821 protein-coding genes, 8 tRNA genes, 1 other RNA gene, 16 pseudogenes and 1 riboswitch (2 of these 847 cut by a window edge) are annotated in these 903,310 nt (G+C 68.5%); of the genes and pseudogenes, 417 read left to right on the top strand and 429 right to left on the bottom strand.

Annotated elements, in window-relative coordinates:
- Positions 1-622 carry the 3' portion of a PAS domain S-box protein gene (locus J2W78_RS08010; RefSeq protein WP_253369552.1) on the top strand. 2,639 nt of this gene lie to the left of the window's left edge, so only the last 622 of its 3,261 coding nucleotides appear in the window; the start codon falls outside the window, past its left edge; it ends in the stop codon at positions 620-622.
- A gap of 270 nt (positions 623-892) precedes the next feature.
- On the opposite strand, the gene J2W78_RS08005 is transcribed toward J2W78_RS08010, so the two are convergent.
- Positions 893-3,118, bottom strand: coding sequence for a glycosyltransferase family 2 protein (locus tag J2W78_RS08005; protein ID WP_253369550.1), 2,226 nt, complete (start codon positions 3,116-3,118; stop codon positions 893-895).
- A 125-nt stretch (positions 3,119-3,243) separates the two neighbouring features.
- On the bottom strand, positions 3,244-3,570 hold the full coding sequence (locus tag J2W78_RS08000) for a cupin domain-containing protein (protein ID WP_253369548.1): 327 nt from the start codon (positions 3,568-3,570) through the stop codon (positions 3,244-3,246).
- A 122-nt stretch (positions 3,571-3,692) separates the two neighbouring features.
- Between J2W78_RS08000 and J2W78_RS07995 the strand changes: the two genes are divergently transcribed.
- From J2W78_RS07995 to J2W78_RS07980, 4 genes are all read left to right on the top strand, one after another.
- Positions 3,693-3,848 (top strand): hypothetical protein, encoded by a 156-nt coding sequence (locus tag J2W78_RS07995; protein WP_253369546.1) that lies wholly within the window; start codon positions 3,693-3,695, stop codon positions 3,846-3,848.
- A gap of 4 nt (positions 3,849-3,852) precedes the next feature.
- Positions 3,853-4,017, top strand: a complete 165-nt coding sequence (locus tag J2W78_RS07990; protein WP_253369544.1) for a hypothetical protein — start codon at positions 3,853-3,855, stop codon at positions 4,015-4,017.
- A gap of 103 nt (positions 4,018-4,120) precedes the next feature.
- Positions 4,121-4,336, top strand: a complete 216-nt coding sequence (locus J2W78_RS07985) for a hypothetical protein (RefSeq protein ID WP_253369542.1) — start codon at positions 4,121-4,123, stop codon at positions 4,334-4,336.
- A gap of 14 nt (positions 4,337-4,350) precedes the next feature.
- The gene (locus J2W78_RS07980) at positions 4,351-4,974 is read left to right on the top strand and encodes a zeta toxin family protein (protein ID WP_253369540.1); all 624 of its coding nucleotides are present in this window, start codon (positions 4,351-4,353) and stop codon (positions 4,972-4,974) included.
- A 22-nt stretch (positions 4,975-4,996) separates the two neighbouring features.
- Here the strand turns inward: J2W78_RS07980 and mutL are convergent, their stop codons facing one another.
- Both mutL and J2W78_RS07970 read right to left on the bottom strand, forming a co-directional pair.
- On the bottom strand, positions 4,997-6,982 hold the full coding sequence (gene mutL, locus J2W78_RS07975; RefSeq protein ID WP_253369539.1) for a DNA mismatch repair endonuclease MutL: 1,986 nt from the start codon (positions 6,980-6,982) through the stop codon (positions 4,997-4,999).
- Between the two features lie 68 nt (positions 6,983-7,050).
- Positions 7,051-8,277 (bottom strand): acyl-CoA dehydrogenase family protein, encoded by a 1,227-nt coding sequence (locus J2W78_RS07970; protein WP_253369537.1) that lies wholly within the window; start codon positions 8,275-8,277, stop codon positions 7,051-7,053.
- Positions 8,278-8,414: 137 nt separating this feature from the next.
- Here J2W78_RS07970 and J2W78_RS07965 point away from each other — a divergent pair, with 137 nt between their 5' ends.
- Positions 8,415-10,280 carry an ABC-F family ATP-binding cassette domain-containing protein gene (locus J2W78_RS07965; RefSeq protein WP_253369535.1) on the top strand — a complete coding sequence of 622 codons (1,866 nt, stop codon included), beginning with the start codon at positions 8,415-8,417 and terminating at the stop codon, positions 10,278-10,280.
- Positions 10,281-10,376: 96 nt separating this feature from the next.
- Here the strand turns inward: J2W78_RS07965 and J2W78_RS07960 are convergent, their stop codons facing one another.
- Positions 10,377-11,753, bottom strand: a complete 1,377-nt coding sequence (locus J2W78_RS07960; protein WP_253369533.1) for an MFS transporter — start codon at positions 11,751-11,753, stop codon at positions 10,377-10,379.
- Between the two features lie 328 nt (positions 11,754-12,081).
- Here J2W78_RS07960 and J2W78_RS07955 point away from each other — a divergent pair, with 328 nt between their 5' ends.
- A complete protein-coding gene (locus J2W78_RS07955) occupies positions 12,082-13,122 on the top strand; it encodes an alpha/beta hydrolase (RefSeq protein WP_253369531.1) in 1,041 nt (346 codons plus the stop codon).
- Here J2W78_RS07955 and J2W78_RS07950 read toward each other — a convergent pair.
- Entirely contained in the window at positions 13,098-13,814 is a 717-nt protein-coding gene (locus tag J2W78_RS07950; RefSeq protein ID WP_253369529.1) for a dihydrofolate reductase family protein, read from the bottom strand. The genes J2W78_RS07955 and J2W78_RS07950 overlap by 25 nt on opposite strands.
- A gap of 148 nt (positions 13,815-13,962) precedes the next feature.
- On the opposite strand from J2W78_RS07950, the gene J2W78_RS07945 reads away from it, so the two are divergent.
- The 5 genes from J2W78_RS07945 to J2W78_RS07925 all read left to right on the top strand — a co-directional run bounded on the left by J2W78_RS07945 (position 13,963) and on the right by J2W78_RS07925 (position 18,866).
- Entirely contained in the window at positions 13,963-14,415 is a 453-nt protein-coding gene (locus tag J2W78_RS07945; RefSeq protein WP_253369527.1) for an OsmC family protein, read from the top strand.
- Positions 14,416-14,499: 84 nt separating this feature from the next.
- Complete coding sequence (locus J2W78_RS07940; protein ID WP_253369525.1) at positions 14,500-14,937, top strand: GlcG/HbpS family heme-binding protein; 438 nt, start codon at positions 14,500-14,502, stop codon at positions 14,935-14,937.
- A 311-nt stretch (positions 14,938-15,248) separates the two neighbouring features.
- Positions 15,249-16,847 (top strand): peptide ABC transporter substrate-binding protein, encoded by a 1,599-nt coding sequence (locus tag J2W78_RS07935; protein WP_253369524.1) that lies wholly within the window; start codon positions 15,249-15,251, stop codon positions 16,845-16,847.
- A gap of 10 nt (positions 16,848-16,857) precedes the next feature.
- Positions 16,858-17,781 carry an ABC transporter permease gene (locus J2W78_RS07930; protein ID WP_253369522.1) on the top strand — a complete coding sequence of 308 codons (924 nt, stop codon included), beginning with the start codon at positions 16,858-16,860 and terminating at the stop codon, positions 17,779-17,781.
- The gene (locus J2W78_RS07925; protein WP_253369520.1) at positions 17,778-18,866 is read left to right on the top strand and encodes an ABC transporter permease; all 1,089 of its coding nucleotides are present in this window, start codon (positions 17,778-17,780) and stop codon (positions 18,864-18,866) included. The genes J2W78_RS07930 and J2W78_RS07925 overlap by 4 nt, the downstream gene beginning before the upstream one ends.
- A 7-nt stretch (positions 18,867-18,873) precedes the next feature.
- Here J2W78_RS07925 and J2W78_RS07920 read toward each other — a convergent pair whose 3' ends face one another.
- Positions 18,874-19,098, bottom strand: a complete 225-nt coding sequence (locus J2W78_RS07920; protein WP_253369518.1) for a hypothetical protein — start codon at positions 19,096-19,098, stop codon at positions 18,874-18,876.
- A 299-nt stretch (positions 19,099-19,397) separates the two neighbouring features.
- Between J2W78_RS07920 and J2W78_RS07915 the strand changes: the two genes are divergently transcribed.
- On the top strand, positions 19,398-20,876 hold the full coding sequence (locus J2W78_RS07915; RefSeq protein ID WP_253369516.1) for an MFS transporter: 1,479 nt from the start codon (positions 19,398-19,400) through the stop codon (positions 20,874-20,876).
- Positions 20,877-20,985: 109 nt separating this feature from the next.
- Here the strand turns inward: J2W78_RS07915 and J2W78_RS07910 are convergent, their stop codons facing one another.
- The 3 genes from J2W78_RS07910 to J2W78_RS07900 form a co-directional block, all read right to left on the bottom strand.
- Positions 20,986-21,576 carry a hypothetical protein gene (locus J2W78_RS07910; RefSeq protein ID WP_253369514.1) on the bottom strand — a complete coding sequence of 197 codons (591 nt, stop codon included), beginning with the start codon at positions 21,574-21,576 and terminating at the stop codon, positions 20,986-20,988.
- 139 nt (positions 21,577-21,715) lie between these two features.
- The gene (locus tag J2W78_RS07905; protein ID WP_060771500.1) at positions 21,716-22,414 is read right to left on the bottom strand and encodes a DUF1013 domain-containing protein; all 699 of its coding nucleotides are present in this window, start codon (positions 22,412-22,414) and stop codon (positions 21,716-21,718) included.
- Between the two features lie 269 nt (positions 22,415-22,683).
- Positions 22,684-23,589 (bottom strand): LysR family transcriptional regulator, encoded by a 906-nt coding sequence (locus J2W78_RS07900; RefSeq protein WP_253369512.1) that lies wholly within the window; start codon positions 23,587-23,589, stop codon positions 22,684-22,686.
- Positions 23,590-23,784: 195 nt separating this feature from the next.
- On the opposite strand from J2W78_RS07900, the gene wrbA reads away from it, so the two are divergent.
- Positions 23,785-24,384, top strand: a complete 600-nt coding sequence (wrbA, locus tag J2W78_RS07895) for an NAD(P)H:quinone oxidoreductase (RefSeq protein ID WP_253369511.1) — start codon at positions 23,785-23,787, stop codon at positions 24,382-24,384.
- Positions 24,385-24,482: 98 nt separating this feature from the next.
- Here the strand turns inward: wrbA and J2W78_RS07890 are convergent, their stop codons facing one another.
- The 3 genes from J2W78_RS07890 to J2W78_RS07880 form a co-directional block, all read right to left on the bottom strand.
- Positions 24,483-26,615, bottom strand: coding sequence for a protein-disulfide reductase DsbD family protein (locus J2W78_RS07890; protein ID WP_253369509.1), 2,133 nt, complete (start codon positions 26,613-26,615; stop codon positions 24,483-24,485).
- 189 nt (positions 26,616-26,804) lie between these two features.
- The gene (gene mutS, locus J2W78_RS07885; protein ID WP_253369507.1) at positions 26,805-29,555 is read right to left on the bottom strand and encodes a DNA mismatch repair protein MutS; all 2,751 of its coding nucleotides are present in this window, start codon (positions 29,553-29,555) and stop codon (positions 26,805-26,807) included.
- Between the two features lie 187 nt (positions 29,556-29,742).
- The gene (locus tag J2W78_RS07880; protein WP_253369505.1) at positions 29,743-30,051 is read right to left on the bottom strand and encodes a hypothetical protein; all 309 of its coding nucleotides are present in this window, start codon (positions 30,049-30,051) and stop codon (positions 29,743-29,745) included.
- 172 nt (positions 30,052-30,223) lie between these two features.
- Between J2W78_RS07880 and hrpB the strand changes: the two genes are divergently transcribed.
- Complete coding sequence (gene hrpB, locus J2W78_RS07875) at positions 30,224-32,725, top strand: ATP-dependent helicase HrpB (RefSeq protein WP_253369504.1); 2,502 nt, start codon at positions 30,224-30,226, stop codon at positions 32,723-32,725.
- Here hrpB and J2W78_RS07870 read toward each other — a convergent pair.
- On the bottom strand, positions 32,682-33,386 hold the full coding sequence (locus J2W78_RS07870; protein WP_253373995.1) for a hypothetical protein: 705 nt from the start codon (positions 33,384-33,386) through the stop codon (positions 32,682-32,684). The genes hrpB and J2W78_RS07870 overlap by 44 nt on opposite strands.
- A gap of 200 nt (positions 33,387-33,586) precedes the next feature.
- On the opposite strand from J2W78_RS07870, the gene J2W78_RS07865 reads away from it, so the two are divergent.
- Positions 33,587-33,958, top strand: a complete 372-nt coding sequence (locus J2W78_RS07865) for a hypothetical protein (RefSeq protein ID WP_253369502.1) — start codon at positions 33,587-33,589, stop codon at positions 33,956-33,958.
- Positions 33,959-33,970: 12 nt separating this feature from the next.
- Here J2W78_RS07865 and J2W78_RS07860 read toward each other — a convergent pair whose 3' ends face one another.
- Positions 33,971-34,366: a VOC family protein gene (locus tag J2W78_RS07860; protein ID WP_253369500.1), complete on the bottom strand. Its 396-nt coding sequence runs from the start codon at positions 34,364-34,366 to the stop codon at positions 33,971-33,973.
- A gap of 122 nt (positions 34,367-34,488) precedes the next feature.
- Here J2W78_RS07860 and J2W78_RS07855 point away from each other — a divergent pair, with 122 nt between their 5' ends.
- Both J2W78_RS07855 and J2W78_RS24715 read left to right on the top strand, forming a co-directional pair.
- The gene (locus tag J2W78_RS07855) at positions 34,489-35,586 is read left to right on the top strand and encodes a tyrosine recombinase XerC (RefSeq protein ID WP_253369497.1); all 1,098 of its coding nucleotides are present in this window, start codon (positions 34,489-34,491) and stop codon (positions 35,584-35,586) included.
- A gap of 99 nt (positions 35,587-35,685) precedes the next feature.
- Positions 35,686-35,820, top strand: coding sequence for a hypothetical protein (locus tag J2W78_RS24715; protein ID WP_003606816.1), 135 nt, complete (start codon positions 35,686-35,688; stop codon positions 35,818-35,820).
- A gap of 82 nt (positions 35,821-35,902) precedes the next feature.
- Here J2W78_RS24715 and J2W78_RS07850 read toward each other — a convergent pair whose 3' ends face one another.
- Positions 35,903-36,499, bottom strand: coding sequence for a histidine phosphatase family protein (locus tag J2W78_RS07850; RefSeq protein ID WP_253369495.1), 597 nt, complete (start codon positions 36,497-36,499; stop codon positions 35,903-35,905).
- 175 nt (positions 36,500-36,674) lie between these two features.
- Between J2W78_RS07850 and J2W78_RS07845 the strand changes: the two genes are divergently transcribed.
- From J2W78_RS07845 to J2W78_RS07835, 3 genes are all read left to right on the top strand, one after another.
- A complete protein-coding gene (locus tag J2W78_RS07845; RefSeq protein ID WP_253369493.1) occupies positions 36,675-37,679 on the top strand; it encodes a polyphosphate kinase 2 family protein in 1,005 nt (334 codons plus the stop codon).
- An 87-nt stretch (positions 37,680-37,766) separates the two neighbouring features.
- The gene (locus tag J2W78_RS07840) at positions 37,767-38,912 is read left to right on the top strand and encodes an AAA family ATPase (RefSeq protein ID WP_253369491.1); all 1,146 of its coding nucleotides are present in this window, start codon (positions 37,767-37,769) and stop codon (positions 38,910-38,912) included.
- Position 38,913: 1 nt separating this feature from the next.
- Positions 38,914-39,603 carry an MOSC domain-containing protein gene (locus tag J2W78_RS07835; RefSeq protein WP_253369489.1) on the top strand — a complete coding sequence of 230 codons (690 nt, stop codon included), beginning with the start codon at positions 38,914-38,916 and terminating at the stop codon, positions 39,601-39,603.
- A gap of 3 nt (positions 39,604-39,606) precedes the next feature.
- Here the strand turns inward: J2W78_RS07835 and fabI are convergent, their stop codons facing one another.
- From fabI to J2W78_RS07820, 3 genes are all read right to left on the bottom strand, one after another.
- Complete coding sequence (gene fabI / locus J2W78_RS07830; protein ID WP_003605474.1) at positions 39,607-40,434, bottom strand: enoyl-ACP reductase FabI; 828 nt, start codon at positions 40,432-40,434, stop codon at positions 39,607-39,609.
- Between the two features lie 237 nt (positions 40,435-40,671).
- Complete coding sequence (locus J2W78_RS07825; RefSeq protein ID WP_253369486.1) at positions 40,672-41,616, bottom strand: DnaJ C-terminal domain-containing protein; 945 nt, start codon at positions 41,614-41,616, stop codon at positions 40,672-40,674.
- Positions 41,617-41,767: 151 nt separating this feature from the next.
- Positions 41,768-42,310 (bottom strand): RT0821/Lpp0805 family surface protein, encoded by a 543-nt coding sequence (locus tag J2W78_RS07820; protein ID WP_253369485.1) that lies wholly within the window; start codon positions 42,308-42,310, stop codon positions 41,768-41,770.
- Between the two features lie 86 nt (positions 42,311-42,396).
- Here J2W78_RS07820 and pdxH point away from each other — a divergent pair, with 86 nt between their 5' ends.
- A complete protein-coding gene (gene pdxH, locus J2W78_RS07815; RefSeq protein WP_253369483.1) occupies positions 42,397-43,041 on the top strand; it encodes a pyridoxamine 5'-phosphate oxidase in 645 nt (214 codons plus the stop codon).
- A 34-nt stretch (positions 43,042-43,075) separates the two neighbouring features.
- Here the strand turns inward: pdxH and J2W78_RS07810 are convergent, their stop codons facing one another.
- A complete protein-coding gene (locus J2W78_RS07810; RefSeq protein ID WP_253369481.1) occupies positions 43,076-43,459 on the bottom strand; it encodes a response regulator in 384 nt (127 codons plus the stop codon).
- A gap of 353 nt (positions 43,460-43,812) precedes the next feature.
- On the opposite strand from J2W78_RS07810, the gene J2W78_RS07805 reads away from it, so the two are divergent.
- From J2W78_RS07805 to J2W78_RS07785, 5 genes are all read left to right on the top strand, one after another.
- Positions 43,813-44,535: an SDR family NAD(P)-dependent oxidoreductase gene (locus J2W78_RS07805; RefSeq protein ID WP_060772393.1), complete on the top strand. Its 723-nt coding sequence runs from the start codon at positions 43,813-43,815 to the stop codon at positions 44,533-44,535.
- Entirely contained in the window at positions 44,528-45,667 is a 1,140-nt protein-coding gene (locus tag J2W78_RS07800) for a hypothetical protein (protein ID WP_253369479.1), read from the top strand. The genes J2W78_RS07805 and J2W78_RS07800 overlap by 8 nt, the downstream gene beginning before the upstream one ends.
- Entirely contained in the window at positions 45,664-46,149 is a 486-nt protein-coding gene (locus J2W78_RS07795) for an NUDIX hydrolase (protein ID WP_253369477.1), read from the top strand. Before J2W78_RS07800 ends, J2W78_RS07795 begins: the two co-directional genes overlap by 4 nt.
- Positions 46,146-46,601 (top strand): TIGR02301 family protein, encoded by a 456-nt coding sequence (locus J2W78_RS07790; RefSeq protein ID WP_253369475.1) that lies wholly within the window; start codon positions 46,146-46,148, stop codon positions 46,599-46,601. The genes J2W78_RS07795 and J2W78_RS07790 overlap by 4 nt, the downstream gene beginning before the upstream one ends.
- Positions 46,602-46,940: 339 nt before the next feature.
- Complete coding sequence (locus tag J2W78_RS07785; protein WP_003604705.1) at positions 46,941-47,195, top strand: hypothetical protein; 255 nt, start codon at positions 46,941-46,943, stop codon at positions 47,193-47,195.
- A gap of 145 nt (positions 47,196-47,340) precedes the next feature.
- Here J2W78_RS07785 and J2W78_RS07780 read toward each other — a convergent pair whose 3' ends face one another.
- The gene (locus J2W78_RS07780) at positions 47,341-47,607 is read right to left on the bottom strand and encodes a hypothetical protein (RefSeq protein ID WP_253369473.1); all 267 of its coding nucleotides are present in this window, start codon (positions 47,605-47,607) and stop codon (positions 47,341-47,343) included.
- A gap of 23 nt (positions 47,608-47,630) precedes the next feature.
- Positions 47,631-48,968, bottom strand: coding sequence for a dihydroorotase (locus J2W78_RS07775; protein WP_253373994.1), 1,338 nt, complete (start codon positions 48,966-48,968; stop codon positions 47,631-47,633).
- A 127-nt stretch (positions 48,969-49,095) separates the two neighbouring features.
- Between J2W78_RS07775 and ygfZ the strand changes: the two genes are divergently transcribed.
- The 6 genes from ygfZ to dxs all read left to right on the top strand — a co-directional run bounded on the left by ygfZ (position 49,096) and on the right by dxs (position 54,142).
- The gene (gene ygfZ / locus J2W78_RS07770) at positions 49,096-49,950 is read left to right on the top strand and encodes a CAF17-like 4Fe-4S cluster assembly/insertion protein YgfZ (RefSeq protein ID WP_253369471.1); all 855 of its coding nucleotides are present in this window, start codon (positions 49,096-49,098) and stop codon (positions 49,948-49,950) included.
- Entirely contained in the window at positions 49,947-50,573 is a 627-nt protein-coding gene (locus tag J2W78_RS07765; protein ID WP_253369469.1) for a DNA-3-methyladenine glycosylase I, read from the top strand. The genes ygfZ and J2W78_RS07765 overlap by 4 nt, the downstream gene beginning before the upstream one ends.
- A gap of 35 nt (positions 50,574-50,608) precedes the next feature.
- The gene (locus tag J2W78_RS07760; RefSeq protein ID WP_253373993.1) at positions 50,609-51,184 is read left to right on the top strand and encodes an HD family hydrolase; all 576 of its coding nucleotides are present in this window, start codon (positions 50,609-50,611) and stop codon (positions 51,182-51,184) included.
- A gap of 13 nt (positions 51,185-51,197) precedes the next feature.
- A complete protein-coding gene (locus J2W78_RS07755; protein ID WP_253369467.1) occupies positions 51,198-51,710 on the top strand; it encodes a tyrosine phosphatase family protein in 513 nt (170 codons plus the stop codon).
- Between the two features lie 99 nt (positions 51,711-51,809).
- A complete protein-coding gene (locus J2W78_RS07750) occupies positions 51,810-52,076 on the top strand; it encodes an exodeoxyribonuclease VII small subunit (RefSeq protein WP_253369465.1) in 267 nt (88 codons plus the stop codon).
- An 89-nt stretch (positions 52,077-52,165) separates the two neighbouring features.
- The gene (gene dxs, locus J2W78_RS07745) at positions 52,166-54,142 is read left to right on the top strand and encodes a 1-deoxy-D-xylulose-5-phosphate synthase (RefSeq protein WP_253369463.1); all 1,977 of its coding nucleotides are present in this window, start codon (positions 52,166-52,168) and stop codon (positions 54,140-54,142) included.
- 45 nt (positions 54,143-54,187) lie between these two features.
- Here the strand turns inward: dxs and J2W78_RS07740 are convergent, their stop codons facing one another.
- Positions 54,188-54,793: a superoxide dismutase family protein gene (locus J2W78_RS07740; protein WP_253373992.1), complete on the bottom strand. Its 606-nt coding sequence runs from the start codon at positions 54,791-54,793 to the stop codon at positions 54,188-54,190.
- A gap of 359 nt (positions 54,794-55,152) precedes the next feature.
- On the opposite strand from J2W78_RS07740, the gene J2W78_RS07735 reads away from it, so the two are divergent.
- Positions 55,153-55,899 carry a TlyA family RNA methyltransferase gene (locus J2W78_RS07735; RefSeq protein WP_253369461.1) on the top strand — a complete coding sequence of 249 codons (747 nt, stop codon included), beginning with the start codon at positions 55,153-55,155 and terminating at the stop codon, positions 55,897-55,899.
- Between the two features lie 4 nt (positions 55,900-55,903).
- Entirely contained in the window at positions 55,904-57,187 is a 1,284-nt protein-coding gene (locus J2W78_RS07730; RefSeq protein ID WP_253369460.1) for a class I SAM-dependent RNA methyltransferase, read from the top strand.
- Positions 57,188-57,363: 176 nt separating this feature from the next.
- Here the strand turns inward: J2W78_RS07730 and J2W78_RS07725 are convergent, their stop codons facing one another.
- Positions 57,364-58,608 (bottom strand): glycosyltransferase family 61 protein, encoded by a 1,245-nt coding sequence (locus tag J2W78_RS07725; RefSeq protein ID WP_253369458.1) that lies wholly within the window; start codon positions 58,606-58,608, stop codon positions 57,364-57,366.
- 308 nt (positions 58,609-58,916) lie between these two features.
- On the opposite strand from J2W78_RS07725, the gene J2W78_RS07720 reads away from it, so the two are divergent.
- Positions 58,917-59,912, top strand: coding sequence for an alginate O-acetyltransferase AlgX-related protein (locus J2W78_RS07720; RefSeq protein ID WP_253369456.1), 996 nt, complete (start codon positions 58,917-58,919; stop codon positions 59,910-59,912).
- Between the two features lie 12 nt (positions 59,913-59,924).
- Here J2W78_RS07720 and J2W78_RS07715 read toward each other — a convergent pair whose 3' ends face one another.
- The gene (locus J2W78_RS07715; protein ID WP_253369453.1) at positions 59,925-60,656 is read right to left on the bottom strand and encodes an SOS response-associated peptidase; all 732 of its coding nucleotides are present in this window, start codon (positions 60,654-60,656) and stop codon (positions 59,925-59,927) included.
- 217 nt (positions 60,657-60,873) lie between these two features.
- Here J2W78_RS07715 and J2W78_RS07710 point away from each other — a divergent pair, with 217 nt between their 5' ends.
- The 3 genes from J2W78_RS07710 to ada all read left to right on the top strand — a co-directional run bounded on the left by J2W78_RS07710 (position 60,874) and on the right by ada (position 64,478).
- Entirely contained in the window at positions 60,874-62,094 is a 1,221-nt protein-coding gene (locus J2W78_RS07710; RefSeq protein WP_253369451.1) for a GNAT family N-acetyltransferase, read from the top strand.
- Positions 62,091-63,260 (top strand): M20 aminoacylase family protein, encoded by a 1,170-nt coding sequence (locus tag J2W78_RS07705; protein WP_253369449.1) that lies wholly within the window; start codon positions 62,091-62,093, stop codon positions 63,258-63,260. Before J2W78_RS07710 ends, J2W78_RS07705 begins: the two co-directional genes overlap by 4 nt.
- Before the next feature lie 132 nt (positions 63,261-63,392).
- Positions 63,393-64,478, top strand: a complete 1,086-nt coding sequence (ada, locus tag J2W78_RS07700; protein ID WP_253369447.1) for a bifunctional DNA-binding transcriptional regulator/O6-methylguanine-DNA methyltransferase Ada — start codon at positions 63,393-63,395, stop codon at positions 64,476-64,478.
- A gap of 105 nt (positions 64,479-64,583) precedes the next feature.
- Here ada and J2W78_RS07695 read toward each other — a convergent pair whose 3' ends face one another.
- Positions 64,584-65,618, bottom strand: a complete 1,035-nt coding sequence (locus J2W78_RS07695; protein WP_253369445.1) for a cation diffusion facilitator family transporter — start codon at positions 65,616-65,618, stop codon at positions 64,584-64,586.
- 133 nt (positions 65,619-65,751) lie between these two features.
- On the opposite strand from J2W78_RS07695, the gene J2W78_RS07690 reads away from it, so the two are divergent.
- Complete coding sequence (locus tag J2W78_RS07690; protein ID WP_253369443.1) at positions 65,752-66,180, top strand: HIT family protein; 429 nt, start codon at positions 65,752-65,754, stop codon at positions 66,178-66,180.
- An 84-nt stretch (positions 66,181-66,264) separates the two neighbouring features.
- Here the strand turns inward: J2W78_RS07690 and J2W78_RS07685 are convergent, their stop codons facing one another.
- From J2W78_RS07685 to J2W78_RS07655, 7 genes are all read right to left on the bottom strand, one after another.
- Complete coding sequence (locus J2W78_RS07685) at positions 66,265-66,699, bottom strand: PilZ domain-containing protein (protein ID WP_253369441.1); 435 nt, start codon at positions 66,697-66,699, stop codon at positions 66,265-66,267.
- An 81-nt stretch (positions 66,700-66,780) separates the two neighbouring features.
- Complete coding sequence (locus tag J2W78_RS07680; RefSeq protein ID WP_253369439.1) at positions 66,781-67,029, bottom strand: hypothetical protein; 249 nt, start codon at positions 67,027-67,029, stop codon at positions 66,781-66,783.
- A gap of 90 nt (positions 67,030-67,119) precedes the next feature.
- Entirely contained in the window at positions 67,120-69,003 is a 1,884-nt protein-coding gene (locus tag J2W78_RS07675; RefSeq protein ID WP_253369437.1) for a glycoside hydrolase family 15 protein, read from the bottom strand.
- Between the two features lie 90 nt (positions 69,004-69,093).
- The gene (locus J2W78_RS07670; protein WP_253369435.1) at positions 69,094-69,351 is read right to left on the bottom strand and encodes a hypothetical protein; all 258 of its coding nucleotides are present in this window, start codon (positions 69,349-69,351) and stop codon (positions 69,094-69,096) included.
- A 61-nt stretch (positions 69,352-69,412) separates the two neighbouring features.
- The gene (gene nagA / locus J2W78_RS07665) at positions 69,413-70,579 is read right to left on the bottom strand and encodes an N-acetylglucosamine-6-phosphate deacetylase (protein ID WP_253369432.1); all 1,167 of its coding nucleotides are present in this window, start codon (positions 70,577-70,579) and stop codon (positions 69,413-69,415) included.
- 94 nt (positions 70,580-70,673) lie between these two features.
- Positions 70,674-71,687, bottom strand: coding sequence for an SIS domain-containing protein (locus J2W78_RS07660; RefSeq protein WP_253369430.1), 1,014 nt, complete (start codon positions 71,685-71,687; stop codon positions 70,674-70,676).
- Positions 71,684-72,571, bottom strand: coding sequence for an N-acetylmuramic acid 6-phosphate etherase (locus J2W78_RS07655; protein ID WP_253369428.1), 888 nt, complete (start codon positions 72,569-72,571; stop codon positions 71,684-71,686). Before J2W78_RS07655 ends, J2W78_RS07660 begins: the two co-directional genes overlap by 4 nt.
- A gap of 241 nt (positions 72,572-72,812) precedes the next feature.
- Between J2W78_RS07655 and J2W78_RS07650 the strand changes: the two genes are divergently transcribed.
- Both J2W78_RS07650 and J2W78_RS07645 read left to right on the top strand, forming a co-directional pair.
- The gene (locus J2W78_RS07650; RefSeq protein ID WP_253369426.1) at positions 72,813-73,640 is read left to right on the top strand and encodes an endonuclease/exonuclease/phosphatase family protein; all 828 of its coding nucleotides are present in this window, start codon (positions 72,813-72,815) and stop codon (positions 73,638-73,640) included.
- Between the two features lie 80 nt (positions 73,641-73,720).
- Positions 73,721-74,788: an asparaginase gene (locus tag J2W78_RS07645; RefSeq protein ID WP_253369424.1), complete on the top strand. Its 1,068-nt coding sequence runs from the start codon at positions 73,721-73,723 to the stop codon at positions 74,786-74,788.
- A gap of 117 nt (positions 74,789-74,905) precedes the next feature.
- Here J2W78_RS07645 and J2W78_RS07640 read toward each other — a convergent pair whose 3' ends face one another.
- From J2W78_RS07640 to J2W78_RS07585, 12 genes are all read right to left on the bottom strand, one after another.
- Complete coding sequence (locus J2W78_RS07640) at positions 74,906-76,441, bottom strand: phospholipase D-like domain-containing protein (protein WP_301290555.1); 1,536 nt, start codon at positions 76,439-76,441, stop codon at positions 74,906-74,908.
- A 58-nt stretch (positions 76,442-76,499) separates the two neighbouring features.
- On the bottom strand, positions 76,500-77,198 hold the full coding sequence (locus J2W78_RS07635; RefSeq protein ID WP_253369421.1) for a TVP38/TMEM64 family protein: 699 nt from the start codon (positions 77,196-77,198) through the stop codon (positions 76,500-76,502).
- A gap of 144 nt (positions 77,199-77,342) precedes the next feature.
- Positions 77,343-77,648: a hypothetical protein gene (locus tag J2W78_RS07630; protein WP_253369419.1), complete on the bottom strand. Its 306-nt coding sequence runs from the start codon at positions 77,646-77,648 to the stop codon at positions 77,343-77,345.
- Between the two features lie 295 nt (positions 77,649-77,943).
- Positions 77,944-78,669, bottom strand: a complete 726-nt coding sequence (locus J2W78_RS07625) for an SURF1 family protein (protein ID WP_253369417.1) — start codon at positions 78,667-78,669, stop codon at positions 77,944-77,946.
- A 61-nt stretch (positions 78,670-78,730) separates the two neighbouring features.
- A complete protein-coding gene (gene cyoD / locus J2W78_RS07620) occupies positions 78,731-79,120 on the bottom strand; it encodes a cytochrome o ubiquinol oxidase subunit IV (protein WP_253369416.1) in 390 nt (129 codons plus the stop codon).
- Positions 79,117-79,725, bottom strand: coding sequence for a cytochrome o ubiquinol oxidase subunit III (gene cyoC / locus J2W78_RS07615; RefSeq protein WP_375541385.1), 609 nt, complete (start codon positions 79,723-79,725; stop codon positions 79,117-79,119). The genes cyoD and cyoC overlap by 4 nt, the downstream gene beginning before the upstream one ends.
- 44 nt (positions 79,726-79,769) lie before the next feature.
- On the bottom strand, positions 79,770-81,773 hold the full coding sequence (cyoB, locus tag J2W78_RS07610; protein WP_253369412.1) for a cytochrome o ubiquinol oxidase subunit I: 2,004 nt from the start codon (positions 81,771-81,773) through the stop codon (positions 79,770-79,772).
- A gap of 39 nt (positions 81,774-81,812) precedes the next feature.
- Positions 81,813-82,955 carry a ubiquinol oxidase subunit II gene (cyoA, locus tag J2W78_RS07605; protein ID WP_253369410.1) on the bottom strand — a complete coding sequence of 381 codons (1,143 nt, stop codon included), beginning with the start codon at positions 82,953-82,955 and terminating at the stop codon, positions 81,813-81,815.
- 216 nt (positions 82,956-83,171) lie between these two features.
- On the bottom strand, positions 83,172-84,506 hold the full coding sequence (locus J2W78_RS07600) for an MFS transporter (protein WP_253369408.1): 1,335 nt from the start codon (positions 84,504-84,506) through the stop codon (positions 83,172-83,174).
- 276 nt (positions 84,507-84,782) lie between these two features.
- Positions 84,783-87,845, bottom strand: coding sequence for an efflux RND transporter permease subunit (locus J2W78_RS07595; protein ID WP_367399397.1), 3,063 nt, complete (start codon positions 87,843-87,845; stop codon positions 84,783-84,785).
- Between the two features lie 56 nt (positions 87,846-87,901).
- Positions 87,902-89,053, bottom strand: coding sequence for an efflux RND transporter periplasmic adaptor subunit (locus tag J2W78_RS07590; RefSeq protein ID WP_253369406.1), 1,152 nt, complete (start codon positions 89,051-89,053; stop codon positions 87,902-87,904).
- Entirely contained in the window at positions 89,050-90,213 is a 1,164-nt protein-coding gene (locus J2W78_RS07585) for an efflux RND transporter periplasmic adaptor subunit (protein WP_253369404.1), read from the bottom strand. Before J2W78_RS07585 ends, J2W78_RS07590 begins: the two co-directional genes overlap by 4 nt.
- Positions 90,214-90,433: 220 nt before the next feature.
- On the opposite strand from J2W78_RS07585, the gene J2W78_RS07580 reads away from it, so the two are divergent.
- Entirely contained in the window at positions 90,434-90,994 is a 561-nt protein-coding gene (locus tag J2W78_RS07580) for a TetR/AcrR family transcriptional regulator (protein ID WP_253369402.1), read from the top strand.
- 395 nt (positions 90,995-91,389) lie between these two features.
- On the opposite strand, the gene J2W78_RS07575 is transcribed toward J2W78_RS07580, so the two are convergent.
- Entirely contained in the window at positions 91,390-92,100 is a 711-nt protein-coding gene (locus tag J2W78_RS07575; protein ID WP_253369400.1) for a response regulator, read from the bottom strand.
- 1 nt (position 92,101) lies between these two features.
- Positions 92,102-93,316 carry a sensor histidine kinase gene (locus J2W78_RS07570; RefSeq protein WP_253369399.1) on the bottom strand — a complete coding sequence of 405 codons (1,215 nt, stop codon included), beginning with the start codon at positions 93,314-93,316 and terminating at the stop codon, positions 92,102-92,104.
- 691 nt (positions 93,317-94,007) lie between these two features.
- On the opposite strand from J2W78_RS07570, the gene J2W78_RS07565 reads away from it, so the two are divergent.
- The 7 genes from J2W78_RS07565 (at position 94,008) to J2W78_RS07535 (ending at position 100,692) form a co-directional block, all read left to right on the top strand.
- On the top strand, positions 94,008-94,658 hold the full coding sequence (locus J2W78_RS07565) for a response regulator transcription factor (RefSeq protein ID WP_253369397.1): 651 nt from the start codon (positions 94,008-94,010) through the stop codon (positions 94,656-94,658).
- A gap of 193 nt (positions 94,659-94,851) precedes the next feature.
- Positions 94,852-95,613 carry a LuxR C-terminal-related transcriptional regulator gene (locus J2W78_RS07560; RefSeq protein WP_253369395.1) on the top strand — a complete coding sequence of 254 codons (762 nt, stop codon included), beginning with the start codon at positions 94,852-94,854 and terminating at the stop codon, positions 95,611-95,613.
- A 94-nt stretch (positions 95,614-95,707) separates the two neighbouring features.
- On the top strand, positions 95,708-96,526 hold the full coding sequence (locus tag J2W78_RS07555) for a glycosyltransferase family 2 protein (protein WP_253369393.1): 819 nt from the start codon (positions 95,708-95,710) through the stop codon (positions 96,524-96,526).
- A 181-nt stretch (positions 96,527-96,707) separates the two neighbouring features.
- Positions 96,708-97,895 (top strand): glycosyltransferase family protein, encoded by a 1,188-nt coding sequence (locus J2W78_RS07550; RefSeq protein WP_253369391.1) that lies wholly within the window; start codon positions 96,708-96,710, stop codon positions 97,893-97,895.
- Between the two features lie 224 nt (positions 97,896-98,119).
- Positions 98,120-98,193 (top strand) — tRNA-Gln (locus J2W78_RS07545).
- A gap of 117 nt (positions 98,194-98,310) precedes the next feature.
- Positions 98,311-100,137, top strand: coding sequence for a site-specific integrase (locus tag J2W78_RS07540; RefSeq protein WP_253369388.1), 1,827 nt, complete (start codon positions 98,311-98,313; stop codon positions 100,135-100,137).
- Positions 100,138-100,224: 87 nt separating this feature from the next.
- A complete protein-coding gene (locus J2W78_RS07535; protein WP_253369387.1) occupies positions 100,225-100,692 on the top strand; it encodes a hypothetical protein in 468 nt (155 codons plus the stop codon).
- A gap of 46 nt (positions 100,693-100,738) precedes the next feature.
- On the opposite strand, the gene J2W78_RS07530 is transcribed toward J2W78_RS07535, so the two are convergent.
- Positions 100,739-101,818, bottom strand: coding sequence for an IS630 family transposase (locus J2W78_RS07530; RefSeq protein ID WP_253368020.1), 1,080 nt, complete (start codon positions 101,816-101,818; stop codon positions 100,739-100,741).
- 178 nt (positions 101,819-101,996) lie between these two features.
- On the opposite strand from J2W78_RS07530, the gene J2W78_RS07525 reads away from it, so the two are divergent.
- From J2W78_RS07525 to J2W78_RS07515, 3 genes are all read left to right on the top strand, one after another.
- Positions 101,997-103,100: an AAA family ATPase gene (locus J2W78_RS07525; protein ID WP_253369385.1), complete on the top strand. Its 1,104-nt coding sequence runs from the start codon at positions 101,997-101,999 to the stop codon at positions 103,098-103,100.
- Positions 103,097-104,200 carry a hypothetical protein gene (locus tag J2W78_RS07520; protein ID WP_253369383.1) on the top strand — a complete coding sequence of 368 codons (1,104 nt, stop codon included), beginning with the start codon at positions 103,097-103,099 and terminating at the stop codon, positions 104,198-104,200. The genes J2W78_RS07525 and J2W78_RS07520 overlap by 4 nt, the downstream gene beginning before the upstream one ends.
- A gap of 178 nt (positions 104,201-104,378) precedes the next feature.
- Positions 104,379-105,923: a hypothetical protein gene (locus tag J2W78_RS07515; protein WP_253369382.1), complete on the top strand. Its 1,545-nt coding sequence runs from the start codon at positions 104,379-104,381 to the stop codon at positions 105,921-105,923.
- Between the two features lie 375 nt (positions 105,924-106,298).
- Here J2W78_RS07515 and J2W78_RS07510 read toward each other — a convergent pair whose 3' ends face one another.
- Positions 106,299-106,556 carry a helix-turn-helix domain-containing protein gene (locus J2W78_RS07510; RefSeq protein ID WP_253369380.1) on the bottom strand — a complete coding sequence of 86 codons (258 nt, stop codon included), beginning with the start codon at positions 106,554-106,556 and terminating at the stop codon, positions 106,299-106,301.
- A 106-nt stretch (positions 106,557-106,662) separates the two neighbouring features.
- Between J2W78_RS07510 and J2W78_RS07505 the strand changes: the two genes are divergently transcribed.
- From J2W78_RS07505 to J2W78_RS07455, 11 genes are all read left to right on the top strand, one after another.
- Positions 106,663-107,913 carry an MBL fold metallo-hydrolase gene (locus tag J2W78_RS07505; RefSeq protein WP_253369378.1) on the top strand — a complete coding sequence of 417 codons (1,251 nt, stop codon included), beginning with the start codon at positions 106,663-106,665 and terminating at the stop codon, positions 107,911-107,913.
- On the top strand, positions 107,910-108,989 hold the full coding sequence (locus J2W78_RS07500; protein WP_253369376.1) for a hypothetical protein: 1,080 nt from the start codon (positions 107,910-107,912) through the stop codon (positions 108,987-108,989). Before J2W78_RS07505 ends, J2W78_RS07500 begins: the two co-directional genes overlap by 4 nt.
- Before the next feature lie 114 nt (positions 108,990-109,103).
- A complete protein-coding gene (locus J2W78_RS07495) occupies positions 109,104-109,565 on the top strand; it encodes a hypothetical protein (protein WP_253369374.1) in 462 nt (153 codons plus the stop codon).
- A 78-nt stretch (positions 109,566-109,643) separates the two neighbouring features.
- Positions 109,644-110,129, top strand: coding sequence for a hypothetical protein (locus tag J2W78_RS07490; RefSeq protein ID WP_253369372.1), 486 nt, complete (start codon positions 109,644-109,646; stop codon positions 110,127-110,129).
- Between the two features lie 14 nt (positions 110,130-110,143).
- The gene (locus J2W78_RS07485; protein ID WP_253369370.1) at positions 110,144-110,596 is read left to right on the top strand and encodes a hypothetical protein; all 453 of its coding nucleotides are present in this window, start codon (positions 110,144-110,146) and stop codon (positions 110,594-110,596) included.
- A gap of 17 nt (positions 110,597-110,613) precedes the next feature.
- Positions 110,614-111,318: a hypothetical protein gene (locus tag J2W78_RS07480; protein ID WP_253369369.1), complete on the top strand. Its 705-nt coding sequence runs from the start codon at positions 110,614-110,616 to the stop codon at positions 111,316-111,318.
- Positions 111,319-112,421: 1,103 nt separating this feature from the next.
- The gene (locus J2W78_RS07475) at positions 112,422-113,630 is read left to right on the top strand and encodes a PGN_0703 family putative restriction endonuclease (RefSeq protein ID WP_253369367.1); all 1,209 of its coding nucleotides are present in this window, start codon (positions 112,422-112,424) and stop codon (positions 113,628-113,630) included.
- A gap of 447 nt (positions 113,631-114,077) precedes the next feature.
- On the top strand, positions 114,078-115,157 hold the full coding sequence (locus J2W78_RS07470; protein WP_253368020.1) for an IS630 family transposase: 1,080 nt from the start codon (positions 114,078-114,080) through the stop codon (positions 115,155-115,157).
- A gap of 935 nt (positions 115,158-116,092) precedes the next feature.
- On the top strand, positions 116,093-116,641 hold the full coding sequence (locus J2W78_RS07465) for a hypothetical protein (RefSeq protein WP_253369365.1): 549 nt from the start codon (positions 116,093-116,095) through the stop codon (positions 116,639-116,641).
- Between the two features lie 668 nt (positions 116,642-117,309).
- Positions 117,310-117,540, top strand: a complete 231-nt coding sequence (locus tag J2W78_RS07460; RefSeq protein WP_253369363.1) for a hypothetical protein — start codon at positions 117,310-117,312, stop codon at positions 117,538-117,540.
- A 396-nt stretch (positions 117,541-117,936) separates the two neighbouring features.
- Positions 117,937-118,233, top strand: a complete 297-nt coding sequence (locus J2W78_RS07455; RefSeq protein WP_253369361.1) for a hypothetical protein — start codon at positions 117,937-117,939, stop codon at positions 118,231-118,233.
- Between the two features lie 112 nt (positions 118,234-118,345).
- Here the strand turns inward: J2W78_RS07455 and J2W78_RS07450 are convergent, their stop codons facing one another.
- The 3 genes from J2W78_RS07450 to J2W78_RS07435 all read right to left on the bottom strand — a co-directional run bounded on the left by J2W78_RS07450 (position 118,346) and on the right by J2W78_RS07435 (position 122,381).
- Positions 118,346-120,679, bottom strand: coding sequence for a DUF262 domain-containing protein (locus J2W78_RS07450; protein WP_437178553.1), 2,334 nt, complete (start codon positions 120,677-120,679; stop codon positions 118,346-118,348).
- A gap of 173 nt (positions 120,680-120,852) precedes the next feature.
- A complete protein-coding gene (locus J2W78_RS07440) occupies positions 120,853-122,121 on the bottom strand; it encodes a hypothetical protein (RefSeq protein WP_253369356.1) in 1,269 nt (422 codons plus the stop codon).
- Positions 122,118-122,381 carry a hypothetical protein gene (locus tag J2W78_RS07435; RefSeq protein ID WP_253369354.1) on the bottom strand — a complete coding sequence of 88 codons (264 nt, stop codon included), beginning with the start codon at positions 122,379-122,381 and terminating at the stop codon, positions 122,118-122,120. The genes J2W78_RS07440 and J2W78_RS07435 overlap by 4 nt, the downstream gene beginning before the upstream one ends.
- A gap of 108 nt (positions 122,382-122,489) precedes the next feature.
- Here J2W78_RS07435 and J2W78_RS07430 point away from each other — a divergent pair, with 108 nt between their 5' ends.
- The 4 genes from J2W78_RS07430 (at position 122,490) to J2W78_RS07415 (ending at position 128,127) form a co-directional block, all read left to right on the top strand.
- A complete protein-coding gene (locus J2W78_RS07430; protein ID WP_253368204.1) occupies positions 122,490-123,302 on the top strand; it encodes an IS5-like element ISMex40 family transposase in 813 nt (270 codons plus the stop codon).
- 2,041 nt (positions 123,303-125,343) lie between these two features.
- Positions 125,344-126,285, top strand: a complete 942-nt coding sequence (locus J2W78_RS07425; RefSeq protein WP_253369352.1) for a helix-turn-helix transcriptional regulator — start codon at positions 125,344-125,346, stop codon at positions 126,283-126,285.
- A gap of 286 nt (positions 126,286-126,571) precedes the next feature.
- Positions 126,572-127,552, top strand: coding sequence for an ArdC family protein (locus tag J2W78_RS07420; RefSeq protein WP_253369349.1), 981 nt, complete (start codon positions 126,572-126,574; stop codon positions 127,550-127,552).
- Positions 127,549-128,127, top strand: coding sequence for a hypothetical protein (locus J2W78_RS07415; RefSeq protein WP_253369348.1), 579 nt, complete (start codon positions 127,549-127,551; stop codon positions 128,125-128,127). Before J2W78_RS07420 ends, J2W78_RS07415 begins: the two co-directional genes overlap by 4 nt.
- A 172-nt stretch (positions 128,128-128,299) precedes the next feature.
- Here J2W78_RS07415 and J2W78_RS07410 read toward each other — a convergent pair whose 3' ends face one another.
- Complete coding sequence (locus J2W78_RS07410) at positions 128,300-128,947, bottom strand: recombinase family protein (protein WP_253369346.1); 648 nt, start codon at positions 128,945-128,947, stop codon at positions 128,300-128,302.
- A gap of 90 nt (positions 128,948-129,037) precedes the next feature.
- Between J2W78_RS07410 and J2W78_RS07405 the strand changes: the two genes are divergently transcribed.
- The 3 genes from J2W78_RS07405 to J2W78_RS07395 all read left to right on the top strand — a co-directional run bounded on the left by J2W78_RS07405 (position 129,038) and on the right by J2W78_RS07395 (position 133,755).
- Positions 129,038-131,314, top strand: coding sequence for an ADP-ribosylglycohydrolase family protein (locus J2W78_RS07405; protein WP_253369344.1), 2,277 nt, complete (start codon positions 129,038-129,040; stop codon positions 131,312-131,314).
- A gap of 210 nt (positions 131,315-131,524) precedes the next feature.
- Entirely contained in the window at positions 131,525-132,586 is a 1,062-nt protein-coding gene (locus J2W78_RS07400) for a PD-(D/E)XK nuclease family protein (protein ID WP_253369342.1), read from the top strand.
- Between the two features lie 278 nt (positions 132,587-132,864).
- Positions 132,865-133,755 (top strand): 3'-5' exonuclease, encoded by an 891-nt coding sequence (locus J2W78_RS07395; RefSeq protein ID WP_253369340.1) that lies wholly within the window; start codon positions 132,865-132,867, stop codon positions 133,753-133,755.
- 658 nt (positions 133,756-134,413) lie between these two features.
- Here J2W78_RS07395 and J2W78_RS07390 read toward each other — a convergent pair.
- Positions 134,414-134,707: a hypothetical protein gene (locus J2W78_RS07390; protein ID WP_253369338.1), complete on the bottom strand. Its 294-nt coding sequence runs from the start codon at positions 134,705-134,707 to the stop codon at positions 134,414-134,416.
- A 273-nt stretch (positions 134,708-134,980) separates the two neighbouring features.
- Between J2W78_RS07390 and J2W78_RS07385 the strand changes: the two genes are divergently transcribed.
- The 4 genes from J2W78_RS07385 (at position 134,981) to J2W78_RS07370 (ending at position 143,600) form a co-directional block, all read left to right on the top strand.
- Positions 134,981-137,692: an AAA family ATPase gene (locus J2W78_RS07385; RefSeq protein WP_253369336.1), complete on the top strand. Its 2,712-nt coding sequence runs from the start codon at positions 134,981-134,983 to the stop codon at positions 137,690-137,692.
- On the top strand, positions 137,689-139,023 hold the full coding sequence (locus J2W78_RS07380) for an McrC family protein (RefSeq protein ID WP_253369334.1): 1,335 nt from the start codon (positions 137,689-137,691) through the stop codon (positions 139,021-139,023). Before J2W78_RS07385 ends, J2W78_RS07380 begins: the two co-directional genes overlap by 4 nt.
- A 104-nt stretch (positions 139,024-139,127) precedes the next feature.
- A complete protein-coding gene (locus tag J2W78_RS07375; RefSeq protein ID WP_253369332.1) occupies positions 139,128-142,727 on the top strand; it encodes a TM0106 family RecB-like putative nuclease in 3,600 nt (1,199 codons plus the stop codon).
- Entirely contained in the window at positions 142,728-143,600 is an 873-nt protein-coding gene (locus J2W78_RS07370; RefSeq protein WP_253369330.1) for a hypothetical protein, read from the top strand.
- A 184-nt stretch (positions 143,601-143,784) separates the two neighbouring features.
- Here the strand turns inward: J2W78_RS07370 and J2W78_RS07365 are convergent, their stop codons facing one another.
- Positions 143,785-144,732: an IS110 family transposase gene (locus J2W78_RS07365; RefSeq protein WP_253369328.1), complete on the bottom strand. Its 948-nt coding sequence runs from the start codon at positions 144,730-144,732 to the stop codon at positions 143,785-143,787.
- A 138-nt stretch (positions 144,733-144,870) separates the two neighbouring features.
- Between J2W78_RS07365 and J2W78_RS07360 the strand changes: the two are divergent.
- The 6 genes and pseudogenes from J2W78_RS07360 (at position 144,871) to J2W78_RS07345 (ending at position 152,948) form a co-directional block, all read left to right on the top strand.
- Positions 144,871-145,818, top strand: a pseudogene (locus tag J2W78_RS07360) (IS481 family transposase).
- An 89-nt stretch (positions 145,819-145,907) separates the two neighbouring features.
- Complete coding sequence (locus J2W78_RS24830) at positions 145,908-146,075, top strand: helix-turn-helix domain-containing protein (RefSeq protein ID WP_367399931.1); 168 nt, start codon at positions 145,908-145,910, stop codon at positions 146,073-146,075.
- A 75-nt stretch (positions 146,076-146,150) separates the two neighbouring features.
- Positions 146,151-147,413, top strand: a complete 1,263-nt coding sequence (locus tag J2W78_RS24825) for an AAA family ATPase (RefSeq protein WP_367399399.1) — start codon at positions 146,151-146,153, stop codon at positions 147,411-147,413.
- A gap of 101 nt (positions 147,414-147,514) precedes the next feature.
- Complete coding sequence (locus J2W78_RS07355) at positions 147,515-148,060, top strand: retron system putative HNH endonuclease (protein ID WP_253369326.1); 546 nt, start codon at positions 147,515-147,517, stop codon at positions 148,058-148,060.
- Positions 148,061-148,269: 209 nt separating this feature from the next.
- The gene (locus J2W78_RS07350; RefSeq protein WP_253369324.1) at positions 148,270-150,351 is read left to right on the top strand and encodes a site-specific DNA-methyltransferase; all 2,082 of its coding nucleotides are present in this window, start codon (positions 148,270-148,272) and stop codon (positions 150,349-150,351) included.
- Positions 150,352-150,353: 2 nt separating this feature from the next.
- Positions 150,354-152,948, top strand: a complete 2,595-nt coding sequence (locus tag J2W78_RS07345) for a DEAD/DEAH box helicase (RefSeq protein WP_253369322.1) — start codon at positions 150,354-150,356, stop codon at positions 152,946-152,948.
- A 70-nt stretch (positions 152,949-153,018) separates the two neighbouring features.
- Here J2W78_RS07345 and J2W78_RS07340 read toward each other — a convergent pair whose 3' ends face one another.
- The gene (locus J2W78_RS07340) at positions 153,019-154,098 is read right to left on the bottom strand and encodes an IS630 family transposase (protein ID WP_253368020.1); all 1,080 of its coding nucleotides are present in this window, start codon (positions 154,096-154,098) and stop codon (positions 153,019-153,021) included.
- 345 nt (positions 154,099-154,443) lie between these two features.
- Positions 154,444-154,578 (bottom strand): annotated as a pseudogene (locus J2W78_RS07335) (transposase); the annotation flags it as partial.
- A gap of 756 nt (positions 154,579-155,334) precedes the next feature.
- Between J2W78_RS07335 and J2W78_RS07330 the strand changes: the two are divergent.
- Positions 155,335-155,997, top strand: coding sequence for an ankyrin repeat domain-containing protein (locus J2W78_RS07330; protein ID WP_253369320.1), 663 nt, complete (start codon positions 155,335-155,337; stop codon positions 155,995-155,997).
- 51 nt (positions 155,998-156,048) lie between these two features.
- Entirely contained in the window at positions 156,049-156,222 is a 174-nt protein-coding gene (locus J2W78_RS07325) for a hypothetical protein (protein WP_253369318.1), read from the top strand.
- Positions 156,223-156,343: 121 nt separating this feature from the next.
- Here J2W78_RS07325 and J2W78_RS07320 read toward each other — a convergent pair whose 3' ends face one another.
- The gene (locus J2W78_RS07320) at positions 156,344-157,306 is read right to left on the bottom strand and encodes a LysR substrate-binding domain-containing protein (RefSeq protein WP_253369316.1); all 963 of its coding nucleotides are present in this window, start codon (positions 157,304-157,306) and stop codon (positions 156,344-156,346) included.
- A 173-nt stretch (positions 157,307-157,479) separates the two neighbouring features.
- Between J2W78_RS07320 and J2W78_RS07315 the strand changes: the two genes are divergently transcribed.
- Both J2W78_RS07315 and J2W78_RS07310 read left to right on the top strand, forming a co-directional pair.
- A complete protein-coding gene (locus tag J2W78_RS07315; protein WP_253369314.1) occupies positions 157,480-157,728 on the top strand; it encodes a hypothetical protein in 249 nt (82 codons plus the stop codon).
- A gap of 45 nt (positions 157,729-157,773) precedes the next feature.
- Complete coding sequence (locus tag J2W78_RS07310; protein ID WP_253369312.1) at positions 157,774-158,526, top strand: sulfite exporter TauE/SafE family protein; 753 nt, start codon at positions 157,774-157,776, stop codon at positions 158,524-158,526.
- Between the two features lie 63 nt (positions 158,527-158,589).
- Here the strand turns inward: J2W78_RS07310 and J2W78_RS07305 are convergent, their stop codons facing one another.
- Positions 158,590-159,486: an AprI/Inh family metalloprotease inhibitor gene (locus J2W78_RS07305; protein WP_253369310.1), complete on the bottom strand. Its 897-nt coding sequence runs from the start codon at positions 159,484-159,486 to the stop codon at positions 158,590-158,592.
- Complete coding sequence (locus tag J2W78_RS07300; protein ID WP_253369309.1) at positions 159,483-160,457, bottom strand: 2-hydroxyacid dehydrogenase; 975 nt, start codon at positions 160,455-160,457, stop codon at positions 159,483-159,485. The genes J2W78_RS07305 and J2W78_RS07300 overlap by 4 nt, the downstream gene beginning before the upstream one ends.
- A gap of 274 nt (positions 160,458-160,731) precedes the next feature.
- Between J2W78_RS07300 and leuC the strand changes: the two genes are divergently transcribed.
- Together leuC and J2W78_RS07290 are read left to right on the top strand one after the other, a co-directional pair.
- A complete protein-coding gene (gene leuC / locus J2W78_RS07295; protein ID WP_253369307.1) occupies positions 160,732-162,141 on the top strand; it encodes a 3-isopropylmalate dehydratase large subunit in 1,410 nt (469 codons plus the stop codon).
- A gap of 152 nt (positions 162,142-162,293) precedes the next feature.
- Positions 162,294-162,378: transfer RNA gene (locus tag J2W78_RS07290), tRNA-Leu, on the top strand.
- Between the two features lie 148 nt (positions 162,379-162,526).
- Here the strand turns inward: J2W78_RS07290 and J2W78_RS07285 are convergent.
- Positions 162,527-162,769 (bottom strand): hypothetical protein, encoded by a 243-nt coding sequence (locus J2W78_RS07285; protein ID WP_253369305.1) that lies wholly within the window; start codon positions 162,767-162,769, stop codon positions 162,527-162,529.
- Positions 162,770-162,908: 139 nt separating this feature from the next.
- Here J2W78_RS07285 and J2W78_RS07280 point away from each other — a divergent pair.
- Positions 162,909-163,058, top strand: a pseudogene (locus J2W78_RS07280) (SDR family oxidoreductase); the annotation flags it as partial.
- Positions 163,059-163,333: 275 nt separating this feature from the next.
- A complete protein-coding gene (locus J2W78_RS07275; RefSeq protein ID WP_253369303.1) occupies positions 163,334-164,617 on the top strand; it encodes a methyl-accepting chemotaxis protein in 1,284 nt (427 codons plus the stop codon).
- A gap of 320 nt (positions 164,618-164,937) precedes the next feature.
- Here the strand turns inward: J2W78_RS07275 and J2W78_RS07270 are convergent, their stop codons facing one another.
- Both J2W78_RS07270 and J2W78_RS07265 read right to left on the bottom strand, forming a co-directional pair.
- Positions 164,938-166,656: a bifunctional protein-serine/threonine kinase/phosphatase gene (locus J2W78_RS07270; RefSeq protein WP_253369301.1), complete on the bottom strand. Its 1,719-nt coding sequence runs from the start codon at positions 166,654-166,656 to the stop codon at positions 164,938-164,940.
- A 66-nt stretch (positions 166,657-166,722) separates the two neighbouring features.
- Positions 166,723-167,559: a formate/nitrite transporter family protein gene (locus J2W78_RS07265; protein WP_253369299.1), complete on the bottom strand. Its 837-nt coding sequence runs from the start codon at positions 167,557-167,559 to the stop codon at positions 166,723-166,725.
- Positions 167,560-168,033: 474 nt separating this feature from the next.
- On the opposite strand from J2W78_RS07265, the gene J2W78_RS07260 reads away from it, so the two are divergent.
- Positions 168,034-169,518, top strand: coding sequence for a DUF2252 domain-containing protein (locus tag J2W78_RS07260; RefSeq protein ID WP_253369297.1), 1,485 nt, complete (start codon positions 168,034-168,036; stop codon positions 169,516-169,518).
- Between the two features lie 283 nt (positions 169,519-169,801).
- Here J2W78_RS07260 and J2W78_RS07255 read toward each other — a convergent pair whose 3' ends face one another.
- Entirely contained in the window at positions 169,802-170,230 is a 429-nt protein-coding gene (locus J2W78_RS07255; RefSeq protein WP_253369295.1) for a DUF3597 domain-containing protein, read from the bottom strand.
- Between the two features lie 224 nt (positions 170,231-170,454).
- On the opposite strand from J2W78_RS07255, the gene J2W78_RS07250 reads away from it, so the two are divergent.
- The 5 genes from J2W78_RS07250 (at position 170,455) to J2W78_RS07230 (ending at position 173,813) form a co-directional block, all read left to right on the top strand.
- Positions 170,455-171,480, top strand: coding sequence for an ABC transporter substrate-binding protein (locus J2W78_RS07250; RefSeq protein WP_253369294.1), 1,026 nt, complete (start codon positions 170,455-170,457; stop codon positions 171,478-171,480).
- A gap of 19 nt (positions 171,481-171,499) precedes the next feature.
- Positions 171,500-172,252 (top strand): ABC transporter permease, encoded by a 753-nt coding sequence (locus tag J2W78_RS07245; protein WP_253369292.1) that lies wholly within the window; start codon positions 171,500-171,502, stop codon positions 172,250-172,252.
- Entirely contained in the window at positions 172,249-173,010 is a 762-nt protein-coding gene (locus J2W78_RS07240; protein ID WP_253369290.1) for an ABC transporter ATP-binding protein, read from the top strand. Before J2W78_RS07245 ends, J2W78_RS07240 begins: the two co-directional genes overlap by 4 nt.
- A gap of 87 nt (positions 173,011-173,097) precedes the next feature.
- The gene (locus tag J2W78_RS07235; RefSeq protein WP_253369289.1) at positions 173,098-173,532 is read left to right on the top strand and encodes a tellurite resistance TerB family protein; all 435 of its coding nucleotides are present in this window, start codon (positions 173,098-173,100) and stop codon (positions 173,530-173,532) included.
- 89 nt (positions 173,533-173,621) lie between these two features.
- Positions 173,622-173,813, top strand: coding sequence for a hypothetical protein (locus J2W78_RS07230; protein WP_012255472.1), 192 nt, complete (start codon positions 173,622-173,624; stop codon positions 173,811-173,813).
- Between the two features lie 207 nt (positions 173,814-174,020).
- On the opposite strand, the gene J2W78_RS07225 is transcribed toward J2W78_RS07230, so the two are convergent.
- Together J2W78_RS07225 and J2W78_RS07220 are read right to left on the bottom strand one after the other, a co-directional pair.
- Positions 174,021-175,655 (bottom strand): peptide chain release factor 3, encoded by a 1,635-nt coding sequence (locus J2W78_RS07225; RefSeq protein WP_253369286.1) that lies wholly within the window; start codon positions 175,653-175,655, stop codon positions 174,021-174,023.
- Between the two features lie 104 nt (positions 175,656-175,759).
- A complete protein-coding gene (locus tag J2W78_RS07220) occupies positions 175,760-176,509 on the bottom strand; it encodes an SDR family oxidoreductase (RefSeq protein WP_253369284.1) in 750 nt (249 codons plus the stop codon).
- Between the two features lie 199 nt (positions 176,510-176,708).
- Here J2W78_RS07220 and J2W78_RS07215 point away from each other — a divergent pair.
- The 8 genes from J2W78_RS07215 (at position 176,709) to J2W78_RS07180 (ending at position 187,427) form a co-directional block, all read left to right on the top strand.
- A tRNA-Gln gene (locus J2W78_RS07215) sits at positions 176,709-176,783 on the top strand.
- A 321-nt stretch (positions 176,784-177,104) separates the two neighbouring features.
- Positions 177,105-179,333, top strand: a complete 2,229-nt coding sequence (locus J2W78_RS07210) for a tyrosine-type recombinase/integrase (protein WP_253369283.1) — start codon at positions 177,105-177,107, stop codon at positions 179,331-179,333.
- Positions 179,334-179,584: 251 nt separating this feature from the next.
- Positions 179,585-179,781, top strand: a riboswitch (cobalamin riboswitch).
- A 123-nt stretch (positions 179,782-179,904) separates the two neighbouring features.
- The gene (locus J2W78_RS07205; RefSeq protein ID WP_253369281.1) at positions 179,905-182,127 is read left to right on the top strand and encodes a TonB-dependent receptor; all 2,223 of its coding nucleotides are present in this window, start codon (positions 179,905-179,907) and stop codon (positions 182,125-182,127) included.
- Between the two features lie 12 nt (positions 182,128-182,139).
- Positions 182,140-182,898 carry an ABC transporter ATP-binding protein gene (locus J2W78_RS07200; RefSeq protein ID WP_253369279.1) on the top strand — a complete coding sequence of 253 codons (759 nt, stop codon included), beginning with the start codon at positions 182,140-182,142 and terminating at the stop codon, positions 182,896-182,898.
- On the top strand, positions 182,895-184,289 hold the full coding sequence (locus J2W78_RS07195; protein WP_253369277.1) for a DUF3526 domain-containing protein: 1,395 nt from the start codon (positions 182,895-182,897) through the stop codon (positions 184,287-184,289). The genes J2W78_RS07200 and J2W78_RS07195 overlap by 4 nt, the downstream gene beginning before the upstream one ends.
- Positions 184,286-185,773, top strand: coding sequence for a DUF3526 domain-containing protein (locus J2W78_RS07190; RefSeq protein WP_253369275.1), 1,488 nt, complete (start codon positions 184,286-184,288; stop codon positions 185,771-185,773). The genes J2W78_RS07195 and J2W78_RS07190 overlap by 4 nt, the downstream gene beginning before the upstream one ends.
- Positions 185,761-185,952 (top strand): hypothetical protein, encoded by a 192-nt coding sequence (locus tag J2W78_RS07185; RefSeq protein ID WP_253369273.1) that lies wholly within the window; start codon positions 185,761-185,763, stop codon positions 185,950-185,952. Before J2W78_RS07190 ends, J2W78_RS07185 begins: the two co-directional genes overlap by 13 nt.
- A gap of 8 nt (positions 185,953-185,960) precedes the next feature.
- On the top strand, positions 185,961-187,427 hold the full coding sequence (locus J2W78_RS07180) for a PepSY domain-containing protein (protein WP_253369272.1): 1,467 nt from the start codon (positions 185,961-185,963) through the stop codon (positions 187,425-187,427).
- Between the two features lie 232 nt (positions 187,428-187,659).
- Here J2W78_RS07180 and J2W78_RS07175 read toward each other — a convergent pair.
- The 6 genes and pseudogenes from J2W78_RS07175 to J2W78_RS07150 all read right to left on the bottom strand — a co-directional run.
- A pseudogene (locus J2W78_RS07175) lies at positions 187,660-189,042 on the bottom strand (IS1182 family transposase); the annotation flags it as partial.
- 122 nt (positions 189,043-189,164) lie between these two features.
- The gene (locus tag J2W78_RS07170; RefSeq protein WP_253369270.1) at positions 189,165-189,689 is read right to left on the bottom strand and encodes a thioredoxin domain-containing protein; all 525 of its coding nucleotides are present in this window, start codon (positions 189,687-189,689) and stop codon (positions 189,165-189,167) included.
- A 302-nt stretch (positions 189,690-189,991) separates the two neighbouring features.
- Positions 189,992-190,255, bottom strand: coding sequence for a GCG_CRPN prefix-to-repeats domain-containing protein (locus J2W78_RS07165; RefSeq protein WP_253373990.1), 264 nt, complete (start codon positions 190,253-190,255; stop codon positions 189,992-189,994).
- A 156-nt stretch (positions 190,256-190,411) separates the two neighbouring features.
- Positions 190,412-191,785: a sensor histidine kinase gene (locus tag J2W78_RS07160; RefSeq protein ID WP_253369268.1), complete on the bottom strand. Its 1,374-nt coding sequence runs from the start codon at positions 191,783-191,785 to the stop codon at positions 190,412-190,414.
- Positions 191,785-192,516 carry a response regulator gene (locus tag J2W78_RS07155; RefSeq protein WP_253369266.1) on the bottom strand — a complete coding sequence of 244 codons (732 nt, stop codon included), beginning with the start codon at positions 192,514-192,516 and terminating at the stop codon, positions 191,785-191,787. Before J2W78_RS07155 ends, J2W78_RS07160 begins: the two co-directional genes overlap by 1 nt.
- A 131-nt stretch (positions 192,517-192,647) precedes the next feature.
- Positions 192,648-192,842: pseudogene (locus J2W78_RS07150) on the bottom strand (IS5/IS1182 family transposase); the annotation flags it as partial.
- Between the two features lie 1,204 nt (positions 192,843-194,046).
- Here J2W78_RS07150 and J2W78_RS07145 point away from each other — a divergent pair.
- The 7 genes from J2W78_RS07145 to J2W78_RS07110 all read left to right on the top strand — a co-directional run bounded on the left by J2W78_RS07145 (position 194,047) and on the right by J2W78_RS07110 (position 202,824).
- A complete protein-coding gene (locus J2W78_RS07145) occupies positions 194,047-194,136 on the top strand; it encodes a K(+)-transporting ATPase subunit F (protein ID WP_253369264.1) in 90 nt (29 codons plus the stop codon).
- Between the two features lie 24 nt (positions 194,137-194,160).
- On the top strand, positions 194,161-195,876 hold the full coding sequence (gene kdpA, locus J2W78_RS07140; protein WP_253369262.1) for a potassium-transporting ATPase subunit KdpA: 1,716 nt from the start codon (positions 194,161-194,163) through the stop codon (positions 195,874-195,876).
- Positions 195,877-196,137: 261 nt separating this feature from the next.
- Positions 196,138-198,228 (top strand): potassium-transporting ATPase subunit KdpB, encoded by a 2,091-nt coding sequence (kdpB, locus tag J2W78_RS07130; RefSeq protein WP_253369258.1) that lies wholly within the window; start codon positions 196,138-196,140, stop codon positions 198,226-198,228.
- Positions 198,229-198,252: 24 nt separating this feature from the next.
- Entirely contained in the window at positions 198,253-198,858 is a 606-nt protein-coding gene (locus J2W78_RS07125; RefSeq protein ID WP_253369256.1) for a K(+)-transporting ATPase subunit C, read from the top strand.
- Between the two features lie 9 nt (positions 198,859-198,867).
- Positions 198,868-201,588, top strand: a complete 2,721-nt coding sequence (locus J2W78_RS07120; RefSeq protein ID WP_253369254.1) for a sensor histidine kinase — start codon at positions 198,868-198,870, stop codon at positions 201,586-201,588.
- Positions 201,585-202,331, top strand: coding sequence for a response regulator (locus J2W78_RS07115; protein WP_253369251.1), 747 nt, complete (start codon positions 201,585-201,587; stop codon positions 202,329-202,331). Before J2W78_RS07120 ends, J2W78_RS07115 begins: the two co-directional genes overlap by 4 nt.
- A gap of 31 nt (positions 202,332-202,362) precedes the next feature.
- Positions 202,363-202,824: a PTS sugar transporter subunit IIA gene (locus J2W78_RS07110; RefSeq protein ID WP_253369250.1), complete on the top strand. Its 462-nt coding sequence runs from the start codon at positions 202,363-202,365 to the stop codon at positions 202,822-202,824.
- A gap of 209 nt (positions 202,825-203,033) precedes the next feature.
- On the opposite strand, the gene J2W78_RS07105 is transcribed toward J2W78_RS07110, so the two are convergent.
- Positions 203,034-203,270 (bottom strand): hypothetical protein, encoded by a 237-nt coding sequence (locus J2W78_RS07105; RefSeq protein WP_253369249.1) that lies wholly within the window; start codon positions 203,268-203,270, stop codon positions 203,034-203,036.
- 235 nt (positions 203,271-203,505) lie between these two features.
- Between J2W78_RS07105 and J2W78_RS07100 the strand changes: the two genes are divergently transcribed.
- Complete coding sequence (locus tag J2W78_RS07100; RefSeq protein ID WP_253369247.1) at positions 203,506-204,039, top strand: hypothetical protein; 534 nt, start codon at positions 203,506-203,508, stop codon at positions 204,037-204,039.
- Positions 204,040-204,237: 198 nt separating this feature from the next.
- Here J2W78_RS07100 and J2W78_RS07095 read toward each other — a convergent pair whose 3' ends face one another.
- The 7 genes and pseudogenes from J2W78_RS07095 to J2W78_RS07065 form a co-directional block, all read right to left on the bottom strand.
- Complete coding sequence (locus J2W78_RS07095) at positions 204,238-205,050, bottom strand: IS5-like element ISMex40 family transposase (protein ID WP_253368204.1); 813 nt, start codon at positions 205,048-205,050, stop codon at positions 204,238-204,240.
- 60 nt (positions 205,051-205,110) lie between these two features.
- A pseudogene (locus J2W78_RS07090) lies at positions 205,111-206,369 on the bottom strand (IS3 family transposase); the annotation flags it as partial.
- A 271-nt stretch (positions 206,370-206,640) separates the two neighbouring features.
- Entirely contained in the window at positions 206,641-209,100 is a 2,460-nt protein-coding gene (locus J2W78_RS07085; RefSeq protein ID WP_253369245.1) for a TonB-dependent receptor, read from the bottom strand.
- Positions 209,101-209,304: 204 nt separating this feature from the next.
- Positions 209,305-210,288, bottom strand: a complete 984-nt coding sequence (locus J2W78_RS07080; protein WP_437178554.1) for a FecR family protein — start codon at positions 210,286-210,288, stop codon at positions 209,305-209,307.
- 54 nt (positions 210,289-210,342) lie between these two features.
- A complete protein-coding gene (locus J2W78_RS07075) occupies positions 210,343-210,852 on the bottom strand; it encodes an RNA polymerase sigma factor (RefSeq protein WP_253369244.1) in 510 nt (169 codons plus the stop codon).
- A gap of 760 nt (positions 210,853-211,612) precedes the next feature.
- Positions 211,613-212,644, bottom strand: coding sequence for a transporter (locus tag J2W78_RS07070; protein WP_253369242.1), 1,032 nt, complete (start codon positions 212,642-212,644; stop codon positions 211,613-211,615).
- Between the two features lie 247 nt (positions 212,645-212,891).
- Positions 212,892-213,776 carry an AraC family transcriptional regulator gene (locus tag J2W78_RS07065; RefSeq protein WP_253369240.1) on the bottom strand — a complete coding sequence of 295 codons (885 nt, stop codon included), beginning with the start codon at positions 213,774-213,776 and terminating at the stop codon, positions 212,892-212,894.
- 213 nt (positions 213,777-213,989) lie between these two features.
- Here J2W78_RS07065 and J2W78_RS07060 point away from each other — a divergent pair, with 213 nt between their 5' ends.
- Genes J2W78_RS07060 through moaA form a run of 4 tightly spaced genes read left to right on the top strand, consistent with a single transcriptional unit; the run spans position 213,990 to position 218,797 of the window.
- Positions 213,990-216,116, top strand: a complete 2,127-nt coding sequence (locus J2W78_RS07060; protein WP_253369237.1) for a molybdopterin-containing oxidoreductase family protein — start codon at positions 213,990-213,992, stop codon at positions 216,114-216,116.
- 40 nt (positions 216,117-216,156) lie between these two features.
- Entirely contained in the window at positions 216,157-216,462 is a 306-nt protein-coding gene (locus J2W78_RS07055; protein WP_141952935.1) for a ferredoxin family protein, read from the top strand.
- Complete coding sequence (locus tag J2W78_RS07050) at positions 216,459-217,778, top strand: FAD-dependent oxidoreductase (RefSeq protein ID WP_253369235.1); 1,320 nt, start codon at positions 216,459-216,461, stop codon at positions 217,776-217,778. Before J2W78_RS07055 ends, J2W78_RS07050 begins: the two co-directional genes overlap by 4 nt.
- Complete coding sequence (gene moaA / locus J2W78_RS07045; protein ID WP_253369233.1) at positions 217,778-218,797, top strand: GTP 3',8-cyclase MoaA; 1,020 nt, start codon at positions 217,778-217,780, stop codon at positions 218,795-218,797. Before J2W78_RS07050 ends, moaA begins: the two co-directional genes overlap by 1 nt.
- A gap of 10 nt (positions 218,798-218,807) precedes the next feature.
- On the opposite strand, the pseudogene J2W78_RS07040 reads toward moaA, so the two are convergent.
- The 5 genes and pseudogenes from J2W78_RS07040 to J2W78_RS07020 form a co-directional block, all read right to left on the bottom strand.
- Positions 218,808-219,694, bottom strand: a pseudogene (locus J2W78_RS07040) (integrase core domain-containing protein).
- Positions 219,695-220,166: 472 nt separating this feature from the next.
- Positions 220,167-220,709 carry a gamma carbonic anhydrase family protein gene (locus J2W78_RS07035; RefSeq protein WP_253369231.1) on the bottom strand — a complete coding sequence of 181 codons (543 nt, stop codon included), beginning with the start codon at positions 220,707-220,709 and terminating at the stop codon, positions 220,167-220,169.
- 27 nt (positions 220,710-220,736) lie between these two features.
- The gene (locus J2W78_RS07030; RefSeq protein WP_253369229.1) at positions 220,737-221,951 is read right to left on the bottom strand and encodes an alpha-hydroxy acid oxidase; all 1,215 of its coding nucleotides are present in this window, start codon (positions 221,949-221,951) and stop codon (positions 220,737-220,739) included.
- A 32-nt stretch (positions 221,952-221,983) separates the two neighbouring features.
- Positions 221,984-222,958, bottom strand: a complete 975-nt coding sequence (locus J2W78_RS07025) for a quinone oxidoreductase family protein (RefSeq protein WP_253369227.1) — start codon at positions 222,956-222,958, stop codon at positions 221,984-221,986.
- Positions 222,959-223,115: 157 nt separating this feature from the next.
- Positions 223,116-223,817: a TetR/AcrR family transcriptional regulator gene (locus J2W78_RS07020; RefSeq protein ID WP_253369225.1), complete on the bottom strand. Its 702-nt coding sequence runs from the start codon at positions 223,815-223,817 to the stop codon at positions 223,116-223,118.
- Positions 223,818-224,023: 206 nt separating this feature from the next.
- On the opposite strand from J2W78_RS07020, the gene J2W78_RS07015 reads away from it, so the two are divergent.
- The 5 genes from J2W78_RS07015 to J2W78_RS06995 are packed head-to-tail and all read left to right on the top strand — an operon-like array spanning position 224,024 to position 228,708.
- Complete coding sequence (locus J2W78_RS07015) at positions 224,024-225,250, top strand: acyl-CoA dehydrogenase family protein (protein ID WP_253369224.1); 1,227 nt, start codon at positions 224,024-224,026, stop codon at positions 225,248-225,250.
- A 53-nt stretch (positions 225,251-225,303) separates the two neighbouring features.
- Complete coding sequence (locus tag J2W78_RS07010; RefSeq protein WP_253369222.1) at positions 225,304-226,485, top strand: acetyl-CoA C-acyltransferase family protein; 1,182 nt, start codon at positions 225,304-225,306, stop codon at positions 226,483-226,485.
- A gap of 56 nt (positions 226,486-226,541) precedes the next feature.
- Positions 226,542-227,309, top strand: a complete 768-nt coding sequence (locus J2W78_RS07005) for an SDR family NAD(P)-dependent oxidoreductase (protein WP_253369220.1) — start codon at positions 226,542-226,544, stop codon at positions 227,307-227,309.
- Between the two features lie 2 nt (positions 227,310-227,311).
- Positions 227,312-228,334: a phosphotransferase family protein gene (locus tag J2W78_RS07000; protein ID WP_253369217.1), complete on the top strand. Its 1,023-nt coding sequence runs from the start codon at positions 227,312-227,314 to the stop codon at positions 228,332-228,334.
- 2 nt (positions 228,335-228,336) lie between these two features.
- Positions 228,337-228,708, top strand: a complete 372-nt coding sequence (locus tag J2W78_RS06995; RefSeq protein ID WP_253369215.1) for a DUF6285 domain-containing protein — start codon at positions 228,337-228,339, stop codon at positions 228,706-228,708.
- 104 nt (positions 228,709-228,812) lie between these two features.
- Here the strand turns inward: J2W78_RS06995 and J2W78_RS06990 are convergent, their stop codons facing one another.
- The 14 genes from J2W78_RS06990 to aldA all read right to left on the bottom strand — a co-directional run bounded on the left by J2W78_RS06990 (position 228,813) and on the right by aldA (position 246,201).
- Complete coding sequence (locus J2W78_RS06990) at positions 228,813-229,103, bottom strand: hypothetical protein (RefSeq protein ID WP_253369213.1); 291 nt, start codon at positions 229,101-229,103, stop codon at positions 228,813-228,815.
- Between the two features lie 191 nt (positions 229,104-229,294).
- On the bottom strand, positions 229,295-230,383 hold the full coding sequence (locus J2W78_RS06985; protein WP_253369211.1) for an alpha/beta fold hydrolase: 1,089 nt from the start codon (positions 230,381-230,383) through the stop codon (positions 229,295-229,297).
- A gap of 36 nt (positions 230,384-230,419) precedes the next feature.
- Positions 230,420-231,181 carry a poly(R)-hydroxyalkanoic acid synthase subunit PhaE gene (locus J2W78_RS06980; protein ID WP_253369209.1) on the bottom strand — a complete coding sequence of 254 codons (762 nt, stop codon included), beginning with the start codon at positions 231,179-231,181 and terminating at the stop codon, positions 230,420-230,422.
- On the bottom strand, positions 231,178-232,836 hold the full coding sequence (locus tag J2W78_RS06975) for an AMP-binding protein (RefSeq protein ID WP_253369208.1): 1,659 nt from the start codon (positions 232,834-232,836) through the stop codon (positions 231,178-231,180). The genes J2W78_RS06980 and J2W78_RS06975 overlap by 4 nt, the downstream gene beginning before the upstream one ends.
- A complete protein-coding gene (locus tag J2W78_RS06970; RefSeq protein ID WP_253369206.1) occupies positions 232,836-234,578 on the bottom strand; it encodes a thiamine pyrophosphate-binding protein in 1,743 nt (580 codons plus the stop codon). Before J2W78_RS06970 ends, J2W78_RS06975 begins: the two co-directional genes overlap by 1 nt.
- A gap of 62 nt (positions 234,579-234,640) precedes the next feature.
- Complete coding sequence (locus J2W78_RS06965) at positions 234,641-235,573, bottom strand: AEC family transporter (RefSeq protein WP_253369204.1); 933 nt, start codon at positions 235,571-235,573, stop codon at positions 234,641-234,643.
- A 112-nt stretch (positions 235,574-235,685) separates the two neighbouring features.
- Complete coding sequence (locus tag J2W78_RS06960) at positions 235,686-237,275, bottom strand: class I adenylate-forming enzyme family protein (RefSeq protein WP_253369202.1); 1,590 nt, start codon at positions 237,273-237,275, stop codon at positions 235,686-235,688.
- Between the two features lie 49 nt (positions 237,276-237,324).
- On the bottom strand, positions 237,325-239,199 hold the full coding sequence (locus J2W78_RS06955) for a TRAP transporter large permease (protein ID WP_253369200.1): 1,875 nt from the start codon (positions 239,197-239,199) through the stop codon (positions 237,325-237,327).
- A 4-nt stretch (positions 239,200-239,203) separates the two neighbouring features.
- Positions 239,204-240,292, bottom strand: coding sequence for a TRAP transporter substrate-binding protein (locus J2W78_RS06950; RefSeq protein WP_253369198.1), 1,089 nt, complete (start codon positions 240,290-240,292; stop codon positions 239,204-239,206).
- Between the two features lie 185 nt (positions 240,293-240,477).
- The gene (locus J2W78_RS06945) at positions 240,478-240,984 is read right to left on the bottom strand and encodes a hypothetical protein (protein ID WP_253369196.1); all 507 of its coding nucleotides are present in this window, start codon (positions 240,982-240,984) and stop codon (positions 240,478-240,480) included.
- Complete coding sequence (locus tag J2W78_RS06940) at positions 240,981-242,789, bottom strand: PQQ-dependent dehydrogenase, methanol/ethanol family (protein WP_253369194.1); 1,809 nt, start codon at positions 242,787-242,789, stop codon at positions 240,981-240,983. The genes J2W78_RS06945 and J2W78_RS06940 overlap by 4 nt, the downstream gene beginning before the upstream one ends.
- Positions 242,790-242,951: 162 nt before the next feature.
- Positions 242,952-243,518: a ubiquinol-cytochrome c reductase iron-sulfur subunit gene (locus tag J2W78_RS06935; protein WP_253369192.1), complete on the bottom strand. Its 567-nt coding sequence runs from the start codon at positions 243,516-243,518 to the stop codon at positions 242,952-242,954.
- Between the two features lie 255 nt (positions 243,519-243,773).
- Positions 243,774-244,667, bottom strand: coding sequence for a transporter (locus J2W78_RS06930; RefSeq protein WP_253369190.1), 894 nt, complete (start codon positions 244,665-244,667; stop codon positions 243,774-243,776).
- Between the two features lie 94 nt (positions 244,668-244,761).
- Positions 244,762-246,201: an aldehyde dehydrogenase gene (gene aldA / locus J2W78_RS06925; RefSeq protein ID WP_253369188.1), complete on the bottom strand. Its 1,440-nt coding sequence runs from the start codon at positions 246,199-246,201 to the stop codon at positions 244,762-244,764.
- A 443-nt stretch (positions 246,202-246,644) separates the two neighbouring features.
- On the opposite strand from aldA, the gene J2W78_RS06920 reads away from it, so the two are divergent.
- The 3 genes from J2W78_RS06920 to J2W78_RS06910 all read left to right on the top strand — a co-directional run bounded on the left by J2W78_RS06920 (position 246,645) and on the right by J2W78_RS06910 (position 249,888).
- Entirely contained in the window at positions 246,645-247,355 is a 711-nt protein-coding gene (locus tag J2W78_RS06920) for a GntR family transcriptional regulator (protein ID WP_253369187.1), read from the top strand.
- A gap of 272 nt (positions 247,356-247,627) precedes the next feature.
- Positions 247,628-248,962 carry an alpha/beta fold hydrolase gene (locus J2W78_RS06915; RefSeq protein WP_253369185.1) on the top strand — a complete coding sequence of 445 codons (1,335 nt, stop codon included), beginning with the start codon at positions 247,628-247,630 and terminating at the stop codon, positions 248,960-248,962.
- A gap of 11 nt (positions 248,963-248,973) precedes the next feature.
- Complete coding sequence (locus J2W78_RS06910) at positions 248,974-249,888, top strand: alpha/beta hydrolase (protein ID WP_253369183.1); 915 nt, start codon at positions 248,974-248,976, stop codon at positions 249,886-249,888.
- Positions 249,889-249,943: 55 nt separating this feature from the next.
- Here J2W78_RS06910 and J2W78_RS06905 read toward each other — a convergent pair whose 3' ends face one another.
- Entirely contained in the window at positions 249,944-252,064 is a 2,121-nt protein-coding gene (locus J2W78_RS06905; protein ID WP_367399401.1) for a 3-hydroxyacyl-CoA dehydrogenase NAD-binding domain-containing protein, read from the bottom strand.
- A 572-nt stretch (positions 252,065-252,636) separates the two neighbouring features.
- Here J2W78_RS06905 and J2W78_RS06900 point away from each other — a divergent pair.
- Entirely contained in the window at positions 252,637-253,548 is a 912-nt protein-coding gene (locus J2W78_RS06900) for an SMP-30/gluconolactonase/LRE family protein (protein ID WP_253369182.1), read from the top strand.
- Between the two features lie 199 nt (positions 253,549-253,747).
- Here the strand turns inward: J2W78_RS06900 and J2W78_RS06895 are convergent, their stop codons facing one another.
- Positions 253,748-254,017 (bottom strand): hypothetical protein, encoded by a 270-nt coding sequence (locus tag J2W78_RS06895; RefSeq protein ID WP_253369180.1) that lies wholly within the window; start codon positions 254,015-254,017, stop codon positions 253,748-253,750.
- Between the two features lie 381 nt (positions 254,018-254,398).
- On the opposite strand from J2W78_RS06895, the gene J2W78_RS06890 reads away from it, so the two are divergent.
- The 6 genes from J2W78_RS06890 to J2W78_RS06860 all read left to right on the top strand — a co-directional run bounded on the left by J2W78_RS06890 (position 254,399) and on the right by J2W78_RS06860 (position 261,406).
- Entirely contained in the window at positions 254,399-255,259 is an 861-nt protein-coding gene (locus J2W78_RS06890) for an SDR family NAD(P)-dependent oxidoreductase (protein WP_253369178.1), read from the top strand.
- Between the two features lie 536 nt (positions 255,260-255,795).
- A complete protein-coding gene (locus J2W78_RS06885) occupies positions 255,796-255,999 on the top strand; it encodes a hypothetical protein (protein WP_253369176.1) in 204 nt (67 codons plus the stop codon).
- Between the two features lie 73 nt (positions 256,000-256,072).
- The gene (gene cysE, locus J2W78_RS06880; RefSeq protein WP_253369174.1) at positions 256,073-256,918 is read left to right on the top strand and encodes a serine O-acetyltransferase; all 846 of its coding nucleotides are present in this window, start codon (positions 256,073-256,075) and stop codon (positions 256,916-256,918) included.
- Between the two features lie 422 nt (positions 256,919-257,340).
- On the top strand, positions 257,341-258,732 hold the full coding sequence (locus tag J2W78_RS24710; protein WP_301288545.1) for a family 2B encapsulin nanocompartment shell protein: 1,392 nt from the start codon (positions 257,341-257,343) through the stop codon (positions 258,730-258,732).
- On the top strand, positions 258,719-260,785 hold the full coding sequence (locus tag J2W78_RS06865; protein ID WP_253369172.1) for a family 2A encapsulin nanocompartment cargo protein cysteine desulfurase: 2,067 nt from the start codon (positions 258,719-258,721) through the stop codon (positions 260,783-260,785). Before J2W78_RS24710 ends, J2W78_RS06865 begins: the two co-directional genes overlap by 14 nt.
- Before the next feature lie 357 nt (positions 260,786-261,142).
- Positions 261,143-261,406: a DUF6065 family protein gene (locus J2W78_RS06860; RefSeq protein ID WP_253369171.1), complete on the top strand. Its 264-nt coding sequence runs from the start codon at positions 261,143-261,145 to the stop codon at positions 261,404-261,406.
- Between the two features lie 718 nt (positions 261,407-262,124).
- Here the strand turns inward: J2W78_RS06860 and tuf are convergent.
- The 7 genes from tuf to otsB form a co-directional block, all read right to left on the bottom strand.
- Positions 262,125-263,315, bottom strand: a complete 1,191-nt coding sequence (gene tuf, locus J2W78_RS06855) for an elongation factor Tu (RefSeq protein ID WP_012255488.1) — start codon at positions 263,313-263,315, stop codon at positions 262,125-262,127.
- Between the two features lie 122 nt (positions 263,316-263,437).
- Positions 263,438-263,713, bottom strand: coding sequence for an RNA-binding S4 domain-containing protein (locus J2W78_RS06850; RefSeq protein WP_253369169.1), 276 nt, complete (start codon positions 263,711-263,713; stop codon positions 263,438-263,440).
- A 76-nt stretch (positions 263,714-263,789) separates the two neighbouring features.
- Positions 263,790-267,200 (bottom strand): helicase-related protein, encoded by a 3,411-nt coding sequence (locus J2W78_RS06845; protein ID WP_253369167.1) that lies wholly within the window; start codon positions 267,198-267,200, stop codon positions 263,790-263,792.
- Positions 267,201-267,389: 189 nt separating this feature from the next.
- On the bottom strand, positions 267,390-267,734 hold the full coding sequence (locus tag J2W78_RS06840; RefSeq protein ID WP_253369165.1) for a hypothetical protein: 345 nt from the start codon (positions 267,732-267,734) through the stop codon (positions 267,390-267,392).
- Positions 267,735-267,882: 148 nt separating this feature from the next.
- The gene (locus J2W78_RS06835; RefSeq protein WP_253369164.1) at positions 267,883-268,779 is read right to left on the bottom strand and encodes a DUF3108 domain-containing protein; all 897 of its coding nucleotides are present in this window, start codon (positions 268,777-268,779) and stop codon (positions 267,883-267,885) included.
- A gap of 137 nt (positions 268,780-268,916) precedes the next feature.
- Positions 268,917-269,918, bottom strand: coding sequence for a glucokinase (locus J2W78_RS06830; RefSeq protein WP_253369162.1), 1,002 nt, complete (start codon positions 269,916-269,918; stop codon positions 268,917-268,919).
- 100 nt (positions 269,919-270,018) lie between these two features.
- A complete protein-coding gene (gene otsB / locus J2W78_RS06825) occupies positions 270,019-270,786 on the bottom strand; it encodes a trehalose-phosphatase (protein ID WP_253369160.1) in 768 nt (255 codons plus the stop codon).
- An 86-nt stretch (positions 270,787-270,872) separates the two neighbouring features.
- Between otsB and J2W78_RS06820 the strand changes: the two genes are divergently transcribed.
- The 9 genes from J2W78_RS06820 (at position 270,873) to J2W78_RS06780 (ending at position 283,665) form a co-directional block, all read left to right on the top strand.
- A complete protein-coding gene (locus J2W78_RS06820) occupies positions 270,873-271,367 on the top strand; it encodes a DUF427 domain-containing protein (RefSeq protein WP_253369159.1) in 495 nt (164 codons plus the stop codon).
- Positions 271,368-271,439: 72 nt separating this feature from the next.
- Complete coding sequence (locus J2W78_RS06815; protein WP_253369157.1) at positions 271,440-272,657, top strand: serine hydrolase domain-containing protein; 1,218 nt, start codon at positions 271,440-271,442, stop codon at positions 272,655-272,657.
- 217 nt (positions 272,658-272,874) lie between these two features.
- Complete coding sequence (locus J2W78_RS06810) at positions 272,875-274,803, top strand: BCCT family transporter (RefSeq protein ID WP_437178563.1); 1,929 nt, start codon at positions 272,875-272,877, stop codon at positions 274,801-274,803.
- A 462-nt stretch (positions 274,804-275,265) separates the two neighbouring features.
- Positions 275,266-275,739 carry a formate dehydrogenase subunit gamma gene (locus J2W78_RS06805; protein WP_253369154.1) on the top strand — a complete coding sequence of 158 codons (474 nt, stop codon included), beginning with the start codon at positions 275,266-275,268 and terminating at the stop codon, positions 275,737-275,739.
- Entirely contained in the window at positions 275,736-277,295 is a 1,560-nt protein-coding gene (locus J2W78_RS06800) for a formate dehydrogenase beta subunit (protein ID WP_253369152.1), read from the top strand. The genes J2W78_RS06805 and J2W78_RS06800 overlap by 4 nt, the downstream gene beginning before the upstream one ends.
- Positions 277,296-277,307: 12 nt before the next feature.
- Complete coding sequence (gene fdhF / locus J2W78_RS06795) at positions 277,308-280,160, top strand: formate dehydrogenase subunit alpha (protein ID WP_253369150.1); 2,853 nt, start codon at positions 277,308-277,310, stop codon at positions 280,158-280,160.
- A gap of 206 nt (positions 280,161-280,366) precedes the next feature.
- Complete coding sequence (locus J2W78_RS06790; RefSeq protein ID WP_253369148.1) at positions 280,367-280,657, top strand: formate dehydrogenase subunit delta; 291 nt, start codon at positions 280,367-280,369, stop codon at positions 280,655-280,657.
- Between the two features lie 301 nt (positions 280,658-280,958).
- On the top strand, positions 280,959-282,638 hold the full coding sequence (locus J2W78_RS06785) for an OFA family MFS transporter (RefSeq protein ID WP_253369146.1): 1,680 nt from the start codon (positions 280,959-280,961) through the stop codon (positions 282,636-282,638).
- 91 nt (positions 282,639-282,729) lie between these two features.
- The gene (locus J2W78_RS06780; protein WP_253369144.1) at positions 282,730-283,665 is read left to right on the top strand and encodes a LysR family transcriptional regulator; all 936 of its coding nucleotides are present in this window, start codon (positions 282,730-282,732) and stop codon (positions 283,663-283,665) included.
- A gap of 71 nt (positions 283,666-283,736) precedes the next feature.
- Here the strand turns inward: J2W78_RS06780 and J2W78_RS06775 are convergent, their stop codons facing one another.
- From J2W78_RS06775 to J2W78_RS06745, 7 genes and pseudogenes are all read right to left on the bottom strand, one after another.
- Entirely contained in the window at positions 283,737-284,195 is a 459-nt protein-coding gene (locus tag J2W78_RS06775) for a hypothetical protein (protein ID WP_253369142.1), read from the bottom strand.
- A gap of 67 nt (positions 284,196-284,262) precedes the next feature.
- On the bottom strand, positions 284,263-285,297 hold the full coding sequence (gene obgE / locus J2W78_RS06770) for a GTPase ObgE (protein ID WP_253369140.1): 1,035 nt from the start codon (positions 285,295-285,297) through the stop codon (positions 284,263-284,265).
- Positions 285,298-285,333: 36 nt separating this feature from the next.
- A complete protein-coding gene (locus J2W78_RS06765) occupies positions 285,334-285,813 on the bottom strand; it encodes a hypothetical protein (RefSeq protein ID WP_253369138.1) in 480 nt (159 codons plus the stop codon).
- A complete protein-coding gene (locus J2W78_RS06760) occupies positions 285,810-286,409 on the bottom strand; it encodes a GNAT family N-acetyltransferase (protein ID WP_253369136.1) in 600 nt (199 codons plus the stop codon). The genes J2W78_RS06765 and J2W78_RS06760 overlap by 4 nt, the downstream gene beginning before the upstream one ends.
- A gap of 188 nt (positions 286,410-286,597) precedes the next feature.
- Positions 286,598-286,864 carry a 50S ribosomal protein L27 gene (rpmA, locus tag J2W78_RS06755; RefSeq protein WP_003603089.1) on the bottom strand — a complete coding sequence of 89 codons (267 nt, stop codon included), beginning with the start codon at positions 286,862-286,864 and terminating at the stop codon, positions 286,598-286,600.
- A gap of 132 nt (positions 286,865-286,996) precedes the next feature.
- Positions 286,997-287,305 (bottom strand): annotated as a pseudogene (gene rplU, locus J2W78_RS06750) (50S ribosomal protein L21); the annotation flags it as partial.
- Positions 287,306-287,500: 195 nt separating this feature from the next.
- Positions 287,501-289,063, bottom strand: a complete 1,563-nt coding sequence (locus J2W78_RS06745) for a helicase HerA-like domain-containing protein (protein WP_253369134.1) — start codon at positions 289,061-289,063, stop codon at positions 287,501-287,503.
- Positions 289,064-289,207: 144 nt separating this feature from the next.
- Here J2W78_RS06745 and J2W78_RS06740 point away from each other — a divergent pair, with 144 nt between their 5' ends.
- The 5 genes from J2W78_RS06740 (at position 289,208) to J2W78_RS06720 (ending at position 292,753) form a co-directional block, all read left to right on the top strand.
- Positions 289,208-289,594 (top strand): DUF2267 domain-containing protein, encoded by a 387-nt coding sequence (locus J2W78_RS06740; protein ID WP_253369132.1) that lies wholly within the window; start codon positions 289,208-289,210, stop codon positions 289,592-289,594.
- Between the two features lie 212 nt (positions 289,595-289,806).
- Positions 289,807-290,805 carry a GNAT family N-acetyltransferase gene (locus J2W78_RS06735; RefSeq protein ID WP_253369130.1) on the top strand — a complete coding sequence of 333 codons (999 nt, stop codon included), beginning with the start codon at positions 289,807-289,809 and terminating at the stop codon, positions 290,803-290,805.
- Positions 290,806-290,880: 75 nt separating this feature from the next.
- Positions 290,881-292,050 carry an MFS transporter gene (locus tag J2W78_RS06730; protein ID WP_253369128.1) on the top strand — a complete coding sequence of 390 codons (1,170 nt, stop codon included), beginning with the start codon at positions 290,881-290,883 and terminating at the stop codon, positions 292,048-292,050.
- A gap of 102 nt (positions 292,051-292,152) precedes the next feature.
- Positions 292,153-292,281 (top strand): TFIIS helical bundle-like domain containing protein, encoded by a 129-nt coding sequence (locus J2W78_RS06725; RefSeq protein WP_253369126.1) that lies wholly within the window; start codon positions 292,153-292,155, stop codon positions 292,279-292,281.
- Positions 292,282-292,504: 223 nt separating this feature from the next.
- Positions 292,505-292,753, top strand: a complete 249-nt coding sequence (locus J2W78_RS06720) for a hypothetical protein (RefSeq protein ID WP_253369124.1) — start codon at positions 292,505-292,507, stop codon at positions 292,751-292,753.
- A gap of 16 nt (positions 292,754-292,769) precedes the next feature.
- Here J2W78_RS06720 and J2W78_RS06715 read toward each other — a convergent pair whose 3' ends face one another.
- A complete protein-coding gene (locus J2W78_RS06715; RefSeq protein WP_253369122.1) occupies positions 292,770-293,963 on the bottom strand; it encodes a patatin-like phospholipase family protein in 1,194 nt (397 codons plus the stop codon).
- A 341-nt stretch (positions 293,964-294,304) separates the two neighbouring features.
- Here J2W78_RS06715 and J2W78_RS06710 point away from each other — a divergent pair, with 341 nt between their 5' ends.
- The 4 genes from J2W78_RS06710 (at position 294,305) to J2W78_RS06695 (ending at position 297,116) form a co-directional block, all read left to right on the top strand.
- Positions 294,305-294,862, top strand: coding sequence for a ComEA family DNA-binding protein (locus tag J2W78_RS06710; protein ID WP_253369120.1), 558 nt, complete (start codon positions 294,305-294,307; stop codon positions 294,860-294,862).
- A gap of 214 nt (positions 294,863-295,076) precedes the next feature.
- Positions 295,077-295,292 carry a hypothetical protein gene (locus J2W78_RS06705; protein WP_056197498.1) on the top strand — a complete coding sequence of 72 codons (216 nt, stop codon included), beginning with the start codon at positions 295,077-295,079 and terminating at the stop codon, positions 295,290-295,292.
- Positions 295,289-295,807 (top strand): DUF3016 domain-containing protein, encoded by a 519-nt coding sequence (locus tag J2W78_RS06700; RefSeq protein ID WP_253369119.1) that lies wholly within the window; start codon positions 295,289-295,291, stop codon positions 295,805-295,807. Before J2W78_RS06705 ends, J2W78_RS06700 begins: the two co-directional genes overlap by 4 nt.
- A 430-nt stretch (positions 295,808-296,237) precedes the next feature.
- Positions 296,238-297,116 carry a metallophosphoesterase family protein gene (locus J2W78_RS06695; protein ID WP_253369117.1) on the top strand — a complete coding sequence of 293 codons (879 nt, stop codon included), beginning with the start codon at positions 296,238-296,240 and terminating at the stop codon, positions 297,114-297,116.
- Between the two features lie 21 nt (positions 297,117-297,137).
- Here the strand turns inward: J2W78_RS06695 and J2W78_RS06690 are convergent, their stop codons facing one another.
- The 10 genes from J2W78_RS06690 to J2W78_RS06645 all read right to left on the bottom strand — a co-directional run bounded on the left by J2W78_RS06690 (position 297,138) and on the right by J2W78_RS06645 (position 311,322).
- Positions 297,138-298,598 carry a sodium:solute symporter family protein gene (locus tag J2W78_RS06690; RefSeq protein ID WP_253369114.1) on the bottom strand — a complete coding sequence of 487 codons (1,461 nt, stop codon included), beginning with the start codon at positions 298,596-298,598 and terminating at the stop codon, positions 297,138-297,140.
- Positions 298,595-298,798 carry a DUF3311 domain-containing protein gene (locus J2W78_RS06685; protein ID WP_253369112.1) on the bottom strand — a complete coding sequence of 68 codons (204 nt, stop codon included), beginning with the start codon at positions 298,796-298,798 and terminating at the stop codon, positions 298,595-298,597. The genes J2W78_RS06690 and J2W78_RS06685 overlap by 4 nt, the downstream gene beginning before the upstream one ends.
- Before the next feature lie 153 nt (positions 298,799-298,951).
- Positions 298,952-301,006: an ATP-binding protein gene (locus tag J2W78_RS06680; RefSeq protein WP_253373986.1), complete on the bottom strand. Its 2,055-nt coding sequence runs from the start codon at positions 301,004-301,006 to the stop codon at positions 298,952-298,954.
- Between the two features lie 243 nt (positions 301,007-301,249).
- Positions 301,250-301,699, bottom strand: a complete 450-nt coding sequence (locus J2W78_RS06675) for a tellurite resistance TerB family protein (RefSeq protein WP_003606025.1) — start codon at positions 301,697-301,699, stop codon at positions 301,250-301,252.
- 62 nt (positions 301,700-301,761) lie between these two features.
- Positions 301,762-302,508, bottom strand: a complete 747-nt coding sequence (locus J2W78_RS06670; RefSeq protein WP_253369111.1) for a nucleotidyltransferase family protein — start codon at positions 302,506-302,508, stop codon at positions 301,762-301,764.
- A 32-nt stretch (positions 302,509-302,540) separates the two neighbouring features.
- A complete protein-coding gene (tsaE, locus tag J2W78_RS06665; protein WP_253369109.1) occupies positions 302,541-304,169 on the bottom strand; it encodes a tRNA (adenosine(37)-N6)-threonylcarbamoyltransferase complex ATPase subunit type 1 TsaE in 1,629 nt (542 codons plus the stop codon).
- Positions 304,170-304,323: 154 nt separating this feature from the next.
- On the bottom strand, positions 304,324-306,867 hold the full coding sequence (locus J2W78_RS06660; RefSeq protein ID WP_253369107.1) for a sensor histidine kinase: 2,544 nt from the start codon (positions 306,865-306,867) through the stop codon (positions 304,324-304,326).
- 489 nt (positions 306,868-307,356) lie between these two features.
- The gene (ahcY, locus tag J2W78_RS06655; RefSeq protein ID WP_056197519.1) at positions 307,357-308,763 is read right to left on the bottom strand and encodes an adenosylhomocysteinase; all 1,407 of its coding nucleotides are present in this window, start codon (positions 308,761-308,763) and stop codon (positions 307,357-307,359) included.
- Positions 308,764-308,945: 182 nt separating this feature from the next.
- Positions 308,946-310,586 carry an AMP-binding protein gene (locus J2W78_RS06650; RefSeq protein WP_253369105.1) on the bottom strand — a complete coding sequence of 547 codons (1,641 nt, stop codon included), beginning with the start codon at positions 310,584-310,586 and terminating at the stop codon, positions 308,946-308,948.
- Positions 310,587-310,710: 124 nt separating this feature from the next.
- A complete protein-coding gene (locus J2W78_RS06645) occupies positions 310,711-311,322 on the bottom strand; it encodes a nitroreductase family protein (protein WP_253369104.1) in 612 nt (203 codons plus the stop codon).
- 141 nt (positions 311,323-311,463) lie between these two features.
- On the opposite strand from J2W78_RS06645, the gene J2W78_RS06640 reads away from it, so the two are divergent.
- Both J2W78_RS06640 and J2W78_RS06635 read left to right on the top strand, forming a co-directional pair.
- Positions 311,464-312,303, top strand: coding sequence for an enoyl-CoA hydratase (locus J2W78_RS06640; protein ID WP_253369101.1), 840 nt, complete (start codon positions 311,464-311,466; stop codon positions 312,301-312,303).
- Positions 312,304-312,382: 79 nt separating this feature from the next.
- Positions 312,383-313,162, top strand: coding sequence for an endonuclease/exonuclease/phosphatase family protein (locus tag J2W78_RS06635; RefSeq protein WP_253369099.1), 780 nt, complete (start codon positions 312,383-312,385; stop codon positions 313,160-313,162).
- Here J2W78_RS06635 and J2W78_RS06630 read toward each other — a convergent pair.
- Positions 313,053-314,489, bottom strand: a complete 1,437-nt coding sequence (locus tag J2W78_RS06630; RefSeq protein ID WP_253369097.1) for a phospholipase D-like domain-containing protein — start codon at positions 314,487-314,489, stop codon at positions 313,053-313,055. The genes J2W78_RS06635 and J2W78_RS06630 overlap by 110 nt on opposite strands.
- A 225-nt stretch (positions 314,490-314,714) precedes the next feature.
- Between J2W78_RS06630 and addB the strand changes: the two genes are divergently transcribed.
- Both addB and addA read left to right on the top strand, forming a co-directional pair.
- Entirely contained in the window at positions 314,715-317,858 is a 3,144-nt protein-coding gene (gene addB / locus J2W78_RS06625) for a double-strand break repair protein AddB (protein WP_253369095.1), read from the top strand.
- Complete coding sequence (gene addA / locus J2W78_RS06620) at positions 317,855-321,298, top strand: double-strand break repair helicase AddA (protein ID WP_253369094.1); 3,444 nt, start codon at positions 317,855-317,857, stop codon at positions 321,296-321,298. Before addB ends, addA begins: the two co-directional genes overlap by 4 nt.
- A gap of 86 nt (positions 321,299-321,384) precedes the next feature.
- Here addA and J2W78_RS06615 read toward each other — a convergent pair whose 3' ends face one another.
- Entirely contained in the window at positions 321,385-322,671 is a 1,287-nt protein-coding gene (locus J2W78_RS06615; protein WP_253369092.1) for a PQQ-dependent sugar dehydrogenase, read from the bottom strand.
- Between the two features lie 341 nt (positions 322,672-323,012).
- On the opposite strand from J2W78_RS06615, the gene trxA reads away from it, so the two are divergent.
- Positions 323,013-323,333 carry a thioredoxin gene (trxA, locus tag J2W78_RS06610; RefSeq protein ID WP_183437853.1) on the top strand — a complete coding sequence of 107 codons (321 nt, stop codon included), beginning with the start codon at positions 323,013-323,015 and terminating at the stop codon, positions 323,331-323,333.
- A 135-nt stretch (positions 323,334-323,468) separates the two neighbouring features.
- On the opposite strand, the gene J2W78_RS06605 is transcribed toward trxA, so the two are convergent.
- From J2W78_RS06605 to J2W78_RS06580, 6 genes are all read right to left on the bottom strand, one after another.
- Positions 323,469-324,356, bottom strand: a complete 888-nt coding sequence (locus J2W78_RS06605) for an outer membrane protein (RefSeq protein ID WP_253369090.1) — start codon at positions 324,354-324,356, stop codon at positions 323,469-323,471.
- Between the two features lie 409 nt (positions 324,357-324,765).
- Positions 324,766-326,091, bottom strand: a complete 1,326-nt coding sequence (locus J2W78_RS06600) for a bifunctional folylpolyglutamate synthase/dihydrofolate synthase (RefSeq protein WP_253369089.1) — start codon at positions 326,089-326,091, stop codon at positions 324,766-324,768.
- A 32-nt stretch (positions 326,092-326,123) separates the two neighbouring features.
- Entirely contained in the window at positions 326,124-327,041 is a 918-nt protein-coding gene (gene accD / locus J2W78_RS06595) for an acetyl-CoA carboxylase, carboxyltransferase subunit beta (RefSeq protein WP_253369087.1), read from the bottom strand.
- A gap of 131 nt (positions 327,042-327,172) precedes the next feature.
- Positions 327,173-328,015, bottom strand: a complete 843-nt coding sequence (trpA, locus tag J2W78_RS06590) for a tryptophan synthase subunit alpha (protein WP_253369086.1) — start codon at positions 328,013-328,015, stop codon at positions 327,173-327,175.
- A gap of 172 nt (positions 328,016-328,187) precedes the next feature.
- Positions 328,188-329,159, bottom strand: coding sequence for an NAD(+) diphosphatase (nudC, locus tag J2W78_RS06585; protein ID WP_253369084.1), 972 nt, complete (start codon positions 329,157-329,159; stop codon positions 328,188-328,190).
- A gap of 10 nt (positions 329,160-329,169) precedes the next feature.
- On the bottom strand, positions 329,170-329,586 hold the full coding sequence (locus J2W78_RS06580; protein WP_253369082.1) for an HIT domain-containing protein: 417 nt from the start codon (positions 329,584-329,586) through the stop codon (positions 329,170-329,172).
- Between the two features lie 236 nt (positions 329,587-329,822).
- Between J2W78_RS06580 and J2W78_RS06575 the strand changes: the two genes are divergently transcribed.
- On the top strand, positions 329,823-330,920 hold the full coding sequence (locus J2W78_RS06575; RefSeq protein WP_253373985.1) for an HD-GYP domain-containing protein: 1,098 nt from the start codon (positions 329,823-329,825) through the stop codon (positions 330,918-330,920).
- 7 nt (positions 330,921-330,927) lie between these two features.
- Here the strand turns inward: J2W78_RS06575 and J2W78_RS06570 are convergent, their stop codons facing one another.
- On the bottom strand, positions 330,928-331,752 hold the full coding sequence (locus J2W78_RS06570) for a sulfotransferase family protein (RefSeq protein WP_253369080.1): 825 nt from the start codon (positions 331,750-331,752) through the stop codon (positions 330,928-330,930).
- A gap of 246 nt (positions 331,753-331,998) precedes the next feature.
- On the opposite strand from J2W78_RS06570, the gene J2W78_RS06565 reads away from it, so the two are divergent.
- Positions 331,999-332,730 carry a sulfotransferase family protein gene (locus tag J2W78_RS06565; protein WP_253369078.1) on the top strand — a complete coding sequence of 244 codons (732 nt, stop codon included), beginning with the start codon at positions 331,999-332,001 and terminating at the stop codon, positions 332,728-332,730.
- A gap of 151 nt (positions 332,731-332,881) precedes the next feature.
- Positions 332,882-334,588 (top strand): DEAD/DEAH box helicase, encoded by a 1,707-nt coding sequence (locus J2W78_RS06560; RefSeq protein ID WP_253369076.1) that lies wholly within the window; start codon positions 332,882-332,884, stop codon positions 334,586-334,588.
- Positions 334,589-334,700: 112 nt separating this feature from the next.
- Here J2W78_RS06560 and J2W78_RS06555 read toward each other — a convergent pair whose 3' ends face one another.
- Entirely contained in the window at positions 334,701-335,528 is an 828-nt protein-coding gene (locus tag J2W78_RS06555; RefSeq protein WP_253373984.1) for a hypothetical protein, read from the bottom strand.
- Positions 335,529-336,031: 503 nt separating this feature from the next.
- On the opposite strand from J2W78_RS06555, the gene J2W78_RS06550 reads away from it, so the two are divergent.
- The 4 genes from J2W78_RS06550 to J2W78_RS06535 all read left to right on the top strand — a co-directional run bounded on the left by J2W78_RS06550 (position 336,032) and on the right by J2W78_RS06535 (position 340,610).
- Positions 336,032-337,516, top strand: coding sequence for an ATP-binding protein (locus J2W78_RS06550; RefSeq protein WP_253373983.1), 1,485 nt, complete (start codon positions 336,032-336,034; stop codon positions 337,514-337,516).
- Between the two features lie 10 nt (positions 337,517-337,526).
- Positions 337,527-338,216: a response regulator transcription factor gene (locus J2W78_RS06545; RefSeq protein ID WP_253369074.1), complete on the top strand. Its 690-nt coding sequence runs from the start codon at positions 337,527-337,529 to the stop codon at positions 338,214-338,216.
- A 27-nt stretch (positions 338,217-338,243) separates the two neighbouring features.
- Complete coding sequence (locus J2W78_RS06540; protein ID WP_253369072.1) at positions 338,244-338,927, top strand: TenA family protein; 684 nt, start codon at positions 338,244-338,246, stop codon at positions 338,925-338,927.
- Positions 338,928-339,119: 192 nt separating this feature from the next.
- Positions 339,120-340,610 carry an amino acid permease gene (locus tag J2W78_RS06535; protein WP_253369071.1) on the top strand — a complete coding sequence of 497 codons (1,491 nt, stop codon included), beginning with the start codon at positions 339,120-339,122 and terminating at the stop codon, positions 340,608-340,610.
- A gap of 139 nt (positions 340,611-340,749) precedes the next feature.
- On the opposite strand, the gene J2W78_RS06530 is transcribed toward J2W78_RS06535, so the two are convergent.
- From J2W78_RS06530 to J2W78_RS06520, 3 genes are all read right to left on the bottom strand, one after another.
- Entirely contained in the window at positions 340,750-341,655 is a 906-nt protein-coding gene (locus J2W78_RS06530; protein ID WP_253369069.1) for an MBL fold metallo-hydrolase, read from the bottom strand.
- Between the two features lie 201 nt (positions 341,656-341,856).
- Complete coding sequence (locus J2W78_RS06525) at positions 341,857-342,993, bottom strand: L,D-transpeptidase family protein (RefSeq protein WP_253369067.1); 1,137 nt, start codon at positions 342,991-342,993, stop codon at positions 341,857-341,859.
- A gap of 235 nt (positions 342,994-343,228) precedes the next feature.
- A complete protein-coding gene (locus J2W78_RS06520; protein WP_253369066.1) occupies positions 343,229-345,832 on the bottom strand; it encodes an ATP-binding cassette domain-containing protein in 2,604 nt (867 codons plus the stop codon).
- Positions 345,833-346,264: 432 nt separating this feature from the next.
- Here J2W78_RS06520 and J2W78_RS06515 point away from each other — a divergent pair, with 432 nt between their 5' ends.
- The 4 genes from J2W78_RS06515 (at position 346,265) to J2W78_RS06500 (ending at position 351,356) form a co-directional block, all read left to right on the top strand.
- Positions 346,265-348,169, top strand: a complete 1,905-nt coding sequence (locus tag J2W78_RS06515) for a quinol:electron acceptor oxidoreductase subunit ActD (RefSeq protein WP_253369065.1) — start codon at positions 346,265-346,267, stop codon at positions 348,167-348,169.
- Positions 348,166-349,395: a hypothetical protein gene (locus J2W78_RS06510; RefSeq protein ID WP_253369063.1), complete on the top strand. Its 1,230-nt coding sequence runs from the start codon at positions 348,166-348,168 to the stop codon at positions 349,393-349,395. The genes J2W78_RS06515 and J2W78_RS06510 overlap by 4 nt, the downstream gene beginning before the upstream one ends.
- 162 nt (positions 349,396-349,557) lie before the next feature.
- Complete coding sequence (locus J2W78_RS06505) at positions 349,558-350,373, top strand: class II glutamine amidotransferase (protein WP_253369061.1); 816 nt, start codon at positions 349,558-349,560, stop codon at positions 350,371-350,373.
- Positions 350,374-350,621: 248 nt separating this feature from the next.
- Entirely contained in the window at positions 350,622-351,356 is a 735-nt protein-coding gene (locus J2W78_RS06500; protein ID WP_003604688.1) for a sigma-70 family RNA polymerase sigma factor, read from the top strand.
- A 744-nt stretch (positions 351,357-352,100) separates the two neighbouring features.
- Here the strand turns inward: J2W78_RS06500 and J2W78_RS06495 are convergent.
- Positions 352,101-352,631: a MucR family transcriptional regulator gene (locus J2W78_RS06495; protein WP_253369059.1), complete on the bottom strand. Its 531-nt coding sequence runs from the start codon at positions 352,629-352,631 to the stop codon at positions 352,101-352,103.
- Positions 352,632-353,001: 370 nt separating this feature from the next.
- The gene (locus J2W78_RS06490) at positions 353,002-353,400 is read right to left on the bottom strand and encodes a hypothetical protein (protein WP_253369057.1); all 399 of its coding nucleotides are present in this window, start codon (positions 353,398-353,400) and stop codon (positions 353,002-353,004) included.
- A gap of 237 nt (positions 353,401-353,637) precedes the next feature.
- Between J2W78_RS06490 and J2W78_RS06485 the strand changes: the two genes are divergently transcribed.
- Entirely contained in the window at positions 353,638-354,813 is a 1,176-nt protein-coding gene (locus tag J2W78_RS06485) for a vWA domain-containing protein (protein ID WP_253369055.1), read from the top strand.
- Positions 354,814-355,023: 210 nt separating this feature from the next.
- Here J2W78_RS06485 and J2W78_RS06480 read toward each other — a convergent pair whose 3' ends face one another.
- From J2W78_RS06480 to J2W78_RS06470, 3 genes are all read right to left on the bottom strand, one after another.
- Positions 355,024-355,473 (bottom strand): hypothetical protein, encoded by a 450-nt coding sequence (locus tag J2W78_RS06480; RefSeq protein WP_253369053.1) that lies wholly within the window; start codon positions 355,471-355,473, stop codon positions 355,024-355,026.
- 18 nt (positions 355,474-355,491) lie between these two features.
- Positions 355,492-355,812 carry a 2Fe-2S iron-sulfur cluster-binding protein gene (locus J2W78_RS06475; protein WP_253369051.1) on the bottom strand — a complete coding sequence of 107 codons (321 nt, stop codon included), beginning with the start codon at positions 355,810-355,812 and terminating at the stop codon, positions 355,492-355,494.
- Positions 355,813-356,024: 212 nt separating this feature from the next.
- Positions 356,025-356,384 carry an Hpt domain-containing protein gene (locus J2W78_RS06470; RefSeq protein WP_253369049.1) on the bottom strand — a complete coding sequence of 120 codons (360 nt, stop codon included), beginning with the start codon at positions 356,382-356,384 and terminating at the stop codon, positions 356,025-356,027.
- A gap of 360 nt (positions 356,385-356,744) precedes the next feature.
- Here J2W78_RS06470 and J2W78_RS06465 point away from each other — a divergent pair, with 360 nt between their 5' ends.
- Positions 356,745-364,976, top strand: a complete 8,232-nt coding sequence (locus J2W78_RS06465) for a hypothetical protein (RefSeq protein ID WP_253369048.1) — start codon at positions 356,745-356,747, stop codon at positions 364,974-364,976.
- Positions 364,977-365,128: 152 nt separating this feature from the next.
- On the opposite strand, the gene J2W78_RS06460 is transcribed toward J2W78_RS06465, so the two are convergent.
- From J2W78_RS06460 to thiE, 3 genes are all read right to left on the bottom strand, one after another.
- A complete protein-coding gene (locus tag J2W78_RS06460) occupies positions 365,129-365,758 on the bottom strand; it encodes a helix-turn-helix domain-containing protein (RefSeq protein ID WP_253369046.1) in 630 nt (209 codons plus the stop codon).
- Positions 365,759-365,983: 225 nt separating this feature from the next.
- Positions 365,984-366,790 (bottom strand): bifunctional hydroxymethylpyrimidine kinase/phosphomethylpyrimidine kinase, encoded by an 807-nt coding sequence (thiD, locus tag J2W78_RS06455; RefSeq protein WP_253369044.1) that lies wholly within the window; start codon positions 366,788-366,790, stop codon positions 365,984-365,986.
- A gap of 48 nt (positions 366,791-366,838) precedes the next feature.
- Positions 366,839-367,564, bottom strand: coding sequence for a thiamine phosphate synthase (gene thiE, locus J2W78_RS06450; protein ID WP_253373982.1), 726 nt, complete (start codon positions 367,562-367,564; stop codon positions 366,839-366,841).
- Positions 367,565-367,673: 109 nt separating this feature from the next.
- On the opposite strand from thiE, the gene J2W78_RS06445 reads away from it, so the two are divergent.
- A complete protein-coding gene (locus J2W78_RS06445; protein WP_253369042.1) occupies positions 367,674-368,780 on the top strand; it encodes an NUDIX hydrolase in 1,107 nt (368 codons plus the stop codon).
- Positions 368,781-368,831: 51 nt separating this feature from the next.
- Here J2W78_RS06445 and J2W78_RS06440 read toward each other — a convergent pair whose 3' ends face one another.
- The 3 genes from J2W78_RS06440 to argC all read right to left on the bottom strand — a co-directional run bounded on the left by J2W78_RS06440 (position 368,832) and on the right by argC (position 371,881).
- A complete protein-coding gene (locus J2W78_RS06440) occupies positions 368,832-369,011 on the bottom strand; it encodes a hypothetical protein (RefSeq protein WP_253369040.1) in 180 nt (59 codons plus the stop codon).
- Positions 369,012-369,409: 398 nt separating this feature from the next.
- Positions 369,410-369,940: a MucR family transcriptional regulator gene (locus J2W78_RS06435; RefSeq protein ID WP_253369038.1), complete on the bottom strand. Its 531-nt coding sequence runs from the start codon at positions 369,938-369,940 to the stop codon at positions 369,410-369,412.
- A 996-nt stretch (positions 369,941-370,936) separates the two neighbouring features.
- Entirely contained in the window at positions 370,937-371,881 is a 945-nt protein-coding gene (argC, locus tag J2W78_RS06430; protein ID WP_253369037.1) for an N-acetyl-gamma-glutamyl-phosphate reductase, read from the bottom strand.
- Between the two features lie 253 nt (positions 371,882-372,134).
- Between argC and J2W78_RS06425 the strand changes: the two genes are divergently transcribed.
- Positions 372,135-372,674, top strand: coding sequence for a DUF5872 domain-containing protein (locus J2W78_RS06425; RefSeq protein WP_253369035.1), 540 nt, complete (start codon positions 372,135-372,137; stop codon positions 372,672-372,674).
- 53 nt (positions 372,675-372,727) lie between these two features.
- Here the strand turns inward: J2W78_RS06425 and modA are convergent, their stop codons facing one another.
- The 3 genes from modA to J2W78_RS06410 all read right to left on the bottom strand — a co-directional run bounded on the left by modA (position 372,728) and on the right by J2W78_RS06410 (position 374,155).
- Positions 372,728-373,537 (bottom strand): molybdate ABC transporter substrate-binding protein, encoded by an 810-nt coding sequence (gene modA, locus J2W78_RS06420; protein ID WP_253369033.1) that lies wholly within the window; start codon positions 373,535-373,537, stop codon positions 372,728-372,730.
- A gap of 155 nt (positions 373,538-373,692) precedes the next feature.
- Positions 373,693-373,863, bottom strand: coding sequence for a hypothetical protein (locus J2W78_RS06415; protein WP_253369032.1), 171 nt, complete (start codon positions 373,861-373,863; stop codon positions 373,693-373,695).
- Between the two features lie 91 nt (positions 373,864-373,954).
- Positions 373,955-374,155: a hypothetical protein gene (locus J2W78_RS06410; RefSeq protein WP_253369031.1), complete on the bottom strand. Its 201-nt coding sequence runs from the start codon at positions 374,153-374,155 to the stop codon at positions 373,955-373,957.
- 323 nt (positions 374,156-374,478) lie between these two features.
- Between J2W78_RS06410 and J2W78_RS06405 the strand changes: the two genes are divergently transcribed.
- The 4 genes from J2W78_RS06405 to J2W78_RS06390 all read left to right on the top strand — a co-directional run bounded on the left by J2W78_RS06405 (position 374,479) and on the right by J2W78_RS06390 (position 378,750).
- Positions 374,479-375,396 carry a 50S ribosomal protein L11 methyltransferase gene (locus J2W78_RS06405; RefSeq protein WP_253369029.1) on the top strand — a complete coding sequence of 306 codons (918 nt, stop codon included), beginning with the start codon at positions 374,479-374,481 and terminating at the stop codon, positions 375,394-375,396.
- Between the two features lie 236 nt (positions 375,397-375,632).
- Positions 375,633-377,471 (top strand): aminopeptidase P family protein, encoded by a 1,839-nt coding sequence (locus tag J2W78_RS06400; protein WP_253369027.1) that lies wholly within the window; start codon positions 375,633-375,635, stop codon positions 377,469-377,471.
- Positions 377,468-377,947, top strand: a complete 480-nt coding sequence (locus J2W78_RS06395; RefSeq protein WP_253369026.1) for a low molecular weight protein-tyrosine-phosphatase — start codon at positions 377,468-377,470, stop codon at positions 377,945-377,947. Before J2W78_RS06400 ends, J2W78_RS06395 begins: the two co-directional genes overlap by 4 nt.
- Positions 377,944-378,750: a fructosamine kinase family protein gene (locus J2W78_RS06390; RefSeq protein ID WP_253369024.1), complete on the top strand. Its 807-nt coding sequence runs from the start codon at positions 377,944-377,946 to the stop codon at positions 378,748-378,750. The genes J2W78_RS06395 and J2W78_RS06390 overlap by 4 nt, the downstream gene beginning before the upstream one ends.
- Before the next feature lie 86 nt (positions 378,751-378,836).
- Here J2W78_RS06390 and J2W78_RS06385 read toward each other — a convergent pair whose 3' ends face one another.
- From J2W78_RS06385 to J2W78_RS06375, 3 genes are all read right to left on the bottom strand, one after another.
- Positions 378,837-379,220, bottom strand: a complete 384-nt coding sequence (locus J2W78_RS06385; protein WP_253369022.1) for a nuclear transport factor 2 family protein — start codon at positions 379,218-379,220, stop codon at positions 378,837-378,839.
- 145 nt (positions 379,221-379,365) lie between these two features.
- Complete coding sequence (locus tag J2W78_RS06380; protein WP_253369019.1) at positions 379,366-381,480, bottom strand: ABC transporter ATP-binding protein/permease; 2,115 nt, start codon at positions 381,478-381,480, stop codon at positions 379,366-379,368.
- 260 nt (positions 381,481-381,740) lie between these two features.
- On the bottom strand, positions 381,741-382,070 hold the full coding sequence (locus J2W78_RS06375; RefSeq protein WP_253369017.1) for a hypothetical protein: 330 nt from the start codon (positions 382,068-382,070) through the stop codon (positions 381,741-381,743).
- A 206-nt stretch (positions 382,071-382,276) separates the two neighbouring features.
- On the opposite strand from J2W78_RS06375, the gene J2W78_RS06370 reads away from it, so the two are divergent.
- Positions 382,277-382,990: a hypothetical protein gene (locus tag J2W78_RS06370; protein ID WP_253369016.1), complete on the top strand. Its 714-nt coding sequence runs from the start codon at positions 382,277-382,279 to the stop codon at positions 382,988-382,990.
- Here the strand turns inward: J2W78_RS06370 and J2W78_RS06365 are convergent.
- Both J2W78_RS06365 and J2W78_RS06360 read right to left on the bottom strand, forming a co-directional pair.
- Positions 382,960-383,925 (bottom strand): pyridoxamine 5'-phosphate oxidase family protein, encoded by a 966-nt coding sequence (locus J2W78_RS06365; protein WP_253369014.1) that lies wholly within the window; start codon positions 383,923-383,925, stop codon positions 382,960-382,962. The two genes, J2W78_RS06370 and J2W78_RS06365, sit on opposite strands and share 31 nt — an antisense overlap.
- Complete coding sequence (locus J2W78_RS06360) at positions 383,922-384,548, bottom strand: glutathione S-transferase family protein (RefSeq protein WP_253369012.1); 627 nt, start codon at positions 384,546-384,548, stop codon at positions 383,922-383,924. The genes J2W78_RS06365 and J2W78_RS06360 overlap by 4 nt, the downstream gene beginning before the upstream one ends.
- 144 nt (positions 384,549-384,692) lie before the next feature.
- Between J2W78_RS06360 and J2W78_RS06355 the strand changes: the two genes are divergently transcribed.
- Positions 384,693-385,598, top strand: a complete 906-nt coding sequence (locus tag J2W78_RS06355) for a LysR family transcriptional regulator (RefSeq protein WP_253369010.1) — start codon at positions 384,693-384,695, stop codon at positions 385,596-385,598.
- Positions 385,599-385,624: 26 nt separating this feature from the next.
- Here the strand turns inward: J2W78_RS06355 and J2W78_RS06350 are convergent, their stop codons facing one another.
- The 8 genes from J2W78_RS06350 to J2W78_RS06315 all read right to left on the bottom strand — a co-directional run bounded on the left by J2W78_RS06350 (position 385,625) and on the right by J2W78_RS06315 (position 395,352).
- Positions 385,625-387,229: a sulfite reductase subunit alpha gene (locus tag J2W78_RS06350; protein WP_253369007.1), complete on the bottom strand. Its 1,605-nt coding sequence runs from the start codon at positions 387,227-387,229 to the stop codon at positions 385,625-385,627.
- Positions 387,226-389,016: a NirA family protein gene (locus J2W78_RS06345; protein ID WP_253369005.1), complete on the bottom strand. Its 1,791-nt coding sequence runs from the start codon at positions 389,014-389,016 to the stop codon at positions 387,226-387,228. The genes J2W78_RS06350 and J2W78_RS06345 overlap by 4 nt, the downstream gene beginning before the upstream one ends.
- An 8-nt stretch (positions 389,017-389,024) precedes the next feature.
- Positions 389,025-390,239: an NAD(P)/FAD-dependent oxidoreductase gene (locus J2W78_RS06340; RefSeq protein ID WP_253369003.1), complete on the bottom strand. Its 1,215-nt coding sequence runs from the start codon at positions 390,237-390,239 to the stop codon at positions 389,025-389,027.
- 197 nt (positions 390,240-390,436) lie between these two features.
- The gene (locus J2W78_RS06335; RefSeq protein WP_253369001.1) at positions 390,437-391,231 is read right to left on the bottom strand and encodes an ABC transporter ATP-binding protein; all 795 of its coding nucleotides are present in this window, start codon (positions 391,229-391,231) and stop codon (positions 390,437-390,439) included.
- Positions 391,232-391,244: 13 nt separating this feature from the next.
- Positions 391,245-392,108 carry a nitrate ABC transporter permease gene (gene ntrB / locus J2W78_RS06330; RefSeq protein WP_253368999.1) on the bottom strand — a complete coding sequence of 288 codons (864 nt, stop codon included), beginning with the start codon at positions 392,106-392,108 and terminating at the stop codon, positions 391,245-391,247.
- Entirely contained in the window at positions 392,108-393,403 is a 1,296-nt protein-coding gene (locus tag J2W78_RS06325; protein ID WP_253368997.1) for a CmpA/NrtA family ABC transporter substrate-binding protein, read from the bottom strand. The genes ntrB and J2W78_RS06325 overlap by 1 nt, the downstream gene beginning before the upstream one ends.
- 333 nt (positions 393,404-393,736) lie before the next feature.
- Entirely contained in the window at positions 393,737-394,768 is a 1,032-nt protein-coding gene (locus tag J2W78_RS06320; RefSeq protein ID WP_253368995.1) for a CmpA/NrtA family ABC transporter substrate-binding protein, read from the bottom strand.
- Entirely contained in the window at positions 394,765-395,352 is a 588-nt protein-coding gene (locus J2W78_RS06315; RefSeq protein WP_253368993.1) for an ANTAR domain-containing response regulator, read from the bottom strand. The genes J2W78_RS06320 and J2W78_RS06315 overlap by 4 nt, the downstream gene beginning before the upstream one ends.
- 238 nt (positions 395,353-395,590) lie before the next feature.
- Between J2W78_RS06315 and J2W78_RS06310 the strand changes: the two genes are divergently transcribed.
- From J2W78_RS06310 to J2W78_RS06295, 4 genes are all read left to right on the top strand, one after another.
- A complete protein-coding gene (locus tag J2W78_RS06310) occupies positions 395,591-396,211 on the top strand; it encodes a hypothetical protein (RefSeq protein WP_253368991.1) in 621 nt (206 codons plus the stop codon).
- Between the two features lie 214 nt (positions 396,212-396,425).
- Positions 396,426-398,288: a glycoside hydrolase family 15 protein gene (locus J2W78_RS06305; RefSeq protein ID WP_253368989.1), complete on the top strand. Its 1,863-nt coding sequence runs from the start codon at positions 396,426-396,428 to the stop codon at positions 398,286-398,288.
- 50 nt (positions 398,289-398,338) lie between these two features.
- On the top strand, positions 398,339-400,414 hold the full coding sequence (tkt, locus tag J2W78_RS06300; RefSeq protein ID WP_253368987.1) for a transketolase: 2,076 nt from the start codon (positions 398,339-398,341) through the stop codon (positions 400,412-400,414).
- A gap of 105 nt (positions 400,415-400,519) precedes the next feature.
- Positions 400,520-403,345 carry a bifunctional transaldolase/phosoglucose isomerase gene (locus J2W78_RS06295; RefSeq protein WP_253368985.1) on the top strand — a complete coding sequence of 942 codons (2,826 nt, stop codon included), beginning with the start codon at positions 400,520-400,522 and terminating at the stop codon, positions 403,343-403,345.
- Positions 403,346-403,418: 73 nt separating this feature from the next.
- Here J2W78_RS06295 and J2W78_RS06290 read toward each other — a convergent pair whose 3' ends face one another.
- The 12 genes from J2W78_RS06290 to J2W78_RS06235 form a co-directional block, all read right to left on the bottom strand.
- A complete protein-coding gene (locus J2W78_RS06290) occupies positions 403,419-404,063 on the bottom strand; it encodes a DedA family protein (protein ID WP_253368983.1) in 645 nt (214 codons plus the stop codon).
- A gap of 83 nt (positions 404,064-404,146) precedes the next feature.
- The gene (locus J2W78_RS06285) at positions 404,147-404,353 is read right to left on the bottom strand and encodes a hypothetical protein (RefSeq protein WP_253368981.1); all 207 of its coding nucleotides are present in this window, start codon (positions 404,351-404,353) and stop codon (positions 404,147-404,149) included.
- A 131-nt stretch (positions 404,354-404,484) separates the two neighbouring features.
- On the bottom strand, positions 404,485-405,945 hold the full coding sequence (locus J2W78_RS06280; protein ID WP_253368979.1) for a methyl-accepting chemotaxis protein: 1,461 nt from the start codon (positions 405,943-405,945) through the stop codon (positions 404,485-404,487).
- A 355-nt stretch (positions 405,946-406,300) separates the two neighbouring features.
- The gene (locus J2W78_RS06275) at positions 406,301-407,173 is read right to left on the bottom strand and encodes an MBL fold metallo-hydrolase (RefSeq protein ID WP_253368977.1); all 873 of its coding nucleotides are present in this window, start codon (positions 407,171-407,173) and stop codon (positions 406,301-406,303) included.
- Between the two features lie 183 nt (positions 407,174-407,356).
- Positions 407,357-408,391: an SDR family oxidoreductase gene (locus J2W78_RS06270; RefSeq protein WP_253368975.1), complete on the bottom strand. Its 1,035-nt coding sequence runs from the start codon at positions 408,389-408,391 to the stop codon at positions 407,357-407,359.
- A 159-nt stretch (positions 408,392-408,550) separates the two neighbouring features.
- Positions 408,551-411,790 (bottom strand): efflux RND transporter permease subunit, encoded by a 3,240-nt coding sequence (locus J2W78_RS06265; protein ID WP_253368973.1) that lies wholly within the window; start codon positions 411,788-411,790, stop codon positions 408,551-408,553.
- A gap of 150 nt (positions 411,791-411,940) precedes the next feature.
- Entirely contained in the window at positions 411,941-413,083 is a 1,143-nt protein-coding gene (locus J2W78_RS06260) for an efflux RND transporter periplasmic adaptor subunit (protein ID WP_253368971.1), read from the bottom strand.
- A 119-nt stretch (positions 413,084-413,202) separates the two neighbouring features.
- Entirely contained in the window at positions 413,203-413,526 is a 324-nt protein-coding gene (locus tag J2W78_RS06255; RefSeq protein ID WP_253368969.1) for a rhodanese-like domain-containing protein, read from the bottom strand.
- A 62-nt stretch (positions 413,527-413,588) separates the two neighbouring features.
- Complete coding sequence (locus tag J2W78_RS06250) at positions 413,589-414,947, bottom strand: glycosyltransferase family 4 protein (protein ID WP_253368967.1); 1,359 nt, start codon at positions 414,945-414,947, stop codon at positions 413,589-413,591.
- A 78-nt stretch (positions 414,948-415,025) separates the two neighbouring features.
- On the bottom strand, positions 415,026-415,490 hold the full coding sequence (locus J2W78_RS06245; RefSeq protein WP_253368965.1) for a hypothetical protein: 465 nt from the start codon (positions 415,488-415,490) through the stop codon (positions 415,026-415,028).
- A gap of 257 nt (positions 415,491-415,747) precedes the next feature.
- The gene (locus J2W78_RS06240; RefSeq protein ID WP_253368963.1) at positions 415,748-416,383 is read right to left on the bottom strand and encodes an acyl-homoserine-lactone synthase; all 636 of its coding nucleotides are present in this window, start codon (positions 416,381-416,383) and stop codon (positions 415,748-415,750) included.
- Between the two features lie 470 nt (positions 416,384-416,853).
- A complete protein-coding gene (locus J2W78_RS06235; RefSeq protein ID WP_301288539.1) occupies positions 416,854-417,585 on the bottom strand; it encodes an autoinducer binding domain-containing protein in 732 nt (243 codons plus the stop codon).
- Positions 417,586-417,905: 320 nt separating this feature from the next.
- Between J2W78_RS06235 and J2W78_RS06230 the strand changes: the two genes are divergently transcribed.
- Positions 417,906-417,982, top strand: a tRNA-Pro gene (locus tag J2W78_RS06230).
- Between the two features lie 26 nt (positions 417,983-418,008).
- Here the strand turns inward: J2W78_RS06230 and J2W78_RS06225 are convergent.
- Together J2W78_RS06225 and J2W78_RS06220 are read right to left on the bottom strand one after the other, a co-directional pair.
- Entirely contained in the window at positions 418,009-418,440 is a 432-nt protein-coding gene (locus tag J2W78_RS06225; RefSeq protein WP_253368959.1) for a tyrosine-type recombinase/integrase, read from the bottom strand.
- Positions 418,441-418,491: 51 nt separating this feature from the next.
- A protein-coding gene (locus tag J2W78_RS06220; protein WP_253368957.1) for an IS3 family transposase occupies positions 418,492-419,633 on the bottom strand; the annotation gives its coding sequence in 2 pieces (ribosomal slippage) (positions 418,492-419,366 and positions 419,366-419,633; 1,143 coding nt in all).
- Between the two features lie 17 nt (positions 419,634-419,650).
- Between J2W78_RS06220 and J2W78_RS06215 the strand changes: the two genes are divergently transcribed.
- From J2W78_RS06215 to J2W78_RS06200, 4 genes are all read left to right on the top strand, one after another.
- Positions 419,651-420,289 carry a hypothetical protein gene (locus tag J2W78_RS06215; RefSeq protein ID WP_253368955.1) on the top strand — a complete coding sequence of 213 codons (639 nt, stop codon included), beginning with the start codon at positions 419,651-419,653 and terminating at the stop codon, positions 420,287-420,289.
- 84 nt (positions 420,290-420,373) lie between these two features.
- A complete protein-coding gene (locus J2W78_RS06210; protein ID WP_253368953.1) occupies positions 420,374-421,462 on the top strand; it encodes a class I SAM-dependent methyltransferase in 1,089 nt (362 codons plus the stop codon).
- 109 nt (positions 421,463-421,571) lie between these two features.
- Complete coding sequence (locus tag J2W78_RS06205; RefSeq protein ID WP_253368951.1) at positions 421,572-421,850, top strand: septal ring lytic transglycosylase RlpA family protein; 279 nt, start codon at positions 421,572-421,574, stop codon at positions 421,848-421,850.
- A 22-nt stretch (positions 421,851-421,872) separates the two neighbouring features.
- A complete protein-coding gene (locus J2W78_RS06200; RefSeq protein WP_253368949.1) occupies positions 421,873-422,232 on the top strand; it encodes a hypothetical protein in 360 nt (119 codons plus the stop codon).
- 67 nt (positions 422,233-422,299) lie between these two features.
- Here the strand turns inward: J2W78_RS06200 and J2W78_RS06195 are convergent, their stop codons facing one another.
- Both J2W78_RS06195 and J2W78_RS06190 read right to left on the bottom strand, forming a co-directional pair.
- Positions 422,300-422,515 carry a hypothetical protein gene (locus J2W78_RS06195; protein ID WP_253368947.1) on the bottom strand — a complete coding sequence of 72 codons (216 nt, stop codon included), beginning with the start codon at positions 422,513-422,515 and terminating at the stop codon, positions 422,300-422,302.
- A gap of 287 nt (positions 422,516-422,802) precedes the next feature.
- Positions 422,803-423,753: a LysR family transcriptional regulator gene (locus J2W78_RS06190; protein WP_253368946.1), complete on the bottom strand. Its 951-nt coding sequence runs from the start codon at positions 423,751-423,753 to the stop codon at positions 422,803-422,805.
- 96 nt (positions 423,754-423,849) lie between these two features.
- Here J2W78_RS06190 and J2W78_RS06185 point away from each other — a divergent pair, with 96 nt between their 5' ends.
- Positions 423,850-424,101: a hypothetical protein gene (locus J2W78_RS06185; protein WP_253368944.1), complete on the top strand. Its 252-nt coding sequence runs from the start codon at positions 423,850-423,852 to the stop codon at positions 424,099-424,101.
- Between the two features lie 142 nt (positions 424,102-424,243).
- Here J2W78_RS06185 and J2W78_RS06180 read toward each other — a convergent pair whose 3' ends face one another.
- Positions 424,244-427,423 carry an efflux RND transporter permease subunit gene (locus tag J2W78_RS06180; protein ID WP_253368942.1) on the bottom strand — a complete coding sequence of 1,060 codons (3,180 nt, stop codon included), beginning with the start codon at positions 427,421-427,423 and terminating at the stop codon, positions 424,244-424,246.
- A gap of 2 nt (positions 427,424-427,425) precedes the next feature.
- Complete coding sequence (locus J2W78_RS06175) at positions 427,426-428,541, bottom strand: efflux RND transporter periplasmic adaptor subunit (RefSeq protein WP_253368940.1); 1,116 nt, start codon at positions 428,539-428,541, stop codon at positions 427,426-427,428.
- Positions 428,542-428,785: 244 nt separating this feature from the next.
- On the opposite strand from J2W78_RS06175, the gene J2W78_RS06170 reads away from it, so the two are divergent.
- Together J2W78_RS06170 and J2W78_RS06165 are read left to right on the top strand one after the other, a co-directional pair.
- Positions 428,786-429,199, top strand: a complete 414-nt coding sequence (locus J2W78_RS06170; RefSeq protein WP_253373981.1) for a hypothetical protein — start codon at positions 428,786-428,788, stop codon at positions 429,197-429,199.
- Positions 429,200-429,302: 103 nt separating this feature from the next.
- Positions 429,303-429,824 carry a hypothetical protein gene (locus tag J2W78_RS06165; RefSeq protein WP_253368938.1) on the top strand — a complete coding sequence of 174 codons (522 nt, stop codon included), beginning with the start codon at positions 429,303-429,305 and terminating at the stop codon, positions 429,822-429,824.
- Between the two features lie 12 nt (positions 429,825-429,836).
- On the opposite strand, the gene J2W78_RS06160 is transcribed toward J2W78_RS06165, so the two are convergent.
- Positions 429,837-431,675 (bottom strand): pyrroloquinoline quinone-dependent dehydrogenase, encoded by a 1,839-nt coding sequence (locus J2W78_RS06160; protein ID WP_253368936.1) that lies wholly within the window; start codon positions 431,673-431,675, stop codon positions 429,837-429,839.
- A gap of 190 nt (positions 431,676-431,865) precedes the next feature.
- On the opposite strand from J2W78_RS06160, the gene J2W78_RS06155 reads away from it, so the two are divergent.
- Positions 431,866-432,129, top strand: coding sequence for a hypothetical protein (locus tag J2W78_RS06155; protein WP_253368934.1), 264 nt, complete (start codon positions 431,866-431,868; stop codon positions 432,127-432,129).
- A gap of 44 nt (positions 432,130-432,173) precedes the next feature.
- Here the strand turns inward: J2W78_RS06155 and J2W78_RS06150 are convergent, their stop codons facing one another.
- From J2W78_RS06150 to J2W78_RS06125, 6 genes are all read right to left on the bottom strand, one after another.
- A complete protein-coding gene (locus J2W78_RS06150) occupies positions 432,174-433,319 on the bottom strand; it encodes a sensor histidine kinase (RefSeq protein WP_253368932.1) in 1,146 nt (381 codons plus the stop codon).
- Between the two features lie 200 nt (positions 433,320-433,519).
- Positions 433,520-433,906, bottom strand: a complete 387-nt coding sequence (locus J2W78_RS06145) for a hypothetical protein (RefSeq protein WP_253368930.1) — start codon at positions 433,904-433,906, stop codon at positions 433,520-433,522.
- Between the two features lie 140 nt (positions 433,907-434,046).
- A complete protein-coding gene (locus J2W78_RS06140) occupies positions 434,047-436,398 on the bottom strand; it encodes a xanthine dehydrogenase family protein molybdopterin-binding subunit (protein ID WP_253368928.1) in 2,352 nt (783 codons plus the stop codon).
- Positions 436,395-436,871 carry a (2Fe-2S)-binding protein gene (locus J2W78_RS06135; protein ID WP_253373980.1) on the bottom strand — a complete coding sequence of 159 codons (477 nt, stop codon included), beginning with the start codon at positions 436,869-436,871 and terminating at the stop codon, positions 436,395-436,397. The genes J2W78_RS06140 and J2W78_RS06135 overlap by 4 nt, the downstream gene beginning before the upstream one ends.
- Before the next feature lie 423 nt (positions 436,872-437,294).
- Entirely contained in the window at positions 437,295-437,639 is a 345-nt protein-coding gene (locus tag J2W78_RS06130) for a hypothetical protein (protein WP_253373979.1), read from the bottom strand.
- Between the two features lie 147 nt (positions 437,640-437,786).
- A complete protein-coding gene (locus tag J2W78_RS06125; RefSeq protein ID WP_253368926.1) occupies positions 437,787-437,990 on the bottom strand; it encodes a hypothetical protein in 204 nt (67 codons plus the stop codon).
- Positions 437,991-438,333: 343 nt separating this feature from the next.
- On the opposite strand from J2W78_RS06125, the gene J2W78_RS06120 reads away from it, so the two are divergent.
- Positions 438,334-438,579, top strand: a complete 246-nt coding sequence (locus J2W78_RS06120) for a hypothetical protein (RefSeq protein ID WP_060771797.1) — start codon at positions 438,334-438,336, stop codon at positions 438,577-438,579.
- A gap of 41 nt (positions 438,580-438,620) precedes the next feature.
- Here the strand turns inward: J2W78_RS06120 and J2W78_RS06115 are convergent, their stop codons facing one another.
- A complete protein-coding gene (locus tag J2W78_RS06115) occupies positions 438,621-441,590 on the bottom strand; it encodes a phosphoenolpyruvate carboxylase (RefSeq protein ID WP_253368924.1) in 2,970 nt (989 codons plus the stop codon).
- 268 nt (positions 441,591-441,858) lie between these two features.
- On the opposite strand from J2W78_RS06115, the gene J2W78_RS06110 reads away from it, so the two are divergent.
- The 6 genes from J2W78_RS06110 (at position 441,859) to J2W78_RS06085 (ending at position 447,052) form a co-directional block, all read left to right on the top strand.
- Positions 441,859-442,278: a hypothetical protein gene (locus J2W78_RS06110; RefSeq protein WP_253368922.1), complete on the top strand. Its 420-nt coding sequence runs from the start codon at positions 441,859-441,861 to the stop codon at positions 442,276-442,278.
- Positions 442,275-443,159 (top strand): hypothetical protein, encoded by an 885-nt coding sequence (locus J2W78_RS06105; RefSeq protein WP_253368920.1) that lies wholly within the window; start codon positions 442,275-442,277, stop codon positions 443,157-443,159. The genes J2W78_RS06110 and J2W78_RS06105 overlap by 4 nt, the downstream gene beginning before the upstream one ends.
- Before the next feature lie 8 nt (positions 443,160-443,167).
- Entirely contained in the window at positions 443,168-444,841 is a 1,674-nt protein-coding gene (locus J2W78_RS06100) for a DUF4166 domain-containing protein (protein ID WP_253368918.1), read from the top strand.
- Entirely contained in the window at positions 444,838-445,278 is a 441-nt protein-coding gene (locus tag J2W78_RS06095; RefSeq protein ID WP_253368916.1) for a cupin domain-containing protein, read from the top strand. The genes J2W78_RS06100 and J2W78_RS06095 overlap by 4 nt, the downstream gene beginning before the upstream one ends.
- Before the next feature lie 113 nt (positions 445,279-445,391).
- On the top strand, positions 445,392-445,835 hold the full coding sequence (locus J2W78_RS06090; protein WP_253368915.1) for a DMT family transporter: 444 nt from the start codon (positions 445,392-445,394) through the stop codon (positions 445,833-445,835).
- A gap of 329 nt (positions 445,836-446,164) precedes the next feature.
- Positions 446,165-447,052, top strand: a complete 888-nt coding sequence (locus tag J2W78_RS06085) for a LysR family transcriptional regulator (protein ID WP_253368913.1) — start codon at positions 446,165-446,167, stop codon at positions 447,050-447,052.
- Positions 447,053-447,057: 5 nt separating this feature from the next.
- Here J2W78_RS06085 and J2W78_RS06080 read toward each other — a convergent pair whose 3' ends face one another.
- The gene (locus J2W78_RS06080; RefSeq protein WP_253368911.1) at positions 447,058-448,080 is read right to left on the bottom strand and encodes a zinc-binding dehydrogenase; all 1,023 of its coding nucleotides are present in this window, start codon (positions 448,078-448,080) and stop codon (positions 447,058-447,060) included.
- Positions 448,081-448,399: 319 nt separating this feature from the next.
- Between J2W78_RS06080 and J2W78_RS06075 the strand changes: the two genes are divergently transcribed.
- The gene (locus J2W78_RS06075) at positions 448,400-452,053 is read left to right on the top strand and encodes a PAS domain-containing protein (RefSeq protein WP_253368909.1); all 3,654 of its coding nucleotides are present in this window, start codon (positions 448,400-448,402) and stop codon (positions 452,051-452,053) included.
- A gap of 67 nt (positions 452,054-452,120) precedes the next feature.
- Here J2W78_RS06075 and J2W78_RS06070 read toward each other — a convergent pair whose 3' ends face one another.
- The 7 genes from J2W78_RS06070 to J2W78_RS06040 all read right to left on the bottom strand — a co-directional run bounded on the left by J2W78_RS06070 (position 452,121) and on the right by J2W78_RS06040 (position 457,305).
- Positions 452,121-452,405 carry an SH3 domain-containing protein gene (locus J2W78_RS06070; RefSeq protein ID WP_253368908.1) on the bottom strand — a complete coding sequence of 95 codons (285 nt, stop codon included), beginning with the start codon at positions 452,403-452,405 and terminating at the stop codon, positions 452,121-452,123.
- An 11-nt stretch (positions 452,406-452,416) separates the two neighbouring features.
- On the bottom strand, positions 452,417-453,190 hold the full coding sequence (locus J2W78_RS06065) for an SDR family NAD(P)-dependent oxidoreductase (RefSeq protein ID WP_253368906.1): 774 nt from the start codon (positions 453,188-453,190) through the stop codon (positions 452,417-452,419).
- Positions 453,187-454,473: a beta-ketoacyl-ACP synthase gene (locus J2W78_RS06060; protein ID WP_253368904.1), complete on the bottom strand. Its 1,287-nt coding sequence runs from the start codon at positions 454,471-454,473 to the stop codon at positions 453,187-453,189. The genes J2W78_RS06065 and J2W78_RS06060 overlap by 4 nt, the downstream gene beginning before the upstream one ends.
- Positions 454,474-454,665: 192 nt before the next feature.
- The gene (locus J2W78_RS06055; protein ID WP_253368902.1) at positions 454,666-455,826 is read right to left on the bottom strand and encodes a beta-ketoacyl-ACP synthase; all 1,161 of its coding nucleotides are present in this window, start codon (positions 455,824-455,826) and stop codon (positions 454,666-454,668) included.
- Positions 455,823-456,287, bottom strand: a complete 465-nt coding sequence (locus J2W78_RS06050; RefSeq protein ID WP_253368900.1) for a 3-hydroxyacyl-ACP dehydratase FabZ family protein — start codon at positions 456,285-456,287, stop codon at positions 455,823-455,825. The genes J2W78_RS06055 and J2W78_RS06050 overlap by 4 nt, the downstream gene beginning before the upstream one ends.
- Positions 456,288-456,315: 28 nt before the next feature.
- Positions 456,316-456,612 carry an acyl carrier protein gene (locus tag J2W78_RS06045; RefSeq protein ID WP_003601886.1) on the bottom strand — a complete coding sequence of 99 codons (297 nt, stop codon included), beginning with the start codon at positions 456,610-456,612 and terminating at the stop codon, positions 456,316-456,318.
- 204 nt (positions 456,613-456,816) lie between these two features.
- The gene (locus J2W78_RS06040) at positions 456,817-457,305 is read right to left on the bottom strand and encodes a hypothetical protein (RefSeq protein WP_253368898.1); all 489 of its coding nucleotides are present in this window, start codon (positions 457,303-457,305) and stop codon (positions 456,817-456,819) included.
- A gap of 310 nt (positions 457,306-457,615) precedes the next feature.
- Between J2W78_RS06040 and J2W78_RS06035 the strand changes: the two genes are divergently transcribed.
- Both J2W78_RS06035 and J2W78_RS06030 read left to right on the top strand, forming a co-directional pair.
- Positions 457,616-458,722, top strand: a complete 1,107-nt coding sequence (locus tag J2W78_RS06035; protein WP_253368896.1) for a GGDEF domain-containing protein — start codon at positions 457,616-457,618, stop codon at positions 458,720-458,722.
- A 77-nt stretch (positions 458,723-458,799) separates the two neighbouring features.
- Positions 458,800-459,879: an AI-2E family transporter gene (locus tag J2W78_RS06030; protein ID WP_253368894.1), complete on the top strand. Its 1,080-nt coding sequence runs from the start codon at positions 458,800-458,802 to the stop codon at positions 459,877-459,879.
- A 4-nt stretch (positions 459,880-459,883) separates the two neighbouring features.
- Here the strand turns inward: J2W78_RS06030 and J2W78_RS06025 are convergent, their stop codons facing one another.
- Positions 459,884-460,753: a Kdo hydroxylase family protein gene (locus J2W78_RS06025; RefSeq protein WP_253368892.1), complete on the bottom strand. Its 870-nt coding sequence runs from the start codon at positions 460,751-460,753 to the stop codon at positions 459,884-459,886.
- Positions 460,754-460,996: 243 nt separating this feature from the next.
- Between J2W78_RS06025 and J2W78_RS06020 the strand changes: the two genes are divergently transcribed.
- Genes J2W78_RS06020 through J2W78_RS06010 form a run of 3 tightly spaced genes read left to right on the top strand, consistent with a single transcriptional unit; the run spans position 460,997 to position 462,191 of the window.
- A complete protein-coding gene (locus J2W78_RS06020) occupies positions 460,997-461,431 on the top strand; it encodes an RNA polymerase subunit sigma-70 (protein WP_253368891.1) in 435 nt (144 codons plus the stop codon).
- A gap of 4 nt (positions 461,432-461,435) precedes the next feature.
- Positions 461,436-461,849 (top strand): cupin domain-containing protein, encoded by a 414-nt coding sequence (locus J2W78_RS06015; protein ID WP_253368890.1) that lies wholly within the window; start codon positions 461,436-461,438, stop codon positions 461,847-461,849.
- A gap of 45 nt (positions 461,850-461,894) precedes the next feature.
- Positions 461,895-462,191, top strand: a complete 297-nt coding sequence (locus J2W78_RS06010) for a hypothetical protein (RefSeq protein ID WP_253368888.1) — start codon at positions 461,895-461,897, stop codon at positions 462,189-462,191.
- Positions 462,192-462,265: 74 nt separating this feature from the next.
- Here J2W78_RS06010 and J2W78_RS06005 read toward each other — a convergent pair whose 3' ends face one another.
- The gene (locus J2W78_RS06005; protein WP_253368886.1) at positions 462,266-462,736 is read right to left on the bottom strand and encodes an Hsp20 family protein; all 471 of its coding nucleotides are present in this window, start codon (positions 462,734-462,736) and stop codon (positions 462,266-462,268) included.
- 182 nt (positions 462,737-462,918) lie between these two features.
- Between J2W78_RS06005 and J2W78_RS06000 the strand changes: the two genes are divergently transcribed.
- Complete coding sequence (locus J2W78_RS06000) at positions 462,919-463,902, top strand: alpha/beta fold hydrolase (RefSeq protein WP_253368884.1); 984 nt, start codon at positions 462,919-462,921, stop codon at positions 463,900-463,902.
- Here the strand turns inward: J2W78_RS06000 and hisN are convergent.
- The 4 genes from hisN to J2W78_RS05980 form a co-directional block, all read right to left on the bottom strand.
- The gene (hisN, locus tag J2W78_RS05995) at positions 463,892-464,683 is read right to left on the bottom strand and encodes a histidinol-phosphatase (RefSeq protein ID WP_253368882.1); all 792 of its coding nucleotides are present in this window, start codon (positions 464,681-464,683) and stop codon (positions 463,892-463,894) included. The two genes, J2W78_RS06000 and hisN, sit on opposite strands and share 11 nt — an antisense overlap.
- Before the next feature lie 55 nt (positions 464,684-464,738).
- Positions 464,739-466,763, bottom strand: coding sequence for an AI-2E family transporter (locus tag J2W78_RS05990; RefSeq protein WP_253368881.1), 2,025 nt, complete (start codon positions 466,761-466,763; stop codon positions 464,739-464,741).
- A gap of 235 nt (positions 466,764-466,998) precedes the next feature.
- Complete coding sequence (locus tag J2W78_RS05985; RefSeq protein ID WP_367399402.1) at positions 466,999-467,778, bottom strand: LamB/YcsF family protein; 780 nt, start codon at positions 467,776-467,778, stop codon at positions 466,999-467,001.
- Positions 467,775-468,152, bottom strand: coding sequence for a helix-turn-helix domain-containing protein (locus J2W78_RS05980; protein ID WP_253368879.1), 378 nt, complete (start codon positions 468,150-468,152; stop codon positions 467,775-467,777). The genes J2W78_RS05985 and J2W78_RS05980 overlap by 4 nt, the downstream gene beginning before the upstream one ends.
- 1,096 nt (positions 468,153-469,248) lie before the next feature.
- Here J2W78_RS05980 and J2W78_RS05975 point away from each other — a divergent pair.
- Together J2W78_RS05975 and J2W78_RS05970 are read left to right on the top strand one after the other, a co-directional pair.
- Entirely contained in the window at positions 469,249-470,856 is a 1,608-nt protein-coding gene (locus J2W78_RS05975) for a TROVE domain-containing protein (protein ID WP_253368877.1), read from the top strand.
- 87 nt (positions 470,857-470,943) lie between these two features.
- Positions 470,944-472,344, top strand: coding sequence for an RtcB family protein (locus J2W78_RS05970; RefSeq protein ID WP_253368875.1), 1,401 nt, complete (start codon positions 470,944-470,946; stop codon positions 472,342-472,344).
- 143 nt (positions 472,345-472,487) lie between these two features.
- Here J2W78_RS05970 and J2W78_RS05965 read toward each other — a convergent pair whose 3' ends face one another.
- From J2W78_RS05965 to J2W78_RS05950, 4 genes are all read right to left on the bottom strand, one after another.
- Positions 472,488-472,691, bottom strand: a complete 204-nt coding sequence (locus J2W78_RS05965; RefSeq protein WP_367399403.1) for a type II toxin-antitoxin system RelE/ParE family toxin — start codon at positions 472,689-472,691, stop codon at positions 472,488-472,490.
- On the bottom strand, positions 472,688-472,915 hold the full coding sequence (locus tag J2W78_RS05960; RefSeq protein WP_253368873.1) for a hypothetical protein: 228 nt from the start codon (positions 472,913-472,915) through the stop codon (positions 472,688-472,690). Before J2W78_RS05960 ends, J2W78_RS05965 begins: the two co-directional genes overlap by 4 nt.
- 72 nt (positions 472,916-472,987) lie before the next feature.
- Entirely contained in the window at positions 472,988-474,286 is a 1,299-nt protein-coding gene (locus tag J2W78_RS05955; RefSeq protein WP_253368871.1) for a nicotinate phosphoribosyltransferase, read from the bottom strand.
- A 160-nt stretch (positions 474,287-474,446) separates the two neighbouring features.
- The gene (locus tag J2W78_RS05950; protein WP_253368869.1) at positions 474,447-474,950 is read right to left on the bottom strand and encodes a pyridoxamine 5'-phosphate oxidase family protein; all 504 of its coding nucleotides are present in this window, start codon (positions 474,948-474,950) and stop codon (positions 474,447-474,449) included.
- 155 nt (positions 474,951-475,105) lie between these two features.
- On the opposite strand from J2W78_RS05950, the gene J2W78_RS05945 reads away from it, so the two are divergent.
- The 9 genes from J2W78_RS05945 (at position 475,106) to J2W78_RS05905 (ending at position 483,518) form a co-directional block, all read left to right on the top strand.
- On the top strand, positions 475,106-475,378 hold the full coding sequence (locus tag J2W78_RS05945; protein WP_253373977.1) for a hypothetical protein: 273 nt from the start codon (positions 475,106-475,108) through the stop codon (positions 475,376-475,378).
- A gap of 91 nt (positions 475,379-475,469) precedes the next feature.
- Positions 475,470-476,606 (top strand): Mrp/NBP35 family ATP-binding protein, encoded by a 1,137-nt coding sequence (locus J2W78_RS05940; protein WP_253368866.1) that lies wholly within the window; start codon positions 475,470-475,472, stop codon positions 476,604-476,606.
- Between the two features lie 29 nt (positions 476,607-476,635).
- Positions 476,636-477,235: a molybdenum cofactor guanylyltransferase MobA gene (gene mobA / locus J2W78_RS05935; protein WP_301288715.1), complete on the top strand. Its 600-nt coding sequence runs from the start codon at positions 476,636-476,638 to the stop codon at positions 477,233-477,235.
- A gap of 310 nt (positions 477,236-477,545) precedes the next feature.
- Entirely contained in the window at positions 477,546-480,281 is a 2,736-nt protein-coding gene (gene gyrA, locus J2W78_RS05930; protein ID WP_253368865.1) for a DNA gyrase subunit A, read from the top strand.
- A gap of 220 nt (positions 480,282-480,501) precedes the next feature.
- A complete protein-coding gene (locus J2W78_RS05925) occupies positions 480,502-481,326 on the top strand; it encodes an outer membrane protein (protein WP_253368863.1) in 825 nt (274 codons plus the stop codon).
- A 140-nt stretch (positions 481,327-481,466) separates the two neighbouring features.
- A complete protein-coding gene (coaD, locus tag J2W78_RS05920) occupies positions 481,467-481,970 on the top strand; it encodes a pantetheine-phosphate adenylyltransferase (RefSeq protein WP_253368861.1) in 504 nt (167 codons plus the stop codon).
- 25 nt (positions 481,971-481,995) lie between these two features.
- Positions 481,996-482,538, top strand: a complete 543-nt coding sequence (locus J2W78_RS05915) for a peptidylprolyl isomerase (RefSeq protein WP_253368859.1) — start codon at positions 481,996-481,998, stop codon at positions 482,536-482,538.
- Positions 482,539-482,606: 68 nt separating this feature from the next.
- Positions 482,607-483,053, top strand: a complete 447-nt coding sequence (locus J2W78_RS05910) for a hypothetical protein (protein ID WP_253368857.1) — start codon at positions 482,607-482,609, stop codon at positions 483,051-483,053.
- A 3-nt stretch (positions 483,054-483,056) separates the two neighbouring features.
- Positions 483,057-483,518 (top strand): peptidylprolyl isomerase, encoded by a 462-nt coding sequence (locus tag J2W78_RS05905; protein ID WP_253368855.1) that lies wholly within the window; start codon positions 483,057-483,059, stop codon positions 483,516-483,518.
- Positions 483,519-483,637: 119 nt separating this feature from the next.
- Here the strand turns inward: J2W78_RS05905 and J2W78_RS05900 are convergent, their stop codons facing one another.
- On the bottom strand, positions 483,638-484,042 hold the full coding sequence (locus J2W78_RS05900; RefSeq protein ID WP_253368853.1) for a response regulator: 405 nt from the start codon (positions 484,040-484,042) through the stop codon (positions 483,638-483,640).
- Between the two features lie 391 nt (positions 484,043-484,433).
- On the opposite strand from J2W78_RS05900, the gene J2W78_RS05895 reads away from it, so the two are divergent.
- From J2W78_RS05895 to J2W78_RS05875, 5 genes are all read left to right on the top strand, one after another.
- Positions 484,434-485,195, top strand: a complete 762-nt coding sequence (locus J2W78_RS05895; RefSeq protein ID WP_253368851.1) for an ImuA family protein — start codon at positions 484,434-484,436, stop codon at positions 485,193-485,195.
- The gene (locus tag J2W78_RS05890) at positions 485,110-486,612 is read left to right on the top strand and encodes a DNA polymerase Y family protein (protein WP_253368849.1); all 1,503 of its coding nucleotides are present in this window, start codon (positions 485,110-485,112) and stop codon (positions 486,610-486,612) included. The genes J2W78_RS05895 and J2W78_RS05890 overlap by 86 nt, the downstream gene beginning before the upstream one ends.
- Positions 486,609-489,812 (top strand): error-prone DNA polymerase, encoded by a 3,204-nt coding sequence (locus tag J2W78_RS05885; RefSeq protein ID WP_253368847.1) that lies wholly within the window; start codon positions 486,609-486,611, stop codon positions 489,810-489,812. The genes J2W78_RS05890 and J2W78_RS05885 overlap by 4 nt, the downstream gene beginning before the upstream one ends.
- Positions 489,813-490,031: 219 nt before the next feature.
- Positions 490,032-490,244: a DUF4287 domain-containing protein gene (locus J2W78_RS05880; protein WP_253368845.1), complete on the top strand. Its 213-nt coding sequence runs from the start codon at positions 490,032-490,034 to the stop codon at positions 490,242-490,244.
- A 333-nt stretch (positions 490,245-490,577) separates the two neighbouring features.
- Positions 490,578-491,603, top strand: coding sequence for a patatin-like phospholipase family protein (locus tag J2W78_RS05875; RefSeq protein ID WP_253368843.1), 1,026 nt, complete (start codon positions 490,578-490,580; stop codon positions 491,601-491,603).
- A gap of 352 nt (positions 491,604-491,955) precedes the next feature.
- Here the strand turns inward: J2W78_RS05875 and J2W78_RS05870 are convergent, their stop codons facing one another.
- Positions 491,956-492,822 carry an NmrA family NAD(P)-binding protein gene (locus tag J2W78_RS05870; RefSeq protein WP_253368841.1) on the bottom strand — a complete coding sequence of 289 codons (867 nt, stop codon included), beginning with the start codon at positions 492,820-492,822 and terminating at the stop codon, positions 491,956-491,958.
- Between the two features lie 38 nt (positions 492,823-492,860).
- A complete protein-coding gene (locus J2W78_RS05865) occupies positions 492,861-493,586 on the bottom strand; it encodes a pirin family protein (RefSeq protein WP_253368839.1) in 726 nt (241 codons plus the stop codon).
- Positions 493,587-493,732: 146 nt separating this feature from the next.
- Between J2W78_RS05865 and J2W78_RS05860 the strand changes: the two genes are divergently transcribed.
- Entirely contained in the window at positions 493,733-494,626 is an 894-nt protein-coding gene (locus J2W78_RS05860; RefSeq protein WP_253368837.1) for a LysR family transcriptional regulator, read from the top strand.
- Positions 494,627-494,806: 180 nt separating this feature from the next.
- Here J2W78_RS05860 and J2W78_RS05855 read toward each other — a convergent pair whose 3' ends face one another.
- Together J2W78_RS05855 and J2W78_RS05850 are read right to left on the bottom strand one after the other, a co-directional pair.
- Positions 494,807-496,159: a lipopolysaccharide biosynthesis protein gene (locus J2W78_RS05855; RefSeq protein WP_253368835.1), complete on the bottom strand. Its 1,353-nt coding sequence runs from the start codon at positions 496,157-496,159 to the stop codon at positions 494,807-494,809.
- A gap of 14 nt (positions 496,160-496,173) precedes the next feature.
- Positions 496,174-497,172 carry a GNAT family N-acetyltransferase gene (locus tag J2W78_RS05850; RefSeq protein ID WP_253368833.1) on the bottom strand — a complete coding sequence of 333 codons (999 nt, stop codon included), beginning with the start codon at positions 497,170-497,172 and terminating at the stop codon, positions 496,174-496,176.
- 204 nt (positions 497,173-497,376) lie between these two features.
- Here J2W78_RS05850 and J2W78_RS05845 point away from each other — a divergent pair, with 204 nt between their 5' ends.
- From J2W78_RS05845 to J2W78_RS05835, 3 genes are all read left to right on the top strand, one after another.
- A complete protein-coding gene (locus J2W78_RS05845; protein WP_253368831.1) occupies positions 497,377-498,207 on the top strand; it encodes a polysaccharide deacetylase family protein in 831 nt (276 codons plus the stop codon).
- A 130-nt stretch (positions 498,208-498,337) separates the two neighbouring features.
- Entirely contained in the window at positions 498,338-499,468 is a 1,131-nt protein-coding gene (locus tag J2W78_RS05840; protein ID WP_253368829.1) for a glycosyltransferase family 4 protein, read from the top strand.
- 493 nt (positions 499,469-499,961) lie between these two features.
- The gene (locus tag J2W78_RS05835) at positions 499,962-500,414 is read left to right on the top strand and encodes a hypothetical protein (RefSeq protein ID WP_253368827.1); all 453 of its coding nucleotides are present in this window, start codon (positions 499,962-499,964) and stop codon (positions 500,412-500,414) included.
- A gap of 21 nt (positions 500,415-500,435) precedes the next feature.
- On the opposite strand, the gene J2W78_RS05830 is transcribed toward J2W78_RS05835, so the two are convergent.
- From J2W78_RS05830 to J2W78_RS05775, 12 genes are all read right to left on the bottom strand, one after another.
- A complete protein-coding gene (locus tag J2W78_RS05830) occupies positions 500,436-502,502 on the bottom strand; it encodes a right-handed parallel beta-helix repeat-containing protein (RefSeq protein WP_253368825.1) in 2,067 nt (688 codons plus the stop codon).
- Positions 502,499-504,604 (bottom strand): GumC family protein, encoded by a 2,106-nt coding sequence (locus J2W78_RS05825; RefSeq protein WP_253368824.1) that lies wholly within the window; start codon positions 504,602-504,604, stop codon positions 502,499-502,501. Before J2W78_RS05825 ends, J2W78_RS05830 begins: the two co-directional genes overlap by 4 nt.
- Positions 504,605-504,800: 196 nt before the next feature.
- Complete coding sequence (locus tag J2W78_RS05820) at positions 504,801-506,171, bottom strand: O-antigen ligase family protein (RefSeq protein ID WP_253368822.1); 1,371 nt, start codon at positions 506,169-506,171, stop codon at positions 504,801-504,803.
- Between the two features lie 318 nt (positions 506,172-506,489).
- Positions 506,490-507,434, bottom strand: a complete 945-nt coding sequence (locus tag J2W78_RS05815) for a hypothetical protein (protein ID WP_253368820.1) — start codon at positions 507,432-507,434, stop codon at positions 506,490-506,492.
- 277 nt (positions 507,435-507,711) lie between these two features.
- Complete coding sequence (locus J2W78_RS05810; protein WP_367399404.1) at positions 507,712-508,470, bottom strand: SDR family NAD(P)-dependent oxidoreductase; 759 nt, start codon at positions 508,468-508,470, stop codon at positions 507,712-507,714.
- Positions 508,467-509,828, bottom strand: a complete 1,362-nt coding sequence (locus J2W78_RS05805; protein ID WP_253368818.1) for an AMP-binding protein — start codon at positions 509,826-509,828, stop codon at positions 508,467-508,469. Before J2W78_RS05805 ends, J2W78_RS05810 begins: the two co-directional genes overlap by 4 nt.
- Before the next feature lie 5 nt (positions 509,829-509,833).
- Positions 509,834-510,091 (bottom strand): acyl carrier protein, encoded by a 258-nt coding sequence (locus J2W78_RS05800; RefSeq protein ID WP_253368816.1) that lies wholly within the window; start codon positions 510,089-510,091, stop codon positions 509,834-509,836.
- 11 nt (positions 510,092-510,102) lie between these two features.
- Complete coding sequence (locus tag J2W78_RS05795) at positions 510,103-511,032, bottom strand: alpha/beta hydrolase (RefSeq protein ID WP_253368814.1); 930 nt, start codon at positions 511,030-511,032, stop codon at positions 510,103-510,105.
- Between the two features lie 24 nt (positions 511,033-511,056).
- Positions 511,057-511,989, bottom strand: a complete 933-nt coding sequence (locus J2W78_RS05790) for an amino acid--[acyl-carrier-protein] ligase (protein WP_253368812.1) — start codon at positions 511,987-511,989, stop codon at positions 511,057-511,059.
- 43 nt (positions 511,990-512,032) lie between these two features.
- Positions 512,033-513,229, bottom strand: coding sequence for an acyl-CoA dehydrogenase family protein (locus J2W78_RS05785; protein ID WP_253368810.1), 1,197 nt, complete (start codon positions 513,227-513,229; stop codon positions 512,033-512,035).
- A 66-nt stretch (positions 513,230-513,295) separates the two neighbouring features.
- Positions 513,296-513,565 (bottom strand): phosphopantetheine-binding protein, encoded by a 270-nt coding sequence (locus J2W78_RS05780; protein ID WP_253368808.1) that lies wholly within the window; start codon positions 513,563-513,565, stop codon positions 513,296-513,298.
- Positions 513,566-513,724: 159 nt separating this feature from the next.
- Positions 513,725-514,288: a flavin reductase family protein gene (locus J2W78_RS05775; RefSeq protein ID WP_367399405.1), complete on the bottom strand. Its 564-nt coding sequence runs from the start codon at positions 514,286-514,288 to the stop codon at positions 513,725-513,727.
- Positions 514,289-514,585: 297 nt separating this feature from the next.
- On the opposite strand from J2W78_RS05775, the gene J2W78_RS05770 reads away from it, so the two are divergent.
- Positions 514,586-516,289: a thiamine pyrophosphate-binding protein gene (locus tag J2W78_RS05770; protein WP_253368804.1), complete on the top strand. Its 1,704-nt coding sequence runs from the start codon at positions 514,586-514,588 to the stop codon at positions 516,287-516,289.
- Positions 516,290-516,485: 196 nt separating this feature from the next.
- The gene (locus J2W78_RS05765; RefSeq protein WP_253368802.1) at positions 516,486-516,809 is read left to right on the top strand and encodes a hypothetical protein; all 324 of its coding nucleotides are present in this window, start codon (positions 516,486-516,488) and stop codon (positions 516,807-516,809) included.
- Between the two features lie 44 nt (positions 516,810-516,853).
- Here the strand turns inward: J2W78_RS05765 and J2W78_RS05760 are convergent, their stop codons facing one another.
- Both J2W78_RS05760 and J2W78_RS05755 read right to left on the bottom strand, forming a co-directional pair.
- The gene (locus tag J2W78_RS05760; protein WP_253368800.1) at positions 516,854-517,720 is read right to left on the bottom strand and encodes a branched-chain amino acid aminotransferase; all 867 of its coding nucleotides are present in this window, start codon (positions 517,718-517,720) and stop codon (positions 516,854-516,856) included.
- A gap of 28 nt (positions 517,721-517,748) precedes the next feature.
- Positions 517,749-518,183, bottom strand: coding sequence for a cupin domain-containing protein (locus J2W78_RS05755; protein ID WP_253368798.1), 435 nt, complete (start codon positions 518,181-518,183; stop codon positions 517,749-517,751).
- Positions 518,184-518,677: 494 nt separating this feature from the next.
- Between J2W78_RS05755 and J2W78_RS05750 the strand changes: the two genes are divergently transcribed.
- From J2W78_RS05750 to J2W78_RS05740, 3 genes are read left to right on the top strand one after another with little or no spacing between them, the layout of a single operon-like run.
- Positions 518,678-519,970: an O-acetylhomoserine aminocarboxypropyltransferase/cysteine synthase family protein gene (locus J2W78_RS05750; protein ID WP_253368796.1), complete on the top strand. Its 1,293-nt coding sequence runs from the start codon at positions 518,678-518,680 to the stop codon at positions 519,968-519,970.
- 34 nt (positions 519,971-520,004) lie between these two features.
- Positions 520,005-521,024, top strand: coding sequence for a homoserine O-succinyltransferase MetA (gene metA / locus J2W78_RS05745; protein ID WP_253368794.1), 1,020 nt, complete (start codon positions 520,005-520,007; stop codon positions 521,022-521,024).
- Positions 521,025-521,035: 11 nt separating this feature from the next.
- Positions 521,036-522,868, top strand: a complete 1,833-nt coding sequence (locus J2W78_RS05740; protein WP_253368792.1) for a long-chain-acyl-CoA synthetase — start codon at positions 521,036-521,038, stop codon at positions 522,866-522,868.
- A 122-nt stretch (positions 522,869-522,990) separates the two neighbouring features.
- On the opposite strand, the gene J2W78_RS05735 is transcribed toward J2W78_RS05740, so the two are convergent.
- The gene (locus J2W78_RS05735; protein ID WP_253368791.1) at positions 522,991-524,229 is read right to left on the bottom strand and encodes a lipopolysaccharide biosynthesis protein; all 1,239 of its coding nucleotides are present in this window, start codon (positions 524,227-524,229) and stop codon (positions 522,991-522,993) included.
- A 363-nt stretch (positions 524,230-524,592) separates the two neighbouring features.
- Between J2W78_RS05735 and J2W78_RS05730 the strand changes: the two genes are divergently transcribed.
- Positions 524,593-526,929: a right-handed parallel beta-helix repeat-containing protein gene (locus J2W78_RS05730; protein WP_253368789.1), complete on the top strand. Its 2,337-nt coding sequence runs from the start codon at positions 524,593-524,595 to the stop codon at positions 526,927-526,929.
- On the top strand, positions 526,926-527,789 hold the full coding sequence (locus tag J2W78_RS05725) for a glycosyltransferase family 2 protein (RefSeq protein ID WP_253368787.1): 864 nt from the start codon (positions 526,926-526,928) through the stop codon (positions 527,787-527,789). Before J2W78_RS05730 ends, J2W78_RS05725 begins: the two co-directional genes overlap by 4 nt.
- Before the next feature lie 214 nt (positions 527,790-528,003).
- On the opposite strand, the gene J2W78_RS05720 is transcribed toward J2W78_RS05725, so the two are convergent.
- From J2W78_RS05720 to J2W78_RS05690, 7 genes are all read right to left on the bottom strand, one after another.
- Complete coding sequence (locus J2W78_RS05720) at positions 528,004-530,037, bottom strand: YgiQ family radical SAM protein (protein ID WP_253368784.1); 2,034 nt, start codon at positions 530,035-530,037, stop codon at positions 528,004-528,006.
- Positions 530,038-530,159: 122 nt separating this feature from the next.
- Positions 530,160-530,501 carry a monovalent cation/H(+) antiporter subunit G gene (gene mnhG, locus J2W78_RS05715; protein ID WP_253368783.1) on the bottom strand — a complete coding sequence of 114 codons (342 nt, stop codon included), beginning with the start codon at positions 530,499-530,501 and terminating at the stop codon, positions 530,160-530,162.
- Positions 530,498-530,782, bottom strand: coding sequence for a K+/H+ antiporter subunit F (locus J2W78_RS05710; RefSeq protein WP_253368781.1), 285 nt, complete (start codon positions 530,780-530,782; stop codon positions 530,498-530,500). Before J2W78_RS05710 ends, mnhG begins: the two co-directional genes overlap by 4 nt.
- Entirely contained in the window at positions 530,779-531,267 is a 489-nt protein-coding gene (locus tag J2W78_RS05705) for a Na+/H+ antiporter subunit E (RefSeq protein WP_253368779.1), read from the bottom strand. The genes J2W78_RS05710 and J2W78_RS05705 overlap by 4 nt, the downstream gene beginning before the upstream one ends.
- On the bottom strand, positions 531,264-532,874 hold the full coding sequence (locus J2W78_RS05700; RefSeq protein ID WP_253368777.1) for a monovalent cation/H+ antiporter subunit D: 1,611 nt from the start codon (positions 532,872-532,874) through the stop codon (positions 531,264-531,266). Before J2W78_RS05700 ends, J2W78_RS05705 begins: the two co-directional genes overlap by 4 nt.
- Positions 532,871-533,239 (bottom strand): Na+/H+ antiporter subunit C, encoded by a 369-nt coding sequence (locus J2W78_RS05695; RefSeq protein WP_003600887.1) that lies wholly within the window; start codon positions 533,237-533,239, stop codon positions 532,871-532,873. Before J2W78_RS05695 ends, J2W78_RS05700 begins: the two co-directional genes overlap by 4 nt.
- A complete protein-coding gene (locus J2W78_RS05690; protein ID WP_253368775.1) occupies positions 533,239-536,166 on the bottom strand; it encodes a monovalent cation/H+ antiporter subunit A in 2,928 nt (975 codons plus the stop codon). Before J2W78_RS05690 ends, J2W78_RS05695 begins: the two co-directional genes overlap by 1 nt.
- Positions 536,167-536,507: 341 nt before the next feature.
- Here J2W78_RS05690 and J2W78_RS05685 point away from each other — a divergent pair, with 341 nt between their 5' ends.
- Positions 536,508-536,897: a hypothetical protein gene (locus tag J2W78_RS05685; protein ID WP_253368773.1), complete on the top strand. Its 390-nt coding sequence runs from the start codon at positions 536,508-536,510 to the stop codon at positions 536,895-536,897.
- 131 nt (positions 536,898-537,028) lie between these two features.
- Here the strand turns inward: J2W78_RS05685 and J2W78_RS05680 are convergent, their stop codons facing one another.
- Positions 537,029-537,238, bottom strand: coding sequence for a hypothetical protein (locus J2W78_RS05680; protein ID WP_253368771.1), 210 nt, complete (start codon positions 537,236-537,238; stop codon positions 537,029-537,031).
- Positions 537,239-537,782: 544 nt separating this feature from the next.
- Between J2W78_RS05680 and J2W78_RS05675 the strand changes: the two genes are divergently transcribed.
- From J2W78_RS05675 to J2W78_RS05655, 5 genes are read left to right on the top strand one after another with little or no spacing between them, the layout of a single operon-like run.
- Positions 537,783-539,120 carry a nucleotide sugar dehydrogenase gene (locus tag J2W78_RS05675; protein ID WP_253368769.1) on the top strand — a complete coding sequence of 446 codons (1,338 nt, stop codon included), beginning with the start codon at positions 537,783-537,785 and terminating at the stop codon, positions 539,118-539,120.
- Positions 539,117-540,088 carry an NAD-dependent epimerase/dehydratase family protein gene (locus J2W78_RS05670; protein ID WP_253368767.1) on the top strand — a complete coding sequence of 324 codons (972 nt, stop codon included), beginning with the start codon at positions 539,117-539,119 and terminating at the stop codon, positions 540,086-540,088. Before J2W78_RS05675 ends, J2W78_RS05670 begins: the two co-directional genes overlap by 4 nt.
- Positions 540,089-540,098: 10 nt before the next feature.
- Positions 540,099-541,037, top strand: coding sequence for a GDP-L-fucose synthase (fcl, locus tag J2W78_RS05665; RefSeq protein ID WP_253368765.1), 939 nt, complete (start codon positions 540,099-540,101; stop codon positions 541,035-541,037).
- Positions 541,030-541,908 carry a WecB/TagA/CpsF family glycosyltransferase gene (locus J2W78_RS05660; protein WP_253368763.1) on the top strand — a complete coding sequence of 293 codons (879 nt, stop codon included), beginning with the start codon at positions 541,030-541,032 and terminating at the stop codon, positions 541,906-541,908. Before fcl ends, J2W78_RS05660 begins: the two co-directional genes overlap by 8 nt.
- 11 nt (positions 541,909-541,919) lie before the next feature.
- On the top strand, positions 541,920-543,092 hold the full coding sequence (locus J2W78_RS05655; RefSeq protein WP_253368761.1) for a glycosyltransferase: 1,173 nt from the start codon (positions 541,920-541,922) through the stop codon (positions 543,090-543,092).
- A gap of 183 nt (positions 543,093-543,275) precedes the next feature.
- Here the strand turns inward: J2W78_RS05655 and J2W78_RS05650 are convergent, their stop codons facing one another.
- The 9 genes from J2W78_RS05650 to J2W78_RS05610 form a co-directional block, all read right to left on the bottom strand.
- Positions 543,276-543,443 (bottom strand): hypothetical protein, encoded by a 168-nt coding sequence (locus J2W78_RS05650; protein ID WP_253368759.1) that lies wholly within the window; start codon positions 543,441-543,443, stop codon positions 543,276-543,278.
- A gap of 112 nt (positions 543,444-543,555) precedes the next feature.
- Positions 543,556-546,132 (bottom strand): condensation domain-containing protein, encoded by a 2,577-nt coding sequence (locus tag J2W78_RS05645; RefSeq protein WP_253368757.1) that lies wholly within the window; start codon positions 546,130-546,132, stop codon positions 543,556-543,558.
- A gap of 11 nt (positions 546,133-546,143) precedes the next feature.
- Entirely contained in the window at positions 546,144-549,608 is a 3,465-nt protein-coding gene (locus tag J2W78_RS05640) for a non-ribosomal peptide synthetase (protein WP_253368756.1), read from the bottom strand.
- Between the two features lie 330 nt (positions 549,609-549,938).
- Complete coding sequence (locus J2W78_RS05635) at positions 549,939-551,168, bottom strand: hypothetical protein (protein ID WP_253368754.1); 1,230 nt, start codon at positions 551,166-551,168, stop codon at positions 549,939-549,941.
- Between the two features lie 92 nt (positions 551,169-551,260).
- Complete coding sequence (locus J2W78_RS05630; protein WP_253368753.1) at positions 551,261-551,791, bottom strand: SixA phosphatase family protein; 531 nt, start codon at positions 551,789-551,791, stop codon at positions 551,261-551,263.
- Complete coding sequence (locus J2W78_RS05625; protein ID WP_253368751.1) at positions 551,788-552,768, bottom strand: aldo/keto reductase; 981 nt, start codon at positions 552,766-552,768, stop codon at positions 551,788-551,790. The genes J2W78_RS05630 and J2W78_RS05625 overlap by 4 nt, the downstream gene beginning before the upstream one ends.
- Before the next feature lie 58 nt (positions 552,769-552,826).
- Positions 552,827-553,678, bottom strand: a complete 852-nt coding sequence (locus J2W78_RS05620; RefSeq protein WP_253368749.1) for an AAA family ATPase — start codon at positions 553,676-553,678, stop codon at positions 552,827-552,829.
- Positions 553,679-553,772: 94 nt separating this feature from the next.
- On the bottom strand, positions 553,773-554,426 hold the full coding sequence (locus tag J2W78_RS05615; RefSeq protein WP_253368747.1) for a hypothetical protein: 654 nt from the start codon (positions 554,424-554,426) through the stop codon (positions 553,773-553,775).
- Between the two features lie 24 nt (positions 554,427-554,450).
- A complete protein-coding gene (locus J2W78_RS05610; protein ID WP_253368745.1) occupies positions 554,451-555,689 on the bottom strand; it encodes an ATPase in 1,239 nt (412 codons plus the stop codon).
- A gap of 306 nt (positions 555,690-555,995) precedes the next feature.
- Here J2W78_RS05610 and J2W78_RS05605 point away from each other — a divergent pair, with 306 nt between their 5' ends.
- Complete coding sequence (locus tag J2W78_RS05605) at positions 555,996-557,888, top strand: cation:proton antiporter domain-containing protein (protein ID WP_253368743.1); 1,893 nt, start codon at positions 555,996-555,998, stop codon at positions 557,886-557,888.
- 18 nt (positions 557,889-557,906) lie between these two features.
- On the opposite strand, the gene murD is transcribed toward J2W78_RS05605, so the two are convergent.
- The 11 genes from murD to ligA form a co-directional block, all read right to left on the bottom strand.
- The gene (gene murD / locus J2W78_RS05600) at positions 557,907-559,274 is read right to left on the bottom strand and encodes a UDP-N-acetylmuramoyl-L-alanine--D-glutamate ligase (protein ID WP_253368741.1); all 1,368 of its coding nucleotides are present in this window, start codon (positions 559,272-559,274) and stop codon (positions 557,907-557,909) included.
- 22 nt (positions 559,275-559,296) lie between these two features.
- Positions 559,297-560,379, bottom strand: coding sequence for a phospho-N-acetylmuramoyl-pentapeptide-transferase (gene mraY / locus J2W78_RS05595; RefSeq protein WP_253368739.1), 1,083 nt, complete (start codon positions 560,377-560,379; stop codon positions 559,297-559,299).
- A 106-nt stretch (positions 560,380-560,485) separates the two neighbouring features.
- A complete protein-coding gene (locus J2W78_RS05590) occupies positions 560,486-561,949 on the bottom strand; it encodes a UDP-N-acetylmuramoylalanyl-D-glutamyl-2,6-diaminopimelate--D-alanyl-D-alanine ligase (RefSeq protein WP_253368737.1) in 1,464 nt (487 codons plus the stop codon).
- Positions 561,946-563,439, bottom strand: coding sequence for a UDP-N-acetylmuramoyl-L-alanyl-D-glutamate--2,6-diaminopimelate ligase (locus J2W78_RS05585; protein WP_253368736.1), 1,494 nt, complete (start codon positions 563,437-563,439; stop codon positions 561,946-561,948). The genes J2W78_RS05590 and J2W78_RS05585 overlap by 4 nt, the downstream gene beginning before the upstream one ends.
- A gap of 254 nt (positions 563,440-563,693) precedes the next feature.
- The gene (locus J2W78_RS05580) at positions 563,694-565,550 is read right to left on the bottom strand and encodes a peptidoglycan D,D-transpeptidase FtsI family protein (RefSeq protein WP_253368734.1); all 1,857 of its coding nucleotides are present in this window, start codon (positions 565,548-565,550) and stop codon (positions 563,694-563,696) included.
- A gap of 7 nt (positions 565,551-565,557) precedes the next feature.
- Positions 565,558-565,989 (bottom strand): cell division protein FtsL, encoded by a 432-nt coding sequence (gene ftsL / locus J2W78_RS05575; protein ID WP_253368731.1) that lies wholly within the window; start codon positions 565,987-565,989, stop codon positions 565,558-565,560.
- Positions 565,986-567,041: a 16S rRNA (cytosine(1402)-N(4))-methyltransferase RsmH gene (gene rsmH / locus J2W78_RS05570; RefSeq protein ID WP_253368730.1), complete on the bottom strand. Its 1,056-nt coding sequence runs from the start codon at positions 567,039-567,041 to the stop codon at positions 565,986-565,988. Before rsmH ends, ftsL begins: the two co-directional genes overlap by 4 nt.
- Positions 567,042-567,494: 453 nt before the next feature.
- Positions 567,495-567,899, bottom strand: an RNA gene (gene rnpB / locus J2W78_RS05565) — RNase P RNA component class A.
- 99 nt (positions 567,900-567,998) lie between these two features.
- On the bottom strand, positions 567,999-568,304 hold the full coding sequence (locus tag J2W78_RS05560; RefSeq protein WP_253368728.1) for a type II toxin-antitoxin system RelE/ParE family toxin: 306 nt from the start codon (positions 568,302-568,304) through the stop codon (positions 567,999-568,001).
- Complete coding sequence (locus J2W78_RS05555; RefSeq protein ID WP_253368726.1) at positions 568,294-568,569, bottom strand: type II toxin-antitoxin system ParD family antitoxin; 276 nt, start codon at positions 568,567-568,569, stop codon at positions 568,294-568,296. Before J2W78_RS05555 ends, J2W78_RS05560 begins: the two co-directional genes overlap by 11 nt.
- A gap of 73 nt (positions 568,570-568,642) precedes the next feature.
- A complete protein-coding gene (gene ligA, locus J2W78_RS05550; RefSeq protein ID WP_253368725.1) occupies positions 568,643-571,087 on the bottom strand; it encodes an NAD-dependent DNA ligase LigA in 2,445 nt (814 codons plus the stop codon).
- 103 nt (positions 571,088-571,190) lie between these two features.
- Between ligA and J2W78_RS05545 the strand changes: the two genes are divergently transcribed.
- Both J2W78_RS05545 and J2W78_RS05540 read left to right on the top strand, forming a co-directional pair.
- On the top strand, positions 571,191-571,511 hold the full coding sequence (locus J2W78_RS05545) for a hypothetical protein (protein WP_253368723.1): 321 nt from the start codon (positions 571,191-571,193) through the stop codon (positions 571,509-571,511).
- A 193-nt stretch (positions 571,512-571,704) separates the two neighbouring features.
- Entirely contained in the window at positions 571,705-572,718 is a 1,014-nt protein-coding gene (locus J2W78_RS05540; RefSeq protein WP_253368721.1) for an adenosine kinase, read from the top strand.
- 54 nt (positions 572,719-572,772) lie between these two features.
- On the opposite strand, the gene J2W78_RS05535 is transcribed toward J2W78_RS05540, so the two are convergent.
- Both J2W78_RS05535 and J2W78_RS05530 read right to left on the bottom strand, forming a co-directional pair.
- A complete protein-coding gene (locus J2W78_RS05535) occupies positions 572,773-573,195 on the bottom strand; it encodes an FKBP-type peptidyl-prolyl cis-trans isomerase (protein WP_253368719.1) in 423 nt (140 codons plus the stop codon).
- Between the two features lie 67 nt (positions 573,196-573,262).
- Positions 573,263-573,730: a hypothetical protein gene (locus J2W78_RS05530; RefSeq protein WP_253368717.1), complete on the bottom strand. Its 468-nt coding sequence runs from the start codon at positions 573,728-573,730 to the stop codon at positions 573,263-573,265.
- 339 nt (positions 573,731-574,069) lie between these two features.
- On the opposite strand from J2W78_RS05530, the gene J2W78_RS05525 reads away from it, so the two are divergent.
- Together J2W78_RS05525 and J2W78_RS05520 are read left to right on the top strand one after the other, a co-directional pair.
- On the top strand, positions 574,070-575,290 hold the full coding sequence (locus J2W78_RS05525; RefSeq protein ID WP_253368715.1) for a CaiB/BaiF CoA transferase family protein: 1,221 nt from the start codon (positions 574,070-574,072) through the stop codon (positions 575,288-575,290).
- A 23-nt stretch (positions 575,291-575,313) separates the two neighbouring features.
- Positions 575,314-576,138, top strand: a complete 825-nt coding sequence (locus J2W78_RS05520) for an enoyl-CoA hydratase/isomerase family protein (RefSeq protein WP_253368713.1) — start codon at positions 575,314-575,316, stop codon at positions 576,136-576,138.
- A 26-nt stretch (positions 576,139-576,164) separates the two neighbouring features.
- Here the strand turns inward: J2W78_RS05520 and J2W78_RS05515 are convergent, their stop codons facing one another.
- Positions 576,165-576,842, bottom strand: a complete 678-nt coding sequence (locus tag J2W78_RS05515; protein ID WP_253368711.1) for a GntR family transcriptional regulator — start codon at positions 576,840-576,842, stop codon at positions 576,165-576,167.
- Positions 576,843-577,110: 268 nt separating this feature from the next.
- Between J2W78_RS05515 and J2W78_RS05510 the strand changes: the two genes are divergently transcribed.
- Positions 577,111-578,157: a threonine aldolase family protein gene (locus J2W78_RS05510; protein ID WP_253368709.1), complete on the top strand. Its 1,047-nt coding sequence runs from the start codon at positions 577,111-577,113 to the stop codon at positions 578,155-578,157.
- Between the two features lie 70 nt (positions 578,158-578,227).
- Here J2W78_RS05510 and J2W78_RS05505 read toward each other — a convergent pair whose 3' ends face one another.
- From J2W78_RS05505 to J2W78_RS05485, 5 genes are all read right to left on the bottom strand, one after another.
- Positions 578,228-578,773 carry a DUF4142 domain-containing protein gene (locus tag J2W78_RS05505; protein ID WP_253368707.1) on the bottom strand — a complete coding sequence of 182 codons (546 nt, stop codon included), beginning with the start codon at positions 578,771-578,773 and terminating at the stop codon, positions 578,228-578,230.
- An 83-nt stretch (positions 578,774-578,856) separates the two neighbouring features.
- Positions 578,857-579,984: a carboxylate-amine ligase gene (locus J2W78_RS05500; RefSeq protein WP_253368705.1), complete on the bottom strand. Its 1,128-nt coding sequence runs from the start codon at positions 579,982-579,984 to the stop codon at positions 578,857-578,859.
- A gap of 59 nt (positions 579,985-580,043) precedes the next feature.
- Positions 580,044-580,415, bottom strand: a complete 372-nt coding sequence (locus tag J2W78_RS05495; protein ID WP_253368703.1) for a hypothetical protein — start codon at positions 580,413-580,415, stop codon at positions 580,044-580,046.
- Entirely contained in the window at positions 580,412-582,073 is a 1,662-nt protein-coding gene (locus J2W78_RS05490; RefSeq protein WP_253368701.1) for a S10 family peptidase, read from the bottom strand. Before J2W78_RS05490 ends, J2W78_RS05495 begins: the two co-directional genes overlap by 4 nt.
- Before the next feature lie 59 nt (positions 582,074-582,132).
- On the bottom strand, positions 582,133-582,585 hold the full coding sequence (locus J2W78_RS05485) for a DNA polymerase III subunit chi (protein ID WP_012255710.1): 453 nt from the start codon (positions 582,583-582,585) through the stop codon (positions 582,133-582,135).
- A gap of 159 nt (positions 582,586-582,744) precedes the next feature.
- Between J2W78_RS05485 and J2W78_RS05480 the strand changes: the two genes are divergently transcribed.
- A complete protein-coding gene (locus tag J2W78_RS05480; protein WP_253368699.1) occupies positions 582,745-583,038 on the top strand; it encodes a hypothetical protein in 294 nt (97 codons plus the stop codon).
- A 62-nt stretch (positions 583,039-583,100) separates the two neighbouring features.
- Here J2W78_RS05480 and J2W78_RS05475 read toward each other — a convergent pair whose 3' ends face one another.
- The 5 genes from J2W78_RS05475 to secG all read right to left on the bottom strand — a co-directional run bounded on the left by J2W78_RS05475 (position 583,101) and on the right by secG (position 587,751).
- The gene (locus J2W78_RS05475) at positions 583,101-584,264 is read right to left on the bottom strand and encodes a glutathionylspermidine synthase family protein (RefSeq protein WP_253368697.1); all 1,164 of its coding nucleotides are present in this window, start codon (positions 584,262-584,264) and stop codon (positions 583,101-583,103) included.
- Positions 584,264-584,911: a DUF1190 domain-containing protein gene (locus tag J2W78_RS05470; protein ID WP_253368696.1), complete on the bottom strand. Its 648-nt coding sequence runs from the start codon at positions 584,909-584,911 to the stop codon at positions 584,264-584,266. The genes J2W78_RS05475 and J2W78_RS05470 overlap by 1 nt, the downstream gene beginning before the upstream one ends.
- A 4-nt stretch (positions 584,912-584,915) precedes the next feature.
- Positions 584,916-585,314: a DUF350 domain-containing protein gene (locus tag J2W78_RS05465; RefSeq protein WP_253368694.1), complete on the bottom strand. Its 399-nt coding sequence runs from the start codon at positions 585,312-585,314 to the stop codon at positions 584,916-584,918.
- A gap of 151 nt (positions 585,315-585,465) precedes the next feature.
- Positions 585,466-587,094: a CTP synthase gene (locus tag J2W78_RS05460; RefSeq protein ID WP_253368692.1), complete on the bottom strand. Its 1,629-nt coding sequence runs from the start codon at positions 587,092-587,094 to the stop codon at positions 585,466-585,468.
- A 192-nt stretch (positions 587,095-587,286) separates the two neighbouring features.
- Positions 587,287-587,751, bottom strand: coding sequence for a preprotein translocase subunit SecG (gene secG, locus J2W78_RS05455; RefSeq protein WP_253368690.1), 465 nt, complete (start codon positions 587,749-587,751; stop codon positions 587,287-587,289).
- Positions 587,752-588,043: 292 nt separating this feature from the next.
- On the opposite strand from secG, the gene J2W78_RS05450 reads away from it, so the two are divergent.
- Both J2W78_RS05450 and J2W78_RS05445 read left to right on the top strand, forming a co-directional pair.
- Positions 588,044-588,325, top strand: a complete 282-nt coding sequence (locus J2W78_RS05450; RefSeq protein WP_253368688.1) for a hypothetical protein — start codon at positions 588,044-588,046, stop codon at positions 588,323-588,325.
- A gap of 20 nt (positions 588,326-588,345) precedes the next feature.
- Positions 588,346-588,819 (top strand): cysteine hydrolase family protein, encoded by a 474-nt coding sequence (locus tag J2W78_RS05445; RefSeq protein WP_253368686.1) that lies wholly within the window; start codon positions 588,346-588,348, stop codon positions 588,817-588,819.
- A 20-nt stretch (positions 588,820-588,839) separates the two neighbouring features.
- Here J2W78_RS05445 and J2W78_RS05440 read toward each other — a convergent pair whose 3' ends face one another.
- Positions 588,840-589,352 (bottom strand): Tsi3 family protein, encoded by a 513-nt coding sequence (locus tag J2W78_RS05440; protein WP_253368684.1) that lies wholly within the window; start codon positions 589,350-589,352, stop codon positions 588,840-588,842.
- Positions 589,349-590,113: a triose-phosphate isomerase gene (tpiA, locus tag J2W78_RS05435; RefSeq protein WP_253368682.1), complete on the bottom strand. Its 765-nt coding sequence runs from the start codon at positions 590,111-590,113 to the stop codon at positions 589,349-589,351. The genes J2W78_RS05440 and tpiA overlap by 4 nt, the downstream gene beginning before the upstream one ends.
- A 245-nt stretch (positions 590,114-590,358) precedes the next feature.
- Between tpiA and J2W78_RS05430 the strand changes: the two genes are divergently transcribed.
- The 12 genes from J2W78_RS05430 to J2W78_RS05375 all read left to right on the top strand — a co-directional run bounded on the left by J2W78_RS05430 (position 590,359) and on the right by J2W78_RS05375 (position 602,339).
- Complete coding sequence (locus J2W78_RS05430) at positions 590,359-592,263, top strand: peptidylprolyl isomerase (RefSeq protein WP_253368680.1); 1,905 nt, start codon at positions 590,359-590,361, stop codon at positions 592,261-592,263.
- A gap of 7 nt (positions 592,264-592,270) precedes the next feature.
- A complete protein-coding gene (gene trpE, locus J2W78_RS05425; protein ID WP_253368678.1) occupies positions 592,271-593,791 on the top strand; it encodes an anthranilate synthase component I in 1,521 nt (506 codons plus the stop codon).
- Between the two features lie 218 nt (positions 593,792-594,009).
- Positions 594,010-594,612, top strand: a complete 603-nt coding sequence (locus J2W78_RS05420) for an anthranilate synthase component II (RefSeq protein WP_253368676.1) — start codon at positions 594,010-594,012, stop codon at positions 594,610-594,612.
- Positions 594,613-594,810: 198 nt separating this feature from the next.
- The gene (gene trpD / locus J2W78_RS05415) at positions 594,811-595,824 is read left to right on the top strand and encodes an anthranilate phosphoribosyltransferase (RefSeq protein WP_253368674.1); all 1,014 of its coding nucleotides are present in this window, start codon (positions 594,811-594,813) and stop codon (positions 595,822-595,824) included.
- 33 nt (positions 595,825-595,857) lie between these two features.
- Positions 595,858-596,706 carry an indole-3-glycerol phosphate synthase TrpC gene (gene trpC / locus J2W78_RS05410; protein ID WP_253368672.1) on the top strand — a complete coding sequence of 283 codons (849 nt, stop codon included), beginning with the start codon at positions 595,858-595,860 and terminating at the stop codon, positions 596,704-596,706.
- Positions 596,703-597,188: a cyclic pyranopterin monophosphate synthase MoaC gene (gene moaC, locus J2W78_RS05405; protein WP_367399406.1), complete on the top strand. Its 486-nt coding sequence runs from the start codon at positions 596,703-596,705 to the stop codon at positions 597,186-597,188. Before trpC ends, moaC begins: the two co-directional genes overlap by 4 nt.
- Positions 597,185-598,411 carry a molybdopterin molybdotransferase MoeA gene (locus J2W78_RS05400; RefSeq protein WP_253368671.1) on the top strand — a complete coding sequence of 409 codons (1,227 nt, stop codon included), beginning with the start codon at positions 597,185-597,187 and terminating at the stop codon, positions 598,409-598,411. The genes moaC and J2W78_RS05400 overlap by 4 nt, the downstream gene beginning before the upstream one ends.
- Positions 598,412-598,572: 161 nt before the next feature.
- A complete protein-coding gene (fabZ, locus tag J2W78_RS05395; protein ID WP_003603892.1) occupies positions 598,573-599,034 on the top strand; it encodes a 3-hydroxyacyl-ACP dehydratase FabZ in 462 nt (153 codons plus the stop codon).
- A 5-nt stretch (positions 599,035-599,039) separates the two neighbouring features.
- The gene (lpxA, locus tag J2W78_RS05390) at positions 599,040-599,846 is read left to right on the top strand and encodes an acyl-ACP--UDP-N-acetylglucosamine O-acyltransferase (RefSeq protein WP_253368670.1); all 807 of its coding nucleotides are present in this window, start codon (positions 599,040-599,042) and stop codon (positions 599,844-599,846) included.
- Positions 599,847-599,857: 11 nt separating this feature from the next.
- Positions 599,858-600,706: an LpxI family protein gene (locus J2W78_RS05385; RefSeq protein ID WP_253368668.1), complete on the top strand. Its 849-nt coding sequence runs from the start codon at positions 599,858-599,860 to the stop codon at positions 600,704-600,706.
- Positions 600,703-601,863 (top strand): lipid-A-disaccharide synthase, encoded by a 1,161-nt coding sequence (gene lpxB, locus J2W78_RS05380; RefSeq protein WP_253368666.1) that lies wholly within the window; start codon positions 600,703-600,705, stop codon positions 601,861-601,863. The genes J2W78_RS05385 and lpxB overlap by 4 nt, the downstream gene beginning before the upstream one ends.
- Complete coding sequence (locus tag J2W78_RS05375) at positions 601,860-602,339, top strand: YaiI/YqxD family protein (RefSeq protein WP_253368664.1); 480 nt, start codon at positions 601,860-601,862, stop codon at positions 602,337-602,339. Before lpxB ends, J2W78_RS05375 begins: the two co-directional genes overlap by 4 nt.
- 44 nt (positions 602,340-602,383) lie before the next feature.
- Here the strand turns inward: J2W78_RS05375 and gltA are convergent, their stop codons facing one another.
- Both gltA and gltX (J2W78_RS05365) read right to left on the bottom strand, forming a co-directional pair.
- Positions 602,384-603,673: a citrate synthase gene (gene gltA / locus J2W78_RS05370; protein ID WP_003603897.1), complete on the bottom strand. Its 1,290-nt coding sequence runs from the start codon at positions 603,671-603,673 to the stop codon at positions 602,384-602,386.
- 476 nt (positions 603,674-604,149) lie between these two features.
- Positions 604,150-605,574 (bottom strand): glutamate--tRNA ligase, encoded by a 1,425-nt coding sequence (gene gltX / locus J2W78_RS05365; protein WP_253368662.1) that lies wholly within the window; start codon positions 605,572-605,574, stop codon positions 604,150-604,152.
- A 171-nt stretch (positions 605,575-605,745) separates the two neighbouring features.
- Here gltX (J2W78_RS05365) and J2W78_RS05360 point away from each other — a divergent pair, with 171 nt between their 5' ends.
- Positions 605,746-608,004: a ComEC/Rec2 family competence protein gene (locus tag J2W78_RS05360; protein WP_253368660.1), complete on the top strand. Its 2,259-nt coding sequence runs from the start codon at positions 605,746-605,748 to the stop codon at positions 608,002-608,004.
- On the opposite strand, the gene lexA is transcribed toward J2W78_RS05360, so the two are convergent.
- Positions 607,998-608,720 (bottom strand): transcriptional repressor LexA, encoded by a 723-nt coding sequence (gene lexA / locus J2W78_RS05355; RefSeq protein WP_253368658.1) that lies wholly within the window; start codon positions 608,718-608,720, stop codon positions 607,998-608,000. The two genes, J2W78_RS05360 and lexA, sit on opposite strands and share 7 nt — an antisense overlap.
- 165 nt (positions 608,721-608,885) lie before the next feature.
- Positions 608,886-609,098: a DUF1236 domain-containing protein gene (locus J2W78_RS05350; protein ID WP_253373973.1), complete on the bottom strand. Its 213-nt coding sequence runs from the start codon at positions 609,096-609,098 to the stop codon at positions 608,886-608,888.
- A 21-nt stretch (positions 609,099-609,119) separates the two neighbouring features.
- On the opposite strand from J2W78_RS05350, the gene J2W78_RS05345 reads away from it, so the two are divergent.
- Complete coding sequence (locus J2W78_RS05345) at positions 609,120-609,833, top strand: hypothetical protein (RefSeq protein WP_253374127.1); 714 nt, start codon at positions 609,120-609,122, stop codon at positions 609,831-609,833.
- 381 nt (positions 609,834-610,214) lie between these two features.
- Positions 610,215-611,570, top strand: a complete 1,356-nt coding sequence (locus J2W78_RS05340) for an MFS family transporter (protein ID WP_253368656.1) — start codon at positions 610,215-610,217, stop codon at positions 611,568-611,570.
- A 61-nt stretch (positions 611,571-611,631) separates the two neighbouring features.
- On the opposite strand, the gene J2W78_RS05335 is transcribed toward J2W78_RS05340, so the two are convergent.
- The 13 genes from J2W78_RS05335 to J2W78_RS05275 all read right to left on the bottom strand — a co-directional run bounded on the left by J2W78_RS05335 (position 611,632) and on the right by J2W78_RS05275 (position 627,265).
- Positions 611,632-612,456: a 3-keto-5-aminohexanoate cleavage protein gene (locus tag J2W78_RS05335; protein WP_253368654.1), complete on the bottom strand. Its 825-nt coding sequence runs from the start codon at positions 612,454-612,456 to the stop codon at positions 611,632-611,634.
- A gap of 13 nt (positions 612,457-612,469) precedes the next feature.
- Positions 612,470-613,549: a tartrate dehydrogenase gene (locus J2W78_RS05330; RefSeq protein WP_253368652.1), complete on the bottom strand. Its 1,080-nt coding sequence runs from the start codon at positions 613,547-613,549 to the stop codon at positions 612,470-612,472.
- Between the two features lie 139 nt (positions 613,550-613,688).
- A complete protein-coding gene (locus tag J2W78_RS05325; protein ID WP_253368650.1) occupies positions 613,689-614,150 on the bottom strand; it encodes a hypothetical protein in 462 nt (153 codons plus the stop codon).
- Positions 614,151-614,260: 110 nt separating this feature from the next.
- The gene (locus J2W78_RS05320; protein WP_253368648.1) at positions 614,261-615,139 is read right to left on the bottom strand and encodes an aldo/keto reductase; all 879 of its coding nucleotides are present in this window, start codon (positions 615,137-615,139) and stop codon (positions 614,261-614,263) included.
- An 80-nt stretch (positions 615,140-615,219) separates the two neighbouring features.
- Positions 615,220-615,945, bottom strand: coding sequence for a hypothetical protein (locus J2W78_RS05315; RefSeq protein WP_253368645.1), 726 nt, complete (start codon positions 615,943-615,945; stop codon positions 615,220-615,222).
- Between the two features lie 196 nt (positions 615,946-616,141).
- A complete protein-coding gene (locus J2W78_RS05310) occupies positions 616,142-618,073 on the bottom strand; it encodes a methyl-accepting chemotaxis protein (RefSeq protein WP_253373972.1) in 1,932 nt (643 codons plus the stop codon).
- Positions 618,074-618,516: 443 nt separating this feature from the next.
- Positions 618,517-620,037 carry a Do family serine endopeptidase gene (locus J2W78_RS05305; protein ID WP_253368644.1) on the bottom strand — a complete coding sequence of 507 codons (1,521 nt, stop codon included), beginning with the start codon at positions 620,035-620,037 and terminating at the stop codon, positions 618,517-618,519.
- Positions 620,038-620,151: 114 nt separating this feature from the next.
- On the bottom strand, positions 620,152-620,889 hold the full coding sequence (locus J2W78_RS05300) for a DUF2459 domain-containing protein (RefSeq protein ID WP_253368642.1): 738 nt from the start codon (positions 620,887-620,889) through the stop codon (positions 620,152-620,154).
- On the bottom strand, positions 620,886-623,606 hold the full coding sequence (locus J2W78_RS05295; RefSeq protein ID WP_253368640.1) for a valine--tRNA ligase: 2,721 nt from the start codon (positions 623,604-623,606) through the stop codon (positions 620,886-620,888). Before J2W78_RS05295 ends, J2W78_RS05300 begins: the two co-directional genes overlap by 4 nt.
- Before the next feature lie 132 nt (positions 623,607-623,738).
- Positions 623,739-624,341 (bottom strand): PopZ family protein, encoded by a 603-nt coding sequence (locus J2W78_RS24705; protein ID WP_301288531.1) that lies wholly within the window; start codon positions 624,339-624,341, stop codon positions 623,739-623,741.
- A gap of 125 nt (positions 624,342-624,466) precedes the next feature.
- Positions 624,467-625,960, bottom strand: coding sequence for a TolC family outer membrane protein (locus J2W78_RS05285; protein ID WP_301288530.1), 1,494 nt, complete (start codon positions 625,958-625,960; stop codon positions 624,467-624,469).
- Between the two features lie 413 nt (positions 625,961-626,373).
- Positions 626,374-627,024, bottom strand: coding sequence for a protein-L-isoaspartate O-methyltransferase family protein (locus tag J2W78_RS05280; protein WP_253368636.1), 651 nt, complete (start codon positions 627,022-627,024; stop codon positions 626,374-626,376).
- 167 nt (positions 627,025-627,191) lie between these two features.
- Positions 627,192-627,265 (bottom strand) — tRNA-Cys (locus J2W78_RS05275).
- A gap of 244 nt (positions 627,266-627,509) precedes the next feature.
- Here J2W78_RS05275 and J2W78_RS05270 point away from each other — a divergent pair.
- Positions 627,510-627,585, top strand: a tRNA-Asn gene (locus J2W78_RS05270).
- 77 nt (positions 627,586-627,662) lie between these two features.
- On the opposite strand, the gene J2W78_RS05265 is transcribed toward J2W78_RS05270, so the two are convergent.
- The 26 genes from J2W78_RS05265 to J2W78_RS05140 form a co-directional block, all read right to left on the bottom strand.
- Positions 627,663-628,865, bottom strand: coding sequence for an integrase (locus J2W78_RS05265; RefSeq protein WP_253368634.1), 1,203 nt, complete (start codon positions 628,863-628,865; stop codon positions 627,663-627,665).
- Positions 628,828-629,133 (bottom strand): hypothetical protein, encoded by a 306-nt coding sequence (locus tag J2W78_RS05260; protein ID WP_253368632.1) that lies wholly within the window; start codon positions 629,131-629,133, stop codon positions 628,828-628,830. Before J2W78_RS05260 ends, J2W78_RS05265 begins: the two co-directional genes overlap by 38 nt.
- Positions 629,126-629,308, bottom strand: a complete 183-nt coding sequence (locus tag J2W78_RS05255; RefSeq protein ID WP_253368630.1) for a hypothetical protein — start codon at positions 629,306-629,308, stop codon at positions 629,126-629,128. Before J2W78_RS05255 ends, J2W78_RS05260 begins: the two co-directional genes overlap by 8 nt.
- The gene (locus J2W78_RS05250; protein ID WP_253368628.1) at positions 629,301-629,543 is read right to left on the bottom strand and encodes a helix-turn-helix domain-containing protein; all 243 of its coding nucleotides are present in this window, start codon (positions 629,541-629,543) and stop codon (positions 629,301-629,303) included. Before J2W78_RS05250 ends, J2W78_RS05255 begins: the two co-directional genes overlap by 8 nt.
- Positions 629,536-629,874: a hypothetical protein gene (locus J2W78_RS05245; protein WP_253368626.1), complete on the bottom strand. Its 339-nt coding sequence runs from the start codon at positions 629,872-629,874 to the stop codon at positions 629,536-629,538. The genes J2W78_RS05250 and J2W78_RS05245 overlap by 8 nt, the downstream gene beginning before the upstream one ends.
- 47 nt (positions 629,875-629,921) lie before the next feature.
- Positions 629,922-631,013 (bottom strand): RNA-guided endonuclease InsQ/TnpB family protein, encoded by a 1,092-nt coding sequence (locus tag J2W78_RS05240; protein ID WP_253368624.1) that lies wholly within the window; start codon positions 631,011-631,013, stop codon positions 629,922-629,924.
- Positions 631,006-631,254 (bottom strand): hypothetical protein, encoded by a 249-nt coding sequence (locus J2W78_RS05235; RefSeq protein ID WP_253368622.1) that lies wholly within the window; start codon positions 631,252-631,254, stop codon positions 631,006-631,008. The genes J2W78_RS05240 and J2W78_RS05235 overlap by 8 nt, the downstream gene beginning before the upstream one ends.
- Positions 631,247-631,579, bottom strand: coding sequence for a hypothetical protein (locus J2W78_RS05230; protein WP_253368620.1), 333 nt, complete (start codon positions 631,577-631,579; stop codon positions 631,247-631,249). Before J2W78_RS05230 ends, J2W78_RS05235 begins: the two co-directional genes overlap by 8 nt.
- On the bottom strand, positions 631,572-631,886 hold the full coding sequence (locus J2W78_RS05225; RefSeq protein ID WP_253368618.1) for a hypothetical protein: 315 nt from the start codon (positions 631,884-631,886) through the stop codon (positions 631,572-631,574). The genes J2W78_RS05230 and J2W78_RS05225 overlap by 8 nt, the downstream gene beginning before the upstream one ends.
- Positions 631,887-632,543, bottom strand: coding sequence for a hypothetical protein (locus tag J2W78_RS05220; protein ID WP_253368617.1), 657 nt, complete (start codon positions 632,541-632,543; stop codon positions 631,887-631,889).
- Positions 632,540-632,908, bottom strand: a complete 369-nt coding sequence (locus J2W78_RS05215; protein ID WP_253368615.1) for a hypothetical protein — start codon at positions 632,906-632,908, stop codon at positions 632,540-632,542. Before J2W78_RS05215 ends, J2W78_RS05220 begins: the two co-directional genes overlap by 4 nt.
- Positions 632,908-634,554, bottom strand: coding sequence for a hypothetical protein (locus tag J2W78_RS05210; RefSeq protein WP_253368613.1), 1,647 nt, complete (start codon positions 634,552-634,554; stop codon positions 632,908-632,910). The genes J2W78_RS05215 and J2W78_RS05210 overlap by 1 nt, the downstream gene beginning before the upstream one ends.
- Positions 634,555-634,773: 219 nt before the next feature.
- A complete protein-coding gene (locus J2W78_RS05205; protein ID WP_253368611.1) occupies positions 634,774-635,142 on the bottom strand; it encodes a hypothetical protein in 369 nt (122 codons plus the stop codon).
- On the bottom strand, positions 635,139-635,849 hold the full coding sequence (locus tag J2W78_RS05200; RefSeq protein ID WP_253368609.1) for a hypothetical protein: 711 nt from the start codon (positions 635,847-635,849) through the stop codon (positions 635,139-635,141). The genes J2W78_RS05205 and J2W78_RS05200 overlap by 4 nt, the downstream gene beginning before the upstream one ends.
- Entirely contained in the window at positions 635,846-636,625 is a 780-nt protein-coding gene (locus tag J2W78_RS05195) for a DNA cytosine methyltransferase (protein ID WP_253368607.1), read from the bottom strand. Before J2W78_RS05195 ends, J2W78_RS05200 begins: the two co-directional genes overlap by 4 nt.
- A 53-nt stretch (positions 636,626-636,678) precedes the next feature.
- Positions 636,679-637,140: a hypothetical protein gene (locus tag J2W78_RS05190; protein ID WP_253368605.1), complete on the bottom strand. Its 462-nt coding sequence runs from the start codon at positions 637,138-637,140 to the stop codon at positions 636,679-636,681.
- Positions 637,141-637,143: 3 nt separating this feature from the next.
- Positions 637,144-638,118, bottom strand: a complete 975-nt coding sequence (locus J2W78_RS05185; RefSeq protein WP_253368603.1) for a recombinase RecT — start codon at positions 638,116-638,118, stop codon at positions 637,144-637,146.
- Positions 638,115-639,056 carry a YqaJ viral recombinase family protein gene (locus J2W78_RS05180; protein ID WP_253368601.1) on the bottom strand — a complete coding sequence of 314 codons (942 nt, stop codon included), beginning with the start codon at positions 639,054-639,056 and terminating at the stop codon, positions 638,115-638,117. The genes J2W78_RS05185 and J2W78_RS05180 overlap by 4 nt, the downstream gene beginning before the upstream one ends.
- 8 nt (positions 639,057-639,064) lie before the next feature.
- Complete coding sequence (locus J2W78_RS05175; RefSeq protein ID WP_253368599.1) at positions 639,065-639,445, bottom strand: hypothetical protein; 381 nt, start codon at positions 639,443-639,445, stop codon at positions 639,065-639,067.
- Positions 639,446-639,448: 3 nt separating this feature from the next.
- Complete coding sequence (locus J2W78_RS05170; RefSeq protein WP_253368597.1) at positions 639,449-639,724, bottom strand: hypothetical protein; 276 nt, start codon at positions 639,722-639,724, stop codon at positions 639,449-639,451.
- Positions 639,717-639,914, bottom strand: coding sequence for a hypothetical protein (locus tag J2W78_RS05165; RefSeq protein ID WP_253368595.1), 198 nt, complete (start codon positions 639,912-639,914; stop codon positions 639,717-639,719). The genes J2W78_RS05170 and J2W78_RS05165 overlap by 8 nt, the downstream gene beginning before the upstream one ends.
- Positions 639,911-640,132, bottom strand: coding sequence for a hypothetical protein (locus J2W78_RS05160; protein WP_253368594.1), 222 nt, complete (start codon positions 640,130-640,132; stop codon positions 639,911-639,913). Before J2W78_RS05160 ends, J2W78_RS05165 begins: the two co-directional genes overlap by 4 nt.
- Positions 640,129-640,410: a hypothetical protein gene (locus J2W78_RS05155; protein WP_253368592.1), complete on the bottom strand. Its 282-nt coding sequence runs from the start codon at positions 640,408-640,410 to the stop codon at positions 640,129-640,131. Before J2W78_RS05155 ends, J2W78_RS05160 begins: the two co-directional genes overlap by 4 nt.
- Positions 640,410-640,553, bottom strand: coding sequence for a hypothetical protein (locus tag J2W78_RS05150; protein WP_253368590.1), 144 nt, complete (start codon positions 640,551-640,553; stop codon positions 640,410-640,412). The genes J2W78_RS05155 and J2W78_RS05150 overlap by 1 nt, the downstream gene beginning before the upstream one ends.
- Before the next feature lies 1 nt (position 640,554).
- A complete protein-coding gene (locus J2W78_RS05145; RefSeq protein ID WP_253368588.1) occupies positions 640,555-640,887 on the bottom strand; it encodes a helix-turn-helix domain-containing protein in 333 nt (110 codons plus the stop codon).
- 2 nt (positions 640,888-640,889) lie between these two features.
- Positions 640,890-641,102 carry a hypothetical protein gene (locus J2W78_RS05140; RefSeq protein WP_253368586.1) on the bottom strand — a complete coding sequence of 71 codons (213 nt, stop codon included), beginning with the start codon at positions 641,100-641,102 and terminating at the stop codon, positions 640,890-640,892.
- Positions 641,103-641,272: 170 nt separating this feature from the next.
- Here J2W78_RS05140 and J2W78_RS05135 point away from each other — a divergent pair, with 170 nt between their 5' ends.
- Positions 641,273-641,530, top strand: a complete 258-nt coding sequence (locus tag J2W78_RS05135) for a hypothetical protein (protein WP_253368584.1) — start codon at positions 641,273-641,275, stop codon at positions 641,528-641,530.
- Between the two features lie 277 nt (positions 641,531-641,807).
- On the opposite strand, the gene J2W78_RS05130 is transcribed toward J2W78_RS05135, so the two are convergent.
- On the bottom strand, positions 641,808-642,557 hold the full coding sequence (locus J2W78_RS05130; protein ID WP_253368582.1) for a LexA family transcriptional regulator: 750 nt from the start codon (positions 642,555-642,557) through the stop codon (positions 641,808-641,810).
- Positions 642,558-642,644: 87 nt separating this feature from the next.
- Between J2W78_RS05130 and J2W78_RS05125 the strand changes: the two genes are divergently transcribed.
- Positions 642,645-642,896, top strand: a complete 252-nt coding sequence (locus J2W78_RS05125) for a hypothetical protein (RefSeq protein WP_253368580.1) — start codon at positions 642,645-642,647, stop codon at positions 642,894-642,896.
- Positions 642,893-643,024, top strand: a complete 132-nt coding sequence (locus J2W78_RS24700) for a hypothetical protein (protein ID WP_301288526.1) — start codon at positions 642,893-642,895, stop codon at positions 643,022-643,024. The genes J2W78_RS05125 and J2W78_RS24700 overlap by 4 nt, the downstream gene beginning before the upstream one ends.
- A 5-nt stretch (positions 643,025-643,029) precedes the next feature.
- Here the strand turns inward: J2W78_RS24700 and J2W78_RS05120 are convergent, their stop codons facing one another.
- A complete protein-coding gene (locus J2W78_RS05120) occupies positions 643,030-643,233 on the bottom strand; it encodes a hypothetical protein (RefSeq protein ID WP_253368578.1) in 204 nt (67 codons plus the stop codon).
- 136 nt (positions 643,234-643,369) lie between these two features.
- Between J2W78_RS05120 and J2W78_RS05115 the strand changes: the two genes are divergently transcribed.
- From J2W78_RS05115 to J2W78_RS05040, 16 genes are all read left to right on the top strand, one after another.
- Positions 643,370-643,654, top strand: coding sequence for a hypothetical protein (locus tag J2W78_RS05115; protein WP_253368575.1), 285 nt, complete (start codon positions 643,370-643,372; stop codon positions 643,652-643,654).
- On the top strand, positions 643,654-643,857 hold the full coding sequence (locus J2W78_RS05110; RefSeq protein WP_253368573.1) for a hypothetical protein: 204 nt from the start codon (positions 643,654-643,656) through the stop codon (positions 643,855-643,857). Before J2W78_RS05115 ends, J2W78_RS05110 begins: the two co-directional genes overlap by 1 nt.
- The gene (locus tag J2W78_RS05105) at positions 643,854-644,114 is read left to right on the top strand and encodes a hypothetical protein (protein WP_253368572.1); all 261 of its coding nucleotides are present in this window, start codon (positions 643,854-643,856) and stop codon (positions 644,112-644,114) included. The genes J2W78_RS05110 and J2W78_RS05105 overlap by 4 nt, the downstream gene beginning before the upstream one ends.
- A gap of 45 nt (positions 644,115-644,159) precedes the next feature.
- Entirely contained in the window at positions 644,160-644,573 is a 414-nt protein-coding gene (locus J2W78_RS05100; RefSeq protein WP_253368570.1) for a hypothetical protein, read from the top strand.
- Positions 644,574-644,576: 3 nt separating this feature from the next.
- Complete coding sequence (locus J2W78_RS05095; protein ID WP_253368568.1) at positions 644,577-645,092, top strand: hypothetical protein; 516 nt, start codon at positions 644,577-644,579, stop codon at positions 645,090-645,092.
- Entirely contained in the window at positions 645,089-645,346 is a 258-nt protein-coding gene (locus tag J2W78_RS05090) for a hypothetical protein (protein WP_253368566.1), read from the top strand. The genes J2W78_RS05095 and J2W78_RS05090 overlap by 4 nt, the downstream gene beginning before the upstream one ends.
- Entirely contained in the window at positions 645,343-645,588 is a 246-nt protein-coding gene (locus J2W78_RS05085; protein ID WP_253368564.1) for a hypothetical protein, read from the top strand. The genes J2W78_RS05090 and J2W78_RS05085 overlap by 4 nt, the downstream gene beginning before the upstream one ends.
- Complete coding sequence (locus J2W78_RS05080) at positions 645,585-646,286, top strand: hypothetical protein (RefSeq protein ID WP_253368562.1); 702 nt, start codon at positions 645,585-645,587, stop codon at positions 646,284-646,286. The genes J2W78_RS05085 and J2W78_RS05080 overlap by 4 nt, the downstream gene beginning before the upstream one ends.
- Before the next feature lie 4 nt (positions 646,287-646,290).
- Entirely contained in the window at positions 646,291-646,482 is a 192-nt protein-coding gene (locus J2W78_RS05075; protein WP_253368560.1) for a hypothetical protein, read from the top strand.
- Positions 646,479-647,942: a replicative DNA helicase gene (locus J2W78_RS05070; RefSeq protein ID WP_253368558.1), complete on the top strand. Its 1,464-nt coding sequence runs from the start codon at positions 646,479-646,481 to the stop codon at positions 647,940-647,942. The genes J2W78_RS05075 and J2W78_RS05070 overlap by 4 nt, the downstream gene beginning before the upstream one ends.
- Entirely contained in the window at positions 647,942-648,916 is a 975-nt protein-coding gene (locus J2W78_RS05065; RefSeq protein ID WP_253368556.1) for a hypothetical protein, read from the top strand. Before J2W78_RS05070 ends, J2W78_RS05065 begins: the two co-directional genes overlap by 1 nt.
- A 67-nt stretch (positions 648,917-648,983) precedes the next feature.
- On the top strand, positions 648,984-649,358 hold the full coding sequence (locus J2W78_RS05060; RefSeq protein ID WP_253368555.1) for a hypothetical protein: 375 nt from the start codon (positions 648,984-648,986) through the stop codon (positions 649,356-649,358).
- Between the two features lie 33 nt (positions 649,359-649,391).
- Positions 649,392-649,991: a hypothetical protein gene (locus J2W78_RS05055; RefSeq protein ID WP_253368553.1), complete on the top strand. Its 600-nt coding sequence runs from the start codon at positions 649,392-649,394 to the stop codon at positions 649,989-649,991.
- Complete coding sequence (locus J2W78_RS05050) at positions 649,988-650,239, top strand: hypothetical protein (protein WP_253368551.1); 252 nt, start codon at positions 649,988-649,990, stop codon at positions 650,237-650,239. The genes J2W78_RS05055 and J2W78_RS05050 overlap by 4 nt, the downstream gene beginning before the upstream one ends.
- Before the next feature lie 37 nt (positions 650,240-650,276).
- The gene (nusG, locus tag J2W78_RS05045) at positions 650,277-650,918 is read left to right on the top strand and encodes a transcription termination/antitermination protein NusG (protein WP_253368549.1); all 642 of its coding nucleotides are present in this window, start codon (positions 650,277-650,279) and stop codon (positions 650,916-650,918) included.
- A gap of 171 nt (positions 650,919-651,089) precedes the next feature.
- Positions 651,090-651,785 (top strand): GIY-YIG nuclease family protein, encoded by a 696-nt coding sequence (locus J2W78_RS05040; RefSeq protein WP_253368547.1) that lies wholly within the window; start codon positions 651,090-651,092, stop codon positions 651,783-651,785.
- 12 nt (positions 651,786-651,797) lie between these two features.
- Here the strand turns inward: J2W78_RS05040 and J2W78_RS05035 are convergent, their stop codons facing one another.
- Both J2W78_RS05035 and J2W78_RS05030 read right to left on the bottom strand, forming a co-directional pair.
- Positions 651,798-652,511, bottom strand: coding sequence for a DUF4145 domain-containing protein (locus tag J2W78_RS05035; RefSeq protein ID WP_253368545.1), 714 nt, complete (start codon positions 652,509-652,511; stop codon positions 651,798-651,800).
- A gap of 134 nt (positions 652,512-652,645) precedes the next feature.
- The gene (locus tag J2W78_RS05030) at positions 652,646-652,876 is read right to left on the bottom strand and encodes a hypothetical protein (RefSeq protein WP_253368544.1); all 231 of its coding nucleotides are present in this window, start codon (positions 652,874-652,876) and stop codon (positions 652,646-652,648) included.
- 45 nt (positions 652,877-652,921) lie between these two features.
- Here J2W78_RS05030 and J2W78_RS05025 point away from each other — a divergent pair, with 45 nt between their 5' ends.
- From J2W78_RS05025 to J2W78_RS04920, 22 genes are all read left to right on the top strand, one after another.
- Positions 652,922-653,299, top strand: a complete 378-nt coding sequence (locus J2W78_RS05025; RefSeq protein WP_253368542.1) for a hypothetical protein — start codon at positions 652,922-652,924, stop codon at positions 653,297-653,299.
- On the top strand, positions 653,256-654,746 hold the full coding sequence (terL, locus tag J2W78_RS05020; protein ID WP_253368541.1) for a phage terminase large subunit: 1,491 nt from the start codon (positions 653,256-653,258) through the stop codon (positions 654,744-654,746). The genes J2W78_RS05025 and terL overlap by 44 nt, the downstream gene beginning before the upstream one ends.
- A gap of 5 nt (positions 654,747-654,751) precedes the next feature.
- Positions 654,752-656,308 (top strand): DUF4055 domain-containing protein, encoded by a 1,557-nt coding sequence (locus J2W78_RS05015; RefSeq protein ID WP_253368539.1) that lies wholly within the window; start codon positions 654,752-654,754, stop codon positions 656,306-656,308.
- The gene (locus J2W78_RS05010; protein WP_253368537.1) at positions 656,305-657,519 is read left to right on the top strand and encodes a hypothetical protein; all 1,215 of its coding nucleotides are present in this window, start codon (positions 656,305-656,307) and stop codon (positions 657,517-657,519) included. Before J2W78_RS05015 ends, J2W78_RS05010 begins: the two co-directional genes overlap by 4 nt.
- Positions 657,519-657,764, top strand: a complete 246-nt coding sequence (locus J2W78_RS05005) for a hypothetical protein (protein WP_253368535.1) — start codon at positions 657,519-657,521, stop codon at positions 657,762-657,764. Before J2W78_RS05010 ends, J2W78_RS05005 begins: the two co-directional genes overlap by 1 nt.
- Before the next feature lie 124 nt (positions 657,765-657,888).
- The gene (locus J2W78_RS05000) at positions 657,889-658,437 is read left to right on the top strand and encodes a hypothetical protein (protein ID WP_253368533.1); all 549 of its coding nucleotides are present in this window, start codon (positions 657,889-657,891) and stop codon (positions 658,435-658,437) included.
- A gap of 9 nt (positions 658,438-658,446) precedes the next feature.
- Entirely contained in the window at positions 658,447-658,674 is a 228-nt protein-coding gene (locus J2W78_RS04995) for a hypothetical protein (protein WP_253368531.1), read from the top strand.
- 325 nt (positions 658,675-658,999) lie between these two features.
- Positions 659,000-659,311 carry a hypothetical protein gene (locus tag J2W78_RS04990; RefSeq protein WP_253368529.1) on the top strand — a complete coding sequence of 104 codons (312 nt, stop codon included), beginning with the start codon at positions 659,000-659,002 and terminating at the stop codon, positions 659,309-659,311.
- Complete coding sequence (locus J2W78_RS04985) at positions 659,311-659,472, top strand: hypothetical protein (RefSeq protein ID WP_253368528.1); 162 nt, start codon at positions 659,311-659,313, stop codon at positions 659,470-659,472. Before J2W78_RS04990 ends, J2W78_RS04985 begins: the two co-directional genes overlap by 1 nt.
- 86 nt (positions 659,473-659,558) lie before the next feature.
- Positions 659,559-660,365: a DUF6651 domain-containing protein gene (locus J2W78_RS04980; RefSeq protein WP_253368526.1), complete on the top strand. Its 807-nt coding sequence runs from the start codon at positions 659,559-659,561 to the stop codon at positions 660,363-660,365.
- Positions 660,366-660,520: 155 nt separating this feature from the next.
- Positions 660,521-661,687, top strand: a complete 1,167-nt coding sequence (locus J2W78_RS04975; RefSeq protein ID WP_253368524.1) for a P22 phage major capsid protein family protein — start codon at positions 660,521-660,523, stop codon at positions 661,685-661,687.
- An 89-nt stretch (positions 661,688-661,776) separates the two neighbouring features.
- Entirely contained in the window at positions 661,777-662,232 is a 456-nt protein-coding gene (locus tag J2W78_RS04970) for a hypothetical protein (protein ID WP_253368523.1), read from the top strand.
- A 60-nt stretch (positions 662,233-662,292) separates the two neighbouring features.
- Positions 662,293-662,883 carry a hypothetical protein gene (locus tag J2W78_RS04965; protein WP_253368521.1) on the top strand — a complete coding sequence of 197 codons (591 nt, stop codon included), beginning with the start codon at positions 662,293-662,295 and terminating at the stop codon, positions 662,881-662,883.
- Positions 662,883-663,470 carry a DnaT-like ssDNA-binding protein gene (locus J2W78_RS04960; protein WP_253368519.1) on the top strand — a complete coding sequence of 196 codons (588 nt, stop codon included), beginning with the start codon at positions 662,883-662,885 and terminating at the stop codon, positions 663,468-663,470. Before J2W78_RS04965 ends, J2W78_RS04960 begins: the two co-directional genes overlap by 1 nt.
- Positions 663,470-663,841, top strand: coding sequence for a hypothetical protein (locus J2W78_RS04955; protein WP_253368517.1), 372 nt, complete (start codon positions 663,470-663,472; stop codon positions 663,839-663,841). The genes J2W78_RS04960 and J2W78_RS04955 overlap by 1 nt, the downstream gene beginning before the upstream one ends.
- Positions 663,838-664,275, top strand: coding sequence for a hypothetical protein (locus J2W78_RS04950; protein WP_253368515.1), 438 nt, complete (start codon positions 663,838-663,840; stop codon positions 664,273-664,275). Before J2W78_RS04955 ends, J2W78_RS04950 begins: the two co-directional genes overlap by 4 nt.
- Entirely contained in the window at positions 664,275-665,288 is a 1,014-nt protein-coding gene (locus J2W78_RS04945) for a phage minor head protein (protein ID WP_253368513.1), read from the top strand. Before J2W78_RS04950 ends, J2W78_RS04945 begins: the two co-directional genes overlap by 1 nt.
- Entirely contained in the window at positions 665,288-665,758 is a 471-nt protein-coding gene (locus J2W78_RS04940; protein ID WP_253368511.1) for an HK97 gp10 family phage protein, read from the top strand. The genes J2W78_RS04945 and J2W78_RS04940 overlap by 1 nt, the downstream gene beginning before the upstream one ends.
- A 212-nt stretch (positions 665,759-665,970) precedes the next feature.
- Complete coding sequence (locus J2W78_RS04935) at positions 665,971-666,432, top strand: DUF4128 domain-containing protein (RefSeq protein WP_253368509.1); 462 nt, start codon at positions 665,971-665,973, stop codon at positions 666,430-666,432.
- Between the two features lie 75 nt (positions 666,433-666,507).
- A complete protein-coding gene (locus J2W78_RS04930; protein WP_253368507.1) occupies positions 666,508-666,987 on the top strand; it encodes a hypothetical protein in 480 nt (159 codons plus the stop codon).
- 17 nt (positions 666,988-667,004) lie between these two features.
- The gene (locus J2W78_RS04925) at positions 667,005-667,430 is read left to right on the top strand and encodes a hypothetical protein (RefSeq protein ID WP_253368505.1); all 426 of its coding nucleotides are present in this window, start codon (positions 667,005-667,007) and stop codon (positions 667,428-667,430) included.
- Between the two features lie 20 nt (positions 667,431-667,450).
- Entirely contained in the window at positions 667,451-667,837 is a 387-nt protein-coding gene (locus J2W78_RS04920; protein WP_253368503.1) for a phage tail assembly chaperone, read from the top strand.
- A gap of 3 nt (positions 667,838-667,840) precedes the next feature.
- Here the strand turns inward: J2W78_RS04920 and J2W78_RS04915 are convergent, their stop codons facing one another.
- Positions 667,841-668,287: a lysozyme inhibitor LprI family protein gene (locus J2W78_RS04915; RefSeq protein ID WP_253368501.1), complete on the bottom strand. Its 447-nt coding sequence runs from the start codon at positions 668,285-668,287 to the stop codon at positions 667,841-667,843.
- Here J2W78_RS04915 and J2W78_RS04910 point away from each other — a divergent pair.
- The 4 genes from J2W78_RS04910 to J2W78_RS04895 are packed head-to-tail and all read left to right on the top strand — an operon-like array spanning position 668,286 to position 673,158.
- Complete coding sequence (locus J2W78_RS04910) at positions 668,286-671,804, top strand: phage tail length tape measure family protein (RefSeq protein WP_253368499.1); 3,519 nt, start codon at positions 668,286-668,288, stop codon at positions 671,802-671,804. The genes J2W78_RS04915 and J2W78_RS04910 overlap by 2 nt on opposite strands.
- A complete protein-coding gene (locus tag J2W78_RS04905) occupies positions 671,804-672,181 on the top strand; it encodes a hypothetical protein (RefSeq protein ID WP_253368497.1) in 378 nt (125 codons plus the stop codon). The genes J2W78_RS04910 and J2W78_RS04905 overlap by 1 nt, the downstream gene beginning before the upstream one ends.
- Before the next feature lie 3 nt (positions 672,182-672,184).
- Positions 672,185-672,727, top strand: coding sequence for a DUF1833 family protein (locus J2W78_RS04900; protein ID WP_253368495.1), 543 nt, complete (start codon positions 672,185-672,187; stop codon positions 672,725-672,727).
- Positions 672,724-673,158 carry an NlpC/P60 family protein gene (locus J2W78_RS04895; RefSeq protein WP_253368493.1) on the top strand — a complete coding sequence of 145 codons (435 nt, stop codon included), beginning with the start codon at positions 672,724-672,726 and terminating at the stop codon, positions 673,156-673,158. The genes J2W78_RS04900 and J2W78_RS04895 overlap by 4 nt, the downstream gene beginning before the upstream one ends.
- Here the strand turns inward: J2W78_RS04895 and J2W78_RS04890 are convergent.
- Positions 673,130-673,516, bottom strand: coding sequence for a hypothetical protein (locus J2W78_RS04890; RefSeq protein ID WP_253368491.1), 387 nt, complete (start codon positions 673,514-673,516; stop codon positions 673,130-673,132). The genes J2W78_RS04895 and J2W78_RS04890 overlap by 29 nt on opposite strands.
- On the opposite strand from J2W78_RS04890, the gene J2W78_RS04885 reads away from it, so the two are divergent.
- The 12 genes from J2W78_RS04885 (at position 673,496) to J2W78_RS04830 (ending at position 684,716) form a co-directional block, all read left to right on the top strand.
- Positions 673,496-678,574, top strand: coding sequence for a host specificity factor TipJ family phage tail protein (locus J2W78_RS04885; RefSeq protein WP_253368489.1), 5,079 nt, complete (start codon positions 673,496-673,498; stop codon positions 678,572-678,574). The two genes, J2W78_RS04890 and J2W78_RS04885, sit on opposite strands and share 21 nt — an antisense overlap.
- An 83-nt stretch (positions 678,575-678,657) precedes the next feature.
- Positions 678,658-679,920 carry a hypothetical protein gene (locus J2W78_RS04880; RefSeq protein ID WP_253368487.1) on the top strand — a complete coding sequence of 421 codons (1,263 nt, stop codon included), beginning with the start codon at positions 678,658-678,660 and terminating at the stop codon, positions 679,918-679,920.
- Positions 679,920-680,369, top strand: a complete 450-nt coding sequence (locus J2W78_RS04875; protein WP_253368485.1) for a hypothetical protein — start codon at positions 679,920-679,922, stop codon at positions 680,367-680,369. Before J2W78_RS04880 ends, J2W78_RS04875 begins: the two co-directional genes overlap by 1 nt.
- A gap of 10 nt (positions 680,370-680,379) precedes the next feature.
- The gene (locus tag J2W78_RS04870; protein ID WP_253368483.1) at positions 680,380-680,676 is read left to right on the top strand and encodes a hypothetical protein; all 297 of its coding nucleotides are present in this window, start codon (positions 680,380-680,382) and stop codon (positions 680,674-680,676) included.
- Positions 680,677-680,747: 71 nt separating this feature from the next.
- Positions 680,748-681,446, top strand: coding sequence for an NlpC/P60 family protein (locus J2W78_RS04865; protein WP_253368481.1), 699 nt, complete (start codon positions 680,748-680,750; stop codon positions 681,444-681,446).
- A 193-nt stretch (positions 681,447-681,639) separates the two neighbouring features.
- The gene (locus tag J2W78_RS04860) at positions 681,640-681,936 is read left to right on the top strand and encodes a Pam3-gp28 family putative phage holin (protein ID WP_253368480.1); all 297 of its coding nucleotides are present in this window, start codon (positions 681,640-681,642) and stop codon (positions 681,934-681,936) included.
- A 1-nt stretch (position 681,937) separates the two neighbouring features.
- Positions 681,938-682,168 carry a peptidoglycan-binding protein gene (locus J2W78_RS04855; protein ID WP_253368478.1) on the top strand — a complete coding sequence of 77 codons (231 nt, stop codon included), beginning with the start codon at positions 681,938-681,940 and terminating at the stop codon, positions 682,166-682,168.
- 3 nt (positions 682,169-682,171) lie between these two features.
- Complete coding sequence (locus J2W78_RS04850; protein ID WP_253368476.1) at positions 682,172-682,378, top strand: hypothetical protein; 207 nt, start codon at positions 682,172-682,174, stop codon at positions 682,376-682,378.
- Positions 682,379-682,554: 176 nt separating this feature from the next.
- The gene (locus J2W78_RS04845) at positions 682,555-682,842 is read left to right on the top strand and encodes a hypothetical protein (protein WP_253368474.1); all 288 of its coding nucleotides are present in this window, start codon (positions 682,555-682,557) and stop codon (positions 682,840-682,842) included.
- Complete coding sequence (locus tag J2W78_RS04840) at positions 682,839-683,297, top strand: hypothetical protein (RefSeq protein ID WP_253368473.1); 459 nt, start codon at positions 682,839-682,841, stop codon at positions 683,295-683,297. The genes J2W78_RS04845 and J2W78_RS04840 overlap by 4 nt, the downstream gene beginning before the upstream one ends.
- A gap of 408 nt (positions 683,298-683,705) precedes the next feature.
- Positions 683,706-684,236 carry a hypothetical protein gene (locus tag J2W78_RS04835; protein WP_253368471.1) on the top strand — a complete coding sequence of 177 codons (531 nt, stop codon included), beginning with the start codon at positions 683,706-683,708 and terminating at the stop codon, positions 684,234-684,236.
- A 231-nt stretch (positions 684,237-684,467) separates the two neighbouring features.
- Positions 684,468-684,716: a hypothetical protein gene (locus tag J2W78_RS04830; RefSeq protein WP_253368469.1), complete on the top strand. Its 249-nt coding sequence runs from the start codon at positions 684,468-684,470 to the stop codon at positions 684,714-684,716.
- Between the two features lie 221 nt (positions 684,717-684,937).
- Here the strand turns inward: J2W78_RS04830 and J2W78_RS04825 are convergent, their stop codons facing one another.
- The 4 genes from J2W78_RS04825 to J2W78_RS04810 all read right to left on the bottom strand — a co-directional run bounded on the left by J2W78_RS04825 (position 684,938) and on the right by J2W78_RS04810 (position 687,163).
- Positions 684,938-685,480, bottom strand: coding sequence for a hypothetical protein (locus J2W78_RS04825; RefSeq protein WP_253368467.1), 543 nt, complete (start codon positions 685,478-685,480; stop codon positions 684,938-684,940).
- Positions 685,481-685,615: 135 nt separating this feature from the next.
- Complete coding sequence (locus tag J2W78_RS04820; protein ID WP_253368465.1) at positions 685,616-686,347, bottom strand: thermonuclease family protein; 732 nt, start codon at positions 686,345-686,347, stop codon at positions 685,616-685,618.
- A 265-nt stretch (positions 686,348-686,612) separates the two neighbouring features.
- Complete coding sequence (locus tag J2W78_RS04815; RefSeq protein ID WP_253368463.1) at positions 686,613-686,822, bottom strand: hypothetical protein; 210 nt, start codon at positions 686,820-686,822, stop codon at positions 686,613-686,615.
- 86 nt (positions 686,823-686,908) lie between these two features.
- The gene (locus J2W78_RS04810; RefSeq protein ID WP_253368461.1) at positions 686,909-687,163 is read right to left on the bottom strand and encodes a hypothetical protein; all 255 of its coding nucleotides are present in this window, start codon (positions 687,161-687,163) and stop codon (positions 686,909-686,911) included.
- A gap of 139 nt (positions 687,164-687,302) precedes the next feature.
- On the opposite strand from J2W78_RS04810, the gene J2W78_RS04805 reads away from it, so the two are divergent.
- Positions 687,303-687,758 (top strand): LexA family protein, encoded by a 456-nt coding sequence (locus J2W78_RS04805; protein ID WP_253368459.1) that lies wholly within the window; start codon positions 687,303-687,305, stop codon positions 687,756-687,758.
- Entirely contained in the window at positions 687,755-689,086 is a 1,332-nt protein-coding gene (locus J2W78_RS04800) for a Y-family DNA polymerase (RefSeq protein WP_253368457.1), read from the top strand. The genes J2W78_RS04805 and J2W78_RS04800 overlap by 4 nt, the downstream gene beginning before the upstream one ends.
- Positions 689,087-689,452: 366 nt before the next feature.
- On the opposite strand, the gene J2W78_RS04795 is transcribed toward J2W78_RS04800, so the two are convergent.
- The 4 genes from J2W78_RS04795 to J2W78_RS24820 form a co-directional block, all read right to left on the bottom strand.
- Positions 689,453-689,848 (bottom strand): hypothetical protein, encoded by a 396-nt coding sequence (locus J2W78_RS04795; protein ID WP_253368456.1) that lies wholly within the window; start codon positions 689,846-689,848, stop codon positions 689,453-689,455.
- A gap of 74 nt (positions 689,849-689,922) precedes the next feature.
- Positions 689,923-690,189, bottom strand: coding sequence for a hypothetical protein (locus tag J2W78_RS04790; protein ID WP_253368454.1), 267 nt, complete (start codon positions 690,187-690,189; stop codon positions 689,923-689,925).
- Between the two features lie 79 nt (positions 690,190-690,268).
- On the bottom strand, positions 690,269-690,535 hold the full coding sequence (locus J2W78_RS04785) for a hypothetical protein (RefSeq protein WP_253368453.1): 267 nt from the start codon (positions 690,533-690,535) through the stop codon (positions 690,269-690,271).
- Between the two features lie 9 nt (positions 690,536-690,544).
- On the bottom strand, positions 690,545-691,201 hold the full coding sequence (locus J2W78_RS24820) for a tyrosine-type recombinase/integrase (protein WP_367399930.1): 657 nt from the start codon (positions 691,199-691,201) through the stop codon (positions 690,545-690,547).
- A 108-nt stretch (positions 691,202-691,309) separates the two neighbouring features.
- On the opposite strand from J2W78_RS24820, the pseudogene J2W78_RS04775 reads away from it, so the two are divergent.
- The 5 genes and pseudogenes from J2W78_RS04775 to J2W78_RS04760 form a co-directional block, all read left to right on the top strand.
- Positions 691,310-692,092: pseudogene (locus tag J2W78_RS04775) on the top strand (IS3 family transposase); the annotation flags it as partial.
- A gap of 185 nt (positions 692,093-692,277) precedes the next feature.
- Positions 692,278-692,514, top strand: coding sequence for a hypothetical protein (locus J2W78_RS04770; protein WP_253368451.1), 237 nt, complete (start codon positions 692,278-692,280; stop codon positions 692,512-692,514).
- 111 nt (positions 692,515-692,625) lie between these two features.
- Complete coding sequence (locus tag J2W78_RS24695) at positions 692,626-692,748, top strand: hypothetical protein (RefSeq protein ID WP_301288525.1); 123 nt, start codon at positions 692,626-692,628, stop codon at positions 692,746-692,748.
- 4 nt (positions 692,749-692,752) lie between these two features.
- Entirely contained in the window at positions 692,753-692,947 is a 195-nt protein-coding gene (locus tag J2W78_RS04765) for a hypothetical protein (RefSeq protein WP_253368449.1), read from the top strand.
- A 235-nt stretch (positions 692,948-693,182) separates the two neighbouring features.
- On the top strand, positions 693,183-695,192 hold the full coding sequence (locus tag J2W78_RS04760; RefSeq protein ID WP_253368447.1) for a methyl-accepting chemotaxis protein: 2,010 nt from the start codon (positions 693,183-693,185) through the stop codon (positions 695,190-695,192).
- 994 nt (positions 695,193-696,186) lie between these two features.
- On the opposite strand, the gene J2W78_RS04755 is transcribed toward J2W78_RS04760, so the two are convergent.
- Both J2W78_RS04755 and J2W78_RS04750 read right to left on the bottom strand, forming a co-directional pair.
- A complete protein-coding gene (locus J2W78_RS04755) occupies positions 696,187-697,161 on the bottom strand; it encodes a Hint domain-containing protein (protein ID WP_253368445.1) in 975 nt (324 codons plus the stop codon).
- 386 nt (positions 697,162-697,547) lie between these two features.
- Complete coding sequence (locus tag J2W78_RS04750) at positions 697,548-697,883, bottom strand: hypothetical protein (RefSeq protein WP_253368443.1); 336 nt, start codon at positions 697,881-697,883, stop codon at positions 697,548-697,550.
- A gap of 177 nt (positions 697,884-698,060) precedes the next feature.
- Between J2W78_RS04750 and J2W78_RS04745 the strand changes: the two are divergent.
- From J2W78_RS04745 to J2W78_RS04735, 3 pseudogenes are all read left to right on the top strand, one after another.
- A pseudogene (locus J2W78_RS04745) lies at positions 698,061-698,827 on the top strand (IS5 family transposase).
- Between the two features lie 79 nt (positions 698,828-698,906).
- Positions 698,907-699,895, top strand: a pseudogene (locus tag J2W78_RS04740) (IS630 family transposase); the annotation flags it as partial.
- A 4-nt stretch (positions 699,896-699,899) separates the two neighbouring features.
- Positions 699,900-700,121: pseudogene (locus J2W78_RS04735) on the top strand (IS110-like element ISMno7 family transposase); the annotation flags it as partial.
- 221 nt (positions 700,122-700,342) lie between these two features.
- Here J2W78_RS04735 and J2W78_RS04730 read toward each other — a convergent pair.
- The 5 genes and pseudogenes from J2W78_RS04730 to J2W78_RS04710 all read right to left on the bottom strand — a co-directional run.
- Positions 700,343-700,486 (bottom strand): annotated as a pseudogene (locus J2W78_RS04730) (IS3 family transposase); the annotation flags it as partial.
- Positions 700,487-700,600: 114 nt separating this feature from the next.
- Positions 700,601-700,975, bottom strand: coding sequence for a DUF4440 domain-containing protein (locus J2W78_RS04725; RefSeq protein ID WP_253368441.1), 375 nt, complete (start codon positions 700,973-700,975; stop codon positions 700,601-700,603).
- Between the two features lie 189 nt (positions 700,976-701,164).
- Positions 701,165-701,440, bottom strand: coding sequence for an adenylosuccinate synthase (locus J2W78_RS04720; protein ID WP_253368439.1), 276 nt, complete (start codon positions 701,438-701,440; stop codon positions 701,165-701,167).
- A 27-nt stretch (positions 701,441-701,467) separates the two neighbouring features.
- Complete coding sequence (locus J2W78_RS04715) at positions 701,468-701,722, bottom strand: hypothetical protein (protein WP_003600804.1); 255 nt, start codon at positions 701,720-701,722, stop codon at positions 701,468-701,470.
- Positions 701,723-702,047: 325 nt separating this feature from the next.
- Positions 702,048-702,479 (bottom strand): NAD(P)H-hydrate dehydratase, encoded by a 432-nt coding sequence (locus tag J2W78_RS04710; protein WP_437178556.1) that lies wholly within the window; start codon positions 702,477-702,479, stop codon positions 702,048-702,050.
- A 409-nt stretch (positions 702,480-702,888) separates the two neighbouring features.
- Between J2W78_RS04710 and J2W78_RS04705 the strand changes: the two genes are divergently transcribed.
- The 4 genes from J2W78_RS04705 (at position 702,889) to J2W78_RS04690 (ending at position 705,259) form a co-directional block, all read left to right on the top strand.
- Positions 702,889-703,173 (top strand): hypothetical protein, encoded by a 285-nt coding sequence (locus J2W78_RS04705; protein WP_253368436.1) that lies wholly within the window; start codon positions 702,889-702,891, stop codon positions 703,171-703,173.
- 138 nt (positions 703,174-703,311) lie between these two features.
- A complete protein-coding gene (locus tag J2W78_RS04700; RefSeq protein ID WP_253368434.1) occupies positions 703,312-703,671 on the top strand; it encodes a hypothetical protein in 360 nt (119 codons plus the stop codon).
- Positions 703,672-703,861: 190 nt separating this feature from the next.
- Entirely contained in the window at positions 703,862-704,113 is a 252-nt protein-coding gene (locus J2W78_RS04695) for a PilZ domain-containing protein (RefSeq protein ID WP_253368432.1), read from the top strand.
- Positions 704,114-705,052: 939 nt separating this feature from the next.
- Positions 705,053-705,259, top strand: a complete 207-nt coding sequence (locus J2W78_RS04690; protein WP_253368430.1) for a hypothetical protein — start codon at positions 705,053-705,055, stop codon at positions 705,257-705,259.
- Positions 705,260-705,300: 41 nt separating this feature from the next.
- On the opposite strand, the gene J2W78_RS04685 is transcribed toward J2W78_RS04690, so the two are convergent.
- Complete coding sequence (locus J2W78_RS04685) at positions 705,301-705,576, bottom strand: hypothetical protein (RefSeq protein ID WP_253373970.1); 276 nt, start codon at positions 705,574-705,576, stop codon at positions 705,301-705,303.
- Positions 705,577-706,025: 449 nt separating this feature from the next.
- Here J2W78_RS04685 and pstS point away from each other — a divergent pair, with 449 nt between their 5' ends.
- From pstS to phoB, 6 genes are all read left to right on the top strand, one after another.
- Positions 706,026-707,066, top strand: a complete 1,041-nt coding sequence (gene pstS / locus J2W78_RS04680; RefSeq protein ID WP_253368429.1) for a phosphate ABC transporter substrate-binding protein PstS — start codon at positions 706,026-706,028, stop codon at positions 707,064-707,066.
- 114 nt (positions 707,067-707,180) lie between these two features.
- Positions 707,181-708,155 carry a phosphate ABC transporter permease subunit PstC gene (pstC, locus tag J2W78_RS04675; RefSeq protein ID WP_253368427.1) on the top strand — a complete coding sequence of 325 codons (975 nt, stop codon included), beginning with the start codon at positions 707,181-707,183 and terminating at the stop codon, positions 708,153-708,155.
- A gap of 44 nt (positions 708,156-708,199) precedes the next feature.
- Entirely contained in the window at positions 708,200-709,093 is an 894-nt protein-coding gene (gene pstA / locus J2W78_RS04670) for a phosphate ABC transporter permease PstA (protein WP_253368425.1), read from the top strand.
- Between the two features lie 41 nt (positions 709,094-709,134).
- Positions 709,135-709,950 carry a phosphate ABC transporter ATP-binding protein PstB gene (gene pstB, locus J2W78_RS04665; protein ID WP_003600786.1) on the top strand — a complete coding sequence of 272 codons (816 nt, stop codon included), beginning with the start codon at positions 709,135-709,137 and terminating at the stop codon, positions 709,948-709,950.
- A 131-nt stretch (positions 709,951-710,081) separates the two neighbouring features.
- Positions 710,082-710,795 carry a phosphate signaling complex protein PhoU gene (gene phoU, locus J2W78_RS04660; protein ID WP_253368423.1) on the top strand — a complete coding sequence of 238 codons (714 nt, stop codon included), beginning with the start codon at positions 710,082-710,084 and terminating at the stop codon, positions 710,793-710,795.
- 79 nt (positions 710,796-710,874) lie between these two features.
- Positions 710,875-711,579 carry a phosphate regulon transcriptional regulator PhoB gene (phoB, locus tag J2W78_RS04655; protein ID WP_003600784.1) on the top strand — a complete coding sequence of 235 codons (705 nt, stop codon included), beginning with the start codon at positions 710,875-710,877 and terminating at the stop codon, positions 711,577-711,579.
- A 108-nt stretch (positions 711,580-711,687) separates the two neighbouring features.
- Here the strand turns inward: phoB and J2W78_RS04650 are convergent, their stop codons facing one another.
- The gene (locus tag J2W78_RS04650) at positions 711,688-712,227 is read right to left on the bottom strand and encodes a GcrA family cell cycle regulator (RefSeq protein WP_253368422.1); all 540 of its coding nucleotides are present in this window, start codon (positions 712,225-712,227) and stop codon (positions 711,688-711,690) included.
- A 523-nt stretch (positions 712,228-712,750) separates the two neighbouring features.
- Here J2W78_RS04650 and J2W78_RS04645 point away from each other — a divergent pair.
- Complete coding sequence (locus J2W78_RS04645) at positions 712,751-713,617, top strand: cell envelope integrity EipB family protein (RefSeq protein WP_253368420.1); 867 nt, start codon at positions 712,751-712,753, stop codon at positions 713,615-713,617.
- A gap of 10 nt (positions 713,618-713,627) precedes the next feature.
- On the opposite strand, the gene J2W78_RS04640 is transcribed toward J2W78_RS04645, so the two are convergent.
- On the bottom strand, positions 713,628-714,905 hold the full coding sequence (locus J2W78_RS04640; RefSeq protein ID WP_367399407.1) for a DNA polymerase IV: 1,278 nt from the start codon (positions 714,903-714,905) through the stop codon (positions 713,628-713,630).
- A 56-nt stretch (positions 714,906-714,961) separates the two neighbouring features.
- On the opposite strand from J2W78_RS04640, the gene J2W78_RS04635 reads away from it, so the two are divergent.
- The gene (locus tag J2W78_RS04635) at positions 714,962-715,783 is read left to right on the top strand and encodes a cobalt-precorrin-6A reductase (protein ID WP_253368418.1); all 822 of its coding nucleotides are present in this window, start codon (positions 714,962-714,964) and stop codon (positions 715,781-715,783) included.
- A gap of 71 nt (positions 715,784-715,854) precedes the next feature.
- Positions 715,855-717,312 carry a cobyric acid synthase gene (locus J2W78_RS04630; RefSeq protein ID WP_253368416.1) on the top strand — a complete coding sequence of 486 codons (1,458 nt, stop codon included), beginning with the start codon at positions 715,855-715,857 and terminating at the stop codon, positions 717,310-717,312.
- A gap of 7 nt (positions 717,313-717,319) precedes the next feature.
- Here the strand turns inward: J2W78_RS04630 and cbiB are convergent, their stop codons facing one another.
- Positions 717,320-718,321, bottom strand: a complete 1,002-nt coding sequence (gene cbiB, locus J2W78_RS04625) for an adenosylcobinamide-phosphate synthase CbiB (RefSeq protein WP_253368414.1) — start codon at positions 718,319-718,321, stop codon at positions 717,320-717,322.
- A 26-nt stretch (positions 718,322-718,347) separates the two neighbouring features.
- Between cbiB and cobD the strand changes: the two genes are divergently transcribed.
- Positions 718,348-719,331: a threonine-phosphate decarboxylase CobD gene (gene cobD, locus J2W78_RS04620; protein ID WP_253373968.1), complete on the top strand. Its 984-nt coding sequence runs from the start codon at positions 718,348-718,350 to the stop codon at positions 719,329-719,331.
- On the opposite strand, the gene J2W78_RS04615 is transcribed toward cobD, so the two are convergent.
- On the bottom strand, positions 719,324-720,508 hold the full coding sequence (locus J2W78_RS04615; RefSeq protein ID WP_253368412.1) for an MFS transporter: 1,185 nt from the start codon (positions 720,506-720,508) through the stop codon (positions 719,324-719,326). The two genes, cobD and J2W78_RS04615, sit on opposite strands and share 8 nt — an antisense overlap.
- A gap of 406 nt (positions 720,509-720,914) precedes the next feature.
- On the opposite strand from J2W78_RS04615, the gene J2W78_RS04610 reads away from it, so the two are divergent.
- The 3 genes from J2W78_RS04610 to J2W78_RS04600 all read left to right on the top strand — a co-directional run bounded on the left by J2W78_RS04610 (position 720,915) and on the right by J2W78_RS04600 (position 723,222).
- The gene (locus J2W78_RS04610; protein ID WP_056198113.1) at positions 720,915-721,118 is read left to right on the top strand and encodes a hypothetical protein; all 204 of its coding nucleotides are present in this window, start codon (positions 720,915-720,917) and stop codon (positions 721,116-721,118) included.
- A 201-nt stretch (positions 721,119-721,319) separates the two neighbouring features.
- Complete coding sequence (locus J2W78_RS04605) at positions 721,320-722,729, top strand: malonyl-CoA decarboxylase (protein ID WP_253368410.1); 1,410 nt, start codon at positions 721,320-721,322, stop codon at positions 722,727-722,729.
- A 136-nt stretch (positions 722,730-722,865) separates the two neighbouring features.
- The gene (locus tag J2W78_RS04600) at positions 722,866-723,222 is read left to right on the top strand and encodes a CsbD family protein (protein WP_060771956.1); all 357 of its coding nucleotides are present in this window, start codon (positions 722,866-722,868) and stop codon (positions 723,220-723,222) included.
- Positions 723,223-723,276: 54 nt separating this feature from the next.
- Here J2W78_RS04600 and J2W78_RS04595 read toward each other — a convergent pair whose 3' ends face one another.
- Positions 723,277-724,062: a 3-hydroxybutyrate dehydrogenase gene (locus J2W78_RS04595; protein WP_253368408.1), complete on the bottom strand. Its 786-nt coding sequence runs from the start codon at positions 724,060-724,062 to the stop codon at positions 723,277-723,279.
- Positions 724,063-724,275: 213 nt separating this feature from the next.
- Between J2W78_RS04595 and J2W78_RS04590 the strand changes: the two genes are divergently transcribed.
- The 4 genes from J2W78_RS04590 to rplS all read left to right on the top strand — a co-directional run bounded on the left by J2W78_RS04590 (position 724,276) and on the right by rplS (position 728,140).
- Positions 724,276-725,229, top strand: a complete 954-nt coding sequence (locus J2W78_RS04590) for an acetyl-CoA carboxylase carboxyltransferase subunit alpha (RefSeq protein ID WP_253373967.1) — start codon at positions 724,276-724,278, stop codon at positions 725,227-725,229.
- The gene (locus J2W78_RS04585; protein ID WP_253368406.1) at positions 725,226-725,939 is read left to right on the top strand and encodes a DUF1796 family putative cysteine peptidase; all 714 of its coding nucleotides are present in this window, start codon (positions 725,226-725,228) and stop codon (positions 725,937-725,939) included. Before J2W78_RS04590 ends, J2W78_RS04585 begins: the two co-directional genes overlap by 4 nt.
- 147 nt (positions 725,940-726,086) lie before the next feature.
- On the top strand, positions 726,087-727,526 hold the full coding sequence (locus J2W78_RS04580) for a L,D-transpeptidase family protein (RefSeq protein WP_253368404.1): 1,440 nt from the start codon (positions 726,087-726,089) through the stop codon (positions 727,524-727,526).
- Between the two features lie 206 nt (positions 727,527-727,732).
- The gene (rplS, locus tag J2W78_RS04575) at positions 727,733-728,140 is read left to right on the top strand and encodes a 50S ribosomal protein L19 (protein ID WP_253368402.1); all 408 of its coding nucleotides are present in this window, start codon (positions 727,733-727,735) and stop codon (positions 728,138-728,140) included.
- A 312-nt stretch (positions 728,141-728,452) separates the two neighbouring features.
- Here the strand turns inward: rplS and J2W78_RS04570 are convergent, their stop codons facing one another.
- On the bottom strand, positions 728,453-729,649 hold the full coding sequence (locus J2W78_RS04570; protein WP_253368400.1) for a lytic murein transglycosylase: 1,197 nt from the start codon (positions 729,647-729,649) through the stop codon (positions 728,453-728,455).
- Positions 729,650-729,936: 287 nt separating this feature from the next.
- On the opposite strand from J2W78_RS04570, the gene rpsD reads away from it, so the two are divergent.
- Entirely contained in the window at positions 729,937-730,554 is a 618-nt protein-coding gene (gene rpsD, locus J2W78_RS04565) for a 30S ribosomal protein S4 (protein ID WP_060771962.1), read from the top strand.
- A gap of 166 nt (positions 730,555-730,720) precedes the next feature.
- Here rpsD and J2W78_RS04560 read toward each other — a convergent pair whose 3' ends face one another.
- From J2W78_RS04560 to J2W78_RS04535, 6 genes and pseudogenes are all read right to left on the bottom strand, one after another.
- Positions 730,721-731,773: an NAD(P)H-dependent flavin oxidoreductase gene (locus J2W78_RS04560; protein WP_253368398.1), complete on the bottom strand. Its 1,053-nt coding sequence runs from the start codon at positions 731,771-731,773 to the stop codon at positions 730,721-730,723.
- A gap of 101 nt (positions 731,774-731,874) precedes the next feature.
- Complete coding sequence (locus J2W78_RS04555) at positions 731,875-732,717, bottom strand: CDP-alcohol phosphatidyltransferase family protein (RefSeq protein WP_253368396.1); 843 nt, start codon at positions 732,715-732,717, stop codon at positions 731,875-731,877.
- A 74-nt stretch (positions 732,718-732,791) separates the two neighbouring features.
- Entirely contained in the window at positions 732,792-733,502 is a 711-nt protein-coding gene (locus J2W78_RS04550; RefSeq protein WP_253368394.1) for a phosphatidylserine decarboxylase, read from the bottom strand.
- A gap of 63 nt (positions 733,503-733,565) precedes the next feature.
- Positions 733,566-734,405: pseudogene (locus tag J2W78_RS04545) on the bottom strand (diguanylate cyclase domain-containing protein).
- Between the two features lie 401 nt (positions 734,406-734,806).
- Positions 734,807-736,738: an ABCB family ABC transporter ATP-binding protein/permease gene (locus tag J2W78_RS04540; RefSeq protein WP_253368392.1), complete on the bottom strand. Its 1,932-nt coding sequence runs from the start codon at positions 736,736-736,738 to the stop codon at positions 734,807-734,809.
- 109 nt (positions 736,739-736,847) lie between these two features.
- Positions 736,848-738,545, bottom strand: coding sequence for a LysM peptidoglycan-binding domain-containing protein (locus J2W78_RS04535; protein ID WP_253368390.1), 1,698 nt, complete (start codon positions 738,543-738,545; stop codon positions 736,848-736,850).
- A gap of 216 nt (positions 738,546-738,761) precedes the next feature.
- Here J2W78_RS04535 and J2W78_RS04530 point away from each other — a divergent pair, with 216 nt between their 5' ends.
- Positions 738,762-739,364 (top strand): TIGR00730 family Rossman fold protein, encoded by a 603-nt coding sequence (locus tag J2W78_RS04530; RefSeq protein ID WP_253368388.1) that lies wholly within the window; start codon positions 738,762-738,764, stop codon positions 739,362-739,364.
- Complete coding sequence (locus J2W78_RS04525; RefSeq protein WP_253368386.1) at positions 739,364-740,155, top strand: class I SAM-dependent methyltransferase; 792 nt, start codon at positions 739,364-739,366, stop codon at positions 740,153-740,155. Before J2W78_RS04530 ends, J2W78_RS04525 begins: the two co-directional genes overlap by 1 nt.
- 89 nt (positions 740,156-740,244) lie before the next feature.
- Here J2W78_RS04525 and cysS read toward each other — a convergent pair whose 3' ends face one another.
- Complete coding sequence (gene cysS, locus J2W78_RS04520) at positions 740,245-741,633, bottom strand: cysteine--tRNA ligase (protein WP_253368384.1); 1,389 nt, start codon at positions 741,631-741,633, stop codon at positions 740,245-740,247.
- A gap of 328 nt (positions 741,634-741,961) precedes the next feature.
- Between cysS and J2W78_RS04515 the strand changes: the two genes are divergently transcribed.
- The gene (locus J2W78_RS04515; protein WP_253368382.1) at positions 741,962-742,279 is read left to right on the top strand and encodes a hypothetical protein; all 318 of its coding nucleotides are present in this window, start codon (positions 741,962-741,964) and stop codon (positions 742,277-742,279) included.
- A 13-nt stretch (positions 742,280-742,292) separates the two neighbouring features.
- On the opposite strand, the gene J2W78_RS04510 is transcribed toward J2W78_RS04515, so the two are convergent.
- Positions 742,293-742,844, bottom strand: coding sequence for a CreA family protein (locus J2W78_RS04510; protein WP_253368379.1), 552 nt, complete (start codon positions 742,842-742,844; stop codon positions 742,293-742,295).
- Between the two features lie 166 nt (positions 742,845-743,010).
- On the opposite strand from J2W78_RS04510, the gene J2W78_RS04505 reads away from it, so the two are divergent.
- The 5 genes from J2W78_RS04505 (at position 743,011) to J2W78_RS04485 (ending at position 749,042) form a co-directional block, all read left to right on the top strand.
- Positions 743,011-744,009 (top strand): DUF2865 domain-containing protein, encoded by a 999-nt coding sequence (locus tag J2W78_RS04505; protein WP_253368377.1) that lies wholly within the window; start codon positions 743,011-743,013, stop codon positions 744,007-744,009.
- Positions 744,010-744,167: 158 nt separating this feature from the next.
- The gene (locus J2W78_RS04500) at positions 744,168-746,399 is read left to right on the top strand and encodes an OmpA family protein (RefSeq protein WP_253368375.1); all 2,232 of its coding nucleotides are present in this window, start codon (positions 744,168-744,170) and stop codon (positions 746,397-746,399) included.
- Between the two features lie 72 nt (positions 746,400-746,471).
- Positions 746,472-747,686, top strand: a complete 1,215-nt coding sequence (locus J2W78_RS04495) for an MFS transporter (RefSeq protein WP_253368373.1) — start codon at positions 746,472-746,474, stop codon at positions 747,684-747,686.
- 88 nt (positions 747,687-747,774) lie between these two features.
- A complete protein-coding gene (locus J2W78_RS04490) occupies positions 747,775-748,266 on the top strand; it encodes a VOC family protein (RefSeq protein ID WP_253368371.1) in 492 nt (163 codons plus the stop codon).
- Positions 748,263-749,042 (top strand): class I SAM-dependent methyltransferase, encoded by a 780-nt coding sequence (locus tag J2W78_RS04485; protein ID WP_253368369.1) that lies wholly within the window; start codon positions 748,263-748,265, stop codon positions 749,040-749,042. Before J2W78_RS04490 ends, J2W78_RS04485 begins: the two co-directional genes overlap by 4 nt.
- On the opposite strand, the gene gltX (J2W78_RS04480) is transcribed toward J2W78_RS04485, so the two are convergent.
- The 6 genes from gltX (J2W78_RS04480) to J2W78_RS04455 form a co-directional block, all read right to left on the bottom strand.
- Complete coding sequence (gltX, locus tag J2W78_RS04480; RefSeq protein ID WP_253368367.1) at positions 749,039-750,388, bottom strand: glutamate--tRNA ligase; 1,350 nt, start codon at positions 750,386-750,388, stop codon at positions 749,039-749,041. The genes J2W78_RS04485 and gltX (J2W78_RS04480) overlap by 4 nt on opposite strands.
- A gap of 56 nt (positions 750,389-750,444) precedes the next feature.
- A complete protein-coding gene (locus J2W78_RS04475) occupies positions 750,445-751,515 on the bottom strand; it encodes an efflux RND transporter periplasmic adaptor subunit (protein WP_253368365.1) in 1,071 nt (356 codons plus the stop codon).
- Positions 751,512-751,706, bottom strand: a complete 195-nt coding sequence (locus J2W78_RS04470) for a DUF1656 domain-containing protein (RefSeq protein ID WP_253368363.1) — start codon at positions 751,704-751,706, stop codon at positions 751,512-751,514. Before J2W78_RS04470 ends, J2W78_RS04475 begins: the two co-directional genes overlap by 4 nt.
- Before the next feature lie 8 nt (positions 751,707-751,714).
- Positions 751,715-753,751 (bottom strand): FUSC family protein, encoded by a 2,037-nt coding sequence (locus tag J2W78_RS04465; protein WP_253368361.1) that lies wholly within the window; start codon positions 753,749-753,751, stop codon positions 751,715-751,717.
- Positions 753,748-754,182: a DUF4345 domain-containing protein gene (locus J2W78_RS04460; protein ID WP_253368359.1), complete on the bottom strand. Its 435-nt coding sequence runs from the start codon at positions 754,180-754,182 to the stop codon at positions 753,748-753,750. Before J2W78_RS04460 ends, J2W78_RS04465 begins: the two co-directional genes overlap by 4 nt.
- A 165-nt stretch (positions 754,183-754,347) precedes the next feature.
- Entirely contained in the window at positions 754,348-754,599 is a 252-nt protein-coding gene (locus J2W78_RS04455) for a hypothetical protein (protein WP_253368357.1), read from the bottom strand.
- Between the two features lie 200 nt (positions 754,600-754,799).
- Between J2W78_RS04455 and J2W78_RS04450 the strand changes: the two genes are divergently transcribed.
- Positions 754,800-755,435, top strand: a complete 636-nt coding sequence (locus tag J2W78_RS04450; RefSeq protein WP_253368355.1) for a glutathione S-transferase N-terminal domain-containing protein — start codon at positions 754,800-754,802, stop codon at positions 755,433-755,435.
- A gap of 918 nt (positions 755,436-756,353) precedes the next feature.
- Here the strand turns inward: J2W78_RS04450 and tolB are convergent.
- From tolB to ruvB, 8 genes and pseudogenes are all read right to left on the bottom strand, one after another.
- Positions 756,354-757,694, bottom strand: a complete 1,341-nt coding sequence (gene tolB / locus J2W78_RS04445; protein ID WP_253368354.1) for a Tol-Pal system beta propeller repeat protein TolB — start codon at positions 757,692-757,694, stop codon at positions 756,354-756,356.
- A gap of 78 nt (positions 757,695-757,772) precedes the next feature.
- On the bottom strand, positions 757,773-759,161 hold the full coding sequence (tolA, locus tag J2W78_RS04440; RefSeq protein ID WP_253368352.1) for a cell envelope integrity protein TolA: 1,389 nt from the start codon (positions 759,159-759,161) through the stop codon (positions 757,773-757,775).
- A gap of 14 nt (positions 759,162-759,175) precedes the next feature.
- A complete protein-coding gene (locus J2W78_RS04435; RefSeq protein WP_253368350.1) occupies positions 759,176-759,625 on the bottom strand; it encodes an ExbD/TolR family protein in 450 nt (149 codons plus the stop codon).
- Positions 759,626-759,656: 31 nt separating this feature from the next.
- Positions 759,657-760,373 carry a protein TolQ gene (gene tolQ / locus J2W78_RS04430; RefSeq protein ID WP_253368348.1) on the bottom strand — a complete coding sequence of 239 codons (717 nt, stop codon included), beginning with the start codon at positions 760,371-760,373 and terminating at the stop codon, positions 759,657-759,659.
- A gap of 190 nt (positions 760,374-760,563) precedes the next feature.
- Entirely contained in the window at positions 760,564-760,986 is a 423-nt protein-coding gene (gene ybgC / locus J2W78_RS04425; RefSeq protein WP_253368346.1) for a tol-pal system-associated acyl-CoA thioesterase, read from the bottom strand.
- A 149-nt stretch (positions 760,987-761,135) separates the two neighbouring features.
- Entirely contained in the window at positions 761,136-761,852 is a 717-nt protein-coding gene (locus tag J2W78_RS04420) for a DUF4142 domain-containing protein (RefSeq protein WP_253368344.1), read from the bottom strand.
- Between the two features lie 305 nt (positions 761,853-762,157).
- Positions 762,158-763,099 (bottom strand): annotated as a pseudogene (locus J2W78_RS04415) (metallophosphoesterase).
- Positions 763,092-764,162 carry a Holliday junction branch migration DNA helicase RuvB gene (gene ruvB / locus J2W78_RS04410; protein WP_253368343.1) on the bottom strand — a complete coding sequence of 357 codons (1,071 nt, stop codon included), beginning with the start codon at positions 764,160-764,162 and terminating at the stop codon, positions 763,092-763,094. Before ruvB ends, J2W78_RS04415 begins: the two are co-directional and overlap by 8 nt.
- A 261-nt stretch (positions 764,163-764,423) precedes the next feature.
- Between ruvB and J2W78_RS04405 the strand changes: the two genes are divergently transcribed.
- Entirely contained in the window at positions 764,424-766,202 is a 1,779-nt protein-coding gene (locus J2W78_RS04405) for a L,D-transpeptidase family protein (protein ID WP_253368341.1), read from the top strand.
- A 147-nt stretch (positions 766,203-766,349) separates the two neighbouring features.
- The gene (locus J2W78_RS04400) at positions 766,350-766,877 is read left to right on the top strand and encodes a Dps family protein (RefSeq protein WP_253368339.1); all 528 of its coding nucleotides are present in this window, start codon (positions 766,350-766,352) and stop codon (positions 766,875-766,877) included.
- A gap of 134 nt (positions 766,878-767,011) precedes the next feature.
- Here J2W78_RS04400 and J2W78_RS04395 read toward each other — a convergent pair whose 3' ends face one another.
- Positions 767,012-769,714 carry a bifunctional acetate--CoA ligase family protein/GNAT family N-acetyltransferase gene (locus tag J2W78_RS04395; RefSeq protein WP_253368338.1) on the bottom strand — a complete coding sequence of 901 codons (2,703 nt, stop codon included), beginning with the start codon at positions 769,712-769,714 and terminating at the stop codon, positions 767,012-767,014.
- 340 nt (positions 769,715-770,054) lie between these two features.
- On the opposite strand from J2W78_RS04395, the gene J2W78_RS04390 reads away from it, so the two are divergent.
- The 3 genes from J2W78_RS04390 (at position 770,055) to J2W78_RS04380 (ending at position 772,812) form a co-directional block, all read left to right on the top strand.
- On the top strand, positions 770,055-770,705 hold the full coding sequence (locus J2W78_RS04390) for a class II aldolase/adducin family protein (protein ID WP_253368336.1): 651 nt from the start codon (positions 770,055-770,057) through the stop codon (positions 770,703-770,705).
- A 590-nt stretch (positions 770,706-771,295) separates the two neighbouring features.
- Positions 771,296-771,811 (top strand): MucR family transcriptional regulator, encoded by a 516-nt coding sequence (locus J2W78_RS04385; protein ID WP_253373966.1) that lies wholly within the window; start codon positions 771,296-771,298, stop codon positions 771,809-771,811.
- Positions 771,812-772,029: 218 nt separating this feature from the next.
- Positions 772,030-772,812, top strand: a complete 783-nt coding sequence (locus J2W78_RS04380) for a restriction endonuclease (RefSeq protein WP_253373965.1) — start codon at positions 772,030-772,032, stop codon at positions 772,810-772,812.
- Positions 772,813-772,814: 2 nt separating this feature from the next.
- On the opposite strand, the gene J2W78_RS04375 is transcribed toward J2W78_RS04380, so the two are convergent.
- Complete coding sequence (locus J2W78_RS04375; RefSeq protein WP_253368334.1) at positions 772,815-774,116, bottom strand: PepSY-associated TM helix domain-containing protein; 1,302 nt, start codon at positions 774,114-774,116, stop codon at positions 772,815-772,817.
- 440 nt (positions 774,117-774,556) lie between these two features.
- On the opposite strand from J2W78_RS04375, the gene J2W78_RS04370 reads away from it, so the two are divergent.
- Together J2W78_RS04370 and J2W78_RS04365 are read left to right on the top strand one after the other, a co-directional pair.
- Positions 774,557-776,740 (top strand): transglycosylase domain-containing protein, encoded by a 2,184-nt coding sequence (locus J2W78_RS04370; RefSeq protein ID WP_253368332.1) that lies wholly within the window; start codon positions 774,557-774,559, stop codon positions 776,738-776,740.
- Between the two features lie 294 nt (positions 776,741-777,034).
- Complete coding sequence (locus J2W78_RS04365; RefSeq protein ID WP_253368331.1) at positions 777,035-778,102, top strand: adenylate/guanylate cyclase domain-containing protein; 1,068 nt, start codon at positions 777,035-777,037, stop codon at positions 778,100-778,102.
- Between the two features lie 119 nt (positions 778,103-778,221).
- On the opposite strand, the gene J2W78_RS04360 is transcribed toward J2W78_RS04365, so the two are convergent.
- Complete coding sequence (locus tag J2W78_RS04360) at positions 778,222-778,620, bottom strand: MAPEG family protein (RefSeq protein ID WP_253368329.1); 399 nt, start codon at positions 778,618-778,620, stop codon at positions 778,222-778,224.
- Between the two features lie 293 nt (positions 778,621-778,913).
- Here J2W78_RS04360 and J2W78_RS04355 point away from each other — a divergent pair, with 293 nt between their 5' ends.
- Positions 778,914-779,819: a ParA family protein gene (locus J2W78_RS04355; protein WP_253368327.1), complete on the top strand. Its 906-nt coding sequence runs from the start codon at positions 778,914-778,916 to the stop codon at positions 779,817-779,819.
- Positions 779,809-780,333, top strand: coding sequence for a hypothetical protein (locus J2W78_RS04350; RefSeq protein WP_253368325.1), 525 nt, complete (start codon positions 779,809-779,811; stop codon positions 780,331-780,333). The genes J2W78_RS04355 and J2W78_RS04350 overlap by 11 nt, the downstream gene beginning before the upstream one ends.
- 109 nt (positions 780,334-780,442) lie before the next feature.
- Here J2W78_RS04350 and J2W78_RS04345 read toward each other — a convergent pair whose 3' ends face one another.
- From J2W78_RS04345 to groES, 3 genes are all read right to left on the bottom strand, one after another.
- Positions 780,443-780,652, bottom strand: a complete 210-nt coding sequence (locus J2W78_RS04345; RefSeq protein ID WP_253368323.1) for a hypothetical protein — start codon at positions 780,650-780,652, stop codon at positions 780,443-780,445.
- Between the two features lie 272 nt (positions 780,653-780,924).
- Positions 780,925-782,565 (bottom strand): chaperonin GroEL, encoded by a 1,641-nt coding sequence (gene groL / locus J2W78_RS04340; RefSeq protein ID WP_253368321.1) that lies wholly within the window; start codon positions 782,563-782,565, stop codon positions 780,925-780,927.
- Between the two features lie 90 nt (positions 782,566-782,655).
- Complete coding sequence (gene groES / locus J2W78_RS04335; RefSeq protein WP_060772000.1) at positions 782,656-782,946, bottom strand: co-chaperone GroES; 291 nt, start codon at positions 782,944-782,946, stop codon at positions 782,656-782,658.
- A 213-nt stretch (positions 782,947-783,159) separates the two neighbouring features.
- On the opposite strand from groES, the gene J2W78_RS04330 reads away from it, so the two are divergent.
- The 3 genes from J2W78_RS04330 to J2W78_RS04320 all read left to right on the top strand — a co-directional run bounded on the left by J2W78_RS04330 (position 783,160) and on the right by J2W78_RS04320 (position 787,064).
- A complete protein-coding gene (locus J2W78_RS04330; RefSeq protein WP_253368319.1) occupies positions 783,160-784,164 on the top strand; it encodes a magnesium transporter CorA family protein in 1,005 nt (334 codons plus the stop codon).
- 165 nt (positions 784,165-784,329) lie between these two features.
- The gene (locus tag J2W78_RS04325; RefSeq protein WP_253368317.1) at positions 784,330-785,790 is read left to right on the top strand and encodes a lipopolysaccharide biosynthesis protein; all 1,461 of its coding nucleotides are present in this window, start codon (positions 784,330-784,332) and stop codon (positions 785,788-785,790) included.
- A gap of 83 nt (positions 785,791-785,873) precedes the next feature.
- Positions 785,874-787,064 carry an FAD-binding protein gene (locus tag J2W78_RS04320; RefSeq protein WP_253368315.1) on the top strand — a complete coding sequence of 397 codons (1,191 nt, stop codon included), beginning with the start codon at positions 785,874-785,876 and terminating at the stop codon, positions 787,062-787,064.
- 13 nt (positions 787,065-787,077) lie between these two features.
- Here the strand turns inward: J2W78_RS04320 and J2W78_RS04315 are convergent, their stop codons facing one another.
- A complete protein-coding gene (locus J2W78_RS04315; protein WP_253368313.1) occupies positions 787,078-788,718 on the bottom strand; it encodes an inorganic phosphate transporter in 1,641 nt (546 codons plus the stop codon).
- A 327-nt stretch (positions 788,719-789,045) separates the two neighbouring features.
- On the opposite strand from J2W78_RS04315, the gene J2W78_RS04310 reads away from it, so the two are divergent.
- The 4 genes from J2W78_RS04310 to glpD all read left to right on the top strand — a co-directional run bounded on the left by J2W78_RS04310 (position 789,046) and on the right by glpD (position 791,382).
- Positions 789,046-789,255 (top strand): hypothetical protein, encoded by a 210-nt coding sequence (locus J2W78_RS04310; protein ID WP_253368311.1) that lies wholly within the window; start codon positions 789,046-789,048, stop codon positions 789,253-789,255.
- A gap of 113 nt (positions 789,256-789,368) precedes the next feature.
- The gene (locus J2W78_RS04305) at positions 789,369-789,554 is read left to right on the top strand and encodes a hypothetical protein (RefSeq protein WP_253368309.1); all 186 of its coding nucleotides are present in this window, start codon (positions 789,369-789,371) and stop codon (positions 789,552-789,554) included.
- Positions 789,555-789,562: 8 nt separating this feature from the next.
- Positions 789,563-789,871, top strand: coding sequence for a hypothetical protein (locus J2W78_RS04300; protein ID WP_253368307.1), 309 nt, complete (start codon positions 789,563-789,565; stop codon positions 789,869-789,871).
- Positions 789,868-791,382: a glycerol-3-phosphate dehydrogenase gene (gene glpD, locus J2W78_RS04295; RefSeq protein WP_253368305.1), complete on the top strand. Its 1,515-nt coding sequence runs from the start codon at positions 789,868-789,870 to the stop codon at positions 791,380-791,382. The genes J2W78_RS04300 and glpD overlap by 4 nt, the downstream gene beginning before the upstream one ends.
- Here glpD and J2W78_RS04290 read toward each other — a convergent pair.
- The 3 genes from J2W78_RS04290 to J2W78_RS04280 form a co-directional block, all read right to left on the bottom strand.
- Positions 791,370-792,803 (bottom strand): mannose-1-phosphate guanylyltransferase/mannose-6-phosphate isomerase, encoded by a 1,434-nt coding sequence (locus J2W78_RS04290; RefSeq protein ID WP_253368304.1) that lies wholly within the window; start codon positions 792,801-792,803, stop codon positions 791,370-791,372. The genes glpD and J2W78_RS04290 overlap by 13 nt on opposite strands.
- A gap of 307 nt (positions 792,804-793,110) precedes the next feature.
- On the bottom strand, positions 793,111-795,276 hold the full coding sequence (gene scpA / locus J2W78_RS04285; protein WP_253368302.1) for a methylmalonyl-CoA mutase: 2,166 nt from the start codon (positions 795,274-795,276) through the stop codon (positions 793,111-793,113).
- 105 nt (positions 795,277-795,381) lie between these two features.
- Positions 795,382-795,837, bottom strand: coding sequence for a purine permease (locus J2W78_RS04280; RefSeq protein WP_253368300.1), 456 nt, complete (start codon positions 795,835-795,837; stop codon positions 795,382-795,384).
- 160 nt (positions 795,838-795,997) lie between these two features.
- Here J2W78_RS04280 and J2W78_RS04275 point away from each other — a divergent pair, with 160 nt between their 5' ends.
- Positions 795,998-796,927, top strand: a complete 930-nt coding sequence (locus tag J2W78_RS04275; RefSeq protein ID WP_253368298.1) for a DUF817 domain-containing protein — start codon at positions 795,998-796,000, stop codon at positions 796,925-796,927.
- A 111-nt stretch (positions 796,928-797,038) separates the two neighbouring features.
- Here J2W78_RS04275 and J2W78_RS04270 read toward each other — a convergent pair whose 3' ends face one another.
- Positions 797,039-797,254: a hypothetical protein gene (locus tag J2W78_RS04270; protein ID WP_003600916.1), complete on the bottom strand. Its 216-nt coding sequence runs from the start codon at positions 797,252-797,254 to the stop codon at positions 797,039-797,041.
- A gap of 528 nt (positions 797,255-797,782) precedes the next feature.
- On the opposite strand from J2W78_RS04270, the gene J2W78_RS04265 reads away from it, so the two are divergent.
- Complete coding sequence (locus tag J2W78_RS04265) at positions 797,783-798,940, top strand: S1C family serine protease (RefSeq protein ID WP_253368296.1); 1,158 nt, start codon at positions 797,783-797,785, stop codon at positions 798,938-798,940.
- Between the two features lie 153 nt (positions 798,941-799,093).
- Entirely contained in the window at positions 799,094-799,804 is a 711-nt protein-coding gene (locus J2W78_RS04260) for a J domain-containing protein (RefSeq protein ID WP_253368294.1), read from the top strand.
- A gap of 127 nt (positions 799,805-799,931) precedes the next feature.
- Here the strand turns inward: J2W78_RS04260 and J2W78_RS04255 are convergent, their stop codons facing one another.
- Complete coding sequence (locus tag J2W78_RS04255; RefSeq protein ID WP_253368292.1) at positions 799,932-801,416, bottom strand: D-alanyl-D-alanine carboxypeptidase; 1,485 nt, start codon at positions 801,414-801,416, stop codon at positions 799,932-799,934.
- 446 nt (positions 801,417-801,862) lie between these two features.
- On the opposite strand from J2W78_RS04255, the gene clpS reads away from it, so the two are divergent.
- From clpS to J2W78_RS04240, 3 genes are all read left to right on the top strand, one after another.
- On the top strand, positions 801,863-802,258 hold the full coding sequence (gene clpS / locus J2W78_RS04250) for an ATP-dependent Clp protease adapter ClpS (RefSeq protein WP_253373964.1): 396 nt from the start codon (positions 801,863-801,865) through the stop codon (positions 802,256-802,258).
- A gap of 22 nt (positions 802,259-802,280) precedes the next feature.
- Positions 802,281-804,764 carry an ATP-dependent Clp protease ATP-binding subunit ClpA gene (gene clpA / locus J2W78_RS04245; protein WP_253368290.1) on the top strand — a complete coding sequence of 828 codons (2,484 nt, stop codon included), beginning with the start codon at positions 802,281-802,283 and terminating at the stop codon, positions 804,762-804,764.
- Positions 804,765-804,899: 135 nt separating this feature from the next.
- The gene (locus tag J2W78_RS04240; RefSeq protein WP_253368288.1) at positions 804,900-805,172 is read left to right on the top strand and encodes a hypothetical protein; all 273 of its coding nucleotides are present in this window, start codon (positions 804,900-804,902) and stop codon (positions 805,170-805,172) included.
- Positions 805,173-805,189: 17 nt separating this feature from the next.
- On the opposite strand, the gene hemA is transcribed toward J2W78_RS04240, so the two are convergent.
- Genes hemA through bchF form a run of 14 tightly spaced genes read right to left on the bottom strand, consistent with a single transcriptional unit; the run spans position 805,190 to position 820,780 of the window.
- Positions 805,190-806,407 carry a 5-aminolevulinate synthase gene (gene hemA, locus J2W78_RS04235; RefSeq protein WP_253368286.1) on the bottom strand — a complete coding sequence of 406 codons (1,218 nt, stop codon included), beginning with the start codon at positions 806,405-806,407 and terminating at the stop codon, positions 805,190-805,192.
- Positions 806,408-806,462: 55 nt separating this feature from the next.
- Positions 806,463-807,272, bottom strand: coding sequence for a putative photosynthetic complex assembly protein PuhE (gene puhE, locus J2W78_RS04230; protein WP_253368284.1), 810 nt, complete (start codon positions 807,270-807,272; stop codon positions 806,463-806,465).
- A gap of 1 nt (position 807,273) precedes the next feature.
- Positions 807,274-808,368, bottom strand: coding sequence for a magnesium-protoporphyrin IX monomethyl ester (oxidative) cyclase (acsF, locus tag J2W78_RS04225; protein WP_253368282.1), 1,095 nt, complete (start codon positions 808,366-808,368; stop codon positions 807,274-807,276).
- A complete protein-coding gene (locus J2W78_RS04220) occupies positions 808,365-808,661 on the bottom strand; it encodes a hypothetical protein (RefSeq protein WP_253373963.1) in 297 nt (98 codons plus the stop codon). Before J2W78_RS04220 ends, acsF begins: the two co-directional genes overlap by 4 nt.
- Positions 808,662-808,678: 17 nt before the next feature.
- On the bottom strand, positions 808,679-809,149 hold the full coding sequence (puhC, locus tag J2W78_RS04215) for a photosynthetic complex assembly protein PuhC (RefSeq protein WP_253373962.1): 471 nt from the start codon (positions 809,147-809,149) through the stop codon (positions 808,679-808,681).
- A gap of 15 nt (positions 809,150-809,164) precedes the next feature.
- The gene (gene puhB / locus J2W78_RS04210) at positions 809,165-809,857 is read right to left on the bottom strand and encodes a photosynthetic complex putative assembly protein PuhB (RefSeq protein ID WP_253368280.1); all 693 of its coding nucleotides are present in this window, start codon (positions 809,855-809,857) and stop codon (positions 809,165-809,167) included.
- On the bottom strand, positions 809,854-810,627 hold the full coding sequence (puhA, locus tag J2W78_RS04205) for a photosynthetic reaction center subunit H (protein WP_253368278.1): 774 nt from the start codon (positions 810,625-810,627) through the stop codon (positions 809,854-809,856). Before puhA ends, puhB begins: the two co-directional genes overlap by 4 nt.
- A 13-nt stretch (positions 810,628-810,640) precedes the next feature.
- Complete coding sequence (locus J2W78_RS04200) at positions 810,641-812,086, bottom strand: BCD family MFS transporter (RefSeq protein WP_253368275.1); 1,446 nt, start codon at positions 812,084-812,086, stop codon at positions 810,641-810,643.
- Complete coding sequence (bchM, locus tag J2W78_RS04195) at positions 812,083-812,814, bottom strand: magnesium protoporphyrin IX methyltransferase (protein WP_253368273.1); 732 nt, start codon at positions 812,812-812,814, stop codon at positions 812,083-812,085. Before bchM ends, J2W78_RS04200 begins: the two co-directional genes overlap by 4 nt.
- Before the next feature lie 15 nt (positions 812,815-812,829).
- The gene (gene bchL, locus J2W78_RS04190) at positions 812,830-813,723 is read right to left on the bottom strand and encodes a ferredoxin:protochlorophyllide reductase (ATP-dependent) iron-sulfur ATP-binding protein (RefSeq protein ID WP_166061178.1); all 894 of its coding nucleotides are present in this window, start codon (positions 813,721-813,723) and stop codon (positions 812,830-812,832) included.
- Positions 813,720-817,436 carry a magnesium chelatase subunit H gene (locus J2W78_RS04185; protein ID WP_253368271.1) on the bottom strand — a complete coding sequence of 1,239 codons (3,717 nt, stop codon included), beginning with the start codon at positions 817,434-817,436 and terminating at the stop codon, positions 813,720-813,722. Before J2W78_RS04185 ends, bchL begins: the two co-directional genes overlap by 4 nt.
- Positions 817,411-819,006 carry a ferredoxin:protochlorophyllide reductase (ATP-dependent) subunit B gene (gene bchB, locus J2W78_RS04180; RefSeq protein ID WP_253368269.1) on the bottom strand — a complete coding sequence of 532 codons (1,596 nt, stop codon included), beginning with the start codon at positions 819,004-819,006 and terminating at the stop codon, positions 817,411-817,413. The genes J2W78_RS04185 and bchB overlap by 26 nt, the downstream gene beginning before the upstream one ends.
- Before the next feature lie 5 nt (positions 819,007-819,011).
- Positions 819,012-820,280 (bottom strand): ferredoxin:protochlorophyllide reductase (ATP-dependent) subunit N, encoded by a 1,269-nt coding sequence (locus J2W78_RS04175; protein ID WP_253368267.1) that lies wholly within the window; start codon positions 820,278-820,280, stop codon positions 819,012-819,014.
- Positions 820,277-820,780 (bottom strand): 2-vinyl bacteriochlorophyllide hydratase, encoded by a 504-nt coding sequence (gene bchF, locus J2W78_RS04170; RefSeq protein WP_253368265.1) that lies wholly within the window; start codon positions 820,778-820,780, stop codon positions 820,277-820,279. The genes J2W78_RS04175 and bchF overlap by 4 nt, the downstream gene beginning before the upstream one ends.
- A 256-nt stretch (positions 820,781-821,036) precedes the next feature.
- Between bchF and J2W78_RS04165 the strand changes: the two genes are divergently transcribed.
- From J2W78_RS04165 to J2W78_RS04115, 11 genes are all read left to right on the top strand, one after another.
- The gene (locus tag J2W78_RS04165; protein ID WP_253373961.1) at positions 821,037-821,924 is read left to right on the top strand and encodes a cobalamin B12-binding domain-containing protein; all 888 of its coding nucleotides are present in this window, start codon (positions 821,037-821,039) and stop codon (positions 821,922-821,924) included.
- Positions 821,925-821,951: 27 nt separating this feature from the next.
- On the top strand, positions 821,952-823,412 hold the full coding sequence (gene ppsR / locus J2W78_RS04160) for a transcriptional regulator PpsR (RefSeq protein WP_253368263.1): 1,461 nt from the start codon (positions 821,952-821,954) through the stop codon (positions 823,410-823,412).
- Between the two features lie 122 nt (positions 823,413-823,534).
- Positions 823,535-824,422, top strand: a complete 888-nt coding sequence (gene chlG, locus J2W78_RS04155; RefSeq protein ID WP_253368261.1) for a chlorophyll synthase ChlG — start codon at positions 823,535-823,537, stop codon at positions 824,420-824,422.
- Complete coding sequence (locus J2W78_RS04150) at positions 824,419-825,786, top strand: BCD family MFS transporter (RefSeq protein WP_253368259.1); 1,368 nt, start codon at positions 824,419-824,421, stop codon at positions 825,784-825,786. The genes chlG and J2W78_RS04150 overlap by 4 nt, the downstream gene beginning before the upstream one ends.
- A 4-nt stretch (positions 825,787-825,790) precedes the next feature.
- Complete coding sequence (locus J2W78_RS04145) at positions 825,791-826,984, top strand: geranylgeranyl diphosphate reductase (protein ID WP_253368257.1); 1,194 nt, start codon at positions 825,791-825,793, stop codon at positions 826,982-826,984.
- A complete protein-coding gene (locus J2W78_RS04140; protein WP_253368255.1) occupies positions 826,981-827,490 on the top strand; it encodes a TspO/MBR family protein in 510 nt (169 codons plus the stop codon). The genes J2W78_RS04145 and J2W78_RS04140 overlap by 4 nt, the downstream gene beginning before the upstream one ends.
- Before the next feature lie 3 nt (positions 827,491-827,493).
- On the top strand, positions 827,494-827,859 hold the full coding sequence (locus J2W78_RS04135; protein ID WP_253368253.1) for a hypothetical protein: 366 nt from the start codon (positions 827,494-827,496) through the stop codon (positions 827,857-827,859).
- Positions 827,860-827,902: 43 nt separating this feature from the next.
- Positions 827,903-829,498: a c-type cytochrome gene (locus J2W78_RS04130; RefSeq protein WP_253368251.1), complete on the top strand. Its 1,596-nt coding sequence runs from the start codon at positions 827,903-827,905 to the stop codon at positions 829,496-829,498.
- Between the two features lie 118 nt (positions 829,499-829,616).
- On the top strand, positions 829,617-830,609 hold the full coding sequence (gene gnd, locus J2W78_RS04125) for a phosphogluconate dehydrogenase (NAD(+)-dependent, decarboxylating) (RefSeq protein ID WP_253368249.1): 993 nt from the start codon (positions 829,617-829,619) through the stop codon (positions 830,607-830,609).
- Positions 830,606-831,337 (top strand): 6-phosphogluconolactonase, encoded by a 732-nt coding sequence (gene pgl / locus J2W78_RS04120; protein ID WP_253368247.1) that lies wholly within the window; start codon positions 830,606-830,608, stop codon positions 831,335-831,337. The genes gnd and pgl overlap by 4 nt, the downstream gene beginning before the upstream one ends.
- Before the next feature lie 128 nt (positions 831,338-831,465).
- Positions 831,466-832,032 (top strand): hypothetical protein, encoded by a 567-nt coding sequence (locus tag J2W78_RS04115; protein ID WP_253368245.1) that lies wholly within the window; start codon positions 831,466-831,468, stop codon positions 832,030-832,032.
- A gap of 225 nt (positions 832,033-832,257) precedes the next feature.
- On the opposite strand, the gene J2W78_RS04110 is transcribed toward J2W78_RS04115, so the two are convergent.
- Positions 832,258-834,030, bottom strand: coding sequence for a glucan ABC transporter ATP-binding protein/ permease (locus tag J2W78_RS04110; RefSeq protein WP_253368243.1), 1,773 nt, complete (start codon positions 834,028-834,030; stop codon positions 832,258-832,260).
- A gap of 269 nt (positions 834,031-834,299) precedes the next feature.
- On the opposite strand from J2W78_RS04110, the gene J2W78_RS04105 reads away from it, so the two are divergent.
- The gene (locus J2W78_RS04105; protein ID WP_060772042.1) at positions 834,300-835,073 is read left to right on the top strand and encodes a motility protein A; all 774 of its coding nucleotides are present in this window, start codon (positions 834,300-834,302) and stop codon (positions 835,071-835,073) included.
- 14 nt (positions 835,074-835,087) lie between these two features.
- Positions 835,088-835,921, top strand: coding sequence for an OmpA/MotB family protein (locus J2W78_RS04100; protein WP_253368241.1), 834 nt, complete (start codon positions 835,088-835,090; stop codon positions 835,919-835,921).
- 6 nt (positions 835,922-835,927) lie between these two features.
- Here the strand turns inward: J2W78_RS04100 and J2W78_RS04095 are convergent, their stop codons facing one another.
- Positions 835,928-836,356 carry a CAP domain-containing protein gene (locus J2W78_RS04095; protein WP_253373960.1) on the bottom strand — a complete coding sequence of 143 codons (429 nt, stop codon included), beginning with the start codon at positions 836,354-836,356 and terminating at the stop codon, positions 835,928-835,930.
- 220 nt (positions 836,357-836,576) lie between these two features.
- Positions 836,577-839,300, bottom strand: a complete 2,724-nt coding sequence (locus tag J2W78_RS04090) for a DUF3772 domain-containing protein (protein ID WP_253368239.1) — start codon at positions 839,298-839,300, stop codon at positions 836,577-836,579.
- Between the two features lie 711 nt (positions 839,301-840,011).
- Here J2W78_RS04090 and J2W78_RS04085 point away from each other — a divergent pair.
- On the top strand, positions 840,012-840,560 hold the full coding sequence (locus J2W78_RS04085) for an HNH endonuclease (RefSeq protein ID WP_253368237.1): 549 nt from the start codon (positions 840,012-840,014) through the stop codon (positions 840,558-840,560).
- A 7-nt stretch (positions 840,561-840,567) separates the two neighbouring features.
- Here J2W78_RS04085 and J2W78_RS04080 read toward each other — a convergent pair whose 3' ends face one another.
- From J2W78_RS04080 to J2W78_RS04030, 11 genes are all read right to left on the bottom strand, one after another.
- Positions 840,568-840,819, bottom strand: coding sequence for a hypothetical protein (locus J2W78_RS04080; RefSeq protein ID WP_253368235.1), 252 nt, complete (start codon positions 840,817-840,819; stop codon positions 840,568-840,570).
- A 26-nt stretch (positions 840,820-840,845) separates the two neighbouring features.
- Positions 840,846-841,745: an outer membrane protein gene (locus tag J2W78_RS04075; protein ID WP_253368233.1), complete on the bottom strand. Its 900-nt coding sequence runs from the start codon at positions 841,743-841,745 to the stop codon at positions 840,846-840,848.
- 388 nt (positions 841,746-842,133) lie between these two features.
- Positions 842,134-842,991: an outer membrane protein gene (locus J2W78_RS04070; RefSeq protein WP_253368231.1), complete on the bottom strand. Its 858-nt coding sequence runs from the start codon at positions 842,989-842,991 to the stop codon at positions 842,134-842,136.
- 182 nt (positions 842,992-843,173) lie between these two features.
- Positions 843,174-844,040 carry an outer membrane protein gene (locus tag J2W78_RS04065; protein ID WP_253368229.1) on the bottom strand — a complete coding sequence of 289 codons (867 nt, stop codon included), beginning with the start codon at positions 844,038-844,040 and terminating at the stop codon, positions 843,174-843,176.
- A 312-nt stretch (positions 844,041-844,352) separates the two neighbouring features.
- Positions 844,353-845,693 (bottom strand): phosphoglucosamine mutase, encoded by a 1,341-nt coding sequence (gene glmM / locus J2W78_RS04060; protein WP_135298363.1) that lies wholly within the window; start codon positions 845,691-845,693, stop codon positions 844,353-844,355.
- 229 nt (positions 845,694-845,922) lie between these two features.
- The gene (locus J2W78_RS04055) at positions 845,923-846,672 is read right to left on the bottom strand and encodes a sulfite exporter TauE/SafE family protein (RefSeq protein ID WP_253368227.1); all 750 of its coding nucleotides are present in this window, start codon (positions 846,670-846,672) and stop codon (positions 845,923-845,925) included.
- 112 nt (positions 846,673-846,784) lie between these two features.
- A complete protein-coding gene (ftsH, locus tag J2W78_RS04050) occupies positions 846,785-848,713 on the bottom strand; it encodes an ATP-dependent zinc metalloprotease FtsH (protein ID WP_253368226.1) in 1,929 nt (642 codons plus the stop codon).
- A 137-nt stretch (positions 848,714-848,850) separates the two neighbouring features.
- A complete protein-coding gene (tilS, locus tag J2W78_RS04045) occupies positions 848,851-849,873 on the bottom strand; it encodes a tRNA lysidine(34) synthetase TilS (RefSeq protein WP_253368224.1) in 1,023 nt (340 codons plus the stop codon).
- Positions 849,870-850,895, bottom strand: a complete 1,026-nt coding sequence (gene ybgF / locus J2W78_RS04040) for a tol-pal system protein YbgF (protein WP_253368222.1) — start codon at positions 850,893-850,895, stop codon at positions 849,870-849,872. The genes tilS and ybgF overlap by 4 nt, the downstream gene beginning before the upstream one ends.
- 170 nt (positions 850,896-851,065) lie before the next feature.
- Positions 851,066-851,578 (bottom strand): peptidoglycan-associated lipoprotein Pal, encoded by a 513-nt coding sequence (gene pal, locus J2W78_RS04035; protein WP_253368220.1) that lies wholly within the window; start codon positions 851,576-851,578, stop codon positions 851,066-851,068.
- 375 nt (positions 851,579-851,953) lie between these two features.
- Positions 851,954-852,307, bottom strand: a complete 354-nt coding sequence (locus J2W78_RS04030; RefSeq protein WP_253368218.1) for a hypothetical protein — start codon at positions 852,305-852,307, stop codon at positions 851,954-851,956.
- Positions 852,308-852,409: 102 nt separating this feature from the next.
- Between J2W78_RS04030 and J2W78_RS04025 the strand changes: the two genes are divergently transcribed.
- Positions 852,410-852,808 (top strand): response regulator, encoded by a 399-nt coding sequence (locus J2W78_RS04025; protein WP_253368216.1) that lies wholly within the window; start codon positions 852,410-852,412, stop codon positions 852,806-852,808.
- A gap of 98 nt (positions 852,809-852,906) precedes the next feature.
- On the opposite strand, the gene J2W78_RS04020 is transcribed toward J2W78_RS04025, so the two are convergent.
- Positions 852,907-853,929 (bottom strand): WcbI family polysaccharide biosynthesis putative acetyltransferase, encoded by a 1,023-nt coding sequence (locus J2W78_RS04020; protein ID WP_301288518.1) that lies wholly within the window; start codon positions 853,927-853,929, stop codon positions 852,907-852,909.
- Positions 853,930-853,976: 47 nt separating this feature from the next.
- On the opposite strand from J2W78_RS04020, the gene J2W78_RS04015 reads away from it, so the two are divergent.
- Positions 853,977-855,038 (top strand): GSCFA domain-containing protein, encoded by a 1,062-nt coding sequence (locus J2W78_RS04015; RefSeq protein ID WP_253368212.1) that lies wholly within the window; start codon positions 853,977-853,979, stop codon positions 855,036-855,038.
- Positions 855,039-855,188: 150 nt separating this feature from the next.
- Here the strand turns inward: J2W78_RS04015 and hemC are convergent, their stop codons facing one another.
- Complete coding sequence (hemC, locus tag J2W78_RS04010; protein ID WP_253368210.1) at positions 855,189-856,118, bottom strand: hydroxymethylbilane synthase; 930 nt, start codon at positions 856,116-856,118, stop codon at positions 855,189-855,191.
- A 196-nt stretch (positions 856,119-856,314) separates the two neighbouring features.
- Between hemC and J2W78_RS04005 the strand changes: the two genes are divergently transcribed.
- Together J2W78_RS04005 and J2W78_RS04000 are read left to right on the top strand one after the other, a co-directional pair.
- Positions 856,315-856,390, top strand: a tRNA-Lys gene (locus tag J2W78_RS04005).
- Positions 856,391-856,542: 152 nt separating this feature from the next.
- On the top strand, positions 856,543-856,800 hold the full coding sequence (locus J2W78_RS04000; RefSeq protein ID WP_253368208.1) for a hypothetical protein: 258 nt from the start codon (positions 856,543-856,545) through the stop codon (positions 856,798-856,800).
- A 129-nt stretch (positions 856,801-856,929) separates the two neighbouring features.
- Here the strand turns inward: J2W78_RS04000 and J2W78_RS03995 are convergent, their stop codons facing one another.
- Together J2W78_RS03995 and J2W78_RS24690 are read right to left on the bottom strand one after the other, a co-directional pair.
- The gene (locus tag J2W78_RS03995) at positions 856,930-857,163 is read right to left on the bottom strand and encodes a hypothetical protein (RefSeq protein ID WP_253368206.1); all 234 of its coding nucleotides are present in this window, start codon (positions 857,161-857,163) and stop codon (positions 856,930-856,932) included.
- Between the two features lie 11 nt (positions 857,164-857,174).
- Positions 857,175-857,303, bottom strand: a complete 129-nt coding sequence (locus J2W78_RS24690) for a hypothetical protein (protein ID WP_301288517.1) — start codon at positions 857,301-857,303, stop codon at positions 857,175-857,177.
- Between the two features lie 109 nt (positions 857,304-857,412).
- On the opposite strand from J2W78_RS24690, the gene J2W78_RS03990 reads away from it, so the two are divergent.
- Positions 857,413-858,225 carry an IS5-like element ISMex40 family transposase gene (locus J2W78_RS03990; RefSeq protein ID WP_253368204.1) on the top strand — a complete coding sequence of 271 codons (813 nt, stop codon included), beginning with the start codon at positions 857,413-857,415 and terminating at the stop codon, positions 858,223-858,225.
- 1,092 nt (positions 858,226-859,317) lie between these two features.
- On the opposite strand, the pseudogene J2W78_RS03985 reads toward J2W78_RS03990, so the two are convergent.
- The 8 genes and pseudogenes from J2W78_RS03985 to J2W78_RS03950 form a co-directional block, all read right to left on the bottom strand.
- Positions 859,318-859,756 (bottom strand): annotated as a pseudogene (locus J2W78_RS03985) (IS5 family transposase); the annotation flags it as partial.
- A gap of 63 nt (positions 859,757-859,819) precedes the next feature.
- Entirely contained in the window at positions 859,820-860,632 is an 813-nt protein-coding gene (locus J2W78_RS03980; protein ID WP_253368201.1) for an FkbM family methyltransferase, read from the bottom strand.
- 982 nt (positions 860,633-861,614) lie between these two features.
- A complete protein-coding gene (locus tag J2W78_RS03975) occupies positions 861,615-862,556 on the bottom strand; it encodes a class I SAM-dependent methyltransferase (protein ID WP_253368199.1) in 942 nt (313 codons plus the stop codon).
- A 417-nt stretch (positions 862,557-862,973) separates the two neighbouring features.
- Positions 862,974-864,590, bottom strand: coding sequence for a gamma-glutamyltransferase (ggt, locus tag J2W78_RS03970; protein ID WP_253368197.1), 1,617 nt, complete (start codon positions 864,588-864,590; stop codon positions 862,974-862,976).
- Between the two features lie 173 nt (positions 864,591-864,763).
- A complete protein-coding gene (locus tag J2W78_RS03965) occupies positions 864,764-865,657 on the bottom strand; it encodes a polysaccharide deacetylase family protein (protein WP_253368195.1) in 894 nt (297 codons plus the stop codon).
- 39 nt (positions 865,658-865,696) lie between these two features.
- Entirely contained in the window at positions 865,697-868,168 is a 2,472-nt protein-coding gene (locus tag J2W78_RS03960; protein ID WP_253368193.1) for a branched-chain amino acid ABC transporter ATP-binding protein/permease, read from the bottom strand.
- A 3-nt stretch (positions 868,169-868,171) separates the two neighbouring features.
- Positions 868,172-869,041 (bottom strand): branched-chain amino acid ABC transporter permease, encoded by an 870-nt coding sequence (locus J2W78_RS03955; RefSeq protein ID WP_253368191.1) that lies wholly within the window; start codon positions 869,039-869,041, stop codon positions 868,172-868,174.
- Between the two features lie 49 nt (positions 869,042-869,090).
- Positions 869,091-870,281: an ABC transporter substrate-binding protein gene (locus J2W78_RS03950; RefSeq protein ID WP_253368189.1), complete on the bottom strand. Its 1,191-nt coding sequence runs from the start codon at positions 870,279-870,281 to the stop codon at positions 869,091-869,093.
- Positions 870,282-870,507: 226 nt separating this feature from the next.
- Here J2W78_RS03950 and J2W78_RS03945 point away from each other — a divergent pair, with 226 nt between their 5' ends.
- Positions 870,508-870,918, top strand: a complete 411-nt coding sequence (locus J2W78_RS03945; protein ID WP_253368187.1) for a nuclear transport factor 2 family protein — start codon at positions 870,508-870,510, stop codon at positions 870,916-870,918.
- A gap of 109 nt (positions 870,919-871,027) precedes the next feature.
- On the opposite strand, the gene J2W78_RS03940 is transcribed toward J2W78_RS03945, so the two are convergent.
- Positions 871,028-871,729 carry a GntR family transcriptional regulator gene (locus tag J2W78_RS03940; protein ID WP_253368185.1) on the bottom strand — a complete coding sequence of 234 codons (702 nt, stop codon included), beginning with the start codon at positions 871,727-871,729 and terminating at the stop codon, positions 871,028-871,030.
- Between the two features lie 525 nt (positions 871,730-872,254).
- A complete protein-coding gene (locus tag J2W78_RS03935; RefSeq protein ID WP_253368183.1) occupies positions 872,255-872,710 on the bottom strand; it encodes a hypothetical protein in 456 nt (151 codons plus the stop codon).
- Positions 872,711-873,815: 1,105 nt separating this feature from the next.
- Here J2W78_RS03935 and J2W78_RS03930 point away from each other — a divergent pair.
- Positions 873,816-874,160, top strand: coding sequence for a hypothetical protein (locus J2W78_RS03930; protein ID WP_253368181.1), 345 nt, complete (start codon positions 873,816-873,818; stop codon positions 874,158-874,160).
- Between the two features lie 260 nt (positions 874,161-874,420).
- Here the strand turns inward: J2W78_RS03930 and J2W78_RS03925 are convergent, their stop codons facing one another.
- Positions 874,421-875,725: an MFS transporter gene (locus tag J2W78_RS03925; protein WP_253373959.1), complete on the bottom strand. Its 1,305-nt coding sequence runs from the start codon at positions 875,723-875,725 to the stop codon at positions 874,421-874,423.
- Positions 875,726-876,016: 291 nt separating this feature from the next.
- On the opposite strand from J2W78_RS03925, the gene J2W78_RS03920 reads away from it, so the two are divergent.
- The 3 genes from J2W78_RS03920 (at position 876,017) to J2W78_RS03905 (ending at position 880,875) form a co-directional block, all read left to right on the top strand.
- On the top strand, positions 876,017-876,520 hold the full coding sequence (locus J2W78_RS03920) for a YciE/YciF ferroxidase family protein (protein WP_253368179.1): 504 nt from the start codon (positions 876,017-876,019) through the stop codon (positions 876,518-876,520).
- Positions 876,521-876,700: 180 nt separating this feature from the next.
- Entirely contained in the window at positions 876,701-878,194 is a 1,494-nt protein-coding gene (locus J2W78_RS03915; RefSeq protein ID WP_253368177.1) for a protein adenylyltransferase SelO, read from the top strand.
- A gap of 905 nt (positions 878,195-879,099) precedes the next feature.
- A complete protein-coding gene (locus J2W78_RS03905; RefSeq protein ID WP_253368175.1) occupies positions 879,100-880,875 on the top strand; it encodes an acetolactate synthase 3 large subunit in 1,776 nt (591 codons plus the stop codon).
- A 61-nt stretch (positions 880,876-880,936) separates the two neighbouring features.
- Here the strand turns inward: J2W78_RS03905 and J2W78_RS03900 are convergent, their stop codons facing one another.
- Positions 880,937-881,848 (bottom strand): methyltransferase domain-containing protein, encoded by a 912-nt coding sequence (locus J2W78_RS03900; protein ID WP_253368173.1) that lies wholly within the window; start codon positions 881,846-881,848, stop codon positions 880,937-880,939.
- A gap of 106 nt (positions 881,849-881,954) precedes the next feature.
- Between J2W78_RS03900 and ilvN the strand changes: the two genes are divergently transcribed.
- The 4 genes from ilvN (at position 881,955) to J2W78_RS03880 (ending at position 886,176) form a co-directional block, all read left to right on the top strand.
- Positions 881,955-882,497 carry an acetolactate synthase small subunit gene (gene ilvN / locus J2W78_RS03895; RefSeq protein WP_253368171.1) on the top strand — a complete coding sequence of 181 codons (543 nt, stop codon included), beginning with the start codon at positions 881,955-881,957 and terminating at the stop codon, positions 882,495-882,497.
- A 61-nt stretch (positions 882,498-882,558) separates the two neighbouring features.
- A complete protein-coding gene (locus tag J2W78_RS03890) occupies positions 882,559-883,203 on the top strand; it encodes a glutathione S-transferase family protein (protein ID WP_253368169.1) in 645 nt (214 codons plus the stop codon).
- A gap of 224 nt (positions 883,204-883,427) precedes the next feature.
- Positions 883,428-885,197: an N-acetylglutaminylglutamine amidotransferase gene (locus J2W78_RS03885; RefSeq protein WP_253368167.1), complete on the top strand. Its 1,770-nt coding sequence runs from the start codon at positions 883,428-883,430 to the stop codon at positions 885,195-885,197.
- Positions 885,198-885,336: 139 nt separating this feature from the next.
- Positions 885,337-886,176 carry a class II glutamine amidotransferase gene (locus tag J2W78_RS03880; protein WP_253368165.1) on the top strand — a complete coding sequence of 280 codons (840 nt, stop codon included), beginning with the start codon at positions 885,337-885,339 and terminating at the stop codon, positions 886,174-886,176.
- A 93-nt stretch (positions 886,177-886,269) separates the two neighbouring features.
- Here the strand turns inward: J2W78_RS03880 and J2W78_RS03875 are convergent, their stop codons facing one another.
- The gene (locus tag J2W78_RS03875) at positions 886,270-887,016 is read right to left on the bottom strand and encodes a sigma-70 family RNA polymerase sigma factor (protein ID WP_253368163.1); all 747 of its coding nucleotides are present in this window, start codon (positions 887,014-887,016) and stop codon (positions 886,270-886,272) included.
- A gap of 288 nt (positions 887,017-887,304) precedes the next feature.
- Between J2W78_RS03875 and J2W78_RS03870 the strand changes: the two genes are divergently transcribed.
- The 3 genes from J2W78_RS03870 (at position 887,305) to J2W78_RS03860 (ending at position 888,367) form a co-directional block, all read left to right on the top strand.
- Positions 887,305-887,469 carry a hypothetical protein gene (locus tag J2W78_RS03870; protein ID WP_253368162.1) on the top strand — a complete coding sequence of 55 codons (165 nt, stop codon included), beginning with the start codon at positions 887,305-887,307 and terminating at the stop codon, positions 887,467-887,469.
- A 142-nt stretch (positions 887,470-887,611) separates the two neighbouring features.
- Positions 887,612-887,947, top strand: a complete 336-nt coding sequence (locus tag J2W78_RS03865; RefSeq protein ID WP_253368161.1) for a hypothetical protein — start codon at positions 887,612-887,614, stop codon at positions 887,945-887,947.
- A gap of 153 nt (positions 887,948-888,100) precedes the next feature.
- Positions 888,101-888,367, top strand: a complete 267-nt coding sequence (locus J2W78_RS03860) for a hypothetical protein (protein ID WP_253368160.1) — start codon at positions 888,101-888,103, stop codon at positions 888,365-888,367.
- 220 nt (positions 888,368-888,587) lie between these two features.
- On the opposite strand, the gene J2W78_RS03855 is transcribed toward J2W78_RS03860, so the two are convergent.
- The 3 genes from J2W78_RS03855 to J2W78_RS03845 are packed head-to-tail and all read right to left on the bottom strand — an operon-like array spanning position 888,588 to position 891,978.
- The gene (locus J2W78_RS03855) at positions 888,588-889,634 is read right to left on the bottom strand and encodes a sensor histidine kinase (RefSeq protein ID WP_253368159.1); all 1,047 of its coding nucleotides are present in this window, start codon (positions 889,632-889,634) and stop codon (positions 888,588-888,590) included.
- On the bottom strand, positions 889,631-890,077 hold the full coding sequence (locus J2W78_RS03850) for a response regulator (protein ID WP_015952952.1): 447 nt from the start codon (positions 890,075-890,077) through the stop codon (positions 889,631-889,633). Before J2W78_RS03850 ends, J2W78_RS03855 begins: the two co-directional genes overlap by 4 nt.
- 2 nt (positions 890,078-890,079) lie before the next feature.
- Positions 890,080-891,978 (bottom strand): sensor histidine kinase, encoded by a 1,899-nt coding sequence (locus J2W78_RS03845; RefSeq protein ID WP_253368158.1) that lies wholly within the window; start codon positions 891,976-891,978, stop codon positions 890,080-890,082.
- A 354-nt stretch (positions 891,979-892,332) separates the two neighbouring features.
- Between J2W78_RS03845 and J2W78_RS03840 the strand changes: the two genes are divergently transcribed.
- Positions 892,333-893,190: a Crp/Fnr family transcriptional regulator gene (locus J2W78_RS03840; protein WP_253373958.1), complete on the top strand. Its 858-nt coding sequence runs from the start codon at positions 892,333-892,335 to the stop codon at positions 893,188-893,190.
- 32 nt (positions 893,191-893,222) lie between these two features.
- On the opposite strand, the gene J2W78_RS03835 is transcribed toward J2W78_RS03840, so the two are convergent.
- Together J2W78_RS03835 and J2W78_RS03830 are read right to left on the bottom strand one after the other, a co-directional pair.
- Positions 893,223-895,535: a PAS domain-containing protein gene (locus J2W78_RS03835; protein WP_253368157.1), complete on the bottom strand. Its 2,313-nt coding sequence runs from the start codon at positions 895,533-895,535 to the stop codon at positions 893,223-893,225.
- 871 nt (positions 895,536-896,406) lie between these two features.
- Positions 896,407-896,481 (bottom strand) — tRNA-Thr (locus J2W78_RS03830).
- 282 nt (positions 896,482-896,763) lie between these two features.
- Here J2W78_RS03830 and rpsT point away from each other — a divergent pair.
- The 5 genes from rpsT to J2W78_RS03805 all read left to right on the top strand — a co-directional run bounded on the left by rpsT (position 896,764) and on the right by J2W78_RS03805 (position 902,604).
- Entirely contained in the window at positions 896,764-897,030 is a 267-nt protein-coding gene (rpsT, locus tag J2W78_RS03825; protein ID WP_056197115.1) for a 30S ribosomal protein S20, read from the top strand.
- A gap of 814 nt (positions 897,031-897,844) precedes the next feature.
- The gene (gene dnaA / locus J2W78_RS03820) at positions 897,845-899,350 is read left to right on the top strand and encodes a chromosomal replication initiator protein DnaA (RefSeq protein WP_253368156.1); all 1,506 of its coding nucleotides are present in this window, start codon (positions 897,845-897,847) and stop codon (positions 899,348-899,350) included.
- A 315-nt stretch (positions 899,351-899,665) separates the two neighbouring features.
- Positions 899,666-900,787: a DNA polymerase III subunit beta gene (gene dnaN / locus J2W78_RS03815; RefSeq protein WP_253368155.1), complete on the top strand. Its 1,122-nt coding sequence runs from the start codon at positions 899,666-899,668 to the stop codon at positions 900,785-900,787.
- A gap of 40 nt (positions 900,788-900,827) precedes the next feature.
- Entirely contained in the window at positions 900,828-901,985 is a 1,158-nt protein-coding gene (recF, locus tag J2W78_RS03810) for a DNA replication/repair protein RecF (protein ID WP_253368154.1), read from the top strand.
- Between the two features lie 7 nt (positions 901,986-901,992).
- Complete coding sequence (locus J2W78_RS03805; protein ID WP_253373957.1) at positions 901,993-902,604, top strand: LysE family translocator; 612 nt, start codon at positions 901,993-901,995, stop codon at positions 902,602-902,604.
- 3 nt (positions 902,605-902,607) lie between these two features.
- Here the strand turns inward: J2W78_RS03805 and J2W78_RS03800 are convergent, their stop codons facing one another.
- On the bottom strand, positions 902,608-902,823 hold the full coding sequence (locus J2W78_RS03800; RefSeq protein ID WP_253368153.1) for a hypothetical protein: 216 nt from the start codon (positions 902,821-902,823) through the stop codon (positions 902,608-902,610).
- 116 nt (positions 902,824-902,939) lie between these two features.
- Between J2W78_RS03800 and recQ the strand changes: the two genes are divergently transcribed.
- On the top strand, positions 902,940-903,310 hold the beginning of the coding sequence (gene recQ, locus J2W78_RS03795) for a DNA helicase RecQ (protein WP_253368152.1). Its footprint extends 1,477 nt past the window's final position; 371 of the gene's 1,848 nt are visible here — the first part of the coding sequence; its start codon is at positions 902,940-902,942; its stop codon lies beyond the right edge, outside the window.

The following is a 903,310-nucleotide window of genomic DNA, read 5'->3' as shown; positions in this document are numbered from 1 at the left end:
CGGCACCGGCATGAGCCCGGACGTGATCGCCAAGGCGTTCGACCCGTTCTTCACGACAAAGCCGATCGGCCAGGGCACGGGGCTCGGCCTGTCGATGATCTACGGCTTCGTGCGCCAGTCGGGCGGGCAGGTGCGGATCTACTCGGAGGTCGGCCAGGGCACGACGATGTGCCTCTACCTGCCGCGCCACTACGGTGCGGCGGAGGAACCGGACGCGGCCCCGGATCTGGCCGCCGCGCCCCGCGCCGAGCAGGGCGAGACGGTGCTGATCGTCGATGACGAGCCGACGGTGCGGATGCTGGTTACGGAGGTGCTGGAGGATCTCGGCTACACCGCGATCGAGGCCGCCGACGGTCCGTCCGGCCTCAAGGTGCTGCAATCGGATGTGCGCATCGATCTCCTCGTGACCGATGTCGGGCTTCCCGGCGGCATGAACGGGCGCCAAGTTGCCGATGCGGGCCGCGTCCTGCGGCCGGACCTGAAGGTGCTGTTCATCACCGGCTACGCCGAGAACGCGGCGGTGGGCAACGGCCACCTCGAGCCCGGCATGCAGGTCATCACCAAGCCCTTCGTCATGGAAGTGCTGGCCGCGCGCATCAAGGAGATGATCAACACGCGGTGATGGGTGGAAGCCCTTGTCTTCACGAGCGGATCGATGCGCGCATCCCCTCTCCCCGCGCGCGGGGAGATGGCTTCATGCCCTCTCGTCGGGGCATGAAGCGAGGCGGTAGCCGAAGGTGAGGGGGCGGTGCCGGAAGAGTCTCATCCTGAGCCGCCCCCTCACCTTCGCTACGGCTGCGCCTCCGCTTCCAGCCTGCACGACAAGGTGCAGGCCCCCCTCTCCCCGCGCGCGGGGAGAGGGGGGAAGCACACCGCTAAACTGGTCGAGAATTCAGAACCGCGCCGGATCGAGCTCGAAGGTCGGCGGCTGCGCCTCGAACCATTCGCTGTAATAGGGATCCTTCGGGATGGCGTCCGCCCAGCGCGCGCGGAAGCGGGCTTGCTCGTCCGCCGCGACGGTGCGGGCCCGGTTGCGGCTCTCGTAATGGTAGAGTTCGACCTCCGCGCAATAGACGCTGCGCAGGCCCCGCTCCCACAGGCGCAGGCAGAGATCGACGTCGTTGTAGTTGACGGCGAAATCCTCGTCGAACCCCCCGATCGCCTCGAAATCGGCGCGCCGCACCATCACGCAGGCCCCCGTCACCGCAAGGTAGTTGCGGTTGCCTGCGGTCGAGAAGAAGTGGCCGGGGTCCTCCCGCGGGTAGGAGCGGCGGGGATGGTCGGGGGTCGCATCGATCACCGTGACGCCGACATGCTGCAACTCGCCGGTCTCGAACAGCAGCTTGGGACCGACCGCGCCGACGCCGGGGATCTGCAACAGGGCCAGCATCGCCTCGATCCAGTCGGGGCTGATGACCTCGATGTCGTCGTTGAGGAAGACGAGCACCTCGCCGCTTGCCGCCCGCGCCCCGAGATTCATCTTGGCGGCGACGTTGAAGACCGGCTGGTCCCAGGTGACGGAGCGGGCCTCGTACCGCTCCAGCACCGCCTTCGTCGCCGGCCGCAGGTCGCCGTTGTCGACCACCACGATCTTGATGGCCTCGTAGGTACTCCGCTCGCGGATGCTGGCGAGGCAGGCGGCCAGGAGATCGACGATGCGGCCGCGAACCTCGCTGTCGCGGCCGGCGGTGGGGATCACGATCGAGACCAGCGGGCGAGCGGCGAGCGGCCGGCGAAGGTGGAAGCTGCCGGCAAACGCGGTCGGGCGCACGACATCGAGCCCGCCAGTGCGCCGGGCCCGGTCTTCGAGGGCGCGGACGGCGGCGGCGACCACGTAGCCCTTGTTGTCCATCGCCTGGGCGGTCGAGCCGGGGATCGCGCGCCAGTGGTAGAGCACCTTCGGCACGTGGTGCACGCGCCTCGCGTGCTCGGTGTAGCGCAGGACGAAATCGTAATCCTGCGCGCCCTCGCATTGCGCCCGGAAGGCGCCGATGCGGGTCACGATATCCATGCGGTAGAGCGCCAGATGGGCCGTATACATGCAGGCCTCCAGCGTCTCGGGCGACCAGTCCGGCTTGAAGAACGGCTCGTAGCGCTCGCCGCCCACCGTGATCTTGTCCTCGTCGGAGTAGAGGAAATCGATCTGCGGATCCGCGTTCAGGGCAGCGACGAGCGCGTAGAACGCGTGCGGCGGGATCGTGTCGTCGTGGTCGATCAGGGTGAGCCAGTCGCCGGTCGCCAGGGCCAGGGCGTCGTTGCTCGCCGCGACGATGCCGCCGTTCTTGGCCCGACGGTGCAGCCGCACCCGCGGCTCTTCCGCCGCGAGCGCCTCGAGCATCGGCGCGATGTGGGGCGCGCTCGATGCGTCGTCGGTGAGGCACAGTTCCCAATCGGGATAGGCCTGCGCCCGGATGCTCGCGAGCGCCGCCTCGAGATAGGGTTTGGGCGTGTTGTAGACCGGCATGACGATGGAGATGCGCGGCCTGATCCGGAATCCCGCGATCGCCGCCCGCATCGCCTCCGGGCTCGGCAGGGCCGGGCGCTCGACCCGCTCGATCCAGGCGGCGTAGGAGGCGGCCGCCGGGCGCGGCCGGGCGCTGTCCCAGAACGCCCGCCACAGGGCGGCGGGCGGGCGGTTGCGGGCGAGGCCCGCGAGACGCCCGAGCAGAGCCCTGCCCCCCCTTTCCTCCTCCGGCAGGCGGGCCAGGAGCCGGCGGGCGACGGCGAGCGCCGCGGCGGGACCGCGCAGCGGCTCCAGCGTCGCCCGCCCGAGGCGGAACCGCCCGCTCGCCGCGAGCGGATCGAGCCGCAGGCCCCGCACCCGGCGCGGCAGGCGCACGAGGTCGTCGATGCCGCCGTCCCTCAGTTCCAGGCGGACCGCCTCGTCCTCGCGAAAGCCCGATCCGTCATCGACGTAGAGCAGCGGCACCGGCTTCGTGTGGCCCAGCCCTTCGAGGTCGGCGCGGATGCGCACCCAGCCCCCCGAGAGCCGGAACGGAAACAGCCGCCCGCCGCGAGGATGGGTGAGGCGGAACTGCGGGTCGGAGCCGGTGGAGCGCCAGACGCCCTCCCCCTCCGGCTCGATCTGTCCCTTCGGTTCGATGCGGCACGCGATCATGGGCAACGCGTTAGAGCGCATTCCGACGGAGTGGCAACCGGTTCGTCGCAAGAATGCGCGTCACGACAATGATCGAGAACATCGTCCCGAAAGGTGGTTGCCGGCTTTCGGAAAAAGACGATGCGCTAGCGCGGCGCGCAGTGAACCGCGAGCCAGATCGTCGGATTCTGCGTGCGCTCGACGCGATGCCGACGATGCGCCGGGATCAGCAGGTGGTCGCCCGCCGACAACAGGCGCGGCTCGGGCTCGTCGGCGAAGCGGAGTTCGGCGCTGCCCTGAAGCACCGCGACCCACTCGTCCTCGTCCTGATCGTACCAGAAGCCCGGCGGGCTCGCTTGGCCCGTCGAGACGATGCGCTCGACCCGCAGGCCGGGACGCGCGAGCAGGGTCTCGAAGAATTCTTCCTCCGCGTGCGCCGGGAGGCCGGCGAACAGGTTGGGACAGGGGATCATGTCGATGTCACTCTCCCGGCTGACGAGGCACCGCCGGACCCGGTCGGACACCGCGCGGCGTTCTTGCGCGTTGAGGTAGCGAAGACGGCGCGCCCCGCGCCGCCGCAGCTTGCGACGGATCGATGCCCGAGACCAAACCCGCCCCGCTCCCGCCGGCCACCGAGGATGCCGGCCTGCCGACGCCGCCGAGCCCCGGCCGCCTGCCGCCGCCACACCTGCCGCCCTCCACGGACGACGGCGCGTCAGATGCCGAGACGGACGGCGCCGACACCGAGTGAGACGGTGCAACTCAAGCCGGGTGGCCACCTCGTCATCCCGGCCGGCCCGCCGGGCGGCCAGACGCTGCTGCGGCTGATCCGGCGCGGGCCGGGCTGGTTCGACAGCCGCGATTTCGGCCGGATCTCCTTCGTGCCACTGCTGCGGGGTGTGGCGGTGGCGGAGAGATGAGGAGCAAGAAGAGGTTCTTCCCAGGCGCCGGGACGGCCAGCTATACTGACGAAGCTTTCGCCGCACCCCATGGTCGATGGCGGTCCGCAATTGAGCGAGGCTCATGATCCTGTTCGACAAACTCCGCCGGAATGCCGAGGCGATCCGGCACATGGGTGTCGAGGCCATCGAGGAAGCCAAGCGCCTCGGCGTCCCCAGTCACTACGTCGATCCTGCCGTCGGCGAGGGAATCGTGCGGGAACACCCGGATGGAACCCGGCAGCGCCTCCGGCGCAAAGCGGGACGCATCGTCGTCGAGCCGGTCGGCCGCAGACCCTAACCTCGTGCCGGACCATGGTCACGCCGATCTGCACGATCCTGGGCGGCCCCAACGGCTCCGGAAAGTCGAGCCTTTATCGGGTCATCGAGCCGCCGGGCGAGTTCGTCAACGCCGATGTCGTCGCCCGAAGCATCGACCCTGTTGCTCCTGAAGCGGTGTCGCTCGCAGCCGGCAGGGCTGTGCTCGAACGCTTGAACGAACTCGTCGAGGCCAGACGGAACTTCGTCTACGAGACGACGCTGAGCAGCCATCAAGCGATCAGCCTGATGCGCCGTACGAGGAAAGCCGGCTTTCAGGTGGCCCTCGTCTTCGTTGCGCTGGACTCGGCCGACTTGAACGTGGCGCGTGTTGGCGACCGCGTGAGGAAGGGCGGCCACGCCATACCCGAGACCGTCATCCGGCGGCGCTACGACATCGCGCTGGCCAGGCTGACGCAAGCGATCCCGCTGGCCCACGAGACGGCGGTCTTCGACAACTCGGAAGCGATGACGCGCTTGCTGCTGCGCATCGCAGGCGATGCGATCGAGGAGAACCATCTCGACATGGGGAAGGGCCTCCACGTCCGTATCGCAACTGCCGTCGCGCACGCGATCGGAATCGAGGTGGACGCGGTTTTTCGCGCAGGTCGCTTCGACTGAGCGCGACGATCTTGTTCGGCCGTCACCGCCGCCCGAACAGCCGCTCGATGTCGGCGAGGCCCAGCGTGACGAAGGTCGGGCGGCCGTGGTTGCACGAGCCGGAGAGCGGGGTCGCCTCCATCTCGCGCAGGAGCGCGTTCATCTCCTCGGGCTTGAGGCGGCGGCCGGCGCGGATCGAGCCGTGGCAGCTCATGCGCGAGAGGATCGCGTCGAGGCGCCGGCTCACCGGGTCGGGATCGCCCGCGCCGGCCGGGCCGCCCTCCTCGACGCCGCTCGCTTCCAGCGCGTCGAGCACGTCGAGCACGAGGCCCTTCACCGAACCGCCCGCGAGCGCCGACGGCACGGACCGCACCAGCACCGCGCCGGGGCCGAACGCCTCCAGTGTGAGGCCCAGCCGCTCCAGATCGGGCGCGGCCTCGACGAGCCGGTCGGCCTCCTCGGGCGCCATCTCGACCACGTCGGGGATCAGGAGCCCCTGGGCGAGCACGCCACCGCCGGCCCGCTCGCGCTTCAGCCGCTCGTAGACGAGGCGCTCGTGGGCGGCGTGCTGATCGACCAGCACGATGCCCTCGCGGGTCTGGGCGACGATATAGGTCTCGTGGATCTGCGCGCGGGCGGCGCCGAGGGGATGGGTCTCGGGATGGGCCTCGGCCTCCGAGAGCACATCATCCGGTTCGGGCCGCAGATCGGCGCCCGGCGGCGCGAGGTCGGCGGAGAACAGCGCCTGCGGCGTCTCGGCAAAGCCCGGATGGTCTTCGGTGAAGGCCGGGCGCGGCGCCGGGCGGTAGCCCGCGGGCGCGGCCACCGAGGGGCCGGAGAACAGACGGCTCGCCGGGCGGGGGCTGAGTGCGCTGGCCGTGGAGACGCCCGAGTGCACGGCGAACCGGCCCGCACCCGCCGCCATCGCCGGGGCCTCGCCGAAGCTGCCGCCGGCCCGCAGCGCGTCGAGGGCGGCTTGCGTGCCCGTGCTGGACGACCGCGCCCCGGCCCGGCGCAAAGCCTCGTGGATCGCGCTGACGATCAACGCCCGCACCAGCCCCGGCTCGCGGAAGCGCAGCTCGGTCTTGGCCGGATGCACGTTTACATCGACGAGGGCGGGATCGCAGGTGAGATGCAGCGCAAGCACCGGGTGGCGGTCGGAGCTCATGGTGTCGGCATAGGCCCCGCGCACGGCCCCGAGCAGGAGCCGGTCACGCACCGGGCGCCCGTTGACGACGAAGTGGATATGGCTCGCCGCCCCGCGGTGGAAGGTCGGCAGGCCGACATGACCGGCAAGCGCGAAGCCCTCGCGGCCCATGTCGACGGGGACAGAGTTGCCGGGAAAGTCGGGGCCGAGCACGGCCCCGAGCCGGCGCAGCAGGGCGGCCGGGCCCGGCTCGCTCTCGGCGGGAAACACCGTCGGGCTGCCGCTCTCGGTCCGCAGGGTGAAGCGGATCTGCGGTTGGGCCACCGCGAGCCGGCGCAGGATCTCGGAGACGGCGGCCGTCTCGGCCCGGTCAGTCTTCAGGAATTTCAGCCGGGCCGGGGTCGCAGCGAAAAGCTCGGTGACCTCGATGCGGGTGCCGCGCGAGGCGGGGGCCGGGCGCACCAGGCCCTTGGCGCCGGAATCGAGGGTGAGGCTCACCCCCTCGCCGTCCGCGGTGCGCGAGGTGATGGTGAGCCGCGAGACCGCGCCGATCGAGGGCAGCGCCTCGCCGCGAAAGCCGAGCGAGCCGATCCGGGTGAGATCGCCGTCGGGCAGCTTCGAGGTGGCGTGGCGCTCGACCGCGAGCGCGAGGTCGTCGGCTCCCATGCCGATGCCGTCGTCGATGACGCGGATCAGGCGGCGCCCACCGCCCTCGATCGCCACCTCAATGCCCCGCGCGCCGGCATCGATCGCGTTCTCGACCAGTTCCTTAACGGCGGAAGCTGGCCGCTCGACCACCTCGCCCGCGGCGATGCGATCGACCAGGATCGGGTCGAGGCGGCGGACGAAGGCGCGCGGCGGATCGCGGGGGGCGGCGGACATGGCCTACCAAATATAGGCGGCCTGCCGCCCGCCCGATAGGCGAGCGGGCCCGGTATCCTCATCCCTGGTCACCCCCGCGGCAGCATCCGGTCGCTGATAATGCGGCGCTGGATCTCGCTGGTGCCTTCAAAAATCGTGGTGAGGCGCGCATCGCGCCAGTAGCGCTCGACCCGCCGCTCGGTGGTGTAGCCGTTGCCGCCGTGGAGCTGCATCGCCTGGTTCGTCACCCGCACGGCCATCTCGGTGGCCAGCAGCTTCACCCCGGCCGATTCGCTCTCGGCGGGCAGGCCCTCGTCGAGGAGGTGGGCGACCTGGTGCCAGTAGGCGCGGGCTTGCGCCACCTCCGCCGCCATGTCGGCCAGCGCGAAGCGCAGGGCCTGGAACTGGCCGATCGGCTGGCCGAACTGCTCGCGCTCCTGAAGGTAGGCGGTGCAATCCTCCACCGCGGCGCGCGCCACGCCGACCGCGCGGGCGGCGGTGTGGACGCGGGCGATGTTGAGCCCGCGCTGCACCGAGGCGAAGCCGCCGGAATCCGCATCCGCGCCCTCGTCGCCGTAGAGACCGGTGAGCCGGTCGCGCTCGGGCACCCGCACCCCGTCGAGGTTCAGCTCGAAGGTGAGGAAGCCGTGATAGCCGATCTTGTCGATGACGGTGCCGGTCATGCCCTTGGGGAAGGTGCCGGGCTCCTTGACCACGAGGAAGGGCTCCAGGCCGGCCGAGCGCGGCTCGCCGGGCTCGGGGTCGCGCACGCGGGCCAGCACCTCGATGAAGTCGGCTCCTTTCGCGAAGCCGGCCCAGCGCTTGGTGCCGGTGAGCACCCATTCGTCGCCCTCGCGCACGGCGCGGGTCTGCACGCCGGCGAGATCCGAGCCGGCGGTGGGTTCGGAGAGCGCGATCGAGCCGATCCACTGCCCCTTGGCGGATTTGGCCAGCAGCGCCCGGCGGCTCTCGTCGTCGAGCGTCTGGGTGCCGAGCCCCTGGCCGCGGGCCAGGATCGACCCGGTGGAGAGCCACGCGCGGGCGAGTTCCTCCGAGATCAGGCAGTACTCGAACACGCCGAGACCCATCCCGCCGTACTCGGCCGGGATGGTGATGCCGAACCAGCCCTTCCGCGCCATCGCGTCGATGAGCGAGCGGGGCATCTCGCCCTTCTGCGGGTCGAGTTCGTCGGCCAGTGGCAGGATCACGTCGCGGGCAAAGGCGCGGGCCTCCTCTTGGAGCGCCGCGCGTTTCTCCGTGCGCCAGGGCGAGTGCAGTTCCGGCGGGCGTGGCGCCTTGAAGCCCGGCTTGCCCATGGTTCCTCCCTCGATTCTCGTCGTTCTCGCCCGACGCGAACGCTCAAGTTGGCAAAACGTTCGCGCAGGACCCGCGGAAGGCCTGCGCGCTGTCGCTGCTCTTGCGCTTCCCGGCGCCCGCCCCCAGAACGCCGCTCATGCTGCGCGTCAACGATCTCACCTACCGCATCGGCGAGCGGGTCATCCTCGATGCCGCGACCTTCGCGATTCCCGACCGGGCGCGGGTCGGCCTCGTCGGCCGCAACGGGGCGGGCAAGACCACGCTGTTCCGGGCGATCCTGGGCGAATTGCCGACCGATGCCGGTGCGGTCTCGCTGCCCAAGGGCATGCGCATCGGCGCGGTGGCGCAGGAGGCCCCCGCCGGCCCCGAGACCCTGCACGCGGTCGTGCTCGCCGCCGACACCGAGCGCGCCCGGCTGATGCAGGAGGCGGACACCGCCGACGGCCTGCGCCGGGCCGAGATCGAGACGCGGCTGGTCGATATCGGCGCGCACTCCGCCCCGGCCCGCGCCGCGGCGATCCTGCACGGTCTGGGCTTCGACGCGGCGGCGCAAGCGCGCCCCTGCGCGGACTTCTCCGGCGGCTGGCGGATGCGGGTGGCGCTGGCCGCAGTGCTGTTCTCCGAGCCCGACCTGCTACTCCTCGATGAGCCCACCAACTATCTCGACATCGAGGGCACGCTCTGGCTCTACGACTACCTCGAGAAGTATCCCCGCACCGCCGTCATCATCAGCCACGACCGGGAATTGCTCGACACGTCCGTCGATCACATCCTGCATCTCGACCGCGGCAAGCTCACGATCTACCGCGGCGGCTACACCAGCTTTGCCCGCCAGCTCTCCGAGAAGCGAGTGCTCCAGGCCAAGGCCAAGGCCAAGCAGGAGGTGGAGCGGGCGCATCTGCAAAGCTTCATCGACCGCTTCAAGGCCAAGGCCACGAAGGCCCGTCAGGCCCAGTCGCGGATGAAGCGGCTCGCCAAGATGGAGCCGATCGCAGCACTTCTCGAAGACGAGGTGCCGGTGATCCACCTACCGAGCCCGGAAAAGCCGCTCTCGCCGCCGATCGTGGCGATGGAGCGGGTGAATGCCGGCTACGGCGAGCGCATCGTGCTGTCGGGCCTCAATCTCAGCCTCGCCCCCGACGACCGGGTGGCGCTCTTGGGCGCCAACGGCAACGGCAAGTCGACCTTCTGCAAGCTGATCGGCGGGCGGCTGCCCCCGCTCGCGGGCGAGATGCGGCGCTCCTCGAAGATGGAGGTCGCCTACTTCGCCCAGCACCAGCTCGACGAGCTGCGCCCGGCTGAGAGCGCGGTGGCGCATGTGCGCGACCGGATGCCTGACGCGCCCGAGGCCAAGGTGCGCTCGGCCGCCGCCCGGCTGGGCTTCCCCGCCTCGAAAGCCGATACGCCGGTGGAGAAGCTTTCCGGTGGCGAGAAGGCGCGGCTCCTGATGGGGCTCGCCGCCTTCGACGGGCCGCACCTGCTGATCCTCGACGAGCCGACCAACCACCTCGACATCGAGAGCCGGCAGGCTTTGGTCGAGGCGATCAACGACTACGAGGGGGCGGTGATCCTCGTCAGCCACGACCGCTTCCTGATCGAGGCCTGCGCCGACCGGCTCTGGATCGTTGGCGACGGCTCGGTGAAGTCCTTCGACGGCGACATGGACGATTACCGCCGCCTCGTGCTCGCCGGCCCGGAGCGGGTGGATACGTCCGGCGAGGGCACCGGCGGGCAGAAGGCCGAGGCGCGCCGCTCGGCGGTGGAGCGCCGCGCGGCGCTGGCGCCGCTGCGCAAGCGGCTCGACGGGATCGAGGCGCGCATGGCCAAGCTCTCGGCGGCGATCGCCAAGATCGACGCGGCTCTGGCCGACGGCACGGCCTTCCTCAAGGACGCGGCCAAGGCCGGCGATATCGCCCGCATGCGCGCCGAGGCCGCCGACGCCCTGGCCAAGGCGGAAGAGGAGTGGCTGGAGGTCAGCGGCGAGATCGAGGCGGCGGCCTGAACGTCGCGCTGCGCACCGGTCCGACGGCCTGAGCCTTTTCGAACGCGGTTTACGGGCGGGGCCATATGGGCCGGGACAGGCCGGGCAAACCGTCTCTCAGACAGGTTCTCGCGCGACGCGTCCGCTGTGCGGCTCGGTCTTCGCGCCGGACCGGCTGAGCAGGGTCGCGACCCCTGCCGCTCCTGCCGCGAGCCCGAGCCAAAACCCGACGGAAACCTCGGCGGCCGGAAAGACCAGGGCCGGGAGCTGCATGAGGGTGACCGGGCCGAGCAGCGTCCCGAGCCCGCCCGCGAGGACGAACAGCCCGGTCGCCGCGGCCGTGCGCTCGGGTGGTGCTGCCCGCAGCAGCGCCAGGATGTTGGCGACGGTGAACAGGCCGCGGCCGATGCCGAAGGCGAGAAGGCCGGCGGCCAGGATCGTCCAGGCGCGCGCCGTCCCGCCATCCGCGACTCCCGTGGCGAGCGCGGCAAGGCCGAGTGCGGCGAGCCCCATCCCGATCCGGGCGAGACGCGGGGCGCCGGACCGGCCGGCGAGAAAGCCCGCCCCGGCGGTGAGGGCGGCCAGCCCCAGGAACACAGCGCCCACGCCCTCCTGCGACAGGCCGTCGAAGGCGTTGAGGCCGGAGAGCAGGGCCGTGTCCGCCGCGGTGAGGGCGATGGTGCCCGCGAACGCGGCGGCCAGCGGCCACGCGAGCCCGGGGCGCGCGAGAAGATCTAGCGGCAGCAGTGGTGCCGGCCGCCGCCATTGCTGCCAGATCCACAGCGCCGACAGCATCAGGCCGAGATTGAGCAACAGCAGGGCCATCACCGGCCTGATTGCCGCAAGCGGCACGGCGGTCAGCAACAGCCCGAGGCAGAGCACCGAGAGGAGCGCGCCGAGCCCGTCGAAGCGCGGCCGCGGCGCGTCCTCCGTCGGCAGGGCGATAAGCCCGAGGATCAGGCTCGGCCCCGCCAGGAGGAGCGCGGGGACGACGATGCCGAGGCTTCCCAGGAACGAGAGTGCGAACCCCGCCGACATCTGAAGCAGCAGCAGTGCCGGCAGGGCGGCAAGTTCCATGATGCCGAGGCCGAGCCCGAGGCGCGCCTCGCCGAAGAGGCGGCGCAGCAGGCTCCAGCCCGCGCAGAGGAGAAGCGCGGAAGCCGCGCCTTGCGCCAAGCGCAAAGCCAGCAGCGGCGCGAGGTCGAGCGGCAGGGAGGCGGCGGGGACGAGCCCGGTCAGCGCGAGGATCGCGGCGAGGAAGCTGCGGCGCGGCCCGAGGCGCGCGGCGAGCGCCGCCATCGGCAGCGCGCCCAGGATCAACCCGTAGGTGTGCATCGCCTGAATCAGCGCGGCCGTGGCGACCGGGAACGCCCCTTGCTGCATCACCCACGGCATCAGGATCACCATCCCCGTGGTCGGCAGCACCCCCATCCCGAGGCCCGTCAGGACGGCGGCGACCGCGAGGACGTGGATCTCCGGTTTCCGATCCGGCATTCGGCTTCTTTCCCCTTCGCGCTCCTGCGAGCCTAGAGCATCGTCCCGAATGGTGGTTGCCGGCTTTCGGAAAAAGATGATGCAAAAACAAGTGCCGAGAGCATCGTCCTGGATCCGGTATCCAGGACGATGCTCTCGCGGGAAGGCGTCGCGGTGTGAACCGTGGGGTGCAGGCCGGGCGGCAGTCCATCGGCAACGCCGGCCCCCGCCCCGCGTTGTCCGGCGCGAGGCTGAGTGTCTCTCACGAAACTCCCACTGCGCCGTCGTGCCCAGAACGGAGACGATCGGTCATCGGGAGTGTCGTGAGGCACTCTGAAGCGGAGGAACCATGCGCGGCACGAGCCATCCCGGAACACGAAAGAGCGGCAAGGCCGGCGCCCTCGCCCTGCTGCCGCTGGCGGCGGCTGGCGCCTGGATCGCGTGGAGCCATCTCGGGCTGAACCGGGCCGGCCCCCTGCCCCCGGCCCTGCCGGGGCGGCGCAGCAATCTGCGCACGCGGGCGGGCCGGGTGAACCTCTACGTCTCGGATGCCCAGGGCGGGCGGCCGCTCCTCTTGATCCACTCCGTCAATGCGGCGGCCAACGCCTACGAGGTCAAGCCGCTCTACGAGCATTACCGGACCACCCGCCCGGTCTACGCGCTCGAACTGCCGGGCTTCGGCCATTCCGAGCGGGCGGACCGGATCTACACGCCCCGGCTGATGACCGATGCGATCCTCGACGCCGCGGCCGAGATCGCCAGCCGCCATGGCGGCGGGGCGCTCGACGCGATGGCGCTGTCGCTGCCTTGCGCCTATCTCGCCCGCGCCGCGCTGGAGCGGCCGGACCTGTTTTCGACACTCGGCCTCATCAGCCCAACTGGATTCGACGCCCGCCTCTCCGGGCGCGGCCCGGCGAACGCCAACCGCGGCAAGCCGCTGGCGCGAGGGCTCGCCGCCTTCCCGCTCTGGGGCCGCCCGCTCTTCGACGCGCTGGTGAGCCGGCCGAGCGTGCGCTTCTTCCTGGAGAAGACCTGGGGCAGCCGCGACATCGACGAGGGCCTGCTCGCCTACGATCAGCTCTCGGCCCGCCAGCCGGGGGCCGAGCACGCGCCCTTCTCGTTCCTCTCCGGCTACCTGTTCCCCGACGACACCACGCGGGTCTACGAGGCGCTGACGCTCCCGATTTTCATGGTGCACGGGGCGCGGGGCGACTTCGTCGATTACCGCCATGTCGGCGAGGTGGCGGGCCGCCCGAACTGGACGATCCTGCGGCTGCCGACCGGCGCCTTCCCGCATTTCGAGAACCGGCCGGCGGTGACGAGCGCCTACGACGCCTTCCTCGCCGCCCATCGCGAGAAGCGCGATCAGCCGGCCGCTTCGATGCGGTAGCGCAGCCAGACCGTACCGTCGTCGAACGGCTCGCAGGCGGTGCGGGTGAGGCGGCGGCGCGAGCCCATGGACTCGCCCTCCCCGCCCTCGAAGTCGAACAGGGCCGGCGTGCCGAGCACGCCATCGACGGCGGGTGCGAGCAGCAAGCTCAGCTCGTCCACGAGCCCGGCCTTCAGCAGCGAGCCGTTGACGCGCCCGCCGCCCTCGACCAGCAGCCGCTCGATGCCGAACAGGCGCTTCAGCTTGGCCAGCGCCAGGGCGAAATCGACCTCGTGCTCGCCGGCCAGGATGTAGGACTGGCCCCCGGCCTTCAGGCGTCGCAGGCGGTCGTCCGAGGCCTGTCCCGTCGTCAGCACGATGACGTGATCGCCCTCGATGTCGTTGCGCGCCCCCCAATCCATCGCGCCGCGGGCATCGAGCGCCACCGCGTAGCCGGACGCATCGGTGCGGGCGACGTGATCCTCACGCGACACCGGCTCCTCAGGCGGATCGGCGGCCAGCGGCTTCGCGCTGTCGGCGTAGCCCTGCATGGTGATGCGCCCGCACATCCAGGCGTCGCCCTTAAGCTGCTTGTGGACGTCCTCGTAGTGCGAATCCGCGTCGATGGTGGTCCAGCGCCGGACCTTGATGCGCCCATCGACCGAGGTGGTCATGTGGCACAGGACGTGAGGGCGCTCCGATATGTCAGCCATGGCGTCAGGGTTCCTGCTCTCGAGGGTGGAGGCGGAACTAGACCGGTTGCCTCACTGCGCCAGTGCGCGCCGCCGCGGCGCCGCGCCGCCGGCTTGGCCGAAGGCGCCCGCGCCGGATAGGCTGACGCCGACGGATCGGGAGGCGAGGATGGCGACCTACACCGCGGATGTCCGCTGGGCGCTGGCTGCGGGCGAAGACTTTTCCGCCGGGCGCTACAGCCGCGGCCACACCGTACGCTTCGATGGCGGGGTGGAGCTGGCCGGTTCGGCCTCGCCGCACGTCGTCGGCAAGTGGGCGGTGGCGGCGGCGGTCGATCCCGAGGAGATGTTGGTGGCGGCGCTCTCGACCTGCCACATGCTGAGCTTCCTCCACGTCGCCCGGCTCGCCGGCTTCGTCGCGCGGTCTTACCGCGACCATGCCGAGGGCACGATGGCGGAGATCGCCCCCGGCCGGCAGGCGGTGACGCGGGTGGTGCTGCATCCGCGCCTCGACTGGGCCGGCGCGGCGCCCGATGCGGAGCGGCTCGCCGCGCTCCACCATGAGGCGCACGAGACCTGCTTCATCGCCAACTCGGTGCGGACCGAGGTGACGATCGCCTGAAGGCGCGCGCTTGGCGAAACCGGCCCCGCCGGTGCATGTCCGCGGGACGACCTGCCCTTCGAGGACATCCGCGAGGATATTCTGATGACAGACCTGACGCTCGCCGCCGCCCAGACCCTCGTAGCGACCGCCCTGAAGACCGCCCGCGAGCGGGACCTCAAGCCGCTCGCCATAGTCGTCTACGATGCCCGCGGCGCCCTCAAGTGCCTAGCGGCCGAGGACGGCACCTCGCTGCGCCGGGCGGAGATCGCCCGCGGTAAGGCCAACGGTGCGCTGGCGCTCGGGCTCGGCTCGCGGGCGATCGCCAAGCGGGCCGAGGAGCAGCCGCATTTCGTCGCCGCGGTGAGCCACCTCGTCGGCCCGGACGCCCTGGTGCCGGTGCCCGGCGGCGTGCTGATCCGCGATGCCGACGGCCGCCTGCTCGGCGCGGTGGGCGTCTCCGGCGACACCTCCGACAACGACGAGATCTGCGCGCTGGCCGGTATCGAGGCGGCGGGCTTGAAGGGCGAGACGGGGGCCTGAGGGCCTGACGGCCGTGTTCGAAGGCCCGCACCGCCCCTCCCCTCTCCCCGCCGGGCGGGGAGAGGCACGCAGGCACCTTGTCGTGCCTGCGGGAAGCGCAGGCGAAGCCGAAGCGGCGGTGAGGGGGTGTTTCCGGATGCGACTCCTCCGTGGCCGCCCCCTCACCTTCGGCTGCCGCCTCGTCGCGCCGACGACAAGGTCGCCGCGACCCTCTCCCCGCTTGCGGGGCGAGGGGATGCGTCGGGAGCCGGTTCGCCTGTCCGTAAGCCGCTTGGCGCCGTGCCATCGCCGAAGCGTCGGGTGAGCCGCCTATGAGCCTCCTCCGGCGCACCATCCTGCAAACCGGCGCAGCTTTGGCTGCCGGGCTCGCCCTCCCCGCCCCGGCGCGGGCGGCACCGCGCGTCTACCGCCGCGGCAACGACGCCGACCCGGAAACGCTCGATCCGCACAAGACCTCGACGGTGGCCGAGGCGCATATCCTGCGCGACCTGTTCGAGGGGCTGCTGACCTACGACAACCGCGGCACCATCATCCCCGGCATGGCCGAGCGCTGGACCGTCTCCGACGACCGCCTCACCTACCGCTTCACTCTGCGATCCGATGGGCGCTGGTCGAACGGCGATGCGGTGACGGCGGACGATTTCCTGTTCTCGCTGCGCCGGATCCTCGATCCGAAGACGGCGGCGAAATACGCCGAGGTGCTGTTCCCGATCCGCGGGGCGGCGGCCGTCAACGCGGGCGAGCAGCCGCCGGAGACCCTGGGGGTGACGGCCCCCGATCCCCAAACGCTGGAGATCGCGCTCGCCGAGCCGGTCCCCTACCTCCTCGAACTCTTGACGCACCAGGCCTCGCTGCCGGTCCACCGCCCCTCGCTGGAGCGCTGGGGCGATGCCTTCGCGCGGCCCGGCAATCTCGTCTCGAACGGCCCCTACGCCCTGGTCGATTGGGTGCCGAACGACCGCATCACCCTGACGAAGAACCCGCATTACCGCGACGCCGCCGCGATCCCGATCGAGCGGATCGACATCATCCCGACCCCGGATCTCGCCGCGGCGGTGCGGCGCTATGCGGCCGGCGAGATCGATTCCCTCTCCGACCTGCCCGCCGACCAGATCGCCTCGCTGAAGGAGCGCTTCGGCCCCCAGGTGCAGCTCGGGCCGGGGCTCGGGCTTCTCGCCATCGCCTTCAACCTGCGTAAAAAACCCTTCGACGATGCGCGGGTGCGCCGCGCCTTGTCCCTCGCCATCGACCGGGAATTCCTGGCCGAGATCGTCTGGGGGCAGACCATGGCCCCGGCCTATTCGTTCTGCCCGCCGGGCCTCGACAACGCTCTGCCGCCCCCGCTCCTGCCGGGGCGCGAGGACGGGCCGATCGACCGCGAGGAGGAGGCGCTGCGGCTGCTGGGGCAAGCCGGCTACGGGCCGGGCCATCCGCTGACGGTCGAGTACCGCTTCAACGTCACCGACAACAACCGCAACACGGCGATCGCGCTGGCGGACGCGTGGCGCGGCATCGGCGTCGTGACCCGCTTCGTCTCCACCGATGCCAAGACCCACTTCGCCTATCTGCGCGACGGCGGCTCCTTCGACCTCGCCCGGATGTCCTGGGTCGCCGACTATTCCGACCCGCAGAACTTTCTGTTCTTGCTCCGCACCGGCAATGACGGGTTCAATGCCGGGCGCTGGTCGAATGCAGCCTTCGACGGTCTGCTGACGCGGGCGGCGCAGGAGCGCGACGTCGAGGCCCGCGCGCGGATGCTGTTCGAGGCCGAAACCCTCGTGCTCGACGAACTGCCCTGGGTGCCGCTGCTGCATTACCGCTCTAAGGCGCTCGTCTCGCCACGGCTGCACGGGGTGCACCCGAACATCCGCAACGTCGCCCCCACCCGCTATCTCCGGCTCGATCCATGATCCCGCTGATATGATCCCGCTGATCCTGCGCCGGATCGCCCAGAGCCTGCCGACCCTGTTCCTCGTGGTGGCGGGCAGCTTCTTCCTGATCCGGCTGGCGCCGGGCGGGCCGTTCGATCTGGAGCGCCCGCTGCCGCCGGCGGCGATGGAGAATCTGCGCCGGGTCTACGGTCTCGACCAGCCGCTGATCGTGCAGTTCGGGCGCTATCTCACGAGCCTCCTGCGGGGCGATCTCGGCCCTTCCTTCACCTTTCGCGATCTCACCGTGACCGACCTGTTCGCGCGGGGGCTTCCGGTCTCGGTGACGCTCGGCGGGCTCGCGCTCGTCCTCGCGCTAGCCCTCGGCTTGGCGCTGGGGAGCCTCGCCGCGCTCAACCGCGGCGGGGCCGCCGATCGGCTGGTGGGATTGGCCGCCTCCCTCGGTCTCGCGGTGCCGAACTTCGTCACCGCCCCCCTGCTCCAGATCGTGTTCGGTCTCGGGCTGGCATGGCTCCCGGTCGGCGGCTGGGCCGACGGCGCGCCGCAAAACCTCGTACTACCGGTGCTCACCCTGGCCTTGCCCCACGCGGCCGGCATCGCCCGGCTCACCCGCGCCTCGCTCGGCGAGGTGCTGATCCAGCCGCATATCCGCACGCAGCGCGCCATGGGGCTGTCGCGCGTGCGCATCGCCCGGCACGCTTTGCGCGGGGCGCTGCTCCCCGTGGTCGCCACCCTCGGGCCGCTGGCGGCGGGGCTGATGACCGGCTCGGTGGTGGTCGAGACCATCTTCGGCCTGCCCGGCATCGGCCGCTACTTCGTCGAGGGGGCGCTCAACCGCGACTACACCCTGGTGATGGGCACGGTGATCCTGGTCGCGGTGCTGGTGATCGTCTTCAACCTGATCGCCGATCTCATCGCCGCCGCCCTCGATCCGCGCGTGAGGCTGTCGGCATGAGCCCGGCGCTCGTTCGCCGCCTCGTCCGCGACCGCTCGGCGCTTGCCGCACTGGCGAGCCTCGCCCTGATCGCCCTGGCCTGCTTTGTCGGCCCGCCTCTCACAGGCCACCCGCCCGAGCGGATCTATCCGGATTTCGTCCGGGTCGCCCCGAGCCTCGCTGCCCACCCGCGGCCCGACGCGGTGCGCCCCGCCCTGACGCGCCTCGCCTTTCGGATGCGGGTGACGCTGGAGGATGTGGTGCAGGACGGCGACCGGGTGCGGCTGACCCTGACGGCGCCAAAACCCATCGACGCGCGCTCCTTGCGCTTGCTGCCCCGCTCCGGCCTGTTCGGTGAGGTACAGGTGCGGGAGCGGTCCGCGGACGGGCGCCGGCTCGTGGTCGAGGCGCCGATCCGAGAGCTGTATTTCTTCCTCGGCACCGATGCGCTCGGGCGCGACCTCCTCACCCGCTGCCTCGCGGCGGGGCAGGTCTCCCTGCTGATCGGGCTGACCGCGGCGCTCGCCGCCCTGCTGATCGGCGTCGCCTACGGTGCGGTCTCGGGGATGGCCGGAGGCACGGTCGATGCACTGATGATGCGCCTCCTCGACATCCTCTACGCCCTGCCCTTCGTGTACTTCGTTATCATGCTGCTGGTGTTCTTCCGCGCGGGCCTGTGGCTGGTGCTGGTGGCGGTGGCCGCGGTCGAGTGGCTCGACATGGCCCGCATCGTCCGCACCCAGACGCTTTCCCTCAGGGACCGCGACTTCGTCCGCGCCGCCTCGGCCCTCGGGGCGGGCACGGGCACGATCCTTCTCCGCCACATCGTACCGAACACGCTGGGGCCGATCATCGCCGCGGCGACCCTGCTGGTCCCGCGGGTGATCCTTTTGGAAAGCTTCCTGTCGTTCCTCGGCCTCGGCGTGCAGGAGCCCGACACCTCCTGGGGCGTGCTGATCGCGGAAGGTGCCCGCGCGCTCGAATCCGCGCCCTGGATGCTCGCCGCGCCCGCTTGCTTCCTCGTGGTCACCCTGGTTGCCCTGAACCGGCTCGGCGACGGCCTCGGCGAGGCGCTCGACCCGCGGCTGTCCGCTGAGACCCGCTGACCCCGCTTCAGCGGGACTCGGCTGGCAGATAGCCCTGGTAGACGATGCGCACCGTGCGCCGCTCGCCGGGCATCTCCGAGACCGGAATGGCCTTCGATCCGCGCAAGGCCGGGGCGGGCTCGATCGGACCGGGCTCCGATGCAGCCGGAGCAAGCACCGTCTTGGGGCGCAGCGCCCAGCGCTCGGCGCCGCCGGCGCTCGCCAGTGTGGAAACTGCGAGCACGGCCCCCATGGAGGCCAGCCCGGCGGCCACCGGCGGGAGCAGGGTTCTAGAGCATCGTCCCGAAAGGTGGTCTCCGGCTTTCGGAAAAAGACGATGTGAAATCAGAAGGCTAGAGTATCGGCCTGGATCCGATATCCAGGCCGATACTCTAGCCGTGAGATGTGCGAAAAAATTCATGGCGGGTGGCCCGGCGAATGGGGCTATTCCGCAACCTGAAGCGTTTCCGAACGCCGATATGCCCTGCCCTCGGTCTTCCGCCGGGTGGGACTTGCGAACACATTTGCCGAGTCAGGGTAAACGGAGGGTCCATGACGAGCGTAGCGGAAGGTCAGGCCGGGGCCGCAGCCCCCGAGCGCGTCGCAACCGGCACGGTCGTCGACACCGACATCGCCGCCCGCCTCGACCGCCTGCCCTTCGGCCGCTTCCACACCCTCGTCATCGTCGCCCTCGGCATCACCTGGGTGCTCGACGGGCTCGAAGTGACCCTGGCCGGTGCCCTCGTCGGCGCGCTGCGCAAGGCGCCGATGTCCTTCACCGAGTTCGATGTCGGACTGGCGGCCAGCTCCTACCTCGTCGGCGCGGTCGTCGGCGCCATCGGCTTCGGCTGGCTCACCGACCGGATCGGGCGAAAGAAGCTGTTCTTCATCACCCTGGCGCTCTACCTCGCCGCCACCGCCGCCACGGGCCTGTCGTGGAATATTGCAAGCTTCTGCCTGTTCCGCTTCCTCACGGGAGCCGGCATCGGCGGCGAGTACACCGCGATCAACTCGACCATCCAGGAGTTGATCCCGGCGCGCGTGCGCGGCTGGACGGATCTCGTCATCAACGGCTCGTTCTGGATCGGGGCGGCGCTCGGCTCGTTCCTGTCGATCGCGCTCCTGCGCCCGGAATGGATCGACCCGGCCTATGGCTGGCGCATCGCCTTCTTCGTCGGCGGCGGCATCGGCCTCGTCATCCTGCTCCTGCGCACCTGGATCCCGGAGAGCCCGCGCTGGCTCGTCACCCACGGCTACGCCGCGGAGGCCGACCGGGTGGTAACGGGCATCGAGAAGCGCTTCACGGATGACGGCATCACCCTGCCCCCGCCCGACGCGTCGCGCCGCCTCAAGCTCAAGGTCCGCAGCCACACCCCGCTCGCGGAGGTTGCCAACGCCCTGTTCGTCACCAACCGGCGCCAGACCATGGTCGGCCTCGCGCTGATGATCGCCCAGGCGTTCTTCTACAACGCGCTGTTCTTCACCTACGCGCTGGTGCTGGAGCGCTTCTACAACGTGCCCGGCGGCGATGTCGGCTGGTACCTGCTGCCCTTCGCGCTCGGCTCGTTCCTCGGTCCGCTGCTGCTCGGCCGGCTGTTCGACACCGTGGGCCGGCGCCCGATGATCGCCTTCACCTACGGCATCTCGGCGGTGCTGCTCGTCGTGGTCGGCCTTGTCTTCCGCGCCGACATGCTCGGCCCCTGGGGCCAGACGGCGGCCTGGATGGGCGTGTTCTTCTTCGCCTCCGCCGCGGCGAGTTCCGCTTACCTCACGGTGGCCGAGACTTTCCCGCTGGAGATTCGCGCGCTGGCGATCGCCGCCTTCTACGCCATCGGCACCGGCATCGGCGGCGTCTCGGGGCCACTGCTGTTCGGCGCGCTGGTGGAGACGGGCTCGCGCGACCTCGTGCTGGTCGGCTACTTCATCGGTGCGGCCCTGATGGCGGTGGCAGCCATCGTCGGCTGGATCTGGGGCACGGCGGCCGAGGGCAAGTCCCTGGAGGACGTGTCGAAGCCGCTGGCTTCGGCGTGAGGTTCCTCAGAAGCGCTGTTCGCTCATCGCGCATCCCCTCGCCCCGCTTGCGGGGAGAGGGAGGAGGCCGGCGGTTTACGAACCGATCGACGTCAACCGTCCGAGAGGCTCACGTCGATGCAGAGCGCGGTGCCGAGCCCTTCCGCCGCAGCCAGATCGCCGACCCCACCGCCAGGGCGTCGAGCGGCAGGGTCACGGCGCCCTGGCGCTTGCCCCACAATTCCAGCCCGCCGAAGCCGACGCGGCGGATCTCCAGCCACGCACCGAACGGGAACACGGTCTGGTTGCCCTCGCCGGGGCCGAAGCATTCCTCGAAGGCCAGCGGATCGACCATGATCGCGTCGTACTTGGCGAGGTGGCTGGCGATCGCGACCTTCGAGCGGAACGGGCCACGGTCGCGGCGGAACGAGGCGAAGCAGGGCTCGAACTCGGTGAGCGTCACCCACAGTTTGCCGCCGATGCGCAGGTAGGGCGGGTTCGGGCCCTCGGCGCCGAAGTTCTCCGGGCCCCAGCCCGCTTCGCTCATCAGGGATTCGGCCAGCGTCACCGGCTCGCTGGGCAGGGCGGCGAGCGGCTGCTCGTCCGGGACCCCCGCGGGTTCGGGGGACAGGCCGAGCTCGGTCGCAGCGCTCTGGACCAAGCCGCCAAGGTTCGAGCCACTCGGGTGAGAGCCGCTCTCGGTCACGCCACCGTGGATCATGCCACGTCCTCGCGCCTGCCGCCGCTCCGTGGGAGCGGCCGGCTGGCATTATTCCGCATTTGGCGCGGGTGGGCGAGAAGTTTCTTTCACAGACAGTCCTGCAGGCGTGACGTAGGAACCCAACCGGGGAGCGAAACGATTACGCCTCGTCGTCGTCCTCGTCGATGCGGCTCATGCCCTTGAGCTTGGCGAAGACTGCATCGGCGTTGAGATCTTCTTCCTCTTCCTCCCGCTCCGCGGCAGCCGGGGCGGTCGAGACCTCGGTCGGCAGGAGCTTGGCGCCGCCATCGGTCGGCAGCACGGCGGGGCGGTCCTTGGCGGCGCGCTGCACCTCGAAGTCGAGGTCGATCTGCGAGCACAGGCCGAGCGTGACCGGGTCCATCGGCTGGAGCGAGGCCGAGTTCCAGTGGGTCCGCTCGCGGATCTGCTGGATCGTCGCCTTGGTGGTGCCGACGAGCCGGATGACCTGCGCGTCCTTCAGTTCGGGATGGTTGCGGATCAGCCAGAGGATCGCGTTCGGCCGGTCCTGGCGGCGCGACAGCGGCGTGTAGCGCGGGCCCTTGGTGGTGCGCTTGACCTCGGGCAGCTTGACCTTCGAGACCGCGACCTTGAGCCGGTAGTTGGGCGCCTTCTGCGCCTTCTCGATCTCGTCGCGGGTAAGCTGGCCGGTGGTGATCGGGTCGAGGCCCTTGATGCCGGCGGCGACTTCGCCGTCGGCGATGCCCTTCACTTCGAGCGGGTGCAGCTTGCAGAAATCGGCGATCTGCTCGAAGGCGAGCGAGGTGTTCTCGACGAGCCACACGGCGGTCGCCTTGGGCATCAGCGGACCTTGGGACATCGGACAAAGCTCCAGGCGGTCAGGGTTCGCGACAGGAAAACGGGCGGGATGCCGGAATGGCTTCCCCGCGGCCTCCGGCCCGATCAGGCCCGAAGGATCCCATGTCGCGATGAATGAGGGGATCGCCTCTTATACAGGCGGGACCGGCCGTTGCGCAATTGTGTTAAGAGCCGTCGCGCGACACCGCGTGAGGACACGGACCTGCGAGCGGCGCCGCGCGGCGTTGGCTTTTCAGGACTGCGTTCCTGGCACAGGGGCGAGCCGAGCGATCACCCAGCCTGGGGATCGACCCCTCGGAGCCCTTCCAAGGCCGGGCGCAGCTTTACGACCTCGGCGGCGACATGATCCATGAAGGCGCGCACCCGCGCCGCGTGGCGCAGGTCGGGATGGGTCAGGAGCCAGAGCGAACCGGCCAGCTCCGGCTCCGGCCCGGAGAGGCGGCGCAGGGATGCGAGTCGGTCGCCGCGGTAGCAGGGCAGCGGCCCGATGCCGACGCCCTCAAGAATCGCCTCGCACAGACCCTGCACCGTGTTGAGGCGCAACGCGATCCGCTCCGGCCCGGTGCGGGCGGCGACGAAGCGCGCGAACAGGCCGCCGGCCACCGCCTCGCTCGGGCTGACCCAGTCGGCGTCGCCTCCGTCTGCCTCCCCCTGTGCCGGCCCTTGCGCCGGCCCGTAGACCGCCCAGGCGATGGTGGCGAGCCGGCGCCCGACGAGGTTCGGCGGCGGGTCGCGGGTGGCGCGCAACGCCACGTCCGCGTCGCGGCGGGACAGGTTCAGCGCCTCCTCCGAGGTGACGAGCTCGATCTGCACCTTCGGATAGCGCGTCCGGAATCGGCCGAGCATCGGCATCAGGAGATCGGTGACGAGCGTCGCCGCGGCGGTGACGCGCAGAAGGCCCGAGGGCGTCTGCGACCGGTCGGCGACCTCCCGGTCGAAGCGGGCGACCTCCTCCTCCATCCGCGCGGCCGCCGCCGCCATCGCCTCGCCCGCGGGCGTCGGCACGTAACCGGTGCGGTGGCGCTCGAACAGGCGCGCACCGAGCTGCACCTCCACCGCGGCGAGCCGGCGGAAGGCTGTGGAGGGGTTGATGCCGAGATGCGCCGCGGCCGGGGCCAGCGCGCCCCGGTCGGCGATGGCCTGCACGAGGCGGAATTCGTCCCAGGCCACCGGCACGGCACCCTCCCCCGTTCATCGCTTGCAGATCCGCAAGGATGATCTTGCACATCAGGGCATTTCTGCAAACGGCACGAACCTTCATAGCAGTGGCGCATTCGACGCTCGGGCCGATTTTGAGCCCATCGCCCCCGTCCGAGAACGGACACATGCTTCGGGACGATGCGCCGGGCCCGGAAAACAGGAGAGACGACGATGGCGAAGGTTCTGGTGCTCTACTACTCGTCCTGGGGCCATGTGGAGCAGATGGCCAAGGCCGTGGCCGAGGGCGCCCGCGAGACCGGGGCCGAGGTCGCGCTGAAGCGCGTGCCGGAACTGGTGCCGGACGAGGTGGCCAAGCAGTTCCACTACAAGCTCGATCAGGACGCGCCGATCGCCACCGTCGAGGAACTGGCCGATTACGACGCGATCATCTTCGGCACGCCGACCCGCTACGGCAACATGGCCTCGCAGATGAAGCAGTTCATCGACCAGACCGGCGGCCTGTGGGCCAAGGGCGCGCTGGTCGGCAAGGTCGGCTCGGCCTTCACCTCGACCGCCTCGCAGCATGGCGGCCAGGAGACCACGCTGACGAGCTTCCACACGGTGCTGTTCCACCACGGCATGGTGGTGGTGGGCCTGCCCTACAGCTTTGCCGGCCAGAACGGCGTCGAGCAGGTGAAGGGCAACTCCCCCTACGGCGCCACCACGATCGCCGACGGCGACGGCTCGCGCCAGCCCTCCGAGGTCGAACTCGACGGCGCCCGCTTCCAGGGCCGCCACGTGGCGGGCATCGCGGCCAAGCTCGCGGGCTGAGATAGACGTTTCCGTGCCTCACTGCTCTCACGCGTGAGGCACGGTTTCCCCTCTCCCCGCGTGCGGGGAGAGGGAATGAACGGGACCGGTCGAGAACCCTACTGAGCCGCCGCGACGTTCTTCTGCCCGACGGCCGCGAGCACGATTCCCTCGGTCAAGATCTGCGGCAGCACCAGCGCTTCGCTCGTCCCGCGATAGACGAGGTAGAGCGGCACCCCGCTGCGGCCGTGGCGCTCCAGCAGGCGGGTGATCTCGGGGTTCTGGTTGGTCCAGTCGCCTTTCAGGTACGCCACCTGCCCCGCCCGGAACGCCGCCTGCACGCCGTCGCGCGCGATCACCGTGCGCTCGTTGACTTGGCAGGTGATGCACCACGCCGCCGTCATGTCCACGAACACCGTGCGGCCCTCGCTCCTCAGCGTGTCGAGGCGACCTTGCGTGAACGCCTCCTCGCCCTGAGCCAGCGCGGTGCGCGCGGTGGCGCGGTCGCCGTCGAGGATGGCGACGAGGCCGAAAGCCGCCGCCAGCGCCGCGAGCGCCGCCGCCCGCCCGAAGCCGGTGCCGAGCCGGCCCGCCCCGCGCGCCCGCTCCCAGGCCCAGGCGGCGAGCGCCACCAGCACGAGGCCGGTCAGCCCCGCGAGCAGCCCGTTGGGCCCGACCTGCTGCGCGAGCACCCAGACCAGCCACGCCACCGTGGCATAGACGGGAAAGGCGAGCGCACCCTTCAGCACGTCCATCCAGGCGCCGGGCCGCGGCAGCAGGCGCAGCGCCTGCGGAACCAGCGTCAGGCCGAGGAACGGCAGGGCGAGCCCGAGGCCGAGGCTGGCGAACACGGTGAGGGCGGCAAGCGGCGACTGCGTCAGGGCAAAGCCTACCGCCGCGCCCATGAACGGCGCGGTGCAGGGCGTCGCGACGAGGGTCGCCAGCACCCCGGTGAAGAACGAGCCCTGGTAGCCGGCCCGCCGGGTCAAGCCATCGCCGAGTCCGACAATGCCGCCGCCGAGATGCACCGCCCCCGACAGGCTCAGGCCCATGGCGAACAGCCCGTAGGCGAGGAGTGCCACCACCACCGGCGATTGGAGCTGGAAACCCCAGCCGATTCCGGCGCCGCCCGCCTTCAGCGCGATCAGAAGCCCGGCGAGGCCGAGGAAGCTCGCGAGCACGCCGGCCGTGTAGGCAAGCCCATGCAGCCGCACACGGGTGGCGGATTCGCCCGCCTGCCGGACGAGGCTCAGCACCTTGATCGAGAGAACGGGGAAGACGCAGGGCATCAGGTTGAGAAGGAGGCCGCCGAGAAGCGCAAGCCCCGCGGCGCTCCACAGCGTCAGGCTCTCATCCTCCGGCGCGGGCGGCGCTTCGGGCGCAACGGGGACGGCGGTGGCCGCCGTCGGCGTGGGCGCGGGTTCCGGCCCGAGCGCGTAGGCCCGGCGTGCGCCATCCTCGGTGAGGGCGAGCACGCCGGCGAGCGCCTCGGGCGGCTGCTTCGCATCGCCCGGCGTCAGGGTGAGGCGCAGGCCGCTCGCATCGACGGCGAGATCCTGCGCCGCCGCGTTGTCGAGCGCGCCCTCGGCATAGGGGAAGAAGGCGGCACCGGTCACGCCCGCCAGCCCCGGCCGGTCGAGATGCAGCACGAGCCGGTCGCCCTCGCGGCTGGTGCGGACGGGACCGGGCGCGGTTTCGGCAAAGACTTCGGGAAGGGCGGCGCGGGCACGGGCGAACAGGGCCGCCTGCCCCGACGCCGGCTCCGCGGCGGCTGCCACTGGCAGGTCGAGGCTCAGCTCCGCCGAGCCCGGAATGCAGATCTCCTCGCAGACGAGATAGGAGAGCGTGCCGGAGAGCCGCACCGTCTCGCCGGCCCGGGCGCTCTCGGGTACGGCAAGCGGCACCAGCAGGGTGACGGCGCCCTCGTAGCCGAAATTCATCAGGGTCTGGACCGGGATGCGCTCCGGCACCGGCCATTGCACCGGGCCGACCGAGAATCCGGCGGGCAGACGCCACGCCATCTCCGGCGGCAGGCCGGAATCACCGGGGTTGCGCCAGTAGACGTGCCAGCCCGGCTTCATCGCCATGTGCAGGCCGAGCGTCATGGTGCGGCCGGGCACCAGCGCCTCGCTCTCGGCGACGAGGCGCGCGCGCACGAGATCCTTGGCCTTCACCGCCGTCATCGCCCCCTGCGCCCCGGCAAGGCCCGGAGCGGCAAGTGTCAGGAGGAGGGCGAACAGGAGACGGAGCATCGATCTGTTTCCGAGCGGTCCGGTGCCCCTTCCCCGTAAGACGTCCCGATCCCGGGCAAGGTCCGGGATCGCGAGGGGAAGAGGCGACGGTCGGGCCGGAGCGAGCCGGCTGTCACGAGCCAAGCGGTATAGCAGACCTTCCCCGAGCCGTGAGCTGCACGGCCCCGCGGCCTCGAACCGCGCCGCGCGCTACCCCGCCGTTCGCTCCTTTTTCAGCCGATAGAGCGCGTCGAGCGCCTCGCGCGGGGTCAGCGCGTCGGGGTCGAGGCCGTCGATCAGCCGGCCGAGTCGGTCGTCCGGCTCGGACTTGACCGGCTCCGGGGGCGGAGGCGGCGCGGCGGCGAGGCTGGCAAAGAGCGGCAGGTCGTCGATCTTGCGGCGGGCGGGGCGCTCGCGCTCGGAGGTTTCGAGCCCCTTGAGGATCGCCCCGGCCCGCGCCACCACGCCCGGCGGCAGGCCGGCGAGGCGGGCGACTTGAAGGCCGTAGGAGCGCTCGGCCACCCCCGGCACCACCTCGTGCAGGAACACCACGTCGCCGCGGTCCTCGGCCACCTTCAGGGTGGCGTTGTCGAGGCGCGGCAGGCGCTGGCTCAGCGCCGTCAGCTCGTGGAAGTGGGTCGCGAACAGCGCCCGGCAGCCGTTCTTCTCGTGCAGGTGCTCCAGGCAGGCCCAGGCGATGGACAGGCCGTCGAAGGTCGCGGTGCCGCGGCCGATCTCGTCGAGCACCACCAGGGAGCGCCGCGTCGCCTGATTCAGGATCGCGGCGGTCTCGACCATCTCGACCATGAAGGTCGAGTGACCCCGCGCGAGGTCGTCGGCCGCTCCGACGCGGGAGAAGAGGCGATCGACCACGCCGAGCCGGGCCGAGGCCGCCGGCACGAAGGCGCCCATCTGCGCGAGCACGGCGATGAGCGCGTTCTGGCGCAGGAAGGTCGACTTGCCGCCCATGTTCGGGCCCGTGACGAGGCGGATACGCCCGGCCTCGTCGCCGGACAGATCGCAGGCGTTGGCGATGAAGGCTTCGCCGGCCTTCGTCAGCGCCGCCTCCACCACGGGGTGGCGCCCGCCCTCGATCGCAAAGGCGAGGCTGTCGTCGATGACCGGCCGGGTCCAGGCGAGTTCGACCGCGAGTTCGGCGTGGCTCGCCGCCACGTCGAGGCCGGAGAGCGCCTCGGCGATGTCGGCGATCGCCTCCGCCCCTTCGCTCACCCGCGCGCTCAAGGCGTCGAACACCGCAGATTCGAGCGCCAGCACCCGGTCGGAGGCGCCCGCGATCTTCGATTCCAGCTCGCCGAGTTCGACGCTGGTGAAGCGCATCGCATCGACCATTGTCTGGCGATGAACGAAATCCTGCATCAGGCCCTTGAGGCAGGCCTCGCCCACCGCCTGTGGCACCTCGATGTAGTAGCCGAGCACGTTGTTGTGCTTGATCCGGAGCGTCCGGCAGCCGCTGGCCTCGGCATAGCGCGCCTGGAGCGCGGCGATGACTTTTCGCGAATCCTGGCCGAGGAGCCGCGCTTCGTCGATCTCGGCGTGGTAGCCCGCGCGCACGAAATTGCCGTCGCGGCGGTTGAGCGGCAGGTCGTCGGCGAGGGCCTGCGCCAATTCCTCGGCCAGCGCCCGGTCGGCCTTGTCGAGGCGGCGGGCGAGGCGGACGAGCCCGTCCGGCAGATTTTCTTCCGCGCTAAGCCGCTCGCTGATCGTCGCGGCGGCGTTGAGCCCGTCGCGCAGGGCGGCGAGGTCGCGCGGCCCGGCCCGGTTCAGGCCGATGCGGGACAGTGCGCGGGCGATGTCGGGGGCGGCGTGCAGCGCATCGCGCAGGTGCGCCCGCAGCGCGCCGTCATCGGCCAGGAACGCGACGGCGTCGTGCCGCCGCCCGATCTTGGTCAGGTCGGTCAGGGGCCCGGCCAGATGCTCGGCGAGCAGCCGGGCGCCGCCGGCCGAGACCGTGCGGTCGATGGCGTCGAGCAGGCTGCCCTTGCGCTCGCCCGAGAGGGTGCGGGTGAGTTCGAGGTTGGCGCGGGTGGCCGCGTCGATGGCGAGCGTCGCCCCCGTCGCCTCCCGGCTCGGCGCCGAGAGCGGCACGCGGGTGCCGAGCTGCGTGCGTTCGAGATAGAGCAGTGCCGCCCCGGCTGCTGCGATCTCCGCCCGGCTGAAATTCCCGAACCCGTCGAGGGTCCTGACGCCGAACTGCTCGCGGATGCGCCGCTCGGCCGAGGCCGGCTCCAGCTCGCCTTGAGCGAGCGGCACCACCGCCGCCTCGGTCTCGCGCCACAGCTTGGCCAGTGCGGGGTCGGCGTGGATCACCTCCGAGAGCACGATCTCCCGCGGCTCGTGCCGGGCGATGGCGGCGGCGAGTTCCGAACCCTCCACCTCGCTCAAGGCGAAGCGGCCGGTGGAGATGTCCAGCGCAGCGAGGCCATAGGCGACGCTCGTGTCGGAGATCTTGCGGCGGCCGATGGCGAGCAGCAGGTTGGCCCGCGTCGGATCGAGCAGGCGGTCCTCGGTGAGCGTGCCCGGCGTGACGAGGCGGATCACCTCGCGCCTCACCACCGATTTCGGGCCTCGCTTCTTCGCCTCGGCCGCATCCTCGGTCTGCTGGCAGACGGCGACGCGGTGGCCCAGCGCGATCAGCCGGTGCAGGTAGTCGTCGGCCCGCTCCAGCGGCACGCCGCACATCGGGATGTCGGCGCCGCCGTGCTTGCCGCGCTTGGTCAGGACGATGCCGAGCGCGCGGGAGGCGATCTCCGCATCCTCGAAGAACAGCTCGTAGAAGTCGCCCATCCGGTAGAACAGCAGGCAGTCCGGATTGGCGGCCTTGATCTCGATGTACTGCGCCATCATCGGCGTGGCGCCGGGGATGTCGAGGGGCGAGGAGGTCACCGAATCCGCCGCCTGGGCACGCCGTTCGAGGGGTTGAGAACGCTGGGGTCTGGACATGGAGACGAGGCTAGCAGCCCCGCCCCGGCCGGGCACCGCCGGCCACCCGTGAAGACCGTGGACAAGTGGGCGCTCTCCCCAGCCGTCGCAAGCGACGGTGGTGCCGGGGCCGGCGGGCGAACGAGAAAGGCCCGCCCGGCGTCGCGCCGGACGGGCCCTTTCCGATATCGCGGCGAGGCCGAAACGCTCAGTAGCGCGGGCCGCCCGTGGTGTTGCCGAGCTGCTGCTGGTAGCCGGGCCGCTCCGGGTTGCGGGCGTTCGGGTTGCCGTGGTGGTGGGTGTTCATCCGGCGGCGGTGGCGCTCGGCCTTGGTCGAGTGGTGGTGGCCGAGGACGCTCCGGTGGGAGCGGTGCCAGTGCCGGTCGCGAACGGTCTCGACCGTCTGGCCGGCGATCAGGCCGGGGGCCGGCATGGCCGGGGCGGCGGAGGCCGACACCACTCCCAGACCGAGGCTGCCAAGCAGCGCGCCGGCTGCGAGTGTCAGGGCAATGCGCATCGTCGTCTCTCCGTCGCATGCAAGGGCCGCACGCTGAGCCCACAAGTCGCAGCTCGCCGGCCCGTTCCAAAAAAATCCCACAGTGCGTTAACAAATCTTCGTGGGCGTCATGTGGGGCACGCTACATCGCCAACGGTTGCGCCCCGGCCCGAACCGCGGCACCTCGCCGGGCATGTCGTCCCCCGCGCCATCCTCTTCTCCCCCGCTCCCGATCGAGGCCGCACTCCCCGGCCTGCGCGCGGCCCTCCGCGAGCGTGCCTCCGCCGTGCTCGTGGCACCGCCCGGCGCCGGCAAGACCACGCGGGTGCCGCTGGCGCTCCTCGACGAGCCATGGCTCGGCGCGCAAAAGATCATCCTGCTGGAACCCCGGCGGCTCGCGGCCCGCGGGGCGGCCGAGCGCATGGCCTCCACCCTCGGCGAGCGGGTCGGCGACACGGTCGGCCTGCGCGTGCGGCTTGGCTCGAAGATCTCGGCCCGCACCCGGATCGAGGTCGTCACCGAGGGCGTGTTCACCCGGATGATCCTCGACGACCCGGAACTGACCGGCATCGGCGCGGTGCTGTTCGACGAGTTCCACGAACGCTCCCTCGATGCCGACCTCGGGCTGGCCTTCGCTCTCGACGCGCAGGGCGCGCTGCGGGAGGATCTGCGCATCCTCGTGATGTCGGCGACCCTCGACGGCGCCCGCGTGGCGGGGCTTCTCGGCGATGCGCCCGTGGTGGAATCGGAAGGGCGCGCCTACCCGGTCGAGACGCGCCATCTCGACCGCGACCCGAATCAGCGCATCGAGGAGGCGATGGCCGCCGCGATCCTGCGGGCGCTGCGGGCCGATCCGGGGTCCGTGCTCGCCTTCCTGCCGGGGCAGGCGGAGATCCGCCGCACCGCCGAGCGGCTGGAAGGGCGCCTGCCCGACGACGCCAGTCTCGCGCCCCTCTACGGCGCCCTCACCCAGGGCGAGCAAGACCGGGCGGTGGCCCCTGCGCCTCCGGGGCGGCGCAAGGTGGTGCTGGCGACCTCCATCGCCGAGACCTCGCTGACGATCCAGGGCGTGCGCATCGTCGTGGATTCCGGGCTTGCCCGCGTGCCGCTCTACGAGCCCGGCAACGGCATGACCCGGCTCGTCACCGCGCGGGCCTCGCGCGCCTCGGTCGATCAGCGCCGGGGCCGCGCCGGCCGCACCGAGCCGGGCGTCTGCTGGCGGCTCTGGCCGGAGGCGGCGACCGCCGCCCTCGAACCCTTCGCCCGGCCCGAGATTCTTTCCGCCGATCTGGCCGGGCTCACCCTCGACTGCGCCGCCTGGGGTGTCACCGACCCGACCGCCCTGCCCTTCCTCGATCCGCCGCCCGCGCCGGCGCTGGCCGAGGCGCGGGCGATGCTGGCCGATCTCGGCGCGCTGGATTCCGACGGGCGGCTCACGGCCACCGGCCACACCCTGCGCAGCCTGCCGCTGCCGCCCCGGCTCGCCCGGATGGTCGCCCGCGCCGCCGAAGCCGGCCAAGCCCGCATGGCGGCCGATCTCGCCGCCGTTCTGGTCGAGCGCGGGCTCGGTGGCGACGCGGTGGATTTGGCCGAGCGCCTCGACCGCTTCCGCCGCGACCGCGGGGGCCGGGCCGCCGACATGCGCCGCCTCGCGGAGGGCTGGGCGCGCCAAGCGTCCAAGGCGGGGGATGCCGGCGAGCCCGATCCCCTGATGGCCGAGCCCGGTGCCCTGCTGGCGCTGGCCTATCCCGACCGGGTGGCGCGGGCGCGGGGCCGCGAGGGCGCCTTCTTGATGGCGAACGGCCGCGCCGGCCTCGTCGACCCGGTGAGCCCGCTCGCCCGTGAGACCTTCATCGTCGTCGCGGACCTCACGGGTGCGGCGGCCTCCGCGCGGATCCTGTCCGCCGTCGCCATCGCTCCCCAAGCCATCGACGCGCTGTTCGCCGACCGCATCGGCACGGTGCGCAGCGTCAGCTTCGATAAGGAGGCGCGGGCCCTGCGCGCCCGCGAGGGCCGTCGCCTCGGCGCCGTGACGCTCGACGAGCGCACCCTCCCCGTCCCGGCCGATGGGGAGGCGGCGCGGGTGCTGGCCCGCGGCATCGCCGGGCTCGGCCTCGACCGCCTGCCCTGGACGCCCGCCCTGGCGCAGTGGCGCACCCGCGTCCGTTTCCTCCACGGCGCGCAGGGAGGGGCGGAGGGGGGCGAATGGCCCGACCTGTCCGACGAGGCCCTGGCGGCCCGTGTCGAGGAATGGCTGGCCCCGGCCATCGTCGGGCGTACCTCGCTCGCGGCGATCACCGCCGACGATCTCGGCCAGGCGCTGCAAGGCCTGCTGCCGTGGACGCTGCGCGCCCGCCTGGAGACTGAGGCGCCGAGCCATGTCGAGGTGCCGACGGGCTCGCGCATCCCGGTCGATTACGAGTCGGGCCCCGAGCCGGTGCTCGCGGTGCGGGTGCAGGAGCTGTTCGGCCTCGACCGGCATCCGGCGCTGGGCGGAGGACGCGTGCCGCTGGTGCTCCACCTGCTCTCGCCGGCCCACCGGCCGATCCAGATCACCCGCGATCTGCCGGGCTTCTGGCGCGGCTCTTGGGGCGCGGTCCGCTCCGAGATGCGCGGCCGCTATCCGCGCCACCCCTGGCCGGAGGACCCGCTCAGCGAGGCCCCGACCCGGCGGGTGAAGCCAAAGGGGACGTAAAAGTGGACGTGGCGGGCGCTCGCGGCATCAGCCAGATCAGCAGCCGGTGGGTCGGCCAAGCGATCAGAAACGGGATGGCGACGAGGAGACCCGCGAACCACGCCCAGGCCGGCATCCAGGTCTGGGCGGCATGGTCGCTCATGCCCCAGACATAGTTGATGTTGACCGGCGTCAGCCCCGGATCGGGCCGCGGCGGCGGCATCAGGAAGACGCAGACGAACAGGAGGATGACGGCCAGCGCCGACCACGCCGCCCAGGCGCGCCGGTCGTAGCCGAGCCGCCAGACGAGGAACACGAGCAGGAACGGCAGCCAGCCGTGGAACAGCGACAGGCCCCGCAGGAGCGGCAAGGTGTCCGCGTTGAACATGTAGGCGGTCATGCCGGTGAGCGGAAAGCCCGCGGCCTGCGCCAGAAAATCGACGGCCCAGAGCAACTGCGGCGCGAGGATGCCGACCGCGCAGACCGAGACGAGGAGCGCGCTCTCCGCCCAGATGCCGACGAGGGTCAGGATCAGGGCGACGTCGCAGAAGTACAGGAAGTTCGTCGGCCCGTAACTGGCGAGATAGACCGGGAGCAGCACCGCCATGAAGGCCGAATAGGCGAGCTTGAGGCTCAAGGGGATGCGCGAACGCGCACCGCCGCGGTGCCCTTGCCCGATCATGCTGGTGTCCGCCGCCGCCGCGCTGCCGACCGGCCCCCCGGAAAGACCCATTGTCGCCCCCTGTCGTTTCCGGCTTGACCGTGGACGAGATTCGCTTCCGTGAGCGTGAGGGAACGCACGCGACCGGTCGCGTCCGGCGTTATCGCCGGATCGAGTGGGATGCGGTGCCGTTCTGAAGAGCCTTGGGGGAGAACGATCCGATGCGCTCAGTGGCCGGCTGCGTCCTCTTCCCTCTGTTCGGGCTCGTGCTCACAGCCGCGGCGGCCCCTGCGCAGTCCCCGCCGGATGCAGGCGGAGCCCGGCCGCTGGTCATTCCCCAGGTCGAGGGCGAGCGCCAGGGCAAGGTTCTGGGCCGGGCGCTCGCCTGCGGCACGGAGCGTGAGCGGGTCGATCGGGTGCTGAGATCCGGCCGCGAGCGCATGATGGCGGCGGTCGGCCGGGCGCTCACGGAGGAGCGCTACGTGCTCGCGCTCGACGACGCGATGCGCCTGGAGACGAGCCTGCCGGCGCCCTCTCCGAGTGCATGCGAGAAGGCGCTGGCCGGGCTCGAACGCCTGGAGAAGGCGCCGTAGACGCAAAGGCGATCAGGAAAAGCGGCCGCCCTTCTGGATCACCTCGATCTTGTAGCCGTCCGGGTCGGTGGCGAAGAAGAAGGTCGCGAGCGCGGTCTCGCCGTGCTTGAGCGTTTTGACGGGGGTAGCCGGAAGCCCCTCGCGCTCGAAGCGGGCGTGCTCGGCCTCGGCATCCTCCACCACGAAGGCGAGATGGCCGTAGCCGTCGCCGAGATCGTAGGGTGTGGTGCGGTCCTTGTTGACCGTCAGTTCGAGTTCGAACGGCGAGGACGGGTCGCGCAGGTAGAGCAGCGTGAAGTCCGGAAAGTCGAACCGGTCGGCCGGCTCCAGGCCGAAGGCGCGGGCATAGTAGTCGCGCGAGCGCGCCTCGTCGCGGACGCGGATCATGGTGTGGACGGGCTTAGCCATCGGCTCTCTCTCCCGGTTGCGGATGATGTGCGGACGAGCGCCCATCTGGCGCAGCCCGGCCGGGCGGGAAGGGCTTTTGCCGTTTACCCTTCGTCAACCCTACCGGGCGCTTGCTGCCGGCAATGATGCGCACCGCGTCCCTCGATTCCGTCGATCCCGAAGCCCTGCTGCCGCCGGGCGACGCCGCCCTGCGCGCGGCGATGCGGGGCTGGCGCGAGGCGCTGGCGCGGGAGCGGCGCATGGCCGCCAACACGGTCGAGGCCTATGAGCGCGACCTGCGCCAATTCCTGATCCATCGCGCCGCCCGCGCCGGCACGCCCACCATCGCCGGGCTGATCGCCCTGAAACCCCGCGACCTGCGCGCCTTCATGGCCGCGCGCCGGGCCGAGGGGATCGGCGGGCGCTCCCTGATGCGGATGCTGGCGGGGCTGCGTTCCTTCGCCCGCTTCCTCGAACGGGAGGGGCACGGCAGCGTCGCGGCGCTCGGCGCGGTGCGCTCGCCCAAGGTCGAGCGGCGCCTGCCGCGCCCGCTCCCCATCTCCGCCGCGCTGGCGATGACCGCGCCCGAGACCCGCCCCGACGACGACCGCGCTCCGTGGGTGCTCGCCCGCGACGCGGCGGTGATCGCCCTCCTCTACGGCTCGGGGCTGCGCATCTCGGAGGCTTTGGGGCTCACCGCCCGCGACGCGCCGATGCCGGGCATCGACGAGGTGCGGGTGACGGGCAAGGGCGGCAAGGTCCGCGCCGTGCCGGTGCTGCCGACGGTCGCCGAGGCGGTGGCCGCCTACTTGTCGCTCTGCCCACACACCCTCGACCCGGAGGGGCCGCTCTTCGTCGGCGTGAAGGGTGGGCCGCTCTCGCCGCGGGTGGTTCAGTACGCGGTTTCCGCGCTCCGCGGGGCGCTCGGCCTGCCCGAGAGCGCGACGCCGCACGCCCTGCGACATTCCTTCGCGACGCATCTGCTCGCCCGCCGGGGCGAGCTGCGGGCGATCCAGGAACTGCTCGGCCACGCCTCGCTCTCGACCACGCAGATCTACACCAAGGTCGATGCCGCCCGCCTGATGAGCGCCTTCGAGGACGCCCATCCCCGCGCCCGGCGGCTGCCGCCCTCGGAACCGGCGTCCGTGCGGTCCGAAACCGTTGATGCAGAGCAAAGCCCGAGCGACCGGTCTGGCTATTCTGTCCGGCAGGATAGGCCGGCGGAGCGCAGAAATGCGTGAGTTTGCTCCCTTCACCTTGGTCTTGCCGCGATTGAGTGGCGGATTGTCATCAACCAGGCGGTCGAAAGCCGCCGTTTCAGCAGCCCCAAGGAGTGTCCGATGCGCGTGAGCGGAATCTGTCTCGCGATCCTGCCGGTCCTCGCCGTCCTGGCCGTCACGGCCACGGTGAAGACGCTCCTCCTCCCCGTCACCGCCGTGCGCCTGCTCGCCCGCGGCCGTGCCGCGCGGGCCTGACCGGGCTCGGACGGGCCCGTTCAGGAGAAGCGCTCGACCAGCCCGCACGGCCTTTCGAGCGCTGTCCCCCGAAAGAATCCCGTCACGCCCAGCGCCAGCCGCCGGGTTCGATGACGAGGATGCTGCCCTGGCGGATGCCGAGCCGCGGGGCGGCGTAGATGTCGAGATGGCCGGCGATGACCAGCAGCGCCCGGGCGACGCCGCCATGGGCGACCATCACGGTCGGTCGGCGTAGCTCCGCCACCACTTCCTCCACCCGCGCCTCGACCATCGCGTAGCTCTCCGCCCCCTCCCCGCGCGGCTGGTAGCCCCAGCGGTCACGGTCGCGCGCGGCGGCGCCGGTGGGATCGCGCCGCCGGATCTCGGCCCAAGTCCGGCCTTCCCAGGCGCCGAAGCCGATCTCGCGCAGCCGCACATCGGCCCGGTAGCCCCCCGCGGGCAGGCCGATGCCGGTGCGCAGGATCTCCATCGTCCGGCGGGTGCGGGTGAGCGGGCTCGCGACGTAGTCGGCCGTGGGCAGTTCCGCTCCGGCGACCCGGCGCAAGCGCTTGGCCGCCTCCGCCGCGTGGGCGAGCCCGGTGGCGTTGAGATCGGTGTCGCGGTGGCCCTGAAGGCGCCCCTCCGCGTTCCAGTCGGTCTGGCCGTGGCGCACGAACCAGATCGTCGGCACCCCGCTCATGCGGCGGCTCCGGTGCAACCGGCGCATCCCTTCGAACACCCCGCCTTCGAAGACCCCGACGCGCCGGATCGGGAACGGCGAAGGCGGCGCATCTGTTGGGGCTCCAAGCTTATCCCTTCCTTGCGGGTCCGCGACGGCGGTCGCGCAATCGGCTCGTGAGCAGGTAATCTTCGGCATGGCGCGCAAGAACGGCAAGGACGGCAAGAGCGCCGGGAGTGAAAAAAGCGCCGGGCGCGACAAAGCGGCGGAAACACAACCGCAGGCGGCGTGGCCCGACCATCCGCCGTCCTTCGCCGGCTGGGCCCGTTCGGCGATCGCGGGCACGGGCACCGCGCCGAGCCTGTCCCCGCATCTTCACCCGGTCCTGCCGCCGGCCGCGCCCGGCATCGTCACGGTCGAACCCGGCCAGAGCGTCAACCTCGCCGCGATCGATCCCGACGCCACCGGCGGTCTCGAGAAGGCGGCGGCCAAGGCCGAACTCGACGCGCAGCGCACGCGCATCAAGGGCTTGCAGGAAAAGCTCTACGCCGAGCACCGCCGCTCCCTGCTCGTGGTGTTCCAGGCGATCGATACCGGCGGCAAGGACGGCACCATCCGCAACGTGTTGGAGGGGGTGAACCCGCAGGGCTGCCGGGTCTGGTCGTTCAAGTTGCCGAGCGCCGAGGAACTCGATCAGGATTTCCTCTGGCGCTACCACCTGCGCACGCCCGGCCGCGGCCTGATCGGCGTGTTCAACCGCAGCCATTACGAGGACGTGCTCGTGGTGCGGGTGAAGGGCCTCGTGCCGGAGGAGACCTGGCGCGAGCGCTACGGGATCATCAACGATTTCGAGCGGCTGCTCACGGTCTCGGGTACGGTGATCCTCAAGTTCTTCCTGCACATCTCCAAGGACGAGCAGAAGGAGCGCCTGGAGGCGCGCCTCGCCGACCCGGAGAAGCACTGGAAGTTCGACCCCGCCGACCTCGTGGAGCGCAAGAGCTGGGACGCCTACCAGACCGCCTTCAACGATGCGCTCGCCCGCTGCTCGACACCCTACGCTCCCTGGCACGTGGTGCCGGCCAACCGCAAATGGGCCCGCAACGTCATGGTCGCCCGCACCATCGCCGACACGCTGGAAGCGATGGACCCGCGTTTTCCCGAGCCGCGCAAGGGGTTGGACGGCATCAAGGTGCCAGATTGAGCCTGCGCAAACTCGGGAGGCGGGCTTTCCGAATCGGTCTCGAAACGGTCTAGATCGGCGCCCTTCCAGGCTCACGGGGGCACACCGATGCCGACGGTTCGCGAGATCGAGGCGGCCGGGTACCGGTCGCTGAAGAGCATCCGCTTTCCGGTCGGATCACTCTCGGTCTTCGTCGGCGGCAACGGCACCGGCAAGACCAACCTCTACCGCGCCCTCGGCCTGCTCCAGACGGCCGCCTCCGGGCGGCTGACGCGGGCGCTCGCCGCCGAGGGCGGGATGGAATCCGTGCTCTGGGCCGGCGCCCGCCGCAAGGGCGAGCCGGCGCGGGTGCGGCTGTCTGCTGAACTGGCGGACGAGACCACCGGCCACGCCTATACCTATGCGGTCGAGGTCGGTATCCCGCCGCCGATAAGCAGCGCGGCTTTCGCCCTGGAGCCGCAGGTGAAGAGCGAGCGGCTCACCGTGCAGGCCGGCGCGCGACCGGTCACGGTGCTTGACCGCGACGGGCCGGCGGGCTTCGTGCGCGACGAGGAGGGCCGCAAGCGCTCCTTCGGCACCGACCTGCTGCCGACCGAGACGGCGCTGGCCGCGTTGCAGGACGCAGTGCGCTTTCCCGAATTGCAGATCGTGCGGCAGGCGCTTGGTGCGTGGCGCTTCTACCACGATGTGCGCACCGATGCGGGCTCGCCGCTCCGCCGCCCCTGCCTCGCGGTGACGACGCCGACCTTGGCCTCCGACGGCGCCGACCTCGCCGCCGTCTTCGCGACGTTGGCCCATATCCGCGGCGATACGATCGACCTCGACGCGGCGTTCGCCGACGCCTTTCCCGGCGCCTGCCTTGTCGTGCCGCCGCCGGAGCGCGAGGCGCGGTTCGGCGTGATCTTCGCCGAGTATCCGAAGCGGATCTTCGAACCGTCCGAACTCTCCGACGGGACGCTGCGCTACCTCGCGCTCGCGGGCGCGCTGCTCGCTTACCGGCTGCCGCCCTTCCTCGCGCTCAACGAACCCGAAACCAGCCTGCACCCGGACCTGATGGAGCCGCTGGCGCGGATGATCGTGCAGGCCTCGAGTCGAACGCAGGTCTGGCTGGTCACGCATTCCGAGCGCCTTGCCGCGGCGGTCACCGGGTCGAGCGGCGTGCGTCCGCGCCTCGTGCTCAAGCGCGAGGGGGCGACCTGGATCGAGGGGCTGCGTTTGGCCGGTGACTTTTCCGACGAGGACGGGGAGGAGTGAGATGCGGGTCGCGCTACAGGCGGTGCTGACCGGTCGCGTCGCGCCGCTGGGGGAGAAGGGCGCGGCGAGCGCCATCGCCAAGATGCCTGTGGAGGGGCCGGTCGCCGTGGGGCCGCTCGGTCTCGCGGGCGACGAGCAGGCCGACCGGCGTGTCCATGGCGGCCCGGAAAAGGCCGTGCACCACTACGCCCTCGACCATGCCGCCGCGTGGCGCGCGGAGTTGCCCGGCCTGCCTGATCTGCTGGAGCGGCCCGGTGCCTTCGGCGAGAATGTTTCGACCCATGGCCTGACCGAGGCCGAGATCTGCGTCGGCGATCTCTGGCGGGTGGGGAGCGCCCTGCTTCAGGTCTCGCAGGCGCGCCAGCCCTGCTTCAAGCTGAACCTGCGCTTTTCCGTGCCGGACATGGCCCGGCGGGTGCAGGCGAGCGGACGCACCGGCTGGTACTACCGGGTGATCGAGACGGGCGTCGTGGCGGCTGACGACGTGCTCGAACTCGTCGAGCGCCCGCATCCGGACTGGCCGCTGTCGCGGCTCCTGCACCACTTCTACGTGGACCGCCTCGACGCGGCGGCCTTGCGGACGATCGCCGGTCTCGCGCCCCTCACCGAATCCTGGCGGACGCTCGCCGCCCGCCGGCTCGCGAGCGGCGCCGTGGAGGATTGGCGCCGACGGCTCGGGGAAGAGAGGTGAACCCTATTCCCGCTCGCGGGTGATGTCCGGCGCGTCCGGGTTCTTCATGCCGACGACGTGGTAGCCGGCATCGACGTGGAGGATCTCGCCGGTCATGCCGCGGGACATGTCGGAGAACAGGTAGGCCGCCGTCTCGCCGACTTCCTCGATGGTCACGGTCCGGCGCATCGGCGCGTTGTACTCGTTCCACTTGAGGATGTAGCGGAAGTCGCCGATCCCTGAGGCCGCCAGCGTCTTGATCGGCCCGGCCGAGATCGCGTTGACGCGGATCTGCTTCGGCCCGAGATCGGCGGCGAGGTAGCGCACGGAGGCTTCCAGCGCGGCCTTGGCGACACCCATCACGTTGTAGTGGGGCATCCACTTCTCGGCGCCGTAATAGGTCAGAGTCAGCATCGACCCGCCGTTGCGCATGATCTTTTCCGCGCGCTGTGCCACCGCCGTGAACGAGTAGCACGAGATCAGCAGCGACTTGGTGAAGTTCGCCTCCGAGGTCTCGAGATAGCGCCCCGTCAGCTCGTCCTTGTCGGAGAAGGCGATGCAGTGGACGACGAAATCGATCCCGTCCGGGAACACCTCGGCGGTCGCAGCGAAGGCGGAATCGATCGAGGCCGGATCGGTGACGTCGCAATGGCCGACCACATGCGCGTTCAGCTCGCGCGCCAGCGGCTCGACGCGCTTCTTCAGCGCCTCGCCCTGGTAGGTGAAGGCCAATTCCGCCCCGTGCGCGGCGGCGCTGCGGGCGATACCCCAGGCGATCGAGCGGTTGTTGGCCACGCCCAATACCAGCCCGCGCTTGCCCGCGAGCAGCCCGCCCGGCTTCTGTTCCGACATGCGTCACCTTCGCTTCGGCCGCGCGGGCGCCTCTTGAGGGGCAGCCCTGCGCCGGGGGCTTCCTTAGCCGAGGGTGGCCGGAGGGGGAAGCCTCAAGGCGCACGGGATCGCCTCAGGGCGATCCCGGTGAACCCGTTCGGGCCTCGATCGCCAACAGCCCAGCGGCGGAATATGCGAGCCCTCGCTCCGCTCGACGCCTCGGCAGAAACCGAGGCCCGCCCTGTGGCACGACGCGCCTTACGCCGTCCCGGCCTTGGCCTCGCGGCGGCGGCGGGCATACTCGGTCAGGGCCGCGTCGTCCGTGGCCGGCAGAACGATGGCGGTGGTGGCGAACAGGTCGCCGCGGGTGCCGTCCTTCTTCGGAAGGCCCTTTCCGCGCAGGCGGAAGGTGCGGCCGGAACTCGTCATCGCCGGCACCTTCATTTCGACCGCGCCGGTCAGGGTCGGCACGCGCAGGGCGCCGCCGAGCACCGCATCCTCCAGCGGCAGATCGACGATGGCGCGCAGATCCGCGCCCTCCACTTTGAACACCGGATGGGTTTGGATGCGGATGGTCAGCAGCGCGTCGCCGGGCTCGCCGCGGGGACCGCCCGCGCCGCCGAGGCCGCGCAGGCGGATGGTCTGGCCATCGACGACGCCCTTGGGAATCATCACGTCGACGTCGCGCCCGCCCGGCAAGCCGATGCGCATCTTCTCCTCGCCCGCGACCTGTTCGAGCGTCACGCTGAGTTCGGCTGCGACATCTTCGCCGCGGATCGGCCCCCCGCGCCCGCCCGGCCCGGCACCGCCCGCGCGGAACGCCTCACCGAAGATGTGGCTGATGAAGTCTTCCCCGACGCCGCCCGGCCCAGCACCGCCGGCCCCGCCGCGTCGCTGGGTGAAGCCTTCGAAGTCGAAGCCGCCTCCGCCGCCGCCCCGCCCGCCGCCGAACCCGGAAAAGCCCTCGAAGCCGGTCGCGCGCGGCTTGCCCTCGGCGTCGATCTCGCCGCGGTCGAACTGGCCGCGCTTCTCCTTGTCGCCGAGGATCTCATAGGCGGTGTTCGCCTCCGAGAAGCGCTCCTTGGCCTTCGGGTCCTTGTTGCTGTCGGGGTGGTACGCCTTGGCGAGCTTGCGGAAGGCCTTCTTGATTTCGGCCTCGCCCGCGCCCTTGGGGACACCCAGAACGTCGTAGGGGTTTCGCATCGGCATTCTTTTGAGGGGGTCGCAACCGGATAGGGATACGGCCTCTGCCGCACGTCTTCAACGTGGGAAGGGCGTTGCCGCTCTGCAACAGCCCCCGAGGCCCCGTTCACCGGTCCGCGATCACTTTATCGTCCGGCTCTGCGCGAAAGCCTCAGGAGCGGGCATGGGGGTTGGAGGTGCGCACCCGCTTCAGCTCCCACTCGCCGCCGGACGGCTTGCAGCCGGTGCCGCGCACGAAGCGGTTGTTGGCGCCGCCTACCACCGTTGCGAGGAAGTCGCGGCAGATCTCGTCGCCGGCGACATAGGGCAGGCCGGTCGGGTTGATGCTGCCGCGCATGGCGGTCTCCGGGTTGTCCCACTTCACCGGGCGGCCGTTGCCCTGCGGATCGAGGGCGACGGAGAGCGCGGCGTGGGCGCGGCGCCAATCCTCGCCGTCGAGGTCGCGCCCGAAGCTCGCGGGCCGCTTCGGAATGCTACCGGTGACGAGCGGTTCGGGCGCGGCCGGCGCCTCCTCCGCCTTGAAGGACAGGATCGGCCCGCTGCACGCGCCGCAGGAGAGGGCGGCAAGGCCGAGGGTCAGCAGACCCGCGATCCGGGCGCCGAAACCGCATCGTGTCGCATATCCACGGGTCGAACCGGCCCTCCCTTCGGGGGAGAGCGCTGGGGCGAGGCCTTTACACGGACGCAGACGCATTACACCTGAACTCGAGACAGACGGGGGTCCGACGGAGTTGCTGCCCGACGTCGGTGCCCCCCGACCCGGCTGCCACAGGGAAGAAAATGGCCATCGATCGGTTAAGAGAGGGTGATGCGAACGCGCCTTCGGTCCATCCGGAGGACTTCACCTTGTCGTGCGACCCCTGGGCGCTGTTCGCCGCGTGGATGACGGAGGCGGAGGCCTCCGAGCCCGTCGACGCCAACGCGATGGCGCTCGCCACCGCCGACGCGGATGGCCTGCCCGACGTGCGGGTGGTGCTGTTGAAGGGCTTCGATCCGCGCGGGCTCGTCTTCTACACCAACGCCGAGTCGGCCAAGGGCGGGCAGCTTCGCGCCAACCCGCAGGCGGCGACGGTGCTGTACTGGAAGTCTCTCGGCCGGCAGATCCGCACCCGCGGCCCCGTCTCCCCCGTGACCCGCGAGGAGGCCGACGCCTATTTCGCGAGCCGCCACCGCGACAGCCGCATCGGCGCCATCGCCAGCCAGCAATCGCGTCCGCTCACCGATCGCCCGACCCTGATGGCCGAGGTCGCCGCCCTGTCGGAGAAGTACGAGAACGGCCCGGTGCCGCGCCCCGAGCACTGGCTCGGCTTCCGCATCGCCCCGGTGCAGTTGGAGTTCTGGCAGAACGGCGCCTTCCGCCTGCACGACCGGGTGCGCTTCACCCGCGACGGCGACGGCTGGGCCCGCGCGCGGCTCTATCCCTGATTTTGACGCCCTGATCGGAGACGATCAGGGCCGCTCAGGGCATTACCGAGCGGATCGCCGCGACCAGGCTCTCTTCGGTGTAGGGCTTGCGGATGAACAATCCGTCGGTCGGCACGTCGCCGGGCGCGGGCCGCACCTTGCCGGAGGTGATGACGATGCCGATGCGCGGCCAGCGCCGGTCGATGCAGGCGGCGAGCTTGATCCCGTCGATGCCGAGCGGCATGTCGATGTCGGTCACGACGACGCACACCGCTCCGCCCGCGTCCTGCTCCTGGTCGAGAATGCGGATCGCCTCGTTGCCGTTGGTGGCCTCGCGCACGGTGAAGCCGGCCTCCACGATCAGCTCGACCGCAGCGTGCCGGATCACGGCATCGTCCTCCACGACAAGGACGGTCGGCCTCGCGTCCGTCTCGCTCACACCCGTTGCATCCCTCGTCCGAGCACGCGTCTGATCCGCCGGCACGATCTCTCGAATCCGCGACCCCGCTCCGGGGTTGCATGAAGGCCGACGCAGGACAAGCGGGGAAGACGCGTGGGGGCCCATGGCACCGGCCGTTCCGGGTGCGCAGGCTGGGGGCTATCGCGTGAAGTGCTCCGCCGGGCCCCGAGGCGCTGCGTCTCCGGCGCCTTTCGCAATGCAGCGCGGCCCTGGATTTCCGGCGGGGCGCGGCTTATCCCTTGGTAAAGACCCAGCCCCTCCCGCTCACCGCGGTGCGCGGGGCGGGCAGCGAGGAACCGGCTTTGGCCTCATCCAACGATCGTCGACGGGTGCTGCTGCTCACCGGCGCCAGCCGGGGCATCGGGCACGCCACCGTCAAACGCTTCTCCGCCGCGGGCTGGCGGGTCATCACCTGTTCGCGCCACCCCTTCCCCGAGAACTGCCCCTGGGAGATGGGACCGGAGGATCACCTCCAGGTCGATCTCGCCAACGCGGCGGACACGGTGCGCGGGGTGCGCGAGGTCGCCGAGCGGCTCGCCGCCGAGGGCGGCCTGCTGCACGCGCTCGTCAACAATGCCGGCATCTCGCCGAAGGGCCCGGAGGGCGAGCGGCTCGGCGCGCTCACCACCGAGTACGAGGATTGGGCCCGCGTCTTCCAAGTGAACTTCTTCGCACCGATCCTGCTGGCGCGGGGGCTGTGCGACGAGTTGACCCGCGCGCGCGGCTCGATCGTCAACGTCACCTCGATCGCCGGCTCGCGGGTCCACCCCTTCGCGGGTGCCGCCTACGGCACTTCGAAGGCGGCGCTCGCCGGTCTCACCCGCGAGATGGCCGCGGATTTCGGGCCGCTCGGTGTGCGCGTCAACGCGATCTCGCCCGGTGAGATCGACACCTCGATCCTCTCGCCCGGCACCGACAAGCTGGTGGAGCAGATCCCGCAGCGCCGGCTCGGCACCCCGGACGAGGTCGCCAAGGCGATCTACTTTCTCTGCATCGAGGCCTCCTCCTACGTGAACGGCGCCGAACTTCACATCAACGGCGGACAGCATGTCTGACCGCCGGGCGGTTCTCGCCGCCCTGCTGTCGCTGGCCGCCTTCCCCGCCCTCGCGGCGGGGGATGGGCCGCCCGTCGAGCCGGTCGCGCTGCCGTTTGCCGTCAAGGCGATGCGCGGCCCCGGTAGCGACGTGGCCCTCTCGGTGGCGACCTCCGGATTGCTGCCGGTCGCCCGTGCGCCTGCCAGCGCCGACCCGAAGGCAACGGGCAGCACCGCTCCGCAATCCGTCGTCGTGGTCTGGGGCGACGGCGGCGGTGCCGTGCTGAGTCTCGAAGGCGATCACCTGCGCACCACGCTGATCGGTGCCGAGGCGATCGAAGGGTTCGCCGCTGCCGAGACGCCGCGCGGGGCCGTGCCGGGCTCGCGCCGCGCCCTCGACGGGCCGCTCAGCGCCTATCTCACCGGCCCGACCCGCGCGCTCGGCGGCGCGCAGGGCCAGGGGAGCGTGCTGACCTTGCGCGAGCGCCAGCCCCTCGGCGTCACCGCCGAGCCGAAGGCCGTACCGGTGACGACCCAGACCCTCGCGCCGGGGAACGACCGGGTGTTTGCCGGCCGCACGCCTCACATCACACGTCTCGACGGCCGCCCGGCGGTGGCCGCCGTGACCGCGCAGGGACCGGCCGTCTCCGGTCTCGCCGTCGCGGCGAAGGGGGCGGACGGCGTCTGGACCCTCCGGGCGCAGACGCCGCCGCAAGCGGGCCAGGGGCCCGAGGGCGCGCCGCTGGCGCTCGCCGCCGTCAGTGACTTCACCGGCAGCGGCCAGCCGCAGATCGCCGCGATCCGCGCGCCCGACGGCGAGGGCGTGCTCCAGTTCTGGCGCATCGCCGATGGAACCTTGAGCCTCGCGGGCGAAGCGCCGGGCTATGCCGGCCCGGCGGCGGGCGAAGCGGCGGATCTCGCCGCTCCCGTTCCCCGCGGCGGCGGCGCCCCGCCCGACCTCGCCCTGCCGGTGGCGGGCCGCGGCGCCCTGGCGGTAGTGTCGTGGAAGGGCGCCACTCCCGTCGAGCGGACGCGCTTCCCCCTGCCCGCTCCGGCCGCTCACGGTGTCGCCGTGCTCGACGCGGGCGGAACCGCCAAGACAATCCTCGTCGGGCTCGCCGACGGGCGCCTCGTCGCGGTTTCCGCGCCGTGAGCGACCCGGGACAGGAGGACGGGCGGCTGTTTCCGGCGCGCCCGCTGATCGGGGTTTCGGTCGCGGTGATCCGCGACGGCCGCGTGCTGCTCGCCGCCCGCGCCAACGAGCCGATGCGCGGCGTCTGGACCCTGCCCGGCGGCCTCGTGGAGGCGGGTGAATCCCTCGCGGCGGGGGCGTTACGCGAATTGCAGGAAGAAGTCGGATCGCTCGCCGAGGTGGTCGGCCCGAGCCTGACGCCGACCGAGATCATCCTGCGGGATGAAACCGACCGCATCCGCCATCATTACGTGATCCATCCCCACGCCGCCCTCTGGCGCGCCGTCGAGCCGGTGCCCGGGCCGGAGGCGCTCGCCGTGCGCTGGGCCAGCCTCGACGAGGTCGCGGGCCTGGCCACCACGCCGGGGCTGATCGAGACCCTGCGCGAGGCGTTCTCCCGCATACGAACGGCGGCAGAAGGCTCGGCAGAAGGCTTGGTATGAGAACGGGACTGGCCCGCCTGATCTTCGCCGCCCTGCTCGCTTTGACTCCGGCGGCGGAGGCGTTCGCGCAGCAGCGCTCCGGCACGGCCCGATCCGCGCCGAAGCCGCCGGAGAAGGAGAAGGAGCCGCCCCCCCCGGCCGAGCCGCCGCCCGCGCCCTATGACCGCGACCTGATGCGGCTGTCCGAGATCGTTGGGGCGCTCGCCTTCCTGCGCACGCTGTGCGCTGCGCCGGACGCCGCCGAATGGCCGGCGCGGATGAAGGCGATCCTCGACAGCGAGGGGATCACGCAGAGCCGCCGCGACCGCCTCGCCGGCGCTTACAATCGCGGTTTCCGCGGCTACAGCCTGACCTACCGGGTCTGTACCCCCGCCGCGAACGAAGCCGCCCGTCGCTACGTCGCCGAGGGCGAGCGGCTCTCGCACGCCATCGCCGGGCGGTTCGGCGGTTAATATCGTATCCGGTTCGATCGCATCGGATCGGCGTCTTCCGAGCCTCGTCAATCGCCCGAAAGCCGGTGGCTGCTTTTCGGGGCGATGCGCTAGATCCCTGGTTTGACACGCATTTTCCTGCTGGTCCGATTTTCGTTTCAACAGAATCCGCTCCGGATTCGGCCGTGCAATCGCGTTTGTGGCGGCTTCGCCACACTCCGGAGGCCTTGCGAAATTCCTTCGCAATTGCGCCTCCGCGTTAACCTCTTCGCAATTCCCTGCTTCCCGGCCCGTGAAGGCTGCCGTATCGTGACGATGTCTTGCCGGCACTGTTCCGGCCGAGAAACGAAGCCGCCCGCCATGATCCACGATGCCGATACCGCAACCTTCGATGCCGACGCGGAGAGCAAGCGCCTCGCGCTCGGCCTCGTGACGGAAGCTTTCGCGGAGGGCTGCCTCGACGGGATCGACGGCGACTGCATGGCCCAGGCGGCCCTGTTCGCGGCGTTCCAGGAGTTGGTCGCCACCTACGGCGAGGACGCCACCGCCCGCTACGCGGAGACCCTGCCGGAGCGCATCCGCGGCGGCGGGTTCACCACGACGCTGCAGCACTGAGGGCTACCCGCGGACCGGCACGGACGGACAATTCCGAGATCAAGCGCGTTCGCGGCTGTGGCTCGGCAACGATGAAGTGGGGTGCCGGCTCGCCGCTACCCTGGGCGGCGAAGCAGTCCCTTCCCTCGATAGGACCTTGGAGGCTTCAGCCGTAATCGGCGTCGAGCACGGGCGCGTCGGGAGCTTGGCGGTCGAGGCTCTCCTGGTACTGCAGGCAGCCCCGCATGAATTTCGGCCAGGGCGGCACGGCGATGTCCGGCGCAGCTGGCTCCGGCAGCAGACCCCACAGCTTCGGATGGTGCCAACAGAGAGCGTGGCCGGTGGCGTCGCGGTGCTCGCAGATGCCGGCGCGCAGACGGCGGACCTCTTCCACGAGCTGTTCGCGCGTCAGACCGTCGAGATCCTCGTCCATGCTGACTCCTTCCGAAGCCTGCCCTACCCCGCCGGCAGCGCCTCTTCGAACACCACCGCCTCGCCCCGCGACGGGTTGGCCAGCTCGCCCTGCCACATCACCGGCGTGCCCCGCACCACCGTGCCCACCGGCCAGCCGGTGACGGTGAGCCCATCATAGGGCGTCCAGCCGCATTTCGAGGCGATCCACTCGTTGCGGATCGTCTCGCGGCGCTTGAGGTCCACCACCGTCACGTCGGCATCGTAACCCACGGCGAGCCGCCCCTTGCGGGCGATGCCGAACAGGCGCTTGGGGCCGGCGCTCGTCAGATCGACGAGCCGGGCGAGCGAGAGCCGGCCGGCATTCACATGGTCGAGCATGATCGGCACCAGCGTCTGCACGCCGGTCATGCCCGAGGGGGAATCGGGATAGGGCTTGGCCTTCTCCTCGAGCGTATGCGGCGCGTGGTCGGAGCCGAGCACGTCGACCACGCCCTGGGACAGCCCGCGCCAGATCCCGTCGCGGTGCCCGGCGTCGCGCACCGGCGGGTTCATCTGCACCAGCGTCCCAAGCCGGGCGTAAGCTTCCGTCCCGTCGATCGTGAGGTGGTGCGGCGTCACCTCGACGCTCGCCACATCCTTGGCCTCCGCCAGGATCGGCATCTCGTCCGCGGTCGAGATGTGCAGGATGTGGATGCGGGCCCCCGTCTCCCGCGCGAGCGCGATCAGCCGCTGCGTGGCCTTCACCGCGACCTCGGGCGAGCGCCAGACCGGGTGCGAGGCGGGATCGCCCGGCACGCGAAGCCCCTTGCGGTCCCGCAGCATCGGCTCGTCCTCGGAATGGAAGGCGGCGCGGCGACGGATGCGTTTCAGGATCTCGCGCACGCCGGCATCGTCCTCGACCAGCAGCGAGCCGGTGGAGGAGCCGATGAACACCTTGATCCCGGCCGCGCCCGGCAGCCGCTCCAACGCGGCGACCTCGCCTGCGTTCTCGTGGGTGCCGCCGACCCAGAAGGCGAAGTCGCAGTGCATCCGGTGATGGGCGCGGGCCACCTTGTCGGCAAGCGCCTCGGCGCTCGTGGTCTGCGGGTTGGTGTTGGGCATCTCGAACACCGCCGTGACGCCGCCCATCACCGCCGCGCGCGAACCCGTTTCCAGGTCTTCCTTGTGGTCGAGGCCGGGCTCGCGGAAATGCACCTGGCTGTCGATCACGCCGGGAAGAAGGTGCAGGCCGCGGCAATCGCGCCGCTCAACCGCCGACGCGCCCGAGAGGTCGCCGATGGCCGCCACCCGTCCGCCGCGGATGCCGAGATCGGCACGATGCTCGCCATCGTGGTTTACCAGCGTGCCGCCGGACAGGATGAGGTCCAAGGAGGCTTCCATCGGCGCGTCCATCGGTGCTTCCATCGGGCTCTCCCGGTTCGTTCGTCGCGATTGAGACGCGGATAGCGGCGGCTTATGTCAGGCGTCCCACGCGTGCAACGCCGCCGTCCTGATCCGAGGAGATGCCATGCCGATCGCCCTGCTGCCGGACCGTGCCGTCGTTGCCGTGTCCGGCCCGGACGCGCTCCCCTTCCTGCAAGGCATCCTCACCTGCAACGTCGAGACGCTGCCCGAGGGCGAAGCGCGGCTCGGCGCGCTGCTGACGCCCCAGGGCAAGATCCAGTTCGATTTTTTGGTGTCCCGCACACGCGATGGCTTCCGGCTCGATGCGACGGCCGAGCGCGTCGCCGACCTCGTCAAGCGCCTCGGGCTCTACCGCCTGCGCGCCAAGGTGAGCGTGGCCGCCGAGCCCACGCTCGGCGTGGCCGCCGCCTGGGGTGGGTCCGAGACCGCGGCCGAAACGGTGCGGGTGCGCGACGGACGCCTGCCCGCGCTGGGCGAGCGACTGTATTTCGCAGAGGGCGCTTTCTCGGCGGATGCGACGGAGGCTGATTACCACACCCACCGCATCGGCCTCGGCGTGCCGGAGGGCGGGCGCGACTTCGCCTTCAGCGATGCCTTCCCGCACGAGGCGCTGATGGACCAGCTCGGCGGCGTGGACTTCAAGAAGGGCTGCTATGTCGGGCAGGAGGTAGTCTCGCGGATGCAGCACCGCGGCACCGCCCGCACCCGCATCCTGCCCATCGTCTACCGCGACGGCCCAGCGCCGGAGCCCGGCACGGAGGTGACGGCCGGCGCGCGCAGCCTCGGCGTCACGGGCAGCGCGGCGGGCGAGCGGGGGCTCGCCACGATCCGCCTCGACCGCCTCGGCGACGCGCTCGCCGTCGGCGAGCCGGTGCGGGCGGGCGGCACGATCGCGGCCCTGGGCAAGCCCGATTTCGCCAGCTTCGCCTTCCCCACCGACACGGCCGTGGCCGGATGAGCGCGGATGCCTCCGGCCTCATCCTTCATCCCGACGGTTGCCCGCGCTGCTGGTGGCCGGGGACCGATCCGCTCTACGTCGCCTATCACGACACCGAGTGGGGTGTGCCCGAGTTCGATTCCCGCGCCCTCTACGAGAAGCTGATTCTCGACGGGTTTCAGGCGGGCCTGTCGTGGATCACCATTCTGCGCCGCCGCGAGGGCTTTCGCCGGGCCTTCGAAGGGTTCGAGCCGGAGCGGGTTGCCCGCTTCACGGACGCCGATGTCGAGCGGCTGATGGGCGACACCGGCATCATCCGCAACCGCGCCAAGATCCGCGGCGCGATCAACGGTGCGCGGGCGTGGCTCGCCATCGAGGAGGGAGGTCCCGGCTTCTCGCCCTTCCTCTGGGATTTCTGCGACGGCCGGCCGATCCAGACCAACGCGGCCACCCGCGCCGCGATCGCCACCGAAACCGATGTGTCACGAAGCATGGGCAAGGCGTTGAAAGTGAAGGGTTTCACCTTCTGCGGCCCCACCATCGTCCACGCCTTCATGCAGGCGGTCGGCATGGTCAACGACCATCTCACCGGCTGCCACCGCCACGCGCCCTGCGCCGCCTTGGGCGAGGGCCGCCATCCGTGAGTGCCCCGAAGAAACCGGCGCGGGCGTGGCAGCGGATGCTGTCGGGCCGGCGGCTCGACCTGCTCGACCCTTCGCCGCTCGATGTCGAGATCACTGACATCGCCCACGGTCTCGCCCGCGTCGCCCGCTGGAACGGGCAGACGGCGGGGCCGCACGTCTTCTCCGTGGCGCAGCACTCGCTGCTGGTGGAGGCGATCGGCGGCGCCCTCGATCCGCGGATCGGCGCCCCGGAGCGGCTCGAATTGCTGCTGCACGACGCGCCGGAATACGTCATCGGCGACATCATCTCGCCGCTGAAGAACGCCATCGGCGACGCCTATCGCAGCGTCGAGCGGCGCCTACTCGCGGCGATCCGCCAGCGCTTCGGGCTCGCCGCGCCCTCCCCGGCGCTCTCGCGTTTGGTCAAGCGCGCCGACCGCATCGCCGCGGCGATCGAGGCGACCCGGCTGGCCGGCTTCTCGAGCGCGGAGGCCGACGCGATCTTCGGGCGCCCCCCGGTTCTGCCGGACGCGTGTCACGCCGAAATCGAGCGGCTGGTCGCCGGATGGCCGACGGCGGAGGCGGAGGCGTGCTATCTCGACCGCTTCGCGGCACTTCAGCGCGGAGCGTGAGACCCAGAAGAGAATGCCCGTCATCCACGTCTGCCCCCTCTCGCGCCTTCGGGAGACCGTCGCGGCCAGCGGCGCGAGCCATCTCGTGACCCTGGCCACGCTCGGCAGTGCGGTGGTGCGTCCGGCCGCGATCCGTCCGGAGCACCATCTGCGTGTGGGCTTCAGCGACATCGTCGTGCCGATGGAGGGCCATCTGCCGCCGGGTGAGGCGCATGTGCGCAGCGTCCTCGATTTCGTCGCCGCCTGGCCCCGCGAAAACCCGATGGTGATCCACTGCTATGCCGGGATCAGCCGCTCCACCGCGGCGGCCTTCGCTACGGCCTGCGCCCTGCGGCCGGATCGGGACGAGGCCGATCTCGCGCAAGACCTGCGGCGTCTCGCGCCGAGCGCCACGCCGAACCGCCTGTTCGTGGAGATCGCCGACCGCCTGCTCGGGCGCGAGGGGCGGATGATCGCGGCCATTGCCGGGATCGGGCGCGGCGCCGAGGCCTTCGAGGGCACGCCGTTCCACCTCACCTTGACGTGACGGGCATGCCGCGTGGGGCGCAGATCGGTCGCACGCAATCGACCCGGGCTTGTGCGACCGCACGTCGCCCGTCATAACCCGCCCCAAAGGGAATCCGGGATGAACGATCTTAAACCCGAGGCATCTGCCGCAGCGGCGCCGGACGATCTGCCGTTCGAGCGGGCGCTGGAGCAGCTCGAGGAGATCGTGCGTCGGCTGGAGCGCGGCGACGTGCCCCTCGACGAGTCGGTGGCGATCTACGAGCGCGGCGAGGCGCTCAAGCGTCACTGCGAGACCCTGCTGAAGCGGGCCGAGGCCCGCATCCAGAAGATCGCCATCGGGCCGGATAGCCGGGCCGCCGGCACCGCGCCGCTCGACGTCGAGTAGGCGTCGCGGGTGCGGTTTCGATCACGACAAAACTCATCGCGCGCAAAGGTTTGCGCGCCGTTCCTTACTTCGGGCATGAGGCTGGTCCGGTGGCACTAGCGGACACGACGATCCTTGAGGGTCTTGAGACGCCGGATCGTCTCCGGCTTCTGCCGGAGAGCGAGCTTCGGCGGGTGGCCGACGCGGTGCGCGCCGAGATGATCGACGCCGTGTCGATCACCGGTGGCCATCTCGGCTCGGGGCTGGGCGTGGTCGAGCTGACGGTGGCGCTCCACCACGTCTTTGACACCCCCGACGACCGCATCGTCTGGGACGTCGGCCACCAGTGCTACCCGCACAAGATCCTCACCGGCCGCCGCGACCGCATCCGCACGCTTCGCCAGGGTGGCGGCCTGTCCGGCTTCACCAAGCGTTCGGAGAGCGAGTACGACCCCTTCGGCGCGGCGCATTCCTCCACCTCGATCTCCGCCGCGCTCGGCATGGCCGTGGCGCGCGACCTCAACGAGGCGGACGCCAAGGCTGCGGGCGGCCCGGCTCTGAGGCGCCGCAACATGATCGCGGTGATCGGCGACGGCTCGATGTCGGCGGGCATGGCCTACGAGGCCATGAACAATGCCGGCGCGCTGCACTCGCGCCTGATCGTCATCCTCAACGACAACGACATGTCGATCGCGCCCCCCGTCGGCGCGATGTCGGCCTACCTCGCGCGGCTGGCCTCGGGCGGCACCTACCGCTCGCTCCGCGAGACCGCCAAGCAGCTCGGCAAGCTGCTGCCGAAGGCGCTCTACCAGCGCGCGGCGGCAGCGGAAGAGTATGCCCGCTCGCTGATCGTCGGCGGCGGCACGATGTTCGAGGAGATGGGCTTCCACTATGTCGGCCCCGTGGACGGGCACAACCTCGACCACCTGCTCCCCGTCCTGAAGAACGTGCGCGACTCGGACCAGGGCCCGATCCTGCTCCACGTCGTCACCCAGAAGGGCAAGGGCTACGCGCCCGCGGAGGCCAGCGCCGACCGCTACCACGGCGTGGTCAAGTTCGACGTGGTCTCGGGCGTGCAGGCCAAGGCCAAGGCCAACGCCCCGGCCTATACAAGGGTGTTCGGCGAGAGCCTGATCAAGGCGGCCGACGCCGACCCGAAGGTGGTGGCGATCACCGCCGCCATGCCCGGCGGCACCGGCATCGACCTGTTCGGCAAGGCGCATCCCGACCGGACCTTCGACGTCGGCATCGCCGAGCAGCACGCGGTGACGTTTGCCGGCGGTCTGGCGACGGAAGGCTACAAGCCGTTCGTGGCGATCTACTCGACCTTCCTGCAGCGGGCCTACGATCAGGTCGTGCACGATGTGGCGCTGCAGAACCTTCCGGTGCGGTTCTGCCTCGACCGGGCTGGTCTGGTGGGTGCCGACGGCGCGACGCATGCGGGCGCGTTCGATCTGGCCTATCTCTGCTGCCTGCCGAACATGACGGTGATGGCGGCCGCCGACGAGGCGGAACTGGTGCACATGGTGGCGACCTGCCACGCGCATGATTCGGGCCCGATCGCACTGCGCTACCCGCGCGGCGAGGGTGTCGGCATCGAGCTGCCGGAGAAGGGCGAGCCGCTGGCGATCGGCCGGGGCCGTGTGGTGCGGCGTCCGGAAGGGGCGCGGGTGGCGCTTCTCTCGCTCGGCACGCGCCTGTCGGAGGCCTTGAAGGCGGCCGACGCGCTGGAGGCCGAGGGTGTCGTGGCGACGGTGGCGGATGCGCGCTTTGCCAAACCGCTGGACGCGGAGCTGATCGTCGATCTGGCGATGAGCCACGAGGTTCTGGTGACGGTGGAGGAAGGCTCGGTCGGTGGCTTCGGGGCGATGGTGCTGCACCTGCTGGCCGAGCGCGGCGTGCTCGACACGGGCCGCGTCCGGGTCCGCACGCTGACGCTGCCGGACAGCTACCAGGACCACGACAAGCCGGAGAAGATGTACGCCGAGGCCGGTCTCGACGCCGACGGCATCCTCAAAGCCGTCCGCGCCGCACTGCCCGAGAAGGCGGCGCAGCGCGAGGGCAGCGTGGTGAGCCTGAAGCGGTAACGTCCGACAACGCCCTCCCCCCGCAGGGGGAGGGCAAGAGGCGTGTTACTTGATGACCGCGCAGCCGATGCGCGAGCCCGCGCCGCCGATGGGCTGGCTCGTGTGGTCGTCCTCGTTGGCGTGGATAATCAGCGCTGAGCCGTCGCCGTCGCGCAGGCCGCCCTCGCCGGTCAGCGGGGTTTCGCTCGACACTTCCGCGTTCACCGAGCCGTCGGCGTTGGCGAAGACGTTGGGAAGGTCGCCCTCGTCCGGGCCGTCGGGGTTGAGCAGGCCGTGCTTGCTCTGGTCGTGGTTCACGTGGGCCTTCGACTTCTCGAACTTCTCCGTGTCCGAGCAGTCGCCGACGGCGTGGAAATGGATGCCGTGCCAGCCCGGAGGCAGGCCGCCGGCCTGAATCGATAACCGCATGACGAGGGAGTTCGCCCCGTCGCGGATCATGATCTTGCCGATGGTGTCACCCTTGCCGTTGGTGATCGCGCTCTCGTAGGTCTGCGGCGCGCCGGCACTCTCCGTCTTGGCGGGGGCCGGCTCCCTCGGAGCCTCCTTGCCATCCTGCGCGAAGGCGGACCCGGCAAGGCCTGCGAGCAGGGCCGCCGCCAAAGGGATGGCGACCGGTATACGGCGGATGGCAGGCGTCGTGGCCCCTCGCATGATGGCATCTCTCATGAACTGACTCACTCCGTTGCTGCGGCCCGGCGGTTCCGCCCGGGATTCCGCCACCGCTTGAGGCGGTGCGCAATCCGGGCTACCCGGCAAAAGCGGATTTCGCATCGCCCTTTTCGGACGAGCCGGCACGCGCCGTCTCACGCGATGCTGTAGGTAACGCGAAGCGGCGCATTCCGACAGGGGACGGGCCGGTCCGTCTCGATCACGTGAGCATCGTCCCGAAAGGCGGCCACCGGCTTTTGGAAAAGAACGATGCAACATCGAAATCCGAAATCTTCGTCCCGGACCCGGTATTCGGGACGAGAGCCTCGGGCGCGGCGGAGCGGTTTGCGGAAGGGAGACCGATGACGGGCGAGCGGCTGCGGGCCGACCGGTTCCTGGTCGAGCGCGGGCATTTCCGCAGCCGGGCGCAGGCGCGGGCGGCAATCGAGGCCGGTCTCGTCAGCGCCGACGGCCGTCTCGTCACGCGCCCTTCGGATCTGGTCGAGGCCAACGCCCGGATCGAGGCGTCGGCCCCCCACCCGTACGTCTCCCGCGGTGGCCTGAAGCTTGCCGCGGCGCTCGACGCCTTCGGCCTCGACCCGACGGGTCTTCCCTGCCTCGATGTCGGCGCCTCGACCGGCGGCTTCACCGACGTGCTGCTGCGGCGCGGCGCCGCCCATGTCCACGCGGTCGATGTCGGCCGCGACCAGCTCGACGCCGCCCTCCGCGCCGACCCGCGGGTGACGAGCCTGGAGGGCACCGACATCCGCGCCCTCCCGCCGGGCGCGATCCAGCCGGCGCCGCGGCTGGCCACCATCGACGTGAGCTTCATCGGCCTGCGCCTGGTTCTGCCGGCGGTGGCCGCTCAGCTCGCCGACGAGGCCGCGATCGCCGCGCTGATCAAGCCGCAATTCGAAGCCGGCCGCGAGCGGGTCGGGCGCGGCGGCATCGTGCGCGATCCGCACATTCATGCCGAGGTCTGCGAGGGCGTGCGCGCCGTACTCGTCGGCCTCGGCTTCACCGTGTTGGGGCCGATCCCCTCCCCCATCGAGGGCGGCGACGGCAACCGCGAGTTCCTGGTCGCCGCGAGGCGTTCCTCTCATGATTGATCCTATGTCCGACGTGATCGAAGAGACCCTGACCATCGCCCGGCTCGGCGCCCGCGGCGACGGCCTCACGGAGGGCGGGCTGGCAGTGCCCGGCGCCCTGCCCGGCGAGCGCGTGCGGGTGCATCGCGGCGACCGAATCGGCACGTTGACCGCCGTGGAGGAGGCGTCGCCGGAGCGGATCGCGCCGTTCTGCCCGTATTTCTCGGCCTGCGGCGGCTGCGTCGTGCAGCACCTCGCCCCCGCCCCTTACGCGGAGTGGAAGCGCGGCATCGTCGCCGGGGCACTGGGGCAGGCGCGCATCGAGACCACGCTGATGCCGCTCCTCGACGCGCAGGGAGAGGGCCGGCGGCGGATCACCCTGCACGTGCGTGAGATCGAGGGCCGGGCGCGGGCCGGGCTGATGGCCGCGCGCAGCCACGCGCTGGTGCCGATCGACCATTGCCCGATCACCGTGCCGGGCCTGCACCGGGCGCCGGCCGTCGCGGAGGCGCTCGCCGCCCCGCTCGGGCACGGCCGCAAGCCGCTCGACATCGCCGCCACCGCCACCGTGACCGGCCTCGACATCGACATCCGCGGCCACGGGCAGGTGAGCGACGGCGTCCGCGGCGTCCTCACCCGGCTTGCCGGCGAACTCGACCTCGCCCGTCTGTCGATCCACGGCGACGTGGTGGTCGAGCGCCGCCCGCCCGCGGTCGGCGAGGGGCCGGCCCGGCGCGTGCCCTCGCCCGGCAGCTTCCTTCAGGCGACGCAGGCCGGCGAGGCGAGCCTGACCGCCCTGGTGCTGGAGGCCATGGACGAGGGCAAGGCCAAGGTGCGGCGCGTCGGCGACCTGTTCTGCGGCAGCGGTCCCTTCGCCCTGACGCTCGCGGCCGGCGCCCGCGAGGTCCACGCCGCCGAGGGCGAGGCGGCAGCGATCACCGCCCTCATCCGCGCCTACCGGGCCGGAGCCGGTTACGCCCGGATCACGGCGGAGGCGCGCGACCTGTTCCGCCGCCCGTTGCTCGGGCCGGAACTTGATGCGCTCGACGCGGTGGTGTTCGACCCTCCCCGTGCCGGAGCCGAGGCGCAGGTGCGCCGGATCGCGGAATCGAAGGTGCCCCTCGTCGTCGGCGTTGCCTGCGATCCCGGCACCTTCGCCCGCGACGCCGCGACCCTGATCGCGGGCGGCTATCGTTTGGAGCGGGTCACGCCGGTGGATCAGTTCGCGTGGTCGGCCCATGTCGAGCTGGTCGGCGTGTTCCGCAAGCAGGCGAAGGTCACCGGCCGAACCCTGCGGCGCCCGCGCTGAACCCTGATGGCGGGAGATCGGGGCGCTGCCCCGAGACCCCGCCAAAGGGATGATCCCCTTGGGATCTCGGGTTTTACAGCATCGTCCCGAAAGGTGGTTGCCGGCTTTCGGAACAAAGACGATGCAAAAACAATAGCCTGGAGCATCGTCCTGGATCCGATATCCAGGACGATGCGCTAGCGGAGTCCCGCGGCCGCGAGGGCCTCGCGCAGCGCCTCCGGGTCGATCGCGAAATCCCGAAGGTACTCGGGCGCGTCCGACGGGATCCGGGAGCCGAACACTGCCGCGTAGTCCTGGCCGCAGGCGGTGGCGATCTCGCCGTAGAACCGGTCCTCCCAGCCCTCCGGCACGAGGTGGATGACCGGCGTGCCGGGCCGGCAGAAGACCGTGTTGGCCATCCCCGCCCCGGCGATGCCGACCACAATCTCCGCGGCCGAGAACCGCACCACCTGCTGCCGCACGCTGGTGAGTTCGGGGTCGAAGACCTCGAAGCCGAGGCCGCGCAGCCCGCCGAGTACGGCGTCGCGGTTGGCGAGCCCCCGGCCCCGCCCCGGATGCCGGTCCACGAACAGGCGCCGGCCTCGCCCTGTGAGCCTCCGGAGCGCGAACAGAGCGCGCGGCAGGCGGGTCCGCGCCTGCACCTGCCCGGTGAGATATCGCAGGGCGTGCGGCGACTTGCCCGTGCTCGGCAGGCTGCACGGCGTGGCGTGGTGCAGGCGGGCAAAGCGGTAGGTCTTGTACCGGTCGAGGAAGCGGATCGCGACGCGGTGGCCCAGCAGGAGCTGGATCGAGCGGCGCCGCGCCGCGTCGATATGCGGGAAGTAGGACACGAGCGCGACGGTGACCGGCACTCCTGGATGACGTTTGCGCAGCAGCGCAAGCGCGTGCAGCCGGGGCAGGTCGTCGATCAGCCAATGGCCGTAATTGAACGAGCCTGCGGAGTTGAGGAGGAAGACGAGACCCGCTTCCGCGATGGTCTCGTCCACATGCAGGAAGCCGGGGCCGGGGCCGGGCACCACGTGCCGCTCCTGCGGCCGGTAGGTCTCGAACAGCACCTGCGGCCGGCCGTCCGTGACATGGAACAGGGCGTTGCCCGCAAGGCGCACGTCGCGGGTCTCGCATAGCAGGGTCGGCGGTCCTGGCGGGCGTGGCGCCGCGAGCGCGGCCTCCTGCTTCTCGCGGAAGGCGGCACTGCCGCCGAACAGGCGCGGCGGCGCGGGGTCGTGCGCGGGAAAGCCGGGAAACACCGCGCCGACCACTTCTGTGAGCGGGCTTACCCGTTCCCGCAGCCGGTCGAGCAGGGCGGCATCGCCCGCGAATCCGCCGTCGCGGTACAGGTGCCCGGCCTCGCAGGTGAGGACGAGGTTGTCCTCGATCAGCCGGGCATGCGCCGCAGCCTCATCCGCTTGCGTGTCGTTCAAGCCTGCTCCTTACGGGTCCCGCCGTGACGCCCGTCCCTTCAAGGAATTCCCAACACCGCTGGGGCATCGTGCCGAAACCCGGAGGGTACCGTCCGGTATGATGCTCTAGACCCTTGTCTTCGCATCATCTTTTTCCGAAAGCCGGCGGCCGCCTTTCGGGATGATGCTCTAGCATATCGCTGCGGGCGAAGTCCGACGCATGTCTTCGTGCCCAGCCGCATTTGCCTTGGAACGGCCGGCGCCTGTAGAGCCTCGGCCCGCCCGCGCGTTCGGCATTGGCGAAGATGGTTGAGGAGGGGCGGGACTTCGTGTCGGACACGGCCACCGATCACATTCATGTCGGCAAGGACGGTTGGCTGTTCGTCGTCGCCGGCAGCAACAACGTCATCGCGCAGTTCAACGAGTCGGGCTTCATGGCCCACCAGACCGAGCTGTGGCGCCAGCGCATCGCCGGCCGTGCGGCGCGCGCGCGGGAACTCGGCATCGCCTACCACCACGTCGTCGTCCCGGAAAAGCTCAGCGTCTACGACGGCTTCCTCGATGGGATCGCCGTCGATCACCGACTCTCCCCCGCCCGCCGCCTGATCCGCGGCATGCCGCGGCGGTGGTGGCTTTCCCGGCTGAAGGGGCATCTCCGGGAATGGCCGGTCACGCGCGTCCTGCGGCGGACCTGCATCGACCTCGTCGAGCCGATGCGCGCGGCCCGCGCGGGGGAAGACCTGTTCTACCGCACCGACAGCCACTGGACCTTCGCCGGCTGCCACCTCGCCTATCGCGAGATCTGCCGCGCGCTGCGGGCCGCGCCCTGCCCGGACCTCGCCGCGCGCGGATTCCGCGAGACCGAGATTTCCGGCGATCTCGGAGGACGGTTCGATCCGCCGCGCATCGAACGGACGCGCATCCACGACCTGCAGCGCGATGCCGTGCGCCGCTACGCCAGCCCGATCGTGCAGGCACGGGAGGCGGCCGGCCGCGCCGACACGCTCCATGTCGGCTCGCACGTGATCTACGCCAACGCCACGCCCCGCGACCCGCGCCGCCTCGTCCTGTTCGGCGATTCCTACTCGCACTTCGCGCCGCTGATGCTGACGATCATGCTCGCCGAGACCTTTGCCGAGGTGCATTTCGTCTGGAGCACGTCGGTCGACTGGTCCTACGTCGAGCGGACCCGGCCCGACATCCTGCTCACCGAGATCGCCGAGCGGTTCATGTTCCGCGTGCCCGACGACGCGTTCAACCTCGACGACTACGCCGCCGAACGGTTCGGAGAGGAGACGGCCGGGGGAAGCGGCGCGGCAGCCTGAGCGGCGAGCGCGTCAGAACAGCTCGCCTTGCACGGTCTCGGCCTTCGCCGGAGCCCTGCGGCCGGCGGGCGTGGCCACCGGTTCGGGCAGCCCGGCATCGTCGTTGCGCGCGCTGTTGACCCGCTCGCTCACCGGATCGAGCCGCAGCCATTCGTCCGGGCAGGGCCGGCAGAGGCGGGCGGCTTCGGGCGCGTCCACCGCCGCGTCGAGCCACGGCCCGACCGATTCCGGGGCCAGGATCGCCGGCATCCGCTCGTGGATCGCGCTGAGGGTGCCGTTGGCCGAGCAGGTGATGATCGCCGCCGTGTCGACTTCCGAGCCGTCCGCGCCCATCCACGGCTCCCACAGGCCGGCGAACGCCATCGGCGCTCCGTCGGTTCGGCGCACCGCGAACGGCGTCTTCGTCGCGGCCTTGCCGGCCCTGTCGCGGCGCCACTCGTAGAAGCCGTCGGCCAGGAACACGCAGCGGCGGTGGCGCAGCGCCCCGCGGAAGGCCGGCTTCTCGGCCGCCGTCTCGATGCGGGCGTTGAACAGGGTGGGAAAGTCCGACGGATCCTTCAGCCATGCCGGCCACAGGCCCCAGCGCATCAGCCGGAAATGCCGCTCGCCGCTCTCGCGCATCACGACGGGCACCGGCTGGGTCGGGGCCACGTTGAAGCGGCCCGGAAAATTCGGCTGTTCGGAGTAGCCGTAGAGGGCGCGGTAGACCTCCGGCGGCTGACCGATGAAGAAGCGTCCGCACATGGACGCGATATGGGCGCGGCGCGGGCGCCGGATCAAGCGATAGGGGCGCCCGACTCACAGCGATGACGGAGATCCGACCCTCCGCCTCATCCTTCGAGGCTTCGCTGCGCTCCGCACCTCAGGATGAGGGCGAGGCGTGGAGCGGTCTCAGTTTGTCGCGCCCGGCATGTGCCGAACCGCTATCCACATCCACGCTCAGGCGCTCTAACTTGGGGCCATGACGACCCCCGCGACGGCGAACGCTCCCGAGCCCGTCCTGCAGGTGCGCGCCGTGCCGGGCATGGCCCGGTTCGACGCCGCCGAATGGGACGCCTGCGCCACCTCCCCCGAGACCCTCGGGGCGGGCGACGAGACCTTCAACCCGTTTACCTGCCACGCCTTCCTCTCGGCGCTGGAAGAGGCGGGCTGCGTCTCCCGCCGCACCGGCTGGCTGCCGCTGCATGTCCGCGTCGAGCGCGAGGGCCGGCTGGTCGGCGCCGCGCCCTGCTATCTGAAGTCCCACAGCCAGGGCGAATACGTGTTCGACCACGGCTGGGCCGACGCCTACGAGCGAGCCGGCGGCAGCTATTATCCGAAGCTGCAAGTGAGCGTGCCGTTCACGCCCGTCACGGGGCCGCGCTTCCTCATCGCGCCGGGGGAGGATCCCGACACCGCCGCCTCCGCCCTCGTCGCGGGGCTGCGTGCCCTGCGGGCCGAGACCGAGGCCTCTTCGATCCACATCACCTTCACCCGCGCGCGCGAGGCCGAGCAGGCGCAAGCCCTCGGGATGCTGACCCGCATCGACCAGCAGTTCCACTGGGAGAACGAGGGCTATGCCGGCTTCGACGATTTTCTCGGGGCGCTCGCCTCGCGCAAGCGCAAGGCGATCAAGCGCGAGCGGCGGGAGGCTCTGAGCCGGGGCATCACGGTCGAGCACAAGACCGGCGCCGACATCACGGAAGCCGATTGGGACGCCTTCTACGAGTTCTATCAGGACACCGGCGCCCGCAAATGGGGCCGGCCCTACCTCAACCGGACCTTCTTCTCGCTCATCGGCGCGCGCATGCCCGAGCGCATCCTGCTGGTGATCGCCAAGAATGCGGGCCGGCCGATCGCGGGCGCCATCAACTTCATCGGGGACACGGCGCTCTACGGCCGCAACTGGGGCTGCATCGAGGATCACCCGTTCCTGCATTTCGAGGTCTGCTACTATCAGGCCATCGACTTCGCGATCGCCCGCGGGCTGAAGCGGGTCGAGGCCGGGGCGCAGGGCGAGCACAAGCTCGCCCGCGGCTACCGCCCGGTGCCGATGCATTCGGCCCACGACATCGCCGACCCGGCGCTGGCCCGCGCCGTCGCCGACTATCTGAAGCGGGAGCGCAGCCACGTGAACGCGGCGATGGCCGAGTACGAGACGATGTCGCCCTTCCGCCGCACCTGCGAGGACGCAAACGAATGAGCCTGCAAACGAGCCCGATCGACCGCATCCGCACCTATGCCGACGAGTTGACCGCCCTGCGGCGCGATCTCCATGCCCATCCCGAGATCGGCTTCGAGGAGGTCCGCACCTCCGGCATCGTCGCCGAGCACCTCGAAAAGTTCGGCATCGAGGTGCACCGGGGGCTCGGCAAGACCGGCGTGGTCGGCGTGCTGCAGGGCCGGCCCGGCGCCCGCCGGATCGGCCTGCGCGCCGACATGGACGCCCTGCCGATCACCGAGGAGACCAACCTCCCCTACCGCTCAACCGTGCCGGGAAAGATGCATGCCTGCGGGCATGACGGGCACACCACCATGCTGGTCGGCGCCGCCCGCTACCTCGCCGAGACGCGGGATTTCGACGGCACCGCCGTGTTCGTGTTCCAGCCGGCGGAGGAAGGTTTGGGCGGCGCCCGCGCGATGATCGCCGACGGCCTGTTCGAAAAATTTCCGGTCGACGAGATCTACGCGATCCACAACGCGCCCCACGGCCCGCACGGCGTGCTGCAAGTGCGGCCCGGCCCGATCATGGCGGCGGCCGACTTCTTCGACATCCGCATCACCGGCCGCGGCGCGCACGCGGCGATGCCGCACCAGGGCATCGACCCGATCGTGATCGCGACGGGGCTGGTGCAGGCGATGCAGTCGATCGTCAGCCGCAACAGCAACCCGCTGAAATCCGCCGTGGTCTCGGTCACGCAGATCCATGCGGGCGCGGCCTACAACGTCATCCCGGAGGGCGCGCATCTCACCGGCACCGTGCGCACCTTCGACGCCGATCTGCGCAAGCTGATCGCTACCCGCATCCGCGAACTGGCAGCGGGCTTCGCGGCGGCCTACGGCGCCACCATCGAGGTGGACCTGCGCGACGTGTTCTCGGTGCTCGACAACCATCCCGAGCAGGCGGCGGCCGCCGCCGAGATCGCCGCCGAGCTGTTCGGCTCCGAGAAGGTCGAGGCCAACACCGTGCCGCGCATGGGCAGCGAGGACTTCGCCGACATGGTCGCGGCGGTGCCCGGCGCCTATGCCTGGCTCGGCGCGACGCCGGGGCCGGGCCTGCACAACGCGAGCTTCGATTTCGACGACAGCCTGATCCCGCTCGGCGCGGCCTATCTGGCGCGGATGGTGGAGCGGCGCGCGGCGGCGTGACGTAAGTCCCCCTCTCTCCCCGTGCGGGAGGGAGGGGTTTTGCAACGGCATTCGGATTCGACCGCAAGGGACGGGATGCGCGCGCCGCTCTGATCCGTCAGGATCGCCGCATCCCTTCTCCCGGAGGAGCCGATGCTCGCCGAACCCGAAATCGCCCCACCCGACGAGGCGCCTCTCACCGAGGCCGAGATGCGCGTTGCCGTCGCCGCGCGCGATGGCGGCTTCGACGGGCGTTTCGTCTACGCGGTGCGCTCCACGGGGGTCTATTGCCGGCCGAGCTGTCCCTCGCGGGCGGCGCGGCCTGAAAACCTGTCTTTCCATGCCGGACCGGCGCAAGCCGAGGCCGCGGGCTTCCGGCCCTGCCGCCGCTGTCGGCCCGACGAGGCGGCCCAGTCCAAGCGGCAGGCGGAGGCCGTCACCCGCGCCTGCCGGCTGATCGAGGCGGCGGAGACGCCGCCCTCTCTCGACGCGCTCGCCCGCGCGGCGTCCCTGAGCCCGTTCCACTTCCACCGCATCTTCAAGGCGGTCACCGGCGTGACGCCGAGGGCCTACGCCCAAGCCCACCGCGCGGCCCGCGCCGCCGACAGCCTCGCCGAGGGCCGAACCGTGACCGAGAGCGTCTACGCGGCGGGCTACGGCGCGCCGAGCCGGTTCTATGCGGGTGGCGCGGAGCGGCTCGGCATGAGCCCCTCGGCCTATCGCAAGGGCGGCGCGGGCGAGCGGATTTTCTTTGCAACTGACGCCTGCGCTCTCGGGCTCGTGCTGGTGGCGGCCACCGTTCGAGGGGTCTGCGCGATCCTGCTCGGCGACGAGGCCGACGCGCTCCGAGACGACCTGACGGCGCGTTTCCCCAAAGCGGCGATCGTGGCCGGCGACGCGGATTTCGCGGCGACGGTGACTGAGGTCGTGCGCCTCGTCGCGGCGCCGGGAGGCGCGTTCGACCTGCCCCTCGATATCGGCGGCACCGCCTTCCAGCAGCGGGTATGGCAGGGCCTGCGCCGCATCCCGGTCGGCACCACCGCGACCTATGCAGAGATCGCCCGCGCCATCGGCGAGCCGGCGGCGGTCCGCGCCGTGGCCATGGCCTGCGGCGCCAACGCGCTGGCCGTCGCGATCCCGTGCCACCGGGTGGTGCGCTCGGACGGGGCGCTCTCAGGGTATCGCTGGGGCACGGCGCGCAAGGCGGCCCTGCTCGCCCGCGAGGGAGTGAAGCGCTAGATCATCGTCCTAGATATCGGATCCAGGACGATGCTCTAGCCTTTTGTTTTTGCATCATCTTTTCCGAAAGCCGGAAGCCACCTTTCGGGACGATGCTTTAATCCCTCACGCCGGAACGGCCGAGCCGGGCGGGGCCGCGTCGTGGCCAGTGGGCGCAGGAGTGGGGGCATCGGTCGGCGTATCGGTGGGCGCGTGGCCTGCGGCATGCCCCTTCCGCGACTGGATCTCGATGAACACGCGGGTGACGTTGGGGCTCTTCGCCTTGATCCGCTGCTCCAGCCGGGCCACCGTCTGCTCGACTTCGCCCGCGGGCACGTCGTCGGCAAAGTCGAGGCTGAGATTCACCAGGATGTCCGACGGGCCGAGATGCTGGGTCAGCACCTCGTTGACGTGCTGGACCGCGCTCTCCTCGCGCACCGCCGCCTGGATCGTGCGCACCACCGCCGGGTCGGCGGCCTCGCCGATCAGCAGGCCGTGGGTCTCGATCATCAGGAAGATCGACATGCCGATCAGAACGAGGCCGATGCCGATCGAGGCCCAGCCGTCGAGCGCCGGCTTGTCGAGGACATGCGCGAGCACCACGCCGGCCATGGCGATGACGAGGCCGATCAGGGCGGCGACGTCCTCCACGAGGATGGTGTAGAGCGCCGGGTCCTTGCTGCGCTGGATCGCGGTGATCGCACCGCGCTCGCCCTTCTCCGCCCAGAACGCCTTCAGCGCGACGAGGCAGGAATAGCCCTCCGCCAGGATCGCGAAGCCGAGGATCGAGACGTTCACCCAGAAGCCGGAGAGGTGGAAGCCGAGCACGGTGGCGTCGGCGGCGGGTTCGGGATGCTGGATCTTGTGGGCGCCCTCGTAGATCGCGAAGATGCCGCCGCCGAGGAAGATGAACAGGGCGACGATGAAGGCGTAGAAGTACACCTCGCGCCCGTAGCCGAAGGGATGCTTGGCGTCCGCCGGCTTCTTCGCCCGCTTCAGGCCGACCAGCAGCAGGAGCTGGTTGGCGGTGTCGACCAGCGAGTGCGCGCCCTCCGCCAGCATCGCGGTCGAGCCGGTGAGGAAGGCGCCGACGAACTTCGCCGCCGCGATGGCAAGGTTGGCGCCCGCCGCCGTGTAGATCGCACCCGTGCTTTCGGCCATGTCCCGCTCCCGAGCGGCGCGCACCGCCGTCACGGGCTCGTCAACGCCGCCGGAGTGGTCAAGGTTGCTCGCACAGTTGCTGCGATGAGCCGGCCCGTGCAACGTGCCGCCCGTTTCTGCGAGGAGCCGTGCGATGACGCCCTACGATCCGGACAACATCTTCGGGAAGATCCTGCGCGGGGAGATCCCCGCCCACAAGGTTTACGAGGACGAGCACAGCGTCGCCTTCATGGATGTGATGCCCCAGGGCGAGGGCCATACCCTCGTCATCCCGAAGGCGCCTTCGCGCGGGCTGCTCGACGCCGAGCCGCAGACGCTCGGCACCGTGATCGGCACGGTGCAGCGGGTCGGCCGCGCGGTGAAGGCGGCCTTCAAGGCGGATGGGCTGACGCTATTCCAGTACAACGAGCCGGCCGGCGGGCAGACGGTGTTCCACCTGCACTTCCATCTCGTGCCGCGCCATGACGGCGTGCCGCTGAAGCGCCACGAGGGCGGCATGGCCGACAATGCGGTGCTCGCCGAGCACGCCGCGCGCATCCGGGCGGCGCTGGACGAGGGCTGATCCGGTTTCCGCTTGAGTCAAGCGCGGACCGGATCAGCAAGCCCGCGCGGCGCTTAAAGGGGACACCCATCGCGCCAGCGCGATTCAGGCGTGTTGGGCCCCGTTCGCCGATCCCGCTCCCATAACGGCACCCATGCTGGTTCCCATGGACGCGATCACCGAGCGCAGGCCGGCATTCTCGGCCTCCAACTCGGCGATCCGGCGCAGCAGGACGGCGAGCGACGGGTCCGTCAACGGTGCCGGGGATGGCTCTGGGGTGGCCTTCGTCGCCTCCGCAAAGGCGACGCCGACCGCATCGCCGCGGCGCCAGCGCAGATTCGACCGGAGGGTGATTTCCTTCTGCGGGATGTAGAGGTCGAATGTTTCCGGCAGGGTATTGGTCTCGCTCAACTCCAGCCGCGCGCCCATCTCCGAGAAATCGCGGACGAGGCAGTCCATGCTGGACGCGCCCTTGTTGAAGTGGATCCGTCCCTTGAGAAAGGTTCGCTTGCGCGTCTCCTGGCGCTTGTCGCTGATCATGATCGGTCTCCGGCCCGCCTGACTCCCCGCCTGTCTGCCATGCCGGCCGTTAAGGAATGCTCGCCATGATCGCGCGCCCGCTCAGGGGGCGTCGCCCGCCCGCCCCGACCCGCCCTCGTCGAGGCACTGGAACAGGTAGAAGCCGTTGAAGCGCACAGCGGTCACCGCGGCGCGGTCGTCAAAGCCGGGGGGCGGGCTCGCGCTGCCGTCGATTCGCCCGCCGAAGGTCCAGCGGCGCCCGCCGACGAAGCGCGGCACGGCACAACTCTCCGGAACTGCGCAGAACAGCGCTTCCCTGCCCCGGCGGCGGAACAGGTTGTAGCTTCGCATCGGATGGCCTCCGCATCGCCGCACCCTCGGAATCAAGGTAGCCCGACAATCGGTCCGGTTTGTGTCAGGGCGCCCGATCGGCCCGGCAGATCAGGCCGAGACGGCATCGGCCTCTGCCCGGCAATCCGGCTCGTCGGTCGGCGTCTCGCGGTCGGCCGCGGCGAGGCGGACGGCGTGGTTGATCACCGCCATATGGGTGAAGCCCTGCGGTACGTTCCCGCGCTGCTCGCCCGTTTCCGCGTCGATCTCCTCGGCGAATAGGCCGAGGTCGTTGCCCCGCGCCAGCAGTCGCTCGAACAGGGCGGTCGCCTCGTCGTTGCGGCCGGCCATCGCCAGGCAGCCGACCCGCCAGAAGGCACAGGCGGTGAAGGTCGCCTCCTCGCCCTCCAGCCCATCATCGAGCCGGTAGCGGTAGACGAGATCGCCCGCGCCGAGTTCCTCGCCGACGCGCTCCAGGGTTTTTGTCACGCGCGGATCGTCCGGGTCGAAGGCATCGAACAGCACGGCGCGCAGCACCGCCGCGTCGAGGTCGTCCGAATCGTAGGCCATGGTGTAGGCGCCGCGCGCCGCGTTCCAGCCGCGGGCGTGGTACTCGGCCCGGATCTCGGCCGCCGCGCGCTCCCACCCCGCGATCGTGTCCGGATGGGCGAGGCGGCGTTTCGGGTCGGCGCGGGCGATCTGCACGGCGCGGTCGAGACCGACCCAGAGCATTGCCTTGGTGTGCACGCTCTGGCGCTTCTGCGTGCGCATCTCCCATAGGCCGTGGTCCGGCGCGTGGCGGGCGCGCAGGATGTGGTCGGTGAGGTGGCCAAGCGCCTCGGGCAGATGGTCGTTGACCTTGACTGGCGGGTCGTACTCCACCGCTTCGAGGTAGCCGTGGAGCGCCACCAGGAACTCGCCGTAGATGTCGTACTGTTCCTGATCGGCCGCCGCGTTGCCGATCCGCACCGGGCCGGTGCCGCGCCAGCCGCGCAGGTGGTCGAGGGATTCCTCCCCAGGCACCGCACCGTCGAGGGCGTACATCAGGTGGAGGTCGCGTCCCCGGCTCGTGTCGGCCTCGCGCAGGAAGCGTAGGAACTCAGCGGCCTCGCGCCGGTAGCCGAGATTGACGAAGGCGGTAACGGTGAAGCTCGCATCCCGCATCCAGACGTAGCGGTAATCGTAGTTGCGGTTGCCCGGCACCGCCTCGGGCAGTCCCGCCGTCGCGGCGGCGACGATGCCGCCCGACGGGCCGTGCGTCAGGAGTTTGAGAGTCAGGGCGCTGCGCAGGACCGTCTCGCGGTAAGGCCCCTGGTAGGTGCATCGGCCCGACCACTCTTCCCAATAGGCCCGCGTGTCGGCAAGTGACGCATCCACTACGCCGGGTAACCCTCTTCCCTCCGTCACGCGCGCTTCGCCGTGGGCAATCACGAGGTCGGCACGCTCACCGGCCCCGAGCGCGAAGGCGCCTTCGGCCTCACGGTCGCGGAGGGCGAGCGGCACGGCGCAGACGGCGCGGATGGTATCCCCGCCGCCGCGGAAGCGGACACCGACCCCGTCCTCCGTCGTCGCTTCGGTCGGAGCGCGGGCGTAATCGAAGCTCGGGCGCAGCCGCCAGCGGCCGGACACGTGCCCGGATAGGCAGGCGAGGCGTCGGACCACCTGAGCCTGGGCCCGGCCGTCCGGCCCTTCCTCCGGCACCGATTCATGGCGGTGAAGCGGCATGAAGTCGGTGAGCACCGCGCGGCCCGTGGCGGTGACGAAGGTGGTTTCGAGGATGTTGGTGTCCGGCAAATACCGGCGGGTCGTCCCGGTCAGGCCGTCGAGGACGAGGCGGCAGGCGCCGCCCTGCTCGCTGTCGAGCAGGGCCAGAAACACTGCCGGTCCGTCGTGCCGGGGCCAGCACAGCCAATCGAGGGAACCGTCTCGGGCGATCAGGGCCGTGGTGCAGGTATCGCCGATCACGGCGTAGTCGGCGATGGGTCTGTCCGTCACGGTCACTCCCGTTGCGTGGCGCCGCGGCAACGTTCCGAGATGCGCAGGGTTCGCCCCTGCGACATCAGGCGACGCAGCGCCGGGAGCCGCTCAGAAGCGCGGGGCGCGGCTTCGCATGAACGGCCGCGACGGGCTCCGCCTCGCCCGGTAGGCCCGCCGGGTGCCGTACCCGCCGGGGCGCCGGTAGTTGCCGCTGTTGACGCCGGCGCTGCGGTCATTGCCGGTGGCGCTCGCCGACGGCGAGAGGCCGCTGCCCGAATTGCCGCCCTGCGCGCCGGCGGGGCCGGCGAGGGTCAGGGCGAGCGTCGCGGCCAGGGCGACGAGACCGCTTCGAAGCGGAAATCTCATGGTTCGAACCTTTTACGGAAAATCGGCCCAGGACGGGCTCTATGAGGAAGCGAACCGTGCCTCAGACGGCTTGTTCCCCGCCGATCCAGGTACCGAGCACAGCCTTGTCGGCCGAGAGCCCGACCAGATCCGCCGCGAAGCCGGGGGCGATCCGGCCGAGCCGCGCGTCGAGCCCGAGGAAGCGGGCCGGAGTCAGCGAAGCCATCGCCAGGGCCTCTTCCAGGGAGGCGCCGCCGCGGGTGCTCATGTGGCGCACGGCCTGCGCCATGGTGATCGCCGCGCCGGCCAGAGTGCCCTCCGCGCCGGTCAGGCGGTCACCGGTTCGGACGATCCGGCGGCCGAACAGGGTGAAGGATGTGTCCGCGCGGGTGTCGCCGACGGGGGGCATGGCGTCGCTCACTAGCATCAGCCGGTCGCGTCCCTTGAGGCGCAGGGCGATCCGAAGCTGGTCGTCGCCGACATGGTGGCCGTCGGCGATGATGCCGGCGAAGGTGTCAGCCTCCGCGAGGGCGACGCCGACGGCGCCGGCCTCGCGCGGGCCGATTTGCGACATGGCGTTGAACAGGTGGGTGAAGCCGGTAAGCCCCTCCCCGATCGCCGCCCGGATCGCCGGACCCGCATCCGCCGTATGCCCGGCGCAGACCCAGGCGCCACGAGAGACGAGGTCGGCCACGGCGCCGGCCGGCACCCGCTCGGGTGCCAGTGTCACCAGGGTGAGGCCGTGCTCGCCCAGTCCGGTCAGGAGTTCGGCGTCGCCGGGGCCGAACTCGGCGAGGCGGCCGGGATCATGGATGCCGATCCGCTTCGGGCTCAGGAAAGGCCCTTCGAGGTGGATGCCGAGGATGCCGGGGACACCCGCCTGAATCGCCGCCGCAACGCCCGCGATGGCCGCGCGGATCGCGGGCCGCGTGTCCGTGATGAGGGTCGGCAACAGGCCGGTGGTGCCGCCGCGCCGGTGCGCCGCCGCGATCCGGGCGATGCCGGCCACGCTGGAATCGTCGTTGAGCAGTACCCCTCCGCCGCCATTCACCTGACAGTCGATGAAGCCCGGCGCCAGCACCGCACCCGCCGGCAGCCGGACGAGCGGCACGCCCGCAGGCGGTTCGGCGGTGACGTCGATGATGTGCCCGCCGCCCAGCACGACGACGCGGCCACCGAGCATCCGCTCGCCGTCGAAGATCCGCTCCGCGCAGATCGCGTGATGATGTTGGGTTCCCAAAGGGATCATCCCTCTGGCGGGGTCTCGGGGCGGCGCCCCGATGTCGTCCCAGGGCTCTGCCCTGGACCCGCGAAAAGGCTCGCCTTTTCGAGATCCGGATTCATCAGAGCGTCTCCGTGACCTTGGTGAGGCCGGCCGGCTTGTCCGGGTCGAGGCCGCGGCGGCGTGCCTCTGCCTCGATGGCGCGATAAGCCGGCACCAGCATCGCGATGGGATCGCAGGCCGGATGCCCGTCGCCGAGCCAGGGCAGGGTGCCGAGGGGGCCGCCGCAGGCATGAACCCGCATTCCGTCCCCGGTCAGGTCGCGCACGAGCGCGTCCACGCCCTCGGCCAGCGGGTCGGCCTGGCGCAGGGCCAAGACCGGCGTCGCGGCGGAGACGGAGGCGCGCGGTCCGTGGCGCAACTCGGCTGCCGAGTAGCCGAGTGCGGGCAGGCGCAGGGTCTCGGCGAGCTTGAGCGCGATCTCGCGCAGGGGGCCCAGCCCATGGCCGCGCCCGGTGACGAAGGCCGCCGGGGCGCTCGCGAGATCAGCGCTCCAGGCGGACCAATCCAGGGAGAGCGCCTGCCTCAGCCGCTCGGGCAGGGCGGCAAGGCCCTGTTCCAGCTCGCTGTCGCCGGCCCAGGCCGCCACCAGCGCGGCGCCCGCGATGGCGGAGTTCGTCACCGTCTTGGTGGCGGCGACCGCCTGCTCCGGCCCGGCGAGGATCGGCAAGACAAGGTCGCTCGCCCGCGCGGCCGGGGAGTCGGGATCGTTGACGAGGGCGAGGGTCAGCGCGCCGCCGGCGCGTGCGGCTTGCGTCGCCGCGACGAGATCGGGCGAGCGGCCCGATTGCGAGACCACGACGAAGAGTGCGCCCGCGACCTTCGGTGGCCGGTCATAGCCCGTCACCACCGAGGGCGCGGCGGCCGAAACCGGCAGGCCGAGCCGCGTTTCGATCAGGTAGCGCAGATGGACGCCGGCATGGCCCGAACTGCCCCGCCCGCACACGACCACGAAGGGGAAGCTTTGTGCCCTCAGCGTCGCGCCGAGCCGGGCTGCTTCGCCGGCTGCCAGCAACGCTGCGGCTTTGTCGGGGATCTCGGTGATCTCCCGCGCCATGAAGGTCGTCGCGTTCATGATCGCCCCACCTCACGAAGCGCCCGGCGCAGGTTGCCGTCGTGGCGCAGGAGCAGGTCGTCGGCCCGCATCGCGCTCATCCCCCCCGCGAGCAGCACCGCACGCTTGATGTCGCCGTCGGCCCGCGTCAGGGCGTCGGCGGCAACCTCCGCCGGGCAGCCGGCGAGCTCGGAGACCATGGCGACGCCGCGGGCGCGCAGCTTCCGGTTGGTCGCGCGCATCGCCACCATCCGCCCGCGATAGACCCGGCCGAGCCGGATCATCACCAGGGTCGAGAACAGGTTGAGGATCACCTTCTGTGCCGTGCCCGCCTTCATGCGCGTGGAGCCCGCCAGCACCTCGGCCCCCGTGGCGGCGAGGATGCCGTGGGCGGCCTCGCGCAGGATCGGCGCCTCGGGGTTGTTGCTGACGCCGACGGTGACGGCGCCGAGGATGCGGGCGGCCTTCAGCGCCTCGACGGTGAACGGCGTCGAGCCGCTGGCGGCGAGCCCTACCACCACGTCGCGCGGGCCGATCTCCGCGCGGACGATCCAGGAGGCGCCGTCGGCGGCAGAATCCTCCGCATCTTCCACGGCGCGCAGCAGGGCGCCCTCCCCGCCGGCGATGGCGAAGCCGAGCTGCGCCTCCGGCCAATCGAAGGTCGGCGGCAATTCCGCCCCGTCCTGTACGCCGATCCGCGCGGAGGTGCCGGCCCCGACATAGACCAGCCGCCCGCCCTCGCGCAGACCCGGTTCGGCGGCCCGCGCCGCCGCATCGATCGCCGGCAGCGCCGGCCCCACCGCCGCGACGGCCGCGAGCTGGCCCTCCCAGAGCGCCTGGAGGATGTCGAGCCCGGCCCAGGCATCGAGATCGACGTAGCGGGCGCTGGCGTCCTCGGTCCTCATGCCTTGCGTGCCCCGCTCGTTCGCATCGCGTCCACCCCATCCTGCCTTCGGCGCCGCATCACGCGCCTCGCCCTTTCGAAAGAAGTCATCCCCGGTGCGGTTCCGCTTCGAGCGGAAAACGGCCGTCGGCGCGGGTTCGCTGCGTGCGATCCGGGATCGGTTGGCCGATCCCGGCGTTCGGTTGGCGCGCGCCGCTCCGGTTCCTTGGTAGGGCGCGCTGCAATCGGCCGGGGGAGAGGGCGTGCAACAGGGGCAGATCGAGGCGCATGCCGAGGATCGATCGGAGATCGCGGCCGACGAGCCGGCCTCGGTGGCGTCGCGGCGCCTTCGCCTGCTGACCTACAACGTCCGCCATTGCCGCGGCACCGACGGGCGGGTCGCGCCGGAGCGGGTTGCGCGGGTGATTGCCGCGTGTGCGCCCGACATCGTCGCGCTCCAAGAGGTCGATGTCGGACGCAAGCGCACCGGCGGCCTGGATCAGGCGGAGGAGATCGCCCGGCTCGTCGGCATGTTCGCGCATTTCCACCCGGCCCTGCACATCGAGGAGGAGCGCTACGGCGATGCCCTGCTCACCCACCTGCCCTCGCGGCTCCGGCGCGCCGGCCCCCTGCCCGGCCTGCTGCGGCGCCCCGGCCTGGAGCCGCGCGGTGCGCTCTGGATCGAGGTGACGGCGGGCGCGGGCAGGCTTCAGGTGCTCACCACGCATTTCGGGCTGCTCGGGGCGGAGCGCGTCGCCCAGGCCGAGGCGCTGCTCGGGCCGGACTGGCTCGGCGGTCCGGCCTGCGATGCACCGGCGGTGCTGCTCGGCGACTTCAACGCCACGGGCTGGTCGCGCGCCTACCGCCGGCTGAGCGGACGCCTCACCGATGCGCGGCGGCTCACCGGGGAGCGGCGCTGGCGTCGCGGCGGGGCGACCTTCCCGAGCCGCTTCCCCCTGCTGCGCATCGACCATGTCTTCGTGAGCGAGCGCGTTACCGTCGAGCGCGTCGCGGTCGTGGACACGCCGCTGGCGCGGAAGGCGTCCGACCATCGGCCGCTCCTGGCGGAGATCCGGATCGAGCCGGGTTGAGGGTTTTTTCGCGTGCGCGCATGGTCCTTCGCAGGACGGCACGAACGACCGGCCGTGGACCGGAGAGGATGCGCCGCGCGATGACGAAGACGAACGGATTCCTGACCGCTCTCGGTCTCGCCGCCCTGACCGCATTGTCCGCCGGGCCGGCCTGGGCGGAGCCGCCGCGGATCGCCGTGGTCGCGACCGGCGGCACCATCGCGATGAAGCTCGATCCCACGACCCACGCGCCGGTCCCGGCCCTGTCGGGCGAGGATCTCGTCGCGGCGGTGCCGAGGCTGAAGGACATCGCCACCATCGAGGTCACCGAGTTCAGCAACGTGCCGAGCGACTATATGGGGCCGGACCGCTGGCCGGCCCTGACCGTTCGGCTCGACGCGCTGCTCGCCGATCCCGGCATCCGCGGGGCGATCGTCCTGCACGGGACCGACACCCTCGACCAGACCGCCTACTTCCTCGACCTGACGCTGAGGAGCGACAAGCCGGTGGTGCTGGTGGGGGCGCAACGCAACGCGTCCGACTCGGATGCCGACGGCCCGCGCAACCTCCTCAACGCCGCCCGCCAGATCCTGGCCGAGGGCGCGGTGGGCCAGGGCGTGACGGTGACGCTCAACCACCGCATCAATGCGGCCCGCGAGGTGCGTAAGACCCACACCAGCAACGTCGAGACCTTCCATTCGGGGGAAGCCGGCATCCTCGGATACGTGGACGAGGACCGCGTCGTGTTCGGCCGCCGTTCCCTGCGTCGCCAGACCCTGCCGCTGCCGGAGCGGATGCCGCGAGTCGATCTCGTGGCGATGTATGCCGGCGCCGACGGTTCGCAGGTGCGGCACGCGGCTGAAAGCGGGGCCGAGGCGATCGTGGTTGAGGCCTATGGCTGGGGCAACGTCAACGCCGAGATGCATGACGCCATCGCCGAGGTCATCGCGCGGGGCGTGCCGGTGATCGTAGCGACCAAGGTGCATGATGGTCGCGCGCTTCCGGTCTACGGCTTCAAGGGCGGCGGCAACACCCTGCGCAAGGCGGGCGCCGTGTTCGCGGGCGACCTCACGCCGGACAAGGCCCGCATCCTCACCCTGCTCGCCCTGCCCGCGGGCAAGGAGGCGCGGAAGGACACTGCGGCTTTGCAGGCGGTGTTCGACAAGTAGCGGTGCTTTTTCGGCTCCATGTGATGGACTCGAATTGAGCGAGCTCCTCCTCTCCCCGCTGTTCGGGAAGAGGAGGAGCTTGGCGAAAACCAACCGTCCAACCGTCACGGTTGAGGGTTATGAGGCGCCCAGTGCCGCCTTCTCCGGTTGCGAGGCGATGTCCGCTTCCGAGCAGCTTGGGCCGCCAGCCCGGCGCAGCGCCTTGCGCCGCCGCCAGGGGCGCCACGCATCGGCGGGGCTCACCGGGTCGCCGAGATGGAAGGCCTCGACGAGGCGGGCCACCGGGCCGCGGCGGGAGGGGACGAGGGGGCAGACCCGGGGGCGCGGCATCAATCGGGGATCGTCGAGCACCGCGCGCAGGGAACCGCGGGCCTCGAGGGCTTGCGCGAACACATCCGGTGGGCAGCCGCCGTGATGCGAGAGCAGCCGGACGAGCAGGCGCCGCAGCGCCGCGCGGGCCTCGGCGTCGTCGGCCGGCACCTCAACGGCAAGGTCGCACTCGGTGTCGTAGCCGAGGGAGCGGTTGTTGAGGTTGGTCGAGCCGATCCGCAGCAGGCGCTCGTCGATGATCGCGACCTTGGCATGCACCAGGATCGGCCGGCCCTTCTCCGTGTGCGGCGCCACGATCCGCAGCCGGTCGAACCGGTCGGCGCGGCGCAAGGCCCGGATCAGGCCGCGGCGGGCGCTGTCCATGGTCAGGCGGTCGAAGCCGCTCGGGCTGCGCTCGGACAGGACGATCACGATCTCCGGCCCGTCGGGTTCGGCGAGGCGCTCGGCCAGCGCCTCCGCGACGACCGGCGAGGTGAGATACTGGTTCTCCAGATAGATGAAGCGCTCCGCCGCGCGGATCGAGGCGCGATAGAGCGCGGCGCTCTCCGTCACCGCCGGGCGCCCGTCCTGCGGCGGATCGGTGCGGGCAAGCCCCACCATTACGTCGGTCAGGTGCGGTGCGAGGGTTTCGGGCCAGGGATCGTGGGCTTCGTCGGAACCTGCGAGTGGAAAGGTCTCGCCGGTGGCGCGGCGCCAGCGCTCGCGGGCCAGGTCCGCCAGCGCCCGTGCGGCGGCACGGTCGACCAGCATCATCACGTCGTGGCGCGGCGGGTAGTCCTCACCGGAGGGCAGGCGGCGGCGGGGGTCGCGGTCGCGGTGGGCGGGGGTGTCCCAGCGGTTCACCTCGAAGTCGCTGCCGCCGCTGAAGGCGATCGCATCGTCGATGACGAGGATCTTCTGGTGCTGGCAGGCGCCGAAAGGCAGCGTGCCGTCGATGCGGAAGTCGATGTCGGGCCCGAGGCTCGCCCGCACGCTGTCGGGGGTGTGGTCGTTGCCCGCCGAGATCGGCCACGGCATGTCCCAGATCAGGATGCGGATGGCGAGTTCCGGCCGCGCGGCCTTGAGGCGGGCCAGCAGTTCCGCCAGGGTCTCGCCCGCATCGGGCGAATCCCCCGGCAGCAGGCGCGAGCGCGGATCGAAGCTCCAACCGATCAGGGTGATGGATGTGCGCGCCTTCAGCAGCGCCGCATGGGCGGCGGCGAAATAGGCCGCACCGTCATGCAGCACCGCGATGCGCCCCGCCCTCTCCTGCCGCCAGCAGGTGAGCCCTGGCCGCAGCCAGCTCTCGGACGATCCGTGACTCACCCCGACTTCCATCCTCATGCGCCCACCGAGCCGCCACCCCGCGACGGCGCGCTTATCCCTTGTTCGAGCGGAACACTCATCGTGCCCCGGCCTTTTCCGGCTTGAGTTTGCCCGCCTCAAGCTTGGCCCGCACCCGGCGCCGGGTGAGTTCCACCGCCGCGACGGTCGCGAGGAGGCCAAGGCCAAGAGTGACCCAGCGGGTCGGCTCGTCGCTGCCGGCATGGCGGCCGATGACGCCGAGATAGACGCACACCACCGTGCCCGGCAGCATGCCGATCACCGTGGAGACCAGATAGGCGGAGGTGCGGACATCCGTCACCCCGAACACGTAGTTCTGGGCGTTGAACGGCACGAAGGGGCTGAGCCGCATCAGGGTCATGAGCCGCCAGCCGCCGTCGCCGACCGCCTCCAGGGTGGCGTTCAGCGCCGGCCGGCGCCGGATCAGTCCCCGCACCCGCTCGCGGAACAGGTGACGGGCGGCCACGAAGGCGAGCCAGGAGCCGAGCGTTGCCGAGAACAACACCACCGGCATCACCGCCCAGCCGAAGGCGACGGCTCCGGCAATGGTGAGCGGGGTGCCTGGTACGACGAGGAGCGTCGCAAGGAAGAACAGCACGCCGAAGGCGAGGAGGCCGTAGGGACCGAGGCCGTTCGCCCAGTCCGAGAACGCGCGCAGCCATTCCTCGACGGGCAGGAGGTACCATGCCCCGACCGCCAGCGCGGCGGCGCCGGCCGTGACTGCCCAGGTCTGGGCCGAGCGGCTGGGTTTATCCATTCAGTGGCTCGAAGCGGGACCGGCGCGCCGGTCGCACGCGTCCGCAAACCGTTGGCCGGCGTAACTGTTCCGCCAAGCTCGGCCGTTTTCGCGTGATGCCCGATCCGCCCGCTCAACGCGGCGCCTGCCTCGCCCGCCTCCCCTTCACCAGTCGCGGTCGAGCCGCACTGCGATCCGGCTCGGCCGCGCACCCGTGAGCGTCCGTTCGAGAGAGGTGAGCGCTTGGCGTGCCTTGTTCAGGCGGGGGCTCCGCCAGCGGCGCTCGTAGCCCCGCGGCGCAATCACTGCCTCGCCGAGGCGGTCGCCTGCCAGGACGAGACGGTCCACTGCCCGGCGGATCGTCGGCGTCTCCTGGGTCAGGACGCACAGGTCGGAGAGATAGTTACGCAGGGCATGCAACTCGTCGCGCCCGCCGCTCTCTCCTGCCAGCGCGACAAGGGTCCGCTCCATGGCAACAATGAGATCTGCCAGCGGCTCGGGTACGCGACGGGCGAATCCGTCGCCATCCCGGCGATCACGTCCGTCCCGTTCAGGCCCCTGCAGGGCGACTCCCATATCGGCTCCCCGCTTCATCCGGCGCGGTCAGGGCCGCCGCGAATCGCGACGGCGACCGGTGTATGAAGGGTTAACAACCTCAACCGTTCAATCGATACAGGTGCAGCGATAAAATGTGCGAAATAATTTTCAAATGGCCGGGAGCCGCAGCTGCCCATGAAGATCCCGTCGAACCGGCATAGGACGGCGGTCAGCGACTTGGCATCCTGCGAGACTCCCTGAGGGCGTAGATGAGGGCCGCGGCGGTCATCAGCGCGAGGGCGTACCAAGTCAGCGCGTAGACGAGATGGTTGTTGTGGAAGGCCACCACCGTGAGGCCGCCAACCGGCAGGCCGCCGGGATTGGACGCGGCATCGGCATCCACGAAATAGGGCGCGAGCGCATTCGGCGTGCCGTCGATCCCGCGGGCGGCGGCGATAGCCGCGACGTCGCGGGAGTACCAGCGGTCGGCCGCCGGATCGTTGCGGCGCAGGAAGCCGCCGCCGGGCTCGGACAGGCGCAACAGGCCCGTGACCGTCTTGTCCCCATCCGGCTCACCCGCGGCACGGGCCGCGCGCTCGCGGGCCTCCGTCGGTACGAATCCGCGGTTGACGAGGACGGTGAAGCCGCGGTCGGTTGCGAGCGGCACCAGCACCCAGAAGCCGCTGCCGCGCGCGGTCACCGCCTGAACCAGGGTGGCACGATCGTCGGCGAAGCGCCCGGTGAGCCGGACCCGCCGGTATTCGGCGGAAGCGGCGGTGAGGCCGGCCCATCCCTCCGGCCCCGGTGCGGGCGCGGGCTCGGCACGGATGCGGGCCTCGACCCGGTCGATCAGGTCGAGCTTCCAGATCCGGCGCTCGACCTGCCACGTGCCGAGGCCGAGGAACACGCCCGTCACCGCAAGGCCCGCCAGGATCAGGGCGAGCCGGACGAGCAACGGGCGCCGCCGACCCGTCGCCGGGGCGGCGGATGTCGAAGCGTCGAGTTTGCGGGATGCGTCAGGGAGCGTGACGCATCTCCTCGGCCGAGATCGGCATCATGTTGGTGTTGAGGTGGTGCATGACCCAGATCGACCCGCACAACGTGATGACCACGAGGGTGATCGTGAAGATCAGCGCCATGAAGGTCCAGCCGCCCTCCGACTTCGTGTTCATGTGCAGGAAGTAGATCATGTGAACCACGATCTGCACCGCACCCAGGCCGAGGATGACGACGCCGGTGACGAGCTTGTCGCCCAGCACGTCGCCCATCACCAGCCAGAACGGGATCGCCGTCAGGATGACGGAGAGCACGAAGCCCGTGACGTAGTCTTTGAAGGAGCCGTGGCCGTGGGCGTCCTGCCCATGGCCGTCGTGCCCGTGATCGTCGGCGTGTGCTGCCCCGCTCATTGCAGGACTCCCATCAGGTACACGAAGGTGAAGACGCCGATCCAGATGACGTCGAGGAAGTGCCAGAACATCGACAGGCACATCAGCCGGCGCTTGTTCTCCGCCCCGAGGCCCTTGAGCCGGGTCTGGATCATCAGCGTGACGAGCCAGATCAGGCCGAAGGTGACGTGCAGGCCGTGGGTTCCGACCAAGGTGAAGAACGCGGACAGGAAGCCGCTGCGCTGGGGCGTGGCGCCTTCGTGGATCAGGTGGGCGAACTCGTAGAGTTCGAGCCCGACGAAGGCCGCGCCGAACAGGCCGGTGATTGCGAGCCAGAGTTGGGTCTTGGCGAGATCGTCCTTCTCCATCGCCAGCATGGCGAAGCCGTAGGTGATGGAGGAGAACAGCAGCATCGACGTGTTCACCGCCACGATCGGCAGGTCGAACAGGTCCTTGGGCGAGGGCCCGGCCGCGTAGCTGCGGCCGAGCACGGCGTAGGTCGCGAACAGGACTGCGAAGATGAGGCAGTCGCTCATCAAGTAGATCCAGAAGCCGAGCATCGTGCCCCCTTCCGGGTGATGCTCGCCCTCGAGATCGAGGAAGTCCGGCACGTCGGCGCCGGACATCCGTTCGCCGACAAGGGTGTGGGTCGCGTGCGTTGCCATAATGCTCAGACCCGCGCCGCCAGCGCCTCGGTCCGCCGCTGCTCGGTCCGGCGGACCGTCTCGGCGGGGATGTAGAAGTCGCGGTTATAGTTGAAGGTATGGCCGATCGTGATCGCCAGCATCGCCACGAAGGTGAGGGCTGCGAGCCACCAGATGTACCAGATCATCGCGAAGGAGAAGACGATGCTGACCATGCCCAGGATCACGCCGGTGGCGGTGTTCTTGGGCATGTGGATCGGCTTGTAGCCCGAGAGCGGCCGCTGGAAGCCGCGGGCCTTCATGTCCCACCACGCGTCGAGGCGATGCACCACGGGCGTGAAGGCAAAGTTGTAGTCCGGTGGCGGCGAGGAGGTGGCCCATTCGAGGGTCCGGCCTTCCCACGGATCGCCGGTCACGTCGCGCAGCTTCTCGCGGTTTTTGATCGAGACCGCGAACTGGACGATCATCGCGCCGATGCCCAGGGCGATCAGACCCGCGCCGATGGCGGCGATCACGAACCAGATCTGGAGAGACGGATCGTCGAAGTGCTGGGCACGGCGGGTCACGCCCATGAGGCCCAGCACGTAGAGCGGCATGAAGGCGACGTAGAAGCCGATGGTCCAGAACCAGAAGCTGACTTTGCCCCAGAACTCATCAAGCTTGAAGCCGAAGGCCTTCGGGAACCAGTAGTTCACGCCGGCGAACATGCCGAACAGCACGCCACCGATGATCACGTTGTGGAAGTGCGCGATCAGGAACAGCGAGTTGTGGAGCACGAAGTCGGCCGGGGGCACGGCGAGCAGCACGCCGGTCATGCCGCCGATGGTGAAGGTGACCATGAAGCTGACCGTCCAGAGCATCGGCACATCGAAGCGGATGCGGCCGCGGTACATCGTGAACAGCCAGTTGAAGATCTTCGCGCCCGTCGGGATCGAGATGATCATCGTCGTGAGGCCGAAGAACGAGTTCACGCTCGCGCCCGACCCCATCGTGAAGAAGTGGTGCAGCCACACGAGGTAGGACAGGATCGTGATGACGACGGTCGCGTAGACCATCGAGGTGTAGCCGAACAGGCGCTTGCCGCTGAAGGCCGAGGTGACCTCCGAGAACACGCCGAAGGCCGGCAGGATGAGGATGTAGACCTCCGGGTGACCCCAGATCCAGATGAGGTTGAAGTACATCATCGGGTTGCCGCCGAGGTCGTTCGTAAAGAAGTGCGTGCCGACGTAGCGGTCGAGGCTCAGCAGCGCGAGAACGGCGGCGAGGATCGGGAAGGCGGCCACGATGAGCACGTTGGTGCACAGCGAGGTCCAGGTGAAGATCGGCAGCTTCATCATCGACATGCCGGGCGCGCGCATCTTCACGATGGTCGCGACCAGGTTGATGCCGGACAGCGTCGTGCCGATGCCCGCGATCTGCAGGCCCCAGATGTAGTAATCGACGCCGACCCCCGGACTCATGTCCGCGCCCGAGAGCGGCGGGTAGGCGAGCCAGCCGGTGCGGGCGAACTCACCGACGAACAGCGAGATCATGATCGTGGCCGCGCCCGACACCGTCATCCAGAACGAGAAGTTGTTCAGGAACGGGAAGGCCACGTCGCGCGCGCCGATCTGCAGCGGCACGACGTAGTTCATCAGGCCGGTGACGAAGGGCATCGCCACGAAGAAGATCATGATCACGCCATGCGCCGTGAAGATCTGATCGTAGTGGTGCGGCGGCAGGTAGCCTTCGTTGGCACCGAACGCGATCGCCTGCTGCGAGCGCATCAGCAGCGCGTCGGCAAAGCCGCGCAGCAGCATCACGAGCGCCAGGATGACGTACATGATGCCGATCTTCTTGTGATCGACCGAGGTCAACCAGTCGCGCCAGAGCGGACCCCAGAAGCGGAAATAGGTGATGGCGGCGAGCACCGCGATCCCGGCCACGGCGACGCCTGCGAAGGTTACTTGCAGGATCGGTTCGTGGAACGGGATGTCCTCCAGGGAGAGGCGCCCGAACAGCAGGTGCTGCAGGTCCGTGTTTGCGAACATGGGTTGAAACTCGTCCGTAAATCCTGAGGCGGCGACGGATCAGTTGTTGGTCTGGTCGGGAGCGGAGTGGCCTTGGCCGCTCCCCTCGTGGTTCTTCTCGCCGTCGGGCGACTCGCTCTTGGGCGCGCGGTGCGAGGCCGGGGTCGTCGCCCCCGGGGCTTCGTCGCCGCGCTGCGTGTGGCGGTTGTCGTACTGGAGCCGCTCGGCGTTCTCTCGGCTTTCCTTGCCGGCGCCACCCTTGGCGTCGATGGTCATCATCTCGTGCATGCACATCTTGCCGGGCACGGCGCACATGCCGACGATCTTGCCGAAGAGGCCGTCGGCAAACGAGGCGTAGTAGGTGACGGGAACGCGCTCGCTCGGGCGCTCGAGTTCGAGATAGGCATCACGGCTCAATTCCGAACCCTGCTGCTTCACTTTGGCAATCCACTGGTCGAAGCCGTCGCCTTCGAGCCCGTGGAACTTGAACGTCATGCGCGAGAAGCCGGTGCCGCTGTAGTGCGACGACAGCCCGTCATAGGCGCCCGGCTTGTTGATCACGGCGTGGAGCTGCGTCTGCATGCCGGGCATCGCGTAGATCATGCCGGCGAGCGCGGGGATGTAGAAAGCGTTCATCACCGATGCGGCGGTGATCTTGAAGTTGATCGGCCGGTTCACCGGCGCGACCAGTTCGTTGACCGTCGCGACGTTGTACTCGGGGTAGAAGAACAGCCACTTCCAATCGAGGGCGACGACCTGCACCTCCAGCGGCTTCACCTCCGCCGCGATCGGCTTGCCCGGCTCGATGCGCGAGAGCGGCCGGAACGGATCGAGGGTGTGGGTGCTGATCCAGGTCAGCGCGCCGAGCGCGATGATGATCATCAGCGGCGCGGTCCAGATCACCACTTCGAGCCCGGTCGAGTGGTCCCAGTCGGGGTCGTGGCGGGCCGCCGTGTTCGACGCGCGGTAACGCCACGCGAACAGCAGGGTCAGCACGATCACCGGGATGATGATGAGCAGCATCAGCCCCGTCGAGGCGAGGACGAGGTTGCGCTGCTGCATGGCGATGTCGCCGGAGGGCTGCATCACCACGAGGTTGCAGCCGGCGAGCAGGCCGAACAGCGGCAGGAGGACGAGACCCCGCAGGATCCGGCCCGCGGAGCCGGCCCCGGCACGGGCTCTCAATGAACGGTCGGCGGTCATGGCCACGAATCTTCGTTCCATCGCAAGGGCCGCGCGGGTGACTTCCCGCGTGGCGGCGGTTCGTTTCTCTCCGGATACGCCGAGCCGACGGTGTCGGCTCGGCGTATCCGGGATCGTGTTGTGGCGCGCTTTGTCTCACCGAGCCGGCAGTCGTCGTTCGGCGGAAAGCGTTCTCGGTCCCGCGGCGAGACGGATTCTCCGCCCGCGGGGCAAAACTCACATCTGGCGCATCTCAGACCGGTCGAGGGCGAGCGCGAGCAGCGTCGCCAGCGCGCCCGACAGCAGGTACACGCCGACCATCGCGAGCCCGTACTCGGTGGAGAGGTACAGCACCACGAGGGGAGCGAAACCCGCTCCGAACAGCCAGGCGAGGTCGGAGGTGAGCGCCGCCCCGGTGTAGCGGTAGCGCGCCCCGAGCCGGGAGGTCACGGCGCCGGCGGTCTGGCCGTAGGACAGGCCGAGCAGCATGAAGCCGATATTGACGTAGATCGTCTGGCCGATGGCGTTCTCGCCGAAGATCAGCGGGGCCAGGATGCTGCCGCAGGCGAACACGGCGATCAGGCCGGCGCTGATGAGCAGGATGTTGCGGCGTCCGATCTGGTCGGCGATCAGGCCGGAAGCGGCAACGGCGCCGGCGCAGACGAGGGCGCCGGAAAACTGCACCATCAGGAAGTCGCCCGCGGAACGCTCGCTCGACAGGGCGAGCCACGCGATCGGGAAGATCGTCACGAGGTGGAACAGGGCGAAGCTCGCCAGCGGCACGAAGGCGCCGATCCATACGTCGAGGGCGTGGTGGCGGGTGAGATCGATGACGCTGACCGGCTCCAGCCGGCCCTTGTCGAGAAGCCGGGTGAATTCCGGCGTCGCGACGAGGCGGAGGCGGGCGAACAAGGCCACGACGTTGATGGTGAAGGCGCAGAAGAACGGGAAGCGCCAGCCCCAGTCGGTGAAATCCTCAGGGGTCAGGTTGACCACGAAGAAAGCGAACAGGGCGCTCGCCACCATGAAGCCGATCGGCGCGCCGAGTTGCGGAATCATCGCGTACCAGCCGCGGCGCTCCCGCGGCGCGTTGAGGGCGAGCAGCGAAGCCATCCCGTCCCAGGCGCCGCCGAGCGCGAAGCCCTGCGCCACCCGCAGCACCGCGAGCAGCTCGATGGCGACGACGCCGATCGAGTCGTAGCTCGGCAGGAAGCTGATCGCCGCGGTCGAGCCGCCGAGCAGGAACAGGGCGATGGTGAGCTTCACCCCGCGCCCGTGCCGCTTGTGGACCCACATGAAGAAGATCGACCCGAGCGGGCGGGCGATGAAGGCCAGCGCGAAGATGGCGAACGCGTAGAGCGTGCCCGTCAGCGGGGCGGCGAAGGGGAAGAACACCTTCGGGAACACCAGCACCGAGGCGATGCCGAACACGAAGAAGTCGAAATATTCCGACGCCCGCCCGATCACCACGCCGAGCGCGATGTCGTTGGGGCTGACGTCGTGGTGGCTCATGGCCACCTGCGCGTCGCGCTCGAGCGGGTGAGAATTGGCCGTGGCGTGGTCGGTGGTCATCGCGGGCAGCCGGCTCGCCTGAAGGTGATCGGAGCCGCCGCCTTGGCGCGGCGTTCGGCACGTGCCTAGCGGATGGCTTGACATCCGCAAAGAGTTTTTGGCGACGCGAGATGCCGCACAGGACGGTCATGCAGCAAAAGCAGAGGTCATGCGCTCAGGCGCAGAAATCTCGGCGAAAAGCGCGTGAGATGCATAATAGAACTAGTTTCATCTTTGCGCGATCGTCTCCGATCCGTAGGATCCCGTGGGATGCCTCCCGCATCGGTCTGCCCGGCCTCAATGGCCGGGCGCTGCCGCGTCGTGCGCGGGCGGCCTGATCCGGTACCAGCCGACATAGAGCGCCGGCAGGAACAGCAGGGTCAGGGCGGTCGCCGCCAGGATGCCGCCGATCATGGCGTAGGCCATCGGCCCCCAGAACACCTCGCGGGCGATCGGGATCAGGCCGAGGCTCGCCGCCGCAGCCGTGAGCAGGATCGGCCGCATCCGGTGGCGGGTGGCCTCGACCACGGCATCCCACGGCGCCATCCCGTCCGCCTCGCATTCCTCGATCTGGCTCACTAGAATCACCGCGTTGCGCACGATGATCCCGATCAGCGCCAGGATGCCGAGGATGGCGACGAAGCCCATCGGCTTGTCGAACAGCAGGAGCGCCGGCACCACGCCGATCAGACCGAGGGGCGCAACAGAAAATACCAAAAAGAGCTTCTGGAAGCTCTGGAGCTGGATCATCAGGAAGAAGGCCATGGCCAGCAGCATCACCGGCACCACCGCCGCGATCGGCCCCTGGCCCTTGCCCGCCTCCTCGACCGCGCCGCCGACGGCAAGCGTGTAGCCCTCCGGCAGCGCCTTCACATAGGCGTCGATGGCGGGCTGGAGCGCGGCGACGACGGTCGGTGGCTGGGTCGCGTCCTTGATGGTGGCGCGCACCGTCAGCGTCGGCACCCGGTCGCGGCGCCAGACGATCGGCTGTTCGAGGTCGTAGTCGATCTTGGCGAATGCCAGGATCGGCACGACCGAGCCGTTGGAGAGGGCGACCTGAAGGCTCTGGAGCGTGTCGAGCGAGGTGCGCTCCACGGTGCGGGCCCGGCCGACCACGTTCACGAGGTAGATCGAATCGCGCACCTGCGTGATCGCCTGACCGCCGACGACGCCGTTGAGGATGCCGGCGATGTCCTGGCTGGTGACGCCGAGCTGGCGCGCCTTGTCCTGCAGGATCTCGACGCGCAGCACCTTGCCGGGCTCGTTCCAGTCGAAGGTCGGGACCGCGAGGCGCTTGTCGGTGGCCACCACGTCGGCGAGCTTGAGGGCAAGGCGGCGCACCTCCTGCACGTCGGGCCCGGACAGGCGGTACTGGATCGGGCGCCCCACCGGAGGGCCGAGGCTGAGTGGCTGCACCAGGATGTCGGTGCCGACGAAATCGTGCCGGCCGATCTTCTGTAGCCGCGTGATGACCCGATCCCGGATCTCCAGCGACTTCGTGACGATCACGATCTGCCCGAAGAAGGCGTTGGCGAGCTGCTGGTCCAGCGGCAGGTAGAAGCGCACCGCGCCCTGGCCGACATAGGAGCTCCAGCGCTCGATGTCGGGGTCGTCTTTCAGGTGCGCCTCGAAGCGGTCCATCTGCGCCCGCGTCTCGGTGATGGTGGCGTTCTGCGGCAGCGTCAGATCGACCAGCAGCTCGGAGCGGTCGGAGGACGGGAAGAACTGTTGCTGCACATGGCCCATCCCGACCACGGCCAGCCCCATCAGCGCGACGCAGAGGACCACCGTGATCCAGCGCAGCCGCATCGCGACCCGTAAGGTCGCCATGAAGGCGCGGGTGAACAGGCCCTGCCGCTCCGAATGGTGCTTCATGGTCTTGGGCAGCATGGTGACGCCGAGCAGCGGCGCGAACAGCACCGCGACCACCCAGGAGACCAAGAGCGAAGCGGCGATCACCACGAACAGCGAGTAGGTGTACTCGCCCGCCGACGAGCCGTTGAAGCCGATCGGCAGGAAGCCGGCGACCGTCACCAGGGTGCCGGTGAGCATCGGGAAGGCGGTCGAGGTATAGGCGAAGGTCGCCGCCTTCTTCAGGTTGTCGCCGAGTTCGAGACGGGCCACCATCATCTCGACGGTGATCATCGCGTCATCGACGAGCAGGCCGAGCGCGATGATGAGGGCGCCGAGCGAGATGCGCTGCAGCGTCACGCCCATGATCTGCATGACCACGAAGACGATGGCGAGCACGAGCGGGATCGAGACCGCGACGACGAGGCCGGCGCGAAGCCCCAGGCTGACGAAGCTCACCACCAAGACGATGACGACCGCCTCGACCAGCGCCTTGGTGAAGCCGCCGACCGCCTCCTCGACGATTCGAGGCTGGTCGGAGACGAGGTGGATGCCGACGCCGATGGGCAGCTTGCCCTCAATGACGTGCATGCGTTCCTTCAGATCCTCGCCGAACTTGAGCAGGTTGGCGTTGGGGCGCATGGCGATGGCGAGCCCGATCGCCGGCTTGCCGTCGACGCGGAACAGGGCGGCCGGCGGATCCTCGTAGCCGCGGGAGATCTCGGCCACGTCCGCGAGGCGGAAGAAGCGGTCGTTGAAGCGCAGGTTGACGTTGCGCAGCGACTCCTCGGAGGAGAACTGGCCGCTCACCCGCAAGCTCACCCGCTCCGGCCCCGCCTGGACCACGCCGGAGGCGGCCACCGCGTTCTGCGATTGCAGCGCCTTGATCAAGGCCTGGAGATCGATGCCGTAGCCCGCGAGTTTGCGGGTCGAGAAGTCGAGATAGATCGTCTCGCCCTGCACGCCCATCAGCAGGGTCTTGCCGATATTGGGCACCTTCAGGATCTCGGTGCGCACGCCCTCGACGTAGTCGCGCAATTGCCGATGGGTCAGGCCGTCGGCGGTGAAGGCGTAGACGTTGCCGTAGACGTCGCCGAACTCGTCGTTGAAGCTCGGGCCCTGCACGCCTTGCGGGAAGGTGTGCCCGATGTCGCCTAGCCGCTTGCGCACTTGGTAGAAAGCGGGCTGGATCTCTTCCTTCTTCGTCGTGTCGCGGAACTGCACGAACACCGTCGCCTGACCCGGCGTGGTGTAGCTGCGGACGTAATCGAGCGCGTTGATCTGCTGGAGTTCCTTTTCGATCCGGTCGGTGACCTGATCGAGGGTGTCCTTGATCGTGGCGCCGGGCCAGCTCGCCTGGACCACCATGGTCTTGATGGCGAAGGGCGGATCCTCCTCCCGACCGAGGCGCGAATAGGCCATCACGCCCGCCACGAGGCAGACGAGCATCAGGAACCAGACCAGCGAACGGTGGCCGAGCGCCCAATCGGAAAGGTTGAAGTCCTTCACGCGCGGAAACCTTTGCAGAAGTTCTTGCCGGATCGAATCCCTCGTCGGGGGCCGGCTCAGTTCCGGTCGTCGGCCAGGCGGACGGTCTGGCCGTCGCGCAGGGAATGGGCGCCCGCGACCACGACCCGCTCGCCGGGCTTCAGCCCCGTGCGCACGGCGATGCGCCCGTTTCCGTCCGGCCCCTCCCCGTCCAGGGTCACGTCCCGGCGCTCGACGTGCCGGTCGCCCGGCTCATCCCCTTGGCCACCGCCTTGCCCGCTCGCCTTATCGTCCCCGCGCCTCTCGGCTTCCGGCACGATCCAGACCGAGCGGCGCCCCTCGGTGTCGAGGAGCGCGGTGGCCGGCAGGACGAAGCGGCGCTCGATGCGGCGCTCCAGCGCGACGGTGATGGTCGCGCCGAGCCGAAAGGCGGGGCCGGGCTCCTCCAGGGTCAGGCGGACGCGGCGGGTGCGGGTGCCGGATTCGGCGAAGGGGGCGACCTCGCGCACCCGGCCGCGGGCGGTGATCGCGGGCGCGCTCTGGAGCACCACCGTGAACAGTCCGTCCTTGGGCATGGCGCCGGCCAGCGTCTCGGGGATGTCGACCACGGCCTCGCGGGTCTCGGGCCGGGCCAGCGTCACGATCCCCTGCCCCGGGCTCACGACCTGCCCGATCTCGGCGAGTCGCTGGGTGACGACGCCATCGAAATCGGCGTGCAGCTCGGTATAGCCGATCTGGTCGCGGGCCTTCTGCAGGCTGGCCCCGGCCTGGGCGAGGCGGGCCTGGGCGGTGTCGCGCCGGGCCACCGCCGCGTCGAGCTGGGCTTGGGTGACGTTGCCGCCCTCCATCAGGCGCCGCGTGCGCGCCTCGGTCGCCGTCGCGTTCTCGGCCTGGGCCTTGGCATCGGACAGTTCCGCCTCGGCGCGGCTGAGGTCGAACCGCGAGACGATCGGGTCGAGGGCCGCGAGGCGCTGGCCCTTCTTCACGACATCGCCGATGGTGACGTCGCGCGCCACCACCCGGCCGCCGATCTGGAAACCGAGTTGCGACTGGTAGCGCGGCTCGACCGTACCGGTGAAGGGGCCGAAGGTCACGCTGTCGGTGGGCTGTGCCAGCGTGGTCAGAACCGGCCGCACGGGCGGCGGTGCGGGCGGCTCCTGCGACGGCTGGCAGGCGGTGAGCGGAGCGGCGCCGGCAAGGACGGCGCAGACCAGAAGCCTTCGCCTCATCGTCCGCCCTCCCCGGCCGCGGATTTCGTGGAGCCTTGCGCAGCGTCTTGCGTCGCCAGCGCGACGTGCTGGCCGGGGCGCAGGAATGGGATGCCGGCGACCACCACCGTTTCGCCGGGCTTGACGCCGCCCTTCAGGACGATGTCGTCGAAGCCGTAGCGGTCGATCTCGACCTCCCGGATCGAGACCGTGCCCGCGGCAGAATCGTAGATCCACACCGCCGGCCGGTCGTCGTAACGGTAGAGCACCGACCAGGGCAGCACGACGGCCTCGCGCGTAGCGAAGCGGCCCCGGCCGATCACCACCGCGCCGAGCGTCATCGCGGGCGGGGTCGATTCCAGCCCGACCTTGACGCGGACCGTACCGCTCGCTGCATCCACCGTCGGCGAGATTTCGCGCACATGCCCCGCCGCCGCCGCCGTGGGATCGGACTGGAGCGTGACGTGGATCGTCTTGTCGCCGGGCGGGTTGGCGGTCAGCGCCTCGTAGACGTTGAAAACCGCGTCGCGCGGTCCGTCCTGGGCCAGCACCATCACGGCTTGACCCGCCTGAACCACCTGCCCGACCTCGAAGGTGCGGCTCATGACGATGCCGGAAACGCCCGCGCGCAGCTCGGTATAGGAGAGCTGTTCCTCGGCGGTGCCGAGCGCCGCCTTGGCCGAATCGACCGCGGCTTGAGAGGTGCGCAACTGCTGCTCGGCGTTGTCGTAGGACGGGCGCGTGGTGTAGCCGCCGCTGATGAGCTGCTTCTGGCGCTCGAAGGTCACCTTGGCCTGGGTGAGCTGCGCTTCCGCCGAGACCAGGGCAGCGCGGGCGTTGTCGAGATTCGCCCGCTGCGTCAGCGGCTCCAGCACCGCGAGCACCTGATCGGCGGTGACGTGATCGCCGACCTCGACCCGGCGCTCGGCGACCTTGCCGTTGGTGCGGAAGGCGACGTTGGTCTGGGCCTGAGCCTGGATGTCGCCGGTGAGCACCACATCCGAGGTGACGGGACCCTTCGTCGCCGTCACGACCCGCACCAGCACGACGGAAGGGTTCTCCGCCTCCGGAATGGCGGAGGCCGCAGGCGCGTCCGCCGGAACGGCCGCGGTCGCGAGCAGGACCGACAGGGCAGCCGTGAGGGCGGTCGCGGTGAGAGCGGGGCGGAGCCGTGAGGACATCGGCCGAGTTTCCGGACGGCGGGGACTGGGCGTGCAGCCGTATCGCGAAAGGACGGCTTTCGCGGCGCAGGCTTATCGCCTATCTTACCGACCGTCCAGACGGTTTTTAATTGAGTTGGTGCGGGAGATGCCCCCGGCGTCCCCCGAAACATGAACGGCGGCCGTGATTTGGTACGGCACGCGGGATGCCGCTTGCAGGGGGCGGGGATCGGGGGCGATCATGTCGCAGAAGACGCGCAGCCGGCGCGGCGACCGTGCCGGAGTGATTCTCGACGCGGCGGGCGCAGTGCTGCGCCGGGGCGGGGCACGGTCGCTGACCATCGACGCCGTGGCGGCCGAGGCGGGCCTGAGCAAGGGCGGCGTGCTGCACCATTACGCCTCGAAGGATGCGCTGATCCTCGCCCTCGTCGGCCGCAAGCTGGAGGAGTTGCGCGCCGGCATCGCCGCCTGCGAGGCCGAGCGGGCGCCGGGCGCGACGGGGCTTGCGCTCGGCATGATCGAGCACCTGCGCCGCAGCTACTGTGAGGAGGACGAGTTCAGCCGTGCCCTGCTCCTTGCCTCCGCCGAGAATCCCGATGCGCTCGCCGGCTACCGCGCGTTCGTGGCCGAGCGCCTCGCCCGGTTCGAGGCTACGGAGGGGCCGACCGGCGTCGGGGCTGCCCTGTTCTTCGCGCTGCTCGGGGTCGTGATGGGCCGCACCCTCGGTTTCCACGAGCTGAGCCCTGCGCAGATCGAACCGCTTCTGGGCGCGCTGGAACGCGCGGCGCAGGAACTCGGCTGAGCTGCCACGGTGAGAATGGGCCGGGCTTGGCGCGGGCTGTTGGGCAGGTTCGGGCGGTAGAAGGTTACGGCATCGGCAAGCGTCGTCTCTTGCACCTGTGCCCTGATGGAAGTCGGTCGGGGATGTCTGCCGGGGCGAGTGCGCTGCCTTCGATGAAACGGGCAGCTGCGGCCGGTCGGCTCTGATCGGGAAGAACCCGGACGATACGCAAGAAGCGCCTGCCCCGGTCGTCAGGAGCGGTAGGCTCTCGATGATCGAAGACCGATCGTGTGCCTGTCAGCGACGAGAGGATGTCGGTTGCCCGCTTCGCCCCGGGTGAAGAACACGGGATGATCGAGTACGCGGCTCATGAGATGAGATCAGCTCATAGGAAAAAACACTGTTTATCAAAATATTCACATGACAGACGATGGTCGATCCGACAGCAATCGCCCACTCTCGACCTCGAGCCAGCCTTGACCGAGAGCGAAGCGGACGATGCTGGCGCGGGACCGGAGACCGAGCTTCTTGCAGCCGCGGATCTTGTAGGTATCGACCGAGGCCGCCGAGATCGACATGGCGAGGCTGACCTCCTTCATCGTCATGCCGAGGGCGATGAGCCGGAGCACCTCGCGCTCCCGTGCGGTGAGGCCGCCCTCCTGGCCGGGATGCGGAGCGGGCGGGCCGGCTTCCGTACGGTCGGGCGGCGCTGGCGGCGCGCGCATTTCGGGATCGACGTACTGGCCGCCCAGGACGACCGCTTCGATGGCTTCCAGCAGGCTGGTGCCGGCGGAACGCTTGAGGACGTAGCCCTGGGCCCCGGCGGTCAGCGCCTCGTCGACGAAAGCGAGGTCTTCGTTGACCGTCAGGAAGACGATGTGCACCGCAAGGCCCGCTTCGCGGAGCGCCCGCGCCACCGCGAGGCCGCTGATGCCGGTCATGGTGATGTCCATGACGACGACATCGGGATTGGTCCTGCGGACGAGGTCCAGGGCATGCCGGCCGTCGCTCGCCTCTCCGACGACCTCGATGCCGGACGTCTCGCCGAGCAGGCCTCGGACGCCGCTTCTGAAGATTGGGTGGTCGTCGATCAGAGCGACCCTGACCCGTTCCTGCGCCGTTCGCATATCATCCCCCTGTCAGCGGCAATCGCGCCAGAATCGTCGTCCCACCGCCGGGAGGCGATTCGATCATGAGCGTTCCACCGAGCAGCGTCAGCCGCTCGCGCATGCCAGCGAGCCCGAACCCGCCCCCCGCCTGACGCGCCTCGGCCGCCGGCTCGCACGCGAGTCCGGGCCCGTCGTCCTCGATCGCCAAGGTGACGCCGGTGCTGGCGTATTGCAGGGTCACGGAAACGTGGCGCGCCCCCGGCGCGTGCTTGACGACGTTGGTCAGGGCTTCCTGCACCAGACGAAAGATCGTCACTTCGATCTCCGGCGTGAGGCGGATCGTGGTCCCCGAAAGCTGGAATTCGGTGGGGATCGCGCTTTGGTCGGACCATTCGCGCACGAGGCCGCCCAAGGCGAGGATAAGGCCGAGTTCGGTCAGGGTGACCGGGCGCAGCTCCCGAACCACCTGCCGCAGGCTGGCCGAGATCGCATCGACCTGTTTCAGCATCGCCTCGACCTGCATCGGCGACGGCGCACGCCGCAGGCGGTCGAGCTGCAGCTTCAGCCATGCGAGTTGCTGGCCGGCCTCGTCGTGGAGTTCCCGGGCCAGACGTTCCCGCTCGGCCTGATGCGCCCGGTAGAGTTGGGCGAGGACCGCGTCCCGGTCGCGCTCGGCGCGCAGGCGCGCCTGCGCGGTGCTTCGCAGGTCGGCCAGCAGGAGGTCGCGCTCGCGCAGCAGCTCTTGCTGGCTGCGATGATGGCGCTCGCGCGCGGCGAGTTCACGCCGAAGCATCGCCGCCTCGTTCGCCTGCAGGCTGAACCGCATCTCCGGCGTCGGCAGGAGCCGCAGGAGAACCAGGGGGGCGATCCCCTCCCGGTTCAGGCGGAAGCCATGGCAGCGGTAACGGCGTATCCCGCTTCCCCGCTTGATCGCGATCACGCCGGGAAGCGGCGTCCGCGTCGCCCTGGCCCGGGCGAGAAATACCGTCGAGACCCTGCCCGTAAGCGAGGGGCTGTCGGTCGGCGAAGTCCTGCTGTTGCGTGGGGTGGTGCCGGTGAGATGGATCCGGGACGGATCGTCCCGCGTCAGCAGAAGGCGGGCGGGATCGTTGGCGTAGGCGATGCTGCCCGCACGGGCGACGACCAGGACGGGGGCATCGATCGAATCGAGGACGCGCGCCGCCTCCGCGGTCAGCGGGCCTGAGCCGGCCGCCGTCGCCACGCTCTGATCCATCGACGAGCCCCCCCTCGACACGTCACAGGCTCCATGCATCCACGCATATGGCTCCGTGGTGCCGGGGAGGGCGCGATAAGCGTATCGAGAACGTTCGGCATCGATGTCCGTACATCAGCAGCGTGATCGAGCCGCCACCACCGACCGCGATTACTGACATCGTCAGGAGCCCCGTTACCCATCGCTGCCATGTTGGCATGATCCATCCGGGTTATGGTTGAAACACCGGATTAATTCCGCCAAGGCCGTCGTCGGGTTGTACGATATGACTCTGCTGCGACGCAGTATATAACAAAAGTGTTTCGCGGATACCTCATTGTTGATAGCCCGAAAGGCGTATTCAATTCATAATTGATGGTGTGTCGCGGATTTTCTGGATTGATCTCGCCTTGAATTCGATGATTCAAAATAATATTTGCCAATATCGGGTAATCTCTTGAGAGAAACTTGTTGGTTGCCGCCTTCATGCTAAGCATTGGAAGGGCAAAGCTCTGCTGCGTTGCAGGAGAGTCTGTTGATTTGTCTATGATTAAGGATTTTGTTTTGATTTGACGTCGGTCCCGATCTTGTCGCAATCGAAATCTGTAATTCACGGAAAACAAAACCGAACGTGATGATCAGGGTGGAATTTTTTGGAGACATAATGATTTTTATCCTGCTGATCCGCAATCTAGGGAGTTAATTCTTAATTATGTTGCGGATCGTCATTGCAGATGACCAGAGAAACTTCCGCAGCATGCTGCGTAGAAGTTTGGAATTAAATGTGAGTGGAATCATCGTCTTTGATGTTTCGAGTTCATCGGAACTGATCAACAGCCTCCGATCGCCACTGAAAACGGATCTCGTCATCGTCGGATCGCGCCTCCTTCCGGCCGGAGACCCGACCTATCTCGGAGCCCTGAAGCGAGCGGCCGGCACCGCACGCCTCCTGCTCATCGTTCCCCACGCCTCGGCCGACCTGTTCCAGGATGCCCTAAGCCTCGGCTTCCACGGATTGATCGTGCGGCGCCAGAGCCACGAGGAAATGCTCGAGGCGGTTCGAACCACGCTCGACGGCCGGCTCTACGCACCCAGTGCGATTCTGGCCGTAAAGCCGCCGGAGGCTGTGGCCGCGCTGCGGCAACCGGAGCGCGGCGTGCGAACGTTCGGGTTGACCCTGCGCCAGCGCGAAGTTCTGGCGCTGATCGGCAAGGGGTTATCCAATCGAGAGATCGCGATCGCGCTGAGTATCGCCGAGGCGACCGTGAAAATTCACGTCTCCGCCGTGATCCGGATGCTCGGCGTCAGAAATCGAACCGAGGCTGCGTTGCTCGCGCCGACAATCCTCAAGGGCAAAATCTAGTACGAACTGGATAGTCCGTGCTGAGTTGTCCAAGTTTTTTCTGACATGACAGGACACCTCCCATTCGGTCTAGTTAATTTGTGCCTAACCATTCTGCGACGCACAATATGTGCGTTTGAACGGCCCGAACAGAATCTGGCGGACAGGGTGATCCGGCGCGGGAGGTTTTCAGGAGATCAGGGGAGTAACTCCGATGGAACATATCGATACGCTCATTGTCAGTGACAACCGTATGGTCCGGGAAAGCCTGATCGCGCTTTTGTCCGGCACCCGCTTCGTGGTGCGGCAGGTCGCGGCCAGCCCGGCGCTTCACCTGTCCGACCTCAAGGCGGCGCATTTGGCGCTCGTCGTCATCGATGAGGAGGCTGCGGGTATCGTCGGGCAGGTCGCCGAGGCGCTGCCCGAGGTCAAGATCGTGGCGCTCGCGCTGCGCGACACCGAGGGGCTGATGCTGCGCAGCCTTCAACTCGGCGCTTCGGCCTATCTGACCGAGGACGTCTCCCCGGCCGACCTCCTCAAGACCCTGGAAGTGGTGATCGCCGATTGCGCGGTGCTGCCGGTGAGCTTCCTTGGGCGTTTGTGCCTGGCCTTCGACCCGGTGCGCACGCCCGGCCCGGTCGCCGCCCTTACCGGGCTGCAGAGGGCAGACGGCACCTCGCTCGCCAGCCTGTCGAGCCGCGAGGTCAACATCCTCGAAGGGCTGGCTCTGGGAGAGTCCAACAAAGTCATTGCCCGCAACCTCGACATCGCGGAGGCCACGGTCAAGGTTCACGTCAAGGCGATCCTGCGCAAGGTCCGGGTGAAGAATCGGACGCAGGCGGCGGTCTGGGCGATGAACAAGGGCATCGTCACCAATGGCTGTGCCCCCGCCGAGCGGTTCGGCGGCCTCGTACCGCCCCTCCCCCTCGTGGCCGGCCGCGACAGCTTCTCCGGCGCCCTGGCGGCCGTCGCCTGACGATCGCGCGGCGCCCAGACGGCCCGGCGCCGCCTATCCCCGAAAACGCGTGATCCCGAACGCGATCGCAAGCCAAAAGACGAGGAAGCCGGCCATGAAGGTGTCCGTGGTCACCCCGACGCTGAACGGCGTCGAATACTTGCGCGAATGCATCGAATCCTCGCGGGCCAGCGCCCGCAACGGCATCGAGGTCGAGCATGTGATCGTCGATGCGGGCAGCACCGACGGAACCGTCGAACTCGCCCAAAGCCTGGGCGCCACCGTGCTCCAGGGCAAGGATCGCGGCATCTTCGACGCGATCAACAAGGGCTCCTTCGCCGCCTCGGGCGAGTTGCTCGGCTTCCTGGGTGCGGATGACGTGCTGCTCGAAGGCGGCCTGGAGGCCGTGGTCGAGGCCTACAAAGGCAACCGCCGGCGCTGGGTCGTCGGCGGGATCCGCTGGATCGACGGGCGCGGCCGGGGCCTGGGCGGGTTGGCCGCCCCGCCCAACTGGATGACGCCGCGCATGCTCGTGTGCCTCGGCTGGAACCCGGTCATGCACATGGCGACCTACATCGCGCGGGATTTCTACGCTGAACTCGGCGGGTTCAACTACGCGTTCAGGGATTGCGGCGACTACGAGATGTTCTGCCGTGCCCTGGCGCAGGAACCCTATGCCCGCGTCGGCCGGCCGGTCGCCTGCTTCCGCCGCACCGGCCAGAACAACAGCGCCAACCTCGCCCATAAGGCACGGGCGCTGGGCGAGGTCGCCCAGGTGAAGGGGGTGCACGGGCCGTCCTCCCGCGCGGAAGAGCTGTTCTGGCGCTATGCGCTGAAAGGCTACTTCAACGCCCGCAACCCGGATTGGCTCATCAGTAAGCAGCTCGATCTCGGCCGCAGCCGGCTGAAGCTTCAGCCCCACGCCCATTTCTAAGGTCCGAGCTGATGCCCTCGCGATCCCGTCGCCATGACAGTGGGCGCCGGCTCGGACATCGCGCGGGCGTTATGAGGTGGAGACCGCTCCGTTCGAGCGGATCCGGTGGCACGGTCCCGGCGCGGGGCGAGCGCCGCAAGGCCGACCCCGAAGCCGCCATGGAGCCACCAAGGGAGCCGCCATGGAGACGCTGACCGACCGCGCCCGCCACGTGGCGTCGGATGGCCTCCCGGGCCCTCCGCGGATTCTCGAATTCGGGCTGATGCCGCTCGTGACCGCCGCCTTCCCCGAGCGCACGACCTTCCTCGACACGCGGCTGCGCTGGGCCGACGTGCGGACCCGCGCACCGCGTTCCGGCAGCATGCCCCTGCGGCTGCTGAAGCTGGTTCGGCGGGTGGCCGGCATCGCTCGCGCCTGCCTCGTCCAGGACTACGACATCGTCGTTGCCCGTTGTGTCGGCCCGGTCAACAGCGCCGGGCGCGCCTATCCCGTCCATGCGGCCTTGAGCCTGATCGGGCTCGCCTTCCGCGGCCTCGTCCTGTTCGCCGCCCGCGGCCCCCGCGTCCGGCTCGCGGTCCTCGACGTGACCGACCATCTCACGATCCACCCACGCGACCGCGCCTTCCTCCGGCGTTGCGACCTGTTCTTCAAGCGCGAGTTGGCCGCCAATCCGTGGAATACCCTTGAGACGGTGCTGCCCCGCGGCGCCTGCGCCGGCCATGCCCGCCAGGATCCCGCCTGCCTCGCCCTGCGGGCCAAGCTGCGCCCCTTCGCCCTCGGAATCGGGGCCACGGCATTGAAAGCCCCGATCCCGGCCTCCGCGCGCAGCTACGACCTGTTCTACGTCGGCTCGGCGCAGGGGATCGCCTTCCGCGAGGCCTTGAGCGGCGTCCTGCCCCGATTGGCGGCCCGCGGCTGGCGCATCCACGCGCCGACGCACCGCTTGAGCCCGGAAGCCTTCGCCGAGGCGATCACCCGGAGCCGGTTCTGCCTGTCGCCGAGCGGCGTCGGCTGGGATTGCTACCGGCACTACGAGGTCGCAGCGCTGGGCAGCGTGCCGATCTTCGACACCCGCCCGCTGACAGGCATCAAGCCGTTCCTGCACGGCCGCGAGGGGTTCTATCTCGACCCGCAGGAGGATCTGGAACGCGCCCTCGATCACCTGCTGCGCACGGACGACGCGGGCGTCGACCGGATGACGTCGGCAGCTCAGGCGCTGGTCGAACGGGTCTACACCTTCGACGCGCTGGCCCGCTACGTGATCGCCGAGACGCTGGCGCTGGGCCCGTCCACGCGGGCGGCGGCCCTATCGCCGACGGAGGCGCTCGTCGCGGCCAAGGCCGGCCACCGTCAGCCTTCCCTGAACTGAACCGGTGGCTTCCGAGCGCGCGGACGCCGCCGCCAGCCGCTCCCGAGACCCGGCAGGCTCCGGCAACCGTGGCCGTCGACCCTCATCCGCACGATCGCGTGCGCATCCATGTTGACGTGACGCCCGTCACAGCCTATCTGACGCCAGCACCGAGCGCGGGATTGCGGCAAACGCTTTCCTGCCTGAATCCGGACCGTTCTCAACGGGACAGGTGAGGGCTCCGGTGGGGGATAGTTTAACGGTAGAACCGCGGACTCTGACTCCGCTAGTCCTGGTTCGAATCCAGGTCCCCCAGCCATCTAGCGACCTAAGCCACTGCAGACGCTGACGATTTTGCTGAGCCGCCCTGCGGTCTGAGCACTTTGCTACACACCGCTGCTACACAGGCCGTCCGCGCGGACGGCGGGAGCGCGGTTTGGGTTCGGTCGCCAACGTCGTCCAGCGCGGACGCATCTTTCACTTCCGACGCCGAATCCCGGCCGACCTTCGGCTACGCCTCGGCCGCCACGAACTCGTGTGCAGCCTCGGCACGGGCGATATCCGCGCTGCCAAGCTCAGGGGCTGTCGGCTATACGTGGCGGCGGAAGAGCTGTTCTCGACCCTGCGCGCTACGCCGATGCTGACCGACGACCAGATCATCCGCCTCGTCCGCGACTTCTTCGACACCATGCTGACCGACGAGAACGCCGGCCGGCTCACCCGTGGCCCGCTGCCCGATGGCGTGCGGGAGGCCCGAGTCACGCAGTACGCGACGATGGCCGCTAAAGGCCGCGAGGCGCTAGCCGGCAACCGCCTCGACGAGGCGGCTTTCATCGCCGAGGTGATGTTGAAGCGTCAGGGGATCGCCATCCGGGATCTGACGCCCACGGAAGCGGCCAGAGCCAAGCAGGCCATGCTGCGTGCGGGGATCGACCTCTCCGAGGCGCTGAAAGCCCGCTACGAGGGCGACTTCAACTACGAGCCGCGCGACAAGCTCCTGAAGGCGACGCTTGCCGAGCCACAACCGAAGCAATGGCCGACGCCTGCGGCACCACCGATGGCCGCAACCGCCCCTGTCGCTCCAGTGGCATCACCACCGCCCGCGAAAAACGACACCGTTCCAGTGCCCGGCGTCCGGTTCGAGGGCCGCGGCAAAGCTTTCCGCGACCAGCAGGTCCAGACGAAGCGCTGGGACAATCAGACCGCGGCGCAGGCCGGCGCCACCTATCGCCTGTTCGTCGACGTGTGCGGCGACAAGCCCCTCGGCGCCTACACCCGCAAGGACGCCGGGCGCTTCCGCGAGCGCGTCGAACGCCTGCCCAGCGACTACGGCAAGCACCCACGGTACCGCGGCCTCAGCGTCGAGGCGATCTTGAGCGCCTACACCGCCCTGCCCCAGGCCGGCCGTGTCGAGGTCATCACCCAGAAGACCATCAAACGCCACTTCTCGGCTCTATCCACACTCTGGACGGCGGCGGTGGCGGAGGGTGATGCGGGCGAAAACATCTTCTCAGGCCATCGCTTCTCCGCCACCCGCAAGCCGAGCGAGCAGCGGGACATGTGGGAACAGGCCAACCTCGCGCGCCTTTTCACCACGCCGGTCTGGACCGGCTGCCGGTCGGCGACGCAGCGAAGCACGCCCGGTACGCTCATCCTCCGGGACGAGCGCTTCTGGCTGCCGCTGATCGCCGTCTTCTCCGGGCTGCGCCAGGAGGAGATCTGCCAGCTGCAACTTGAGGACGTTCGTCAAGAGAACGGGATTTGGTACTTCGACATCAACGATCGGCCGCCGCGCAAGCTTAAGAATGCCACGGCGATCCGGCGCGTGCCTATGCACTCGGAACTGATCCGGCTCGGGTTCATGCAACATGTCGAGCGTCTGCGCCGCAGCCGGCAGACCCGCGTGTTTCCCGCGTTCCGTCCGGGCGGCGCGGACGACCGTTTGGGGCACGCCTTCACCAAATGGTTCACGCGCTACCGACGGGACGTTGGCCTCTACCGCCCCGGGCTGAACTTCCACTCCTTCCGGCACACCGCGACGACGCTGATGCACCAAGCTGGTGTGGCTACGGCCGTGATCGATCACGTCACGGGTCATACGACCCCAGGCGAGACGGCTCGCTACACCAAACGCTCGACGCTCGCGCAACTGAAGGCAGCCGTCGAGACGATCGTGATCGAGTCGGGCCTGTCTCATCTTCTTCCAGGTGGGGGAGACGTGTCACCGCACGCGTCGAGCCAACCCCTCCCGCCGAAACCCTAAAATCGCAGGCAAGCGGACTCGACAACAAGAGGTCACCGGTCTAAACGTATTGAAACCCTTGTCACGTGCAAGATACTGGATCTTGTGATGCCGGCCTACTCCATGCAGCAGCGCGCAAGGCAGCTTTCACGTGCCTCGCCCATCCTGATCCAGATTCAGACCTTCATATCGGGACACTCTCTCGAAGCTCCGCTTCTTGCAGCCGTGTCGGCGGGCGATCCGCCAGTCGGAGCCATCAGCAAGTATCTGATCGAGCAGTTCGGCCGCGACACGTTTGCATCGTCGAAGACAAAGCAATTCGTCGGCGTAGCGACGGCCGCTAAACTAGAGCTATTAGGATGTGTTGCGACCGGCAAACGCATCCGCATCAATAATGATCCGATTTTCACGACGGGCGGCCTCTTCCGGAAAGTGGCCGTTACACCGAAGTCATCGTCCCATGAACTTCTCGCCCGGTTCGTAGCTGCTCTGACCGAAGACGAAGCTCTGATCGTAGCGGAACTACTCGACCGCAGACGCGAGGCGGCCGAACCTTTGCGCGATCCGGACGACTGAGGCAGGATCGGCCTACCTCGGCAGGCAGGATCGGCCTGCGCGCGTTCTAGTGGTGCGAGTCTAACACTTGGTGCCCGCGCCTTGCGGCCTGGATGATGCGATCCGGGTCGGCGGTCCAGGTGAAGGGCTTGGGGTCGCCGTTGCTCTCGGCGATGAAGCGTTTGATGGCCGCCTGTACCTCGATCAGCGATCCGAACACGCCGCGTCGCAGGCGGCGTTTTGCGAGCTTGGCGAAGAAGCCCTCAACGGCGTTGAGCCACGAGGCTGAGGTCGGGGTGAAATGGAAGGTCCAGCGTGGGTGGCGATCGAGCCAGGCGCGGACCTTCGGGTGCTTGTGAACGGCATAGTTGTCCAGGATCGCGTGGACGATCTTGCCCGCCGGAACCGCCGCCTCGACCGCGTTGAGGAAACGGATGAACTCCTGATGCCGGTGGCGCTGCATGCAGCGGCCAATCACCTTGCCCTCCAGGATGTCCAGAGCGGCAAACAGGGTCGTCGTGCCGTGGCGCTTGTAGTCGTGGGTGCGCGTCGTCGGCTGGCCCGGCTTCATCGGCAACGGGGCCTGCGTGCGGGCGAGCGCTTGGATCTGGCTCTTCTCGTCGACCGAAAGCACGACGGCATGGGCGGGCGGATCGACGTAGAGCCCGACGACGTCACGCAATTTGGCAGCGAAGGCCGGGTCGGTAGAGAGCTTGAACTGCCGGACCCGGTGTGGCTGTAGGCCGTGCCTCCGCCAGATCCGCTGCACCGACGAAATGCTTATGGCTGTGACCTTGCTCATGGCGGCGGCCGTCCAATGCGTGGTCTCGCCGGGCGGATCTTCCTGCGTCAGAGCCACAACACGCGCCGCCACCTCCGGCCCCAGCGGCGGGATGCGCGCCGGCCGCGTCTTGTCTCGCAGGAGCCCTTCGACGCCCTCCTGCGCGAAGCGGTCCTGCCAGCGCCAGACCGCCGTCTTGGACACGGCCGCCTCACGCATGATCGCGTGCGTCCCGATCCCATCGGCGCTCAGCAGCACGATGCGAGCGCGCCAAACGTGCTTCTGCGGAGTGTTTCGATCCGCGACCAGGGCCTCTAGCCGAAGGCGATCCGAGGCGGAGAGCGTGAAAGAGATGTCACTGCGCATCCCACGAGACTCGCAGGACGGACTTCAAACCGGAACCCCGGACGGACTCAACCGTCAGGGCTGAACCACTAGGGACCCGCACGAGCCTTCACAGGAACGGCTAACCCACCACGATGCCCGTCACCCGGGTTCATCGATCGGCCACCTATGCCGCAAACCCATCGGGAGCGCGCCGACCATGTCGAGTGACCCTTCGGATTCCGCGTGGCGGCGCCCTGTCCCCGCGCAGGCCGCGTTCCTCGATCGTCCGCGCAGCTTCGAGGACATGAGCGGTCAGGAGGAGGCAATCGGCGCGATCCGATCCTTCCTGGAGGATGCGCTCAGCGCGGCCAACTCGAAGCCGCGCTGCCGGACGCTGCTCCTGAGCGGCGTTAGTGGGATCGGGAAGACGACGATCGCGCGCATCCTGGGAAACGTCGCCCTGTGCTGGAACCGGAACGAAGGCCACGAGGCCTGTGGGGCCTGCGCCATCTGCAATGCATTCCGGGAGAATCCGCCACGTGGAATCGACGACTACGTCGAGATTAGTGCGGCCGAGTACACCGGCGTCGATGCGATGTCCCACCTGGTGGCGCTGATGCGCCGCTCACCCCTCGGGCGTTTCAAAGTAGGCTTTGCCGACGAAGCGCACCGCACCTCCCGCGCGGGGAAAGACGCGCTCCTCAAGGACCTTGAAGAGCCCGCACCTCACGCGATCTACATTCTTGCCACCACGGAGCCGGACAAGCTCGGCACCGCCCTCCTGACGCGCTGCCGCCACGTCCGGCTACGTCCGGCCTGTACAGTGGACCGCCTGCGTTACCTCCGCCGGCGATGCGAGGTGGGGTGGGGCTTGGGACCGGAGGCATATGAACCAGCCGCGCTCGACCTTCTGGCAGCACATGAGGGGGTGAGCTACCGCGAGGTGGCGGCAGCGCTCGACCGATGCATAACCGCGGGTCCGCTGACCGTGGCCACGGTCCGCCGGCTGTTCCCCGATCCCCTCGCGGCCTGCCTGCGCTGTGCCGAAGCTCTGCTCGATGACGATTTATCGGGCGCCATCGCTGCCTTCGTGGAGGCGCCCGGAAGCCCTGATGAGAAGCGTGCCACGATGCAGCGCTTCCTGCTCCGCCTAAGCCTTTCTCACGTCCGGCATATCGGTAAGGCCTACGATCCGGTGAACGACCTCCCCGTAGAGCGTCGTGAGGCGTTGGTAGCGCGCTTCGACGCTCGCCGTCCGGAAACCTCGTCCCTCGCAGCGTACCTGGAGGACTGTGCGCGCTTTTGGGGGACGGCCCAGTGACGCAAGACGAACTCATCCTCCGTCTGACTGGGTTCTACGACCTGCTTGGCGCAGCGCGCGAGGGGCCAGAGCGCGTACATCCGGCCACCGACCATGATCTTCCGCCGACGGCGTCTCCCATTCTCCCCCGCTGTCGCCGCAGGCTTGCCGCGCACGAGCGAGCCAAGACGCGCTCGCGGGTCGAGCGGCGGCAGCCGTACCTGAACGCCAGCCAAGCCCGCGACCTGTACATCGCCGCCTCCTTCCTCGCACAAGACACCGGACGCCTGCTCAACGTCCGGGTGACGTTCGACCACGGCCCCGACGCGGCGCACGCGGGATCCGTCGCGAGCGCGGCCATCACGGATTTCTGCCGTCGCGCTCGGGCCCTCCTCAAGCGGCGCGGTCAGGACGACTTTCCGTTCCTCTCCGTTCACGAAATGACCGGTAAGGGACGCTTCGTCACCGAACTCGCCGCGCATGTCGTCCCTGACCACCGCCTCGTCGATTTCACCTCCTGGGCGGAGGAAGACTTCAAGACGACCCGGCGCCGCCCCGCGCCCCAAGCTCAAGTGGCAGTCTGCCGTGCGACGAAGCGGGACGAGCGGGTCGCTTACCACGCCACCTCGTTCCGGCGGCTCCTGCGTGGCCTCGACCCCAACATCTACGACTGGGACGAGGAGGATGTTCGGCGCCCCCTGATCGATCTGCTTGGTGTGCCCGTATCAGAGCGGCGTGCGATCGGCGCGATCGACGCCGCCCAGCGCATCAGCACCTCGGACTCGATCGCCCCAGAAGCACGACGGAGAGCGGCGGCGGACGGTATGGGCTTCCTCAACCCAATGCAGGATCGCGCCTGGGCGTGGCTCTTCTCTGGATGGGAACTCGACGAACACCGCGCCCGATCGGCAGAGCGCGCGGCGCGCGTCGAGTTCCGCGCCCGCATCGATGCGCTGTACCCCGACGGACCCAACGCCCTAGTGCGCGCGCGCCGAGCCGCAGCGTTTGCGGATCTCGAGGTCCGCTGCAGCTGGCGGGCTGAACTGCGGCCCCGGTCCTGGGGCGGATGGTGGTCACTGACGGGAGAACAGTCCGCTCCCGGCGACGGGAAGCTCTTGTGACAACCCATCAACACGAAGGAAGATCATGACAGACGCTGACCCCGATACCACGCCCGCAGCGCTGCCAGTCGCCGCCCCCGCGTTCGGTCCCACGCTGGCAGGCGCCGCGCCCGCGCACCAACCTGGGCCGCACTTCGTACTCCCACCGACTTCGGATCCCCAGGGGGCCGATTCGTCGATGGATGTCGATGCCAGCTCCACCGCGGTCGATACGCAGGTCGATCAACCGGCATCGGCCCTCTTCGACTGCAGCGGTATGGGCGGCGGAAAAGACTGCGGTCCGTCGGAGGACATGCAGGAGGCTGGAGAACCGGAGGATGGAATCCGCTTTCAAACCTATCACATCGACCTGCTGCAGCTACGTGACGTCACCGCCACAATGCTACCCATGCCCGTCGCAGCGGAACCAGACGGGAAGGACGTGGAAACCAGGGTGCCATGCGAAGTCACCCCGGATGGGTTGCGCTTCGACTTCTGCAACGGTTCGATTCGCTGCCAAGTTCGGGTTCCGTTTGCTGGTGGTACGAACTCAAGCGGGGCTGGTCGGATGCAAATTCCTGCCCAGATCCTGCGGCTAGCAGCACTGCAGGTTGTCAAAAACAAATCGAAGCCGAAGAAGACCTCTACTCGACCTCAATCGTCCAATCGAAGCCTGGCGCCGCGCGCCATCTATCAGAGCGTCCCGGACGAGCCAGCACACTGGACCATGAAGTCGCAGACATCAGACGGCCGGCTGCTCTATGGCGACACTGAGCTTAATTTTTTCGCTCCGACGGACACGGGCATGCCGTGGGAGGATAATCTTGAACTGAGCGATCCAATCCAGATCTTCCCCGATCGAGTCTCAACCGCCCTGCGCGCTGCCAAGCCCGCAGCAGCGACAAGGATCGACGCCTTACCTAAGTTGAGCCAAGTCGCGATCGAAGACCGGATCGCCTGCGCGTCAAACCAACGGATGTATGCCTTCCACAGCGACCCAGCGCTCGCCGGACTGTCCTTCCGTGTCGCCGAGTCAGACATCTCGAAACTCACATCCCTCATGCGCCATCTCGACCCGACCGCGACGACGTTCCGCAGCTCGGGCAGGACGTGTGTGATCCAGGACCCTCGGCTCACTATCTACCTTACGCAACCGTTCGACACCTTTCCCGTAATCAATCCCCGCTCGTCCTTGCAGCCGACCCTGGCGATGCAGTGCGAACACGCGGAACTCTCCCGACTCGTCGACATCGCCCTGCTCACCGCAAGCGCTAACTCGGACGGCCAGCGGCGCCTGCAGCTTAAACTCCGGATCGCCCTCGTTGACGGGCAGATCGCTCTTGGGATGGACGCTGCATGGGCAGCGAATCGCTTCAGGAACGACTGCTGCAGTGTCATGATGGACCCCGAACAGGCCTCCAATCTCCGCGGTCGCCTGAGCCGATCCTCCCACATACTCAATCTGGAGCGCGAACAGGCAGGAGAGGCCTCTGCATGGCACGATCCGGCACCAGCAATCGAGCTCGGCCGTTATGTCGTGTCCGATCTACGAGGTGCCCTACGCTCCCTACGCAGCGGCCTCCTGTGTCTCGAGTTCCTTGAAGACAAGGCCCTCCTCGTATCGGAGGCCATGGCGGAGCACCGGACGGACTACGTCCTGGCGTCAGGGACGCAAGACGATACGCACGGTCTGCCGCCGCGCCGATCCAAACGTTGGGACGCTCCGTTGCAGCCCCGCACCTGATCGCGGTTCTGCACCTAATCGCGGTTCTGCACCGGCGGGACGACGCAGCTACAGAGGCGTCGGCGTCACGCCGGTGCCAGTAGAATCGGTCCGAAAGTGACCCCCAGACCCCGTATACGTCCTTCGCGTGTATTACGGGTCTCTGAACCTAATGCACGGCCAGGGATCCTTTTATGCACGTCCGTCATCAGATGGGCAGACCAGGGTGCCTTGATATATATCTGAATTTATTGATGTATTTATCCTCTGGCCGCGCCGGCAGCGGCCAGTAAACCTCGTTTTGGGTACGCGTCAGGCAAGACAACATACCGCCAGCGGGGAAGCCCCAAGCGGCCACATCGCCTCTGCAATGTCCGCGCATGTACTGATCACCCATCAGCGACGACGGCCGGCGCGCAGCGGCAGGGGCGGCGTTGCGCCCTCAGCCGGTGCAACGAACAGCTCCCCCAGCGGTACGGCAAGCGCCTCGGCGACCTTGTCGAGCAGATCAACCGTCGGGTTCTCTGCCTGTCGCTCAAGCCCGCCGAGATACGCCCGATCCACGCCGGCGTCCGCCGCTAGCCGCTCCTGACTCAAGCCCTGCGCCACACGCACCCGGCGTAGGTTCCACGCCACCAATGCCCGACCCTTCATAGGCCAGGATCAGCGGCCAGCGCGGGCTATCTAACCACTGGCTATAGCCACACATTAAATCTAAGCTCGTGACGCGGCTGGAGACCGTAAGGGGCACAGGGGCACGATGCAGGTGCGCATCCACCGCGGCACGCGCGAGATTGGTGGCACCTGCGTCGAGCTGGAGCACGATGGGGCCCGGCTGCTGCTCGATCTCGGCCTGCCGCTGGACGGAGATCCTGCCGACACGAGCCGCCACCCGACGATTGACGGACTCGCCGGCGGTGGTGATCTCCTCGCGGTCGTTCTCAGCCACGGCCACCGCGACCACGTCGGACTAAGTCACCTCGCCGGGCCGGACCTGCCCGTGGCGATGGGCGACGCGACCTTGCGCATCCTCCGAGCCGCCGCCGCCTTCGTCCCGGACAGCTATGTCCCCACGAACACCGTCACCTTCACCGACGGGCAGGCGCTCAGCTTTGGCCCGTTCACCGTCACGCCGATCCTAGTCGACCACTCGGCCTACGACGCCTACGCCCTACTGGTGGAGGCCGGCGGGCAGCGGCTGCTGTACTCCGGCGACCTTCGCGCACACGGGCGCAAGGGCGCGCTGTTCGAGCGCCTCGTGCGCGACCCGCCCCTCGAGATCGACACGCTGCTGCTGGAGGGATCGAGCCTCGGCCGCCTCGACGACGACTGCATCTTCCCGACCGAGGCGGACATCGAGGACCGCTTCGTCAGCCTGTTCGCCGACACCGAAGGCCTGGCGCTGGTGGCGGTCTCGGCTCAAAACATCGACCGCGTCGTCTCCCTCTACCGCGCATGCAAGCGCACCGGCCGCACTTTGGTGCTCGACCTCTACGCCGCCGAGGTGGTGGCCGCGACTGGCAACCCGCGCATCCCACAATCCGACTGGTCGGGCGTCAGTGTCTTCGTGCCCCAGCACCAGCGCGTGCGGATCAAGCGCACGGGCCGCTTCGACCTGATCGAGCGGCATGGAGCCAACCGCATCTACGGCGAACAACTCGCGGCAATCGCGCCCCGCGCCGCCCTGCTGTTCCGCCACTCGCTGCTGCCCGACCTCGACCGAGCCGACTGTCTCACCGGCGCACGGGCAATCTGGTCGCAGTGGGCCGGCTACCTCGGCCAGCCCCGAGGCCAAGCTCTCGTCACCGATCTGGCTACCCGCGCCATTCCGCTCAGCCACGCCCACACCTCGGGCCACGCCAGCATCCCGGACCTTAAGCGCCTGGCAGGGGCGATCGCGCCGCGCCAGCTCGTTCCGGTCCACACCTTCGAACCCGAGCGCTTCCCGGCGCTGTTCGGGTCACGCGTCACGATCAGAGAGGACGGACAATGGTGGGAGACGGCGGCATGAGTAGCGTGGAGAACGCCCCCGGAAGCGGTACGGCTGTCGTTTCGTACCGAAGCCTGGGCGAGCCCTTCCTCGCCGCCCTCGAAGCTCTGGCGGACGCGCCGAACGGAGCGTGGTGGGCTGATGTGCTCGCCGACCCGGACCTGCTGCTGGCGGTCCGGAACCGGTCGCTCAACGTCTACTACCGCGGCGCCTCACTCTTCCGGATCACCCCAGCGAGCGAGGGCGTCGCGGCCGAGACGCACGTGAAGTACCTTGTGCGCCAGCGCCAGGCCATGACCCGCCTTGCCGCGGATGGCGGCTTCGGTCTCGATCCGGCTGCAGCGGTCTGGACCCGCTACGAAGGCCCCGCGACGCTGGCAGAAATGAAGCGGGCCGCGACGCCGCTCGCCGGTCTGGAGAAGACCGGGGTGCACACGCTTGCGCAGGCCAGCCCGAACGTCGTCGATGTCGAGGTTTCACTGACCGGGGCACCACTCGACACAGCGGCCGAGCCTGACGGAGCTCAGGCGGAGGTGGACGCCGCACTTCAATCCCCTGACGCGGACGCGGGTGTGGCCCCAACGCGGCAGGATCGGCTCGACGTAGCGAGCCTGGAGGAGCGGGGCGTGGCCGGTGAGGCATGGCTCGTCTTTCACGAGGCCAAGCTCGCGACAAACCCTGCGCTGCGCTCCAGATCGATCCCAGCCATCGTCGGGCAGGTTGAGCGCTACCGTGCCACGCTGAAGCACGAGGCCGACCGCCTCGCTACGAGTTACCCCGCCTTGTGCCGCGACCTCGTCCGCCTCGACACCCTGCGCCGCACGGTGCGACTGGCCCGCGGCCTCGAAGTAACTGCGCTGCCGCAGCGCGATCCGCTCGTGGTCGAGGTGGCCTCCGGCGCACGCCGGCTGCAGGTCGACTCTGAGCCGCGCCTTGTCTTGTTCGGCTTCGACGCGGACCAGAGGGACGGCGCGGTCGGGACGATCACCGAGAGCCTGAGAAGCCAGCACAACCTGCGAGTCTACGCGGTCGGCCGGCCGGGCAAAGGTACAGCTGCCTTCCGCCGTCCGAAGGATCTGACATCCAGCCCGGTCTGATCAGGGTGCGACCGCCGGCCGCAGCGGGAATCTGCAGCCGGCGGTAAATTCGCGGGGTGGGGAACGGGAATACCTATCCTCGGCTCCGCCGGAGCTTCCGCGAGACCCTTCGTCATGTTCCTCACGGCCCGTCAGCCCACCTCGATCGGCCGCAGGCCACGCGTTCGCAGGCATATGCATGCCGCCACGACTGCCCTGCGTTTCGGCGTACTGGTCGCGCTCGCCGTCACCGCGATGCCGGCTCAGGCCGACTCGCCCTTTGAAGGACGTTACCAAGGCCGCGGCGAGGGACGGCTCGATCTGCAGGTGTTTGAGCTGGGTGACGGCAGCGGCACCCACTTCGTCGTTGCCGAGACGGCGATTCCGAATGAATGCACCGGCGAGCTGCGCGGTCTTGCCAAGCCCGGTGGCGCCGGGGTGCTGATATTGAACCGCAAGGGGAGCGGCTCGGAGGAGATCTGCACTCTGACACTGCGCTTCGGCTCTGACCGTAAGCGCGTGCGGATGGAGGAGCAGGGCTGCGGTGATTTTCACGGGACGTCCTGCGCCTTCGCTGGCGCGCTGACCCGCCGCTGACCCTTCCGATATCGGCCGGGCGCCTCCGCGCCTGGGCCGTCCGGCGTCCCCCTACTCTCTTTTCGACGGATCACCCTCATGATGCGCGCGACGCTGCCGCTCGGCCTGTTGCTGCTGGCCGCCCACCCGGCCCGGGCCAACCCGCCGGTCGACGAGATCAAGTCCGGCGGCTGCCTCGAACTCAAGCTCGACGGAAAGCCCGCCTCCTGCAACCACGACTTCCGCCTCGTCGATGACGGCAAGGGCGAGGTCAACTTCGTCACCGGCTACCGTGCGGCCCAGACCAAGCCGGAGATGGTGATCAACTTCGCGACTGCCCAGACACCCGACATGGAGAATGCCTACGGCTACGTGCTCCGCCTGACGCACGTGACGCTGATGACCGTCGGCGCCCCCGACAAGCAGCGGCACTGGCCGGCCACGGGCCTGTGCTTCATGGTCAAGCCGAACCCCGTGCGGGCGGGGACCACGCCGATCATGCAGGACATCGTGGTGATGTGCTCGGCGGCTCTGGCCGACGCAGGTGCCCCCATGAAGCGAATCGACTGGAAGTTCGTGTTCTGACGGAAGCGAACGCGATGAGCACGAGCACTCACGGCACGGATACCACCCCTCCGGAGCCCGGCAACCCTCTCGGCGAAATGCCCCTACCGAGCGTCGGCATCTTCTGGGGCGTGCCCGACGGCGGACGCACGGTGCTGGTTACCGACCGCACGACCTTGGCGCGGGCGGAACCTTACGGCGACTGCCTTACCCACCCGCGCGGGCACCACGAGGTCTGGGAAGCTTGGCGCCGGCTCGGGGCGACGGCTCTGCGCCGCTGCGGCCTGCCGCCAGCCATCGCGGGTGACGAATACGAGGCGTTCCCACGCGGGCGGGTGGTCTACATGCGTGGGCCGGCGCTGTTCACCCTCTACGCCGACCGGCGCCTGCAGCGGCCGGATACGATCGCCGAGCTCGTTCGCTTGTTCGGCCTCACTGGGAAGCATCACACGGTGCGCTCCGACGCGCACTACCGCACGCTCGCCTGACCCGGAGGACACGCAGCATGGGCGGCAGCTCGGCCGACATCGAGGCGCTGCTGATCGACGTTACCGATCCGGACAACCCGATGCCGGGGATGCTGCCGGCAATCTTTCGCGACATCGTCGGACGGCTTGACGCGGCCGGACTCCCCTACGCCGTGGCCGGCCGCATCGCCCTGACCCTGCACGAGCAAGCCCGCTTCGTCGGCGACATCGAGATCGTCGCCGACCTCGACCCGGATCGGGGCGATCACGCCGCGGAGCTCATGCGGGCGACGCGGGCTCGGTTCGCGGCGTACATGGACCCGCACCAGTGCCGGCGACCGATCGTCCTGACGCTGCGGTCCTGCGCCTGCGCCGCCGAGGCGGGGCTGCTGTCGGAGGCGCGCACCCGCCCGTGGTTCGGCGTGCCGGCGCGGCTGGCGAGCGCGGAGCACCTACTCTGGCTCTGGTGCCACACCGAGGCTCCCGACCATGCTGTGTACGCCAGCGCGCTGATCGCGGGCGGCACGGTCGACCTCCACCGTGTGCAGAGCCTGCTGCGCGAAGCTGACGACGTCGAGGAAAGTGGCCAGCGGCGGCTGCGGCTGGCGATCGGCGACGCGGTCCTGACGACGACGTCCTCGTTCAGCCGGTTCATGGCGGAACGTCGCACCCAGCTCGATACGAACTGGGTGCCAGTCCGGCGATCGCGAGCGGCGGAGGCTGCGGACGGCGACGCCCCCTGAGGACATAACCATCCAGCATGCCGCAATCCCGCATCGCTACGAAGGGTGACCGGATCTACGGCTGCCGCGCGGGATTCACGACCACTACATCACACCGAAAATCACCCCAGCCGGCGGCAGACGAGTAGCCCTGCAGGACTGGTCCCACCGCCCACGCCGGTGGGCACCGGCGCACCCTCGGCAGGGTGGATAAGGGCCGCTTGGCTCCGGCACCCATACCACTGTGCCCACACGGCCTGACGCACGTGAGCTCCACCGAAGACTGACCTCGACACCAACCACCCGACCCGGACCATCGTCGGTTTTCCGTCGATCTCGACGCCGCTAAGTATTTGGAACTTGGCACTTCGCCACGGCCCGGTTCTGCCGACACACGGCCTCGACAGCGACCAACGACCTCCAGCTCGGCCCGACAGGTCGATGCCTCGCTGAACCCTCCTCAATCCCACATCTGCTCCACCACCGTTGGCGAGCCGACGCCAGCGGTTCATCCGCTCACGGCCTCGTCCTGCCGTCGTGAACGGCTGTCCACGCCCGCCCACTCTGGTGCCTGCTGATCCTGGCTGACGCGCAGCCGTCGCCAGGGCCGCCTCCCTCTCCAGGACGGCGTCCCACTCCACCGGCGAGAGCCCGGCTAAATGGTCCGCAATCGGGTAACGGGCGGCCATTCCAACAACTCTGATCGAAGGTCCAGAAGTGACGCATCTCAGAAGGGGCGACGGCGCTTTGACGCACGGCAGCGAGTGCACCCCGGCTGTCGGACCCGCTATCTTCGCGAAAACATCAGCCAGACCAGGGACGAGGCGCACGCAGCCGGCCGGGTGGCGGTGGTGCACTACCTGCGCCTACCACCCCTACGCCGACACCCGCCGGCATGCCTGCCGTACCGCCGCTGACGTGGGCGACGACGGCTGCGACCGCCCCGTGGCGGCCCGGCACCTCGACCGGCGACCGCACCGAAGCACCAGACGGACTACGCTCAGGCGCACCGCTGGCGTGGTAGGGAGCAACACCGCTCCGTCCCCTTCGTCGTTCATCCCGCTGCCCCCTTCCGGGAACCCAGTCCAGCCGCACCACCGCGGCCGTGACCCAGGACCTGCACGATGGACATCACCGCCCCCCTGCCGCCCGCCGCCGACGCCCCTGCCCCCCTCGGGGTTGCCGCCCGCGCCGTCCTCGACCTTTCGGGCCTCGGCATCATCGACCGCGTGCCCCTCATCCCCGAGGCCGCCCGCCGCCGCCACCGCGTCTTCATCCCCGCCGACCACCGCTTCAAGGCCGCCGCCCGCTTCATGCAGGCGCTCTGGCGCGAGGACCGCGGCCTCGCGATCGGCACCCACGTCGACCGCCGTCAACCGCACCGCCCGCGCCGCCTCGGCTCGCGAATCTCGGCCGCGGCTGGCGCACTCGGCAGCAACTTCCTTCATCCGGACATCGTCCCGGTGGTCACCCGGGCCCTGGCGTACCGCGAGCCGGGCGCGGCCTACGACGTCGACCGGCTGAAGACCAACCTGCTGTCCTCGCAGCCCCTGGCCTTCAACCTGTTCGGCCCGCTCGCCCGCGACCCGCAACTGGCCACCCGCTTCGCCGCCGAACTGCTGCCGGGGAAACTGACCTCAGTCACCGACATCCTGTTCGAGCACTCGCCGGGACGCGGCGACCCGCGCTACACCGCCGACCGCACCGCCTACGACGTCGTGCTCCGCGGCCGGGACGCGACTGGCGCCCGCACCATCGTCTGCATCGAAATCAAATACAGCGAAGCCGGCCACGAACCCGCACCGCCGCCACACCCGCGATACACGGAGATCGCCCGCACCACCTCCGGCCTGTTCGTGGACCCGGACGACCCGACCCTGACCGGCTCGGCCTGCCAGCAACTCTACCGCCAGCACTGCCTCGCGAGCGCCATGCTCACGGCCGGTCTCGCGGAAACGGCGACGCTGGCCTTCATCGCCCCCATGCACAACAGCCTCGCGCACGCCGCGGCCACGGCATACACGCGCCAGCTCACGGACCCGCAGGCCGGCCCGATCCCGTTCGTCCCGCTGACTCTGGAGCACGCGTTCGTGGCCATAGCGGCGGCTGGCCTCCCGGATCACGCCCGCGCGCTGCACCGCCGCTACACGGACTGGTGGCTCGTCGACGGTGAACTTGAACTCGCGGCCATGCCCACGCCCGCACCGGTCCCCGCCGCCGCACCGACCGCGCAGTCCACCACCGACACACCAGTAGGTCCGAAGCTGCCAACGCGGCGAAGCCGACCGCACGCAACCAGTCCATTCCCCAAGCAGGTAGCCCGCGCCGCCTGACACCCTCCACTGCGGTTCGCCCGCCCCGCCCTACACTGGCGATCGCACACCACCGCTTCGTCCCCGGCGCAGCCGAACACCGCGCCGGGCCCTCCACGTTGGACCGCGCCGCCGCCTACGCTCGCCGCCTGCGCACGGACCACAAACCACATAGGGACCGCTTCGTTCGGACAGCGAGGCCAGCGTACACCCCGCGCGATCCCGCTACCCAGCATAAATCCTTGATGGCTCCATGCGCTTCGTGAGGAGGTATAATCTATCAGAGCAAGCGTCTGTAGTTTAGATCGACGAACGTCGATCGACAGCACCGCACCGGAGCTCTGCCGCGGACACGACTTACCTCATCTGTACTTCCGCGCCTGCTCATGGCAGGTGCTAGTGGTTCAGCCCTGACGGTTGAGTCCGTCCGGGGTTCCGGTTTGAAGTCCGTCCTGCGAGTCTCGTGGGATGCGCAGTGACATCTCTTTCACGCTCTCCGCCTCGGATCGCCTTCGGCTAGAGGCCCTGGTCGCGGATCGAAACACTCCGCAGAAGCACGTTTGGCGCGCTCGCATCGTGCTGCTGAGCGCCGATGGGATCGGGACGCACGCGATCATGCGTGAGGCGGCCGTGTCCAAGACGGCGGTCTGGCGCTGGCAGGACCGCTTCGCGCAGGAGGGCGTCGAAGGGCTCCTGCGAGACAAGACGCGGCCGGCGCGCATCCCGCCGCTGGGGCCGGAGGTGGCGGCGCGTGTTGTGGCTCTGACGCAGGAAGATCCGCCCGGCGAGACCACGCATTGGACGGCCGCCGCCATGAGCAAGGTCACAGCCATAAGCATTTCGTCGGTGCAGCGGATCTGGCGGAGGCACGGCCTACAGCCACACCGGGTCCGGCAGTTCAAGCTCTCTACCGACCCGGCCTTCGCTGCCAAATTGCGTGACGTCGTCGGGCTCTACGTCGATCCGCCCGCCCATGCCGTCGTGCTTTCGGTCGACGAGAAGAGCCAGATCCAAGCGCTCGCCCGCACGCAGGCCCCGTTGCCGATGAAGCCGGGCCAGCCGACGACGCGCACCCACGACTACAAGCGCCACGGCACGACGACCCTGTTTGCCGCTCTGGACATCCTGGAGGGCAAGGTGATTGGCCGCTGCATGCAGCGCCACCGGCATCAGGAGTTCATCCGTTTCCTCAACGCGGTCGAGGCGGCGGTTCCGGCGGGCAAGATCGTCCACGCGATCCTGGACAACTATGCCGTTCACAAGCACCCGAAGGTCCGCGCCTGGCTCGATCGCCACCCACGCTGGACCTTCCATTTCACCCCGACCTCAGCCTCGTGGCTCAACGCCGTTGAGGGCTTCTTCGCCAAGCTCGCAAAACGCCGCCTGCGACGCGGCGTGTTCGGATCGCTGATCGAGGTACAGGCGGCCATCAAACGCTTCATCGCCGAGAGCAACGGCGACCCCAAGCCCTTCACCTGGACCGCCGACCCGGATCGCATCATCCAGGCCGCAAGGCGCGGGCACCAAGTGTTAGACTCGCACCACTAGTGTCATTGCGCCCTTACCAAAGCCGCCGCTGCAGCACCCGGTGCGGCGTCCCTCCCACGGGGCGCCCCTTGATGCTTTTTCACCACGACGATCATCGCTGGTGCATCGCCGCGCTCACAACAAGCCGCCGCTTCAATGCCGCCCCGCACTATCTCGCGCGGATCCTGCGTCACCCAAGCTTGTTCACGCCGTCGGCGGCAGATCGGCAACGACCACACCCAATCACGATCGACCTCGATCCAGTTCTAGAAGGTCGTGGCGCGGTAACGCTTCATTGCCCACAGAGCGGCATCAGCGAGCGCCACCCCTCCGGACGCGACACCTCTCGATCTGGCGCCTCACGGCCGAGACTGGGGATGACGAGGCCGTCCTTGATGTTCGCGGGGCGCACTCCTTCGCGCCGACCGCTGACCTGAGCCCGCTTCTCCAGCCGGGGCCGACAATCACCACCCGTGTGACCCTGTCCTTCCACTTCGTGCGCGAACCCTGGTGGCCCCGCAACCTGACACGCTGAGCGACATCGCGGACCTCTGGCTCCGACGCCTGGAGGAGCAGGCGTACGCGACGGCACAGCACCGCCAGCCGTGCCGTACGTGACGGCACCACCCGCGCGACTGCATCGCCCTTTTCGCACCGATCCGCGCGCCACCAAGTGTTTGAAACTCGGCGCGTCTGACCATGGACGTTCTGCCGACATGCCGCCTCGGGCGCACCCAGCGAGCTGCAGCTCGCCCCCGCTTGTCCGAGGCCCGAGAGGCACGAAAACTCAGAACGATGCGAGGGTCGACTGAAAATCACCCTGCGTCCGCATGCTCGCGCGAACAGATGCCGAATATATCGGACGAGCAGGCAGAGAGACTACGCAGAAAACGAGTCAGTGTTCTTGCGAATCTCTTTCCTGCGGCAACTCTAGACCTGAAACTCAGGGGTAAGCTGTGACCGACGCACCACCACCACTGCCGCCGTTCAACGACGATGGGTACAAGGCTGCGGAGCCCGCCATCACGTTCACGATCGACCGATTCGTGGTCGCACGCAGGAACGAAATCTATCGTGCCTGGACCGACCCGGAGCTGTTCCAGCGCTGGATCGTGCCCCCCGACCAGGAACTGGTTTCCCTCTCCGCCGAACCCAAAGGCGAGACCGTCTGGAAGACAAAGGGCGGCACGGACGAAGAGCCTATCACGTACGTCCTGGCCCCCCAGACGCTACGCGCTTACAACTTGATGGAGATTCAGTTCTATACATCTGCCGTACCGGGCATGATGAACGAGCACCCGGTTTATCTGCATCTAGACCTCGACAAGCATCAGTGGGAAGGCAAGACGACCTCCACGGGGTTCAAGCTTCGGATCGGCTATCACAGCACGACGCTCTGGCGGTACACGAGCCGGGTTGACCTGCACACCTTCTGGCTTGAGGCCACGGAACGCCTCACGCGACTTGTCGAGGAGAGCAGCATCCTGCGCGAGTCGGCGGACTGACAGCGGCGGCACCACGATAGAAATACAGGCATCCCGGGGGCGGGTGAGCGTCCCCGGGATGCCCACTGCACGCAATAGTCAGCTTGACGCGGATCAATCGTGTTCGCGGCGTTAATATCCAGTCCCGTGCGAATAGCCAATCATGAAGGATGGCTTTCGTCAACGAGTGGCGCCGCACCAAGATCTTGCAGCAGATGCGACTTGCCAGACCGCACTCTTTCCTCTGTTCATGACGGGTGCTACTTCGCTTTCAGTCCCTGAGCGCGGCAGAGCTTACCCGCGTGAGCGCATCACCGAAATCGCCCCCTTCCGTCCCCCGCCAAGTGTTTGAAACTCGACACTTCTGACCACGGGCGTCCTGCCGACATACCGCCCCGGATGCATTCCACGAGCTACAGCTCGCTCCCGCCGGTTTGACAGACTACTGTTGCAGCAGTCGCGCGGCCTGCGTTCCTCAGGCCTCAACCCCGAGGCGACGCCTCGTTGGTAAGCGGCTGCGTTCAGATGTTTCTGCCGCCGCGGGCGCATGGGGTAGCCCGGAGTCATGCGTCCAGTTTTGACGTGGGCTTGGTGTTGCTCTCTCACACGGTTCGAGGGGCTTCGATGACCCGCCACGATCTGCTTCAGCTGCGCCTGTACGCCCACCCCCTTCTACGGCCGGAGCGCTCGTGGCGGGCCAGGGCGACCGGACCAGGCGCGCCCCCTTCCGTCGTTTCCTCGAGGCCGAGCCGCCGGCCAGGCTCGACCGGCTCGATCTGCTGACGGCGGGGGATTTCGCGGTGGTGGTGCGCAAGGCGGAGGTGCTGGGGGAGCGCGAGCCTGAGATACTCCTCCAGCTCCTTGCTGCGGAGGTTGCGGTCAAGCCTGGAACTGGGTGCGGCCCGATCAGCTTTTCATAGTGAAGGGAATGATCAGGATGAATGTCGCGCGCGCACGAGAGTTTGTTCTCCGAAACAAGCGTAGGACTATCCAGGCTGAAGTTGATCGCGTCTGTAGGATGTACTGGGAAGCCCCAGACGATATCGGCGGAAAAGCTCTGTCGGATGAAATCAAATCGGGTCTTGAGACAGCTTTCGCGATGACGATCCACTTGGACGCCGAGGAGTTCGAGGAACAGCTTTGCGGTGCGGTCCCCCCTCGGGCTTCGAGACCGTCGGAACGCTGATCGCGAAGAAGTTGCTGGATCGCGCTCCTCCTTCGACGAAGCCTGCGTGGGCGGAGCCCCGGGGCCGCGGGTTCGGGTGCCTCGATCTTGAACAGGAGCGCGAGCGGGCTGCCAGGGAGCACGGCGGGCCATGAGCGAGAGCGACGGGCAAGTAGGGCTGAGTCCGCTCGACGTGAGCGAGAACGCCGATCTCTGGAGAACCGCCGCCGCCATCATGGCTTTCGACATCGACGGCGGCGGCGCGCTCGCCTTCCGACATGCATCCGGTCAGGTCGGCACACTGTCAGCCGAGGACAACCTGAACGGTCGGATGCGTCTTGTGGACGAGCGGTCCGGTGAGATCAGCACCTACGACAGCGTCAATGCTCTCATACGGGACGGCTGGTCACTCTGCGAGAACGCCGACGCGCCGCCGTACGGACGATGACGCGGCGTGAGGAAGGACACTTTCCCCCCGCCGCGCGGCATGATCACCGCTGTGACCTCGAGCGCTTGCCATGGGCCGCGCCAGGATTTCGCCGATAGCCGACGTCCGTGCGTCAGGCTTCGTGTTCGCAAGCGGCGTTTTGCTCTACTTCGTCCTCTTGCAGCCAGGTGGCGAACTCGAGATCCTCGAAGTACCGGCGATACAGCTCAGCGGACCGCCGCTCGACGGCGCTTTGGAACGCGGCGAGACGTGCCTCGTCCCATCGGTCATCGGGCGTCGACGCGGCGAGCCACAGCGCGTACTCAGCCGGATCCAGCGCCATCGCCGCCATGGCGGCCGCAGCCTCCGCCGTGAGTTGGGAGGCGGAGAGGCCCGGCACCTTGGCGGGCAGCGGGGTGTCGCCATCGCCCCGGTTCACCGAGGCGTCGACGATCCGCAGGTTGCCGATGCCGTTGCCGAGGAGGCTGCGCCATCCCCACATCGCCCTCGCGATGCCCGCCGAGGCCTCAATCCGGCCGCTCAGCCCGGCCCAGTGCGCGCCCCAATCGGCCTGAGGGCACAGGTGGTCGAGATCGTAGGGGAGATCGTCGTCTCTGTCCGAGAGCGGATCGTAGTGCGGGAACGCGGACGCCACGTAGTCGCGTTGCAGCCACGGCAGCAGCTTACGTGCGGACCACCACCAGGCTGAGGCGAGCGCCTCGTAGCCGACGGGCGCCTCATCGCGTGCGAAGCGCTCCTGCGCCGAGCGCCAGGCCGGTACCGGCGGGTCCGCGACGAGAAAGCGTGTCATCACGTCAGTGGGGAGCAGGCGGTTCGCGCAGCGCTCCCCGTTGACGTCGCCGACGCACAGCCGGTAGAGATTCCGGCCGGGAAACGCGCAGATCTGCTGGTGCTCCTGCAGCACCTTGAGCGACCAAGCGGCTGCTCGCCCGTCGTTGTAGACGCACAGGCGCCAGAACAGTGCGAAGCGGAGCAACTCCGCGCGCGCCGCGCCGAGATCCGCGACGGTCCACCCGGCGCGCAGCCCGCGCACCACCCAGAACAGGACGACCTGCCACAGCTCCGTCGGCAATTCGACGAGGGCGGCCCGCGGCAGGCCGTTCGGATTCGATCCGGCGGCGGCCGCGTCGGAGGCAGGCGCGTATTCGAGCAGCGTGCACGCCACGCGGAACGCCCGGGTCAGAAGCGCCGAGTCGGCCGACCGCGCCGCCTCGCCGTCCGTCGGGATCAGCTGCGACAGCGCATCCCGAAACGGCGCCGTCTGTGGAGCCCGTTCGCTCATCGTGCGGGCGAACCCGGCGACGTCCGGCAGGCCGGTCGCGCCAGCGGAACTCAGCGCGTTCGCGATGCGCAGGGCCGTGACGACGATCTTCGTCGGGGCCATGACCCGTCCGACCGCCGTGTGGATCTCGAGCACCGCGTTGTGCACGCGCGGATCGTAGTGCTTGAGGATGGAGAACAGCCGCTCGTCGTTCGTCAGCGGCGTCCCGCCGGCTCCGATCCGATCGAAGAGCATCAGCAGGCTCTCGTGGGCGGCCTCCCCGCCGCCGGCGAAGCGGCGCGGATCGATCTGCATCAGCGCGACTTCACCGTCCGCGACGCGCGCGAACGCGGTGGCGAGTTCGGCCAGCACCGGCCGGGTGTCCTCGCCCAGTGCCCGCGCCGCGATGAGCTGCGCGAGCCCGTCCGCGCCCGCGCCGGTCGAGACGTGGGCGGCGCGCCAGGCGGCGAGCAGCTCATCGAGGCGATAGGTGCAGCCGGATGCCTTGTAGGGCCGGGGGAGATCCCGCTGGCCGTCCGGTTCGGCGAGGAGGATATCGAAGATCTCGTGATCGTAGGCGGCGCGGGTCTCGCCGGCCCCGCCGCGCGCGACCGTGAGAGCGGCGACTCCATCGAACTCGGCTCTCGCCTTCGCCCGATCCGAACGCGAGAGCTTCTGCCCGGACGACGGATCGTACCCGAACGGCTGGCTCGCCGAGGTCAGATGGAGCCTGTGCTTGGCCCCCTGCGCCAGGTCCACCCAGAGGCAGCGGTGGTCGAGGTCGGGGCCGCAGACGCCGAGCAGCATGGCCCGCGTCCGCTGCTGCCCGTCGAACAGGTCGAAGCCCGCCCGCGCGATCGACGCGATCCGGCCGTCGCTGCCGAAGTCCCGGCCGTGCGCGACGCCGTCCGCGCCGCGGGCCATCAGGAAGAAGCTGCCGATCGGCAAGCCGCGCAACAGCGAATCCCAGAGGTCGACCACCTGTTTGGGGCGCCAGACCGCGCTGCGCTGGACCGGCGGCAGGGCGAGGAGGCCGAAGCGTTGAAGGGACTCGTGGGGTCCTTCATCCGCCGCACCGCCGCCGGGATTAGCGCGCAGGACGTCGTTTGAGCTGCGCGCCCAATCGAGAAATGTGATGAGGTTCAGGCCTTGTACGGAGGTCCCGTCGAACAAGCGATCAGTCATGTCATCCTTGCTGGTCTATCCGGGGTGACATCGTAACCCGTTCGCCCCGGGCAGTGCACATGATCGACCCACCACACGACAGAACCGGACGTAGCCCGAAGGGGCGGGCGCAACCCCGTGAACCGGTCTTGGGGTCACGCCCCCTCGCGGGATGCTTGGCTGATCGCGATGGCTCATGACGGGGAGCCGGGCCATTCGTCGAGCAGGCAGACGTAGGTTACCTCTGAGGATGCCGGGATCTGCTCGCCCGCGTGTGGCACGTGCCACGCACACAGCGTCGGGCCGATCAGGCCCGAGCCGGACACGTACCGGCGGAACAGGAACGGATCGAGCGCGACCTGCAACTCAGCCGTGAATGTAAGCGGATCGCCGGCTTGGCGGATGCATTCCTCGCGCTGACCCAGCGATTTCGCGAAGTTGAGCAGATCGAAGCACGCGCAGGACACCAGGGCGTTCCAAGTCCAGTCCGCGCCCGCGTGGAAACCAGCCCAGTGCGTCCCCGTTGCGGCGTACCGTTGCAGCCGTGCAATCAGCTGATCCGCCGTTGCGGCGTGGTAGCGGATGTGATCGGCATGGTCCGCTTGGGCGATGTCCTCCCGGGCGCACGCCTCGCGTACGAACCGATCGTCCGCGACCGTTAATGTCCCGGCCAGTCGGCGGACGAGAGCACCGGCGGTTGTGAACGGTCCGATACCGAGTTCGCGCAAGCGGGCCTCGGCATTGCGGTTGGGCACATAATACTCCCACGCGTCCTCTCCCGGCACGCGCCGCAGCGGGTATCGGCCCCGCCACGGGAGACCCTCGAGATCCCGCAGGGCGCCGGCCACTTGAGCCACTGTATCCGGCCTGGCGACTGCACTGGCCGGCTCTCCCGACGCTGCGATGGCAGGGCGGGATCGGGCGAGAAGCGCGCCGGGCAGGAGGGCGGCGAAGCCGAGGGCCTCGCGCCGGCTGGTCGGCCGGGCGGGCGCGGACCGGACCGCGGGTGGCTCCATCGCGGGCGCACGATCCGCCGCATCGGTGTGCGACTTCATCAAGCCGATCTCCCAGATCCCCTCGACCCGCTCCAGTGCGAACGTGGAGCAGGGCTTGAAATCCGTGGGCGCGTGGGCCGCGCGGGCCAGGTTTGCTGCGAGTACGTCGTACAGGTGCCGGACCTCGTCCGCGTAGGTCACCCCGCCCCGCTTGCGCTCGGGCGGGATCGCGCACGCGGCGGCCTCAACCTGCTCCTCGAAGACTCGTGCCGCGGCCACACCGATCCGCGCGGGGCACGGATCGGGCCTCCAGGCCCACACCTCGCGCGGGATGTGCGCTGGACAACCCCAGGCGCAGTGGCGGCGCAGGTACGTGAGGTAAAGTTCCTCGACGAAGGCGGAGAAGCTCTGCTGAAGTGGCCCATCCCACGCCCATCGCCCAGCATCCTCGGCCATGGCGCGGCTCACGGGGAACGATCCGGCAGCGATCCCATCGTCGGGTCAACCTCCACCGGCACGGGGGCAGGCCGGTCGAAGGCGACGATCACCAGCGCGGTGCGGTCGGTCATGGCGCATGAGAGGATCCAGTCGCGATCGGCATCCCACCGGATGATGGCGGCTGCGCAGGCGTCGAGCGCGGCGAGATCGATGGCGGCGGCGTTCGGCGCGGCGACGAGCTGGATCATCAGGCGGCCGCCGTCAAAGCCGGCGGCGGTCAGCGTGGCCACAGCCGATCCCGCGCTCTCAGAACCCGTCCGATAAGGGTTGAGTTTGGGGTTGAGTGGCCGGGATGGCGATGCTTCCAGAAGGGTGCTGAAGCCTGACCTGGAAGTGCCATGTGGACCCCGACTACCCGGCGGCAGCATAGCCGCTCGGGCCTGCGCTACGAAACCGACCTGACGGATGCCGAGTGGGCTGTGGTCGAGCCGCTGATGCCCAAGCCTGCACCGTGCGGGCGTCCGCCGGTCTGGACGATGCGGGAGATCCTGAACGCGATCTTCTACGTGCTGCGCGGCGGGATCGCGTGGCGGCTGATCCCCAAGGATCTGCCACCCCGCTCGACCACCTACGGCTACTTCAGCCGCTGGCGCGACGACGGCCTGTTCGGCCGGATCAACCACCACCTCGTCATGGCTGACCGTGAACGGGTCGGACGCGAGGCTTCGCCGTCGGCGGCGGTTCTGGATAGCCAGAGCATCAAGACCACCGAGAGCGGCGGGCCGCGCGGCTACGATGCCGGCAAGAAGGTGAAGGGCCGTAAGCGCCAAGCTCTGGTCGACACGGACGGGCGTGCCCTCGTCCTCGATCCGCAGCCCGCCGACGTACAGGATCGCGACGGAGCGGTGCCGGTGCTGCGTTTGTCGCGTCGCACCTTCCCGTTCATCACCAAGGCGTTCGCCGATGCTGGCTATGCCGGAGACCGACCCGCCACGGCCACGAGCATCACCGTCGCGATCGTGCGCAAGCCACCCGGGCAGGTCGGCTTCGCCGTTCACCCGCGCCGCTGGGTCGTCGAGCGCTTCTTCGCCTGGATCAGCCGCAATCGCCGCCTCTGGAAGGATCCGGAGGCCACCCTCGCCTCGGCCCAAGCCTTCCTCTACGCCGCCGCTGCCATGATCCTCGTCCGACGCCTCGGACGCGCTTCGTGACTTATCGGACGGACTCTTACCCAGCTCGGCGTCCGCGCGACCGGGAATGACGATCGCGCGCCCGCGCCCCGCCCGGCCCGGCTCGACGCCCGCCACACGCTGCAGATCCCCGGCGTCCGTCCCAATGAGCAGACCGCCGCCGTGGGCGCAGGCGGCGAGGGCGCGGGCCACGGTGTCGCGGTCATGCGGCCTTGTGGATATGCGCACGACCGCCGTCATGCCCTCTTGGACGTCGAGGGGGCAGTCCGCGAGCGTCTCATCACACACGATGAGCCGCAGCTGAGGCGCGGACGCATCGGATCGACGCCCGTCCTCCCTTGCGGCGCTGCGCGAGGGCGGCCCGTGCACCACCATCAGTTCGATCTTGTCCTCCGCGACGGGCGCCGACGTCGGCGCGGCCCAATCCGGCAGGGGGCCGCCGATCGCTACGATCCGGACTCCCGCATCGTGAGGATCGAGCGGACCGGACGCCTCGCGCGCCTGGGTCGGCCCGTAGCGTCCGATGATCGGGACAGCGGGCATCGTGTGCATGGCAGGGTCAAGGTCGGGCATGCGTCGGGATCCGGGTGAGTCCAGCTCGGCGGGCAACTCTGGTCCCCCGACGCCTACCGGTTCGGCGCGGTCGGCCTCCGGGCGATCCGTTGCATCCCGTCCGTGTCGACCTTCGGCGATGGCTACGACAGAATCGGACATGGGCTTGAGACGGACTGAGGCCGGGCGCCGCCACAGCCACCGTCCCAGAGCTGTGCCCAGCCGCCGGCAGAACAGAGCCAGCCCGAACGCCCAGGCGAGTGCGAAGAGAACCGTCCGCGCGAGCGACGCCAGTTCGCGGCCCAGGACGAAGGCGGAGCGGTCGAGAAGCTTAAGCGTCGCGCGCGTCCGTGTGCCGAACCGCAGCGCCAAGCGCTCCGCCCGTGCGATCTCCCCGGGGGTACGGGCAAGCCCGAGAACCTGCAGCACGCCCCGGGGACCCGCCGCGGCGTAGAGGCCGTAGACGTTGCCGCCGAGATCGCGCAGGCCCCACAGCGCGTCGGGCCGCACCGCGGACCGGGCTGCCGCGGTCAAGCCCGCGGCATCGAGGCGTCCCCCCGCCCGAACCAGGACACGCACCGCCTCCGGGTCGACGGCAGCACGTACCATGCGCGTCAGCGCGGCCACGAGCGGCGCGGGGAGGCGTCCAAGCTTGCGTGCGGTCTTCAGGATGGTCACACCGGCGCGCAACGGGGTAGCGGCGCCTGCGCTTGCGATCGTCGCCGCGTTCGTCGCCAGCTCCACGGTGGCGAGCCCCAACACCAGGGTGTCGCACGCCTCGCCCCGCGCGCAGATCGGTCCCTCGCGGGCGATGTCCCGGATATCGCCGAGCCCTGAGAGGTCGGCCGCGAGCACGCCCGCGAGCCCGGCGGCGGTCTCAGCCTCGCCGGTGGCCGCTCCCGCGGCGAAGGCCCGGGCCGCGCGATAGCTCGCCCCGTTCTGCATCGCGGCGACTCGCGCGCGGCGGTCTGGGGCGACCATGCCTCCATGCGCGTCGGCAAGATCAAGAAAGCTCTGAGCAAGGTCGTCGTCCTCGGCGGCGATCGCCGCATCGATTTCGGCCTCGACCCGTTCGGGGGTGAGCACTCGCGGCAGCCGGATGGCGGCGATCGCCGGGGGATTCTCGGCCACGGCGAGCAACCGCGCGGCCGTCCGTGCGCGCGGCAGGAGGGGCAGGCCGCTCCCGACGAGAGCGAGTACCGCGGTCAGGAGGAGGATCCACTCGCCGAAGAGCCTCACACGCATTTCGGTTGCTCCCGTGCCCCCGTGGGGAGCAGTACCAGCTTGCTCGAAGGTACGTGCCGTCGCCAGCCCGCGATCGACTTGACCGCCGGCTCATCGCGCACGCGCTCGAAGAGCACGCGCGGGACCGTCGGCCGCCGGCGAACCTGTTATCCTTCGATACGCGCCGTCGGGCTGGCGCGGGAGGGGGGACGAGATGAGCAGGCGGTACGCCCCAGCCGAGCGGCTTCTGACACTCGGCCTGGCGCTGGCCGATGCACGAGTTGGCTTGACGCTTGACGAGATGGCCACGCTGCTGGGCGTCGGGCGGCGCACAGCCGAGCGCCTGCGTGACGCCCTGCACCGGCTCATGCCGCACGCGCTGCGAGAGGAGGTCCTTGAGGACGGCACGAAGCGCTGGCGCGTACCCGCGGGGCGGTTGGCGACGCTGCTGCCACCGAGTCGCGACGAACTCTTGGAACTGCGCCTCGCAGCGGAGCGCGCTCAGCAGCAGGGTCTGCGCCTCGAGGCCGAGCGATTGACGAGCCTCGCGTTGAAGCTTGAGGCGGCACAAACGCGCGCAGCGTGGCGTCCGGTTGAGGGAGACCTCTCTGACCTGCTGCGGGGGACGGGCGCCGTCGTGAGACCGGGTCCGGAGGAGACCCTCGAACCGGCCATCGTCTCGGGGCTGCGGGACGCGTTTCTCGCCAACCGTGTGGTCCGGCTCGTCTACCGACGGCGCGACACGGCCGAGCGCTCCTTCCCGCTGCTGCATCCCTACGGTTTCCTCACCGGGTCACGCGCCTACCTCGTTGGCTTCAATCCGCACCCGGAGGTGCGCGAGCACCGGTTGTACGCGATTAGCAACATCGAACGTCTCACGCCAATGGAGACCGGGTTCGTGCGCGACGAGGGGTTCGACCTCCAGGCCTTCGCCGCCCGCTCGTTCGGGGCGTTCTGGGACGGCGAGCGCTTCGACGTGGTCTGGCGCTTCTCAGCGGCGGTCGCCGGAGACGCGCGCGGCTTCCGGTTTCATCGCGATCAGCGGGTCAGCGAGGACGCGGCCGGGCGGGTCACCGTCGCGTTCACGGCGTCCGGTTTGACGGAGATGGTGTGGCACCTCTTTACATGGGGAGCCCACGTCGAAGTCCTTGCGCCCGAGGTGCTCCGGATCCGCTATCGCGCGTGCCTTGCTGAGGCGTGTACCGCTCTCGACGACGCCGCTGCCTGAGCGGGGCGGCGGGCGGGACGACCCGGCCGGGATGAATGCGGTTGGGTGGATGAAGACCCCGGCAACGCGCGGGATCAAGCGGCCTGGTCCGTCGGCGATGGACATCCACAGAGGCGAAAGCGGTGCGTAAAGGCCGACAGCACAGGCCCGGCCGGCCTGTCGCAAGGCTGCACCTCGACCAGTTGGGCCGCCCACCGGCAACCGTCGATGCGGTAAAGGCCCCCTGTCATTCCGGGAAACACTCCTCGAGCCGCCGACACCGCGGCGGCCCGGAGCCTCGCCCTTCATGCCTGCCAACAATCTGCACGCTCGCGTCGCCGCTACCATCCTCGCGCAGCTGGAGATCGCCGACCCCGCTTCGTGGGCCCCGCCCTGGCACGGCGCCGATCCGATGCCGCGCAACGCCCGCACCGGACGGCGCTACCGCGGCATCAACGTGCTGGCGCTGTGGTGCGCGGCGCAGGCCCAGGGCTACACCGACGCGCGCTGGGCGACGTACCAGCAGTGGGCCACGCTCGGGGCGCAGGTGCGGAAGGCCGAGCGCGGGACGCTGGTGGTGTTCTACAAGGACCTACCCCACTGCGACCGCTCCGAGGCCGACCGGGCCGATGGGGCTCCCTTCGTCGCCCGCGCGGCGTACGTCTTCAACGCCGCCCAGGTCGACGCCGCTCCACCCGCCGCCAGCGAACCCACGGACACATCACCGTCCGCGCCGTTTCCGGCCCTCGACGCGTTCGTCGCGGCCACCGGCGCCACCATCCGCGAGGGCGGGGCCCGCGCCTGCTACGTGCCGGCCACCGACACGATCCATCTGCCGCCTCGCACCGCCTTCCGCACACCCACAGGCTACGCTGGCACGCTTGCCCACGAACTCGTGCACTGGACTGGCGCTCCGCACCGCCTCGCCCGCGACTTGACCGGCCGGTTCGGCACCCGCGCCTACGCCGCCGAGGAACTCGTGGCCGAACTCGGCGCCGCTTTCGTGCTCGCCGACCTTGGGCTCGCGCGCACGCCGCACCCCGACCACGCCACCTACTGCGCCTCGTGGGCACCGCTCCTGCGCGCCGACGCGCGCGCGCTCGGCCTCGCCGCCGCGCAAGGCTCGCGTGCGGCGGACTACCTCGCCGGCCTGCAACCGGACAGCCGAATGGCGATCGGGCTGGCCGAGCCGGATGGTACTCCCGCCGTACCGGTGCTGACCAGATCAGGGCCAGCACCCCATGAAGGGTTGGTAGCTAGGCTTGCCACTCAGGCGAGCGCCGCATGAGCACCGTGCCGCCCGTCTTCCGCCGCGTGCTCGACGCGCTCCGCTTCAATCTTGAAGGCACGGGGGCCGCTGCCGCCGGAAACGCGACGCCGGTCACGCGCGCCTTCGTCGAAGTCGAGGCGGCGCTCCAGGCGCACCTCGCCGCTTTGTCCGCTCTCGACCGGATCGAGGAGGCGCTGGTGGCCGCTTACGGCTATCCCCGCGTTCCCCTGCCCGGCATGGGCAACCCGCCGGAGTACGCCGCCGATGCCGCTACGATCACGCGCCGGCTTGGGCCCGGCCCGTCCGCGCGCCGGCTCACCGCGGAGCTGCGCCGACGGCAGGTGGTCTTCACGGCGGCGGCCGAGGCTGCCGGGCTTGGGGTGGCGCAGGCGCACGAGGCCCGCACGGCGCGGGAACTGAGCGAGGCTTCGTCCCACCTGCTGCTCGCCCCGGCGCAGGCACGCGCAGATCTCGCCCTCAAGCTCGCGGCGCTGATTGCGGCAGGCGAAGCGACCGCCGACAATGCACTCGCCTTTCCCTGGCTCTACCTGCGCGCCCTGCACGCTGATCTGATCAGTGTTTCGGTCCCGTAGGCAGAACAGTTGCCGTCAGAGCTCGAAGGACCCGCGGCAATGAGGCTCGTGCTCCGGCCGCAAACCGGGCGCGAGCGGACTGCTGGTGCTACGCGGCGCATCCGGTCACGTTCTCAGACGACCAGCACAAGCTGACAACAGGTGCAGCGCCGTTCCGGAGGGGCGCGCTCGATCACATCCCGTTCTCCGGCAGGCGGCCGGCGAGCTTGCGCACATTCTCTGGGTTCCAGGGCCCGCCGCGCACCGTTCGAATGCCTCGCGCGTTCAGCCGATCACTGATCACGCGCCAGCGGCCCTCGCCTTCGGGTACGTCTGCCAAGGCGGCCCGCAGTCCGGCGTAGGCGTCGAGACGCAGCGCGGCCATGGCTTCGGTTTCGCGTTCGCGCCAGTCCGCGAAGTGCTGGACGGGATCGAGGCGTTGGTCGTCGAGGATGATCGGCTCCGGCGAGAGCGGGATGCGCTCGATGTCCAACGTCCGCAGGTGATCGACGAGATAGCGATTGTCGCGCCAGGAGCGCTCGTCGAAGGCGACATGGATCAACGCGGCGCGCCGCCCGCCCGTCAACTCGCCGACCCGGTCCAGCGCCTCATGCACGGCCGCAGTCGCACGGTCGGGCCGGGTGTCCATGAAGGCGATCTCGCCGAGAAGCCGCCCTTCCAGACGGCCTTCCAAGGCAAGGACGTAGCGGTGTGTCAGGGCGCGCTGGTAGCGGATCGTGGTGCTCACCGCGGCCGCGGCGGCCGCGTCCCGGGGCAGGTGACGAAAGCCGATCCGGTTGACTGGCAGCGTCCAGTAGAAGCCGACATACGCCCTACTCATGCCCTCTCCCGCGCAGCCCGGACAATTCCGACGGACGGCTCGGGCGATGCTAGGACGACATAGAACTGTCCTGCAACCAAGGAGGACAGAATGACCAAGACCCTAATTTCCCCGCTCCGGATCGCCGAGATCGCCGTCGGCCGGGCGGGAGGACGCATCGGCCTCACGTTCGCTCCGGGCAAGCGTCAGCCATTCGGGCTGACGGGCCCTCATCATCGCGACCTCAGCGCCGACCTCGACGTCATTGCCGCCTGGAACGCCGCCGCGGTGGTGACGCTGATGGAGGCGCACGAACTCGCCAGCGTCCAGATCGCCGCGATCGGCGATGAGGTGCGACGGCGGCATATGGAGTGGCACCACGCGCCGATCGTCGATGTGTCGGTGCCGGATACGGCCTTCGAGGCAGGCTGGCCCTCGCTCTCGGCCCGACTGCGGGGGCTACTGGCTCGCGGCGCGCACGTTCTGGTGCATTGCCGGGGCGGCCTTGGCCGGGCCGGCATGGTCGCCGCACGCCTCCTCGTCGAGACCGGGCTGGACGCCGACGCGGCGATGGCCGCAGTGCGCGCGGTACGCCCCGGGGCGATCGAGACGCCGGCGCAGGAGCGTTGGGTGGCTGCCGGACGAGGTCGTCCGCTGCCTCAACCATCGACCGAGATTGCCGCGATGCGCGACCGTGCGGTGGGCGCGCTCGTCGGCCTGGCAATCGGCGACGCGCTGGGGACCACGATCGAGTTCTCGCCCAAACCCCGCCGCGCGGTCCTGACGACGATCACCGGCGGCGGCCCGTTTCGATTGGCGCCGGGGCAGTGGACCGACGACACGGCTCTGGCGCTGGCCCTCGCCGACAGCCTGGTGCACGATCCGGGTCTCGATGCCCGCGACCTGATGAACCGCTTTACCGCCTGGTACCGGCGCGGGGATTACTCCTGCACGGGAGCCTGTTTCGACATCGGCAACGCCACTCGGGCCGCGCTTGCCTGCTATGAGCAGACGGATGATCCGGTCGCCGGTTCGACGAGCGAGGCGGCCTCGGGCAACGGCGCACTGATGCGGCTTGCCCCGGTCGCCATCCGTCACTGGCGCGAGGCGGAGACCCTGCGTGCGGTCGCGGACCGCCAGACCCGCACCACGCACGGCTCGCCCTCGACGCTGCGCTGCTCGCGCCAGTTCGCCGACCTGCTGGCACAGGCAATCGGCGGCCTGCCCTTGCACACGGTGCTGGCGAGCGAAACGGGTGAGGCGATCGAGGGAGGCTGGCGTGGATTGTCCCGTGCGGCGATCGAAGGCTCGGGCTACGTCGTGCGCGCCCTTCAGGCCGCGGTGTGGGCGGTGGCGCGTACTACCGACTTCCGCTCCGCCGTGCTGCTGGCAGCCAATCTCGGGGACGATGCCGACACCACGGCAGCGATCGCCGGACAGCTCGCCGGTGCAGTCTACGGTCTTGCGGGCATTCCCGAGGAATGGCTGACGCTGCTGGCGTGGCGCGAGCGGATCGAGACCGTGGCCGCGCAGCTGTTCGAGGCCGGCAGCCCTCGGGAGCACTCATTCAGGCCCCTACCCGAGAGATTCTACGAGACCGGCGAAGGCGTCACGATCTTCCGCCCAGGGGTCGTAGCAATGGAGTTTCGCGATGGGCGCCTCGTTCCGAAGCACACGCTTGACCGGAGCGCGGAACCCGCCGCCACTGCCGCCTCCCACCCCGGGGCCGCCTCGGACTGGTCGCGGGCCGTCGACGAGTTCATCGCGTTCTGGTCGCGCCTGGGAAATGCCGGTGTTCACCCGGACGATCTCGGCCACATCACCGAGAACGATTTCGCCCTCGGTTTGCATCCCGTTCCGTGGGCCGGCCCCCTGCGCAGCGCCAAGGCGTACATCCTCGCGCTGAACCCGGGCCTGAGCGAGAACGACACCACGCAGGAGGCCCGCCCGGCCTTCGCGGCGGCGCTGCGGGCCAACCTCGCCGGGGACCAACCGTATCTCTACCTTCTGGATGAGCACGCGACCCATCCGGGCCACCGCTGGGCGCGCCGGACCTTCGGACCGGACATCACGCAAGCCGATGCCGCCGACATCTGCATGCTCCAGCTCGTCCCCTACCACTCGCGCGAGGGCGCCGTGGCGAGTCGCGCGGCGCCGGCACTGGCCTCCTCCCGGGCGGTTCGCCGCTTCGTGCGGGATGGGTTGCTGCCGCATGTCCGGGCCGGACGCGCCGTGCTGATCGTCGCCCGCTCAGCGCGGCTGTGGGACATCACCGACGAGGAGCCCGATGTCGTTGTCTATACCGGCAGCGAGCCTCGCCGCGCTTTTCAGACGCGGAGAACCCGCGGCGGCGTGCTGCTGCGGCGGGTGCTGGGGCGCCCCGCATGACATCAGAATCTGCCAGGGCCCGAGGGGTCGCCCCCGCCAACGTCATCACGCTCCCAGAACGCGATCGCAGGTGCATCGGTCCAACCTGGCTCACGAACGCGTTCTCCAACAGACTTGGCGAACCTCGTACATCAGGGGGGCTGGCGCGCCATGCCGTCCCCCCCTCCTGCCGTCTGCGCTGGTCCATCCCCCAATCGACGCGGAGCACCCATGAGTGATGAGTTCATCCCGACGCTGACCCACGCCACCGAGCGGGACATCGATCTCCTGCTGGTCGAGGAACTCTATGCCTCGCCTGCCTTTACCGCCTGGATCACGGCCCAGACGAACCTCACAGTCAACATCGAGGTGTCGAGTGTTCTTCACAGCAAACGGCGCACTCGCAGCCGGCGGGAAATCGACATCTTTGTCGATCTGCGATCGAAGGCCGGCGGCCGGTGCGCAATACTGATCGAGAACAAGCTCGATGCGGATGATCAGCCCGATCAAGCGGAAAGCTACCGCGAGGAGCTCGCCAGAATCAGCGAGGATTATTCCGCCGCCTCCATGCTGATCGTCTGCCCGGAAGCCTACGCGCGCGCCCACCCGGTTTTCACCGGTAAGTTCGATGGGGTGGTCACCTACGAAGCCTTGGTCGACTATTTTGATCGCGCCGGCCGCGAACGGACCGGCGAGGGCGCAGCCCGAGCACGGTTCCGACAGGGGATCCTGGAGCAGGCGATCAACAAGCACCGCCGTGGCTACACACCGATCCCGAACAAGACCGTAGGCGACTTCAACGCCCGCTACGTCGCACTGCTTGCCGAGATCGCGCCCTCAGTTCGACCAGGCAAGAGCATGCTGAAACCTTCCAGTCCGGACGAGAGCACGTCGATGATATTCGATCATGTGCTGTCGCTACCTGGGCTGCCCTCCGATCTGCTGCCTCGTCGCTTCTCTCACGAGCTGGGATTGGGCCGGGATCATCGCGCGAATTACGTGGCCGTGACCTTTGGGGGCTGGGGACGTTCGATAGAGGCCCTGAAGGATACGATCGAGACCGAAATGGCGCCACTCGGGGCGTTCGTCTCGGCCGACGCGCCAACGAAGGCTCGACCGAACCCAGGTCTTGTTGTCGCTTGCCCCACGCCGCCTGTTTTTAATCAGGGCATCTTCAGCGACCAGCGGGCGCCACTCATTCGCGGCATCGAACAGGCGGTCGTCCTGCGCGACTGGCTTCAGGGCAATGTCTCCAGGCTACGCGCGTGGAAGGCGGTCGTCGATCAAAACTGATGTTGGGCTTCGGCGGCCGAACCCCGTTGCCGTGGCGGTTGCGAAGCTTGTGAGGTGATGGCGCAAGGTCCGGAGCTCTTCGTCGGGCCGGACGATCAACGGCAATATCGGCCGCGAACGCCGCCTCGCGGCGCGAAGGAAGACGGAACCTGTGCGTGCCTCTAGCACGGAGGCGCGCTCGCGCTGGTCAGCGACGCATCCCCGCCGCTAAGCTTTGTCCATGGCGGCCCGGGCAAAGCGCTCGCCGGCCCGGGAGCGCACAGCTGAGGCGACGGCAGGTGAACCAGCCTCTCGATAGCATCGCGGCCGTCCTTGAAGGCACTGGGGACTACCGGGTGCTGCGCCGGCTGACGCCGCTGCCCGACCGCGTCGAGCCTCCGGACGAGCCGACCTTCACCGGCCTCGTTCTCGACGTCGAGACCACCGGCACCGATGTAGCAACCGACGAGGTCATCGAGCTCGCCATCCTTGGGTTCACCTACGGCGCCAGCGGTCGCATCTATCGCGTGCGTGAGGCCTTCAACCAGCTGCATCAGCCGAGCCGGCCGATCCCGCCGGCCATCACGCGGCTGACCGGGATCACCGATGCAGATGTCGCGGGCCAGCGCATCGACGATACTGCGGTCGAGGCGCTGGCCCGGGACGCGGCGGTGGTCATCGCTCACAATGCGAGTTTCGACCGGCAGATGTGCGAGCGGCGCTGGCCGGTCTTTGCCGAGCGCAACTGGGCTTGCTCCTGCCATCAGATCCCCTGGCGGACGGAGGGGCACGAGGGCCTGAAGCTCGGCTACCTGCTCGCCGATCACGGCTACTTCCATCGCGGGCACCGGGCGATCGACGACTGCCACGCCCTGCTGCGCCTGCTCGACGCGCCGCTGCGGGCCTCTGGGCGGCTCGCACTCGCCTGCCTGCTGGAGACTGCCCGGCGCCCGACCGTACGGCCGTGGGCGCAGGGCTCGCCGTTCGAGACCAAGGATCTGCTGCGGGCGCGCGCGTATCGCTGGAGCCCAACGCGGCGCTGCTGGTACGTCGATCTCGAGGAGGATCAGCTTGAGATCGAGCGTCGTTTTCTGAGCGAAGCAGTCTACCGCCGCCCCTGCGAGGGGCTGCCCGCCGATCGCCTCACGGCGCGCGATCGTTTCTCGGCTCGGGCCAATCCCGAGGGGTGAGCCGGATCCGCGCCACCTACGGCGAACCAGGCTCCGTGTGTGTCCCTGGCTCGGCCGGCGGTCGCACGCGGTGAGGCGCAAGGAACGCGCGCAGAGCCCGGCTGGCGGCTGGGGTAACTCCAGGCCTCCGCCCAGCCCCTGGCGGCGCCATGGCGCTCCTTCACCCAGCTGTACAGAGTATCGTGCGGGACCAGAAACCAGGGCCGGGGTGCATCCGGCGTGAACGGATCAGCGGGAAACAGCATCAACAGCTCGCGGGCGCCGTAGCGCCTCCAGTCCACCATCGGACGGGACTGCAGCTGGACGCCGTGCAGGCCGCCCTCCGGTGTACGAAGGACCAGATCCTCGCCTTGAATGTCGGCCTCCGGCCGGTAGACGCGGTAGCCGCAGCGGATCAGCAGCGCGCTCGCCTCGGCGCGGTTTGCCGCCTCAATGGCCGCGGGACTGAGCTTGAGAGCGGGCGATGGATTGCTCAACGTCGTGATCCTACTCAGAGCGATGACCGACCCGTGGCAAAACGCCGTCTCCTCGATGTTGCGCGCTGATACACGACCAGGCGCTCGATCGGACCGGCTGACGCATGGCTGCGGGTTTGGACGCTAACGGGAAACCGTCCGTGCGGGGCCTCCGGTCGACGGCTCCGCACGAGGATCGCGTTCTAGAGACCCTCGGCCTCGGCGCGGAAGGCGCCACTTTCCGTATCGAGGTGAGTGAGACGCATGGACATCTTGCTTGGGAAGCATTCCCGGATCGAGCGGGGCTCCGCGTTCCGGTCTCGCGCGATCGCGACAATGATCTTGAGAAGACCCTCACAGTGATCACGTGACCACGCCATGTTGTCCATGAGCTCTTTGAAGCCTGGCCGCGTGTCGGGATGCAGCGGGTCGTGCCCAGGCCGTTCGTAGATCAGTTTTCCTTCGCGGCGGACGAGCTGATCTTGCCAGAACGTCACGACAACGGTCCTGCTCTCTTTGTTCCGCGCCGACCAGCTCCACTGCACATTGCGGGGCTTCGTCCCGAAATGCGCGAAGGCGCTGGTATGCGTCCACCTCTTCGACATGCGTTCCCCCTGCTCTGGACAATCACAGCTTGGCCATTGTTTAAGCCGGAGGAAGGGAGGGAACGATGGCTGGAAAAGCAACCCCACTCCACCGCCCACTCGCTCCGAGGTCGCGGCTATCCAAGGCCGTGCCCGAGGCAGGCGTCGCGTGGAACGTGAACGTCGATGGCCGGTGAGGATCCGAACGAGACCGGGGCGCCCCTCGCGAGCAGCGCACCGCCGCTGCCAGCCGACGGAGCGTCGTCCTCCGGTGTCGCTTTCGCTGAAGCGGCGCTTCGCACGCGCTACGGCACGCCCGTGTGCGGCGACAAGCCGAACGGCAAATTGGTCGGGTTTCAGCTTCCGGACGGACGCCAGATCGGGCTGCAGCGCGATGTCGCCATGATCACCCTCTGGATCGAGACCAGCGGGTTGCAGGGCTCGCCGCCGATCGGCGACGTGACCGCATACGCGGCCAAGCAGGGCCGCCACTCGAATCTGCCGCCCCGCCTAAATCACGATCCGCGCGAGGAGTGGCGGAAGCAGGGGTTTCCGCGCGCGGTGGCAAGCGTGAAGCTCGCCGAGGCCGCCGTCGGTCAGCTCCTCGACTGGTATGATACGCGCCGCCCCGGCCCCGACCGGACGGTGCTGGAGCGGCTGAAGCAGATCTTCCTGGCGGCCTACCCGGACTTCCTGCCCGACGCCTTCCCGGCCGGAACCGGGAAGTTCCACGCGGACGAGGATGCCTACAAGCGCGCGTTAATCGCCCGGGTCCGAGCGCTGGTCGACGGCTCAACCGATGACGACACGGCGCTCGGCAACAGAATTCTCGAGGTGCTGCTCGGTCGCGACCACAACCTGCTCGGCAACTTCCGCACGAACGAGTTGCTGCGCGCCGTGCGCGAGAGTCATCCCGGCCTGCTGGAGGCGGCAACTGGGCGACTGGCCCGTGATGCCGCGGCACCGGAAGAGGCCGCGGCCCGCTTCGTCGAGGCCACCTGGCCGGCCCTGTCCGCGGGGCGCGAGGCGAGCATGCCCTACGCCGAGAGCCGCGTGCTGCCGACCCTCGTTCTCGCCCTCGTGCGGCCCGATGAGGCCATCTTGGTCCGCTACCAGCCGTTCTACAACGTCGGCATGATGCTGCTCGGCCGCTCCCTCTTCGCGAACGGCCCGCTGAGCCGCACCGAGTACGCCGCCGTGCTCGACCTCAGCCGGGCGATCTTCGCCGTCATGCGCGATGCCTGGGGTTGGCGCCCGCGCGACCTCTTCGATGTCCAAGGCTTTATCTGGGTCACGTGTCGCGATCGCGCGGCCGGGCTCCCACGAGGTTCGATCCCGGAGTCTGCCGTGTCGGCACCCACACCAGAGCCCACGAACCTGATCCTGTACGGCCCACCGGGGACGGGAAAGACCTTCAGGACGGCCGCCGAGGCCGTCAGGCTGTGCGGGAGCGACGGCATCGATCTCGAGGATCGAACGGCCGTCATGACGAAGTACCGCGAACTCTGCGACCTCAAGCAGATCGCCTTCGTGACCTTCCATCAGTCGTACGCGTACGAGGAGTTCATCGAGGGCCTGCGCCCGAAGCCGATCCCCTCGGAGTCAGGTGAACCCGGTGCAGGATTCACGCTGGAGCCGGAGCCTGGCGCATTCGTCCGGCTGGCGCGCAGCGCGCTGACCAGCGGCGGCCAGAGCAATGCCAGCTACGACCTTACTAACAAGAAGTTCTTCAAGATGTCGATCGGGCGAGCCAACAACGCGGCCGACGAGCACATCTTCGAGGACGCGATCGAGACCAATTCCGTGCTGCTCGGCTGGGGCGACCGGGTCGATTGGTCGGACGAGGCCTTCGCCAGTCGGGAGGCGATGATCGAGGCTTGGCGGCCGCATCACCCGGATCACGCATCCGACGAGGCGGTGCACGGCAATGTCGGCTACGTTCGCTTTCCGTACATCCTGCGCAACGAGGTTCGCACCGGCGACATCATCATCGTGTCGAAGGGTAACAGCCTCTTCCGGGCAATCGGCGAAGTCGTCGGACCCTACCGGTATGTGCCTCGCGAGACGGACGGCTATGTCAACCAGCGACCGGTGCGATGGCTCTGGGTGAGCCGGGACGGCGCCCCGGTCAGTGACATCTTCGACCGTGCCTTTGCCATGGCGTCAATCTACGAGCTCGCCGCGAGCGGCATCAACAGGCCCGTTCTCGAACGCTACATCCTGTCGAACCGCGAGAGCGCGGACGCTCACCCCCCGGTTCCCTTCGTGCTCATCATCGACGAGATCAACCGTGCCAATATCTCCAAGGTGTTCGGCGAGCTGATCACGCTGATTGAGCCAGACAAGCGCCTCGGCGAACCGAACGCACTCGAGGTGCAGCTTCCTTACTCGCGCAGCACATTTGGGGTGCCGGCCAATCTCCACATCATCGGTACAATGAACACCGCCGATCGCTCGATCGCGCTGCTCGACACGGCGCTGCGCCGTCGGTTCACCTTTCGCGAGCTGATGCCGGATCCGAATTCGCTCCCGGAACTCGTCGACGACGTCCCGCTCCGCAACCTGCTGCGCATCCTCAACGAGCGCATCGAGTATCTCTTCGATCGTGAGCATCAGATCGGACACGCGTACTTCATCGGCTGTGACACGCGCACCAAGATCGACGCCGTGATGCGGACCAAGGTGATCCCACTGCTGGTCGAGTACTTCTTCGAGGACTGGACGCGGGTGGCGATCGTCCTGGGGGATGCCGACGCCGAGCCCGGGGAGGGTCGGTTCCTCGTGCGCACGGAGCTCAAACCGCCGCCTGGAATGACCACCGACGATTACATGTCGCCGCGCGTCCGGTGGACGGTCCGTGACCCGTTCCCGCCTGACGCCTACGTCGGCTTCGCATGATCACGCGCACGGTGCTCGAATGGGGCCGCCTGCCATATGGCGAGGACCTCGCCCGAAGCGACACGATCCCCATGGCCATGGCCGATCGGCTTGCGGCGGTGGCCCGGCGTACCGAGCTGGGTGGGGAGGATGGCGGCCGCATCCTGCAGCACGGGCGCGACGCGATCCGGGCCGGCCAGATCGTGGGTGTCCTCGTGGCCGAGGGGTGTACCCTCGAGATCCTGCCAAAGATCGACCTGGCCGGCGTTGGGGAGGATCACGCCGACAGGCCGGCGGCGCTCAGGCGCGAGCTGATCCACATGCTCGCGGTCGCCCTCGATCTCGACATCGCCGTTGGGCCCGAGACGGCGCTCGGCACGCAGCACGAGACGCTCCTCGAGGTGCTGATCCGCCACTTCTGCACCAAGCTCTTCGAGGCGGTGCGCCGGGGCCTGCCGCGTCGGTACGTTTCCCGGGCCGACGATCTGCCGGCGCTGCGCGGCCGCCTCGACGTGGTGCGGCAGTTCTCGGCGCTCGCCGCTTCGCCGCAGCGTCTGGCCTGCCGCTACGATGCGCTCTCGCCCGACATCGCCCTCAACCAGATCATGAAGGCGGCAGTGTCACGCCTCGCGTCTCTCGCCCGCACCCCTGAGAACGTCCGCAGCCTGCGCGAGCTCACCTTCGCATTTGCCGAGATCGCCGACATCCCGGTTCCGGCCCTGCGCTGGGAGGAGGCGGTCATCGATCGGACCAACGCGCGCTGGGGCGAGCTGAAACGGCTGGCGCGTCTGTTCCTCGGCGGCAAATTCCAAACGACCTCGCGCGGCCGGGCGCAGGGCTACGCGCTTCTCTTCGAGATGAACGTGCTGTTCGAGGAGTATGTGGGGCGCCTGCTGGCGCGATCCCTCGCCGGAGAGGGGGTCACGGTACGCCTCCAGGGAGGTGGCCGTTACTGCCTGATCGAACTCAACGAAGACGGGGCGAGCGGCGCCAAACGCTTTCTTACTCGGCCCGATATCATCGTCAGCCGGAAGGGCACGCCTCAGCTGATCATCGACACGAAGTGGAAGCGTCTGGCCTCGCGGGTCGATGACCCCAAGCGGGGCGTCGCACAAGGCGACGTCTATCAGCTGATGGCGTATGGACGCCTCTACGGCTGCCCGCAACTGATGCTGCTCTACCCGCATCACGGCACCCTGACCCAGCCCGAGGGCGTCATCGGCCAGCACCGCATCGAGGGCGGCGATGACCGGCTGACGGTCGCCACCATTCGGCTCGGGCAGAGGTCGACGATCGGGGATAGGCTCGCGAGGCTGGCCACATCGCGCCCCGTCGAGGCCTCGGCGACCTAGGTCCATCCTCGGTCCCGCGTCCCCTGTTGCGATACCGACGGTGAAGCCTTCGCAAGATTTGGCACCGGACACTCAGCTATCGGTTGCTTATCCCGGCCAATCGGATGCCGCGCGTAGCCGACCAACTGTTGCAGGCCCGACACATCAACCTGTGGTACGCGCTTCCTACGCTAACCGGTGCCTGCCAAGGCCGGAGGCGCAGGGATGGGGACATGCCGGCCTTGACGCTCGAGAGCGGTCGCCTCTCGCCGACCTTCCTCGCGACGTTTCTCGGCTGCGCTACCTCGGCGGCCTGGACGCTGGAGAAACGGCGCGGCCTGCGGTCTCCGCCGGAGGCCGTTGTGGACGCACAGGCCGAGCTCGTTCAGAGGAAGGGGCAGGAACACGAGGATCGCTGCCTGGCCGCGCTCCATGCGCAGCACGGCGCCCCGGTCGTGATCGGCCGAGGCAGCCCCGAGCAGGCTATGCGGGCGACCCGCGCCGCGATGGACCGCGGCGCGCCGCTGATCGCGCAGGCGGCTCTCGCGGACGGGCCATGGATCGGTTACGCCGACTTCCTCGTGCGGGTCGAGGCCGCCTGCCCGAACTGGGCCTGGTCCTACGAGCCGTGGGACGCCAAGCTCGCCCACACGGCCCAGCCCGCGCACGTGCTGCAGATCGCCCTCTACGGTGACCTTCTGGCCCGGGTGCAGGGGCGCGTGGCCGAGCACGGTGCGCTGATGCTCGGCAGCGGCGATCCGGCTGTGCCGCACGTGATTGAGCGGTTCCGGCTCGCCGAGGTCCGACACTACGTCCGCAGGGCCGCCCGGCGCCTCGAACGGTTCGCAGCCGACACGCCCAGCGGACTTGAAGGCGAGCCATGCGGGCATTGCGGCAAGTGTGAGTGGGGCGGGACCTGCGAGGACGCGTGGACGCAGGCCGATCATCTCTGCCGGGTCGCGGACATCTCGCGCCGTCAGCGCCAGCGCCTGATGGAAACCGGCGTCTCGACCCTGACCCTACTCGGCGCCCTCGGGGCGGACCGCGTGTCGGGGATCGGCACTGAGACGCTCGCCCGTCTCGTTCAGCAGGCTCGGTTGCAGCGCCGGAGCGCGGACGAGGAACGCGGCGTCCACGAACTCCTCCCGCACGCCAACGGCCTCGGCTTTGATCGCCTGCCGCAGCCTCACCCGGACGACCTGTTCTTCGACTTCGAGGGCGACCCGATGCACCCGGGCGGCCTCGAGTACCTGTGCGGCGTGCTCTGGCGCGCGAAGCCCGGCGACGCGGATGGGACGCCGGTGCCTGGCCACCCCGGTATGCGCTTCCTGGCCGTCTGGGCGCATGACCGTGCCCAGGAGAAGCACGCGTTCAGCGAGGTGATGGCGTTCCTGACGCGCCGTCTCTCGGGCGCCCCTGGCGCTCACCTCTACCACTACGCGCCCTATGAAAAAACGGCCCTACGCCGACTCGCCTCGATGCACGCGGTGGCCGAGGTCGCGGTCGACGACCTCCTGCGGGAGGGCCGCATGGTCGACCTCTACCGCGTCGTGCGAGAGGGCGTGCGGGTGGGCGAGCCGAGCTACTCGATCAAGAGCCTTGAGCGCTTCTACATGCCACCCCGCACAACCGAGGTGGTCTCTGGTGGCGACAGCCTCGTGCTGTACGATCGCTGGCGCACGACCGGCGACGCGAGCGCCCTCGCGGCCATTCACGACTACAACCGCGACGACTGTCTCTCGACCGTGCTGCTGCGCGACTGGCTCGTCGGGCTCGCGCAGACTGCGGGCATTGTGATCGGGCGCGCCTTGCCCGAAGAGCCACGGCCCGAAGCGGATGAGGCCCGTGAGACCCGGGAGGAGCGCGAGCGCGAGCAAGCCGCGCTCGAGGCGCGGGTCGCCGGCGATCCGAGCCTGCCGGGGGCCGAGACGCGCCAGCTCATGGCCGACCTCGTGGGGTTTCACCGCCGCGAGCAGAAACCAGCGTGGTGGGCCTACTTTGACCGCCAGGAACGCGGGCTCGAGGAACTGCAGGAAGACGAGGAGTGCCTCGCCGGCTGCCGGCGCGACGGTGACGACTGGATCGGCACGGACAAGCAGAGCCTGACCTTTCGCTTCCGCTATCCCGAACAGGAGACGAAGCTGCGCGCGGGCAGCCCGGTCCACCTCACGCAGGGCGGCGCGTCGGCCGGAACGATCGTCACCGTGGATGAGGCGGCCCGGCTCGTCACGGTGAAACGTGGCAAACGCAGTGGGCCCCTGCCGGAGGAAGCCAGCTTCATGCCTGGCAAGCCGCTGAAGGTTGATGTTCTGCGCCAAGCCGTGTGGACGGTCGCGGCAGACATGGCGGCAGGCGGTACAGACTTTCCACACATCGCTGCACTGCTGGCTCGCACGCCGCCTCGGCTGGCGGGGCGCGCAACTGGCAGCCCCATCATCGCGGTGGAGGCGCGCGAGGATCCCGCTCGGCTGCTCACATCGGCGATCGCGGCGGTCCGTGCGCTCGATCGTTCCTGGCTTGTGATCCAGGGACCACCCGGGGCTGGCAAGACCTACACGACTTCTCATCTCATCGCGGCGTTGATCGCCGATGGAAAGACGGTCGGTATTGCCTCGAACAGCCACAAGGCGATCGACAACGTGCTTCACGCGGTCGAGAGCCGGCTCCACGAGGCGGGCCAGCCCATCGTGAGGCTCGGGCAGAAGAAGGACAGCGGCGGCGAGGACGGATTTTCGGGTCGCGGTTACGTTGCGAGCGTCGGGGACAACAAGCACATCGACCCAACCCTGCCGATCCTTGCCGGTACCGCGTGGCTGTTTGCCCGCGACGAACTGCGTGCCAGCCGCGACGTGCTGTTCGTAGACGAAGCGGGTCAGGTTTCGCTCGGAAACCTCGTGGCGATGGCGCAAGGCGCGCGCGCGCTCGTGCTCGTGGGCGACCAGATGCAGCTGGCCCAGCCAATTCAGGGCGCACACCCGCGTGCGAGCGGCGCCTCGGCGCTCGATCATCTGCTCGAGGGCCATGCTGTGGTACCACCCGAACGCGGCATCTTCCTTTCGCGCACTTGGCGGATGCACCCAGACCTCTGCAGCTTCGTCTCGGCGGCAGTCTACGATGGGCAGTTGCAGGCAGAGAGCGGCTGCGCCCAACAGCGGCTCGTTCTGGCCCCTGGCGCCCATCCGGCCCTCAAATCCACGGGTCTGGCCTTCCGCCCCGTCGTGCATTCGGGCTGCCGGCAGCGGTCGGAGGAGGAAGCCGACGAGGTTTGCGCTCTCCTCGACAGCCTGCTGAGGCAGCGCGTGGTCGACCGTAGGGGGCACAAGCGTGCGATCACCCTCGACGACGTGTTGGTGGTCGCCCCCTACAACATGCAGGTGAACCTCCTGAAAAGCCGCCTGCCAACAGGCGCACGTGTTGGCACGGTCGACAAGTTCCAGGGGCAGGAGGCGGAGGTGGTTCTGGTCTCGATGGCGACCTCGGGGGCCGAGGACATGCCGCGCGACGCAGCCTTCCTGCTCTCACGCAACCGCTTCAACGTCGCCATCAGCCGGGCGCGGTGTCTCGCCGTTCTCGTCGCCTCACCGGGACTGCTCGATCTCGTGGCCAAGAGCGTCGAGGAGATGCGCTTGGCCAACCTGTTCTGCTGGGCAGAAGAGCATAGCGCGTGCGCCGGCTTGATACCGATGATCCCAGGCATGGATCGCTCGGCAAAGGAGGAGGTATAGTTGCTACGCAGCACCGCAAAGATTGCGGAGCCGATCTCGGGTGATCAGCTCTTTCAGAGACGTGCCCGCGTCGCCCTCCCTTTGCTGGTGCGGCAGGCCGAGCTTCAGCGGCCCATCGTCTACCGCGACTTGGCCGAAGAGCTGGGTATGCCAAACCCCCGCAACCTCAACTATGTCCTAGGCAGCATCGGCAACACCCTCGAGGGCTTGGCCAAATCCTGGCGGGTTAAGATTCCGCCGCTGCAAGCCTTGGTAATAAATCGACAAACAGGATTGCCGGGTGAAGGAATTGCTTGGTTCTTACGCGCGGACAAGTTTGACGAACTCCCCACCAATAAGAAGCGGGCGGTGATCGACGGCGCCCATGCGGCGATCTACGCCTTTCCGCGCTGGAAAGAGATCCTCGATCTGCTCTCCCTGGAGTATCCAACCCCGGATGCGACTGTAGACATTTATGCGGCTGCTCGTTTTGGCGGCGGCGAGGGTGAGCGGCATCGAATATTCAAAGAGCGCGTGGCCAGCCGCCCCGACCTGTTCGGGCTTCCGAAAGGTACACCGGCTGGGCAGATCGAACGGCCCCTGCCCTCCGGTGATCGCCTCGACGTATCGTTTGAGCGCGAAGGCCTGTGGATTGCAGCTGAGGTCAAGACAGCGCAGGCCCCTGAAGCCGACCTCGTTCGAGGCCTATTCCAGTGCGTGAAATACCGCGCCATCCTCGAGGCGGTCGAGCGTGTAAGCGGCGGCGTGCGCGATGTGCGAGCGGTCCTTGTACTTGAGGGGCAGCTCCCAAGCCGGCTGATCCCGTTACGCAATATGCTCGGCGTACGCGTGTACGAGACACCCTTCTTCAGCAAGGGATTGGAAGCCACTTGAAGCCCCATTTTTTGCGTGAAGGGACCAGACACGCTACGTCCCTTCGCGCGCTCACCCAGTAGTCTGCGACTAAGTGTTTGATCCCGCGGTGTGGTGGTACGGTTGACCATCACGTGGCGCGGGATGCGCTATGGGCCAAATTCTTCACGGCAGCGCCCGCACGACGGAGCGGCTGTGTTGAAGGTCAAGCGGTGAGTGGCCGCCATGGCGTACGATCGCGGACGATGGCGTTGAACGTCACCAGGAGCTTTCGCATCACCGCAACAAGGGCAACCTTCCTCGGTCGGCCACGCTGGGTGAGCCGCTCGTAGAAGGGCCGGAAGGGAGAGCCTCGCCGGATCGCGGTCAGCGCAGCCATGTACAGCACACCCCGAACAGATGTTCGCCCGCCTGCGATGGATCGCCGGCCTCGCATCAGGCCTGAGTCACGGTTGATCGGGGCGATACCGACGAGGGCAGCGAGTTGGTGGCGGCCGATGGTGCCGAGTTCGGGTAGCTGAGCCAGAAGCGTTCGTGCCGTGACATCGCCGATGCCAGGCACGGACTTGAGCAAAGCTTCGGTCTCGCACCAGACCGGAGAGGCTTCGATAGCTTGGCCGATCTCGCTGTCGAGCTCCGCGAGCTCCCGCTCCAAGAAGGAGATGTGACGGTTGACCCCTCGTATCAGCTGTTTGTCCACCGCTTGATCGCGGCGATTGGCCTCCATGTTGATCATCCCGATGATCTGTCGCCGCCGGCTCACGAGCTCAGCGAAGTGACGTCTCTCCGGCTCCGGCAGCGGTCTGGCCGGAGGTCTGATGCGCTCGGCAAACAGGGCGATGACCTCGGCGTCGAGCGTGTCGGTCTTGGCCAGACGGCCCATCGCCCTGGCAAAGTCGCGAATCTGGCGTGGGTTGACGATGCAGAGCGGCAGGCCGAGGGCTGCCAGGGCGGCAGCCACGCTTGCCTCGAACCCTCCCGTGGCTTCCAGGACGACCAGGGCAACCGGTAGGCTGTCGAGGCGCCGGGCGAGGGTCTCCAGCCCCTTTTGATCCCGCGCGACATGAAACGCCTCGTCCGAGGGTCTGAGGTGAACGTCGAGGCGGTCCTTAGATACGTCGATGCCGACGAAGACAGTGGGTTGTTCGTCCATGACCCTACCTTGCAAATGCGGGCTCGGGCCCGAGCGGCTGTCCGGGTTCGGGACTGTGGCGGTGAGGGCGGCACCTTGCTCTGTCGCGGGCTTGCGAGCCCGAGGCAAACACGGGCTGACCCTCACCGTGTAGCCTCGCTGGCATCGCTCCAGCGGGCAACTCTAAGATACAAGGCAGTCCGTCGCGCGATACAGCTACGTCAAGAAAGCGTGAGAGCGACGGCCAAACGCTACGGCGTCAGTCCGACGACGATCCGGAATTGGCGTGATCGGGAGACGACAGCCGATGCCGCCATGGGTCCGAAGGAGCCGCGCTCGACCACGCTGACGCCGGAGGAGGAGGTGATGGTCGTCGCCTTTCGGCGGCATACCCTGCTGCCGCTGGACGACTGCCTCTACGGCCTGCAGCCCACGATCCCACATCTGACCCGCTCCAGCCTGCACCGGTGCCTGCAGCGACACGGCATCAGCCGCCTGCCGGAGATCGAAGGCGACAAGCCCGAGAAGAAGCGCTTCAAACAGTATCCGATCGGCTAATTCCACATCAATATCGCACAGGTCAGCACCGGAGAGGGCAAGCTGTCCTTGTTCGTAGCGATCGATCGCACGAGCAAGTTCTCTATCGTTCGTCTGGTCGAGAGTGCCGGCACGATGGAGGCAGCGCAGTTCCTGCGCGATCTGATCATGGCGGTGCCCTACCGCATCCACATTGTCCTGACCGACAACGGCATTCAGTTCACCAACCGCAAGAAGGATACCTATGCCTTCGCGCACATCTTCGACCGCATCTGTGCTGAGAACGATATCGAGCACCGGCTGACCAAGGTGAACCATCCCTGGACCAATGGTCAGGTCGAACGTATGAACCGCACGATCAAGGACACGACGGTCAAGCGCTACCATTACGACAGCCACGAGCAGCTCAGTGGCCAACTCCAGCTCTTTGTGGATGCCTACAACCACGCCCGCCGGCTCAAGACGCTGCACGGCCGGACATCCTACGAACATATCTGCCAAGTCAGGACGAAAAAGCCCGAACGCTTCAGGATCAATCCGTCACACCACATCCCAGGACCATACACCTAGGGCCGAGACGAAACGCATCCTTATCCGTGAGCGGACAACCACTGCTCTGATCGTCGCCAAGCGCGACGGCATGGTGGGTGGGCGAAAAAATGGTAATGACACGTCGGCGGGTCGACACGGCACATAAGCTTCTCACCTCTGGCACGCCCGCCCGTGAGATCGCGCTAACGATCGGTGTATCAGTTGCCACTCTTTATCGACATCCTCCCGCTCCAGTTCAGGAAACAATCAGCGTTCGATGTCAGAACGATCTGTGAAGAGCGCCTCATCCAATGCAATACCAAAAGCACTACAACCCGAGCGGTGCCAGCACGAAGGCGTAAGGCTGCACTATGATAATCAACCGACTCGTCCTGCGAGACTTTCGGGGGTTCTCGCGTGAAACCATCGACTTTGACGAGCGACTAACTGTGCTTGTCGGAGCGAACGGTGCTGGAAAGACGAGCGTGCTGGACGCGATTTCGATCCTATTAGATCAATATTCAGCACGTCTCCTGTACGCGCGCGCTACTGCTCGGCGACTGAGTGACGGAGATACACGCATAAATGCGCCTGAGACTCGAATAACGCTTGAGGTCACGGAGGATTGCAAGACGTACCGCTGGACACTTGCGAAGCAGGGTAGCCGTGAGCGCATACTGAAGCCTAAATCCAGCGAGTTTGAGGACCTGAACCAACTCGTTCGCCATATTGCTGACTCGGCTGAAAGTGAGCAATATTATTTAACGGACGTCAGTCTTCCGGTTTATTACGACCAACGCCGGGCTTTAGCTGATATACCCAAACGTAAGTCAGGTTCTGCGAAGCATGGCGCACGGGACGCATTCTCGGAGAGCCGTGAGAGGTCCGGCCTAGATTTTCGTGGATTCACCTATTGGTTCCAGGAGCGGGAGAGCGAGGAGCTCCGCCGGCAACGGCGTGATGCGACGTACCGAGACCCCCAGCTAGAAACAGTTCGCCGATCCATTGAAGCGGCAACAGGACTTTCGGAGTTAGGCTATCGTACGATTCCCCCTCGCGGGCTCACAATTAGAAAGGGAGAGACCGAGCTCCATATTGAGCAGCTGTCTACAGGCGAGCGGACATTTCTATCGATAGCTGGTGATCTGGCTCGTCGTCTTGCTATGATTTCCAGCGAAGGGAATGAATCTCGGCTAGGTCGCGCTATCGTTCTTATAGATGAGGTCGAACTTCATCTGCATCCACGATGGCAGCGCAAAGTCATGCCATGGCTTTTGGGGGCATTCCCAAATTGCCAGTTTATCGTGACGACACATTCACCGCAGGTGGTGGGAGAGATTTCCGCGCAACACCTTCGGGTCTTGAGTTTTTCGTCTAGAGGAAGCCGGGTCGGCCAGGTCGCTGCAACTCGGGGCCGCGACAGTAACTTCATTTTGGCTAGTGCGTTAGGTGCCGAGGAGCGGAGCGCAGCAGCTCGCTCCGCGCTTAAGGCGGTTGAGGAGGCTCTCGCCCGAGACAACGTCCAACAGGCCCAAGCTGCCCTTGAGGCTGCTGCGATAGTCATCGAGGGTTCCGCCCCGGAGTTAGCAATCGCGGAAGCGCGCATCCAGCGTCGAGCGAAGAGAGCGCAGTGAGAACAATTACGAAGGGGGTCCCCCCTAATGAATTCCAAGCATGGCTGGAGCTAGCGAATGAGGAATGGGTCCCAACGTATAAGAACTTACGTGGCCGGCCGATGTTGGCTGCCCGCGAGTCCCTACTTCGGGAGCATGGCTACCTTTGTACCTACTGCGGGAGATCCGTAGCTTCAGATGGAAGCGACAGCCACATAGAACATTTCTTTCCACAGAGTAAGTTCAAAGATTGGTCCGTCGAGTGGTGGAATCTCTTTGTATCATGCGGGAGAGCTAACACCGACTTGCTCCCCGCGACTTGTGGCACAAAAAAAGGCGATTGGAGCCCCATCTCGAATTTCATATTTCCGTCGTCACTCGACTGCGAAAGGCGCTTTCGCTATGACGGATTGGGTGACATTGCGCCTAAGCTCGCGACGGATGCGGCGGCTGCGGAGATGATCGTTCGGCTCGCGTTGGATAATGAAGCATTAAGTCTCGAAAGACAGCAGGTTATCGCCGCGCTAGAGGCTGACGTCACCAGTGGCGAGCTTACCGTGGCATCGTTTCCGCAGGAGATTGAACGTTGGCGGACTCCAGATCCAGAGGGCAGGCTCAAGGCGTTCAGTCAGGTAGCAGCTCGGTATCTTGAAGACGAGTCCGTGTGAAGGAGGCAAAAGATTTCGGCAAGCTCCGCAGGCACCCACCGCGCAGATCCCTAGAACTGCATGGTGGACGCGAAAGGGTGGGGCATCGTAATAGGTTGGATAGCGAGCGAGGCAATGGGGCACGGGGACGTGGTGCGAACGATGGGGGTTTCTGAAGGCGAGGGCGTCGATCATTGTCTCGCCTAACGAACTTGATCCAGCGGGCAAAAGTGCTGGACTCGAACCTCGGTACCGAACTCGAGCAGGAGTTCAAGGCCATTGCGTCCCGTCGCGCTTTCGGCCTGAACTTCGAACGCCACCAGCCAGAAACGGTCGAGTTGTCTGGTCGTGCGATACGGAAGGGAAGCAAGGTTCGCATCCTGCCGGAGCGCGGAACACTGGCCGCTGGCGCGGCCGCCCTTTGGCGCGTGCAGGGAATAGAAGGCGTGGGTACCGACCGAGAGGGGGTGCTTACGCCGCTCGATACTCCAAGTGCACCGGCGGTAAGATCCTCAATTAGAGACTTAGTTGCTGTCGCTGAGTTCAGAGATAGCATATACCCTGGGCTTGTAAGCACTGGCAGCTCAGGTCAAGGTGGGGATAAGCCGTGTCACGTAGTTATAAATGGCGAAAACTATCACGCACTCCAAGCATTGCTGTTTACTCACCGGGCCTGCGTTGATGTAATTTATATCGATCCACCCTATAATTCCGGTGCACAGGACTGGAAGTATAACAATAACTATGTAGAGAAAGACGACCTCTACCGCCACTCTAAATGGCTTGCCATGATGGAGAGGCGCCTTTTACTCGCCGCAGATCTGCTGAAACCCGACAATAGCGTCATGATCGTCGCGATCGATGATAAGGAGGTGGCGCGCCTTTCGTTGTTGCTCGAGCAGGTCTTCCCACAGGCAAGGATCGAGATGATCACCTCCGTGATCAATCCTCGTGGTAAGTACCGCCAAGGCGAGTTCGGACGTTGTGAGGAATACTTGTTTTTTGTAGCTTTCGGTCAAGCGCGAGTCTTGGGTGAGCCCGACGAAGACTTTGGAACGGGTGCGCATGTGGCCTGGAGGACCCTCCGCCGAAGCGATCTGAGTTCACGGCGCGGAACTCCAAAAGGGGGAACAGGCCAGTTTTTTCCGATTTATGTGGACGCGTCAGGCGCGATACGGGCGATTGGTGACGCTCTGCCGCACTCTGTTCCGAGAAGTGCAGTGCCCGGTCAACCTGGTTGCACAACTGTGTTTCCCATGCGCGATGACGGTACCGAAATGAATTGGGGCCTAACCGCGCCTTCACTCAAAGGGCTAATTGCGAAGGGATATGTACGGGTGGGCCGGCATACGCCTAGCAAAGCTCAGCCCTACGAGATTTCCTATCTGACTTCTGGTCGAATAGAAGACATTGAATCTGGGCGAGCACAAGTTGTGGGCGCCAACCCAGATGGAAGCGTGATCGCTCGATATGTAACTCACAAAGTGAAGATGCCGACCTCGACATGGCTGAGGCAATCGCACAATGCTGAGATCTACGGAACCGATTTATTGAAGGCCTTGATAGGGGAGCGGAATTTTCCATTTCCCAAAAGCTTGCACGCTGTTGAAGACTGCCTGCGGTTGTATATAGCAGATAAGCCGAACGCAGTCGTTCTCGACTTCTTTAGTGGGTCGGGAACAACTGCTCATGCGGTGATGCGACTCAATAGACAGGATGGTGGACGTAGGCAAAGTATTTCCGTCACGAATAACGAAGTAGGTCCCGCAGAGAATGCGGCGCTCCGGATGGCTGGTCATCGACCGGGTGACCCCGAGTGGGAGGCGCAAGGAATATGCGAGCTCATCACAAAACCCCGCATCCGGGCTGCGATAGAAGGAAAGCGCCCCGACGGTTCGCTCCTGGAGGGCGAATACAAGGCCAACGATAGCTTCCCAATGGCGGATGGCTTCCAAGAGAACGCGGAGTTCTTTACTTTGACCTACGAGACAGAGGTCACGGTGAAACATGATCTCGCCTTTGAGCGCATCGCGCCGTTGCTGTGGATGCGAGCCGGCAGCCAAGGGCGGCGAATTGATGCTATTCCAACGTGCGGGTGGGATGTTGCCGAAACATACGCGATCTTATCCGACTTAGACCAAGCTTCAATATTCTATAAGGCAATCGCGGGCAGCGGTATACGAATATGCTTCATCGTCACTGACGATGATGGACTATTTCAGTCTGTCGCGGGACGCCTGCCGGCAGGTGTCGAACCTGTTCGTCTATATGAAGCTTATCTTTCCAACTTTCGTATGTCTGCTGGTCGGTAGATATGAAATTCACCCTCAAAGACTATCAGGACGATGCGGTTCGGGACGTCCTCCACAATCTACGCAAAGCCGCCCAGCGCTGGCGTGAGGATGGTGAGCGAAGCGCATTCTCTCTGACTGCGACAACCGGCGCGGGAAAGACCGTGATGGCCGCGGCAGTTTTCGAAGCCTTGTTCTTTGGGGACGAAGCGCTGGGATTCGAGCCTGACGCTGGCGCTGTCGTGATTTGGCTTAGCGATGATCCGTCCCTCAATGAGCAATCTCGCTTCCGTCTGCGCGAGGCATCAGATCGAATTCCGATCTCTAGCTTGGTTACCATTCAAAATACCCTCAATCGAGACAAGCTCGAAGCACGGAAGGTGTATTTTTTAAATACACAGAAGCTCGGTAGATCGAGTCTTTTAGTGCGGGGCGCCGACGACAGTATTGTGGGCGGAAGTCTTGGCGTTCGGCAGGGAATCATGCCAGATCTGCGCTCTTTCACCATTTGGGACATAATTCAGAACACAATCGACGATCCAAGTCTCACTTTGTATTTGGTCCTTGATGAAGCCCATCGAGGAATGAAGGCGTCGGGCCGGCCTTCGCCCGACGAACGTCCAACGATTGTCAAAAGACTGATTAACGGTGCGGGCTCAACAGTTGGTGTCCCCGTCGTTTGGGGGATTTCAGCTACGGTAGAGCGCTTCAACGCTGCTATAGCCGACATGAAGGATCGCTCTACTCTCCCAAACGTAGTGGTCGACAGTCTAAAAGTTCAGGCTTCTGGACTCCTGAAGGATACCATCATTCTTGATGTTCCGAAGGAGGCCGGTCAGTACGATACAGTTCTCGTGCGGCGAGGCACAGAGAAGCTGAAGGCGATTTCGGAAGCTTGGGACCGTTATGCATATGAGCAAAGGCTGGCGAATCCGGTTGTCCCGCTCATGGTACTGCAAGTTCCGAATACACCAGATCACGTAGAGATCGGCGCAGCTATTAATGTAATATATCAAAACTGGCCGGGTTTACCAGATGACGCAATAGCTCACGTTTTTGGTGATCACACACCGCAGTCTTTCGGTCCGTTCACTGTTCCCTATATATCTCCGGAACGCGTTCAAGAGTCTGCGTGGGTGCGCGTGCTAATCGCAAAGGATGCGATAAGCACTGGTTGGGATTGTCCGCGGGCCGAGGTCATGGTGTCCTTCAGACCAGCTAAGGACAAGACACATATTACGCAGCTCCTTGGGCGTATGGTTAGGACACCCCTAGCTCGGCGTATACCTGGCAATGAGCGGCTGAATTCAGTCGACTGTCTTCTTCCGTTCTTCGACGCGCGTTCAGTGAAGGAGGTGGCCGCAGCTCTGATGTCAGCCGTGGATAGCGGCGAAGACCTTCCCGAGCGGCGCGTTCTCATCAATCCAAGAGAAATGAAGCCGAATCGAGCTATCGCTTCGGCAGTCTGGGACAAGCTTCAGTCGCTTCCGTCGCAGTCGCTGCCGCGACGCCAAGCTCGCCCCGTTAAGCGGCTCTTGTTACTTGCTCACGAGCTTGCATCGGACGGTCTGCTGCTTGGTGCTGGTAAGCTGGCGAGCGCTGAGATGCACAAATCACTTGACGCTGCCAATATTCGTTACAGAGATCAAATTGCTGTCGCCAAAGACAGTGTCCTTACGGTAGAAGGAAAGAGCCTTCGAGCTGAATTGCACTCGAGCCGGATGTCATTCCATGACTTTATAGAAGCCTCCGACGCGGCAGTCATCGAGGCTGCCTACCGGAAATCGGCAAGGATTATAGGTGCGGATCTCGCGAAGACCTATAGCGAGCACTTGGCACTCACGATCGGTGATGGTGAAATTGACGAGGACTCTTTGCTGGAGGCGCATGCTGCGGTCGCGGCCTTGGGATTGGTGCCGGAGGTAGTCCAATATCTCGAGGAGGAAGCTGATAAGCAGGCTAGTGCTTGGCTAGCAGCTTATCGCATCCGGATCAAAGACTTGGGTGATGATCGTCAAGACGCTTACCGGCTCATTCGGGAAATGAGTCCGACTCCGATGGACGTTGATATTGCAAAGCCGAAGCTATGGATGCAGCCAACTGTAACGCGTGACGTTGATGGATCAGAAGCGGAGCTTCCACGGCACAAGAAGCATCTGATGTGCGACGAGGACGGCCTTTTCCCTGAACAACTAAACGCATGGGAGACGGAAGTCCTCAATATGGAGCTGAAGCGCGAGAGGACCGTGGCTTGGTACCGCAATCCTCCTCGTGCGAGCCAAGACTCTCTAGGCGTGATCTACGAGGACGATGGCTCTCTGAAAATTACTCGGCCCGACTTTGTATTTTTCTCGGAAAGTCCTGACGGTGAGATCGTCGCGGACATCGTTGACCCACACAGCATTCACCTAAGCGATGCCGCATCTAAACTGCGCGGTATGGCGAAGTACGCTCAGCGTCACCAGGAATCCTACCGGCGCGTCGACGCAATCGCTAAGGTTGGCGATAGGTACCGGGTTCTTGATCTGACTGAGCAATCGGTGAGGGCAGCTGTCCACAGCGCGGTCTCGGTCCAGGCGCTCTACGAAAGCGCGGCGGCTTCTGACTACCTTCCTTAGCCAACGCAGTGCAGCGGTTCTAAATTAATCGTAAAAAGGATTAGAACATCGCCGGCCTCCTGCGCGCGTTCTAGTGGTGCGAGTCTAACACTTGGTGCCCGCGCCTTGCGGCCTGGATGATGCGATCCGGGTCGGCGGTCCAGGTGAAGGGCTTGGGGTCGCCGTTGCTCTCGGCGATGAAGCGTTTGATGGCCGCCTGTACCTCGATCAGCGATCCGAACACGCCGCGTCGCAGGCGGCGTTTTGCGAGCTTGGCGAAGAAGCCCTCAACGGCGTTGAGCCACGAGGCTGAGGTCGGGGTGAAATGGAAGGTCCAGCGTGGGTGGCGATCGAGCCAGGCGCGGACCTTCGGGTGCTTGTGAACGGCATAGTTGTCCAGGATCGCGTGGACGATCTTGCCCGCCGGAACCGCCGCCTCGACCGCGTTGAGGAAACGGATGAACTCCTGATGCCGGTGGCGCTGCATGCAGCGGCCAATCACCTTGCCCTCCAGGATGTCCAGAGCGGCAAACAGGGTCGTCGTGCCGTGGCGCTTGTAGTCGTGGGTGCGCGTCGTCGGCTGGCCCGGCTTCATCGGCAACGGGGCCTGCGTGCGGGCGAGCGCTTGGATCTGGCTCTTCTCGTCGACCGAAAGCACGACGGCATGGGCGGGCGGATCGACGTAGAGCCCGACGACGTCACGCAATTTGGCAGCGAAGGCCGGGTCGGTAGAGAGCTTGAACTGCCGGACCCGGTGTGGCTGTAGGCCGTGCCTCCGCCAGATCCGCTGCACCGACGAAATGCTTATGGCTGTGACCTTGCTCATGGCGGCGGCCGTCCAATGCGTGGTCTCGCCGGGCGGATCTTCCTGCGTCAGAGCCACAACACGCGCCGCCACCTCCGGCCCCAGCGGCGGGATGCGCGCCGGCCGCGTCTTGTCTCGCAGGAGCCCTTCGACGCCCTCCTGCGCGAAGCGGTCCTGCCAGCGCCAGACCGCCGTCTTGGACACGGCCGCCTCACGCATGATCGCGTGCGTCCCGATCCCATCGGCGCTCAGCAGCACGATGCGAGCGCGCCAAACGTGCTTCTGCGGAGTGTTTCGATCCGCGACCAGGGCCTCTAGCCGAAGGCGATCCGAGGCGGAGAGCGTGAAAGAGATGTCACTGCGCATCCCACGAGACTCGCAGGACGGACTTCAAACCGGAACCCCGGACGGACTCAACCGTCAGGGCTGAACCACTAGGATGCCGAAAGTCAGGCTGGCATTCCTATAAAAATCGTAGCCGCGGTAGTGATCCGCCTAAGGGTATGGCCTGCTGGCCAGTGAGGATCCCCCGGATTTTGGTCCGGCCGAGAGGTGAGCTTCCGGTTCTGTGACAGGTTGGTTGGCGAAGGCGTGGTGCGGGAAAGCAATTTGTACCTCTTGAGCGACGACGGTGACCGCTAGGTCCAAAGGGACGGCCTGCAGAATTGTTGCCTCGCCCAGAGCAGCGAGCCTCCCGCAGCTTCTCGCTAGTGCCCGACTGCGAAGCCGCCAGATGATTCCGTTCAGGACCCGCCGGTCGTCCACGCGCTCATTGCCGCGCACGCCCGTCGGCAACAGGGGCTCGATCACCGCCCACTCCGCATCCATCAGGTCAAACCGCGCCATCCAGACCCCTCCTGCTCAGAGGGCTAACGAGGCCGCGGCTCAACCGTGCCAGCCATTATGGGTTCGCGGCCTAGACCGGCAGCGGGCGCCGCACTGCATCTTGCGCCATGCCGGAACAAGCAAGAACTCCGGCTCAAGCTCGCCGTGTTGATCGCGGCGGGCGAGTTCGGATCGGGCGATGCGACCGCGTTTCCATGGTGGTGTCTGCGGTGCTCACCGCCGACAACGAAACTTCATCGTTCTAGCAGGAGCAAGAAGCTTGAGCCTAATAGGCGGTGCGGGGGAAATCGATGGCGAGCTCGCTGCAGGCTCGCGGCGGGAGGATAACCAGTGCGCCGCGGGCTAGATGGCGCGACCGATCCCCTTGCTGCTGCTCCACCCTGCTGCTACACATCCTGTGACGGCAGCGAGGCTAAGCGTCTGCAGAAGCTTATGTTTTCTTGCGTCGGTCTGATGGATCCGTATCCAGGTCCCCCAGCCATTTAAGCTCCTGAGTCATCCAGCTTATCAACCTTCTCATGCAGTCTCTCTGCGTGGTGATCCTGTCGCTACGATCCGCTGCTGCAAAGCCTGTCCGATGGACGGCGAAGGAGCAGGGTGTCGGCCTATGGGGCCGAACGATTTAGGTCGCTCGCGCGGATGTCCTGGTCGTCGCAGGCGGCGCTAGGGACGTCTCGGTTGTGACCTTCCGAAGCGGAGCAATTGCGTGTTCCTACTCAATCGGCACGAAGACAACCTCTGACGAGGGGAAGCCGCATGTCGTTGGTCTGGGACGGCGTGACAACCGATGGTGTGCTGAACGCGGGGAGTGCAGCCGAACGGCATCGGCTGGCGGATGCGGCCAAGGCCTATGACTGGGCGACGGTGCTGACTCTGCTGCGCGACCACCCCGAACTCGTGAATACGACGCGGCCCGGTGGTCTCTCACTGTTCGCGCCCCTCCACCAGGCCGCACATGGGAACGCGCCACCGAGTATCCTTGAGGAACTGATCCGGTTACGGGCCTGGCGGATGCTCCAGAACGCGCGCGGTGAGCGGCCCGTCGATGTCGCAGAGCGTTGCGGCCACGCGCGCGCCGTCGAGATCCTGCGTCCAATCCTGCTCCGCCGCGTGCCGACGGGTGTCCTTGCGACAATCCAGACACATTTCCACGCCGTAATCCGTGGCCGGGCCGACGACCTCGTTCGCAAGTCCGGCCTCCGCCTTCCGGAACTGGGACCGCTGCTTGAGCTTCAGGGCGACGAACCGATCTGGTTTGCTGTGCCCGGCATGTATGGCGGTTTTGCCTATCGCCTCCTTTCGGACGGCGTAGAGGCCGTGCTCGTTGCGGAGAGTTGGTGCCGCATCGTCGGCGGCTCCGGGCAGCGACATGAGATCACCTCGACGGGAAGTCGTTTGGTCGAGGAAGGCTTCGTCTAGCGAGGCATCGGGGCCTGCCGAAAAGCGCCCAGGTTCCGCGAAGCCGAGTGAGTGCGCCAATCTCTCGTCGGCTTCCTCCCCGTTCGAGGCGGCTTGGAAATTCACGCGGCTGGCCTCTACTTCGAGGATCTGTCGAACCAGATCATCCGGAACGATGCCGTCGCACGCCTGCTGACCTCCCCGAACGTCATCGTGACCGGACATCAAGCCTTCTTCGCAGCGTGAGGCGCCGGCGGCGATTGCGGCGACCATCATCGCGAATCTGTCCTGCTTCGAGAAGCAGGGCGTTCCGCGGTATCCCGTATCGGTCGAGTGCTTCGCCTGATTGCGGCTGCTGACGCGTCGATCACCGATGTCCGGCAGGGCTCTGCCCTGGACCCGCGAAAGGACTTGTCCTGTCGGAGCCGGTATCGTCGGTCGCGCCGAGATGCGCGACCAAGTGCTCGGCGAGTTGGCGGGCGTGCGGCGGGAGCGCTGCGAAACTGCGGGCGCAGAGCCTGAGGCGGCGTACGGTCCAGGGCTCGTCGATCGGGATCGCGCGGATCGCCAGCGTTTCGGCCGCGCGCCGCGCTGCCGCTTCGGGCACGATCGCCACGCCGACGCCGCGCTCGACCATGCGGCAGACCGCATCGAGCCCGTTCAGGCGCACCCGGAGCTTGAACGGACGGCCGGCGCGGGCGGCGTGGGTCGCCAGATGCGCCTGCAGCGCCCGGCCATGGCTGAGGCCGACCAGAGGCTCGTCCAGCACCTCCCGGAACGCGACGCCGCTCCGCTGGGCCAGGGCATGGCCCGCCGGTACGGCGAGCACGATCCGGTCGAGATGGAGCGGCCGGGTTTCGAGTGCGCCAAGATCGGTCGTATCAGCAACGATGCCGATATCGGCAAGCCCGCCGGCCAGGGCATCGACGGTCTCGCGGCTTGTGCGCTCCTCGAGATCGATGTCAACGCTGGGATGGGCCGCAAGGAAGCCGGACAGCGCATCAGGCAGGAAGGCGGCGACCGCTGCGGTGATCGACAGCAGTCTCACATGGCCGCGAAGGCCCCGTGCGTACTGGCCGAGTTCGCCACGCATCTGTTCGAGCTGGCCGAGCACGAGCCGGGCGTGATGCACCACGGCGAGGCCCGCGGGTGTCGGCCGTACCCCGCGGGCATGGCGCTCCAGCAGCGGCACGCCGCCATCCGACTCCATGCCGCGGATGCGCTCGCTCGCCGAGGCGAGCGCCAGCCCGGCCCGCTCGGCGCCACGGGTGATGCTCTCCGCCTCGACGACATGAAGGAACAGACGCAGGTCGGTCAGATCGAAGCGCATGGAGCATCGTCCCGAAAGGCGGCCGCTGGTTTTCGGAAGAAGACGATGCAGAAACAAAAAGCCAGAGCATCGTCGGCGAGGCTGCATCCCGCGGCAAGGGCTTCGGCTCAGCCGAAGGCTGATACGGGCCAGTTCCGCATTGTCGCGCGCCGTCGCGCTGCGAAAATCGGCTCATGGCACGTGACGCACAGACGACGACCCGCTGGGGCAACGCCCGGCTCGAAACGGCGGCCCTTCTCCTCGCGGGGTTCACCGCGCTGGTTGCCATAGCTCGCTCCGATGCCGGCCCGCGTACCTGCACCGCCATGCCGCCGGTCGCGGTCGCCCGGCCCAAGCCTGCCGCCGCGCCGCTCTCCGCGAAGGAGACTGAGGCGGAGGCCGCGCGGCAGGCGGTCCTGCGCGACATGCAACTCCACGACTGACCCTGATTGCCGCTTTTACCCCCCTCCCCCGATCAGAACGTGCTCATGACGTTTTCCATGGACCTCCTCCCCCTCGCCGTGGGGGCGTCGGCTTTCCTGCTTGCGGGCTTTGTCAAGGGCATGGTCGGGCTCGGCCTGCCGCCCGTCGCCATGGGCCTGCTGAGCCTCGTCATGGCGCCGGTCCAGGCCGCGGCCCTGCTCGTCGTGCCGGCCTTCGTCACCAATGTCTGGCAGCTCGCCGCGGGCCCCCGCTTCGGCACGCTGCTGCGCCGGCTTTGGCCGATGCTGGCGGCGAGCGTCGTTGGCACCCTGGTCGCGGCGGGGATCCTTCACGGGAATTACGGCGCGGAAGCCACGGTCTTCCTTGGCCTCGCTTTGATCGCCTACGCCGTGATCGGTCTTGCCGCCCTGCGGCTCCACGTTCCGCCGGGCATGGAGCGCTGGCTCGGGCCAATCGTCGGCGCGGCGACGGGCTTGGTGACGGCGGCCACCGCCGTCTCCTCGTTCCCCTCCGCGCCCTATCTCGGGGCGCTGGGCCTGTCCAAGGACGACCTGATCCAGGCGCTGGGGCTCTCCTTCACCGTCTCCACTGTCGCACTCGCCATCGCTCTGGCCGGGGGCGGCGCCCTCTCGCTCAGCGTTGCGGGCACCTCCCTCATCGCCCTCGTCCCGGCCCTGCTCGGGATGGCGCTCGGCGGCTGGGTGCGGGGGCGCGTCAGCGAGCGGGTGTTCCGCCGCTGCTTCTTCGTCGGATTGCTGGGCCTCGGGCTCCACCTCGCCCTGCGGCCGCTGTTCTGAGCGGCGCGACCAAGAGCATCGTCTTTACCCCGAAAGCCGGCGCCCACCTTTCGGGACGATGCCCTACGGTTCGACCTTCCGGAGCACGAGGGGCACGCCGATCTCGGGGTCGCGGCGCCAGCGTCCCTCCCCGGTCGCCACGAGGCTCACCGCGTGGCCGCGTCGCGCCTTCAGCGTCAGATGACCGTTGGCGAAGCGCCAGCTCACAGGATCGAACACCGTGATCCCGCTGTCGCGGCAATCCGGAAGCACCCGCACGGGGGCGGTGTCCTTGCCGGCCTCGAGGGGCAGCGCGAATTCGAGGCGGCAGACATCCTTCTGCTCGGCACGATCGAGGGCGTAGAGGCCCGGAGCCGGGCCCTCCGCCGGCTTCTCCGGCACGGCGGCCGAGGCGGGCGCGTCGCTCCCCAGCGCATTCGCCGCAGGCGTGACGGTGGCCGCGCCGGGGGCGGGCGGCAGCATCGCCGCGATCTGCAGCGGCACGAGGTTGTAGCGCTCGCCGTTCTCGGCGGTGGCCCCGAGGCTCATCCCGTCCGGGTTCTTGGCGAAGGCCAGCACCGGCCGCAGGTTCCGATCCACGAGGCGCAGGCCCTCGCCCGTGAACAGCCAGCCGCCGATGCCGGCCATGAGCGGCAGAGCCCGGCGGCAGCCGGCGGGAAAGCGCGCCGCGCGCCCGCTCGGGCCGGTCTCCATGGCCAGCGTCAGCACGCAGCGCCGCCGCCCGCCCTCCAGGGACAGATCCCAGGTGCCTGCCGCTCCTGCCAGGGTCTCGGGCAGGGTCGCGAGCCCGGCGGGTGCGCCGGCTCCTCCCTCGGCCGGCATGACCGGGGGCGCGGGCTCCGCGGCGGGTGGGCTCTCCTGCGCCCGGGCCGCACTCGGCGGCAGGGCGGCCAGTGCGGCGACCAACGCTGCGATCAAAACGCCTGCCCGTGCCATGCGCGTCATCGTCGGGCCCCTCATCGCTGGCCCTTCCAGGGCGTTTCCGGCACGGGCGTCACCGGCCCCTTGCCATCGAACCACGAAAACAGGTTGTCGATGAGCAGTCGGCCCATCGCCGCACGGGTGTGGTGCGAGCCCGAGCCGACATGCGGCAGCAGCACGGTTCGATCGAGATCGATCAGCGCCTGCGGCACTTGCGGCTCGTTCGCGAACACATCGAGCCCCGCCCCGAGGATCGTTCCCGCTTGCAGCGCGGCGATCAGCGCCGCCTCGTCGATGACGCTGCCGCGGGCGATGTTGACGACGATGCCGTCAGGCCCGAGCGCGGCCAGCACCCCGGCATCGACGATCCCGTTCGTGTCGAGGCCCCCGGGGGCGGCGACGATCAGCGTGTCGACCGCCTGCGCCAGCCCGAGCAGGCTGCCGTGATAGGTATAGGCGACATCCGCCTGCGGCGTGCGCCCGTGATAGGCGATCCGCACGCCGAACCCTTCGAGCCGCTGGGCGATCGCCCGCCCGATCCGCCCGAGCCCGAGGATGCCGACCCGGCGCCCCCGCAGGCTCGTGGTGAGCGGGAAGCTGCCCTCCCGCCAGCGCCCGGCGCGCAGGTAGCGGTCGGCCTGCGGGATCTGGCGAAGGGTGGCGAGCAGGAGGCCCAGCGCGAGATCGGCCACCTCGTCGGAGAGCACGTCCGGCGTGTGCGTGACGACGATGCCGCGGCGATGCGCCTCGACTGCATCGATCGTGTCGTAACCGACGCCGAAGCTCGCCACGATCTCGAGCTGCGGCAGCCGGTCGAACAGCCCCGCATCGATCGGGCACATGGCACCCGCCGCGAGCCCCCGGATGCGTGGCCCCACCGCGTCGAGGAAGGCCTCGCGGTCGGGCGCCTCCTCCAGGCGGTGCAGGCGGAAACGCTCGGCGAGCCGTTCGGCCACATCGGGGCGGGTCTGCCGGATCAGGAGGATGTCGGGCGTCTCGGCTGGTGGCACCGGCTTACGGACTCCCAGAGGTCGGCAAAGAAGAAATCAACAAAGGAGTGGCCGGGAGTATCGCTGCGGCGCGTGCCGGTCCAGCCGGTGGGGCGAGTGGGCCGCAAAAGTGTCATGCGCGCCGCATGTGCGCGGCCACCCTTCCGAAATCGCCCGAGGAGCATTACACAAGAGGTCTTCCGGATACTCCCCACGATCCGGCCGCATGGTTTCCCGCGGCCCGGTCGAGGCGTTTTCCGCGATGGAGCCTTCAACCCGTCAGAATAGCTGCACCATGACCGCGCCGCGCACCCTCTACGACAAGATCTGGGACGACCACGTCGTCGATGTCGAGCCGGATGGCTCCGCCCTCCTCTACATCGACCGTCACCTCGTGCACGAGGTGACGAGCCCCCAGGCGTTCGAGGGGCTTCGCGTCGCCGGTCGCGGGGTGCGCGCGCCGCACAAGACACTGGCGGTGGTCGATCACAACGTCCAGACCTCGGACCGCTCCAAGGGCATTGAGGATCCCGAGAGCCGCACGCAGCTCGAGGCGCTCGCCGAGAACGTGCGCGACTTCGGCATCGAGTTCTACGACGCCCTCGACCAGCGCCAGGGCATCGTCCACATCATCGGGCCGGAGCAGGGCTTCACCCTGCCGGGCCAGACGATCGTGTGCGGCGATTCCCACACCTCGACCCACGGCGCCTTCGGGGCGCTCGCCCACGGCATCGGCACCTCGGAGGTCGAGCACGTCCTCGCCACGCAGACGCTGATCCAGCGCAAGGCCAAGAACATGCGGGTGACGGTCGACGGCACCCTGCCGCGGGGCGTCAGCGCCAAGGACATCGTGCTCGCCATCATCGGCGAGATCGGTACCGCCGGCGGCACCGGCCACGTCATCGAATATGCCGGCGAGGCGATCCGCGCCCTCTCGATGGAGGGCCGGATGACGATCTGCAACATGTCGATCGAGGGCGGCGCGCGCGCCGGCATGGTCGCCCCCGACGAGACCACCTACGCCTACGTCAACGGCCGTCCGAAGGCGCCGAAGGGCGCGGCGTTCGACGCCGCCCGCCGCTACTGGGAGAGCCTGGCCACCGACGAGGGCGCGCATTTCGACCGCGAGATTCGTCTCGACGCCGCGAACCTCCCCCCGCTGGTCTCCTGGGGCACTTCGCCCGAGGACATCGTCTCGATTCTCGGCACGGTGCCCGATCCGGCCCAGATCGCGGATGAGAACAAGCGCCAGTCCAAGGAGAAGGCGCTGGCCTATATGGGCCTGACGCCGGGCACGCGGATGACCGACGTCACCCTCGACCGGGTGTTCATCGGTTCCTGCACCAACGGCCGCATCGAGGATCTGCGGATCGTCGCCAAGATGGTCGAGGGTCGCAAGGTGCATGACGGCGTCTCGGCGATGGTTGTGCCGGGCTCCGGCCTCGTAAAGGCGCAGGCCGAAGCCGAGGGGATCGACCGCATCCTCAAGGATGCCGGCTTCGACTGGCGCGAGCCCGGCTGCTCGATGTGCCTTGGCATGAACCCGGACAAACTGCGGCCGGGCGAGCGCTGTGCCTCGACTTCGAACCGCAACTTCGAGGGCCGCCAGGGCCCGCGCGGGCGCACCCACCTCGTCTCCCCGGCGATGGCGGCGGCGGCGGCGGTGGCGGGCCGCTTCGTCGACATCCGCGAGTGGCGCGGCTGAGCCGCGCCCCGACGCGCGGCACGGGCGTGTTGCCCCCGCGCCGCGCGAATCCCCCCGCTTCAGGATTTTTGACCGGCGGCAGCGAAACAGCGATTGACGCCTTCGCCGCCGCCCCCTAAACGAACCCCATCGCCGACCGGCAACGGTCCGGCGCCCAGGTGGCGGAATTGGTAGACGCGCTGGTTTCAGGTACCAGTCTTGCAAGAGGTGAAGGTTCGAGTCCTTTCCTGGGCACCATTCGATCTCCAAGTTGTTGAGGTCCCTGGTCTTCTAAATTTTGATCCCGTACCTTGTCGAAGGGTGCGGGATTTTTTCTTGCCTGACGGGCGAGCTTCGCCCGGTTGGCAGTGCGCGTGTAGATCGCGCTTTCCCGGCTTCCATCGGCTCATCCAAACAGCGCGTTGAGCTGCGCTTCCGTGGCTCCGTCCTCGGCCGTGCGGCGAGCTCCGGCCTTGCGAAGACCATGCGCTGATCCGGGGCAGCCGGCTGTACGGCAGACCTTGCCGAACCACGTGCCGAACGACTCCTTGGTGAAGGGCCTGTCGCGCTCAGTTGCGATGAAGGTCAATTCACCCGTCGGCGCCGCAGCGATCGATGCAGCCAGCGCCGGCAGGATCGGCGCGGCCACCACACCATGCCTGTCTTCTCCGTCCGGATTGTGAGGTTGCCACCACGGACGTGCGGGCGCCCGAGGCGCACGGCATCGCCGCAGCGCAGGCCGGTGTAGAGCAAGAGGTCGAAGGCGAGGCGCTGATGGGTTCCGAGGGGACGCGGCGCTGGCCTCCCTCGTCCGTCACAACCCCCAGGGCCGCCTCGTCCCGCCCGACGAGGTCGCCGGTGCAGTGGCTTGGCTCTGCGGTCACTCGGCCGCCGCCATGACAGGTCAGACCATCACGGTGGCGGGCGGAGGGCTTTGATCCGTCTTCGCGGGGGATCTGCACGCGGTAGGAGTGGACCCCATTTGCCGGGCTTGAATCGCTATGGGTTTCCCGGAAGGCTATTCGGCTCGGATCGGGCGGCCAAGGCTTGTACCTCGGCCTGAGCGGAGTAGCGCGCTTCGACCTCAGCGGGACCAAGCATCCAGCAAGCGAGAATGCATAAATGACAGATACAAGCACGTCACCGTGCAATTATTTGTTAATTCCATTTGTCTTATTAAGAAATTTATCGGCACATTAAGGATGTGGCATCCATGAAATTTGGCGGCAGAAAAGTTAAGAAATTTTCAAGCGATCTGCTTGGATACGACTTCGCTTCGTCCGCCATGAAGGCTCTTCCGATGCCTGTTTTCATGGTCGATCTCGAAAAGGATCAGAACAACATCTTCTTCGCGAACGATGCTTTCGTGAAAGCGATGGGGGTTACATCCGCCGATGCGCTCATCGGTCGGCATGTTTCCTCGCTCTTCCACCTGGAGCAGCCGAACGGGCGCAAGAAGATGGACGTCGTCACGGAAGTCGTGGCCGGGCTGCAGGCAAAAGGATGGCATAAAGCGGCGGTGGAATTCATCAGGGAAGACGGAATTTCCTTCGGCGTCGACATCCATGTCTTCGTGATCGTCCACGAAGGAACCGCCTACAGCATCGCCCAGGCGGACGACATCGGCCAAGTTCTCGCCGCAGCCGAGCGGCGCCGGGAGCTGTCAGCCCTCGCCGACAACTTCCAGAGCAACGTCGGGAAGATCGCCCAGGATATCGCCACGTCGACGGAACTCCTCAGCGACGGAGCCGCGATTATGGCGCACTCGATCGAATCGACATCGAGCCTGTCGGCCACGGCGGCCGGTTCGGCGATCGAAGTGCGGGACAATGTCATGGTGGTGGCCTCCGCCACGGAGGAACTCGGTGCGTCGATCGTGGAAATCGCCCGACAGGTCGAGGGCTCCACGTCCATGACGAGCGCGGCGGTTCTGGAAGCGGCACAAACCGTGGCGCTCGTCGACGAGCTCAAGGCCGCCACCCTCCGCATCGGCGACATGGTGAGTATGATCTCGACGATCGCCAGCCAGACCAACCTCTTGGCCCTGAACGCGACGATCGAGGCTGCCCGCGCGGGCGAGGCCGGACGCGGCTTTGCGGTGGTCGCCTCGGAGGTGAAGGCCCTGGCGAGCCAGACGGCCAGAGCTACCGAGAACATCACCACGCAGATCGGCAGCATCCAGGCTGTGACCGGTGACACCGTGGCGGCGATCCAGAACATTTCGAAGCGGATTCAGGCCATCGCGGATGTGGCGACTTCCATAGCCGCCGCCGTCGAGCAGCAGGGCGCGGCGACCAACGACATCGCCGGGAACATTTCCAAGGCGGCGTCGAACACGAGCAGCGTCAGTGCGAGCATCGGTAGCGTAGCGACCGGGGCGGTCCAGAGCGAAACGACCGTGTCGCAAGTCATCGGATCGGTATCCGAGTTATCCAAGCGGTCCGCGAAGCTCACTTCCGAAGTCACTCGATTCCTCGATCTCGTCAGAGCAGCCTGAGGGACTCCCAGCCCGACTTCGGCCAATTGTCTCGCTGAGGAACGCGCTGAGTTGGCCTGCTGCCGGTTTGGTGGACACCTTCCTAAGCCCATTGGACTCGGTTCTCGAACTCGACAGGGCTGATGTAGCCCGAGGTCGAGTGGCGCCGCGCCGGGTTGTGGAAGCGTTCGATGTCATCGAACACGTCCGCGCGCGCCTGGCTCGGCGGCACCTACGACCCCGAGTTGAGACGGGGCAGTGTCCCGGGTCTCTTCATTCGAGGCCCTGCCCTGGACCTGTGAAAGAACTTGTCCTCTCGAAACCTGACTCCACGTTCGCGTTCAGGTGCGCGACCACGTCGCCAGCAGGGCGAGGAGCGCGAGCGCGAGCCCCAGCGAGACGAGCTTCCAGAACAGGACCGGATTGCGCTCCAGCAAAGCCGACCGGCGCATTCCGGCGAGCGAAGGGTTGGGGTGGCGCAGGTCGTAGGTGAAGGCCGAGAGCGCCTCGTAGCGCAGCGCCGGGTTCGGGTGGACGGCCTTGCGCAGGGCGCCGTCGACCCAGACCGGTAGGCCCGGCCGTACGGCCGAGAGCGGGACGTAGCGCAGGCGCCGCGCCCGCGCCTCGGTCGATGCCCGCGCGGCCGCCGCGCCGTAGGGCAGCTGGCCGGTCAGCATCTGGTAGGCGATGATCCCGAGGGAGAACACGTCCGCCGCTTGCGTGCCGGGATGGCCGGCGAGGTATTCGGGCGCGCTGTACTGCTGGGTGCCGAGCACCGGTTCCTCGGGGGCGAGCTCGGCCACGCCCGCCACGCGCGTCGCGCCGAAATCGATGATCCGCGCGGTGCCGGCGGCATCGATCAGGACGTTCTGAGGCCGCAGATCCTGATGCACCATCTCGCGCCGGTGGAAGGCCTGCAGGCCCCGCGCGATCTGCTCGACGAGACCGCGCACGATCTCCAGGTCCGGTGCAGGATTGTCGCGCATCCACTGTGCCAGCGTGCGCCCCTCGACATACTCCATCGCCGTGTAGAGGTGGCTGCGCCGCCGCGCCTGCGGCTGGGCCTTCAGCACGTGGGGGTTGTCGATGCGCCGGGCGATCCACTCTTCCATGACGAGCCGGCGCAGCTGCGCAGGGTCGTCGCGCGCGTCCGTCGAGGGCAGCTTGAGGGCGACGGGCTCGCCGGTCTCTGAATCCCGTGCGAGGTAGACGTGGCTGCGGTGGCTCGCGTGGAGCGTGCGCAGCACCCGGTAGCCGTCGAAGTCTGTCGGTGGATCGAGCAGGGGCGCGGGCGCCAGATCTGCGACGCGGCCCGTAAGATCGGCCGGTCCGTCCTCAGGTGCTGCCTCGATGCGCACGATCTGTGCGGTGAGATTGTCGGCACTGCCGGCTTCGTAGGCATGTCTGACGATTTTCTGGGCAGCAATGTCGAGATCGGCAGCATGCTGTGCGATCAGGCCGGCGATCGTCTCTGGATCGACATGCTCGTGCACGCCGTCGGTCGTCAGGAGGAAGACGTCGCCGGGCTCGGTCGGCACACTGGCATGGTCGATCTCCACGCGTGCGCCCGCGCCCAGCGCCCGGCCGAGATACGATTCCTCCGCCGACAGGACGAGGCGGTGATCCTCGGTCAATTGCTCCAAGGAGCGGCCCGCAACCCGGCAGATCCGCCCGTCGCCGACATGGAAGAAGTGGGCGGTGCGGCCCTTGAGGATGAGAGCGCTGAAGGTGGTGACGTAGCCCCGGTCGGGCTCGTGCCGGCTGCGCCGCGTCTCGGCGTACAGCCAGGAATTGGCCGCCGCGATCACGCGCTGCGCCGCGCTCTTCACCGACCACGTGTCGGGGGTGTCGTAGTAGTCGGTGAGGAAGCTCTTGACCGCGGTCTCGCTGGCGACGTGGCTGACCGCGCTGCTGCCGATCCCGTCCGCGATGGCGATGGCCGCGCCCTTGAGCCCCAGAGCCGGCTGCCCGGGGACCAGCGCCCCATGAAAATCCTGGTTGGAGGGTTTGCGGCCCGCCTCGCTGTGCTGGCCGAGCGTGAGCTTCAGGTCGTTCGTCATGGGGACGGCCGCGCGCGAGGGGACCCGTGCCCTTGCGGCGCGGGTCCCCGTCGGGTCAAGCGCGGATCAGGCGGCGAGGCGGCGCGCCTCGCCCTGGACGGCGCGCTTCGGCGCGGTGCGGACGTGGGTGGTGTAGAGGGTGAGCCCCGTGAAGGCGAGGCCGCCGACGAGGTTGCCCAGCACGGTCGGGATCTCGTTCCAGAAGAAGTAATCCCCGATCGAGAAGTTGCCACCCATCATCAGGCCGAACGGGAACAGGAACATGTTCACGACCGAATGCTCGAAGGTCATGTAGAAGAACACCATGATGGGCATCCACATGGCGATGACCTTGCCGCTTACCGTGGTCGAGATCATCGCGCCGACGACGCCGGTCGAGACCATCCAGTTGCACAGCATGCCGCGAATGAAGATCGTGAACCAGCCGCCGACGCCGTGAGCTGCATAGCCGAGGGTGCGGCGCTCGCCGACATGGGCGATGAACTCGCCGACCTTGTCGGCCGGCGCGGTGAACCCGAAGGTGAACACGAAGGCCATCATGAAGGCCACGGTGAGCGCGCCCAGGAAGTTGCCGAGGAAGACGAGGCCCCAGTTGCGCAGCACCCCGCCCCAGGTCACGCCCGGACGTCCGTCGAGGAGCGCCAGCGGGGCGAGCACGAAGACGCCGGTCAGAAGATCGAAGCCCAGCAGGTAGAGCATGCAGAAGCCGACCGGGAACAGGGCGGCGCCGAGGATCGGGATTCCGGTCTGCTGGGTGATGGTGACGGCGAAGACCGCGGCAAGCGCCAGGATCGCGCCCGCCATGTAGGCGCGGATCACGGTGTCGCGGGTCGCCATGAAGATCTTGGATTCTCCGGCATCGACCATCTTGGTCACGAATTCGGAGGGCGCGAGGTAAGCCATACCGGTTTCCTTGTGGCGGCCGGAAGATGCTGGGGTTCGACGAGTGACCCTGCCCGGATCTTCGGGCGCCTCCGGTCCGACGTGTTGTCTGACCCGCCGGCGCGAGCCTTGCCCGCACCGGTCGGCCGCGCCTCCGCAAGATCCGCGCCCGTTGAAGCGGCACGACCGCGCCGCGCGGCCCCCTTGCCGACAACACGGTTCGGGCGGCGCCCCGCCGACGGCCGCGTTTTCCGCTGCTCGATATCGGGCATCCTGCCGCTCGGCGCCGGTCCGCCGAGCCGGAGCCCACTCGTCCGCCATCAATCCCCGATGGAGGGGCATACGCGCGCGATTGCCCGGCCGAGGGCTGCTGAGATTTTTTGAGGCGGATGCAGGAGGAGGCGGTCCGTTCGGTCGTGTTGCGGGGCGACGGCTTGAAGCCGTAAGCGGAGTGACCGCGGCTCATCGCGGACGCACCTGACGACGGAACGCACGATGGATCACGACGTCACGGCACCAGGATCGGGCGAGCAGGCCGCGATCATCGAGGCTGCTGAAGAGGTCGTTCTGGAGCCGCTGGCCGACTTCCCGCACATCGACCTGCGCACCGGAGTCGAGCCGTGGGACAAGCGTCGAGCCGCGGGCAAGACGCTGCGACGCGACCTTCCCCACGCCGATCATGCCATCCTGAGCGCCGACGCGGATCGACCCGACCCGGTCTCGCTCATCGAAGGGGCGCATGCCGGCCGGCAGGAACACCTCATCCCGCTGCGGGTCGCCCGCATGGCCTCCTCGCCGTTCGCCTTCTTGCGCGGGGCGGCGCAGGTCATGGCCTGGGATCTGGCTCAGGGACCGCGCGGTGCGATCGATGTCGTGATGAACGGTGACGCCCACATCTCGAACTTCGGCTTGTTCGGCTCGCCGCAGGGCGAGGTCGTGCTGGATCTCAACGATTTCGATGAGGTCACGGTCGGACCGTGGGAATGGGATCTGAAACGGCTGTGCGCGAGTATCGAGGTCGCGGCGCGGGACGCCGCCGTGCCCGTGGCCGAACGGCGTCAGGCGGTGCAAAGCGCCGCCGCGGGCTACCAGCACACCATGGACGATCTTGCTCCGCGTGGATCGCTGGACGTCTGGCAGCAGGCCGCGCGCGCCGATGATCTCGATTTCATCGGCATCGAGATCGATGCCCAGTCGCAGGCTGTGGTGCACCGAGCTGTCGAGAAGGCCAGACGCAAGAACAACAAGAGCCTGCTCGATCGGGTCGGCGAGCGGCGCACGGATGGTGGCTGGCGCTTCCGCGAGGAGCCGCCGATCCTCACCCGCGTCGATGAGGCGACACGCCAGAGCATCACGGCCGGCCTGGAACGCTACGCCGAGACGCTGCCGCGCGAGCGGCGGTTCATGCTGAGCCGCTACCACGTCGTCGATGTCGCACACCGGGTGGTCGGCGTCGGCAGCGTCGGAACCCGGGCCTATGTCGCCTTGCTGTGCGGAAATTCGGACCAGGACGCGCTCTTCCTCCAAGTCAAGGAGGCGGTGCGACCGGCGAGCACACCGTATCTTCGCGGCATGCCCGAGCCCTACGCCAGCCACGAGGGCGAGCGCGTGATCTACGGACAACGTCTGCTGCAAGCCGTGGGGGACCCGCTGCTCGGCTGGACCAGCATCGATGGCCGCCCGTTCTATGTGCGTCAGATGAAGAACATGAAGGGCGATATTCCGCTCAATCGTATGGCGGGTCGCTCGCTGATGTACTTCTCGCACGCGTACGGTGCGCTGCTGGCGAAGGCGCATGCCCGCACCGGGGATGCGGCGGCGATCGCGGGCTACTTCGGTCACGATGGGCGCGCCGACCTGCGTGAAGCCTTCGCCGATTGGGCGCAAGCCTACGGTGACCGCAATGCCGCGGATTACGCGCTGTTCCGCGCCGCGATAGCCGAGGGTCGCCTTACGGCAGCGGATGATCCGCACCTGTGACGGAGGAGACCGGCCGAAGATACCGATGCTTTGGCCAGATACCGGACCGCAAACCGTCTTCATGTTGCCGCCGCGGCGGGGGGCTCGCGCACCGGATTTCCTGCGCCGCGCCTGTACCTCTTTGCCCTCTCCTTCCCCGCTCTCAGACCAAATCCGCTTGATCCCTTCGGGATGGCGGATTTGGGCTTCGGCGGGTACCCACCGCGCTGGCGCGTGGGTACCCTCCTCAAGCGCCGCGCGGGCTTGCCGATACGGTCCCCGCTTGGATCAAGCGGAAACCGTATCAGTCCTTGAGGTCGGCCGGGACCTTGCCGCCGTTCTCTTCGAGCTTCTTGATGACCTGCTTGTGCAGCCAAACGTTCATCGAGGCCGAGTCGTTCTTGTCGCCGGTGTAGTGCAGCTCGTCGGCGAGCTGCTGGCGGGCGTGCAGGCTCGAATCGAGGTCGAGCAGCTTCATCAGATCGACGATCGAGCTGCGCCAGTTCAGCTTCTGCGAGTTCTTCGCGGCGAGGTCGTTGAGCACGGCCTCGACATCGACCGGTCCGCCCGACGACGTTCCGCCGCTGGTGGGCGTGGAGGCCGGGGCGCTGCCGCCGCCGGAAGACGGCTGGGCCTGCGTCTCGGAGGGCTTGGCGGACGACTCGCCGGCCTTCGCCTCCGACGAGCCGAACGGGTTAAGGATCTTGCTGACGATGCTTCCGAGGAGGCTCATGGCGTTGGGTATCCTGTCGTCTGTCCCACGGCGTGGATGCCGCTTTCGGCTGGGTAAACAGCAGGAAGAACAGGGCCGTTCCGTCGCAGGCCGGCAAAGCTTCTTCGTGCGGCCTGCCGCTTTCCGGTGTCGCCGAGGCTGGGAGCGCGCCCGGACGCGCGATTGGAAGATGGCGTCCTCTGTGCCATGGGGAACGCCGTTCGGCTCGCCTGGAACCCGTATCGATGCGCAATCTGTTCAAGGCCTTCGCCCTGGCCGCGGGGCTTCTCGCCCTTCCCGTAGCCTTCGCCGTGCCACTCGCTGCCCAGGCCGTGCCCGTGCGCATCGGCGTCATTCCGGTGATCGGTGCCGCGCCGGTCTTCGTCGCCAATGGCGAGGGATGGCTCAAGGAGGCCGGGCTGGCGCCTGCCTTCACGACCTTCGAGTCGGGCCCCAACATGATCCAGGCGCTGGCCTCCGGCACCATCGACGTCTACGTCGCCGGCATCGCGCCGCTCGCGGTCGCCCGGACCAAGGGCATCGACGTGCGGGTCGTGGCCGCCACCGCCATCGAGGAGATGGTGTTCGTGGCAGCGCCCAAGCTCGCGCCCTACTTCGCGTCGGCTCCGAGCAAGGCCGAGGCCTTCAAGCAGTTCAAGGCCAAGGAGGGCCGCCCCGCCCGTCTCGCCACGCAGCCGCCGGGCTCCGTGCCGAACACCACCCTCCAGCACTGGCTCTGGCAGGTGGCAAAGGCCGACAAGACCGATGTCGAGATCGTTTCCATGGGCATCGACGCGACCCAGCAGGCGCTGCTGGCCGGCGCCGTCGATGGTGCTTCGATTCGCGAGCCTGCGCTCACCATCGTCCAGGGCCGCAACCCGAAGATCACGTTGATCGCTACCGGCGGGGAGATGTTCCCCGACCAGCCGGGCACGGTGGTCGCCGTCTACGGCAAGTTCGCCGATGCCAATCCGAAGGCGGTCGAGGGCCTCGTCTCGGCGCTGGTCAAGGCGACCGACCTCTTGAAGACCGATCCGGCGCGCGCCGCCCCCCCGGTCGAGGCGGCGCTCGGCAAGGGCATCACGGATGTGGCCACGATCCGGAAGGCGCTCTCCTCGCCGGCCGCGAAGTTCGTCGCCGACCCGCGCACGATCATCGAGGCGACGAAGACGATGCAGGCCTATCAGGTCTCGATCGGCACTCTCGACCGGGAGGCGCCCATCGACGGCCTGTTCGACGCCAAGCCGTTCGACGCGGTCAAGAAGCCCTGATTTTCTCGATCCCGACGCCATGACCTCGTTCCGCTCGGCCGCCCTGGCAGTCGTCGGGCTCGCCGCCTTCCTCGCCCTGTGGGAGGCCGCACCCCGGCTCGACCTTATCAACCCGGCCTTCCTGCCGCCGCCCTCCTCCATCCCGGCGGCCTTCGCTCGGGAGATCTCCAATGGCGCCTGGCCGACAGCGGTCGTCGAGAGCCTGAGCCACTACATGGTCGGGCTCGGCGCGGGCGCGCTCGCGGGCGTCGCCCTCGGATTGGCCACGGGCATGTTCGCCTGGTTCGACAGCTTGACCGCGGGGATCGTGCGGTTGTTGCGGCCCATTCCCGGTCTCGCTTGGGTGCCCTTCGCCATCATCTGGTTCGGCGTCCAACCCTCGGCGGCTGTGTTCATCATCGCCATCGGCGTGTTCTGGATCGTGTTCTTTGCCACCCAAGGCGCGGTGCGCGGCGTCGACCGTGACCTGATCGAGGTGGCCCAGGCCTTCGGCTTTCGCGGGCCGCTCGCGCGGCTCACCAAGATCCTCCTGCCCGCCGCCACGCCGGGTATCCTCGTCGGCCTGCGTACGGCGCTGGGTCAGGCCTGGATGGCGGTGGTCGCTGCCGAGATCTTCGGGGTGCCCGGCATCGGCGCACGGATGATGCAGGCCTCCTCGCTCCTCTCCACCGACATCGTCGTGGTCTACATGCTCACCATGGCCGGGCTGTACGGCCTGTTCGATACCGGCTTCGTCGCCTTGCAGGGCTGGTTGCTGCGGTGGCGCGCATGAGTGGCCCCATCATCGACATCCGGGGCTTGAGCCTCGCCTATGAGCGCGACGGACGGCGCACCGAGATCCTGTCGGCCCTCGATCTCGCGGTGCCGCGCGGGCAGTTCCTCGTCATCGTCGGCGAGTCGGGCGTCGGCAAATCGACGCTCCTGCGCGTGCTGATCGATCTGGCCAAACCCAGCGGCGGTACGGTCCATCTCGGCACCGATCCCCAGAAGACCCGAACGCCGATGGCGCTGGTGTTCCAGGACGCGCGGCTGCTGCCCTGGCGGCGGGTGATCGACAACGTCGCCTTCGGCCTGGAGCGGCACGGCCTGTCGAAGCTCGCGCGCCGCGAGCGGGCGGAAGCGATGCTCAAGCTCGTCGGGCTGTCCGACCTCGCCGGCCGCTGGCCGCACCAGCTCTCCGGCGGGCAGCGCCAGCGCATCGCCATCGCCCGCGCACTCGCGGTCGAGCCCGAGGTGCTGTTGATGGACGAGCCGTTCTCGGCGCTGGACAGCTTCACCCGCGAGGGCCTTCAGGACGAGATCCAGCGCATCAAGGCGCAGACGGGCAAGACGGTGCTGTTCGTGACCCACGACATCGACGAGGCGGTCTACCTCGCCGACCGGGTCGTGGTGTTGGCCGGCAGCCCCGGCCGGATCGCGGCGGACGTCACCCTCGCTCTGCCCCGGCCGCGCCAGCGGCGGGACGCGGCCCTGATCGAGGCGGCGCGCCACCTGCGGGCGGAACTGTCGCGGCGCTCGGCGGAACTGTGAGGGATCCGTCAAGCTTGCTATCTTGACGGTTCGCTGCCTGCGTTGGAACCATCGGGCGGCCGCGCAGGGCGCCTCGGGGAGTGCAAGATGGGGTTTTTTCAGGACGCCCTCGTCCGTTTCAACCGGGTGGTGATGTCCTACGCCGGCGATTCCGTTTTCATGCAGGCGGCGGTGTCCGCTGCGGCCAACGTGATCGTCGCCGACGGCGACACCGATGACGAGGAGATCGAGGCGGCCCTCGTCAGCATGCGGGCCAACCCGATCCTTCAGAAATCCTACGACACGCTGACCCTGGAACAGGCGCTGTTCGAAGCGCTCGCCCGCGCGGAGCTGCGTGCCGGGCGCCTGGAGAACAGCCAGCATGCGGCGGCCATCGCCGACCGTCCCCTGGAGCAGCGCCAACACGTGTTCCTGATCGCGGCGGATGTGGCCGACAAGGGCGGGATCACCGAGAGTGAGCACGCGGTGCTCGACGATTTGGCCCGGGCGCTCGACGTGGACAAGGCGGCGTTGCTCGGCTGAAGGCGACGCGCTGAATCGCCCTGCTCAAACAACCCCTTCTCTCGGACGGCACCGAGCCTATACTTCACGGCTCGGACAGGAGCGCGGCCATGTACAAGGTAACCGGCACGGACCCCGCCGGCCGCACGCTGGCCTTCGCCTGCGGCACGGATGAGCAGGCGCTGGAGAAGACCTGGGAGCTGGCCGGCCGCGGCTTTCGCAACATCTCCGTTGCCGACCCGAAGGGACGCGAGATGAGCGCCATCGCCTTCGAGCGCTCACTCGATTTCGACTACGATTGAGCTGGCTCGAAGGCTGGTCTGTCTTCCGCACCGAGCGCTTTGACACGACGAGTTGCCCAACCCCCTCCTCATCCTGAGGTGCCGAAGTGCAGCGGAGGCCTTGAAAGATCTTCCAGGGATCGCGCGGGAACTGGAGGATCCTTCGAGGCCGCTCTGCAGCACCTCAAGATGAGGGAGAGAGCGGGATGGCGGGCTGGGAGGCGCCTCTCAGGCTGTACGCTTCTGGTAATCCTTCACGTCGGTGAAGCGGATTTTCTCCCACCGCTCCTCCTCGTAGCGGAGCGAGAAGGCGGTGGTGGCCATGAAGACCGGCGCGCCGTCGAGGTCGCTTGCCATGGCCGAGCCGTGGGCGTTCACGAAACGATCGGTCTCGAGGTCCGATTCCGCCTCGATCCAGCGGCAGACGGAGAAGCGGGTGGGCTCGTAGTCGATCGGCAGGCCGTATTCGGCCTGGAGCCGCTCCTTCAGCACGTCGAGCTGGAGCGCACCGACCACGCCGACGATGGCGGGCGAGCCGTCCTGTGGAATGAAGACCTGCACGACGCCCTCCTCGCCCATCTGCTGGAGCGCTTCCCGGAGCTTCTTGGCCTTCATCGCGTCGGTGAGCTTGATCCGCCGCATGATCTCGGGGGCGAAGCTCGGCACGCCCCGGAAGACGATTTCCTCGCCCTCGGTCAGCGTGTCGCCGATGCGCAGCGTCCCGTGGTTGGGGATGCCGACCACGTCGCCGGCATAGGCCTCGTCGGCGATGGCCCGGTCCTGGGCGAAGAAGAATTGCGGCGCCGAGAGCGACATCGGCTTGCCCGTTCGCACCAGCTTGGCCTTCATCCCGCGCCGGAGCTGGCCCGAGCAGACCCGCATGAAGGCGATGCGGTCGCGGTGGTTCGGATCCATGTTCGCCTGGATCTTAAACACGAAGCCGGTCATCTTCGGCTCGGACGGCTGCACCGCGCGCTTGTCCGCCTCCTGGCCGCGCGGGGGCGGCGCGAAGCGGGCGAGCCCGTCGATGAGGTCGCGCACACCGAAATTGCGTAAGGCCGAGCCGAAGAAGACCGGGGTCAGGTGCCCCTCGCGAAAAGCTTCCAGATCGAACGTCTTGAGGCCGCCCTCGGCAAGCTCCACCTCCTCGCGCCACGCATCGGCCGCGCCATTCTCCGTCAGCAGCGTGTCGAAGAGCGGGTCGCCGAAGCCCGTGACGGGGATCGTGCCGGCATCGTCCGCCGCGTCGAGCCGGCGCACGCGGTTGCCGCCGAGTTCGTAGGTGCCGGCGAAGTTGCGCCCGAGCCCGATCGGCCAGGTCACGGGCGCCACATCGAGGGCCAGCGTCTTCTCGATCTCGTCGAGCGTCTCGAACGGGTCGCGCGCCTCGCGGTCGAGCTTGTTCACGAAGGTGACGATCGGGATGTCGCGCAACCGGCACACCTCGAACAGCTTTCGCGTTCTGGCCTCGATGCCCTTGGCGGCGTCGATCACCATCACGGCGGAATCGACCGCCGTCAGGGTGCGGTAGGTGTCTTCCGAGAAGTCCTCGTGGCCCGGCGTGTCGAGCAGGTTGAAGACGCAATCGCCGTACTCGAAGGTCATCACCGAGGTGACGACCGAGATGCCGCGCTCCTTCTCGATGCCCATCCAGTCGGACCGGGTCGAGACGCGGTTGCGCTTGGCCTTGACCTCGCCCGCGAGCTGAATCGCGCCGCCGAACAGCAGCAGCTTTTCCGTGAGCGTGGTCTTGCCCGCATCCGGGTGCGAGATGATCGCGAAGGTGCGCCGCCGCGCGACCGGATCGGCCTTCGCGTCGGTGGATTTGGCGTCGGCGGATTTGGTGTCTGTTTGCATCAGCATGGCGGGCACCGGCCGCCGCGGGGCGGTCGGCCGCTCGTCTCGAAGGGGGACCGGGCGGTGTTCCGCTCTCTACGCGTTCCGCGCCGCCTACGCAAAGCCGCCCCCTACCCCCGCCCAACGAAGGGCATGCCGGTCGCCATCACGGTCATGAACAGCACGTTGGCCGCGAGCGGCAGCCCGGCCATGTAGACGACGGCCTCGGCGACATGCGTGGCTTCCATGTAGGGCTCGGGCCGGATCGAACCGTCGGCCTGCCGCGCGCCTTGCCCGAAGCTTTGGGTCATCTCGGTCTCGGCATTGCCGACATCGATCTGCCCGCAGGCGATGTCGAAGGGGCGCCCGTCCAGCGCGGTGGCACGGGTGAGGCCGGTGATGGCGTGTTTGGTAGCGCTGTAGGGCGCCGACATCGGCCGTGGCGCATGGGCCGCGATCGAGCCGTTGTTGATGATACGCCCTCCCCTGGGCTCCTGCTTGCGCATCATCCCGAAGGCGGCCCGGGCGCAGAGGAAGGCACCGGTGAGGTTGACGTTGACGCTGGCAAGCCAATCCTCGACCGCGATCTCGTCCACTGTCGCGGCGGGGGTGAAGATCCCGGCATTGTTGAACAGCAGATCGAGCCGCCCGAAGCGCTCGCCCACCGCGGCGAATAGAGCCTCGACGGCGCGTGGATCGGACACGTCGGTCGGCACACATAACGAATGCCCCGGTAGTTCTGCTGCGACCCGCTCCAGCGCCTCCCCTCGCCGCCCAGCCAGCACCAAACGCCAACCGGCCTGCGCCAATCCCAGCGCCACCGCCCGCCCGATGCCGGAGCCTGCCCCGGTCACGACCGCCACCCGATCACCCATTGCCATTTCTCGGTCGTCCCGCTCCTGCCATCGAGCCGCAAGATAAGCGGTCGCATCGTTCCGGTGCAGGGGCGCCGTGCATGCTCGGCCGACAGCGGGAGCCCAAGCGATCCTTTCACGAAGGCGCGTCGGTGCGCGGCGCAGGCATCCAACCCAGTTGCCAGTCCCGCCGTGCCCGTCTAGAGATCCGGCGGCTTGAAGCCGATGGGGCGTCGCCAAGTGGTAAGGCAGCGGTTTTTGGTACCGCCATTCCCAGGTTCGAATCCTGGCGCCCCAGCCAAGCCTCAGCTAAGTCGTTGATCTGATTGCGATCCGTGCTCGGCCGCTTCCGCGGCTGCGCCGATTGTACGCAGAGCTGTTGCACGCGCTTGTCCACAGGGGCAGGCCGTTGACGATTTGTTCTAACGTGTACCGTCGCGGTGCGGTATACTGGTGGCGTAGGCGATTCCGTTGCGATGAGCGGACGCGACCGCTTGGTGCCTCTGTTAAGGGGAATTCCGCCACGGTTGCTCTGAGCCTGGGCACGACCGACCCATCCAGTGCGCGCACACTCGGCTGGGCGCTCAACGCGGAAAGCCTCCGCGTTCGGGACGATCCCGCCATGCGCACTGCCAGCCAGATCCGAGACCACCTCCGCGCCTATGTCGACCGGGAGCGAGGCGCGTGGTTGACGCGTCTGCAGCGCGACCTCGATCCGCCGCGTGATCCGCTCGTCGGCGACTGGCCCGCGCTGATGGAGAGACGCGCCCGAGAGTACCGCATCTTCGGACGCCTGCAGGCCCTGGCCGCCGAGGAAGGCTTCGAAGCCGGGTACGACAGCGAACTCGATGCTCGCCTGAAGCAGGAAGGCTTCAGCCTGATGGAACGCGGGGCGATCAGGCGGCGCATCACGAATGGCTACCTGCGCGATCTCGGACGCCCGGATGAGACCGGGCGGCTCACGCCGCCCCGCGCCTACCTCGAGGCGATGCTGATGAGCATGGACGAGCCCGTGACCGAAGCGGGCCTGATCCGATGCCTACGTGGCCTCGCGGCTGTCTCCGGCCATGTCTCGCGCGAGTTCGCTGCAACTTATGCTGAGGCCCGTTGCGATCCGCGTGAGGCTTGGGCCAACCTCTCTGCCATGCGCGCCAGGGGCGAGATGCCACGCGACGAGCTGGGCTGGGCCTCGTCCGACTTCGATGGCGCCGACAGCTTCGAATGGGGGGACTTCGAGATCCACGCTCCGCCGATACTTCGACAGACCGCGAGTGACGATGATGGCGGTCCTACCCCTCCCCTATCCGAATCTGCCCGCCATCCCGCCCCCAAGCAGGGCCATGCAGCGGCCAGGAACCACCCACCGGCCGCGCCTGCACCTGCGTCGCACCCTTCGGAAACGGAGGCCGCCGCTCCAGAAGCGGTTTCAGAACAATCGCATATGCGGTCCGAGCTGGATGGCGAGGATGCCATTCAAGACACCGCCGACTGCGCTACTGAATACGAACAGCGAGTTCAGGACGATGCGAGCACGGGCGTGGAAGCCGTCTCCGAGCCCATCACGAACTCCCTGACGACAATGGTCGAAGAGCTCATCATCCACAAAGGTGTCACCTGGGACGAGAAGACCCAGCGGCAGCATCGGGCCGTCGCCAGGATGCTGGGCGACATCGCCGGCACCGACGACCTGCGGCGGATCACGCACGCGCATCTCGCCGCCTACGTCCAGAACCTCTCGAACCTGCCCAAATCCTACGGCAAGAGTTCACGCGATGCGGATCTACCGATCGCAGATCTCATTGAGCGTGGACGAACGATGCGGGCCGCGGGTCAGGCTGAGAAGGTTGGGCTCAGCCCCGCGACGGTCAACCGGCATATCACGCAGCTCTCGACGATCGCGAAGTACTGCCGCGCCAAGCAGCGCCCGATCGGGCAGGTCGAACTTCTGAGCGACTTCCGGCTGATCGACCCGGAGCGGGATGGTGAGAAGCGACCGGCCTTCGAAGTTCACGAGGTAGAGAAGCTGTTCGCGCATCCTGTTTGGACCTCGACGGCCTCGGAGCCGGAGATGCTGCGGATCGCGCGGAGGCAGCAGATCTTCGCAGCCGTCTACTGGCTGCCACTTCTCGGCTACTACTCCTGCGCGCGCTTGTCCGAGCTGGCCTATCTCGAACTCGGCGACATCGACGTGGAGCGGGGCACGCTCAAGATCCAACCGACACGCCGGCGGCGTCTCAAGAATGCGGTGTCTCGCCGGACGCTGCCGATCCATCCCGAGCTCATCCGCCTCGGCTTTCTGGATTTCGTGCGGACCAAAGCGGGCGGGCGACACGGTCTGATTTTCTCGGAGATCGCACAGCTTGGCGAGAACACACCCCTGTCGAACCTGTTCGACAAGCGCTGGACAGTCGTTCTGGACGAAGCCGTGCCGTCGGCGCGGGAGGAGGGAAAGACGTTCCATTCCTTCCGGCATTTCGGCAATACGGAGATGATCAGGCGTTTGGTGCTCGATCCGATCCGCGAGTCGATGCTGGGCCATGAGGGCGCCACGGTGAACTCGCGCAACTACAAGAAGACGCTCAAACCCGAAGACTTGCTCACGGCCATCGCGGCCATACCTGAGGTTACGCGGGATCTGCGGACGTATGACTGGGCGCTCTTTGGAACAGTGATCACGGATGGCTGGTCGAAAGAGCGCGCGTTGGGGAGGCGACGGCGAGCACGACTCCCGTCGTCCTCATCATCGGCTCATCCATTCACACGCAAAGACGACGCCGTGGGATCTGGACGGTCTCCGCCGATAACGGAGTTCCGTTCACGGCCAGACCAGAGGCCGCTCCACGCGACTTGAAGCCTGACGCGGCACACCCCCGATCATACAGCCGACCCTCGCCGCTTCTCCGATGGGGGCGCTCAAGCAACTCAGCTGGCGTTTCTCATTTGCGCCATCAACAGACATTCGCATGCGGATGGCTGAAGGTCCGCTCCTGCCCCAGCCTCTGACATCGCCTCGACTGTTCGCTTCCCCGCCAGCGCCAGGTTGGAAGCTTCAACACGGCCCTGTGAAGGTTGAGAGAACGAATTGACAGCCCATTCCAAGTCGAATAGCCAAGCTGAGACGGTTCCCTTCGGGGATCAAAAGGGAACGCGGTGTGGGGTTCGCTCCGATGCCGCGGCTGCCCCCGCAACTGTAAGCGGCGAGCTCTTCACCACTACGTCACTGGACAGCCTCGTCCGGGAAGACGGTGAGACGGCCACGACCCGCGAGCCAGGAGACCTGCCGTCGTCGTGGTCACACGCGAAACGCGTCGGGCGGGGTGCTCCGATGGGTGTCGAAGCGACGCGTATCCCGTGAGGATGCGGATCGCCGAGGCTTCGTTCGCGGTGACGTGCCACAGCCGTTGCCCGAGGCTCCGCGTTCCATGTTCCGCGCCACCCGTGTCCGCTCGTCGGCTGATCGATCGCGTTCGACTGCCGCCTTGCTCCTATCGACCAGCACCCTTGTTCTTGCCCCACATCATCTGGCCGCCCAGGAACTACCGGAACATGCGGGCAGTGCGCATGCCGTCACCCTGGAGGAACTGACCGTCACGGGTGCCGGATCGGGCACCCGCCTGCTCGCGCCGGCCCCCTACACGGCAGCGCCAACGGGGCTGAACCTCACCACACCGAACCGTAGCGGCAGCCGCCTCGACCTCTCGCCCCTACAGACGCCTGCGAGCATTGAGGTCATCCCAGGCCAGAAGATCCGTGAGCGCGGGCAGCAAACCGTGCAGGAGGCGATCACCCAGAACGCCGCCGGCATCACGACGATCGGCTCCCCCGGCAACGGCTTCGGTGCTTACACCTCCCGCGGCTTCTCCGGCGTGAACTCGGTGATGCAACTCTACGACGGCACCCGGCTCTTCGTGGGTGTCAACACGACGACTTACCCGTTCGACACCTGGAATGTGGACCGGATCGAGGTGCTGCGCGGTCCCGCCTCGGTCCTCTACGGCGACGGCGCGATCGGCGGCGTCATCAACGTGGTGCCCAAGAAGCCGGTCGCCGTACCGATCAACGCCGCTCGCGCCGCCCTCGGATCGGACAGCGTCAAGCGCCTCGCCGTCGATAGTGGCGGCCCGATCGGCGAGAACCTGTTCTACCGCCTCAACGTCAGCGGCAACCAAGTCAACGGCTGGCTCAACCAGAACGGAGATTTTGCGAACCTCGCCGTCTCCGGCTCACTGCTCTATCAGGCGACGCCGGATCTCGCCGTCACGCTCTCGCATGATTACGGCTACCAGGAGCCGCTGCGCTACTTCGGAACGCCCCTGATCGGGGGACGCATCGACCCGCGCCTGCGCTTCCAGAACTACAATATCGACGGCAGCCGCATCGTCTTCCAGGACAACTGGACACAGCTGAAAGTAGAGTGGTCGCCGAGCGACGACATCGTCATTCGCAACACCGCATACCGTCTGCTTTCGGACCGTCACTGGCGTAATCTGGAGAGCTACGCCTTCGTCCCGAGCACGGGTCTCATCCGGCGGACCAGCCCGATCGAGATCTTCCATCACCAGGAGCAGATCGGCAACCGCTTCGACGCGACGTTCAAGGGTACGCTGTTCGGATTCCGCAACGAGTTCGTCGCAGGCTTCGAGGTCAACCACATCGATTTCCGCCTGCGCAACAACTCGCCCTATCGCGGCGAGAACACCGTGAACCCTTTTTTCTTCAATCCGGGCTTCTTCAGCAGCCTGGACAGCGTCCGGCCGCTCTACGTGTCGAGCACGGATCAGTACTCTCTCTTCGCCGAGGACCGGCTGATCCTGTCCGACCAGTTCTCGCTGATTGCCGGCGTGCGCTACGACAGACCGACGGTGCGCCGGGAGGATCTTGTCACGCCATCACAGAGCTTCACTAAGGATTTCAGTGCGCTGAGCTACCGCTTCGGCGCCGTCTACAATCCGACTCCGGACAGTTCAATCTACGCAAGCTATGCCACCGCGGTCGATCCGGTGAACTCGCTGATTACGGTGCCGATCGCGCAGAAGGATTTCAAGCTGTCCGCGGGCGAGCAGGTCGAGATCGGCTACAAGCAGTTATTCTGGGAAGGACGCGGCGAGTTCACCCTGGCGGGCTACCGGATCAACAAGCGCGATCTGCTGACCGTGGATCCGCTGCGGCCACAGGTTTCGATCCAGGTCGGCAGCCAGTCGTCACACGGTGTCGAGGCGTTCGTCTCGCTCGGCCTGTGGGAGAACTGGCGCGTGGAGGGCAATGTCGCCCTGCTGCACGCGCAGTACGACGACTTCCAGCAGTCCGTTGGCGGCGTCGCCGTCAACTTCGCCGGCAACCAGCCCATCAGCGTTCCTGAGCGCATCGCTAATCTCTGGCTCTCCTGGGCCTTCGCACCGCGCTGGGAGGCTCGGGTCGGCGTGCAGTTCGTCGGCGAGACCTTCAGCGACTTCGCCAACACGGTGCGGCGCCCGGCCTACGAGGTAGTCAACGGCAGCGTCGACTACCGCGTCAGCGATAAATCCCGCTTCAGCGTCCGCGTCTACAACCTGCTCGACACGATCTATCCGGTGACCGGCAGCGCCAACACCTGGTTGCTAGGCCGGCCGCGCTCGGTCGAAGTCGCCTACAACGTTGCCTTCTGAGGGCGCACGCGCATGCATATCGAGCAACGCGAACGGCCCCAGGCCGGGGCAAACAATCCCGTTCTGGCGATCCGAGCGGCGGTCAAGCGCTTCGGCGCACGCACCGCCCTCGATGGCTTGGACCTCACGCTCCGTGCCGGAGAAGTCTTAGCCCTGCTCGGACCGAACGGAGCCGGCAAGACCACGACGATCAACCTGATCCTCGGCTTCCTGAAGCCGGATGCCGGCGCGGTCCAGGTCTGCGGGATCGAGGCCGGCGCCGACTCGGTCGGCGCGCGGGGCCATGTCGCCTACATCCCCGAGCAGGTCGCCCTCTATCCGGGCCTCTCGGGGCTCGAGAACCTGCGCTACTTCGCAACGCTCGCCGGTCTCGACTTGCCCGCAGACGCATCGCGCCGGCTGCTCACCGAGGCAGGCCTGCTTGACGAGGCGCAGACTCGGCCCGCCGCGTCCTACTCGAAGGGCATGCGCCAGAAGGTCGGGATCGCCGTCGCCCTCGCCCGCCGGGCACGGCTTCTTCTTCTCGATGAGCCGACCTCCGGGCTCGATCCGAGTGCGGCAGCCGACTTCTCCGTCACGGTGAGGCACGCCGCGGAGCGGGGCACTGCGGTGCTGATGGCGACCCACGACCTCTACCGGGTGCGTGAGATGGCCGACCGCGTCGGCGTGCTGAGCCGCGGCCGGATCGTCGAAGAGGTCGATCCGAAGACGCTCGATCATGTCGCGCTCGAACGCCTCTACATCGAGCGCCTTGCCGAGATCGCGGCATGAAGCGGGTCGCGGCTGAACTCGCACTGATGATGCGCGATGCACGTGTGCGCTGGATCGGCGCTGGGCTGGTCCTGCTCCTGGCCCTGACGAGCTTCGGCGCCTGGCGGGAAGCCCAGCGTTACACGACCCAGGCGGCCCAGGTCACGACGGCCGAGCGTGAGCGCTGGCTCGGACAGGACGCCAAGAACCCGCATTCGGCCGACCATTTCGGCTTGTGGGTGTTCCGGCCCTCGGCACCGCTCGCCGTGCTCGATCCTGGCACCGAACCCTATACCGGCCGCATGGTGCGCGTTGAGGCACACGTGTTCAACGATACGGTCTACCGCGCCGTCCAAGATGCTGGCCCGCTCGCCCGCACCGGCCTCGGCAGCATCGCCGACATCGTGCAACTCGTGGTCCCGCTCGCAGCGATCCTCCTCGGCTTCTCCGCCTTTGCCGCCGATCGCGAGCGGGGCACCCTTCGCTTGGCCCTGGGGAATGGCGCCCCGCCGGGCCGCCTGTTCGCAGCCCGCTTCGCAGCGCTTCTCCTCATCCTCATCGTGGTCGTTGGAGGGCCGCTCCTCGCGATCGGGGGGCTCGTGATCACCGGGCATGACGGCGCTGGCTGGCAGGTGCCCGCGCGCCTAGCGAGCTGGGTCGCCGTGCAGATCGCCTACGCCAGCGTGTTCCTGCTGCTGGCGATGCTGATCTCGCTCCTGGCCCGAACAGCCCGCGCCGCGCTCGCGACCGCGCTGGTGGCCTGGGTCCTGATCTGCGTCGCGGCACCGCGCCTTGCGACGGCGGGTGTCGACGCCCTCGTGCCGGCGCTTTCGTACCGCGAGGTCCGGGCGCGTATCGATGCGGGATTCCGGGCGCACAAGACGGCGGAGGCGGGCGACGAGCGCGCCCGGGAGGTCCTGACCCGCTACGGCGTCGAGGATGCGCGCGAGCTGCCCGTCGATCTCGACGGCCTCATGATGTTCGAGAACGAGAGCCACAATTTCGCGGTCTACGACCGCGAACTCGGCGCTTTCTTCGAGAGCCTCGCGGGTCAGGAGCGAGCCTTCGCCTGGGCGGGCTTGCTCTCACCGCGGGTCGCCCTGCAGGCGCTCTCTCAGACGCTGGCCGGTACCGACTTTGCCCAGCACGCCCATTTCGTGTGGGGCGTCGAAGCTTATCGCCGCAGGATCTCCGAGCGCATGAATGGCGAGATTCGCGACAACCCGCAGCACGGCAAGGGCCGGCTGATCGCCGGGGTGGAGCTGTGGCAGCAGATCCCACCCTTCGTCCACACCCCGTTGCCGTTCACGCGGTCTCTGGCGGATGCGCGAGTGCCGGCCCTCGTCCTCGCCCTGTGGCTGACGCTGCTCGCCGCCCTCAGCGTCCCGGTGATCCGGAGGCTGAAGCCGTGAGCGTCGTCCGCTTCCCCCGCCTGCTCAGCGCCGAGTTGAGGCTGGTTCTGCGCGAGCGCCTGACCTGGGCCGTCCTCGCCGCGCTCCTCGCGGCTCTCTGCTTGGCGGTCTGGACCGGCGCGGAGCGCGTCGCGCGCGAGCGCGCTGCGATCGCCGAAGCGGTCGGTGATACTGCGCGAGCCGTCCGCGAGGCCCGGACTGCCCACGAGCGTTATTCCAGGGCGAGCCCAATCAAGGTGAACTACTGGCAAGATCCGACCGACGCGTTCGGCTTCATGACCTACTTCATGGCCGCCTATGCGGTGAAGCCGCCGACCCCGCTGGCCTCCTTCGCCGCCGGCCAGTCCGACGTGCAGCCCACGGTGACGAAGATCAGCTTTGGCTTCAGCACGGTATTCGACGATACCGCCTACGAATTCGGCTCGGCGGCCAAACTGAAGCTCGGTCCGTTCGACCTCGCCTTCGTCCTTGTCTACCTCGTCCCGCTCGCGGTGATTGCACTCGCCGGCACGCGCCTCTCAACCGAGCAGGATGCCGGCATCCTGCGGATGATCGCCGCGCAGCCAGTTGGGCCGCGCCGGGTCGCCGCGGCGAAGTTCGGAGCAGTCGCGCTGGTCGCCGTCACCGGCGTCGTCGGTGGCACGGGCTTGGCGCTGGTCCTCGCCCGCGGCCTCGGACCGCTCGCCGGTTGGGAGAGCACGTTGGCGCTGCTCGCTGCAGCACTCGCGGCTTACGTCCTCTTCTGGGTTGCAGCCTGCGCGCTGGTGGCGAGCCTCTGGCGTGGGGCGGTCGCCGCATTGGCGATCCTCGTGCTGGCCTGGGCCGGCATCACCGTGGTGCTGCCGACGGGGCTCGGCATCGCGCTCGACACGCTCGCACCGATGCCATCCCGGATCGCCGCGATCGACGCCAGCCGACAGGCTCAGGCCATGTTCTCGACCGGCGAGGAGGGCGCGCGGATCACGAGTGCCTGGGCCGTCCGCAAGGTCCCGGACGCCGCGCAGCGGCCGGATCTCGTCGAGGCCCCCGAGATCAAGCGGCTGGCTCGTGACGCGTTCTATGGCGAGGCCTTGATCAGTCATCGGGAGGCCTTGCGGGAACATGCTCTGGCAGCCTCGTTCTGGAGCCGGCGTCTGGCCCTGCTCTCGCCCGCCACGATCCTAGCCCTCTCGTTGGAAGCAGCAGCCGGAACGGATGCGGGACGACATGCGGACTTCCTGACGGCCAGCGGAGCCTATCGGCACCAACTAAGAGCCTTCTTCGAGCCGCGCATCCTGGCCCAGGCCATCAACCCGGTTCCCGTCTGTGCGGGATGCCCAGCCCGCCTCGACTTCGACGCCTACGACGCCGTGCCCGCATTCGAGCCCTCGATCCCCCGCGCCAGCGCCGAGCACCAGGCACTGGTTGCACTCGGCTCCCTTCTGGCTGCCGCCCTGCTGCTGACGGCTCTCACTGACCGTCGGCTCGCGGAATGGCCGTCGTGATGTTCTCGCATCGGAGCGGCTTGCCGACGGACGCGGATCGGCGCAACGGCAAGACCTCGCTTGTCGGCGAACCGATCGACCGCCTTTTCGATGGTATCCTACCGCTGAGCGGCATCACCGGCATCTGGCCGCTGAAGCGGCAGCGTCGGGCCGATGTCGTTCACGGCATCGCACTTTGAGGCACGCGATGCGCACGCTGCTCAAGCGAGGCAAGCGCTGGCTCTATCTCGCCCATCGCTGGCTCGGCATCGCGACGTGCCTGCTGTTCGTGACGTGGTTCCTGTCGGGCCTCGTCATGATGTATGTCGGCTTTCCGAGCCTGACGGACACGGACCGCCAGGGCGGCCTGCCACGTATCACCTGGGATCGAGTGGCGGTGACGCCGCGCGAGGCGCTTGAAGCTGCCGGCCAGACCCGCTTCCCGCGCGATCTGCGCCTGACGATGCTCGACCATGAGCCGGTCTATCGCATTGTGGGCTGGGACGGTGGGCAGGAGACCGTTTCGGCCGTCGAACCTCGTCCGATCACCGGCGTCGATGCCGGGCAGGCTCTCGCCATCGCCAGGCACGATCGACGTGCACGGCAGCCCCGGCTCCTCGGCGAAGTCGATCGCGACCAGTGGTCGGTGACCGCGCGCTACGATCCCCTGCGGCCCTTCCATCTCGTCGCCCTCGGCGATACGGACGAGACCCACCTCTACGTCTCAGCTCGCACGGGCCAGATCGCCCTCGACACTACGGGGCAGGAGCGGTTCTGGAACTGGTTCGGCGCCATCCCGCACTGGATCTACGTGACGCCGCTGCGGGCGCAGGCTGCTTTGTGGCGGGACGTGGTTCTGTGGGTCTCCGGCGTCGCGATCGTCGGCGCCGTGACGGGTTTGTGGGTCGGCCTGCTGCGGGCCCGACTGCGCCGCCGCTACGCGTCGGGCTCGGTCTCGCCTTATCGCGGCTGGGCTGCATGGCATCACCTCGCCGGTCTGATTGGTGGTTTGACCGTACTGACCTTCATCGCCAGCGGCTGGCTGTCGATGAACCCGAACCGCTGGTTCGGCTCGCGGGCGCCGAGCCAGGCCATGCTTGAGCGCTATGCAAGTGTCACGGCACCTCTTTGGGATCTCGAACTGGCGGCCGTCCGCGCCGCGGCCTGCCCCAACGCTGTTGAGGCGCGGTTCGGCTGGCTTGGTGGCGAGCCGCAGGCGGTCGTGAGCTGTCAGGACGGTTCGACGTTGACATGCTGTGCCCCGGCGACGCTGCCCGCATCCCCGGCGATCTCCAGGCTCGCGAGCGCAGCTCGACAGCTGCTGCCGGACGTTCCGATCCGCGATGCGGTGCTCCTGACCAAAGAGGATGCCTACTGGTACTCCCACCATCACCAGCGCCGCCTGCCGGTGTTGCGGGTGAAGTTCGCCGACTCGGACGAGACGTGGTTCCACATCGATCCAACAACCGGAGAGGTGCTTAACCGAGCCGATCGATCCTCGCGGACCTACCGTTGGCTGTTCAACGCCCTGCACAGCTTCGACTTTCGTTTCTTGCTGCAGCGGCGTCCGGCATGGGACGCTGTGCTCTGGCTGCTCTCGGCGGCCGGCTTGATTATCTCGGTGTCGGGCGTGGTGATCGGCTGGCGTCGCCTCATACACAGGATCGCAGAGTAGCTTAGGCCAGCGGAAGCGATTTCAGACTGCCTGCCTCAAGCCGCAGTCCGGAGACACGCCGGGTATCGATCGAACCGCCGCTTCCGACCGAGGCCGTGTGGAAACGCAAATCCCTCGGGATCGGGGCGAGCGCACGGAGTGGCGCCGGAGATCGAGCTGCTTGGCCTCAGGTCCGGATGGCCGCCAGCAGCGGGCGGACCCCGAGGATCTGGATCATCCGCTTCATGTTTTAGGCCAGAACCTGCAAGCTCATCTCGGCTCTGACCTTGGCCAAGGTCCGGGTCAGGAAGTAGGTTGCACCCATCCAGGCCTTCAGCGTGCCGAACGGGTGCTCCACGGTCTGGCGACGGATCTTCATCGCGTCCGGCATCCGATCGAGCCGTTCCTGCATTGCATCGAGCACACCCTCGTGCACCCAGCGCTTGACCCGCCGCGTCTCCGTCGGCGTGCAGCGAGGCTTGAGCGGGCAGTCGAGGCAGGCTGTGAGGTTGCGGTAGAGATCCATCGCATCGCCCTCGGCTCGGCGATCGGACCGGGCGGCTGCCTTGGTCAGGTGCTGGCCGACGGGACAGGTGTAGCGGTCGTGTCCGGCATCGTAGACGATGTCCTGGCCGGTGAAGAGGCCGCGCTTGGCGTGGCCCGAGGTCAGGGTCTTGGGCACGCATGGCAGCACGCCGGTGCCCTCGCAGGCCAGCACCTGCTCCCCGCTGAGGTAGCCTCGATCGGCCAGCACCGTGAGTGTGGCACACCCCGTCGCCTCCTGCGCCAGGAGCCCAATCGGCGCGAGCTGCGCCCGGTCGCTGCCGACGTTGGTCACGGCATGGGCCACGATCAGGTGATGCTCGGCATCGACCGCGGCCTGGACGTTGTAGCCGACCATGCCGGTGCCCTTGCCGCTGGTCGCCATGGAGCGCGCGTCGGGGTCGGTCAGGGAGACCTGGCCGTCGGGGGCGGCCTCGACCTGCCGGCCCCTCGCCTGGAGAGCCTGCATCTGCTCGCGCAGGCCCGCGATCTTGTCGTTGAGTCGTGTCGTGCCCGCCTCGGCGATGTCGCTCGGCTCGCGGTCGGCCCGGTCCAGTGCCGCGAGGTAGCGGCCGATGCTTGCCTCGACCTGCGCCAACCGGGCTTCGACCTTGGCGGCGGTGAAGTTCTTGTCGCGGTTGTTGACCGCTTTGAACTTGCTGCCGTCGATCGCGACGACGGCCTTGCTGAACAAGTTCAGTCGACGGCACAACACCACGAACTGCGCGCTGGCGGCCTGGATGGCCGGGCCGTTGTCTTTACGGAAGTCGGCCAGCGTCTTGAAGTCGGGCATCAGCCGACCGGTGAGCCAGATCAATTCGATGTTGCGCTGGCTCTCGCGTTCGAGGTGCCGGCTCGACGGGACGCGGTTGAGATAGCCGTAGAGGTAGATCTTGAGCAGGATTGCCGGATGGTAGGCGGGCCGCCCCGTGGCCTCCGGCACCGCGCCTGCGAAGCCGAGCGCGCCCAGATCGAGTTCATCGACGAACACTTCGACAAGGCGAACCGGATTGTCTGCGGTGATGTAGTCGTCCAGGCAATCGGGAAGGAGCGTGATCTGCTGACGATCCTCACCTGCGATGAAGCGCTTCATCCCGACCTCCTCAGATCGGAATTTACTCTACCAGATCAGCACGTTTTCACCCAGCCTGGGTGGCAAGCGGTCGTTCAGCTTGCTCAGAGCGCGCCGACGAAGAATACATCCGTCACATGCTCCTACGCCGGTAGCTTAATGATGATCTCATCGAAGGCCTCGGCGGTGAGCGTCCCCTCGTGACGGGCGTTGTTCACGAACAGGGTTGGGGTGGCATGGATGCCGAGCTCCTCCATCGCGCGGGCCTGCACTCGGTTCACGTGGTCGTAGAGGGCCTGATCGGCAAGGACGGCGTCGAACTTCGCCCGGTCGAACCCGGCCTGGCGCAACAGGTCACGCATCGCATCGAGGGGGTTTGGCGCGAAGGCCCAGGTGGCTTGCCTCTCGAACAACAGGTCCGTGATCGCGTAGTAGTGCCGTCCGCCATCCGCCCGGGCGAGCATGAAGGCGGCCGTATCAAGCGGGTTCAGGGGAAACCCACGCAGGGCGAAGCGCACCCGCCCGGTGTCGATCCAGCGCCTCCGAATAGCTGGCAAGGTCCTGTCGTGGAACGCTGCACAGTGCGAGCACGTCACCGCGGCGTACTCGATCAGCGTCACCTTGGCGTCGGACGCACCGATCCAGATGTCGCTGAGGGGCCCCGCCATCGACGGGTCGTCGACGGAGACCGCAAGGGCATCGGAGGGCCATGTCGCCAACACCCAGGCGGCACCGAGGAGGATGGGGCCGGCAAGTAGCGGGCGACGGGTGATCCGTCCCGACGCGGTTCCTTCCGTGGATTTCATGCGATATCGCCTCGGTCGCGCCCCCACCCGGTCGGATCGACCGTATGGGATCGTTGGGAACGGGTTCGTCTCCGGTACTGTGGGTCGCCTCGGCCTTAGCCGAATCGACCCTTGGCATCGTCGGCGAGGTCGCCGCGATGCATCCAAAGAGGGTCGCTGAAAGATCAGTTCGGCCAGCAGCGGCGGCCGTAGGGCCCAATGTGGAAGCCCGCCGGGCAGGAGGCGCCGCGGACATAGCCGCCACGCTGACCACCGGTGCGGCAACCTCCGTAGGGGCCTAGGTGTCCGTAGGGGCCGCAGCCTCCATAGATCTGGATGATCTCGGCGCCGTCTGAGCCGGTGGACACCGCTGGCTGGATCAGGGGCGACGCGGCGACCGGGACCACTAGTCCGACCAGGAAGGCGACCGGGGCGAGGATCTTCAGCATCATCGAATCCTTCTCTGCTCTCATCAGAGCCGCGATGCCCGTGATGGCGTCGTGACCGATGAGGGCAGGATCATCCCCGCTTGCCTCCCCGATGTGACAGACCGATGCGTTGATGTAACGTTTTGTAACGGGCCGCCTTGCGTGACGGCAGGGTTCTCAGGTGATGGCCGGCAGGGTCGCGACGAGGCGAGCACCGCCGAGCGGGGACGCCTCGGCCACCACGGTGCCTCCGTGCGCCTCCGCGATCTGCTTCGCGATGGCGAGCCCGAGGCCGGTACCGCCGGTCTGGCGGCTACGGGACCGCTCGATCCGGTAGAACGGGCCGAACACGGCCGTCCGTTCGGATTCCGGGATGCCCGGTCCGTCGTCGTCCACCGTGACCCGGCATAGCGCACCGGTCCGGCTCACCGAAACCGCGACCGTGGAGCGGCCGAACTTGACGGCGTTCCCGATCAGATTGGCGACGACCCGGCGTAGGGCGAGTGCATCCCCCGCGGTGACCGCATCCTGCACGTCCTCGCCGGTCAGGTGGACGTCGATGCCATGCGCGGCTTGCTCGGCCACTTCGACTGCGACGAGGTCGGCTAGGTCCACCGCCGTTCGGCCCACCTCGACCGCGGTGCCTCGGGCGAAGCCGAGGGAGGTGTCGATCAGCGCGGTCATGGCGTCGAGATCCTCGACCAGCCGGTCCCGCCGCTCCGGCTCCGACACTCCCTCGGCCCGCAGGCGCAGGCGGGTCAGGTAGGTCTTGAGATCGTGCGAGATGGCGCCGATCAGCAGCGAGCGCTCGCCGAGGAGGCTGACGATGCGGTTCTGCATGTCTCGGACCGCCCGGGAGAGACGCCGTATCTCCGGAGCGCCCCGCGGGGCCTCGACCGGCTCTGGCGCACGGCCGTCGAACCGGGTCACCGCCTCGGTCAGGCGCCGCAGCGGGGCAAGTTCGTAGCGGGTTCCGGCGAGGACGAGGCTGGCGACCACGGCGCCAAGCACGGCCACCCACAAGCTCAGTGGCTGCCCCAGCAGCCACGGCATGAGCGAGCGATGCTTTTCGACGGCCGAGATGATGAGTGTGCGGCCGTCCGGCAGGCGATAGGTCGCCGTCGCGAGGCGGCCGATGGGGAGGTTGCGATCCTTGTCGTTGACGTCCTCGGGGGCGACGCCCCGATGCAACATGGCCGTGTCAGTGTAGGCTCGCAGCGGCCCATCCGGATCACCGGTCATCCGGCGCAGGCGCCGTTCGAGGCGCGGCTCGCGGATCAGTCCGGTGTCATCCGGAGCCGTGTCCATGATCTCGGCCCTGAGGGCCTCGCCGCTGACCGCCCGCAGGATAGCGGGTCTCAGGGCCAGGTCGGCATCCCTCAGGAGGGTGACGATGTTCGCGGCCTGGTCGACGCGCGGGAAGCGCGTCGCGTAGGGCGAGCGCTCCTGCCGCCGCTGCCACGTGTCGAGGGCGACGGTGGCGAGCACGAGCAGCGAGAGCGCCCCGAGCAGGAGCAACATAATCCGCCCAAGCAGGCCGACACGGGCCATCACGGCGCGGGCCTCACCGGCGCGGCCAGGATGTAGCCAGCGTTGCGCACGGTCTTGAGCATTGCCGCTACGCCGCTGCCCCCGGCGTCGAGCTTGTGCCGCAGGCGGCTCACCTGCACGTCGACGGTGCGGTCGAAGGCGTCGGCCGAGCGGCCCCGCGTCCAGTCCAGGAGTTGATCTCGGGAGAGTACACGCTGCGGCCGGGTGAGGAAGCAGTGCAGCAGGTCGTACTCGGCGCTGGTCAGGGCGATCTCGGCCGCGGGTTCGCCGGTCGTCACGCGACGAGCTGCGAGGTCAACGACGAGGTCCGCCACGGTCAGGGTCTCGGGATCGGCGGCGTCCGCGCGGGCGCCATTCCCATGGGCTCGCCGCAGGACGGCGCGGATACGGGCGAGCAGCACCCGCGGGTTGAACGGCTTTGATACGTAGTCGTCGGCTCCCATCTCTAGCCCGAGCACCCGGTCGATGTCCTCGTCCTTGGCAGTGAGCATGATAACGGGCGGCCCGCCCGCCGCGCGCAGGCGCCGGCAGATGGAGAGCCCGTCCTCGCCTGGGAGCATCCAGTCGAGCACGATCAGGTCCGGAGCGGGCGCGCCCGCAAGGTGGCGGTCGAGGCCTGCGCCACCGTCGAAGCCGACCACGCGAAAGCCCTCGCCCTCTAGGTAGCTGGCCAGTTGGGTGCGGATATCAGCGTCATCCTCAACGACGACGATAGTCGGGCCTTGGCTCATGCCCCGAACATACGAGAGCCGGGCGGCTCGACAACGCGGAAAGGGCCATTGATACAAAATGTTACATTGGTCGTTTACCCCGTCAGATCACCAGCGGAACCCCGTAGAGCTTCCCCGACATGCAACCCCATACGTCCCATCGGGGCGAGTTGCGCCCGGTCGCTGCCGACGTTGGTCACGTCGTGACCCACGATCAGGTGATGCTCGGCATCGACCGCAGCCTGGACGTTGTAGCCGACCAAGCCGGTGCCCTTGCCGCTGGTCGCCATGGAGCGCGCGTCGGGATCGGTCAGCGAGACCTGGCTGTCGGGTGCAGCCTCGACCTGCCGGCCCCTCGTTTGGAGAACCAGTCCGGCCCATGCGTGCCCGCGCCGGACGGCTCGATTTTCTTCAAGAAGGCAAAGGACATGACGAACCTCGGGTTTGGCGCGGCCACGGGACGGACGGTGACCCACGGCGTCATCCAAGCGTCCGTATGGTACCGGCACGAAGGATGGGATGTCGGGGAATGGAAGACCGGAATGGGTCTTCGAGCGGGCGTGGCCTCGACGCTAAAACGGCTCGCATAAGGAAACGAGATGGATTGCGGGCGCGCGAAACAAGGAAGTCATCAGGAGCGCGCGAAGGGAGCGGCAAGGCCCATGTTGCGGGCATAAAACCCTTGCGCCCCTCCTGGCGCCCGGCTTGGCCACGCCGCCCATTGACGCCGCGCCCCGTCGACCGGTCCTTATGACTTACCTATGCCGGAGGCCCCGTCTTCGTCTTGTTCCCTAATGGGGTAACGAGGACCTCTCGCTCCACCGGGCCATCGCCCGCGTGGAGCACCTAAACGACCGTTTTCCGGCACATCGCCGCCGAGTGCAGGGCCGACCGCGTCTTCGCCCTCATGATCCTGGGCCTCGGTTCGTGTTTGGCCTTGTCCCTCGCGCTGCTCGCCCTGAACGTCCTCGACCTATTGCCCGCGTCTTGAGCGCCGGGTCGCATCGCGGCCTGCGGGCTCGCCTCGCCGGCATCACGCCCCGCTTCCCGTCCGGCCCCGATCCCCGCAAGCCGGAGGATACCAGTGCCTGCACCGCGGACTACCGTCGCGTCGGCGGGCGCTGCCCGGCCTGCGGCGGGCCCTACAGCGGTTTCGAGGGGCGCGGACACGGGCGTGATCCAGGTGGACCGCACCATGTGGCGCGCCGCCTGCCCGAAAGCCATGCTCGTCGATGCGCCCGGTGCCTGCCAGGAGTTGCAGGCCGCCTAACGTCCGACGACGCGCCAAGGGATGCCCCGGACGAAGCCCGGAATCGGGCCGATCCTAATGAGTCCCTTATGGGATCGCCTCCCTTTCCGTCTCGAACCCTAACGCGGTTCCCGTCCACATTCGGGATGGGCCCAGGTCGGCCGTGGGACGCCCGCGACCGACGGGTCGAACGGATACGGACATCCCATGCTCGACATCGTCTTCATCGCCGCCGGCCTCGCCGTCTTCGGCCTGGTCGCCGGCTACACCGCGCTCTGCGAGCGCCTCTGAGGCACGCCGCAATGACCCTCGACCTCGCCCTCGGCGCCCTCGTGACCGCCGGGCTCCTCGCCTACCTCACTTACGCCCTCGTCCGCCCCGAGCGGTTCTGAGCGGCTGAGCACGGACCACGTCCCATGACACTCAACGGATGGATGCAGATCGCGCTTTACGGCGCGGTCGTCCTGGCGCTCGTGAAGCCGCTCGGTCTCTACATGACCCGCGTCTTCGACGGCGAGCGCACCTTCCTCTCACCCGTGCTCGGCCCCATCGAGCGCGGGCTCTTCCGCGTCTCCGGCATCGACGCCCGCCAGGAGCAGACCTGGCTCGGCTACGCCGGGGCGATGGTCGTGTTCAACCTTCTCGGCTTCGTCCTGCTCTACGCCATCCTGCGCCTGCAGGCGGTGCTGCCGCTGAACCCGGCCGACCAGGCCGCGGTCGCGCCGGATCTGGCCTTCAACACGTCGACGAGTTTCGTCACCAACACGAACTGGCAGTCCTACGGCGGCGAGACTACGCTGTCGTACCTCAGCCAGATGCTGGGGCTGACGCACCAGAACTTCGTGTCGGCGGCCTCCGGCATGGCGGTCGCGGTGGCGCTGATCCGCGGGTTCGCGCGCGCCTCCACGAAGACCCTGGGCTCGTTCTGGGTCGATATGACCCGTGCCACCCTCTACGTGCTGCTGCCGCTCTGCCTTCTGATCGCGCTGTTCCTGGTCTCCCAGGGCATACCGCAGACGCTCTCCCCTTACGTCGAGGCCACCACGCTGGAGGGCGCCAAGCAGACCATCGCGGTCGGGCCGGTCGCCAGTCAGGTCGCCATCAAGATGCTCGGCACCAACGGCGGCGGCTTCTTCAACGCCAATGCCGCCCACCCCTTCGAGAACCCGACCGCACTCTCGAACCTCCTGCAGATGATCGCGATCTTCGCCATCGGCGCAGCCCTGACCAACGTCTTCGGCCGCATGGTCGGCGACGAGCGCCAGGGCTGGGCGATCCTGGCCGCCATGGGCCTGCTCTTCATCGTCGGCGTCGCCGTGACCTATTGGGCCGAGGCCAACGCCCACGGCGTCCTGTCGAACCTCGGCCTGACCGGCGGCAACATGGAGGGCAAGGAGGTCCGTTTCGGCATTGCCGCCTCCGCCCTGTTCGCCGTGATCACCACCGCCGCGTCCTGCGGCGCGGTCAACGCCATGCATGACTCCTTCACCGCGCTCGGCGGCCTGATCCCGCTGCTCAACATGCAGCTCGGCGAGGTCATCATCGGCGGCGTCGGGGCCGGCCTCTACGGCATGCTGATCTTCGTCGTCGTGGCGATCTTCGTGGCCGGGCTGATGGTCGGACGTACGCCCGAGTATCTCGGCAAGAAGATCGAGGCCAAGGAAGTGAAGATGGCCGTGCTCGGCATCCTCTGCCTGCCGCTGATGATGTTGGGCTTCACGGCGCTTGCGACCGTGGTACCCGCCGGTCTCGCTGGTCCCGCCAATGCCGGGCCGCACGGCTTCTCGGAAATCCTCTACGCCTACACCTCGGCAGCAGCCAACAACGGCTCGGCCTTGGGCGGGCTCACGGCCAACACCCTGTTCTACAACACCACCCTCGCCATCGGCATGCTGGTGGGCCGGTTCTTCGTGAAGATCCCGGTGCTGGCGATCGCGGGTTCGCTCGCCGCCAAGAAACGGGCTCCGGCGTCCGCCGGCACCTTCCCGACCCACGGCGGCCTGTTCATCGGTCTGCTCGTCGGCGTGGTGCTGATCATGGGCGGCCTGACGTTCTTCCCGTCGCTCGCGCTCGGACCCGTGGTCGAGCACCTCGCCGGCGCGGCGGGGCAGACCTTCGGCACGGGGGGCTGAGATGCCCCGCAGTCTCCCGAACCGGCGCATCCCGCGCCATCACCTGATGCCGCACCGGCCACCAAATCACAGCTCCCAAGGCGCCAGGGCGAAGCCCGTGCGTACCTCGGACCTCGTGCTGGCCCTCCTCGGCGTCGTCCTGCTCGGGGGCCTCGCCCTCGGCACAGCCTTCACCCTGGCCGCCGGCGCGACCGCCCCCTGAAACGGCAAAGCCCGGCAACGCTCGCCGGGCCTCCTCGCCCTCTCCGGACCCCCGAACCCATGTCCCGTAAGAACTCATCGCTCTTCAGCGCCGCCCTCGTCGGGCCGGCCCTCGTCGGCTCCGTCAGGAAGCTCGACCCCCGCTCTATGATCCGCAACCCGGTCATGTTCGTGGTCGAGGTCGTCGCCGCACTCACCACCGTGCTCTTCGTCCGCGACCTCGTCACCGGCGGCGCCAACCTGTTCTTTTCCGGCCAGATCATCCTCTGGCTCTGGTTCACCCTGATCTTCGCCAACTTTGCCGAGGCGCTCGCCGAAGGCCGGGGCAAGGCCCAGGCCGACAGCCTGCGCCGTACCCGGACCGAGATGACGGCTAAGCGCCTGACCGGGCAGGGACGCAATTACAAGACGGTGTCCGGCACCTCGCTCAAGGTCGGTGACATCGTCCTCGTGGAAGCGGGCGACCTGATCCCGTCCGACGGCGAGGTCATCGAGGGCGTCGCCTCGGTCAACGAAGCCGCCATCACGGGCGAGTCCGCCCCCGTCATCCGGGAATCGGGCGGCGACCGCTCGGCGGTGACCGGCGGCACGCAGGTGCTCTCCGACGAGATCAAGGTCCGCATCACGGCGGCAGCCGGCTCGACCTTCGTCGACCGCATGATCGCGCTGGTCGAGGGCGCGGCCCGACAGAAGACCCCGAACGAGATCGCGCTCAACATCCTGCTCGCCGGCCTCACCATCGTCTTCGTCTTCTCGGTGGCGACCATCCCGAGCTTCGCGAGCTATGCCGGCGGGTCCATCCCCGTCATCGTCTTGGTCGCGCTCTTCGTCACGCTGATCCCCACCACCATCGGCGCGCTTCTCTCGGCCATCGGCATCGCCGGCATGGATCGGCTGGTGCGCTTCAACGTGCTCGCCATGTCGGGCCGCGCCGTCGAGGCCGCGGGCGACGTCGACACCCTGCTCCTCGACAAGACCGGCACCATCACGCTCGGCAACCGGCAGGCAACCGAGTTTCGGCCCGTCCGGGGCGTCTCCGAGCAGGACCTCGCCGACGCGGCGCAGCTTGCCTCGCTCGCCGACGAGACGCCTGAGGGCCGCTCCATCGTCGTGCTCGCCAAGGACAAGTACGGCATCCGGGCCCGCGACATGGCGGGCCTGAACGCCACCTTCGTGCCCTTCACGGCCCAGTCACGGATGTCGGGTGTCGACCTTGAGGGCTCGTCCATCCGCAAGGGCGCGGTCGACGCCATCATCGCCTCCGTTTCCGTGCAGCCGATGGCGACCCGCGGCTCCAGCGCGGCGCTGGCCTACCAGCCGGCCGCCGAGACCGAGGTCGTGGGACAGATCCGCGCCGTCGCCGAGGACATCGCCAAGGCCGGTGGCACCCCGCTCGCCGTGGCCAAGGACGGGCGCCTGCTCGGCGTGGTCTACCTCAAGGATATCGTGAAGGGCGGCATCCGCGAGCGCTTCGTGGAACTCCGCCGCATGGGTATCCGCACGGTGATGATCACCGGCGACAACCCGATGACCGCCGCGGCCATCGCGGCTGAGGCCGGGGTCGACGATTTCCTCGCCCAGGCGACCCCCGAGGACAAGCTCGCTCTGATCCGGAAGGAGCAGGCCGAGGGCAAGCTCGTCGCCATGTGCGGCGACGGCACCAACGACGCGCCGGCCCTGGCCCAAGCCGATGTCGGCGTCGCCATGAACACCGGCACGGTGGCGGCGCGCGAGGCCGGCAACATGGTCGACCTCGACAGCGACCCGACCAAGCTCATCGAGATCGTGGGCATCGGCAAGCAATTACTGATGACGCGCGGGGCGCTGACGACCTTCTCCATCGCCAACGACGTGGCCAAGTATTTCGCCATCATCCCAGCGATGTTCCTGACGCTGTACCCCCAGCTTCAGGCGCTCAACGTCATGGGCCTCGCCTCGCCGCAGAGCGCGATCCTCTCGGCCATCATCTTCAACGCGCTCGTCATCGTCGCCCTCATCCCGCTGGCGCTCCGAGGCGTGACCTACCGGCCGGTCGGGGCCGCCTCGCTCCTGCGGCGCAACCTCCTCATCTACGGCCTCGGCGGCGTCCTGGTGCCCTTCGTGGCCATCAAGGCTATCGACCTTGCCATCACCGCCCTCCATCTCGCCTGAAACAAAGGTCGAAGGAGACCTGCCATGCTGAACCAGCTTCGCCCAGCCCTCGTCCTGCTCGTCGCCCTGACGGCGGTCACCGGCCTTGCCTACCCCCTCGCCGTCACCGGCATCGCCGGCGCGGTCTTCCCCGCCAAGGCCGCCGGCAGCCTGGTCGAGCGCGACGGCAAGGTCGTTGGCTCAACCCTGATCGGTCAGAGCTTCACCGGCGAGGGCTACTTCCACGGCCGTCCCTCGGCCACCACCGCGGCAGACCCGGCCGACGCGAGCAAGACCGTACCGGCCCCCTACAACGCCGCCAACTCCGCCGGCTCGAACCTCGGGCCGACCAGCGCGGGGCTGGCCGAGCGCGTGAAAGGCGACCTCGACACCCTGCGCGGGCAGAACCCGGGTCAGCCGGTTCCGGTCGATCTCGTCACGACGAGCGGCTCGGGCCTCGACCCGGACGTCTCGCCCGAGGCCGCCCTGTTCCAGGTGCCCCGGGTCGCCAAGGCTCGCGGCCTGCCCGAGGACAAGCTTCACGACCTCGTCGCCGGCCAAGTCCAGGGCCGCACCCTCGGCCTCCTCGGCGAGCCGCGCGTCAACGTCCTGGCGCTCAACCTCGCCCTGGACGACCTCGCCAAGCGCTGAGAAGCGAACATGCCCGAGACCGGCCGCGACCCGAACCGCCCCTCGCCCGACGCGCTGCTCGAAGCCGCCCGCCGGGAGGAGCGGACGCGCGGCCGGCTCAAGGTCTTCCTCGGTGCCGCACCCGGCGTCGGCAAGACCTACGAGATGCTGACCATCGGACGCGCCCGGCTTAAGTCCGGCGCAGACGTTGTCGTCGGCGTGGTCGAGACCCACGGGCGGGCCGAAACCGAGGCGCTGCTCGACGGGTTCGAGGTCGTTCCGCGCCGCGCCGTGCCCTACCACGGCACCGTCCTGGATGAGATGGATCTCGACGCGCTGCTCGCCCGCCGGCCGCAGATCGCCCTCGTGGACGAGCTCGCCCACACCAACGCGCCGGGCTCGCGCCACCCGAAGCGCTACCAGGACGTCGAGGAGTTGCTCGACGCCGGCATCGACGTCCTGACCACGCTCAACATCCAGCACGTCGAGAGCCTCAACGACGTGGTGGCCTCCATCACCCGCATCCGGGTACGCGAGACGGTGCCCGACGGCGTGCTCGACCGGGCCGACGACATCGAGGTGGTCGACCTCAATCCCGACGACCTGATCGAGCGCCTGAAGGCCGGTAAAGTCTACGTTCCGACGAACGCCGAGCGGGCCCTGAAGCACTACTTCTCCCGCGGCAACCTGACGGCCCTGCGTGAACTCGCGTTGCGGCGCACCGCCGACCGGGTCGATGACGAGCTCCTCAGCCACATGCGGGCCAACGCCATCGCCGGTCCTTGGGCCGCGGGCGAGCGGGTTCTCGTCTGCGTCAGCGAGGACCCACGCTCGGCCGGCCTGGTGCGCTACGCCAAGCGCCTCGCCGACCGCCTGCACGCGCCCTGGACCGCCCTGGTCGTCGAGGGACCGCGCGCCGCCTTCCTGAGCGAAGCCGAGCGCGACCGGGTCGCGGAGGCGCTGCGGCTTGCCGACCAGCTCGGCGGCGACGCCGTCACCCTCCCGGGCGGGCGGCGCATCGCCGACGAAATCCTGGCTTACGCGCAGTCTGCCAACGTCAATCACATCGTCGTCGGCAAGGCGACGCGCTCCGGGCTGTTCGAGCTCGTCAACGGCTCGGTGGTGCACGACCTGGTTCGCCGCAGCGGCAACATCAGCGTCCACGTGGTCCCCGGCGAGGCCGTGCCGACCTCCGACGCGGGGGGGCGCCGGCCGGTGGCCACCGCCGCCACGCCCGCCACCTTCGATGCCCGAGGCTACGGCCTGGCGCTGCTCGCCACCGGCGCCGCGCTCGGGCTCGCCCTGCTGCTGGAGCCTTATACGGGCGTCGAGAACGCTGACCTGATGCTGCTCACCGCCGTCGTGGCGGTCGCCGTGCGCTGGGGGCTCGGCCCCTCACTCGTCGCGGTGGTGACCGCCTCGCTCTCCTACAACTTCTTCTTCCTGCCGCCGGTCTACACCCTCACCATCTCGGATCCGACCAACGTCGCAGCCTTCCTGCTCTTCACCGTGGTGGCGGTTTTGGTCTCGAACCTCGCCGCCCTGGCGCGCCGGACGGCCGTCGTCAGCCAGGGGCGGGCCAAGGCGACCGAACGGCTGTTCGGGTTCTCGCGCAAGCTCGCGGCCTGCGGGACGCTCGACGACGTGCTCTGGGCGACCTCGGCGCAGACCGCCGCCATGCTGAAGGTACGCGTCGTGTTGTTACTGCCGGACGACAAGGCCGTGACGGTGCGGGCCGGCTACCCACCCGAGGACATGCTGGACGAGGCCGACCTCGCCGCCGCGCAGTGGGCCTTCGACAACCATCGCCCCGCGGGGCGCGGCGCCGACACCCTGCCCGGGGCCAAGCGCCTGTTCCTGCCGATGCGCACCGGACGCGGCACAATCGGCGTGATCGGCCTCGACGCGGACGGCACAGGACCGATCCTGACGCCGGAAGCGCGACGTCTCCTCGACGCGCTGGCCGATATGGGCGCGCTCGCCATCGAGCGGGTTCGCCTCGTGGAGGATCTCGACCGGGCCGAGCGCGCCGCCGAGACCGACCGGCTACGCCAGGCGCTGCTGACCTCGATCAGCCACGACCTGCGCACCCCGCTGGCCTCCGTGCTCGGGGCGGCCACAACCCTGCGCGACCTCGACGCAGCACTGCCCCCGGAAGCCAAGACCGAGCTCCTGGCGACCATCATCGAGGAATCGGAGCGGTTGAACCGCTTCATCGTCAACCTTCTCGACATGACGCGACTGGAGGCTGGCGCCGTGGCGCCGAACCTCGCGCCCCAGGACGCGGCCGAGACCGTCGATACCGCCCTGCGGCGCACCCAGAAGGTCATGGCGGGCCACGTGGTCGCGGTCGAGATCGACCCCGACCTGCCGACCCTGCGGCTCGACCCGGTCCTGTTCGAGCAGGTGCTTGTCAACCTGCTCGACAACGCCGCCAAGTACGCGCCCGAGGGCTCGACCGTGACGGTTCGTGCCCGGCACGATGGCCAAGCGGTCTACATCGAGGTGCTGGACGAAGGCTTCGGCCTGCCCGAGGCGGACGTCGAGCGGGTGTTCGACAAGTTCTACCGGGTCCGGAAAAGCGACCACGTCCGGGCCGGCACCGGGCTCGGCCTCGCCATCTCCCGCGGGTTTGTCGAGGCGATGGGCGGCACCATCACCGCCGGCAACCGCCGCGACCGGCTGGGGGCCGTTTTCACAGTGACGCTCCCGGTCCCGGCACGGACAACGCCAAGGGAAATCGCCGCATGAGCCCGACCATCCTCGTCATCGACGACGAGCCCCCGATCCGCAAGCTGCTGCGCATGGGCCTGTCCACGCAGGGGTATGCTATCTTGGAGGCCCCGAACGCCGCCATCGCCCTTGAGGTGCTCGGTCGCGAAAGCCCGGACCTCGTCATCCTCGATCTCGGCCTACCTGACATGCGCGGGCACGACTTGCTCCGCGCGATCCGGGTAAGCCACCCCGGGCTGCCGGTGGTGGTACTGTCGAGCCGGGACGACGAGGGTGGCAAGGTCGAGGCGCTCGACCTCGGCGCGGACGACTACGTGACGAAGCCCTTCGGCATGGCCGAACTACTCGCCCGTCTGCGCGCAGCGCTACGCCATCAACTGGCCGCCCGTGGCGAGCGCCCCGTTTTCCGGGTCGACGGCCTCTCCGTCGACCTCGTGCGGCGCATAGTGAAGGTTGACGACGCCGAGGTGAAGCTGACCCCGAGGGAGTACGACTTCCTGCGGGTTCTCGTGCTGCACGCCGGCAAGGTGCTGACGCATGCCCAGCTCATGCACGAGGTCTCGGTCTCGTCGGAACCGCAGTACCTGCGGGTCTACATGCGCCAGCTCCGACAGAAGCTGGAGGCTGACCCGGAGCGACCGCGCATCCTTCTCACCGAAACCGGCGTCGGCTATCGACTGAGGGCCCCCGACGACGAACCGAACCTCAAGCTGCGCGCGGCGAACGACGCCAAGTCGTCGGCGACGGAGACGAGCTCTTGAAACCCAGCCCCGCAGGTAGCTGGCAGACGCAATGACTATCCACGACATCCTCGCACCAGCGGACGTGGTCCACGGCCTGCGCGCCTCCGGCAAGACCGCCCTCCTCGACGATCTAGCCCGACGCGCGGCCCGGTCCCTCGACTTGGATGCCGGCACGATCCTCGGTGCCCTCGTCCGCCGGGAGGGGCTTGGCTCGACCGGGGTCGGCGATGGCGTGTCGCTTCCGCATGCGCGGCTGGAGACGGTGCGGAAGCCGTTCGGCTTGCTGGCGCGCCTGCGAGATCCACTCGATTTCGATGCGGTCGACGAGCGGCCTGTGGACCTCGTCTTCCTACTGCTGCTGCCAATCGGCGACGGTGGAGAAAACTTGAACGCCCTGGCCTGCGTGGCGCGCAAGCTCAGGGACCCGGCGTCCGCCAAGGCCCTAAGGGGCGCGCGGGACGCGGCTAGCCTCTATGCGTTGGTCAGCGCCCGAGCAACCGGCAAGGTGTGAGGCGAGGCGCAGCTTGCGGGCGCCCTGCACCTCCATACGCCGATGGCCGGGACCACCCGAACCGTGTCCAAGCAGCGCCCGGGCTTTCAGCCCAGATTGAGGGATACTGTGCCGAGGTTGCCGAACCTGGAGACGGGAAACCCATACGGTCGACGACAAGATGGATATGGGATGCCGGGGCCGACCTCTCCAGGGCGTCGGCCATGACGTCAGATGCGCAGTTCGATTCGCTTCTCGGACAGGAGCACGGCGTCGGGCCGGTGGTCGGTCTCGTCCTCGGCGTAGTCGACCGCGGCCTTGCAGCTCCGGAACAAGCCGCCGGCGCGCCCGTGGATCTCGATTGCGACCCAATGGCCTTCCGGGTTCTGGCCGACGATGAACCGTGCCGCGTCCGAAGCGGAGGCCTGGACATGGATGGCGGCGACTTGAACGGTGGTAGACATCATGTCTCTGGGGCTCGCGCGGTCTTCGGGTGACCGCGTCCCTTATCTGCGCCCGACCGCATTAGGGTTCGAGCGGGAAGCGGAGCCAATCTCATAAGCGTCCCGTTAGGATTCCGGTCACCGGCAATCCGTGCCCTCGAAATCCGACGGCCCATCGACCACCTGGGTGCCAAGGCCGGTCGACCCGGCGAGGTTGGGGGCAGGCGTGCGTAAGCTGGCGTTACCGGATGGTCGCGGGATGTGGCTCCCCCTTGGGTTGGCGCTCCTGTTCGTCCTCCTTATCTTCGCCGGCTTCCACCTGACCCGGGCCACGACCCTGACCATCGCGGTCGCCCCGAACGGCGGCACCGAGCCGACGCTCCTGCGGGCCTACGCCGACGAACTCGCCCGGCGGAAGCTCGCCGTCCGCCTCAAGGTCGTCGCGTTCGGCGGGGTGCGCGAGAGCGCCGAGGCGCTGAGAACCGGCAATGCCGACCTCGCGGTGGTCAGGCCCGACGTGTCGATGCCGGGGAACGGCCTTACGCTCGCCGTCCTGCGTGAACTCGCCGCCTTCGTGGTGGCGCCGGGCGCCTCCGGGGTCAAGGCAGTCCCGGACCTGGCGGGCAAGCGACTGGGCATGCTGGCAAGCCGAACCGCCGACCGGACGCTGCTGCGTGATCTGCTCGCACACCATGGGCTTCAGCTCGTCTTCAACGCACCGGCCGCCGGAATGGGCGGCAAAACCGTCGCGTTGGTTCCGGTGGAAGAATCCGGCCTGTCCGTCGTCAGATGATTTGGGACATTCAGCGGTGTTCAGGAGCGGAGGCTCTGGTCCATTTGGGGTAAGAGGTTAGGCGGCCTGCGCGTGGTGGCGCAAGCGGCGATCCATCAGGGTCTGGCGCTTGATGCGTTCCCGCTCGGCCAGGATTCCTTCGCCGCGTCCGAAGGAGACGTCAGCGGGCGTGAGGTTGCTCAGAGTCCGTCCGATAAGTCACGAAGCGCGTCCGAGGCGTCGGACGAGGATCATGGCAGCGGCGGCGTAGAGGAAGGCTTGGGCCGAGGCGAGGGTGGCCTCCGGATCCTTCCAGAGGCGGCGATTGCGGCTGATCCAGGCGAAGAAGCGCTCGACGACCCAGCGGCGCGGGTGAACGGCGAAGCCGACCTGCCCGGGTGGCTTGCGCACGATCGCGACGGTGATGCTCGTGGCCGTGGCGGGTCGGTCTCCGGCATAGCCAGCATCGGCGAACGCCTTGGTGATGAACGGGAAGGTGCGACGCGACAAACGCAGCACCGGCACCGCTCCGTCGCGATCCTGTACGTCGGCGGGCTGCGGATCGAGGACGAGGGCACGCCCGTCCGTGTCGACCAGAGCTTGGCGCTTACGGCCCTTCACCTTCTTGCCGGCATCGTAGCCGCGCGGCCCGCCGCTCTCGGTGGTCTTGATGCTCTGGCTATCCAGAACCGCCGCCGACGGCGAAGCCTCGCGTCCGACCCGTTCACGGTCAGCCATGACGAGGTGGTGGTTGATCCGGCCGAACAGGCCGTCGTCGCGCCAGCGGCTGAAGTAGCCGTAGGTGGTCGAGCGGGGTGGCAGATCCTTGGGGATCAGCCGCCACGCGATCCCGCCGCGCAGCACGTAGAAGATCGCGTTCAGGATCTCCCGCATCGTCCAGACCGGCGGACGCCCGCACGGTGCAGGCTTGGGCATCAGCGGCTCGACCACAGCCCACTCGGCATCCGTCAGGTCGGTTTCGTAGCGCAGGCCCGAGCGGCTATGCTGCCGCCGGGTAGTCGGGGTCCACATGGCACTTCCAGGTCAGGCTTCAGCACCCTTCTGGAAGCATCGCCATCCCGGCCACTCAACCCCAAACTCAACCCTTATCGGACGGGTTCTCAGGCTTTCATGGGCTCGGGCATGGTTGTAGTGTTCGACGAAGTCGGCAACCTGCGTCTCCAGCTCGCCGGGCACGTAGGCGTGTTCGAGCAGGATGCGGTTCTTGAGCGTCTGATGCCAACACTCGATCTTGCCCTGCGTTTGAGGATGGCATGGCACATCGCGGATGTGGGTCATGCCCCGAATGCCGAGCCAGTCAGCCAGGTCGCTGGCGACGTAGCTCGGCCCGTTGTCGGAGAGCAGGCGTGGCCGCGGCATCACCCGCGCCTGATCGAACCCAGCCGCACCCAGCGCCAGGTCGAGCGTGGCGGTGACGTCGCTGGCCTGCATCGTCGTGCACAGCTTCCAGGCGACGATGTAGCGTGAGAAGTCGTCCAGGACCGTCGACAGGTAGTACCAGCCCCAGCCAACGACCTTCAGGTAGGTGAGTCCGTCTGCCAAAGCTGGTCGGGCGCGGTGGTCTTATCGCGGTACTCGTCGGCAGCCTTGATGACGATACAGGCCGGGCTGGTGATCAGGTCCTGAGACTTGAGCAACCGGTAGACGGTCGCTTCCGAGACGAAGTAGCGGCGCGCGTCGGTGGAGCGCACCGCCAGCGCACGCGGACTGAGTTCAGGCTGCTCCAGAGCCAAGGCAACGATCTGCTCGCGGATCTCCGCAGGTAGACGGTTCCAGACCCGGCTCGGCTGCGAAGGTTGGTCATTCAACGCCTCGGGGCCGCCGCGCTGGTAGGCGTCGTACCAGCGGTAAAACGTCGAGCGCGTGATGCCGAGCTTGTCCAGGGTGGCACGCACCGGCAGGTGGGATTGCTCGACCAGCCGGATAATCTCCAGCCTCTCGGGGGCCGGGTACCTCATGCCTCGTCGTCCCCAGCCCCGCTCATGCCTTTTTTAAAGCAGACGGTTCTCCAGGACGAGATCAGCTACGACCTCCTTCAGCGCCCCCGCTTCGCGACGTAGATCCCGCACCTCATCCGTGGTGGCCGCACGAGCCGTGTCGCCAGACAGGCGCTTCTTGCCAGCCTCCAGGAACTCCTTGGACCAGCCGTAGTACATCGAGGCGGCGATACCCTCACGTCGGCACAACTCGGCGATGCTGTCCTCGCCACACAAGCCTTCCAGTACGACGCGGATCTTCTCCTCGGACGAGAACTGCCGACGTGTGGCCCGACGGATGTCCTTGATCACCGCTTCTGCCGGCTTCTTGGCCGGTCCGGATGTCTGCTTCATGTTCGCTCCTCAGGGGCTACGATGAACCAGCCATCCTCCGTTCCTGAAGACCCTCATTCTGTCCCACAGGTGCTGACGTCGGACAGCTGCCGTAGTCGAATGCGCTCGGTGCTCGAAGCTGTGGAAGCCGACCGCCGTGGCGCTCTCACCGCCGCCCTCACGGTTGCGCATGGCGTTGCATCCCGTTGCGCAATCTCAAGGCATCGATCGTGACAGGAACTGTCACGAGGATGGGGCGGCTTCATGCCCGAAGGAGGCCGCCCCGTCATGGTCAGAAATCGAGCTGCGCCGACAGCAGAACGGTCCGCGGCGTGCCGAGCGTCAGGAGACCGAGACCGGTGGAAGCCCAGTAATCGGAGCCGAACACGTTGACGACGTTGGCGCGCAGCGTCACCGGCTTTCCCCACGAGCCGAGGAAGGTGTAGCGCAGGCCGGCATCGAAGCGGGTCCAGTCCGGAATGTTTTGGGTGTTGCCCTGATCGTAGAACTGGCGCGCGGTGTGGATGACGCGGCCCGTCGCGGTCAGGCCCGGCAGCAGCCAAGGCGGCAGGTCCACCTCGCCGTAGAGGTTGAGCGCGAAGGCCGGTACCCCCGGTGCCACCCGCCCGTCGAACGCCCCTCCGGCGGTGTTCACCAGGCGCCCGTCGATGAAGGAGGCGCCGCCGATCAGCCGCACCCCGGGCAGCGGTTCGCCGAACAGGTTGAACTCCAAGCCGCGGTTGCGCTGGAGGCCGTTGGCCGCGAAGACGCCGGTCACGGCGTCCAGGAAGGCGCTCGGCCGATGGATCTCGAACAGCGCGACGGAGGCGCCGACGGTCCCGAAATCATACTTGATGCCGACCTCCTTCTGGTCGGCGACGATGGGAGCCAGAACGTCGCTCGCATTCGCGGCGACCAGCGGCGTGTTCGGTGAGATCAGGGCCTCGACGTAGTTTCCATAGAGCGACAGGTTTTCGATCGGCTTCACGACCAGCGCGACCGCGGGCGTGAACGCCGTGTTGTCGTAGCTTGACGTGATTTGTCCGAAGGACGGAGTTCCGGGCCTGAAGCCGAAACCCTTCGCGGCCAGCTGCTGCACCCGTCCGCCGATCGTGAGCAACACGCGATCGTCCAGCGAAGACAGCGTGTCGGCGATTGAGACGCTTCGATAGGTCTGCCCGTTGAAGCGGGTGCCGATGTCGATGTCGGTAAACGTGGCCGGGACGGAACTCGGATTGGAGAAGTTGGCGCTGCCGCCCGGAAGGAACTGGAAGGCTTTGGGGAAGCTCGTCTCGGCCCAGAAGCCGGTGGCCGAGAGCGTCGCGTTGTGGCGGATCGGGCCGGTCACGAAACGGGTGCGCAGCCCGGCATCCGCCGTATAGGTCGTGAAGTCGGCCACCCGACGCACGAGCAGATCGTCGAATTCCCCGTTCGAGGATGTGATCGACTTGTAGCTGGCGAACGCGTCCTCGGCGGTGTGCCCTGCACCGAAGCCGGCAAACAGGGTCGTGTCGTCGGTCAGGTCATACTCGAAGCGCGTGGCGCCCAAAACGGATTTGACCTGATGATACAGGCCCGGTCGGCCGAGGTTACTCGACAATCTCGGCGCCCTCGGGATGTCTATGCCGGGGAAAGCCTCGATGAAGCCGCGGTTCCGCTGATAGAAGGTATCCTGGTACGCGAGATCGAACGACATGCGGAAGCGGTCGCCGCGGTAATCGACGCCGAGCGAGCCGAAGCCCAATTGCAGCCGCTCGCGGTCGATCGCGGTCTCGCCGCGCTGAAAGACGCCGTTGGCGCGCACGCCCCACTCGCCCGTCGGGCCGAACCGGCGGCCGATGTCCACCGCCGTGCCGAGCTGACCTTGCGAGATGAAGAAGGGCGTGATGCGCGTCAGCGGCTCCTCGTAGGCGCGCTTGGGGATGAGGTTGATGCTGCCGCCGACGCCGCCATTGGGCGCGGCGGCGTTGACGAGCGCGCTCGGCCCCTTGAGCACCTCGACCCGCTCGATGTTGTAGATCGGCGGTCGGCGAACATCGGTGATGCCGAACAGGCCGTCGAAGCCGATATCGAGAGACAGGACGTCGAAGCCGCGGATGAACAGCGAGGTGCCCGGCGCGTCGCTGAGCGAGGACACCGCCCGCACCGACGGATCGTTCTCGATCACGTCGATCAACCCTTGCGCCTGCTGATCGCGGATCAGCTTGGACGTGTAGCCCGCTGTGTTGAACGGCGTGTCGAAGACGTTGCGGTTGCCGAGCACGCCGAGCCGCGCCCCCGAGCCGACCTGCCCGCCCGCATAGGGCACCGGCGGCTGTCCCATGGTCCCGGTCGGCGGGGGCAGGCCCGCGGCCTGCGCGCGACCCCGGCCCTGGCCTTCGACCGACAGTTCCTCGAGCGTCACCGCGTTGGCTGGCGCGGGGCCGAGCTGGACGTAGCGCGGATTGACCAGGGTGATCGTGGACGGGCCGGCCGAGCGATAGGTCAGGCCCGTGCCTTCGAGGATCCTGGCAAGCGCCTCCAGCGGCCGGAACTCACCCTCGGCGCCCAGCGTGACCAGACCCTCGGTCAGGGTAGTCTGGTAGGCCAGCTTGAGCCGCATCTGCCTGGCGAGCGCCGTCAGGGCGGGCTCCAGCGGACCCGGCGGGATCGCGACGCGGTGCCGGTTTGCTGCGGCATCGAGCGAGGCCGAGACGATATCAGTTGCGATGGGGACGATGCTGATTTTGTCCACCTCGCGTGCGGATGCCATGCCGACGAGCGCCGTCAGAGAGACGCCCGCAAGGGCCGCAAGCCGCAGCCGCCCGACCCAAACCGTTTGCTCCCGCACCGCCATAGCCCGCCTCGATTCCATCACTCCATCGGGACGGATGCGCTTCGCGCTTTCTCGTCCCTGGAACGGTAGACAGTCGGTGCGCGAAATTCCTGATGTCCGGCGGACCACTTTTTTCGGGTATCAGGGAACTGGCCGGACCAGCACCAGCAGCGGCGTCACGCGGGTGACGCGGACCCCCATCGTTGCGGCGAGAACGTCGAGCGCCTCGTCGGTGTTGCGCGGATCGAGCGTTCCGCTGAAGCGCTTGGCCCCGGCACCCTGGCCGAGCAGCACGATGCGCCCGCGCCGGTAGCGCTCAAGCTCGTTCAGGACCGCCGCGAGGGGCTGGCCCGAGAAGATGAGCCGGCCGTCTCGCCACGCCATCGCGCGGGCGACGTCGCCGTGCTCGGCCACAAGGCGGCCGGCCGTGTCATGGACCGCGATCTCGCCGGCCTGCAGCATCGCTTGGCCATCCGATGCGACGACCTCGACCTGTCCCTCGGTCACGCCGACCGGGCTCGCGTCGCCATCGACCCGGACGAAGAAGCGCGTGCCGACAGCGCGGGCACTGATTCTCTTCCCGCGCACGATGAATGGCCGCTGACGATCCGGCAACACGTCGAACGCGGCCTCGCCGCGCAGGAGTTCGACGCCGCGCTCCTCGGCCGTGTAGTGCAGCGCCAGGGCGGTATTGGTGTTGAGATCGACCCGGCTACCGTCCGCCAGCGTCTCCGCCCTGATCGCGCCGACCTCCGTCCAGGCATCGGCCCTCAGGCGGTCGAGCATCCCCATGTCGTAGGCGAGCAGGCCGGCCACCCCGAGGATGGCGACGACGGCTATGCCCTTCGGTTTCCAGCGCCGGCCTCGGCGCGGATCGGGCACCTGACCCATCGTCCGGCGCCACGCGTCCATCTCGGCAAAGGCGTCGGCATGTGACGGATCGGCCGACCGCCACGCCTCGAACGCTTTGCGATCGGCATCGGTCGCGTCGGGCGAGGACAGGCGGGCGACCCATAGGGCAGCCTGCTCATAGATCGGATCGTCTTCGGATTCGTCCGACGTCTCGGGAGGGCTCCGCTCGTTCATGCCGATCATTGACTGCCGAAGCCGGACCGTACGGTCCATGTCGCCGTCCTATCCCTAAAGACCGGCGAGACGGCGAATTCCTGACGCTTCGGCTCAGAAAATTTCGCGGCAGGTGCGGCGCGTATGCAGGAGCGCCTTCATCAGGTGCTTCTCGACCATGTTTCGGCTGATCCCGAGACGGATTGCGATCTCGCCGTTGGCGAGCCCGTCGAACGCGCTGAGCAGGAAGGCCTCGCGGCAGCGCGGCGGCAACTCGTCGATGGCGGCGGCGACCAAGCGAAGCTGCTGGCGCGCGATCACCTGCTGCTCGATCCGCACCCGCTCGTCGGCGATCTCGGTGAAGCTCAGATCGGCGGCCGATCGGAACAGCTCCGCCTCGATCCGGCGCCGCTTGCCCAGATTGATGGCGACGTTGCGCGCGACGAAGAACAGGAAGACGCGGGGCTGCTCGATCTCGGTCCGGCCGAGCGCCCTGACCAGGCGCAGGTAGGTCTCCTGACGGGCATCGGCCGCATCGGCGGGATTGCCTAGCAGGCGCAGCAGGTAGCGTTGGAGAGCCGCCCCCTCGCTACGATGCAGCGCATCGACTGAAACCGCCTCCATAGCACCCGCTCCGAACCGCCCGGATCATCGCATCACCGCTGATCTCTTTGCGATCGAGCAAACGAGCTTCTTGAAAACTATGCAAGCATTCCAGTAGTTTATATGGCTTCTAAATTTGCAGCGCGATCGCGGCGCAAATCTTTGAGTTGCGATCTAAAACCGACGATGCCGCCTCTTGCCCGGGAGGCGAACAAGCGTCCGGAGGACTGCAACCGCACGCGAGTGTGTAGATTGCGCCACACCTTCCTATCGTGTGTCCAGCCAGAAGATGATCTGGAGCATCATCCCAAAGGTGGCTGCCGGATTTCGAGAAAAAGACGATGCAAAGCGGAAAGCGAGCGCGGCGTCCTGAATAGAATTTCAAGACGACGCGCTCGTTATCCCCACCCGATCATGATGCTCGGCATCACTCATGTCATCCAACGTGACAGTGCCGATGAGTTTGAAACGGTTGAACGACTATGGGTCTTTCTTATCTTTCGAACGTCTGCTTCGCGCCACAAGCGGAAGTGCGCTCGAGGCCCGGTAGCGGACATTTAGCGCCAACGGGCTGACCGTCCGGTGTCGACCCAACCCAGTCGTTCCGGTTCCCTGACGCGATTCTCGGAAGCGGATAGTGAGCCAAACATCGACGAACGACTGAACCTGGCCGAAAGCCGTCCACCCGCTTTAATGAGTGGACTGCGGGAAATTGGATTTTGCCGTCTCAACACGGGCAACCCGAGAAATCTCATGCCGCTCGCCGGACGGCAGCCAATTACTAAGGAAAGATCTTGGCAAGCCGCAGCTGGACGAAGGTCGCTTGCTTGGTCCCGTTCTCAACGGTGAGATCCCGCCCGATCATGGCCTGGATCTGGAAGGTCGGCTCCGGGAAGTAGGCGACCGCGAGACGGCCATACGTCGTGCCCTGGTCGTTTCGCAGCGAGACCTGCTGGAAGGATTGCTTGCCGCCGATCCTGCCGCCCAGGCCGCCCCCGACCTCCAGGGCCGGGTCGATCTTGTAACGCAGATAGGCCTGCACCTCGAATTGCGGATCCTGCGACAGCCGCCCGATGCCGCCGAGGTTGTAGCGGGCATTGTCCGAGTAGAAGGCGACGTCGCCGATCAGGTCGAGCGACCACACCGGATCGAAGTGTTTGACGTAGGCCGCCTGGATGACGCCCTGCCAGCGATTGGCGCCGAAGTTCAGCGGCTGGGTCGCGTCGTAAGTCCCGGTCGGCGCGATGAGATACGGAGTTATGGCGAAGACGTCGTTGAACGCGGTGTCGAGCTTGAACTTGAACGGGGCCGCCAGGATGATGTCGCCGACGCCGCCCGGCGATCCGAGGGGGGCCAGCACGCCGCCGGTGGAGATCGCGCCCACGGGCAAGAGGAATTGCGGGTCGACCGTTACGCCTGGGGCGATTTCATAGACGTGCAGGAGGCGGATGACGCCGACATTCGTATCGAGTTTCGCATCGGATGTGGTCTTGGTCCCTCGCGCGTAGGCCTCGTCCCCGTGCCCGTGCTGATAGTAGAGCAATCCGATCGTCGCTCCGGACGGAAACTGCTCGTAATCGCCCGGGTTGACCTCAAGTGCCTCGGCGCTGAAGCTCAGGCTCGCCCCGAGAATGACCGAAATCAGGCCTAGTCCAAATCTGACATTCATCATGCACCCCTCGCCCCGGTTCTGATCTCGGGGATTTCTTGAGAGGAAGCTCCCGGATTTTCCGCCCGGGGTCGTTATCCGCAAACATCTTTCGCTGTTCGATTCCTGCGGAAGCCGCCGGCTCGGTCGCGGATCGACCGCCACGGCGGTCCGATCATCGGTGGCCGACCTTCGCACGGACGGGGCGCACGAGGGCCGTCGGCGACGGGCAGTCCGTTTCTTAGAGCATCATCCCGAAAGGTGGCTTCCGGCTTTCGGAAAAAGATGATGCAAAAACAGAAGCCTAGAGCATCGTCCTGGATCCGATATCCAGGACGATGCTCTAGGCGGGGACGAACGGCATCGTGCATCCACCGTCCGGCGGACGCTGCTACGGCGCGAGGCGCGAAGCCTATCTTTGGGCGGAGGCGCGCAACTGGGCTGGGGTCACGCCCATCGTGTTGCGGAAGGCGCGGGTGAAGTTCGCTTGCGACGAGAAGCCGGTCGCTGCCGCGATCTCGGCGATTTGGGTATCCTCGGTTAGCAGCCGGTGCTTGGCGAGATCGAGCCGGCGCCCGCTCACATACTCGTAGGGTGTCCGTCCCGTCGCCGCGCGGAAGCTGCGGGTGAAGTGGGCGACGCTCATGCAGGCGACGGCCGCGAGGTCAGCCACCGCGAAATCGTCGAACAGATGGGCCGCGATGAAATCCTCCACCCGTTCCAGGCGCCGCCGGTCGAGCGGCTTATCGGCGCTCTCCTTCGCCTGAACGTTTGCGGCCGAATAGCGGTGCACGAGATGGGCGGCGAGCGCGACACCCAGTGATTCGATGAGAAGCCGCCCGGCCGCGGTCTCGTCCTCCAGCTCCTCGATGATCCGTCCCGCGACGAGCTCGATGAAGGGATCCTGCGCGATGACCTCATAACGCAGCTCGACCCGGGCCGGGTCGATGTCGAGGTCGCGCAGCAGCGTCTCCGTGAACGGACGGCCCGGCAGGAAGATGTGCAGGCAGTCGATCATCGGATCGGAGATGTTGACGTATTCCTCTTCGATCCCGGCCGGGCACAGCCAGACCGTGCCGCGATGGCCGTGGGTCTGCTGGCGCCGGCCACTGCCGACCCGTTCGACGAAGGTCCGGCCGCGCAGCAGGATGGCGATCTCGGTGTCGCGCGGGGTGAGGGCCGGCAATTCGCCGGGCATATGGCTCCAGCGCTCAGCATGCAGGTGCGACCAGCGCAGGCGGTTCGACGTGTCGAGCAGCCGTCCGGTCACGTACTTGTCGACCGAATGCCCCAGCATGCCTGATTCCCTCCTCCAAAAGCTCGAACGATTCCAATCGACAAGCACATCCCGCGCCAAGGCATCGTCGGCGCGCGGAACCGAAGCACTCCGCTCCTTCGGGCACAGGACCGCACTTCAGGAACACGAAGGCGCAGGCCGCGATAAAGCCCGTTGCCTCGTTTGTTGGCAGGCTCTCCTCCTGTTCAAAAACTGGTCAGCCGGAGAGTGGATATGGCCCGCGAAGTCGTCATCGGCGCATGCCCGCACGATTGCCCCGACACCTGCTCGATCCTGACGACGGTCGAGGATGGCAAGGCGATCGCGGTGCGGGGCAATCCGGACCATCCCTTCACCAAGGGGCGCCTCTGCGTGAAGGTCAACGACTACCAGAACCGGGTCTACAGCGACCAGCGCCTGCTCTATCCGATGAAGCGCGTCGGCCCGAAGGGCAGCGGTCAGTTCGCGCGGATCACCTGGGACGAGGCTCTGGACGAGATCGCCGGCCGCTGGAAGGCGATCATCGCCGAGAGCGGGGCGCAGGCGATCCTGCCCTACAGCTATCTCGGCACCCAGGGCATCATCAACGGTCTCAATGTCGGCGATCCGCTGTTCAACAAGCTCGGCGCCAGCGTCTGCGAGCGCACTTTCTGCGATTCCGGCTCATGCACCGCCTACATGATGACGATCGGCCATACGCCGGGGGTCGATCCCGAGAGCTTCGTCCATTCGAAGTACATCATCCTGTGGGCCTGCAACACGCTCAGCACCAACTCGCACCATTGGCCGTTCATCGAGCAGGCCAAGCGCAACGGCGCCAAGCTGGTGGTGATCGATCCGGTTCGCACGCGCACGGCGCGGCTGGCCGACTGGCACATCCCCATCCGCCCCGGCACCGACGGGGCGCTGGCGCTCGCGATGATGCACATCATCATCAAGGAAGGGCTCACCGACCGCGACTACATCGATAAGCACACGATCGGCTTCGACGAGCTCGCCGAGCGGTGCGAGGCCTACACCCCGGAATTCGCCTCGGCCGAGACCGGCATCCCCGTCGAGGATATCCTCAAGCTGACCCGCGAATACGCCAAGACGCCCCCGGCGGTGGTGCGGATCGGCGTGGCGGTGGAGCGCCACGCGGGCGGCGGCCAGACCGTTCGGGCGATCGCCTGTCTGCCGGCGCTGATCGGGGCCTGGAAGCATGTGGGCGGCGGCCTGCTGCAATTGCCGATCTGGGCCTTCCCGGTGAACTGGCCCGGCCTGATGCGGCCGGACCTCCAGCCCGAGACCATGCGGGTGATCAATTCCTGGACGCTCGGCCCGGCACTCGCCGGCGAGATGCCCCTCGATCCGCCGATCCGCGCCCTGTTCGTCTACAACGCCAACCCGATGGCGATGGTCTCGCAGCAGCAGACGATCGAGCGCGGTCTGGCGCGCGAGGATCTGTTCACGGTGGTGAGCGAGCACTTCCTGACCGACACGGCGCGCTATGCCGACATCGTGTTGCCGGCCACCACCCAGCTCGAACAGGCGGACATCATGTTCTCCTGGGGGCACCTCTACCTGTCCTACAACAACCCGGCCATCGCTCCCCTCGGCGAGGCGGTTCCGAACACCGAGCTGTTCCGCCGGCTCGCCAGGGCCATGGACATAGAGGATCCGTTCTTCTTCCGCTCCGACGACGCGATGATCGCGGACTCGATGGACTGGTCGAGCCCGGTGCTGGCCGGCATCACCCTCGATGAGCTGAAGCAGAAGGGCTACATGCGCCTGACGATGGACGCGGCCGATTCCTGGGCGCCCCATCGCGATGGCAACTTTCCGACCGCATCCGGCAAATGCGAGTTCAAGTCGAGCCTGGCCGCGGGCGGCAACTTCGTCGCCCCGCTATTCCGCCAGGGCTATGGCGGCGATCAGGCGGGCGAACCGGTCGATCCGCTGCCGCACTACCTGCCCCCGAACGAGAGCCCGCGCACCGCGCCAGCCCTGGCCAAGCGCTTCCCCTTGAGCCTGATCTCGCCGAAAAGCCACGCATTCCTGAACTCGAACTACGGCAACCTGCCGGCCCAGGTGGCGCAGGCGGGCGAGCAGCAGGCGGTGCTGCTGCACCCGGAGGATGCCGGGCCGCGCGGCATCGCTGCTGGAACCCCGATCCGCGTGTTCAACGAGCGGGGCGCGTTCGAGGCCTTCGCGACCCTCTCGGCTGACGTGATGCGGGGCGTCGTGGTCGCGCCAGCGGGCTTCTGGCAGCGCTCCAACCAGCGCGGACCCACCGTCCACGCCCTGACGCCGCCGGCTTTCGCCGATCTCGGCCGCGCCCCGACCTTCTCCGACATGCTCGTGGACGTGGCCGCGGCCTGACGGCCCCGCTCCCCCTTGGAACAGCGTAGGTGAAACAGACATGGCTTATGTCGTTACGGATGCGTGTCGCGGGTGTCGCTACACGGAATGCGTCACCGTCTGTCCGGTCGAATGCTTCCATCTCGACGAGCAGATGACCTATATCGACCCCGAGAATTGCATCGATTGCGGCGGCTGCGCGCCGATCTGCCCAGTCGGCGCGATCCACCCGTCCTGGCAGATGCCGGTCGGCAAGGGCGAATGGGTCGAGATCAACCGCCTGCGGGCGGCCGAGACCCCGGTGATCGCCGCCAAGATCCCGCCGCTGCCCGGCGCCGACGAACAGGCCAGGCGGCTGGCCTCATGAGCGCGCCGCATCGCATCGCAGTGGTCGGGAGCGGGCCGGCCGGGTTCTACGCGGCCGAGGCGCTGCTGCGCTCGGGCACGCCTGTGGCGGTGGACCTGTTCGAGCGTCTGCCCGCCCCGTTCGGGCTCGTCCGGTTCGGCGTCGCGCCGGACCATCCGAAGCTGAAGCAGGTGACCACGGTGTTCGACCGGATCGCCGGCCTGCCCGGTTTCCGCTTCGTAGGCGGGATCGAGGTCGGTGCCGATGTGAGCGTTCCCGAGTTGAGGGCCTGCTACCATGCCGTCATCCTGGCCAACGGCGCGTCCCTCGACCGGCGGATGGGCATTCCCGGCGAGGATCTGGCCGGAAGCCATCAGGCGGGTGCCTTCATCGGCTGGTACAACGGCCATCCCGACGCGGCCGGTCTGTCCTTCGACCTCTCGGCGGAGCGGGCGGTGGTGATCGGGCATGGCAACGTCGCCCTCGATGTCGCCCGCATCCTCCTCAAGACCCCCGACGAATTGCGCCACACCGACATCGCCGCCCACGCGCTGGACGCCCTCGCGGAGAGCCGAATCCGCGAGGTGCAGATCGTCGGGCGCGGCGGGGTCGCCCGCGCGCGCTTCTCCCCGAAGGAACTCGGCGAATTCGGCGCGCTCGCCGATTGCGCCACCGGGCTCGATTCCGACGACCTGCCCGGCGGCGTTCCGGAACCGCCGGTGGAAGCCGGCGCGGAGGCGCGCGCCAATGCGGCTATCCTGCGCGGCTTCTCCGAGGCCCACGGCGGTTCGGGCAAGCGGCGGCGATGCCTGATCCGCTTCGGCCTGGAGCCTGTCCGCTTGGCGGGGGAAGACCGGGTCGAACGCCTGCATCTGCGCCGGCCCGACTCTGACCGGACGCTCGCCCTCGAATGCGGACTTGTCGTCGCCAGCATCGGGCGCCGGACCGCGCCGGTGGCGGGAATCCCTTACGACGCGCAGGCGGGCGTTCATGCCAATCTCGGTGGCCGGATCGTGACGGACGGCGTGCCGGTGCCGGGCCTCTATACCTGCGGCTGGAGCAAGCGCGGTCCGCACGGCACGATCGGGACCAACCGCGCCTGCGGCGTGGAAACGGCGGCGGCTGTGCTCGCCGACCTCGCGACCCTCCCGTTTCCAGTCGGGAGTGCGGACGCTCTGGTGGCCAGCCTGGCGGAGCGGACCGGGCACACCATCGACTACGCCGCATGGCGCCGGATCGAGGCCGCTGAGACCGCGCGCGGACAGTCGGTCGGCAAACCGCGCGAAAAATTCGTCACGCGCGCCGAGATGCTCGCGGTCGCCGGCGAGGCGGCCTGATGGCGTCGCAGGGGGCGGCCCCAGCCTGTGGGCTCATCGACGGCTTCGGACGGCGTGTGACCTATCTGCGCCTCTCGGTCACCGACCGGTGCGACCTGCGCTGCGTCTACTGCATGTCGGAGGATATGAGCTTCCGCCCCCGGCGGGACATCCTGAGCCTGGAGGAACTGACACGGCTGGCCCGGCTGTTCATCGCCCGCGGCATCGACAAGCTGCGCATCACCGGCGGCGAGCCGCTGGTGCGACCGGGCATCCTCGACCTGTTCGCGGCGCTCTCCGAGCCGCTGCGCACCGGCGCGCTGCGCGAACTCACCCTCACCACCAACGGAACGCAGCTCGCCCGCTTCGCGGAGGACTTGGCCCGGGCGGGGGTGCGCCGGATCAACGTCTCGCTCGACACCCTCGACTCCGAGCGGTTCCGAGTGCTGACCCGCGGCGGCTCGCTCGCCAAGGTGCTGCACGGGATCGCGGCGGCCCAAGCGGCGGGGCTCACGGTCAAGCTCAACGTGGTGGCGCTGAAGGACGGGACCGAGCAGGAGATCCACGATCTCATCGCCTTCGCCCACGGCCGGGACATGGCGCTCAGCCTGATCGAGACCATGCCGCTGGGCGATGTCGGCGTCGACCGGCTCGATCAATACTTGCCCCTCGACCTCCTGCGGCAGCGGATCGCGGAGCGCTGGACCCTCTCCGACCTTTCTATGCGCAGCGGCGGCCCAGCCCGCTACGCGCGGGTCGCCGAGACGGGCGGTCTGATAGGTTTCATCACGCCGCACACTCACAATTTCTGCGCGGATTGCAATCGGGTGCGGGTCACCGCGGCCGGTATCCTGCATAGCTGCCTAGGCCAAGACGACGCCACCGACCTGCGGACGATGCTGCGGACCGCCGGCGCGGATGACGCTGTCGTAAGCCTGATCGATCAGGCCATCGGCCGAAAGCCGAAGGGCCACGATTTCGTCTTTCGCCATGGCGCACCCCCTAACCTCGCCCGACGCATGTCGGAGACCGGTGGTTGATGCGATCTGGTCATGCCATGATGAGAGGAAGCAGCGTCGTCTCACTGTTTGGTCCCGGCATTCGGTGGAGCGGGTCTGACCTGAATTTGCCTGGGTCAGCAGACCCTGCCTCGCAGATGGCTTCATAGGGCGTGTGGCCCCGCAGGGTCTTCAGGCGGCGGCCAAAGTTGTAGGCGCTGACGAAGTCGGCCAGATGGCCTGAAGCTGTGCGTGGCGATCGTAATGATAGCGCTTGACCGTCGCGTCCTTGATCGTGCGGTTCATCCGCTCGACTTGCCCATTCGTCCAGGGGTGCCGCGGCTTGGTGAGGCGATGGACGATAGTGTTGCGGGCGCAGGCGGACTCGAAGCTGCGAGCGCGGAACGTCTCGCCGGCTGCAATCGCCTCCCTGATAATGGAAGCGGCCGAAGCGACGTTGCCGGGCGTGGTTAGAGCGCATTCCGACGAAGTGGAAACCGGTTCGTCGAAAGAGTGCGCGTCAAAACAAGGATCGAGAGACGCCGGCCTGATGCAATCAGGTCGGATACGGCTCTAAGGGGTGCCATCGGCTGATAGCGTGGCGCTGTAGGCAGCGATGCAGCGACGAACGGGTCAGGTGCGGGATCGTGGCCTGGAGCGCGTAGAGGCAGTCGTCCTGCGGCAGGAGCGTGTGGCGACGAAAGGCGACCACCACCGCCTCGTCCTCGGGTGACAGCACGGTTGAATGCGGATCCTTCGGCCCCGTGCGCTGGTCGGCGACCGAGCTCCGCTGCCTCCACTTGGGGACCGTCTTTTGGTTGATCCCATGGCGCTTCGAGAGCGCCCTTAGGCTCGCTTGACGATGCTGGCCGCTCGACGGATCGCCGCCTTCGTTGTAGCGCTGCCGTGAAGAACCTGGCCTGTTGCGCGTCCCTCCACTCCGACGTGAAAAGTGCACCATCGAACCCTGGGATCAAACACCTAGTGCCATCGATGAATGGGCTTAACGCGGAAGGCGCAGAAGGCGGCCACGGCGCGGGTCGGGTCCGGGCTTTAGGCCCATGACGCGTTGTGGAGTCCTATGGGCCCTACGATACTTCCGCTGATCACGGACCTGCGTCGTTCTGGAGACGTTCGTCAATCCGGCATCGCGTGCGTTCGGCAAGGCCGCCGCACTGCTGGGAAGAGCCGCTCCACCAAGCAAGGCACAGATGATCAGGGCCCGAGCCGATTGCAACATGATGGCAGAACTCCCGCTGGCAGTCGAAGCGGCAACTGACAGGCGCCTCATCTGTTCCCGATGACAGTCATAGCCTCCGGCTCAGAGCCGGTTCTTTGATCTTCGACACGCCCCCGAAGCTCTGTTCTGCTAACCGCCTCTGATCGCGCTGGCCGCTGCGTCGGCGGCGACTCAAGAACGTTCCGGCACAACTGGCTCCAACTCTCTCAGGAACCGCTTGCCGTTGCCGACATACTGCTCGGCCGCCATCCGCGTCATCGCGGTGATGTCCATCTCCCTGGCCGGGACCGCTTTGGCGGGCACTCCGACGATGAGACTGCCGTCGGGAAACTCGGCGCCCTCACGGACGAGGGCGTTCGCGCCGACGATGCAGCCCCGGCCGATCCGGGCCCCGTTGAGCACTGTGGCGCCCATGCCGATCAATGTGTCGTCGCCGATCGTGCAGCCGTGGACGATGGCGCCGTGCCCGATGGTGACGCCCTCCCCGATCGTGAGCGGAAAGCCGGGGTCGGCGTGCAGCACCGCCCCGTCCTGGATGTTGGTGCGGTCGCCAATCGCGATCGGATCGTTATCGCCGCGGATCACCGCCCCGAACCAGATGCCGACATCGAGGCCGATGCGTACACGGCCGATGACGTGAGTGCCCGGCGCGATCCAGACCCGGTTCGCGTCCGCGATGTGCGGGGCGTGCTCACCCAACCGATAGAGTGTCATGATCCGTCCTTTCTCGTCGTTCCCGCCTCAGCCCGCTTGGCGCGCCGGACCGAGCGGGCGCGGGCGGCGCTCGACGAGGCCCGGCTGCGGCGATGACCCGCGCGGACGGTGGAGAATATCGCCATCGACAGTGCGGATGTCGCGCCGTCCGCAGAAGGCCATCGTCATGTCGAGCTCCTTGCGGATGATGTCGAGGCAGTGCGTGACGCCGCGCTCGCCCAAAGCCCCGACGCCGTAGACGTAGGGGCGACCGATGAAGACGCCCTTGGCGCCGAGGGCGACCGCCTTGATGACGTCCTGGCCCGAGCGGATGCCGCCGTCCATGAAGACCTCGGTGCGGTGGCCGACCTCGGCCACGATCTCGGGAAGCGCCGCGATCGAGGAGATCGCCCCGTCGAGCTGACGTCCGCCATGGTTCGAGACGATGAGCGCCTCCGCGCCGGTGTTGACGGCCGCGGCCGCGTCCTCGGGATCGAGGATGCCCTTCAGGATCAGCGGGCCCTTCCAGCGATCCTGGATGCGGCGGACGTCGTCCCAGCTCAGGCGCGGGTCGAACTGCTCCGTAGTCCAGGACGAGATCGAGCGCGTGTCGCGCACCCCCTCGGCATGGCCGACGACGTTGCGCAGGGAGCGCCGCTTGGTGCCGAGCATGCTGAGACACCAGCGCGGCTTGGTCATCAGATTGGCGAGGGTGGCCAACGTCGGCTTCGGCGGGGCCGAGAGGCCGTTGCGGATATCCTTGTGGCGCTGGCCCATGATCTGAAGGTCGAGGGTCAGAACCAGCGCGGTGCAGCCCGCGGCACGGGCACGGTCGATCAGCCGGTCGTTGAAGCTGCGGTCGCGCAGGAAGTAGAGCTGGAACCAGAACGGCTGATCCACCGCCTCCGCCACGTCCTCGATCGAGCAGATGCTCATGGTCGAGAGCGTGAACGGCACGGCGGCCTTGGCCGCGGCGCGGGCCGCCAGGATCTCGCCGTCGGCCCGTTGCATCCCGACGATGCCGCAGGGGGCGAGCGCCACCGGCATCGATACCGGCTGTCCGACCATGGTCGTGGCGAGCGAGCGGTTCGACATGTCGACCGCCACGCGCTGGCGCAGCTTGATCGCTGCGAAGTCGGCCTCGTTCGCCCGGTAGGTCGATTCGGTCCACGAGCCGGAATCGGCGTAGTCGTAGAACATGCGCGGCACGCGCCTCTCGGCGAGCACGCGCAGATCCTCGACGGTGGTGATGGTACGGGTCATGGCGATCAGTCGGACCGTGCTTCGTGACGGGATCAGGGGATGAGGATGACCGCCCCGGTGGTGCGGCGGGCCTCCAGGATGCGGTGGCTCTCGCCGGCCTGATCCAGCAGCAGCGCGAGGAAGGTCTCCGGCCGGATGATCCCGGCCGCGATTGCCGCGAAAAGCTCGCCTGCCATCGCATCGAGCGAGGCCCGGGCGCGCAGGTGGTGGAACACGATCGGCCGCACCAGCGCGTTCGACTTGGCGGCCAGCGCCGAGGGCGACAGCGGCTCGACCGGGCCCGAGGCCTGGCCGTAATTCACCAGCGTGCCGAGGAAGCCGAGGCTTTCGAGCGAGCCGAGAATGGTGTCGCGGCCGACCGCGTCGTAGGCGGCCGCCACTCCCTCCCCGCCCGTGATCGCGCGCACGCGGGCGGAAAAGTCTTCCTCCCGGTAGAGGATGACGTGGTCCGCGCCCGCGCGGGTCGCGACCTCCGCCTTCTCGCGGCTGCCGACCGTGCCGATCACCCGCGCGCCGAGATGCCGGCCCCAAGCGCAGAGCAACTGCCCGACGCCGCCTGCGGCCGCGTGGACGAGGATTGTCTCCCCGGCCGAGACCCGGTGGACGCGCCGCAGCAGCATGCAGGCGGTCAGACCCTTCAGCAGGATCGAGGCCGCTGCCTCGTCGCTCAATGTATCGGGAAGCGGTACCGCCAGATCAGCCGGCAACAGCCGGGCCTCGGCATAGGCCCCGTAGCCACGGCTGACATAGCCGACGCGCTGGCCCGGCACGAGCCCCTCGACGCCGTCGCCGACGGCCTCGACCTGGCCCACCGCCTCGATGCCTGGAATGCCGGGCAGCGGCAGAGTCTGGTAGAGGCCCGACCGGACGTAGCAATCGTGGAAGTTCACGCCGATCGCCGTCTGTCGGAGGCGGATCTCACCGGGGCCGGGCGGGCCGATCTCGACCTTTTCGAGGCGCAGGGCTTCGGGGCCGCCGGGCTCGCGCAAGACGATCGCGCGGGTCACAGGAGCATCCTCCGCGCGTTGCGGGTGCCGGTGTTCATCGTCGCTCTCCTCCCTCGGGCGGCTCGTTCCCCCGTTTGGGCACCGCCTCGCGTCGTTCGATCGGCTCGGCCGGCGCGCCGAGCCCGTCACCCGCGACGGCGGGCGACCACGCGTTTCGTCAAGCCTTGACGATCGCGCGCTCAACGAAGGTGATGACGCCGTCGATGTAGGTCTGGATCGGCGTGCCGCGCTTCCGGTACTTGGCACGCTTCACGTACCAGTCCTGCAGCAGCGGCTTGATCAGGGATGCCGTCAGCGTCACGTTCTCGATCGCGAACGCTCCTTGCGCGACGCCCCGGTCCAGCACGTCCGAAAAGATCCGCTCGGTGGTGAGCTCGCTCTCCGTGGCGAGGTTGCGGGCCGGAGCCGGAAACCCCTTGGCTTCCATGTAGGCGAAAACGAACCAGGGCTGCATCGCTTCCGTGAGGCGGATATGCGTCTCGATGAGCCAGCGCAGGTGCTCCACTGGCTTCTCAGGCAACCCTTCGGGCACGTCGCGCAAAACCGCCTCGACGGTCTCGGCGACTTCCGTCAGGATCATCACCAGCAGCGTGTTCTTGTTGTCGAAGTACGAGTAGAGCCCGCCCATGCTCAGGCCGGAATCCTTGGCAAGGTCGCGCAGGCTCGTCTCGTGAAAACCCTGCCGGCTCGACAGCCTCAGCACCGCCTCGATGATCTTGGCGAGGTTGGCGGTGGCCAGGTGCGGCTTGCGCACGCTGACCCGATCCCGATGGCGCTCGAGGATGCGCGCGCAGATCGCCTCCGTGGAATAGGCATCGCGGGCATGGGTCGGGGATTGAAGCGCTTGGGCGGATCTCATCGCTCGATCATCGCGCACCGTTTCCGGGCGTCAATTGCACATGTCAGCCGCAGGGGGCGGCGCGTCTCGGAAACGGTCGAGGGCGAATGCCGGTCTCGTGAGGCTGTCGGCCAGCCATAACCGGTTGCCAAGCCGGAATCCAGGCAGTAAAAAACGAGCGCTCGCTCGATTTTCGGCGGCGACGACGCCCCGAGAGGCCAACCGGCATGGATTTCACCATCACCCCCCGCGTGGAGGCGTTTCGCGCCCGGATCGCCGCCTTCGTCGATGCGGAGATCCTGCCGCTCGAGCGTGATCCGGCCTCTTACGACGGGCACGGCAACATCGCCGCCGATGCCCTGCAGCGCCTGCGTGGCCTCGCCCGCGAGCAGGGCCTGTGGTGCCTTCAGCTCAAGGAGGAGACCGGCGGCATGGGGCTTGGCAAGGCCGGGATGGCGGTCTGCTACGAGGCGATGAACCGATCGATCTTCGGACCCGTCGTGTTCAACTCGGCCGCTCCCGACGACGGCAACATGATGGTGCTCGAAGCCGCGGCCACCCCGGCCCAGAAGAGCCGCTGGCTCGACCCGATCGTGCGCGGCGAGGTCCGCTCGGCCTTCGCGATGACCGAGCCGCATCCCGGTGGCGGGTCCGACCCCTCGATGATCCGCACCTATGCCGAGCGGCGCGGCGACCGCTACGTCATCAACGGCCGCAAGTGGTTCATCACCGGCGCGGAGGACGCGGCGCACTTCATCGTCATCGCGCGCACCTCCGATGATGCGCGCAAGGGGCTCACCGCCTTCTTGTTCCACCGCGACCAGCCGGGCTGGCACATCGTGCGCCGCATCGGGATCATGGGGCCGGAGGAGCATGGCGGTCACTGCGAGATCGCCTTCGAGGGCCTCGAAGTGCCGGCCGAGAACGTGCTCCTGAAGGAGGGCGATGGCCTCAAGCTGACGCAGATCCGGCTCGGACCGGCGCGGCTGACCCATTGCATGCGCTGGCTCGGCCTGTCGAAGCGCTGCGTCGAGATTGCCCGCGACTACGCCGCGCAGCGCGAGGGCTTCGGCGTGAGGCTCGCCGACCGTGAGAGCATCCAACTCATGCTCGGCGATCTCGCCATGCGCATCGAGATCGGGCGTCTTCTCGTCATGAAGGCGGCCTGGGCGCTCGACCAGGGAAGCTTCGCCCGCAAGGAAATCTCGATGGCGAAGGTCCACGTCGCCAATCTCGTGCACGCCGCGGCCGACACCGCGATCCAGATCAACGGTGCGCGCGGCTACTCGCAGGACACCGTGCTGGAGTGGATCTACCGCTACGCCCGGCAGGCACGGCTCGTCGATGGCGCCGACGAGGTCCACAAGATGGTGCTCAACCGCAACCTGGAGGCCGAGGGCGACGCCTTCTGGCGCTGGCCGGTCGAGGGTGAATCCATCGGGCATCGCGCCTGACCGACGCCCCCCACCTGCCCTGCCCTCCTGCCGATACAAGAAGCGGAACAAAGATGTCTGACGGGGTCGTGATCGTTTCCGGTGTGCGCACCGCCATCGGCACCTTCGGTGGGTCGCTCGCCGCCGTGCCGCCGGCCCAACTCGGAGCTCTCTGTGTCGCCGAAGCGCTGCGGCGCGGCGCGGTCGCGGCTGAGAGCGTCGGCCATGTCGTGTTCGGCCACGTGATCCCGACCGAGCCGCGCGATGCCTACCTGCCGCGGGTGGCGGCAATGGAGGCCGGCATTCCCAAGGAAACGCCCGCCATGGCGGTCAACCGCCTCTGCGGCAGCGGCCTGCAGGCGATCGTCTCGGCCGCCCAATCGATCTTTCTCGGCGATGCCGAGGTCGCGGTCGCGGGCGGGGCCGAGAGCATGAGCCGTTCACCCCATCACCTCTCCGCCGCCCGCTTCGGCCAGAAGATGGGCGACGTCACGGCCGTCGATTACATGATCGGCGTGCTGAGCGATCCCTTCGGCGCTGGCCACATGGGCATCACCGCCGAGAACGTCGCGACCCGCTACGGCATCTCGCGCGAGGCGCAGGACGCTTTTGCGGCGCAGAGCCAGGCCCGCGCTGGGGCCGCGATCGAGGCGGGCCGCTTCCGCGACCAGATCCTGCCGGTCGAGGTGCAGGTGAAGCGCCAGACGGTCGCCTTCGACACCGACGAGCACCCGAAGGCGACGACCGAGGCGGATCTGGGCAAGCTGCGCCCGGCTTTCCGCAAGGACGGCTCGGTCACCGCCGGCAACGCCTCGGGCCTCAACGACGGCGCCGCCGCGCTGGTGCTGATGAGCGAGGCCCGCGCCAAGGCCGAAGGCCGCACGCCGCTGGCCCGCATCGTCGGCTACGCCCATGCCGGCGTCGCCCCCGACGAGATGGGGATGGGCCCGGTGCCCGCGGTGCGCCGCCTGATGGAGCGCACCGGTCTGCGCGCCGCCGATTTCGACGTGATCGAATCGAACGAGGCCTTCGCGTCCCAGGCCTGCGCCGTGTCCCAGGCGCTCGACCTCGACCCCTCGCGGGTGAACCCGAACGGCGGCGCCATCGCCCTCGGCCACCCGATCGGCGCCACCGGGGCGATCATCACGGTCAAGGCACTCTACGAATTGGCCCGCATCCAGGGCCGCTTCGGCCTCGTGACCATGTGCATCGGCGGCGGCCAAGGCATCGCGCTGGCGGTCGAACGCACGAACTGAAGCGCCGCCCGAACGGGACGCCAGATCCCGGGCGGATCGGGGCGAGGGAGGGGACCTTGAGCGGATTGTTCGATCTCACCGGTCGGCACGTACTCGTGACCGGCGCCTCGAGCGGCCTCGGGCGGCACTTCGCGGGCACGCTGGCGCGGGCCGGGGCGCGGCTGACGCTCGGCGCGCGCCGGGCTGAGGCGCTGGCCGAGACCGTCGCGCACGTCGAGGCCGAGGGCGGCCAGGCGCACGCCGTCGTCATGGACGTGACCGATGCAGGCAGTATCGAGCGGGCGCTGGATGCCGCCGAGGAGCGGTTCGGCCCGGTCGCGGTGCTGATCAACAATGCCGGCGTGACGGTGACGCGGCCCGCCCTCGACCTCGACGAGGCGGACTGGGACGGCGTGATCGACACCAACCTCAAGGGCGTCTGGCTCGCCGCGCAGGCCACCGCCAAGCGGATGGTCCGGCACGGCACCGGCGGCAGCGTCGTCAACGTCGCCTCGATCCTCGGCCTGCGGGTGGCCGGGGCGGTCGCGCCCTACACCGTGTCGAAGGCGGGCGTTGTGCAGCTCACCAAGGCGCTCGCCCTCGAATGGGCACGCCACGGCATCCGCGTGAATGCGCTCGCCCCCGGCTACATCCAGACCGAGCTGAACGACGCCTTCTTCGAATCAGAGGCCGGCAAGGCGCTCATGAAACGAGTGCCCCAGCGCCGCCTCGGCGCCGCGGGCGAACTCGACGGCGCCCTTCTCCTCATGGCCTCCGATGCCGGCAGCTACATGACCGGCAGCATCATCGCCGTCGATGGCGGCCACCTCGTATCGAGCCTTTAGAGATGATGGACGAGCATCAAAGGGTCGCTCTGCGCGACTGGCTCCGTGCGCGCCTGGAAGCGCCCGATCTCACGATCGAGGGCATGGAGACGCTGAGCGGCGGCTCGATCCAGGAGAACTGGATGTTGCGCTGCGCCCTGCGCGGTGACGCGCGCAGGTTCGTGCTGCGCAAGGACTCGGCCGCGACGATCGCGTCGAGCCGACCGCGCGCGGAAGAATTCGCCATCATGTCGGCGGCGTGGCGGGCCGGCGTGCGCGTGCCCGAGCCCGTCGGCTTCTGCCACGATGCCGGCGTGATCGGCGCGCCGTTCGCGGTGATGGGGCTGGTGGAGGGCGTCGGCCTCGGCCCCCGCGTCGCCAAGGATCTGAGCCTCGGCGGCGACCGGGAGGCGCTGGCCGAGGATCTCGGGCGCGAACTCGCCAAGATCCATGGAGTTCTGCGCGGTGCGCCGGATGGCGACCTCGCCTTCCTCGACGCGCCGGCCTCCGACCCGGCGCTGGCCGGAATTGCCACCATGCGCGCCACCCTCGACGCGATCCGCGCTCCGCGGCCCGCGGTCGAGTGGGGCCTGCGCTGGGCCGAGCGCCACGCACCGGCCTGCGCCGAGCCGACCCTGGTTCACCGCGACTTCCGCACCGGCAACTACATGGTCGATGCCCACGGGCTGACCGCGATTCTCGATTGGGAATTCTCCGGCTGGGGCGACCCGATGGAGGATATCGGCTGGTTTTGCGCCGAGTGCTGGCGCTTCGGTCGGCCCAAGCTGGAGGCCGGCGGCATCGGCTCGCGCGCCGCCTTCTACCGCGGCTACGAGGCCGAGAGCGGACGGCGCATCGATGCGGGGGCCGTGCGCTACTGGGAGGTCATGGCGCATCTGCGCTGGGCCGTCATCGCCCTCGAACAGGGCTACCGTCACATCTCCGGGGCCGAGCCTTCCTTGGAACTGGCGCTGACCGGCCGCCTCACCCCCGAATTGGAGCGCAGCATCCTGCGCGACACCGCACCGGCTCACTGGACCGCCTGACCATGCGCCCCATCCTCCCCGATCACCCCTCCGGGGCCGCCCTGCTCGACGTGGCCCGCCGCGCTCTCCTCGACGAGGTCGCCCCCACGCTGACGGGACGCCAGCGCTACGTTACCCTCATGGTCGCCAACGCCATCGGCATCGCCATGCGCGAAATCGAAAGCGCCGAGGCGACGGCGAGCAGTTGGGAGCGGGCGCTCGCCCCGCTCACACAAGCCGGCGCCGATCCGTTGAGGGCGCTGGTCGCCGCGATTCGCGCCGGTTCGCACGACGGCGACGCCGGATTGCACGAGGCCCTGCTCGGGACGGCCGCCGTCGCGGCGGAGATCTGGAAGCCGGCGGCCAAGGACGCCGCAAAGCCCGGCGCCGCGTAACCGGCTCTCCTTGGCCGAGCCCCGCCGCGCGGCCTTGTTCGGCCGCGACGGGGCTCGGGTGCGATTGGACCGCGCCGGACGAAGATACCGAGGATCGGCTCGCCTCACCGGGCCGTGTTGGCCGGCTTCTCCGTTCCCGTGCCCGATCCGGCGCCCTTGTTGATAACCGCGTTGCCGCCGTTCTCGGTCGGATCGGCTGTCGGGGTGCCTATGGTCGTTCCTCGCTCGCGGTCCGTCGTTCCGGTGCCCGAACCGGCGCCCTGGTTGACGATGGTGTTGCCGCCATTGGCCGTCGGATCGGTGGCAGGGCCGCCCCCGGTGCCTTGCGCCTGGGCGACGGTGCCGCTGCAAACCGCGAATCCGGCCAGGGCGGCGATGAGTGTCGTGCGCTTCATGGTGTTCTCCCGCTTCTCTTCTCGCCGGTTCAGGCGCTGTTGGAGCAGAGGCTCCGCACTGCCGGCCTCTGCATCGGATCGAGATTGGTTTCGTCGAAAACTTCCGCGCCTGAGCGACCTCAGCGAAAGCGATACGGGAGGTCCGGAGGAACGGCTGCCGGCGGTAAGACGGGCCCTCACCCGGTGCCGTCTCAGCGGGTCTCCAACCAGCCGAGGATGCGGTCGCTGAACTTGGCTTGGCCGCGGCTGACGAACACGCCGATATGGCCCCCGGTGATCGGGGCCTCGGTGTAGTCCTTCGCGCCGATCACCTGGGCCATCGCCTTGCTGGCGGGGGCCGGGATGATGTGGTCGGTCTCGGTGTAGAAGTTGAGCACCGGCATGGTGATTGCCCCCAGATCCACCGTCCGGCCGCCGATCTCGAAGGTGCCGCTATAGAGTCGGTTGTCCTGGTAGAGATCCTTCAGCCATTGCCGGGCCGAGGCGCCGGTATGGTCCGGCCGGTCGGCGAGCCACTTCTCCATGCGCAGGAAATTCAGCAGCTTGTCGCGGTCCTGCCCCGCCTCCATCAGGGTGAGGTTGTACTTCGCGAGGCTGCGGAACGGTGTCATCATCGAGAACAGCACCCCACCGACGCCACCGGGCACGTTGCCGATGGTGTCGATCATCCGGTCGATGTCCCGCGCCTCCAGATTGCGGGTCCAGACATTCATGAAACCGCGCTCAACCTGCTCGTTGCAGCGGTCGGCGTGGAAATCGACGGGCGTGACGCAGGTGATGAGGTTGCGGATCTTCTCGCCGTGCAGGGCGCTGTAACAGAGCGACAGCACCCCGCCCTGGCAGATGCCGAGCAGGTTGACCTGCTCGATGCCGTGCCGGTCGCGGATCGCCTCGACGAAACCATCGATGTAGATGTCGACGAGGTCGCTGAAATCGTCGAACTGGTCGGCCGGCGTCGGGTGGCCCCAATCGACGACGTAGACCGTGCTGCCGGCCTCGGCGAGGCTGCGCAGGAACGAGCGGTCCGGCTGCAGGTCGAGGATCTGCCAGCTTCCGACCATGGCGTAGAGCACGAGGATCGGTGTCTCGACCCGGCTCGGCGTGCCGGCCGCGATCCGGTAGAGCGTGCGCCCGTTGATCTGCGCGATCTTCTCCCGCGGTGTGGCGGCGACGTCGACATCTTCGTCGCGGATCGCGCCGAGCTGCGCCGCTGCCGTCGCCGCCCGCTGGGAGAACTCCGCCAGTTCCTTCAGTCCCGGAATGGATGCGCCCTGCGCCATGCCAGCCTCCTCGTAACCCGTGCGGTTTCACGAAACTCAAGGAGCGTCCGGCGCAGCGTGGTCGGCGCTGCTGGCGCCCCCTGCCTTCAGCGCCCGCACCTCGCGACGTAGGCTGTGCACCTCGCGCATCAGGCCATGCAGCCGGGCGTAGACGTCGAGCATCTCGGTGCGGGTCGGCATGTCGATCGCCTCCGCCGCCATCTCGGCGCGGCGGCGCAGATCCTGGCGCTGCTGCATCGCCAGCCTCAGCATCCGCTGCTGTAGGGCAGCGAAATCCTGGGAGCGGTTGAACTCCATCAAGGTGCGGTCGAGCACGCCATTCCAGATGTCCATGCCGTCGGCCAGAAGGTCGGCGGTCTCGCCGCGGGCCCGGAGCGCCTCGACCTCGGCCTGGAAGTTCTCGCCGGCCTTGACCCAGACCGGCATCACCGCCGCGAGGTATTGCTGAACGAGCATCATCAAATCGACGGCAGCTTCGGGCGAGGGCAGCAGCGCGCCGTTCGGAGCCGGCAGGTCGGCGAAGCGCGGCAGCGCCAGTGCCCGCCGGAACTCCTCCATCAGTGGCGCCACGCTCTGGAGCCCCTGCGTCGGGTCGGCGAGCGCCCCCATCATCAGCGAGGCGGAGGGGCCGCCGCGCGCTTCCAGCAGCGATTGCCACGTTCGCGACCACGCGGTCATCGCCTCCATCGAGGCGTTGAGCGAGGCGCCGAACATCCCGAACGGGTCGGACCCGCCGGACGCTTGCGTGCCGGTCCCGTCCGGACCGTTCTCTCGGGTGCCTGTCCGGGTGCCTGTCATAGCGATCGCGCCTGCTCGCGGAGGACGAACTTCTGGATCTTGCCCGTCGAGGTCTTCGGCAGCGGCCCGAACACTACCGCCTTGGGCACTTTGAACCGCGCCATCCGCTCCCGGCAGAAGGCGATCACCTCTTCGTCCGTGGGGGTGTCCGCGCCGGGCTTGAGTTCGAGGAAGGCGCAGGGCGTCTCGCCCCAGGTCGCGTCGGGCCGGGCGACGACGGCGGCCAGCATCACGGCGGGGTGGCGGGTCAGCACCTCCTCCAGTTCCAGGCTGGAGATATTCTCGCCGCCGGAGATGATGATGTCCTTCGAGCGGTCCTTGATCTCGACCGCCCCGTCGGCGTGCCAGACGGCGAGATCGCCGGTGCGGTACCAGCCGTCCGCGAGCGTATCCGCAGTCGCTGCCGGGTTGGCGAGATAGCCCTTCATCACGGTGTTACCGCGCATCATGATCTCGCCGAGCGTCGCGCCGTCCTGCGGGACGGGCTGCATCGTCTCCGGGTCGGCGACCATCACGGAGCCTAGCGTCGTCAGCGCTACGCCCTGGCGGGCCATGCGGGCGTAGCGTGCCTCGGTCGGAAGTGCCGCCCAACTGGGCTGAAACAGCGAGGCGGTGCCGGGGCCGTAGCACTCGGTGGCGCCGTAGAGATGGGTGACCTTGAAACCCAGCTCCTCCATGGTGCGCAGGATCGTCGAGGAGGGCGCGGCGCCCCCGGTCGCGCAGCGCACCACCGCGTGCGAGAACGGCACCCGCACCTCTCGCGGCGCGTGGGCGATCATCGAGAGCACGATCGGCGCGCCGCACAGATGCGTGACCCGGTGCTCGGCGATGAGCCGGAAGATCGCTGCCGGCTCGACCTTGCGCAGGCAGACCTGGGTGCCGCCAGCCGCCACGACCGCCCACGGATAGGACCAGCCGTTGCAGTGGAACATCGGCAGCGTCCAGAGATAGACGCTGTCGGGGTTGAGCCCGAAGGTGACCGCGTTGCCGAGCGCCTGCAGGTAGGCGCCGCGGTGGCTGTAGACGACGCCCTTCGGATCGCCGGTGGTGCCCGAGGTGTAGAGCAGGCAGAGGGACTGCCACTCGTCCGGCGGCCCCTCCCAGGCCAAGTCCGGGTTGCCCTCTTCGAGCAGCGCCTCGTAGGCGAGGTCGCCGATCGCGGTGCCCTCCCCGCCGGGCGCTGCGATATCGATGACGAGGGGGCGGTTGTGCACGAGTCGCAACGCCTCTCGCGCCAGCGGCGCTAGTTCGCCGTCGACGAGGAGCACGCGGGCCCGGCCGTGGTCGAGCGAGAAGGCGATGGTCGCCGCGTCGAGGCGGGTGTTGAGGGGGTTGAGCACGGCGCCCGCCATCGGGACGGCGTAATGCGCCTCGATCATCTCGGGCGTGTTCAGGGCGAGGATCGCCACGGTGTCGAGAGGGCTGACACCCCTCCCCCGCAGGGCCGAGGCGAGGCGTCGGCAGCGGGTGTCGAGCTCGCGGTAGGTGAGCCGCCGCGCACCGTCGATCACCGCGACCTTGCCGCCGTAGGAGGCGGCGGCGTTCGCTAGGAAGCTCGCGGGCGTCAGCGGCACGTAATTCGCCGCGCGGCGCTCGAGGCCAGCCTCGAACAGGTGCGGTTCTCCTTGCACGGGGAGCGGGAGGGCGGCGCTCATCACGCTTCGCCCGCGCGCCACTTGCGCTCGGCCTCGTCCCAGGCGGCGAGCGGCTGGAGGTCCGGCACCCAGGCCAGCCCCGTCTTGGCGTCGGAGGAGACGGCCTCGGGCGTGACCACTACGTCGAGCAGCGCGGGGCGGTTGGCGAGTGCGCGCTGAATCGCCGGCCCGAGTTCCGCTTCGGTCTCGACCCGTTCGCCGTGCATGCCGAGCGCGCGAGCCATCGCCGCGTAGTCGCTGAAGGCGAGCTTGGTGCCGATCACCCGGCCATGGGTGACGGTCTGGTCGTGGACCTCGATCTGCCACGCACCGTTATTGGCCACGACGATCAGGACCGGCGCCTTGTGCCGGGCGGCGGTGTCGAGTTCGATCGCGTTGAAGCCGAAGGAGCCGTCGCCGGTCGCCACCAGCGTGGTGCGGTCGGGATGTGCGAGGCTCGCGGCGATGCCGTAGGGCACGCCGACACCGATGCAGCCGAACGGGCCGGGATCGAGCATGATCGGCGCCGAGAGGCCGATGCGGGCAAAGCTGAGGAAATCGCCGCCATCGGTGACGACGATGGAGTTGTCGTCGATCGCCTCCTGAAGCGCGGCGATGACACGGTTCGGATGCAAGCGCCCGTCCGAGCCGGCGGGGGCGGTGGCCATGGTCTGCTTGAGCTTGGAAGCGCGCTGCTCGTGGCCGGCGCGGAGCTTGCCCGCCCATTCGCGGTCGACGCCGCTCTCGCGGTTGCCCGCGGTCTCGACGATGGCCCTCAGGGCGGCGGCGGCGTCGGACAGGATTTCGACGGCGCCGCGGCGGTTGTCGCGTAGCTCTGCCGGGGTGTCGGCCAGACGCACGAACTTCGCGTTGCCGAAAATCGCGGGCGAACCGAAGGCGAGTTGGAAGTCGAGCCGGCGGCCGACGGTGAGGACCACGTCTGCGTCGGTCATCACCGCGCCGCGCATGGCGCCGACGACGGAAGGGTGGGCGTCGGGCACGAGGCCGCGGCTCTCGCCGGTATCGAGATAGACCGCGCCGAGGCGGTCGAGCAGCGTCACGAGTTCGGGGCCGGCACCGCGGGCACCGCGGCCTGAGATGACGAGGACGCGCTGGGCCGACCAAAGGAGATCGACCGCCGCCGCGATCCGCTCGGGATCGGGCCGTACCGCGACGCGGGGCTTCGATTCGAGATGCTCGGCCATCTGCAAGGGCTTCGGCACGAGGCCGCGCATCGTGTCGGCGGGGAAGTCGATGTAGGAGGGGCCGGGCTCACCGCCCTCCCCCAGCGCCCGTGCGATCGCCTCGTCGAGTTCGGCCAGCGCCAGCGCCGGCTCGCGCACGGTGCGGGCGTAGCGGGTGATGGTGCGCACCAGATGCGTATGGTCGAGATCCTGCAACCCGCCGCGGTTCTCCTGCGGCCGGGTGTTGGTGCCCGACAGGACCAGCACCGGCGCGCGGGAGACGTGGGCGTTGGCGATGCCGGTGATGGCGTTGGTCATGCCGGGGCCGGCGGTGACGAGGGCGACCCCGAGCCCGCCGGTCACCTCCGCATGCGCCTGGGCCATATGCACGGCGGCGCGCTCGTCGCGCACGTCGATGATGCGGATGCCCTCGGCGTCGAGGCGCATCCACAGGGCCATGATGTGCCCGCCGCAGAGCGCGAAGACCCGATCGACGCCGCGCGCCTTCAGGGAGCGCGCGACCACCGCGGCGACGCTGTCGGTGCTGATGGGCATCGGGCCGAGGATGGGGCTGACCATGGGGCGTAACCTCCGGCTTCAGTTTGTCTTGCAGCTTGTTTTGGACGACGCGGGGCGCCGGCTCAGACGAGCCAGGCGAGGACGAGGGAGAGCGTGACCACCGAGACGACATGCGAGACGAGGATCACCCCCGAGGTCGCGGCGGGCTGAAGGCCGTAGGCCTTGGCGAGCGAGAAGGCGCCGGGCCCGGTCGGCAGAGCGCTGAGGATGACCGCGACGCTCGCCCAGATCGGCGGCATCGCGAAGACGTGGAAGACGAGCAGCGCCGCCAGCGCCGGCTGCAGCAGCAGCTTGAGGGCGACGAGCACGCCGATCCGCGGCAATTCGCGAACGTCGAGCGTCTCCTGCGCTAGCACGAGGCCGATGCAGATCAGCGCGCAGGGTGCGGCCGCCGCGCCGAGCAACTCGCCGAAGCGCGCCACCGGCAGGGCGAGACCGAGGCCGGACAGGCCGACGCCGAGGCCTGCGATCGGCGCGAGGAAGAGCGGGTTGCGCAGGAGCGAGAACCCGACGTCCCCCAAGCGGCGGCCGAGGCTCACGCCCTTCTTCAGATCCGCTTCGATCATCACGATCGCGGCGAGGAAGTGGATGCAGGCGGTGAATAGGGTCGCTACGACCGCGGGCGGCAGCCCTTCCGCCCCGAACACGATCAGGCAGAGCGGCAGGCCCATGAAGCCGACATTGCTGTAGCTCGCGTTGAGCCCCGTCATGGTCGCGTCGGCGATCGACTCCCCCCGGCGCCGGCTCAACCAGAAGCCGAGCATCGAGTTGACGAGGACGCATCCGCCATAGGCCATCATGAAGCCGAGATGCCCGAGTTGCTCTGGCGTCATCCGGGCCATGGCCACGAAGACGAGGGCCGGCAGGGCCAGCGTGATGACGAAGGCGTTGAGGCTGTCGGCCGCCGCCTTCGAGAACACCCGGAACAGGCCGCAGAGATAGCCCGTCAGGATCAGCCCGAAGAGCGGCAGTGCCGCGTTCAGGACCGCCTGCATAAACGCTCCCGTACATGCCCACACGCAAGGAAGCGCCGGCCCGCGAGGGCGGCGGTCCCGTTCGTGCTGTCGGCGGAAAAGCCATGGCGTTGCCCGTCAGCGCGGCGCGCCCTCAACCGGCGGCCTTTTGGGAAGCGGCGCGCGCCTCCTCCTCCATGACCTGGGCCTTCAGCACGCGATGCAGCACCTTGCCCGTGGCGTTGCGCGGCACGTCGTCGTGATGAACGAAGGAGCAGGTGCGGGGCCGCTTGTAGCCGGCGAGATGATCCTTGCTCCAATCGATCAGCGCCTTGCCGTCGAGTTCGGCTCCGTCGTGGAGCACCACAGCTGCGTGGACGCGCTCGCCCCATTTGGCATCGGGCAGACCGATCACGGCGACGTCCCGCACCGCCGGGTGGCGGCCGAGCGCCGACTCGACCTCGGACGGGTAGACGTTCTCGCCGCCCGAGATAATCATGTTGCTCTTGCGATCGACGAGCTGGATGAAGCCGTCGGCGTCCCGGCGGGCCATGTCGCCCACCGTGCAGTACTCGCCGCGGAACGCCTCGCGGGTCTTTTCCGGCAGCTTCCAGTATCCGTCGAACAAGTAGGGGTTGGAGCAGTAGAGTTCGCCCGGCTCGCCGTCCGGCACCTCGTTGCCAGCCTCGTCGAGGATCTTGATCGGCGCCGAGCCGACGCATTCGCGTCCGACCGAGCCGAGCTTGGTGAACTGCTCCTTCGGGTGGAGCATGGTCGCCCAGCCGACTTCGGTGGCGCCGTAGAGTTCGTACAGGCCGGAATTCGGGAACAGCTCCATCACGGCGCGCTTCGTCTCCTGGCGCGCGGGCGCGGAGGAGATCATCAGCTTGGTGACGTGGTCGAGGTTGTAGCGCTCGCGCACGCCGCCGGAGAGTCCCAGCATCATGATGTAATGGGTCGGCACCAGCGAGGTGAAGGTCGCGCTACCCTCGGCCAGCGTTTTGAGGCAGTGCTCCGGATCGAAGCTCTTGCGCGAATAGATCGAGATGCCGCCGCCGCAATAGCTGAAGGCGCCGAAGAAATAGAGCGAGTTGGCGTGGCACATCGGCATGACGAGCAGCGCGCCGTCGTTGCGGTGGATGCCGAGTTCGATCTCGGTGCAGAGCGAGAGGTTGCTGGCGCCGCGATGGCTGCGGATCGCACCCTTCGGGTTGCCGGTGGTGCCGGAGGTGTACATCAGCATCCACGGATCGGCCGCCGCGACCGCGACATCGGGCTCCGCGGCGCTGCCCTGGCCTAAGAGATCCTCGTAATCGCGAAAGCCCGCCGGGCAGGACGCGGTCCCGAAATGGATGACGTTGGCGTCGGGGATCGAGAGCTCGGCGCGGATCTCCTCGATGAGGCCGGCGAGTTCATCCTGGACGATGAGGGCTGCGGCCTCGGCGTTCTCGATGATGAAGCGCACTTCCTTGCCGACGAGGCGGAAGTTGATCGGCACGGAGACGAGCCCGGCCTTGGCGGTGGCGGCGTAGATCTCGGCCCACTCGACACAGTTGTAGGCCAGCACCGCGACGCGATCGCCCTTCTCGAGACCAAGGCCGAGCAGCGCGTTGGCGAGCCGGCAGGAGCGCTCGTTCCACAGCCGGAAGCTCATGGCGCGCTCAAGGTCCCGCGCGCCCATGCGCTCAGGCGCCAACCGCGCATGGACCGAGAGCATCTGGCCGAAGGTGAGAAGGTCTTTCATGAAACATTCTCCCGCGTATCGATGCGGCGCGCGCCGCTCTCGGCGGCGCTCACTTGAGGAGGCCGGTTGAAATCCAGGGAAGGGCGGCGACCAAAGCGGTGCCGACGACGAGGGCGGTGAGGTAGCCGCCGATGGGCCTGATCCCGGCATCGGGATCGACCCGGCCGATGGCGCAGGCGGCGTAGTAGCCGACGCCGAAGGGCGGTGCGAACAGGCCGATGCCCATCGCGAGAACCACGACCATCGCGTAGTGCACCTCGTGAATGCCGACCTGCCGGGCGACCGGGAACAGCAGCGGCCCGAACAGCACGATCGCCGGAATGCCCTCCAGCACGCTGCCGAGTACGATGAAGAACAGAACCGTGACGGCCAGGAACACCGGCGCGCCGCCGGGCAGCCCGGCCATGAAGTGGGCAAGCCCCGCCGAGAAGCCGGATTGGGTCAGGCCCCAGCTCATGGCGGTAGCGGCGCCAATGATGAGAAGGATGGCGCCCGACAACCCGGCCGTCTCGACCAGCATCGGCCGGAGCCGACGCCCGTCGAACTGCCGGTAGACGAGGAGCCCGACGAGGCCGGCATAGACGATGCCGATGGTCGAGACCTCGGTGGCGGTGGCGATCCCCTCGACCACGGCCGCGCGGATCACGAAGGGCAGCGCGAGCGCCGGAAGCGCAAGGAGGAAGGCACGGCCGATCTCGGATCGGGTCGCCCGCTGCATCGGCGCGATCGCGCCGGGGCCGCGGGCACGACGCCAGACCACGGCGCAGAGGCAGGCGCCGACGACGAGGGCGGGCAGCAGGCCGCCGGTGAACAGGGCGGCGATCGAGACGCCGGTCACCGAGCCGATGGTGAGCAGCACGAGGGAGGGCGGGATCGTCTCGGTCTGCGCGCCGGTGGCGGAGAGCAGCGCCACGAGGTCGCCTTCGTCGGCGCCGCGCTCGCGCATCGCCGGGAACAGCGCAGGCGCCACCGCCGCCATGTCGGCGGCCTTCGAGCCGGAGATGCCGGAGACGAGGTACATCGCCCCGATCAGGACGTAGGAGAGGCCGCCGCGGACATGCCCGAGCAGGCTCGCCATGAAGGCGACCATGGCGCGGGCCATGCCGGTCATCTCGATCAGGAGGCCCAGAAAGACAAAAAGCGGCACGGCGAGCAGGATGAGCGGTGACATCCCCTCTTCCATTCGGCCCGCGATGACCTCCACGGGGACGGGGGTCGCGAGCGCGATGTAGCCGAAACTCGAAAGCCCGAAGGCGAACGCGATCGGTACAGCCGCGAAGACAAGACTCGCCAGGATCACGACGAAGAACAGGGCGAGGTTGAGGTTGCCGAGCCCTTCGAGGAAGGGCCCGAAGGCGGTCGCGAGGGCAATCGCCGCGGCAACTCCCGCGGCCAGCCCGAGCACGCGGCCGGGCTCCGCCGTGCGAAGCACCCGAAGGCCACCGAGGACGAGCATCAGCACGAGCCCGACCGGCAGGGCGGCGGCGCGCCACGCATTCGAGATCTGGAGCGCCGGTGTCGTCACGGCGGCTTCCTCGTGGGCGTAGGCCAGCGCGCCCGGCAGGGCGAGGAGCAGGAAGGCGAGCGGCGCAGCCTGCGCGAAACGGTCGAGCCGAGCGCGCCCGCGCGGGCCGACGCGGCCCAGCAGCGCCGTCATCCGCATATGGCTGCCCTGGCGCAGGGCGATCACCGCGCCGAGCATCCCGAGCCACAGGAACAGGATCGCGGCGAGTTCGTCGGTCCAGATCAGGGGCGAGCGGAACAGGTAGCGGGCGAGCACGCCGGAGAGCAGCACGACGATCTCGGCGACGACGAGGGCGCAGGCCAGCGCATCGACGCCGGCCCCCAAGCCGCGATCGACCCGCGCCAGCCAGAGCGGCCGGTCGAGGGTATGCGGAGGGTCGAGATCGTCGATCGCGTGCATGGCCTCACCCGACCGCGCCGACATGGCGCTCGAGGAGATTCCAGGCCTCCGTGCCGAAGCGCTGGCGGGCACGCTCGTAGAAGTCGGTCCGCGCCAGCGCGTGGCGGAAGGCGATCGGATCGGTGCCGTTGAAGATGAGCCCGTGCCCTTCCAGGATCGCCCGCAGATCGGCCGTGGCGGCGCGGTTGTCCGCGCGCTGCCGGAGCGCTGCGGCGTCGAAGTGCCGGGCCATCACCGCGCGCAGATCGTCTGGCACGCGGTTCCAGACCTTGCCGCTGGCGAGCAGCCAGAAGCCGTCCCAGGCGTGGTTGGTCAGCGAGCAGAAGCGCTGCACCTCGTAGAATTTGGCCGCGTTGATGAGTGCGAGCGGGTTCTCCTGGCCGTCGGCCACGCGGGTCTGGAGCGCCGGGTAGGCCTCGTTGAGCGGGATGCTGGTGGGTGCCGCGCCGAGCGCGTGGAACATCGCGACCCAGAGGGCCACGGTCGGCAGGCGGATCTTGAAGTTGCGCAAGTCCTCGGGCGTGCGGATCGGATGCGTGCTGCTGGTGATCTGGCGAAAGCCGTTGTCCCAGACGGAGCGGAACGGCACGATGCCGGCAGCAGCGATGCATGATCGGACATGGTCGCCGACGGCGCCATCGATCGCCGGCCAGACCTTTTCGTAGTCGGTGAACAGGAAGCCGAGGCCGGTGAGCGCCGTCTCGGGGATCAGGGTCGAGAGCACCGTGCCCGGCATGGTCGCGAGTTCGAGGGCGCCGCTGCGCAGTTGCGAGAGCATGCCGGGATCGCCGCCGAGCTGATTGTTCGGGAACACGGTGATGACGAGCCGTCCGTTCGTCTCTTGCGCGATGGCGGCGACGGCCTCGGCGAGGCGGCGGTTGACGGAATGCGAGGCCGGCAAGTCGTTGCCGAGCTTGAGCCGCACGGCGTTGGAGGCGGGCGCCGTCTGCGCGGTGGCACCGGTCAGGGTGGTGGCGCCCGCCAGGACCGCGCCGAGGCCGGCCTTGAGCAGGTCGCGGCGACCGATGGCCCGGATCGGGAGACCGGAACGGGTTGCCCGGCCGGCGGCGCGTTCGGTGGTAAGCGAGGGCATGGCGATCAATCGGGTCCGTGCCGGCAGCCCGGCCGAGGGCGCGTCGGGCGGCACTCCTCTCGGAATGCTTCACAAAACTCCCGGCCTCTGACCGCTCTCGTTCTGGCGATGACAGTGCGGCGGGCGTTTTGTGAGAGACACTCAATGCGGGAGCGTCCTCCGCACGGCGCGGAGGACGGGGGTTGCTACTTTCCGCGGGGCGGCCCGACGGAGTTGAGCACGGCGATGCGGTAGACGCCGTCCTTCTGGCCGAGCAGGAAAACGTTGGCCGACTCGGCGTCGGGCTCGCCCGCATCCTCGTCGAAGACGACGCGCAGGCGCTTCGTCACCGGCATGTTGATCTTGTAGGTGCCGCGGGCCTCGGCCTCGGCGAGGCCGTCGGCAGGGAAGTCCTCGACCGTCATCGCCTTGACCGGCCGCCCGAAGGTGGTGCGGATCTGGTAGAGCGTTAGCCGCTTGCGCGGCGGGCGCACGCCCTCCCAGTTGACGAGCCGCTCGAAGGCGCCCTCGTCGTGATCGCGCAAGGCATCGGTGACGAAGGCGAGGAGCTGGTCCGGATCGGACGGCAGGGCCGCCCGGTCCGCAGCGGCGGCCGGGGCCGCCTCCGGCGCGGCCCGCGCCGGGAGGGTCGTGGCGAGGCAGCTCACGCTGCCGACCAGGACCGTGAGGAGCAAGAGGCGCGCCGGGCTCATTTGGCCGAGACCTCCTGGTCCATCACCTTGAACACCCACACGACGCCGCCCTGCGGGGCCATGCGCACCCGGCGATCTTCGGGCAGGGCGTTGTTGATACCGCCGAGCATACGGTCGGCATCGACGCCCCAGCCGGACTGGACCGCGACGTATTGGACGCCATCGACCATGTAGGAGGAGGGCACGCCGATGACGCCGGAATTCAGCCGCATCTCCCACACCACCTTGCCGGTCTTGCCGTCGAAGGCGCGGAACTTGCGGTCGCTGGTGCCGCCGGTGAAGACGAGCCCGCTGCCCGTCGTCAGGACCGGGCCCCAGGTGGCCGAGTCCATGAAGTCGTGCTGCCACACCTTCTGGCCGGTGTTCATGTCCCAGGCCTGGAGCTGACCGATGTTGACCGGCTTGCTCACGTCGACGTCCTTGCGGACATGCAGGCTTGAAAGAATCTCCTCCACCGGCACGCCGATGTAGAGTTCACCCGGCTTGCGGGCCTTGACCGGCACGCCGGCGATCACGGCGCAGAGGTTGTCGTTGGCGGGGATGTAGAGCAGGCCGGTCTTGGGGTTGTAGGCCTCCGGCGGCCAATCCTTGCCACCCCACAGGCTCGGGCAGAATTCGGCCTTCTTGCCGGTGGTCGGAACCTTGTCTTCCTTGTAGGTCGGCCGACCGGTCTTCGGATCGACGCCCGAGAACACGTCCTGATAGACGAAGGGCTTGGCATCGACGAACTTGATCGGTCCGTCCGCAGTCCGCTCCAGCGTCCAGAGGTAGCCGTTGCGGCCGGCATGGACGAGGCCGGGAAGGGTGCGGCCGTCGCGCTTGATGTCAATCAGCAGCGGCGCCGAGACTTCGTCCCAGTCCCAAGCATCGTTGTAGTGATACTGGTGATGGCCCTTGATCTTGCCGGTGTTGATGTCGAGCGCGACGGTCGAGGTCGAGTACAGGTTGTCGCCCGGCCGCGTATCCGGCATCCACGGCCCACCGTTGCCGGTGCCGAAATAGGCGGTCTCACTCTTGGGGTCGTAATTGCCCTGGATCCAGACCGGCGAGCCGCCGGTCTTCCAGGAATCGCCCTTCCAGGTCTGGAAGCCGGGATCCTCCGGTCCCGCGACGGTGTAGGTCTTCCAGGCTTCCGCGCCGGTCTCGGCGTCGAGCGCGGTGATGAAGCCGCGGATGCCGAACTCGCCGCCGGAGACGCCGACTACGACCTTGCCCTTCGCCACGAGCGGCGAGAGGGTCATGTAGTAGCCCTCCTTCCACTTGGCGACGCACTTCGTCCACTTCGCCTTGCCGGTCGCGGCTTCGAGCGCGACGACGCAGGCGTCGGTGGTCGCGACATAGACCTTGTCGCCGTAGAGCCCGACGCCGCGGTTGGTCGGATGGAGCTGGAACAGCTCGGGCGGCAGATCCTTCTGGTAGCGCCACAGAACCTGCCCGTCGCGGGCGTTGACCGCGAGCACCTGCGCCTGCGGCGTCGAGATGAACATGATGCCGTTGTTGACGGTCGGCGGCGATTGGTGGCCGTCCATGACGCCGGTCGAGAGCGTCCAGGCGGGTACGAGCCGCTTGACGTTCTCGGCGTTGATCTTGTCGAGCGGGCTATAGCCCCAGCCGGCATAGTTGCCGCGGTATTGCAGCCAGTTCTCGGGCTCGGGGTTGGCAAGGCGCTCGTCGGTGACGGGCTTGTAGTCCTTGATGCCTTCGGCCGCCTGCGAGCCCGACACGGCGGCGAAGGCCAGAAGCGCGGAGCCGAGCAGCGGCGCGAGCGCCTGAGCGGGTGGTGTTCGACGGTTGGTCTTGGACATCGTTGCTCTCCCGAATCTTTTTGGTTTTCCGAAATGCCCGCACGGCGGCGGCGGCGGCATCTCCTTGTGCTCGTCCGGTCGAGACCGCCGCGCAGCGGTCCGTCCGTATCTCGATGCGGAGGTTGGGACGGGTGTATCCCCGCGTGTCAGGCCGTCAGGCCGTCAGGCGCCGGGGCCGGGCTTGCCGCGGAAGCCTTCGGTGATGACGACTTCGCCCTTCTCGCCCTTGGCGATCGGCAGGACGGGGATGCGCTTGCGCGCCGGCCCCTTTTCGACGCGCCCGCCCTCCCCCGGCACGAATTCCGAGCCGTGGCAGAAACAGAGCAGGGATTTGTTCTCGGCGTTCCAGCCGGTGACGGAGCAGCCCTGGTGCGTGCAGATCGCCGAGAGGGCGATGACGCCGTCCGCCGTGAAGGGCTTCGTGTCCTCGTCGATGTCGGCCTCCGGCACGCGCGCGAGGACGATCTTGGCGAAGCGCGACTCGGTCTTCTTGGTGCCGGTGGCCGTATCGACGGCGATCGCGAGGGCGGGTTCACCCTCCTTGATCGCGTCGAGCGTGACGGGCTTTCCCTCGAGCGGGCCGTCGTCGAACACGAGTGTGTCGCCTTTGGCCGGCAGATCCTCTTCGGGACCCGCCCAGACCGGGCCGGCCGCCAGGCAGCAGCCGGCCACGCCGAGAAGCGCGGTGCGGCGATCGATCATGATCTTCGGATTTTTCGAAGCCGACATCCTGTTCGTTTCCTCTGCTCGCCAAACGAGGCGTTTCGGATGCCACGGCCCCCGCCCAGGCGTCGGGCGGAGGGGCCCGGAGGGACCGGGCCGTTCGTGAGATCCCCGTGAAGCGCCGCATATTGGCATGACCGGCCGGCAATCTATGGTGAATGCTTCAGCCGAATCCGGATGCTTATTAATAAAGCGCCCGGACTTCTCATCTATTTAAGATATTATCCCAAGAAAAAACATCATTGCAAGGGTTTTTTACAGTCAAGGTATGTAGACGTACTTCAGAAAGACTGCGTTGGTGGGGAACGTGTTTTCGCCGTAGACACTCCGCGAGTAGCGGATCGTGAAGGACTGCTTGGGATCGTAGAGGATGGCCAAGCCGGCGCCGAGCGCCAGATCCTGATTCTGGCTGTTTGGGACGATCAGGTTGGACGCGGTGACGCGGGCCGCCGTGTTATACTGGTAGTCGAGCGCGAGGAACGGCTCGACCGGGAAGGCCGGGATGCCGAGCTTGTAGCCGAGGCGCAGGTTCGTGTGGAACGTCGTGCCGGGGCTGACCACCACCCCGCCGGGACCGGCGGGATCCTGGTCGCCGCGGAAGACGCCGCCGACATCGCCGGTGAAGCTCAGGTGCTCGCCCTGAACATCGAACAAGATGCTGGAATAGTTGGCGTAGAAGCGGTTGGTGAAGTAGTCGCCGCCGATCGGCGCCTGGATGAAGGACTGAAAGCCGAGAGTGCTGTTGTCGGTCGGCTTGATCCAGGTTGCGAAGCCCCAGATGGTGTCGCCGAACCCGAACCGCTCCTTGGCGCCGCGCGTGCCGAGATAGACTTCCGGCAGGATCGCTTCGAGGGCGATGCCGACGCCGGGCAGCGAGTCGATTGTGGTGAACCAGACGAACTTGCTCAAGCCCACCGTCAAGTTCTGGCGCGGCACGCTCGACAAGTTGCCGCTTTGGTCGAAGAACTGCGAGGTCGAGTTTGTGCCGGTGTATTGAACGAAGGCGAAGAAGTCCTTGTAGTTGACCGGCAATTCGTACTCGCGCGGTCCGATGATGCCGAAGGTGATGTCGGCTGCCTTGGTGGCGGTGGCCTGAAGGGCAAGTCCCCCCAAAGTCACCGCCGCCGAGATCGCGAAAGCTGCATATTTCCTCACGAGCTGCCCCCGTTTTTACTTCAGTATATTATATATCTCACAGCTTCGCCGACATGTCTGTTGCAGTTATGCAATATAGGTCTCAAAGTTTGATTTAGGTCTGGATATATACAACATGCGTGCTCGTGTACTCGTAGAGCCCGTGCTTGCCATCCGCGCCGCCGATACCGGACTTCCGGTTCCCGGCATGGAATCCCTGCATCGCCTCGAAGTTCTCGCGGTTGACGTAGGTCTCGCCGAAGCTCAGCTCGCGGCTCGCCTTCAGGGCGCTGGACAGGCTTTCGGTGTAGATCGATGATGTCAGGCCGTACTCGGTGTCGTTGGCAAGGCTGATCGCCTCCTCCAGACTGTCGACGGCCATGATGGGCAGAACCGGACCGAAGATCTCCTTGCGCATCACGTCCATGTCCTGATGGCAGCCTGTCAGCACGGTCGGCTCGTAGAAGGTGCCCTTGCCCTCGTCGGCCGTGCCCCGGCCACCGGTCGTCACCGTGGCGCCGCTGCTCAGCGCCGACTGCACCAGTTCCTCGACCTTTCGGACGCCGGCCTGGTTGATCATCGGCCCCATCTCCACCTCGGAGCCGCCGAGCGGATCGCCGACGCGGATCCGCTTCATCTCCTCGGTGACGCGGGCTCCGAATTCCTCGGCGACCTGCCGTTCGACATAGACGCGCTCGGCCGCGTTGCAGACCTGGCCGCTATTGAGCGTGCGCGAGGCGGCCACCGCCTTGGCGGCCTTGTCGAGGTCGGCATCCTTGAGGACGATCGCCGGGGCCTTGCCGCCGAGTTCGAGGTTGACCTTGGTGATGTTGCGCGCCGCCGTCGCCATGATCCGCGCGCCCGTCGCGGCGCTGCCGGTGAAGCTGATCAGGTCGACGTGGGGATGGGCGCAGATCGCCTCGCCGACGCCCGCGCCGGTGCCGTAGACGAAGTTGATCAGGCCCTCGGGGATGTCGAGGCCGTCGAGCAACTCGATGAAGGCCGCCGCGTTGAGGGGTGTTTCCTCGCTCGGCTTGATGACGATGCTGTTGCCGGTCACCAGCGCGGGTCCGAGCTTGCGCACGATGAGGAAGAACGGGAAGTTCCAGGGCAGGATCGCGCCGACGACGCCGACGGGCTTGCGGAACAGGAAGATGTTCTCGCCCGGCCGGTCGCTCTCGATGATCTCGCCCTCGATGCGGCGGGCCCACTCGGCCATGTAGTCGAGGTAGTCGGCAGCAAAAGCGACCTCGACCTTGGCGAGGCCGAGAAGCTTGCCCTGCTCCTCCGAGATGATCCGGGCTATCGGCTCGCCCCGCTCGCGGATCCGTGCCGAGATCGCGCGTAGCACGTTGGCGCGCTGAATGGCGGGACGTTGTCCCCAGGAAACCTGCGCCTTGCGCGCCGCCGACACGGCTTCTTCGACCATGTCGCTGGTCGAGACCGGCATTTCGGAGATGACGCGGCCGGTCGACGGGTTGAAGACCGGCAGCATATCGAACGACTTGCTCGCGATAAGCTTTCCGTTGATGTAGTTCGAAAGGGGCGCGTTCAAATTTTCCTCCCTATATTTTTTGGCATTTTTGCCGCCCAGTCTTCGATCGAGCCCGTTGCAGCCTAGATTGGTGCGGCGCTGCCTCCGATCTTCGGAACATGCCGCCTTACTCCACTCGCAAGGTTTGCGACCGGGTATCTCGCGCGGGTCGAACGTCGCCGTGCGACGCGCCGAATGTCAGGATCGTTCACCTTAGCGGGCAAGCGCCTCACCCTGATCGCGCCAATTTGAGCGCGTTCCGATCCCGACACGGCGCCGTCCGAACCGTTGCCATAAAGAGAGGACTTGCCTGTCGGCGGACCATTGCTGATGAAAGGACAGCATGAGCGCATGCTCGAGACCGCGCAGTTTGAATTCGAAATTCGTATACCGAATTTGAACTTTACTGCAAGTGGGCGGGATAGCGCGTCGAACGACAGAGTTTGAGAACCGGTTCGGTTTGGATGCAAAGTGTGACATTGGTGCCGACGCTCGTCGGACAGATCTACGATCGGATTCTTTCCGAGATCTGTGACGGGACGCTGCCGGCGAACACCCGCCTCATCCAGGATGAACTCGCCGAGGCCTACGACGTCTCGCGCCAGCCGGTGCAGCAGGCCCTGGCGCTGCTGCGCGACCGCGGCTTCGTCATCAACGCGCCCAAGCGCGGTGTCGTCGTGGCCGAACTCGATATCGACTTCGTGCGAAGCGCCTACGAGATCCGCGAAGTGCTCGACGGTCTCGCCTGCCGTCTGGCAGCCGAGCGCTCGCCCCGAGAGGCCGGGGCCGGTCGCGAGATCCTCGAGCGCGGTCGAGCGGCGGTGGCCAGCGGCGCGGTCGCTGAACAGATCGCGGAGGACATCGCTTTTCACCAGTTCGTCAATGCGCTGTCGAGGAATCGCGCGATTGAGGAGGCGGCCCGCCCTTACTGGCATCACATGCGCCGGATCATGGGTGAGGTGTTGCGGGTCGATCGCGGTGTCGATGCCCGGGTCTGGGATGAGCACGCGGCCATTCTCGATGCCATCATCGGCAACGATCCCGAGGCCGCTGAGCGCCTCGGGCGCGAGCACATCCGACGCGCTTCGATCAAGTTCGTGTCCAAGCTCGAGGCGCTGCGCAGGGGAGCTGACGAGGAGAGCCGGAAGCGCTCGCTGGCGCGCCGCCTGCGCTGACGCCAGCCGCTCTCCCCTCCGCCACACGATCCCGCCCGTCCGGCACGAGCCATCCGCCCGCGCCGTCGACGCGTCGTGCTCGTGAGGTTTCATGCCGTGCCTGGGCATCGAAGGAACACTCCGGTTGCAAGGACGATAGCCCAGCGCTAGACAAAAAGCGAGCGCTCGCTCGATTTTTTCGGGCGTTTGTAACGACCCCGCCGGGGCACAGCCATCCGCGCGCGTCGAGATCGGCGGGCGGAAACGGCCTGCGGCGTCACGGCAGGATTGGCATGACGGTGACGAATGAAGCCCCCGAGAAGGCGCATCGGGCTCTCGGGGGCCGGTTGGCCCTCCAGCAACTGAGGGCGACCCGTTCTGCCTATCGGCGGATTGTCGAAGCGGCCGAGGGGGCGGTCCAGATGCTCGAATCGTCGATGGGCCGTTCCGAGATCGGGCACGCGGCTTCGGGCGGCACCGGCCGTGGCTGGAGCAGTCTGCGCGGGATCGCCCAGCAGGTGATGATCGCCTCCGACACCAACCTCAAGGCCGGTTTCGACTGCGCCGAGCGGCTGCTGCAGGCCTCGGGTCCCGGTGAGTTCTTCGCGATCCAGGCGGCGTATCTGCGTGAGCAATCGAAACGCTCGACCCGGCAGATCATCGATCTCCATCACGCGGCGGGCGGCGCGATGCTGGGCGGCGAGACCCGTTCCTGGGTTTCGCCCTGGACCAGGGCGACGTCGCTTGAGGAGAGCCCGGCCGTCGACCGCCCCTTCCGCCGCCGCCGCACCCGCGGCCTCTCACAGGGCCGCTTCCACGAGATCGCCTATGTCGAGTGGGGGGAGCCGAATGCGTCCGAGGTCGTCGTCTGCGTCCACGGTCTGACCCGCCAGGGACGCGATTTCGATGCTCTCGCCCCTGCGCTCGCCGCACGCGGCTACCGCGTCGTCTGTCCGGACATCGTCGGGCGCGGGCATAGCGGATGGCTGAAGGATCCGGAGGCGTACGGCCTGCCCCAGTACGCGAGCGACATGGCGCTGCTGATCGCGCATCTCGGCGTCGAGCAGGTCGATTGGGTCGGCACCTCGATGGGCGGGATGATCGGCATGGCGCTCGCCGCCGCCGAAGGCACCCCGATCCGGCGCCTCGTCGTCAACGATATCGGGCCGTTCCTGCCGCATGCCCCGGTGCGGGCCATCGGCAACAACCTGCTCGAAGCGCCGGCGCGCTACGCGAGCCTTGAGGAGGCCGAGGCGCGGCTGCGCCGGATTCACGCGCCGTTCGGCCCTCTCACCGAGGCGCAGTGGCGCCACCTCACCGAGCACAGCATCGTACCGGACGGGAGCGGTGGCTTCCGGCCGCACTACGATCCCGGCATCGGCAACGCCTTCCGCCCCGGCCGCGTCTACGATGTCAGCCTCTGGGAGACCTGGGACGCAATCACCTGCCCCGTCCTGCTCCTGCGGGGCGAGACATCGGAACTGCTGTTGGCGGAGACCGCGGCGGAGATGACCAGCCGCGGCCCGAGGGCGCGCCTCGTCACGATTCCCGGCTGCGGCCATGCCCCGGCGCTCCTCGACGTGGGCCAGATCCGGATCGTCACCGATTGGCTCGGCTCGACGCGATAAGGCCCTCTGCGATGTTCGAGATTGAGGCCGCCGGTTCACCGGCACGCTCCGCCGCGTCCACGATGGAGGGGACGGTACCAATCACGCCCGGCCGACTGACCCGGCCGTCCGGCCCGTCGCTGGAGGTCCTGATCCGTCACCCGGAGCGGCCCTCCGGCCTGCCTCCGGTCCTGCTGGTCCACGGCGCCTTCACCGGGGCGTGGTGCTGGGAGGAGACTTGGATGCACGCGCTCGGCGAGACGGGGCGCCTCGTCGCCGCCGTCTCTCTGCGCGGCCACGGCACCAGCGAGGGTCGTGCCGCCCTCCCCTGGACCGGACTGCACGATTTTGCCGAGGATCTCGCCCTCGCGATCCGGGCGATGCCCGAGCCGCCCGTCCTCGTCGCCCACTCGATCGGCGGTCTCCTCGCGCAGCATCTGTTGACGTCGATCCTCGCCGGCCACCTCGCCTTGCGCGGTCTCGTCCTAGTCGGATCGCTGCCACCCGAGGGGCTGGCGCTGGCCGGCCCGCAACTCGGGCTGTCGTTGTGGCTCGAGGCGCTGGCGGGACAGTTCGGCCGGACGCCGGATTTCGACCACCACGACGCGATGTTCGGCACGGGCATCGAGCCGGCCGTCGCCGCAGCTTACGCCGCGCGCATCGGCACGGACACCTTCCTGACTTTGTGCCTCGGCTCGTTCACGAGCCTCGCCCAGGCCTACATCCCGCTGCCGGTACTGCCTGCCTGGGGCATCGGGCTTCCCACGCTCGTCCTGCACGGATCGGACGACCGCCTCGTCGATTCGGCTGCAGCAGCGCGCACGGCGCTCTATCACGGTGCCGACCTCGACAGCATCGCGGGCGCCGGCCACTGCCCGATGCTCGGGCCACGTGCCTCGGTCGGCGCGCAGGTGCTGAACCGCTGGCTCGACGCGCAGGGTCTCTGAAGACGGTCGGTGACGAAAGGAAGCGTCGCCGACCTGTGTCGTAAGGGTCCGAGCGTCAGAACCGCCGTGTGCTGCGCTGCCGGTCAAACGCGGCGAAGGTACTGCCCTCGGCCGCCAGTTCTTCGAGCAGGGGCGCGGGCTGGAAATCCGGCCCATGCGCCAGCTCGAGATTCCGCAGCGTCTCGACGATCCTGGGCAGGCCGACCGTGTCGCCCCAGTGCATCGGCCCGCCCATATAGACTGGCCAGCCGAAGCCGTTGATCCAGACGACGTCGATGTCGGAGGCGCGCCACGCTTTGCCCTCTGCCAGGATCTTCGCGCCCTCATTGACCATCAGATAGAGACAGCGCTCCAGAATTTCCTGGTCGGACACGCTCCGCTGCGGGATGCCGCGGCGCTTGGCGACCTCGCGGATCACCGCCTCGGCCTCCGGCGAGGGCGTCGCCCGCCGGGCCTCGTCGTAATCGTAGAAGCCGGCTCCCGTCTTCTGGCCGCGCCGGTCGCGCTCGCACAGGATGTCGCGCACGCTCTCGCCGCGCGAGATCTCGCGCGACCAGCCGAGGTCGAGCCCGACCAGATCCATCATCGCGAACGGACCCATCGGCAGGCCGAAGCCCTGGATCACCCGATCGACGTCCGAGGGCCGCGCCCCGTCGAGGATCAGCCGGTCGGCCTCCCGCTGACGCTGGTCGAGCAGACGGTTGCCAACGAAGCCGTGGCAGACGCCGACCTGCACCGCGATCTTACCGATGGTGCGGGCGAGCCGCATCGCCGTCGCGACCACGTCCGGCGCGGTCTTCTCCGCCCGCACGACTTCGAGGAGACGCATGACGTTGGCCGGCGAGAAGAAGTGCAGCCCGATCACGTCTTGGGGGCGCCGCGTCACCGCGGCGATGGCATCGACATTGAGGAAGGAGGTGTTGGTGGCGAGAATCGCGCCAGGCTTGGCGATGCGGTCGAGGCGTTCGAAGATCGAGCGCTTGATCGCCATGTCCTCGTAGACCGCCTCGATGACGAGGTCGCACTCCGACAGCGCGTCGAAATCGAGGCTGTCGGTGAGAAGTGCCATGCGCGCAGCCACATCCTCGGACCGGATGCGGCCCTTCTTCGCGCTCGCCTCGTAGTTCCGGCGGATGATGCCCAAGCCGCGCTCCAGGGCCTCTGGCGCCGCCTCGACGATGGTCACGGGCAGGCCGGCATTGAGGAAGTTCATGGCGATACCGCCGCCCATCGTGCCGGCGCCGATGATGCCGACGCGCGCGATCGTCCGGGTCGGGGTGTCGGCCGGCAGGTCGGGGATGCGGGCGACCTCGCGCTCGGCAAAGAAGACGTGGCGCTGCGCGATCGACTGAGCGCTGCGCATCAACCGCAGAAAAGTGTCGCGCTCGAAGGCGAGCCCTTCGGCGAAGGGCCGTTCGGTCGCGGCCCGAACGCAGGCGAGGCACGCCTCCGGCGCCTCGAAGCCGCGGAACAGCTTGGCCTGCTCGGTTCGGAACGCATCGAACAATCCGGGTTCGTCACGGGCGGCGTCGCGGTGTTCGGTACGGTCGCGGGTGCGCCGGATGGGCCGGCCCTCGGCCAGAAGCGCCTCGGCGAAGGTCACCGCGTCGGCGACGAGCCCATCCTCGGCGGTGATGGCGTCGATCAGGCCCGCGGCCTGGGCCCCTTTCGCGCTCAGCGGTGTGCCGGTCGCGATCATCTCCAGGGCTGCCCGCGGTCCAACGAGGCGGGGCAGGCGCTGCGTGCCGCCCGCACCCGGCACGAGGCCGAGCCTGACCTCCGGCAGGCCGAGCTTGGCCGAGGGCGTGGCGAGGCGATGATGGCAGGCGAGCGCCAGTTCCAATCCGCCGCCAAGCGCCTGACCATGGATCGCAGCGACCACGGGCTTCCGCGCGTCCTCGACGCGGTCGATCAGGGCGCCGAGATCGGGGCCGTCCGGCGAGTGATCGAACTCGGCGATGTCGGCGCCCGCACTGAACAGGCGCCCCGCACCCGTCAGCACGATGGAGCCGATCTCCGGATCGGCCTCGGCCTCCTCGATCCGCGCCCGGATCGCCCGCCGCAGGCCCGCGCCGAGCGCGTTCACCGGCGGTGCGTTCATCGTGATCACACCGATGCGTCCCTGCCGCCGCAAATCAGCCGGCTGCGCTGCCTCACCGGTCGTTTGGTCCGTCACCGTCATGCTCCCTTTTCGTTTCTTTATCGATGTCACACGTGATGGCCGCGTACCTGCTCGCGCGCATCACCGCGGCTAAGGTCCGCTCGGACAGCACAGGCAGACTGCTCGACGTCGCGGTCCGTCATGCCGGCCATGGGTCCGCCTCTTCGCTGCGCGCTCGCAAGCCGAGTTCCGCCGGGACGGTCCAGACGAGACGTGACCGATACCGCAACGGGTTGCGTTCGCGACAACCTCCGGGTGAGTCCCCTAAAGGCTGAACCGTTGCCTTGGGTCATTTACCCCGATATGTCGAGCGAGCGCTCGTTTTATTGAAGCATAAAAGACGGCCGCTTCCGCCGCAATTGGCGTTGGCAGATGGACGTCGTCACCGCTCCGCGACGAGGCGTCAGGGCGGGCTTGTGGGCGCGCCTCGGGCGGCTCGGCGAGCGACAGGGAGGCAATCTCAGATGCGAAACGTCGTTGAAGCGGTGGCCAGAACCACGACGAGGAGCCTACTCGGGCGCGGCGTAGGGCGCGCGCTCCTTCTCGCAGGCGCTTTCCTTGTTCCGGGCTTACTGCCGGAGTCGGCCGTGCAAGCCGCGCCTGAATCGGTGATGCTGCCCGGCGCAGGCACCTACCCCGAGAACGTCGCTGCCGGGCCGGACGGAACGCTCTATGTCAGCAGCTTCGTCGATGGCGGTGTGATCCGCGTGGCGCCGGGGACCGACAAGGGCGAGGTCTGGATCAAACCGGGGGCCTACGGCACGCGCTCGACGTTCGGGCTGCTTCCCGATCCAGCCACGAACACGCTCTGGCTCTGCTCGAACGACCTGAGTTTCCTCGGCATTCCCGGCCCCGGAGACGCCAGGGGCAGCGCCCTCAAGGCATTCGATTTGAAATCCGGCGAAGGAAAGCTCAGCGCGCCCCTGCCCGGCAACGGGCCGACGATCTGCAACGACATGGCGATCGGACCGGACGGCGCGGTCTACGTCACCAGCACTCTGAGCCCACAGATCCTGCGTCTCAGGCCGGGTTCGAGCACGCTCGAAGTCTGGGTCAATGATCCGGTCTTCGATGCCGGACCCAAGGGCGCGGGCCTCGACGGGATCGCCTTCGGCTCCGACGGCCAACTTTACGTGAACACGTTCACCAAGGGCGGGCTGTTCCGTGTCGCGATGACGGGCGGGGCGGCGGGCGCGATCACCCGCCTCAAGACTTCACGTCCGCTCGTTCAGGCCGACGGCATGCGTCTGACCGCGGACGGCTCGTTCCTTCTCGCCGAAGGCGGCGGCAGCCTGGATCGCGTGACGGTTCAGGGCGATGACGCCCGGATCGAGACGGTGCGCGACGGCTTCACGGGAGGCGCCACCGGCGTTGCGCAGGTAGGCGACACCGCCTTCGTCAGCGAAGGGCAACTCCCCCTTGTCCTCGATCCCGCGAAGAAGGGCACCAAGCCCTCGCTCCCGTTCCGGCTTCACGCTGTGCCGCTCGCCCGGCAGTGATCGGAACCGCTTCTTGAAAGCGGCGGATTGCTCGGCACGAAGCGATCCGCCAATATGATCTCATACCAGATCCGGTTGATCCCTTCGGGATAGCGGATTTGGATGTCGCTCAGGCGCCGCGCGGGCTTGCTGACACGGTCCCCGCTTGAATCGAGCGGAAACCGTATCAGAACAATCCTGGATTCGCTTCGGCGAACCGTCAGCGCGCGGCCGGCGGCTCGCCCTTCATCTGCGGCACCTCCAGCCCGTTGACCTTGTCCGGGCCGGTCGTGTTCGGATCGTTCGGCGGGCGGGCCGGTGCCGCACCCACGCCCGGTGCGACCGTCGCCGGACCTTCGGCGGGGCGAACGGCATCGGGCGCCGTCTGTGGAGCTGGGCCATCCGGCAGCGTCGGCGTCTGCGCCAGCGCGGCACCGCAGCCGACTCCCAACGCGATCGCTGCGGCACCGAGCACTTTGTACTTCATCATATTAGATCTCCAGTTTTGAGCACTCCAACGGCTTTGCCTGGAGCAAGTTGCAGGGCTTCGAAAAGTTGAATGCCGGTGCATCATTGGCTGGTTCCGGAATGCAATCCCCCGTCCTTCGGATGATTGCAGCTCGACCTCGTGGCTATCGAGTATTGGCTGCTCGCGTCGGATGCCGGTCCAGGTTGAGGCACCGTTCGTTTGGACCACCTCCGGCTTCAGTTGCTCCCAAAGCAGAGACAGGGCGGCGGGACAGACCTGTCGCCCTGGCAGAGCCCTCGCCGTGGAACGCTGGGCCGATCCATAGCTTTGGGAATCTGCCCAAGGGGACGGCATGTTCCGCCCCTCAAAGGCGATCCGCCGTCAACCCGAAGGACCCTGATCATGGCGCAGCCGAGCCACGCCGCCGCACCCACCCCGTTCACAGCCGGACGGACAGCGGTCGTCACCGGAGCAGCCAGCGGAATCGGTCTTGCTGCCGCTGAAGCCTTCGCGGCGCGTGGCCTGCGCGTCATTCTCGCCGACCTGCCCGGCGAGGCACTGGAACTGGCGAGGTCCAACCTCGAAGCGACCGGTGCCTCGGCGCGCGCCGTCCCCACCGATGTCGGGGACGGTGCCGCGATGGAGGCCTTGGCGGAAGCGGCTTCGCAGGACGGGCCGCCCGCGGTCGTGATGCTGAATGCCGGAATCGAGGCGGGCGGCCGGATCTTCTCGGATGAGGCAACGTGGCGGCGCATCCTCGACACGAACCTCTGGGGCGTGATCCACGGCATCCGCGCCTTCGCTCCCCGCCTCATCGCGGGCGGCGAGCCCGGTGCGGTGATCGTGACGGGTTCGAAGCAGGGGATCACCACGCCGCCGGGCAACGCGCCCTACAATGTGTCCAAGGCCGGCGTGAAGGCAGCGACCGAAGCGTTGGCTCACGAGTTGCGCGAGCGCGGTGCGCCCGTAAGTGCGCACCTGTTCATCCCCGGCTTCGTTTATACCGGGCTCGCCAAGGCGCGCGGCATGACCGAGCGACCCCACGGAGCCTGGACGCCGGAAGAAACCGTTGATTTCCTGCTGGAGCGGATGGCGGCCGGAGACTTCTACATCCTCTGCCCCGACAACGAGACGACACGAGTCCAGGACGAGCGGCGCATCGCCTGGGCCGCGGGCGATGTCATCAAGAACCGTCCCGCCCTGTCACGCTGGCATCCGGATTGGCGCGACCGCTTCGCCTCCTTCATGCAGGAGGACCGGTGACATGGACTTCGAGCGGTAGCCGATCAGTCTAGATCGTAGTCACGAACGTCTCCGCTGGCCTGCGGCCGGGTTGCTGGCGACCGTAAGTCAGCGGCTTTCTCACCCTGCTGATGCAGGACGGCGTAGCCGAGCTTGGAAGTCGTGGATGCCGGCGGCGACTGGATCGCGGCCGTGCCGCGAGGGGGATCGCTTCGCCGACGGTCGCGGCGACGGAGCGTGGCGAAGCCCGAAGCGATCGACCGGTAACGGAATCCGATCCCACGCGGCGGCGGGCCGCCGTGCCGTTCCGGCCTCGCGCGGCGAGAAAGACGGAACAAGGCTTGCCAAAGTTTGTCCTATCGATAATTATCGAGACAAGACAATGACTTAGCAAAAATAATGCTCCCGATCCGCTCTACCGCGCAGCAAATCTTCTCCCGTATCCCGGCGCGGTTGGCAGGCTCTTCCTGCTCCTCCCACGGCGCTCGATTCGACAAGCTGCGCGCGGGCCGGTGGACCGGAAGCCGTGACGGGATTTCCGCTCCAAGGACACCATCATGCTGAGTGCGACGATGCTTCCCGGCGATCAGGTCGTGTTCGATCGACTCGACCTCGCCGAAGCCCTCGGGATCTGGCGCCATGCGCGGGGCCGGGTGATCGGCATCCACGGCCAGGCCGGCCGCGCGACGATCGATGTCCACTTCGACGGCCACGAGACCTTGCAAAGCTACCTGCCGGACCTGTTCCGGCGCATCCCCTGATGCGATCGGACGACCCGACGATGCGTGCCTGCGACCTTCGACTCCTCCCCCTGTCCATTCCGGAGACCCGGTCGTGAGCGCAACCCTGGCGATCGTCCCGCCCTTGCGGGCGACAAGCCGCAGTACCGCGGAGAGGGATGTCTGGGAGGCGATGCGCGCGGAGGCCGAGGCGGCGCTGATCGAGGAGCCGCTCTACGCGGGCCTGATCCAGGCGACGGTGCTCGACCAGCGCAGCCTGTGGGAGTCTCTGGCCTACCGCCTTGCCCACCGGCTCGGCGACGGTGACCTGTCGCGGCTGACCATGCGCGACCTCTGCCTCGCCGCCTTCGAGGCCGATCCGCATGCCGGCGCGAACGCGGTGCGCGACCTCGTGGCGATCCGCGAGCGCGACCCGACCTGCCGCCGCTACATCGACCCGTTCCTCTTCTACAAGGGATTTGCCGCTCTGCAGGGCTACCGCGTCGCGCACTGGCTCTGGCACCAGGGTCGGGCGACGCTCGCCCTGCACGTGCAGAGCCGCATCTCCGAGGTGTTCGGCTGCGACATTCATCCGGCGGCGCGGATCGGCTCGGGGGTTTTCATCGATCATGCCACCGGCGTCGTCATCGGCGAGACCACGGTCGTGGCCGACGACGTCTCGATCCTCCAATCGGTAACGCTCGGCGGCAACGGCAAGGAGAGTGGCGACCGGCACCCGAAGATCGCCCGCGGCGTGCTGCTCAGCGTCGGCGCCAAGGTGCTCGGCAACATCCGGGTCGGGGAAGGCGCCAAGGTCGCCGCCGCCGCGGTGGTGCTGCACGAGGTGCCCGCCCACACCACCGTCGCGGGCGTGCCGGCGCGGGTGGTTTCGCGCCTGCGGAGCGACGAGGAGCCCGCCCAGACCATGGATCAGTCCTTCGGTTTCGGCGACGGGATCTGAGCCGGCTGCCAGAAAAATCTTTCCGCAACGTGTTGCTTCACGACCTTCTCGCAAGAGAATGGTTGGGAGAAATTCATTCTCCATATTGGCAATATTTTGGAAAACATCGCTCAATAATACAGATTTGAAAGATTCGTGTCCTGCGCTTGCATGAAAAATTGGAAGAACATTCCGTTGACCGTTGGTTGTCGCGGCGCTTAGTACATCGAGCGTCCCGACCGAATGTCTCAATAGGTTCGGTTCGGGCAAGGCGTAATTAGTAGAGTGGCGGCATCCGCAAGTTCAGTACGGTGCCGGCGCAGCCTTTATGCCTGCGCCGTGTCGGCGGCTGCCTGTCATCAGAATCCCATGCACGGCCGGCGCCGGGCCCCCGCGTCCGCACCGGCCGAACTTCTGAAAACACCGTAAGGAGACGACGAGCGATGAGTGGACCGGGCCTGAGCGTGAGCGCATCCGCCGCGCGCAATCTAGCGACCGCAACTGTCACCTCGGTGCAGAACGTCGCCAACACGCCCCGCTTCCTCCTGCGCCTGCTGCCCTTTGTCGACGTCGCCGGCGGCGTCTACCGGGTCAACCGCCGCGCCGTGGTGCTGGCCAAGCCCGGCCGCATCGATCTCAGTCTCGAAGACAAGGCTCGCACGGTACGCTCTGGCTCGCTGCGCGCCGTGCCGCTCTTCAGCCGCCTGGGCGATGCCGAGCTCGCCGCGCTCGCCGACAAGTTCACGCAGAGCCAGCACAAGGCCGGCGACGTCATCGCCGAGGAGGGCTCGTCCGGCCGCAGCCTCGTGATCGTGGCAGACGGCACCGTCGAGCTGACCCTGTCGGGCCCCTACAAGGGCCGGTTGCGTCAGGGGCTCGCCACGCGCGGCGACTACTTCGGCGACGACGCCCTCGTCGGCGAGGCCGGTCCGGCGCCGGCGGTGAAGGCGCTCTCTGCGGTGACGCTGCTGACCCTCGACCGCGCGGCGATCGAGGATGACGGCATCCGCTCGCGCATCGGCCAGTACCAAGAGGAGCGCGACCGCCTCAAGGGCCATACCAACTCCCACGGCGAGCAGGGCATCGAACTCCTGGCGGTCCATGCCGGCGAGCCGCGCCTGCCGACCACCTTCGTCGATTACGAGATCGACCCGCGCGAGTACCACCTCTCGACGATCCAAACGATCCTCAACACCCACACCCGGGTCACCGACCTCTACTCCAACGAGATCGACCAGCTGCGCGAGCAGATCCGCCTCACGGTCGATGCCGTGAAGGAGCGCGAGGAGTGGGAGCTGCTCAACAACTCGCAGTTCGGCTTGCTCGGTGAGGTCGCCGGCCGCCAGCGCATCCCGACCCGCTCCGGTCCGCCGACCCCGGACGATCTCGACGAACTGCTCACCCTCGTCTGGAAGAAGCCCGCCTTCTTCGTGGCGCATCCGCGCGCCATCGCCGCCTTCGGCCGCGAGGCCACCCGCCGCGGCGTGCCGCCGGTCGTGGTCCACCTGTTCGGCGCACCCTTCATCACCTGGCGCGGCGTGCCGCTGGTGCCGAGCGACAAGCTGCCGATCGACACTGATCCGGTCACGGGCGCCCAGACCACCTCGATTCTGCTCCTGCGCGTCGGCGAGGGCGAGCAGGGCGTGGTCGGCCTCCAGAAATCGGGCGTGACCGGCGAGATCGAGCCCGGCCTGTCGGTGCGCTACATGGGCACCAACGACCACTCCATCGCCTCGCACCTCGTGACCCGCTACTTCTCGGCCGCCGTGCTGGTCGAGGACGCGATCGCCCGTCTCGATAACGTTCTGCTGGGCAATTACCATGACTACGCCTAACGCACCCGCTCTCGGTCTTCCGACCGGCAGCGCGGGCGATCTGGCGCATGCCGATCTCGTCGGGCGCCTCGCCCGCGAGATCTACGGCCAGGGACAGGCGGCCAGCGCACCGTTCCAGCCTCACCTGCCGCAGACGCCTCAAGTCCCCAAAGAGTTTGGGCAGGGACTTGGGCAAGGACTCGGGCAAGGACTCGGGCTTGAGAGCCTCCCCACCGGTCCCGGGCAGCTCGCGCTGCCCGGCGCCACCCTCGGTACGCCCTCCCTGCCGTCCGGCGCGCTGCCTTCGGGCTTTCAGCCCGACGTCTCGGCGCAGGCTGCGCGCTCCTTCGGCTCGCCGCCGGTCGGCCTGCCGGGCCTGAGCGGGCCTTCGCACGCAAACCCGGTCGGCGCGACGCCCGCCCCGTCGAGCGCGAATCTGTTCGACGTGGCGACAATCCCCTCGGTGCATCCGTTCCCGAACCAGAACCGGCTGCCCGAATTTTTCGTGCCGAGCGTGCCCGACGTGGCAGCGACGATCCCCGGCGGGCCCGACCTGCACCGCCAGATCGCGGCCGACCACCCGCGCGCCAACGGCTTCGCCCATGCGCTGGCGCCGCACCTTGTGCCCGCCGACCCGGGCAAGCCCAGCGGCGACGCCGCGCAGGAGCATTTTTCGCAGTTCGGCCGCCTCCCGCATTCGAATGTGCCCGCCCCCGACAACACGGGCGACTACTACTTCCTGCAGCCGGCCCCGCCGCCGGCGAGGGGCAAGAAGGCTGCGGCTCAGCCCCGGGTCGAGCCTTCGCGCCACGAGGGTCCCGCCCCGCGGGTGACATCCCACGGCTCCGTGCCGGCGGGCGCGCCCTTCGATGTCGAGCACATCCGAAAGGACTTCCCGGCGCTGCACCAGAGCGTGAACGGGCACCGCCTCGTCTGGCTCGACAACGCGGCCACCACACACAAGCCGCAGAGCGTGATTGACGCGACCAGCGAATTCTACGGCCGCCACAACTCGAACATCCACCGGGCCGCGCACACGCTGGCCGCGCGCTCCACGGATCTGTTCGAGGGCGGACGCGAGAAGACGCGGCGCTTCCTCAACGCGCCGAGCAAGGATGACATCGTCTTCCTGCGCGGCACCACGGAGGCGATCAACCTCGTCGCGAACTCCTACGGACGGGCGAACATTGGCCCGGGCGACGAGATCATCGTCTCGACCATCGAGCACCACGCCAACATCGTGCCCTGGCAGCTGCTGGCGCAGGCGACCGGCGCGACGATCCGGGTGATCCCGGTCAACGATCGCGGCGAGATCATCTTCGAGCAATACGCGGCGCTGCTCTCGGGCCGCACCAAGATCGTCTCGGTGACGCATGTCGCCAACGCGCTCGGGACGGTGAACCCGATCCGGGAGATCATCGCGCTTGCCCACGCCTACGGCGTGCCGGTGCTGGTCGATGCTGCGCAATCGACCCCTCACATCCCGATCGACGTTCAGGCGCTCGACGCCGATTTCTTGGTGTTTTCCGGCCACAAGGTGTTCGGGCCGACCGGCATAGGTGCTTTGTACGGGAAGCGGCATCTTCTGGAGGCGATGCCGCCGTGGCAGGGTGGCGGCCACATGATCGAGGACGTCACGTTCTCGAAGACCGTCTACAAGGGCGCGCCCGAAAAGTTCGAGGCGGGCACGCCGGACATCGCCGGCGCGGTCGGCCTCGGTGCGGCGCTCGACTACCTGGAAAGCGTCGGCCTTCCGGCGATCGCAGCCTACGAGCACGATCTGCTCGAATACGCGCAAGAGGGCTTGGCTGATGTGAAGGGGCTGCGCCTGATCGGCACCGCGCTCAACAAGGCGAGCGTCATGTCATTCACGGTCGAGGGTCTGAGCAACGAGGCGGTCGCCCACCACCTCGATTCCCTCGGGATCGCGGTGCGCTCGGGCCACCACTGCGCCCTGCCGGCGCTGCGCCGCTTCGGCGTCGATCAGTCGGTGCGCGCCTCGCTGGCCTTCTACAACACACGGGAAGACGTCGATCTCTTCCTGCGCGGGCTGCACACCCTGCCGCGTCACTGAACTGCGCGTCCAAGCGCTCATCCGGGCGGGGCTGCCGAGCTGGCCCCGCTCGTTTTCTGTTGTAGATCTGAGATGATGGAAGACACCTCGATGCGGCGTTCGCTGTGTTTTTCATGCATCGACGGAAGTGGTCTCTCGGCGTTCTGCTGCCGGAGTTGAACGGCTTACTTTGGTGACCCGCAACATCATCGATCCGTTCTCGGGCATGACAATGGCCGGGACCGGCGTCGCAGCGGCAATAACTCTGCTCGGAGCCGTCTGTATCTCGATCTGGCGTAGCTTGAGCTTCACCTGCTCCGCACTCGTCGTCTGCCCCCGCTTCGTCCTCGGCTCCTCTGGTCCTGGCTGATCCTCTCGATGAGCCCGATTCAAAGCTCGCTGGCCAAGCAAACCAGCCATGGCTGGCACAGGGGCGCGAGCCAGACGGCGCTCATTGAAAAGGCTGCCTATGACGAATGGCGCAGTCGCCGCTCGACCTTCCAGGCGCGCGTCGCTGCGGGCGAACCGGATGCGGTCCGCGCGGGCTGGCAACGCGACTACATCGCCGGGCGCGATCAGGCTGGCGGCGATGGACCGAGATTCCACCGGACCAAGCGGATCCTGCCCAAGCCCGTCCGGTAGGCGCCGGGCGGCGCAGATTTTATCGTGCCGCTCTGTCTGAAAACTGGCCGCTGCATTCGCCGCACGCGTGCCTGGAACATGAGCATCGAGCGCGCGTTCTCTGCGCACTTCCTGAATAATCGCTCGCCAACAAGGCATTCCAATGCGCGACATCAACAAGTCGAACGGCACTGCTATGCTTGCGACGTGGAAGCGTAGCGGTAGAACTGCCCCTGCGATGAGCAACGCCGGACTGGCAAAGTCAGCACCCGTTACCACGACGAGCCACGCGCCCCACGGGCATCAAGGTTCGCCAGCCAACCGCGTTTCTCGCACAAGCGATTTCGAGGGCTTCGGATCTTTTTCGAGCTGAGGGCCCAGTGACGTGAAGTCCGGACTTGGGTGGTCTCTCCGATAGGCCCTGGGGAGCGTCAACTCCGAGCTGTTCCCTGCGCGGATCGTGATGGCGCTGAAGTGCTTCGTGCCGATCTCCCTGCTATTCCGCCTGCACGATCAGGTGCTCTCCTGTCAGAAGGGGGCGGTGCGGTGGTTGGCGTGACGCTCGAACGACTCGTACAGCTGTTCTAACGTGGCACCATACGCTGCAGCGGTTGGCACTGGCTCGTAGGCCCATGGTACACACGAAAAATAAGGGCCGGCGCACAGCGCCGGCCCTTGTCGTTTTGTCCGATCGAGGTGGGCACACGAGCGAGGCCCGTGCGCCCATCTTTGGAAAAAATCAGTCGTTGATGGCGGCGACGACGCCGGCACCGACGGTGCGGCCACCCTCGCGGATGGCGAAGCGCAGCTTCTCTTCCATGGCCACCGGCACGATCAGCACCACGTCCATGGTCACGTTGTCGCCCGGCATCACCATCTCGGTGCCCTCGGGCAGCGTGCACACGCCGGTCACGTCCGTCGTGCGGAAGTAGAACTGCGGGCGGTAGTTGGTGAAGAACGGCGTGTGGCGCCCGCCCTCCTCCTTCGTCAGGATGTAGGCCTCAGCCTTGAACTTCGAGTGCGGCTTCACCGAACCCGGCTTGCACACCACCTGGCCGCGCTCCACGTCCTCGCGCTTCGTGCCTCGCAGCAGCACGCCGACGTTGTCGCCCGCCTGGCCCTGGTCGAGCAGCTTGCGGAACATCTCGACGCCGGTCACCGTCGTCGTCGTCGTCGGACGGATGCCGACGATCTCCACCGACTCGCCGACCTTGACGATGCCGCGCTCGACGCGACCCGTCACCACCGTGCCGCGGCCCGAGATCGAGAACACGTCCTCGATCGGCATCAGGAACGGCATGTCGATCGGACGCTCCGGCTGCGGGATGTACTCGTCCACCGTCGCCATCAGCGCCAGGACGGCTTCCTTGCCGATCTTCGGCTCCTTGTCCTCGAGCGCCATCAGGGCCGAGCCCTTGGTGATCGGGATGTCGTCGCCGGGGAAGTCGTACTTCGAGAGCAGCTCGCGCACCTCCAGCTCGACCAGCTCCAGGAGCTCCTCGTCATCGACCATGTCGACCTTGTTGAGGAACACCACCAGCGCCGGCACGCCGACCTGGCGGGCGAGCAGGATGTGCTCGCGGGTCTGCGGCATCGGGCCGTCGGCGGCGGACACGACCAGGATCGCGCCGTCCATCTGGGCGGCACCGGTGATCATGTTCTTCACGTAGTCGGCGTGGCCGGGGCAGTCGACGTGCGCATAGTGGCGGTTGGTCGTCTCGTACTCGACGTGGGCGGTCGAGATCGTGATGCCGCGCGCCTTCTCTTCCGGCGCCTTGTCGATCTGGTCGTAGGCCGTGAAGGTCGCCCCGCCCGACTCCGCCAAAACCTTCGTGATCGCCGCCGTCAGCGACGTCTTGCCGTGATCCACGTGCCCGATCGTGCCGATGTTGCAGTGCGGCTTGGTACGGGAGAACTTTTCCTTGGCCATCGTGCAATCCTACCGCGGGACCGGCCATGAGCCGGGCGTAAAGGCGCGGACCGATTAGAGGCTTGTGCGACGATGATCAAGCGCCAGGTTTGCCGAAGGGGCGGATCGCGCTGAACGAGGGGTCAGGAACCGGCCTCGCCGACCGGTTCGTAGAGCTGCTGCGCCTCCGGGGCGCCGCCGCGGCGTTCGCCGAGATCGAGTACCCGTACCAGCATCGTCCCGTGGGGAGCGGCGACGGTGAGCACGTCGCCGCAATGGATGGCCTTGGCCGGCGCGTCGGCACGGGTGCCGTTCACGCGGACATGCCCGTCGGTCACCAGCCGGGCCGCCATCGAGCGGGTTCGCGCGAAGCGCGCGAACCACAGCCACTTGTCGAGGCGCTGGCGCCCCGCGCTCATCCGCCGATCACGGCTGCCGGAGCCGTCACGGCACCGGCCGGCCTGAGGCCAATCAACCCCTCGTGGGGCGGGCGCTTCAGCGCTTGCCCCCGTCCGATTCCAGCTTCGCCTTCAGTGCGGCGAGTGCCGCGAAGGGCGAATCCGGATCGGGCTGGCGCTCGCGGCGCGGCGGGCGCGGCTCGGTGCTGGGACGGCGGTTCTCGTCGCGGCGCTCGGGCCGGTTGCGGCCGCCCTGCGGCTCGCGGCGGGCGCCCTCGCCCTGACCTTCGCGGCGGCTGTCGCCCCGTCCGTCGGCCCGTGCCGGACGTCCGCCCTCCGGACGGTCCTCGCGGGGACGGCGCGGGCCGTCGTTGCGGCGCTCGCCCTGGCGTCCATCCTGACGGCCGTCCTGTCTGCCCTCTTGGCGTCCGTCCGGACGTCCCTGGCCGCGGCCGGGCCGCTGACCGGTGTGACGCTGCGGACGGTGAAGATGCCAGACCTCGACAGTCTCAGGAGCGGCCGGCGCAGCCTCGGTCGCTTCCGTGCTTGCTTCAGCCGACTCGGTGTCCGCGGCGGGCTCGTCCGCAGGGATCGCCGAATCGGCGGCGTCCACCGCCTCGACCTCTCCGGTCGCCGCAGCCGCCTGCGCGGCATCGGCGGTCTCGGCCGGCATCGGTGCGGCGGCTTCGGGAGACGTCTCGGCCTCGCTCGGTGCCGATTCCTCAACCGGGGCATCCGCTTCGGCCGGTGCTTCGACCGTCTCTCCCGCGGTGGGCTCGGCCTCGGCGGTGACGGTCTCGGTTTCACCCTCGGCGTCGGACGTTGCCTCGGCAGGCGCCGTCTCGTCGCTCGGCTCGGCCGTGGCATCGACGGCGGTCGCGTCCTGGGACGTCGCTTCGGCTGCCGCCTCGTCGACCGGTGTCTCCTCGGTCGCCGATGTCTCGCTGGCGGTGTCTTGGGTCGCCGTCTCCTGCGATGCGGCCTCGTCGGGGCGTGCGGCGGGGACGGTCGGTGCTGCCGCGACCAGGGGCACGGTGATGGCCGGGCCGGCACGGTTCTGCGCGACGTAGCCCAAGGACTTCAGGATCGAGGCGAAATCCTCGCCCGAGCAGCCGACGAGCGAGGTCATGTTCACGGTGGCGACGAAGCCGTCGCCGTCCGCGCTGCCGGCCGGCGGCTCGCCCGGGGTCGTGCCGGGGCGGTAGGCGATGGCCGGGCGGATCAGGTCGGCGAGCCGCTCCAGGATATCGACGCGCACCGCCCGCTCGCCGCAGACCCGGAAGCCGGCGGCGCGGTAGAGACCCTTGGCGATGTTGGGATCGACCTTGATCGAGGTGCGGCCGGAACTGGCCAGATGCGCGATCTCGTCGAGGCCGGGCTGGTCGAGGCCGCCGTTCTTCAGCGCCCAGAGCTGGGCGGCGAGGGTGCGCGGGGCCGGCTTCAGCAGCGCGGGCAGGAAGATGTGGTAGGCGCCGAAGCGCACGCCGTGACGGCGGAGATTGGCCCGCCCGTCCTGATCGAGGGTGCGCATCTCGTGCGCCACCTTGGCCCGCTCCAGCACGCCGAGCGCCTCGACCACCTGATAGCCGATGCCGCGGGCGAGCCCTGTGAGGTCGGCCGCCGTCTCGATCTCCATCAGCGGCCCGAGCAGGCGCACGATGTGGGCGCGCAGCCATGCCGCCAGCCGCGTCTCGACCTTTTCGCGGGACGCGCCGGACAGGCTGTCGTCGGCGATGAGGCGGATGCCGGGCTCGAACAGCTTGTCGCCCGGCGTCAGCTTGGCGACGGGATCGCCGGTCCAGCGGATGATGCCGTCATGCGAGAGCACCAGCGACGCGTCGGCGGCCGAGGCGAAGCGGTCGGCCCGCGCCTCGATCTCGCCGGCCAGCGCCTTGTCGGCGGCGGAGCGCAGCGTCTTGGCTTCGTGGCCCTCGGCTTGTGGGTCGGGCACGAATTGGAAGCCGTGAAGACGGCCCACATGTTGACCCTCGACGGTGACGTCACCGCCGGAGGTGATTTCGGCTTCCAGCATCGTCTTCTCTCTCAAGCGCCGCATCAGGACGCTGGTGCGCCTATCGACGAAGCGGCTCGCGAGGCGCTCGTGCAGGGCGTCGGACAATCTGTCCTCTACCCGACGCGTCTCGCCCTGCCAATGCAGAGGATCGAGCAACCAGTCGGGCCTGTTCGCCACGAAGGTCCAGGTCCGCCCCTGCGCGATGCGCTGGGACAGGGCGTCGATGTCGCCGTCGGTGCGGTCGATCATCGCCACGTGGCGGGCGAACCAGTCGTTGGGGATGCGGCCCGCCATGCCGCGCATCAGGAAGCGGTAGAGCTGGGCCACGAGGTCGGCATGGGTCTGCGGGTGGACCTTGCGGTAGTCCGGCACGCCGCAGGTGTCCCACAGCCGGCGCACCGCTGCCGGCCCTTTCGCCATGTCGCGAATGTCTTCCTCGCGCATCAGGATTTCGAACGCCTGCTGGTCCTCGCCCATCGGCGCGCGGGTCAGGCCCTGTTCGTGCGGATGTTCGTCGAGGCTCGCCTGCAGCCGTTCCAGCGAGGCGAATTCGAGGTCCGGGTTGCGCCATTGCAGCATGCGCACGGGCTCGAAATCGTGGGTCTCCAGCGCCTCGACCATCTCCGGCTCGAAGGGTGGGCAGCGCCCCGTCGAACCGAACGTACCGTCGGCGATATGGCGCCCGGCGCGCCCGGCGATCTGGCCCATCTCGGCTGGGGACAGTTTGCGGAAGCGGGTGCCGTCGTATTTCCAGTTCGCGGCGAAGGCCACGTGATCGACGTCGAGGTTGAGCCCCATGCCGACCGCGTCGGTGGCGACGAGGTAATCGACGTCGCCCGATTGATAGAGTTCGACCTGGGCGTTGCGGGTGCGGGGCGAGAGCGCGCCGAGCACCACCGCCGCACCGCCGCGCTGGCGCCGGATCAGCTCGGCGATGGCGTAAACCTCCTCGGCCGAGAAGGCGACGATCGCGGTGCGGTGCGGCAGCCGCGAGATCTTCTTCTCGCCCGCGAAGGTCAGGCTCGAAAGACGCGGGCGCGTCGTCGTCTGCACGCCGGGGATCAGCGCCTGCACCAGCGGCAGCATGGTCGAGGAGCCGATCAGCAGCGTCTCCTCGCGGCCCCGCCGGTAGAGCAGGCGATCGGTGAAGACGTGGCCGCGATCCATGTCGGCGGCGAGCTGGATCTCGTCGATCGCGACGAAGGCGACGTCGAGGTCGCGCGGCATCGCCTCGATGGTGCAGATCCAGTAGCGCGGCCGATCCGGCTTGATCTTCTCCTCGCCGGTGATGAGCGCGACGTTCTCAGCGCCGACCTTGGCGACCACGCGCAGGTAGACCTCTCGGGCCAGGAGCCTCAGGGGCAGGCCGATCATGCCGGTCGGATGCAGGAGCATCCGCTCGATGGCCATGTGCGTCTTGCCCGTGTTGGTCGGGCCGAGCACCGCCGTGACCCCGCGCGCGCGGGCCTCGCGGTGAAGGGTGCGGAGCGTCATGCGGGAGCGGCGATCCCTACGGCGCTGAGGGCCGTCGGCGGAGCGGAGGGCAGCCGGGCGCTGGGCCCTGCATCGGAAGTCGGCCGCTCGAGCACCGTCCTGGATACCGGATCCCGGACCATGCTCGAGGCGCTTGCTGTTGCATCGTCTTTTTTCCGAAAGCCGGAAGCCACCTTTCGGGACGATGCTCTAGCGGTACGGGGCGAGCCGCGGCGACCGTCCCTCATATGGGACGCCCGTGCCCGGCCCGCCAGCCGGGGCACCGACGCCGGGATAGGCATAGATGTCGATCCGGGGCTGAGGCTGCTGCGGCGTGAGGTCCGTGCAGAGGGTGTCGGGCATCGCCATCAGCGGGCCGCGGCGCGGCGGGCGGCCTTCGATCACCTGTGCGGTGGAGAATGCGTCGGGGCCGCAATCCGGCCCCGCCGTGAGGGGGCCGCCGGCCCAGGCGAAGGACGGGACGAGGAGGGCTAGGACGAGGCAGACGCGCCGCAGAGTGTTCCTGCGGGGCGAAGCGTTTGCGAACCGACGCATGGTTGCACCTCCTAACCGCATCGGCGCTCATTCGATCGTCCCTCGGTCCCGCCCGGCCCCTCATCCTTCGAGGCCCGCCGACGCGGGCACTTCAGGATGAGGGCGCGTCGCGGATGACCGGGTCGATCTGGATTGCGATCCGCAAAACCTACTGCTGCGACAGGCTCGCGTCGGCGACGGCGGCCGGCTGGGCTTCGCCGCCGGTGGCGGTCGCGGTGCCGGTCCGCGTCCAGCGGGTCGCCTCGATGATGTTGGTGCCGAGCGTGGTGCGCACGGCGATCCGCAGCGGCACCAGCACCCGCGTTCCCTCGACGGGGGCGAGCCAGACCGACATGTCGCGGTTGTCTTCCATGAACTTCACCCCCGGCCGGTCGGGCCGGTGGCCGGCGATGGCGACGTAGCGGGCGTTGCAGACCAGCACCGGCCCGCTGTAGCCGGGCTTTTCCACCTGTCGGGTCTCGCCGTAGCTCAGGACCACGTTGAAGCGGGTGGCGCCGTCGAAGACGGGAAGCGTGCGGTTGCAGTTCTCGGGATCGGTGAGCTCGGCGCGGGCGCGTGCCGGCATCATCAGCGCGCTCGCCGGATCGATCACGCCGCGCTTGGCCGCCGCCGTGACCGGCACCCGGTCGCCGGTATCGAGCAGCGGCGGGGTCACCTCGGCCTGGGTGACGTTGCCGCCCGCCAGCGCCATGCGTACGGCGATGCCCGAACTGCTGGTGCGGGTGGCGATCGAGAAGGCGCTCGGCAGGGGCGCCGCGGCGATGCTGCCCGAAGACCGGGCCGAGCCCTGGCCGCCGGTGACCGCGCCGACGAGGCCCGTCAGCACCGCCGAGACGTCCATGCGGTAGCGCGCGCCCTCGAAGGCGCCGGTGAGCTGGGCATTGCCGATTGGGATACCGGCGAGATTGACGCTGTAATCGACGGCGACGCCCGCGGGGGCCGCCTTGGCCCTGTGGGCCCGCGGCGCGGCCTGTGTCCCGGCCGGAAGGGCGAGCGCCCCGGCGAGAAACAGGAGGTGGGCGCGAAGGATGGGCTTGGCGCGCATGGTCTGGACTCTGGGCGGCTCCACGCTCCCGCGCCGCTCGGGACGAGACGGCGGGGACGACGAAGCTTAGCGCCTGCCATGGTTAACAGACCGTTCGGCCGACGCTAGGGGGCATAGGGGGCGGCGGCCTCCTGGCGTCACGGATCCGGCGTCCAACCCTGCCCGTGATAGACGAAGCGCCCGCTCTGGCTCGCCAAGGCCGCGAGGCCGCTGAAGGCGGGGTCCTTCACGGTGATGACGCTGGTGGGGATCGTGCGCATCTGCTCGGCGAAGGGCGCCTTGCGCTCGAATGCCTCGCGGAACCCGCCCTCCCGCAGGACGGAGATGATCCGCGGGGCGATGCCACCGCCGATATAGACCCCGCCGGTGGCGAGAAAGGTGAGCGCTAGATCCCCGCACACCCGGCCGAGCAGCTTGCCGAACAGCGCGAGCGCGGCCTGTGCGTGCGGATCCTCGCCCGACAGGCCGGCGCTGGTGATCTCGGCCGGATCGCCCAGGGAGCCGTCGCCGGCCGCCCGCACCGCGCGGATCGCCGCGCAGAGCCGGGCGAGACCGGAGCCCGAGAGCAGCGTCTCCACCGTGACCCGCCCCTCGACGCGCTCGACCGTCGGCCAGATCTCGGCCTCTTCCGCGTCGGTCGGCCCGAGGTCGGTGTGGCCGGCCTCCGTCGAGACGATGGCGAGGCGCTCCCCGTAGGGAATCACGGCCGCGGCGCCGAAGCCGGTGCCCGGGCCCAGCACGAGCCGGGGCCCGGGCGCGTCCTCCCGCGCCGGTCCGATCGGCGTGAGTTCGTCGGGCTCGATGCTGGCCGCGCCCGCGGCGACCGGAACGTAGTCGTTGACCAAGGCGACCCGCGCCAGACCGAAGTCCCGGCCGATGGCAGCGGCGTCCACCCGCCAAGCCGCGTTGGTGAGCTGGACGGCGGGCGCATCGACCCGACCCGCGATCGCCAGGATCGCCGAGCGCGGCGCGGGCGCGCCGGCCCGCGCCAGGGACGAACGGATCGCCGCGCTCGGATCGGGATGGCCGTCTGTCGCCTCGCGGGAGAGGAGGCGGGGCGCCCCGCCCCTCGTTTCGATCAGCCCGAAGCGGGCATTCGTCCCGCCGATGTCACCGATCAGCACCGGGAATTCGAACATCCGCCTCTCGCTTCTCGCCGTGCTTTGCCGCGACCTTAACAGAGGGTGCGCCGGCCGTTCGGCAAGCGTTGCGGCGGACGGTTCTGCCCCGCAAGTGCCCTCAGGCAGCGGGCAGCGCGTCGAGGTCGATCGGTGCGCCCTCGGCCCAGGCGGTGATCAGCGCGCGCACATCCGCAGGGGTGGCGAGGCGGCGGCCGGCCACGGTCTCTCCGTCGCCGATGCGCACGCTGACGCCGCCATCCTCGTTGACGGAGGCGAAGGCGATCTCGTCGGTGCGGTCGTCGCCGAGGAAGATCGCGCGCCGCCCGGCATAGGGGGCCGCCTCCGCGAAGGCGCGGATCGCGTGGCCCTTGGTGGCGTCGGCCGGCACGATCTCGCCGACCGCCTTGCCGAGTTGGAGCCGGTAGGCGGAGCCGAGATCGGCCGCCACCGCCTTCACGATGGTCTCGGCCGCCTGCGCATCGCCCGGCGTGGCCAGCCGCCAATGCACGGCGACCGAGGCGCCCTTGTCCTCGATCAGTACGGATTCGTAGCGGGCCGTCTCCGCGTGCAGCCGCTCGACGCCGGCGCGCAGGTCCGGATGATCCTCCGGCCGTCCGCCGCTCAAATGGCCGTCCACCCGGCGCTCGACGCCGTGCAGCCCGGCTACGTCGAACCGGGCGGGGCTCAGGAAGTCGTCGATCACCGTGACCGGCCGTCCGGTGACGATGGCGAGCGCCCCGCCGAGCCGCTCGCGCAGGCGCTCCAGCGCGGGCACCAGGCCGGGATCGACCTGCACCGCGTCGGGGCGCGGGGCGATCTCGACCAGGGTGCCGTCGAAATCGAGGAACAGCGCATAGTCTGCGGTTTGGCGTGCGGCTTCGCTCACGGCGGCGTCCTTCTCTCGGGCTCTCGATGCGCTAGCATGAGGGCCGGTTGCGACAAACCAGTGATGCGACATCAACGGAGGCGCCCGTGCGGCCCATCCCCGTCCGCCCCGGCCCGGGGCAGGAAAGCGTCTGGGACTATCCCCGCCCGCCCCGGCTGGAGCCGGTGCCCGAGCGGCTGACCGTCATCCTCGGCGGCCGGACCATCGCCGCGACCACGGAAGGCTTCCGGGTGCTGGAGACGAGCCACCCGCCGACCTACTACATCCCGCCCCAGCATATCGCCGAGGGCGTACTCGGGCCCCCACGCCGCGCCGGAATTTGTGAATGGAAAGGCCGGGCCGTGCTGCTCGACGTGACGGGCGGCGGAGAACGGGCGTCGGGGGCGGCCTGGGCCTATCCCGATCCGACGCCGGGCTTCCGGCCCATCGCCGGCTACGTCGCCTTCTATGCCGGTCCGATGGACACCTGCCTCGTCGGCGACGTGCGCGCCGAGCCCCAGCCCGGCGGCTTCTATGGTGGCTGGATCACGCCGGGGCTCGTCGGGCCGTTCAAGGGCGGGCCCGGCACCATGGGCTGGTGACGGCTTTCGGGCTGGCGCCCCCCTGTGCAAGGCCGCTACACGGGCTCCGGACACGAACGTAAGGAGCCGCGCATGCAGGTCGAGACCGATCCCCGAGACGTCGGCCTCTGTCCCGACCGTCTGGAGCGGATCGACACCTGGATGCGGGGCTACGTCGAATCCGGGCGCCTCGCCGGCCTCTCGGTGAGCGTGCTGCGGGGTGGCAAGACCGCTTTCTTTCGGGCGCACGGCCACGCGGACCTTGCGCGGGAAAAGCCGTTTGCCGCCGACACCATCACCCGCATCTACTCGATGACGAAGCCGCTGACCTCCCTCGCGGTGCTGATGCTCTACGAGGAGGGGCGGTTCCAGCTCGACGATCCGATCGCGCGCTTCCTGCCGGACTTGGCCGAGATGCGGGTGATGACCGGCGGCAACCGGGCCAAGATCGAGACCGAGCCGGCGCTGCGCCCGATCACGATCCGCGACCTCCTCACCCACACCAGCGGCCTGACCTACGGCTTCATGGAGGCGACCCTCGTCGACGCGCTCTACCGCCAGAACGAGATCGACTTCCAGACGTCGACCCTGCCGCTCGGCGAGCTCGTGGCGCGGCTCGCGCAGCAGCCGCTGCTGGCTCAGCCGGGGGCGGAATGGAACTACTCGGTCGCCACCGATGTGCTCGGCCACTTCGTCGCGGTGGTGTCGGGCCAGGATTTCGCGGATTTCATGCGTGCGCGCATCCTGCGGCCGCTCGGCATGAACGACACCGATTTCTTCGTGCCGGAAGAGAAGCAGGCGCGCTTTGCGGCGAACTACGCTTTCGATCGCGCCGGAAAGCTCCGGCTCTACGACGACAGCGTCGGCAGCCGGTTCCTGGCACCGCCGCCGCTCGCCTCGGGCGGGGGCGGCCTCGTCTCGACGGCGGCCGACTACCTGCGCTTCTGCCGGATGATCCTCAATCTCGGCGAATGCGACGGCGTGCGGCTGCTCGGGCGCAAGACCGTCGAACTGATGCTGATGAACCACCTGCCCGGCGATCTCGCCTCGATGGGCCAGCCGCGCTTCGCCGAATCGTCTTACGCCGGCATCGGCTTCGGGCTCGGGTTTTCGGTGATGCTCGACCCCGCCCGCGCCCAAATCCTCGGCACGCCGGGCGAAGTGTCCTGGGGCGGGGTGGCGAGCACCTCGTTCTGGATCGATCCCGACGAGGACATGGCGGTGGTGCTGATGACCCAGTTGATCCCCTCCTCCGCCCTGCCCCTGCGCCGGGAATTGCGGGTGCTGACCTACGCCGCCCTCGAAATCTGAGGACGCCTCACCGTCCCGGATGCGGCTCGGGAACGGAAGCGCGGCCATTCACATATGTCGATGAGCCTTCTCCCGGCATCGGAGCGGATCGCCTTCTCCGAAGCCGCGAGCCTGCCTGCATCCGCTGCGACCGGATCGTTCGAAGACACCAAGGGAAGCCCGAGCGGACATGAGCGATCTCACCGAGCAGAACCCTCTCGGTCGAAGGGGCCCGAGGATGCAGGTCAACCCGCCGGTCTTCTTCACCTCGGCCGGGCTGACGCTCGCCTTCGCCGGCCTCAGCGCGCTGTTCCCCACACAGGCCAAGTCGCTGTTCGACACCCTGCAAGCCGCGATCGTGCATGAATTCGGCTGGTTCTACATCGCCGTCGTCGCCGGCTTTCTCGGCTTCGCGATCTTTCTGATGCTGAGCCGCTACGGCGACGTGAAGCTGGGGCCGGACGACAGCGAGCCCGACTACAGCTACCTGTCGTGGTTTGCGATGCTGTTCAGCGCCGGCATGGGCATCGGCCTGATCTTCTTCGGCGTGGCCGAGCCGCTTCAGCATTACGCCACGCCCCCCACGGGCGAGGGCAAGACCATCGAGGCCGCCCAGCGGGCGATGGTGCTGACCTTCTTCCATTGGGGCGTGCACGCCTGGGCGATCTACATCGTCGTGGGACTGGCGCTGGCCTATTTCTCGTTCCGCCGCGGCTTGCCGCTCACGGTGCGCTCGGCCCTCCACCCGCTCATCGGCGACCGGATCAACGGCCCGATCGGGCACGCGATCGACATCTTCGCGGTGCTCGGCACGATCTTCGGCGTCGCGACCTCGCTCGGGCTCGGCGTGCTTCAGGTGAACGCCGGCTTCACCCACCTGTTCGGCCTGCCGAACAACACGCTCGTGCAGATCGTCCTGATCGCCGCCATCACCGGTTGCGCCACGCTGTCTGTCGCCTCGGGACTCGACCGAGGCGTGAAGGTCCTGTCCGAACTCAACATCATCCTTGCCGTCGTCCTGCTAATCTTCGTGCTGGTCACCGGCTCGACGGTGTTCCTGCTCCAAGCCTTCGTCCAGAACGTCGGCGCCTATCTCGGCGCCGTGGTCGAGCGCACGCTCCAGACCTACGCCTACAAGCCCAACGAGTGGCTGGGGAGCTGGACGCTGTTCTACTGGGGCTGGTGGATCGCGTGGTCGCCCTTCGTCGGCATGTTCATCGCCCGGATCTCGCGTGGGCGAACCATCCGCGAATTCGTGACCGGCGTCCTGCTGGTGCCGGTGCTGTTCACCTTCTTCTGGATGACGGTGTTCGGCAATACGGCGATCGAGATGGACCGGTCCGGCGCCGTGGCGCTGACGGACATCGTCAAGGACAACATGCCCGTCACGCTGTTCGAGATGCTCGGGCACCTGCCGTTCGGCACCATCGCCTCGGGGCTGGCGACGCTGCTCGTGATCTTCTTCTTCGTCACCTCGGCGGATTCCGGAGCGCTGGTGATCGACATGATCACCTCCGGCGCGGCCGACAACCCGCCGCTCTGGCAGCGGGTGTTCTGGGCGATCAGCGGGGGCACCGTCGCCGCCGTCCTGCTGGTGGCGGGCGGGCTGGAGGCGCTCCAGACCGCGGCCATCGCCAGCGCCCTGCCCTTCTCCGTCGTGATGATCTTCATCTGCTACGGCCTGCTCCGGGCCCTCCAGATGGAGGGGCGCAGCGGCGGACTCGACCTGTCCTCGGCCGCTGCCGCTTCAGGCGGCCTGTCCTGGCAGGAGCGGCTGGCGGCCATTACCCACTCCTACCGGAAGGAAGACCTGAAGACCTTCCTCGACGAGACGGTGGCGCCCGCCCTCGAGGCGGTGGCCGGGCAGATGCGCGAGAGCGGCCTGTCGCCCGAGGTCGTGCGCTCGGACGAGCGCATCGATCTCATCGTTCCCTACGGAGACCGCGGCGCCTTCCGCTACGGCATCCGGGTGCGCGGATTGCGGACGCCGAGCTTCGTCTGGGCCGAGAATCCGTCGAGATCGTCGGACGAGCGCCATTATCGCGCCGTCGTTCAGACTTCCGAGGGCGACCGCCCGCACGACGTCACCGGCTATGGCCGGGATCGGGTGATCGACGATCTCCTGAAGCGTTACGCGCAGTTCCGGGCGGTCCGGGGCTCGGCCTGAACCGACACGGGTCCGACGGGCCGAGGATTCGGTCCGCCGGTTGGCATGGGAGCGGGCCGGGTCGCCTGCGACCTGCCTCACAGCGACGGCAACGCCGCCCATCCCATCACCGGAGTCGCCCGCGAGGCGCTTCAGGCGCATAGGGGGCTTGCGGGGGCGTTCACCGCGCTGGGGTCCGCCCGCCATTCCGTCCCGGCACCGCCGAAGCAGCTTCGAATTTCACTTTCGTAACGACCCTGGATGGCCCACTTCACACCCTGCCGGACACCCCTGCCCGACCCATACGAAGAAAATTTCCTACCATTTCAAAAAAAATTTGAATACCCATTGGGCGGATGATGCACCGCAAACGAAGCGTTTTGATCGAAAATTTTTGTCGAACCACGAGACTGCTTGATTGAACTTTAGTGCCGACCCTGTTTGGATTGAGCCTTAGAACAAAACCAAGTTGGGCAGGAAAGCATGGCTACTCCCGAGCCTTGGAACGCCACCCGCGCGGCTGGGATCGTCGCCGGGCTGCAATCTCTGGAGGGCGCGACTCTCCCTATATTGCATGCGCTTCAGGAGACGTTCGGCTACGTTGACGCGGAAGCCGTGCCGATGATCGCCGACGCGCTGAACCTGTCGCGCGCCGAAGTGCATGGCTGCCTGACTTTCTACCACGATTTCCGGCGCGAGCCGCCGGCCGGGCGCCATCACGTCAAGCTGTGTCGGGCCGAGGCCTGCCAGGCGATGGGCTCCGACCGGCTCCACGGCGAGATCCTCTCCCGCATGGGTTGCGACTGGCATGGCACCAGCGCCGACGGCGTCACCGTCGAGCCGGTCTACTGCCTCGGCCTCTGCGCCAACGCGCCTGCCGCCCTGGTGGATGACGAGCCGCTGGCTCGACTGTCCGCCGAATCCCTCGACGCCGCCCTCAAGGAGGTTCGCGCGTGAGCATCACACTCTACGTTCCGCAGGACGCCGTCGCCCTCGGCCTCGGCGCCAACCGCGTCGCCCGCGCGATCTTCGCCGGTGCCGAGCGGCGCGGCCTCGATGTACGTATCGTCCGCACCGGCACCCGCGGCATGCTCTGGCTTGAGCCGATGGTCGAGGTCGCGACTCCTGAGGGCCGCATTGCCTACGGCCCGGTGACGCCGGCCGATGTCGAGGGCCTGCTCGATGCCAATTTTGTCGAGGGCGGCGAGCATTCGCTCCGCCTCGGCAAGCCGGAGGAGATCCCCTTTCTTGCCAAGCAGCACCGGCTGACCTTCCATCGCTGCGGCGTGGTCGATCCGGTCTCGGTCGAGGATTACCGGGCCCACGGCGGCTATCGCGGCCTGGAGGCCGCGCTGAAGCTCGACGCCGAGGGCGTCGTCGCCCAGGTGCGCGATTCGGGTCTGCGCGGGCGCGGTGGCGCCGGCTTCCCGGCGGGTATCAAGTGGAACACGGTGATGCTGGCCCAATCGGACCAGAAATACGTGGTCTGCAACGCTGACGAGGGCGATTCCGGCACCTTCGCCGACCGGATCATGATGGAGGGCGACCCCTTCAACCTGATCGAGGGCATGACCATCGCCGCCGTCGCGACCGGTGCCACGCGGGGCTACATCTACTGCCGCTCCGAATATCCGCAGGCGTTCCGGACGCTGCGCGACGCGATCGCCAACGGCGTGCGGGCCGGCGTCCTCGGCGACAACATTCTCGGTTCCGGCAAGAGCTTCCACCTCGAAGTGCGGCTGGGCGCCGGCGCCTATATCTGCGGCGAGGAGACCTCGCTGCTGGAAAGCCTCGAGGGCAAGCGAGGCATCGTCCGGGCCAAGCCGCCGATCCCCGCGCTCAAAGGCTTCCTCGGCCAGCCGACGCTGGTCAACAACGTCATGACCTTCACGGCCGTGCCGTACATTCTCGAGCACGGCGCCAAGGCTTACGCCGAGTACGGCATGGGCCGCTCGCTCGGCACCCTGCCGATCCAGCTCGCCGGCAACATCAAGCAGGGCGGCCTGATCGAGTACGCCTTCGGCATCACCATCCGTCAGGTGATCGAGGATTTCGGCGGCGGCACGGCCTCGGGCCGTCCGGTGCGGGCGGTGCAGGTCGGCGGTCCGCTCGGGGCCTACTTCCCCGACGACCTGCTCGACACGCCGCTGGATTACGAGGCGATGGCGGCCAAGAAGGGCCTCGTCGGCCATGGCGGCATCGTCGTGTTCGACGACACGGTGGACATGGCCAAGCAGGCGCGTTTCGCCTTCGAGTTCTGCGCCACCGAATCCTGCGGCAAGTGCACCCCCTGCCGCATCGGCGCCACCCGCGGCGTCGAGACCATGGACAAGGTCATCTCCGGCATCCGCCCGGAGGCCAATCTCAAGCTCGTCGCCGATCTCTGCGAGATCATGACCGACGGCTCGCTCTGCGCCATGGGCGGCCTGACGCCCATGCCCGTGATGAGCGCGATCACCAACTTCCCCGAGGATTTTCGGCGCGCGGGCGATCTGCCCGTCGCGGCCGAGTGAGGAGGCCGTCGCATGACCCTCATCAAGGAAATCGACTACGGTACGCCGATCCGGCTCAATGAGCAGACGGTGACGCTGACCATCGATGGCGAGAGCGTGACGGTGCCCGCGGGCACCTCGGTCATGGCCGCCGCGATGCATATGGGCACCAAGATCCCGAAGCTCTGCGCCACGGATTCGCTGGAGCCGTTCGGCTCCTGCCGGATGTGTCTCGTCGAGATCGACGGCCGCCGCGGCACGCCCGCCTCCTGCACCACGCCGGCCGAGAACGGCATGGTCGTGCACACGCAGACCGACAAGCTGCATCGGCTGCGCAAGGGCGTGATGGAGCTCTACATCTCCGACCACCCGCTCGACTGCCTGACCTGCGCCGCTAACGGCGATTGTGAGCTGCAGGATACTGCAGGTCAGGTCGGCCTGCGCGACGTGCGTTACGGTTATGACGGCGACAACCACGTCAAGCCGGCCTCCGACCGTTACCTGCCCAAGGACGAGTCGAACCCCTACTTCACCTACGATCCGTCGAAGTGCATCGTCTGCAACCGCTGCGTCCGCGCCTGCGAGGAGACCCAAGGCACCTTCGCGCTGACCATCGAGGGCCGCGGCTTCGACAGCCGCGTGGCGGCGGGCCCGACCAACTTCATGCAGTCCGAATGCGTGTCCTGCGGCGCCTGCGTCCAGGCCTGCCCGACCGCGACGCTGCAGGAGAAGACGATCCACGAGTTCGGCCAGCCCGACCATGCGGCGGTGACGACCTGCGCCTATTGCGGCGTCGGCTGCGCCTTCAAGGCCGAGATGCAGGGCGACAAGGTCGTGCGCATGGTGCCCTACAAGGGCGGCAAGGCCAACGAGGGCCATTCCTGCGTCAAGGGCCGCTTCGCCTACGGCTATGCCACCCACAAGGACCGCATCACCAAGCCGATGATCCGCGCCAAGATCACGGATCCGTGGCGCGAGGTCTCCTGGGAAGAGGCGATCAGCCACGCGGCGTCCGAATTCAAGCGCATCCAGGCGACCTACGGCCGCGACTCGGTCGGCGGCATCACCTCCTCGCGCTGCACCAACGAGGAGGCCTACCTCGTCCAGAAGCTGGTGCGCGCCGCCTTCGGCAACAACAACGTCGACACCTGCGCCCGCGTCTGCCACTCGCCGACCGGCTACGGCCTGATGTCCACGCTCGGCACCTCCGCCGGCACGCAGGACTTCAAGTCGGTCGAGGAATCCGATGTGATCCTCGTCATCGGCGCCAACCCGACCGACGGCCACCCGGTCTTCGGCTCGCGGATGAAGAAGCGGCTGCGCGAGGGCGCCCGCCTCATCGTCGCCGACCCGCGCAAGATCGACCTCGTGAAGTCGCCCCACATCCGGGCCGACCATCACCTGCCGCTCAAGCCCGGCTCCAACGTCGCCTTCATCAACGCCTTCGCCCACGTCATCGTCACGGAAGGTCTGGTCGCCGAGGACTACGTCCGCGAGCGCTGCGATCTGGCCGAGTTCGAGTCCTGGGCCCGCTTCATCGCCGAGGAACGCAACTCGCCCGAGTCCGCCCAGGCGATCACCGGCGTCGATCCGCAGGAGATCCGCGCGGCGGCCCGGCTCTACGCCACCGGGGGCAAGGCGGCGATCTACTACGGGCTCGGCGTGACCGAGCACAGCCAGGGCTCGACCATGGTGATGGGCATGGCCAACATCGCCATGGCCACCGGCAACATCGGCATGGTGGGCGCGGGCGTGAACCCGCTGCGCGGCCAGAACAACGTGCAGGGCTCCTGCGACATGGGCTCGTTCCCGCACGAGCTGCCGGGCTACCGCCACGTCGCCGACGACGCCACCCGCGAGAGCTTCGAGGCGATCTGGGGGGCCAAGCTCGACAACGCGCCGGGTCTGCGCATCACCAACATGCTAGACGAGGCCGTCGGCGGCAACTTCAAGGGCATGTACATCCAGGGCGAGGACATCGCGCAGTCCGACCCCGACACCCATCACGTCACCTCCGGCCTCCGGGCCATGGAGTGCATCGTGATCCAGGACCTGTTCCTGAACGAGACCGCCAAGTACGCCCACGTCTTCCTGCCGGGCGCCTCCTTCCTCGAGAAGGACGGTACCTTCACCAACGCCGAGCGCCGCATCTCCCGCGTGCGCAAGGTGATGGCCCCGATGGGCGGCTACGGCGACTGGGAGGGCACGGTGCTGCTCGCCAACGCGCTGGGCTACAAGATGGAGTACACCCACCCGTCCGAGATCATGGACGAGATCGCGGCGCTGACTCCGAGCTTCGCTGGCGTCTCCTACCAGAAGCTGGAGGAACTGGGCTCGATCCAGTGGCCGTGCAACGAGAAGGCGCCGCTCGGTACGCCGATGATGCACGTTGACCGGTTCGTGCGCGGCAAGGGCCGCTTCATGATCACCGAATACGTGCCCACCGACGAGCGGACCACGGGCAAGTTCCCGCTGATCCTGACCACGGGCCGTATCCTCTCGCAGTACAATGTCGGCGCGCAGACGCGGCGGACCGAGAACTCCCGCTGGCACGAGGAAGACGTGCTGGAGATCCACCCCTTCGACGCGGAGGTGCGCGGCATCGTCGATGGCGACCTCGTCGCGCTGGAGAGCCGCTCGGGCGACATCGCTCTGAAGGCCAAGGTGACCGAGCGGATGCAGCCGGGGATCGTCTACACGACCTTCCACCACGCCAAGACCGGCGCCAACGTCATCACCACCGACTATTCGGACTGGGCCACCAACTGTCCCGAATACAAGGTGACGGCGGTGCAGATCCGACGCACGAACCGGCCCTCCGACTGGCAGGCGAAGTTCTACGAGGAGGACTTCTCCCTGACCCGCATCGCCGAAGCGGCGGAATAGTCTCTCGACGGGGCGGGCGTCGGCCCGCCCCCAGACGTCCGATCCTGTCCCTCATCCTGAGGTGCCGGAGCGAAGCGGAGGCCTCTAAGGAGGGCTCCAGAACGCGCTATGATCCCTGGAGCCCTTCTCCGAGGCCGCTCGCGCGGCCCCTCAGGATGAGGGAGCGGGAGGGAGCGCTCTCCAATCAGACACAGCCGAGTGCGGGCATGAGCGCGACCAATCCCAACGACAAGCTGGTCCGGATGGCCAACCAGATCGCCCTGTTCTTCCGGTCCTACCCGGAAGAGGAGGCCGTCTCGGGTATCCACAAGCACATCGTGGCGTTCTGGACGCCGAAGATGCGCCGCGACCTCGAAGGCTACGCCGAGGAAGCCGGCGAGCGGCTCGACGCGCTCGTCCACCGGGCGCTTCACGAGGAGCCGAATGTCGAGAGTCCGGTGCGTCCGGCCACCCGCAACCCGCAGCTCGTGGGCGAAGGCGCCAGCGACGCGGGTTGATGCCTGATCCTGGATGATGCGAGCGGGCCCGGACGATGGCGCCCGTTCACCGTCCGGACGAAACCGGGATGCCCCGTTCCGGGCTGATCTCGAACCCGACGCCTCCCACGCTCGCTCTGCGTTTTGAAGGGCGGTATCGCGTCGCCCTCCGCCGACGCGGTGACGGGAGAGGCCCTCATCGCCGATTGTTGAGAGCCTGCTAAGCTGACGAATCCGGTTCAATCGGCTATTGCGCTCCACCGTACATGATTTCGGCTGCCGGAATGTCCGGCTGAGCACGGGTCGGCGGAGGGAGAGAGCCATGAGCCGAGGCGGTGTGGGTGACGTGCCGTGGGACGAGCCCGCGCCGGCATTCCTCTCCCGGGAAAGGACCGTCGCCAAGCCGGGCTTCAACCGCTGGCTGGTGCCCCCGGCGGCGCTCGCCATCCATCTCTGCATCGGCATGGCCTATGGCCTGTCGGTGTTTTGGCTCCCCCTGTCGCGGGCTCTGAGCGTCGGGGCCGCAGCCCCGGCCGCCTGCCCGGACATGAGCGTCGCCACGGCCCTGTTCACCACCACCTGCGACTGGCGGGTGAGCGACCTCGTCATCGTGTTCTCGATCGGCATCGTGATGCTCGGCATCTCGGCGGCCGTGTTCGGCGGCTGGCTGGAGCGGGCCGGGCCGCGCAAGGCGGGGCTGGCCGCGGCGCTTTGCTGGAGCGGCGGTTTCCTCGTCGGGGCGCTCGGCGTCTACCTGCACCAGCTCTGGCTGATCTGGCTCGGTATGGGCCTGATCGGCGGCATCGGCCTCGGGCTCGGCTACATCTCGCCGGTCTCGACGCTGATCAAATGGTTTCCCGACCGGCGCGGCATGGCCACCGGCATGGCGATCATGGGCTTCGGCGGCGGCGCGATGATCGGCTCGCCGCTGGCCGACACCCTGATCAAGACCTTCCGCAGCGCCGACACGGCCGGGGTGTGGCAGGCGCTCGCGGTGATGGGGCTCGGCTACCTCGTCTTCATGGTCAGCGGCGCGCTCGGCTACCGCGTGCCGCCGGCCGGCTGGCAGCCGGAGGGCTGGACGCCGCCCGCGGCGAAGAACGCGATGATCGCCTCGGGCCATGTCCACCTCGACCAAGCCCACAAGACCCCGCAATTCTGGCTGCTCTGGCTGGTGCTCTGCCTCAACGTCTCCGCCGGAATCGGCGTGCTGGCCCTGGCCTCGCCGATGCTGCAGGAGATCTTCGGCGGCGGGCTCATCGGCCGGCCTGGCGTCGCGCTCGGGCAGCTCGATGCGGCGGAGAAGGGGCAGGTCGCGGCGATCGCGGCCGGGTTCGTCGGGTTGCTGTCGCTGTTCAACATCCTCGGGCGCTTCTTCTGGGCCTCGATGTCCGACCGGATCGGGCGCAAGACCACCTACGCCATCTTCTTCGGGGTCGGGCTCGTGCTCTACGCCGCCGCGCCCTGGGCCGCCGGCCTCGGCTCGACGGCCCTGTTCGTCGGGATGTTCTGCATCATCCTGTCGATGTATGGCGGGGGATTCGCCACTATCCCGGCCTATCTCGCCGACGTGTTCGGCACGCAGTTCGTCGGCGCGATCCACGGCCGCCTGCTGACCGCGTGGTCGACGGCGGGCGTCGTCGGCCCCCTCGTCATCACCGCCATCCGCCAGCATCAGGTCGATGCCGGCGTCCAGGGCCTCGATCTCTACGCCCGCACCATGCTGGTGCTGGCCGGTTTCCTCGCGGCTGGCTTCCTCTGCAACCTCTTGGTCCGGCCGCTCGCGCGGCACTGGTTCATGGACGAGGCTCGGGTGAAGTCGCTTCAGGACAAGCCGAGTACGGCGGAAGCGAGGACATCGGCCGCGGTGCGCGGCGGCAGCCAGGGGATCGGCCGGGGCGGCGTGACCCCCGGCGCCCTCCTGGCCTGGGCGGTGGTCGGCCTGCCGATCCTGTGGGGCATCTGGATCACGCTGTCCAAGGCGCTGATCCTGTTTCGGTGAGGCGGGGCACCAGCCCGGATGGTTGCTTGAGCGCGCCGCGCCCGCGGCCTACCGTCCGTCCCGCCCGCACCGCGCGGGCGGGACGGACGCCGTGATCGATAAGCTCGAATTCCTCCTGGCGCTCGCCCGCGAGCAGCATTTCGGGCGCGCGGCGGAGACCTGCGGCGTGACCCAGCAGACCCTCTCGGCGGGGGTGAAGAGCCTGGAGGATCGTTTCGGCGTGCGCTTGGTTCAGCGCGGCTCGCGCTTCCAGGGGTTCACGCCGGAGGGAGACCGGGTTCTGGCCTGGGGCCGCCGCATCGTCGGCGATGCCCGCGCCATGCAGGACGACGTGGCCGCCCTCCGCAGGGGCCTTTCGGGCCATCTGCGGATCGCCGCTGTGCCGACGGCGCTGCCGATGGTGGCCGCGCTGACCACGCCGTACCGCGCGCGTTATCCGAACGTGCGCTTCAGCGTACTCTCCACCACCTCGGAAGAGATCTTCTCGCTGATCGACAATCTCGAGGCCGATGCGGGACTGACCTATCTCGACAACGAGCCCCTCGGGCGCGTGACCTCCGTCCCGCTCTACACCGAGCACTACCAGCTCCTGACCGCTGCGGGCGGCCCCTACGACGACCGGGCCAGCGTCACTTGGGCGGAGCTGGCGAAGATCCCGCTCTGCCTGCTGACGCCCAACATGCAGAACCGCCGCATCATCGATCAGCAGATGCGCGCCGCGGGCGGCGAGCCGGCGCCGACGCTCGAATCCAATTCCATGGTCGTGCTGATGACCCATGTGCGCACCCTGCAATGGGCGAGCGTGATGCCGGCCATCCTCGCCGATGCGCTGGGGCCGACCGAGGGTCTGCGGGCGATCCCGATCGTCGAGCCGGACCTGCGCCACGCCATCGGCCTCGTCGCCCCGCGCCGAGACCCGGCGACGCCGATGGTCACCGCCCTCGTCAACGTCGCCCGCGCCGTGGCACGGACCCTCGACGGCGAGGATCCGGTCCCGGCCGTGCTGCACGGCACCGGAACGAGTTGAATATCGAGATCCCAAAGGGATGATCCCTTTGGCGGGGCGCGGGGCAGCGCCCCGCTTCGACGTCCGGTAGGTCAGGCGCCAGGGCGCTGGATCACCGCGCAGAGGGTGAGCGGACCCTGCTCCTTGCGCATGAAGGCACAGGTGACGCGGGCGCCGTCCACCTCGACCGCGCTGTGGCGCTTGTCCTGCGCGCTTGCGCGGGCCTGCCGGGTGGCGTCCCGCAGCCGATCCGGTGCGATCCCCGTGACGGCATGGCCCGCCTGGACGAACAGGGTGTCGTAGGCCTCGGGTGGGGTCTCGCCCTTGTACTGCGCGCCGACGGAGGAGGCGTCGGCGCCCGCGCACGAGAGCGTCAATGATGTCTGCGGCCCGGCCTCGAACCGGGCGAAGTCGGCGCTCCGCTCGGCCACCGACGCGCTCGTTGCCCGTTGCACCCGGTCGATCAGATCGGTGCAGGAATCCTCCGCCATGGCGGGGGAGGCGGCGAGGACAAGGAGGAGGGCAAGGGGACGTGCAAGGGCGCTGCGCATGCCTCCGATGTAGGGCAAACCGGCAAATCCCGCCGCCGGGCCGGGCTGAGGCGTAGCGCCGCTGTGCCTACGGGTGCCAGGGCTCGGCGGGCTCCGCCTCCGCTTCCTCTGCGCCCTGCGTATCGAGCTGGGCCTGGATCGCGCGTAGCGCCTCCTGCACCCCCTGCCCCGAGGCCGCCGAGAGCACCAGCGGCTTGCCGCCCGCCGCCCGCTTCAGCCGGGCGAGCTGCTGCTTGAGGGTTTCGGCATCGAGTGCGTCCGCCTTCGAAAGGGCGACGATCTCGGGCTTGTCGGACAAGCCCTCGCCGTAGGCCTCCAACTCGCGCCGTACCAGCTTGTAGGCCTTGCCGGCATGCTCGCTCGTGCCCTCCACGAGGTGGAGCAGAACCCGGCAGCGCTCGACATGGGCGAGGAACCGGTCACCGAGGCCGACACCCTCATGCGCGCCCTCGATCAGGCCGGGAATGTCGGCGAGCACGAACTCGCGCTCGTCCGAGCGCACCACGCCGAGGCCCGGATGAAGCGTGGTGAAGGGATAGTCGGCGATCTTCGGCTTGGCGGCGGTGACGGTCGCCAGGAAGGTCGATTTGCCCGCGTTCGGCAGGCCGACGAGGCCGGCATCGGCGATGAGCTTGAGGCGCAGGATCAGCCACATCTCCTGGCCTTCCAGGCCGGGATTGGCGTGGCGCGGCGCCCGGTTCGTGGAGGTGGTGAAGTAGGCGTTGCCGAAGCCGCCATTGCCGCCCTTGGCCAGCCGCACCCGCTGGCCGACTTCCGTCATGTCGGCGATCAGCGTCTCGCCGTCCTCGGCGAAGACCTGCGTGCCCGCCGGCACCTGGAGCACCGCGTCGTCGCCTTTGGCGCCGTGGCAGTTCGAGCCCATGCCGTGCTCGCCCTTCTTCGCCTTGAAGTGCTGCCGGTAGCGGTAGTCGATCAGGGTGTTGAGGCCCTGCACGCACTCGATCCAGACATCGCCGCCCCGTCCGCCGTCGCCGCCGTTCGGCCCGCCGAACTCGATGAACTTTTCCCGCCGGAACGAGACGCAGCCGGGACCGCCGTCGCCGGAGCGGACGTAGACCTTGGCTTCATCGAGGAATTTCACGGTGCTTCGCCTTGGATTCGGGACCGGGAGGGCCGGTCAGCTTTCTGTGCGACGGCACTGGCCGTCGAGATTGAGGTACTGGATGCTGCGCAGGCCCGCCTCGAACCATCCGCCTGCATCCGGCTGGCGGCCGTTGGCGCCGCCATCGCCGTAGAGGTTGATCTGGATCGCGCCGTCGGGCGAGCGCAGGGTCGGCGCCTCGCCGTCCCGAGCATAGGTCCAGGTCGGCCGTTCGTCGAACAGGGTCTGCGACCCGTCCGCCTCGCGCTGGAACAGCTGCGCGTAGGCGGTGCCGCCGCTCGGCGGCCCGGCGAAGTAGAACCCGACCTTCGGCGTGCGGCCGGCGAAATTGTAGAACTCGCAGTAGAGGCGCGTTTCTCCCTGCGGTTTCGGCGTGGGTGCCGCCGCGGACTCGATCGGCGGCGTCGGCACCTCGCGGGTGATCGTGAAGATGAGGGCACCCAGCGCAACCGCCGTCAGACCCGCGCCGATGCCGGCGACCGTCCGCGTCCTCATGCCGAGCGTCCTCCCGCTGCGATCCCGCGCCGGTCGAGCCATGTCCTCCGGTCGAGCCGGAAATCGTAACTCGGGACGGCGCCGCCCCGTGCCTCGAAGACCGGCGCCGATTCCCCGGTGCGGTGGAATCCGCACTTCTCCAGCACGCGCTGCGAGCCGCGGTTCTCGATCATCGCGGCGGAGACGAGCGCCGAGTGCCCCGCATAGGCGAAGGCGGCGTCCACCAGCGCCAGCGCCGCTTCGGTCATCAGCCCCTCGCCCCAGAACGGCATGCCGAGCCAATAGCCGAGGCGCGGCTCGGGCTCGTCCGGCCGTCCGGTGACCGAGATCACACCGATCAGCTTCGCGGGCGAGGACCGCCGGCACAGGGCCATGATCAGCCCCTCCCCGGCCGTGTTCGCGGCGCGCGCCCGGATCACGAAGCTCTCCGCCTCGTGCGGCGGAAGCGGGCTCGCAATCCGTGCGGTCTTCTCGGCCATCGCCGGATCGCCGGCGAGCCGCGAGACGGCCTCGGCGTCGCGGGCCATGGGCCAGCGCAACCAGAGCCGTCGCGTCTCGATGCGGAAGACGTCGTCGCGGGTAAGATCGGGGAACATCGTGAGCCGGTCATGCGAGGGCGCGCAGGGGCGCCGTCCGGGACGACGAAGGGGGAGGATGGTGCCCCATCCTCCCCCGTGTTCCGATCCGCTCTCAGCTTCGCATGAAGCCCTAGCGACTCGTCCGCCGGTTCGGTGTGGGACACCGGCGGGACGCTCGCTTCGTCGTCAGCGACAAGCGTCCGCCGTTACTCCGCGGCCTGGGCCAGCGGCACTACGGTTACGAAATCGCGGCCGCGCCGGGTCTCGAACTGCACCTTGCCCGGGACGAGGGCGAACAGGGTATGGTCCTTGCCCATGCCGACGTTCGTGCCGGGGTGCCACTTCGTGCCGCGCTGGCGCACGATGATGTTGCCCGGAATCACGGCCTCGGAGCCGAACTTCTTGACGCCGAGGCGCCGGCCGGCGGAGTCGCGGCCGTTGCGGGATGAGCCGCCTGCTTTTTTGTGTGCCATGGGATTGCTCCGGAATTCTGCTGGATCTGCGTTCGGACGGGCGGCTGATTACTCAGCGGCGGCCGGGGCGGACTCGGCGGCCGGCTCGGCCTTCCGGGTCTTGCGCGGCTCGGCCTTCGAGGTCTTGCCGCCGGCGCTGATCTCGGTGATGCGCACGACCGTGAAGTCCTGACGGTGGCCGCGGCGGCGGCGCGAGTTCTGGCGACGGCGCTTCTTGAAGGCGATGACCTTCCGCGTGCGGCCGTGCTGGACGATCTCGCCGGTGACGCCGATGCCCGACAGGAGCGGGGTGCCGATCTGGGTAGCATCGCCATCGGTGAACAGCAGCACGTCGCCGAAGGTGACGGCGGCGCCGGCCTCACCCTCGATGGTGGCCACGGTGATGACGTCGTTGGCGGCAACGCGATATTGCTTGCCGCCGGTCTTGATGACTGCGAACATCGTTGTCTCTCGTGTTCTGTGCCGACCTCCGGCGCTGGCAGCGCCTGGGCCGTCTTCTTGTTCAGGTCATCCGTGCGGGTCAGGCTGGGCCGTAGGCGCACGAACGCGAAACGCGCGGACTTCGTCGAGGAAGCCGCGCGGTGCCGGCCGGATAGTCGGGAGCACGGCTTCTGTCAAGGCTGGACGAAGACTTGCCTACCGCTTCGTCAGCCCGCCGAGCACGTTCCGCAGGATCGCGTCGCCCACCTCCGTGCCGACCTTGCGCGCCATGGAGCGGGCGGCGTTGCCGATGACCTGCTCGGCCAGACTCGGCGGCGGGCGGCGGGTGCGGCCGGTTCCCTTGCCGGTCCCTTTGCCCTTGGGCGCCTCCTCGCCGCTGCCGAAGATCCCACCGAGCCAGCCACCCAGCATCCCCGAGAGCCCGCCCTCGCTCTGGCCTGCGGCTTCCGCCGGGACCGCATCGAGGTGTTTGCGCTGGGCCAGCATCTCGTAGGCGCTCTCGTTGTCGACCGCTTCGTCGTATTTTCCGCGCAACGGGCTCTGCTGGATCAGCGCGGCGCGCTCGGCCGGTGTCAGCGGCCCGACCCGCCCCTGCGGCGGAGCGATCAGCGCCCGCTCCACGATCGAGGGCGTGCCCTTGGCTTCGAGAAAGCTCACCAGCGCCTCGCCGACGGCGAGTTCGGTGATCGCCTTGCCGACATCGAAGCCGGGGTTCTGGCGGAACGTCTCGGCGGCGGCGCGCACGGCGCGCTGGTCGCGCGGCGTGAAGGCGCGCAGCGCGTGCTGCACCCGGTTGCCGAGCTGGCCCAGCACCGTTTCCGGCACGTCGAGCGGATTCTGCGTCACGAAGTAGACGCCGACGCCCTTCGAGCGGATCAGGCGCACCACCTGCTCCACCGCGTCGAGCAGCGCCTTGGGGGCGTCGTTGAACAGCAGGTGCGCTTCGTCGAAGAAGAACACGAGCTTGGGCTTGTCGAGATCGCCGACCTCGGGAAGCTGCTCGAACAGTTCCGAGAGCATCCACAGCAGGAACGAGGCGTAGAGCCGCGGCCGCTGCATCAGCTTGTCGGCGGCCAGAATGTTGACGAAGCCCCGGCCATCCCGGTCGGTGCGCATGAAGTCTTCGAGGTTGAGCGCCGGCTCGCCGAGGAATTGGTCGGCGCCCTGGTTCTCCAGCACCAGCAGCGCCCGCTGGATCGCACCGATCGAGGCACCCGAAACGTTGCCGTAGGTGGCCGACAGTTCCTTCGCGTTCTCCGACAGGAAGGTGAGGAGCGCGCGCAGATCCTTGAGGTCGATCAGCGGCCACTGGTTCTCGTCGGCGACGCGGAAGGCGATGTTGAGCACGCCTTCCTGGATGTCGTTGAGTTCGAGCAGGCGGGCGAGCAGGAGCGGGCCCATCTCGGTCACGGTGCAGCGGATGGGGTGGCCCTGCTCGCCGAACACGTCCCAGAAGATCGTCGGAAAGCGGTCGGGCTCGTACGCGATCCCGAGTTCCTCGGCACGCTTGACGAAGTGGGGCTTGGCCTCGCCCGCGGCGGCGAGCCCCGAGAGGTCGCCCTTGATGTCGGCGGCGAAGACCGGAACGCCCGCGTTGGAAAAGCCCTCCGCCAGCACCTGCAGCGTCACGGTCTTGCCGGTGCCGGTCGCGCCCGCCACGAGGCCGTGGCGGTTGGCCAGCCGCAGGCTCAGCACCTCGGGCTTTGGTCGCGGCCCCGTGCTCCGGCCGACCAGAATCGTCCCCTCGCCCGCCGCCATGCCGTCCTCGCTCGATCCGTCGCCTTTGTGACGGACAGGGTATGGCGCCCCGCGCCCCCGATCCAGGGCCGAGGGCGCCGGCAACCCTTGATTTCGCCGCCGCCGCATCGGACAGACACGCATCTGCTCAGGAGGAAGCGTTTCATGGAAGAGTTGATTGCCCGCGTGACCAACCGCACCGGGCTCGACGCCGCGACCGCCAAGACAGCGATCGGACACATCCTCGCCTTCCTGCAGAAGGAGGGGCCGGCGACCGAGGTGAGCCAGTTGATGGCCGCGCTTCCGGGCTCCGAGACGGCGATCGCCGAGGCCAATGCCGGCGAGGGCGGCGGCGGGCTGATGGGCATGCTCGGCGGCATGATGGGCGGCGGCGTAATGGCACTCGGCCAGAAGCTGATCTCGGCCGGCGTGCCGATGAACCAGATGCAGCCGCTCGGCCAGGAGCTGTTCGCCTATGGCCGCGAGACCGCCGGCGAGGATGTCATGGGCCCGATCGTCGGCTCGATCCCGGGCCTGAACCAGTTCGTTTGAGGCGGCAGGATCTCGCGATAAGCCCCTGCGATCGTTAGCCGGTTTTCATTCGCCGGCTAGTATCGGGACTTCGCGCGGAGCCTCGCAACGGCTCCGCGCAAGCCTCTGTAGAAACGAGAAGATTTCCGTCATAAAAGCGTGCGGCCTTCGTGATGTTGTCGCCGCGCAAGAGGACGCATCGCGCGGCCTCCCGCGACGGGATCGTGTCGATCATGCTGCCGAATTTTTCCCCGCGCGAGGCCACGGCGGCGTGGAAGGCCGGCTGGGAGACCAAGGTTCAGGCGCCCTTCGCCCGCTTCCGCCAGACCTTCGAGGGCGGTGACCTCGCCCTGCCCGGCGGTGCGCCGATCCTGTTGAAGAACCGGGCCAAGCGCCTTCTGCTGGAACCGGGGCTCGATCCCAGCCTCGGCCGGATCGGTGCGCTCGAAGTGCGGCTCGCCACCACCAAGTCGGAGATCCGTCGGGCGCAGCGCCTGCGCTACCGCGTGTTCTACGAGGAGATGTCGGCGGTGCCGACCGGCATCGCCGCGCTCAAGCGCCGGGATGTCGATGCCTACGATGCGATCTGCGACCATCTCCTCGTGATCGACCACGCCGCGACCGAGGCAAAGCCTTTCCGCAAGGCCCGGCCGAAGGTCGTCGGCACCTACCGGCTGCTGCGCCAGGACCGGGCGGAGGCGCATTTCGGCTTCTACTCCTCGGGCGAGTACGACCTCGCGCCCCTGCTGGAGCGTCATCCGGGAAAGCGCTTCCTCGAACTCGGCCGCTCCTGCGTGCTGAAGCCCTACCGCACCAAGCGCACCGTCGAACTGCTGTGGCACGGCATCTGGGCCTATGTGCAGCACCACCGCATCGACGCGATGCTGGGCTGCGCCAGCCTGGAGGGCACCGATCCGCAGCGGCTGGTGCTGCCCTTGAGCTTCCTCCACCACCATGCCCGCGCGCCCGAGGCGTGGCGGGCCCGCGCCCTGCCGGAGCGTTACGTCGCGATGGACCGGCTGGCGAAGGAGGCGGTCGATCCGAAGGCCGCGCTGATGTCGCTGCCGCCGCTGGTGAAGGGCTATCTCCGGGTCGGGGCGACCTTCGGCGACGGCGCGGTGGTGGACCGCCAGTTCGGCACCACCGACGTGCTCGTGGTGCTGCCGGTCTCAGCCATCGCGGTGCGCTATATCGGCCATTTCGGCGCGGGTGCGGATCGGCACGCCGCCTGACCGAGCCGGGTTGCGGGGCGGGGTGAAGCCGGTTCAGGCAAGCGCCCCTCACCCCGCACGCACCGCCCGAAGGTCATGACCGCCGTCTCCGCCCGTCCCTCCGATCGCGACCGCCTCGGCGCGATGACCGCCGCGATCGCCTGCGTGGCGGTGGTGGGCACGGGGCTCGGCCTGTCGATCCCGCTCCTGTCGCTGGAAATGGAGCGGATGGGCGCATCGAGCGTCGTCATCGGCCTCAACACGGCGATCGCGGGGTTCGCGGCAATCGTCACAGTGCCGTTCGTGCCACGGCTCGCCGCGCGGGTCGGCGTGGTGCGCCTGCTGATCCTGGCGATCGTGCTTGGGGGCTTATGCCTCTCGGCCTTCAAGCTCTTCCCCCACCTCGTGCTGTGGTTCCCCCTCCGCTTCGTCTTCTCGACGACGATGGGCGTACTGTTCGTCCTCTCCGAGTACTGGATCAACGACGCGGCGCCGCCCGAGCGGCGTGGGCTGGTGATGGGGATCTACGCCACGGTCCTGGCCATCGGCTTCGCCATCGGGCCGACCCTGCTGACGCTGCTCGGCACGGAGGGGTTCGCGCCGTATCTCGCCGGTTCGGCCCTGTTCTTCCTCGGCCTCACCCCGCTGGTGCTGGCCCGCAACCTCTCCCCCGATCTCGGTCACGACGAGGGGGCCGGGATCCTGACCTATCTGCGCCTCGCGCCGCTCGCCGTGCTGGCCGCCGCCCTCTACGGGGCGGTGGAGGCAGGCGCCTTCGCCATCCTGCCGCTCTACGGCCTGCGCATCGGCCTCGACGCGAAGACCTCCGCCGCCCTGGTCAGCGCGGTGGCGCTCGGCAACGTACTGTTCCAGATCCCCGTCGGGCTGCTGGCCGACCGCGTGGACCGGCGCCTCGTCCTGCTCGGCGCGAGCCTCGCAGGCGCGCTCGGGGCGGCCCTGATCCCGGCGGCCTCCACCTCGCTGCCGCTGCTCTCCACTCTGCTCTTCGTCTGGGGCGGGATCGTCGGCACGCTCTACACGGTGGGTCTTGCCCATCTCGGAGCCACCTTGCGCGGGCCGGATCTGGCCGGCGCCAACGCCGCCTTCGTGATGCTCTACAACGCGGGGCTGATGCTTGGGCCGCCGCTGATCGGCGGCGGCATGGACCTCCAGCCGCCGCAGGGCTTTGCCGTTGCCCTGAGCCTGCTCTTCGCGCTCTACGCCGTGCCGGTGATCCGGAGTCTCGCTCGGGGACGCGCGGGCTGACGATCGGGTGCGACGGGGCACGGAACGCCGCCGCGGCGGTGCTCGTTATCCCGTCGAAGCTGCACCGTTGCCCCATCCTCCCGACGTGAAGGAATCCGACCCATGAGCCTCATCGGACGCATCGTCACCAAGCTCCTCGGCACCGACGACCGCGTCGTCGCTCGCGACGACCGCAACGCCGGATCGAGCTCTCCGATCGGCCGTCTCGTGACGAAGATCCTGCGCAAGTAAGTCTCGCCGTCACAGCGAGACCCAAGGGCCGGCGGCTCGGACGAGCCGCGCGGCCCTTTTTCTTGCCGGTCGCTCGCCGTTTGCCGGAAATGCTCCCTGGGGTGGCCAATGCGGGATGCGCCCCTTATGCCCCTGGCCCTTCTCCGGTCCCGAATCCTCACAGGTAAGGCTCGGGTTCCTGCCGCGGTTCTCCTCACCGGACCGCGCGACCCGAACTGCGATCATGTCCTCATTGTACGAAGCTGCCCTGGCCGTCCCATCCCCGGCGGTCGAAGTCGATGCAAGCCGAGGCTTGCCGACCTACGTCGTCGGCCAGGATGGGCAGGGCCGCTGGGTCGCCCTGGAGAGCCAAGGCCTCGGCGGCGGCTATTTCCGTAGCCGCGAGGCGGCGTTCCAGTACGCGGTCGGCGAGACCGGACGCCGGGCGGGCGCGGTGCGCCTCAGCGCCGAGCCGCTGCGCATCGCCCTGTGACCGCCGACGGCGGGGTTCAGCGCCCCGCCACCGCCTCGCGCACCACGCTCTTGACCAGGGGCGACGCCGGAACGCTCGGCTTCCAGAACTGGCCGGTGCGGCCAGCCTCGTAGCCGAACTGGTAGAGGTTGCGCATGTAGGCGGTGTCGAAGCCCCGCGACGTGGTAGTCTGCGGTGCGCTCTCGTCGATATAGGTCAGGTTGAAGCCGATCCCGTTGCGCCGGGAGAACACGTCGGTCGCCACCAGCGTCGCCCGCGAGCGGGCCCGGCTCGCGGTGGTGAAGGACTTCTCGACGATCGACAGGGTGTTGTTCTTGGTCACCTCGAATTCGGGTTCGAGGCGGCCGTTGATGACCACGTAGATGTCGGCCTTGCCCGCGTTGCGGAAGCGCCCGTCGCGCATCAGGAAGGATTGCGGCAGCGTGAAGATCGGCGTCACCACCGAGCCGTCCACGTGCATCTCCTGGAAGGCGCGGCCCTCGGCCTGCACGTCGAGGAGCTGGGGCGGGAACACCGCCGGGATGCTCGCCGAGGCGGTGAGCACGTCGGTGAACAGCGAGACGGCGTTGGGCGCGCCGCTGGCGGCGATGGCGCCCATGTTCCAGATCACGGCGCGCTGCGTGTCGAGGTTCGTCGTCACCACGAGCAGGCGGCGGCCCTTGGCATGCTCTTCGGCAATCGCCTGAAGCAGATCGGGCGTGACGTAGCGGGCGATCAGGTTGCGCAGCCGGCCGTCACCGAACAGACCCGAGCCGAACAGCACGTTGGCGATGCTCGGGCTCTGCACCAGCGAGTCGGCGATGCCGCTGGTGTAGATGTCGGTCAGATAGGGATCGTAGGCGGGCCCGAGGAAGGCGAAGGGCGCGATCAGCGCACCGGTCGAGACGCCGGAGACGATGGTGAATTCCGGCCGCTTGCCCGAGGCGGTCCAGCCGTTGAGCACGCCCGCGCCGTAGGCACCGTCACCCCCGCCGCCCGAGAGCGCGAGATAGGCGAAGGCTTGGCGCTTCTTCTGCGGGCCGGCGGCCATCGCCACGAAGTCGGCGGCCCCGGCATCGGCATAGGCCCGCACACCGACCATGCCGGGCACGGTCGCGGCTTCCGCCTCGCTCTCGGTGTAGTTCGTCCGCGGCAGGGAGGAGCAGGCCGCAGCCTGCCCGGCAACCGCCGCGGCGAGAAGCAGGCGCGACCAGCGGAAACCTTTTGGCATCGACATGACCCGAACAAGCCCGATGGAAGGGGGCCAGCTTACACGAAACGAGCTTGGCCGTATTGCGTTCCCGCACGGGACCGTCGCGCTCCGACGCCGGCTGATGCCGTGCTGCCACAACGTGAGCGAGGGGCACCGTACGGGCTCGTATTTCGAGCCCCCCTCCTGCACCGTTTCGCTTGCGCGGGACTGTCGCGGTACGCCGGTACGGTCGCGTGCCCAATCTCTCGGATTTGTCATATGTTCGCGCCGTGCCAGCACGTTAGGATCCCAACGATGTCCGGAGCCGAGCACGAGACCCCGACTGCCTCCTGCGCCCGCGTCGCGGGCGGGCGGTGCCCATGCTGAGCGGATCGGCGATCCTGAGGGTCGGCTTCCTGATCCTGGCGGCGGCGGGTCTGGCCTGGATCATTCAATCGGTCTGGCTGCACGGCCCTGAGCCGGAGGCCGCTGCGCCGGCCGCCGCCACCGTGACACCCGTCCGGCCGTCGGGCGCTGCATCCGCACCGCCTCCGCTCGCGCCGGTGCGCGTGGTGAAGCCGGCCGAGCCCGTACCGGAGCCGTCCCGACCGGTCGCCGAAGCGCCGCCTCCGGCCCTGCCCGCATCGCCGCCGGCCGATCCCGCGCCGTCACCGGCCCCCGCCCCGGTCACGCGGATGGCACCGCCCGAGTCCGACCCCGTGGCCGAGGCGGAAGAGAACGCTCCCCCCGCGGCGGTCTCCTTGATCGACCTCAACACCGCCTCTCTCGCCGAGCTGAACGGTCTGAAGGGTGGCGGCGCCATCGGCCGGACGATCGTCCAGCACCGGCCCTACGCCTCCGTCGATCAGCTCCTCAGCAAACGCGTCCTCAACCGCGCCACCTACCAGCGCATCAAGGATCAGGTGTCGGTGCGGTGACGGCCCGGCTGATCGGGTCACGGTGAGGCCGTCGCCGGAGGGCGCACGCGGTTCGTGGAAAGCCGCCGCCCGTGAGACAACCGAGCGACAAGCGCGGCTCGCAGAAACCGGCGGATCGCTTTTCCGTCCACCGCACCCTGCATCCAACCCTGGCACAGCGCGCGCCGAGGCCCTAAACAGGGAAGACGATCCCGAAAAAGGCCGAGGCCGCTCCATGCAAACGACATCCGGCGCACCGATCCTCCGCCGGGATCTGGGCGTCGAGGAGACGACGGAATCCGACAACATCGTCCGTTGGGACGGCGAGCGGCTCTACGTCGAGCAGGATATCTTCCACAACGGCCAGCTCGTGCACCGCAAATACCGGCGCACCATCACCGAGCCGGTCGCCCGCGTCCTGCAATCGATCCTCAAGCGCTCGCAGCAATGAGGGCGGCGGCGCTCGGCCTGCTCGCGGTGCTGGCCGCCACGCTCTCCTTGCCCCTCGCCGCCGCGCCCGTGGCGGCGCAGGTGCGGGTGACCTTCGTCGCACCCGAGCGCTACACCGATGCCCAGAACCGCTTCGGTTCGGGCCTGTCGCCGCGGGTCGTCCTGGCCGAGATGCGCCGCCTGTTCGAGACGCTCGGCAACCCGGTTCTGGCGCCGGGCCAGACGCTGGACATCGCGGTGCTCGACATCGACCTCGCCGGGCTCGATCAGCCGAGCTTCAGCGCGGCCCAGGGCGTGCGGGTGGTGACCGACATCACCCCGCCCCGCTTCCGCCTGCGCTACGCCCTGAAGGAGCGTGGCCGCACGGTGCTGGCGGCGGAGGAAGCCGTCAGCGACATCAACTTCCTGCTTCGCGCCAACCGCCTCTCGTCCGGGCAGACCTTCTTCTACGAGCGCGAGGTGCTACGGGACTGGTTCCAGGCGCGCTTCGTGCAGCGCCGCCCGCCGCCGGGTTGATCCCGGTTTCGTCACACGCCCAACCTCCGCGCACCCGTCATCCCCGCGCCGTCGATGTCGGCTGCATCTGCGTCGATCGGCGGTGCCCTCGCCCGCGGGCGGCGGATACGGCTGCGTCTGCTCGCCGTGGTCGACAGCGATGACGCGGAGAGGCCGGGAAGGATACCGGAACGGAGCCAGGTCGATGGCAGTGAGTTGACGCTCTACATCACCCGCCGGCTTTCGCCGTGGCGTCCTCGCCCGGCCGGCGCTCGGGTTCGGTCGCTGGCGCGATGAGCCGGGCCTGGAGCGCCGCGGCTCGCTTCGTCGTCTCCGCCCGGAGACGCGCGTCACGGGTGATGAACGATGGAGAGGTTTGCTTGATCGCCCCGCCCCTGCGCTATCGCCTGATGCCCCGTGCCCTCACCGTGATCGTGCCGGAGCCGGTCCGGTGAGACGGGTTGCCCACATTTCCGACCTGCACTTCGGACGCACCGATCCGGCGGTGGTCGAGGCACTCGTCGCCGAGCTGAACCGCGATCCGCCGGACCTGATCGTGGCATCCGGCGACTTCACCATGCGGGCGCGGCGCAAAGAATACGCCCAGGCGCGCGCCTTCCTCGACCGGCTGACCGCATCCTGGATCGCGGTGCCGGGCAACCACGACATCGCCTATTTCAAGCTCTTCACTCGCTTCTTCCATCCGTTCGGCCGCTACCGGCGCTTCATCGCGCGGGAGACCGAACCGACCTTCCTCGACGACGAGATCGCGGTGGTCTGCCTCAATACCGTGCGCACCTGGGCGCCGGAGACGGATTGGTCTCAAGGGAAGATCACCCGAGCGCAGATCGCCCGCACCGAGGAGCGGCTGGCGGCACTGCCGAGGCACGTCTTCCGGATCGTGGTCGGCCACCATCCGTTCATGCCGCCGCCCTGGGACGCGGAGGCCCGCCTCGTCGGGCGCGCCGACGAGGCGCTCGACGCCTTCCGCCGCCACGGCGTCGGGCTCACACTCGCCGGTCATCTCCACCGTCACTATTCCCGCTTCGCCGAGGCGCCGGAGACCGGCATCGAGCCGGGCTTGGTGAGCGTGGATCGTGGGACGGTGCGGGCGGGCGGCGGGCGGCTGCTCGCTGTGCAGGCGGGCTCGGCCACCTCGACGCGGCTGCGCGGCAACGAGCCCAACGCCTATAACCGCATCGTCATCGAGGACGGGCGGGCTACCGTCTCCGTGCGGGTCTGGACCGGCTCGGCCTTCGAGGATGCGCGGGAGGACGATTTCATGCCTGCCCCGGCGGAGGCGGGCGCGGAGGCGCAGGCCGGGCGCTGACCGCCCGGCCAGCCCACGGGATCAAGGCAGCGCCGTCTGCCGCGTGCGCTTGCCCGCAAGGCTGACGGCGAAGGCCACGGCAAGGTTGAGGGCGAGTGCCACCACGCCGATGTTGAGATCCTGCACCGGCCCCGGCAGGCCAGGGAAGAGCTTGGCCAGTGTGTACCCGCCGACCACCGTCACCGCCACCGCGGCCACCCCCGCCAGGATGCCGGCCATCGCCCCCGCCCGCGTGAGCGGGTTGTGGGTCCACAGGCTGAAGAAGAAGGCCGGGAAGAGCTGCGTGACGACCGCGTAGCCGATCAGCAGGAGCTGCACGATGGTCTCGCCGCCGTAGAGGGTAAAGCCGACGCAGGCGATCGCCAACAGCGGCGCGATCCCCTTGGCGAGCTTGCCCGTGGTTGCGTCGGTCGCGTTGCGCGCCAGCGGCCGGTAGAGGTTCTGCGCGATAAGCGTCGAGCCCGCGATCAGGATCATCGAGCCCGGCACCAGCGCGGTCAGTACGCCGGTGGCGCCGATGACACCGACGAACCATGGCGGGAAGGTCTGGAGCGCGATTCTGAACAGTGAGAGATCGACGTCCGGCCCCGTCAGCCCCGGCACCTGCAGCACCGCCGCGAAGCCGGCGAAGAACACGAACAGCAGCATGAGCTGGTAGAGCGGCAGGAACACCGCGTTGCGCCGGAAGGTGCGCGCATCGCTCGCGGTGTAGATCGAGGCGAAGATGTGGGGGAACATCCAGCCGCCCAGCGCCGTGAGCAGCGTGGTCGAGGCGAACCACGTCGCGCTCTGACCGCGATCGGGCAGCGCCAGGAAGCCGGGCTTGGCCGTATCGATCGCGGTGAACATCTCTCCGATGCCGCCGTAGTAGTGATAGGGCAGGTAGACGCCCAAGAAGATCACCACGAACAGGATCATGAAATCCTTGAGCACGGCGGTCCAGGCCGAGCCGCGCACGCCCGACACCATCACGTAGACGGTGAGCACCGCCGCGCCGATCCAGATCGCGAGCGTCTGCGAGATCGCGCCGTAGGAGGCTGTGGCGACGATGATGCCGAGCCCCTTCAGTTGCAGCACCATGTAGGGGACGAGCGCCACGATCCCGACCAGCGCGACGAGGATGCCGAGGCTCCGGCTATCGTAGCGCGCCGCGAAGTAGTCGGGCTGCGAGAACAGGTTGCGCTCCTTGGCGAAGCGCCAGGCCGGCGGCAGGATCCAGTAGGAGATGACGTAGATCAGCGTCAGGTAGCAAAGGATGTAGTAGGTCGGCCCGCCCTTGCCGTAGGCCCAGCCCGAACCGCCGAGGAAGGTGAAGGTGGTGTAGATCTCACCCGCCATCAGCAGGAAGACGAGCAGCGTGCCGAAGCCGCGCTTGCCCACGCTCCACTGCTCCATGTCCATGTCGTGGCCCGAGCGCGCCTTGAGCCCTAAGCCGAGCGCCACCACGACGGCGAGCGCAATGATCGCAAGTGCGGCGTTCATGCCCCCTCCTCCGGTCCCCGGTTGGCGGGATCGGTGAGGTAGATCAGCCCCATGATCGCCGAGGTCGCGACCGTGCAGCCGACGAGCCAGGCCAGCAGCAGCGGCATGCCGAGCACCAGCGGCTCGACTCGGTTGAGGAAGAACGGCCCGGCCAGCATCCCGAGGGCGGGCAAAGCCGCGAGCCATCGAAGCTGCTTCACCGCCGGGCCCTCCCCGGCGATGGTGTGCGGAAATTTTTTCTAATTTTGGTCATGCGCTTCCCGTCGACTGGCCGCGGGAGCATGAGGCAGAATTCGCACCAGCGCGAGAGCTGCCGCGAGGGTCGGCGCCGTCTTTCCCCCTCAAGCCGCCTTTCAAGCAGCCTCCTGGCGGCGGTCCAGCAGGGCCGGCAGGGCGCGCAGGTTGAGCGGCTTGGGCAAGAAGCCGTCGAAGCCCGCTGCGTAAGCCGCGGCGGCGTCCTCACGCCCGCTGTTGGCGGTGAGCGCCACGAGGTGGAGCGGCGTCGCGCCGGTCTCGGCCTCGCGGGCGCGGATGCGGCGGGCGACCTCCAGGCCGTCGAAGCCGGGCATGCGGATGTCGATCAGCGCGAGGTCGAACGGCCCCTGCCCTTCGGCCGCCGCCAGCGCCTCGAGCCCATCGCGGGCGTGGATCACCTCTGCGCCGAGCCGCTCCAGCGCCTTGGTGGCGAGCAGCGCGTTGATCGGGTTGTCCTCCGCCAGCAGCACGCGGCGGCCCGGCGCGGCGGCCTTGCCTCGTGCAGTCTCGGCCGGTTCAGGCCGGCCCGGTGCGTCGGCCGGGCTGCGGGCCGGGGTGGGCCGCGGCTCCAGCAGGCGGTCGAACAGCGAACGGGTGCGCACCGGCTTGATCAGGTAGCTGTCGAAGCCCGCCGCGTTCGGGGCTCCGAATTCCCGCCGGTCGAAGGGCGAGAGCAGGATCAGGCTGCAGCGCACGCCGCTTCGGGCGGCTTCGGCCGCGAGCCGCCGCACGCCGGCGTCGCCGAGGCTGCGGTCGGCGATGAGCGCGTCGAAGGCGACACCGGAGAGCGCATCGAGGCCGGCTTCCGCGCTGTCCACGACCACCGCCGCCGCGCCCGAGCGGCTGAGCCGCCGGGCCAGGAACGGCGCCTGATACGGCGAGGCCGCCACGATCAGCACCTTGCGCGGTGCGAGGCTCGGCGTCTCGGGCAGCGTCGCGTCGTCCGCCGCCGGTAGGGGCAGCACGACCCGGAAGGTCGAGCCGCGTCCCACCGTCGAGCGCGCCTCGATCGTGCCGTTCATCCGCTCGACGAGGCGGCGGGTGATGGCGAGGCCGAGGCCCGTGCCCTCGTGGCTCGCGCTGTCGTCGCCCTGCTCGAACTCCTCGAACAGGATCGGGATGCGCTCTTCCGGGATGCCCGGCCCGGTATCCTCGACCGTGAGGACGAACCCCTCCCCCGGACCCTGCCCCTGCCGGGCGAGGCTGACGCCGACACCGCCGGTTTGTGTGAACTTGATGGCGTTGCCGGCCAGATTCACGAGGATCTGGCGCACCCGGTCGGCATCGCCCACGCGTAAAGCCGCGAGGTCGTCGGCGATGTCGAGGGCGATCTCCAGGCCCTTGTCCTGCGCCCGCGGGGCCAGCAACTCGACCACGCCCTCGACCAGGGCGGCGACGTCGAAAGGTTCGGCGGCGAGATCGAGGCGGCCGGCCTCGATACGGGAGAAATCGAGGATGCCGTCCACGAGGCCGAGCAGCGCCTTGCCGCTGGTGCGGAACGCCTCGACATAGGTGCGCTGCTCGGGGTCGAGCGGCGTGTCGAGCAGCAGGTCGGCCATGCCGAGGATGCCGTTCAACGGCGTGCGCAGCTCGTGGCTGACGGTGGCGAGGAAGCGGGATTTGGCGACGTTGGCGGCCTCCGCCCGGCTCTTCGCCTCGTCGAGGGAGCGCGCCGCCTCGACGCGCGCGGTGACGTCCTGGCCCGCTCGCAGCCAGTTCGGGCCGTCGGCGCTGCCGGCCGCCGGCATCTCGACGAAGGAGAACCAGCGCGGCACGCCGTCCACCGGCACCAAGCGCTCCTCGACCACCCGCACACCGTCGGCGCGCTGCTCGCTCGCGCCGCGCTCGATCACCTGCGGGCTCAGCGTCGAGCCGATCAGTTCCAGCGGCTTCATACCGAGCAGCGCGGCAAACCCTTCGCTGGCGAAAGTGATCCGCCCCTGCCCGTCCCGCTGCACCACGGCCTCGGTCGTGGCCTCGACCAGCACCCGGTAGCGTTCCTCGCTCTCGGCGATCTGCCACAGCCGGTCCTGGAGCGCCTCCGTCGTGTCGGATTCCGGCACGACGAACTCGCGGCGGCGGAGCGACACCAGGATCAGCGCCAGCATCGCGGCCGCGATGCTCAGGCCCATCACGCTCACCGCAAGGGTCATCGGTTCCACGTCAGTCTCCCCAAGTCCGGCCGTTGCCGGACGCCGGCTCGTCAGGGGAGCGACAGTGCCAGCCGCGCGTGAAGCGCCGCTTGAGAAAGAGGCTTAAGGGGGGATGAGCGGGACCGCTCGATTGTTGCCGATGCGGTGCCGCCTTGCTTCAGCGACGACAAGGTCGCCGAAGCCCCCTCCCCGCAAGCGGGGCGAGGGGATGCACGCAACCGGCCCGATCCGTTCGGACCCGGCTCACACCTCTGGAAATCGCCTCAGCAGTGCGTCGCCATTGAGCCGGAGCGCGGCGCCGACCTCGGCCAGAGCCGCGTGCTCCTCGCGGCCGATGCCCTCGTGGTCGGCGACATCGGCAGCGATGAGGAAGACGTTGCGGCGCTGCTCCTCCGGCCGCTCGGCGATCGCGCCGATCCGCACGAGGTTCTCCGCGCGGCCGGCACGGGTGCGGGCGCGGCCGAGCCCTTCGTAGAGCGCGTGTTCCAGCATCAGGCTATCGTAGCCCTTCTCGATGATCGGGTTCGCCCGGATGCCGGCGAGCGCCGTCTCGAATTCCTCGGTCATCAGCTCGCCGTCGGCGACCGCGACGTTGGCGCAGGCCGAGACTGCCGCCTGCATCAGCGTCTCGTCGCCGGCATAGGCCTTGAGGGTGGTGCGGAAGCGCTCGACCGCGTCGTGAAGAAGGCCCATGACCTGAACGAAACCCTGCCCGACAAAACCTGATCTCAGAGCCCGGACAACGGGGATGCCGGTCAAACGATCCGCGCGCTGTCCCGCACCCGCGCCTCGGCTGCCTCGATCGCCTCCGGCGTGCCGACATGCAGCCACTGCCCGTCGAGGCGCAGGCCCTGGAGCCGGTTGCGTTGGATCGCCCGGTCGAACAGCAGGGTGAGCGAGAACGACCCCTCCGGCGTGTCGGCGAACAGTTCCGGCTTCACGATCGCCACGCCGGCATAGATGAAGGGCGCGACCTCGCGTTCGCCGCGCCAGCTCAGCCGGCCGTCCGCGTCCATATAGAAGTCGCCCGCCCCGTCGTAGCCGAGACTCGTCGCAGTCGGGGCGACGAGGAGCAGGATGTCCGTCGTGTCGGGGTTCCAGGCCTCGATCAGTCGGCCGAGATTGGGCCGCGGCCCCTCGAGCCAGAACGAATCCGAGTTGAACACCACGAAGGGTTCGCCGTCGAACCGGTCGAGCGCCTTCTTCACCCCGCCGCCGGTCTCCAGCAGCGCGTCCCGCTCGTCCGAGACCACAATGGCCGGGGCTCCCGTGCGGTGGGAGAGATGGCCCTCCATCAGGTCGGCAAGCCAGTGGACGTTGACCACCGCGGTCTCGATGCCGCCCGCCGCCGCCCGGTCGAGGGCGTGGTCGATCAGCGCCTTGCCGGCCACCTCGACGAGGGGCTTGGGCAAAGTCGCGGTGATCGGGCGCATGCGCTTGCCCAGGCCCGCCGCGAGCACGAAGGCGCGGGTGACGTTTTTTTGATTTTGCTCGTCGCTCATCACGCGCTCACGGGCCGGTTCGAGAGGTGCGCTCAGGGCGCGGCGAGGTCGATGTCCGGCCGCGGGGCGACGAGGCTCGGCAGGTGGGTCTCGTGCCACGCCCGCACCGAGGCCAGCGCCGGATGGGCGAGGTTGCGCGCAAGGTAGCCCTCGATCCGTGGCAGGTGGGCGAGGTAGCCCGGCTTGCCGTCGCGCTTATCGAGCCGGGCGAAGATGCCGAGGATCTTGGTGGCGCGCTGCGCCGCCAGCACCGCGTAGGCACGGGCGAAGGCCTGCATGTCGAAGCCGATATCCCGCCCGCGGCGCTCGCGGATGTAGAGGCCGAGCAGGCGCAGCTCGAAATCGGCGCTGGCATCCACCCGCGCGTCCTGGAGCAGCGAGGCGACGTCGTAGGCCGGATGCCCCATCACCGCATCCTGGAAGTCGATGACCCCGACCCGCTCCAGCCCGGTCCGCTCGGGGAGCCAGATCAGGTTGGGCGAGTGGTAGTCGCGCAGGGTCCAGGTGGCGGGCTCGGCGATCAGGTCCTTCAGCACCTCGGCCCACAGGTCGCGGAAGGTGCTCCGCGCCGCCGGTGACAGGCTCGTGCCGCGGATCGCGGGGGCGTACCATTCGGGCAGCAGCTCCGCCTCGAACAGCAGGGCCTCGAGGTCGTAGGGCGGGATGACGTGGTCGATCCCCTCGCTCACCGGCACGGTCGTCGGCAGATCGGTAGCATGGAGCTTGGCCAGCAGCCGGACGGCCTCGGCGTAGCGCTCGGGGCGCGGCGCGCCGTTCTCGATCACCGGCTCGGCGCCGAGATCCTCCAGGATCAGCAGGCCGGCATCGAGGTTCTCGCCCAGGATCTTCGGCGCGGAGAAGCCGATCGCGCGCAGCGCCCGATCCATGCCGACGAAGGCGTGGACGCTCTCGGCGAGCTTGACCACGGCACTGTAGGGCTTTCCGTCCTTCACCGGCGGCCCGTCGGGCCGGGGCGGCGAGATCATCAGCACGGCGGTCTCGCCGCCCGGCTGCACCAGCCGCTCGTAGGCGCGCGACGAGGCATCGCCCTGCATCAGCACCCGGTCGGCCTCGTCCCAGCCGCTGCGGGCGAGCAGGGCCCGGATGGCGCGGGCGCGTGTCAGCCGCTCGCGCATCTCGTCCGTGCCGTCGATCCGCACGAGGCGGGCCTCCTCGCCGAACTCCGCCCGCAGGGACAGTTCGACCATCAGGGTGGGGTTGTCGCGGGTGCCCAAGCGCTCGGGCCACTCGACCAGGGTGATCGCGGTCTCGGAGAGTTCGTCGAAGCCGAGTTCCACCAGTTCGTCGGGCCCGCGCAGGCGGTAGAGGTCGGCGTGAATCACGCTGCGGCCGGTGCGGGTCTCGTAGGGCTGGATCAGGGTGAAGGTCGGGCTCGGCACTTCGAGCCGCGGATCGCCGGCCAACTCGCGGATCATCGCGCGGGCGAGCGTGGTCTTGCCCGCGCCGAGCCCGCCGGACAGGGCCACGAGATCGCCGGGCATGAGGATGCCGGCGAGGAACGCGGCCATGTCCTCGGTCGCACCCTCCTCGGGCAGCAGCACCTCCCAGGCGGCGCGCCGCGGCGTCGCTGCCGGCTGCGCCTCGCCTTGCGACGGGCCGGGCCGCGGGCTTCCCGCCATGCCGTCCGGATCCTCGCTCAACGCCCCAATCCTCCGCAACGCCGCGAACGGCCACCCCGATCAGGGTTAAGCCTCAACCCTTCTAGCGGGGGATGTTTAACCATTTTCAGCAGCCGCGGTGAGCCCCGACCCTCGGCGTCGGCCAATCTCATCCCGATTCCGTGAACGCCCGGTCCTACTCGGCGGCCTCGGCGAGATCGCCATTGCCCGGCGGCGGTTCTACGGGAAAGAGGCAGGTGACGCGCGTGCCCGTCCCCGGTGCCGAGTGGATCTCGACCCGGCCGCCGTGCAGCTCGACGAAGGAGCGCACGATCGAGAGGCCGAGGCCGACGCCGCGATGCTTGGTGCCCAGCGTGTTGCTCTCGAACCGGTCGAACACCCGGTCGATGACCTCGGGCGCGATGCCGCGTCCGCGATCGGTCACTGTCAGGCGCAGCGCCGTCCCCTCACGCCGCGCCTCGACACGGACCTGCTGGCCGGGCGCGGAGAAGCCGACCGCGTTGGAGAGCAGGTTGAACAGGATCTGGCGCACCCGCTTGCCGTCGGCGAAGACGCTGCCGACTCCCTCCGGCACGTCGAGGTCGAGGCCGATATCGGATTCCGCCAGCCGATCCTCGATGCCGCGGATGGCGGCCTCCACGGTGGCGCGCACGTCGATGGTCTCGCGCTGGAGTTCGAGCGATCCGGCATCGATCGAGGCGAGGTCGAGGATGTCGTTGATGATGACGAGCAGCGCGGCCGACGAGCGCATGATGTGCTCGGAATATTCGCGCTGGCGCTCGTTCAGAGCGCCGACCGTCTCGTCGCCGAGGAGCTGGGTGAAGCCGATGATGTTGGTGAGCGGCGAGCGCAGCTCGTAGGAGACGTGGTGGACGAAGGTGTCGCGCAGCTGCGAGGCGCGCTCCAAGGCGTCGTTCTTCTCGGTCAGCGCCCGCTCCACGTTGGCGCTCGCGGTGACGTCGATGAAGGTCAGCAGCGTCGCGCCGAGCGGCAGCGGCTGCGAGGAGCAGTCGAGCACCGTGCCGTCGTTGATGTCGAGGCGGCAGCCATGGCCGCTGCGGGTCTCGGACAGGCCGGTGACCGACTGGCGGATGCCGGCCCAGGGGCTCTGGTCCGGGGTCAGCGCCCGGCAGGCGGCGATCACCGCATCGACATGCGGCTTGCCCGCGAGCGTCGCCGGGTCGAGGCGCCAGGTCGCGGCAAAGGCGCGGTTGGCCACCGTCAGGCGCCCGTCGGCGCCGAACACCGCCACCGGCTCCTTGAGGGCTTCCAGGGTCTCGGCCTGCTCCTTCATCAGCGCGTCGTAGCGCGAGGCGAGCTTCATGCTCTCCGAGACGTCGTGGTAGAGATAGGTCAGGCCGCCCTGCGGGTTGGGGTCGGCGACGACGCGCAGCGTCCGCCCGTCCGGCAGGTACCAGGGCGTGTCGGTGGGCTCGACCGCGCGGTAGGCGGCGAGCACATCGGTCTTCCACGAGCGGAAATCGGCCTGCTCGGGCAGCTTGCGCGCGGCGCGCAGGCGGTCGAGGATCTCGCCGTCGAGCGGGCGGCCTTCGAGGAAGGCCGGGTCGAGGTCCCACAGCCGCTGATAGGCGGCGTTGTGGAAGATCAGGCGCTGGCGCGCGTCGAACATCGCCACCGCGGTCGGCAATTGGTCGAGGGTGCGGACGTTGGCGTCCATCTGCCGTTGCAGGTCGGCCCGTACGCTCTCCAGCTCCGAGACATCGACGGCGATGCCGACCCGGCCGGTTTCCAGCGTGCTCTCGCTGACATCGAGGGTGCGGCGCGCGCCCGCCACCACCGCCGAGAGGCGCAGGGCCTGTGCGGGCAGGCCCGGCCGGCGCGCCTGCCGGACGATCTGCTCGCGGGCGCCCCGGTCGAGCAGTTCGAGGCCGTGGCTCAGGGCGGCCTCGCGGTTCGGGGCCTCCACGGCGGCGGCGTAGGCTGCGTTGACGAAGGCGAGCGTCCCGTCCGGGCTCCGGTGCCAGATCGGCTGCGGCAGCGCGTCGAGCAGGCCCGCCAGCGCGGACAGGCCGCGTTTGGCCTCTTCCAGCGTGTGGCGCAGCTCGATCAGCTCGCGGCGCTCGTCGGTGGTCTCGCGCAGGCGCAGCAATGCCCGCCCGCCGACCGCCTGACCCTGCGCCTCGATGTAGCGCCCGGCGAGGCTGCGCAGGTTCATCCGGAAGCCGGTGCCACGCTCGCGCAGCGTCGCGACGGCGGAGTCGAGCAGTTGCGCGTCCTGCGGCGCGAGCCACGTGCCGAAGGCAAGCAGGTGCCGGGAGCCGCCCTGAAGCCCGCGCGGATCCTGATGTCGGGGATCTTGATTTCGCAGATCCTGATTGCGCAGATCTTGGGCAAAGCCCGCATCGCCCACGATCGCCGGCTCGCCGCGCCCGGCCCAGGCGACGAGGACCTGACGCTCGGAATGGAGCAGCATCTCGGCGCGGTCATGTGCGCCGCGAAGATGGGCGAGTTCGTCTTGAAGCGCGCGCTCCTTGCGCGTCCAGCCGACGCGCTCGCGCAGATAGACCAGCGACAGGATGGTCGCGAACAGGATCAGGCCGAGGACGACGGCGAGGCCGGCCACGTTGTGCGTCTGCATCGCTCCCAGCATCGGCCTCGCTTCAATGGACGGAGCGCCCTCGGCGAGTGCCGCGACCGGCGCCGCGACGACGAGGACGCCGACGCGCGACAGGGCGCGCGCCGCCCGTTCCAGACCCATGTCCCGCCCCCACCCCAAACCCGGCACGCTCCGCAGGCCCTCGGGCCCACGCCTGGAAAGCTCCCGGACGGCACCGGGCAAATACCCACCGCCGCGACCGGCTTGCCGCCGCCGCGCGGGCACCTGCTTCCGAAGATTCGCGCCACTGTAACGCGGGGTCGATTCCGCCTGGAAGCGCCTTTATGGCCCGGAACCCGTCGGCTCTGCATTCCGGCGCCACACAGCACCCAAAAGCCACACCGCCAAAATCGGCACTTGACGAATTTTTAAGACTTTCGGGGCGTCGGGCCAGGGCCGGCATCTGACTTCGCGCCGCCGCGGCGACCGCCAAAACAGATTCGCGGCCACATCCGTCACCGGCCGCACCTGCGGCGGATGTCGCCGAAACGCAAAGAAGCCCGGCCATGGGCCGGGCTTCCTCGCGAATCTTGCGCTGAGCGGCACCGGGCCTCCGACTTCCTGCGCGGAAGCCGAAGGCCCGACGGCCGATCAGTAGCGGTAGTGCTCGGGCTTGAACGGGCCGGTCTGCGACACGCCGATATAGGCGGCCTGATCGGGGCGGAGCTTGGAAAGCTTCACGCCGATCTTCTCGAGGTGCAGCGCCGCGACCTTCTCGTCGAGGGCCTTGGGCAGGGTGTAGACCTGACGCTCGTACTTGCCGGGGTTCGTCCAGAGCTCGATCTGGGCGAGCGTCTGGTTGGTGAAGGAGGCCGACATCACGAAGGACGGGTGGCCCGTCGCGTTGCCGAGGTTCACCAGGCGGCCCTCCGAGAGGAGGATGATGCGGTGGCCGTCGGCGAACTCGATCTCGTCGACCTGCGGCTTGATGTTCTGCCACTTGAGGTTCTTCAGGCCGGCGACCTGAATCTCGTTGTCGAAGTGGCCGATGTTGCACACGATCGCACGGTCCTTCATGGCCCGCATGTGCTCGATCGTGATGATATCCTTGTTGCCCGTGGCGGTCACGAAGATGTCGGCGCGGGGGGCCGCGTCTTCCATCGTGACGACCTCGTAGCCCTCCATCGCCGCCTGCAGGGCGCAGATCGGGTCGATCTCGGAGACGAGCACGCGGCAGCCGGCATTGCGGAGCGAAGCGGCCGAGCCCTTGCCCACGTCGCCGAAGCCCGCGACCATCGCGACCTTGCCGGCCATCATGACGTCGGTGCCGCGGCGGATGCCGTCGACCAGCGACTCCTTGCAGCCGTAGAGGTTGTCGAACTTCGACTTGGTGACCGAGTCGTTCACGTTGATCGCCGGGAAGAGCAGCTTGCCCTCCTTGGCGAGGTTGTAGAGGCGGTGCACGCCCGTGGTGGTCTCCTCGGAGACGCCCTTGATCGAGTCGGCCAGACCCGCGAACCAGCCCTTCGGCTTCTCGGCGAGCTTCTTCTTCAGGAGCGCGAAGAAGACCTCCTCCTCCTCGGATTCCGGCTTGTCGAGGAAGGCGGTGTCGCCGTTCTCGGCGCGCAGGCCCAGGTGGACGAACATGGTGGCGTCGCCGCCGTCATCGAGGATCATGTTCGGCATTCCGCCGTCATGCCAGTCGAACAGCTTCGAGGTGTAGTCCCAGTACTCGGTCAGGGTCTCGCCCTTCACGGCGAAGACCGGGATGCCGGCGGCGGCGATGGCGGCGGCGGCGTGGTCCTGGGTCGAGTAGATGTTGCACGACACCCAGCGGATGTCGGCGCCGAGCGCCTTCAGGGTCTCGATCAGCACCGCGGTCTGGATCGTCATGTGCAGCGAGCCGGCGATCTTGGCGCCCTTGAGCGGCTGCGCCGCGCCGTACTCGGCGCGGGTCGACATCAGGCCGGGCATCTCGGTCTCGGCGATCGAGATTTCCTTGCGGCCGTAATCGGCCAGCCCGATGTCCTTGACGATGTAATCGTTGGCAACTGCCATCTCGGTATCCCTTTTCAGTCGTGGCCGGCGCGAAACGGCCAATCGTTTCGGCACTTCAGCCCGGCGCATCGGCCGGTTTACCCGGCCGGGTCGGCCATCCCTGTAGCAGGGCTCGCTCTAGGGAGCAATCAAGACATAAAGATGTCTTTATGCGTTTAATTCCAGGGTGAACGGCTGGGGGCTCAGGCCGGATCGTCCCGCAATTGCCGCCGGATGATCTTGCCGCTCGTCGTCATCGGCAGGGTGTCGCGAAAGCTGAGCGCGCGCGGCATCTCGTGGGCGGAGAGCCGGGCCTTGGCGAAGGCGAGGATCTCGGCGGCGAGCGCCTCGGAGGGCGAAAAGCCCGCGCGCAGGGTGATGAAGGCCTTCACGGTCTCGGTGCGCAGCGGGTCGGGCACGCCCACCGCGGCGGCAAGCGCCACGGCCGGATGGGCGCAGAGGCAGGCCTCGATCTCGGCCGGGCCGATCCGGTAGGCGGCGGAGGTGATGAGATCGTCCTCGCGGCCGACGAAGCGGATGTAGCCCTCCGTGTCGCGCCGCGCCTGGTCGCCGGTCATCCACCAGCCGTCGCGGAATTTCCGGGCGGTCGCCTCGGGCTGGCGCCAGTAGCCGAGGAACAGCACCGGATCGGGGGCGCGAACGGCGATCTCGCCGGTCTCGCCCGCGTCGGCCTCGGTCCCGTCCTCGCGCAGGACCGCGACGCGGTGGCCGGGCACCGGCCTGCCCGTCGCGCCAGCCCGCGCCACGCCGATCCGCGCGCTGGAAGCCAGAACGAGGTTGCACTCGGTCTGGCCATAGGCCTCGCCGATGGTGAGGCCGAGGGCATCGCGCGCCCATTCGAAGGTCTCCGCCCCGAGCGCCTCGCCGGCCGAGGCGATGTTGCGCAAGGCGGAGAGGTCGAATGTCTCACGCGGGTTCGCGACGCTGCGCAGCATGCGCAGCGCGGTCGGCGGCAGGAAGGCGTGGGTGACATGCAGATCCGCCATCAGCCGGAACGCCGTCTCCGGCTCGAACCGGCCGAGCGGTCGGGCGACCACCGGCATGCCGAGGCGCAGCGACGGCATCAATACGTTGAGAAGGCCGCCGGCCCAGGCCCAGTCGGAGGGGGTCCACATCAGCCCGGCTCCCTCGGGCGGGAAACCGTGCATCACGCTCCAGCCCGGCAGGTGGCCGAGCAGGACCCGGTGACCGTGCAGCGCCCCCTTGGCGAGGCCGGTCGTGCCGGAGGTGTAGATCATCAGCGCCGGATCGTCGGGCCCGGTGGCCCGCGTCTCGAACCCGTCCGGGGCGCTCTCCAGGGCCGCGAAGAAATCCTCCGCGGCCTCCCCTGCCCCATCGACCGAGAGGATCGTGATGAGATCCGGCAGGTCGGCGCGCAGCCGTTCCAGCTTGGCCAGACCGGCCGCGTCTGTGACGATGGCCCGTGCGCCGGAATCGGCGAGGCGATGGCGCAGGGCCGCCTCCCCGAACAGGCCGGCGAGCGGCAGCGCGATCGCCCCGAGCCGGTAGGCGGCCAAGTGCGTCACCACCACCGCTGCCGATTGCGGCAGCAGCACCGCCACGCGGTCGCCCGGTTCGACGCCGCGCGCGGCCAGCGCCGCCGCGAGCCGCAGGGAATCAGAGCGCAGGCGGCCGTAGCTCACCGGCTCGGGGCGGTCGTCGGGGCCGAGCACGAGAAGCGCGGTGCGGTTGGGCTCGCTCAGCGCCCAGCGGTCGCAGACATCGGCCGCGATGTTGTAGCGCTCCGGAATCTCCCAGCGGAAATTCGCGACGAGTTTTTCATAGGTGTTGGCCGGCTCCGGCACGGCAATGTCCTCAAACATGCGGCAGCGCTGGGCCGGCCCGCCTCTTCCGCCCGGCCGCGCCGCATCCGAGCGCGTACGGGTGTTTCTCATCCATCCCCGTGCAGGCCGCGCCGATCCGCGTTCTGCGCTCTGCCGTCTGCGCTTAGTCTTGTTGCTGCGGGAAGCCGCCGCGGAAGGCGAAGTCGGTGATCGGGCGGCGGCCGTTCGGGCGCTCCTTGGCCCTCTGCTCCTCGCTCAATTCCGCCCAGGGTGTCGCGCGTCCGACCCCGTAGGCCGCCTCGACCCGGTGATGCTCGGGGACGTTCAACACCGTGAGCGCCCGCTCCCGGTCGAAGCCGCCCATGCCGTGGACGTGCCAGCCCTGACGGTTGGCCTGGAGCGCGAAGGCGAGCGAGGCGGCGCCGGCATCGAGCGAGTGGCTGGCCGATGGTTTCAATTCCTCGCCGACCTTCATCCGCTCGCTGGAGACGAGGAAGACGAGGGCACCGGTGCCCTCGGCCCATTTCTGGTTGCCGGGCACGAGGAGTTCGAAGAACGTCTGCCATTCGGGCGTGCCGCGCAGCGCGTAGAGGAAGCGCCAGGGCTGCGAATTGTAGGATGAGGGCGACCAGCGCGCCGCCTCGAACATCCGCAGCAATTCGGCTTCCGGCACCGTCTCCCCGGTGAAGACGCGTGGCGACCAGCGCTCGGCGAAGATCGGCTCGATGGCGTGGTCGGGCGTGCGGGTGGTGGGGCGGGTGGTCTCGTCGGTCAACGGAGGCGATCTCCAGGCTGGCAGGGCTTTGGTGCGGCGCACGGTATGGCACCGCACAACAGCGGGCTAGGGGGCGGCATTGCCGCGCTTGTCACGGCGCGCGAGAACACGCCTCATGACATCGGCGCGACGAGGATGCTCATGGGCGAAACCGGCACGAACCCTCTTCTGCTGCGTGAGGACCGCGACGGCGTCGCGACCCTGACGCTCAACCGGCCGAGTGCCCGCAACGCCCTCTCCCTTGCCTTGCTCGAAGCGCTGCGCGCTACTTTCGCCGACCTCGCCGGTGACGACGCGGTGCGCGCCGTGGTGCTGGCAGGGGCGGGCCCCGCTTTCTGCGCCGGCCACGACCTCAAGGAGATGACGGGCTACCGCAGCGACCCCGACCGCGGCGCGAAACGGTTCGAGGCGCTGTTCGCGCTGTGCTCAGACGTGATGATGGCGATCCCCGCCTTGCCCCAGCCGGTGATCGCCGCGGTGGAGGGCGTCGCGACGGCGGCCGGTTGCCAGCTCGTGGCGTCCTGCGATCTGGCCGTGGCGGGGGCGCAGGCGCGCTTCGCCACGCCGGGCGTGCAGATCGGCCTGTTCTGCTCGACGCCGATGGTAGCGCTCTCGCGCAACCTCTCGCGCAAGGCGGCGATGCGGATGCTGCTCACCGCCGACATGGCGGATGCGGTGGAGGCCCGGCGCCTCGGCCTCGTCAACGACGTGGTGGAAGCGAGCGGCGCTCTGGCCGCCGCGAAGGCGCTCGCCGCAGGGATCGCCGCGCGCAGCCCATGCACCGTGCGGGTCGGCAAGCGGGCCTTCTACGAGCAACTGGAGATGCCGTTGGCTGAGGCCTACGCCCATGCCGGCCGGGTGATGACGCAGAACATGCTGGCGCGGGCGGCGGAAGACGGCATCGGGGCTTTCCTCGACCGCAAGAATCATGGGCAGAATCGCGGGCAAAATCAGGGGAAGGACCCTGGCACGGCGCAGTGATGCGCGAACCGATCCGCCCTCCGCGCATTGCCTCCCCGTCGCCCTGAAGCCGTCACGTGATCCGGGCAAACGGACTGCCATGCTCCTCAGACGTCCCCCTCCGATTACCGCCGAGCCGGGTCCGAACACGAAGAAGATCGTGAGTTGGAACCTGCTGCGCCGCACCGGCGCGGCGGTGGATTGCCTCGTGACGCTGATCGAGCAGGAGCGGCCGGATTTCCTACTGATGCAGGAGGCGACGAAGGAGATCGCGGCGCTGACCAAGCGGGTCGGCGGGGTCTATGCCTGGGCGCAATTGCCCGGCCGCATCCACGGTCCGGCGATGTGGAGCCCGACGCCGTGGCCCAACCCGCCCGAGATCGTCACCCTTCCCCCGGGGGTACTGATCGACCGGGTCTGCCAGGTGCTCGACACCGGCGAGTTCGGCGTCGCCAACGTGCATCTCTCGCACGGGCAGGTGCTGAATCGGCGCCAGTTGCGGCGGATCGAGAGCCACCTGCCGCCGCGCGCTGCGGTGCTCGGCGATTACAACATCGTCGGCCCGGCGCTGCTGCCGGGCTTCCGCGATGTCGGCCCCCGGCGGCCGACCCACGCCATGGTCGATGTGCTGCCGCTGCGGCTCGACCGCTGCCTCGTGCGCGGGCTCGTCTGCCACGAGCGCATGGTCCTGCCCCGCGGGCTCTCCGACCATCACCCGATCGTGGTGCACCTCTCCCCCGCGCCGGAGGGGACCGCCTCGGTCGGCCGGCTCAGAGGTATGGCAGAAGCAGTCGGACGGCTGCGTCGCGCAGGCGTACGGGGAGCGAGCGGGCGTCGAGGTCGGCCTGGCGCAGGGGGGTCTGAAACTTCGTCGCAATGAACGCTTCGAGCGCCCGGGCCAGCGCCACGTCGTAGACCTCCACGTTGAGCTCGAAGTTCAGGCGGAAGCTGCGCGAATCCCAATTCGCGCTGCCGATGAAGCACCATTGCCCATCGACGGTCATCGCCTTCGAGTGATCGAAGGGCGGCTCGTCGATCCAGACCCGCACGCCGCTCTTCAGGAGCGGATCGATATGGCCGCGGGTCGCCCAATCGACGAAGCGGTGGTCGCTCTCGCGCGGGATGACGACATCGACTGCGATCCCCCGGGCCGCCGCGAGGCTGAGTGCGTTCAGCACGAGTTCGTTGGGCAGGAAATAGGGCGTCGTCAGCCGGATCGACTCCTTCGCGCAGGCGATCGCCTGGAGCACCACGGTCGCGATCTTCTCGATATCGGCGTCCGGGCCGGAGGTGACGACGCGGGCGGTGACCGCGCCGGCCGGCGCCAGTGGCGGCAGCCACGCTTCGCCTTCCAACTCCTCGTCGCTGACGAACAGCCAATCGGCGATGAAGGCCTGGGTCAGGTGCTCGACCACCGGGCCCTCGATCCGGAAATGCGTGTCGCGGATCGGAAAGTCCGGCTTCTCCGAGACCCGGTTGCCGTCGGAGATGTTGACGCCGCCGGTGAAGGCGACCCTCCCGTCGAGGATCAGCAGCTTCTTGTGCGTGCGCAGGTTCAGGAACGGCATCCGCCAGGGCAGGACGGAGTGCATGAACAGGCCGGCCGGCACCCCGAGCCGGCGCAGATGCCGCCACGCGGCCGGGAAGAAATAGCCGCTGCCGATGCCGTCGAGGATCACGCGCACCTCGGCGCCGCGATCCTGCGCCGCCTTCAGCGCGTCGCAGAACGCGCGGCCGGTGGCGTCGTCGCGAAAGATGTAGCTCGACAGGGCGACGCTGCGGCGCGCCTCACCGATCGCCGCCAGCATCGCCGGATAGGCCTCGTCGCCGTTGCGGAACATCTCGAACCGATTGCCCGCCACCGTCGGCAGGCCGGTGACCGCTTGCACCGCCAAGTCGAGGGCGTGGTAGCGCTCGGGCACGTGGGCGGAGGGCTGCGGCGTCTCGTCGATGGTCTGCGAGGGGCGCCGCTTCAGCCGGCGGGCGCGCCGCTCCACCCGGTTGATGCCGAAGGTGAGGTAGAGCAACGTCCCGAACACAGGTGCCAGCCAAGCCAGCCCGATCCAGCCGATCGCCGCGCCGACCACGCGCTTGCGCAGCAGCACATGGACGCTGACGCCGAACGTGAGCACGAGGCCGATGGCCGTGACGATCTCGCTGCGGAGCGAGGCCGTCGAGCCGAGCCATCGGATGAAAACTTCTTCCACCGGTCCGCCTACTGCGCTGCCCTGTCGGGGAACGGCGGAGGAGATAAGCCAAGCCTGGTGCGGCGAACAGGCGGCCCTCCACAAATCGCCGCCACATGCTAGAACAAAGCTCGAACGACGGGCGGAGCGGCCGAGGCCGGCGCCTGCCTCTTTTCGAAAGCCTTCACCATCTTGCCCTCAGGTGGTCGGTCCCGGCCGCAGAGCCTCAGGTTCAAACCGTCGAGCATGTCCGCGAGCGCCGCCCCCCGCGTCTTCACGATTCCCCCCGGCGCGCCGTTCCTGCCGACGCTGGCGGACGCCCTCGTCTCGGGCCGCCTCGTTGGCGCGGTCGGCGGCGATCCCTTGGCGCTGGCCTCGGTAACGCTTTACCTGCCGACGCAGCGGGCGGTGCGCGCACTCTCGACCGTGCTGGCGCAACGCCTCGGCGGCGCGGCCCTGCTGCCGCGGATGATCCCGCTGGGCGAGGCCGACGAGGCGGAGCTCGACCTCTCGTCCAACACGCTTCTGGAGACGCCGGAAGACCTGCTCTACCCCTCGATCCCCGCGCTGGAGCGCCGGCTGATCCTGGCCCGCCTCGTTCAGAAATGGGCGGAGACGGTGGACCGCGAACTCCTGCCCATCGACGACGAGGTGCCCTTTCTCGTCCCCTCCTCCCCTGCCGACGCGGTGGCGCTCGCCGCCGACCTCGAAGGGCTGATGGACGCGCTGACCGTCGAGGGACTGCCCTGGAGCGAGATCGCGGCCGCGGTGGAGGCCGAGCATTCGCGCTATTTCCGCCTCACCCTCGACTTCCTGAAGATCGCCGCCGAGCACTGGCCCGACATCCTCGCCGCCCGTTCGCTGGCCGACCCCACCGCCCGCGCCCGCCGCCTCGTGCTGGCCGAGGCCGACCGGCTCTTCCGCGAGCGGCCGGGCGATCCGGTGGTCGTGGCCGGCTCCACCGGCTCGGTGCCCGCCACTGCCCGGCTGATCGCGGCGGTGGCCCGCCTGCCCCGCGGCGCGGTGGTGCTGCCGGGGCTCGACCTGCACCTCGATGCGGAGGGCTGGGAGGCCATCGACGGCGCCGGCGGCAAGCGCGAGGAGGTCGCCCACGGCCATCCGCAGGCAATCCTGCGTGCGCTGACCGGGCCGAGGGGCTTTGCCGTCGAGCGTCAGGATATCGAGACGCTAGGGGCTCTCCCGCCCGAGGCGGTGGCACGCGAAAAGCTGCTGTCGCAGGCCCTGCGCCCGGCCGAGACCACCGACGCCTGGGCCGGGCTCGATGCGGCCGAGCGGATGACCCTCGCGCAGGAGGGCATGGCGGGCCTCGCCGTGGTCGAGGCGGCGGACGAGCGCGAGGAGGCGCTGGTCGCCGCGCTGGCGCTCCGCGAAACGCTGGAGACACCCGGCGCCACCGCGGCCCTCGTCACGCCCGACCGCGGATTGGCGCTGCGCGTCTCGGCCGAACTCGCGCGCTGGGGCATCACGGCGGAGGATTCAGCGGGCCTGAGTCTGGCGCGCTCGCAGGCGGGGCGCTTCGCCCGGCTCGTTGCCGAACTCGCCGCCGAGATGGCACCGGCCCGCGTCATCGCGCTTCTCGCCCACCCCTTCGTCCGGCTCGGGCTCACCCGCAGCGAGGTCGTGCGCGCGGCCGCGGCCCTGGAAATCGGGGGGCTACGCGGCCCCGCCCCGATTCCGAAGAACAGTTTCGATGGGATGCGCGCGGCGGTGACGCTGCAACGGAACGCCACCGAGCGGGTGCCGCGCGCCAAGAAGCGCCTGAAGCCGGTCGATTGGGATCTGGCCGAGCAAATCCTCGACCGGCTGGAGATCGCCCTCGATGTGTTCCGCACCGATCGGCAGCCCGAGATCGGCAACCTCGTAGCGCTCGCCGCCGGGCACCGCCAGGCCTGCGAGCGGATGATGGGCGGGGCGGAGGATGGCGACGCGGACGAGACCGACGATCCCTCCCTCGAGACCCTCGACGGCCTGTTCGACGCTCTCGAATCCGCCGAGCAGGAAGAGCTGCCGGGCCGGTTCTCCGACTACGCCGCCTTCTTCACCGCGCTCGCTCGCGACCGCACCGTGGCCTGCGCGCAGCGGGACGCGCATCCGCGCCTGCGCATCCTCGGGCCGCTCGAAGCGCGCCTGCTCTCCGTCGATCGCATCGTGCTGGGTGGGCTCGACGAGGCGGTCTGGCCGGTGCGCCAGACCACCGACGCCTTTCTCAACCGGCCGATGCGCGGGGATGTGGGCCTGAGCCCGCCGGAGCGGCGGATCGGCCAGGCTGCCCACGATTTCGTGCAGGGGCTCGGCACCCACGATGCCGTCGTGACCCGCGCGGCCAAGCGGGAGGGCTCGCCGACCGTGCCGTCGCGCTTCCTCCAGCGCCTGCGCGCCTTCGGCGGGGATGCGGTCTGGGCCGGGGCCATCGCCCGCGGCGGGCGCCTGCGCGGGCTCGCCGCGCGGCTCGACCGCGGCCAGGAGGCAGCGCCGCCGCGCCTCAAGCGCCCGGCGCCGAAGCCCGACCCGGCGCTGTTCCCGGAGCGCCTCAGCGTCACCGAGATCGAGACGCTGGTGCGCGACCCCTACTCGATCTACGCCCGGCATATCCTGGGATTGGAAGCACTGGAGCCGATCGCCGTGGTGCCGGGCGCGGCCGAGCGCGGCAGCCTGATCCACAAGGTCCTCGGCGATTTTTCCGCAGCCCATCCCGGCGCGCTGCCGGCAGACGCTGAAACCCTACTCCTGACCATCGCCCTAGATGCGTTCGGCCCGCTTGAGGATCAGTACCCGGAACTCTACGCCGAGTGGTTTCCCCGCTACGAGCGCATGGCCGTCGCTTTCCTCGAATGGGAGGCGAGCCAGCGTCAGGGCTTGCGCACGATCCACGCCGAGCGCTCGGGCAAGGTGACGATCCCCCTGGGCGAGCGAACCTTCACCCTCTCGGCCCGCGCCGACCGGATCGAGGCCCGCGCCGACGGCAGCTACTGCATCGTCGATTTCAAGACCGGCACGCCGCCGAGCAACCGCACGGTCTTCGCCGGTTTCTCGCCCCAGCTCACCCTGGAGGCGGCAATGCTGATGCACGGCGCCTTCGAGGGGCTGAAGGCCGCCTCCCCGCCGGATCTGCTCTACGTCCACGCCTCGGGCGGGCGCGAGCCGTTCCGGCCGATCCCGATCAAGCCGCCGCCGGGTGATGCGCGGGCGGTCGAGGCCATCGTCGAGGAGCACTGGCAGCGCCTGCGCGGGTTGATCGCCCGCTACATGACCGGCGAAGCCGCCTACCTGTCGCGCCCCTATCCGCAATACGAGCGCGCCTACAACGAGTACGATCACCTCGCCCGCGTGCTCGAATGGTCGCTGGGCGGCGAAGGAGAAGCCGCGTGAACGCCCCGCTGACCGGCTTCACCGTCGATGACCTGACCAAGGGGGCCCAGCGCCGGGCCGCCGACCCGCGCCTCTCGGCCTGGGTCTCGGCCAATGCGGGGGCGGGCAAGACCAAGGTGCTCACCGACCGGGTGCTGCGCTTGCTCCTCGACGGGGCACCACCCGGCCGCATCCTCTGCCTCACCTTCACCAAGGCGGCGGCCGCCAACATGTCGATCCGCGTGTTCCAGCGCCTCGGCCGCTGGGTGACGCTGGACGACGCGGCGCTGACCGCGGAGCTCACCGAACTCACCGGCGAGCGGCCCGCCCGCGACACCTTGCGGCTCGCCCGCCGTCTGTTCGCCCGCGCCGTCGAGACGCCGGGCGGCCTCAAGATCGAGACCCTGCACGCGCTCTGCGAGCGGCTGCTGCATATGTTCCCGTTCGAGGCCAACGTGCCGGCCCGCTTCGTGGTGCTCGACGACAACCAGTCGCGCGAGGCGTTCGAGATCGAGACCGACAACGTGCTCGCCGACGCGATCCTCGGCGGTAACCAAGCGCTCTCCGATGCGCTCGCCGTGGTCGGCGCGGAAGCCTCCGGCGATACGCTACGCGACGCGATCCGCTCGGCCATGCGGACCCGCGCCCTGTTCTCCGATCACCGCGCCCTGGAGCCGGCGCTGGCCCGCCTGCCGCGCGCCCTGGCGCTCCCGGACGGCGCCAGCGTCGAGACCATCGAGACGGAGATCCTGGAGGGCAGCAGCCTCGGCGACTGGCGCGAGTTCGCGGGCCGGCTGCGCACCGGCAAGGCAACGGACGAGAAACTCGCCGACGGGCTCGTGGCGGCGCAGGCCGCCCTCGATACGGGCAAGGCGCTCGCCCCCTACCGCTCGGTCTTCTTCACCGACAAGGACGAGCCGCGCGCGGCCAAATCCTTCGGCACCAAGGCGGTGCCGGAGGACGTGAAGCAGGCGCTGCTCGACGAGCAGGCCCGCCTCATCCCGCTCTTCGACAGCCTGCGCGCCGCCCGCGCGCTCGCCCGGACGTTGGGCCTGTTTCGGCTGGCCGCCGAGATCCACCGCCGGGTCGAGGCGCAGAAGACCCGTCTTGGCGCTCTCGATTTCGACGACCTGATCCACAAGACCCTCGATCTGCTCTCGCGGGTCGGCGCCTCCTGGGTGCTGTACAAGCTCGACCGCGGCGTCGATCACGTCCTCGTCGATGAGGCGCAGGACACCAACCCGCAGCAATGGGAGATCCTGCGCACGCTCACCGCCGAGTTCGCGGCCGGCGAAGGCGCGCGCGGCCTCACCCGCACGCGCTTCGCCGTGGGTGACCCCAAGCAGTCGATCTACAGCTTCCAGGGCGCCGACCCGCGGGAATTCGAGTTGACCCGCCGCGCTTGGGAACAGGCGGCGGAAGGCGCCGGGCTCGATTTCGCCGATGTCAGCCTGCGGCTCTCGTTCCGCACCGCGAACCACGTGCTCGCGGCGGTCGATGCCGTGTTCGGCGTGCCGGAGCACTTCGCCGGCCTCTCCTTCGATGCGGGCGCGCCGGGCACGGTCCACGCCTCCGCCCGCGCCGGGGTGCCCGGCGCGGTCGAACTCTGGGGCATCGAGGAGCCGGCGGATGCCGAGGAGCCCGACGCCTGGGCCGCTCCCGTCGATGCGCCGGAGCCCAACGCCCCGGCCATCGTCACCGCCCGCCGCATCGCCCGCGCGGTCAAGATTTGGACGACGAAGGGCGATGCCTGCGGCCGGGTCTGGCGGCCGGGCGACGTGCTGATCCTCGTGCGTAAGCGCTCGGCCGCCTTCGAGGAGGTGATCCGGGCGATGAAGGGACTCGGCGTGCCGGTGGCGGGCCAGGACCGGCTCGAGGTCGCGGGGCACATCGCCGTGCTCGACCTCGTCGCAGCCGGCCGCGCCGGGCTGCTGCCGGCCGATGACCTGACGCTCGCCACCGCCCTCAAGACGCCCTTGGTCGGCCTCAGCGACGACGACCTCAACCGCATCTGCGCCCGCCGCCCCTTCGCCGAAACGCTGGAAGACGCCCTGACCCGCCACGCGGAGGCCGGCGACGGGGCGGCGATCCGCGGCCTTGCGGCCCTGCGGCTCTGGATCCAGCTCTCGGCGGAGAACGGCCCGTTCGGCTTCTACGCCGCCTTGCTCGGCCCCCATGGCGGGCGCAGCCGGCTGGTGGCACGGCTCGGCGGCGAGGCAGGCGATGCCATCGACGTGTTCCTGGCTCAGGCCGCCGACGCCGAGAATGGCGGCGATGCACCCTGCCTCGACGCGTTCCTCGCCGACTACATCGTGCGGCCCGGCCGGAATAAGAGCGGCCTCTCGGTCAAGCGCGATCTCGAATCGGGCCGCGACGAGGTGCGGGTTATGACGGTCCACGGTGCCAAGGGCCTGGAGGCCCCGGTCGTCGTCGTCATCGACGGCTGCGAGCCGCTCGGCCGCAACGACCCGCCGCTGCTCGGCCTCGACCACTCCGCCGACGGCCCATTGCCGCCGGTTTGGACCGGCGGGCGCACGCAGGATTGCGCGGCGACGCTCACGGCCCGCTCCGCGCTTCAGGCGCGGGCGCGGGAGGAGCACAACCGCCTGCTCTACGTCGCCATGACGCGGGCCGCCGACCACCTCGTCATCGCGCCCTATCGCGGGGCGACGCGGGAGACACCGGCCTCGTGGTGCGAGATGGTCCGCATCGGCCTGGAGCGGGGGCTGGGGGCTGGCGAAGCGCTCGAGACCGAGCACGGGCCGATCACGATCTGGCGCGACGGCGCGGCCGCCGCGCCCGCCGCCGCCGTTGAAGCCACCGCTCCGCCGGAACCCGAGGTGGTGCCGGACTGGCTGTTCTCGGCCGCGGCGCCGGAGGCCGAGGCCGCGCCGCCGCTGAGTCCCTCGGGCGCGCTCGGCGCGGCGGACGAGCAGCGCCAGTCCCGGCGGCGCCTGGGGGATGCCGAGGCCCGCCGTCGCGGCGCCCTGGTCCACTCGCTTCTCGAACACCTGCCGCGGATCGAGCCGGCCCGGCGCGCGGAGGCCGCCGACCGCTTCGCCCGTGCCCGCGCGCCGACCCTGGAGGAGGCTAAGCGCAAGGACCTCGTCCGCTCGGTTCTACGGCTGATCGAGGCGCCGGACCTCGCGCCGCTGTTCTCGGCCCAAGCCCGTGCGGAGGTGGCACTCTCGGGCCGGATCATCGTCGAGGGGATCGAGCGCGACGTCACCGGCCGGATCGACCGCCTCGTCGTCGAGGACGGCCGGGTGATCCTCTGTGACTTCAAGACCGGCCGCCCGCCCGAGGACGACGCGCCCCTGCCGGAGCGCGAGGCGGCCCAGGTCAGTCTCTACGCACGGCTCGCCGCCGCGATCTGGCCCGAGCACGCGATCGTGGCGCTGCTGGTCTGGACCTCGGGACCGGTGGTGCGGCGGGTGGAGGGATCGCGGCTCGGGCTTTGACGGCATCGTCGATGACGACACGTTGGCCGTACATCCCCCTCGCCCCGCTTGCGGGGAGAGGGGACGTCGCTGCGGGTTGGTAAGCCTCAGCCGCCCTTCTTCGGGGTCAGCTTGACGATCTGGCCGTCATCCTCGGTCACCGCGTAGACGGCGCCGTCGGGGCCGACCCGCACGTCGCGGACGCGGTGTTCCAGCGGGATGCGCTCCTCGGTGACGACCTTGTCGCCGTCGAGCTTGAGCGCGACGATCCCGGTGCTGACGAGGCCGCCAACGAGGAACTGATTCTTCCAGGCCGGGAACAGGTCCTTGTCGTAGAGCGCCATGCCCGAGGGGCCGATCACCGGATCCCAGTAATAGACCGGCTGCACCGTGCCGCCGGCCTGGGTCTGGCCGTCGCCGATCTTCTCGCCGGAATACTCGATGCCGTAGGTGACCACCGGCCAGCCGTAGTTCAGGCCGGGGCGCGGGCGGTTCAGCTCGTCGCCGCCGCGGGGGCCGTGCTCCACGGTCCAGAGCCGGCCCTGGCTGTCCAGGGCAGCGGACTGGACGTTGCGGTGGCCGTAGGACCAGATCTCGGGTTTGGCCTTCTCGCCGCCGGTGAAGGGGTTGTCCTTCGGCGCGGAGCCGTCGGTGTCGATGCGGAACACCTTGCCGAGCCCGCTCGTCAGATCCTGTGCCTGCCCGCGGGTCTGCTTGTCGGAGCGCTCGCCCACCGTGACGAACAGCTTGCCGTCGGGCGCGAAGACGAGGCGCGAGCCGAAATGCTTGTCGCCGTCATAGGTCGGCATCTGCCGGAAGATGACCTTGACGTCGTCGAGCTTGGCCTTGCCGTCGCTCTCGATCAGCTTGGCCTTGGCCACCGTGGTGCCGTTGCCCTTGTCGCGCGGCTCGCTGTAGCTGAAGTACACCGTGCGATCCGCGGCGAAGCTCGGGCTGAGTGTGATGTCGAGCAGGCCGCCCTGCCCCTTCGGATCGACCTTCGGCACGCCGGCCACCGGCTGACCGACCGTGCCGTCCTTGGCGACGATGCGGATCTTGCCGGCCTTCTCGGTCACGATCATGCGCCCATCGGGCAGGAACTCCATCGCCCAGGGGCTTTCCAGGCCTTTGGCCACGACGGCGGTCTCGAACTCGGTCTTCTGCGCGGGCTCCGGCGCCCGGGTCTGGTTGGGCAGGAGCGGCTTGTACTCGGTGTTCGGCGGCTCCTTCTCGGCGACCGACGTGCCGGCGCTCGGCGCGGCCGGCGCCTGAAAGGATTCACCCTCAATGCGGGGCGAGCGCGTCTCCTGTCCGGACGGCTGCTGAGCGAAGGCAGGGGCATCGAGGCCGAGGGCCGCAACGGTGGCGAGCAAGAGGGAAAGGGTGCGCGTCACGTCGATTGATCCTTGTGCGGGTCGCCGATCTTGCCCGCCAAATGGGGCGCAGGCGGCCCACGGCGAGGGTTGGGCTGTGCAAGGGGCCGGACTCGCAACGGGGTTCGTCACGAAGCGCGGCCGTAGGCAGGGATGCCGGCAGGGGGATTGCGGGGACGAACGCAGGCTTATCCATGTGGGTTCGGCCTGCCAGACCTGCGGCCGGGGCGGGATGCCTTGACCGGGCGGTCAGGCGTCGCCAATTCTCGCCTCACCGTGAGGCGCCGAACCCGCTCTCGGTGCCCTCTGCGCAGGGGCCCTCCATGCACCCGCGTGGGACCCGCGTGTCGAAAGGACCTACGATGGCGACCGTGAAAGTGACCGATGCGAGCTTCGAGCAGGACGTTCTGCAGTCCGCCGAGCCCGTCGTGGTGGATTTTTGGGCGGAGTGGTGCGGCCCCTGCCGGCAGATCGGCCCGGCGCTGGAAGAGATCTCCGTTGATCTCCAGGGCAAGGTGAAGATCGTCAAGGTCAATGTCGATGAGAACCCCGGCATCGCCTCGACCTACGGCATCCGCTCGATTCCGACGCTGATGATCTTCAAGGACGGCAAGCTCGCCAGCCAGAAGGTCGGCGCTGCCCCCAAGGGCGATCTCTCGCGCTGGATTCAGGCGAGCGCCTGACACAACCCGAGAAAGCCCGGCCGCGAGGCCGGGCTTTTTTCGTGTCTTTGCGCACGTGATGGCGCGCGAAACGCAAGAAGCCCGGCCTTGCGGCCGGGCTCCCTGGTTTCGAGACCCTTTTATCGAAGGTTCGGCTTAGTAGCTGCCGAACTTGTAGTTCAGGCCGGCGCGGACGACGGCGAACTCGGTGTCGTTGCGGCGCGAGGGGCCGGAGACGACGACCACGCCCGGGGAGGCCGTGGTGATGACCGTGCCGGCGTTGTTCACCGCGAAGGCGCCGTTGAGGGCACCGCCGCCGCGATCGAGGTTCACGTACAGACCTTCGACCTTCAGCGTCACCGCCGAGGAGCGGAAGAAGTTCAGGAACGAGTCGGTCGGGAGAGCGTACTCGACACCACCGCCAGCGGTGTAGCCGGTGCGGAAGTCGTCGGTCGAGGAGTTCGGCAGGCCGAACTGACGGCCGCCGCCGGCGCCGTAGGCGAAGCCGCCGGTGCCGTAGAACAGGACGCGGTCGAAGGCGTAGCCGAGGCGACCGCGGACGGTGCCGAAGAAGTCGAGGCTGGACACGCCATTCGGGCTGAACGCCTGCTGCGCGGCAATGCCCGGGAAGGCCGGGTTGCTGTTCACGACCGAGAACTGGTTCCGGTTGCGGCCGAAGTCGACGTACTGAGCGTCAGCCTCGATACCGACGACGACGCCGGAGCCCGGGGTGAACTGGTAGTTGTAGCCGATCTGACCACCGCCGACGAAGCCGTCGTTGCGGTTGTTGCCGCCGAAGGCGATGACGGCCGTCTGGCCGGGACGCACGAGGCCGGTCAGGCTGTTCACGCCGACGACCGGAGCCGCACCGTTGTCCTCGACGCCGAAGCCGTAGCCGGCGTTGAAACCGGCGTAGAAACCGGTCCAGGTGAACACCGGGATGGGCGTGAAGACCGGCGGAGCGGCGCGGCGCGGCAGGTCGGCGGCGGAGGCCGCGGCGGTCAGCGCCGTGAAGGCGGCGAGAGAGGTGAGAAGTTTTTTCACTTGTTGATCCCCAGCAGAAACCCGATCGCCCACAAGCTAGACCATTTCCTTGACCTGAGATGTAGCGAACAGGCCACACCCACGGCGCGACAAACGACCCGGCGAGCGGTTGCATCCGGTGCGCTGGGAGGCCGAAACCAGATTTACGTCGTCCCGGCGATCAGGATGCACAGATCGCCGAGACGATGCGCAGAGACCGTCGCGTCCGTTGCAGGATTCGACAGGTCACGGGCTGGACGACGGAAGGTCGGCGAAGACTCTTTCGTCGGGCGGCGGCAGAGCCGGCACCCGGCGCGAGGCGCGAATCGCTCCCGCCCCGTGTGGTTTGCCGACCGATGGCCTTGCGGCGCGGATCTCCGGCCCTCGTATTGTCTCGTCGAATGTCCGGTTCGATCAGGCGGAAACAGTATCAGACCGGGATCGTGCCGTTGGCTTCGAGCACGGCGCCCGCGAGGTAAAGCGAACCGCAGATGAGGACCCGCGGCGGGCGCTCGAAGACCGTGTCCGACAGGGCTGCCAGGGCCGCCTCGACGCTCGGGGCGGCCTCGGCCGACAGGCCGACCTCACGGGCGATCTCCGCCACTTCCTCGGCCGGCCGCGCGGCCATCTGGCCGGTGATCGGCACCGCCACCAGCGAGCGGGCAAGGCCGACGAAGTTCTTCAGGAAGCCTTCGGCATCCTTGGTGCCGAGCAGCCCGACGATCAGGACGAGCGGCACGTCGCTGCGCTCGCCGAGATCGGCCATGGCGGCGGCGAGGATCCGCCCGCCATCGGCGTTGTGGCCGCCGTCGAGCCACAGCTCGGCGTCCTTGGGCATCCGCTCGGCGAGCGCCCCGCGTACGAGGCGCTGAAGCCGGCCCGGCCAATCGACGTTGCGCAGGCCGGCTTCGAGGGCCACCGTGCCGATGTCGCCGAAGCCCGCCGCGCGCAGAGCCGCGATGGCGGTGCCGGCATTGGTGAGCTGGTGGCGTCCGGCCAGGCGCGGGCGGGGCAGATCGAACAGGTCGATCTCGTCCTGGTAGACGAAGCGTCCGCTGTCCTCGTGAACGGAGAAGTCCTGGTTGCCGATCCGCACCGGCACCGCGCCGACCCTCTCGGCTTGGCGGCAGAGGACGGCGTCGGCCCCGGCATAATCCTGGGCGGCGATCACCGCCGGGCAGCCGCGCTTGAAGATGCCGGCCTTCTCCATCGCCACCGCCTCGACGGTGTCGCCGAGATACTCGGCATGGTCGCGCCCGATCGGGGTGACCACGGCACAGGCCGGGTTGTCGATGACATTGGTGGCGTCGACGCGTCCGCCGAGGCCCACTTCCAGCAGCAGCACGTCGGCGGGGCATTCGGAGAACAACAGCAGGGCGGCGGCCGTGGTGATCTCGAACACGGTGATCGGATCGCCCTTGTTGGCCGCCTCGCAGCGGGCGAAGGCGTCGGCGAGCCGGTCTTCGGCGACGTAATGGCCGCCGCCGATGCCGCCGAGGCGGATGCGCTCATGGAAGCGCACGAGGTGCGGCGAGGTGTAGACGTGCGCGGCCAGCCCGCCGGCCTCGAGGATCGCCCGCATGAAGGCGATGGTCGAGCCCTTGCCGTTGGTGCCGGCGACGTGAATCACCGGCGGCAGCCGCCGCTCGGGATGGTTCAGAGCCGCGAGCAGACGCTCGATGCGCCCGAGCGACAAGTCGATCGTGCGCGGATGCAGGGCGAGGAAGCGCGCCATCAACGCGTCGGAGGATTCCATCTCGCGCGGAGACCTTCTGTCGCGGATTGAGTTCAGGCCGCGTTGGGCACGGGTTCGGGAGCGGTCGGCTCGGAGGCGGTGCCGGAGTCCCGGCGCACATCCATCAGCAAACCGCAGAGCCGGCTGATCGTCTCCTTGAGCTGGTGCCGGTGGACGACCTGATCGACCATGCCGTGCTCGCGCAGATACTCCGCCCGCTGGAAGCCGTCGGGCAGCTTCTCGCGGATCGTCTGCTCGATGACACGGGGGCCGGCAAAGCAGATCAGCGCGCCGGGCTCGGCCAGATGCACGTCGCCAAGCATGGCGTAGGAGGCGGTGACGCCGCCGGTGGTCGGGTTCGTCAGCACCACGATGTAGGGCAGCCGGGCGGCCCGCAGCCGGCGCACGGCGACCGTGGTGCGGGGCATCTGCATCAGGGAGAGGATACCCTCCTGCATCCGCGCGCCGCCGGAGGCCGCGAACAACACGTAAGGGGTGCGCTTCTCGAGCGCGGTCTCGGCGCCGCGGACGAAGGCTTCGCCGCCGGCCATGCCGAGAGAGCCGGCCATGAAGCCGAATTCCTGGGCCGCGATCGTCATCGGGAGGCTGCCGACCCGGCCGAAGCCGATCTTGAACGCGTCGGGCATCCCGGTCTTGGCCCGCGCCTCCTTGAGACGGTCGACGTAGCGCTTCTCGTCGCGGAACTTGAGCGGATCGGTCGGAACCTCGGGCAGCGGCACGTCGATCCAGGTGCCCTCGTCGAACATCATCTTGAGACGCGCCGTGGAAGACATCTTGAGGTGGTGTTCGGAGCCGGGAATGACCCAGTGGTTCTGCTCGACTTCCTTATGGAAGACCATCTGGCCCGTGTCGGGGCACTTGACCCAGAGGTTCTCCGGCGTCTCGCGCTTGAACAGCGTCTTGATCCGGGGCCGTACGACCTCCGAGATCCAGTTCATCGGCTCGACCATGGCGTCAGACTCCCTGTCCTACCGCGTACTCTTGCCACAACGATATCGGATCGCCGCCGCCCCGATCCCAGGGGAGGTTCCCGCTCGGTAGGCTCCGGAAGAATCCCCCCTCGCGGCGACTGCGGTCGGGTTCAGGCTCCGGCCGGCACCTTGGTGGTGCTGCGGACACCCTGCGCCAGCTCGCGCACCAGGGCGGCCACCGCTTCCACCGTGCCGTTCCCGGCCCGGTCGCCGGGTTCGAGGCTGCGGGCCAGCGCATCGACGAGGGCCGAGCCCACCACCACGCCGTCGGCGCCGCGGGCGATCTCGGCCGCATGCGCGCCGGTCTTCACGCCGAAGCCGACGACCACGGGCAGGTCGGTATGGGCCGCGATCCGGCTCACCGCCTGCGACACCCGTCCGAAATCCGGGGTCGCCGTGCCGGTCACGCCGGTGATCGACACGTAGTAGACGAAGCCCGCGGTGTTCGCGAGAACCGCCGGCAGGCGCTTGTCGTCGGTCGTCGGGGTCGCGAGGCGGATGAAGGCGATCCCCTTCGCGAGCGCCGGCAGGCAGAGTTCCTCGTCCTCCTCCGGCGGCAGATCGACGACGATCAGCCCGTCGATGCCGGCCGCCCGCGCATCGTCCAGGAAGCGGGGCACGCCGTAGGTATGGATCGGGTTGTAGTAGCCCATCAGCACCACGGGCGTCCGGTCGTCGCCCTCGCGGAAGCGGCGGACGAGGGCGAGGGTGCCGCGCAGGTCCTGGCCCACCTTCAGCGCCCGCAGGCCCGCCGCCTGGATCGCCGGTCCGTCGGCCATGGGATCGGTGAAGGGCAGGCCGAACTCGACGATGTCGGCCCCGGCCTTCGGCAGGGCTTCGAGCACCTTGAGCGAGGTTTCCGGATCGGGGTCGCCCGCCATCACGTAGGTGACGAGGGCGGCACGTCCTTCCGCGCGGCAGCGGGCGAAGGCGGCATCGATGCGGGCGGTCATGGTTCTCGCTCCCGGCGGTACGTCCGGCCTTGAGGCCCGGGGCACGGTTCCCCCGGAGCCGGGCCGCCGCGCAGGGCCCGGCTTCCCCGGCCAATTCCTCGGCCGGTTTCCCGGCCAAGTGGGGGCGCCTACACCATCCGCTCGCGTCCGTGAAGCGCAGGCGGCGCCGGGCTCACGCGTCCGGGTCCGGCGCGGCTCCGATGGCGCCCTCGATGACACCCTCGACCCAGTCGCGCAGCAGCAGGTGGGCGATGGCGGTGGCCGGCGGCACGGACAGGCCCTCGGGATGGGTGCCCGCGATCATGTGCGCCACCTCGGCGCGGGTGAACCAGCGCGCATCGTCCAGCTCGTCGGGATCGGTGCGGATCGCCTCCGACAACGCCTCGGCGACGCATCCGATCATCAGCGAGGCCGGGAACGGCCAGGGCTGCGAGGCGTGATAGGCGACGGCGCCGACCGCGACGCCGGTCTCCTCGCGAGTCTCGCGGCGCACGGCGGCCTCGACCGTCTCACCGGGCTCGATGAAGCCGGCGAGGCAGGAATACATCCCCGGCTTGAAATGCGGCCCGCGCCCGAGCAGGCAGGCCTCGCCCCGCCGCACCAGCATGATCGCCACGGGATCGGTGCGCGGAAAGTGGTGCAGCCCGCAAGTCCCGCATTCCCGGCGAAAGCCTCCGGCGGCGACCGTGGTCGGGCTGCCGCAATTGGCGCAGAACCGGTGCCGGGCGTGCCAAGCCAGCACCGACTTGGCGGTGGCGATGAGCCCCTGCTCCTCACGGGCCACCGCGCCCTCGGCGGCGAGCGCCCGCAGATCGAGGGCGCGGTGGCCGGGCGCGGGGAACAGGAGGGCCGCCTCCTCCGGGACGGCGCCGGCGAAGACCGGACGCCCCTCGACCCGTCCGAGGTAGATTTCGATGGCGCGCTCCCCCGCCCGGCCGGCCTCGTCGGGCGTGAGAAGGGCCGTTCCGGTCTCCGCCGGCGCGGCGCGCAGGATCACCGTCTCGCCCGCCATCAGCACGAGGCGGGCGTCCGGCCCGGCTTGCCCCAGGTCGGGGGCCGGGCCGAATTCGGCGGAGTGGCGCACGAGGCGGCTCGCGGCATAGGCGAGGGCATCACGTCCGGGCGTGGTGGGCGCGCCTGTCATGCGGGTCGCCTCACGCGGCCACGAACAGGGCGGCGGCCCGTTCGAGCAGGGCGGCGCGGGCATGCGGCGGATAGGGCCTGCGCTCGCCGACGCCCCAGACCGGCCCGGGCCAGGCCGGGTCCGAGCGGAACCGGGCCACGACGTGGATGTGGAGCTGCGCCACCACGTTGCCGAGGCTTGCGACGTTGACCTTGTCCGGCTGGGCGAGCGCCTGCATGACCCTGACCGCGATACGCGTCTCCTCGAAGGCGAGGCTCGCATCCTCCGGCGTGAGGTCGGTAATTTCGCTCAAGCCCGGCCGCCGCGGCACCAGGATCAGCCAAGGAAAGCGTGCATCGTCCATCAGCAGGACGGAGCAGAGGGCGAGATCGCCCACGGGGTGGGTATCGGCGGCGAGCCGCGGATCGAGGGGAAAGGCGTCGGTCATGCCGGGAATCTAGCGCGCCGGCCTGAAAAGTGGCGCCTGGTTTTCGGGCCGGCCGGGGCGACGCGTCGGACCCGTGCCGTCCCCGACCGTGGCGGCCGGTCTCCGCAGGAGGCCTGGGCACCCGAAGGTCGGTCACGCCATCTCAAATCCCGGTTAACCATATTCTGGCACGCAGGGGGGCAGCGATCGGGAGTCGGCGGGCGGCGGGCCATGCCGGGATCGCCGTGGATGACGCGATGACGGGCGGCGCGCAAGGAAGCGGGGAGCGAAGCCGGGACACGGTGGTCGCCATCGTGGCGGCGCGAACCCCGGCTCCCCTCGTCCTCGCTTTGCGCGGGCAGCCCTGCAGCGCCTGCATCCTCGCGGTGTCGAGCCGTGTGATCGACGACCTGATCGCCGAGGACCCTAAGGTGATCGTGCTGGAGGCCGAGCCCGAACGCTTCGACGCTCCGGCCCTGATCCGCGCCCTGCGGGAGTGCGAGAGCCTCGTCCGGACGCCGATCCTGCTGGTGGCCGGCGGCGATGCCCGGAGCCTGCGCCGGATCGGCCGCGAGGCCGGCGCCACCGACGTGCTGTCCAAGCCCTTCGACGCCCTCGAATTGCAGGACCGGGTCGGTGTTCTGATCGAACTCGCCCTGGCGCGCCGGGAGAGCGACGACCGGGCGCGTGCCATGCGGCGCGATGCGGCGCGGGCGGTGGCCGAGGCCACGGCGCGCGAGCGCGAGTTGATCCGTCGCCTGATGCTGGCAGCCGAGTTTCGCGACGACAACGCCGGTGACCATCTCACCCACGTGGCCGGCTGCGTCATCGCCGTGGCCGAGGGGCTCGGTCTGTCGTCGGCGGAGGCCGACGACGTGGCTTTGGCCTCGACCATGCACGACATCGGCAAGATCGCGGTCCCCGACCACATCCTGATGAAGGCCGGCCCCCTCACCCCCGACGAGTGGGAGGAGATGCGCCAGCATGCGCTGCGCGGCTACCACATGCTGCACGACAGCCCCTCGCGCCTGCTCCAGATCGCCGCCGAGATCGCGCTGACCCACCATGAGCGCTGGGATGGCACCGGCTATCCCCGCGGCCTCAAGGGCGAGGAGATTCCCCGCTCCGGCCGGATCGTCGCGGTGGCCGACGTGTTCGACGCGCTGATCTCCGCGCGCAGCTACAAGCCCGCCTGGTCCCTTGAGCGGGCGCGTGCGCATGTCGAGGCGGAGGCGGGCCGGCATTTCGACCCGGCCTGCGTCGCCGCCTTCCTCTCGCGCTGGGACGATATCGTCGCCCTGGTGGAGGAGCGCGGCGCAAGGCCGTCCGTTCGACGGAGCGATGCCGGGCCCTGACGACCCTTCAGCCCCGGACGGCGCGCCACGTCCGCCACGTCGAGAGATCCAGCCCCGACATCGCTTGGAACGCGACGAGATCGTCCCTGTAGAGTTCGGACAGATACCGGATGTCGTCCTCGTCCGGTCCCTCGTCCTCACGATCACCGCCGAGGTTCTCGGTGAGCCGCTCCGTGGTGAAACGATCCGGATCGATGTCGAGGAACCCGGCGACGCGTGCCAGCAGGGCACTGGGGTCGTTGCGGATGTCGTCGAAGTTCAGAAGCAGGAACTGCTCCGCCGGGAAGAAACGCCGGAAGTGACGCACCTGCTCGGCGTAGAGGCCGCGCTCCACATAGGCCCACCACCGGTTGAGGCCGGGAACCTCGACATGCTCGGCCATCCGGCGCCGGCCGTCGCGTATGGCCACTCCGAACGGCAGCGTCTCCACGGCTTGCCCCCCGACCGTGACGCCCGCTTCCGAAAAGCGCCGGACCATGCGCCAGTTGGAATAGGCGCGGTCGATCGGATCGCGAAACAGCAGGATGATCTTGAGATGGGGATTGTAGGCGCGAAGCCGCTCATGCGCTGGTAGCCAGTAGAGCGTGACCGGCGTGGCTTCTCCCGAGATCGTTCCGCCGGGTGGAACGAGGGAATGAAGGCGCGCATAGTCGGGCCGCGACCAGTCGGTGGTTTCCGTATCGAAAAAGTGCGTTTCCTTCGGATTCGCCATGCTGACGCTGGGATGCCCATCGAGGTAGGCATACAGAGTCGTGGTCCCGCATTTCTGCGCGCCCGCAACGACGAAATCGAGTAACCCGCTCTCGGCCGGGTGAACCGTCGCTGTCGTCATGCTCGGCCTCCGTTCGGCACTGCGTCGCCGTGATATCGATCCCGCTGCTCGTCCCGGCGCATCCGGCGGGCGGCGCAGGGGCCGGGATTGCAGCCGATGCGGCCTTCGATACAATTGTGTTCGCACCCAAAGGGTACCGTCCTCCGCTCGGCGGGCCGGCTCTGCAACCGGTCGCGGCCCGCTCAAGGATCCCGCAGGCGCAACCTGGACATGGTTGGGGCGCGTGAGAGGATTTCGGTTTTTCGAATGATCTTATTCAATCGCGAACTGCTCTTCGTTCACAATCCGAAGACGGCTGGAACCTCGATCCTTCGATACCTGAGGTCGGTGTTGCCGGAGGTGCAAACGGCCTACATAAAGACATTGGGCAGCAATCACCCCACCTTGTCGCTCTCCGTCGGCTATGCCTGCGGCGTTCTTGCGCAGCCGCCTTCCGCATTCAAGCGCGTGCTGGTCATGACGCGCAACCCGTTTGACCGGGAAGTTTCCGTCTACGAGCATTACAGGCAAAATCTCCAGTACGACACGATCGCAGAAGATCTGAACAGTCCGGTGCTTCTCGAAGCTGTCCGCCAGGCTGCTAGAATGCCCTTTGATGCCTATCTACATTGGGTTTGGGAGACGCACGGCACCTGCGACTTGTGGAACACCGAGAGTTACCATCGGACCGAGGAAACGTTCAGCCTGCCGCAGCTCGCCATCGTCAAGGTGGAGGAAATCGAAACCGGATTGGCTGCCGCTCTGCAGGGCGTGACCCTGCAGGACGGGGAGGCGTTGCCGCACATCAACACCACGGCACGTCGCGCCGCCGCCGCCTACTACGACGAGGCGACCCTCGACATCGTCCGCAAATCTTACGCCTGGATGTTCCGCCAGGGGCTCTACGACGAGGGCGACGTGCCCGCCGTCCGATTGGCCGCAACCCCTTCGCCGCCGGACGACGGCGGGATCGAGGCGGAGCAACCGCACGGCCCGTGAATGGGAAAGCGCCCGCCCCGGCCCCCGCGCAACGCCCCCGCGCGGCCGGCGTAGTGGTCGGCGCGTCTAAATAGGGTTAGAAGCGGCGTCCGATTCCGATCCGGCCGATGATTGCCGGTCCGAATTCGCCGACCCTTAAGGCGCATCTCCCTTGCCATTTCCGACTCTGCCCTCCCCCCTGGCGCGGGCGCTCACCGAGCGCAACTATGCCGAGCCGACACCCGTCCAGCAGGCGGTGCTCGATGCCGTCCCCGAGCGCGACCTGCTCGTTTCGGCTCAGACCGGATCGGGCAAGACCGTTGCCTTCGGTCTCGCCATCTCCGGTACGCTGCTCGGCGAGGACGAGGCGCTGCCGCCGCCCGGCGCGCCGCTGGCGCTCGTCATCGCTCCGACCCGTGAGCTGGCACTTCAGGTGCAGCGGGAGCTGACTTGGCTCTACGCGCAGACCGGCGCGCGCATCGTCCCTTGCGTCGGCGGCATGGATCCGCGCCGCGAGGCCCGCGCGCTGGAGGCCGGCGTCCACATCGTCGTCGGCACGCCGGGGCGCCTGCGCGACCACATGGAGCGCGGCCGGCTCGTCACCGAAGGTCTTCGCGCCGTCATCCTCGACGAGGCCGACGAAATGCTCGACATGGGCTTTCGCGAGGATCTCGAATTCATCCTGGCATCGACCCCGAAGGACCGGCGCACCCTGCTGTTCTCGGCGACACTGCCGAAAGCCATCGTCGCGCTCGCCGAGAGCTATCAGCGCGACGCCCTGCGCCTCGCGGTCGCCGGCGAGACCCGCGGCCATGCCGACATCGTCTACCGCGCGGTGCGCGTGATGCCGCGGGAGGTCGAGCACGCCGTCGTCAACATTCTGCGCTACGTCGATGCGCCGGTCGCGATCGTGTTCTGCAACACCCGTGACGGCGTGCGCCATCTCCAGGCCTCGCTGACCGAACGCGGCTTCTCAGCCGTGGCGCTCTCGGGCGAGCTCGGCCAGGGCGAGCGCAACGCCGCGCTCCAGGCCCTGCGCGACGGCCGTGCCCGCGTCTGCGTCGCCACCGACGTCGCCGCCCGCGGCATCGATCTGCCAGGGCTCGACCTCGTCATCCACGCCGATCTGCCGCACGATGCGGAGGTGATGCAGCACCGCTCCGGCCGCACCGGCCGCGCCGGCCGGAAAGGCACCAGCGTCGTGCTGGTGCCGCCGGCCCGGCGGCGGCGGGCCGAGCAGATGTTCGCCATCGCCAAGGTCAGCCCCGATTGGAGCGGCCCGCCGAACGCGGACGAGATCCGCATCCTCGACCGCGAGCGGATGATGTCCGATCCGCTGCTCGCCGAGCCCGAGACGGAGGAGGACCGCGAGTGGGAGCGGGAATGGGCCGAGGCGCTGATGGAGCGCTGCCCGCCCGAGCGTCTCGCTGCGGCCTTCGCCCGGCTCTACCGCTCGCGCATCCCCGTGCCGGAGGAGGTGAGCGATCCGGCCTACGAGACGAGCCGGCGTCCGGAGTCCCGCAGCGGTGTGCCGGTCGGCGCTTCGCGGGTCGGTGACGACGAGCCGGCAGCGTGGTTCCGGCTCAATCTCGGTCGCCGCGACCGGGCCGAGCCGCGCCGCCTTTTGCCGATGCTGACCCGCCGCGGGCAGATCGGGCGGGGCGATATCGGCTCGATCCGGATCTTCGACAACGAGACGACCTTCGAGGTCCGCGCCAGCGCTGCGGATGACTTCGCCGCGTCCTTCGCCCGGCGCGGGCCCGCGGATGTGCGCGTCGAGCGGATGCAGGGGGATGGACCGGCTGCCGCCAAGGCACCGAAGAGCCCCCGCGCCCAGCGCCATCGCCGCGAGGCGACCAAGTCGGGCCGGGGCGGCTGAGCCGCCGCGCGACGGTGCCGGGGCACGAAAGCCGCCCCGGCGACGATTTTGGGTGTGCACGCGTCGACGGTTGCGTTCGGCTCGTTCGAGCCGGGCCGTCGTGCCGACGAACTTACTTGTCGCCGAGCAGGCCGCTCACGGCGGCATCCCAGCCGTCTCGGATCTGACGGCCGCCGGGTATCTTGACGCCGAGCAGTTCCGGCTCTTCCGCTGCGTCCTGCGCCGGTCGCGCGGCAGGTGCTTGCGCCGAAGCGGTCTGCGTCGGCCGTGCTTCCGTGGCGCGGTCGCGGACGACCGGCGCGGGCTTCCGGCCGAGATCGGCCTTGGCGGGTTCAGCCTTGGCAATCTCGGCCTTGGCGCTGTCGGTCTTGGCTCTTGCCTCGGCCTTGGCTTCGGTTTTCGTGATCTCGGGCTTCGTCTTCGCGGGCAGCGATACGAAACGCGCCGGCTGCTCCGTCTTCGCCTGCACCATCTCGCTCCGGCTCGGAGGCAGCGGCACCGTGACTTTGGCGGGGGCGAGCGCTGCCGCCGTGCGGGCCGCGGCCGGAACCGTCGGTGCGGGCTCGATCGGCAGGTTCGCCCGGGCCGGCGGCGCGATCTCCGGCGCTGCGGATGCCGCCGGCGCAGGCGGTGGCGCGGCCGGTGCAGCGGGTTCAGTGATCGGCAGGCTGGCCCGGCGCCCTTCGGGCAAGCCGCTGGCGGCCGGCGCCAGTGCCGGAACGCCGTCCTTCAGGTCGGGCCATTGCGAGGCGACGGGTGCGATTCGCGCCGGCCGGCTTCGGGGATCGGCCAGATCGGAGAAGAACGCAAAAGCCCCCACGGCGAAGACGAGGAGGGCAGTGCCCCCGCCCGCGGCGCCGAGGATGAGAGGCAGCCGGCGCCGGGCCAGAGCCCTGCTCTCGGCCGGCCGGGTTTGGGACGGATGGATCGTCACCGACATGCGGTCGGCCTCTTGCACGTTGTAGCCCTGCAACAAGACGGCCTCGGCAATGCGGCGGCAAGATGTCCGGTGCAGCCTGTTGAGAATTCAGGCGTCGTCCATCCACACGAATCTGTCGGAAAATCCGGGGCGGATGGACCTGAACGGGACAGGCGCGCCCCGGACAAGTCTCGCCCCGATCAATTCTCGCGATCGACCTTAGCGGAGCCGGCTTAACGGAGCGTGTAACTGGGCCGATGCGGTGTGCGGCGTCTCGGCAGGCAATCATAAGAAAAACATCAGTGTGCCGCGCGACCCTGTGGCGCGGCGCCGGCATGGACTTTCAACCGGTGATCGGCCACGGTGCAGCCGTGCCGAAAGAGTAGAGATCTGAGACTTTTATCCGATGGCGGCTTGCCGAATGGTCCCGGATACGGCCTGCTCGTGTCGGCGTATGGCGGACTGATCGACCGCGAGGGCCCGTGCCGATTCCCGCCGCGACGCAAGCTTCCCCGACGCCCATGATGGCGCAATCCGTGGCCGATCCCAATCTCGACAAGGCGCAGGATCGGGCTGCCGACGCGGCCGTGCCGTTCTGGGCCGGCTGGCCGACGCGCACGCGGCTCATCCTCGTCGTGCTCGCCATCGATATCGTGGCCGCCCTCGCCTCCTGCGGCGTGATTGTGCTGACCGCGCGCAGCGCCGTGCAGGTCGAGATGGCAGCCAGCCTCGCCACCGTCGAGCCCCTGGTGGCCGACACCATCCGCTCCCTGCGCAGCCCGAGCCCCGAGAGCGTGCTCCACACCCTCGACCTGCGCTTTCAGGCCCTGCGCCACGTCCGCGTGACGATCCTCGATGCGGAAGGCAAGCGTGTCGGCTTCGGCCCCTCCGAGCAGGGGCGTGAGCAGCGCACGGCGCCGCGCTGGTTCGTCCGGCTGATCGCCCCCGAACCGCGCCAGCACGACCTGCCCATCCTCGTGAAGGGCGAGCGGATCGGCACCGCCGCGATCACGACCCAGCCTCTTGATGAGATCGAGGAGGTCTGGGGCTATGCCCGCTCGCTGGCGCTGGCCAGCCTGATCGTGAACCTCGCGGTGCTCGCCGCCCTCACCTTGGCGCTTGGGCGCATCCTGCGACCGCTCGGCCGCCTCGCGGACGGTCTGACCCGGCTGGAGCGGCACGACTATACCGCCCATCTCGATCCACCCGCCTCCCGCGAGCTGGCGGTGATCGCCGCGCGTTTCAACCGCGTGGCCGGGGCGCTCTCCGAGGCGCGGGCCGCCAACGGCCGCCTCAACCGCCAACTCCTGACGGCCCAGGACGACGAACGCGCCCGCATCGCCCTCGAACTCCACGACGAGTTCGGCCCGTGCCTGTTCGCGCTGGAGGCCAACGCGGCCTCCGTCGCGCGGCTCGCCGCCAGCCCCGGCGAGATCGACCGCGGCCGGCTCGCGGCGCGGGCCGGCGACATCGGCAGCATCGTCGGCCAGGTTCAGACCCTCAACCGCGACCTCCTCAACCGCCTGCGCCCGCATGGGCTCGGCGAGGTGCCGCTGACGGATTGCCTCAACCTGCTGCTGCGCGACTTCCGGCGCCGCCACCCCGAGACCGCCTTCGATGGCGACTTCGAGGGGCTGACCCGCGGCTACGGCGACATCGTCGATCTCACCGTGTTCCGCTGTATCCAGGAGAGCAGCACCAACGCCGTGCGCCACGGCGCCGCCCGCCACGTCCGGGCCCGTGCGACGGAGGAGACCGATGCCGCCGGCCTGACGCTCCTGCGGGTGAGCGTCGAGGATGACGGCACCGGCATCGCGCCCGGCCACCGGGTCGGCCTCGGCCTGTCGGGGATGCGCGAGCGGGTCGAGGCGCTCGGCGGTCATTTCCATCTCGACACGGCGTCTCTTGACAACGGCGCCTCCGGAACCGTTGTCCGGATCACCCTCCCGATCGATCCCGAGCGCGACGGCAGTGAGGTTCCGCCTCCGCCCGCGCCGCAACCCGAGTGATGCGTGTAAGATGAACGCGCCGGTCAGCAGCCCCGTGATGAAAGCGGCGTCGAGCAAGGGCGGACCCGTCCCGGTTCTGGTCATCGACGATCACCCGATCGTCCTGCAAGGCTGTCGCCGCGTGCTGGAGGATGCCGGGATCGAGACCGTGGTCGAGGCGACCGGCGTCGTCTCCGGCTACCGCGCCTTCCACCGCCTGCGCCCGCCGGTGGTGATCTGCGACCTGACCTTCCAGGGCAGCGGGCTCGCCGGCCTCGCCCTGATCCGGCGCATGCGCGCCGTCGAGCCCGAGACCCGGGTGCTCGTCTTCTCGATGCACAACGATCCCGTCATCGTCTCGCGGGCGCTGGAGGCCGGGGCGCTGGGTTACGTGCTCAAGGACCACGCCTCGAACGAGCTGTTCCAGGCCTTCGAGCGGGTGCGTGCGGGCGAGGTCTATCTCGACCGGCGGCTGGCCACCGAGGTGGCGATGCTGCGCGCCGACCCGCGCCGCACCCCGGAGACCCAGCTCACGCCGCGCGAGCAGCAGATCCTGGCGCGCCTCGCGCAGGGCAAGTCCTACGGCGCCATCGCCGCCGACCTCTCGGTGAGCTACAAGACCGTCACCAACGCCTGCTCGCAGATGCGCCAGAAGCTCAGGGTGCGCACGCTGGCCGAACTGATCCACGTCGCGGTGACCCAGGCCCAGCGGCAGGGTTGATCCTTTTCAGAAGACGGAGCGCCCTTCTTGGCCGACATCCCCTCTGCCGGGCGCTTCTCGCAGGAAGCCTGGGCGCGCAATCTCGCGGCCTACGAGGCGATCCGCACGATGCCGTTCAATGCGGAACTGGCGGACGGCTCCCTGAGCCCGGAACGCTTCCGCCGCTACATCGTGCAGGACGCGCATTACCTCATCGGTTTTGGCCGGGGGCTGGCGCTCGCCGCCGCCAAGGCGCCGCATCCCGACCGGATCGTGCAGTTCGCCCGCGGCGCCGAGACCGCCATCGTGGTCGAGCGGGCGCTGCATGGCGGCTTCTTCCAAGAATACGGCATCGATGCCGGGACGTTTGCCGCAACGCCCCTCTCGCCGGCCTGCGACCACTACGTCGCGTGGCTGCTCGCGACCGCCTATGCCGAACCCTACGAAGTCGTACTCGGCGCTCTTCTGCCCTGTTTCTGGATCTATGCCGAAGTCGGCCGCGACATCTTCTCCCGCGCAAAGTCCGACAATCCCTACCGGGCCTGGATCGACACCTATGCCGGTGAGGAGTTCGGCGAGGCGGTGGCCGCGATGATCGCCGCCACCGACGAGGCCGCCGCCGAGACCTCCCCGGCGCTGCGCGCCCGCATGCACACGGCCTACACCCACGCGACCCGTCTCGAATACGGGTTCTGGGACGGCGCCTATCGGGACCTGACTTGGGCGCTCTGACTGGGGCGCCTTGAGCCGGGAGCGCGACCTCGGAGCTGCGGGCGTCCCCCCCTCGCGTGACAGCTTGGCCGGGTCCTTGCACCGCAATGTCGTCCCGGGCCGTTGCGCCCGCATCGGTTTCACGATTCATCTGTGTCAGAATTCGGCCGCTCCGTCAGAGGAGTTCGGCCGATACGAGGGGGTGGGGCGGACATGGCGTCAGGCTTGGCGAGTGATCTTTTCAGGATCAAGACGCTGGAACGGCTCAATGCCGATGCTGAATCCGGCGAGGACAAGCTGGAACGCCATCTCGGCCCCTGGAGCCTGATCGGCCTCGGCATCGGCGCGGTGATCGGGGCGGGCCTGTTCTCGCTCACCGGCATCGCCGCGGCCGAGCATGCCGGCCCGGCGGTGACGGTTTCCTTCGCCATCGCGGCGATCGGCTGCGCGCTCGCCGGCATGTGCTACAGCGAGCTCGCCGGCATGATCCCGGTCGCCGGCTCGGCCTACACCTATACCTACGCCACGATGGGCGAGTTCATCGCCTGGATCATCGGCTGGGATCTCGTGCTCGAATACGCGGTCGGAGCCGCCACCGTCTCGGTGAGCTGGTCGCGCTACGTCACACGCTTCATGCGCGACACGCTCGGCATCAACCTGCCGGGCTCGCTCGTGCACTCGCCCTTCGAGACCTACCAGCTTGCCGATGGCAGCGTGGCGCACGGCCTCGTGAACCTGCCGGCGATGCTGATCGTGGTCGCGGCCTCGGCCCTGCTCATCGTCGGCATCCGGGAATCGGCCCGCGTCAACGGCGCGGTGGTGCTGCTCAAGCTCGCCGTCGTGGCCATCGTGATCGGGGTCGGCCTGTTCTACGTGAAGGCGCAGAACTACGACCCCTTCCTGCCGCCGAACACCGGCACCTTCGGCGAGTATGGCTGGAGCGGCGTGATGCGCGCGGCCGGCGTGGTGTTCTTCGCCTATGTCGGCTTCGACGCGGTCTCGACCGCGGCGCAGGAGGCCAAGAACCCCCAGCGCAACATGATGATCGGCATCCTCGGCTCGCTGGCGATCTGCACGGTGCTCTACATCGCGTTCGCGGGCGTGCTGACCGGCCTCGTCCACTACGACGCCATGCGGGGTGACGCCGCCCCGGTGAACACGGCGATCGCCGCGACGCCGTTTCCGTGGCTGAAGAGCCTCGTCACCTTCGGCGTGATCTGCGGCTTCTCGACCGTGATCCTCGTGCTGCTGCTCGGCCAGAGCCGGGTGTTCTACTCCATGTCGAAGGACCGGCTGCTGCCGGGCTTCTTCTCGGCGATCCATCCGAAGTGGAAGACGCCCTACCGCTCGAACCTGTTCTTCATGGTGTTCACCAGCGCGCTCGGCGGCTTCCTGCCGATCTCGCAGCTCGGCCATATGACCAGCATCGGCACGCTGCTCGCCTTCATCCTCGTCTGCGCCGGGGTCGTCATCCTGCGCCGCACCCAGCCCGACGCCCCGCGCGCCTACCGCACGCCGCTGGTGCCGTTCGTGCCGATCCTCGGCGCCCTGTTCTGCCTCGGCATGATGCTCTCGCTCGACGGCGACACGTGGCTGCGCCTCCTGATCTGGCTGGCGATCGGCCTCGTGATCTATTTCGCCTGGAGCCGCAAGCACAGCCGCATCGGCCGCGAGGAAGGGGCGAACGCGACGACGGCTCTGTAAGGAGGCTGAGTGCGGCCGCTCTCCCGCCCGGGAGAGGGGCCGCGCCTGTCGGTCAGCGCATGCTTCCGACAGCGTAGCGCCGTTTCGACTTCGCCTCGGGATGACGGAACGACGCTGAGATCAGGGGTGCCCGGCCGCCTCAGGCCCGGCGGGCAAGCGCCAGCACCGGCGTCTCGGCAAGGCCCACGAGCGGCCGGCCCACCTCGATCGACTGCCGTTCGCGGGCGATGAAGGCGGTGGGCATCTCGGCCTGCATTTCGGCCTCGACCGCGCGCAACTGCACGTCCGAATGGCACGGATGCAGGTGGATGATGGCGAGCGCCTTGGCGCCCGCGCCCTTGGCCAGCTCCACGCCCTTCTGCCAGGTCGAGTGGCCCCAGCCCTTGCAGCAGGGATACTCGCCTTCGGTGAACATGCCGTCGTAGACGAGGAGGTCGGCCCCCTCGACGAAGCGGCACAGGTCCGGATCAGGCCAGTTCGCGCCGTGCTCGATGTCGCTGATGACGCAGAGCCGCTTGCCGCCGTGGTCGAAGCGGTAACCGGTCGATCCCTGCGGGTGGTCGAGCAGAATCGTATCGACCCGGATGCCGTCGGCGAAGGTGAGCGACTCGCCCGCCCGGAAACCGTGATGCGCGAAGCTGCAGGGCAGCACGTCGAGCGTGACGGGGAAGAGCGGCGGCGAGAACAGCCGACCGAGGGCCTCCTCGGCACTGGCTCCATCGAGGTTGCCGCAATAGGTGTGGATCGTGCGGGTGCCGTCCAGCACCGCCGGCTTGAAGAACGGCAGACCCGCCGTGTGATCGAGATGCAGGTGGCTGAACAGCAGGTCGATATCCTGCGGCAGGCTCTCGCGGCAGTTGCGCCCGAAGGCGCCCAGGCCCGAGCCGGCATCGATCACGAACAGACGTTCCCCGCAGCGGATCTCCAGGCACGGCGTGTTGCCGCCGAATTCGGCGGTCTCCGGGCCGCTGACCGGCGTGGAGCCGCGGACGCCCCAGAAACGCAGGACGAGGGAATCGTCCTCGGCTGGATATGGCAGGGTCATGGATCGGTACCAATGCCAAGCCTCGGGCCCGGCTTTCGCTGGTGTTAGCGGTGCCGCCGCGCGCATCCGCGCATGGATCCGCGGCTGTTCTTCGGCCCCTCTTCAGGCTCCGACTGTACAGCGCTGAGATGGGGGCCCGCCATTCGGGTTTGTGTGCGTGCTCGCACACGCCGTTTTGAGAGGGTCCAAGTCAGTATCGTGTCAGCGCTGGGCCAGTTTTTCAATCAAAGGCTGTGTTTGGGTGAAATCGGGCGGCGGCAGCGCACCCTCGATCGCCGCGCGGGCGAGACTCGGCCACGTCTGCGCGTAGCGCGTGACCGGCGCCGCGATGCGTGCCGTCGCGGCGACGTAGGGCGGCACGAACCCAGCGGTCCGCACGGTGAGCGACGGGCTGTCCATGCCGATCCAGGCGGCCCATACGGCCTCGGGAACGGGCGGCGGGGGCGGCGCCCTGCGGCGGGCGGGGATCAGCACGACCTCCTGGCCGGCATAGGCCAGCGCCTCCGGCCGGCTGATGTCGCCCACCGGATGACCCTGAAGGATCCGCGCCGCCCAGAAGGCGTGCTGGCCGCCGTCGGAGTAGGTCGTGCGCACGGCCGCCGCGCCCTCCTCCACCAGGGCGGCGATGCGGTCGGTCTCGTCTTTGTGCAGGGCGGTGAACGCCGTCTCCTTGGCCGGATCGCGCGAGGGCGCAAAGGTGTAGCGGCCGGCGGTGACGCTCACGGCCGGCTCCTCGCCGGTCGCCTCGAAGCGGTCCGAGCCTTCCTTCAACTGGCGCCAGAAGGCGATGTTCGGGTCGGTCCGGTGCCGGGCCATGTTCGCGGCGGTCATCCGGAACGGGAAGGACTGGAACTGGAACGCGCCCTGCCCCCCGGCGAACGCCTCGCGGGCGATCGAGAACAGCTCGCCCGCCACCGTATCCGTCATGGCAAAGCAGCCCATCGACGAGCAGACGCCGTGCACCATCACCGCCGAGCCGGTGGAGCCGTGCGCCCGGTCGAAGGCGTTGGGGTAGCCGACGTCGAAGGAGAGGTAATAGCGCGAGTTCGGGTTCATCTGGCTTTTCGCCACCGTGTAGAACCCCTCCGGCGTCTGCCGGTCGCCGCTCTTGGTCTTCGGCCCGAGCTGCCCGGACCAGCGGCAGATCGGATAGGTCTTGATCGGCACGTAGCGCCCGGCGGCGTTGCGCTTCCAGACCTCGATCTCGGATTCCTTCTTGTAGGCGCGCAGCACGATCGGCGAGGCGGCGTTGGTGCCGCGCGCAGCCATCAGCGCCAGGGTCGCGGCCGGGATCGGCGCGTTCGCCTTGTCGGCCCGTGCGAGCGTGTTCGACGCCATGAGGATCGACAACCCGACCAGCCCCGGAATCAGGGTTCTGAGGAAGGATCTCACAGAGCCTCGAGAGCGGTTCGGGGGAAGCATGCACCGTCTCGATCGAGGCCAGGGCCGACCGGCGGTGCCTGCGGGCGACGAAAACCGGACCGTGCCCAAGCTTTGAGGCGGTTTTGCGGGAAACGGAAGCGATCATTCCAAATCCGGTTGATCCCTTCGGGATGGCGGATTTGGACATCGCTCAGGCCGTGACCGCCTCGGTTTCCCGGGACTCGCCCGTGACCACCGTGTTGCGCTCCACCCGAAGCACCGCGTCGAACGGCGCCTGTCGGTTGAGGGTGTCCTCGTCGGGCAGGCAGACGATCAGCGCGGCCCCGGCGCGCAGCGCCCGCAGGCGCTCGATGCGGGCGGTGATCTCGTCGGGCTTGCGGTCGTCGAGCGAGAGTCCGACCACGAGGATGTCCGGACGGCGCACGAGGCAGCGCACGAACTCGATCGCCACCCGCTCGCGCGGGCCGATAGCGCCCTCCCCCAGCACCGCGCGCTGGCCTTGGCCCGCCACCGCGACGCCCGCCTCGATCCGCGCCGCGAGGCCGAGCCGGTAGACGGTGGGCTCCAGCCCCTGCTCGGCGAGCACCCGGCGCACCAGAGCGCGCACCCGTCCCTCGGCGCCCGCCTCACCTTGGGTGATGCGCCCGAACAGCAGGTTCTCCTCCAGGCTCGCGGCGGCGGTGAGCCGGGAGGGATCGTAGAACTCGACCTTTTCGCGATAGCGTGGCGGCAGCATCGCCGCGAAGGAATGGCGGGCGGCGACCAGACGCTGTTCCAGCGCCTCGTCGATCAGACCGAAGCGGTGGCGCGTCTCGCTGTAACGGAGCGCCAGCCCGATCAGCCGCTCGCGGTCGCGGTGCCCGGCCGGACCGCGGCGGAAACCGCGGGCCTCGGGCTGGCGCGCGACCAGATCCTCGAAGTAACCCCGCTCGGCCGCCGGAAACAGCGAGAAGCTCTCGAACAGAGGGTGGTCGTCTGGCAAATCCGAAAAAATCTCGACGGTGGAGCGGGCGACCTGGAGCCCGACATCGACCAGGGTGCGGGTGAGATCTTCTGCTTCCAGCACGGCACGCAGGTAGGGATGCGCCGCGAGCCGCGCTTGCGTGAAGGCCGGGCTCACCGCCTCGCCGAACAGGATGTTCTCGCCGATATCGGCCTGATGGTTGTAGCGGGCCGGGTCGAACGGCTCGACGAGCCGAGCCATGCCCTCGCTCGCCAGCGCATCGCGCACCGCCCAGCGGGCGGCGACGACCGCTTCCGCCGTAGCGGGATCGTCTTCCGGGTCGACGGAGGCCTCGAGGCCCCGCTCGTAGACGAAGGCGTCGAGCCCGGTGAGCTTGAGGATGGCGATGCGCTCGGCCAGCCCCGAGGCTTCGCGGTCGCCGCTGCGGGCGCCGTAGAGCAGGTTCTGGCGCAGCGTCCCCTCGATCAGGATCGCCTCCGAGCCGGCCAGCGCGATCCGGCGGGCGCGCTCGGCGGAGTCGAAGGCGCGCAGGTCGGTACCGCCATAGGTGACCGCGCCGGCGGTGGGCTCGATCTGCCCGGCGAGCAGGGCCGCGAGCGCCCGCGATCCGCTGCCGCGGTGACCCACGATCGCCACATGCGCCGGCATCGGTAGGGCGAGATCGACGCCGGTCAGCCGCTCGCCGCTGCCGGGATCGTAGGCGCCGACGCCCTTGGCGACCAGGGCGCCCGTCTTCGGGAATGGGGCCGCGCTCCGCGAGCTCTTCCCCGGCAGGCGGGGGCTCAGGGCGTCCAGCGTCTCGGCGATGGAACGGAACAGGGGGGCGACCGCCCGGTGCTGGCTCCACAGCCGCAGGCTGATCGCCACGAGGGTTGCCGCCAGCGCAAAGGCACCGGCTGCGGCGACCAGCGCTCCGGGTAGGACGTTGTCGGCCTCGGTCGCGGCCTCGCCCTGCCACAGGGCGGTGGCGACGAGGAGCGCGGGCAGGATCACGACGAGGGCGAGTGCCGGGGCCCGCGCATAAGCGAGCCGGGCCTCCGCCCGCACCAGCGCGCTGCGCGCCGCCCGCGCCCGAAGTCCGAGGCGACGGCGTTCGAACGCCGCCGCCCCGTGGGCGCGCACCGCCGGCATCCGCCGGATCAGGTCGCGCAGGCCCGTCTCCGTCGCGGCGGTGTCGGCCTGGCGCAGGCTGTGCCGGGCGGCGGTGCGGCTGGCGAGCAGAACCCGGGCGAGCCCGACGGCGGCGAGCAACAGCGCGATCACCGGCACGAGGCGCGGGGCGGCGAGTTCCGCCATGACGAGGGCGAGCAGGATCGCCGCGAGCGTCAGGCCGGGCACGACGATGCCGACCGCCGAGAGCGGACCCATCCGCGCCAGGGCTTGGCCGACGAGGCCGGGCAGCGCCCGGAGATCCTCGCGGGCACCGGGCGGCGAGGCGAGGATCGCCTCGGTGGCCCGCGCCCGCAGCCGCGCCGTGGCCCGGGCCTGAACGGAGAAGCAGAGATACGCGACCGCGGCCCCCAGGGCGGCCAGCAGCAGGGCCGCGGCGGCGAGCGAGGTCAGCGCGATCAGCGGAAGTTCCGTGGGCGGCAGGCTCCACCCTTGGAACAGGATCGGCGCTTCGTCGCCGTGATGGCCCGGCAGCGGCAGGGCGATCCGCAGGAAGGGCAGGAAGTCCGGGCTGCTGCGGGTCAGTACCGCGATCAGGTCGCGCAGGCACAGCAGCACGAACAGCGCCAGCGGTCCGCCGAGGCCCACCGCCAGCCCGAGCGCCGCCGCGTGCCGACGCGGGGACGAGGCCCAGGCGAACAGGACGGGATCACGCTCCATCGGCATTCCGGGCGCCCGGCCAAGCCGTGGCCGACGAATTCGCGGCGGTGGGGTGCGGCATCGGAGAACGGTTTCGGCGCTGTGAGGGACGATCCGGCGGGCAGGCGCGTGAGGAGGCCGTCACGGATCGTCCTCTTCGCACGGAAACGCCGCGGCGCAAGCCCGCGCGGGCGGCGCCTCGCCTCGCATTCCCCCTATGGCATTGCTCTTTGGTGCGGGACGGCACATGGCGGGCGCTTACCGTTCGCATCTGCGTGCGGAGGGCCTGCCTTTCCGGCGTTTCCCCAGCCATCCCGTTCGGCAGCGCCTTTCCCCTACCCTCCTTTCGGGCGACACGGATGGCCGTGCGAGACATTCCATCGCCCGCCTTTCTCCGTCAGGATCGCAATCAGGATCGGAGCCGCCCGCAGCCTGCGGCCGACCGTTGAGCCGATGACCGAACGCGTGTTTCAGCCTGCGGCCGAGCCCGCTCCCCTCTACGGCGCGCCGGTGATCGGGGCCGGGGAGACGGTCGCTTCGATCGCCGCCGCGCTCGCGGGGAGCGTGCTCGCGCCCGCCGGTGGCTTTTGGCGGCTCGGCGTCGCCGCAACCCTCGTCCCGATCCTCGTCTGGGCCGGTCTGCGCTCGGCCGTGCCCGTCGAATTCGGTCCGGCCGGCGCCGCGTGGTGGATCGGGCTCGCTGCGGGCTGCCTGCTGATCTCGGGGCTGCTGCTCCTCGCGGGCGTCGCGTGGCGCTGCGGGATCGGGCGCCTGACGCAGACCGCTGCCCTGCTCTGCTCAGGTCTCGCCGCGCTCCACCCGGCGCCGGTCCATCCGGTGAGCCTCGGGGCCTTGCTCCTGGCCAGCCTCGGCCTCTGGGCGGCAGCGCTCCTTCCGGATGTAGCGGTGTTACGCGACGTCGCGGGGCCGGGTTCCCGACGCGCCCGCCTCTACCGGACGTTGTCCGCCGGCTGGTGCGGTTCGGCGCTGCAATGGCTCGCCTGGGAGCGGGCCTGCCGCGGCTTCGGCCTGCTCGGCATTCTCGCGGCGGTGGCGGTGCTGATCGATCTTGCGCTCGCCGCCGCCCTGCGCACCGACCGGCACGACACCTTGCTCCCCGTCGCCCTTCTGGTCGAGGCGGTGCTCTCGGGTGCCGGGCTGACCGCGGCGCTCGCCACGACCCTGCGCCGAAGCCGCGGGCTCGACGGCCTCATCACCGGCCGGCATCTCGATATCCTCGGGCGGCTGCTGCTCGCCTTCGGCCTTGCCGCCCTCTATTGCCACGTCACCGAGATCGTCACCGCCCTGCTCTACGGCGACGCTGCCGAGCGGGCGCGCCTGACGCGCAGGCTCTTCGGCGACGAGGCGCCCGCTTTCTGGACACTCATGCTCGCCGGGCTTCTCCCCACGCAATTGTTCTGGATCCCCGCGATCCGCCGCAGCGCCCTCGCCCTCGGTCTGATCGGCGCCCTCGTCGCCATCGGTCTCGGAGCGGATCACGTGCTTGCCACGCGGATCGGGGCGGCGGGGGCAAGCCTCGCGGATCTCCTGACCGCGGAGGTCGCCATGCTGGGGTCCGCCGGGCTGTTCGTCCTCGGCCTGCTGCTTCTTCTCCGCCTCGTGCCGCCGGTCGGAATCGCCGAGACGCGCCAGCTCGCCCTCGCCGAGAACGCGCACGCCGCGCCGCGGGCGCCGGAGATCGCGCCGAACATCCGGCCGGGCCAGCTCCCCGGCCAGCCTCTCGCTCAATCGTTTGGCCAGCCCCCCGGCCTCATCGCGATCTTCGCCTCGGAGGCCGGGCTCGCCGAGGCGGCGCGGGGGGTCTCGGGGGCCCGCGCGCCCCGCCTCGAGGCCTTCGCTCCGGTGCCGATGCCGGAGGTTGCCGGCGCCCTGCACCGAGAGGAGCGAAGCCTGAACCGCCTCGCGCTGTTCGGTGCCTTTCTCGGATTTGCGGCCTTCGTCGCCATCCGCATCGCCGGCCTTGCCGGGGAAATGCCGGACGGGCCGGCGAGCGTGGCGGCGCTCCTCGCCCGGCCGCTTTCGTGGCCCGATGTCTGGCCCCCTCCCTGGCCGGCCTCCTGGCCGTTATCCTGGGCGATGGCAGCGGTGCCGGCCCTCTCCGCCGCGGCGGCGGGTGGAGTGCTCGGCCTCGGCGTGGCGCTCGTCTCCGCTCTGAGAACAGGGCGGACCGGCCGCGTCCTCCCCTCCGCTCTGGCCGGACATTTCGTCCTGACGATCGAGCCCTCCGGCACGCCGTTCATTCCGGCGGCCCTCGCCCGGCGCCTGAACGCCCTGCCGGCGGATGCGGGACGCCCCCTCGCCCTCTACGGCCCCGCCGCCGGGGAGCCGCAGCGGTGAGCGCGGAGGAGAAGGGCGGTGCCGCCCGCAAGGCGACGGGGGCGAAATCCGCGGGTGCGTATTTCCGCGATCCGGCCCGCCGCCCGGCGGCGGCCTTCGCCGTGGGAATGGCCTGCCTGCTGCTGGCGCTCCACCATGCCGGGCTGCCCCGGCTCGCGCCCGCCTATCTCGCCGCCTGGACCTGCCTTCTCGCCCTGCCGGCGGGCGCGCTGCCCGTCGTCATCATGATCGAGCGGGCCGATGCGTGGCGCCCGCAGCCCGAGACCGCGTTGCTCGAGACCCTGCGCGGTCTGCTGGTTCTGATGCCGGTGGCCGCGATCCTCGCGCTGCCGATCCCGGTGGCCGCGTTCCTGCTCTACCCGGCGCCGGAAAGCGCCGGGCCGGATGGTCCGCTCGCCCTCCTCGGAGCCGCGCCGCCGCTGCTCGCCGCCCGCCTCGCCCTCTATTTCGCGCTCTGGACCGGGCTCGCCCTGCTCTTCGCCCGCCGCGGCGGCGAGCCCTGGGCCAAGGCCGGGCGGATCGACGACGGGCGCGCCGTGCTCGGCCTCGGCCTCCACACCGTGGTCGGCACGCTGGCGGCCGGCGACCTCGTCATGTCGGTCGGAACCGATCCCGGCCCCCGCTTCCATGCCAGCGCCTTCGGATTGCTGGTGCTGGCGGCGTGGTCGAGTCTGGCGCTCGCCGCCGCAATCCTCGTTGCGCCGCCCGACGCCGGCCCCGCCCGGCGCCGCCACGATCGGCTCACGCCGCTCGCTGTGCTGCTCCTCGTTTGGGCCGGCCTGCATGTCGTGCAGTTCCTGATGCTCGGCGCCGCCGCCGATCCGGGGGCCGCCGCGTGGTATCGGCTGCGCGCAGGCTTTTCCGGCCGCGCCCTGGCACTATCCGCCGCCATCGTGGTGGGTCTTGCCGCCATCCTGACCCTGCGTCCCGGCGAGAACCGCACGCGGCTGGTGGCGGCGCTCGCGGTCGCGGTCCATCTCGCCGAGCTGTTCTGGTTCGTCACGCCCGCCTTCCGCGGCTACTTTCGCGTCGGCCTCACCGACCTGTTGGCGCTCGCCGGGATGATCGGGCTCGCCCTGGGACTGGCGCCTGCGGTCCGGCGCCTGATTCCGGGGCTCGCCGTCACTCCTGTCTGGCCGGGCCGCGAGGGCGCGCGGGGGAGACCGGGCGCGGCGGCGGGGGACATGCGCCCCAAATCGGTTGTTCCGCCCCCCGAAGCTTCCTAGAGCCGTATCCAAGCTGATCGCACCGGGCCGGCGTCGCTCGATCCTTGTTTTGATGCGCATTCTTCCGACGAACCGGTTTCCACTTCGCCGGTATGCGCTCTAGTTTCCCCTCCCCGCCCCTCTTCGATCCCACCGCGCGCGACGCAGAAGACCCCGGCTACCATGTGCGAACTGCTCGGAATGAGCGCGAATGTGCCGACCGATATCCGCTTCTCCTTCGCCGCCCTGGCCCGGCGCGGCGGCGAGACCGGCCCGCATGCCGACGGCTGGGGTATCACCTTCTACGAGGGGCGCGGTTGCCGCTCCTTCCACGACCCCGAGCCCAGTGCACGCTCCGAACTCGCCAAGCTCCTGCGCCGCTATCCGATCAAGAGCCGCATCGTCGTGGCCCATGTCCGCAAGGCCAATCGCGGGCGCGTCAGCCTCGAGAACACCCATCCCTTCTCCCGCGAGCTGTGGGGCCGGCGCTGGACCTTCGCCCATAACGGCCAGCTCAAGGGCGTGAAGCGGCTGCCGCTCGGCCGGTTCGAGCCGATCGGCACCACCGACAGCGAACACGCTTTCTGCTGGATGCTGTCGCAACTCCAGGAGCGCTTCCCCAAGCCGCCCCGCGCCGCGACCCTGGAGGCGGCCATTGCGGGTTACGCCCGCATCCTTTCGGAGCGCGGTGTTTTCAACATGCTGCTCACCGACAGTCGCGTGCTCTATGCCCATTGCGGCAAGCGGCTCTGCTACCTCACCCGCCGGGCGCCGTTCGGCACGGCGACGCTGATCGACGAGGATTGGCGGGTCGATTTCGCTCAGGAGACCACCGAGACAGATATCGTCACCATGATCGCCACGCGGGCGCTGACCCGCGACGAGACCTGGACTGAACTGGAGCGCGGCGACACCCTCGTTCTCACCGACGGGGTGGTGCGGGTGCTGAAGGGCGCGACGCGGCAGCGTCCGATGCCGGATATCCACGGCGCGGCCTGAGGGCGGTCGATCGGAAAAAGCGGATGGACCTGCCGATTTGCCGCATTCACGCGGCAGGATCGGCGAATCATCTCACTCTTTGGGGCGACAGCCTACCGTCCCGTGTGCAAGCGTGGCAGTATTTCGCGTGGCGCGGGTGTGCTGGATCGGAGCGATGCGCTACAGCTATGTTAAGGGCCGTGCCGGGGCCTGCCCCGCGTGCTGCACTGCACCGTCTTTGCCGAAAAGTCCCGATCGCGAAGTGCCCGATGCGTAACGATACCGAAGCGACCCTGGATCGTCCCGCGATGACAGACGGCCGTCCCAAACTTTCCGACTCGATCCGCAGCCATCTCGGCGATCATCTGCGCAGCGTGTACGACACGCTCGGCGCCGGCGAGGACACGCCGTCACGCTTCTCCGAGCTGATCGGCAAGCTCGAAGCGGCCCTCAAGGCCCAGGGCGAGCGGATCGATCCCGAATTCCGCAACGGCCTGCTCTCCGCAGTGCCGTCCCTGCGCGCCTTCGCCCTGTCGCTGACCTCGAACCCGGCGCGCTCCGACGACCTCGTGCAGGACACCCTGCTCAAGGGCTGGCAGCACCGCGCCCGCTTCCAGCCGGGCACGAACCTCAACGCATGGCTCTTCACGATCCTGCGCAACATCTTCTACTCGGATCACCGCAAGCGCGTGCGCGAGGTCGAGGATCAGGACGGCTCCTACGCCGCACGCCTCGCCACCGCGCCGCATCAGGGCGACCGGCTCGACGTCGAGGATCTGCAGACGGCGCTCGCCAAGCTGCCGCCGGACCAGCGCGAGGCCCTCGTGCTGGTGGGTGCCGAGGGTGTCTCCTACGAGGAGGCGGCGACCATCATGGGCTGCAAGGTCGGCACGGTGAAGAGCCGCGTCAGCCGCGCCCGCGGCCGCCTCGCCGAACTCCTCGGGTATGACGAGGAGGACCTCTCCTCCGACCGTCTCATCCAGTCGGCGATGCCCGACGCCTGATTATTTGCTCGACGGGCGCCGGTGCCGTTGTTGCGTCACCCTGATGTCCGTCCGAGTGAAAGCCGATCCGTGGTCTTCGCCGGCTGATCGAGTCCTGATGCTGTCCGGAAGCCAAACCCAGGACAGCGGGGTGTCTCAAGTCTTGCCGCATCGGTTGTCGAAAGCCATCGTCCATCGCGCGTGACGATGCCCTGAAGGACGTTCTGGAGATCCGCCTGATTGGCATCCGATTGGATCACCGCGGGATGGATGCCGTGGGGCGAAACCAGAAGCCATCAATCGAAAATCGTATGACGCGGAGGTCCGGGAGCCGGCATGGCCGGGCCGGTTGCGTCGGATCGTACGCGACGATCTGAGCGACCTTGGGAGGTTTCGAATTCGGCATCCGTACCGGGTGCTCCGGCGCGGAAATTCGACGTCCCTCCCCCGCCCGCTTAGCAGAATGCGGGTGCCGCGCGGTCCTGTCGTGTCGGTGCCCCGTTTTGCGAAAAAGCGTGTTCCGCAATCGGCGCGCCGCGTCTTACGCGTGAGGTCTGCGGCGAGCAGAAGACGGCAGGCCACGGGGAAGCCGAGCGTGTCAACAGCGAGACGCTGCCGCTGCGAGCCTTCCATGTGATCCATCGAGAGCCGTAGGCAGGCCGGGCGGCCTTTCGATCGGCCGGGACCGTCGCTGCGCGGACCAACGTCAACGCACCAGAGGCCGGCCGGCGGAGTCCGATGACTCCGCCGGCGCGGCATCGATCCTCAGGCGGCCTTGCGGCGCCCGCCGGTCTTGCGGCCTTCCGCGGCGGTCTTGCGGCGCGGCTCGGGAGCTGCTTCCGCCACCACCTCATCGACCGGCTCCGCGGTCTTCGCCGAGGATTTGCGGCGCTGCTGGCCGAGGCCGAGATCCTTGGCGAGGGCAGAGCGCGCGGCCGAATAGTTGGAGGAGACCGTCGGATAATCGGCCGGCAGGCCGTAGCGGCGGCGGTAGCCCTCGATGTCGAGACCGTGCGTGGTCAGGTGCCGCTTGAGCGTCTTGTAGGGCTTGCCGTCGATGAAGGAGATCAGGGCATCCGGCGTGATCGACTTCTTGATCTGTGCCGGTGTCGCCCGCTCGACTTCTTCTTCCTTGGGCGCCTGCGGGGCCGACAGGGCGACGAGGGCGGCATGAACCTGAACAATCAAACCCGCGAGTTCGGGCGATGGCAGAGAGTTGTTGGAGACATAAGCCGAGACGAGATCGGCAGCGAGCTCGATACGGTCGTGTTGCGAGACCTGACTGTTATCCGACATTGTAAATGATCCTATTTTCCCCTCGTTCTTGTGAGCTAAAAGGATCTAGAAAAGATTCAAGTCCGTTTTGCACCATTTGCCCGGAAAACGACTGCAAAATCGGGAAAAACCACGATTTGGCTGCTATTGCGAACGATCAGTCCGGATCAGACAGCAGGTTGGGATCTCTCCAGGTGGTGCACGCAAGCTGAGGTTCGATCAAAGGTACGATGAGGGGCGCTTGATTCGTCCGTTCAACAAAGTGTGAGAGGTCAGTCCGAGCTGACCAGCGATCTCGGCAGGTCGAGCCCGCCGGCTTTCATGATCACGGCAGATCCGCGACCGTTCGGCCCCGCCGTGACGGCCGAACTCTATGGGTCGGAGCCTGCAGTTACAGCCCCGGTAGCATCGCCTCATCGTCTCCGCGCTTGGCGGCGGAGCGGCGTTGCCCGCTCTGCTGAGGCAGAGTGCAGCGATAGACCACCGCGTCGGGCGGGCCGAGGGCGGCGTTGAGCGGAACCGTGACGGTGTCGCCCGAGAAGCGCCAGTGTCGGGTGCCGCGATCCCAGTACAGCCACACGGTGCTATCATGGCCCTTCACGTCGAACACGGCGGCCTTCTTCGACATCGCCCGAAGAGTCCGTGGCTCGTAGAGGCCCTTGCGGCGATAGGCGGCGCGGGACTCGGCGTCCTGACGATCGACGAAAGTGTTCTGGACGATTTGCAGGGTCGCTCCGGGTTTGCGGAGGAATTTCTTGAAATCGCTCAGGGATCGCAAGACCACGGGCATGGGGTCCTTCCCATCGTCAAGTCACGAACGCGTCGTGCATTGTGCGATGCATCTTACGTCCGTTGAGATGACGGCTGTTCCTTCCGCACAAAGGCGATCCCGGGTGATATCCACCGGAAAGCGCCGCTGTCCACAGGAGCGGCGACCGATCCGGCTGTTCCAGGGGCCGCGGCATCGCCCGGCCCCGGTGTCCGGCATCGGCTTGACCCGCAGGCCGGGCTCGGGCGTTTAGGCCTCATGCTGCTCCAATTCTTTACGGGCCTGCGCGAGGCCCGCGTACCGGTGTCCCTGCGCGAATACCTCACCCTGCTCCAGGCGATGGAGCGCGACCTCGCGGACAAGCGCGTAGAGGAGTTCTACTTCCTCGCCCGCACCGTGCTGGTGAAGGACGAGTCCAACCTCGACCGGTTCGACCGGGTGTTCGCCTCGGTCTTCAAAGGGCTGGAAACGCTGGGCGAGGCGGTCGAACCCGCCGCCATCCCCGAGGAATGGCTGCGCAAGCTCGCCGAGAAGTATCTCTCCGAGGATGAGAAGGCCGAGTTGAAGGCGCTGGGCTGGGACAAGCTGTTCGAGACGTTGAAACAGCGCCTCGCCGAACAGAAGGAGCGCCATCAGGGCGGGTCGAAATGGATCGGAACCGGAGGCACCTCACCCTTCGGCGCCTACGGCTACAATCCGGAGGGAATCCGTATCGGCCAGGACGGCAACCGCAACTTCCGTGCGGTCAAGGTCTGGGACCGGCGCGAGTTCAAGGATCTCGACGATTCACGCGAACTCGGCACCCGCTCCATGCGGGTGGCGCTCCGCCGCCTGCGCCGCTTCGCCCGCACGGGGGCGGCCGACGAACTCGACCTCGACGGCACCATCCGCGAGAGCGCCCGCAAGGGCTTCATCGACGTGCGGCTGCGCCCGGAGCGGCGCAACGCAGTGAAGGTGTTGCTCTTCCTCGATGTCGGCGGATCGATGGACTGGCATGTCGAGTTGGCCGAGGAGCTGTTCTCGGCCGCGCGCTCCGAGTTCAAGCACTTCGCGCATTTCTACTTCCACAACTGTCCCTACGAGGCGGTGTGGACCGAGAACCACCGCCGCCACGACGAGCGTATCCCGCTCCTCGACGTGATCCGTACCTATCCCTCCGACTACCGCGTGGTGTTCGTGGGCGACGCCTCCATGAGCCCCTACGAGATCGCCCATCCCGGCGGTTCGGTGGAGCATTGGAACGAGGAGGCGGGCGATGTCTGGCTCGGCCGTGTGCTCGCTCACTTCCCGAAGGCGGTCTGGCTCAACCCCATTCCGGCCGAGCACTGGGCCCACACCCACTCCATCGGCATGGTCCGCCGGATCTTTTCGCAGCGGATGTTCCCGCTGACGCTTGAAGGGCTGGACGGAGCGATGCGGGCGCTGCTGCGGTAGAGCACTTTCCGATGAAGTGTTCGCCGGTTCGTCTAAGAAAGCGCGACAGAACAAGACGATAGAGCACCATCCCGAAAGGTGGCTACCGGCTTTCGGAAAAGACGATGCCAAAACAAGAACCTAAAGCATCGTCCTGGATCCGATATCCAGGACGATGCTCTAGAGGCGTGATCCGACCCAATGTGGTTGGGCATGGCTCGAGAGGGCGTTTCAGCCGTGCCGCCGGCCGCCGTGCAAGGCGGCCCCCACGGCGGTCAGGGCCGCGACGAGGACGGCCAGTGGCGGGAGACCGTAGAGGCCGCCGATCAGGACATGCTCCGGTTCGAACCGTGCGTCGGTGTGGTCGCCGCCGCAGGGCGAGAGGCCGAGCAGGAGTGTATTCTGCACCAGGGTGGCGTTCATCAGCATGGCGAGCACCGCAAGGCCGGCCAGGACGAGGCTTGATAGGCCGATCACGGCAAGGCCGCCCGTTCCACGGCTGGCCCGCCCGCGCTGCGCCGCTTGCCATGTGAGCGCGAACGAGCCCGCCACGAAGGGCAGACTGAGGAACGCGCCGGTCAGGAACGGATCGGTGTCGTTCTGCGTGCAGGTCCCGGTATAGCCCAGCCCCTGCAGGAGCGGCACGGGCAGGAACAGCAGGAGAACGAGAACGGCTGCCAAGACAGCGAGGGGCGTGCCTCAGCCCTGGCGGGCCGGGGTCGTCACGACAAGGCCGTCGAGTTCGGGCGTCACGCGGATCTGGCAGCACAGGCGCGAGGTCGCGCGCACGTCGGAGGCGAAGTCGAGCATGTCCTGCTCCATCGGCTCCGCCGGCCCGACCTTTTCGGCCCAGGCCTCGTCGACGTAGACGTGGCAGGTCGCGCAGGCGCAGGCCCCGCCGCACTCGGCATCGATGCCCGGAACGTTGTTGCGGATCGCCGTCTCCATGACGGTCGAGCCGACCTGACCGTCGATCGTGCGGGCCGTGCCGGCGTGATCGACGTAGGTGATCTTGGGCATACCTTGCTCCGGGACGTGTCGGCGTCCGCCTTCGATCCTTCAGGGGGCGGCGTGGCGCCTGCTTGCGGGTGGCGGAGTGAGAAAGCAAGCGGGAAGCCGGCGCTTTTCCGTCGCGCTGCCGCTGCAGATGCCCCCCGTCCGTTGGCCGGGCGGCGGAGCCGGCGCGGCGGCGGTCTTTCCGCCGCAGGCATCGAGGGCCGAAACGCAGCCCCTCACATCGCCCGGTCGAGGGCGGCGAGCGCGTCCAGCGTCTCGGCGACGGCGCTCCGGAGCGCCTGGAGGTCGGCCGCGTCTCCAGCGCGCGTGGTCGCCTCGCGCAACCCGGTCTCGACGGCGCCGCTCGTCTCGGCCACCCGCATCGCTCCGACCCCGAGAGCCGCACCCTTGAGGGTGTGGGCGAGGTCGGCCCGCTCCTCGGCCGGACGGCTCGCCGCCGCCAGCGCCGGCAGGAGCCGGCGGCACTGATCCTCGAACAGGCTCAACACCTCGCGCGCGAGGTCGGCATCGCCGAAGGTCTGCGCATCGAGGTGGGCACGGTCGAGCAGGGGCGCACGCTGTATCTCGAGGTCCACGTTCGTCCTCATCGTCTACTTTGACATCTGTGCTCGGGATGAAACGGCCGCTCCACCCGCCCGGCTCCCGCGAAAGAGGCGCAGCGCGGCGACCTGCCTGTGGGCCGCGCCGGCTATCCACAGCCCAGGCCGGTTTGGGCCGTACCCGTTTAAGGCTGCAAGCGTCAGAACTTGGGGCGAATGCCGGATCGCGGGACCCGGCTTGGTAACCATTCCGTTAAGGTTTCTTGGGTGCGCCGGGCCGATTGGGTATCGGGGGCATCATCCGAGGGACTAAGATCCCGTGAGACGTCGGGTAAATCCGTCTCCATTGCGGAGGGCGCGAGCTCTGCACTGGATGGCGATGCGTACGAGGGTTGCATGGCCACCGAGAAGAAGCTGAAGGATCCGGCGGAGGCCGCACTCTCCGCGATCGAGCAGGCTTTGAATCTGGACATTCCGGCGCCGGGCGACACTGCCCGGGTCGAGCCGCGGCTGCCCGATGTCGGCGACGGCGATCCGCTGGCCGATCCGTTCTCCGAGGCCGGGGGACGCCGCACCCCGACCCTCGACATCGATCCCGCCGCGTCCGATCTGCCGCTGCCCGAGCGCGGGCGCTCGCGCCGCGAGGGCGGGCTCCTGCCGCCCGACCGCTCGCTGGTGGCCAACGACGACCGCCAGAACATCGGCATCCTGCAGCAGACGCTCCGGGTGCGGCCCTCGCGCAAGCCGTACCTCGTCGCGGCGATCGCCTCGTTCTTCTGGCTCAACGGCCTCGTGGCGCTGGCCTGGAACCAGTCCGGCGGCGACCTGAAGACGTTCGTGACCGGGCTCACCGCGCTTCAGGCGGCGGTGGTGGCCACCGCCATCGCCGGGCCGATCGTGCTGTTCCTCATCACGGCGATGCTGGCCGTGCGCGCCCACGAGATGCGCCTCGTCGCCCGCGCCGTCGGCGAGGTGGCGATCCGGTTGGCCGAGCCCGAGAGCTTCTCGACCGACGCGGTGCTGACCATGTCGCAGACCGTGCGCCGCGAGGTCGCCGCCGTCGGCGACGGCGTGGAGCGGGCGCTGGCCCGCGCGGGCGAACTCGAAACGCTGGTGCGCGGAGAGATCTCGACCCTGGAGCGGGCCTATTCCGACAACGAGATCCGCATCCGCAGCCTGGTCGATGAGCTGATCGCCCAGCGCGAGTCCATCGTCGGCAGCGCCGACCGGGTGCGCGGAGCGATCGCCGGATCGCACGAGAACCTGTCGAGCGAGCTGGATGGCGCGGCCGAGCGCATCGTCGCCGCCATCAACGGCGCGGGCGAGCGCGTCACCGGGGCGCTCGACGCCCGCGGCGAGGCGATCACCAACGCGCTCGGCGAGGTCGGCGAACGGGTGGTCGGCAACGTCTCGACCCGCGGCGACGATCTGGTCCGCCAGCTCACCGCCACCAGCGAAGGCGTGCGCGGCGGCCTCGAAGAGATCGGCACCAGCCTCACCAGCGCGCTGCAGCAGCGCGCCGACGCGGTGACGCAGGCCTTCGAGCGCACCGGCGGGGCGCTCACCCGCACGCTCGCCGACAATGCGGGCGCCGTCGCCCAGAGCCTGTCCGAGACCGGCACCGGCCTGATCGAGGCGCTCGACCGCCAGGGCGGCGCCGTGCGCGAGACCTTCGAGCGCTCGACGAAGGGCCTGGAAGAGGCCTTCCTGTCGCGCGGGACCGAGCTGACCGAGCGCTTCGCCCAGACCGGCGGCGCCATCACCGCGCGCTTTGCCGAGACCGGCGAGGGCCTAAGCCGCACCTTCGCCGCCACCGGCGCGGCAATCTCCGAGGACATCGCCGTCCGCGGTGCCTCGCTGCGCACCGAGATCGAGGCGGCCGGCACCGGCGTCTCCGAATTGATCGAAGGACGCGGGCGCGACGCGCAGGCCGCCCTGGCGCTCGCCGCCGGCAGCGTGGCCGATGACTTTTCCACCCGCATCGACCGGGTCCGCGACGCGTTCCTGGCCTCCGCCACCCACGCGGCCGAGACCATGAACGGCCGCGGTCTCGAACTCGCCGCCCGTATCGAGACGGCGGCGTCGCGCGTCGATGATGTCATCGCCGTCCAGGGCGGGGCGCTCGCCTCGAACCTCGACACGGCGGGCGAGCGTGTCGCCGGCCTGATGACCGAGCGGGCGGCGCAGGCCGCCGCCACCGTCGAGCAGGCTCTGGCCGGGCTCGGCGCCAGCTTTGCTGCCAACGCGAACGGCAGCGCCGAGAGCCTGCGCGAGACCGTGGCCCGCCTGGGCAAGGATCTCGACGCCCGGACCGTTGCGGCCCATGACGGCATCCGCCGCAACACGGAGACCGCAACCGCGTCCGTCGGCGCCAGCGTCGAGGCGCTGGAGCGCCGCCTGCGCGAGGCCGCCGAGGCCATGAGCGGCCTGCTTGCCGAGCGCGCCGTGGAATCGACCGCGCGGATGCTGCACGTCGCCGAGGAGACCTCGGGAGCCGCCCAGGCGCAGAGTGCTGCCGTCACCACCCGCTTCGCCGAGGCCGCCGAGGCGCTGCGCCGCGCCGCCGACGAGGCCGCCGCCGCCGTCGAGAACCGTTCGAACGATGTGGTGGGCCGGTTCCAGGCCGCCGCCGAGCGTGTCGGGGGCGAACTCGGCAGCCGCAGCGAGGGCGCGTCGCAGGCGCTTCACGCCGCGATTCAGCGGATGGCCGACGAGCTGTCGGCCCGCAGCGCCGAGGCGACCGGTGCCCTGGCGCTCGCCGCCGCCCATGCCGGTGGCGAGATCGGCAACCGCACCGACCAGTCGATGCACGCGCTCCAGGATCTCCTGCGGCAGGTGGCCGACGAGATTTCCGTGCGCGGCGCGGAGGCCAGCGTCGCGCTGTCGCTGGCAGCGGCCCAGGCCGGTGGCGAGATCGGCAGTCGTGCCGACCAGTCGGCACAGGGTCTGCGCGACCTGCTGCGGCAGGTGCAGGACGAGATCGACGGCCGCACCGCCGAGGTGACGGACGCGCTGGCGCGGACCGCCGAGCGGGTCGGCGGCGAGGTCGGCACCCGCACCGAGGAATCGCTGCGCGCCTTGCGTGAGACGCTGGGCCGGATCGGCGACGAACTGTCCGCCCGCGGCGCCGAGACCACCGCGGCCCTGGCCCGCGCGGCCGAGCAGGCCGGCGGCGAGGTCAACAGCCGCACCGAGGCGTCGCTGCGCAGTCTGCGCGATGCCCTGTCTCAGATCGGCGAGGAGCTGTCCGCCCGCAGCACCGAGGCCACCGCGGCCCTGGCGCGCGCCGCCGAACAGGCCGGCGGCGAGGTCGGTGGCCGCACCGAGAGCGCTCTGGAGGCCCTGCGCGAGACGCTGCGCGGTCTCGGCGACGAGGTTGCCGCCCGCGGCGAGGCCACGGCACAGGCGCTGTCGCGCACCGCGGAGGGGGTCGGCTCCGAGCTGGAGACCCGTCTGGGAGCCCTGGAGGACAGTTTCGGTCGCCATGGCCGGGGCGCCGCCGCGCTCATCGCCAGCCAGTCCGACGAGGCTCAGGCCCGCCTCGAAGGCGCCAGCCGCGAGGTCGTGCTCGCCATTGCCGGCCACGTTTCGCAAGTCGGCGACACGCTGCACCGGAGCCACGCCGCCTTCGTCGAGACCGCCGACAACCGCACCCGCGCGGTTGAGGAGGCGCTGGGCAACCGGCTCGCTGCTCTGCAAGAGACCATCGCCCGCGGCGACATCCTCGCCGACCGGATCGCCGGCAACGCGCAGGCGCTCGGCGACACCCTGGATTCGCGCCTCAGCGAGATCGACCGGATCATCGCCGTGCAGGGCAATGCGCTCGCCGACTCCCTGGCCGAGCGTGCCCGCCTTGCCGGCGAGACCGTCGAGGCGCGCATCGGCGAGATGGAATCCCTCTCCGCCCGCCGCGCCGCCGAGATCGGCGAGAGCTTCGCCACGCTCGTCGGTCATGTCGACACCCGTCTGGGCGCCCGCGCCAACGCCCTCAACGAGGCGCTGGTGACCCGTGCTTCCGAGATCGCCCGCACGCTGGATGAGGGCAACCGCATCCTCACCGACGCCCTCGACCGGCGTATCGAAGGCTCCGCGCAGGACATCGCCAACCGTGGCCGCTCCGTGGGCGACGTTCTCGCCAACCGCGCTTCCGAGATCGCCGAGCGGCTCGAGCGCACGACCCAGGACCTCGCCCGCCGCCTCGACGAGGGTGCCGAGCGCCTCGATACCGGCGTGGTCGCGCGCCTCGACGCCCTCAGCGGCACGCTGGAGGAGCGCACCCGCCACCTCGACGAATCCTTCGGCATCCAGGCCCTCGAGGCGGTGCGCCTGATCGAGAGCCGCACCCGCACCATCGACGGCGAACTGACCGGCCGCATCCGTGACCTCGTCGCCCTGCTCGAGCGCCGCAGCGGTCTCGCCGTCGAAGCGCTGGGCGGCCATGTCGAGGCCATCGCCCGCTTGTTCGACGAGCGGGCCGAAAGCCTCAACCACCTGTTCGACGAGCGGGGCGGCGCGCTCGCCGCCGACCTCGACCAGCGCGGACGCGTGGCCGTCGAGGGCCTTGAAGGCCGCCTCGCCGACATCACCCAGGCCCTGGAACAGGGCGGCGCATCGCTTGGCGCCCTGCTCGACCGCCGCGGCACCGCCTTGCTCGCGACCCTGCGCGACCTCATGGGGCAGGTCGATGGCCTGCTCGGCGAGGGCACCGGCCGCCTCGGCCACGCCTTCGAGACTCAGGCCGGCGAGATCCGCACCTTGCTCGACAGCCGCGCGGACGATCTGCGCGGCCTGATGGAGGGCAGCGCCGGCCGCGTGCGCGGCGAGCTCGAAGCCGGCCTCGGCAGCTTCGAGACCGTGCTGGAAGAGCGCCTGCGCACGGTGCGTGATCTGCTCGACGCCCGCAGTGCCGAAATCCGCGACACCTTCGACCACCGCACCGACGACCTGCGCGGCCTGATGGAGGGCGGTGCCGGCCAGGTGCGCGGCGCGTTCGACACGAGCCTCGGTGTCCTGGAGACGGTGCTGGAGGAGCGCCTGCGCACGGTGCGCGAGCTGCTCGACAGCCGCAGCAGCGAGATCCGCGACACCCTCGACAGCCGCACCGGCGAGCTGCGCGGCCTCGTGGACGGCAGCGCCGGCCATGTCCGCGGCGAGTTCGAGACCGGGCTCGGCGCCCTGCGCGCCGCCCTGGAGGAGCCGGCCCGCACGGTGCAGGACCTGCTCGACAGCCGCGCGGGCGAGATCCGCGCCATGCTCGACGCCCGCAACGACGACCTGCGGACCACCTTCGAGGAGCGGGCCCGCACGGTTCAGGACATCCTCGATCACCGCACGGGTGAGATCCGCGGGCTGCTCGACGGCCATGCCGGCCGCCTCGACGAGGGCTTCCAGGGCCGCATCCTGCCGCTTCAGGCGGCTTTGACCGAGGGCGCGCGCCTGTTCGTCGAGACGCTGGAGAGCGGCATCGGTCGCGCTGCCGGCGAGGTGGATGCCCGCACGCGGGGGCTCGCCCACCTGTTCGACGAACGCCTCGGCGTCCTCGGCGACATCGTGGACGGGCGCGGCCAGCAGGTCGCGCAGACCGTCGAGACGCGGGCGCAGGAGCTGCGCGCCCTGTTCGACGAGATCCACGCCACCCTCGGTGCCCTGGTCGATGAGCGCTCGACGACGCTGACCGGTCGCCTCGAGACCCAGACCCAGGCGCTGGCGGCGGTGTTCGACGAGCGGATGCGGAGTCTCGACGGGCTCGTCGAGAGCCGCGGCGGCGACTTCGCGCGGCTCGTGGCGAACCAGGCGGCCACCCTTTCGCAGACCGTCGAGACTCGCAGCGAGGACTTCACCGCCCGCATCGACGCCCGCCTGCGCGCCTTCGCCACCGTGGTGGCGAACCGGGCCAACGCGCTGGCCGACGCCTTCGACGAACGCCAGGACGCGTACGGCGCACAGATCGATGGCGGCACGGCTCGCATGGTCGCGGCGCTCGATGAGCGCGCACGCCAGCATGCGGCCCAGTTCGAGACGGTCGAGGAGCGCCAGAAGGCGGTCGCGGCGCTGATCGAAGAGGGGACGGCCCGGATCGCGGCGACGCTGGACGAGCGCGCCCGGCAGCAATCCGCGTTCGCCGAGGCCTTCGACGGCCAGCGGGACGCCTATGCGAGCGTGATCGAGCAGGGCACCGCCCGCATGGTCGCCGTGCTCGAAGAGCGGGCGCGCCGCCACGCTGCGCAGGCGGAGACGGTGGAGGAGGGTCAGCGGGCCGTCGCGGCGCTGATCGAGGAGGGTACCGCCCGCATGGTTGCGGCTCTCGACGAACGGGCCCGGCGGCAGGCCGCCTTCGCCGAGACCCTCGACGGGCAGCGGGATGCCTATGCGAGCGTGATCGAGGAGGGCACCGCCCGGATGGTCGCTGCTCTCGACGAGCGTGCCCAGCGGCAGGCTGCCCTCACCGACGCTTTCGACGGGCAGCGCGAGGCGTATGCCAGCCTGATCGAGCAGGGCACCGCCCGCATGGTCTCCGCACTGGAAGAGCGGGCCCGCCGCCACGCGGTGTTGGCCGAGGCGTTCGATCGCCAAAAGGAGGCCTACGCGGCGCTCATCGACGGCGGCACCGCCCGGATGGTTGCGGCCCTGGACGAGCGGACCGAGCGGCAGGCTGCCCTGGCGGAGACCTTCGACGAGCGCCAGAACGCCTACGCGGCGCTCGTGGACGCTGGCATCGCCGGGATGGGCCGGATGCTGGAGGAGCGCGCCCGCCGTCACGCCGCCGAGGTCCAGGCCCGCGCCGACGCGCTGGCCGAGACCATGGATCAGCGCAACGGCGCCCTCGCTCGCATGATCGACGGACCGGCTGCGGCGCTCGCCGACGCGTTGGCCGAGCGCGAGCAAGCCCTCGACCGGCTCATCGCCGACAAGGGTGCCCCGCTGGTGGAGGCGCTGCGCGAGCGCACCGATGCCATCGTCGTCCGCACCGTCGAGTCGGCGAAAGCCCTGCGCGCGGCGCTGGACGAGGGCGCGGCGGCCTCCGCCGACACCGTCGCCCAGGCGCATGAGCGCGTCCGCCGCGACGTCGCCGGCTTCCTCACCCGGATCGAAAACGCCAATGACGGGCTGAAGGACCTCGTCGGCGGCGCCTCGGAGAATCTCGGCGCCATCGAGCAGGGGCTCGCAGCCCGCGTCGAGCAGATCCAGTCGGCCCTCGACCGGGTCGCCGCCGACACGGCGCAGGCCTCCGACCGGGTCTCGACCCAGGTCGTGGCGCTGCGCGAGGCCTCGCAGGGGGCGCTCGCCCAAGCCTCCGACCTCGCCGAGACGCTGGATGCCCGCGGCAAGGCGCTGGTGGAGCGCACCGGCACCCATGTCGGTGCCCTGTCCGAGGCCGCTGGCACCCTGGAAGCGGTGGAAGGTCGTCTCGCCGAGAGCCTGTCGAGCCGGCAGGCCGTGGTCGAGGCGGTGCTGTCGCGCCTCGAGGAGCGTAGCCAGGCCATCGAGGCCCAGACCGGCCGCTTCGGCAGCGTGGTCGAGGAGACGCTGCGCGCAGCCGAGGCCCGCGCCCGCGAACTCAGCGAGAGCGTCGCCCGCGCGGCCCGCGAGGCCGGGACCGCGGTGGCGGGCGATTTCGAGCGCCTGCGCAGCGGCGCGGACACGGAGAGCGCCCGCACGGCGGACGCGGTGCGCAGTGCCATCGAGGAGGCCTCTGCCAAGATGATGCAGAGCTTTGCCGCCGCCTCTGGCCAGTTTGGCGATTCGGTCACGCGGATGAACGCGATGGCCGCCGAGATCCGCCGCGAACTCGACGCCACCCGCGCCGACCTGCAGCGCGGCGTTCTCGACCTGCCCCGCGAGACGCAGGATGCGACGAGCGAGATGCGCCGCGTCGTGGCCGAGCAGATCGACGCGCTGAACGAGCTGTCCGCCCTGGTGGCCCGCTCGAACCGCTCGGTCGATGTCGCCCAGCCGGCGGCGCAGGCCCGCGGGGCCGAGCAGCGCCGCACGGCCGAGGCCGGCCGCGGCGTGTCGATCGCCTCGCCCGCTCCGGCCGCCGCACCCCCACCGGCCCGCACTGCGGCTCCGGCGGCGGGCCGGTCTCAGCCGGCGGCCTCCGCCCCCGTGCGTCCGGCGAGCCCGGCCGCGATCCCCGGTCCGGTCCAGGGACGGCCCAGCACCCGCGACAACCGCGGCTGGCTGTCCGATCTCCTGACTCGCGCCTCGCTCGACGACGACGGCGCCGAGGCGGTCCCAGCCCCGGCTCCGGCCGCCGCGCCCGAGGCGAAGGGACCGGTGGAGCGGATCTCGCTCGACGCGATCTCGACCGACATCGCCCGGATGGTGGATCATCAGGCTTCGGTGGAGTTCTGGCAGCGCTACCGCCAGGGCGACACGAACCTCTTCGACGGCCGCCTCTACACGACCCAGGGGCGCCAGACCTTCGAGCAGATCCAGCGCCGCTACCGGGCGGATGCCGAGTTCCGCCGCACGGTCGATCGCTATGTCGGCGAGTTCGAGCGGCTGCTCGGCGAGGTGACGAAGAACGACCGCGACACGAAGCGCGCGGACGCCTACCTCACCTCGGAGACGGGCAAGGTCTACACCATGCTGGCGCATGCCAGCGGCCGGTTCGACGAGGCCTGAGACTGATGGGTCGGAGAAGGCGGGTTCGGTGTCACCGAGCTCGCCTCAAACTCGATCGAGCGAAGTGACCAATGAAAAAGGCCCCCGTTGCGCTCAAGCACGGGGGCCTTTTTCGTACGATGGTGCTGCTCCGAGGGAGCGGCGGCGCCGGATCACTCCATCACGGCGGCCTTCATGATGACGACCATGGTCGCGCGGCCGGGCCCGTCGCCGAGGCAGCGGATGCTATGGGGGCGGTCGCAACGGTAGCGCAGGGTCTCGCCGGCATTGGCCCGCTGCACCTCGCCGGCCACATCCACCTCGAAGCTGCCCTCCAGCACCGAGAGCGACTCGACCGAGCCGCGCTGGTGCGCGTCGGATTCGAGAACCCCGCCGGCATCGGCGGTGAGGTCGTACCATTGCAGCCACTCGACGGTCTTGATCCAGCCGATGATGGCAAGTCGAACCCGGCCGTCGTCCGAGACCAGCCGCGGGGTGTCGGCGCGCGAGAATCGCTCGATGAAGGGTTCTTCGTCGGATGTGGCGAGCACCCGCTCGATCGACACGTCGAGCGCCTGGCTCAACCGCCAGATCGTCGCCAGCGTCGGGTTGGTTTCGTTGCGCTCGATCTGGCTGATGATCGACTTCGCCACACCCGATTGCTCGGCGAGTTCGGAGAGGGAGAGGTTGTAGGCCTTGCGCAGGCGCTGGATCGTCTTCCCGAGCTGGCCCGAAAGCACCTGGGCGCCGCTGACGAGATCCTTCGGCCGTCCACGCTCGAGGCTTGCCGCTATGTCCTGCATCACGTCGGTCCGCTGAAAGTGCCCGACAGAACATGCGCGCGCCGGAAACACCCTCGCGGGCGGGTCGGATCACGAAGTCTTGAGCGGGGCACCGAAAGGCGTTCCGTTATCCGAACGAGCGTTTGATCTGTCAAACGCAAAAGCCGGCGAGGGCTGATTTCGCGCGCGCGAGAGCATCTCTTGTCCGTGAGCCGGCGGCTACCTTTCCGGACGATGCTCTGGCGCCTACTGCCAGAGCGCGAAGAAGTGGTGGAGCGGACCGTGGCCATGGCCGACCGGCACCGTGTCCGCCGCGCGGATCGCTGCAGTGACGTAGGTTTTCGCGCCTCCCACCGCCTCCGCGAGGCCCTGGCCGCGGGCGAGCCCGGCCGCCACCGCCGCGGAGAGGGTGCAGCCGGTGCCGTGGTCGTTGCGGGTCTCGATGCGCGGGGCCGCGAACCGGCGCAGGGTCCCATCCGCGGCGATGAGGTGATCGACGCTTTCCCGGCCCTCGCCGTGGCCGCCCTTGATCAGCACCGCCCGCGCGCCGCGCGCCAGCAGCCGCCGCCCCTGCGCCACCGCCTCGTTCTCGTGCCCCGCTTCCCCCTCGTCGAGCAGGGTCGCGGCTTCGGGCAGGTTGGGGGTGATGACGGTGACCAGCGGCATCAGCTCGCTGCGTAAGGTTTCGACGGCTTCCTGCGAGATCAACCGGTCGCCGCTGGTGGCCACCATCACCGGGTCGAGCACCACCGGGATGCCGGTGGCGTGCCGCCGCAGACCCTCGGCCACCGCCCGGATGGTCTCGGGCCGCGAGAGCATGCCGATCTTCACCGCCCCCACCGCGAGGTCGGAGAACACCGAGTCGATCTGCGCGGCTACGAAATCGGCGGGCACGTCGTGGATCGCCTGCACCCCGCGGGTGTTCTGGGCCGTGAGTGCCGTAATGACGCTGGCGCCGTAGACGCGCAGGGCCGCGAAGGTCTTGAGGTCGGCCTGGATGCCGGCGCCCCCGCTCGAATCCGAGCCGGCAATGGTCAGGGCGATGGCAGTCATAGGCGTCTTCCCTCGTCTGTTTTTGTCGATGGTCCGCTTCTTCTGGTCTTAACGCGGGCTCGTGCTCCCGCGCTGGCCCAGCGCCTCATCGACCCGTGCAAGCAGATCCCGCGCCTTGGCTTCGGTCGCACCACCTTTGAACAGGGCTCCGATCAGGGCCACCCCGTCGGCCCCGGCCCGGATGACGGAGGCGGTGTTGCTGGCATCGATCCCGGCGATCGCGCCGAGCGGCAGGGTCTGGCCACGGGCGAGCCGGGCGCGGAACACGATCCGCTGCAACCCGTCGAGCCCGACCGGCGGGTCCGGGTTGTCCTTGCTGGTGGTGGCGAACACGCCACCGATGCAGGCGTAGTCGATGGGAAGCCGGTAGAGTTCGTCGGCCTGGGCGCCGGTCTTCACGGTGAGCCCGATGATGGCGCGCGGGCCGAGCAGGCGGCGTGCATCCTCCGGGTGGAGATCCGACTGGCCGAGATGCACGCCCTCGACGCCGGCCGCCAGCGCGAGATCGACCCGGTCGTTGACGAGGAGCGGCGCGCGGCCGGCGAGAGCCTCACGGATCGCCCTGATCCGTGCGAGGGCCGCGCGGGCGTCGGTCAGATCCTTGTCGCGATACTGGAGCAGGGTGGCGCCACCGGCCACCGCCTCCGCCGCCAGGGTGGCCAGCGTGTCGGCATCGCCCCCCAGCACGCCGACATCGAGGATGCCGTAGAGGCGCAGGTCCACGGCGACGCCCGCCGACGGCCGGGACAAACCGAGCCCTGTTCCACTGCCCATGCCCGCTCCCTTCATGAAACCGCCTTTCGATCTAGCAGGATCGTCCTGCCGCGGCGACCTTGCCGGTGACCGCCGCAGCACTCTCCTGCGGATGAGACCGGAGGTTCCGTTGACGGTGCCGGTGCCGATCCGGCAAGACCGGAATGCGGGCCGGAACCGCTTCCACCGCCGAGGGGATGCCCGAGGAGAGGGGCTGAAGGCCGACGAACGCATGAGCACGGCCGAACTGGGTGTGATAGCCGCCACGGCGGACAAGGCGACGCGCGCCGCCAGCGCTTCGTCCGTGGGGCTCGTCGCCGTGATCGTCGCGGCGACGGACGGCGAGCCGCGCGCGCTCACCGTGCAGGTCGGCGGACAAGCCGAGGGCCGCGAGAGCGCCCTGCCCGCCGGGCCGCTGGTGCCCGAGCACGCCACCCTGGAGCGGGGTCTTCGCGCCTGGGTCGAGCAGCAGACGCATCAGCGCCTCGGTTATGTCGAGCAGCTCTACACCTTCGGCGACCGTGATCGGGAGGGCGGGCAGCACGACGTGCATCTGCTCTCGGTGGCCTATCTCGCCCTGGTGCGCGAGCTGCGCCCGGCGGGACTTGCGGAAGCCGCGTGGCGCAACTGGTACCGCTACTTGCCGTGGGAGGATTTCCGCGAGGGACGGCCCCCGGCGCTCGCCGAGATCGAGCCGCGCCTGATGGCCTGGGTCGCCGCCGCCTCCGATCCGAAGCTCCGGCGCATGCGCGAGGACCGCGTCGGGCTGAGTTTCGGGATCGGGGGCGCCTGGAACGAGGAGCGGGTTCTGGAGCGCTACGAATTGCTGTTCGAGGCGGGGTTGATCCCCGAAGCCAACGGCCAGAATGGCGCCGCCGTGCCCGACGACCTCGCGATCACCGGCCAGCCGATGGCCCACGACCATCGCCGGGTGCTCGCCACGGCGATCGGCCGTCTGCGCGGCAAGATCAAGTATCGCCCGGTGGTGTTCGAGTTGATGCCGCCGGCCTTCACGCTGCTTCAGCTCCAGCGCACGGTCGAGGCGCTCTCGGGCATTCGGCTGCACAAGCAGAACTTCCGCCGCCTCGTGGCGCAACAGGGACTCGTCGAGGAGACCGAGACGCTCACCAGCGGCAATGCCGGGCGACCGGCCCGACTGGTGCGCTTCCGCCGGGAGGTTCTCCTCGAGCGCCCCGCCCCCGGCGTTCGGCTCACACCGACGCGGCGAACGGTCTGACGCTCCGGCCTCACACCTCCGCAAGGCCGGTATCGAGCGTCCGGGGATACCCTATCCCTCGAAGATGCGACCGAACTGTTCGGGGCAGCCGGCCACAAGCGTCGGCGCCAGGGGGAGGTCGGCCCGGGTGCACAGGCTGAATCCGTAATAGGGCGTCAGCATCTCGATCTCGGGCACGCAGACCCAGAGTCGAACCAGCGACCCATGCTCGACCACGCTGACGAGAAGCATCCGACGCGTGCGATCGAAGGAGACCGCTTGTTCGCGAAACAGAAGTTCGACCGAACGGACGTCATCGGTCGCGACCCGCTTATGTGCCCAAAGCATCGGCAAATGCCCTCCAATTGGGCGTTTGCCGGCTCGGCATCGGTCGTTCAAGCGATCTGAACGCAGACCAGCTGCCAGGACTGCCTACGGATTAAGCTTTTATCGAGATCGTCTTGTGCCTTGTGGCTCGTCACGCCCGCCGCACAGTGTTGCGGAGCGCGCCGAAGCCACGCTGACGGAGCCGAGCGCCAGCGCCCGGCTCCTCTGAGACCGGAACTCCGTCGAGATGCTGGGTGCCATCGGACGCAGTCCGGGCCCGGCACCGCCGAGCCCGTGTCGACCAAGCGGATCTTTACTTGGGCTCAAGCGTCCTTCTTGCGGCGCGGAGCGCGGCGCTTCTTTTCCGCAGCGGGTTCCGGCTCGGCAGCCACCGGCTCGGGGGCTGCCTCGGTTTCCGCCACCGGCTCGGCGATCCGGCGACGCTGCTGACCCAGGCCGAGCGCACGCGCCAGCTCGGAGCGCTGCTCCGAATAGCTCGCCGAGGTCATGGGGTAATCGTTGGGAAGGCCCCATTTCGCCCGATACTGTTCCGGCGAGAGACCGCGCAGGGTGAGATGGCGGCGCAGCGTCTTATAGGGCTTGCCGTCCTCGAAGCTGACCAGAAAGTCGTGGCTGATCGACTTGCGGATTTCCTGCGGCGTTGCCTTGGGCGGCCCGGTCTCCGCGGTGGGGCGGCCGCTCAGGCTGACCGAGCGAATCGCCTCATGCACTTCCCCAAGCAGTTTCGGCAACTCGGCGCTCTGGACGTGATTGTTGCTGACATAAGCAGACACGACATCGGCCGTGAGGGTAACGAGACGGGCTGTCTCCGCATCCTGTTCACTGGTTTCCATGGTGCAATCTTCTATGAGGGGGCTTTAGCTGAATGACGGTAAGCTCAGGGCCGCGCTGGAGCAAGACATCGCGCCTGAATTCGAGCGCAGTCAGGTCGAACAGAACTGGGTGTGGCGTGTGTTTCTATGCAAATCGAATGGAAAAAACGCCGATCTCGGCCTGAGAAAAAAAAGGATTATGCCCACCTTATAGGTGATCGTGATCATCTGAATGATCTCAAGGAAATATTTCAAATGATAGAAAGTTCGTGATCACATTTTGGAAAATGTTGACGTTTCAAAGAGTTGAGATTTTAAAAGGTTGTTGGATTCCCTTGGCGGCATGACAGGCCTGCCGGCTAAGTGCCGATCGCGCACGTCGCGGTGCCGGAGATACGCCTCAGTTGCGACACCCTGCCGCGGGACTGCGTATTTTCTGTGGATTGCCGAAGGCTGCACCGGTTCGACTCGGAATATCCGGCGCGCGAAAGCGTCTTCCGTCAGTTCTCCACCGGTGCGGTGTGACTGTCACAGTCCTGATCCGTGAGGCTGATTGCCAAAAGACGGACGACAACCGGGCAGCCGTCCTGTCGATTGGCTGATGACGCGCGGACGATTCGGTGGAAGCGTGTTTCTACGCCAAGTTCGCGTTGTTTATGAGGTGACGCGACCGGCTCGACGCAGAAGACTTGAGCGATATCCGACGCTCCATTTGGGGAGCGGATCGCTCCTCATGCTCCACGCGGACGCATCGCTTGTTCAGGCCGTGCTTTGCATGCTGAACGACGCGAGCGATGGATCTCGTGCCGACTCCAACGGGCAGCAACCGGCCTTCGGACGACGTCCCTCGCTTTGCATCCGACCTGTTGGCATCAGGCTGGCGCCTCTCGGTCTGCGCTTTGGATCATCGGGCCAAGTCAAACTTCACGGGCGCCGTTCCGACAGGCGCGGACCGCGCGTGTCGGGTTTTCATCCAGCAATTGGCCGGAGCGTATTCGAGCTGAAGCGTCCCAGGGGTCAGGCGAGGCCGAGCATGAGACCGAGATTCTGCACCGCGGCGCCCGAGGCGCCCTTGCCCAGGTTGTCGAGGCGGCCGACCAGTACGGCTTGGCCGTAATCGTTGGAGCCGAACACCCGTAATTCGAGCCGGTCGGTGTCGTTGAGGGCCTCCGGTTCGAGACGTTCACGGTGGGCGCCCTCCTCCGCGCCGCGCACGACCGTCACCAGCGGTGAGCCCGCGTACCAATCGGCCAACGCCTCCTCCAGATCGCCGGGCTTGGGCTGGCCGGGCAGCGCGCCGAGATGCAGCGGAATGCTGACCAGCATGCCCTGGCGGAAGTTGCCGACGGAGGGGATGAAGATCGGCCGCCGGGTGAGCCGGCTATAGGCTTCGATTTCCGGCAAGTGTTTGTGGCCGAAGCCGAGCCCGTAGAGTTGGAACGGGGCACCCTCCCCGCGCTCGTAGCTCTCGATCATGCTGCGGCCGCCGCCGCTGTAGCCGCTCACCGCATTGATGCTGACGGAATGATCCGACGGGATCAGGCCGCGCTCCACCAGCGGGCGCAGCAATGCGATCGCCCCGGTCGGGTAGCAGCCGGGATTGGCGACCCGGCGCGCGGCGCGGATCGTATCGGCTTGGTCCGGCGTCATCTCGGCAAATCCGTAGGCCCAGCCCGGCGTGATACGGTGGGCGGTGCTGGCATCGAGCAGCTTCGGGCCGCCGCCGGGCAGGCTGTCGGCGAGTGCTGCGGTCTCGCGAGAGGCGTCGTCGGGCAGGCAGAGTACGGCGAGATCGACCTCTTCGAGGATCGCCCGTTTCACCCCTGCATCCTTGCGGCTCTCCAGCGGGATGCTGACGAGGCGCACCCGGCCCTCGCGCTCCAGGCGCTCGCGGATGCCGAGACCGGTGGTGCCGACCTCTCCGTCGATGAACACCTTCGGGGCGCTGAGGCCGTCGGACATCGCAGATTCCTCGCTCGGCCCCGATCCGGGCCGGCCTGTCACAGGGTTTGCCGAGCGTTCCCGGCCGCATCGGGCACGCTCGAAAAGATGCGTCTTCGGTGGCGCGGAGGTGGAAGCTTCGTCCGCCCCTGTCAACGCCCCTCCGTTGCCGCTTGCGGCCTTGCCCCATCCTCCGGTGGACGGGAACGGCGCGGTCGGAACTCACGATGACGCCTCCTGTTGACAGCCGAATGTCGCTCAGGAGGCAAAACCGATGTCGGGCACGGCGAAGAAGACCGATCCGAAGCTGTGGGAGAAGGTGAAGGAGGAGATCACCGAATCCTCCAAGGGCGGCAAGCCCGGCCAGTGGTCCGCCCGCAAGGCGCAGATGGCCACCAGCGAGTACAAGAAGGAGGGTGGTGGCTACGTCGGCAAGAAGTCCGACGACAACGGTTTGAAGCAATGGACCGATGAGGAATGGGACACCAAGTCGGGCAAGGAGAGCGGCAAGACCGGCGAGCGCTATCTGCCCAAGAAGGCGCGGGAGAAGCTGTCCGACTCAGAGTACAGCCGCTCGACCGCGAAGAAGCGCGCCGATTCCGCCACGGGCAAGCAGCACTCGAAGCAGCCTGCGGATGTGGCGAAGAAAGCAGCCTCTGCCCGCAAGACCGGCGGTAAGGCCGGCAAGACATCGGACAAGGGTGGAAGCGCCGGCATGACGAAGTCCGAACTGATGCAGCGGGCGCGCAAGCAGGACATTCCCGGCCGCTCGAAGATGACCAAGGGTGAACTGGAGCGCGCCCTGACCACTTGATCGTATCGCCGGGGTGATGGGCCGGGGAGGTGCTCGATCCTCCCCGCCCTGTTTCAGGAACGCTTCTCGGCGCCGACCACGACGAAGCCCTGGCGCTCGAACAGCGGGCGCGCCGCAAGGCTGCGCAGGAAGCCGAGGAAGGAGGCGGCGCGCTCCGCCTGGCCCGCATCCTTGGTCAGCGCGGCCGGGTAGACGATCGGCGGGTGGCTGTCGGCGGGGAAGGTCGCCACGACCTCGACGCCCGGATCGCTCGCCGCATCCGTTGCATAGACGATGCCCAGGGGGGCCTCACCGCGGGAGACGAGCAGCAGGGCCGCGCGCACGTTCTCGGCCTGCGCGACCTGTCCCTTCACACGGTCCCAGGCGCCGAGCTTTTCGAGGGCGGCCCGGCCGTACTTGCCCGCGGGCACCGCCTCGACATTGCCCATGGCGAGACGCCCACCGGCCAGGGCGGCGGAGAGATCGGTGCCGGGCTCTAGCGTGACCCGCAGGCCTGCCCCCTTTGCCGCCACGAGGACGATGGCGTTGCGCAGCAGGTTGACGCGGCTCTCGGAGCGGATCGTGCCGTTCTTCGCGGCATAATCCATCCAGGCGAGGTCGGCGGAGATGAAGAGGTCGGCCGGCGCACCGGCCTCGATCTGCTTGGCCAGCACATTGGAGCCGGCATAGGAGATCCGGGCCGTGCCGCCCGTCGCCTTCGCCCACGCGGCGGCGGCTTCGTCCAGGGCGTTCTTGAGGCTGGCGGCGGCAAAGACCACGACCGGTTCGTCCGCGGCGCGGGCGGCGAAGGGCGGGGCCGCGAGGGCGAGCAGCAGGCCGGCCATCATGGCGCGGCGGGTCCGGACGAAGCGGGACGGCATCATGACGACTCCCCTGGTCGTGCCGGGCTGCCGCCGCTGCGCCGGCTCTATCGAGCCGTGGCCACGCCGGACGAACGCCCCGCACCTGACGCCGGTTTTAGCCCGCCTGGGATACCCCTGTCATCGTCCGGAAATCGAGGAGGTGCCCCTCTTCGGGGTCAGTCGTCGGACGGACCGGCCGCCGACACTTCGGGCTCGTCGGCGGTGAAGCCCTCCAGCCAATCAAGGCTCTCCTGCGAGCCCGCCTCGTAGGGATTGGCCGCATCGGGCCCGCCTACCGCCTTGGCAGCTTTGCCCTCTTCGAAGATCTTGCTCGATACCACGGCCATCGACCGATCCTTTCTCGATGCCGGTCCGGAGGGTTCCGGGCCGGGATATGCGGACAGGAAGTGGCCCGGCGCGGCCGGAGTTCCCGCCGCCTCAGGCGGTGGGCTCGGCTCCCTGCGACGGCTTGGTCTCCGCCCGATGGAGCCGGCTCAGCAGCACGAGCAGCGAACCCGGCAGCGGAGCTTCGAGCGTATCCGACGCAAGGATGTCGGCGTTCGTAGCGCGGCGGCGGTCGGAGCGCGGCTCGCGCCTGACGACGACGGGTGAGCGAAGGCGGACGGATCTGGGTGTCATGACGCGATGGAACTCGAAAAGCGCCTGATGAACGAGACGGAGAAGCGCCGCGCGCAACGCCCGGCCGCAAGGCACGGCCCCACGGGCCACCGGAGCCGGCGAGGTGCATGCGCGAGACGCTTTGGACGGTGAGAACGCGCGCTCTCCGCGCCGGTTCCGATACTTTCGACTAGGAATTAAACATCATGCCTGTGGATTAAGCATCTTTCGCCTTGCGCGTGCTGTTCTGGGTACGTGACCTCGTTCCTGTCCCGGCGAGGGGAGGTCGAATGGGGTCGTGAAGCCCGTGGCCCTCGGCACGCGCGAATGGTAGAGGGCGCCCCATGCTCGAAGGTCTGCCGCCGCACCGACCCACGCACGTCCTGCGCCTGATCACGGACGAGCCTTCCGCTCGCGCCATGACCGAACTGCTGGGCGAGATGTTCGACCCCATGGAGACGGCGGTGGCCGCCTTCGAGGTCGAAGAGACCGGCGATTGGCGGTTGGAGGCCTATTTCTCCGAGGAGCCCGACGCGGAGATGATCCGCGACCTGATCCGCCCGATGGTGGGCGAGCAGGCCGACGCGGCTGTCTTCGAGACCATCGACCAGCAGGATTGGGTGCGTGCCTCGCTCGAGGGCCTGAAGCCGGTGCGGGCGGGACGCTTCCTCGTCCATGGCGGCCATGACCGTCATCAGGTGCGGGGCAACGATCTCGCCATCGAGATCGAGGCGGCGCTCGCCTTCGGCACCGGCCATCACGGCACCACGCTGGGCTGCCTGCGTGCACTGGTGGACGAACTGAAGCGGCGGCGGCCGGCCCACGTCCTCGATGTCGGCACCGGCACCGGCATCCTGGGATTTGCCGCCGCCAAGGTGCTTCGCACGCCTGTGGTGGCCGGCGACCTCGACCCGGAAGCGGTGATGACCGCCCGCGGCAATGCTCGCCTCAACGGCCTCGGGCCGTATATGCGCCTCTACCATGCGCCGGGCGTACGCCATGCGCTGGCAAACCGCCCGCGCGGCTTCGACGTGGTGTTCGCCAACATCCTGGCCCGGCCCCTCAAGCGGCTCGCGCCCACGCTCACCGCCGTGGTCGCCGATGACGGCGTGCTGATCCTTTCCGGCCTGATCGAGCGCGACGTGCCGGGCGTGCTCTCGACCTACCGCCACCGCGGCTTCCATCTCGCCCGCTCCGGCGTGATCGAGGGTTGGGCGACACTGGTGCTGCGCCGCGGCGGGGCGGCCGCGCGTCCACGCTGAAGAGGGGCCGGGCGATTGCTCGAAGCCGCCTTAGCGACTTCCCGGCGCGAAGAGTGCCGCGCGGAGCGGGCTTTTCGAGGCTTGGGCCCCGGAAAGCATCGAGCGAAGCGGACGCATAAGCCCACGGAGGCGGGCGCCGGCGACTGAGGCCAGCAAAAAAGGCCAGGGGGATCGCCTGCGAGCGATTGCCCTGGAGGAGGCTGTTGCGGGGGGCTCCGACGGGGTAGATTTCCGTCATGACGACACCCCTGCCCCGCTTCCAGACCTTCGACGATCCGAGCCACACCAAGGGGCCTGAGCGGATCGAAGCCCTGCGCGCGGCGCTCCGCGAGATCCGCGCCGACGGCTTCGTCGTGCCCCGGGCCGATGAGCATCAGTCGGAATACGTGCCGGCCAATGCCGAGCGGCTCGCATGGCTTACCGGCTTCACCGGGTCGGCCGGCCTCGCGATCGTGCTCGCCGACGAGGCCGCCCTGTTCGTCGATGGCCGCTACACCCTTCAGGCGCCGGAGCAGGTCGAGACCGGGATCATCACCGTGGTGCTACTCGCCGAGACGACACCCGAGGCTTGGCTCGGCACCCACCTGAAGCCCGGTCAAACCCTTGCCTACGATCCCTGGCTTCACACGCCCGACGGCGTCGCCCGCCTGGAGCGCGCCGCCATCAAGGCGGGAGCGTCGCTGCGCGCCGTGCCGGACAATCTCGTGGATGCGGTCTGGGCCGGTCGGCCCCGGGCACCCGCCGGCCGTGTCGCGGTCCATCCCGACGATCTCACGGGCGAAACGCGGGCTGAAAAGCTCGACCGCATCCGCGCCGCGCTGGACGAGGGCGGGCTCGACACCCTGGTGATCTCCGATCCCCATAACCTCGCCTGGACCTTCAACCTGCGCGGTGCCGACATCGCCCACACGCCGCTGGCGCTCGGTTACGCGCTGTTGCCCCGCGAGGGCCGGGCCGCCCTCTACCTCACCTCGCCGCAGATCGATGCCGACCTGCGCGCCGCCCTCGAAACGCTGGCCGACCTTCGCCCGCGCAGCGCCTTCGACGCGGATCTCGCCGGTCTGTGCACCGGCGCCAAGCGCGTGCGGATCGACGCGGCGACGGGGGCGGCGGCCCTCAAGGACCGCGTCGAGGCCGCCGGGGGCGTCGCCGATGTCGGCGCCGATCCGGTCACCGCCATGAAGGCGGTCAAGAACGCGGCCGAGATCGCCGGTACCCGCGCCGCCCACCACCGCGACGGCCTTGCCGTGACGCGCTTCCTCGCCTGGCTCGACCGGGCCGCGCCCGAGGGGGTGAGCGAGATCGCCGCCGTCGAGGCGCTGGAGGATTTCCGCCAGGAGGGCGGCGGGCTGCGCGACGTCTCCTTCCCGACGATTTCCGGCTCTGGGCCCAACGGCGCCATCGTCCATTACCGCGTCACCCGCGCCACCGATCGCACGGCGCAGCCCGGCGAACTCTTCCTGATCGATTCCGGCGCGCAATACGCCGACGGCACAACCGACATCACCCGCACCGTCGCCATCGACACGCCGACGGACGAGATGCGCGACCGCTTCACCCGCGTACTGAAGGGCCATATCGCCATCGCCCGCGCCGTCTTTCCCGACGGGACGACGGGGGCACAGATCGATGCGTTGGCCCGGATGAGCCTGTGGCAGGCCGGGCTCGATTACGACCACGGCACCGGCCACGGCGTCGGCGCCTTCCTCTCGGTCCACGAGGGTCCGCAGCGCATCGCCAAGACCGGCACGGTGGCGTTGAAGCCCGGCATGATCCTCTCGAACGAGCCGGGCTACTATCGCAGCCGCGCCTACGGCATCCGCATCGAGAACCTCATCCTCGTCGAGGCGCGGACGATTCCTGGCGGCGATCGGACGATGCTCGGCTTCGAGACCCTGACGCTGGCCCCGATCGACCGGCGGCTGATCGACCCGGCCGTGCTCGGTGCGGACGACGCGGCGTGGCTCGACGCCTACCACGCGCGGGTGCGTGAGGCCCTGTCGCCGGATCTCGACGGGCCGACGCGGGACTGGCTGGAGGCGGCGACGCGGCCGCTTGGAAAGGCTACGGCGTGACCGAGCCCTCCCGCTCCGCGATCCTGTTCGTGTGCCTGGGCAACATCTGCCGTTCGCCGCTGGCCGAGGCCGCCTTCCGCCAGGAGGCGGCGCGGATTGGCCTCGATGTCACGGTCGATTCCGCCGGCACCGGCGACTGGCACGTCGGTGAGCCGCCCGACCCCCGCGCGATCGCGGTGGCGCGGGCCAACGGTGTCGACATTGCGGGCTATCGCGGGCGTCAGGTCACGCCGGCCGATTTCGAGCGCTTCGATCACGTCGTCGCCCTGGATCTCTCCAATCTTGCGCGGCTGCGCGCCCTGCGGCCCGAAGGGTCGCGGGCCGAACTGAGCCTGCTTCTCGACCACGTGCCGGGCCGGGCGGGCGAGCCGGTGGCCGACCCCTATTACGGTGCCGACGCCGGCTTCGACACCACCTGGGCCGATGTGACGGCGGGCGCTCGAGCCCTCGGCCGTCGGATCGCCGGAGCGGAATGAGCGACCTCGCCCGCCGCGCGGCGGACCTGCTCGGCGCGTCCCTCGCCGAGGCACGGCCGATGGCGGGCGGCGACCTGTCCGAATGCGTCCGCCTGAGACTGGGGGATGGGCGCGAGGCCGTGGCGAAGACCGGGCCGGCGACGCGGGAAGAGGCCCGGATGCTCGTGGCCATCGCCGCGACCGGTGCCCCGGCGCCCGCCGTGCTGGCCGCGGACGAGACGGTGCTCGTGCTCGAATGCCTGCCCGATACCGGTTCCGGACCGGGCACCGACGCCGATCTCGGCCGGGTCGTCGCCTGCCTGCACGCAACGGAGGGCGAGCGCTACGGCTGGCACGCCGATTACGCGTTCGGCCCCGTCGCCATCGAGAATGCCTGGGACGACGACTGGCCCGCCTTCTGGGGCCGGCGGCGCCTGCTCTGCCATGCCGGGCACCTCCCGCCCTCGCTGTTCCGGCGGGTCGAGCGGCTGGCGAACGATCTAAAGAACCGCCTGCCGGAGCGCCCCCGCGCAGCCCTGCTCCACGGCGACCTGTGGGGCGGCAACGTGCTCTACGCGGGCGACCGGGTCTCGGGGCTGATCGATCCGGCCTGCTATCACGGCCATGCCGAGGTCGATCTGGCGATGCTGGGTCTATTCGGACGGCCCGGCCCCGCCTTCCGAGCGGCTTACGGCGCGCCCGAGCCCGGCGCGGCGGAGCGCATGCCGATCTACCAACTCTGGCCGGCCCTGGTGCATTGGCGCCTGTTCGGCGGCGGCTATCGCGGCATGGTCGAGGGGCTTCTGGATGCGGCCGGCGTCTGAGCGGGTGTTCGTTCGATCCTCTCGGGCCCGCGACCGGACACCGTTTGCCTCCCGTCGCAACGGCCAGCGGGCGTCCGAAAAAAGTCTCAGAACATCCCGTTCGCATTGGCGGAGTGTTCGGGCAGGATCTGCAGGACGTCCCAGTGCTCGACGATCCGGCCGCCGTCATCGAGCCGGAAGATGTCGATGGCCGCATAATCATGGTCGCCCGGCCAGTGCTGGAGACAGTGCAGCACGACCAGATCACCTTCGGCGACCGCCCGTTTCACCTCGACTCGCTTGCCGGGCCATTCGCGGGCCATGCGCTCGAAGTAGGCGATGAAGCCGTCCTTGCCGCTCGCCACGTGGGGGTTGTGCTGGATGTAGTCGTCACCGGCGTAACGCTCGATCGCCTCGCGCGGCCGGCTCTCGTTGAACATCAGTTCGTAGAAGGCGACGACGTTCGCCTTGTTGATCGCGAGGTCGGTCATGCTGTCGCTCCGAGCGGGCGAACGGGCCCGATCCAGCCGCCCCGTACGGCCTTACGCCGTTCATCATGCCCGAGCGAAGGATCGTCGTCAGCGCTGCAGCCGGAAGGGGCGGCGCCGTCCGCCCCGTAACGGAAGGGGTCGGCCCCTACTCCGCCGGGGCCGGCATCGGCGACAGGCGCGGCTCGAAGCGACCGCCCTCGGCCGGCTTCATCTCGACGCGCCGGTCGTGGTGCTTGTGCAGGGTCGAGCGGTGGCCGATCGAGACGATGGTCGTGCCGGGCATCGTCGTGCGCAGCGTCCGGTAGATCTCGGCCTCGGTGTCCTCGTCGAGGGCGGCGGTCGATTCGTCGAGGAACAGCCAGTCGGGTTTCGCCAGGATCGCCCGCGCGATGGCGAGGCGCTGCTGCTCGCCGCCCGAAAGGCGCCGGTCCCAGGTATCGACCTCGTCGAGCCGGTCCGCGAGTTGCGGGAGTTGCGCGGCGCGAAGCGCATCGCGGATCGCCTCGTCGGAGAACCGGTCGACCGTGTTCGGATAGGCCACCGCGCCGCGCAGGGAGCCAAGCGGGATGTAGGGCCGCTGCGGCAGAACCAGCGCCGATTGTCCGGCCGGCACGTCGACCCGGCCCTTGCCGAACGGCCAGATCCCGGCGATCGCCCGGAACAGGGTCGACTTGCCCGAGCCCGAGGGACCGGTGACGAGAGTCGCCCCGCCTTTCGGGAGTTCAAGTGCGCCCGCCCGCACGATCTCGCGGCCGTCGGGCAGCGCCAGGGTCAGATCGCGAGCGGTCACGCCGCCGGCGGTGTCGTTGCCGTTGGCGAGGCCGTAGCCCGCTCCGGCCAGGGCCTCGGCCTTGGTCATCGCCCGCTTGAACGAGCCGAGACGCATGGTGTTCGCCTTGTAGGCGGCGAGGATGGTGTATGAAGTGATGAAGAAGTTCAGCGAACCCTGGACGTTGCTGAACGCGTTCGCGGTCTGCTGCAGGGCGCCCAGGGTGATCTTCTTGGCGAAGAACGAGGGGGCGGCGATGATGAGCGGGAAGATCGAGCTCATCTGCCGGTAGCTGAAGGTGAAGGCGATCAGCTTGATGCGCCGGAAGATGATGCCGACGTAGTTGTCGATGATGGAGTGGAACAGGGTGGAGAGCCGCGAAGCCTCGGCCCGCTCGCCGCGCAGCAGGGCGATCTGCTCCGAGTAGATGCGGTTGCGTGCAAGGGCGAAGCGGAAATCCGCCTCCACCTGCTCCTGCCGGTAGTCGAGGCCGATGAGCGGCTTGCCGATGAGGTGCGTGAGCCACGTGCCGACCACGGCGTAGGCGATCACCAGCCAGACGAGGAAGCCGGGGACCACGGCATCGGTGAACGGCAGCACGAAGTCGCGCGAGAGCGTCCACAGGATGACGATGAAGGAGACGAGCTGCGCCGCCTGCGACAGCAGCCGGGTCGAGAGCGTCGTGGTTTGGGCGATGAAGTTGTTGACGTCCGACTGGATGCGCTGGTCCGGGTTGTCGGCGTGCTCGTCGACGAAGGGGATGCGGTAATGCGTGCCCTGCCCGAGCCAGCGCTCGTAGAGACTGTGCGTGAGCCAGGTGCGCCAGCGGAGTTGCAGCCCCGAATCGACGTAGAGGTCGAACATGCCGATCGCGACGTTGAGCACCGCGAGCGGGATGAAGACCCACAACACCTGATTCCAGAACGCCGATGCGTCGAGGGCCTGCAGGGAGTTGTACATGTCGCGGTAGTAGAAATTAAAGCCGAGCGTGATCGCGACATCCGCGAAGCTGACAAAGATCGACAGCGCCACGAGGTTTCGGCCGATCTGCCCCTCGGTGCGCCCGAACCGGCGGAACATCCCGATTTCCCGGCTCGGCGCGTCGTGGCTGGCGAAGTAGGGGTCGGCGATCAGGGTGATCTCGTGGATCGGCTTCCAGTACGAGATGGCAAGCACGATGGCGGCGAACACCACGGAACCCGTTGCCGCGAAATCCGGCGGCAGCAGCGCCGCGACGACGCCCGGCAGCGCGCCCATCGTCGCCAGCGTCTTTGCGACCGCGAGCAGCAGGTAGCCGATGCCGTAAACCGAGACGAAGATCTTGAGGTAGGCCGAGAGGCTGTTCGAGGCGATGAGGATGCCCGCCATCGCGAAGCCCGCGAGCGAGACGTAGAGCGGTGGGCTCGGAATTCCCGGCATGGCCAGCAGCAGGAGCGCGACGAGCGCCGTCAGCACGGCCTGGATGCCGAGCCTGCTCTTCAATGCGGCCACGCGGGTCATTCCTTCTCGCTGCACCGGCTCTGCCACCCTCATAGCGGATGGCGCGCCGACGGACGGGTTCAATCGCCGAATGCGGCGGCCCTGGCTATCGGTCGTGGCAAGAACGTGGCGCGCAGCCGCGCCTGTCACGTGAATTTTCGGTCATGTCGAGGGGTAGGGCTGCTGCCCGCCAGCGCCGCGGGCCGCCGGGTGCGACACCGTGGACGAACTCCGGGACGACGTCCGAGGCCGTTTCCGCGGTCTCTCGGCCGTCAATTCGCGTCCCAGTTCCAATCACCGTAATCCGGCTCGCGGCAGCGGTAGCCGATCGGGCATTGGGGGTTGTCGCGGGTCGGGACGAAGCGCAACTCGGCAATTTCACTGAGTTCGCAGAAACTGCGGTCGCGCACAAACCGCTCGGGCGGGCGCCCGCCGAAGCTGAGCGTCGCCTCGCCTTCCGCCTTCACCTGGGCCATCGCCTCCACGCAAGTCGGGCGCGCCGTCTGTGTGCGCGGCTGGGCCATGGCGGGAGCAAGGGCAAAGGGCGACGTCAGCAGGGGCGCCAGTGCCGAGCCGAGAACGGCGAGGGTGACAGGTTTCATCACACCGGTACGGTCGACGGCCGTCGCGGCCGCCAAGCTTGACCATGGCAGGTTCCGCTTGCGGCGGGAAGTGGTTGCCGTGCCGCTGCCGCATTCCCGGCGTCTATCCCCGTGTCTATCTTGGAACGCGGGCCACAAGGGCCGTGGGCCATTTCGGGGAATGCGCCGCACGGCGCAGGCTCTGGAACATCGTCTCGGATGCGAGAATGCTGATATCGGGAGCACAGGCCGAAGAGGCGGCGAGGGGGGCGGCGGCAGGGCCGATGACGGCAGACGGCGCGCAGGAGGCCGGCGGAATCGGTGATGGGGCACGGGAGGTGACCTCCGCGGCCCTGTCGCGACGCCTCGCGATCCCGGTGATCCTGGCCGCGGGCTGGGGCGCCCTGTTCGCCTACACACTGGTCGTCCTCACCGATGACGGGCCCGTGGCGGCGCCCGCCGGCCAGACCCGATTCGCGGCGACCGACGGCATCGACGTCCCGGAGGTGCGGATTCCCGAGCCGGAGCGGCCGGCCATGCCCGTCGCCAACCCGCCGCGGGTGCTCACGGTCGCCGCGCCCGCACCCCCGCTGGAGACGGTCGTGCCCCCGGCCGAGCCGCGACCCGCCGCGCCGCTGGTGGAGCGCGCGGCCTTCGTCGGCATCTGGGGGCCGAATCCGGTGGCCTGCGGCCAGCGGCAGCGCCGCCGCGGCTTCCTGCCTGCCACGATCAACGAGGACGGCGCCAGGGCCGGGCGCACCATCTGCCGCTTCCGCAACAACCGCCGCGAGGGCAGCGCCTGGACCATGGCCGCCGATTGCAGCGAGCGCGGCCGCCGCTGGACCTCGCAGGTCCGCCTCCTCGTCGAGCACGACCGGCTCACCTGGTCCAGCGGCAAGGGCCAGGCGAACTACATCCGCTGCGGGCGCAAATCCGACTGAGCCGTTGACGACGCCGCCCTGGGCTCGACGAAGCGCAGCCCCAGCGCGCCAGCCCGGAACACGACCCGCTCCGGCACGAACCGCCACAGGCGCTCGGCGCCGTCGATCCGTTCGTCCTCCGCGGGATCGAGCACGATCTCGGTGCGTCCGCTCATCTGCAGCAGATCGCCGGTCGCGAAATCCGGAAAGACCAGCCCCGCCCGCGGGTTCGCCAGAAGGTTGCCCAGCGTGTTGAAGAAGCGGTTGCCGGAATAGTCGGGCACCGTGAGGCTGCCCTCCGCGCCGACCCGCACGAAGCCGGCCCGCCCTCCCCGGTGCGAGACATCGACCTCCCGCCGGCCTCCTGGGTGCTCGACGAAGCTCGCCACGAAGAAGGTGTCGGCCGCTGCAACGAGCCGCTGCGCCGCCGGATCGAGCCTGTGCGACAGAACGGGGCGGGGCCGAGCTGCCCGCGCTCCGTCGCGGGGGCCTTCCTGCCGACCGTGGATGTATTGCGGGCAATTCCCGAAGCTCTGCTCGACGCGGATCGCGAAGCCCTCCGGCCCCGTGCGCTCGACGATGCCGTTCAGGCGGTTGCGGCGGCGCGTGGCCAGTTCGATGCCGAGCACGGCCACGCCGTCGCCGTCCGCCAGCCCCGCCTCGGCGGGATCGTCCGGCTCGCGGCTTCCCTCCACCCGGAGCCGAAACGGGTCCGGCGCGTGAAGAAAGCCCGGCCTTCCCTCCCGCAACGTCGCCCAGGGGCGGCCCTCTCGATCCACGCTTCCGAGCACGATGAAGGGCAGCAGCGGAAAGAACGCCCGGTGCTGCTCGGTCAGGTGATCGCGGATCACCCGCGGGCCGAGTTCGGCCATCCGCTCGGCAATGCCGACGCGCTCCTGAATCGCCACCTCGCCCCGGTGCCAGGGAGAGGATGCGGCTGCGGCCGGCGTGTTCATGCTCGGCCTCCCGCTGCGTTCAGGCCGACCGGCGAGGCCGGAAGCGCGATGAACCCGGGCAGCTCCTCGATCCGGGCGAGCCAGGCGCGGACGTTCTCATAGGCCGCAAGATCGACGTTCCCCTCGGGCGCGGCGGCGATGTAGCTGTAGAGCGCCACGTCGGCGATGGTCGGACGGTCGGCGGCAAGCCAGTCGCGGGACGAGAGTTCCGCCTCGATCAGCGCCAAAATCTTATGGGCGCGGGCGATCACCTCCCCCGCATCGAAGCGGGCGCCGAACAGCGTGACGAGGCGGGCGGCGCAGGGGCCGAAGGCGATCGGCCCCGCCGCGACGGAGAGCCAACGCTGCACCCGTGCGGCCCCTGCCGCATCCTCGGGCAGCCAGTCGCCGCGTCCGAGCTTCTTTGCGAGGTAGACGAGGATGGCGTTCGAATCCGGCACGATGGTCCCGTCGTCGTCGAGGACGGGAACCTGCCCGAACGGGTTGATCGCGAGAAAATCCGGGGCGCGGTTCTGCCCCCCGGCGAAATCGACCTCGACGGTCTCGAAGGGCTGACCGACCAACGACAGGAACAGGCGGGCCCGGTGGGCATGGCCCGAGAGCGTCAGACTGTAGAGCTTCACGGTGTCGTCTCCTCCCGGCCGCGGGATGGGCCGTGGGTCGGATCTCACTCCTTCTCCGTGGCGGGGTGAACCGGCATTATCGGCAAGCGACTGTTGCGTGCAGCGGAATAATCGCCACTCTGCCCGTTGCATGGAGGGGGCGTCATGGACCGGCTGCAAGGAATGCGAGTGTTCGTGCGGGTCGCCGAGAGCGGCGGCTTCGCCGGGGCGGGGCGCGCGCTGGCCGTGAGCCCGGCCGCCGTCACCCGGGCGGTGGCGGCGCTCGAAGCGATGATCGGGGCGCGGCTGTTCATCCGCACCACGCGCTCGGTGAAGCTCACCGAGGCGGGCGGGCGCTATCTCGAGGATTGCCGCCGCATCCTCGCCGAGATCGCGGAAGCGGAGGCCACCGCCGCGGGCTCGGCCGCGACGCCGAGCGGTGTCCTGACGCTGACGGCGCCGGTGCAGTTCGGGCGGCTCTACGTGCTGCCGGTGGCGACCGACTATCTCGCGCGCCACCCGGCGGTGGCGGTCCGCGCGCTGTTCCTCGACCGGATCGTCAACCTGATCGAGGAGGGTATCGATGTCGGGGTGCGGATCGGCCATCTGGCCGATTCCGGGCTCACGGCGACTCGCGTCGGTAGCGTGCGCCGGGTCGTCTGCGCTGCACCGAGCTATCTGGAGCGGTACGGCGTGCCCCAGACGCCGCGCGACCTGCGCGATCACGCGGTGATCGGCTCGTCAAACCCCGGCGCCCTGCCGGAATGGCGGTTCGGGCCCGAGCGGCGCAGCACGGTGAACGTCCATCCCCGGCTCGTCTGCAACACGGTCGATGCGGCGCTCGCCGCAGCCCTCGACGGTTGGGGGATCGCGCGGCTGCTATCCTATCAGGTCGCGGCGGCGGTGGCGGAAGGGCGCCTGCGCATCCTCCTCGGCGAGGACGAGGAGGCCCCGGTTCCGATCCACGTCGTGAGCCCCGAGGGGCGACGGGCGCCGGCCAAGACCCGCGCCTTCGTCGATCTTGCCGCAGCGCGTCTGCGGGCCGACCCGCGGGTCAACCCGGCCGCCTGAGGTGGCGGGAGGGGGACCCCCTCCCCTCAGTACACGTCCGCCTGATAGCGCCCCGTCTTCTTCAGGGCGGCGAGGTAGGCCACGGCCTCGTCGGGGTTCTTGCCGCCGAACTGCGCGGCGACGTCGATGATCGCCCGCTCCACGTCCTTGGCCATGCGCTTGGCATCGCCGCAGACGTAGAAGTGGGCACCGCCCTCTAGCCACTTCCACAGCTCGGCGCCGTTCTCGCGCATCCGGTCCTGCACGTAGGTCTTTTCCGTGCCGTCGCGCGACCAAGCGAGCGAGAGGCGAGTCAGCACCTTCTCGTCCTTCAGGCCGTTCAGCTCGTCCTTGTAGAAGAAGTCGGTCGCCTGCCGCTGGTGGCCGTAGAACAGCCAGTTGCGGCCGGGCGCCTTCGTCGCCGCCCGCTCGCGCAGGAAGGAGCGAAACGGGGCGACGCCGGTGCCGGGGCCGCACATGATCACGTCCTTGCCCGCATCCTCCGGCAGGCCGAAGCCGTGCGCCTTCTGCAGGTAGATCCGGACTTTGGTCTGCTCGGGCAGGCGCTCGCCGAGATGCGTGGAGGCGACGCCGAGGCGCAGCCGCGAGCGGTGGTTGTAGCGCACCGCATCGACGGTGAGCGAAACCCGGCCGGTATCCATCTTCGGCGACGAGGAGATCGAGTAGAGCCGCGGCTGCAACTCGTCGAGCGCCTCCAAGAAGACCTCGGCATCGGGTCGCGCACCGGGGAACTTGTGGAGCGCGCCGAGCACGTCGAGATGCTGCGCATCGCCGTCCGGATCCTCGCCGGCCGCGAGCGCCTGCGCCTTCTTCCGGGCGGGGCCCGAGGTCAGGAGCGAGAGGAGTTGATAGAGGTTGTCCGGCGCCGCCCCGAGCGAATACTCGGTCAGCAGCCGGTCGCGCAGGGTCTTGCCCGCGATCATCCGCTCGGGCCGCGTGCCGAGTTCGGCGATGACCGCATCGACCAGGGCCGGGGCGTTGGCCGGGAACAGGCCGAGGGAATCGCCCGCCTCGTAGGTGATCGGCGTGTCCGCCAAGTCGATCTCGATGTGCCACGTCTCCTTCTCGCCGCCCGGCGCGTTGAGGCGCGTGCGGGAGAGGAAGGTCGCCTCGACCGGGTTCTCGCGGCAGAAGCCCAGCGGCCCGAGTTCCGGCTCCTTCTTCGGAGCGTCGCCCGCCTCCGCCTTCGGAGCGGCCGTGCCACCCGCGGCGCCGAACTCCTCGTCGAGCTTCTTCAGCATCCGGAGCGTTTCCTTACCGCCGGGCTGGCAAAGGTTCAGCCGCTCCTCGCTCTTGAGGAAGATCGCGTTGGCATAGTCGGCGCAGTTGTAGCCGCACTGTCCGCAATCTTGCTGGGCCATGGCGGCCATCAACTTCTGCGGCTCGGAACGGTCCTTGGCGATCGCCATGCGGTCGTTGATCGGCATCGACGGGTCGTGCCAGGGCGCGTCGTCGTTGTCGGCGAGCGTCGGGCCTGTCGAGGGCGCTTCGCCGGGGGCGAGCGCGGTGGCGCCTTCCACGGCGGGGCCGAGGAGCGCGGCGAAGTAGCCCGACAGCCAGGAACGCTGGTCGGCGTTGAACGGGGCGCTCTCGGGGATGAGAACGAGCGGGGGCGCGACGTGCTGGGTCATGCGGCGGCTCTGAGGGCGGGTTGTTCTTCGGCGGCGTCGCGCAGGGCTTCGGGGCCGGTGCGCGCGGTGAAGGCCTGGAAGCTCTCCTCCGGGCCCTGGCGGCGGGCGAGATAGGCGTTGAGCAGCGCCTCGACGCGGGTCGCCGCATCCTCGGCCTTCACCGCCTTCCAGATCTCGGTGCCGATCTTCGGGTTCTCGGCGAAGCCGCCGCCGACGACGATGTCGTAGCCCTCGACGGTGTCGCCCTCTTCCGAGACGACGACCTTCGCGCCGATCAGGCCGATATCGCCGATGTAGTGCTGGGCGCAGCTATGGTGGCAGCCGGTGAGGTGGACGTTCACCGGCACGTCCAGCGCCGGCACGGTGCGCTCGACGTGATCCGCGATGATCATCGCGTGGCCCTTGGTGTCGGAGGCGGCGAACTTGCAGCCGCGGGCGCCGGTGCAGGCCACGAGCCCGGAGCGGATGCCGGCGGCCTTGATGGTGAGGCCGAGCGCTTCCACGCGGGCCTCGACCTCCGCCACCTTGGCGTCCGGCACGCCGGAAAAGATGAAGTTCTGCCAGACCGTCATGCGGATCTGGCCGTCGCCGCACTCGGCCGCGACCTTCGCTAGCCCGCGCATCTGGTCGGTGGTCATCTTGCCCACGGGCAGCACCACGCCGACCCAGTTCAGGCCGGGCTGGGCCTGGGCGTGGACGCCCACATGGCTGAAGCGGTCGGTCGGCCGGCGGGGCGCGACATGGGCGGCGTCGACCCGGTCGAGCGTGCGCCCGAGCTTCTCCTCGACGGCGGCGATGTACTTGTCGAAGCCCCAGGCGTCGAGGACGTACTTCATCCGGGCCTTGTTGCGATTGGTCCGGTCGCCGTTCTCGATGAAGACCCGGATGATCGCGTCGGCCACGCGATTGCAATCCTCGGGCTTGAGGACGATGCCGGTGTCGCGGGCCAGATCCTTGTGGCCGGAGATGCCGCCGAGCACGAGGCGCATCCAGACGCCCGGCGCGACCGCGGCCCCCTCCAGCACCTCGATCGCCTGGAAGCCGATGTCGTTCGTCTCTTCGAGCGCCGGCGTTACGCCGCCGCCGTCGAACGAGACGTTGAACTTGCGCGGCAGGCCGTAGAGCGAGCGGTCGTTCAGGATCCAGTTGTGCCAAGCCTTGGTGAGAGGCCGCGTGTCCAGCAGTTCCCGCGCGTCGATGCCGGCGGCCGGCGAGCCGGTGACGTTGCGGATGTTGTCGGCGCCCGCACCTTGCGCGGTCAGGCCGAGATCGATCAGCCCGTCGAGGAAGGGCTGGGCGTGTTCGGGCGCGATCTCGCGCACCTGCAGGCCCGCGCGGGTGGTGACGTGGCTGTACGCGCCGCCATGGGCATCCGCGAGGTCGGCGAGGCCGGCGAATTGCCAGTGATTCAGGATGCCGTTGGGAACCCGTATCCGGCACATGAAGGACGTCTGGGTCGGCGCAACCCAGAACATGCCGTGGTAACGCCAGCGGAAATTGTCCTCGGGCTTCGGAGCCTTGCCAGTCGCAGCCTCCGCCTTCAGGCGGTTATGGCCGTCGAACGGGCTCTCGGCGCGCTTCCACTTCTCCTGATCGCAGAGCTTGCCGCCCTCCTGCACGGTGCGGATCTGCGCCTTGATATGGATCGCATCCGGGCCCGTGGGCTCGGCCGGCGTGCTCACCGGGGCTTGGCCCGCGGCAAGGCCACCGGTCATGCGGGCGGCGGCGATGCCGGAGGCGAAGCCTTCGAGATACCGCTTCTGCTCGGCGTTGAATTCGTCTGCCATCGCCTCACTCACGCTGCGAGGGTTTTCGGGGCCGGGCCGAACATCAGGTCGTCCCGGTCGTCTGGGGAGAGCGGCGCGCCGGAGCGGATCAGCTCCTTGCAGCGCGCCTGCTCCGCGATATCGCCGACGAAGACCGCGCCTAAGAGGCGGCCATCGGCGATGATCAGCTTGCGGTAGAGGCCGGCGGCGCCGTCGTGCATCACGACCGCCTCGGCGCCCTCGGGCGTATCGACCAATCCGGCCGAGAAGACGGCTACGCCCGACACCTTGAGGCTCGTGGCAAGGGACGTGCCGGGATAGGCCGCCGCCTCGCCGAGAAGGGCCCGCGACAGCACCTCGGCCTGCTCGTAGGCGGGCTCGACGAGGCCGTAAACGACGCCCCGGTGCTCGGCGCATTCGCCGAGTGCATGGATCGCCGGGTCGGAGGTTGTCATTCGGTCGTCCACCGTGATGCCGCGCCCGCAGGCGAGCCCGCAGGACTGCGCCAGGGCCGTCGAGGCGCGGATGCCGACCGACATCACCACGAGGTCGGCCGGGATCACGCTGCCGTCCTTCATCCGCAGGCGTTCGACGCGCCCGTCGCCCTCGATCGCGGCGGTGTCGGCCGACAGCATCACCTTGACGCCGCGGGCCTCCATCGCCGTGCGCACGAGGCGGGCGGCGGCGTGGTCGAGCTGGCGCTCCATCACCCGGTCCATGACGTGGACCAGGGTCGTGTCGACCCCGAGCCGGGCGAGCCCGACCGCGGCCTCGAGCCCAAGCAGGCCGCCGCCGATCACCACGGCCTTGGCATGCTCGACGGCCGCTTTGCGGATCGCCGCCACGTCGGCGAAATCGCGGAAGGTGAGGACGCCGGGCAGGTCGATGCCCGGCAGCGGCAGCCGGATCGGCAGCGAGCCCACCGCCAGCACCAGCTTGTCGTAGGGCAGCACATGGGCGGAGCCGACGAGGGCGATGCGGTTCGCCCGGTCGATCTCGGTCACCGGCGCGCCGGTGACGAGGCGGATGCCGTGCTCCTCGTACCAGGAGAGCGGGCGGAAGCCGCAGGCCGCCTCGTCCACCTCGCCGCCGAGCAGCGAGGAGAGCAGCACCCGGTTATAGGCCGCCACCGGCTCGGCGCCGACCACCGTCACGTCGTAGCGGCCCGGCGCGCGCTCGGTCAGCCGCTCGAGGAAGCGGAGCGAGGCCATGCCGTTGCCGACGACGACGAGTCTTTCCTTCATGGTCTGGGTATCTGACGACATCGGGATACTTTGTTGGACTGGTCCATTCCGCCCCCTCATCCTGAGGTGCCGGAGCGCAGCGGAGGCCTCGAAGGAGGGCTCCAGATGTCTTGCGATCCCCGGAGCCCTCCTTCGAGGCCGCTACGCGGCACCTCAGGATGGGGAGAGTGGGATCGCAGGTTTCGAAGGGCGTCGGCTTAGGCCGCCAGAGCCGGCTTGGCGTGGCGGGCGTAGAGGAATTCCAGCACCGCGGCGCGGGCGTGGACGTAGGTAGCGTCTTCCACGAGGTCGAGCCGGCGGCGGGGGCGCGCCAGCGGCACGGGCAGGATCTCGCCGATGGTGGCCGACGGCCCGTTCGTCATCATCACGATGCGGTCCGAGAGCAGCACCGCCTCGTCCACGTCGTGGGTGATCATGATGACGGTGTTCTTGAGCCGCTGCTGGATTTCCATGGTCTGATCCTGCAGGTGGGCGCGGGTCAGCGCGTCGAGTGCGCCGAACGGCTCGTCCATGAGCAGCACGGTCGGCTCCATGGCCAGCGCGCGGGCGATGCCGACGCGCTGCTTCATGCCGCCGGAGATTTCGGCCGGGCGCTTCTCGGCGGCGTGCATCATGTTCACGAGCGCGAGGTTGTGCTCGATCCACTCGGTGCGCTCCGCGCGGCTCTTCTTGCCGCGCAGCACCTTGTCGACGGCGAGCGCCACGTTCTCGCGCACCGTCAGCCAGGGCAGGAGCGAGTGGTTCTGGAACACCACCGCGCGGTCGGGGCCGGGCGCGTTCACTTCACGTCCATCGAGCAGCACGCCGCCGGTCGAGGCCTTGAGCAGGCCGGCGACGATGTTGAGCACCGTCGACTTGCCGCAGCCCGAATGGCCGATGATCGAGACGAACTCGCCCTTGGCGATGTCGAGGTTCACGTCGCGCAGGACTTCCGACGTGGTGCCGCCGCGGCGGAACGAGATGCCGACCTGGGAGAGGGAGAGATGGGCCATGTGGTTTTGTCCCTCAGGCTGCGCTGGTGCCGCGGGTCACGAGCACGCCGACGCCGGCGACCAGCCGGTCGAGGACGAAGCCGATGAGCCCGACATAGACGAGGGCGACGATGATCTCGGAGATGTGGGAGGAGTTCCACGCGTCCCAGATGAAGAAGCCGATCCCGACGCCGCCGATCAGCATCTCGGCCGCGACGATCGCGAGCCAGGACAGGCCGACACCGATGCGAAGTCCGGTGAAGATGTAGGGGGCGGCCGAGGGCAGCATGACCTTGTAGAAGAACTCGATCGGGTTCAGCCGGATCACCGCGGCGACGTTGCGGTAATCCTGCGGGATGTTGCGGATGCCGACCGCCGTGTTGATGATGATTGGCCAGATCGAGGTGATGAAGATCACGAAGATCGCCGAGGGCTGGCCGTCGCGGAAGGCGGCGAGCGAGAGCGGGAGCCACGCCAGCGGCGGGATCGTGCGCAGCACCTGGAAGATCGGGTCGAGGCCCCGCATCGCCCATTCTGACTGGCCCACCAGGGTGCCGAGCATCACGCCCGCGATCACCGCCAGCGAGAAGCCGAAGGCGACGCGCTTGAGGCTCGCCGTGATATGCCAGAACAGGCCCTTGTCGGTGCCGCCGTTGTCGTAGAACGGATCGACGATGATGTCCCAGGCCTCCGTCACCACCCGCGAGGGCGGCGGCAGGCCGGCGGTGGGGGAGGAGCACAGGACCTCCCACAGCAGCAGGAAGCCCGCGAGCACCACGAGCGGCGGGACGATGCGGGCCGCGATCCCGCGGAGGCCGGCCATGGTGACGAAGGGCGTGCGGGCCTTGGTGGCGGCGCGCGCCCGCGCCGCGGTGGAAAGCGTTGCTCCGGTGGCCATTACGCGACCTTCTTGATGTCGAGGCTGGCGAGGTAGGCGGCGGGGTTCTCGGGGTCGAAGACCTTGCCGTCGAAGAAGGTCTCCTTGCCCCGCGAGGTGGAGGCCGGGATCGCGATCCCGCCGAGCGCCTTGGCGGCGTCCTTCCACAGGTCCTCGCGGTTCACCTTGGCGATGAGCGCCTTGGTGTCGGTTGCCGCGTCGAACTTGCCCCAGCGGATGTCCTCGGTGAGGAACCAGAGGTCGTGGCTGTGGAAGGGATAGCCGGCGGCGCCGTTGTCCCAGTACTTCATCATCACCGGGCTCTTCTCGACGACGCGGCCGTTGCCGTAGTCGAACTTGCCCTTCATCCGCTCGATCACGTCGCCGACCGGCACGTTGATCCACTGGCGCTTGGCGACGATGGCTGCGAGTTCGTCCCAGTTCTCGGGCCGGTCGCACCAAGCCTGGGCTTCCATCACGGCCATCAGCAGGGCCTTGGCCGCGTTCGGATACTTGTCGACCCAGGCGGCGCGCAGCGCGAGCGACTTCTCGGGATGGTCCTTCCAGAGCTCGCCCGTGGTCAGCGCGGTGTAGCCGATGCCCTGGTTGATCAGCTGCTTGTGCCAGGGCTCGCAGACGCAGAACACGTCCATCGTGCCGACCTTCATGTTCGCCACCATCTGGGGCGGGGGCACGACGATGGTCTCGATGTCCTTGTCGGGGTCGATGCCGCCGGCGGCCATCCAGTAGCGGATCCAGAGGTCGTGGGTGCCGCCGGGGAAGGTCATGGCGGCCTTGACCGGCTTGCCCGAGGCCTTCTTCCGGTCGATGGCGGCTTTGAAGGCCTTGGGGTCGAGGCCGATCTTGTCGTCGGCGTATTCCTTGCCGACCGAGATGCACTGGCCGTTCAGGTTGAGCCGGCCGAGGATGTACATCGGCACCGGCACGTTGTTCTGCGTCACCTTGCCGGCCGAGATCAGGTACGGCATCGGCGTGAGGATGTGGGCGCCGTCGATGCCGTTGCCCTCGGAGCCCAGCACGAGGTTGTCGCGGGTCGTGCCCCAGGAGGCCTGCTTCAGCACCTCGGTCTCGGGCAGGCCGTACTTGGCGAAGATGCCCTTCTCCTTGGCCACGAAGAGCGGCGCGGCGTCGGTCAGCGCGATGAAGCCGAGCTTGACCCCCTTCACCTCCGGCCCCGCGCCCTGCGCGAAGGCACCGGCCGGCAAGGCGGCGCGGGCGGCACCCGCGAGGGCGAGGGCGGCCGCCGCCCCCTTGAGGACGCCGCGGCGGGTCGTGTTGCCGTGATCGATGCTCATCCGCTCTTCGCTCCGGTGCGGTGTCCGCACATGAAAAAAGCCGCTGTCCGGGGATCGCCTGCGCGATCGACATTCGTCGCGTGCGGGCATTCCGGATCAGCGGCCTTGCTGACGTTTGGGGCGCGTCGTCGTTGGCGGGCCCGTGCCAAGGGCTTTGCAGGAGCCGTGCCAAGTGCGGGACGGCATGTTTGGCGGTCCTCGGCTCGCCGCGTCGGGATGTCTGCCCCGCCGCACGCGTTGAAAAACGCGGCATTCGTGTGCGTTGCACAAAAAACAGGCTGATGGTGCTGTCTTGCGCAGTTTGAGCCGATCCCGCCGGAGCGAAACGGGCGCCTATCGCTTGGTGGCGGGTCCCTTCGTGGCTGCCTCGAACAGATCCGGCCTGTAGAGCGCTGCCGCCCTCTCGGCCGCATCGCTGCCCGGCGCGACCTGCCCGCAGGCGATCATCTGCGCCACCAGCCAGCGCCCATGGTCCGGGTCCGGCCGATGAGTCGCGGCGCCGAGGCGCAGATAGGCCGGGTTTACCCGCTCGGTTCCGGTCGCATCCACGATGAGCGTGCCGCCGAGGCTGCGGGCGATGAGCGCGGCGTCGGAATCGAGATCCGCGCGCTCGGCGAGCAGGCGGCTCAGGGCGCCGCGGTTGGCAGGATCGGCGCACCAAAGCCCGGCTTGGTGAACGGCCCGGACCAACGGCGCCGTGAACTCGGCCTCCTCCGCGGGTAGCGCCAGCACCTTCTCAGGGCAATCGGGGGCGATCTCGCAGCCGAGTGCCGCGATCCGGCCGAGACCGGCGGTGACGGCGACGCTGTTCCAGGGGGCGCCGACGCAGAAGCCGTCGATGCGCCCGCGCCGGAGCGCATCCACCGTCTCCGGCGGCGGCACCACGACCAGCCGCACCGTTGCGTCGAGGTCGAGCCCGCTCAAGCCGGCGAACAGGCGGAGCTGGTAGGAATGGCTGGAGAAGGGATGCACGGTGCCGATGACCAGCGGACGCCCCTCCCCGGCCCGCTTGCGGGCGACCCGGGCGAAGGCCGCGGCGACATCGCCGAGTTCGTCGCTCTCCGGGGCCATCGCGGCCCAGAGCGCGTTCGAGACGGTGACGGCGTTGCCGTTGAGGCCGAGCGCCATCGGCACGCTCAGGCGGGCCTGCGGCCCCGAGAGCCCGAGCGCGCTGGCGATGGCCAGCGGACCGAGCATGTGCGCGGCGTCGAGATGGCCGAGCGCCAGCCGGTCGCGCAGGGTCGCCCAGGAGGGCTCGCGCGCGAGTTCGATCTCGAGCCCCTCGGCCCGCGCGAACCCGAGCTCCGCCGCCGCGATCACGGGGGCGGCGTCGGTGAGGGGAACGTATCCGAGCCTGATCCTCATCCGAGCAGATCCGCCGCGGTGACGATGGCGCGGGCGATGTCGACGATCTTGCGCTTCTCGTTCATCGCCTGCCGCCGCAGGAGCTTGTAGGCCTCGTCCTCGCTCATGCCCTTGCGCGTCATCAGGATGCCCTTGGCCCGCTCGATCAGCTTGCGGTCGGCGAGTTCCGAGCGGGCCTCGTCGAGTTCGCGCTGGAGCCGGGCGAAGGCGTTGAAGCGCAGGATCGCGATGTCGAGGATCGGCCGGATCCGTTCCGAGCGCAGCCCGTCCACCACATAGGCTGAGATGCCCGCATCGACCGCGGCCTGCATCATGGTCTGGTCCGAGCGGTCCACGAACATCGCCACCGGCCGCTCGGCGTGCCGGGACAGGCCCGACATCTGCTCCAGCATGTCCCGGCTCGGGCTCTCCAGATGGACCACGATCACGTCGGGCTTCAGGCTCGCCACCCGCGCCTGAAGGTCAGGCCCATCCGCAAGCACGACGACGTTGCCGACGCCGGAGGCGCGAAGGCCCTCCTCCAGGATCGCCGCGCGGGCGCGACTCGGATCGATAACGGCGACGGTGAGGCTGGTCTCGGTCATCGAGGGCCGGAGCGGTTCGATCCGTTCGAGGAAGGCATGGGGTTAACGAGGGGCGGTCCGTCTCGAGTAAGGCAAGTGCGGAGGCGCCTGCCGTGTGAGGGGCGGACGCATCGCAGGCAAGCCGTATGCCCGCCCGATCCGCAGCGACGGTTACAAACCGACATAGGCCGGCCCCGCTTCTGCCGCAAACCGGGGCGCACACTCAAGTCGTTCGCGAATCTATGGGGAGGGCCGGTTCATGCGCGTCGTCGATCCGCTGCGGAAGCCGGACGTGTCCGCGACCCCTCGCGCCGTGCTTCCTCCCTTGCTGCCGACCCTCGGCCTTGCCGTGGTCGCTGCCCTGCTGTCGCTCGTCTGCCGCGAGCCGGCCAAGGAGCCGATGATGGCGCCGGTCGAATCGGCGCGGCCCGTTCCGGCCATGGCCGCGGCGCCCGGCTTCACGGCGTTCGATCCGGGCAAGGCCCTGCTCGCCGATGTCGAGGCGGGGCCGGCGAGCGAAGCCTTCGCCCGCCTCGTGCCCCTCGTCGCTGCGAGCGAGGCCGCCGCACCGCCGGCTCGTCCCCCGCGCCTCGCCGCCCGCGCCGAGCGCCGCCGCCCCTCCGCCAGCCGGATGGCGACGACGCAGCCGGCGAGCCCGCCGAAAGCTGCCTCCGAGCCGGTCGTCTCAGCGCCGGCCGCCATGGCCCGCGTCGAGGAAGAGGGTGGTCGCTTCCTGCCGGCCGGCGCCCTCCCCTTCGCTGCCGTCGATGCGGTCTGGGATGCGGCCCGCAGCGCAGGCTCCGGCGCGGCGACCGGTGTCACGACCGGCGTCACGACCCTTGGCAGCTCGGTCGTCAGCCTCGTCGCGGATCTTCGCTGAAGCGGGGCACGCTGCCTCGAAGCGCGCCGTTTTCACAATCGTTGAGTCCCGAAACCTTGCGAAGCGCGGCCTCTGCGCCACTTCGCGCGGGGTAGAGCGACGATCACGTCCACCGCATCGCCGACGCTGCGGTGGTTTCGCGCGTGATGCTCTGCCAGTGCAGCCGAAGTCCGCGCTTCCCCGCGCCGTTCGGCGTGAGGCGACGGAGACCGGGATGGCGGGACGGATCGAGGATTACGCCCTGATCGGCGACGGGCGCACCGCGGCCCTGGTCGGGCGCGACGGCAGCATCGATTGGCTGTGCATGCCGCGCTTCGATGCCTCGGCGCTGTTCGCGAGCCTGCTCGGGACGGAGGAGCACGGCTTCTGGAAGCTCGCCCCGGCGGCGGAGGGCGCGCAGCATTCCTGGCGCTACCGCAGCGGCTCGCTGGTGCTGGAGACCACGCACAAGACCCATGAGGGCGAGGTTCGCGTCACCGATTTCATGCCCGTCGGCGACGGCAGCCACGTCATCCGCCTCGTCGAGGGCGTGCGCGGGCGGATGGCGATGCGCATGGATCTCGCCGTGCGCTTCGATTACGGCTCGGCGGTGCCTTGGGTGTCGCGCAGCGAACTCGGGGATCTCCGCGCCATCTCCGGCCCGCACAAGGTGGTGCTGCGCACCAACGCGCCGATGCGCGGCTCCACCCACCAGACCACGGTCTCGGAGTTCACGGTCTACAAGGGCGACGCGATCCGCTTCGTGCTCAGCTATGGCGCCTCGCACGAGGACGACCCGCCGCCGATCGAACCGCGCCGCTGGCTCGACGACACCAACCGGTTCTGGCGCGAATGGTCGAGCCGCTGCACCGCCGCGCAGACGCCGTGGGACGACATCCTGCGCCGCTCGCTGCTGACGCTGAAGGCGTTGATCTACCGCCCGACCGGCGGGATCGTCGCTGCGCCCACCACCTCCCTGCCGGAGGAACTCGGCGGCGTGCGCAACTGGGACTACCGCTTCTGCTGGCTGCGCGACTCGACCTTCACGCTGCTGGCGCTGATGGATTCGGGCTACATCGAGGAGGCCCGCGCGTGGCGCGACTGGCTGACCCGGGCGGTGGCCGGCAACCCGGAGCAGGCGCACATCCTCTACGGCATCGGCGGCGAGCGGCTGCTGCCGGAGATCGAACTCGACTGGCTGCCCGGCTACGAGGGCTCAAAGCCCGTGCGCGTCGGCAACGCGGCGATCGCGCAGTTCCAGCTCGATGTCTACGGCGAGCTGTTCGATGCCCTGTTCCAGGCCCGCGCCCGCGGCATGGGGCAGAACAAGGAGGGTCTGCGCGTCGGCCAGGCGATCATCACGCACCTCGAGACGGCGTGGCACGAGCCGGACGAGGGCATCTGGGAGGTGCGCGGCGGACGCCGCCACTTCGTCCATTCCAAGGTCATGGCCTGGGTCGCCTTCGACCGGGCGATCCGCAGCGTCGAGATGATCGGCGACGACGATCTGCACATCATCGACGCGCCGGTCGCGCACTGGAAGGCGATCCGCGACGAGATCCACGCCGAGGTCTGCGCGAAGGGGTTCGACCCCGAGCTGAACAGCTTCGTCCAATCCTACGGAAGCAAGGCGCTCGATGCGAGCCTCCTGCTGATCGCGCATATGGGCTTCCTGCCGCAGGACGACCCCCGCGTAGTCGGCACGGTGGCGGCCGTCGAATCGCATCTGATGCGCGATGGCTTCATCCTGCGCTACGAGACGGAAGGGCAGACCACCGACGGCCTGCCCGGCAACGAGGGCGCGTTCCTGCCCTGCAGCTTCTGGTATGCCGACAATCTGATCGGCCTCGGCCGCTGCGACGAGGCCCGCGCGCTGATCGAGCGCCTGATCGGCGTCTGCACCGACCTCGGATTGGTCTCCGAGGAGTACGACGTGCGCGCGAAACGGCTGGTGGGGAACTTCCCTCAGGCGTTCACGCATGTTGCGCTCGTCAACACGATCCTCAATTACAGCCGCGCGACCGGTCCTGCGAAGGAACGGGGCAGCGGCGCGGAGGATTCCGAGTCGAGGGTAGGCGAATCCATTGCGGCGCAGTAGGCGCACTCCGTCAGACGGCGGGCGATGGAAGCGAGAAAGACGGTAACTCTATGAGCGGTGCAGACACGAGCCCGAAGGCGGCCCTGAGCCAGGGCGACAAGCTCGCGATCGACACGATCCGGACGCTCGCGATCGACGCGGTGCAGAAGGCCAATTCCGGACACGCCGGTGCGCCGATGGCGCTGGCGCCCGTCGCCTACACCCTGTGGAACCGGTATCTGCGCTACGATCCGGCCCACCCGCACTGGCCGAACCGCGACCGCTTCGTGCTCTCGGCGGGCCACGCCTCGATGCTGCTCTACGGGCTCCTGCATCTCGCCCGCGTGGCCGAGACCGACGGCGGCAATTCCCCCGCCATCTCGCTGGACGACATCAAGAAGTTCCGGCAGCTCGATAGCCGCACGCCGGGCCACCCGGAATACCACTTCACCACCGGCGTCGAGACCACCACCGGCCCGCTGGGCCAGGGTGTCGCGAATTCCGTCGGCATGGCGATGGGCGGCCGCTTCAAGGGCGAACGCCTGAACCGGCCCGACCTGCCGCTGTTCGACTACAACGTCTACGCCATCTGCTCGGACGGCGACCTGATGGAGGGCGTCTCCCAGGAGGCCGCCTCGATCGCCGGGCACCTGCGCCTGTCGAATCTGTGCTGGATCTACGACAACAACACCATCACCATCGAGGGCCACACCGAACTCGCCTTCTCGGAAGAGGTCGCCGCGCGCTTCCTCGCCTATGGCTGGCAGGTGCTGCGGGTGGCCGATGCCAACGACACCCACGCCATCGCCTCGGCGCTCGAGACCTTCCTGCAATCGAGCGACCGCCCGACGCTGATCATCGTCAACTCGATCATCGGTTACGGCGCGCCGACCAAGCAGAATACCGCCAAGGCCCATTCCGACGCGCTCGGCCCCGACGAGGTGAAGGGCGCCAAGCGCGCCTATGGCTGGCCGGAGGATTCCGAGTTCCTCGTGCCGGACGGCGTCTACGACACCTTTGCCGACGGCATCGGCAAGCGCGGCGCGGCACTCTACGCTCAGTGGCAGGGCTTCTTCGAGGCGGCCAAGGCGGCGGATGCTGAGCATGCCGAGGATCTCTCGGCCCTCCTGGAAGGCCGTCTGCCCGAGGGCTGGGACCGCGACATCCCGGTCTTCGAGGCCGACGCCAAGGGCCTCGCGACCCGCGAATCCTCCGGCAAGGTGCTCAACGCCATTGCCAAGCACGTGCCCTTCCTGCTTGGCGGCTCGGCCGATCTGGCGCCGTCGAACAAGTCGAACCTCACCTTCGAGGGCGCGGGCTCGCTGACCCCGTTCGAGCCGGGTGGGCGCAACATCCATTTCGGCGTGCGCGAGCACGCCATGGGCTCGATCGTGAACGGGCTTGGGCTCGTCGGCCTGCGGGCCTATGGCGCGACCTTCCTCGTCTTCGCCGATTACATGCGCCCGCCGATCCGGCTCGCCTCGCTGATGGAGCTGCCGGTTTTCCATATCTTCACCCACGACTCGATCGGCGTGGGCGAGGACGGGCCGACCCACCAGCCGGTGGAGCAGATCCTCTCGCTGCGCTGCATCCCCGGCCTCGTGACCCTGCGCCCGGCGGACGCCAACGAGGTGGCCGAGGCCTACCGGGTGATCTTCTCGCTGAAAGATCAGCCGGCGGTTCTGGCCCTGTCGCGCCAGCCGCTGCCGACCTTCGACCGTTCGAAGTATGCTCCGGCCTCGGGCACCGCGAAGGGCGCCTACGTGCTCGCCGACTGTGAAGGCACGCCGGACGTGATCCTGATCGGCACGGGCTCCGAGGTGCAGCTCTGCGTCGGCGCCTACGAGACCCTTAAGGGTGAGGGCGTGAAGGCCCGCGTCGTCTCGATGCCGTCCTGGGACCTGTTCGAGCGTCAGGACGAGAGCTACCGCAACAGTGTCCTGCCGCCGGAGGTTCTAGCGCGCGTGGCGGTGGAGCAGGGGAGCGTGATCGGTTGGGACCGTTACGCCGGCTCCTCCGGTTCGATCGTCGGCATGAGCACCTTCGGCGCCTCGGCCCCGATCAAGGATCTGCTCGGCAAGTTCGGCTTCACCGCTGAGAAAGTGATCGAAGCGGCCCGCGCGCAGGTGGCCAAGCACAAGAAGTAGGCTCGGAGATCAACCCTCCCCCGCACCGGGGGAGGGTAAGCTGCGTCGCGCCGCCCTATCTACCGGGCACGGGACGCACGAAAAAGTCACGCGAGGACGCTAGAGATGAACGCGCTGAACGCCCTCTTCGCCGAGCACGAGCAGGCGGTCTGGCTCGATTTCGTGGCCCGCGGCTTCATCGCCAAGGGCGAACTCCAGGCGCTGGTGGAGAAGGACGACCTGCGCGGCGTCACCTCCAACCCGGCGATCTTCGAGAAGGCGATCGGCCACTCGGCCGAGTACGACGACAGCCTCAAGGCCGCGCTCGCCGGGGGTGATGCCCGCGTCATCGATCTCTACGAAGGGCTTGCCATCGCCGACATCCAGGCGGCGGCCGATGTCCTGCGCCGCGTGTACGACACCAGCGATGGCGCCGATGGTTACGTGAGCCTCGAAGTCTCGCCCTACCTCGCGCTGGACACCGAGGAGACCCTGCACGAGGCCCGCCGCCTGCACGCGGCAGTCGGGCGCGACAACCTCATGGTCAAGGTGCCGGCCACCCCCGCCGGCCTGCCGGCAATCCGCCAGCTCACGGCGGAGGGCATCTCGGTCAACATCACGCTGCTGTTCTCGCAGGACGTCTACGAAGCCGTCGCCAACGCCTTCATCGACGGGTTGACCGAGTTCGGTGCCAAGGGCGGCGACGTTTCGAAGGTCGCGTCCGTGGCGAGCTTCTTCATCAGCCGCATCGACAGTCTCGTGGACAAGAAACTGGACGAGGCCGGCGGCTACGAGGATCTGAAGGGCAAGGTGGCGATCGCCAACGCCAAGCTCGCCTACCAGCGCTACAAGCGCATCTTCTCCGGGCCGAAATGGGCGGCGCTGGAGGCCAAGGGCGCAAAGGCGCAGCGCCTGCTCTGGGCTTCCACCGGCACCAAGAACAAAGCCTATTCCGACGTGCTCTATGTCGAGGAGCTGATCGGCAAGAACACCGTCAACACCATGCCGCCCACCACCATGGATGCGTTCCGCGACCACGGCCGAGTGCGCGCGACGCTGGAGGAGAATGTCGGCGAGGCCGAGACCGTGATGGCCCGGCTCGCGCAAGCCGGCATCGATATCGAGGCTGTGGCGCGCCAACTCGTCGAGGAGGGCGTGGGGCTCTTCGTCGATGCCGCCGACGCCCTGCTCGGCGCAGTCGCGGGCAAGCGGGCGGCGCTGCTCGACCACCGGCTCGACGCGCAGACCTTCAAGTTCGACGAGCCGCTCCAGGCGGCCACCGACAAGGCGGTCGAGTCCTGGCGCGCGAGCGGCGCGATCCGCCGGCTCTGGGCGCACGATGCCACGGTCTGGACCGGCCGCGACGAGGACAAGTGGCTCGGCTGGCTGCGCATCGTCGAGGACGAGCTGGAGCGGGTCGATCTCTACGAGAGCTTCGCCGAAGAGGTGCGGGCGGAGGGCTTCACCGACGCGGTGGTGCTCGGCATGGGCGGCTCCAGCCTCGGCCCGGAGGTGATCTCCGCCACCTACGGCCACCGCGAGGGCTTCCCGAAGCTGCGCATCCTCGACTCGACCGACCCGGACGAGGTCCGCTCCGTCGAGGCGGCGGTCAACCTCGAGACGACGCTCTTCATCGTCGCCTCGAAGTCGGGCTCGACACTCGAACCCAATGTGTTCCGCGACTACTTCCTCGGCCGGATGAAGGATGTGGTGGGGGCCGAGAAGGCCGGTCGTCACTTCGTCGCCGTGACCGATCCGGGCTCGGCGATGGAGAGGGCCGCGACGGAGGACGGTTTCCGAAAAATCTTCCTGGGCGTGCCGCAGATCGGCGGGCGCTACTCGGTCCTCTCGGCCTTCGGTCTCGTCCCTGCGGCGGCGGCCGGCGTCGAGATCCGCGAGTTTCTCGATAGCGCCCGGATGATGGTCCGCTCCTGCGGGCCGGCGGTGCCGCCCGCTGCCAATCCCGGCGTGCGCCTCGGCGCGGCGATGGGCGTCGCGGCCAAGGAGTTCGGGCGCGACAAGATCACGATCATCGCCTCGCCCGGCATCGGCACCTTCGGCACCTGGGCGGAGCAGCTCATCGCCGAATCGACCGGCAAGGAAGGCGTCGGCATCATCCCCGTCGAGGGCGAGCCGGTCGGCGTGCCAGCCGTCTACGGCGAGGACCGCCTGTTCGTTTACCTGCGCCTGACGAGCCAGGCCGACGCGCGCCAGGACGAGGCCGTGAAGATCCTGGAGAGCGAGGCGCAGCCGGTGGTGCGCATCGATCTCGATAAGGTCGAACAGCTTCCGCAGGAATTCTTTCGCTTTGAGATCGCGACGGCGGTCGCAGGCGCGGTGCTCGGCATCAACCCGTTCGACCAGCCCGACGTCGAGGCGAGCAAGATCGAGACGAAGAAGCTCTTTTCCGCGGCAGAGGAGACCGGCGCGCTACCCGCCGAGACGCCGATCTTCGAGGACGACACGGTGGCGCTCTACGCCGATGCAGCCAACGCCGAGTCCCTGCGTCAGGCTGAGGGCTTCGAGGCGATCGTGGCCGCGCATCTGGCGCGGGTGAAGCCGTGCGACTATGTCGCCGTGCTGGCCTATGTGGAGCGCAACGAGGCGCATCACGCGGCGTTGCAGGAGGCCCGTCTCACGATGCGGGACGCGCGTCAAATCGCGACCTGTCTCGAATTCGGCCCGCGCTTCCTCCACTCGACGGGACAGGCCTACAAGGGCGGTCCCGCTTCCGGCGTGTTCCTCCAGATCACCGCCGACCCGTCGGCCGACCTGCTGATCCCCGGACGCAAGCTCGGGTTCAAGACGGTGATCGCGGCGCAGGCACGGGGCGATTTCGCCGTGCTGTCCGAGCGCAAGCGCCGGGCGCTCCGCGTTCACCTCAAGGGCGGTGATGTCTCCGGCGGCGTGAAGCGCGTTGCCGCAGCGATCAAGGCAGCCGTTGCCGGATAAGGCTCCCTTCCTTTCCCCGCATGCGGGGAGAGGAAGCGTTATGGCCACCGTCGCGATCTAAATCGAAAAGGAATCAGTGCGTCAGCGGGCCGGGGATCGCGGCTTCCGCCTTTTCCAGGAGCCGCTCCTCGTGGCGCTTCATGAAGAGCCACAGCGCCAATCCGCCGAAGACCACGAAGGCCAGCAGTGCCAGTCCCACGGGGCCGACGATGTGCTCGATCTGGCGACCGCACGCATAGGCGCCGAAGCCCATGATCCCGGCCCAGGCGACACCGCCGAGGCCGTTGAACAACATGAAGCGGCGGGCATCGAGGCGGTTCACACCGGCCAGCACCGCCGCGTAGGCGCGCAGCATCGCCGTGAAGCGGCCGAAGAACACGATCTTCCCGCCGTGCTCGCGGAACAGATACTGTCCGAGTTTCAGGCGGCCGTGGTCGAGTGCGATGAGGTGGCCATAGCGCAGCAGCAGCGGCATGCCCCAGCGGCGTCCGACCCAGTAGCCGACATTGTCGCCGAGGATCGCGGCCGTGGCCGCCGCGGCGACGATGAGGACGACGTTGAGGTTGCCGGTGCTGCCGGCATAGACGGCCGCGGAAATCAGGATGGTCTCGCCCGGCATCGGTACGCCCGCGCTTTCGAGCGCGACGACGACGAAGACGGCGAGGTAGCCGTAATGAGCGATGAGGTCGGCGATCGGAAGTCCCTGAAGGAAGGACATGAAAGAGGGCGTCTCCGCGGATCGTTGCGCGGCGCAGTCTGGCCAGGAACGTGGCTGCAGCAGGGCGGCCCTTCCCGGCCCCTTCAGCCCGTCCGGCCTGCCTCCGCCGAGAGCTCGGCCGTGGCCGGAGCAAGCACGGCGCCCTCCCCGGCGGTGCCGGTCTGATAGAGGACGGCGAAGTCGTCCTCCGGCAACGGCAGCAGCCGTGCAAGACCGTCCGACACGCCGAACAGGACGGGATCCGCCGAAAGGCCGAAACCGGGCGGGAGAAGGCTTGTGCTGTCGATCATGACGGGCTCGGACCGCCGAAGGGCGGGAGTGGCTACAAGCCTTTCGGCGGCGCCCGGTTGCATGGCACGACCGATTGTCGTGACATGCGGCACATCGGCTCTGCGCGGCTCTTCCCGTCCGCGTCCCGTCCTCAGCTCGCCTTGAGGAACTTCTCGACGCTGGCGCCCAGGCCGGCGGAATGCGTCGCAAGATCCTCGGCGATGGCTCGGACCGAATCGACGTGGCTGCCGGTCGCGTCCGCCGCCGAGGACACGCCGACGATGTTGCCGGACATCTCGTGCGTCGAGGCCGCCTGTTCCTCGACCGCGCTCGCCATGGCGAGGGTGAGCCCGGAAAGGTCCGTCACCGCCGCGGTGATCGTGCCGATGGCCTCGACCGCCGCGCCAGTGGCGCTCTGGATCGCGGCGATCTGTCCGGAGATCTCGCCGGTCGCCTTCGCCGTCTGCTCGGCCAGCGCCTTCACCTCGGCGGCGACCACGGCAAAGCCTCGTCCGGCCGCGCCCGCGCGGGCCGCCTCGATGGTGGCGTTGAGGGCGAGCAGGTTGGTCTGATCGGCGATCGAGCGGATCATCGCCACCACCGCATCGACCTTGCGCGCGTTCTCGGCCAACTGGCGCACGGTGGTATCGGTCGTCTCGGCCTGGGCCGCGATCCGCTGGGCGCGCTCGGAGACGCTGCCGACCTGCCCCGAAATCTCCTGGATCGAGGCCGTCATCTGCTCAGAGCCCGCCGCCACAGAGGCCGCGCGCTGCCGGGCATCCTCGGCTGAGCGCGACAGCCCCTTGGCGGCGAACTGCATCTCCTCGACCGCGTTGCCGACCGCCGCAACGACCCGCGAGACGTCCGCTTCCATCTCCACCTGTGCGGTCGCGACGGTCCACGTCACCATCGGACCGAGATAGCGTCCGTCCGGTCCGTTGATCGCGGAGGTCCGCAGATCGAGCGTCTCGGGTCCGACCTTGATCCGGGCCCGATGCGGCAGGCGGCTCGCATCCGCCAGCATGGTCCACGGATGGTGAGGGTCCTTGTAGAACACATCGAAAGATTGTCCCAGCATCTGCGAAACCCCGATCGGCAGATGTTGCTCGATCCCCTGGAGCGTCGTCTGCGAGGTCTTGTTCAGATAATTGATCTTGAAGTCGTCACGCGGATTCACGGTCATGACGGCGATCGGCATACCGTCGATCATCGTCATCAGGCGGTTGGTCTCGTTCTTCTTGGCCGTGATGTCCGTGGCAAATTTCATCACTCGGACCGGTCGTCCTTCCGCGTCGAGAACCGCGTTGTAGGTCGCCTCCAGCCAGACCCGCTGACCGGACTTGTCGAGCCGCGCGAACTCGCCGGCTGCGTAGCGACCGGCGCGCAAATTGTCCCAGAAATCCGAGTATTCGCGACTCGTGCTGTAATCGGGGTCGACGAAGATGCGGTGATGCTGGCCGATGATCTCGTCCAGGGAATAGCCGACCACGGCGAGGAAATTCCGGTTCGCTGTCAGAATCCGGCCGTCCATGGCGAATTCGATCGTGGCGAGCGAACGATCGAGTGCTTCGAGCTTGGCCTGCGCGTCGTTGGGCTTCGGCTTGCGAAACATGAAAGAGCCTCCGTGACGAGAACCCCCTCCCTTCGCGTGGTGGTGAGGAACGATCCAGGTCTTGAAAGAATCGAGGGCCTCGGGTCGACCTACTCGTGCTGTCCGAAGGCTCTGCTCGGCCTGGATACTGGCTCAGATTGTTAAATTTATGATTAAATTATTCAAATAATCTGTAGAATCAGAGATGTTACGCAGAGTTGTATGTATTTGTTGGTATATGTCTTGAGTTTCGAAGATTTTTATCAAATCATGTTAATATACTAATTTGGAAAAGTGCGTTCCCTTCTGTCTCATCGGCGCCTGGGTCGCTGCAGGGGCCGATGAGAAGACCTTCGATGCTCGCGAGGGTCGGATCTCAGCCGCGCTCTGCCAGATCGTCGAGGCGCACCGGGGCGGCATGGGGCCGGCTGCCCAGCATGGCGTCGATCAGCGCCAGAACCTCGGTCCGGCCGACATTGGCGGCAGGCTCGAACGGGGTCCATGTCTGGGTGAAATCGAGGCGCTCGAACACGTCGCGGTACCGGCGCAGCTCGCTCACGGTCAGCGGGACGCCGCGCACGAAGGCCTTGTGGGCCGAAATCGTCAGCGCCTTGCGGAAGTCGTTCGGGTCGAGCTCGAACTTGAGCGCGTCGCCGCAGAAACAGATCTTGCGCTTGCGGTCGAACAGCACAGCGTGGCCGTCGAAATGGCCGGCGGTGCGGTGCAGTTCCAATCCGGGAAGGGGTTCGAGGAAGTCGTCGTAGGGCCAGGAGACCTGAAGCGCCGCGCTCCAGATGAAGTCGGCCGCCGGCAGGCACAGTTCCGGGTCGAAGCGGTCCTGAAGCTGCACCAGTGCCCCGTAGGAATGCGGGTGCGAGGCCGAGAGCACCTGCATCCCGCCCAGCCGCTCGATCTGGTCGAGCGCCGCCTCGCTGAATACGGGGCAGGCTTCAAAACCCATGTTCCCGTTCTCGGTCCGGATCAGGTAGGCGCTCGGGCCGATGCCGGAGACCGGATCGTTCCAGAAGCGCCAGACGCCCGGCTCCAGCTCCTCCCAGTGGCAGGGGAAGGCGTCCTGCGCCTCGCGCGTGGTGCGGAAGCGCCAGCCGTCCTGCGGCACGACGTGGCGGGCGTCGAGGCACATCGGGCAATGCGGCGGCGCCTCGAAGTGGCGCTGCCAGAACCCGCAATTGTCGCAGGTGTAGGCGGGCAGCTTCAGGGCGCCGGCGAAGGGCAGGTAACCGGGCAAGGGCCAATCCTCATGGGTGCCCGCAAGCGGGCCGGAGATCGGACGGTCCGATCCGTCCGCTGCGAGAGCATCGTCTTGGATATCAGATCCAGGACGATGCTCTCGCCGTTTGTTTTGGATCGTCTTTGTTCCGAAAGCCGGTGACCACCCTTCGGGACGAGGCTCGAGCGAAGAGAGGCCGGCTTAGAGCCGCCCCAGCAGACGCAGCGGCCGGCGCAGGGCTCGCGCCGCCAGAGCGGTTCCGAGCAGGGCGGCGCCCGCGACACCGAGCACGAGGGCGTCGCGCTCCCGGCTGGTCCAGAACTCGGAGCGGGTCGTCTTGGCCCGCTCGCCCATGGTGCCGTCGATGCGCGCCGGGCCCGGCGCCGGCGCGTCGAGGTTGCCGCGCCGATCCGGGACCGTCTCGTCCTCCACCATGTCGTCCCAACTCTGGGCCGCCTTGCGGTCGGCGTAGGACGGCAGGAGCGTTTGGGCCACCGCCATCAGCACCGAGGTTCGCCCGACCCAGACCTCACGGGTCGGATGCTCGACGGCTTGGTGGATCGCCTCGGCGCACAGGCGCGGATCGAAGACGGGATCGGGTGCGCGCTGCCCGTGGCCGGTCCGGGTGCGGGTCCAGCCGAATTGCGGTGTGTTGACCGCCGGCAGGTAGACCACGCTGAGCGCGATCGTGCTGTTCTCGTGGATCAGTTCGGCGCGCAACGAGTCGGTAAAGCCATTGATTGCGAACTTCGCCGCGCAATAGGGCGCCTGGAGCGGAGCCGCGCGGATCGCCAGCCCGGAGGAGACCTGCACGATCACGCCGCGGTCGCGCGGCTTCATGTGGCGCAGGGCCGCCAGCGTGCCGTGGACGGTGCCGAGATAGGTCGCCCCGGTGACGCTGCGGTACTCCTCCGGCGTGACCCGGTCGGCCGGGCTGACGATCGTCGTCATGGCATTGTTGATCCAGGCCCGGATCGGCCCGAGTTCCCGCTCGATCCGGTCGGCTGCCGCCTCGACCGCCGCAGCGTCGGCCACGTCGACCGGGATCGCCAGCACGCGCCCGCCCTCACGGGCGAGCAGCGCCTCGGCCCCGGCGAGGCGCTCCGCGCCACGCGCCAGGATCGCCACCGACCAACCCTTTTGCGCGAAAAGCTGGGCCGTGGCGAGGCCGATCCCCGCGCTGCCGCCTGTCACCACGGCGACCCGCGCTGCACCTCGTCGTCCCTGCCCTGCCAAGCTGCGTCCTCCTGCACTCATCCTGCCGGTCAATGCGCGCCGCACGGACGGGGTTGCGGCGCGAGTGACGCTGCGACGATGCGAGCGTTGGATACGAGAAGGCCCGCCGATCCGAAGATGGGCGGGCCTTCACGAGGGTCAGCGGGTGCGCGCGGAGGCTCAGCCGTGGGCCGGGGCTCCGTGCGGCGCGCCATGACCGTCGCCGCCATGCGTGTCCTTGCCATGCGGGTCCTTGCCATGCGGGTCCTTGCCGCGCTTGCGCCCGACCCAGATCACCGCCTTGCGGATCACCACATAGAAGACCGGTGTGAGGAACAGACCGAAGAAGGTCGCGCCGATCATCCCAAAGAACACCGCCGTGCCGAGCGCCTGACGCATCTCGGCGCCGGGGCCCGTGGCAATCACCAGCGGCAGCACACCGAGGATGAAGGCGAAGGCCGTCATCAGGATCGGGCGCAGACGCAGGCGGCAGGCCTGGACCGCGGCATCCACCGGGCCCTTGCGCTCGCTGTTCTCGATGTCGTGGGCGAATTCCACGATCAGGATCGCGTTCTTGGCGGCCAGACCGATGAGCACGATCAGCCCGATCTGGGTCAGGATGTTGTTGTCCTGCCCTCGCAACTGCACCCCGAACAGGGCGGCGAGCACGCCGGTCGGCACCACCAGCAGGATCGCCAGCGGCAGCGCCCAGGATTCGTACTGAGCCGCGAGCACGAGGAAGACGAGCAGCACGCCGAGCGCGAAGACGTAGATCGCGGTGTTGCCCGCCGCCTTCTGCTGGTAGGCGATCTCGGTCCAGTCGTAGGAATAACCCTCGGGCAGGGCCCGCTTGGCGATCTCCTCCATGGTGTCGAGCGCCTGACCGGTCGAGACGCCGGGCTGCGCCACGCCTTGCAGCGGCACCGAGTAGAACAGGTTGAACCGCTGGACGATCTGCGGGCCGGTGATCTCCCGGATCGTGGCGAGCGTGCCCATCGGCACCAGGGCGCCGGTGGAGGAGCGGACCTTCAGTTGCTCGATGTCGCGCTGAGACATGCGGAAGGGCGCGTCGCCCTGCACGCGCACCTGATAGATGCGCCCCAGCGTGTTGAAGTCGTTGACGTAGGCGCCGCCGAGCGCGGCCTGCACGGTCGAGAAGACGTTGGGCAGCGGCACGTTGAGCATGCGCGCGATGGTGCGGTCGATGTCGAGGTAGAGTTGCGGCGTGTCGTTGCCGAAGGTCGTGAAGACCCGCGTCACGTCCTTGCTCTGGTTGGCCTGCCCCATCACCTCGCCGGCCGCCGCGAGCAGCGGGCCGGTCGCCGAGGATTGGCGGCTCTCGATCTGCATTTTGAAGCCGCCGCCCTGGCCGAGGCCGCGCACCGGCGGCGGCGGGATGACGATGACCCGCGCCTCCTGGATGCCCGCGGTCGCCTTCATCACGTCGCCGGTGATCACCGCCGCGCTGCGGCCCTGCGCGGCCCGCACCTTGGCGCCCTTGAGGGTGAGGAACATCACCGCCGCGTTGGTGGTGTTGGTGAAGGTGGCGCCGTCGAAGCCCGCGATGATGACGGTATTGGTGATGCCGTCGATCTTCCGGGCGATGGCGGCGGCCTTGTTCACGACCTCCGTGGTGCGGTCGAGCGAGGCGCCCGAGGGCAACTGCACGACGCCGATGAGGTAGCCCTGGTCCTGGTCCGGGATGAAGCCCGTGGGCGTCGTCCGGGCGAGGTGTAGGGTGCCGGCGATCACGCCCGCATAGAGGATCAGCATCGCGATCAGGCCGATCGCCGTACCGGTCAGGAAGCGGATGGAGTGGCCGTAGGCGTTCGAGAGCCAGTCGAAGGCGCGGTTGAACAGATGCGCCAGCCAGTTGACGAAGCGCGTGAGGAAGAACTTCGGCGGCTTGTGCTCGTGGTGCGGCTTCAGGAGGATCTTGCAGAGCGCCGGTGACAGCGTCAGCGAGTTGAAGGCCGAGATGATGGTCGAGGCCGCGATGGTGAGCGCGAACTGCTTGTAGAACTGGCCCGAGATACCGGGGATGAAGGCGGTCGGGATGAACACCGCCGAGAGCACCAGGGCGATGGCGATGACCGCGCCGCCCACCTCGTCCATGGTCTTGTGGGCGGCCTCGCCGGGCGAGAGCCCCTCGGCCATGTTGCGCTCGACGTTCTCCACCACGACGATTGCGTCGTCGACGACGATGCCGATGGCGAGAACGAGCCCGAACAGGGTGAGGTTGTTGAGCGAGAAGCCGAGCGCGGCCATGACCGCGAAGGTGCCGACCAGCGACACGGGAATCGCGATTACCGGGATCAGCGCCGTGCGCCAGCTCTGGAGGAAGACCAGCACCACGATGACGACGAGGAGCACCGCCTCGAACAGGGTCTTGTAGACCTCGTGGATCGATTCCTCGATGAACTCCGTCGGGTTGTAGGCGATGCGGTACTCGACGTCCGGCGGGAACCGCTTCTTCAACTCCTCCATCGTCGCCTTGACCGATTCCGCGGCCTCGAGCGCGTTGGTGCCCGGCCGCTGGAAGGCGCCGATGCCGATCGCGGGCGTGTCGTTGAGGAAGGAGTTCGTCGTGTAGTCCTTCTGGCCCATCTCGACGCGGGCGATGTCGCGCACGCGCACGAGGCGCCCCTCGCTCGCCTTGACGATGACGTCGGCGAACTCCTCCGGCGACTGGAAGCGCCCCTGCGACTGCACCACGAGCTGGAAGGCGGCGCCCGGCGCGGCGGGCGGCCCGTTGAGCTGGCCGGCGGCGACCTGGACGTTCTGCTCCTGGAGCGCGGAGGTGATGTCGGTGGTGGTCAGGCCGTAGGCGGCCATCTTCTGCGGGTCGATCCAGACCCGCTCGGCGTACTCGTTGCCGCCGAAGACCGTGATGTCGCCGACGCCGTTGAGGCGCAGCATCTCGTCGCGGATGTTGAGGTAGATGTAGTTGGCCAGATAGTTCTGGTCGTAGGTCCGCTTCGGCGAAAGCAGGTGCACGACCAGCATCAGGTCGGGCGAGGCCTTGCGGACGGTGACGCCGAGGTTGCGCACGTCCGGCGGCAGGCGCGGCTGCGCCACCGAGATGCGGTTCTGGACCAGAACGTTCGCGATATCGAGGTTGGTGCCGACCTTGAAGGTCACGGTGAGCTGCATGGCGCCGTCGTTGGTCGACAACGACGTCATGTAGAGCATGTTGTCGACGCCGTTGATCTCCTGCTCCAGCGGCGTGGCGATCGTGGCCGCCACCGTCTCGGCGTTGGCGCCGGGGAAGGAGGCGCGCACCGTCACCGTCGGCGGGACGATCTCGGGATACTGCGCCACCGGCAGAGACAGGTAGGCGACGTAGCCGACGAGCAGGAAGACGATCGACGTCACCGAGGCGAAGATCGGCCGGTCGACGAAGAAATGGGCGAAACGCATCGTTCAAACCTCTCGCCGCCGGGATGCGCGCGCTCGCGCCACCCCTCGCAGCTTGCCGGTTGCGTTCAGGCCGGCGCCCCGATTGGTCCGGAGCGCCGGTGTTCGATTGTCAAGGTCCGCTCCGCGCCCACCCCCGCGGCTGGAGCGGCATCACTTCTTGGTCGGTGGCAGCTCGACCGTCTCGGCTTTCACCTGGGCGCCCGGGCGAACCTTGGCGACGCCGTTGATGACCACGAGTTCGTCACCCTTCACGCCCTCGTTGATCACACGGTAGCCATCGACGATCGGCCCGAGCTTCACGGTCTTGGCCGCCACCTTGTCGCCTTCGAGCACGTAGACGATGCGCTTGTCCTGGTTGGCCGAGACCGCCTCGTCGGGCAGCAGGACGCCCTGGTAGGGCTTGGTCGCCGGCATCGAGACGATGCCGAACAGGCCCGGCTTGATGAAGTTGTCCGGGTTCTCGACGGTGGCGCGCAGGAGCATCGTGCCGGTCTGGTTGTCGACGCGGTTGTCGACGAAGTCGAGCGTGCCCTTGCGGGTCGGCTTCGTCTCGCCGGACAGGGCGATCAGAACCGGAGCCCCCTTACCGCGCTGCATCTGGCCCATGCCGATGCCGAGCGTGCCCTGATATTTCAGGAACGACCGCTCATCGACGTTGAAGCCGAAATAGACCGGATCGAGCGAGACGATCCGGGACAGGATCGTCTGGTCGGTGCTGACGATGTTGCCCTCGGTGACGAGACGCTGGCTGATCCGCCCGTTGATCGGCGATTTCACTTCCGTGAAGTCATAGTTGAGCTGGGCGTTGCGAAGCGCCGCTTCCGCGCTGTCCACGTCGGCCTGGGCGGTCTGCGAGGCCTGGCGGCGCTGGTCGGTGACCTGCTCGGAGATGTTGCCGCCGCGCGACAGCACCTGGGCACGCTCCAGATCCGTTTGGGTGAAGGAGAGCCGCGCCTTGGCCGAGGTGAGCGCGGCCTGGGCCTGCTCCAGCGCCGCCTTGTAGGGGCGGCGGTCGATGATGAAGAGCACTTCGCCCTTCTTCACGTTCGCGCCGTCCTGGAACATGATCTTGTCGAGGTAGCCGGTCACGCGGGCGCGGACCTCGACGAACTCGATCGGGTCGAACCGGCCGGTATACTGGTCCTGCTCGACGATCTCTCGCACCACCGGCTTGGCGACGGTCACGCCGGGCGGCGGCGCGCCCGGCATCTGCGCGCGGGCCGGCCCGGCACCCAGCAGCGCGGAAGCGATCAGCGGTGCGGTGAGAAGAAGAGGCCTGAGGCTACGCATCATTCGGTTCCCTGCATGGCGCGGCCTAGTCCCCGCAACCTCGAGTGGGGCGTGCGCTCCCGCACATGACTGTCCGTCGTGAAAGGAACTGGTCAACTATCTGCAACGCAGGCGTGTTGAAACTACGATTCAACCGGTTCTCCGGCGGCGTACCAGTCCTTGAAGGCACCTGCGTAATGCTCGCTCACGTCGAGGCCGAACTGCTGCGCCGCGGCGATCGCGTGAACCGAGCGCACGCCCGAGGCGCAGGAGAAGACCGGACGGCGCCCGTCCGCCGCAATCAACGCCTTCAGCGCCTCGGGATCGAACCCCGAGAGCGGGTGCGAGACGGAACCGGGGATGCGCCCGCGGGCGAATTCATGGTCCTCGCGCACATCGATGAGCAGCAGCGAGCCGTCAGCCAAGCCCTGCTTGACCGTCTCGCGGTCGAGGTCGACCACCTTCATCGCAACCGAACTTTCCAGAGGGAGGGAGCCGCCGCGGAAGAGGCGGGTCACAAGGGGGTGGGTCACAGGGAGCGCGGAATTCTTAAGTCCTCTCGCCCGTGCGGCGCAACAGCGGCGGGCAGGCCGGCGAGTGCGGCATCGACCCGCTCGAAATGCGCGGTCCAGCTCGGCGGTTCGTAAGCGGCGAGCCGCCCCGCCATCTCCGTCCGCAGCCGAGAGCCCGGCTCGCTCAGGGCACACACGGCCTCCCTCCAGCCCGGACCGTCGAGAGGGTCGAGGAAATGGGCGAAGCCGCCGCCGATCTCCCGGTGGACAGGGATGTCGGAGGCCACGACAGGAAGGCCGCTGGCGGCGGCCTCGACCACCGGCAGGCCGTAGCCTTCGATGAAGGACGGCATCAGCAGGGCGGTGGCGCCGCGCATCAACCGCGCGAGACCGTGGGTGGACAGGCCGACCACCTCGCTCACATGGGGGCGGAGGGCCTCGCAGCGGTCGAGCATGTCGGCGACATTCTCGATCTCCCAGCCGCGCCGGCCGATCAGGACCAGCCGCGGAGTTGCCGCACCGATGCGCTCGGCAAGATCGCGCCAGAGATTGAGCAGCAGCAGGTGGTTCTTGCGCGGCTCGATGGTGCCGCAGACGAGGAAGGTCGGCCGCGCGAGCCCCGGCAGTCCCGCCTCGCCCGCTCTGCTCGAGAAGACGGGCTCGACGCCGAGGGGCACAACGGTCACCGGCTTCGGGCCCAAGCCCCTTCGCTGCGCATAGTCCGTGAAGCGGGCGCCGACATCGCCCGAATTGACGAGCACGTGCGCGGCGTGGCGCGCCACCGTCTCCATTCGCAGGGCGTGACGCGCGGCCTCGCCCGGCCGGCCGTATTCGGGGTGGGAGATCGGGATCAGGTCGTGAACGAAGAAGACCGGCCGCACGTCGCGCCGGGTGTAGAGCCAGTCGAAGCGTTCGGGCCGGTCGAGCCGCAGGTGCGAGGTGTGAAGATAGATCGTTCCCTTGGGAAGGCGCTCGATGCCGCCCGAGCGCAGAACCCGCAAGCCGGTTTCGGCCTGAAGGCGGCGGCGATCGAGCCCGCCCTCCCCCCGGCGTCTCGCTGCCGTCGGCGACGGGCGGCCATCGCCCGAAAGCGAGGCCGCAAGCGTCTGAAACACCGGATCGGCTTCGGCGGTCACATCCTCGACCCAGCCCGCGGCGACCGCATCGACGATGCCGCGCGCGGTCTCGCGGTCGAGGACGCGCGGGCCGAACGCCGTCGAGACGAGCCCGAAGCGGGTGCCCTCCGTGCCCTGCGACAGGATATGCCGGGCATAGGCGAGATCGACCCGGTCGATGCCGGTGGGGCTGGCATGACGGAGCCGGGTGATGAGACGGGTCAGGTCTATGGCGAGGCAGGCTTGCATGACCCGCTGCATAGAACGGATTCCGTGATCCTGGCGACCGTCCCCGGGGCATCGCCACGGGTCTTTGGCCGCAGGTCTTTCCCTGCGGGCCTAATGCTGGTGCCGATCCGCGTCGCCGCTGCGGCTCGCGATCTCCCGGCCGATTTCGAGCAGGAGGACATCGACGAGCTGGCGCAGACGAGGCCTGCCGCTGGCATCGATCGCACGGCGTGCCGCGATGACGAGTTCGGCGGCCTCGTCGATGGCATCGGCCTCGGCCGCGCATTCCAACTCCCGCAGGGTCCGCGCCGGCACGCCGGGATCGGCGGTATCGATCAGCGTCCCCTCGCCGCGCAGGGGGTGCTGCTGCGCGTCCCGGTAAATCCGCCCGCGGCACAGAAGCCGCCGCTCGGGTCCGGACAGGGACGGAACCCAGAGATCGACCGCGACGTCGTCCTCCTGACCGGCGGCGTGGCGGACGTCGCCGAGGAAGCGAGCCGCCGCCGACGCATCGAGGCCGGCGGTCGCCCGCTCGCTGCGCAGCGGGTGCCCGGCGAGGCCGGCATCCCCCGCCATCAGCTCGGCGGCACCCTCGTCCAGGATGAAGCATCCCGTCTCTGGGTCCCACTCCCAGGTTCCGACGGTTCCGGGCGTCGCCAGGGTTCCTGTGAGCCCCGGAGCGGTTGCGCACCGGGTGTCACTGCGTCTGCGTTTCAAGGTTCTACTCCCCGCGCACAATGCGTCAGGCTTGCTGATTTCTACGTCCCGCCATGGCGGCCGGATCGCGGTGGCGATGACCGGCGGCGGATGCGGCGCACCCGTCGCCGCGTCCGTCAGGAGGCGAGCCGTGCGATGCTGGCGCGCGGCGGAGCCAGCACCGAGCGGATGTCGCCGCGCTTGTTCTGAAGCCGACGCAGCGAGCGGCCGTCGAAGGCCGCCTCGACCGCGACGATCTCCTCACCCTCGATCTCGTGGGGTAAGCCGAGGGGCATCGCGCGCAGATGCAGCTGCAGGAGGCGCAAGATCCAGCTCGTCGGCATTTCGGAGATGAAGCTGGTGATCCCCCGCGGCAGCCCCCACTCGACGATGGCCGTCATCAGGGCCAGGGCCGTCGGGTTGAGCCGCCTGCCCGAGGTCCGCGCGCATTCTGCAACGCAGATGCGGCCCCATTCGACGATATGCGTCCCCGACGGGGCCGCCCCTTCGCAAAGCTGCGGCAACACCATCGGCAGCAGGTAGGGCCGGGTCGTTGGCAACAGGCGCGAGTAGCCGACGACGGAATCGGCTTCGTCGAGGGCGAGGAGGTGAGTGGCGTGCTCGTCGTCGAATTCGTCGATCTCGCGCCGGTCCGGGCGGGCGAGGTTGGACCAGCCCAGTTCTTCGACGAAGACACGGTGTCTCAGGCGGAAGGCCTGATCGAGTGCACCGGCATAGTCCTGCATGTTCTCAGCGGTCACGACATGGATCATCGGAACACCTCTTCAGAAACTTGAAGGGGTCGTCCCAAATTCGGTCGTGCCGCGGCACTACGAGAACCCGTAGGTTTTCGTTCGATCAGCCTTTTGCCGTTCGAGAATTGAGCCCGTCCGCGAGCGCTTGTTCTTGCACCCTAGCGAATCGCGCTGCCAATATCTCTATCTTGGATTGAATGTCCAAAACAATACAGAACTTGCCGGCAGGCGGCGGCAATACGGCTCGCATCCATCGCCGTCGTGATCGGTGACGCGTGATCCTCCACCGCATCCGGGCCCTAGCGGATATCGGCACCCTGTGCGGCGATCCGGATATCGCATCAGGCTCGATGCGCCGGATATTCAATCTTGCATTGTCTTTTCCAAAGTCACGCCGCACTCGGCCCTTTGGTCGCGCCGCGGCTCAACCTTTCGAGGGGGGCTCTCGACCTGAGGCCGGCGGTCGGTGGCGACGCGGTCCGGTCCGCTCAGACGATCAGGCCGCGCCTGAACCCTTCGGCCACCGCTTGCGTACGGGAGACGCAGCCGAGTTTCACCCGGGCGGAGCGCAGGTGGAAATCGACGCCGTGCCGCGAGATGCCCATCAGCTCGCCGATCTCCCAATCGGTCTTGCCCTCGGCGACCCACTGCAGGCTCTCGCGTTCGCGCGGGGTCAGGCCCATCCGGCGCTCGTTGGGGCCGTTGTCGATGAGCAGCGTCTGCCCGACCACGTAGGAGGCGAGCAGGGTGAGCATCCCGCGCTGTCCCGGGCTGATGTCGAGTTGCCGGCCGGCAAAGGTCAGGCCGCCGCGCTCCTCTTCAAGGGTGGCGAGCGGTACGGTGAAGCCGTCGCCGAGGCCGAACTCGCCGGCCTCGTTCATCACCTGCCGCGAGCGGGGGTCGAGTTCTCCCACCGGTTCGATTTCCGACCAGCGGAAGCCGGTCGTGCTGGACAGGGTCGCCTGCACGATCGGGTCCGTGTACATGTAGCCTTTCGAGAAGTAGAGCCGGTTCCACTCGTCGGATGTATTCTCTAAAATGATGTAATTCTTCTGTGTTCGCGCAGGCAGGCGTTTCAGCGGAATCATGGCCGAGATGACGTAGTCGATGCCCAGCGCGTTGAGCCGCGGCATGATCGCTCGCAGAATATCCTCACGCGAATGCGCTCGATCGAGCGACTTTAAAATTTCCAACGTCAGGTCAAGTGATTTTCTAGACATGGCCCGGCAAAATCATCGTACTCCCATTACGATAAGTCGTTGCTACGCTTTTGAGAAGGGCGCTGGTAAATTTCGTTGAAGTTGCCTCGCTGTTGCCTGCGCGGAGTCAACGAAACCAATGGCTGGCGCGTCACCCTGCCTGCCGTCCTGCGCGACGCCGTACGGCCCAGCAATGCGCTGAACTGAATTTCGAGGGTCCGCATGCGCTCGTGCATCGGTTTCATCGAGCAAGTGCGAGACCGCGCTTCGCGGCACCAGCGCCGCGGAAGGGCTTGCGCTGTCCGTAGCGGCCAGCTATGAGCCGCGGGCCGTAAGGGCGTCGGAGTGTAGCGCAGCCCGGTAGCGCACCTGTCTGGGGGACAGGGGGTCGTCGGTTCAAGTCCGGCCACTCCGACCATTACTTACCGACGACTTAGGGCTGACTCAGACTTTCGCCCCTCCGCCGTTTTGCAGAGCGTTTTGCAAGCTCCTGTTCCGGCGGTGTTCGTCGAGCTTCGCGATCGCCGACTCGGCCAGCGTCTGAGTTAGAGCGAGATAGCGGTCCAAAATCTTCTGGGCGTGCGCCTGCGAGCGGCCTGTAATGGTCGCGATTTCCGGCACCGTGCAGCCAGCCTCAGCCAGCATCGTCACGGCTGTTCCGCGCAGGTCGTGGAAGTGAAGATCGTCGGCGATCTTTGCCGCTGCGAACGCCTCGCTCCACAACTCATGGAAGTGCCGCTTGCGCCAAGCCGTGCCGCGGGGCGCAACGAGGATCGTGGTGGCACGCCGCGGTGCCGCATCGAGCGCTGCCTTCAGGGCGCGGGTCGCGGGCACGTAGACGAGACGGCGGCTCTTGCTCTGGCTGCGGACCGTCACCGCCGTGCCGTCCTGACCTGACCGGTATTTTGGACCGAGCCGAGTGAGAGGCTACTGCATGGCCGCTGCCATGGGTAGCCGGAAGGCCAGATCGGGGAAGCTGACGGGCGCGGGCGGCCGGTAGCCTAGGGACGAGTGCGGCCGGACCCGATTGTAGGTGTTCTGCCAAAGGGCGATCACGGCTTGGGCTTCCTTGAGCGAGTAAAAGATTTCTTGGCGCAGGCACTCGTCACGCAGCTTGCCGTTGAAGCTCTCACAGCACCCGTTCTCCCACGGCGAGCCCGGCGCGATGTACTGGATTTGCGAGCCAGCCTTGGCGACCCATTTGCGCAGTGCTTTCGAGATCATCTCAGGGCCATTGTCGCAGCGGATGTACTCCGGGATGCCATGCAGGCACATGGCGTCGGCCAACGCCTCGATCACACCGAGGCTGTTGATGCGCCGCGCCACCTTCAGCGCGAGGCACGCCCGGCTGTGCTCATCGATCAGCGTTAGGATGCGTAGGCTTCGCTCATCGTGCGTCTGAGCCTGCACGAAGTCGAAGCTCCAGACGTGATTGCGGCGAAGCGGCCGTCGTCGCACGCACGAGCCGTCGTTCAGCCAGAGGCGGCTGCGGGGTCTATGTCGGCTGGGGACCTTCAGCCCCTCGCGACGCCAGATGCGCTGAACCCGATCCTTGCCCACCTGCCAGCCGTCTGCCTGCAGCAGCGCGGTGACGCGGCGGTAGCCATAGCGTCCGTACTCGGACGCCAGGGCAATGACGGCGCGGGTCAGCTCATCCTCGTCGGCCAGCACGGTCGGCACGTAGCGTTGCGTGCCGCGGTGCTGACCGACGATCCGGCAAGCGTGACGTTCCGAGAGGCCGTACTTCTCCCGAATGCCGTCGACCGCCTGCCGGCGTCGCTCGGGGGCTACAAGTTTGCCGAGGCGACGTCCGCCAGCACCTGCTTTTCCAGCGATAGGTCAGCTACAAGCCGCCGCAACCGAGCGTTCTCGCGCTCCAAGTCCTTCATCTTCCTGGCTTGATCGACCTTCAGGCCGCCGAACTCCTTGCGCCAGCGGTCATAGCTCTGCTCGGAGATCTCCGCCTCCTTGCAGGCTAGGGCCAAACTCTTACCCTGCGCCGTCTGAACCTCGATCTGGCGCAGCTTCAGAACGACCTGCTCCGCGCTCGTCTTCTGTCCTCGCCGCATGTCCGACTCCTTCGGTCTTGGCTGATCCTCTCAATCAGCCCGGTCCAAAGCCAGCCGGTCAGGTCACAACCAGTGCCATCTCGGTCGGTCAGTACGATGCCCCTGACGACGGCTCGTCGGTCATCGACGGCATCACTCTCTGCTGCGCAAGCTTGGCACGCGACAATTCAATCATCGATTGCACCAATGGGATTGCCAACCTCGGAAAGCACACCGGTTCTGCTTTCACGGATGGATCGAGCAGCTACACCAGCTTTAACAGCTATGGTGGCGCTGACATTGGCTTCCGGCATGCCGGAAACTCCGCTGTGGGTCTCAAGCTCGAAGGCACCTATCGCTTCTTTCAGGTCCAGGGCGTGGGCTGGAGCGTCAACGAGAGTGGCAACATCGCGACCGCCGGCGAGACAGTGAGCGGCAACTCTACGGTCACGGGAACCGCCACGGTAGGCGCCGGGCTGACGGTGACGGCAGGGGCTATCAAGCCCGCGCAATACACCGTCGCAAGCCTCTTCGCCTGTCTGGCCGCTTCAAAGGGCAGCATTGCTGTGGTGACCGATCTTGCGCGGGCACCTCAGTACCGGGAGGTCGGCGTGCCCGGCGGCGGCACCATTTCATCGCCCATGTTCTGCAACGGCAGCGCGTGGGAGGCCCACTGAAAAGCGCGACCGCGGCTCCTCGAAGATACGTGCGCGCCGCGCTCGACTAGGTTAAGGCTGCGCCCTCAATGGGGAGTGGCCTGAATGAGCGAGACTGCAACCGGTAGACCCTGGCTGACCGATTTTTCTGGGATCAAGGGTGCGCCAAGCGGTATGCTTGGCGGTCAGGAGGCGTCCCTCCTCTATCACCTCGCGCGAGACCACTACCAAGGTTACGGCGATATCATCGACGCCGGCGCCTTTCTCGGCTGCTCGGCCTACTGTCTCGCCAAGGGCTTGGACGAGAACCTGCGCGTCGGATCGAAATCCGGTCGCCTTCACTCCTACGATCTGTTCCACCTGTGGACCGAGCCGGGGGTGAGCCACGACGACATGTCCGACTTTCTGAAGCGGTCCTACGGGATCGAGACGGCCGGGCAGGAGAGCACCTTCCACATCTTCAGTCAGAACCTCGGCGCCCTGGCCCGCCATGTCCGCATCCACCAGGGCGACATTCTTCAGGAGCAATGGCCCGGCCGGCCGATCGAGATCCTATTCATCGACATCTGCAAGACACAGCCGGTCTGGCAGCACGTCATCCGCATGTTCTTCAAGAGCCTGATCCCCGGCGTCTCGCTCGTCGTGCATCAGGACTGGCATCACGCGTCACTACCCTACCTGCCGATCGCGCAAGAATACATGTCGGACTACTTCGAGATCTTCGAACCGAAGGCGAACGATAGCGCGGCCTTCCGACTGATCGACCGCATTCCGGACAACGTGATCGAGGCTGCGGCAGCGTATCGATTCACCGATCAGGAGCAGGTTGCCCTACTGGATCGGGCGATCCGTCGCTTCGAGGGCAACTCGCGGTTCCTGAAGCTACTGAAGGCCGAACTACTGCGGCGTCAGGGGCGGGCTCGCGAGGCGCTCGAACTCGTCGAGGACACCTACGCCAATCACGGCGAGCCCATGACGCCGGATGAGGCGAACTACTTCTCTGGTCCGGTCGATGGTACCGCCACTGCGGCAGCCCGCGATCTCGCCCGCCCCGGAAACACGATCGGCTTCGACGCGAGTAAATACCTTGCGCAGCGCCCCGAGGCAGCCGAGGCGATCGCTTCCGGCAAGTTCGACAGTGCCTTCCACCACTACATCCGATTTAACGCGCGTGATTTTCTTTCTCGCCAATAGCTTTGTTGTCTGACTTTAGCAAAAGCACGGCGTCGCGGCGAAAAGCAGCGGCGCCGTTTTAGTCTGCACCTCGCCAGCCGGACCCACTATACTCCTGCAACGCCTCGCGGTGCGGGCCGCTCTCGCTTGCCTCGTGCTCAGCGTGACGCCGGCCCGTGCCGAAATCGCATCGTGGTACGGGCCCGGTTTTCACGGACGGCTGACGGCCAACGGCGAGCGGTTCGACCAGAACGCGCTCACCGCCGCGCACCGGAGCCTGCGCTTCGGCACCCGCGTGCGCATCAACGATCGCGGCCCGTTCATCGCCGGCCGTTCCATAGATCTCGCCCGCGGCGCCGCCCGGGTGATCGGCTGCGGTACCTGCCGCGTCGCGATTCAGCCGCTCTGACCCTCCCGCGCCAGGACCGCCGATGTCCCGTCTCGCCTACTATGCCGACTTCGTGTCGATGCCGGCGCTCGCGCTGGTGCTGGTCCTGTTCGTCGTCACGTTCCTGAAGGGCGTCGATTGGCTTGCCGGCAAGGTGAAGGGCGGGACCGCTGCAGCCGTGTCCCCGCTCACCATCGACATGGCAGCCGTGAAGATCCAAGTCGCGGCGCAGAACGAGGCCCTGCACAACTTCAAGGTCGAGGTTGCCCGAACCTATGTCACCGGCGATGTCATCACCCAAATGGAGCGACGCATCGACGACCTCGTGACCTCGATGCGCGAGGAGATGGCCGCGACCCGCCGGGAGATGCTCCAGGCGATCACGGGGCGCCGGGCCGACTGATCCCCGCCGTTAACATCCGTCAACGCACCGCCCCGGGGCTTCGGCCTCGGGGCATTTTTTGTGCGCGCTATCGGGCCTGATCCTGCATGGCGTGGACGGCAGCGCGGGCGATGGCAGCAACATCAAAAAAGCCATCCAGGCGATAGCGGCCATCGAAGCTTGGGGCATCGCCATGTGAGCGCAGGGCAGCGAGTACCGAAGCCTCAACCGCGGCGATCACCTGCTCGTCGGTGACGGCCTTGGGCTTGAAGAGTTCGCAGACGGTGGGGTTCGGATCAGGCATGCGCGGACCCTACCGCGCGCAACTTTGGGGGCTAAATCCGCTTTGCAAACCCCGTCTAAGCCACTGATCACTCTAGCGGCTAATATTCGGTCTTTTGCAGAAGTAGCTTTTATTTTCAGCATCAAAGGCCTGTCTGGGGGACAGGGGGTCGTCGGTTCAAGTCCGGCCACTCCGACCATTCATTGCCGAGACCGCGTTCCGTCTGGTGGACGAGGCCGTCTCGCACTTTCCATTTGTTTCCGCCGTGATGCTCGCAACCGCTCCGTTGCCGAGGCCGTGATGCCCGCTCACGCCTCGGATCCGTCCGTCGGCGACCGCAGGTCGGATTTTCGAAGCCTGACGATGGTGTCCCGGAGCCAGCGCTGGCTTGGGATGGCGTCGTTGGATGTGTGCCAGATCATCGAGATGGAGACGTCCGGCAGCGCGATCGGCGCCGGGCTCACGGTGAGGCCCATGCTCTCGGCGAAGAAGCGCGCGAGCCGGGAATGCATCGTCGCGATGACGGGGGCCTGCCGCACCACGAAGGGCATCACCGAGAACCGGGGCGAGGTCAGCGCGATGACGCGTTTGCGCCCGATCTTGGCGAGCGCGTCGTCGACCACGCCGTGGGCGCTCTCGACGAGGCTGGTGAGCAGGTGGGGAAGCCGCACGTAGTCGTCGAGCGAGATCGGAGCCGTCACCCCGACCAGCTCGGCGTTGAAGATGCAGAGGTAGCTCTCCTTGTTGAGGATGCGGCGCTTGTGGTGCGTCTGGCCCTGCTCGAACACGCCGATGCCGAGATCGACCCGCCCCGTATCGAGGTCGTCGAGGATGCGGTGCCGATCGACCGTGTGCAGCAGGAGCTTCACCCCCGGCGCCACCGCCTGAAGGTGCGCGATGAGGGTCGGCATCAGAAGCACTTCGGTCGAGTCCGGGATGCCTAGGGTGAAGGTGATGTCGGCTGTCGCCGGATCGAAGGCGTCGGGCGGCGCCGTGATCTGCTGGATCTGCGAGAGCGCCGCCTGCACCGGCCCCAGGAGCGCCAGCGCGCGCGGCGTCGGCCGCATGCCGTCAGGCCCCCGCGTCAGCAGCTCATCCGAGAAGGCGCTGCGCAGTCGCGCCAGGGCATGGCTCATCGCTGACTGGCTGATGCCGATCCGCCCGGCGGCACGGGTCACGCTCCGCTCCGTCAGCAGCGCGTCGAGGGCGACGAGCAGGTTGAGGTCGAGGCGGGAAAGATGCACGTGATCGATGCGCATTATGAAATCGATCCATTTGATTCATGGGGCGTGACCCAGCACATACAGTCTCACGAAGCGACGGGGAGCCCGCCGCCGAACATGAGGCTGACCTCGATGTCCAAGACCCTTCTCTCGCTCACCACTGCCGCTCTGGCCTTCACCGCTCTCGCCACGGTATCCGCCCGCGCCGACGAGACCGGCGGCACCCACAACGTCAAGACAGTCGGTGCGCTGACCCTGGAAACTCAGGGTCTGGCCACCAGCGACCTCTCGGTCCACCGCCAGGGCGGCTTCGCCCTCCCCGGCTCGGTCCAGTGGATCGATACCCCCGCCGATCGGATGAGAACTCGTCAGGCCGCCTTCTGAGCCGGCCTCGTGGGACGCACAGACGGAACCGATGACCCTCCGGCGCCATACGGCGCCGGAGACGTTTTGACGGGTAGGCGACGAGCCCGCGGGCCGACGCCGCGTCAGGATGATAAGCGGAATCTCGCATCCGATCCGACGGTCACAGCCCGCCCTCCGCGGGGCTGAACCGGGCGAAGCGCAGGGCCAGCATCGGCAGCACGGCGAGGGTGAGCACCGTCGAGGTCGCAAGGCCGCCGAGGATGACCAGAGCCATCGGGCCTTCGATCTCGCGGCCGGGTTCACCCGCACCAAGCGCCAGCGGCAGCAGGCCGAGACTGGTAACGAGGGACGTCATCAGGATCGGCACGAGGCGGTCGGCAGCGCCCTCGATGGCGGCCGCGAGGTTCCAGGGGCGTCCTTCCAGCAGCACCAGATGCTCGTAATGCGCGACCATCATGATCGTGTTGCGCAGCGAGATGCCGAACAGGGTCACGAAGCCGACGATCGAGCCCAGCGAGATCACGGCCCCGCTCAGCGCCACCGCCAGCACGCCGCCGACGAAGGCGAAGGGCAGGTTGACGAGGACGAGGGCGAGATTGGTCAGCGAGCCCGTCACGACGAGGAGCAGGAGCACGATCCCGAGGCCGGCGAGCCCTGCGTAGAGCGCGAGTTCGCGCCGCGCTTTCGCCTGCGTCTCGGCCGCCCCCCCGAAGCCGATATCGATGCCCGAGGGCTGCGCGACCTCACGGGCGATCTTCCGTTTCGCGGCCTCGGTGAAGGAGGCGACGTCGCGCCCTTCCACGTTCGCCGTCACCACCCGCACCCGCTGCGCGCCGATATGGCCGACGGCGTAGCGTCCGGCGGTCTCGTAGATGTCGGCCACCTGGGCGAGGCGGATATAGCTGCCGCTCGGCGTGCGCAGCGGCAGGTGGCCGAGCGTCGAGAGGCGGGTGCGCGCGGCTGGTTCGAGCACCACGACGACGTTGAACACGGCGTTGCCCTCGTAGGCTTGGCCGACGATGTCGCCCTGATACGCGGTGCGCACGATCTCCAGAACTTCGATCGCGTCGAGGCCCCAGTGGCGCAGGTCGGTCGGGCGCAGGCTCACATTCACCTGCGGCAGACCTGGCGGCGACTTGAGCTGGACGTCGGTCGCGCCGCGCACCTCGGCGAGTTCGCGCGCCACGTCGCGGGCGGTGGCCTCGATCCGGTCGAGATTCGTGCCGGTGATGCTGACCACGACTGGCGCAGTGAAGCCTGAGACGACCTCCTCGATGCGCTCGGTCAGGAAGGTCTTGAGCGAGAAGCTCGCGCCGGGCGTGGCCGCCATCAAGGCGCGAATGCCGGCCTCGGCGCGCTCCTGGCCCTCGCCGTCGAGGCCCGGCTCGAGATCGATATGGATCTCGCTGTCATGCGTGCCGCCGAGATCGTAGCCCGCCTCGGCGCGCCCGACCTGCTGGGCCACGGCGCGCACGCCGGGCACCGTCTTCAACCCCGCCGTGATGCGCTCGCCGAGCCTCAGCGTCTCCTGAAGGGAGGTGCCGGGCGCCGAGGCCATGTGCAGGATGAGGTGCCCCTCTTTGAGGTCCGGCAGGAACACGCCGCCGAAGAACGGCACCGGCAGGGCCGCCGCGAGGGTCAGGGCAAGGCTGATGCCGAAGACGAGGCGCGGGTGACGGTCGAGCCGGGCGAGTCCGCGGACATAGACGCCGCGCACATGCCGGATCACCGGCGGCTCACGGCTCGGCAGGTTCGTGCGCCCGGCGAGCAGCAGACGCGCGAGCGCGGGCGTGACCGTCAGCGCCACGGCGAGCGAGGTCAGCACGGCGAGGATGTAGGCCAGCGCCAGCGGGCCGAACAGCCGGCCGGGCACGCCGGTCAGCGCCAGCACCGGCAGGAACACCAGTAGCACCGCGAAGGTGGCGTAGGCGACCGAGACGCGCACTTCCAGGATCGCATCGAGCACCACCCGTGCGCCGTTCGAAGGCACGGCGGCGCGGCGGTTCTCGCGCAGGCGGCGCATGACGTTCTCGACGCCGATCACCGCGTCGTCCACGACCTCGCCGATGGCGATGGCGAGGCCGCCCAGCGTCATGGTATTGAGGCTCTGGCCGAACAGGCCGAGCATCAGCACCGCGCCGATCAGCGAGAGCGGGATCGCCGTAGCGCTGATGAGCGCCGTGCGCCAATCGGCCAGAAAGACGAACAGCACCACGACGACGAGGATGCCGCCCAGCGCCAGCGCCTGGACCACGTTGTCGGTGGCCTGCGTGACGAAGCTCGCCGGACGGAACAGGTCGGTGCGTAAGCTGATGCCGTCGCGCTCCAGCCCGGGGCGCATCTCGGCGAGCGTAGCCTCGACCTGCGCCGTCACGTCGAGGGTGTTGGCGCCGTATTGCGCGCCGACCATCAGCAGCACGCCCGGTTTACCATCGACGAGGGCCGCGCTGATCGCCGGCTCCGGCGCCACCGCAACGTCGGCGACGTCGCCGAGCACCACGCTCGCCCCGCCCTCGTTGATGAGCACGGTGCGCGCCACGGCCTCCGGGGTCAGGGATTGCCCCTCGGTCTGCAGGGTGATGCGCTGGTTGACGGTATCGACGAAGCCGGCCCCGCGCACGCCCGTCGCCTTGCGGCCGGCGGAGAGCACGTCGTTGAGGCCGATGCGGAAACGCACCAGATCCTGCGGCCGGACTTGGATGCGGATCGAACGCAGGTCGCCGCCATAGACCAGCACCTCGCCGACGCCGGGGGCCGCGAGCAGGCGCAGGCGCAGACGCCAATCGGCCACCGTGCGCAGCTCCATCAGCGACTGCGTCGGGGAGGTCAGGCCGATGAGGAGCACCGAACTCGTCGAGGAGGTCAGTGCCGTCATGGTGGGGGGCAGCACGCCCTGCGGCAACCGCGCGGTGATGGAGGCCAGACGCTCGTTCACGAGCTGGCGCGCCCGGTAGATGTCGCTGCCGGAGGCGAAGGTGGCGGTGATGACCGACAGGCCCTGGATCGAGTTCGAGCGCATCGTCGCCAGACCCGGCAGGCCGCCGATCGCGACCTCCAGCGTCTGCGTCACCAGGGTCTCGACCTGCTCGGGGTTGAGGCCGGGCGCCTCGGTCTGCACCGTCACCGTCGGCGGGGCGAATTCCGGGAAGACGTCGTATTTGGCCGAACCCAAGGCGACGATGCCGTAGACGGCAAGCGCCAGGACCAGCGCCAGGACGATGCCGGGCCGGCGCACCGCGAAAGCGACCAGGGCGGCCTGAGGGCCCGATGCGACGGGCGCAGGGGAGAGCGCCGGCGGATCGTCGCGCGCCGGTCCGCGTGCGGGCCGTTGGTCGAGCATGCTCAATCGTCGTCCGTATCCGAGGACTGGATCTGCCCCTTCAGTTCCTCGGAGAGGACGGCCTGCGGCCCGGTCACGACGATCTCCGCCTCCGGGCCGAGGTCGTCCACGACGTAGGCGTCGGCCGAGATCGGTGCGTCGGCCCGGAGGGGATGGCGCGCAAAGGCGTCGTCGCCGACGCTCCGATAGATCCAGGCGCCGCCCTGCCAGTGCACCACGGCGCTTTCCGGCACGGCGATGCCCGTCGTCTCGCGCTCCGACGTCAGGAAGGCGAGCGTGCTCATGCCCGGCAGGAGCCCGCTGTCGCCGGCCACGGTGTAGAAGTAGCTGACGCCCTGGATGCGCTGGTCGGTCCGGGTCGCGGGCGAGACGTAGCGCAGCGCCACGCGCTCGCTTTGTGGTGGCACCTCGGCATGGGCCGTGCCGGGCGGCGCCTTCAAGGTCTCGCCCGGCGGCAGTGTCACTTGCACCAGGAAATCGGTGCGCTCGATCAGCCGGGTGATGACGGGCGAACGCTCGATGATCGCCCGCCCGATCACCGTGCCCCATTCCTGCTGCGCCGTGGCCGCGAGCGTCCGGACCTGCGACTGCGCCGCGGCGAGCGCCGCCTCGTCGGTGCGGAAGGTACCCTCGGCCGTCTCCAGCTGCACCTGCGTTGCGTACTGGCCGAGGCTGCGCGCCCGGGTGTAGGCGGCGCGCGAGACTTCCGCCTTGGCTTCGGCCGTCTGCAACTGCGCCCTGGCGCTCGCGTAGCTGTTGGTGAGTTCCGTCACCCGCGCGAGGTCGAGGACCGAGCCGAAAGCCTGTACCTCGATGCGGTGGGGCATCCGCTTGTGCCGCGCCGTCGCGACGCCAATCCGCGCCTGCTCCGCCTCGGTCAGCCGCACGACGGCCTGGCCGCCTTCCACCGCAACCCGCGACGGCGGGGGGCCCGGTGCGGCCGGCGGCTGATGGGCGGCAGGCGCCGGCACTCCGGAAAAACGATGATGCAGGTCCGAGAGGACGGGGCCGGCCTTCACGCGCAGGCCGATGCCGGCTTCTGTCAGCGTGAGTGCGCCAAGTGCGCCGAGCGCACCCGCGCCGAGCGCCAGCCCCACGGGCAGGACGACCCGCCGCATCACCACGCCTCCACACTTCTCGCGTTCTCTGCGCGATTTGCCACTTTTGCCCGGTTTGTTCGGCGTGGTCTACTTGGTTCTTGTTGACCGATCCGCATGAAACAGGACACGCGCCGTGACATCGGTGGAAGGCGCGCCCGGCGCGTCGAGCTGCTCTGCGTGCCCGATGTCGCCCTCCGGTACTGGACAGGCCGGCGCAATCCGCCGATGAGAGATGACCTGTCCAAGAGAGTCGTTGAGATCCGTGCGCGCGGTGAAGAAGTTTCTGAAGAAGCCGAGCCTGTCGGCCCTGACGACGCGGCGAGCGCCGCCCTCGATCGTCCGCGTCCCGCTCCCGGGTTTCGATCCGATCTATTACCTGTACTGGTATCCGGATGTGCGCGGGTTTCCGCAGGGGCCGTTGGTCCATTACATCCATTACGGTTGGCGCGAGGGGCGTGACCCGAGCGCCGGTTTCAGCAGCGAAGGCTACCTGAAGGCCAACCCGGACGTGCGCGAGAGTGGCTGCAATCCGCTCGTGCATTTCGTCGAGTTCGGCCTCGCCGAGGGCCGGAAGGGCTGGCAGAAGAATCCGGACGCGCCGCCGCCGAGGCCGCATCCGATGGATTACCAATCGGGTAAGCTCCTGCCGCCGCCGACCCGCCCTTCCGGCGGCTGAAGGCCCGCTAAGGTACCGATTTACGAACCCCATCTGTTGACGAGAGAGGACGACTTGTGGCTGTAGGCCCCATTACGTCCCGCATGGGTTGAGAGCTCCCGTCATGTCCGAAGGCGATACGCTGGCCAAGGCCCTGGCCGATGTCCGGCAGCGGATGACCGATCTCCAAACTGAGTACGACCGCGTCTCCGCGGAGCTGACCAAGCTCCGGATCGCGGAGAAGTCGCTCGCTTCCATCGTGGAGGGTGGCCCCTTGGAGGCGGTGGCGAGCGGGCGCGGCGCGGTCGCACCGGCGTTTCCGGGTGAGGCGCGTTCGGTGCGCGGCGGCGGCCGGGGCAGCCGCGGCCCGCGGGCCAACTCGGCCAAGGGGCGGCTGAAAGCTCTCCTGGAGGAGGCCGGGCCGCAGGGCCTGTCGCATGCCGAGATCGCGCGGCGCCTGCCCGATGTCGCGCCCAACACGCTCAACACCTATCTCAGCGTGATGGCCAATAGCGGCGAAGCGGTGCGCCGGGGCGATTTCTACGCGGCCGGAACACCCCGCCCCGCCTCCGACGAGACGCCGGAGGACGAGGCGGACGGGCACGAGCCGGAGGACGGGGATGAAAAGTCCGACGTGGCGGGGTGAGGCGGGGGCCCGCTACTCGGGCAGCGCGAACACCACGAGCGCGTCGCCCGTGCCGAAGCCGGACCCCTTGGTGAAGGAGGCGCCGCCCGCGGCGACCGCCACGTATTGGCGGCCCTCGATCGCGTAGGTGACCGGCGGTCCGCCGATGCCCGCCCCGCACTGGAAGCGCCACAGAATCTCGCCGGTCTTCGCGTCGTGCGCGTCGAGATGCCCGTCCTCCTCCCCTGAGAAGACGAGGCCGCCCGCGGTGGCGAGGGTTCCGCCGGAGAGCCGGCTTCCAGCCTTGTGCGACCACGCCACCGCCCCGCTCTTCGAGAGATCGACCGCGGTCAGGGTCGAGAAGGCCGGCTCGCCCTTGGCCTCGCCCGTCTCGGTGTAGCGGATCTCGCCGCGTCCGCCCGCGGCCGGCGCGGTCTTCACCGTGTAGGTCGCCGCCCCGTGCCGCACCTGCGCGAAGGCGAGCCCGCTGCCCGCATCATAAGCCACCGGATGCCAGGAGACCGCCCCGAGGGGGCCGGGACTGACCACCGTGCCCTCGGGGCTCGGAGGCACGAACAGGTTCTTGTGGGTGATGAGCGGAGCGGATTTGGCGACGAGCCGCCCGTCGGCGCGGTCATGGACGTAGATCCAGCCGAGCTTGCTCGCCTGCGCCACCGCCTTCACCAGGCCTGTTTCGCCGGGGTAGTCGAGCAGGAAGGGCGGGCTCGCCACGTCGTAGCCCCACTGCTCGTGCGGCACCTGCTGGAAGTGCCAGCGCAAGCTGCCAGTCTTCACGTCGAGCGCCACGAGGCTCATCGTGTAGAGGTTGTCGCCGGGGCGCGTCAGACCGAAATTCTGCGGCGCGGGGTTGCCGGTGCCGAGATAGATCAGGCCGAGATCGGCGTCGTAGGCCGGCGTCATCCAGAGCGAGCCGCCGCCGACCTTCCACGCTTCCCGGTGCTCGGGGGCTGCGGCCTTCTCCGCAGCGATGTCGCGATGGAGCGGGAGGCCGTCCGGCGTCTTCTCGACGAAGCCGCCCTCCCAGCCGTCGGCCTTGGTGACGTACCAGCGCCAGCGCTCCTCGCCGGTCTTCGCGTCGTAGGCGGCGAGCCAACCGCGCCGGCCGTAGCCGCCCTCGATCCCGACCACCGCGCCGCCGTCGAGCCCGCCCTTCTCATCCTCGACGTGGAGGCCGTAGCCCGCTCCCGTCACCCCGACGATGACGAGGCCGTCGGCGACCAGCGGCGGCATCTTGAAGCCGAGGCGGCTCGAACCCTGGACCGGCTTGTCGCCAAGGCTCGCCGCGAGCGCCGAGGCGGTCTCGGTTTCGCCCTCCTCCGGTCGCACCGCCTCGTGATCCCAGACCAACCGGCCGGTCTTCGCATCGAGCGCGATCACGCGCCCGTCCATGGTCGCCTCGAAGACAAGTCCGCCGGACACCGCCACGCCCCGGTTCGAGGGCGGCCCGAAAATCTTTTCCGTGCGCGCCTTGTGGGTGTAGGTCCACAGCGTCTTGCCGGATTTCGCGTCCAGCGCCGCGACGTGGTTGCCCGTGGTCGAGACGTACATCACGCCCTCGATCACCACCGGCTCGGCTTGAAAATAGCCGGTGACGCCGGTCTGGAAGATCCAGGCCGGGCGCAGGCGGCCGACATTGCCGCGATCGATCTGCGCCACCGGCGAATGATGCGTGTTGCCGGCATCGCGCCCGAAGGCCGGCCAATCGCCGGAGGAGCGACCGGTCTCCTGCGCGGAAGCCTGCCCCGTCGGCAGAAGGTGCGCCGCAAGGAACAGCACGGCGGCAAGGCCGGCGCGTCCACGCTTTGGATGCATCCGCCGGCACTCGGCAAGCGTATTCGTGCGGCGTTTCACTTTGCTTCTCCCGTGCTTCGCGTCCTGGTTACGGTGGGGCGGCGATCCTGTCGAACGGCGAAGGCGCTTTGGCCGCACGATCTTCTCGGACCCATCCTCCGTTTGTGTGGTTCCTCCATCACAGACCCAGCGCCGGCCTGTTCGACGGGCACCCAAGCGGCGATCACATCACTCGATACGTGAGGACTTGATGCGAACCCTGATCCTGGCCGCGACGCTGGCCTTTGCCGGACCGGCCTTCGCCCAGACCACGGCGCCGACGGCACCCCAGTCCGGCGCACCGGTCACCGGCGGCCAGAACAATACAGGTGCCGACTCGAACGTCACCACCCCGCGCGGAAGCACCGGGGCAGACACGGTGCAGACCGATTCGGCCGCCGGCGGCAATGCCAACCAGCCCTCGCGCGCGGTGCCGCAGGGCAGCGGCGGCGGCGGAAGCGGCGGGGGCAACTGATCCTCGAAGAAGGAGTCGGGGGCGGCCATGCCTCCGAATCCGGCTTACCCGCGCGGGGCCATCCACAGTTCGAACTGAGCGCCCTTGCCTGGTTTCAGCGTCAGGGTGCCGTCGAGCTGTCGGGACAGATTGCTGACGACACGCATCCCGAGGCTCGCGCGGGTTTTAAGCGGGTCGAAGCCCGGTGGCAGCCCGATGCCGTCGTCACAGACCGAGACGGTGAGCCCGCCATCCGCGCGCATCACCGCCTCGACGCGGATTTCGCCGTGCCCGTCGGGATAGGCGTACTTGATCGCGTTGGTCACGAGTTCGTTGACGAACAAGCCAAGCGGAATCGCAAGATCGGCCGGCATGGTCACGGTCTCTGCGCGACAGATCAAGGCATGGGCGCCCGCCGTCTCCGTGAGCTTTTCGCATAAGGCTTCGAGGAAGCCGGCGACGTCGATGCGCGTCAGGTCCGGCTGGCGCCAGAGCTGGTCATGGACCTGAGCCACCGCCTCGACGCGGGCGCGCGCGTCGGCAAGGGCGCTTTTCACATCGTCGTTGTCGGTGCCGCGGGCCTGGAGCGCGAGAAGCCCCGCCACGACGGCAAGGCTGTTCTTGACCCGGTGGCTCATCTCGCGGCTCAACAGGTCCTGCCGTTCGAGCGCGACCTTGAGCTGTGCCTCCGAGCGCTGACGCTCGATCGCGCTGCCGAGCAGATTGGCAAAGCCCTGCATGAAGGCGATGTCGGCGGGGCCGAACATCCCCTCGCGGGTGTCGTCCACCTCAAGGACGCCGTAATGACCCTCGCGGTTGGTGATGAGCACGTTCACCGCCCGGCGGATGCCGTGTCTCGCCATCAGTTCCGGCGTACGGAAGCGGGTCTCGTTCTCCAGATGGTTGGAGATAACGGGGCGGCCGGTCTTCAGGGCATAGCCCGCGGGGGAGGCGAGGTCGGCACCGACGACCGCCCGTCCGATGCAGTCAGGCTCCCAGCCGACGCCGGCACAGACGAGGAGCATGTCCTGCGTCGGCTGATATTCGAGCGCCTTGCAGAACTGCGCCCCGATGCCCTCGGCGCACAGTTCGGTTGCCCGCTGCAGCAACGGCAGCAGTTCGGTGGCGCGCAGGGCCTCGACGCCGAAATCGGAGAGGATCGCCTGCTGGCGCAACCGGAGGTCCAGAACCTCCGGTGAAATCTCGGTCATACGGTCGTCTCAGGGTTCCCGAAATCGGGGCTCACGCGCGAACGATGCGCGATCGCAGAAGACGGTGTCGGCAATGTGAGAAGGGTGGGTGCGCAGAGAAAGAGGGAAGGAGATACGAGAGGGGAAAGGCACGATCGGTCCGCGCCCTCCCTCCGCAACCATCGTTGAGTTTCACGAGCGCGACGCGTTCCGTTTCAGGCTCAGGGCTTGGCGTCGAGGAGCTTTTCCGCGCGGGCGACGGCCGCCTCGCAGCCCGCGGTATCGCCCTTCTTGTCGGCTGTCAGGGCTTCTTCCATGGCCACGCGAGCCTGTTGGGCCTGCTCGGCGCCCTTGCCCGCCTCGGCGGATTTCTCCGGAGATGCGGTGCCCTTATCGGTCTGACCGCCGGTGCCGGTCTGTCCCTCGCCCTCGCGCTGGGCAGCGACGGACTTGCCGCTCGACGAGGCCGAGATCGAATCCGACGCCTCGGACTTCGCCCGGCCGTTGAGCCCCGCGATCTTGTCCGAGCAGGGCGAGGCGAGCACCGGGCCGGCCAACAGGATTCCGGCCAGTGACAGGCCGAGGGTGAGGCGGGCGGTGGATGTCATGAAGCGTGGGTCCTCGTGCAACACAGATGCCTGTGAAAGTCGCGAGGCGTCCCAGGGTTGCCGGTTACGCCAACACTCGGACGCCTCGAATGTCGGCCGACGCCCTCCCCGGTGAGGGGGAAGGGCGTCGGCCGGCGACCTCAGGAGCTGAGCTGGTCGCGCAGCGGCAGCTCCCGCACCCGGCGTCCGGTGGCGGCGAAGACCGCGTTGGCGATGGCCGGCGCGACCGGGGGAACACCCGGCTCGCCGACGCCGCCGAGCGGGCTGTCGTAGTCGTTGGAGGGCACGAGATGCACGCGCACCACCTTCGGGGCGGCGTCGATGCGCAGAACCTCGTAGCCGTCGTAGTTGGATTGCTCGGCCCGGCCGTTCTTGAAGGTGATCTTCGAGGTGAGCGCGAGGCCCATTCCCATGACCACCGCGCCTTCCATCTGTGAGCGAACGCGCTCCGGGTTCACCTGCGGCCCGCAATCGACGGCGATGTCGATGGCGTGGACCTTCACCTGACCCTTGTCATCGACCTCCACCTCGGCCGCGACCGCGGTGTAGGTCACGAAGCTGTAGTGGCCGGCGATGCCGAGGCCCCGGCCCTTCTCCAGCTTGCGGCCCCACTTGGTGCCGTCGGCCACCATCTCGATGACGCGGCGCAGGCGGCCGGTATCGACGGGGTAGCGCTTGGGATCCTCGCCGTAGTTCCAGACATCGCCGATCTCGGTCGGGTCGATCTTCCGGGCGGGGCCGATGAGGTCGAGAAGGTAATCCTTCGGGTCGCGGCCCGCCGCGTGTGCGAGTTCGGCCACGAAGGACTGGATCGCGAAGGCGTGCGGGATGTTCGAGACCGAGCGGAACCAGCCGATCCGGGTATGGGCGGAGGCTTCCGGGTTCTCGAACCGCAGGTTCTTCAGGGCGAGCGGGTTGTTGACGAGGCCCATGCCAAGCTCGAACGGCAGCTCGTGCTTGGGATCGGGCGCGAAGATCGAGCCGATCGTCGGCGCCACCGAGCGGTGGAGCCACGCCACCGGCATGCCCTTCTCGTCCACGCCCGCCTCGATCCGCTCGACCGAGATGGTGTGGTAGTAGCTGTGCTGGATGTCGTCCTCGCGGGTCCAGACCAACTTGACCGGCTGGCCGTCCATGGCCTGCGAGCAAAGCGCCGCCTCGACCACGTAGTCGGGCTTCGACTTCCGGCCGAACCCGCCGCCGAGCAGCGTCACGTTCACCCGCACCTTGTCGGCGGGTAGGTTGAGGCGCTTCACCACCCGGTCATGGGCGGCCTGCGGCCCTTGCGTGCAGGCCCAGATCTCGCAGGCGCCATCCTTGATGCGGGCGACCGCGGCCGGCGGCTCCATTGGCGCCTGGGCGAGGTGGGGCACGAAGTACTCCGCCTCGAACTTCGCCTTGGCGGTCTTCATCGCGCCATCGACGTCACCTGCAACCCGCACGACCTTGCCCGGAGCACGGGCGGCCTTCTCCAGTTCCTTGCGGAAGGCGGTGGTGTCGTAGGACGCGTTCGGGCCGTCATCCCAGGTGATCTTGAGGGCCTCGCGGCCCTTCATCGCCGCCCAGGTGTTCTTGGCGATCACCGCGATGCCGCCGAGCGGCATGAACTCGGACGGGATCTCACCGCCCTCGATCTTGATGATTTTCACGACGCCTGGGACCTTCTTGGCCTCGGTGTCGTCGAATGAGACGACCTTGCCGCCATAGACGGCGGGTCGCGCGACGACGGCGTAGAGCATGCCGTCGAGTTTCACGTCGAGGGCGTAGATCGCCTTGCCGGTGGTGATGTCGCGGTTGTCGATCAGGCCGATCTTGCCCTTGCCGATGTAGCGGAAGGCCTCGGGCTTCTTGAGCTGAACGCTCTCGCGGGCCGGCACCGGCAGGCTGGCTGCCGCCTCGGCGACGTCGCCATAGCCGAGCGTACGGCCCGACTTGGCGTGGGTCAGGACGTGGTTCGCGGCCTTCACCTCACCCGCGGGCACGCCCCATTGCTTGGCGGCGGCCTGGATCAGCATCAGCCGGGCGGCTGCACCCGCATGGCGGAAATGCTGGAAGAAGTGGCGGAGCGAGCGCGAGCCGTCGGTGTCCTGGTTGCCGAAGTGGGTCTCCTCACCCCAGGCCTGGACCACCTTCACCTTCGACCAGTCGGCCTCCAGCTCGTCGGCGACGGTGAAGGCGATCGAGGTGCGAACGCCCTGGCCCATCTCGGAGCGGTGGTTGGTGACGGTGACGGTGCCGTCCTTGGCGATCGCGACGAAGACCTTCGGATCGTCGCGCCAGCCGTTGGGCATGCCGTCGGCGCCGAACTTCTTCGCCTTCTGCTCCTCGGTCTGGCCCTCGTCGGCCTTGGCCCGATCGGCGAGCGAGAGGGCGAGCACGAGGGCGCCCATGCCGCCGAGGATGCCGCGGCGGCTGACATTGTCGATCCGGACCGGACCGGCGGCGTTCTGGGAGGCGGCGAGTTCGGCCATCAGTTTTGCTTCGTGGATCACAGGCTGTCTCCCTTGGAAGCGGGCGCCTGACCGGCAGCCTGATGGATCGCGGCGCGGATGCGCGGATAGGTGCCGCAGCGGCAGATGTTGCCGCTCATGTTCTCGTCGATCTGCTGGTCGGTCGGCTTCGGCGAGTCCTTGAGGAGGGACGCCGCCTGCATGATCTGGCCGGTCTGGCAGTAGCCGCACTGGGCGACGTTGAGGTCACGCCACGCCACCTGGACCGGGTGGTTGCCGTCGGGCGAGAGCCCCTCGATCGTCGTGATCGCCTGACCTTCCGCCGCGGAGATCGGCGTGATGCAGGACCGCGCGGCGGTGCCGCCGAGATGGACCGTGCAGGCGCCGCACTGGGCGATGCCGCAGCCGAACTTGGTGCCGGTGAGGCCGAGTTCGTCGCGCAGGTACCAGAGCAACGGCATCTCGGGATCGCCGTCGAAGCTGCGTTCGGCTCCGTTGACCGTGAGTTTTATCATCGTTGCCATCTGCCGTTTCAGAAGGGAGGGCGCGCGAGCGGAGGGAATGCCCGCCCGGCGGCCGGATCGATCTACCGTTCCCCAGGGATGCCGTACCGGGACCGGCCCGAAGCCCGACAGGCGGGTGGGCGGTGCCGTTGGCGACCGGTTTCACGGGCGATGCCGTCCGGCTCTTAGGTGTGCCTGCCGCTGGCCACAGCCGTTTCGCTGCGCCGCGACGATGCGGAGGCCGCAGGACGGCCTCGAATGCATTTCTTATCTGGAATTAATCAGAACTGGGACGCTCTGGCAATCGCGCGACACGGTTGTGTCCGTCGCATCGGCGTCACGAGGCGGCGAGTGGCCCTACCCCGAGCCATCGCTCGAAATCGTCTGTGCGGTCGCGCACATCGGGGCTTTAGCAAATGCTGCCCCCGCCCGTTCTCATCGACGCTCGTGCTCGGCCTTCACGGCGGCGGGCAGGGCCGTATACCAAGCGGCATAGGGCGTGTTGGCGATCATGCGCCGGTTGAGGTCGGGCGCGCCGTCCGTCCACCAGACCGGGCCGCGCTCGCCGAGCCCGTGCTTGGCGGCATCGACGGCCGCGCGGGCGCTCACGAGCGCCGCCTCGTCGCCGGAGCGCTTGGCGGCGCGCACCCCGCGGCGGGCATCCATCAGATCACGGACCAAGCGGTCGCGCTGCAGCGGTTCGAGATCGGGCCGATGGCGCCGCCACAGACGGCCATGCACGACGATGTAGCGCCCATCCGGCGTTTCCAGCACCCGCATCGCCGCTCCTCCGCGCTGATTGTCGGCGTCCATTCCAGAACGCCCCATCGCCGATCCCGACTTCTCCGACCGCGACGGTCCAGCGAAGGTTGCCCGAGGGGGGGACCGAGACGGGGACGCTTATCCCGCGTGAAGGTTCCGGACGTCTCAGGCGAAGTCGCCCACCTTGTCTGCGACGACGTCGGGCGCCGTCACCGAGGCATGGCCCGCCTGCCAGAGGCGGTGATCGTCCGAGCCCGAGGGATGCGGGTTGTTCTGCGCCTCCTCGCGCCGCTCGGCGGCCCGGCGCCCATCGAGATAGGCGGGCTCGTTGGTCTCGTCCCGGTCGATGCCTGCGCCGATACCGTCCATGGTGCCCCTCCTCCGCGATCTGAAGCCGACGATCGAAAGGCAATGTATCGCTGCCCGCGCTGATGGCGAGGGGACGCGAGAACAACCGCACCGCGCCGTGGGCCGAGCGATGTTTGCGTTCGGTCGTGGTTCGCTTAAGCCGCGTCGCGTGTCTCTCACGGAACGGCCGCCACCCCGTCAGGTCAGACGGTGGAACGGTCGGTGGCTCGGCGATTTGAGAGGCACGCCGAGGCTGCCTCCCGCCGGACACCGGACGGGGTGGCAGGCGTTTCATGCGTGGATCCGCATCGCCGGCCCTGCCGGCAGGATCACCCGACACCGAGTACGGCCCCGAGGACGCCCGATGAGTCGCCTGGACGAATTGAAGAACGACCCCGCCTTCCGCCAAGCCGTCCTCGCGGTGCGCGGCGCGGCCAGCACCCTGAGCGGGCGGGCGATGACCCTGGAAGAGGCCGAGCTGCTGGTGAGCTTCGCGCTCGCCACCTACGCCAATGCCGGGGGCCTCGCCGAACCGAGCCTGAGCCGGCTCGCGCGCTTCGCCGGCAAGGTCGAGCCCCACGAGAGCTTCGAGAGCATGATGAAGCACTGACGCCGGCAGGGGGGCGAGCCCCCCCTTACCTCTCGCGCGGGTCAGCCGAACGCGCCGACCTCGTGCTGGATGATCCCCGAGATCTCCCGCACCCGCTCGAACATCCGCCGGATCGGGCCGAACAGCGTGTTGTGCTCGGTCTCGTAGGTGCCGACGTCGCGCGGGCCCGGCGGCTCGCCGAAGTTGAGGCCCAGCGTCGGGTCGGGGGTGACGGGGTAGATCTCGTCGAGCAGCTTCAGGCATCCGTCGATGTCGAGGCGCAGGAACCGCTCCAGCAGCGCCTCCCGGGTCAGCCCGGCCTGCGGCCGGAAGCTCGGAATGTGGGCGGCCAGGAACCAGATCCGGTGGATCAGCGCGAGGCGGATCGCGTGGAGCAGGGCGAGCCGGGTCGACATCGCGGGGAGATCCGGCGCCGCCGCCTGGAGGAAGAGCCCGTCGCGGGTGAGCCGCCCGAACAGGCGGCGCAGGTCGGGCGAGAGGTTCAGCCGCTCCAGTGCGGCGGCGATGGTGACGAGTTCGTCGCGCCGGGCGTCGCGCCGGGTGCGCCGGGCGCGCTCCAGCCACACGGCCGGGTCGAGCGTGTCGATGTAGGCGCGCATCACGTCGAGATCGCCGACGCTGGCGGCGTGCTGCACGAGGCGGAAGGCGCGCGAGAAGCGTACCGAGTTCGTCCGCATATGCCGGAACAGCTCCGGCGCCCGGTGCGCGGCGCGGCCGACGCCGTGCAGCGAGTTCGCGAGATAGCCGAGCTGCTGCAGGATCGCGTTGTTGGGGATCGCCCGCATCTGGCGTGGATGGGTGATCGTGGCCGGCCCGCCGCCATCCGACTGGCGCGCCACGGGGCGCGAGCCGGTGCGGTCGATCAGGCTGGGGCCGAAGGTGCCGAGCAGCGCCGCGTAGCCGCGATCATCGACCAGGATCTCCATGTCCTGGCGCACGACCCGGAAGAACTCGGCGGCGAAATCGGCCTCCTCGTAGATCGGGTCGGCGCCGGACGTGGCGGCCTTGCCCTCGTTGAGTGCGTAATCGGCGAAGGCGTCGTCCTCGGTCAGCGCGTCGGCGAAGATGTGCTCGGCGATGCGTGCCACCGAGGCGCCCGCGAGTTCGGGCGAGCCGAACATCAGGTAGCCGTCCGAGCCCTGGAAGCTCGATTCGAGCCGCTCCCGGATGCCCGCACGCGCGTTGCGCTGGCGCGAATCCTCCGGCGCGAGATAGGCGAGGCGGTCGCGCAGGCTCGTTGGGTGGGCGCCGCGGCCGATCGATTCGCCGTGGGTGTCGAAGATCACGAGTTCGATGTCGGAGAGTCCGTTCTGCGTCATCAATTCGGTGATGCGCAGGCGCAGGCGCTCGATCCAGAAGGTCGCCGCCAACTGGCCGACATAGCGCCCGGAATCCGAGTAGCCGAACTGGACCGAGAGCCGGCCGAGCCGCTTGAGGTGGGCCCGCCAATGCGGGTTGCGCAGGGCATCGTCGAGGACACGGATGCCCTGTTCCAGCGCACTCGCGGTCTCGAACAGCGGGGTGATCTCGAGCTTGTCCGAGATGCCGTAATGGCGCGCGAGCCAGAGTGCGGCGAGCAGCGTGTAGCCGGTCTCGGTCTCGGCGATGAGGAAGCGCACCGGGTGGGTGCCGTCGACATGCTTGAGGATCTGGGTGATCGTCATCATCAGCCGTGCGGCCGAGGCCCGCTCGGCGGCGAGCGCCCCGAAATCGACGGGCACGGGGCGCACGTCGTTGAGCAGCGTGTTGATCGCCGAGAGGTGCGAGCGGCGCTGCGCCGCGTCGGTCGGCTCGCCCTCCAGATCGATGACCCGGCGCACCGCGTTGTGAATCTGGCTGGCGTTGAGCCGGAAATGCGGCAGGGCGTTCGACAGGCCGTGGGCGGCGATGCCTGAGCGCAGCACGGCGATGGCGCGGCGGTCCGCGTCCGACTCGGCGGCGCCGATCGCGGCGGCGAGCCCGGCCAGGATCGGCCCGGCATCGGTCTGCGCGCGCTCGCGCTCGATGATGAGGGCTAGGGCGAAGCGGTGGACCGCCTCCAGTGAGGGCTTGGTGCCGAGCAGCGGTGCGCCCGCGAGCTGGCGCTCGACGGCATCCCGCGCGCCCGCGGTCAGTTCGCGCACCACGCGGGTGGCCGGCACGTCCGGCAGGTCGCGCATCAGCCGGTCGAACTGCATGCGCTTCGAGATCAGCCGGTAGCGCATCGTGTCCCACCAGCCGATATCGGTGCGGCCGTCGGTGTCGCAGCCGACCCAGCTCGCGATGGCCAGCGGCTTGGGCACCAGTTCGGTCCAGCGGTCCGGCCAGCGGGCGCGGGCGGCGTCGAGGATCGCACCGTTGAAGGCGTCGATCGCTGCACGACCGTGGTTGGCGGCGACGCAGGCCTGCTCGAATTCGTCATCAAGGCTGATCTGCGGATCGGGCCGGGTCGAGCGGGCGGCGGCCTCGCCGATGATCGGCGCGCGCCGGTCCGCGTCGGCGAGCGAGGCGGCCCGCGCGATCAACTCGGCCACGGCCCGCGGCATGCCGAAGGTGGGATGCGCCGTGAACACGGCCGCAAAAGCGGTGCGGCCGACGCGCCCGCGAAACGCGTCGAAATCGCCCGAGCCCCGTGCCACCGCCGCCACGAGCCGGTTCGCGACCTCCACCGCGGGCGCTTCCCCCGTGGCGGCGTCGGCGTCGAGGCCGACATAGGCGCGCAGCCGCTCGGCCCGGTCTGTCAGCGCCCGCCGCCGCAGGGTGGCGAGCAGGGCGTCGAGATCCGATTCCCCGATCTCGTCCCGGTCGAGCCGGCGGGTGATGGCGAGGGTGACGGCGAGAACGGGGTTGCGGAACGGATCCTCGCTCGCCTGCTCGCGGGTGCGGGCGACGAGGTCGAGCAGCTCGGCCTCCAAGTCACGATCGGAGACGTCGCGATCCGCGGGCCGTGCGGGGGCGGCTGATGCCGTCGGGGGCCCGGATGTCGGCGTCGCGGGAAGCGGCGGGCCGGAATGGGGGTCTTCGAGGGGCATCGAGCGTTCCTGGGCGTGAGCGGCCGGTGACCGTCGGATGGCGGCGACCACGCGGTTCTCACCCTTCGGCGCGCGACGCAAGGACCGTTCCGGCAAGGGAGGTAGAAGGGCGTGGAGGGGGGATGGAAGGGATGTGCCGCCGTCATCGCGTGGCCTCAATCGTAAACCGTCGCCTCCGATCCCGGACCTCACTCGGCACGGCCGAAGCCGGCCGCGCGTGCAACGGCGCGCGATCCGGTCTAGGGTCGGCCCGATCATGGAAACTCTGGTGATCCTTGCCGCGGCGGCGGCGACCCTGCTCGCCTGCGTCTTCGTGGTAACGCTCTCCAAGGGGCCGCGCCGGCCGCCCCTGCGCCTTCCCCTCGAGGAGGAATGGGCCGACGATGCCGACGCCGTCGCGAAGGCGCTGACCCCGTCCCAGCCGAGTCCGATCGACCGCGGGGCGCAGGTGCTCGATGCGCGCGTTCTCGAAGGCCCGATCCGCGATGGCGACATCATTGACGGCCCCATCATCGACGGTGAAACGGTCGATAGGCCCGCGGCCGGAGAGCCCCGAAAGTTTCAAGCGGAAGAACTCGATAGCCGGATGCTCGATCACCTTCTCGACCAGCAGAACCAAGTGGTGAAGCAGACGCTCGCGCCGGACCCGCACCCGCCCTCCGAGGCGAAGGACCGGGCGGCCCGATGAGGCGGGTCGGCCTGCTCGCCGCTCTCGCAGCGGCCTGGATGATGCTCGTCCCCGGCCTGGTTTCCAGGGGCGTGGCACAGGACGAGGCAGCCCCGGCGCCTGCCGAGGCGGTGCCGGAGGCGCCCAAGCGCAAGATACGGCCCAAGCCCCGCCCTAAGCCGCAGGCCAAACCCGCGCCGCAGGACAAGCCCGCGCCGGTCGAGACCGAGCCCGCGAAATCGGCGGACACGCCGCCCGCCGAACCGGCCGCGAACCCGATTTCCTCCGCCGTCCCCTCGTCCACGGGGATGAACTTTGCCGCGCCGCCGGTCGCCTGCGATCCGGGCCAAGCAGTCCGCTATCAGGGCGAGAAGAACCTCGATCTGTGGGTGACCCGCAGCGGCCGCATCACCATCGACAACCCCCTGCGCCCGCTGACGCCCGACGTGACCCGCGTGCTGCAGGTTGTGGTCGCCGGCAAGGTCGCCACCGCCTACGGGCCGGATCTGCTGTCCCTGCGCCGGGGCGCGTCGCCGGCCACGCTGGAGGGGACCATCGGGGGGCGGATCCAGTGGGACGCCTCCCTCGTGGCCCTTCCCGACAGCCTGCCGATCAACGCGGAGACGGGCGAGCCCCTGGCCGAGCTGCGCTTTCGCGAATGCGGCACCGCGCCCTCGGGCAAGCTCCTGCCGCCGCCGAAGGCCCGCCGCATGGCGCCGACCCCCGAAGCGGTCGCAGCGGAGGCGGAGAAGGCGGAAAAGGCTGCCAAGGCCGCCGCGCGGTCGGCCGCGAATGCCGCGACTGCAGGCCGGGCGGCGCAGCCCCCGACCGGTGGCGCCCCGCAAAATCTCACGCCGCCACGGGTGCCGGGTTCGGCCTTGCCGCAGGGGGCGATTCCCTGAGCGGACCCGTGATCCTCGTGGTGGGCGGGGCTGGCGCCTTCGGGGCGCGGCTCGTCGCCGGGCTTGCCGCGACCACCGATCTCCGCGTGATCGTCGCCGGCCGCGATGTCGCCAAGGCGGAGGCCGTGGCCCGCAGCGTGCCGGATGGGCGCGGGCGGGCGGCTCGGCTCGACGCGACGGAGGTGGATGCGGCGCAGTTGCGGGCGCTCGGCGCGACGGTCGCGGTGGATGCCGCCGGCCCGTTCCAGGGCGGGGCGCCCCTGCTCGCCCGCGCGGCGATCGAGGCCGGCCTGCCCTATCTCGATCTCGCCGACGGTCGCGACTTCGTGGCGGCCTTTCCTGCCCTCGATGCGGCGGCGCGGGCCAACGGCGTCGTCGCGCTGACCGGCGCCAGCTCGACCCCTGCCCTTTCGAATGCGGCGCTCGACGCGCTCACCGCGGGCTGGCGCACGGTCGAGACGGTGCGGGTCGCCATCGTGCCGGGCAACCGGGCGCCGCGCGGCCTCTCGGTGATGCGGGCGATCCTCTCCTATGCCGGGCAGCCTGTGCGGGTGCTGCGGGCCGGCACGTGGCAGAACCGGCCCGGCTGGGGCCTGCTGGACCGGATCGCGGTGCCGGGTCTTGGCCGGCGCTTCGCCAGCCTGTGCGAGACGCCCGACCTCGATATCCTCCCCGCCCGTTTCCCCGTCCTGCGCACGGCCCTGTTCCGCGCCGGGCTCGAACTGCCCCTGCTGCATCTGGGCCTGAGCCTCGCGAGTCTGCCGGTGCGCTGGCGTTTGCTGCCCTCGCTCGTACCCTTCGCCCGCCCCTTCCTGGCGATCGCCGGCTGGCTCGACCGCTTCGGCAGCGACCGCGGCGGCATGAGCGTCGAGGCTCTGGGAATCGACGCGGCCGGGCGGCCGGTCCGCGCCGTGTGGAGCCTCGTCGCCGAGGCCGGCGACGGACCGTACGTTCCGACCCTGCCCGCACTCGCGGCGATCCGCCGGCTCACCGATCCGTCCGCGGCGCCGATACCGCCCGGCGCCCGCCCCTGCGTCGGCGTGCTGCCGCTGGAAGCGATCGAGGCCGAGATGGCTCGCCTCGCCATCCGCACCTGCCGCGACCTCGATCACCCCGTGCCGCTGTTCGAGCAGGTGCTCGGGGACGGCTTCGCGCGGATGCCCGAACCGTTGCGCGCCGTGCACGGCGCGGTGGGCGACGGCGTCTTTCGCGGCCGGGCCACGGTGGCGCGCGGGCGCGGCCCCCTGATCGCGCTTGTCGCTGGGCTGTTCCGGTTGCCGCCCGCCCTGGAGGACGGGCCGATCCGCGTGACGATGGAGCCCGACATCGACGCTCGCTCGGAACGCTGGACGCGGCACTTCCCGAGCCGCCGCTTTTCCAGCCGGATGCGGCGCGCCGGCCCCGACGGGAGCGGGCGGGTGCGCGAGCATTTCGGCCCGTTCGCGATGGATCTCGCGGTAAGTGCCCATGCCGACGGGCTCGACATGGCGGTAACGGGCTGGCGGCTCGGCCCGCTGCCCCTGCCGCGGTTCTTGCGGCCGACGACGCAGGCGAGCGAGCGTGTCGATGCGCAGGGCCGCTTCCGCTTCGACGTGGCCCTGTTCCTGCCGTTCCTGGGGCTGCTGGTGCATTATCGCGGCTGGCTGGTCCGCTGCGACGAGAGGGAAGAAGAAGCGCCATGAGCGATACGCTGACGGCCGCGCAGGTGATCGACGCCCTCGGGTTGGAGCCCCACCCGGAAGGCGGACATTACCGCGAGACGTTTCGCGACCCCCGCACGGTCGAGGGCCGCTCGGTCGGCACCGCAATCTACTATCTGCTCGGCCTCGGCGAGACTTCGGCCTGGCACCGGGTGGATGCGGGCGAGATCTGGCACTGGCATGCCGGCGCGCCGATGGTGATCACGATGAGCCCCAACGGCCACGACGCCTCCGCCCACCATCTCGGGCCCGACCTCCTGCGCGGCCAGCGCCCGCAGATCGTGGTGCCCGCGGGCCACTGGCAGACGGCGACGAGTCTGGGCGCCTGGACGCTCGTCGGCTGCACGGTCTCGCCGGGTTTCGAGTTCTCCGGCTTCGAGATGGCGCCCGAGGATTGGCGCCCGACGCCGCGGCGCTGACGGACAGTCATCGGGGCGCCGATCGGACGGCATCATGCCGCAGAGCGGCGGCGCGGGACACGATCGGGGATCGGAAGTTTCGTGAAGCCCTGATCCCCCAGCGGAGCCGAACGATGCCGTTTCTCATCGCCGCCGCGGCCGCCATCGCCGGCATTCTCAACACGGTGCAGGCGGGCGCCAACGCCTCTCTGAACAAGGCGCTCGATCAGCCGATCCTCGCGGCCCTCGTAGTCACCGCGGCCAATGTCGCGGTCTATCTAGCAGCCGCGCCCTTCATCGGGATCGGCTGGCCGGGGAGCCAGCGGCTCGCGGGCGTGCCGTGGTGGGCATGGCTCGGCGGGGCGATGGGCGCGACCTACGTGCTCGCCACGATCTTCATCGCCGAGCGGCTGGGTGCTGCCGTCTTCACCGGCATCACCGTGACCGCCGCCATCGTCACCTCGGTTCTGCTCGACCATTTCGGCTGGGTCGGGTTCGCCCAGCACACCGCCGACCCCTGGCGCATCCTCGGCTGCGGGCTGATGATCGGCGGCCTCGTCCTCGTCTGCCTGCGCTGACGCGGCGGCCCTTCGCTGCTGGAGAGCAGTTTGCCGGACCGCGTCACGCCAAGATCGGTCAGAAGCCGCTCGTCGAGACCGGACAAGTCCTCCGCGACCGCCTTACCTCGCCCGTCGCGCGAGGCCGCCGGCCGGTATCGGTGCCATGCGGCCATGAGGCGGGCGATCCCCCACCGCACGATCCATCCAAACCGCTCGATCATCTCTGCCTCCCCTTCTGTGGCGGACAGCATGGGGCGTGTCATGCGATGAATCGAACGAATTGATTTTATGGAAACGGTGAGGGATGCTCACCGTAGGGCGGGAGACGCAGCAGGATTATCATCGCCGTGAGTGCGCTCAATCCGTCGAACCTCGATCTCGATCTCGTCCGCACCTTCGTGACGATCTGCGAGGCCGGCACCTTCGCTCGTGCGGCTGAGCGGGTCGGGCGCACACCCTCGGCGATCAGCCTCCAGATCAAGCGTCTGGAGGAGCGCTTGGGCCGGGCGCTGTTCCTGCGCCAGCCGCGCGCCGTCGTGCCGACGGCGGATGGCGAGGCGCTGTTCGGCCTCGGTCGCCGCCTGCTCGCCTTGAACGACGAGGTCGTGGCCTTCTTCGACGCGCCGCCGATGGAGGGGCGAGTGCGCTTCGGCGCACCCAACGATTCCGGCCTGTTCGCCCTGCCGGCGATGCTGCGCCGCTTCGCCGCCACCCATCCCCAGGTCGAGGTTGATGTGCGGCTCGATGCGAGCCGCCTTCTGGTGGAGGCCCTCGCCGAGGGCGAACTCGACCTCGTGCTCTATGCCGGCCATCTCCCGTCCAACCGCGCGGCGCAGGTAGTTCACTCCGAAGATCTGGTCTGGATCGGCCTGCGCGGTGGCCTCGCCGAGGCGCGCCGACCCCTGCCGCTCGCGCTCTGCCAGAGTGGTTGCACGTGGCGGGCGGCGGCGCTCGATGCGCTCGATGGGGCGGGCATTCCCTACCGGGTCGCCTATACGAGCGAGCATTGCCAGGGCCAGATCGCGGCGGTGGAGGCGGATCTTGCGGTGGCGCCGCTCCCCTTGAGCGTCGCGCGGCCGCCCTTCCAGCGGATTGCGGCCCTGCCCCCACTCGGCAGCTACGACGTGTTGGTGCGTCCGCGTGACGGGGCCGGCCCGGCGGCGCGAGCGCTCGCGGGCCATGTGGCGGACAGCTTTCGCGACCTCCCCGGCCTCGGCAGCCGCCTCTTCGCCTGAACGGGTCAGAGCGTCACAAGAATTTTCCCAAACACCTTTCGCGATTCCAGGCGCTCCAGCCCTTGCGCGAAGTCGGCGAGCGGCAACACCGTGTCGATGACCGGGGTGAGGCCGGCGGCCATCTTGTCGAGGCTCTGGCTCATGTTGGCGATGCGGCAGCCGAACGAGCCGGTGATGCGGTATTGCTGCTGGAACAACTGCATCAGGTTCATCTGCACCGAGACGCCCGAGGTCGAGCCGCAGGTGACGAGCCGTCCGCCGCGCTTCAGGCAGAGCAGCGAGCCGTTCCAGGTCTCGGCGCCGACATGCTCGAACACCACGTCCACGCCCTTGCGCTTGGTCAGCCGCCGCACCTCGCCCTCGAAGCGTTCCTCGCGGTAATTGACGACGTAATCGGCGCCGAGCGCCTTCGCCTTCTCGCCCTTCGTGTCGTCGCCCACCGTCGTGTAGACGGTGCAGCCGATCGCCTTGGCCATCTTGATCGCCGCCGTGCCGATGCCCGAGCCGCCGGCATGGACGAGGATCGACTCGCCCGGCTCCAGCCGCGCGTTGTCGAACAGCATGTGCTGCACCGTGCCGAAGGCGATGCCGGCGCAGGCCGCCTGGACGTGATCGACGCCCCCCGGCACCCGCACCACGAGGCGCGCGGGCAGGTTGACCCGCTCGCGGGCGAAGCCGTCGAGATGGAAGCCCATCACGCCCGAGACGTCCTCGCACAGGTTGTCGCGCCCCTCCCGGCAGGCGCGGCACCGGCCGCAGGTCAGCGCGCCGTAGGGCACCACCGCATCGCCGACGGAGAGGCCCTCGACGCCCTCGCCGATTGCGGCGACCTCGCCCGCCGCCTCCGCGCCGACGGTGAGCGGCAGCTTGCGCTTGGCGAAGGCCATGCCGCGAAAGCCCCACACATCGATGAAGTTGAGGCCGACCGCCCGGACCCGGATCTGCACTTCGCCCGGTCCCGGCGCGGGCGGCGGCTCGACCTCGGTGAGGCGCAGGTCGCGATCGCCGAAAAGCTGGAGGGCTTGCATCAGAACTGATCTCGTCTGCCGTCGGGAGGGGCCGGTCCCGACCGGGACCCTGGGGGGAAGCCGGCCTTTTGAGGCCGCGGCCTTCCCGTATCGCGAAACGGCAGCGGCGTGGAGGCCCCTGCGGCGCTCCGCGCCGATACGCGCGCAGTGGCCCGAACGGGCGCCGGTGGGACGGCTCCCGCCTCGCACTGATCAGAATATTGTATAATTTGGACTCCGGCAGGCCATAGCAATCTGTGCTGAGTGACTTTTGCGAAGAGGCATGTTTCTTCGCCAAGAGATGCGACGACAGATGATCGACTGGCCCCGTGGCGGAGGAATGGCGGAGCGTATTCGCGCATTCGAGTGGGCGCGGACGCCGCTCGGGCTGATCGAAGGCTGGCCTCAGAGCTTGAAGACAGTCGTCGAGATGATGCTCGGCGCCTCTCATATCGGCGGCATTGCCTGGGGGCCGAATCTTAATTTACTTTATAATGATCATTATCATGAGATCCTCCGGGCGATCGATCCGCCGCCACTCGGACGGCCTTTCCTCGATTGCTGGCCCGCGCCGGAAGGGCAGCAGATCGCCGAACGGCTTCTACAAGGGCAGGCGCGCCACACGACCGACCGTTACTGGGATGTTGTGTCCCGCCCGGAGCGGCCCTTCGGCTGGTTCACCGCGAGCTGGACACCGTTGCGGGACGAGGCCGGCCGTGTCGCCGGCTTCTACCTGGCGGCCTTCGAGACCACCGATCGGATGCTGGCCGAGCGGGCCCTGCGCGAGAGCGAGGACCACCTTCGCCACACGGTCGAGTTCAATCCCCAGATTTCATGGACCGCTTCGGCCGACGGGGCCGTCGACTTCGCGCCGGCGCGCTTCCGCGACTGGACCGGCGTCAGCGGCCTCGGCGAGACGTGGATGGCGGTGCAGCACCCGGAGGATGCCGACCGCATCGCACAGCACTGGATGCATTGCGTCCGCACGGGCGAGCCCTCCGACATCCAGCACCGCGTGCGCATGCGCGACGCGCAGTTTCGCTGGCTGCGCTCGCGGGCCTATCCGCGCCGCGACGCCACGGGGCGCGTCGTCCGCTGGTACGGAACGAGCGAGGACATCCACGAGTACAAGCTCGCCGAACTGGCCCTGCGCGAGCGCGAGGAGCAGCAGGCTTTCCTGCTCCGGCTGAGCGACGCACTGCGTCCGTTGGCCGACCCGGCCGCGATCCAAGGCGAGGCCTGCCGATTGCTGGGCGAGCACCTGAAGGTGGACTACGCCTACTACGTCGAACTCTACGAGGCCCAGGGCGTCGCGATCATCCGCCAGGATTACGTGAGCGGCGACCGGCTCTCGCTCGTCGGCACCTATCCGATGTCCCTCATCGAGTGGGGCATCCCCCTGTACAAGCAGGGCCGGCCGATCGCCTTCGCCGACGTGACCACGTCGCCGCTGGTTCCCGAACCTTACCGTTCCGCGGTGGCGCGGGGCCTTGTGTGTGCCTGGATCGGCATCCCGCTGCTCAAGCACGGCGAACTGGTCGGCGTCCTCTCGGTGTCCATGGTGGCGCCGCGTGAGTGGACCGAGGCCGAGATCGCGCTGGCCCGTGAGACCGGCGAGCGCATCTGGGCGGCGATCGAGCGGGCCCGCGCGGAACGGACGGCGCGCGAGGCCGACATGCGGCTGCGGACCATGGCCGACGCCGCGCCGGTGCTGATCTGGGACGTGGACGCGAGCGGCACGCTCTTCTTCAACAACCACTACCTCGACTTCTTCGGCGTCGCGTCCTCCGGGTGCAGGGACTGGGAGCAGTTCCTGCACCCGGAGGACGCCGCCGGCTACATCGCCGCTTTCGAGGACGCCTACACGCGGCGGCGCCCCTTTACGCGCGAAGCCCGGGTCCGCCGCTCCGACGGCCAGTACCGGTGGCTCAGCAATTCCGGCCAGCCGCTCGGGGAGGACCGCTTCGTCGGCGTTGCGATCGACGTGACCGAGCGCCGACAGGCGGAGGAGCGTGTCCGGCGCAACAACGCCGTCCTCCAGGCGATCAACCTCGTCTTCAGCGAGACGCTCGGCGCCTCCTCGGAGGAGGAACTGGCACGCATCTCCCTCGACGTCGCCGAGGAGCTGACCGGCAGCGCCATCGGCTTCATAGGCGAGATCGATGAGACCACCGGCCGTCTCGACGGCCTGTTCTTCAGCGACCGCAGCCGGGCCCGCTCTGTCGCCCACGCCCCCGGGGGGGGAAGCACCCTTCCGCCGGGCAAGCTGGCGCTGGGGCTCGAGGCGCACGGCATTTACGGGCAGGTGCTGCGGGATGGCCGGGGCCTCATCGTCAACGAACCCGCCTCCTACCCCGATCGCGTCGGCACGCCGGCGGACCACTTGCCGCTGACGGCCTTCCTCGGCGTGCCGCTGAAGCAAGGTGACAGGACGCGGGGGATGATCGGGCTCGGCAACCGCGAGGGCGGTTACCGGACGGAGGAACTGGACGCGGTCGAGGCGCTGGCCCCCGCGATCTGGCACGCCCTGCGCAGCAAACGCGCCGAACTGCGCCTGCGCGAGAGCGAGGAGCGCTTTCGGCAATTCGCCGAGGCCTCTTCCGACGTCCTCTGGATCCGCGACGCGGAAACGCTTGAGATGGAGTATGTCAGTCCGGCGCTGAGCACGGTCTACGGCATCGAGCCTTCGGCGCTCGGGAAGGACGTCCGGGTTTGGGCCGGCCAAATGATCCCGGACGATCGTGCACGCGCCTTCGGTATCCTGAGGCGGGCCGCAGCCGGCGAATCCCTCGTGAACGAGTTCCGTATCAAGCGACCCAGCGACGGCGCCTTCCGCTGGATTCGCAGCACGCTGTTTTCCCTACGCGACGAGCAGGGCCGGGTGCGGCGCATCGGTGGCCTGTCCTCCGATATGACCGAGGCCAAGCTGTTGACCGGACATCAGTCCGTGCTGCTCGCCGAATTGCAGCACCGCGTGCGCAACATCATGGCGGTGACCCGCTCGATCGTCGCCCGCACGGGCGAGCGGGCGGAAAGCGTTTCCGACTACGCCTCCCTCGTGGGAGGGCGCCTCCTGACGCTGGCCCGCGTCCAGGCCCTGCTGACCCGCTCTCCCAATGCCGGCGTACCGGCGGCCACCATCGTCCACGACGAGATCGATGCCCAGGCCCTGCGCGCCGACCAGTACGACCTGTCCGGACCCGAGGTCGAACTCTCGCCGAAGGCCGCGGAGATCCTGACGCTCGCCGTCCACGAACTGGCGACCAATGCCCTGAAATACGGTGCCCTGTCGGTGCCCGAAGGCTGTGTGCGGGTGCGCTGGACCGTGTTCGAGAAGCGGGGCGAATCCTGGTTCGGCTTCGACTGGGTCGAAGACGGTGTGCCGGCGCCGGAGACCGGGATCGACCGTCGGACAGATCGCCGCACGACCGTTCGCCGTGGTTTTGGCCGCGAACTGATCGAGGGTCGCCTGCCTTACGAACTCGGTGGGTGCGGTCGTCTGGAGATCGGTCCGGAGGGGGCGCGGTGCCGCCTCGAGTTTCCGCTCCGCGACGGCGCCAGCATTCTGGAAACCGATGCGCCGCAACGTGCGACCGTGTTCGGAGGAGCGCTCGACATGACCGGCGAATCAGACTTGAGCGGCTATCGCATCCTCGTGGTGGAGGACGACTACTACCTCGCCACCGATACGGCACGCGCGCTGCAGGGGGCGGGGGCGGAGGTGATCGGACCCTGCCCGAGCGAGGAGGCGGCGCGCGAGGCACTGGATGAACGCGCGCCAGCGGCGGCGCTGGTGGACATCAATCTCGGCTCGGGGCCGTCCTTCACCCTGGCGGCTCTGCTTCGGGAGCGCGGCGTGCCGTTCGTGTTCATCACCGGCTACGACGAGGGGGTGATCCCGCCGGACTTTGCGGATGTGGAGCGTCTCCAGAAGCCGGTCGAGTTGAGGCGCGTCGTCAATTTCCTCGCCGAGACGCTGCAGGCGCCGCCGTGAGACCGCCCCAGCCCCATAGCTTGGGGAAGACGCGCCTGTGTCCCTCGTTCGGGATATTGGCGCGGGCTCAATCCGGCGTCAGGTAGCGCCGCCGGGCCCAGCCGAGGGTGCGGTCGAACTTCACCCGGCACCATGTGAGCCCACTCGGCGTCTCGTTGGTGCAGCCGAAGCCGAGCACCCGGCGCCCGACCGGGATCTGTCCAAGAGCCGGCGCGCCCGCATCCGGCGTCTCGCGGATCGTCAGGCTATCGTCCCGCGGCAGGCCCTCGACCCGGAAGGTCTCGGCGCCCCACGCGGATCCGCCGCCTGCGAGCAGCAGGGCGACGGCGAGCGCGGGCAGGAAGCGGGGCATCGCGGGCCGGCTCAGGTACGGTGGATGCCCATCATCGCGGTCAAGCCGCCATCGACGGGCAGCACCGCGCCGGTGATGTAGGCCCCGCCCTCCCCGATCAGGAAGGCGGCCGTCGCCGCGACCTCTTCCGGCTTGGCGAAACGCCCGAGCGGGATCTGGCGCTCGATCCCCTCGCGGTGGCTGGCATAGGCGGCCAGCATTTCGGTGTCGATGAAGCCGGGAGCGATGACGTTGACGGTGACGCCGCGCTTGGCCGATTCGATCGCCAGCGTGCGGCAATAGGCGATCAGGGCACCCTTGGTCGCTGCGTAGGCCGCGTTACCGGCATTGGCCTGGAGGGCCGCCACTGAACCGATGGCGACGATGCGGCCGGCGCGCGCCCGGATCATCCCGCGCACCAGCGCCTTGGCGATCCGGGTCATCGACCAGAAGTTCACCTGCATCGCCGCCTCGGCCCGCTCGCGGTCGAGCATGGCTGCGAGCGCGTCCGCCGATTGGCCGGCATTGTGGACATAGCCGTAGAAGCCCTCGCCCTCGGCCCAATCGCAGAACGCCTCCACCGCGTCGCGGTCGGACAGGTCGAGGGCGCGGGCGGTGACGCTGCCTTCGCCATGCACCGGCACGAGTTCGTCGGCGAGCGCCTGCGCCCGCTCCGGCGAGGAACGGTAGGTGAAGGTCACGGCGTGGCCGGCTGCCGCCAGGGCGCGGACGGTGGCTGCACCGAGCCCGGAGGCGCCGCCGACGACGAGAACGGACTTGCCGGTCGTGCTCATGTCCGCACTCATGCCGGCTCGTCTCCCAGGACGAGGCAGGTGTTCTGCCCGCCGAAGCCGAAGGAATTCGACAGGATCCGCGAGACGCGGGTGTCGCGGGCGGTTCCGACCACGTCGAGGAGCAGCGCGGGATCGGGGACCGCGTAGTTGATGGTCGGCGGAATGCGCCCATTCTGGATCGTCAGCAGCGAGACCACCGCCTCGATGGCGCCGGCCGCGGTCAGGGTGTGGCCGATCATCGACTTGTTGGAAGAGATCGGCAGGCGGCCCACCCGCTCGCCGAACACCGCCGAGCAGCCGAGCGCTTCCATCTTGTCGTTCTCCGGCGTCGAGGTGCCGTGGGCGTTGACGTGGTCGATGGCTTCGGGCGTGACGCCGGCATCGTCGAGGGCCGCGCGCATCGCCGCGATGACCGGCGCCCCATCCGGGCTGGATCGGGTGCGATGGAAGCCATCGCCCTTCTCGCCGCAGCCGAGCACGTAGCCGAGGATCCTTGCGCCGCGCGCTCGTGCCGACGCGGCGCTCTCCAGAACCAGGGCGGCGGCGCCCTCGCCCATGACGAAGCCGTCGCGGTTCTTCGAGAACGGCTTCGAGGCGCCCTCGGGCGGATCGTTCTGCGTCGAGAGTGCCGAGAGCAGCGAGAAGCGGATCAGCGATTCCGGGTTCACCGAGCCGTCGGTGCCGATGCAGAGCGCGGCGTCCATCTCGCCCCGGCGGATCGCCTCGACGCCGAGCTGGATCGCGGTGGCGCCCGATGAGCAGGCGGTCGAAAGCGAGATCGGCGAGCCGCGCGTGCCGAAGCGGTCGGCGAGCCGGTCGGCCACCGTGCCGAAGATGAACAGGTCGTGCCATGCGTCGAAGCGGCGGGACGCGGCGGCCCGCTGAAGCCCCGAATAGGTCACGTTGTCAGGTTCGCCCGCGGCATCCGCCAGAGCCTGCCGCTGCGGCCATTCCATCTCGACCGGCGGCACCGCCACGAACAGCCCGCCCGGAAAGCCTGCGCCGATGCCGGATTGCGTCACCGCCTCCTCGGCCGCCACCATGGCGAAGCGCTCGGACAGCAGGGGGGCCACCAGCGGGTCGGTGTCGAGGAAATCGACGGTGCCAGCAATGCGGGTGCGCAGGCCCTCGGTGGGGAAGCGGCTGATCGCGCGGATGCCGGAGCGTCCGGTGGTCAGCGCATCCCAGTTCTCAGTGGCGCCGCGGCCGAGCGAGGTGACGATGCCGAGGCCCGTGACCGCGACGAGCGGGCGTCCGAGGGCGTCGTGGGTGGATGAGGAGCGCGGTTCTGGCATCGGGGCCTCAGACCATGGTTTCGGCCGGCACGCATCCGGACCGCCGCGGCGCGGTCTCCGAAGCGGCGGACACTCGTTCTCGCGTCGCCATCGTCCCGAAAGCCGGCGGCCACCTTTCGGGACGTTGCTCTAGGCTCTTGTTTGTGCATCGTCTTTTTCCGAAAGCCGGTGGCCACCTTTCGGGACGATGCTCTAGATTTTCACGACGCGGATCACGCCCTCGCCGCGGCGGTGGCCGACCGAGGTGACCGCGACGTCCGCGGCCGATCCTGCCGCGCAAAGCGCCGCGGCGAGAGCCGCCCCGAACGGGGCCGTGACCTCCATCGGATGGCCGATCATGTCGCCCGTGGCGCGGATGTGCGCACCCGGCAGCGCCGCGTGGATGCCGGCGACCTCCTCCGCCGCGAGGTCGGCTAGGCCGGTGGCGCCGGAGAGCACCACGTCCGGCCGCTCAATCCCGGCCTCGCCGATGAGGCGGGTCAGGCTCGCGGACACGCTGCCCGGCGCGCGGGCCACCCGGTCGTTGGCCACCGGCATCAGCCGGGCCAGGGCCCTGGCGCCGCGCGCAGCGGCGTGTTCGGCCGCTTCCAGCACGAGGAAGGCGGCAGCACTCCCGAGTACGAAGCCGCCTCCGCCCCCAGCCCCCCGCTCGAAGACCGGCCGGTAGCTGTCCTTGAGGAGGTAGCCGCCCATCTCGTGGACGACCATCACGTCCGGCCGCTCGGCGTTGTAGGAGCCGCCCACCATCATGGTCTCGACCTGGCCCGAGGCGATCCGGGCATGGGCGATGCGCAGGGCATCGACGCCACTCGACTCCTCGCCCATGAAGGTGCGCGAGGCGCCGGTAACACCGTGGACGATGCTGATATTGCCCGCGAGCAGGTTCGAGAGCTGCGCCAGGAACAGCGTCGGCCGCAGGTCGTTGAGGAGCCGCTCGTTGAGGAAGGCGCCGGGATCGTTGGCCCTGCGCAGGCCGGTGAGGATCGCACCGTCGACCGCGTAGTCGCGTTCGCCACCGCCCGCCGCCACCACGAGCGGCAGTGCCGACTTGAAGCCCGCATCCTCCTTCACCCCGGCCGAATCGAGTGCGAGGCCGGCGGCGTAGACGCCGAGCCGCTGCCACGCCTCCATCTGCCGCTGATCCGACTTCTTCGGGATCTGGGCATCGAGGCTCACCGGTGCGACCGGGTGCACCGGATAGGGCGCGAACGTCTCCGCATCCGTGCGCGGCTGCGCATGTGAGGCGAAGGCGGTCAGGTGAGGCTCGATCCCCTCACCGGCACAGGAGACGAGGCCGATCCCGGTAATGACGACGTCGCGGGCTTGGACGTCGCGGGCCTGCGGGCGGCTCACGGCTGGGCTCCATCCAGAAGGCCGATCTTCCGGGCGCGTTCGCGCATCGGCGCGTCCAGGCCCGCCGGAAACGGCATGGTGCGGAACCGCAGCTCCGCGTCGCACAAGGCCTTGCCCTCGTGGCGGATCGCGGCCTTCGTCACCGCGTAGCCGGAGCCGTCGTGCTCAAGGCTCGCCGTGATGTCGAGGGTCGCGCCGGGGCCGACAAAGGAGCGGAAGCGCGCCTTGTCCACTGCCATGAGGAACGGCATCTGCGCGAAGTCGAGATGGGCGAGCACGAGGTAGCCGGAGGCCTGCGCCATGGTTTCGGTGAGCAGGACGCCCGGCACCAGCGGGTGGCCGGGGAAATGCCCCTCGAAGACCGGGCTCGCCTCTGGCACGAGCGCCCGCGCCTCGATGCGGCCGGCGGCACGGTCGAGCCGCACCACGGAGTCGATCATCTCGAAATATTCGAGCCGCATCGCGCGTGAATCCCTGAAGCCCGACGGATCAGGCCTTGGCGGCCTTCTCGGCGACCAGAGCGTCGATGCGTGCGCAGAGGTTCTTCAGCACGAAGTACTGCTCGGCCGGAACCTTGCCCTCGTTGACTTCCTGGGTCCAGCGCTCCAGCGGCAGCTTGATTCCGAAGGCTTTGTCGACCGCGAAGGCGATGTCGAGGAAAGCAAGCGAATCGATGCCGAGATCGTCGATGGCGTGGCTCTCGGGCGTGATCTTGTCACGCGGGATGTCCGCCGTCTCGGCAATGATGTCCGCGACGCGGTCGAAGGTGGCGGTCTCGTTCGACATTAGGGCTGGCCGCTTTCTTGATTCTTCATATCCGGCGTCGCCAAACCCTCGCGCGGCACGCCCCATGGCGCCCGAGCCGGTCTGCGGCCCCGCTTCGCCGCCGGTTCCCGATGGCGCTTATGAAAAGATCGCGACCCTTTACACGAAGCGATGGAGCGCGGGCAACCTCGGGCGTTGCGGCCGGCCCGGCTCCCGCGCTGCGCCTCAACCGGCCGAGCGGCTGAGGTCGAGCGCCGGCGCACGGGTGTCCGCACCCTGCCGCGGACGCTCGCGACCCGTGCGGCGGCCCTCCGCCGGCGGCGTCCGCTTACGCTCCGCCGTGCGCGGGCGCACCAATTCGCCGAGCGCCACGAACCGGTCGTTGTGCCGCTGGCCCGCGTCCTGAATGCCGAAGCCGAGGGCGAAGGAGCGGGCGAGATCCGTATCGGCCGCCACGCCGTAGCGCTCAAGGGCGGCCAGGAAGACCCGCCGGAAACCCAGCGGTGCGCACCACGACTTTTCGGCAAGCTGCATCGGCCAGGTCCACAGCCCGTCGCCGCGGCGGCCGGCTATTTCCTCGCGGGCAATGAAATAGCCGCTTGCCGGGTGTTCGAGGCCTTCCTCGAGGATGCGCCAGTCGCGGTCCGGGTACGGTTGCCGGGTTGCAGGCGCCGGCCGGTCGAGCCCGTGGTCGTCGAAGCCGATCTCGATCATGGAAGCCTCCTGCCTTGCGCGCTGCGCCGGGGCAGCGAATCAGTCCGGAACGTTCCATGAACAGTGCGTCTGGGCGGCGAACAGGTCAAGCCTTTGTTCGTAGTTCGTTCCAACTTGCGCCGGGCACGTTCGCGGCTTGCCGCCCGTCGGACGAGACGAGGGCGGGGCGACGAATCCCGTCGTTGCGGGAACCGAGAAGGAAGCCGACGGGCATCGTGAAAATGGGCCTCGCCGAAAAGTCTCGTTCTTAATTTTTTGGCGGCATGGTGCCGAATCGTACCACCCGGCATCCGAACGCTGTCTCAGGATCATGCCCGAACTGCCGAACATCCCGACGCTGGGTCTATGCAGCACCTTGTCGAGCCTCGCCTTTTTCGGCGTGTTCGCATGTCTCTGGGTCGGGCGGCGCGATGAAACCCACTTTCTGCACTGGGCCGGCGGCTCGCTAATCTACGCGGCGGCGATCCCGAGCTTCAACCACCTCGCTCAGACGCCGTTTCAGATCGGCCTGCTCTATTCCGGATTGTCCCTCAGCACGCTCGCGGTGCTGACGGGGGTGCGCCGGTTCGATGGACGCTCGCCCTTCCGCCCGTGGATGCTGCTGCCGATCCTGGCCTCCGGCCTCGGCTACATCCTGCCGGCCCTCGCCTTTGGCCCGGACAGCGCGGCTCCCCGGATCGGCGGCACATTCGGCAGCCTGCTCAACATGGCCATCGTCGGCGGCACGCTCGCCTTCGGCCGGATCTCCCCGTCGTCGCGCGGGCGGCGGATCGCCGGGGCCGCGCTGCTGGCCTACATTCCCGGCTTTCTCGCGGCGATCGCAGCAGAGGCGGTCGGCGGCACGGCCACCAACATGGCGGCGTTGATCCCCCTCGTGTCCGACCAAATGCTGCTGGCGGTGCTGAATCTCGGCCTCATCGCCATGCCGGGCGAGCGGGCACAGGCCGCGTTGCGCGAAGCGGCCCTGCGCGATCCGCTGACCGGCGCCTGGAACCGGGCCGGGCTCGCCGCCCTCGGCCCCCGCCTGCTGCGGTCCGGCACGGCGGTGATCGCGCTCGACGTCGATCACTTCAAGGCGATCAACGACCGGCATGGTCACGCCGTCGGAGACCGGGTGCTCGTCGCCCTTGCCGCCTGCGCACAGGGCGTCGTCCCCGAGCCCGACGCCTGCCTCATCCGCCTCGGCGGCGACGAGTTCGTGCTGTTCGTGTCCGAACGAAGCCCGGCCGAGGCGCGCTGGCTCGCCGACGAGATCCGCCACGCGGTCGCTCGTACGGATAGCCTACCGGCCTGGACCATCAGCCTCGGCATTGCCGCGGTCGAGCCGGGCGAGGCGGATTTTGCCGCTGCCATCGAGCGGGCCGACCGCTCCCTCTATCGCGCCAAGGCCCAAGGGCGTGACCGCGCCGCTGCGTGACGCCGCCTCTGGATTGCCGCTGTGTCCGCCATAGGTCGCTCGCGCCGACGACAGCGGCGAAACGGAGTAAGGCGGCGATGAGCGGCACAGATCGGACGGAATCTGAGGCGGCGCGCAGCCAGAGGGTCCTGCGCGCCCTCCTTGTCGCCGGGCTGCTGGCGCTTGGCCTCTACATCCTGTCCGACTTCCTGAGGGCGCTGGTCTGGGCGGTGGTGCTTGCCATCGCACTCTGGCCACTCTTCGTCCGCGCTCGCCGCCGCTTCCCGCCGGGCCGGCACAACATCCTGTGGCCGGCCGTCTTCACCGGCCTCGTCGCCGGGGTGCTGCTGCTGCCCATCGCGGTGTTGGCGGTCGAGGCGGGCCGTGAGGCGCACGAACTTCTGGCCTATGCCCGAGAGGCCGAGCGCAACGGCATTCCGGTGCCGGATTTCGTCGCGCATCTGCCCTATGGGGCTGCCGCCATCACCGAGTGGTGGAACGCCCACCTCGCCCATGCCGGGCTGGCGCATGAATTGAGCGAGCGGCTCAACACGACCTCGAACCGCGACCTCACCCGAACCCTCGGGGCGGGTTTGGTGCACCGGGTGGTGCTGTTCGGCTTCTGCCTTCTGGCGCTGTTCTTCCTCTTCCGCGAGGGCGATACGGTGATCGCGCAGACGCTCCGGGCGAGCCATCGCCTGTTCGGGCCGCGCGGCGAGCGGGTGGCGCGCCAGATGGTGGCCTCCGTCCACGGCACGGTGGACGGGCTCGTCCTCGTCGGGATCGGCGAGGGCTTTCTGCTCGGGATCGTCTACGCTTTTGCCGGCGTACCGCACCCGGTCCTGTTCGGAGCGCTCACCGCGGTGGCCGCGATGATCCCCTTCGGTGCGCCGCTGGCCTTTGGCCTCGCCGCCGTGCTGCTCCTGGCAAGCGGCGCGGTCGTCCCCGCCGCGATCGTGGTGGCGGCGGGCTTCGTCGTCACTTTTGTGGCCGACCACTTCGTGCGCCCGGCGCTGATCGGCGGCACCACCCGCCTACCCTTCCTGTGGGTGCTGCTCGGCATCCTCGGCGGCGTCGAGACCTTCGGGCTGCTCGGCCTGTTCGTCGGACCGGCGGTGATGGCCGCCTTGATCCTGCTGTGGCGGGAGTTCACGGAAGGGCCCGAGGAGCCCGCCTGACCCGTCAGTGCTTCAGCGGCCGTCCGAGCTTCTTCGCCAGGATCCGCTGCGGGCTCTTCTCCGGGTCGGCTTGGTCGGCGACCGCGATGTAGGCGGTCTGCTCCAGCATGTAGCGACCGCCCATGGCACCGTGCATCACGAGGTCGGAGAAGGTCACCCAGGTCTCGCCGGGCTGGAAGCGCACATCGGCCTGGGGCGCGTTGGCCTGGTAGTCCAGGTCGCGCTTCAGGGCGTCGTGGAGGTGCAGCATCAGGTGGTCGTATTCCGTGCGCTTGGCCTTGGTGATCTTGAGCGCGGCCAATACGCTCGCCGAGAGGCCGGAATAGCCCGGGAGCTTGGGCAGAAACTTCTCCGCCATCGAGCCGAAATCCTCGCCGACCCGCCACAGCCGCGGTTGCCCCTCGGCGTTGATGTTGCGGAAGATGCGCAGGATGCGCCGCTCACCGATCGGGTTGGAGGGGAAGGCATCGACATGCATGCGCGTGTCGTCGCGCCGCCAGCTCAGCTTGCGCTTGTCCACGTCGAACGGCCGGTAGGAGGTGCCCGCGAGCGAGACCTTTTCGCGGTAGGCGGGGAGATAGGTGTCGATCAGATCCTTCGCGAAGCGGCGGTAGCGCACCAGCAGGTCGCGCAGGCGTGCCTGCTCCTCCTCGGTGCCGGCCCCGCCCCGCAACTCGGCGGTCTCGTTGCGGATCGCGACGTTCTTGGCCTTGCCGTCGGCGAAGGGGCGCTCGACGAAACGCTGCTCGAAGGCGTCGAAAGGGAAGTCGAGATCGCGGAAGACGAGGACCGAGCCGCTCTCCAGCGCCTCGACGAGACCGGGCGCGCCCGGCACCGCCTCGGCGCGGGAGACGGGATGAACGGGGCTGATCATGGCTGGCATTTCCCGCACGATTGGATGGTGCGCGGTGTAACCGACCGGCTCATGCTCTGCCAACACGCCAGCCCGCTGCGGCGTCTCGACCCGCCCCGGCGTTTTGCGGTGGACGAAACCTTGCCTCCGCTTGCTCCGCCGCTCGCGCCCGCGTCTCCTGATCGGCAACCTGGGGCACGGGCGGGGCGTTCTCTCCGCTGAACGTCCGCCCCTGGACGAGGAACCTTGGACGAGGAACCGGCCATGGCGACGCTGAAGGAATTCGAGGAGGCTCTGCGCGAGCACAGCATGCATATGGCGCTCGCCCTGCTGGAGCGCCTGCGCGAACGCGACCGCCAGACCCGCACCATCCGCCCGGCCCGGCGCATCACGGGCCAGAAGATGACGCCCGACCTCGCCCGCGCGATCCTGGAACTGCACGCCTCCACCGGCATGACCCAGCAGGAGATCGCGTTCAAGGTCGGGGTGAACCAGGGCCGGGTCAACGAGGTGATCAAGCGCGGCAAGTGGCTCGACGACGATCCGCACGCCCCCGAGGCGGTGGCGCGCGACAAGGCGAAGGCGCGGATGCGCGCCGACCCCAAACCGCGCCCGAAGCCGGCGGTTCGCAAGGAGACGCCGCGCGCGGCAAAGCGCCCGGCCGCCCCCCAGGGGCAGTTCGCGTTCGGGGATCTGTAGCGCGATGTCCGGTACGGGCGCGGCGCTCTGCCGGGTGATGCGGCCCGGAGAGCCCTTCATCGGCAAGCAGGGATTGTCCTACGCGCCCGGTATCTCGGCGGAATCGGCAGGTTCGACGGGCCTGCACCTGCAGATGGTGACGATCCCGCCGGGAGCGCGGGCCAAGGCGCACAAGCACGAGGGCCACGAGACGGCGATCTACGCGCTCGCGGGCATGTCCTGCACGTGGTGGGGCGAGCGGCTGGAGTACCACACCGCGCTGCGGCCCGGCGAATACTTCTACATCCCGGCCGGCGTGCCGCACCTGCCCTACAATCCGAGCCGTACCGAGCCGTGCACGGCGCTCATCGCCCGCACCGATCCGAACGAGCAGGAAAGCGTGGTGCTGCTGCCGGATCTCGACGGGATCCATCCGTGACCGGCACGGTTGAGGAATCGGATTTCCTCTCTCCGGACCCCCGTGATGCGATGCGCCCTGGTCTGCGTGGTCCTGCTCGCCGGCATCGGGCCTGCCCTGGCGCAGCGTCCCTCCACCACGACGCTGAGCTGCGCCGAGGCCCGCGCCGTGGTCATGCGGCAGGGCGCGTCGGTGCTCGGCACGGGCGGGCCGACCTTCGACCGGTTCGTGCGCGACCGCTCGTTCTGCGAGGCGACGGAGATCGGACGGCGCGCCTTCGTGCCCACCCGCGACAATCCGGGCTGCTTCGTCGGCTTCACTTGCTACGAGCCCGGCCGCGGCGACCGGTTCGGGGATTTTTGACCCAGCCATGTGAAAACGCCCCGGCCTTGGCGGCCGGGGCGCTCCCCTGCGGGATCAGCCTCGCGGCTGAGCGGTTACGCGGCGTGCTGGACCGAGCCTTCGATCACCGGCTGGCTCGATGGCCGGCTGGCGATCTCGATGCGACGCGGCTTCTTAGCCTCCGGGACCTCGCGGACGAGATCGACATGGAGGAGGCCGTTCTCCAGCACGGCGCCGGTGACCTGGACGTGGTCGGCGAGCTGGAAGCGGCGCTCGAAGGCGCGGGCAGCGATGCCCTGGTAGAGCACTTCGGCGGACTTACCTTCGGCGGGTTTACGCTCGCCCTTGATGGTGAGAGCGTTCTCTTTCACCTCGATCGACAGGTCGGCCTCGGTGAAGCCAGCCACGGCGACGGTGACGCGGTAGACGTTCTCACCGGTTCGCTCGATGTTGTAGGGCGGGTAGGTCGGAGCTGCCTCGGTGCTCACGAAACCGTCGAGGGCCGAGAACAGGCGGTCGAAACCGACGGTGGAACGGTACAGGGGGGCCAGATCGAACTGACGCATCACATATCCTCCAGAAGAAGCAACATGCTCGATGTATTCGGGTCCGCCCTTGGGCCGGACCGTCGCGCCGCCGTCTCGGCCGGCGCTTCAATGATATTGGTGGCCCCCAAAAACCGTGCAAGGGTCTGTTTGCGGGGATTTCGCGTGAGCTTGAGCAAAATTTTTTCCCAGGTGAGCCCGCCGTGCTGACCCTGCGTCCCACCCCCGGCAATCCGGTGCCGCCCGGTGCCCGCCTCGTGCCGGTCGAGACCGCCGACGGTGTTCCCTTGCGGGCCGCGACGTGGCAGCCGACGACGCGGGGCGTGAAGGGCACGGTCTGCCTGCTTCAGGGCCGGGCCGAGTTCATCGAGAAGTACTTCGAGACGATCGCGGATCTGCGTGCCCGCGGCTTCTGCGTGGTCGCCTTCGACTGGCGCGGCCAGGGCGATTCCGGCCGTCAGGTCCGCGACGCCCACAAGGGCCATGTCCGCCACTTCGACGATTACGGTCTCGACCTCAAGGCGATCACCGAGACCGTGCTCGTGCCGATGATGCCCGAACCGCATTTCGGGCTCGCCCACTCCATGGGCGGGGCGGTGGCGCTGACACTCGCGGCGAAGGGCCGGCTGCCGTTCCGGCGGCTTGTCACCGTCGCACCGATGCTGTCGATCCGCATGGTGCGCTGGCCGGCGGCGGTGTCGCTGCTCGTGCGCGGACTGCAACGGCTGGGCCTCGGGCGCAGCTACGTGCCCACCGGCGGCAAGACCTCGATTGCCACGAAGCCGTTTGCCGGCAACCGCCTCTCGACCGACCCCGCACGCTACGCCCGCAACGCAGCCGCTGCCCGCGAGGTCGGCGCCGGAGCGGTCGGCGACCCGACCGTCGCCTGGCTCGCCTCCGCCTTCCGGGCGATGCGGCGGCTGGAAGATCCGGCGATGATCCGGCGGATCCGCACGCCGTGTCTGATCGTCGGGGCCGGAGCCGATCCCGTGTGCAGCACCCCGGCGATCGAGCGCTTCGCCGCCCGGCTCAAGACCGGGCACCTGATCGTGCTGCCGGGCGCCCGCCACGAGATCCTGACCGAGTGCGACGCGGTCCGCGCGGATTTCTGGGCGTCCTTCGATGCGTTCATCCCTGGCCACGGCCATCCCGCCATCGCCGAGAAGGCTCAGGCTCTCACGGGTTGAGCACGTTCAACGCCGCCTCGTGCAGTCGGCGGTCTCCGGCGGCGACGATCCGGCCGCCGCCGGTGGCCGGGCCCCCGTCCCAGCTCGTGACGACCCCGCCCGCGCCCTCGACGATGGGGATCAGCGCGACGATGTCGTAGGGCTTCAGCCCCGCCTCGACCACGAGGTCGATCTGGCCGGCCGCGAGCATGCAGTAGGCGTAGCAGTCGGTGCCGTAGCGGGACATCTTCACCTGCTCCTCGATCGCCTGGAATCGCTCGGATTCCTCCCCGTCGGCGAAAAGACGTGGGTCGGTGGTGGCGAGGATGGCGTTGCCGAGCGCATCGTTGCGGCGGGTATGCAGGGGGCGTTCGCCCTTCGCGGAGCGTACGCTCGCGGTCCTGCCGTCGCCGAGGAAGCGCTCGCCGAGATAGGGCTGGTGCATCAGCCCGCGCACCGCTGCGCCGTGATGGGTGAGCCCGATCAAGGTGCCCCAGGTCGGCAGGCCGCTGATGAAGGCACGGGTACCGTCGATGGGGTCGAGCACCCAGACGCATTCCGCATCCGCCCGCTCCGCGCCGAACTCCTCGCCGAGGATGCCGTGGTTCGGCAACCGGTCGTTGATCATCCGCCGCATCACGGCTTCCGCCGCACGGTCCGCCTCGGTGACGGGGTCGAAGGCGTGGCCCGTCCCATGGGACTTGTCGTCGAGGCCGAAATGGGCCCGGAAGAACGGCAGGATCGCCGCTCCGGACTGAGTGGCGAGGTCTTCCATGAACTGGGCGAGATCGACGACGCTCATCGAGGGGCAGCCTCCCATTGTTGGATTGCGACGAAGCCGCCGACAGGCCGTTCCGTCAAGCCGGCTCGGGCAGAGCCTGCCGCGGGGGCGTGGCCGCATCGCTCCGCTCGGACCGCTCCGGGCGGCCCTCGTGGCGGGCGAGGGCGAGGATCGTCTCGATCAGGTCGCGCAGGGAGGTGACGTGGTCGTCCGCGCCGAGCTTGGCCTGCACCGCGTCGTCGGCGAGCATCGGCCCGTCGAGGCGCCACAGCCCGGCGACGATCGGCACGGTGTCGATCTTCTGGCGCAGCCGCGAGACGAGGCGGCGCAGGTGGGTCGGCTCGCCGGACAACGCGAGCGAGATCACGCAGACCGCCTGCGCCGGACCCGGCTCCCACTCGGCAATGTGCACCCGGGCGACCTCTGCGAAGGGCACCTGCCGGGTGCCGAAGCCACGCTTGCGCAGGAGCTGGTCGGCGATGGCCGTGGCCGCGCCGTCGAGGAAGCCGCGGCCGGAGACGAGGAGCACCGCACCGTCGGCCCGCCACGCTTCGGGCAACTCGCCGGGTTCGGGATCGGCGATCGGCTCATTCTTGCAGGCACCCTCTCCGTCGCCTTCGAAGAGCTTGGCGGATTTGGAGGCCGGATCGGGCGCGGCATCCTCGCGATCCTCCAGATCCTCCACCAAGGCGGTGATCGAGGCGCGGATCTCGTCCTTCTGGCTCGGTGTCAGCACGCCGCGGGCGGCATCGCGGGAGGCGAGTTCGAGTCCCTTCAGCACCACGTCGTCGTAATAGGCCGAGAGCGAGCATTCGCGCAGGATCAGGTCGGCATGTTCCTGCGCCTCCTCCGGGTCGTCGGCGAGCATGCGCTGGTAGAAGTTCTCGATCGGCGTCAGCGCCGGGCGGTTGCTGAACAGCACATCCAGGAATTCCAGCCGATCGACGTGGCGCCCGAGCACGACGAGGCAGACGGTGAGCGGCGTCGAGAGCAGGAGGCCCACCGGTCCCCACAGCCAGGTCCAGAACAGGGCCGAGACCAGCACCGAGAACGGCGAGACGCCGGTCGAGTGGCCGTAGACCAGCGGCTCGATGATCTGCCCGACGATGGGCTCGACGATGACGAAGAGCAGGAAGGTCGCCAGAACCATGCTCCAGCCCGGATCGACCGCTGCCGCGAGCGCGATCGGCAGAACCGCCGAGAGGAAGGCGCCGATATAGGGCACGAAGCGCATGACGAGCGCGAAGATGCCCCACAGCACGGGGCTCGGCACGCCGATGATCCAGAGCCCGACGCCGATGACGAGGCCGAAGGCGGAGTTGAGTGCGAGCTGGCCCAGGAAGTAGCGCGAGAGCCGCCGGGCCGCGTCGTCCATCGCCACGGTCGTGCGGTGGAGGTCGCTCGACCCCGCGAGTCGGATCAGGCGGTCGCGCAGGTCTTCCCGCTGCATCAGGATGAACAGGAGTACGACGAAGACGATGCCGGCGGTGGCAAGCGGCTGGGCCACCGGCGCGAGCACGGTGGTGGCCAGTTCGAGCGGGCCCGGGCGGCGCTCCTCCACCTGCACCACCATCGGCTTCGGCGGCTCCGGCTCGGCCTTGCGGGGATTGTCGCGGGCGGCCTGCTGCTTGGCCTTCTCGGCCGCCTCCTTGGTCTCCTCGCCGCCCTGGTGGATCGCCCGGTTGATGTTGGCGATGTAGTCCATCGTCTGGCCGAGCGTGCCGGCCCGCAGCCCCTCGATCTTGCGCTCGACGGTGCGCTGGTAGCGCGGCACGTCCCCCGCGAGTTCGGCAACCTGCACGCCGATGACCGTGGACACCGCGGCGATGATCCCGGCGGCGAGCAGCACCGAGACCAGCACCGCGAAGGCCCGCCCCAGCCGCAGCCGGCGCAGGAAGTTCACCAGCGGGCCGAGCACGAACGACAGCAGCACCGCGATCGCGATGGGGATCAGCACCTCACGCGCGAGGAAGAGGCCCGCGACGATGATCGCGAACACGACGAGGGAGGAGGCGAGCGGACCTTTCGGCGTCTCGGCCGCGGAAACGCGCGTCGGGCGCGGCGGCACGATGAAGCCCTCACCGGGGGAAATACGCTTCATGTCAGGCCGGGCTTCCCTCTCACGCCACGCTTCATCCGAGGCCCGACGGATCGCGTCGCGGGCCTCGGTTCTGTTCACAAGGGTCCGGGCGGGCTTCGCACGACGATCCGCGGTCGAGCCGGGCGATCGTCGTCACGGGCCAGCGCACGGGCCTGCGCCCGAAGGCACCTGAACTCAAGAAACCGTGAGCCAGCCGGATTCGATCCCTGAAACGTTGCCGTGACGGCGTCGTCCCTCAGGCCTCGGTGAACGATTCGGCGAAGGGATGCAGGCTGAAGCCCGCCCGCTCCAGCTCGGCGCGCACCGTTCGTGCCATCGCGAGCGCCTCCGGGTTGTCGCCGTGGACGCAGACCGTATCGATCGCGACCGGAACGCGACGCCCCCCGAGCGTGAACACCGCGCCCTCCCCGATCATGCGGGCGACGCGCAGGGCGGCTTCGCCCGCGTCTTGGATCACCGCGCCGGGCGAGGCACGGGGGGCGAGCGTGCCGTCCTCGGCATAGGCGCGGTCGGCGTAGATCTCGCGCATGAGGGTCAGCCCGGCCCGCTCCCCGGCGCGCTCGGCAGCGAGCCCCGGCATCACCACCAGGACGAGGCTGGCATCGACGCAGGCCACGGCGCGGGCCAGGGCGTCGGCGACCGCGTCGTCCTCGTTGGAGAGGTTGGCGAGCGCCCCGTGCGCTTTGACATGGGTGACGCGGGCACCGGCCAGAGCGGCGCAGGCCTGCAACGCGCCGATCTGGTAGGCGATGTCGCGCTCGATTCTTCTGGGACTTTCTTGGATCCGGTTTCGGCCAAAGCCGCGTAGGTCCGAAAAACCGGGATGGGCGCCGATGGCCACGCCCCGCGCCTTCGCGGCGAGCACCGTCTCGACCATGATGTCGGGGTCGCCCGCATGGAAGCCACACGCGACGTTGGCCGAGGTGACGATGTCGAGGAGCGCGGTATCGTCGCCCATGCGCCAGGGCCCGAAACCCTCGCCGAGATCGGCGTTGAGATCGATGCGGGCGCTCACTCGGCGGCCCGCATGGATCTCGACGTCTTCCCCGGCTTCGGCCCCAGTTGTGATGCTTGTTGTGCCCCTTGCCCCGGCCGCATCATCACCCCGAAGCCTTCGCTCGCGTCGCCGATGAAGCGGATGCCCTCGCCTTCAAGCACCGTGCGGATCGCGTCGAGGGTCCTTGCGCGCGGGGCGACCTGATCGCTCTCGATCATGTTCAGGGTCACGACCGAGACCGCGGCGCGACTGGCCAGAACGCCTTGCGTCCATTTGAGAAGGCCGCGGCCGGCGCGGATCTGGGCGGGTGTGATGGCGGATGGGTTCATGGATGGGAGATGCGTGAAGCTGAAAGAATTTTCAAGTTTCGGGTTGACGCAGTCCGGGTGCAACCGTAAGCACAACCTATCGGCTCAGCCGGGCCAGAGATCGAGCGTTACCTCTTAACCCGTACGGGAAAGCTTCCGCTCCCTCGCACCCACATCCGGCTCACAGCTCGAACATCATCACCGGCGCGGGCCGGTTGGCATCGGTTATCACCTATCCCGTGAAGCCCCGATCGCCCGTTTACACGTCCGCGCTTCCCATTGGCCCCGCCTCGACGGAGCAAGGCATGAAACACGACGATCACCGCGTCGCCGCTTTCGCCCGTCCAGGGTCTGAGCGGCCAAGGGCGATGTGCTCGTATCCGACCACACGAGAGACGGTCGGCCACGCGGGCCGATAGCGGACGGTTATCTCAGGGAATCGAATGCCAGATGCCCTCGGGCGGACGGCGCGGTTGTCCGAAAGGACATTCCCGTTCGCACCCCCATGCCCGCGTGGCCGCCGTTCCGGCGCGGCCACAATCCCCCACTCCCCATCCCGGCGGCCCCTGCGGGCCGAACGGGGACGGTTATCGGTAGAGCGCCGCGGCACACGCCGCGGAGGTCGCGAATTCGATTGTCGCCGGGCATGACACCCGTAGCTCAGCAAACCCGTCCCTGACATCCACGACCGCAGGATTTTTCGCGGCTGAGTTGTAGGAAATTATTCAAATTGCTCGGTCCGAAGAGGGAAGGTCCGTAGCTCAGTCGGGTAGAGCGCCCCTTTCCTCACACCATGACCGCGCTGCTTCAGGCCGGACGTTCGTCCGCCCGAGGGGCGCAGAACGACAAAGATATCGGCCGTGCGGGCCGATGGAGACAGGTGATCGTTGGCCGAAAGGCCGGGTTCGAATCCCACGGGCCGCGAGGTCCGATGCCCGGGTGGCGGACGGGCAACGCACGCCGCGCGAGCGGACCTCCTGTCTCCCCTCCATGCCCGCACGGCCGCTGACGGAACAAACGAATTCGGCCGCGCGGGCCGGATTGCGAGGGTGATCTGGTCCTAGGGTTCGAATCCCAGGCGCCGCAAGGCGCCGGAATCCCTCGCACGACTCACGACCGCGCGCCGCAACGAGCCTCGGGGACCATCCCAAAAATAGCCCCGCGGAGAGAGGAGCGAGCAATGTTGAACTATGGAAAGCTGTTCTCGCTCCGGCGCACCCCGCAGTCGGAGCCCCTTCCCCGCACCGTGCCGAATTCGGCCGGCGGCCATGTCTTCGCGCTGAGCGACTGGGCGCGGCTCGACCGCTTCCTCGTGCTCGGCTCGGAAGGCGGCTCGTACTACGCGGGCGAGCGGGCGTTGACCCGGGAGAACGCCGCCGCGGTGATGCGCTGCATTGCCGAGGACGGTCCGCAGGCGGTCGCGGTCATCGTCGCGATGAGCGAGGCGGGCCGGGCGCCGAAGCAGGATCCGGCGATCTTCGCGCTGGCGCTCGCGGCCTCCGCGGAAGCCGAGGCGACCCGCCGGCTGGCGCTCGCCGCCCTGCCGCAGGTCTGCCGCACCGGCACGCACCTGTTCCAGTTCGCGGGCGCCGTCGAGGCGATGCGCGGCTGGGGCCGGGCGCTCCGGCGCGCGATCGGCGACTGGTACCGGGCGCGTCCGGTGGACGCGCTCGCCTACCAGGCGGTGAAGTACCGGTCCCGCCAGGGCTGGTCGCACCGCGACCTCCTGCGGCTGGCTCACCCGGAGACGGACGAGCCGGCCCGGAAGGCGCTGTTCGACTGGATCTGCCGCGGCACGCTGACCGAGGAGACCCCCGCTCTCGTCCACGCCTTCGCCTCGGTACAGGCGGAGGGCGTCGACGGCGCTTACGCGGCGGCGCAGGTGCGGACGCACAATCTGCCCTGGGAGGCGCTGCCGACCGGGCTGATGACGAGCCGCGCGGTGAACGAGGCCCTGATCGAGCGCATGCCGGTCGGTGCCCTCGTGCGCCAGCTCGGCCGGCTCACCGCTTCGGGGGCGCTCGCGCCCTTCACCGCGGCGACCGCGCACGTGGTCGGCGTGCTGTCGGATCGGGAGCGCCTGCTGAAGGCGCGCCTGCACCCGATGGCGCTGCTGGTGGCGCTCCGGACCTACGCGTCCGGGCGCGGCCAGCGCGGCCGGCTCTCCTGGGAGCCGGTGGCGGCCATCATCGAGGCGCTGAACGCGGCGTTCTACACCGCCTTCGGAGGCGTCGAGCCCACGGGCCGGCGTCTCGTGCTGGCGCTGGACGTCTCCGGCTCGATGAGCTGCGGATCCGTTGCGGGTTCCGCTCTGACGCCCCGCGAGGCGGCCGCCGCGATGGCGCTCGTCACCGCGGCGACCGAAGAGCACTGGCAGACCCTCGGCTTCACGGCCGAGCCCGGCCAGTCCTGGAGCCAGGGGGCAGCGCTCACGGCCCTGCCGATCGGGCCGTCGATGCGGCTCGACCAAGCGGTGGCGGCGACCGCTGATCTGCCCTTCGGCGGGACGGATTGTTCGCTGCCGATGCGGTGGGCGCTAGAGCGGGGCGTGAAGGCCGACGCGTTCGTGGTCTACACGGACTCGGAAACCTGGGCGGGGCCGGTCCACCCGGTCCAGGCTCTGCGGGAGTACCGGGAGAAGACCGGGATCCCGGCCAAGCTCGTGGTCGTGGGGCTCGTCTCCAACGGCTTCAGCATCGCCGACCCGAACGACGCCGGCATGCTCGACGTCGTCGGCTTCGACACGGCGGCGCCCGCGCTGATCGCGGATTTCATCCGCGGTGAATGACGAGAGGGGCGGACGGCTCGCAGCGAGCCGTCCGCCCCAGTCCCCCAAAATTCAAGAAGCAAGACTTCAGGAAGACGGAGCGGCATCATGACCGCGATCAACGGACGCGACCTCATCGCCTGGGGCTTCCAGCCCGGCGAATGGTTCAAGCGGGCGGTCTCCATCGCCAACGCGATGCGCCTCGAGGGCGCCGACGACGCGGCGATCCGCGCGCATCTGGCCACCCTCGACCCGGCCGCCCAGGTCATCCCGATGCGCACGAACGCCCTCGCATTCGGCGTCTTCCTCGACGCCGAGACCGAGGCCGAGCGGGCGAACGCGGCCGCCGTGATCGCGCATATGGACGCGCTCATGCGGGTGCCGACCATCGTCAAGGGCGCGGTGATGCCGGATGCCTGCCCCTCGGGCTTTGCCGAGGGCACGATCCCCGTGGGTGGCGCAGTCGCCTGCGCGGACGCGATCCATCCGGGCTTCCACTCGGCCGACATCTGCTGCTCGGTGGCGATCACCGTGTTCCGCCGGGCCGACGACCCGAAGCGCGTCCTCGACGCGATGCAGGCGGTCACGCATTTCGGTCCCGGTGGCCGAAAGGGTGCCGTCGCGCCGCCGGACGCGGTGATGGCGGGGGTTGCGGGCAACCGTTTCCTCGCCGAGTTCGCGGGTCTCGCGGTCGGGCACTTCGCCAGCCAGGGCGACGGCAACCACTTCGCCTCTGTCGGGCACCTCGCCTCGACCGGGCAGGTGGCGCTCGTCACCCATCACGGCTCGCGCGGGCTCGGGGCGCAGCTCTACAAGAAGGGCATGGCGGTGGCTCGCCGACACACGGCGATCGTTGCTCCGCGGGTCCCGGCGCACAACGCCTGGATCCGGGCGGAATCCGATGACGGCCGGGCCTATTGGGAGGCGCTGCACATCGTGCGGGACTGGACCAAGGCGAGCCATTTCGCGCTCCACGACCTCGTGGCGCGACGGATCGGCAATGCCGTCGCGGACCGGTTCTGGAACGAGCACAACTTCGTCTTCCGCCGCGACGACGGGCTCTACTACCACGGTAAGGGGGCGACCCCGTCGTGGGCAGGATTCTCGGCCGACGATGACGGGCGCACGCTGATCCCGCTCAACATGGCCGAGCCGATCCTGATCGCCCGCCACCGCGACCAAGTGGCCTCGCTGGGCTTTGCCCCGCACGGGGCGGGCCGCAACATGAGCCGCACGGCTTACCTGCGCGAGAACGCACCCGCTTTGCCCGAGGGCATCGACGTGCGCTTCTTCTGCGGAAAGCCGGACCTGTCGGAGCTGCCGGGCGCCTACAAGGACGCCGCCTCGGTGCGTGCCCAGATCGCCAAGTACGATCTGGCCGAGGTCGTCGACACGGTGGAGCCCTATGGCTGCATCATGGCCGGCGACTGGGAGGCCGACGCGCCGTGGAAGCGCAAGGCGGCGGCGAAGTGGGCGGTGAAGGCCGCCGCGGAGGCCGCGACGTCGTGAAGACGGCGCCGGGTGGAAAGCCCGGCGCCGTCTTCTTGTTATCGTCAGCCGTCGTCAGGATGCGCCGGGCATGGATGCCGGATCGCGGGCGGCGTGCCGGATGCCGAGGATGACGATTTCATCGTCGCTCGCCTCGTAGAAGATCAGATGGGATAAGGGGTCGCCACGATACGGCGCATGGGCCGAAGGCTGGTCAGGCGCCCGCTGTGGGGCTGCTCCAAGAGCAGATCGATCACCGCTCGAATGCGTTGCTGAGCGCGATGCGCGCCCTGTGGTGACCGCTCCGCGATGTAGGTTAGAACGGCGTCGAGTTCTGCGGCGGCATCCGGGGTGTAGCGCAGCCTCACAGGCCGTGCTTCGTCCAGATCGCGCGCACCTGCTCGTCCGTCGCGAACTCGCGCCGAGCGGCCTGAGCGCGAGAATTGGCGAAGGAAGCCTCTTCCTCAGGCGCCAGCGCAAGAACCGATTCCTCCTCGCCGGCGAGGCGGAGAAGAACGCGGGCCATATCGTCCTGCACTTCGGGCGGAAGAGCGCGGACGCGCTCGATGGCCCGATCCAAAAGATCCGTCATGCGTCCGTTATGCATGACATCGTGGCATTCGAAAGCTGGCCTCGATCGAGCCGCTTGCGGCCTCCGATCGGTTCACACCACGACCGCCACCGCCGCCTGCTCCCCCACCCCGAACACCCTTTTGTAACGCTCCACTTCCGCCGCCGGCCCCTGGGCCTTGCTCGGGTTGTCGGAGATCTTCACCGTCGGGCGGCCCTCCGCTTCCGTCACCTTGCAGACCACCGAGATCGGATCGAGGCGCCCTTCCGGCACGAGGCCGCGGAAATCGTTGGTCAGTCGCGTGCCCCAGCCGTAGCCGATGCGCATGCGGCCGTGGAAATGCGCGTGGATCGCCTCGATGTCGTCGATGTCGAGCCCGTCGGAGAAGATCGCCAGCTTTTCGCGCGGGTCGCAGCCCCGCGACGCCCAGAAGGCGAGGGCCTCCTCGCCGCCCGCGATCGGCTCCTTCGAGTCGATGCGGATGCCGGTCCAGGCGGTGAGCCAATCGGGTGCGTTGGCGAGGAAGCCGGTGGTGCCGTAGGTGTCAGGCAACGCCACCAGCAGGTTGCCGGCATAGTCCTGCTGCCAGTCGGCGAGCACCGCGTAGGGCGCGGCCGCCAGGGCCTCATCGTCGTCGCCGCTGAGTGCGGCGTAGACCATCGGCAGTTCGTGGGCGTTGGTGCCGACCGCCTCGACCTCGCGCCGCAGGGCGATCAGGCAGTTCGAGGTGCCGAGGAAGGCGCCCTCGCCCAAGCCTTCGCGCATCGCCTGCACGCACCAATCCTGCCATAGGAAGCCGTGGCGGCGGCGCGTGCCGAAATCGGCGATGGAGAGATCGGGCAGGCGCTTCAAACGCTCGATCTTCTCCCAGACACGGGTCATGGCGCGGGCGTAGAGCACCTGCAGATCGAACTTGCCCATGCCGCGCAGCACCGCGCGGGAGCGCATCTCGTTGAGGATCGCGAGGGCCGGTACCTCCCACATCGTGGTCTCGACCCAGGGGCCGTGGAAGGTCAGCGCCACCTGTCCGTCGCGGGTCTCCAACTCGTATTCCGGCAACTGAAACGCCTCGAACCACGCCATGAACTCGGATGAGAGGATCTGGCGCTTGCCGTAGAAGGTGTTGCCGCGAAGCCAGGTGGATTCGCCCCGGCTCAAGCGGACCGTGCGGGCGTGGTCGAGCTGCGCCCGCAATTCCCCGAGGTCGATTTCGTCGGCCACCCGCACGCTCCGGGTGCGGTTCTGGATTCCGAAGCTGACGTTCAGCTCGCGGTGACGGCGGAAGATCATCTGCGCCATCAGGAGCTTGTAGAAATCCGTATCGAGCAGCGAACGCACGATCGGGTCGATGCGGAAATTGTGGTCGTAGACCCGCTTCGCGAGGTCGATCATGGGCCGTCCGTGTTCAGGGAGCGTCGGCCGAGCTTGGGGCGGATCGCCCCAGCGATCAACGTCGGCGGGCGCAGGGCATCATGACAAAAAAGGCGCCCCCACCAGAGGCAGGGGCGCCGGACGTCACGGGAATGGGCACGAGGCCCGTTCCCAGGAAGAATCAGGCGAGGTCGACCTTCTTGGTCTCGGTCTTCGGGCTCTCGCCGGTGAGCGAGGCCTTCACGTAGCCGTAGAGGTGAACCATCGTGGAGGACGGGCTGTCCCAGTACTCGCCCTGCTCGGGATGGATACGGATCAGGCCGACCTCCGGGTCGTTCTTGCCGTTGGGGAACCACGTCTTGAGGCTCTCCTGCCACTTCTCGTCGATGAGCTTCTGGTCGCGGATCACCTCGGCCTTGCCGGCGATCGAGACGTAGGTCTGGCTCGACGGGTCGGAATAGGAGAGGTTAACTTGGTTGTCGCGGCCGATCTCGGCGGTCTTCGGGCTGTGCAGCTTGGTGAAGAACCAGATGTCGCCGTTCTCGTCGATCTCGTTGTTCCACATCGGGCGGCTGTTGAGCGTCCCATCCTGGTCGGCGGTGGTCAGCATCGCGACCTTGACGTCCTTGACCAGCTCGAAGAGCTTCTTCGCGCCCTCGTGGTCGCGATGGTTGCCCTGGTGCATGAGATCCGTACTCCGTCTGTCGTCAATGGCGTGAGCCGGGCCGGCTGAGTCCCCGATCGATGGTCCGCTGCCCGGCGATTGCCTCGACAACGAGCGAGTTCGATCTTGGTTCAGGGGTGGGTCGAAGCTTTGCCGGAGAGTGACGGGTGAAGGAGATGAGGGTTGCGCTGCTGGCCCTGCTGCTGGTCGCCGCTGCGGTGCCGGCCTCGGCGGAGGTGCGCTTCGGCCCCGGTGTGCGGATCGGCGGCCACGACTTCTCGAACCGGCGCGCGCGCAGCGTCCATGTCGAGCGGGTGAATCGGCTGCGCGGCCCCGTCGGCTGCCGGCACCTGCGCCGCGGCGTCTACCGGCGCGGCGACGGCTCGGTCGTGCGTGGACCCATGGAAGAGTGCAACCTGATCGCCATTCCGCCGGGGCGGCGGCGCTGAGAATATAGCCCGAAGGCTGGCGTTTGCCACGAGGGTGGTTAGATGGTCGGGAGCGGGATGGCCCGCCCCGGCGCCCGATGGAGTTCGAGTTTTGGCGATCACGCGCGACGACGTGCTGAAGGCACTCTCGACCGTCACGGTCGACCGCGGCGGCACCACCCTGCCCGATTCCGGCCGCCTCTCGCAGGTGGTGATCGACCCGGGCAATCGGGTGATGTTCTCGATTCTGATCGATCCGAGCGAGGCCGAGCGCTTCGAGCCGGTGCGGCGCGAGGCGGAGGGCCGCGTCCTGACGCTGCCCGGCGTGTCGAGCGTGCTCGCGAGCCTGACCTCGGAGCGGGCCCCCAACCCGCCAGCCCCCGGCGCGGCCCCGCGTCAAGCGACAGGCGCTGTCGGAGGTCCCGGCGCCCCGCCGCGCCAGGGCAATGCGCTGCCGGGCGTGCGCCACATCGTGGCGGTGGCCTCGGGCAAGGGCGGCGTCGGCAAGTCGACCACCGCCTGCAACCTCGCCCTCGGCTTGAGTGCGCAGGGCCTCAAGGTCGGCCTGCTCGATGCCGACATCTACGGCCCCTCGGTGCCGAAGCTTCTCGGCCTCTCCGGCAAGCCGCGGGTGATCGACGGCAAGACCCTGGAGCCGCTCCAGGCCTACGGGCTGAAAGCCATGTCGATCGGCCTGCTGATCGAGCCGGAATCGGCGATGATCTGGCGCGGGCCGATGGTGCAGTCGGCCATCACCCAGATGCTGCGCGACGTGGCCTGGGGCGAACTCGACGTGCTCATCGTGGATATGCCCCCCGGCACCGGCGACGCGCAACTCACCATGGCGCAGGCGACGCCCCTGTCGGGCGCCGTCATCGTCTCGACGCCGCAGGATCTGGCGCTGATCGACGCGCGCCGCGGCGTGACCATGTTCCGCAAGGTCTCGGTGCCGATCCTCGGCGTGATCGAGAACATGGCGACCTTCATCTGCCCGAATTGCGGGGCGGCTTCCGCAATCTTCGGCCATGGCGGCGCCCGCCACGAGGCCGAGCGGCTGGAGGTGCCCTTCCTCGGCGAGATCCCGCTCACCATGGCGATCCGTGAGACCTCGGATGCCGGACGTCCCGTGGTCGCCACCGACCCGGACGGGCCGCAGGCCAAGATCTACCGCGAGATCGCCCAGAAACTCTGGGCCAACCTCAGCGGCGCACCCGTCGGCCGCGCGGCGCCGAAGATCGTCATCGAGTGAGGCCTTCTCCGGTCTCCGGTCCGGGCACATTGGGCCTGATCCTGGCGGGCGGCCTGTCGCGGCGGATGGGCGGGGGCGACAAGCCCCTGCGCCAGCTCGCTGGACGCACCCTCTTGGAGCGCGTCGCCGAACGGCTCGGCCCGCAATGCGCGGGCGGGCTCGCACTCAGCGCCAACGGCGATCCGGCCCGTTTCCGGGCGGTGTTCGCGGGAGCCGTCCTGCCCGACACCCTGCCGGACCATCCGGGGCCGCTCGCCGGCATCCTCGCCGGGCTGGAAGCCGCCGAAGCAGCGGGTCTGTCCCACATCGTCAGCGTGCCGGGAGACGCGCCCTTCCTGCCCGAGGACTTCGTCGCGCGGCTCGTTGCGACAGCCGTGGGGGAGGGCAAGCCGATCGCGCTCGCGGCCTCGGGCGAGCGGCGCCATTTTACCAGCGCGCTCTGGCCGATCCACTTACGCGAGGATCTGCGTGGCTGGCTCGCTTTGGGCGAGCGGCGCGTCGGCGGCTTCATCGAGCGGCACGGGGCGGCGGTGGCCTCCTGGCCGGTCGAGCCGATCGACCCCTTCCTCAACCTCAACGCGCCGGAGGATCTGGCCGCGGCGGAGGCGCTGCTGGCGCGGGTTTCCTGACCAGCCGGCAACGCACCGTTGGGAGGCGCCCGGATGTTGTGCAAGCCCCCTGGAATTCATATTTAAGTAACTGAGACCACGGCCTTTGGTCGGCCACGGCTATCCTGCCCCTACCCTCATCCCGAGGTGCCGAAGCGCGAGCAAAGGCCTCGAAGGATCCTCCAGGGATCGCACGCGAACTGGAGGATCCTTCGAGGCCCGCATTCCGCGGGCATCTCGGGATGAAGGCGCGGGTGGGATCGGCCGCGGGACCGGGTCCGCGGTGTTTTTCGATTCCGGTCGGAACGAACAGTAGATCGAGAGAGCGACGTTGGCAGACGACAACGACCAACCCGGCGCCGGCACGCCCCCGCCCGCGACCGACATCAAGCCCGTCTCCATCACCGACGAGATGCGCCGGTCCTACCTCGATTACGCGATGAGCGTGATCGTGAGCCGCGCGCTGCCCGATGCGCGCGACGGCCTCAAGCCGGTGCACCGGCGCATCCTGTTCGCGGCGCACGAGAGCGGGCACCTGCCCGAGCGCCGCTACGTCAAGTCGGCCCGCATCGTCGGCGACGTGATCGGTAAGTACCATCCGCACGGCGACCAATCGATCTACGATGCCTTGGTCCGCATGGCCCAGGACTTCTCGATGCGCCTGATGCTCATCGACGGGCAGGGCAATTTCGGCTCGGTCGACGGCGATCCGGCCGCGGCCATGCGCTACACCGAATCGCGTCTGGCCAAGCCCGCCAGCGCGCTCCTCTCGGACATCGACAAGAACACCGTCGATTTCCAGGCGAACTACGACGGGGAGCACGAGGAGCCGACCGTCCTGCCGGCCCGCTTCCCGAACCTCTTGGTCAACGGCGCGGGCGGCATCGCGGTGGGCATGGCCACCAACATCCCGCCGCACAATCTCGGCGAGCTGATCGACGCCTGCATCGCCCTCATCGACGATCCGAGCCTGACCATCGAGGCGCTCAACGAGATCGTGCCCGGTCCCGACTTCCCGACCGGTGGCCTGATCCTCGGCCGCGCGGGCACGCGGCAGGCCTACGCGACGGGCCGCGGCTCGATCATCATGCGGGCGAAGTCGCATGTCGAGGAACTGCGCAAGGAGCGCGAGGCGCTGATCTTCACCGAGATCCCGTATCAGGTGAACAAGGCGACGCTGGTCGAGAAGATCGCCGAACTCGTCAAGGAGAAGCGCGTCGAGGGCATCTCGGACCTGCGCGACGAATCCGACCGCGACGGCATGCGCATCGTCGTCGAGATCAAGCGCGATGCCATGGCCGAGGTCGTGCTGAACCAGCTCTACCGCTACACGCCGCTGCAATCCTCGTTCGGCTGCAACATGGTGGCGCTGAACGGCGGTCGCCCCGAGCTGATGAACCTGAAGGACCTGCTGCTCGCCTTCAACGACTTCCGCGAGGAGGTCGTCTCCCGGCGCACCAAGTTCCTGCTGAACAAGGCGCGCGAGCGCGCCCACGTCTTGTGCGGTCTGGCCATCGCGGTCGCCAATATCGACGAGGTGATCCGCCTGATCCGGACCTCGCCGGACCCGAACACCGCCCGCGAGGCCTTGATGGCCCGCGACTGGCCGGCCCACGACATTGCCCCCTTGATCGCGCTGGTGGACGATCCGCGCTACCGCGTGGCCGAGGACGGCACCTACCGGCTCTCGGAGATCCAGGCCCGCGCGATCCTCGACCTGCGCCTGCAGCGCCTCACCGCCCTGGGCCGCGACGAGGTCGGCGACGAGCTGAAGAAGCTCGCCGACGAGATCGCCGACTACCTCGACATCCTGCGCTCGCGGGTCCGCATCCAGGCGATCGTGAAGACGGAACTCGCCGAGGTGCGCGCGCTCTTCGCCACCCCGCGCAAGACCGAGATCATCGATTCCGATTTCAGCGTCGAGGACGAGGATCTGATCGCCCGCGAGGACATGGTCGTGACCGTGTCCCATGCCGGCTACGTCAAACGCGTGCCGCTCTCGACCTACCGGTCGCAGCGCCGCGGCGGCAAGGGCCGCTCCGGCATGAGCACGCGCGACGAGGATTTCGTCACCCGGCTGTTCGTGGCCTCGACCCACACCCCGGTGCTGTTCTTCTCCGACCAGGGCCAGGCCTACAAGGAGAAGGTCTGGCGCTTGCCGATGGCCGCTCCGAACGCGCGCGGCAAGGCGCTCGTCAACATCCTGCACCTGCAGAACGAGGGCGAGCGCATCTCGACCATCATGCCGCTGCCCGAGGACGAGACGTCCTGGGATACGCTCGACGTGATGTTCGCCACCGCCTCCGGCAATGTCCGCCGCAACAAGCTGTCGGACTTCACGACCGTGAACCGCAACGGCAAGATCGCGATGAAGCTCGATCCGGGCGATCACATCGTCCATGTCGAGATCTGCCGGCCGGAGCAGAACGTTCTGCTGACCACCGCCCTCGGCCAGTGCATCCGCTTCCCCGTCGAGGATGTGCGCGTCTTCAAGGGCCGCGACTCGACCGGCGTGCGCGGGATCAACCTGGGCAAAGACGACAAAGTCATCTCGATGGCGATCCTCAACGCCTTCGACGCCTCGCCCGAGGAGCGGGCCGGCTACCTGAAGATGCGCCGGGCCGTGATCGGCGATGCGGGCGAGGCGGAGGCCGAGCCGGCCGAGGCCGAGGAGACCCCGGAGGCCACGGCGATCTCGCTGGAGCGCTACAACGAGATGGGCGCCGCGGAGCAGTTCGTGCTGACCCTGTCCGATCGCGGCTTCGGCAAGCGCTCTTCGTCGTACGAGTACCGGACCTCGGGCCGCGGCGGCAAAGGCATCACGGCGATGCGGGTCAACGCCCGCAACGGCAACCTCGTCGCCTCCTTCCCCGTGGAGGCCTCGGACCAGATCATGCTGGTCACCAATGCCGGCCAGCTCATCCGCGTGCCGGTGGACGACATCCGCATCGTCGGCCGCGCCTCGCAGGGCGTGACGGTGTTCAACACCGACAAGGCCGAGCGTGTCGTCTCGGTGGAGCACATCGAGGGCGAAGACGACAACGGCGACGGCGAAGAGGCCGCCTGATCGAAGGGCTGCGGAGGGGCCGAACAGGCCCCCTCCGCAGCTCGGCGGGCGATGCTGATCAAAATTTTGTGATACGGGATTATTTTCGGAATTACAGTATTCGCTTCAAGTCATGACGCGGTGTTGTCGTCTCAATATAACTGTTGCCGTTATATCATAGTTTCCGTGCCCAACCGCCGGTAGAGAAAGTGCGGCTTTCCTCACACCTTCGGTTCGAGCCTTGCGCAACTCCCTGATCCTCTCCGGCCTCGCGGGCGTCCTCCTTTCCGGAACCGCGCTGGCCGCCGACCTGCCGCGCCGCGCTGAGGCGCCGGTCTTCACCCCGGTCCCCGTCTTCGCCTGGACGGGCGCCTATTTCGGCCCCAACGGCGGCTACGCCTACACCGAGAGCGACACCCTGCGGACCACCGGGATCGGTGCGCTCCAGGCCAACGTGACCGGCGGCCTGCGCCGCGCGAACGTCGCCTTGCCGCAGGACGGGTTCAGCATCGGTGGCCAGGCCGGCTACAACTTCCAGCTCACGCCGGGCACCGGTTTCGTCTTCGGCTTCGAGACCGACGCGCAGTATCTCGACCTGGCGCGCAGCCGCACCGAGACGATCTTCAACCCCGCCCTCAACCCGAACGTCCTCCGCAACGTCTACGCCGCCGACCTCGACTTCCTCGGCACCGTGCGCGGCCGTATCGGCTACGCCTTCGACCGCGTCCTGGTCTACGGCACCGGCGGCTTCGCCTACGGCACCGCCACGTCGGCCGCGGTCTTCCGCACGGGAACGCCGATCACCTATGCCGGTGCCCGCTCCGGCCTCGAGACCGGCTACGCCTACGGCGGCGGTATCGAGTACGCGATCCCGGCCAATTCCTTCCTGGATCTCACGGGGTCCCTGCAGATGACGGTCAAGGCCGAGTATCTGCGCTACGACCTCGGCAGCCGCACGGTGCTGATCCGCAGCACGGGCGGCCCCGGCGTCGGCTACAATCTCGAATCCCGCACGGAGGGCGCTCTGGCCCGCGTCGGCCTGAATTTCGGGTTCGGCTCCTATTAAGCCGGAGGGCCGGCTGAGCGCTCCGGTTCGACCGGGGCCTTCGATGCCGACACCATCTCGTTCGAGCGGGCGCCCTCCGGGGCGCCCGTTTCTGTTGGCGGCGGTTCCGTTCGCGGGAAAAATGCTCTAGGCCCGTTCCCGTGACGACCCGTACAGCGCTCTACGCCGGTTCCTTCGATCCGGTCACCAACGGCCATCTCGACGTGGTGCGACAGGCCTGCCGCCTCGTGCCGCGGCTGGTGCTGGCCATCGGCGTGCATCCCGGCAAGGCGCCGCTGTTCACGGCCGAGGAGCGCGCCGCCCTTCTGCGCGAGACCTGCGAGCCGCTGGCTGCGGCCGAGGGTGCGAGCCTGGAGGTCGTCACCTTCGACGATCTCGCCGTCACGGCCGCCCGTCGCTGCGGGGCGCGCCTGTTCATCCGGGGGCTGCGCGACGGCACCGACCTCGATTACGAGATGCAACTCGCCGGCATGAACGGCGCGATGGCGCCCGAGGTCCAGACCGTGTTCCTGCCCGCCTCCACCGGCGTGCGCCCGATCACCGCCACCCTGGTGCGCCAGATCGCGGCGATGGGCGGCGACGTCTCCCCCTTCGTGCCGCCGGTCGTCGCCGCGCAGCTTGCCGCTCGCTTTGGCAAATCCTGATCCCCACTACGGAGCTTTCGCCCGCATGAATCGCCGCCACGCCGTCCTCGGACTCGCCCTCTCCGCCATGCTCTTCGCCGCCCCGGCGCGGGCCGGCGAGAACACCGTGACGCTCGAGACCAAGGACGGGCGGGTCACGATCGAACTGCGCCCGGAGATCGCACCCAAGCACGTCAAGCAGCTCAAGACGCTGATCGGCCAAGGCTTCTACGACGGCCTGAAGTTCCACCGCGTCATCGACGGCTTCATGGTCCAGACGGGTGATCCCAAGGGCAACGGCACCGGCGGCTCCAGCCTGCCCAACATCCCCGCCGAGTTCTCTTCCGCGCCGTTCAAGCGTGGCACGGTCGGCATGGCCCGCTCGGGCAGCCCGAATTCGGCCAACTCGCAGTTCTTCATCTGCCTCGGCGACGCGGACTTCCTGAACAACAACTACACCGTCGTCGGCGTCGTCACCTCGGGCATGGACGTGGTCGACAAGATCAAGAAGGGCTCCAAGGCCGATAACGGCTCCGTGCAGAACCCCGACAAGATCGTGAAGATGACGCTCGCCGGAGGCGGCCAATAGCGGCCCGCCGGCCATCGCGCCGCGGGGTCTGCATCCTCGCGGCCTACCTTGCCCCGATCGCCTCGATCATGGCGGGCGAGGCCGATGCGTTCGGCGGCATTGAACCCTGGCGCACCCTGCCCCAAACCTTCCGGGGTACGCAGCATGTGCCGCTGCCCGCCGGTGACACGGCGGCGGCCCCGGCCGATACCTTGAAGGCGCTCTACCCGGCGCTGGCCGCCTGCTGGAAGGCGCCCGAAGGGCTCAGCCGGTTCGAGCGCGCGGAGATCACGGCGCGTCTCTCTCTGCGCCGGGATGGCTCGGTGATCGGTACGCCGCAGATCACCTTCGCCAAGACTCCGTTTGCGAAGACGCCGGGCGATGCGAGAGCCCGGGACATCCTGATTCGGGCGACGCTCGATGCGATCGCCCGCTGCACGCCGGTCCGGCTCACCCCGGCTCTCGGCGGAGCCATCGCGGGGCGCCCCCTGGCGCTGCGCTTCATCTACGACGGACCTAAAGGACAGGGAATTTAACTCATGGCAGAGACGAACGAGACCATCGTCCTTGAGACCACCAAGGGCCGCGTCGTCATCGCGCTGCGCGCCGACCTCGCCCCCAACCACGTCGAGCGGATCAAGACACTGACGACCCAGGGCTTCTACGACGGCGTGCCGTTCCACCGCGTCATCGACGGCTTCATGGCCCAGACCGGCGACCCGACCGGCACCGGTTCGGGCGGCTCGGAGCTGCCCGACCTCAACGCCGAGTTCAACGCCGAGCCGCACGTGCGCGGCACCTGCTCGATGGCGCGCACCAACTTCCCGCACTCGGCGAATTCGCAGTTCTTCGTCTGCTTCTCCGACGCGCGCTTCCTCGACCGCCAGTACACGGTATGGGGCAAGGTGATCGAGGGCATGGAAGTGGTCGACACGATCAAGCGCGGCGAGCCCGTGCGCGATCCGGACCGGATCGTGAAGGCGACCGTCGCGGCGGCGTAAGCCGGTTTTCCCCCTCTCCTCGTATGCGGGGAGAGGGGCGTCTAATGTCGCGATGCTCTAGATTTTTGTTTTTGCATCGTCTTTTCCGAAAGCCGATGGCCACCTTTCGGGACGATGCTCTAGCCCTCCGGCGGCTCCCTGAGCCCCGCGGCCTCTTCGAGCCACGTCAAAATTTCCGGTGCCCGCCAGGGCTTGGGCATGAAGGTCGCGGTGACGCGCAGGTCGCTCGGCTGGTCGCCCGCGTCGCCTGAGGTCAGCAGCAGGCGGATGCGCGGCCACGTCACGCCGATGATCCGCGCGAGTTCGAAGCCGCCGATCGTGCCCGGCGTGCGCACGTCCGAGAACACCACGTCGATCCCGTCGCCCCGCTGGTGCAGGATGTCGAGCGCACGCTCGGCCGTCTCGGCCTCGATGACCTCGAAGCCCTTCTCCTCCAGCAGCTCGGCCGCGAGGTAGCGCTCATCGGGTTCATCCTCGACGACGAGAATGACGGGCCGGTGGCCTGTGGGTCGTGCGTCACTCATGACTGGTCACTCATGACCCTGATAAATCTAGAGAGCTCGCGGGAAAGACGCAGATTGCGCATCCCATACGACATCCTCCGGCAAAGTCCCCGGCAGACAATACGATAGGACAGCGCGGGCAAACGTCTGTCGTTCAAGGGCAACAGCGCCCGGATTTGTTGCTCTCGGGTCGAGTCGGCATGCGGATTTGCGTGAGATAAGCCGTCGCACCCGCTCTGCGTGCAGGGCTTGGTACGTCGCCGGCCCGCCGAACCGGGGTCAAGGGCGCGACCGGAATAAAATCCGCATTTTCAACAGGGATGGCAACGCAAGAGCGGTTGACGGGTTACGGCTCAGGTGTGTTCACTGTTTGTTCTGAACGGCACCCTCAAACCCTCCCGAACCCAGGCCCATGCCCCCTCTCCGCTCCCACGACGTGCCGACGCTGGACGCGCTTCGCCGCCTGACGGACCGTGCCGGGACCGGCAGCGAGCCGGCGGACCCTCGCGCCCTCCCCTTCGGGGTTGCGGGGCTCGACGCGGCTTTGCCCGGTGGCGGGCTGGCCCTCGGGGCGCTCCACCAGATCCATGAGGGCGGCCCGCGCGGGCGTTACGCCGCCACCGCCGTGCTGTTTGCCGGCGGCATCCTCGCCCGGCTCGACGGGCCGGTGCTGTGGTGCCTGCACAGCCGAGACCTGTTCGCGCCCGCCCTCGCCCGGGTCGGGCTGCATCCCGACCGGGTGGTCTATTGCGAGACGTGGCGGGATGCCGAGGTGCTGCCCGCCATGGAGGAGGGCCTGCGCCATCGCGGGCTGGCCGGCGTCGTCGGCGAACTGACCCGCATGACGCTCACCCCCTCCCGCCGGCTCCAACTCGCGGCGGAGGGCTCGGGCGTTACCGCGCTCGTCGTGCACCGCCTCTGCGCGGGCGAGGCCGTCGAGCCGGAGCCCTCCGCCGCGCGAACCCGCTGGCGGGTGGCGCCCGCCCCCTCTGAAGGAACGAACCGTCGCATGGGCCGGCCGCGCTGGCGGCTCGACTTGCAGCGCTGCCGGGGTGGGGCGCCGGGGGCTTGGATCGTGGAGGCTTGCGATGCGCAGGGTCGTCTCGCTGTACCTGCCGGCTTGGCCGACCGACCGGCTGCGCCGGAGCGGGTCCAGCGCCGCGCCTCCGGATGAGCCGCTTGCCACCGTGGCGCAGGACGGTGCCCGGCGCGGGCTCGCCGACGTGGACGCCGCTGCCCGCCGCCTCGGCCTGCGACCGGGCATGAGCGCAGCCCATGCCGGCGCAATGGTGCCGGGCCTCTACCTCGTCCCCGCCGATCCCGAGGCGGATGCCGCGGCGCTGGCGCGGCTCGGCCTGTGGTGCCAGCGCTACGCGCCGATCGTCGCGCTCGATCCGCCCGACGGGCTGCTGATCGACATCACCGGCGCCGCCCATCTCCACGGCGGCGAGGCCCCGCTGCTCGCCGACCTCTCCGCGCGCCTGGAGCGAACGGGCATCCTGGCGCGGCTCGCGCTCGCCGACACGCCAGGCTGCGCCTGGGGTGTGGCCCGCTTCGGCGAGGGGGGAATCGTGCCCTCCGGAGACGCGCCGCGGGTGCTGGCCCCCCTGCCGGTGGCGGCGCTCCGGCTCGGCTTCGAGGCCGTGCGGGCGCTGCAGGATGTCGGCCTCACCCGCATCGGCCAACTCGGCGACAAGCCGCGGGCGGCCTTGCGGCTGCGCTTCGGTGCCGAGATCCTGTTCCGGCTCGACCGGGCGCTCGGGCATGCGCCGGAGCCGCTGACGGCGCTTGCCGCGCCGGAGACGCCGCGGGTGGCCCTGCGCTTCGCCGAGCCGGTCGGCGCCCATGAGAGCCTGCAACGGGTCGTCGCCGACCTCTGCGCCCGGCTCGTGCCGGAACTGGAACGGCGCGGCCTCGGCGCGCGCCGGCTCGACCTCGTCTTCGCCCGCGTCGATCGCCTCGATCAGGCGATCCGCATCGGCACGGCGGGGCCGAGCCGCGACGCCGCCCACCTCGCCCGGCTGCTCACTGAGCGCCTCGCGCTGATCGATCCCGGCTTCGGTATCGAGGAAGCGGTGCTCTCCGCCTCGCGGGTCGAGCCTCTGGCCGAGCGCCAAGCCACCCATCTCGCCGCCGGCCCGCAGGCGCCGGACCTCGCCGCCCTGGTCGATACCCTGCTGGTGCGCCTCGGCGCCGCCCGCGTCTATCGGCTGGAACCGGTGGAGAGCGACCTGCCCGAGCGGGCGGTGCGCCGGGTGCCGGCTCTGGCTGCTCCCCTCGGCGCACTCTGGCCCGCCGACCTGCCGCGCCCGGCCCGCCTCCTGGCGCCGCCGGAGCCGGTCACGGCGATGGCCGAGATCCCCGACGCGCCGCCGCTGTTCTTCGTCTGGCGCAACACCCGCCATCGCATCGCGCGGGCCGACGGGCCGGAGCGCATCCTCGGCGAGTGGTGGGTGGCAGACGCGGAGGCCGCGCTGACCCGCGACTATTACCGGGTCGAGACGGAGGCCGGCGAGCGCTTCTGGCTTTTTCGCGATGCGCCGGTGGAGGCCAACGGGCGCTGGTGGCTGCACGGGCTCGGCGAGGCGTGAGCACGCCGGAGCTTCAGGTCACGACGCACTTCTCCTTCCTGCGTGGCGCCTCGAGCCCGGAGGAATTGTTCGCGGCCGCCAGCCTGCTCGGCATCCCGGCTGTGGGCGTGACCGACCACGGCTCGCTCGCCGGAATGGTGCGGGCGCATCAGGCGGCGAAGGTGACGGGCGTGCGCCTCGTGGTCGGCTGCCGGCTCGACCTCGACGACCTGGCTTCGCCGCTCCTCGTCTACCCCACCGACCGGGCCGCCTACGGCCGGCTCAGCCGCCTGCTCAGTCTGGGCAAGGCCAGGGGCGGCAAGGGCCGCTGCCGCCTGACATGGCGCGATCTGGAGGCGTGGCAGGAGGGGCTTTTCGCGATCCTGCTCGCCGAGCATCCGGGGCCGGCGCTGCCGAACGATCTCGTGCGCCTCAAGAGCCTGTTTGGTGCCCGTGCCTCCCTCGCGCTGACGCGCCGCTTCCGCCCCGACGACGCGGACCGGCTCGACGCTTTGGCCGCCGCCGCCCGCGCCGCGCGGGTGCCGGTCGTCGCCACCGGCGACATCCTCTACCATGTCGCGGGGCGGCGCCGGCTGCAGGACGTGGTGGCTTGCATCCGGCTCGGGCTGACCATCGACCGGGCGGGGTTCGCCAAGGAGCGCCACGCCGACCGCTTCCTCAAGGCCCCGGCCGAGACCGCGCGCCTGTTCGCGCGCTTTCCCGAGGCGCTGGCGCGAACGGCTGAGATCGCGGCGGCCTGCACCTTCTCGCTGGACGACCTCGCCTACACCTACCCGACGGAAAGCCGCGAGGACGGGCTCTCGCCGCAGGAGCGTCTGGAAGGCCTGACCTGGGCCGGCGCGGCGCGGCGCTATCCGGCCGGCGTACCGGAGCCTGTGACCCGCCAATTGCACCACGAACTCGGCCTCATCGGGCGGCTGGCCTACGCCCCCTACTTTCTCACGGTCGAATCCATCGTCGCCTTCGCCAATCGCGAAAAAATCCTGTGCCAGGGGCGCGGCTCGGCGGCCAATTCCGCGGTCTGCTTCTGTCTCGGCATTACCTCGATCGATCCGACGCGGCAGAACCTGCTGTTCGAGCGCTTCGTGTCGGAAGCGCGCCGCGAGCCGCCCGACATCGACGTCGATTTCGAGCACGAGCGCCGCGAGGAGGTGATCCAGTGGATCTTTGAAACCTACGGACGCCACCGCTCGGCGCTGACTGCCATCGTCAGCCGCTTCCGCTCGCGTGGGGCGCTCCGCGAGGTCGGCAAGGTGATGGGCCTGCCCGAGGACATGACCGGCGCCCTCAACCGCATGACCTGGAGCTGGAGCAGCGAGGGCGTCGGCGAGCGCGAATTGCGCGAACTCAACCTCAACCCCGAGGACCGGCGCCTGCGCCTGACCCTGGAGATCGCTCGCGAACTCATCGGCACGCCGCGCCACCTCTCGCAGCATCCCGGCGGCTTCGTCCTGACCCTCGACCGGCTCGACGAGCTGGTCCCGGTCGAGCCCGCGGCCATGGCCGACCGTCAGGTCATCGAGTGGGACAAGGACGACATCGACGCCCTCAAGTTCATGAAGGTCGACGTGCTCGGGCTCGGCATGCTCGGCTGCCTGCGCCGCGCCTTCGACCTCTTGGCCGAGGTCAAGAACGATCCGCACGACCTCGCCTCGATCCCCTCAAAGGATGAGCCGACCTTCGCGATGATCCGGCGCGCCGACACGCTGGGCGTGTTCCAGATCGAGAGTCGCGCCCAGATGGCGATGCTGCCGCGGATGAAGCCCAGAGAGTTCTACGATCTCGTGATCGAGGTGGCGATCGTGCGCCCCGGCCCGATCCAGGGCGACATGGTCCACCCCTATCTGCGCCGCCGCGAGGGTCTCGAAGAGGTCACCTACCCGACGCCGGAACTGAGGGCGGTCTTGGAGAAGACCCTCGGCGTGCCGCTATTCCAGGAGCAGGCGATGCAGGTGGCGATGGTCGGCGCCGGCTTCTCCGCCACGGAAGCGGACGAGCTGCGCCGCTCGATGGCGACCTTCAAGTTCACCGGCGGCGTCCACCGCTTCCAGAACCGCCTCGTCGAGGGCATGGTCGCCAACGGCTACGCCCGCGACTTTGCCGAGCGCACCTTCAAGCAGCTCGAAGGCTTCGGCTCCTACGGCTTTCCCGAGAGCCACGCCGCCTCCTTCGCGCTGTTGGCCTATGCCTCCTCGTGGATGAAGTGCCACCATCCGGATGTGTTCTGTGCCGCGTTGCTGAACGCGCAGCCGATGGGCTTCTACGCCCCCGCGCAGATCGTGCGCGACGCCCGCGCCCACGGCGTCGAGATCCGCCCCCTCGACGTGAATTCTTCGCAATGGGACTGCACCCTGGAATCGCTCGGTAAGGGCCGAAAACTCTTCGCGGTGCGGCTCGGCCTGCGCCTCGCGAGCGGCCTGCCCGAGCGGGACGGACAGCGTCTCGCGGCGGCACGCGGCGGGCGGTCCTTCGCCTCCCTGCCCGAGCTGGCGGACCGGACCGGCCTGCCGGCGGCGAGCCTCACCTGCCTCGTGCGGGCCGACGCCTTCCGCTCGCTCGGCCTCAACCGGCGCGAGGCCGCCTGGGCGGTCAAGGCCCTGCGGCCCGATCCCCTGCCGCTCTTCGCCGCCCTGTCCGCACCGATGCAGGCCGAGCCGGCACAGACGGCCGAACCCGCCGTATCGCTGCCGACGATGAGCGCGGGCGGCGAGGTCGTCGCCGATTACTGCGCCAAGGGCCTCAGCCTGCGCGCGCACCCCCTCGCCTTCCTGCGCGAGACCCTCACCAATCTGGGCGCACGACCCTGCGCGGCACTCGAGCGGGCGGACAACGGGGCGCAGATCGTCGTCGCCGGGATCGTTCTGATGCGCCAGCGGCCGGGCTCGGCCAAGGGCACGATGTTCATGACCCTGGAAGACGAGACCGGCATCGCCAACCTGATCGTCCGCCCCGAGCTGTTCGACCGGCAGCGCCGGGTCGTGCTCGGCGCCCGGTTGATGGCCTGCCGCGGACGGGTGCAGCGGGTCGGCGCGGTGATCCACCTCGTGGCCGCGGAGCTGTTCGACCGCTCCGGCCTGCTGCAGCGGATCGACGAGGCGCCGATCGCCCTGCGCACCGGCCGCGGCGACGAGACCGGCCAGAGCGTCCGCCCCGATCCGCGTGAGGCCGCGCTGCCGGTGCGGGCGCGGAATTTCCGGTAGGCTCGACACCTAAAGCATCGTCCTGGATATCGGATCCAGGACGATGCTTTAAGCTTTTGTCTTTGCATCGTCTTTTCCGAAAGCTGGCGGCCACCTTTCGGGACGATGCTCTAACGCGGGGCGTTGACGCGCGACCCGTCTCGCCCCGTAGATGGCTCCGCGGCACGGGCCGTCCGTGACGGATGCCCTCAGCCCGCCTCGCCCGGAGCCTGTCTCGACATGTCCGCTGAACCGATCAAGGGACCGGCCTCATACTTTCCGTCCATCGAGAAGACGTATGGGCGTCCCATCGGCGCGTGGCAGGAGATCGTGCGCAAGAGGCTTCCGGCCAAGCACATGGACTTGGTCGCGATGTTGAAGACGGACCACGGCATGGGGCACGGGCACGCCAACGCGATCGTGGCGCACGTCCTCGCGGCGGAACGGAGCTGATCGCTCGCCGGGGCGATCCCTCATCGTTTGCGGCCCGCCCCCTGACCCCGAGGTGCCAACGCGAAGCGGCGGCCTCGACCGACGCTCTGCAGCACGCGTGCTTCCTTTTCGGGACCACTTCGCGGCACTCAGGCCGCGGTGGCGAACCGGCATGCCTGTGCGAGCAAGGCTCGATCCCCGCCATCCCTCGCGGACCGCAGCACCCCCCCCGGTCGATGGATCGAGAACAGGAAGGCCGGCCGCCGGGTTAGCTCGAGCGCGAGGGGCCACGATGATCCTGCGAACGGGCGCGGTCTGGCTCGGGCCACCGCGCAGAAAAGGTCCGTTTCCTCGATGCAGACAGTCTCCCAACCGCGCGACACCGCCATCGTGTTCGGCGGCGGCAATGCGCTCGGTGCCTACCATGCGGGTGCCTTCGAGGTTCTGCAGGCCCGCGGCATCCGGCCGGACCGATTGGTGGGCGCCTCGATGGGGGCGATCACCGGGGCGATCATCGCCGGCAACGCACCGGAGGACCGGATCGAGCGGCTCCACCAATTCTGGAACGAGGCGACCCTGCAGACCGGCCTTTCCGGAACCGATTTTCTCAAGCCGCGCCAGTACTACAATGCGCTCCACTCGCTCCTGACGCTGGCCTGGGGGCGGCCCAGCATCTTCACGCACCGCTATCCCGGCCTGTGGTCGGCCCTGCCCTGGGTGCCCAACGACGTCGCCCTGTTCGACCACAGGCCCCTGCGCGCCACGCTCGAGCGTCTGGTCGATTTCGAACGCCTGAACCGGGCCGAAATCCGGCTCACCATCGCCTGCATCGACGTGGCGACCGGCGAGGAGGTCTTCTTCGACAACACCCATCAGGCGATCCGGCCCGAGCACATTCTGGCCAGCGCGGCCCTGCTGCCGGCTTTTCCCCCGGTCGAGATCGACGGCCGCATGCTGTGCGATGCCGGCTACACCAACAACCTGCCCCTCGATCCGCTGTTCGAGCCCGAGCCGACCCGCGATCTGCTCTGCATCGCCCTCGACCTGTTCTCGCTGCGGGCCGACCGGCCGCGCTCGCTCGACGCGGTGCTGGAGCGGGCCAACGATCTCATCTTCGCCAGCGCCGCCCGGCGCGCGGTATCGGGATTGGCGCGCACCTATGCTCTGCGCGAGCGGCTGAATCCGGACGGCCCCTCCGCAACGCTCTTGCACATCGTCCATCAGGCCGGCGCGGACCAGCTCGCCTCGAAGAGCTTCGACTTCTCCCCCTCCTCGATCCGCGACCGCTGGCAGGCGGGCGTCCACGACATGGAGCGCGGTCTCGACCGGTTGACCCAACTGCCGACTTCCAGTGGGCGCTTCCGCTACGCGTGCCCGTGACGGCACGGCGACGGCCGGGTGCCAAGACAGCATCGACTTGAATGATGTCAGGCTGTCGGAGGCAGACGATGCTCAGCGGTCGCGGCTTTACCATCTTAAGTTTGCGAGGGGCTGCTTTTGAACGACCGTCTCAAAAAGCCGACATTCATTCCGGAACGGGAGCCACTCAGGTTTTCGGCACCTCCATGCCGCGCTTGACCGCCGGGCGTTCGCCGATCCGCGCTATCCAGGCGTGCAAATTCGGGATCGCGCCGAGCGTGTCGTGCAGAGGCTCCTTCAAAAAGGTCGTCGCCGCGAGCGTTAAGGCGTCCCGGACCGGCGTTCGCCCGGGACCTCGGATCGGGCGGACTGCCTACCAGCCGGATGCCGTCTCCTCGGCGAAGGCGCGGTAGCTGCGCAGGGGATGGCCGATCAGGGCTTCGAGCGTCGCGCGGGCGTCCTGACCGGGGACCATGCCGTAGCGATGGAACGCCCGCAGCATCGTCCTGAGGTCGCGCGCCTGCCAGCCAGGCATCATCTTACCGGCCTGCTCCTCGAAGGCCGCGAGGTCATCGCCGCCGTAATTCACGTCGCGGCCGAGGACCGAGGACCAGATCGCCGCGATGTCGGCTCCCGTCAGGGTGTCGGGGCCGACCACCTCGATGGTCGTCCGGGGGAGCGGATGGGGGGCACGCTCGCGGCGCAGCAGCTCGGCTGCGGCTGCATCGGCGATGTCCCGGGCATCGACCATGGCGAGCCCCACGTCGCCGATGGGCTGCGGGTAGACGCCGGCCTTCAGGGCGTCCTTGAACATCAGGTCGTTCTGCATGAAGTACGCCGGCCGCAGGACGGTGGCTGGGAACCCCTGCGTGTCGATGACCCGCTCGGCGAGGTTCTTGCCGGCGAAGTGCGGCACGTCGTCGAACAGGGCGCTGTTGAGCACCGAGAAGTAGACGAACCGCTTGATCCCGGCCTCGCGAGCCAGGTCGAGTGTCAGGAGCGCCTGGGTCATTTCGTCGGCCGCAACGGCGTTGAGCAGGAACAGCGTGTCGATGCCCTTGAGCGCCTCCCGGGTGGAGGCAACGTCGGACATGTTGCCCTGCACGGGCTCGACGCCTGCCGGTCCTTGGTACTTGCCCTTGTCGCGCACGAGGGCACGGACGGACGCCCCCTGATCGGCGAGGCGCTGCACAACCTGCGAACCGATGGTCCCGGTCGCACCTGTCACGAGAATGGTCATGGTCGTCTCCGTCTTGAAGGGATTGAATGGGGAGCGGCTCAGTGGCCGCTGATTGTCCCGGCCTTCGAGCCGGTGGCGGTCGTGTCGACGAGGAACAGCGCCAACGAGGCGTCGGAGGCGGCCCGCACCGTGGGCAGCGCCCGGTCGCTGACGGCGTCACCGCTGCCGAGGCGTTCGCCGCCGATCTCGACGACGCCGTCGATGACGTAAAGGAACGGCGTCATCCCCTCGACGGCCGGTACCTCAACCTCTTGGCCGTCGTGCAGGTGCACGTCGTAGAGGCGGACCTCGTTGCGGATGATCAGGGGGGCGCCGCTCTCCTCGGGACCGGCGACCCACCCCCACTGGCCCTCGGATGCGCCGTCGGGACGGTCGTGGAACGCGACCATCGCGGGCAGGTCGGCCTCACGTGGCCGCACGAAGATCTGGAGCATCTCGACCGGCTCGTCCGGCACGCTCTCCTCGTGCCAGAAGCTCTCGCCGGCATTCATCATCATCAGCTTGCTGGCCGAGATGGGAATGCGCTGCCCGGTGCTGTCCTCGTGCACCATGATCCCGCGCCACATGTAGCTCAGGATCTCGTCGTTCTGGTGCTCGTGCATCTTCACGACCTTGCCGGGCTTGAGCTTCGCGTGGTCGATGGCGGCCAGGGGACCGAGGGCGGGGTCGGCCTCGGGACCGCCGATGGCACCGGGGCGCACGCGACGGACCTGGAAGTCGTCCTTCCCGTGCGTCTGGCTCTGGTAGGCGCGAAGGATCTGCATGGGGTGGCGTCCTCGGTTGGCGCGGGCCGCATCGCCGGGCATCCGGCCCTCGCGTTCGGCGTCTTGTATATGGGACGATGTAAGCCCTTCGGACGCGTCGTGAAGCGGGGTCGACAGGGACGGTGCGTCCCGATTATGCAACGACGATGGACCTGAACGCGGTACGGGACTTCCTGGTCGTGGCGGAGCACGGCAGCTTCGCCGAGGCGGGGCGCGTCCTCGGCCTGCCCAAGTCGACCTTGTCGCGCCGGATCATTGCCCTGGAGCAATCGCTCGGCGTCAGGCTGATGGAGCGCAACTCGCGACGCCTCCGCCTCACTCCCGAGGGTGACGAACTCCGGGAGCGGGCCGCGGGCCTCGTCACCGGTCTTGCGGATCTGGAGGATCAACTCAGCCCGGGCGACGCCCCTCTGCGGGGCGGCCTGAGAATCAGCGTGCCGGTACTGCTCGGCTATACGGTCCTGGGGCGGATCGCGGCCCAGTTCGCCGCCCAGCACCCTGAGGTGCTGCTGGAAGCCGTCGTCGACGACCGCAAAGTCGACCTCCTCCGGGAAGGCTTCGATGCGGCCGTGCGGGTCAACCCGCCACCCGACAGCCTGCTGAGCGGACGCCGGCTCGGGCGCAATCGACTCCTACTAGTCGCGGCACCGTCCCTGATCGAGCGCCTCGGATGCGCGGGCGCGGCACCGCAATCGTTGACATGGCCGGCGGTCGTGCGCCGTGGTTGGGGCGACGACGGTAGCTGGGTGCTCGCCGGGAAGCGCGGTCCGGTGCGGGTGCCGGCGACCCCACGCCTGAGCCTGTCGTCACCCCTCGCGATCCGCGACGCGGTGCTGGCCGGTGCCGGGGCGGCCTTCCTGCCCCAGACGATAGCTGCCGGCGATCTCGCGGAGGGGCGCCTCGTCGTCCTGGGGGAACGGCACGGCGACCCGGAGGAGGTCTGGATCGTGCACGCCTCCGGTCGCCTACCGAGCCGGCGGCTCCGGGCGTTGATCGACCTCATGGTCGACTTTTTTGCGGGCGAGCCCCTGACGGCATGATCACATCGGTGACAGCGGCCGATGTCTGCTTACGAGCAGAGTGGCGCTTGCCCTCTATGGCGTGGTTGGGTCGGAGGCGGAACGTCCGCTTCTGGAAGCAAGGCCAAGGCCCGCTTCCCACCCGCAACGGTCTCCCGCCCAGTCAAGCCGGCTGCATTTCACCCCGATCCCCGCCGGTGCTCAGGTCTGTGCCGACTTGGCCGGCCCGACCGAGCGCCGCCACCGGCCCAGGATCGGCCACGCCGAGGCCGGGCGCGATTGCCGCCGGGCGGCCAGCACGAGGTAGATGAGGGAGGCGAGGTGCCCCGCCCCCACCGCCGCCGCGGCGCCGCTGACGCCGCCAGCCTGCATCAGCGGGACCACTACGGCGAGCGACACGACCATGCTCACGCACAGCGACTCGAACAGAACCCGCGTGTTCTGCTTGGCGCGGAAGTAGTTCGAGGTGAGGTCGCGGGCCAGCACGATCACGACGCTGACCGAGAGGATGCGCAGACAGTTGGCGTAAGCCGCGTACTCCGTTCCGAAGATCAGGCGCAGCCACATCTCGCCGGGAATGGCGAGGACCGCGAGGATCGTGACGATCGGCACTCCGAGCTTCACGCCCGTGCGCAGCAGGTAGCCGCGCAGGGCCGCCTCCCCGCCTTCGGAATGGGCGCGCGCGGCGGCCACCGGCAGGACGTTCTCCGTGGCGGAGAGCAGGAGTAGCACGGTCCCGACGAGGTACTGTGCCGCCCTGAGGCCGCCGAGCGCGTCGAGGCCGAGGGTCGAGCCCGCGACCAGCCAGACGAGCTGCTCCTGGACGAAGGTGACGAAGACGATCGGCAGGAGCCAGCGCGCGAGCGGGATGTGGCGCCGGATGACCGCACCGGTCTGCACGCAGCCGGGCCGGCGCAGGATCGGCCGGCCGAACGCGACGACGAAGGGCAGGCAGGTCGCGAACGAGGTCGCGGCAAGCAGCCAGACAAAGCCGTTGCCGCCGATGACGTCGTGCTCCAGCCAGATCAGCACGGCGACGAAGGGAAAGCTCGCGGCCCGGGCGAAATCCATGAGCAGCGCCTGCACGCCCCGACCTTCCGCAAACAGGAGGCGGCGCAGGGTGAACTGGAGGTTCTGCGCCAGCATCAGGGCGCAGGCCGCCAGAAGCGTCTCGCCCGACATCCCGGCGATGAGGAGGGCGATGACCACGAAGACGGCACCAGGCCCGCAGAGCAGGAAGGCGCCCGCGAGGATGGTCGCGGCATAGGCCGTCGAGACGCCGCTGCGGGCGCCGACCAGCGTCATCATCGGCGCGGTGATGACGGCGTTGTGCAGGGCCTGCGCGAAGGTGAGCACGATCAGGATCATCGCGAAATGCCCGAACTCGGCGATGCCGAGCAGGCGGGCGGCGACGATGCCGCTGACGAAGCCGAAGCCGCTGACGACGCCTTGGTCGGCCAGGGCGGTGAGCGCGGCCGGCGGGCGCCGGACGAGGCCGGCGGCGCGCCGGAGCAGGCCTGCCGGCAGGGAGGGCGCGGTGTGGGCTTCGGGCATCGCGGATTTCCTGCTCAGCGCGTGGCCAGGATGGCCGTCGCGGCGCGGCGCATCGCCCGGCTCCGGCTGAACAGCCAGAGCGGGTTGGACGCCACGACGTTGCGGCTGGCGCCGCGCTTGAATTCGGTGACGCCCGGGTTGCCGGCGGGGTCGATGCCGCCGAGATCGAGCACCGAGGCCCCCTCGCGCTTGGCCCGCTCGATCAGGCGCCAGAGGGCGAGGCGGCCGGCACCGGTCGCCTTGGCCCGCTCGTTCGAGGCGACGTAGAAGTCGGTCCAGCGGTTGGCCGCCCGGTGGATGATCCGCACCAGAACGGGTTCGTCGCGCTCGCGCATCTCGAGGAACAGGAGGTTCGGGTCGTTCGCGGCCAGATCGCGGAAGGCTGCCGTGTCGAGGCTGTTGCGGAAGCCTTTGCGCCGTTTCAGGGCATCGTAGAGGCGGCCGAAGGTCTCGAAGGCGGCCAGCCGCTCGGCCGGACCGGTCGGGAATGTGGTCGTGAGATCCGGGTTTCGCTCGGCGGTCTTGAGCACGTCGCGCCAGCGGCCCTCCATGGCGGAGCGGATCCCCTCCATCGCCTCGGTCAGGTCGAGTTCCAGCGTGTGCGTCCGGGTGGTGACGACCGGTGCGAAGCCGTGGCCGAGCAGGGCCAGCACCGCCGCCGGCGTCTGGAACTGCTGGTAGTTCACGCCGAGCAGATCGAGGCGGCCGAGTTCGAGATGGCCGAGGAAGGCGCGGAACACCGCCTCCGCCCGCTTCTCTCCGAGACGTGTCAGGACCGGGCAGCCCTGCGCCAGCACGATGTGGCCGAGCCAGCGGCGACGGCGTTGAACCTGGGCATAGGCGAGCGCCTGTCCGTCGCCGGCGCGGATGGCGAGCCGGCGCACGTCCCAGCCGATGCAGCGCTTGTACTCGCCCCAGCGACGCGACGCGTAGAGGTTGGCGCCCGGCTGATGCCAAACCGCCGCGTCCCAATCGGGATCGTCCGTAACATCGACGACCGTCAGTTGCCCCACCTTCGAACATCCTTTCCGTGCCGGCCGTTCCGGCGCGGGACAGGCCATGGCCTGCCTGACACTGATCAGCAAGGGGCGAGCCAGCGCACCGTCAGTAATAATGAAACCAATATGCGAGATTAACCACGGGTGATCGGGATGATTTGTTCAGATGCCATCAGGTTATTGCTGTGATAGGTGCTTGCATGGGAGGGTGAGGCCGGGATGAAGCACTGGGTCAAGACGACGTTGCGCCGCGCTCCGGCCCTGCGCGCACTCGCCCTGCGCGGGAGCGCCCTGTTCAAGTCCCTGGCCTGTGCAGAGCCCGGTCTCTACACCCTATGCTACCATCAGGTGCCCGAAGCCGAGCAGGATCGTTTCGCCGCGCAACTGCGCCATCTCGGCCGGCACGGCGATTTCATCGATGCCGACGGGGCTGCCGAGCGTCTCGCCGCGGGCTGGCCCGCCCGCGACCGCGCCTTCCTCGTCACCTTCGACGACGGCTATGCCGACACCTTCGAGGTGGCGCGTCCCGTTCTGCGGGCCCTGGGCATTCCGGGCATCGTCTTCCTGATCAGCGATTGGATCGACGCGCCGCCGAACGCGCCGCCCGGCCTCGACCGGGCGCCGTCCCTGTCCCCGAGCGGGCGCCTCTACATGAGCCGGGCCGAGATCGCGGCCTGGTGCGCCGACGGTCTCGACATCGGATCCCACACCGCCACGCACCAGCGCCTGAGTCGGCTCGACCGCGCGCGGGTCGCCGACGAGATCGCCCGTTCCCGTCGCGACCTTGCGGCCCTCACCGGTCGGGAGATCCGCCATTTCGCCTGCCCCTGGGGTGTCGCCGTCCACGATTTCGATCCGGAACATGACCCGGCGCTGGCCCTGGAGAGCGGCTACCGGACTTTCTTCACCACGCGGCGCGGCCGGGCGCTGAGTGCCGCGGATCTGCCGGCGATGCCCCGCCACGTGGTCGAGCCGCATTGGCCGGTCTCCGATTTCGAAGCGCTGATGGGCGGCCGCAGGACGGGATGGCGGGCGCGGGAGACTGCTTGAGACGATTCCCGCTCTCGACTCTTGTGTCCGCATCGTCTTTTTCCGAAAGCCGGTGATCACCTTTCGGCACGATGCTCTATCCCAACTGACCGGCGCCGGGCCTGCGGCGCCTGACCTGAGGTCGCCCTCCATGGCAGCCGGTGCGATGCGCCCGATCGTCGTCGTGACCGGGGCGCTCGCGCCCTACACGCACGTCCTCTACGAGCGTCTGGCGGAACGGCTCGCTGGCCGTGACGGCCGGGCCCTGCACGTCCTGTCCTGCACCCCGCGCGAGAGCGCCCGGCAATGGGTGATGCCGCCGCCGCGGCTCTACCGGCACACGGTGCTGCCGGGCCTGCGCTGGCACCGCTCCTCGATCCGCAACCTCTACGTGAACCCGGCGGTGGTGACGCGGCTCGCGGCTCTCCAGCCGGCGGCTTTGGTGCTCAACGACTTCTCGCCGACCATGCTGTTCGCGGCGGGCGCCGCGCGCCTGCGGCGCATCCCGACGCTGATCCGCACCGACGGGGTGCCCGAGACCGATCCGGGCGCGCGCTCGGCCCCGCATCGCTGGCTGCGCCGCGCCATCGTCTCGGGGGCCGCCGCCGGGATCGGACCGAGCCAGGGCAGCGGCGCCGTGCTCGCCCGCTACGGCTTGCCGGCCCGGAACTTCGTCCTGAGCCCGCTCTTTCCGGCCTGGACGCCGCCCGGCCCGCCCCCGCCCGACACCGAGCGGACCTACGACCTCCTGTTCTGCGGCATGCTGAACGAGGAGGTGAAGGGTGCACGCTTCTTCACCGACGTGGTGCTCGGCTGCTGTGCCCGCGGCCGACGCCTGTCGGTCCGGGTCGCGGGGGACGGCCCGCTGCGGGGGGAGATGGAGGCGCGCTTCGCGGGGGCCGGCCTCACCGCTCGCTTCGACGGCTTCCTGGGCCAGGAGGCGTTGCCCGAGGTCTACGCCTCGGCCAGACTCTTCCTGTTTCCCAGCCGCGGCGACGTCTGGGGAATCGTGGTGCAGGAGGCGCTCCAGAGCGGGACGCCGGTGCTGGCCTCACCCCATTCCGGCGCGGCCCGTGGTCTCCTCGACGCCTATGGCTGCGGCGAGGTGCGGCCGATGGCGGTGGCGGACTGGGTCGAGGCAACCCTGCAGCTCCTCGACGACGAAGGCCGCCGCCGGGACCTGCGACATGCGGCGGAGCGCGCGCTCCCGCACTTCACGGTCGAGGCGGCCGTCACCGGATATCTCGATGCCCTCGAACCCCTTCTGGCGGCGCGCACCTGACCGCGCCACCCGTTTCGAGACGCTCGCCGAGAGGTGTATTCGAATTTGTTCGTGGTGCTGACGGCGGGGGAAGGTTTGCCGCCCCTCCGGGCCGAGGCTAGATTCGATCGCAAATGCGCCGATGCTCGATGTATCCAGGCGGCTCAGGGTCAAGCCTTGGTCGATAGTCCGAAACGGATACGACTCAGCTTTATCGAGCTGTCGAGCGCCTCATGCGGAAGCGAATAACATTCTATATCAAATTGGGAATACACGAGACCTATTTGTGATATTTTTACAACATCTTACTGGAAGGGAAACTTGGCAATATCATCCTTAAAAATTTGACTTGCTTCGGCTGTTTATTTTGCACGATTGTGATGTTGCGGATCATTCCTCGCCCGCTTGTGTCCGCTTGGCATCCATGTCTCGCTGGAAGCGTTTCAAAATGGACATAATCAAGAAAATGCGCTGGGAGCGTCCACTTGATCTTGATCACGTCGAGTCTCAAGATATGACTGTCGCTTCTCACGACGCTCCGAAGCAGACCGATAGCCTGACGAGCATTCTGCGTCTCGTCCAATCGGATGCCGATGCGAACGCCTCCGTGGCGGTTGCTTCGCCCTCCTCCTCTCAGGATTGGGCGAACCTGATCGATCGGGTGCGGGCCGCTGCTCAGCGGACGCGCGAAGTCGAGGCGCAGGCCCAGGAGCAGGAGCAGCGCGTGCACGAACTGCTGGAGCGGGTTCGTGACGACGTCAAGCTCGCCAGCGAGCGGGTCCGGGCCGCGGAGACCAAGGCCGCCCATGTGCAGGCGCAGGCCGAGCAGCGCATTCGCGCGGCGGAAGAGCGGGCCGAGGCCGCCGAGGAGCGTGCGCGGATCGCCGAGGATTGGCTGAAGCAGGTGCACGAGGCCATCGTCAGCGAGTTCTCGGCCCTCACCGAGGTGCCGTCCAAGGCTGCGTGAAGCCTCCGGGGCCGCAGGGCGTCAGCGCCGCGCGTCGGTGAACGGCGAGGCCGGCAGCCCGTCCCGCCGCATCGCCGACGGGTCGAGGCGCAGCGTGATGCCGCGCTCGGCGATGAAACGGACCAGGGCGCCGAGGTCGCCCGGCTTCGGGGCCGGGCCGTCGAGGCGGGTGTTGAACAGGATGATCTGCCGGCCCGCCTCCGCCTTTTCGGTGAGGGCAAGTTCGTCGCCGCCGATGGTCACGTTGTCGACGATCTGGTTGTTGCGCGCCACGCCGAGCTCGTCGGTCAGCGCCTCCGCGAGCTTCGGGTAGCGCATCCGCCAGGGCGGGGCGTCGAGCGGCATCGCGGCGAAGGCGGCCCGGAATTCCGAATCCGCCTCGTTCAGGGACGGCTTCATCCAAGTCAGCCCGCGTGCGTCGAGGGCGACCATCGGGCTCGAAGCGACGAAGACGTTGCGGGTGATCGTGTTGTCGCTGCCGCCGCCGATGAAGACCGGCTGATCCACATCGACGAACAGGTTGCGGCGGATGGTGAAGCCGCTCGCCATGTCGTCGAGATAGACGCCCTTCACCTCCATTCCCGGCACGGTGCGGATGTCGTGGACGTAGTTGTCCTCGATGATCGAGCCGCGGGCGGTGAAGTCGCGTCCGGCATAGATCGCGCCGGTATCGCTCAAACCGTGGATGAGGCGGGCGACCTCGTTGCCGCGAAACACGTGATCGTTGCCGCGCAGGTAGATCGCGTAGCCGATCGCGTCGGTGATGAGGTTCCCGCTCGCTTCCGCGCCGACGCCGTCGAGTTCGATCGCGGAACTCTGGGTCTGGCTCAGCCGCGAGAAGCGGGTGAAGCGGGTGTCGCGCACGAACAGGCCACCGCGCCGGAGCGTGGCACGGTCGCCGCCGACGAGGCGGACCGCGCTCGCGCCGATATCGCGCACCGTGCTGCCGGAGACGCCGCCCCCGGTCACCCCCTCGAACACCACAGCGCGACCCGCCGCCCAGGCCAGCTCGCTCGCGCGGATCTCGATATCCTCGCCGCCCTGCACGACGATCAGATCGCCGCGCGCGCGCTCCAGCCGAAGCCGCTCGATGCGCAGGTGCCGCGCGCCCTCGGCCCGGATCAGCGTCTCGGCAAGGCCGACTTCGAGGTCGGCCGCGCCGGGAGCCGGCCATGCCAGCAGCAGGCCGCTCTCGCCGTCGCGCCACCATTCACCGGGCTCATCGAGGGCACCGAGGGCGTGGACCAGCCGCATCCGGGCGCCCTCGCGGATGCCCTCGTAGGGCGGCGCATCCAGTTCGAGCCGGCGGCGGCGCTGATCGACCGCCGCGACGTGGAGGGTTTCCAAGAGCCAGTCCCAGCGCCAGAAGCCCTCTGCCCACAGGTCGCGTTCCAGGGACAGGTCGGGCAGACCCGGCGCGCCCTTGAGGGTGAAGTCGAGGCCCCCTGCCTCGGCCGCGGCAACCGTCGTCCAGGTGGAACCGGGCCCGGGGTTCGGCCCGGGATTCGGCCACTGCGCCGGGCGCAGGGCGCCGCCCGCATCGAAGATCTCGGTGACGCGCGGATGCGTCTCGCGTAAGCGCCGCGGCGCGCGGTAGGCGGGCTCCCGGCGCAAAGCCTCGGGCAGACGGTAGGCGCGCACCGCGTCGCGGGCGGCCGCCGGCAGCCGCGCGCGCAGGCGCGGCGGCAACGATGCGGGCGCCAGGGCGATGCTGCCGACGAGCCGGCTCGATCCGTCGGCCGCCCCGCGCAGGATCAGGGGCGCCCCGGCCGTGCCGGCATGGTCGGGGCCGATCCGGACGGGCGCCGAGATCCGGTGCGTTCCGGGTTCTAGCGCGACCACGATCGCTCGCCCCTCCCCCTGGCGGCGCAGCGCCGCGACGCGGGCGAGCGCCATCGGCAGATCCGCGAAGCGGTCGTTGCGACGGGCACTGACGTCGCCGGTGGGCGCAACCTGCAAGACCAGCGGCGCTTTCGCCTCGCCGCCCCGAACCTCTGCAGCGAGGCCGAAGAGCGGCGGCCCAAGGAAGATGGCGAGCAAGACGGCGGCGAGGAACCCGGCTGCGCTCCGCGGCAGGCCGAGCCTCACGCCTCGGCTTCCGCGTCGGTCATGACGAGTTGCACCCGCGCGTCGCGGCCGAGGGCGTCGAGCGCCCGCCGCAGCCGGGCGGTGCCGCTGCGGCGGGCGCTCGCCGTCAGCAGCAGGGCCGGGAAACGCTGGTCCTGGGCGAGGCGCTCGGCGGCGATGTCGGTGCCGATCAGCCCGATATCGACGAAGACCGTGTCGAAGGCGGCCGCCGCCGTCAGGATCGCGCCGGTATAGGCCGCGGTGCCGAGGCGCAGGGCCGCGTCGTCGAAGGGCAGGATCTTGACCCCGTTCGGCCCCTCGACCAGCGCGTCGCCGAGGCCCGAATGCGTTCTCAGCACGTCGGCGGTGCCGCGCTTGGCCTTGCTCCGGAGATCGCCCGAGATCATCGCCTCCGGGTCGGCATCGACGAGCAGCACCCGCTGGCCGTCGAGGGCGGCCGAGGCGGCGAGGCTGCGGGCCAGCTCCGACTTGCCGCTCCGGTCGTCCGCCGAGGTGACGAGGACGATTGTCGGCCGCGTGGCGCCGAAGTCGCGCTGCAGACGGCTGCCGAGACGGGCCACGGCCACGTCGTAGGCGGTGTCGGCGCGCAGGGATTCGCTGCCCGCCTTGCTCCGCGTCCTGCTCGGCACCTTGGCCGGCAGGGCGGCGACCACGGGGAGCCCGGCGAGCTGCTGAAGCCGGCGGCGCGAGCCGATCCGCCCTGCGGCCGGCACGGCGAGGAGGGCGAGCGCGGTGCCGAGGCCGAGGCCGGCCGCCAGAGCCGCGGCGAAGATCACCGGGATCGGCGGTCCGAGCCGGCGCTCCGGTAGCGAGGCGGGCGAGATGACGCGCGAGGTCGAGGTGTCGAGGCGCTGCTGTTCCTGTAGCTCGCGGGCGCGGACGAGAAAGGCTTCGTAGACCGCACGGCTCGCCTCGACCTGCCGCTCCAATTCGCGCAGGCGCACAAAGCTCTTGTCGACGGACAGAGCCTCCTTCTTGCGGCTCTCCAGGGTGGCGGCGAGCGAGGCCTCGTTGGCCTGCGCCGAGCGGTAGTCGTTACGCGTAGCCGCGGCGATGCGTCGGATCTCGGCGTTGATGTCGTTGCGCAGGGTCTGCACCTGCAACTCGCCGGTGCGCAGGGTGGGGTGGCGGGGGCCGAGGTTGGATAGGGTGTCGGCCCGGGCCGCCTCGATCTGGGCGAGCTGGGCGCGCAATTGCGCGACGGTCGTGGACTGGACGATCTCGGTCACGGAGTTGAGGTCGGCCCGGCCGTTGGCGACCGCTTCGATCTGGGCGAGCCGCCCGCGCAGCTCGCCGGCCCGGGCGCGCGCCGCGCCGAGCTGCTGGTTGAGCTGGGTCAGCGCCTGCTCGCTGACGAGCTGGCCGCGGGTGCCGACGAGGTTGTTGGCGGCGCGGAACTTCTGCGCCCTGTCCTCGGCCTCGCGGAGGTCGTCCTGCAACTCGCCGAGGCGGCTCGACACTGCCTCGCCGGCCTTGCGGGTGACCTGCGCCTGCGCCTGCGAGACGGTGGTCAGGTAGGTCTCGGCGATGGCCTGGGCGAGCTCGGCGGATTTCTGGCGCTCCTGGCTGGTGACGGCGAGCTCGACCACGAAGCTGCGCTCCAGGCGGCGCGCGGTCGTGCGGTCGCGCAGGGTCCGCAGGGCGGTGAGCGTGTCGTCGGCAGGGCCGCCGGTGCTGACGAACAGGGAGGAGATGCGGCTCTTGAGCGCCTCCAACGGCGAGGAGGGGCGGACGAACTCCGCGTCCCGATCGAGCTTGAACCGATTCACGACCTGCCGCAGCACGTCGTCGGAGATGAGGACGCGGAGCTGGCTGTCCACGAGCAGCAGGCTCGCATCGCTCGCCTGATCCGAAGGCGTCACGCCGTCCTTGACCACTTGGATGCCGCGTGGGTCGATCAGGATCTGCGTCACGGCGGCATAGAGCGGCGGCGCCAGAGCGAGCCACGCCACCGCGGCCACCAGGAGCAGCACGGCCGGCGCCAGCACGAGCGCCCAGCGCGCACGCAGGGCCTGCCCGATCTCCCGCGGGTCGAGGAACCAGGGTTCAGGCGTCACGTCCGGCTTGCCCGGCTCGGCGCCGACGAAGAATCGCGAAGGCATCCGCTCGATCATCGTCATTGCAAAACTCTCGAACAATACACGCCTGCAGGTGCAGCCGACCCGCAGCAACCGATCCGGTCCGCCGTTCCCGTCCCCGAGTGGGTCGTCCGGGGACGATCCTTCCCGTTTTGGGACAGCGGCCGGAGTCCGGAGGCGGTTCGGGTCTCAGGCTTCAAGATCTGCGCCAGGATGCCCATCACGCGGGCGCCGCAGGCGGAAGACCAAAGGCGGTGGCGGACGGAACGGGCGTGGCTGCGCCCGCCGGTTCCCGGCGAAGGGCACCGATGCGAGCATAGGCCAGCAGCCCCACGAAGGTGAGGACGTTGATGTTCCAGTCCTGAAAGATGCCCGGCGTCGTCATGCCGTTGAGGATGAGGAAGAACACGCAGGTGGCGACGAGGCGGCGCCCTGGACGATCGAGCTTCATCCCCCAGCGCAGGGCGGTCCCCAGCACCATCGCGCAGAGGCCGAGCCCGATCAGGCCGGTGCCGGCCCAGGCGCTCAGCAGCATGTTGTGCGAGGACGAGATGAACACGGCGTCCCGCGCCAACGTCTCGGCCAAAGCCGTAGTCGGGATCAGGAGCTGGATGAAGCGGTCTCCCGCCGCGTAGCCGGCGCCGACGAAGCGGTCCTTGGTCGCCTCGATGAAGACCGGCCAGAAGGTGCCGCGCCCGGTGGCGTCGGCCAGCTCCTCCGGTGGCTTCTGGAGCACGGTCGAAATCACATCGAGCAGGGCCGGAAAGGCGGACAGGCCCCCCATCAGCACAAGGAACAGGACCAGGTAGACGGTGAAACCCGCGTAGCCGAGGAGGCGCAGCCGGCGGTGGCGCGACGCCACCATCATGCCGGGGGCCGCCGCGACGAGCGAGGCGGTGCTCGCGGCCGAGCCGGCGATGACGAAGCCGACGAAGGCGAACAGGAGGTGGGCGCGCCGGTGGGGGATGCGGTCGTCGAAGATGACGAGGAAGGCGTAGGCGGCGCAGAGATAGGGCATCAGATTGTGCTTGGCCGACGAGAACACGATCCCATGCGCGAAGTTGTCGAGGATGATCGGTGCCGTGGCGACCAGCCACGCGACGGTGAACAGCGCGAAGAGGTTGGCGAGCCGCCGCTCGATGTCGCTGCGGTCGAAGATCATAATCGAGGCGAGGGTGAAGATCGCCAGTTCCACCGTTCGGTATACGGTGTAGCTCGGCACGATCGACCATGCGGTGCTGAGGCCGTTCACGAGGATCATCAGCGTGAATGGCAGGTACGGCATCGAGAACGCCACCAGCAGGATGCGCCGGTCCACCGCGATCCGGGCCATGAGATAGAGCCCGGTCAGCCCGGTCATGACGATGAGCGCGAGGTTGGAGGCCGTCAGCCCCTGCTCCAGCACCGCGTTGCCGTCCTCCCGCGGGACGTTGAAGACCAGCGGCAGCAGCGCGAAGAGCGTCATCAGGGCGAACGGGACCGCGACCGGACCGTTCAGCGGCCCCATCCGGGTCTCCAGTCTATGGCGCGCCAGCGGGTAGAGCAGCACGAACCAGACTGCCACCGCGACGACCAAGAGGAAGTTCAGCATTCCGGCGGTTCCATGGAACGTCGTCTCAGCCTGGTCCGGGTATCGAGAAAGCCGATTTCGTGCCCCGCCGATCCCGTGCGGGCCAACACTCTGTGGAGTCTTGGTTTATGGCGTCTTTCGGGCTGTGAGGCGCATGCGCGACGCCGTGACCATTCGGAATGCTGCAGAATCGATTTCGCAGCGGCCCGACCGGAATGCCGGTTTACGCTCCGCGCATCGCATCGTTGAGGCTCGCGATGACATCGACCGGAAGCCGCAAGGATCCGTGTTCGACAGGTTCTCCGTCCCAAATAGCCGCTGTTTCGACGAAGAGCGCCCTCAGGCGCCGAACAGGACGACCTCGGTATAGGTGAGGTCGCCGGTGGCCGGCGGGTTCGGGCCGCGGGCGTATTTCGGGGCGCGGCCCTCGAAGAAGTGTCCGACGAGGCCGGGCAGCTTGCCCACGGCATCGAGCACGAACCACGGCATGGCGTGGTGCAGGATGAGATGCCGGCCGATCGCGCCGAGGAAGGCGGACAGGTCGAGCGCCGTCGAGCGATAGACGAGCTGGAGGCAAGGCAGGCGTGGCCAGCGCGTCTCCCCCGGCCGCAGCTTGATGGCGCGCCGCTGGAACAGGACGGCCCACGCCTTCTCGCCATCCGAACAGACGAGGCCGATGCAGCCATAGGCGATGTGGTCGGCCACCAGCCGGGCCTCCGGCTCCGGCAGCAGGCGCAGGGTCTCAGGCGTGGCCGCGCGGACGCGGCGCCCCCGGCCGAAGCCGGCGAGCAGCGGCATGACGAGCATCTGGCCCGAGCAGACCGGCTTGAAGCCGCGCGCCTTGTGCATCTGCCAAGTCTGCGGGGCGGGCGAGACGTTGGTGTAGGTCACCCGCCGGTCGCGCATGGCGAAGCCGTCGAGCAGCGTGCCGAGCGCGCGGAACTCCGGCAGCACGTACCAGCTCGACAAGTTGCAGCGCAGATGCGTGCCGGCCTCGTCCGTCACCGTCCGGTACAGGGCGAGCAGGACGCCGACGATCGCCCCGTCCCGTTCCAGCACATAGCCGTAGCGCGGCACGTCGTCGGGCAGCGGCTGGGTGCGGTGCCGGTCAAGCCCGGTGCGCCAATAGGTTTCGGAACGGTCGGGGAAGCCGACCCGCAGCAACCGCACGACGGATGCGAGGTCGTCCTCCTCGATGGTGCGGCAGCGGACCTTGGCCCGCGTGCTGCGAACGCCCTCCCCCGCGGGTGGGACGTCTTCCACGGTTTCGTTCACCCCAGTCATCGGCGTCCCCCTCCGGCTCGTCGCGCTGTCCGGCACCTGTTTTCGTCCCACGGTTCCGCGCGATCGAACCGTGAGCCAGGCGCGTTGTCGTCCCGCTCGGAGACGTGCGCGAAACAGAGCGAAATCAATGCCAGCCGGCCGATGCCGTTTCGGGATTGCCGGTCTTGTTGTTTGAATTAGTATAGGCCTTGATTTTTTTGTCCAGACAAGTCGGACTCTATTGATTTTCCGCAATTTGCTGTTGAAGCAAGCCCCGGCTCAAAGCCGCCGGCCGGCGTCAGGCAGTGCTGCCGGCGTCGATGGTCAGAACGGTGCCGGTGACGTTGCGGGCGCGGTCCGACATCAGGTAGGCGACGGCGTCGGCCACATCCTGCGGCTCGGCCAAACGCTTGAGGGCGCTGCGGTTGGCTACACGCCCGCGCTCGGCCTCGGCCATCTCGCCGGTCATCGCCGTCTCGATGAAGCCGGGCGCCACCGCGTTCACCGTCACCCCCAGCCGCCCGACCTCGCGGGCGAGCGACTTGGTGAAGCCGATCATCGAGGCCTTGGTGGCCGCGTAGACCGAGAGCGCGTTGTAGCCAGTGAAGGCTATGATCGAGCTGACATTGACGATCCGCCCCGCGCCGGCCGTCATCATCCCGCGGGCGAGGTACTTGGTCAGCACCATCGGCGCGAGGGTGTTGAGGTGGACGAGTTCGGCGATTCTGGCGGCCGGCATCGTCGTCAGCAGGCCGGGCGTGCCGAGGGCTGCGTTGTTGACGAGGCCGTAGACCGGCCCGTGCTCGGCCCGGATGCGCTGGGCGAGCGGCTGGAGCGCGTCGATCTCGCCGAGGTCGGCCGCCATGAATTCGATCCGGCCGGGACCGGCGGCCCGTTGCGCTGCCTCCAGCGCCTCGCTCGGGCGGCGGGCGAGCGCCACCACGCGGAACCCGTCGGCGGCGAGCGTTTCGGCCATGGCGAGGCCGAGCCCGCGGCTCGCCCCGGTGACGACGACGAGGCGCCCGGTCTTGAGGCCGTCCCTGGAAACGTCGCTCACGCGCCCCTCCGCACCAGCTTGCCGCCGGACGTGATCGGCAGCGTGTCCACGAACTTCACGCTCGCCGGCACCTTGTGGCCGGCCAAGCGCGGGCGGCAATGGGCAATGATCGCCTTCTTCAGCGCCGCCTGATCCGCGCCCGCGTCGGCGTGCAGGACCACCTCCGCTTCGACCACCGCGCCGAGGATCGGGTTGGGTCGCGCCCGCACCCGGGACATCGACACGCCGGGGAAGACGTTGATGACGGTCTCGACTTCCTCAGGCTGCACCTTGGCGCCGCCGACATTGATCACGCCGCTGCGCCGGCCGAGGAAGTGGTAGCGCTCGCCCCTTCGCTCCACGAGGTCGCCGGTATCGATGAAGCCATCCTCGGCGATCAGCGCCTCGGGCACGGCACCCAGATAGCGCCGCCCGGTGCGGCCGGAGCGCACGAACAGGCTGTCCTCGCGCACGGTGATCTCGATCCCGGCGCGGGTGCCGATCAGCGCGGACGGAAAACCCTCCCGCCCGTCCTCGACGGTGAAGCCGACCCCGCCCTCGGTCGAGGCGTAGGCATGGGCGATGCGCGCCTCGGGGAAGGTGTCGCCAAGCGCATCGAGGATGTTCTGGTCGGCGATCTCACCCGAGAGCCGCACGTAGCGGGGGCTGAGTCGGTCGAGCGCCGCGCTCATCAGGGCGAGGCGCCAGTGCGAGGGCGTGCCGAGGATGTGGGTGACGCCCGCCGCGCCGACGCGGACGAGATAGTCGCGCACCGGCTCGCCTGCGTCGGAGAGCACGAGCGAGGACGGCCCGAGCATCGCCCGCAGGAAGACCTGCAAGCCGCCGTAGCGGCGGATGTCGTAGAAGGTGCTCCACACTGTGCCGGGCTCCGGCGCGGCGGCGGTGTTGATGCCGCCGGCCAAGCCGTCGAGGGTGTGGGCGACGAGCTTCGGTGCGCCGGTGGTGCCGGAGGTGGCCAGTGCCCATTCCGTCTCCCGCGGCGTCTCGGAGCCCGCGCGGAACGCGTCGGCCGCGTCGATCCGGGGCAGGCCCGGCAGCGCGTCGGGGGGCAGTCCCTCGGCGTCTGTGACGCAGATCTCGGCCTCGGAATCCGACGCGATCCGGGCGATGTGCTCCGGCGCCAGCTTCGGGGGGACGAGGGCGAGCCGGGCCGCGAGACCGTCGAGCGCGATCATGGCCCGGCCCGCCGCCATCTGCCCGCCGACGGCGAGCAGCACCCGGCGGCCGGCGAGCGCCGCGGTCGCGGCGGCGTCAGGCTCACCGGAGACGATCCCGGCGACATCTTGTTTGCTGCGGTAGTCGGACAGGAACAGGCCCTCAAGACCGCCCGCCGCCAGAAGGCGCTCGCGCAGGATCATCGGGCTCAGGCCGCCTGCCGGGCCGCGGCGCGGTCGTAGAGGGCGACGAGGTCGCCGACCGTCACCGGCAGGTCGGAGGCGTCCATCTCGCCGAACGGGTCGGCGCCGGTGAGATCTTCCATCCGCGCGACGAGGAGCGCGAAGCAGAGCGAGTCGAACTCGGTGTCGAGCATCACCAGGTCGTCGGTGATCGGCGGCATCCGCTTCTCCTGCTCGGCGGCGATCGCGGCGATCTCGAAAAAGACGGTCTCACGCAGGGACATGGGGGCTCTCCTCAAGGATGGATAGAAAGGGGGGCGCCGCGGAGGCATTCGCCGAAGTCGCGGGCGATCTCGGACAGGATCGGCCGGCCGCGCGGTACCAGCCGCCCGAGGCCGTAGAAGAAGTGGACCATGCCGGCGTGAACGGTGTGGGCGGTCGCGATGCCCGCCCGTTTCAGACGCTCGGCATAGGCCGCCCCCTCGTCGCGAACCGGATCGTATTCCGCGGTGTGGATGCGGGCCGGCGGCAGGCCGGTCAGGTCCGCCTCGCGCAGGGGCGAGAGACGGGGCGACGGCGCGGCGGCTTCAGGCCCGCAGGCCGCAAGGTCGCGCCGGATCGTCGCCTCGTCGAGGAAGTAGCCGCGGGCGAAATCGCGGCGCGAGGCGTGGTTGCCGTGCACGTCGAGCACGGGGCAGATCAGGAGCTGCGCCCGGATCGCGCCGCGCCGCTCCTGGCAAACCCGTGCCGCGAGGCCGGCGCCGGCGGAATCGCCACCGATGCCGAGCCGGGCCGGATCGATCCCGAGCGCGTCCGCCTGCGCGGCGACCGAATCCAGCGCCGCCAGCGCGTCGTCGAGGGCGGCCGGGAACGGGTGTTCGGGCGCGAGCCGGTAATCGACCGAGACGACGCGGAGGCTGCCGGACTCGGCGAGCACCCGGCAGATCCCGTCATGGGTGTCGAGGCCGCCTGTCACGAGGCCTCCGCCGTGCAGGTAGACGAGGCCGGGGCCGCCCGTGCTGCCCTCCGGCGCATAGAGCCGCGCGGAAAGCGGCCCGGCCGGGCCCGGCAGGACGAGGTCGTGGGTCGCGACGCCCTCGGCGCTCAGCCCGGCGAGGCGGCTAAGCCCGCGCATCCCCTCCCGGCGGGCGTCGAGGGTGATGCCGTCCGAACTCCCGAGCGCCATCATGTCGAGGAAGCGGCTGACATGCGGATCGAGCGGCATCGGACGGCTCCGGGCGTGTCGCGTTCAGAGCTTCAGCGCCGCGCGGACCGCGGCCGGCCACGCGTCGATGCTCTCGCCGTGGGTGGCGAACAGGGCCACTGCGAGGCGATCCATGCCGAAGGCGACGCAGCCGGTATGGGCGGGCTCGCCGTCCTCCAGGTTCAGGCCCCAGGTCGTGCCGAAATGCTCGCGGTGATAGTTGAAGCTCATGCAGGCGGTGCCGGCGGCCGCGCCCCGCAGCGGGATCAGCAGCTCGAACTTCAAGGCCTGTTCGAGCTGGCTGAAGGCCATGATCTGGCCGAGCCGGCCGAAGAACGGGTCACTCGCGGTCTCCACCGTGTAGGGGAGCCCGAGTTCGTCGGCCATGGCGGTGGCGGTGGCGATCCAGCTCTCGCGGAAGGCGACGATCTGCTCCGGCGTGCCGATGCGGACGTATTCGCGCATCCGGAAGGATTGCAGCCGGTCGAGATGGCGCGAGGGCTCGCGGCGGAAGCAGTCGCAGGCGACGTCGAAGCGGTAGCCGGTGGCGGGCACCGCCCCGCGGGCGGCGGCGATCGGGTAGACCGGGTAGCAGGCGGCCGGGGTCAGAACGAGGTCGGCGGTTTCGAGGCCCGTGGTCCAGTCGCCGCCCTCGAGGTGCTTGTCGGCGGAGGCGCGGATCTCCGCCTCGCTGCCTTCCAGGCAGGAGACGCAGCCGAGAAGGTTCGGGAAGCTCTTGAGGTAGCCGTGCCGCTCCAGATGCGCGCGGCTCATCACCGGCGGGAAGCGGAACACCTCCGTGCCGTCCTCGCGCCGCGCCGAGATGAAGGCGGCCAGCGCCTCCACCACCGACTCGTAGGCGCCGGTGCGGGCGTAGACGCCCTGCGCGTTCATCGGCTTGAACATCGCGTCGAACAGGGCGTCGAGCGGGTCGGTCGCGGGCGGCGAGGCCGGCGCGTTCATCACGGGCATGTTCATGGCGAGCAAGTCCTTCGGGCGAGACGGGAGCGGGTCGGCGCCTTCAGGCGCTCAGCGAGGCGGCGACGGGCGACATCAGCGTCGCGGTGGCGAGGTTGGCCATGATCCGGTCGTTGTGGATCATGATCGGCGCCGAGAGGATGTCGCGCAGCGCCCGGCCGATGCTGAACGCACCGTCCTGGCGGTAGCCGGCCAGCCCGTTGGCGCGCAGCGCGCTCGACACGGTGGCGACGGCGAGTTCCGAGACCTCGACCTTGAGCATCGTCAGCGCGGTCTGCACGTCGAGGCCGGCCAGCGCCGCCGGGTCGCCTTGCGTGCCCTCGAAGGTGTCGAGCGCCTGCGTGATGAGGGCGCGGGCCTGCTTCAGGCTGGAGACAGCGCGCGCATAGTGCAGCGCGCCGGGCGGGGCGACGCCGCCCGCACCCCGCATCGCCGTGCGGGTGAAGGCCTGGGCGCGATCGACGGCGGAGGCCGCGATGCCGGCCCAGGCGCTCGACCACAGGATGTGCGAGACCGGCGTCATGGTCTGGTTGTGGATGTCTCCGTAGCGGGCGGCGAGCACCTGCTGCGGAATCCCGCGGGCGACGAGGCGGAAGCCGCTGCTGCAGGTGCCGCGCATGCCGAGCGTTTCCCAGCCGCTCAGGCGCTCCAGGGTGTAATCCTCCTTCAGGAAGATGCAGAGCACTTGGTCGGACGCTCCGGCCTCGGCCGAGCGGCGGGCGACGGTGACGACGCCGTCGGCCTGTGCGCCGTAGGAGATCACGGTCGCGGCCCGCTCCAGGGTGATCGCCTCGCCGTCGGCCTCGATCGCGGCGGCGGAGGAGCGGACGTTGCCGCCGCCTTGGCCCTCGGTCGTCGAGGAGGCCATCAGGAGCTGTTCGTCGGCGATGCGGCGCAGGAGGCCGTCCTGCCAGGGCTCGCCGCGGCCGTGCCGGATCAGGCAGGCCATCTTGGTCTGGTGCATGGCGAAGATCATCGCCGAGGAGGCGCAGGCGCGGCCCAGCACGTAGGCGATCTCGGCCAGCATCCGGACCGAGGCGCCCTCCCCGCCGAGTTCGATCGGCACGGCCGCGCCGAGCAGGCGCTGCGAACGGAAGGCGGCGACGGCTTCCTCGGGGAAGCGCCCGTCGCGATCCACCGCATCCGCATGGGCGGCGGCGATCGCGGCGGCGGCGGCGGCGCGGGTCAGAAGGTCGGCGGCATCGCCGACTCGACCGTCCGGCGTGGGCTGCATCGTCATGGCTGGGCTCCGTTGGACTGAAGCCGGCCGGGCCGGCGGCACGTCAGGGATGTTCGTGAGGGAGGGTCAGGCGCTCGGGCCGCGCACGCTCTCGACCATCCGGGCGATGGCCTCGATCGAGTAGAAGTTCTTCGGCGTCAGGCTCGCCGGCGGGATCATGATGTCGAACTCCGCCTCGACCGCGACCATCAGGTTGACGAGATCGAGGGACGAGAGCCCGACATCGACCAGGGCGTCCGACTTCTCGAATTCCGGCTTGATCGCGTGGCGGGCGGCGATCGCGTAGGCGAGGCCCATGGTCCGATCCGCGACGCTGGCTGTCACCGCTTGCGACATTGTCCTCTTTCCCTTTAGCCTGTGCCGACTGGATTGGTCTGTGGCCGCTTCGACTGCAATACATCCGCGGTTTTATAAATACTCTTGCTGATTATGCGGAAAAAGCGTTTATTGATGTTAAGTATGTTGCTGGTTAATCTGATTTGGTTGGGCCGGGTTTTAGATTCGGTCCGTGTCGGGGGGCGATCCATCCGGTGAGATCCCGATGAAGCGCCCGCCGCCATAGGCCAGGGCGGGCCGTTCCGCCCGGTTCAGCCGCACCTCGCGCACCGCGCCCAGCAGAATGGCGTGGCTGTGCCGCTCGATGACCTCCGCCAGCGTGCAATCGACGATGGCCTGCGCCTCGGTGAGGCCGGAGGCACCCGATTCCATGATCGTCCAATCCGCGCCGAGATAGCGGGCGGCGCCCCGCAGGCCGCCGATGCCGGCGAAGCGCTCGGCGATGCCCTGCTGCCCGGCTCCGAGGATGCTGACGCAGAAATGCCGCCGCCGGGCGATGACCGGCCAGCTCGACGAGCTTCGGTTGACGCAGACCAGCATGGTCGGCGGATCGACGCAGAGGGAGACCGCCGAAGTCGCGGTGAGCCCGACCCGGTCCTCGCCGCTTCCGGCGGTGATCACGACGACCCCCCCGACGAGGCGGCGCATCGCCTGCTTGAGGAGCCCCCCGTCCATGGCGGGCTCCGGCGCCAGCGCGGCGGCGGCGCCCATCACGCGCCCCATCCGTCGAACGGGCGGGCGCGGTCGCGGGGTGTCGATGATCTCCGGCGCGCAAGCATGGTTCGCAATCCGTTCGTCGATCTGAAATGGGACCTTGTGAAACTTGCCCGTCTCGCCCCGGTCGAAACCGGACGTTATCGGTTCATCTCTATGCTGTTGCCTGTCCTTGCGGCTCGTCTGTGCAAGTCCAGGGCCCGGCTGGACGGGCCGGAAATTGTTCAGTTCCGGTACGAACCGCAGGATGTGCCGAGGGGCGGTCCCGAACCGGGACGCGCCCTGCCGTCAAGCGAGATCGAAGCGATGTCCCAGAGCCCAGACGCCGCCCTCCCCGCCCGAACCGGCGGACGGACCGCCGCCCAGGCGCTCGTGGATCAACTCGCGGCCAACGGCGTCACCCACGTCTTCGCGGTGCCGGGGGAGAGCTACCTGCCGGTGCTCGACGCGCTCTACGAATCGGGCATCGCGCTCACCGTCTGCCGCCAGGAGGGCGGCGCGGCGATGATGGCGGAGGCGCATGGCAAGGCGACGGGGCGGCCCGGCATCTGCTTCGTCACCCGCGGGCCCGGCGCCACAAACGCCTCGGCCGGCATCCACATCGCCCAGCAGGATTCGACGCCGATGATCCTGTTCGTCGGGCAGATCGAGCGGGGTCTGCGCGACCGCGAGGCGTGGCAGGAGGTCGATTACCGCGCCGCCTTCGGGCCGATCGCGAAATGGGCCACCGAGATCGAGACCGGCGCGCGGATACCGGAATACGTCTCGCGCGCCTTTCACACCGCCACCGGCGGCCGGCCGGGCCCGGTGGTGGTGGCGCTGCCGAAGGACATGTTGAAGGACGCCGCAGAGGGCCCGCTGGCCCCGCCCTTCGCCGCCATCGAGGCGGCGCCCGGCGCGGAGGATCTGGAGCGTCTCGCCGCCCTGCTCGCTGAGGCGAAAAACCCTTTCCTGGTGCTCGGCGGCAGCCGCTGGACCGAGCAGGCCTATGCCGACATCTGCCGCTTCACTGAGGCCTTCGATCTGCCGGTGGCCACGAGCTACCGCCGCCTGCCGCTGTTCGACCCGCTGCACCCGAACTACGCGGGTGATCTCGGGCTTGCCGCCAACCCGAAGCTGGTGGCGCGGGCCAAGGCCGCCGACCTGATGATCGTGCTCGGGGGCCGCCTCGGCGAGGTCGCGAGCCAGACCTACTCGCTCCTCGACATCCCGGCGCCCCGCACCCGGCTCGTCCACATCCATCCCGGAGCGGAGGAACTCGGCCGGGTCTACGTGCCCCATCTCGGCATCACCGCCGCGCCGGCCCGGATGGCGGCGGCCCTGGCGCGGCTCGCGGCGCCGGCCACCGTCCCGTGGGCGGCGGAGACCCGCGCGGCCCATGCGGACTATCTGGCGTGGTCGGAGACTCCGACGCCGCAGCCCGGCCCGGTCAATCTCGGGCAGGTGATGGTGCATTTACGCGAGGCGCTGCCGGAGGACGCGATCCTGTGCAACGGCGCGGGCAACTACGCCGCCTGGATCCACCGCTTCTACCGCTTCCGCCGCCCCGCGACCCACCTCGCGCCGACCTCCGGCTCGATGGGCTACGGCGTGCCGGCGGCGGTTGCGATGAAGCGGATCTTCCCCGACCGCACGGTGATCTCGATCAACGGCGACGGCGATTTCCTGATGAACGGCCAGGAATTCGCGACCGCCGTGCAGTACGGCCTGAACCTCGTCTGCATCGTCGCCGACAATGCGAGCTACGGCACGATCCGCATGCATCAGGAACGCGATTTCCCCGGCCGCGTCCTCGCGACCGATCTCGTGAACCCGGATTTCGCCGCCTATGCCCGCGCCTTCGGCGGCGTCGGTTTCACCGTGGAGCGGACGGAGGATTTTCCGGCGGCTCTGGCGGAGGCTCGGGCGGCGCAGCGCCCAGCGATCGTCCACGTGAAGTTCTCGGTCGACGCGATCACGCCGGGCATGAGCCTCACGGCGATCCGCGAGAAGGCCCTGGCGGGCGGGTGAGAACGGGGAAGGTTTTCGGCGACGCCTTTCCCACGTGAGGGCACGAGGGTTCGGGCGGCGAGTCTGGAACATCGAAGTCGACCCCCGAGACCGTTCGGGCGAGGGATGCGAGACACAAGCATGGCCGTTCGGTGCCGGCCGCGAACCTAAATTCGTCTCGTCGCGTTCCTAGAGGCGGATGAGGAGACCACCCGATATGAAGGCGATCTATGCAGTGGCGGCCGTCGGCCTGGGCTTGATGGGTTCCATCGCTTCAGTCTCGGCCCAGCCCTACGGCAGCCGTGACTATGGCTACGAAGAACGGGGCCGCGGCTACGGTGGCCGCGGTTACGACGACGAGGATCGCGGCCGTGGCTATGGTGGCCGCGGCTATGGCCGCCGTGATTACGGCTTCGATGAGCGCGAATACCTGCGCTGCAATCCCGACGTGCTCCGCGCGGTCCGACGGGGCCAGATGGAATCCGGTGCCGTGCACTACCAGACCTTCGGCCGGCGTGAGCGCAGACGTCTGAGCTGCTGACCGGGATTCGCTCGTAGCGGGGACGAAGCCTGAACTTTGACCCGCTACGACAGCCGCCCATGCGCGAAATCCCAGTAAAGCTGGCGCGCCTTTCGAAACACCGGCCCCGGCTCGAAGCGCACGTCGTCGAGCCCGGTGACCGGGGCGACCTTGGCGAAGTTGCCGGCGGTGAAGACCTCGTCGGCGCTTAGAAAATCCTCGTAGCGCAGCGTCTTCTCCACCACCGGGACGCCGGCCCCACGCAGCAGCGCGAGGACGCGGGCGCGGGTGATGCCGGCCAGGAACGTGCCGTTCGGGACCGGCGTGTAGACGATGCCCTCCCGCACGAAGAAGGCATTGGCGTTGGCGAACTCGGCGACGTTGCCGAGCCCGTCGAGCATCAGGCAATTGCCGAAACCGCGCGACAGCGCTTCGGTCAGCGCCCGAGCGCCATTGGGGTAGAGGCAGCCGGCCTTGGCATCGACGGGAGCGGTCTCGATCGACGGGCGGCGGAAGGGCGAGAGCGTCGCCTTGACGCCCGAGGGCAGCGGCATCGGCGCCGTGTAGAGCGACAGGCACCAATTGGTGGAGGCGGGGTCGAAGCGCACGCCGCCGGCAAACCCGCTCTCGGCCCAGTACATCGGCCGGATGTAAAGTTCGGCCTCGGGCGCAAAGCGCGTCAGCCCCTCGGCGACGAGGCGGGTCCATTCCTCGACCGCGACCTTCGGCGTGAGCCCGAGGGCGGTGGCCGAGCGGTTGACCCGGGCGAGGTGCAGGTCGAGGTCGGGCGCGACGCCCTCGAAGGCGCGGGCGCCGTCGAACACCGTCGAGCCGAGCCACGCGCCGTGGGTGCGCGGCCCCATGATCCGGACGTTGCCGGGGTGCCACGCGCCCTCGAAGAACGTCCAGGTATCGTGCTCCGGCGTCGTCATCGCGTCCGATCCTGTGAAAGAGGCTGTCTCAGGCGGCTTCGAGCTGGCCGCCCGAACCGGCGCGGCGGCTCAGCATCCGCTTGGCCTTGCCGGCGGCGCGCAGGGCGAGTGTCACGACCTTCGGCTGGGTCTTCCGGCAGAAGGCGACCTTCCGCACGTAGCTCTCGACATGCCAGTGGCAGACCGCGCCGCGGGGAATGAACAGCACGTCGCCGGCCCGGAAGGTCCTGGCCGGGGAGACGCCGTCGCTGATCGTGGCCGACCCTTCGATGAAGTGGATCGTCTCGTCGATGTCGTAATGCCACGCGAACCGGCCGGCGGTGCAGTCCCAGACGAGCGTCCAGGCCATGCCGTCGGCGCTGCGCGAGAGCATGGTGTTGCGGGCCACGGGCTGTCCCTCTTGGATCCAGCTCGGCTCGATCGGGGCGGCGCGCAGCTCGCCCGAAGTTACGGACGGAATCATCGCTGTGGTCGACACGGCATCCTCGCTGAAGCGCTCTTCCGCCGATCGGGGCGCCGGTTCGGCGCAGGAGAACGCGTTGATGACAAAGGGAGCAGGCGTTCGGGATCGTTCCGCAAGCGCTCAGCCTATCGGAAACCACGGTTCTAATCGGATGACAAGTCGGTTGTACGATTATCACTAACGCGGGGGCGGGCGAAGACTGTCGAGTTTCGGCCGATCTGTCATCGTATCAAGACTAGGGCCGATTTGGCACGCTTGCTCCGTTTCGGGACAGGTGCCGGACGGCGTTGTTTGTACCGGAAAGACATTGCCGCGCGGCCACAGCCGCTGTCACTCGGACGATTTCCCCCTCGCTCGAAGTCGTCAACCAAGACTTGTCGGAGATTCGCGTTCACCAAGTCCCGCAAGAGTTCATCCCGTTCCGGTACGGCAAAGTCTGGTCCAGGCCTTGCGCCCAAGGCCCCAACTTCGCGGTTTCGGGACGACTTCAAGACATGCGCAGCGAAACGATCGCCCTTCATGCCGGCTTCGACCACGATCCGGCCACGCACGCGGTCGCGGTGCCGATCTACCAGAGCGTCGCCTACGCCTTCGACAGCGCCGACCACGGCGCCGCCCTGTTCAATTTGGAGGAGGAAGGCTTCCGCTACAGCCGGATCGCCAACCCCACCGTCGCGGTGCTGGAACGGCGCGTGGCGGAATTGGAGGGCGGCCATTCGGCGCTGGCAGTCGCGAGCGGCCAGGCTGCCCTGCACTATGCCATCGCCACCCTGGCGGATCACGGCGGCAACATCGTCGCGGTGCCCCAGCTCTACGGCACGACGCACACGCTGCTGGCCCACGTCCTGCCGCGCCAGGGCATCACCTGCCGCTTCGCCGCGAGCGACCGGGCCGAGGACATCGCGGCGCTGATCGATGGCGACACCCGCGCCGTCTACTGCGAATCGATCGGCAATCCGGCCGGCAACATCTGCGATATCGAGGCGCTGGCGGCGGTGGCCCACGCCCACGGCGTGCCGCTGGTGGTCGACAACACCGTGCCGACCCCGATCCTGATGCGGCCGATCGATTACGGCGCCGACATCGTCATCGCCTCGCTCACCAAGTTCATGGGCGGCCACGGCACCACGCTCGGCGGCATCATCGTCGATTCCGGCCGCTTCGATTGGAAGGCGGCGCCTGAGCGCTTCCCGATGTTCACGCAGCCGGACGTCTCCTATCACGGCCTCGTCTACGCCGACCATTTCGGCCCCGGCGCCTTCGCCGCGCGGGCGCGCAGCGTCTACCAGCGCACCACTGGGGCGGTGCTGCCGGCGATGTCGGCCTTCCTGCTGCTGCAGGGCATCGAGACGGTGGCGCTGCGGGTCGAGCGCCATGTCGCCAACGCGCGCAAGGTCGCCGAGCACCTGCGGGCGCATCCGCAGATCGCCTGGGTGAACTATGCCGGGTTCGTGGACAGCCCGAACCACCCGATGGCGCGAAAGTACCTGAAGGGCGAAGGCTCCTCGCTCCTAACCTTCGGGGTCGCCGGCGGGTTCGAGGGCGGCAAGACGTTCTACGACGCGCTGAAACTGGTGAAGCGCCTCGTCAACATTGGCGATGCCAAGTCGCTCGCCTGCCACCCGGCCTCGACCACGCACCGCCAGATGACCCCCGACGAGCAGCGGGTCGCGGGCGTGCTGCCGGAGACGATCCGGCTCAGCGTCGGCATCGAGCATATCGACGACATTCTCGAAGACCTCGACCAGGCGCTCGCCGCCGTAGCCCCCGCCGCGCTCGCGGCCTGAGCCCTTCCCCATCGCTTTTCGGAGGAGACCCGCCATGCTGGACCACGGCACCCCGATTCGCTCCGTGAGCCGGTCCGCAGAGCTGGATCTCGGCCAGGGCAGCGGCCAGGACAGCGGCTTCGCGTGGCCCGAGCCGGTGCAGCCGAAGCTTCGCGTCGGCCTCCTCAACAACATGCCCGACAGCGCCCTGGTGCAGACGGAGCGGCAGTTCCGGCGCCTGATCGGCCCAGGCGTCGAGCTGCGCCTGTTCAGCCTCGACACGGTGCCGCGCGGTCCCCTCGCCCGCGCGCATCTCGACCGCTTCTACGCGACGCCGGGCAAGCGGGCTGACGAGGCCTTGGCCGAAGCCGGGCTCGATGCCCTCGTCGTCACCGGGGCCGAGCCGAAGGCCAAGCACCTTGCCGACGAGCCATTCTTCCCGGCGCTCGCAGCGGTGGTGGATTGGGCGGATGCCAGCGGCATCCCGACCCTGTTCTCGTGTCTGGCCGCGCACGCGGCCGTGCTGCACCTTGATGGCATCGAGCGCCGGCCGCTGTTGACGAAGCATTCCGGCGTTTACGCCTGCACCACGGTCGCCGACCATCCGGTGCTGGCCGGAATGCCGGCGCGCGTGCCGGTGCCGCATTCGCGCTGGAACGACCTGCCCGAACAGGCGCTGACCGACCGCGGCTACCGCATCCTGCGCCGCTCCGAGAGGGTCGGCGTCGATCTGTTCGTCCGTGAGGGCGGCGCCCCGATGGTCTTCCTCCAGGGCCACCCGGAATATGACGGCGACACGCTCGCCCGCGAGTACCGCCGGGATGTCGGCCGCTTCCTCGATGGCGAGCGGGACATCTGCCCGGCGCTGCCCGAGAATTACTACGCCGACGAGGCCGCCCTGCGTCTCGACACCTTCGCCGCGGTGGCGCGGGCCGATCGCTCGCCGGCCCTGCACGCCGACTTCCCGACCATGGCCGAGACCCCGCCCCGCCCCGCCGATTGGCAGGAGGGCGCCGCCGGGCTGTTCCGCAACTGGCTCGCGCTGGTCTCGGCCCGCGCCGCGCTCGCCGCGTGACGGTGCCCGCAATGGATCAGTTTTCCGCCACAGCCCTCGCCCCCGATCCGCTCGCCGGAAGCCCGGAGCCAGACGGCGCGGCCCCGCCGCCCCGGCCCTCCTCAACGGCCGGCTGGCTCGGCGCCCTGGCCCGCACGGCGCGGATCGACGCCAGCCCGGAGCGCATCTTCCCCCTCGTGCTCGATGCGGTGGCCGCCGAGCGCCCCCACGCGCCGGCGCTGATCGGTCATGACGAGACCCTGAGCCATGGGGCCTTCGCCGCCCGCCGCAACCGCTACGCCCGCTGGGCGCTGGCGCGCGGCCTGACCAAGGGGGACACCGTCGCCCTCCTGATGCGGAACGGCCCGGACTACCTCGCGGTCTGGCTCGGACTCACCCGCGTCGGCGTCTGCGTGGCATTGCTGAACACCCATCTGCGCGGCGCCGGCCTCGCCCACTGCCTCGCAGTGGCCGCCCCCTGCCTCGTCATCGCCGCCGCCGACCTCGCCGACGTGTGGGACGGGGCCCTGCCCCATCTCGCCGAGCCGCCGGAGATCGTGTGGCAGGGGCCGGACGCGAACGATTCACTTGCCGCGGCGTCGGCGGGCTTCGACGAGGCTCCGCTCGGATCGGGCGAGGCGACCTCCGTTACGCTGCGCGATCCCGCGCTGCTGATCTACACCTCCGGCACCACCGGCCTGCCGAAGGCCGCGCGGGTTAGCCACCACCGGGTGATGATGTGGACCCACTGGTTCGCCGGCCTGATCGACCCGACGCCCGACGACCGCATGTACGATTGCCTGCCGCTCTATCACAGTGTCGGCGGCGTGGTGGCGCCAGGCTCGGTGCTGCTCGGCGGCGGCTCGGTGGTGATCCGCGAGAAGTTCTCCGCCAGCCGGTTCTGGGCCGACGTGACGGAGTCCGGCGCGACCCTGTTTCAGTATATCGGCGAGCTGTGTCGCTACCTCACGCTCGCCGCCCCCGACCCCTTCGAGAGACGGCACCGCCTGCGGCTCTGCACCGGCAACGGGATGCGCGCGGACGTCTGGGAGGCGTTCCAGGACCGTTTTGCGATCCCCCGTATCCTCGAATTCTACGCCGCGACCGAGGGCACGCTCTCGCTCTACAACGTCGAGGGCCGGGTCGGCGCGGTGGGGCGTGTGCCCTCCTTCATGGCCCGGCGCTCGCCGGCCCTCATCGTGCGCCACGACGTCACCACGGGCCTGCCCGCCCGCGACGCGCAGGGGCGCTGCATCCCGGCCGAATTCGGCGAGGCCGGCGAACTGCTCGGCCGGCTCTCGGAGCGGGCGGAATACACGTTCGAGGGCTATACCAGCGCCGCCGAGAGCGCGCGCAAGGTGCTACGCGACGTGATCGAGCCCGGTGATGCCTGGATGCGCACCGGCGACCTGATGCGCCGTGACGCGCAGGGCTTCTTCAGCTTCGTCGACCGAATTGGCGACACCTTCCGCTGGAAAGGCGAGAACGTCGCCACCACCGAGGTGGCCGAGGCGCTTCACCGCGTCGCGGGCGTGCGTGAGGCCAACGTCTACGGCGTGTCCGTGCCCGGGGCGGAGGGCCGCGCCGGCATGGCGGCGCTCGCGGTCGGGCCGGATTTCGATCTCGGGTACCTGCACGCCGAGATGGAAGCCCGGCTTCCGGTCTACGCCCGGCCTCTGTTCCTACGCTTGAGCGACGAACTCGGCCACACCGAGACCTTCAAGCAGAAGAAGGTCACGCTGGCCGAGGACGGCTTCGATCCGGATCGGACCGACGACCCGCTCTATATCGACCGCGATGGCGCCTACCGCCGGATTGATGCGGCGCTCTACGCGGAGATCGCTCTGGGCCGTCTGCGCCTGTGATCCGGGTTCCCAAAGGGATCATCATCCCTTTGGCGGGGCGCCGGGGCAGCGCCCCGGCTTCCCTCAACCAGGGCTCTGCCCTGGACCCGCGAAAGGGATGATCCCTTTCGAAACCCGATCTTTCAAGCCGGTTGCAGAGCACCGAGCGTCCCTGATGGGGCCCGCAGAACGCGTCGTAGCAGCCCGGCGAGGACGAGGCAGACCAGCACTTCACTCGTGATCGCCACGCCGAGCAGGCCCTCGATGCCGAACCCGCGCACGGCCGGATAGACCAGCGCGAGGTTGAGGGCCGCTGCCACCGCCGTCGCGGCGAAGACCGCGCCGGTCCGCTCCAGAGCGCGAAACGCGCAGATCTGCGCGAAGGATACGAGTGAGACCGGAAACAGCAGCGAGTACCACGCCACCACCCAGGCATAGGCCGCCATGTCGGGCCCGAACGCCGCCGCGAGCAGGCTCTTGCCGGTGAGCGCCAGCAGCGCCGTGAAGCTCAGGCCCCCGGCAAGGCCAATGGCGGCGGTGAGGCCGATGACCGGCCGCAGACCGGCCAAGCCGCGTTGCGCCAGCGCCCGGCCGGCGATCGGCGGGACGATGTTCTCGAGGGCGTCGCGGATCAGGTTGAGAACCCCGAGAATGCTCTGCGCCGCGCGCAGCACGCCGATCAGCGTCACGCCGAGCAGGGCGCCGGCGACGAGCAGGCCGCCATAGCCGCTCAGCCACTGCATCAGCCCCGTGAGCACCAGCCAGCGTCCGGAATGCCACTGCCGCCGGCTCGCCGCGCTGAACTCGCCCGCCCGCCACGCCAGCTTCCCTCGGAATGGGATCGCGCAGAGGCAGGATAGGGCGGCCGAGGCCGCGACGACCTCCAGGGCGCGGGTCGGAGAGAGCATCCCCGCCCGGCTGAGCAGGATCAGGCCGGCGAGCTTGATCCCCTGGTTGAGCGCATCGATCCCCAGAACGACCGGCGGCCGTCCGCGGGCGAACAGGTAGCGGCGGCAAAAGTCCTGGGCGAGGTGGGCGGCGCAGCCCGCGCCCGCCGCGAGCCCCAGCGCCCGGTCGCCGAAAGCCAAAGCGAGCCCGATCGCGACGGCAACGCCGGCGAGCGCCAGGAAGGCGGCTTCGTGAACGAGGACGATGGCGTAATAGGCCGGCCGAGCCTCGTCGCCCAGGCCCGGCCCGATGCTGATCATCGGGCAGACGATGAGGCCGAGCTGCAGGCTGACGGTGAGCAGCACCGCGATCCAGGCGGTCGAGAACAGGCCGAAAGCTTCGAGGCCGAGCGCGTGCGCCAGCACGATGGTGGTGGCGAAGTTGCAGGCGCTCACCAGCGCCTGATCGGCCACGGAGAGCGCCGGGCCGGTCACCCCTCTCCCGAGAATGCCTCTCCTGAAAACCGCACGGCGGGCGCCGTCCAGGGCACGGAGGTCGCGCGGGGGGGCAGGCATGCTTGGTCCGGGCAAGGGCGGTCCTGGGAAGAGCGGTCCAGGGAAGGGCGAGGCGATGGAAAAGCCGGCCGGAAGGATGGCCCGGCGACCCTAGACGAGGCCGGTCCGCGCACCACGCGGACATCGGGAGGGGCGGCGTCGATTCCTCGATCGTTCGGGGTACGTCGGAAGTACGGGCCGGCGCGCTCCCGATGCGCCGCCGGCCTCGATTGTCAGGACGCGCGCCGCCCGCAAGACTTCGCCCCGATCGAACCGGTGGCGATTGTCGATGGGCGGATGTTGATGGCAGCGACGACGACCATCCAGGCCCTGTCGCGGGAAAGCCGCCTCGCGGAGTTGTTCCTGGCGGCGCTCGGCATCGCGTTTGCCGGTTACATGATCTTCGGCAAGAGCTTCGCCTATCTCGGCCTGCCGCCGCTCTATGCCGGCGAATTGCTGTTCCTGCTGGGGCTGCTCGCCGTGCTGCGGGCGCGGTCGGGCATCAACCTTGCGGCCGGGCTCGCCACCGCACCCGCACTCTGCCTCGCCGCCCTGATGGGCTGGGTGCTGCTGCGGACGCTCACGGGCTTGCGCGAGTACCGGGTCGATGCCCTGCGCGACGGTGCGGTCGCGCTCTACGGCGGTTACGCCTTCGTCCTGATCGCCCTCCTGCTCGACGATCCGCGGCGGCTCGGGACCCTGCTGCGGATGTTCCGCTGGCTCGCGCGCATCGTGATCCCGCTGGCGATCATCGCCTTCATCCTCGGCGACGTGCCGTTCTTCGCCGCGCGGGCCGGCGAACTCTCGGCCCATCTGGCCGGTGCCTGCGTTCTGGCGCTGGTCGGCCTCGTCCGGGTCGGGCCGGGTTGGGTCGCCTTCGTCGGTCTCGGCGCGGTGCTCGCCGCCGCGCAGAACCGGGGCTCGATGCTGGCGATTGCAGTGCCGGTCTGCCTCGCCCTTCTGGCGGTCGGCCAATGGAAGCGGATGGCCGCGACGCTGATCCTCGGCGCCGGCCTTCTGGGCGCCGCCGCCGCCCTCGATGTCGAGGTGGAACTGCCCAACAGCGACCGGCCGGTGAGCGCGGCGGCGGTGGTGAACAACATCGTCAGCATCGTCGCCCCGAGCAGCGGCGGCAACCTCGACGACACCAAGCAGTGGCGGCTGCGCTGGTGGAACACGATTCTCGGCTACACCGTGAACGGGCCCTATTTCTGGACCGGCAAGGGCTTCGGGCCGAATCTGGCCGAGACCGACGGCTACGTGGTCGGGCTGGAGAATGGCGGGCCGACCCTGCGCAGCCCGCACAGCATCCACATGACCTACCTCGCCCGCGGCGGCGTGCCGGGCCTCGCCCTGTGGCTCCTCACCTGCGCCGTCTGGATGGCGGCCATGATCGCCGCCTTCTGGCGAGCGCGGCGGATGGGCGAGCGGAGATGGGAGGGCTTCTTCCTGTTCATCGCCTGTTACGTCGCCTCGATCATCATCGATGCGAGCTTCGACGTCGCCCTCGAGGGGCCGATGCTGGCGATTCCGTTCTGGACGCTGATCGGCATCGGCATCGGCGCCGCGATGATCTTCCGGGCGGAGGCCGCCGCCCTTCCGCCCGACACGCCGTTCCGGCCCGGACGGGCGCGGGGAATGTCCCTGGCGACGCTCGCCGCTCTCGCGCTCCTCGCCCCCTGGCCTCCTGCGCCCGCCCGTGCCGAGGAGACCCGCCGCACCCTCAGCGACCCGTCCGGCCCCTGCCTCGTCCTGCGCGACGTCTCCGACCGTACGATCGAGGGGCTCGACCTCGGGCCGTGCGGCGGCGAGGGGGTGCGGATCGAGCGCTCACGCAACGTGACGATCCGCAATCTCACGATCCGCGACACCGGGAATGTCGGCATCTACATCGAGGGCAGCGAGGGCGTCATCATCGAGGAGAACCGGATCGAGAACACCCTCTCGGGCATCCGCGCGCTCTCCTCCACCGGGGTCGAGGTTCGCTGCAACAGCGTGCGCAACGTGCGCGGGCCGATCCCGGCCGGCCAGTTCGTGCAGTTCGACAAGGTGACGGGGCCCGGCAACGGCATCTCTTGCAACATCGGCGAGAACGAGCCCGGCCGTGGCGTGCCGGAGGATGCGATCAGCCTGTTCCAATCGCGCGGCGAGGCGGGCCGGCCGATCCTGGTCAGCCGCAACCGCCTCGTCGGCGGCGGCCCGAGCCAGTCCGGCGGCGGGATCATGCTCGGTGACGGCGGCGGCGCCTATCTGGAAGCACGCGACAACCTGCTGATCGATCCGGGCCAGTACGGGATCGCGGTGGCGAGCGGCAGCCATATGACCATCGCCGGCAACGTGGTGATTGCCCGGCCGCAGCTCTTCACCAATGTCGGCATCTCGGTCTGGAACCAGTACGCCGAGCCCTGCCATACCGTGACGGTGAGCGGAAACAGCGTCGATTGGCGTGCCCGCACCGGCCGGCCCAACCCGTGGTGGGACGCCAAGAACTGTGCCGGCACGCTCTGGACCCTCAACCGGACGCTGCCCCTCGATCCGCAGCGCGAGACCGCAGCTCAGCCGGCCTGCGCCTGCCGGACGGCCGGGCGTACCGCCGAATCCCCCGCCCTCCCCAAGACCCCGAAGGAAGCCGTGCGATGAGCGACCCGGTGCAAGGCTCCGTCGAGGCGGAGCGCCCCGACATCGTGGTGCTGGCGCTGGCGCGCAATTGTGCGGCCACCCTCCCCGCCTTCCTGCGCTTCCTGTCCTCCTTGAGGGCGGCGGGGCTCGATTGCCGCGCCCTCGTCGGCGAGAACGATTCCCGCGACGGCACCGGGGCCCTGCTCTGGGCGTCGCAGACGCGGGGCGAGCTCAGCCATGTCCCCACCGCCTTCATGGCCGACATCCGCGGCCGGCTCGCACGGATGGCCCGGGGCCGCGAACACCTCAAGCGCGTGCTCGACGGACAGGGGCCGGCGCCTGCCTATGTCTGTGTCGCCGACATCGACAACGTCATGGCGCGCCCGCCCGAAGCGGGGGCGGTTCTGGCAGCGCTGGCCAAGCTGGAGCGGCCGGGCCTGTTCGCCGTCTCGGCGGCCTCGCAGCCGCACTACTACGATCTGCTCGCCTACGAGGACGAGGCGGTGAGCTACGAGCACCTCCTCGACGACATCGCCCGCCACCGCCGCGGGGCGCTCGGCTATTACCGCTTCTTCTCCGACACGATCTATCCGGCGCAAAGCGCCCTGACGCGGGAGCGCGAGACGACCTGCCTTTCCGCCTTCAACGGCCTGACGCTCTACCGCGGCGCGGATTACCGGCTCGGCTCCTATCTCGACGACGATTACGCGCGCTGCGAGCACCTCACCCTCAACCGCCGCATCGCCGCCGCCACCGGCCGGCGGATGCTGGTCGATCCGGGCCTCGTCCTGCGCACCCCCGGCGACCACGCCCAGCGCGGGTTTCTCTCGTTCTATGCGAGCCGGGTGCGGAAGATGGCGGTGGCGCGGCTGCGGGGGTGAAGAGATCCGCCGATCGCGGAGTTGGGGGCGGCTCGGGAAGAGTCCTTTCCGGCCAAGCCCCCTCATCTTCGGCTGCCGCCTCGCCACGCTCCCCGACGCCGGGAGTGGGGAATCAACGGTTCACGAAAACGACCAACCGAAAACCGCATCCGGCACCTGAGCGACGTCCAAATCCGCTATCCCGAAGGGATCCGCCGAATTTGGTATGAGACCGTCATTTCCTCACCGGCACGCCCTTGGTGGTGAAACGCTGCCCGCCACCCGGGGAGCGTACCGGGCGCGGCTGGCCCCGCCCCGCGCCCACTCCTGTTCCCGGCGGCTGCGAGAACGGCACCAGTTGGTCCGGCCTCGGCCCGATGAGATCCGCGCGGCCCATCTCTCGCAGCGCCTCGCGCAGCAGGGGCCAGTTTTCGGGGTCGTGGTAGCGCAGGAACGCCTTGTGCAGCCGCCGCTGGCGCATCCCCTTGATCGCGTCGACGGGCTCGCTGCCGCCGCGCCGCACGCCCTGCAGCGGGTTGATCTCGGTGTGGTACATGGTCGTGGCCGTCGCCATGGGCGAGGGCAGGAACGTCTGGACTTGGTCGGCGCGGTAATCGTTTTTCTTGAGCCAGAGCGCGAGATTCAGCATGTCCTTGTCGGTCGTGCCCGGATGCGCCGCAATGAAATACGGGATCAGGTAGTATTTCTTGCCGGCCTTCTTGGCGGCGGCGTCGAACATCTCCTTGAAGCGGTCGTAGGTGCCGATGCCCGGCTTCATCATCAGGTCAAGGGGGCCACGCTCGGTGTGCTCGGGAGCGATCTTGAGACGGCCGCCGACATGGTGGGTCACGAGCTCCTCGACGTATTCGGGGCTCCGGACCGCGAGGTCGTAGCGCACGCCGGAGGCGACCATCACTTTCTTGACGCCCTTCACCTCGCGGACCTTGCGATAGAGCCGGATCAGGTCGTCGTGCGAGGTGTTCAGGTTGGGGCAGATGTCCGGGAAGACGCAGGACGGCAGCCGGCACGCCGCCTCGATCTTCGGGTCCTTGCAGGCCATCCGGTACATGTTCGCGGTCGGCCCGCCGACATCCGAGATCACGCCGGTGAAGCCCGGCGTCTTGTCGCGGATCCGCTCAATCTCGCGCAGGATCGAGCCCTCCGAGCGATTCTGGATGACGCGGCCCTCGTGCTCGGTGATGGAGCAGAACGTGCAGCCGCCAAAGCAGCCGCGCATGATCGTCACCGAGAACTTGATCATGTCCCAGGCGGGGATCTTCGCGTCGCCGTAGGACGGGTGGGGGGCGCGCGCGTAGGGCAGGTCGTAGACCGCATCCATCTCGTCGCTGGTCAGCGGGATCGGCGGCGGGTTCAGCCACAGGTCGCGGTCGCCGTGGCGCTGCACGAGCGGGCGCGCATTGCCGGGATTGGCCTCCCGGTGCAGCACGCGCGAGGCGCGGGCATAGGCTTCCTTGTCGTCCTTGACCTCGTCGTAGGCGGGAAGCCGGATCACGGTGTCGCCGGGCCGGCGGGCGGCGGCCTCGTCCGTCGAGTCGAGATCGTCGGCGGGCAGCTCGGTGTAATGCTCCGGCACGCGGCGGAACAGGGCGACGCCCCGGACGGATTCGAGTTCGTGCGGCGCCTCGCCGGCTGCCATGCGGTTGGCTACCTCGACCACGGCGCGCTCGGCATTGCCGTAAAGGAGCAGGTCCGCCTTCGCGTCGGCCAGGATCGAGCGTCGCACCTTGTCGGACCAGTAATCGTAATGGGCGATCCGGCGCAGCGAGGCCTCGATGCCGCCGAGCACGATCGGCACGTCCTTATAGGCCTCACGGCAGCGCTGCGTGTAGACGATGGTGCAGCGGTCCGGCCGCTTTCCGCCTTCCCCGCCCGCCGTGTAGGCGTCGTCATGGCGCAGGCGACGGTCCGCCGTGTAGCGGTTGACCATCGAATCGAGGTTGCCGCCGGTGACGCCGAAGAACAGGCGCGGCTTGCCGAGCGCCTTGAACGGCTCGGCCGACTGCCAGTCGGGCTGCGCGATGATGCCGACCCGGAACCCCTGCGCTTCGAGCAGCCGGCCGATGATCGCCATGCCGAAGCTGGGATGATCGACGTAGGCGTCACCCGTCACCAGCACGATGTCGCAGGCGTCCCAGCCAAGCGCCGTCATCTCGGCGCGGCTCATCGGCAGGAATGGCGCAGCCTTTCCGGGGGGCGGTTTGCAGGCCAAGGGAGCCAGGGATCGCTCGGTTGAAGCTCGGAGTTCCATGGGGTCCATCCATAGGCCGCCAAGGCCGCGAGCTCAACGAAGGGCAAGCGGGCCATCCGTCGCCCCTTGATCCCGAGCCTGCGCGATGCCCGGGCCCGGCGTTGGCCCTCAGGCCGAAAGCATCACGGCTCGGGCGGGGCCTTCGGGTTCTTCTCGGTGCGGTCGCGGTGGGCGGCGGCGCGGGCGAGCAGCAGCATCGTCACCGGCGTGGTGATGGTGATGAACAGGCCGATCAGCACGTCGCGCAGGACGATGTGACCCTCGATCAGCGACAGCAGCAGCATCGAGCCGGCCAGGATCAGGAAGGCGCCGAGCGTGGCCCCGAGGGTCGGGGCGTGGACGCGCTCGTAGAAGGTCTTCAGGCGGATGAGTCCGAGCGCGCCGGTCAGCGAGAAGCCGGCGCCGGTCAGCGCCAGCGCCACGACGATCCAGGCCGCCCAGGCGGGCAGGTCGGCGCCGGTCACTGGATCACCTCGCCCTGCATCAGGAACTTGGCGAGCGCCACCGTGGCGGTGAAGCCGATCATGCCGAGGATCAGCGCGCCCTCGAAATAGAGCCCGCTGCCGGTGCGCATGCCGTGGACGACGATCGCCAGCATGCCGTTGAGGTAGAGCGTGTCGAGGCCGAGGATGCGGTCCTGGGCGCGGGGGCCGCGTAGCATCCGCCACGCGGCCAGCGCCATTGCCAGCACCAGCATGCCTTGGGCGAGGCCGAGGCCCCAATCGAGGATGGCGGCGGCGCTCACGCGAAGATCTCCATCAGGGGACGCTCGTAGCGGTCCTTGACGCGGCGGACCCAGCCCTCGCTGTCGGTGTCGTCGAGCAGGTGCATCAGCAGGCGCCCGGAATGGGAATCGTACTGGACCCAGAGGGTGCCGGGCGTCGCGGTCAGGATGATCGACAGCACCGACAGGCCGAACGGCGTCGTCATGTCGAGGGGGATCGAGACGAAGCCTGTCCGCCGCTCAGCCCGATGCAGGCCGAGGATGATCCGGGCCACGTCGATATTGGAGCGCAGCATGTCGTAGAGGACGGTGAACAGCAGCCGCACGGCGAGGCTGGGGCGGCGGACCCGCACCGGCTTCGGGCGCAGCGCCCGCATCACCGCCGGCACGATGAGCCCGACGAGGAGCGCGAGCAGCACGTTGCCCGGCGTCGGCGGCGCGTTCAGCAGCAGCCATACCAGAATGAGGCCGGCCGAGAGGAAGGGGTGGGGCAGAAACGCGTTCATGAGCGTGACCCCGCCTCGCCTTTGCCCGTATCGAGGACGGCGCGGACGTAGTCCTGCGGCTGCGACAGCCAGCGCACGGTGGCCTCGGTGTAGGCGAGCGCCGGCCCGCCCCAGAGCGCGAGCGCGATGCAGGCCGCGAGCAGGACGCTGAGGCTCGCCAGTTCCGGCGTCCGCAGTACCGGCGGCGGGTCGTCGTGGGGCACCCACAGGCTGAAGATGCCGAGCCGCACCAGCGGAATCAGGGTGCCGAGGCTGGAGAGCGTGAGCGCGCCGATCAGCCACCAGGCCGAGGCGGTCATGGTGTTCGAAGCCAGCCCCGAGAACATCGCCAGCTTGCCGACGAATCCCGCGAGCGGCGGGATGCCGGCCAACATCAGCGTGCAGATGAGGAAGCCGCCGCTGAGGATCGCCACCGTGGCGGGGATCGCCCGGCCGACCTCGACGGCGTCGGCATCGTCGAAGGGATCGCGGTACTCGTCGGCGAAGACGGGCTGGGCCGCGTCCGCCGGGTCGCGGCTGCGCTGAAGGATCTCGGCGACCAGGAACAGGGCGCCGGCGGCGAAGGTCGAGCCGAGGAGGTAGTAGAGCGCGCCCGAGAGCGCCGCCGCGCTGCCGGTTCCGAGTGCCGCGAGCACCGTGCCCGAGGAGATCATCACCGCGTAGCCCGCCGCCCGCGTCAGATCGCGCGCGGCGAGAAGGCCGATCGTGCCGAAGGCGATGGTCGCGAGGCCTGTGGCGAGGATCCAGCCCTGGCCGAACCCTTCCGAGGTGCCGTCTCCGAACAGGAGCAGACTGAGGCGGATCACGACGTAGACGCCGACCTTGCTCAGGATCGCCAGGATCGCCGCCGCGGGGGCGGTGGCGGCGGAATAGGTGGTCGGCAGCCAGAAGCCGAGGGGCCAGGCGCTGCACTTGATGAGGAAGGCGATGCCGAGCACGGCGCAGCCGACCTCGAACAGGGCGGCCTCGGCGGGCGGGCTCGCGAGCCGCCGGGCGAGGTCGGCCATGTTGAGCGTGCCCATGGTGCCGTAGATCAGGCTGACGCCGATGAGGAAGAACAGCGAGGCGACGAGGTTGACGGCGATGTAGCCCAGCCCCGCCCGGATGCGGGTCTCGCCCGAGCCGTGCAGGACGAGGCCGTAGGAGGCCGCCAGCATCACTTCGAAGAACACGAACAGGTTGAACACGTCGCCGGTGAGGAAGGCGCCGTTCACCCCCATCAGCAGCAGCAGGAACAAGCCGTGGAAGCGCGGGCCCGCCCGGCCCCAGCGGGCGAAGGAGAAGACGAGGGCCGCGAGCCCCAGCACGCCGGCCAGCGTCAGCATCACGGCCGAGAGCCGGTCGGCTACCAGCACGATTCCGTAGGGCGCAGCCCAGTTGCCGAGCCGGTAGACCTCCGGCGCCTCCGCCGCCCGGCCGACGAGGGCGAGGGCGATGCCAAGCAGCACCAGAACCGTGGCGAGACTGATCGCCGATTTCAGGCGGTGGCGCCGCTCGTCCATCAGGAACATGAAGCCGGCCGCAGCGATCGGCAGCACGATCGGCAGGACGACGAGGTGGTCGGACCACAGGACCGCGCCGGGGCCGCTCAGGAGAGGCGCGTTCATGGATGCGGGTTCTCCGGCGTCGGTTCGGCGTGATGCGGCTCCCGGCCGTCGACGTGATCGCTGCCGGTGATGCCGCGGGCCGCGAGCAGCACTACGAGGAAGAGCGCCGTGAGCGCGAAGCTGATCACCAGCGCGGTCAGCACCAGTGCCTGCGGCACCGGATCATCGACCGAGACGGTCTCGGGCCCGGCCCCGAGCACCGGCGGCGCGCCGACGGTGAGCCGGCCCATGGCGAAGATGAACAGGTTGACGGCGTAGCTCAGCAGAGAGAGCCCGAGCGCCACCTGGAAGGTGCGCGGGCGCAGCATCAGCCACACGCCGGAGGCGGCGAAGACGCCGATTCCGGCCGACAGCACGATCTCCATTACGCCGTCTCCTCGCCGGCCTGTTCGGCGTCCGCCTCCGCGCTGCGGGTGCGGCGCAGGGATTGGTGGGCGAGCGCCACCAGCATCAGCGCGCTCGCGCCCACCACGAGAATCATGATCCCGAGATCGAACACCAAGGCGCTGGCCGCCGGCACCTTGCCGATGAGCGGCAGCTCCCAATAGGCGAAGTAGGCGGTGAGGAAGGGCCGCCCGAACGCCCACGAGGCCGCCCCGGCGCCCACCGCGATGAGCAGGCCGAGGCCGATCCACAAGATCGGCTGGATGCGCAGGCGCTCCTCCACCCACTGCGCGCCGCAGGCCATGTATTGCAGGATGAAGGCGATGGTGAGCGCGATGCCCGCCGCGAAGCCGCCGCCGGGCAGGTCGTGCCCGCGCAGGAACAGGTGCAGCGACAGGAGGACGATGAACGGGAACAGCCACGTCATCACCACCCGCGGCACCATCAGGGCGTCGGCGGTGGTGTCGCCGGGTTTGCGGCCCTCGCGAGCCCGGTCGTAGGCGTCGTGGTGGTGCTGCTGCTTGGGCCGTTCCAGGCTGTCCGGGGCGGGGCGGAAGCGGCGCAGCAGCGCGAACACGGTGAGCCCGACGACGCCGAGCACCGAGATCTCGCCGAGCGTGTCGAAGGCGCGGAAATCGACCAGAAGCACGTTGACGACGTTGCGCCCGCCCGCCTGCGGATAGGCTTCCTCGACGAACCAGCGCGCGATCCCGTCGCCGGCCGGGCGGGTCATCACGGCGTAGGCGAGGCCGGCGAGCCCGAGCCCGGCAAAGCCGGCGATGCACAGATCGACGATGCGGCGGCGGCGGGCCCGCGCCTTCTCGGCGGCGGGCGCGGGAATCGCCGCGTCGCGCTTGGGCAGCCAGCGCAGGCCCAGCAGCAGCATGACGGTGGTGACGATCTCCACGAGGATCTGCGTCACCGCCAAGTCCGGCGCCGAGAGCCAGAGGAAGGTCAGGCTGCTGACGAGCCCCGCCCCGCCGACGAAGATCGTGGCCGAGAGGCGGTGGTACTTCGCCCGCTCCGCCGCGCCGATCGCGCAGGCGCCGCCGACGAGCCACATCAGCGCGAAGGCGGGATCGAACGGCGTCAGCCGGCCCGGCGCGAAGAGGTCGAGCCCGCGGGCGACGCCGGTCGCCAAAGCCGCAAGCAGGGCGGCGAGGAACAGGATGCGCAGTTGCGGCTGAAGACGCTCGGCGCCGAAGGCCCGTTCCAGAACGCGGGCGCCCTTGGTCAGCCCGGTCATCGCGCGCTCGAACAGCCAGCCGCCGTCGAGCCGGTCCATCAGCCAGGGGCCGCCGCGGGGGTTGGTGTTGATGCGCTTTCCGAACAGGACGTAGAGCAGCACGCCGCCGACGAGGGCGATCATGCTGAGCGCCAGCGCCGCGTTGAAGCCGTGCCAGATCGCGAGGCTGTAGGTCGGGGTCTTGTCGCCGAACACCGCGCTCACGGCGCGCTCCAGGGCCGGGCCGATGGTCAGGTTCGGGACGAGGCCGATGGCGATGCAGTTGAGCACCAGCATCTCGATCGGGATGCGCATCCAGCGCACCGGCTCGTGCGGCGTCTCCGGCAGGTCGTGCGGGGGTGGGCCGAAGAAGGTCTGGCGGATGAAGCGCAGCGAATAGAGCATGGTGAAGGCGCTGGCCAAGGTCGCCAGCACCGGCAGGGCGATATGGATCGGGTGGTCGCCCATGTTGTCGACCGCCTCGGAGAGGAACATCTCCTTTGAGAGGAAGCCGTTGAGCAGCGGCACGCCGGCCATCGCCGCGGCGGCGACCATGGCCAGCGTGGCCGTGTAGGGCATAGCCCGCCACAGGCCGGAGAGGCGGCGCATGTCGCGGGTGCCGGTCTCGTGGTCGATGATGCCGACCGCCATGAACAGCGACGCCTTGAAGGTCGCGTGGTTCACCGTGTGGAAGATCGCGGCGACCACGGCGAGCGGCGAGTTGAGGCCGAGCAGCAACGTGATCAGCCCGAGATGGCTGATGGTCGAGTAGGCGAGCAGACCCTTCAGGTCGTGCTGGAAGATCGCGCTCCACGACCCGACCAACAGGGTCGCCATGCCGGCGCTGCCGACGATCCAGTACCACGCGTCGGTACCGGCCAGCACCGGCCACAGACGGATCATCAGGAAGATGCCGGCCTTCACCATGGTGGCCGAGTGCAGGTAGGCGCTGATCGGCGTCGGCGCCGACATCGCCCGCGGCAGCCAGATGTGGAACGGGAACTGCGCCGACTTGGTGAGTGCGCCCATCAGCACCAGCACCAGGGCCGGCAGGTAGAGCGGGCTGTTGCGGATCGTGTCGCCCGAGGCCAGCACGGTGGCCAGATCGTAGCTGCCGACGATGCGCCCGATCAGCACCGTTCCGACCAGGAGGCACAGGCCGCCCGCCGCGGTGATGGTGAGCGACATCCGCGCCCCGTCACGGGCTGCGGCGTTGTCGTACCAGTAGCCGATGAGCAGGAACGAGACGATGCTCGTCAATTCCCAGAACAGGACGAGCTGGATCAGGTTGCCGGAGAGCACGATGCCGAGCATCGCGCCGACGAAGGCGAGAAAGTAGGAGAACAGCCGCGGCACCGGGTCGGCGGCGGCCATGTAGTAGCGCGCGTAGAGCACCACGAGCGCGCCGATGGCGAGCACCAGCACCGCGAACAGCCACGCGAGCCCATCGAGCCGCAGGACGAGGTTGACGCCGAGGCTCGGCAGCCACTCGACGGCGTGGACGACGGTGCCGCCCTCAGCCAAGTGCGGCGTGAGCGCGAGGATGCAGCCGAGGCTGGCTAGAATTACGAGCCCGGCGAGCACGGCGGCTGCGGTGCGCGCATGGCTCGGCAAAGCACCCGCGAGAACGGAGCCCGCGAAGGGGAGGATCGCGGCGGCGGCGAGAAGGGCGTTGGACGACATCAACCCGGGCGAGATGCAGGCTCGGGAGCGGCCTGAAGGACGAAGAGGGACGGCGTGTGAGAGCAAGGCCGCTCGCCCCGGAGGGCGCAGCCTTCGCGGGTGCACTTAAGGCATGCCCGACGGTTCGACCGCAAGGGAATGACGAGGAAAAGGCGAAATCGGCCCGATGGTTGCGCGGCGTGAGAATCCGCACCTTGCCTCGAACGCACCGGAGGGCAGCCGGATGGAGGCGAGAACGGCATTCGTTGGTCATGAAAGGGCTTGGGCAATGGACTCGAGCCCGCGGGCCGGTCCGAGTTGGGGCGGGCCTCCTCCCGCAACGAAGCCTCGGGACAGGCCGTATGAATCTTGGAACCGCCGGTGACGCGCCGAACCCGTCGGATCAGGATGTGACGACGCTGGGCGAGCGGATCTGGCTCGCCACGGAAATGGCGTGCGATCCGATCTGGAATCTGTACGTGGACCGTCTCGGCGTCCAGCCGCCCCTGCAGACCGTGGGCGCCATTCTCGCCACCACCCGCGGCCGGTTCGGCCCCGAGGCGCAGACGGCGGCACTGCGGATCGCCGCCCGTGTCAGCGACGAGACCGTGCTGCGCCTGACGGAACGGCTTGTCCATGCACGGGACGCGCAGGCGGTCCTGCGCGCGCCGCGGGCCGCCTTCCTGCGCTCCCTCATGACCCTCGCAGCCGGATCCGAGGTGCCGACGTCGCCGGCCCGGATCCCGTCGTGATGCGGGGTTGAAGGCGGGGAAGACGCAAGCGGGCATCCGCGGCGCGATCCCCGGTGTCTCTCACGAAGCACCTGCCGCGCCGCCGTGACCGACGGGGAGTCGTCCGGCGGCCGGGCGCTGTTGTGAAATCTCTACAGCGGGAAGGCTGCCAGCGCCTGTTCGAGCGCCCGCCGTGCCATCTGCCGCGCGGCGGCCTCCGTCTGCGTCTCCGATTCGATGGCAGGCACCCGCACCGTCGCCGCGACCTCGACGACGTCGCGTCCCGCATCCGGCCGGCCGAAATGGACCCGCACCACCACCTGCCGCCGGCCGTCGCTCACGTCCTGCGTTTCCTGGGTCATCCGAACCGGCATCCGCGTCTCCTTCCAGGCCGTCGGCGCCCGATGCGCCCCCGCCGTCTCCGGCAGGACGAACGAATCGCGCGGCGAAGCGTTGCCTGGCCGGCGCCGGGACGGGCTGAGGCTATGGGCCGCGCAGGCGCAGCGGGATTGAAAGGACGTGGCGGGTGAACGGTTCGATCCTCTCGTACCAAATCCGGCTGATCCCTTCGGGACCGCGGATTTGGGATCCCTCCTCAGTCGCCGCGCGGGCTTGCTGATCCGGCATGGATCGCATGCTGCGCTCGCCGGACTCCGATCGTTTACCTTCGAAAGTCCCGAAATCTTCACGAGACGCGATCACTCTGTCCCCTGACGGGCTGGCGATCCCGATTTGATACGTCTTTCCTCGGGCACATACTTTGCGGAACCCGGCAGAGTTCAGTCCTCGGCGGCTCTGGCTGTCCCGAGGTGGAGCGATGACGCGGTGAGAAGCCAGCGCGTGCGCAGCGCCGGAATCCAAATCGGGTCAGAGACCTCGACGATCGATCGCAGACGGGACCAAGTCATGGACGCCAGAAAAGCTCCCAACGTCGTCATCATCGGTCTCGGTTATGTCGGCCTCACCCTGTCCGTTGCGCTAGCGCGCCGCGGTGTCCAGGTCTACGGCATCGAGAAGCGGGCCGATGTCGTCGAGAAGACCAATGCCGGCGTTCCGCATTTCGCCGAAGTCGGGCTCAAGGCCGCGCTCGCCGACGTCGTGAAGAAGGGCCGCTTCGTCGCGAGCACCACGACGCAGGATGTGCCGCAGGCCGAATACTACATCATCACCGTCGGCACCCCGCTCTATCCCGGCTCGCACGAGCCGCGCCTCGACATGATCGAGGAGGCGACCCACGAGGTGGCCGAGCACTTCTCCGACGGCGCGACGGTGATCCTGCGCTCGACCGTGCGGATCGGCACGACGACGGGCGTGGTCAAGCCGATCCTCGACCGCACCGGCACGCCCTATCACCTCGCGATGTGCCCCGAACGGACGCTCGAAGGCGACGCGATGCGTGAACTCATCAACCTGCCGCAGATCGTCGGCGGTGAGACGCCGGACGCCTCCGACGCGGCCGCCGCCCTGTTCAGCCGCCTGACCCACACCATCGTCCGGGTTGCGAGCCCGGAGACGGCGGAGATGATCAAGCTCGTGGACAACACCTCGCGCGACGTCCACTTCGCCTTCGCCAACGAGGTGGCGCGGGCCTGCGACGCGCTCGGCATCAACGCCAACGACGTCATCCGCTACGGCAAGCTCGGCTACACCCGCACCAACGTCGCAGCACCCGGCCTCGTCGGCGGGCCCTGCCTGGAGAAGGATCCGCACATCCTGCTCTCCTCGGTGTCCGGCAAGGGCGTGAACCTCGAAATCACCGCCGCCTCCCGCCTCGTCAACGAGCGCCAACCCGCGGAGACGGTGGGCAGCCTTATCGAGCGGCTGCGGGCGCGCCGCGCCGGACCGTTCAAGGCGGTGGTCGCGGGCCTCGCCTTCAAGGGCCGCCCGGAGACCGACGACCTGCGCGGGTCGATGTCGCTCCATGTCATCCGCGAGATGATGGCGAGCGAGCAGTTCTCGCAGATCCGGGTCTATGACGGTGTGGTGCCGATGGACCACATCCGGGCGATCTCGTCGGGCCTGACGCCCTACGACAGCCTCGCCGCCGCCTGCGAGGGCGCCGACGTGCTCGTGATCGCCAACAACCACCCGGAATATTCGAAGATCGATCTGGAAACGATCATCGGTACGATGTCGGACGACGCTTTCGTCTACGATTACTGGAACAACCTCAGCGAGATGCCGGCGGAGGTTCTGGAAAATCGCTACGTCACCGTGGGCAACCTCGTGGGTAAGTTTCAATGAGCAGACTGGCTGTCACCGGGGCGGGCGGATTCATCGGCGCCCACCTCACCCGCGCGCTCCTGGCCGAGGGGCACGAGGTCGTCGCGATCGACAACTACATCCGCGGGCAGGCCTCGCGGCTCGCCAACGCGCCCGGCGCGATCGAGCGGGTGACCCTCGACGTGCGTGACAAGGATGCGCTGGTCGAGGCGCTCCTGGGCGTCGAGTGCGTGTTTCATCTGGCCGCCGTCAACGGCACGGAGAATTTCTACACGCAGCCGCAGCTCGTGCTCGATGTCGGCGTGCGCGGCGCGCTCGCCGTGTCGGAAGCCTGCATCGAGGCCGGCGTGCCCGATCTCGTCGTCGCCTCCTCGGCCGAGGTCTACCAGACCCCGCGCGTGGTGCCGACGGACGAGACCATCGAGATGGTGATCCCCGACTCGCTCAACCCGCGCTACTCCTACGGCGGGTCGAAGCTGATCTCCGAACTGATCGCCTTCAACTATTGCCGCGACAAGCTGCGCAAGGTCCAAGTCTTTCGCCCGCACAACATCTACGGGCCGGACATGGGCTGGAAGCATGTCGTGCCGCAGCTCATCGAGAAGATCATCGCTGCCGGTGACGGTGGGTCGATCACGCTCCAGGGCGACGGCAGCGAGACCCGCGCCTTCTGCTACGTCAGCGACGTTGTGGACGGCATCGTCCGGATGTGGCGCTCGGGCGAGAGCATGAACGTCTACCATATCGGCTCGATGGAGGAGGTCGCGATCCGCGATCTCGCCCGGATCACCGCCGAAGCGCTGGGCGTGCGCGTCGATCTCGTCGCCGGTCCGGCTGCCGCCGGGGCGACGCCGCGCCGCTGCCCCGACATCGGCAAGATGCAGGCAATCGGCTACGCGCCCTCCGTCTCCCTGGTTCAGGGCATCGAGCGCACGGTCGCGTGGTACCGGCAGAACCCGGCGCCGACCGATTCCAACCCGCTTCTGTAAGGGCCGACCGATGTACAGTTTGGCGGGCAAGACCGTTTTCGTGGCCGGACATCGCGGCCTCGTCGGCAGCGCCCTGGTGCGGCGGCTGGAGGGTGAGGGTTGCGAGATCCTCACCGCCACCCGCGTGGAACTCGACCTGTGCGATCAGGCCGCCGTGCGGACCTGGATGCGAGATCGACGGCCCGACGCGGTGTTCCTGGCCGCGGCCAAGGTCGGCGGGATCCTCGCCAACGCGACCTATCCAGCGGACTTCCTCTACGAGAACCTGATGATCGAGGCCAACGTCATCGAGGCGGCCTTCCGCGCCGATGTCGGCAAGCTGCTGTTCCTCGGATCGAGCTGCATCTACCCGAAATTCGCCGAGCAGCCGATCGTCGAGTCTAGCCTGCTCACCGGCTCGCTGGAACCGACCAATGAGTGGTACGCGGTCGCCAAGATCGCCGGGATCAAGCTCGCCCAGGCCTACCGCCAGCAGCACGGCCGCGACTTCGTTTCGGCGATGCCGACCAATCTCTACGGGCCGGGCGACAATTTCGACCTCAATTCAAGCCACGTCCTGCCCGCCCTGATCCGCAAGGCGCACGAAGCCAAGCGCAACGGGGCCGAGGAGATGGTGATCTGGGGCACCGGATCGCCGCGCCGGGAGTTCCTGCACGTCGATGACTGCGCCGATGCCTGCGTCCACCTGATGAAGACCTACTCGGAGGCCGAGCACGTCAATGTCGGCTCGGGCGAGGATATCCCGATCTACGACCTGACCCGCCTTGTCTGCGACGTCGTCGGGTTCGAGGGGGAGATCGTGCGCGATCCGAGCAAGCCCGACGGCACGCCGCGCAAGCTGATGTCGGCGGATAAGCTGCGCGGCCTCGGCTGGGCACCCAAGGTTCCGCTGCGGGACGGCGTCGCCGCGACCTATGCGTGGTTCCAGGAGCACGTCGCCGATGCCTGAGATCGAGGGAAGCCTGCCTATGAGCGATGCCGTGGCCATCCCGGCGTCTGGGCCCTACGCGCTCCGGATCAACCGGAACGATCCCTATCTCGTCCAAGCGGATGGGCCGGCGGCGCACCGTCTCCCGGCGACCCGCATCCTCGGCGTGCCGGTCAGCGTTATCGACATGCCGTTCGCTGTCCGTACCCTCATCGGCTGGGCGCGGGCGCGGCGCACCAGCATGGTTTGCGTGCGCGACGTGCACGGCATCATGTGCGCCCAGGACCAGCCCGACCTGAGGGCCGCGCACGAGCGGGCGAGCATGATCACCCCGGACGGCGCGCCGCTCACCATCATCAGCCGCTTCTTCCGCGCGCACGGCACCGGCCGCGTGCCGGGCCCGTCGCTGATGGAGGAGATGTTCGCGGCCACGCAGAATATCGGAATCCGCCACTATCTCTACGGCGGCAAGGAGGGCGTGGCCGAAGAGGTCGCGGCGAATTTCGCCCGCAAATATCCTGGCAGCGAGGTCTGCGGCCTTGCCTGCCCGCCCTTCGGCGCCGTCGCGCCCGATCTCGACGCGCGGCTCACCGATGCGATCAAGGCGGCCGAGCCGCACATCGTCTGGGTCGGCATGTCGACGCCGAAACAGGACATCTGGATGAACGATCACCTCGACCGTTTGCCGGGCATGGTGCTGATCGGTGTCGGCGCCGCCTTCGATTTCCATTCCGGTGCGGTGAAGCGGGCGCCGAAACTCATGCAGGTGCTCGCTCTCGAATGGCTGCACCGGCTCCTGAGCGAGCCCCGGCGGCTATGGCGGCGCTACCTCGTCATGGCACCGGTCTTCCTATGGAAGATGGCGCGGCAGCCCGAGCCGCGCCGGTCGTAAGGAGCCGTCCGTTGCGCGTCCTCATCGTCCACAACCACTACCAGATCCGGGGCGGCGAGGACGCGGTGGTGGAGCATGAGGCCGCGGCTCTCGCGGGCGCCGGCTGCACGGTCGAGACGCTGGCCTTCCACAACGACGAGATCCGTACGCCGCTGGACCGCCTTCGCACGGCGTTCGAGGCGCCGCACGCGCCCCGCGGCGTCGCTCGTGTGGTCGAGGCGGTGGAGCGCTTCCGGCCCGATGTGGTCCACGCCCACAACACCTTTCCGCTCGTGTCGCCCGCCATGCACGGGGCGGTGCGGATGCTCGGCCCGGTGACGGTACAGACGCTGCACAATTTCCGCCTCGCCTGCGCCGGCGCCATGCTGATGCGCGACGGCGCCCCCTGCGAGACCTGCCTCACCGGCTCGTCCTACGCGGCGGTGCGCCATGGCTGCTACCGCGGCTCGCGGCTCGGCACGTTCGCCGTGGCGCGGATGATCGACCGGCACCGCCGCACCGGCACCTGGACGCGTGACGTCGATGCCTTCGTCGCGCTGACCGAGTTCGCCCGCGGTCGTTTCATCGCGGCGGGTTTGCCCGCGCACCGCATCTTCGTGAAGCCCAACGGCCTGCCCGATCCGGGGCTGCCGGACGACGGCCCGCGCGAGGGAATCCTGTTTGCCGGCCGCCTCAGCCCCGAGAAGGGCGTCGAGATCCTGAAGGGGGCCGCTGCACGCCTCACCGCACCGGTCGATGTCGCGGGCGAAGGCCCGCTGCGCGAGATGCTGGAGGGGGCGCCGGGGCTCAATCTGCTCGGCGCCCTGCCCCGTGCGGAGATGCGGGCGCGGATGGGCCGGGCGCTCGCCCTCGTCGTACCCTCGCTCTGGTACGAGGGTCTGCCGATGGTCGTGGCCGAGGCCTATGCGGCGGGCACGCCGGTCATCGCCTCGCGGATCGGCGCGCTCGCCGGTCTGGTCGAGGACGGCGTAACGGGCCTGTTGGTGACACCGGGCGATCCGGCCGAGCTTGCAGGGGCCATCGAGCGGCTGCGTGCCCGGCCCGAGGAAGCCCGGCGGATGGGCGCGGCCGCCCGTGCCGCCTACCTGCGCGACTGGACCGAGACGGCGACGACCGCCACGCTGCTGACGGTTTACCGAAGGGCGCTCGCTGCGCGGATGCGGGACGGGCGCGCCATCGCGTGAAGACGTGTGAACCCGGTTCGGTCGTGCCCGCACGAGCAGGTCCGAGGATCATCGCTGCGGATCCCGCCCGACCTTTCTCTGCGAGAGCACCCTCCTGGATATCGGATCCTGCAGGATGCTCTAGCTTCTTGTTTCTGCGCCCTCTTTTTCCGAAAGCCGGCAATCACCTTTCGGGATGATGCTCTAATCCAGCGACAGGTAGCGCCACCGCTGCTTTTCGAGTTCGGACAACACCTGTTCCGGTTCGGGGCCGTCTTCGTATGGGGCGTTCTTGAGTTCGTGGAGAAGGAACAGCATCGCGAGCAATCCGACGACGACCGCACCACAGATCACCAGCGACAGGCTCGTCATCGTTCCCCGCTTATCGTTACGTTTTTGTTAACCCAAACTACGCCCGGCCGAAATCGGATTGCAAGCGGATCAGTGTTCGCTTTTCGCGTGTGCGGAGGGCAAGCGGGCAGGATCACCGGCACGCCATCAGGCTGATCTTGGCCGCCATCACCCGGCAGCCGGCGGGGGAGAACGCGCCCTCGTGGCCGAAGCCCGGAACGCTGACGCTCTCGCCATTCTCGGCATAGGCTTGCCAGCCGAGCAGCGGGTCGAGCGCGGGGCCGACCGGAACGCTCTCGCTGCGGACGATCAGCACCGGCCCTGAATGGGGGCGCGGCTCGTAGGACAGGGCGAGCGCGTCGAGTTCGTCCGTCAATTGCCAGAACGCGTCCTCCGGGCTCGGGGAGGCGAGCCCCACCTGGTTCAGGGCGCGCCGCAACCCGCGCCAGGCGCGATGCGAGCGGAGCCAGAGATGGGCCCGCGAGCCGAGGTAGCCGATGCCATCGCGGCGCACGTGCCGGATGAGCGCGGCGAGCCGGCGGCGCCGGTAAGCCGCCATGACCCGGATGCGCGCGAGCGGCTCGCGGCGCCTGACATAGCCGGGCTCCCAGCAATCGATGAGGACGACGAGGGCGACGTCCCGGCCGCTCTGCGCGAATTGCCGGGCGATCTCGAAAGCCAGGACGCCCGAGCGGCAGAACCCGATGAGGCGGATCGGCCCTTGCGGCTGGGCGGCATCGATCGCATCGCGATAGGCGCCGGCCAGCCGCTCCAGGGTTTCCTCGTGGGGCGGAACCCGGCTTTCCAGTTGGAGCGTGGCGAAGGGATGGTCCGCCCCCAGGGCCTCGGACAAGGGCCGGTAGAGTTCCTGATCGGCCGCGGCGTGGTGGATTGCGGTGAAGCCGGGCCGCGCCTGCGCGGTCGGCGGTGGTTCCTGAAGCGAGCGGTGCCGCACGCCCGCCGCCGCCGCCTCGCCGTCCAGCAACGCACACAGCCGCGCGACCGTGCCCGCTTCGAAGAACGACCAGAGCGGAACAGTTCGGCCCGTCGCCGCCTCGATCCGGGCGACGACGCGGGCCGCCAGCAGCGAGTGGCCGCCCGCCGCGAAGAAATCCTCGTCGTCGGACAGGTCGGGGCGGCCGAGCATCTCCCGCCAGATCGCGCGTATCTCGGGCAGAAGCGCGTCGGGTGCCTCGCCTACCGAGGGGGACGCCGTCTCACGGGCAGGTGCCGCATCCGTCGTCGTCCACCCGAGCGCCTCCACCGCCTCCCGGCGGCGGCCTCCCGGGGAAGCCTCCTCACACTCGGCAGCGACCCTTTCCCCGCCTCTTCCAAGGGGGGTCGGATCGGGCAGCCGCGCCCCGACCGCTGCGCGGGCGGCCTGCTCGAAATCCGCGAGCAGGCCGGCAACGGTCTGCGCCGTGTAGAGGCCGGCATCGTATTCGCAGATCAGGCGCCAGCCGGCTTCGCTCGGCGCGAGTTCCAGATCGAGGTCGAAGAAGCTGCCGGTGGCAGCATAGTCGAGATCGACGAGGCGGATCGAGGCCGGCTCCGCGACCGAGGACCCGCCGGATGGCGTCGCCTGGGGCGTCGGCCGCATCCGGACGTTGACAGAGACCAGCGGCGGCCGCAGCCCGTCGCGGCAGGGGGCCAGCGCCTGCACCACTCGGTCGAAGGGGGCGAGCGCGTGGTCGCAGGCGTCGAGGATCGTCCGGCGCGTCGCCGCCAGCCGCTCGGCGAAGCTCTGCTCCGCTTCGACATGGGTTCGAAGCACCAGCGTGTTCACGAAGGTGCCGACGACCCCTTCCAGTTCGATCTCGTCGCGCCCCAGCACCTGCGTGCCGATGGCGATGTCTCTGCGCCCAGTGCGCGCGCTCAGGAGCGCGAAAAGAATGGTGCAGGCAAGGACGAAGGGGGTAGCGCCCTGCGCCCGCGCGCACGCCTCCATACGGGCGCCGAGATCCGCGGAGAGTGAGCGGGTCTCGGCGGCGAAGCGGCGCTCCCGGCCGGGGCGGCGGGGATGATCCGGCGGCAGTTCGAACGGCGTGAGATCGCGCAAGGATTGCGCCCAGAACGCGAGGTCGCGTTCCGCGGCCTCGGCGAGGGCCGGGGAGATCTCCCATTCCGCGAAGTCGGCATAGTGCAGGGCCGGCGGCGCCAAAGATGGTGCCTGTCCCCGGATCAGGGCGCCGTAGATCGCGACGAACTCGCGGGCCAGCACCACCATCGACCAGCCGTCGCAGGCGCTGTGATGGGCGGTGACGAGCAGCAGGGAATCGCCGCGCCCGAGCCGCAGCAGCGTCACCCGCAGGAGCGGCGCGCGGGCCAGATCGAACGGTTTCACGGCCTCCGACTCGGCGATGACCTGCGCCTCGTCCAGGCGGTCGCCGGGCAGGCCGGAGAGGTCGATTTCGGAGAAGGCGAGAGGCACCGTCGCGGCGATCCGCTGAGCCGGCCGTCCGCCCTCCCCGATGATCGCGGTGCGCAAAGCCTCGTGCCGTTCGAGGAGAAGGCGGAAGGCTCGGGTCAGGATCTCGGCATCGAGCCGACCGGCGATGCGCCAGCGGGCGGCGACGTGCAGACTTGGATCGCCTGGCCGCAACTGGTCGAGCAACCAGAACCGCGTCTGGCTGTGGGAGCAGCGGGCGGTGAAGGCGTCACCGTGAACCTCGCCGGGCGCGGCCGGCGATTCCTGCGTGAAATGCCGCATTCCGCCCGCCCCTACGCCTGACCGACCGCGGCGCGGTCGGCGTCGGCGGGCCGGGGACGCCGGATCGAGGGGATCGGCGCGCGCGCGGCGGCCGGTGTCTCTCCCCCCTCCCCGCGACGCCCGCGCAGCAGGGCCGCGACCCGGGCGATGGTGCGTTCCTGGAACAGGTCGCCGGCCCCGAGCGGCAGGTTCTCGCGCCGCGCCCGCGCGACGATGCGGAACACGCTGAGCGAGTCCGCCCCGAGCGCGATCAGGTCGTCGTCGCGCGCGATCACGGCGAGCCCCAGCACCTCCCGCCAGATCGCGTCCAGGGTCGCCTCGAGACCGTCATCGGACACCGGAGCCGGAGCGGGCTTGAGGGGAAGCGGGATCGCGGCGGCCGGCTCGGCGAGGCTGGCGGGCCGGGCCTCGGGTGGGGGCAGCGCCCGGCGGTCGACCTTGCCGCTCGCCGTCAGCGGTAGGGCCGATAGCCGGACCCATTCGGCGGGGATCATGTAGTCCGGGAGTTCGCGGGCGAGCGCCGCGCGCAGGTTCCGCAAGGTGGGCGCTGCCTCGCCCTCGGGGCGGACGAAGTAGCAGACGAGGCGATCCTCGCCGCGTGCGTCGGGGCGCAGCACCACGACGGCGTGCAGCCCGGTCTGGCGCAGCAGCACCGCCTCGATCTCAGCGGGCTCGATCCGGTAGCCGCGCAGCTTGATCTGGTGGTCGGCCCGCCCCAGGATCTCGACGCGCCCGTCCGGCCGGTAGCGGGCCCGGTCGCCGGTCCGGTAGAGCCGCGCGCCGGCGCATTCCGGCAGGGGGCTCGCGACGAAGCTCCGCTGCGTCAGGTCCGGCCGTCCGAGATAGCCGCGGGCGAGCCCGATCCCGCCGATCAGCAATTCGCCCGTGACCCCGACCGGCACCGGCTCGCCCTGTGCGTCGAGGATGAACAGGCTGGTGTTGTCGATCGGCCGCCCGACCGTGACCGTCGCCTCTGCCGGATCGATCCGCGCGGCCGAGGACCAGATCGTCGTCTCCGTCGGCCCGTAGAGGTTCCAGAGTTCGCCCCCGCCTTCGGTCAGGCGCCGGGCCAGATCGAGCGGAAGAGCCTCGCCGCCGCACAGCATCTTGAAGCCGTGACGGGAGCGGAACCCCGCCTCCAGCAGGAGCCGCCACGTCATCGGTGTGGCCTGAAGCATCGTGGCCTCGCTGCGATCGAGGCGTGCGAGGAGGGCGTGGCCGTCGCGGGCCTCCTCGGCGGAGGCGAGCACGATCCGAGCGCCGCGGATCAGCGGCAGCAGCAGTTCGAGCCCGGCGATGTCGAAGGTCACCGTTGTCACCGCCAGGAGCCGGTCGTCGCGGACGATCCCCGGTGCACGCGCCATGGAGAACAGCAGGTTCGAGAGGCCACGGTGGAGCACCTCGACACCCTTCGGCGCGCCGGTCGTGCTCGACGTGTAGATCAGGTAGGCGGCCCGCTCCGCCGGCACCCGCGGGAAACGGGTCGGCGCCGGCCTGTCGAGACGATCGACCTCGATGACCTGCGGGACGCCCTCGGGCATGAGCGCCCGGTCGGCCGCAAGCGTGAGCATCGCGCCGATCCCGGCATCGGCGACGATCCCCGCGCGGCGGGCGGGCGGCATGGCCGGGTCGAGCGGAACATAGGGGATACCGGCGCGCAGCGCGCCGAGCATCGCCGCGACGAGGCCGGGCGAGCGGCGCATGAGCAGGCCGACGCGGGCTCCCTCGGGTAGAGCGCTCGCTTGCAGCGCCCCCGCGACACGATCGGCCCAGCGGTCGAGGGCGCCGTAGGAGACGGCCTCCTCGCCGAAACGGATCGCGATCCGGTCCGGGTCGCGCCGGGCATGAAGTCTGAAGGCCCGCATCGCCCCGACTTCGAGCGGATGCGCCGTTTCGGTCGCGTTCCAGGCCACCAGCATGGTCTGCCGCTCGGCCGCATCGAGCAGCGGAACGCGCCCGACCGGCTGCGCGGGATCGCGGGCGAGATGCCCGAGCAGGGTGAGGTAGTGCCCGATCCAGCGTTCGATCGTGGCCGGCTCGAACAGGGTGCGGTTGTAGGTGGCTTCAAGGGTCAGTCCGTCGGCCGTCTCGGTGAGGCTGACGGTGAGCTCGAAGGTCGAGAAGCGCTTCGGCGCGGGTGCGAGGGTGCCACGCAGGCCCGCCCCGAAATCGATGGCGTCGGGCAAGCGCTGGAGGTTGAACTGCACCTGCGCCAGCGGCGGGCGCGCCGGATCGTGCGGCCGGTCGAGGTGGCGCAGTAGCCGCCCCAGGGTGCAGTCAGCGTGGGCGGCGGTCTCGGCCAGGGTCGCGCCGGTACGGGCAAGATGGGCCGCGAAGGGCTCGTCCGGGTCGAACCGGGCCCGCAGCGGCAGGAAATCGGCGTGGTGCCCGACGAGGTCCGGCTCGCCGAGGCGCGGCTGGCCCGCCATCGGTATGCCGACAACGAGGTCGTCCTGCCCCGAGAGCCGCGCGAGGAGCACTTGGAAGGCCGCGAGCAGCGTCGCGTTCAGCGTCTGCCCCTGGCGCGCGGCGAGCGCCTTCAGCGCGGCGACGAGCAGCGGCGGCAGGGCAGCACTTCGCGTGTCGCCGGCAAAGCCGCGCAGCTTCGGCCGTGGATGATCGGTTGGTAGGTCGAGCGGCTCGGGCAAACTCGCGTACAGCCCGGCCCAGTAATGCAACGCCAGGTTCGCCTCCGCCTCCGATGGAGCAGGTCCATCGGCATGCGGGGCTGGCGTCTGCCGCTCCGGCGCGGCGCGGTAGGCGTTTCCGATCGCGTCGGCCAGGACCGCGAAGGACCAGCCGTCGCAGGCGATGTGGTGGGCCGAGAGGACAAGAACGTGACGCCGCTCGCCGAGGCGGACGAGGTCGGCCCGCGCCACCGGGCCGGCGACGGGATCGAACGAGAGGCCCGCTTGCGCGTGAAGGTGAACCGCGAGAGCGGCCTCCGGATCGGATTGCCCTGCAAGATCGATCCATCGCACCGGCACGACGCCAGCGGGATCGATCCGCACGGTCTCGCCGCTCGGCGAGAAGCGGCTGCGCAGGGCGCCGTGGCGACCGAGCACCACGCGCACGACGGAGAGAAGCCGCTCGGCGTCGAGCGGGCCGTCGAGCCGCAGGGTGACGATCTCGGTCATCGCAGCATTGGCGTCGGCGCCGAACTGCGCTGCGAGCCAGATCTCGGCCTCCCTGTCGGTCAGCGGCCGCTCTGCCCCGCGATCCGCCATCGGCGGAGCCGGGGATGCCTGTGGCTCGGGCCGGCCCACCTGCGCGGCCGTGAAGGTCAGCGCGAGCGTCCGAAGCTGCTCTTCCACCACGCGGCACACAGCATCGAGCTGATGCCGGAAGACCTCCTGCAACGTCTCCGACGTCGGCGCGGCGAGCGGAACGACCGGCCGCCCCTCCCCGCCCGAGCCGGGCGCGGCGTAACGGGCCGGGATCGCCTGGAAAACAGCCTCGCCGTCGATGCAGGACATCCCGATCCTCGTCTGGCCGTGCGGCTCATCGGCGAAGGCCGGGCATCCCTCACCGGACGCCAGCCGCGCCGCCGGGTCGGAACCGGGCGCTCTCGACGATCGGGCGTCCAATGAGGCACACCTGCCTTCGCGTCACGAGCAGGAGGGTCATCGCGTCGCCGGAGATGTGCAGGCCGGTGTTTCACCCGGCTTCCCGCGAGCCCCCGAGAGACGTCTTGACGACCATATCAGCGGGACGGCGACGATCATCTGCCTCCTTGGGAGTAGTGCTTCTCCGCTCCGCGCAGGGTCATCGCGCGGGGGCAGGTCGGCGCCTCACGAGGCGCAGTCCTACAAGGCGGAGGTCGGCCGCGCCTCCGACGAAGCAGTTCCGGAGAGGCGCGCCTCCAGCCGCTCGATCGCCGCGCTTACCAGGGCCTTCGAGGCGTGAAGCGTGCCGAGTTCGACCGAGGACATCGCCAGCAGCACCGGCAGGAGGTTGCCGTTCGGCCGGCCATCGTCGTGGAACAGGCGCAGATCGTCGTCGGGCTTGAGGCCGACGCTGCCGGCGATTCGCGCGGCGTAGTTGCGAATGCGCGTCTCGTCGTTGGCGCAGACGGGGGCCGGGAGGCTGAGATCGAGCAGGCTACCCTTCGGCAGCGAGGCGGCGATCGAGGGCAGTGCCGCCGCTTCCGCCGCGAGCCGGTCGGGTGCCAGCAGGGCGGCGGGATTGGCCGCGCCGGAGGCGACGGGAGCGCGAGCTGATGCAATCGCTGCTGAAGGTCTAGCCGCGATCTGCGCGGTCGTCGGTGTCTCGATCACGCCCGTCGCGATGGCGGCGGGGGGCCTCGGCACGGAGACGGCCGATCGTGCCAGGGCGCGGGGCACCCGGCCAGGATGCCCGGCGAGCCGCGCCCGGGCCGACCACGGCTGCACCCGGAGCCCCGCGCCGGCACTCGGCGCGGCCCGCGCGACGCCGCCGCGCCCGTGCCGCGCGAGGAAACGGGCGCGCAGCGTTCCGCCGATGCCCTGCGGGGCGGTCGTCTTCGACACCGCGACTCCTGCGGCCTGTCGCGCTGGCCGCCGCGGCCCTCCCGTGGGCGCCGCAGCCGGGACGGGGCGAGCCGGGCCGCACTCGGCGGGTGCCCAGCGGCGCACGATGGCGAGGGCCGAGCGCCGGCCGTAGTCGCGCTGGTAGCGGCGGAGGAGCTGCACCGCCGCATCCGCTCCGTCGGCGGCGGTGGCAAAGCCGGTATGGCCCTCCGCGTCGCCCCCGAGTTCGCCGCTCCAGCGCGCCTGCTTGATGCACCAGTAATTGTTGAGCCGAACGCAGCGGGCGATGAAGCCGGGTTCGGTCGCCGCATGCCGGACGACGAAGGCGAGCGAGCCCGGCGCGAGGTTTTCGCCCGCCTGCTCCCGCCAGTTCGAGACGGCCCGTGCCACGAGGCTGAAGCTCGGCGCAGGCACGGGCGCCGCCTCGGCCGCGCGGGGCAAAGCCGGCAGGCGCGCCCGCGCGGCGTCGAGCGCGGGCTCGATCCGCGGCATCAGGATCGTCAGGGCAAGGAGCGTTTCGAGGAGCACGCCAGACTTCCCTCACGCGGTGTCAGCTCGGCTGTTCTCGTTGGGGAACGGCGCGAGGCGGGCAAGGGTTCTGTGACGGCTGCGGAAACCCCTCAATCGTCGTCCATGTCCGCCGCGAGCTGGCGCGGGTGCACGAAGCGCAGGAGACGCCCGGCGCCTGCGGCGATGTCCTCCCAGCCCTCCCCCTCGAACGCGAACACGGCGAGCGCCGCCGTTGGAAACTTCTCGCGCAGATCCTTCTGCAAGTCCTTCGGTCCCTGCCCCACGAGCCGCAGCGCAAGATCGCCGAGTCCGGGATTGTGGCCGATGACGAGCAGGGTCGCCGCCTCCGCCGGGGCGGAGCGGATTGCGTCGAGAATGCGCGCGGCCGGCGCCTCGTAGATCGAGGGCACCGTCTCCATCGGTGTCTCGGGAAGCTCGGCGCGTAAGGCGGCCCAGGTCTCCTGCGTGCGCCGGGCCGGTGAGACCATGACATGGTCGGGCGTCAGCGACTCGCGGGCGATGTAGGCGCCCATCAGCGGCGCCGCCTCCCGCCCGCGCCCATTGAGGGGGCGGTCGATATCGGCCACGCCTTGCGGGTAGGCGGATTTGGCATGACGCAGGAGAAGCAGGCGGCGCATCATTGAAAACCGACCACGGCGTGCGGAACGTAAGGGGCTTCGAGCCGTGCGATCTCGTCCTGGGTCAGCGTCAGGTCGAGGGCGGCGGCGGCATCGTCGAGATGCCCCGGCTTCGAGGCGCCGATGATCGGGGCGGCCACGCCCGGCCGCTGGATCACCCAGGCGAGCGCCACCTGCGCCCGCGGCACGCCGCGGTTCTTCGCCACCTCGGCCACCGCCTCGACCACCTGCCGGTCGGCGTCGACAGTGGCGTCATAGAGGTTCTTGCCGACGAGATCGCTCTCCTGCCGGGCGCTGCCGGCATCGAAGTCGCGGGTGAGCCGGCCACGGGCGAGTGGACTCCAGGGCAGCAGCGGGATGTTCTGGTCGGCACAGAGCGGGATCATCTCGCGCTCTTCCTCGCGGTGGAGCAGGTTGAGATGGTTCTGCATGGTGGAAAACCGCGTCCAGCCGTTGAGGTCGGCGGTATAGAGCGCCTTGGCGAATTGCCACGCGAACATCGAGGAGGCGCCGATATACCGGGCCTTGCCCGCCTTCACGACGTCGTGGAGCGCCTCCAGCGTCACCTCGATCGGCGTGGCGTAATCCCAGCGGTGGATCTGGTAGAGATCGACGTAATCGGTTCCGAGCCGCTTCAACGAGGCGTCGATTGCGGAGAAGATCGCCTTGCGCGAGAGGCCGCCGGCATTGGGCTGGCTCTTGAGCGGATAGTAGACCTTGGTGGCCAGCACGATGCTGTCGCGGTCGGCGTAGTCCTTGAGCGCCCGGCCGACGATCTCCTCGGAGGTGCCGTCGGAATAGTAGTTCGCCGTGTCGAAGAAGTTGATCCCGAGATCGAGCGCCCGCTTGATCAGCGGCCGGCTCTCCTCCTCCCGCATCGTCCACGGATGCGGTCCCCGCTCCGGCACGCCGTAGGTCATGCAGCCGAGGCAGAGGGGCGAGATGTCGAGGCCGGTACGGCCGAGTTTCTTGGTTTGCATAGGGTCGGTCACGCGGAGGCGGGTCGGAGCCGCTTAACTGGGGCGCCGCGGCGCTCCGTCACCCGCCCCGCCCCTCCCGGCGCATCATGAAGGCAAGCTTCTCGAACAGGCTCACATCCTGTTCGTTCTTCAGGAGCGCGCCGTGCAGCGGCGGGATCAGCTTGCGGCCGTCGCGCTCGCGCAGGGTCTCGGGCGCGATGTCCTCGGAGACGAGGAGCTTGAGCCAGTCGAGCAATTCGGAGGTCGAGGGCTTCTTCTTGAGGCCCGGCACCTCGCGGGTTTCCAGGAACACCCGCAAAGCCTCCTCGACGAGGCGGTGCTTGATGCCCGGATAGTGCACCTCGACGATGCGTTGCAGCGTCTCGGCGTCGGGGAACTTGATGTAGTGGAAGAAGCAGCGGCGCAGGAAGGCGTCCGGCAGCTCTTTCTCGTTGTTCGAGGTGATGATGACGATGGGGCGGATGTCTGCCCGGATCGTCTCGCCGGTCTCGTAGACGTGGAACTCCATCCGGTCGAGTTCGGTCAGCAGGTCGTTCGGGAACTCGATGTCGGCCTTGTCGATCTCGTCGATGAGCAGGACCGGCCGCTGCGGGGCGGTGAACGCCTCCCAGAGCTTGCCGCGGCGGATGTAGTTGGCGATGTCCGAGACCCGCGGGTCGCCGAGCTGCGAGTCGCGCAGCCGCGAGACGGCGTCGTACTCGTAGAGGCCCTGCTGCGCCTTGGTGGTGGACTTGATGTTCCACGTCAGCAGCGGCGCCCCGAGGCCGCGGGCGATCTCTTCGGCCAGCACCGTCTTGCCGGTGCCGGGCTCGCCCTTCACGAGGAGCGGGCGCTCCAGCACGATCGCCGCGTTGACCGCCGTGGTGAGATCGGGCGGCGCGACGTAGGACTCGGTTCCGGTGAAGCGCATGGAGCCTCGCGTCGGGAGGGGGATGAGGCGGACTAACCCGAGGCGGCGCGGATCGGCAACCGCTCGCGCGGCGGTCGATGCTCGAGGCGCTCCCCTACAACGTCTTCCCGTCGTGCCACACGCAGTTCGAGGCCAGGATCCCGAGGTTCACGTCCGACTTCTGCGGCTGGGGCAGCGTCTTGCCGTCCATGGCGAGGTCGATCTTGATCTCGACCTGTCCCTTCGTCTCGTTCGAGCGGCGGGAGAAGTAGCAGTATTGCTGGAACGGCCGCTCCTCGTTGGCCTTGAAGTTCCAGCCGGTCACGATCTGTCCGTCGAGATAGGGCACCTGCTTGAACACCGTGAAGGTCGTGTTGACCGGTGCCTGCGAGGCCGGGGCAGCATCGGTGCCGAGCTGCGCCTTGGTCGGCGTCGGCGCGGCGTTGGCCTTCTGCGCGGGCAGGCCTTCGAGCTTCAGGGTGTTGTCGGTGAGGGTGACCTCGCCCTTGGTCTTCAGCGTCACGTCGGAGAGCGCGGCCTGCATCGCGCTGGCGATCTTCTCGGCGGCCGAGTCGAACTGGTTCATGTAGGCATAGCCGTAGCAGGCCGCGCCGATGCCGATCCCGGCGAGCGCCGAGAAGGCGCCGGCGCCGATTGCCCGCAGCAGGAAGGCGCGGGCGAAATGCATCCGCGCCTCCGCCCGCAGACGGCCGTTGACGTGTTGTGCGAGCACGATGTTCTCGTGCGTGCCCTCGGTGTGGATGCTCATGGCCGGGCGCTCGACTGGAAGGGCTTACGCGGTGGCGCCGGTGGGGGCGTTGCCGGAGGTGTTGGCGGGCGGCGGGGGCGGCGGCACCACGGGCGCCGTGCGCCGCTCCAGCGGGATCACCGAGGCGTCCCGCGTCATCGGTCTCGGCTGGGCCAGCGCCATCTCCTGGCGCACGCCCTCGGCGATCGACGCGAGCAAGTAGGGCGTTGCCTCCGGGTTTACGGCGGCGCCGAGGTCGTCCTCGTCCATGAAGGTCTTGCGCACCGAGACCGCCGAGAGCGCCAGGATCGTCGAGGCGAAGGCGGCGCAGAGTGCGGGCACGAACACGAAGATGCGCAGGAAGGCGTGGACCTGCGCGTCGTTCACGTCGATCGGATCGACGCCGTAGACCATGGCCGTGAAGGAGTGGAGCTGCGAGCGGTTGACCGAGTTGCGGTAGGCCTGCTCGGCATCGGCCACCTTGCGGTCGGCAGCACCCCGGTCGAGGGCGGCGCGGGCCTTGCGGGCCTCTTCCAACTCCTTGACGATGGCGCCCCGGTCATTGCCCGCCTTGGCCACCGCGGCGTTGAGCGTCGCGGTGCGCGGGTCGGTGACGCATTTCAGGTTCGAGTAGCGCATGCCGCGGCTGTTGGTGCCGTAGACGCGCTCGCAGCGCTGCGCCGGCAAGCCCGCGAGCTGCGAGGCGTTCTCGGCCGAGCGCCGCTCGATCTGCTCCAGTTCCGTGGTGTATTGCTCGACCCGGGCGTTGGCCGCCGCGATGCGCGTGTCGATGCTGTCGCGGTCGGCCTGCGCGTCCTTGAGGGCGGTCTTGGCCTTGGCCGCGTCCATCAGGCGGGGATGGAACATCATCTCGCCGAGCTGCGACACCGACTTGGTGGTGACGCCCGCGGCGAAGATGATGCCGATGATCGCGAGCCCCTTCACGAACCACGAGCGCTGAGTACGCGCCAGGATGCCGAGCGGCACGCGGCATAGCTCCACCGCGGCGTAGACCAGCGGCGCCAGCAGCATAAAGTAGAACGCCCGGTCGTCACCGTCGCTGTAGGTGCCCGCGAACAGCCACGCGCCCCAGAGCGAGGCGCCGATCACCATGAACTCGACGAGATAGGCGATGGCGACGTAGCCCCACTTGACGCGGTAGCCACGCTCGATGTCGCGCTGGTGCTTCCAGCGCTGCTGGTCGAGCATCCATTCGCGCCGCTCGCGCTGCACGTCCCGGCTCGGAGGCGTGTCGGACAAGAATTTCATGGGCCAGAACTTCATGGGCCTCAGATCGCTGCGGGCCTCCGGCTGAGCGGCGGACCTGCCATCCCCTAACATCGGGTTACCCGAGCGTAAGGGCGTATTGTGCCGAAGTTGTGCCGACCGGGGCGATGAGCGGTGGATGGCGGCCCACAGCGATCAGGCCCGGTGAGCAGGTGCTGCGAAATCGGCGACTCGCCACGGAAAACGGTTGCTCCGCTGCGGGCTCGCCGCCCATGATGCGGCCGGCTCCTCCCGCGGCATCGAAGATGCAGGGAGACGGGCCGGACCCCTCTCCTCCTCTCCAGGCGTCAGCGTATCAGCCCGATGACCGACCCCGTGCAGGCCGGAACCCAGATCGCCGCGGAAGCCGGCGCGCATGCGGGCGGCTACCGGGAGGCGATCCTCTTTCTCGTCACCGCCGGCATCGTCGTGCCGCTGTTCCACCGCCTGCGGATCAGCCCGGTGCTCGGCTTCATCGGCGCGGGCGCCCTGCTGGGCCCGTTCGGCCTCGGGCGCTTCGCCGACGCGCATCCGTGGCTCGCGCCGTTCACCATCGGCAACCGCGCCGAGATCGCGCATCTGGCCGAGTTCGGCGTCATCTTCCTGATGTTCATGATCGGGATCGAGCTGTCCTGGGAGCGCCTGCGGGTGTTGCGCCGGCTCGTCTTCGGCCTCGGCGCGATCCAGGTGATCGCCTCCGCCGCGGTGATCGCCGTGATCCTCGTCGTCCTGGATCAGCCCGTGGCCGGGGCGGTGCTGGTGGGGCTCGCGCTCGCCCTCTCCTCGACCGCCGTGGTGCTCCCGGTGCTCGCCGAGCAGAAGCGGCTCGGCACGCCGGCCGGCCGCACCAGTTTCGCGATCCTGCTGTTCCAGGATCTGGCGGTCGCCCCGATCCTGTTCGCCATCGCCGTGCTCGGCCGCAAGGATGGCGGCGACCTCGGGGTCGCGCTCGCCCTGGCGCTCGGACAGGCGGCGATCGCGCTCGTGGTGATCGTCGTGGCCGGCCGGGTCGCACTGCGCCCGCTCTTTCATCTCGTCGCGCGCACCCGCTCGCCGGAACTGTTCATGGCGGCCTGCCTGCTCGTCATCGTGGCGACCGCCCTGGTCGCGGCGGGCAGCGGCCTGTCGATGACGCTCGGCGCCTTTGTCGCCGGCCTGCTCTTGGCCGAGACCGAGTATCGCCGCGCCATCGAGGCGACCATCGATCCGTTCAAGGGGCTCCTGCTCGGAGTGTTCTTCGTCTCGGTCGGCATGAATCTCGATCCGGCCCAGCTCATCGCGGCGCCGGGCGCGATCCTCGGCCTGTCGGTCGGGCTGCTCGTCATCAAGGGCGCCGTGGTACTCGTCGGCGCCCGCATCATGAAGCTGTCCCGTTCGGTCGCCCTGGAGGCCGCCCTGCTGATCGGCCCCGGCGGCGAGTTCGCCTTCGTGCTGATCGGCGGTGCGATGGCGACGGGGCTCGTGCCGGAGCCGGTGGGTGGCGCCGCTCTCATCGTCACCACCGTGACCATGATCGCGATCCCCGGCCTCGCCGCGCTCGCCCGCCGCATCGGCGGTCGCGCTTTGAGGCAGCAAACCGGTCCGGCGGAAGCGGAGCCGGTGCCGGAGCCGGAGCAGAATCGCGTGATCATCGCGGGCTATGGCCGGGTCGGGCGGCTCGTCGGCGAGATGCTCAAGCGCCACGCGATTTCGCACATCGCCCTCGATTCGGACCCCGCCCGCGTCGCCGAACAGCGTCGGCTCGGTAGCCCCGTCTATTTCGGTGATTCCGCCAACACGGAGATGCTGCGCCGCTGCGACATCGCCACGGCTCGCGCGCTCGTGGTGACCCTCGACAACCCCCGCGCCGTGGAGGCGGTGGTGCAGGCCGCACGCGCCGAGCGGCCGGACCTCACCATCGTCGCCCGCGCCCGCGACGCACGCCACGCCACACAGCTCTACGAGATGGGCGTCGACGACGCGGTGCCCGAGACGATCGAGGCCTCGCTGCAACTCTCGGAGGCCGTGCTGGTCGATGTCGGCGTGCCCATGGGCAACGTCATTGCCTCGATCCACGAGCGGCGCGACGAGTTCCGCACCATGCTGAAGCGGCGGGAAGCGGAGGCGCGGCCCGTCTTCCGCGCCCGCCGCACGGTCGGCAAAGGACGCGAGACGCCGTCCGAGGCCAAGGCCGCCGAACCGGCCCCGAGCCCGCGGCCCATTGGCAAGAGCGCCTGAGCGGGCTCCGGCCCGCCCTCAGGCGTCCGGCAGAGCGGCGACCAGACCACGAAACCGGTCGCCGCGGACCTCGAAGTTCGGGAACTGGTCGTAGGAAGCGCAGGCCGGCGACAGCAGCACGACGGGGGCCTCGGTTCCGGATGCCTGGGCGGCCCGCGCCGCCGCTTCGGTCGCGACCTCCAGCGTGTCGCAGCGGGTGAAAGGCAGGCGCCCGTCCAGCGTCGCGGCGAAGGCCTCGCTCGATGCGCCAATGAGGTAGGCGTGGGCCACGCGCTCGAACAGCGGTGCCAGCGGTTCGATGCCGCCTTCCTTCGCCTTGCCGCCGACGATCCAGTGGATGTCGCGGAAGGCCAGCAGCGCCTTCTCGGTGGAATCGGCGTTGGTCGCCTTGGAATCGTTGACGAACAGCGTCGGGCCGATCCGGCGCAGGGGCTCCATCCGGTGAGCGAGGCCGGGAAAGCTCGTCAGCCCCGCCGCGATCTCCGCGCCGGTGAGGCCGAGCCGGATCGCGGCGGCGACCGCGGCGGCGGTGTTCTGGAGGTTGTGGTCGCCGAGCAGCGCCTGGATGCCGGTGACTTCCGCGATCACGGCGCCGTCGGGCCCATGCACCGTACCGTTGGCGCCGACATAGTCGCCCGCCACGTCGCCGTGCCCCTCGACATGGAGGCGAATGCGCTCACCCGTATGGCGCGCGGCGATCGCTGCGCACGAGGTGTCATCGACGCCGATCACCGCGAGATCCGCGCCCGCTACCAGCCGCTCCTTGATCGCGGCGTAGTTCTCCATGGTGCCGTGACGGTCGAGATGGTCCGGCGTCAGATTGAGCAGGATGCCGACGCCGGGCTTGAGCGAGGGGGTCAGGTCGATCTGGAACGAGGACATTTCGACCACGTGGACGCGGTTTGCCGCCGGTGGCTCCAGCGACAGGATCGCGGTGCCGATATTGCCGCCCATCTGCACGTCGCGCCCGGCATGGCGCAGCAGGTGGGCGGTGAGCGCCGTGGTTGTGGATTTGCCGTTGGTACCGGTGATGGCCACGAAGGCTGCGTCGGGCGCCAGGGTCGCACGCTCGCGGCAGAAAATCTCGATGTCGCCGATGATCGGGATGCCGGCCTGCCGCGCCAGCCCCACCGTCCAGTGCGGCTCGGGGTGGGTCAGCGGCACGCCCGGCGCTAGCACCAGGGCTTCGAAGCCCGACCAATCGGCTTCGTTGAGATCGGTGACGGTGATGCCCTGCTCGCGGGCGCGGTCGCGGCTCCCCGCGTTGTCATCCCAGGCCAGCACGTCGGCGCCGCCGGCCAGCAGCGAGCGCACGGTGGCGAGCCCGGACCCGCCGAGGCCGAACAGGGCGACCTTCCGGCCGGCGAAGGTGGTGGCTGGGGTCATGGTTTGTATCTCTCGTCCCGGCTCAGCGCAGCTTCAGCGTGGCGAGCCCGACCAGCGCCAGGATGACGGCGATGATCCAGAACCGGATCACGACCTGCGGCTCCTTCCAGCCCTTCTGCTCGAAGTGGTGGTGGATCGGCGCCATGCGGAAGACGCGTTTGCCCGTGAGCTTGAACGAGACGACCTGGATGATCACCGACATGATCTCCAAGACGAACAGGCCGCCGACGATGGCGAGCACGATCTCGTGCTTGGCTGCCACGGCGATGGAGCCGAGCAGGCCGCCGAGTGCCAGCGAGCCGGTATCGCCCATGAAGATCTGCGCGGGCGGCGCGTTGAACCAGAGGAAGCCAAGCCCCGCCCCGATCACCGCGCCGCAGACCACGGCGAGTTCGCCGGTGTCGCGCACGTAGTTCACCTGCAGGTAGCCGGCATAGATGACGTTGCCGACGAGGTAGGCGATCACGCCGAAGGTGGCGCAGGCGATCATCACGGGGACGATGGCGAGCCCGTCGAGGCCGTCGGTGATGTTGACCGCGTTGCCCGCCCCCACGATCACGAAGGCGGCGAACGGCACCCAGAACCAGCCGAGGTTCAGCAATGTGTCCTTGAGGACCGGGAAGGCGAGCTGGTTCTGCAATCCGGCGGGCGAGTAGAGCGAGATCATCAGGCAGGCGGCGCCCGCGATCGCGAATTCGAGCAGCAGACGGAAGCGGCCCGAGAAGCCCTTGTGCGACTGCTTCGTCACCTTGAGGTAGTCGTCGTAGAAGCCGATCGCCCCGAAGCCGAGGGTCACCGCGAGCGTTACCCAGACGTAGTGGTTGTGCGGGTTGGTCCAGAGCAGGATCGAGACCACGGCGCCGGCCAGGATCATCAGGCCGCCCATGGTCGGCGTGCCGCGCTTGGTCAGGTGGGAGGCCGGGCCATCCTCGCGGATTGGCTGGCCCTTGCCCTGGCGCAGGCGCAGCAGCGAGATGATCCAGGGCCCGAACCAGAACACGAAGAAGCCCGCCGTGAACAGCGCGCCGCCGGTGCGGAAGGTGATGTAGCGGAACACGTTGAGGGGCGTGAGCGTGCCGCTCAGTTCCGACAGCAGATAGAGCATGCGTTCAGTCCGCCCGCGGCAGGTTCTTTGTCGACACGCCCGGCACGGCGTCGCGCGCGGCCGGATGGAACGGCCGGGCGCGAGGGCCCGGACGATGGAGTAAAGCTCAGCGAACCGCGTTCAGTGAGGCTTCGCGCGGGTCCGGCGCGACCGCGTAGCGGGCTTTGACCGCTTCGACAATGCGGACCATGCGCATGGAGTTGGAGCCCTTGACCATCACGGCATCGCACGGCTGCAGGGTCGCGAGGACGGCGTCGGTGACACCCTCGGCGGTCGGCGCGGCCGTCCCCCGCACCGGCATCGGCAGTGCCTCGAACAGGTGCGCCATCAGCGGGCCGACGGCGAAGACGCGATCGATGCCGTTCGCGGCGACCGCTTCCGCCAACTCGCGGTGCAGCGCTTCGCCGGCCGCGCCGAGTTCCTTCATGTCGCCGAGCACGGCGATGCGCCGCCCCTTGGCGCCGGTCTCGATCCCGGCGAGCGTCGCCAGGGCGGCGCGGATCGAGGCGGGGTTGGCGTTATAGCTCTCGTCGATCAGGAAGGCCTCGCCGTCTCCGATCCGAAGCGCCGTGCGCTCGCCGCGCCCGACCGGCGGCTTGAGGCTCGCCAGCGACAGGGCGGCGCGGGCGAGGTCGGCGCCCAGCGCGTGGATGCAGGCGAGCACGCCGAGCGAGTTCATTGCGACGTGCCGGCCCGGCGTGCCGAGCTGGTAGGTCAGGGGCACGCCCATCACGGTGGCGTCGACCACCGAGACGTCGGGCCGGGTCAGGATGCGGTGGGCGCGCACATCCGCCGCCGCGTGCTCGCCGAAGGTGATGACACGGCCCGCCCGCGAGGCGTGCGCGTGGGCGAGCAGCCGCTCGTAGTTCGGGTTGTCGCGGTTGATCACGGCGATGCCGCCGGGCTTCAACCCGGAAAAGATCTCGCCCTTGGCGTCGGCGATGGCGGAGAGCGAGCGGAAATGCTCGATATGCACCGGCTCGACCGTGGTGATCAGCGCTACGTCCGGCCGCACCATGGCGGTCAGCGGCAGGATCTCGGCGCCGTGGTTCATGCCGATCTCGAACACGCCGAAGCGGCTGGCCTCCGGCATCCGCGCCAGCGTCAGCGGCACGCCCCAGTGGTTGTTGTAGGAGGCGACCGAGGCGTGCGTGGCGCCTTGCGTCGAGAGCACGTGGCGCAGGGCTTCCTTGGTGCCGGTCTTGCCGACGGAGCCGGTCACGGCGACGATCGCCGCTCCCGTGCGGGCGCGGGCGGCGAGGCCCAGGCGACGCATCGCCTCCAGCACCGGATCCTCGCCCTCGCCCGGGACGGCGAGCACCGGGCCGACGCCCTCGAATTCCTTAGCACGCGCTTCCGCGACCACCGCCGCGCCGGCGCCCTTGTCCAGGGCAGCGCGCACGAAGTCGTGCCCGTCCCGCGCCTCGCCGCGGATGGCGAAGAACAGGTCGCCGGGCTCCAGGCTGCGGGTGTCGATCGAGGCGCCGGTGATGGCGCGCGCCGCGCCGATCAGGCGCCCGCCGGTGGCCGCCTCCAGGGCGGCAGGGGTCCAGAGGGGGGCGTCGGTCATCCGTTCAACTCCGCGATCGCGGCGCGCAGGGTGTCGTGATCCGAGAACGGGAGCACACGTGGCCCGACGATCTGGCCGGTTTCATGACCTTTGCCGGCCACCACCAGCACGTCGCCGGGCGCCAAGTCCCGCACGCCCGCGCGGATCGCCTCGGCCCGGTCGCCGATCTCCTCCGCGCCCGGTGCCGCGGCGAGGATGGCGGCGCGAATGGCAGCGGGCTCCTCGTTGCGGGGGTTGTCGTCGGTGACGATGACCCGATCCGCGAGGCGCGCGGCGATGGCGCCCATGATCGGCCGCTTGCCGGCGTCGCGGTTGCCGCCGCAGCCGAACACGACGACGAGGCGCCCGCTGGCAAAGGGGCGGAGCGCGCTCAAGACGTGTTCCAGCGCCTCCGGCTTATGGGCGTAATCGACGAGGCAGAGCCCGCCCTTCGCCTCGCCGATCCGCTCCATGCGGCCCGGCACGCCGGTGAGCCCTTCGAGCGCGGCGAAGACGCCGGCCGGATCGGCGGCCCCCGCCGCCGTCGCCAGGGCGAGGCCCGCCGCGACGAGGGCGTTCTCCACCTGGAAGCCGCCGACGAGCGGCAGGCGCACGCGGTACTCCCGACCGTCATGGGCGAGCGTCAGGCTCTGCGCAAAACCCTCCGTCCCGGCCTCGACGAGGCGGATGAATTCGCCGCCGCGCCCCGTGGTGCGGATGGCATGGCCGGCGGCATCGGCGACGCCGACGACGCGCTCGGCATAGGCGCCGTCGGCGTTGACGATGGCCGGGCGGCCCTTCGGCAGCAGCGTCGTGAACAGGCGGAGCTTGGCTTCCAGATAGTCCTCGATGGTGGGGTGATAATCGAGGTGGTCGCGGCCGAGATTGGTGAAGGCCGCGGCCGTCAGTTCCACCCCGTCGAGACGGCGCTGCTCGATGCCGTGGGAGGAGGCCTCCATCGCCAGATCGGTGATGCCCTCCTCGGCCAGACGCGCCAGGGTCTCGTGCAGCGTGACGGGGTCGGGCGTCGTCAGCGAGCCGTATTCCGCGCCCCGGTTCGTGACGATGCCGACGGTGCCGAGGCTCGCCGAGTCCCGGCCGAGGCGTGACAGGATCTGCCGCACGAAGTCGGCGACCGAACTTTTGCCGCTGGTGCCGGTGACCGCCACCACGGTCTCCGGTTGGCGCCCGGACAGGCGGGCGGCGGCGAGCGCCAGCGCCCGGCGGGCATCCGCGACTTCGATCCAGGCCGTCGATACGGCCAGGTCGTCCGGGCGCGTCCCCTCCCCGGCCACGGCGACCGCGCCGGCCGATCCGGCGGCGGCGGCAAAGCGGCGGCCGTCGGCGGCGGTGCCGGGAACAGCCACGAACACGCCGCCGGGTACGACCTTACGGCTGTCGGCGGTGAGGCCAGACACGGGCCGGCCGGCGATGGCGGCGTCCGCCTCCGGGAACAGGGCGCCAAGAGTTTGGTCGCCAAGAGTCCGGTCGTCAGGCGTCGGCTGGCTCATCGGCAAAACAATCCTCGGAAGCGTCCGTGCGGGTCAGGCCGTCTGTGTATGGGCCAAAGGCCAATACTCGAAGTCGCATGAGCGGCTTCGCGGCGCGAAGAGCGTCGCGCGGAGCGGGCATCTCGGGACTTCGGTCCTGAGATGCATCGAGCGGAGCGAAAGCCTGAGCCCGCGGAGGCGGGCGCCGGCGCTTGAGGCTGGCATAAAACCCAGAGTGATCGCTGTAGGCGATCGCCCTGGGGTACAGGCCATCGTCACTGCCCGTCCACCATGGTCGCATGGTAGGCGCCGAGCTTCACCATCAGCGGGAACGGCTTCACCGGCGGATCGAAGCGCGGGGCCAACCCGAGGATCGGCGCGGCCCGCTCGATGATCTTGCCCGTGACCGTGCCGGAATTGTAGGCGGCCGTGGCGTAGCCGCCGGTCTCGGGCAGGCCCTGCGGCTCGTCCATGATCGTCAGGAACAGGTATTTCGGCTTGTCCATCGGGGCGGCGGCCATGAAGGTCGTGAACAGGCGGTTCTTGGCGTAGCGCCCGTTGATGACCTTCTCCGCCGTGCCGGTCTTGCCGCCGACGTAGTAGAGCGGGATCGACGCCTTCTTGGCCGAGCCCTCGACGGCGTTGAGGCGCATGATGAAGCGCATCGCCTCGCTGGCCTCCGGCTTCATCACGTGGCTGGCCTTGCCCCGCGCGGTCGGCTCGTCGGTCTTGAGGAAGGTCGGCGTCATCAGGTCGCCGCCATTGATGATCGCCGCCACCGCCGCCGCCGCCTGGATCGGCGCCACCGCGATGCCGTGGCCGAAGGCGATGGTGATGGTGTTGATCTCGGCCCAGCGCGGCGGAAGGATCGGCGCGGCCGATTCCGGCAGCTCGGTGCGCATCCGGTCGAGCAGGCCCATCTTCTTGAGGAAGGCGCGGTGGCCGGGCACGCCGACGCCGAGCGCCATCTTGGCCGAGCCGATGTTGGAGGAGTGGGTGAACACCTCCGGCATGGTCAGCACGCGCCCGGTGGCGTGGTAATCGTGGATCTTCTGCCGGCCCCAGTGCAGCACGCCGCCGCGGGTGTCGAAGGTGGAGTTGACGTTGTACTTGCCGGAATCGAGCGCCATGGCGAGGGTCATCGCCTTGAAGGTCGAGCCCATCTCGTAGACGCCGACATTCATCCGGTTGATGCGGTCGTCCGACAACGCGTCCTTCGGCTCGTTCGGGTCGAAATCCGGGTAGGAGGCCAGCGCGACGACCTCGCCGGTGGTCACGTCGAGGATCATCGAAGCGCCGGCCTTGGCCTTGAACTTCTCCACGCCCTTCACGAGCTCGTCGCGCAGGGCGAACTGGGCGCGCAGGTCGAGGGACAGCTGGATCGGCGAGAGGTCGGTCTGCTTGGCCACGAGGCCGAACTCGTTGAGCGCCTTGTTGCCGCGGTTGTCGATGTACTTCTCGATGCCGGCGATGCCGATATTGTCGAGGTTGGTCGCACCGATGATGTGCGCGGCCGCGACCCCGTTCGGGTAGACGCGCTTGTGATCGGGAAGGAAGCCGACGCCGGGGATGCCGAGGCGGTGGACTTCGAGCTGTTGCTTCGGCGTGATCTCGCGCTTGATCCAGACGAAGCCCTTCTTCGAGGACAGCTTGGCGCGCAGCTCCGCCGCGTTCAGCTCCGGCAGCACCGCGGTCAGGAGCTCGACCGCCTCGTCGGTGTCGAAGGTGCGCACCATCCGCTTCGGCTCGGCGAAGACCGAGACGGTGCGGATGTCGGTGGCGAGGATCTCGCCGTTGCGGTCGATGATGTCCGGGCGGATCGCCGTGGTGGCGGCGGCTGCCACCCGGTGCTCGTCGCTGTTGCTCGCCGGCGTCGCCGCGATCACGATCAGCCGCACGCTGATGGTAAGGAAGACCGCCGTGAAGGCGAGGCCGACCAGCGCCACGCGGGCATGCGAGCGTTCGATCGCGAGACGGAACATCATCCGGGCGAGCCGCGTCAGCGCCGAGGCCGGCGGCTCGCTTCTCACCACACGGTCCGGGCCCGGCTCCGGCACGGCCGCATCGGCCGCGACCGGCTGCTCGTGCTGCAGACCCTGAGACGGATCTTCCTGGGACGGATCGTGGGACACGGGGACGCTACCTCGAAACCGCGGGCGGGCGGGTGGAGACGGTGCGGGTGGTTACGGAGCCCGTGGTGCGCGGCTCGTCGCGGACGCTCCCCGGCTTGTCCGTCGGGGTCACGGTCGGGGTCGCCGTGGAGGCGAGCAGGCGGCCGATCTCGTCACCGCGGTCGGGCCGGTTCGGCAGGTCGGAGAGGCGGGCGAGATGCCCGTTGCCGATCGGTTCGAGGGTGAGATGCCGCTCGACCGCCGCCTGGAGCCGGTCCGGGCGGGTCAGGAGTTGCCACTCGGCGCGCAGCACCGCGATGGCCTGCCGCTCCCTGTGCAGTCCGGTCTTCAGCTTGGAGACCTGACCCGCCTGATAGAGCGTGTCGTATTTGATCGAGTAGGCGTAGACCGCCGAGCCGATCAGCCCGACGATCGCCAGCACGTTGAGAAGCCGGATCACCGCCGTGGCCCCCGTCCCTGTGGAGCCGGCAGGCTCGCCAGCGTTTCGATGGCGCTCAGCACCGGCGGCGCGGGCGCGTCGGTCCGCTCGCCGGCGCGCAGCTTGGCCGAGCGCGACCGCGGGTTCACGTCCGTCTCGGCTTCCGAGGGCAGGATGGGGCCCTTGGTCACCAGCTTGAAACTCTTGGGCGCCGGCCGCTCCACGCCCGGGACGTGCCGGGAGGCCTGCGCCGCCCGGCCGCTGCGGGCGGAGAAGAACTGCTTGACGATGCGGTCTTCCAGCGAATGGAACGTCACCACCGCGAGCCGGCCGCCGGGCTTGAGCACCCGCTCGGCGGCATGCAGGCCGCGCACCAATTCGCCGAGTTCGTCGTTCACCGCGATCCGCAGGCCCTGGAAGCTGCGGGTCGCCGGATGGATCGGGCTGCCGGGCTCGGGCCGCACCACGCCGGCGATGAGGTCGGCAAGCTGCGCCGTTGTCTCGATCGGGGCGCGGCGCCGCGCCTCGACGATGGCGCGGGCCACCGCGCGCGAGCGGCGCTCCTCGCCGAAATGGTAGAGGATGTCGGCGAGCGTGGTCTCCTCCTCGCCGTTCACGAGGTCGGCTGCCGAGGGGCCCTCCCCGCCCATGCGCATGTCGAGCGGCCCGTCCTGCCGGAACGAGAAGCCGCGCTGCGCCTCGTCGATCTGCATCGAGGACACGCCGATATCGAGCACGACCCAATCGGCCTGCGCCTCGTCCTGATCGGCAATGAGCGTGTCGAGATCGCCGAAGCGCCCTTGGACCAGTCGCAGTCGGCCCCCGGAGGCATTCACGAGATCCGCTCCGCCCCGGATCGCGCTGGGATCGCGGTCGATGGCGATCACGCGCACCTCCGGCCCGGCCTCGAGCAGCGCGCGGGTGTAGCCGCCCGCACCGAAGGTGCCGTCCACGGCCAGGCCCGGCCGGTCGAGGGAGAGCGCGGCGAGAACTTCGGCGAGCAGGACGGGAACGTGGCGAGCCTGCTCGCCCTTCGGCATCTCGGGCCTTGCCGTGCGCGGCGCCCGGCTCATCGGCATTGCCCCGCGGCGCTCTCGCGGAGTCCGGAGACAGCTCGGGCGCGACCCGGCGAGGGATGCATCATGGGAGCCTGCAGAGTGGACGGACCGCAGGGCGGCCCGATCAGATGGGGCGACGCCGAACCGCGAGCGGCTCCGGCCATGCGCGCGCAGTCCCGCGAGGCAACCTGAGCGAGTGTTGGCCGATCCAGAACAGGGCGTCAACGGGATGGCGCGGGGTAACATGGGCCCTCGAAACGCGTCAACGAGCTTGACCATGCAGGCAGCTCTGATCTGACCGCATCAAGGTTAACCGAGCGTCAATAACGGGGTCGTTTTCTTGAGGTTTACCAAGCGGCGCCGCGGCAACTCTCTCCACGGGCGTCCGATGCGCTGCGGCGGAATTCGCGAAACTCAGGACGCACTTGCCCCGACGGAACCAGGACCGCACGCGTCGGTCGGATCGGGTGGATCAGCCGGCCTGTAAGCCGGGTTCTGTAGGGCCCGTGAGATGAACTCACGGACGTGGCAGCCATTCCTCTGGGACGTCCGTTACCGGCCGCCTCGAGCAACCAACCCGGGCGACGAGCCTGGAGAGAGGGCCTGCCCTCCCCTCGCGGGAAAGGCGTGTCGCCCCTATTCGGTTTTGCTCCCGGTGGGGTTTGCCGTGCCGTCCGCGTTGCCGCGTCCGCGGTGCGCTCTTACCGCACCCTTTCACCCTGACCTTGCGAAGGACGAGCCCAAGCAAGGCGGTCTGCTCTCTGTGGCACTGTCCCTAGGGTCGCCCCCGCCGGAGGTTATCCGGCACCGTCTCTCCATGGAGCCCGGACTTTCCTCCCCGTCTGACGACGGAGCGGCCGCCCGGCCGGCTGATCCGGGGCCCCGATTGCGCCGCGGGGCGCGCGGGGTCAAGGCTCGGCAGGCATTTCTCATCGGAAGAAAGAGGGCATATCGGCGACTCGGCAGCCACCCTCAATTCGGGATTTCGTCTGCTCTGAAGTCTCGGCCGCCATAGAGCACGCGCAGGACTTCGACCCGCTCACGGGTCCCCCGATAGACGATCAGAATACGGCGCTCCATCGCCCAGGTGCGCAGGCCGGCGGAGATATCGTCATGCGGCGAGCCTTTCTCAGGAAATTCCGTTAGACCCCGGCATGCGGCCTCGATCCGGTCGAGAAAGCTGCTGGCGCGAGCTGAGCCGCTTCGTTCGTCGATGTAGTCGTAGATGCCAAACAGGTCGGCCCTGGCAAGCCGGTGGAAGGTGAGTTCACACGTCATCCTTGTCGGCCTTCCGACGCCCCGCGTGATGGGCGCGCAGTTCCGCAAACACCTGATCGGCCGGGAGCGGTTGGCTAGGATCGTCCAGTGCCTCCTGCACCTTCCGATGCAGGACGGTTTCGATGGCTGCTTCCTCGCGTTCCAGGGCACGTAGCCCTGCGCGAACCACCTCGCTGACCGAGGCGTATGTGCCGGAGCGGATGCGGGCCTCTACTCGATCCTGCATCTCGCCGAGGGTGACGGTGACGGGCTTGCTGCTTCGCATGACACTTGCCAGTGCTTCGAGAGCGATCGGCCCAGTGTATGACAAAGTCATTGCCGGCCCAAGGGCAAGTGCCTCACGCCTCCGCCAGCATCGCCAGCCAATCGTCCTCCGAGATTACCTTCACCCCGTGGCGCTCGGCGTCCTTGAGTTTCGAGCCGGCGCCGGGGCCGGCGACCACGAGGTCGGTCTTGGCCGAGACCGAACCCGAGACCTTGGCGCCGAGGCGCTCGGCGGTGGCCTTGGCCTCGCTGCGGGTCATCTTTTCGAGGGTGCCGGTGAACACCACGGTCTTGCCGGCAAACGCCGCTGCCGAGGCCGTGGCGGCGAGCGGCTCGGTTCCCACCTCTTCGAGCAGCGCCCGCACCGCCGCGTCGTTGTGCGGCTCGGAGAAGAACTGAATCAATGAATCCGTCGCCACGGGACCGATCTCGCCGTCATCGGCGAACAGCCGGTAAGCGTCACCGGGCCGCTGCGAGGCGGCCCGCTCCAGCGCCGCGTCCGTAGCCTCCTCGCTGCCGTAATGGGCGAGCACCGCCTCGCGCTGGCTGGGCGTGAGCCGCCCGCGCAGGCGCGCACCGAGGGGCAAATCCTGCATCGCCTCGCCGGGCAACGGATCGAGTGTTTCGAACAGCCGGTCGCGGGTGCCGGGGCCGATCCGCGGGAGTGCCGAGAGTTCGAGCCAGTCCTGGCCGGCCTGCTCCCGCGTCGCCGTCTCGATCGCCGCCATCAGGGCGGGCATGTCGGGGAAGCGCTTGGCCAGCGCCTTCGCCGTCGATTCGCCGATCTGCGGGATGCCGAGCGCGAACAGGAAGCGGTTGAGCGGGATTGTTCGGCGTGCGTCGAGCGAGGCGAGCAGATTTTTGATCGCCTTGTCCTCCTCCTCGCCCTTCTTCTTGGTCGGCTTCTTCGGCGCCGGCTCGCCCTCGGCGCGGCGTTGCGCAGACAGCGCCTCGCGCCGGGCGACGATCGCGGCCTTCAGGGGCTCGAATGGCAGGCGGAACAGATCGGCGGGCTGCTTCACGAGGCCGGCTTCGAACAGCACCTCGATATAGGTCTGCCCGAAGCCTTCGAGGTCGAAGCCATTGCGCGAGACGAAGTGCTTGAGCCGCTCCACCCCCTGCGCCGGGCAGATCAGCCCCCCGGTGCAACGGCGGATCGCGTCGATCTTCTTCGTGCGTGGGTTGAGTTCGCGCACGGCCCGGCTGCCGCAGGCCGGGCAGGTGTCCGGGAAGACGTAGGGCACCGCATCGGCCGGGCGCTTGTCGAGCACCACGTCCCGCACCTTCGGGATGACGTCGCCTGCGCGCACCACGATCACCGTGTCGCCGACGCGGATGTCGCGGCCCTCGCGGATCGGGTCACCGTCGGCGCCGACGCCTTGCACGTAGCCCTCGTTGTGCAGCGTCGCGTTCGAGACCACGACGCCGCCGACAGTGACGGGCTTGAGGCGCGCCAGCGGGTTGAGTGAGCCGGTGCGGCCGACATTGATGTCGATGGCCAGAAGTTCGGTGATCGCTTCCTGCGCCGCGAATTTGTGCGCCAGCGCCCAGCGCGGTGCCCGGCTGACGAAGCCGAGCCGGCGCTGGAAGCCGAGGTCGTCTACCTTGTAGACGACGCCGTCGATGTCGTAGCCGAGCCCCGCCCGCTCGGCCTCGATGGCGCGGTAATGCGCGATCATCTCTTCGGCCGAGCGGCACAGCTTGGTCCGCGGGTTCACCGGTAGGCCCCAGCCTCGGAACCGCTCCAGCACCGCCGATTGCGTGTCGGCGAAGGGCTCGGAGACCTCGCCCCAGGCATAGGCGAAGAAGCGCAAGGGGCGCGACGCGGTGATCGCCGGATCGAGCTGGCGCAGCGAGCCGGCGGCGGCGTTGCGCGGATTGGCGAAGAGCGGTTTGCCCGCCGCCTCCTGGCGCGCGTTGATGGCGGCGAAATCCTCGTGCGAGAGATAGACCTCGCCGCGCACCTCCAGCACCTCGGGGATGCCCTCGCCAGAGAGCGTTTCAGGGATGTCGTTCACCGTCAGCGCGTTGGCGGTGACGTTCTCGCCAACCTCGCCGTCGCCCCGTGTCGCCGCGGTGACGAGCCGGCCCGCCTCGTAACGCAGCGACAACGACAGGCCGTCGATCTTCGGTTCGGCGGTGAAGGCCAGAGGCTCCTCGGTCGCGAGGTTCAGGAAGCGGCGCACGCGGGCGACGAATTCCTCGACATCCTCGTCGGCGAAGGCGTTGCCGAGCGACAGCATCGGCACCGCGTGGCGGACCTTGGCGAACTTCTCCGAAGGCTTGGCGCCGACGCCCGCGCTCGCCTCGGTGGTGCCACTCAGCGCGGGAAAATGCGCCTCGATCGCCTCCAGCTCCATGCGCAGGGTGTCGTACTCGGCGTCCGTGAGTTCGGGCGCATCCTCATTGTAGTAAAGATCGTTCGCCCGCTCGATCGCCCGCGACAGCTCGACATGGCGCGCCTGGGCGGCATCCTCGCTCAAGGCTTCGACGTCGGCGGAGAGGGGCGTGCTCGGCATGAGCTGCGTTTACCGCATCTCGCGCGACCGTGCGTTAACGCGACCCCATTCCCGCCACAACTCGACCGTCAGAACCCTCGAAACGACGGCTCGGGGACGGACCATGGCAGGACGCATCATCACGGCACTGGCGCTTGCCGGCCTCGCGGGACCGGCGCTCGCCGCCCCCTGCACGCCGCCGACGCCTCCGCCCGCGGAGGCACGGCCGGAAAAGCCGAAGCTTCCCGAAAAGCCCGCCTGCCTCGACAAGAAGGACGGCTGCCCCGGCTGGGAGGCTTACAGCTACAACGACGCGATCAAGGCCTACAACGCCCAGGCTCAGGCTTTCCAATCGATCGCAGGGGCTTACGTCCAGCGGCTCAATGCTTACGTCAAAGCGAGTTCGGATTACGCGCAGTGCGAGGTGAAGGCGCTGCAGCAGTGATGACGGTTACTGAGTTCATCGACTTGGCCAAGGGACGGCATCGCCGCCTCGGGTGATCTCTCGCTCGATCCGCCCGGCCTCACCCTTCCCGTCGCGGCCCTGGTCGCGGAGCCTTGAGCCGGCCTTTGCTTGACGCTTGCCGAGCGGGGTGCGACAGGCCCGGCCCATCTGTCACGCGAGACCGGACGGCCCGATGTCCCAATCCCTCGACCTCCTCGTCCTCGGCAACGCCATCGTCGATCTCATCGCCCACGCCGACGAGGACTTCCTCGTCAAGCAAGGGGTCGCGAAGGGCGCAATGCAGCTCATCGACGAGCCGCGGGCCGAGACCCTCTTCGAGGTGATGGGCCCGGCGACCGTCGTCTCCGGCGGTTCGGGTGCCAACACCGCCGTCGGCGCCGCTCTGCTCGGTGCCAAGACCGGCTTCGTCGGCAAGGTGCACGAGGACGAACTTGGCCGCCTGTTCAGCCACGACCTGAAGGCGACCGGCGTGCGCTTCGACGTGCCCCCCGCGACCGAGGGCCCGGCCACTGCCCGCTGCTTCATCCTGGTGACGCCCGACGGCGAGCGCACCATGAACACCTATCTCGGCGCCTGCCAGGGCCTCTCCCCCGACGACGTGGACGAGGCGATCGTGCGCTCGGCCCGCGTCACCTATCTCGAAGGTTACCTGTGGGATCCGCCGGCTGCCAAGGACGCGTTCCGCAAGGCGGTGAAGGTCGCGCATTCCGCCGGCAACGCCGTGGCGCTGACCCTGTCGGACGCGTTCTGCGTCGGCCGCTACCGCGAGGAATTCCTCGAACTGATCCGCAACGGCAGCATCGACATCCTGTTCGCCAACATCGGTGAGTTGCAGAGCCTCTATCAGACCGACGATCCGGACGCCGCCGTTGCGGCTCTGCGCGAGGAGCGCGGCGGCCAGGGCACGCATCTGCTCGGCCTCGTCACCCGCTCGTCCCAGGGCGCGCTGGTGGTGCGCGGGGGCGAGGTGCGGGCGGTGGATGCCTTCCCGGTGCGCGAGGTCATCGACACCACCGGGGCCGGCGACCTGTTCGCGGCGGGCTTCCTCGCGGGCTACACCCGCGGCATCGACTACGTGGCCTCGGCCCGTCTCGGCGCGCTCGCGGCGGCCGAGGTCATCGAGCATATCGGCGCGCGGCCGCAGCGCGATCTCCTGGCGCTGGCGCGCGAGCACAAGCTGATCTGAGACCGCCACGAAGGCGATCCGGCGCCCGCGAGGGCGCCGGACGGAAATCGACGATCAGCGCGAGCCGATCAGCTCGACGTCGAAGATGAGCGTGGCGTTCGGCGGGATCACGCCGCCGGCGCCGCGGGCGCCGTAGCCGAGATCCGGCGGAATCGTGAGGATGCGGCGGCCGCCGGCCTTCATCGTGGCAACGCCCTCGTCCCAGCCGCGGATCACCTGGCCCGCGCCGATGGTGAACGAGAAGGGCTGGCCGCGATCGCGCGACGAATCGAACTTCTTGCCACGCTTGCCGCCGCCCTCATCGAGCCAGCCGGTATAGTGGACGGTGACCTGCTGGCCGGTCTTCGGCTCGGGGCCGGTGCCGACCACCTCGTCGGTGTAGCTGAGGCCCGAGGGCAGCGTGACGGGCTGGGCGGCGGAAGCGGCACTGGTCATGGCGAGGGCGATGGCTCCGGCTAGGGGAATGATCGAGCGCATGAATCTCGTCTCGGCGCGTCGTCGCTGACGACGGGGCGCGCGGGTTAACACGCGCCCGGCTGCAAGGCTAATAGCGGGCGGTGATCGCCCCACGCTCCATAGACGGGCAGGCGCCGGCCTGCGGGCCGACCACGAGGTCGCCCTGGCGCGGATTGTTGAGGGCAAGCGGGCCCGGATCCTTCCGGCCGATGAAGCCGCCGCCGAGCTGCTCCTCGAAGAAGCCGTCGCTGAAGCGGATGTAGCAGCGGTCGATGACGGCAACGGTGCTGTAGCTCGCCCGATAGGCGGCCTGCTCCGGCAGGGCGCCGGGACCGCAGGTCAAGGCCACGTCGATGCGGCCGGATTGATAATACTGGATCGTCTGCGAGCGGTTCGGCTGCACCGCGACCCATGGTCCGCCGTCGCGGCTGACGAGGGCGATGTAGCCGGATTTGTTGATGATGCGGCGGGCGCAGGACGCCTCTGTCGGAGCGATGCTCGCTGCCGTCACGGCGAGGGCCGCCGCAAGTCCCAGTGCCGTGCTCAACCCGCGCATCGATCCCTCCGCTCCATAGGGCCGAAAGGGAGACATTCCGACGGCCACGCTTTCGCCGACAACCAGGAGCCGGCTCGCGCGTTCCATCGCGCGCATCGAACACGCCCGTTGTTTCGCCCTTGTGCGAGAAACCGCATTCAAAATAGGTTGCCTCGCCGGCGATCGGGGCCATAAAATCAATTCAAAATGCGGGTCATCATTGCCTCTCACGCGGCTCTATCGCTGCACGGGAGGGAAGGTCGGCCGTCGTTGGGAGGATTGAGGTGATGGGCTCTCGGCCAGCTTCCAATTCGCGTCGTGCGTGTGCCTCGACCCGGCGGCACGACTGAGGCGCGGTCGATGACGGAAGCCGCGAAGTCCGGCCCGCTGGCCGGCGTGAAGGTCATCGAACTCGCCCACATCATGGCCGGACCGGTCTGCGGGTTGATGCTCGGCGACATGGGCGCCGAGGTCATCAAGGTCGAGAAGATCGATGGCGGTGATGACACCCGCCGCTCGGTGCCGCCGGCGATCGAGGGCGAGAGCGCCGCCTACATGATGATGAACCGCGGCAAGCGCGGGATCGCCCTCGACCTCAAGAGCGGGGAAGGCAAGGCGGTGCTGCGTCGCCTGCTCGCAGATACCGATGTGCTGATCGAGAACTACCGCGCCGGCACGATGGAGCGCCTTGGCCTCGGTTACGACGTCCTCAGCGCGGAGTTTCCGGGACTGATCTACTGCTCGCTCTCGGGCTTCGGCCGCTCAGGGCCCTACGCCGAGCGCGCCGGCTTCGACCTCGTGGCGCAGGGCATGAGCGGGCTGATGAGCATCACCGGCGAGGGGCCGGGCCGGCCGCCGATGAAGTGCGGTCCGCCGGTCACCGACATCACTGCCGGCATCCTGGCGGCGATGGGCGTGCTCGCCGCCCATGTCCACAAGCTGAAGACCGGCGAGGGGCAGGTCGTCGATACCTCGCTGTTCGAGGCCGGGATCACCCTCACCTACTGGCAATCGGCCATCGCCATGGCGACCGGCGTCGCGCCGGGGCCGATGGGCTCGGCCCATCCGCTGAACGCGCCCTACGAGGCGTTCGAGACGGCGGATGGTTGGATCACCCTCGGCGCGGCGAACCAGACCAACTGGCTGCGCCTGCTTGCGGTGCTCGGCGCCGAAGATCTCGCCGCCGATCCGCGCTTCTCGGCCAACCGCGACCGGATGGCGAACCGCGCGGCCCTGGCCCAGGCGCTGGCCCCGCATTTCCGCACCGCGCCCTCCGCCGACTGGCTCGCGCGGCTGGAAGCCGGCGGCGTGCCGGCCGGACCGGTGCTCGACGTGCTCGCGATGCAGGCCGACCCGCAGGCCCGCGCCCGCGAGATGGTGGTCGAGGTCGAGCATGCCCGCGCCGGGCGGATGAGCACGCTCGGTCTGCCGGTCAAATTCTCGGCGACGCCGGGGCGGGTGCATGGCCCCGCGCCGCTGCTCGGCGAGCACAGCCGCGCCATCTTGGCCCAAGCCGGCTATGACGGGGCGGCGATCGACGATTTGATCGCTCGGGGCGTCGTGCGCGAGACGACGGCCTGAGACGCTTGACGAGGAACCGCCCCATGAACGCTGACGCCGAGACCGCTGCGACCGACGAACTGCTCTTCGCGGTGGACGCGGCGGGCATCGCCCGCATCACCCTCAACCGGCCGAAGGCGCGCAACGCGCTGACCTTCGCGATGTATCGCGGGCTGGTGGAACTGTGCGAGCGGATCGAGGCGGACCGCGCGATCAAGGCGATGATCATCACCGGCGCCGGGGACAAGGCGTTCGCGGCGGGCACCGACATCGCCCAGTTCCGTAGCTTCAGCAAACCTGAGGATGCGATCGGCTACGAGCGCTTCATGGACCGGGTGCTCGGCGGCCTGGAGCGCCTGCGGGTGCCGACCATCGCGGCGGTCGCCGGAGCCTGCACCGGCGGCGGCGCGGCCATCGCTGCGGCCTGCGATATGCGCATTGCCAGCCGCGACGCCCGCTTCGGCATCCCCATCGCCCGCACGCTCGGCAACTGCCTCTCGCAGAACACACTGAGGCGGCTGGCGAATCTCATCGGCGCGCCGCGCGTGAAGGACATCCTGTTCACCGCTCGGCTCGTCGAGGCGCAGGAGGCTCTGGCGATCGGCCTCGTCAACGAGGTGGTCGAGGATGCCGCGGCCGTCGCGGCCCGCGCGGATGCGCTGGCGACCCTGCTCGCGAGCCACGCGCCCCTCACCCTCCAGGCCACCAAGGAAGGCCTGCGACGGATCGGCGAGGAGGGCGCGGCGGAGGCCGCCGAGGGCGAGCGGCCCGGCGACGACCTGATCGTGATGACCTACATGAGCGAGGATTTCCGAGAGGGCATGGAGGCCTTCCTCGGCAAGCGCTCGCCCCACTTCAAAGGGCGCTGAGCCGGCGTCCGTTCGATCGCGGCGCCTCAGGTCTCCTCTTCGCCGTAGATCGCGGCGATCACCGGTTTCTTGGAGCGGATATGCCGGCGCATGAGCGCGGCGAGTTCCTCGCCGTCGCGGGCGCGGAGCAGCGGGATCATCCGCTTGTGCTCCTCGACCGCCTGGGCCCATTGCGCCTCGGTCTGGTGGGCGCTGTAGCGGGAGCGTTGAATCCGGCCGGTGAGACCCAGATACAGGCTGCGCAACTTAGTGTTGCGGCTGGCGAGCATGATCGCTTCGTGGATCTCGCGGTTCAGACGGAAGTAGATCGCCTCGTCGCGGGCCTGCCACGCCGCCATCATCGCCTGATGCTTCGCCTCGATCTCCGCCAGTTCCTCGTCGCTGATCGTCCGGCAGGCAAGGTCGCAGGCGGTCGCTTCGAGCCCGGCGATGACCTCGATCATCTCCTCCAACTCGTCGGGTGAGATGCTTGCGACCCGCGCGCCGCGATTGGGCAGCAGCTCCAGAAGTCCTTCGGTCGCCAGGATCTTGATCGCCTCGCGCAGCGGCGTGCGCGAGATTCCGAACCGCTCGGTCAACTCGCTCTCGTTGACGCGCGCACGCGGCTCGAGTTCGCCTTCGTTGATCAGTTCACGCATCCGATCCGCCACCTCGTCATGAAGGTAGCGACGGCTGATCCCGATACTGGGCTCAATTCTATTCATCGAGCTCTCAAAGAATTTTAAATGCGAAACTACGCGTCGCAATTTCTAGACTTGCGGCTACCGTCTGTCGAGATACGTGGCCGTTCCCAGCTTCGTGAGCCACACGGAAAGTTCCGGGCCTGCGGACGCCGACCGTCGGTGCGGAACGCGGGACGGCTTGCGGTGAATTGAATTTTTCATGCATTCAGAGGCGCTGTCGAAGCCCGTTGCGGCGGAGGGTAGCGGCATGGCCCACCGGACGGGGCCCGTCGCCAGGAAGGGATGCGCCATGATCGACCTGTTCAGCGACACCCAGACGCGTCCGACACCGGGCATGCGAGAGGCCATGGCGCGGGCAGAGGTCGGCGACGAGCAGTCGAATTCCGATCCGACCACCAATGCCCTATGCGAGCGCGTGGCGGAGATGCTCGGTCAAGAGGCGGCGGTGTTCATGCCGTCGGGCACGATGTGCAACCTCGCGTCGATCCTCGTCCATTGCCGACCCGGCGACGAGATTATCGTCGACGACCAGTCCCACATCTACAACACCGAGGCCGCAGGCTCCGCCGCGATCGGTGGCGTCTCGGTGAAGGCGCTGCCGACACGAGTCGGACTGTTCACCCTGGCCCAGGTCGAGGCGGCGATCAGGGTTCCGCAGCGGACGGCGCCGCGCTCACGGCTGGTCTCGGTCGAGCAGACGACGAGCTTTTCCGGCGGTACGGTCTGGGACATCGGCGAGATGCGCCTGATCCGCGACTACGCGCAGGCGCGCGGGCTGAAGGCGCATATCGACGGGGCGCGCCTGCTCAACGCGGTCGTGGCAACCGGCCTTTCGGCGGCGGAGTATGCGGCCGGCTTCGACAGCGCCTGGATCGATCTCAGCAAGGGCCTCGGTTGCCCGGTCGGGGCGGTCCTGTGCGGAACGCGGGATTTCATCGAGCAGGCGTGGCAGTGGAAGTACCGGCTCGGCGGCGCGATGCGCCAGTCGGGCGTTCTGGCGGCGGCGGGTCTCTACGCCCTCGACCACCACATGACGCAGCTCGCCGAGGACAACGCCAACGCCGGCCGGCTGCACCGGGCCATCGCCGACGTGCCGGGCTTGGGTTTCGACCCAACGGCGGGGCAGTCGAACATCCTGTGCTTCACGGTGGACGCCTTGGGCATCACCGCCTCGACCTTCGCGAACGCCTGTCTCGAAGACGGGGTGCGGGTGCGGGCGATCGGAGCGCATCAGATCCGCGCGACCGCCAATCTCGACGTGGATCGCGCAGGCATCGACCGGGCGGCGGAAGTGATCCGCGCAAAGGCCGCGGCGTTCGCAGCAAAGGCCGAGTAGAAGAAACGAACGATCGCGCTTGAAACCGGGCGGCGCTTACAGAAGAACGCCGCCCGAAACGCATAAAGAACTACTTCTTGTTGTCGAGGTCCTGAGCCATCTTCAGGTGCTCGTCGAGATGCGGCTTCGTCTTGATGGCGTAGGCCTTGAGCGCCGCATTGTCGCCGCCCTCGGCGTAGCGCTTGTAGAGGTCGGTGGCGTTCTTGTGCGCCGTGACCTGATCGTCATGATACTGCTTGGTGAAGTCTTCGCCGCTCAGGCTCTTGAGCTTGTCGAGCTTGCTCTGATGGCTCGAATCCAGGGCGGTCGGCATGGTGAGCTTCATATCGCCGGTCTTGACCACGGTCGTCAGCTCGTCCGACGTCATCTTGTGGTCGTCGATCATCTTCTTGGCATAGGCCTTGGTCTTCTCGTCGGCCTTTTCGAGCGCGAGCTGGCTGGTCTGCTTCTCGAACATGTCGCTGATCACGGCTTGCGTGACGAAGTCCTGAGCCGTGGGGGCGACGCCGATCAGCGAGTTCACGCCGGTCTTCTCGCCGACCGATTGGGCATGGGCCGGCATCCCCGCCGCGCCCAGCAGGAGCAGGCAGGCGGCGGCGGTGAGCGTCGTTCTCATGGAAATCTCCTAGGACTGAATCGGATCTGTCGGAGCAACCGGAGCGGGCGTTCGATGTTCCTGTCGGAGCCGGGCGGGAGCCGTCACGCCTCGCAGTTCGCGGTCTCGCGGGCGAGCCAATCGATGACGCAGGACAACGCCTTGCGCTCGCTGCCGCCCGCGGCGAGCGACGCCTCGTAGGCCCGGATCTGCCCGTCGGCGCTGGAGCCGCATTCGGTGATGGTGAGGGCGTGTGCGACCTGCGCGTTGCAGCCCAGAGCCGCCGCATCCTCCGCCACGAGGTCGAGCAGGCGCTCGACGAGACGGCGCACCGGCACCGCCTCCTCCGCAGCCTCATCGATCAGGGCGGCGTGAACGCCGTCGCGCTGCGCCCGCCATAGGTTCTCCATCACGAAGCCCCGCGAGGCGCCCGTCGGCCGGGCGTTCAATTCCGGCCGGCGCACGCAGAGCCGCACGAGGCATCGGTAGAGCGCGGCGATGGCCAGCGTGTCCTTGAGCCGGGTGCAGCTGTCGGCGACCCGCAATTCGAGGGTCGGGTAACGGATCGACGGGCGGATGTGCCACCAGAAATAGGTCGCGTCCTCCACGGCACCCGCCCGCGTCATCACCCGCACGTAGCGCTCGAAGTCGTCGGCCCCATCGAACAGTTCCGGCAGGCCGGTGCGCGGCAATTCGGCATAGGCCCGCAGGCGGTAGCCGGCGAGCCCGGTGCGGTGACGCTCGTAGAAGGGCGAGGAGGTGGAGAGCGCGAGCAGCACCGGCAGGAACGGCATCAGCCGGTTGATGAGGTCGATGCGCCGGTCGGGCTCGGGCACCTCGACATGGACGTGCAGGCCGCAGACGATGGAGCGCCGGCCCACCATCTGCAGCGTCTCGATCATTTTGCGGTAGCGGAGCTTGGCGGTCTCGCGCTGGTCGGTCCAGATCGCGGTCGGGTGGGTGCCGGAGGCGAAGACCTTCAGGCCGTGCTCCCGGCCGATGCCGCACAGGCCGGTGCGGAGCTTGGCCAGGGCCTCGTGGGTCTCGCTGAAGCTCGTCGAGGGCTTGGAGCAGAGCTCGGCCTGGCTTTCGAGCATCTCGCGCTCGACGCCCTCCAGCCGGGTTCGCGCCGCCTTGTGGAAGGCCGAGACCGACTCGCCGGGCGCCGCCCGGGTGCGGCTGCTGGCCAGGAACAGCTCTTCCTCGATCCCGAACCGGTACGCATCTGCCATCGCCCGTCCCACCTTCCCGGTCCGAGGGGAAGCAAGCGCGGGCCCAACTGGTTCGTGCGTTAACGAACGATACGATCCAGGCGGTTGTTCACGAAGAAGTACAGCTCCTTGGCGCCGGGCTCGGTGTAGAGCACCTGCACCTCGCGGCCGGAGCGGCCCTCGCCGACCAGCACGTCGGTGGGCGGGCGACCCTTGAGCCGCACGAGGTCGCACTCGCCGATCCCGGTCGCGATGGCGGCGGCCGTGCTCGGCGCCGGGCCGGTGCAAGCGCCGTTGCCGTCGAGCACGGGGCCAAGCGCGGCGGCCGGCGCCGTCGGGACGGCGGGCAGCACTGCGCTCGGGGGAGGCGGCGGCGGGATCGGTTCGCGGCGCTCGGCGGTGTTGCAGCCCGCCAGCAGCAGGGCGGGTAGGAGTCCGAAATACAGTCTCAAGGCGTCGGTCTCTTCTCCGGCACGGTCGCGCCCAATGCGCTCCCGCCCTTCGCGCTGCCGTCGGAGCGGGTTTCCAGCGCTCGGGCGAACAGGTCGGCGGCGTCGTCGTGGAAGGCGTTGCGCGAGTCCGGCCGCGTGTAGAACATGTGGCCGCCGGGATAAACCGAGAGCTTGAGGCGGTCGGGCGAGCCGTAGACCGGCATCTGGTCCAGCAGCATCTTCGAGCTGAAGTAGGGCGTCACGAGATCGGTGAAGCCGTGGGCGACGAGCACCCGCATCCGTCCGTCGAGCGCCAGCGCGTCCTTCAGTGCGCCCATGGCTTCCGGGGCCGATCGGCCCGAGCCCCAGGTCCAGCCGCGGTTGACCGCGCCGTTGAGCAACTCGTAGCGCATGTTCTCGACACGCCAGTTGAGGCGGCCCTGATAGAGCTGCACCATGGCGGTGGTCAGCGGCGCCTGAAGCGCGTCGAGCACCGGATCCTCGAAGCCCGATTGCGGGGCGGTCGGGTCCGGGTCCCAGCCGGTCACGCCGGTGTCGTAGGCGGAAGACACTCGGCCGGCGTCCCGCCCGATCTCGCGCTGGTAGCTGTGGGCGCTGAGCCGCCCGGCCTGACGCCGCACAGTCTCCGGATCGAGGCCGGTCAGCGCCGAGACCTTCTCGGCGAGGCGCGCCACCGCCTCGCGGTCGGACGGGCCTTTCAGGAGATCGGTGAGATATGCGCCGGACGCGTAGGTCTCGGCCTCCTTCATGAGTTCACGGCTCGGCGTCGTGCCCGCGCGTTCCAGCGCCGCCGCGGCAAACGAGGGGAGCTTTGTCACGAAGCCCCACGGCGTGGTGCGGGCCGGCTGCAGCCACGCGAAGTCGAGCACGGGGGAGAGCAGCACGAGGCCCGAGAGGCCGACGCCGACATCCTGCTGCAGCTTCTGCGCGATCAGCGGGCCGCGGAAGCCACCATAGCTCTCGCCGACGAAGAACTTCGGCGAGGCGAGGCGGTCGTTCTGGCGCAGATAACGGGCGATGGCGGCTGCAAGCACCGAGGCATCCGCATCGACGCTCCAGTACTTCTTGCCGTCGCCGTCCGCCGCGCGGCTGTAGCCGGTGCCGACGGGATCGATAAAGACCAGATCCGTGAAATCGAGCCAGGTCGCCGGGTTCGGCTGGAGCGCGATCGTCTGCGACGGGCTGATCGAGGCGCCGTCGGTCGGCAGGCGCCAGGGGCCGATCGCGCCGATGTTGAGATAGGCCGAGGCCGCGCCCGGTCCGCCATTGACGCCGAAGGTGATCGGCCGGGCAGCGGTCTCCTCCGGCTTGCCCGCCTTCGTGTAGGCGATGAAGGCGATTTCGGACTGAAGCTTACCCTCCTCGTCCACCAGCGCGAGGCTGCCGGCGGTGGCGGTGAAGGCGAGCGCACGGCCGTTCGGCCCGTCGATGCTGTGCTCGGTGGTGGCATCCGGCGGCAGGCGGCGTCCCTCAGGCGCCTTGCGCGGCTGGCCCTGCCCCGGTCCCCTCCCCTGTGCTTGGGCAGGCCCGTCGCCCTGTGCCGGGCCGTGCTGGGCGAGCACCGGCATCGGCCCCAGCCCCACGGCGAGGGAGAGGAGGCCGGCAAGGCAGAGTCGTGCCGTTCCGGCACGGGGAGAGAGAGGGAAGGTTTGCGTCATCGGTCTCTCGCGATCCTTCGGCAGTTGGTCGCGCCGCGCCATCGGACGGGGTGCGGGTCTCACGCCTTCTTGGTCCAGCGCCCGCCCTCGTCCTGCTGCCAGTAGGCGATGGCGTGGCCGGCGGCCTTGGCGCCGCGCCATTGCTCCCGGGCGTGTAGCAGCGCGTCGGTGTCGGTGCCGTCGAACAGGATGCAGATCCGCTGGTAGCTCTCCGCATCCTCCGGCAGTTCCGCGCCCTCCACGAGGAAGCGGATCGAAGCGCCGTTGGGGTTGGTCTCACGCAGGGTCAGCACCACGGGCTGGCTCGCCGCGTCCGTGTCACGGTCCGTGCCGTGGGGCAGGAAGCTCTCGTCGGTATAGGTCCAGAGTCCGTCGTCGAGCGCCTGGAGCCGCTCCTCGCTCACCGCCTGGATCGCCGCTTGCCAGCCGCGCTCCAGCGACTTCTCGACGAGGCTGGGCAGCACCTTTTCGAGGGGCTGGCGCTGGAGGTGGTAGAACAGGATCTCGGTCACGGCATCGAACCATATAGGGTCTACTGCCTCTAGGGCAGTGCGGGCGTGGCGTCGCGGCTGCCGGACCCCTGGATCGCGACGGCAGAGAAAATTCGCACTGAACCATGCCGTCGGAGGCGGGTTCGCTTTCCACAATCAATATCAGGGAAGGAAAGAGCCATGCCGACCAAGATGATCACGCTCGCCGCCGCGCTGACCCTCGCCGTTTCCGGGGCGGCCTTCGCCCAGTCGAGCACCGGCAAGGGCGGAACCGGCGGCACGACGGACAGTGCCAGCCCGGTTCGGAACAACACCGGCAACAGCATGCGGCCGACGAACGGCAGCGCCGCGGGCGCAACCACCGGCTCGACGGGCACCATGGCCCCCGGCGCCACGACCGGCACCGCACCGGGCGGCACCATGGGCGGTGGCGCGGGCAGCGCCGGAGGCGGCAACAGCGCTGCGGGCCGCTAACGAGAGCCGGAGCGCAAGCAAGGGGGCCGGAGCCGATCCGGCCCCTTTTTCCATGCCCGGTCTCAGCCCGGTTCGATCAGGTGCGGCACGAACAGTGCGCCGTCGCCGGTGATCGGGCCGTCGGATTCACGGATGCAGAGACCGGCCGGCGTATCCCCGACGATCCACGCGCCGAGGAGCGGGCGCCGGCCATCGAAGCACGGCAGCTCGGCCAGACCCTGGCGGATGAAGCCGTCCGCACCGTAGGGCCCATCCGCCCCGGCGATGCGAGCCCCATCAGAAAAAATCTCGACATTGGCGCCCTCTCGCGAGAACAGCGGCTTGCGCACATAGGCGCCGCCCATGCTCGCGCAGGCGGGATCTCCCTCGAAGAAGGCCGGCAGCAGGTTCGGGTGGCCGGGCTCGCGGGCCCAGAGATGGACGAGCAGGCCCTTGTTGGAGAGCACCATCTTCCAGGGCGGCTCGAAGAAGCGCGTCGGCGAGGCCGCGACCGCTGCTCCGAACGCGTCCTGAAACGCCCATTCCCAAGGATAGAGCTTGAACAGGGAGGCGAAGGGTTGTTCGTCCGGCCCGCAGAAGGCGCCGTCCGCGCGCAGGCCGATCTGGGCGAGGTCGAGCAGGATCGTCGCGCAGCCGGCCTGGACCGCACAATCCTGAAGGTAGCCGGCGGTGCCGAGGTCTTCCGGGCCGCTCGTATCGGCGGCGAAGGCGAACAGGCCGGGCGGCGCGATCTCGACGAGACGCGCAATCAGTCGTTCGTGGACGGCGTTGAACTGGTCGCCGCCAGGGGCCAAGCGCCCCTCGCGCAACCCCTGTTCGAGCCAGAGCCACTGGAACACGGCGGTCTCGTAGAGCGCGGTCGGCGTGTCGGCGTTGTATTCGAGGAGCTTGGCCGGTCCCGTTCCACCGTAAGAGAAGTCGAGGCGCCCGTAGAGACTTGGATCGTTCCGGCGCCAGCTCGCCCGCACCGTGTCCCAGACCGGCTCGGGAATGGCGAGCGAGGCGAGGATGCGCTCGTCCGCCACCGCTTCGGCGGCGAAGTCGAGGCAGAGGGCGTGCAGGTCTGCGCTCGGCCCTTCGATGTCGTCCTCGATCTCGGCGAGCGTGAAGGTGTAGGCGTGGCTCTCGTCCCAGTAGGGGTCGCCGTCGATGGTGTGGAAGGCAAAGCCCGCATCCCGCGCGATCTCCCGCCAGCCGGGCCGCTCTCCGCAGGCGATGCGGCGCATCAGGTTCCGCCGAAGGAGGAGAAGCCGCGCCCGCTGTTGCCGAAGCCTCCGAACTTCGTCGCCTGCGCAGACCCCGATTTGAGGGAGCCCGATGAGGCGTGGCTCCCCGAACCCGTGGTGATGCGTCCGCCCGATCCGGTGCAGTAGGCACCGTGATGGCCGCTCTGGCCGCTGCTATGGTCGTAGACCGGCTCGGGCGTCACACCTTCGGCGGCCGTGCGCCCGAGCAGGTAGCCGGCCATGCGTGGCACGAAGCGCATCGGGTCGATCACGGCATCGACCGTCCTGTCCAACGCGCAATGGTCGCTGCCGTGATGCTGCTCGCATTGCGGCAGCGACTCGTAATGCGGGGCCGTGGAGGGATAGGCGGCGCGGGCGATGTCGTAGGCAGTGCGGCAATCTTCGGTGGTGCGGATCGCTTCGGCGGTGCAGGCGGTCACGTCCGCGTAAACCAGGACGTCCCGGCCCGGGGCCGTCCGGTCGAGGCCACCCAGGGTGAGCGCGGCGAGGCCCGCACCGGCTACCAGTACGGTCGAGACCGTCTGAGAGCGCTTGGTCGCGGCGCGATCGGGCGGGGTGACGGCCGGCGTGGATCGGCTCGGCGACCGGCGGCCGAAATCTCCCGAAGTCTCGCGGTCGTCCGCCACGGCGTCAGTAGCTCATGCAGGCAGCGTTCACGAGGCCGCCCGCGAGAGAAGCGGCTCCGAGCAGCACGGCGGGCGCGGTCTCACCCTCGTCGATCCGCCGCGACAGGTTCGGCAGCAGCGGCCGCATCATCCAGTAAATCGCGACCTGCACCACCAGGGCGACGAGCCCCCAGACGATGCAGTCGATCAGAGAGCCGGCATAGCGCACCGCCGCCGAGAGCGGGATCGAGTAGCCGAGCAGGCTGCCGCCGAGCGCCAGGGACGCGGCAAGGTTGCCCTCGCGCACCAGGGCGATCTCCCGGTGCGCCGTCGCGGTGAGGTAGGTCACGAGGTAGAGGGCAGTGAGCCCGAGGGAGACGGCGAAGTAGGCAAGGAAGGCCGGCAAGCCCGAGATCGTCGTCAATGGCTCCCTCCAGCCTCAAGCGCCGGCGGCCGCATCCGCGGCCTTGGCTCACGCTTCGCTCGACGCCTCGGCTGAGCCGAGGCCGCTCCGCGGGCGCTCTTGGCGCCTGGACAGCGATGCAATCGCTCTTCGAGGATCGCACCGCTTCCTGTCACACCAGCCGGCTCTGCTCGATCGCGGCGGCGATGAACCCTTTGAACAACGGGTGCGGCTCGAAGGGGCGCGACTTCAACTCCGGATGGAATTGCACGCCGATGAACCACGGGTGGCCCTCGTGTTCAACTGTCTCGGGCAGCAGTCCGTCCGGCGAGGTGCCGGAGAAGCGCAGACCCTTGGCCTCTAGACACGCGCGATAGGCCATGTTGACCTCGTAGCGGTGCCGGTGGCGCTCCGAGATCTCGGTGCCGCCGTACATCTGCGCGATCTTGGTGTCCGCACCGAGCGTCGCCTTGTAGGCGCCGAGCCGCATGGTGCCGCCGAGATCGCTCTCGGCCGCACGGCGTTCCAGCTCGTTGCCGCGCATCCACTCGGTGAGAAGGCCGACCACCGGTTCCTCGGTCGTGCCGAACTCGGTGGAGTTGGCCCCCTCGATCCCGGCGAGCGAGCGCGCCGCTTCGATCACCGCCATCTGCATCCCGAAGCAGATGCCGAAATAGGGGATGTTGCGCTCGCGGGCGTAGCGGGCCGCGCGGATCTTGCCCTCCGCGCCGCGCTGGCCGAAACCGCCGGGCACGAGGATGCCGTGCAAGCCTTCGAGGAACGGCGCCGGGTCCTCGCGCTCGAACACCTCCGCCTCGATCCATTCGAGGTTGACGCGGACGTTGTTGGCGATGCCGCCATGCGTCAGCGCCTCGGTGAGCGATTTGTAGGCGTCCTTGAGCCCCGTGTACTTGCCGACGATGGCGATGGTGACCTCGCCCTCGGGGTTGCGCACCCGCTCGAGGATGTCCTGCCAGAGGTCGAGCTTCGGCTCAGTCTCGGGCTCCATCTGGAAATGCGCCAGGATCTCCCGGTCGAGGCCCGCCTCGCGGTAGGAAAGTGGCACGGCGTAGATCGTATCGACGTCGCGCGCCTCGATGACTGCGCTCTCCCGCACGTTGCAGAACAGGCCGAGCTTGCGCCGCTCGTCTTGCGGGATCGGCCGGTCGCAGCGGCAGAGCAGGATGTCGGGCTGGATGCCGATGGAGCGCAACTCCTTCACGGAGTGCTGCGTCGGCTTGGTCTTCAATTCACCGGCGGACGGGATGTAGGGCAGCAGCGTTAGATGCAGGTAGCAGACGCTGCCGCGCGGGCGTTCCTGGCCGATCTGGCGGATGGCCTCGAAGAAGGGCAGGCCCTCGATGTCGCCGACCGTGCCGCCGATCTCGACCAGCACGAAGTCGTAATCGTCGTTGCCGTCGAGCACGAACGTCTTGATGGCGTTGGTGACGTGCGGGATCACCTGGATCGTGGCGCCGAGATAGTCGCCGCGCCGCTCCTTGGTGATGATGTCGAGGTAGATCCGCCCCGTGGTCACGTTGTCGGCGCGTGAAGCCGGCAGGCCAGTGAAGCGCTCGTAATGGCCCAGATCGAGGTCGGTCTCGGCGCCGTCGTCGGTGACGAACACCTCGCCGTGCTGCGTCGGGCTCATCGTGCCCGGATCGACGTTGAGATAGGGGTCGAGCTTGCGCAGGCGCACGCGGTAGCCGCGGGCTTGGAGCAAAGCTGCCAGGGCGGCGGAGGCGAGGCCCTTACCCAGGGAGGAAACCACGCCGCCGGTGATGAAAACGTACCGCGTCATGGGCTCCGGTCCATAAAGGGGCTCAAGCGATTCGCCAAACCGCAACGGTTGCCGCACCCCGCCGGCCACGCGGGAGGCGGCACGGGGCGAGGCCCCTCATGCCGTTGAGGAATTCGTCTCTCACATCCCCGCGGCCGATGCGCCGGCCGCAAGGGTCTTATCCGCAGATGGTGCGGCTCGGCCGCAGCGGGCTCAGCGCGATTGCGGCGCATCCGGCGTCGTCGGTGCGGCCGGCGGCGTGCTCGGGGCGGGAGCCGGCGTCGCCGGCGTGGCGGGCGCGTCGGTCGGCACCGAGGCCGGCTGGCCGGGCTGAGCCGGAGCGCCGCTGCGAAGCGTGTCGAGCAGGTTGTCCGCGTTCACCGGCTTCTGGGTCTGCGTCTGGCCCTGCGGCGTCCCGGCCTCGTCGAGGATCGAGCGCGGCGCAGCGGTGCGGTGGGCCATGATCGCCAGCGCGATGCTGGTGGTGAAGAAGAGTGCCGCCAGGATCGCGGTCGCCCGCGTGAGCGCGTTCGCCTGACCGCGGCCGGTCATGAAGCCTGAGACGCCGCCGCCCCCGCCGCCGCCGAGCCCGAGCCCGCCCTCCGAGCGCTGCAGCAGCACCACGGCGATGAGCGCCAGGACGATGATGAGGTGGACGACGATGAGGACGGTCTGCATAGCGATTCCGGTGCCCGCTCGCGCGGACGCTGTCGGTGTGCCGGACTAAAGGTCGCGCGCAAAAGCAGCGCGCCCGCGTATCCGCTGCACGAAGTGGGGGCTCCTACACCGTTTGCCCACCCGCGCCAACCGGCCTTCATGCAAGCGGGCGGGACAAACGATTTGCACGAGGCCCACACGAAGGATGTGTCGCGGCATCCGGAGCCGCCGCTCGCCTCGATATAAAGACAGCGTTCTGGAAAAACGCCGCAGGAGCATGGTCATAGGGCCACGGCCCGTGCGAGGAGTCGGAATGAGCGATTTTCAGCACGAAGCCGGGCGGTTCGCCGCCTTCATTGACCGCGCCGACCGCGAGGAGATGGAGGCCGTGCAGTCCGACCTCCTGCGGATCGCCCTGGAGCGGCCCGATCCGGCGGGGCGGGCGCAGGCGATGGATGCGCTGCAGGCAGCCCTCTCCGACCGGATCCGGCCGGACGCGATGAGCCCGCTGCAGCAGGCCTTCTACGTCGCGGTGCTCTCGATGATCGAACGCACCAAGGAGGCGGTGGCGAAGGCGCCGGCCCGGGCGGACTGACCGCGAGCCCGGCGCGTTCCATGCGACGGGACCGGCAGGCCCTCCTCGTCGTCGATGACCAGGCGAGCTTTCGCGTGCCAGGCACGATCGTCGCGGGCATCGCCGCGCTAAGCCGGACGCTGCACACGGTCGCCACCGTCGAGCGGCACGACGAGGCGGTGACGCCGTTCAGGGCGCAACTCGGCTGGGCGCCGCCGGCGGACGAAGAGCCGCTGGTCCCGGCCGACCGGGTTTTCGTCAAGCGCGGCTACCTGCCGCCGCTCGCGCTGATCGATCATTTCAGGGCGCTCGACATCGAGCGCGTCCTCGTCTGCGGCGTGCAGTCGGAGACCTGCTGTCTCGCCGCCGGCTTCATGCTGTTCGATGCCGGGTTGCGCCCGACCCTGCTGCCGTGGCTCAGCGTCGGATCGTCCCTCGACCGCTCCGGCTCACTCGGAGCCGAGCTCTGGCGGCATCATTTCGGAAGCGTTCTGATCGGTCCCGAGGCGATGTAGCCTACGGGCAAATCACGGGCTCAGCGGGTCGCGGTGCAGCGCGCGGTCGCCAGCGCCGACCATGCCGGTTCGAAATCCGGCTCGGCCCCGTCGTCTCGCTGCACCGTCGCTTCGAGGCGCACGACACCGCCCGAACGCTCGACCTCGGCGACGAGCGTCGTCTCCTCGCCGCCGGATCCTCCGGCCTCGCGCGTGACCCGGTAGCGGGCGATCGTCGCACCGAGCGGCCGGCGCTTCGGCATGGGAGCCGCGTCACTGCCTTGTCCGGGCATCAGCCTGATCTCGAACACGCTGCGCCGGCCCTGCTGCCCGATCGGTTGCAGGACGATCTCGTCGCCGCGTGCCTGGGCCGAAAAACCCTTGGGGATATCGAGGGTCGGCCGACAGCCGCCCGGGGCCGTGATCGCCGCACCCTGCGATGCCGTGGTTGTGAGGAAAACGAGGATCGTTCCGGCGGCCGACAGAAGCGGCCGGGCGCCGAACAGTCTCGGCCCGATGCGCCCCGCGGCGCTGCGCGGCTGGGGAACGCTCACCCCTCGTAGGCTCGGCAGATTCCCAAAAAGTCCTCCGCTACGAGGCTGGCGCCGCCGACCAGCGCGCCGTCGACGTTCTCCACCGCCATCAGTTCGCGGGCGTTCGAGGGCTTCACCGAGCCGCCGTAGAGGATGCGGATCTTGTGCGCCTCCTCGCCGACGAGCTTGTCGAGCATCTCGCGCAGCGACGCGTGGACCTCGGCGATCTCCTTGGCGGTCGGCGTGCGGCCCGAGCCGATCGCCCAGACCGGCTCGTAGGCGATCACCGTGTCGGCGCCGGTCGCGCCCTTCGGCAGGCCGATGGCGAGCTGCGCGCGCACGATGTCGAGCGCCCGGCCCTGCTGGCGCTCCTCCATGGTCTCACCGACGCAGATGATGCCGCGCAGGCCCGCGCGGCGGGCGCCGAGCGCCTTGGCGTGGACGCCGTCATCGGTCTCGTAATGGTAGGCGCGCCGCTCGGAATGGCCGACGATGACGTAGGTGGCGCCGAGATCGGCGAACATCTCCGCCGAGATCGAGCCTGTGAAGGCGCCGCTCGGGCGGGCATGCAGGTTCTGGCCGCCGATGGCGACCGCGGAGCCGTAGACCGCCGCCAAGCAGGAGGAGATCAGCGTCGCGGGCGGGCAGATCAGCACGTCGATCTTGTCTGCGAGCGCCGGCGAAAGCCCGTCACGGATCGCCTCGACGGTCGGGACCGAGGAGAGCAGACCGTTCATCTTCCAGTTGCCGGCAACCAGCGGACGGCGTCCCTCGCTTGCCATGGCGTCCCGGTTCTCCGTGTCTCGTTCGAGGACTTACAACGTCGTGGGCGGGCCTAGCAGAGCAAGCTTAGGCGCGCAAACCACCTTTGAGATCGTCCCGCCCCCATCCCGCCCCCATCCCGCCCCCTTCCGGGCGCCCGGATGACATGCCCTTTGCGCCGCCGTCCCGATCGTCTATCGCGGGGCTCGAATTTGTTCCCTGCCCGCGCGGGCAGGGACCGTAGAGATTTAGGCCCGGGCGTCCGATGCTCCAGTCCATTCGCAGTGCCAGCCAGCATTGGCTCGGCAAGGTCGTGCTGTCGGTGATCTTCACCTTCCTGATCGCGGGCGTCGCGATCTTCGGTGTGGAGGAGTTTTTCCGCGGCGGATCGACCACCGCCGTCGCCACCGTCGGCAAGACGCCGATTTCGGCCGAGGAGGTCCGCACGGCCTACCAGAACCAGCTTCAGCGCTACCAGGCGCAGCTCAAGCGGACGCTGACGCCGGACCAGGCGCGGGCGATGGGTCTGGAGCGGCAGGTGCTGGCGCAGCTCATCACCGAGGCGGCCCTCGACCAGAAGACCACGGATCTCGGGCTGGCGGTCTCCGATGCGACGGTGCTGCGGGCGATCCAGGACGAGCCGAGTTTCAAGAACGCCAATGGAAGCTTCGACCGGGCGCTGTTCTTCCAGACGCTGCAGCGGGCGGGCCTGAACGAGGGGATGTTCGTGCGCGAGCAGCGCTCGGTCATCGCCCGCCTGCAACTGGCGGACGCGATCGTGGCCGAGATGCCGGTGCCCCAGGCGATCCGCGAGGCGGTGCACCGCTACTCCACCGAGCGCCGCGACGCCGCCGTGCTGACGCTGGCGCCCTCCGCCGCGGGCGAGATCCCCGCCCCGACCGACGAACAGCTCAACGCCTACTACGACAACAACAAGGGCTCGTTCCGCGCCCCCGAATACCGCACCCTCAACCTGCTGGTGCTCGACCCCTCTGCCCTGGCCAAGCCGGATGAGGTGTCCGACGAGGAAGCGCGCAAGGTCTACGAGGCCAACCAGGGCCGGTTTGGCAAGGCGGAGCGCCGCACGATCCAGCAGATCAGCTTCCCCGACGAGACCGCTGCCGCGGAGGCGCGGGCCAAGATCGAGAGCGGCGCGACGCCGTTCGAGACCGTGGCCGCCGAGCGCGGCCTCGATCCGAAGCAGCTCGATCTCGGCACGATGACGAAGGCCGAGCTGTTCGATCCGACGGTGGGCAACGCTGCTTTCGCCGTGGAACAGGGCAAGGTGAGCGAGCCGGTGAAGGGCCGCTTCGGCACCGTGCTCCTGCGCGTCACGGCCATCGAGCCGGGCACGGTCAAGCCGTTCGACGAGGTCAAGGACGAGATCCGCAGGGAGATCGCGCTGAAGCGCGTGCGCGACGGCGGCCTCGACAAGGTGCAGGACGCCATCGAGGATGCCCGCGCCTCCGCCAAGCCGCTCGCCGAGATCGCCAAGGATCAGGGTCTGACGCTGCTGAGCATTCCCGCGGTCGATGCGCAGGGCAACGACCCGTCCGGCCAGCCGGTCGCCGGCATTCCGGACAAGGAGACCACGTTGCCGGCCGCCTTCCGTGCCGATGTCGGCAACGACACCGAGGTGCTGCGCACCAAGGCCGGTGGCGCGATCTGGTACGACGTCGTCAAGATCGATCCTTCGCACGAGAAGCCGCTGGCGGAGGTCCGCGACGATGTGGTGAAGGGCTGGACCGCGGCCGAGGTCGAGAAGCGCCTCGTCGCCAAATCGAAGGAGCTGAGCGAGCGCCTCGACAAGGGCGAGGCCATCGAGACCGTGGCGCAGGAAGCGGGCGTGCCGCTGAAGACGGTCTCCGAGATCGGCCGCAACCAAGCGAAGGACGACCTCTCGACCGAGATCGTCGAGCGCATCTTCACCACCCCGGTCGGCAAGGCGGCCTCGGCGCCCGCCGGCGAGGGACGCGCGGTGTTCAAGGTCACGGCGGCCACGATGCCGGCCTTCGTGCCGGGCACGCCGAGCGACGGGCAACTCGTGGCGTCGCTGCGCACGGCGATCGCCGACGACGTGCTGGCTGAGTTCATCGCCGAGGTGCAGAAGAGCGCGGGCGTCAACGTGAACCAGACCGCCCTGCGACGTGCGCTCGGCGGCGAGTACTGAGGCCGTCATGACCGAGCCTGCGCACGAGGCAGTGGCGCGCGCCTACGAGGCGGGACGGGCGAGCCTGCTCGGCCTTACCCTGGTGGCCGATCTGGAAACGCCGGTCGCGGCCTTCCTCAAGCTGAAGGCGGTCCATGCCGGCCCCGGCTTCCTGCTCGAATCGGTCGAGGGCGGCGCGGTGCGCGGGCGCTACTCGATGATCGGGCTCGACCCCGACCTGATCTGGCGCTGCCGCGACGGGCGCACCGAGATCGCCCGCGACGCGGGCCTCGCGGATTTCGTGGCCGACGAGCGGGCACCGCTCGCCTCGTTGCGCGCCCTCATCGCCGAGAGTGCGGTGGGTGACGACGCCGAAAGCGCCGCACTGCCGCCGATGGCCGCCGGCCTGTTCGGCTATCTCGGCTACGACATGGTCCGCGCCATGGAGCGCCTGCCGGAGCCGAACCCCGATCCGCTCGGCGTACCCGACGCGATCCTGATGCGCCCGCGGGTGATGGTGGTGTTCGACGCGGTGGCCGATGCGCTCACCGTCGTCACCCCCGTGCGGCCAACCGAGGGCGTGAGCGCCCGCGCTGCGCTGGAAGCCGCGCAGGCCCGGCTCGACCGGGTGGCGGAAGCTCTCGAAGGCCCGTTGCCGGTCGAGGCCCGGGCGGATGCGGCAAGCCTAGCCCTGCCCTCCCCGGTCTCGAACACCGAGCCGGACGCGTTCCTCGGCATGGTGGCCAAGGCCAAGGAGTACATCGTCGCGGGCGACATCTTCCAAGTGGTGCTGTCGCAGCGCTTCGAGGCGCCCTTCACCCTGCCGGCCCTCGCGCTCTACCGCTCCTTGCGCCGCACCAACCCGGCGCCGTTCCTGTGCTACCTCGATTTCGAGGCGTTTCAGGTCGTCTGCTCCTCGCCTGAGATCCTCGTGCGGGTGCGCGAGGGCAAGGTGACGATCCGCCCGATCGCCGGCACGCGGCGGCGCGGCGCCACGCCCGCCGAGGACCGGGCGCTGGCCGACGAACTCCTGGCCGACCCGAAGGAGCGTTCCGAGCACCTGATGCTGCTCGACCTCGGCCGCAACGATGTCGGCCGCGTCTCGAAGATCGGCAGCGTCACCGTCACCGACTCGTTCTTCCTCGAATACTATTCCCAGGTCATGCACATCGTTTCGAACGTCGAGGGCGACCTCGACCCGAAGCACGACGCGCTCTCGGCGCTCGCCGCCGGGTTTCCGGCGGGCACCGTCTCGGGCGCGCCGAAGGTGCGGGCGATGGAGATCATCGACGAGTTGGAGCGCGAGAAGCGCGGACCTTATGGCGGCTGCATCGGCTATTTCGGCGCGCGCGGCGAGATGGATACCTGCATCGTCCTGCGCACGGCCATCGTGAAGGACGGCCGCATGCACGTGCAGGCCGGCGCCGGCATCGTTTACGATTCCGATCCCGCCTCCGAGCAGCAGGAATGCGTGAACAAGGCCAAGGCCTTGTTCCGGGCAGCCGAGGATGCGGTGCAGTTTGCGAGCCGGGCCAAGCGTGGGCAGTAGGCGCACGGGCACGTCGTCTTGACTTGCCGGCTTCCCGTCGCCACCCCTCTAGAGAACGGTAATCCCGTCATCTTCCTCATCCTGAGGTGCCGGCGCGCAGCGTCGGCCTCGAAGGATCTTCCAGATCCCGCCTGATCCCTGGAGGATCCTTCGAAGCTGCTTCGCGGCACCTCAGGATGAGGGTGTGAGCGGGACACAAGGCGCTACGGCTGAGTTCGATGTCCAACGTCCTCGTCATCGACAATTACGATTCCTTCACCTGGAATCTCGTCCACCTGATCGGCCCGCTCTGCGAGCGGATCGACGTGGTGCGCAACGATCAGATCGATGTCGCCGGCATCCGCGAACGGGCCCCGGACGCGCTCGTGCTCTCGCCGGGGCCGTGCACCCCGAATGAGGCCGGCATTTGCCTTGATGCGGTGCGCGAGCTGGGCGCCGAGATCCCGATCTTCGGCGTGTGCCTCGGGCTCCAGACCATCGGGCAGGCCTATGGCGGCGACGTGGTGCGGGCGCCCTCCCCCATGCACGGCAAGGTCTCGACCATCCGCCACGAGGCCAAGGGCGTCTTTCGCGGCATCAACGAGGGCTTTGCCGCCACGCGCTACCACTCGCTGGTGGTGGACCGCGCGAGCTGCCCGCAGGATCTCGCGGTCACGGCGGAAGCCGACGGCCTCATCATGGGGCTCCAGCACCGGGAACTGCCGGTCCACGGCGTGCAGTTCCACCCCGAGAGCATCCTCTCGAACCACGGCACGCAGATCCTGCGCAACTTCCTCGACATCGCCGCGGCGTGGCGCAAGGAGTCGGCCGCCCGCGCGTGACAAGCCCGGCCTCGGCGTGCATTGACGGGGCACACCCTATTCCCTCCCCCTTTCGCGGGTGAAGGTGCCTCGCGGATGAGAGGCGGGAGGGGAGCGAGGCGTTCCGAATTGCGCGGAGCCCTCCCCTCGCCCGACCCGCCTCGCGGGCCACCCTCCTCCGCGAAGGTGAGAGGGCTTCCAGCGGATGATCACGGACCCATGGAGTCCTTCAAAACCCATCTCGCGACCGTCGCGGCCGGCGTCCCGCTGAGCCGCGAGCAGGCCCGCGCCGCCTTCGACGACCTGCTCTCGGGCGAGGTCACGCCGATCCAGGCCGGCGCCTTCCTCACCGCCCTCTCCGTGCGCGGCGAGAGCGAGGACGAGATCGTCGGTGCGGTCTCGGCGATGCGCGCGCGGATGCTGCCGGTGGCGGCGCCCGAGGGCGCCATCGACATCGTCGGCACCGGTGGCGACCATTCGGGCAGCTACAACGTCTCGACGCTGGCCGCGATCCTCACCGCCGCCTGCGGCGTGCCCGTGGCTAAGCACGGCAACCGTGCCGCCACCTCGCGCTCCGGCGCTGCCGACGTGCTGGCCGCGCTCGGCGTGAAGATCGGCTTGCCCCCCGAGGCTCTGGCGCGCTGCCTCTCGGAGGCCGGGCTCTGCTTCATGTTCGCGCAGACGCATCACGGCGCCATGCGCCATGTCGCGCCGGTACGCACCGAACTGCCGTTCCGCACCATCTTCAACATGCTCGGGCCGCTCTCGAACCCGGCCGGCGTGACGGCGCAGGTGTTCGGCGTCTCGCGGCCCGCCTGGGCCGAGCCGCTGACGCGGGTGCTGGCCACGCTCGGCAGCTGCCGGGTCTGGACCGTGCACGGCTCCGACGGGCTCGACGAGATCACCACTACCGGCCCCACCGCCGTGGTTGCGCTGGAAGATGGCGTGTTCCGGCACTTCACCCTCGATCCGCGCGAGGTCGGCCTGCCGCTCGCGACCCTGGACGACCTGCGCGGGGGCGACCCCGAGCACAACGCCGCCGCTTTGGGCGCCGTGCTGGAGGGTGCTCGCAGCGCCTACCGCGACATCGCCGTGCTGAACGCCGGTGCCGGCCTCGTGGTGGCGGGGGCCGCCGGCACGCTCGCCGAGGGCGTTGCGCGGGCGCAAGAGGCGATCGATTCCGGCGCGGCGCGGGGCACGCTGGCGCGCCTCGTCGCCGTCTCCAATGCGTGATAGACGGCCTCGAACGATTCTAAGGACAACCCGATGGACGATATCGTCGCCGACGTGACCGCCGGGCCCGCCCCGGAACGGGCGAGCGTGCTGGCGCGGATCGAGGCCTATAAGCGCCGCGAGATCGCCGAGGCGAAGCTGCGCGTGCCGCTGGCCAAGCTGGAAAAGCAGGTCGCCAAGGCCGAGCCGCCCCGCGGCTTCGCCGACGCCATCGCCCGGCATATCGCGGAAGGCCGCCCGGCCCTGATCGCCGAGATCAAGAAGGCCTCGCCCTCCAAGGGACTGATCCGCGCCGATTTCAACCCGAAGACGCTGGCCAAGGCCTATGCCAAGGGCGGCGCCACCTGCCTTTCGGTGCTGACCGATACCCCGTCCTTCCAGGGGGCGCCGGACTTCCTGATCGAGGCGCGCGGAGCCTGCGACCTGCCGGTACTACGAAAAGACTTCATGTTCGAGCCGTATCAGGTCTACGAGGCCCGCGCCTGGGGCGCCGATTGCGTCCTCGTCATCATGGCCTGCCTCGATGACGCGGAGGCCGCAGCCATCACCGAGACGGCCCACGATCTCGGCATGGACGTGCTGGTCGAGGTCCACGACGCGCAGGAGCTGGAACGCGCCGTGCCGCTCGGCACGCGGATGATCGGCGTCAATAACCGCAACCTCAAGACCTTCGAAGTGTCGTTCGAAACGGCGATCACCCTCAAGCCCGGCATCCCGGCCGACCGCATCGCGGTGGCCGAAAGCGGCATCGGCGGCCACGCCGACGTGCTGCGGCTGAAGCAGCACGGGCTCGATACCATCCTGGTCGGCGAAAGCCTGATGCGGCAGGACGACGTGACCGCGGCGACAAAGGCCCTGCTGTTCGGGGATCAGGGCCGGTGAGCGGCGCCACCCTCACCCATATCGACCGGACCGGCGCGGCCAACATGGTCGACGTCTCGGACAAGGCCGCGACCTCGCGCACGGCGGTGGCGGAGGGCGTCGTGGTGATGCTTCCCGAGACCCTGGCGCTGATCCGCGAGGGCGACGCCAAGAAGGGCGACGTCATCGGTACCGCCCGGCTCGCCGGCATCATGGCGGCCAAGCGCACGCATGAGCTGATCCCGCTCTGCCACCCGCTGCTGATCACCAAGGTGCGGCTGACCTGCGAGCCCGACGACGCCCTGCCGGGCCTGCGCCTCACCGCCGAGGTGAAGGTACAGGGCCAGACCGGCGTCGAGATGGAGGCGCTGACCGCCGTCTCGGTCGCCTGCCTGACGGTCTACGACATGGTGAAGGCCGCCGATCGCGGCATGCGCATCGAGGGCATCCGCCTCCTGTCGAAGGAGGGCGGCAAGTCCGGCGCCTGGAGCGCCGACGAATGAGTCTGCTCCCGGTTGCTGAGGCCCTCGCAAAGATCCTCGCCGCCATCCCCGGCCCGGTCGGGACGGAGGAGATCCCCATCGCGCAGGGCGCCGGCCGGACGCTCGCCGCCGACCTGACCGCCCGGCGCACCCAGCCGCCCTTCCCGGCCTCCGCCATGGACGGCTACGCCGTGCGCGCCGCCGACGTGGCGACCGTTCCGGCGCGCCTGCGTCTGATCGGCACCAGCGCCGCCGGTCACGGATTTTCCGGAACGGTGGGGCCGGGCGAGGCGGTGCGCATCTTCACCGGCGCGCCCGTGCCCGAGGGTGCCGACGCGATCCTGATTCAGGAGAACGCCGAGGCCGAGGGCCAGACCGTCAACGCCCGCGAGCCGGTGGCGGCGGGCCGCTTCCTGCGCCGCGCCGGCCTCGATTTCCGCGAGGGCGAGACGCTGGTGCGGGCCGGCGACACCCTCGACGCACGCCGCCTCGCGCTCGCCGCCAGCGCCGGCTACGCCGTGCTGCCGGTACGGCGCAAGCCACGGGTCGCCGTCCTCGCGACCGGCGACGAACTGGTTCGTCCGGGCGAGCCGGCGGCCTGGGACCAGATCGTCGCCTCGAACGGCCTCGCGCTCGGAGCGCTGAGCCTCGAGTCGGGTGCGGAGGTCATCGATCTCGGTATCGTCACCGACGATCTCGGTGCCCTGCGCGCGGCGGTCGGCCGCGCGCGCTCGGCCGGGGCCGACCTGCTCATCACACTCGGCGGCGCTTCGGTCGGCGACCACGATCTCGTCCAGGCCGCACTCGGGGCCGAGGGGCTGGAACTCGGCTTCTGGCGAGTGGCGCTCCGCCCCGGCAAGCCGCTGATGCACGGTCGGCTCGGGCCGATGCTGGTGATCGGTCTGCCGGGCAATCCGGTCTCCTCGATCGTCTGCGGCCTGCTTTTCGTGGTCCCGGCGATCCGCGCGCTCCTCGGCGATCCGCGCGCGGGCGAGGACCGCAGCGAGCCGGCGACCCTCGGCCGCGACATGCCGGAGAACGACGCCCGCCAGGACTACCTGCGCGCCCGCCTCGACATGGCGCCGGATCGGTTGCCGGTTGTCCATCCCGAGTCGCGTCAGGATTCCTCGATGCTCTCGGTGCTCGGCACCAGTGAGGCGCTGCTCATCCGACCGCCGCATGCGAGCCCGGCCAAGGCGGGCGACCCGTGCCGCATCCTGCGGCTGGACCGGCGGATCGTCTGAGCGGCTATCGCGGTTGATGCCGCTGGTTGTGGTCCCCCGACGGCGCAAAAGTCTTGCATCCGCCCGATTTTCTGCCGAAGAGGGCGGCCTTCACCGGCAAAAGGCACGGGACCGTGCGGCGGACGCCGCCGGGCAAGCATGGGCGGGGAGTGTTGGAACCGATGAGTGAGACGCGGGAGCTGGGTTCGGCCGACATCCAGAAGGTGCTGGAACTGCTGCCCCACCGCTATCCCTTCCTGATGATCGACCGCATCATCGAGATCGACCGCGACGAGAGCTGCATCGGCATCAAGAACGTCACGGCGAACGAGCCGCAATTCACCGGCCACTTCCCCGGCTTGCCGGTGTTCCCCGGCGTGCTGCTGATCGAGGGCATGGCTCAGACCGCGGGCGCGATCTGCTGCCGCCACATCATGAACGACGACCTTAAGACCAAGCAGGTCTTCTTCATGACCATCGACAAGTGCAAGTTCCGCAAGCCCGTCGTACCCGGCGACCAAGTGCGCTTCCACATGACGAAGATGAACCAACGCAAGACCATGTGGTGGTTCCGCGGCGAGGCTCGCGTCGATGGCGCGCTTGTGGCCCAGGCCGAGATCGGTGCCATGCTGGTGACGGAGTGAGCGCGGTGCGGGACGGGATCCATCCGAGCAGCGTCGTCGAGGACGGCGCCCGGCTTGGGGACGGCGTGCGGATCGGCCCGTTCTGCCATATCGGACCCGACGTCGTGCTCGGCGACGGCTGCGAGCTCGTCAGCCACGTCGTGGTCGCCGGACGGACGACGGTGGGCGCGCGCACCCGGATCTATCCCTTCGCCTCGATCGGCCATCCGCCGCAGGATCTGAAGTTCCGCGGCGAGCCCTCGACACTCGCGGTCGGCTCCGATTGCCTGATCCGCGAAGGCGTGACGATGAATCCCGGCACCGCCGGCGGAGGGCTTGAGACGGTGGTCGGCAACGGCTGCGCGTTCCTCGCCAACAGCCATGTCGGGCACGATTGCCGGGTGGGCGACCACGTCATCTTCTCCAACAACGTGATGCTCGCCGGGCATTGCACGGTGGGCAACTACGCCATCCTCGGCGGCGGCGCGGCGGTGATCCAGTTCGCCCGCGTCGGCGACCACGCCTTCGTCGGCGGCCTGTCGGGGCTTGAGAACGACTGCATCCCCTACGGCATGGTGCTCGGCAACCGCGCCTACCTCTCCGGGCTCAACATCATCGGACTCCAGCGCCGCGGTTTTTCACGCGAGGACATTCACATCCTGCGCCGGGCTTACCGTCTGCTCTTCGCCCAGGAGGGCACGCTGATGGAGCGCGTCGAGGACGTGGCCGCCGAGTTCGACACCCATCCGGCGATCCACGAGATCCTCGCCTTTATTCGCGCGGGCGGCAAGCGCTCGATCTGTACGCCCCGTCCCGTTTCCGCAGCGGCCTGAGGGCCTTAAGAATGGTCGATCCCGCCCGGCCCCTCGCCCTGGTGGCCGGCGCGGGCCGCTTGCCGGAACTGGTCGCCGCCTCCCTCGAGCGGGCCCGCCGGCCGTTCCGCGTGCTCGCCGTGCGCGGCTTCACCGAGCGGGCGATGCGGCGGCGCGCCGATGCGGTGGTCGATCTCCTCGACATCCCCGGCACCCTGCGCATCCTCAAGGAGTGGGCGCCTGCCGCGGTCGTACCGGCCGGCGGCGTCGCCCGCCCGAGTCCGGCTGCGCTGCTCAACGCGGCCCACGCGGTGCGCAACCGCGATATTCTCAAGAGTCTTGCTGGTGGTGATGACCGGCTGCTGCGGGCCGTGCTCTTGCTCCTCGAAGAGAACGGGCACCGGGTGCTCGGCGTCCACGAGGTCGCGCCCGATCTGCTCGGCCGGCTCGGTCGGCTCGGCCGGGCGGAGCCCGATTCCAACGCGACCCTCTCGATCGCCACGGGCCGCGCCATGCTCGGTGCCCTGAGCCCCTTCGATGTGGGGCAGGCGGCCGTGGTGGCGGGTGAGCGCGTCATCGCCGTCGAAGGCCCCGAGGGCACCGACCGCATGCTCGCCCGCGCCCGCGCCCTCAACCGCAAGCCCTTCGGTCGCGGTACGCCCGCGAAGGGGACCGTGCTCGTCAAACTGCCGAAACTCGGCCAGGATCTGCGCATCGACCTGCCGGCGATCGGCCCGCGCACCGTGCGCCGCGCGGCGGAAGCGGGATGTGCCGGCATCGCTATCGGCGCCGGCCATACCCTGGTGATCGATTGCGAGGCGACGGTTGCGGCGGCGGATGCGGCGGGTCTGTTCCTGATCGGCGTGGAGGTCACCCCATGACGCATCGGCGGATCTGGCTCGTCGCGGGTGAGGATTCCGGCGACCAGCTCGGCGCCAAGCTGATCCGGGCGCTGCGGGCGCTCGCGCCCGCGCCCCTCACGCTCGGCGGCGTCGGCGGCGAGGCGATGGAGGCGGAGGGCTTACCCTCACTCTTCCCCATCGATGACGTGGCGGTGATGGGCTACCTTCCCGTGGTCGCCCGCGCCCGCACCCTGCTGCGGCGTATCCGCGAGACTGTGGACGACGTCGTGGCGGGCCGGCCCGACGTGCTCGTCATCATCGACAGCCCCGGCTTCACCCATGCGGTGGCGACCCGTGTGCGCAAGCGCCTGCCGGATCTGCCGATCGTCGATTACGTTTCGCCGAGCGTCTGGGCGTGGCGGCCCTGGCGGGCTAAGGGCATGGTGCCCTTCATCGACCACGTGCTTGCCCTCCTCCCCTTCGAGCCGGACGCGCATCGCCGCCTCGGCGGGCCGCCCTGCTCCTATGTCGGCCACCCGTTGATCGAGCGTCTGGCCGAGCTGCGTCCCTCCCCCGACGAGGCAGCGATCCGCGAAGGCCGCCCGCCGGTCCTCGCCGTCCTGCCGGGCTCGCGCCGCTCGGAGATCGAGCGGCTGATGCCGGTCTTCGGACAGGCGACGGCCGAACTCAGCCGACGGGTTGGTCCCTTCGAGATCGAGCTGCCGGCGGTGAGCCGTCACCGCGCCCTGATCGAGCGGCTCGCCGCCGCGTGGGAGCGGCATCCGCGGATCGTCCACGGAGAGGCCGGCAAGTACGCCACCTTCCGCCGGGCGCGGGCCGCGCTCGCGGCCTCCGGCACCGTGACCCTTGAACTCGCGCTCGCCGGCGTGCCGATGGTGGTGGCCTACAAGGTGTCGCGGGTCGAGGAAGTCATCGCTCGGCGCCTGATCCAGGTGCCGACGATCGTGCTCCCGAATCTAATCCTGTCCGAGAACGCCATGCCGGAATTCGTGCAGGCCGATTGCACGCCGCAGCGGCTCGCCGAGACGCTGGCCCCGCTTCTCGCAGGCGGCCCTGCCCGGCGGGTGCAACTCGACGCGCTGGCCCGCATCGACGGCCGGATGCGGCTGCCCGGCGACGAGGAACCGAGCCGGGCGGCGGCCCGGATCGTGCTGGAGGCGCGGCGGGCGGCATGAGCACGGAAGCACCCCCGAGGATCGCGATCTACGTCGATGCCGACGCCTGCCCGGTGAAGGATGAGGTGTACCGCGTTGCCGGGCGCTACGGCCTGCACGTGTTCGTCGTCTCGAACAGCTTCCTGAACCTGCCGCGCGAGCCCTGGATCGAACGCATCGTCGTCGGAGACAAGTTCGATGCGGCGGACGACTGGATCGCCGAGCGCGTGGGCCCCGGCTCCGTCGTGATCACGGCGGACGTGCCGCTGGCGAGCCGCTGCGTGAAGGCCGGCGCGGTCGCGCTCGCGCCGAATGGCAAGGCGTTCACGGAATCATCGGTTGGTCTCGCGCTCGCCACCCGCAACCTGATGCAGGACCTGCGCGAAGCCGGCGCGATCACTGGCGGTCCAAGGCCATTCTCCCCGAAGGATCGCTCGGCCTTCCTCGGCGCGCTGGATCGCGTGGTCATGCGCCTCAAGCGCGATCTTAAGCTTTGACATCGAGCGCCTCCGGACCGCGGGGTCCGGAGGCGCTCTTCAGCTCAGCTCCGCTGGCCGATCGGCGTGTAGTCGCGGCGATCCGGGCCGATGTAGAGCTGGCGCGGGCGGCCGATCTTCTGCGACGGGTCCTCGATCATCTCGGCCCACTGCGCGATCCAGCCGACGGTGCGGGCGAGCGCGAACAGCACCGTGAACATCGAGGTCGGGAAGCCGAGCGCCTTGAGGGTGATGCCCGAGTAGAAGTCGATGTTCGGGTAGAGCTTCTTCTCGATGAAGTACTCATCCTCGAGAGCGATCTTCTCGAGCTGGACGGCGACCTCCAACAGGTCGTCCTTGATCCCGAGTTCGTTCAGGACCTCGTGGGTCGTCTTCTGCATGATGCGCGCGCGCGGGTCGTAGTTCTTGTAGACCCGGTGGCCGAAGCCCATCAGGCGGAAGGGATCGTTCTTGTCCTTCGCCTTAGCGACGTATTTCTGCACGTTCTCGGGATGCCCGATTTCCATGAGCATCTTGAGCGCCGCCTCGTTGGCGCCGCCATGGGCCGGGCCCCACAGGCAGGCGATGCCGGCCGCGATGCAGGCGAACGGGTTCGCGCCCGAGGAGCCGGCGAGACGCACCGTCGAGGTCGAGGCATTCTGTTCGTGGTCGGCGTGAAGGATGAAGATCTTGTCGAGCGCGCGGGCGTAGATCGGGTTGACGACGTATTCCTCGCACGGAACCGCGAAGCACATCCGCAGGAAGTTCGAGGTGTAATCGAGGTCGTTCTTCGGATACACGAAAGGTTGGCCGATCGTGTACTTGTAGGCCATCGCCGCCAGCGTCGGCATCTTCGCGATCATGCGCAGCGAGGCGATCATCCGCTGGGACTCGTCCGAGATGTCGGTCGAGTCGTGGTAGAAGGCCGAGAGTGCGCCGACGCAGGCCACCATCACCGCCATCGGGTGGGCGTCGCGGCGGAAGCCCTGGAAGAAGCGGTTCATCTGGTCGTGCACCATGGTATGGCGCGTGACCCGGTAGTCGAAATCCGCCTTCTGGGCCGAGCTGGGTAGCTCGCCGAACAGCATCAGGTAGGCGGTTTCGAGGAAGTCGCCGTTCTCGGCGAGCTGTTCGATCGGGTAGCCGCGATAGAGCAGCACGCCCTCGTCGCCGTCGATGTAGGTGATCTTCGATTCGCAGGAGGCGGTCGAGGTGAAGCCCGGATCGAAGGTGAACTTGCCGGTCTGGGCGTAGAGCTTGCCGATATCGACGACGTCGGGACCGATCGTTCCGGTCTTGATGGGCAATTCGACGTTCTTGTCGCCCACGATGATGGTGCTGGCGGAAGCGCTCATGGGATCGCGGACCCTTTCTTGCGACGGGAACAGCACGGGACCGGAGGCCAATGCCGCCCGCTCCGTTGTGGCGCCGCAGCAGAGCACTGCACCCGCTCACTGAGGCACCGGGTTAGCGGATCGGTCGGCGCCCAGCAACGGTGGGCCGCTCCCGGCCTCTTCGCATATGCGAAAAACAGGCCGCATCTGTTACTGCACGAGAGGGATGAAATCTCATCCGACCGGTTCCCGCGCGCAACTCTTGGTCACTCAGAGCGCTCTGTCAGAGCGAAGATGACGCCGAAATACGCGTCCGAGCAGGATCTTCCGGCCCTCGACCGGACGATGTGCCGCCGGCAAAAGTTGGGGCTGTCATTTGCGCCGGATTGTCATTCATGGCGCCACGAAGCCCAGAGGTGCGGATATCGCGACTCGACGCATCGGCTCGGCCGATGCGTCGAGAGGGCTTATGCGTTGATCCGTCGCGTGGCCGGCCTTTAGGCCGGCAAGCGATCCCGGAGGCGGGCGAGTGCCTCGTCCCGGCCGAGCACGGCCAGGACGTCGAAGACCGGCGGCGAGGTAGCGCGCCCCGTCAGCGCCGCCCGCAGGGGCTGGGCGACTTGGCCGAGCTTGACTCCCTGACCGTCCGCGAACTGGCGCACCGCAGCCTCGGTCGTCGCTGCGTTCCATTCCGGGAGGGCTTCGAGCGCCGGCAGGAGCGCGCGCAGCCGCTCGGGCGCTTCGCCCGCGAGCAAGGCTTCGGCCTTGGCGTCGAGAGCGAGCGGGCGCGGGGCGTAGAGGTAGTAGGCGCTGTCGAGGAGTTCGACGAGGGTCTTGGCGCGCTCCTTCAGGCCAGGCATCGCCGACAGGACTTTTTCGCGCAGATCCGGCGTCAGCTTGGTCGGCAGGCCCCGCTCGGGGCCACGGACCGGCAGGATCGCGTCGATCGCATCCACCAGCACCGAATCGTCGCTGCCGCGGATGTAGAGCCCGTTGAGGCTTTCCAGCTTGGTGAAGTCGAACCGCGCCGCCGAGCGGCCGATCGCCTTCAGGTCGAAGGCGGCGATCATCTCCTCCGTGGAGAACACTTCCTGATCGCCGTGGCTCCAGCCGAGCCGCACGAGGTAGTTGCGCAGCGCCGCCGGGAGGTAGCCGCGGTCGCGATACTCCTCGACGCCGAGCGCACCGTGGCGCTTCGACAGCTTGGCGCCGTCCGCCCCGTGGATGAGCGGGATATGCGCCATCGCCGGCACGTCCCAGCCGAGCGCCCGGTAGATCTGGCTCTGGCGGGCGGCGTTGGTGAGGTGGTCGTCGCCGCGGATCACTTGGCTGACGCCCATGTCGTGGTCGTCCACCACGACGGCGAGCATGTAGGTCGGCGTGCCGTCGGAGCGCAGCAGCACGAGGTCGTCGAGGTCTCGGTTGGCCCAGGTGACGCGGCCCTGCACGGCGTCCTCGACCACGGTCTCACCGTCGCTCGGCGCGCGCAGGCGGATCACCGGCTTCACGCCCGCGGGCGCCTCGGACGGGTCGCGGTCGCGCCAGCGGCCGTCGTAGCGCGGGGCACGGCCCTCGGCACGGGCGGTCTCGCGCATCTGCACGAGTTCCTCGGCGGTGGCGTAACAGTGATAGGCGTTGCCCGAGGCGAGCAGGCTCTCGGCGACCTCGCGGTGCCGCTCGGCGCGGGCGAACTGGTAGATCACCTCCCCGTCCCAATCGAGGCCGAGCCAGCGCATCCCGTCGAGGATCGCGTCGATCGCACCTTGCGTCGATCGCTCCCGGTCGGTGTCCTCGATGCGCAGCAGCATCCGCCCGCCGAAGCGGCGGGCGTAGAGCCAATTGAACAGAGCCGTGCGCGCTCCCCCGATATGCAGGAAGCCCGTGGGTGAGGGCGCAAAGCGCGTGACGACCGGTGACGACATCGGCTGCTGGGAGGCTTCTTCTTGAAAAAGTGCGGGATGGCGCGCGTGCGGCCGCGGCCGGTCTCTGCGGGCGTGTAGCACGAGCGAGCGGATGCGTTAAGAATTCGTCACGATTGCCCGCCGCGCGGGCATCGCAGGTCTCGGAGCGCGGCGGGGGGCGGCAGGGGGCGCATGGCAGGGGGCAGCGGCAGGGCGATGCGCGGGGCCGTTCCGGCCCTCCTCGCCGGCCGCGTTCCCGCCCCCGCACAGCTCTGGCAGGCCACTCTCGACGGTCTGCGCGGCAGCATCGCCCGCGAGGCCGAGCAGCGGCGGCTGTTCCCCTGGCTCGCCGTCGCCTTCGGGGCCGGCATTCTCGTCTTCTTCACCGCGACCGATGGAGAGCCGTCGCTGGCTGCGCCGCTGATCGCAGCGGGGCTCTGCCTTGCGGTGACGCTGTTTCTGCGGGCGCGCCCGGTAGCGCTCGCGCTGATGCTCGGCCTTGCCGCCGTCTTCCTCGGCTTCGCCGCGGGCGTCTGGCGCGTCGCCTCCGTGGCGGGGCCTGTGCTGACCCGCGTCACCATCGCGCCGCTCGTTGGCTTGGTCGAAGGGCTCGATGAGCGCGAGGGCGGCGCCCGGCTGATCGTGCGTGTCGAGCGATTCGGCGATCTCGATGCGGAGCGCCGTCCGCGCCGGGTGCGGGTCTCCTACCGTGCCGCGCAGGCGGTGCGGCCGGGGGACGCCATCCGCGCCACCGCCCGTCTCCTACCGCCGCCGGAGGCGGTGCGGCCGGGCGGCTACGACTTTGCGCGCGACGCCTACTTTCGCAGAATCGGTGCCGTGGGCTCGCTGGTCGGCAAGGTCGAGGTCGGCCCCCCGGCCGAGCCGCTGGCCCTATCGCTGCGGTTGACCGCCGCCATCGACGCGGCCCGCAACGCCTTCACCCGCCGCATCACCGACGCGATCGGCGGACAGGCCGGCGCGGTGGCGGCGGCTCTCGTCACCGGAAAGCGCGGGCTGATCTCCAACGAGACCAACGACGTGCTGCGGGCGGCGGGGATTTATCACGTCGTTTCGATCTCTGGGCTCCACATGGTGCTCGCGGCCGGCGTCGTGTTCTGGCTGGTGCGAGCCGGTCTCGCCCTGGTGCCGGTGCTCGCCCTCGCCTGGCCCATCAAGAAGATCGCGGCGGGTACGGCGATGCTGGGCGTGACCGCCTACTGCGCCTTCTCGGGTTGGGATGTCGCCGCCGAGCGGGCACTGATCATGACGCTGGTGATGCTCGGCGCGATCCTCGTCGACCGCCCGGCGCTCAGCCTGCGGAACCTCGCCCTCGCGGCGATCCTGGCGCTCGCCCGCGAGCCGGAGGCGCTGCTGGGCCCGAGTTTTCAGATGTCGTTCGGCGCGGTGGCCGGCCTCATCGCCTGCGCGCCGCTCATCGACGGGCGGGTCTTACGAACCGACAGCTCGTCTCGGATCGCGCGGGCCGCCTCATGGGTGGCGAAGGCGGTGGTCGGAACGCTTGCCACGACGCTGGTGGCGCAGCTCGCCACCGCACCGTTCGCGACCTACCACTTCCAGACCGTGCAGCCCTTCGGCCTCGTCGGCAACGCGCTGACTCTGCCGCTCGTCTCGCTCGCGGTGATGCCCGCGGCGGTACTCGGCATGCTGGCCTACCCCTTCGCCCTCGACCGTCCGGTCTGGTGGCTGATGGGGCTTGCGGTGCGCGGCATGCTCGAGATCTCCGCCTGGATCGCTGGGTTTGGGCAGGCCACCGTCGTGCTGCCGGCCTTCGGGACGGGTGCGCTGATGCTGCTCGCCGTCGCCCTGCTGCTGGCAACACTCCCCGTATCGCGGCTGCGTCTCCTCGCCCTCATACCGGCCGGGCTTGGAATCGCCCTCGCCGCGAGCCCGATCCGGTACGACATCTATATCGATCGGGATGGGGCGGGCGCCGCGGTCCGCGGCAAGGACGGCCGCCTCGTGGTCCTCGGACGCCCGCCCGGCTTCGTACTCGAACAATGGTTGAAGGCCGACGGTGACGGGCGCCGTCCGGAGGCCGCGACCGGCGCCGACGGTCCGCGCTGCGACCGGATCGGCTGCACCCTCACGGCGGTGGACGGCCGTGCCGTCGCCCTCGTCACCGACAAGCGCGCCTTCGCCGAGGATTGCGCCCGGGCCGACATCCTCATCAGCCGCTTGCGTGCCCCGCCGGGCTGTGCCGCGCCGCTGATCGCCGACCGGGCATTTCTGGCGGCGCGGGGGGCCACCGCGATCCGCCTTGGAACGACAGGGCCTGACATCGTCACCGCCCGCGGGGCCGATCGGCCGCAGCCCTGGCAGCCCCGGCCTTCCGGCCCAACAACGCCGGCAGCCCTGTCGGACTCCCAACCTTCCTACGATCCGAGTGCGGCGGATCCGTCAGACCCGCCGCACGCCGAGAGCCCTCAGTAACGGCGCACGAGGCTCACGAGCTTGCCCTGGATGCGCACCCGGTCGGGACCGAGCACGCGGGTCTCGTAGGCCGGGTTGGCGGCTTCCAGCGCGATCGACGAACCGCGGCGGCGCAAGCGCTTGAGCGTCGCCTCCTCGTCATCGATCAGCGCGACGATGATGTCGCCGTTATTGGCGGTCTCCTGCTTGTGGATCACCACGAGATCGCCATCGAGGATGCCGGCCTCGATCATCGAATCGCCGCGCACTTCCAACGCGTAGTGCTCGCCGCCCGCCAGGAAGTCGGGGGACATCGAAATCGAATGGCTCTGGCTCTCGATCGCCGAGATCGGAACACCGGCAGCGATCCGGCCCATCACCGGCACCATCACCGACTGGCCCTTGCCGTCATGGGCCTGAAGCATGGCAGGCTTCGGCGCGGCAGGCTTGGCCGAAAGGCCGCCCTCGACCACGCTCGGCGTGAAGCGTCGCGGCTCGGACGATGCGGGCTTGGCCGCCGGCATATCGGGCATGCGCAGGATCTCGATCGCCCGCGCCCGGTTCGGCAGACGGCGGAGGAAGCCGCGTTCTTCCAGCGCCATGATAAGGCGGTGGATACCGGACTTGGATTTCAGGTCGAGCGCGTCCTTCATTTCGTCGAAGGACGGCGGCACACCGCTCTCCTGCATCCTCTGCTGGATGAACTGGAGCAGTTCGAGTTGCTTGCGGGTCAGCATGCGGCACCTGCTGTCGAGCGCGGGCCGAGGGCGCCGCAGAATCGTTGAAAACAAAGCACGAACAGCCTAGACGTTCCTCTCCTGTTCCGCAAGCATACCTCGGGAAGCGAAAGAGGCGGCGGAGCTGTCGCCCCGCCGCCTCTCCGGTCGTGCCGTGCAGCCGGATCAGGCCGGGATCACGTCGACGATCTCGTAGGTGTCAGGATCGATGATGACGATGTCGTCCCCGACGAGAATGAATTGCAGACCGCGATAGGCCGGCACCACCGAGAGAATCGCTGGGGGTAGCGGGTGCAGCGAGACCGAGCGCGGGATTGCCGTGCCGACGCGGACGGCGAAGTTGACATTCGTGACGGCGCGAACGCTGGAACGGGTGATCGACTGGCGGAACTCGCCGCGTTGCGTCGAGCTCAGGTTCTTCGAAGCGCCCCGCGCCTCGGTGGCGGCCCCACGACCACCTCGCTCGCCGGCACCGCCGCGTTCACCCGCCGCATCCCGCCCGCCGCGCTCGCCGGCCCCATCTCGGCCGTCACGCCCGCCGCGCTCGCCCGGCCCGTCTCGTCCGTCCCGTCCGCCGCGCTCGCCTGCGCCGCCGCGGTCGGTCTGCCCGGACTCGCGGTTGCCGCGCTCGCTCGGCTGTTCGGCACGGGCCGGGCCACCTTCGCGCCCGCCACGGACACCCGGCTCTCCACTCTCGCCGCCGCGCGACGCGCCACCGGGTGCCCCGCCGCTCTCGCCGCCACGGGTCCCACCGACATCGGCGCCCCCACGGGCACCGCCTGCGCCGCCGGCCTCGCCCGCGCCGCCCCGTGCTCCGCCGGCCGCACCGCCACCCGCGCCGCCCGCGCCTCCAGCGCCTCCACCGGCACCGCCTGCGCCCATCCCGGCACCTCCTGCGCCAGCACCACCGCCGCCGGCCCCCCCGGCCCCAACACCGCCGCCGCCGCCGCCGCCTTGAGCGAGTGCGGTTGCCGCGCCCAACATCAGGATCGCCGCCGTCGCCGTGCTGCGAAAGAGTTTCGTCATGTTCCGTCCCTGTTTCTTCTCAGCGACCGACTTGGTGCCGAAGCCGGGGACGCAACGGCAAACGTCGCAAAACCGTTCCCGGAATAAGCTCTCCAGCTTGTTCTTCGGGAAAACCGTGGGGTTGCACGAATGGATACGCTTGAGTCTTTCGGCGTCCGAAAGTCAGGCTGTCATGTGCTTGGGAAGACTGAGACGGGGGAACCGCGCTTGAGCTGACCCTCGTGCCGCCCGGGCCTCTCTCCCCCCGCACTGGGAAGGCCCAGGCACGGTGGCCGGCAGGGCTTGCCGCCTGCCATGCCGGAACGAGGGCCCATCGTTCCGATCGATCCAAGCCTTTGTGCGCAACGTTCCCCGGCATCTGTCATGGAATGGCCGCCGACCGCGTCGGCGCGGGGCCCGTCTCGGGTAAATACCGGCCTCTGATAAACGCTCACGGCCGCTCAAGGGCCGGACCATCAGGGGAAACGCATGCTGGAGACCAGCGCCACCGCGCCGCCGCTCGACGAGGCCGCCGACCGCCGCCGCCGCATCATGGCCATCGTCGGTTCCTCGTCGGGCAATCTCGTCGAGTGGTACGACTTCTACTGCTACGCCTTCTTCGCCCTCTACTTCGCCCCGGTCTTCTTTCCGGAGGGCGACGACACGGGCCAACTCCTGAAGTCGGCCGCGGTCTTCGCGGTGGGCTTCTTCATGCGGCCGATCGGCGGCTGGCTGTTCGGGCGCATCGCCGACCGTCTCGGGCGCAAGACCTCCTTGATGATCTCGGTGCTGATGATGTGCGGCGGCTCGCTCGCCATCGCCCTGTTGCCGACCTACGCGACCGTCGGCCACCTCGCGCCGGTCCTGCTCGTCATCGCGCGCATGGTGCAGGGCCTGTCCGTTGGCGGCGAGTACGGCACCAGCGCGACCTACATGAGCGAGGTCGCGACCAAGGGGCAGCGCGGGTTCTTCGCCTCGTTCCAATACGTCACGCTGATCGGCGGCCAGTTGCTCGCCTCGCTGGTCCTCGTCGTGCTCCAGAGCTTGCTCACGGCCGAGCAACTCACGGCCTGGGGCTGGCGCATCCCCTTCGTCATCGGCGCGCTGGCCGCGGTGGTCGCCCTGTTCCTGCGCCGCTCGCTCTCCGAGACGATGAGCGCGGAGAACAAGGATTCGAAGGAAGCGGGAACCCTCTCCGGGCTTCTCAAGCACTGGCGGGCCTTCGCCGTGGTGCTGGCCTATACGGCCGGCGGGTCGCTGTCGTTCTACACGCTCACGACCTACATGCCGAAGTACCTCTTCAACACCGCCCATCTGGACAAGGTAACCGCATCGAAGATCACGACGGTGGCGCTGTTCGCCTACATGGTGATCCAGCCCTTCTTCGGCTGGCTCTCCGACCGGATCGGCCGAAAGACGAACATGCTGCTGTTCAGCGGCCTCGGCATGGTGATGATCGTGCCGCTGATGACGGCGATCGGCACCACCACCGATCCGATCCTGTCCTTCGGCCTCATCATGACCGGGCTCGTCGTGATCAGCTTCTACACCGGCATCAGCGGCATCGTGAAAGCGGAGCTGTTCCCGACCCAGGTGCGTGCGCTCGGCGTCGGCCTGTCCTACGCGGTGGCCAACTCACTGTTCGGCGGCACGGCGGAGGCAGTCGCGCTCTGGCTCAAGCATGTCGGCGCCGAGAGCAGCTTCTTCTGGTACGTCGCGGTGATGCTGGCGATCTCGTTCATCGCTTCGCTGGTGATGCCGAACCCGAAGCGCCACGGCTATCTCGACGGGGACGGCACCGTCGAGGAGGCGCTGGGGCGCAAGACGAGCCCGGTTCTCGCCTGATCGGCGCGCGAGTGCGTCGTCCAGAGAGGCTTGAACCGCCTTTCGGGACGACGCCCTGGGCTCAGCCGAGGTGCAGGATCGCTCGCGCCTCGGCCGGTGTCGCCGGCCGGGCGCTGTGCTCGGCGCAGATTCGGGTAGCCAGACGGACAAGGTCGGCATTGCCGTCGGCGAGCCGCTCCTTCGAGAGTCGCACGTTGTCCTCCAAACCCGTGCGCACGCTCTGCGCGCCCCGCGACACAGCCCAGCCCATCACCGGGCTCTGAAAGCGGCCGATGCCGAAGGCGCCCCAGGTCGCGCCCGGCAACAGGCGCCGGGTCTCGGCCAGCAGGATGTCGAGCAGGTGCGGGTCGGGCGGCAGGGCGTTGCGGATGCCCATGACGAACTGCAGATGGGGCTCGGCGCCGATTAATCCCTCGTCCACGAGACGGCGGGCGTTGTGGATGTGAGTGAGGTCGAACACCTCGATCTCCGGGCGTACGCCCTCGTCCCGCATCCGCTGGCCGAGCGCCGTGAACGAGGCGGCCGGGTTCTCGTAGACGCCGTCGCCGAAATTGACGGAGCCGGTGGTGAGCGAGGCCATATCGGGCCGGTGGATCAGGCAGGCGCCCCGCTCCGTGGGATCGGGCCCCGCCCCGCTCGTCGAGAACTGGACGATCATGTCCGGGCAATGCCGCCGGATGCCCGCCTGCACCGCCGCGAACCGGTCGGGATCGAGGGAGGGGCTCTCGTCGTCCTCGCGGACATGGATGTGGGCGAGCGCCGCGCCGGCCTCGTAGGCGGCGTGGGTCGATTCGATCTGCTCGGCGGGGGTGATCGGCACGGTCGGGTTGTCGGCCTTGCGGGCGACCGAGCCGGTGATCGCGACGGTGACGACGACGGGTCTCATCGCGGGCGGTCCTTCAGCCCATCGCCTGTTCGACCGCGCGGCCGCAGGCCTGCGTGTCGGCGGTGCCGCCGAGATCGCGCGTGCGCAGCGTCTGCTCCGTGAGTACCCGCTCGATGGCGGCAACGATTTCGCCGGCAGCCTCCCGCTCGCCGAGATGCTCCAGCATCATCGCCCCCGACCAGATCTGGCCGATCGGGTTGGCGAGCCCCTGGCCGGCGATGTCGGGGGCCGAGCCGTGCACCGGTTCGAACACGGACGGGTGCAGGCGCTCCGGGTTGATGTTGCCCGATGGCGCGATGCCGATGGTGCCGGTGCAGGCCGGGCCAAGATCGGAGAGGATGTCGCCGAAGAGGTTCGAGGCGACCACCACGTCGAACCGATCCGGATTCAGCACGAAATGCGCGGTCAGGATGTCAATGTGGTACTGGTCCCAACGGATATCGGGGAAGCGCTCGGCGACGGCCCGCACCCGCTCATCCCAGAACGGCATGGTGATCGAGATGCCGTTCGATTTGGTCGCCGAGGTGAGGTGGCGCTTCGGGCGGCTCTGCGCCAGCTCGAAGGCGAACTTTAGTACGCGATCGATGCCGTGCCGGGTGAACACCGATTCCTGCACCGCGAATTCGCGCTCGGTGCCGGGAAACATCCGCCCGCCCGCGTTGGAATACTCGCCCTCGGTGTTCTCGCGGACGACCCAGAAATCGATGTCGCCGGGCTCGCGGCCGGCGAGCGGCGACGGCACGCCCGGCATCAGTCGCACCGGGCGCAGGTTGACGTATTGGTCGAATTCGCGCCGGAACTGGATCAGCGAGCCCCAGAGCGAAATGTGGTCCGGCACCCGCTCGGGCATGCCGACGGCGCCGAAGAAGATCGCATCGTGGGAGCCGATCTGCGCCTTCCAGTCCTCGGGCATCATCTGCCCGTGCGCTTCGTAGTAGTCGCAACTCGCGAAATCGAACCAGTCCTGCACGATCTCGAAGCCGTGGCGGGTGGCGGCCCGTTCCAGAACCCGAACGCCCTCCGGCACGACCTCCTTGCCGATGCCGTCTCCGGGAATCACCGCGATCCGGTAGCTGCGCTTCGTCCCGCCCATGCTCGTCGCCTCGTGTCCGCCCCCGGCGTCTCACTTGCGCCAGAGCCACGCGGCGTCAATGGCGGAAGGAGACAGGTGGTATCGATGCTATCGGGCAGCAGGCGTCAGGGTCCGGCCACGGAGGTTCGGGCGCGGTGGCTCAGTTGATCGAGCCGGTGGTCTCGCCTGGGCATGTCTCCTGAGCGCGGGCGCGCAGGACGCGCTTCAGGCGCAGCGACTGCGAGCCGTCGGCGCCGTGCAGCGTGCCGACCAGGGCGTCGGCTCCGGCCGTGCCGCGGAAGCTGACGAGACCGGCGCTCGTCTCGAGATGGAAGGCGACATCCTTGGTGCCGTCGTCGATCGAAACCGCGGTCTCGATCGGGGCCGGCAGTCCCGCCCCCTCGTAGACGAGGTTGTCCCCCTTGGGCCACCGCTTGAGCGTGATGCGCCGGCCGGCCTGCGCGCCGTCCGCCGGCATCGTGCAGAGGTCAGCGTAGACGTAGGTGCCGGAGACCCAGCTCGTGCGCGCCTCTGCCGGCAGGGTGGCGAGACCGGCGAGCGCCAAGCCAGCGATCAGACCACCGAGAAGACCGGAGCGTGCGAGGTGGCCGGCTGACGACATGTCGATCCTTCCTGTCCGGCACCGTGTCGGCGCCCGAAACGGAAAGGCTCAGGACCTGCCCGGTTCCGTCGCCACCTCGGTGCAAGGTGCGCGCCAGCACGTTCCGGGTCTCATATGCTGCCGCCCCGCCATGCCTCGCGGCCTGCCCGGTCGAGGACGGCGAAATCTTCGTCGCTCAGGGTGAGGGTTGCACCCGCGGCATTCTCGGCGAGGTGACCGGGATCGCCGGTGCCGGGGATCGGCAGCATCACCGGCGAGCGCTTCAGCAGCCACGCGAGCGCCACCGCGCCGCCGCTCGCGCCGAGACGCCCGGCAATCGATTCCAGAGCCGAAGCAGGGCCCGTCAGCGATCCCTTGTCGAGGGGCGCCCACGGGATGAAGCCGATCCCGTGCCGCTCGCAATGCGCCAGCACGGCCTCGCTGGTGCGATCGACGAGATTGTAGCGGTTCTGCACGCTCGCGACGGGGAAGAACTTCTGGGCGGCTTCGATGTCCTCGACCGACACCTCGGACAGTCCGACATGGCGGATCAACCCCTCCTCCCGCATTCGGGCGATTGCTTCGAACTGCACCTCGCGAGGGCAGTCCGGGCCGATCCGATGAAGCTGCCACAGGTCGATCCGTTCGAGACCGAGCCGCCGCAGGCTCATCAGCACGCATTGGCGCAGGTAATCGGGATTGCCGACCGGCCGCCAGATGTCGGGCCCGTGCCGCGTCAGGCCGCCCTTGGTGGCGATGACGAGCCCCTCGTAGGGATGAAGCGTCTCGCGGATCAGATCCTCGCTGACGAAGGGGCCGTAACTGTCGGCGGTGTCGATCAGGTCGATCCCGAGGTTGGGCACCGCCCGCAGGGTCGCCTTCGCCTTATCCCGGTCGGGCGGATCCCCCCAGATGCCGGAGCCGGTGACGCGCATGGCGCCGAACCCGAGCCGGTGGACGGTGAGATCGCCACCGATCGCGAAGGTGCCCGATGCCTCGACGCTCGCCATGCCCGTGTTCCTCTCGCAGCACTCCCGGTGACGGGAGAACCCGAAAGGCCGCCGCCGGGTCCGTCGGCGGCCAAGGGGCTTCAGAACTCGCGGATCAGCCGCATGGCCGCGACGAGCCCAGGGTCACGGTTCGTCTGGAACTCGATCCCGAGGCCGGCCTGGAGGCTCGTCAACTCCGAGAGCCGGCGGTGGATCTGGGGGATGACGAGGGCGCGGGTGCGGTCGTCCCCGGCGATGTCCTGCCTCAGGTTGAATTCGCACCCGAGTACCGTCTCCGGATCGAGGTCGTAGAAGAACGAATGGTTGAGAAGCAGCGAGGTCGGCCCGATCTGTCGGATGCCGACTTGCCGCAATCCGGCCATGCTCAACATGCTCCAGCGCGCGTCGAAGCGGTATCCGGAGATGTAGAGCAGGGAGTTGCGGACCGTCGCGCTGCCGCGCTCGACTTGGCCGATATACTGCCAGCCGTGGATCCAGCGCCCGCCCGCCCCCGTGCCGAAGGTGCCCTGGAGGGCGACCTTGACCTGCGTCAGGCGTCCGTCCTCGAACGGAAGCTCCAGCTCGAACGATTGACCATCCGCGTAGGCGTATTCGAGTTCGGGGGCCCAATCCGTCGTTCCCCGGCTCAGCGGACGCACCGTCAGGACGTTGACCTCGCGCTCCCCCGCCCGCGCCCCGAGCGGTCGCAGCAGGTCGAACACCATCGGTTCGGGAATGCGCGGACTCTCCGCCGCGAGCGGTTCGACACGGGCGATGGCCGGAGAGACGGCGCAGGCGGCCAGAGCCAGCGCGAGGCTGCGGATCATCGCTGCCCACGGGCCCAGCCCCGACGCGGTTCGGCCCGCCGCGAGGGCGAGCCGATCAAGGAAGCCGTGATGGGAGCGGGGCGGCACCGGTCTCACGGTCCGAGCATCTCGTCTACCAACGTCCGGCTCCGTGGCGGGACCGGACGTTGGTAGACGCTGATGGGCGGACCGCCAATCCGTCCGTGTCGCGGGACCGTCAGGCGGCCCGGATCGCGGCAAGAAAATTCTCGACCTCGCGCCGCACGTTCTCGGACTGGGTCGACAGTTCGGACGAGGCCATCATCACCTGCTGTGCGGCTGATCCGGTCTCGCTCGAAAGCGCCTGCACCTGCGCCACGCTCATCGACACGTCCTGGGTGCCGCGGGCGGCCTCGGATGCGTTGCGGGCGATCTCGTTGGTCGCGGCGGTCTGCTGCACGACGGTCGCCGCGATCGAGGCGGTGATGTCGTTGACCGAGACGATGGTCCGGCCGATCTGCTGGATTGCGCCGAGCGCCTGGGTCGAGGCGGCTTGGATCGCCGTGACCTGATCGGAGATCGCCTCCGTCGTGCGGGCGGTCTGCGCCGCCAGTTCCTTGACCTCGGTGGCGACGACCGCGAAGCCGCGGCCCGCCTCGCCGGCCCGCGCCGCCTCGATGGTGGCGTTGAGGGCGAGCAGGTTCGTCTGGCTCGCGAGCCCTGAGATCATCGTCACCGCCTCGCCGATCTTCTCGGCGGCGCGGCTGAGATGGCTCATCGAGTCGGTGGTCGTGCGGGCCTCGTGGCTGGCATGGCTCGCCACATCGTTGGATTGCTGGACGCGCCGCTCGATCTCGCCGAGCGAGGCGACCATCTCTTCCGCCGCTGCGGCGACCGTCTGCACGTTCACGGTGGCTTCCTCGGCCGCGGCGCTGGAGGCGACCGCCTGCCCGTTGGTGCTGTCGGCGACCTGCGTCATCGAGCGGGCGGTGCTGTCCAGTTCGGTCGCCGCCGAAGTCACGATGGCGATGGAGGCGGCGATCTTTTCCTCGAAGCCGCGCACGAGCCCATCGACACGGTCGGCCCGGCGCTGGCGGGCGGATTGCTGCGCGACCTGCTCCGCTTCCAGCTCGATGCGTGCCACGGCGTTCTGCCGGAACACCTCGACGGCCTCGGCCATCCGGCCCATCTCGTCCACCGCGTGCCGAGACGGCACGTCGATAGCCGTCTCACCCGCCGCGAGGCGGCTCATCGCGGTGGTCATCCCCGAGATCGGGCGGATCAGGCTGCGGGCGATCAGGAAGGCCATTGCCGCGCCGGTGGCCAGGATCAGGCCGAGCAGGATGAGCTGGACGGTCTTCGCCCGCGTCATCAGGGCGTTGCTCTGCTCGACCCCTTCCTGAAGCGCCGTCTCGAGCTTGCTGCGCACGAACAGGCCCGTCGCGTTGATGCCGTCCACCCTCGGCTTCAGCGTCTCCTCGAAAAACGCTTCGCTCTCGACGATGGCCTGGGAGGCGGCGACGATGCTGGTGTTGAGGCGGCTCAGAGTCTCGCCGACGAGCTGTGCCGTCTTCTCGTCGTCGGCGGTGAGATCGAGAGCCTTCAGTTTTGCCAGGGCGGCCTCGGCGTTGCCGAAGGCGTTGGCCGAGAGGGCACGGCCCTTCGGATCCTTGGTGGCGAGGAAGCGCCAGTTCATGATGCGGAACAGAAGGAGCGTGCGCTCGACCTCCACGGCCTGGGCGATCACTTCATCTTGGCCCGTGGCCCGCAACTGGGCGACGAGAACGCCGGAGGCCTTGGTCAGGTCGTCGCCGTTGGCGTAGACGCCGGCCCGGTTCTCGCGGATCTGAGCACCGAGTTCGACCAGCTTCGGCAGCGCCTTGCCGAGATCGGCCGACTGATCCCGAAGCCGCTCGTAGGCTTTGCGCCGCTCCGCGCTCGGTGTGCTCGCGATGAGTTTGTCGGACCCCTGCCGGATCGAGTCCAGCGACGCGAACATTCCGGTCGTGTAGTCGGGCGCCTGGGTCAGCCTGTACTGGGCCGCTTGGCCGATCAGCCGGTCGGACAGGCCGTTGATGGTATAGAGGGTCCGGGCCGCGGATTCGAGCTGCGCCCGCGCACGAAACATGTCGTCGAGACTGTCGAGCTGCGTGTAGGAGAACGCCCCCATACCGCAGGACAGGACGACCAACGCAGAAAAACCACCGTAGAGACGCGTACGAATACCGATTTTCATCGTGCTGCCGTCGAGACAAAAAGTGTTGTTTCGCTGTGCAGAACGATGTCTTTATGTGCTCTTAAAATACGATGCTTATGGCTCGGAAATCGGGCAGTTACGTAGACGGATCAGATAGATAACCTGAGGGTGCTCGAGTAACCTGAGAGAATGTTCCTGTGGTCGTGCGGGTCTCGTCGAACACGATCGACGCCTGTCGCAGGACTTGGCGTCGCGGACCGCGCCGTCCCCGCCGTTCGGTGAAATGCTGCCGGCCGGGCGCAGAGCGAGAGACCGAACGAAAAAATGCCCGCTCAGGGAGCGGGCACGAAGTCGGGAGGAGATGCAGTGCGGTCGGCGGGGCCGGAGGCGGTCCCGCCGTCGTTCGCGAGGGGAGATCAGCCCTCCTTCTTGCCGAGCGCCACGGCGACGAAGCGGGTCTGGCCCTTGGCGCTCTTCACCCGCATCAGCACGGCCTTGCGGCCGTTCGACTCGGCGGCGCGGATCTGCGCCTGGACGTCGGAGGGCTTCGAGACGCTGGTGCCGGCGACATCTAGGATCACGTCGCCCTGCGCGATGCCTTTGGATGCGGCCGGGCCGTCGGGATCGACATCCATCACCGCCACGCCCTCGTCGCCGAGGCCGACATCGTTCGCCGGCGCCAGGCTGAGGCCGAGGCGCGGCTGGCCGCCGGTGGAGCTGTCGCTGCGGCTCGCGACCTTCGCGTCGGTCGGAAGCGTGCCGAGTTCGACCGTCGCGACGTCGCTCTTGCCGCCCCGCAGATAAGCCAGCTTCACCTCGGTGCCGGGCTTGAGGCCGGCGATGCGCCGCGAGAGATCGCGGGCGTCGTTGACCGGGGCGCCGTTGACCGACTCGATCACGTCACCGGATTTCAGGCCGGCCTTGGCGGCGGGGGTGCCGTTCTCGGCGTGATCGACCAGCGCGCCCTTGGCCTTGTCGAGGCCGAGCCCGTCGGCGATGTCCTTGGTGACGGGCTGGACCTGCACGCCGAGATAGCCGCGCACCACCTTGCCGTCGCTGCGGAGTTGGTCGACCACCGTCTGCACGGTCTCGGCGGGGATCGCGAAGGCGAGGCCGACCGAGCCGCCGGACGGCGAGGCGATCGCCGTGTTCACGCCCACGACCTCGCCGTTGACGTTGAAGGTCGGGCCGCCGGAATTGCCCTTGTTGATCGGCGCGTCGATCTGAAGGAAGTCGTCGTAGGGGCCGGCGCCGATGTCGCGACCGCGGGCCGAGACGATGCCTGCCGTCACTGTGCCGCCGAGGCCGAACGGGTTGCCGATGGCGACGACCCAGTCGCCGACCCGCGGGGCGCTCTTGCCGAACTGGACGTAGGGGTAGCTGCCGCTCTCGGTGATCTTGAGGAGCGCGATGTCGGTCTTCGGATCCTTGCCGATCACCTTGGCGTCGAGGGTGCGGCTGTCATCGAGGGTGACCTGCACGGTCTTGGCCTTGTCGACGACGTGGTTGTTGGTGACCACATAGCCGTCCGCCGAGATGATGAAGCCCGAGCCGACCGCGCCGCGCTCGCCGCGCTGCGGCATCCCACGGCCGCCGGGCCCGCCCGGACCACCAGGTCCACCCTGGCCGAAGCGCTTGAAGAACTCGCGCAACTGCGGCGGCACCTGCTGCAGGTTGGGGCCGCCCGCGCTGTCGTCGTCATCGTCGGCGCTGTTGTCGAGCTTCACCTTCACGGCGACGACGCCCGGCTTCACCTTGTCGACGACGTTGGCGAAGGAGCCCGGCGGGTGCTCGGGCGCTTCGATCGGGGTCTTGGGCAGGGCCTGGGCATAGGCCGGCGTGCCGGGCTCGGTCAGGCCGAACCCGGCGGCGCCGCCGGCGACGAGGGCCGCTGCGGCGACGGAGGCGAAGGCGCGGCGGCGGACGGTCATGCTCATGGAAGTCTCCGACGGGAAATGGGTCGGTCGGCCGCCCCTCCGTTCGAACGTCGGGGCAGCGATCCGTAAGGAGACTTCTAGGGGCCGGAGCCTGACCGCCGGATGGCGCGAAGATTACGGTTTGGACAGGTCCGGCTCCACCGCGTCGGGCGCCGACGCCGTCAGGCCCGCTCGCCAGCGCAGGTCGGCGAGAAGGCCCGAGGGATGCGTGTCGAGCACCGGCGTGATCGGCAGCCCCGCCGCGTTCAGCAGACCCGCCGCCCAGTGATTGCAGACATTACTGTACGAGAAGCGGCCATGCGCCTCGTAGAACAGGCTCGGGCCGTAGAGCCCTGGGCCGAGATCCTTGGGCTGGCCGTCGGCGAGGCGGAAGCTCGTCTCCAGCCGCGCGAGAAGCCGGGCTAAGCCCTGTCGCGAGACCGGGACCGGAACGATGTCGGCCTGCGGGAAACTCTCGCGGGCGGGGCGCGCGAGGCCGACGACCTGGACCACGCCATCGCTCCCGCCGGGCGTGAACAGGGCCGAGAGGGCGAGCCTCCAGTCGAACGCGGCAAGCGTCGGCGTCGCCCGGTAGAAGCGGGCCTCGCCCCAGCCGAATTCCAGGGCGTCGTAGGCCGCAAAGCGCGTGGCGAGATTGCGCAGGGCGGTGCCGGCCCCCTCCCCCGTCAGGCTGTCGCGCGGCAGGACGAGACCGGAATGCCAGCCGTGGCTGACGAGAAGCACGGTCTGCCTATCCGGGTCGGACGGCGGGTAGAGGCTCGGGTCTCCGGGCTGGGCCGTCCAGAGCGTGAGCGTGAGAAGCGCGGCGGCCAGCCCGGCCAGGGCCAGACCGAGCCGCCGCAGCGCTCTCATGCCTCGCTGAGCCGGACCAAAGCTTCCTCGATCTTGACGAGCCGTGCCGCCTCCGCGTCGCGGCGCTCGCGCTGCTCGTCCACCACCTCTTCCGGCGCACGGGCGAGGAAGTCGGCATTGCCGAGCTTGCCGTCGATCTTGCCGATCTCGGACCTTGCCTTGCCCGCCTCCTTCTTCAACCGCGCGACCTCGGCCGCGAGATCGACGATGCCTTCGAGCGGAAGGGCCGCCACGCTGCCCCGCACGAGGAGCTGGACGGCGTTCTTCGGTGCGGCCTCGGCAAAACCGATCTCGGAGAGGCGGGCGAGGCGGGTGAGCGTCTCGCTCCAGCGCTCGACCCGGGCGCGGACGCCCGCGTCGGCGGCCACCAGCACCAGCGGCACCTGGGCGCCGGCGGGCACGTTGGTCTCCGAGCGGGCCGAGCGGACCTCGGAGATCAGATCGACCAGCCAGCCGATCTCGTCCTCGGCCTGCGGGTTCGTGTAGGCCGACAGCTCCGGCCAGGATTCGAGCGCGAGCAGGCCGCGTTCCGTCGGCAGCACCTGCCCCTTGATCGCCCATAGCTCCTCCGTGAGGAACGGCATGAACGGGTGCAGCAGCATGGCGATCTGGTCGATGAGGAAGGCGATGGTCGCCTGCGTCTCGGCGCGTGCGGCCGGATCGACCCCCTCGCCCTGAAGCACGGGCTTGGCGAGTTCGAGATACCAATCGCAGAACACGTTCCAGACGAAGCGGTAGGCGGCGGCGGCCGCGTCGTTGAAGCGGTAGACCGTGATGCCCTGCGCCACCTCCGCCACCGCCTTAGCGGCCTCGGTGAGCGCCCAGGCATTGAGCGTTTCGCGCACGGCCTCCGGCCGGAAATCGGCCTTGAGTTCGCAGCCGTTCAGCTCGGCAAAGCGCGCGGCGTTCCAGAGCTTGGTCGCGAAGTTGCGGTAGCCCTCGACCCGCTGGGCCCCAAGCTTGATGTCGCGGCCGGGGGCGGCCAGCGCGGCGAGCGTGAAGCGAAGCGCGTCGGCACCGAACCGGTCGATCAGATCGACCGGATCGACCACGTTGCCCTTCGACTTCGACATCTTCGCACCCTTCTCATCGCGGACGAGGGTGTGCAGGTAGACGGTCTCGAACGGCGCCTGATCGGTCAGGTGCAGGCCCATCATCATCATCCGGGCGACCCAGAAGAAGATGATGTCCTTGCCCGTGACCAGGGTGCTGGTGGGGTAGAAGCGGGCGAGCTCCGGGGTCTTGTCCGGCCAGCCGAGCGTCGAGAACGGCCACAAGGCGGACGAGAACCATGTGTCGAGCACGTCGGCGTCCCGGGTCAGCGCGACCTCGGCGCCGTGCTTGGCCTTGGCCTGCGCGACCGCTTCCGCCTCGCTCTCGGCGACGAAGATGCCGCCCTCGGCATCGTACCAGACCGGGATCTGGTGTCCCCACCAGAGCTGGCGCGAGACGCACCACGGCTCGATGTTCTCCAGCCACTGGAAGAAGATCTTTTCGTAGTTCTCGGGGACGAACTTCGTCTGCCCGTCGCGCACAGCCTGGAGCGCGCGCTCGGCCAGCGGCTTGACGTTCACGTACCACTGGTCGGTGAGGTAGGGCTCGATCACCACGCCCGAGCGGTCGCCGTGTGGCACCGCATGGGTGTTCGGCTCGACCAAGCGCAGCAGGCCGCGCTCCTCCATCAGGGCGACGACCGCTTTGCGCGCCGCGAACCGGTCGAGCCCGTCGAGCGCCAGCGCGGCGTCCTCCGGCTCGGCGCCGTCGAGGAAATCGGCGTTGCCCGCGATCTGGATGCGCGCTTCCGGATCGAGCACGTTGATCGGCCGGCAACCGTTGCGGCGCCCGACCTCGAAGTCGTTGAAGTCGTGGGCCGGGGTGATCTTGACCGCGCCGGTGCCCTTTTCCGGATCGGAATAGGCGTCGGCGACGATGGGGATCAGCCGGTTGACCAGCGGCAGGCGAACACGCTTTCCGACAAGATCGCGGTAGCGCTCATCGTCCGGGTGGACGGCCACCGCCGTGTCGCCGAGCATCGTCTCGGGCCGCGTGGTCGCCACGGTGATGATCGCGCCCGTCGGGCTGCCGGCCTCGTCCACGACGGGGTAGTCGAAGTGCCAGAGATGGCCCTTCACCTCGATCTGCTGGACTTCGAGGTCCGAGATCGCGGTCTGGAACTTTGGGTCCCAGTTCACGAGGCGCTTGTCGCGGTAGATCAGCCCCTGGGCGTGCAGATCGACGAAGGTCTTGAGCACGGCACGGCTCAGGCCCTCATCCATGGTGAAGCGCTCCCGCGACCAGTCGCAGGAGGCGCCGAGTCGCTTGAGCTGGCCGATGATCGTGCCGCCGGATTCCTCCTTCCAGGCCCAGACCCGGCGCAGGAATTCCTCGCGTCCGAGTTCCCGACGGCCGGGCGCTCCCGTCTCCATGAGCCGGCGCTCGACCACCATCTGCGTGGCGATGCCGGCATGATCCGTGCCGGGCTGCCACAGCACATCCTTGCCTCGCATCCGCTCGAAGCGGACGAGGATGTCCTGGATCGTGTTGTTGAGCGCGTGGCCCATATGCAGCGAGCCCGTCACGTTCGGCGGCGGGATCACGATGCTGAAGGGTTCGGCGCCGGCCCGCTCGGGGCGTCCGGCGCGGAAGGCCTGACCCTCTTCCCAGGCCGCGGAGACGCGCGCCTCGACGGCGGCGGGGTCGAAGGTCTTGTCCATCATGGGCGGGGCGGGCTTTTCGAGACGGCGTTCTAAAAGATGTCGCCGCCGCTATCGGCCCGCCGCGGGGCCGTCGTCAACCGTCGGCCCGTCGGTGCCGCGGTGCAATCACCCCGTGATCGAGGTCCGAACGGCTTATCGCCCGCGGGCGACCCGCTCGATCTCGATCCGCACCAGCCGCTCGACCATGTGCGGAAGGTTCTCATCGAGCCAGCTCTTCAGCATCGGCCGCAGCATCTCCTTGACGAGATCCTCCAGCGTGCGAGCGTTCTGCGACAGCACCGTGTGGGCGAGAAGCTGGAAGTGCTGACCGACGCTCTCGCCGGTGCCGGACGAGACGAGCCGCTCCGTCACCTCCTCCTCGACCGCCGCGCGGACGCGCTCGGTCACGCGCGGGGCGGGAGGCGGCTCGGGGGTGAAGTCGAAGGGATCCGGCTTTTCCGCCGCCGGGGGCTCGAAATCGGGTTCCGGCTCCGGGTCGAACTCCGGCATCCGGAAATCGATTTCGGGGATGTCGAAGGCGACGGGCTCGGGCTTGCGCACCGGCTCGGCGACCTCGGCAAGATCGAGCACGTCGTCGTCCGGCGGCGCGGGAGCCGGCGCCGGCGTCGGAGGCGCCTCGGCCTCGGCCGGCTTCGGGGCCTGGTCGTCGGCGATGATGCGGCGGATCGAAGCCAGGATCTCCTCCATGGAGGGCTCCTGCGACTTGTCCTGAACCTTAGGGCTCGCTGCGCTCATCGGGACGATACTCGGTGACGATTGACAAGACGATGACTTGGTTAACGAACTATTTCATCGCCTCGCCCGGCATCAACCATGGTCCGCCGCCGGCCAACAGGAAAACGTCGTCGGCGGCGAGGCGGTCAGCGCCCGTCGGGGGTGCGCAGGCCGAACCAGAGGTCGCGCACCTGATCGAGATGTTCGCGGGCGGAGTACGGGGTAACCGGCAGACTGGTGAAGCGGACCGTGAGCCGTCCGACGGCCTGGACGACATCGTAGGAGTTCACCACGCGGTCGCGCTGGGCGCGGATCAGGGCGACGCGCGCGGAGAGCAGTTCCTGCTGCGCGTTCAGCACGTCGAGGGTGGTCCGCTGGCCGACGCGGGCCTCTTCACGCACACCGTTCAGCGCCACCTCGTTGGCCTGGACCTGCGCCTGCGAGGCGATCACCTGCGCCTTTGAGGCTTCGAGATTGCCCCAGGTCCGTACGATCGAAGCGCGGATGGTGTCGCGGTCCTGGTCGGCGACAAGGCGGGCGCGCCCGGCATTCTCCTTGGCCTGCCGAATTGCGGCGTACTCGGCCCCACCCTGATAGAGCGGGATGTTGACCCGTCCGACGATCGAGGCGGTGACGCCGTTGTCGCCGGGGAACTGCTGATCGTATCGCTGCTGCACCGCGCCGGTGATCTGCGCCTGCGGATAGAGCGCGCCCTCGTTCACCTTCACCTGCAACTCCGCCACGTCCACGGCGTGCAGCGAGGCGAGAATCTGCGGGTGCTCCTTCAGGCCGATGAGAATCGCCTGATCGAGCGAGGCCGGCACGTAGCGGTCGAGCGGGCGACCAGGGGCGAGCTGGCGAGGCTCGACGCCGACGACCTGGCGGAAGATGCCGATCGAGGCGCGCAGAGCCGCCTCCGCCGCGCCCACCTGGGAGCGGGCACCGGCGAGCCGCGCCTCGGCCTGGGCGACGTCGGTGCGGGTCACCTCGCCGACATTGAAGCGGTCACGGGTCTGACGCAGCTGCTCTTCGAGCACCTCGACGTTGTTGCGCTGAAGCTCCAGCGTCGCCGTGTCGCTCAGGACGTTCATGTAGGCCTGAGCAGCGTTGAACAGCGTGTTCATCTCCGTCTGGCGCAGACCCTCCCGCGTCCCGAGCACGGTCGATTCGGCCGCGCGCACCCGGTTGTCGGTCTGAAAGCCGTCGAAGACGTTCTGGTTGATGGTCAGGCCCGCGCCGCCCGGGCGGGTCGTGAGATTGATCGGCCCGGTGGTACCGATGCCGCCGATCTTACCTTGGAACTGCTGGAGGCCGATGTCGGCTGAAAGCGCGGCGTTCGGTCGGTAGCCGGACTGGAAACGATTCACATCCTCGTCGGTGGCGCGCAGGTTCGCCCGTGCCGCGTTCAGCGCCGGGTTGGCCTGATAGGCGCGGGACAACGCGCTCTCAAGGGTCTCGGCAACCGCCGGACTTGCGACGGCCAGTGCCGAGACGACGGCGCCAGCCAGCCGAAGCGCGGACCGCGCCGCAGGGTTCCGTTCTTTCACGTCGATCAGCCCTTGCGGTTTCTCGATATGCCGTCCCGCCGCACCGCCGTGTCCGCTCCGGTGCTTCGCCCCGGCAAATGCCCCATGGGACATCGACCGGACGACCCGCACCGTAAGGGTCGCGACAGGGGTGCCGCATGCACGCCCATGCGATGGAATGGCCAGCCCGCCTCGTGCCGGAGAGTAGCCGAGCTTGCGCTGCCGACGACAGGGCTTACCGCACCGCGTCGTCGGATTGCCGGCGGGTGCCTCAAAAAAGCGACACCCCGACGGACTAATCCTCATGGTCGCGTGCGGGCGCGAAGGAGTGCTTTCGCGCTGCGTCAGGCCGTTGCCGTAGCTGCCGCCGTCGGCATGAGATGGAATGGGTTTTTCGGCGGGGCACGACGCGCCCGGATTGCAGAGTGCCGAGGGGCTGAAGATGGCCCCAGCGCGCCTTGGTGCCTCTCACAAAGTTTCGCCGCGCTGCCATTTCCGAAAGGAAGGCGACCGGTCGCCGGGCGCTATCAGAACGCGAAGCCGGGCTCGGTCGCGAAACTTTTCAGGGGCGGCAGCGAGGCATCGAAGAGCGGGCGGGCTCCGAAGGCATCGCCCGCCCGTACGAACAGGGTCGCCTTGGCGTTGCGATGCGGGCCCAGCACGCAGACCAAGCGCCCGTCGTCGCGCAATTGATCGAGCAGCGCCTGCGGCCGGACCTCGACTCGTCCCTCGACGAGGATGGCGTCGAAAGGCCCGCCCTTGGCCGGAGCGGTCAGGGCATCCTGGACGAGATTGACGGTGTCGCCGAGGCGCTCGCGGGCGGCGCCGATGAGATCCGGGTCGGATTCCAGGGCGACGACCTCGGCGCCGAGCTGCCGGAGCAGGGCCGCGCCATAGCCGTAGCCGGTGCCGACATCGAGGGCGCGGATGCCGGGGCGGATCTTGAGCGCCTGAATCAGGCGCGCCAGCAGCATTGGGGCCGGCATGGCGCGGATCCCGTCCTCCCCCGCATCGAGAGTCAGAGTCTGGTCAATATAGGCGAAGTCTTCGCGACCTGGCGGGACGAAGCGCTCGCGGGGCACGGTGTCGAAGGCATCGAGCACTGCGACGTCATTCACGTCGAAGGTCCGGAGCTGACAATCGACCATGAGGCGCCGCGCCTGAGCATAATCGAGCATGAGCCGTCCATCCCTCGCCGCTGCGCCAGACCGTTTCTCCGCCCGCCCGTCGAGCGGCGCCGGCCCGAGCGGGTCGGGTTGTCGTGGATCGTTCCCGGAATTGCAAGGCTCGCACGAGCGCCTTGCGTGTCCAGAAAGCAGCAGATTGTCAGGGGTATCGGGAAGTTTGGAGGCCTCGCCCGGAATCGAACCGGGGTGCAAGGATTTGCAGTCCTCTGCGTAACCACTCCGCCACGAGGCCTCATCGCGAATGCGCGACACTCCGGGCCGAGCGGCCGGTCCGGAGCGAGGCGTCTCTAGCAGAGGCTCGACCCGCTCGGCAACGGTCTTGTCGCTCGATCGACACAAACGACACCGCTGCACCGCGCCCCGGTGGGAAAAAGTGCGTTGTCGGCTCAGAAGGCGCAAAAACCGGCGATAGGACCCTTGCGTCCGAAACCGACGAAGGCTAATGACCCGCCACCGCCGCTGAGGCGGCCCGGTGATCCCCGATAGCTCAGTTGGTAGAGCAAGCGACTGTTAATCGCTTTGTCGCAGGTTCGAGTCCTGCTCGGGGAGCCAAATCTTTCAATCACTTAGCTAGACATCGGCCGGGGCGTGTTACCGCGCCTGTTACCGTCGCTGTTCTCAGGGTGTTTTCAGCCCGCAGGCTTCGCCTTTCGCCGCGCCGTTCGTAGCTCGGCCACGCGACCCGACTGCACCACCGATCCTCGGTTATAGAGCATCGTCGTCGACATCTGTGTGTGGGTCGCGGTGCGCATCACGTCGGCCGGCGCTGCGCCCGCCTCGAAAGCCTCGCTGACCGCCCCTGCCCTGCTGTCCATGTTCCAGATGCCGTCGGGCCAGCCGGAGGTTCTGGCGATCTCGCGAAACGTCCGGCTGAAGTGCGAGCGCTTCCATGGCAGGCCGGACCGCTCATCGATGACCAGCGGACCGACGCCCTGCGGCGGCAATTCGGTGAGCAACTCGGGGTAATGGCTGAGATCGTGCTCGGCGAACTCGTTGCCGTTCGACTTCGACGTCGGCTTGCGCAGGATCGTCCCGTCGATGTGGTTCCAGACGAGGCCCCAATCCCAGACCCATGCGCCGTCCGTGATGGCGCCGGCGATTCGGGATCGTGCCTCCGCGTCGGGGCGGTCCCACTCGCCGATCACGTCCTTCTGCCGAAGCCCGAGCTCGAACTGAAGCGTCACCGCGAGCGCGATGCTCGGCCGGCCGGCCTCGTGGGCGGCGGCGCGCAACGCGACGATCATCTCGTGACTCGGGCGGAGCTTGCGGGCGCGCGGCTGCCGGAACGTCGTCTTCGACAACACGGTCGCCAGCTCAATCGCGTCTCGGTCCCGCAGCTCGCAGCCGTAGTTCACGACCCGGCGAAGCGTTTGGATGCAGGCATAGGCGCCGCGCTCGCCGAGATCGTCGGTCCAGGCGCGATGCCAGCGCCGCACGTCGCGGCCGATGATGTCGGCCATGTGCTCGTCGCCGGCCGCCTCGACGAGGTGTCGGATATATTTGCCGTAGAAGACGCGGGTGTCTCGTCGGCGCTCATGGATAGGCGAATCGGGGTCAGTCTCGAAGGCGCGGCAGATCCAGCCGATGGTGCCGAGGGCGAACGCGTTCCGACCTGGCTCGCGGCCTGCGGCCCACTCCAACATTTCGGCCTGCAGAACCGCGCAACGCGATGCGATCTCCTGTGAGGGCCAGTCCCCGAACAGGCGAACCGTCTTCGGTGTGAACCCCTTGGCGACGAGCTTCTCGTCGGCCACCCAATAGAGATCGACGCGCCCGTTGTGGCGCTTCATCCGTTTAAGACCGGGCGCGTGCAACTCGTGCTCCGCTGGCATGGCCACCCTCCTCCCTCCGGCCCTGCTGCCGGGTGGAGGCATGGTCGCCGGTATGGTGGTAGCGGTCCAGAAATTCTCGGACGGCGGGCCAGTAGCGACCGCCCATCATCGGATCGACCCTCGGGAGGCCGCTGCGCTCGAGGACGGCGGCGAGACCGCCCCACGCCTTTGCCCGCTTAGGGCCGAGCACGACTCGCGCTAGTTCGGCCTCGTCGGGATACAGGCAGGATGGCTCCTGGGCCGGAGCCGAGGTGCGAACGCTACCCACGATCCGTTCTCCCTTCTGTCGAGTTGGCGAGGGCGAGGCGGCGGACGGACACGAAGGCGATGAGGCTGGCGTAGGCACAGCCTGCCGCAAAGCCCCAACTGAAGCCCTCGCTGATGAGCCGACCGAGTTCGATCAGCCCCCACGTGACGATGAAAAGCGCGATTGTGCTACGCATCGCCCTTCTCCTGTTCGGCGAGGGCGGCGCGGCCGGCGTCGGTGATCCACCAGCGTTGATCGTTGGTCTCGTACCGCAGCACGAGGCCGAAGAACCGCATGGCTTGGCATAGGCGGCGGGCGCTGGCGGTCGTCAGGCCGATTTTCTCGGCGAGTTGGCGCGTCAGCAAACCGCCCTGCGGGTAGTCGGCGAGCGTGCGCAGGACACGCAGTCGGGAGGGTGAGAGTCTACCCATCGCTCCGCTCCCCTTCGGGCTGGAGGGGGAGGAGCCGCACGCACCGGACAGCCTCGTTCAGCGTGTACCGCTCGGCATCGGTTGGTGCGTCGCCTCGAAAGGACCGGACTACGCGCTGAGCCGCGACCCCTCGCATCCACCGCGCCCCGTCCTCAAAGGCACGGCTCTGGTTGGCGGCGATCTCGGCGGCGAGGCGGGCCATCAGCGCATCAACGTGCTTTGGTAGCAGGTTCATCTTTGCGGCGAGCGGGGCGTCCTCTCTGATCCAGGCGTGGACGGCGAGGCGAAGCGCGGTCGTGTCCGCCTCAATCTCCGCGGCAAGGCTCTTCACGTGGCTGCTCCCAGATTTGCGGGACACGGTTTTATCCATAGCGCCCCTCATTTCTGGACTCCTTCAGCAAGGGTATTCAGCCCAATACCGAGAATGACTTGCGCTGAGTTTTCGTCCCGGTCATGAACCGAGCCGCAATCGAGGCATTGCCATTCTCTTATTCCGAGACCTTTCAGCCCTGTCGGGCCGCCGATGCTTCCGCATGCAGAACAGGTTCGGGTACTATAAGCCTCAGAGACTTCGACGTAGCGCCCGCCATGCCTAATGGCCTTGTACGAGAGCATGTGCCGGAAGCCTGCCCACCCGGCGTCGTAGATCGACTTCGCCATAGTGGTCTTGGCTAGCTTTGACGGGCTCACATCGCCAACGATGATCGTCCCGTATTCTTGCACCAAAGCGAGAGACGCCTTGTGCAGGAAGTCTTTGCGGCGGTTCCGCGCCTTGGCATGGATCGCCTTGGTCCGCTTGGTTTTCTTCGCGCGCTGCGACGTCGCCAACGCCTTCTCGCTCTCGCGGTAGAAGCGCGGCATCTCAATCTTCGCGCTGGTAGATAGCGTCGCGAGCGTCTTCAGGCCCAGGTCGATACCGACCGCATTCTCTGGCCTCGGCTCTGCACACGGCACCGCGACAGGAACGTTGATGTACCAGCGGCCTTTCGCATCGGAATTGAAGCTGCCAGCGCCAAACCGCATGCCCGGCGTCAAATGCTCGCGCAGATGCATCGGCTCGTAGTGAACGCCATTGAACACAAAGCGAGACCCATCAAATTTTACATGCCCAGTGTTAAACGGAACCCAACCAAGAGATTTTCTCGACCTCCAGCGAAGCCAAGCCTTGCTATCTCTCTTGCGAGAGATGTCGTATTCGCGGCAAACGCGCTGAACTGTATGGGCGTGGAGACCGAGATCCCCGCCTGACCCAGCAGTCAACTTCATAAAATCCTGCGCGAATAGCCATTTACGCTTGGCTTGAGCTGCCTTTTTCTGCGTTTCGTTGCAGTAGTTCCAAACATAATTTACAGATCTTGCCTGCCTATTTAAGCCGCCTGCGTGCTTGTCACATAGGCGCAGCTTTACTGTGATGGTTGGCACCAGCGCATTGTTCGGCCGATCAGTGCCCCCTGACTTCACGTTACGCATCGGTCTTCCCTCCTGCGCTGGTGGAAGGGGTGGTCCGCCCGAGCCTTTCGAGGTCTGCCGCAACCCCGTGGTTGCCGCGCTTGCGGAGCCATTCGGCCACGTCGGCTAGAGCGAGACGGTAGCCGTCTGCTGCCCCTGCGGTCATCATGGCCGCGTACATCCGGGCCGAACCGTGGGGCGCCGTTCGCTGTTCGGCTGTGAAGCCTTCAAGGCGCGCAATCTGAGCAGGGATATCAGCCATGATGTTCGCCCTCCTGACGACCTGCGCTGGTGGAAGGGGCTTCGGCCTGGGCGAGGAGGGTGGATGCTGGCTCGGGGTCGCGGTAGAGGCTTTCCGGATGCGGCAGCACCTCGTAGCCTTCAGGATCGATGCCCATGCGCTCGCAAATGAACTTCGAGTGGAAGGCGCTGAGCCCGAATAGATGCATCGCGAAGCTCCAGTTCGGATCACCACGATAGGAGGGGGCCGCAAGGTCGCGGGCGCGAGCCATGATTTGCCGATGCGAGACTCGGCCAATGGCGGCTATCAAGCGCAGTTCGTCGGTGATTTCGTGTGCCTCACCCATCGCTGCGACCCTCCCCCGCCGTGGCCTCATCGCCCATCGTAATGTCGGACGGGCGGTCGCTCATCTCGCTCGGCCAGCCGACGCGAGGCTTCTCCGGGCTGCTGTACATTTCGGTCTTGCCGAGCCGGCAGAAGCCACAGAACCAGTCGCGCTTACGGCTGAGCCCGTACCAGCGGCACACCTGATGCGTGATGTAGTCGTGTCGCCAAGGACTATCCTTCCGACTGAACGCTGTCGTCCAAGCGCGGATTTCGGTCGGGCGGTTCGGATCGCCCCAATGCAGGCGAAGGCCAAACAGGAGGTCCATCTACCCCTCCCCCGCCGTGGCCGCGCGGGCGGCTCGGGCGATGCGGACCATCCGCACAACAGCCTCCGAGTCTGACGAAGACCGGTGCTGCGCTCCCACAATCTCCTTCAGCGCCTTGTCCTTCGCCTCCACCTCGGCCCGGAGGCTGGCGGCCTCGGCGGTGGCGGTGTCTGCGCGGCCGGCCTTCTCAAGTGTCTCGGCCCACACCTTGTCGAAGCTGACGCCAGTGCTGTAGCCGGCCTGCAACTTCGCCTGATGCAGCCAGGAGTTTCGCTTGCGGGTGCCTTCGCGGTCGCTCTCGGCTTCACGCTCGGCGGCACCTGCGCGCCGGTCCGCCTCGTCCCTCTCGGCCTCGACCCGCTGAAGGTCGGCGAGGGCAGAGTCCTTGGCTTCACGCTCGATGCGCAAGAGGTCGAGTAGATCCTCGACCTGTGTTTCATGCCAGCAGGCGGGCGAGTAATCGGGGGCCTCACTTGCCGGCATCATCGTGACGCCATCGCCGTGGCCCGAGTAGGCGGACGCTTCCTTGTAGGAGAACCGGCCGGCATGGCGGAGAACCCCGGTGTAGCCGTGGTGATCTGGCCGCTCGAATAGCCCACGCTTCAGCAGGACGTAGGGCGCCTGTTCCAGCGCCTCTGGGGTGGCGGCAGGCTTCATGGGCGGCGATCCTTCGGCTTGGAGCGCGGGGCGCCGAAATCGACGACGTTTTCGTTGCGATAGGGGCGCCCGTAGACCTCGCCTTCGCGCCGACGAACAGGGCCGCCCCGCGTTGGAAAAGCTGCCCCACCAATGAAGCCGGCAGCAGAGAGCGCGCCGCGAAAACCATCGCCGTCCTCGGCGTATCCCGCGTACAGCACCTCGTGCTGCGCCATTCCGGTGAGTACGAGCCAAAAGGCGTGTGGTTCGGTTTCGACCTGGTCGGCTTCGATGAGGTCCGCGATCTCGCGCAGGTGTCGAGCCAGATCGCGGCGGACGCGGCCAGCCCTGTGGCCATCTGGGAGAGAGACTACGTTGCCGCTCATCACGCGCCCTCCTGACCGGAGGAGGCCGGGGGAGCGGGCAACCCGAGCACCTTCATGATGGCGTCGATCGCCTCGTAATGAGGTCGCTGCGCTCCGGTCTGCGCAAGGTCCACTTCTTGGTCGATTTCGCAGGCCGCCAGGACTTGAGCGGCCTTCTCGCGAAGATCGCGCACGTCTTTCGGCCTCCACGCCCCTTGCGCTTCCGGGGCTGCCTGGCGGGCGGCGGCGTAAAGCTCGTCGTAGAAGGCTTTGACGAAGGTGGCGTTCGCGATCACAGCATCCGGCCCGAACTCGCCGCAGAGGTTGTGAGCGATCCGCCGCTCTTGCTCGGGCGTCATCTTGGGGCTGATCAGTCGGTCTTGCCCCGTCTCCACCTGCCCCGTGCGGGTGCTGTCGGGGGCAATCGTAAGACGATCAGCAACCGCGCTGAGGAACCTGCCGAAGTCTGGGTCCATCATCCCGAGTGCCTGCGCCCGGCACTGTGCCGCGAGATCCGCCGCCTTCCACTCCGCAAACCGGCCGCCGTCAAAGACCAGCGGCTCGACATCCAGCCGGCCATTGACGTGCGCGGCTTGGAGGAATTTCGATAGCCCCTCGACCTCGTTCGCCACCCACCGGATGCCCCACTGCTCCTCAGCAATGCTGAGTGCCCGGAGGGGGATGGCAGTGCCGATCGCCTCCGCCCCCTGCCCGGTGCTCTGCCCGGCCGGATGGGCGGCGAAGAACTGAACCAAGGCGTTGTGAGCGGCCTGGGCCTCAGAAAGCGCCTTGTACTTGAGCCTGATAAACGAGCCGCCCTCGTCGCCAGCGTGAGCCGTTAGGAACGGCTCTCCAAGGGCGGTACGGAGATCGGCGGCCTGCTTCCGAAGCCCCGTCGCCTCGGCTGCGACCTTCACATACTGCTGGAAGGTCGATGCGACCGCCTCCGCCAGATCTGGAACCTCGAACAGAAGCGACGCGGGGATCGCCGCTCGGATGCGAGCCAAATCCTCGGCTGCGAAATTCCGCACGCTATCCGGCACGCCCGGCGATGACGGGGCGGGGGTGGCCTCCTCCATGGCCTGCATCAGGAAACCGTGAAGCTCCTCGCCCGTGATGAGCAGCATTTCCGGCTGATCTTCGGGGCTCGTGCGATCCGGCAGTTCGCAGGCGTCCACCACGAGCCGGTCGGCGATCCGTTTCCGATCCTCCCCCGCCGTCCCCTCGGCACTGTCCGGCACGGACGGCGGCGCGGGGGAACAGAGAACAGGCGGCGCCGTGGCGGCCTCGACCATCGCCCGCCAGACCGCGCTGTAGCCGTTGCCTGGGTGCGTATCGGCTTCCTGGCCTGCCGACCACATCGCGCCGGTTACCTCCTCCGGCACGAGCAACCAGCCGTCCGGCACGGCGAGCGTTCCGAGGGCACTGTCCGCGCGGGGTGCGGCGAGAGCGGGGTCGGGCCACAAAGCCTTGCAGTTCACGCAGCGGATCTTTGGACCAGGGCCAAAGCTGCCATCCTGCTTCTGCTCATGGACATGCGCGTAGGAATGGCAGCAGCAGTCGGGGCACCGCCAAAACGACGGCGCATTGTTGGGGGCGTGATCCGCGCTCGTTGTGGGCTCCTGCCCCTTCGTCTTCGCCTCTTCGGTGGTGGGGGTCATGGACATGTCAGGACTCCGGGGTGGCGGGGTACGGCTTGAGGAAGCGTCCCTGTGCGGCGCCGATACGCATCTCGGCAGGGACGCAGACGGCCGGTGACCCCTGGCCGTCGCAGGCGCGGCAGTCTCGCCACGCGGGACGCTCATTGCGCAGATGGAAGAAGGCCCCGCGCCCGAGGCAGAACGAGCAAGTTGATCCCGGCCGCAGGGCGCCATCGGACCACGCGCTCACGACCGCCCTCCTTCGATCTCGAACGGGGCGGGGTGAGAGGCGCCTTGGACGATGAAGTGCCCGTCAGCGCCGACCGGCAGAAGCTCGGGCTTGATCTCGCCCTTCTCGACGTGCCGCAGCATGGCGCGGGCCTCGTGTAGGGCGAGCGCCATGCGGAGGTGCATCAGGATTTGGCGATTGCCCTCCCAAGGCACTTCGCCATCGAGCACCTGCACGCGGTCGATAATCGCGCGCAGAACCTCTTGGTTGATGACGCCTTCCTGCGGCTCGTGCAGCGGCTTGCGGCTGACGAATTGCAGGATCGTCTTGCCGCTGCCATCGAGGTGGTCGAGTTCGTAGCGGTGGCCGGGGGTAAGGACCTTCACGCCCTCTCCCCCTCAGCGGCAGGAGACGAGACGGCGTCGGCTTGAAGGCGGCGAAAGCTGATCGCGGCGACCCACGGGTTGGCGTCCCAGGCGTCCTTGCCGTGGATGCTGTTCCAGAGGCGCTGGTATGCGACCACCGGCACCGCGTAATCGCCTGCGGGCGTCAGGAACCGATCGGGGAACTCTTTCGACCGCTCGATACCCTCGGCGACCGCATCTGCTTCGCTGATGCCCTGAAGCCGCTCGACGCGGACCTCCGTCACCTCAAGGGTGAGGCGGGACAGGGCTCGCGGCATGTGGATCGGCGATCGCCAGCGCGGGATCTCGCCCTCAACGGTGCCGTCGTCTGCCCGGTAGAAGCAGCCCTCAGCAAGCGCCCGCGTGCCGGGGTCGTTGTGCGTCAGATCGCCAATGGCAGCCCACGTCTCGCGGACCCACAGCCGGTCACCAGGCGCGTAAGGCGCCGTCACGATCTGCATCCGGTCAGAGCCGATGAAGCGTCCGTTCGCGAACCGCGGTCGGGCGTGCAGATCGAAAGTCCGAGAACCCTCGTAACTCTGAATGAAGCCAACCGGCGCCAGCGGATCGGGCTGTTGCTTCAGGACGCGCCGAATTTGCGTCTTCCGCCCGGCCAGGATCGCCCGCACTATCGGCCCGCTCATGATGATTGGCCGCTCCTTGCCCACGGGCTTCACGCTCGCGTTCATGCAGCACCTCCACCGGTCGGGGTGTCGGATGAAATGGGGGTGTGGGAGGCTCGGCGCGCGGACAGGATCGCGCGACCGATTAGCTCCGGGATCTGCGGGACGACGGCGTTGCCACAGGGTCCGAGGCGGTGAAGTCCTCCGGGAAGCCCATCATCCATTCCCAGAAGCGCGGGTTGGGCGAACCTTTCCTCGAACCACGCGACCGGATCGCCGCTCCAACATGGCTCGATTGGTAGCCCCGCAAGGCCGTCAGCAAGTCCCCCCGGCCACCCCGGTCCCCATCCGTCGCCCTGGGCGTGGGCAACAAGATAAGCCCGGTCCCGTGGGTGCGGACGGCCGGCGTCAACAGCGCGAACGCAATCCCATTCCGCGTCATACCCCTCCTCGGCCAGCGCCCCGAGAACGGTGCCCATTCCCCGCCCGAGGAGGGCCGCCACGTTCTCCACGACCGCGACTGTCGGTCGAACCATGCGAATGGCACGAATCAGCTGCCAGAAGAGGCCGGAACGGGCGCCGGCAAGTCCGGAGCCGGGACCCGCAAGACTGAGATCTTGGCAGGGGAAGCCGCCACAGACGACGTCCACGGCAATTCCATCTGAGCGGAGGCGGTCAGTGGTAAGCGTATGGACGTCATCGTAGCAGGGAACCTCGGGCCAATGCTTCGCCAGCACACGCCGGCAGAAGGGATCGATTTCGCAGAAGGCGACGGTTTCGAAGCCGCTGGCGCGCTCCAAGCCGAGGCTGAAGCCGCCGATGCCGGAAAACAGGTCCAACACGCGAAGGGCCTTCCCCTCGTCTGCGGAGACGAGGGACGCAGTGGGAGGGGAGGTCACGCTGCCCCTCCCTTGCGAGGATTCGCGCCGGTGAGGGCGGCGAAGACTTCCTGCCGGCGCCGCTCTGCCGTCAGCTTCCGGCATTCCCGCGCGGCGCGGTCCTCGTCGAACTCACGGGCGAAGTCGCGATAGTCCTGCGTCAGGCCGGCGTTCGCGGCCCATGCGGGCACCGCCGGGATGCGCCGCAGCGGATCGCGCTCGCCCAGACGCCGTCTGCGCTCGGCTTCAGCCTTCGCCTTCTCGAATGCCGCCTTGGCCCTCTGCCGGGCGCGCAACGCGGCCCGCTTCTGAGCCTTCAGCTTGATCCGCTTCGAGCTATCGTAGCCGTGGGCCGTGGCGATGCGGCTGACGCGATGGCGCGGGACGCGAAGACGAAACTCGATCTCCGTGTATGTCAGGCCGGCGCGCACGAGGCGCATGATGTCAGCTTCGTCGGGGATGGTGCGAGGAGCGGCCACGGCTCAGTCCTCCCCATCCGGATCGTGCGCCTGGCCCGCAGCAAAGCCGGCCTCGTAGTGGGCCAGCCGCACCGGGGCGGCCTTGATCGCGCTGTTGAAGCCCTTGCGCAGGCCAGCGAACCCGCCCTCCCATCCGAGCTTGAAGTCGTCGTGATCGCGGTCGATCTCGGGCGCCTGGCCGCGGTCGGGCTTGGCCTCGTCGGAGGTCGGCCGTTCCTCGCCGCCCGTACCGCCGTCGGGCGCTTCGACGTCACCGAAGCCCAGATCGGCCGCCGGCCCGGCGCGCGACTCCTCGGCGATTGGCCGCGCCGCCAGGGCATCAAGCTTCGCGTCGAGCCCCTTCGGCGTGACGTCGCGCGCCCGGTCCGCGCCCTGATGCGCGGGCGGCAGCTCGTCGTCGGTGTAGACGCCGAGCAGGACGTCGGGGAAATGGCGGCGGCAGAGCGCGCGGCCGGAATAGTAGGCGTGCTGTTGGTCGGGGTCGCTCTTCCAGAGCGGCGAGTTCTTCGGCGTGATCCGGCCGAACGCGGGCGAGACGTATTCGACCATCTCGTCCGGATCGTCGGCGAGCCGGCACCAAGCGCGGCAGACCCGCTTATCGCCCTCGCCGGTGAACTCGAACTTGATCCGGCCCTTGATCGGCGCCCGCTTCAGGATCACCGCCTGCACGAGCTGCGACTCGAACGCGATCTGGTCGTTGACGAAGTAGCTCTTGTTGGCAACCGCGTAGGCCGACATGCCCCATTCGACCGCCTGCGTGACGATCGCGAGGCAGGCCCCGGGGTTGCCGCGCAGGTGCTTGCGGACGCCGGCCGCCGAGACCGCCATCATCTTCGCGAAGTTCATCACCTCGTCGGCGTTGGCGAAGATGACGCCGCCGGCCTGGGCCGAGACCGCGAGGCCGCCCATTGCTTGCGGGTCGATGCGCTCGGCGATCCGCTTCTCGGTCTCTGAGATGGCGAGGGCGTTGTTGCTCATGCTGCTGCCTTTCGAGGCGCGCGGACGCGCAGGACGGGGAAGGTGCTGGCCTTGACCGTGTGCTCGGCCCGGCTCTGGAGGGTCCGCGTGATGACGCGGCCGTCGGCGAGTTGCGCGGCGGTGGCGCCAGCCAGTTTCGCGGTGATCTCGGCCTTGATCTCGGCGAGCCGCTTCTCGTCGGACTTCACGCGGGCGTTGATCGCCTCGCGCTCGTCGAGAAGAGCGGGCAGGAGGTTGTCGGCGGAGAGGTCCAGCGGTTCGGCGGCGGCGTCAGGCGGCCACAGATCGGCGATGGTCTCGCCGTCGCGGGCATAGTCGGCGGCCGGCGCCTCTCCGCTTGCGACCCGCTCCCAGAACAGCTTCGCCTCGCCGACGAGGCGGTGCCAGATGCCCTCGTGCAGCGGCACGTCGATCACATGCAGGTCGAGACCGTGCCCGACGACGAGGAGTGCCACGCTCGCCCAGGACGCGCCGGTCAGCTTCGCCTCGACGATCGCTTGGCAGGCGATCCAGAGCGGCAGCACGAGGTCGCCGGCCTCGTCGCGCCACTTCTTCCGGAACACGAAATCCGAAGTGGTCTTCACCTGCACGATTCCGCGGCCGGGCCGGTCGGGATCGACGGCGTAGGCGTCGGGAGTCGCCCCGATGCGCAGGGCCGGTGCGCGCAGGTATTCGTTGCCGCCGGCTGTGACGGTCCAGGTAGGCCGATCCTCGACGAGCACCTGCAGGGCGTCGTCCTCGAGGAGCCGTCCGCGGCGGGCGGGCTTGGACTCGGTCGGGTCCTCGGCGAGCAGGCCGCTCTTCAGCGCCCAGAGGCTGAAGGCGGTCGTGTGCTCATGGACGCCGAGCAGAGCGCCCGCCACGGAGGCGGTGACGTCCTGCTGCCGGGCCGCGAACCACGCCTCGCGCGTGGTGTAGGGGATGCGCTCGATCTTCATGGCGCGCCTCAGAACGGAATGTCGTCGGAGACGCGACGCCGGCCGGCGCGGATCGCGGCAATCTCGGCCTCGTGTTTGGCTCGCTCTGCGTCGAAGCGTCGAAGCCACTCTGCATGCTCGGCCTCTCGGCGGGACTGCGCCGCCCGTGCTGCAGTGGATTCCCAGCGGAAGGTCAGGATGCCGAAGAGCAGATCCAGCAGCACCGTGGTGCCCCCAATCTGGATGCCCAGCTTGTACTGCCAGCCGCCGCCGAAGCGCGCGCCAAAGGTGTTGAGCGGTGCGGTCGGCCCACCCGTGGAGCGCCAGCCATACCCCTGCCAGGGCCAGCGGCTCGCGGTCACAATCAGGTTGCCCACCTGAAGCTTGTTCTTCGTGCGCTTGAGGATCACGGCTCAGCCCCTCCGGCTCGGATCAGGATGGAAGCGTCGGCATTCCCGCGAGCGCCCGGCCCGCTCGTGCTCGCCCCAGAGGCGGCGCATCTCGGCGCGGATGGCGTCGAAGTCGTTCGGGGCGCGGCCGAGCCGTTTCCCCTCGCGGATCATGACCTCGACCAACCGCCGGGCGAGCGCCTCGTCGGTCGAGACCATGAGGAGGCCGTGGCCGGCTGCGACGAGCCAACGAGCCGCTTCCTCGGCGGTGAAGGGGCGGGCGAGGGCAGCGCTACGCATCGCTCGCCTCCGTCCCGTGCGTCCGCTCGAATCCGTCACCGAGCGCGGCAGACAGCGCGCGGATCAGCTTGCGGGTCTCGGCGTGCGGCAGGTCGATGACCGCCTCGCACTCGCCGAGGTCGATGGTCAGGCTCGCGCAGCCGGAAGCGCCGCGCTCCACCGTGAGAGAGCAAGCCGCATTCTCGCTCACAGGCGCCTCCCGACCGTTCCAGCCGGGCGCCGGTCAGCGCGGGCCGCGTCGAGCGAGACGACGCCATCGGGTAGCTCGCTCACCACCATCGGGACGACCCGCAGGGCGAGCGCCGTGTAGGTCGGCAGCCCGACCGACATCAGGAGGTAGTCGGCGGCGGCGATCGCGACGGCTTGGGGGCCGAGCAGCGCGGCGGGTGTTGGCATGTCCGTGCTCATGCGGCCTCGCGGGTGCTAGCGGTGGCGGGAGCCCGCATCGCGACGAGCCGGTCGAGCAGGTAGGCGGCCTCGCGTTCGAGCCGGGCGACCTGGGCGGCCACAGCCGCGGGATCACCACCATCGCGGGAGGCTTGGGCGATCAGGTCGATTCCGGACCCGAGCGCGCGGATCCCGGCATCGGCCTGCGAGGCGCCGCCGATCAGGAGCCCGGCAGCGAGGCCGAAGGTGCGAGCGGCGTCGCGCTCGTTCTGAATGAGGACGGACAGAGGCTCGGCCATCACAGCCGCTCCGTGAGCGCCGGGCGGACGAGGCGGACGGTCTCAGCGACGATCCAGATCACCGACAGGGTCACGACACCCGGAGCGACGGCCGAGATTGCCAGAGCCTGCCACGCAGGCATGGAGAGCAGAACGTCGGTCATCTCAGTGCCTTTCGGAGGAAAGAGTGCGGCCGGTCAGGGCGAAGTGCCGGCCGGCGGCGAGGTGCGAGGCGACCGCCTGCTCGGCGTCGTTGCGCGGGGCGGCCGCAGGAGCCGAAAACAGGTCGGGGCGCAGTTCGTGGGCGGGCACGCCGGTGACGGCGGCGACGGCTTCGACGCGGGCCTCAGGGCAGAAGCCCCAAGCCTGGGGGACGCCCTTCATGCCGAGGCGCTGAGCCAGAGCGGCGCGGCCACCGACCGCGGCGAAAGCCCGGCCGAGAGCGGCGGCGGCGCTGAACGCCTGCTGGCGGGAGGTGAAGCGGGGACGGGCGGCCATGGCTACGCCGCCTCCGCCAGGATCTGCGCCTCGTGATCGTCCAGCGCGGCGCGATCCGCGTCCGCCGCAGCGATCAGGTCGAGGGCGTGGTGGTCGGCGTCAGCGCGGCAGTCGATGTGCTCGAAACCGAGCACCGGGCCGCGGTCGTCGTGGACCTCGTACAGGCCGGTGCGAGCGTTGAACTCGGACCAGAAGGCGGGGGTGGCGGCGGGCACTGGGCGGCTCCATCGCTGGCGGCGATGGGTTTAGTATGCGCGTGAAATTTCACGCGTCAAGCGTCATGCGCGCAATTTCACGCATTCGGCTTTTCCACAGGCCCGGAAATCGTGCTTGCTTTGTTCTCATACCCGCCCATCCTTTCGAGGTAGCCCGGCGGGAGGAACACGTGGCGAGCAGCGATCTGTACGGCGTCCAGACTTTCGTGCGGGATCAGAATGGGAGGCTCGCCCATGGGCGATTCACGTCTTGCAAGAACGCTGACGAGGCGCGCCGCGTCGCGGCGTCAAAGGTCGAGGGCGGGCATGCGGCTGGCTCGGCCGCCTTCCTGCGCCGCGGCAGCGGAGAGTTCGATGAAGGCGAAGCAATCACCCTCGAGACCTATGGGGCCGTTCCGCCCAGCGTGTCCGATCAGCTGCCGTTCTGAGGAAGGATGCTATGACGTTCACCTGGGACAACCCCCTCGGTTACGACATCATCGCTACTCGGCGCTGCAACGGTTGCGGCAATGAGGACGTACGGTCGTTCTGGTCTCGTCCGCTGAGGTTCGCTGCTATCGAGGAGCCTATCCTCGTAGAGACCGCACCGCTTACGATGCCTGACGTGGCCGGTATGCTGCGGGACGCCCCGTTCTGCTGCCTCAGCTGCGATGGTGGACGGGCAAGCCTCGTTGGCATCGCGGTCGACGAGGCGTCGATCCCCTTCTAGCGGCGGCGCTTCTGCACCGGGCGATGGATCCACGTCACCATTGCCTTGATCCGCACCTCGATACGGCCGTCGTCATCCTCGATCGATGACGATAGCCCTTCCTCAGGCAGCGGAATGATGATCGGCGTCTGCCAACGCTCGTCGTCCGAGTCCGGCCACAATTCGACGTGCGTGCCCTGCCGCATGTATCGCTTTGCCGTCATCTGCCGGAGCAGTCCGGCGTTCCGGGTCATCTCGACGATGACCAGGTCGTCTTCCCTCGGCTGATAGCGAGCAGTGATGGCGTCGACGCAGGCGAGAATATCGCCGTCGATCGCGACGCGGTTCAGCGACGTACCACGTACCACCAAACCGTATTGCGACTCGATCGGCCACCGCGTGTCGGGCTGAACCGGCACCGGGTCGTAGAGAGGCACGTCAACGTGGTCGTCAGCCTCCAGCCAACGGCCTGCAGCCACCTCGCCGACCACCGGCAGGGATGCCGGCGGCAACGCAGCTGAAGCCTCCTTCGCCGCATCGATCGCCTCGTCTCCGCCGAAGGCCAGCCATTCCGGAGAGACCTGCAAAATCGGCGCGAGCTTAATAATCGTCTCCAGGCGCGGGGAGCGAGACTTGCCCTCGCGGATGTTGCGAATCGCCGACTGTCCGAGGCCGGCGTCCTCAGCTGCTTTCCGCTCGCTCAATCGGAGCGCATCCAACCGCCGCTGGATGCGAGCGAGGACGCCATCGGCATCGACTTCAGTCATGCGTAAAATTTAGCGCATGGAGCGGATTGGGCGAAGCGCTAGATATCACGTTGACAGTGCGTGAAATATCGCGCAGTTTTCGCAGCCATGAGACTCCGCGACCAGCTCCTGACCGTGTCCGAAGCCTACGCGCAGGCCGTTGGCCGCTCGGAGGCGCGCGTCTCGACCATCGTGTTCGGGTCGGGCAATTCGATCTCGCGCCTGCGCGCCGGTGCCGACATGGGTTCCGAGCGCCTGCATAATGGCCTCCAGTGGTTCGCCGACAATTGGCCGGCAGAAACGGATTGGCCGGTCGGCGTTCCGCGCCCCTCCCGTGCAGTCGATGGGGCCGCCGCATGACCCGGCCGCGCTCCCCCCTCTTCGACCTGCCCGTGATCCTGCTGATCCTGCCGCCGGTGCTGTGCGCCCTCGGCTGGCTCGCGCTCGGCATGGTCGATCTGCCGCCGATGCCGTGGTCGTTCAGATGACCGGCTCATCCGCGCTGCACGCGCCCGCCATACAGGCCGATCAGCCTCCCCATCATCTGACGAGCCCGGCGCGCTGCACCGGGCTTCACCGTCTTCGTGTCCTGCGCGCCCGCCCCTGCCGCCAAGCCCGCGGCGGTCGCGCTGTCCTGTGTGCTGCGTACCCGCTCCACCTGATCGGGCCCCGCTGAAATGTCCGCTGCGTCCTTCACCCCCAACTTCCTGCCCACCCGGCTCTCCCCGATGCGAGACACAGCATTGGGGAAGGGCATGGGAAAGTCTGGACAAGAACAGGGAAAGTTTGGGCAAGTCGATGCCCGAACATTCGCAGAACGTATCTCGGCGTTCTTGCGTGACCGGCACCCGCTGAAGACCCCGCAGAGCGTCGAGGCAGAGACCGGCGTGCCCGCGGCGACGGTCCGGAAGTGGTTGGAGCAGGGCAACGCACCCAGCGGCTCGGCCTACGACGCGCTCGTGCGTCGCTACGGGGCATCGTTCCTCTGCGCGGTCCATCCGGAAGAGTCCGGCTCCTGGTTCGCCGACGTCGCCCGCCAGCAGCGTCAGGACCGGCTCGAGGCCAAGGCTGACGCGCTGCTGCGGCAGATCAACGATCTTCGCGAGGGCCGGCTCTGATGCGCACGCTTCTCGTCTGCGCGGAGGTCGCGCTTCAGGTCGTCGGGCAACTCATCGTCGAGATCGGGGCCGCCGTCGTGTGGTGCGGCCGCATGGTCCTCTCAGCTGCTCGCTGGTGCGGTGACCGCGCACGCGAGTGGGAGCCCCGGCTCTGGGATCGCGACGAGGATCCGCGCTCCGACGCCGAGGAGCGCCGGCCATGAGCGACCCTGTCATCCTCATGGGCGCGGGCGTCCGCACAGACGATGCGGCTGCGGTTGTCGCCGACGCCGACAGCGCGGTGCGCGTCCACCTCGCTGACCGAGGCGGCTTCGCGTCGATTGATCTGCCGCCGTACGCCGCCCGTCACTTCGCCGAGCGCCTGCTTCTGAAGGCTGCCGAAGTCGAGAGCACGGTTGCCGCCAACCCGGTCGAGCCGCGCGTCCCTCGCCGCACCGAGCCCTCCGATTCCCGGAGCTGACGCTCCCGCCGCCGCGGGGCGTCCCCGCGCATCATGGAGGGCCGCATGGCCGATAAGCTGAACACCGCCGGCAAGAAGGACGGCATCCGCGCCGACGTCCTTCGCGCCCTCATCAACAAGTGCGACGAGATGCGGTCCGACATGGACGAGGCGCGCGGCGAGCTCGGCGCGGCCGTGAAGGATGCCGAGGAGACCCACGGCATCAACCGAAAGGCCTTCAAGCTTGCCATGTCGCTGAGCCGCATGGACGAGACGAAGCGCTCCGACTTCCTCCGCTCGCTCGACGACTACCGCGCGAAGCTCGACCTCAATCCGCTGCCCGACATGTTCGCCGACGGTCAGGGCGACGAGGAGCAGCGCCGCGCCGCTCAGGCCGACAAGCAGGCGCAGGACGATCAGGCGGCCGAGAACGGCAAGAAGATCGCCAAGGGCATCAAGTCGCTCGACGCGGTGCACTGAGCCATGGCGCTGCCGAAAATCCTGGCGCTGGACCTCGCCACGCGCATCGGGTTCGCCGTCGGCGCTCCCGACGAGGAGCCCGTCTATGGGACTCACCCGCTGCCGTCGGCGAGCGCCAGCCTCGGGCGCTTCGGCGACGCCTACGACCAATGGCTTCTGGACCGGCTGACCTTCTTTCAGCCGGCCCTCGTCATCTTCGAGGCCCCCTTCGTCAGCGGCACCGGCAACGCGAACACGGCCCGCAAGCTGATGGGCCTATGCTGGCAGACGGAGATCGCCTGCTACCGCCGCGAGACGCGCTGCCTCGAGCACAACAACAGCAGCGTGAAGGCCGCGTTCGCCGGCAACGGCCGGGCCGAGAAGCACGAGATGATCGCCGCGGCGCAGCGCCGGGGCTGGAATCCCAAGGACGATAACGCTGCTGATGCCCTCGGTCTTTGGTGCTGCGCCGTCAGGACCGTCGCGCCGAAGCACGCCGAGCGGTTCAACGTTCGTGTCGTCGGGAGGAAGGCCGCATGAGCGCCTCCTTCACCGATCACCGCGCCTTCACCCCCGGCCGGCCGCGCAGCCTGCAGGTCCAGGATCTACGCGACATCTGGGCCGTGCTCCCCCTGGCCGCCGCCGCAGCCGTTCCGCACGTCTGGCGCGCCACGCTTCAGGCCGATGCCGTGCCCGCCGCGCTGGCGGCCCTGCAGGCGCTTCCCGTCGACATGCGCGGGGACATCGTCGCCCGCGCTGAAATGATCGGCCAGCAGCCGCGGAGGGCGGCATGATCTGGCGCCTCTGCAACGACGGTCGCGAGATCTACCGCGGCTCCTACAAGGGCGCCCTCGCGGCGGCCGAGCGCCTCGGCGTTCTCTACCACCTCGTCACCGTCGAGATGGGCGGCAAGTCCGAGCGCGTCATGGTGCCGGGCCGCGGCTTCACCGAGGACGGCACCGAGATCGCGGCGCGCCTGGATCGCGGCTGGTCGATTGCCCCGGTGGCGCAGCTCGCGCGGAGGGCTGCGGCATGATCCCCTCCGGTCACACCGCCGTCATGGCCTCGCGCCGCGAGCCGCCGGATAGCCTTGAGTTCTTCCCGACCCCGCCGTGGGCGACGCGCGCCCTGTGCGAGCACGTCCTCCCGCATCTGGGCCTGCAGCAAGCGATGGATTTTTCCGCTTGCTGGGATCCGGCCTGCGGCGAAGGCCACATGTTCGAGGTGCTGCTGGAGTATTTCGGCGGCGGGGGCTGGGGCACCGACATCTTCGACTATGGGCGCGGCTACCGCGTCGAGGACTTCCTCGACAAGGGCACCGTGATCGGCTCACCGCCAGACGGGCCGCACCCCGAGTTCATCGTCTCGAACCCGCCCTTCCGGCCGGCCTCTCTCTTTGTGCGGCGCGCCCTGACGCTGGCGCCAGTCGTGGCAATGCTGCTGCGCACCGCCTGGATTGAGGGCGTCGATCGATACGAGACGCTGTTCCGCGACCAGCCGCCGACGCTGTTCGCCCCCTTCGTCGAGCGCGTGCCGATGACAAAGGGGCGGTGGGATCCCGACGCCTCCACGGCGACGTCCTACGCGTGGTTCGTGTGGGTGCGCAGCCGGGCCCCGATGGCGCCGTTCTGGATCCCGCCCGGCTGTCGGAAGGCGCTGACCCGCCCCGACGACCGCCGCCGGTTCGCCATGCAGCCCGACGCCGGCCCGTTGCTCACCCATGCCGCGGAATGAAGCCATGCCGGTGATCGACCTCCAAGCCGAACGCGACGCCCGCTCCGAGGAAGCCTTCCGGCTTTACGCCAGCCTCCACGAGCGCGCCGTTGCCAGCGGTCGCCTTCCCGACATGGCCGCGGCCGTCCGCGCCTTCGAGACGTGGATGCAGATCGCCGGCCTCTCCGAAGCCGAGCGCCGGAGGATCCTCGGATGAGCACCGCTGTCGTTCCCTTCCGTCAGGATCAGAAGCCGGAGGCCGAGGCGCCGCCGCACAACATCGAGGTCGAGCAGGCGCTGCTCGGCGCGCTGATGGTGTGGCCCGGCGCGCTGGAGAAGGTAATCGCGACGCTTCAGCCCGAGCACTTTTTCTTCGCCGACCACCAAGAGATCTTCACCGTCATCACCCGGCTGGCGGCGGCAGGCGCCGCGCCGACCGCGCCGGCGGTCAAGGGCTACCTCCCCAAGGCCGAGATCGCCGGTCAGCCGGCCATGACCTACCTCGCCCACCTCGGCACGTCGTCCGCCGTCAGTGCGAGCGTGCCGGGCTATGCCGCCATCGTGCGCGACTTCGCCCAGCGCCGCCGCCTTGTCGCAATCGGCGAGGACCTCGCCACGCGCGCCCGGCACGACCCGATCGACGAAAACGGAACGGTCGGTGCCGGCCTCATCGATGACGCCGAGACGCAGATGCTCGCAGTGCGCGCCGAGTCCCCCGATGCGCATCTTGCCGGCATGACCGCCGGTGAAGGCGCCGAGTGGATGCTGGGCCGGATCGACGAGCTTCGGTCCGGCACCATCCTGTCCAACGCGATCTCCACCGGCGTGCCCGACCTCGACCGTGCGACGAGCGGCGGCTTCCAACGCGGCCAGCTCTACCTGATGGCCGGACGCCCCGGCATGGGAAAGACGGTCGTCATGACCTCGCTCAGCCGGTACGCGGCGCGCGAAGCCGGCGTGCTGGTCTTTCAGCTCGAGGTGACGCGCGATCAGCAGTTCGCCCGCTACCTCGCCGACCTGTCCTACGTCCACAACCGGCCGCTGACCTTCGGCCAGATCATGAAGGGCGTCGATCTCAGCGACGAGGACGTGTGGCGGCTGCGGGATGCGCAGAAGCGCCTGCAGCAGCTCCACCTGAAGGTCGAATGCGAGCCCAGCATCTCGCTCGCGCAGCTGGCCTACAAGGTGAAGGCCGAGAAGAAGCGCCTCGCGGCCAAGGGCGTCCGCCTCGGCGTCGTGTTCATTGACTACCTCAAATACATCAAGGTCTCAGACCGGTATCTCGGCCAGCGCGTCCTCGAAATCGGGCAGATCGCCGGCGAGTTGAAGCAGCTCGCCAAGCGCGAGGACATCTGCGTCGTCCTGCTCGCCCAGCTGAACCGCGGCGTCGAGGCTAAGGAGCGCCAGGACCGCCGACCCATGGTGTCGGACCTGCGCGACTCCGGCGAGCTTGAAGAGGCTGCCGACTGCGTCCTGCTGCTCTACCGCGACGCCTTCTACCTGCAGAAGAAGCTCCGCGGCGGCGGCGATCCCGAGATCGCGGCGAAGCTGTTCGAGAAGCAGAACAGCCTCGAGATCATCCTCGGCAAGAACCGCTCTGGCCCGGAATGCACCCTCGATCTGTGGTGCGACGTGGCCTCCTCCACCATCGCTCAACATGCACGAGGGGCCGTCTGATGGCTCGTATCCGCACGATAAAGCCGGAGTTCTGGACCTCAGAACAGGTGATGGAGTGTTCGACGAATGCGCGCCTCGCGTTCATCGGCATCTGGAACTTCTGCGACGACGCGGGCCGCATGCCGGCCTCGGCGAAGCAGATCAAGGCGCTGGTGTTCCCGTCTGACGATTTTACGTCAGCGAACGTTCGGGGAATGATCGACGAACTAGAGCGGAACGGCCTGATACGACTTTATGTCGTTGAAGAAAAAGAGTTTCTGGCGGTGACTGGCTGGCATCATCAGAAGATTGATCGGCCGCAAAAGCCAAAAACCCCGGAGCCACCGGAGCATGACCCGCCACCCGTTCGTCGAACGATCGGCGCTGGAAGGGAAGGGAATACAGAAGGGAAGGGAAAGGATTCTAGAAACGGCGGCGGCGGCGACTCTCACCCCGCGCGACCCACGATCAACCGGGCACCTGCCGAGCCGCCGGTCGCCGAAGCCGTTGCCGCGGCCGAGAGGTCTCAGGGCTGGGCCACGAAGGACAACTTCGACCGGGTCGAACGGCGTTGCCGCGCCGTGCTGCCGGCAGCCTGGGTCAACGACCTCGTCGTCAGCCCGATGGCTCGGCTGGAGGCCGACGGGCTCGACCTCGAAGCGGAGATCATCCCGACCATCATCGACCTCGTCGCGGCTCGCCGCACGCCAATTCGCACTTGGTCGATCCTCGCCAATGCCGTCGCCGAGCGCGTCGACGTCCAGCGGCAAGCCCGTGCTGCGCAGGGTCTGAGCGCCAAAGCGTCGGCTCCGCCGAAGCCGGGCGAGATGGTCGACCTCGGCGCGCCCTTTGGGTCCTACGGCGAAGCGGTGCTGCGAGTGTTCATCGCCAAGCATCGCGAAAACGGCCAGTGGCTCGACCACATGGTCGGGCCGCCCCCTGGACAGCCTGGATGCCGCATTCCGGCACGGCTGCTGATCGGCGAGGCCGCGTGATGCTGCCCCTTGAGCGCCACCCGCCTTTCGCGTCGAATGCTCGACCACCACACCGAGGAGCGAATTCGTGCCCGAAGCAAAGCTCATCCCAGCGAAGCACGCCGACATTTTTTGGAACGACGAATCGCCGTACCGCCGCGCCGGCGGCTCGGAAGTGCTCGTCCTCGACCGCCGCGAAACGGTTGGACGCGGCGTCGGTCACGGCGACCCTGAGCATCTCGACCAATCGACCGGTGCGATGGGCTCAGGCTGGCTCACCAGCGGTCACCCGCTCGACACTCCGGCCGGCACTTTCGCCTTCAACTGGCTTTCAAAAGGCTCCTCTCCCGCGTCGGTCCGTGCTGCGCTGTCCGAGTTCGCCAAGATCGAGGAGTGCCAGTGGGCGCGCGATATGCTGGCAGCCTTCGACTGGGCCGCTGAGAGCCGTCGCGGCGACGCCTGACGCTCAATCTGCTCACGCAGTCTCGACAATCACATGGCGGGCCGCATGATGGCCCGCCAGACCCGCCACACCCGCCCCCTCACGCCCGCCGAGGCCGTCCGCCAGGGCCGGAAGCTGATCGTCGAGCGGCGGCGGCAGGAGGCCTCACGGAAGGCGGCGATGGAGCCCGAGGCCGTCGCGCAACCGGAACCGATTTTAGGGCCGATTTGTCAACCGGAGGCCGCGGGGCCGGGTGGTGCCGAAGCCGCCATCGGTATGCCGATATCGGAACAGGATCAGGGGGTTGGGGGCGGTAGTCTGCGCCAGTCTGCAGCCTTGTCGACAAGCGACGAAGGGCCGGCTGCTGACCCCACGTTAATTTTTGCCGCCACGATCGTGAGCCCAAAAATTATCGAGCATCCCTACGGCGAGTGGCCGACGCTCGCCCTCGGACCGCGCCAGTGCCGGTTCGCCTGCACCGCCGACGACGTGCCCCGCGACCAGCACCGGTTCTGCGGCCGCCGCACCTTCGTCGGGCCCGGCAACCTCCACGGATCGTGGTGCGACGAGCACCTGCCCCGCGTCTGGGGCCAAGGGTCCGTGTCCGAGCGCAACGCCCATCACGTCACCAAGGACGTCAGGAGGTTTGGATGAGCGATATTTCCATCACCGACCACGCCCTGCTGCGCTGGATGGAGCGAATCCACGGGGTGGATGTCGAGGGCTGGCGTGCCCTGATGCGTGACGAGGTCACCGCTTCGCTCAAGGCCTTCGACGGCAGACTCATTCCCCGCGCTGCTGGATTCGTCATGGCCGAAGGCCGCGTCGTCACGGTTCTCGACGATGGGCAGAAGCACAAGCCGCAGCGTCAGGGTGACGTCTGCGTGCCGCGCTTCGTCTGAACTCGACCACGATTTGCAAGGGGCAGGAGAGCGCCAAATGAGCCGTAGCCGCGGGAAGCGTCAGCACATCCGGTTCGGCGAGCGCCGGATCATCGACCCGGCCCGGGCGTGGTTCGTCGCCGCGACCTGGGACATCGGCGCGCCGACCTACGAGGCGCAGGGCGAGCCCGATCGCCAGGCCGAGGCGGCGCTGCGCGAGGTCGGGCTCGACGTGTGGATGCCGGTCTACGAGAGCACCATCGTCCGCCGCGGACGGAAGATCGACACGGTGCTGCACCTGTTTCCGGGCTACCTGTTTGTCGGGGTCGGGACCGTGCCCGGCGAGCGCGACGCCAAGACGGGGCAGGCCATCCTGAAGGCCGACGAGGACGATCTGCACCGGCTGCGGCGCTGTCAGGCCGTGGCGGCGATCCTCGGCGTCGAGAAGCCCCTGCGCATCCCGCACGGCGTCATGCAGGCCATCGCCGACGCCTTCTCCGGCGACGTGAAGTCCGAGCGGATGCAGGCCGCCGCGCTCTACCGGGTCGGCGAGACGATGCGGGTTGCCGACGGGCCGTTCGCGAGCTTCTACGCCATGGTGACCGAGCTGCTGCAGTCGGGGCACATCCTCGCCGAGGTCTCGATCTTCGGCCGGGCGACGCCTGTGCAGTTCGAGCCGCATCAGCTGGCCCCCGCTTGACTCGCGAATCGGGTTCTGAATCTATGGCCCCCGTGGACGGCCGGATGTGCGTGTGTGCGCTCCCTATGGGGTGCTCCCTGCCGGAACTACCGGGTCACGTGCCTGCGTCGGGACGATCTGCCCACGTTCGGCATACATAGTTTGGACTCTGTCCGCAGCAGATCACTCACGATGTCGAGAAAGCGCGGTGCTCGAGCAGGCAGAGGAGCCAAGCGGCGAGCTGCAAAGCTGATCGCACTCCTCGACGTTCCGCAGCCCGAAAGTATCATTGAGCTCACGGCATGGACGGGCGTCGATGGTGACGTCCCACCTGGGTTCTACGTCTACAGGCTGGTCGATCCCAGCAACGGTGAGACTTTCTACGTCGGCAAGGGACAGAGATCGCGCGCTTGGCACCACGAGCGGCTTGTTCGAGCCGGCAGGAGTGCTGGCAATCCTGCGAAGTGCGCTCGCATCTCGCAGATCCTCGCAGCAGACAGTCGCGTCATCGTCGAGGTTGAGGCGGCCTACACACTTGAGAGCGATGCCCTTGAGCACGAATGGCGCCTAATCGACGGCATGCCCCGTCTTACAAACCTTATGCCCGGCGGTATCGGTGCTGCGCAAACCCCAGAACAGATCACCCGCCGGCAGATCGTTCGGGACAAGAAGTTGGCGCTGGCACGATCCAGGGAACGCGAGCACGCCCGACTTCGAGAGATCGAGCGGAACGCGGCGCGTTTGCAAGGCGCCGCCACCCCGCCGGTACTCGACTGGGTCGATGCCCTGCGCGGAACAAAGGAGCGGTTGCGCTACACGCGGCGTCGGAGCGGCAGACAATCACGGCAGGAGCTCGACGCCTTCCGGGCTAGCAAGCCAACCATGTGAGGCTGCCTCAGCTTATTTCTTAGGACGTGACGAGGGGAGTACTGTAGACAACGGTGCAGCCAAACTGTTGCGTTTTGGAATCCCAGCCTCAAGCTGGCCTTCGAAAAACGGATGTACATAGATAGATGCGATTAGGGCCTCGGTAAGATCAAGCAGGATATTTAAATCTTTAGCTTTCGGACGATAGCCTCGATGCATAGCGGCGTGGCCTGCTTCGATAAGCTTATCACGAAACCTATTCTGATCGGCAGGCGCAACGAACCCTGCGCTTAAGAACGCCTTGATATTGCCGGCGATAGTCCCCGTATCACCAACCTTGTCGATCATAACATGTTCTAGTAGGGCTCGGGTGCCGATCGCCGCCAAGCGGAGTGATCCATTATGCACAGCGGCGTACACCTCATTCAACAACTGTTCTATCTCGGTTTCTCCTCCCCAAAATGGACCGGGGAATTTACCAAGCCATTCAGGTTTTGAGCGAGAGATACGAGGCGGATACTCATAGATGTCGGACTGCTCGGCTTCGGAGAACGAACTGATGTGGCGTAAGTGGAACTCTCCACAACCCCTGCACTCCAGCATATCATACGTATCCGTCCACCAAGTATAATGGCCAGACTCATCGTCGGGTTCTCTACCCTCTGTCATCTCGCGATGAACTATGTCATGCTTCGTTTTCTGTCGGCATTTGTTGCAATGCGCCAAAACCATTTCGCGTTCAGGCATTTTATCGCGCCTTAGTGAGCGTAGCGGGCTGATTCTAATTGAGAACCGTGAAACGTAATCAGCCTTTTAGGCAGGTGGCTTAGCACGACGCATCTTGGACGACTCGCCTCTTTGCTCGGATTCTGTCCGAGCGCTTACTCGAACGCCGGGACTGCCACTTCCCGCAGGATATCGACCGCTCCGCGAGCGACGCTGTAGTCTGAGTGACGAAGATCGCTCATCGCTGCTTGAACAATATCCGCAGCCTGCTCCTGCGTCAGCGTTCCGTTGGTTACGAGCGTTTTCATCAGGTGCACGACGAGAGCGGTAGAGGCGGTCCCTGCTGACTGGTGGCTATGGGTGATCGCTGTGCCGGTCAGTGACATTTGATTTCCATCCTCATCGTGGAAAAAAATCAAAGGTAATCAAACGTGGCACGCGGCGGCAAGCGGCCGGGGGCCGGACGAAAGCAGGGCTCGGCGACGCGGCGCACGCGGCAGATCGCCGAGAAGGCCGCGGCCGAAGGCATCACTCCCCTCGAAGTCATCCTCGGCGCGATGCGGCACCACTGGGCGGCCGACCGCTTCGACGAGGCGGCTGGGTTCGCGAAGGACGCCGCGCCGTACATGCACCCGCGGCTCGCCGCCGTGCAGCACACCGGCCGAGACGGCGGCCCCATCGCGGTGGCGGATCTGAGCAGGTTGTCGAATGATCAGCTCGCCACCCTTGAGGCTGTCTTCGGTCCGCTTGCCGGATCCGGCGGCGATGATGAGGGCGATCCGGGCGGAGAAGGCTCGGCGACAGGATGAGGCTGAACGGGTTGCCCTCGCCCACGACGCCGAGCGCATCCGGTCCCGCTGCCAGCGTCTCTCCGGCTTCGTCCGCGAGGCTTGGCACGTCCTCGAACCCGGCCAGCCCTACTTGCACGGCTGGCACATTGATGCGGTGTGCGAGCACCTCGAAGCGATCACCGACGGTCGCCTGACCCGGCTGCTGATTAACATTCCGCCGGGCACGATGAAGTCTCTCATCGCCTCGGTGTTCTGGCCTGCCTGGGAATGGGGTCCGACAGGCCGGCCGAGCCTACGCTACCTGACGACCTCGTATTCCGAGAACTACGCAAAGCGCGATTCCCGCCGAATGCGCGACCTCGTCACCTCGGATTGGTATCGGGCGCTGTGGCCCGAGGTGGTGCTCAGCCGGGCCGGCGAGATCAGCTTCGAGAACACCCGCCGCGGTGCCCGCGAGGGCATGCCGTTCCAGAGCCTCACCGGCGGTCGCGGCGATCGCGTCATCATTGACGACCCGCACTCGACCGAGACCGCGGAATCGGACGCCGAACGCGAGCGCACCACCCGCATCTTCCGGGAATCGGTGCCGACCCGCCTGAACGATCCGGTGTCGTCGGCCATCGTGGTGATCATGCAGCGCCTGCACGAGAAGGACATCTCGGGTCAGATCCTCTCGCTCGGGCTCGGCTACGAGCACCTGATGCTGCCGATGGAGTTTGAGCCGGAACGCGCGTGCCGGACCTCCATTGGGTTCGCCGATCCCCGGCAAGCTGAGGGCGATCTGCTCTTCCCCGAGCGCTTCCCGCGCGCGACGGTCGAGCGGGACAAGATCCCGATGGGCTCCTACGCGATCGCCGGCCAGTTCCAGCAGCGGCCTGGGCCGCGGCAGGGCAGCATCTTCCAGCGCCATTGGTTCGAGGGGCGCATCATCGCCGCCGCGCCGGCCGGCACCCGGTGGGTGCGCCACTGGGATCTGGCGGCGACTAAGAAGGTCACGGCGGCGCGTACGGCTGGCGTGAAACTCGGGCGGACACCGGATGGGCGCTACGTCGTCGCCCACGTCGTCACCGAGCAGCAGGAAGGCGACGCGGTGCGTAGGCTGATCAAGGCCACCGCCGAGACCGACGGACACGGGGTCGAGGTCAGCCTGCCGCAGGATCCCGGGCAGGCCGGCAAGGTGCAGAAGTCAGACATGATCGCGCTGCTTGCCGGCTTCACCGCGCATGCCGAGCCCGAAACGGGCGACAAGGTGGATCGGGCTCGCCCCTTCGCTGCGCAGTGTGAGGCCGGCAACGTGTCGCTGATCGCAGGGCCCTGGAACGAGGCCTACCTCGACGAACTCGCCGCGTTTCCGACCGGCAAGTTCAAGGACCAAGTAGATGCGTCCTCGGGGGCGTTCGGGAGGCTCGTCATGAAGCGTGAAGCCCCCGCAGCTGCCGCCGGCACCTACTCGGTACGGCGCTAACCCACATGCCCGATCAGAAGCCCGACCCGTCGGCGCAATCCGGCGAGCGCAAGGCCATGCAGGCGGCCTGGACGCTGCTCAGCGACGTGCTGGCCGGCGCCGCCGCCATCCGTGAGAAGGGCGCCACCTACCTGCCAAAGTACGAGGGCGAGGACGACAAAGAGTACCGGCGGCGCAAGCAGGTTGCGCCGTGGCGGCCCGAATTCGCCGATGCGCTGCAATCGCTCGCCTCGAAGCCGTTCGGCAAGGACGTCGGGCTGAAGGACGGCGCCTCGGAGCGGATCAAGGGCCTCGCCGAGGATGTCGACGGACGCGGCAACAGCCAGACCGCATTCGCCCGCGAGACGTTCGCCAAGGCTATCGCCAAAGGCTTCCATCTGATCATCGTGGACTATCCGGCGATGCACACGGGCGAGGACGGCCTGGAGCCCAAGCGCCCTCTGACGATCGCCGAGGAGCAGGCAGCCGGTGCGCGGCCCTACTGGATCCAAGTCCAGGCCGACGACGTGCTGGCGCTCTACACGCGCTGGGACGGCGGGCGCGAGGTCATCGAGCATCTCCGGATCCGCGAGAGCGTGACGATACGCGACGGCTTCGGGGAGCGCACGGTCGAGCGCGTGCGGGTCTACGAGCCCGGCCAGTGGGAGGTCTGGGAGCAGGACTCGAATAAGGATTGGGGGAGGGTCGCGCAGGGTGTCATCGCCCGCGGGCCGAAGAACGCCTCCTCGGTCCCTGCCGTGCTGTTCTTCACGGGTGAGCGCCTCGGCGAGTTGCGGGTGAAGCCCCCGCTTGAGGAACTCGCCCACTGCCAGATCGAGCTGTACCAAGCGTTGTCTCGACAGGATGAAATCCTGACCTTCGCTTCCTCGCCGATGCTGACGGCGAATGGCTTGGCGGCGCCGCAGGACGGCGCCGCCATCGCGGTGGGCCCGAAGACGATCCTCTACGCGCCCGGCTCCGGTGAGGGCTCAACGCCGTCGTGGGACTACATCAACCCCGACGCCTCGAACATCGAGCAGATCCGCAAGCACGTCGAATCGATCATCGCCGACATGCGCCGGCTCGGCATGCAGCCGGCCACGTCGCGCAGCGGAACGCCGACGGCAACCGGTGAGAGCATCGGCGCGGCCCGCGCGCACAGCGCCTTGCAGGCCTGGGCCATCGGGATGAAGGACGCGTTCGAGCAGGCCTACGTGTTCACCGCCGAGTGGCTCGGCGAGGAGCCCAACGTCGAGGTGATCGTCTCGACCGACTTCTCGGTGGTGCCATTCGCCCAGGCGCCGCTGACCGCCCTGAAGGACGCTCGCACGGCCAAGGACATCTCCCAGCGCACCTACTGGGACGGCCTGCGCCGGTTCGACGTGCTGCCGCAGGATTTCGACCCGGAGGTTGAAGAGGGCAAGCTCGCCGAGGAGTTGGAAGGGCTGGAGCCGGAGGAGGCGATCGATCCGCGGACCGGCGCCATGATCGACGAGGGCGATGGGGATCCGGATGTCTCGGGCATCACGGACGGCGATCTCGCAGGCCTGTTCGCCCCCGAGATGCTGGACCGCACCCGGTGAAGAAGCCTCGCCGTCGCTCCGCTCGCCGGGGCGACACGAAGTTCGACGAGAGCAAGGTACGCCGCGAGGCCGGGCGCTTCGCCGACAAGCCAGGTGCCGGCGACGACGCGCCGAAGAAGCTCACCGTCGGCGCGCAGCGGCTGAAGGACAGCGGCGTCACCGGCGAGGACCGGATCGCAGTGCAGTCGAGCCGAGTCCGGAAGTACCAAGGCCACGATACCGTCGAGGGGTTCGCCTCAAGCCATCCCCGCGGTCGGGCCTACGCGCTGCGGGTTATGGCGGCGGATCATAAGGCTGGGCGGATCAAGTTCGAGGCGGCAGGCTGGCGGCCGAACGACGGCGGCTTCCGGGCCCACACCGTCACCGTCACCGGTCCTCTCCGCGGGGACGATTACCTGATCGGCCTCGGGACCTCGAAGAAGTATCCGCTCGGCATCACGGTCGAGCAGTTCGTCTCGCGTCATCCAAAGGGTCGCTCCTACGGTATGCGCGTCGTGGCAGCCGACATGCGAGTGGGCCGCCTCCAAGCTGAACGCGAGAGACTTCCGGCGGGCGACGGACCGCGCGGCCCGCGGAGTATGAAGGATCCAGAGGGGCCGCAGCCCGGCGACCAGGATCTGAACTTCGGCAACGGCACCTCGCCCGCCTTCCGCGCGCAGGTTCGAGGAGCCTGGAAGAAGGTGCCGCCGCCCGTCCGCCGCGCGCTGCGGCAGGCGCAGGTCGCGGTCCATTCGCCAGCCCGCCTCATAGATGTGGCGCCAGACCTGGCCGATCAGCACCCGCGAGGGTGGTTGCCGGGATCGACATGGAAGGAGGTCGATGGCGCGTACATCCCAGGTCTGCGCCGGGTCATCGTCAGCGAGACTGCGCTTTTACGCGTAACGGGCAAGTACCAGCCGACAGGCCGGGCCGATACGGTCCTGACCCATGAGATCGGGCACGCCTACGACGATGCCCGGCGCTACGAGAGCCGGACCGCCGCGTTTCGCTCCGCCTATGATGCCGACGTCGCGCGATACCTCAGGACCGGTGGCACGCGCGACGGCGAGCACCGCTACTTCCTGCAGCCCGGCGATGCCGGGCCATCCGAAATGTTCGCAGAGACCTTCTCGGAACTTGTCAACGGCACGCCGGTCGGTAGAGTTGAGACCCTGACCTCGCGCTTCCCGCGCGTGGCCGCTCACATCCGAAAGCTGATCGGGGGCGCCTGATGCCCATGCGCTGGTACTTTCACACCGACGGCGACGCGATCGAAATGGTGGCCCGTGCCGAGGGCGAGGGCGGCATGATCGGCGACGCCCACGGCCGTATCGAACCGAACGACCCCATCCTCGAGCCGCCGGGGCTGACCTACGCCGCGCTGAAGGCGGCCGGCGGCGGCGTCCTCGAGATAGCGGACGACTACAAGAGCTTCACGATTACGGCGGCCGGACGCGACACGGTGAAGGCCGCCTGATCAAGGGGCGGCCTTAACATCGACCGCTTCGTGGACCGGGCCGGCCGGGAATACGCGCTCGACGAGCTGAAGCGGCGCGAGCGTGGGGCTTTCAGGAAGGCAGGGTTGGCGGCATAGTAGGAGAATGCACCTGCAGCTTCAGCCGTTTCTTCAGCCGCTCCTGACCAAGGCTGAGGCAATCTTCGGAGAGCGCGAGCGGGGGTGGGGGCTCCCGACCCTGCACGAGCATCCTAGCGGCCCCATACTGGATTGTACGAGCAGTCCCGGCAGTCTAAAGATCTGGCTCAACCTTGGATCGGATCCAGATATCTGCCAAGGATTGTACCAGCTATCGCACGAGGTAGTGCACTGCCTTGAACCGATTGGTACGCCGCCAGCAACTATGCTGGAAGAGGGCATGGCTGTATGGTTCAGCATCTATGGACCCGAGTATCCTTTGAGCGATTATGCCGCTAGAGCAATAAGCCACCTGTCGGTCGAGCACGAGGCGGCAAACTATAAAGATGCTTTTCTGTACCACATCGAGCTTTTGAGCTACGACGCTGACGCGATCAGAAAAATTCGCGCGGCTGGGCGAATAGACGATGTAAACGCGAAGGGGTTGCGCACAGTATTGCCGAGTATTCCCAACGAATTGGCGGCCCGCCTGTGCGAACGTCGGCAGATGCGTTGAGTTTCGGTCATGCCCGACACCCGCCGCGCAGAGAAGCCCCAGCGCCCGGTCCAGCACTTCGCCTGGGAATGCCGGACCCGCGAGGCCATTGAGGGCGTCGCGAGCAACGCGACGACCAGGATCCGCAAGGGCGGCAACATCAGCCTTAAGAACGGCAAGATGACCGGCGGGACGTTCTTCGAGGTCTGCGCTATGTGCCCGGGGCACGGGCGGACGACGATCGTGTGTGAGGCTTAGCTCTCTATGAACGGCGGCGGTTTGCTGTTCGTGCTGTAGATATAGCCGTTACGAATGTACCAGTCGCCCGTACTTTTTGGGCCGTAGATATAGTCATTCCTGATATAATAGTCCGTATATCCACGCGGGCCATATATGTGATCGTTGTGTATGTAATATTCGCCAGTGCTGCGTGGGCCGTAAATGTACCTACCGCGGATATAGTAGTCGCCGCTCACTAGCGCCTCCCAATTCTGAGACCCGCACAAGTAGTGCGGTCACCCGCCGGCCGCCATAGGGCGCGTCTGGCCTCTCCCGCCATGGGGCGGGCCGATGGAGCACCGACATGCGCATGATCCGACGCGAGCCACGCGCTTCGAACGGCTGGAACAACGGCGATCTCGACGTCGCCACGCAGCTGTTCGCCTGCGGCATGGTTTGGGACGGCAACCTCGCGAGCAAGTCGTCGCGCGATCACCTCGTCGCCAATGGCTATGCCGTTCGGCATGGGGGCATGCAGTCGCTCACCGGCCGCGGCACCCTCCACTACCTGACCACGCCCGCCGTCTGGGGCAGCACCTTCCGCCGGTGGCGCAACTGGAAGCGCAACCCGCTCACCGCCGACGAGACCCGTATCCGCCGGGCGATGGAGGCGTGATGCGCTACTCGCCCCGCATCCAGCGAGCACTCTTCGCCATCGACCGCCTCCTCGGCCCCCTCGGCCTCGTGCTCGTCACCAGCATGGATGGCGAGCCGGGCGAAGGGCTTCGCATCACCCGCATCCGCCTCGCGCGGCGCAGCAGCTTCCTGCCGGAATAGGCAGGCCCACCAGCCGCGCGCCAGGACAGGCCGCGGCGCCCGGGTCGGATGACCCCTGAACGGGCGGATGCCCGAGGACCACCGCCATGAAGCTCAAGACCATCGACGTGAACGGCACCACCTATGCGGAGGTGTCGGACGGCAAGCCCGTGTTCGTCGGCGACGACGGCAAGGACGTCGCGTTCGACGCGGCCCACACCGTCACGACCATCACGCGGCTCAACGGCGAGGCCAAGAGCCACCGGGAGCGGGCGGAGAAGGCCGAGGCGACCCTGAAGGGGTTCGAGGGCATCGAGGATGCCGCCGCTGCCCGGCAGGCGCTGGACACGGTCAAGAACCTCTCGGCCGGCGACCTCGTGAAGGCCGACAAGGTCGAGGAGATCAAGCGCGAAGCCCGGCTCGCCGCCGAGAAGCAGGTCTCCGACGCGGCGCGTGCCAGCGGCGAGGAGATCAAGAAGCTTACGGGCGAGCGGGACAGCTTCCGCGAGTCCCTGTTCGCCGAGAAAGTCGGCGGCGCGTTCTCCCGCTCCAAGTTCATCAACGACAAGAGCGCGGTGCCGGCCGACATGTTGCAGGCGCTGTTCGGCAGCCGCTTCAAGGTCGAGGACGGCGGCGTGGTCGGCTACGACCCTTCCGGCAACAAGCTCTATTCCCGCTCCAAGCCCGGCGAGGTCGCCGGCTTCGAGGAGGCGCTCGAGCAGATGGTCGACGCCTACGCCTACCGGGACAACATCCTGAAGGGTTCCGGCTCCTCGGGCTCCGGCGCGCGTCCGAACCACGGCGGCAACGGCGCCGGCGGCAAAACCATGACGCAGGCGCAGTTCGACGCCCTGAACCCGATGGATCAGGCGAAGACGATGTCCGGCAAGGATCGCCCGACCATCGTTCCCTGACGCCCCTTTCGCGCGGGCGCTCGGCGGATGCCAGCGCCTCTGCACCACCACCACGCACGCGCGTCGTGCACGGCCATCGCCTCGGATGAGGCACGGCGCCCGGGCTGGACGGCCCATCCCCTCAGTCCCTCCCCCATCACGAAGGATCGGCCGTCATGGCGAATACCCTCGGCTCTCTTGTCGCGCCTCTGTACGAGGCGCTGAACTCCGTCTCCCGCGAATTCGTCGGCTTCATCCCCGGCGTGCAGCGGGACAACGGCAACTTCACCCGCGCGGCCCTCGGCCAGAAGGTCACCGTGCCGATCGTCCCGCCGATCATCGGCGCCGACATCGTGCCGGGCGTCACCCCGCCGAACGATGGCGACCAGATCTTCGGCAACGTCGACCTGACCATCACCAAGTCCCGCGCGTTCCCGATCAAGTGGAACGGTGAGGAGCAGCTTGCGCTGGAGAACAGCGGCGCCATGCTGCCGCCGATCCTGCGCATGCAGTTCCAGCAGGCGTTCCGCGCGGCCGTCAACGAGGTCGAGCAGGATCTTGCGCTGATCGCCTACCGCAATGCCAGCCGCGCCGCCGGCACCCCCGGCACCGCACCGTTCGGCACCGCAGGCGACCTCAGCGACTTCGCCCAGGCCGCCAAGGTGCTCGACGAGAACGGCGCACCCGCCGCGCCGCGCAGCATGGTCGTCAGCTCCGACTCCATGGCCAACCTCCGGGGCAAGCAGTCGGTCCTGTTCAAGGTGAACGAGGCCGGCACCGACGAGACCCTGCGCCGCGGCAAGGTCGGCGAGGTCCAGGGCTTCAACATCGGCTACTCGCCCGGCATCAAGCAGGTCGTGAAGGGCACCGGCTCCGGCTACGTGCTCGGCGCGGGCTCCTACCCGGTCGGCACCCGCACGCTGGCGCTCGCCACCGGCTCCGGCACGGTGAACCCCGGCGACGTCATCACCCTGGCGGGCGACAACAACCGCTACGTGGTCGCCTCCGGCGTCTCGGCGCCGGGCACCGTGGTGATCCAGAGCCCCGGCCTGAAGCAGGCGCATGCGGCCAACGACACCGTCACCATCGGCGCGAGCTTCACCCCGAACATCGCGTTCACCTCGGACGGCCTCGTGCTCGCCACCCGCGCGCCCGCGCTGCCGAAGCGCCTGGACGGCACTTACGGCGACGGCGGCGTGCACCAGATCATCGTCGATGAGTTCTCCGGCATCGCCTTCGATGTTGGGGTCTACGACATGTACCGACAAGTGCGCTTCGAGGTGGCCCTGTCCTGGGGCGTCGCGGCACCGAACCCCGAGCACATCGCCCTCCTGATGGGCTGATCCTGACGCTGGCCGGCTTCGCGCCGGCCCGCACCGTTCCTGGGCGGCTCTCAGGACTGTCCCCGATCACTTCGACACAGGAGGCCATCATGGCCGGAACCGACCAGAACGACGCCGCCCGCGCGGCTGCCGAGGCTCACGAGGCGGAGGAGAAGGCGCAGGAGGCGCGCGAGAAGGCCGAGCGCGACGATCGCACCGCCGCCGAGAAGCGTGCCGACAAGGCCGAGCAGGAGGCGGACAACGCCCGCGCTCGTGCGGCCGAGGCGCAGGGCGGCGAGCCGGACGGCGGGCTGAAGACCGTCGGTGAGGCCGGTGTCATCGCCCCGCACGTCCCCGCCGACACGCCCGCGGGCGACGTGATGGCGGTGAAGCGCGGCAACGATCCGGCCAACCCGCAACCGTTGCCGGGCATCCCGGCCGACTACGACGGCCCGACCGTTCGCCTGACCCGCACCACTCCGGACAAGCCCGGCGAGGTCGTCACCACCGATGTCCATCCGGACATGGAAGGCGACTACCTGCGCGCCGGCTGGTCGCGCGGCTGAACCGCTCCGCCCCTCCCGATCGCCGGGAGGGGCCCTGCTTTATGACATCGCGAGGCCCGCATGCGCATTCCGACCGTCCGCGTGACGCACCCCGTGCTGGGCTTCGTCACCATTAACGCCGCCGACTTCGACGCCGGACAGCACGAGCTGCACACTGAGCAGGGCGAGGACTTCGACCCGGCGCAGATCCGGCGCGCCATCGTGCCAGCTGCGCTCGACCCGGCCCTGCGCGACGCCGCCGCGGCGCTGTGCCTGCGCATGGTCGGCTTCCGGCGTCGCGCTGAGGGGCTGCCGTTCGACGAATTGCCCGCGGCCGAGAGGTTGGCGGTCGTTCAGGCGCTCGGGTTCGAACTCGATGCAGCCGAGGCCGCCTACGAAGACGACCAGCGCGAGCGTGCGGCCTACGAGGCTCGCCAGCGCGAGGTCCTGGGGCAGCAGCAGGCGGCAGCGCTGGACGGCGCCGAGCGCGAGGCGCAGGAGGTCGCTGACGATCCGTCCCCGCCGCCCGAGGAAGATCCCGAGCCCCTGCGTGTCGGCAAAGGCCCCGGAGGGCGCTGGTACGTGATGCGCGGCGATGACCGCGTGTCGAAGGGCTTCGCCAACGAGGCCGAAGCGCAGGCCGCCATCGACGAAGCGCGGGCGGCCGACTGATGACGCTCGTCGTTGAAGACGGCGCCGGCCGGGCCGATGCGCAGAGCTACGTCAGCCTCGACGACGCGGCGGCCTATGCGACCGCGCAGGGCCTCTCTGCGTGGCAGGCCGACGGCGTGACGGATGCGGCTCGGGATTCGGCCCTGATCCGCGCCACCGCCTTCATCGACGCCACGTACCGCGCTCGTTTCTCCGGTTATCCGAGCCGCGGGCGGGCCCAGGCGCTCGAGTGGCCCCGTCGCGGCGCCTTCACCTACGTGCCCGACGACGGGCGGTCCGCGGCCTACTTCGACACCAACACCGGCGCTGCCTACGATCAGGGCTACACCTACCTGCCGGTGAACGAGATCCCGCGCGAGTTGCGCGCCGCAGTCTGCGAAGCGGCGGTGCGCGAACTCGCCAAGCCCGGCAGCCTCGCACCCGACCTGAAGCGCGGCGGCGCGATCAAGAGCGCGGGTGCCGGTTCGGCCCGCGTCGAGTTCTTCGGCAATGCGCCGGCCGGCACGACCTTCCAAACGATCGACCTCGCGCTCGGGCCGCTGCTGATGCCGCGGAGCCAGTACAGCGGGCGGGCGGTGAGGGGCTGATGTCCTTCCTCGACGACCTGCCTGAGATCCTGGCCGACGCGCTGGGCGACGACTTCCGCGAGGCGACGCTGATCCGCAGCGCCGCGGCCGATGGCGACAGCCCGTGGAACCCCGGCGTACCGAGCGAGCAACGCTACCCGTGCCGGGCCATTCACGACGAGTGGGGCGCCTCCTACCGCTCGGGCGGCCTCGTGACCGGCAAGGATTGGAAGATCCTCGTGCTCGCCGCGACGCTCGGTGTGGAGCCGGTGGAGGGTGACAGGATCGTGCTGGAGGGCATCACACTCACCGTGGTCTCGGAGGGCGGTTCGCAGCCGGCGGTCACGAGCGACCCGGCGAATGCAACGTGGGTGCTGAGGTGCAGAGCATGACGGTCATCGCCTATCGCAACGGCACCATGGCAGCCGATAGCGGCGCTTGGTACGGCGAGGCGTCGCATGGCTGGGCGCGGAAGCTGGCTCGCGGCGCGGACGGCGCGCTCTATGGTTGCGCTGGCAGTGCAGCCGAGAGCGAGGCATTCCTTCGGTGGGTTGATGAGGGCGAGCAGGGCGACATGCCCGGCCCGCGCAGCAAGGGCGACGACGACAGTTCGTTCATCGTCCTGCGCGTGCGGCCGGGCGGTCCGGTAGAACTCGTCACCGCCCACGGCGTGGAGAGCTACGACGCGCCGTACTTCGCGATTGGGGCGGCGGCCGTCACGGCATTCGGCGCGCTCTTCATGGGAGCGACGGCAGCCCAGGCGATACAGGCCGCGCTGGCGCACGGGCCGAACGCCTTCGGCGAAGTCCGGACCATCTCGCGCTGATGGCCTCCGGTCCCGATATCGGTGCCCTGGTCGAGGCATGGGCGCCCCGGCTGGCGCGAGCGTTCCTCGAAGCGATCGCCCTCATCCGCGACCGCGCGCAGATCGGCCAGATCGCGACGATGCTCGAGCGCGGCGACGTCGACGGCGCGCTGCGGGCCGTTGGGCTCGACCCGTCCGCCTTCCGCAGCCTCGATGTGGCGGTCGCGCAGGCGTTCGAGGCAGGCGGCAACGCGACCACGACCAAAATCCCGGCTTCGCGCACGGCGGTCGGGCACCGGCTCGACATCCTGTTCAACGCCCGCAACCCTGAGGCCGAGAACTGGCTGCGCAGCCACTCCGCCACCTTGGTGAGCGACATCGTTGAGGATCAGCGCTCGATGATCCGCGCGGCACTCACCGCTGGTATGGGGGCGGGCCGCAATCCGCGCACCGTGGCGCTCGACCTTGTCGGCCGGATCAACGCGACGACCCGGCGGCGCGAGGGCGGCGCGATCGGGCTCACGGCAACCCAGGAGGCGTGGGTCAGGAACTATGAGGCCGAGTTGGCTGCCGGCGATCCGAAGGCGTTGACCCGCACCCTGCGCGATAAGCGGTTCGACCGCACCGTGGCGAAGGCGATCCGCGAGGGCACGCCGATCCCGGCCGAGACGCTCGCGAAGATGGTGGCTGCCTATCGCAACAGGGCGCTCCGCTACCGAGGAGAGGCAATCGGCCGAACCGAGGCGATGGCGGCGCTCCATCAGGCGCAGGACGAGAGCTTCCGGCAGGCGATTGCCGCGGGTCAGGTCGATGCCCGCGACGTGCGCAAAATCTGGCACTCGGCTGGCGACCGCCGCGTCCGCGACACCCACAGGATCCTGAACGGGGAATCGGTCGGCTTCACGCAGTCCTTCGCCAGCCCATCTGGTGCTCGTCTGCGCTACCCAGGCGACGCCCGCGCCCCGGCGGCCGAAATCATCCAGTGCCGGTGCTGGTGCGAGTACCGGATCGATTTCCTAGCGAACGTCGACTGATGGCGGTCCAGACAGTCAGCTTCGCCGCCCAGGTCAACGACTTTGTGCGCCAGACCCAGCGCCGGATGGAGGCGGTGTTCCGCGAGAGCGCGCAGCGGGTCATCACCGAAATGCAGACGCCTGTCGCGCAGGGCGGCAACATGCCGGTCGACACCGGCTTCCTGCGGGCATCGCTGCGGATCACGAAGGACGCGCCGCTACCGATGGGCGCGGGCCGGCCGGACGACGCCAAAACCTACGCTTACAACCCGACCGCAGCCTCGCTCGTGCTCGCCGGGGCCGGCATCGGCGACACGCTCTTCGCCTCGTACACGGCCAACTATGCGGGGTTCGTGCACTACGGGCGCGAGGGCCGGCCGGGCCGCCAGTGGGTCACCATGGCAGCGCAGCGGTGGCCCACGATCGTTGCGCAGGTCAGCGCCGAGCTGCAGGGCCGGGTCGAGGCGCGTCAGGCACCCGGCGGCCGATAGGCGGGCATCTCGTCACTTTCCTGCTCGACGGCCATCAGAAGGGCCAGCTGGAACAGGGAGAGGGCCCGGCGGGCGGCCAAGAGGGAGGTGTCGCCACGGACGGTCGCTCCGGGCCGAGTACCCAGTGCTTCGACTGCCGCTACGAGGCGGTCATGCACCTCATTGTCGGTCAGCGGGCGCAGCGATTCAGTCATCGCGAAGGACGGTAGCACATGCCGGTGACGGGCGCCGAAGCGAAGATCTACGACGCGCTGATGGCGGCGGCGGTCGCAGCCGGCGAGGCGGCGGGCTTCCCGGCCAAGACAGGCATCGCTCTCCCGAACGTCGGCTTCACCCCGCCCAAGGGCGCCGGCGGCAAGCGGAAAGAGTACCTGTCGGTCACCTACATGCCGAACGGCGCCAGCCTCGACGGGCTGCCCTTCGACAGCGACGAGACGCATATCGGCCTGCTTCAGGTCTCGGTGTTCTGGCCCTCAGGCGACGGCATCGTGAAGCCGCTCGAGGCCGCCGCCCTGATCGTCGACGCCTTTCCGCCGGGTCGGGCGTTCGAGCGCAACGGCATCGTCGTCCGCATCGATGTCCTGCCGACCGTCGCCGGTCCGCTTCAGGAGAGCGACCTCGTGCAGATCCCGGTCACGATCCGCTGGCGCGCCGGCATCGCCGCCGACGCCTGACCCTTCACCGATCCGGGCCTCGCCCGTACCCGCCGCCTCAGCGCGGTTTCCAGCCCTGCCCGAAAGGATACCGCGATGGCCGGATTCACCCCCTCCAACGGCTCCAAGCTCTTCATCGGACCCGTGATCAACATCGACGAGATCGACGACGCGACCGACCTCTCCGGCCTGACGGGCTTCACCGAAGTGAAGGGCCTGAAGGATCTCGCGGCGTTCGGCGACGAGTCGGCCGCCATCACTTCCAACCAACTCGGCGCCAACCGCACGCTGAAGGCCAAGGGCACCCGCGACGCCGGCACGCCGGGCTTCGTCGTCGATCGCAAGGAGGGCGACCCCGGCCAGGACGCCGCGCTCGCGGCCGAAGCTCAGCCCTTCGACTACGCCTTCTACGTCGAGCTTCCGAACAAGAAGACGACCGGCGGCACCAACGGCAAGCGCTACTTCGCGGGGCAGGTCATGTCCTGCCGCGAGAGCGTCGGCGCCGCTAACAACCCCGTCACCATGACGATCAGCGTGGGCATCAACACGCCGATCTTCCGCGTCGCCGCGACCTGAGGAGCCCTGCGCACCCCATGACCAAACCCGCCACCGAGAGCGCCCCGCCCGCCATGCTGGACCTTGCCGAGTTCGACCTGCAGAGCGAGGCGGAGCGCGGCGCGGCCATGCCCGTCGCCAACCCGCGCACCGGCGAGAAGACCGGCGCCACGCTGCAGGTCTACGGCGCCGACGCCCGCGCCTACCGGGTCGCGCTGCGTCGGATCCGCGACGCTGCCGCCCGCGAGATGGAGCGCGAGCCCACCGACGAGGACGACGCGCTGATCCTGGGCCGGGCCCGGTCCGCCGCCGCCGCGATCACCGGCTGGTCCGGCATCGCCCTGAAGGGTGAGCCCGTCGATTACTCGCCGGAAGCCGCCGTCGAAGTGCTGAAGGCCTATCCCTGGCTCGCGGATCAGGTGCTCGCCTACACGGCCAACCGGGGAAACTTCGGCAAGGTCTGATCCAACGGCTCTGCGCCGCCGTGCGCAGGGTCACCCTGGACCAGGCCGCAGGCCGCATCACCGATGCTGCCGCCCACCGCTTCCCGCCCCTTGGGGAAGGCGCCTGGGCGGCGTTCTGGGCGATCGAGCGCACCCGTCAGGGCGGCATGGGCGGGGCACAGGCCTTCACCTATGCCGAGGTCGAGGCCTGGACCCGGCTTGCCAATCAGGCTCTCGCTCCCTGGGAGGTCGAGGCGCTGATGGCGATGGACAGCGCCCGCCGCGAGGTGTGGGGGCAGCAACGGGACGAGGATGACGGACGCCCCCAGGGGCCGAATGGCGAGGCGCCGCGGCACGTCGTGTCGTTCAGCAACGCAAGCGCGGTCGAGCGGATGCTGGACGGGTTTGGGGACGTGCGGGACGCTTAGCGTCTACTCGCGCAGTTCATGGATGCGGCGCAGGATCAGTCTGATCGAGCACGCCGCCTGGGCCTGTCCAGCGCCGCTACCGCCATAGCGCTCAAAGTCGAGGATGTTCTTGCATCGCGCGCGCTCATAGTTCGCCCATGCCGACTGCTCCAATTCGAAGGCGGTCCGCCACCGATCCGCATCCTCCTTTCCACTAAGGACACCTGGGCCGGCCTCTTCCTTCTCCACTTCGCTGATCTCGAACAGCTTCTTCCGAACGGCCCCGGCGAGGTCCTTCCTTAATCGGTCAACCCTGTCGAACATGCAGCCCGTGATCCTGTCCTGTCCGACGTCTCCTTTCCGACAGAAGGCCTGCAGGCGCTCGTACTCAGCGTCAGCAGACGGCGGTGCGGCCGAGGCTGTGCCTGCTGCCATAGCGATGGCCGCTGCCATGAAGAGAACCTGACGCATGACCGATCTTGCTACCCTATCTCTTGCGATCGACAGCCGTCCGGTCGTCGAGGCTGCAAACGCCCTTGATAAGATGGGCGAAGCGGCTGCGCGTGGCGAGAGCAAGGTCGGGCAGATTCGGACGGCCGCCGATGCGCTGATCGCGGCGCTGAACCGAAACACGGTGGCGACGAACGCCGTGACGGCCGCCCTCGCGCAAGTCGAGGCTGCCGGCGGCCGGGCTGGGCGTGCCATCTCAGAGGTCGGGACGAGCGCGGCGACGGCGACCACCAACGTCGTGCGCCTCGACCGATCGCTGATCGAGACTCGAGACGATTTGAACAGCGTCACCACCACGGCACGCGATGCGACGGCCGCCTGGGCCGCCCTCGGAGCGATGGGTGCTGCAACGGCGCAGCGATTAGACGTCGCTAGACGTATGGCTTCGGCCTCAGCCGTTCCGAGCGCTTCAGCCTCCCAGCAAAATCGAAGCCTCCGTGCGGATGAGATTCAGAACCTGACGTTTCAGGGCATTGATGTCGTCACGTCCCTTCAGGGCGGCATGAACCCCCTGACGGTCGCGCTGCAACAGGGAGGCCAAATCGCCCCGATGTTCATGGGTGAGGGCGGAGTGGGTATCGGCGCGGCCCTGCGCGATATCGGGAATCGCGTCGCCGGCACCATTGAAGGTGCTCTCGACAAGTTGAAGATTGGTCAGCGGGAGCAGGCGCGCCCTGAAGGTGAGAACAGCGGTACGGCATCAGGCGCGCTGCAAGAGGAGGTGATCTCTCGCGGCGCCGACCGATTTGGCGAGTCAACAGAGAGGATGGGCGGCGCTGCGGCGCGCCTTGCATCTCGGATTGGTGTCGTAGGTGGAGCCATTGGCGGGTTAACCGCTGTCGTGGTTGCGGGTGTAGTTGCGCAGCAATCATATGCGTCGACGCAGACCGCTCTGGCTCAGCAGCTTTCTGGGGTGGGGCGCGCTGCGGGCGTGACCGCGGGACAAATCAACGCGCTGGCGCCCGCAGCTGCAGCCGCCGGCAGCGTCTCAGTCCGGTCTGCACGCGAGATGGCGGGCGAGTTCGCTGCCACGGGTCGGATTGGCTCCGAGATGTACGTCGGCCTCATCGGGACGGCCAAGAGTTACGCGGCAACGACCGGACAAGAATTGCCGGATGCAACCAAGGCACTTGCCGCAGCCTTTTCTGATCCTGTAAAGGGCGCCGATGCGCTCAACAAACAGCTCGGATTTCTTGACGCAGCAACCAGAGAGAGCATTGAAACGCTTTCGGCGCAGGGGGATCGGCTTGGCGCTCAGCGGGTTCTGTTCGAGGCATACAAGGGAAGCTTAACCAACGCGACGGAGCTTACCAGCGGCTGGGCGAAGGTAACAGGCGCTGCTGGCAGAACGATCTCGGATGCATGGGATGCGGTCGGGCGCAGCGTTGATCGAGTTATTTCCGGCGGCGATCTCGAAACGCAGATCGAGACAGCGCGGAAGGCGCTCGCAAACGCCCAAGCCCGCCAGGATTATCTCCCATTCGGTCTCGGCGAGCGCGACGTCGGTACGGCGACCGCATATCTCGACACGCTTCTCGCTCAGCAGGCTCGCCGGCAGGCACAATCGCGACAGGCAGATCTCGCGCAGCGCAGCACGGCGGTCGATGACCTCGTGAAGCAGTTCAATCCGGCCCAGGAGCGGCTGAAGCAGATCGAGCAGGGCGCGACGCGCATCCGGACCGAGCTTGCCGCCGGGGTGCTGGACCCAACCGGCGAGTCGAGGCGGACAGCTGACGGACTGGAGGCCTCAGCGCGCCGTATCCGCGAGGAGCTTTCGCAGGGTGGAAGCCAGTTCGCGAATGCGATCCGCGAGGCTCAGTTCTCCCTGCGCACGGTCGGCTTTTCCCCACAGGCGCAGCGCGTCGCCGGCATCAACGAGCGCGCTGAGAACGAAATCCGGGGACTGAACGCCGACCCGAACGATCCGCTCCTACGCGATTTTCAGGTCAACGCCATCCGAGAGCGGCAGCGCCTGGAGCTCGAAACCGCCCGGCAGCAGGCGGTCTACGACACCTCGTCCGGCAGCGGTCGCTATTCGCGGGGGCTTGGACAGGCGCCGGAGCAGTATCGGAGCCTCTACTACGACGCAGCCACCCGGTACGGCGTGAACCCAGATCTGCTGGTGGCTCAGGGCTATCAGGAGAGCCGGTTCAATCCGCGCGCGGTCTCGCGAGCGGGCGCGCAGGGCATCGCCCAGTTCATGCCGGGCACGGCTCGGCAATACGGGTTGAATGATCCGTTCGATCCGGCGGCGTCGATTGACGCGCAGGGGCGCCTGATGCGCGACCTGCTGCAGCGGTACAACGGAAACGAGACCGCCGCCCTGGTGGCTTACAATGCAGGCCCGCGCCGCGCTGACCGCTTCCTTGCCAGCGGCAGCGATGTCTCGACGCTCCCAGACGAAACGAGGGGCTACGTCAGGAATATCACCACACCTCCGCCAAATGCCGAACAGCAGATCAAGGCGCAGGTGGAGCGGAACACCGCTCTCGATGACGAGCGGCAGAAGATCGACGTCGCCAATCGGTATCTCGATCGCAACGGCGAGGCCTATGACGCGGCCACCCGGGCGCAGCAGATGCTGAGCGCCGCGCAGGCGAGCGGCATCGAGATCACGGCCGAGTACCGCGCCAGCGTTGAGCGCAGCGCGGCGGCGATGGCGGCTGCCTCACGCGCCCTCGCTTCCACGCGCGCCGGACGCGATCTGCAGTTTGATCGCGACCAGCTCGGGCGAGACCGCTACGACCAGACCGCCTACGGCCGCGCCCGCAGCATCTATGGCGACGTCACCACGCCCCAAGCGCAGGCCTATGTCGAGCAGGCGAGGCAGAACGCGATCCTGGCCGATGCGCGCTATACGCTCACCGACGCCGCGACGAGCTTTGCCTCCGACTTGCGCCGCGGCGCCACGGCGGCCGACGCCATGACCAACGCCTTAGGCCGGATTGCCGATAAGCTCATCAACTCGGCACTGGATTCGGCGATCGGTGCGGCATTTGGGGGCGGCTCCGGCAGCGGCAACGGGATTGGCGGCTTTCTCGGCTCGATCTTCGGCGGCGGCGCGGCCAGCGCAGCGTCCCCCACCGGTGGCGTCCGCTTGTTCGCCAACGGCGGCATTATGACCCCGCTCGGTGAGGTGCCCCTGCGAACCTATGCTCGTGGCGGCATCGCCGACACCCCACAGGCCGCGATCTACGGCGAGGGATCAATGGCTGAGGCTTACGTGCCGTTGCCGGACGGGCGGCGCATCCCGGTGGCAATGCAGGGTGGCGCGGCCAACGGCAACGCCGCAACAATCGCCGCCGAGCCGCCGGTCATCATCAACATGACGGGACAGCCGGTGCAAACCGAGCGCGCCACGGGTCCGCGCGGGCCACGGGATACCATCGTGATCGGGAAGACCATTGCAGGCGCCATCGCGAACGATCCCGACGTGCAGAAGGCGCTGAGGGCCTACGGTCTGCGGCGGACCGGCTGATGCCCCTTGCGTGGCCCAACCGCCTGCCCTTTGCTGGGCAACGCGATGCGCACAAGGTGTCGAGCCTCGGGCTCGCCCCCGCCCGCTCGCCGATGCAGTCGGGCAAGGTGCGCCAGCGCCCGCAGTTCACCCTTCGCATCACGGCGATGCAGGTCTCGATCCTGTTCACGCCCGCGCAACTCGGTGCCTTCCACGACTTTGTGCGCCAGACCGGCGACGCCAGCGCCGAGTTCACCATGCCGGTGTGGGTCGCGGATCGAAACGCGCACGAAGATCGCCTCGTCCAGATCCGCAACGGCGCCGAGGGCATCGCGGAAGAGCCACACGGCATCACGAAGACCCGCGTCACCTTCACGCTCGACGTCCGGAACCTCTGACGCATGCCGATCGCCGCAACGCAGGCTTGGGCCGAGGCCGCCGCGACCGTGGACGTGTCGCAGCGGATGCTGGTGACCCTGGAGATGATCCACTCACAGTTCATCGAGAACGGCCAGCCGTCGCCGATCCGGGCCGTGATGGACACGCAGGACCAGACCTTCCGCCTGGACGAGGGCGCGCCGCTGAACGCCGGCCAACGCGTGCTGTTCAAGGCGGTGCCCTTCGGTATCGAGTACCCGCGCATCGGCAAGCTTGGGGTCGAGGCGCCCATCTGGATCGACAACGTGAACCGGGAGGTGGCCCGCTACCTCGAACCGGCGACCAAGCTGAACGAGAGCGTGGTGGTGATCTTCCGCGGCTACCTTGCCAGCGACCCGGACACCGTCGGGCACGGGCCGTTCCGGCTCCTGCTGCGCAGCGTGAAGCGCAAGGGCGCGCGACTCGACGGGACGCTGACCATGGCCGACCCGACCAAGCTGCGCGTGATGCGCGAGATCTACGACAGCCAGCGATTCCCGGCGCTGATGGTGGCAGCCGGCGCATGACCGATCGCATCGCCTTCCTCTCCGACCTGATCGGCCGCCCCTACCTGATCGGCGCGTTGGGACCAGACGCCTTCGACTGCTACGGCCTCGCCCGTCACGTCCAGGCGGCGCTGTATGACGTGCCGATGCCGGAACTGCCCTTCGTGGCAGCTACGACCCGGCAGCAGGCCGAGGCGATGCTGAGCCACGCAGAGCGGAAGAACTGGCGCGAGATCCCCGAGCACGAGGCCCAAGACGGCGACCTCGTGCTGATGGGGAACGTGGCCGGCCGCGACTTCCACCTCGGCACCTACGTCGTGCCGGCGACCGCGGGCGTGGTGCTGCACATCAACGAGCGGGCCGGCGTGGTGGCGGACGACTTGCCATCGCTGCGCGCGATCGGCTTCCACTACCTGCGGATCTTCAGGTGGGCCGGCACCGTATCCGCATGAAGTAATCTCGCGACGGATTACCTAGCAGGTAAGTGCCCGTCTCAATCGCTTCTTCCTTAGTGATTGCTGCGTTCGGGCATTGGGCGGCAATAGCGCGCAGAGCAATGTCGTCGCGGTCAGCTTTGTTGTCTGGGTTGTAGCCGACATCTTTCACATTCTTGACGACGACAGTGTAGTCGTAACCCGGACCGCTAGTCGGCTCGATACGCAAAGCGTTTTGATTTTCCAGAAGGCGCATCTGCGATTGCGTGCCCGCGCACCCCGCCAGCGCCGCGGCACACACGATAGCCGCCACCGCGTACTTCATCTCAGCCTCCCAGGTTGTGCCGCCAATACCATGCAGATTGCCGTCCGCCATAACCTCCAGGTCTTCGACCCGGCGGACCCTTCGCTCTGCGAGAGCGGCGCCATCGTGCTGCCGATCGCCGAGGCGCAGGCCGCCATGGGCGAGACCGTGGCCGCCTACCTCGCGCGCGTCGCGTGGCGGTTCGACCTGCCGACCGTATGTCGGATCAACGGCGAGTTCTATGCACGGGCCGAGTGGGAGACGCGGGCGCTGGCGGTCAACGACAACGTCGAGTTCGTCAGCCGTCCGCTCGGCGGAGGCTCGAACGGCCCCTCTGCCGGCAAGACGATCCTGTCCGTCGTCGCTCTGGTCGCGCTCACCGCGGTGTCCGGGCCGCTCGGGGGCGCCATCGCGGGGGCTGCGGGCCTCACGGGCACCGCGCTGACGGTCGCGACCTCAATTGCGTCGGCCGTCATCGTAGGCGCAGGCTCGCTCGCGATTTCGCACTTTCTCCAGCCGAAGTCCGGCGGCAAGACCAACAGCACCGACGCGCTCTACTCGTTCGGGCTCCAAGGCAACGCCGCGCGACCCATGCAGCCGATCCCGGTGCTGAACGGCCGATTGCGCTTCGCCCCCGACTACGCCGCGCCGACCTACAGCGAGTATGCCGGCGACGCGATGACCGACTACGCGCTCTACGCGCTGACCTGCGGTCGGATGCGGGTGGAGCAGCTGCTGATCGGCGACACCCCGATCTGGCACTACGAGAGCGGCCCCAGCCCCGACTATCCCGGCATCGAGATCCAGATCGTCGAGCCCGGCGCGCAGGTCACGCTCTACCCGGTCAACGTTGTCACGGCCGACGAGCTGAGCGGGGCCGAACTCGCGACCGAGTTCACGCCGGGTTACATCGTCAACGCCGCAGGCACGCAGGCCAAGCAGCTCCTGCTCGACTTCGTCTGGCCGGGCGGCGCCTACGTCACCTTCAAGGACCGGACGCTCGCCGCCAACACGGACATCGAGGTCCAGGCGCGCACGGTGAACGATGCCGGCGCGGCCACCGGCGGATGGGTCACCGTCTTCCAGAAGGTCTACAGCCAGGCGAAGCAGAGCCAGATCCGGGTCACGGAACGGGTCGACGTAGCGCCGGGCCGGTACGAGGTCCGCGGGCGCCGTCGCAACCCGAGCGTCAACGACAGCGGCATCGCCAAGATCGGCGGCACCGACGACGTAACGTGGACCGCGCTGCGGGCGCACATCGACGGGCCGCAGTCCTTCCCGCGCGTCACGACGCTCGCGGTGAAGGGCGTCGCCTCGAAACAGCTATCCGGCGTCTCGGGCGGCCAGATGCGCGTAATTGGCACCCGCATCCTGCCGGTCTGGCGGGACGGGCAGTTCGTGGAGGAGCCGACGCGCTCCATCGCCTGGGCCGCGCTCGATTGGTGGCGCAACGGCGACTACGCGGCCGGGCTCAGCATCTCGGATATCGAGTTTTCCGACTTCGTGCGCCACGCCGCGCTCTGGGACGCACTCGGCCACACCTTCGATCACCGCTTCACCGAGGTTCCGCTCCTCGACGACGTACTCGAGACCGTGCTGAAGGCGGGTCGCGCCTTCCCGGCGCCGGTGGGCGACAAGCTCACGATCACCCGTGACGAACCGCGCGCCCTGCCGCGGATGTTGTTCACCGACAACGACATCGTCCGCGACACGCTGGAAATCGATTACGCGCTCTCGGACGAGGCCTGGGCCGACGGCATGGTGGGCGAGTACGTCGACGAGACGACGTGGCGCCTCGCGGAGGTCTCGTCCGCGCCGGATGGCGTGGTCCTACTGAAGCCGGCCCGCGTGCAGCTCGAAGGCGTGGTCAACCGCAAGCAGGCCGCCGGCATGGTCCGGATGATGGCGGCCGAGAGCCAGTACCGCCGCATCACCGTGTCGTGGACCGCCCGCATGGAAGGGCGGTTGCTCAAGCGCGGCGACCTCGTGCGCATCACGACCGAGGAGCCGGAGACCTGGGGGCAGTCCTGCGAGGTCGTGGGGTTCCAGTCGGCGTCGCGGCGCCTGACGCTCGACCCGGCCCCGGCATGGGAGGCGGGCGCCAACCACTACGCCGAGATCCGCCGCCGCGACGGAAGCCCGTGGGGACCGGTGCGGGTGACCCGCGGCGCCAACGACGCCGAGGCGATCGTCAGCGTCTCACAGGCGGGCGGCGTGACCCTGGCGGATGCGGTGGGCCGCTCCGACACACAGGAGCCGGCATGGCTCGCCTTCTCGCCGGGCCAGCCCCGTTCGTTCCCGGTGCTGATCACCGACGGCGATCCCGATCAGGACGGCGAGCACATCCACCTGTCCGGCGTGATCGACGCCGCCGAGGTCTACACGACCAACGAGGACGGCGTTCCGCCGCTCCTGCAGATCCCCGACCTGTTCTCCTCCGCGCTGCCGGTGATTGCCGCGCTGATGGCGAACATCGCCCAGCGGCAGGCGGCGCTCATCCTCACCGCCGGCTGGCAGCCGGCCAAGAACGCGGTGAGCTACGAGGCGCAGGTCTCCTACGATAACGGCGGGTCGTGGATCGGGGCCTACGAGGGCGACCGGACCACGTTCGAGGCTGTCGTCGGCGGCTCGGACCAGATGATGGTGCGCGTCCGTGGCGTGACAGTCGCCGGGCCGCGCGGAGCTTGGTCGATCGTTCGGGTCGAAGCGCCGAGCCTCGTGATCGACGGCGGTCTGATCGACGTCACCAACTTGGAGCCGCTCCCCTACGAGAAGCTGGGTCCGGATGCGCAGGGGCTCATCACCGCCGCCCAAGCCGCGGCCGATGCGGCGCAGGAAGCCGCCGACGCCGCGAGCCAAGAAGCGGCCAGCGCCCTCGCCAGCGCCTATGGCCGTCTCGACGACCTGCGCCGCGCGCTCGCTGCGGACCCGTCCGTGCGGATCGGGTTCGTCGATGCCGTCATGGGCGACGTCCGCAAGGACATCTCGCTTCTGAACGAGGCGACCTTCCGGCTGCTCGCCGACGTGGCGACCCTGCGCGACAATCAGGCGGCGGCCGGCATCGAGATCTTGCCGGACGAAGGCCGCGTCCGCATCGCTGCCGTGGCGAAGCTGGAGGCCGAGACCGGCCAGCGCCTGACCTCGCTCTCCGTGCTGGTCGATGCGCTCAAGGGGCAGATCGACCTCTACGGCTCGGTCCAGGGCAAGGACGTGTCGGGCCTCGTCACCGACATCAACGCCGTCCGCGTTCGCCTCGATGCCGTGGCCGCGACGGTCTCGACGCTGGCGACCTCGGCGCAGTTCGACGGGGTGAGTGCACGTCTCGGCACGGCCGAGCAGACCATCACCGCACAAGGCGCGGCGATCGAGCAGCGGGCCACGCTCACTACGGTCAATGCGCAAGGCGTGCGCTTGAGCAGCGCCGAGACCCGCATTTCAGCGACAGAGGGCAGCATCCGCAACGTCGTCACCGCCGCCGGCACGAGCGCCGTCGATCTGCCGCTGATGGTCGGCACGCTGGCGCAGATGCTCGACTACCTCGGCGAGCAAACCGGGGGCCTGTACGAGCACGTTGCCCGCGCCGAGACCGCCACCTCCGCCAACTTCGACGAGGCGGGCCGGTCCGTCGCCGAGGTGTCCACGCGGTTGCTCGCCTTCCAGGGCGACACGGCGGCGCAGTTCGTGACCGTCACGCGGGCGATTGCCGGCAACGGCGAAGCCCTGGTGCAGAGCCAGACCTTGCTTTCGGCGCAGGTCGGCAAGGTCGCGGCCGACGTCACCTCAGAGATCCAGGTGCGGGCCGCGGCCGATGCGGCGCAGACGACCCGCATCGACGGGGCGGTCTCGCGGATCGGGACCGCCGAAGCGCGGATCGTGACGGAGGAGCAGACACGCGCCAGCGAGACCGGCGCCCTATCGCAGCGTGCCGCCAGCCTCGAGGCCCGAACCGGCACCAACGAGGCGGGCATCACGAGCCTCGGCAGGGCCGTTACGGATAATCAGAGCGCCACCGCCTCGCAGTTCCAGGGCGTCAACGCGCGCTTCGGGACCGTGGAGGGCAAGGTCGCTACGGCCGAAGGCAACATCCAGACGCTGTTCAGGGCCTATGCCGACGGCGACAGCGCGCTAAGCCAGCGCATCGACACGACGAATGCGCGTGTCGGCGGCGTCGAGGCAGGATTGGTCACGGAACAGAGGGCGCGGGCCGACGCCGTCAGTGCGCAGGCGGAGCGCACCACCCGTCTGGAGGCGCAGACCGACGGTGACCGGAACTTCCTGCAAGGCCTCGGTAGGCAAACGGACAGCGACCGGGCCTACTTTCTCGCCTCGGAGCGTGCTCGCATCGACACGGAGGGGGCGCTCAGTCAGCAGATCGGCGGCCTCGGCGCGCGGGTCGGGAACAACGAAGGCACGATCAACCAAGTCTCCACCGCGCTCTCGAACACGGTACAGGCGCAGGCTGGCACCAACATCGATCTGTATGCGCGCTCGGATGCCGGCACCGCGTTCGGCCGGATCAGGTTCGAGGGAGTGTCGGCGCCGGCCGGTGTGGCGGTCCGGTTCTCGATCCAGCTTTCGACCGAGCGGAATGGCTTCTACCGCAACTCCGGCCTGTTCATGGACATCCTGGGCGATGGTTCGTCCCGGATCCTGTTCGACGCAAACCTGATCGCCTTCACCGCCAACGGAGGGACGACCTATCCGTTCCGCTTTACCGGTGCCGAGACGTACATCGACACTCTTCGTGTCGGGCCGGGCAATCTGCTGCCGAACAGTATCTCTCAGTCGAATGCCGGCTTCGACCCCAACTCCAACTCCATTAGCTTCAAGGTGAATGTTCGGCCTGGGTCCGCGGTGCTGATCTTTGCCGAGTTCTACGGACAACCGGACCAACCCTTGGCGCCGGGCCAGCAAGGTATCTTGCGCATCGCGCGCGATGGCGTCGCTCTGCGCGATAAGGGCATGAACTACTACGTAACGCGCGCGGCCAACGGGAACACGGTCCAAACCCTCGGCACAGAGGCGTTCTACCGCGACGTGCCGCCGCCCGGCGAGCGCACCTACACGATTGCCGCAACCAACGGCCAAGCCGGCGTCGCCTACACCTTCTTCGAGATCACCGGCTCTTGAGCCGCCGCGCCTCTGAGCGCCTTCCGCCCGACCCCGCGAACAACTCCGCTCTGCCATCCCCTCGCTTCTGAGGACGCTCGCCTATGCCTCTCTACGGTCCTTCGAATGCCACCGCGACGGTCACCGCGAACACCAACTCGGTGGCGATCACCGGCATGGATCTGAATGCCGTCGTCCAGCAGGGCATGACGATTAGCTTCGGCGCTCGCGATCGGGCTGTCGGCGACGCCTGGATCATCAACACGGTGGTCCCAAACGGCACGAACGGCGGCACGCTCACCACCGCGGGCAGCATCCCGACCGCCTACAACAGCGTGCCCTTCCTGATCGACACGCGGGGGTTCAACGGCACCGATTCCAGCTTCGCGGCGGCGGTGAGCCTGAAGCTGCTGGCGACGCTCACCAACCTGCTCGGCACCGCCACCAACCTGTTTGCGGGATCGCGTCAGCTCGTGCTCGACAAGGTGGCGAGCACTGCGATCGGGCGCATCGCCTTTGCCATCGCCGGCCGGACCTGGGGCGACATTTCCCAGCGCAGCCTCAGCTACACCCCGACCGGCGGGCAGGTGGCCACAATCGAGACGCTGGCCCTGCGCGCCTTCCCCGACGGCGCCACGCCGAGCGACGCGCTGCTGATCGATCTTGCCAACGGCACGGGGGATCTGCGCCAGGGCAGCGCCACGATGGCCTCGGCGGCGATGGTCGATCTCGGCTCGGCCCCGGCCGGCAAGGTGACGATCACCGGCGGGGCGGTCATCACGTCGTTCGGGCCGGGCAAGCACCTCGTGCGCCTGTTGCGCTTCACCGAGGGCGCGACCCTCACCCATAGCGCCCCCAGCCTCGTCCTGCCCGGCGGGCGCAACATCGTCACGCAGGGCGGCGACACGGCCCTGGCCACGTCGGACGCCGCCGGCAACTGGACGGTGCGGCACTATCAGAGAGCCAGCGGCTATCCGGTGATCGCGCCGCAGGTGGTCTCGGGCAACAGCGGTACGACGCCGGTGCCGGCCGGCACGACCCGCTACTTCACCAACGCCCTGGTCGGCATCAACGCGGCCCTCGCCTACGTGCCGGCGGGACGTGCGGGCCGCTTCAAGAACCTGCGGGTCATCACGGGCGGGGCGCCCGGCGCCAACCAGACCTACAAGTTCACGCTGGAGAAGCTGTTCTCCGACACGGCGCTGACCTGCACGATCTCTGGTTCCGGCTCCAACCAAGCGTCCGATCTCGTCAACAGCGTCGAGTTCGCGGCGGGGGAGCGCTGGTCGATCAAGGTCGAAGCCAGCGCGGGCGCCCCGGACGCGAGCAACATCCTGTTCTCCATGCTCTTCGAGGCGACCGACTGATGCCCGAGTTCCTTCAGATCCGCGACGACCAGGGCCGCAAGATCACCTGCCTCGTGATCGAGAAAGGGGAGACCCAGCCAGCCCTGCCGGATGGATGGGCGATCGAGCCGGCCGATGACGCTCCGCTCTGGACGGCGCCGGCCAACGCGATTTCGGACCGCCAGTTCGCGCAGGCGCTCGCGCTTGCCGGCACCATCTCCGAAGTCGAGGCGCTGGCCTGGGCCGCGCGGGGCGATCTTCCCGAAGCCATGGAAGCCGCGCTGGCGAAGATCCCCGAGGCGGGCGGCCACCGCTTCGGCGCGCGCATGATGCTGGCCGGCGCGACCACCTTCGAGCGCGACCACCCGCTCACCGATCAGCTCGGCGGCCTGCTCACCAACCCGGCCACCGGCCAACCCTACGACCCCGCGGCGCTCGATGCGCTGTGGTCCCGCGCCGCCGCCCTGTGAGGAGCGATCCATGCTGACCCTGACCAAGACCGTCACGACGACGGAAACGCTCGATACGCCCGAGGCCATCGCCGACCACGTGCACGCCGAGTTCCTGCGGCGCGTCGAGGCGGCGCCGTTCAAGTTCGGCGACCGGGTCCGGATCACCCGCCGCGACGGTATCCCGCCCGAGTTCATGGTCGGCGATATCGGCACGGTGATGCTGTGCGATCCCGAGTTCTCGCCGCTCACCACCCTGATGGGCGTGAACACCACCGGGATGACGATCCAATTCCCAGTGCAGACGGCGAACCTCGAAGCCGCCTGATCCCGACTCGCTCGCCGCGCCACCCGGCCCGAGCCTGAGACGACCCCCCAACATGATCGGAGAACACCCTCATGGACGTCGCTGTGATTCAGCGCGCTCTCTTGGCGCGCGGGTATGACCTCGGACCCTCGGGTGCGGACGGCGATGCCGGTCCCCGCACCATCGCCGCCGTGACCGCGTTCCAGCGCTCGGCGGGGCTCGTGGCCGACGGTATTGCCGGGCCGAAGACGCAGGCCGCCCTGCAGAAGGCGGACATCAGCGAACGGCGCGAGGCGCCGGAGAAACCCGGCTGGCTTGTGCTCGCCGAGGGCGAACTCGGCGTGCGCGAGGGACCGGGCGCGGCCAACAACCCGCGGGTCGTGCAGCTCTTCGCCGATGCGGGCTTCTCCGGCATCAAGCAGGACTCGGTCGCGTGGTGCGCGGCAGCGGTCGGCGCCATGCTCAAGCGGGCCGGCCATAAGCCGTCGGGCAGCCTCGCGGCGCGGTCCTACGAGGCGTGGGGCGTCGGGCTGAAGGAGCCGGCCCTCGGCGCCGTCGCCACGAAGAAGCGGGGCAACTCGTCCTGGCAGGGGCATGTCGGCTTCGTCGTCGGCGCCAACGCGAGCCAGATCTTCCTGCTGGGCGGCAACCAGGGCGATGCGTGGTCCGTCGCGGCCTTCCCCCGCAAGGAGTTCACCGCCTTCCGCTGGCCGGCCGACGTGCCGCTGCCGGCGCCGCACACGCTGCCGACGACGATCGCCGGGGCGCGCTCGGGCGTGAGCGAAGCATAGTTCAGCGAGCCGGCCGCTAGGGGGGTACGAGCCGGCCCGCCGGCCGCTGACCCAGGACTGATCGGGCAGAGCCAGCGGCGTCGCCTCATGCGCGACCGACCGCCAGCGCTCAAGCCGCCTCGACCTTGCTTGACCAATTCGTGATCCCGAGCCGGCCGGGCCCGCCGTGCATCCCCACCATCAGGACATCACCATGATGAACACCGCGCAAATCGCGTCCCTGGCGCGTATCCTCATCGTTGCCGTCGGCAGCATCCTCGTCGGCCGTGGCTGGGCCACGCAGGAGCAGGTCGACTTCATCAGCGACGCGACCCTGCTGACCGCCGTCATCGGCGGCGTCGCAGCCCTTGCCGCCGCGGTCTACGGCGTGTGGATGCGCCGCCCGGCCGGCATCGTCGCGTCCGCCGCGAAGCTCCCCGAGGTGTCCGCGATTAAGGCTGCCCCGAAGCTCGTCGATCGCGTGGACGACGCCAAGGTGACGGTGCGCTGACGTGCCGTTCACCCTCCCGTGGTGGGCGTCCGCGTTCATCACCTTCCTCGTGCGGGCCGTCAACGATTGGGCGGCCCGCCAGCGCGCGGAGGAGGTCTTGCGCGACCTCGGCGCGGCAACGCAGGCGAACACCGCCCGCGCCGAGGCCGAGCGCCAGGAAGCCGCCGCCGAACGCGCTGGTGCGGCCGCAGCGGACGAGGCCGACGACTCCCGAGACCTCCGGAAGGACTGAGCCGTGCTGATCACCTGCACCGTAGCGGGCTTTTTCGTGTTCGCCTGCCAGAGCCCCGACCCGACGCCGCCCGCCGCCCGGTTCTGCCGGACGATGACGGCGCCGGTCCTCTACTCGGCGAAGGACACGGCGGAGACCCGCCGGCAGCTCCGGGGCCTGAACGCGAAGTGGCGGGCGGCGTGTGAAGCCCCGGCTGCGGGTGGACGCTGAGAGATGGCATGCCGGATCGAAAAGAGGTGTCCCTTGAGCGTGCGCGCGAACTCGTCCGTCTCCTCGAGGGGCAGATGCCTGACCGGATGCCGGCGCCACCGAACACCGAACTCGGCGAACGGTTCGACCGGCAGCTGATGGAAAGCCAAGGCCGTCGCGATGGCCGGGACATCCATATGTTCCCAGCTCACCTCCGCAAATGGTTCGACACGCTCAGCGAGGCGGACGTGATGAAGCTGGAACGCCTCATGGCGGTGAAGGCCGAGACGGTCGCCTGGATCGACGGCAAGAACGATCGCGAGCTGCGCAACCTCGACGGGGCCGTGGATTTCATCACCTCATCGCGGACCGCAGCGAAAGTGCTGATCTGGATCGGTGGCACGGCGGTCGCCTTCGTTGCCGGCGTCACGGCGCTCGCGAAGAACGGCATCGACCTGTTCTCGATCGTGAGAGGGGGGCGATGATGGGGCTGCGCCTCTTCGGCTACGCCTGCCTTGGCATCATCTCGGCGGCGATCCTTGCGACCGCAGGCGTAATGGCTTGGTTCATCGCGGACCGCGGCCTCCCCGTCGAAGTGCCCGAGACCACCGTGCTGACGCCCACCGTCCGACCCGGCGGACGCCTTTGCATCCGGCAGAGGGTCGACTACCTCCGCGACTGCCGCGGGAACGTCGATCGGGCGCTGTTCGACGCCCACACGCACCGGGTGATCCTGCCTCCGATCAAATACGAGCGCCCGCCGCAGGGGCTCGGGCTGCGCGTCATCACCACATGCTTCACGGTGCCTGACGAGTTCGAGCCCGGCCCAGGCGAGTACCACGCGGCGCCGGAATACGCCTGCAACCCACTGCAGCGATATTACTGGCCGATCACGCGGGCACAGAACGTGGTGCAGTTCCAGATCGAGCGGAAGCCGTGAGTGCGAGGACGAAAAGGAGCGCCGAGTTTCGTCTTCTTCTCAGCGACTTAGCGCCCAACTCTTTTGTCCTATGGAATTTGCCCCGGTTCTGCCATATTTTCGCAATGGGTTGATGAGTAGCGTGGCGAGAATGACGGGGATTGACGCGGGAGCCTGGGCGGATGTTGCGCTTAAGATCGGCCTGGGCGGTGCTGTCATTCTCGTTCTGGCTATCGGCGCTGCAATAGGGCTCGCAACCCGCGGGCCCGAATTCGTGAGCGCGTTGAATGGAGTCTTGAGTACGATCTTGGAACACCGGCGGGAAAGCCGCCGCATCAAAGACGAAACGGCGCGGGAACGTGACCGCCTTGCGTTAGAGTTCCAGAACCAAGGGGTTAGACGGTTGGAGGCACGGCAGGACTTGAACCCATGAGCTTGCAACTCGCACTCTTGATTATTGTCACAGCCGCCGCCGCGGCTCTTGCCGTTGGCAAGTGGCACGCGTTCGCGTGTGCGGACCTCGATCGACTTCGCCAGCAAGAGCATTGGGTCGGGCGCTTCGCTCGGGGCTCGCGCCTTCTGATGGACGATGATCGCGTGCCTCAGTCGTTCTTGGAGACCTTGGCCGGGCTCAATGCGGCCATGCTTGATCGAAGCTCCACGCTGCTGCTCTACAAGGTCTTCACCTCGCCTGACCGCCCATCTCAATCAACGGCGCTGAACTCCGATGGGACGCCGTTCTACGAGGGCGACGACGCTCTGGCCCAACTGGTCTCAGAGACGTTGTTCGCGGCCATAATGGCCACCAGCTACGCAGATTTACGGTCTGGCGAACGTGCGCGCGGTGCGATGGCCCGCCTCTACAAAGGGCAGGCTCAGGTCACGGATCTTGCATCGGTGGCAGCCCGAGAAGTCACTCGCTCAGACCATTCGTTGCCTCCTGATCTCGTAGCCGCATAGCCCCAAATTCGGCGCCCATATCAGCCCCGCCGGCACCCGCCGCGCGGGGTTTTTCGTGCGCTTGGCGCACGGGGACGCTTGGGATCGGCGGACCGCCGCCGGGGCGAAAGGCGCCGGGCGGCCAGACAGTCCCGGCACATCGAAACAGGATGTGCTGTTAGACGCTATGCAACATATAATTGATTATGCAGTCTCGTCCCCTCGGCGAATCCCCGCCGGTAGAGGCGCAGTATGGTCAGCACCAATCCGACAGCGAACGTGGAAAGCGATCTCCCGACTGATCGATATGAGCGCGCCCTCGCCGAGGCGATCGGCGGTCTCGAAACCATCCGCGATGAAGGGCCCGCGGCCGATCCGGCTTATCCGACCCACGGAGGGATTGAGGTGCACGAAGCATGGGGCTTCGACTCGGCCTCGCACGAGCGCGCGGAGACGGCGCGGGGCACGCTGGTGAACGTAGAGGCGATCATGAAGGAGTGATCGGCCTGGGAGCGTTGAGCTGGACTATCCGCCCACCGCAGCCCGTCTGCCTCATGCCCGCCCTCCAGCGGGTCCTTCCATCTCGATACCCACCTTGCCCTGCCCGGCTCGCCGCGGCGGGGTTTTTCGTACGCACACCTGCCCGGAAATGGGGCGACCGATCAAGCGGACGCTGCCTTAAACCAGCAACCGATGGCGGACGGCGAACTTGGCTCAACGGATCAGGGCCTTGGAGCCTCGTCAGGCGCCACCCTTTCCTTCGCCTCTGATACGACTTTCCTTGCAAAGTTCAGCCCAATTTCAGCGGCCTCAACCGGGCTATAATTATCTCTGAACTTCGAGTTGGGGTTGATCGGCGCAGCATATTCCTCGCCTCTATCAATTACCGACCTAAGCTCAATCCGCGCTGGACGCCGAACTACGCTCAGCGGCTTCCCGTCCCCACCAGAACTCCAAGTAATCACTCCGCCGATAATAGTGATGCTGACGTTGCTCAGGTCGTCTGTAGGGGCACCAATTCGCATATCAGCATTTGCTTCTTCATAGATTGGCACTATGCCGTGCTCATCAATATTACGAGCATGCAGAAGATAAGCTAGGCATACTGATTTTTTACGCTCATGCTTGATCCTCCCGTACCAAGGAGAGCTGCCACCTGTCTTGCTTGCCTGTTCGAGTTTTGTAAAAATTCTGTTGTATTGTACTAAGAAGTCCGACCAGGCATCCTTTAGCTCGGCGATACTCTTCGAGCCTTTGAGCCGCACGAAGCCCTCTTCGGCCCGTCTCAGTGCGGTCGCTGCAGCTTCATACCCATTCGCGTTCATTGTGCTCCCCTAAGCAAATTCGACCTGTCACGCGCCGCTGCGAGCATCCGCTTCCGCACCTCGGCCGTGCGATCGTCAGCCTCGCGGTGCCCGCCAACCGGCCGCCTTCGCCTCATCCTCCGAGCAGAACATGCGCTCGCCCGAGGCTTCGTCGATCTGCGTGCGCTCGTAGTCGCGTGTGCCGGGCAGGTGATAAATCCGATCACCCTTGCGCGAGATGTTGCCCTTGATGGCGCAGGCACTCACCGCTGCGGCCGGCGGCGTCTTCGGAGCGGGGATCGGTCCGTCCGGGCCGCCAGACGCCGCCATGCCCACACCTTGCACCCGCTCGCCCTTCCGCCAATCCCATGGCGGAGTGAACTGGCCGGCCCAAATCCCGCGCTTTGCCCGCTTGGCCGCATCCTCCTGCGCAACATAGGCGGTGGAGTAGCGCCGGTAGGCCATGCCGAGCCCTTCCTCGACCAGCCAGCCGTTGAGGTCGAGCGCGCCGAGGCGGCAGACCGCAACGGTGCGCCCGTACCGGTCTTTCTCAATCGGCTCGCAGGCAACGTTGCTCTGACCGATCTTGTCGGAGAGGGCGAGCGCCGCCGTCCGGCCGCAGGGATAGTCCTTGCCGGCCGCGTCGCCGCACATCTGAGCGCTCTCTGGCGTATCGACGCCCTGCAGGCGGAACCGCTCGTTCCGGATTTCGATCGTATCGCCATCGATGACGGAGGCGCGGCCTGTAACGGTCTCGGCGCGAGCGCTACCGGCGCCGACCGCGACGGTGATGATGGCCGCGACCGCCGTCAAACGCACCCGGGACATAGAGTCTTCCTCTTGTGTTGGGGCGAAGATCGCCGCGGCTGTGGCAGTGGCGTGGACGTCCATGGCAGCCGTCGGCTCGGACCATGCCAGGCGTCGCGCTCGCGGAAGGCGCCTGAGACAGGTCGACAAGCATGAGTGCACCGGCGCCGAACAGCGCCAGGATAGCAGTCCGAATCACGGGCATTTCCTCCTGTTTTCGAGAGGATGCGCACGCACGCTGAAGTAGTCCAGATGCCGTGGCGGTGGTGCGAACCATTCGCCGCCGTCAGGCTTCCGAGCTCGCATCGAACTCAGCCCACACACCCGTCAGCCTGCGTGCCTCGCGCCAGAGCGGGTGCCGTGGTGGAAGCGCCAGCACCTTGCCCATGGTCGTCTGCCCCTTGATCGGTGCGCAGATGAGCGTCCGGAGATCGAAGGACTCAGGATGATCCGTGCCGCCGATCTCGATCTGACCGTCGGACTCGCCCACGCTCAACCTGACTACCTCGCGCGATGGCGGGTCGTCAGGCAGGGCCAGGAGCAAGTAGGGATGGGTCGGAAGGCCCATGCTCACCCCCACGGTCAAGCCGCCTGCAGGCTCTCAGCAAAATCATCTGGCACCTCGCCGTACTGGCCGAGGATCGTGGCGCTCTCTAATTCGCCCGTCTCGTCATCGGCCACGATCTGCAGGGCGGCCGTCCCTGGCATCCGTGCTGCCATCGCCTCGGCTCGCTTCAGCGCCGCACTGCTCGTCGTTGAGACCTGCCTATCGCCGGGGATGAGCCGCTTCCGCTTCAGCACGAAGGTCTGCACCAGGAAGGTCGTCCGCATCGTCATCGCTGATACCCTCACCAAGCCCCGATCGGGCGTTGTCCACGTTTTCCACAGGGCGGCACGGTCACGTTTATGCTCACGTTGACCCGGAACCGTCGGGCTGCTTGTTCTCTTTTCGTTCTATCACGGGAGAGGGCACGGCGTGAGCCTGTTTCGGGTCAACGAACTACCGGACCAAGGCTTCTCCACCGTTCGCGTACCGCTGATGGGGCCGTCGCTTTGCGCGGGCTTCCCGTCGCCGGCCGACGACTTCGTCGAGAACGCCCTGGAGTTGCCGCGCTGGCTCGTACCGAACCCGCCCGCCACCTTCCTTTGGCGCATCGCGGGCGATTCGATGCGCGATGCCGGGATCTTCGATGGGGATCTCGCCTGCGTCGATCGCAGCCTCAAGCCCGCGCACGGCAGCGTCGTCGTAGCGGCTGTCGATGGCGAGATGTCGATCAAGCGCATGGTGGTCGAGGGCAACACGGCTCGGCTCTCCTTCGACAACGCCGACCTGCCGGTCTACGCGCTGGAGGAACTGGCCGAAGTCGATGTCTGGGGCGTGGTGCGCTTCACCATCCGCTGGCACGTCGCGCGCGCTGGACAGGGTCGATGAGCGGCGCCGAGGCGCGCCTGCGGGATCGGATCGGCGGCGGGCGAGCCCTCGCCCTCATCGACGGCAACAGCTTCTACTGCTCGTGCGAGCGCGTGTTCGACGCCAAGCTCGCCCGCGTGCCGGTGATCGTGCTGAGCAATAATGATGGATGTGCGATAGCCCGCACCGCCGAGGCCAAAGCGCTCGGGATCAAGATGGGCGCGCCCTACTTCATGATCCGTCAGCTCTGCGAGACGCAGGGCGTGCGCGTGTTCTCGTCAAATTATACCCTCTACGGAGACATGTCAGCGCGCATCAACGCGATCTACCGCGACGCCACGCCCGACGTGGAGGTCTACTCGATCGACGAGAGCTTCCTCGACCTGACAGGCTTCGTCCGCCGGGATCGCGTTGCGCTCGCCCGCGATATCCGCGCCACCGTGCGAGCCTGGACCGGCATCCCAACCTGCGTCGGCATCGGCCCGACCAAGACGCTCGCCAAGCTCGCCAACCACATCGCCAAGACGGTGCCCGAACTCGACGGGGTATGCGATCTGACCGAGCCGACGGCCTACGATCACTGGCTCTGCCGGATCCATGTCGGCGAGCTGTGGGGCGTCGGTCGCGCCTCGCTGCCGAAGCTCGAGGCGATGGGCATCGACACCGTAGCGGACCTGCGCGACATCGACCCGCGGCCGGTGCGCAAGGCTCTGACCGTGGTCGGCGAGCGCATGATCCACGAGTTGCGCGGCGTGTCCTGCCTCGGGCTCGAACTGGTGCCGGCCCGGCGGAAGGGCTGCGCCGTAACCCGCTCGTTCTCAGGCCGGGTGACGGAGCGGGCCGAATTGGAGCAGGCGGTGGCCGCCCATGCGACACGGCTCGGCGAAAAGCTGCGGCGCGAAGGCCTCGGCACCGACCACATCACGGTCTTCTATCACACGAGCGAGCACGACCGCGGCGAACCCATGCGCTCGGTCTCGACGGTGGTGACGCTGCCGGAGGCGACCAACGACACGCTGGCGCTGATCCCCGCGGCGCTGCACGGCGTGGCCCGCACTTGGCGCGAGCAGGGCAGCCCGCCCTGGCGCTACTCGAAGGCGGGCGTGGTGACCGTCGATCTCGTGCCGCTCGCCGCCTCGCAACGGGCGCTGATCGGCCGGCTCGATCGTGAGCGCTCGACACGGCTCATGGGCGCGATGGACGCCTGCAACGCCCGTTTCGGCCGCGGCACCGTTGTGCCGGCACGGGCCGGGTTGGCGCAGCAGCGGCGGGCCTGGACGACGAAGTTCGAGATGCGCACGCCGCGCTACACGACACAGGTCGAGGAGCTTCCGGTAGCGCAAGCCTGATCAGGGTGTTTCCTGACTGATGGCGGAGATGGCATCACCGCGGCCGATGATGCGGGGCAAACGCGCAGCACCCATTACTCGAAGCCCAGCGTGAAAACTGCAATGCCAATCGCGGCGAGACCTGCCCATACGAGACTGGCATGTCGATCGCTCGAAGCCATCATCGTTGCGTCCGATGCGAACGCGACCATTAGCAACAGCCCGACCACAACACCCGCCCTGCAGCATGGTACAGGGCGCAGCATTGGCATTTTGAACATATAATTCATTTACAAATGTGGGGACGCTGGCGTGGGCGCTGAGGTGCTGCAGCGCGCATCGAACTGTGCGCGAGGAGCGCGGCTAGCGCGTCGCCAAAGGCTTCGGTTACTTCCCTTCGCGACGGGCCGCAAACTCCCAGATCGGGATCCCGACCGGCGCACCGGGTGTATCCCGGTAGCCGCTCACGTTGCCGAACAAGACCCGATTTGGCTCGATGCCGATCGCCTTGTGCCCTCCCGTCACCATCACCCCGCACCAATCCACGCGCAACGTTCCGTGCTGGGGATGGACGCCGAAGAGCTGCGGTGCCGTCCAGCCGAGGCGCACGGCGTCGGCGCCGAAACGCTCGATGAAGTCGGTGCAGGCCTCGTGAATGTTCGTCCAGACAGTGGGGTTCAGGTAGCGGCACGGCGAGGAGGTAGGGCGCAGGGCGCCGAAGGCTTTCCGCCACTCGGCCGCCTCAGGCGGCAGATGATCGGGCGCGAGTTCGGGAAGGAGCATTACGACTGCCGGCTGATGGCGGGGCCGACGGCATAGGGGTGTCCGGTTGCCTCAAGCTTACCGGCCGATCGGGCTTACGCCTTTTGCACCCGTGCCAGCAGGATCGCGGTCCAAATTGTGCCCCGCTTCAACCTCGCGCTTGCGGCAGGATCACGAGCGATCTTCCAGATCCATTCGTGGTTTCTGACAGCTGCTTTGAGGTCGATGCTGTAACCTGTAGCGATGGGATACGCGGTAATGTCTGGGTTATCTAAGTAGGCCTCAACCGCGCTATTTATCTGTTCTGCGAGAACAATCCTGTGTTTGCGCAGCGTATCAACTGTAGGCAGATCAATGTTCATGGTTCGATCGGCCTGGAGAGATGCGCCAGCACCTAAGACGTCCAGGCCAGTCGAGTTCCACCCGTGAGACGATCAGTGTTCATTTCTTGCTAGCCCGCGCCAGCAGGATAGCGGTGCGGGTGGCGGCACGCTTCAAGCCGGGGCTACTCTCAGGGTTGGCGACGACTTGGCTCGCCCAGCTATGGCCAGCGACAGCCGCAGCGAGGTCGAGGCTGTAGCCGTCCGCGATCGGGTACGCGCTGGCATCGGGGTTCGCGAAGTAGGCCGCGACCGCGACGCTGACTTGGTCGTCGGTGACGGCCTTGGCCTTGAAGAGTTCGCCGACGGTGGGGTTGGGATCAGCCATTTTCCGACCCTATCCCGCCCTCCTTAGGGAAGCGAGGCAATGGGTCACCGCGGGGCAGGTTTCGTCAGAGCGAAAGCCCTCCCCCGCGGTAACGTCGTCCAATGAAATCAATGGCATCACCCCGACTGTTAATCGCTTTGTCGCAGGTTCGAGTCCTGCTCGGGGAGCCAACAACCTTCTTAAATCTTGAGAATGTTGCACTTTTAGCTCCGAGCCCCACATTGGGTCGGAATGTGCGGTGATAGCGTCCTCGTTCCAGCGCCCGGCGATCCGCTCCGCGAGATTCGCCCGGTTGGCGCCGCGCACATAAGTCGCGCTCTCCCGGCTGCCGTCCGCCCACCCGAACCATGCGTTCAATTCGGCTTCCGCCGCCCCGCTCTCGGCCGCGCGGCGTGCCCCCGCCTTGCGCAGGCCGTGCGCTTGGCCCGGCGCGCCGGCAGCGACGCACGCGTCCCTGAACCATTTGCCGAAGCTCTCCTTGGTCATCGGCCGGCCACGTTCGCCCGCGATGAAGGTCAGATCCCCCGTCGGGCTCGCGGCAATCGAAGCAGCCAGCGGCGGCAGGATACGAATCGTTACCTCCTGGCTGGTCTTTTCCGTAAGAATGCGGACAACGCCGTTGCGGACATGCGGTCGGCCGAGACGCGCCGCGTCGCCCCGGCGCAGCCCCGTGTAGAGCAGGATGTCGAGCGCAAGGCGCTCGCGGGTGCCGACGGGCCAATGCGCCTCGAAGCGCGCGACTTCTTCCTCGGTCCAGGTGTGAAACAGCGGCTGCGCAAGGCGCCGCGGGGCAGAGACGACGAGGCCGCCCTGACAGCCGATCTCGTCGAGCTGGCGGCGCGGTATGGCCGCTACCGCTATCGGAAGATCAGCGCATTGCTGAAGGCCGCCGGTTGGCTGGTCAACGACAAGCGCGTGGAGCGGATCTGGCGGCAGGAAGGCCTGAAGGTCCCGGCCAAGCAGCCCCAGCGTGACCGCATCTGGGACGGGGATGGCTCCTGCCTGCGACTGCGAGCAGAGCATCGCGATCACGTCTGGTCCTACGACTTCGTCGAGGCTCGCACCCATGACGGGCGCAAGTTCCGGATGCTCAACGTGGTCGATGCGTTCACGCGTGAGTGCCTGGCGATCCGGGTGGCGCGCAAACTCAAGGCGGCGGACGTCATCGACGTGCTGTCCGACCTGCTCATCCTACGCGGTGTGCCGGGCCACATCCGCTCGGACAACGGTCCGGAGTTCATGGCCACGTCGGTACAGGCCTGGATCACCGGCGTCGGCGCGAAGACCGCCTGCATCGCACCCGGATCGCCATGGGAGAACGGTTGCGTCGAAAGCTTCAACGCACGGCTACGAGACGAGTTCTTGAACGGCGAGATCTTCTACACGCTCGAGGAGGCGCAGATCGTGATCGAGAGTTGGCGACGATACGGACAACGGCGTGCGTCCGCACGCTTCACTCGGCTACCGGCCGCCAGCCCCGGAGGTGTTCGTGCCCGCCTCTCCCGACCGGCTCCGCCGGCCAAGCTAACCGTGGATCAGAGGCCGACCCTGCACTAACTTTGAACTTGGACCACCCCGTGGGGGCCGATCAAAACAGGCTCACGCCGTACCCTCTCACGTTATGGAACGAAAAAAGAATAAGCAGCCCGACGGTTCCGGGTCAACGTGAGCATAAACGTGACCTTGCCGCCCTATGGAAAACGTGGACCACGCACAATCTGGGCTTGGTGAGGGTATCAGCTATGACGATGCGGACGACTTTCGTCGTGCAGACCTTTGCGGTGAAGCGGAAGCGGCTCATCCCTGGCGATCGGCAGGTGTCGGCGTCCTGCAGCCGGGCGCTGAAGCGGGCCGAGGCGATGGCCGAGCGGATGCTGGGGACGACCGTCCTGCAGATCGTGGCCGATGACGAGACGGGCGAATTCGAGAGCGCGACGATCCTCGGCCAGTTTGGCGAGGTGCCGGACGATTTTGCCTAGAGCCTGCAGACGGCGTAACCATGCGGACCATCGTCGAAAGTCGATAACGGCAGCGCCATAGCCATCAGCGACGGCGGCAAGGGCCTGTCGGACCTCCTGGCCCGCGCGCTCATGACCGGAAGCGATGCGGCTTGGGACCGCCCACAGCCCTACGGGATCAACCGGACCGTCGAGCGGCACCCCACCGAGCCCGCGGAGGTCGTCGTCGGCGCCCGCGAGATCGCGGTCCGCTAGGCCGATGAGCGCGACCACCGAACGATCCGCCGCCGAGATGCGCGGCTTGCTCCGGTTCGCGCAAGGCCTCGGCCTGGACGAGGATGCCGTGCGGGAGATCTACGAGGCCGTCGGGCGTGAGGCTATGGTGACAGGCGCCAACGACGACGACCGCCTCGCCAAGGTGCGGAAGCGGATACTCGAGGCGGTCAGGTACTAAGCGGCTTGCCCCTCAATGACCGCACGCAGAGGACAAACCAAAGCCTGAGCGCTTGTCTAAAAGCGACCATTTGTGTTCGAAAAAAATCGCTAGGAGAATTTTATATCATCCCAGTCCAAGTATATTTTAACATGAAATTAATTCGAACTGCCAAAATACCACTTGCGAATTATTTTCTCGGAGTGGGGTAGTGTTTTCAAATATTATAGCCGGAAGCATATCAAAAAAACTCGTGGTGATCGCAGGATCTGCCGTCAGCCTAACCCTCATCGGGTTCACCGGTTTGGCTGGATGGAAGGCTGCCGAGCGCACCGATCGAGAAATCCTGGCGCTCGCGAGCGAGAAGGCGACGAGCACGACCGGGCAGGTCACGGCCCAGATCACCGAGGCGATGTCGGCCGGTATCTCCATGGCGGCCGCGCTCTCGGGCTTTGCCGATGGCGGCACAGCCCGGAGGGAAGATGCCGTCGCGGCGACTAGGGCCGTCCTCGAAGGCTACCCCAATCTGTTCGGTGCCTGGATCTCAGACACCGCCGATGGCCGCCTCGGCAAGGTGCTCGGCGGAACGGCTTCGAACAACGACAAGGGCCTTTTCACACCGTACTGGACGAAGAGCGGCTCGGGGAAGCTGGAGCAATCGACCTTCACTGTCGATCCGACCAAGCAATGGTACGAGGCGGCCATCAAGTCTGGGAAAAGCCTCCTCATCGAGCCCTACGTGACAACCAAAGGCGACGTCGTGACCTCGATCAGCGTGCCGCTGACGATTCACCGCGCGACGATCGGCGTGGCGGGCGTCGACATCAGCCTGCAGAAGATGTCCGAGATGCTCGCGGCGCTGCGTCCCTTCGAGGGCGGTCGCGTGATGATGCTCTCGCAGGCCGGCCGGTGGATCGTTCCGCCCCAGGCCGATCTGATGATGAAGGACTATACTGACGTCGGTGCGTCGGAGATCAAGGCAGCCCTCGGTGACGGCCGGATGCGGATCCTGAGCGACGGCACGGACCGCGCGCGGCGCCTGGTCTATCCCTTCACGGCGCCCGGGATGAACACGACCTGGGCCCTCGTCCTCGACGTGCCGGACGCGGCGTTCTCGCAGCCGATCATGGCCCGCGTCCTCGAGACGGCGCTGGCCGGTCTTGTCATCCTCCTCGTCGTCCTGAGTGTGATCTTCGTCTCCGCCCAGATCCTCCTGACCCGCCCGCTCCACAGTCTCGTCGGCGTGCTGCAGCGGATGGCGCGCGGCGAGGTCGACGCCGAAATCCGGGAGGCCGCCCGCGGCGACGAGATCGGCGCCGTCGGCAAGGCGGTCGAGGCCATCAAAGCCATGGTCGCCCGCAAGGCCATCGAGGAGGCCGAGGTCAAGCGCCGCGCCGATGAAGCCGCCGCCGCCGAACGCCGCCGCACCATGATCGAGCTTGCAGACGGCTTCGAGCGCGCCGTCGGCGGCATCGTCGGCATGGTCTCGTCCTCCGCCACCGAGCTCCAGGCCACCGCGCAGCAGATGACCGCCACCGCCCAGGAGACGGCCGCGCAGTCCACGAGCGTGGCGGCCGCCGCCGAGGAGGCGTCAACCAATGTCAACACGGTCGCCGCGGCCGCCGAGGAACTGGGCTCGTCGGTGCAGGAAATCGGCCGGCAGGTGACCGGCTCGGCCCATCTCGCCCAAGCGGCGGTGGGCGAGGCTGACCAGACCGCGCATCTCGTCCAGGCGCTTAGTCAGAACGCCGCCCGGATCGGCGACATGGTCGGAATGATCTCGGGAATTGCCGGCCAAACCAATCTCTTGGCGCTCAATGCCACGATCGAGGCGGCGCGCGCAGGGGCTGCAGGGCGGGGCTTCGCGGTGGTGGCGACAGAGGTCAAGGCGCTGGCCGAGCAGACCGCCAAGGCGACCGAGGAGATCGCGCGCCAGATCGGCGAGGTTCAAGGGGTGACCGAGCAGGCGGTGACGGCGATCGGCGGGATCACCGGGCGGATCCGCCAGATCGACAGCGTAGCGACTTCGATCGCGGCGGCGGTCGAGCAGCAGGGCGCGGCAACCCAGGAGATCGTGCGCAACGTCGCGCAGGCCTCGGCGGGCGCCAACGAGGTGACGGGCAACATCGTGGGCGTAGCGCAGGCGTCGGAGGAGACGGGGGCTGCGGCCACTCAGGTTCTGTCGGCGGCCTCCGAGTTGTCCCGGCAATCCGAGCATCTCGGCGCCGAGGTCACCCGCTTCCTCGCCACGGTCCGGGCAGCCTGACCCATCCCCATCTCCGCTGGTGTGCGCAGTAAGTCGATTTTGCGTCGAACGTCCGCTTCCGCCCCATCTACGAGCGGAAGTGGACGGGCGGAACCCCACTCAACTTGGACGTTAGCGATTGCCTTCTCGCCAGCCCGGGAACTTGCCCTCCCATGGTCCGCAATGGTTCATATGCAATCCTCGATAATTCCGGATCACGATCCTTCGCACTCTAACTACGGCGCCCGCACCACTTCCTCTGGCGTCTCCCGCACGAAGCTCGTCAGCGGACCAATCGTGAGGTCGGATCACGCACGGCCGCTCGTTCAGCTTGGAGTATGAAAAACCCCGCAGCGGCTGAGCCGGGCGGGGCAAGGTGGGTATCGAGATGGAAGAGCCCGCTGGAGGGCGGGTATAGGGCAGACGGGCTGTGGCGGGCGGATAGTCCAGATCAGCGCCCCCACGCCGATCACTCCTTCATGATCGCCTCTACGTTCGCCAGGGTGCCCCGAGCGGTCTCCGCGCGCTCGTGCGAGCAGAGTCGAAACCCCATGCTTCGTGCGCCTCAATCCCTCCGTGAGTCGGATAGGCCGGATCGACCGCGGGCCCTTCATCGCGGATGGTCTCGAGACCGTCGATCGCCTCAGCAAGGGCGCTCTCACACCGATCAGTCGGGGGATCGCTTTCCACGTTCGCTGTCGGATTGGTGGTGACCATGGTGCGCCTCCAGCGGCGGGGATCCTCCGACGGAACGAGACTGCACAGACAATCATATATTGCATAGCATCTGATGGCACATCCTGTTTCGATGTGCCGAGACTGTCTGGCCGCCAGACGCCTTTCACCAGGGCGGCGGCCCGCCGATCCCCAGCGCCCCCGTCCGCCACGCGCACGAAAAACCCCGCGCGGCGAGTGCCGGCGGGGCTGGGTAGGCGCTGCGATGTCGGGCAGGCACGAAGCGCCATCGTCCAAGCAGCGCGGGCCATGCTGCTACCGTTCGGACTGACAAGCATTCCTATGCAGCGAGGAAAGCTTCGTCCGCGCACCAAGAGCAGTCCGCGTTCAGCGAGCCGGCAAACACGGCGTCGAGCCGCTGCCGCTCAGCCTCGACGAGCGGTCCATCCACCACCACCGGCCGGCAACGACCGTTCCAACCCGGAGCGACGAAGTCCGGGTTGTGCAGGGCATGGTCCAAGCCTTCGGTGAAGAAGGCCCGATCGCCACCGTCGATGTAGCTTTCCGCCGGAAGCCCCTCGGCGAGCAGGATGTCGTGGCCGTCGAGTTCGACGTGCCAGTAGGTGACGCTGCTCACCAGCTCGCGGGTGATCGTGGTGCCGTTGATCAGGCACATCACAGGCACGAGCACGCCGCCCTCGTTGCCGGCATCCGCGCCGACGAGCACCGGGTGACCAGGCGAGAGGATGAGATCGCGAACCGGAAGGCCGCCGCCGAAGGCGCCAGCGCGCACGCGCACCGGCTGCTGGTTGAAGGGAAGCGAGCCGCTATCGGCCACGATCTCGCGAGATCCAATCCATGCGATAGGTCGCGCGGTGCTGGTCGCAGTCATCGCTATGTCACCCGCCTGCAGATGCTCGACCGCAATCTCACCGCGTACCGTTCGGATCTGCGTGCCGGTCGTGAAGCAAACAGGTATGTAATCACCCAGGCTCGTCTCAGAAAATGTCTCAGTGCCCCCCTCTACAAGCTGCGTATTCGAGGCAATGATTGCAATGCCTGATCCATCGGCATTGTCGCTGAAAACGATTTGATTTGGATTATCGAGATTTGTTGCGTAAGCTGTGAATTGATCCGACCCATTGGAAGAGGTAAATACAACAGGGTCGCCGACAGCGTTGACGATGCCATTGAGGGTGTATGGTTGCGGATTATTGTCCTCATTTTCGAAAACGTTATTCTGAACCCCATCATTGTCCTGAGACAAAAAGTTAGTGTTATAGGTCTGGTTATTGAAAACAATCGGAAGTGCCATTGCTGCCTCCACTTTCCGTTAGCGCGTTTCCATCACATCATCGGCGGGCGCGAGGCACGTCTTCGTGCGGCCAGCCTAGGAAATCTTCTTCGGTGGCAACTTCGATCAAACAACATTTGAGGGAAATTTTCGGCCGCCGATCAGTATACAGGCGATTTGAGCCGGAGTGTGTCGTCGAAGCAACGAATTGGCGCGACGAGATATACCTCAAAATTTCCATCCAATATTATTTGGATCTAAGACTATAGCCGATCTTGCGACCTGACCGCGTACGATCATATTCCGTTGCCAAAATAGCGAGTAGCGATCAACTCGCCGCCCCGCCGCTACGGACGCCGCGCGTAGTCACCGATTGTTGATCCAGGGCCGCATGCGCTCGATAGTGGCTAACGCGTAAGCGAGTTCTTCGCCTGCTCCGGGGGGATGCGCCGTGTCTCTGAGCCGAACTCGAAATCATCGAGCCACGACTCGGCGTACTCCACCGGAAACATCCATTCCCACGGGTTACACATCCGCACCGTGTAGCTGTAGATCGTCGCCTTGCCGAACGGCGTCGAGGACGGCGTCGGCACGCTGCCGATGTACTTGTCCCGCCCGAGCTTGCCGAACGCGGCCGGCTTGTCGTCGGTCTGCACGCTACGCTTGCCGACCGGCTTGTTGATGATGCGATACGTCGTCTGCGGGCAGCGGAGGACGCGGTAGTTATCGGGCTCGATCTTCACGTCGTCGCCCGGCCGAACTACGGGCGTCAGCACCTTCCGGCTGAGGAATTGAACCGGATCCTGCTTGTTCGTGATCCAGCCACCAATGACGGCCCCGCGGCCTGCGCACTAGGGCCTGTCGTCGCCTGAACGGATTTCGAATTTTGGCGTTTTCTCGTTTTCCAGTGAGGAGACGTGATGCTGTCAGACGCGCAGCGGGGTGAGTTACAGCCGCTGATCGAGGCCTCTCGCCCGAAGGCCAAGACACCGCCCGAGGAGCTTCGGCGCACGATCTCTGCGATCCTCTGGCGACATCAGAACGGGGCGAAGTAGCGCGCCATCCCCGAGGAGTTGGGTCCTTGGTGGCAGGCGGCACAGATCTTCATCCGCCGGGCACGCGCCGGGGTGTGGGAGCGGCTGCTCGATCGCGTGCAGGAGCGCGGCGTCGCGCTGGGCATGGTCTTCCTCGACGGCAGCAACGTTCGGGCTCACCAGAAGGCGGCGGGTGCAGCAAAAAGGGGGGATCTGCGGCCGAGCGAGACGCTCGTGAAGCACTTGGCCGCTCTCGTGGCGGCTATGGCACCAAGGCCTGCGTGATCGCCGACGGGAGAGGCCGCACCGTCGCCTTCCGCATCGCTCCGGGGCAGGCCCACGAACTGCCTCACGCCATTCCGCTCCTCGACCAATTGCCCGGCGTGCCCAAGTGGGGCGTGGGCGACCGTGGCTATTCCAGCCACGGCTTCCGCGAGCACATCTGGACCACCGGTGCGCGTCCCGCGATCCCGACCAAACGCAACGAAGAGCAACTCGCCTGCCCGGACTGGGCCTACAACAACCGCATCATCGTCGAGCGGTTATGGGCGTGTCTCAAGGAGTGGCGCGCCGTCGCCACCCGCTACGAGAAGACCGCCGTCAGCTTCGCCGCTGTCCTCTGCCTCGCCGAAACGCTCGATTGGCTCAAGTGACAACAGGCCTTAGTGTTGAACCCTGACATTTGAGTCCGTTCGGGGTTTCAGTTTCAGTCCCCCCTGCGAGTCTCGCAGGATGCGCAGTGGCATCTCTTTCAAGCTCTCCGCCGCGGATCGCCTTCGGTTGGAGGCCCTGGTCGCGGATCGAAACACGCCACAGAAGCACGTCTGGCAGGCTCGCATCCTGTTGCTAAGCGCCGATGGGCTCGGGACGCACGCGATCATGCGTGAGGCGGGCGTCTCAAAGACGGCGGTCTGGCGCTGGCAGGACCGACTTCGCGCAGGACGGCGTCGTAGGGCTCCTGCAGGATAAGACGCGGCTGGTGCGCATCCCGGCGCTGGGGCCGGAGGTGGCGACGCGCGTGGTGGCTCTGACGCAGGAAGATCCGCCCAGCGAGACCACGCATTGGACGGCCGCCGCTATGAGCAAGGTCGCGGCCATCAGCGTCTCGTCAGTGCAACGGATCTGGCGTGGGCATGGGCTGCAGCCGCATCGGGTCCAGCAGTTCAAGCTCTCCACCGACCCGGCCTTCGCCGCCAAACTGCGCGATGTCGTCGGGCTCTACGTCGACCCGCCCGCCCATGCCGTCGTGCTCTCGGTCTACGAGAAGAGCCAAATTCAGGCGCTCGCCCGCACGTCGGACCCGCTGCCGATGAAGCCAGGCCAGCCGACGACGCGCAACCCACGACTACAAGCGCCACGGCACGACGACCCTGTTTGCCGCCCTGGACGTCCTAGAGGGCAAGGTGATCGGCCGCTGCATGCAGCGCCACCGGCATCAGGAGTTCATCCGCTTCCTCAACGCTGTCGAGGCTGCGGTTCCGGCGGGCAAAATCGTCCACGCGATCCTGGACAACTACGCCGTTCACAAACACCCGAAGGTCCGTGCTTGGCTCGACCGCCACCCGCGCTGGACCTTCCAGTTCACTCCGACTTCAGCCTCGTGGCTCAACGCCGTCGAGGGCTTCTTCGCCAAGCTCGCAAAACGCCGCCTGCGGCGCGGCGTATTCGGATCGCTGATCGAGGTGCAGGCGGCCATCAAACGCTTCATCGCCGAGAGCAACGGCGACTCGATCCATTGCAGGCGGGCGAACATCTGTTCGGGGTGTGCTGTACATGGCTGCGCTGATCGCGATCCGGCGAGGCTCTCCCTTCCGGCCGTTCTATGAGCGGCTCACCCAGCGCGGCCGACCGAGGAAGGTTGCCCTTGTTGCGGTGATGCGAAAGCTCTTGGTGACGCTCAACGCTATCGTCCGCGATCGTACGCCATGGCGGCCACTCACCGCTTGACCTTCAACACTGCCGCTCCGTCGTGCGGGCGCTGCCGTGGAGAACCTATCCCATAGTGCAGCCTTGCATGCGGTCTCCGACGTATCACCACATAACGGGACTGAACATCAGCTCGACTTTGCCAATCATGTAGCGTTGCAGAGGGCATAGGCTAAGTGCGCTGGCAGGTGGAAGCGAGGTTTTGATCGAGCGCGTCGACGCGATGATGTCACTAAAGTCCGCTCGCGCCACCGGTAACAACTCTGCGCGGAGATCTCCGCCTTCTTGCACGCCAGCGCCAAGCTCTTGGCCTGGGCTGTCTGCACCTCGATCTGGCGCAGTTCGAGCACCACCTGCTCCGCACTCGTCTTTTGACCTCGCCGCATGACCGAAACTTTCAGTCCCGGCTGATCCTCTCAATCAGCCCGGTCCAAAGCCAGCCGGTCAGGTCGATCCGCACTCGGCCGTTCAACCCGAGTGGGTCCCCTGCGACTGCCGCGTCAGCGTTCCTCGTCAACGACGGGGGCGAGAATGCGCGGGGTCTGCTGGTGCTGGACGACCCGCCATTCCTCGTGCGACAGCCGCCGGTAGGTCGAGGTGCAATGGGCCTCGTAGGTCTCTTCACCCCGTGAGGCTTTCACAGAATAGGCGATGACGATCAGGCCTTCTTGGGGACGCGCAATCCGGCCATCGTCGAACGCGACGTCGGACCAACGGGGCGTGTCTGCGACCGCTTCGATCGCTTGAGCGCCACCGAGCACGTAAGGCGGCTGCGGCAGCGCCATCAGGCACTCGTCATCGACAAGTTCGCGGTAATGACCCGGGTCACCGGTCCAAAGGCTCTTTTCGAACGACCAAACACGATCATCGTCCACGGCGGGCCTCCTCAGGCTCTCGAAGTGCCGGGACAAGACCTGCGCGCCCTGATCGTTCCTAGACGGCACCCGCCCCAATGGTCGCGTGCCCCCCCGCGGGCGCCGCCCTCACCAAGACCTCGGCAAGCGTCATCACAGAACGTGCCACGTGAACCCGAATGGCACGCGTTGCCTCACGACTCATGCGCCTCAGGCGCTCGCGACCTCGAACTCCATGCCGCGTCCCGGTCCCTGGTCGGCATAATCCACGAGTGTCAGCCCCCGCTCGATCAGCGTCCCTTCGAGAATGTCGCGGTGCTTGCGCACCATCTGCCCGATCGCCAGCGGCGTCAGGCGCGGGCTCGACCGGCGCAGGGCATCCACCCCGACATGGGCCGGCATGCCCTCGTTCTCAGCGATCCGCGCAAGCGCCAGGCCCAGGTCGCGCGCTTTCGTCTCCGCGGCCGATTTCGGCTTGAAAGCCATGTGATGCCTCTTTTCTCGATGCTTTCGTCAGGCGGCCTGCAGCGTCTCGGCGAAGTCTTCCGGAACCTCGCCGAACCGGCCGAGAATCGTCGCGCTTTCCAATTCCCCTGTTTCGTCGTCGGCCACGATCTGGATCGCGGCGGTGCCCGGCAGCCGCGTGGCCATCGCTTCGGCCCGCTTCAGCGCCCCGTTCACCGTCGGCGACACCTGCTGGTCGCCGGGGCACAGGCGTTTGCGCTTCAAAATAAAGGTCTGCACGAGGTAGGTCGTCCGCATCGTCACCGTCGTTCTCCCGCACCAGGGCCGAGCCGGCCGCCATTCACACGTCAGGCAAGCCGTCGTGATCTCGGAAGCCCGAGCCGGAAATCGGCCGCCCGCTTGTTCTATTTTCGTTCTAGCACGAAAGACGGCTTCGCGTGAGCCTGTTTTGCAGCGCCGACACGCTCGTCGAGTGATTGTCTGCCGTAGGAGCGATCAGCCGCCACCGATGTCGCTGATGACTTTTCCGGTGCCGTTGCAGTCCGGGCAATTCTTGGCTTCGATCCGCCCGCTTCCGCGACAGCGCGGGCATAGGTTCTCATCCGTTCCGGACGGTCCGGGCGACGCTTCATCGCCGGGTTTTGCGGGCTCCGATCTTGGCCCGCATCGACCGCACGCAGGATGTTGGGCACTTCGTCGGCGATATCGCGCGCCAGGAAGCCGATCGGTCCGACGCGCCCGGCGAGCCGTCGCCCCACTTGCCTATGCAAATAGACCCCCTCGCCGCCGCTGTCGTCGCCTCCATGCCGCGAGCGAACACCTCTGCAACGACGCCTGCCAGAACATCGCCGGGGCCGGAGGTCGCTAGCCCGAGTCCGCCGCCGCCGTAGAGCCACGGTTCACCGGAGGGGGACACGATCGAGCTCTGCGCGACTTTCATCATCACGACGCATCCGTGCCTTTCGGCGGCCCGCTGAGCTGCTGCCAGAGGATTCGCTTCGACCGCGCCTCTGTCGACGCTCAGGAGCCGGGCTATGTCGTCGGCATGCGGCGTGATCACCGCGCGATCGATCCGCGCCTGACTGCGCGCCGAGGCCGGCCATGACGCCGGCATCGAGCAAGAGCGGCGACGAGGTGCGTGCCGGGAGAAGTACGGTGACGAGCGCGTCTGCCGTGTCCCCGGCGCTCAGCCCCGGGGCGATCAGAAGGGGGGCAGTGCCCCACCAAAGCTCTGCAGGCGTGCTACGGCCGGGGCGGGATCGATCCCGCCCTCCAACGTCGCGGCGTCATCCTTCGCAAGTCCAGAATGCTGCCGGAGGGAAAAGTTGGGACGACGCGTCCCGATCCTTTCAGATGACGAGGGATTTGGTTCGACTACGCCGGGTTGAATGCGTCACTGTCTCCCAATGGCGATTGGATACAAAATCGCGGCATCGGGTTTCTCGATGGAAAGATCATCGGAAATCCCCATGAAAACCTTTTTCACTCTCGCGAGCGCGGCCGGACTCATGGCTGCGAGCCTCACCCCTTTGATGGCGACATCGGCTGATGCCCGCTCTCGTCACAAGAACCGCGGGTCCGTCACGAGCGACGGTAGCGTGACCGGCGGACGCGGCGGGGGCCAAACGATCTCCCGTGGCGCCACGGGAGCCAGCACCATCAGCCGAAATTCCGCGGCGGGCGGCAATGCCAATCAGCCCGAGCGTGCGGTCCCGCAGGGTAGTGGTGGTGGCGGAAGCGGCGGCGCACAGTAACGCCGGTCCGGTGTCGGCATACGACGCGGGCGGCGATCACGACCACAATCGATGCTCTAGCTTTTTGTTTTTACATCATCTTTTTCCGAAAGCCGGCAACCACCTTTCGGGATGATGTTCTAGGGAAGTGTGTGATCGATGGCACTCCGTTCCGAGACTCCGCCCCCTCCGGGCGACCATGTCCTGGAAGCTCCCGTTTCATCGGAGCGTCCGACCACCGCGCAACTGAAGGCCGAGATCGATTCTGGCCGAACCGGCGATAAGATCCCCGCTCACGATCCCGGCTTGTCGCCCCTCGGGACCGACGACGAGGCCGCCGGGACACCTGCGGATGCGTCTCGCGTCTCGTTGGCGCGCGAAGAGGAAACCCGGCCGCGCCGCCGGAGAGCCAGCCGAATGCAGACCGGGCACGGCGCCACCCGTTGGGTTATGCCGGCCTATTACGGGGTCATGGTGGTGGCCCTGGCGATCGGGCTCGTCGTGTGGCTGGTGCGCTGATCCGGCGGATCGCTGCGACCGGGCGATCCCCGTGGGCGCGTGAGACGGTTGATCCCAGTCGGCGGGGCTCCAGTCCGCTTCGAACGCTCTCCCCGCTCGGATCGATGCGTGATTGCTCCAACTTTACGGGATGGCGCAACGCCATCTTATCGGGCGCCTGCCATGCTTCGATGCTCACGTGAGGACATCCATGTCCAGGCTTGCAGGATTCCCAATCGACGCCCCGCCGACGCCCGGCCAAGCCGGGTTGATCGCAGTCGATGAACACACCTCGATTGGGTGCTGGGTCCACGATATCTCCGCGCAGGACGTCGAGATCGTCGTTCCGGACACCTCCGTTGTCCCGGAGGTGTTCATGCTGACATCCTCGGATCAGGAGGCCATCAAGGTATGCCGCACCTTGTGGCGGACCGATGAGATGATCGGCGCACGGCATCGGTAGGCGTCGTGCCGATGGTGGTCTCCGGCTTTCGAAAAATGGCGCGATAAGAATGCTCCCGAAAGCGCATCGGTCCGCCCGAAGGCTCGCCATCGCTTGACGTTTCTCTTGATCCGATGAGGTGAGGACCGTCTTCGCAGTTCGACGCAAGGCGGGAACCGATCCGTATTCGACGAACCTCGTGGGCCGTTGCCGGGTCGACCCTGCCGGCTATGCCTCATGGCCGAGACGAAACAGCCGTACAAAGTCGAAGCCCCGGTCAGCCCCGTCTGACGCCCTAGGGTCATAGCTGCGGGACGGTCTCCAGGGACGACAGGATCAATCAGCAAGGTGGCGCGAAGCAGGGGCAAGGCGATAAGGCGGAAGGCGAGCGACGCGAGCCGTAAGTGCCAAACCGAGATCAGCCCAAATTGCGGTGAGCTGCCTGCTATCCCTAAGGGCCGGCGAGTGGCGGGCCGGTTTCTCGGGAGAAGACCGACCCGCCTGTCGCCTGCGTACCGCATGGGGGGCTGGCAGCCCAACGACACTGATTCAAACGGGCCTGACGCGGACGATCATCCCGCGATGTAAACGGTGAACTGGCTCCGGCGGGATCGTCAACTCACTGCCAAGGCGTGTCATTTCTGAAAACGCCTGCCGTGGGAGAAAAATTTCGTCGTCATTGTGTGCGCTAGCACACGAAATTTGCTCTCTACGAGTTGGACGGCGGAAGAACTTGTCTAGCCGAAGGGCGCTTGGCCAACCGAATAATCCGGCTTTCCATGGCGCATGAGTGGACGTCGTAAGGTCACGGATTGCGTACGAACCGCAAATCATCTCCCACGAGTGCCAGCCCCGTCATCAACGGTAAGTTTTTATTAACCATCTCGATGCAATCCTCGTCACCATCGCTCCCTCTTGCCGGTTGCGGTACGGTTCCTTCAGATTCGGCCTGGTCGATTCATGGTACATCTCGCGACGGACTACCCCGCTGGCGTGATCGTCGAAGCTGCCATGCCCGCTCTGAACGGCGAGAGTCGCGATCGGATCGGACAGGGCCTGCGTGACGCCTATGTCGAGCGCTGCGACGCGCAGCCGATCACCGACGCGCAAGTCGAACTGTTGCTGCAACTTCGGCAGAAAGAGCGCGATCGCCGCCGCAGCGCCTAGGAATCGGGTCCCTCAGCCTCAGGAGACCTCTCTCCCAAGGATCACTGCCAGCGTCGGGCCTTCGGCTGCTGGCGCCGGACCTCGGCGGCACGGATCATCGTCAGCACCCGGTCGAGATCCTTGAGCAGAGATGACTCGGTCGCGCGTGCCGAGGCGATTTCCCGGTCATCGCTGCCGAAGCGCTGACGCTGTTGCTGTAGCGTCAGCTCTTCCTCGAGGGCTGCCCGCTCCGCATGGAGCGCGAGGTAGGCCGCTCCCTGAGGATCTGCCGGATCGAGGAGGGGCTCCTCCTCGTGGGATGAATTTGGCTCCGTCACGATGACGGTCTCCTCGGACGTTTCGAGCGCAGGTCCGGTGCCACTCAGGGTGTCGCGCAAGATCTCGCGAAGATCACTCTCGTGGCGACTTTGAGAGCGCCCCCCGAACCATCCAGGCGCTGATCACCGCTGCCTTGGCTGCGGTGGTGCCGCGGACGTTTCGTGAGAGACACGGACCCAAGTACCTGGACCCAAGTACCTGCTCTGGTAACGCTCCCAGGGTGCAAAACGCTCCCAGGGGCCGATTGCTCCGTTGCGCTCTTATCCTCAGCAAAATTTCAAATTCCCCAAGGGCTTTCCGAGGCCGTCCCCGGGCCTGTCATGTCACCGTCATGTCGCCGTCATAGAGGCGGCGCGTCGGTGCACTAGATGGCAGCAGCGTCGCAGCGAGACCGGTTCCAGAATAGGCCCGGCCCCGACAATGCGCCCGACACCTTACGGAGATGCTCGTGAAGCCTTTCACTTACGCTCTGGCCGTCGGCCTTGCGGCCGCCCAGCTTGCGACCTCGGCCCTGGCCGCCGACATCACCGGCGCCGGTGCCACCTTCCCCTTCCCCGTGTATTCGAAGTGGGCCGAAGCCTATCGCAAGGAAACCGGAACGGGCCTGAACTACCAGTCGATCGGCTCGGGCGGGGGCATCAAGCAGATCCAGGCCAAGACCGTCGATTTCGGCGCCACCGACGCGCCGTTGAAGCCCGCTCAACTCGAGAAGGACGGCCTCGTCCAGTTCCCGACCGTCATGGGCGGCGTGGTGCCGGTGATCAACGTTCCGGGCATCGAGGCCGGCAAGGTCAAGCTGACCGGTGAGCTCCTGGCCGACATCTACGCCGGCAAGATCCTGAAGTGGTCCGATCCGAAGATCGCCGGGCTGAACGAGGGCGTGAAACTTCCCGACGCCAACATCACCCCGGTCTACCGCTCGGACGCCTCCGGCACGACCAACATCTTCACCACCTACCTCGCCTCGGTCTCCGAGCCGTGGAAGAAGGAATTCGGTGCTGCCACCACGGTGAGCTGGCCGGTCGGCCAGGGCGGCAAGGGCAACGAGGGCGTGACCGCCACCGTCAAGCAGGTTCCGAACTCGATCGGCTACGTCGAGTCGGCCTATGCCAAGCAGAACAAGCTCGCCTACGCGCTGATCCAGAACAAGGCTGGCAAGTATCCGCAGCCCGACGACAAGGCGTTCCAGGCCGCTGCCGCCAGCGCCGACTGGAAGTCCACCCCCGGCTTCGGGATCACGCTGACCAATCAGGCCGGTGACGACGCTTGGCCGATCACCGCCGCGACCTTCATCCTGGTCCACAAGGATGCGGCGGATGCGGCGAAGGCCGGCGATGTGCTGAAGTTCTTCGATTGGGCCTACAAGAACGGCGACAAGCTCGCCATCGACCTCGACTACGTGCCGCTCCCCGACACCGTCGTCGGTCTGATCCACGAGGAGTGGAAGGGCATCAAGGGCAAGGACGGCAAACCCGTCTTCGGCATGTAAGCGATCCTCTCAGGCCCTCTCCCGCACTCGGGAGAGGGTCTTTCTCCGAGTGTCCGGCTCGCATCGCGCGCCACGGCGCGCTAAACGCCCTCCATTCGAAGAGCCCTTCCGCGGATGACCGCCTTGACCCAGTCCATCGCCCTGGCCAGCGAGAGCGGCGTGCCCCGCACCGCCCCGAGCAAGACCGCCGACCGCCTGTTCCAGGGCGCCGCCTACGGCTCGGCTCTGCTCGTGCTGCTGGTGCTCGCCGGCATCCTCGGATCGATCATCTACGGGGCGTTGCCCGCCTTCACCGAGTTCGGCTTCGGCTTCCTCACCTCCAGCGCCTGGAACATCGGCACCGAGCAGTTCGGTGCGCTGCCGGCCGTGATCGGCACCGTCGCCGCCGCGCTGCTGGCCCTCGTCATCGGCGTGCCGGTTTCGCTGGGCATCGCGATCTACCTCACGCAGCTCTGCCCCGGTTGGGCCCGCAAGCCCGTCGCCATGACCATCGAGCTGCTCGCCTCCGTGCCGAGCATCATCTACGGCATGTGGGGCCTGTTCGTGTTCGCGCCGCTGTTCGCCCGCTTCGTGCAGGTGCCGGTCTCGAACGTCGTCGAGGGGATCCCGATCGTCGGCACGATCCTGTACGCGCGCATTCCCTCCGGCGTCGGCGTGCTCACCGCCGGCATCATCCTCGCGATCATGATCGTGCCGTTCGTTGCCTCTATCACCCGCGACATGCTCGACCAGATCCCGACCGTGCTGCGCGAGAGCGCCTACGGCATCGGCTGCACCACCTGGGAGGTCGTGCGCCACGTCCTCGTACCGCAGGCCTCGGTCTCGATCATCGGCGCGATCATGCTCGGCCTCGGCCGCGCGCTCGGCGAGACCATGGCGGTCACCTTCGTCATCGGCAACGCCAACCGCCTCTCCGCCTCGATCTTCGATCCGGGTTCGACCATCGCCTCGCGCATCGCCAACGAGTTCAACGAGGCCGACGGGCTCCAGCTCTCCTCGCTGATGGCGCTCGGCTGCCTGCTCTTCATCATCACCTTCTTCGTGCTGATCATCGCGCGCCTGCTGGTGCGGCGCACTAAGGTCGCCTGAACGAAACGTCCGCAACGCTGCCCGCCTACGGAAAACGACGCGCCATGGATGCCAGCACGCCCCTCGCAACGGCCGAACGCCCCCGGAGTGCGAGCCGCGTGCGCTCCGGCCGCCGGATCGCCGACCGCATCCTGATCCTGGCGAGCACGCTCGCGACGCTGCTCGGCATCGTCGTGCTCGGCTCGATCCTGCTGATGCTGATCGTCGAGGGCGTGAAGGGCTTCACCCCCGCCCTGCTCACGGAGCCGACGCCGGGGCCGGGTTCCGTGGGCGGCGGCATCGCCAACGCCATCCTCGGCAGCCTCGTGATGACGTTCATCGGCATCGTCATCGCAACGCCGATCGGGCTGATGGCCGGCACTTTCCTGGCGGAGTACGGCCGCACCTCGAAGGTCGCTGACATCATCCGCTTCCTCAACGACGTGCTGCTCTCCGCACCCTCGATCCTGATCGGCCTGTTCGTCTACACGCTGATGGTGCGGCCGATGGGGACCTATTCCGGCTGGGCCGGAGCGGTGGCGCTCGCCATCATCGCCACCCCCGTGATCGTGCGCACGACCGAGGACATGCTGCGCCTCGTGCCGAGCCAGATGCGCGAGGCCGGCGCCGCCCTCGGCGCGCCGCGTTCCCTCGTCATCCGCGCGATCACCTGGCGTGCGGCGAGTGCGGGTGTCGTCACCGGCATCATCCTGGCGCTCGCCCGCATCGCCGGCGAGACCGCGCCGCTGCTGTTCACGGCACTCAACAACAACAGCTGGTTCAACGCGAACCTGCTCGGCGGCGTGCCCAACCTGCCGGTCATGATCTACCAGTTCGCGCTGTCGCCCTATCCGAACTGGCAGAGCCTGGCCTGGGCGGGCGCCCTCCTCATCACCGTCACCATCCTGGCCCTGTCGGTGGTGGCCCGCCTTGTGATCAAGGACCAGCGGGCGCGCTGAGGCCGCCCCACGGACAGACCTCCCACCTGCGAGACAATCCGATGAGCGCCTCCCCCGCGATCCGCAGCCAGTTCGAAGGCCGAAGCCCGGCCGACGTCAAGGCGCCGGTGCGCATCGCCTGCAAGGACCTCAACTTCTACTATGGCAGCTTCCACGGCCTGAAGGACATCAACCTTGATTTCCGCGACCGGCAGGTGACGGCGCTGATTGGCCCCTCGGGCTGCGGAAAGTCCACGCTGCTGCGCACCTTCAACCGCATCTACAGCCTCTATCCGGAGCAGCGCGCGGAAGGTGAGATCCTGCTGGATGGCCAGAACGTTCTGGACCCGAAGATCGACCTGAACGAACTGCGCTCGCGAGTCGGCATGGTGTTTCAGAAGCCGACCCCCTTCCCGATGTCGATCTACGACAACGTCGCCTTCGGCCTGCGCCTCTACGAGAAGCTTCCTAAGGCCGAGCTCGACGTGCGCGTAGAGGAATCCCTGCGCAAGGCCGCGTTGTGGGACGAGGTCAAGGACAAGCTCAAGCAGTCCGGCACCGGCCTCTCCGGCGGTCAGCAGCAGCGCCTCTGCATCGCCCGCACCGTGGCGCAGCGCCCCGAGGTGATCCTGTTCGACGAGCCGACCTCGGCGCTCGACCCGATCTCCACCGGCCGCATCGAGGAGCTGATCGAGCAGTTGCGGACCGAGTTCACGATCGTCATCGTGACCCACAACATGCAGCAGGCCGCCCGCATCTCGCAGTTCACGGCGTTCATGTATCTCGGCGAGCTGATCGAGTTCGACGCGACCACGAAGATCTTCATGAACCCGGCCAAGCGGCAGACCCAGGACTACATCACCGGCCGCTTCGGCTGAGATCGACCGCGACTGCAAGGCAGTCGCGGCCCCCCTGCGCCCTCTTTGAGACGCGCCCTCTTCCGCCGGACCCGTGTCCATCGCAGTTTGAGTGCGCCCTCGTCCGACCGCCTGATCGGGAAATTCGCGACATGGCCGACCATATCGTCTCCTCCTACGACACCGACCTCGAGAACCTGCGCCGCTCGATCGCCGAGATGGGCGGCGTGGCCGAGAAGATGATGACGGATGCCACCGACGCGCTGGTGCGCCGGGATACCACCCTCGCCCAGGCGGTGATCGTCGCCGACAAGCGCCTCGACCTGCTGCAGCGGGAGATCGAGGAGCGCTCGGTTCTCCTCATCGCCCGGCGCCAGCCGCTGGCCATCGACCTGCGCGAGACGATCTCCGGTATCCGCGTCTCGGGCGACCTCGAGCGGATCGGCGATCTGGCCAAGAACATCGCCAAGCGCGTCGTGGCGATCAGCGATCAGGCCCAGCCGCAGAAGATCGTGCTCGGCGTCCAGCACATGAGCGACCTCGTGCAGGAGCAGCTCAAGGACGTGCTCGATGCCTATGCCAGCCGCGACGTGACCGCTGCCCACGAGGTTTGGGAGCGGGACAGCGCCATCGACGCGCTCTACAATTCGCTGTTCCGGGAACTCCTGACCTACATGATGGAGGATCCGCGCAACATCTCGTTCTGTACGCACCTATTGTTCTGCGCCAAGAACGTCGAGCGGATCGGCGATCACACCACCAACGTCGCCGAAACCATTGAATACCTCGTCACCGGTGAGACGCCGACGGCCGAGCGGCCCAAGAACGACGCTTCGAACTACGCGACGATTACGCCGGGCGCCTAAGGGTTAGGCGGAGCGGCGATCAAGAGACGCCTCCGGCTCCTCTCACGAGGGCCGGGCGTGACGGATGGAAAGACGGGCGATGACGAGTGCGCACATTCTGATCGTCGAGGACGAGGAATCCCTGACGACCCTGCTGCGCTACAATCTCGAAGCGGAGGGTTTCCAAGTCGATGTCGCGGTCCGCGGCGACGAGGCCGACCTTCGCCTGCATGAGACGACGCCCGACCTCGTCCTCCTCGACTGGATGGTGCCGGGCCTCTCGGGGATCGAGCTGTGCCGGCGGATCCGTGCCCGCCGCGAAACGGAGCGCCTGCCGGTCATCATGCTGACCGCCCGCGGCGAGGAGACCGACCGGGTGCGCGGCCTCTCGACCGGCGCCGACGACTACGTCGTCAAGCCGTTCTCCGTGCCGGAACTGCTCGCCCGCGTCCGTGCGCTCCTGCGCCGTGCCAAGCCCACCCACGTCTCCGACATGCTCGTGGCCGGCGACATCGAGCTCGACCGCGTCAGCCACCGCATCCGCCGGCAGGGCCGCGAGATCCATCTCGGTCCGACCGAGTTCAAGCTGCTCGAATACCTGATGCAGAGCCCGGGCCGGGTCTTCTCGCGGGAGCAGCTGCTCGACGGCGTGTGGGGCCACGATGTCTACATCGACGAGCGCACGGTCGATGTTCATGTCGGCCGCCTGCGCAAGGCGATCAACCGCCCGCGCCAGAGCGACCCGATCCGCACCGTGCGCGGCTCCGGATACTCGTTCGACGAGATGTTCGCCGGAGCGGAGTGATACGGCCTCCGGCCGGTCATTTCGCGGTTCCGCACCTCTCCGTCACCGCAAGGCGAAGCCGAGGCGATTCAGGGCACGACCCCTGCAGATCGTGCCCGGCCGGAGCCTTTAGCGGAAGCCGGCGACGCGGCGGTCGCGCTTACGCTCGGCGGCCGGCTGATAGGCGATCTGCGCGTGCTGGGTGCAGTAGGGCAGGCCCGTGATCGCGCGGCCGCCGCAGAAGCGGAAGTCCGGCGAGGTCGGGTCGCCCATCGGCCAGCGGCACATCGACTCGCGCAGGTCCATGATGGTGACCCGCTCGGAGACCGCCAGAGCCACCGGCTCCGGGGCGGGCTTTTTCGGCAGCGGAAAGTCCGGTGCCGGTCTGTGCGCGACGATCGCGGGCGGCTCCGGCAGCGTCGGCTCCTCGACCACCACGGCCTGCATCTCGACCTCGGCGGCCAGCTCGTCCCGGCGCCGACCCTGAGACGACGAACCCATCGGCTTGACGCGGCCGGAGAGTCCGAGGCGATGCACCTTGCCGATGACCGCGTTGCGCGAGACGCCGCCGATCTGGAGGGCGATCTGGCTGGCGCTCAAGCCGTCGTCCCATAGGCGACGAAGCAGCTCCACGCGCTCATCCGTCCAGCTCGGGACCGCTTCCGTCATTGTCCCCTCCACGTCGAAACATCCTTGAACGCAAAGACCGACCGACAGCGCGGCTCTGCTGCCACGCATGGCGACAGCAGGCATGGCCAGGGGCCGCAATCCGGCCCTGCACATGTCGGTTAACAGACGCCAAAGATGCCGTTGGCGACGCTGTGGAGACTACAGGACAGCTCGGCCGCGGAGCAAGGGTCCGTGCGTCTCGCGGTCCGGTTTCCCCCGGCAATCCGGCTCCCATGACGCCGGTCCGGATCGGTTCCGGCGGCGGGGCGAGCGAATCCTCCGCTAGTCGTTAACGCATTGCGTAAACTTGATCTTTTTCGAGCAAGCGGATCAAGCCATGTCCGATTGGCCGAGGGGGCGGGCGGTTGCGCGGACGGCCGGCATATTCGCGGTCGCGTCGGGAGCGCGATCGAAAAAGATTGTCCGGGCGGTCGGGATGACTATGTGACGGACGTCGTCCGCCGGCCTGCCGCCTGTGGACAACCGTCCTCGATCGGATCTCGATCGGATTTTGGGAGATCGCATGCGACTGCGCCTCGCGCCGGCCCTTTTCCTCCTTGCCGCGATGCCGGGAAGCGCGATGGCCGCGGGGCCGGCCGCGCCGGTTCCGAACGAGGCGGCGATCCGGTTGACCAATCACCGCGCGGTCTACGACCTGTCGCTGGCGCGCTCCGAGGGAACGCGGGCGGTCGAGGGCGTGCGCGGGCGCATCGTCATCGATTTCTCGGGTGACGCCTGCCGCGGCTACACCATGCAGACGCGCCAAGTGACGATGCTCAATTCCGGCGAGTCCGGCGACCGCACCTCGGACCTGCGCAGCACCACCTTCGAGAACGGCGACGGCAAGAGTTTCCGCTTCCGCACCACGACCATCCTCAACAATGCGCCCTCCCCGGCTGTCGATGGGACGGCGGAGGCGGCCGAGGCGCTCAAGGTGAAGCTCAAGGAGCCAAAGCGCGACGGGTTCCAGGCCGAGGGCGCCGTCCTGTTTCCGATCCACCACATGATCCGCCTGATCGAGGCGGCCAAGGCGGGCGAGACGACGGTCTCGGCCAAGGTGTTCGACGGCTCGGATGACGGGCGCAAGGTCTACGACACGTTGGGCATCATCGGCCGCCCGAGCGCCGCACCCGCCGCCGACACCCAGCGCGACAAGCCGCTGCGCGAGGGCGACCACGGCGCCATGCGGCGCTGGCCGGTCACGTTGAGCTACTTCACCCCCGGCGGGGGCGAGCGCACGCCGATCTACACCCTCACCTTCGACCTCTACGAGGACGGCGTCAGCGGGCGGCTCCACCTCGATTACGGAGATTTCGCGATCGACGGGAATCTGACGCGGCTCGATCTCGCCAAGGCCGACGCAAAATCCGGGGCGGACTGCAAGAAGTAGCCGTCGCGCTTCAGCCTCGGCGCCGCTCCGGCTCGCCGGTGAAGACGAGGCCGCGCTGGATCGCGGCGTTGCCGAACTTTTCCCGCAGCCGGTCGAGCGCCGCCTCGCGGCGGGCGACGCGCTCGATGCCCTGGTCGGCGAGGTCGCCACGGTCGGCATGGATCGCACCGCAGAGATCGCCGCCCCCGATGCCGATCAGACGGAAGGCGGTACCGTCGCAGGCGGCCCACAGCATCGGCTCGCCCTCGCGGAAGAGCCGGTCGGCGAGCTGCGTGGGTTTCAGGCCGCTGCGGGTTCGGGTGCGCAGCCGGAAGCGGGCGTCCTTCAGTTTCAGCGTGACGCTGCCGGCGGCGAGCTCCGCCCGCTTGAGCCGCGCCGACACCTTTTCGCAGAGTTGCCAGAGGATCGGCCGCAGATCCTCGAATCGGGTGAGATCGGTCGAGAAGGTCGTCTCGGACGAGACGCTCTTGGCCTCGCGGGTCGGGCGCACCGGCCTCCGGTCCCGGCCGGCGGCGAGATCGATGAGACGCAGTGCATCCCGCCCGAGGGATGCCTGGAGACGCACCGGGTCGGCGCGCGCGATGTCGCCGACCCGGTGGATGTTGAGCGAGGCGAGGCGGTTTCGCGCGCTCTCGCCGATGCCGGGCAGGATGCCCACCGGCTTGTCGGCAAGGAAGGTCGCGGCATCCTCGCCCGCGATGATCGAGAAGCCGCGCGGCTTGTCGAGGTCCGAGGCGATCTTGGCCAGGAACTTGTTGGCGGACAAACCCACCGACACGGTGATGCCGACCTCCGCCTCGACCCGTGCGGCGAAGCGGGCGAGCGTCACCGCCGGGCTCGTCCCGTGCAGGCGTTCGGTGCCGGAGAGGTCGAGGAACGCCTCGTCGATGGAGACGGGCTCGACCAGCGGCGTGAGCGCCAGCATCATCGCCCGAACCTCGCGCCCGACGCGGGCGTACTTTTCCATATCCGGCCGCAGCACGGTGGCATCGGGGCAGCGCTTCAACGCCTCGAACATCGGCATCGCCGAACGCACCCCGGAGATCCGGGCGAGGTAGCAGGCGGTGGAGACGACGCCGCGCTTGCCGCCGCCGATGATGAGCGGCTTGTCGCGCAAGGAAGGGTCGTCGCGTTTCTCGATCGCCGCGTAGAAGGCGTCGCAATCGACGTGGGCGATGCTCAACGCGTCGCGGGCCGCGTGCGCGAGAAGGCGCGGCGAGCCGCATCCGCGGCAGCGCAGGGCGCCCTCGGCTTGCATCGTCAGGCAATCGCGGCAGAAGGGTCTCACGTCGAAAACCTCGCCCGGCCTTTGCCGGGCTGATGCGGGCGAGACAGGTTGTACGAATGTCCGGAGCCGCCGACCAGGGTTCTCCCGCGCGCCATCCCACGCCGAATCCCGATGCGCCGCCCCTGCGCATCCTCGTGCTTGGCGGCACCACCGAGGCCAGCGCGCTCGTCGCCCGGCTGGCGCGTGAGCCGGATGTCTCGGTGACACTGTCGCTGGCCGGACGTACCGCTGCGCCGCGGCCCGAACCGGTGCCGACCCGCATCGGCGGGTTCGGCGGCGGCGAAGGGCTGGCGCGGTGGCTTTCCAAGAACGGCATCGCGGCGGTGATCGACGCGACCCACCCCTTCGCCGCGCGGATCTCGGCCAATGCGGCCGAAGCGTGCAGGGCTGTCGCGGTGCCGCTGCTCGCTTTGCGTCGCCCGGCCTGGGAGCGCGAGCCCGGTGACGACTGGATCGCAGCCGCGAACGTCCCGGCCTGTCTCGATGCGCTCGGGGCCGCACCGAGAACGGTGTTCCTCACCATCGGCCGACAGGAGTTGGCGGCCTTCGCCCGCGCGCCGCAGCACGCTTACGTCGTGCGCACCATCGAGCCCGTCGGCGACGCGCTGCCGGTGCCGAACCTCGTCACCGTCAGCGCCCGCGGCCCCTTCGCGCTCGATGACGAGATCCGCTTCATGCGCGAGGCGCGCATCGAGGTGCTGGTGACGAAGAATTCCGGCGGCGCGGCGACCTATCCGAAGATCGAGGCCGCGCGCCGGCTGGGCTTGCCCGTGGTGATCGTCGCCCGCCCTGCCCTTCCGGATGTGCCGGCCGTGCCCGATGCCGCGGGCGTGCTGCCCTGGCTCGAGGCGCGGCTCGCCGCGCGCGGACTGTCCTAAATCCGGCTCGACGCCGCCCGGCCCCGATGCCATGGCAGGGTGATGCCCGCGCCTCGAACAAGGATCCGCCGATGACCCGCGCCCTGATGATCCAGGGGACCGGGTCCGATGTCGGTAAGTCGCTGCTGGTGGCCGGCCTTGCCCGCGCCTTCACCCGGCGCGGGCTTACGGTGCGCCCGTTCAAGCCGCAGAACATGTCGAACAACGCCGCCGTTACCGCCGATGGCGGCGAGATCGGCCGGGCTCAGGCGCTCCAGGCCCGCGCCGCGCGGGTCGCGCCATCCGTCCACATGAACCCGGTGCTCCTGAAGCCGCAGAGCGAGGTCGGCGCGCAGGTGGTGGTGCAGGGCCGCATGATCGGCACCGCCAAGGCGCGGGAGTACCAAGCCTGGAAGCCGCGGCTGATGGCCTCCGTGCTCGACAGCTTCGAGCGGCTGCGCGCTGAGGCCGACATCGTGCTCGTGGAGGGCGCGGGCTCGCCGGCTGAGGTGAACCTGCGACAGGGCGACATCGCCAATATGGGTTTCGCCCGGGCGACCGGGACGCCGGTGGTGCTCGTCGGCGACATCGATCGCGGCGGCGTCATCGCCAGCCTTGTCGGCACGCAGGCGGTGCTGGAGCCCGACGATGCGGCGATGATCCGCGGCTTCATCGTCAACCGCTTTCGCGGCGACCCGACGCTGTTTGCCGACGGCATGGCCCTGATCGCCGCGCGCACCGGCTGGTCGCCGTTCGGCCTCGTGCCGTTCTTTCCCGACGCCGCCCGCCTGCCGCCGGAGGACGCGGTGGCGCTCGATGCCCCGCAGGCGCGCCGTGACGGTGCCGTGCCGTTGATCGCGGTGCTGCGCTTTCCTCACATCGCCAACTTCGACGACCTCGACCCGCTGCGGCAGGAGCCCGGCGTCGCGGTGACCTTCGTGCCGCCCGGTGCACCCGTCCCGGCGGAGGCGGACCTGATCGTCCTGCCGGGTTCGAAGACCACGATCGACGATCTCGAATGTCTGCGCGCAGAAGGATGGGACATCGATATCCGCGCCCATCTGCGCCGCGGTCGTCGCGTGCTCGGGCTGTGCGGCGGCTACCAGATGCTTGGCCGCTCCATCGCCGACCCGCAGGGGATCGAGGGGGCGCCGCGCGACCTGCCGGGCCTCGGCCTCCTCGACGTCGAGACGGTGATGACGGACGCGAAGCGCCTCGTCGCCGCCAGCGGCACGACGCTCGCCGATGGCGAGCCGTTCTCCGGCTACGAGATGCATGTCGGCGACACGACCGGGCCGGACACCGCCCGGCCCCTGCTGCGCTTCGCCGACGGCCGGGCCGATGGGGCCGTCTCACCCGACGGGCTCGTGACCGGCACATATGTCCACGGCCTGTTCGCCGACGACCGCCAGCGCGCCGCCTGGCTCGCCCGGCTTGGCGCTGCGCCGGGCCTCACCCGTTACGAGGCCGGCATCGAAACGGTGCTCGACCGCTTCGCCGACCACCTCGAAGCGCATCTCGATTGCGATGGGCTGCTGCGCTTGGCGTGAGGGATCGTTACCGGCCGAAGGTGAGCCAGATGCCAGTCACGGCCGCCACCAGCGTGAACTGCAGCGCGCAAGCCGTGCGGTAGAGCTTCAACGCACGCACGATGTCGTCGGCGTTGGCCTCGGCCCGCCCGTCGCCCATCCAGGCATCCTCGACGCGGGTGTCGCCGTAGATGCGTGGGCCCGCGAGCCGTAGGCCCAGCGCGCCGGCCATGGCCGCTTCGGGCCAGCCGGCATTGGGCGAGCGATGGCGGCCCGCGTCGCGGCGGATCGCCCGCCACGCGCCCGCCGCGGAGACATCCCGGCTCAGCGCCGCTGCTGCGATCAGCAGGAGCCCGGTGAGTCGCGAAGCCGGCAGGTTCACGAGGTCGTCGAGGCGGGCGGAGGCCCAGCCGAATGCCTCGTAGCGGGGCGTGCGGTGGCCGACCATGCTGTCGGCAGTGTTGATCGCCTTGTAGAGCGCGCCGCCGGTGAGTCCGCCCGCGCCGATCCAGAAGGCCGGCGCGACGATGCCGTCGGAAAAGTTCTCCGCCAAGCTCTCGATCGCGGCTCGGCACACGGCGGCTTCGTCCAGGCTCTCGGGGTTTCGGCCGACGATCATCGACACGGCGGTACGACCCCCGGCGAGCCCTTCGGTCCGCAGGGCGGCGGAGACGCGCCGGACATGGACGAACAGGCTGCGCTGCGCCGGCAGGCTCGCGGCGAGAACAGCGAGGATCACCAGGCCGAACCCGTGGCCCGTGAGCGCGGCGAGCGCCGTCAGTCCGAGGGCGAGGGCGGCCACCGTGACGAGCAGCATGGCGAGCGCCAGGATGCCGCCGAGCCGGCGTGTCCGCGGCGCGCCCCGGTTGAGCCCACGTTCGAGCGCGGCGATCAGCCGGCCGATCCAGGTGACAGGATGGCCGAGCGCCCTGTAGAGGCGGTCCGGATAGCCCGCCACGGCCTCGATCAGCAGGGCGATGGCCAGGATGCCGAGGGTGTCGGGCGGATGGGTCAGGGCGATCCAGGACATCGTTGGCAGGGTCGGTGCGGGGCGGGATGGAAGGGCGCGGGGTGCTGACGGACGGTATTGCGCATGGCGGCGATCTCGACGCGGCCCGCCGGCTGTTTCCGGGCGCGCCCGAGCCGTGGATCGACCTTTCGACCGGTATCAACCCGGTGCCCTATCCGCTGCCGCCGTTTGAAGCCAGTGCCCTTCACCGCCTGCCCTCCCCCGCCGACCTGGCCCGGCTCAAATCCGCGGCGTCGGCGGCCTACGGCGCGCCGGGGCCGGACCATGTCGTTGCCGCGCCCGGCACGCAGATCCTGATCGAGACCCTGCCGCGGCTCCTGCCGCCGTCTTGCGTCGCGGTGGTCGGCCCGACCTATGCCGAGCACGCCGCCGCCTGGACCCGCTCCGGCCATACGGTGCGCAGCGTGGGCGATCCGCGCGAGGCCGAGGGCGCCGATGTCGTGGTGGCGGTCAGCCCCAACAATCCCGACGGGCGCGTGTTCTCGGCCGAGGCGTTGGCGCGCGTCGCCGGGGGAGGCCTCGTCGTGCTCGATCAGGCCTTCGCCGACCTGGAGCCCGTGGAGGCCGCGCGGCCGGGGCCCGGCCTCGTGGTCCTGCGTTCGTTCGGCAAGACCTACGGGCTCGCGGGCCTTCGGCTCGGCTTCGCTCTCGCCGAGCCGGCGCTGGCGCGGCGCATCGAATCCGCCCTCGGTCCCTGGGCGGTCTCGGGCCCCGCCATTGCCGCGGGCTGCGCGGCGCTGCCGGATGCCGCGTGGCGCCGCGTGGCCACCGCCGATCGGGCGAAGGACGCGGGCCGCCTCGACCGGATGATCGAACGGGCCGGCGGACGGATCGTCGGCGGGACGGCCCTGTTCCGCACGGCGGATTTCCCGGACGGGCCCGGCCTGTCCCGGAAACTCGGTGAGGCCGGGATCTACGTGCGGCGCTTCCCCGAGGCGCCGGAGCGGCTGCGCTTCGGCCTGCCCCCGGACAAGGCGGCATGGTGCCGCCTCTCGCGGGTGCTCAGGTAGGCTGGGATCTGCCGCCGAGCCAGGACACGACGAGCGCGGCGAGCGCGAAGGCGCCGCCGACGGCGCAGACGCCGGGCCAGTCCGCGAGGAGGAAGGCACGCGAGCCGAGGAAGGCGCCGGCCGCTCCGCCGATAAAGACCGCGGTGAACAGCACGGTGTTGATGCGTCCGCGGGCGCCCGGCGCGAGGGCGTAGGCGCGGGTCTGGTTTGCGATCAAGGCGCCGTTGATGCCGATGTCGAGGAGCAGCACGCCGGCCGCGATGGCGAGGAGCGATACCTCACCGGCCAGCGCCAGCACCACGAAGGCCGCCGCGACCAGAACGCTGCCGACGATCACCACCGGCCGGGCGCCGCGCCGGTCGCTGTAGCGGCCGGAATAGGGGGCGATCAGCGCGCCTGCGACGCCGATGACGCCGAACAAGCCCGCGCCCGCCGCGGTGAGGTCGAAGGGCGGCGCCTCCACGAGGAGGGCGAGCGTCGCCCAGAACGCGTTGAAGCTGGCAAACAGCAGGGCCTGGGACAGGCTGGCATTGCGGAGGATCGGCTGGCTGCGCACGAGATGCAGCAGCGAGATCATCAGCGCGCGATAACGCAGGCGCTGCTTCGGTGCGCTGCGTGGCAGCGTGCGCCACGCGATTCCCGCCATGGCGACGGCGAGGCCGGCGGCTGCGAAGAACACCGCGCGCCACCCGAATTGCGCGCCGACGAAGCCGCTCGCGGTGCGGGCGAGCAGGATGCCGGAGAGCAGGCCGGTCATTACCCCGCCGACGATCCGCCCCCGGCTCGCATCGGGCGCGAGCTCGGCGGCGAAGGGCACCGCCTGCTGCGCGGCGCAGGCGAGCACCCCGATGACGAGGCTGGCCCCTGTGAGCACCGCGAGGTTCGGGCTGAGTGCTGCGGCGACCAGGGCGACGGCCAGCCCCAGCAACTGCCACACGATGAGGTCGCGCCGCGGCAGGGCATCGCCCAGGGGCACCAGGAACAGGATGCCCAGACCGTAGCCGACGAGGCTGGCCGTCGGCACGAGGAGTGCCGCGCGCTCGCCGAACTCGGCGACGAGAACCGCGAGCAGAGGCTGATTATAGTAGATGTTGGCGACGGCCCCACCCGCGATCAGGGTCAGCCCGATGCGCGTCGTGGGGGACAGGGCGCGGTCGCCGCCCGCATCACCGCTCATCGGTGTGCCGTCCGGATCTCGGAGGGCTGGGATGGATAGGCAGCTAGCGGCGGGAAAAACGACATGGACCGCCCCATACGGCAGGCCGCAGCCGGACCGCCAGCCCTGGCGACACGGCGAGCCGCAGCCGTCGCGCGGCAGAATGTCCGGCTTCGCTCGGACTGCCCTACGAGATGCCCTGTCGAAGACCGCATCGGCGCAAAGGGCGAATGCGAGGCGGATGTGCCGCGAGGGACAGCCTGACGCGCGACGGTAGCAACCCTCAAAAGACTGCCTATATGATCAATTGTAAGAAAAACGCACAGCCTTTGCAGCAGCTTGGCCCTGCAACCATTTGCAGATGGGCGCGTGATGGCGCACATTTTCCCCCGGTGGCCGGCCGCCGCTTCAAGATGAGGAGTCGTGTATGCCGAATTACCGCGTCCACTTCGCGAAGCAGATCCTCGGAGTGCCCTTCACGGTCGGTTTCGTCGAAATTTCCCGCGCCCGCGATCCGGAGCGCGCCCTGAAGGCCGCGGAGATCCGCTTTGCCCGCTCACGCGGTGTGAACGATTGGCGCGAGCGCGCCGACACTGTGGATCTCGCGCCGCATGCCGAGGCCGAGTTCTGACGGCCCCCGGCGGATCGGCCTTGGCCGATCCGAGCATGCCGGCGCAGCGCAATTTTCTCAGCGGAATGGTATTGCCGGAGGCGCCCGGCAGGCCTGCTGCCTGCTTCCCATATCTGGCGCCGAGGCGGCGTAGGCTTTAGGTTCCCGTAACGGCCGAGCCTCGTCTGCGTCGGCTCGGCGGATCCAAGGGCTTGTTCGGTCATGGCGGCGATCTCGTTCCTCGGCGATCTCATCCAGACCATCAGTGACCGGGGCCGCGACCTCATCGGCTTGGCCCGCTCCGATCTGGCACGGACGGCGAGCGCGGCCGACCTCGCCCGGTTCTGCGAAGACCTGATTTCCCGGCGCGGCGAAGCCTCGGGCGTCGCGCTCGCCCGCTTGATCCTCGATCGCTACGCCGCCTTCCCGCTTGAGGACCGGCTCGCCTTCCTCGAACTCATCGCCACCGAATTCGGTGCCGACCACGACGCGGTCGATGCCGCCATCGCTGCTTACCGCACCGATCCGACGCGGGCCCGTCTCGGCCTGCTGCATGTGGCGGCCGAGCCGCGATCGCAGGAACTGATCCGACGGCTCAATCTCGCCCGCGGCGGTACCCTGGCGCTGGTGCGGATGCGCGAGGATCTGTTCGCGCTGCGCAAGCGCCTGAAAGACCGCGAGGCCGCCCCGGAGACAATCGACGCGGCGGCGAGCCTCGACAGCGATTTCGAGCACCTGTTCGCCTCGTGGTTCAATCGGGGCTTCCTCGTGCTGCGCCACATCGACTGGTCGACGCCGGCCGACATCCTCGAGAAGATCATCCGTTACGAGGCGGTCCACGAGATCGCCGATTGGGACGAGTTACGCCGCCGCATCCAGCCGACGGACCGGCGCTGCTTCGCCTTCTTCCATCCGGCCCTGCTCGACGAGCCGCTGATCTTCGTCGAGGTGGCGCTCACCAACGCCATCGCTCCGGCGATCCAGCCGATCCTTGCGGATGGGCGCGAGCCGGTGCCGGCGCGCAGCGCCACGACCGCGATCTTCTACTCGATCTCGAACTGCCAGAAGGGCTTGGCCGGTGTCACCTTCGGCAACTTCCTCATCAAGCAGGTGGTCGAGGACCTCGCCCGCGAGATTCCCTCTCTGAAGACCTTCGTCACCCTCTCGCCGGTGCCCGGCTTCCGCACTTGGCTCGATCGCGAGCGTGGTGCCGACGCGCCGCAGGCCCTGACGAGGGAGGATGTGGAGGCGCTGCGCCTGCTCGATACCGAGGATTGGCGGGCCGACAAGACGAAGTGCGAGGCGGTTCGGCGTGCCATGCTGCCTGCAGCGGCCGCCTATTTCCTGCGCGCCAAGAACGAGCGGGGCCGCCCGCTCGACCCGGTGGCCCGCTTCCATCTCGGCAATGGCGCGCGGCTGGAGCGGATGAACTTTCTCGGCGACACCTCGAGGAAGGGCCTGAAGCAGTCCTATGGGCTGATGGTGAACTACCTCTACGATCTCTCAGCGATCGAGAAGAACCACGAGACCTACGTCAATCTCGGCACCGTCGCGACCTCCTCGGCGGTCAGCCGCGAGCTGCGCTCCAACCTGCCGCCCCCGCGGGCGGTGGTGCTGGCCGAGGCGGGCTGAGTCGCGTCCTCGGCGGAGCGGCGGACGCCGCTTTTTCGCTGCGGCGCGGGACCGATTCCATCCTCGCACGTTCTCCTGTCCGACGCCCGCCCGAAACTCTCGAGGTGGCGGGCCTGACAAGAACAGGAGTTCCGCCATGGTTGATACGGATCGCATCGTCGGCACCGCGAAGGATCTCGGCGGCCGGGCGCAGGGCGTGGTGGGCGATGCGCTCGGCTCCGACCGGGATTCGCTGGAAGGCCGTTACCGGGAGGCCGAGGGCCGCGCGCAGCGCATCTACGGGCAGGCCAAGGACACCGTGCGCGACATCGCCGACGACGTCGGCGGCTATGCGGAGGACGCCTACGACCGCGTCAGCCGTAACGGCGGTACGTATCTGCGCGACGGGCGCGAGCGGGTCGAGACGCAGGTCGGGGAGAACCCGTTCCTCGCACTCTTGATTGCCGGTGCCGTCGGCTACGGCCTCGCGCTGCTGCTGCATTCTCGCCGCTGAACAAAGATCTCGGAGCGCGGCATTCCCCTCGCCGCGCTCCGCTCTTCGTCGGCGCTACTGCGCGGTCCAGCCGCCATCCATGGCAATGTTCGCGCCGGTGATCTGGCTGGCGCTGTCCGTGCACAGGAACAGGGCGAGCGCGGCGACCTGATCGATCGTCACGAATTCCTTCGTCGGCTGCGCCTTGAGCAGCACGTCCTCGATCACCTGCTCCTTGGTGAGGCCACGCGCTTTCATCGTGTCCGGGATCTGGCTCTCCACCAGCGGCGTCCAGACATAGCCCGGCGAGATGCAGTTCACGGTGATGCCGTGGGTGGCGAGTTCGAGCGCAGCCGTCTTGGTGAGGCCGACGACGCCGTGCTTGGCCGCGACGTAGGCCGACTTGTAGGGCGAGGCGACCATCGAGTGCGCCGAGGCGGTGTTGATGACCCGGCCCCAGCCCTTCGCCTTCATGTGCGGCACGGCTGCACGCAGGGTGTGGAAGGCCGAGGAGAGGTTGAGCGCGATGATCTGGTCCCACTTCTCGACCGGGAAGTCCTCGATCGGCGAGACGTACTGGATGCCCGCATTGTTCACGAGGATGTCGATGCTACCGAACGTCTCGACCGAGAGTGCGATCAACCCGCCGATCTCGTCGGGCTTCGTGAGGTCGGCAGGCGAGTAGGCCGCCTTGACCCCGAACTCGCTCTCGATGCCGCTGCGGGTCCGCTCGATGTCTTCGGCGTTGCCGAATCCGTTGAGGACCACGTTCGCGCCAGCCTTGGCGAAGCTCTTGGCGATGGCGAGGCCGATGCCGCTGGTCGAGCCGGTGACGACGGCGGATTTCCCTTGCAGGCTCATGAATTCCCTCCGGTTCACGGGCCACGCGGACCCTTTCGCCCCACGACTTGCCCCAATGGTTCGGCGAAGTCGATCTTGCTGCGCCGCACGCGCTGACGCTAAGCGGCGGTTGACACCTATGCCTGCTTCCCCGAACACCTCGCGCCGGTCGCAGGGCGCCGGGCGGGTGCACGGCTGCCGAGCAAGAAGTTGGACCGACGATCGATGGCGGTGATGCGCTCCTATCTCGACTTCGAGAAGCCCGTGGCGGAACTCGAGGCGAAGCTCGAGGAACTCAGGGCCCTGGGCCAGCGCGACGGCGCCGTCTCGATCAGCGAGGAGGTCGGGCGCCTCGAGGGCAAGGCCGCCCAGGCGCTCGCTGAGATCTACGCCGCCCTCACACCCTGGCAGAAGACGCAGGTCGCCCGCCATCCGCAGCGGCCGCATTTCGTCGATTACTGCGCCGGGCTGATCGAGGAGTTCACGCCGCTGGCCGGTGACCGCACCTTCGGCGAGGACGAGGCGATCCTCGGCGGCTTCGGGCGCTTCCGCGGCCGCCCGGTCTGTGTCCTCGGCCAGGAGAAGGGTGCCACCACCGAGGCGCGCCTGCGGCACAATTTCGGGATGGCCCGGCCGGAGGGCTACCGCAAGGCCGTGCGCCTGATGGAGACCGCCGACCGTTTCGGCCTGCCCGTGCTCGCCTTCGTCGACACCGCGGGCGCCTTCCCCGGCATCGAGGCGGAGGAGCGCGGTCAGGCCGAGGCCATCGCCCGCTCCACGGAAGCCTGCCTCGCGCTCGGCGTGCCGAACGTCGCCGTCGTCATCGGCGAGGGCGGCTCGGGCGGAGCCATTGCCATCGCCACCGCCAACACGGTGATGATGCTGGAACACGCCATCTACAGCGTGATCTCGCCGGAGGGCGCCGCCTCGATCCTGTGGCGCGACCAGGGCCGGGCGCACGACGCCGCCACTGCCATGAAGATCACCGCGCAGGATCTGCTGCGCCTCGGCATCATCGATTCGATCGTGCCCGAAGCCACCGGCGGCGCCCACCGCGACCGCCAGGCGGCCCTCGACGCGACCGGTGACGCCATCGCCCGCGCGCTGGCGGAGTTCGAAGGCCTGAGCCGGGATGAGATCCGCGACCGGCGCGCACAGAAGTTTCTCGAGATCGGCCGCAAGCTGTGAAATGGGGGCTCGGCGCGGGCCTGCTGAACGGCCTGCGCCGCCTCGGCCGGCGCGACCTCCGCGAACCGCGTGCCGTCAACCACATCTCGCTCGGCAGCCACTGCCATACCGCACAGATCCTGAAAGGGCTCGGCCTGCGCAGGTGGTCGGCGCCTTTCGACTGGATCTTCTCCTCACCGGGAATGGTCCGCGATTGTCTCGCCGACGACTTTTCCGATCTGCTCGAGCAGCGCCACTATCAAAGCACACCGCTGCACGAGCGGCAGGCGCCGAACGAGACGCGTTGCCGCCATCTCCTCTATCGGGATCGGCACGCGATTCCGTTCGTGTTCAACCACCACGATCCGGCGGCCAGCGACGAGGATTACCGCTTCCTGCAAGCCGGCGTACGACGGCTGCGTGCGGCCCTGGACCGGCCCGGTGCCCGCAACCGCTTCTACCTGATGACCGCTCTTCCCACCGAAGCGGCGACGGTTCGTGCGATCCACGACGCGCTGACGGCGCGGGCTGCGGACAATCACCTTCTGATGCTTCAGTTGCACCAAGGGAAGAGCCAAGCGGTGAGCGTGCTCGCGCAGGAGCCGCATCTCGACTGGCTCCGAATCGAGGTTCGTTCGCCATCGGTCGGTGTCCGCTTCGCCGATCCCGCCGATGACGCGTTCTTGAAGGCTGTCATGCGCGAGCGCAGTCTATTTCCTGCGGAACCGTGACGGATCTGCAACGCCTGTCCACAATGTGGATTGCTGCCTTGCGGTAAGTTCTGGGTAAGCTTAGCGAGGCTATAGGGTTCGGGGAGTGACGTCCGCAAAAGGGCAGGAATTGCCCTGCGGGCGAGGACACGTAAGGACGGGTTCCCCATGGCTGTGCGTCCGTTTGTGGCGGCTGCTGCCGTTGCTCTGGCGATGACCCTCGGTGCCTGCCAGGACAGCGCCATGCTCGGTGGCGCTTCGACCCGCAGCCTAACCCCGGTTCCCCCCCAGACGCTCGCGCTCATGCAGACCAAGGGCATGAGCCAATCCGACCCGATCCTGATCCGCGCCTTCAAGAAGGAAGCGGAGATGGAGGTGTGGAAGCGCGGCGCCAACGGCCAGTACGCCCTGCTGAAGACCTTCCCGATCTGCCGCTGGTCGGGCCAGCTCGGCCCCAAGCTGAAGCAGGGCGACCGGCAGGCGCCGGAGGGCTTCTACGCGATCACGCCGGGTCAGATGAACCCGAACTCCAGCTACTATCTCTCCTTCGATGTCGGCTACCCGAACGCCATCGACCGAGCCAAGGGCGGCACCGGCAACTACATCATGGTGCACGGCACCTGCTCGTCCTCGGGCTGCTTCGCGATGACCGACGCCTCGATGTCGGAAATCTACGCCATCGCCCGCGAGGCCTTCAACGGCGGCCAGCGCGCCTTCCAGTTCCAATCCTACCCGTTCCGGATGACGGCTTCGAACATCGCCAAGTTCCGCAACGACCCCAACACGCCGTTCTGGAAGAACCTCAAGGAAGGCTCGGACTATTTCGAGACCCTCAAGGAGGAGCCGCGTGTCGCGGCCTGCGGCACGAAATACGTGTTCGGCGGTGCCGACGTGGCGGCGGGCAACTGCACGCCGCGGGTCGATCCGCTGGTTGCCGAGAAGCGCGACCGCGACAGCCACGAGGTTGCCGAGCTGATCGCAAAGGGCACGCCCGCGACCCGTGTCGTCTACGACGACGGCGGCCAGAACCCGGTCTTCCGTCCTCAGAAGCCGGAAGGGCCGACCTTCGCGGCCCTCATCGAGAACGAGAAGGAAAAGGAGAAGGAGCTCGCCTACACGGCCAAGGAATACGGGCGCTATCACCTCGGTGACGTCAGCCGGCCGGAGAGCCTCGCGCTCGGACCGAACGAGTTCGAGGTCGATGCCAAGGGTAAGCCCGTCCTGATCGCCGCCGCCCCCGCCGACGCGCCCGGCCCGACCAAGGCTGCCGCCGCCCGTAAGGAGCAGACCAAGTCGACGACGGTGGTCGCGGTGCAGGAGCCAGCCAAGGTGGGTGACGGCAAGGCGGGCGAGGCTAAGCCGGGCTCGACCAAGCCGCACCGGATCGCCGTGGCCGATGCGGACGGCGACGTGAGCGCCTTCAGCAAGGTTCTGGGCAAGAAGCCCGGCAAGGACGAGAAGGCCGCCGAAGCGCCGAAGTCTGAGACGTCCAAGTCCGACGCGTCCAAGTCCGAGGCCCACAAATCGAAGCCGGCGGCCAAGGACGCGACATCCGCCGCCGCGAAGCCGCAGGCTGCCGTCACGACCACCGGCTCCCTGCGGAACTGACGGCCCCTGACGGCTCGGCGCGGTGGCGGCCAAGAGCCGTGATTACGCCGTGACTTCTCCGGCGCGGTCAGGCCGTCGGAGCGTGGCGCGAACCCCATCGACAAAGCCGCGCACATCCTGTAGAGCCCCGGCCAACTCACAACAGGATGCCGAAATCCTGACGCCCGGACTTCACCGGACGGGCGCTAACGGCCGGAGCGTTTCCAATGAACATCATCGAGCAGCTCGAGCGGGAAGAAGTCGCCCGCCTCGCCAAGACCATCCCGGATTTCGAGCCGGGTGACACGGTCATCGTCAACGTCCGCGTCAAGGAAGGCGAGCGTACCCGCGTCCAGGCCTATGAGGGCGTCTGCATCGCCCGGAACGGCGGCGGGCTCAACGAGAGCTTCACCGTCCGCAAGATCTCCTACGGCGAGGGCGTGGAGCGCGTCTTCCCCGTGCACTCCCCGATGATCGACTCGATCAAGGTGGTCCGCCGCGGTAAGGTCCGCCGCGCCAAGCTCTACTACCTGCGCGACCGTCGCGGTAAGTCGGCCCGTATCGTCGAGCGCTCGGACCGCTCCGAGAAGACCGCCAAGGCCCAGAAGGCCACTGCCGCGACCGCCGCGGAGTAATCCTTATCCGAGAGTGGCCCTGCGGGGCCGCTTTTGCCGATGTGCCCGTCCCGAGACGATCGGGGCGGGTTTTTTGTTGCCCCTCGGGCTGCATCATCGACATTGAGGCGGCACGAGTCCGGTCATTTCGATAGCCTCGGCACCGCATCGCAGTGACGACGAAGCTGGCGCGCACCGTCGCTTGCTGTCGGCCAAGCGCAACCGGTCGAAGCCGGATGCGGGCGGTGCCCCGTGAATCAAAAGGCCGCGGGTGACGCGTGCGGCTGAGCGCACGGACACCACGCGGCCCGCGAGAATGGTGGAGGGTGAGCGTTATCCCCGACGCAGCGCCTCTAGCACCTTGCCCCCCGGCCGCCCGGTGGCGGGCATCCCGAGTTGGCGCTCGATGTCCTTGATCGCATCGCGGGTCTTGGAGCCGACTTTCCCGTCCGACTCGCCGACATCGTAGCCGCGGGCAGTCAGGCGGGTCTGGAGGTCGCGACGCTCGGCACGCGAGAGCGGCGGGTCGTCGGTCGGCCAATCGGCCTGGACGCCGGGGCGGCCCCGCAGGCGGTCCGAGAGGACGGCGATGGCCAGCCCGTAGGATTCAGCGGCGTTGTAGGAGTAGATCGCGTCGAAGTTCTTCGTCACGAGGAAGGCCGGGCCGTTGATGCCGGCGGGCGCGATGATGCCGGCGGGTCCCTCCCCGGTCAGCGCCTTGCCGTCGACGCGGGTGACGCCGAGCGAGGCCCAGTGACTGAGCGCGTGCTTGTTCTTGCGGCCCGCAGCGGCGACGTTGAAGCCGCGCGGCAGCCGTACCTCGTAGCCCCAGGGCTGGCCGTTCGACCACTTGGCGACGCGCAGGAAGTTGGCGGTGGAGGCGACCGCGTCGGCCACCGAATCAACCACGTCGCGCCGTCCGTCGCCGTCGCCGTCCACGGCGAGTCGCTGGTAGGTGGTCGGCATGAACTGCGTCTGGCCGAAGGCGCCGGCCCAGGAGCCGGTCAGCCGCGAGGCCTCGATGTCGCCCCGCTCGATGATCTTCAGCGTCGCGATCAGTTCCGTGCGGAAGAAGTCGCGCCGGCGGTTGCTCGAGCAGGCCAGCGTGGCGAGCGATTGCACCAGCGGCATCTTGCCGAGGTTCTTGCCGAAATTGGATTCCACGCCCCACACCGCGGCGATGGTGTGACGATCGACGCCGTAGCGTGCCTCCGCGTTCGCCAGCGCCTGGGCATGCTGGCGCATGGCCGCGCGCCCGTCCTCGACCCGCTCTTCGTCGACCAGCGCCGACATGTAATCCCAGATCGGCGTCTTGAACTCCGGCTGTGCCTGGGACAGCTCGATCACCTTGTCGTCGTAGGCAATGTTGGCGGTCGCGGCCCGGAAGGTCTGGGCCGAGACGCCGGCCCCGGCGGCCTGCGCCTGGATGCCGGCAAGGCAGGATTGGAAGTCGGCTCGCGCGGGGCCGGCGAGAAGGCCGCTGGCAAGGGCAAGCCCGATCAGGCTGGCGCGGGTGGCTGGCGTCGGCATGGGTCGGCGCTCCGTCAGAGTTCGGGGATTCTCTCGCGCGATTCAGGCGATACGAGGGTTAATGAAGGGTGAGGATCGATGTGCGACGGAGTCGCTGCACGGGGCCCGGCATTGACCGTGCTCACGTTCTCGTCTAGGCACCCGCTCGTGTACGGGGCTCCGGTTTGGGGCCCCGTCGCATTTCCTGCGCACCCGTGGGCGGTAACAGCCGCCCTGTCGCCCTCGCCGCTCCGGCGAAGAGGGAGAGGAGGGCGCGTTCCTCAAAAATTTGTTCCAGAGGAACAGCGATGTCAAAACGCATCCAGGCGAAGCACAAGCTTGATCGCCGCATGGGCCAGAACATCTGGGGCCGCCCGAAGAGCCCCGTGAACCGCCGCGAATACGGCCCCGGCCAGCACGGCCAGCGCCGCAAGGGCAAGATGAGCGACTTCGGCACGCAGCTGCGCGCCAAGCAGAAGCTCAAGGGCTACTACGGCAACATCACCGAGAAGCAGTTCCGCCGTTACTACGCCGAGGCGATCCGCCTGCGCGGTGACTCCGGCGAGAACCTGATCGGCCTGCTCGAGCGCCGCCTCGACGCCGTGGTGTACCGCTCGAAGTTCGTCGCGACCCCGTTCGCCGCGCGCCAGTTCGTCAACCACGGGCACATCAAGGTCAACGGCCGCCGGGTCAACATCCCGAGCTACCAGGTCAAGGCCGGCGACGTGATCGAGGTGAAGGAAGCCTCCCGCCAGCTCGAGATCGTGGTCGTGGCCTCGCAGCTCGCCGAGCGCGACGTGCCGGACTACATCGAGGTCGATCATCACAAGATGACCGCCCGCGTCACCCGGATCCCGGGCCTCACCGAGGTGCCCTACCCGGTGCAGATGGAACCGAACCTCGTGATCGAGTTCTACTCGCGCTAATTTTTCGAGATCGTCTCGGAATGTGAAAGGGCCGCCCCTCGGGGTGGCCCTTTTTCGTTGCGCTCTCAAGCATCGTCCCGAAAGGTGGTTGCCGGCTTTCGGAAAAAGACGATGCAAAAACAAGAGCCTAGCGCATCGTTTTAGATCCGATATCCAGGACGATGCGCTAGCTCGATACGCCGCTCGCCAGCAGGCGGGTCAGTTCGGCCGCCTGCCGTTCCCGCGAGAGGCCCACCGCCTGCCCGGACCATAGGGGCGAGAAATCGCCCGAGCCCGCCGCCTCCGCGGCCGTGCGCAGGGGCTGGAGCGCCACCGCCGCGCCGGGAAAGGCCGGAGCGAGCGGGCTGACGGGTCCGAGCTCGCGCACGGCACGGGTGAGCAGGCCGCGGGCCGGGCGCCCCGTCAGCACGTTGGTGAGGGCCGTGTCCTCATCGCGGGCTGCCGCCAGCGCCGCACGATAGGGCGCGGAAATGCCGGCCTCGGGGCAGCGCAGATAGGCGGTGCCGACCTGCACGGCGCTGGCGCCCAGCGCGAAGGCCGCCGCGACGCCGCGAGGATCACCGATACCGCCGGCCGCGATCACCGGCACATCCACGGCGTCGACGATCTGCGGCACGAGGGCGATGGTGCCGACCTGCGAGGCGGCCGCGTCGGTGAGGAACATACCACGGTGACCGCCGGCCTCCGCGCCTTGCGCGATCACCGCATCGACGCCGCGCTGGCGAAGCCAGCGCGCTTCGCGCACCGTGGTGGCCGAGGACAGGATCAGGCAGCCAGCGTCCCGCACCCGCCGCAGCAGCGGCTCCGCAGGCAGACCGAAATGGAAGCTGACGACGGCCGGACGCAGCTCTTCCACCACCTCGGCCATCGCGGCGTCGAAGGGCGCGCGGTTGGCCATCGCCACCGGCGCCGCCGGGTCGAGCCCGAACGCCGCGTAGTAGGGCGCGAGGGCGGCCCGCCACGCGGCCTCGCGCGCCGGATCGGGGGCGGCTGGCTCGTGGCAGAAGAAGTTCAGGTTGAACGGCGCCTCCGTCACGGCCCTGATCGCGGCCACCTCGGCGCGGATCTGATCGGGTGTGAGCGCGGCGCAGGCAAGGGAGCCGAGCCCGCCCGCCCCGCTGACGGCAGCGGCGAGTGGCGCCTTCGGGCCGACCATCGGAGCCTGGATGATCGGATGCACGATCCCGATCCGCCGGACGAAATCCGTCTCGCCTGTCATGGCTGTCTCCTCGCTCGCCCCGATACGGGTGACGGGGCGAGGGCGGATGGGGCTCGGGGCCGGATCCCGGTCAGTGGAGGGATCTTCGCAGGGGCGGAGCGTTACGCCCCCGGCGCCGCCGGATGTTCCACCGTCGCGGAGGCGGTCGTGCGCGAGGCTTCCTGCTTCAGGCGCTTGCGGTACTGCGCGGCGCCGAAGGGAAGGCCCGTGAGATAGGCCAAGCTCACCGCCGCCATCGCCTCGAACGGGAAGCTGATGACGAGGCCGAAGACGACCACGACCACGAGGAAGATCGGCACCACGAGGTCGCGCGGCACGCGCTTGCCCCAGGTCTTGCCCGAGAAGGTCGGCACGGTGGAGACGACGAGGAGCGCGATGGCGAGCACGTAGACGAGGATGACCGGCCGACCCCAGGCACTGAAGTCGAGGCCGAGGAAGTGCAGGTAGAGCGGCAGCATACCCGTGATCGCACCGGCCGGCGCCGGCATGCCGACGAAGTAGTCTTTCTTCCACTCGGGGCGGTTGGGATCGTCGAGCATCGCGTTGAAGCGCGCGAGCCGCAGGCACATGGCGATGGCGAAGACGAGCGCCACGATCCAGCCGACGGACTTCAGATTGTGCAGGGTGAAGCTGTAGAGGATCAGTGCCGGGGCACAGCCGAAATTGACGAAGTCGGCGAGCGAATCGAGTTCGGCGCCGAAGCGCGACGTGCCCTTGAGCAGGCGCGCCACGCGCCCGTCGATCCCGTCGAGGACGGCGGCGACGATAACCGCGATCACCGCCGGCTCGAACCGGCCCTCGAAGGCGAGCCGAATCGCGGTCAGCCCGAGGCAGAGCGCGAGCAGGGTGATCATGTTCGGCGCGATCATCCGAAACGGCACCGGCCGGAACCGGCGCGGCCGATCGTTCGCGTCCGGCGCAAAGGGCGGGAACAGATCGTCCATGTCGTCCCTCGACTCGTCTCTCGACGTGTCTTTCGGCTCGTCGCTTCTCGCCATGTCGCTCTTCTGCACAGAGATCAGATGCGGCGGAAGGCCCGCTCCGAGCCGCCGCCGAGATCGGCCAGCACGGTCTCGCCGGCCACCGCCTTCTGGCCGAGGCCGACGAGCACACGGGTGCCGAGCGGCAGGTAGACATCGACCCGCGAGCCGAACCGGATGAGGCCGAAGCGCTCGCCGACCTGTTTGGACTCGCCGGCCGAGACGAAGCCGACGATGCGTCGGGCCACGAGGCCGGCGATCTGCACCACGCCGATCCGCACCGGCTGGCCGCGATGGCTCGTCTCCATGACGAGGCCGTTGCGCTCGTTGTCCTCACTCGCCTTGTCGAGTTCGGCGTTGAGGAACAGGCCCGGCGTGTAGTGGATCTGCCCGATCTTGCCGGAGACCGGCACGCGGTTCACGTGGCAGTCGAACACGTTCATGAACACCGAGATCCGCAGCATCGGCTCGTGCGAAAGGTCGAGTTCGGCGGGCGGCAGCACGGTCGAGATCAGGTTCACCCGCCCGTCGGCGGGAGAGACGATGAGGCCGTCGCCGACCGGCACCACCCGCTCGGGATCACGGAAGAAGTAGCAGACCCAGAGCGTCAGGATCAGGAAGATCCAGCCGAAGAACTGCGAGAAGTAGCCGAGCACCACGGTGAGCACGATGCCGATCAGGATGAAGGGGTAGCCCTCCTTGTGGATCGGCACGAGCGTCCGGCGGATCGTCTCGATGAGGTCGGTCATGGTCTCTTGTAGCTTTTCTGCGCGGGGCGCTTCGTTGCCGGATGGCAGGGGCCTCGGCATCCGTCAACCGCCCCTTGGCGAGGGCTCGACCCATGAGGCCGCGGCAAGGCCGCCCGCGTCGAACAGGCGGTAGGTGCGCCGTCCCGCCGCCTTGGTGGCGTAGAGGGCGGTGTCCGCCAGTGCGATCGGGTCCGGTACGCCTCGGCACAGGGCCGCACCGACGGAGGCGCCGAGCGGGTAGCGCCGTCCCCCTTGATCGAACGGACGATTGAGGGCCGCGACGAGCCGTTCGGCGCAGGTCGCCGCCTCGGTCGCGTCGGCGTCGAGAATCACGGCGAACTCGTCTCCGCCGATGCGTGCCACGAGTTCGGCGCGCTGGCAGGTGAGGCTGATTCGCCGGGCGGCTTCGCGAAGGCAGTGGTCCCCGGCCGGATGTCAGTGGGTGTCGTTGATCGCCTTGAAGCCGTCGAGATCGATCAGGAGCAAAGCACTCACAGGCTCACGCAGGCGGGCGTCGAAACAGGCGCGGTTGGCAAGTCCCGTCAGCGCGTCGGTCTCTGCCTGAAGACGCAGCTCTTCGAGCCGGCGGCGCTCCTCCGTGACGTCCTGCTTCAGTCCATAGAGCCGCATGGGCCGGCCGTTCCGCGTTTCGACCGTGGCGGTGATGCGGATCCAGCGATGCCCACCACCGGGCGGTACGAGTTCCGCGTCGAGGCTGAACCCGCCTGCCCCCGCGATCGCCCGGTCGCGCAGCGCCGTCAGCCGGCGCCGCGACGCTTCGCTATAGAGGGCGAGCGTGTCGGGCCGCCCGACCGGAACCCCGCGGGGCAGGCCGAACAGATCGTAGACGCCGTTGCTCCAAGTCAGCCGCTCATCCGGCAGGCTGCAGGTCCACAATCCCATGCCGGCGACCCGTAGGGCCGGTTCGAACGGTGCCTCGGCCTGCGCCAGGGCCGCCCGCTGCGCGCCGATGATCGCGGCCTGGATACGCAACTGCGTCCGCAAGCGCTCGATTTCGGCGCTTTCGCCCGGTCCCGCTCGCAGCGGATCCGGGTGCCTGTGGTCGACTGAGCGAATCGGGAGGCCTCGTTGCGGTTGAATGCTCTAGCCTATTGTTTTTGCATCATCTTTTCCGAAAGCCGGAGGCCACCTTTCGGGACGATGCTCTGGCTCACACAAAACACGCTTTCCGCGAGGTGAAGGACAGTCTGGATCGGCCCGCCTGAAGTCTTCACAAAACGCCCGATGACCGATCGTCCGCCCGCTTGGGTGCGGCGGCGCAGCGGGTGTGTCGTGACCGACCGTCAGGCGACCGGCTCCGAGCGCCGCGTCTCTTCCAGAAGGAGACGTTCGTCCTCGGCGCGCTTGAGCGCCTCGCGGGCGGCATCCGCCTGGCGTTGGCGGTTCCACAAAGCGGCGTAGACGCCGCTGCGCGCGAGCAGGCTCGTGTGATCGCCCCGCTCGACGACGCGACCCTGATCGAGCACGAGGATCTCGTCGGCGTTGATGACGGTCGAGAGTCGGTGGGCGATCACCAGCGTGGTGCGGCCCTGGCTGACCCGGTCGAGGGCGGTCTGGATCTCACGCTCGGTGAACGAATCGAGCGCCGAGGTGGCCTCGTCGAGCACAAGGATCGGCGGCCCCTTCAGGATGGTGCGGGCGATCGCCACGCGCTGCTTCTCGCCGCCCGAGAGCTTGAGCCCGCGCTCGCCCACCGGCGTGTCGTAGCCCTCCGGCAGGCTCTCGATGAAACGGTCGATCTGGGCGAGGCGGGCGGCCTCGCGCACCTCGGCCTCGGTCGCGTCCCAGCGCCCGTACCGGATGTTGTAGCCGATCGTGTCGTTGAACAGCACCGTGTCCTGCGGGACCATGCCGATCGCAGCGCGCAAGCTGTCCTGGCGGACGGCGGTGATGTCCTGGCCGTCGATGGTGATGCGGCCGGCTCCCGGCTCATAGAAGCGGAAGAGCAGGCGCGACAGCGTGGATTTGCCCGCCCCCGAGGGGCCGACGATGGCCACGGTCTTGCCGGCCGGCACCTCGAACGAGACGCCGCGCAGGATCGGCCGCTCGGGGATGTAGGCAAAGCGCACGTCCTCGAAGCGCACCGTGCCGGCTTCCACCTTGAGCGGGGCCGCGCCCGCGCGGTCGGCGATCTCCGGGTTGCGGTGGAGGATCAGGAACATGTCGTCGATGTCGATCAGCGCCTGTTTGATCTCCCGGTAGATCATGCCCATGAAGTTCAGGGGCATCGAGAGCTGCACCAGCATCGTGTTGACGAGCACGAAACCGCCGATGGTGGTGTTGCCCGCCATGATATCGCGGGCGGCCAGGAGCATCACCGCCGTCATGCCGAGCGTGAAGATGACCGCCTGTCCGGCATTGAGCACGGCGAGCGAGACGTAGGTTTGCGTCGACGCCTTCTCGTAACGCTCCATCGACGCATCGTAGCGTTCGGTCTCGCGCCGCTCGGCGCCGAAATACTTCACCGTCTCGAAGTTCAGCAGCGAATCGACCGCCTTGGTGTTGGCCTCGGTATCCGAGTTGTTCATCCGGCGGCGGATGCCGATCCGCCACTCGGTCGCCTTCCATGTGAAGCCGAGATAGCTGGCGATCATCGTCGCCACGACCACCGAGTAGAGCCAGTCGAACTCGTAGGCGAGGATGACCATCACGAGGACCAGTTCGACGATGGTCGGCACCAGCGTCAGCACCATCAGGCGCGACAATTCCTCGATGCCGGAGCGGCCGCGTTCCAGCACGCGGGTGAGGCCGCCGGTTTTGCGCTCCAAGTGGAAGCGCAGGGATAGGCGGTGCATGTGCTCGAAGGTCTGGAGGGCGAGCTTGCGCACGGCGTGCATCGCGACCTTGGCGAACAGCCCGTCGCGGACCTGCGTCAGCCCCGCCATGGCGATCCGCGACAGGCCGTAAAGGGCGATCAGGAGGAAGGGCGCCGAAAGGAGCCCAGCCGGCACCGCAGCGGCGGCCTCCCCGGCGCCGTCCCTGGAGCCGATGGCCGCGACCAGGGCGTCGGTGGCCCATTTGAAGGTGAAGGGCATCACCATCGTCGCGGCCTTGGCGACGAACAGGAGGCCGAAGGCGAGGAAGACCCGGCGCTGAAGATCGACGCGGCCGTGAGGCCAGAGATAGGGCCAGAGCCGGCGATAGGTCGTCAGCAGGCCAGGGCGATCGAGGGGCGCGGACGCGCCCTCCCCCGCCGGCACGGGTGCATTTGCCATAATGAGGTTCGAAGAGATCTTTCGGCGCGAGGCGGCCGTCGCGAGGCGCATATAGGCGCTCGCACCGGATCGCGCATCCTGCGCGCGCGCTGACCTCCCGCCCGTTTCGTCAGGTTCGGCGGTCCGATCCGCTTCGGGCGGACGGCGTGCTCGTCGGGGACTCGTTCTTCGGCAGAACGAACATCTGGCCCGGATAGATACGGTTCGGGTCGCGGATCTGATCCTGGTTGGCGTCGTAGATCACGGTGTAGCGGTTGCCACGGCCATAGGTGCGCCGGCTGATTTGCCACAGGCTGTCGCCGCGCGTGATCCGGGCGGTGGCCACCTCCGGCACGAACACGGCGCCCGCCCCGGTCCCATCCGGACGGGGCGGCGAGAGCGCGAGGGCTCTGCCATCCGCTGCGGGCGCCGGCGTCGATGCGGCCAGCGACGGGGTGCCGGCCGCTGCCGGACGCTCCGGCTCGGACCCAGCCGCGCCGCTTGCCCTGGATGGGGGGGCCGTGGGGCTCGGTGCGGTCCCCATTTCCCCGGCTTTAAGCTTCGGCGCAGGCTGCGCCGGGCCACCCGCCACCGGCTGATCCGTCGCGGTCGCGGGCGTCTGGGATGCCGATCGCGCCCGGCCGGGTGCCGTCTGGGTGTTCGGCGCAGGCTCTGCCGTCGGAGCAGACTTGCCCGCCGCTGTAGATGCCTTTTTCTCGGCCGGGCTGTTGTCGGCGTAGCGTGTCGACGGCACGTTGTCGGGATAGGCGAAGGCGACCTCGGCGCGGGCCTTGACCGTTCCGCCCCCCGAATCGACGGAATCGACACGGATGCGGTAGGCACCGGGCTTCACCCCGCGCCCGATCGTGAACGCCACTCGCCCGTCGGCTCCGGATTGTCCCGAGGCGACCATGGTGTCGTTGAGGTAGAGGCGCAGGCTGCTCCACGCCGTCGTCTGACCGGTGACGTGCAGGCGCCCGCCCTCCTGCGCATCGACGCTGACGATGCGGAGGGCACCTGCCCCGGATGCCGCCTTGCCTGCCGGTGCGTCGGCCCCACGACTCTGCGTGGTTGCCTGCCGGCTCGTTGCAGCCGTCTTGCCGGCCCCCCGCGATCCGTCGGCTGCTCTCGGCTCAGGCGCGGCCCGGTCGGGCGTTTCGGCGGCCACGGTGGCCGGCGGCTTGCCCGAAGCCTCCGGCGCGTCGGGTTGGGACAGAACCCGCGTCGGCGCGTCCGGGGCCGTGAGGGCGATCAGCGGCTTGGTGTTGCGCGTCTCGGCTACGACGACGGTCACGCTCTCACGCCCCGGCAGCGGCTTTCCGTCGGGGCCGCTGGCGCGCAGGGCGATTTCGCTCGAGCCCGGCGGCAAGTCCGGCGGCGTCAGGGCGAATTGCCCGGCGGCGTCGGCCTGAGCGGTGGCGAAGGGTTTTCCGTCACGCATTAATTCGACACGGCTGTTCGGTGCCGCGCGCCCGGCGATCACGCTCGCTCCGTCGGGCTCGACGCGCACGATGTCGAAGGTCGGCGTACCGTCATCCGCGCGCGGCCGTGTATTGGCCGCACTCGGTTCTTCCTGCCCGATCCCCTCTTGCGAGAGGGCTCCGAGGGCGGCATGAGGGGAATCCGATGAGGGCGCCTGGCCCGCGCGGTCGCCGGTCTCCGTTTCGGCCGAAGGCTTGTCCGGCGTGGCCGGTGTTTCGGCAGAAGGATTGACCGCCGCGTTGCGCTTGAGAAGCTCTCCGGTCCCGAACAACGCGACCACCATGGCGAAGCCGCCGAGCAGGCCCGCAGCCGCGAGGACGATGCTTCGCCGTACCTCAGCCGTCATGGCCGCCTACTCCTGTACGCTTCGGGCCGCCGCGGGTGCGCACGATGTGCCGCCGATTGTCGACAACCCGTCTAAATCCGGTGACATATTAACGAACATGAGAAGAACACCAAAGCTCGAACACGGCCGTGCCGTCGTTTCCTCGGCAAACTCAGCATTCTGTCGCTTGGATAAAGGCACGGCTCTATCCCGCCGTCGCGGCCGGGGAGACGCGTGATGGCGCATCTTACCTCCGTCTGCGTCTATTGCGGATCCGGCTTCGGCGGCGATCCGGCCTTCGCCGACGCCGCCCGGCGGCTCGGCACCGCGTTGGCCCATGAGGGGATCAAGCTCGTCTATGGCGGCGGCAATGTCGGCCTCATGGGCACCGTCGCGAGTGCGACGCTCGACGCGGGCGGCCACGTCACCGGCATCATCCCGGACTTCCTGAAGTCGCGCGAGCGCATGCTCGACGCGGTGCAAGAGACGATCGTCGTCTCTGACATGCACACTCGCAAGCGGCTGATGTTCGACCGCGCCGACGCCTTCGTCGCCCTGCCCGGCGGCATCGGCACGCTGGAGGAACTGGTCGAACAGCTCACCTGGGCCCAGCTCGGCCAGCACCGCAAGCCGATCCTGCTGCTCTCGGTGAACGGCTTTTGGGATCCGCTGATCACACTGATCGACCACATGCGCGCCCACGGCTTCATCCGTGAGGGACTCGACCTGAACTACCTCGTCGGCGAGGATCCCGACCTTGTCGTGGAAACGCTGCGGGAGGTTCTGGCCCGGGTCGAGCCGGCGCCGCTGGCGGACGAACTGATCGAGAAGCGCTTCTGATGACAGCCACGATCGAGCCCGGACAGACCATCGCCGGCGAGCACCAGGGCGAGCATTACGGGACGGTGCTGGCCCGCCTCTCGCGCAATGCCGCCGTCCAGCGCTACCTGGAAGTCGGCGTTGCCTTCGGCGACATCTTCTCGGGCATCGCCTGCCGTCACGGCATCGCCGTCGATCCCGAGTTCCAGCTCAAGACCAACATCGCGGCCAACAAAGCCCGGGTCTCGCTGTTTCAGGTGATGAGCGATGTGTTCTTCGCCAACCTGAGCCTGCGCCGCCACGTCGGCGGCCCGATCGATCTCGCCTTTCTCGACGGCATGCACCTGTTCGAATTCCTGCTGCGGGATTTCTTCAACACGGAAGCAATCTGCCGGCGGGATTCAATCATCGTGATGCACGACTGCCTGCCGGTGGCCGAGCCGATGGCCGACCGTGACCCGATGCAGGCCGGCATCCGCGGGCGCGGCACTCCGTTCGCGGACTGGTGGACCGGCGACGTCTGGAAGATCGTGCCGATCCTGAAGCGCTACCGGCCGGATCTCGACGTGATGCTCGTGGACGCCGCGCCCACCGGCCTCGTGATCGTGACGGGACTCGATCCATCCTCGCGCACGCTCAAGACGAACTACGACGCGATCGTCGAGGAGTTCTCGCGGCTGCCCAATACGGCTGCCGAGATCGCGCAGGTCTATGCCGAGCACCCCATCGTGCCGACGACCGAAGCGTTGCGCCGCCTGAGCGGGCGTTCCTACGCCCATCGCGGCGGTTGGTTGCAGCGGCTGAAGGGCTGATTCGCTTCCGTGCGATCAACGCGGAAGCAGGTCGCCGAGCCTACGCGATGTGCGCGCCGCGAGGCCATCCCCGAGGGTCGGGCGGCCCCTCAGCCCGCTACCGTCCAGGTGGTGGTGCCGTCCTTGTTGTCCTTCACGCTCACGCCCATGGCGGTGAGCGCGTCGCGCACCCGGTCGGAGGCGGCCCAGTCCTTCGCGGTGCGGGCCGCCTTGCGCTCGGCGATCAGCACCTCGACCCGCGCGACGTCGATGCCGGCCGCGCCGACCCGCTCCGCTTCGCGCTGCGCCTGGGTCACGGTCAGGAAGCCCATCGATCCCGCGCCGGCCCTGAGCGCCGAGGGGCTGGTGCCGGCAAGGCGATGCAGTTCGCCGAGGGCCGCGGGCGTGTTCAGGTCATCGCAAAGCGCCTCGATCACGCCTTCGGGCGGCGCCGCGTCGGGGGCTGCCTCGCCAGCCGCCTCGTACCAGCGGTCCAGCATCCGGCTCGATTCCTCGAGGCCGCGCAGGGTCCAGTCGATCGGCTGGCGGTAGTGGGTCTTGAGCATGTTGAGGCGGACGACCTCGCCCGGCCAATCCTGCAGCACCTGGCGGATGGTGATGAAGTTGCCGAGCGATTTCGACATCTTCTCTCCCTCGACCTGCAGGAAGCCGTTGTGGAGCCAGACATTGGCCATCACGTCGGTGCCGAAGCAGCAGCGCGACTGCGCCACCTCGTTCTCGTGGTGAGGGAAGATCAGGTCGAGGCCGCCGGCATGGATGTCAAAGGTTTCGCCCAGATGCTTCCACGACATGGCCGAGCACTCGATGTGCCAGCCGGGCCGGCCCGCCGCGTCGATCCCGCAGGGTGAGGGCCAGGCCGGTTCGCCCGGTTTCGAGGGTTTCCACAGCACGAAGTCGAGCGGCGAGCGCTTGTAGGGCGCGACCTCGACGCGGGCGCCCGATTCCATCTCGTCGAGCGGGCGCTTCGAGAGCGCGCCGTAATCGGGCATGGAAGGTACGTCGAACAGGACGTGCCCTTCCGCTACGTAGGCGTGGCCGGCTGCGACCAGCCCCTCGATCAGCCGGTGCATCTCGGCGATGTGGTCGGTCGCCCGCGGCTCGATGAAGCGCGCCGGCTCGCCCGCGCGGTTCACGTCGTCGGCCATCAGCACGCCGAGGTCGCGGACATCCTTATGGAACTGCGCCAGCGTTCCGTCGGTGAGTTCGCGGATGGTGATGCCGCGCTCCAGCGCGCGGGCGTTGATCTTGTCGTCCACGTCCGTGACGTTGCGGGCATAGGTGACGTGGCCCGGCCCGTAGAGGAGGCGCAGCAGCCGGAACAGCAGGTCGAAGACGATGATCGGCCGCGCGTTGCCGATATGCGCCGCGTCGTAGACCGTCGGCCCGCAGGCATACATCCGCACGTTCGCCGGATCGATCGGAACGAAGGCCGCCTTCTCGCGGGTCAGCGTGTTGTAGAGGCGCAACATCGGCGTCATCGACTGCGTTCCTGCCGGGCTCGCCCGGCCTCCCCTGCGGCCTGTGCCGCCCTCGTCGTTTGTCGTTGCGGCCCAGCATCTTCCGCCGGCCGTCCCATGGCAGCGAACGGCACCGCTGCCACAGTGTCGCCGGAGCTGCCGGCCGCCGCTGTTGCACTGCCGCGACGGTCGCCGCGCCAGGGTTGGGCTACCGCAAAACCGTGATGAATTCGAGCGGGGCGGCGGATCTGCCCTCCCTCAACCGACCGTAAGCGGACCGGCAAGGATTTGTTTACCGCGCCGTCCGAACACTCCGCACTCGAACGAACCCGTTCACAAGGTTTTCACCATGCGCCGCACGGTCGCCGCCCTCTTCGTCCTCGCCACCGCCGCCCTCCCGGCCATCGCCGGCAGTGAGCCTGCGCCCAAGCATGTCGAGAAGACGTTCCTGCTTCCGGCCGAAGACGGCTACGGCGTCGGCGAGTGCCTCAGCGGCGGCCCGAGCGAGTGCGGGCAGGTCGTTGCCAACGCGTGGTGCGAGTCGCAGGGCTTTGCCAGCGCGGCCGATTACGGTGTCGCCGCGCAGGACGAGTACACCGGTGCCATCGGCGACGCCGCTCCGGTGAAGAGCACCCCGCGCCCGGTGCGCATCACCTGCCAGGATTGATTCGGCGGACGCCCTACTTCACGAACTCCGCGCATTTCGGCGGCGGCTCGGTTCCCCACGGAGCGAGCGGCACGGCGGAAGTGGAGTTCTTGGGCGAGCCCTGAACCACCTTGTCGGAATAGACCATGTAGATCAGGGTGTTGCGTTTGAGGTCACAGCCCCGCACGATCTGCATCGATTTGAAGATCAGCGAGCGGCGCTCGCTGAACACCACCTCGCCCTGTTTCACCTTGTCCTTGAACTGGACCGGGCCAACCTGCCGGCAGGCGAGCGAGATGTCCGAGACATCTTCCGCCATCCCGAACGTCCCTTTGATGCCGCCCTTCTCGGGTTGGGTGTACCAGCAGGCGATGCCGGCCACGGCCGGATCGTCGATGCCGTAGACCACGAGCTTGTCGTTGGGTGTCAGCGGCCGCCAGACCGTCGACTTGTCGAAGATCCGGTCGGGCTCCTGTGCCTGCGCCGGGGCGGATGCTGCGAAAGAGGCAACGAGGGCTGCGACGCCCGCGACGAGGCAGGCTGCTACCGGCCGGCCGCTCCCATTGGTGCCCGTGAGCCACATCATCCACGCAATCCCCTCAAAGCTTGGCCTCAAAGACATGGTGTCTCTGTCCCGAAAGGGCGAGGGGCTCTAACACATGTCGGTGATCGCTTGTGCCGCTTCGTGCGGCCCGGCATCCTCACGTGACCTCCCCCCGCGACCTCCTGCTCGAGATTCCCAGCATCCGCACATGCCGATGATCGGACCGCAGTTTCGCCGCGTGATCGGCGCCGTGCTCGCCGCGCTTCCCCTTGCCGGAGCTTCGCCGGCTACGGCCGCGCCGGATGTCTGGGCCTGCCAGCGCTACAGGACGGAACTTGCCAACCTCAACGCCAGCGCCTCGACCGCGTCGGCCCTCCAGAGCGAGGTCGCACGTCTCGAGGCTTACTATCGCAGCCTCAACTGCGAGGGCGGCAAGTTCCTGTTCTTCGATACGCGGCCCCCGCAATGCGGTGCCGTCGAAGCGCGGATCCGTTCGCTCAACGCCACCTATGGCGGTGGGGATGGCGAGGTCGTCGCCGCCCGCCGTCGGCAGTTGGTCGCCGCCGTGTCGAGCGCCTGCACCGGCCTGATTCCCGGCGAAGGCCAGGAGAGCCCCGGCGGCGGCCAGACGGCCCGCGGCGGTCCGCAGGTGATCTGCGTGAAGACCTGCGACGGCTCTTATTTCCCGATGGGCAACCTGCCGGACGGTCGCGGCGGGGCCGACGAAATGTGCCAGGCGCTCTGCCCCGGCACGGAAGCGGTCGCCTACTCGATGCCCCACGGCGACGACGCCTTGAAGTACGCCGCCACGCTCAAGGGCAGCCGCGCCTATACGGCGTTGCCGACCGCCTTCAAGTTCCGCAAGAGCTTCACCGCCGACTGCTCCTGCAAGCAGGAGGGCCAGACCTGGGCACAGTCGCTCGTGAAGGCCGAGAGCATGTTGGTGCGGCACAAGGGCGACATCTTCGTCACGCCGATGACGGCGGAGAAGCTCTCGCGCGCGCCCAAGGTCCGCCTGACCCTGGTCGGCCGAGCCGACCGGACCGCGGCGGGCCTCGCGGCCGACGCCGCCAACCGCGAGGGCGCCCTGGCTCCGGCCGCGAAGGACGCCGCCGAGCAGACCGGCTCGACCGGCGAGAGCCGTAGCGCCATTCGGGTCATCGTGCCGAGCCTGCTTCCACCCCCGGCCCTGACTCCCATTCCCTGACATTCACTCTGTCGGGTGCAAAGCCCGGCCTCGTCGTTCGAAGCGCCGCCCACGAAGCGCCTGCCTCGGCCGGTCGCCGTCGGACGTCGGCGCGATCGGGAACCAATTCGGCCCGACCGTGTTCGGAACCGCCGATTGTGTTTTACGAGGCCGACTTCATGCGGATGACCCGCTCGCTGCTCCTTGCCGGCACCATGCTGCCCGCACTCGTCCTGTCCGATCTGTCCGCGGCACGGTCTCTCGGCGACGCCGGGCGGATCGAGTTGGCGCAGCGCGAGGATGCCGGCGAGGGACCACGCGGTGGTGGACGCGGACCGGGTGGACCCGGTGGTCCCGGCCCGGCGGAGCGAGGCGGCGCCGAGCGCGGCGGCCCGCCAGCAAGGGAGCCTACAAGGGAGAGGCCGGACCGACCCGAACGCCCGGAGCGGCCCGAGCCGCGCCAAGCGCCCGCCGCCCGCGAGCGGCCCGAACCTGCCGAGAGGCCGGCACGTCCCGAACGTCCGGCGGCGCAGGAGCGTCAAGAGCGGCCCGAGCGCCAGGACCGGCCTGATCGCCAAGAACGTCAAGAGCGTCCTGATCGTCAGGAGCGCCCGGACCGGCCCGAGCGCGCGACACCGCCCCAGCGACCTGATCGATCCGAGGAGCGGCCGGCTGCGCCCGCGTCCCGCGAGCGCACGCAGGACCGCGACGCACCCGCACGGCGCGAAGCGCCCGAACGCGAGACGCCGGCCCGGCGCGAGAGCCCGGAGCGGCCCGACCGTGATGGCCAGGACCGTCCGGGCCGTCCTGTCGGTCGCGAGGCTGATCGCCCCGACAGCGCCCCGACCCAGCGCCGGGCTCCGAGTGCTCCGACGCCACCCAATGCGGACCGGCCGGAGCAGCCGACACCACCATCGGCTCCGAACCCGGCGCAGCTGAATACCCCGCCAAACCAGCGGCCGGGTGTTCCGGGCCGTCCGGCGACGCCGAATGTGCAGCAGCCCAACCGTCCGGATCAGCCGAACGCGCCTTCCGCGACACAGCCCGACGGTGCGCGGGAGGCGCCCGGCGGTCGCACACCGCCGAATCAGCAGCCGGGCGTCCCCGGCCGCCCGGTGGCACCGAACCAGCAGCCCGGTGTTCCCGGTCGCCCGGTTCAAGCCCCCGGCACGCCGCCCGACGCCACAGCCCCGGCTCAGCCCGGCGCTGTCGTGCCCGGTCAGACTGTTCCCGGCCAGCCGGCGCCCGGCGCGCAGCCGGACCTGCGCCAACCCGGCCAGCCCGGCGGTCGGCCGGATCCGCGCGGCTTCGATGACCGTCGCGACGACGACCGTCGCGGTGACCGGCGCGACGACCGCTACGATCGCCGTGACGGTGATCGCCGCGACGACAGCCGCTTCGATGACCGCCGGGGCGATCGTCGCGAACGCTTCAACGTGCCCGGCACGCCGGCCTACGTTCCCGGCGGCTTCCGCGACGACGACTATCGCGGCCGCGACTACGACACGATCCGCCGGGACCGTCGCGAGTACGATGTCGATGGCCGGACCTATTACCGGGAGCCCGGTCGCATCATCGTGCGCGATCGCGACACCACCTTCATCCGCCACGACGAGAACGAGCGCTTCCGCACCATCTACGGCGACCGCGGCTATCGCAGCGAGCGGCGCGGCGGCGAAATCTACAGCTACGTCGACAGCCCGGCGGGTGGCCAGATCATCACCGTCGTGGACGATGACGGCCGGCTCCTGCGCCGTTCCCGGCGCTACCGCGACGGTCGCGAGGTGGTGATCATCAACAACGCCTATGGCGGTGCACCCCGGCCGATCTACGAGGACGTGGTGGAGCTGCCCCCGCCCGATATCCGCATCCCGCGCGACCGCTACGTGGTCGATTACGAGCAGGCGGATCCCCGCGCCGTCTACGAGGCGCTCTCGGCCCCACCGGTGCAGAAGCTCGATCGACGCTACACGCTCGATCAGGTCCGCTACAGCCCGCAACTCCGTGCGCGGATGCCGTCGGTGGACATCAATACGATCACCTTCGACACCGGCTCCTTCACCGTCACGCCCGATCAGGCCAAGCGCCTCTCAACCATTGCCGAGGCGATCAACCGGACGATCAAGGACAACCCGCAGGAGGTGTTCCTGATCGAGGGCTACACCGATGCGGTGGGCTCGGACATCGACAACCTCTCGCTCTCCGATCGCCGGGCGCAGTCGGTCGCCGCGGTGCTGACGCAGAACTTCCAAGTGCCGCCGGAGAACCTCACCACGCAGGGCTACGGCGAGCAGTACCTCAAGGTGAACACCCAGGAGGCCAACCGCGAGAACCGCCGCGTCACCGTCCGCCGCATCACCCCGCTGCTCCAGCAGCAGGCGGAGGGGCAACAACCCCCGGCACCGCGTTAATCGAGGCTCTTGACCCTCCTCCACCTGCGGCGCAGGTGGGGGAGGGTTACGCGTGAGCAACACGGGACGGCGATGGCGGACGACAGCGACCGGTTCATCGAGGCCGGGACGCCGACCTTTCGCCGGGCGACGCTCGCCTTGTTCGCGGCGGGCTTCTCTACCTTCGCGGTGCTCTACGGCGTTCAGCCGCTGATGCCGATCTTTCACGACACCTTTGCGGTGTCACCGGCCGAGAGCAGCCTCGCGCTGTCTCTGCCCTGCGCCACGCTCGCGATCTCGCTGCTGATCGTCAGCCCGCTCTCCGAGGTGTGGGGGCGCAAGCGGGTGATGGCGGTCTCGCTGTTCGCCTCGGCCCTTCTCACCATCGGCGCGGTGCTGATGCCGAGCTGGCACGGCTTCCTCGTACTGCGGGCGCTCACCGGCATCGCCGCGAGCGGCCTGCCCGCCGTCGCCATGGCCTATCTCAGCGAGGAGATGCACGGGCGCGCCATCGGCCTGTCGATGGGGCTGCTCATCGGCGGAAATGCGCTCGGCGGCATGGTCGGGCGGCTGCTGGCGGGCGTGATCGCGGACCACGCCTCCTGGCGCTGGGGCCTCGGCATCATCGGCGTGCTGGCGCTGTTCGCGGCCCTCGCCTTCCAGTTCGCACTGCCGCCCTCGCGGCACTTCCTCGCCCACCGGATGCGCTGGCGCGAGGTGCCCGGCACCTTCACCCACCATTTCCGCGATGCCGGCCTGCCCTGGCTGTTCCTCGAGCCGTTCCTGCTGATGGGCGGCTTCGTCTGCGTCTACAACTACATCGGTTTCCGCCTGCTCGATCCGCCCTTCTCACTGAGCCAGACGGTGATCGGCCTGATCTTCATCGTCTACCTCGCGGGCACGGCGAGTTCGGCCATCACCGGCCACATCGCCGGGGTGCTGGGGCGGCGCAAGGTGCTGTGGCTGGCGATCCTGCTCGGGATCGGCGGGATCGCCCTGACGCTGGCGGACAACCTCGTCCTCATCATCGCTGGCATCGTCGTCGTCACGGTCAGCTTCTTCGGCGCGCATTCGGTGGCGTCGAGCTGGGTCGGGCGCCGAGCCTTGAGCGACCGGGCGCAGGCCTCCGCGATCTATCTTTGCATGTATTATCTCGGCTCGTCCCTGCTCGGCACGGCGGGCGGTTGGTTCTTCCTGCATCACGGCTGGCCCGGCGTCGCGGGCTTCTTCGGCAGTCTCTACGTGGCGGCTTTGCTCATCGCGCTTCGCCTGACGCGGCTCGCGCCGCTCCCACCCACGGGCGGCTGACATTGGGCGACGTCGATACGCTCGGGCGACGCGATTGAATTTCGGGCGGCGCGCTCGCTATCCTGGCAGCGGAGTGGGAGAGCGCGACATGGCCAGCGTCAGCACGTGCCTGTGGTTCGACAAAGACGCGGAGGCGGCTGTCCGCCTTTACGTCTCGCTCGTGCCCGGTTCGCGGATCGATCACATCCAGCGCGCGCCCGGCCCTTGGCCGGGCGGCGAGACCGGCGAGCCGATCCTGATCGTCTTCACCCTGGGCGGGCAGAGCTTCCAGGCGCTGAACGGCGGCATGTCCGTCGATTACGGAACCGCCGCCTCCATCTCGGCCTCGTGCCGGGATCAGGCCGAGGTCGACCGCCTGTGGGCGGCGCTCACGGCCGAGGGCGGCGCGGAGATCGCCTGCGGCTGGCTGCGTGACCGCTGGGGCGTGCCCTGGCAGATCGTTCCGGAGAGGCTGCCGCACCTCCTTGCCGATCCCGATCCGACGGTGGCCGCCCGCGTCTTCACCGCCATGCAGGGAATGGTGAAGCTCGATGTCGCGGCTCTCGAACGCGCTGCGGCCGGGGCAGATCAGACGCCATGAGCCCGCCGCTGAGCCACGACGCCCACACCGCAAGCCAGTTCGGCAGCCGCGCCGCCGATTACGTCGCGAGCGCCGTCCATGCCGCGGGCGAGGATCTCGCGGCTCTGGCCCGCTTCGGCGCCCTCCCCCATGCGGCCGTGCTCGATCTCGGCTGCGGCGGCGGCCACGTCACCTACGCGGTGGCGCCGCAGGTCCGCTCCGTCACCGCGCTCGACCTATCGCAAGCCATGCTCGACGCGGTGACGGCGGAAGCGCAGCGGCGCGGGTTGGCGAACGTCGCCACGCGGCAGGCCAGCGTCGAGGCGCTGCCCTTCGCCGATGCGAGCTTCAATTGCGTGCTCTCGCGCTACAGCGCCCACCATTGGGGCGACGTGCCCGCCGCCTTGCGGGAGGCGCACCGCGTGCTCGCGCCCGGCGGGCGCCTCGGCCTCGTCGATGTCGTGCATCCCGGGTCGCCGCTGCTCGACACCCATCTCCAGGCCTGGGAGCTTCTGCGCGACCCCTCGCATGTGCGCGATTACGGCGAAGCGGAATGGCGCCGGATGCTGGCGGAGGCCGGCTTCGTCCCCGGTGCCGTCCGGCGCTGGCGCGTGCGCATGGAGTTTTCGTCGTGGGTCGCCCGGATGGGCACACCGGAGGCGAGCGTCGCCGCCATCCGCGCGCTTCAAACAGGCGCGCCGGAGCCCGTGCGATTCCACTTCGCGTTGGAGGACGACGGCAGCTTCACCCTCGACGTCATGATGATCGAGGCCGAACCCGATGGGGTTTTGGACTAAGCCGTCTCGCCGGCCAGCCGCCGCACGGCGCGCTCGCGCCCGATCAGCGGCAGCAAAGCCGCGAGGTCCGGCCCGTGGTCGAGGCCGGTCAGCGCGAGGCGCAGCGGCATGAACAGGGCGCGGCCCTTGGCACCGGTCTCCGCCTTCACCGCGTCGGTCCAGGCCTTCCACGTGCCGGGGCCGAACGGCGCCTCCGGCAAGAGGCGGGCCGCCCTGGCGATGAAGTCGGGCTCGGCGATCACGGGGGTCACCGGCCCGTTCACCACCTGCCACCATGCGGTGGCGTCCGAGACGCGGCCGAGATTGGCTCGCACTGCCAGCCAGAAGGCTTCCGCCGCCTCCGCGGGGATACCGAGGGCGGCAAGCCGCCCGCGTACATCCTCGAGCGGCATGTCGTGGACGAGGCGGGCGTTCATCCCGTCGAGTTCGGCCGGGTCGAACCGGGCCGGCGCGCGGGACAGGTGGGCGAAATCGACGAGGCTCGCCAGTTCGTCGAGCGAGGCGATCGGGCGCACGGCTTCGGCTGAACCGGTCAGCACCGCGAGCGAGCGCACGGCGGCGGGCTCGTAGCCGGCCTCGCGCAGGGAGCGCAGCGAGAGGTGGCCGAGGCGCTTCGACAGCCCCTCCCCGTCCGCGGTCGTCAGCAGGTTGTGGTGACCGAAGGCGGGCACCTGCGCGCCGAGCGCTTCGAAGAGCTGCACCTGCACGCCGGTATTCGTCACGTGATCCTCGCCGCGGATCACGTGGGTGACGCCGACCTCCGCGTCGTCCACCACCGATGGTAGCGTGTAGAGGTAGCTGCCGTCCGCCCGTACCAGAACCGGATCGGAGAGCGAGGCGCAATCGACGTGGCTCTCGCCCCGCACGAGGTCGTTCCAGGCCACGATCCGGTGGTCGAGCTTGAACCGCCAGTGCGGATGCCGGCCCTCGGCTTCCAGGGCGGCGCGCTCGGCCTCGGTCAGCGAGAGTGCCGCGCGGTCGTAGATCGGCGGCAGGCCGCGGCCGAGCTGGCGCTTGCGGCGGCGATCCAGCTCCTCCGGTGTCTCGTAGCAGGGATAGAGCCGCCCGGCCGCCTTCAGCCGTTCGGCCGCCGTGTCGTAGAGGGCGGTGCGATCGCTCTGGCGGAAGAATAGGTCGGGCTCGATGCCGAGCCATCCGAGATCCTCGGCCACGGCGGTGGCGAACTCTTCGGTCGAGCGCTCCCGGTCGGTGTCGTCGAGGCGCAGCAGGAAGCGCCCACCCTCGCGGCGCGCGAACAGCGCGTTCAGCAGCGCCGGCCGGGCATTGCCGATATGCAGGAAGCCGGTCGGCGAGGGGGCGAAGCGGACGAGGGGGGAAGCGGCCATGCTGCCGCCTTACCCAATTTTCTTGGGTATCGCACCGTCCACGCGCAGTCGCGGCATCAGTTCTTCGGCTCCGCCCTGGGCTCGGTCCGACCGAAGATCCAGTCGCGCGCTGCCTTCACCCAGGCCGGCTGGCCCTCGCGGCCGTCGCCGACCACCACCGTCGCGGTCATGCCCGCCACCAGGGTCACTTCCGGCGGCACATGGTCGATGCGGATGCGCACCGGCACCCTTTGGGCCAGCCGCACCCAGGTATAGACCGGATCGACGTTCGGCAGCCCTTGCGTGCTCGTCGCGGCGTTGGCGGTCGAGATGCCGAGCGTCAGGCTCTCGACCGTGCCCTTCAGCGAGGCGTCGTACCCCATCAACGCCATCTCGGCGGGGGCTCCGACGCGGATATGCGCCATCTTGGTCTCTTCGAAGTAGCCGTCGATCCAGAAGGAATCGGTGTCGATCACCCGTGCGTTGGCGGTGCCGGTCTGCGCGTAGTCGCCGACGCGCAGGAGCAGGTTGGTGACGCGCCCGTTCACGGTCGAGCGCACCTGCGTGCGTTCGAGATTCTTCTTCGCCTGCGAAAGCTGCGACTTCGCGGTCTCCAGCGCCGCCTCGGCGATCTTGGCGGTGCCCGCGTATTGCTGCTTCTCCTCGACCGAGGTCGAGACCGTCGAGAGCGCGGCGCGCCGGGCCGACTGTGCCTGCTTCACCGAGAGGTCGGCCTCGCGGTTCTTGATCTCGGCCTCGGCCGAGACCACCGCCTCCTGATAGTCGAACGGGTCGATGACGTAGAGGACGTCGCCCTTCTTCACCTCCTGGTTGTCGGTGACCCTTAGCTCGACGATGGTGCCGGCCACCTGCGGGGCGATGTTGGCCACCTGGACGCGGACCCGCCCGTCGCGGGTCCAGGGCGCGGTCACATAGAACTGCCAGACGATCGTGGCCGCCACCGCCGAAAAGGCGAGGACGAGGCCGGTCGCAGCCAGCCTCAGCAGGCGTGCTCCTCGCCGACGCCGCCTGATCGGGGTTGCCTCGGCCGGGCTCTGCCCTTTGCGCGGCTCGTCGGACTGCGCCTCGCTGGTCGGGATGTGATCCTGTTGCGGGGGATCGGCCAGCCCGTCGTCGTCGCGTTTCACAGGAGCACCACCACGAGCGCGAGGAGGCAGACGTAGATCCCCGCTTCCGCCAGAGGCGGGTTGGCGACGAAGCGCCCGAACCGGATCCAGCGAAACACGACCCGCAGTGCCACCAGCAGCGCAAAGGCGATCAGCGCGTAGGCGACGAAGGGCGAAATCAGGATTCCGCCGATGGCGAGGTCGTGCTGCATGGGGAACGTCAGGAACCGGGAAGGGAGAGGCGCCGGAAGAAACGCGCGTGCCGCCCGATAACGCGCGAGGCCGTCGCGAGGTCGGTTGCGGCGCGTGCGATCTGCATGCGCACGGTGCGGTCCTGCACGCGTGCCTCGACGATCAACGCCCGCGCCGCCCGGTCGAGATCGGCCGAGCCGGCGGCGGCGAGCGCCTCGCGCGCCTGACCAATCAGCGGGGCAAGACCTGGCACCTCGCTCAACGGGCGCAGTTGGGCGTGCGCGCGCGCGGCGGCGGACTCCAGCTGCGCCACGGCGAAGGCATGGTGCAGGCTTGCCCGGCGGACCGCGCCGCTGCCGGAATTCCAGGCCGTGAACTGGTACAATCGGTCGGCATTGAGGCTGGTACGCGTGGTGGCGTCGCCCCCCTCCCCCGCGAGCGCTTCGGCGAGGTCTTCACGGGCCTCTTCGAGCGCGAAGGCACGGTGCTGCGAGGCGGAAATCGGCAGGACGAGGCGGATCGTCAGGAACAGGATCACCGCCGCGAAGACGACTAGCAGCGCGTTCACGAGAAAGGTTTGCGGATCGTAGGATTGCGGGTTCTCCGGCGCCAGCAGCACCGGCGTGAACACGAGGGTGATGAACCCGACGGTGAAGCTCGGCGGGTGGAGCGAGACGAGGCAGCCGAAGAAGACCGGCGGCGCCATGGCGATGGCGAGCAGGGGAAAGCCCTGGTTACCGTTGAGCATCACGAACAGGATGAGCCCGGCGCAGAGGGCGGCCAGCGGCATGCCGATCAGGACGCCTTGCGCGAACTTGCGCGGATCGGGCGTGACCGAGGACAGGGAGCAGGTCGCCGCGACCTGAACCAGCGCGAAGGAGGATTGCGGTAGCCCGAGCAGGATGAACAGGCCGGCGGCAAGGCCGAACGCGATCATGACGCGCAACGCCGCCCGCAGGGCGACCTGAAAGTCGCGATGTGTCGGCAGGGCGATGTCGCGCAGGGGCTCGTGGCCGTCCGAGAGGGCGCGCACCCCGTCCTCGGCGAAGGTCGCGGCGTTGACGACGTCCAGGGCGCGCTGGAGCGCCATGATCTCGTCGAGGACGGCGCCGGGATCGCACATGCCGGCATCCACGAGGTCGCGCAGCCGCGCGCCGTCGCGGGCCAGCGCCTCGGGGGCCCCTCCCTCGCCCTCCGAGACCGCGCGCAGGGCGAGCGCGTGCGCCTCCCGCACCCGCGGGCCGGGTTCGGGGATGCGGCTCATCGCGGCCGCGAGCGCCCGGCTCGCAGCGGCCAGGACGTAGAGCGCGGCGATGGCGCTGCGGGCACCCGCGGCGCGGTGCACCCCGTCGTCGAGTTCGCCCGCAATGGCGCTGGCGTCACCCCGCATCGGTGCGATCTGCCGGATCAGGGCGGCGGTGCGCTCGGGTCCGGGATCGCCCTGCGTTAGGCTCTCGCGGGCAAAGGCCTTGGCCGCCGCATGGGCTGCGGCGAGGCGCGGGAGCAAGGCACGCCACGTGCTCGGCGAGGCGAGCGCATCGTTGATGAAGGTGATCGCGACGATGCCGACGGCGATCGCGGCGACGCGGCCGATGGCGGCATCGAACACCGTTTGCGGCGCATCGATATGCGCGACCGCGATGATCGCCACGGTGTAGCCGGAGAGCATCGCCCCGTAGGCACGGGTATCCTGCAGGAATTGTGCGGCAAAGACGCAGAGGCCGAGCCAGCAGGCGAAGCTGACGAGCAGGAGCACGCGGTCCTGCCCGAACAGGGCAATCAACACGATGCCGACGATGCCGCCGACGACGGTGCCGAGGAAGCGGTAGCCCGCCTTCGACAGGGCTTGGCCGCGCTTGGGCTGGGCGAGGATGCCGACGCAGACCGCGGCCGAGGAGGCGCTGTCGAGCTGAAGCCAGAACGCGGCGTAGAGCGCCAGCATCATGGCGAGCCAGATCCGGACGGCGAAAGCCCAGGCGGTCGGCTTGGGCACCCAACGGTCGAGGGTGTCGATCAGGCGCTCGCCGAGGCCGGCGCCGCCGGTCCGCTGCGCCGCTTCGCTCACCGCGTCGTCTCGATGCCGGTTGTCAGTTCCTGCCGCTGATCCCGCGCTTGGCGCGCGACCCGCATCTGCCACAGGCAGAGCAGCGGCGTGACGACGAGTTCGAGACTGAGCGCCGCCAGCATGGTCAGCGACGGCACGCCGGTGAGAGCGAGCCCGAGCAGCCGCGCCAGCCCGCCGAGCACCACGACGAGGGTGAGGAAGCGGAACAGCCGCGACTTGTCCTCGATGCCGGGCACGCAGGTGAAGAACAGGATGCCGATGCCGGTCAGCAGGCCCGAGAGGTAGCGGAAATGGCTGTCGGCCGAGACGTTGACCAGCGTGCCGCCGCCGATGCCGTCGATGCCGAACAGCACGCCGTAGAGCCCCGCCAGGACGGGGACGATGGCGACGACCGCCACCGTGCGCTGCAGGATGCGGCGTTCACGCTCCATATCGGTGCGGCTCTCGCTTTTCGAGTGAATGCGATCCCGCGCGGAACCGGTCATCTGCTTCCGCGCAGGAGCCCGTGGGGACGGGTCGGCGAGGCAACACGGCCAAGGCCGTTCGGTTCACGCGGGGCTCGGCTCGAAAATTTGCAGAGCCCTGCTGCCGTCGCGTCAGGCCTTCTGTTCCTTCAGGCGCTTGACGCACTTGCTATAATACTGCGGCCACTTCGGCCCTTGAGCTGCCTTCTCGGTGGCAGAAAGCGCGCGCCACTCGGCGCCGCACTTCTTCTGCCGCTCGCGCGCAGCAGATTGGGCCACACTCTGCTCCTTGCCCGTCTCCTTACCGGTCTCTTTGGCCACCGCGGCCTGGGCTAAGAGGAGCGGCGCGGCCAGCAGGGCGGCTGCGAGGAGACGAGAGAGCATCGGGCGACTCCGGCGGGTTGGATTCGGCGGCTTCGCCGTTCACGCCGCATCACAGCCGCATCAAGGGCCAAAGAGCAAGCGCCCTCTACAACTTGCGCACGACTGAGCGCGAGCTTGGCCTTCGGCTTGAGCCGCCGGGCCGTTCCGCGCTACCTCGTGAACCGAGGATGGGCGCGGGCCCGCTTTTCCGGGATGCCAGCATGGCGGTCACGACGGCGCAGCCGATCGAACTCTACACCTGGAGCACGCCGAACGGGTGGAAGATCCCGATCATGCTCGAAGAGTGCGGGCTGCCCTACCGGGTCGTACCGGTGAACATAGGCAAGGGCGAGCAGATGGCGCCCGACTTTCTCGGCATCTCCCCCAACAACAAGATCCCGGCCATCGTCGATCCGGACGGGCCGGGAGGCACGCCGATCTCGGTGTTCGAGTCGGGCGCGATCCTGCAATATCTCGGACGCAAGACCGGCTGCCTCTATCCGAGCGACGAGCGCGCCCGCACCGCAGTGGACGAGTGGCTGTTCTGGCAGGTCGGCGGACTTGGGCCCATGCTGGGGCAGGCCCACCATTTCCGCATCTACGCGCAAGAGAAGATCCCCTACGCCATCGATCGATTCACGGAGGAAGCCAAACGCCTCTACGGCGTTCTCGACCGGCGGCTTGCCGACCACGAATATCTGGCCGACGCGTACTCGATCGCCGACATCGCCGCGCTGACCTGGGCGAAGTTCCACGGCAAGCAGGGGATCGCGATCGAGGAACTGCCGAACGTCCGCCGCTGGCTCGACGCGCTGCTCGCCCGGCCGGCGGTGCAGCGCGGCCTCACCGCGATCTGACGCCGGGGGCATCCGACAGGTCCGGGCTTGCCGGCCAACGCCTGTTTGTCCGCGGGCCGGCACACCTGCCGGGGAGCTTCAGGCCGGCCCGCGGGCCCGTCCTGGCGCCGGGGGGTAGAGGCGAGGACAGGCTCCCCAATCTCGCCGACGATTGATGCTGCTTTGTGTCCGCCGGTGGCAGCGATCCCCCGTGATCGGGTTGCCTGCCGCCGCGCGCGGTGACGTCGTAGGTTCGCCGGAGAACCGCCCGCGAGGGGACGCGGCTTGCGGTCGCGACCGATCCGGCGCGGATTTCCCGCCCGATGCGGACAGCCCTTTCGCATCGCCGGCCGTAAGCCGTTGCCGACGAATGATTTTACCCACCAAGCATTCGTTGACACGAAAATCAGAAGGCTTGGCGGCAAATTCCCGCTTGACGGCCTGCTAATACGGACGCAGTCTACATTCGTGCTTCGCATTCGCAAGCACATCGGCCAAGTAACCGCGTGATCTTCGCGTGGTTTGTTGACGAAAGCTGGAGGAGACAGGGATGACTCCACCGCAGCACGAAGCCGCAACGATAGTCTGAGAACCCGTTCGGTCTCGGATTGAGTGGCCCGCCACGAACACCGGACGGAAGCGGATCCCTAGGGGCGCAGAAGCGGCCGACACGGCACGACTTCGAACACGCATCAGCCCCACCTGCGGACCGCTTCCGCCGCGGTTTCTATCGTCAGTGCGAAGGTCTTCACCGTGCCGGCCGTCGAGGCTCGCGCGGATTTCAGCGCGGGCCGTGCCGTCGCAGCGAAGCCGTTCGGCTTGCAATGGCGGTGTGGGTTTGCCGGTCCGCCCTTGCGAGACTTCGGTCGCGCTCTGTGCGCGTCCGGCTGATGTTCGTCGCCGGTCTCGCGGCGACGAAACCGGCCGCGCCCGGCTCGCCTACTTGCCCGACAGCAGCGGCGACCAAGTCGGGTCCGAGGCAAAGGACGGGGTCGGTACCGGCTGCTCCACCTTGCCAGTGATGTCGACCATGTAGAGCTTGCCGCCGCCCTGGCCGCCGGGATCGCGGAAGAACATCACGTATTGGCCGTTCGGCGCGAAGGTCGGGCTCTCGTTGTGGAAGCCCTCGGTCAACACCCGCTCGCCCGAGCCGTCGGGCTTCATCACGCAGATGGCAAAGCCCCCCTTGCGCTGGCGGGTGAAGGCGATGAGGTCGCCGCGGGGCGACCAAGCCGGCTGCGAGGCCGAGCCTTCGCCGAAGGAGAGCCGGCGCGGGTTCGAGCCGTCGGCGCCCATCACGTAGATCTGCTGCGAGCCGCCGCGGTCGGATTCGAACACGATCTGGCTGCCGTCTGGCGCGTAGCTCGGCGAGGTGTCGATCGCAAGACCCTGCGTGACCGGGGTCTGTGCTTTCGAGGCGATGTCGACGGTGACGATGTCGGCGTTGCCCCCCTGCTGCACACTCATCACGAGGCGGCGACCGTCCGGCGAGAAGCGCGGGCTCGCGCTCATCGAGGCGAAGTTGCCCACCGTCTGGCGCTTGCCGGTCTCCAGATCGATCATCTGGACCTTGGGTTGCTGGCCCGTCGCCTGGGTCATGAAGGCGATGTCCTGCCCCGCCGGCGAGTAGCGCGGCGCCACCACCGAGACGTCGCCGCTCCCGGTCAGCGCACGGACGTTGGCGCCGTCCTGATCCATTACCATCAGGCGCTTGCGGCGATTCTCCTTCGGACCCGACTCGTCGACATAGGCGACGCGGCTGTCGAACCAGGCCCCGAGGCCGGTGACCTTGGTGTAAACCGCATCCGACACGAGATGGCCGGTGCGGCGGGCATTGGCGACGTCGGTGCCGTATTGCTGGCCCGTGATCTGCTGGCCCGAGGCCACGTCCCACAGGCGGAAGGCGACGGTGAGCCGGCCTGACCCGTCACGCCCGACCCGGCCGGTCACCAGCGCCTGGACGCCCGCGCCTTTCCAGGCCTCGAAGTTCGGCGCCGCGTCGAAGCTCGGATTCTCGGGGAAGCGCCCCTTTTCCAGCGGCGTGAAGTAGCCGGAGCGGCGCAGGTTGTTCGTGATGACGCTGGCGACCAGCGTGCCGAGGCTGGCATCACCGGCGAAGTCGGCAATCGCAATCGGCATCGGCTGAAAGGCGCCGCTGCCGATGCGGAGCTGAAGCTGCGCCTGCGCCGGAGTCGCGGCGGGCAGCGCCAGGGCGAGGACGCCGAGCGCGGCCGCGAAGGCCGGCAGAAGGGCGCGCCGGGTGAAGGCTGTTCCAGGCATGGGACAAGTCCAGGTCGTTCGGGGAATGCGAGAAAGAAAGGCCGATGACGCAGTGGATCGGCGGGTCGAGCCGGCGGATCACACGGGCGAGAACTCGAACTCGGCGTTGATGGCCTTCCAGTCGTTGTAATACGGCGCGTACTGGGCCGGGATCTTGAAGGGCGCGCAGCGCCGCACCGCCCGCAGCGCGGCCTGTGCGATCGACTGATCGACCGAGTTGTTGCCCGCGCGCATGACTCGCGGCTCCGTCGTGAGCGAACCGTCCGCATTGAGGCGGATGTCGAGCATCGGCAGCACCACGCCCTGCGTCGCGCCGGGCGGCGCCGAGTAGCACCGCTCGATCTGCTGTTGCAGCATGCCGACGAGGGCGTCGCGCAAGGACGGCGAAAGCCGCTGGGCGGTGCCGGAGGCCGCGCCGAGCGAGGCCGTGCGCTGGACCTCACGGCCGGTCGAACCGGTCGATTGCGAGGCGGCGCGGGTCTGCGTCTCGCGGCTGTCGCCAGGGCTGGCCCTGTTGGCGAGTTCCGCCTGCTGGCGCGCCTTGGCCTCGGCATCGGCCTTCGCCCTGGCGTCGGCCATCGCCTTGGCCTTGGCTTTCGCGGCGGCTTCGGCTTTTGCCTTCGCCTCGGCATCCGCCTTGGCTTTGGCTTCGGCGACCTGCTTGCGGTGCTCGGCCTCGGCTTCCGCCTTTGCCGCCGCTTCGGCCTTGGCCTTCGCTTCAGCCTTGGCTTCGGCTTCCGCCTCGGCCTTCGCTTCAGCTTTGGCCTTGGCGTCGGCCTTCGCCTTCGCCTCGGCGCGCGCCTTGGCCTTCGCCTCGGCCGCCTTGGCGGCGGCTTCCGCCTCGGCCTGCTCGCGCTCGACCAGTTTCTGCAACTCGTCGCGCTTTTCGGCCTCCGCCTTTGCGACGGCTTTCGCTTCGGCCGCTTTGACAGCCTCGGCCTTTGCCGCCTCGGCCTTGGCAGCGGCATCCGCTTTCGCTTTGACCTCGGCCTTGGCCTTCGCCTCGGCGGCCTTGGCCGCAGCCGCCTTCTCGGCTTCGGCCTTCGCGGCCTCCGCCTTGGCCGCTGCGGCTTCCGCCTCCTCCTTCACCGGGTCGGCGGAGTCGGCGCGCAGCGGCATCGCGTCGACGGCGGCGAGGCGGGTATCGGCGGTTCGGGTGGGGGCTGCGGGTGCGTCGGTCTTGGCGTTCTCGGGCTCGCGCTGCTCGTGCTTCTCCGCCACGCGATCGGCGCGGTTCGGGGTGTTCTCGGGCTTCTCCGCGTTGCGCTCGCCGCGAGTCAGCTCGGAAAATTGCTGCTCGGTCAGCACCTCGACCGGCACGCCTTCCTGCGCGTCCGGCATGGCCGGTGCGGCGACGGCGAACAGGGCGGCGCCCAGCACGGCAGCATGGGCCGCGGCCGAGATCCAGACGCCGGGTTCGCGATTTCGGAAAGGCTCGGTGAGTGAATTGGGCCAGCGCAGAGCCACGGTGCCTTGCTCCGCTAATTCGATTCCGGCTCGGTGACGAGGGCGACCTTCTTGAAGCCGCCGCCGGTCACGATCGCCATCACCTGGGCCACGCGCCCGTAATCGACGCGCTTGTCGCCGCGCACGAACACCCGCTCCTCGGTGCCGGTCTTCGAAGTCTGCATGAGCTGGGGCACGATGTCGTCGTCCTTCAGCTCGACCTCACCGAGATAGACCTCGCCCGTGCGGCGGATCGAGAGCGTGATCGGCTTGACGTCGGAGTTGAGCGGGCTCGCCTTCGATTGTGGCAGGTCGAGGGGCACGCCGACGGTCATCATCGGTGCCGCGACCATGAAGACGATCAGCAGCACCAGCACGACGTCGATGAACGGCGTCATGTTGATTTCGTTGATGGCGCCGTGTCCGCGCCGTCCGCGGCGGCGGCGCTTGCCGCCGCCCTGTGCCGCGCCGTGCGTCATGCCCATTGGATTGGCTCCCGCTGCTGTAACGGCCGGATCAGGCGGCGACCGAAAGGCGCTCGTCGATCTGCCGCGACAGGATCGCCGAGAACTCGTCGGCGAAGCCCTCCAACCGCGACTGCGACTTCGACACGGTGGCCTGAAGCTTGTTGTAGGCGAGCACCGCCGGGATCGCCGCGAACAGGCCGATGGCGGTGGCGAATAGAGCCTCGGCGATGCCGGGCGCCACGACGGCGAGCGAGGTGTTCTTCGAGGCCGCGATCGAGGTGAAGGCGGTCATGATGCCCCAGACCGTGCCGAACAGGCCGATATAGGGGCCGGCCGAGCCGATCGAGGCGAGAAACAGGAGGCGCGAATCGAGCCGCTCGACCTCGCGCTGGATCGTCACGTCGAGCACCTTGTCGATGCGCTGCGACAGCGAGTGGATCTGCCGGCCCGAGCCCTCGAAGGAGCGCTTCCACTCCCGCATGGCGGCGACGAACAGCGCGCCGAGGCCGGTGGGCTGGCGGTCGTTGAAGGAGCGGTAGAGTTCCTCCAGCGAGCGGCCGGACCAGAACGCCTCCTCGAAGGCGTCCATCTCGGCCTCGACCCGGCGGAACAGCAGGGTCTTGTCGACGATGATCGACCAGCACCAGATCGAGGCGCCGAGCAGGCCCACCATCACGAGCTTGACGACGAAGTGCGCCTGCCAGAACAAGCCGAACAGGCTCATGTCTGCGACGGGCGCGGCCTGCATGGCATCGGCTGGGGTCATCGAACGATCCTCGCGTCGTCAGGGCCGCGCCGAGGCGCACCGGACTGCCGACTGATCCTTTGAGCGATGAGGCTTGAGATCACTCGTGAATCTGTCGAAAGTAAGGGTCGCCTCCGGGCACTTTCGTGGCGATGAGGCTTTCCCTGCGAGGGATCGTTAAGCACCTCTCAAGGTTAAGGATCGGTTTCGTTCAGGTGTTGGGTGGGGTGAGCGCCCGGCGCAACCCGTCCGGCAGGCGGATCGCCCGGCCGTTTCTGACGCAGGCGACCACGACCTCGGCGCGTACCAGCGTTTCCCCGCCGCGGCGCACTTCCTGAGCGAGATGCATCGAGGCGCCGCGCAGCTCGCTCGACCAAGTCAGCACGTCGATCCAATCGTCCATGCGGGCGGGCTTGAGGAAGTCGAGGGTCATCTTCCGCACGACGAAGACGAGGCCTGTGCCTTCCGCGTGCATCTCGGATTGGTCGCCCGCGAGAGTGCGCAGGAGTTCGGTGCGGCCCCGCTCCATGAAGCGCAGGTAGCTCGCGTGATAGACGAAGCCCGAGAAATCGGTGTCCTCGTAATAGATCCGCACCGGGAGCCGGTGCGCATTCTCAGGTGCCGCTGTCGTCATGGAAATCCGGTTGCGAGGAAGAACCGGTGTCTAGAGGTTCAGGCCGCGCATGGCGAGACGAGCGCGCGGCCTGTCGTCGATCGGCGTCATGAGGCGAGGGCCGCCCCCTTTCGGGAACAGCCCTGCCAGATGGGATGGGTCTGCTTGGATCAGCCGCCGATGCGGTTGGCGAGGCTCGCCGAGTGGGCGTGCTCGTCGGCGATGTAGGGCAGAGCCTGGTTCGCGAAGGTGCGGCCGTCGGCGCTGTCGCCGTTGCGGGCATAGCTGCTGTAGAGGGCCAGCGTGCGCGCATCCGAACGAGCCTGACCGGCGACATAGGCTTGGTCGAACTCGCGGGCCGAGCGGGCCGAGCGAAGGCGCTCGAGGCGCTGCTGGCCGTTCGGGCCGAGGGCGACGCGACGGCCGGGCTCGCCCGGGCTGTTGTCCACGAGGCCAACGCCGCCGAGCACGCCACCGACGATGCCGGTGCCGATGTTGGCGGCCAGCGTCACAGGGGCCAGCACCACGCCAAGCGGGTTGTCGAGGCGGGTCGGGATACCCTGCTGGTCGGATACGACGCGACCGCTGGCGGTCAGCGAGGTGCCCTCGGGCAGCAGCGCCCGGGTGGTGGCCTCACGCTCGACGAGGATCCGGTTGGCATAGTTGCGGACCCTCGGGTTGCGGGAACGCTCCAGGGCGATCCGGCTCGCTTCGATGCTGGTAGCATCCGAGCGCAAAGCCTCGGCGCGGAAATCGCGGGTGTCAGTTGCGGCGCGCCCGATCGGCGCGTCGCTGCCGATGCGCAGCGGCAGGGCGTCCTGAGCCAGGGCGGGCGTGGCGAGGGTAGCGACGGACAGGCCGAGGGCGGCCAGGACGGTCGTCTTCATGGCGGAGAGTTCCTTGAAGGTCGTGCTGAAATCGTTCGTTGGGCCGGCGCTCCCGAAGAGCGGGGTCGGGCCCTCAACTTGTGCGGTGCACGCCTGTTCCGCATGCCGCCGACGCTGCCTTCGATGGCCGCAGATGCGCCGGATTGCCGCTGGAAGAATCTGCAGGTTCAAAATAAATCGTTGTATGACAGATGGTTGTTTCGCATTTGCATCGCGGGGATTATCGCCGATGCAGCCTTGAATAGTTAAAATATGCTCACTTTTTCGTCGATTATGTCGCGGTTGCTATGTGGTCGACGCATGTCTCAGTTCCCTGGACCATCGGCCCCGAGTTCGACGACGACGATCTCCGGCGGTACGCCGAGACGCACCGGCGCGATGCTCGTGCCGAGCCCACCGGAAATGATGAGATCCGCCTGCTCGCGGACATGGCCTTAGGCGAAGCGGTTGGCGTAGAGAGAGGGGACGACCGGAGAGCGCCCGAATAAGCGCACCTGTCCGCCATGGGTATGACCGGAGAGCGTGAGCGTGATCCGCGGCGGGACCTGCGGAAAGATGTCGGGCTCGTGCGCCAGCAGGATCGCGGGCGCGCTGTCGAGGACCTTCGCCAGCGTTCCGGCCAAGTCGTCGAGGCCGATGCGGGGGTGACTGTGGCGCTTCCGACCCGGCAGTAGCGCGAGCTGGTCGCCGAGCCCGGCGAGCCACACCGTATGACCCCTGACCGAGAGCGGCCGCGCATCGTTCTCCAGAACGGGGATACCGGCGCGCCGGAGCGCCTCGCCCGCGATCGTCGGGCCGGCGCCACGGGCCTGGGCCGTCTTGTCCTCCCACCAATCGTGGTTGCCGAGGATGGCGTAGGTGCCCAGCGGCGCGGCGAGTTGTCCGAGCACCGGCGCCCATTCGGCAGCGTCCACGTAACGCGTGACGACTCGCATGCCGGAGACGTAGTCGCCGAGCAGCACGATTACGTCGCCTCGAAGGGCATTAGCCGCTGCGACGATGCCAGCGATGCGCGCAGTCGGCATCCAGGGCTCGCAGACATGGATGTCGGCTAGCGCGACGATCCGCAAGGTCAGGCCCTACGGCCAGGGGCCGATCGGCCGCAAGCGGTAGCGCGTCACCGCGAACCGCATCGGCTCGATGCCGACCGCATAGGCGCCCGTCCCCGCCCCGGTCAGCGCCGTTGCGCCGAGCCCAATCAGCACCGTCCGTCGCGTAACTGAGACGGGGCTCGCACCGTTAGGCATCCGGGTCATCGCTGCCGCCGAACAGGCCGAACTGCGAGCCCGGATCGCGGCGGGGTTCGGCAAAGCCCATGTGCCGGAAGGCGTGCGGCGTCAGCACCCGCCCGCGCGGGGTGCGCTGCACGAAGCCCTTCTGGATCAGGTAAGGCTCGATGATATCCTCGATCGCGTCGCGCGGCTCGGACAAGGCCGCCGCGATGGTCTCGATCCCGACCGGGCCGCCGCCGAACGAGGCCGCGATCAGCGTGAGATACTTACGGTCCATCACGTCGAGGCCGACGGGATCGACGTCGAGCATCTGCAGCGCCCGGTCGGCGATGGCGCGGCTCACCGTCGTCGCGTCCTCGACGATGGCGAAGTCGCGCACCCGGCGCAGCAGGCGCCCGGCGATGCGCGGCGTGCCGCGGGCGCGCTTGGCGATCTCGTTGGCGCCCTCCTCCGACATGCCGAGGCCGAGCACCCGCGCGCCGCGGCGGACGATGAGTTCCAACTCGTCGATCTCGTAGAATTCGAGGCGGATCGGGATGCCGAAGCGGTCGCGCAGCGGCGTGGTGAGCAGGCCCGCGCGGGTGGTGGCGCCGACGAGGGTGAATTTCGGCAACTCGATCTTCACCGAGCGGGCGGCCGGGCCCTCGCCGATGATGAGGTCGAGCTGGTAATCCTCCATCGCCGGATAGAGAATCTCCTCCACCGCCGGGTTGAGGCGATGGATCTCGTCGATGAACAGGACGTCGCGCTCCTCCAGATTGGTGAGCTGTGCGGCGAGATCCCCGGCCTTGGCGATCACCGGGCCGGAGGTCGAGCGAAAGTTGACGCCGAGTTCGCGGGCGACGATCTGCGCCAGCGTCGTCTTGCCGAGGCCCGGCGGGCCGACGAACAGGACGTGATCGAGGGCCTGGCCGGTCTTCTTGGCCGCCTCGATGAAGATCTGCATGTTGGCGCGCGCCGCCCGCTGCCCGATGAACTCGGAGAGGTTCAGGGGGCGGATCGACTGGTCGGCGTCGTCCGGCCGGCGCTCGGGGCTCAGCAGGGTCTTGCCGGGCTTCGGTGTCTTGTCTTCGCTCACGGGGGTCTCGCGGGGCGTCGGCCGAGGACTCTCGCAAAACGTCCGCGGCGCCGTCGCCCCGAGGGGAAACGGTCGGCGACCGGGCGTCTCGTGAGGCATTCCGACCCCGCGTTTTGCACATCCTGCACGCCCGCACCACCGCGGCAGGACGGTCCGTTTCGCCGAGCCCTGCGTGCTCCGGGACACGCCGACGGCGAGGGGGTGAGCGAGTTGGTAACCAACCGCGCCGATGATCGGGCCGTGCACCCGATGAGATCCGCGATGCCGAATGTGATCCCCACCCCGCGCAGGCCCCGCCGCGCCCGGCTCATCGGCGGCACCGGAGCCGCCCTCGCCCTGCTGCTCGCCGCCCCGCTGCGGGCCGAGCCCGTCCCCGAGCCGCAGCTCGATTCCCGGATCAACCTGCGGATCGAGCCGAAGGCCGAGGCCGCCCCGGAGCCGAAGCGCGAATTGAGGGCCGATCCCAAGCCAGAGCCGCGGGCGGACAAGGCGGAAGTCAAGGTCGCCCCGAAGGCCGATCCGAAGCCCGAGGTGAAGACCGCGCCGAAACTGGAGCGTCCGACCGCCGACACGGTGGCTGTTCCGGCCGAGACGTCTCCGGCCAAGAAGGCTTCGCGGGAATTGCCGCCGGTCGTCTATGCCCGCGTGTCCGAGGATCCGCTGCCGAGCTACACCGCGCAGACCTTCGTCGATACGATGCGCGCCGCCGAGCGCTATCAGGTCTACGCCGAGGCCGGCGGCTGGAAGACGCTGCCCGCCGACTTCGCGCCGAAGCCCGGCGACAGCCACGCCGCGATCCCCTCGCTGCGCCATCACCTGACCCTGACCGGCGACCTTCCCGCCGACGCGCCGCCCTCCGACCGGTTCGATCCGCCGCTGGTCGCGGCGGTGAAGTCGTTCCAGGCCCGCCACGGCCTGCCGGATGCCGGCATCTTCGGCCGTCTGACGCTGAACGCCCTCAATGTGCCGGCCGACGTGCGGCAGCGGCAATTGCGCGCCTCGGCCCAGCGTCTGCTGGGGTCGGGCTTCGGCTTCGGCGAGCGCTACGTGACCGTGAACATCCCCTCCGCCACGGTGGAGGCGGTGGAGAACGGTGTGGTGACGCGCCGCTACGTCGCCGTGGTCGGCTCGCCCGACAAGCAGACGCCCGCGGTCGAGACCCGCATCACCGACGTGAACCTCAACCCGACCTGGACCGTGCCCGTCTCGGTGATCAAGAACGAGATCATTCCGACGATGCGCAAGAATCCCGGCTATCTCGCCAAGAACCGTATCCGCATTCTCGGCCCCGGCGGCGTCGAAGTCGATCCGACCGCGATCGACTGGAACACGCAGAAAGCGACCAACTACACGCTGCGCCAGGATTCCGGCCTCGACAACTCGCTGGGCCAAGTGCGCATCGATATGCCGAACCGCCACGCGATCTACATGCACGACACCCCTTCGAAATCGCTGTTTGCCGGCTCGGTGCGCTTCCATTCGCATGGGTGCGTGCGCGTCGGCCAAGTGAAGGAGTTCGCCGCGTGGCTGCTTCAGGGCACCGAGGGACCGAACGGGCCGGGCTCCGCCTGGGGGCCGATCGAGATCGAGACCGCCATCGCCGTCGGCGAGCGGCGTGACGTAAAGCTCGTGAAGCCGACCCCGGTCGCCTTCGTCTACATGACCGGCTACGCGACCTCGGACGGCCGGGTGCATTTCCGCGACGACATCTACGGCCTCGATACGCCCCCGGCGCCGGCCGCCGCGACACCGCCAGTCCCCGACGTGACCACCACCGGCGCCATCACGCCCCGCGCGGTGCCGACACCCCGGCCGGCCGCAGCGGGCGCCGCGCCGCGCCCCCTGCCCGCAGCGCAGGCTGCACCCAGCAAACCCGCATCGGCCAAGCCTGCACCGGTCGGGTCGCCCTCCACTCCGACACCCGCGACCGCCCTGCCCGCTCCGCCGAAGCCGCAGGCCCGGAAAGCCGCGCCGCCCGTCCGTGGGCCCGAGAGCGAGCCGGTCCCGATGCCACCCGGCCTCGTCGGCGGGCGGGGCTGAGGCGCCCGCGCGGCGCCGTGTCCCATCCACAGCAGCGCTGCCATGCGGAGCGGAACAAAGGTTCCCGCTTTCTCATTCTGCCGATCGAGTGCCGGCGTTCTTGTCGCCGGTCAAAATTCGATTGCAGAGTGTCAAGGATATCACCCCATGGCCAAGGCTAAGCTGCGCGTCCCCAGCGACCGGCTCAATACCCCGACTGATCTCGACCCGAACGACGTCAAGAAGATCTCCGAGGGTCTGACCGTTCTCCTGTCGGATCTCTTCGCGCTTTACATCAAGACCAAGAATTTCCACTGGCATGTCAGCGGCCCGAATTTCCGCGACTACCACCTGCTGCTCGACGAGCAGTCCGAGCAGATCTTCGCGATCATCGACGCCGTCGGCGAGCGCGCCCGCAAGATCGGCGGTACGACCCTTCGCTCGCTTGGACAGGCCGATGGGCTCAAGCGCGTCCCCGACAACAATGCCGACTACGTCAGCCCGCTGGAGATGCTGAAGGAGCTGCGCGACGACAACAAGGCGCTCACCGCCAACATGCGCGAGCTGCACAGCGTCACCGACGAAGCCAACGACGTCTCGACCACGAGCCTCATCGAGGAGTGGATCGACCAGTCCGAGGAGCGCACGTGGTTCCTCTACGAGTCGACCCGCGAGGCCACCGACAGCGGGCACTGAGCTCTTCCGCGATGCCGAGAGGCCGCCGATCCGAAAGGGTCGGCGGTCTTTTTCCATTTACGCGGAGCCACCCGCGATCGCCGGGGCATCGTCTTTTTCCCCGAAAGCCGGTGGCCACCTTTCGGGACGATGCTCTACGCCCCGACGGTCAGCGTTGCCTTCACGAGGCTCGGGTCGTCCGGAACCGACTTCTCGACGAACCCGAGGTGGCGGCAGACCGCCCGCATCGGCCGGTTTTCGGCGAGCACGCTGCCCTCGACCACGGCGATGCCCTCGGCCCGCGCCCAATCGATCATCATCCGCATGAGGGCGACGCCGAGGCCTGTGCCCTTGATGTCGGAACGCACGAGGATCGCGAACTCGCCCGTGTCGTGGTTGGCGTTGGCGTGCAGGCGGACGGCGCCCAGCATGCGCCGGTCCTCCTCCGCCGTCTCGTCAAGGGCGACGAAGGCGATAGCACGGGAATAGTCGAGCTGGGTCAGCCGGGCGAGGAAGGCGTGGCTGAAGTCCCGCACCGGGGCGAAGAAGCGAAGGCGCACATCCTCGGGGTCCACCTGCGCGAAGAAGGCGCGGAACATGCCCTCGTCGTCGGGCCGAACCGGCCGGACCTGGATGCACCGCTCCCCGAGATTGAGCCGCCGCTCCCAATCGGACGGATAGGGCCGGATTGCGAAGCGCGGGTGCCAGTTGCCGCGGCGGCGCTCCGGTCGGCTCGGCTCCGGCGCGATGCGTACGCGCGCGTCGAGGGCGACCACGCCGTCGGCGTCGGCGATCAGGGGATTGATGTCGAGTTCGCGCACCGCCGGCAGGTCGGCTGCGAGTTGGGCCAGCTTCACCAGCAGCAGCGCGATGGCCGGCAGGTCCGCCGCCGGCACGTCGCGATAGGCTTCGAGACGGCGGGCGACGCGGGTGCGGCCGATCAGTTCGCTCGCCAAGGCCAGATCGAGCGGCGGCAGCGCCAGGGCCCGGTCGTCGATCACCTCGACTGCCGTGCCGCCGCGCCCGAACACGACCACGGGGCCGAAGACTGGATCTTCGGCCAGCCCCGCGATCAGCTCCCGCCCCTGTGGCCGGCGCAGCATCGGCTGCACGGCAAACCCCGCCACCCGCGCGTCGGGGCGCAGTTCCCGGACGCGCGCGATCATGGCATGGGCCGCCTCGCGCACGTCGGCCTCCGAGGTGAGGCCGAGGCGTACGCCACCCACCTCCGATTTGTGCACCACGTCCGGTGAGACGAGCTTGAGCACCACCGTGCCGCCGCCCGCGATCAGCGGCCAGGCCGCGGCCGCGGCCCCGTCGGGATCGGGCGCCAGCGTGACGGGTAGCGAGACGATCCGGTAGGCGGTCAGCAACTCGGTCACCGCGTAGGGGTCCAGCCAGGTGCGGCCTTCGGCCAGCGCCTCCTCGACGATGCGGCGCGCGGCGGCGACGTCCGGCGTGAACGCACGCGGCAGGGCGTCGGGCGTGCGCATCAGGTCGTTCTGGGCCTCGCGGTAGCGCACGAGGTGCAGGAAGCCCTCGACCGCGTCGGCATCGGTCGCGAAAAGCGGGATCTTGGCTTCGGCGTAGATCGCGCGGATCGCCTCGTCCTCGCCGATCGAGACCGCGAAGACCGGCTTGCGGCGCCCCGCCGACCGCGCCTTGGCGACGGCACCGGTCACGGTCTCGGCGACCTCTCGGCTGCCCGCCCGCGCGGTGGGGACGTGGATCGAGACGATCGCGTCGCTGTCGCGCCCGGCGAGCAGCGGTTCCAGGGCGCCGACGTAATCGCTCGGCACCGCGTCGATGCCGAGATCGAGCGGGTTGGCGCCCCGGCCGTGCCGCACGGGGGCCAGGCAGTCCTGCGTTGCCGGTGCGGGCTCCGCCAGCGTGCCGCCGAGATCGGCCAGCCGGTCGGCGGCGAGCGCGCCGATGCCGCGCCCGTTGGAGACGATCATCAGCCGGTTGCCGGGGAACGGCCGCTGGCGCCCCAGGGTCTCGACGGCGGCGAACATGGCATCGAGCCCGTCCACTGCCAGCAGGCCCGCCCGGCGGAAGGCGGCCTCGTAGACGGCGCCGGGCCGGGCGAGCGCGCCCGTATGCGTTTCCGGCCGGTGGCCGGGTGCATCGTGGCGCCCGGTGCGCAGCACCACGACCGGCTTGGCACGGGCCGCCGCCCGGGCCGCCGTGAGGAATTTCCGCGCATCGGCCACGTGGTGCAGCGAGAGGATGATCGCGCGGGTGTGGAAATCCTCGGCGAAGTGGTCGAGGCAGTCGGCGATGTCGATATCGGCGGAGCGGCCCAGCGTCATCACTGCGGAGAAGCCGGCCCCGTGCCGCCACCCCCATTCGGCGATGGCCGAGGCGACGGTGCCCGATTGCGAGATGAGGGCGAGATCCCCCGGCTTCGGCGGGCGAGCGAGCAGGCTCGCGTTGAGGCCGCGCGCCGGCACGCTCAAGCCGATGCTGTCGGGCCCGATCAGCCGCAAGCCGTGCCGCCGTGCCGCCGCCTGGGCGGCACCGGCCGGGGCTGCCTCGCCGACGCCGAGATGGGCGGACAGGATCACCGCCGCGGCGGCGCCGATCTGCCCCGCCTCCTCGACGATGCCCGGCACTGCCGCCGGGGGCGTGGCGATCATGACGAGGTCGGGAGCCTGCGGGATGTCGGCGAGGCGCGGGCTGCAGGCCAATCCATCGACGCTGGTCTCGCGCGGATGGACCGGGACGATATCGCCGGTGAATCCGCCCGCGCGCAGGCCGTCGATGATCGCCCGGCCGACGGAGCCGGGTCGATCGCCCGCTCCGACCACGGCGATGCGGCGCGGGGCGAGCAGAGCCTCGAATCGATAGGTGCTCATGGGCCGGCTATATCATCTCAGGGCCCGAGGCCGAGCGTCAAACCGCCGTCCGACGGAGCGGATCGACCGCAATCAGCGCGACGGGGCCGCACCTGAAGCTCGTGCGGCGCGTATGCCTCTCTCCCATACACGTGTTCGGCGAGCGTGCCTGCCGTATCAGGCGCAAGCGTCGCGGCCCGGCAATCCCTATCCGGCTCGACCTTCCCCTGTTTCACCCGGCCGCTGCTGCCGGTAGTGTCTCGAATCGGTCTCGATGGTTGCCGGAGCAATCGTGCCCGACAAAGCCCGTTCCGTGCGCGCTCCGCATCGCATGATCGATCCGCCGTCAGAGGAGTTGTCCGTGCCGACTTTCGCGATCCGTCAAGCGATGGTCGAGGCGATGCGCCGGATGCTCGATCTTGGTCTCAGCCAGGGAACCTCGGGCAACCTTTCCGTTCGAACCGGAAGCGGCTTCCTCGTGACGCCCTCCGGGATTCCAGCCGAGCAGCTCAGCCCCGATGACCTTGTCCCCATGGATTTCGACGGGCGCTGGGAGCATCCGCTGGCCCCCTCCTCCGAGTGGCGCTTCCATCGGGACATCCTGGCGGCCCGGCCCGAGATCGGCGCCGTCGTCCACGCCCACCCGCCCTACGCGACCGGCTTTGCGATCTGCGGCCGGGAGATTCCGGCGGTGCATTACATGATCGCGATGGCCGGCGGTCCGACCATCCGTTGCGCCCCCTACGCGCCCTATGGCACGCAAGGTCTCTCGAATTTCGCCCTCGATGCCCTCGAAGGCCGCAGCGCCTGCCTGCTCGCCAATCACGGCATGATCGCCACCGGGCCGAATCTCTCGAAGGCGATGTGGCTCGCCGTCGAAGTCGAAGCTCTGTGCCGCCAATATGCGATTGCGTTGCAGGTCGGCGCACCGGTGGTGTTGTCCGATGCCGAGGTCGCCGAGACGGTGGAGCGATTCAAATCCTACGGTCCCCGGGAGAAATCCGGGCATTGAATCCGATTATCGAGCAGTTTCGATTTTTACTGTTTTCGAAGATATCGATCGATCATAATTAAAATATGCATCAAACATATCCATAGTAATGTCAGGTATTTCGCAGTATTACATAGATCTGATACGAGTATGACTATTAGAATTTTTCAATTAATATTTTCCGTATATATTGAGTTTAAAATTCGGAAAAATTTTCTGCTACATCGCTGTTAGATCAGGTTTGGCAATATATGTTTTGATCGTCTTTTAACCTTGTTACCTGGCGTTTGCATATGAGTCTGAACCGGCGCTGTCAGGCAGTTTTGCCCGAACAATCTACGTAATCGTCCCACCTTCTGTTTCGCAATTGTACCGGATATCGGGGCAAATTTGTGGAGTCTTCAATGCGACTTTTGTCGCAATAGCCCTGGCAAACAGACCAAAGTCCAATTGTTTTTTGGACGACGCTAAAAACCATCTTGCAGCCGTTTCCATCAAAGGTTAAGTCCTGCGTCATTCCGCGCAGTCGCACCGTGTCCGGCAATGATGGCGTCCTGATTGCGGCGCATATTGCAGTTCGTCGTTTGCAGATACCAGAAGGGATATTGAGGATGTCGCTTGAGGATGCCTCCGCTGGCGATCACGTGGCGTTGGTTGTCGATATCGTGTCGGCCTATGTCGGGAACAACTCCCTGGCGGTCGGAGAATTGCCCGGCTTGATCACGTCGGTTCACGGTGCGCTGGCGCAATTGTCGAATAAGCCGAGCGAGCCGGAAGAGCCGGCCCTGACTCCGGCTGTGTCAATCCGCCGTTCGATCCAGCAGGATTTCCTCGTTTGCCTCGAAGACGGCAAGAAGTTCAAATCGCTCAAGCGGCATCTGCGGACGCGCTACAACCTCTCGCCCGACGAGTATCGCGCGCGCTGGAACCTGCCCGACGACTATCCGATGGTCGCGCCGAGCTACGCCGCAACCCGGTCGGAATTGGCCCGGACCATGGGCCTCGGCCAGCAGCGCCGGAAGTGGCCCTCCAAGACGGCGACGGAGTCGGCCGCCGAACCGACCCCCGACGCCGCTGCCTCGACGCCGCGTCGCCGTGGCCGGGCCCGTTCCGCGGACACGGTCTGAGCGCATCGCACCGGCCGACATCGTAGAAGGTCCGGCCGCCATCGATCGCTCGGCCGCCTGGCGGCTGGTTTGCGGCGAAGCCGCTTATCCACACGCGATGTGGCGCCGCCCCTCGCCGGGGGCGGGATGCGGACCCGGCGTTAGAAGTCGGGCAACCGCTCGGCGGGAACAGTTCCTGTGAGGTCCGGGCATCGTCCCGGTCTCTTGCGGGAGACATGATGTCCGGCCGGTCGACCATCGCCACGCGCCTGTTCTGGAGCGTCGTCCTCGGGGGCGCTGCCGCCATCCGCTATGGAGCACCCGCTCTCGCCGCCACGGGTGCGGTCTGCCTCGCGATCCTCCTCCATCGCCTCGACCGGCCGCGCCGCTTCCGCTCGCTCGTGCGCCGCATCGCCCGCCGCCACGCCGCGACGCTCGCCCTGCGGCGGCGGCAGGAGCGCTTCCTCGACGCCTACGGCAACACGATCGAGGATGGCTGGCTGCGCGAGCGCGAGTATTTCGTCGAGCGCACCGTCCTTCCGCTCGTCGAGGAGCGCGGCTTCTCCGATGACGCCGAGCCGCGATTCGATGAGATGGTGGAGATCGTCGAGCGGGTGGCCTGCGCGCACGAACTGCCCGACGAAATGGAGACGCCGGAAGACGGGATCGCCTACGAGCGATACTGCGCCGAACTTCTGGGCGAGGCGGGCTGGGATGCCCGGCCCACGGGGGCGAGCGGCGACCAGGGCTGCGACGTCGTCGCCGAGAAGGCGGGCCTGCGCCTGATCGTGCAGTGCAAGCGCTACAATCGCCCGGTCGGCAATGCCGCGGTGCAAGAGGTAGCCGCTGCCGCCCTGCACTGGTCCGGCGATATGGCCGCCGTGGTCTCGAATGCCGGCTTCACGCCCGCCGCCCGCAAGCTCGCCGGCACCACCGGCGTCCTGCTCCTTCACCACGACGACCTCGCGACACTGGCGCCGACCCGCCGGGCCGGCCGCCGTGTGCGGGCGGCCGGGCGCTGAGCCTACTCCGCCGGCACCGCCCGACTGATGGGCCGGACGGGCAGCGCCACGGCCTTGCGCCGAACCGACAGCCGCGCCGCCCGCTTGCGCCACCAGATCACCACGCCGGTGACCGACAGCATCGCCACGACGAGCCCCATGAGCGAGATCAGGATGCGGCCGGGCAGGCCGAGGATGCGGCCTGAATGGATCGGGAACTGCGCCTGCACGAAGATGTCGGCGGCGGTGCCGACCCAGGGCTGGCGGTCGCCGATCACCCGGCCGTCTCCCCCGTCGAAATAGATCGCCGCCGGGCCGACGCCCGCCGCGCCGTGGTCGTCGCCGGGCTCGAAGAAGCGGGCGGTGTAGAAGCCCTGCATCGTGCTGTAGGCCAGCGCGCCGACCGGCTCCTTCCAGCCGCGGCGTTGTCCCTCTGCCTGCGCCGCCTCCAGGATGCGAGCGTAATCCACCCCCGGCTCGATCGGCTTGAGCGGCGAAACGAAGGGGCGGGTGTTCGACGGCTCCGGCGTAACCTGCGAGACGCTCGACATCAGCGGTAGGAACACCTCGCGGTAGAGATTGAGCGAGAACGCTGTGAAGGCAAGCACGAACAGCAGCGCGAAGGTCCAGAGGCTGAAGGCCCGGTGCAGGTCGAAGGTGATGCGGTAGGGGCTGCCGGAAGTTTTCACCTTCCAGGCCGGCTTCCAACGCGACCACCAGCCCCGGCCGAGCTGCCGCTCGACTGCCGCCGGACGCTCCGGGTTGGCGGGTTTGCGCGCTGGAAGCGTCAGGTAGAAGCCGACGAAGGAATCGAGCGTCCAGACGATGGCGACGATCCCGAGCAGCCAGATGCCCCAGCGCTCCTCGCCCCACATCTCCGGCAGGTGCAGGGAATAGTGCAGCTTGTACAGGAACGAGATCAGCGTTTCGCGGGTGATCGGCCAGACCTGACCCCATTCCCGCCGGCCGAGTTCGGTCCCCGTCACGGGGTCGAGAAAGACCTGATTGTAGCCGAGCTTGTGCAGCGTGCCGGTCGCCGCATCGACCCGCGGCATCACGAACAGCGACAGCGACTCGCCGGGCTCGGCCGCCAGCGGAAGATAGGCGACGCGGGCGCGGGGATCGCGCGCCTCGAACTGCCGTGCCAGGTCGAGGGCGGGGATCGCCGCACCACGGCTCTCGACCGCGTGCAGATGCGGGTTCAGCCAATCGTCGAGTTCGTGGTCCCAGGAGATCACCGCGCCGGTGAGCCCCGCCACGAGCAGAAATGCCGCGATCGCCAGACCGGCCCAGCGGTGGAGAAGGACGAAAACGGAGCGCGCCATCAACCCTCGAGCCTCTTGCCGCGACGGACCGGCCGACGTCGGAGAAGGAAAGGCGATCCGGCCCTCGGACGAATGAGCCCCGGTCCGGTCAGTCCCTTGTGCAGGCCCTCATGCCTGCGCGGCGAGGGCAAGACCGTCGATAAAGGTTGCCACGTCCATACGCTACCCCTTAGCCGACCCTTCAATCGTGCGCGACACGATCAAGCGTGAAGATCCGGTGAAGGCCGGCCGGGCGTGCTGCGGCTGGTTTAACAACCCTTAAACCCGCCGCAATTACTGTCTCTGACGCAAGGGGGCGACCCGCCGTGCCGCAGGGCCAGCCGGCGCGTCCGAGGGGGATCGATCCGGCGGAATACCGACGCGCGGATCCCGAGCAGGGGAGCACGGTCGCGGGAGGCAAGATCCTTTCGGGGATCGGCAGCCCCTGACGCATGGAACGCATGGCGCAGTCTCGCGGACGCAAACCACGCAGCGAACCCACCTTCGACATTCCGGAGGGGAGCGAGCCCGGCCGCCTCGACGTGCGCCTGTCGCGCAGCGACCGGTCCGCGGGCGGCCAGCGGGCTTCGGCCAGCCGCCCCGCCTCGGCGTCGAAGGCGCGTGCGCGCAAGGCGTCCGGTGGAGGCGGTGGAAAGCGTCCGCCGCGGCGGCGCTCCTGGCTCGGCCGTCTGGTCTATGCCGGGGTCGTCCTCGGCATCTGGGTGGCGATCGGGCTCGCTGGCCTCATCGCCTACCACGCCTCGCAATTGCCGCCGATCGACCAGCTCGCCGTTCCGAAGCGCCCACCCAACATCGCGATCCTGGCCAGTGACGGCAGCCTGCTCGCCAACCGCGGCGAGACCGGCGGACGCGTCGTCTCGATCAAGGAATTGCCGCCCTACCTGCCCCGCGCCTTCGTCGCGATCGAGGACCGGCGGTTCTACGACCATTTCGGCATCGATCCCGTCGGCATCGCCCGCGCGATCACCCAGAACCTGACCCGGCGCGGGGTGGCGCAGGGCGGCTCGACGCTGACCCAGCAGCTCGCCAAGAACCTGTTCCTGACGCCCGAGCGCTCCGCCTCGCGAAAGATCCAGGAGGCGATCCTGGCGCTGTGGCTGGAGCACAAGTACTCGAAGGACGAGATCCTCGAACTCTACCTCAACCGGGTCTATTTCGGTGCCGGCGCCTACGGCGTCGAGGCGGCGGCGCAGCGTTATTTCGGCAAGCCCGCCAAGAACGTGACCCTGGCGGAGGCCGCCATGCTCGGCGGCCTCGTGCAGGCGCCGTCGCGACTTGCGCCGAACCGCAACCTGAAGGCGGCGCAGGCCCGCGCGGCTCAGGTGCTTGCGGCGATGGAGGAGCTGGGCTTCGCCAAGAGCGCCGACGCGAAAGTCGCGCTGGCGCAACCCGCCCGGCCCGCCTCGACCCGCGGCGGCGGCTCGCCGAACTACGTCGCCGACCTCGTGATGGACGTGCTCGACGACTTCCTGCCGAAGTTCGACGAGGACATCGTCGTCGCCACCACCGTCGATGCGAGCATGCAGACGGCGGGCGAGAAGGCGCTCACCGACGAGCTCAATGCCAAGGGCGCCCGCTACAACGTCGCCCAGGGCGCGCTCGTCTCGATGCGGCCGGACGGGGCGATCCGCGCCCTCGTCGGCGGGCGCGACTACGCCCAGAGCCAGTTCAACCGCGCCACCACCGCCAAGCGCCAGCCGGGCTCGGCCTTCAAGCCCTTCGTGTACCTCGCGGCGGTCGAGCGCGGCCTGACCCCCGACACGATGCGCGAGGACGCGCCCGTGCGAATCGGCAACTGGGCGCCGGAGAACTACTCGCACAACTATCGCGGCCCGGTCTCCCTGCGTGAGGCGCTGGCGCTCTCGCTTAATACGGTGGCGGTGAAGCTCGGCCAGGAGGTCGGCCCGAAGGCGGTCGTGCAGACCGCCCAGCGGCTCGGCATCTCCTCGTCGCTCCAGGCCAACGGCTCGATCGCCCTCGGCACATCGGAGGTGACGCCGCTCGAACTGGTGGGCGCCTACTGCGCCTTCGCCAATGGCGGGACCGGCGTGATTCCCTACGTCATCGCCAGCATCAAGAGCGCCACCGGCAAGGTTCTCTACAAGCGCGGCGAGGGCGGGCTCGGCCGGGTCATCGACCCCAACGCCGTCGGCATGATGAACGCCATGATGCACGACGTCTTCACCATGGGCACGGCGAAAAAGGCCGAGATTCCCGGTTGGGAGCTGGCGGGCAAGACCGGCACCAGCCAGGAGTTCCGCGACGCGTGGTTCGTTGGCTACTCCGCCACGCTGGTGACGGGGGTCTGGCTCGGCAACGACGACGGCGAGCCGACCAAGCGCGCCTCGGGCGGCAGCCTGCCGGTGGAGATCTGGAAAGCCTACATGACGACGGCGCTCAAGGGCGAGAAGCCGGTAGGCCTGCCAGGCATGAACCGCTGGCGGGCGCCCCGGCCCGAGTCGCAGCCTGAGCGGGATTCCGGCCCTGGCGGCCTGATCGGCGCACTGCTTGGCGAGCCGGAGCAGACCGCTTCCGCCCTCCCCCCGCGCTCGGTCTCTCGGGAGCGTGGTCCGAGCCGGGACGATCGCAACTTCCTCGAGAAACTGTTCGGGGTCGGCGAGTAGGCGCTGCCCGATTTGCCTGATGGGGTCGGTTAATCTCTCCAGTCGAGCGGCGGCTGACAAAAATTCGGGCGCGGCCTGAGCCGGCCGTGCGGCCGGGCGCCACATTCGCGCCACGTTGAAGGCATGACCCTCCGACAGTCTGGAGAGGATCGCGGGCTCCGCCCGCGCTTCCTGATGGCCGACGGAAGGAGCCCCCGTGTCGACCCGCCTGCCCGACCGTTGCCCGCATGGCCCTGTGGCCTCTGCGAACGGGCCGGGCGCATCTTCCTCCGCCGGCCGCCGGAGCCCGATCTGATGCTGCCGCACCATCGCTGGTTCTGGCTTCTCATCCTGCTCGCCGCGGGCGGCGCCGGGCTGCTCTACAACGTCATCTTCGCCGGGGGCGCGAGCCCGGCGGCGGGCTTTACTTACGGCCTGTGTGTTGGCGTTTCGGCGCTGGCCTTCGACCGGGGCGTGCTCCTGGCGGGCGTCCAGTCGCGCATCCGGCGCCTGCCCGCCGGGCTCTACGTCGTCGCGGCGGAACTCTCCTACGTGGCGATGATCGTCGTCGGCAACGCGCTCGGCGGCTTCGTTGTCTGGCTGCTCGGCCTGACCGGCGACAGCCTGGAAGAGGCGGTGCGCACCACGCCGCGAGTGCTGGCCTACGCGCTCGCCGTCTCGGCGCTCCTCGTCTTCGTGATCCGCATGCGCGACCTGATCGGCGGCGAGGTGTTCATCAACTTCCTCGTCGGGCGTTACCATCGCCCGGTGGAGGAGGAGCGCATCTTCCTGTTCCTCGACGTGGTCGGCTCCACCGCCTTCGCCGAGACGCACGGCGACCTGCGCGCGCAGGAATATCTCAGCGCCGTCTTCGCGACGCTGGCCGAGCCGGTGCGGCGCTTCTACGGCTCGACCGACGACTATATCGGCGATCTGGCCATGATCACTTGGCCGATGGAGCGCGGGCTGAAGGATGCGCGCTGCGTCGAATGCCTATTCGCGGTGCGCGAGCGCATCGAGGCGGAGGCGGAGGGCTGGGAGGCCCGCTTCGGTACCGTGCCGCGCCTGCGGGCGGGCCTGCACGGCGGCCCGGTGGTGACGGCCGAAGTCGGGGTGGACCGACACAAGATCGCCTATTTCGGCGACGCGGTGAACGTCGTCGCCCGCGTCGAGGCTCTGTGCCGCCCGCTCGGCGTTGATACGCTGATCTCGGAGGATCTGCTGAAGCGGCTGCCGCGGCTGCCCGAGGGCGTCGTCGTGCGGCCGCTCGGCACCCACGCCCTGCGCGGGCGCGGGCAGCCGCTTGCCGTCGCGACCCTCGAACGCAACGGAACCGCGGCGCTCGCCGAGCCGACGGCACCGCGGATCGCCGCCGCGCCCTAGAGCATCATCCCGAGAGCCGGTTGCCGGCTTTCGGAAGAAGATGATGCGAGAACAAAAGGCCGGAGCATCGTCCCGGATCCGATATCTTGAACGATGCTCCGGGGCGGAGAACCCGCCGCTCAGCTCACCCGCAGCAGCAGCAGGATCGACGCGATCGTCATGATCGCCAGGGTCGCGATAATGCCGCCGCCCCGGCAAGCGAACTGGCGCGGTGAGTTCGTGGGAGCGAACATGCCGATCGGATGCAGGATGCGCGCGATCACCAGCACGATCAGCAGGCCCTGCACCCAGCCATGGGAGCCGCCAGCCGCCTCGTAGAGCGCGATCAGCAGCAGGGTCAGCGGCACGTATTCCTGGAAGTTGCCATGCGAGCGGACGCGCCGCTGGAGCGCGTCCTGCCCGCCATCGCCGAACAGGACGTTGCCGGAGAGCCGGCCGCCGATCACCCATCCGGACAATCCGGCATAGATCAGGCCCAGAATCGCGGCGTAGAAAGCCGTGGTGGTCGGAAAGATCACAGTGAAGAACCTCAGATAGGATGGGCAACCCGCCGGACGGCGGATGTCGTTGGCGCTTCGCAAAGTAGGATTATCGGCGCCGTGTTCCGCCCGTACCGGCGATCACGAAGGCGTATCTGCGACACGGCGGTCGCGGATTGTCCTCACATGCCGCTCGGCGCGGCGGGCGATGGGACGAGATTAAGCATTCTACCGAAAGGTGTCGTCGGCCTTCGGCGGAAGGCGATGCGCTAGGATGGCGTGATGCGGTCCGCTCGGCGGAGCGTGACCGGGCGCGAGGGTCGTTCAGGAGGATGTCGGTGGGCGGCAAGCTGATCGCGGTGGCGAACATGAAGGGCGGGGTCGGCAAGACCACCACCGTGGTCATGCTCGCCGAGGCGCTGGCCGCCGACGGGGCCCGGGTGCTCGTGGTCGATCTCGACCCGCAGGCGAGCGTGTCGGTCTGCCTCGCGGGCGATACGCTGCTCGGCGAGATGATCGTTCGCGGGCGCACGCTCGAGGCCTATCTCGCCCTCAAGCTGATCACCCGCCACAAGCCCGACCTCTCCGCCCGTATCCAACCCGGCGTGAGCCTGACCACCCACAAGAACGCACCGCTCTCGCTCTCGCTGCTGCCGTCGGGCCCGCATCTGCGGCTGGTGGAGCGGGAGATCCTCTACGAGCTGACCGAGCGGAAATTCTCGATGCACGCCATCGACGAGAAGCTGTGGAAGGTCTTTCACGACGACTTCGTGCCCTTGGCGAGGCATTACGATTACGTCTTCTTCGATTGCGCGCCGGGTATCTCGCCGATGACCGAGGTGGCGGTGCGCGCCGCCGACCTCGTCCTCGTCACCTCGATCCCGGACTTTCTCTCGACCTACGGGCTCAACGCCTTCGTCGAGACGATCTGGCGGCGCTCCAGCCGGCAGGCGAGCCATATCGCACCGAAGAGTGCGCCCTACGTTCTGGTCACCCGCTTCCAGGCCCAGGTGCGCCAGCATCAGCGAACCCTGGCGCGGCTCCAGGCAGAGGCGGGGGCCGAGGATGCCGGCTTCCGTCTGCTCGAAACCCGCATTCCTCAGGCGGCGGCACTCGCCGACGCGCTGGTGCCGGCCGACGGGGCGCCCCCGACCTTCTCGGCCAAGTATGGCGCCCATGTTCCCAACGTGCTGATCCCGCTGGTCGCGGAAGTGAAGGAACTTCTCCATGGCCCTTGATGTCGATGGCTATGCCGTCTTGCAGGCGATGGCCTCCGCGCCGGAAGCGTTTCCCGACATCCGCACCGAGATTCCCAAAGCCGCCCGTGCCCTGGTCGTAAAGCAGCTCAAGGCCCGGTCCCTGCGCGTGGCGTCGCTGCGCCTGATCCGCGAAGTGCTGGGAAGCGAGAGCTTCGCCCTGATCGCCGACGGGATGTCCGAGGCCGAGGTAAAGGGCTTGGTGACCCGCCTCGACCCGCACCATCCCTCGCTGAAGACCGCGACGCCGGGCTGGCATCGCCATCGCCTCACCGCCCTGGCTGCCGGCGATGCGCCGTTCCGCAAGGGCGAGACCCGCATCGAGGACAGCCCGGCAAAGCTGCGTGCCGCCGAGGCGCCGCCGGAGCGTGCCCTTGCCAGCCGCCCCTTCTCCGCGGTGTGGGACGGCAAGGATCACGACGCACCGCCCACGAAGGAAGTGCGGGAGAAGAAGGACAAGGAGAAGGACCGAAAGGGCAAGAAGAAGAAGGGCTGATACGGTTGCCGCTCGATCCAAGCGGGGACCGGATCAGCACGCCCACGCGGCACTTGAGCGAGGTCCAAATCCGCGATCCCGAAGGGATCGATCCGCGCAAAGCGGCGGCCTAAGCTTCCGGAAACAGCACCGCGTAACGGGCCTTGAGGGCGGCGAGCCGACCCTGCCCTTCCAGCACCGCAACCCGGTGCTGCCGCGTGACGTCGAGCAGCCCATCGGCCATCTCCGCCTCGCCGCAGAGCCGGGCGCGCTCGGAGATCTGAGAAAGCTGATCGGCCATCAGGCTATCGATCCGTATTCCCTCGGTCAGCGATTGCATCAGATTCAGCATCGCCTCACGGGAGCGGATGTAAGAGGGCAATGGGGCGGGTATACGGTCCGTCACGGTACTCGCAGACGTCAGGCCGACAACGCTCCGACGCTGCCCGAGGCTGGGCGCCTCCGGCCATTGCATAGGATAAACCGTACCCGCTTTTCACGGGTAAGCGCCGTGCACCGGCACCGCGTCATGGGCAGTCCGCGCGCTCCACCAACGAAGAAGGGGCCGCCTTTCGGCGACCCCTCCCCCGTTCTGCGTCTGGGTGCGTGGACTTAGAAGTCCATGCCGCCCATGCCGCCGCCGCCCGGCATCGCCGGGGCGCCGCTGTCCTTCTTCGGCGCGTCGGCGACCATGGCTTCCGTGGTCACCAGCAGGCCGGCGACCGAGGCCGCGTCCTGAAGGGCGGTGCGCACGACCTTGGCCGGGTCGACGATGCCGGCCTGGATCATGTCGACGTACTCTTCGGTCTGGGCGTTGAAGCCGAAGGTCTCGCCGCCGTTGTCGGTGATCTTGCCGACGACGATCGAGCCCTCGACGCCCGCGTTGCTGGCGATCTGACGGATCGGGGCCTCGAGCGCCTTGAGGACGATCTTGATGCCGGCCTGGACGTCCGGGATCTCGGACTTCAGCTGGGCGACCGCCTTCTTGGCGAGCAGCAGCGCGACGCCGCCGCCCGGGACGATGCCCTCTTCCACCGCAGCGCGGGTGGCGTTGAGCGCGTCGTCCACGCGGTCCTTCTTCTCCTTGACCTCGACCTCGGTCGCGCCGCCGACGCGGATCACCGCGACGCCGCCCGCGAGCTTGGCCAGACGCTCCTGGAGCTTCTCACGGTCGTAGTCCGAGGTGGTCTCCTCGATCTGCGCCTTGATCTGGCCGACGCGGGCCTCGATGTCGGCCTTCTCGCCGAGACCGTCGATGATCGTGGTGGTCTCCTTCTCGATGCGGACGCGCTTGGCGCGGCCGAGCATCGGCAGGGCGACGTTCTCGAGCTTGATGCCGAGATCCTCGGAGATCGTCTGGCCCTTGGTGAGGATCGCGATGTCCTCGAGCATCGCCTTGCGGCGATCACCGAAGCCCGGAGCCTTCACGGCCGCGACCTTCAGGCCGCCGCGCAGCTTGTTCACGACGAGCGTGGCGAGCGCCTCACCCTCGATGTCCTCGGCGATGATGACGAGCGGCTTGCCGGTCTGCACCACGGCCTCGAGCACCGGCAGCATCGGCTGCAGCGACGAGAGCTTCTTCTCGTGGATGAGGATGTAGGGATCCTCGAGCTCGGCGACCATCTTCTCGGCGTTGGTCACGAAGTACGGCGAGAGGTAGCCGCGATCGAACTGCATGCCCTCGACGACGTCGAGTTCGGTCTCGGCGGTCTTGGCCTCCTCGACGGTGATGACGCCCTCGTTGCCCACCTTCTGCATGGCGTGGGCGATCATCTCGCCGATCTCCTTGTCGCCGTTGGCGGAGATCGTGCCGACCTGGGCGACCTCCTCAGAAGAGGCGACCTTCTTGGCGCGGGCGGTGATGTCCTTCACCGCGGCGGCCGTGGCGAGGTCGATGCCGCGCTTCAGGTCCATCGGGTTGATGCCGGCGGCGACGTACTTGGCGCCTTCGCGGACGATGGCCTGGGCCAGCACGGTCGCGGTGGTGGTGCCGTCACCAGCGATGTCGTTGGTCTTCGAGGCCACTTCGCGCACCATCTGTGCGCCCATGTTCTCGAAGCGGTCGGCGAGCTCGATCTCCTTGGCGACGGTGACGCCGTCCTTGGTGATGCGCGGCGCGCCGAAGCTCTTCTCGATCACGACGTTGCGGCCCTTGGGGCCGAGCGTCACCTTGACGGCATCCGCGAGGATGTCGACGCCGCGCAGCATCTTGTCGCGAGCATCGGCGGAGAAACGTACGTCTTTCGCTGCCATGTGAGTTTACCTCGAATGATGGAAGGGGCCCCGAAGCCGGCCGAGGGCGGTACCCTGGCGGCCTCCAAGGGCGGTGGAAGGATGCGCGCCTTAGAGGGCGACGACGCCCATGATGTCGGATTCCTTCATGATGAGGAGATCCTGGCCGTCGATCTTGACCTCGGTGCCGGACCACTTGCCGAACAGCACGCGGTCACCGACCTTCACGTCGAGGGCGTTGATGCGGCCCTGCTCGTCGCGAGCGCCGGGGCCGACGGCGACGATCTCGCCCTCTTGCGGCTTCTCCTTGGCGGTATCCGGGATGATGATGCCGCCTTTCGTCTTCTCTTCGCTTTCGATGCGACGGACGACGACGCGGTCGTGCAGCGGACGGAACTTCATGAGCTGCCCTCTTGCTTCGGAATGGCGGTTGGTCTTCATGCGGCCGGGACGACCGCGATCCACCTGATTGTTAGCACTCCAAGCAAGTGAGTGCTAACGACGCTGGCGAGATAGGCGCGTGGCGTTTTTGAGTCAAGGCGCAGCGTCTTTCCCGCTGCGGCGTTCTCGCACGAATTTCCCGTCCACTCCGGACGACACGGACGATCCTTCCCCATGATGAGCCTTCAAGGGGCAAACGGCGCGGTCGAGCACGGCGGCGCGGGGGGCGGCGCAAGCCTGCCCGATCACGCGGTGTGGATCGACCTGAACGATCCGACGGCCGAGGAGGCCGCGCAGGTCGAGCGCAAGACGGGCATCCGGGTGCCCTCGCGCGCGGCACTGAGCGAGGTCGAGTCGTCGAGCCGCCTGCGCCGCAACCGCGACGGCCTCTCCCTATCGACGCCGATGGTGACCTTCGACCGCTCGGATTTCAGCCTGAAGCCGCTAGGCTTCCTGCTCAACGCGGACCACCTCGTCACCGTGCGCTTCCATGACATGCGCGCCATCGCGGCGGTCCGGAAGCGTGTGGACGAGCGCGACGGCGACGGTAGCACCAGCACCCGCATGTTCCTGCTCGTGGTCGAGGAACTGGTCGACAACCTCGCCGACCTGCTGGAGGAGATGTCGGGCGACCTCGATACGCTCTCCACCCGAATCTTCGACTTCGATTCCAGTGCCCGGCCCGGCGCCCGCAAGGGTGACGCCACCGCGCCGAAGCGGCGCGACCTCGCCCTGCGCCGCCTGCTCCGTTCGGTAGGGCGCCACGGCAAGTCCCTGTCGAAGGTCCGTGCCAGCCTGCTCGGGCTCGCACGCATCACCGCCTTCGCCAAGGGCGAGTGCGGGCAGACCCTCGCGGAGGGCGACGCGCCGCGCTTCGACACGTTGGCGCAGGACATCGCCTCGCTGGACGAGTTCGAGACGCGGCTCTCCGAGACCGTCCAGTTCCTGCTCGACGCGACGCTTGGGCTCATCAACATCGAGCAGAACAACGCCTTCCGGGTTCTCACGGTCGTGTCCGTGGTCGGCGTTCCGCCGACCCTGGTGGCCTCGGTGTACGGCATGAACTTCAAGCACATGCCCGAACTCGATTGGGCCTACGGCTACCCCTACGGTCTGGTGCTGATCGTGATCTCGGCGATCGTGCCGCTGCTCTACTTCAAGGCCAAGGGCTGGCTCTAAAGTACCCTCCGACGAACCGGCAACCATCTCATCGGAGGGTGCTCCAACGGCGCCGGACCATCCGCTTTCGGGCGGAGGGCGCCCCACAATTCAGGCTTTGTTGGCGGCTAGCTGCGAGGCTCCCCCGTCCGGCCTCAAGGCCGAGCGAGCAGCGCACCCCATCCTATGGCCGTCATCGCCGCCTTCGTCCTCAATGCCGGGCTGAACTTCATCCTCGGCATCGCCATCGCCCGCATGCTGGGTCCGGCCGATTTCGGTCGGTTCGCCCTGGCGACGGCCGGTGCGGTCGTGCTCAACACCATCCTGTTCGAGTGGCTGCGGCTCTCGGCGACGCGGTTCTACTCGGCGCGGGTGCGCGAGGCCGAGCCATGGATCCGCCGGGGGCTGGACCGGGCCTACATGGTCATCGCGCTGGCGCTGTTTGCCGCCGCCGCCCTCTGTGCCGGTCTCGGGATCGCCGTCAATCCGACCCCCGAGGGCCGGCTCGTCATGACCGCCAGCACCATGGTCGCAGCCATCGGCATCGGGCTGTTCGACTATCACGCGGCGCTTGCCCGCGCCCGCTTCATCGGCAGCGCCTATCTCCGGCTCGTGGTGTGGAAGAACGTTCTGGCCTTCGTGCTGATGGCCGGCACCGCGTGGCTGTTTCCGCAGCCGGTCTGGGTGCTGATCGCGGGGGGCTTGAGCCAGTTCCTGGCGGTGCTGCCGATGCGCAAGGTTCTCGGGGATGAGGCTCTCGGGCACGCGCCCGCCTCGGCCCACGGCCAGTTGCGAAAAACCCTGCGCCTGTTCGCGGCCTACGGTTTGCCCTTGATCGCGGCCAACGCCGTCTATCAGATCATGCCCTTCCTCAACCGCGCCGCCATTGCCAGCACCGCGGGCTTTGCAGAGGCCGGCTATTTCGCACTCGCGGCCGATCTCGGCTCGCGGGCCTTCTCGACACTCGGCGCGGCGCTCGACCTGCTGCTGTTCCAGATCGCCGTGCAGGCCGAGGAGCATCATGGCCGCGAGGCCGCCGAGACCCAGGTCGCGCGCAACATCGCCATCGTGGTGGCACTGCTCCTGCCCTGCGCCGCTGGCTACTGGGCCGTCACGCCCGCCCTCCAGGCGCTGATCGTGCCGGAGGAGTTCCGCGGGCCGTTCGCGGACTATACCGACCTTCTGATCCCGGGCCTGTTCTGCCTCTCGATCATGAACTTCGCCCTCAATCCCATCTTCCAGATCCGACGCCGGACGAGCCCGGTGGTCGCCGCCGCCCTCATCGGGCTGGCCGTCAATGCCCTCGGCCTCGTCCTGCTGCCGCGGATGATGGGGCCGCAGGGCGTCGCCGTCGCGCAGACCCTGGGTCTCGTGGCGGCAGTCGCCATCCTCGGCCTGCGGGCGCTGACGGGGGGGGAGCGCCTGCGCCTGCCGGGCCGCGACCTCGCCCTCACGGCCGCCGCCTGCTTCGCCATGGTGCTGGCGGTGCTGCCGTTCCGCGGCCTGGAGCCGGCGCTCGCCCTGCCCGCCTGCATCGCGGCCGGAATGCTCGTCTACGGGGGCCTTGTCTGGTTCCTCGACATCGCCGGCCTGCGCAGCGCCGTGCGCCAGCGCTTCCCGAAGCGGCTGCCGGCCGCCGCGCGGTAGAGCCGGCTTGCCACTTCGGTCCAAACGGGGTTTGAGTCCGGTCGCGTCTGAACGCTCCAAAAGAATCCCACGGGACGGAAACGATGACCTCATACGCGCCGGCGAGCGAGCAGGAGGCGGCGGCCATCGTGGCGCAGGCCGCCGGCCGGTCGGAACCGTTGCGGCTCGTCGGCGGGGGCACTAAGGCGGCGTTCGGCCGCCCACCGCAGGACGAGGCGACGCTCGCCGCGACGGGTCTTACCGGCATCACCCTCTACGAGCCGGCCGAGATGGTGGTCGCCGCCCGTGCCGGCACGCCGCTCGCCGAGGTCGAGGCGCTGCTGGCCGGGCGTGGGCAGATGCTGCCCTTCGAGCCGATGGATCACCGCGCGCTCTTCGGCTCCACCGGCGAGCCCACCTTCGGCGCGGTGGCGGCGGCCAACAATTCCGGCCCCCGCCGCATCAATGCGGGCGCGGCCCGCGACAGCCTGATCGGCGTGCGCTTCGTCAACGGACGCGGCCAGCCGATCAAATCCGGCGGGCGGGTGATGAAGAACGTCACCGGCCTCGATCTCGTGAAGCTGATGGCCGGCTCCTGGGGCACGCTCGGCCTGCTGACCGAGGTCACCTTCAAGGTGCTGCCGGTGCAGGAGCAGGTCGCGACCCTTGTGCTGTCGGGCCTTGCCGACGCCGCCGCAGTCGAGGCGCTCGCCACCGCCCTCGGCTCACCGTTCGAGCTGACCGGCGCCGCCCACCTCCCCGCCGGTGTCGGCGGCCCGGCGCCGCGCACGCTGATGCGCGTCGAAGGTTTTGCCAAGTCGGTCGGCTATCGCCTTGGCGAGTTGCGCCGCCTGCTGCGCCGCTACGGTGAGCCACAAGTCGTCGAAGGCGAGGAGAGCGCCGCACTCTGGCGCGCCGTGCGCGACGTGATCCCGCTCGCCGGGCCGCGCGAGGCCGCAATCTGGCGCATCTCCACCGCTCCGACCCGCGGGCCGGCCGTCACCGCGGCGATCGCTGCCGAGCGCGACGCGCGCTGGTTCTACGATTGGGGCGGCGGCCTGATCTGGCTCGCCACCGATGCTTCCGACGATGCCGGCGCCGCGGTGATCCGCGCCGCGGTGAAGGCCACCGGCAGCGGGCACGCGACGCTGGTGCGCGCGCCCGAGACCCTGCGCGCGGCCGTCCCCGTCTTCGAGCCGCTGCCCGAGCCGTTGATGCGCATCAGCGCCGGCATCAAAGCCGCGCACGATCCCGCCGGCATCTTCAACCCCGGCCGGATGTACGCAGGCGTCTGACCCTCGCTTCGCGTCAGAACACGAACCGCAGGCCGGCATAGAGCAGCCCGGCCAGGGTGATCGCCGCCGGCAGGGTCAGCAGCCACGCGGCGGCGAGGTTGCGCACGGTGGTCCATTGCAGGCCCGAGCCGTTGGCCGCCATGGTGCCGGCGACGCCGCTCGACAGGATGTGGGTGGTCGAGACCGGAAGGCCGTAGGCCTCCGCGAGGCCGATCGTGCCCGCGGCCGTGATCTCGGCGGACGCGCCTTGCGCGTAGGTCAGGTGCTTCTTGCCGATGCGGCTGCCGACTGTGACGACGATGCGCTTCCAGCCCACCATCGTGCCGAGGCCGAGCGCGAGGGCGACCGACGCCTTCACCCAGGTCGGAATGTAGCGGGTGCCGTCGTTCAGACTCGCCTCGTAGGCCTTCAGCGTCTCGGCCTCCTCGCCGACGAAGAGCCCCTCGTGCTTCTTCAGGCTGTGGATGGCGTCCGAGGCGAGGTACATGTCGTTGCGCAGGTTTGGCGTCGCCGCCGCCGGAACGTGGCGGATCGCGCCGTACTCCTTCACCTTCGTGGCGATGTCGTCCGAGAGGGCGGCGAGGGCTGCATAGGTCTCCGCCCGGTCGAGATCCTTCTTTCCCAGCGCCGCGGTGATCTGCGCGCGCCCCTCGGCCGGGCTCGGCATTGGAGTCTGGTCCGCCCGGTTCTGGAACACCGTCCGGGCGCGTTCGGAGACCTGCACGAAATGCGGCGTCGCCGATTCCGCCATGGTGCGGTTGAGTGCGTAGGCGGTGGGCGCGGCGCCGATCAGGATCAGCATGATCAGGCCCATGCCCTTCTGCCCGTCATTGCCGCCATGGGCGAACGAGACGCCGCCGCAGGTAAGGATCAGTAGGGCGCGGATCCAGAGCGGGGGCGGCGTGTCGCCCTCCGGCTCCCGGTAGAGAGTGCGGTTCCGGATCATGAACCGCATCGTCAGCAGCAGCAGGGCCGCCATAACGAAGCCGACGAGGGGACTGAACAGCAGCGCGCGCAGCACGCTCCAGGCCTGATCCCACTGCACGCCGGACGTGTCCGAACCTTCGGAGGCCATGAGCTGGTTGGCGAGACCCACGCCGAGGACCGATCCGATCAGCGCGTGCGAGGACGAGTTCGGCAGGCCGAGCGCCCATGTCCCCAGGTTCCATACGATCGCGGCGATGAGCAGCGCGAAGATCATCGCGTAGCCGGCGGACGAGCCGGACTTCAGCACCAGTTCCACGGGCAGCAAGGTGACGACGCTATAGGCGACGGCACCGGTCGAGACGAGGACGCCGAGAAAGTTGAGGACGCCGGAATAGACCACCGCGACGGCCGGAGGCAGGCTGTGGGTGTAGATCACCGTCGCGACGGCATTGGCCGTGTCATGGAAGCCGTTCACGAACTCGAAGCCGAGGGCGATGAGCAGCGCGAGGCCTAGCAGCGCGAAGGCGCCGATTGCCAGCGGCGGCTGCCCGGCGGCCTGCATGTCCATGATCAGGTTGAAGAGCGCGTAGCCGATCCCGCCCACCAGCACGAGCAGGAAGAGGATGGTTCCGCCCGGATGCATCCGCCCGTCGAGATCGGGGCCCCCGGACGGGCGGGCCTCGGTGGCTGTCGAACCCCGGTCCGGCAGGCTGAGCGCGTCTGACATCCGAACCTCGAAGGAAGGGCCGCGGCCCGCGACTGTGCCCGGAGTCGGGCCATACGGTCCTGGGCCTTGTTGCCACCGGTCGCGCGGCTGCGGCTGCCCGTGGACCAAGATAACGCCGAGCTTACAAATGCTGCTCAGTGGAGAGGTTCCATGAAGTTTCGATGACAGGGAGAAAATGCAGATGTCGGCCGCGATCTGTTGCGGCCCTTCGCGTCTCTGCGCGTCGTCGACCGGGTCTGGATTGATGAGGGGCGCGGTGGATTGCGGCTTTCACGGTCGCATCACGCCATGAGACGCCGGGGTTCGGATCGTCGTAGAAGGACGCCCATGCTGACGCTCGCGCTCTCGCTCGCCCTTCTCGTCGTGGTGATCCTCATCATCGTTCGGCGGCGCCACCTCACCCTTCTCATGGGTGTGGGCAGCTTGATCGCGGCCCTGCTCGCCATGCTCTGGCTTCAGGATCTCGGCCTCGTGCCCGGCTCACAGGGACCCTTGACCCACACCCGGCCGCAGACGCTCAATGATGTCCGGCGATGACAGCTCTCGATGACAGCTCTGCGGGGGACGGCCAGGGAACTCTCCCGGCCCTTCGCGCGTCTGCCGCGATGGACTGGCCTTCGCTCCTAGGCTCGTCGGATTGGAGACGTCCCGTGCGCAACCTTCTCCTGCTCTTGATCGTGCTTGCAGGCGGCTTCGTGCTGACGGCGATGTACGTCGCACCGAACCAGCCCGAACTGCGGGGCTGGTACGAGACCAATGCATGTCCGCATCTCGACCAGATCAGTCCGAAGATCTGCGAGCCGATCCGGGCCGCCCGAGGCACGAGCGCGATCTGAGGCCGCGTTTGCGCCGGGCCTTCGACTGGTTCTTCCGCGACCGGCGCAGCGGCGCCGTCGTTATCGGCCAATGGCCGAACGGACCGCTCTGGATCTTCGCTGTAGCCTCGGCCCTGGAATGGCTGCTCGCGGCGGTGATGCCCGGCCTGCCGGCTCCGGTCTTCGTGGGCCTCCGCATCGTCGCGCTCCTGGGTCTGACCGTCTGGGCGGTCGATGAGATCCTCCGCGGGGTCAATCCGTGGCGGCGTTGCCTCGGGGCCGCCGTGCTGATCGGGATCGTCGTCAGCCTCGGTCTTAGCGGTCTAGGCGGGCGGTGAGCGAACCTTTCGACCTCCTCGTCATCGGCGGTGGCATCAACGGTGCCGGGATCGCCCGTGATGCGGCCGGACGGGGCCTGCGCGTCCTGTTGTGCGAGCGGGGCGATCTGGCCGAGTACACCTCGTCGGCCTCGACCAAACTGATCCATGGCGGCCTGCGCTACCTCGAACAGTACGAGTTCAGGCTCGTGCGCGAGGCGCTGGCCGAGCGTGAGCGGTTGATGCGGCTCGCACCCCACATCGTCTGGCCCTTGCGCTTCGTCCTGCCCTACGATGCGGGGCTACGGCCGGCCTGGATGCTGCGGCTCGGGCTCTTCCTCTACGATCATCTTACCCGCCTCAAAACGCTGCCCGGTTCGACATCGCTGCGCCTGGATCGCGATACGGCCGGCGCGCCGCTTCAAAAGCGACTGACGCGGGGCTTCGCCTATTCCGATTGCTGGGTCGAGGACAGCCGCCTCGTCGTGCTGAATGCGCTCGACGCCGCCGAGCGCGGCGCGCAGATCCGCACCCGGACCGCCGTCGAATCCGCCCGCCGCGATGCCGACGCCTGGGCCGTCACTCTCTACGATTCCGACAGGCGGCGGCGGGAGAGCGTGGGCGCGCGGGCCGTCGTCAACGCCGCCGGTCCGTGGGTCGGCGAGACCCTGCTGCGAACGCTTTCCGTGGAAGCCCGGCCCAAGGTGCGCCTCGTCAAGGGGAGCCACATCGTCGTCCGGCGCCTCTACGAGGGCGATCAGGCGTACATCCTGCAGCAGCCGGATCGGCGCATCGTCTTCGCCATCCCCTACGAGCGCGACTTCACCCTGATCGGCACCACCGATGTGGCACATGAGGGCGGCCCCGGACCGGTCAGGATCTCGGCCGAGGAGACGCGCTATCTCTGCGCCTGCATCAACCGCTCGTTCGAGCGACAGATCGGCCCGGACGACGTGGTCTGGAGCTTTTCGGGGCTCAGGCCGCTCTACGACGACGCGGCGGCCAACGCTTCGGCAGTCACCCGCGACTACGTGCTCGAACTCGACACCGACGGTCCTCCGGTCCTGTCCGTGTTCGGAGGCAAGATCACGACCTATCGGCGGCTCGCCGAGCACGCCCTCGACCGGCTGGGGCCGCACCTGCCCGGCCTGAAGTCGGCCTGGACCGGAACCGCCCCCCTGCCCGGCGGTGACATGGACGGCGCGGATTTCGAGAGGTTCCTGGCGAGGCTGGTGGCCGAGCGTCCCTTCCTCCCGGAGGCGACCGCCCGCCGGCTCGCCCGCGCCTATGGCACCCGCGTGGAGCAACTGCTCGGCGATGCACGCGCACTGTCCGATCTCGGCGAGACCTTCGGCGGCGATCTCAGCGCGCGCGAGGTCGATTACCTCGTGCGGCACGAATGGGCCCGCACGTCCGACGACGTCCTGTGGCGACGCTCGAAGCTCGGACTCAGGATCGGCCGGGCGGATGTCGCCCGGCTCGGGCGCACCCTCGCCGCCCAAACGGCCGATCCCGGCGCTCAGCGCCCGTAGACGTCCTCGACCCGGATGATGTCGTCCTCGCCCGTATAGGAGCCGACCTGTACCTCGATCAGTTCGAGCGGGATCTTGCCGGGATTGGTCAGTCGGTGCATCGAGCCGATCGGCAGGTAGACCGCCTCGTTCTCATGGACGAGGACAATCTGGTCGTTCAGCGTCACCTCGGCCGTGCCCTTCACCACCACCCAGTGTTCGGCCCGGTGAAAGTGCTTCTGCAGCGAGAGCCGCCCGCCCGGCGTCACCATGATCCGCTTCACTTGAAAGCGTTCGCCGATATCGATGCGCTGATACCAGCCCCAGGGGCGGTACATCCGGCGGTGGGCATCTGCCTCCGGGTGGGCCTTCTCGCGCAGGACGGTGACGAGATCCTTGACCTTGCCCGATTTCGCCTTTGCGGCGACCAGCACCGCGTCCGGGGTCGCGACCACCACCACGTCGTCGAGTCCGACCACCGTGGTGAGCCCATCGCCCTCGCTGTGCACGAGGCTGCCCGTGGTCTCCACCAGTTCGACCCGGCCGCGGACAGCGTTGCCCTGGGCGTCACGCTCCAGCACCTGCCACACCGCGTCCCAGGTGCCGACATCCGACCACGCGAAGGAGACCGCGAGCACGCCCGCGCGGGTGGTTCGCTCCATCACCGCGTAATCGATCGAGGTTTTGGGCGCCCGCGCGAAGGACTCGGCCTGGAGGCGCACGAAATCGAGATCCGTGGCGGCGTTGGCGAGCGCGCCGCGGGCGGCTTCCAGCACGTCGGGTGCGTGCGCTTCCAACTCGGCGATCATCACGTCGGCGCGGAACAGGAAGTAGCCCGAGTTCCACAGGGCGCCCTCCGAGATCAGGCGCTCGGCGCCGGCCGCATCCGGCTTCTCGACGAAGCGCTCGACCCTGTGAAGGCCCGGCGCGTCGGGAAGTGCGCCGCCGGTGCGGATGTACCCGTACTCGGTCGCGGGCCGGGTCGGGGTGATGCCGAGCGTCATGATCTGGCCGAGACGCGCGCCGCGGGCGGCTTCCTGCGCGGCGCGCGCGAAGGCGGCGGCGTCTTCGATCACATGGTCGGCGGCCATCACCAGCACCACCGTCTCCGGCCCGCGCCGCCCCCCATGCAGCGCGGCCACCGCCACCGCTGCGGCAGAGTCGCGTCGCTCGGGTTCGAGCAGGATGTCGGCGCTGATGCGGCTCTGTGCGAGTTGCTCGGCGACGATGAAGCGGGACTCGGCCGAGGCGATGACCGTCGGCCGGGCGAACACGGCCTGGTCGGCGACGCGGCGGACGGTGGCCTGGAAGGTCGAGGTTGCGGGATCGACCAGCGGCGTGAACTGCTTCGGCATGCTCTCGCGCGAGGCCGGCCACAGCCGCGTACCCGAGCCGCCGCACAGGATCACGGGCAGGATTTTTTCGTGGTCTGCCTCGGCCATGGCCCAGCCCCGTCGCGGATCGAGAGGCGCCAGCCGGTCGGACAAAGGTGCGGGAGCGGCGGGCGCGAAAATTGACCCTGCCGTCTTAGCCGATCCCCCCGCACGCCACCACGATACGGGCCATGCGGCCTGCGATTCAGGTAAATTCGCGAAAGCATCGTCCTGGATATCGGATCCAGGGCGATGCTTTCGCCCGTTGGTCTTGCATCATCTCTTCCGAAAGCCGGAGGCCACCTTTCGGGACGATGCGCTCGAAACTCGGATGAGGAGCGGCGGGGTTCAGCCGCCGCCTGGCCTTTCCGAAACGCTACTCGGCCGCCTGCCGCTCGCCGTAGCCGAGGCGGCTGTTGAGTTCGCCGAGCAGCTTCACCGCCGCTTCCGCGATCACGGTGCCCGGTGGGAAGATCGCCGAGGCGCCCGCGGCGTAGAGGGCGTCGTAATCGCCCGGTGGGATCACGCCGCCGACCACGATCATCACGTCGTCGCGGCCCTCCTGCTTCAGGGCGGCCTTGAGTTCCGGCACCAGCGTCAGGTGGCCCGCCGCCAGCGAGGAGACGCCGACGATGTGCACGTCGTTCTCGACTGCTTGGCGTGCCGCCTCGTCGGGCGTGGCGAAGAGCGGCCCGATATCGACGTCGAAGCCGAGATCGGCGAAGGCCGAGGCGATCACCTTCTGGCCGCGATCGTGCCCGTCCTGGCCCATCTTGGCGACCAGGATGCGCGGGCGGCGCCCGTCATTCTCCTCAAAAGCCTCGACGAGGCCGCGCACCTTCTCCACCACCGGCGACATGCCGCCCACCTCCCGCTTGTAGACGCCTGAGATCGAGCGGATCTCGGCGCGGTGACGGCCCCATGCCTTCTCCAGCGCCTCCGAGATCTCGCCGACCGTGGCCTTGGCCCGCGCCGCGTTCACCGCCAGTTCGAGCAGGTTGCCCTCGCCGTCCGCGGCCTTCGTCAGGGCGGCCAAAGCCGCATCGACGTCGGCCTGGTTGCGCTCGGCGCGCAGGCGCTTGAGCTTGTCGATCTGCTTGGCGCGCACGTCGGCGTTGTCGACGCGCAGCAGGTCGATCTTCATCTCGTCGTTGGGCTTGTACTTGTTGATGCCGACGATCGTCTGGCGCCCGGAATCGATCCGCGCCTGCGCGCGCGCCGCCGCCTCCTCGATGCGCAGCTTCGGGATGCCGGCCTCGATGGCTTTGGCCATGCCACCCAGCGCCTCGACCTCGCGAATATGCTCCCAGGCGCGGTCGGCGATGTCCCGGGTCAGCCGCTCGACATAGTAGGAGCCGCCCCACGGATCGATGATCCGCGTCGTGCCGCTCTCCTGCTGCAGGAAGAGCTGGGTGTTGCGGGCGATGCGGGCCGAGAAGTCGGTCGGCAGCGCCAGCGCCTCGTCGAGCGCGTTGGTGTGGAGCGATTGCGTGCCGCCCTGCGTCGCCGCCATCGCCTCGATGCAGGTGCGGGTGACGTTGTTGAACACGTCCTGCGCCGTCAGCGACCAACCGCTCGTCTGCGAGTGGGTGCGCAGGGGCAGCGACTTGTCGCTCTTCGGCTCGAACTCCTTGACGAGCTTGGCCCAGATCAGGCGCGCGGCCCGCATCTTGGCGATCTCCATGAAGAAGTTCATCCCGATCGCCCAGAAGAACGACAGGCGCGGGGCGAACTGGTCGATGGTCAGGCCCGCGGCCAGACCCGCCTTGATGTACTCGACACCGTCGGCGAGCGTGTAGGCGAGTTCCAGATCCTGCGTCGCCCCGGCTTCCTGCATGTGGTAGCCGGAGATCGAGATCGAGTTGAACTTCGGCATGTTCTTCGAGGTGTAGCCGAAGATGTCCGAGATGATCCGCATCGATCCCTTGGGGGGATAGATGTAGGTGTTGCGGACCATGAATTCCTTGAGGATGTCGTTCTGGATCGTGCCGGCGAGCTTTTCCGGCGGCACGCCCTGCTCCTCGGCCGCGACGATGTAGAGGGCGAGCACGGGCAGCACCGCGCCGTTCATCGTCATCGACACCGTCATCTCGTCCAGCGGAATGCCGGAGAACAGCGTGCGCATGTCGTAGATCGAGTCGATCGCGACACCCGCCATGCCGACATCGCCCGAGACGCGCGGGTGGTCCGAATCGTAGCCGCGGTGCGTCGCGAGATCGAAAGCGACGGAGAGGCCCTTCTGGCCCGCGGCCAAGTTGCGCCGATAGAAGGCGTTCGAATCCTCGGCCGTGGAGAAGCCGGCATATTGCCGGATCGTCCAGGGCTGGGTGACGTACATCGCCGGATAGGGCCCGCGCAGGTAGGGCGGCAGGCCGGGGAACGAGTCGATCCCCTCGCAGCTCTCGCGGTCCTCAGGGCCGTAGAAGCCCTTCACCGGAATGCCCTCGGGCGTCATCCACGGCTCCCCGGCCGGCGGCGGCGGCGCCTTGAAGCCGTCGGCCGCATAGGCGACGGAGGCGAAATCGGGGATGCGGGAGCTCATCGTGCGTCTGTTCCTGGCGTCAGTCTCGGCGTCGGCGGAGACGGTGATTTTTTTTGAGCATTATAGGCAAGCCACCAAACGCGGCTACTGTCCAGAAGGCTTGGCTCAGCGGCCGCGCTTGCGCCGGTTTCCTGTCACGTGATGACGGCCACGCGCATCCCAGCGCACGCTCGGCGCCGGCCCCGACGGCGCGGCGAGCCACGCCCGTCGCTGCGCGATCAGAGCCTTGAGCCGTTCGGCCCGCTTTTCCTTGCGGGCGCAGTCGCAGGCGCAATCGGGGTCGAAGCCGTGGGGACCGCCCTCTCCCGAGAAAAGGCTGATCACTGCCATCACAAGGCCGACCACGCCGATTACGCCGATCACCAGCGCCGGCCACGCGAGGCCGAGCCCGATGAGGACGGCGATGGCCGCCTTGCCCGCCAGCGTCCCGACCAGCTTCACTTTCAGGAGAGCGCCGAAGGTCGCCGCTGCGCCGGCCGATCCGCGTAGCGCCCGCAAGCTTCGCCTGCGAAAGCGCTTGCGCGCCATGAGCGCTTCGAGCCGGTGCAGTTCGCGTTCCATCCGCCGCCGGGCGGGTGCCCGATCCTCCACCGCGTTCGCCTGCACGCCCCCTCCCCGCTGCGCTTGCCGCGCCGAGTGTGGGCTGAGGCGAGCGTGACCGTCAAACCGCCGCTTTCCGCGGCTCGGGTCGTGCTGAGCGCACGGCGGAGGTTCGAACGGAATGGCGACGGGGCGAAGGGCACCGAGTGCGGCACGGAACTGGCCGTTCCTGGCTGGCTTCGTCGCGGCCGAGAGTCGGCTCGGCGAGCGCGCCCAGGCCATCGGCCGTCTGCCGGCCTTCGCCTACGAGTTCGTCAGGTTCGGGGTGAAGCAGGGCTGGGCCTGCCTGTTCGGCGGCTTGATCTGCGCACTGCTCATCGGCACGCACCTGTTCTACCCGGCCGACGCGCTGCTCTCGCGCTACGATTTCCTGACGCTCGCGGCGGTGCTGATCCAAATCGCGCTGCTGGCGCTCGGCATGGAGACCTGGGAGGAGGCCAAGGTCATCGCGCTCTACCACGTCGTCGGGACGGCGATGGAGATCTTCAAGACCGGCGTCGGCTCATGGATCTACCCGGAGGCGAGCCTGCTGAAGATCATGGGCGTGCCGCTGTTCACCGGCTTCATGTATGCCAGCATCGGCTCCTACATCGCCCGCGTCTGGCGCCTGTTCGACTTCCGCTTCACCCGGCATCCGCCGCTGGCCTTCACGCTGCCGCTGGCGGGCGCGATCTACCTCAACTTCTTCAGCCACCATTACGTGGCCGACCTACGCGCGATGCTGTTCATTGCGACCGGCGTGCTGTTCGGGGGCACGGTCGTGCATTTCAAGGTCTGGCACGTGCATCGGCCAATGCCGCTGCTGCTCGGCTTCGTTCTCGTGTCGCTCTTCATCTGGCTGGCCGAGAACATCGGCACGGCAAGCCGCGTCTGGCTCTACCCGAACCAGGCGGCCGGCTGGTCGCCGGTCTCGGCGGCCAAGCTCGGCTCGTGGTTCCTGCTGATGATCGTGTCCTACGTGCTGGTCACACTGGTGAGCCGGCCGGAGCCTTGCCCCGAGGCGGCACCCGCGCGGCCCGCCGATCCGGCTGAGCCGCGACCCGCGCGCTAGAGCCGTATCCGACCCCATTGCATCAGGCCGGCATCTCTAGGCCCTTGTTCTGACGCGCATTCTTTCGACGAACCGGTTCCCGCTTCGTCGGAAGGCGCATCAAGGCCGCGATCAGTTGACGTAGGTGCGGATCCAGTTCGGGGAGAGGATTTCGCCCTCTTCTGTGATGATCCAGGGCTGCTTCGAGGGGTCGCCGAGGGCGCCCTTCGCGGCGAGGAGCGCCTCGCGCAGGGTGTCGTAGCGCTCGGGCTGGGCCAGGGGAGACGAGGCCGGCAGGGTGCGCCAGATCGTCAGGTCGGCAGGACGTTCGAGAGCTTCGGTTTCCATCTCTTGCTCTTCCTGTTCGAACCGGGCCCGTTCGCGAAAGGATCGCGGCGGCGGCGGGCGCCGCTGGGCCGGTATGCTCAAAGTTCTAGGGCGATCGAAGCATCTCTGGGGCGGCTTTGCGATCAATTCGAGTGCTCGATGACCAATCGACCACCGTTTCGTCGCAGTTCCTCACCTGAACCTTGCCTTGGTTTCGCCAAAAATTGGTCCAGACCCACCCACCGATGCCTTCTCATCAGTAGGACGACACTGCGTATGAAACAGTATGCAATTGGTTACTCTTCGTGGGGGCATTCCTCGGTGCGGTGCCGCACCCACCTTCGCTGTGTAGGAAAGCGGGGATTTGTTGACGGGACGCCACACCGGACACAGCTAAGTCTCAATCACCGGACTCGCGCGCTCGGCGGCGCGTCGGACCCGACTCTTGTGAGTTTGGTGGAGAGAACCTGAACGGGGCCCGTACCGCCGACGCGGCGCGGGTCGCGCGGTTCATGGTTGGACAAGGGCCGAGCAAGAACTGAGGTTGTCGTGCCGGATCGTTTCGTGCGCATCGCCTTGGGCGTGACGCTGGGCCTGCTGATCGCCTTCGTGGCGCAGCCCTACATCCTCGCCTTCCTGTATTCGGCGGACGCGCCGCGCTCGGTGGCCGCCCGCGGCGACCTCTCGGCGGCGGAGAAGACCACCGTCGATCTGTTCGCCCGCGCCTCGCCCTCCGTCGTCCACGTCTTCGCCCAGGCGGCGGCGCAGGGGCGCTCGCTGATGGAGCCGGACGACGAGTTCGGCCAAGGGCCGGGCGGTGGCGAGCAGCAGCAGGGCTCCGGGACGCAGACCGGCACCGGCTTCGTCTGGGATGCGGCCGGGCATGTCGTGACCAACAACCACGTCGTCGAGGCCGCGACGAAGGGCGGCGGCTCGATCTCCGTTCGGCTCGCCTCGGGCGAAGTGGTCGGGGCGCGGGTCGTCGGCACCGCACCGAGCTACGATCTCGCCGTGCTCCAACTCGGCCGTGTCGCCAAGATGCCCCCACCGCTCGCTGTCGGAACCTCGGCCGACCTTAAGGTTGGGCAATCGGCCTTCGCCATCGGCAATCCGTTCGGCCTCGACCACACCCTCACCACAGGAGTCATCAGCGCGCTCCAGCGGCGGCTGCCGACGCAGGAGGGTCGGGAACTGTCGGGCGTCATCCAGACCGATGCGGCGATCAATCCGGGCAATTCCGGCGGGCCATTGCTCGATTCCGCCGGGCGCCTGATCGGCGTCAACACTGCGATCTTCTCGCCCTCGGGCGCCAGCGCCGGCATCGGTTTCGCGGTGCCCGTCGATGTCGTCAACCGGGTGGTGCCGGACCTCATTAAGAACGGGCGGGTGCGCAATCCTGGCATCGGCATCATCGCCGGCCAGGAGGCGACCGCCGCCCGGCTCGGCATCGACGGCGTCGTGGTGCTGCGGGTGCTCCCCGGCTCGCCCGCGGCGCAGGCCGGCTTGCGCGGCGTCGATCCCCGCAGCGGCACGATCGGCGACGTCATCGTCGGCGCCAACGGCCGCCCGGTCCACCGCTTGTCGGACCTGACCGCCGTGGTCGAGGAAGCGGGCCTCGACCGCCCGGTGAGCCTGCTGGTGGAGCGCGACGGCCGGGTGCGGACGGTACGGGTGAACACCGCTGACGTGGCGCAGACGCGGTTGTAATTCCGCTCCGAGCGGAGCGACAGCCTGACGCCGTGGAGGCGGCCGCCGGCGTTTGAGGCCGGAAGGAAACCAGGGTGATCGCTTCAAGCGATTACCCTGCCCTGCGCCGGAAGAGCGCTTTACGCGCGCACCGAACCGGCCGATGACCGCGGGATGCTCATCGCCCTCGGCCTTCTGGCGCTCATCGGATTCTGGTGGCTCGGCCGCCGCAACGGGCGCTTGCCCTTCGGCCTGACGCCGCGCCTGCTCGCCGGCTACGCCCTGCTGGCGGCGGCCTTCGCACTGTCGCTCAAAGGGAGCTTCGTCCTGGCCTTTCTGCTCGGCGGTGGAGGCGTCTGGCTGACGGAGGGCGAGGCGGGCGTGATCCGGCGGGTCCGCGCGTGGCGCGGGCAGCGGGAGCCGCGGCAAGGGGGTGCACGGCAAGTGCGGACGGCCGCCGTTGAGTTCGACCTTCGCGCCGATGGCGAGCCGATGGACGGGACCGTGCTCGTCGGGCCCTTCGCCGGCCGTCGCCTGTCGGCGGTGCCGCCGGAGGCGCTGGTCGAGCTTGCCGCGCTGCTACGTGCCAATGATCCCGAGGGCGCACGCGGGCTAGAGGCGTATCTCGACCGCTGGCAGCCCGGCTGGCGTGTAGACGCTGATGGCAACCGAGACCCGCGGCCGGGCGGCCCGGCGAAGCCAGGGTCGATGACGGAGGAGGAGGCCTATCAGGTCCTGGGGCTTGAGCGCGGGGCGTCCCTGGAAGACGTCCGCGCGGCTCATCGGGCGTTGATGAAGCGGCTGCATCCCGACCAGGGCGGCAGCGTCGAGCGTGCGGCGCGCGTGAACGCGGCGCGTGACAGACTTGTGAACCGACATCGCTAGAACTCCACGCGCGTTGTCAGGGTCGATGTGTCGAAAAACGTAGACGCCGCGTGTCGCGGCCCCTGTCATCGGGCGGCTGCCGGCCGAACGCGCCGGCAGCCGCACCGAGGATGGTTGTCGGAGACGATCAGCTCCGGGTCGCGAAGCAGTTGAAACCGTTCTTCTTCAGCGCGGCGCAGGCATCCTGCGCGGTGCTCTGCTCGGCAAATCCCGAGAAGCGGGCGCGGAACAGCGTGGTGCCGCCATGGGTAACGCGCACGGTGTAGGGCGCGGCCTTGGAGAGCATGCCGGTGCGGCTGCGGGCATCGGCCAGGATCGATTTCGCCTTGTCCTCGTCGTCCATGGCGCCGAGCTGGATCACCCAGGGGCTCGGCGTGACGGGCCGGGCGCTTTCGCCGCGGGCATCCTTCGGCGGGCCCTCGGCGCGGGAGGCGACGCCTTCGACCGCAGGCAGGCGGGCGGTCGACTTACCGGCCGCTCCGGGGAACGGCGCCTGGGCCGCCGAGCCGGCATAGGCCTGGGCGGCGCCCGGCAGCGCCTGGAGGGCGGTGCGGCGCGATCCCGGCGTCGTGGTGGCCGGGCGGATGTCGAGCGGGGCGTTGCTGGTGGAACTCGTCGTCTCGATCTCGTCATCATCCGCCGAGGCGAGGACGGTGCGGGTGCGGGAATCGGCCTCGGCGACGACCGCCGGGCGGCCGCGCTCGGCGACCTCGAACACGGGCGACGTCTGGCGGCTGCCGGCAAAGGCGCGGGGCAGGTTGGCGCGGACGAGATCCGCCATGATCCGGTCGCGGCTCGCGCCCGATTTGCCGCCGAGCACGATCGCGACGATCTGCCGGTCGCCGAGCTTGGCCGCGGTCATCAGGTTGAAGCCGGAATCGCGGGTGTAGCCGGTCTTGATGCCGTCCACGCCCTCGACATTGCCGAGCAGGCGGTTGTGGTTGCCGATGGTCCGGCCGCGGAAGGCGAAGGATCGGGTCTGGAAGTAGCGGTAGTAGCGCGGGAAGCGATCTTGGATCGCGCGGGCCAGCAGGGTGAGGTCGTGGGCCGTGGTGATCTGGTCGGGGTCGGGCAGGCCGGAGGCGTTGGCGTAGTGCGTGCGGCTCATGCCGAGCGCCTTGGCCTTGCGGGTCATCATCTCGGCAAAGCGCGGCTCGGAGCCGGCGATGTTCTCGCCGATGGCGCAGGCGACATCGTTGGCCGACTTGGTGACGAGCGCCTTGATCGCCTCCTCGACGGTGACGGTCGAGCCGGGGCGCAGGCCCAGTTTCGACGGCGCCTGGGCGGCGGCGTTGGCCGAGATCGAGAGCGGCGAATCGAGGTCGTAGCGGCCCTTCTCGAGCTGCTCGAACAGCATGTAGAGGGTCATCACCTTGGTGATCGAGGCCGGGTGGCGCAGGGCGTCCTCGTTGACCGCGTGCAGCGTGCGGCCCGACTTCACGTCCACGACCATAGCGGCGTAGGGCGGGTTGTACCCGCTCACCGCCTTGCGGGCGTGGCCTCGGCGTTTTGCCTCGGCCGGGTCGGCCACCGCGACGAGAAAACTCGTCGCCAGGAGCAGCACGGCGACAGCGCGGGACCCCGTGGTGGGCCGGCCTTCTACGCGACGCATCTCGAAACCTTCGCCTCGACAGTCGGACGTTCAAGCCCGGCTGGCACCCTTCACGGACGCCGCCATCGGGTCCGCAATCTCTGTCGAAGACGGTAGGATGAACGCGGTTACGCGGCCGTTAATGCCGGGCGATGCGTGTGCGAGATCGTCCTTTCGCCACAGGGGTTAAGCCGATGTTGACGAGTCCGGCCCGGCGCGCCCGGTCAGGGCAACTTCCGGTCCGCCATGCGGCGTTTCGTCTTCGGAGCCGAGAGCGGGCTGCGCCGGTTCGTGCGCGTGGGCGTGGGACCATCCACGTGCTCATCCGCGCGTTCAATCGCGGCGGACAGTTTCACGCACCTCACTGGCGCAGTCGCTGATCGGCCTATAGATTGCCTGTCGAGTGCCGCGTCCCTCACTGGGACACCGGCGCCGAAGGCTGCCAGACCAAGGTCGCTTCGATTCAGATGTCTTCTAAGCTGATCCAGGACAACGTGAAGGAGGCGGGTCGGGGACGGGTTCCGGTGCGTGCGGCCTCGACCCCGCGCAGCCCCGGCGACGACGACCGTTCGGGCACTGCCATCATCACCCGCACCAAGCCGCGCGCGAAACGGCCGAGCCTGTACCGCGTGCTGCTGCTCAACGACGACTACACGCCTCAGGAATTCGTCGTGCACATCCTGGAGCGGTTCTTCAACAAGAACCACGACGACGCCTACCGGATCATGATGCACGTCCACCACAATGGCGTGGGGGAGTGCGGCGTGTTCACCTACGAGGTCGCGGAAACGAAAGTGACGCAGGTGATGGATTTCGCCCGCAAGCACCAACATCCGCTTCAGTGCGTTATGGAAAAGAAATAGGCATCCAGCGAAGGCCAGAGCATTGCCCAGCTTCTCACGTAGCCTCGAGCAAGCCCTCCACCGCGCCCTGGCCCTGGCCGGAGAGCGCCGCCACGAATACGCGACCCTCGAACATCTCCTGCTCGCCCTCGTCGACGATCAGGATGCCGCCGCGGTGATGCGAGCCTGCAACGTCGAGATCGACGTGCTGCGCCGAAACCTTGTCGAGTACGTCGACACCGAACTCTCGAACCTCACGGGCGACGGGCGCCAGGACGCGAAGCCGACCGCCGGCTTCCAGCGCGTGATCCAACGCGCGGTGATCCACGTACAGTCCTCGGGCCGCGAGGAGGTGACCGGGGCCAACGTGCTCGTCGCGATCTTCGCCGAGCGCGAGAGCCACGCCGCTTACTTCCTGCAAGAGCAGGACATGACCCGCTACGACGCGGTGAACTACATCAGCCACGGCATCGCCAAGCGGCCGGGCGCCTCCGAGGCCAAGCCCGTGCGCGGTGCCGAGGAGGAGGCCGCGTCCGAGCGTCCCGGCGGCGAGGAGACCGAAGCGAGGCCCAAGAAGAAGGGCGATGCGCTCGACGCCTACTGCGTCAACCTCAACAAGAAGGCCCGCGACGGCAAGATCGACCCGCTGATCGGCCGCCATTCCGAGGTCGAGCGCACGATCCAGGTGCTCTGCCGCCGCCAGAAGAACAACCCGCTGCTGGTGGGCGACCCCGGCGTCGGCAAGACCGCGATCGCCGAAGGTCTTGCGCGCAAGATCATCCAGCACGAGGTGCCGGAAGTCCTGGCCGATGCGACGGTGTTCTCCCTCGACATGGGCACGCTGCTCGCCGGCACCCGCTACCGCGGCGACTTCGAGGAGCGCCTCAAGCAGGTGATGAAGGAAATCGAGGCGCACCCCAACGCCATCATGTTCATCGACGAGATCCACACCGTGATCGGTGCGGGTGCCACGTCGGGCGGCGCGATGGATGCTTCGAACCTTCTGAAGCCGGCGCTCGCCTCCGGCGCGCTGCGCTGCATCGGCTCGACCACCTACAAGGAGTACCGCCAGTACTTCGAGAAGGACCGCGCCCTCGTGCGCCGGTTTCAGAAGATCGATGTCAACGAGCCGTCGATCCCGGATACGATCGAAATCCTCAAGGGCCTCAAGCCGTATTTCGAGGAGTTCCACAAGCTCAAATACACCACCGAGGCCGTGAAGGCGGCGGTGGAGCTGTCGGCGCGCTACATCAACGACCGCAAGCTGCCCGACAAGGCGATCGACGTGATCGACGAGACCGGCGCATCGCAGATGCTGGTGCCGGAGGCGCGCCGGAAGCGCACCATCGGCGTCAAGGAGATCGAGACCACCATCGCCACGATGGCGCGCATCCCGCCCAAGACCGTGTCGAAGGACGACGCGGTGGTTCTCAAGAACCTTACCGAGAACCTGAAGCGGGTCGTCTACGGCCAGACCAACGCCATCGAGGCGCTGACCTCGGCGATCAAGCTGGCCCGCGCCGGCCTGCGCGATCCCGACAAGCCGATCGGCTCCTACCTGTTCGCCGGCCCGACCGGCGTCGGCAAGACGGAAGCGGCCAAGCAGCTCGCGGCCTCGCTCGGCGTCGAGATGCTGCGGTTCGACATGTCGGAGTACATGGAGCGCCATACCGTCTCGCGGCTGATCGGTGCGCCGCCCGGCTATGTCGGCTTCGATCAGGGCGGCTTGCTCACCGACGGGATCGACCAGCACCCGCACTGCGTGCTCCTGCTCGACGAGATCGAGAAGGCGCATCCGGACCTGTTCAACATCCTCCTGCAGGTGATGGATCACGGCAAGCTGACCGACCACAACGGCAAGCAGGTCGATTTCCGCAACGTCATCATCATCATGACGTCGAATGCAGGCGCCTCCGACATGGCGCGCTCCGCCTACGGCTTCACGCAGACGAAGCGCACCGGTGACGACGTGGAAGCGATCAACCGGCTCTTCGCGCCGGAATTCCGCAACCGCCTCGATGCGATCATCTCGTTCGGCCACCTGCCGAAGGAGGTCGTTGCCAAGGTCGTCGACAAGTTCGTGCTCCAGCTCGAAGCGCAGCTTGCCGACCGCAACGTCACCATCGAACTCTCGGACGAGGCCCGCGACTGGCTCGTGGAGAACGGCTACGACGACGCGATGGGCGCTCGCCCCATGGCCCGTCTGATCCAGTCCACGATCAAGACGCCGCTCGCCGACGAGGTGCTGTTCGGCCGCCTCAAGGACGGCGGCGCCGTCAAGGTCGTTCTGAAGAAGCCGGAGACCGAGGACGGCAAGGACAAGGCCGAGCTCGCCTTCGAGTTCCCCGCCGGTCCCGTCACGCCCAAGCCCGAGACGGACGTCGCCAACGCGGCCAAGCGCAAGCGCTCGAAGCCGCGCTCGGCCCCGCGGAAGAAGACACCCAAGCGTGACGGTGGTCCGTCCGGGGGTGGTTCTTCCGGAGGCGGCTCTGTCCGCACCGTGCCGAAGGTGCCGCTCAAGGTCTGAGGGCACGGGGTCGCTCACCCGCAAGAGTGAGCGACCTTCGAAGCCGGCGCGGGTTGCGTTCCTGCGCCGGCTCCCGGATATGGGCGGCGCCGTTCTCCGTCGGAGAACCCGGCATCGGCCAGCAATGGGGGTCACATGACGAGCGACGCGCAGGAGGGTCCCCTCACGCCTGTCGCGCCACAGCCGGCTCCGGCCCGGCCGAAGCCGCTGACATCCCGCGAGAGACGCCGCCGCCGCCGCAAGGCCCGTCACCGCGGCGAGGAGATCCTTGGCTGGATCCTGGTGCCGGTGATCCTGTTCGGCCTCTTCTGGGGCGTGAACGCGGTGCTTGAGGCGATGGGCACCAGCCCCGGCGTGGTGTGGGATCAACTCATGCAGGTGAAGGCCGCGCTCGAGAAGAAGATGTAGCGCGGCCCGCCTGTCTTCTACTCTGCCGCCGCCTTACTCAGTCCGATCCGCCGCCAGATCGTGCTGAGAGCGTCCACGAGGTGGTCGATGTCGGCGTTGGAATGCAGCGGCGAGGGCGTGATGCGCAGGCGCTCCGTCCCGCGCGGTACGGTCGGATAGTTGATCGGCTGCACGTAGATGCCGAACTCGTCGAGCAGGGCATCGCTGATCGCCTTGCACAGCACGGGGTCGCAGACCATCACCGGTACGATGTGGCTGCGGTTGGCCAAAGTCGGGATGCCGGCCGCGTCCAGCGCCTGCCTCACCCGCGCCACCCGCTCCTGATGCCGCGCCCGCTCCACGGTGCTGGCCTTGAGATGGCGAATGCTGGCCGCGGCGCCGGCGGCGACCGCGGGCGGCAGCGAGGTCGTGAAGATGAAGCCCGAGGCGAAGCTGCGCACGAAGTCGCAGAGCTGGTTCGAGCCGGTGATGTAGCCGCCATGGACGGCGAACGCCTTGCCCAGCGTTCCCTCGATCACGTCGAGCCGGTGGGCGAGCCCCATCCGCTCCGAGATGCCGCCGCCCCGCGCGCCGTAGAGGCCGACCGCGTGGACCTCGTCGAGATAGGTGAGCGCCCCGTGCGCCTCGGCGACATCGCAGATCTCGTCGATCGGGGCGATGTCGCCATCCATGGAATAGACCGACTCGAAGGCGACGAGCTTGGCCCGGCCGGGTTCGATCAGCCCGAGCTTGCGGTCGAGATCCTCGGGATCGTTGTGGCGGAAGATCTGGCGTTCGGCTCGGCTCGAACGGATGCCCTCGATCATCGAGGCGTGGTTGCCCTCATCGGAGAAGACGACGCAATTCGGAAGTTTCGACGCGAGCGTGCCGAGCGCCGCCCAGTTCGAGACGTAGCCGGACGAGAAGATCAGCGCCGCTTCCTTGTCGTGGAGGTCGGCCAGTTCCTGCTCCAGGAGCACATGGTAGTGGTTGGTGCCGGAGATGTTGCGGGTGCCGCCTGCGCCGGCTCCGCATCGCTCGATCGCCTCGTGCATCGCCCGCAGCACCGAAGGGTGCTGACCCATGCCAAGATAGTCGTTCGAGCACCAGACGGTGACCTCGCGCTCACCGCCGGGGCTGTGATGGGTCGCGTAGGGAAAACGCCCCGCCTGCCGCTCCAGATCGGTGAAGACGCGGTAGCGCCCTTCCCGATGGAGCCCGGTGATCGCATTGCCGAAGAACGCTTCGTAATCCATGCCGTCCTCCCCGAAGAAGATGATGCCGGTGGGCGGATCTTGCGTCCGCCTCACCTCATTCGCGGTGTACTGCCCGGGTTTCGGGCATCTCGGCCGCCGTGGGTGCAGCACGGCCGGGAAGGCTCCAGTTCCAGAGCGCCGCCGAGGGCAGCGGCAGCATCAGGAACCAGTGCTCCAGGGTGGCGAGCGCCGCGAGGGTTGCGAGCAGGGCAAAGCCCGTCACCGTCTGCGGCGCGGCCGCATCCCCGAGTGCGCCGCGGGCGAGCAGGACCGTCGCGGCGGTGCCCAGCGTCACCGAGAGCGGAAACAGCGGGTTCATCGGCCGGCGGCTCAGGTAGCAGGCGAGGTAGCCGAGATGCGGCGGCAGGAACTCGGCGTGGAGGTTGCGCACGCCGAGGAACAGGTTGAGCCGTGCCGAGGCGTTCATCAGCGTGAGCAGGCCGTAGGTCCAGAGCGCTATCCGGTTCCCCTCCCCCCAGGTGAGGCAGAGGATGGCGAGCCCGCCGATCAGGATCGCAAATTCGTGCCACAGGCTGGTGGCAAGCGCCGCGAAGAAGCGGTCGAACCCGCGCAGGTTCGGCGCGCAGGCGGCGGGCTTCGGGCCGGAGACGAAGCCCATGTAGTAGCTCATCTCCTGCCAGCCCCAGACGACCACCGCGGCGGTGAAGCCGAGATAGGCGCCCGTCTCCGTGTCGTCCTCGGCGACCGCGCGGATGGTCCAGAGCGCACCGGCCAGGACGGCGCTCGCCGCGACCATGCTGCGGGCGTGCGTCCGCCGCGGCAGGTGCTGGAGCACCAGCACCAGCCCGGTGGCCGACCACCACAGCAGGACGGCGTAGAGCGCCGGAGCGGCGTAGACGCCCATGCTACCAGACCGGATCGAGGCGGATGTCGGCGGGCATCGCGTTCTGCTTGACCGGCAGCAGGTAGAGCCGGGCGAAGGTCACGGCGGCGACGACGGTCTGGGCACCGTGCTTCAGCCGGCCCGACAAGCCCCCTTCCGCCTTGGCGGCGGCGATCTTGTCGGCGCAGACCAGGAGGCGGTCGAGGCCCGCCTTGAAGCGTGGATCGTCGAGGTCGAGGGTGATCGGGAAGGTCTGCTTCGAGATCTCGGAGGTGATCCGGAAGACCTTGAAGTCGTAGTCGGTTGGATCGACCCCGAGCGCCTTGTGAAAGGCCGGGCGGCAATGGTCACGGACATACATCGTCGCGAACACCGCCAGCAGGAAGAAGCGGATCCAGTAGCGGTTGACGCCCGTCGTCAGCCGCGGGTTGGCGCGCATGAGCAGCGCGAACGCCTCGCCGTGGCGGAACTCGTCGTTGCACCACTTCTCGAACCACTTGAAGATCGGGTGGATGCGCCGTTCCGGATGCCGCTCCAGCTCGCGATAGATAGTGATGTAGCGGGCGTAGCCGATCTTCTCCGAGAGGTAGGTCGCGTAGAAGATGAACTTCGGCTTGAAGAAGGTGTACTTCTTCGCCTTCGTCAGGAAGCCGAGATCGACGCCGACGCCGAAGTCCTTCAGCGTGTCGTTGATGAAGCCGGCGTGCCGCGCCTCGTCACGGCTCATGAAGCCGAACAGCTCCTTGATGTCCTTGTTCTTCGCGCGCTTGCGCATCTCCGCGTAGAGCACGCAGCCCGAGAACTCGGCCGTGATCGAGGATACGAGGAAGTCGAGGAACTCCTTGCGCAGCTCCGGGTCCATGTCGGCGAGGTCGCAGTCGAACTCCTCGTTGCGCACGAAATGGCGCTTGTTCGGGTCCGAGCGCAGCTCCTCGATCAGGATATCCCACTCGCGGCGCACGGGCTCGACATCGGTGCGGTCGAGCTCGTCGAAATCCGTGGTGTAGAAGCGCGGGCTCAGGAACGTCGTCTGTTGCGCGCTTTTCGTCGATTCGTTGAGCGGCTGGCGCGGGAGGGGCACTCCCGCAGCGGCTTGGGGCTGGACGTTGGCGTTCACAGCTTCCTCCGTTCGGAAAAGCTCACCTCGTAGAGCTCGGTCAGCTCGAGATGGGCGATCAGCTTGGTCCAGGCCCGCTCCAGCCGGCCCGCGCGGGTCACGGTGGCGGTGCGGCGCACGGTGATGCGCTCGCCATAGGGCACCTCGGTCGGCGCATCGTGAACCTGGACCTCATCGCCGGGCTCGATCTCGAACCCGCCATCCAGCGTCACATGCGCGTGCAGGCTCTCCGGCGTCTGTTCGATCTCGACGGTGCAAGGCACCTCGACGACCGTCTTGCCGATCCAGGCCATGTCCGCCCCCTCTCCCATCACCGCAGCTCCGTGCCGGGCAGCAGGCGGGCGAAGGCCTTCGCATTCGAAGGGCCGAAGGCCAGCAGCGGCACTTGCCGCCCGGTGGCTCCATCCTCCAACGACAAAGTCCCGTTGTCGAATCGCGTGAGGGTGAACGGCGGCTCGCGGCTCAGGCCCTCGCGCTGCCGGGCCTGGGCGAGCCCTCGCAACGTGCCGCGGATGAAGCCGTCCTGCCCCGGCTCGATCCGGGCGACCAGCTTTCCGTCCCCGGCCTCGCGCAGATCGATGGCGCCGTCCGGCTGGTCCTCGGCGTGGAAGGCCAGGGTCTGAACCGGGTGGGCGGCCGGTGCCTCCGGCCCCGTCTCCCGTCCGCGGCCGAGGACGACGGCAACAATCGCCACCGTAAGCAGGGCTGCGACGGCCATAAGCGCCGGCCGCTGGGATTGCGGCTTTTGCGGCGGGCGGCGGAAATTCAGCTCGACGGGCATCGGTCTCATGCTCCGCTATCGGGCCCCGGCGGTCGCGAGGCGGCCGGGGGCGGCACTCGCGCGTCCGGTCGCGGCGGGTTCCACGGCGCGCGCCGGCCCTCTGGCGACCGCCTCGGCCGAACCTTCGGTCTGCGCCGCGAGCGCCGGTGCGAGCAACGCCACCACGCTCCGGGCCTCGGGTACCGAGCGCAGCATCGGCTCCGGCCGGCTCACGCGCCAAGGCCGGGCATGCGGCCAGAGATGCAGGTAGGCGACCCGCTCGCCCGGCGGCAGGCGCAGGGGGATGTCGCCGGTGCCGTCGGCAAACAGCCGCAGGTCCGCCGATTCGATCCGGGTGAGCGGCAGGTTGAGGGTGATCGGCAGGGCGATGCCGACATGCAGCACCATGCGCTGGTCGGTGAGCGTGTAGACCGTGGTGCGGTGGACAAGCCAAGCGAGGAAGGTCAGCAGGCCGAGCGCCGCGACGCCGATCAGCAGGGTCGGACCCGCGACGGTAAGAGCGTGCGCCGGGCCCCCGCTCGCGGCGGCGCCGATGGCCAGCACCGTGGCGGTGCCGGCGAACCACACCATCACGAGCCGGGCGTGGAAGGCGCGCAGCAGCACGCCAGAGAGGCTCGGGGCGCCGCGCCACAGGATGCGCTCCCCCTGAGGCAGCGGGCCGGGCAGACCCCGCAGCGTCCCTTCGGGCAGGAAGTCGGAATCGCTCATAGGATCGGCTCCGCACGAGCGGGCGAGGCGTAGAGGGTGCCGGCGCCGAAATACGCCATGATCCGCTCTTCCTCGAGCAGGGTGACGGAGTCCCGATCCTTGGTGCCGGGGATATCGTTGAATTGTGCCGCCAGCAGCGCCTCGGTCTTCACCGTGCGGGAGAAGCGGCCGGTGGTGCAGAACGTCACCGGCATCAGCACCCGGCGCCCGCCCGCGCCGAGTTCGACCTCGTAGTAGCGCACGAAGGATTCGCCGCGATCGAGCCAAAGATCGACGACCGTGCCGGCGATCTGCCGGTCGACGCCGTAGACCGGCATGCCGATCGGGTTCGGCCCGTCCTCGTGGACCACGAAGGCGTCGGCGACGCGTAAGGGGACGATCCTATACTCGTTGTCCCAGGTCCGGTCGTGCTCGTCGTGGCGCGGCACCCAGGAACCGGGTCCGACGCCGGCCTGGAGCGAGGTGTCGGTGCGGAAGTAGGGGGCGCCGGGGAAGGCCTCGCGGCGTGCACTCGGCACGTTCGCGTCGTAGGCGACGTTGGCCTGCGGCGCGTACATCGTGTGGCCGCTCGACAGGTGGAAAGCCTTCGGCGACGGAATGAGGATCGGGTCCGGGCTCTTCAGACGGCCGGCGGCCTCGTTCTCGAGCGGGTAGCCCTCACGCCGATCCTCTCGGCGTAGGTAGAAGACGAGGCCCGCAAAGAAGATCCAGAACGCGTAGAGCGTGACCTGCGCGACATCGATGTAACCGGTGATCTCGCCTCTGGGCATGGCAGGCCTCCGATCAGGTGGGACGGTTGACGAGGGGGTCGAACGAACCGGAACGCCGCTCGTTCGGATGGGTGGAACGGGGGGCGTCCGCGCGCACGAGCGGGCCGAGCGCGATCAGCGTGGCGAAGAGCAGCGCGATCTCGACATGGTAGACGATGAGGTAGCCGATGGCCGGCTCGTTCATGCCTTCGCCGAGGGCGCCCGACTGCGCCACCGCGGCGCCGAGATCGCGCAGGATGCCGCTGGCGGCGATGGCAAGGCCCGCGGCGGTCGCCTGCGCTGCGCCCCAGGCGCCGAGGGCGAGGCCGGTATCCTCGGGCCCGGCCTTGGCCATGGAGGCGGTGAGCGTGCCGTGGGCGAACAATCCGCCGCCGATCCCGATCAGCGTGACGCCGGCTGCAAACAGCCGGGCCGAGGCGAGGGGTGCGGCGAAGATCACCGCCGAGAAGGCTGCGATGCCGATCACCGCGCCCGTCGCCGCGACCCGGTAGGGGTCGCCGCCGCGGTTGAGCCAGCGCGCCGCCGCGATCAGCCCCAGGCCGCCACCGGCCGCGAGCATCGCGGTGAGCGCCGTGGTCTGCGCCACGGTGAGTCCGAGGATCTGGCCGCCATAGGGTTCGAGCAGGATGTCCTGCATCGAGAACGCCGCGGTGCCGAGCGCGATCGCCGCAAGCCGCCGCTGTGCGGTGCGCTCCCCGGCATAGCCGCGCCAGGATTGGGCGAAGCTCGGCCGCGGCGCCGCCCGGTCGGTGCGGTGCGGATCGCGCGGCTCCTGCTTCCACAGGGCGACGCCGTTGAGCACGATCGTGACCAGCGCCGCGCCCTGGATCACCTGGATCAGGCGGACGGCCGAGAAGTTCGCCAGCGCCAGCCCGAACAGCACGGCGCTGCCCATCATGCCGGCGAGCAGCATGGCGCAGAGGAGCGCCACCACCTTCGGGCGGGCATGGGCCGGGGCGAGGTCGGTCGCCAGCGCCAGCCCGACGGTCTGCGTGGTGTGAAGCCCCGCGCCGACCAGCAGGAAGGCGAGCGCGGCCGCAACATGGCCGACCCAGAGCGGGCCGGTGGTGTCGCCCGACAGGATCAGCAGAGCGAACGGCATGATCGCCAGCCCGCCGAATTGCAGCAGCGTGCCGAACCAGATGTAGGGCACCCGTCGCCAGCCAAGCACCGAGCGGTGCGTGTCCGAGCGAAAGCCGACCAGCGCCCGCAAGGGAGCGAACAGCAGCGGCAGCGACAGCATCACCGCGACGATCCAGGCCGGAACTGCAAGCTCGACGATCATCACCCGGTTGAGCGTGCCGATCAGCAGCACGGCGGCCATGCCGACCGTGACCTGGAACAGCGCGAGCCGCATCAGGCGCCCGAGGGGCAGCTCCTTCGTCGCCGCGTCGGCGAAGGGCAAGATCGCCGGGCCGAGGCGAAGCAGCGCCTGGGTGATGGCGAGGCCGGATTTCATCGACCGGCCCCGCTCTCAATCGCTGGCGACGCATCCTTGCGCAGCTCGATCGCGTTCGAGAGGTAGAAACCGCTGTTCACCCTATGCGTCCGCTCGACGGCGAAACGCGTCAGCGCTCGCTCCGCTGCGATGCGCCGCCGAAGGCCGCTCTCGGTGATCGGCACGATGGCGGGCGCCCGGTCGGCCTTCGGAAACAGCTTGCCAGCCGCGTGCATCAGCGTCAGCAGCGCCGTGCGCGGGGCGACCGTGAACAGCAGGCTGCCATCGGTGCGCAGGGAGAGTTCGGCGAGCGCCCGGACGATGTCCGGCGCCTGATAGTGGATCAGCGAATCCATCGCGACGACGTGGTCGAAGCGGCCCAGCCAGGGGTCGAGCATGTCACCGACCCGGAAGTCGACGGAGCCCGGACCGGGGATTGTGGGTAAACGCTCGCGGGCGAGCCCGATCAGCGTCGGCGAGACGTCGATCGCGGTCACCTCCGCGCCCCGCCGCGCGGCCTCGACCGCGAGCGCGCCGGTGCCGCATCCGGCATCGAGCAGGCGCAGGCCGGTGAGATCCGCCGGAAGCCAACTCAGCAGGTTGGCGCGCATGGTGTCGCGCCCAGCCCGCACCGTGGCGCGGATCTTCGAGACCGGTGCGTCGGAGGTGAGGCGCGACCAGGCTTCCACCGCGGTGCGGTCGAAGTAGGTTTCCAACTGGGAGCGGCGGGTGAGGTAGGGCGTGCTCATCAGTCGAACCCAAGATCAATCGAAGCCAAGGAATTCGAACAGGTCGCGGTCCTTCATCGGCGCGGCCTCGCAGGGGTCGGCACCGGCCCAGAGCGTCTCCGCGAGCCGCATGTACTCGTCGGTGACGGCCTTCAGCTCCGGCGACGGGTCCATCTCGAACAGGGTCGATTTCTTCAGGCGCGAGCGGCGCACCACGTCGAGGTCGGGGAAATGCGCGAGACGGCGCAGACCCACCGCCGCGTTGAAGCGGTCGATCTCGTCGGTCCCCGCCGAGCGGTTGGCGATGACGCCGCCGAGGCGCACGCCGTAGTTCTTCGACTTGGAGTGGATCGCCGCGACGATGCGGTTCATCGCGAAGATCGAATCGAAGTCGTTGGCGGTGACGATCAGCGCCCGGTCGGCGTGCTGGAGCGGCGAGGCGAAGCCGCCGCAGACCACGTCGCCGAGGACGTCGAACACGACGACGTCGGTATCCTCCAGGAGGTGATGCTCCTTGAGGAGCTTCACCGTCTGCCCGACGACGTAGCCGCCGCAGCCGGTGCCGGCGGGCGGGCCGCCGGCCTCGACGCATTTCACGCCGTTATAGCCCTCGACCACGAAGTCTTCCGGCCGCAACTCCTCGGAGTGGAAGTTCACCGATTCGAGCGCGTCGATCACCGTCGGTGCGAGGCGCTTGGTCAGGGTGAAGGTCGAGTCGTGCTTCGGGTCGCAGCCGATCTGCAGGACGCGCTTGCCGAGCTTCGAGAAGGCCACCGACAGGTTCGAGGAGGTGGTGGACTTGCCGATGCCGCCCTTGCCGTAGACCGCGAAGACCTTGGCGGTCTCGATCCGGTCGTCCGGATCGAGCGAGACCTGCAGGCTGCCCTCCTCGCGGCGGATCGGGACCGGATTTCGGATGGCGATGTTCATGCCGCGACTCCTGCGGTGATGCCGGGTGTGACGCCCTCCAGCCGGTCTTCCAGTTCCTCCTCGGCACGGTCGAGCGCGTCGCGCATCGCCGGGTCGGGAGTCCAGAAGCCGCGGCGGTGAGCCTCGATCAGGCGGCTCGCGACCTTGGCGCAGGCCGTGGGGTTGAGGGTCGCCATACGGTCGCGCATCACGTCGTCGAGCACGAAGGTCTCGGTGATGCGCTCGTAGATCCAGGGTTGCACCGCGCCGGCGGTGGCGGACCAGCCGACGGTGTTGGTCAGCGTCGCCTCGATCTGGCGCACGCCCTCGTAGCCGTGGCCGAGCAGGCCCTCGTACCATTTCGGGTTGAGCATGCGGGTGCGAGTTTCCAACGCCACCTGCTCGTCGAGGGAGCGCACGCGCCCCTCCCCCCGGGTCTGGTCGCTGATGTAGATCGGCACCGCCTCGCCACGGGCGCGGGCCACCGCGCGGCCCATCCCGCCGAGCCCGTCGAAGTAGTGATCGACACTCGTGACGCCGAGTTCGACCGAATCGAGGTTCTGGTAGGCGAGATCGACCCGCGACAGCACCGCCTTCATCAGATCGCGCTGCGGTGCCGGACGGCCGGACCGATCGTAGGCGAAGCTCTTCCTGCGCGAGAACGTCTCGCAGAGTTCGTCCTCGTCGTCCCAGCGGCCGGACTCAACGAGATGGTTGACGTTGGCGCCGTAGGCCCCCTCGGCATTGGAGAAGACGCGCAGCGCCGCTGTCTCGAAGTCGCAGCCTTGCTCGGCCTGGATCGCCAGCGCGTGCTTGCGCACGAAGTTTTTCTCGATCGGCTCGTCGGCGCTGGCTGCCATGAAGCTCGCTTCCGCGAGCAGCTTGGTCTGCAGGGGCAGAAGATCGCGAAAGATGCCCGAGAGCGTGACCACGGCATCGATGCGCGGGCGGCCGAGCCTTTCGAGCGGGATCAGTTCGGCCCCCGCGAGGCGGCCGTAACCGTCGAAGCGGGGTGCGGCGCCGATCAGCGCCAGCGCCTGGGCGATGGGGCCGCCCTCGCTCTTCAGGTTGTCGGTGCCCCACAGGACGAGGGCGACACTCTCCGGCAGGGCCCGGCCTTCCGCGATGTGGCGATCCAGCACCCGCGCCACCTGTTTGGCGCCGTCCGCCAGCGCGAAGGCCGTGGGCAGGCGGTAGGGGTCGAAGCCGTGCAGGTTGCGCCCGGTAGGCAGGATGCCGGGATTGCGCAGAAGATCGCCGCCCGCGACCGGGGCGACGAAGCGCCCGTCGAGGGCCCGCATCAGCGCGGGCAATTCGCTGTCTTGGGCGAGGTCGGCATCGATCCGGGCGAGGTCGGCGAAGGCGCCCCGGTGGGTCTCGTCTGCCGGCAAACCGGCCGCAGCCAGCGACTCGCTGAGGGACGCGCCCGCGATCAGATGCTCGATCCCGGCGCGGGCCGGCTTGAGGCCGTGCGAGGCTTCCGCCAGGGCGAGCAGCAGATCGACGCGTTCCTCGCCGGCCATCCCCTGGCCGATCACGTGCAGGCCGTGCGGGATCAGCGTCTGTTCGAGTTCGAACAAAGCGGCGGCGAGCGCGGTGACATGCGGGGCGGGATTGCCCTCCCAGGCGGGATCGGCCGGCACGAGATCGACGGCTGCGCCCTGCGCCTGGATGATCGCGGCGAGCGCCGAGCGCTCGGCCGTGGCTTCCGGCTCAAGGCCGCGCCAGCGCTCGATCGAGGCCTTGAGATCGCACAAGCCGCGGTAGAGCCCGGCGGCGGCGAGACTCGGCGTGAGGTAGCTCACCAGCGTCGCGGCGGAGCGGCGCTTGGCGAGCGTGCCCTCGGACGGGTTGTTGGCGGCGTAGAGATAGATGTTCGGCAGCGCACCGATCAGCCGCTCGGGCCAGCAGGATTCCGACAATCCGGCCTGCTTGCCCGGCATGAATTCCAGCGCGCCGTGGGTGCCGAAATGCAGCACGGCGTCGGCCGAGAAATCCTCGCGCAGCCAGCGGTAGAAGGCGCTGAAGGCGTGGGTCGGTGCGAAGCCCTGCTCGAACAGCAGCCGCATCGGGTCGCCCTCGTAGCCGAAAGCGGGCTGCACCCCGACGAAGACGTTGCCGAACTGCGCACCGAGCACGAGGATGTCGGCGCCGTTGCTCTGGTGGCGGCCGGGCGCCGGGCCCCACTGCGCCTCGATCTCGGGCAGGTAGGTTTCGCGGCGGACGTGATCCTCGGCCGAGACGCGGGCATGGACGTTGGCCGGCGTGCCGTAACGGCTGGCGTTGCCGCTAAGAATTTTTTCGCGCAGCGCATCGACGCTGTCGGGCACTTCCACCGCGTAGCCGTCGGCCTTGAGACCGCGCAGGGTGTTCAGCAGCGAGGCGTAGACCGAGAGGAAGGCGGCCGAGCCGGTGGCGCCGGCATTGGGCGGAAAATTGAACAGGATCACGGCCAGACGCCGCTCGCGCTTCGGCCGCCGCCGCAAAGCCACGAGCCGATCGATCCGGGCGGCGAGCCGCTCGGCGCGCTCGGGATGCACGCGCATGTCACGGGCATTGCCGGGGCCGGAGGCCGAGGAGCGCCCGCCGAACACCATCGGCGCTGTGGCGCCGTCGAGTTCGGGGATCGCGACCATCATGGTCGCCTCGACCGGCGACAGGCCGCGCGAGCCCGCCTCCCACTGCTCGATCGTCTGGAATTCCAGGGCGTGGGCGGCGAGATAGGGCACGTCGAGCCGTGCCAGGGTCGCCTCCGCCGCCGCCGCGTCGTTGTAGGCCGGGCCGCCGACCAATGAGAATCCGGTGAGCGAGACCAGCGCGTCGATGGCCGGCCGGCCGTTGACCGTGAAGTAGGCGTCCACCGCCGGGCGGTTGTCGAGGCCAGCGGCGAAGGCCGGCACCACCGAGAGGCCCTTGGCCTCCAGGGCGGCGATGACGCCGTCGTAATGCGCCGTGTTGCCGGCCAGCACGTAGGAGCGCATCAAGAGCAGGCCCACGCGGCCCCGGGCGCCCGGCATGGTCGGCAGGGCGGACAGGCTCTCGCCGACGCGGCTCGCCATGCGCGGATGATAGAGACCGGTCTCCGGATAGTGCTGGGGCGCGGGTGCCGCGGCGATCTCGCGCCACACGGTTCGGGGGCCGGCGGCGTAGCGTTGCACGAGGAAGCGCACGAGGCTCGCCACGTTCTCGTCAGAGCCCGCGAGCCAGTATTGCAGGGTGAGGAAGTAGGCGCGCACGTCCTGCGCCGAGCCGGGGATGAAGCGCAGGATCTTCGGCAGCTTGCGCACCAGCGCCATCTGGCGGGCGGCATTGCCCTCCGCGCCCGGCTTGCCGCGCAGCCGCTTCAGGAAATCGAGGGCCGAGCGCTTGTTCCCGCTCATGTCGAAGCGGTTGAGTTTCGTCGTGCGTACGATCTCGGAGGCCGAGAGGCAGCCGATCATCGCATCGCAGCTCTCGCGGCGGGCGAGGATCGCCGGCAGGATCGCCCGGACGTGCTCGTCGAGGAACAGCATCGCCGAGACGACGATGTCGGCCCGCGCGATCTCTGCCTCGCAGGCACGGAGCGCGGCCTTGTCGGTCTCCCATTCCGCGGCGGCGTGGAAGCTCAGGCTCAGCCCCGGCATCTCCGCCGCGAGCCGCAGGCGCGCCCGTTCCACCGCGCTCGCCAAGTGATTGTCGAGCGTGACGATGGCGACGCGGATGGTGGGCCTATCGGCCGAAATGCGCCTTGGCATCGTAGAGGGTCTCGAGAGTGATGAGCGGGAGCTGCCGCTCTCGGGCGAAGCGCTCGGTGTTGGCGCGGGCCTTTCCGCGCACGAAGAACGGGATCTTCTTCAGCTCCTTCTCGGCATCGGGCGCCCACGGCGCGGTGCGAACCGCGTCGGCACCCTGGATCTGGATGGGGGATGGAACGGGCGCCGACGCGAGGGGGGGAGTCTTCGGCGCCCGTTCCACGGCGTCCGCCGTCCCGTTCGGCCCGCGGCCGAGATGAGACGGGGCGGCGCCATCGTGGAATTCGGGATCTTCGCGGAACATCCCGAGGAGATGTTCCTCCAGCCCCATCATCAGGGGGTGCACGAGGGTGTCGAACAGGACGTTGGCGCCCTCGAAACCCATCTGCGGCGAGTGGCGGGCGGGAAAGTCCTGCACGTGGATCGGTGCCGAGATCACCGCGCAGGGGATGCCGATCCGCTTGGCGATGTGGCGCTCCATCTGCGTGCCGAGCACGAGTTCGGGCGCCGCCGCCTGGATCGCCGCCTCGACGTCGAGGTAGTCGTCGGTGATCGTCGCCTCGATGCCGTGGAGTGCCGCTTCCGCTCGGACCTCGCGGGCGAATTCGCGGGTGTAGCTGCCGAGCCCGACGAGCTTGAAGCCGAGTTCGTGCGCGGCGACGCGGGCCAGGGCCAGCGCGTGTGTGGCGTCTCCGAACACGAAGACGCGTTTGCCGGTGAGGTAAGTCGAATCGACCGACCGGCTGTACCAGGGCAGGCGCGAGGGCGCGTCGGCGAGGACGGGGGCGGGATCGATCCCGGCCAGGGCGGCGACCGCTTCCACGAAGCGCGTCGTTGCGCCGACGCCGATCGGCACCACATCGACGAAGGGCTGCTGGAATGTCTTTTCCAGGTACTGCGCGGCGCTGCGCGCCACCTCGGGATAGAGCACGACGTTGAAGTCGGCTTCACCCAGCCGGACAAGATCCGCGGGCGTCGCGCCGAGCGGCGCAACCACGTTCACCGCGATCCCGAGGCCGTCGAGGAGGCGCCGAACCTCGATCAGGTCGTCGCGGTGACGGAAGCCGAGGGCCGTGGGGCCGAGGATGTTGCAGGCAGGGCGCCGCCCTTCGCGCGGGGCGCGCTCGCTCGGGGCGCCGGCCAGGGCGCGCACGAGGCGGTAGAAGGTCTCGGAGGCGCCCCAGTTTTCTTTCTTCTGGTAGGCCGGCAACTCCAGCGGGATCACCGGGATCGGCAGGGCGAGCGCCTTGGCGAGACCGCCCGGATCGTCCTGGATCAACTCGGCGGTGCAGGAGGCGCCGACGATCATCGCCTGGGGCTGGAACCGCGCGTAGGCGGCGGCGACCGCGTCCTTGAAGATCGCGGCGGTGTCGCGGCCGAGATCCTGCGCCTGGAAGGTGGTGTAGGTCACCGGCGGGCGCTTGGCGCGCCGCTCGATCATCGTGAAGAGCAGGTCGGCATAGGTGTCGCCTTGGGGGGCGTGCAGCACGTAGTGCAGCCCCTCCATCGCGGTGGCGACCCGCATGGCGCCGATATGCGGCGGTCCCTCATAGGTCCAGACGGTGAGCTGCATGGCCGCTACACCTCCAGCCGGGCGCGCCGGTCGAGCGGGCGCGCGAACAATTCGGCGAGGTCGCCCGCCTGCTCGTAGCCCTGGATCGGCGTGAACAGCAGTTCGATCGACCATTTCGTGGTCAGCCCCTCCGCTTCGAGCGGGTTGGCGAGGCCGAGGCCGCACACGGTCAAGTCCGGCCGCGCTGCGCGGCACCGGTCGAGCCCGTCGTCGAGGCTCTGGCCCTCCACTACGGCGGTGCCGTCGGGGAGCCAGTCGAGTTCGGCGGCAAGGTGGCCGCGATGCAGATAGGGCGTGCCGACCTCGATCAGCTCGGCACCCATCTCCCTAGACAGGAAGCGGGCGAGCGGCACTTCGAGCTGCGAATCGGGGAAGAAGAACACCCGCTTGCCGGCAAGCTTCTCGGCATAGGTGGCGAGCGCCTGATGCGAGCGGCGCAGGCCTGGCGCCGTCACCGCCTCGAACCGGGCGGAATCGACGCCGAAGGCTTCGGCCGCCGCGCGCAGCCACTCCGTCGTGCCCTCCGCACCCAGGGGAAACGGGGCGGCGATTCGCCGGGCTCCGCGCTCTTCCAGGGCCCGCGCGGTGTCGGCCAGGAAGGGTTGCGCCAGGAGAAAGCGCGTGCCGCGCCCGACCGGGGGCATCTGGCCGGCGCGTCGCGCCGGCAGGAAGCGCGCATCGATGCCGAGATCGGAGAACAGCCGGGCGAACTGATCCTCGACGACGTCGGCCAGTGCGCCGACGACGAGGAGTTCGTCCGTCGCCGTCGTCTCCGGCAGTTCCGGCACCAGGGAGGCGAGGCAGGCATCCTCGCCCTGCGTGAAGGTCGTCTCGATGCCGGAGCCCGAATAGTTCAGCACCCGCACGTCCGGGGCGAGCCGCCGCGACAGCCGCAGGGCCGCCCGCGACAGGTCGAGCTTGATCACTTCCGAGGGGCAGGAGCCGACGAGGAACAGCAGCCGGATGTCGGGCCGCCGCTCGATCAGCCGCGTCACCACCCGGTCGAGTTCCTCGTTCATGTCGGCGAGGCCCGCGAGATCGCGCTCGTCGATGATGGCGGTGGCAAAGCGCGGCTCGGCGAAGATCATCACGCCCGCCGCCGACTGGATCAGGTGGGCGCAGGTGCGCGAGCCGACGACGAGAAAGAACGCGTCCTGAATCTTCCGGTGTAGCCAGACGATACCGGTGAGGCCGCAGAACACCGCCCGCTGGCCGTGCTCGGCGCGGACCGCGACGCCGCATTCGGTGGAAGGAAGGGGCGCGTGGGCGTTCACCGAGCCACCTCACCTGCGAAAGAGAGGGAGGCCGGCGCTTCGAGCCGCGCCGCCCGGAGCTTCAGGAGGAACTGGCCGGCATTGATGAGGTAGGTGGCGTAGGCGGCGAGCGCGAGGACGAGCAATCCCTGCGTATCGAGCAGGTTTAAGCCGAGCGCCGCGAGATAGGCCGTGTGCAGCGCAAGCACGAGCATGCTGAACACGTCCTCCCAGAAGAAGGCCGGCGCGAACAGGTAGCGGCCGAACACGACCTTCTCCCAGATCGAGCCCGTGACCATGATCGCGTAGAGACAGAGGGTCTTGGCGACGACGGAGGCATTGGCGATGTCCGCCCCTTCCCCTGTGGCGAGCGTGCGCAGGACGAGGCCGAGACTCACGGCGAAGACGAGAAACTGCAGCGGAGCGAGAATCCCCTGCACCAGCGTCCAGGGCGACGCGTCGCGCCGCTGACGTTGTGCGCTCGTGTAGAGCGGTTGTTGCCGGCCTTGGTGCTGACGCATGGCGTCCGCCCTCGCTCGCCCTTCGGCCTCGTCTTCGGAGACCTCGATAGGCTGAGCCTAGGCCCGGCCACCCAAAAGTGTCAATCCAAGTTGACGGTTGTTGCAGATTACATTTCTTCCGAGCTGGGTGGGGTCGGGGATTGCCAATCGTGGGCGGAAGCGTATCGTTGGCCTACACGCGTCCGTTGCCTCGGCACCGATCAGCGCATTAAATTGCACGCTGCATCCACCGAGCCGCATCCTCAGGGAGACGCCCATGGGCGACTGGAGGCATTTCGGCGAGCGTCTCGAATTTCCCGCTGTGGCACCGGAATGCCGGGTCGTGGCCGAGCCGCTTGTCCCCTCTGCGTTTGAGCAGCAGCCCGACGGACTCGGGATGCGCCGGCAGCTGGCCAGCGTGGTCGAGGCCGAGATCCTGCCCCGGCTGATGCTGGCGCACCGTGAGCGGGCGACGCCCCGGCCCGCGGCCTCCGGCCGCCGGCCGACGCCCGACGAAGTCCAGCGCCTCAGCGATCTGCTTCTCGCCCGAACGGACACCGATCTCGCCCCCCACCTCCTGCGTGTCCTCGACGAGGGGCTGACCCTCGAAGGCGTGCTGGTCGATCTGCTGGCGCCGGTGGCACGGCATCTCGGGCAACTCTGGGAGGAGGATGCCTGTGATTTCGTAGATGTAACCGTGGCCCTCGGGCGCCTTCAGGCGGCGACGCGCGACTTGTGCGCGAGGCTTGAGAACGATGGCGTCGATCCCTCAGGGCGCAGCATCCTGCTGCTACCTTGCCCCGGTGAGACGCATATTTTCTGCCTGTCGCTGATCGCGACCATCTTCCGCGAATCGGGGTGGGACGTGACCACCACCGGTGCCCAATCGAACCTCGACGCGGCGGACCTCGTCCGCATGGAATGGTTCGACGTCCTCGGGCTGACGCTGTCCTGCGACGTGTTCATGCCCGCACTTGCGGAGCGGATTCGTGCCCTGCGCGGTGCTTCGTGCAACCCGCGGATCAAGGTGTTGGTCGGCGGCCCCTATTTCGCCCGGAATCCTGATCACGTCCGCCTCGTTGGCGCGGACGGCACGGCGGAAGATGGGCGTCTTGCACCGCTCATTGCGGAAAGCTTGCTTGAAATGCGGACGCGAGCCTGTTGATAAGGGCGCTTTCTGCGCCATCACAAAGTGTTGACCTTGAGCAGCTTGGCGAGCCCTTCTCCTCGGCGCCCCTCTTCGGCGCTGCAACAGGCGGCCGGTCTTCTCGATGGAGAAGCGGCCGGGCTGCTGATTGCCGCGACCTCCGATCTCTCGCTCGTCGTCGATCACCACGGCATCATTCGCGATACCACAGCCGGCCGGGGTGATCTCGAGGGCCAAGGCATCGAAGCTTGGCTCGGCAAGCCCTGGATCGACACCGTGACCGTCGAGAGCCGGCCGAAGATCGATGCGCTGCTTCGCGACGCGGCGCCCGGCACGATGACCCGCTGGCGGCAGGTCAACCATCCCTCTCCCTCCGGCACGGACCTGCCGATTCGCTATGCCACGCTCCGTCCGCGCAAGGACGGGCCGATCATCGTGGTCGGGCAGGATCTGCGGACGATCGCTGCGCTCCAGCGGCGTCTGGCCGAGACGCAGCAGGCGCTGGAGCGGGATTACGACCGCCTGCGCACCGCCGAGACCCGCTACAAGCTCCTGTTCCAGCTCTCCGGTGAGCCGGTCCTGGTCGTCGATGCCGGCACGCGGCGGGTGACGGAGATCAACCCGGCGGCGATGCGGCTGCTCGGCCGCCCGCAGAAGCGCGTGATCGGCCAGGATGCCGCCGATCTGTTCGATGCGGGCAGCCTACGGGAACTGCAAAACCTCTTCGCCGGACTGCGCGTCACCGGACAGGCGACGGATCTCGTCGCGCCTCTGGCCGGTGGCCGGGGCGATGTCCGGGTTTCCGCCTCCCTGTTCCGCGGCGAGGGCACGACCTCGGTGCTGTTGCGCCTCGCCACCCTCGTTCCGGCACTGCCCGAACGCATCGAGTTCGGCCGTGGCGCGCTCGACGTCATCCAGCGGATGCCGGAGGGCTTCGTCGTCACCGACGCTGGGCGACGTATCCTCGCCGCCAACACCGCCTTCCTCGATCTCACCCAGCACGCCACCGAGGAGCAGGTCCGCGGCCAGACCCTCGACAGTTGGCTCGGCCGCGAGGAAACGGACGCGCTCGCGCTGTTCACGATGCTGCGCGACCATGGCTCGGTGCGCCATTTCTCGACCGTGATGCGCGGTCAGTACGGCTCCGTGGAGGAGGTGGAGGTCGCCGCCGTCTCCACCTCTCACGCCGATCAGCCGTGTTTCGGCTTCACCGTCCGCGCGACGCCGCGGCGAGCGGCTCCGGTCCACGCCGGCGGCGGGCACGACCTGCCCCGCTCGGTCGAGCAGATGACCGAACTCGTGGGCCGCGTGTCCATGAAGGCCCTGGTGCGGGAGACGACCGACCTCATCGAGAAGCTGTGCATCGAGGCGGCCTTGCGAATCACGCGCGACAACCGCGCCTCAGCGGCGGAGATGCTCGGCCTCAGCCGTCAGGGTCTTTATGCGAAGATGCGTCGCTACGGCATCGGCGACCTCGACGGGAACGACCCTGAGTTGACGTCTTAGGCACTTTCCAAAAAATCGGCGCTATAATGCACCGGTGCGTCGGAGTTGACATCTTCGCCTTATTTTGAGGTGTGTGTAAAGCTTGCTTGACACATGCGTCGCCCCGCCGGTAGCTTTCCGCCATGGCAACGCCCGCGCCGAGCGCCATCGTCGAGCTTCTCAAGCCCATCACGTGGTTCGCACCGATGTGGGCGTTCGGCTGCGGGGTGATCTCCTCCGGTCAGACGCCGTCCGGGCAGTGGCTGGTCATCGCCGCGGGCGTCCTTCTCGCCGGGCCGCTGGTCTGCGCGACGAGCCAGGCCGCCAACGACTGGTTCGATCGCCACGTCGATGCCATCAACGAACCCGACCGGCCGATCCCCTCCGGGCGCATTCCCGGCCGGTGGGGCCTTTATCTCGCCGCCGGCTGGACGGTCCTGTCACTGGTCGTCGCCGCGCTGCTCGGGCCCTGGATCCTCGGTGCCGCCCTGTTCGGCCTCGTGCTCGCTTGGATCTACTCGGCGCCTCCGTTCCGGCTGAAGCAGAATGGCTGGTGGGGCAATTCGGCGGTGGCGCTCTGCTACGAGGGCCTGCCCTGGTTCACCGGCGCCGCGGTGATGGCCGCCTCGATGCCCGACCGGCGGGTGCTCCTCGTCGCCCTGCTCTACTCGGTCGGCGCGCATGGCATCATGACCCTCAACGACTTCAAGTCGGTGGAGGGGGACCGGGCCATGGGCCTGCGCTCGCTGCCGGTGCAGCTCGGCTCCGATCGCGCGGCGCGCTTCGCCTGCCTCGTCATGGCCGTGCCCCAGGTGGTGGTGGTTGCGCTCCTCCTCCATTGGGAACGGCCCTGGCATGCGGCGTTGATCGGCGCTCTGCTCGCGGGTCAGCTCGTGCTGATGACGCATTTCCTGAAGGCGCCCCGCGCGCGCGCAGCCTGGTACAACGGCACCGGCACGACGCTCTACGTTTTCGGCATGCTGGCCGCGGCTTTCGCCCTGCGCCCGCTCGTGCAAGGGCTGGCGCCATGACCCGCACGCCCGCCGCCGTCTCTCGATCTTTCTCCTGGCTCCAGATCGTCCGGCTCGGGCTTGTCCAGACCGCGCTCGGGGCGGTCGTGGTGCTGATGACATCGACCATCAACCGGGTGATGGTGGTGGAACTGGCGCTCCCCGCGATCGTGCCCGGCGCCCTCGTCGCTCTGCACTACGCCACGCAGGTGCTGCGTCCGCGATGGGGCTACGGCTCCGATGTCGGGGGGCGGCGCACGCCGTGGATCGTCGGCGGCATGGCCGCGCTCTGCCTCGGCGGTTTCGGCGCCGCAGCGGCGACGGCGCTCGCGGCGAGCCACCTCGCCGCCGGCCTCGCGCTTGCCGTCTTCTCCTTCCTGCTCGTCGGCATGGGTGCGGGCGCGGCGGGCACCTCGCTTCTCGTCCTGCTCGCGACCGGTGTCGACGCCGGGCGCCGGGGCGCGGCGGCGACCATCGTCTGGGTGATGATGATCGCCGGTTTCGCCGTGACAGCGCCGCTGGCCGGCCACTTCCTCGATCCGTTTTCGGGTGCGCGGCTCGTCGCCGTCTCGGGCACCGTCTCCCTCGTCGCCTTCGCCGTGGCTTGCCTGGCGGTGGCCGGCATCGAGCCGCGCCGCGGCGCGGCTGCCGCCGGCCGAGCCGAGACGAAGCCCCCCTTCCGCGCGGTGCTGGCGCAGGTGCTGGCCGAGCCCGCGGCCCGGCGCTTCACCCTGTTCATCTTCGTCTCGATGCTCGCCTACAGCGCGCAGGAACTGATTCTCGAACCCTATGCCGGCCTCGTCTTCGCGATGACGCCGGGGGCGACGACCAAGCTGGCCGGGCTTCAGCACGGCGGCGTGCTCGCCGGCATGCTGTTCGTGGCCGGCGTCACCGTGTTCGTCGGCGGGCCGGTGCTGGGATCGCTGAAGCTCTGGACGGCCATCGGCTGCGGGCTCTCGGCGCTGGCGCTCGGGACCATCGCCGCCGGTGGACCGATCGGACCCGACTTCCCCTTACGCGCGGCGGTGGCGGGCCTCGGCTTCGGCAACGGCGTCTACGCCGTGGCGGCGATCGGCTCGATGATGGCGCTGGCCGGGCGCGGCGGCGAGGCCGAGCGCGGCACTCGCATGGGCGTCTGGGGCGCGGCCCAGGGCGTGGCCTTCGGTGCCGGCGGCTTCATCGGTACGCTCGCGGTCGATCTCGCCCGCCTCGTCACCTCCGAACCCGTCACCGCCTATGCCGCGGTGTTCGCGGCGGAGGGCGTCCTGTTCCTCGCCGCTCTGCTCATCAGCCTGCGCGTCGAGCACGTCACCGTCGGCCGGCGGCGCAACCCGCTGACCGAGACGGCCTCCTTCCAGCTCAACCCCGGCTTCGAGGCGCGGTAACCCCATGACAGACCACGACGCTTCCGAAACCTTCGACGTCGTGGTGGTGGGGGGCGGCCCCGCGGGGTCGATCGCGGCCGCCGACCTCGCCGCCTCCGGGCGGCGGGTGCTGCTCCTCGACAAGGCCGGGCGGATCAAGCCCTGCGGCGGCGCGATTCCACCGCGGCTGATCCGCGACTTCGCGATTCCCGACGCGCAACTCGTCGCCCGCATCCGGTGTGCCCGGATGGTGGCGCCGAGCGAGCGAGCGGTCGACATGCCGGTCGGCGACGGCTTCGTCGGCATGGTCGATCGCGAGCATTTCGATCCGTACCTACGCGAGCGGGCGGCGCTCGCCGGGGCGGATCTGCGCGACGGTCTGTTCGAACGCATCTCCCGCGACGGCCCAGGTCTCACCACGGTGCATTACCGCTCCGGCAAGGGCGGCGAAGAACATCGGGCGCAGGCCCGTCTCGTCATCGGCGCCGACGGTGCGACCTCTACGGTCGGACGCGCCGAGATTCCGGGGCATGCCCGGATGCGCCAGGTCTTCGCCTATCACGAGATCGTCCGGCGCCCTGCGGATGCCGGACACGACGGCGCGCGCTGCGACGTCTACTATCAGGGCCGCCTCTCGCCGGATTTCTATGCCTGGATCTTCCCGCATGGCGACACCGTCAGCGTCGGCACCGGCAGCGCCCGCAAGGGCTTCTCCCTGCGCGGTGCGATCCGCGATCTGCGCGCCAGCACCGGCCTCGACGCCTGCGAGACGATCCGCCGGGAGGGCGCGCCGCTTCCGCTCAAGCCGCTGCGGCGCTGGGACAACGGACGCGACGTGTTGCTCGCGGGCGATGCGGCGGGCGTCGTCGCGCCGGCCTCCGGCGAGGGCATCTACTACGCGATGCTCGGCGGCCGCCTCGCTGCGGAGGCCGCGGGGGCCTTCCTCGCGACCGGCGATGCCCGCGCCCTCGCCCAGGCGCGGAAGCGGTTCATGCGGCTGCACGGACGCGTCTTCTGGATCCTCGGGATGATGCAGTGGGTCTGGTATCGCAGCGACACCCTGCGGGAGCGCTTCGTCTCGATCTGCAAGGACAAGGACGTCCAGCAGCTCACCTGGGACGCCTACATGAACAAGGAACTTGTGCGCGCAAAACCCGCCGCGCATGCACGGATCTTCTTCAAGGACCTCGCGCACCTGTTCCGCTGGGTCTCGCCGTGACCGGTCTGCTGGCTGGGGGTTGGGGACCGCCCGTCGTCGCCGTTCTCGTGGCGCTCGCCGTCGCGGTGGCAGGCGGGATCGCGACCCGGACGGACGCTTGGTATCGACGCCTACGCGTTCCCGGCTGGAAGCCGCCGGACTGGGCGTTCGGGCCGGTCTGGACCGTCATCTTCGTCCTCACCACCGCCTCCGCGATCATCGCCTGGAACGCCGACCCGGACCCGGCGGCGCGAGCCCGGCTCGTTGCGGTCTTCGCCGTCAACGGCGTGCTCAACATCGCGTGGAGCGTCGTCTTCTTTCGCCTGCGCCGGCCTGATTGGGCTTTCGCCGAGGTGCTGCTGTTGTGGCTCTCCATCCTCGCCGTGATGGTCACCGTCGCCCAAGCATCTCTGCCTGCAGCCCTGCTCAACCTTCCCTACCTCGCCTGGGTCAGCATCGCCGCTTGCCTGAACCTCACCATCGTCCGGCTCAATCCGCGCTTCGGGCGGCGCTTGAGGAGTGCGTGAGCGGTGGACGGCTTCTTCGCCACACTCTTCGCCTCCGGGCGGATCGTCGACGCCATCCTCGTGCTGGTGGCCCTGGAGGCGCTCGTGCTGCTCGGCGTTCGCGCCCGCTGGGGGCGCGGCCCGGCACCGGGGGCACTGCTGAGCAACCTCGCCTCCGGCGCGGCGCTGATGCTGGCACTGCGGGCGGCACTCACCGGTGCGGCGTGGCCCGGTGTCGCGGCTTGGCTGGCCGCGGCGCTCGCAGCGCATATCGCTGAAATGGTGATCCGTTTTCGCCGCGACGGAGCAACGGTCTCGTCGGACTGTGACAAGACGACATGGAACAACCGAAAGTGGCGAACGTTCGGTGCGCGTCCACCGGTGACTTAGAACTATTCTTTACCGAGGCCTTCGACATCTGGAGATCGGGTTCATGACACGCCTCACTGCCCTCGGCTCCGGTTGGTTCGCCCTTGCCGCCCTCCTCTCGGTCGGCGCGGCCAAAGCGCAGGAGGCTGATGCCGATCTGATCAAGCGCGGCGAATATCTGGCGACGGCGGGTGACTGCACCGCCTGCCACACCAAGGCCGGCGGCAAGTTCATGGCCGGCAACTTCAAGCTCGATACGCCGATCGGGGCGATCAAGACCCCCAATCTCACGCCGGACGACGAGACCGGCATCGGCAAGTGGAGCTACGAGACCTTCGAGAAGGCGTTCCGTCACGGCATCGGCGACGAGGGGGAGTATCTCTACCCGGCCTTCCCGTTCTCCTGGTACACCAAGGTTTCGGACGACGACACGAAAGCGATCTTCGCCTACCTCAAATCCCTCACCCCGGTGAAGGAGAAGCGGGAGGACAACGAGATTCCCTTCCCGTTCAACGTCCGCACTGCCCTGATCACGTGGCGCACCGCCTTCTTCACTGAAGGACGTTTCGAGCCCGATCCCAAGGCCAGCGCGGAGGTCAATCGCGGCGGGTACTTGGTCGAAGGCCTCGGCCATTGCGGTATGTGTCACAACGAGCGCAAGCTCGTCGGCAATTCGAGCTTGGCCGGCCGGTTCGGCGGCGGCGTCATCGACGGCTGGTACGCGCCCAACATCACCCCGGACGGGCATCAGGGCATCGGCGCGTGGAGCGACGAGGAGGTCGTGAGCTACCTCAAGACCGGCACCGCCCCCGGCAACCGGCCGGGCGTGGCCGCTGGCCCGATGCGCCAGACCATCGAAGAATCGCTCTCCAAGATGACCGACGCCGACCTAAAGGCGATGGTTGCCTATTTGCGCACGATCCCGGCCAAGCAGACCTACAAGGAGAAGGATCTCCAGGCGTTCAACGGGCCGGGCGCGCCGGGGGCGGACACTTACCTCACCTACTGCTCCTCCTGTCACCGGCCGGACGGCAAGGGTGTCGAGGGAGCGATTCCGGCTCTCGCCGGCAACACCTCGATCCAGTCCGGTGGCCCCGAGACGATCATCAACGTGATCGTCGGTGGTCTTGCGGCGCAGAGCGGCTACGCACCGATGCCGGCCATCGGCCAGGAAATGACCGACGATCAGATCAAGGACGTTACCGACTACATCCGCAACTCGTGGGGCAACAAGGCTCCGGTCGTGTCGGAAGTCGGTGTCGTCGCGACCGCGCGGGAAAAAATAAAGACGATGATGGCCGGTAATGCGCCCTGCTCGACCATCGAGAACGAAGGGCTGAAAGCCAGCATTGAGGAGGCCACCGGCGGCGACGCGCTGAAGGGGCTGAAACCGAACGATTTCGTTCCGGTCCTCGCCCGCGTTGCGCCAAAGGTGAAGGCTGCCGTGCCCGAGGCCGGCGACGACACTGTGGTCAACGGGCTGCTCTCGGCCTTCTGCAAGGCGAATCGCAGTGACAAGGATGCGGAGCCTCTGCCCTGGTCGACGACCATCGGCTCGTTCGGCAACGTTGCCTACAGCCAGGTCAAGAACCCGGAGAAGCGCGTGGAGGCCACGCCGGGCCAGCCGCCGGCCTCGGGGGCAACATCGCCGAAGCCTTGATTCCGGTTTTTTCGCACTACCATTGCCGGGTGCGGTCGCCGTTCCGTAACGCGTGGACGGTGGACCGCGAGGGATCGCACGACGGATCCCGACAGCCCTCGATGGGGAGTGTGAGCGGATGCAACTCGGCATGATCGGCCTCGGCCGGATGGGCGGCAACATCGTCCGCCGCCTGCTGCGCGATGGCCACACGGCCGTGGTCTACGACCGTGATCCGAAGGCGGTGGAGGCGCTGGCCGCCGAGGGTGCAACGCCTGCCTCCAGCCTGGAGGATCTTGCTGCCAAGCTCGAGGCGCCGCGCACGGCTTGGGTTATGCTGCCGGCCGGCCAGATCACCGAGGAGACGGTGACCGCGCTCGGGGGCCTCCTGAGTGCCGACGACTGCATCATCGACGGCGGCAACTCGTTCTATCAGGACGATGTGCGCCGGGCTCGTGACCTTGATGCCAAGGGTATCCACTACATCGATGTCGGCACCTCCGGCGGCGTGTGGGGTCTGGAGCGCGGCTACTGCATGATGATCGGCGGCCACAAGGCGGCCGTCGATCGGCTCGACCCGATCTTCCGCACGCTGGCACCGGGCCTCGGCGAGATCCCGCGTACGCCCGGGCGTGAGGATCGCGATCCGCGCGCCGAGCAGGGCTACATCCATGCAGGCCCGAGCGGCGCCGGTCATTTCGTGAAGATGGTCCATAACGGCATCGAGTACGGCCTGATGCAGGCCTATGCCGAGGGCTTCGACATCCTTCGCCACGCCAACGCCCCCAACATTCCCGAGGAGCGCCGATTCGACCTCAATCTCGGCGACATCGCCGAGGTGTGGCGGCGAGGCAGCGTGGTCTCCTCCTGGCTCCTCGATCTCACCGCGTCCGCGCTCGCGGGCGACGAGCGCCTCGAAGGATATTCCGGTTACGTCGAGGATTCCGGTGAGGGCCGCTGGACCATCAATGCAGCGGTCGAGGAAGCCGTGCCGGCCACCGTCCTCTCCAGCGCCCTCTACCGCCGCTTCCGCTCCCGCGAGGATGAAAGCTACGCCGACAAGCTGCTCTCGGCCATGCGCCAGGGCTTCGGCGGCCACAAGGAGCCGCCGCGCCGGGGGCCCGCGCCATGATCCCGCTTCCCTCGAACACCGAGCTGATGGCGGATGCCGAGGCGACGGCCCGTGCGGCGGCCGAGCACCTGCTGGCGATGGCCGAGAGCGCGGAGGGCGAACGCATCGCGATCTGTCTCTCCGGCGGCTCGACCCCGAAGCGGCTCTACGCGCTGCTGGCCTCCCCCGGCTACGTCGAGCGGGTGCCATGGGCGCGCATCCACTGGTTCTTCGGCGATGACCGCGTGGTGCCGTGGGACGATGCGCTGAGCAACGTCCGCATGGTCCGAGAGGCGTTCGGCCATGCCGCCCCGGTGCCGGCGACGCATCTGTACTTCATGCCCTCCGATCACGGAGCGGAAGCAGGCGCACGCGCCTACGAGAAGACGCTTCGCGACTTCTACGGGGCTGAACAGTTCGATCCGGCACGACCGCTGTTCGATCTCGTGCTGCTCGGCCTCGGTAGCGATGGCCATACCGCCTCGTTGTTTCCGGGCAAACCGGCTTTCGCCGAACGCACGGCCTGGGTGGCGCCGGTCCCGGAAGCGGGCATGGAGCCGTTCGTGCCGCGCATCACCCTGACCTTTCCGGCGCTGGCCTCCTCGCGCTCGGTGCTGTTTCTCGTCAACGGCGCAAGCAAGCGCGAGCCGCTGCAACGGATCGCCGACGGCGAGGATCTGCCAGCGCGACACGTCGAGAGTGCCGGGCGCGTGACGTGGTATGTCGATCGCGACGCGGCCGCAGCCTAAGCCTCGGCGGACCGGTTCGACCATCGATCGGTTGCGAGACACCCTCGGCGGACGGCGCAAACGCCTCATTTCCGACGTCGATCTTACCGGTGTATGAACGGCCATCCTTGATCAACCGGAGTACTCCGATGGTAGGAGCCGAACACGCCACCGTGCGGGATTTCTGGCCACAGCTCCGTCAGCCACGCCCCGTTCTGCGGCGTGGCCGTATCCTGCCGGGGCCGCTGAAGCCGCTCGAACGGCGCAGCCGCCGTCCGGTCTGGGCTGTCGGCGTCGGCGTGGTGGGCCTTTCGCTCGTCGCGACCTGGGCGATCGCATCGCAGATCCGATCAAGCCCCGCCGAAGCGTCTCACATCGCCGCTGCGCCGGTTGCAGAGCCGCTTCCGGACGTTTCGCAGCCTATCCGCATCGTCGGCGCCGCGCTGACACCGCAGATGGCGCCTGCACCCGAACGCTCGGTCGCGGTTGATATGCCTTCCCCGGCGGCGCCGGCTATCGAGGCCTCCGAGGAAAGGCCGCGGGCCGCCGCTATGGCGGCTGCACCGGTTCTGGCACCGAAATCCGTCGCTGCGCTTCCGGCAGAACTCGGCGCTCTGCCCGTTCTGGAACTCGACGAGACGACGTTCGACGCGATGCAGCCTCCGGCTCTGGAGAGCCCCTCCCGTGCCGTCACGCGGACTTCAGCGAGACCGTAAAACCCGAGTCTGATCCGGTCCCCGCTTGATCCAAGCGGGGACCGGATCAGCAAACCCGTGCGGCGCTTGAGCGAAGCCCAAATCCGCCATCCCGACGGGATCGGCCGGATTTGGTATGAAACAAGAACGCCCCCGGTCGCGATGCGAGCGGGGGCGAATATGTGTGGGATGCCTAGGGTCCGGCGCTTCGATCGCGCCGGATTTGTCGTTTCTGTGAGGCTCGCTTCAGGCGGCCATCGGCATGTCGTCCTCGGCCTCGGCGGCCATGAACTGAGCCCGGGCGAGCGTCGCGAAGCGCTGGTTGAGGGCGACGAGTTCGTCGAAACCGCCGGCCTCGACGATCTTGCCGTCCTCGAACACAAGGATGCGGTCGGCGTTGCGGATCGTGGCGAGGCGATGGGCGATCACGAAGGTGGTACGCCCCTCCATCACCGTCTCCAGTGCCTGCTGCAGCTTGCGCTCGGTCGCCGCGTCCAGGGCGCTGGTGGCCTCGTCGAGGATCAGCATCGGCGGGTTCTTCAGCAGTGCCCGCGCGATCGAGAGGCGCTGGCGCTCGCCACCCGACAAGGAGCGGCCGCGTTCGCCGATGAGCGTGTCGAGCCCGTCGGGCTGGCGTGCCATGAATTCGCTGGCCTGAGCGCGTTCGAGGGCGTCGAGCATATCGGCATCGCTCGCGTCGGGGCGACCGACTTGCAGGTTCTCGCGGATCGAGCGGTTGAACAGCATCGGCTCCTGGAAGACGACGCCGATGTTGTGGCGCAGGCTCGACAGGCCGATATCGCGGATATCGATTCCGTCGATGCGGATGGCACCGGCATCCGGATCAAAGGTGCGGTGCAGCAGGCCCAGCGTGGTGGACTTGCCCGAACCCGTCGTACCGACGAGCGCCACGGTCTCGCCGGGGCGGGCCGTGAAGGACACACCGTCCAGCGCGCTGCGGCGGCCGTCATAGGAGAAGGCGACGTCGTCGAAGATCACCTCGCCCTCGAACCGGGCGACCTGCCTGGCATGCGGCCGGTCGCGGACGGTCGGCACGGTGTCGAACACCTCGAAGAACTCGCGCATCTTCGGGGCTTGCATGAACACGCCGTTCACGAAGGTCACGACGTGATCGAGCTTTGTCACGAGCATGGTGGCGAGGCTCATGAAGGCGACGATCTCGCCGACCGTAGCCGCACCTTTCTGGTGCAGGGCGATGCCGGTGATGAAGATCGCGGTCATGGTCAGCGTGCCGGAGGCGCGGGTGGCGACGTTGGCCAGCGCCCACCACGACAGGACCGGGATCTGCACGCGGAGCAGATCGTGGATGATGGTGCGCATCGCCTCCTTCTCGGCGCGCGCCCGGGTGAAGGACTGGATCACAGCGACGTTGCCGAGGGCGTCGGAGGCGTGGGCCGCCAGTCCCGACTGGAACTGCTCGACCTCGCCCTGAAGCGTCTCGGTCCGGCGCATGACGTAGCTCGCAAGCGCCGTGAAGACGAGGACGAGCACGACGAGGATCGCGCCGAGACGCCAGTTCACGAACAGCGTCAGCGGCAGGAGCACACCGACGGAGAGCAGCGCGGAGAAGTGCTCGCGGAAGAAGTTGAGCCAGACCCAGGCCATGGCGTTCGTGCCTTCCAGCATCGCCTTCAGCACGCGGCCGGAATGATTGGACGAATGGAAGGCGATCGGCAGTTCGAGAACGTGCTCGAAGAAGTTCGCCATGGTCGAGAGGCGGTTGCGATGGGCGAGCCGGTCGGAATGCAGAGCGATCGCGACCCCCGCACCGATGGTGAACAGGCCGAACACCACCCACGCGACGATCCAGGGCGCCAGCGCGGTCGCGGGCGCGTCCTTGGAGAGGTGGGTCAGGCCGTCGATGATGCGGCCCATGATGAGCGGTTCGGCGAAAGCCGCGACCGCGAGCGCGACGTTGGCCGCGATCAGGCCGCCGACCAGACGCTTTTCCGCTGCCAATAGGCCGAGCACCCGCGCATAGAGGCGAATCATCGACATCGTGTTTTCGCTCCCCGCCCCGTCCGGCCGCAGCCGTGGGGATCTTGCCGTTGGGAACCGGGTGGACCCGGCGCCGGCCGACCGGGGGGCTGCGGTTCTCCGCGCAGACACCCCCGGGCAATCGGCATGGGAAGATATGGCTCTTCCCCCCTGAACGGCACATGACGGCGAACGGCCCGTTCGTCCACGCCCTTTACCGTTCCTTCAGCCTGTTTTTTTAGAAGTTGGGGACGGCCTGCGTGATTGGCCGGGCTTCGGGCATCGGCGTCATGGATCTCGCAACCGGTATCGGGCTGCTCGGCGGCGTCGGCGTCGTGTTCACCCTCATCATGATCGACGGGGGCAACTTCGCCGCGTATTTCGACAAACACGCGGTGATCGTCATCTTCGGCGGCGCCATCGCCGCGACGATGATCCGCTTTCCGTTCTCGACCATGCTGCACGGCCTGCCGATGGGGCTGCGCTACGCCTTCACCATGCGCTCGGTGAAGCCGCACGAACTGATCGAGGAGATCACCAAGATCGCCGACGTGGTGCGCAAGTCGGGCCCGATCGCGCTGGAAAGCATGGAGATCTCCGATCCGTTCCTGGCTCAGGGCTCGCGCTACATCGCCGATGGTTACGACCGCGACTTCATCCGCGATACGATGGAGCGTGACCGCGACAACTTCCTGATGCACCTCGACGAAGGCTCGAAGATCTACCGTGCCTTCGGCGACTGTGCGCCGGCCTGGGGCATGATCGGCACCATCCTCGGCATGGTGACGATGTTCGCCAACATGTCCGACCCGTCGAAGCTCGGCCCCGCCATGGCGACCGCCCTGCTGGCCACCCTCTACGGCGCGCTGATCGCCAACATGGTCGCCATTCCGATCGCCGACAAGCTTCACGTCAAGCTCGAGGAGGAGGACGTGTCGCGCTCCCTCATCATCGACGGCATCCTGCTGATTCGCGACCAGAAGAGCCCCTCGCTGGTGCGCGAGATGCTCATCGCCTACCTGCCCGCCAACCACCGCGAAGAACTCGCCGCGGAAGCGGCCTGACGAGGGCTTGAGCGGTGGCCAAGAAGAAGCGCGGCGGCGCCCACGGCGGTCACGGCTGGTTCGTGACCTTCGCCGACCTGATGGCGCTCCTGATGAGCTTCTTCGTCATGATCGCCGCCTACTCGACCCAGGACCAGAAGAAGCTTCAGGTCGTCGCCGGCTCGATGCGCGACGCCTTCGGCGTGAACAAGGAATCGAAGTTCGCCGGCATCCTGGAGAGCGAGGGGATTCCGACAGCCGACAAGTTCAAGCACCTGCGCGACGTCCCCCCCGAGCGGGCCACTGACCGCACGACGCCGCCGCAGATCGACAGCGGCCTCGACGACGGCATTCCCGACCGCGGCTATCCCGACGCGTTCGGGCAGGCCGCGGCCTCCCTGCGGCAGGCGATGCAGGACATGCCGGAAGTGGCGGAGCTGTCGAAGAACGTCATCATCGCGCCGACCCGGAAGGGGCTCGACGTCTCCATCGTTGATCAGGACGGTCGCTCAATGTTCCCCGAAGGATCGAGCCGCCCCAACGATCGCACCCGCCGGCTGCTCGAGCGATTGGCGCCGACGCTGATGAAGTTGCCGAACCGCATCGCCGTGACCGGCTTCACCGCGACCGCCCGCCCCGGCACCCGCGACACCGCCCCGCCCTGGGAGCTTTCGGCCAACCGCGCCTTGAGCGTGCGCGACGTCCTGGCCGGCGCCGGCCTGCCGGACGACCGCTTCGCCTCTGTGACGGGCAAGGCGGATACCGAGCCGATGTTTCCCGACAATCCCTATCTCGCGGCGAACCGCCGGGTCACGGTTACGCTTCTCTCCGAGGCACCGCCGACGCCGAACGGCAAGGTTGTGCCCTGAGGGCGTCTACTTGGCGACCAGCAGCGCCCAGTAGACTTTGTATTTCGAGCCCGGCGCGTAGGCGGTGGCGATGCCCATGCGGGTCGCCTCGGGCGACAGCATGACGGCCCGGTGCGGAGGGCTGTCGCGCCAGCCGGAGAACGCTTCCGCGAGAGTGTGGTAGCCCGCCGAAAGGTTGGCATCCGCGCCGTCATAGCCGAGCCGGGCCACGGCAGCCCTCACCGTCTGGCTCTTGCTCGGCCGGTCGGAGGCGGCCATGGCGGCGGCCTCGGTCTCGGCGAGCCGCTGCAACTCGGGGTCGATGACGAGCGGGGCGGCGCCGTTGTTGCGGCGATAGGCCGAGATCATGTCCCGAGCCTCCGCCGTGTCCACCGCGGTGCTGCCGGTGGTGAGCGGCAGGTACATGCTCGGTAGCCCGGTGGTGTCGGGCGTCATCTTCCCCGCGCAACCCTGGAGCAGGGCGACGAGCGCGAGCGCCGCAGGTGCGGCGATGAAAGTCTTGCGTCCGAGGGTCTGACGTCCGAGCACGACAACGAGTTTCCGGTGAGCAGAGGGAGGAAGTGGGCCCTGCCGCCGGTAAACTCAAGTGTATCGGTGCGGCCGGCCCCGATATCCTCAGGGCTGGCGCCGTTTTCTCTCCGAAGGACGCCCGCCGCTATCCGTGGCGTCGACGGTTTACATCCTGCGATTCGTTCGCTGGGCTATGGGCCGAGGCTTCTTCCGGCGCAGAGCTTTTCTTGGCATCGTCTACTCCGGATGCTGCAGGCGCGATTACCTGCGTGGCCGAGCTGCCGACAGCGTGGGCGATCTGTCCGAGCGCGTCGCGGACCGGTTCCAGGCCCTGCACGGTGATGAAGCTCGAAGCCGGGCCCATCGGCGGGATGAACTCGGCATCGGCCAGGGTCTTGAAGACCGAGAAATTGAGGTCGCTCTGCACCTTCTGACCGAGGTTGACGTCGATCACCATGGCGACCAGCTCGAACTCCAAGAAGGGATCGCCGATCTTCTTGAACACCACCCGCGGCGGCGGCTCCTTGAGCACGTCCGGATGCGCCTTGGCGCAGGCGACCATCATCTCGGCGGCCTGCACCGGATCCTTGCTGCGCAGAACGCTGACGGACAGGATCACCCGGCCGGTGCGGTCGCCGCGCACCCGGTTCTTCACGATGCCCGAGATCAGGTTCGAGTTCGGCACGATCACGGCCGAGCGGTCGAAGGTCTGGATCTCGGTGGAGCGCACCGAGATGCGCTTCACGATGCCCTCGCTGTCGCCGATCAGCACCTGATCGCCGACCCGGATCGGACGCTCCCAGAGAAGCAGCAGGCCCGAGACGAAGTTGTTGACGATCGACTGAAGGCCGAAACCGATACCGACCGAGAGCGCGCCGGCGACGATGGTCAGCTTCTCGAGGCTGAGGCCGAGATAGGAGAAGGCCAGCGCCAGGGCGAGCAGGAAGCCGACATAGCCCGCCACCGTCGAGATCGAGTTGCGCAGGCCGGCATCGAGGTCGGTCGCCGGCAGATAGGTGTTCTCGAGCCAGCGCTGCACGCCACGGGTGATGAACACGCCGAGCCCGAGGATGCCGATGCCGTAGGCGATGGACGAGAGAGAGATCGTGACGTCTCCGACCTTGAAGCCGAAGAAGGCCGTGCGGATCGAGGAGAATACGTCCGTCGAGTCGAGCCCCCAGGGCGCGAGCGCCAGGAGCGCGGCGAGGGCGATCAGCAGGACCCGGCCGAAGCCGGTCACCAGCACCGCAATTTGGTTGAGCGAGCGTTTGCGCAGCCCGGTATTGGCCTGGAGCGTGGTGGCGAGGCGCGTCTCCTCGCACAGCGACCCGCCGATCAGCACATCGACGCTCATGATGAGCAGCCAGAGCAGGACGAGGATGCTCGCGCTCCAGATCAACTGATCGACGAGGAAGGCCGAGAGGGCGACGTATCCCACGAAAGGCGCCACCGCGATCACCGCGACCGCGACCCATCCGAGCAGCCGCAGCGGCCCGCCGATGTTCGACGACGTGTCGGTGCCGACATAGGGGCCGAAGCACTCCTCCTCCTTCTCCGCCGTATCGGCGAAGCGGTGGAGGCCGATGGCGAGTAGCAACGCGGCCGTGACGGCACCGATGCCGCGAGTCGCGATCGAGATCGGCAGCGCGGCGTAGATTGCCGAGTTCAGCGCCTCCGTCGATTTTGACACCGTGATGACCACGGCGATGCTGACTGCGAGCGCGTTGATCCGCCATGCGGCGGCGTCCGAGACGGGTGCCGGACGCCACGCCGGTTTGTTGACGGCGAGCAAGGCGTCGGCCGTCGCTTCGACGAAGGCGATGAAGGCGATGCCACCGAGAATGGTGCTGGCGACCGGGAGGAACCGGGCCGGCAGCAACTCGGTGACGTCGAGGGCGTAATAGACCGCGTAGCTGCCTGCCAGAGCCGGCAGCGTGCCGAGCAGGAGCACGCGCCACGCGCCCAGGAGCTTGGCCCGCTTCGACGGCGAAGTGACGTTGATGTCCCGGCGGCCCAGCGCCGGGGCGATGTTGCGGCGTCCGAAATACAGGGCGAAGGACAGGCCGAAGGCGAGACCGAGAACCAGCAGGTTCCACAGGGTGCCGTTGCGGCGGAACAGGGAGATCGTGTCGTCGAGGCCGCTGCTCAGCGAGCTGACGTCCCGAGGAATGTCGGCGGCGACCCGCATCCACAGGTCGGGGCTCAGCAGCGAGGAGCTGCGCTCGAACAGGCCGCGGGTGAAGGCGGCGCGACGGCGGTTCGAGATTTGATCGACGATCTGGTCGCTTTGCACCAGCAGGGACTTGGCCAGCCGCTGGGTGCCGTCGATATCGTTGACGGCCTGTTCGCGCTCGGCCCGCTCACGGGCGACCTCCTCGCCCTCTTCGCCCTCCTTCGGCTTGGGGCCGATTTGCGTCAGGCGCTCACGCGCCGCGTCCAACCGCGGGCCGAGCAGCTCGATCGCCGAGCGCAGCCGGTCGGCGAGCGGGTCGAGCCCGTCGCGGGCGCGGGTCAGGTCGCCCGCGCCGACATTCTGGCCGGAGATCGCCTTCTCCCGCGCTTCGAGATCCGCCTTGATGGTGTCGAGGCGGTCGCGGAGCGTTTGCAGCGCTTCCGAGACGGGCACCTTGGGCGCGGCCGGCTTGGGGGCCGGCGCGGCCTGCCCCTCGGCCGCTTGCCCGTTCGCTGGCGGCGGCGCCGCGTGCGGCTTCGGAGCCGGGGCCGTCTGAGCGGTCGGCGCCTCCGCCCCCGGCGGACTCCCCTGCCCGACCGCCGCATTCGGCAGGAGAGCCGCCGCGGTCAGCGCCGCGATCAGGGCCTTGCCGCGAACCATGTGGCGAATGCGGGTGAGCAGGGAGTGTCGTAGCATCGTCGTCCTTCGCGGGGGGAACGGGGTCGCGTCGGGTTGATCGGCGCCAGGCCAGCCTGGCCGGCCGCTTCGCGGGTGGTGTCGAGACCGCAGCCTTGGGCGCGGCGCTCGACGGATTCGGCATCCCGCGCCGCCCCTGAGCTAGGGCCATGGCGCGACTTTCCGAGAGGCGAGCCGCGAAACTGTTTGCAACGCACAAGGGCGCTCTGGCCCGGGCTGTCTGCCCGCGTAATGGGGCAAAACCATGCGGACGGGGCGGTGGACACTCTATTCCAGGGAAAATCATCGGCCGCGACGTCACGGACGGTCGGTCCGCCTTCACAAGCTTGTCACGCTGATATTACACTAAGCCGCGATGGACTTGGCCATATCCTCACGCAGCGAGGAGGCGGCGCTGATCGTCCGCCCCGCCACGCTTCGGTTCGACCCGGCAGGATTCGCCGGTCGGGGAAGCTGTTGGCGTCAAGATCCCTCTCGACCTTTCAATTCCCGCCAACCCACCCGAGCGCGAAGCGCTGAGGCCTCGGGTTCGGCGCGAGCGTGCGCGACTGCCTGTGGACCCGCGGCCGTGCCGGGGCGTCATGCCCTCCGGCACGGTTCCGAGGCACCCCCTGGGCTCCGGTTGTCGCGGGTACGGCATGGCCCTTCGGACCTTCGGCGTCCGAGGCCGAGGCGCCCGAGGGGCGCCGTCACGAGCAGTGAGTGGCGTCGATGATCGATCTGCAAACCCTGGTGCTCAACGCGGATTACAGGCCGCTTTCCTACAATCCGCTCTCGTTGTGGTCTTGGAAGGACGCATTCACGGCATTGTTCCTTGATCGCGTCACCCTGGTCGCGAACTACGATATCGAGGCACACAGTCCGAGCCGGTCCCTCAAGGTGCCGAGCGTGGTCGCCCTCAAGAGCTACGTGGCGCTGGCCCGCAGCCCGGCCTTCACCCGCTACAACATCTACCTGCGCGACACCTTCTCGTGCCAGTATTGCGGGCTGCGCCTTCCCTCGGGCGGCCTGACCTTCGACCACGTCGTGCCCCGCTCCCGCGGCGGCCTCTCCACTTGGGAGAACGTCGTTGCAGCCTGCTCGCCCTGTAATCTGCGCAAGGCCAACCGCACGCCGGCGGAGGCTGAAATGCCGCTTCTCAACGAGCCGCACCGGCCGACACGGCACGAGTTGCACCGCCGCCAGCCGGAATTCGACCACCGCCAGTATCACCACACGTGGCTCGACTATCTCTACTGGGACAGCGAGCTCGACAGCTGATCGCGCGTCAGCGCAACGGCTGCGGCGGCTCGTTGAACATCGGCTGGTTGGTCGGCCGCGGCACGTAGGCCCGGACGGTGAACCGCTCGACCGGCGGCGGCCCGCGGAAGCGCGGACGCGGATCGCGGTAGGGCATCTCCGGCGGGAGTGCCGTGACGGCGGGGCGTGTCATGAGATGCCGGCTACGGCTCTCGGCTTGAGCGTGCCCGACGGATAAGCCGGCGAGCGTCGCGGCCGTGAGCAGAAGCAGGTGGCGCATGGCGGCTCTCCGGACTCGGTCGCGCGTCAGAACTTGATGGCCGCGCCGCCACGCACGGTGTTCAACTCGGCCTTATGACCCTGGAAGTCGTTGAACAGGACATATTGATACTCGCCGCGCAGCAGGAAGTTCGGCGTGATCGCGTATTCGAGGCCGCCACCGACCGCGAGACCGACCACGGTGACCTTTTTCGTTGTTCCGTGAACCGTACCGGGTGCCGGGATGCTACCAGGTGGAAAGTCTTGATAGAAAACCGAATAACCGTAGTTATTGATGAAGGACTTTGTGGTCCCCGTCTGATTTGAATTGTAAGTGTTGTTGTTATATCCGTAGTTCTGAACGGTCACCGTGTCAGTCACAGTGGCGCGGCCAACAGCCGCGCCACCGGTGATGAAGGGGAGAAGATTTCCGAACGCGTAGCCGAGCCTGCCTCTGACCGTCCCGTAATCTTGGATCTTTGTGCTTGAATATCCATCTAGATTAACGGTGGTAAGAAACTCGTCCTTGGTGATCATCGTGCGAGCGATGCGATCGAAAGTGTTCTCACTCTGTCCGAAGTAAGTGTAATCGGCTTCGAGGCCGACGACGACGTCTTCGAATTGATAGTTGACGCCCGCAAAGACGCCATAGCTGGCACCGCCGGAATGAGTGGCGCGTGCGGCGAGAAGATGAGATGCGCTCATCTCGGCTTCCGCGACGGTGTTGCGGAGCGCGTTCGCAACGATCGGCTGGAAGGCGTTGCTGAAGCCCAAGGCCGCCGACGAGTATCCGCCATGGCCGCCGACATAAAATCCGCTCCAATCGATGAGCGGAGCCGGTGCCGGGTAGTCATCGTCGTAGCCGCGCAGCACCCCGTAATCGAGATCGGCGGCCAGAGCGGGTGAAGCCAGAATGGTCGTCAGAAAAGCCAGGGTCGCGATACGCATCGTCGTCGTCCTCACGCACCGAGCCGTTGCGGCACCGGGCTGACCCTTCCGTCCTAATTCAGTAACCTTAATTTTTCGTACCGGACCAACATTGGATGGCGTCCCGAGGTGGCCGGCAAATGCTCGCGCACATCCGTTCCGGCACATGACCTGAGCCTTCGATGCATCGAGCGACGGCCGGAACGAAAACGGCGCCCAAGGACAAGCCTGGACGCCGTGCGTTCCTGAGGAACGATCTTGATCGACTCATACCGAAGTCGGTTGATCCCTTCGGGATGGCGGATTTGGGCTTCGGCGGGTACTCATTGCGGTGGCGCAATGGGTACCCTCCTCAGGCGCCGCGCGGGCTTGTCGATACGGTCCCCGCTTGGATCAAGCGGAAACCGGATCAGTTGCCGAAGCTCCGAACGGGAGAGGCGAGCAGGCCGTCGGCGAAGCGGTAGCGAAGGCCGACCCGGAATTCGCTGGCCGCCAGATCCTTCACACGGGTGAGGCCGCCGAACTCGTCCAATCCGCTGCGGATCTTACCGAGATCGATGTAGCGGTAGGCCGCGTCCACACTGAAGCCGGCGCCGAGGTCGTAGGACAGACCGGCAGTCAGAGCCCATGCGAAGGTCATGACCGAGTGGTTGGCGCGGAAGGCGGCGTTGCGCGGTCCCGTACCCTCGGACCCGTCGCAGCCGTCGATCAGGCAGGTGGTCTGGGTGTAGTTGCGGCTCATGCGCTTGTCGGCGAAGCCGACGCCCGCGCCGACGTAAGGCGTGAAGCCGTACCACGTTCCGATATCGGCGTAGACGTTGACGAGGCCGGTCAGCACATCGACCTTGCCGGCTTCGAGATTGTAGCCGGTCTCGAACACCGAGCGCGAGGAGTAGCCGCGGAAGGACGAGGTAGCCCTCTGGTCGATGGTGGCATCGACGCGTAGCCATGAATTGATCTGATAGCCCACGCCGCCGCCGTAACCGGCCTCGGAACTCAGGCGCAGCCCGACGAGCGGCGGCATGCCGGGATCGTTCGGATCGAGAATGGCGTCGTCGCGCGGGTGGTCGTACCAGCTTTTCGTGAAGTCGCCGCGCAGATACCAGCCGCTGCCGATCGCCACCGGTTCGACTTGGACGGGCGGCGGCGGGGGCGGCGGAAGCAGATCGGCCGCGGCGGCAGGGGACGCGAGGGAGCCGGTCAGAACCCCGAGGAGGGTACCGGTCGCGAGCGTGGCCGCCAGCGCCAGACGATGCGATGCGATCATGGGAAGCCTCGTCGGAGGCGGCGGCAGGAGGGGCCCGCGCCTCGATTGACCAACAGTTTTCCCGATAAAGGTTATGAACGGCTTAACCTTAACCGGCCGGGTACGGAGATTCACGAATCTGAAAACGAAGACGGCGCGAAAAGTGTTCGCGCCGTCGAGATACAATCAAAAGTTAGGGACGATCAGTACTTGCGCACCAGCGGAGGCGGCGGCGCGTAGTCGACCGCCGCGACGGCGACCGGGGCGCCGAACAGGTAGCGCAGGCCGACCTTGACGTCGTGGGCTTCGAGTTCCTTCACCCGATAGACGGTCTTCGGGCAGTCCGGGGCGCAGGTGACGACGCCGGTCGCGGCCTCGCCCATGTTGAGGTAGCGGTAGGCCGCCTCGAACCTGATGTTCTGCGTCACGGCGTAGCCGAGACCGGCATGAAGCGCCCAGGCGAAGTTCGTCCGCTCGTTGTGGCGGCCGATGCCGTAGCCCCCCTCGTAGGCGCCGTAGCCCTTGTCGGTCACGCCGCCGAAGCTGTGGTGGGCCACACCGACGCCGGCGCCGACGAACGGCGTCACGCCGTACCACGTGCCGAGATCGACGTAGCCGTTGGCGAGGCCGACGATGGAGTCGAACTTCCCGCTGGTGACGTTGTAGCCGCCGGTATCGCCGAAGGTTTTATCCTCGGCCACGAACGTCCACTTGCTGCGAAAGCGATATTCACCGGTGGCATCGACACGCAGCCACGGATTGATCTGATAGCCGACGCCGCCGCCGACGAAGTACTGGTTGGAGACCTTGTCCTGCACGACGGCGTAATCGTACGGCTTGGGCGGATGCGAAACGTCCTCGGCAATGCTCTTGCGCAGGTCGAGCGATCCGTAGCCGCCATCGACCCGAAGATACCACCCGCCGGCGAACACTTCCGGCTCGGGCAGCGGCTCGGGCATGGGCGGCGGGGGCGGCAGCAGGTCGGCGGCTTGTGCGAGGCAGGGCACCCCGACGCTCGCCAGGAGCGTGAGGGAGCGCGCCAATGCGAGAATGTTGGTGCGGCGGCGCATTACGATTTCCTTGACCCATCGAGCGCGCCGAGAATTGAAGGCCGGCCCGAGATGCGAATGCAAGGATGATCGATGAAGGTTAAGTCGGCCTTAACGTAAAAAGTTAGCCTTGCCGATCCGTTGCCGTGATTGGCAAAGACTCTGGAAAATCAGTACCATCGCTGCTTGTGCTTTCTGCCCCCGGCTGCACCGGCAGCGGTTCGGTCCCGCTCTCTGAGTCGCCGAACCGTTCGCCACTTCGTCGCAAAGCTCTCTCGCGAGTGGCACGGTCCGGCTGTCTCGGCGACCCAGGGGATCGGCGACCGGCGGCCTTCAGGCCGCTGCGCGCGTGACGGCATCCACGACCTCATCCACCACCTCGGCGACGAGATCACGGTCGTCCCCCTCAGCCATCACCCGGATGACGGGCTCAGTGCCGGACGGGCGGATCACGAGGCGACCCGACTGGCCGAGCCGGTCCTTGGCATGGGCGATGGCGGTTACGACCGAATCCGCGCGCAAGGGCTCACCGGAGCGGAAACGGACGTTCTTGAGGATCTGAGGCAGCGGTTCGAAGCAGTGGCAAACCTCGCTCACCGGCAGGTTGCGGCGCTTGACGACGCTGAGGAGCTGAAGCGCGGCCACCAGCCCGTCACCCGTGGTCGCGTAATCCGACATGATGATGTGGCCGGATTGCTCTCCGCCGAGATTGTAGCCGTGCTGGCGCATATGTTCGAGCACGTAGCGATCGCCGACGGCCGTGCGGGCGAGCGTGAGACCGATGCTGTTGATGTATCGCTCAAGGCCGAGATTCGACATGATCGTCGCAACCAGTCCCGGCTGGGTCAGGCGTTCGTCTTCCTGCCACGAGCGGGCGACGGCCGCCATGAGCTGGTCGCCATCGACCTTCTGGCCCTTCTCGTCGACGATCAGCACGCGGTCGGCGTCGCCATCGAGCGCGATCCCGACATCGGCGCGCAGCTCCCGAACCTTCTGCACGAGGGTTTCGGGCGCGGTCGAGCCGACATCCTGATTGATGTTGAACCCGTCCGGCTCGACGCCGATCGAGATCACTTCGGCGCCCAGTTCCCAGAGGGTTTCCGGCGCGACGCGGTAGGCCGCGCCGTTGGCGCAATCGACGACAACCCGCAGGCCGTCCAGTGTCACGTGGCGCGGAAGGGTGCGCTTGGCGAACTCGATGTAGCGGGCGTGCACGCTCTCGATCCGCTTGGCACGGCCGAGGTCGCGCGAAGCCGAGAGGCGGTTGCGCATGTCGCCGTCGATCAGGCTTTCGATCTCGAGTTCGAGCTCGTCGTTGAGCTTGAAACCGTCGGGCCCGAACAGCTTGATGCCGTTATCCTCGAACGGGTTGTGCGAGGCCGAGATCATCACGCCGATATCGGCGCGCATCGAGCGGGTCAGCATGGCGACGGCAGGCGTCGGCATCGGGCCGAGCAGCAGCACGTCCATGCCGACGGAGGTAAAGCCGGCCACGAGGGCGGTCTCGATCATGTATCCCGAGAGCCGGGTATCCTTGCCGATCACGACGCGGTGGCGGTGGTCGCCGCGCTGGAAGATCACGCCCGCGGCCTGCCCGACCTTGAGAGCCAGCTCCGGTGTGATGACGCCGTTGGCCCGTCCGCGGATGCCGTCGGTACCGAAGTGTTTACGCAACGTTGCTTCTCCGCGCTCGGCGTGGTTCGCAGCCGACCACACTATCAGAATGGCGCCCGGCCGGCAGCACGGGCCTCGTGAATTGGTTGCTCCGCGACAAAGGCGGTCGAAATGGGGCGAGCCAGCCGGTTTGACCGGCGGCGCGTGCATCATTCCGCAAGTGGAATTCAGGAGGCCGCACGAGCCTCTTATCTTCGCGTCATCGTGTTCTTGAGGGCCGAAGGCTGCTCTATCGAAGAATTTGCGGCAGGCCCGAGAGGAGCAGAGCAATGCCCGACACGGTCAGAAGGCCGAGGACAAGGCGGCGGAAGCCGGTCTCGCTTAAGCCGACATAGGCCCGTGTGCCGACGATGGTGGGAAGCAGCATGGCCGGCAGCACGACGAGGATCATCGGCAGCATGCCTCGCGTGACGATCCCGGACGCGACGTAGACCGTCATCGTGACGGCGAGCATCGACAGGTTGAAATTCTGGATGACGGCGCGCTGAACGTCGCGCTCGTAGCCGCGGAGCGTGCACCACAGCGTCGGCAGAGTGCCCGTAAACCCGCCGAGGCCCCCGAGAATGCCCCCGCCAAGGCCGACGGCAGCGTCTGCGATACGGCCGCCGACGGTGATGCGCGGCAGATCCTTCGATAGGAGCATCACGGGGCACCAGACCACGAGAAGGGTTCCGAGGATCGTCTTGAACCAGTGCATGTCGAGATGCGGCAGCAGGAACGCTCCGAGTGGGACACCGGCAAGGCCGCCGAGCACGAACGGGGTCAGGACGTGGACGTCGAAGCCTCGGCGCACAGTCACCGCAGCGATGATCTGCCCCGTGAGGGCTCCGGTGACGGCAAGTGCCGCTGCCAGCTGCGGATCGATGACCCAGGCCCAGACCGACATGGCGACGAGGCCGAACGCGAAGCCCGACAGCCCTTGCACGAAGCCGGCGATGGCCGCGCCGAAGGCGACGATGAGATAGACCGAACTCGACATGTGCCGGGTCTTTTCACTCCCGTCTCGTGGGAAGGCTCACCGGTGCAACGACGCGACGGCCATGAAAAAGGGGCGCCTCACGGCGCCCCTTGTCGAAGCTTGGTCGGCCTGTTCAGCCCTGCGGCTGTGGGCTCGGCTCCAACCCGCCGTCGCTGCCACGCGGGCGGCCACGGCCGGTCGACGGCACTGGTGAGCCGCGGGCCGGGGTTGGCGGGACGTCGCCCGAGTCGCGCACCGGCGGCTCGCCCTGGAGCAGCTTGCGGATCTCGTCGCCGGACAGGGTCTCGTATTCGAGCAGGCCCTGGGCGAGCGCTTCAAGGTCGTCCTTGCGCTCCCCGAGGATACGGCGTGCCTCCTCCAGGCCCGCCTCGACGAGGCGACGCACTTCCGCATCGATCTTCTGGGCAGTTGCCTCCGAGACCGTCTGCTGACGGCCCATCGACATGCCGAGGAAGACTTCGTCGTTGTTGTCGCCGTAGGCCACGGTGCCGAGTTCCGGCGAGAAGCCCCAACGGGTGACCATCATCTTGGCCAGCCGCGTCGCCTGCTCGATGTCGGACTGGGCGCCCGACGTCACCTTGTCCTTGCCGAAGATCATCTCCTCGGCGATGCGCCCGCCCATCATGATCGCCAGCCGCGAGGTCATCTGCTCGAAAGACATCGAGAGCTTGTCGCGCTCGGGCAACTGCATGACCATGCCGAGCGCCCGCCCGCGGGGGATGATCGTCGCCTTGTGAACGGGATCGGTGGCCGGGACATTGAAGGCGACGATGGCATGGCCGCCCTCGTGGTAGGCGGTGAGCCGCTTCTCGTCTTCGGTCATGACGAGGGTGCGCCGCTCGGCGCCCATCATGACCTTGTCCTTGGCGTCCTCGAACTCGTGCATCGTGACGATGCGTTTTCCTCGACGCGCGGCGAGCAGAGCGGATTCGTTGACGAGGTTCATCAGGTCGGCACCCGAGAAGCCTGGCGTGCCGCGGGCGATGACCTTGAGATCGACGTCGGGCGCCAGCGGCACCTTGCGGACGTGAACGCGCAGGATGCGCTCGCGACCGGTCACGTCCGGATTCGGCACCATGATCTGGCGGTCGAAGCGGCCGGGACGCAGCAGCGCCGGGTCGAGCACGTCGGGGCGGTTGGTCGCCGCGATGATGATGACACCCTCGTTGGCCTCGAACCCGTCCATCTCCACGAGGAGCTGGTTGAGGGTCTGCTCACGTTCGTCGTTGCCGCCGCCGAGGCCGGCGCCGCGGTGACGGCCGACGGCGTCGATCTCGTCGATGAAGATGATGCAGGGCGCGTTCTTCTTTGCCTGCTCGAACATGTCGCGCACGCGGGACGCGCCGACACCGACGAACATCTCGACGAAGTCCGAACCGGAGATCGTGAAGAAGGGCACGTTGGCTTCACCCGCGACCGCGCGGGCAATCAGGGTCTTACCGGTGCCGGGCGGGCCGACGAGCAGCACGCCGCGCGGGATGCGGCCGCCGAGGCGCTGGAACTTCTGGGGATCGCGCAGGAATTCGACGATCTCTTGGAGGTCCTCCTTGGCCTCCTCGACGCCGGCCACGTCATCGAAGGAGACGCGTCCATGCGCCTCGTTCAGGAGCTTGGCCTTCGACTTGCCGAAGCCCATGGCGCGACCCGCCCCGGACTGCATCTGGCGCGACAGGAAGATCCAGGCGCCGATGAACACGAGGATCGGCAGCCAGCTCACGAGAAGCTGGATGAACCAGGGTGTGTTGTCGGAGGGCGGACGCGCCGTGATCTGCACGCCCTTGCCCTGGAGCTTCGAGACGAGGCCCGGGTCGTTCGGCGCGTAGCTCGAGAAGTTGCCGCCGCCCACATAGGTGCCGCTCACGTCCTGGCCGGAGATCGTGACGGACTGAATCTTGCCGGCGTCGGCATCGTTCAGGAGCTGGCTGTAGGCGATCTCGCTGCCGCCGCCACGGTGACCTGGGTTCTGAAACAGGGTCACGAGGGCGAGCACCAGCAGGAAGATGACGACCCACAGGGCGAAATTGCGGAAATTCGGGTTCATCGATCGGTCCTGGGAGGCGTGCGAGCGTCGTCCCGCAATGTCGCGGCATACCCCACGCACTCCGGGCCAATGTAGGCGGCGCCCCACCGGTTGCCAAGTAAATCGGCGGCCCCTGCGTCGAGGGCGACCGCGTAGCGTTAGCGGCGCCCCTCCGGTGCCCTGCGTGGCGGCGCGGCGGCGAGGCGGATCGTCCCCTCCCCGTCCGTCTCGATCAAGACCCCGCGGAGGGTGCGGCGGAGCGCCCTCCCCTCGGCCAGAGCCGGCAGCAGCGCGTCGAGAACGAGGGTTTCGAGCCGTTCCAGACGTTTCGGAACGGGCGCTTCGTGAGGCGACGCGATTCTGTCGAGGGTCATGTCGAGGACGCGCAAGACGATGGCGCAAGGTTCGCGGCGCAGGCGATGTCCGTCGAGTCGCAAGCCCTCTACGTCGCCGTGCGTGATCTCCGACAGCACGGCCTCGGCACGCTGCCTCAACGCCGCATCGTCCCGTCCGGCACGGACGGCGAGGCGGGCAAGTCGCGCCGCATTCAGGCCCTCCTCGGCCAGCAGCGGCAGCAGGCGGCGCAACCGCGCCCGGGTGAAGCGCTCGTCCGTGTTGGAGGGATCGCGCAGGAACGGGAGGCGGTGCCGCTCGCAATAGGCCACGAGGTCGGCCTTCGAGATGCTCAGGAACGGCCGCACCAATCGGATGCCTGGTGCCAGGGGGCGCTCGTCGCGCATCCCGGCAAGACCGGAGGGGCCGCTTCCGGCGATCACGCGCATCAGCACGGTCTCGGCTTGGTCATCGAGCGTGTGGGCGGTCAGAACGAGACCCGCGCCGATCCGGGCCGCATGGTCGGCGAGCAGTCTGTAGCGAGCGCCGCGCGCCGCTGCTTGGATACGGCTGCCGTGTCGCGGCGCATCCCAGGTCAGTATTGTGTGGACGAGGCCGAGTTCGGCGGCGAGGCGCCTAACCTCTACCGCCTCGTCGGCCGAACCCGGCCGGAGGGCGTGGTCCACCGTGGCGACCCGGAACCGATCCTGTCCCAATCGGGCTGCCGCGTGCATCAACGCCGTGGAATCGGGTCCGCCCGAAACGGCGAGCAGTGCCGGACGAGCGGGTTCTGCCAGGAATGGTGCGAGGGCGCGGGCGAGGCGTTCGTCGAGGGACGCCGCGCTCAAGCGGCGCAGCGGGCGCGCTTCTGCTCGCGCTCGACGCCCTGGCGTACAGTGGCACCCGCGCTCGGAAACTTGCGCTCGACCTCGGCCAGCGTGGCGCAGGCTTGGGCCTTGGCCCCGAGCGCGTGCAGGGAGGTGCCGAGCTTCAGCATCGCTTCGGGTGCGACGGGCGAATTCGCGTAGTCGGTCGAGACCTTCAGGAACTGCTCGGCGGCCTCGCGGGAGCGGCTGCGCTGAAGGTAGCTCTCACCGAGCCAGTAGGTCGCCTTCGGCACCAGCCGGTCGCGCGGATGCGATTGGATGAACTGACGCAGACTCATCTCGGCCTGCTCGTACTGGCGCTCGCGAATGAGGGCGTAGGCGGCCTCGAAATCCGCCTGCGCGTCGCCGCTGCCGGTGGCGGCGATGCTGGCGCTCCCGACGGGTGCTTCGACCGGCGCAATCGAACCGGTTCGCGCGGACGGAGGCGAGAGGTCCACAGGACCGCCGAAGCCGGGCGGCGGCAGATCCCCGTCCTCGGACGCGTCGGTATCCGCCTCCACGACCGTCGGGGGGACGGAGCGGCGCAGGGGCGCTTCGGCTTCGGCGATGGCGCCGGTCGGCAAAGGCAGCGAGGGCTGCGTCGTCCCGAGTGGCTTCGGGGCGCCCGGCGCATTCGGATTCTGCTCGGGATCGAAGGCATCGCTGCGCTTGCCCGGCCGCCCCTCACCCGGATTGGTGCCGTAGGGCGCGGCCGAGGGCGGTGCCGCGGCGGGCGCCGGGGCCTTGCGGGCGGGTGCGGCGGCGCTCCCCTTCCCTTCCTGGAAGCGGAACTCGACATCTTCCTGGAACTTCCGGAGCTGTTCCTTGAGCTGCCGATTCTCGTACTGAAGCGTCTCGATCTGTCCCGAGAGCTGCCGAGACACGTTCTCGAGGCGGTTGAGACGCACCACGAGTTCCGACGCATCCTGCGCCTGCGCGCCACAGAGAGCCGCTGGCGCGATCGCGAAACCGAGTCCGAGGGTCAGGAGGAGGCGGCGGAACATGGCGGCTGGCACCGATCGGTCTTCTGGTTCGCGGCCGACGTCGTGTCCTCCCCGAAACCTCCGCTGCGCCGTCGCGGCCTGAGCGGCGACGGCGCAGCGAAGGTTCGATAAGGCACGCTTACCCGATAGCAGATGGCCCGGTCGGCCGCAAAACCGGGCCCGCACCCGGTTCAGGAGCCGGCGCCGCCATCGAGAACGCTGACGGAGCGGCGGTTCTGCGACCAGCAGGAGATGTCGTTGCACACCGCCACCGGGCGCTCCTTGCCGTAGGAGACCGTCCGCATCCGCGAGGCGGAGATGCCGCGGGAGGCGAGGTAATCCTGCACGGTTTGTGCGCGGCGGGCGCCGAGGGAGTAATTGTACTCCCGCGTGCCGCGCTCGTCGGCATGGCCCTCGATGAGGAAGCTATAGCGCGAGTAGCGCTGGAGCCACGATGCCTGCTTGTCGAGGGTGGCGGTCGCGGTCGGGGTGAGATCGGTCGAATCGGACTCGAAGAACACGCGGTCGCCGATGTTCACCACGAAATCCTGGGCGCTGCCGGGCCGGGCCGGGCCTCCGGGGCCACCCGCACCGAAGCCGGACGCATCGGCAAGATCGCTATCCTTGCTGCAGGCGCCGAGGCCCAGTGCGGCGCAGAGCGCCAGCGTCAGGGAAAGCCCACGGAAACGCGCGGGTGTCGACATCGTCTCTCTCCTCACGGCCGAGCCGTGCCGGTTGTCCTGCCGGTGCCTGCCCCGATCGTCTGGCGATCAAGGCCGGCCCCGAGTCTCAGTCTGAAACGCTCCCGATCACCGGTCGCAGATCCGTGCCGGCGCAGAGCGTTTTCGTTCTGAACGGTGTAGCCGCGGATGGTTAAGTGTCTCTCACGCCAGCACCCGGAACGCTGTCTGTTCGCGAGACGGTGGGCCGCGCTGCCGCGACCGCACTACCCCATGACCAATCCAAGCTCGACCGCAGCGATATTCAGTGTTCTGTCCAAGATTGCGGCGCGCCGTGGGCGCGAGCAGAACCAGCACCGCTTTGCCTATCGATGTTGCGATGCGGCAACACGAGCCGAATCACACGCCGCGCAATGTCGCGATCGCGTCCCGTGCTTGGCGCGCGGCGTGAACGGCGGTGCCCAGCGGCGTCGCGATTTCCGTGCCGCTCAGACAGGCCCGCTCCAGCGCTGCGCAAGCCCCCGATAGGTCGTGGAAGGAGAGCGCTCCGCTCGATGAGACGAGAATGTGGGCGTCGCCGGCGAGGCGCGACGTGTCGCTGGCGGGCGGATCGAGGCGGATGGCGATCTCGTGGTCGAGGACTTCGAGCAGCTCCATGAGGCGGGGGCGGCCGAACAGATCCTCCAACTCCGCCAGGGCCTCGGCGTCGAAGGCGGGGGCCTGGGCGGGACGATGCGCGGCAGGCTCATTCATTCCATTGCTCAGCTTTGCGAAAACTTGCTATGCGACCGTGGAGTTAATGATGCATTAACTGTTCCGCCATGTGATGGGCGCGCTGCAAACTGGACAAGGGCCATGCCTTCCGCCCCGACCGTGCTCATCGTCGAGGACAATTACCTGCTACTCGAGATGCTGACGCGGCTGTGCGAGCGTGAGGGCATGCGCGTGCTTGCTGCCTCCAGCGGCGAGGCCGCGCTGACGACGTTGCGGGACGGGGGCGAGGCCATCGATTGGCTGCTTACCGACATTCTCCTCCCCGGCTTGATCGACGGCTGGACCGTGGCTGCCGCCTATCGCGAGCGTCATCCGAAGCGGCCGGTGGTCTACACCTCGACCGTGGCGCAGATCGAGAGCCGCACGGTTCCCGGGAGCCTCTATATCCGCAAGCCGTTCCAAGCCCGAGAGATCGTGGAACTGGCAAGCGTGATGGCCGCGTCGCACGGCCTTGGAGACGGCCGCCGCGTCGCCGGCTGACGGGCGTCCGACGAGACCCCTGCTTCGCTGTCGTGCCGAGAGCGGAAGCGTTCGGGCGCCTCGGACGGCACGCTGACGCCGCCCGCGCCGAATCCGATCTATGCCGCACCGAAGAGCGCGCCGATCTCCGGATCCTTCTCCCAGGCCTCGACCCGCGCATTGACGAGGTCTTGTGATCGCTGCCGGGCATAGAGAGCGAAGCTTTCGGCCACGAAATCCGGCAGATCCAGCAGGCGCGGCGCGGCGCGGCGGCCGTCGCCCTTGAACAAGGTCGAGCCCGCCACGCCGTAGCGTTCGGCGATTCCCGGTAGGACCGGCCAGACCGGTTCGGAGGTCAGCGCATCGGGAGCGTAGGTCTGGATCGGGATGTCGAGTGGGTCGCAGCCGGTCTCGCAGGCGAGACGCCGGGCGATGTCGCCCAGCACATGCAGGTGCGGGTGGTTGACGACGTGCATGAACACCCCGCCGCGGCTCCACAGCGCGAATTCCCGCTCCAGGCCGAACCCGACGTCGCGCGCGGTGCGCAGCAGGTAATCGGCGCTCGCCTGCCACAGGTCGAAATAGCCGAGCCGTTCGAAAGCAGCACCGGTATAGAGCCGTAGGGTGGCCTCTACGCTCAGCCCCTGACGGAAGCCATGGAGCGCGATCGCCGAGTGGTACGGCCCGATCGGCGAGGCGACGAGGCGGGACAGCCTCAGGCTCGCTTCGTCGCCGACATGGATGAGATCGGGATGGAAGCCGGAAAACAGGATCGTCGGAAACAACTGCAAACCGGGCACGCGTTCAGAGAGCCCGTGGACGTTGCCGCCCGCGACGAAGCCTTCGGGAAAGAAATGCGAGAAGACATGATCGGCGCCCCCGAGATGGCGTGCCAGCCGGTCGAGATGCCCGAACCGTCGGCCGAGCCCGGCGACGAGAAGCGTCTCGACCGCGGCGCCCGGCAGGAACAGCCGCAAGGCTTGCGCGACGCCGGCGGCCTGACAATTGCCGATCACCGCAATCCGCGGGCGGCCAGCCGGCCGCCGCCACGGTCTCGCCCAGGATCGCGGGGAGAACGGTTGCGCCGCGAAGGCCTGAAAAGCCGGGGCGAGCGGTTTGAAAAGGGCGGGGAGCGGGGCCAAGCGGCGCGCGGCCTCTCGCGGGCATGCGTGCAGGATCGGATCAGGCGATGAACCCTTACCGCGATCTACCGGCCGAGCGCTTCTGGCGCAAGGCGGTGGCGGGCGTGCCGCCCTTCGCCCTCGATCCGGGACCGCGCGGCACCTTTGGCATCGCCCGCACCGATCGCGTCGCCACGGCCGGCTCCTGCTTCGCGCAACGCGTCTCGCAAGCGCTGGCCCGCGGCGGATTCAACTACCATGTCACGGAAACCGCGCCCCAGGGGCTGAGCGAATCCGAGGCGACCGCGCGTCAGTTCGGCACCTTCTCGGCGCGCTACGGCAATCTCTACGGTCCGCGACAGTTCGTGCAACTGTTCGACCGGGCCTTCGGCGCCTTCGATCCGCAACTCAAGGCGTGGCAGCGAGAGGACGGACGCCTTGTCGATCCGTTCCGCCCGACCATCGAACCAGATGGCTTCGCCGACGAGGCGGCGGTGATCGAGGCCCGGCAAACCCATCTCGCGCGGGTGCGCGATCTCTTTGAAAGCCTCGACGTGCTGGTCGTGACGCTCGGCCTCACCGAGGGCTGGCGTTGCCGCGCCGATGGGGCGGCGCTCTCCCTCGCGCCGGGCGTCGCGGGTGGGCAATTCGATCCGCAGGAGGTCGCTTTCGTCAATGCGGGCACGGCCGAGGTGATCGCCGACGTCAACGGCTTCCTCGATCGGCTCTGGAGCGTGAATGCGAGCGCGCGGGTCATCCTCACCGTCTCGCCGGTGCCGCTGATCGCGACCTATCGCGACCAGCACGTGCTCGTCGCGAACGCACACTCGAAAGCGGTGCTGCGGGCGGCTGCCGGAGAGGTCTGCGAACGCTGCGATCCGCGGCTCGTCTACTTCCCGTCCTACGAGATCATTACGAGCCACACCAATGGCGGGCGCTACTACGAGGAAGATCAGCGTGGAATCGCCGAGGCTGGCGTCGCCCACGTGATGCGCGCCTTCATGGCGAGCTTCGCCTCCGGTTCAGCCGAGAAACCGGAGCCGCAGTCCGCACACGACAGCGAAGCGGAGTTCGCCGGCACCGCAGGCGTCATCTGCGACGAGGAGACGATCGAGCGCAGTCTTGCCTGATCGGCGTTCCGTCCGATTCAAGCGGCACGCATAACGCTCAGCCCGTGCCGGCGCTTCAGCATGCGACCCGTCATGCCAGCACGGCGGGATCATACCGGAGCTCAAGTCCGGGTTCCCGAAGGGATCTACCAGATTTAGGACGAGACGAAGCTACTTGAGGTGAGCGAAGTAGACGTCGCCCGCCGCCTGCTTCAGCTCGGCGCCCGCATCGCGGCCGATCGCGTCCGCGTCCGTGGCCAGTCCCTCGCGATGGACCGACCAGTGGCGGCTGCCGTCGGGCAGGAACAGCAACCCGTCGAGGCTGATGCGATCCCCCCTCACCTGCGCGAGTGCCGCGATGGGTGTGCGGCACGAGCCGTCGAGTTCGGCAAGGAGCCCGCGCTCCGCATCGAGCGCCGTCGTCGTGGTGGCGCAGGCGACGGGCGCCAGCAGCGCCCGGATGGTGTCGTCACCGGCCCGGCACTCGATGCCGAGTGCGCCTTGCGCCACGGCCGGGAGCATCTCGTCCACCGAGAGCACGCTGCGGGCGACATCCGCCATCCCGAGGCGCTGCAGGCCGGCGAGCGCCAGCAGCGTGGCATCGCACTCCCCCGCTTCCAGCTTGCGCATCCGGGTGTTGGCGTTGCCGCGCAGGGGCACGATGGTGAGATCGGGCCGGTGCATCAGCACCTGTGCTCCACGCCTGAGCGAAGAGGTGCCAACCCGTGCACCGGGGGGCAGGTCGGCCAGGCCGTTGGCCCCATTCGCGCTGAGGAAGGCGTCGCGCGGGTCGTCGCGTTCCAGGATGCAGGCGATGGCGAGCCCGTCGGGCAGCCACGTCTCCACGTCCTTCATCGAGTGAACGGCGACATCGATCTCGTCGGCAAACAGGGCCTGTTCCAGTTCCTTCGTGAACAAGCCTTTTCCGCCGATCTCCGAGAGCGGCCGATCGAGCACGCGATCGGCCACGGTCGAGACGACGACGATCTCCGTCTCCAATCCCGGATTGGCAGCGACGATCCGATCGCGGACCATGCCTGTTTGGGCCAGCGCCATCGGGCTGCCGCGGGTTCCGATTCGCAGGGCGCGTAAAAGGCTCATCCTTGCGCTTTACCCGAGACGACCGCGCCCGTCACGCGCCAGCGCGCATGTGCGGCCGCACGGGACGGGAGGTCCCCGCAAACGCTTTGTCGGAAAACTTGTCGAAGGGGGCTGGACAGGCCGTCCGCCCGTTGCTAATCCGCCGCCACCGAACGGGATTGGTGGCCCGGCGGTGCAGCCTCTCCCCCGAGGCTTCGGGCGCATAGCTCAGTTGGTAGAGCAGCTGACTCTTAATCAGCGGGTCCTAGGTTCGAACCCTAGTGCGCCCACCAATAGTTCCAAGCGTTTAGCCCATACTGGGAATGCCGTTTCAACATGGCATCAGCGGCTCATCTCGACAAAACCTCGCGCTTCGCTCTGACCTCAAGCCGCTTGCTCGCGCCGCCGTGCTCTGCGCGTACCGAAGCAGCGCGGCCGTGGTCAGGTGATCGCTGAGCCCGCGAAGCAACGCATCGTTCAAGCCAGCCTCGGCGCGCTCGACGTTGCCGCCATGGCGCAGGCCCATGAACTTCACGTCGTCATCGATCCCGGCAGCCTCACGGATTTCCGCGACCTAATGCCGGAAGTAGTCCGGCTACCACGGCAGATGCACCTTACGGCGTCGGTCGAACTGGTGGCACGTGACGATCAGCGTTCCCTGCCCAAGGTCAAAGCGGTCTTCACCTTCGCGGCCGTCGCTTAAAACCTCGTGCGTCTGCCCAAGCTTCTGGCTGGAGGGGCTGCATGAGGAGCGACTCGTCACAGTAGGCGGCGGCGGTCTCGGCGCGCATTTCGAGCGGCCAAGATCCCGGCGGGTAGGACACCGCACGTCTCATGTTGCGGGTCCCGGATGGCGGCCTGCCTGCACTCGGAACGTCGGCAGCATGTCTTGCCGCCGGGCGAGCTCGAAGAAGGCGTCGCCGATGATGCCGAAGATGTTGCTAAAATCGGCGTGCTCGCTCTCGCTGGCCTCCCAAGTCAGCCCGCGGATGAAGTCTGGATCTTTCAGGCTGCTGACCCCAATGCTGGCGACCTTGCACAGGTGGCGCAGATCGTCGTCCGTCATAGTCGGGTGGCTCATTGCTGCCCCTCGGGCTTCGGCACGGCGTGCAGCCGCGAGCGCTCGACGGGCTCGGTCGGATCGACGGGAACGAAGCGCGCGTCGATCTCCTCCGAGGGGATCACTCGCACGCGGGCGGTCAGCATCTTGGATGACGAGTTCCTTAGAACCCGTCCGATAAGGGTTGAGTTTGGGGTTGAGTGGCCGGGATGGCGATGCTTCCAGAAGGGTGCTGAAGCCTGACCTGGAAGTGCCATGTGGACCCCGACTACCCGGCGGCAGCATAGCCGCTCGGGCCTGCGCTACGAAACCGACCTGACGGATGCCGAGTGGGCTGTGGTCGAGCCGCTGATGCCCAAGCCTGCACCGTGCGGGCGTCCGCCGGTCTGGACGATGCGGGAGATCCTGAACGCGATCTTCTACGTGCTGCGCGGCGGGATCGCGTGGCGGCTGATCCCCAAGGATCTGCCACCCCGCTCGACCACCTACGGCTACTTCAGCCGCTGGCGCGACGACGGCCTGTTCGGCCGGATCAACCACCACCTCGTCATGGCTGACCGTGAACGGGTCGGACGCGAGGCTTCGCCGTCGGCGGCGGTTCTGGATAGCCAGAGCATCAAGACCACCGAGAGCGGCGGGCCGCGCGGCTACGATGCCGGCAAGAAGGTGAAGGGCCGTAAGCGCCAAGCTCTGGTCGACACGGACGGGCGTGCCCTCGTCCTCGATCCGCAGCCCGCCGACGTACAGGATCGCGACGGAGCGGTGCCGGTGCTGCGTTTGTCGCGTCGCACCTTCCCGTTCATCACCAAGGCGTTCGCCGATGCTGGCTATGCCGGAGACCGACCCGCCACGGCCACGAGCATCACCGTCGCGATCGTGCGCAAGCCACCCGGGCAGGTCGGCTTCGCCGTTCACCCGCGCCGCTGGGTCGTCGAGCGCTTCTTCGCCTGGATCAGCCGCAATCGCCGCCTCTGGAAGGATCCGGAGGCCACCCTCGCCTCGGCCCAAGCCTTCCTCTACGCCGCCGCTGCCATGATCCTCGTCCGACGCCTCGGACGCGCTTCGTGACTTATCGGACGGACTCTTAGCTCCGGCTCAAACTGGAGAGGCCGTGTCGATTTCGGCATCGCGCGCCAAAACCTCGTGCGTGCGGTTCGTCTACCGCGGCGAGGCCAGTGTCTACGATCCGGCGACGGGCCATGTGAGCAATGCGGCAGTCGATAGGGCGAAGACAATCGCCGGGCTCGCGATGACGGGCGGCGCCGGCTGGGCCAGTCGCTCGTCGGCCGATAAACTTGCGACTTCAGGTGATGCCGAGATCGTCTCCCGGTTCGTTCCGGTGTACGATCCGATTCCTCGTCTGGTCCGTCCGTTCGAGGCCGATTATCCAGCAGCGAGATGGCCCGATGGACCGCCCGCAGATTCCTCGGGACGTCTCACCAGAGACATGGAAGGGCGCACCCTCCAAGCCAGCGCCGTTGTCGCCGGTCGCCGCGAAGCTGGCGGCGCAGAGCGGGCCGTTTCGGACGCGGAACTTGACGCAATCGCAACGGGACTCCTTAGCGAGGGCTATCAGGTTGTCCCGCAAGGGGCTCTCGGTCGGGACGTGGGACGATACATCCGCGAGACACGGCCGGACGGAACCGCCCGACGCGTCCGATCAGCGGAAGCCTTGATCCCGGTCAGCAAGCCGCCGTGCTTCGGCACGAGACCGGCCATGCCATCGACGACATCGCTGGCGAATTCGTCGGCGCCCGCCGCATCAACGCGATCCCCCAGGGTAGCGCGAAGCGCGAGCTGACCGCGCTCTACAACGAGAACAACGACCCCATCTTTCGGGGCGCCATGGCCAGCCGTGGCGACATACCGGAGCAGGTCGCGTCGGTTCTCGCCCAAGGCTCCGACCGGCGCAATTTCACTTCGAAAGCGGCAGGCTACACCGATGCCGAAGCCCCGCCCGAACTGATGGCCGAGGCGCTGAGCGCCTACATGGCGGATCCGAACGCGGTAATGACGGGCTACTTGAAAACGGCAGCCTGTATCCGTGAAGCGGTGAGCGAGCATCCAGATCTCGCGCCCCTTCGCCAGGCAGCCGTTCTGCGAACTGGTGATCCCCGGCGGTCTCTACCCCAACAGCATCTAGCCGAATTGGGTGGGCACCAGCCTCATGCCGAGCGGTGTGCCGCGGGCATCGGTGACAAGGTGGCACTTCGTCCCCGGCTTGCCCCGGCCCGTCGGGTTCGGGCCGGTGGCAGGCCCCCCTTTTTGGCCGGGACGGAGGCGCCATCCAAGCTTAACCGCCACCAATCAAGGTCATCGGTCGCGGGCAGGCGCTTCAACAGAACCTAACGCAACCGCGCCCACACACGCCGGCCGCCTGCCAGTTGCGAAGGCGGCCCCAGCAACTCATGCCGCAGCTGCAGCCCATCTCCGCCGGCAACGTCTCCCAGGGCAGCCCCGAGCGCAGCAAGAACAGGATGCCGGTGAGCACGGCGCGGTTCTCAATCGGAGGCCGTCTGCCCTTCAAGCGCGGAGGGGGCGGCGGCAGAATGAGGGCGACCTCGGTCCAGCGATCGTCGGGAAGCAGAGGTCGAGCCATACCCGACCAACGCCTCTCCGATCGCATCGTGCCGTTCTGTTGGGCGCTCTGAGCAGAGACGACTTAACCGCTTTTTCTGCCAGTGTGCATAATTCCGGATAGATAAGTTGTGATCGCTGTTCGAATAAGATGGTCGCTCATAGCCGACTCATGAATGTACAAAACATTAAACTGATTGAAATACTCGAAATCCCTCGCTACAGCTACGAAACCTAATCCTGTCAGCGCCTCATGGACATCGTCGTATAACCACTGCCCTGCCCAGTGACTGAACTCCTCGACCTCAATCAGCAAACTTTTCGTTTTACTTAGTGTTTCTTGTGCGCCATCGAACACTTTTTCAAAGGCGCCCTCGACATCAATCCACAGAGAGAAATCTGCATTTGCAAACTGAGATTTGTCAAAAAAACTGTCTAACCGGACCGACGGAATTTTCTTCGGCTCGTACTCGACCCCTGGATGGGTTCGCACGAGCAGAGAGTCGTTTCCGCGTAATGCTGGTGCGTCGTCCCCATCCCATTTGGACTGCACCATCATTTCTGTGAAGCCATTTAAGTCCGAGATGAGGGAATGCCTGTATTCAACTCCAGCCGCTTTGAAATCATGCAGTTTGGAGAAATGATTATAAATATTTGGATTTCCTTCGAATGCGAACGATTGCGAATTAGGAAACATAGATTTGATATTTCTTGAAAATAACGCCTCATAAGCACCAAATTCGACGAATATTTTTGGCCTCAAGCATGACTGAATATGATGAAATAGGTCAGACAGTGCGTCCGACGACCGCTTGCGTTCCTCGGGTTTAGTGAGATCGAACGCTATCGCCGATGCCGCGAGGCGAAGTTGGTCTTGGATGATATTATATTTCGACATGCAGCTTCTCATGTGAGTATTACGAGGCTTGTGCGTACTTATTGGGAGGCAACCTCGCACCACTTCGCCCTACGCTGCTGGGGTACAAGAGCCAGCACACTGGGGCAATCCTGAGGCGGTTGCTGCGCCTCGCCCGAGTGCATTGACGCAGACAGAGGATTCACGGGGGTGAGGTCGTGTACAGGTCTGGGCGGAGGGCCCGGACTGTCAGCGCGCTGCTCAATGACGTCGTCATGGCGCGGTTGACCGCCCATGTCACCGAGCGTTCGCGCCCGGTCAAGCATATCCTGCACGCTTGACCTGGTCGCTGGGCAGGCGCCGCTACCCATCGGCACGGTCGCTCAGGTGCTGGCCCTGACCTCTCGGAGCCGCCTGGTGACGTCGCTCACTGGAGCGGGCGTGCGTTGAGCCCTCAGTGATACCGCCCGCGCGCGTCAATGCATCAGACATCCTCGGGCAAACCGGTTGCCCTGACGTAGTCGCGCCAGATCCCACGGAAGTGCCGCGTGCCAAGGCCGTCCGATAATTCTCAGACGATGATGGACCTGATACGGCGCGTGTACACAACATCCGCGAGTACGGCCATCGCCGTTGGCATGGCCGACAGGTCGTGCTCGGCGTGCTGCGACGGCAGAACGGTACGGGCTCACCTGACAGCGGCAGGTGCCGTAAGTAGAGGGATCGGCGGCCGAGTAAAAGGCTTGGGAAGCGCTTGGCCGCTCTTGTGGGAGCTATGGCACCAAAGCTTGCGTCCTGACGGATGAGGGCACACTATTGGCTTCCGACTTGCGTCTGGACAGGTACGCGAACGCCCGACGCTATTCTCTCGGCGGGTCTCCGCCGAGTTGCGCCGGACGATCGCCCGCCGCCACCCGTCTATTCTATGCCCACCCGCCAACGGTCCCGGTACCATCGACTTGCCCCGCCCGGCACAGCCGCGGCGGGGCTTTTTCCTCGCGTCTCAGAGACTGAGTGAATACCGTTATTTGATTTTGAACCAGAAAGACCCACCATGTCGGTATTGGATGCGATCAGGAACGCAGATTTTTCGAGCCGCATTGTATGCGTTCGCGGCGATGATCTCGACACGCGCATTGTCATGGAGATAGGCTGCGAGCACTTGCTGCTCGGTGAGAACGCACCTCCAATTGATGATCCACTGTTCCGGATAATTGAAGGGCAGGAAGATGTCATGGACATGAACAATGACGCCACTTTTAAGTGCCGGCAAAATCATCATGAACTCAAGCTCAACATCTCCATAATTTTTTAAGACGTGACTTGAGTCAATAAACAATATATCTCCCTCATCGAGGGATTCGTATAAATCGATATCGGTTTCAGTGATGTCCTGGTCGAAAAAGCTAACCCCAATTTGATTTAGAACATCTTTCGTTGATGCCGCGGCGTATTTATCGACGCATACAATCGAAGGAGGCACGGCGTTCCGGCTTCCGGCATCGACCAGCACGCGCGTCGACATGCCTGAACCGAGTTCGATAATCTTCTTCGGCTGATAATGGCGGACCAGACAGTACAGTACGAATGCGTCGTATTCGGGGTACGACAAATTTATCGTCGGATTTTTGCAGAAGTGTCGTCCATCGTCGTCCGTTCTGGGGTCCCACTCGGGCTCGTATTTATTGATGATCTCTTTAAGATTTTCAATATTTTCATCGTATGGAATGCGAAGCCGTCCGTACAAATCGCGGGCGCGGGCCTTTTCACTGATCAGGTCGTAATCAGGCCAAGGCGATTCATACTCCCAATATTTTTTGCAGTCGGCGATCGCTTGCTCCCGCTGGTGGGACTTGCCCGTTTCGTCCGGGAGATATGGCCAGGGCATCGACGCCTCTCGTATCGTAAAAAAGATGCCGACTTCGTGCTCGTCAGCCTCTCTCTGCTCGGTCGGGTTACCACCCATCTGTTGCGAGATCCAGCACGGCGACCGGGCGTGTGGCGCGTGTTCGCCCGCCAAGCCCATACTCTGTCAACCTCAAGAGAGGGGGAGAACTTTACCTCGTTTACTTGCCGTTGCACGCGCTCGGGAGCATCCACCTTGGCCCACCGGCCGATTGCTCGTCGCTGGCTCCGGTCTCGTCTTTGTGCAGGAATGGGCGTCGTTCCCAGTCCTGGCGGCGATAAGGGGCGCCCACCGGTCGGCGAGACGACATCGAGGCAATTGACCTCCCGGTGGTCTCATACGAAATCCGGTTTTTCCCCACGGGACGAGGGGTTTGGGCTTCGGCGGGATCCCATCGCGCTGGCGCGATGGGCACCATCCTCAGTCGCCGCGCGGGCTTGCTGATCCTGTTCCCGCTTGGATCACGCGGAAAACGTATCAGAGACCGAGGGCCAAGCCGTCACTGCGCGGATCGTGAGCGCCGACGAAAAGGCCGTCATCGTCGATCCGGATCGCGCCCGGATGACCGGCCAGGGGGCTCTGAGCGGGGATGGGGCTGATCTCGTGCCCTCGCGCCTTCAGCTCTTCGAACACGGCCTGACCCGCATCGAGTTCGAGCTTGAGGCTGTCGCGGCTGTCCGAGAACGTCTTGCCCAGGAGGAAGCGAGGACGTGCGAGGGCGGTGAGCGGATCCATGTCGTAATCGATCAGGCGCGTCAGCACCGCCGAGAGGGTCTGTGGTTGCCCATCCGCGCCCTGGGTTCCGTACAACAGTTTGGGGCGGCCGTTCTTGAAGTACATGCCAGGATTGAGCGTGTGGAACGGACGCTTTCCGGGGCGCAGCACGTTGATGCTACGGGCGTCTACGCTGAAGGACGCACCGCGATTGTGCCAGAGGATGCCGGTATCGCCCGCGACGATGCCGCTTCCCCAATCGAAATAGATCGTCTGCAGAAGGCTGACACAGTTGCCGTCCCGGTCGGCGGCTCCGATGAAGACGGTATCACCGGTCTTGAAGACATGGGGCCAGGGCGCGGCCTTGCGCGGATCGATGCCCCGGGCCTGCCCATCGAGGTACGAGGCCGATAGCAATCGCTCGACGGGCACATCGACGAAATCAGGGTCTGCGATGAAGCGATTGCGGTCGATGAAGGCCGGCTTCACCGCCTCGACGAGGAGGTGGTAGTAGTCGGCGCTCCCCTCGGGAATGGAAGCCACGTCGAAGCGGTCGAGAACGCCCATGATCCCGAGGGTGGTGAGGCCTTGTGTCGGCGGGCGCAGGCTGACGAGCTCCCCGCCCCTGTACGGAACGCGTAACGCGCTCTCGTTGCGCGCGCGGCAGCGGGCGAGATCATCTGCGGTCAGGGGCGAGCCTGCCTGTTGCAGGCCACGCGCGATCCGGCGGGCCAGTTCGCCCTCGTAGAAGTCGCGGCCGCCATTTTCCGCGAGCGTCGTGAGGGTACGGGCGAGGTCGGGTTGCCGGACGATCTCTCCAGCATCCGGAATGCGGCCTTCGGCGGTGAACGCGCGCACGACATTGGGCCAGTTGCCGATCTCCTTGGCGCGGAAGTTCGACCAGAAACGTTGCGACGGCGTAAGGGGGAAGCCATCCGATGCGTAGGCGATGGCGCGCTGGAACAGCCCTTTCCAGGATTGCCGCCCGCCCCAGGCCCTCTGGCTGTAGGTGAAGGCTTGCTCCCAGGTATCGACCGCCGCCGCGGTTGTGATCGCCGAGCCGGGTCCGCGCAGCGGGATCGGTTGGCCGTCCTCCGGCAGCTTCGCCGCCGCCTGGCCGATGCCGGACAGGGTGAGGCTGGCGCCGCTGCGGTCGCTGACAATCATGAACGCGTCACCGCCCAGACCGCAGAAATGCGGATAGGTCACGCAGAGGGTGGCGTTGATGGCGATCGCCGCCTCAATGGCGTTGCCACCTGCCCGCAGCACCTCCCGCCCGGCTTCGCTGGCGAGTTCGTGCGGGCTCGTCACGATACCCTGGCGGGATTGGGCGAGGGAGCCGCGGGGGACGCTCGCTTCGGCAAAGTGAGGGCTCGGCATGATCGTCGCCCCCAGGGCAGCCGCAGAGGTCAGGAGGAGGGCGCGCCGAGAGGCGGTTGGCGCGGGATGGTGATTGCTTTCTCGATGATCCATGACCGCGTCTCCGGGGCTTCCATTCGGGCTGAGCGAGAGACCGTCGCTCGGAGATGCCGGAGGCCGGCCGCACGGTGCCGCTACTCCGGCAGTTCAGCGACGTGCGCCGCGATCGCCCCGGCCGTGGTGAGCCAGACCGTGTCGCGGTGCCCGGCGATCCGTTCGAGCGCCTGCCGCAGGGGGCGCAGCCGGTGTGGCTGGCCGACGATGTAGGGGTGGAGCGCGATGCCCATGACCAGCGGCACGCGGCGCGACTGGTCATGCATCTCCTCGAAGGCGTCGGTGATAGCCTCGGCGAAGGCGCGTCCCGTGTCCTTGCGGGCGACGATCGCCGGGATGTCGTTGAGTTCCTGCGGATAAGGCACCGAGAGGATGCGCCCGCCGTTCCGCGTCGCGAACCACGTCGGCTGGTCGTCGTGGCACCAATCGAGCAGATACCGGTAGCCCGCCTCCGCCAGCAGGTCCGGCGTGACCTGCGACTGCGAGATCCACGGCCCGAGCCAGCCGGCAGGCGCCTGTCCCTCCTCCTGCGTCAGCACCGCGGTCGCCTCGGCGATCAGCGCCCGCTCCTCGGCCTCGGAGAGGGTGCCCTGCCGCTCGGCATTGGTGCGGCCGTGCCCGACGATCTCGTCGCCGCGGGTGCGGAAGGCTTCGATCAGGCCTGGGCAGTCCCGGTAGATCCGGCTGTTGACGAGAATGCTCGCCGGCATCCGAAGGCCATCGAGCATGTCGCGGATGCGCCACGCGCCGACCCGGTTTCCCCAGTCGCGCCACGCGTAATTGAGAACATCCGGCTGCGGCCCACCCGGCGCCAGCTCGGCGCCGAGGCCGTCGCCGAAATCGAAGGCTTCGAGGTTGAGGGCGATGTAGACCGCAAGGCGCTTGCCCTCCGGCCAGTCGTAGACCGGGCGATCCGGCAGGGCGGAATAGGCGTATCGGCCATGGCTGGCAGGGGGTGGCGCCGATGTCGTCACGGGAAGGGTCTCGATCCTGTTGTCGTGGGACGCGCGATGTCACGCCGCCCCGAGATAGGCCGCCTCGAGGGCCGCGTCCGCCTTCAGCTCCGCCGCGGTGCCGGACGCGGCGACGCGCCCCTGCTCCAGGACGTAGCCCCGGTCCGCCACCGTCAGCGCCAGCGCGGCCATCTGATCGACGATGAGGATCGTCGTGCCCTGGTCTCGCAGTTCGGCCACGGTGGCGTAGAGGCTGTTGATGATCGCGGGGGCGAGCCCGAGGGAGGGCTCGTCGAGCAGAAGGATGCGCGGATGCGCCATCATCCCGCGGGCGATCGCCAGCATCTGCTGCTCCCCGCCCGAGAGCAGGCCGGCGCGGCTGCCGGCCCGCTCGCGCAGGCGCGGGAACCGGTCGAGCAGCGCCTCGACCTCCGCCGGATCGACCCGGCCGCTGCGGCTCCAGGCGCCGAGGCGGATGTTCTCGACGACGGTGAGTTCGGGAAAGACCTGGCGCCCTTCCGGCACCAAAGCGAGGCCGAGCCGCGCGATCCTGTGCGCCGGCAGCGCGGCAACGGGCGTGTCCGCCAGAACCACCGATCCCTCGACCGGGCGCAGCAGGCCCGCGAGCGCCCGCATCGCCGTCGACTTGCCGGCGCCGTTCGAACCGAGCAGAGCCACTGTCTCGCCCGGCCGCACCGCAAGCGCGAGACGATCGAGGACGGGCGCGGCGCCGTAGCCCGCGCTGAGGTCGTGGGCAGCGAGAACCGCGTCGGCCGGTCCGGTCCAGGGCGCTGAGCGCGGCCGGGCCGGGGTTTCGGCGGCGCCGAGATAGGCCCGCAACACGGCCGGGTCGCGGCGCACTTCGGCGGGGGTGCCGCGGGCGATCGGGCGGCCCGCATCCATGACGAGGATGCGGTCGGACACGCCCATTACCAGGGGCATGTCGTGTTCGACGAGGATCACCGCGATGCCGCAGGCCGCGATCCGGCGCAGTAACAGGCCGAGGCGGTCGGTCTCGGCGCGGGCGAGACCGGCGGCCGGCTCGTCGAGGAGCAGCACGAGCGGGGCTCCGGCCAGCGCGCGGGCGATCTCTACCAGCCGCCGATCGACGTGCGGCAGCTCGGAGGCCGGCCGGTCGAGGGCGCCGCCATAGCCGACGAAGGCGAGCAGGGCCGCCGCCTCTTGCCGGTCCCGCGGCTGCGCCCGGCGCAGCAGACGCCCGGGCGCGCGAGCGAGGATGACGTTCTCGACGACGCTGAGGGAGCCGAACAGCCGGGTCGTCTGGTAGGTGCGGGCGATGCCGGCGCGGGCGATCGCGTGGGCCGGCCTCCCAGCGAGTTCGCGCTCCCCCAGACGAATCGAGCCGGTGCTCGGGCGGTAGAAGCCCGAGATCATGTTGAGGACGGTGGTCTTGCCGGCCCCGTTCGGTCCGATCACGCTGGTGATCGCTCCGGGCCGCGCCTCGAAGGCGACGCCGTCCGCCGCGCGGATGCCGCCGAAGGCGATGCCGAGCTCGTCGATCGCGAGCGGCGCGCCTTCGGTCCGGCGCAGGAAGTCCGGTGCGTCGCCGTGCGCTTCCGGCCGCGCAGCACCGCCCCGCGGCAGCAGCCGGGCGAGGCTGCCGACGAGCCCCGCCGGTACGAGCCAGAGCACGACGAGGGTGGTGAGGCCGAAGAACAGCAGCCGGTACTCGGCGAGTCCCGCCAGTGCCTCGGGCAGCAGCACCGTCACCAACGCGCCGAACAGCGGCCCGAGCACGGTACCGGCCCCGCCGACCACCACAGCCAGGACGAACAGGATCGACTGCGTGAACGGGAACGAACTCGGTGCGATGAACAGCATCAGGGGCGGCAGCACCGCGCCCGCAAGCCCGGTCAGGGCCGCCGAGATCGCGAAGGCGGCGGTCTTCACCCGGACCGGATCGAAGCCGAGCGAGGCGGCGGCGACATCCGCGTCGCGCACCGCCCGCAAAGCCTGGCCGAGGCGGGCATGGCGGAGCCGGTGGAAACCGTAGAGGCTGAGGCCCGCTGCCGTCACCGCGAGCCACGCGAGGTCGCGCTCGCCGAGGGGGAGCCCGAACAGGCTCGGGCCGGTCGCGACCACGAGGCCGTTCTGCCCGCCGGTGAGTTCGCCGCCCTCGATCAGCGCGTGCTCGACGAGGAAGCCGAAGGCGATCGTCACCATGGCGAGGTAGGGCCCGCGCACCCGCATCGCGGGCACGGCGAGCGCCGCGCCGACGAGGGCCGAGAGGCCGGAAGCGGCGGGAAGCGCCAGCCAGAAGCTCATGCCCTTCAGCGTCAGGATCGCGCTCGTATACGCGCCGATCGCGTAGAATCCGGCATGGCCGAAGGAGATCAACCCGCCGAGCCCGAGCAGGACATTGAGGCCGGTGCCGGCCACCACCGTCAGCGCGACGAGGGCGATGACGAAGTGGCTGTAGCCGCTCGTCGCTGCGACGAGGCCGAGGCCGGAAAGCGTCAGGGCCAGGATGACGAGTGGCATCGCGGCCGGCGCCCGGAGAAGCGAGCGCATGGGTCAGACCTTGTTGACGGTGGCGCGGCCGAGGAGGCCGTTCGGACGGAGCGCCAGCGCGAGGATGATGACCGAGAAGACGACGATTTGGGTGGCCCCGGAGCCGAGGGTGGCCGTGACGCCAGCCTCGACGAGGCCGTAGAGGAGGCCCGCCAGCACCACACCGGTGGCCGAGCCGATCCCGCCGAGGATCGCCACGGCGAAGGCCTTGATCCCGAAAAGCGCGCCCATCTCGGCCGAGACGGAGAAGAGCGGGGCGATCAGCAGCCCCGCCGCGCCCGCGAGCACCGCTGAGAGCGCGAAGGCACAGGCCACGGTGCGGGCGACGTCGATTCCCATCAGCCGCGCGGCTTCCGCATTCTGCGCCACGGCCAGCAGCACGCGACCGAGCTCGGTCCCGCGGAACACGGCACGGATCGCCACCGCCGCCGCGATCCCGACCACGGGGATCAGGAGCTGGAGCGGGTAGATGCCCGCGCCCAGAACCTGCACGGGCGCCGCGACCAGGGCGGAGGGCAGGCTGCGCGGCTCCTTGCCAAAGGTGAACAAGAGAACGTTGTCGAGGATGATGCCGCCGGCCACTGTCGCCAGGAGCCACGCATCGGAGCCGCGGGTCACGAAGGGGCGAACCAGCAGGCGCTCGACGACGAGGCCGAGGAACGCGCAGCCGGCCAGAGCTGCCGCAACCGCCAGCGGCATCGGCCAGCCGAGCTGAACCCCGAAGGTGTAACCCAGCACCGCCCCGAGGGTGACGGCGCTGCCCTGCGCAAAATTCACGGTGCCGGAGACCGCGAAGGTGATGTGGAAGCCGAGCGCTACCAGCCCGTACATGCTGCCGAGGCCGAGCCCGGTGACGAGGGTGCCGGTCAGCATGGATGCCTTCCTGTGCGTGGGCTTCTAAAGCCGCTCGCTCCGACACCGCTCACTTGGACACCGCGACGATCTCGCCGTTGCGGAAGTTCGCGAAGATGTAGTCGTCCGGCTTCAAGGCGTCGTGCCGGTCCGGGGCGAAGGGCGCTTCGTAGGTCTTGATCAGGCCGGCATAGGCCGGGACCTTGTAGAACCCGTCGCGGACCTTCGGCCCCTCGGTGGCACCCGCCGCCCGGATCGCGAGCGCGATCAGGTGCGTGGCGTCGTAGGCGTTGGCGATGCCGACGGCGGGTGTGACATCGGCCATGGACTTGATCGCTGGGTACTTCGCCTTCAGGGCATCGAGCACGGCCTTCGCCTTCGGGCTGTCGTTGCCGGCGAAGGTGAAGGTCTGGATGAAGTGGACCCGCGCTGCACCCGGCCCGGCGAGTTCATCGAAGCGCCCGCCCGCCGGCCCCCAGTGCGAAATCACCGGCACGGTCCAGCCCATCCGGTCGAGGGACTTCACCACCTGGGCCGAGGGGCCGACATTGCCGACGAGGAACAGCGCGTCGGCCCCAGCCTCGCGCAGCCGGGAGAGCTGTGGGACCATGTCGATATCGTTGGCCTCGTACTTCTCGATGCCGGCGCTGGGGAGACCCGCGGCCTTCAGCGCCGCGACGATCCCCTGCTGGTTCGACTCGCCCCAGGCGTTGTTGACAAGGATCGCGCCGGGTTTCTTGGCGCCGTAAGTCTTCACCGCGTAGGTGACGAGGGCTTCGTCCACCAGCGCATCGACCGCCGAGACCCGGAACACGTAGTTGTCGGCCGCGCCGTTGCGGGTGATGCCGGTGCCGGCCGCCCAGGGCCCGACGAAGGGCACCTTCATCTGGTTGGCGATGGGCACGATCGCCATCGAGACCGGTGTGTCGAGGCCGCCGATCAGCGCCACGACTCCGGCCCGCTGGATCAGCTCGCGGGCGGCGAGGACGCCCTTCGACGGATTGGCCTCGTCGTCGCGGGCGACCAGTTCGAGCGGCCGACCGAGGACGCCGCCGTTGCGGTTGATCTCTTCGATCGCCAGTCCGATCCCGCGGGAGATCGCCTCGCCCGACTTTGCCGACTGGCCGCTGAGCGCAGTGACGAGCCCGATCCGGATCGGCTCTGCGGCCCGGACCGGCGTAAGACTCGCGAACCCCGCCAGCAGGGTGCCGACGGCGACGCGCCGCGTGAGTGAACGGACGGCGTTGAAGCGAAGAAGCATGGCGATCCGGTCCCGTATTTGGTCGACTGACGACCGCAACTGCCGTGCCAGCCGACGGCTGCCTGTTTTCTCCTAGGTTTTTCGATTCACGCTCATGCCGACCATAAAGTGTGCACAAGGCCCCAGCAAAGTGCATACACTTTCCGCATGCATGCATGGATCGGCTCCTTCATGCTCAGTCCGCGATTCCGGTCAGGATAGGGCCGAATACTACGGAGATTCCGATATGGACGCGAAGGAAGCAGGGGCCGCGCGCGATGCGGCGGCGGTAACGGCCTATCTCGAAGCCTCGATGGTGCCCGACCCGGAAACCGCGGCGCACTACATGGCGCCCGGCATCGCCATCGTCTTCACCGGCGGCCGGGTGTTCCGGCATCCACGCGAGGTGACGGCCTTCAACGCCGGCCGCTACGCCTGGGTCAAGAAGCGGATGGAACGGCTCGACGTGGTGCCGGGCGCGAACGTCACCACCGTCTACAGCCTCGGCACGCTCTACGGCGCATGGCCGGACGGCACTGTGTTCGAGGGCAACCGCTACGTCGACCGGTTCACCGTGCGGGACGGGCTAATCGTCTCCATGGAGGTGTGGAACGACAGCGCCGAGCGGCTCCTCGAACGGCAGGGCAACTCGGCCTGATCCGTCCGATAAAATCCGAATGTTCGCTTCGCGACGCGGATTAATGCTTCGCTCAAGGCCCACGCGGGCTTGGTGATCCGGTATCCGTCACCATCACGCCGACACCGGATTACCCCTCGACGTAGGGTGCGAGCAGGCGGATGAGGTCGTGCTCGCGCCTGGGCTCCTCAAGGATGCGTGCTCGCTCGGCCACCGCATCGAGATGGTGATCCATCAGGGCGACCGCGCGTCCGGCATCACCGGAAACGAGGGCCGCCACGATCTCCCGGTGTTCGCTCACCGCGCAGTCCGACGAGTGCGGCCGGCTGTAGAGCGACAGGATCAGCGCGCAGCGATAGCCCAATTCGGCGACGTAGCGGCGCAGAACCGGACTTCCGGTCATCTCGGCGAGCAGCAGATGAAACTCGGTGGCGAGCCGGATCGAGGCCGCCTCTGGCCCACCGCTCGCCTGCTCCTCACCCCCGATATGTGCATTGAGCACGGCCTGCTGCTCGGCGCTCAGATGGCCGGCGAGCCGCTGGACCACGAGGCGCTCGAGGCCGATGCGCACGTCGAAGGTGTCGCGCGCCTCCTCCCAACTCGGGCTCGCGACCACGGCGATGCGGTTCCGGCGCAATTCGACCAAGCCCTCGCTTGCGAGTTGGCCGAGCGCCTGTCGCGCGATGGTCCGGCTGACGCTGAACCGCTCGCCGAGCGCGTCCTCCGGCAACCGGTCCCCCGGGGTCAGAGCCCGCTCCACGATCGCCCGCCGCAGGGATCGGCAGATCGTTCCGACACGGTCGGTCGGGGCGTTCGTCTCACCCTGTCTCATCGCGGACGTGCATCAACCTTTTGAGAGAATGCTAACGGTGTCGACCGCCACGGCGGACCGTTCGACAGCGCGTGTTCCTTCGAGCCGCCTGAAAGCCGGTTCGCGGGAGATGCACAAATGACGCCGAAGCACCTCGGTCTCGTTTGCCCCGGTCATCGAACTGGCGCAACGCGCGGGTGACGTGACCCCGTGGGGTCGGCCTCGGCAGATCGGTTACGTCGTAGAGTTCAACGCGAAGGCCACTCCCACCGGGCACCATCCACCCTGACCGCGGGTACGAAGAGGCGCTTCTTCACCGTGTTCCACCTTGTCTGAACCAGCGAATGCCCCTGGGTGCGGCGGTTCTATTTCAATTTTCGAAGATCGATCTTCAATTGAGCGGAATTTGACAAAAATTCAAGATTGATTAATTCGATAGTTAGCGTATTGCTCGCAATAAATTTGCATATTTATTGAGGGTGATGGTGATGCGGTATGATACAAGAGAGACATATCGCATCAGGAGCAGTCGCGATTACAGCAACGCTATGCTTTACCATTGCCCGTGTAGGGATGGGCCGGACAGTCATGGGGGCTGTCGGGGCGCGTCGGAAACGGCTCCTGTCGGTGCCTTTCTCTAGTTGCGATCGCTTGGGCGCGATGCAGCTCGGCCGTCCTTTCATCGATGGCGTCACGGCAGGACGGGAGGCCATGCGTGTCAACCGTCGTGCCGAGCATCAAGTGGTCCTGGTCAATGGACATCCGCCATCCGCGGTCTGATCCGTCCCGTGCGGTCATTGCCGCCGCGCACCGGTCGAGGAAATCGAGGCGCATACCATCGTCCGTGGCGGCCGCTTCGAGCGCTGCACAGATCAGCTCGGTCTCTTCGCGCGTGAGCCAGACCGTCGATGTTCCGAAGCCCTGGCGCTCAGCCTCGGCCATCTCTTTCGAAAGGCGGTCTGCCAGCACCTCGCGCGGTGATCCGGAAACAGAAGCGGTCATGGGCAACCTTCCATGCATCCGTTTCGCCTTTTCTCCCCCCGGCAGACAAGATCTGCATCCTGGCCCTGTCACGAACCGATCCAGGCGCGGACCGTGCCCACACGTGCCTGTCCGTCAACGCGCGGGGCTCACCCAGGATGGCAGATTTCGGAGGATCCGCTCGCTTCCCGTTGTTGCATCATCTTTCCGCGAAGGCGCCGTCGCTTCGCGGCCTCGTCTCACATCTGCGTCGCGACCTCCGCCTGCTCATAGGGCTATGAACGATTCCACCCCGTTCTTCGAGTGTGGGCCCCTCAAGCCCTTCGGTGAAGTGCTTGCGGTCCTATGCCGGCCAGTCGTCGCCTTCAGGGTAGACCGAAAGTCTCGACGGTCGTCGACGGATCGCTGCTTGAAGACAATCTCGAACGGATCGATCCGGCCGGCAGAGCTCGGCAGGATAGGCTCGCCGCTCGAAGGCTTACCGTCCTGGGGTGATCGCCATCGATGGGGCCGGCAATCCGAGTATCCAGAGCGCTCGAAGCAGCACGCCCGTCCCGTCGGATGCGGAGATCCTCTTGATGCGACCGTCAATACGAGGCCGCGTCAAAACACACGACTATCCGCCCGCGATCGTCTTTACGCGTTTGGACACAGATGCAGCGTGAGAATGGTGGGCCGACAACGATGAAGGTGTCGACCCACCAGCCGCTGGCCTGACATGATCAGCGCAGCGACGGAGATTCAGGTCATGCCGTCACCTATTGTCAAGCTGTGTCGGCATGCGCTGTCTGTTTCGTGATTTCAGGCCGATTGCTTTTATCGGACGACGCCACGGTCATGTTGGCGTCCGACGCGAAGACCTTCGCTCTGTGGCGACGCTCCTCACGGGCGACGAATGCCTCTCTTGGAAGAGCGCCCCCTCTCATTCCCATGGGAGGAAGGCATCCGAGCGTCGTCTGCTCCAACCTTGCGACGGGCCTCCGAATTGAGCGGACCTATGCACGCCCCCTGCGCTCGCTCGAAAGTCGACCCGTCAAATGCGATGGATCGCGTACACGCCCTCGCAACGGCGGCATTCTAAAACGCAGGCATGGGTTCACCTGCCTCCGAGCTCCGATTCCTGGGCGTGGCCGCCGCTCTCGGCGGCTTGCTGGTCATGATGTTTGCTGGTGAGCCAGCAAGCGCTTCGGTGGGCTGGGGCCTCGTCGGTCTCGTTTTCTTCGCAGCGACCCGGCTCGTCCCGCACCGTAAGCCGGTGCCGGTGATTGCCCCGAATGCGGTGACAGGGGAACCAGTGGACTCGCCGGACTCGACGCAAGAGAGCGAAGCCGGCTTTCCCGCTCCCGCGGTCCCGGCCGATCTCCATGCCGTGCTCCAGCGCAAGGTGCGCCTGACACGCCCGCCAAACCAAACGCTCGCCGCCTCGGTTCTGCCCCGTTCACGGATTGTGCGGTCGCCGTCGGCACTCTGACGGAGTGGGCCGGATCGGCACTATCACCATGCGATAAGGTGTGATCTCGCCGCTTGCCAGGATGAGGCGAGGCCGCGTGTGGACGACCTTTCGCGTGAGATGGAGTTCTCGACCCTGTTCGCGCCAGCGTGCACGCGCCTCCGTCAGGACGTGATTCAGCTTTTCCTACGGGGAGAGGTGTCAGCGTCTCTCTTTTCCACCCGGCGGCCTGCCACAGCCTCAGCCACGTCATTCTCCCGCCGGTCCAAGGGCACAGCGCATCATTGCCGATTTGGCGCCGGTCCGACATCCGCGCTTGCGCCCGGATCCCGCGCGATGTCCCGGCCAAGGCGGAGAACCGAGAGCCCTGCCAGAACGAGCACGGCAGCAACCGCCGCCAACGCGTCGTCGAAGCGGCCGGTCGCATCTCGGATCCAGCCCATGAGGGCAGGTCCCGCAAACCCGCCGAGGCTTCCCAGCGCGTTGATCAGAGCGATGCCGCCTGCGGCGGCGCTGCCCGTGAGAAGGCGGGTGGGCAATGTCCAGAAGGTCGGCAAAGCTGCGAAAACGCCGAGCGCTGCCGCACTGAGCGCGGTGATGGTCAGGAGCGGTGTGTTGGCTCGGCTCGCTGCGAAGAGGGCGAGGCCGGCGGCCACGGTCGGGATCGCAACATGTCGGGTGCGTTCACCGGTGCGGTCGGAATGGCGCGTCCAGACCAGCATGCCCGCAGCGGAGACGATGTAGGGCACAGCGGTGACGAACCCCGTTGCCGTCGTCGTGAAGCCGAAGCCGCTCACGATCTGCGGCAACCATAGGCCGACCGCGTAGAGTCCGGTACTGAGTCCGAAATAGACCAGCCCGAGGCCGAGCACCCGCGGGTCGAGCAGGGCCGCACTCAGATGCGCGGTCCGGTTCGGGCCGAGCCGGCGATCCTCCGCCATCCGTGCGACCAGGCTCGCCCGTTCCTCTGCATTCAGCCAGGAGGCGCGTTCGGGCCGGTCGGTCAGCACGAACAGGGTCGCGATGCCCAGAAGCAGACTGGGGGCGGCCTCCAACAGGTAGAGCCACTGCCAGCCCGCGAGCCCGAGCCAGCCTTGCGTGAAGCTCATGACGAGACCCGATAGCGGCGCACCGATCGCCGCCGAAAGCGGCACCGCCATCATGAAGGTCCCGACGATCCCGGCGCGCTGTCGGGCAGGAAACCAGTAGGTGAGATAGAGGATGATACCCGGGAAGAAGCCGGCTTCGGCCAGCCCGAGCCCGACGCGCACGAGGTAGAACGACCACTCGCCGACGACGAGCGCGGTCGAGGCCGAAACCAGCGACCACGTCACCATGATCCGCGCGATCCAGAGCCGCGCCCCGACCCGCTCGAGGATCAGATTGCTCGGCACCTCGAAGGCGACGTAGCCGAGGAAGAACAGACCCGCCCCAAACCCGTAGGCCGTCGCGGACAGGCCGAGATCGCGGTTCATGGTGAGCGCGGCGAAGCCGACATTCACTCGGTCGAGATAGGCGAAGAAATAGCACAGCATCAGGAAGGGCAAGAGGCGCCGCGCCACCTTGCTCGTGAGCGCATCCGCCAATTCCGTGACCCCCGTCCGATCGCTCGGCCGCACGCCGCGCGCGGATCTCGTAACGGACTTGCCGGGGGGCGGATAGAAGCGGCTTCCAGACCCGCTACGGCGGCGACCGTCGATCGCCGCAGGGGCGAGGCCGGGACGGGAAAAGAAAACGATGTTGCCCCAAACGTGAAGCGAAGCCGTTGGTGAGGTTTGACCCTATGGCCGCGTGGCGGAACCGCTGCGGCGCAGCCGGGCTTCCCTTGTGACGGGGTCTGCTCAGGCAGAATCCCCAAACCGTTACAGGAGGACGCCATGGGTCTGTTCACGAAAGACATCAAATCGCTGGACGATCTCTTCGTGCACACGTTGCAGGATGTCTATTACGCCGAGAACCAGATCACCAAAGCTTTGCCGACGATGATCGGGAAGGCGACGAACGCGCAGCTTCGCCAGGGTTTCGAGACGCATCTGAACGAGACGGAAGGGCAGATCAAACGCCTCGAACAGGTGTTCGAGATGCACGGCCACAAGCCGAAGGCGGTCAACTGTCCCGCTATCGACGGGATCATCAAGGAAGCCAACGAAACCGCCGGCGAGGTCGCCGACAAGGAGGTGCTGGACGCCGCCCTGCTCGCGGCGGCGCAGGCGGTCGAGCATTACGAGATCGCCCGCTACGGCACCCTCGTCGCCTGGGCCAAGCGGCTTGGCCGCGACGATTGCGCGGCCCTGCTCCAGCAGACGCTCGACGAGGAGAAGGCGACCGATCAGAAGCTCACAGCTCTGGCCGACAGCCGGGTGAACCAGAGGGCCGCCTGACCACCGACGAAAGGCAGCGCCACGATCCCGTGACCGGTCGGCTCTGATCGGCAACCAAGCCGTCTCGTCGTGCCGGACGCAGCAACCCTCGCGACTTCCAGCGCGAGGGCGCTTGCGCCCGGCCGCTCCCTTTGCTCTGTCCGTGTCTCGCACCGAGCCGCTTTCGCACCGGTACTGCCGATGACCGCCCTTTTCCCCTTCGACAACAGCTACGCACGCTTGCCCGACCGCTTCTTCGGCCGGGTTGCGCCGACCGCGGTCGAGGCGCCCCGGCTGGTACGGCTGAACCGGGCGCTTGCCCTGGAACTCGGCCTCGATCCTGACCGTCTCGAAAGCCCGGAGGGCGTCGAGGTCCTGGCCGGACGGCAAGTTCCGGAGGGCGCGGAGCCGCTGGCGGCGGCCTATGCCGGGCATCAGTTCGGGCAATTCGTACCGCAGCTCGGCGATGGGCGTGCGATCCTGCTGGGCGAGGTCGTCGGCCGAAGCGGGCGCCGCGACATCCAACTGAAGGGATCCGGCCCGACCCCCTTTTCCCGCCGGGGCGACGGACGCGCCGCCCTCGGGCCGGTACTGCGCGAGTATCTCGTCAGCGAGGCGATGCACGCCCTCGGCATTCCGACCACCCGCGCGCTCGCGGCCGTGAGCACCGGCGAGCGGGTGATCCGTGAGACGGTGCTGCCGGGCGCGGTGCTGACGCGGGTCGCGTCGAGCCATATCCGGGTCGGGTCGTTCCAGTTTTTCGCCGCCCGCGGGGACGTCGAAGGTCTGCGTGCGCTCGCCGACCACGTGATTGCGCGCCACGATCCCGAGGCGGCGCAGTCCGACAATCCCTACCGCGCCCTGCTCGATGGCGTGATCCGCCGTCAGGCCGAGCTGATCGCGCGTTGGCTCGCTGTCGGCTTCATTCACGGCGTGATGAACACCGACAACATGTCGGTTGCCGGTGAGACTATCGATTATGGTCCCTGCGCTTTTCTCGACACCTACGACCCGGCAACCGCCTTCAGCTCCATCGATCGCCACGGGCGCTACGCCTACGGCAACCAACCGCGCATCGCCCTTTGGAATCTCACCCGGCTTGCGGAGGCGCTTCTGCCTCTTCTGTCGGAGGATGAGACGCGGGCCGTTGCCGAGGCCGAAGCCGCGCTGACCGGCTTCGCAGGTCAGTTCGAGGCTGCCTATCACGGCGGATTGAACCGAAAGCTCGGCCTCGCCACGATGCGCGACGGCGATCCCGCACTTGCGGGCGATCTGCTGAAAGCCATGGCCGAGAACGAGGCCGATTTCACCCTCACCTTCCGGCGCCTCGGCGAAGCCGCGCCGGGACCTGATGGCGAACCGGATCCGGCAGCTGTCGAATCGGTTCGGAGCCTCTTCATCGATCCGACCGCCTACGATCGTTGGGCCGAAGGTTGGCGCAGGCGGCTCAAGGACGAAGCTGGCGATCCCGCTGCTCGGCGTCAGATGATGATGGCGGTCAATCCAGCTTTCATTCTACGCAACCACCGTGTCGAGGAGATGATCGAGGCCGCGGTCGAACGGCAAGATTTCGCACCGTTCGAGACGCTGTTGATGGTTCTGACGCGTCCCTACAACGATCAGCCGGATTTCGCGCAATATGCCGAGCCTCCGGAAGGTGGCGGACTTGGATATCGCACCTTCTGTGGAACATGATGACGAGTAATTTCATCGAATTAACGCGTAAATAATAATATAAATAGTATGCTTATGATGAATTCTATGGCTATCATCCATTAATTTTCATCGAAAAGAATGTTCATGCAGGTATACATCTCAAGATCCTGCCTCGATCTACTATGTCGTGCGCTGAAGCCGAGGGCGCCATCATGTTGCAAACCGTCCGCTCACCCCACTGTTGTTCGACTGCAACCCGCTGCCTGGGTTGCCCTGCTCCGCCGCCTGTCCGTACGGGTCTCCACCCTTGTGGTCGGCAGCAACCGGCTGCTTGAGACTTGCGCCGTGATGCATGCCCGCGCCGCCGATGCAGCGGCTTTGGGCGAGCGGGGCGCCGCGACGCATGAGATCATGCGCAACGCCGTCCGGGCCACGTCCGGCACCGGCACCGTAAGGTCGAACATCGCTGGCGTGGCTCAGGCATCCGAAGAGACTGGGGCTGCTGCGCCAGTGCCCGCCCCGGCATCCGAATTGTCGCGGCAATCGGAGCCTCTCGCCGCTGACGTGGCGCATATCCGCGAGACCGTTCAGGCGTCCCGACGCGGTGCGACGGCAGGGTGCTCATTAAATACAAGCTTTGCCGCCGCAATTACGGGAGGTGCGGATTGACGGGAGTGTGCGTATCGCTTACTCCGCGCCCCTCACTTGCAGAATGTCAGTTGCAGGTCACTCGCCGAAAGCCGGCGGGTCAGCGGCGAACGGATCGACGATGCGCACGGTTCTTATCGTAGTGGAAGCGCCACAGACGGGGCGGGCTTGATCTCAAGCCCGACAGGCCCGGTCGGTGGCGCATGCAGGGTCCCTCGGGGCCCTTTTTTATTGCGCGTAATCCAGCGGGCCGGCATGCGGATCGGAACACGAAGAACGGATTGATGGAGGAATCGATGAGCGGCGAGGTCATGACCGGGGCCCAGATGGTCATCCGGGCGTTCCAAGATCAGGGCGTGGATACCCTGTTCGGCTATCCGGGCGGCGCGGTGCTGCCGATCTACGACGCGCTTTTCGACGAGACCAAGATCAAGCACGTGCTGGTGCGCCACGAGCAGGGTGCGGTCCATGCGGCCGAGGGCTATGCGCGCTCGTCGGGCAAGGTCGGCGTCGTCCTCGTCACGTCGGGCCCCGGTGCCACCAACATCGTTACCGGCCTCACCGACGCGATGCTGGACTCGATCCCGCTCGTCGCCGTGACGGGTCAGGTCCCGACGCACCTCATCGGCTCCGATGCGTTCCAGGAATGCGACACGGTCGGCATCACCCGGCACTGCACGAAGCACAATTACCTCGTCAAATCGATCGAGGATCTGCCGCGCATCCTGCACGAGGCGTTCTACGTCGCGAGCCACGGGCGTCCCGGCCCGGTCGTCATCGATCTGCCGAAGGACATCCAGTTCGCGAGCGGCGTCTATTCCCGCCCGGCGCAGGATGGCCACAAGACCTACAACCCGCCGGTGAAGGGCGATCCCGAAAAGATCCGCGCGGCGGTCGAGCTGATGGCGGGTGCGCGTCGCCCGGTCTTCTACACCGGCGGTGGCGTCATCAATTCCGGCCCGGAAGCCTCGCGCCTGCTGCGGGAACTGGTCGCCGAGACCGGCTTCCCCGTCACGTCCACGCTGATGGGGCTCGGGGCCTTTCCGGCCTCCGACGACAAGTTCCTCGGAATGCTGGGCATGCACGGCACCTACGAGGCCAACCTCGCGATGCATGATTGCGACGTGATGATCAACATCGGCGCGCGCTTCGACGACCGCATCACCGGCCGCCTCGATGCGTTCTCGCCATTCTCGAAGAAGATCCACGTCGATGTCGACGCCTCCTCGATCAACAAGGTCGTGAAGGTCGATGTCGGCATCCTCGGCGATTGCGCCGCGGTGCTGGAGGAGATGCTCGCCCAGTGGCGCGCGCTGCCGAAGCAGCCCGACAAGGATCGGATGGAGGACTGGTTCAACAAGATCAGCCGCTGGAAATCGCGCGACTGCCTCGCCTACTGGCCGTCGGGCACGATCATCAAGCCGCAATACGCGGTGCAGCGGCTCTACGAGGCGTGCAAGGATCGCAAGACCTTCGTCACGACCGAGGTCGGCCAGCACCAGATGTGGGCGGCGCAATACTTCAAGTTCGATGAGCCGAACCGCTGGATGACCTCGGGCGGCCTCGGCACGATGGGCTACGGCCTGCCGGCGGCGATCGGCACGCAGCTCGCCAACCCGGACGGCCTCGTCATCGACATCGCGGGCGAAGCCTCGATCCTGATGAACATGCAGGAGATGTCGACGGCGGTGCAGTACCGGCTGCCGGTCAAGATCTTCATCCTGAACAACGAGTATATGGGCATGGTGCGCCAGTGGCAGGAGCTGCTGCACGGCTCCCGCTACTCGCAGAGCTACTCGGAGAGCCTGCCGGACTTCGTGAAGCTGGCCGAGGCCTACGGCGCCAAGGGCATCCGCTGCGAGAAGCCCGGTGAGCTCGACGCGGCGATCCAAGAGATGCTGGACTATGACGGTCCGGTGATCTTCGACTGCATCGTCGACAAGAAGGAGAACTGCTTCCCGATGATCCCGTCGGGCAAGGCGCACAACGAGATGCTGCTGTCCGACTATCTCGGTGAGACCGGGGTGGAGATCGGCGACGTCATCTCGGCCGAGGGCAAGATGCTGGTCTGATCGGCCCCGCATCGCGCGAACGCACGGGACCGCCATGCCCAGCGTCGCCCGTTTCGATCGGTCAGGACCTCTTTCGGCGGAGGCTCCTGACCCATCGGCGAGCTGCCGCGCGGGTTCGCTTCGGCCAACCCGCGGGCGGCGGCAGGGCGTCGTGCCGGCTCGGGTCCAGGCGAGGCACCGTGGCGGCGCGCTCTGCGGCGGTGAGCCCGCTGCGCTTGCGCAGAAGAACGAAGAACTCGGTCTCGCCCGGACAGGTCGGCTCCAAGGCCGCGCATTCGAACGGGAGCAGGTCGAGGGCGAAGAGTTCCGAGAGGGCGCGGGCGAAGCTGTACGGCGTGAACACCGTGCAGTGGACGTCGATGTGGAGCCCGCTCGCGATGGCGGTCGCTGTGGCGTCGAGAGCTGCCGGCGGGCCACCGACGATCGGCTTGTCCGGTGCCGGCTTGCCGCCCCAAGTGGCGAGCACGTCGATCTCGCTTGCTCTCGCGAAATGTTCGTAGACGGCCTCAGGCGGTGGCGTGCGCAGCCGCAGCAGATGGGCTGCGACGAGAGCGCCGACGCTACTCGGCGTGCGGAAATGGTCGAAGGTGAAGCGCTTGTCCGGCACCATCAGGCAGAACACGCCGCCCTCGTTCAAGGCGTCGCCGCATTCCCGCAGCCAGCCGATGCAGTCGGGAACGTGCTCGACGACGTGCGAGGCGACGATGTAATCGACCGGACCGCGCGAACCGAGCGCCCGCGGCAGCCCGCCTTCGCCGAGAACGACATCGACGGGAACGATCCCCTCGATACCGGCGGGGCCGAGGGTCGGGTGGTCGCGGTACTGGTGGCGCAGCCCCTCGGTCGAGAGGTGATCGGCATAGAGGACGTTGCCGTCGCTTTTGAGGAGGATCGGGCGCGAGAGGGGCCCGAGCTCGACGCCGGTTCGGCCCTGCGGCCGGACGAGATTCAAAACACGCTGACGCCGATCCATGGCGCGGCCGGTATCATGCCACCGGCAGGCGGGTCCAGCACTGGAGCGCCGACCTGAGGTGGTGCAGGCGAGATGGTACGAAGTTCAAGTTGAGGGATGCGACGAAATGAATGCGATGAACACCCACTACCCCGAGCCCACGCGGATCGAGACCGTCAACCGTCATACCCTCGCGGTGGTCGTGGACAACGAGCCCGGTGCGCTGGCCCGCATTGCCGGCCTGTTCTCCGGTCGCGGTTACAACATCGAGAGCCTGACGGTCTCCGAGACGGAAGAGGCACGCCACCTCTCGCGCATCACCATCGTCACCACTGGCACCAACGCCGTGATCGACCAGATCAAGGCGCAGCTCGACCGCCTCGTGCCCGTGCACCGCGTCGTCGATCTGACGCTACAGGGGCAAGCGCTGGAGCGTGAGCTGTGCCTCGTGAAGGTGGCCGGCACCGGCGAGCACCGGAGCGAGGCCCTACGCCTCGCCGCCGCCTTCGGCGCCCGCACCCTCGACGCCACGCTGAACTCCTTCGTGTTCGAGCTCACAGGCGCGACGGAGGAAATCGACCGCTTCATCCGCCTGCTCTCGGTGATCGGCCTCGTGGAGATCTCCCGCACCGGCATCGCCGCGATGGGGCGTGGCGCGGAGCCGCTGTAACTGGGCTTTCCTGCGGGCGGCGCTACTCTATGGGGGCGTCGTCCGCAGCGATAAGAAGTCCATGACCGCCCGCACGCTCTATTACGCCCCCGGCGCCTGCTCGCTCGCCTCCCACATCGTGCTGGAGGAGATCGGCGCGCCCTACGAGACCATTCGCCTCGACCTCGCCAAAGGCGACCAGAGGGCGCCGGAATATCTCGCGGTCAACGAGCGCGGACGCGTGCCGGCCCTTTATGAAGAGGGCTGGGTGCTCACCGAGAACGCGGCGATCCTGCGCCACCTCGCCCGCTCCCATCCGGAGGCCGGCTTGCTGCCGGAGGATCTGCGCGGGCAGGCGGCGGCTGACGAGTGGATGGCGTGGCTCTCCACCGGGCATCACATCGCCTACGCCCATGTCCGCCGGCCCGAGCGCTACAGCGCCGACGAGACCGCCTTCCCGGAGATTCGGGCGAAGGGGGCCGACACGTTCGGCGATCTCTGCACCATGACCGAGGTGCGGCTTTCCAACGGCGGCTGGGCGCTCGGCGAGCGATACAGCGTCGTCGATGCCTACCTCATGGTATTCTGGCTCTGGGCCCGCGGCCCGACGATCGGCTTCGATATGCCTTCGCTCTTCCCGGCCTGGACGGCGCATGCCCGCCGCATGGCCGAGCGCCCTGCCGTGCGCACAGTATTCGCCCGCGAGGGGCTGACGCTACCGGCCTGAGACCTCGACACCCCTCCCCTCATTCAACCCGCTCTTTGGCGTTTAACCGTCGAAGCAGCCGCACGTGGCGCAGGAATCGCTTGGCCACGGCAGCGGACGCGATCTCACCGTGCCGAACCGAACGAAGGTGAGGGTTTCGCGTGTGGCATGGAACGCGCCGAGTGCGACTCGGTTCTGCCGCTTGGGTTCGAAGACCAAGGACGAGATGAGGGCGGCTGGCGGCGATGTGCGGGATCTGCGGGGAGATCAACTTCGGCGGCGCGGCCGATCCGAACGCCGTGCGGGCGATGATGGAGGTTCTGCGCCCCCGCGGTCCTGACGCTGGTGGGATCCACGGCCAGGGCGGCGTCCTGTTCGGCCATTGCCGTTTGAAGATCATCGACCTCTCGGAAGCCGGCCAGCAGCCGATGGTCGATGCCGAACTGGGGCTCTCGATTGTCTTCAACGGCTGCATCTACAACTACAAGGACCTTCGCGAGCAACTGATCGCCAAGGGCTACCGCTTCTTCTCGACCAGCGACACCGAGGTGGTGCTCAAGGCGTTTCACGCCTGGGGCCGGGACTGCGTGAAGCGCTTCCTCGGCATGTTCGTCTTCGCCGTCTACGAACGCGATTCGGGCCGCGTCACGTTCGCCCGCGACCGGCTCGGCATCAAGCCGCTCTATTATGCAGAGTCCGGCAAGCGCTTCCGTTTCGCCTCCGCGCTGCCGGCCCTGCTCGCAGCCGGCGATGTCGACACCACGATCGATAGGGCGGCGCTCCACCACTACATGAGCTGGCACGCAGGCGTGCCGGCCCCACTGACGATCCTCAAGGGCGTCCGTAAGGTCCACCCGGCCACGACCCTGACGTTCGAGCCCGATGGCTCGCGCCGCGAAGAAACCTACTGGTCGCTCGTGGTCGGTCCCCGCCAGGAGGACCGTCACAGAACCGAGGCGGATTGGCGCGCGGCGGTGCTCGACTCGCTCACCACGGCGGTCGCGCGCCGCCAGATCGCCGACGTGCCGACCGGCGTGCTGCTATCGGGTGGTCTCGATTCCTCGGTGATCGTCGCCCTGCTGGCCAAGAGCGGTCAGAGCGGGCTCAAGACCTTTTCCGTTGGCTTCGACGCGGTGAACGGCGTCGAGGGCGACGAGTTCAAATACTCCGACATCATCGCCGAGCGGTTCGAGACCGACCACGCCAAGCTCGTCGTGGACGGCTCTCGGACGCTTGAGGCCCTGCCGGCGGCGATCCATGCCATGGCTGAGCCGCAGATGAGCCACGACGCGGTGGCCTTCCTCCTGCTGTCGCAGGAAGTCGCCAAGCACGTGAAGGTAATCCAGAGCGGTCAAGGCGCCGACGAGGTGTTCGGCGGGTACCATTGGTATCCGAAGCTGATGGGATCGACCGATCCGACGACGGATTACGCGAACGCCTATTTCGACCGCGACCACGCGGAGATGCGTGAGACGCTCACACCCGATTTCGTGGATCAGGATTACAGCCGCGATTTCCTCGCCCGTTTTTTCGCCGAGTCGAAGAGCGCCAGCGCCATCGACAAGACCCTCGACCTCGATCAGCGGATTATGCTCGTGGACGATCCGGTCAAGCGGGTCGACAACATGACCATGGCCTGTGGGCTGGAGGCGCGCGTCCCTTTCCTCGACCATGAACTGGTCGAACTCGCCGCGCGCATTCCCGCCGAACTGAAAGTGCGCGACGGCGGCAAGTACATCCTCAAGGAGGCCGCCCGCGCCGTGGTTCCGGCCGAGGTGATCGACCGGCCGAAGGGCTACTTTCCGGTTCCGGCCCTCAAGCACATCCGCGGGCCGTTCATGGAGTTCGTGCGCGACGTGCTCGACCGTCCGGCGGCGCGCGAGCGCGGCATCTTCAACCGGGCTTACGTCGATCGCCTGCTCGCCGATCCCGACGGGACGCTGACGCCGAAGGGCAACTCCAAGCTCTGGCAGGTCGCCCTGCTCGAAGCGTGGCTGCAATCGCACGGCATCTGATCTCCCGCTTCCGCGTTGCAGGCATGAACCGCCGCGTCGAAATTCAGCCGGCGCGTGCGGCAGCGCTCAAGGTGACGCGGATTCTCCACGATCTTGGCCGATGCGCGATGCGCTGGAACGCTGCGGGAGACCCCAAACGATGTGTCGCTGGATCGCTTATCGAGGCCGCACGATCCCGCTCGAGCATTATGTGACCGAACCGGCGCATTCGCTGGTCTCGCAAAGCATCAAGGCGCTCGAATCGACGGCGAGCACCAACGGCGACGGCTTCGGCCTGGGCTGGTACGGCGACCACCCCGAGCCCGGCCGCTTCCGCGAGGTGCAGCCGGCGTGGTCCGACGAGAACCTGCGCTACATCTGCCGCCACCTGCACTCGCACCTGTTCTTCGCCCATGTGCGTGCGGCAACCGGCACGCCGATCACCCGGCCGAACTGCCACCCCTTCGCCTGCGGACCGTGGCTGTTCATGCATAACGGCTATATCGGCGACTGGTCGCGGCTGCGCCGGCCGATCGAAGCCCTGATACCCGACGAACTCTATCCCTCCCGCAACGGCACGACCGATTCCGAGGCGCTGTTCCTGGCGATCCTCGGCCAGGGCCTGATGGCATCGGAAGTGAAGCGCGACCCGATCACCGCCACGACGCGGGCGCTGGCTGCGGTGACGGAATTGGTCGGCGGCATCGAGGGCGGGCATCCGTTCCGCTTTACCGCGGCACTCGCCGATGGGCGCGACCTCTACGCCTTCCGCTACGCTGCCAACGATGCGGCCAACAGCATGTATTACCGCCAGTCGGCGGATGGCGTCGTGGTGGTCTCGGAGCCGTTGGATAAGGAGCACGCGACCTGGACCCCGGTACCGGACAACAGCGTCGTGATCGCCCGCAAGGACGCGCTGGTCGAGGTTGTTTCGCTGAAGGATTTCGGCCTCGCCCGGACGTCCCGCCTGCCGCAACTGCAAATGCAGCTGAGCGCATAACCGGGCACGGCGCCGAGGCGACGCTCGGCGCGGCCAGATTCTTGTCGTGAAGCGCATTCCGACGGACCGGTGGCCGTTTCGTCGGAATGTGATTCAGGCCATCCACGTCGAGCCGCTGACGGCGGAGAGCGTCATGCTGTCCGAGCCGACATCGGCGGCGCTGTAACCGAGGATCTGCGCGAGTTGTTCTCGGGCACGCCAGACCCGGCTCTTCACCGTGCCGATGCGGCAATTCATGACGTTGGCCGCCTCCTCGTAGCTGAGGTTCTCGATCGCCACGAGGATCAACGCTTGCCGCATCGGCAAGGGTAGCTTGGCGAGCGCCGTCTGCGCGTCCATCAGATCGACATGGCCCGATTGCTCGGGTGCCGCAGCGAGCCGCTCGGCGTAATCGCCGTCGCTGTCGGCGACCTCGCGCACCTCCTTGCGGTGGCGCGAGTAGAAGGCGTTGCGCATGATCGTGAACAACCACGCGCCGAGATTGGTGCCGACGGTGAAGCGGGAGCGGCTGCGCCAGGCCCGCAGGAACGTATCCTGCACGAGGTCGTCGGCGGCCGACGGATTCTTCGTCAGCGACATCGCGAAGTTGTAGAGGCGCGGCGTCATCTCGATGATCGAGGCTCGGAACGATTCCTCGTCCTTCCCCTCTTGAGCGACGAGGACGGTCTCCAACCTAGCCAGAAGAGCGTCGAAGCGACCGGCCTCGATATTCGGATTGCCCGGCACCTGCGCGTAGGCTTCCGCAAGAAGCGCTCCAAGGCGTTGCTGGACGTCAGCAGGGAGCGTCGGCACCTCGTCGTCGAGGCGCAAGGTGAGGTCGTCGAGGGTCGTCTTTGGCATCAGGTCCTGTGGCTGGTCACGGACGCACGCAGGGGTCCGTGCCCCGGCGCCGGACTTGTCTCGCGATTTGCAGTCCCCTGCGCCAACATAGATTATCAGGGCTCGAAAGAGCGTATCGGTATTTAGAGGAATAGGAGGGCTTTCCAGATCCGATGGTGCGCGTGGTCGGCCCCGTATGAAAACCAGCCTCACTTTCTATTTTCTACAGTCGCATCGAGCGGTTGGCGGCGAACAAGGTTGGATCTGCGCAGTTTTGCGACCGTTCCGTGAAAAGGATCGTGCATCGTAATGGGGCGTCCACTTCGGGTATTCGTGGTTTCCGCGGCCGCCATCGGCACCGTTCTCATCACCGGCGCCCTCGCCCGTTTCAGCCACGCGCCGATGCCGGAGGCGGGCGACCTTCTCAATTCCGAGCGCTCACCGATCGAGACCGCCTACGATGTCCTCGGCTGATGCATCGCACGGGACGAGGCAGAGCGGCTCGCACCGCCCTTTCGCCGGAGGGCGGCGCCGTGGTGATCGACGATGCTCTGGTGAGCCGCCAAAACGCTGTTCGGGCTTGTGCCGGCACCGGGGGCGGCTACAGGTGCGGAACTTGGTTGGTCTCGCCTGGAGCGCATCCTACCTCCAGGACTCCGGCGTCGCGGTCGGTGCCGACGCCAACGCGCAACTCGGCGTTCCGGGTACGCTCGATGCGGGCATCCCGCTCGATCCGGCCAACAGTTTGCGGGCGCTGGTCGATCGCAACCTCCGCGCGAAGGTCGTTTCGGCGAACAAGGCCTCACCGAAGGCAAGCACCGCACGCGTCACGTGCGAGGGCCACGCTTACTGGGCCGATGCCGAGGCTGGAGTTTCAGGCGAAGAGCAGGCGGACCTCGTCGCCGATCTTCTCTCGGTCAACCGCTTAACCGAACCTGTTTCAGTGCCGTGACCCAACCGCCCCTCGATCCGAGCTGCCGGTGCGACGCATCGCCCGGATTGCGTTTCGGGGTGATCCGACGCGGCCGCAGCTGGTTAACATCGATCCATCCGGCAACGGTCGCGCTCGCACGGCCTGAGCCACCCCAGCGAATGAGCCCGAACCATGAGCGTCCTGGACGTGCTCCCGCTCCTGGCCCTTCTGGCACCGATGCCGCCGATCCGGCCGGAGCCGCCGTCGCCTCCGCGGATGCCGGACTGGTTTCCCGCCTTCATCATGGGCATGACGGTGTTCATCATGGTCGCGCCGATGGTCGCCATCTGGGGCTTTCACCGCTCCGAGCGTTCGTTCCGCTCGACCTGCCAAGCGGCCGGCGGGCAGGTGGTACACGCCTCGCCTGCCGACGACGCGGTCCGCTGCCGCCGATTCTGAACGGCCGAGCTTCGCTGGAGCCGGAAACCCGGTTGCGGTTCGCGGCAACCCGGAAAAAAGCCCGCACCGGCTGAGCCGGCCCGGTCGAAGTCTCGGAGAAACAGGTAAGGGACCTGATGAGCCGGTCACCGGCTTCAGTCGACGCCGTTCATTCATTCAGCCGCGCAAGGGCCCTGCAAAGTCGTAGTTCAGGCGCTGCGTCCGGGACGATAACGCGGCATCAGGCTTGAAACGACAGGACGGCGCGTGTTCCGCTCGGGCCGGGAACGTAGGTCAGCACCGAGCGCAGGTTGGAGGCCATGGCCCGGATGATGCGTGAGCCGAGGCCGGTGCCTTTCGCCTGCCCCTCACCCGTCCAGCCGATCCCGTCATCCTCGACGGCGAGGGAGAGCGTGTCGGGCCCCTCGCGCATCACCTGGACGCGGATTTCGCCCTGGGTCTCGGCGGGATAGGCATACTTGTAGGCGTTGGTGACGAGTTCGGTCACGACGACGCCGAGCGAGACCGCCTTGTCGGTGGCCAGCCGGATCGGCTCCGCATGCAGGCGGATGGCATGGTCGCGCCCCGACGCCTTCATTGCGAGCTGTAGCTCTTCCACGAGCCCGGTCAGGTAGGCGTCGAGTTCCACCGCCTCGACATCCTGCGAGGTGTAGAGCCGGCGGTGGATACCGGCGATGGCCGAGATCCGCGCCTGCATCTCTTCCAGCGCCTCCTTGGCCGCCGGGTCCGCCACCGCATTAGTCTGCATCCGGGCGAGCGCGGCAACCAGGGTCAAGGAGTTGGCGACCCGGTGGTTCACTTCGCGCAGCAACAGCTCCGCCCGGTCGCGCGCCTCGCGAACGGCGGCTTCCGCCCGCTCCTTGTCGCGGCGCAGGGCCTCTTGGCGCAGGGCGGTATCGACCGCCTCGCCGAGCAATTCCCGGAACTGGCCCTGCACGTCCTTCCAGACGTAATCGACCGCGCCTGCTTTGAGGGCGGCCACCGCCACACGGCTGTCCTCGGAGCCGGTCACGTAGATCACCGGCGGCGCTTCCGGCAGGGCCCGGAGCATCGGCAGCAATTCGAGCCCGGTCCGATCCGGCATGTGATGGTCGAGGGCGATAAGGTCGATCTCGCCCGCCTGCGCCCGCGCCAGCCCGTCCGTGCCGTTCGTTGCCAGTTCGACATGGTGCCCCCGGGCCTGAAGCGAGCGCTGCACGAGGCGCCCGAGGCCGGGATCGTCGTCGATGTAGAGGATGCGGCAGGATGCGGGGGGCGCGTCGCTCATGAGTTCTCGGGAACCTGGATGACCGAGAAGAACAGCCCGAGCTGACGGATGGCGTTGGAGAAACCCTCGTAGTTCACGGGTTTGGTGATGTAGACGTTCGCCCCGAGATCGTAGCAGCGCTGGATCTCACGGCTGTCGTCGGTGGTCGTGAGGACGACGACCGGCGAGCGCTTGGTGTGCGGATTGGCCTTGATCCGCTCCAAGATGTCGATGCCGGTCATGTCGGGCAGGTTGAGGTCGAGCAGGATCAGGAGGTGGCGCCGTCCGCTCACCTCGCCGGTGCCGTCGGCCCCGAACAGGAATTCGAGTGCCGAAGTCCCGTCGCGAAACGGCAGAATCTCGTTGTTGACCCCTGCGCGCCGGATGTTGCGCTCGATCAGCCGGGCATGACCCTCGTCGTCCTCGATCATCACGATGCTGACGGTATGGAAAGGAGGCTGCATGGCTACTCCGCGGCCAGAGTCATCGTATCGGGAGGATCGGATTTCGCGGCCCCGCCTCGGCCTGTAACCGGCTCGCGCGGCAGCGTCACGATAAAGGTTGTGCCGATGCCCGGCTGTGACGACACCTCGATCCGTCCGCCGAGCGCGCGCACCAGGGCTTTCACGCTGGCGAGCCCGATCCCCTCCCCCGGCTGATCCTGCGTGCCGGACCGCCGGAACAGCTCGAAGATGCGGCCATGATCCTGCGGTGCGATACCCCGCCCCGTGTCGGAGACGGCAAAACGGATGCGGTTGCCGGGCGCGGGCCGGGCCGTGACTTCGACGGTTCCGGGCCGGGCCGGATCGAGATATTTGAGGGCGTTGTCGATCAAGTTGCCGAAGACCTGTTCCACGGCGAGCCGGTCGGCCACGATCGAGGGCAGATCCTCGGCCACCGTCACCGTCACACCCTTGCGCCCGGCCTGGTGGCGCTGGGCGTCGGCGATCCCGCGGATGACGGCCGTCATCGCGAGCGGCTCCGGGCTGAACCGGCGCCGGCCCTCTCGTGAGAGTTTCAGGATGGCGGCGATCAACCGCTCCATCTTGACGATCGCCGCCTGGATGAAGCCCAGCGCCTCGGTGATGTCGTCATCGATCCGCCCGCCCTGCGGATGGTCGCGCAGCACCGTGCGCAATTCCTGGCGCACCGCCTCCAGCTCGCTCGTGAATCCCATCACGTTGACGAGCGGCGCGCGCAGATCGTGGCTGACGATGTAGGCGTAGCGCTGAATCTCTTCATTCGATTCTCGCAACTCGGCCTCGGCCTCACGCTGCTCGGTGATGTCGGTGTGGACGCCGACCCATTCGCGGATGGCACCGTGCGGCTCGAGCACGGGGACCGCGCGGATCGAGAAATGCCGCCACAAGCCGTCCCGAGCACGCACCCGATGCTCGTGCAGGAAGGTGCTGCGGGTGGCGACGGTCGCGTTCCAAGCCTCGACGCTTGCCTGCCTATCCTCCGGATGCACGGCGTCGGCCCAGCCGAAGCCCTCATACTCGTCGCGGGTTTGCCCTGTCAGGGCGGCCCAGCCGGGCTGTTCGCCCATCATCCGGCCCTCCGGATCGTTGGTCCACAGCACGCCGCGCACGGCTTGTACGGCGGCCCGGAAACGCTCTTCGCTTGCCCGCAATTCACCCTGGATCCGCTGCTGATCGAAAGCGGAAGCGAGCATCGCGAGGAACAGGATCACGAAGGTCGCCCCGGCCACGTAGAGGGCGAGATTCTGCTGATCCACGCTCGTCGCTGCGAAATGAGCGGAATGAGCGCCGGCGTCCTCGGCGGTGATCGTCGCGGCTGCCATGCCGGTGTAGTGCATACCGGCCACTGCAACGCCCATGGTCAGGGCGGCGGCGAAGCGCTGCCAGACGTTCGTGGGTCGAAAGGTCAGCCACAGAGCGACGGTCGCCGCGGTGATGGCGATCCCCACCGAGAGCGCGACAACCGGCACGCTGTAGGCGAGCTGGCCGGGCATCCGCATCGCGGCCATCCCGGTATAGTGCATCGCCGCCACGCCGATCCCCATGACGGGACCGGCAACGAGGACGTCCCTGCGGCCGGCCCGCCGACGGCCGACCCAGGCCAAAGCCGCGCCGGTCACCCCGATGGCGATGAGAAGGGACAGGAGCGTGTGGCCGAGGTCGTAGGCTGCGGGCTGCCCCATTTCGAAGGCCAGCATCCCGACGAAATGCATCGACCAGATGCCGCCCCCCATCGCCAAGGCCGCACCCAGAAGCCAAGCCCAGCCCAGCCCGGATGCGGCGGCGCGCACGCGTCCGCCGAGATCGAGCGCGGTGTAGGAGGCGAGTACGGCAATGGCGAGGGACAGCGCCACGAGAGCCGGATTGTAGCCGGTGGAAACCATCGTCAGGCAGAATCTCGGAGGCTGTCGATAAGTGCTTGCGCCACGGGCACCGTCGGATCCGCTTCACGAACCGCGACGATGCGAGCCGGGCGCGGCACGGCTGCCCGAGACCCGCTTAAGTTACATTGCGGACGCGTTTGATGCTATCGCGGCCCACCACTGAGATCGTACCCCCGTTCTTTATCGTACAAACTCACGAGAGCGTTTTAGGTCGGAAAAGGGGCGCTACCCGCTTGCTTCGGTAACTACCTTAGGTACGAAACAGATGCGCTCAGGCACGGAATGTCGCAAGAAATGCGATCCTGTATGGCTGAGTACCCGAAGCAGATGCGGCAGAAGCGATCGAATTGCCTCATGACGCCGCCGCCTGTATCCCGATTCGGTCGAGAATCTCTCGGCGACGTTGAGACCGTCGCGTCGCAAGCATTCGAACTGGTTCAGAGCGGGCGAACGGAGCCGCCGCCACGTGATTCCTTGGCGCGAAAGCTCGCGACCTATGTGGATCTGACCCACCGTGACCTCCTGGACCTCGAAGAATGGTCTGCAAACGGTCGTCGCTACACGGCGCAGACCCCGCTTTTGCACCAGTCCGACGTCCCGGAAAGCGCCATCCTGGTGCTCGACGGCTTCGCCTGCCGCTACAAGTTCCTGACCAATGGGCGGCGACAGATCACGGCCTACCTCCTGCCGGGGGACCTCTTCGAGCCTGATCTCGACTTTCGCCTGCCGCTCGACTGCGCGATCGGAACCCTGACCGCCTGCCAGCTCGCCTTCATTCCGCGTGCCGATTACGAGAGCATCATCCGGCGACGTCCGCGGATCGCCCGCGCGCTGCAGATGGTTCGGCTGACCGAATCGGCGACCTTGCGCGAATGGATTACCAATCTCGGCTCCCGGTCCGGTCCCGAGCGGCTGGCGCACTTCCTGTGTGAAATGCTGCTGCGTCTGCGGACTGCCGGTCTCGCCCCCGGTAACCAGTACAGCTTCCCCATCACGCAGGCCGATCTCGCCGACACGCTCGGCATGTCGTGCGTTCACGTCAATCGCGTTCTCCAGAAGCTGCGTCGCGACGGCTTGATCGAGCTTTCCGGCCGCAGGCTCACGATCTTGAAGCCCGAGGGGCTCAGGGTGCTGGCCGAGTATGATGCATCCTATCTGGAGCTTGCCGCTGTCCCGCTGCGGCCCTCGGCCATCGACGAACTCATCGCCTGACGACCATTCCCGAAGCCGCCGCCTCTCGTCCCTCAGAGGGTGGCGGTTGGTTGCACCCCGGCCCTGGCCGCCGTCAGCACCGCTTCCGGCAGGGTACGCGCCCCGAGCGCTTCCATGACGCGGGCTCGGTGGATCTCGACGGTGCGCGGACTGAGGCCGAGGACTCGGCCGATCGACTTGTTCGTGCCCCCTGCCAGCAACCCCTCCAGCACCTGCCGTTCTCGGGGTGAAAGAGTCGCGATGCGAAGCTTGGCGTCGTCGTGGGCATGGCTGCGCTCGGTGTCGGTGCGCTGTTCGGCCAAAGCGGCCGAGACGGCGGTGAGCAGTACCGCCGGCTCGCACGGTTTTTCGAGGTAATCGACGGCACCGGCCTTCATGGCGCGCACGCCGAAGCCGACATCGCCGTGGCTGCGTCCGATGACGAGTACGGGCAGGGCGAGCTGCCCGGCCTTGAGCGCTTTCGCCACCGCGAGGCTCTCCGGTCCAGCGGTCTCGATGTCGAGAATGACGCAACCCGGCTGCAGGGAGCTTGCGACCTCTGCCAGCCCCGCGGCCTTCGCGAAGGTCTGTACCTCGTAGCCGGCCAGCCGCAGCAGCCTGAGCAGCGCTCGTCGCGCGGGCGCATCCTCGTCCACAAGGTAGATCCGTGCGCCGGTGCGCCCCGTCACATCTTCGGCGATGCCGCCGAGTTGGTGAACGCGGCCATCCTCTCCGGTGATCGGGAAGAACGTATCGCGGATCCGCCTGACGGCGCCGTCCGACGGGCGCAGGATGCGGTATTCTTGGACGACCACCTCACCCTCCTCCACCCGTTCGAGCGTATGGCTCACGCTGTCGCGGTCGTCCGGATGGATCGTTTCAAGCCAGCGTTCGAGGGACGGCAGCCGCTCCGGCGCGACGCCCCAAACGCGTCGAAGGGCATGATTGAGGTAAGTCAGATGGCGGCTCTCCAAATCCGCGAGCCACAAGACGTTGGTCGAATGTTCGGCAAATCGCCGGAAGCGCGCTTCGCCCGCGCGGTGGGCGGCCTCCTCTCGCTTGCGCCCGGTGATCTCAACCGCGACACCGATGAAGCCGGCGGGTCGGCCGTCTTCGAACTCGGCTCGTCCGCGCGTCGAGACCCAGCGCTCGACGCCGTCCCCGAGTCCGATCACCCGATACTCGACGTGGTAGGTGCCATCGCCTGCCAGATCGATGCATCGGGCGAGCGCCGCCTCAACCCCCGTGCGATCGTCGGGATGGATCGCCGACAGCCAGACGGATTGATCGAGCGGCGTGTCGGGTGTCAGCCCCCACATGGCCTTGAGACGCGCGTCGGATTGCAGTGCCCCCGTCGCGGGGTTCCAACGATAGGACGATAGGCCACCCAGATCGATGGCGGCCCGAAGACGGGCTTCGCTCCGTCTCCAAACCTCCCCCGTTTCGCGCTCTTCCTCGACGAGGAGGAGTACGGCCGGCTCCGTGCCGCTCCAGGAGCGTGCGTTGTTGGTCGGACCCTGCAGAGGCACCCCACTGATCCGTGCCCAGCGCCCGATCCCGTCATCGCCGCGGTAATGGAAGCGCGTGACCGGGACGCTTTCACCACGCAAGGCCCGCGCGAACGGATGATCGCGCGGATCGAGGAGGGTGCCATCCGCTGCATAGGCGGTCCAGTGCGGGTCCGCGTCGGCACCGGGCACGCGACCCTGTGTCAGAAGGGGCTGTAGGATGGAGTTTGCGACGAGGGCCTGACCGTCCGACCCGAACAGCCCGGCGCCAAACGGAAGAAGCTCAATCAGAGCGACCAACGGCTCGGTTCGCTGCCACGATGCGACTCCCGTCTCCTCAGGCCGAGAGCGGACGATGGGCGGCTTCCGCTGCGCGTCGAGTAGAAGCCCGATGAGTTCGGAGAATTGCTGGAACAATCCCGTGATCTCCGGGCGATCCAAATGCGCCGGCTCCGCTCCGATCGCACAGAGTGTCCCGAAGATCTCTCCATCCGGCATCGTGATCGGAAAGGAGATGTAGCTGCGAAAGCCGCGATCTCTAGAATTCGAGAGGTCATGCATCGCCGTATCCGAGCTGACATCGTCGATGACGACCGGTCGGCGATGCCGCCGCACCTCCCGGCAGAGCATTGAATCCGCGGGAAGCACGGCGTCCGCCTGTAGGCCGAAACCGGCATCACCTCTGACCCAGCAAGCCAGCCACGTCTCGTCCGTCACCCGCGCCACAGCCGCAAAGCCGAGGCCGGTGGAGCGACGGATGATTTCGAGCATCGTCGGTATCGCCGCGAGGTGCTTCGCTGCGGTGATATCGGGCCATCGGTCCGGGTTAGCGGCCAGACATGTCGCGGAGGCGTTCATGCGGCGGACTCCGGCTGCGATCCCGTCCTGATATGCGACGTCGAACGAGGCATACGCGAATATGGGCGGCCGACGGATACTTCGGCCGCGATCCCAACAGGTCCGGCTCGAAATAGATTTCTGACCTCACATCGCGACTGACGAACGGCAGAGAAGCGAAAAATGAAAAGCATATCGAGATATCATTCTGCTGAAATTTCACGAAAAAATCATCATGTAAAGAGATGTGATGAAATATTTGGCATAGGCTAAAATTCAAAGTAATTGGGTTGCTTCCCGGATGTCAGAGAGTTCCGTCGCGAATTGAACTAGCGCAATCCACGCGCTGGTGTACTTGCATGAAAACGCATCAGCATGGAAATGGTGCCGACTGAGAGTGCTGATGTGACAAGCGGGATTTGGACGGAGTCGAACGAGGGGACAGCCCGGAAGGACGCTGCGTGCGAGAGTAAACGCGCGGCAGATAGTGGTGAGGCCGCGCCCAGGTGGCAGAGGGAAAGCGGTAGCCCTGTCGCGATAGGGACAGTCAATCGACGCCCCCGATTAGCGGTCGGCGTCATTGGAATGTCTAACCAGTCATATCGTCGACCCGCGCGGGGCCACGTTTCGAACGTGCCAGCTGAGTAAAGTCGTCACGCTACGTCTGCGATTCTGCGGGCAATGACGTATGCCCATCCATCGTCGGTAGGCTAAGCCGTTTCGTACTCGAGCCGGTCGGGAGGCATTTGCAGGCCGAGGCAAAAGCTGCGGATCCTACAAGCTGCCAAGGTGGTTCTATTCGTAAACCTGTCCACGGGTTCAGGATTTGGGGCTCAGGTTCGTACGAACCTCAGAGCACTCCACAAAGGGACAGCTAAGTCATTGAGAAGAATGGTGCTGCGAGAGAGGATTGAACTCTCGACCTCCTCATTACCAATGAGGTGCTCTACCACTGAGCTACCGCAGCGCGGTGCCGGGGGGCGGTGCCGCCGCCGGACTGGAGGGGCATTAGCCGATCGAATTTCGCTTGGCAACGCTGTTCCGTCGCACAAAATGCGTGAGCCGCAAGATTGAGCGATGGCATGACGATTTGTTGACGGACCATGGGTGTGTCGCTATAGAGCACCCACCACGTCCGGCCGCAGCATTGCGACCGGTCTTTTCGCCTTTGCTTATCATCAGGCTGCGTTGACCGACACCGGATGCCCCGGGCCGGGTTCTTGCCGCCACGACCAGACGAGGATGCCCCATGGCCAACACCGTGTCGGCCAAGAAGATGACCCGCAAGATCGCCAAGCGTACGGCGATCAACCGCTCGCGCCGCTCGCGGATGCGTACCTTTGTCCGTAAGGTCGAGGAGGCGATTGCCACCGGCGATCAGGGCCAAGCCCTCACGGCCCTCCGCGCCGCCGAGCCGGAGATCATGCGCGCTGCCCAGAACGGCATCGTTCATAAGAACAACGCTTCGCGGAAGGTCTCCCGCTTGGCCGCCCGCGTGAAGGCCATCGCTGCCTGATCGGATTGCGACGGCTCCCGGCCTTCCGAACGGAAGGCTTGCCGGGAGCTCGCTCGATATGATGCTGCATTCAGCCCGGCCACACTGGCCGGGCTTTTTTCATGCCTGCAAGGCCACGTGAGTCCTAAAGCAGGCCATGGCCCGTGACAGGCGTGACGGAGAGGCGGCATTGCCCCTCCCCGAGTGTGCTGCCGCTGGACGTGCTCGAAAAGCTTCCGATGATCGGCCGTCTTCCCCTCGGCACGACGGCGCGGCCTGCGTTCGGTGAGAGACGCGAAGCCGGCGGGCTTCGCCGTGCCCCCGAGCAGGCTCCAAGCCGAGGCTCGATCGGCCACGGTTGTGCACCGGCCCATGATGCTTCTCCACAGTTCGCGCCGGGTTATCCCGAATCGACGCTTGCAGCTGCTCATTGAGGGCGCTCTGAAGATTTCGTTAACCATGCGCAAAGTGCTTTTCATTGCGCACAGACGCGCTGCCCGTGTAGCTTAACAAAACCTTGCCGGGCGAGCAGCTCGACAAGATCAGCACCTACACCCCCAGAGTCGTCCCCAAGTTGCGGGCAGGCCTTCGACTCTTCGGTCCCTACCTGACGACTCGGTGGCCACGAAGATGTTTTCCCCGATCGTCCCGCTGTTAGGAGAACGATAGAGGATTGTTGATACACAGCCATCTTTAGCGATGGGCCGCGACGCAGCTCTTGACAGCGCCGCGGCCACTCTCGGTGCCGCCCGGATCGGGCGGCGCCTCCTCTCGTGTGGCGTATGCGTACGCGTCCCCTCCGGTCCGCCGGCTGAGGATGCGAGGAGACACGGTGATGCACCTCGACGGCAGCATGTCGGACGGCGATGGCGGAAACGGCAGAGGAAGCGTTGATCTTCCCGCCGCCTGGACACGGGTGAAGCGGCGGCTGCGGGCGGAGCTTGGCGAGGATGTCTTCGCGAGCTGGTTCGCCCGCCTCGAACTGGAGAATGTGGAGGGTGGGGTCGCCCGCCTCACTGTTCCGACTCGGTTCCTCAAGAGCTGGATCGAATCGCATTACATCGACCGAGTGCTGACGACCTTCCGCGCCGAGGCCGATGGCGTCAGCCGCATCGAGGTCGGCGTGCGCGGTCCCTCCGCCCCGGTTCGGCCGAGTGCCGGCGTGCAGGCGAAATCGAACCCGACGAGCGGACCGCTGACCCGTCTCCACGCGATCGCGACGCCCGCGGCCCTCCAGGGACCCGGACCGATGATCGAGACCGAGATCACCTCGTCCCGCGGTGATTCGGCCGGGGTCGATCTCAACGGCGCGCCGCTCGATGCGCGGCTCTCGTTTGCGAACTTCGTCGTGGGCCGCTCCAATGCGCTGGCCCATGCTGCTGCCGAGCGGATCGCCCGCAGCGACAGCGACGGCGCGCTCTATAACCCGCTTTACGTTCATGCCGGCGTCGGCCTCGGCAAGACGCACCTGCTCCACGCGGCCGGCCACGCCGCCCGCGAGGCCGGACGCCGGGTGATCTACCTCACCGCCGACCGCTTCATGTACGGCTTCGTCAACGCCCTGAAGACGCAGAATGCCCTGGCCTTCAAGGAGCGCCTGCGGGCGATCGATCTGCTCATCCTCGATGACGTGCAGTTCATCCAGGGTAAGTCGATCCAGACGGAGTTCGGTCACACCCTCAACGCACTGATCGATTCGGGGCGTCAGGTGGTGGTCGCCTCCGACCGGCCTCCAACGGAGCTGGAAGCGCTCGACGAGCGCGTGCGCTCGCGTCTCGCTGGTGGCCTCGTCGTCGAAATCGGCGGGCTCGACGAGGGGCTTCGCGCCTCGATCCTCTCCGCCCGGCTCGACGCCGTACGTCAGAGCCACCCGAACTTCGAGGTCTCGCCGGCCGTGTCGGCTTATGTCGCCCGGGCGATCACGGCCAATGGCCGCGACCTCGAAGGTGCGGTGAACCGGCTCCTCGCCCACGCGACCCTCACCGGCGCGCCGGTCACGGTCGAGACCGCCGAGACCGCGATCCGCGACCTCGTGAAGAACCGCGAACCCAAGCGGGTGAAAATCGAGGACATCCAGAAGCTGGTGGCCTCGCGCTACAACGTGTCGCGTTCCGACATCCTGTCCGAGCGTCGGACCGCCGCCGTGGTGAAACCGCGCCAGATCGCGATGTATCTGTCGAAGGTGCTGACCCTGCGCTCCCTGCCCGAGATCGGTCGCCGCTTCGGCGGGCGCGACCACACCACCGTGCTGCACGCGGTGCGCAAGATCGAGAAGCAGATCGGTGAGGATGCGGTGCTCGGCGACGAGGTCGAGCTGCTGAAGCGTATGCTCCAAGACTGAGACGGGGCCGGGCGCGTCCCGGTCTCGCCTTTGTGGCGTTTCGTCATTCCTGCGGATCCGGTCCGGTCCGGTCCGGGCCGTCCTCCCGCGCCGCGCGCCATCGAGGGGCGGGACAGCGCGAAGGCCGCCCTTGCCTTCGCGGGGGCGCTTCGCCAAGCTGCCGGCCCTGTTCCGCTTCGGAGTGCCTCGCGAAACGTCCGGTCGCCGGCCCATTCTCCGGTCGCGATGGCCGAACGGGCGTTTGGTGAGCTGCATTCTCATCCGGCCTGATCGACGGCGGGCGGGTCGATTGTTCAAGAGACGACGGGTTTTCCGATGAGAGTCACAGTCGAGCGCGCAGCCCTCCTGAAATCGCTCGGCCACGTCCACCGGGTGGTGGAGCGGCGCAACACGATTCCGATTCTCTCCAACGTCTTGCTGCGCACCGGCGAGAACGGCCTTCAGCTCAAGGCGACCGACCTCGATATCGAGGTGACGGAGACCGTCGCCGCCGACGTGCTCGATGCCGGCGCCACCACGGTGCCGGCCCACGTCATCTACGATATCGTTCGCAAGCTGCCCGAGGGCGCGCAGGTCTCGCTGGAGACCTCCGGTGAGACGGGGCAGATGACGATCCGTTCCGGACGCTCACGCTTTGCGCTGGGCGCCCTGCCGGAGGGCGACTTCCCCGATCTCGCCGCGGGCGAGCTTCCGCATTCGTTCGTCATTCCCGCGGCCGAGCTGAAGCAGCTCATCGAGAAGACGCAGTTCGCGATCTCCACCGAGGAGACGCGCTACTACCTCAACGGCATCTACTTCCACACCCTTGAGGTCGAGGGCGCCCTGAAGCTGCGCGCGGTGGCAACCGATGGGCACCGGCTCGCTCGCGTCGAGACCGAGGCTCCCGAGGGCAGCCGCGGGATGCCGGGCATCATCGTCCCGCGCAAGGCCGTCGCCGAAATCCAGAAGCTCGTGGACGATAGCGGCGACAGCGTGCAGGTCGAGCTGTCCCCGGCCAAGATTCGCCTGACTTTTGCCGGCGGCGTGACCCTGATCTCGAAGCTGATCGACGGCACCTTCCCCGACTATCAGCGGGTGATTCCCACCGGCAACGACAAGCGCCTGACGGTGGAGCGTGACGCCTTCGCCAAGGCGGTGGACCGCGTTTCGACCATCTCGTCCGAGCGTGGCCGTGCCGTGAAGCTCGCCGTGAGCGAGGGACGCCTCGCCCTGTCCGTGACCAACCCGGATGCCGGCTCGGCGACCGAGGAGCTTGATGTCGATTACGAGTCTGCCGCCCTCGATATCGGCTTCAATGCCCGCTACTTGCTCGACATCACCGCTCAGCTCCAGGGCGACACCGCCCTGTTCAAGCTCGCCGATCCGGGCTCACCGACGCTGATCCAGGATCGGGATGGCGCCCCGGCGCTTTATGTGTTGATGCCGATGCGCGTGTGAGTCCGCTTCCGGCTGCGGCCGGATCGGATATATCGCTTCGATGGACATGCTGCCGGGAGGCCCCCGCCTCACCCGCCTGATCGCCCGCGATTTCCGCAATCACGTCGATCTCGATCTTGCCACCACCCGCCGCTTTGTGGCTCTGGTCGGCGAGAACGGGGCGGGCAAGACTAACATCTTGGAGGCCGTCTCGCTGTTTTGTCCCGGCCGCGGACTGCGCCGGGCCGATCTGGCGACGATGGCGCGGGTCTGCGGGCCGGGGGGATTCGCCGTGTCGGCGACGCTCGAAGCGTCGGAAGCCGAGCATCGGCTGGGCTCCGGCTACGAGCCGCCGGGCTATGACGGGCGCGGCACGCGAGTCTGCCGGATCGACGGCGCGCCCGCCTCCTCCCCCGTGGCGTTCTCGGAGTTCCTGCGGATCGTCTGGCTGACGCCGGATTTCGACGGGCTGTTTCGCGGTTCGGCCGGCGACCGGCGCCGTTTTCTCGACCGGCTGGTGCTTGCCGTCGATGCCGGCCACGGCGCTCGCGTTTCGGCGATGGAGCGAGCCCTGCGCTCGCGCAACCGCCTTCTCGACGAGCGGCCGGATGACGGCCGCTGGCTCGATGCGGTCGAGCGCGAAGTGGCCGAACTCGGCGTTGCCGTGGCGCTCGCCCGGCGCGAGACGGTGGAACGCCTCGATCGGCTGATCGCCGAGACGCGGGACGATGCCGCGCCCTTCCCTTGGGCCTCGCTGCGGTTGGAGGGCGACCTCGACGACCTCGTCGCGGTTTGGCCGGCTTTGGAGGCGGAGGATCGCTTCCGCCGCGCATTGATGCAGGGCCGCCACCGCGACCGCGCGGCGGGCCGCACCCTGATCGGGCCGCAGACCACCGACCTTGTCGTGCGCCACGGTCCCAAGGACGTACCCGCCGCCACCGCCTCGACCGGCGAGCAGAAGGCGCTGCTGATCGGCCTCGTTCTCGCTCATGCCCGCCTCGTGCGGGCAATGAGCGGGCTCGCACCCCTCATCCTCCTCGACGAGGTCGCCGCCCATCTCGATCCGCGCCGCCGCGGCGGGCTGTTCGATGCGCTCGAAGCGCTGGAGGGGCAGGTCTGGATGACGGGCGCCGATCCGGCCTTGTTCGCCGAGTTGCAAGGCCGTGCCGACATGGTCAACATTGCGGACGGGCGCATCGTGGCGTCGCAAGCTGGTTGAAGAGCCAATGCCGCTGTCAAGCCTCGCGCTCTTTGCTGCCGTTTGCGCGGTTGCGGTCGCCTCACCCGGGCCGGGCGTGTTCGCTCTCGTCGCCCGTGTGCTGGCGCGTGGAACCCGCGGCGTTCCAGCCTTCATCGCGGGATTCCTCGTCGGCGACTTGCTTTGGTTCTCGATCGCAGCGACCGGCTTCGCCCTGCTCGCTCAGAGCTTTGCTGCCCTCTTCATTGGCATTCGGTATCTCGGCGCGGCCTATCTCGCCTACCTTGCGTGGCGCGCGTGGACTGCGCCGGTCGAAACGATCTCGGGTGAGCCCGTGCGGGGCGAGAACGGGCCGCGGCTCTTCCTCGGTGGCTTGGCGTTGACGCTCGGCAACCCGAAGGTCGTCTTGTTCTTCCTCGCGCTGCTCCCGACCGTCATCGATCTGGAGCATCTGACGCCACTTGGAATGATCGAGATTGCCGCGACCATCGTGGCCGTTCTCAGTGCGACGCTCACCGCCTACGCGGTTGCCGCGCTCCGGGTTCGGCGCCTCTTCGTTTCGGCCAGCGCAAGACGGGCAGTCAATCGCGGCGCCGGCACGGTGATGGCGGGGGCAGCCATCGCTGTCGCGGTTCGGTGAAACTCAGTCCGGTTCGGCGGGCAGGCCAGATCGGCCTTCCCCCCCTGACTCAGTCTCCTCCGGCCTGTCGTGTCTCGGCGGATGTGGCACGTCCTGCGCGAGCGACGCTTCACGTAAGCACCGTTCGTTGGCAAGCGCCACACGGGTGACTTCGATCTTGCCAACCCACAACCGAGCCGCCAACTCCTCCGTCACCCGGTCGGTCTCGTCGATTGCCATGGGCATGGTCTCAGGTCTCGGCTGCAGCCGTTGCGTTGCCGTTGTAGACTCAGCCTCGATCTGATCCGACACGCTCCGCCTCGCGGTCCCGTCCAAAATCCAGCCATCGAGACACCATGTCCAAACGCCTCGACGAGGCCCGTGCCGCGCTGAAAAAGACCTTCGGCTACGACGATTTCCGTCCCGGCCAGGACGAGGTGATCGGCGCCGTGCTCGACGGTACGGATGTGTTCGCGGTGATGCCGACGGGCTCGGGCAAGTCGATGACCTACCAGTTGCCGGCTCTGGTCGATGCCGGACTGACGGTGGTGGTCTCGCCGCTGATCGCGCTGATGCACGATCAAGTGCAGCAGATGCACGCCTTCGGCATCGAGGCGGCGACCCTCAACTCGACGATTGCCGAGACGGCGTCGCGGGAGACGTGGCGCAAGATCCGCTCCGGCGAGCTGCGCCTGCTGTTCGTCTCGCCGGAGCGCCTCCTCATGGA

The sequence above is a fragment of the Methylorubrum extorquens genome (assembly GCF_024169925.1).
Taxonomy (GTDB): Bacteria; Pseudomonadota; Alphaproteobacteria; order Rhizobiales; family Beijerinckiaceae; genus Methylobacterium; species Methylobacterium extorquens_A.
The sequence above is the reverse complement of the archived record's forward strand: the minus strand, read 5'-3'. Positions and strand labels throughout refer to the sequence as shown.

Excerpts from the sequence above, each read along its gene's own strand:
- J2W78_RS08005 (WP_253369550.1), bottom strand. The coding sequence starts at position 3,118 with ATGATCGCGTGCCGCATCGAACCGAAGGGACAGATCGAGCCGGAGGGG.
- J2W78_RS08000 (WP_253369548.1), bottom strand. The coding sequence starts at position 3,570 with ATGATCCCCTGTCCCAACCTGTTCGCCGGCCTCCCGGCGCACGCGGAG.
- J2W78_RS07995 (WP_253369546.1), top strand. The coding sequence starts at position 3,693 with ATGCCCGAGACCAAACCCGCCCCGCTCCCGCCGGCCACCGAGGATGCC.
- J2W78_RS07985 (WP_253369542.1), top strand. The coding sequence starts at position 4,121 with ATGATCCTGTTCGACAAACTCCGCCGGAATGCCGAGGCGATCCGGCAC.
- J2W78_RS07980 (WP_253369540.1), top strand. The coding sequence starts at position 4,351 with ATGGTCACGCCGATCTGCACGATCCTGGGCGGCCCCAACGGCTCCGGA.
- mutL (WP_253369539.1), bottom strand. The coding sequence starts at position 6,982 with ATGTCCGCCGCCCCCCGCGATCCGCCGCGCGCCTTCGTCCGCCGCCTC.
- J2W78_RS07970 (WP_253369537.1), bottom strand. The coding sequence starts at position 8,277 with ATGGGCAAGCCGGGCTTCAAGGCGCCACGCCCGCCGGAACTGCACTCG.
- J2W78_RS07965 (WP_253369535.1), top strand. The coding sequence starts at position 8,415 with ATGCTGCGCGTCAACGATCTCACCTACCGCATCGGCGAGCGGGTCATC.
- J2W78_RS07960 (WP_253369533.1), bottom strand. The coding sequence starts at position 11,753 with ATGCCGGATCGGAAACCGGAGATCCACGTCCTCGCGGTCGCCGCCGTC.
- J2W78_RS07955 (WP_253369531.1), top strand. The coding sequence starts at position 12,082 with ATGCGCGGCACGAGCCATCCCGGAACACGAAAGAGCGGCAAGGCCGGC.
- J2W78_RS07950 (WP_253369529.1), bottom strand. The coding sequence starts at position 13,814 with ATGGCTGACATATCGGAGCGCCCTCACGTCCTGTGCCACATGACCACC.
- J2W78_RS07945 (WP_253369527.1), top strand. The coding sequence starts at position 13,963 with ATGGCGACCTACACCGCGGATGTCCGCTGGGCGCTGGCTGCGGGCGAA.
- J2W78_RS07940 (WP_253369525.1), top strand. The coding sequence starts at position 14,500 with ATGACAGACCTGACGCTCGCCGCCGCCCAGACCCTCGTAGCGACCGCC.
- J2W78_RS07935 (WP_253369524.1), top strand. The coding sequence starts at position 15,249 with ATGAGCCTCCTCCGGCGCACCATCCTGCAAACCGGCGCAGCTTTGGCT.
- J2W78_RS07930 (WP_253369522.1), top strand. The coding sequence starts at position 16,858 with ATGATCCCGCTGATCCTGCGCCGGATCGCCCAGAGCCTGCCGACCCTG.
- J2W78_RS07925 (WP_253369520.1), top strand. The coding sequence starts at position 17,778 with ATGAGCCCGGCGCTCGTTCGCCGCCTCGTCCGCGACCGCTCGGCGCTT.
- J2W78_RS07920 (WP_253369518.1), bottom strand. The coding sequence starts at position 19,098 with ATGGGGGCCGTGCTCGCAGTTTCCACACTGGCGAGCGCCGGCGGCGCC.
- J2W78_RS07915 (WP_253369516.1), top strand. The coding sequence starts at position 19,398 with ATGACGAGCGTAGCGGAAGGTCAGGCCGGGGCCGCAGCCCCCGAGCGC.
- J2W78_RS07910 (WP_253369514.1), bottom strand. The coding sequence starts at position 21,576 with ATGATCCACGGTGGCGTGACCGAGAGCGGCTCTCACCCGAGTGGCTCG.
- J2W78_RS07905 (WP_060771500.1), bottom strand. The coding sequence starts at position 22,414 with ATGTCCCAAGGTCCGCTGATGCCCAAGGCGACCGCCGTGTGGCTCGTC.
- wrbA (WP_253369511.1), top strand. The coding sequence starts at position 23,785 with ATGGCGAAGGTTCTGGTGCTCTACTACTCGTCCTGGGGCCATGTGGAG.
- J2W78_RS07890 (WP_253369509.1), bottom strand. The coding sequence starts at position 26,615 with ATGCTCCGTCTCCTGTTCGCCCTCCTCCTGACACTTGCCGCTCCGGGC.
- mutS (WP_253369507.1), bottom strand. The coding sequence starts at position 29,555 with ATGTCCAGACCCCAGCGTTCTCAACCCCTCGAACGGCGTGCCCAGGCG.
- J2W78_RS07880 (WP_253369505.1), bottom strand. The coding sequence starts at position 30,051 with ATGCGCATTGCCCTGACACTCGCAGCCGGCGCGCTGCTTGGCAGCCTC.
- hrpB (WP_253369504.1), top strand. The coding sequence starts at position 30,224 with ATGTCGTCCCCCGCGCCATCCTCTTCTCCCCCGCTCCCGATCGAGGCC.
- J2W78_RS07870 (WP_253373995.1), bottom strand. The coding sequence starts at position 33,386 with ATGATCGGGCAAGGGCACCGCGGCGGTGCGCGTTCGCGCATCCCCTTG.
- J2W78_RS07865 (WP_253369502.1), top strand. The coding sequence starts at position 33,587 with ATGCGCTCAGTGGCCGGCTGCGTCCTCTTCCCTCTGTTCGGGCTCGTG.
- J2W78_RS07860 (WP_253369500.1), bottom strand. The coding sequence starts at position 34,366 with ATGGCTAAGCCCGTCCACACCATGATCCGCGTCCGCGACGAGGCGCGC.
- J2W78_RS07855 (WP_253369497.1), top strand. The coding sequence starts at position 34,489 with ATGATGCGCACCGCGTCCCTCGATTCCGTCGATCCCGAAGCCCTGCTG.
- J2W78_RS24715 (WP_003606816.1), top strand. The coding sequence starts at position 35,686 with ATGCGCGTGAGCGGAATCTGTCTCGCGATCCTGCCGGTCCTCGCCGTC.
- J2W78_RS07850 (WP_253369495.1), bottom strand. The coding sequence starts at position 36,499 with ATGAGCGGGGTGCCGACGATCTGGTTCGTGCGCCACGGCCAGACCGAC.
- J2W78_RS07845 (WP_253369493.1), top strand. The coding sequence starts at position 36,675 with ATGGCGCGCAAGAACGGCAAGGACGGCAAGAGCGCCGGGAGTGAAAAA.
- J2W78_RS07840 (WP_253369491.1), top strand. The coding sequence starts at position 37,767 with ATGCCGACGGTTCGCGAGATCGAGGCGGCCGGGTACCGGTCGCTGAAG.
- J2W78_RS07835 (WP_253369489.1), top strand. The coding sequence starts at position 38,914 with ATGCGGGTCGCGCTACAGGCGGTGCTGACCGGTCGCGTCGCGCCGCTG.
- fabI (WP_003605474.1), bottom strand. The coding sequence starts at position 40,434 with ATGTCGGAACAGAAGCCGGGCGGGCTGCTCGCGGGCAAGCGCGGGCTG.
- J2W78_RS07825 (WP_253369486.1), bottom strand. The coding sequence starts at position 41,616 with ATGCGAAACCCCTACGACGTTCTGGGTGTCCCCAAGGGCGCGGGCGAG.
- J2W78_RS07820 (WP_253369485.1), bottom strand. The coding sequence starts at position 42,310 with ATGCGTCTGCGTCCGTGTAAAGGCCTCGCCCCAGCGCTCTCCCCCGAA.
- pdxH (WP_253369483.1), top strand. The coding sequence starts at position 42,397 with ATGGCCATCGATCGGTTAAGAGAGGGTGATGCGAACGCGCCTTCGGTC.
- J2W78_RS07800 (WP_253369479.1), top strand. The coding sequence starts at position 44,528 with ATGTCTGACCGCCGGGCGGTTCTCGCCGCCCTGCTGTCGCTGGCCGCC.
- J2W78_RS07790 (WP_253369475.1), top strand. The coding sequence starts at position 46,146 with ATGAGAACGGGACTGGCCCGCCTGATCTTCGCCGCCCTGCTCGCTTTG.
- J2W78_RS07785 (WP_003604705.1), top strand. The coding sequence starts at position 46,941 with ATGATCCACGATGCCGATACCGCAACCTTCGATGCCGACGCGGAGAGC.
- J2W78_RS07780 (WP_253369473.1), bottom strand. The coding sequence starts at position 47,607 with ATGGACGAGGATCTCGACGGTCTGACGCGCGAACAGCTCGTGGAAGAG.
- J2W78_RS07775 (WP_253373994.1), bottom strand. The coding sequence starts at position 48,968 with ATGGAAGCCTCCTTGGACCTCATCCTGTCCGGCGGCACGCTGGTAAAC.
- ygfZ (WP_253369471.1), top strand. The coding sequence starts at position 49,096 with ATGCCGATCGCCCTGCTGCCGGACCGTGCCGTCGTTGCCGTGTCCGGC.
- J2W78_RS07765 (WP_253369469.1), top strand. The coding sequence starts at position 49,947 with ATGAGCGCGGATGCCTCCGGCCTCATCCTTCATCCCGACGGTTGCCCG.
- J2W78_RS07760 (WP_253373993.1), top strand. The coding sequence starts at position 50,609 with ATGCTGTCGGGCCGGCGGCTCGACCTGCTCGACCCTTCGCCGCTCGAT.
- J2W78_RS07755 (WP_253369467.1), top strand. The coding sequence starts at position 51,198 with ATGCCCGTCATCCACGTCTGCCCCCTCTCGCGCCTTCGGGAGACCGTC.
- J2W78_RS07750 (WP_253369465.1), top strand. The coding sequence starts at position 51,810 with ATGAACGATCTTAAACCCGAGGCATCTGCCGCAGCGGCGCCGGACGAT.
- J2W78_RS07740 (WP_253373992.1), bottom strand. The coding sequence starts at position 54,793 with ATGCGAGGGGCCACGACGCCTGCCATCCGCCGTATACCGGTCGCCATC.
- J2W78_RS07735 (WP_253369461.1), top strand. The coding sequence starts at position 55,153 with ATGACGGGCGAGCGGCTGCGGGCCGACCGGTTCCTGGTCGAGCGCGGG.
- J2W78_RS07730 (WP_253369460.1), top strand. The coding sequence starts at position 55,904 with ATGTCCGACGTGATCGAAGAGACCCTGACCATCGCCCGGCTCGGCGCC.
- J2W78_RS07715 (WP_253369453.1), bottom strand. The coding sequence starts at position 60,656 with ATGTGCGGACGCTTCTTCATCGGTCAGCCGCCGGAGGTCTACCGCGCC.
- J2W78_RS07710 (WP_253369451.1), top strand. The coding sequence starts at position 60,874 with ATGACGACCCCCGCGACGGCGAACGCTCCCGAGCCCGTCCTGCAGGTG.
- J2W78_RS07705 (WP_253369449.1), top strand. The coding sequence starts at position 62,091 with ATGAGCCTGCAAACGAGCCCGATCGACCGCATCCGCACCTATGCCGAC.
- ada (WP_253369447.1), top strand. The coding sequence starts at position 63,393 with ATGCTCGCCGAACCCGAAATCGCCCCACCCGACGAGGCGCCTCTCACC.
- J2W78_RS07695 (WP_253369445.1), bottom strand. The coding sequence starts at position 65,618 with ATGGCCGAAAGCACGGGTGCGATCTACACGGCGGCGGGCGCCAACCTT.
- J2W78_RS07690 (WP_253369443.1), top strand. The coding sequence starts at position 65,752 with ATGACGCCCTACGATCCGGACAACATCTTCGGGAAGATCCTGCGCGGG.
- J2W78_RS07685 (WP_253369441.1), bottom strand. The coding sequence starts at position 66,699 with ATGATCAGCGACAAGCGCCAGGAGACGCGCAAGCGAACCTTTCTCAAG.
- J2W78_RS07680 (WP_253369439.1), bottom strand. The coding sequence starts at position 67,029 with ATGCGAAGCTACAACCTGTTCCGCCGCCGGGGCAGGGAAGCGCTGTTC.
- J2W78_RS07670 (WP_253369435.1), bottom strand. The coding sequence starts at position 69,351 with ATGAGATTTCCGCTTCGAAGCGGTCTCGTCGCCCTGGCCGCGACGCTC.
- nagA (WP_253369432.1), bottom strand. The coding sequence starts at position 70,579 with ATGATCCCTTTGGGAACCCAACATCATCACGCGATCTGCGCGGAGCGG.
- J2W78_RS07660 (WP_253369430.1), bottom strand. The coding sequence starts at position 71,687 with ATGAACGCGACGACCTTCATGGCGCGGGAGATCACCGAGATCCCCGAC.
- J2W78_RS07655 (WP_253369428.1), bottom strand. The coding sequence starts at position 72,571 with ATGAGGACCGAGGACGCCAGCGCCCGCTACGTCGATCTCGATGCCTGG.
- J2W78_RS07645 (WP_253369424.1), top strand. The coding sequence starts at position 73,721 with ATGACGAAGACGAACGGATTCCTGACCGCTCTCGGTCTCGCCGCCCTG.
- J2W78_RS07640 (WP_301290555.1), bottom strand. The coding sequence starts at position 76,441 with ATGAGGATGGAAGTCGGGGTGAGTCACGGATCGTCCGAGAGCTGGCTG.
- J2W78_RS07635 (WP_253369421.1), bottom strand. The coding sequence starts at position 77,198 with ATGGATAAACCCAGCCGCTCGGCCCAGACCTGGGCAGTCACGGCCGGC.
- J2W78_RS07630 (WP_253369419.1), bottom strand. The coding sequence starts at position 77,648 with ATGGAGCGGACCCTTGTCGCGCTGGCAGGAGAGAGCGGCGGGCGCGAC.
- cyoD (WP_253369416.1), bottom strand. The coding sequence starts at position 79,120 with ATGAGCGGGGCAGCACACGCCGACGATCACGGGCACGACGGCCATGGG.
- cyoC (WP_375541385.1), bottom strand. The coding sequence starts at position 79,725 with ATGTCCGGCGCCGACGTGCCGGACTTCCTCGATCTCGAGGGCGAGCAT.
- cyoB (WP_253369412.1), bottom strand. The coding sequence starts at position 81,773 with ATGTTCGCAAACACGGACCTGCAGCACCTGCTGTTCGGGCGCCTCTCC.
- cyoA (WP_253369410.1), bottom strand. The coding sequence starts at position 82,955 with ATGACCGCCGACCGTTCATTGAGAGCCCGTGCCGGGGCCGGCTCCGCG.
- J2W78_RS07600 (WP_253369408.1), bottom strand. The coding sequence starts at position 84,506 with ATGACCACCGACCACGCCACGGCCAATTCTCACCCGCTCGAGCGCGAC.
- J2W78_RS07590 (WP_253369406.1), bottom strand. The coding sequence starts at position 89,053 with ATGAGGCGAAGGCTTCTGGTCTGCGCCGTCCTTGCCGGCGCCGCTCCG.
- J2W78_RS07585 (WP_253369404.1), bottom strand. The coding sequence starts at position 90,213 with ATGTCCTCACGGCTCCGCCCCGCTCTCACCGCGACCGCCCTCACGGCT.
- J2W78_RS07580 (WP_253369402.1), top strand. The coding sequence starts at position 90,434 with ATGTCGCAGAAGACGCGCAGCCGGCGCGGCGACCGTGCCGGAGTGATT.
- J2W78_RS07575 (WP_253369400.1), bottom strand. The coding sequence starts at position 92,100 with ATGCGAACGGCGCAGGAACGGGTCAGGGTCGCTCTGATCGACGACCAC.
- J2W78_RS07570 (WP_253369399.1), bottom strand. The coding sequence starts at position 93,316 with ATGGATCAGAGCGTGGCGACGGCGGCCGGCTCAGGCCCGCTGACCGCG.
- J2W78_RS07565 (WP_253369397.1), top strand. The coding sequence starts at position 94,008 with ATGTTGCGGATCGTCATTGCAGATGACCAGAGAAACTTCCGCAGCATG.
- J2W78_RS07560 (WP_253369395.1), top strand. The coding sequence starts at position 94,852 with ATGGAACATATCGATACGCTCATTGTCAGTGACAACCGTATGGTCCGG.
- J2W78_RS07555 (WP_253369393.1), top strand. The coding sequence starts at position 95,708 with ATGAAGGTGTCCGTGGTCACCCCGACGCTGAACGGCGTCGAATACTTG.
- J2W78_RS07550 (WP_253369391.1), top strand. The coding sequence starts at position 96,708 with ATGGAGACGCTGACCGACCGCGCCCGCCACGTGGCGTCGGATGGCCTC.
- J2W78_RS07535 (WP_253369387.1), top strand. The coding sequence starts at position 100,225 with ATGCCGGCCTACTCCATGCAGCAGCGCGCAAGGCAGCTTTCACGTGCC.
- J2W78_RS07530 (WP_253368020.1), bottom strand. The coding sequence starts at position 101,818 with ATGCGCAGTGACATCTCTTTCACGCTCTCCGCCTCGGATCGCCTTCGG.
- J2W78_RS07525 (WP_253369385.1), top strand. The coding sequence starts at position 101,997 with ATGTCGAGTGACCCTTCGGATTCCGCGTGGCGGCGCCCTGTCCCCGCG.
- J2W78_RS07515 (WP_253369382.1), top strand. The coding sequence starts at position 104,379 with ATGGATGTCGATGCCAGCTCCACCGCGGTCGATACGCAGGTCGATCAA.
- J2W78_RS07510 (WP_253369380.1), bottom strand. The coding sequence starts at position 106,556 with ATGAAGGGTCGGGCATTGGTGGCGTGGAACCTACGCCGGGTGCGTGTG.
- J2W78_RS07505 (WP_253369378.1), top strand. The coding sequence starts at position 106,663 with ATGCAGGTGCGCATCCACCGCGGCACGCGCGAGATTGGTGGCACCTGC.
- J2W78_RS07500 (WP_253369376.1), top strand. The coding sequence starts at position 107,910 with ATGAGTAGCGTGGAGAACGCCCCCGGAAGCGGTACGGCTGTCGTTTCG.
- J2W78_RS07495 (WP_253369374.1), top strand. The coding sequence starts at position 109,104 with ATGTTCCTCACGGCCCGTCAGCCCACCTCGATCGGCCGCAGGCCACGC.
- J2W78_RS07490 (WP_253369372.1), top strand. The coding sequence starts at position 109,644 with ATGATGCGCGCGACGCTGCCGCTCGGCCTGTTGCTGCTGGCCGCCCAC.
- J2W78_RS07485 (WP_253369370.1), top strand. The coding sequence starts at position 110,144 with ATGAGCACGAGCACTCACGGCACGGATACCACCCCTCCGGAGCCCGGC.
- J2W78_RS07480 (WP_253369369.1), top strand. The coding sequence starts at position 110,614 with ATGGGCGGCAGCTCGGCCGACATCGAGGCGCTGCTGATCGACGTTACC.
- J2W78_RS07475 (WP_253369367.1), top strand. The coding sequence starts at position 112,422 with ATGGACATCACCGCCCCCCTGCCGCCCGCCGCCGACGCCCCTGCCCCC.
- J2W78_RS07470 (WP_253368020.1), top strand. The coding sequence starts at position 114,078 with ATGCGCAGTGACATCTCTTTCACGCTCTCCGCCTCGGATCGCCTTCGG.
- J2W78_RS07455 (WP_253369361.1), top strand. The coding sequence starts at position 117,937 with ATGAGCGAGAGCGACGGGCAAGTAGGGCTGAGTCCGCTCGACGTGAGC.
- J2W78_RS07450 (WP_437178553.1), bottom strand. The coding sequence starts at position 120,679 with ATGACTGATCGCTTGTTCGACGGGACCTCCGTACAAGGCCTGAACCTC.
- J2W78_RS07430 (WP_253368204.1), top strand. The coding sequence starts at position 122,490 with ATGTGGACCCCGACTACCCGGCGGCAGCATAGCCGCTCGGGCCTGCGC.
- J2W78_RS07420 (WP_253369349.1), top strand. The coding sequence starts at position 126,572 with ATGCCTGCCAACAATCTGCACGCTCGCGTCGCCGCTACCATCCTCGCG.
- J2W78_RS07415 (WP_253369348.1), top strand. The coding sequence starts at position 127,549 with ATGAGCACCGTGCCGCCCGTCTTCCGCCGCGTGCTCGACGCGCTCCGC.
- J2W78_RS07410 (WP_253369346.1), bottom strand. The coding sequence starts at position 128,947 with ATGAGTAGGGCGTATGTCGGCTTCTACTGGACGCTGCCAGTCAACCGG.
- J2W78_RS07405 (WP_253369344.1), top strand. The coding sequence starts at position 129,038 with ATGACCAAGACCCTAATTTCCCCGCTCCGGATCGCCGAGATCGCCGTC.
- J2W78_RS07400 (WP_253369342.1), top strand. The coding sequence starts at position 131,525 with ATGAGTGATGAGTTCATCCCGACGCTGACCCACGCCACCGAGCGGGAC.
- J2W78_RS07385 (WP_253369336.1), top strand. The coding sequence starts at position 134,981 with ATGGCCGGTGAGGATCCGAACGAGACCGGGGCGCCCCTCGCGAGCAGC.
- J2W78_RS07380 (WP_253369334.1), top strand. The coding sequence starts at position 137,689 with ATGATCACGCGCACGGTGCTCGAATGGGGCCGCCTGCCATATGGCGAG.
- J2W78_RS07375 (WP_253369332.1), top strand. The coding sequence starts at position 139,128 with ATGCCGCGCGTAGCCGACCAACTGTTGCAGGCCCGACACATCAACCTG.
- J2W78_RS07365 (WP_253369328.1), bottom strand. The coding sequence starts at position 144,732 with ATGGACGAACAACCCACTGTCTTCGTCGGCATCGACGTATCTAAGGAC.
- J2W78_RS24830 (WP_367399931.1), top strand. The coding sequence starts at position 145,908 with ATGGTAATGACACGTCGGCGGGTCGACACGGCACATAAGCTTCTCACC.
- J2W78_RS24825 (WP_367399399.1), top strand. The coding sequence starts at position 146,151 with ATGATAATCAACCGACTCGTCCTGCGAGACTTTCGGGGGTTCTCGCGT.
- J2W78_RS07355 (WP_253369326.1), top strand. The coding sequence starts at position 147,515 with ATGTTGGCTGCCCGCGAGTCCCTACTTCGGGAGCATGGCTACCTTTGT.
- J2W78_RS07345 (WP_253369322.1), top strand. The coding sequence starts at position 150,354 with ATGAAATTCACCCTCAAAGACTATCAGGACGATGCGGTTCGGGACGTC.
- J2W78_RS07340 (WP_253368020.1), bottom strand. The coding sequence starts at position 154,098 with ATGCGCAGTGACATCTCTTTCACGCTCTCCGCCTCGGATCGCCTTCGG.
- J2W78_RS07330 (WP_253369320.1), top strand. The coding sequence starts at position 155,335 with ATGTCGTTGGTCTGGGACGGCGTGACAACCGATGGTGTGCTGAACGCG.
- J2W78_RS07320 (WP_253369316.1), bottom strand. The coding sequence starts at position 157,306 with ATGCGCTTCGATCTGACCGACCTGCGTCTGTTCCTTCATGTCGTCGAG.
- J2W78_RS07315 (WP_253369314.1), top strand. The coding sequence starts at position 157,480 with ATGGCACGTGACGCACAGACGACGACCCGCTGGGGCAACGCCCGGCTC.
- J2W78_RS07310 (WP_253369312.1), top strand. The coding sequence starts at position 157,774 with ATGACGTTTTCCATGGACCTCCTCCCCCTCGCCGTGGGGGCGTCGGCT.
- J2W78_RS07305 (WP_253369310.1), bottom strand. The coding sequence starts at position 159,486 with ATGAGGGGCCCGACGATGACGCGCATGGCACGGGCAGGCGTTTTGATC.
- leuC (WP_253369307.1), top strand. The coding sequence starts at position 160,732 with ATGACCGCGCCGCGCACCCTCTACGACAAGATCTGGGACGACCACGTC.
- J2W78_RS07275 (WP_253369303.1), top strand. The coding sequence starts at position 163,334 with ATGAAATTTGGCGGCAGAAAAGTTAAGAAATTTTCAAGCGATCTGCTT.
- J2W78_RS07270 (WP_253369301.1), bottom strand. The coding sequence starts at position 166,656 with ATGACGAACGACCTGAAGCTCACGCTCGGCCAGCACAGCGAGGCGGGC.
- J2W78_RS07265 (WP_253369299.1), bottom strand. The coding sequence starts at position 167,559 with ATGGCTTACCTCGCGCCCTCCGAATTCGTGACCAAGATGGTCGATGCC.
- J2W78_RS07260 (WP_253369297.1), top strand. The coding sequence starts at position 168,034 with ATGGATCACGACGTCACGGCACCAGGATCGGGCGAGCAGGCCGCGATC.
- J2W78_RS07255 (WP_253369295.1), bottom strand. The coding sequence starts at position 170,230 with ATGAGCCTCCTCGGAAGCATCGTCAGCAAGATCCTTAACCCGTTCGGC.
- J2W78_RS07250 (WP_253369294.1), top strand. The coding sequence starts at position 170,455 with ATGCGCAATCTGTTCAAGGCCTTCGCCCTGGCCGCGGGGCTTCTCGCC.
- J2W78_RS07245 (WP_253369292.1), top strand. The coding sequence starts at position 171,500 with ATGACCTCGTTCCGCTCGGCCGCCCTGGCAGTCGTCGGGCTCGCCGCC.
- J2W78_RS07240 (WP_253369290.1), top strand. The coding sequence starts at position 172,249 with ATGAGTGGCCCCATCATCGACATCCGGGGCTTGAGCCTCGCCTATGAG.
- J2W78_RS07235 (WP_253369289.1), top strand. The coding sequence starts at position 173,098 with ATGGGGTTTTTTCAGGACGCCCTCGTCCGTTTCAACCGGGTGGTGATG.
- J2W78_RS07230 (WP_012255472.1), top strand. The coding sequence starts at position 173,622 with ATGTACAAGGTAACCGGCACGGACCCCGCCGGCCGCACGCTGGCCTTC.
- J2W78_RS07225 (WP_253369286.1), bottom strand. The coding sequence starts at position 175,655 with ATGCTGATGCAAACAGACACCAAATCCGCCGACGCCAAATCCACCGAC.
- J2W78_RS07220 (WP_253369284.1), bottom strand. The coding sequence starts at position 176,509 with ATGGCAATGGGTGATCGGGTGGCGGTCGTGACCGGGGCAGGCTCCGGC.
- J2W78_RS07210 (WP_253369283.1), top strand. The coding sequence starts at position 177,105 with ATGCGCACTGCCAGCCAGATCCGAGACCACCTCCGCGCCTATGTCGAC.
- J2W78_RS07205 (WP_253369281.1), top strand. The coding sequence starts at position 179,905 with ATGTTCCGCGCCACCCGTGTCCGCTCGTCGGCTGATCGATCGCGTTCG.
- J2W78_RS07200 (WP_253369279.1), top strand. The coding sequence starts at position 182,140 with ATGCATATCGAGCAACGCGAACGGCCCCAGGCCGGGGCAAACAATCCC.
- J2W78_RS07195 (WP_253369277.1), top strand. The coding sequence starts at position 182,895 with ATGAAGCGGGTCGCGGCTGAACTCGCACTGATGATGCGCGATGCACGT.
- J2W78_RS07185 (WP_253369273.1), top strand. The coding sequence starts at position 185,761 with ATGGCCGTCGTGATGTTCTCGCATCGGAGCGGCTTGCCGACGGACGCG.
- J2W78_RS07180 (WP_253369272.1), top strand. The coding sequence starts at position 185,961 with ATGCGCACGCTGCTCAAGCGAGGCAAGCGCTGGCTCTATCTCGCCCAT.
- J2W78_RS07170 (WP_253369270.1), bottom strand. The coding sequence starts at position 189,689 with ATGGCGGGGCCCCTCAGCGACATCTGGATCGGTGCGTCCGACGCCAAG.
- J2W78_RS07165 (WP_253373990.1), bottom strand. The coding sequence starts at position 190,255 with ATGCTGAAGATCCTCGCCCCGGTCGCCTTCCTGGTCGGACTAGTGGTC.
- J2W78_RS07160 (WP_253369268.1), bottom strand. The coding sequence starts at position 191,785 with ATGGCCCGTGTCGGCCTGCTTGGGCGGATTATGTTGCTCCTGCTCGGG.
- J2W78_RS07155 (WP_253369266.1), bottom strand. The coding sequence starts at position 192,516 with ATGAGCCAAGGCCCGACTATCGTCGTCGTTGAGGATGACGCTGATATC.
- J2W78_RS07145 (WP_253369264.1), top strand. The coding sequence starts at position 194,047 with ATGACCCTCGACCTCGCCCTCGGCGCCCTCGTGACCGCCGGGCTCCTC.
- kdpA (WP_253369262.1), top strand. The coding sequence starts at position 194,161 with ATGACACTCAACGGATGGATGCAGATCGCGCTTTACGGCGCGGTCGTC.
- kdpB (WP_253369258.1), top strand. The coding sequence starts at position 196,138 with ATGTCCCGTAAGAACTCATCGCTCTTCAGCGCCGCCCTCGTCGGGCCG.
- J2W78_RS07125 (WP_253369256.1), top strand. The coding sequence starts at position 198,253 with ATGCTGAACCAGCTTCGCCCAGCCCTCGTCCTGCTCGTCGCCCTGACG.
- J2W78_RS07120 (WP_253369254.1), top strand. The coding sequence starts at position 198,868 with ATGCCCGAGACCGGCCGCGACCCGAACCGCCCCTCGCCCGACGCGCTG.
- J2W78_RS07115 (WP_253369251.1), top strand. The coding sequence starts at position 201,585 with ATGAGCCCGACCATCCTCGTCATCGACGACGAGCCCCCGATCCGCAAG.
- J2W78_RS07110 (WP_253369250.1), top strand. The coding sequence starts at position 202,363 with ATGACTATCCACGACATCCTCGCACCAGCGGACGTGGTCCACGGCCTG.
- J2W78_RS07105 (WP_253369249.1), bottom strand. The coding sequence starts at position 203,270 with ATGATGTCTACCACCGTTCAAGTCGCCGCCATCCATGTCCAGGCCTCC.
- J2W78_RS07100 (WP_253369247.1), top strand. The coding sequence starts at position 203,506 with ATGTGGCTCCCCCTTGGGTTGGCGCTCCTGTTCGTCCTCCTTATCTTC.
- J2W78_RS07095 (WP_253368204.1), bottom strand. The coding sequence starts at position 205,050 with ATGTGGACCCCGACTACCCGGCGGCAGCATAGCCGCTCGGGCCTGCGC.
- J2W78_RS07085 (WP_253369245.1), bottom strand. The coding sequence starts at position 209,100 with ATGGCATCCGCACGCGAGGTGGACAAAATCAGCATCGTCCCCATCGCA.
- J2W78_RS07080 (WP_437178554.1), bottom strand. The coding sequence starts at position 210,288 with ATGGACCGTACGGTCCGGCTTCGGCAGTCAATGATCGGCATGAACGAG.
- J2W78_RS07075 (WP_253369244.1), bottom strand. The coding sequence starts at position 210,852 with ATGGAGGCGGTTTCAGTCGATGCGCTGCATCGTAGCGAGGGGGCGGCT.
- J2W78_RS07065 (WP_253369240.1), bottom strand. The coding sequence starts at position 213,776 with ATGCTGGGGCATTCGGTCGACAAGTACGTGACCGGACGGCTGCTCGAC.
- J2W78_RS07060 (WP_253369237.1), top strand. The coding sequence starts at position 213,990 with ATGGCCCGCGAAGTCGTCATCGGCGCATGCCCGCACGATTGCCCCGAC.
- J2W78_RS07055 (WP_141952935.1), top strand. The coding sequence starts at position 216,157 with ATGGCTTATGTCGTTACGGATGCGTGTCGCGGGTGTCGCTACACGGAA.
- J2W78_RS07050 (WP_253369235.1), top strand. The coding sequence starts at position 216,459 with ATGAGCGCGCCGCATCGCATCGCAGTGGTCGGGAGCGGGCCGGCCGGG.
- moaA (WP_253369233.1), top strand. The coding sequence starts at position 217,778 with ATGGCGTCGCAGGGGGCGGCCCCAGCCTGTGGGCTCATCGACGGCTTC.
- J2W78_RS07035 (WP_253369231.1), bottom strand. The coding sequence starts at position 220,709 with ATGACACTCTATCGGTTGGGTGAGCACGCCCCGCACATCGCGGACGCG.
- J2W78_RS07030 (WP_253369229.1), bottom strand. The coding sequence starts at position 221,951 with ATGACCCGTACCATCACCACCGTCGAGGATCTGCGCGTGCTCGCCGAG.
- J2W78_RS07020 (WP_253369225.1), bottom strand. The coding sequence starts at position 223,817 with ATGAGATCCGCCCAAGCGCTTCAATCCCCGACCCATGCCCGCGATGCC.
- J2W78_RS07015 (WP_253369224.1), top strand. The coding sequence starts at position 224,024 with ATGGATTTCACCATCACCCCCCGCGTGGAGGCGTTTCGCGCCCGGATC.
- J2W78_RS07010 (WP_253369222.1), top strand. The coding sequence starts at position 225,304 with ATGTCTGACGGGGTCGTGATCGTTTCCGGTGTGCGCACCGCCATCGGC.
- J2W78_RS07000 (WP_253369217.1), top strand. The coding sequence starts at position 227,312 with ATGATGGACGAGCATCAAAGGGTCGCTCTGCGCGACTGGCTCCGTGCG.
- J2W78_RS06995 (WP_253369215.1), top strand. The coding sequence starts at position 228,337 with ATGCGCCCCATCCTCCCCGATCACCCCTCCGGGGCCGCCCTGCTCGAC.
- J2W78_RS06990 (WP_253369213.1), bottom strand. The coding sequence starts at position 229,103 with ATGAAGCGCACGACACTCATCGCCGCCCTGGCCGGATTCGCGGTTTGC.
- J2W78_RS06985 (WP_253369211.1), bottom strand. The coding sequence starts at position 230,383 with ATGGCGCAGGGCGCATCCATTCCGGGACTGAAGGAACTGGCGGAGTTC.
- J2W78_RS06980 (WP_253369209.1), bottom strand. The coding sequence starts at position 231,181 with ATGACAGGCACCCGGACAGGCACCCGAGAGAACGGTCCGGACGGGACC.
- J2W78_RS06975 (WP_253369208.1), bottom strand. The coding sequence starts at position 232,836 with ATGAGCGCCGCCCTCCCGCTCCCCGTGCAAGGAGAACCGCACCTGTTC.
- J2W78_RS06970 (WP_253369206.1), bottom strand. The coding sequence starts at position 234,578 with ATGGTCAGCCCCATCCTCGGCCCGATGCCCATCAGCACCGACAGCGTC.
- J2W78_RS06965 (WP_253369204.1), bottom strand. The coding sequence starts at position 235,573 with ATGCAGGCGGTCCTGAACGCGGCACTGCCGCTCTTCGGGCTGATCCTG.
- J2W78_RS06960 (WP_253369202.1), bottom strand. The coding sequence starts at position 237,275 with ATGAAAGACCTTCTCACCTTCGGCCAGATGCTCTCGGTCCATGCGCGG.
- J2W78_RS06955 (WP_253369200.1), bottom strand. The coding sequence starts at position 239,199 with ATGCACGCGATCGACGATCTCGACCCTCCGCATACCCTCGACCGGCCG.
- J2W78_RS06950 (WP_253369198.1), bottom strand. The coding sequence starts at position 240,292 with ATGCCCTCGCTTACCACCGAACGCGCCGCCGGCCGGGCAACCCGTTCC.
- J2W78_RS06945 (WP_253369196.1), bottom strand. The coding sequence starts at position 240,984 with ATGAGCCCGGCGCGCCTCTTGCTCCTCACGGTCCTGGTCGGCAGCGTG.
- J2W78_RS06940 (WP_253369194.1), bottom strand. The coding sequence starts at position 242,789 with ATGTCCAAGACCAACCGTCGAACACCACCCGCTCAGGCGCTCGCGCCG.
- J2W78_RS06935 (WP_253369192.1), bottom strand. The coding sequence starts at position 243,518 with ATGTCGGCTTCGAAAAATCCGAAGATCATGATCGATCGCCGCACCGCG.
- J2W78_RS06920 (WP_253369187.1), top strand. The coding sequence starts at position 246,645 with ATGCAAAGTGTGACATTGGTGCCGACGCTCGTCGGACAGATCTACGAT.
- J2W78_RS06915 (WP_253369185.1), top strand. The coding sequence starts at position 247,628 with ATGACGGTGACGAATGAAGCCCCCGAGAAGGCGCATCGGGCTCTCGGG.
- J2W78_RS06910 (WP_253369183.1), top strand. The coding sequence starts at position 248,974 with ATGTTCGAGATTGAGGCCGCCGGTTCACCGGCACGCTCCGCCGCGTCC.
- J2W78_RS06895 (WP_253369180.1), bottom strand. The coding sequence starts at position 254,017 with ATGATGAAGTACAAAGTGCTCGGTGCCGCAGCGATCGCGTTGGGAGTC.
- J2W78_RS06890 (WP_253369178.1), top strand. The coding sequence starts at position 254,399 with ATGGCGCAGCCGAGCCACGCCGCCGCACCCACCCCGTTCACAGCCGGA.
- J2W78_RS06885 (WP_253369176.1), top strand. The coding sequence starts at position 255,796 with ATGCTGAGTGCGACGATGCTTCCCGGCGATCAGGTCGTGTTCGATCGA.
- J2W78_RS24710 (WP_301288545.1), top strand. The coding sequence starts at position 257,341 with ATGAGTGGACCGGGCCTGAGCGTGAGCGCATCCGCCGCGCGCAATCTA.
- J2W78_RS06865 (WP_253369172.1), top strand. The coding sequence starts at position 258,719 with ATGACTACGCCTAACGCACCCGCTCTCGGTCTTCCGACCGGCAGCGCG.
- J2W78_RS06860 (WP_253369171.1), top strand. The coding sequence starts at position 261,143 with ATGAGCCCGATTCAAAGCTCGCTGGCCAAGCAAACCAGCCATGGCTGG.
- tuf (WP_012255488.1), bottom strand. The coding sequence starts at position 263,315 with ATGGCCAAGGAAAAGTTCTCCCGTACCAAGCCGCACTGCAACATCGGC.
- J2W78_RS06850 (WP_253369169.1), bottom strand. The coding sequence starts at position 263,713 with ATGAGCGCGGGGCGCCAGCGCCTCGACAAGTGGCTGTGGTTCGCGCGC.
- J2W78_RS06845 (WP_253369167.1), bottom strand. The coding sequence starts at position 267,200 with ATGACGCTCCGCACCCTTCACCGCGAGGCCCGCGCGCGCGGGGTCACG.
- J2W78_RS06840 (WP_253369165.1), bottom strand. The coding sequence starts at position 267,734 with ATGCGTCGGTTCGCAAACGCTTCGCCCCGCAGGAACACTCTGCGGCGC.
- J2W78_RS06835 (WP_253369164.1), bottom strand. The coding sequence starts at position 268,779 with ATGCGCGCCAAGCCCATCCTTCGCGCCCACCTCCTGTTTCTCGCCGGG.
- J2W78_RS06830 (WP_253369162.1), bottom strand. The coding sequence starts at position 269,918 with ATGTTCGAATTCCCGGTGCTGATCGGTGACATCGGCGGGACGAATGCC.
- J2W78_RS06815 (WP_253369157.1), top strand. The coding sequence starts at position 271,440 with ATGCAGGTCGAGACCGATCCCCGAGACGTCGGCCTCTGTCCCGACCGT.
- J2W78_RS06810 (WP_437178563.1), top strand. The coding sequence starts at position 272,875 with ATGCAGGTCAACCCGCCGGTCTTCTTCACCTCGGCCGGGCTGACGCTC.
- J2W78_RS06805 (WP_253369154.1), top strand. The coding sequence starts at position 275,266 with ATGGCTACTCCCGAGCCTTGGAACGCCACCCGCGCGGCTGGGATCGTC.
- fdhF (WP_253369150.1), top strand. The coding sequence starts at position 277,308 with ATGACCCTCATCAAGGAAATCGACTACGGTACGCCGATCCGGCTCAAT.
- J2W78_RS06790 (WP_253369148.1), top strand. The coding sequence starts at position 280,367 with ATGAGCGCGACCAATCCCAACGACAAGCTGGTCCGGATGGCCAACCAG.
- J2W78_RS06785 (WP_253369146.1), top strand. The coding sequence starts at position 280,959 with ATGAGCCGAGGCGGTGTGGGTGACGTGCCGTGGGACGAGCCCGCGCCG.
- J2W78_RS06775 (WP_253369142.1), bottom strand. The coding sequence starts at position 284,195 with ATGCGCAGCGCCCTTGCACGTCCCCTTGCCCTCCTCCTTGTCCTCGCC.
- J2W78_RS06765 (WP_253369138.1), bottom strand. The coding sequence starts at position 285,813 with ATGAGGACGCGGACGGTCGCCGGCATCGGCGCGGGTCTGACGGCGGTT.
- J2W78_RS06760 (WP_253369136.1), bottom strand. The coding sequence starts at position 286,409 with ATGTTCCCCGATCTTACCCGCGACGACGTCTTCCGCATCGAGACGCGA.
- rpmA (WP_003603089.1), bottom strand. The coding sequence starts at position 286,864 with ATGGCACACAAAAAAGCAGGCGGCTCATCCCGCAACGGCCGCGACTCC.
- J2W78_RS06745 (WP_253369134.1), bottom strand. The coding sequence starts at position 289,063 with ATGGCGGCGGGCGAGGGGACGATTCTGGTCGGCCGGAGCACGGGGCCG.
- J2W78_RS06740 (WP_253369132.1), top strand. The coding sequence starts at position 289,208 with ATGGAAGAGTTGATTGCCCGCGTGACCAACCGCACCGGGCTCGACGCC.
- J2W78_RS06735 (WP_253369130.1), top strand. The coding sequence starts at position 289,807 with ATGCTGCCGAATTTTTCCCCGCGCGAGGCCACGGCGGCGTGGAAGGCC.
- J2W78_RS06730 (WP_253369128.1), top strand. The coding sequence starts at position 290,881 with ATGACCGCCGTCTCCGCCCGTCCCTCCGATCGCGACCGCCTCGGCGCG.
- J2W78_RS06725 (WP_253369126.1), top strand. The coding sequence starts at position 292,153 with ATGAGCCTCATCGGACGCATCGTCACCAAGCTCCTCGGCACCGACGAC.
- J2W78_RS06720 (WP_253369124.1), top strand. The coding sequence starts at position 292,505 with ATGTCCTCATTGTACGAAGCTGCCCTGGCCGTCCCATCCCCGGCGGTC.
- J2W78_RS06715 (WP_253369122.1), bottom strand. The coding sequence starts at position 293,963 with ATGCCAAAAGGTTTCCGCTGGTCGCGCCTGCTTCTCGCCGCGGCGGTT.
- J2W78_RS06710 (WP_253369120.1), top strand. The coding sequence starts at position 294,305 with ATGCTGAGCGGATCGGCGATCCTGAGGGTCGGCTTCCTGATCCTGGCG.
- J2W78_RS06705 (WP_056197498.1), top strand. The coding sequence starts at position 295,077 with ATGCAAACGACATCCGGCGCACCGATCCTCCGCCGGGATCTGGGCGTC.
- J2W78_RS06700 (WP_253369119.1), top strand. The coding sequence starts at position 295,289 with ATGAGGGCGGCGGCGCTCGGCCTGCTCGCGGTGCTGGCCGCCACGCTC.
- J2W78_RS06690 (WP_253369114.1), bottom strand. The coding sequence starts at position 298,598 with ATGAACGCCGCACTTGCGATCATTGCGCTCGCCGTCGTGGTGGCGCTC.
- J2W78_RS06680 (WP_253373986.1), bottom strand. The coding sequence starts at position 301,006 with ATGACCCTTGCGGTGAGCGTGATGGGCCTGAGCATCGCGGCCGCGATG.
- J2W78_RS06675 (WP_003606025.1), bottom strand. The coding sequence starts at position 301,699 with ATGGGCCTTCTTCACGACGCGGTCGAGCGCTTCCGCACCACCCTCAAG.
- J2W78_RS06670 (WP_253369111.1), bottom strand. The coding sequence starts at position 302,508 with ATGAGCGACGAGCAAAATCAAAAAAACGTCACCCGCGCCTTCGTGCTC.
- J2W78_RS06660 (WP_253369107.1), bottom strand. The coding sequence starts at position 306,867 with ATGGGTCTGGAACGGGCGGCGCGCGCCCTGTCGCGCGTCGGCGTCCTC.
- ahcY (WP_056197519.1), bottom strand. The coding sequence starts at position 308,763 with ATGGCAGTTGCCAACGATTACATCGTCAAGGACATCGGGCTGGCCGAT.
- J2W78_RS06650 (WP_253369105.1), bottom strand. The coding sequence starts at position 310,586 with ATGTTTGAGGACATTGCCGTGCCGGAGCCGGCCAACACCTATGAAAAA.
- J2W78_RS06640 (WP_253369101.1), top strand. The coding sequence starts at position 311,464 with ATGGGCGAAACCGGCACGAACCCTCTTCTGCTGCGTGAGGACCGCGAC.
- J2W78_RS06635 (WP_253369099.1), top strand. The coding sequence starts at position 312,383 with ATGCTCCTCAGACGTCCCCCTCCGATTACCGCCGAGCCGGGTCCGAAC.
- addB (WP_253369095.1), top strand. The coding sequence starts at position 314,715 with ATGTCCGCGAGCGCCGCCCCCCGCGTCTTCACGATTCCCCCCGGCGCG.
- trxA (WP_183437853.1), top strand. The coding sequence starts at position 323,013 with ATGGCGACCGTGAAAGTGACCGATGCGAGCTTCGAGCAGGACGTTCTG.
- J2W78_RS06600 (WP_253369089.1), bottom strand. The coding sequence starts at position 326,091 with ATGGAATCCTCCGACGCGTTGATGGCGCGCTTCCTCGCCCTGCATCCG.
- accD (WP_253369087.1), bottom strand. The coding sequence starts at position 327,041 with ATGGTCGAGCCGATGAACTGGATCTCGGAGGTCGTACGGCCCCGGATC.
- trpA (WP_253369086.1), bottom strand. The coding sequence starts at position 328,015 with ATGACCGCCCGCATCGATGCCGCCTTCGCCCGCTGCCGCGCGGAAGGA.
- nudC (WP_253369084.1), bottom strand. The coding sequence starts at position 329,159 with ATGACAGGCGCGCCCACCACGCCCGGACGTGATGCCCTCGCCTATGCC.
- J2W78_RS06580 (WP_253369082.1), bottom strand. The coding sequence starts at position 329,586 with ATGACCGACGCCTTTCCCCTCGATCCGCGGCTCGCCGCCGATACCCAC.
- J2W78_RS06575 (WP_253373985.1), top strand. The coding sequence starts at position 329,823 with ATGACGGGCGGCGCGCAAGGAAGCGGGGAGCGAAGCCGGGACACGGTG.
- J2W78_RS06570 (WP_253369080.1), bottom strand. The coding sequence starts at position 331,752 with ATGACGACAGCGACGGTTCACCCGGCCGAGAGCGGGTTACTCGATTTC.
- J2W78_RS06565 (WP_253369078.1), top strand. The coding sequence starts at position 331,999 with ATGATCTTATTCAATCGCGAACTGCTCTTCGTTCACAATCCGAAGACG.
- J2W78_RS06555 (WP_253373984.1), bottom strand. The coding sequence starts at position 335,528 with ATGTCGGTGACGATCCATCCGTCCCAAACCCGGCCGGCCGAGAGCAGG.
- J2W78_RS06550 (WP_253373983.1), top strand. The coding sequence starts at position 336,032 with ATGGCGCAATCCGTGGCCGATCCCAATCTCGACAAGGCGCAGGATCGG.
- J2W78_RS06545 (WP_253369074.1), top strand. The coding sequence starts at position 337,527 with ATGAACGCGCCGGTCAGCAGCCCCGTGATGAAAGCGGCGTCGAGCAAG.
- J2W78_RS06535 (WP_253369071.1), top strand. The coding sequence starts at position 339,120 with ATGGCGTCAGGCTTGGCGAGTGATCTTTTCAGGATCAAGACGCTGGAA.
- J2W78_RS06530 (WP_253369069.1), bottom strand. The coding sequence starts at position 341,655 with ATGACCCTGCCATATCCAGCCGAGGACGATTCCCTCGTCCTGCGTTTC.
- J2W78_RS06525 (WP_253369067.1), bottom strand. The coding sequence starts at position 342,993 with ATGGCGTCGAACACGCTCGCACGGGCCGACAAGGCGAACGCGCCGATC.
- J2W78_RS06520 (WP_253369066.1), bottom strand. The coding sequence starts at position 345,832 with ATGGAGCGTGATCCCGTCCTGTTCGCCTGGGCCTCGTCCCCGCGTCGG.
- J2W78_RS06515 (WP_253369065.1), top strand. The coding sequence starts at position 346,265 with ATGACCGAACGCGTGTTTCAGCCTGCGGCCGAGCCCGCTCCCCTCTAC.
- J2W78_RS06505 (WP_253369061.1), top strand. The coding sequence starts at position 349,558 with ATGTGCGAACTGCTCGGAATGAGCGCGAATGTGCCGACCGATATCCGC.
- J2W78_RS06500 (WP_003604688.1), top strand. The coding sequence starts at position 350,622 with ATGCGTAACGATACCGAAGCGACCCTGGATCGTCCCGCGATGACAGAC.
- J2W78_RS06495 (WP_253369059.1), bottom strand. The coding sequence starts at position 352,631 with ATGTCGGATAACAGTCAGGTCTCGCAACACGACCGTATCGAGCTCGCT.
- J2W78_RS06490 (WP_253369057.1), bottom strand. The coding sequence starts at position 353,400 with ATGCCCGTGGTCTTGCGATCCCTGAGCGATTTCAAGAAATTCCTCCGC.
- J2W78_RS06485 (WP_253369055.1), top strand. The coding sequence starts at position 353,638 with ATGCTGCTCCAATTCTTTACGGGCCTGCGCGAGGCCCGCGTACCGGTG.
- J2W78_RS06475 (WP_253369051.1), bottom strand. The coding sequence starts at position 355,812 with ATGCCCAAGATCACCTACGTCGATCACGCCGGCACGGCCCGCACGATC.
- J2W78_RS06465 (WP_253369048.1), top strand. The coding sequence starts at position 356,745 with ATGGCCACCGAGAAGAAGCTGAAGGATCCGGCGGAGGCCGCACTCTCC.
- J2W78_RS06460 (WP_253369046.1), bottom strand. The coding sequence starts at position 365,758 with ATGCAGGACATAGCGGCAAGCCTCGAGCGTGGACGGCCGAAGGATCTC.
- thiD (WP_253369044.1), bottom strand. The coding sequence starts at position 366,790 with ATGACTGCCATCGCCCTGACCATTGCCGGCTCGGATTCGAGCGGGGGC.
- thiE (WP_253373982.1), bottom strand. The coding sequence starts at position 367,564 with ATGGGCAGTGGAACAGGGCTCGGTTTGTCCCGGCCGTCGGCGGGCGTC.
- J2W78_RS06440 (WP_253369040.1), bottom strand. The coding sequence starts at position 369,011 with ATGCTTCTCGTCAGCGTGGTCGAGCATGGGTCGCTGGTTCGACTCTGG.
- J2W78_RS06435 (WP_253369038.1), bottom strand. The coding sequence starts at position 369,940 with ATGGAAACCAGTGAACAGGATGCGGAGACAGCCCGTCTCGTTACCCTC.
- argC (WP_253369037.1), bottom strand. The coding sequence starts at position 371,881 with ATGTCCGACGGCCTCAGCGCCCCGAAGGTGTTCATCGACGGAGAGGTC.
- J2W78_RS06425 (WP_253369035.1), top strand. The coding sequence starts at position 372,135 with ATGTCGGGCACGGCGAAGAAGACCGATCCGAAGCTGTGGGAGAAGGTG.
- modA (WP_253369033.1), bottom strand. The coding sequence starts at position 373,537 with ATGATGCCGTCCCGCTTCGTCCGGACCCGCCGCGCCATGATGGCCGGC.
- J2W78_RS06415 (WP_253369032.1), bottom strand. The coding sequence starts at position 373,863 with ATGGCCGTGGTATCGAGCAAGATCTTCGAAGAGGGCAAAGCTGCCAAG.
- J2W78_RS06410 (WP_253369031.1), bottom strand. The coding sequence starts at position 374,155 with ATGACACCCAGATCCGTCCGCCTTCGCTCACCCGTCGTCGTCAGGCGC.
- J2W78_RS06405 (WP_253369029.1), top strand. The coding sequence starts at position 374,479 with ATGCTCGAAGGTCTGCCGCCGCACCGACCCACGCACGTCCTGCGCCTG.
- J2W78_RS06400 (WP_253369027.1), top strand. The coding sequence starts at position 375,633 with ATGACGACACCCCTGCCCCGCTTCCAGACCTTCGACGATCCGAGCCAC.
- J2W78_RS06390 (WP_253369024.1), top strand. The coding sequence starts at position 377,944 with ATGAGCGACCTCGCCCGCCGCGCGGCGGACCTGCTCGGCGCGTCCCTC.
- J2W78_RS06385 (WP_253369022.1), bottom strand. The coding sequence starts at position 379,220 with ATGACCGACCTCGCGATCAACAAGGCGAACGTCGTCGCCTTCTACGAA.
- J2W78_RS06375 (WP_253369017.1), bottom strand. The coding sequence starts at position 382,070 with ATGAAACCTGTCACCCTCGCCGTTCTCGGCTCGGCACTGGCGCCCCTG.
- J2W78_RS06370 (WP_253369016.1), top strand. The coding sequence starts at position 382,277 with ATGCTGATATCGGGAGCACAGGCCGAAGAGGCGGCGAGGGGGGCGGCG.
- J2W78_RS06365 (WP_253369014.1), bottom strand. The coding sequence starts at position 383,925 with ATGAACACGCCGGCCGCAGCCGCATCCTCTCCCTGGCACCGGGGCGAG.
- J2W78_RS06355 (WP_253369010.1), top strand. The coding sequence starts at position 384,693 with ATGGACCGGCTGCAAGGAATGCGAGTGTTCGTGCGGGTCGCCGAGAGC.
- J2W78_RS06350 (WP_253369007.1), bottom strand. The coding sequence starts at position 387,229 with ATGACCCAGCACGTCGCGCCCCCGCTCGTTCTCATCCCCGAGAGCGCC.
- J2W78_RS06345 (WP_253369005.1), bottom strand. The coding sequence starts at position 389,016 with ATGGCAGACGAATTCAACGCCGAGCAGAAGCGGTATCTCGAAGGCTTC.
- J2W78_RS06340 (WP_253369003.1), bottom strand. The coding sequence starts at position 390,239 with ATGAAGGAAAGACTCGTCGTCGTCGGCAACGGCATGGCCTCGCTCCGC.
- J2W78_RS06335 (WP_253369001.1), bottom strand. The coding sequence starts at position 391,231 with ATGGCCCATCTCTCCCTCTCCCAGGTCGGCATCTCGTTCCGCCGCGGC.
- ntrB (WP_253368999.1), bottom strand. The coding sequence starts at position 392,108 with ATGGCCACCGGAGCAACGCTTTCCACCGCGGCGCGGGCGCGCGCCGCC.
- J2W78_RS06325 (WP_253368997.1), bottom strand. The coding sequence starts at position 393,403 with ATGAGCATCGATCACGGCAACACGACCCGCCGCGGCGTCCTCAAGGGG.
- J2W78_RS06320 (WP_253368995.1), bottom strand. The coding sequence starts at position 394,768 with ATGAGGATCAGGCTCGGATACGTTCCCCTCACCGACGCCGCCCCCGTG.
- J2W78_RS06315 (WP_253368993.1), bottom strand. The coding sequence starts at position 395,352 with ATGACCGAGACCAGCCTCACCGTCGCCGTTATCGATCCGAGTCGCGCC.
- J2W78_RS06310 (WP_253368991.1), top strand. The coding sequence starts at position 395,591 with ATGCGCGTCGTCGATCCGCTGCGGAAGCCGGACGTGTCCGCGACCCCT.
- J2W78_RS06305 (WP_253368989.1), top strand. The coding sequence starts at position 396,426 with ATGGCGGGACGGATCGAGGATTACGCCCTGATCGGCGACGGGCGCACC.
- tkt (WP_253368987.1), top strand. The coding sequence starts at position 398,339 with ATGAGCGGTGCAGACACGAGCCCGAAGGCGGCCCTGAGCCAGGGCGAC.
- J2W78_RS06295 (WP_253368985.1), top strand. The coding sequence starts at position 400,520 with ATGAACGCGCTGAACGCCCTCTTCGCCGAGCACGAGCAGGCGGTCTGG.
- J2W78_RS06290 (WP_253368983.1), bottom strand. The coding sequence starts at position 404,063 with ATGTCCTTCCTTCAGGGACTTCCGATCGCCGACCTCATCGCTCATTAC.
- J2W78_RS06285 (WP_253368981.1), bottom strand. The coding sequence starts at position 404,353 with ATGATCGACAGCACAAGCCTTCTCCCGCCCGGTTTCGGCCTTTCGGCG.
- J2W78_RS06280 (WP_253368979.1), bottom strand. The coding sequence starts at position 405,945 with ATGTTTCGCAAGCCGAAGCCCAACGACGCGCAGGCCAAGCTCGAAGCA.
- J2W78_RS06265 (WP_253368973.1), bottom strand. The coding sequence starts at position 411,790 with ATGCGTTTCGCCCATTTCTTCGTCGACCGGCCGATCTTCGCCTCGGTG.
- J2W78_RS06260 (WP_253368971.1), bottom strand. The coding sequence starts at position 413,083 with ATGATGCGTAGCCTCAGGCCTCTTCTTCTCACCGCACCGCTGATCGCT.
- J2W78_RS06255 (WP_253368969.1), bottom strand. The coding sequence starts at position 413,526 with ATGAAGGTGGTCGACCTCGACCGCGAGACGGTCAAGCAGGGCTTGGCT.
- J2W78_RS06250 (WP_253368967.1), bottom strand. The coding sequence starts at position 414,947 with ATGCAGCGGGTCATGCAAGCCTGCCTCGCCATAGACCTGACCCGTCTC.
- J2W78_RS06245 (WP_253368965.1), bottom strand. The coding sequence starts at position 415,490 with ATGGCGGGGGATGCCGGCCTCGCCGGGCACCCGCTGCGCAGCGAGCGG.
- J2W78_RS06240 (WP_253368963.1), bottom strand. The coding sequence starts at position 416,383 with ATGATCCATGTCGTGACCGCTGAGAACATGCAGGACTATGCCGGTGCA.
- J2W78_RS06235 (WP_301288539.1), bottom strand. The coding sequence starts at position 417,585 with ATGTCTAGAAAATCACTTGACCTGACGTTGGAAATTTTAAAGTCGCTC.
- J2W78_RS06210 (WP_253368953.1), top strand. The coding sequence starts at position 420,374 with ATGAGCGAGACTGCAACCGGTAGACCCTGGCTGACCGATTTTTCTGGG.
- J2W78_RS06200 (WP_253368949.1), top strand. The coding sequence starts at position 421,873 with ATGTCCCGTCTCGCCTACTATGCCGACTTCGTGTCGATGCCGGCGCTC.
- J2W78_RS06195 (WP_253368947.1), bottom strand. The coding sequence starts at position 422,515 with ATGCCTGATCCGAACCCCACCGTCTGCGAACTCTTCAAGCCCAAGGCC.
- J2W78_RS06190 (WP_253368946.1), bottom strand. The coding sequence starts at position 423,753 with ATGCGCATCGATCACGTGCATCTTTCCCGCCTCGACCTCAACCTGCTC.
- J2W78_RS06185 (WP_253368944.1), top strand. The coding sequence starts at position 423,850 with ATGTCCAAGACCCTTCTCTCGCTCACCACTGCCGCTCTGGCCTTCACC.
- J2W78_RS06180 (WP_253368942.1), bottom strand. The coding sequence starts at position 427,423 with ATGCTCGACCAACGGCCCGCACGCGGACCGGCGCGCGACGATCCGCCG.
- J2W78_RS06175 (WP_253368940.1), bottom strand. The coding sequence starts at position 428,541 with ATGCGGCGGGTCGTCCTGCCCGTGGGGCTGGCGCTCGGCGCGGGTGCG.
- J2W78_RS06165 (WP_253368938.1), top strand. The coding sequence starts at position 429,303 with ATGTCCGAAGGCGATACGCTGGCCAAGGCCCTGGCCGATGTCCGGCAG.
- J2W78_RS06155 (WP_253368934.1), top strand. The coding sequence starts at position 431,866 with ATGCGAACCCTGATCCTGGCCGCGACGCTGGCCTTTGCCGGACCGGCC.
- J2W78_RS06150 (WP_253368932.1), bottom strand. The coding sequence starts at position 433,319 with ATGACCGAGATTTCACCGGAGGTTCTGGACCTCCGGTTGCGCCAGCAG.
- J2W78_RS06145 (WP_253368930.1), bottom strand. The coding sequence starts at position 433,906 with ATGACATCCACCGCCCGCCTCACCCTCGGCCTGTCACTGGCCGGAATC.
- J2W78_RS06135 (WP_253373980.1), bottom strand. The coding sequence starts at position 436,871 with ATGATAAAACTCACGGTCAACGGAGCCGAACGCAGCTTCGACGGCGAT.
- J2W78_RS06130 (WP_253373979.1), bottom strand. The coding sequence starts at position 437,639 with ATGCGGGTGCTGGAAACGCCGGATGGGCGCTACATCGTCGTGCATGGC.
- J2W78_RS06125 (WP_253368926.1), bottom strand. The coding sequence starts at position 437,990 with ATGGACGGTATCGGCGCAGGCATCGACCGGGACGAGACCAACGAGCCC.
- J2W78_RS06120 (WP_060771797.1), top strand. The coding sequence starts at position 438,334 with ATGAGTCGCCTGGACGAATTGAAGAACGACCCCGCCTTCCGCCAAGCC.
- J2W78_RS06115 (WP_253368924.1), bottom strand. The coding sequence starts at position 441,590 with ATGCCCCTCGAAGACCCCCATTCCGGCCCGCCGCTTCCCGCGACGCCG.
- J2W78_RS06105 (WP_253368920.1), top strand. The coding sequence starts at position 442,275 with ATGAGGCGGGTCGGCCTGCTCGCCGCTCTCGCAGCGGCCTGGATGATG.
- J2W78_RS06095 (WP_253368916.1), top strand. The coding sequence starts at position 444,838 with ATGAGCGATACGCTGACGGCCGCGCAGGTGATCGACGCCCTCGGGTTG.
- J2W78_RS06090 (WP_253368915.1), top strand. The coding sequence starts at position 445,392 with ATGCCGTTTCTCATCGCCGCCGCGGCCGCCATCGCCGGCATTCTCAAC.
- J2W78_RS06080 (WP_253368911.1), bottom strand. The coding sequence starts at position 448,080 with ATGCAAGCCCTCCAGCTTTTCGGCGATCGCGACCTGCGCCTCACCGAG.
- J2W78_RS06075 (WP_253368909.1), top strand. The coding sequence starts at position 448,400 with ATGGCGGAGCGTATTCGCGCATTCGAGTGGGCGCGGACGCCGCTCGGG.
- J2W78_RS06070 (WP_253368908.1), bottom strand. The coding sequence starts at position 452,405 with ATGCCCCGCTTCCTGCCCGCGCTCGCCGTCGCCCTGCTGCTCGCAGGC.
- J2W78_RS06065 (WP_253368906.1), bottom strand. The coding sequence starts at position 453,190 with ATGAGTGCGGACATGAGCACGACCGGCAAGTCCGTTCTCGTCGTCGGC.
- J2W78_RS06060 (WP_253368904.1), bottom strand. The coding sequence starts at position 454,473 with ATGCCAGAACCGCGCTCCTCATCCACCCACGACGCCCTCGGACGCCCG.
- J2W78_RS06050 (WP_253368900.1), bottom strand. The coding sequence starts at position 456,287 with ATGCGGCTCGAATATTTCGAGATGATCGACTCCGTGGTGCGGCTCGAC.
- J2W78_RS06045 (WP_003601886.1), bottom strand. The coding sequence starts at position 456,612 with ATGTCGAACGAGACCGCCACCTTCGACCGCGTCGCGGACATCATTGCC.
- J2W78_RS06040 (WP_253368898.1), bottom strand. The coding sequence starts at position 457,305 with ATGATCGAGATCGGCTTCGACGACCACGGGCTCGACCGGCCGGCGCCT.
- J2W78_RS06035 (WP_253368896.1), top strand. The coding sequence starts at position 457,616 with ATGCCCGAACTGCCGAACATCCCGACGCTGGGTCTATGCAGCACCTTG.
- J2W78_RS06030 (WP_253368894.1), top strand. The coding sequence starts at position 458,800 with ATGAGCGGCACAGATCGGACGGAATCTGAGGCGGCGCGCAGCCAGAGG.
- J2W78_RS06025 (WP_253368892.1), bottom strand. The coding sequence starts at position 460,753 with ATGATCAGCCCCGTTCATCCCGTCTCCCGCGCCGAGGCGGTGCCGGGC.
- J2W78_RS06020 (WP_253368891.1), top strand. The coding sequence starts at position 460,997 with ATGGCGACGCTGAAGGAATTCGAGGAGGCTCTGCGCGAGCACAGCATG.
- J2W78_RS06015 (WP_253368890.1), top strand. The coding sequence starts at position 461,436 with ATGTCCGGTACGGGCGCGGCGCTCTGCCGGGTGATGCGGCCCGGAGAG.
- J2W78_RS06010 (WP_253368888.1), top strand. The coding sequence starts at position 461,895 with ATGCGATGCGCCCTGGTCTGCGTGGTCCTGCTCGCCGGCATCGGGCCT.
- J2W78_RS06005 (WP_253368886.1), bottom strand. The coding sequence starts at position 462,736 with ATGCGTCAGTTCGATCTGGCCCCCCTGTACCGTTCCACCGTCGGTTTC.
- hisN (WP_253368882.1), bottom strand. The coding sequence starts at position 464,683 with ATGAGCGTCGTCGATCTCGCCCAGTTCATGGAAGACCTCGCCACTCAG.
- J2W78_RS05990 (WP_253368881.1), bottom strand. The coding sequence starts at position 466,763 with ATGAAGCGTATTTCCCCCGGTGAGGGCTTCATCGTGCCGCCGCGCCCG.
- J2W78_RS05975 (WP_253368877.1), top strand. The coding sequence starts at position 469,249 with ATGTTGAACTATGGAAAGCTGTTCTCGCTCCGGCGCACCCCGCAGTCG.
- J2W78_RS05970 (WP_253368875.1), top strand. The coding sequence starts at position 470,944 with ATGACCGCGATCAACGGACGCGACCTCATCGCCTGGGGCTTCCAGCCC.
- J2W78_RS05960 (WP_253368873.1), bottom strand. The coding sequence starts at position 472,915 with ATGACGGATCTTTTGGATCGGGCCATCGAGCGCGTCCGCGCTCTTCCG.
- J2W78_RS05955 (WP_253368871.1), bottom strand. The coding sequence starts at position 474,286 with ATGATCGACCTCGCGAAGCGGGTCTACGACCACAATTTCCGCATCGAC.
- J2W78_RS05950 (WP_253368869.1), bottom strand. The coding sequence starts at position 474,950 with ATGCACCAGGGCAACCATCGCGACCACGAGGGCGCGAAGAAGCTCTTC.
- J2W78_RS05945 (WP_253373977.1), top strand. The coding sequence starts at position 475,106 with ATGAGGGTTGCGCTGCTGGCCCTGCTGCTGGTCGCCGCTGCGGTGCCG.
- J2W78_RS05915 (WP_253368859.1), top strand. The coding sequence starts at position 481,996 with ATGAATCGCCGCCACGCCGTCCTCGGACTCGCCCTCTCCGCCATGCTC.
- J2W78_RS05910 (WP_253368857.1), top strand. The coding sequence starts at position 482,607 with ATGGCGGGCGAGGCCGATGCGTTCGGCGGCATTGAACCCTGGCGCACC.
- J2W78_RS05905 (WP_253368855.1), top strand. The coding sequence starts at position 483,057 with ATGGCAGAGACGAACGAGACCATCGTCCTTGAGACCACCAAGGGCCGC.
- J2W78_RS05900 (WP_253368853.1), bottom strand. The coding sequence starts at position 484,042 with ATGAGTGACGCACGACCCACAGGCCACCGGCCCGTCATTCTCGTCGTC.
- J2W78_RS05895 (WP_253368851.1), top strand. The coding sequence starts at position 484,434 with ATGCCCCCTCTCCGCTCCCACGACGTGCCGACGCTGGACGCGCTTCGC.
- J2W78_RS05890 (WP_253368849.1), top strand. The coding sequence starts at position 485,110 with ATGCGCAGGGTCGTCTCGCTGTACCTGCCGGCTTGGCCGACCGACCGG.
- J2W78_RS05880 (WP_253368845.1), top strand. The coding sequence starts at position 490,032 with ATGTCCGCTGAACCGATCAAGGGACCGGCCTCATACTTTCCGTCCATC.
- J2W78_RS05875 (WP_253368843.1), top strand. The coding sequence starts at position 490,578 with ATGCAGACAGTCTCCCAACCGCGCGACACCGCCATCGTGTTCGGCGGC.
- J2W78_RS05870 (WP_253368841.1), bottom strand. The coding sequence starts at position 492,822 with ATGACCATTCTCGTGACAGGTGCGACCGGGACCATCGGTTCGCAGGTT.
- J2W78_RS05865 (WP_253368839.1), bottom strand. The coding sequence starts at position 493,586 with ATGCAGATCCTTCGCGCCTACCAGAGCCAGACGCACGGGAAGGACGAC.
- J2W78_RS05860 (WP_253368837.1), top strand. The coding sequence starts at position 493,733 with ATGGACCTGAACGCGGTACGGGACTTCCTGGTCGTGGCGGAGCACGGC.
- J2W78_RS05855 (WP_253368835.1), bottom strand. The coding sequence starts at position 496,159 with ATGCCCGAAGCCCACACCGCGCCCTCCCTGCCGGCAGGCCTGCTCCGG.
- J2W78_RS05845 (WP_253368831.1), top strand. The coding sequence starts at position 497,377 with ATGAAGCACTGGGTCAAGACGACGTTGCGCCGCGCTCCGGCCCTGCGC.
- J2W78_RS05840 (WP_253368829.1), top strand. The coding sequence starts at position 498,338 with ATGGCAGCCGGTGCGATGCGCCCGATCGTCGTCGTGACCGGGGCGCTC.
- J2W78_RS05835 (WP_253368827.1), top strand. The coding sequence starts at position 499,962 with ATGACTGTCGCTTCTCACGACGCTCCGAAGCAGACCGATAGCCTGACG.
- J2W78_RS05825 (WP_253368824.1), bottom strand. The coding sequence starts at position 504,604 with ATGCCTTCGCGATTCTTCGTCGGCGCCGAGCCGGGCAAGCCGGACGTG.
- J2W78_RS05820 (WP_253368822.1), bottom strand. The coding sequence starts at position 506,171 with ATGCTGAACTTCCTCTTGGTCGTCGCGGTGGCAGTCTGGTTCGTGCTG.
- J2W78_RS05815 (WP_253368820.1), bottom strand. The coding sequence starts at position 507,434 with ATGACTGGGGTGAACGAAACCGTGGAAGACGTCCCACCCGCGGGGGAG.
- J2W78_RS05805 (WP_253368818.1), bottom strand. The coding sequence starts at position 509,828 with ATGATCCTGCGCGAGCGCCTTCTGGCGGCGGGCGGTCTTGAGGGCCTG.
- J2W78_RS05800 (WP_253368816.1), bottom strand. The coding sequence starts at position 510,091 with ATGTCCCTGCGTGAGACCGTCTTTTTCGAGATCGCCGCGATCGCCGCC.
- J2W78_RS05795 (WP_253368814.1), bottom strand. The coding sequence starts at position 511,032 with ATGCCGCTCGATCCGCATGTCAGCCGCTTCCTCGACATGATGGCGCTC.
- J2W78_RS05790 (WP_253368812.1), bottom strand. The coding sequence starts at position 511,989 with ATGAACATGCCCGTGATGAACGCGCCGGCCTCGCCGCCCGCGACCGAC.
- J2W78_RS05785 (WP_253368810.1), bottom strand. The coding sequence starts at position 513,229 with ATGACGATGCAGCCCACGCCGGACGGTCGAGTCGGCGATGCCGCCGAC.
- J2W78_RS05780 (WP_253368808.1), bottom strand. The coding sequence starts at position 513,565 with ATGTCGCAAGCGGTGACAGCCAGCGTCGCGGATCGGACCATGGGCCTC.
- J2W78_RS05775 (WP_367399405.1), bottom strand. The coding sequence starts at position 514,288 with ATGGGGCGCGTGATGGGCGCCGCCGCCGCGCTGGCGCCGGAGCCCGCC.
- J2W78_RS05770 (WP_253368804.1), top strand. The coding sequence starts at position 514,586 with ATGTCCCAGAGCCCAGACGCCGCCCTCCCCGCCCGAACCGGCGGACGG.
- J2W78_RS05765 (WP_253368802.1), top strand. The coding sequence starts at position 516,486 with ATGAAGGCGATCTATGCAGTGGCGGCCGTCGGCCTGGGCTTGATGGGT.
- J2W78_RS05760 (WP_253368800.1), bottom strand. The coding sequence starts at position 517,720 with ATGACGACGCCGGAGCACGATACCTGGACGTTCTTCGAGGGCGCGTGG.
- J2W78_RS05755 (WP_253368798.1), bottom strand. The coding sequence starts at position 518,183 with ATGATTCCGTCCGTAACTTCGGGCGAGCTGCGCGCCGCCCCGATCGAG.
- J2W78_RS05750 (WP_253368796.1), top strand. The coding sequence starts at position 518,678 with ATGCGCAGCGAAACGATCGCCCTTCATGCCGGCTTCGACCACGATCCG.
- metA (WP_253368794.1), top strand. The coding sequence starts at position 520,005 with ATGCTGGACCACGGCACCCCGATTCGCTCCGTGAGCCGGTCCGCAGAG.
- J2W78_RS05740 (WP_253368792.1), top strand. The coding sequence starts at position 521,036 with ATGGATCAGTTTTCCGCCACAGCCCTCGCCCCCGATCCGCTCGCCGGA.
- J2W78_RS05730 (WP_253368789.1), top strand. The coding sequence starts at position 524,593 with ATGGCAGCGACGACGACCATCCAGGCCCTGTCGCGGGAAAGCCGCCTC.
- J2W78_RS05725 (WP_253368787.1), top strand. The coding sequence starts at position 526,926 with ATGAGCGACCCGGTGCAAGGCTCCGTCGAGGCGGAGCGCCCCGACATC.
- J2W78_RS05720 (WP_253368784.1), bottom strand. The coding sequence starts at position 530,037 with ATGGAACTCCGAGCTTCAACCGAGCGATCCCTGGCTCCCTTGGCCTGC.
- J2W78_RS05705 (WP_253368779.1), bottom strand. The coding sequence starts at position 531,267 with ATGAACGCGTTTCTGCCCCACCCCTTCCTCTCGGCCGGCCTCATTCTG.
- J2W78_RS05700 (WP_253368777.1), bottom strand. The coding sequence starts at position 532,874 with ATGAACGCGCCTCTCCTGAGCGGCCCCGGCGCGGTCCTGTGGTCCGAC.
- J2W78_RS05695 (WP_003600887.1), bottom strand. The coding sequence starts at position 533,239 with ATGGAGATCGTGCTGTCGGCCGGAATCGGCGTCTTCGCCGCCTCCGGC.
- J2W78_RS05690 (WP_253368775.1), bottom strand. The coding sequence starts at position 536,166 with ATGTCGTCCAACGCCCTTCTCGCCGCCGCCGCGATCCTCCCCTTCGCG.
- J2W78_RS05685 (WP_253368773.1), top strand. The coding sequence starts at position 536,508 with ATGAATCTTGGAACCGCCGGTGACGCGCCGAACCCGTCGGATCAGGAT.
- J2W78_RS05680 (WP_253368771.1), bottom strand. The coding sequence starts at position 537,238 with ATGACCCAGGAAACGCAGGACGTGAGCGACGGCCGGCGGCAGGTGGTG.
- J2W78_RS05675 (WP_253368769.1), top strand. The coding sequence starts at position 537,783 with ATGGACGCCAGAAAAGCTCCCAACGTCGTCATCATCGGTCTCGGTTAT.
- J2W78_RS05670 (WP_253368767.1), top strand. The coding sequence starts at position 539,117 with ATGAGCAGACTGGCTGTCACCGGGGCGGGCGGATTCATCGGCGCCCAC.
- fcl (WP_253368765.1), top strand. The coding sequence starts at position 540,099 with ATGTACAGTTTGGCGGGCAAGACCGTTTTCGTGGCCGGACATCGCGGC.
- J2W78_RS05660 (WP_253368763.1), top strand. The coding sequence starts at position 541,030 with ATGCCTGAGATCGAGGGAAGCCTGCCTATGAGCGATGCCGTGGCCATC.
- J2W78_RS05650 (WP_253368759.1), bottom strand. The coding sequence starts at position 543,443 with ATGACGAGCCTGTCGCTGGTGATCTGTGGTGCGGTCGTCGTCGGATTG.
- J2W78_RS05645 (WP_253368757.1), bottom strand. The coding sequence starts at position 546,132 with ATGCGGCATTTCACGCAGGAATCGCCGGCCGCGCCCGGCGAGGTTCAC.
- J2W78_RS05640 (WP_253368756.1), bottom strand. The coding sequence starts at position 549,608 with ATGTCCTGCATCGACGGCGAGGCTGTTTTCCAGGCGATCCCGGCCCGT.
- J2W78_RS05630 (WP_253368753.1), bottom strand. The coding sequence starts at position 551,791 with ATGATGCGCCGCCTGCTTCTCCTGCGTCATGCCAAATCCGCCTACCCG.
- J2W78_RS05625 (WP_253368751.1), bottom strand. The coding sequence starts at position 552,768 with ATGCAAACCAAGAAACTCGGCCGTACCGGCCTCGACATCTCGCCCCTC.
- J2W78_RS05620 (WP_253368749.1), bottom strand. The coding sequence starts at position 553,678 with ATGCGCTTCACCGGAACCGAGTCCTACGTCGCGCCGCCCGATCTCACC.
- J2W78_RS05615 (WP_253368747.1), bottom strand. The coding sequence starts at position 554,426 with ATGAGCATCCACACCGAGGGCACGCACGAGAACATCGTGCTCGCACAA.
- J2W78_RS05610 (WP_253368745.1), bottom strand. The coding sequence starts at position 555,689 with ATGAAGTTCTGGCCCATGAAATTCTTGTCCGACACGCCTCCGAGCCGG.
- J2W78_RS05605 (WP_253368743.1), top strand. The coding sequence starts at position 555,996 with ATGACCGACCCCGTGCAGGCCGGAACCCAGATCGCCGCGGAAGCCGGC.
- murD (WP_253368741.1), bottom strand. The coding sequence starts at position 559,274 with ATGACCCCAGCCACCACCTTCGCCGGCCGGAAGGTCGCCCTGTTCGGC.
- mraY (WP_253368739.1), bottom strand. The coding sequence starts at position 560,379 with ATGCTCTATCTGCTGTCGGAACTGAGCGGCACGCTCACGCCCCTCAAC.
- J2W78_RS05590 (WP_253368737.1), bottom strand. The coding sequence starts at position 561,949 with ATGACCGACGCCCCCCTCTGGACCCCTGCCGCCCTGGAGGCGGCCACC.
- J2W78_RS05585 (WP_253368736.1), bottom strand. The coding sequence starts at position 563,439 with ATGAGCCAGCCGACGCCTGACGACCGGACTCTTGGCGACCAAACTCTT.
- rsmH (WP_253368730.1), bottom strand. The coding sequence starts at position 567,041 with ATGAGCCGGGCGCCGCGCACGGCAAGGCCCGAGATGCCGAAGGGCGAG.
- J2W78_RS05560 (WP_253368728.1), bottom strand. The coding sequence starts at position 568,304 with ATGACGTGTGAACTCACCTTCCACCGGCTTGCCAGGGCCGACCTGTTT.
- J2W78_RS05555 (WP_253368726.1), bottom strand. The coding sequence starts at position 568,569 with ATGCGAAGCAGCAAGCCCGTCACCGTCACCCTCGGCGAGATGCAGGAT.
- ligA (WP_253368725.1), bottom strand. The coding sequence starts at position 571,087 with ATGCCGAGCACGCCCCTCTCCGCCGACGTCGAAGCCTTGAGCGAGGAT.
- J2W78_RS05545 (WP_253368723.1), top strand. The coding sequence starts at position 571,191 with ATGGCAGGACGCATCATCACGGCACTGGCGCTTGCCGGCCTCGCGGGA.
- J2W78_RS05540 (WP_253368721.1), top strand. The coding sequence starts at position 571,705 with ATGTCCCAATCCCTCGACCTCCTCGTCCTCGGCAACGCCATCGTCGAT.
- J2W78_RS05535 (WP_253368719.1), bottom strand. The coding sequence starts at position 573,195 with ATGCGCTCGATCATTCCCCTAGCCGGAGCCATCGCCCTCGCCATGACC.
- J2W78_RS05530 (WP_253368717.1), bottom strand. The coding sequence starts at position 573,730 with ATGCGCGGGTTGAGCACGGCACTGGGACTTGCGGCGGCCCTCGCCGTG.
- J2W78_RS05525 (WP_253368715.1), top strand. The coding sequence starts at position 574,070 with ATGACGGAAGCCGCGAAGTCCGGCCCGCTGGCCGGCGTGAAGGTCATC.
- J2W78_RS05520 (WP_253368713.1), top strand. The coding sequence starts at position 575,314 with ATGAACGCTGACGCCGAGACCGCTGCGACCGACGAACTGCTCTTCGCG.
- J2W78_RS05515 (WP_253368711.1), bottom strand. The coding sequence starts at position 576,842 with ATGAATAGAATTGAGCCCAGTATCGGGATCAGCCGTCGCTACCTTCAT.
- J2W78_RS05510 (WP_253368709.1), top strand. The coding sequence starts at position 577,111 with ATGATCGACCTGTTCAGCGACACCCAGACGCGTCCGACACCGGGCATG.
- J2W78_RS05505 (WP_253368707.1), bottom strand. The coding sequence starts at position 578,773 with ATGAGAACGACGCTCACCGCCGCCGCCTGCCTGCTCCTGCTGGGCGCG.
- J2W78_RS05500 (WP_253368705.1), bottom strand. The coding sequence starts at position 579,984 with ATGGCAGATGCGTACCGGTTCGGGATCGAGGAAGAGCTGTTCCTGGCC.
- J2W78_RS05490 (WP_253368701.1), bottom strand. The coding sequence starts at position 582,073 with ATGACGCAAACCTTCCCTCTCTCTCCCCGTGCCGGAACGGCACGACTC.
- J2W78_RS05480 (WP_253368699.1), top strand. The coding sequence starts at position 582,745 with ATGCCGACCAAGATGATCACGCTCGCCGCCGCGCTGACCCTCGCCGTT.
- J2W78_RS05475 (WP_253368697.1), bottom strand. The coding sequence starts at position 584,264 with ATGCGCCGCATCGCCTGCGGAGAGCGGCCCGGCTGGCGGGAGATCGCG.
- J2W78_RS05460 (WP_253368692.1), bottom strand. The coding sequence starts at position 587,094 with ATGACGCGGTACGTTTTCATCACCGGCGGCGTGGTTTCCTCCCTGGGT.
- secG (WP_253368690.1), bottom strand. The coding sequence starts at position 587,751 with ATGCAGACCGTCCTCATCGTCGTCCACCTCATCATCGTCCTGGCGCTC.
- J2W78_RS05450 (WP_253368688.1), top strand. The coding sequence starts at position 588,044 with ATGAGCGATTTTCAGCACGAAGCCGGGCGGTTCGCCGCCTTCATTGAC.
- J2W78_RS05445 (WP_253368686.1), top strand. The coding sequence starts at position 588,346 with ATGCGACGGGACCGGCAGGCCCTCCTCGTCGTCGATGACCAGGCGAGC.
- tpiA (WP_253368682.1), bottom strand. The coding sequence starts at position 590,113 with ATGGCAAGCGAGGGACGCCGTCCGCTGGTTGCCGGCAACTGGAAGATG.
- J2W78_RS05430 (WP_253368680.1), top strand. The coding sequence starts at position 590,359 with ATGCTCCAGTCCATTCGCAGTGCCAGCCAGCATTGGCTCGGCAAGGTC.
- trpE (WP_253368678.1), top strand. The coding sequence starts at position 592,271 with ATGACCGAGCCTGCGCACGAGGCAGTGGCGCGCGCCTACGAGGCGGGA.
- J2W78_RS05420 (WP_253368676.1), top strand. The coding sequence starts at position 594,010 with ATGTCCAACGTCCTCGTCATCGACAATTACGATTCCTTCACCTGGAAT.
- trpD (WP_253368674.1), top strand. The coding sequence starts at position 594,811 with ATGGAGTCCTTCAAAACCCATCTCGCGACCGTCGCGGCCGGCGTCCCG.
- trpC (WP_253368672.1), top strand. The coding sequence starts at position 595,858 with ATGGACGATATCGTCGCCGACGTGACCGCCGGGCCCGCCCCGGAACGG.
- J2W78_RS05400 (WP_253368671.1), top strand. The coding sequence starts at position 597,185 with ATGAGTCTGCTCCCGGTTGCTGAGGCCCTCGCAAAGATCCTCGCCGCC.
- fabZ (WP_003603892.1), top strand. The coding sequence starts at position 598,573 with ATGAGTGAGACGCGGGAGCTGGGTTCGGCCGACATCCAGAAGGTGCTG.
- J2W78_RS05385 (WP_253368668.1), top strand. The coding sequence starts at position 599,858 with ATGGTCGATCCCGCCCGGCCCCTCGCCCTGGTGGCCGGCGCGGGCCGC.
- lpxB (WP_253368666.1), top strand. The coding sequence starts at position 600,703 with ATGACGCATCGGCGGATCTGGCTCGTCGCGGGTGAGGATTCCGGCGAC.
- J2W78_RS05375 (WP_253368664.1), top strand. The coding sequence starts at position 601,860 with ATGAGCACGGAAGCACCCCCGAGGATCGCGATCTACGTCGATGCCGAC.
- gltA (WP_003603897.1), bottom strand. The coding sequence starts at position 603,673 with ATGAGCGCTTCCGCCAGCACCATCATCGTGGGCGACAAGAACGTCGAA.
- gltX (WP_253368662.1), bottom strand. The coding sequence starts at position 605,574 with ATGTCGTCACCGGTCGTCACGCGCTTTGCGCCCTCACCCACGGGCTTC.
- J2W78_RS05360 (WP_253368660.1), top strand. The coding sequence starts at position 605,746 with ATGGCAGGGGGCAGCGGCAGGGCGATGCGCGGGGCCGTTCCGGCCCTC.
- lexA (WP_253368658.1), bottom strand. The coding sequence starts at position 608,720 with ATGCTGACCCGCAAGCAACTCGAACTGCTCCAGTTCATCCAGCAGAGG.
- J2W78_RS05340 (WP_253368656.1), top strand. The coding sequence starts at position 610,215 with ATGCTGGAGACCAGCGCCACCGCGCCGCCGCTCGACGAGGCCGCCGAC.
- J2W78_RS05335 (WP_253368654.1), bottom strand. The coding sequence starts at position 612,456 with ATGAGACCCGTCGTCGTCACCGTCGCGATCACCGGCTCGGTCGCCCGC.
- J2W78_RS05330 (WP_253368652.1), bottom strand. The coding sequence starts at position 613,549 with ATGGGCGGGACGAAGCGCAGCTACCGGATCGCGGTGATTCCCGGAGAC.
- J2W78_RS05325 (WP_253368650.1), bottom strand. The coding sequence starts at position 614,150 with ATGTCGTCAGCCGGCCACCTCGCACGCTCCGGTCTTCTCGGTGGTCTG.
- J2W78_RS05320 (WP_253368648.1), bottom strand. The coding sequence starts at position 615,139 with ATGGCGAGCGTCGAGGCATCGGGCACCTTCGCGATCGGTGGCGATCTC.
- J2W78_RS05315 (WP_253368645.1), bottom strand. The coding sequence starts at position 615,945 with ATGATCCGCAGCCTCGCGCTGGCTCTGGCCGCCTGCGCCGTCTCTCCG.
- J2W78_RS05310 (WP_253373972.1), bottom strand. The coding sequence starts at position 618,073 with ATGGGGGCGTTCTCCTACACGCAGCTCGACAGTCTCGACGACATGTTT.
- J2W78_RS05305 (WP_253368644.1), bottom strand. The coding sequence starts at position 620,037 with ATGAGCATGACCGTCCGCCGCCGCGCCTTCGCCTCCGTCGCCGCAGCG.
- J2W78_RS05300 (WP_253368642.1), bottom strand. The coding sequence starts at position 620,889 with ATGAGAGCGCTGCGGCGGCTCGGTCTGGCCCTGGCCGGGCTGGCCGCC.
- J2W78_RS05295 (WP_253368640.1), bottom strand. The coding sequence starts at position 623,606 with ATGATGGACAAGACCTTCGACCCCGCCGCCGTCGAGGCGCGCGTCTCC.
- J2W78_RS24705 (WP_301288531.1), bottom strand. The coding sequence starts at position 624,341 with ATGAGCGCAGCGAGCCCTAAGGTTCAGGACAAGTCGCAGGAGCCCTCC.
- J2W78_RS05285 (WP_301288530.1), bottom strand. The coding sequence starts at position 625,960 with ATGTCCCATGGGGCATTTGCCGGGGCGAAGCACCGGAGCGGACACGGC.
- J2W78_RS05280 (WP_253368636.1), bottom strand. The coding sequence starts at position 627,024 with ATGCTCGATTATGCTCAGGCGCGGCGCCTCATGGTCGATTGTCAGCTC.
- J2W78_RS05265 (WP_253368634.1), bottom strand. The coding sequence starts at position 628,865 with ATGCCAGCGGAGCACGAGTTGCACGCGCCCGGTCTTAAACGGATGAAG.
- J2W78_RS05255 (WP_253368630.1), bottom strand. The coding sequence starts at position 629,308 with ATGCGTAGCACAATCGCGCTTTTCATCGTCACGTGGGGGCTGATCGAA.
- J2W78_RS05250 (WP_253368628.1), bottom strand. The coding sequence starts at position 629,543 with ATGGGTAGACTCTCACCCTCCCGACTGCGTGTCCTGCGCACGCTCGCC.
- J2W78_RS05240 (WP_253368624.1), bottom strand. The coding sequence starts at position 631,013 with ATGCGTAACGTGAAGTCAGGGGGCACTGATCGGCCGAACAATGCGCTG.
- J2W78_RS05235 (WP_253368622.1), bottom strand. The coding sequence starts at position 631,254 with ATGGCTGATATCCCTGCTCAGATTGCGCGCCTTGAAGGCTTCACAGCC.
- J2W78_RS05230 (WP_253368620.1), bottom strand. The coding sequence starts at position 631,579 with ATGGGTGAGGCACACGAAATCACCGACGAACTGCGCTTGATAGCCGCC.
- J2W78_RS05225 (WP_253368618.1), bottom strand. The coding sequence starts at position 631,886 with ATGGACCTCCTGTTTGGCCTTCGCCTGCATTGGGGCGATCCGAACCGC.
- J2W78_RS05220 (WP_253368617.1), bottom strand. The coding sequence starts at position 632,543 with ATGAAGCCTGCCGCCACCCCAGAGGCGCTGGAACAGGCGCCCTACGTC.
- J2W78_RS05215 (WP_253368615.1), bottom strand. The coding sequence starts at position 632,908 with ATGAGCGGCAACGTAGTCTCTCTCCCAGATGGCCACAGGGCTGGCCGC.
- J2W78_RS05210 (WP_253368613.1), bottom strand. The coding sequence starts at position 634,554 with ATGTCCATGACCCCCACCACCGAAGAGGCGAAGACGAAGGGGCAGGAG.
- J2W78_RS05200 (WP_253368609.1), bottom strand. The coding sequence starts at position 635,849 with ATGAACGCGAGCGTGAAGCCCGTGGGCAAGGAGCGGCCAATCATCATG.
- J2W78_RS05185 (WP_253368603.1), bottom strand. The coding sequence starts at position 638,118 with ATGAGCAACAACGCCCTCGCCATCTCAGAGACCGAGAAGCGGATCGCC.
- J2W78_RS05180 (WP_253368601.1), bottom strand. The coding sequence starts at position 639,056 with ATGAAGATCGAGCGCATCCCCTACACCACGCGCGAGGCGTGGTTCGCG.
- J2W78_RS05170 (WP_253368597.1), bottom strand. The coding sequence starts at position 639,724 with ATGCGTAGCGCTGCCCTCGCCCGCCCCTTCACCGCCGAGGAAGCGGCT.
- J2W78_RS05160 (WP_253368594.1), bottom strand. The coding sequence starts at position 640,132 with ATGAGCACGGACATGCCAACACCCGCCGCGCTGCTCGGCCCCCAAGCC.
- J2W78_RS05155 (WP_253368592.1), bottom strand. The coding sequence starts at position 640,410 with ATGGCCGAGCCTCTGTCCGTCCTCATTCAGAACGAGCGCGACGCCGCT.
- J2W78_RS05150 (WP_253368590.1), bottom strand. The coding sequence starts at position 640,553 with ATGACCGACGTTCTGCTCTCCATGCCTGCGTGGCAGGCTCTGGCAATC.
- J2W78_RS05145 (WP_253368588.1), bottom strand. The coding sequence starts at position 640,887 with ATGGCCGCCCGTCCCCGCTTCACCTCCCGCCAGCAGGCGTTCAGCGCC.
- J2W78_RS05130 (WP_253368582.1), bottom strand. The coding sequence starts at position 642,557 with ATGACTGAAGTCGATGCCGATGGCGTCCTCGCTCGCATCCAGCGGCGG.
- J2W78_RS05125 (WP_253368580.1), top strand. The coding sequence starts at position 642,645 with ATGAGACTCCGCGACCAGCTCCTGACCGTGTCCGAAGCCTACGCGCAG.
- J2W78_RS24700 (WP_301288526.1), top strand. The coding sequence starts at position 642,893 with ATGACCCGGCCGCGCTCCCCCCTCTTCGACCTGCCCGTGATCCTGCTG.
- J2W78_RS05110 (WP_253368573.1), top strand. The coding sequence starts at position 643,654 with ATGCGCACGCTTCTCGTCTGCGCGGAGGTCGCGCTTCAGGTCGTCGGG.
- J2W78_RS05105 (WP_253368572.1), top strand. The coding sequence starts at position 643,854 with ATGAGCGACCCTGTCATCCTCATGGGCGCGGGCGTCCGCACAGACGAT.
- J2W78_RS05100 (WP_253368570.1), top strand. The coding sequence starts at position 644,160 with ATGGCCGATAAGCTGAACACCGCCGGCAAGAAGGACGGCATCCGCGCC.
- J2W78_RS05095 (WP_253368568.1), top strand. The coding sequence starts at position 644,577 with ATGGCGCTGCCGAAAATCCTGGCGCTGGACCTCGCCACGCGCATCGGG.
- J2W78_RS05090 (WP_253368566.1), top strand. The coding sequence starts at position 645,089 with ATGAGCGCCTCCTTCACCGATCACCGCGCCTTCACCCCCGGCCGGCCG.
- J2W78_RS05085 (WP_253368564.1), top strand. The coding sequence starts at position 645,343 with ATGATCTGGCGCCTCTGCAACGACGGTCGCGAGATCTACCGCGGCTCC.
- J2W78_RS05080 (WP_253368562.1), top strand. The coding sequence starts at position 645,585 with ATGATCCCCTCCGGTCACACCGCCGTCATGGCCTCGCGCCGCGAGCCG.
- J2W78_RS05075 (WP_253368560.1), top strand. The coding sequence starts at position 646,291 with ATGCCGGTGATCGACCTCCAAGCCGAACGCGACGCCCGCTCCGAGGAA.
- J2W78_RS05070 (WP_253368558.1), top strand. The coding sequence starts at position 646,479 with ATGAGCACCGCTGTCGTTCCCTTCCGTCAGGATCAGAAGCCGGAGGCC.
- J2W78_RS05065 (WP_253368556.1), top strand. The coding sequence starts at position 647,942 with ATGGCTCGTATCCGCACGATAAAGCCGGAGTTCTGGACCTCAGAACAG.
- J2W78_RS05055 (WP_253368553.1), top strand. The coding sequence starts at position 649,392 with ATGGCGGGCCGCATGATGGCCCGCCAGACCCGCCACACCCGCCCCCTC.
- J2W78_RS05050 (WP_253368551.1), top strand. The coding sequence starts at position 649,988 with ATGAGCGATATTTCCATCACCGACCACGCCCTGCTGCGCTGGATGGAG.
- nusG (WP_253368549.1), top strand. The coding sequence starts at position 650,277 with ATGAGCCGTAGCCGCGGGAAGCGTCAGCACATCCGGTTCGGCGAGCGC.
- J2W78_RS05040 (WP_253368547.1), top strand. The coding sequence starts at position 651,090 with ATGTCGAGAAAGCGCGGTGCTCGAGCAGGCAGAGGAGCCAAGCGGCGA.
- J2W78_RS05035 (WP_253368545.1), bottom strand. The coding sequence starts at position 652,511 with ATGCCTGAACGCGAAATGGTTTTGGCGCATTGCAACAAATGCCGACAG.
- J2W78_RS05030 (WP_253368544.1), bottom strand. The coding sequence starts at position 652,876 with ATGTCACTGACCGGCACAGCGATCACCCATAGCCACCAGTCAGCAGGG.
- terL (WP_253368541.1), top strand. The coding sequence starts at position 653,256 with ATGATGAGGGCGATCCGGGCGGAGAAGGCTCGGCGACAGGATGAGGCT.
- J2W78_RS05015 (WP_253368539.1), top strand. The coding sequence starts at position 654,752 with ATGCCCGATCAGAAGCCCGACCCGTCGGCGCAATCCGGCGAGCGCAAG.
- J2W78_RS05005 (WP_253368535.1), top strand. The coding sequence starts at position 657,519 with ATGCCCATGCGCTGGTACTTTCACACCGACGGCGACGCGATCGAAATG.
- J2W78_RS05000 (WP_253368533.1), top strand. The coding sequence starts at position 657,889 with ATGCACCTGCAGCTTCAGCCGTTTCTTCAGCCGCTCCTGACCAAGGCT.
- J2W78_RS04995 (WP_253368531.1), top strand. The coding sequence starts at position 658,447 with ATGCCCGACACCCGCCGCGCAGAGAAGCCCCAGCGCCCGGTCCAGCAC.
- J2W78_RS04990 (WP_253368529.1), top strand. The coding sequence starts at position 659,000 with ATGCGCATGATCCGACGCGAGCCACGCGCTTCGAACGGCTGGAACAAC.
- J2W78_RS04985 (WP_253368528.1), top strand. The coding sequence starts at position 659,311 with ATGCGCTACTCGCCCCGCATCCAGCGAGCACTCTTCGCCATCGACCGC.
- J2W78_RS04980 (WP_253368526.1), top strand. The coding sequence starts at position 659,559 with ATGAAGCTCAAGACCATCGACGTGAACGGCACCACCTATGCGGAGGTG.
- J2W78_RS04975 (WP_253368524.1), top strand. The coding sequence starts at position 660,521 with ATGGCGAATACCCTCGGCTCTCTTGTCGCGCCTCTGTACGAGGCGCTG.
- J2W78_RS04970 (WP_253368523.1), top strand. The coding sequence starts at position 661,777 with ATGGCCGGAACCGACCAGAACGACGCCGCCCGCGCGGCTGCCGAGGCT.
- J2W78_RS04965 (WP_253368521.1), top strand. The coding sequence starts at position 662,293 with ATGCGCATTCCGACCGTCCGCGTGACGCACCCCGTGCTGGGCTTCGTC.
- J2W78_RS04960 (WP_253368519.1), top strand. The coding sequence starts at position 662,883 with ATGACGCTCGTCGTTGAAGACGGCGCCGGCCGGGCCGATGCGCAGAGC.
- J2W78_RS04955 (WP_253368517.1), top strand. The coding sequence starts at position 663,470 with ATGTCCTTCCTCGACGACCTGCCTGAGATCCTGGCCGACGCGCTGGGC.
- J2W78_RS04950 (WP_253368515.1), top strand. The coding sequence starts at position 663,838 with ATGACGGTCATCGCCTATCGCAACGGCACCATGGCAGCCGATAGCGGC.
- J2W78_RS04945 (WP_253368513.1), top strand. The coding sequence starts at position 664,275 with ATGGCCTCCGGTCCCGATATCGGTGCCCTGGTCGAGGCATGGGCGCCC.
- J2W78_RS04940 (WP_253368511.1), top strand. The coding sequence starts at position 665,288 with ATGGCGGTCCAGACAGTCAGCTTCGCCGCCCAGGTCAACGACTTTGTG.
- J2W78_RS04935 (WP_253368509.1), top strand. The coding sequence starts at position 665,971 with ATGCCGGTGACGGGCGCCGAAGCGAAGATCTACGACGCGCTGATGGCG.
- J2W78_RS04930 (WP_253368507.1), top strand. The coding sequence starts at position 666,508 with ATGGCCGGATTCACCCCCTCCAACGGCTCCAAGCTCTTCATCGGACCC.
- J2W78_RS04925 (WP_253368505.1), top strand. The coding sequence starts at position 667,005 with ATGACCAAACCCGCCACCGAGAGCGCCCCGCCCGCCATGCTGGACCTT.
- J2W78_RS04910 (WP_253368499.1), top strand. The coding sequence starts at position 668,286 with ATGACCGATCTTGCTACCCTATCTCTTGCGATCGACAGCCGTCCGGTC.
- J2W78_RS04915 (WP_253368501.1), bottom strand. The coding sequence starts at position 668,287 with ATGCGTCAGGTTCTCTTCATGGCAGCGGCCATCGCTATGGCAGCAGGC.
- J2W78_RS04905 (WP_253368497.1), top strand. The coding sequence starts at position 671,804 with ATGCCCCTTGCGTGGCCCAACCGCCTGCCCTTTGCTGGGCAACGCGAT.
- J2W78_RS04900 (WP_253368495.1), top strand. The coding sequence starts at position 672,185 with ATGCCGATCGCCGCAACGCAGGCTTGGGCCGAGGCCGCCGCGACCGTG.
- J2W78_RS04895 (WP_253368493.1), top strand. The coding sequence starts at position 672,724 with ATGACCGATCGCATCGCCTTCCTCTCCGACCTGATCGGCCGCCCCTAC.
- J2W78_RS04885 (WP_253368489.1), top strand. The coding sequence starts at position 673,496 with ATGCAGATTGCCGTCCGCCATAACCTCCAGGTCTTCGACCCGGCGGAC.
- J2W78_RS04890 (WP_253368491.1), bottom strand. The coding sequence starts at position 673,516 with ATGGCGGACGGCAATCTGCATGGTATTGGCGGCACAACCTGGGAGGCT.
- J2W78_RS04880 (WP_253368487.1), top strand. The coding sequence starts at position 678,658 with ATGCCTCTCTACGGTCCTTCGAATGCCACCGCGACGGTCACCGCGAAC.
- J2W78_RS04875 (WP_253368485.1), top strand. The coding sequence starts at position 679,920 with ATGCCCGAGTTCCTTCAGATCCGCGACGACCAGGGCCGCAAGATCACC.
- J2W78_RS04870 (WP_253368483.1), top strand. The coding sequence starts at position 680,380 with ATGCTGACCCTGACCAAGACCGTCACGACGACGGAAACGCTCGATACG.
- J2W78_RS04865 (WP_253368481.1), top strand. The coding sequence starts at position 680,748 with ATGGACGTCGCTGTGATTCAGCGCGCTCTCTTGGCGCGCGGGTATGAC.
- J2W78_RS04860 (WP_253368480.1), top strand. The coding sequence starts at position 681,640 with ATGATGAACACCGCGCAAATCGCGTCCCTGGCGCGTATCCTCATCGTT.
- J2W78_RS04845 (WP_253368474.1), top strand. The coding sequence starts at position 682,555 with ATGTTCCCAGCTCACCTCCGCAAATGGTTCGACACGCTCAGCGAGGCG.
- J2W78_RS04840 (WP_253368473.1), top strand. The coding sequence starts at position 682,839 with ATGATGGGGCTGCGCCTCTTCGGCTACGCCTGCCTTGGCATCATCTCG.
- J2W78_RS04835 (WP_253368471.1), top strand. The coding sequence starts at position 683,706 with ATGAGCTTGCAACTCGCACTCTTGATTATTGTCACAGCCGCCGCCGCG.
- J2W78_RS04830 (WP_253368469.1), top strand. The coding sequence starts at position 684,468 with ATGGTCAGCACCAATCCGACAGCGAACGTGGAAAGCGATCTCCCGACT.
- J2W78_RS04820 (WP_253368465.1), bottom strand. The coding sequence starts at position 686,347 with ATGTCCCGGGTGCGTTTGACGGCGGTCGCGGCCATCATCACCGTCGCG.
- J2W78_RS04810 (WP_253368461.1), bottom strand. The coding sequence starts at position 687,163 with ATGACGATGCGGACGACCTTCCTGGTGCAGACCTTCGTGCTGAAGCGG.
- J2W78_RS04800 (WP_253368457.1), top strand. The coding sequence starts at position 687,755 with ATGAGCGGCGCCGAGGCGCGCCTGCGGGATCGGATCGGCGGCGGGCGA.
- J2W78_RS04795 (WP_253368456.1), bottom strand. The coding sequence starts at position 689,848 with ATGCTCCTTCCCGAACTCGCGCCCGATCATCTGCCGCCTGAGGCGGCC.
- J2W78_RS04790 (WP_253368454.1), bottom strand. The coding sequence starts at position 690,189 with ATGAACATTGATCTGCCTACAGTTGATACGCTGCGCAAACACAGGATT.
- J2W78_RS04785 (WP_253368453.1), bottom strand. The coding sequence starts at position 690,535 with ATGGCTGATCCCAACCCCACCGTCGGCGAACTCTTCAAGGCCAAGGCC.
- J2W78_RS04770 (WP_253368451.1), top strand. The coding sequence starts at position 692,278 with ATGACGATGCGGACGACTTTCGTCGTGCAGACCTTTGCGGTGAAGCGG.
- J2W78_RS24695 (WP_301288525.1), top strand. The coding sequence starts at position 692,626 with ATGACCGGAAGCGATGCGGCTTGGGACCGCCCACAGCCCTACGGGATC.
- J2W78_RS04765 (WP_253368449.1), top strand. The coding sequence starts at position 692,753 with ATGAGCGCGACCACCGAACGATCCGCCGCCGAGATGCGCGGCTTGCTC.
- J2W78_RS04755 (WP_253368445.1), bottom strand. The coding sequence starts at position 697,161 with ATGGCACTTCCGATTGTTTTCAATAACCAGACCTATAACACTAACTTT.
- J2W78_RS04720 (WP_253368439.1), bottom strand. The coding sequence starts at position 701,440 with ATGGCTTTCAAGCCGAAATCGGCCGCGGAGACGAAAGCGCGCGACCTG.
- J2W78_RS04705 (WP_253368436.1), top strand. The coding sequence starts at position 702,889 with ATGAAAACCTTTTTCACTCTCGCGAGCGCGGCCGGACTCATGGCTGCG.
- J2W78_RS04700 (WP_253368434.1), top strand. The coding sequence starts at position 703,312 with ATGGCACTCCGTTCCGAGACTCCGCCCCCTCCGGGCGACCATGTCCTG.
- J2W78_RS04695 (WP_253368432.1), top strand. The coding sequence starts at position 703,862 with ATGTCCAGGCTTGCAGGATTCCCAATCGACGCCCCGCCGACGCCCGGC.
- J2W78_RS04690 (WP_253368430.1), top strand. The coding sequence starts at position 705,053 with ATGGTACATCTCGCGACGGACTACCCCGCTGGCGTGATCGTCGAAGCT.
- pstC (WP_253368427.1), top strand. The coding sequence starts at position 707,181 with ATGACCGCCTTGACCCAGTCCATCGCCCTGGCCAGCGAGAGCGGCGTG.
- pstA (WP_253368425.1), top strand. The coding sequence starts at position 708,200 with ATGGATGCCAGCACGCCCCTCGCAACGGCCGAACGCCCCCGGAGTGCG.
- pstB (WP_003600786.1), top strand. The coding sequence starts at position 709,135 with ATGAGCGCCTCCCCCGCGATCCGCAGCCAGTTCGAAGGCCGAAGCCCG.
- phoU (WP_253368423.1), top strand. The coding sequence starts at position 710,082 with ATGGCCGACCATATCGTCTCCTCCTACGACACCGACCTCGAGAACCTG.
- phoB (WP_003600784.1), top strand. The coding sequence starts at position 710,875 with ATGACGAGTGCGCACATTCTGATCGTCGAGGACGAGGAATCCCTGACG.
- J2W78_RS04650 (WP_253368422.1), bottom strand. The coding sequence starts at position 712,227 with ATGACGGAAGCGGTCCCGAGCTGGACGGATGAGCGCGTGGAGCTGCTT.
- J2W78_RS04645 (WP_253368420.1), top strand. The coding sequence starts at position 712,751 with ATGCGACTGCGCCTCGCGCCGGCCCTTTTCCTCCTTGCCGCGATGCCG.
- J2W78_RS04635 (WP_253368418.1), top strand. The coding sequence starts at position 714,962 with ATGTCCGGAGCCGCCGACCAGGGTTCTCCCGCGCGCCATCCCACGCCG.
- J2W78_RS04630 (WP_253368416.1), top strand. The coding sequence starts at position 715,855 with ATGACCCGCGCCCTGATGATCCAGGGGACCGGGTCCGATGTCGGTAAG.
- cbiB (WP_253368414.1), bottom strand. The coding sequence starts at position 718,321 with ATGTCCTGGATCGCCCTGACCCATCCGCCCGACACCCTCGGCATCCTG.
- cobD (WP_253373968.1), top strand. The coding sequence starts at position 718,348 with ATGGAAGGGCGCGGGGTGCTGACGGACGGTATTGCGCATGGCGGCGAT.
- J2W78_RS04615 (WP_253368412.1), bottom strand. The coding sequence starts at position 720,508 with ATGAGCGGTGATGCGGGCGGCGACCGCGCCCTGTCCCCCACGACGCGC.
- J2W78_RS04610 (WP_056198113.1), top strand. The coding sequence starts at position 720,915 with ATGCCGAATTACCGCGTCCACTTCGCGAAGCAGATCCTCGGAGTGCCC.
- J2W78_RS04605 (WP_253368410.1), top strand. The coding sequence starts at position 721,320 with ATGGCGGCGATCTCGTTCCTCGGCGATCTCATCCAGACCATCAGTGAC.
- J2W78_RS04600 (WP_060771956.1), top strand. The coding sequence starts at position 722,866 with ATGGTTGATACGGATCGCATCGTCGGCACCGCGAAGGATCTCGGCGGC.
- J2W78_RS04595 (WP_253368408.1), bottom strand. The coding sequence starts at position 724,062 with ATGAGCCTGCAAGGGAAATCCGCCGTCGTCACCGGCTCGACCAGCGGC.
- J2W78_RS04590 (WP_253373967.1), top strand. The coding sequence starts at position 724,276 with ATGCGCTCCTATCTCGACTTCGAGAAGCCCGTGGCGGAACTCGAGGCG.
- J2W78_RS04580 (WP_253368404.1), top strand. The coding sequence starts at position 726,087 with ATGGCTGTGCGTCCGTTTGTGGCGGCTGCTGCCGTTGCTCTGGCGATG.
- rplS (WP_253368402.1), top strand. The coding sequence starts at position 727,733 with ATGAACATCATCGAGCAGCTCGAGCGGGAAGAAGTCGCCCGCCTCGCC.
- J2W78_RS04570 (WP_253368400.1), bottom strand. The coding sequence starts at position 729,649 with ATGCCGACGCCAGCCACCCGCGCCAGCCTGATCGGGCTTGCCCTTGCC.
- rpsD (WP_060771962.1), top strand. The coding sequence starts at position 729,937 with ATGTCAAAACGCATCCAGGCGAAGCACAAGCTTGATCGCCGCATGGGC.
- J2W78_RS04560 (WP_253368398.1), bottom strand. The coding sequence starts at position 731,773 with ATGACAGGCGAGACGGATTTCGTCCGGCGGATCGGGATCGTGCATCCG.
- J2W78_RS04555 (WP_253368396.1), bottom strand. The coding sequence starts at position 732,717 with ATGGACGATCTGTTCCCGCCCTTTGCGCCGGACGCGAACGATCGGCCG.
- J2W78_RS04550 (WP_253368394.1), bottom strand. The coding sequence starts at position 733,502 with ATGACCGACCTCATCGAGACGATCCGCCGGACGCTCGTGCCGATCCAC.
- J2W78_RS04540 (WP_253368392.1), bottom strand. The coding sequence starts at position 736,738 with ATGGCAAATGCACCCGTGCCGGCGGGGGAGGGCGCGTCCGCGCCCCTC.
- J2W78_RS04535 (WP_253368390.1), bottom strand. The coding sequence starts at position 738,545 with ATGACGGCTGAGGTACGGCGAAGCATCGTCCTCGCGGCTGCGGGCCTG.
- J2W78_RS04530 (WP_253368388.1), top strand. The coding sequence starts at position 738,762 with ATGGCGCATCTTACCTCCGTCTGCGTCTATTGCGGATCCGGCTTCGGC.
- J2W78_RS04525 (WP_253368386.1), top strand. The coding sequence starts at position 739,364 with ATGACAGCCACGATCGAGCCCGGACAGACCATCGCCGGCGAGCACCAG.
- cysS (WP_253368384.1), bottom strand. The coding sequence starts at position 741,633 with ATGACGCCGATGTTGCGCCTCTACAACACGCTGACCCGCGAGAAGGCG.
- J2W78_RS04515 (WP_253368382.1), top strand. The coding sequence starts at position 741,962 with ATGCGCCGCACGGTCGCCGCCCTCTTCGTCCTCGCCACCGCCGCCCTC.
- J2W78_RS04510 (WP_253368379.1), bottom strand. The coding sequence starts at position 742,844 with ATGATGTGGCTCACGGGCACCAATGGGAGCGGCCGGCCGGTAGCAGCC.
- J2W78_RS04505 (WP_253368377.1), top strand. The coding sequence starts at position 743,011 with ATGCCGATGATCGGACCGCAGTTTCGCCGCGTGATCGGCGCCGTGCTC.
- J2W78_RS04500 (WP_253368375.1), top strand. The coding sequence starts at position 744,168 with ATGCGGATGACCCGCTCGCTGCTCCTTGCCGGCACCATGCTGCCCGCA.
- J2W78_RS04495 (WP_253368373.1), top strand. The coding sequence starts at position 746,472 with ATGGCGGACGACAGCGACCGGTTCATCGAGGCCGGGACGCCGACCTTT.
- J2W78_RS04490 (WP_253368371.1), top strand. The coding sequence starts at position 747,775 with ATGGCCAGCGTCAGCACGTGCCTGTGGTTCGACAAAGACGCGGAGGCG.
- J2W78_RS04485 (WP_253368369.1), top strand. The coding sequence starts at position 748,263 with ATGAGCCCGCCGCTGAGCCACGACGCCCACACCGCAAGCCAGTTCGGC.
- gltX (WP_253368367.1), bottom strand. The coding sequence starts at position 750,388 with ATGGCCGCTTCCCCCCTCGTCCGCTTCGCCCCCTCGCCGACCGGCTTC.
- J2W78_RS04470 (WP_253368363.1), bottom strand. The coding sequence starts at position 751,706 with ATGCAGCACGACCTCGCCATCGGCGGAATCCTGATTTCGCCCTTCGTC.
- J2W78_RS04460 (WP_253368359.1), bottom strand. The coding sequence starts at position 754,182 with ATGGAGCGTGAACGCCGCATCCTGCAGCGCACGGTGGCGGTCGTCGCC.
- J2W78_RS04455 (WP_253368357.1), bottom strand. The coding sequence starts at position 754,599 with ATGCTCTCTCGTCTCCTCGCAGCCGCCCTGCTGGCCGCGCCGCTCCTC.
- J2W78_RS04450 (WP_253368355.1), top strand. The coding sequence starts at position 754,800 with ATGGCGGTCACGACGGCGCAGCCGATCGAACTCTACACCTGGAGCACG.
- tolB (WP_253368354.1), bottom strand. The coding sequence starts at position 757,694 with ATGCCTGGAACAGCCTTCACCCGGCGCGCCCTTCTGCCGGCCTTCGCG.
- J2W78_RS04435 (WP_253368350.1), bottom strand. The coding sequence starts at position 759,625 with ATGGGCATGACGCACGGCGCGGCACAGGGCGGCGGCAAGCGCCGCCGC.
- tolQ (WP_253368348.1), bottom strand. The coding sequence starts at position 760,373 with ATGACCCCAGCCGATGCCATGCAGGCCGCGCCCGTCGCAGACATGAGC.
- ybgC (WP_253368346.1), bottom strand. The coding sequence starts at position 760,986 with ATGACGACAGCGGCACCTGAGAATGCGCACCGGCTCCCGGTGCGGATC.
- J2W78_RS04420 (WP_253368344.1), bottom strand. The coding sequence starts at position 761,852 with ATGAAGACGACCGTCCTGGCCGCCCTCGGCCTGTCCGTCGCTACCCTC.
- J2W78_RS04405 (WP_253368341.1), top strand. The coding sequence starts at position 764,424 with ATGCCGAATGTGATCCCCACCCCGCGCAGGCCCCGCCGCGCCCGGCTC.
- J2W78_RS04400 (WP_253368339.1), top strand. The coding sequence starts at position 766,350 with ATGGCCAAGGCTAAGCTGCGCGTCCCCAGCGACCGGCTCAATACCCCG.
- J2W78_RS04395 (WP_253368338.1), bottom strand. The coding sequence starts at position 769,714 with ATGAGCACCTATCGATTCGAGGCTCTGCTCGCCCCGCGCCGCATCGCC.
- J2W78_RS04385 (WP_253373966.1), top strand. The coding sequence starts at position 771,296 with ATGTCGCTTGAGGATGCCTCCGCTGGCGATCACGTGGCGTTGGTTGTC.
- J2W78_RS04380 (WP_253373965.1), top strand. The coding sequence starts at position 772,030 with ATGTCCGGCCGGTCGACCATCGCCACGCGCCTGTTCTGGAGCGTCGTC.
- J2W78_RS04375 (WP_253368334.1), bottom strand. The coding sequence starts at position 774,116 with ATGGCGCGCTCCGTTTTCGTCCTTCTCCACCGCTGGGCCGGTCTGGCG.
- J2W78_RS04370 (WP_253368332.1), top strand. The coding sequence starts at position 774,557 with ATGGCGCAGTCTCGCGGACGCAAACCACGCAGCGAACCCACCTTCGAC.
- J2W78_RS04365 (WP_253368331.1), top strand. The coding sequence starts at position 777,035 with ATGCTGCCGCACCATCGCTGGTTCTGGCTTCTCATCCTGCTCGCCGCG.
- J2W78_RS04355 (WP_253368327.1), top strand. The coding sequence starts at position 778,914 with ATGTCGGTGGGCGGCAAGCTGATCGCGGTGGCGAACATGAAGGGCGGG.
- J2W78_RS04350 (WP_253368325.1), top strand. The coding sequence starts at position 779,809 with ATGGCCCTTGATGTCGATGGCTATGCCGTCTTGCAGGCGATGGCCTCC.
- J2W78_RS04345 (WP_253368323.1), bottom strand. The coding sequence starts at position 780,652 with ATGCAATCGCTGACCGAGGGAATACGGATCGATAGCCTGATGGCCGAT.
- groL (WP_253368321.1), bottom strand. The coding sequence starts at position 782,565 with ATGGCAGCGAAAGACGTACGTTTCTCCGCCGATGCTCGCGACAAGATG.
- groES (WP_060772000.1), bottom strand. The coding sequence starts at position 782,946 with ATGAAGTTCCGTCCGCTGCACGACCGCGTCGTCGTCCGTCGCATCGAA.
- J2W78_RS04330 (WP_253368319.1), top strand. The coding sequence starts at position 783,160 with ATGATGAGCCTTCAAGGGGCAAACGGCGCGGTCGAGCACGGCGGCGCG.
- J2W78_RS04325 (WP_253368317.1), top strand. The coding sequence starts at position 784,330 with ATGGCCGTCATCGCCGCCTTCGTCCTCAATGCCGGGCTGAACTTCATC.
- J2W78_RS04320 (WP_253368315.1), top strand. The coding sequence starts at position 785,874 with ATGACCTCATACGCGCCGGCGAGCGAGCAGGAGGCGGCGGCCATCGTG.
- J2W78_RS04315 (WP_253368313.1), bottom strand. The coding sequence starts at position 788,718 with ATGTCAGACGCGCTCAGCCTGCCGGACCGGGGTTCGACAGCCACCGAG.
- J2W78_RS04310 (WP_253368311.1), top strand. The coding sequence starts at position 789,046 with ATGCTGACGCTCGCGCTCTCGCTCGCCCTTCTCGTCGTGGTGATCCTC.
- J2W78_RS04290 (WP_253368304.1), bottom strand. The coding sequence starts at position 792,803 with ATGGCCGAGGCAGACCACGAAAAAATCCTGCCCGTGATCCTGTGCGGC.
- scpA (WP_253368302.1), bottom strand. The coding sequence starts at position 795,276 with ATGAGCTCCCGCATCCCCGATTTCGCCTCCGTCGCCTATGCGGCCGAC.
- J2W78_RS04280 (WP_253368300.1), bottom strand. The coding sequence starts at position 795,837 with ATGGAACGCGAACTGCACCGGCTCGAAGCGCTCATGGCGCGCAAGCGC.
- J2W78_RS04275 (WP_253368298.1), top strand. The coding sequence starts at position 795,998 with ATGGCGACGGGGCGAAGGGCACCGAGTGCGGCACGGAACTGGCCGTTC.
- J2W78_RS04270 (WP_003600916.1), bottom strand. The coding sequence starts at position 797,254 with ATGGAAACCGAAGCTCTCGAACGTCCTGCCGACCTGACGATCTGGCGC.
- J2W78_RS04260 (WP_253368294.1), top strand. The coding sequence starts at position 799,094 with ATGCTCATCGCCCTCGGCCTTCTGGCGCTCATCGGATTCTGGTGGCTC.
- J2W78_RS04255 (WP_253368292.1), bottom strand. The coding sequence starts at position 801,416 with ATGCGTCGCGTAGAAGGCCGGCCCACCACGGGGTCCCGCGCTGTCGCC.
- clpS (WP_253373964.1), top strand. The coding sequence starts at position 801,863 with ATGTCTTCTAAGCTGATCCAGGACAACGTGAAGGAGGCGGGTCGGGGA.
- J2W78_RS04240 (WP_253368288.1), top strand. The coding sequence starts at position 804,900 with ATGACGAGCGACGCGCAGGAGGGTCCCCTCACGCCTGTCGCGCCACAG.
- hemA (WP_253368286.1), bottom strand. The coding sequence starts at position 806,407 with ATGGATTACGAAGCGTTCTTCGGCAATGCGATCACCGGGCTCCATCGG.
- puhE (WP_253368284.1), bottom strand. The coding sequence starts at position 807,272 with ATGGGCGTCTACGCCGCTCCGGCGCTCTACGCCGTCCTGCTGTGGTGG.
- J2W78_RS04220 (WP_253373963.1), bottom strand. The coding sequence starts at position 808,661 with ATGGCCTGGATCGGCAAGACGGTCGTCGAGGTGCCTTGCACCGTCGAG.
- puhC (WP_253373962.1), bottom strand. The coding sequence starts at position 809,149 with ATGCCCGTCGAGCTGAATTTCCGCCGCCCGCCGCAAAAGCCGCAATCC.
- puhB (WP_253368280.1), bottom strand. The coding sequence starts at position 809,857 with ATGAGCGATTCCGACTTCCTGCCCGAAGGGACGCTGCGGGGTCTGCCC.
- puhA (WP_253368278.1), bottom strand. The coding sequence starts at position 810,627 with ATGCCCAGAGGCGAGATCACCGGTTACATCGATGTCGCGCAGGTCACG.
- J2W78_RS04200 (WP_253368275.1), bottom strand. The coding sequence starts at position 812,086 with ATGAAATCCGGCCTCGCCATCACCCAGGCGCTGCTTCGCCTCGGCCCG.
- bchM (WP_253368273.1), bottom strand. The coding sequence starts at position 812,814 with ATGAGCACGCCCTACCTCACCCGCCGCTCCCAGTTGGAAACCTACTTC.
- bchL (WP_166061178.1), bottom strand. The coding sequence starts at position 813,723 with ATGAACATCGCCATCCGAAATCCGGTCCCGATCCGCCGCGAGGAGGGC.
- J2W78_RS04185 (WP_253368271.1), bottom strand. The coding sequence starts at position 817,436 with ATGCCAAGGCGCATTTCGGCCGATAGGCCCACCATCCGCGTCGCCATC.
- bchB (WP_253368269.1), bottom strand. The coding sequence starts at position 819,006 with ATGCAGCTCACCGTCTGGACCTATGAGGGACCGCCGCATATCGGCGCC.
- bchF (WP_253368265.1), bottom strand. The coding sequence starts at position 820,780 with ATGCGTCAGCACCAAGGCCGGCAACAACCGCTCTACACGAGCGCACAA.
- J2W78_RS04165 (WP_253373961.1), top strand. The coding sequence starts at position 821,037 with ATGGGCGACTGGAGGCATTTCGGCGAGCGTCTCGAATTTCCCGCTGTG.
- chlG (WP_253368261.1), top strand. The coding sequence starts at position 823,535 with ATGGCAACGCCCGCGCCGAGCGCCATCGTCGAGCTTCTCAAGCCCATC.
- J2W78_RS04150 (WP_253368259.1), top strand. The coding sequence starts at position 824,419 with ATGACCCGCACGCCCGCCGCCGTCTCTCGATCTTTCTCCTGGCTCCAG.
- J2W78_RS04145 (WP_253368257.1), top strand. The coding sequence starts at position 825,791 with ATGACAGACCACGACGCTTCCGAAACCTTCGACGTCGTGGTGGTGGGG.
- J2W78_RS04130 (WP_253368251.1), top strand. The coding sequence starts at position 827,903 with ATGACACGCCTCACTGCCCTCGGCTCCGGTTGGTTCGCCCTTGCCGCC.
- gnd (WP_253368249.1), top strand. The coding sequence starts at position 829,617 with ATGCAACTCGGCATGATCGGCCTCGGCCGGATGGGCGGCAACATCGTC.
- pgl (WP_253368247.1), top strand. The coding sequence starts at position 830,606 with ATGATCCCGCTTCCCTCGAACACCGAGCTGATGGCGGATGCCGAGGCG.
- J2W78_RS04115 (WP_253368245.1), top strand. The coding sequence starts at position 831,466 with ATGGTAGGAGCCGAACACGCCACCGTGCGGGATTTCTGGCCACAGCTC.
- J2W78_RS04110 (WP_253368243.1), bottom strand. The coding sequence starts at position 834,030 with ATGTCGATGATTCGCCTCTATGCGCGGGTGCTCGGCCTATTGGCAGCG.
- J2W78_RS04105 (WP_060772042.1), top strand. The coding sequence starts at position 834,300 with ATGGATCTCGCAACCGGTATCGGGCTGCTCGGCGGCGTCGGCGTCGTG.
- J2W78_RS04095 (WP_253373960.1), bottom strand. The coding sequence starts at position 836,356 with ATGACGCCCGACACCACCGGGCTACCGAGCATGTACCTGCCGCTCACC.
- J2W78_RS04090 (WP_253368239.1), bottom strand. The coding sequence starts at position 839,300 with ATGCTACGACACTCCCTGCTCACCCGCATTCGCCACATGGTTCGCGGC.
- J2W78_RS04085 (WP_253368237.1), top strand. The coding sequence starts at position 840,012 with ATGATCGATCTGCAAACCCTGGTGCTCAACGCGGATTACAGGCCGCTT.
- J2W78_RS04080 (WP_253368235.1), bottom strand. The coding sequence starts at position 840,819 with ATGCGCCACCTGCTTCTGCTCACGGCCGCGACGCTCGCCGGCTTATCC.
- J2W78_RS04075 (WP_253368233.1), bottom strand. The coding sequence starts at position 841,745 with ATGCGTATCGCGACCCTGGCTTTTCTGACGACCATTCTGGCTTCACCC.
- J2W78_RS04070 (WP_253368231.1), bottom strand. The coding sequence starts at position 842,991 with ATGATCGCATCGCATCGTCTGGCGCTGGCGGCCACGCTCGCGACCGGT.
- J2W78_RS04065 (WP_253368229.1), bottom strand. The coding sequence starts at position 844,040 with ATGCGCCGCCGCACCAACATTCTCGCATTGGCGCGCTCCCTCACGCTC.
- J2W78_RS04055 (WP_253368227.1), bottom strand. The coding sequence starts at position 846,672 with ATGTCGAGTTCGGTCTATCTCATCGTCGCCTTCGGCGCGGCCATCGCC.
- ftsH (WP_253368226.1), bottom strand. The coding sequence starts at position 848,713 with ATGAACCCGAATTTCCGCAATTTCGCCCTGTGGGTCGTCATCTTCCTG.
- ybgF (WP_253368222.1), bottom strand. The coding sequence starts at position 850,895 with ATGTTCCGCCGCCTCCTCCTGACCCTCGGACTCGGTTTCGCGATCGCG.
- pal (WP_253368220.1), bottom strand. The coding sequence starts at position 851,578 with ATGTCGACACCCGCGCGTTTCCGTGGGCTTTCCCTGACGCTGGCGCTC.
- J2W78_RS04030 (WP_253368218.1), bottom strand. The coding sequence starts at position 852,307 with ATGAATGAGCCTGCCGCGCATCGTCCCGCCCAGGCCCCCGCCTTCGAC.
- J2W78_RS04025 (WP_253368216.1), top strand. The coding sequence starts at position 852,410 with ATGCCTTCCGCCCCGACCGTGCTCATCGTCGAGGACAATTACCTGCTA.
- J2W78_RS04015 (WP_253368212.1), top strand. The coding sequence starts at position 853,977 with ATGAACCCTTACCGCGATCTACCGGCCGAGCGCTTCTGGCGCAAGGCG.
- hemC (WP_253368210.1), bottom strand. The coding sequence starts at position 856,118 with ATGAGCCTTTTACGCGCCCTGCGAATCGGAACCCGCGGCAGCCCGATG.
- J2W78_RS03995 (WP_253368206.1), bottom strand. The coding sequence starts at position 857,163 with ATGACGGACGACGATCTGCGCCACCTGTGCAAGGTCGCCAGCATTGGG.
- J2W78_RS24690 (WP_301288517.1), bottom strand. The coding sequence starts at position 857,303 with ATGCTGACCGCCCGCGTGCGAGTGATCCCCTCGGAGGAGATCGACGCG.
- J2W78_RS03990 (WP_253368204.1), top strand. The coding sequence starts at position 857,413 with ATGTGGACCCCGACTACCCGGCGGCAGCATAGCCGCTCGGGCCTGCGC.
- J2W78_RS03980 (WP_253368201.1), bottom strand. The coding sequence starts at position 860,632 with ATGTCGAAATATAATATCATCCAAGACCAACTTCGCCTCGCGGCATCG.
- J2W78_RS03975 (WP_253368199.1), bottom strand. The coding sequence starts at position 862,556 with ATGGGTGGTAACCCGACCGAGCAGAGAGAGGCTGACGAGCACGAAGTC.
- ggt (WP_253368197.1), bottom strand. The coding sequence starts at position 864,590 with ATGCCGAGCCCTCACTTTGCCGAAGCGAGCGTCCCCCGCGGCTCCCTC.
- J2W78_RS03960 (WP_253368193.1), bottom strand. The coding sequence starts at position 868,168 with ATGCGCTCGCTTCTCCGGGCGCCGGCCGCGATGCCACTCGTCATCCTG.
- J2W78_RS03955 (WP_253368191.1), bottom strand. The coding sequence starts at position 869,041 with ATGCTGACCGGCACCCTCGTCACCGGGCTCGGCCTCGGCAGCATGTAC.
- J2W78_RS03950 (WP_253368189.1), bottom strand. The coding sequence starts at position 870,281 with ATGCTTCTTCGCTTCAACGCCGTCCGTTCACTCACGCGGCGCGTCGCC.
- J2W78_RS03945 (WP_253368187.1), top strand. The coding sequence starts at position 870,508 with ATGGACGCGAAGGAAGCAGGGGCCGCGCGCGATGCGGCGGCGGTAACG.
- J2W78_RS03940 (WP_253368185.1), bottom strand. The coding sequence starts at position 871,729 with ATGAGACAGGGTGAGACGAACGCCCCGACCGACCGTGTCGGAACGATC.
- J2W78_RS03935 (WP_253368183.1), bottom strand. The coding sequence starts at position 872,710 with ATGACCGCTTCTGTTTCCGGATCACCGCGCGAGGTGCTGGCAGACCGC.
- J2W78_RS03920 (WP_253368179.1), top strand. The coding sequence starts at position 876,017 with ATGGGTCTGTTCACGAAAGACATCAAATCGCTGGACGATCTCTTCGTG.
- J2W78_RS03915 (WP_253368177.1), top strand. The coding sequence starts at position 876,701 with ATGACCGCCCTTTTCCCCTTCGACAACAGCTACGCACGCTTGCCCGAC.
- J2W78_RS03905 (WP_253368175.1), top strand. The coding sequence starts at position 879,100 with ATGAGCGGCGAGGTCATGACCGGGGCCCAGATGGTCATCCGGGCGTTC.
- J2W78_RS03900 (WP_253368173.1), bottom strand. The coding sequence starts at position 881,848 with ATGGATCGGCGTCAGCGTGTTTTGAATCTCGTCCGGCCGCAGGGCCGA.
- ilvN (WP_253368171.1), top strand. The coding sequence starts at position 881,955 with ATGAATGCGATGAACACCCACTACCCCGAGCCCACGCGGATCGAGACC.
- J2W78_RS03890 (WP_253368169.1), top strand. The coding sequence starts at position 882,559 with ATGACCGCCCGCACGCTCTATTACGCCCCCGGCGCCTGCTCGCTCGCC.
- J2W78_RS03885 (WP_253368167.1), top strand. The coding sequence starts at position 883,428 with ATGTGCGGGATCTGCGGGGAGATCAACTTCGGCGGCGCGGCCGATCCG.
- J2W78_RS03880 (WP_253368165.1), top strand. The coding sequence starts at position 885,337 with ATGTGTCGCTGGATCGCTTATCGAGGCCGCACGATCCCGCTCGAGCAT.
- J2W78_RS03875 (WP_253368163.1), bottom strand. The coding sequence starts at position 887,016 with ATGCCAAAGACGACCCTCGACGACCTCACCTTGCGCCTCGACGACGAG.
- J2W78_RS03870 (WP_253368162.1), top strand. The coding sequence starts at position 887,305 with ATGGGGCGTCCACTTCGGGTATTCGTGGTTTCCGCGGCCGCCATCGGC.
- J2W78_RS03860 (WP_253368160.1), top strand. The coding sequence starts at position 888,101 with ATGAGCGTCCTGGACGTGCTCCCGCTCCTGGCCCTTCTGGCACCGATG.
- J2W78_RS03855 (WP_253368159.1), bottom strand. The coding sequence starts at position 889,634 with ATGAGCGACGCGCCCCCCGCATCCTGCCGCATCCTCTACATCGACGAC.
- J2W78_RS03850 (WP_015952952.1), bottom strand. The coding sequence starts at position 890,077 with ATGCAGCCTCCTTTCCATACCGTCAGCATCGTGATGATCGAGGACGAC.
- J2W78_RS03845 (WP_253368158.1), bottom strand. The coding sequence starts at position 891,978 with ATGGTTTCCACCGGCTACAATCCGGCTCTCGTGGCGCTGTCCCTCGCC.
- J2W78_RS03840 (WP_253373958.1), top strand. The coding sequence starts at position 892,333 with ATGACGCCGCCGCCTGTATCCCGATTCGGTCGAGAATCTCTCGGCGAC.
- J2W78_RS03835 (WP_253368157.1), bottom strand. The coding sequence starts at position 895,535 with ATGAACGCCTCCGCGACATGTCTGGCCGCTAACCCGGACCGATGGCCC.
- rpsT (WP_056197115.1), top strand. The coding sequence starts at position 896,764 with ATGGCCAACACCGTGTCGGCCAAGAAGATGACCCGCAAGATCGCCAAG.
- dnaA (WP_253368156.1), top strand. The coding sequence starts at position 897,845 with ATGCACCTCGACGGCAGCATGTCGGACGGCGATGGCGGAAACGGCAGA.
- dnaN (WP_253368155.1), top strand. The coding sequence starts at position 899,666 with ATGAGAGTCACAGTCGAGCGCGCAGCCCTCCTGAAATCGCTCGGCCAC.
- recF (WP_253368154.1), top strand. The coding sequence starts at position 900,828 with ATGGACATGCTGCCGGGAGGCCCCCGCCTCACCCGCCTGATCGCCCGC.
- J2W78_RS03805 (WP_253373957.1), top strand. The coding sequence starts at position 901,993 with ATGCCGCTGTCAAGCCTCGCGCTCTTTGCTGCCGTTTGCGCGGTTGCG.
- J2W78_RS03800 (WP_253368153.1), bottom strand. The coding sequence starts at position 902,823 with ATGGCAATCGACGAGACCGACCGGGTGACGGAGGAGTTGGCGGCTCGG.